Below are 922,746 nucleotides of genomic sequence, written 5' to 3'. Positions count from 1 at the left end.
GCGGGCGCGATCTCGTCGCGCTGCAAGTCGACTTCTTCGGCGCGCGGTTCGAGACCGACGACAGCGGCAGCCCGCCCTTCGTTCGGCGCAACAGCGCGTCGGGGTCGCACGTCATGGTCGTGACGTTCCCCTACCAGCACGCGCACGAGCAGGCGCAGTACGTCACCGACACCGGCTCGCAGGGCAAGCCCATCTACCCCGACCCGATCGACCCGACCGAGACGACCGACACTCCGCCGAGCGCCCCGGCGGCGACCGTCTCAGACAACGCCGCACCGTCGATGCCCGTCGGCTACCGGCCGGCGCGCGCGAGCCGGCTCGTCTTCGCGGTCGCCCCGAAGGACCGCATCGAGTTCACCCGGGCGGGGATCCTGCGGGCGATGACCGAGCTGACGCCGGTGCTGCATCCGAACGCCGCTCCACCCGGCAAGAGCGGCACGATCGACGACTCGACCGACGGGATCACCTTCGTCTGGGTCGGGCCGAACCTCGTCGCGCGGTACACCGCGACGCGCATCCTGCTCGAGCGCCCCACCGCCGCCGACCGCCGCATGCAGCCGCCGCCCGATGCGGCCTCACCGGCCGGTGCGCTCCGCTTCGCGCAGAACCTCCGCGACGTGCGCGTGGACTCCACGCGGCTCACGATCGCGGCCGGCGACTCGCTCGGCGCGCGCGCCGAGATCCCCGGGCCGCTGCGCGACATCCTCGACCGGCCGCCGATCATCGTCATCCCCGACCGCGGAACGTTCTCGAGTCCGCCGACGAGCGAGCAGACCGCGATCGAGGCGCCCTACCGTCTCGTGATCTCGCCGTCGAGCGAGGGCCGATGGGTCCACGCGGATGCGCCAGTGGCATCCGACGACACCGCCCGCAACGTCGAGCTGTGGCACAGCCGCCTCGGCCTCACGACCCCGGCGGGAACGACGACCGAGCGCAACGACAACGACCGGCGCATCGTTCGGGCGATCTGGACGCGCGACCGCGACGGACTCACGCAGAGCGTGTGGCGCAAGAACGAAGACAGCGACCTCACCCACCCGCTGTCGACCCCGCAGGGCAACGCCGACCTGCCCTTCCGCGGTTCGCTCAACCGCGCCGACCGCCACCGCATCGTGCGCCAGACGGCCGAGCGCTGGCCCGGCATCAAGGACGAGCGCTCGGTGCGACCCGTGCGCGTCGACAAGCTGTGGCTGTCGTCGCTGGGCGCATACCTCGACCTGCACGGCGCGTGGTACACGAAGGAGTACTCGAACCTGAACCCGGGTATGCCGTCGGTGCTCGCGTGGGACCACATCGCCCCTCTCGGGCGCGACCAGTGGGTGCGCGTCGTCTACCCCGGATACCTCTATCCGCTCGGGCATCCGGCCGCCCTCGTGAAGATCACCGAGCGCCGTGTGACCCAGAACCCCGCCGTCGCCAGCCTGTACCAGATCAAGTTCCTCGTCGTGAGCGAGCCGAGCCGCGGGTACGCCCTGGCGGACTGGCCCTTCAAGAGGATCGACATCCGGCCCACGACGACGCCTCCGCTCGCAGACCCGGATGCCGTCGCGAACGACGCGTACAGCAGCATGACGTACTTCTGGCCGCAGCTCGGCGACGGATCGTTCTTCGCGTTCGACCTCGACGTGTGGGACAAGGACGATCGTCCGGGGAGCCTGCGCACCCCGCTGCTGTGGGTCGCGGAGCACTTCGACAAGCCGACGGAGGTCGATGCCGAGTACGACGGTGACGCGAAGCGCGTCGTCGCGGCGAACGGGCAGAAGTTCGCATTCACTCCGCGGTCGTCGAGCGGCGACTCGATCACGGAGACCCAGGTGCTGCGCTTCCGCGGACGCGCGGCGCGCGGCGAGTCGACGCCGTTCCTGAGCTCGGCGGACGTCGTGATGGAGGCCGCGCGGCGACTGTCGAACGTCGGGTCGATCCGCATCGTGTACAACCAGGCATACCTCGCGAACGGGCTCGGCGAGAGTCCCGGCGACGCGAACGTCGGGCAGTTGTGGGCGAACGTGCTGCTCCCCGAGGCGAAGACCGCGATGCAGGGCGCCCTCGACCAGACCGTGTCCCTGCCGTCGGTGTCGTTCGGCACGCCGTCGGCCGGAAGCGACCGCGCGGGCGGGTTCGTCACGCCCGACCTGCCGATCCGCGGCCTGTCCACTCTCACCGGCGCGGTGGGCGACCCCTCCAACATGGAGAAGCTCGAGTTCGACCCGCAGGAGTTCTTCAAGGGCGCGTTCCCGAAGCTGTTCGGCCTCGTCGACCTGTGGGAGCTCATCGAGAACGTCACCGACCTCGCCAACATGCCGAGCCTCGCGGGCGAGGCGATCGAGGCGGTCACCAAGCTCGTCGACGACATCGAGAAGCTGATCCGCACGCTCCAGGACGTCGTCGCGACCGCACCGGCGGATGCCGCGAACGCCGCCCAGGCGGCGCTCACGCCCATCGAGACCCTGTTCTCCGCGATCGGCGATCTGTTCAGCCCGAGCAATCCCGACCCTGTAGGGACGCGGATCCAGAAGCTCGCGGACGCCTTCGAAGATGTGGCGGATGCGCTCGCGGCGGTGCCGACGACGCATCCGCTCATTCCGCCCGTCGTCCGAACGACGCTGGCCGGTCTCGTGTCAGCGATCGGCACGGCCGCCCGCGCGACGGACATGATCAGTCAGCTCACGCGTCTGCTGGAGACGTTCGAGCCCGGGCGGCTGGAGGCGTCGTTCCGCTACGACTTCCACCCGAAGCTCTTCACGCACTGGCCGAGCGCGAGCTTCACACTCATCGAGCTGCCGCCGGACGGCTTCACGCTCGCCGTCGAGGGGCGCGTTTCGGGCACCGGCGACGCGGCGGTGCGCGCCATGGCGGAGATCCGCGGCCTGACGCTGCACCTGTTCGGCAAGGAGGACCAGAACGCGGCGCCGCTCGTGCGCATCCCGTTCGAGAACATCTCGTTCATCGCGGGCACCGACGGCAAGGCCGAGGTCGACGTCAACCTCGGCGAGATCACGTTCCTGGGAGTGCTGAGCTTCGTCGAGGTGCTCAAGGACTTCATCCCGCTCGACGGATTCAGCGATCCGCCCTTCCTCGAGGTGGACTCCTCGGGGCTCCAGGCGGGATTCACGCTGCCGATCCCGAGCGTCTCGGTCGGCGTCTTCAACCTGTCGAACATCTCGCTCGGCGCGGACGTGCAGGTGCCGTTCCTCGGCGAGGCGCTGAGCTTCGGGTTCAACTTCTGCACCCGCGAGCGGCCGTTCAACCTGTCGGTGATGTGCATCGGCGGCGGCGGGTGGTTCCTCATCCGCCTCAACCCCAAGGGCCTCACCGTGCTCGAGCTCGGGCTCGAGGCGGGCGTCATGCTCGCGGTCGATTTCGGCGTGGCATCCGGCTCGATCTCGGCCACCATCGGCGTCTACATGCGCCTCGAAGCCGAGAAGGGCCAGCTCACCGGGTACTTCCGGCTGCGCGGCGAGGTCGACGTCCTCGGTCTCATCTCCGCGTCGATCGAGCTCTACCTCGAGCTCACGTACCACTTCGACTCGGGCAAGATGATCGGCACCGCGCGGCTGACGATCGAGATCTCGGTGCTCTTCTTCTCGGGCAGCGTGACGATCGAGTGCACACGACAGTTCGCCGGGTCGAAGGGCGACCCGTCACTGAGAGACCAGCTGCTCGAACCCGACAACACGGCTCCCGCGTGGGACGAGTACTGGCGCGCGTTCGCGCTGGAAGGAGCGTGACGTCATGGTCACGGAGCACCTGATCTCGCTCGCACTCCCCTACTCGACGCGCAGGAACGACGCCTTCCACGTCTCGGTCTTCGTGACGCCGAAGCTCGAGGGCGATGCCGCGAGCGAGGCCGGCCCCGGCGGCACGACCCTCTCGGACTTCGCCGTCTTCCCTCACTGGGCGAAGGCCGTGCGCGAGTCCCTCACGGTCGAGCTGCGCGACGACACCGGCTCGATCGAATGCAGGCCCGTGCTCGATCCCGTCGACCCGGATGCCTGGGATGCCCTGTTCCCCGGCACGACGCCCGTGCGCGCGAACGCCGTGCCACCGCTCGCCGATCGCCGTTGGCGGTCGTTCGACGCGCAGCTCGTGCACGACACCGGCAAGCTCGTGGGCCTGCTGACCTCGGTCTCGTCCGCGGTCGATCCTCCCGAGCCCGGCTCGCACACGCTGGGGCAGCTCCTGGTCGGCACGCTGCGCGAGTTCAAGATCCTCACCGGCCGCACCGGCATCGGCGAGGTCGACGACGAGCGGTGGACGCAGATCTTCGACGAGGAGATCGGCGAGGGCAGCGATCGCAAGGGTCCGCGCGTGCCGCGCTCGAGCAGCGCGCCGACCGGCATGTACGGCGTGCTCACCTCGCTGCACGAAGTGCGCCGGTACTACGACCGCCCGGAATCGAAGACGGACTACAAGGCGGTGCCGGATGCGCCCCCGCCCGATCCGCTCAAGCCGAAGGAGCCCGAGTTCCACGAGCGCGTCGCGACGGTGGGCGACCACCCCGTGCTGCTGCGTCGGCTCGGCCTCGTCATCGACCTCGTCGTGACGGACGTCAACCGGCTCAAGAAGTCGCAGTGGCTCAGCGCGAAGCTGTCGATCGACGTCGGAGGCGGCACCGTCGTCTCGGCCGCGCCGCGCGTGCGCTGCGAGGCCGTCGCCGACGGGGCGCTCGTGACGGTGCCCGCGACGCCCGAATGGATCAAGGGCGCGATGGCGCTCGGCGACACCGACCGCTTCTCGGTGCTCGACACGGATGCCGACGGCACGGCCATCAAGACCGAGCAGTACCTGCGCGTGCTGCCGCGGCTCATGCTGCGGCAGGCGAACCGCGAGCCGGTCGACGCGGCCTCGCCGGGGCTCCGATCGCAGGGATTCACGATCGCGCGGAAGGGGCAGGCGAAAGCGCTCTTCGACCGACTCGGACGACAGCAGCAGCTCGAGCAGCAGTTCGGGACGCCGACGCCGCCGCGCGGCGGCGGCATGCTCCTCACGAGCGAGGACGTGGCCCGCGGCATCCGCGTCGAGGTCTTCGACGCGACCGACGGAGAGTGGCGGTCCGTGCACGAGCGGCACACCGTGGCTGAGATCGTCGAACTGCCGAAGCCGCTCGACCTCGGAGACGGGCACGGGTTCGCGCAGAGCGCGCCCGCCGAGGAGTCCATCCCGGTCGGTGAGCCCGTCGAACCGCCGCCGGTCAACGTGCACGAGGCCGTGTTCGGGTGGGAGGGCTGGAGCCTCTCGGTGCCCAAGCCCGGCAAGCGGGTACGCAACGAGCTCGTCACGCAGCCGGACGGGTCGCAGAAGCTCGAGGAGATCGTCGAGCCGCCGCCGACGGCGGTGCCCGTCGACGCGACGAACCCCGTGGGGTTCACGCACACGATCGTGCCGAAGTCGCTGCCGCGGCTGCGCTACGGGCGCGATTACGCGTTCCGGGCGTGGCTCGTCGACCTCGCGGGGAACGTGCGGCCGCCCGCGCCCGCGACGTCATCGGGTCCGTCGGCCCCTGGCACGGGCGGAGGCCCGCTGACCGCGGGTGGAGCCCAGCCGGGCCGCCGCGTCGCCCGGCCGGGAGCCGTGGGACGCCTCGACGCCGCCGCCGTCTCGCGCCTGCGCGCGGGGCTCGGGCGCGTGGAGGTGCCGGCGGAGCTGACAGACCGGCTTCGAAAGGCAGTCCAGACGCAGGTGAGGAAGGAGTCCGCCCGGTGGGAGACCGCAGCGGGACTCGGCCGGCTGGGCCCCGTGGCGGATGCGCTGCGGGACGCCGCCGTGGCGGCCGTCGATGCGCCCCAGCCCGTCGTGCCGGAGCGCCCCGCGCCCACGCTCGGACGCAGGGAGCAGGCGGCGCTGCGGTCCGAGATCGCCAAGGTTCTCGGCCGCACCGACGTCGAAGCGGCCTTGACGGGCGACGCCTTGGCGACCGCGACGCCGTCGCGGGCCTCGGCCGTCACGCGGGCGATGCGGTCCGCCCTCACGTCGGCGAGGGGTGCGGCGTTCGGGGTCACGGCCGCGATCGACACGGACACGCTGCTGCCCGCGGTCGCGGGGCAGCTCGGGCGCGCGACGACGATCCTCACCCCCGGCGGCATCACCCCCGGGTTCGTGCTCGAGGCGCTCAAGACGATCACCGCGCCCCGGCCGTTCCTGCGGTGGGAACCCGTTCCGCCGCCGACGCTCGTGCCGCGAGCCCGCTACAGCGAGGGCGAGTCCCAGCGCGTCGTGGTCATCCGCAGCGGCGTGACACAGGACCCCGACACGCTCGACGTCGCCGTGACCGACCCCGAGACGTACCGCAGCGCTGTCCTCGCGGACGACCCGGGCTCGGCGTTCCAGGCCGTGGGGCAGCGCCACCTCGTGCCGCCGAAGATCGGACAGCTCCAGGCCGAGCACCACGGCGCGTTCGACGCGCTCGTCGGCGACGGCTCGGCGGCCGGGCTCAAGACGGCGCTCGGCGTCGCGCTGCGCGAGAACGGCGCGCTCACCGACATCGACGTCGCCGACCTCGACAATCCCGGCGCGCGGATTCCCGTGCCGGGTGTGTCGCTCGTGCACGACCCCGGTGTCGACCCTGGCGACCTCGTCACGCTGCCCCTGCCGCAGGGCGAATCGCCGCCCGCCGGGCAGTACGTCGTGCACGACGTCGACGACATGGTCGTGCCCTACCTGCCCGATCCGCTCGCACGCGGTGTGTCGCTCGTCTTCCCCGACGCCACGACGAACCCGGCCCTCCCCTCCCCGTTCGGCATCGAGGGCTTCACGGCCGACTACGAGATCGATGCGCGCGGCTGGCCCGTGGTGCATCCGTATCGCCTCACGCTGACCGACGGACCGACCCCTCGCGCCGAGGTCGACGACCGCGTGATCGACATCGCTCTGCCCGCCGGCACGGTCCAGCGGTTCCGGCTGTCGAGCTGCCTGCGGGCCGGTGCGCTGAACGTGCTCGGAATGTGGCGGAGCCTCCCCGCGGTGATCCAGGGACTCGAGATCGTGCGCGAGGCCGCGCGGGACGGCTACCTGTGGTCGCTCACGCCGAAGGAGAACGTGCTGCTCGTGCACGCCGTGCCGCGCCCCGTGCAGGCGCCGCGGCCGGTCGGCGTCCGCTCGGTGCGGACCGCGTCGGCCACGTTCGCGAGCTTCTTCGGCGGCGTCCACGTGCACGGCCCGAGCACGGAGCAGCTCACGATCGAGGCGTCCTGGACCGAGCCGGTCGACGACCTCGGCCTCCCCATGTGGGAGGAGCGCGCGAGCCGCGGCATCGCGGGCACGACGCGCGTCACGGATCACGAGCGCCTCGGCGTGCTGTTCGCGCAGGAGTTCCTGCCGCAAGGCGACCTCGACTGGCCCGCCGATCCCGCCATCCGCATCCACGGCACGCGGCATGAGTTCGGCGACACCAAGCACCGCCTGGTCGACTACCGCCTGCGCGCGTCGACGCGCTTCCGCGAGTACTTCCCGCCGTCGCTGCTCACGCCCGCCGGCGGCGCGGCCGAGTTCGACGACGGGTCGAGCGTCGTGAGCGAGGTCGTCCGGCTGTCGGTGCCGTCCTCGGCCCGGCCCGACCCGCCGGTCGTGCACTCGGTCGTGCCGCTGTTCCGCTGGTCGCACGACGATCCGGATGCCGCGACCCCGCCCGCCGACGACGCCGGCACCGTGCAGGCGGGGCAGCCGATCGCCGAACGCCACACCCGCCGCGCGGGCGTGCGCATCTACCTCGAGCGCCCGTGGTTCTCATCGGGTGAGGGCGAGCTGCTCGCCGTGCTGCTCGGGACCTCGCCCGCGGCCGGCCCGTACTCCCTGTACGCGCAGGACCCCATCTGGATCGGTGCGACATGGGACAACCCGCACCTGCTGCCCCTGACGCTCGTCGACTTCTGGCGTGCGACGGGAGTCGACGACGTGTGGACCCCGGGTGAGCCCGTCGGTGCCGAGGCCGGTCTGCCGCTGCCCACCGCGGCCGGCGGCACGAAGACCTATACCGCGTCGGTGCTCGCCTACCGCCCGCAGTACAACCCCGAGCGCAGGCTCTGGTACGTCGACGTCGCTCTCAACCCGGGCGTCGTGTCGTGGCCGTTCCTGCGACTCGCGGTCGCGCGGTACCAGCCCGAGAGCGTCCCCGGCCTCGAGCTGTCGAGCCCGGTGTCGACCGACTACGTGCAGGTCCCGCCGGAGCGCACCGCCCTGGTGAGCCGTCTCGACGAGCACGAGGTGCGCGTCGTGGTGAGCGGTCCCGTGCCCGTGCGGCGCGGACCCGCGCACGACCCGGTCGCGGCCGACCTCGCCTCGATAGAGCTGGGCCGGCTCGTCGTCGCCCGGCTGCAGAAGGCCGACCCCGCGATGCCGGGCGACCTCGGCTGGATCACGGTCGACTCCCGCAGGCTCGTCGTCGCGAACTACCAGCCCGAGCAGCACCTCATCGCGTGGGGCACGACACTGGGGTCGGACGACGAGGAGATCCCGCTGCGGCGGCCCGGGCCCGAGGCATCCGGCTGGCGGGTCACCGTCGAGGAGTGGGAGAGATTCCCCGGCGATCCCGCGATCGGCGCGCCGGTCGGCACAGCCGCCCCGCCTCCGGTGTGGGAGCAGCGGCTCGTGTTCGCGGACGAGATCTACCTCTGACCCGGGTGGCTCTCAGGGGATGAGGGCACCCGCGAGAAGACCGAGCACGGAGGCGCCGATGCTCACGACGAGCATGCCTCCGCCGTGCACGATCGCCGCGAGCCAGCGGCCCTTGCGGAGCAGGCCGAGAGCCTCGACCGACGCGGTGCTGAAGGTGGAGTAGCCGCCCAGCAGCCCCACCCCGAGGATCGACCGCGCGTCGCCGGCGCCGAAGTGCGCCGACGCGTACGCCGTGACGAGACCGAGCACGAAGCACGCCGTCGCGTTGACGACGATTGTGCCGAGCGGCACAGACGTGCGGTTGACCCGCTGCACGCCCGTGTCGACGAGGAATCGCAGCGCCCCGCCCAGCCCACCCGCGAGCGCCGTCAGCACGAGGATCATGCGGCACCCTGCCCGTCGGCTTCATTACGGCCGAAGACGGATGCCGCGGCCCCCGCGCCGATCGCCGCGGCGACCACGCCCAGCACGACGCTCACGAGCGCGTAGGCCACCGCGAGCGCAACCTGTCCCGCGCTCGCGAGCTGGTCGATCTCGACGACGAACGTGCTGTAGGTCGTGAACCCGCCGATCATTCCCGTCCCGACGCCGAGGCGGAGCATCCGTCGTCTCCCGGTGTCCGGTCCCGACAACGCGAGGGCCTCGATGAGCGCGCCGAGCGCGAAGCTGCCGACGACGTTGATGACGAACGTCGCCCATGGCCATTCGCCCGGCGGGTGCGGGAACGCGAGCTCGATGCTCGCGCGGAGCAGAGTGCCGACCGTCGCGCCGGCCGCGACGAGCAGAGCCAGGCCGACGAAGCGCACGGCTCCACTCTGCCGTATCGGCCCGGCAGCGCGGCGTGCATCGTGAGGCGCAGCGCTATGAAGTCCCCTGACCTGTCATGCCTCCCTTCGGCGGCGCAGCGTCGGGATGAGGATCGCGATTCCAGCCGACACCAAGGCGACGGCGGTGATGAGCGGCGGCATGGCGTCGGATGCGCCGGTGGCGGCGAGCTGCCCGGCGTCACCATCAGGCGTCCCCGTCGGCGGATCCGTCGGAGGGTCTGTCGACGGATCGTTTCCGGGGTCGCTCGCCCATTGCGCGTACAGAGTCTCGTCGGCCGTGAACGGGTGTGTCTGGCCGTCGGCGTACGTCGTCCCGGAGCCGTCAGCGGCCGTGTTCCAGCCGGTGAACGCGTGACCGTCGCGGGTGAACGCACTCGCGTGCAGCACGGCGGCCGTGTACTCCGACTGCGGGCTCATCGTCCCGGTGCCGCCGTTCGCGTCGAACGTCACCGTCCACGGGCCGACCGTCCGGATGCGGTCGTCCCATTGCGCGTACAGAATCCCGTTGGCGGTGAACGGGTGCTGGGCCTGATTCGGATAGCTCGTGCCGCTCCCGTCGGCGGCAGTGTTCCAGCCGTCGAAGAAGAAGCCGGCGCGGATGAAGAGGTTCGGAGCGAGCGGCGTGGGAGTGCTCGAGGTCTGGGGGTTCATCGTCCCAGTGCCGCCGTTCGCGTCGAAGGTCAGCGTCACCGGTCCCGTCGGCGTGGCCGGGCCGGCGAGCGGGGACGGCAGACTCGGGCCGTTGGCGTTGTACGCGACCACCTCGACGGTGTACGCGGTCCCGTTGAGCAGGCCGGTGATTGTCGCGGGGCTCCCCGCGACGGTGACTGTGGTGCCACCGGGCGAGCCGTTCGGGTGCGCGGTGATGGTGTACCCGGTGATGGGCGAGCCGCCGTCACCGACGGGGGCATCGAACGTGACGGTCACAGCGGCGTCCCCGGCGGCGACGGACACGTTCCGGGGCACGCAGGGAGTGTTGTAGGTGAAGCCGTTCGCGATGGTCTCGGTCAGCGCGCTGCCGCCGAGGGTGTAGCTGACCACGACGTCCGCAGGACCGCACACGTCCGGAGGGGCAGCGGGTGTGAGGGATCCCCACGCGGGTCCTTGGGTCTGAAGGGCACCCGACGGCACGCCCGCGACCGAAACCCCGGTCACGATGATGCCGGGATCCGCCCCGTCGATGACCCCACCCATGGGCGTGCCCCCCGAGGTGGGGCCGGACGACGGATAGCCAGGATCCAGCGCCGCGTGCGCCGCGGTCGGGACCAACAGCGCCGCCACGGAAAGCAGGATCGCGAAGGCCAGGCGCGACCGGGAACGACCGGGTCTTGTCCTGCTCCGCGCGGCCTGTCCGCTCGTCATCGAGTCTCTCATCGGGTCTCCCTCCGGCGCGGCGGCCACGGTCCCATTCCGCAGCTGACATCAACGCAGCCGTACTATTGATTTGTCATCATATGACTTACCGATACCGCCTCGCTACCGCACCACGCGTTGACCGGCAGGACGCAGGAGGCGGTCGCGGACGGTCACGGCGACACCGTCCTCATCGTTGGAAGGGATGACCTCGTCGGCGACGGCGAGCGCCTCGGGCGCCGCGTTGGCCGGCGCGAAGCTGAGGTCGGCCAGCCGCATCATGTCGACATCGTTGAGGTTGTCGCCGAAGACCACGAGCGCGTCGGCGCCGAGGTCGCTCGCGAGCTCGCGCACGGCCTCGGCCTTGCCCGTGCCCTCGGCGGCGAGCTCGAGACAGTCCCGCCCGGTGTAGACGTTGCGGTACGGGATGGGACGCACGCCCGAGATCCCGTCGATGTCGCCCAGCACTTCGGCGAGCTGCGCATCGTCGCCCACGACGGCGATGTAGACGACTGCGCCCGCGCGGGTCCAGCCGTCCGGTCCGACCCTGCGAGGCTCCCCATACTGGGCGCGGCTGGCCGCGCTGTTGTACTGCGTCCACTCCAGGTCGTCGTCGCGGGAGCAGCCGACCACAAGCGTGCGACCGTCGAGCGCGTAGACGAATGCGCCGGCGCCGCGAGCAGCCACCGCGCGCTCGACGCGGGCGACGGCCGCTTCCGGGATGGGGTGGACGCGCTCGAAGCGACGCCCGGCGAAAGAGTAAGTCGCCGCGCCGTTCATGACGACGGCCGGCAGCCGCAGGTCGAGGCCCGCGATCCGGTCCGCGCAGCCGGGCGGAAACCGCGCCGTCGCCACGGTGAACGCACCGCCGCCGGCGATGAACTCGTTGAGGATCCCAGCGGAGCGGACGGTGAGCCGCTTGTGCGAGTCGAGCAGGGTGCCGTCGAGGTCGCTGACCACCAGCATTGCCTGTGATTCGTCATACATATCATGTATGTTAGCGAACTGGAACGTCGACGTGGTGGCGAAATCATATTATGTGATATGAATTTGAAAGTGGGAGGTCACAGATGCCGATAATCATCGCCCACCGCGGGCACAGCGTCGGGGCGCCGGAGCAGACCCTCGCCGCCTTCCGGATCGCGCTCGAACTCGGCGCCACCATGCTCGAGGCCGACGTGCGACGCACCGCAGACGGAGCGCTCGTGCTTCTCCACGACCGCGCGGTCGACCGCACCACCGACGGCAGCGGGCTCATCGACGAGCTGCCGCTCGAGGTCGCACGGGCACTTGACGCCGGCGGCTGGTTCGACCCGGCCTTCGCCGGCCAGCGCATCCCGACGCTCGACGAGCTGTTCGACCTCGCCGAACGCTACGACGCCGACCTGTGCCTCGAGGTGAAGGGCGAGCAGCACGATCAGACCGCCGGCCTCGCGATCGAGCTCGCGACCGTCTTGCGCGACAGGGGCCGGCTCGACCGCGACGTCCTCGCGTCCTTCGATCACGCGGCCCTCGGCAAGGCCCGCGTCGCCGTTCCCGGCGCGCGGCTCGCACCCGACCGGCTTCCCGAGCGCGGTCCCACCTCGGCCGAGGCGCTGATCGCACAGGCCCACGCGATCGACGCGCAGATCATCCAGCACCACTTCGCGGATCTCGACGCCGAGACCGTCGCTCAGACTCAGGCCGCAGGCATCGAGGTCTGGGCCTGGCCCGCCAACGAGCAGGTCGACATCGAGCGGATGGCGGCATGGGGCGTCGCCGGGATCATGGGCGACGACGCCGCAGCCCTCGCACAGCTCGCGTCCGACGGACGCCGCGACTGATGTCTCCGCTTGACACGCTGGATTTCGTCGCCCGCGTGCTCGCAGCGCTCGCGCTCGGCGCGGGGATCGGGCTGGAGCGTCAGTGGCGGTCTGGGCTCGCAGGCATCCGCACGAACGCCCTCGTGTCCGGAGGGTCGGCGCTGTTCGTGATGCTCGGCGAGATCGGCGCGTTCGGCCTGCCCGGAGCGGACCCGACGCGGATCGCAGCGCAGGTCGTGTCGGGGATCGGATTCCTGGGCGCGGGGGTCATCCTGCGCGAAGGGCTCAACGTCCGCGGTTTGACCACCGCCGCCACCCTCTGGTGCTCAGCCGCGATCGGGAGCCTCGCCGGCTTCGGCCTGTACATGCTCGCGGCGTGCGGCATGGTTGCGATCCTGGTCGTGAACACGGCGATGCGGCCGCTCAGCCGGGCCATCAGCCGTCGCCGCGCCGCCACGCACGAGCCGGATGAGGCGGTCGACGGGACGCGGTACCTGCTCGAGGTGCGCACTCACGAGAAGCACGAGCAGCGTGTGAAGTGGCTCGTGCTCGATGCCACCGGCTCCCCCGACTTCACCGTCCACTCACTCGAGAGCGCACCCAAGAAGCACGACGAAGTGCTCGTGCGCGCCGAGCTCGCGGTGAGCGGCACGAACGGTTCCAGCCTCGAGGACGCGCTCCGGCGGATCAGCCTCGAGCCGCGGGTATCGGCGATCCGCTGGTGGGACATCGCCGCCGTCGAGTGATCATCCGTCAGCGACCGGCTCGGCGCGGCATCCGGTCAAGACGCCGCCCGAGCCACCGTCGCGGCGCTCACCGTCGCCTCGACGACATCGCACGCCGTATCGCCCGAGATCGGCGATCGCCCCTTACGCGCCGCGCCGACGACGGCATCGAAGCAGTCGCGATAGCCGAGCTCGACGTGCGGGTCGATCGAGCCGTCGATCTCGACGGCGATCTCGCGGTCGGCGCATTGCACGCGGACACGGTATCGCTCGATGTCGAGCGCACCGAGCACCTGCGCGGTGACGAGCTCACCCGCGGGGCCGAGACCGACGAGGGTGGCGACGTCCTCCGATCGGCTCGCGGCCGCGAGCCGCCGCGACACGGCGCCGCCGACGCCCCGCAGCGACGCGCCGAGGAGCGCCGAGGCGATGTCGAAGGCGTGCGCGCCCATCGAGACCGCCGTGCCGCCGCCCTGCGCCGGGTCGTCCTGCCAGTTCCGCTCGGGGGTCAGGAAGTCGGCGATCCCGTGGGCGACCTCGACCGTGATCGCGAGAACCCGGTCTTCGGCGATCTCGGCCGCGAGCCGGCGGACCGCCGGCGCGAACCGCAGCACCGACGAGGACGCGAAGCGGTGCTCGCGCCCCGCGACCACGCGGCGCAGCCGTGCCACATCGGTCGCATCCGCCGCGACCGTCTTGTGCGCGAAGCACGGGATGCCGGCGTCGAGCACCGCCTCGACCCTGCTGGGGACGTCCGACGGCCGCGCCGAGACGATGACGACATCGGGGCGGGCCGCCACGAGCTCCTCGAGATCCGTCGCCTCATTCACGTCGCCGTCGGCGAGGAACCGCTCCCTTCGCGCCGGTTCGTCGGGCGACCAGAGCAGCAGCTCGGCGACTCCCGCGCCACGCGCGCTGCGCAGGTCGGCGAAAGGGTGCGACGCCGCGAGCCCCGCGAAACCGACCCTCATCAGTCGAGCCACTCGTCGAGGTGCGACGCGATGAATTCGTCCTCCGACCGCAGCCACGGGTACTGTGCGTACACCCGGTCGAGCTCGTCGGACTGCCCGGGCGAGAGCGTCTCGTGCGGGTCGAGACACCAGATCCCCTGCAGCAAGCCCTGGCGGCGCAGCACCTCGTGCACCCCGGCGATGACCCCGGCGAAGCCGTTCCGCGCGTCGAAGACCGCAGCATTCGCGTCGGTCGTCCCCGCGATCCGGTGCTCGGCGGCCTGTCGCGCCGCGGGGTCGCCATCGGCGTCCCGCGCCGCGCGCGTCTTCTCGAACAACTCGACCGCGTCGCGCGTCCACACTGCCCAATGACCGAGCAGGCCTCCGGCGAAGCGACGAGGCGCGAGGTCGCCCGAGGCATCCGCGACCCACCACGGGGTGAGCAGGTCGGTCACGATCGCGTCGTCGTTGCCGGTGTACAGCAGCACATCATCCGCGCGGCCCGAGGCGGCGACGCCCCGGACGAGATCGACCGTTCGGTAGCGGTCGAAGGGCGCGGCCTTGACCGCGATCGTCGACGGCTGGTCTGCCAGTCTGCGCCAGTAGTCGGCGGAGAGCGGGCGTCCGCCCACTGCCTCCTGCAGCGCGAAGCCGATCACCGGGAGCACCTCCCCCACCGCCGCCGACCTGTCCAGGAGGGCGTCCTCGTCGAGGTGGGCGAGGCCGCCGGGTGAGAGCAGGACGGCGTGGTAGCCGAGCTCTCGGGCGAGCTGCGCCTCGGCGACCGCCTGGTCGGTGGGGCCCGCCGCGCCCGCGATGCGCACGGTCGGCCGGCCGACGGCGGCGACGTGGAAGGTCTCGGCGGCCAGCTGCAGCACGGGCCTCAGCAGTCCCGCCTCCCGGATGCCGAATTGCGTGGTGTGCACCCCCACGGCGATGCCCCCTGCGCCCGCGGCCGCGTAGTAGCGACTGAGCGCCCGCTGTCGCCGCTCGTCGAGGCGCCGCTCGGCGGACAGCGCGAGCGGGTGCGCGGGGATGACCGCCCCGCGCCGGAGCACCGCGGCGACGTCGGGCTCGAGCGCCTCCCATCCCGGCATCAGAACCGCCCGTCCGTGCGCTGGAACTTGGTCGGCTTGCTCCACATCTCGCCACCGGCGCGCAGCCACTCGGCCTGCTGGACGAGCAGCCGGTCGAGCCCCAGCTCGGGGTATCCGAAGAGGCCATGGCAGCGTGCCGCGTTGCTGAGCAATGCCGCGCCGCTCGGTTCACCGGCCAGCACGGGCTCGCGATCAAGCAGCTCCCCGAGGCGCCGCGCGATCCACTCGACGCTCGCGATCTCCGGCCCGGCGACGTTGAGCACGGACTCCGGCGCGGCCGCGAGGTCGAGCGCACGCAGCACGATGTCGTTCGCGTAGCGCTGGTCGACCACGTTCACGGACCCGACCGTGAGGTCGACCGGCTCGCCGTCCCGCACTGCCCGGGCGATGTCGGCGATCACGCCGTAGCGCGGCTCACACGCGTAGTTGAGCCGGATGATCGCCACTGGCGTCCCGAGCTCGCGAGCGGCGTGCTGAAAGACCCGTTCTCGCCCGAGGCAGCTCATCGCGTAGTCACCGAGGGGCGCGGGTGCGACCGTCTCGTCGGCGCCACCGCTCGCGGCGGGCAGGTACGGATACACATTGCCCGTGGAGAGGGCGACGATACGGCTGTCACGGTATCGCCGCGCGACCTCCGCGGGGAGCACGGTGTTCGTCATCCAGGCGGCGTACGGAGCAACCGACGTTCCGAACTTCGCGCCCACCAGGAAGACTATGCGCTCGGCGGCGGGAAGCTCGGCGAGCGCGGCGGGATCCGACACGTCCGCGACGACCGGGACGGCGCCGACCGTGTGCAGCCGCTCCACCGCGTCGCGGTCGCGCCAGCGTGAGACGGCGTGCACGCGGGAGCGGGACCCCGCCGCCTCGAACGCGGCGGCGAGCATGCCCACGATGCCCACACCCATCTTGCCGCCCGCGCCGAGCACGACGACGTCGCCCCAGTCGCGGACCTGTTCCACGAGCGCGTCGGTCGGCCGCGCGAGCCTCGCGATCGCATCCGGCGGTGCCATCACCGTCATCCCTTCAGCCCTCCCATGGTGATCCCTCGGATGATGTGCCGCTGCAGCACGATGTAGGCGAACACGACCGGCAGGATCGCGAGCGTCGCTGTTGCGAGGGCGACGCCGACCTGGATGCCGGAGGCGCGGCCGGCGAGCGCGAGCCCGAGGGTCACCGTGTAGTTGGCCCGGTCGCTGGTCACCATGAGCGGCCACAGCACGTCGTTCCAGCGCCACAGGATGTTGACGATCGCGAGCGCCGCGAGCGGCGCCTTGCACAGCGGCAGGATGATGCGCCAGAAGATCCGGAACTCGCCGGCCCCGTCGATCCGCGCGGCGTCGATGTAGTCGTCGGGGATCGTGCTTATGTTCTGCCGCATGAGGAACGTCCCGAAGCCGCCGACCAGGAACGGCACGATGAGTGCCGGCAGGCTGTCGAGCAGCCGGATGTCGCGCATGAGCAGGTACAGCGGGATCATCCGCGTCTCGAAGGGAATGAGGAGCGTCGCGAGAAAGCACAGGAACAGCGCCCCACGGCCGGGGAAGCTGCCCTTCGCGAAGGCATAGCCGGTCAGCGCGCTGAAGAAGAGGTATCCCAGCGTCGACGCGACAACGACGATGACGCTGTTCGTGTAGTAGACGAGGATCGGGATGTCGGAGACGGCGACCTCGTAGTTGAACAGCGACGGATCGGAGGGCCAGAACGAGGGGATTCGAGGCATCGCGTCGTTCGCGGACCGGGACAGCGAGGTCGCGACCATCCATGCGAACGGCGTGAGCGTGCCGATGGCACCCACGCCGAGGACGACGAGCAGGAAGATCTGGGTTGCCCGCTCCGTCCCTCGTTGCGACCCGCGCCATCCGCGCCGCTGCCGCAGCGGTCTGCGCCGCGCGACAGCGGTGCCGAGCAGCGGTGTCTCGGGGATCATCGGCTCCTCCTGAATTCTCTGGAAAGGAAGCCGCGGTAGCTGATGAGCGTGATGCCCAGCATGAGCAGGAAGAAGATCACGCCCACTGCGGCCGCGCGGTTCACGTTCCCGCTCTCGAACGCCGTCTGGTACATGTACATGACGATGGTCTGGAGGGATCTGGCCGGCGCGCCGCCCGGCCCTCCGAGCGTCCACAGGTCGCTGAACCTCGCCATCGCGTCGAGGGTGCCGGTGATGAGGAGGAACACGAAGGTCGGCCGCAGGTTGGGCAGCGTGATCGACCACCAGATGCGCAGCGGCCCGGCGCCGTCAATCGCCGCGGCCTCGTAGATCTCGGGCGATATGGACTGCAGCCCCGCGAGCACGATCAGGATGAAGTAGCCCAGACCCGTCCAGACCGCGAGGATCGTGACCGCGCCGCGGGACCCGAAGGGCCCGTGCCTCGGGTCGCTCAGCCACAGGGGCGGGTCTTCGACGCCCAGCGCACGCAGCGCGCCGTTCAAGAGCCCCCAGTCCGGCTGGAAGACGTAATTGAAGATGATCGCGACCGCGACCGCACTCGTGAGCTGCGGGAGGAAGTAGATCACCTTCAGCGGGGTGCCGCCGCGCCGGACGCGGTTGAGCATGGAGGCGAGCACGACGGACAGGGGCAGGATGACGGCGAGGAAGCAGACCGCGAGCAGCACAGTGTTGCCCAGCGCCTGCCAGAAGACCGGATTGACCCCGAGCGACCGGAATTGCTCGAGGCCGACGAACTCCTCCTGGCGACCGCGGGCGGCGAAGAGGCTCTGCCGGAACGTGACGAACGTCGGGTAGAGCACGAAGAGGACGAGGAGCGCGAACGGCGGCAGCACGAAGGCATACCAGGTGCGCGCACGCCAGATCCGGCGGGCCAGTGACCGCCGCGACCGGGCGGGTCGGGAAGCCCGGCCCGGTCGCGGCGAGCTTTCCGAGTGCCGCGACCAGCCCGGCCGCGGCGAGCTCACAGCATGCCGCGACCGGGCTGGGCTGTGCGCCCGGCCCGGTCGCACAGCCCTCACGGGGCGAGCCCCTGGTCTGCGAGCCACAGCTCCGTCTCGGCCTGCGCCTGCTCGAGGGCCTGCTCCGGAGTGAGGGTGCCTGCAAGCGCTCCCTCGAGGGCGGTCTGCATCGCCCAGCGCGGGTCCTGCGAGGCCCACGGGTAAGTGGCCTCCGCGGTGAGCGACTGCTCGAGAATGACGTCGCCGTCCGTCAACGCGGCCACTTCCGGGAGCGCTGCGGCCCCGTCCTCGGTGGCGGGGAGGCGGCCGAGCGAGTCGTAGTAGTACTCCTGCGACTCATCGCTGCCCGCGAGCCACTTGAGGGCCTCCCAGGCCTGTTCCTTGTGGTCGCACTCGTCGGCCATCGCCACCGGCGTGACGCTGTTCAGACCGCCGAGCCCGTCGTCGCCCTTGAAGTTGAAGGAGGTTCGGTACCGGTCGGCGAGGTCCGGCTCGGCGACGAACGACTGCAGGAAGTAACCGGCCTCTCCCTCGGGGATGATTGCGACGACGTTCTGGTCGGTGAGGAACCCCTCGGGCATCGCGTCGGATGAGAGCGCGCCGTCAGGTGCGTACTGGGCCGCGTCGACGAACCACTCGAGCGCCTCGAGGTACTCGGGGGTGTTCCAGTCGATCTCCATCGTCCCGTCGGGATTGACCCGGCCCCAGTCGGCTCCCATCGCGTGGGCGATCGCTAGGAACTGCCACACGGCGTATTTCCCCTGGTACCAGTAGCCGTAGTTCTGCTCCCCTGTGACCGGGTTGACGCCGGTAAGCTCTGCCGCCTTCTCGAGCACCTCGTCCGGGGTCGGGTTCTTCGACAAGGGCTCGACGCCCCACTCCTCGAAGAGCTTGGCGTCCCAGTTGATGACACGGATGCCGGTGTTGCTCGGCAGGTAGAAGAGCTCGCCGTCCACGGTCTCGGCGGCCTTCAGCTGCTCGCCCCAGACGTTCTCGAAGTCGGGGTCGGCGTCGATCATCGTGTTCAGATCGACGAGGAAGCCGCGACGCCCGTAGTCGGCGTAGCCGGGCATCTCGTAGAGGCACGCCTCGGCGGCCTGGATCATCGCCTCGGTCTTCGCGGCGTAGCCGGTCGACCCCTCACCCCACGGGATGTTGATGATGTCGAGACGGATGTCGTCGTGAGCGTCGTTGAACGCCTTCTCGAGATTGGCGATCCCGGGCCGCGGCAAACCGGTCGTGGCGTCGATCCCGTCCTCGTCGGGATAGCCGATGAGCAGTGCGGTCACTTCGACCGGGCCCTCGGACGAACTGTCTCCTGCCGAGCAGGAAGTGATGAGCAGGGCGAGGCCCGCGAGTGCGGCCACCCCCATGGAACGTGCCTGCATGTTGTCTCCCTCGAGATCGGGTGAACGGAAAAACATCATACGACTTACCAACTGCCGAATACGTTAGCGACCGCGCGGGGGCGGGTCAAGACCCGGCCGCCGAGTTCGCCCGGGGGTCACCGCATCGCAACCTGGCGCGCGCGCGCCAGCACGCGCTCGAGCAGATCGTCGGTCCACATCCCCGTGTATACCGCGAGGTCGGCCGCGGTGAAGCGGCGGCGCATGAGGTGACAGGCGCGCAATGCCCAGGCGGCGGCGGACTCATCCGGCAGGAGCGGGTCCCCACCGAATGCCGGCCCCGCACCCGCTGCCCGCAGTGCGGCGGCGAGTTCGCCGGGCCCGGCGACGACCGCCGCCACGACCGGACGGTGCTGCGCCCAGTCGTCGCGAAAGCCCTCCCAGCGTCGCGCGAGGTCCTCGTCTCGCGCGCGCTGGAGCTTGGCCCCGTAGTCGCGCCAGCATTCGGCGGCCATGCCCCCTGATCGATCCAAGGGCGCGAAGGCTCGATCGATCTGCTCGCGCACGGTGTCCGCATCGGGAAGCCGGACGTCACCCACCTCCCCCGCGTCCAGCCGCTCCAAGAGAATCTCCCAGAGGGCCGCCGCGAGGACCGTGGCGGCACCGACCTGGCGCCCGTGCCGGGCCGCGGCGACGCCGGAGGCGTCCGCGCGCATCTCGAGCAGATGGCTGATGGTGTGCTCCATCCCGGACGACGGCGATGTCTGCCCGGCCGCTCCCATCACGAGTCCGCGGAGTGCGAGCAGAGCGGTCAGTCGCTCGAGCGCCGAGGGCTCGGAACGTCCGATCCGCTCGGCATCCGCCAGCAGCGACGCTCCGTACCGACGCGCGGCGAATGCGTGACGCTCGTTCCAGCCATCCCCCATGCGCAAGGTGTCGGCGAGATACCAGTCCGCCGGCGCGACGAACATGCTCACGGTGTCGCCGAACCCTGAGCTGGTCAGCTCCTGGGGTGCCCGGCAGAGCACGTCGGTGTCGGCGATGAGGGCAGCCGGCCACTGGCTCGGCGTCGTCCGCTTCACGCCGTCCACCAGGAGCACGGACTGGTCGTCTGTGTAACCGTCGACGGATGCCGCCGTCTGCACCACCACGAGCGGCCGACCGCCCGCGGCGGTCTTCGCGATGTCCGTGATCGTCCCGGAGCCCACGCTCACCACCGCCGCCGCGTCCCGCACGAGCCGTGTCGCGGTCGCGACCGTGTCTTCGTCCGCGAGCACATCGTGTCCGAGGTCGACGAGCCGGGGCTCGGCGACGCGCGCGAGCCGTCGCATCACATCCGGCTTGAGCGGTCCGTCCGGGCCGTCGATCACCGTCGCGTCGGCCACCACCGCGACAGGACGCCCCGCCACGAGCTCCGCGACGATCGACTCGAGGCGCTCCAGCGCACCCGGGCCGATCTCCAACCTCTCCAAGCCCAGCCGCCGCCGCGCGTCGATCGCGCGGACCTCCACCGACAGATCGATCATGCTCGCTCTCCTCTTCTCGGGGTTCCGTATGCCTCGGCGGACTCGAACAGCCGCCGGTAGTCGGCGTGCGCGTCCCGATAGCAGGCCACGAGAGCCGGATCCGGTTCGACCGCGTGCTCGACGACCCCGACGAGCCGGTCGCTCGCCTCCTCGACCGAGCCGAACTCGCCCCCCGCCATCCCGGCGAGCATGGCCGCGCCGACCACCGCCGCATCCGGCACGCGCGCCACCGCGAGGGGGGCGTCGAGGACGGCCGACTTCATCGCGAGCCATCCGCGGCTGCGCGATCCTCCCCCGACGACGCGCACGTGGTGCCCGACGCCCAGTTCCCGCATGCGGTCGACGACGTCCCGCAACGCGAAGCACACCCCTTCGACGACGGCGCGGGCGAGGTCGGCCGGGCCCGTGGCGAACGAGAGCCCGGCGAACACGGCGTCGACCTCAGGATTCCAGCGCGGCACGAGCGCACCGCTGAGAGAAGGGACGAACCGCACGCCGCGCGCGCCGGGCGGCGACTGCTCGCAGAGCTCCAGCACGCGGGCCTGGCCCACTCCGAGCAGGCCCGCGAGCCACCTGATCGCACCGCCGGATGCGAAGCCCGGGTGCTGCACGAGGTACTGATCACGGATCGCGTGCCGGTGTGTCTCGAGAAGGCGATCGGGATCGAGGATCGCGCCCTCGACGCGCGCGCCGACCGGCTCCGCCGTGCCGACGACATCGACGACGGCGCCCGGAGCCATGCCGCCGCCGCCGAGGTGAGAGGCGTGGTCGTCGCCCGTTCCGGCGAGCACCTCGCAGCGGGTGGTCAGACCCAGAACCTCGGCGACGGGGGCACGCAGAGTCCCGGCGGCAGTGTCGGCGGGGCGGATGCCGGGGAGCCGTTCGAGCTCCAGGCCGGCGAGCTCGGCAAGCCCCGTGTCCCAGCTGCCGGTGCGGACATCCATCAACAGCGTCGAGGACGCCTGCGCAAGGTCGTGCACGACCTCGCCCGTGAGCCAGGCGGTGAGGAAGGAGGCGAGCGAGCCGACGAAGCTCGCCGCGCGCATGTCGTCAGGACGATGCGCTCGCAGCCACATGACTTTGGGCGCGGCGTGCGAGGCGTCGACGTTGAGGCCCGTCCGCTCGAAGACGCGATCGGGGTCGGCGGCGCGCGCGAAGGCCTGCGCCTCGCGGACGGCGCGCCGGTCCATCCAGATCAGCGCCGGCCCGAACGTGCGCCCGTCGCGGTCGTGGAGTACGACGGCGTCGAGCTGGCTCGAGACGGAGATCCGCGCCACATCCCGCCCGGCGACGCCGGCGAGATCGAGTGCGGCGGGCACCGCGACGGCGAGCGCGTCCGTGAACCACCGGGGGTCCTGCTCGACAGCGCCGCGGGCCGGAGCCGACACTGCCAGCGGCGCGGTCGCGATCGGCGCGAGCCCGTCGTGACCGAGCACCGCCGCCTTGACGCTCTGCGTGCCGACATCCACCGCGAGCGCGACGCTCATCGCCGCTCGACCCGTGCGCGGCGCGACCCGAGGCGCACGAGCGCCTCATCCTCTGCGTCGAGCGTCTTGAGGAAGCTCGCGATCTCGGCTGTCCGACGCTCATTCGACCAGCCGAGCTCGACGGCCATCAGGTCCGCCACGGCGTCCGCCGCCGCCCGGCCGCCGTCGGGGGCGGTCATGGTGATCCGCGTGCGGCGGACCAGCACGTCGTCCAGTCGCCTCGCCCCTTCGAATCGCACGGCGTGGACGACCTCGGCGCCGCTCCACCCGGTCGCACCCGGCAGATCCGCGCCGAGTCCCGGCTCGTCGAGGACGATCGAGCGGACTTCGTCCGCGCACGCCCCGTACCGGCGCTCCCAGGCGTCCGTCGGCGCGCCCCACGTCGCACCGACGAGTGGCAGCCGGGTCGTGGGGCACCGGCGCACGCTGCGCTGCAACTCACGAACGACCGCGTCCACGGCGTCCCTCGCCATCGTGCGGTAGGTCGTGAGCTTGCCGCCGACGATCGTGACGTGCCCGGGCTGGGGCTGCCAAAGCAGGTGGCGCCGCGACACGGCCGCCGTATCGGTCTTGCGGGGATCGGCGACGAGGGGCCGCAGCCCGGCGTAGACGCTCACGAGATCCGTGGGATCGATCGGCACGGGGAGCAACGCGTTCAGCTCCGCGAGCAACTCCCGGATGTCTCCTTCGGTCGCGCGCGGGTGCGTCGGCTCGCCGTCGAAGGGCGTGTCCGTCGTCCCGACGATCCAGTGGTCATCCCAGGGCAGCAAGAACAGGACGCTCCGGCGCGTCCGCACGATCCAGGCGTTCTCCGAGGAGATCGTCTGGCGAGGGAGCACGAGGTGGACGCCCTTCGAGGCGCGGACGCAGACCGGCTCGGGGGCGCCGAGCCTGAGATCCACCTCGGGACTGGCCACGCCTGCGGCATTGACGACCGCGGCGGCGCTCACCTCGAACCGCTCCCCCGTCTCGTCGTCGCGCACCTGCAATCGGTAGCCGTCGGCAGTCCGATCGGCGTCCTCGAGCTCCACCCGGGTCAGCACGGCGGCACCCTCACGCGCCGCTGTACGGGCAAGCTCCACAACCAGACGCGCGTCATCGACTTGCACATCCGAGTAGCGCAGCCCGCCGCGAAGCCTCGCGGGCGCGAGGTCGGGAGCTGCCGCCCGAAGGCTCCTGCGGGACAGGTGCCGGTGCCTCGGCACCCCAGGGCGCAGCCCCGACATGACGTCGTAGAGCGCGACTCCGGCTCCGAGGTATGGACGCTCCCACCATTTGGTGAAGGGAAGCAGGAAGCCGGTCACGCGGACGAGGTGCGGTGCGAGCCTTCGCACGAGCAGCCTGCGCTCACGGAGCGCCTCGCGCACGAGGCCGAACTCGAGCTGCTCGAGGTAGCGCAGCCCGCCGTGCAGCAGCTTGCTCGAGCGGCTCGAGGTGCCCTCGGCGAGATCGTGCCGCTCGATGAGCGCCACGCGCAGACCTCGCGCGGCCGCGTCCAACGCCACGCCGCATCCGGTGGCCCCGCCGCCTACGACCACGACGTCCCACCGCTCGCGTCGCAGCGCTGCCAGGTCTCGGTCCCGCTGCGCCGGTCCGATCGCGCTCGAGGTCACGTCAGCGTCCCGCGGACGCCGCGCTCACGCGTTCGGCCATCGCGAGCGCGGCCTCGACCTGCGCGACGACGTCGTGATCCGGGCCGATCCCGCCCTCGAACACGGCGCCGCCGATCGTGAACCCCCACGCGCCCGCCTCCGCGATCGCGTTGATCTGCGCCTCCGTCGTGATCGAACCCGCGACCAGCACCGGACCGGTGCTCGCAGCGACCACCGCCCGCAGGAGCTCGGTCACGGGAGCCGTCCGGTGACGGTATGCGAGCAGGTCGACCCCGTGCACGCCGTCGAGAGCAGAGAGCTCGGCGGCGGAATGGGCGATGTCCTCGACCGACCCGGTCAGCGCGCTCGGATGCCCCACGATCGTCCCGGGGAAGGGCGAGTACATCACCTGGCTGCCGCGGAGCAGCCCCAGCGCGGCCTCGACGTTCGTTCCGCCGACGACGGCATCGACGCCAGCGGCCATCGCCGACTCGATGGAGCGCAGCTCGTCGTCCGCGCTCACGGATACGACCTCGAGATGCACGGTCAGTCCGGCGGCGTGCGCCGCGTCGGTGAGCTCCCTCTGCAGCTCGGGGCTCGCGCCGACATCCTTGAATCCAATGTGACGCAGTCCGGTCGTCGCGACACGGTCGAGCACGTCGAGTGCATCCGGGACGGTCCGGTCGTTGTGGGTGAGCATGAAGACGAACTCGAGCACGGTGTTCCTTTCTCAGCCGGCCGCGGTCGGGCCGGACAATCCGGTGACGTCCAGGAGGACGTGGTCGGGGACGATGTCGGAGTCGCGCAGCGCCTCCTTCGTCGTCGCGCCGCTGAGCACGAGAGCGGAGCGCATCCCGGCCTCGCGCGCCATCGCGATGTCTGTGAGGAGGCGGTCCCCGACCATGACGGCCTCGGCGGCATGAACGCCCAGGCGGTCGAGGAAGCACTCGGCCATGTCGCGACTCGGCTTGCCGAGCACCGCGGCCGCCGCGACGCCGGTCGCCGTCTCGAGCGCGGCGAGGAGCGCCCCGCAGTCCGGGAGCCCGCCCTCCGGTGTGGGGCAGTAGGGATCGGGATTCGTGCCGACGAGCACCGCGCCGTGCCGGATGGCATCGAAGCCCCGGCGCAGCTTGTCGTAGTCGAATGTCCGGTCGAAGGACACGAGCACGACGTTCGCCGCGCGGGGGTCGTCGGTCACCTTGTGGCCGCGGCGCTCGAGCCAGTCGTGGACGAGCGGTTCGGCCAGCGGCAGCACGGCGGCACCCGGGTGCTCGCGGTCGAGGTAGCGACCGACCGAGTCGAGGGCGGTGACGATGTCGGGCTCCTCGGCCACGATGCCGAGGGAGCTGAGCTTGGCTGCGTAGTCGGCGGCGGTGTCGAGCGGCTTGTTCGTGACGAAGACGACGCGCGCACCCCGCCGGCGCAGCCGGTCGACGAGCGCATCGGCACCGGAGATGAGCCGGTCGCCGAGGTAGATGGTTCCGTCGAGGTCGAATGCGTAGCCGCGGTACGCGGGCACCGGGAGAAGCCCGGCAGAAGGGACGACATTCGTCATGTCGCCCAGTATAGATAAGACGTATTATCTATGCAAGAGCAATTCGCACGCCGTTCTCCGCGGCCGCGTACGCCCCGGTGACGGCCGCCAGCGCGGCGCGAGCCTCGGCGGTCGACGCCGCGGGAGAGCGGTCGCGCGGGACCGCCTCGACGAAGTCGGCCACGGCCGCCCGGTAGAGCGACCGCCGTCCGACCTCGAGCCGCGTCCACTTCCCGGCAGGCAGAGCCGCATGCGGCGAGCGCAGATGGACGTCCACGAAGTCGCGCGCGCCACCGAGCTCGAGGCGCCCGTTCTCGCCCTCGAGCTCGACACGCTCCTGCAGGCGCGCGCCGGAGCTTCGGGCGGAGGCGGTGAGCGTGACGATCGCACCGCCGGTCATCCGGTATACGGCGCCCGCCCAGTGCTCGACGCCCTCGGACGGCGACACCTCCGCGACAACGCTCGCGTACTCGAGACCGGTGATGAACCGCACCATGTCGAGCTGGTGCGCGCTGTTCATGAGGAGCACGCCGCCGCCGGCCGTCGCCCGGTCGGCGCGCCAGGCGACCCAGTAGTCATCGGGCTTGTCGATGACCGTCTGGATCCGCGCCTGCCGGACTTCGCCGAGGGCGCCGTCGGCGACGAGGTTGCGCGCCGCGAGCACAGCCGGGTCGTGCCGAAGCACGTACATCACGCCGACCGTTCTCCCGGCCCGCCGCGCGGCCGCGTCGAGCGCTTCGAGCTCGGCGGTCGAGAGGGCCGCGGGCTTCTCGACGAGCACATGCTTGCCCGCCTCCAGCGCGCTCACAGCGACCGGAGCGAGCTCATGGTGCGGCGTCGCGATGTACACCGCCTCCACCAGCGGATCCTCGACGACCTCAGCCACTGAGGTCGCCGGGCGCCCCGCCACGCGGGCAGAGTACGCCCGCAGCCGAGCCGGGTCGGGATCGTACATCGCCTCGATCCGTCCACCCGGCAGATCGACGACCGCGTCGGCGAAGTCCGCTCCCGCACCCCCGCAGCCGACCACTCCGAAGCGCATCGTCACCAGCCGGTCGCGAAGGGTCCTGCCACGTGCGACCGCGTGCCCACATAGCTGTCGCCGTATCGCTCGAGCTCGAGTGCGAGATATCCCGGTGCGCCCTCGCCCTCGACGGCCCAGGGCCGGACGAGCCGCACGGCGCCGGGTGGCGTGAGATGGGCCGGATGCCACAGCCCGGAAGCGTCTCGGGACCACTCCTCGAGGTGCCAGCGGCCGTCCTCCTCGCGGCTGATAGTCACGCGGCCGCTGGGTCCCGCCGGCGGGAACGCCAGCCCGCCGACATACATGCCTGCGTGGATGTAGCCGAACACATCTCCGGTCGGCGCCAACCGCTCCATGCGCCAGCCGTCGTCGGTCAGCGTCGCGACCTCGTACGCGCCATCCACCGTCGCTTCGTCGCCCGCGAGCTTGGTCGCGAAGCCGATCTCGAAGCGCTCCCCCCGACCGACGTCGAAAAGGTTGAGCGTGCGGCCGGACGGTGGCCCATACGCGAGATCGAGGACCGCCTCGGTGAGCGGAAGGCCTTCTCCGGTGAGCACGTTGCCGATCCGCGCGCCGTCGGCCGGGCGGGTGATTTCGCCGGTCTCGAGATCGACGACGCACGCGAACACGTCGCGCACCGGACGGTGCCGATACTGCTTCGGGTGTCCTGAGATCGCCACGCGCACCGTGCGCCGGTCGGGCAGGAGGACGGTCGGCATGTAGACCTCCTGGTCGGTGTCCAGTGCGATGAACGGGACGCCCTCGGTCCAGGTGGCACCCCAATCCTCCGAGCGGGCGACGCACCATGCGGTGACTCCGGCCCGGGAGAACAGCAGCAAGCGGTCGCCGAACGGGTGCAGCTGCGCGTAGCTGGTCACGCCGGGGAACCGGATGCGCCGCTCCGGCTCCCACGCCGTCACGTCGAGCGGGCGGCGGCCGACCCGGAGGCGTACGAACGGCTCCTCGTCGTGGCGCGCGTAGGCACACAGCGGCGGGCGCTCGCGGTGGACGAGGAGGGCCGGGTTGTTGTGGTCGTCGTCCTCGATCCGGGCGAGGACGGTCCGGGACCGCGTGTTCCCGTCCGGCTCGATCGCGGCCACGACGATCTGACCGACCTCGTCGATGACACCCACGTAGAGGTCGCCGTCGACGGCGGTTGCCCGAGGCTTGGTCCACCAGCACCACGCACCGTCCGCGAGGAGGCGAGAAGAGAACCCATCCACGGTACCCCCAAGTAGTAAGACGACTTATCTACGGTATCGGACTGTGCATCTCGTCGTCCACCCCAGGAGGGTGCGGAGCCGGCGCTGGGCCGGCCCCTATTCCGGCTCGGCGGAGATCGGGCCGGGACCGCGACGATACACCCGCAGCTCGATCACCGACGGCACGTGCCACTCGAGCGAACGCAGCACCGGCACGCCGAGCGGATCGAAGTCGATCTGCTCGATGTACTGGAGTGGGCTTCCCTCGGAGACCTCGAGCAGTTGAGCGAGTCTCCTGTCCGCGATGACGGGGGTGACGATCGCCTCGCCATGCTCCACTGGCCGGCGCCGCTCCGAGAGCATCCGATAGAGCGAACCGTGGAAGGCCTTCAGATCGCGCTCGACGTCGACCACACCGGGTGGCAGATAGTCGATCGAGAAGATCGCCGGTCGCTCGCCCGCCACCCGGAGCCGGCGGAGCTCGACCACCTCGGACCGCGGCTCGACCTGAAGTCCCTCGGCGGTCTCATCGTCCGCGGGGACGAGTTTCGCGCTCAGAATGCGCTTGCGCGCGGTGCTGCCTGCGCTCTCGAGGTACTCGGAGTAGCTGAAGTTGGTGTCGAGCGAGTTCCGCAGGGCCGGACGGAAGGTGACATAGGTGCCCGATCCCTGACGGCGTACGACGTAGCCGTCCTCGATGAGCCCGCTGACCGCCTCGCGCAGCGTGATCCGGCTGACATCGAAGCGCTCGCGCAGATCGTCCTCGTTCGGCAGCTTCGACCCGGGCGGAAACTCACCGCGCACGATGGCCTCTCGGAGCCCGGCACGGACGACGTCGGCGAGTAGTGGACGGGATCTCATTGGCTTGCTCAATCGGCGACTCCTCGGCGAAGGTGATGCATTAGACGTATTATCTCAGCTCCCTGCGACGTTCGCGTCGCCTGGATCGGTCCGGCGGGACGGCGCCGCCACCCACGAGGATCGCACGCACCGACAAGTGGCCCGATCCATCGCGGATCGGGATGCCGGACCTGGCGACGCCGCTCGTTCGTCACGAGTGACGCGATGGTATGAGAATCTCGCGCGAACGCTTACATTTGGCTCAGGACGGTCGCCCGCACCGTCGAGAAGGCGCACCATCGATGCCGTTCCGGAGCAGAGAGACCCTCGAGGGGTGGCTTGCAGAGTTCAACTCGCTGGATTATCCGGTCGCGGGCGCGTTCAAGGTCATGCAGCAGGACGGCGAGGACGGCGCGAACACCGGTCTGGTCGGGGTCGAGCTGGCCCACGCCTCGACCGTGATGTACGTCCATCCCGAGGCGCCCTACTCGGAGCGGTGGGTGGTGACGATGGAGGCGCGAGCCGAGACGATCAGCCTCGACGCTGCGGAAGTGATGCGGCTCGCGGCGGAGCTGTCCGTCCTGTCCGCGCTGTGCGCCTTCCTGCAGGCGAAGTCATCCTCGTTCGTGGGGGTCGACGCGCCCTGACCCGCTGGCCGGGCCTCGTCCGGCGCCGTAGTCGTTCGTCGACGTCGTCCACGATTCGAGCAGCTCCGCGAATCGAGCCGCGTCGGCCTCCTCGCCCGCGAGCACCGCGTCGTCGAACGCGCTGTCGAACCGGGTGAGCTGAGCCCACGGCTCATCTCCGAGGTCGACGGTCACGCTGATCCGGTTGACGCGACGGTCGCTCGGGTCGAGATCCCGCCGCACGATCCCCCTGCTGACGAGCCGGTCGATGAGCGCGGTGACACCCGGCGAGGTGATGCCCAGATGCTCACGGAGCTGCGAGGGGCGGATACCGGGATGTGCGGCGATGTGCAAGAGCGCATTCGCATCGCCTTCGCCGATACCCAGCTGCTTGCGCGCCTGCGCGAGGGCCTCCGAGCGTGCGCGCACGTACGCCAGAAGCGCTTGGCGCACGCTCGATTGCCCCGTTCGTCCGTTCGTCACGGAAAGCTCCTCAGCATCGGCTGCCCCCAGCGTAGCGCCTCCCGAGTTAGATCGGTGAATATTTCGCTGCTTTACCTAAATTAGTGAAATACCTGCTAGAGTGAACATTCCTGGACGAGATCGACGCACACGGCGTCGCCCCATCGCATTCAGGCCGATCAAGGAGTGGACATGGGGCACCTGTATTACGGCACCAGCACCGAGCCCATCGAGATCCCCGACAGCCTCCTCGCCCACCTGAAGGTCGTCATCACGACGAAGCTGCGCCGCAGTGAGAGCTTCACTCTCGCGTGGCGCCACGAAGGGATCACACAGCCCGGCCGATCGGCGATCTGGCTGCAGCACTCGATCCCGCTCCGATTCGTGTTCGAGTCGCCCGAACCTGAGCAGCTGCGGGCATCCGCCCTGCAGGAGTTCGTCAACCAGGCCAATTCCTCCGCCGGGCTGACCGTCGACGTCGACGCATGGATGGACGAGGCGGGGCTGGTCCGCGTCTCCTGACTCAGTGCACGGGCGCGTGAGCCGGCGAAGGCACTCGCACCCACGCCGTCCCGAATGCGGGGAGCCCGATCTGTCGACCGTGCACGCGCACATCGACCGGATCGAGGTCCATGTTCGCGACTACGAGCTCGGCCTCCGCTCCGCTCGGCGAAACGAGCGCGACGGCTGCGATGGGCGCGACCGCGTTCGTTCGCCACACCGACCATCCGCGGCGTCGCGCGAATCGCTCGATCACATCCCGCGCGGGCGACGACATCCCGAGCTCTGGGCCGAAATACCGCAGCGCCGACGGTGCGTGAGGGGCCGCAGATGCCACGCTCGCCACGACCCACGCCGCGGCGAGTTGCGAGTCCCACCGCTCGCGCGGGCCGTCGGCCGGCACGCACGCCATGTAGTGGCCGATCTCGTCGCGCCAGTCCCCCGCCGTGTCGAGGAAGGCGATCGGGTCGAGCACGATGCGCGCATCGGGTGCTCTGGTCCTCGCCGCCTGGAGCACCTCGCCGTGCACGAGCGAGGTCTCGGCGACGGACTCCGCGTCCGCGGCGTGGACGGCGCCGTTCACCGCCAGCCGCACCGACGACGGGACGGCCGGGAGGGGACGGGCGAGCAGGTCGGCGAGGCCGCCCGGAGGCGCGAGCTCGTCATCGGCGAACCGAGCGGCCGACACCGCGACCTCGCACAGCCGGCCGGCGGGCGACAAGGCCTCGACCCGCGGGATCCCGGATGCCGCATCCGCCGCTGCCGCGGCATCCGCTTCGATCCTGACGAACTGCTCGAACACCTCCCCCGCGACGGCGTCGAAAGGCCATCCGTCCGAGACGGAGTACGCCTTGAACGAGCGATCCGTCCAGTTCCGCTGATCCTCGAACTCGAAGGGCGCGCCGTCGAACCGGATCACGACCTCGGCACCCGTCGCCGGCGAGGTGCGGAGCACGCGGAACGGCCGATGGAACGCACGCGACCGCGCAGGCTGATCATCCGACCGCGTGGCGATCGCGTCCGGCAGGTCGACCGTCCACGCCTCGTCTCCGTCGGTCATATCGGCGGGCCGGCCCGCATAGTCCGTGCTCGACAGCAGCACGCACAGTCCGATGCGGGCGTACGAGAAGTCACGCAGAGCGCGCGCACGCGCGCCGATACGCAGTGTCTGGGGCGTGACCTCCCACGTGAGCTCGACATCGACACCCTGCGGACCGTCCGTGGTCGCCGTCACCGTCCGCACGAAGCGGTCCGCGAACGTCTGCTCGCGAGCATCCGTCATGCGAAGCGGAACCGTTCGCCACAGCGGGTCGCGGACGGCGAAGAAGACCCTGTCGACGATCTCCGTCCCATCGAAGGAGATGTGGCGCGCGTCGAACCCGTCCTCGCGATCCGTTCGCGTGGACCAATGTGACCACTCCACGTCAGCCCTTGAGCGCGCCCTGCACGAGCGCCTCTTCCATTCGCCTGTTGAGGATGATGTACACGATGAACACGGGGATGATCGAGATGAGTGTGCCTGCGCAGACGAGTGCGTAGTCCGTGATCCCCTGGTTGCCCTGAAGCGTCGGCAACGCGACCTGAATCGTTCGCTTGTACTGGTTGGCGCCCACGATGACGAGCGAGTAGATGTACTCGTTCCAGAACCCGATGAAGTTCAGGATCGCGACGGTCGCGATGCCCGGGCGCACGAGGGGCACGTAGACGCTCCACAGGATCCGCAGGCGGCCGGCGCCGTCGATGCGCGCGCTCTCCTCGAGCTCGGGCGGGACGGTGCGCATGAACTGCGTGAGCAGGATCACCGCGAGCGGCTGTGCGGATGCCGGGAGGTAGAGGATCATGAACTCGCGGTCGGCGTACAGCCCGATCTGGATGGCGAGCAGCAGCGTCGGGATCAGCGATGCGAAGCCGGGGATGAGGAAGCCCAGCGCGTAGAGCCGTTCCACGAATCGCCCCAGCCGGCCGGTCGACCGGGCCAGCGCGTACGCGGCGGGCACCGCGAGGACGATCGTCAGAAGCAGCGACGCGACCGTGATGTAGGCCGAGTTGAACAGGGCGGCAGGGATGTTCAGCCGCTCCCACACCTCGACGATGTTGTCGAAGCCCGATGTGAAGGTCGGTGTGAACGGCTGCCCGAGGATCTCGACGCGCGGTTTGAACGCCGAGATGAAGAGCCAGTACAGGGGAAGCGCCAGCAGCAGCGCGTACGCGACGACGAGCACGTACGAGACGACGATGCCGGGCGTGAACCGGGTGGGGCGGCGACCGGCGCGGCGACGACGGCCGAGCTCGATGCCCATCGCCTCCTCTGCGACCGGGGCGGCGGCTTGCGACACGATCGACACGTCAGTACCTCGCACGAAGGAAGCGGCGGATGACCAGCAGGCCGATCACACCGACGACGAACAGAAGGATGCCGATGGCCTGGCTGTATCCGACATCGGCGTCCTCGTAGCCGAACCGGAACACGAGCCACGACAGCGTCTCGGTCGCCCGGCCCGGACCCCCCTGGGTCAGGATGAGGATGAGACCCGCGGTGCCGAAGAACGTCCACAGGAACTGCAGCATCGTGAGAACGCCGAAGTAGTCCAGCGCGATGGGGAAGGTGATCCCCCACATCTTCTGCCAGTGACCTGCGCCGTCAAGGTCGGCTGCGGCGTAGATGTCCTCGTCGATGCCCGACAGGCGGGCCGAGAAGAGGATCGCGTTGAACCCCGTGCCCGACCAGATCGTGACGACGATCAGACAGATCATCGCCGTCGACGGATCCGCGAGCCACGCCCGCGCCAACTCGGGGAGGCCGGCCGACGTCAGGAACCCGTTCACGAGGCCGACCGGCCCCAGCACCGCGACGAACAGCATGCCGAGTGCCGAGATCGAGATGAGTGCCGGGATGAACAGGATCACTCGGAGGATGCGGTGTCCGGGCAGGCGCAGGTTGAGGAAGTACCCGAGCATGAACGACAGCAGCATCATGATCGGCAGCGTCGCGAACAGGTGGATGGCGGTGTTGACGGATGCGTTGAGGATCCGGTCATCCGTGAACATCCGCTCGAAGTTCGCCCAGCCCGCCCACGTCGGCTTCGCCGCGAGACCCTCCCAGTCGAGGAACGCGATGTAGAACATCGCGAAGAGCGGCCCGATCGTGAAGATCAGGTACCAGATCGTCGACGGCGCGGCGAGGAGGATGAGTCCCCGGTCCCGATTGCGCCGGCGCCCGCGCGCCGAGGACGGCGCGACCAGCGTCTCCGTTGTGGTCATGTCTCGTTCCTTCCGTGTGGCGGGCCCGGCGCCGTCGGCGCCGGGCCCGCGCAGCACGCGATGCGGCTACTCGTACTCTGCGTCCAGCTTCTGGCAGAGGTCGGCCCCCGTCGTGCCGCTCTGACCCAGGAACTCGCTCGCGATGGTCGGGCCCCAGTCGGTGCCCGCAGGAAGGTACGCGTCGGGCAGCAGCAGCCAGTCGGTGTTGTCTTCGCCGAGGGCACCGCCCGCGACCACGAGCGGAGCGCTCGAGTCGGCGCCGGCGACGATCTCGGGCGTGGCGTCGAGGATCTGGCTGGCCTCGCTCACCCAGCCCTTCAGGACGTCGTCCGAGTAGATGTACTCGAAGAACTGCTGGACCGCGTCGATGTTGTCTTCGGCGTTGGGCGTGATGAAGAAGCCTGCCGAGTGACCGTTGTACGCCGTGGGAAGCGAGTAGTGGCCGCCGTCGGGAACGGGGAAGCCCGCGAGCTGCGTGACATCCCAGATGTCCTTGCCGCCCTCGTTCGTGTAGGCCCACGAGCCGGACGGCATCATCGCGGCGGCCCCCGTGAAGTAGGCGTTCGTCATCTGGTCGCCGTCGTACCCGGCGACGTTGTCGACGAAGACGCCCTCGTCGCGCATCGTCGCAAGCAGGTCGAGACCCTCCACGACGTCGGGGTCGCACCAGCCGCCCTCGCTGAAGACGGTCGCCATCTTCTCCGGATCGACGTACTGCTGGCCGAGCCAGGTGATGAAGTTCTGCGCCGTCCAGTCCTTGCCGCCGAGGGCGAACGGCTGGATGCCGGCCGCGCGCAGCTTCTTCGAAGCGTCGAGCAGGTCGTCGAACGTCGCGGGGATCTCGTCGACGCCCGCCTGCGCGAGCAGCTCGGTGTTGTACCAGATGGGCCAGTTGAAGCCGATGAACGGGAAGCCGTTGACGCCGTTGTCGTTCGTCCAGAAGTCGATCGCGCCCTGCTGCAGCTTGTCGGCGATGCCCCAGTCCTGCATGTAGTCGCCCACGTCGACGACGAGTCCGTCAGGCAGCCAGTCGGCGCTCGCGGGCGTCAGATTCAGGATCACGATGTCGGCCTGTTCGCCGGCGAGAGCGGATGCCTCGAATGCCTCGTCGACGTCGTCGTTGTTCACCTCCTCCACCTGGACCTCGATGCCCGTCTCCTCCGTGAAGGCCTCGATGTTCTTCGCCAGCTGGTCACCGGTCGCGTTGCCCGTGGTCCACGAGGAGAGGATCGTGATCGTCTGGTCCGCGGACTCTCCGCCCCCGCCGCCGGCGCAAGCCGTGAGGCCCCCGGCGGCGATGACGGCGGTGCCGAGGATCGCAGCGATCCGCTTTCCGCTCGGTGCTGTGTGCGCCATGTGATGGACACTCCTTCTTCTACAGCTCTGTAGTGGTCGAGTGGTTCGGCCCGCCGTTGGGTGCGTTTCTGAACCGGTTCACATCGTCACACGCGCCGTGAGGAAATGTCAAGCGGAACGGTTGGGCTTTACCGGAACGAGACCGGACCGGTCGATTCCCGCGGCACGAACCGCGGGTTCTGCGTCCACACCGGCTCCGAGAACCGGCGACCGTCGACGGCCTCGAGCAGCAGCGCCGCGGCCAGCCGTCCGTCCTCGAACGGATGCTGGGTGACCGTCGACAGCGCGGGATGGAGATACTGCGCGACCGTGATGTCGTCCCACCCGACCACCGACAGGTCTTCGGGGATCCGCAGGCCGGACTGGAACGCGGTGCCCATGCCCGCGACCGCCATGAGGTCGTTGGAGTAGATGATCGCCGTCGGAGGATCCTCGTGCGCGAGAAGGCGCTCGGTCGCCGCGCGACCGCCGATCGCGGTGTAGTCGCTCTCGACCCACCACGAGTCGTCCAGGCCGCGCTCGCGCAGCTCGCGCTGGTACAGCTCGCGCCGCACGCGCGCGGACACGCCCGCCTGCGGACCGACGACCTGCGCGATCCGCTTGTGGCCGAGTGACGCCAGGTGCTCGATGACGTCGCTGATCGCATCCGACTCGTCGTAGAGCATGACGGGCATGTCGGTCGCCGCCGGTGGGCGCCCCAGCGACACGAACGCGAGCTCGTGCTCGACGAGGATGTCGAACCGCGGGTCGCCGTCGCGGTGCAGGTCGACGAGCACCATTCCGTCGACCCTGCCCTCGCTCGCGAGGCGGCGGTACGCCGCGACCTCCGCCCCCGGCTCGTGCACGACCTCCGTCACCAGGGAGTACTGCGACGTGGACAGCACGCTCTGCAGACCCGCCATGAGGCTCGTGAAGTACTGGTCGCCCGCGAGCGTCTCGGGCAGCGTCTCGAAGACGAGCCCGATCGCGTAGGCGCGCGACGACGACAGCGCACGGCCACGCAGGCTCGGCGTCCAACCCATGCTGCGGGCGACCGAGACGATGTGCGCGCGCGTGGACTCCTTGACGCCGGGGCGATCGTTGAGCGCATACGACACGAGCGCCTTGCTCACGCCGGCGGCAGCCGCCACATCGCTGATGCGGACGCTCTGCCGGCGCCCTGTGGTCTCGCTCATGCCGCGCTCTCCATGATCCTTCGCGCTCGGAATCCCACGATGCCATGACGCGCTCGGCGTCTCCCGCGACGACTCACCATTCCGCGTACCCGCCATCAGCGTACGTCCACTGCGGGTTTCCCACCGGATCGGCCAGGTCGTCGCGATGCCGGCTGCGCACGACGTCCTCGTCGATCTCGATTCCCAGGCCCGGGCCCTCCGGGCGAAGGATCGCGCCGTCCACGGCGACGAGCACACTCGGATCGCGCAGGATCGCGAGGTCGGGTGACGCGGCCGAGGTGAGATCGATCACGTGCTCCTGCGCGTAGAAGTTCGGGATCGCGAGGTCGAGCTGGACGCAGGCGGCCAGCGCGACCGGGCCCAGCGGGCAATGCGGCGCGATCTGAACATCGAACGACTCCGCCAGCGTCGCGATGCGGAACGCCTCGGTGATTCCGCCCGCGTGCGACACGTCGGGCTGCGCGATCGCGATGCCCGCCTCGAGGGCGGGAAGCATCTCCTCGCGACTGTACAGCCGCTCGCCCACGGCGATGGGGATCGTCGTGGACGCGGTGATGCGTGCGAGGTGCCGCGTGTGCTCCGGCCGAAGGGGCTCTTCGAGGAAGGCCGGTCGCGTGTGCGCGACCGCCTCGGCGAGCCGCCGGGCGTGCGGGAGCGACACACGGCCGTGCAGGTCGATGCCGAAGTCGGCGGCCGGGCCGATCGCCTCGCGCAGGGCCTCCAGGTCCGCCCGGAAGCGCTCAACGCCTTCCGGGGCGTCGAGGAAGTCGACAGGACCCGCGATCGACGCCTTCACGAGCGTGTACCCGGCCCCCACGAGCATCGCGGCGCGCGCCGGGTCACCGGTGTGCCCGGGGGTCCCCCACGTGTGCGTGTAGAGGCGGATGCGGTCGCGACACGGGCCGCCGAGCAGAACATGGACCGGCGCGTCGAAATGGTGGCCTCGCAGGTCCCACAGGGCCTGGTCGATCCCCGCGACGGCGGATGCGAGCACCGGCCCGCCGCGGTAGAACCCGCCGCGCGACAGACGCTGCCAGTGTCGCGTCACCGGCAGGGGGTCTTCGCCGATCAGGTGCGCGGACAGCTCCCTCACCGCCGCGGCGATCGTCGCCGGCCGGTGCTCGAGCGAGGCGTCGCCCCACCCGACCACCCCCGTTTCGGCTTCGATCCGCACGAGGACTTGACGCTCGTCGAGGACGAAGGTCTCCACGCGTGTCACCCGCATGTCAGTCCTCCTCCTCGACGATGCCCGGGCGATCGAACCGCGGCACGAAGCCGAGGAGCTCGCGGGCGCGACGCACATCCACCGCAGCATCCGTGCCGGCGAACTCTCGCGCGCGCTCGACGCCCGGTGCGTGCCGGACGATGAGCTCCTCGGTCGGCTCGTCGTGCATCGTCGTGAGGGCCGCGAGCTGGACCACGTGCGCTCCCTCGACCGGGACGGTGATCGCGAGCCGGAAGGCCTCTGCCGCGTCCCGCGAGTCGATCCACCCCCAGCCCTCGGCGGGGCCGTCGGCCACGCGCTCCGCGACCCACGCGCGCAGTCCCTCCGCCCGGTCGGGCGGGACAACCAGCGGAAGCCGGAAGATGACACCGGATGCGTCGAACCGCTCGCACACGGCACGCAGCGTCTCCTCGTCGACGCGCTTGGACAGCGAGTACGGGTCGGCGATGCGCGCCGGCGTGCGCTCGTCGATCGGCAGGCGTTCGGGGAGCGGCTTGCGAGGGTGCATGAGCAGACCGGTCGCGTTCACGCTGCCCGCCACGGCGAACCGGCGGACGCCGGCCTCCGCGGCGGTCCACAGGGTCGCGAAGGTCGCGAGCGTGTTGTTGCCGAACACTTCGGCCGCCGGGTGATCCCACGGGTTCGGGTACGCGGCGAGGTGCACGACGGCGTCGCATCCGTCGACCGCCTCCCGGACGGCATCGGGGTCGGTCGCGTCGCCGCGAACGACGCGCACGTCGTCGTGGGCGGCTGCGTCCGGCCTGGAGAGCGTCGTCACGGGGTGGCCGTGCGACACGAGGGCGGTGACGACGGCCGTGCCGACAAGACCTTCGGCTCCCGTCACCAGGACGCGGGGCAGGACATCCGCATTCATCGGCCGTGTTCCGCGATGATCAGCTGGTCCGCCTCGCCGAACGCCTGCTCGATGATCGTGCGGCCCGACGAGTGTCGGACGACGGGCACGATCGGGGTGCGCTCGTGCAGATCCCACATCCGGATGTCATGGCCGGACAGGTCGTGGTCGATGGTCACGGCGGAAGCGTAGGGCAGATGCACCGCGACGATGTCGCGCTGTGGATCGGCCGCGGCTCGGAGAACGGGATCGAGCCCGGGCCCGAGCAGCTCCTGCGCCGGATCGAGGCGGTCGAGCCGGTGGTCTCGGAAGAGTCGCGCGAGGAGCGAGATGTCGAGCGCGCCGGGAAGCCGGAGCGCGTCGGCCCACAGGAAGGGGTCGAGCGACGAGTCGCCCGCCTCGAAGCTCCCATGCGTCGTCGCCCACATCCAGACGCCGTGCGCTCCGTAGCCGATGCCGGCGCTCGAGCCGGAGAGGACGCTCGCCCAGCTCGCAGCCCGCACCTCGGCGCGGGACCGACGGGCTCGTCCGCCGACCTTTCCGTGCAGCTCGTAGGGCGGCTCGGAGTTGACGAGGGGCTTGCGCGGGCTGAGCGCGAGGTACTGCGCGGGCTGCTGCCACGTCAGGTCGACGTTCTCGACGTTGTGCCCCGACTGGTGCAGGAAGAAGTCGAGGCGCTCGGCGATCTGCGCCGGCAGCACGGCGCGCGGCGCGGTGTGCGTGGTCAGCAGGCTCGACGGCGCGCGCTCGCGCAGGAGTTCGATCGCCTCGAGATAGCCCGCGTTGGCGTCGGGCACGTCATAGTGGTCGTCGCCGCCCACGACGAATGCCGGCTCGAGGTCGGCCAGGGCGTCCGCCACCGCGCGGACGAAGTCGCGCCGCACGCCGTCCGGCATGACGACCCCGGGTGTCGCCGCCGCACCCCACGTGCCCGGAAGATAGTTGTTCCACAGCACCGTGACGAGCAGCGTGATCCCGAACTCCCCGTGGGCGATCCGCGTGAAGTCGCGCGCGCGCTGCCAGAACTCGGCGCGCGGCCGGTCGAAGTCGGGGAACCCGTCCGCGCGGCGCTCGTACGACTCCAGGGAGTCGGGCCGGGTCATCCGGTCGTGCAGGATCGGCGTGGTCGCCACGAGCACCGCCGTGAATCCCTGCCTGCGGCGCGTCGCGAGGTAGACGCGCCACTCGTCTTCGGTCGTGTCGGAGAACGCACTCCACGCCGTGTCGATGATGAGCGGGACGAACAGACCCTCGCGGTCGACGAGATGCCGGCCGGACCCGCCGACTCGCAGGCCGCCCCCGAGGGGCGATCCGGGCGGTGTGTGGCTGTGCGACATGGTGCCTCCGTTGGCATCTTGAACCGGTTCAAACTAGTGTAGTCGTGCCTTCGCCGTCGAAGGCGCCACCACCCCCGGAGGACTTGACGATGTACGAGCCGTTCCGCGACCCGACGCTCACTCCGCGTGAGCGCGTGGACGACCTGCTGCGTCGCATGTCGCTGCGCGAGAAGATCGGGCAGCTCAATCAGCGCCTGCTCGGCTGGCGCGCATGGCGCCGCGACGGCGAAGGCATCTCGCTCACGAGCGAGCTCGACGACGAGCTGGCCCGTTGGGGCGGGCTCGGCGCCCTGTACGGCATGCTCCGCGCCGACGCATGGTCCGGGCGGGACTGGGAGACCGGCGCGGATCCGGCGCGGTCGGCGGACGTGGCCGCCGCGATCCAGCAGCGCGTGCGCGCCGCGTCCCGGTGGGGCATCCCCGCGCTGTTCGTCGAGGAGGCGCCGCACGGGCACCAGGCCCTCGGGTCGCAGCTGCTGCCGGTCAACCTCGCCGCCGCGGCGACGTGGCGGCCGGAGCTGCTCGAAGAGGCGGCGGCGCACGTCGGCGCGGAGCTCGCCGCACGAGGCGCGCACCTCGCGCTCGTCTCGGGACTCGACATCCTCCGCGACCCGCGGTGGGGGCGCGCCGAAGAGACCTTCGGCGAGGATCCGCTCCTCGCCGCGCATTTCACGCGGGCGCTCGTCCGCGGCCTGCAGCGTCAGGCGGGCATCGGCGCCGTGCTCAAGCACTTCGCGGGGCAAGGCGCGGGCATCGGCGGGCGCAACAGCTCCGGGGCGCCGCTCGGTCCGCGCGAGCTTGCCGAGATCCACTTCCCCGCGGCGCGCGCCGGCATCGACGAGGGCGCCGTCGGCGTCATGGCGGCCTACAACGACATCGACGGCGTCCCGTGCGTCGCCGACCGGACCCTGCTCACCGACACGCTGCGCGACGACTGGGGGTTCGAGGGCATCGTGATGGCCGACATGTTCGCCGTCGACCGGCTCATGAGGGCGACGACGGATGCCGCGCACGCGGGTGCCGTCGCGCTGCGCGCCGGTGTGGACCTCAGCATGTGCGACCTCTCGTTCACCGAGCTCGAGCTCGCCGTCGAGCGCGGACTCCTCACCGAAGCCGACGTCGACGTGGCGTGCGCGCGCGTGCTCGAGCTCAAGGTGCGACTCGGGCTCCTCGACGGGGATCCGCCGCGCGTCGCGTTCCCTTCACCGACGCCCGACATCGCCGAGGCGATCGCCTCGGCCTCCCTGGTGCTCCTGCGCGACGAGCGCGGCGTGCTCCCCCTCCCGCGGGAGGCGCGCGTCGCGATCGTCGGCCCGAACGCGGACGACGTCGAGGCGCTGCTCGGCGACTACGTCCCGCCGCTCCCACCGGGCGTCGCGTCGAGCATCCGCGAAGCCATCGGCCGCATCGGCGGCATCGATCCCCCGTTCGAGGCGGGGTGCGCCCTGACCGAGCCGATCGACGGCGGTCTGGAGCGCGCCGCCGCCGTTGCACGCGAGTCGGATGCCGTCGTCCTGGTGCTCGGCTCCAGCAGCGGCCGCTCCTACGACGACGACTTCCAGGCGAACGGCGCGGCGGCACTCGGCGGCCGTCCGCCCGGCGCGACGACCGGAGAGGGGTTCGACGTCGCCGAAGTGCGCCTTCCCCGCGCGCAGCGCGACCTCGTCGAGGCGGTCACCGGCGCGGGCGTGCCGACCGTCGCCGTCATCGTGTCGGGCCGCCCGCTCGGCGTCGAGGAGGTGCTCGACCGGTGCGACGCGACGATCTACGCGTGGTATCCCGGACCACAGGGCGGCCAGGCCGTCGCCGGAGCGCTGTTCTCACAGCGCGACTGGACGGGTCGCCTTCCCGTGTCGCTGCCGCGCTCGAGCGGCAGCCTCCCTGTGACATACAACGAGCGCCTCGAGACGACGCTCCGCTACGTCGACGGTGACGCGGCCGCGGTGGTGAGCTTCGGGGCGGGCGCGCGCGACGACCGAATCCGCCTGTCCGACCCACGCGGTCCTCTGCGGGTGGCGTGGCGTGAGCTCCCCGGCACGGTCGTGTCCGTGAGGGTGCGCAACGACGGCGCGCGTGCGGCCGACGTCCTCGTGCAGCTCTACGCCCGCGCCCGCGTTCCGGGGATCCTCCCCAGGCGCGCAGTCCTCGTCGGTTTCGCACATGAGCGGATCGAGCCGGGTTCGACCCGTCGGGCCGAGATGACGATCGATCGTGATGCGCGCACGGGATTCGAAGAGGGGGCCTCGGGCCTGCTCGATCTGTGGTTCTCGACCACGGGGGCCGGAGAGCCCGTCGACGCCATCACCATCGAGGTGTGCTGACTCCGCGTCGGGTCACGACGAAGGCGGCGTCTCCAGCGATGCGGCGTTCGAGCCACATCGCGGTGCCAACACCGGTGACCTCTTCTACCGAGTGCCACGAGCCGGTCGCCGGATCGAACCGGCGCACGTCGTAGACGCCGGGCTCGAGGCGGATCCGCGCCGCCGCGCCGGTCGGGACGAAGACCGCGTACGACCGCCCCGGGTCCGCGAGGCACCACCCGCCGTCGGCGAGCCCGGGCCGCGGCAACATCGTGCGGAGGTCGAGCGCGTCGGCGAAGCGGCGCGCGTGGCCGAGTGCCTCGCGCAGCGGGTTCCAGAACGGGTCGAGCGCGACGCCGAAGGCCGGGTCGCCGGGGTTCCGTCCCCTCGGCGCGTTGCGCACGACGCCGTCGATCTCGATCCGAGCCAGGAACGGATCCATGAAGAGCACCCCGCCCGCTCCCCGCAAGAGGCAGCGCCATACCCACGCGCGCTGCTCGGAAGCAGGCTGCGAGCGCAGCGTCCGCCAGTCGTATCCGTGGTCGGAGTCGTACACGACCACCTGCTCCCCCTCGGCGGGCGGCGGCGCCCTGCGTGTCGGCTCGTCGCAGTCCGGCGAGATCCAATCCGCGCCGCTGGTTCGCAGGGCGTCGAGCGACCCACCGTCGAACTGGTGCGTCATGCCGATCGGATGCCGCATCCCCCGACGCTCCTGCTCGGTGCGGAGCACCCCGATCAGGTGATGCTGCCACGTCGTCGACGAGGGCGCGGCTTCGTTGGCGATCTCGTACAGGACGTTGTCGAGATCGCCGACCGCGTCGACGACCCACCGCACATAGCGCTCCTGCGCCGCGAGAACTGCGGGGTCTCCGAGGGTCGCGGCGGCACCGGCCCGTCCGGCGTCCACGCCGTTGACGTTGTTGCGGCCGTCGTACGGCATGCCGTCGTCATCCGCCCGGTTGAACTGCCACGCGAAGCCCTGGAACAGCATGATCGACACATAGAGCCCGCTCTCACCCGCCTCGAGAACGCGGTCACGCAGCCGGTCGAAGAACGCCGGCTCGGGGCGCGTCAGGTCGAACCTCGGGCGACCGTCGGTCGCCAAGCCGGGCCCGGCTCGAGCGAACGGCGAGGGCGCGAAGTCGAACGGGCCGCCGTTCCACCCCTGCCGCGAGTGCGGAAGATCCCAGTTCCAGCCGCGGATCATCGTGTGCCCGAGGCGCGCCGCCCAGCGCACGTACGACGTGAAGTCGAAGGCGGCGTTGCCCTGGTCGGTCGCGAGATTCGCCCACGTGTGCGATCCCGTGAGCCAAACGAACCGCCCGTCCGCGTCTTCGAAGTAGCGCGGATTGTCACGGCAGCGGCGCAACGGGCCGCGCGTGCGGCTCACCCGTCGACACCGTCCAGTTCGGCGAGGTCGTCCGCCGACAGAAGAATGTCAGCGGAGTCGAGCGCGTGGTCGAGCTGCGCAAGGCTCGAGGCGCCGACGATGGGGCGCATGCCGGGCTCCCTGTGCATGAGCCACGCGAGGACGATCTGGCCCGCGGTCGCGCGGTGTCTGGCGGCGACTCGATTCAGGGCAGCGAGCCGCCGGTCGCTCCCTTCGTGTCGGAAGGCGTCGGGTATCGCGCGGGCCGGGTCGTCATACGCGCCGCGGAGAAGCGGCGTGTACGCCCACACCTCCATGCCGGTCTCGCGAGCGTGGTCGAGCTGCTCGTCGCTCAACTGCCCGAACAGGTGGTCGTTGCCGGGGATCGTCGCTCCGGGCCGAGGCCGCAGGTACGTCGCGGCGAGCTGGACGGCGTCGATCGGGCGAGCTCCCCGGGCGAGCGCGTGTGCACGAGCCCGCTCGACGCGCCACGCGGGGTGGTTGGACGCCCCGATGCGGTCGACGGCGCCCTCGCGGACGAGCTCGTCAGCGGCATCCGCGGTCTCCTCGATCGGAACGGAGCGGTCCTCCTGATGAAGCCACAGCAGATCCACGCGGTCCACGCCGAGACGCGCGAGCGAGGCCTCGACGGCGCGGAGCACGGCCACCTTCGACAACCCTTCGCGGTTGCCCGGCCAGCCGCGCCACGAGCGGTCATCGGCCGGCTCGGCACCCACCTTCGTCGAGATGCGGACGGAGTCCCGGAGGCCCGGCCGAGCGGCCAGCCATCTCCCGATCACGCGCTCACTGTCGTCGCCGCGACCCGATTCGCTGAGCCAGAAGGCATAGCAGTCGGCCGTGTCGATCCACATCCCTCCGCGCTCGACGAACCTGTCGAGGAGCGCGAACGCGACGGGCTCGGGGGTCTTCGTGCCGAAGAGCATCGTGCCGAGCGCGAGGCCGGGTGGGGCATCCGTCATCGCTCTCCCCCGGCGACCGCCGCGCGGCGCATGTGCAGCACGTCGAGCGCTACGAGCTCACGATCGGCCAGCCGCCGGCCGTCGAGCGTCTCCCAGCCGCGCAGGTCGACGGTCACCTGCTCGCCGTGGGCGATGAGGGTGACCAGCTCACCGCGGCGCATGAACTCGACGGATGCCGGGAGCCCGGGCACCTCGGCCGAGACTCGCGCGTCGGCGAGCATTCGCGCCACGAGCGTGGCAGTGCCCGCGGCATCCGGGATCGTGGCCGCGTACCACGCCGATCCCTCACCGACCGCGACGCGCGTGAGGGCGGGCCTGTCGACGAATCGCCCGCCCCCGAACCGCGACACGACTTCGGTGCCGCTCATCGGGCGGACATCCTCGACGAGGGACTCGCCCGCGAACGCCACGGATCCCTCGACGGGGACGGAAGCAGCCGCATCCCGAAGTGCGAGCGCGAAATGGCCGGCGACACCGACGCCGAGCGTCTCACCCAGCCCCCGGAGGTGTCCGCCGTCGCGGATGCGGCCCGACTCGTCGACGACATCGCTGTACGCCCCCACGAAGAGCACGCCCCCGGCCTCGGCGAACCGCCGCAGGCCTTCGGCGGCGCTGTCCGACAACAGGAACAGCTGCGGCGCGATCACGAGGCGGTACGACGAGAGGTCCGCGGTCGACGGCACGAGGTCGACCGCGATGTGCGCGGCGTGAAGGGCTCGATACCAGCGCTGCACGACGTGCGAGAAGTCGACCCGCACCGGGAGGTCGGGCGCCTCGAGCGCCCACCAGTTCTCCACGTCGAGGACGACCGCGACGCGCGCGCCGTCGGCGTCCGACCCCACGGGGGGCGCGAACGACGCCAGTTCCGCACCGAGTCGCGTCATCTCGGCCCACGTGTGCGTGTCGGTGCCGGCGTGCGGCACCATCGCCGGATGGAAGCGCTCGGCCCCTGCGGAGCTCTGGCGCCATTGGAAGAACTGGATCCCGTCGGCTCCGCGCCCGACGGCCTGCCACGCGAGCGCGCTCGCGAGACCGCGATCTCGTGGGCCGATGGCCGCCCTCCCGGCGGCCGGCTCGGGCGAGGCCTCCATGCGCAGCCACGGCTTGTCGCCGGCGAGCGATCGGGCGAGATCGCAGTGGAACGCGGCTTCGCGGAACCCGTCCGGGTGCCCGAGATCGGGGTAGCAGTCGACGCTGACGATGTCGAGGTGCGGCGCCCACCGCCAGAAGTCGATCGTCGGGAACGGCCCGATGAGGTTCGTCGTGACCGGCTGCTCCCCGCCCGCCGCGCGGATGATCCGCTTCTCCATGAGGAAGCACTCGAGAAGCGCGTCCGAGCTGAAGCGGCGGAAGTCGAGGAGGTGTCCCGGGTTCGGGATGTGCGGCATCCGTGCCGGCGGCTGCACCTCATCGAACGACCGGTATCTGTGCGACCAGAACATCGTGCCCCATGCCTCGTTGAGCGCGTCGACCGACGTGTATCGCTCCTCGAGCCACACGCGAAAGGCGGATGCGGCGGCATCCGAGCAGTCGATGGGAACGTGGCATCCGTATTCGTTGCCGACGTGCCACAGGCGGACGGCGGGATGCCGCGCGTAGCGCTCGGCGACGGCACCGGTCAGCCTCGCCGCATACCGGCGGAACACCGGCGAACTGGGCGCGTAGTGCTGGCGGCTGCCGGGCCCGAGCACGGTGCCATCGGCAGTGCGCGGCAGGATCTCGGGATGCGCGTGCGTGAGCCACGGCGGCGGCGAGGCCGTCGCGGTGCCAAGCCCCACGCCGATGCCGGCGGCGTGCAGGAGGTCGAGCACACGGTCCATCCCCGAGAAGTCGAACTCGCCGTCCGCGGGCTCGAGCCACGACCACGCGAACACGCCGACGTTCACGAGGTCGACGCGCGCCTCGCGCATGAGCCGCACGTCTTCCACCCACACGCGCTCCGGGTGCTGCTCGGGGTTGTAGTCCCCGCCGAAGCGGATGCGGGTCGGCGACGACCAGCCCGCTCTCGCGGCGCTCACCGCACTTCCGCCCCGCCGAGCGCCGCGAGAGCGCCGAGGGCGCGCTCGCCGGCCAGCCCCGAGCCCACTGCCACGGCTCGCGCTCCTCCTTCGAGGAACGCGAGGGCGTTCTCGGCTGTGATGCCCCCGGTCGCGACGAACCGCGCGTCGGGGAACGGCCCGTGCAGGGCGCGCGGCCACTCGGGTCCGAGCACGCTCGCGGGGAAGGCCTTCAGCCACCGCAGCCCGTGACGGCGCGCACGGTGCACGTCGGTCGCCGTGGCCACCCCCGGGAGGGTCGGGAGCCCCGCGTCAAGGCTCGCCGTGACGACATCGTCATCGCAGCCCGGGCTCACCGTGAACGTCGCTCCGGCGTCGCGCGCAAGGGCCACCTGGTCCGCCTCGACGACCGTGCCGGCGCCGACCGCGAGTCCACGCTCGGCCGCCCGCTCGGCGAGGGCGGTGAGCGCCGCGACATCCGCTGCCGTCTGGATCGGCACCTCGACGAGCGCGACGCCGGCGTCCCACGCGCGCTCCGCGAGCGCGAGGGTCGCGTCGACGCCGAGGCCCCGCGCGATGACCACGACACGCCGCGACGCGAAGGCGCGCTCGAACCAGGCGTTCGACTCGGCGGCGAACGCATGGGGGATCGAGGCCGGCATCACGCCGTGACCCCGACCGACCGCCGCACGAACGCGTCGACCGTCTGCAGCACGGGGTGACGGGCGAGCTCCCCCGCGCGCTCGGGCGGGACGCCGCGAACCGTGATGCGGCGGGTCTCGCCGGGGAGCAGCGTCACGACGGCGTCGTCGACCTCGGCCTCCGGCGCGATCCGATCGGGGAAGAGGCACGCCGCCCGTACGAGGCGGTCGGCCTGCAGCTCGACGACGACCCGGTCGGCGTCGGCGCTCACGATACGCGCGTCGAGGGCGTCGTCCCGCAGCGCGAGGTCGCGGTCCTCGGCGAAGAAGCGCAAGGCCCGCGGAGCCGATCCTCCCGTGCCGACCTCGGCGACGAGCACCTCTCGTGAGCGATCGCGGGCCACGGCGAGCTCCTCGGGCAGGCTGATCCGCCAGGCTCCGAGCGCGTCGACACGCGCGGACCAGACCCCCGCCGCGAGCACCTCGCCGTCGAAGTCGAGGCGGCGGACGCGGATCGTCGGCGTCCACGCATCCGGTTCGTCGTTGAGGAGGACGAGCTCGACACCGTCTCCTGCGGGCTGGAAGGTGAGCAGTCGCGGCGAGTACGCGTCGCGCAGGGCGAACCACAACGGCTTCTTGCGACCGTCGCCGTCGACCGCCGCCCAGCTCACGACCGGCCAGCAGTCGTTCAGCTGCCACACGATCGTCCCGGTGCAGCGGGGGCGCAGCGCGCGGAAGTGCTCGACGCCGAACGCCGCCGCGCGCGCCTGAACGACCTGCGACGCGAGATGCCAGTCCTCGAGCGTCTGCGGCGCGGGCAGGTGCGGCTCGACTCCGCGGAGGAGCTTGCCGGCGCCGTCGTTCGCCTTCTGGTGCGAGGCCATCGCGGGCGAATCCAGCGACTGCTGGTGGGCCGGGATCGCGCGTGTGAGCGTCGACCACGTGGGCGGGCCCTGCCACCCGAACTCGCCGGCGAACCGCGGCCGGTGGTCGGCGTACGCGGGGTAGTCGAGCTCGTTCCACACGTCCCAGATGTGGCTCGGTCCGTGGTCCTCGTCGTTCGGGTGCCGGTCCGGGCTCCCCGCGTACGGGCTCCCGGGCCAGTACGGCCGCGTGGGGTCGACGTCGGCCACAGCGCGCGGAAGGGTCTCGAGGTAGTAGGTCCGCCCCCACGGCTTGTCGCCGATGCCTCCCCAGTCCCAGTCGAGGACACCCCAGAAGTTCTCGTTGTTGCCGTTCCACAGCACGAGCGACGGATGCGGCATCAGCCGCGCCACGTTGTCGCGCGCCTCGTGCTCGATCTCGGTCGCGAGCCGCTCTTCCTCGGGATAGGTCGCGCACGCGAACAGGAAGTCCTGCCACACGAGCAGTCCGCGCTCATCGCACGCGCGATAGAACTCGGCGCTCTCATAGACGCCTCCTCCCCACACCCGCACGAGGTTGACGTTCGCGTCGACCGCTTGGTCGAGCCGCTCCGCGATGCGCTCGGGGGTGACTCTCGGCACGAAGCAGTCGTCGGGGATCCAGTTGACGCCGCGCACGGGCATCCGCACATCGTTGACGACGATCACGAACTCCGAGCCGCCCGCATCGGGCATCGTGTCGAGCCGGATGTCCCGGAACCCGACCCGCTCGTGCCACGCGTCGACGACCGTTCCGTCGTCGATCAGCTCGACCGCCGCGGAGTGGAGGGTCGGCTCGCCGAAGCCGATGGGCCACCAGCGCTCGACGTCTGGGACATCGACGGCCACGTCGACTCGGTCCGCGCCGGCGGGGACGTCGGCCACGACCTCCTCGCGGCCGACCCGCACCCGCACCCGCACGGCACTGCATCGGCCGGACCCGGCGAGCCGGATGCCGAACTCCGCACGGCCCGTCGACCCCGTGACGGTCAGCGTCGGCAGCACCTCCGCGATGCGTTGTCCCTCCCCCGTCACGAGGGTGACGGGGCGCCAGATCCCGGCGGTGACGAGCGTCGGCCCCCAGTCCCAGCCGAAGTTGCACGCCGACTTGCGCAGGTAGTTGAACGGATGAGGGTACTGGCTCGGGTAGTCGCCGAGGCGGGTGCGCTCGGCTTCGCCGAACACCATGGCCGACGCGAACCGGATACCGAGCACCGCCGGCCCCGCGCCAAGGCGACTGCCGAGGTCGACCTCGTAGCGGCGGTGCTGGTTCCGGGACTCGAGCAGGATCTCGTCGTCGAGGGTGACGGTCGCCACGGTGTCGAGCCCGTCGAAGAGGATGGTGGCGGGGACGGGCATGCGCTCGAGCGTGCGCTCGTACACCCAGTCGACCCGCCCGATCCACTGCACGAGCTCTTCGTTGCGGTCGAGGTACGGATCCGGAATGAGCCCCGCCGCCAGCAGATCCGTGTGCACCGTGCCGGGAACCGTGGCGGGGATGGGCAGCGCCGCCCGCACGGCATCCGGAATGAGCTCGACGGACGTGTCGTCCGCCAGCCGAAGCTGCCAGCCGTCGTGGATGGAGGTTCGTGTCGTCATGCGTGCTCCTGTGCTCGGCGCGTCCGCGACAGTATAGAACTGAACCGGTTCACATTGCACGACCCCGATCTCAGGACCGCGCATCGCAATCAAGTTGAACCGGTTAAGGTTCTCTCATCTTCCTCGCCCAAGGGTCTCCGCGTGGTACGAACTGTGGCATGGAAACTGAACCGGTTCACACCAGGCGCCATCGTCGTCGCCGCATCCGGACCATCGCGCTCGCTGCCGCGGGCGCGCTGACGATCCTGATGGCGACACCGGCGATCGCATCCGCAGCCACCGCAACCCACCGCCCCAAGGAGCGCGTCACGCTCGAGCTGGAATCCCCGGAAGCCCGCACGAAGGTGTGGGGCTCGACCGACCTCGTCTTCTCCGGCGAGAACCTCGCGAGCGTGACGGTCTCCTCACAGGGCAGGGAGGTCGCGAGGGTCGCGGCCTCGGCCGACGGAAGGTCCGCGACCGTGACGATCGACACGACCGGCTTCCGCGACGGCGCCCGCGCGTTCGTCGCGCGCGGCTGGGGCGCATCCGGGCGACCTCCCGCCGCGGTCGAAGCGTTCACCTTGAAGATCGCGAACAAGGGCGCGGACAGTGCACCCGACGGGGCGTCGCTCGTCTTCGCCGAGGAGTTCTCCGGCAACGAGCTCGACCGAGACCGGTGGTGCACCCGGTACCAGTACTGGGAACCGACGTCGCAGCCCTCCCAGGAGGAGCTCGCTGCAGCCGATCCCGCGTGCTACCGCATCACCCCGCTCACGCAGGTCGAGATGGACAAGACGACGAGTGTGCTCAACCAGTACAAGTCCGAGGCCGAGAAGGCGGCCGCGGCGGGCGAGTCCGACATCGCCTCCTGGTACGAGACGCGCATCGGCGAGATCTCGGCCAACACCGGTGTCGCCGACAACGGCGACGACACGTACGACTTCTCGAACGCCTACGACCCCGCGTACGGCTTCCACGACACGCTCGGCGGGTGGGACATCCGCCCCGCGCCCGGAGCGCCGGAGTGGGAGCTTCCGCAGGAGGAGCAGGTCTACCGCGACGTCAACAGCGAGGGCGACCCGACCCATGTCGTCAGCGGCGGCCACCTGTCGATGCTCGCGACGCACACGCGCCAGGAGGCGCCCGTGCTCCAGTACGAGTCGGCGATGATCCGCTCGCAGCAGGAGTTCCTGCCGACGTGGGACGCGCCGCTCTACCTGACCGCGCGCGTGCGGGCGCCCGAGGTGCTCGGCACCTTCCCCGCGTTCTGGCTCATCAACGGATTCGGCGACGGCACCACGCCGGTCGGCTGGCCGCCGGAGATCGACATCTACGAAGGGCCGTACAACAACGACGGCTCGTTCCCGACGGGTGGGCAGTTCGACAGTCAATTCCACGTGGGACTCGTCGACTACCTGTGCGAGGACGCGTGCGGACCGATCACGTGGTTCGACTACGGAGACGTCCTCGGCGAGACGCCCGACGACACGGTCGGATTCGACACGCAGTGGCACGACTGGCACGCCGCCGACCCGATCACGGCGCAGTGGATCGAGGTCGGCGCCGCGTGGTACCCCGACCGCGTGTGCTTCTACGTCGAGGGCGAGAGGTTCGCCTGCGCGAGCTACCGCTGGGGCCTTCCGGGAACCGGCGCAGACGGTCCACTCGCGAACCCCGCCGCACTCATGCTGAACCACGCCTTCGGCGGGCGCTGGGGCGGCCACAACGGCGAGGAGACCGACAAGCTGCCGGCATCGTTCGACATCGACCACCTTCGGGTCTACGAGCTGCCGGCCACGACTGCCGACCAGTTGACGCCGATTCCGTGACCGCTGGGGCGGAGGCCCCGGCAGGTGTCTCCGCCCCCGACGGGATCGCTCGGCCGACCGATCCCATCATGAGGATTTCCCCTATCCGGCCCCTCATGTCCCCCAGTCGACCTAATCTCTGGTCATGACGTCGCCTTCCGCGATCACGACGACCGGACAGCTGCGCGAGTCAGGGCACACGTTCCGCCCGTTGCGCGAGGAGCTGCGCGAGAACCTGCTGGCCGCGCTGGCCGAGGGCCGCGACCCGTGGCCGGGCATCCACGGCTTCGACACGACCGTCATCCCGCAGCTCGAGCGCGCGATCCTCGCGGGGCACGACATCGTGCTCCTCGGTGAGCGCGGGCAGGGCAAGACGCGGCTGCTGCGCAGCCTCGTCGGGCTGCTCGACGAGTGGTCGCCCGTCATCGAGGGGTCGGAGCTCGGGGAGCATCCGTTCCACCCCATAACCCCCGTCTCGATCCGTCGGGCCGCCGAGCTCGGCGACGACCTCCCGGTCGCGTGGCGGCATCGGTCGGAGCGGTACGCCGAGAAGCTCGCGACGCCCGACACGTCCGTCGCCGACCTCATCGGCGACATCGATCCGATCAAGGTCGCCGAGGGGCGGTCGCTCGGCGACCCGGAGACCATCCACTACGGGCTCGTTCCGCGCAGCCACCGCGGCATCGTCGCGATCAACGAGCTGCCCGACCTGGCCGAGCGCATCCAGGTGTCGCTGCTGAACGTCATGGAAGAGCGCGACATCCAGATCCGCGGGTATCTCCTGCGCCTCGACCTCGACGTGCTCGTCGTGGCCACGGCGAACCCCGAGGACTACACGAACCGCGGGCGCATCATCACCCCGCTGCAGGACCGCTTCGGCGCGGAGATCCGCACGCATTACCCGCTGACGATCGCCGAGGAGATCGCGGTGATCCGGCAGGAGGCCGATCTCGTCGCCGAGGTGCCCGGGTACCTGCTCGAGGTGCTGGCCCGGTTCACCCGCAACCTCCGCGAGTCCGAGGCCGTCGACCAGCGGGCCGGCGTGTCCGCGCGGTTCGCGATCGCGGGCGCCGAGACCATCGCGGCCTCCGCGCTGCACCGCGCGACCCGGCAGCGCGAAGAGGTCGCCGTCGCGCGTCCGGTCGACCTCGAGACCGCCGTCGACGTCCTCGGCGGCAAGATCGAGTTCGAGACCGGTGAGGAGGGCCGCGAGCACGCGATCCTCGAGCACCTGCTGCGCACCGCCGTCGCCGACACCGCCCGCTCCTACTTCCGCGGGCTCGACTCCACGGTGCTCGTCGAGGCGCTGCGCGAGGGCGTGACCGTCATGACGGGCGAGCAGGTCTCGGCAGCGGACGTGCTGACGGCGATGCCCGTGCTCGGCGAGTCCGACCTGTACGACGAGGCCGCACGGCGACTCGATGCGAAGACACCGAGCGAGCGCGCCGGCGCGATGGAGCTGCTGCTCGAGTCGCTCTACCTCGAGCGCCGCATCGGCAAGGACACCGTCGCAGGAGAGACCGTGTATGGATGACCGGATGCCGCGCGCCGCGCGCCTCGGAAGGCTCCGCTGATGGTCCGGAGCTTCCACCGCGTGCCCGCGCACACCGCGCGGTACGGGCGATACGCGGGCGGCGATCCGCTCGCTCCCCCGGTGCGCGTGCGCGAGGCGCTCGAGGCGATCGGCCAGGACGTCATGTCGGGCACGTCGGCCGAGCACGCGGTGCGCGAGTACCTGCGACGCGGAAGCCGCGATCTCCAGGGGCTCGACGACCTCGCACGTCGCGTGCGCGAGCGACGCGCGGAGCTCGTGCGGCGGCATCGGCTCGACGGCACACTCGACGAGGTCCGCAAGCTGCTCGACCGGGCGGTGCTCGAGGAGCGCAAGCACCTCGTCAAGGACGTCGACCTCGAGGACGATGTTCGCGCGTTCTCCGAGCTGCGGCTCGAGAACCTGCCCGCGAGCACGGCGGCGGCCGTGAACGAGCTCTCCGACTACGACTGGCAGAGCCCGAGCGCGCGCGCCGACTACGACCGCATCCGCGATCTGCTCGGTCGTGAGCTGTTGGACCAGCGATTCGCAGGTCTCAAGAACGCGCTCGAGAACGCGACGGATGCCGACCGCCAGGCGATCCGCGACATGCTGAACGACCTCAACGATCTGCTCGAGAAGCGTCGGCTCGGCGAAGACACGCAAAAGGACTTCGACGAGTTCATGCGGAAGCACGGGGACCAGTTCCCGGAGCATCCGCAGAATCTCGATCAGCTGCTCGACACGCTCGCCGAGCGGTCCGCGGCCGCGCAGCGCATGCTCAACTCGATGACGCCGGAGCAGCGAGAGGAGCTCATGAACCTCTCGCAGCAGGCGTTCGGCTCCCCCGAGCTCATGCGCTCGCTCGCGCGACTCGACGACAACCTGCAGTCGCTGCGCCCGGGCGAGGACTGGACCGGATCGGCCTCGTTCTCCGGCGACGAGCCGACCGGCCTCGGCGAGGCCACCGGTATCATGCAGGATCTGTCGGATCTGGACTCCCTCACCGACCAGTTGAGCCAGTCGTACCCCGGCGCGCGCATGGACGACATCGACCTCGATGCGCTCGAGCGACTCATCGGCGAGCAGGCGGCCGTCGACGCGCGTACGCTGCGCGACCTCGAGCAGGAGCTGAAGGACACCGGCATGTTGCAGCGCGCGTCTGACGGGTCGCTCCGCCTGACGCCGCGCGCGATGCGCCAACTCGGCCGCGCGCTGCTCCGCGACGTCGCGACCCGCAGCACGGGACGCTCCGGCCGCCGCGAGACCCGGAACGCGGGCGCCGCGGGCGACCGCACGGGCGCGACGCGCGAGTGGGCGTTCGGCGACACCGAGCCGTGGGACATCCCCCGGACGATCTCGAACGCCGTGCTGCGGACCGTCGCCGACCGCGGCGACCCCTCGGGTGGAGTGCGCCTCGACACGAGCGACGTCGAGGTCGTCGAGACCGAGCAGCGCACGCAGGCCGCGGTCGCGCTGCTCGTCGACACGTCGTTCTCGATGGCGATGGACGGCCGGTGGGTGCCCATGAAGCGCACGGCGCTCGCGCTGCACCACCTCATCTCGACGCGCTTCCGCGGCGACACGCTGCAGCTCATCTCGTTCGCGCGCTACGCCGAGGTCATCGACATCGAGCAGCTGACCGCGAAGGACGCGGTGTGGGACAAGGGAACCAACCTCCACCATGCGCTGATGCTCGCGGGGCGCCACTTCAGGAAGCATCCGATCGCGCAGCCTGTCCTGCTGATCGTGACCGACGGCGAGCCGACCTCGCACCTCGATCAGGAGGGGAACGCGCACTTCGCGTACCCGCCGTCTCCCCGCACGGTCGCAGCGACCGTCCGCGAGCTCGACACGGTGCAGCGGCTCGGCGCGCAGACCACGTTCTTCCGCCTGGGCGACGACCCGGGGCTGGCGCGCTTCATCGACGCGCTCGCTCGGCGTGCTGGCGGCCAGGTCGTCGCGCCCGAGCTCAACGACCTCGGGCGGGCGGTCGTCGACAGCTACCTCGGCGCGCGGCACACCGGACGCGGGACTCCGGAGGAGTTCGGCGACATGCTCCGCGGCCGCTCCTGGTGGTGGTGACTCGGACTACCGGCGGCGCGAGGCCGGGCGTTCGTTCCCGCGCTTGTAATTGCCCGTGACGCGCGCCATCACGAGCTGAGGATCCTGGCGCTCGACGTCGGCGAGGAACTTCTGCGCCGCCGCCTTACGCAGTGTCGCGGCGACCCGCCCGTGGTGGCGGATCTCGATGCTGTCGCCGCGCACCGAGAAGTCGAAGCCGTCGGGTGGGGTGGCCATGAGTCGATGATGCCGTACGCGCCTGTGCAGGCACGGGAATACCGCGTATCGTCCCCGGGTTCTGCATGCAATATATTGCCAAGCAGGCGGAGCCAGCCCATCGGATCGGCCCGCTTCGTTCAGGCATCAACCAGTGATCGGAAGAGAGAAGAACATGAGCAACGACCAGGGCATCACGAACGTCGTGCTGGTTCACGGCGCATTCGCCGACGGCTCCGGGTGGCGTCGGGTGTACGACAACCTCACCGGCCGCGGCTACCGGGTCTCGATCGTCCAGAACCCTCTGACCTCGCTCGAGGACGACGTCGCGGCGACCAAGCGCGTGCTCGACCTGCAGGACGGCCCGACCATCCTCGTCGGCCACTCGTGGGCCGGCACCGTCATCACCGAGGCGGGCACGCACCCCAAGGTCGCGGGGCTCGTCTACGTCTCGGCGCTCGTCCCTGACGAAGGCCAGACGACCGCGCAGCAGTACGAGGGCTTCGCCCCGACGCCCAACTTCCCGATCGACACCGTCGAGGACGGCTTCGGGTTCCTGAACCTCGAGAAGTTCCACATCGGCTTCGCCGCCGACCTGAGCGATGCGGATGCCGCGTTCCTGCGCGACTCGCAGGTGCCGATCAACATGTCGGTGTTCGCCACGCCCGTGAAGACCGCCGCCTGGCGCGACAAGCCGACCTGGGCCGTGATCGCCGGCGACGACCAGTCGTTCGACCAGGCGATGCTGCTGCACATGGCTGAGCGCGCGGGCGCCGAGATCACCGTGGTCCCGGGTGCGAGCCACGCGCTGTACATCTCGCAGTCCGAGGCCGTCGCCGACGTCATCGTCAAGGCCGCGGAGAACGCGCTCGTCGGCGCCCGCTGACCCACAACACCCGGCGGGGCGGCTCGAGCCATCGGGCCGGCCCGCCTCGTGTCACTCGGTCAGGGGGTCGCCCACCGGAAGACTGTGCCACATGTGGAACGCAAGCCGGGAGGCGCCCTCCGCATCGCCGGCCGCGCACAGGTCGATGAGCTGGGCGTGACGTTCCGCCGACGCGAATCGATCGATGGACAGGAAGCGCAGGGTCTCCGCGCGGCGGAGCACGGGCGTGTACTGCTCGAGCACGGAGGCGATCGCGGGACTCTGCGCGCCGACGACGAGCACGTCGTGGAAGGCGTCGTCCGCGGCGAGCGCCGCCTCTGCGTCCTCGGCCTCGATCGCCGCGGTGAAGCGCGCGTTCGCCTGGCGCATCCCCTCGAGCTGGTCGTCCGTGAGCAGGGGCACGCCGATCCGCGCGGCGAGGGCGTGCATCGCGGCGACGACGTCGCGCGCGTTGCGAACGGAGTCCTCGTCGACGACGGCGACCGTCGTCGACCGGCCCGGCCGTGCGACCACGAGCCCGCTTTCGCCCAGCCGAAGGAGGGCTTCGCGCACGGGGGTCCTGCTGACACCGAGCCACTCGGCCAGCTCACCGTCGCGGAGGCTCTCCCCCGGCGCGAGCGTGCCGTCGACGATCGCATCCCGCAGCTGGCGGTACACGTCGTCGCGAAGGAGCGTGCGAGCTTTCGACGGCGAGGACGAAGGTATCGGCATGCAATGTATTGCATGCCGATACCTTCGTCCAGTCAAGCCACCCCGCCGTGATTCTCACGCGGAGCCGGGTCGCAGCATCCGCCCGCTCATCCCAGCTTCCCTACCCCTCCCGCGAGTGCACGGCTTTCCGCCGAGGGCACGACCTGGCGGCGTCTGGTCGGCGTGCATTCGGCGACAAGTCATGCACTCGCTGAACGCCGGGGTGCCGAAGACGGGGACGGGCGACGGGACACGAGCGTCAGGCGCAGGCATGATCGCCGGTTTCGCCGCGCTCGAGGATGCAGGCGGTCGCCCGCGCCGCGTGATCGGCATCGACGCGAGCGCCAAGATCGACGAGACGCGCGACCAGGTCACGCGCATCGCTCGCGCCACCGCCGACCTGATCGGTGTCGAGCGCCCGCTGCGCGACGACGAGATCACGCTTCTCGGCGAGTGGGCCGGCGACCGCTACGGCATCCCGGTCGACTCGACGATCGACGCGATCCGGCTCACCGGTCGGCTCGAGGGTGTGATCCTCGACACCGTCTACGAGGGCAAGTCGATGGCCGGCCTGATCGATCTCGTCACGAGCCGCGAGATCCCGCGTGACAGCACGGTGCTGTTCGCCCACCTCGGCGGCCAGCCCGCGCTGAACGCGTACAGCGCGCTGTTCACGCACGGATGACCGGGGGCGCGATCGGCGGGACGTTCTGATTGATGTGGAAGAGGTTGGCGGGGTCGTAGTCGTGCTTGATCTCCGCGAGACGGTCGTAGTTGCCGCGGTACGCAGCGCGTACGCGGTCGTTCCCCTCGTCCATGATCATGTTCACGTAGGTGCCGGCGGCGGAGCCCGCGCGCAGCTCGCGCCAGTACGCGTCGGCCCAGCTCGAGATCTCGGGCAGGTTCGCGGGATCGGGGTCGATGCCCGCGATGACGCACACCCACCCCCCGTTGCGGAACGGGAACGCCGTGGCATCCGAGGTGGTCCGGGTGGCGGCGCCGCTGATGGGGTACATGTGCATCGTCGACAGCGGTGACGGGATGGACTCCCCGAAGCGCTTGTGGATCGCCAGCGCGTCGTCCGTGATCTGCTCGTAGACGTCGGCCTTCCAGTGCCACTGCAGCCCCGAGGGGAGCAGTCCGTCGAACGCCGATTGCAGCGCGGGGAACGGCATCGGCTGCAGGCCGACGAGCAACGGCGACCCGAACTCGCTCACGGCGATGCGGAGCACCTCGGCGTCCTCGTCAGATCCGCTGCAGCACCACACGATCGCGCACACCTTCTTCGCCCACAGCTCCTCCGGGAAGGGCGCGGCCGACGGCACCTGCATGACGCCGATCCAGCCGTTCAGCTCGTCGGGGAGCGACGGGACCAGGTCGCCGTACCAGCGGAACACCTCCTCGGCATCCGCGATGTCGTAGAGGACCGGACCCGCGAACACCACCCCGTCCTCGCCCACGGGGTGGCAGCGGAAGACGAACGACGTGACGACGCCGAAGTTGCCGCCGCCCCCTCGCAGCGCCCAGAACAGGTCGGGGTGGTGGTCCGCATCCGCGGTCACGAACCGCCCGTCCGCCAGGACGACGTCGGCCGAGACGAGGTTGTCGACCGTCATGCCGTATCTGCGCGTGAGGTAGCCGACTCCCCCGCCGAGCGCGAGTCCCGCGACACCGGTGCTGGAGACGAATCCGGATGGCGTCGCGAGGCCGAAGGCCCCGGTGGCATGGTCGACGTCGGCCCACGTGCATCCGGCATCGACGCGGACCGTGCGGGCGACGGGATCGACGGTCGTCGACCGCAGCGCCGAGAAGTCGATGACGAGCGCATCGTCCCACACCCCGAAGCCCGCGCCGTGGTGTCCGCCGCCTCGGACGGCGAGCGTGATCCCCGCGTCGCGAGCGGTCTCCACGCACGCGATGACGTCCGCGACGTCCACGACGCGGACGACCGCGCGCGGACGCCGGTCCACTGCGCCGTTGTAGACGCGGCGCGCGGCGTCGTACTCGGGGTCGGCGGGACCGACGACGGTGCCTCGCACGCGGGTGCGGAGGTCGTTGATGGCTGCATCCGCCTCGACTGTCGTCGCCGCGGACCGTGTGTCGATGGACATTGTTGTTCTCCTTCATGCCCGGTGGAAAGATGACCGTTCAGACGCTACGAAGCGGATGCGGGGCGGGGAATGACCATTCCACCGGTTCTCATGTCCGTCCGTCCGGAATCTCTCCCGCAGCGGATGAGCCACCTCACTTCGGACGCTCCGAGCGTCCGAAGGTGTTCTCGTGGATGTCCTCTCCGATGTGCTGAACGCGGTGCGGCTGAGCGGCGCGGTGTTCTTCGACGTCGACGCCCGGGCGCCGTTCGTCACCGAGAGCCCGCCCCCTCAGGCGATCGCCGGGAGCGTGAAGGCGGACTCGGAGCACCTCATCGCCTTCCACGTCGTGGCGGAGGGCTCCTGCTGGGCGTATCCGGCCGAAGGCGACCAGCCGCCGGTGCGGATGCGCCGTGGAGAGATCGTCATCTACCCTGCAGGCGACGCCAACGTCCTGTCGTCGGAGCCAGGGCTGCGCGCCCGCGCGAACCCCGCGCTCTACTACGACCCGCCCGACCGAACGCTGCCGTTCCCGGTCGTGCTCAATCGCCGGTCCGACGGCGAGCACTGCCGGATGGTGTGCGGGTTCTTCGGCTGCGACACGCGCCCGTTCAACCCGCTCCTGAACTCGCTTCCCCCGCTCGTCCACGTGCCCGTCTCAGAGGAGAGCTGGCGCTGGATGACCGCACTGCTGGACCAGGCCGTCCACGAGCGGGTCGATGAGTCCCCGGGCCAGGAGGCGATGCTCACGAAGCTGTCCGAGCTGATGTTCCTCGAGGCGCTGCGCGCCCACGTCGCCTCCCTGCCGCCCGAGACCCGGAGCTGGATGTCGGGGCTCCGCGATCCTCAGGTCGGTCACGCGCTGCGGCTCATCCACGGCGAGTACGCCCAGCCGTGGACGCTCGACCGGCTTGCGCGGGCCACCGCGATGTCGCGGACCTCCTTCGCCGGCCGCTTCACGGAGTTCGTCGGGATCCCGCCGATGACATATCTGGCGCAATGGCGGATGCAGGTCGCTGCGCGACTGATGCGCACCACGTCGATGGGAGTCGCCCAGATCGCCGCCGAGGTGGGCTACCAGTCCGAATCGGCGCTGAGCCGGGCCTTCAAGCGCGCGGTCGGCGTCCCGCCCAGCGTGTGGCGGGACGGGGCGGGCTGAGCTCAGTCGTGCAGGTCCGGATGCGCCGCGATGTCGACGCCGTGGTTGTCGGGCGACGCGAGCGACCACCACAGGGGTGCGCGCGAGTCGTCGACGAGCCGCCCCCCGGCGGCGAGCGCGGCGTCCACGCGTGCCCGAGCCTGATCGGCCGGCACGTACACGTCGAAGTGCGTGCGGCCTCTGCCGGAGGCGTCGCCGGAGATCGGGTTGAACGCGAGCTGCGGTCCGCACCGCAGCGGGTCGACGGCATCCGTGTCGCCGAAGTCCTCGTAGCCCAGGGCTGCGACGAAGAACGGCCGGGCATCCGTCTGCGAGTGCTGGGCGACGTAGATGCCGACGGACTGAACGCGCGACGAGTCGGGCGTCAGCGGCAGCTCGGCCGCGGCGCGCGACACGGCGGCCGCGAACTGAGGCGCGGCGGCCGGGAGGCCCTCGGGATCGCGATACGGCACGCGCACGACGATTCCCTCCGGGCGGAGGTCGACATCGGGGAGGACGCCGAACCTCTCGGCCGCGTCGACGATCGCGGGCACGAGTCGCGCGGCATCCGCTATCGAATCCGCCCTGTAGACGACCTGCGGACCGGTTCCGGTGCCGCGCCAGTCGGACACGCCGGGTGCGCTGAGGAACTCCGCCCCCGTGATCAGTCCGGATCCGTTGGTTGCTTCGGCCATGGGAGCTCCTTCGCTCGATGCCGCTTCACGGTACTCGGGGGCGCCGACACGCGTCAGCCCGCGAGCCCCGGCCAGATGTGCGGCATCGCCGTGAGGATCTGCTCCACGCAGATGGCGAGCAGGATGAGGCCGAACAGCTTCTGGAAGATCTCCATGCCCGCCGGACCCAGCACCCTCGCGAGGTACGGGGCGAAGAAGAAGATGACCGCGGTGGCGATCGCAGAGAGCGCGATGATGAGGACGCCCCACAGGTAGTCCACGAGGCCCGGATTGTCCTTGCCGAACGCGATCACGAGGGCGATCGCACCGGGACCCGCCACGACCGGCATCGCCAGCGGGACGATCGCGGGCGACCCCTGGTTCTGCGTCGGGAGGATCGATCCCGTCCTCGTGAGCATCGCCCACGCGATGGTGGCGACGAACAGGAAGCCGGCGATCTTCAGCGCCGGGACGCTGATGCCGAAGAACTGCAGGATCACGGCGCCGAGGATGAGCGACAGCGTGAGAACCGCGAACACCCCGAGACCCGTGACGAGCGCGATGCGCCGCTGCTTGGCGGGGTCCACGTTCGCGGTGACGCTCAGGAACACGGGGATCGTGCCGATCGGATTGCAGATCGTGAACAGCGCGACGCCGGCGGTGATGAGTGTCGTCTCGTCCATTTCTCCTGCCCGTCTCGACGGTCACAGCCCCAGCGTGGAACACGTCGGCACCCTTGCCGGATGCATGTTCTCACGATCTGCGCCGGGTTCGCGTGAACGGATGCGGTGGCGCGTGTTCCACCGCTGCGGGACGCTGAAGGCATGACGGTCCAGCCGCGCGAGCGCGGCCCCGCGCAAGACGATCGCCCGCGGCTCATCGAACTGCTGGCGGCGCTCTCGGTGGCGACCGACCTCGGGATGGGCCAGCCCGCGGAGACGGCGCTCCGATCGTGTGTGCTCGCGACCGGTATCGCTCGAGCCATGGAGCTGCCCGACGACGACGTGCGCGCCACGTGCCTCAGCACGCTGCTGCGCCACATCGGCTGCACGGCGACGGCCGCCGCCGAGGCCCGGCTGTACGGCGACGAACTGGAGTCTCGCCGGGCCGCCCAGCCCGCAGACTTCGGCGATCGACGCGAGATGCTCGCACTCGCCCTGGCGTCGAGCCGCGGCACCGGGGCTCAGCGCCCATGGCGCACGGCGCGCACGATCGTCGGCGATCTGCGGCACGGTCGTGACATCGTCCTGTCGGTGTGCGACGCGGCGTCCATGCTCGCTGCTCGACTCCGGCTCGGCCCCAGTGTGGAGGCGGCCCTGTCGCAGCAGTTCGAGCGATGGGACGGCACGGGCCCACTGGGCATCGCGCACGACGGCGTCCCGCTGCCCGCCCGCATCATGGACGTCGCGACGCAGGCCGTGCTGTTCGCGCCCGACGGCTACGACGCGGTGCAAGAAATGGTCGACGCGCGCGCCGGCACGTGGTTCGACCCCGGAGTCGCCGACGTCTTCCAGCGTGCGGGGCGGGGGCTGCTGAGCGACCTCGAGAGCGCCGATCCGTGGCGGGCGATCCTCGATCGGGAACCCGCACCGATCGCATACATCGCAGACGCCGACCTCGACCGCATCGCCCGGTGCTTCGCCGACTTCGCCGACGTGAAGTCCCCATACACGCACGGCCACTCCGTCGAAGTCGCCTCCCTCTCCGAATCCGCCGGCCGCATGCTCGGACTCCCGGAGGACGAGGTCGCCGCACTGCGTCGCGCCGCCCTCCTCCACGACCTCGGCCGCGTGGCGATCTCGAGCGCGATCTGGGAGAAGCCCGGAGCACTCACCCACAGCGAGTGGGAGCTCGTGCGGCTGCATCCGTATCACACCGAGCGGATCCTCGCCGGCTCGCGCGCCCTCGACCCGCTCGCACGGACGGCGGGCATGCACCACGAGCGGCTCGACGGCAGCGGATACCCCCACCGGCTCTCGGCCGATGCGATCCCCCTCGCAGCGCGGGTGCTGGCCGCCGCGGACTGCTTCCAGGCGGCGACGCAGGACCGGGCCCACCGAACCGCGCTGACCGTGGATCAGGCCGCCGAGCTCGTGGTGTCCGAGGCGCGGGCCGGTCGGCTCGACGCCGATTGCGTCGCCGCGGTGGTCGAGGCATCCGGTCAGCGTCCACCGCGGTATCGTCGCGATTGGCCGGCGGGCCTCAGCGATCGCGAGGTAGACGTCCTGCGCCTGGTGTGCCGCGGGCTCACGAACGCGCAGATCGCGAAGCAACTCGTGATCTCACGCCGCACGGCCGAGCATCACGTCCAGCACATCTACGCGAAGATCGGACGTTCCACTCGCGCCGCCGCCATCCTGTTCGCGCTCGAGCACGACCTCGTCAGCCGCTGACGAACTCGCGCACGATCGCCGCGACCAGCTCCGGATGCGTCCGATGCGCAATGTGCGCGTGGCCGTCGAGCACCCTCACCGTCGCCTCCGGGAGAGCGGCGTGCGCGGCATCCGTCGCCTGTCTGATCTCGGGCGTGCTCTCGGAACCCGACAGCATCAGCGTCGGGACCGCGACCGGTCCGTGCACCCAGTCCGAATAGCGCCACGACTGCTCCGCGCGCGCCTCACGGGCGATCGTCGATCGCGTCGTCGTCGAACGCGAGCAGATCGCGCAGCACCATGACCACCGCCGCTTCGTCGTGTCCTTCGGCCAGGACCCGCTCGACCTCGTCGATCCAGCCGGCGGGATACGCGAGGCCGAGCCCGGGCTCGTACAGCACGAGATGACGGATGCTCCGCGTGAGCGCGCTCGCCCCCAGCGCGCAGCCGGCGCCGAAGGAGTGCCCGAACAGCACCACCGGGCCACCAGCGCGCGCAGCCACCGCGTCGACGACCGCCGCGACGTCGGCGAACTCGCGGTCGAGCGTGTACTCGCGCCCGTCGCCGCTGGCCCCGAAGCCCCGGCGGTCCATCGAGTAAGTCGTGAAGTCTCGGCTCAGGCACCGGACGAAGTCCGCCGACACGGTGTGGTCCTGGATGGACCCGTGCACCAGGACGATCGGCGGACCATGCCCTTCGACCCACACCGCGAGGCGGATGCCGTCCGGCGAGTGCACCCGGAACGACTCGTGGCCTGCGGCCTCGACGAAGGCCACCACCTCGGAGACGTACCGATCCGGGTGCGTCGCGTGCGGGAGGTGGCCGGCGCCTTCGTACGTCAGTCGGCGCGCCTGCGGCAGCAGCTCGGAGAGCCACTCCGTCACCGGACGGTAGATCGGCGGACTCCGGTCGCCCGAGGTGAGCAGAACCGGGCCGCGGTAGCGGGCGAGCCCTGCTGCATCGACGACGGAGGCCTCGGGGTCGCGCAGCTCGTCGAGGAAGCTCGGCGCGTTGGCGATCATCGTCGCGCGCGTCGGCTCGGGCATCCGCACCCAGTTGCCCGGTCCGAAGGCGACCTCATCGACGAACTGCTCCGCCGCACCGGCGCTGTCGCCCGCCCCTATGCGACGACCGACGTCCGCGAGCGGGCCGTCCGCAATCGCCGCGAACGCGACAGCGGCCGGCGTGGCCGGGTCGAGCACCCCGAACATCGGCGGTTCATGGATCACGATGCCGCGCACGAGCTCGGGGCGCGACGCCGCGAGCTGGAGCGTGATGACAGCGCCCGCGGAGTTGCCGGCAACCCACGACGGCGCGATGCCGAAATGCTCGATGAGGGCGGCGAGGTCGGCCGCGTCTTCGGAGAAGCGACCCTGCCCCGGCGGATGCTCGCTGTCGCTGTGACCTCGACGGTCGTAGGTGATCACGCGGAAGTGCTCGGCGAGTCCCGAGACGACGGGGTCCCAGTTGCGGTGAGAGCCCCAAGACCCGTGCACCAGCACGATCGCGGGGCCGTCACCGCCGGTGTCGGTGCAGGCGAGGCGCACGCCGTTGACGCTGACGAGCTCGACACCCGCCGGCGATCTCGGTCGCGTGGTCGACATGGTCCGCTCCTTCGCTCGGCTCCGATCGCAACGAGGCCAGCCTTCGCCGAAGCATCCGCGGCCGCATCGGCAGTTCTGCCCATTTCGGGTCGCGGGCATCTGCGGGCGGCGCGGCCATAATGGGCACGTGCAGCAACGCCTGGGGCGCGTGGCCACGACCGACGGAACCGAGATCGCGTACGCCTCGGTCGGTGAGGGGCGCCCGGTGGTGTACGTCAGCGGGTGGCTCAGCCACTTGCAGCTCAGCTGGGAGCTGCCCGAGGAGCGCGCGTTCTACGAGAGCATCGCGGACGGGTGCCGGCTCGTGCGGTATGACCGGGCCGGATGCGGGCTGTCGCCGGCATCCGGGCGATCGCCCTCGCTCGCGTACGAGCTCGAGCAGCTGTCCGCGGTGACGGCCACGCTCGGCCCCGAGCCGTTCGATGTGATCGGCTCCTCGATGGGCGCACTCGTCGCGGTCGCGTGGGCGGCGGAGCATCCGGGATCGGTTCGTCGTCTCGTGCTTTACGGCGGCTGGGTGTCGGGCCCGACCATCGCCGAGCCGGACGTCCGCGCGCACCTGCTCGGTCTGGTCGAGTCGCACTGGGGGCTCGGGTCCGACGTGCTGACCGACATCTTCGCCCCCGATGCGACCGCTGCCATGCGGCGGCAGGTCGCGCGGTACCAGCGAGCGTCCTCGACCGCCGAGACGGCTCGGTCCCTGCTGGCGATGAGCTACGACCTGGACGTGAGCGACCTCCTCCCGCGCGTCGAGGCGAAGACGCTCGTGCTGCACCGGGCCGAAGACCGGGCGGCTCCCGTCACGCAGGCGGAGGCATTGGCCGCCGGCATCCGGAACGCGGAGCTCCACGTCGTGCCCGGCCGCTCCCATCTCGCCTTCGCGGGCGACGTGCACAGCCTCGTGGTGCCGATCCGGAAGTTCCTCGGCCTGCGCCCGCTGCGGCGTGGGCCCCGGACGCTGACGCCCCGCCAGACCGAGGTCGCCGCGCTCGTCAGCGAAGGAGCCACGAACCGCGAGATCGCGACCCGGCTGGGCATCGACGAGCGCTCGGCCGAGGGACACGTCGAGCGGATCCGGGTGCGGCTCGGCTTCTCTTCCCGAGCGCAGATCGCCGCCTGGTACGCCGCGCAGCACGCCGAGCCATCGCCGCCGAAGTGAGGTAGTTCCACGCCTGATTCCGTGGAAGAAGCCGAGCACGCTGATGTCGACACCCACACACTCAGGAGTCGACATGACCGATATCGTGACCGGCCGCCCGTTCGAGATGGAGTTCGAGCGGCACGCCCTTCGCGGACGTTTCAACGCCGCGTTCTTCACAGCGATGGGCCCGTACATCGAGTGGACCCTCCGCCGTCGCAAGCAGCGGATCTTCGCAAACCTGCCCCGTGAGGTCGTCGAGATCGGCCCCGGCGTCGGTGCCAACCTCCGCTACCTGTCGCCGGGAACCACCCTCGTCGCCATCGAGCCCAACCCCTCCATGCACGGCCCGCTGAAGGAGGCCGCCCGCCGCCACGGCGTCGACCTCGACCTCCGCACGCGCCGGGCAGAGGCCACCGGCCTGGCGGACGACAGCGTGGACTGCGTGATCTCGTCGCTCGTGCTCTGCTCGGTGCAGGATCCGGCGGCCGTACTCGCCGAGGTGCGGCGGGTGCTGCATCCGGGCGGCACGTTCCGGTTCCTCGAGCACGTCGTCGCACCCGAGGGCACGCTGGCGCGACAGGCGCAGCGGATGCTCCGCCGCCCCTGGGCCTGGACGTTCGAGGGCTGCTCGTGCGAGCGCGACCTCGCGCAGGCGATCCGCGATGCGGGTTTCGAGAACGTCTGGATCGAGCCCTACCGCGTGCACTCCCCGTTCGTGCCGTTCAACACGCAGATCGTGGGGATGGCCTGGGCGTAGGGCTCAACGGCGCGGGGGCAGGCACTCGATCGGAACGAATCACATTGATGATCGGACGCCATCTCGATGGTTGACTGCGGACCTACCGGCATCCGCGCAGCTCATCGAGGAGAAACGACAATGGCATCGGAATCAGGCCAGAGTGAGCTCGTAGATGTGGCCGACGGAGTCCTCGCCTGGGTCCAGACGGACGGCACCTGGTGGCTCAACAACGCCGGAGCGCTCCACCACGACGGTGCGGTGCTCGTCGTCGACACCTGCGCCAGCGAGCGAAGGACTCGAGCATTCCTCGACGCAGTCGCCGGGGCGACCGACGGGGCGTCGCCTCGGTGGGCGGTGAACACGCACCACCACGGCGACCACGCGTACGGCAACGCCCTCCTGCCTGCGTCCACCGTGCTCGTCGGCCACACGAGGATGCGCGACGGACTTCGTGAGGACTTCATCTTCGACGCCTGCCCCCCGTATTGGAGCCCGACCCCCCAATGGGGAGCCATCGACGCCATCCGGCTGCCCGACCTCACCATCGACGAAGACTGCACGATCTTCCTCGGGGATCTCGCGGTCGAGGTGCGGCACCCGGGCTTCGCCGCCCACACCGACGGCGACGTCGTCGTCTTCATCCCGGATCGGCACACGCTGTTCGCCGGGGATCTCCTCTTCAACGGTCTGACTCCGATGCTCCTCATGGGGTCGCTCGACGGCGCACGGAGGTCGCTCGAATGGATCTCATCCCTGGGAGCCGAACACGTCGTCCCCGGGCACGGACCGGTCATCGGCGCCGCCGAACTCGATCGCGTACTCGACGACCACGACCGCTACTTCCGATTCATCGCCACGACTGCGGCAGAGAACTGGGCGAACGGGTGCACTCCTCTGGAAGCAGCGCAGCGCTGCCAACTCGGGGAGTTCGCAGCGCTGCCCGACTCAGAGCGTCTGGTCTTGAACTTGCACAAGGCCTACGCCGATCTGCAGGGGTCTGCGGTGGATCTTCGAGCCGCGATGGCCGATGCGGTGCTGTTCAACGGCGGCCCGCTTCACACGTCGCTCTGATGCTTCAGGAGAGGTCGAGGACGATCCTGCCGCGGAGTCCCCCGGCCTGCAACCTGCGATGAGCCTGCTGAGCCTCGGAGGCGGGGACGACGTCGGCGACACGCGGATCGAGGACGCGCTCCTCAGCCAGCTGGCGGATCTCGTCGAGCGCGCCGCTCCCGATGGCCTCGATCGAGATGATTGGCGTGACTCGGACGCGGTCGGTGCCGTCCCCCCGGTATCCGCGTACCGTCACGACGGCGCCGCCGTCGCGTACAGCAGGCAGCACCTCCGCACCCTGTACCGAGGCATCCACGAGACCGGCGACGCCGTCGGGATAGACCTCCCGGACGGCAGCGGCGAACCCGGGACCCCGCGGCACGACGACGTCGGCTCCGAGTCGGGAGACGAGCGCGCGGTCCTCGGCGGACGCGTCGGCGACCACGGTGAGGCCGGCGTGCTTCGCCAGCTGCACGACGTAGCCGCCGAGCGCGCCCGCCGCACCTGTGACCGCGAGGACATCTCCTGCATTCAGCGCGAGGGCGCGCAGGGCGAGCCACCCCGTCATGCCATTGAGCGGAAGGGTCGCCGCCTCCGCATGAGTGAGCCCACGCGGCGCCGCGGTCACCGTGGCCTCCGGAACGACGACGTCCGTGCGGTAAGCACCGTGCTCTCCCGAGGGGATCACGAGTGCGATGACCCGATCGCCCACGGCGACCGATGTGACGTCGGGGGCGATCTCGGTCACGACGCCCGCAGCATCCATCCCCGGGACATCGATCGTGATGGGACGATCCGACTGCGCCCGCCCACCGGTACGCACCACCACGTCGGTTGGATTCACCGCCGCTGCAAGCACGCGCAGCCTGACATGGCCGGGCTCGAGCGACTCCGGTCGAAGGCGCACGACCTGGAGCACTTCAGGCCCCCCATAATCGGCAAGTCCGACCGCCATGACGTCGTTGCTGTTCTCGTTCATTCGCTCTCCTTCTCGTGCGGCGGTTGTGAGGGTCCGGTGGAGGGCATCTGCGCATTCACCCGCATCCGCAGCTCCCGGCGCAGGATCTTCCCGGCGGTCGACTTGGGTATGGACTCGCAGAACTCCACCCGGCGGATGCGCTTGTAGGGGCTGACGCGGGCGGCGACGAACGACATGAGCTCGCCGGCGTCCGGCACGTCGTCGCCGCGGGGAACGACGAACGCGACGGGGATCTCACCGGCATCGGGGTGCACTTGTCCGACGACGGCCGCGTCCGCCACGAGCGGATGCGAGATCAGGAGCGCCTCCAGCTCAGCCGGTGGCACTGGATAGCCCTTGTACTTGATGAGCTCCTTGAGCCGATCCAGAACGTAGACGTTGAGGTCGGAGTCGACGGCGACGAGGTCGCCGGTGTGAAGAAAGCCCTCGCTGTCGATGGTCTCGGCCGTGGCCCGCGGGTTGTCGAGGTACCCGCTCATGACGTTGGGCCCACGCACCCACAACTCACCGACCTCGCTGAGGCCTGTGTCGGGCGGCTGGATGAGGCTGCCGTCGAGCCCGACGATCCGATTCTCGGTACCGGGTACGGGTGGGCCGACGCTCCCGCGGGGTGCGCCCTCCCCATGTCCGGCGAAGTGGGAGACGGGGCTCATCTCGCTCATCCCGTATCCCTGCCGAACCCGGACGCCCAGCCGGCGTTCGAGGGCAGCGCTCAGCTTCTCGTCCAGGGGGGCGGCGCCCGAGAAGAGCTCGCGCAAGGTCGAGAGATCGGCTCCGTCGACGGAAGGATGTTTCGCGAGCAGCAGCGCTATCGGAGGAGCGATGAACGCGAACGTCGCGCGCCGGCTCTCAATGAGGCGCAAGAACTTGTCGAGGTCGAACCGCGCCATGGTGACGAGCGTCGCGCGCCGGCGGAGCACCAGGCTGACGAGCATCGTCAGGCCGTAGATGTGGAAGAACGGAAGGACTCCCATCACGACGTCGTCGCGCTCGATTCCCATCCGGTCCTCGATCTGGACGACGTTGGCAACCAGATTGCGGTGACTCAATCGCACCCCTTTCGGATACCCGGTGGTGCCCGAAGAGAACGGGAGGACGACATCGTGCAGCGGCGGCGCCCACGATGTCGGGCCTTCCACCGGCGCTGCGGCCAACTCGGTCACATCGATCACGTGCGCTTCGCGTACTCCTGCATCCCGACCCGCCGCCCGTCCTCTGTCGAGCAGATCGGGATCGCTGATCAGGAACTCCGCTCCCGCTGCGACCAGCTGGCGACTGACGTCCTGCTCGGTCGCCAGCACGGGGATGGGCGTTGCCGTCGCTCCGATCGCGCCTATCGCGTGGAAGGCGATGACGAACCGCGGTGAGTTGGACGCGTGGAGCGCGACCACGTCACCGGCGGCCACTCCCCGATCTGTCAGCGCCCTCGCCGCCGCGGCGATTCTCTCCACCAGCTCGCCGTACGACAGGACTGCGCCCGTCCCGCCGTCCACGATGGCCGGCCGGGCGATGTCGGCTTCCGCCAAGTCGCCCAGGAGAAGCTCCTGGAGAGCCACACAGGGGATCTCGGGATGGGGGAATGGGCTGGAGAACGTCACGTCAGTCGCAGGGGGGTGACGTCGACGCCGGGGACCACCGTCTGTCTCGTTTCGCCCAGCACCCCGCCCCACAGGCTCACGACATCGCCGGGCGACAGCCAGGTGAACTCGGCGGGATCCGCGCCGTCGACATGCTCCAGCAGGCAACCACCGGGCACCGTACCCGAACCGATGACGTCGCCCGGAGCCAGGTCGACCCCGCGCGAGATGTACGCGAGGAGCTCACCGAAAGTCCAGTCCATGAGAGCGAGATTTCCGCGCGTGAGCTCCCGACCGTTGACGGATGCCGCGAGCTCGATCGAGAGCCGGCCGTCACCGTCGCGGAGTGGTTCGAGCTCGTCGGCCGTGATCAGAGCGGGTCCGAGCGTCGTGGCCGCGTCCTTGCTCTTGCCCATGCCGATGCCGAGCGCGAAATCGCGCATCTGGTGATCACGCGCGGTCCAGTCGTTGAACAGCGTGTAGCCGATGATGTGCTTCTCAGCACGGGCGGGGTGAAGATCGCGGCCACCGGCGCCGATGACCGCACCCACCTCGAGCTCCAGGTCGAACATCCGGCTTCCGGCGGCGATGGCGACATCGTCATACGGCCCGAGCACCGCTCCGGCGTTGGTGAAGTAGAACCCCGGCCCGTCCAGCCACGCGGGATCGATGTCACCGGGCATCCGCAGAGCACGCCGCGCGTTCCGGAGGTGATCGAGGAAGCAGAGACCGTCACGCATAGACGTGGGCCTCGGCAACGGCGCAAGCAGACGAACGTCCTCGAGGCGGCGGACCTCGTGCGGAGACCGCCGCGCCGACGCCCCGGCCTCGGCGAGCCCCGACGCACCGAGCTCGACCAGACTCAGCAGGTCCACGCCGGGGCCGAGTCCTCGAATGGAGTCCTCGTCGACGATGCCGGTGCGGACACCGTCACCGCCGTCATACGTCACCCACCGCATCAGCGCACCTCTCCCGGGTTGAGCGACCGCTCAGCGAACGCACTCATCGGCCGGCACCGGCGAGCGCGGCCTGAGCCGCTGCCACGGCCTGCTGATAGAACGGCTGCGCGAGCGGCTCGACGGCCGCCAGAGCGCCCGGCGGCGTACCCGGCAGAGTGCGCCCGGCGGCGCGCACGCGGTCGAGGATGCGCTGGGCCGCCGCATCCGCTCGCCGCGTCACGTCAGTCAGATCCGCGGTGAGGAGTCGACCGTCACGTTTCACGACGCGACCATCGACGAGCACGGTGCGCACATCCGCGGTGGTCGTCTGGAACAGCAACGTCCCGTAGGGATCAATATGCGGATGCTGCTCCAGCGCGGGGCCGCCGACGAGCTGCAGGTCCGCACGCTTCCCCGGCGTGAGGGATCCGATCCGGTCGCTCATACCGAGCGCGGCCGCCGCGTTCACTGTGGCCCAGTCCATGGCCTCTCGCGCCGTTACGGGAACGGATTCGGGCATGGCCGCCGAGTCGAGGATGGGGTCGAAGGCATCGGCGCGCGCGCAGGCCAGCCCGAATCGCAGCTCGTGCCAGATGTCCCCGCTGTTGAGCGATGTGATGTCGGTCGACATCGTCGGCGCGATTCCGTGGCGACGGCATTGGTCGAACACGGGGCGCCCGAAGCCCATGTTCATCTCCGTCTGCACCGAGATGGAGACCTTTCCGCCGCTGCGGGCAAGACGTTCCCAGTCCGCATCGCCGAGGTCGGTGCAGTGCACATGCACGATGTCGGGACCGAGCAGGCCGAGGGCGTCCATCTCCTCGACCCCCCGCACGATGACGCCCCCGAAGACGCACCCGGTGTGATTGACCAGCAGGGCCCCGCGTGCACGAGCTGCTTCCAGCTCTGCGACCGTCATCGCCCAGGGCTGCCCGAAGACCTCCGCCAGGGCGACGCCGAGCGTGAGAAGCCCCTCATCGGCGAAGTAGGTGTCCGCGACTCGATGGAAGTCGGCGATGCGAGCGGCGTGGTCGCCGAAACGGCTGCTGCCCGGAGAGCTTTCGAAGAACCCGTAGCCGAACACTGCGCGGATGCCCGCATCACGAAGGCCGGCCACTGCTCCGTCAGCGTGGGCCGGCGTGTTGTTGCAGTGGGAGAAGTCGAGGATCGTGGTGACGCCGGCGCTGAGCGCTTCGGTGGCCCCGACGAAGTTGCCCAACCGCACGTCTTCCGGGGTGTACTCGGGAGAGATGCCCAACCTCATGCCGAACCAGTAGTCCGCCAAGGTCCAGTCGGCGCAGATGCCGCGGACGAGCGATTGCCACGTGTGCCGATGGGTGTCGATCAACCCTGGCAGCACGAAGTGTCCCGACGCGTCGATGACCTCGGCGTCGGTCACTCCGAGATCGCGGCCCACTGCGGCGATGCGGCCGTCCTCGATCAGAACGTCGCCGACAGGAAGATCCCCGATGTCCGGATCCATCGTCAGCACGTGGCCGCCGTGGACGACCGTGCGATGTGCGCTCATTTCCACCTCCGTTGGTGCGATTGCCTCCCACTAAGCTGCCGGTCGAAGAGCGGCTGATCATCAGCGGATTCGGTTGCGATGAACCGCGAGCCCGGGGCTAGCATGAACGCATCACTTGCGAGGTGGTGGACATGGATGTCCGTGCGTTGCGGTACGCGATCACGCTTGCCGACGAACTCCACTTCGGTCGCGCAGCCAGCCGCCACTTCATAGCCGCTCAGCCGTTCGGCCGAAGGATCCAGGACCTCGAACGCGACCTGGGGACGCGCCTTTTCGATCGCACGAGCAGGCGCGTCACCCTCACGGTCGCGGGGGAGAGATTTCTGCTGCGTGCACGGCGGGTGCTCGCTGACCTGGATGCCCTCGAGGCGCTCGGCGGACAGCGCATCGACGCTCGGGATAGCGGCACACTGCGCGTCGGAGTCCTGGGGTTCGGCCTCGCAGACCGGTGGCGGACGGTCCGCGGCGTGCTGGAGATGCAGCATCCGGGCGTAAGGCTCGCGTTCGTCGAACTGGATTGGCAGAACCAGTACGAACTCGTCCGCACCGGCGATGTCGACGTCGCCATCGTGCACGACGTGGGCGGCGCGGACGGGCTCCGTATCGAACCGGCGCTGCTGTCGCCCCTCGTCGCCGTCGTGCCGCGCGAGTCGGAGCTTGCCGAAGCGGAGACCCTGGACGAATCGGAGTTGGACGATCGGCCGCGCGTGCGGCTCGTCGGCCACGTGGGCCTCGCCGCCTGGGGAGGCGGTCCACCGCGGAGGGGCGACGTGCAGGTTCGCACTCCGAGCAGCCTGCCAGCCGCGGTCGCCGTGACCGGCCATATCGGCGTGCACGGAGAGCAGGCATCGCGATACTTCCCGCACCCCGACGTGCGCTACGTGCCGATGTCCGGACCGGACGCCGTGGTTGCCGTCGCATCGCGGCCCCGGGACGACTCTCCGCTGGTCACGGCTTTCCGCACAGCCGTGCAGGCGAGCGAGCCCGTGCTGCGCCTCGAAGACCGCGCGGAGGCACGGAGCGGGAGCGAGCGGTACTGACCTCGACCGTCAGCGGGTCTTGGGGTGAGCGGCTATGGCGATTGTGTGGGGCGGGCGGGGGTCCATGTCGCTGCGGGGTCCACGGCCTGGGCGATGCGGTGACTGATGGCGCCGAGTTGGCGGGCCTGGTGATCGGTGAGCGGTTCGAACACGAGCTGCCGGACGAGCGCGTGGTGCGCCGGCGTCGACCGGGCCACCAGATCGCGTCCGGAGTCGGTGAGCACGGCGAGCGTCACTCTGCCGTCGGCGGGATCGATCTCGCGACGAACCCATCCCTTCTGCTCCAATCGTGAGGTCGCGCGGGAAAGCCGAGAAAGCGTGCTGCTCGCGTAGCCGGCCAGGGTACTCAAGCGCAGCGTGTGATCAGGAGCCGCGTCGAGCGCGAAGAGCAGGCCGTGCTCGAAGTGGGTCAGGCCGCTGTCGCGCTGGAGCTGCGCGTCCAGTGCTGCGGGGAGTCGCACGAGGAGCGTCGCGAGGGATGCCCACACCTCGAGCTGGGCCTCGGTGAGACCGGATGGCGTAGAGGGTGTCGTCACGGAATGAGGCTATGACACGGCCGAGAACGTCAGTCACGCCACGCCAAGACACTTGCTCAAGCAAGTGAACCGTGTCTAAATTTACTTGCCCAAGCAAGTAAACGTGGTGCGCGTCGCATCGAAGAGGAGAGGCACATGGAACTGCAGCTGCAGGGCAGGACGGCGTTTGTGAGCGGATCGACCCAGGGGATCGGCTTCGCCATCGCGTCCGCGCTCGCCGCGGAAGGCGTGCGGGTGATCGTGAACGGGCGATCCTCGGGTCGCGTCGACGCGGCCGTGGCCAGACTCCGCGAAGCTCACCGCGGAGTCGATCACCTCGGGCTCGTCGCCGACTTCGCGTCTCCCGACGAGGTGGTACGGCTGTTGGAGGATCTGGGTGACGTCGACATCCTCGTGAACAATGTCGGGCTCTTCGGGCTGGCGGACTTCGGATCCATCTCCGATGACGAGTGGGCCCGGTACCTCGACGTGAACCTGATGAGCGCAGTTCGCCTGTCGAGACACGTGGTGGGCGGCATGCTGCAGCGCGGGTGGGGACGGATCCTGTTGATCAGCAGCGAATCCGGGGTCAATGTACCGGCGGACATGGTGCACTACGGCGTGACCAAGGCGGCGATGATCGCTCTCGGCAACGGGCTCGCGAAGCTCACTCGCGGCAGCGCCGTCACCGTCAACACTGTGCTGGGTGGGCCCACCTATTCCGACGGCGTCGCGGCGACCGTCGAGTCCATCGCGCACGCGCAGTCCGCTCCCGTCGAGGCCGTGAAGGCGGCGATCATCGGACAGAACGCGACCACACTGCTCCATCGGTTCATCGCCCCATCTGAGATTGCGAACATCGTGACCTATCTCGCCAGCCCTCTGGCATCCGCCACCAACGGCGCCGCGGTCCGGGCTGACGGTGGCGTTCTCACCGCGATGCTGTAGCCACGCACGCGCGCGCAGCCGCCTGCAGCAGCGAGCACCGGTCCGAGTAGATGCGGGCGACATCTTCGGGGCGGTAGCGGATCTTCGCCGCCCTGCCGCGTGAGGTCGTCGAGATCGGCCCCGGCGTCGGCGCGAACCTCCGCTCCTTCTCGCGGGGAACCACCCTCAGGCCGCATCAGCGGCTCTGCTCGCCCGCGCGAAGCGCCGGCCGAGACTGTCCGCCCAGCGGAGTCAGCCGGTCCTGGTGGAAGAAGCGCGACGCGCGAGCTCGCACGCGGCTCACGAGGTGCACGCGGCCATCCCGGTCGGGCCGGGCGACGAAGGGCTCGACCGGTGCGGGACCGACGAGCCGATCGCGGTCCTGCGCGTCCAGCTCGCGGTGGACTTCCAGGTATCCGCCGCCCGGGAGCCGCACGATCCGGCCGGTCTCGTAGCCGTGCAGCAGCATCTCGCGCTCCTTCTTCTGGAGGGCGACGCACACGCGACGGGTGACGTCGAACGCGACGATCGGCCCGAGGGGCACGAGCACCTGGAAGGTGGTGATCACGCCCTCCAGCGGGAAGCTCAGCTGGGTGGCGATCACGTCGGCACCGCCCGCACCCCAGAGCACCCCGAAGAAGACGATGCCTGCGACTCCGATGCCCGTGCGGATGGGCACGTTCCGCGGCCGATCCAGCGTGTGGTGCTCACGGGAGTCGCCGCTCACCCATTCCTCGACGAACGGATACACCGCCACGAGGAAGAGGAATGCGCCGACGACGAGGAGCGGCACGATGACGGCGAGCGTCCAGGTGCGGTCGAGCCACTCGAACTCCCAGCCCGGTGGCACCAGGCGCAGTGCTCCATCGAGGAACCCGGTGTACCAGTCCGGCTGGCTCCCGGCGGATGCGTCGCCGGGAGACGCCGGGCCGTACAGCCACACGGGAGCGATCGTCACGGTGCCGCCGATGAGGAAGAGCAGACCGGTCGTCGCGGCGAAGAGCCCGCCGGCACGGACGGCGAAGTTCGGCCAGGCGGGGACCGTGCGGTCGTTCCCCGGGAACTGCGCCGGCTCGTGGGCGTACGCGTCTCGCCACCGCCAGATCAGCAGCACGACGAGCAGCACGCCCGCGCCGAGGTGGAGCGGATACAGGTTCTCGATGATCTGCCCGGGGAACTCACCCCCGAACAGCAGCCGCGACAGCCAGGTGCCGATCACGGGGATGCCGAGCATGATGCCCTCGACGATTCGCAGTCCGGTCCCGGAGAGCATGTCGTCCGGCAGCGCGTAGCCGCTCCAGCCGCCGAGGAGCGCGGCGATCAGGAGCCCGAACAGCAGCAGCCACGACAGACGGCGGGGCCGGCGGAACGCGCCCGTGAAGAACGCGACGACCAGCTGCAGCATGATCGCGGCCGGCAGGAGCAGCGCGGCCCAGTGGTGCGTCTGGCGCAGCAGGATCCCTCCGGGCATCTCGAACGAGATGAAGAGCGTCGACTCGAGGGCCTTCGACATCTCCGCCCCGGCCAGCGGCACGTAGGGGCCGTGGTACGTCACGGCCCCACTCGACGGCGCGTACGCGGACATCAGGATGACGCCGGTTACGAACAGCACGAAGACGCACGCGAGTGCGATCACGCCGAACATGTTCGTCCAGTGCAGCGGTGCTCGCCGCGCCCCGAGCTTCGTGCGGCGAGCTTGCAGCCACCGCCCGGCGGCCGAGTGGATGACGACGCGCTCGAGACGGTCGGTGAACGACGGATGCGGCATCCGGTCGAGAATCGTTGGCATTGTGTGCCTCCTGCCCTCACCTGTGAGACACCGCCCGGTGCCGTTCTGTGACAGGCATCCGCCCCCTTAACCCCTCTCCTCACGGGTCAGAGCCCACTCGTACCGGTCGAGCCGGAAGCGCACGTAGAAGATCAGGAAGAAGATGAGCACGCCCATCGCCATCCACGGACCGACCGTCCGCATGATCACGAATTCGGATACCGAGGCGACCGTGAGATGCCACCCCTCCCACCCGGCGATACCGAGCTCGACCACGGCCCACACCGCGGTGACGTGGGCTGCGACGCGCCGGTAGACGGGGTGGTCGGGAGTCAGCCGGCGATACGGCGTCACGAGTGGGATCAGGAACGAGGCAACAGGCCTGCGCGTGAAGGCCGTGGCCCCGACCGCGACCGCGATCAGCGCGCTGAGAGCCACGCCTGCGCCGAAGTAGACCACGTGCGACTGGGTGAGGATGCCGGCGACCGCCTTGAGCACCACGTATGTGAGACCCAGGGGCAGGAGGATCCCGGTTCGGCGGCCCGCCATCCGGCGGACGACGATCAGGACGACCGTGAGGACGCTGGCCGCGATCATCGCCGGAACGAGGCCCAGCCACGCGTCGAAGGCAAGGAATGCCGCCGTCGGCAGCAGCGATATCAGAGCCGGCACAAGCGGCGGGCGGCGGATCGCGATGCTTGAACCGGACATGGGTCAAGTCTCGTGAGACGCCCCCGTTGTCGAATCCACCGATCGGTGTACCCCGCGTCGCACTTCCAGTGGATCGCAACTTCCTCGTTCGGCACGTCAGGCGCTCACGCTGCCCGATCCAGCCGACGCAGGCGGTACTTCTCCGCCGTCAGGCGATTCGTCCGCCGATACCTGGCGAGCTTCTTGTCGCTGGCGCCTAAACGGTGACGGGAGCGTCGACCTTCGCGCGGACGTCCACCGCCTCAAGCGGCCTGCCCACAAAGCGCGCCGTGTCCGACACGGCGGCGATGAGCAGGGCGACGAGTCGTTCGTCTGGGTCACCGACGCAGGCCCGCGCGATCCCCTCCACGGCGCCGCTCACGATTTCTCGGCACTGTCGCACGGTCATGCCGGGGCGACCCCGACCGACTTTCGCGATGAACTGAATGGCCCAGGCGTCGGCGGCGGGGGCGGTGCGGAGGGCGGCGTCCGCGAGTTCGCGCGACTCCGCGGCACGCTCGTCGTCCCGTTCCGCGAGCGCCGTGAGCGCGACGCGCAGCCCCACCGCCTGCGAACGCTGGCGCTCCTCAGCGGCGACGGGTAGGGCCGCGCTGGCAGCTCGCACGGCGAGTAGGACGTCGAGCAGCGGGTCGTCACTTGTCAGGCCGACGACGGAGGGAATGAGCGCAGTGAGCCGGGCACGGCCGGCTTCGCTCGTGCGGTCGTTCACCATCCGTGCGAGGTGAGCGAGGGTGGCGTGCGTACACGCCGGATGGTCGCTCCAACGCTCTCCCGCGAGGTACGACGCGAACTCCATGAAGCACGCACCGCGCCGAGGCGAGCGGTGCCGGCCCGGGGAGAGGATCGGCACCACGTCCGGATGAGGCATCCTGTTGTGCATCGGATCTCCTCTCTCCGTCCACTGTGCGCCCGCTGCATCTGTGGTTCAAGTGCCTCGGCCAGATGTCCGTAGCCGACCCATCCCCGGGTGCCGCCTGCGCGCTGCGGGCAGCGCCCTCGACGCCATGAACGGAGTGCAGATTGGCTATGCGAGAGTGTCCATCGCCGATCAGTACCTCACGTCACAAGTCGTCCGACGGTCTGATTGCGAAAGGCGTCACGTGAACGTGTCGAATTCGCCGCGCACCGCGGCAGCCACGGCCTCGCCGTCGATGTACTCCGCATCGAAGTGGATGCCGCAGCACAACTGGCCGGCGTAGGAGACGGCCGCCACACCCAACCGCACGTTGGCCGCGAGCACGGCGACGGGCCAGATCTGCGACAACGCGGCGCCCGCCAGCCCGATGCGGTGATCGGGTCCCGGCACGTTGGTGACGAAGCCGCCCACCAGGTGCTGGCTCATCGCGATGCGATCCATGATGCGTGCGCCCACGGGCCCGCGCATCATTTCGAGCGTGCCCTGCCGGCGCGCCTGGACCTTCTGCACCCGGGTCTGGGCCGCGATCAACGTCAGCGCGTCGTCCGGCGAGGGGGCCGTGAGCGGCAGCCGCACCAGCATCACACCGACCTCGTTGCGGGTCCCGGTCTTGCGCGGGAGCGCGACCGGAACCGATACCGGCAGTCGGGAGGGAACGGAGCCGCCCGATGCGCTCAGCGCGGCTCGGTACCCCGCAGCGGCGACGGCAAGCACGACGTCGTTCACCGTGGCGGATGCTCGGTGTGCTCGCTCTGCTATGACACCGAGGTCGGCGTCCACGAAGATCACGCCGTGACGGTCGCTGCGCTCACCCAGCAGAACCGACTCCGGCAGGCCGTGGGCAGCGAGCGTCGTGGCGATCCGCCGTATCCCGATCAGAAGGCGGCGGAGCCGAATCCCTGGAGGAGACGCCACCGGCTCTGGCGGGAGCCACACGGTGGGCGGCGTGGCCGCCGGGCCCGCAGGTGCCGAGACGTCTTCCAGCAACCGCCGGATCAGGTCGGCTGCGGCCATGCCATCGGCGATGGCGTGGTGAATCCTGAGGATCATGGCGCCACCGCCGCCCCGCCTCGGCGCCACGAGAAGCTCCCAGAGCGGTCGAGTGCGGGGCAGCGGTTCGGCCATCAGGTTCCCACAGTGCCGCTCGAGATCATGCAGGCTGTCGATTGCGGGAAGAGCTCGAACGTGGAGTGCGATGTCTGGGTCCTGGTCTCGCCACTCGTGCCATCGGCCCACCCGGGATGGCACCTGGCGCAGCGCCGGAAGGTCGGCGACTCGGCGTGCCACGGCGGTTCGAACAGCGTCCAGATCAAGCCGTCCACCTGGCCGGACGAAGCCACCTGAGGTGAGCATCCCTGCGACGAGGAAGACGTTGACCTGCCCGGCATGGTCGAGAACCAGATTGGCCTCGTCGACCGCTCGCAATGCTCGGTCCCGGTGCACGAGTCCTCCGTCAAACGGGCGAACTCATGACCGAGGCGACCCGGGCGATGGCACCCTGGAGGATTCGCTCTCCGCATTCAACCCCAGAAGAATCCGCGCGAGCAGAACGGACTGCACGACGATGCCCACGACACACCCGAGAATGGCGAACCCGGTCACCACCCGCGCGACTGTGGCCCAGTCGATGGGGCTGGTCTCGAAGGCGAAGGGGAACACGCCCCATAGCTGTGTGAGGAACACGAGGCTCACCGTTGACGTGATGATCTCTCCGAGCGCACGGACCCAGCGAAGATCGAAGACGAGGTTCGCCAGGTTGACAAGCACGCCGACGACGAGCGCGGCATTGAGGAAGACGACGACGGATGCTGCTGCTCGCGTCACGAAGGGGAGCGCCTCCCATCCGGGCCACCAATTGACCAGCGTGAGCAGAATCGCATTGACGACGACCGCGACCGAATAGCCGATACGACGGCCGACCGCCGACCCCGCGCGATGCTTCGGTTCTCTCGTGGTCATGCATCGACCTTGCGTCTGACAACTGCTCGTCGCAGGGTCGAAAGTCCCGGATAGAGCAGCCTGAACGACTGTGATCTGCCGCGATGCTGTGACTCCCGGGTTTGCGCGATCGTTGCGCGAACCCGAACTCTACGAGAGAGGTTTCGCCTGCGATCCCAGCGCTTCTAGCGCAGCGCACGAAGCCCCATCCGTGCGAGTCGAGCCACCACATCGTTACTCCGGCCCCGTGATCGACGAAGTCACACAAGCCTGGCCGGATGGCGTGGACGGCGAGTGGGTCCGGCTGGGCGTGGAGAACGTGGGGAAGACTGCCGCGATGGGGTGTGTGGGCCGCCTCAGCGAGGTGCACACGGACGGCGTGCTGCGCCCGGATGTCGATCCGGTGCAGTTGCGCTGGGCGGGCGTTCCCCGCTCCCGAGGCTTCGCGCCGCTCGACCTGCGGCCGGGTCAGCGGGAGTATCTGAACGTCGTCATGCGTCACAGCGATGGCGCGTGGCACCTCGCCACCTTCGAGGATCCGGACTTCGATCGGGCGTTTACGACGGATCTCGCAGTGGGCGCGCGCCACGAGCTCCACATCGCCGTGTTCGCTGGGAATGCGAGGGCCGCCGCGGTCCTGACGGTGGACGGGTCCAGCGGAACCGTCGCGATCACCCTTCGCTGACGGGTGACCGCCACGAGGTCAGGGGCCGAACTGCCGGCCCTCGAGGACCACCTCCGTTTCGAGCACGAAGTCTTCGGCGCTTCTGCCGAGGGCGACCCGATAGGTGCCATCGTCGATTCGCCACTGACCGGCGGCGCCGTCGAACCGCGCGAGCACCCGGGGGTCGGCGGCGAGAGACACCTGCCGGGATTCTCCGGGCTCGAGCTCTACGCGTTCGAACCCGAGCAGACGACGACGTTCATCGCCGGCGGCTTCGGTGAGGTAGATCTGCGGAACGTCAGCGCCGGCTCGGTCGCCGGTGTTGGTGACGGTGAATGTCGCGGTGATCGTGTCACCACCATCGACGTCGAGGTCGCTGTACTCGAACGCGGTGTAGCTCAGGCCGTGACCGAACGCGTACATCGGCTTCGCGCCGGTCTTCGCGTGCCAACGGTAGCCGATCTCCGCACCCTCCGTGTACTCGATCGTGACCGGGGTGCCCCACGGCGTGCCCAACCCGGGAAGCTCCGGCCGCGGGTGCTGATCGAGGCTCTCCGGGAACGTGATCGGCAGGCGTCCCGACGGGTTCACCGCGCCGCTGAGCACCTCGGCGATCGCGCGTGCGCCGGCCTGCCCGGGGTACCACGCTTCCACGATCGCCTTCACCTTGCCGCGCCACGGCATGGACGCCGGGTTGCCGGTCTCGAGCACGACGATGGTGTTCGGGTTGGCATCCGCGACCGCGTCGATGACCGCGTCCTGGCCCCAGGGCAGCGACAGGTCGGCGCTGTCGAACCCTTCACCTTCCACGCGGATGCCGAAGGCGATCACCACATCGGACCGCTTCGCCGTCAGCGCCGCCTCTGCGGGCGTGTATCCGGGGTCGAAGTCGAACGTTGCGTTCGGGAGCGCCTTCGTCAGCTCCTCCAGCGGCGACGGCTGGAACAGGAACAGATTGCGGTGCTTGCCCATCACGCCCGCGCCGCCGATCTTGATGACGCCGGCGAACCCGCCCACCGGGGCGACGGCACCCGAGCCGGTGCCGCTGATGACCCCTTGCTGCGCGTAGCCGCCGATGACGGCGATCTTGAGCGGCTCGTCGGTCGGCAACGGCAAGGCCCGGTCGTTCTTCAGGAGCACGATCCCCTGGCGAGCGCCCTCGAGGGCGATCTCGTCGTGCCTGGCCATGTCGACCTCGGGCGTCGGCCCCCATTGGTCGGCGGCTACGGTGAACAGTGCCCGCAGCATCCGCCGCACCATGTCGGACAGGCGTTCCTTGGGCAGATCCCCTCGCTCGTGCGCCGCACGCAGCTCGTCCGTGAAGGGCTCTTTGCCCCACAGCATCGTGTCGGCCTGGGCACCCGACTCCTGATCGAGGCCCTTGAGCGCGAAGTCCCACTCGGGCGTCGCACCCCAGTCGGACATCACATAGCCCCGATAACCCCACGCCCCCTTGAGCACCTCGTTCAGCAGGTGACCGTTCCCGCCCGCATACTCGCCGTTGATCTTGTTGTAACCGCTCATGATCGCACCCGGCTGCGACCGCTCGATCGCGATCTGGAATGTCAGCAGATCGGACTCGCGATGCGCATCCGGATCGATGACCGCGTCCAGCCAGTGCCGGTTCGTCTCGTTGCAGTTCAGCGTGAAGTGCTTGAGGGTGGACACCACGCCCTGACTCTGGATGCCGTTGACCTGCTCCGCGGCAAGCACCGCGCTCAGGTACGGGTCTTCGGAGTAGTACTCGAAGTTGCGGCCGTTGCGCGGGTCACGCGCCAGATTGCACCCGCCGGCCAGCTGCACGTTGAAGCCCCGGCTCCGCGCCTCCCGCGCGATCGCCACACCGCCCTCCCGCACCAGCTGCGGATTGAAGCTCGACCCCAACGCGACCAGAGCCGGAAACGCCGTCGCACCCTCGTCGTCAGGTCGATAGCCGGGATTGGTGATGCCCATGCTGGCGTCGCTGCTCTGGATCGCAGGAATCCCGAGCCGCGGGATGCCGGGCGTGTACCCGGCGCTCATGTTCGTGACGTCCTCCGGGATGCGTGGATCGCGTCCACCCACGGCGCTGTCGGGGATGTATCCGAGCAGGCTGATGAGCAGCGAGAACCGCTCGTCGTCCGTCAGCTGTTCTTCGACTTCGCGCGCTCTGCGGTCGGCGTCGTCCGGCGTGGCGGCCGCCTTCTCATCGATCGTCGTCGTCATTTCTGACCCCCTTCGACCGTGCGGCCCCGGCCAGCGCCAGGCCGCTCGACCGGATTGTAGACCCGTGGCGGGAAGCTGCGGGAGAGCCTCCGCAGAAGCAGACTCGCGTCAAAAGGCCGCCCGACGGCACGCAACACGTGACCGTATGACAGAGCTACGGCCTGCGATCCCCGTGTTCCGAAGACCGACGGAAGCTTGCCTCAGTCCGCGAGCGCCTGGAGGACCAGACGGCCTTCATCCGATCGCTGATGGAGACCCACGATTCGTCCGGAGAACACGCCCTTGATGGCGCAGAGGAGAGCTTGCGCTCTGACGTTGGAGGCCCAGCACCCGCACGTCCGCGACCAGACACTGATCGGGCGTCCTTCGCGGCCGGCTCGCGGACGAGCGGGTCAACGCGAACCGAGAAGGGTGACAGCTGTGTCAGATCACCGGCGTCGACCCGGTCGGGCATCCGCTGGGGGCTGCGCGACGAGATCCACGACTGTCGGTAACCCGCCTCGATCGCCGGGCCGGAGGGCGAGGCACGTCGGCGTCGCCCGCGCCCCCGTTGTGCTCGATAATGAGCTGACCCTCGCTGATCGCATCGGGCAGGATGTCGCGCTCGATTGTGGTCTTGAGCGGAACCTCCTTGACGAAGCAGAGGAGCAACATCGCGATCACTGCCAGCGGCACCATCCCGAGGAACAGCGGAGCGAGCGCGTCGTTGTAGCCATGCGCGACGATCGAGTGCAGCCGGTTAGGGAGTGAGAGCACGCTGTGCGGTGTGAGGGAGCTGATATCGCCGACCCGAGCCGATGCACCGGCGGGAAGCCGTTCGCCGATGATGGCGACGAGCCGCACCGCGAACAGGCTTCCGATGACAGCGCTGCCGAGTGAAGCACCGATCTGCCGGAAGAAGTTGTTGGCCGCCGTCGCCGTGCCCACGACCCGGTCCGTGAACGAGTTCTGCACGACGAGCACGAGGATCTGCATGTTGACACCCAGCCCGATGCCCATCGTTCCGAGGTAGCTGCAAAACAGCCACAGCGGGGTTTCGGGAGTGAGCGTGCGCAGCAGTGCGAGCGCACCCGCGATCAGCGCCGTTCCCGCGATCGGCATCCACTTGTAGCGACCGTACGCGCTCACGAGCCAGCCGCTGCCGACCGACGAGACGAGCATCGCGCCCATCATCGGCACCATGAGAATGCCGGCCATCGTTGCATCCGCCCCGAGAGTCATCTGCAGATAGGTGGGGAGATATCCGTTCACGCCGAACATCGTCACGCCCACGAGTAGCGCGGCTGCCGTCGTGAGGTTGAAGTTGCGGTCGTGGAACAGCCCCGGCGGGATGATCGGCTCGGCGGCCCGGCGCTCGACGAACACGAACAGCGCCGCCAGGATCACGGTCGTCGCGATGAGGCACAGGATGACCGGCGAGTTCCACGCGTAGTCGTTGCCGCCCCACGACGCCACCAGAATGAGGGACGTGGTGGCGCCGGCCATCGTCATCACGCCGAGCACGTCGATCTTCGGCTTGGAGTTGCTGCCCTTCGGCAGATGCAGCAGCCAGATCGCCGCGGCGAGGGCGAGGAGGCCGAGCGGTACATTCATCCAGAACGCCCAGCGCCAGTCGAACTGCTCTGTGAGCCACCCGCCCAGCAGCGGACCCGCGACGGACGACACGGCGAACACCGCGCCCATGATGCCCATGTACTTGCCGCGCTCGCGCGCCGGGACGACGGCGGCGATGATGGTTTGCGACAGGATGATGAGGCCGCCGCCGCCGATGCCCTGCACAACGCGGCCCACGATGAGGATGCCCATGTCGGGGGCGAGTGCGCCGATCACCGAGCCCACCATGAAGAGCACGATCGCTGCGATAAGGGGGACCTTGCGGCCGATGAGGTCGCTCATCTTGCCGTAGATCGGCATCATGATCGTCGATGCCAGGATGTACGCCGTCATGACCCAGAGCATCTGGTCTACGCCACCGAGCTCGCCGACCATTGTCGGCATAGCGGCGCTCAGCGCGGTCTGACTAAGCCCGGCGAGGAGCATCGCGAGAATGAGCCCGAAGAACAGCAGGAAGATGCCACGACGGGATGCGTGAGACTGCTTGCGGATTGCTCTGGCGGTCATGGAAGTATCCGCAGGACCTGTCGGAGGGTGTGGAGCGTGCCCTCGATCCGAGGATCGATCTCGGCCGGATCCCCGTGCGACTCGACGCCCTTTCGGATACTCAGGCGCAGCACGCTGTCGCCGACGACCACGAACGCGAGCGGGGCGTCAATGTCTTTGAGCCGGTCGAAGGTCCTCAACGTCCGCATCCGTTCGGCCACAACCACGGCGGTGGGCTGCTCGACGCCGATCAACCTCGCCCACTGTCGCTGGATCAACGGGGGATGCTCCCTCAGGAGCGCCCGGCGGCGGGCGATGAGCTCGTCCTCTCTCGGCCAGAACACCCCGAGGAGTGGCCGCAGAATCTCGCGGACACGACCGCAATGCTCCCTTTGCGCGCGGGAAGCGCGGAGTCGCCCGCAAACGGCGCGATGCGCTGCATCCCACAGAACGGACGACGTTCACATCGTCATGGATGGCGCCCGTCACGGTCACGTCGCGTCTCGCGTGAACTGTGTAGTCGCCGCCCGTGCCGTCTTATCGGTGACCACGTTCACAACCGACGGCACACCGCTTTCCGCGGCTCGGGTGAGGGCGGGAAGCAGGTCTTCGATCTTCTCCACGAACTCACCGTGACCACCCAACGCCTCGGCCACCAGATCGTATCGGGAGTACCCGAGCTCTCGGCCAGCCTTGTATCGATCCGTTGCAGTCCATCCGCCGTTGTTGCTGATGACGGTGATCACCGGGAGGTTGTGCCGCACTGCAGTGTCGAATTCCATGGCGTTCATGCCGAACGATCCATCACCGTGAAGCACGACGACCTGCTTGTCCGGGCGCGTCGCCTTCGCGCCGACCCCGAACGGAAGTCCGACGCCCATCGTGCCCAGAGTCCCCGAGTTGAGCCTGTGACCTGGATAGAAGGTCGGGATCGTCTGCCGCGCGTAGGTCAGAATCTCCTGTCCGTCCACGCACAAGATCGCATCTCTGTCGAGAAAATCGCGAACAACCCGGCACAGCTCGATCGGATGCATCGCCGGGCTGGAGTCGAAATCGGCCTGCTCGGCCCGCGAACGCTTCTCCTCGGTGACGCTCTTGAGTCGATTCGTCCAATCTTCATGCCTCGGATTCTTACCGGCGCTGAGGTAGGCGTCGTGGAGCTGCGAGATGACCGAACGCACATCACCCAAGAGCGGGACATCGATGTGACGGCTGCTTCCAAGCTCGCTCGCAGAATTGTCGATCTGCACGACCTTGACATCAGGCTTGAAACGCGGAGGCTGTATCCGACTCGTCGCATAGTTCAGCGGTGCGCCGGCGACGATGACGAGATCAGCTTCCCTGAACGCACTGGACCGGGCCTCGAGCAATGCGAGTTCGTGGTCTTCAGGGATCAATCCGCGCGCCTGGGGCATCACGTATACCGGGATGCCGGTGTCGTTCAACCACTTCTGCAGCACGTCACCCGCTTCGGACCAGAGCGCTCCGTTCCCGGCGATCACGACCGGACGCTCCGCGGCGGCGATCAGTTCGGCCGCCTCTCTCACCGCGTCAGCATCCGCCAATGACCTCAGGGGACCGTCGACTGTATACGCCGACACCGGGAGAACGTCTTCGCGTGACACCTTTCCATACAGCACGTCACCCGGCAGATCCACGTACACGGGTCCCGACGATGGACCCAGCGCGCGCGCAAAGGCCTTGGTGAGTATGTCCGGGATCCGGCGCGTTTCCTGTACCCTCACAGACCATGTCGTCACCGGCTCGGCCAATCTCACTTGATCCAGTTCTTGAAAGCCTCCGCGACCGTAGTCCGACATTCTCGATGATCCGCCGAGAACGACGACGGGCACGCCGTCGGCATACGCATTCGCAATGCCCGTCAGCGTGTTCGTGAAACCGGGCCCTGAACAGCACATCGCCAATGCGACCCGTTGCCTGAGGACCGCCGACGAGTGTGCCATCATCACCGCAGCCTGCTCGTGTCGGACGTCTACCATACGTGTGCCCAACCGCTCCATCTCGTTGGCGAGATCGATGGTTGGGCCGCCCATCAAGAAGTAGCAGTCATCAATACCGTATGCACGAACGGTCTCAGCGACCAGCTCGTATCCGCTCACCATGTCATTACCACTCATCAGTACCTTCGTCTCCGCGCGCTCACAGCACGCATCGCTAACCGCTCGCGTCCCGAACGGCATTCGGCAGCGTGGAAGCCGCCCTTAGATCACTCCGTCGGATTCGAGCTGGTCCAACTCAGCGTCGGTGACATCCACGAGGGTCGACAGGACCTCGCGAGTATTAGCCCCCAGAGTGGGTGCGGCTACGATCGTGGGCTTCCAGCGAGACATCTTCACCGGCCACCCGGGCATCTTGTATTCGCCGCGGTCCGGACGGGACACCTTGACGAACGCGCCGTTGGAGTTCAGATGCGGATCTTCGGCGAGTTCTGCAGGATTCATGACAGCACCGGCCGGAACCCCCGCACCCGCGAGAGCATGAACTGCCTCGATCTTCGTACGCTGCCCAGTCCACTCCGAGATGATCCCATCGACGATCTCCCTGTGTTCCCAGCGGCTCTCTGCCGTCGCGAAGCGGGGGTCGCCCTTCAGATCCTCTCGACCGATAGTCTCCAGAATGCGGTCCCAATGCCGACTCTGGGGCGTCCTCGACGCATACACGTATATATAGTCGTTTGGTCCACCTGGCTTGCAGACATAGAGACGCGCCGGAGCCGCCTTCAGGCCCATACCGCTGCCGGCGCGTTCAACAGGGCGATCACCGGCCGATATCGTCCGAGAATACGAAATGCGACAGAAGTTGATCATCGCTTCCTGCATGGATACCGACACCTTCTGGCCTTCCCCGCTGGTATCCCGCTCTCTGAGGGCAGCGAGGATACCGATCGTGAGATGCAGACCGCTTCCCGTATCAGCCATAGTCGGTCCAGGACGCACCGGCGTCCCGTCCGGAAGACCAGTGATCGCGATGGAGCCGCCCATCGCCTGCCCGATCGGATCCATTGAAAGGTAGGTGCCATAAGGACCCTCCGGGTCGTAGCCCTTGATGGTGCCGTAGATGATGCGAGGGTTTATGGCCGCAACATCGTCGTAGCTCAGCCCCAGGCGCTCAATCGACCCTGGTCCGAAGTTCTCCACAAAGACGTCGGCAGTCTCGATCAGTTTCCTGATGATCTTCTTTCCCTGCTCGCTTTTCAGGTCCAGGGCGACACTCTGCTTATTCGCGTTCAGCAGCAAGAAGTATGGCGAATCAATGCCCGGGATATCGCGAGAGGATATGCGCCCCTGCTCTCCGTACCGAGGCGACTCGATCTTGATGACCTCCGCACCGAGCCATGCCAGGCTCTGCGTACACGAAGTTCCTGCCTCATATTGTGTTAAATCAACAACCCGAATACCAGAAAGGGGTGACAAATCCATCTCCTCCGCTCAAGACTGCGCGACACTTCCTCGCAACGCGCTGCACTACTCGATTGTGACGTCCAACTGATCTCAAGTACCGCTGGTCGTCGAGACCAAACCCAGCCCAAGCCTGATCTAGCTAATACCTGGCATCTATCCCAACTTTTTTCCCAGGGGTGCGCCATTGTCCACCCACGCAAGATGGTCACGAATCACCGCTGAGAAACCGCCAGGATTATCGACGTGAACCATATGCGCTCCCGGAATACTGAACATGCGACTGTGGGGCAGTTCGGCATGCAGCGCATCGATGGCTCCTTCGCCGACTCGGTCCTGCTCACCCTTCACGAGGGTGACCGGCCGATCGATACGTGATAATCGGCTCCGCGTGTCGTGCTCCGACATCGCAGCGATCACGTCCGCATAAGCATCCGCAGAGAACTCCTGCATCGTGTTCTCGATGTGTGCGACGGCATCGGGCACGCGTTCTCGCGCGCTCCGGCGAAACCATCGGCCGATCGCCGGTTCGATGTACGGGCCCATTCCCCGTGTGCGCATCTCCTCCGCGTTCGATCTCATCCGCTGACCGTCCTCTGACGCCGCGGTCGTGCACGCAAGCACCATCGACCTGACCGATTCGGGATGCCGCAAGGCGAGGTACTGGGCGATCACTCCGCCGAATGCCACGCCGACGACATCCACTTGTGTCGGCACGACGGACCATATTTCGTCGGCCACACCTTCCAGCGTCAATCCGTCCTGGGCGCGTCCGCGGTCGCCGTGTCCCGGGTATACCCAGGCCCGCGCGGGCGGCAGATCCATCCATTGCCACACAAGAGCATCCTGCGTGACTCCGGGAAGAAGCAGAAGCTCCGCGGTCATCGGCACGGCCTCTCGTCGGGGTCAACTCGTGGTGGGTATCTCTTCGTATACATAACGCTGGCCCCCCAAACGCAACCGGCCGATCCGCTTGGTCCATTCCGTGTGATTTGCAGCGCGCGTCGTGTACAGCTCACCCTTAAGCGTGTCAAGGGATTCAAGCTCATAGATCGCCAGATAGTTCAGGGCTTCCTGGTGCTCGAACTCACCCTCTACCGCCTTGAACCGTCGTGCGACAAGAAAACCGGGACATTCGAGTCGCTCAGGCACATGCTCTTCGTTGTACCAGCGGTTGAACTCCTCGTCGTGCTCCGGCTCAACCGCCATCGTTACGGCCATTATCGCTCTGGGCTTCGTGCTCATATCAACTCCTGATTCTTGCTTGAATGGAAATGTGTTCTGATGGGATGGCGTGAATCACATGATGCGTCCACGCCCTGTCCTGATTGCGACTGCCTTTGTTTCCACATAGTCCTCGATTCCTTCGTTCCCGCCCTCACGGCCTTGCCCGCTGTTCTTGAATCCTCCGAACGGCAGCTCGGGTCGGTTGGGCATGACCTCGTTGACGCCGATCACGCCGAATTCGAGCCGCTCCATCGCGCCCCAGAGAACATCGAAGTCTGCACCGAAGACGTAGGCCGAGAGGCCGTATGTCGTGTTGTTCGCCTGCGCGATGACGTCGTCGTCGTCGGTGAACTCGAAGACCGGAAGCACCGGACCGAATGTCTCTTCCTTGCTGATGATCATGCTCTCGTCGACTCCGGCCAGCAGCGTCGGCTCGAAGAATTCGCCGCGCAGCGTGGCGTCGTCCGGATGCCACCGCGAACCCCCTGCGAGAACCTCTGCGCCACGTTCCCGCGCGTCGGCGACGTGGCGCTCGACCTTCTCCAGACCGTTGGCATCGATCAGAGGACCGATCGACGTCTCCTCGTCGAACCCATGACCGATCTGCAGACGACCGATCCGCTCACGCAGCCCGGCGACCACTTCGTCGCGCACATCGGAGTGCACGAACAACCGGTTGATCGAGATGCAACTCTGTCCGGCGTTTGCGAACTTCGCCGTCATGATGCTGTCGATGGCCGCCTCCACGTCCGCGTCGGGAAAGACGATCGCGGGGGTGTGTCCGCCCAGCTCCAGGGAAACCCTCTTCAGGATCGAGGTCGGCGTCCGCAACAGCCGCAGGCCGACCTCGGTGGACCCTGTGAAAGTCACCTTGCGGATACGCGGGTTCTTCATCAGCTCGTCGACGACCGCGCCCGGCTGCGACGTGGTCACGACATTCACCACACCGGCAGGTAGGAACTCGTTCAGGATCTTCGCGATCGCGACCGCGATGAGCGGGGTTTGCTCGGCGGGCTTCGCAATGACGGGCGAGCCGGCCGACAGCGAGAGACCCATCTTCCGCATGAGCATGCTCGCGGGGAAGTTCCAGGGCGTGATCACGAGCGCGGGCCCGACGGGGGACGTCAGCACGACGCCGCGCGTGCCCGACGAGGACGGCGTCACCCTTCCGTACACCCGCCGACCCTCTTCGATGCCCCACTCGAGCATCGCCGCGCCACGCAGGATCTCGCCGTGGGCTTCACGGAACGGCTTGCCGTTCTCCAGGGAGAGTAGGCGCGCAAGCGGTTCCGACCGCTCGCGGATCGTGTCCAACCCGCGCCGGAGGCGAGCGGAACGCTCCTCCGCTGCCAGTCCCCGCCATCCGTCGAAGGCGGCGACGGCACTCTCTCCCGCCGCGCGGGCCTCATCGACCGTCCCATCGGCTGCGGAGCCGATCACCTCCAGAGTCGCTGGATCATGGACGTCGAAGAGCTCTCGGGACGTCCTCCACTCGCCGTCGACGAGCAGCGTCTGCCCATCGCCAGGCGGCAACAAGTCCCTGTCGAATTCACGTCTTCTCATATACATTCCACCCCGTTCGATCTCGTTACCGAATACCTGGACCCTGACCGCACTCGCAGCGCCTCCCTCTCTCAACGTCCGGCGAATGAGCCGTTCCTTCTGACAATCGCGCTCCCGATTGTGGAATAGTGGCCTGGCCTCGTCCCACCGAAGATCTCGAGAGACATTCGGTCGGGCGCATCCGCGTCGGCCGGTCCAGACCTCCGGACGGAGACCAAGAACTCGTCCTTCACCAGATCGGTGCCCAGGTAGGTGGACGCGATCTCTTGCACGACATAGTCCGGACCCGCCACCTGAAGCGCAGCCCGCGCGAACCACGCCATTTTCAGCAATCCATGCAGGATCGGGCCGTCGAATTCTCTTTCCCGCGCATAGTCGGCGTCGTAATGCGCTTCATAGAGATCGTCCGTCGCGACCGCGTAGGTGACTACCTGCCTCGGACTCGCCGTGGCGGAGAGCACGAGCGTCGCGTCATCCGGAACAGCGTTGTCGTGCCTTTTCGGCGCTAGGGAGCCGTCGTGGGCCGCCGGATAGCGTCTGATGGCCGTGTAGCCGAGCGTCGCCACCTCCCGTCCGGTGTCGATCCGCCGGTAGACGGTGGCGATATCGAAGATGTCCAAAGTCCCGCTGCGTCCCTGCTTGCGCGTTGCGCCGGCGACGGACGACTGCCGTTCCAGAGCGTCGCCGACTCGTACATCCGCATGCCACCGGCAGCTGTTCCCGCCATTCAGTCGGACGGGCGAATCGGGTATTCCGAGCGCGAATGCATCGACATACTGCGCGCTGAGAAAGGCCGGAGGCACGAGCTCCGCTCCGACGTCGCTCGGCATGTATCTCGGCGCCTGCAGGCCCGATGACGTACGGACCCGTTCCGACCGCCATCGATCGCAGTCGAAGCGCTCCCAGGAGGTCGAGCGTCCGATGAGCTCGCTTGGATCGTGCACAGGGTTGAGTGCTCTCTCGATCATTCGTCCTCCACGAGCCAGCTCGCGCTCCGAAGGGCGTCACGGACGGCGGGCGTCACGGGCCTCGTCATCTCCTCGCCGATATGCGCCAAGAGGCCGACGATCCGGCTGGCGACGGAGAACCCGCGATGCAGTTGCCATGGCACCCCCATCCCTAGTAGCAAGGCCGCAGCGGCGCCCGTCGCATTGACGTGCAGTGTGCGGCCGGTGCGATCGCCCACGGACTGACCCACCAGCTCCAGACGCCGGACCTCGTCAGAGGCGACATTGTTCTCCCTCGCCACGCGCAGAAGCCGGGCGGCGCGCGGGTCACCTGCCCGATGCAGGCGATGCCCGAATCCGGGTACCTTCCCTCCGTCGGACAGGACCGAGGACACGCAGCCGCGGACCGCCTCGTCCTCCGGGGCGCCACCCTCTACCACGGCCGCGATCGTGTCAAGCAGCCGGCCGGCCTGCTCCATGGAGCCGAGCAGGGAGCTCCCCGCGCCGAGAATCCCGGCCGCGAGCGCACCCTGCACGGCGTCCGGTGCGGAGAAGTACGTGAGCCGGGCGCTCAGCGCACTGGGCTGCATTCCGTGGTCGGCCAGACACACGAGGACGGCATCCGCGACGCGCACGTGCTCGGGGAGCGGAGAACGACCCGTGACGGCGAGGAGCAGCAGCTCCGAGTACCCGACGACGCCCATGAGATCGTCGACAAGATCGTGCTCACGGAACTCTATGCGTTCGGCGTTCGCATGCCCGACGGCGGTCGCGATGTCGAGCCCTCCGACGTGCCAAGAGGCGTCGTTCACGAGGGGTCACCTGCTCGCAAAGCGAGCGCGTCCAGGACGATGGCTTCCCCGTCCACGATTCGCACCGGGTTGCATTCGAACTCGGTGAGCGATCCGGATCTCACGAGAGCATCCAGCCGACGGAAGACGCGTGAGAGGTCATGAGCCAAGGCCGCGATATCGGCTGCCGCAGCCTGGATCTGCGGGAAGATCCTCAGCTTGACCAGCTCGCGCTGAAGATAGGGGGCATCGTAGGGAGGGATGATCGTGCGGAGATCACCGATCTCGTTGGCCCAGATCCCCCCGGCACCGATTACGGCCCGCGTCCCGAACGTGCGGTCACTCATCACACCGACCATCAGGTCCGGGCCGGGCGGGATCTCTTCCACCACGATCCCTCGGCTCATACCGAACGAGTCGACCAGCCGCTGATGAGCGTTGGCGAGCTGAGTGGAATCCTGGATGCCGCCGACGATGGCGCCCACCCGTGCCCGGTGCGCGATGAAGGGCTCGACGAGCTTCAGGAAGACCGGATACCCGATCCTCTCAGCGGCCGCGACGGCATCCTGCTCGCGGCTGATCTCGATGCTCGCCGGTACCCGGGTCCCCAACTGAGCCAGAAGCGAGGTCGCGGCGGCCTCGTCCAAGTGGGAGAGGTCGGGGATCTGCACCCCCGTCACGTCGACCGGGACTTCTCCCGGCTCGATCACGGCGATCTCGTCAGCCAATCGTTCCCGGCCACGCTGAACCATACCTATGCCGCGCACGATTCGCAGGGGATCCCCGGAGACGGCCAGCCCGGCTTTCGCCGCCTTCGCCCTCACCTCGTCGCTGACCCCCAACCAGGCGACCGACAGCGGGTTGCGAAGCGTCGGGCGGGTGCGCACGAGCACGTCGAGCAGCTCTTCGTGCAAGTACTCCATGCTGCCGAGGAAGACGAGCAGACCATCCACGTCGGTATCGGCGTCCAACGTCTGCAACGTGTCGGCGAGGATCTCATGATCTGTGATGACTTGCGGAGTGAAGTCGACGGGATTGCTCAATCCAGCGAACGCCGGCAGGCGCGCCCCCAACGCCGCCCCGGTGTCCGAAGAGAGATCCGCTAAGCGCACGCCGAAACGGTCGCACGCGTCTGAGATGTATGCCGTCGCGCCACCTGAGTTCGTGCCGACCGCGAGGCGATCCGTCCGCGGATAGACGGTGAGTGCACGCGAGACGTCGACAAGATCGTCCATGCTCTCCAGTCGTATGACGCCCGTGCGGTCGAAAAGCGCGCCGTAGGCCGAGTCGTCACCCGCGAACTGGGCGGTATGAGAGGCGACCGAGCGGCGACCGTGCTCCGAGACGCCGGCCTTCAACAGGTACACCGGTTTGCCCGCTGCGCGCAGCGCCTCGAGAGCTGCGGCGAGCTCCCCGCCATCGCTGACGCCCTCCAGATAGCCGACCACCGACTTCGTGGCGTCATCGGTGGCCAGGAACGACAGGTAGTCGGCGAAGGCGAGTCCCGCCTCGTTGCCCGTCGCGATGACGTGCGAGAACCGTGCGCCCGCCCAGTACGATTCGGTGAACAGGTTGAAGGCGGTCCCGCCGCTCTGCGACAGCAAAGCGACGTCGCCCGGCTCGATGGACGGCATCGTGCTGAGGGTGGTCGCGAACGTCGCGCAAACGCGGTTCGTGAAGGAGGCCAGCCCGAGACTGTTCGGGCCGAGCAATGCCAGATCGTGCTCGTTTGCGATCCGCCGCAGCCTCTCCTGCAGCCGAGCTCCCTCTGGACCGACCTCGGCGAACCCGCCGCTGAGTATCACGCCCGCCTTCGCTCCGTGCGCAGCCGCCTTCTCCACCAGTTCGTCGGTGGCCTGTGCGGGCACGCAGAAGATGTACATCTCGACGTCGGAAGGCAGGTCGGAGATGTCCGCGTACGCGGGCAGGCCCTGGATCGTCTCGTACTTGGGGTTCACGGGGTAGAGCCGTCCCTCGTATCCGCGCTGGGACAGAATCTGCAGGGGACGACCCCCGATCTTCTCCGCGTCGTTGGACGCTCCGACGACCGCGATGCTCGAGGGATCCAGCAGCTGCTTGATATGACTAATCCGTTGCGATCTCACATCATCCCCTTTCTGGCGGGCGCCCATCATGCTCCGTCGCCCGCACCGGGGCTCGCGGAAAAGGCCGCCTGCAGGTCCCCGGCGTGCATCGCTGCGAAGAGGTCTCGAAGCGAAGCCAACAGCAGTGGTGCCGGATTGGCGGGGCGCGGATAGTCCCCATAGCAGGTGTCGGCCATGCCTTGCGCGACACTCGCTGAAATCCCCAGGTCGGAGAGGGATCTGGGCATGGACAAGCGCGAGAGCAGGCCGTCTAGACTCGCGCTGGCGTCGGACAAAGTGTCACCGAGACCCCCGGTCACGGCACGGGAGAGGACTTTCCCCGTGCTCGAGCCGTCCAGCGCACGCGAGTTGTATGCGATGCAGTACGGAAGCGCCAGCCCTGAGGCGATCCCGTGGGGCACGTGGACGACATTGGCGATGCAATAGGCGACCGAATGCCCCAGCTGCACGCCGGCGTTCAAAGCGAGCCCCGCCGCATGTGAGGCGTAGAAGCACTCCTCGAGCGCGTCGCGATCCCCGCGCACTGCCGCCTCGATATTCGCGACCAGGCTCTCGATCGCGCTCACCGAGTTCCGGACGGTGCTCCAGGAACGATCCTTCGACATCATCGCCTCCGCAGCATGAGCGAGCGCGTCCAACCCTGTCGAGGCAATCACCGCTGCCGGGAGCCCGTCGAGGATCCCCGGGTCGAGGACGACGTGTCCGCCCGGGTACCGGGACGACACGGAGATCCTCTTCGCGCCTCCCACCGTCACCATCGCGGCACGAGTCACTTCTGCCCCCGTTCCGCACGTGGAGGGCACGAACGCCAGCGGCGCGATGCCTCCGGGCGGCTCGATCGGACCTACCCAATCGGCCGCTCCCCCGCCGTTCCGCACCAGCACAGCGAGCATCTTGGCGGCATCCATCACTGACCCGCCCCCGACGCCGATGACGTATGCGTAGTCGACGCCCCGGGCTCGCTCGGCTGCCTCGTCGATGCGCCCGTCATCAGGCTCCGTGCCGAGCCCCCCTATCACCGTCGGGCTGAGCTCGGCACGCCTGAGGCCCCGCTCGAGTCGCAGATAGGCCTCGTTGTCGCGCAGGTGGTCGTCCACGACCACCAGGACACTACTCGTCGTGAACCCTCGCGGGACGAGATACTCTCCGAGTTTCGCCGTCGTCCCGCGACCCGCCAGCGTCACGCGGGGAGCGATGAACTCTGTGGTTCCTTGCATCATCATGCTGACCAAAGCGGTACAACCTCCGATAAATCGATCGAGTGGCGACTGTGGGGAGCTCTCATCACGACGCCACGGCTTCCGCCGCTCTGACAGGAATGGTCCGGGGCATCGTCACCGGGTGATGGCACGCGACGAAGTGCCCCGGCCCCAGCTCCCGGAACATCGGCTCCTCCTCCGCGCAGATGCTCGATGCGAACGGACATCGCGTCCGAAAGCGGCACCCGCCCGGAGGCGCCATCGCCGAGGGCATCTCGTCCGTCTTCACCTCGATTCCCGCGCTGTCCGACGAGTCGTCGGAGGCACTGGCAAGCAGGACCGTGTACGGATGCATAGGGAAGTGGAAGAGCTCCACAGAGGGAAGGATCTCGCACAGCTTGCCCAGGTACATGACCGCCGTACGGTCCGTCACATTCCGGACGACGCCCAGGTCGTGGGAGACGAAAACCATCGTGAGTCCAAACTTCGACTTGAGGTCCTCGAGCAGGTTGAGCACCTGCGCCTGCACCGACACGTCCAAGGCGGAGACGGGCTCGTCGCAGATCAGGAGCTCCGGCGACAGGATGAGCGCGCGCGCGATCGATACCCTCTGGCACTGTCCGCCCGAGAGCTGATGTGCCAGACGATCCCCGACGAGATCGGGATCCAGGCCGACTGCTTCGAGGGAGCGGGACACCAGCTCGCCTCCCGGGTCCTTCCTTCCCCACACCTGAAGGGGGTCCCCGACGATGTCCCTCACTCGCCTCCTCGGGTTCAGCGAGGAGATCGGGTCCTGAAACACGACCTGCATACGAGGCCGGATCGATCGCAGCTGCGCGGGCGCCAGACTCGTCAGCTCTTGCCCTTCGAAGGTGATCGAACCGGACTTCGATTTGAGGAGCCCGGCGATCGCCCGGGCCGTCGTCGATTTGCCGCAACCTGACTCGCCGACGAGTCCCAGGGTCTCTCCCCGAGCGATGTCGAAGCTGATGTTGGACACCGCGTGGACCGTCCGGCCCCGCCCGACGTTGAACTCCACCACCAGGTCCTTGACCTGCAACGGAATATCCTCTTCCGCAGGGTCTCTCAGACTTGCGTGTCCTGATCCTGCCATCAGTGGTACACCCCCTCGACCGGGACGAGCGCGAGCCCAGTCGCCGTCCTCCCTCGTTCCAGATTGACCTTGCGCGCCTTCTCCCCCTCGGGGGTCCCGAGCGGGAACCAGCATCGGTAGAGGCGGTCGCCTTCCTTCGTCGCCGTCAATGGCGGCGCCTCGGCCACGCACTTCTCCTGTGCGTAGGGACATCTCGGGCTGAACCGACAGCCTCGAGGGGGGTTGATCGGGTCCGGCGGCTTTCCGGGAACAGCCTGGAGCCGGACGTGGTTCGGGCCGGAGCGAGGCGGCACGGAGTCCAGCAGGGCACGGCTGTAGGGGACCTTGGGATCGGCGAACAGCACCGAGGTCGGCGCGGACTCGACGATTTGCCCTGCATACATGACGATGACCCGGTCAGTGCGTCCGCGGACCGCCCGGAGATCGTGGCTCACCAGGATCATCGCCATCCCCGCCTCAAGCTGCTTTCTGCTGAGCAGGTCGAGGATCCTGGCGGCAACCGTGACGTCCAGTGCGGTCGTCGGCTCGTCGGCCAGAAGGACACGGGGCTCGGATGCGAGCGCGATGGCGATGGCGACCCTCTGTCTCATTCCGCCGGACAGCTCGTGCGGGAACCTGCGGAGCTGACGCTCCGCGTCAGGAAGGCCTACCGAGCGGAACAACTCGATCGCGAGCTTGCGCGCCTCGTTTCGGCTCAACCGGCGGCGATATCGCACGGACTCCATGAGTTGACTGCCGACCCGCCTGACCGGGTTCAGCGACGTCATCGGGTCCTGCAGAATCACTGCGATCTCTCTGCCCCAGTAGTCCCTCAGCTTCTTCGGGCTCAATCGCGTCAGCTCTGTGCCGTCCATCGTGACTTTTCCAGAGAGGACGGTATTGCGGCCCGGCCCCACCAGCCCCATGACCCTGCGGGTGAGAATGGTCTTTCCCGAACCCGTCTCGCCGACAATTCCCAGGCCTTCTCCGTGCGCAAGAGAGAAAGAGGCACCGTCGACGGCCGTGATCGTGCCTCTCCCCGTCGTGAATCGAACAGAGACGTCATCGGCGTGAAGGAGCATCGAACCGGTCTTCATGTCGTCGCTCACAGAACTGTCTCCCTAATATCGACCCGGCCCTGCAGATGCTGGCCGATGATGTTCGCCGATAGCACGGTCATGAACATCACCGCGGCAGGCATGAGTGCGGCGTGGGGATGGGTGATCAGGTCGGCCCTTCCCTCGGCGATCATGCTTCCCCACGTCGGTGTCGGAGGCGGCACTCCCAAGCCGAGGAAACTCAGCGCGCCGGCCGCGACGATGAACACGCCGATGATCACGAACGCATACGCCGCGATCGGCAGCACCAGGCTGGGGACGATTTCTCGCAGGACGATGCGCACCGGCTTGGCGCCGTATGCGCGCGCAGCCATGACGAACTCCCGCTTGCGCAGCACCATGGTGTGGGCCCGCGAGATCCGGATGAAGCTCGGGATGCCCAGCAAGCCCAACGCCAGGATCAAGATGAGGAGGCTGGAGCCGAACACGGCGACGATCGCGATGATGAAAACCAGCGCAGGAAAGGCCAGGATCACGTCGGTCATGACCATCACCACTCGCCCGAAGTGCCCTCCGCGGTATCCGGCGATCACTCCGAGGGTGCTCCCTACAAGAACACTGATCAGGACTGCGAAGAAGCCCAGCACCAGATCGACGCGGGCCCCGTAGATGGCCCGGGAGAGGATGTCACGCCCCAGATAGTCCCCGCCGAGAGGATGTGCGAGCGACGGCGGTCCGCCCAGATTGTCATAGTCAGGAAGAGTCGGATTCGCGATCGGCAGCACGTCCGCGAAGACGCCGGCGAATATCAGCGCGGACAGCCAGACGATCGCGATGACGAGGACCGGGTCCGGCCGCTTCGACAGGCGCCATCCCCGCCGATGGAACCGCCTCTTGCGAGCGACATCCGTCTCCGCACCCAGGGGGATGTCCGACCGGCTCAGCGCTCGATTGGTTGTTGTCATGAGTTCCGCGCTCTCGGGTCCAGGAGGATATATCCCACATCGACCAGCAGGTTGACGACGACGTACACGACGCAGATCACCAGGAGCGCGCCCTGCAGCATCATGAAGTCCCGTTCATTGACGGACTGTGCGAGAAGAGCCCCCATTCCCGGCACCGCGAACATCGTCTCCACGATCACGGTGCCACCGATGACTCCACCGATGCTCACCCCTGCGATGGTGATCAACGAGAGAGATGACGGTCGCAGCACGTGCCCGCGCAGGACTTGGCCCGGGGGGAGGCCCTTCGATTTCGCCATCAGCACGAAGTTCTCCCGGAGGGTCGATATGGCGTCGGACCTCAGCACCTGTCGGTACACGGCCGCTTCAGCGGGCACAAGACACATCACCGGCAGCGCGATGCTCCACAAGTTCCGCAAGGGATCCTCGTCGAAACTCACGTAACCCGTCGCCGGAAATATCGAGAGCACACCTCCGGCGAAGATGTAGATGAGCACCAGCCCGAGAACGAAGCTCGGAGTCGCGAGGCCTCCGAATCCGAGGACCCCACCAATCCGGTCGAACCACCCGTTCTCGCGGTACGCGGAGTACAGCGCCCAGGGAATCGCTATCGCCAACGCGATCGCCTGCGAGACCAAAGCGATCTCCAAGGAGACCGGGAATCGGGCGAGCAGCGTGTCGGCCACCGACTGATTGGTGACGTAAGACCTCCCGAGATCGCCCTGAAGGACATTGAGTATCCACGCCCCATAGCGGACCAACATGGGTTGGTTCAAGCCGAGACGCTCCCGGACCGCGTCCACTTGGTCCTCGGTCGCGCCCTCGCCCGCCACGATCTCCGCGGCGTCTCCCGGAATGAGATCAACCAAGGAGAAAGTGGCGAACGTGGCCACGACGAGGACCGCGAAGAGGTGTAGGGCTCGCTGAGTAATCGCTCTCATCTAAGACTGTTCCCGCCGCACTTCTGGGCTATGACGGTGCAGAGTGCACGGAAGTTCCCGTATTTCTGCATCACGATTCCACCTATGTCTCTGCCGAACTCGTCTGCTGGTCGGTCCCTGCCCCGAAGTCAGGCTGTTCGCCTACTCCACCCAGATTTCGGCGAAATAGGTCGGGCCAGACGACCCTCGTACGACACCGTGGACATACGTCTTCGAGATCAGGCCAAGGAACCCGGGCGCGTACCACAGGTTCACCACATCCTCATTCGCGAGAACTTGGACCTCGTTATAGAGCCGAATACGCTCTTCTTCGCTCGTGGCGCTCCGCGCCTGCTCCAGGAGCTCGTCCATCTTGGGGCTGGAGTACCTGTTCAAGTTGGAATATGCGCCCGTCTCGAAAAGCTCCTCGAGAAGCGGATACGGTTGCGACGACCCGTGAAAGCCCTTCGATGAGATGTTGAAGTTGACCTCTCGGATCTCCTTGATCAAGGTGGCGAGGTCGTGCTGCTTCAGCTCGACGTTCATGCCGACTGCCTCCCATTGCGCCTGCAGGAACTGCTGGGTCTTGACAGCAGACGCCGAGTTACCGCCCTCCAACGTGAACGACGGGTCTCCGCCGTCGGCGACGTATTCCTCTACCAGCTTCTTCGCGGCTTCCTGGTCGGTATCCGGGAATGCTTCCGCAGCTTTCTCGCTGTAATACGCCGAGCCCTTCCCGATCGGGGTCTCCGATCGTTCCATCTGCCCATCGAAGAGCACCTCGGACATCTGGTCGTAGTCGATCGCCATTACCGCGGCTTGACGCATCCGAATGTCGTCGAACGGTGCCTTGTCGTGGTTGAACGGCAAGTACGTGCCGCCTTCGCCACCGAGGTAGTACTTGTGCTCCGGGTTGTCGACGAGGCGCAGGAAGTCGTTGACGCCGTTCGACTCGATCAGGTCCACTTCACCGTTCTCGAGACTGATGGCTCGAGTGTCCGCGTCGACCCGGGGCACGAAGGTGATCGTGTCGAGATGCGGTAGGCCCTCCTGCCAATAGTCATCGTTGCGCTCGAGCACCGCCTTGTCACCCCGAGCCCACGACACGAATTTGTAGGGCCCAGCTCCCACCGGGTGGTTGGTATAGTCGGCCCCCCACTGCTCGATCGCCGCGGGAGAGCCCACGACACCCAGACTGGCGATCGACGGATTCTCCGCGAAGAAGGCGGAGAACGACGCATTCGGTTCCTTGAGCACAAACTGAACGGTCAACTCGTCTTCAGCGGTGAGCGTCTCGATGTCCGAGGCGTACAGATGGGCCGCTGCCTCCGGAAGATCGATGATCCGCTGGATGTTGTAAATCACAGCATCTGCGTCGAGAGGCGTGCCGTCGTGGAACCGCACATCGGGTCGCAGTCCCATGACCCACGTCTTCCCTGCGTCCGACGTCTCCATCGAACTCGCAAGATACGGCACCGCCTCACCGTTCTCGTCATACCGCATCAACTGGTCGTAGATCGCCATCGCCGGAATGTTCAGCTTGGCAATCGTGTCGAAGGAATTGATATCGGCGAACATTCCGACTGTCAGCTCACCGCCCTTGACGGGTGTCCCTCCTTCACCAGGAGGGTCGCCGAACGGCATATGAGGATTTTCGATCTGATCGATATCAGCAGACCGCTGATCGTCGGACGGTGCGGAACTCCCTGGCGCCGTGCATCCCGTCGCGAGCAGAACTGCACCGACAATGGCCGTGAATACGGCGAGCCCGCCATGCTTACGCTTCATTGCGCTCCCTATCGCTTTTCCGAGCACGACCGCAGCTCACAGATCGCGATCGTGCCTCATACTTCGGCCGCACTGTCGACATCGACCGACCGACTCAATGCCCCAGCCCGCCAATGCCTCTCGGTCGAGGCGCTTCACGTTCGGGTAAATGGTTCAGGTGACGGCTTCTGAGCGACGCCCGCCGAGGTGTGGTGGCGTGGCGCCGTCAAGCACTACTTCGTACCGGTAGGCAATGACTTTATCATCACTCATACCCCCCGTCAACGGCCCCGGTTCCCGCCAGACAACGGATATCGTCACCTACACCCCTTGAGAACATCAACGATGACGATGGAGGAGCAGCCCGCTTCGTACCGTGGTGATCCGCCCCACTCACGGGCACACGCCGCTCTGATTCGACCTCCCTTGCTCCAGCGCGACGAGCTGGAGCATGGGGGCGTGGCCGACCCAGGCCCGGCCGGAGCGCAGAAGGAGGCTCATCGGCTGAGGTGAGCTTGATGTCGGAATACCGTGGGCTCGTCGAGCACGTCACGTTCACGGAGTCGTACTTCTCAGTCGCGGAAGGTGAGCACGATGAACATGGAGACCTATCCGTCTTTCATGAACGACACGACCGAGCGGTCGCGCCGCGGGCAGATGCCGGCGGCAGACCGCGGCGACCCAGCACGTGCCCTCGGGTTGTCGGACAGAATCCACCGGCAGGCTCGTGCCGTCGCGGGGCTGCGTGTCAGCCACAGGAAGCTTGCACGGTGACCGCCCTCCTACTGCATCCGATCGGGCTGGACCGGACCACCTGGGACCACGTTCCGATCGAGGACGCGCTTGCCGTCGACCTTCCGGGCCATGGCAACGCGCCCTGGGATGGCATGCGGGGTCTGGGTCAAGTCGCGGACATCGTCCTCGACATGGTCCCGGCCACCGCTGAGCCACTCGACCTCGTGGGAGTGTCGCTCGGCGGGATGGTTGCCTTGCATGCCGCGCTGCGTCACCCGGGCTGGGTCCGCTCCATCGTCGTGGCATGCGCGCTGGCCGCGGCGCCGACCGAGGTCATGCTCGAGCGGGCGACGAAGACGGAACTGGTCGGAATGCATGGGATGACGTCGTCGATGATCAGCCGCTGGTTCACCCCTGACGCGATCGAGACGCGCCCGCGGCTCATCGCGAGCACTGAGCGTCGTCTGCTCGCGGACGATCCCACCGTGATCGCCCACTATTGGCGGCTCATCTCCACCCATGACGTCCGAGCCCAACTTCGTCGGATATCGGTACCGACCACAGTCATCGCTGGACGAGCCGACGTCTCCGGCCCACCCGCCGCGGCACGTGAGCTCTCCGCGCGCATGCCCCAAGCACGCTTCGTGGAACTGCCCGGCGCTCATATGCTTCACCTCGAGGAGCCACGAGCGTTCGCCGATGCCGTGCCTCGGCACAGGCTCGCCGCCTGAGGTCTCCGCTTCACTCGTCGCTGAGCGCGGGGCCTGAGAATGGCCTTTCGTCCCAGAGCGGTCGGCGCGGGCGATGTGCGAGTGCCCGCGCCGCCAATCCCGCAGGCAGGTCCTCGATCCTCGGGGGGCTCCAGCGTGGGTCACGATCCTTGTGCACGAGCTGCGCGCGGATGCCCTCGGGAAGATCTGGCTGGGTCGTCACAAACCAGTCCACGAGCGCATACTCCTGCGCGAGCGCTTCCCGGATGCCCGGAAGCCGTCGCGCCGAACAGATGGATTCCAGCGTGACAGCCATCGACATCGGCGAGAGACCGGCGAGAAGCTCCACCCTGCCGGTGGCCGCGAGGCGGCGGGAGATCTCGTCGAGGTCGTCTGCGGAGAACACGTCGTCGATCCACTCCTGCTCCGCCGCGAGCACTGACGCCCCCGGCGTCTGCGCGAACGACCGCACCGTCTCGACGGGATTGGAGCCGGCACCCGCCACCAGCGCCTGCCGCAGCGACTCGATTCTGTCGGATGGCACAAACAGATCGGCGAAACCGGCATGGATCGCGTCGGCGGCGGTCATCGTCGCAGCGGTGATGCCGAGATACTCCCCGAGGCGTCCGGGGGATCGTGCCAGCAGCCACGAGCCGCCGGCATCGGGCGTGAATCCGATCCGCGTCTCCGGCATCGCGAGCTTGGAACGCTCAGTCACAACGCGGAGTGAGGCATGGCCCGCGAGTCCGATCCCTCCGCCCATGGTGACACCGTCGGCGATCGCGACGATCGGCTTCGGGTACTCCGCGATGAAGGCGTCGAGAGCGTACTCCGCGCGGAAGAAGGCCATCGCCTCCTCCTCCTGCCCGGCGGACAACGTGCCGTAGAGTGCACGGACATCGGCCCCTGCAGACAGTCCGCGCTCCCCGGCGCCGTCAAGGAGTACGACGGATACCTCGGAGTCTTCGCTCCAACCCTCCAGCGCGCGCTCGATCTCGAGGACCATGCCGAGATCGATCGCATTGATGGCTTCCGGGCGGTTCACCGTCAGTCGGCCGACACCGTTCTCGATGCGGGCGAGGACACGGGAAGGCTGTGAAGTGACATTTACCATGTCATCTCCACTCTGTCATCGGTCGTTCCCCTTCGCATCCGGTCATCCCTCCCCGCCTTCCACCCATCTGCGATGCCCAACGATAACGTCGCGGAAGCCGTCCGGGTTGTCGAGATGAACCATATGACTCCCCGGGGTCTCCACCATCCGACTGTTCCGCAGCAGCCGGCCGATGCGAGCGACGCTCCCAGGACCCACGACGTCGTCCGTGGCCTGCACGAGCGTGACCGGGACGACCACCTCAGGCAGCTGGTCACCAGTGTCGGTCCCCGCCATGGCCCGTTGCATGAAGGCGAAACCCTCCGGCGTGATCGTCGCGATCCTCTCGCGGATATAACGGACCCCTGGCCCGTCCGCGGCGATCGTCTCCGGGCGGAACCAGCGTCCAACGAGCTCGTCACTCCCTGGCAGGACCCCGGTTCGCAGCACGTCGTCCGCCCGTGCGACCACCGTGGCCGGATCGCTGAAGCCGGACGGGGTGTTGGCGAGGACAGCGGATCGTACAAGGTCCGGATGCCTGATCAGGAGATACTGACCTACGATTCCGCCGAGCGCGACACCGACGATGTCGACGGGCTCCGTCAGCGTCACGGCGATCTCGTCGGCAATCTGGGCCATGGTGATCGGCTCGGGCGGGCGCTCACCATGTCCGGGGTAGACGGCTGTGCGGCCGGGGAGACCGACGAGATCAAATGCGTGCTCATCCTGTGTGAGCCCAGGCAGGAATACTGTGTCCGTCATACCCCACCCCTCGACGCGCCCGATTGTGTTCACTTGGCCTACGAAGCATCCGTGGCGCACGGCGACATGCTACATACATACACCGTCGGGACTGCTGCGTGGGTAGGTGACGGGCTGTAGCCACACCGCGATTGCGATGGCATCCCTGGGCACCGGCTGCGCCCCGCCGAGCTGCTCCGCTCCATGGGCCGCGTCGCGTCGAGCGCCGACAACGCGCTCATCGACCTTTGCTGTCATGCCCGACTAGACGATCGAACTTCCTGCGGCGGCCGCGATTATGTTGCCGCTATAGTTGGCCGGGCGACGGCGACCTCCCAGCTAAGTCGCCCGCCGCGCAGGTCACGTCGCCGCGGCCGTATTGTTCCCCCTCGCCGCGCCCGACTCGCTTCACTCCTTGAGAATGGAGAAGCCCACTCGATGGTGTTGATCATCCCCTACCGCGGTGTCACCCCGACCATTGACGCCACTGCATGGATCGCGCCCTCGGCCACCTTGATCGGTAACGTCATAGTTGGCGCCGGCGCCAGCATCTGGTTCGGGGCGGTGCTCCGCGGGGACATGGACCGCATCGAGCTCGGCGCCGGAAGCAACCTTCAAGACAATGTCGTCGTCCACACCAACGCCGGTATTCCTACTCTGATCAGCGAAAATGTCGGGGTCGGCCACCAGGCGATCATCCACGGGGCACGCATAGGGTCGGGGGCGCTCATCGGAATGGGCGCGAAACTGCTGAACGGCTCCGTCATCGGCGACGGAGCACTCATCGCCGCAGGGGCGCTCGTGTTGGAGGGCCAAGAAGTGCCACCGGGACACCTCGCCGCAGGCCTCCCCGCGAAGCTCCGCGGCCCGCTTAGTAAGGAGATGGCCGAACGCGTGCGCCGCAACGCCTTCCATTATCAGTTGCTCGCAAGAGAGTATGCAGAAGCCGAACCACAAGGCGGGACAATCGATCACTCGTCAGGCTCATAGCTGGAAGTCCGCCACGACCGGAGCAAGGTCAGGTATGGCGACCATGCCGCGAGCTGCGTCCTCGCGGAGGATGCACCCTGTCGCGGCACTCAAGGACAGCCTCGGCCAATCACGTCCAAGCCGCGGTGAGGTCCCGGTGACAGACTGACCCTGGCTAGATGCTCCGCCTTCGCTACGTCCGGCTCAGACCGCGCGGTTGAAGCCGCCGTCCAAGACGATCGTCTGTCCGGTGATGAAACTGGCGCGCGGCGAGCATAGGAACGCGCAGAGGTCCGCCACGTCTTCGGGTACACCGTTACGTCGGACCGGTACCAACTGCGCACTCAGATCGAGCTGTTCCTCGAGCGTGTGCCCGTCACGGTCTGCGAGGGCCTGCAGAATCTCGACGAGCCGGTCGGTAAGCACCGGTCCGGGGGCTATGTTGTTGACGGTCACGCCCGCTGGGCCGAGGTCGGTCGCGAGAGCCTTCGCGGTGATCGCGATGCCCGCACGTGTCGCCTCCGAGGCAACGAGGTGACTCTGCGGTTCGCGGATGCCGTAGCCGGTGATTGTGATGATCCGGCCGCTGCCGGACCGCTCGAGATGCGGTATCGCCGCGCGCATCAGGCGCACTCCACTGCGCAGCACGAGGTCGATCGCCGCCTCCCAGACACCCTCGTCGGAATCGGCGAAGGTCTTCGTGGGTGGCGGACCGAAGTTGACCACGAGGCTGTCGAGACCGTCGAGCAACTCGGCTGCCCGCGCGATGGCCGCGTCAATGGCCGTCTCGTCCGTCAGATTGCAGGCGATGCCCGCCACGGCGCCGATCGACTCGGCGGCGGCCTGCGCACGGGCCTCGTCGCTCGACGAGACGACGACATGTGCCCCCTCGTCGACGAGCGCCTTCGCGCAAGCGAGGCCGATCCCCTGACTCGCTGCGGTCACGAATGCGCGATGGCCCGAGAGTTGCAGGTCCATGATGTCCTCCTGGTATGTCGTCTGGTTCGTAGACGCGCATGGGCCGTACTTGCCAAGCTCTGTGGCGTCGCTCCCCATCCCGCCTCCAGCGGCCGCACTCCGGGCGACAACGGCCTGCCTGCCGCAGCGGAGACCGTGCCGCCGACTTGCCGCGGGCAGCCACCTGACGACACAGGAGCATCGAACGCCTCCACCGATCGACGGCCCGGCGACCAGCGCCGACGTTGCATTCCTCACCCTTCGCGAGCATCGAGGCTCTTCGCGTCGGCGGCGCGGCTCCTCTCCACCTTCTCCAGAGCGATGGCGATGGTCGCCAGCTTTTCGAGCGCCCGATTGAGCGTCGCGACCTCATCGCGGTTGAGAGCGGAGAGGAACGCCTCGTTGCGTGCCCGTGCCGCGGAGATGAGTCCTTCATACGTCGCCGTGCCGCTCGTCGTGAGCGCCAGCACTGAACTGTTCCCCGGTCCGTCGCTGCGCGAGATGTACCCACGATCCACGAGTCGCGCGATCACCCGGCTCATCTGGGCGGGATCGATACCGGCGAGACGCGCGACTCGATTGGTGGTGTTCGCCCGACCGGACGCGATGAGCGCCAGGGCACGCCACTCCCCGAGGCTGACATCGAACTCGCGGCGGAAGAGGAGCGCGGCCCCTCGTTCGAAGGCGCTCGCCACGCGATGAAGGCTGTAAGAGAGCAGGTCGGTGATGACAACATCACCTGTACGCGGCGCCTCGGCGTCCGTGCTGGCTGGTGCCATCTCGTCGATCCAATCTGGTCTCGAGTTACGGGCTCTTCCTCGATCGTGCACTATCGACAAAGTCCACAGCTGAGTGCTCCGATGAGTGCCGATCCGCTGAGGTCCACTATTCCGCATCTCGCGTCACATCGAAGAAGATCGTCGAACATGTCGAACACGTGGCTCCCGTCACCCTCGGCAGTTCTCGACCGTCCTCTCACCTTCGATGCTCCTCGGCGGCGCCGGTACGAGCACGGGGCTCGGCTCGGCGCTGACCGATTGCATCGAGGGCAGGGCGCTCAGTGTCTTGCTCGCCGTCGACGACGCGGTCCGCGAGGTCGGTGCGGACGACGGGATCTGAGGCGGTCCCGCGACGACGGGCCGATAAGCGGGCACGAGAAGATGCGTGTCCTGGGGATGACGGCCCCGTCGGGGGCGTCGCTGGTACGGATCTTTCCGCGATGCCGGCGTGGCCAGGGCGGCGCCGAAGAAGCCGCGAGCACCGTAAGAGAAAGCTATGACCCGCGATCCCAATGTTTTCAAGGGATCGAGGGCCACGGACCAGCGCGGAGACGGAGGGATTTGAACCCTCGGTCCCCTTACGGGGACTCCACCTTAGCAGGGTGGTGCACTAGGCCTGACTATGCGACGTCTCCATGCATCCGCTTCGCCGAAGCACACGGATGCGCCCAGCAATCATAACCCGGACGCACACGTGCCCGAGAACCACGGCAACCGCAGGCAGGAGCCAGAGAGTACGACGCCCGAGCCCGCCCCGCAACCCCGCTGTCCGCACGGCTTCCCCGCTCCAGACTCGGGACCATGACTGACACGCCTGACCGCCGCGAGCCGGTCGCACCGACCGAGCGCCTGGACGCATCGACCTACGACCGCGACACCGCGGCCGGCCGCTACGACGGGGACGTCGCCCCTGCCCCCCGCACCGACGATCCCGCCCTCCGCAATGAAGTCCTCGCGCGCGAGGAGGAGCGCTTCGGCGGGTTCAAGTTCGGTTCCGCGTTCTTCGGCTGGATCGCCGCCATGGGCCTCGCGCTCCTCCTCACCGCCCTGATCGCCGCGATCGGCGGCGCGATCGGTGCGGTCGCGCCCGACGCGGCGGAGAACGCCGTCAATACCGCGACCGACAACATGGGCGTGACGACGATCATCGGCGCGATCGCCCTCGCGCTCGTGCTGTTCATCTCGTACTTCGCGGGCGGCTACGTCGCCGGCCGCATGGCGCGGTTCAGCGGCGTCAAGCAGGGCCTCGCGGTGTGGCTGTGGGCGATCATCATCGCCGTGATCGTCGCCGTCGTCACGGCGGTCGGCGGAGCCCAGTGGGACATCCTGGGGGCGCTCGGCGGCTTCCCGCGCATCCCGGTGACTCCCGAGACGGCTACGACCGCCGGCATCCTCACCGCCGTCGGCGCCGCAATCGTGACGCTGGCGGGCGCGCTCCTAGGAGGAGCGGCCGGCATGCGCTATCACCGTCGCGTCGACCGCGAGGGCTTCGGCATCTGACGGGCGGCCGAGCGCGAAGCTAGCGCTGCGGCTGTGTGCAGGTGACCTGCGCGGCGGTCGTGCCGGTGACCGACGACGGAAGCTCGACCGCGGCATCCGCAGGAGGCGGGCTCGCGGCATCCGTCGGCTCCGGCGCCGTCTCGGTCGCCTGCGGAGTGGGCGAGACGGATGCCTCGGGCGCCGGCTTCGCCGCTTCACCGGCTACTTCGGGAGCGCCCGCCGCCGCACTCGTCGAACCGGTGAGCACGAGCGCCTTGTTCTCGCGCAACGCGGCGAACAGCACATCGCCCGCGTCGCGCACGGGGACCACGTCGCTGCGGCCGTCGCCGGGGATGTAGCGCGTCGGGTACTGCACGAACACGATGTCGGAGTAGTCGACGTCCTTCACGGCCATAGCGATCTGCACCATGAGCGTCGGATTGGTCAGCGACCGGCTCAGCACGAGCTGGCCCTGCGTGACCTGCGTCATCGCGGTGGTCGCGAGCGAGAACAGCGTCGACGGGTTTGAGAGCACTGACTCGCCCTGCAGCCTGCGCACGAGCGACGACATGAACTGCTGCTGGTTCGAGATGCGCCCGAGGTCGGATCCGTCGGCGATGCCGTGGCGCATCCGGAGGAACTGCAGCGCCTGGACCCCCTCCAGGGTGTGCGTGCCGGCGGCGAGCGTCAGTCCGGTGTGCGGGTCGTGCACGTCGCCCGTGACGCAGACGTCGACCCCGCCGATCGCATCGGACATGTTGATGACGCCCGTCCAGCGGATCGCGCCTGCGAACTGGATGTCTTCGCCCGTCAGCGCCTCGACCGTCTTCACCGTGCACGCGAGCCCGCCGTACATGTACGACGCGTTGATCATCTGCGAGCTCATCGCCGAGTACTCGCCGCCCTCGGCTCGCGGGCACGCGGGAATCGGCACGAGCATGTCGCGCGGGAACGACACGACCGTCACGCGCCGGGGATTGTCCGAGATGTGCAGGAGCATCGTGACGTCGTTGCGCTCGCCCTCGGTGTCGCCCGCCTGACACGCGCCCGACAGCGCCGCGTTCGCGCCCTCGCACGAGTCCGTGCCGACGAGGAGCACGTTGACGCCGCCCTCGATCTCGCCGATCGTCGGCGGAAGCGGCTCGTCTTCCTCGAGGTCGACGGCGTGGTCGGCGACGGCGCGCGCGGTGTCCCACACGGCGAAGGCGCTGACGCCGACGACGCTCACGACCGCGACGAGCACCACGACGCCGAGCATCGCGAGGAGCTGCAGGAACGGGTTCGGTGCCGAGAGCGCGCCATGACGGGCGATCGGATGCCGCGGCCCGCGCCGCGCGAAACCACCCGCCACGTCAGCGGTTGGCCCTCAGGTTGCCCGCGGAGCAGGTCTCCTGGTCAGCGGTCACGCCCGAGATCGACGACGGCAGCTCGACCGGCGTCGGCGACGGCGTCGCCGGCTCGGTCGAGCCAGGCGTGGGCTCGACTGGAGCGGTGGTCGGCTGGTCGGACGGCTGGGGGTCGACCACGATCACGCCGCCGCCACGGTTCGGGTCGGCCGTGAGGCTGACCGGCACGTTGGCATCGATCGCAGCCCAGAGCGCCTCCGCGGCCTCATAGTCCGGCACGACGCGGTTCGGGTCGGACGGGTCGCCCTTCACCGGGTACTGCACGAAAACGATGTCTTCGAACGGGACGTTCTTCACCGCGAGCGCGATCTGCATGAGCGTCACAGGGTTCGTCAGCGACTCACTCGGCGTGATGTTGTCGACCGCCGTGGTCGCGAGCTTCAGGAGCGTCGGCAGATCCGACAGCACGTCCTCGCTCATGATCTTCTTCGCGAGTCGCGACATGTACTGCTGCTGGTTGCTGATGCGGGCCAGGTCGCTGCCGTTCTCCAGGCCGTGGCGCGTGCGCAGGAACTGCAGCGCCTCCAGGCCCGAGATCGTGCGCGGGCCGGCGGGCCAGTCGATCCCGGTGTAGCGATCGCGGATGCCGCCGTTGCCGATGCAGACCTCGACGCCGCCGATCGCGTTGGTGATCTCGATGACCCCGCCCCACGTGACCTTGGCCGCGAACGGGATCGGGCGGCCGGCGAGCTGCGAGACCGTCTTCACGACGCACGACAGTCCGCCGTACATGTAGGCGGAGTTGATCATCTGCTTGCTCATCGCGGACGTCTGCGAGCCGTCCGCACGCGTGCACGACGGGATCGGCAGCATCAGATCGCGCGGGAACGACACGACCGTCACGCGTCGCGGCTCGGCCGAGATGTGCACGAGCAGATTGACATCATTGAGCTCTCCGCCCGCGTCGGCGCCGGTGCAGCGGCTGCCGAAGAACTGCGCGTACTCGGGCTCGCACGCGTCGGTGCCCGCGATGAAGAGGTCGACCTCGCTCTCGATCGCCCCGATGTCGGGCGGCACGGGGCCCTGACCCTCGAGGTCGACCGCGCCCTCGGCGAAGCTCGCCGTGATGTCATACGCCGCGTACGCGGCGATTCCGGCGCCGGAGGCGAGAACCACGGCGACGATGACGCCGAGCACCTTCAACAGCAGAGAGAGCGGATGCGGCGACGACAGCTCGCCGTGGCGCGCCACCGTGCGGCGCCCACGTCGTGCGGGCCGGGTCGTCTTGGTCACAAGGGCTCTCTTCTAGCGGACGGTGACCGCATCAAGCGGAGGGTGTGGGACTCTGTCGGTCCCGCCTGGCGGCGGGGCCTCCTCCCCGAATCCCGCCCGGTCGGTTGTTCTGCTGGCGACCCCCTGCGGGGGCCTCCACCAGAACAGCGGAGGGTGTGGGATTCGAACCCACGGGACATCGCTGCCCACTGGTTTTCAAGACCAGCTCCATCGGCCGCTCGGACAACCCTCCCGTCGGGGATGCCGGCTTCGCGGCATCCGTCGATCAGGCGTCGAGTCTAGCCGACAGCGCTGTCGTGCCATTGTTCCAATGGTGTCTGGACAAGCTCTGAAAGACGCGCAGTTCTTCTCGCGTTCGGCTCGCGCAGCGACCGGGATGGGAGCGCGCCCACGCTAGAGCTTCCGAAGCACCTCGGCCACGCCGCCGTCGTGCACCGAGAGCGTCGTCTCGCCGGCGGCGTCGCGCACCTCTTGCGGACCCTGCTCCATCGCGACGGCGCGACCGCCGTTCTCGAGGGCCCACCGGAACATGCCGACGTCGTTCCGGCCGTCGCCGATCACGAGGACATGCTCGGGGTCGATGCCCAGCTCGTCGCGGACGAGCTCGAGGCCCGTGCTCTTGTCGACGCCCTTCGGGGCGATGTCGAGCCACGCCGTCCAGCCGATCGCGTACGAGACCTGGTGGAGCCCGATGCGCTGGACGAGCTCGAGGAAGTCCCGCTCGCGCTTGTCGGGCGAGACCACCACGACACGGCACACCGGCTGCGCGCCGAGCTCGTCGAACGGGACGCGGCGGGCGTTCACGAGGTTCCAGTCCTCGAGGTACTCGGTGTACAGGCGACGCCCGTCGGGCAGCTCGACCATGTAACGAGCCTCGGGCAAGTGCTCGTGCAGGACCGTGAGCACCTCGCGCGCGTCGAACGTCTCGGTGTGGAAGCGGTCATAGAGCAGGTCGTCGGCGTCGACACGCTTGAGCACGACCGCACCGTTCGAGCACACGACGTACTCGGGCGCGATCTGGAGCACGCGCAGGATGCCTCGCGTGCCCTCCCAGCTGCGTCCGGTCGCGATCATGACCTCGTGTCCGGCCCTGTGCGCGTGCTCGACCGCCTCGACGACGCCGGGGCTGAGCGACTCGTCTTCGAGGAGCACCGTGCCGTCGATGTCGAGCACGATGAGAAGCCGCTCGACGACGACCGTCGGGTCTTCAGTGTCGCGCGCGACCCGCTCGACGAGCTTGGCCGCCTTCTTCGGCTTGACGACTCTGACGCTGCCCGTCGGCGGCAAGTGCGCTTCGCTCAAGACACAGGCTCCATGACCTCGAGCCCGCCCAGGTACGGGCGCAGCACCTCGGGCACCGTGACCGAGCCGTCCTCGCGCTGGTGGGTCTCGAGCAGGGCGACGATCCACCGCGTCGTGGCGAGCGTGCCGTTGAGTGTCGCGACGTGCTGCGTCTTGCCGCCGTCAGGCCGGTGACGGATGTCGAGGCGGCGCGCTTGGTAGGTCGTGCAGTTCGACGTGGAGGTGAGCTCGCGATACGCCTGCTGCGTCGGAACCCACGCCTCGATGTCGTACTTGCGCGCCGCGCTCGATCCGAGGTCGCCGGCGGCGACGTCGATCACGCGGTATGACAGGCCGAGGTCCTGAAGCATCCCCTCCTGCTGGGCGAGCAGGCGCTCGTGCTCCTGCTCGGACTCCTCGAGGGTCGTGTAGACGAACATCTCGAGCTTGTTGAATTGATGGACGCGGATGATGCCGCGCGTGTCCTTCCCGTACGACCCCGCCTCGCGGCGGTAGCACGTCGACCACCCGGCGTAGCGCTTGGGGCCCTTCGAGAGGTCGATGATTTCGTCCATGTGGTACCCGGCGAGAGGCACCTCGCTTGTGCCGACGAGGTATAGGTCTTCGTCTTCGAGGTGGTACACCTCGTCGGAGTGCTGGCCGAGGAACCCGGTGCCGCGCATGACCTCGGGACGCACGAGGGTCGGCGGTGTGAGCGGCGTGAAGCCCGCCTCGAGCGCGCGGTCGAGCGCGAGCATCATGATCGCGAGCTCGAGGCGCGCGCCGATGCCCGTCAGGAAGTAGAAGCGGCTGCCCGACACCTTGGTGCCCCGCTCCATGTCGATCGCGCCGAGCAGCTCGCCGAGCTCGAGGTGGTCGCGCGGCTCGAACGAGAAGGCCGGGACCTCGCCGTGCGTGCGCAGAGTGACGAAGTTCTCTTCGCCGCCCGCCGGAACGCCCTCGATGATCACGTTCTCGATGCGCGCCATCGCCTCTTCGGCGGCCTGCTCGGCGGCCGTGACGGCCTGCTGCGCCTCCTTGACCCGGACGCTCAGCTCCTTCGCCTCGGCGGCGAGCGCCGCCTTCTCCGCCTTCGGAGCCTGCGCGACGCGCTTGCCGTGCGCGTTCTGCCGGGCGCGAAGCTCCTCATAGGCGGCGATGGCCTGGCGGCGGGCGCGGTCGGCGGCGAGCGCGGCGTCGACCGTGTCGGACGGCTCCCCGCGGGCCCCCTGCGAGCGCCTGACCAGCTCGGGATTCTCGCGAAGAAGCACTGGATCGATCACCCCACGAGTCTAGTCGGGCGGAGTTCGCGCACGCCGTGGCGGTGCGGTCTTATGGTTAGACGCATGGCAGCGGCATCCGGGTCCGAAAACGAGCCCGTTCACGCCGATCCCGACCAGCCTGACCCCGACCCGCCGCACCCGGCCGACAGGATGTACGCCGACGGCCCGCGCACGGGCGAGATCGACATCTCCGAGCAGCAGATCCGAGAACGGGCCGAGCGGCTCGCGTCGGAAGACGGCGACGACGATGCGGATGCTGCGGGCCAGGCATCCGACTCGCGCGAGGCCTCCGACACACCCGATCCCGGGGCGGCGGCCGCGCCCGACGGCGTCATCCGCGAGCCGGAGGATGTCCCACCCGACACGGCGGACGGCGAACAGGGCGAGGCGCGCCGGGTCGACGTCGAAGGCGACACCCAGGACATTCGCGGTGGCGCCGAACGCCCTCACCCGAAGGTGGCGCTCGTCTACAACCCCATCAAAGTAGATGCCGCCACGCTCCGGGCATCCGTCGAGCGCTTCGCGGCCGAGGCCGGATGGGAGGAGCCGCTCTTCTACGAGACGACAGTCGACGACCTCGGCGACGACGTCACGCGTCAGGCTCTCGAGGTCGGGGTCGACGCCGTGCTCGTCGCAGGCGGCGACGGAACCGTCCGCGCCGTGTCGGAGGCGATGAGCGGGTCTGGCGTGCCCCTGACGATCGTTCCCAGCGGAACGGGGAACCTGCTCGCACGCAATCTGCGACTGCCCCTGGACGACCCCGCGGCGATGATCCGCGCAACCTTCGACGGAGATACGGTGGCGGTCGATATCGGCTTCGCCGCGATCAGCCGGCCCTCAGGCGACACCGACGAGCACGCGTTCGTCGTGATGGGCGGCATGGGGCTCGACGCCGCCATGATCGCCAACACGAACCCGCAGCTGAAGAAGTCCGTCGGCTGGGTCGCCTACGTGGACGGCGCTGCGCGCTCGCTCCCGGGAGCCAAGCCGTTCCGGATCATGTACCAGATCAACGGGCACCGCCTGCACTCGACGCGTGTGCAGAGCGTGCTGTTCGCGAACTGCGGGTCGCTGCCGGCGGGGCTGGAGCTGATCCCCGAGGCTTCGGTCACCGACGGAGCGATGGATGTCGTGTTCTTCCAGCCGAAGGGGCCGCTCGGTTGGATCTTCGTATGGCGCCGCGTCGCGTGGGACAACAGCTTCCTTCGCAGGTTCCGTGCGGGCCGGCGCGCCCTCGCACTGCGGACGAAGGACAACGCCGTGCGCTATGTGCGGGGAGCCGAGCTGGAGGTCGGCACGACGGAGGCCCAGTTCGTCCAACTCGACGGAGACGAATTCGGCGAGGCGGTCAGCGTCGTCGCACGCATCGTGCCCGGTGGGCTCCAGATCACCGTCCCGAAGGGTCACGACATCAGCCGGCTCTGACCCGCCCGTCAGCCTTTGACCGCGCCCCCGAGCCCCGCCGACCGCAGGAACACGCTCTGGAACAGCAGGAACATCGCGATCGGGATGAGCGTCGCGATCGCGAGCGCCGCGAGGAACACGTCGAGCTCCGTCTGGGACTGCACCGCCGGGAGGCGCACCGACAGCGGCTGCACCGCCGGATCGGGCAGCACGAGCATCGGCCAGAGGTAGTCCTTCCACGCGGCGATGATCGCGAAGACGGAGACCACGCCGAGGATCGGCTTCGACATCGGGAGCACGATCGACCAGAACAGCCGGAAGGGACCCGCGCCGTCGGTCTTCGCCGCCTCGAACACCTCCCTGGGGAGGTTGTCGAAGAACCGCTTCACCAAGAGGATGTTGAATGCGTTCGCACCCATCGGCAGCCACACCGCGAGGTAGGTGTTGAGCAGGCTCATGTCTCCGAGCAGCGGCGGGTTCACGATCGTGAGATAGAGCGGCACGAGCAGCACGATGCCCGGGATGAACAGCGTCGCGAGCACGAGCGCGTTGAGGATGGGGGCGTACTTCGGCCGCAGCACCGACAGCGCGTACCCGGCCGTGGCCGCGATGAACAGCTGCGTGAGCCACGCTCCCGCGGCGATCACGATCGTGTTGAAGAAGTACTGGTCGATGTGGATGTCGTTCCACGCCGTCGACAGATTCTCCCAGTCGATGCCGTTCGGCCACAGCGCGAACGGCTGCTGCAGCGTGTCCTGCGTCGGGGTGATCGCCGCCTTCGCGAGCCACAGGATCGGCCCGAGACCGGCGATCACGAGCGACGCGAACAGGAAGACGTGCGTGACGGACACTCCGATGCGTGTGCCCGGGCGACGGCGCTCGGATGCCGAGACGATCGTGCGCTCGCTCATGAGGTGCTCCAGCGGTTCGTCAGCCTGAAGTACAGCCACGACAGGATCGCGAGCACGATCGCGAGCAGCACCGAGACCGCCGTCGCCTCGCCGTAGTCGCCGCCGAGCGAGTTCCGGAACGCCTTGTCGTAGATGTAGAGGAGGATCGTCTTCGTCGCTCCGGCCGGCCCGCCGCCCGTGAACAGGAACGGCTCGAGGAACACCTGCGCGGTCGCGATGATCTGCAGGACCAGCATGATGAAGAGGATCCCGCGCAGCTGCGGCAACGTGACGTGCCACACCTTCCGCCAGATGCCCGCCCCGTCGACCTCCGCCGCGTCGTAGAGCTCGGGCGGCACCGACAGCAGCGCCGCGAGATAGATGATGATCGACCCGCCGGCCGCGGCCCACGTCGCCTCGAGCACGAGGGACGGCATCGCCTGCACTGCCGACGCGATCCAGGGCTGGGGCGGAATCCCGAACCACGCGAGCGCGGTGTTGAAGACGCCGTTGGGCGACGAGTCGTAGAAGAAGCGCCACAGCAGCACGGCGACGACCGGCGGGATGACGACCGGCAGGTATGCGAGCGCCGAGTAGAGGCCCTTGCCCCGTCGCACCTCGCTCATCAGCACCGCCATGAACAGGGGCAGCGGGAACCCGAAGAGAAGCGCGAGCAGCGCGAAGGAGAGCGTGTTGATGACCGCACGACCCAGCTGCGGGTCCGTCAGCACCGCGACGTAGTTGTCGAACCCGACCCACTCGCTCACGAGGAGGTTCGTCTTCTGCAGGCTCATGAGCACCGATTGGACGATCGGCGACCACGAGAAGAAGAGGAACACGAACACCATCGGCAGCACGAACAGCAGGTTCGCGAGGCCGCCGCCGCGGTACCACGTGAGCGGTGTGCGTCGCGTGCGGCGACGGTCGGGCGGGTCGGCGGGGGCGACGGATGCCGCGGCCGGCGGCCGCTCGGGAAGGGTCGCAGTCATGCGGGACTTTCGTTGTCGAGTGGGGGGCGGTGGGGGCGGCGCTTCGTCTCGCAGCGCTCGCTCAGCGTCCGGCGCGGGGGAACCCGGACGCTGAGCGAGGGCGAAGCCCGAGACGAAGCGCCGCCCACGAACCCCTACTGGTCGAGGATCGCCTGTGCGTCGGCCTGCGCCTGTGCGAGGAGCGCGTCGATGTCGGCGTTCTCGTCGGTCAGCACGGTCTGCACGACGGTGTCCAGCAGCGCGTAGATCTCCTGGGTCGACTTCTTCGGCTCGCCGACGGGCGTCTGGTCCCAGATGCTGTCGGTGAACGGCTCCATTTGGCCGCGCGGGACGTTGATGTAGTCCTCGATCCACACGAGCGACTCCTCGTACAGCTCGCGGCTGAGCACGGGCAGCACCGGCGTGCCGACCGCCTGACCCGATTCGTTGAGAGTCTTCGCGTCGAGCACCGCGGCCTCCTCGTCCAGGAGCTTCTGCATGTAGTACCAGTCGATCCACTCGACCGCGGCCGCCTTCGTGGCGTCGTCCACGGTGGGGCTGATCACAGCGATGTCACCGCCGCCGAGAGTGCCGGGGTCGTCGCCCTCGATCGGCACCACCTCGAGCCCGTAGACGTCGGGCTCGAGGCCGAAGTCGCGCACGAGCGCCGTGTAGACGTCGGAGCCCGACGTGTACATGCCGATGTTGCCGGCCGCGAACTCCTGGTTGATCGTGCCCCAGTCGAGGTCGACCTTCGAGCCGAACGAGCCGTCCTCCCACTTGAGGTCGTGCAGGAACTGGAGCGTCGCCTTGGTCCCCTCGTTGTCGATCGTCGACTCCGCCGAGCCGTCCCCGTTGTCGGCCTGGGTGCGGCCGCCGCGCGCGACGGTCTGCGCGGTGAGCTGCCATCCACCCGTGTTGTTGATCGCCATCTGCGCGTAGCCGGCCTTGCCCGTGGCATCCGTGATCTTCTTGGCGTATTCGCGCACCTCTTCCCACGTGGTCGGCGGCTGGTCGGGGTCGAGGCCGGCCTGCTCGAACAGGTCGCGGTTGTAATGCAGGCCCATCGCGTAGGCCTGGCGGGGGAAGCCATAGATGTTGCCGTCGGAGTCCTTGACCCCGTCGAGGATGATCGGGTTGAAGCTGTCCTCGTACCCGAGCTCCTCGACCTCGGCGGTCACGTCCATGAGCTGGCCGTTCTCGAGCAGCGTCTTGGAGTCGGTGAACGGCACCGTGAACACGTCGGGCAGGCTGCCGCCGGCGAGCTGCACGGCGAACGTCGGACCCTCCCACTCGTACTCGACCCCGATGATGTCGATGTCGGGGTGCTCGTCTTCGAACTGCTCCTCCTGGGCGGCGAACGCCTCGTACGCGGCCGCGTCGGCTCCGGGCGGGAACGTCGCGACGCGCAGCTCGACCTTGCCGCTCGCGTCGCCTCCCCCGCTGCTGCCGGTCGAGCAGCCGACGAGTGCGCCGACGGTCGCCACCGCGGCGACACCGGCGAGCAGGACCCTTGCTGGTGACTTCATCGTCTTTCCTTTCTCGGTGGCGGATGCCGCGTCACGCTGCCGCGGGATCCTCCGGGGTGTGCGGGGCGCCCGTCACCGCGTCGGATGCCCCGGCATCCGTGGTCTCCGCGGAGAGACGCAGCCATGCTGTGGAGTTGCCCGCGAGCCGCCCGCCGTCCAGCGGGCCGCTTGCGAGCAGGAGCTCCGCGCCGACGGGCAGCGGCACGGGGCTCTCGCCGGTGTTCACGACGCACGCGAAGTCGCCGCGTCGGAAGGCCAGGACGTCGTCGGCGCCGGGCGTGCCGACGGCGACGGTGTCGTGCCACCACTCGAGCGGCACGTCGGGATCGAGGTCGCGGCGCACGCGCAGCGCCTCGCGGTAGAGGTTGAGCGTCGACGAGGGATCGGCCTCCTGCGCCGCGACCGTGAGCGCGCGCCAGGACTCGGGCTGCGGCAGCCATGTCTGGACTCCGTCGGGGCTGAACCCGAACGGCGGGTGCTCGCCCGACCAGGGCAGGGGGACGCGGCATCCGTCACGCCCCGGATCGATGCCGCCCGACCGGTGGTGCATCGGGTCCTGGATGAGCTCGATCGGCAGGTCCTCGACCTCGGGCAGCCCGAGCTCGTCGCCCTGGTAGATGTACAGGCTTCCGGGGAGGGCCGCGACCAGCAACGCCGCCGCGCGGGCGCGATGGAGGCCGAGCTCGGGATCGGTCGGCACGCCGAAGCGCTTCTTCAGGAACGCGAACGCCGTGTCGTCGCGCCCGTAGCGGGTGACGGGGCGCGTGACGTCGTGGTTGCTCAGCACCCACGTGCTCGGTGCGCCGACCGGAGCGTGCGCGGCGAGCGTCGAGGCGATCGACTCGCGGAACGACTCCGCGCCCCATGGGCGTGCGAGGAAGTCGAAGTTGAACGCCGTGTGCATCTCATCGGGACGCAGGTAGTTCGTGAACCGCACGATGTCGGGAAGCCAGATCTCGCCCACGAGCACGCGCGTGCCGGGGTACGAGTCGGCGATCGCGCGCCACGAGCGGTACACGTCGTGCAGCTCGTCGCGGTCCTCGGTGGGGTGCGAGCCGGGACCCTGCTTCTCGCCGACCTCCGGCAGGTCGGGGTCCTTGATCAGCAGCGCGGCCGAGTCGATGCGCACGCCCGCGACACCGCAGTCGAACCAGAACCGGAGGATGTCCTCGTGCTCGCGCCGCACGTCGGGGTGGTTCCAGTTGAGGTCGGGCTGCTCGGGTGTGAACAGGTGGAGGTACCACTCCCCCGCGGTGCCGTCCGGGTTCATCGTGCGGGTCCACGTCTCGCCCTGGAAGTTCGACACCCACCGCGTCGGCATCTCGTCGCCGTGCGGGCCCGTGCCCGGGTGGAACCAGAACCGCTCGCGCTCGGGACTGCCCGGTCCCGCCTCGAGGGCGGCCTGGAACCACGGATGCTGGTCGGACACGTGATTCGGGACGATGTCGATGATGGTGCGGATGCCGAGCGCCAGTGCCTCCTCGATGAGGGCCTCGGCTTCGGCGAGCGTTCCGAACCGCGGGTCGATGTCACGGTAGTCCCGCACGTCGTAGCCGCCGTCAGCCATCGGGCTCGGGTACCACGGGTTGAACCACAGGGCATCGACGCCGAGCTTCTTGAGATAGCCGAGGCGCCGGCGTACGCCGGCGAGGTCGCCCGTGCCGTCGCCGTTCCCGTCGGCGAAGCTGCGCACGTACACCTGGTAGATGACGGCCGACCGCCACCACTGCGGGTCGTCTGCGCTCGGCGTCGGAGTGCGATGGGCTTCCGCGTCGGCGGTGCGGGGCAGGACGTCGCTGTCCACTGAGCTCCTCGTGATCGGATCGCGAAAGATTGATAGCGATGACGGTAGTACGCGGCAACACAGTCACGCAAGAGTTCGATGATCTTTTGCAAGTTCATGATTGCGCTCGAATTCGGATGCGTCGCGCTTCACCCCGGACGCTGAACGACGCGCCCGCATCACCCGCCGCTGAGCGCGCGCAGCGAGACGACGCGGACCACGGCGCACGCAATCCACTCGAACGCTGCGCTCCTCGCTCAGCGTCCGGGGGCGAAGTCCCTATTCGGGCGCGGGTCCGGTCGAACCGCGCAGCACGAGCTCGGGCTCGAAGAGCAGCTCATCGCCGGCCTCGGTCGTGCCGGCGACCTGCGAGAGGAGCAGCTCGATCACGGTGCGACCCATCGACTCGATCGGCTGGCGCACCGTCGTGAGGGGCGGCTCCGTGCAGCTCATGAGCGCGGAGTCGTCGAACCCGACGACGCTCACGTCCTCGGGGACACGCAGCCCCGCACGGCGTGCGGCGCGGACGGCACCCAGCGCAAGAGGGTCGCTCGCGCACACGATCGCCGTCGCACCTGACGCGAACAGGCGCGATGCGCCCGCCTGTCCCGACTCGAGCGAGTACAGTCCGCGCACGACGAGCTCCTCGTCGAGCGGCGACCCGAGCTTGTCGAGCAGCGGACGCGCCGCCGCGAGCTTTCGCTGCGAGGGGATGTGATCCGACGGGCCCAGCAACAAGCCGATGCGCCGGTGTCCGAGCTGGTGCAGGTGCTGGATCGCCTGCTCGGCCGCGGCGCCGTCGTCGGTCGAGACCGTCGCGAAGTCGAGCGAGTCGATGCGGGCGTTGACGAGCACTGTCGGCAGGTTGACCTGGCGGAGCCGCTCGTAGTGGGCGTGCGGCGCATCCGCCTGGCTGTAGTTCCCGCCCAGGAACACGACGCCCGACACCTGCTGCTGCAGCAGCAGCTCGACGTAGTCCGACTCGGTGATGCCACCCGCGTTCTGCGTGCACAGCAGCGGTGTGTAGCCGTTCTGGGTCAGGCCGCCGCCGATGATCTCGGCGAGCGCAGGGAAGATCGGGTTCTGCAGCTCGGGCAGCACGAGCCCGACCAGGCGGGCGCGTCCGCCGCGCAGCTTCGTGGGTCGCTCGTATCCGAGCACATCGAGGGCCGTGAGCACGGCCTGGCGGGTGGCATCCGAAACCCCCGGCTTGTCGTTGAGCACGCGACTCACGGTCGCTTCGCTGACCCCGACCTTGCGCGCCACTTCGGCGAGACGCTTCGACATGCGCTCAGTGTACGCAAGAACTTGCGTACCGGCGCAAGCCTTCGCAAGCCAAGTCCCTTTCCGCGAGTGCACGACTTCGCGTCGAGTGCACGACGTGACGACGGCGCGAAGCCGTGGTTTCGACGGGAAGCCGTGCACTCGCGTGAGCCGAAGGAACAGGAGGAGAGGAATGAGCGGATGCCCCGGCGGGTTGCCCCTGAGGATGAGCACCTCCACGCCTGTACCCCGCCTCGCCCTGTCCGTCCTCGACCTCGTGCCCGTGCGCGCGGGGCAGACGAGCGCGGAGGCGGTCGCGGCATCCGTCGATCTCGTGCAGACCGCCGACCGGCTCGGATACCGTCGCTACTGGTTTGCGGAGCACCACAACATGCCGGCCGTCGCGTCGACGACGCCGCCCGTGCTGGCCGCCGCCGCGGCGGCGCGCACCGACCGCATCCGCGTGGGTTCGGGTGGTGTCATGCTCCCGAACCACTCGCCGCTCGTCGTGGCGGAGCAGTTCGCCGCGCTCGAGGCCCTCGCCCCCGGGCGCATCGACCTCGGCATCGGCCGGGCACCGGGCAGCGACCCCGTCATCACGCAGCTGCTGCGGCAGAGCGGCACGACGAGCGACGTCGACCGCTTCCCCGACAACGTCGCCGACATCGTGGCTCTCGTCTCGAGCGAGGGTGCCTCGGTGCGCTTCACGTCGGGCGGAACCTACGGCGTGCACGCGACGCCCGCCGCGACGACCGTCCCAGAGGTGTGGCTGCTCGGGTCGAGCGACTACTCCGCGCGCCTCGCCGCGGCGTACGGGCTGCCGTACGTCTTCGCGAACCACTTCTCCGGCGAAGGGCTCGAGCGCGTTCTCGAGCTGTACCGGTCGGAGTTCCGGCCGAACGAGCGCCACCCCGAGCCGCGCACATTCCTCACCGCGAACGTCATCGCCGCTCCGACCGCCGATGAGGCGGAGGACCGCGCGCTTCCCCAGCTGCACATGATGGCGCGCCTGCGCACGAACATGCCCCTCGTGCCGCTCGAGACGGTCGAGCAGGCGAAGGCGAACGAGAGCTTCGACAGCCTCGCGCAGTCGGTCATGGCGGCGGCCCGCACGAAGTGGTTCGTCGGGACCGGGGCGGACGTGGCATCCGCCCTCTCGTCCTTCGCGCAGCAGCACGGCGTGGACGAGGTCATGATCTCGCCGATCGCCGCGTCGTACGACGGTGAACCGACGGATGCCTCGCCCGGCCGCACCCAGACGATGGAGCTGCTAGCGGCCGAGCTCGACCTCGACGGCTGACGTCAGGCGGCGGGCACCCACTCGACCGAGGTCGTCAGCTCGTCGAGGATCTCGGGGACCGGCTCGACTCCCAGGCCTGGCCCCTGCGGGACGTCGAGATGCCCGTCGCGCATGACGAACGGCGGCGTAATGTCGGTCGCGTAGAACCGGTCGCTCGCCGACACGTCGCCGGGGAGGGTGAAGCCGGGCAGCGACGCGAGCGCGACGTTGGCGGCGCGCCCGATGCCCGACTCGACCATGCCGCCGCACCAGACTGGCACACCGTGCGCGGCGGCGAGGTCGTGGATGCGGCGCGCCTCGAGGTACCCGCCGACGCGGCCGGGCTTGATGTTGATGATCTGCGTCGCACCGAGTCGGATCGCCGCGGCCGCCGTCTGGGCGGAGGTGATCGTCTCGTCGAGACAGATCGGCGTCTGGACGACCTTCGCGAGGTCGGCGTGGCCCAGAAGGTCCTCCTCTTCCAGCGGCTGCTCGATCAGGAGCAGGTCGAACGCGTCGAGCTTCGCGAGGTGCCGCGCATCGCGCAGCGTGTACGCCGTGTTGGCGTCGACCTGCAGGAGCACGTCGCCGCCGAAGCGCTCGCGCACCGCGCGGACGGGCTCGATGTCCCACCCCGGCTCGATCTTGAGCTTGATGCGCACGTACCCGGCGTCGAGGTAGCCGCCGACGGCGTCGAGCAGCTGCGGGATCGAATCCATGATCCCCACGGACACTCCGCACGGCACGCGGTCGTGCACCGAGCCGAGCTCGCGCGCGAACGAGCGCCCTTCGGCGCGCAGCTCGGCGTCGAGCACCGCCATCTCGAGCGCACCTTTCGCCATGCGGTGGCTCTTGAACTTCTTCAGCGCCTCGCCGATCCCCGGCGCATCCGTCACCTCCGCCGCCGCGAGCGCAGGGATCAGGAACCGCTTCATCAGGTCGACGGCACCCTCGGTGTACTCGGGCGAGTAGATCGGATCGGGGAGCGTCACACACTCGCCCCAGCCGGTCGCGGCATCCGTCACCGCCTTCACCAGCAGGATGTCGCGCGCGGTCTGCGTGCCGAACGACGTGCGGAACGGCGACACGAGCGGCATCGCGACGCGCCTCAGCTCGAAGCCTTCGATCTTCATCACGCGGTTCCCCCTCCGGGTATCACGATGTCAGTTCCGCGACGAGCTCGGCCACCAGCACGGTGCGCGGGGCGATCTCGCTGACGAGGACGTGCTCGTGCTCGGCGTGCGCCCCTCCCCCGACGGCGCCGAGGCCGTCGAGCGTCGGCACGCCGATGCCGGCGGTGAAGTTGCCGTCGCTGCCGCCGCCCACGGCGACTCCCGCGAGCGGGTCGAGCGCGAGGCGCGCGGCGATCGCCTGCGCCCGCGCAAACAGAGAAGCGGATGCCGCGGCCTCGAGCGGCGGACGGTTGATGCCGCCCAGCACCGACACGCTCGCGCCGGGCGTCACAGCGGTGAGCGCACGAATCGCGGCGTCGACCCGCTGCTGCTCGGCTGCCGTGCGCGCACGCACGTCGACCCACACCGAGGCGCGCGCGGGCACCGTGTTCGTCGTCGAGCCGGAGCCCGCGACGGTCGGCGTCACCGAGGTGCCGGTCGCGGGGTCGGCCAGCCCGGAGATCGCGAGCACCTGATGCGCGAGTTCGACGGTCGCGTTCACGCCTTTCTCGGGCTCGAGTCCCGCGTGCGCGGCGAGCCCGTCGACGACGACCTCGTAGAGCGAGACGCCCTTGCGCTCGAGCTTGAGCGCGCCGCCGTCCGCGGAGGCCTCGAGCACGAGCGCGGCGCGAGCCCCGCGCGCGGTGTCTTCGATGAGGCGGCGCGAGCTCGGCGAGCCGACCTCCTCGTCGCCGGTCACGAGCAGCGTCACGCCGTCGCGGTCATCGAGCGAGGCGACGGCGTGCAGCGCCATCGCGAGGCCGGTCTTCATGTCGAAGCATCCGGGTCCGGTCATGACGTCGCCCGCGACCGCGAACGGGATCCGCTCGATCGTGCCGATCGGCCACACGGTGTCGTGGTGCGCGAGCAGGAGCACTCGAGTCGCGTCGCCGAACCGCCACCGCAGGTGCGTGACGCCGTCGATCACGACCCGCTCCGGTGTCACGCCGAGCAGCTCTTCGCCGAGAGCGGCGACGAGGTCGGCCGATCGCGCGACCGCTCCGTGGTCGGCGGTCGGCGACTCGCAATCGACGAGCGTGCGGATGGTGTCGACGATCGCGTCGACGACGACAGCGGCGATGGTCACGAGCGCAGGGGCGGGCGAGCGGTGGTCACCCTCACACCATAGACACCGCACGGTCGCGGGGGCTTCGTCGTCCGCGACGAACCGGATGCGGCGCGTTCGTCCGCGCGGACGAAGGTCAGAGCCAGCCGATGAACCTCTCGGGCGTGATGACGACCGCGACCGAGTACTCGTCGCGGATGCGGTCGATCTTCCAGCCGAGCCGATCGAGGCCGGCCCGGTACTTCTCGACGTAGGCGTCACCCATGCGGTCGAGCCACACCGACGTCGAGTCGGGCGAGATGGCCGCCGAGCCCCGGATGATGTGCACGTCGTCTCCGGCCTCATCCGTTTCGAGATGGAACAGCACCTTCGGGTCGGCCCGGATGTTGCGGGTCTTCACCGACTCGGGCTGAACGAACACGACGATCGTGCCCTCATGCCAGAAGAACCACACGGGCACGGCGTGCGGGTAACCGTTGCGGCCGTTCGTGCCGAGCCAGCCGATCTCATCCGTCTCGAGTCGCCGCAGGGTGCGGGCGTGGACCTCGTTCGCCCGGTCGAGTTCGAACGTGGCGGGCATCAGACCTCCGGTTCTCCGCTGAGCAGGCCGCGCAGCCAGTCGCGCGCCTCGACGAACACGTCGTCGGAATAGCGCTCGGGATAGTGCACGACGACGCGGTCGGCGCGCGGGTACGACCCGAGGAACACGACCTTCGGGCTGAAGCGCCGCAGGCCGAGGAGCGCGTCGGCCATGCGCTCGTCCTGGATGTGCCCGTCCGCGTCGATCACGAACCGGTAGCGGCCGAGCGCGTCGCCGATCGGCCGCGAGGCCAGCAGCGACAGGTTGATGCCCCGCGTCGCGAACTGCTCGAGCATCTCGAGCAGCGCGCCCGGGCGGTCCTCGGGCAGCTCCACGATGAGCGACGTCTTGTCGGCGCCCGTCGGCGGCGGCGGCGGGACGGTGCGCCCCACGAGCACGAACCGCGTCACGGCGTTCGCGTTGTCGCCGATGTTCTCCGCGAGGAGCTCGAGCTCGTGGTGCTCGAGGATACCGGGAGGGGCGATCGCCGCATCCGCCTCGCTCGTGTCGTCGATCAGCCCGACCGCGCTGGCCACGTTGCTCGCGGCGGGAATGTGGGCGTGGGCGGGCAGGGTCCTGGTGAGCCACTGCAGGCATTGCGCGTAGGCGACCGGATGCGCCGCCACGAGCGACACGTCCTCGAGACGCGTGCCGGGGCGACCGACGAGCACGAACTCGACGGGGACGAGGTACTCCCCCACGATCCGAAGACCCGGAACCGTCGCGAGCGCGTCCTGCGCGGTCGAGACGCCTCCGTCGACCGAATTCTCGATCGCGATCATCGCCGCGTCGGAGGTGCCGTCGATGACGTCGTTGAGCGCCTCGCCCACGTTGCGCACGGGCCGCCAGATCTGGTCGCGCGCCTCGGCGACCTGCGCGAGCGCCGCTTCGGTGAAGGTGCCCGCCGGGCCGAGATAGCTGTACGTGCGGCGACGGGGAGCCTCGGGCTGGTCGGTCACGGCGTTCAGCCTAGTCGGGCCCGAAGCCCGGTCGCCCAGCGCACGGCGTCCCCGAGACGCGAGATCGACAGGCCTTTCGTCCCGTTCGCGCCCTCGATTCGCGGAGAGCATGGGCACAGCGGTCGGGACGACGGAGTACGAACGACTCGGCTGAACCCGGTGGGTCACCACGTCGGAAGGGGAGTCGCCCGGCCGCTCACGTCTTGCATGCGGCAGGGGTCGCGTGCTCGGGCGAGGTTGCCGGGGGAAGCATCCGCCCGCTCGGTCCCTTCCCCAATGACTGATCACACTGAAGGAACGTCCATGAACAGCTATCCCGCTGTCCCGCCGGCTGTGCCGGCGCCCGACACCGTGCCGCCGTACGCGGCACCCGCGCCACCGTCCCCGTACCAGGCTCCTGCGCCTCCCGGCAAGCAGTTCATCGCCGCGTGGCTGCTCTCCTACTTCCTGGGTGTCTTCGGCGTCGACCGGTTCTACCTGGGGAAGGTCGGCACCGGCCTCCTGAAGCTGTTCACGTTCGGCGGATTCGGCATCTGGTGGCTCATCGACCTCATCCTGATCCTCGCCGGCGCAGCGCGCGACAAGGACGGGCGTCCGCTCGAAGGCTACGACCGGCACAAGAAGGTGGCGTGGATCGTGACCGGCGCGATCGTGGCGCTCGGAATCATCATCGGCGCCGTGAACGGTGCGATCGCCGCGAGCCTCAGCAACGACCTGTCGCCCGCGGACGGCACGCAGATCTCGCGCGAAGAACCGCCAGTCGAGGAACCCGCACCCGTGGACGACCGCGAGCAGGTGCCGGGCCTCATCGGCCTGACCGTCGCGGAGGCCCGAGCTGCGGTCGAGGACGCCGGATTCGTGCTCGCAGTGCCAGAAGGCGCAAGCGACGACTGGGTCGTCTTGACGCAGACCCTGTCGGAGGGCCGCCAGGCGGACCCCGGAACCGAGATCTTCGTCACCGCCGAGGCACCCGAGCCCGTGCTCACGCTGGCCCAGAAGAACGCGGTCAGGGACGCGGAGTCGTATCTGGAATACAGCGGGTTCTCGCGAGCGGGCCTGATCGGTCAGCTCGAGTACGAGGGGTATTCGAAGGAGGACGCGACCTTCGCGGTCGACTTCGTGGAAGCGGATTGGAACGCCGAGGCCGCCGAGTCGGCACAGTCCTATCTCGACTACTCGTCCTTCTCCCGGCAGGGTCTCTACGATCAACTGGCCTACGAAGGGTTCACGCCCGAGCAGATCGAGTTCGCGCTCGGCGCCGTCGGCTACTGACCAGCGTCCGGGCGTTCGACCCGCACGCGAGTCGAACGCCCCGGCGCAACCCGGCGACAGAAACGCGCGCGGCGCGGCAGACTTGAACGCATGACTCGCGCAGGACAGCCAGCCGAAGCATCCGACCTCATCGACATCGACGAGCTCATCGCCGCGTATTACGACCGCAAACCGGATGCCTCGAACCCGGCCCAGCGCGTCGCGTTCGGCACGAGCGGTCACCGCGGCTCCGCCCTCACGACGAGCTTCAACGAGGATCACATCCTCGCCACGACGCAGGCCATCGTCGAGTACCGGCGCTCGCAGGGGATCGCGGGGCCCCTGTTCCTCGGGCGCGACACCCACGGGCTGTCCCTTCCCGCCGAGCGCAGCGCGATCGAGGTGCTCGTCGGCAACGGCGTGGACGTGCGAGTCGACGCACGGGACTCGTGGGTTCCGACCCCGGCGCTGAGCCACGCGATCCTCACCTACAACCGCGGGCGCGCCGCGGACGACCCGGGCCGTGCCGACGGCATCGTCGTGACCCCGAGCCACAACCCGCCGCGCGACGGCGGCTTCAAGTACAACCCGCCGGACGGCGGGCCGGCCGACGTCGACGCCACGAGCTGGATCGCGCAGCGCGCGAACGAGCTCATCGCGGCGGGGCTCGACGGCGTCGTCCGCACGAGGTTCGCCGACATCGACGCGGACGCCCTGGGCGAGTACGACTTCCGCGACCGGTACGTGCGCGACCTCGCGAACGTGATCGACATGGACGCGATCCGCGCGTCGGGCATCCGCATCGGCGCGGACCCGCTGGGCGGGGCATCCGTCGACTACTGGGCGCTCATCGCCGAGCTGTACGGGATCGACCTCACCGTCGTGAACCCCGACGTCGACCCGACGTGGAAGTTCATGACGCTCGACTGGGACGAGAAGATCCGGATGGATCCGTCGTCGCCCTACGCGATGGCCGCGCTCGTCGCGCGACGCGGCGACTACGACCTGCTCACGGGCAACGACGCCGACGCAGACCGGCACGGCATCGTGACGCCCGACGCGGGGCTCATGAACCCGAACCACTTCCTCGCGGTCGCGATCGACTACCTCGTGACGCACCGGCCGGGCTGGCCGACGGATGCCGCGGTCGGCAAGACCCTCGTGTCGTCGATGATCATCGACCGGGTGGTCGCGGCGCTCGGGCGCCGGCTGTACGAGGTGCCGGTCGGGTTCAAGTGGTTCGTGCCGGGGCTGCTCGACGGGTCGGTCGTTTTCGGCGGCGAGGAGTCGGCGGGCGCCTCGTTCCTGCGGCGGGACGGCTCGGTGTGGACAACCGACAAAGACGGGATCATCCTGTGCCTGCTCGCGTCTGAGATCCTCGCGGTCACGGGCAAGACGCCCTCGCAGCGGTACGCGGAGCTCGAGGCGCAATTCGGATCGTCGGCCTACCAGCGCGTCGACGCCCCGGCGACGCCCGCGCAGAAGGCGGCGCTGGCGAAGCTCTCGCCGGAGGCGGTCGCCGCGACAGAGCTCGCGGGCGAGCCGATCACCGCGAAGCTGTCGCACGCGCCGGGCAACGGCGCCGCGATCGGCGGCCTCAAGGTCGTGACGGATGACGCGTGGTTCGCCGCCCGCCCGTCGGGCACCGAGGACGTGTACAAGCTCTACGCCGAGTCGCTCCGCGGTGCCGAGCATCTCGCCCAGGTGCAGGAGGAGGCTCGCGCGGTGGTGTCGGAGGCGCTCGGCGGGGCGTGACCCACCCGGACGCTGAGCGAGGAGCGTAGCGACGAGCTCGCTCAGCGACCGGGGGTCCCTGTCAGCGGCGGGCGGCCCAGAGCGCGGCGCGAGCCAGGAGCATCCGGTGCTCTTGCGACTCGTACGAGCGCTCGGTGTGACCGAGTGCCGACACGGCGATGCGGCTCGCGCCCGCCTCGCGCACCCACAGCAGCGGATGCCGCACTCCATCGAGCTCGTGCAGGGCGAGCACCCGGATGCCCGGGTCGTCGATCACGAGATCGGTGTATCGCTCGTCGAAGAGGGTGAAGTCCTCGGCGGGTGCCGTGACCGGGTGGTCGCGGTCGACGATGCGCACATCTGCGTCAGAGATGTCCGGATGCCACGACATCCCCTCCACCCACGCGCCGCCGATCGCCTCGCGCCAGAGCGGCACGTCGCCGAGCGTATGCAGCGAGCTGTGGATCGAGAGCACGCCGATCCCGCGCGCGAGCGCGGAGGTGAGCCCGGATGCGGCATCCGGCGCGATCTCGCCTTCACCCTCCCCGGGGCCCGCGTTCATGATCAGCAGGTCCGCGCCCTCGAGCGCCATCAGCGCCGACTCGGGCTCGCCGAACACCGTGACCGTCCAGCCGTCGTCGGTGAGGGTCTCGGCGATGCGCGCCGAGGTCACCGCGAACGCGTGATGCGGGTCGCTGTAGCGCCCGCCTCCACTCGCGATGACGGCGGTCGGGTCCGGTGAGTTGCTCGGGGCCATGCGTGTCGAACCTACATGGGCGCGCTCGTCAGCCGCCCAGGTTCACCCAGATGCCCTTCGTCTCGGTGTAGGCGTCGAGCGCGTTCGCGGCCATCTCGCGGCCCCACCCGCTCGCCTTGAAGCCGCCCCACGGCGCCGCCGGGTCGAGCATCGGCATCGAGTTGATGTAGACCTCGCCGGCACGGATGCCGTGGGCGAGCCGGTGCCCGAGCGCGACGTCCTTCGTCCACACGCACGCGACGAGTCCGTAGTCGGTGTCGTTCGCCTGCGCGACGAGCTCGTCGGGGTCGTCGTACGAGATCACGGGCAGCACCGGGCCGAAGATCTCCTCCCGCGCGATCGTCATGTCGTGCGTGACGCCGCGGAAGAGCGTCGGCTCGAAGAAGAAGCCCGCCGCGAGGTCGCCGTTCGCGCGCTTGCCGCCGAGCACGACCTCCGCACCCTGCTCGAGTCCGCTCTTCACGTAGCCCTCGACGCGTGAGAGCTGCTCCTGCGACACGAGGGGCCCGAGCTGCGTGTCGGGCGACAGCCCGGGACCGAGCTTCATGCCCGACATCGCCGAGCCGAGCCTGTCGGTGAACTCGTCGACGCGGCTCGAGTCGACGTAGAACCGGCTGTACGCCGCGCACGCCTGTCCGCTGTTGAAGAGCCCGCCGAGCATGCTGCCGATGACGGCCTGGTCGAGGTCGGCGTCCTTGAGCACGATGCTCGGGGCTTTGCCGCCGAGCTCGAGGCTCACGCGCTTGAGGTTGCCCGCCGACGCGCGCACGATCGAGCGTCCGACCTCGGTCGACCCGGTGAACGACACCTTGTCGACGCGCGGGTGGTCGACGAGCGCCTGACCGACCTCGGGGCCGCCCGTGACGAGGTTGACCACACCCTTCGGCACGCCAGCCTCTTCGACGAGCTCGACGAGGCGGGTCGTCGTGAGCGGCGTCTGCTCGGCCGGCTTGAGCACGACCGTATTGCCCGTCGCGAGCGCGGGCGCGAGCTTCCACACCGCGATCGCGAGCGGGAAGTTCCACGGCGTGATGAGCGCGCACACGCCGATCGGCTCGCGGCGCGTGTAGTGCAGGTGGCCGGGCACCGAGATCGAGCTCACCGTGCCGTCGAGCTTGGTCGTCCATCCGGCGAAGTAGCGGAACATGTCCGCCGCGCCGGCCATGCTGCCGCGCGCGAACCCGACCACCTGGCCGACGTCACGGCTCTCGAGCTGGCCGAGCTCATCGGCGTGCTGCTCGATGAGGTCGGCGATGCGCCACAGCAGCTTGCCGCGTGCGGCGGGCGTCATGTCGCGCCACGCGGGGTCGGCGAAGGCGCGCGCGGCCGCATCGACGGCGGCGTCGACATCGGTTGCGGATGCCTCCACGGCCGTCCCGATGACGGAACCCGTCGACGGGTCGAACGTCTCGAATGTGCCGTCGCCCGTTCCCGCCGTCCACTCGCCGTCGATGTACAGCTGTCCGGTGAATGCCATGCGATCTCCTGTCGGTCGAATGTCAGTCGAAGAGGACCATGCCGCGGATGTTGCGGTGCTCCCGCATGTCGACGTAGCCCTGGTTGATGTCTTCGAACTCGTACGTGCGGGTCACGAGCTCGTCGAGCTTCAGCTCGCCGTCCATGTACAGGTCGAGGAGCCGAGGTATGTCGTAGCGCGGGTTCGCGCTGCCGAAGAGCGCCCCGACGAGGCGCTTCTCATACGCCGTGATCTCGAACATCGGAGCGGTGATCGTGGTGTCGGTGACGTCGGCGAGCGACGTCAGCACGACCGTGCCGCGCTTTCCGACGAGCGAGAGCGCGTCTCCGACGACCTCGCCGGTCGCGACGTCGACGGTGATGAGGGCGGAGTCGGCCATGCGCCCCCACGTGAGCCCGGGCAGCGCCTCGCGCGCCTCAGCGGCACTCGCGAAGGTGTGGGTGGCGCCGAATCTCCGCGCCTCCTCGCGGTTGAACTCGGACGGGTCGATCGCGAGGATCTGCTTCGCTCCAGCCATCGCCGCTCCCTGCACGGCGTTGGCGCCCACGCCGCCGATGCCGAGCACGGCCACCGTGTCGCCGGGCTTGACCCCCGCCGCGTAGACGGCGGTCGCCCAGCCGGTGGTGACGCCGCATCCGACCAGCGCCGCCTTGTCGAGCGGCACGTCGTCGCGGATCTTCACGACCGACGTCTCACGCACGACCGTGTACGGCGAGAAGGTGCCGAGCATGCACATGAGCCGCGCGTCGTGCCCGTTCACGTGGTGTCGCGACGTGCCGTCGCGCTGCAGGCCGACGCCGATGCCGGCGCCCTCGTCGCACAGGTTCTGGTGCCCGGTGGCGCAGGACTCGCACCGGCCGCACGCGGGGATGAAGCTCAGCACCACGTGGTCACCCACGGCCAGGGTCGTGACGCCGGGGCCGACCTTCTCGATGACGCCGGCGCCCTCGTGCCCGCCGATCACGGGAAGCGCGTCGAACGGCAGCTCGCCCGTTCGCACATGCTCGTCGGACTGGCACAGGCCCGTCGCGGCGAGCTTGACGAGCACCTCGCCTTCGCCGGGATCGTCGAGCTCGAGCTCCTCGAGGCGCCAGTCCTGCCCGTACTCCCACAGCACGGCGGCACGCGTCTTCACATCGTCCTCCTCGTCGAGGTCGGGTTGTCGCTTCTCTCGCGAGACTAGGGCGGAAGGCGCAATGAGGACGCCTCGACTTTCACCAGGTGGCAGACGCCTGGACGCACCCATTCGTCGGGTCGGGCCGCATCGGCGAGAATGGCCGGGGCGATCCGGCGGATGCCGCGCCCACGACCCCTGAGGAGGGACATGTCCTGGCTCGTGACCGGCGGCGCCGGCTACATCGGCGCCCACATCGTGCGCGCTCTCGGCGACGCGGGACTGTCCCCCGTGGTCATAGACGACCTCTCGAGCGGCCACGAGGAGTTCGTGCCCGCCGAGGTGCCGTTCGTGCGCGGGACGATCCTCGATCGCGGGCTGCTCGAGCGCACGCTGCGCGAGCACGGTGTCGAGGGCGTGATCCATGTCGCGGGCTTCAAGTACGCGGGAGTCTCGGTGCAGCGTCCGCTCCACACGTACGCGCAGAACGTCGAGGGCACGCGCCTCGTGCTCGAGGCGATGGCGGCGGCGGACGTCTCGAACATCGTCTTCTCGTCGAGCGCCGCCGTCTACGGCACACCCGACGTCGACCTCGTGACCGAAGACACGGCGAAGCGCCCCGCGTCGCCGTACGGCGAGTCGAAGCTCATCGGCGAGTGGCTGCTGCGCGATCAGGCGGTCGCGACGGCGGAGTCGGAGCATCCGCTACGCCACACGTCGCTGCGCTACTTCAACGTCGTCGGCTCCGCCGATCCCGAGGTTCACGACTCGAGTCCGCACAATCTCTTCCCACTCGTGTTCGAGGCGCTGCTCGACGGCCGCACGCCACGCATCAACGGCGACGACTACGCGACGCCCGACGGCACGAACGTCCGCGATTACGTCCACGTGCACGACATCGCCCTCGCCCACGTGGTCGCCGCGCAGCGCCTGGCGTCGGGCGAGCCGATCGAACCCGCGTACAACCTCGGCTCGGGCGACGGCCTGTCCGTGCGTCAGATCATGGACGCGATGGCCCGCGTCACCGGGATCGACTTCACGCCCGAGATCGCCCCGCGCCGCCCTGGCGACCCCGACCGCATCGTCGCTTCCGGCGAGCTCGCGGCGCGCGACCTCGACTGGCGCATGCGCCACACGGTCGACGACATGGTGCGCTCGGGGTGGGAAGCCCGCCGCACCGCGCGCTGACGCGTCCGCGACTCACAACCGCCGCGCGAGCGTCGCGCCCGCCAGACGCAGCCACTGCGCGGGCTCGTTGAGCGCGGCATCCGTCGATCCTGCGAGGTCGGTGAGCGAGACGGCCGCCACGAAGGCGGAGACATCGGATGCCTCGGCGATCCGCCCCGCGACGAGAGCCACCGGTACCCCCGCCCCTGCCGCGAGCGCCGCGACGTGGGCGGGCGCCTTGCCGGCGGCGGACTGCGCGTCGAAGGATCCCTCCCCCGTCACCACCACCGCCGACTCGGCGATCGCCGCCGGCAGGTCGACGAGCTCGGCCACCGCGCTCGCACCCGGCACGAGCTGTGCCCCCCACGCGAGCAGCGCGAAGCCCGCTCCTCCCGCTGCGCCGGCGCCCGGCGTCGCGGGGTCTGCGGGAAGCAGCGCCGCGAGACTCGCGAGTCCTTCATCGGCGAGCGCGACCCCCGACGCGTCGAGTCCCTTCTGCGGCCCGAAGACCGCCGCCGCACCCGAGGCGCCGAGGAGCGGGTTCGTCACGTCGGTCAGCACGGTCGCCCCACCGGGCGGGAGGGGTCGGAGTCCGCTCAGGTCGGCCCGCGCGAGAGCCCCGAGGCCCCGCGCGCCACGCGCGACGGGGTCCGTTGCGGCATCCGTGAATCGCGCCCCGAGCGCCGTCAGCATTCCCGTCCCGCCGTCCGTCGACGCGCTCGACCCGATGCCGAGGACGAGCCGCGACACCCCGTGGTCGAGCGCCGACGCGATCGCCTCGCCGAACCCGGTCGTGCCGGCGTCCCACGGCACGCGCCGATCGCCCAGCAGCTCGATGCCCGACGTCGAGGCGAGCTCCACGACACCCACGCCCCACGGCTCGTCCGCCGTCGGGGGAAGCAGGAGCCACGCGGCATCCGTGGGCTCTCCATCCGGCCCCGTCACGGTGACGGGCATGCGGCGAGCGCCCGGGACCGCGGTGGCGAACGCGTCGAGCGTGCCCTCGCCGCCGTCGGCGACGGGACGCAGCACGAGCCGGTCGTCGGGCCGCTCGGAAGCCCACCCTTCCGCGAGCGCGGACGCCGCACCCGACGCCGTGATCGAGCGCTTGAAGCTGTCGGGCGCGAACACGACCGTCCGCGTAGCCGGACCCACGTCACTCACCAGGCGATCGCGGCCTCCCACACCCGCACGTATGCCTCGGCGCCCGACATGAGCTGCTGACGCAGCAGCGGCCCCTCGGCGCCCGCGGCCTGCACGACGTCGACGGTCCAGTCGGCCTGGAGCCCGTACGTCGCGACGCCGTCGACGTTGATGTCGAACGTGCGCTGCCCCATCGTGAAGCGGTCGAGCGTCGCGCCGTTGAGTGCGGTGAGCGGATAGACGAGCGGATGCTGCGCCGCGTCGTCCCGCGCGTACGCCTGGTCCCCGAGCCCGTTCACGTCCGAGCCGAACCCGTACGCCGTGATCGCTCCCGGCGCAGCGGCCGCCCGGTTCGCGCGCCACTCGTCGAGGAACCCGGGGCGGCCCTCCTGCGTGTGGGCGGCGTTCGCATACGAGGCGACGAATCCGCCGACGTTCGCGATCCGGGCGATCATCGAGCGGTCGGACCAGGTGTGCGCCGTGATGACGCCGGGATAGCCGCGCTGCTCGGCGAGGCCGAGCACCGCGTCGGCGGTCTTCACGCTCATGTGGTCGATGTGGATCATCATTCCGCGGTCCATCGCCTCGTCGACGAGGTGACGGCCGAGATCGGTGAGACCGCGGATGTTGCACACCGGACCCTCGGGGTACACGGGCACGATCGTGCCGGCCGGCAGGCCCGACGAGCCGAGGAGTGCCGCGATCTCGTCGCTGCGAAGCGGCTGCTCGTTGTCGTGCGCCTCGGTCTGGCACGCCTCGACCTCCCACCAGTGCCCGGTCGAGACCTTGTTGCCGATGTTGACCGCGGCGCCCTGCGTCCCCGCGTCGAAGCGCGTGCCGCCGAACGCGTTGTCGAACTTGTGGACGGGGTAGATCCCGCTCACCCCGTACGACTCGAGCTCGTCGAGGCCGGCGTCGATCTGCGCCGTCGTGCACTGGGCGACGCCGTGGATCTCGCGGCATCCGAACAGTTCCGAGTTCTCGACCCCGACGATCACCGCGAGCTTGCCCGCGGCCGCGATCTGACGCACCTCGGAGGGCGAGGTGGCGATTCGGAACCACCCCTTGCCCGGACCGCCGGACTGCGCGTCGATGTAGTCCTGCATGTCCCTCAGGTACCTCGCCTGCAGGCGGATCTGCTCCATCTCGTCGCAGCTCGTGACCTTGTCGGGGTAGATCTCGCAGATGATGCGGTTCGCGACGAGCAGCGCGTTGAGGATGCGCTCGCCCGACAGCCATGCGCGCTCGATCCCGCGGAAGTACGCCTGCTCGTGCAGGAGCGTGCGGGGTGTCGGCCAGTCCTTGAACGTCGGCCAGCCGCGGTAGTCCATGAACGGGTCGGTGCCCGCGATGAGGGCGCCGAGGTATCCGCTCACGCCGATCGCCGAATGCGACAGGCACCCCTCGAGCGCCTCCTCCACGCCGCCCGGGTGGAAGGGGGTGCCGCACCGCATCCGCCCGCCGAACCCGACCGCGGCCGTGACGTGCGTGTGCGCGTCGATGAAGCCGTTGAGCGTGCCGTCGGGGTTGACCGCGGGCTGCGCCGTGCCGCGCACTCCTGTCGCGACATCCGAGACGTTCGCGCACCCCGTCGCGTGCACGAGCGTGAACGAGCCGTTCGCCGCGACGAGCGTTCCGAAGAACGACCCGATGCGCTTGCCGTTCAGCGTCGCGGCGATCTGGTACGCACCGCCGTCGCGCGTGACGGTCCAGTCGGCGCGGTCGCCGTAGCTCGAACCCGGCATGACCGTGTTGAGGATGCTCAGGTACAGCACGCTCCCCTTGTGGTCGATGAGCCGGTAGCGGCCGAGCGCCGTGGCCTCGAACCGGATCTTCGTCGCGGATGCGGCGGAGCCGGACGTGCCGTAGCCGAGCGTGCCGCGCGTGACGTAGTTGGAGGACCCACCGCCGACGCGCAGCGTGGCGCACGCGCCGTCGAGATCCGTCGCCGGGCTCGGGGCTGCCGCCGCCGGCGCGAGCGGCGCCACGATGAGGCCCACCGCGACGAGCGCGCCGATGAGGACGCGTCGGAGCGGGCGGCGGTTTCGCGGGGATCGGGTTCGCGGGAATCGAACGGGCTCTGACGTGGGACTGGGGTTCACCGACTCCTCCTCGACGACGCTGTGCGAGACGAGCGGATGCTATCGCCAACGGAGCGCGTGAGGAATAGCGTCGGAGGAGGGCCGAGGCATCCGTCCCCTCGGCCGAAGTGAGGAGAGAACGTGTCGCACATCAAAGTCGCAACCGAGAACTCGATCGACGTCAAGCTCTTCTACACCGACCAGGGCTCGGGCCAGCCGGTCGTGCTCATCCACGGCTATCCGCTCAACGGCGAGTCGTGGGGCAAGCAGCAGGCCGCGCTCCTCGACGCCGGGTATCGCGTGGTCGCGTACGACCGGCGCGGGTTCGGGGCCTCGACGAAGGCCGGATCGGGCTACGACTACGACACCTTCGCGAGCGACCTGAGCGTGCTGATCGAGACGCTGGAGCTGACGGATGCCGTGCTCGTCGGCTTCTCGATGGGAACCGGCGAGATCGCACGGTACCTCTCCACGTACGGCAGCGACCGCATCGCGAAGGTCGCGTTCCTCGGGTCGCTCCAGCCGTACCTGCTCAGGACCGACGACAACCCGGACGGCGCAGGGCCCCAGGAGTTCTTCGACGGCTTCTCGGCCGCGGCGCGCGCGGACCGCTACGCGTTCGTCGCCGAGTTCTTCAAGAGCTTCTACAACCTCGACGACAACCTCGGCTCGCGCATCTCGCAGGAGGCGCTCGACGCGAGCATGCAGGTGGCAGGCCACGCGGGCAACGTCGCGATCGCCGCCGCTCCGCTCACGTGGCCGACCGACTTCCGCGCCGACATCCCGAAGGTCGACGTGCCCGCGCTGATCCTGCACGGCACGGCCGACAACATCCTGCCGATCGACCTCACCGCGCGCCGGTTCCGTGAGCTGCTGCCCGACGCGACCTATGTCGAGATCGAGGGCGCGCCGCACGGCCTGCTGTGGACTCACGGCGACGAGGTCAACGAGGCGCTGCTCGCGTTCCTGAGGTCGTAGCCGGGCCGCTCGCCGGGTTGGCCGCGGGGGTTCAGCCGACGGCGTCGAGCATCGACTCCAGCAGCGACGGGTCCGGCTCCAGCTCGCGCCGCTCGATGCGGTGCGCGAGCTCGACGACGACGTCGTTGACGGGAGTCCGGATGCCACGCCGCCGGCCCTCCCCGGCGACGTGGCCGTTGAGGTCGTCGACCTCGGAGTGTCGGCCCTTGCGCCAGTCCTGCAGCACGGTGGTCGTCGCGCCGGGGACGACGAACCCGGCGAAGAGCTTGTCGGTCATCGTGTCGACGACCGTCGCGGGGTCTGCGACCTCGTGCGGCTCGAGACCGAAGATCGGAAGGATCTCATGGCCTCGCGCGATCCCGACGGCGAGCGCCTCTTCGCCCGCGGCGACCATGACGTCGCGGTAGCCCGGAGTGTGCAGCGCGTCGAGCATCGGCAGCCCGAGGATCGCCGACGTGACGAGCAGCGTGCAGTTGCTCACGAGCTTCATCCACTTCGCGGACTCGATGTCGTCCATGTACGCGACCGTGCCGGAGTGGCCGAGCAGGCCCCCGATCTCGGTCGCGCGCTCGGCGGGACCGCCGGGGAGCGCGCCGACCGCGTACCACGAGCGCGAGACACCCGTGTGCCGGTGCACGACGCCGGGCTCGTCCATCGTCGCCGAGCACTCGATCACGGTGCCGATCGTGCGCTCGGCGCCCACGACCTCTTCGACGACGCGAGCCGTCATGCCGTTCTGCACGCCGGCCATGAGTCCGTCGGGCGCGAGGTACGGCGCGACGAGGTGAGCCGCCCACCGGGAGTCGTACGCCTTCATGAGCATGAGCACGACGTCGAAGCGCTCCGTGAGCTCGGCGACCTCGCACAGGTGGATCACTCGGGGCCGCACGTGCAGGTCGCCGTCCGGAGACTCGATCCGCAGGCCGTCCGCGCGCATCCTCTCGACGTGCGCGGGCCATTGCTCGACGAGGAGCGGATCGAATCCCGCGGCGGTGAGGTCGGCCCCGATGGAGGCTCCGTTCGCGCCTGCTCCGAGCACGGCGATGCGCGGGTCCGTCATACCGCTCCTCCGTTCCGCCGCTTCGTCGCGGCGTGGCTCATGCTACAGCGACGATGTACACTCGTGCGGCACTATGCTGGGTTTTCGCGGGAGATTCCGCCGAACTGTGTGCACTGGCGCTGAACAACTCGACGAGGAGATGGCACGATGATCCTTCACATCGCATCCTTCCGCTGGAAGGACGAGGTCACCGACGACGACGTCGCCGCGCTGACACAGGCCCTCACCGACATGGCCGCGCAGATCCCGGTGCTGTCGTCGTACGTCATCGGGCCGAACCTCCATCTGCGTGCGGGTGGCGCCGATTACGGCGTGGCGGCGATCGTGGCGGATGCCGCGGCCCTCGACGCCTACCTCGATCATCCCGCCCACAAGGCGGTGTACGAGTCGCACCTCGGGTGGATGATCGCCGAGCGCGCCGCCGTCCAGCTGCCGATCGAGGAAGGTCACCTGCGGTGACCGGGATGCGTGCGGCGGTGCTGCACTCCGTCGGCGACCTTCGCATCGACGAGAAGCCCGTGCCCGAGCCGGGTCCGGGTGAAGTCCTCATCCGGGTCACGGTGTGCGGCGTGTGCGGGAGCGACGCGACCGAGTTCGGCCGCGGTCTCGTGCTCGCCCAGCCGCCCGTGACACTCGGGCACGAGTTCGCGGGAGTCGTCGAGGCGCTCGGCCCGGGCGTCGAGGGGCTCGAGGTCGGGTCATCCGTCGTGTGCGGCGCCGGCGTGTCGTGCGGCGAGTGCAAGCCGTGCCGGGAGGGGCGCACGAATCTGTGCCGCAACTACTCGACGATCGGCTTCCACCACGATGGCGGGCTCGCCGGGTACGTCGTCGCGCCCGCGTCGATCGTGCTCGACGTGAGCGACTCGGGTCTCGCATCCGACTCGCTCGGGATGGCTCAGCCGATGGCGATCGGCGTGCACGCGACACGTCGGAGCGGTCTTCGCGAGGGGCAAGACGCCGTCATCGTCGGCATCGGCGGGATCGGCGCGTTCATCACGGTCGCCGCCGTCGCGACCGGCGCCCGCATCCTCGCGGTCGATCGCGATCCTGAGCGGCTCGAGCTCGCGAAGCGCCTCGGTGCGCACGCCGGTCTCGAGGCGGGCACGATGCCGATCGCCGAAAGGCTCGACGAGCTCGGCATGGACGCGGACGTGTTCTTCGAGGTGAGCGGCTCTGCGCCGGGCCTGGCATCCGTGCTCGAGGCTGCCAAGCCGGGATCGACGATCGTGCCCGTGGGCGTTCAGCGGGGTGAGCACGCGCTGCCGCTCGGCAAGTGGACGCTCAGCGAGTACACGATCATCGGAACGGTCGCGCACGTGTTCCGCGATGACTTCCCCGAGGCGATCCGCCTGCTCGCGAGCCGCGACGACTGGTCCGACATCGCGCACGAGGTGCTGCCCATGGACGACCTCATCGAGGGTGCGCTGAACCCCCTGCTGTCGGGCGGTTCGGAGCAGATCAAGACACTCATCGACCCGTGGGCGACCGAGCGTCGGCCGGCGGTGCACCGCGCGGGCGGCTGAGCTCCCCCTCCCCGGGGCCCGACCTCTTCTACGCGGAGCGCTTAATCTCGCCTCGCTCGCTCAGCGTCCGGTGGAGGTGGAGGCGCTACGTGCCGAGGTCGTCCATCGCGCGAAGCACGTCGACCGCCGAAGCGGGCGTGTCGGAGTGGGTCGTGACCTCGCCGGGGGCGTCGCGGAGGCCCTGGTTCTGCTGGCGGCGGCCCACGACGAACCACACGCCCTTCGCCGGAACCGTGCCGCGGTTGGAGTACATGTGCGGGCGGATCGAGTCGAACTCGAGGGAGTCGCCGGGGCGCAGCACGTACTCGTCGAACTCGAGGTGCAGCGTGAGCTCGCCCTCGAGGAGGTAGGCGTACTCGATGCCGGCGTGGCGCATGAGCTTGCCCTCGACCGAGCTGCTCGCACCGGGCTCGTACGTGACCAGGAGAGCGTCGGCGGGACCGCCGGCGCCGGCGGCGAGCCGCTCCCAGCGCACGCCGTTCTCCATCTCGATGACCGGGTTGTCTGCGGCGCGCTGCACGTCGGGGAGCGCGGGGCCGCTGTGGCCGATGAGCTGACCGGGTCCGCGGCTGGGCGCCGAGATGCCGAGCAGCTCGTCGAGCGAGATGCCCAAGTGGCTCGCGAGCGCGTAGAGCGTCGAGACGGAGGGCTGCGTCTTGCCGATCTCGACCTGTGAGATGAGGGACGCCGAGACGCCGAGCGCCTGTGCGACGCTGCGCAGGCTCAGCCCGCGCTGCAGCCGCGCCTCGCGCAGTCGGGCGCCGAGCTCATCGGGCATGGTGTCTCCCCACCGTTACGGTCCTGTCAGCCGCCTCCATCGGCGCCCGTCGTCATTCTAGAGCCGCGACCGCTCACGCCGTGTCAAGCCAGAGCCGATGGGCGGGCGTTGCCAGTGACCACTACGTGGCATCCGTCGCGTATTCACGTGAATCGGGGGTCGTTTCAGGCCGCGATGGCGTTAAGCTGGACTTCACACCCGCGCCTCGGGGCGCGACGGTTCGTCTCACAGGAGGACTCGATGAAGAGCACCGGCTCCACCGGAACCAATGCCGTCGACTGGGAGGAGCGCGTCGACATGGAGCGCCTCCGCGATGCGCGGCTGGCGCGGCTCAAGGAGAAGCTCGCGGCATCCGACCTCGGCGCGGTCCTCGCATTCGACTTCTCGAACATCCGGTACATGAGCGCGACTCACATCGGCACGTGGGCGATGGACAAGCTCATCCGCTTCTCGCTGCTCACGCGCAACACCGACCCGATCGTGTGGGACTTCGGCTCCGCCGCGAAGCACCACGCGCTGTACAACCCGTGGCTCGACGTGACGACCTCGGAGATGGACGCCGACCCGCACGCACCGCACGAGGGCGCGAAGCGTCCGCGGCTGGAGTCGGGTGCCCGCGCGGGCATCTCGACGCTGCGCGGCGCGTTCCCGCCGGACGCTGAGATCGCGGCCGACCTCGCCCGCAAGATCAAGCGCGAGCTCGAGAAGTTCGGGGTCGCGAACGAGCCCCTCGGCGTCGATGTCATCGAGCTTCCGGTGCTCATGGCGCTGCAGGCCGAAGGCATCACCGTGGTGGATGGGCAGCAGGTGTTCATGGAGGCCCGCCGCATCAAGACGCCCGACGAGATCCGCCTGCTGACCCAGGCGTGTTCGATGGTCGACGCCGCGTACGAGGAGCTCTACCGCTACCTGCGCCCGGGCGTCCGCGAGAACGAGGCGGTCGGCCTCGTCGCGAAGACGCTCTACGACCTCGGCTCGGAGTACGTCGAAGGGGTCAACGCGATCTCGGGCGAGCGGTGCTCGCCGCATCCGCACGTGTTCTCCGACCGTGTCATCCGCCCGGGCGACCCGGCCTTCTTCGACATCCTGCACAGCTGGAACGGCTACCGCACGTGCTACTACCGCACCTTCGCGGTCGGCTCGGCGAGTTCGGCGCAGCGCGACGCGTACACCCGTGCGCGCGAGTACATGGACCGCGCGATCGCGCTCGTGAAGCCCGGCGCGACGACCGCCGACATCGTGCAGGTGTGGCCGACCGCGCAGGAGTTCGGGTTCCCCGACGAGATGGCCGCGTTCGCCCTGCAGTACGGCCACGGCGTCGGTCTGTCGATCTGGGAGAAGCCGATCTTCTCGCGGCTCACATCACTCGACCACCCCGAGACGATCGAGGAGGGCATGGTCTTCGCCCTCGAGACGTACTGGCCCTCGGCGGACGGGTGGGGCGCGGCGCGCATCGAGGAGGAGGTCGTGGTGACAGCCGACGGATGCGAAGTCATCACGAAGTTCCCCGCCGAGGAGCTGCTCGTCGCGGGCCCGCGCTACATCGCGGTGGGCGGCCCGCTCAACCTCGAGCGCGACTCGCAGTCGCACAAGAACACGGTCTGGGGGCGGGGCGAAGCGTGACGGATGCAGTGACGGATGCCGCGCCCGAGGGCCGCACCGCGCTCGCGTTCCTCGGCCTCGGCACGATGGGCTCCGGCATGGCGGGGCGCCTCGCCGCCGCCGGCCACGACCTGCGGGTGTGGAACCGCTCGCCCGCGGCGGTGCAACGGCTGGTCGAGTCCGGCGCGACGTCCGCCGAATCGCCCGCGCACGCGCTCGAGGCCGACGTGTCGTTCTCGATGCTCGCGAACGACGAGGCCGTCGAGGCGGTGTTCACCCCCGAGGCGATCGCGCGCGCGAAGGGCCGCACCCACGTGATGATGGCGTCGATCAGCCCTGCGATGTCGGACCGATTGACGGATGCTTTCGCCGCGGCCGGCGGCCGCTACATCGCGACTCCGGTGCTCGGCCGTCCCGAGATCGCCGCCGCCGGCCAGCTCAACATCCTCGCGGCCGGCGACCCGCGGGCGATCGACGACGTCATGCCGTACCTCGAGGCGATGGGCAAGCGCGTGTGGCGGCTCGCCGACAAGCCGTCCGTCGCGAACGCCGTCAAGGCGGCGGTGAACTACGACATCATCCACGCGCTGCAGGCGATCGGGGAGTCCGTCGCGATGACCGAGCGGCTCGGCGTCGACCCGGCACTGTTCACCGAGCTGCTCTCGAGCACGCTGTTCGGGGGCGTCGTGTACACCGGGTACGGCGGCATCATCGCGCGCCAGGACTACTCTCCTCCGGGCTTCCACATCGCGCTCGGCCGCAAGGACCTCGCCCTCGCGCAGCAGGTCGCCGAGGCGACGGGCGTGTGGCCGGCCACGATGCCTGCGCTCATCGAGGTGTTCGAGAAGGCGCTCGCCGATTCCGAGCTCAAGGACTACGACTGGAGCGCGATCGCCGAGGTGAGCCGGCGCGATCTCTGACGGCGCGCGCGCGGCCGTCCACCCGGCGCGCGCGTGAAAGCGTCGGGCCCGATCGCGAGAAAGCCACCGCACGGAGCAGTCGACGGCCGATTCAGCCCGGCGCTTTCACCGGACGGAGGCGGAACGGCGGCCGATCCGCCTCAGAGGAGCGCCGTTCCCCGGTCGACGTAGAGGTTCACGGCCGAAACGCCGCGGTTGCGCAGCAGGAACTGCACCGCGTCGACGACGTCGACCATCGTGGCGAGCTCGCCGCCCGGCGTGTGCTTCTTATAGCCGTCGAGCACGCCCTCGGGCTTGGTCGCCCAGAACGGGCTGTCGCCGATGATGCCCGGGTGCACCGCGTTGACGCGGATGGGTGCGAGCTCGAGCGCGAGCGTGTTCACGAGGCCCGTCACACCGCCGTTGATGCTCGACACCGTGGTCGAGCCCGGGTACGGCAGATCCTTCGCGCGACCGCCGAACAGCACGATGCCGGTGTCGACCGTGGGTTCGAGCCGGTCGAGCAGCGCGTGGATCGTCTCGGTGTAGCCGACGAGCTTGAGCGTCACGAGGCGCACCGCTCGCTCGATGCTGTAGTCCCGCACGTTGTTCGCGTCGCGCTCGATCGCGGCGAGCACGAGACCGTCGACACGGCCGAGCGGGGAGAGCTGGTGGGCGATCGTCGCGGGTTCGGAGATGTCGAGCGCGATGCCGGTCGCCTCCGGACCGAGCCCCATCGCGATGCGCTGCGTGCGCGTCTCGTCGCGGCCGGTGATGACGACCTTGTCTCCGCGCGCGATCGAGTCCTTCGCGATCTCGAGTCCGATGCCGGAGGTGCCCCCGACGACGACGATGGTCTTGCCGCTCACGCTCGCTCCTTTGCGACGGTACAAGTGGGACTGGACAGCAGTGTCCAGCATTGCTTAACCTGAGTCAAGTTGGACCGGGTCGGCCCGAGACGGTCTTCGCGTGCCGATCGACGGCGACGGCGCGGTGCGATGACGCACCGCCGCACGGCGGCAATCAAGGAGGATGAGCCTCATATGACCGGCACTCCCGCACCGAATCAGCCGATCGTCTTCCGAGACGGAATCGTGCTGACGATGGACGACTCCCACACGGTGCTTCCCGAGGGCGATGTGCTCGTGGTCGACGGAAAGATCGCGGACGTCGGCGTCGACCTGCAGGTGCCCGAGGGCACGTTCGAGATCGACGCCAAGCGGGGCATCATCATGCCCGGCATGGTCGACACGCATCGCCACATGTGGCAGTCGGCGATGCGCGCGTACGGCGCGGACTGGACCCTCACGCAGTACTTCGTCTGGTACTACCTCGAGCACGGCATGAAGTTCCGCCCCGAGGACGTCGCAGCGGGCAACCTCATCTCGGCGCTCGACGCCGTGGAGGCCGGCGTCACGACGAGCGTCGACTGGTCGCACGGCCTGCGCACGCCCGATCACGGCGAGGCCGCACTCGAGGCGCTCGCCTCCTCCCCCGGTCGCTTCGTGCTCGCGTACGGCAACCTCGCCGGTGCGCCGTGGGAGTGGTCGCAGGACCCCGCGGTCCGCTCGATCATCGAGAAGGCGCGCGACTCGCTGTTCGGCGCGCAGATCGCGTTCGACGTTCCCGGCGACGAGAGCTTCCCCGAGGCCCCCGCGTTCGCGCTCGCGCGCGACCTCGGGCTCGCGGTCACGACGCACGCCGGCGTGTGGGGGGCGACCAATGACAACGGCATCCGTCTCATGTACGACAACGGCGCGATGCAGCCCGGATACATCTACGTGCACGCGGCGACGCTGAGCGACGAGTCCTACCAGAAGATCGCGGCGACCGGCGGGAGCGTCTCGCTCGCGACCGAGAGCGAGATGACGTGCGGTCAGGGGTACCCGCCCGCGTTCGCGCTCCGCAAGCACGGCATCCCCGCGTCCATGTCGATTGACACGAGCGTGTGGTTCAGCGCGGACATGTTCTCCGCGATGCGCACCACGATCGGCTCCGACCGCGCCCTCGAGCACTACATCGCGCATCAGAAGGACGAGACCATCACGCACGCGACGATCCGCGTCGAGGAGGTCGTCGACTGGGCGACGCGCGGCGGCGCGAAGGCGCTCGGCAAGTGGGACCAGATCGGCAGCCTCGAGAAGGGAAAGCTCGCCGACGTGGTGCTCATCAAGAACGACGACTCCCCCACGATGGTGCCGATCGTCAACCCCTACGGGCACATCGTCTATCAGGCGGGTCGGGGCGACGTGCACACCGTGCTCGTCGGCGGCGAGCCGATCAAGTTCGAGGGCAAGCTGTGCGCGGGCGACCTGCCGGGCGTGCGGACGAAGCTCGAGAACACGATCGAGTACCTGAAGGGCGAGCTCGGGGAGGAGACGTGGAAGGCGGGCATGAACCCCGAGATCCCCGAGGTCGAGATCCTCAGCAACCCGTACCAGTACCGCAAGGGCGAGGCTGCTCCCGCCTGATCTCGCGATCGGCGAAGCCGCCGAAGAGCAACGGATGCCCCGGCCCGACGATGTGCCGGGGCATCCGCGTCGTCGGCATCGGTCAGCCCTGCGCCGCGTTCGCCATGGCGATGAGGCCGTCGATCATCTCGGGGCTGATCTGCCCGCCCGAGTCGGCGCCGGCGAACATGCCCGCGCGCCCGATCGGGAAGGACAGCATCATCTTCGTCGCGTCGACCCCCTCGGGCATGATCGCGTCGACCCCCTCCATGCCGCTCATCATCTGCGCGATCGCCGCCTGCGCGATGGGCCCGGCGACAGGATGCGCGAGCACCTCGCCGATCGACGAGTTGCGCGAAAGCGGCAACACGAGGGGATCGCCTTCCACGGCAACGGAGACGGTCGAGCGGATGTCGCGGCTCGACGCCGCCACCTCGATGACGTATTCGCCGCCCTCGACCACCCATCGGTCTACGCGGATGTCCCAGTACGCGAGGTCCTTGCGCCGCACCGTGAGCGTCACGACGCGCGTCTCGCCGGGCTCGAGCGCGACCGTCGCGAAGGCCTTCAGCTCGCGGGCGGGGCGCTGAACGGCGCTGCCGGGCAGCGACGTGTAGACCTGGACGACCTCACGGCCGGCGCGCTCGCCGGTGTTCGTGACGGCGACGGTCACCTCCACGTCACCGTCCGCATTCACCGCCGTGGCGGCATCCGCGTACTCGAAGGTCGTGTACGAGAGACCGTGCCCGAAGGGGAACGCGACCTCCATGCGACGCGCGTCGTACCAGCGATAGCCGACGAACATGCCCTCGCCGTACCGGACGTGCGAGAACTCACCCGGGAAGTCGAGGAACGCGGGGGTGTCCTCCAGACGCAGCGGGATGGTCTCGGTGAGCTTCGCCGAGGGGTTGACCTCGCCGAACAGGACGTCGGCGGTCGCCCCGCCGCCGGCCTGGCCGAGCAGCCAGCCTTCGACGATCGACGGAACGCGATCGGCGAACGGCAGCGCGACGACGCCGCCGTTCGAGAGCACGACGACGACGTTCGAGTTCGCCTCGCGCACGGCGTCGAGGAGGGCGAGCTGCGCGGCGGGGAGGTCGATGTCCTGCCGGTCATACCCCTCGGACTCGAGCCGCGCGGGCAGGCCGAGGAACACGACGGCGACGTCGGCGGCGCGGGCCGCCGCCACCGCTTCGTCGCGCAGGGCCGCGGTCTCGGCATCCGTCACCTCGACCGCGTTGCTGAAGCCGCGCGCGTACGCGACCTCGCCCGTCGCGAGCGCGCGGATCCCGTCGAGCGCGGTGTCCAGACGCGTGGGGTTGATCATCGAAGAGCCGGCGCCCTGGTACCGGGGCTTGTCCGCGAACTCGCCGATCACGGCGATGCGTGCGTCCTTCGCGAGCGGCAGGAGCCCACCGTCGTTCTTGAGCAGCACGATCGAGCGGGCCGCGGCCTCCCGCGCGAGCGTGTGGTGTGCGTCGACGTCGAGCGGGCCTCCGGCCGCGCCGGCGCCCGCGATGGCCTTGCGCACGAGGTCGAGCACGCGACGGGCGGCGACGTCGACGACGGACTCGTCGAGCGAGCCGTCCTGCACCGCCGCGACGATCTGCGCGTCCGTCACACCGCCCGAGGACGGCATCTCGAGGTCGAGCCCCGCGGCGAGTCCGCGAACGCGATTGTTCACGGCGCCCCAGTCCGAGACGACCAGTCCCTCGAAGGCCCACTCGTCGCGCAGCACCTGTGTGAGAAGCCACGGGTCCTCCGACGCGTACACCCCGTTGATGCGGTTGTACGAGCACATGACCGTCCAGGGCTGCGCGTCCTCCACGACCCGCTGAAACCCGCGCAGGTAGATCTCGCGCAACGGGCGGGCGTCGACGTCGGAGCTCGACCGCATGCGGTCGTCCTCCTGGTTGTTCGCCGCGAAGTGCTTGAGCGACGTGCCGACGCCCTTCGACTGGATGCCCTTCACGAGCGCAGCGCCCAGCACGCCCGACACGATCGGGTCCTCCGACAGGTACTCGAAGTTGCGGCCGCACAGCGGCGAGCGCTTGATGTTGATGCCCGGGCCGAGGAGCACCGCGACGTTCTCGATCGAGGCCTCGGTGCCGAGCGCCTCGCCGACGCGCTCCGCGAGCTCGACGTCCCACGACGATCCCAGCGCGACGGCGGGCGGGAAGCACGTCGCGGGCACGCTGTCGCCGATGCCGAGGTGGTCGCCGCCCTCGCGCTGCTTGCGCAGGCCGTGCGGCCCGTCCGTCACCATGATCGCGGGCACGCCCGCGCGCTCGACGGGCTTGGTGTACCAGAAGCTCGCGCCGCTGGTGAGAGACGCCTTCTCCTCGAGGGTGAGCTGCGACACGTCGGGAAGAGTCATGGGTTTCCTTTCGATTCGGTTCTGAGGCTCGGTGCGCGGCTCACGACGAGACGGATGCGGCAGCATCCGTCTCGCGAGCGCGGCGGAAGTGCAGGAACCACACCGGCCGTCCGCGGTCCTGCTGGAGCCACGGCCAGAAGGCCCACCACATCAGAAGGCCGCCCGCGACGCCTGCCGCGAGGCCGAACACGGTGTCCGACAGCCAGTGGGCGTTGATCAAGGTGCGCTGCCACATCATCCCCAGCATGATGACCGCACCCGCGACCCACCACCACGTCCGAGCCGTGCCGCGCGGAATGAGCGCCGCGACGGCGATGACGAGCACTCCCGCCGTGACCGCGTGGCCCGACGGGAAGGAGCCGTGGTCCACCTGGAACAGCGGACCGAACAAGCCGAGCGCCTCATCCAGTGCGGGGCGCGGGCGGTCGACGAGGTTCTTCATCGCCTGCGAGAACAGACCGACCGTGAGCAGGGTCGCGCTCAGGAAGAAGAGCGCGGAGCGCCAGCGCCCGACGAGGGCCAGCCCCGCGGGGATCAGCACGATCATCGCGAGGGCACCGGGCGCCTCGCCGAGATACTGGAAGAACATCGGCACGAACCACGTGTGCGCACCGCCGTCGGGCGCGGCCCCGACCGTCGAACGCCACCACGCGTCGATCGGCTGTGTGATCGGCGCCTCGGCGTTCACCGCCACCGCGACGCCCATGAGAACGAACGCCGCGAACAGTCCGATGCCCCACCACAGCAGCGCGAAGGGACGGCGTGCGAGCGCCGGGTCCCGGCCTGAGACGACTGCCGCGGCATCCGTCAGTCCCGCCGTCATCAGCGCACCGCCTTGATGGGCAGCACCGCGAGTGCGCCGAGGATTCCGAGCACGATCGCGACCGGGAAGAGACCGGCGAACCCGAAAACCAGCACGATCGCGCCGGCGACACCCGGGGCGAGCGTCTGCGGGAGGGTCGCCGCGATGTTGACGACGCCGAGGTCCTTCGCGAACGACTTCGCCGACGGGAGCACCTCGCTCATGAGGGCCGTGTCGACGGCCTGGAACATCCCGAAGCCGAAGCCCGCGATGACCGTGAGGATGATCCACGCGGTGAGGTCCTGCCAGACCCACGGGATGAGGAACGCGAGGCTCACGACGGCGGCGGATGCCACGACGAACGGCTTCCGTCGGCCGATCCGGTCGGAGAGCGGACCCGAGATCACGGTCGAGATGATGATCCCCGCCATGCTCAGCAGGCCGAGGAGCGGGATCACCTGCTCGGGGTGCGCGACGTCGAAGTAGTCGGTGAGGAGGAACAGCTGGTAGCCCGTCACCGCGAAGTACCCGGTATACAGGAGCAGGCGCCCGGTGAACGCCCAGAAGAAGTCGGGGTGCTTGACCGGGTTGACCCAGAACGTGCTGAGGAAGGCCTTCAGGTCGAAGGGCTCCGGCTCGAGCGCTGTGCTGGCGTGGTCGGGATTGAAGACGACGAAGAGCGTCAGGGTCACGAGGGAGAACACCGCGAAGACCACGTATCCGAGGGTGATGCTGTTGAAGAACATCGCTCCGACGATCGATCCGCCGAGCGCTCCGACCATGAGCCCGATACCCGACAGCGCGGCGAACGTGCCGCGACGCTTGATGGGCACGCGATCGGGCATTACCGCCGTGAGCGGACCCTGCGCGAAGTTGTAGGCGATCTGGACGAGGGTCCAGCCGATGATGACCGCCACCAGCGAGTTCGCAAAGGCGAGACCGACGAGGGCGAGGCCCCCCGCGAGCGCGCCGAGCACGATCCACGGGGCGCGGCGCCCGAACCGGGAGCGCGTGCGGTCGGAGATCTGCCCCGCGATCGGCTGGGCGAGCATCGCGGCGAGGGCGCCGATCGTCGCGACGACGGCGAGGTTGGCGACCTTACCCTCCTCGCCGAAGAGGAGCGTGATCTGCTGCGGGAGGAGGATGCCCGGCACGGCACCCCAGATCAGGTAGATCCCCATGTTTGCGGGGATGATCCACGCCATGAGGCGACGGAGACCGCGGATGGGCGGCGGCGGATCATCGGTCCCGGCGGCGGTCGCTACGAAGGTGTTCTCCGTCAGGGGCGCTGTGTTGTCAGACGTCGTCGTCATGGGTTTCCTTGCTACGGGTGGGCGCTCGTCCGTGAGCGAATCTCAAAAACCATATGTCACTCGGTTTTCAGAATCAAGCACCTTCGGGTTTACTTCTCGTGTGGCAAAGAAGCGATCCGGTCCATCCGGCAAGCGCGGCTCTTACGCGAAGGGCGTCGCCAAGCGCGAGGAGATCCTGACGCGCGCTCTCGACGTGATCGCGCGCGAGGGGTACCGCGGCGCATCCGTCAAGGAGATCGCGGATGCCGTGGGCCTCAGTCAGGCGGGGCTCCTCCACTACTTCGCGAGCAAGGAGGAGCTCTTCACGGAGGTCCTTCGCAAGCGCGACGAGGCGGACCTCGCGTTCTCGGGGTTCGAGGCGGTGCCCGCATCCGCCGACGTGCGCGACATCCGCGAGGGGTACCTGTCCGTCATCCGTCACAACGCCGAGGTCCCGGGGCTCGTGCAGCTGTTCGCTCAGCTCTCGGTGGACGCCGCCGACCCCGAGCACCCCGCACACAGGTTCTTCATCGATCGCGGGGCCCTGCTCCGGTCGGTGTTCGCCGACGCGCTCGCGCGCCGATTCGCGGAGGGCGGCGTCGCGCCGCGCGTACCTCCCGAGACGCTGGCGCGCATCTTCCAGGCGGTCACGGACGGCCTGCAGCTGCAGTGGATGCTCGAGCCCGACCTCGACATGGCCGCGACGATCGACGTCCTGTTCGAGCTCGTCTTCACGCACGCCCGGGCCGCGTCCGACGATCCACCAGACGGGCGCGCCGTCCGCGAGGGGGGCGCCGCATGAGCGAGGTCACGCTTGCGCCCGTCGTGCGGATCGCACCCGGAGCCGTGCGCGGGGTGTGGCGGGGCGAGCCGGGCGCCCCGGGCGCCTCCGCGGCTTTCCTCGGCATCCCGTTCGCGAAGCCTCCCGTCGGAGACCTCCGCTTCGAGGCCCCCGAGCCGCCCGACCCGTGGGACGGCGTGCGGGATGCCACCGCCTACGGGCCGACGCCGCTGCGCGGACCGCAGCCCGAGGTGACGCTCATCCCGGAGCCCTCGGTGCCGGGCGAGTCGACGCTCAACGTGAACGTGTTCACGCCGCGTCCGGGCGACACGGATGCGAAGCTGCCGGTGCTCGTGTGGATCCACGGCGGCGGCTACATCGCCGGATCCCCCGCGAGCCCGTGGTACGACGGCCGCACCTTCAACCGCGACGGCATCGTCACGGTCTCGGTCTCGTACCGCCTGGGCTTCGACGGGTTCGGCCACATCGACGGCGCTCCGGCCAACCGCGGCGTGCGCGACTGGATCGCCGCCCTCGAGTGGGTGCGCGACAACATCGCGGCGTTCGGCGGCGACCCCGGGAGGGTGACGATCGCCGGGCAGTCGGCGGGCGGCGGCGCCGTGCTCACGCTGCTCGGACTGCCTGCGGCACAGCACCTGTTCCACGCAGCGTGGTCGATGTCGGGCGCGCTCGGCGACGTCTCGCGCAAGAGAGCCGAGGAGCGCGCCGACAAGCTCGCACGGCTCGCGAACGTGGCGCCCACGCGATCGGGCTTCGCGTCGGTCGACGAGGAGAGGCTCCTGGCGCTGCAGAGCGACGCCGCATCGCCCGAGTCGCGCAACCGGCTCGCCGCGGTGAACCTGCTGCTCGACGAGGGACCGTCGTGGGGACCCATGGTCGACGGCGAACTGCTCAAGCAGCCGACGCCCGTCTCGATCCGCGACGGCGTCGGCGCTGACAAACCGCTCGTGCTCGGCGCCACGGACGACGAGTTCACGATGCTGCTCGACCGCGCGAAGGGAAGCCTGCGGTTCGTCCCTGCGCCGCTCGCGCTCGGCAGACTCAGGCTCGATCGGGCGACGCGCCGCGCGTACGTCGCCGCGAATGCCGAGCAGCACCGCAAAGGCACCTCCGCGCTGCTCGGCCGGTACGTGAGCGATCGCGCGTTCCGTTCGACGGTCGTGCGGGTCGCAGCTGCGCGCACGGCGGCGAAGTCGGATGCCCCCACCTGGGTCTACCGCTTCTCGTGGGCCTCGCCCGCGATCGGGTGGGCGTGCCACTGCCTCGACGTGCCGTTCTGGTTCGACTGTCTCGACGCCGAGCGGGTCGACGCCCTCGCCGGCACCGAACCTCCGCAGGAACTCGCCGACGCCGTTCACGGTGCTGCGCTCCGCCTCATCCGCGGCGAGGAGCCGGGGTGGACGCCGTGGTCGGAGCGACCGGGCGCGACGCGCATGTTCGGCGCGGCATCCGGCCCCGAGATCGACCCCGACGGCTACGCGAGCGTCCGCCCGCTCGTGCCGCCGGAGCCGCCCGGGCCCTGATCGCGCCCCCGTCGTGAAAGCGTCGGGCCGAATTGCGGTGCTGACGCGGGCTCGGGGCCCCAATGCCTGATCGAGCCCGGCGCTTTCACCGACGACGACCCCGCGAGCGAGAGCAAAGGAGACCCGCCAGCGCAGCTCGGACCTCCTCCGGACGCCACAAGATGTCTTCGGCGATCGGGCGATACGTGGCATAGCCGAGGGCTGCTGCCGCCTGGTCACGGCGCCGATCGCGGCGCTGGTCCTCCCACGTCGAGTGGAACGCTTCGCTGTCGCACTCGACGATCAGCCAGCCGTCGACCACGAAGTCCACGCGGCCGACTCCGCGGATCCGGACCTGAACGTCGAACGTCGCTCCGAGCGAGCGCAGTATGAGCCGCACCAGCGTCTCGGGGCCGGACTCGGCCCGTGGGTCGGCGAGCTTCCGGAGGATCGCGTGACGACGCGGGAGGTGTCGGAAGAGCTCATCCAGATCGTCGGGGTGCAGGATCCCGAGGTGCAGCGCGGAGTCGAGTGTCGCGACCGCGGCGCGCGGCGGCTGGCAGCGGATGGCCTGCAGGACGGCGTCGAACGCCTCGACAGAGGTCGCACCCGGCGGTGGCGTGCGGCGAAGCCGATCCCAGTGTCGTCGGACGGCCCGCGCCAGAGTAGGCGGATGACGGCGGTTCTCATGCAGGTGGACGTGGAGATCGGATCTCTCGAGCACGAAGACGCCACGCCTCGCCAGCTCCGATGCGCACGTGAGCCGACCGCCGACCGCGCACGCGTCGATGGTGTCGGCGGGCACGCCGAGTGGCAGGTACGCGTTCGGTCGAGGCTTGTGCAACCGACCATCGGCGACAGCGGCGGCGAGACGCCGGTCCGTCCATCCCGCATCCAGCAGGGCACGCCGGGTGAGTGATCGAGGTGCGGCCATCGTGCGCGTGTCGCAGGCGGGGTGAACCATCTCTCGACCGTGCGACGCCCGTCGGGCGGATGATCGCCGAGTCGGGCCGTCTGTCGGCGATCGACCGCGCTGCCGTTGCTGGGAGGCCTGGTCGTCCGGCGTCTCAGCGCCGCGGCGTGAAAGCGCCGGGTCGAAACGGCGGAAACGCGCCCCTCACGGGACCACAACCCCGATCGAGCCCGGCGCTTTCACACCGACCCGCTCCACGAGCCCGCTCACGCGACCCGCTCCACGAGCCCGCTCACGCGAGCCGCTCCACGAGCCCGCTCACGCGAGCGCACTCACGCCACCCCGCTCAGGCGAGCGCCGGAATGACCTCGCGCTCGAAGAGCTCGACGCCCGAGCGGTCGTACGCGTGCTCGGGGAAGTAGTGGATCGCGTACGAGAGTCCTCGCTCGCGCAGGTCGGCGAGCCGCTCGACGATCTGCTCGGGCGTGCCCACGAGCCCGCGGCCGGAGCGATACTCGCCCATCACCCGCTCGGTGCGATCGCCGAGGTGCGGGCGCAGCCGCTCCTCGATCAGATCGAGTCGCTCGTCGACGTTCTTCTCGGTCTCGCCGATCACCGTGTTGAAGTTGGCGCTGAGCGTGATCTCGGACACATCGCGCCCGATCTTCGCGCAGTGCTCCTCGAGGATCGCCTTCTTGTGCGAGAACTCCTCCGGGTGGGACGACCAGTTCGCGTAGTCGGCGTACTTCGCCGCGATCTTCAGCGTGACCTTCTCGCCGCCGCCGGCGACCCACATCGGAATGCCGCCCTCCTGCAGCGGCAGCGGCCGGACGATCGCGCCGTCGACCTGATAGTGCTTGCCGTCGAGGGTCGCCGTGCCGGTCGTCCACGCCTGGCGCATGATCTGCACACCCTCGTCGAGCCGCGCGAGGCGCTCGCCGATCGGCGGGAACCCGTACCCGTACGCGCGCCACTCGTGCTCGTACCAGCCGCCGCCGATCCCCATCTCGGCGCGGCCGCCCGACACGATGTCGACCGTCGCCGCGATCTTCGCGAGGTAGGCGGGGTTGCGGTAGCTCATGCACGTGCACATCTGGCCGAGGCGGATGCGGTCGGTGACCGCTGCGAACGCCGCCATGAGGGTCCACGCCTCATGCGTCGCCACTTCGCTCGGAACCGGCGTCGTGTGGAAGTGGTCGTACACCCACAGCGACTCCCACGGCCCTTCGTCAGCCCGCTGCGCGAGCTCGCGCATGACGCGCCAGTGGTCTGCGGGGTCGATGCCGACGAGGTCGAAGCGCCAGCCCTGGGGGATGAAGGTTCCGAATCGCATGGGACGAGCCTAGGGGGTGGATTCCGGCCTAAGCCGGGGTCGATCCGCCCTCCGGCACGCCGACGACCCGGGCGTGGGGCATCCGTCGCTTCATGATCTCGATCGCCTCGGGATTGTCGTCGACGAGCACGGCGTCGCGCCCGAGGGCGGAGGCGACCGCACCGGTCGTGCCGCTGCCCGCAAAGAAGTCGAGCACGCGGTCGCCGGGGCGGCTGGACGCCTGCACGATGCGGCGGAGGATGCCCTCGGGCTTCTGCGTCGGGTAGCCGGTCTTCTCCCGCCCGGTCGTGGGCACGATCGTGTGCCACCACACGTCGGTCGGGAGCTTGCCGCGCTCGGCCTTCGCCGCGGTCACCAGGCCCGGGGCCATGTACGGCTCGCGGTCGACGGCGGCCGAGTCGAACCAGTACCGGGCGGGATCCTTCACGTACACGAGGATCGTGTCGTGCTTGGTGGGCCACCGCCGCCTGCTCTTGCCGCCGTAGTCGTACGCCCAGATCAGCTCGTTGAGGAAGCGCTCGCGCCCGAACAGCGCGTCCATCAGGACCTTCGCGTAGTGCGCCTCGCGGTAGTCGAGGTGCAGGTAGAGGGTTCCGTCGTCGGCGAGCAGCCGCCACGCCTCGGCGAGCCGCGGCTCGAGGAAGCCCCAGTAGTCGTCGAACCGGTCGTCGTAGGTGCGCAGGTCACCGCGCAGCCTCTCGTACTGGCGGCCGTGGAAGCCCCTGCGAATCGAGACGGGTGCAGAACTCCCCGGATGCTCCGGGGATCCGCCCGAATCGGGGTCGGATCCCGCCGCGACGCCGACGTCTTGTGGAGTTTCGTGCACTGCCCGCGCCGTCTCGACCGCCCGCTGCTGCGGGCGGCCCGTGTTGAACGGCGGGTCGAGGTAGATCAGCGTGAACGACGCCTCGGCGAAGCCGCGGATCACGGCGAGGTTGTCGCCGTGATGGATCTCGACCGCGCCCGGCTGCGGTGCGACGGCGGCCGCCTGGGTCATGGCACGCGGTTCAGCCAGGCGTCCGTCGCGAACTTGGCGCGCACGAGCTCGGCCGCCTCGGCGTACTCGTCCTCGGTGATGCGTCCGGGCACGGCACCGTAGAGGTTCGCGAACGTCTCCTTGAACTTCTCGATGATGGCCTCGCGCGAGAGCCCGGTCTGGCGACGCAGCGGGTCGACGCGCTTCGCGGCGGACACCGTGCCCTTGTCGCTGAGCTTCTCGCGACCGATGCGCAGCACCTCGGTCATGACCTGGCCGTCCATGTCGTACGAGAGGGTCGCGTGGTGCAGCACTCCCCCGTTCGCGAGGCGCTTCTGCGCGGCCCCGCCGATCTTGCCCTGCGGCGACGCGATGTCGTTGAGCGGCTGGTAGGTCGCATCGACCCCGATCGAGCGGAGCGCCTGCAGCACCCAGTCGTCGAGGAACGCGTACGAGTCGGCGAACGTCATGCCCGCGACGAGCGACGACGGCACGTAGAGCGAGTACGTGACGATCGAGTTGGCCGCCATGAGCATCGCTCCCCCGCCCGAGATGCGACGGACGACGTCGAAGCCGTACCGGGCGGCGCCCTCGGGGTCGACCTCGTTCTTGACCGATTGGAACGAGCCGATCACGACGGCGGACTCGTTCCACTCCCACAGCCGCAGCGTCGGGTTGCGGCGTCCGTCCCCGACGCGCGCCGTGAGCACCTCGTCGAGCGCGAGGTTCATGCGCGGCGACACGGGAGCCTCGTGCACGATCTCCCACGGGAACTCTCGCCATCCGGGGGCCGTCACGAGCGCGCGGCGCACCGCGGTGCCAACGGACTCGGGTGTGAACCCGAGCAGCTGAGCGCCCTCGGGGAGGGCGGAACGCACCGCGGCCGCGACGGTCGCGGCATCCGCCTCGATCGGAAGCCCGCTGACCGCGGCGTCGATGTCGTCCAGCGCGGTGTCGGGTTCGAGGAAGAAGTCGCCCGAGAGGTGGAAGCGCGCGATGCGGCCGTCCTGCTCATCGAAGTCGACGACGACGAGCTTGCCGCCGGGGACCTTGTACTCACCGTGCATGGCGTCAAGACTATTGGCCCCCGCTGTCAGGCCACGCCCGGCTGAACACTGATACGGTTGAGGACGCGGCCATCCGAGCCGCTGCGTCGTCGTCACGCTCCCCGGTCCTGTCATCGCGACCGCGGCTCTTTTCGAACGGCGAACCGATGCGCGAACCCGCGCCGTCGCCACTCCCGCACCGCCGATCTGCGCGTGTGCGCTTGCCCGAAAGCACCCATGACCTCCTCTTCCTTCCTCTCTCTCGGCGTGCCCGAGAACCTCGCCGCCGTGCTCGAGGCCGACGGCAAGACCCTGCCCTTCCCGATCCAGCGCGACACCCTCCCCGACTCGCTCGCGGGCCGCGACGTGCTCGGCCGCGGCCGCACCGGCAGCGGCAAGACCATCGCGTTCGCGGTGCCCCTCGTGGCGCGCCTCGCGGGCGGCCGGCGCCGGCCGTCGCATCCGCGCGGCCTCGTGCTGGCCCCGACGCGCGAGCTCGCGACGCAGATCGCCGCGACGATCAAGCCGTTGGCGGATGCCGCGGGCCTGCGCGTCACGACGGTGTTCGGCGGCGTCGGCCAGCGCCCGCAGGAGCAGGCGCTCCGCGGGGGCGTCGACATCGTCGTGGCCTGCCCCGGCCGCCTCGAGGACCTCATGAAGCAGGGCATCGTCAACCTCGGCGAGGTCGAGATCACGGTGCTCGACGAGGCCGACCACATGGCCGACCTCGGGTTCCTTCCCGGCGTCACCCGCATCATGAGCGCGACGCCGCAGCGCGGCCAGCGTCTGCTGTTCAGCGCGACGCTCGACCGCGGCGTCGACGTCCTCGTCAAGCGCTTCCTGCGCGAAGAGGTCCGCCACGAGGTCGACGAGTCGAGCGTGCCGCAGGGCGTCATGACGCACCGCGTGTTCGTCGTCGACGCCGACGAGAAGACGGCGCTCGTGCGTCACCTCGCGTCGGGCCTCGGTCGACGCATCCTCTTCACGCGAACGAAGCACCAGGCGAAGAAGCTGGCGAAGCAGCTGACGTCCGCCGGCATCCCCGCCGTCGACCTGCACGGGAACCTCGGGCAGAACGCTCGCGAGCGCAACCTCGCCGCGTTCGGCGCACCCGTCGACGATGGCGGCGTGCGGGTGCTCGTCGCCACGGATGTCGCCGCCCGCGGCGTCCACGTCGACGACGTCGAGCTCGTGGTCCACGTCGATCCGCCTGTCGAGCACAAGGCATACCTCCACCGCTCGGGACGCACGGCCCGCGCGGGCGCCGAAGGCCTCGTCGTGACGGTCGCGCTCGACGCGCAGCGAGGCGAGGTCAAGGACCTGCTGCGCAAGGCCCGCGTCACCGCCGCCCTCGAGCCCGTCACCGCCGTGCACACCGCGGTCTCGGAGCTCGTCGGCGAGCGCGCGCCGCACGTCAAGCCTGCCCCTCCCGCGCCGCAGCAGCAGCGTCCGACGGCGAAGAAGGCGAAGACGGATGCCGCGCCCGCCCGCAGCGGCTCGGGTCAGCGCTCGCGCGGCCGACGCGGTGGGTCGCGGGACGCCGCGCAGCACGGCTCCAAGCCGGCCGCGGCGCACAGCACGAAGCAGACCGCTCCGCGGCCCGCGGGTCAGCGCTTCACGACTGGCAGCACGGTCGACGAGATCCGTCGCGCGGGCACGCGCCGCCGCGCGCGCGGCTGACGGCCGACCTGACCGGGCCTCCGCTGGACGGAGGCCCGGTCAGCCGATCACTTGGACAGGCAGGGCTGCCCGTTCAGGCGGAACAGCCACGGCTCGGTCGCGGCTCCCTTGCCCTTGATCGCGAAGGCGGTCCTCTTTCCGGGCGCGAGCTTGCCGAGCAGCTTGTGCGGAGTGACCGTCACGTTCGCGCCGTCCTGGACGAACGTGCCGACGACCACCGCGTTGACGCGCTGGTCACCGTCGAACGTCCACGACAGCGTCCACGGGTTGTAGGTGGTCGAGCCCGTGTTGCGGATCACGACGGCGGCGGCGAAGCCCGAGCCGAGGCGCGTTCCGGTCACCTCGACGGTGCACGTGAGCGGAGCGAGCGGCGGGTTCGCGAGCGAGATGAGCTCACGGGCCTGCTCGACGAACCACTGGCCGGCGGCCGGGTCCTCCATGCCACGCTCGGGGTCGAGCGGTCCGCCCGTGCCGCGGTAGCACTTGCCGTCGGACTCGCCCGGAACCTTGATCCACAGGTGGGCGTCGACGAGGGCGTTACCTGTCTCGGTCGTCGGAAGCACTCCGATGCCGCGCCCAGGCGGGTTGCACCAGACCTCGGGGTCGGAGTACACACCCTCCGGCGCCTGCCACGGACCCTGCCCGTTGCGACTCGTGTCGATCACGAAGTGCGTCGACGGCTCGACGCCTCCGAGGATCAGCTCGTACCGCGAGTCGACGCCGGCCGTGTCGAGCGCGGGGTCTGGGTTGCCCGAGCTCCATTCGCCGAACGCCGACATCGTGACACCGGTCCAGTTGTTGGCAGGGCCGCCGTTCCAGTACTGGTTGCCGCACTCGCCGAAAGCACCCGGGTTGACCTGCGTGACGTACGCGATGCACGAGGAGATCCACGTGCCGTACGCGGTGAGGTTCGCGGTGAAGTTGTAGTTCGACGCGTTGACGAAGAACCCGTCCGCCTCCTGCACACCGGCCTTGAGCAGCCGGTCGGTGATGTCGCCGACGTTGAGCCAGCCGGAGTGCGTGCCGTCGAGATACACCGAGGTGGCGGGCAGCGCGGACAGCACGTCGACGGCGTGGTTGAGCTGGACGAATCGATCGGATGCCGCGGTCGCGGGGTCGAGCTCGGCCGGCTGGCACCATTCGACCGCGCCGTCGATCGTCGTGTAGTGCGGGATGATGCCGAGGCCGTCGGGTTCGAGGATCACGGTCGCGGGACGATCGCCGATCCCGGCGGCCAGTCCGTCGATCCACGCCTGATATTCGGCCGTGTCGAACGCGCCGCCCGCGGAGTACTGCGAGCAGTCGCGGAACGGCAGGTTGTAGGCGACGAGCACGGGCATCTGCCCGACGGCCGTCGCCGCGTCGACGTAATCCTGCGCCTCGGCGCGCACTTCGTCTGCGGTTCCCGACGTGAACCACTCTGCGGACGGAATGCTGCCGAGCAGATACGCGTCCGCGCGAGCCTGGCCGCCGAGGCTCTGCGCGGCCTCGAGGGTCGTGCTGAACGGGTTCGCGTAGAGCGTGGAGCCGGCCAGCGCGCCGGTGGCTCCGGCGGCGGACGAGCCCGCCAGGGGGATCAGGACGGCCGCGACGAGAGCGGTCGCGCCGGCGGCGGCGACCGAGCGCGCGCGGGCGCGTCGGGATGTCGGTGAGGTCATGCGTGCCTCCAGGGGTGTGTCTTCATCGACCGCGCCCACGTCGTCGTCGGCGCCGCGACCTCGGGGAGCCGATCATGGGAGCGCTCCCACGACATCGCTAAGAGCCAGGATGGCCCCGCGGGGCATCCGGCGTCAACGGTCTCGGGCGGGGAATCTCGCGTCGAGCCAGGCGAGCAGGTCCGCTCGCACGTCGGCCTGCATGGCCTCGTTGAAGATCTCGTGCCGCGCGTCGGGGTAGACGAGCGTCGTGACGTCGGTGAGCTGCGACCGCGTCCGGTACGCGTCGGCGAGGCGGTGCACGCTGCGTGGACCGCCGACCGTGTCGTCGCGCCCGACCATGAGCAGCAGAGGGATGTCGCGGCCGAGTTCCCTGCGCGGGCGCCCGTAGAGGCGTGCCGCATCGACGACGCCGAACAGCTGCAGCAACGGCGTCGTCGTGGTCAGCGGATCCTCGATGAACGCCTTGCCGACCGAGAGGTCCGACGACAGCCACTCGGTGCCCATCGCGTCCTGCGCCTTCCACGGCGCGTTGAGGTCCCCCGCATTGAGCGATCCCGGCCACAGCAGGGCCGACCCGCTCAGCACGGCGCCGTCGTACGCCTCGGGGTGCACGTTCAGCAGCTTCTGCGCGAGGAACGATCCCCACGAGTGCCCGAGCATGATGAGCGGCAGATCGGGATTCTCATTGCGGATGAGCTGCGTGAACTGCCACACGGCGGCGAGCGCCGCGGGCATGCCCCCGACTCCGAGCCGCCCGAGCTTGCTCGGATCGTCGCCGTGCTGCTTCATGCCGGTGCGACCGTGCCCGCGATGGTCGTCCGCATACACGGCGTACCCCTCGGAGGTGAGCGCCTCGACGACGGCGGCGTATCGCCCCGCGTGCTCGCCGACGCCGTGCAGCAGCTGCACGACCGCGCGCGGTGTCGTCCTCGCGGGGTGCTCGTCGTAGACGATCGCGATGCCGTGTGCGTCCTCGAACTCGGGCATGCGGATGAGTCTAGAGGTGACATCCGGATTTTACTTAACAAGGGTAATGACCTATGTTAACTATCCTGATGCCGCATACCGAAGAGTCCTCCCAGACAACCGAAGATCTGTCGAGAGAGGCGTCGGATCTCCGCATGGCGACCTTCCGGCTGTCGCGTCGCATGCGCTCGCAGCGCGCGGTCGACTCGATGAGCGACGGCCAGTTCACGGTGCTCGCGGTGCTCACGATGCACGGCCCGCACACGCTCGGCGAGCTGGCCGATCACGAGCGCGTGTCCGCCCCCGCGATGAACCGCACCGTCAACTGCCTGCAGGAGGAGGGGCTCGTCACACGCACGGCCGACGCGACCGACGGCCGCAAGGTCGTGATCGATCTGACGGATGCCGGGCGAGCCGTCGTCCAGGAGACGGTCAGTCGCCGCGACGCATGGGTCGAGGCCGCTCTCGCCGAGCTCGACTCCGACGAGCGGGCGATCCTCGCCAAGGCCGCCGAGCTCATGCAGAGGATGGCGGCACGGTGAACGCGATGTTCCGCTCCTTCGCGAGCTTCAACTACCGGGTCTGGTTCATCGGAGCGCTCGTCTCCAACGTCGGCCAGTGGATGCAGGCGACGGCGATCAGCTGGGTCGTGCTCACCGGCCTCACGAACAACGACGCCGGCGCGATGGGCGTCACGATGGCGCTGCAGTTCGCGCCGCCGCTGCTGCTCGTGAGCGTGACCGGGTGGGTCGCCGACCGCTTCGACCGCCGCCGCCTGCTGCTGCTGACGCAGACGATGCTCGGCGTGTTCGCGCTCGCGATCGGCGTCCTCATCTTCACCGAGGTGATGAACCTCTGGATCATGTACGGGTTCGCGCTCGCGCTCGGCGTCGTCGCCGCGTTCGACAACCCCGCGCGTCAGGCGTTCGTGTCGGACCTCGTCGCGCGCGAGAACGCCTCGAACGCGGTCGCGCTCAATGCGGCGTCGTTCAACGGCGCGCGCATGATCGGCCCGGCCGTCGCGGGCGTGGTCATCGTCGCGATCGGCACGGGGTGGGTGTTCGTCGCGAACGCGGCGACGTTCATCGCGATGATCGCCGCGCTCATGCTCATCCGCACGCACGAGCTCATGCCGCGCGCGAAGGCGACCGGGGCCGCACGCCTCGCCGACGGGTTCCGCTACGTCGCGCGCCGGCCCGACCTCGTCGTGACGTTCGCGATGGTGTTCCTCATCGGCGCGTTCGGCATGAACTTCCCGATCTTCGCGTCGACGATGGCCCTCGAGTTCGGGCGCGAGGCAGACGGATTCGGACTGCTGAGCTCGATCCTCGCCATCGGCTCGGTCGCCGGCGCGCTCATGGCGGCGCGGCGCGATGCCGCCCGCATCCGCGTCCTCATCGGCGGCACGCTGCTGTTCGCCGTCACGGCGGGCGTCTCCGCGTTCATGCCGTCGTACTGGCTCTACGCGGTGACGCTCATGGTGACGGGGTTCTCGGTCGTGACGATGATGACGACAGCGAACGGGTACGTGCAGACCACGACCGACCCCGCGCTGCGCGGTCGCGTGCTCGCGCTGTACATGGCGATCCTCATGGGCGGCACGCCGATCGGCGCCCCGATCATCGGATGGGTCGCTGCGCAGTTCGGCCCGCGCGTCGCGATCGGCGTCGGCGCCGTCGCCGCGTTCATCGCGTTCGCGATCGGCGCGGTCTGGATGTCGGTGTCGGGGCGCGTCCGCCGCCACGAGTCGCGCCGCTTCGCGCTCACGATCGACGAGACGCGCCCGCTCTCGATCCTCACGACCTCCGTCCGGATTCCGCCTCCGGCCACGGCGGCGGCCGTAGCCGCCGGCGCGCAGGCTCCGCATGAGCCCGAGCAGTTCAGCGACGAGGTCGCCGCGACCACGCCGATCCGCGTCCCGGCGAGCGGGGGTCAGGGCGCGGCATCCGCACGCCCCCGCCACGCGAGCTGACGCACCGCCGGTGCCGGTCAGCCCGCGGTCGACGCGCGCACGACGAGCACGGGCTGGAACACGACGTGCTCGCGCGGCCGCGCTCCCTGCTGCTGCTCCAGCAGCAGGTCGACGGCGGTCGAGCCGATCAGCGCGGCCGGCTGGCGCACCGAGCTGAGCGGGATGACGGCGGCTGCCGAGAAGTCGATGTCGTCGTAGCCGATGAGCGCGATGTCTTCGGGCACCCTGACCGACCCGGCCATCACGAGGCTCTGCAGCACGCCGAGCGCGAGCAGGTCGTTGGCCGCGAAGATCGCGTCGGGCCGGTCGGCAGGTGAGCGATCGCGGATGCCTCGCCCCACGCGGCGGCCCTCTTCGACGGTCAGCGCGTCGGTGCCGATGAACTCGAGCTGACCGCCCGCCGCCGCGACGGCCGTCTGTGCGCCGGCGAGACGGTCGGAGACCTGTCGGATGGAGACGGGACCCCCGACGAACGCGATGCGGCGACGGCCCATCGACAGCAGGTGCTCCGCGGCGATGCGACCGCCCTCGACGTCGTCGACCGCGACCGACGCGAAGGCCGCGTCGTGGGACTCGCGGTCGACGAGGACCGTCGGGATGCCGCGGTCCTGCATGCGCCGCAGCCGCGGGAGGTTCTCAGCGACCGGCGTGACGAGCACGCCGAACATGCGCTGCTCCTCGAACAGGTCGAGATAGGTCGCCTCGCGGTGCTGCTTCTCGTCGCTGTTGGCGACGAGCACCGAGAGGCCGTGCTCGGCCGCGCGCTCCTCGGCGCCGCGGGCCACTTCGGTGAAGAACGGATTGCGCACATCGAGCACGATGAGCCCGATCGTGCGGCTGCGGCCTGCGCGGAGCTGACGTGCGGCGTCGTTGCGCACGAAGCCGAGGCGCTCGATCGACGCCTGCACGCGCGCAACGGTCCCGGGCGCGACCTTCTCGGGCCGGTTGAGGACGTTCGACACCGTGCCGACCGAGACGCCCGCGTCGTCGGCGACGTCTCGCACGCTGACCGCCATCGGTCACCTCCACCCCGAAGTCCGGCCCCGATCGAGCTGATGAAACGAATCAGTCACGGTCGCGGCATCCGGCTTGACAGTCTTTCAAAACATAGCCTACTGTCGCTTCGGCAGGGGATGAAACGATTCACTCCCTTAATAGCGAGAGTGGTGATGCCCCGGTGACCGCGACCCCCGTGCTCGAGCTCGCCGACGTCCAGAAGGCCTTCGGGTCGGTGATCGCCCTGCGCTCCGGCAGACGAGCTCGCCGCCGGCGGGTCCGGCACGAGCGACGACACCCACCCCGACACCCCGCGAATCTGAGACGAAAGCGCACATCGTGAGCACCCTCTCCCCCGAGATCCTGTCCACCCTGGAGGCCCAGGGCATCGAGCTGCCGTCGTGGGCGTTCGGCAACTCGGGCACGCGGTTCCGCGTGTTCGCGACGCCGGGCACGCCGCGCGACCCGTACGAGAAGATCGCGGATGCCGCGCAGGTCCACCGCTTCACGGCGCTCGCGCCGAGCGTGGCCCTGCACATCCCGTGGGACAAGGTCGAGGATTACGCCGACCTGCGCCGCCACGCCGAGGACCAGGGGGTCACGCTCGGCACGATCAACTCGAACACGTTCCAGGACGAGGACTACAAGTTCGGCGCGCTCACCCACCACGACGAGCGCGTCCGCCGCAAGGCGATCGAGCACCACTTCGAGTGCATCGACATCATGGACGAGACGGGGTCCCGCGACCTCAAGATCTGGCTGGCCGAGGGCTCGAACTACCCCGGCCAGAACGACATGCGCGGTCGCCAGGACCGCCTGCAGGACTCGCTGCAGCAGATCTACGCGCACCTGACAGACGGCCAGCGGCTGGTGCTGGAGTACAAGTTCTTCGAGCCGGCTTTCTACCACACGGATGTCCCTGACTGGGGCACCTCGTACGCGCAGGTGGCCGCGCTCGGCGACCGCGCCGTCGTGTGCCTCGACACAGGCCACCACGCACCCGGCACGAACATCGAGTTCATCGTCATGCAGCTGCTGCGCCTCGGGAAGCTCGGCTCGTTCGACTTCAACTCGCGCTTCTACGCCGACGACGACCTCATCGTGGGGGCGGCCGACCCGTTCCAGCTGTTCCGCATCATCTTCGAAGTGATCCGCGGAGGCGGCCTCAACAGTCCCGACGTCGCGTTCATGCTCGACCAGTGCCACAACATCGAGAAGAAGATCCCCGGCCAGATCCGCTCGGTGCTCAACGTGCAGGAGATGACCGCCCGCGCCCTCCTGGTCGACCGCGAGGCGCTCGCGGTCGCGCAGGCGGAGAACGACGTCCTCGCCGCGAACGCCATCTTCATGGACGCGTTCTACACCGACGTGCGCCCGGCTCTCGCGGACTGGCGCGAGGCGCGCGGGCTCCCCCGCGACCCGATGGCGGCGTTCGGGGCATCCGGCTATCAGGAGAAGATCGAGGCCGAGCGCGTCGGCGGCGTGCAGGCCGGATGGGGGGCATGATCTCGATGACGGACGATCTTGAGAACCCGTTCGCCGAGCCCGTCGAGGCACTCATCGCGCGCTCGAACCGCCTCGGCTCGAACCCCGCGAACACGAACTATGCGGGCGGAAACACCTCCGCCAAGGGCACTGAGACCGACCCGGTGACGGGCGAGCCCGTCGAGCTGCTGTGGGTCAAGGGGTCTGGCGGCGACCTCGGCACACTGCGGCCCGAAGGGCTCGCGGTGCTGCGGCTCGACCGCATGCGCGCCCTCGCCGGCGTCTACCCCGGCGTCGAGCGCGAGGACGAGATGGTCGCCGCGTTCGACTACTGCCTGCACGGCAAGGGCGGCGCGGCGCCGTCGATCGACACCGCGATGCACGGCCTCGTCGACGCGGCGCACGTGGACCACCTGCATCCGGATTCGGGCATCGCGATCGCGACCGCCGCCGACGGCGCAGAGCTCACCGCGAAGATCTTCGGCGACAAGGTCGCGTGGGTGCCGTGGCGGCGCCCCGGGTTCCAGCTCGGCCTCGACATCGCCGAGATCAAGCGGCGCAAGCCGCAGGCGGTCGGCTGCATCCTCGGCGGGCACGGCATCACCGCGTGGGGCGACACCTCCGACGAGGCCGAGCGCAACTCGCTGTGGATCATCGAGACGGCCGCGGCCCACATCGCCGAGCACGGGAAGCCCGAGCCGTTCGGCGGCGTGCGGGCCGGGTTCGAGGCGCTGCCGGAGGCGGAGCGCCGCGCGAAGGCCGCGGCCCTCGCGCCGACGATCCGCGGACTCGCCTCGACCGACAAGCCGATGGTCGGCCACTTCACCGACAGCGAGGTCGTGCTCGACTTCCTCGCGTCGGAGAAGGCGCCCGCGCTCGCGGAGCTGGGCACGAGCTGCCCCGACCACTTCCTGCGCACGAAGGTCAAGCCGATGCTGCTCGACCTTCCTGCGGACGCATCCGTCGAGGACTCGATCGCGCGGCTCAAGGAGCTGCACGAGCAGTACCGCGCCGACTACCGCGCGTACTACGAGGCCCACGCGGCGCCCGACAGCCCCGCGATGCGCGGCGCCGACCCGCTCATCGTGCTCGTGCCGGGCGTGGGCATGTTCTCGTACGGCGCGAACAAGCAGACCGCGCGCGTCGCGGGCGAGTTCTACGTCAACGCGATCAACGTCATGCGCGGCGCCGAGGCGCTGTCGACCTACACGCCGATCGGCGACGCCGAGAAGTTCCGCATCGAGTACTGGGCGCTCGAAGAGGCCAAGCTGCAGCGGATGCCGAAGCCGAAGTCGCATCAGGGCCGTGTCGCCTTCGTGACCGGCGCCGCGTCGGGCATCGGCAAGGCGATCGCGTCGCGGCTCGCGGCCGAGGGCGCGTGCGTCGTCGTGGCCGACCTCGACCTCGAGAAGGCGCAGGCCGTCGCGGCGGAGCTCGGGAACACGGATGTCGCGATCGGAGTCGCCGCGAACGTCGCCGATCCCGCGGCGGTGCAGGCCGCGATCGACGCGACCCTGCTCGCGTTCGGCGGCATCGACCTCGTCGTCAACAACGCCGGCCTGTCACTCTCGAAGCCGCTGCTCGAGACCACCGAGGCGGACTGGGACCTCCAGCACGACGTCATGGCGAAGGGCTCGTTCCTCGTATCGAAGGCCGCCGCGAAGGCGCTCATCGAACAGAGCATGGGCGGCGACATCGTCTACATCTCGTCGAAGAACTCCGTGTTCGCAGGCCCCAGCAACATCGCGTACTCCGCGACGAAGGCCGACCAGGCGCACCAGGTGCGGCTTCTCGCGGTCGAGCTCGGCGAGCACGGCATCCGCGTCAACGGCGTGAACCCCGACGGCGTCGTGCGCGGCTCGGGCATCTTCGCGTCGGGCTGGGGCGCCAACCGCGCCGCAACCTACGGCGTGCCCGAGGACAAGCTCGGAGAGTTCTACGCGCAGCGCACGATCCTGAGGCGCGAGGTCGTCCCCGAGAACGTCGCCGACGCGGTGTACGTGCTCACGGGCCCCGAGCTGAGCCGCACGACCGGCCTGCACGTCCCGGTGGACTCTGGCGTCGCGGCGGCGTTCCTGCGATGACTCCCTCCCCCCTTCTGCGCCGAGTGCACGACTTCCCGTCGAGTGCACGGTTCACCGACATCGCCACGTCGTGCGTTGGGCGCGAAGTCGTGCGTTCGGCGAACGGGTGCGGGGTGTGAGCGGCGTCGTCGCAGCAGTCGACCTCGGGGCGACGAGCGGGCGCGTCATGCTCGGGTACGTCGCCGACGGCGCGGTACGCCTGGAGCAGGTCGCGCGCTTCCCGAACGGACCCGTCACAGCCGCCGACGGCTCGCTGCGATGGGACTTCGCGGCGCTGTATGACCACATCCTCGCGGGACTCGCCGAAGCGGTGCGGCGCGAGCCGGGCATCGCGAGCATCGGGATCGACTCGTGGGCTGTCGACTACGGACTGCTGCGGGGCGACGAGCTGCTCGACGCGCCGTTCCACTACCGCGACGAGCGCACGGCCGCCGGAGTCGAGGCCGTGCACGCAGTCGTGCCGTTCGACGAGCTGTACCGCCGCAACGGGCTGCAGTTCCTGCCGTTCAACACGCTCTACCAGTACGCGGTCGACGCACAGTCGCGCGAAGCGGATGCCGCGCTCCTCATCCCCGACCTCATCGCGTTCCTCCTGACTGGGGTCCGCGTCGCCGAGCGCACGAACGCCTCGACGACGGGGCTGCTCGACGTGCGCACGCGCGAGTGGGACACCGAGCTGGCCCAGCGCCTCGGGGTGCCGCGGTCGGCGCTGCCGCCGCTCGTCGATCCGGGCGCGAGTCTCGGCGCCGTGCGCGGTGAGGCGCTCGAGCGCATCGGCGCCCCGCTCGAGGTCGTCGCGGTCGGCTCGCACGACACCGCGTCCGCGGTCGTCGCGGTCCCGCTCGCGTCGCCGAGCGCGGCCTACATCTCGTGCGGCACGTGGGGGCTGGTGGGCGTCGAGCTCGACGAGCCCGTGGTGACGGATGCGGCGCGCGAAGCGCTCTTCACCAACGAGGGCGGCGTCGACGGCCGCATCCGCTTCCTCCACAACGTCACGGGTCTGTGGCTGCTCACCGAGACCGTCAGCGCGTGGGCGGAGCAGGACGGCTCGCCGCTCGACCTGGGCGAGCTGCTCGACGAGGCATCCGCCGTCGACGGTGAGTTCGCTCTGTTCGACGCGAACGACCCGCGCCTCTCGGCACCCGGCGACATGCCCGCGCGTATCGCGGCAGTGCTGCGCGGGAGCGGCTCTTCCGTGCCGGAGTCGCGCGCGGCGTTCGTCCGCACGATCGTCGAGAGCATCGCCGTCGCGTTCGCGGACGCCCTCACGACGGTCGCCCGGGTCACCGGCCGACACCTCGACGTCGTGCACATCGTGGGCGGCGGTTCGCTCAACCGGCTGCTGTGCCAGGCGACCGCCGACCGGTCCGGATTGCCCGTGCTGGCGGGCCCGGTCGAGGCGACCGCGCTCGGGAACGTGCTGGTGCAGGCACGTGCACACGGCTGGTTCGGCCCGGATGCCACACTCGAGACGCTGCGGGCGGCGGTGGCGGCATCCGTCCCTCTCGTCCGCTACGAACCCGCGCCGGCCCGCACGTAACGGAGATCCCTTGCGACTCGACGAGATCCAGATCCGCGACCCATTCGTGCTGTACGACCCCGACGAGGGTCGATACCACCTCTTCGGGAGCACCGACGAAGACATCTGGACGGGCCCCGCGACGGGGTTCGACACGTACTGGAGCACCGATCTCGATGAGTGGCACGGGCCGGCGCCGGCGTTCCGGCCCGCCCCCGACTTCTGGTCGCACACGCAGTACTGGGCGCCCGAGGTGCACCCCTATCGCGGGGCGTTCTACATGTTCGCGACGTTCACCGCGCCCGGTGAGCGACGGGGCACTCAGGTGCTTCGTGCGGAGCGCCCCCAGGGGCCGTATGAGCCGTGGTCGCCCGAACCCGTGACTCCGCGCCGATGGGAGTGCCTCGACGGCACGCTCCACGTCGAGGACGGCGTGCCGTACCTCGTGTTCTGCCACGAGTGGAAGGACGTCGGGGACGGAGAAGTGCACGCGATCCGGCTGACCGACGACCTGCGCGGGACGGTCGGCGAGCCACGGCTGCTGTTCCGGGCGTCGGAGGCGCGGTGGGCGCGGTCGATCGATCGCACGGAGTTTCCGCGGGTGTTCGTGACGGATGGCCCGTCGATGCACCGCACGCGCGACGGGCGGCTGCTCATGCTGTGGTCCAGCTTCGGCGACTCGGGCTACGCGATGGGCGTCGCGACGTCGCAGTCGGGACGCATCGAGGGTCCGTGGACGCAGTCGGACGAGCCGCTGTGGCCCGCCGACGGCGGTCACGGAATGATCTTCGCGGATGCCGCCGGCCGGCTCCTCCTCGCGCTGCACACCCCGAACCGCACGCCCGACGAGCGCGCGAGATTCTTCCCGCTCGAGGAGACGCCCGAGGGTCTTCGGCTCAGGGCGTAGCCAGCTGCAGCACGCCGTCGACGCGGCGCGGGATCCGGAGGGGGTTCGCGTCCAGGAGCGCCGGCGGGAGCACGCGCTCAGGGGCGTCCTGGTAGGCGATGGGCCGCTGGAAGCGCCGTGCCGCCGTCGCCCCGACGGACGTGTGCTGCGACGTCGTCGCGGGCCAAGGTCCGCCGTGGTGCTGCGACCACGTGACCGCGACGCCGGTGGGCCAGCCCGAGAAGAGGATGCGACCGGCGCGGGCGGCCAGCACGTCGAGCGCGGGGGTCACGTCGTCGGAGTCCTCCGCGTGGATCGTCGCCGTGAGGCTCCCCTCGAGCTGCGAGAGCACGGCGGGCAGGTCAGCGGCCGACCCGTAGCGCACGAGGAGCGTGACCGGTCCGAACACCTCGGCCGAGAGCGTCTCGAGGTGCGTGGCGAACGTGTCGAGCGACACCGCGTACACGAGCGGCTGCGGCACGCCGTCGTCTGCCGCCGGCGCCTGCGCGACGAGCTCGACGCCCGGCACAGCCGCGAGGTGCTCGAGACCGTGGTGGAAGCCGCGGTCGATGGCGTCCGTCAGCAGGCGGTGCGCGGCCGGACCGACATGCGCGGGCAGCGCCGACTCCACGACGGACCCCTCGGGAACGAACACGAGGCCGGGCTTGGTGCAGAACTGCCCCGACCCGAGCTGGAACGACCCCGCGAGGCCCTGCGCGAGCGCGCCACCGCGCGCGGCATCCGCGGCCTCGGTCACGACGACCGGGTTGATCGAGCCGAGCTCGCCGAAGAACGGGATGGGTGCCGGTCGTGCGGCGGCGCGGTCGGCGAGGGCTCGCCCGCCCGCGACCGATCCGGTGAACGAACCGGCGGCGATGGCCGGATGCTCGATGAGCGCGACTCCGGCCTGGCGGCCCTCGATGAGCGCGAAGACGCCGGCGGGGGCGCCCGCTCGCTTCAGCGCTTGCCCCACGAGAGCAGCGGTGCGGCGCGACAGCTCGGGGTGCCCCGAGTGCCCCTTCACGATGACCGGGCACCCGACCGCGAGCGCCGACGCGGTGTCGCCCCCGGCGACCGAGAACGCGAACGGGAAGTTCGACGCCGCGAAGACCGCCACGGGACCGATCGGCCGCAGCAGCCGGCGCAGATCGGGGCGCGGGGGCGCGGCATCCGGCACTGCGTGATCGATGATGGCCTCGAGGTACGAGCCCTCCTCGACGACCGTCGCGAAGAGGCGGAGCTGCCCGGTCGTGCGGGCCACTTCGCCGCGCAGGCGCGTCTCACCGAGCGCGGTCTCGCGGTCGGCGATCGCGACGAGCTCGTCGACGTTCGCGTCGAGCTCGTCGGCGACGGCGCGCAGCCACGCGGCGCGCTCGGCGTCGGTCGACGCCACTGTCACCGTGAACGCCTCTGCGGCCGCCGAGGCGATGCGGTCGACGTCTGCGGGGGTCGAGTCGGTCATGCGATCCTCCTTCGAAGTCAGTGGGGCCGGTCAGCGGAACCGGATGCCGAGCCCGGTGGTCGGCTCGCCCCCGACGCGGCCGTCGGTGACGACGAGCCCCGTCGGCGCGGCGAGCGCGCCCAGGTCGGTGAACAGCGCGTCCTCGACGACCTCGACGCGGGTCGCGGTGCCGAGGCTGAACGCGACCGGCGCGGACAGCTCGGGAAGCAGGTGGAACGCGAGCTCGGCGCCGGCGTCCTGGACCGCACGCGCGATGCGCAGGGCCGGCGTGATGCCGCCGACGCGCACGATGTTCGGCTGCAGCACCTGTGCCGCATCCGCCTCGAGGAATTCGCGGAAGCGGTACTCCGTGTGCAGATTCTCGCCGACCGCGATGCGCACGCCGGTCTCGCGGCGCAGCGCGACGTGGCCGGCGAGGTCGTCGGCGCGCAGCGGCTCCTCGAGCCACGCGATGCCGATCGGACCGAGAGCCTCGACCGCGGCGACAGCCCGGTCGAGCGCCCACCGCTGGTTCGCGTCGACCATGAGGGCGCGGTCGGGGCCGATGACCTCGCGCACAGCTGCGAGGCGGTCGACGTCTTCCGCGAGATCGGGCCTGCCGACCTTGACCTTGACACCCCCGAAGCCCGCCTCGACCCACCGCTGGGCCTGGGCGACGAGCTCGTCGAGCGGATAGTGCAGGTTGACGCCGCTGCCGTACGCCTCGAGCGTCTCGTGGCGGCGACCGAGGAGATCCGTGATGCTCTGGCCCGCGCGCCGCCCCACGAGGTCCCACAGCGCGAGGTCGAGCCCCGCGAGCGCGATCGTCGTGACGCCTCCGCCGCCCGCTTCGTGCAGGTGGCGCCACGCGTCGTCCCACCACGTCGGCGCGGCGGGACGGCCGATCGCGAACGCGACGAGGTCGGTGTCGATCATCGCGCGCACGGCGGTGCCGCCGATCGACGGGGTCCAGGAGAAGCCGTGCCCTGTGGCTCCATCGGCGTCGGTCACGGAGACGTACACGACCCGGACGTCCGTCACATCATGCCCCCATGGGCGCCGGAGCGGAAGAGTCAGCAGCCGAGTCTCGACGCGGTCGATCGGCGGTGCAGCGGTCGCGTGGGTCATCGCGCGATGAGCTCCCGGCCATGCTCGAGGAGGGCCCGCAGGCGCTCCTCCTGCTCGGACGTCGGGTCGGCGAGCGGCGGACGCACGGACCCGACGTCGACGCCCCCGAGGCGCAGCCCCGCTTTGATGAGCGACACCGCGAAGCCGGGGGTCTCATCGCGCAGGCGCACGAGCGGCACGTAGAACCCGTCGAGGAGCATCCGCTGCCGCTCGTCGTCGCCGTCGCGGTATGCGTCGAAGAACGCCATCGCGATGTCGGGCGCCATCGCGAACGCCGCCGACGAGTAGCGCGGCACGCCGATCGCGCGGTAGGCGCCCTGGCTGAGCTCGGCGGTGAGGAGCCCGTTGAAGAACTCCAGGTCGCGGCCGGCCCGCGCCGCGGCGAGCACGAACCGCTGAATGAGCGCGATGTCGCCGACGCCGTCCTTGATGCCGACGACCGACGGAAGGGTCACGATCCGATCGGCGGTCGCCTCGGACAGCTGCATGTTCGCGCGGTGGTAGACCACGAGCGGCAGGTCGGTCGCCGCCGCGATCGCCTCGACGTACGCGACAAGTCCGTGCTGCGGCCCCTGCACGAGGTACGGCGGCATGACGAGCAGGCCGTCGGCCCCCGCATCCGCCGCAGCCTTCGCGACCTCGCGCGCGTGGCCGAGGGGTCCGCCTGCACCGGTGTAGACCGGCACGCGCCCGCCGACCGCGGCGACCGACGCCGCCACGACGTCGCGGTACTCGCCGACCGACAGCGCGTGGAACTCGCCTGTACCGCACGCGGCGAAGACACCGGCGGCTCCCGCATCGACGCCGGACGACACGTGCGTCGCCAGCACGTCGAGGTCGGGGCGATCGGATGCGTCGAACGGCGTCACGGGGAAGAACAGCACGCCCTCGGCGAAGGTCTTGTCAGGCAACGGTCTCTCCTGTCACGGGGGCGGCCTTGCGCGCGTGGGCCTCGGGTGGGGTCACGAGCTCGGTGCGCCACGAGCGGCGAGCGCGCCACCCGAGCAGTCGCTCGGCCTTCGCGCTCGAGAACACGGGGTCGCTCGGTCCGAGGGCCGTCGCGAGGCCGGCCGTCTCGGGCACGTGCTTCGCGAGGGCGGGGCCCACCGGCTCGCGCACGAGCGAGTCCTGGGCGCCGACGAAGAACACCGATCCGTTCGGCGCGGCGTCGGCCCGCGCGAGCCACGCGAGCACGAACTCACCCGCGTCGCGCGCGTCGACGTAGTTGAACAGCGACACCGCCGCGAGCGACGGATCGTCGAGGCGGTCGGCGATCGTGTGGCCCTGCTGGGTGGGCGCTCCCTCCCATTCCTCGGGCGAGACGACGTAACACGGGCGGAACAGGCCCAGCCGCAGCGGCGTGTCCGCGCGGACGGCCGCCTGCACGAGCTCTTCGATCGCGACCTTCGCCGCCGCGTATGCGTTCCAGGGCGCGACAGGGTGCGTCTCGTCGATCGGCAGCGCGGAAGGCGTCCACCCCGCGGGCGCGCCGTAGCCGATCACGGTCGGGCTGCTCGAGATGAGCACTGCTCCGACGCCCGCTTCGCGGGCACCCGCGATCACGGCGACCGCGAGCGATGTGTTCGTGCGGAACGTCACCTCGTCGGGAGCACTGAACGGAACCGCGATGCCCGCGAGGTGCACGACGGCTTCGGGGCGGTGCTCCTGGAACAGGGCGGCGGCGGCCGAGGCATCCGTCAGCTCGTGCACGACCTGCACCGCCCGAAGCCCGGGCACCTCGACGCGATCGACCGACACGACGTCATGCCCCGCATCGGCGAGCACCGCGACGACGCTGCGGCCGAGCCGGCCGGCGCCTCCGGTGACCAGGATGCGGCTCATCGGCTCTCGCTCTCGAGCGCGGCGGCGGCGGGGCCGAGGTCGAGGTCCGCCGTGCGGACGGGCTGCCCCGTCTCGAGCGACCGGTTGCCGGCGAGTCCCACCGCCATCGAGCGCACGCCGTCGAGCCACGACGCGGCGCGGCCGAGCGGATCCTCGGTGCGGCCGACGAACACCTCGCGCAGCAGCACCGCGTCGCCGCCGCCATGGCCGCCCGTGCCCTCGGGGATCCCGACCTCGCGCGCCTGCTCGAAGTGGCGCTGGACGACGAGGCGCTCCGACACCGGCCGCGCGTCCTCGTGCGCGACCTCGTCGGGACGTGCGCTCGGGTCGACGGCGACCTTGCCATCGGCGTCGAGGAGCACGGCGCCCCGCTCGACGACGGTCAGCTCGGCGCGGCCCGCGGTGCCGTTGACCGCGACCGTGTAGCCCTCCCACGGCGCGTGCGCGTTGAGCGCATACGACATCGTCGCGCCGTGTGCGTAGTCGACCACGAGCGCGAGGTTGTCTTCGATCGTGATGCCCGGGTCGAACACGTCGCGGTCGCGCAGGTAGCCGTCGTGCGACTCCTGGTCGTAGTACAGGCCCTTGAGCGTCGGGTCGTCGCGCAGATCGAGGCTGAACGCGTCACGCAACGGGGAGTCGTCGGATCCCCGTGCAGGCCGCTCGCCGAGACCGCGCGCGGCGGCGTTCTCGGAACCGTAGAAGCGCAGCCCGCCGCTCGCGAAGACGCGAGTCGGGGCATCCGCGATCCACCAGTTGACCAGGTCGAAGTGGTGGCTCGCTTTGTGGATGAGCAGGCCGCCCGAGTTCGCCTTGTCTCGGTGCCAGCGGCGGAAGTAGTCGGCCCCGTGCGCCGTGTCGAGCACCCACTCGAAGTGGACCGAGGTCACGGGGCCGATCGCGCCGGACGCGATGACCTCCTTCAGGGCGCTGTTGCGCGGCGAGTAGCGGTAGTTGAACGTCACCGTGACCGACCGCCCGGTGCGCTCGGCGGCCTCGGCGATCTGCCGTACGCCCGCCTCGCTCGTCGTGAGCGGCTTCTCGACGATCGCGTCGGCGCCGGCCTCGAGCGCCGCGACCACGAAGCCCGCGTGCGTGAAGTCGGGCGACGTGACGATCACGCGGTCGATGTCGTGCTCGGCGATCGCCGCACCGAGCCCGTCGGGCGCGAAGCGCGCGGGGGCGGGCGCACCGGCGGCCGTGAGGCGCTCCTCGTACCAGTCGAGGCGGCCGGGATTCGTGTCGCCCCACGCGACGAGCTCGGCGACGTCGGAGTGCGCGCCGGTGATTGCGTCGAGGTACATCTGCGCGCGCGACCCCGTGCCGACGAGGGCATAGCGGATGCGGGTGGTCATGACTCTCTCTCGGGTGGACTCTCGGTGTGAAGTCGGGCGGACGCCGGTTGCGGCATCCGGATCATTTGATCCCCGTCGTCGCGAACCCGCGCAGCAGGAATCGCTGGCCGACGAGGAAGACGATGAACAGGGGCAGGAGCGAGGCGACCGACATCGCGAACATCGCCCCGAAGTTCGAGGCCTCCTGCGCGTCGATGAAGCCCTTGAGCGCCACCTGCGCAGGGAACATGCCCGGCTCACGCAGGTAGATGAGCGGCCCGAAGAAGTCGCCCCACGTCCAGATGAACGTGAAGATCGCGGTCGTCGCGAGCGCCGGGATCATCAGCGGCAGCGTGATCTGGCCGAACATGCGCAGGTGCCCGGCGCCGTCGATCTTGGCGGCCTCGAAGATCTCGGTCGGGAGCGCGCGGATGAACTGGACCATCAGGAAGATGAAGAACGCGTCCGTCGCGAGGAACTTCGGCACGATGAGCGGCAGGAACGTGTTGAGCCAGCCGAGCTGCTGGAAGATCACGAACTGCGGGATCAGCACCACCTGGAACGGCAGCATGATGCCGAGCAGCATGACCGCGAACCAGAGATTGCGGCCGCGGAACCGCAGTCGCGCGAACGCGTACGCCGCGAGCGAGCACGAGATCAGGTTGCCGATGATCGCCCCGACCGAGATCACCATCGAGTTGGCGAGGTACAGGCCGAACGGCGCCTGCAGGTCGTTCCACCCGCTGATGTAGTTCTCGAGCGTCAGGTCGGTCGTGAAGATGCTGAGGTCGCGGAAGATCTCGTCGTTCGGCTTGAGGCTGGACACGACGAGCCAGATCAGCGGATACAGCATCAGCAGCGAGACCCCGATGAGCAGGATGTGCTTCACCGCGGACTTGAGCGTCGCGCGACGGGGACGGCGTCGTCGGCCCTCGGCCGTGCCGGTCGTGATGAGTTCGGTCGCCAGTGCGGGCGCGGCTTCAGTCGTCATAGAACACCCAGAACTTCGAGAACCAGAAATTGAACGCCGTGAACACGCCGATCACGATCAGCAGGAACCACGCCATCGCGCTCGCGGTACCCATGTCGTAGTTGATCCAGCCCGTGCGGTAGAGGAACAGCGTGTAGAACATCGTCGAGTCGGCGGGTCCGCCCGTTCCGCCCGAGACCACGTACGCCTGCGTGAACGTCTGGAACGCGAAGATGATCTGCAGCACGAGGTTGAAGAAGATGATCGGGGTCAGCAGCGGGATCGTGATCGAGAAGAACCGCCGCAGGCGACCCGCGCCGTCCATCTCGGCGGCCTCGTAGTACATGTCGGGGATCTGCCGGAGCCCCGCGAGGAAGATCACCATGGGCGATCCGAAGGTCCAGATGTGGAGCACGATGATCGTCCACAGCGCGAAATCCGGATGCCCGATCCATCCCGGCAGGTCGGTGAACCCGAACCACCCGAGGAACCCGTTGAAGATGCCGTCCTTCGCGAAGACCTGACGCCAGAGGATCGCGACGGCCACCGAGCCGCCGAGGAGGCTCGGCAGGTAGAACGCGGAGCGGTAGAACGCGAGGCCCCGCATTCCGCGATCGAGCAGCAGCGCGAGGGCGAGCGCGAACGCGAGCTGCAGAGGCACCGAGACGAGCACGTACTCGACGGTCACGCGGAATGCGTTCCAGAACTTCGGATCCTGGAACATCTCGATGTAGTTCTCGAACCACACGAAGTCGGGTGGGTTGATGAACGGCGGATGCAGCACGTTGTAGTCGGTCAGCGACAGGTACAACGACGCGGCCATCGGGCCGATCCCGAGAAGCAGCAGTCCCGCGAACCAGGGCAGCAGGAACAGGTACCCCGCCTTGTTGTCGGGGTAGGCCTTCTTCGGGTCGGGCCTGGCTCCGCCTCGTCGGGCATTCAGCGCGATCGTGCGCAGCTCGCCCAGACTGCTCATGCGGACCTCCTCGTCTCATCTCGTGAAACCGCTATCTCGGATTTCACAGGACGACGATACCCTGTGAAAGGCAGATGTCGATGCACGATGTTCACGGAGGCATCGCTCGCCTGCCCCGGTCAGGGGCTCTCGCACCGCTCGAAGGGGGCTGCACGTGGTACGACGCACGGGTCTGACGACGATCGCGGACGTCGCCGCTCGCGCCGGCGTGTCGCCCGCGACCGTGTCGCGCGTCATGAACGACCGCTTCGCCGGCGAGCCGGCGGTCGCGGAGCGCGTCACGACCGCCGCGCGCGAGCTCGGCTACTCCCCCAGCCCCCTGGGCCGCGCGCTCGCGCTCGGCACGACCCACGCGATCGCGTTCGTCGTGCCCGACCTGGGGAACCCGATGTTCCAGGCCGTGCTCTCGGGCCTGAGCAAGACCGCCGCGCGCGACGGCTACCGAGTGCTGGTCGCCGACTCGGCGGAGTCCCCCAGCGACGAGCCGCTGCTCGCGGCCGAGATCCGGCGCCGCACCGACGCGATCGTGCTGTGCGCGCCGCGCATGGCCGGCGATCGCCTCGCGACGCTCGCCGCGAGCCTTCAGCCGCTCGTCGTGATCAACCGCCCCGACCTCGTGCTGTCGGCGCCGTCGCTCGCAATCGACTACGAATCCGGCGTGCAGCGCATCGCCCAGCACCTCTACGACCTCGGGCACCGGCACATCGTGTACGTCGCCGGCACCGAGAAGAGCGTCTCGAACCGCTTCCGCATCAAGGGCCTCGACGCCTTCGCCGATTCCCACCGCGGCGTGCGGATCGACCGCGTCGACGGCGGGGTCACGTCGGCCGACGGCATCGCCGCCGCCCCGCATGTGCTGCGCACGGGGGCGACCGCGGCGATCGCGATCAACGACCTCGTGGCGATCGGCCTCATGCACGCGCTGACCGAGCAGGGTGTGTCGATCCCCGGCGACATCTCGGTCACCGGCATGGACGACATCCCGTTCGCGCAGTTCTCGTCGCCGCCGCTGACGACGGCATCCGTCCCCCACGTCGAGCTGGGCGTCGAGGCCTGGCGGCGCATGGCGGCTCTCCTGCGGAACGAGGCGCCCGGCTACGACATGGTCTTCCAGCCGCGCGTCGAGGTACGCGGTTCGACCGCTCCTCCACACACCGCGTGAATTGTCGCGGGCGATGACAAATCCACTCCCGACCGATTGACATCACCCCGCCACGGTGCATACTGTTCCGTGATAGCGGTTTCACGAAATCGAGCCTGACGATCCGTGAATCCGTGCAACCGATCCGCAATCACAGCGGGGCGCCGACGCCGGTGGTCCGCACAACTCACGAGAAGAGTCGCAATGACGCGTTCAGCACGTTCCATCGCGGGGAAGGCGACGCTCGGCGCCGTCCTCGTCGGGGCGCTGGCCCTCACCGGATGCGCCGGTGGCACCGCCCCCGAAGAACCGGCCGGCGAGGCATGGGACCCCAACGCCGAAGAGATCGAGCTCGAGATCGCCTGGTGGGGAAACGAGGAGCGCCAGGCGCTCTTCCAGGAGGTGATCGACGCCTTCGAGGAGGAGTACCCCAAGATCTCGGTCACGGGCAACTCGTACGGCTCGCCCGATGATCTCTTCAACCGCCTCGCGACCGACTTCGGCGGCGGCGCGACCACCGCTCCCGACGTCTTCGCCCTCGGCGGCGCCAAGCCGCAGGAGTACGGCGCGAACGGCCTGCTGCTGCAGCTCGACGCGGGCGATCAGATCTCCGAGCTCGCGAACTCCGACCTGTACCCCGACTTCTCTGTCACGAACGCGATCGTCGACGAGAAGCTCTACGGCCTGCCCACGGGTGGCAACGCGACCGCCGCGTTCATCAACACCGAGATCTTCGAGCAGGCCGGCGTCGAGGTGCCCGGCGACGACTGGACGTGGGATGACCTCGTCGAGGCCGCGAACGCCATCGGCTCGGCGGGTCTGACGACCGACAGCGGCGCCCCCATCATGGGCATCGATCTGCGCGTGCAGGACATCATCGGCACGTACGCCGGTCAGGAGACCGAGTTCGGCATGTACGACTGGGACGGAAACGTCGCGGTCGACGCCGAGGTCATCGCCAGCTTCTACGAGATCGAGCAGGAGATGCTCGACGGCGGCGGCCTGCCCGACCCGTCTGTCATCTCGACGAACTGGAACCTCCCGAGCGACCAGCAGCCCTACGCGCTCGGCCAGGCGGGCATCACGTTCGGCTACTCGAACCTCGTGAACGGCCCCTACGGCCTTGACGGCGCCACGCAGGTGCTGCTGCCGCCGACGAACACCGACAAGACGGGCGTGGCCCTGCTGCCGTCGGCGTTCTGGTCGGTCAACGCCGCGACCGAGCACCCTGAGGCCTCCGCGCTGCTGATGGACTGGTTCCTGAGCCCGAACGCCGCCGACCTCATCAAGGACACGCGTGGCGTGCCGTTCCGTCAGGACACGGCCGACGCCGTGATCCCGCTGCTCGAGGGCAACGCCGCGGTCGCCGCGGAGTACGTCGCCAAGACGCTCGAGTCGGGCGAGGTCGCGCCGCCTCAGCCGAACGGCGGCGCCAACATGAACTCGTACACGCAGACCTACGAGGCCGAGGTGCTCTTCGGGCGCATGTCGGCTCAGGAGGCCGGCGAGAAGTGGGTGGAGGCCCTCACGGCCGACATCGAGGCCGCGCGCTGAGCGCGATCAGACCCCCGGTGGGCGCGGGCGGTTCCGTGATCGGGACCGCCCGCGCTCCCGTTCGAGAGCCGTTCGAGGAGAGAATGCACTGTGGCCCGGTTCGATGACGTCCTCTCGCGCCTGCGCTCGGCGGAACCGGCGTTCGGCGTCGCGTTCGTCGCGGAGGGCGGGCCGCTCGAGGTGCGCTGGCGTCAGGCGACGGCAGAGCTCGCGTCCTGCATCCGGCCCGTCGGCGACCCGGGCTCCGATCCGATCCTCATCGAGGGCGGTGCGTACGACGGCGCGTGGATCGAGAGCACGGGCACGATCAGCACCGACGTGCTCGGCCGCTTCGCCCCCGAGGTCGTGCGCGCGACCCACCTGCGGTTCGCTGCGGAGCAGCGTGAGGACGGGCTCATCCCCTACAAGGTGATCGACGAGGGTCCCGGCTTCAGTCAGATCCAGATCGTCACGCCGCTCGCCCGGAGCGTGTGGAACCACTACCTGCTCTCGGGCCGCGCCGACCGGGAGTACCTCGAGACGATGTACGCGGCCATGAGCCGCATGGACGCGTGGCTCGCGACGTACCGCGACACGCGTGGGACGGGTGGGGTCGAGGCGTTCTGCACGTTCGACACCGGGCACGACGCCTCGCCGCGGTTCTGGTTCGCGCCCGATCGCTGCTTCCGCGGCGAGGCGTCGCTGTGGGACCCCGACGCCCCGCTCGTGCCGTACGTGGCGCCGGACCTCACCGCGAACGTCGCGTGCCAGCGCGCGTACCTCGCGCTGATCGCGGAAGAGCTCGGGCACGATCCCTCGCCCTGGCGGGCGCGTGCCGAGTCCACGCTCGCCGCGCTGTGGGAGCAGTGCTGGCACGCCGACGACGAGATGTTCTACGACCGCGATCGCAACGGCGAGCTCGTGCGCGTGGCATCCGATGTCCTGTTGCGCGTCCTTGCGTGCGACGTGGGCGACGACGACTTCTTCGACCGGATGCTCCGCAAGCACCTGTTCGACACGCGACGCTTCCTGTCGCCGCACGGCTTCACGTCCCTCGCGATGGACGACCCTCGGTTCGACCACGACTTCACGCGGAACTCGTGGGGCGGTCCGGCGAACTTCCTCGCGCAGCTGCGGGCTCCCGCGGCATTCGAGCACCACCGTCGCGCGGGTGAGCTCGCGCTGGCGTCGCAGGGCGTGCTGGCGGCGCTGGCGGTCGCCGACCGCTTTCCGCAGACGCTCGACCCGTGGTCGGGCGAGGCCGGATACACCCAGGCATACTCGCCCGCGCTGCTGTGGTTCCTCGACGCAGTGGAGCGGTGGTTCGGGATTCTTCCGCTGCCCGACGGTGGTGTGCGCGTCGCGGCGCTCGCGCCCACGCGGCTGGACCACGGTGCCGCCGCGCGTGCGGTGGGGTACCGCCGGGTCGTCGGCGATTCGGTGTGGGAGCTCGCGGGCGATGACGAGGGGGCGTTGCTGTTCATCGACGGCGCGCAGGTGCTCGAACTCGCCCGCGGCGAGAGGGCGACGCTCACGGCCGCTGGTGAGGTCGTCGCGCGCGAGACGCTGAGGAGCGTCCCGCCGCGATTCTGAGGCACCCGATCCGGCCGCTCTCGCGGCACCGGCGCGCCACGGCGTCAAGCCCCGTCCTCTCCCCGAGCCAAGCGCCTACCGTGGCCTCATGGACGACGAACGCGAGCGACGCGCGGAAGACGAGCCGATCGATCAAGACGCCCCGAAGGGCGGCGACGAGACGACCGAGGAGCAGCTCGACGCCGACAACCCGGTCGAGGAGGACACGCTCAAGACCCTCGATCCGGACTCGCCACCCGCCTGACGCTCAGACGGGGCAGCCCCCAAGTGGCGCGGCCAGGCGGGCAGAGCCGGCTCACGCCTCGCGGGTGATCGTCACCTTCACGTGCAGGTGCGACTTGAACGGTCCCGCGTAAACGCCCCGCAGCGGCGGCACATCGTTGTAGTCGCGCCCGCGCCCGATGAGCACGTGCCGGTCGCCGATCTCGATGTTGTTCGTGGGATCGAAGCCCTGCCACTCACCCGCGAACCACTCGACCCACGCGTGCGACTCGCCGCTGACCGCGACCCCGACCTCGGCGTTCGGGCGCGGGTGCAGGTAGCCCGAGACGTACCGGGCCGGGATGCCGACCTCTCGCAGCGCGCCGATCGTGATGTGCGCGATGTCCTGACACACTCCCTTGCGGGCCTCCCACGCATCGCGCGCCGTGGAGTGCACGCCCGTGATGCCGTGCATGTACTCGACGGCGTCGCCGACGGCGACCGCGATCGCATGCGCGGCACGACCCGGGTGGTGGTGCTCGGCGGCGATCGAGCGCGCGAGCACGGCGACCTCCTCGTGCGGCTTCGTGCGATTCGTCTGCGTGAGCTGCTCGACGGTCTCCATCGAGCGCGACGACGCCTCGAAGAGGTCGTCCCACGTCAGCTCGACATGTTCGATGGGGCGCGGGCGGACCTCGACGAGCGAGCGCGCCGTGATCGTGAGCGACGAGTGCGCAGACAGCACGTCGAACGACGCGACGCGCGTGCCGAAATAGTCGACGTACTGGTTAACCGACGTCGACGGCTCGATCTCGAGCGCCGAGCTCAGCACGAACTGGCTGTCGGTCGAACCGGGCAGCATCCGCGCCTCGTTGTACGACGCGGAGACGTCGCCCTGGTAGCTGAAGCCGGTCTGGTGCTCGATGCGGAGGCGCTTCATGAGATCTCTCCGATCCAGCTCGGCTCGGCGTGCGTCGGGAAGAACCGCTGACGGATCGCCTCGGATGCCTCGCGCGTCACCTTCTGCACGCGCTGCATGTGCTGCGGCAGCTCGCTCAGGATCTCGCTGATCGGCCGGTACTCGAGGTCGTTGCGGATCTGCCCGAGCGCCCGCAGCACCGTGTTCGAGTGGCCCACGCGGTCGGCGCGCGGGTCGATCGCGCTCATGCACTCCTCGGCCCGCTGGATCGAGTAGATGATCGACCGCGGGAAGAGCCGGTCCAGCAGGAGGAACTCCGCCGCGTTGCGCGCGCTCGGCATGCCCCGATACGTGCGCAGATACGCCTCGTAAGCACCGCACGACCGCAGGATCGTCGTCCACGACGGCCCGGATGCCTCGGTCAGCGACCTCGTCGCCAGCATCCGCGCCGTCATATCCGCCCGCTCGATGCTGCGACCCAACGTGAAGAACTGCCACGCCTCGTCGCGACTCGTCGACGAGTCGACGACGCCCACGGCGAGCGCCGCGCGCTCGCGCACCCACCCGAAGAACTCGTGCACCTTGTCGGACTGGAGGCGGCGGGGCATCCGTGAGTTCGTCGTGTTGAGCGTCTCCCACAGCTCCGTCGACACGATCTCGCGAGCGCGGCGGGCGTTCTCGCGCGCGGCGGTGAGCGCGTACGCGATGCTCGACGGGTTCATGCGGTCGACGGCGAGGCGCTGCAGCACGTCGTCCCGGCGCACGTGGTCGACGTTCGCCGGAGGGGCGGAGCCCATGACGCTGAGGAGCGAGCGGCACGCGGTGTCTTCGTCGATCCACGGGTCCTCGAGCAGCAGCTGCAGGTGCACGTCGAGGATGCGCGCGGTGCCGTCGGAGCGCTCGATGTAGCGCCCGATCCAGAACAGGGACTCGGCGATGCGGCTCAGCATCGATCGCTCCCCTCAGCGCCCTCGCGACCCTGCCCAGATTGCGCGGATGACGATCGGATGCCGGCATCCGTGGTCATTCGTGCGATTTCGGCGGCGGTGGGGTCAGCGACAGCACGCACCTGCTGCTGCTGTTCCTGCTGCTCGAGGCGCGAGCGCGGGCGGTCGTGTGGCGAGTGCGCCGGCTCAGGCTGCCCGTCGTAGACGATCGCGATCGGCGTGGTCGGCGCGGCCTGGTCGGCGACGATCTCGGCCGGGCCGCTGTGCGGGCTGTGCCCGTACTCGCGACGCGCGGGGGCAGAGCCGCCGATGACCCACGTGTCCTTCGATCCGCCGCCCTGGCTCGAGTTGACGACGAGCTGGCCTTCGGGCAGCGCGACGCGGGTGAGCCCTCCGGGCAGCACCCACACCTCGTCGCCGTCGTTCACCGCGAAGGGCCGCAGGTCGGCGTGGCGCGGGCGCATGCCGTCCTCCACAAGCGTCGGGATCGTCGAGAGCATCACGACCGGCTGCGCGATCCAGCCGCGGGGGTCGTCGACGAGGCGCTCCTTGAGCTTCGCGAGCTCGGCGGGCGAGGCATCCGGTCCGACGACGAGCCCCTTGCCGCCCGAGCCGTCGACCGGCTTCACCACGAGCTCGTCGAGGCGGTCGAGCACCTCCTCGAGCGCTTCGGGCTCCTCGAGCCGCCATGTGTCGACGTTCTTGAGGATGGGCTCCTCGGCGAGGTAGTAGCGGATGAGATCGGGGACGTACGTGTAGACGAGCTTGTCGTCGGCGACGCCGTTGCCCACCGCGTTCGCGATCGTGACGTTGCCCAGGCGCGCGGCGAGCATGAGGCCCGGCGCCCCGAGCATCGAGTCGGCGCGGAACTGCAGCGGATCGAGGAAGTCGTCGTCGACCCGGCGGTAGATGACATCCACGCGCTTCGGACCGCGCGTCGTGCGCATGAAGACCTTGCCGCCGACGCACAGCAGGTCGCGCCCCTCGACGAGCTCCACACCCATCAGTCGCGCCAGCAGCGTGTGCTCGTAGTACGCGGAGTTGTAGACGCCCGGCGTCAGCACGACGACGTTCGGGTCCTCGATGCCCGCGGGTGCCGACGCACGCAGCGCCGCCAGCAGCCGGTTGGGGTACTCGCCGACCGGACGCACGCGCATCGACACGAACAGCTCGGGAAGCGTCTGGGCCATGACACGCCGGTTCGAGATGACGTAGCTCACGCCCGACGGCACGCGCACGTTGTCTTCGAGCACGCGCAGCTCGCCGTGCTCGTCGCGGATGAGGTCGATGCCGGCGACCTGGATGCGCACGCCGTTCGCGCTGCGGATGCCGGCCGCCTGACGGTAGAAGTACTGCGACGACGCGATGAGCCGTGCGGGGAGTACGCCGTCGCGCACGCAGTGCTGGTGGCCGTACGCGTCGTCGAGGAACGCCTCGAGCGCGCGGACGCGCTGCTGCACCCCGGCCTCGACACGGGACCACTCGTCGAACGTGATGATGCGCGGCACCGCGTCGAGCGGGAACGGCCGCTCCTCGCCCGCGAAGTCGAACGTCACGCCCTGCGCGAGGTACGAACTGGCGAGGGAATCGGTGCGCCCGCGCAGCTCTTCCTGCGTCATCTGGGCGAGCGTCTGGTAGAGCTCGCGGTACGCGTCGCGGGTCGGCGCGGGCGCGCCGGAATGGGCCGGCTCGCCGAACATCTCGTCGAACGGAGGCAGCCCGGCCGCCGTCTTGCGCGGCGCGAGAGTCGAGCCGTATCCGTCGAAGAGATCACCCACGCATAGAGCCTAATCCGAGCGTGTTGCGCGGTTGTTTCCCTTGACGGATGCCCGCGCACGCCTCCGCGCATCAGCCGACCAGGATCACGATGAGTGCGAAGGCGCCGGGCCGCCGACGACGACCACGTCGAACTCGTCCATTCCTGTGTTCCTTCCTTGTCGGGACGCTCCGAGGTTCGGCCACGCGGCTTCCCCGAACCTTCCCCGTGAGGCCGGTCCGCCCGGGGTGATCCAGGCTTAGGCTCTGTCTCGTGACGAGGGCTCCGCGTGGGCGGTGGCTGGCCGCTGCGGCGGCGGGTGCGGCATCCGCCGTGCTCGCGGCGGGTGTGGGCGAGCTCGCAGCGGCGCTCATCGCACCCGAGTCGAGCCCGTTCGCCGTGATCGGCGGCGCGCTCATCGACCTCGCCCCGCCGTGGGCGAAGGACGCGGCGATCAGCCTCTTCGGCACGGGCGACAAGGTCGCACTGCTCACCGGCATCGCGATCGTGCTGCTCATCGTCGCCGCCGCGGCGGGCGTGCTCGAGGCGCGCTTCCCGCCGTGGGGCCTCGTGGTCATCGGCGCCTGCGGCGTCGCGGGTGCTGTCGTGTCGATGACCCGCGCGGGCGCGGGTCCGATCTCGTGGGTGCCGTCGGCGGCGGCCGGCATCGTCGGCGTCGTCGCGCTCCGGCTGCTCGTAGGTCTGCTGGGCCGGGGCGCGGCGACGGCGACGGTGGCGGCGACCGTACCGGTCGCGGCGGCGGGCGCGGCAGGAGACGAGACGGATGCTCCGCCCGCACCCGCGCCCGCAGCATCCGCCACCGACTCCCGCGTCGAGCGCCGCAGGTTCTTCGCGTGGACCGGCGGCGTCGCGGCGGCGGGAGTGCTCGCGCTCGTCGCGGCGAACCTCGCCCGCACGGGAACGCGGGTCGTCACGACCGTGCGCGACGCGCTGCGGCTGCCCGCGCCCACCGGGGTGCCGGCCGAGATCCCGCCTGGCGCGGACCTCCGGATCCCGGGCCTCGCACCCGTCATCACGCCGAACGACCGGTTCTACCGCATCGACACGGCGCTCATCGTGCCGCAGGTGGATCCGGCCGACTGGAGCCTCCGCATCCGCGGAATGGTCGACCGAGAGCTGACGCTCACGTGGGGCGACCTTCTCGAGCTCCCGATGCACGAGAGCGCGACGACGCTCGCGTGCGTGTCGAACGAGGTCGGCGGCGAGCTCATCGGCAACGCCGTGTGGCTCGGATACCCGATCCGCGAGCTGCTGTCGCGCGCGGGCCCGCATGCCGACGCCGACATGGTGCTGTCGCGGTCGATCGACGGGTTCACGGCGTCCACGCCGCTCGAGGCGCTCACCGACGACCGCGACGCGATCCTCGCCATCGGCATGAACGGTGAGCCGCTGCCGGTCGAGCACGGATTCCCCGTGCGCATGGTGGTGCCGGGGCTGTACGGGTACGTGTCGGCGACGAAGTGGGTCGTCGAGCTCACCGTGACGCGCTTCGACCTCGAGCGGGCGTACTGGACCGATCGCGGGTGGTCGGAGCGCGGCCCCATCAAGCTGCAGTCCCGGATCGACGTGCCGCCTCGGGGCCAGGGTCTCAAGGCCGGCGACACCGTCATCGCGGGCGTCGCGTGGCAGCAGCACGTCGGCGTCGCGGGGGTCGAGGTGCAGATCGACGAGGGCCCGTGGGAGCAGGCGACCCTCGCGCCCGCGATCTCGGACGACACGTGGGTGCAGTGGAGTCTCCCCTGGACGGCCGACATCGGCGGGCACGTCATCCGCTGCCGAGCGATCAGCACGACGGGCGAAGTGCAGACGTCGGAGCACGCGCCGCCCGCGCCCGACGGCGCGACGGGATGGCACGAGCGGTTCGTCGAGGTCTTCGAGTAGCGCCCCCCCCCGGGCCACACCTCCTCGGGTTTGGGGCGGATTACCGACCTTGGGGCGGATTTCCCGCGCCCCAAGGTCGGTATCACGCCCCAAACGACACGAACGCTTTGTACGGAATGCGTCCACACGTACGTATTGCGGTTGACCTCTCCCCCTCCGCGAGGAATCCTGGAAGACGGCGCGCGACCCCCCGCGCGCCCCCCGGACGGCGACGGAGGCGAACATGGGTCAGACGATCACGGTGGCGGAGGCGGTCGGACGCACGATCGCGAAGCTCGGAGCGGCGCACATCTTCGGGGTCATCGGCAGCGGCAACTTCCACGTGACGAACGCGATGATCGACGCGGGCGTGCCCTTCACCGCGACGCGGCACGAGATGGGTGCCGCCACGATGGCCGACGCCTACACACGCACGTCGGGCCGCTTCGCCGTCGTGTCGCTGCACCAGGGGTGCGGCCTGACCAACGCGCTCACCGGCATCGCCGAGGCTGCGAAGTGCCACACCCCGATGCTCGTCGTGTCGGGCGACACCGCCGCGGGCGACATCACCTCGAACTTCCACATCGACCAGGACGCCGCCGTCGCGGCGGTCGGAGCGACGCCCGCACGCATCCACAGTGCGGCCACTGCCGTGGCGGATGCGGCATCCGCCGTGCGCACCGCACTGCTCGAGCGCGAGACGGTCGTGCTCTCGCTTCCCGTCGATGTCCAGGAGGAGCTCGTCGTGTTCGACGACGACGCGGTCCCGGCGGTGCCCGACGTGCTCCGGCCCGGCGCCTCGCCGGAGTCGCTCGCACGGCTCGTCGATCTGCTCGCGAACGCACAGCGCCCGGTCGTCGTCGGAGGACGCGGCGCGTGGGGCGCGAAGCGCGAGCTGCGGCGGCTGGCCGCGGCATCCGGCGCCCTCCTCGTCACGTCCGCCGCCGGACGCGGGCTCTTCGTCGACGACGAGTGGGCGCTCGACATCATGGGCGGCTTCGCGACCGAGGGCGCCGCCGACCTCATCTCGTCGGCAGACGTCATCGCGGTGTTCGGCGCGGCGCTCAACAAGTGGACGACGCGCGACGGCACGCTGCTGCGGTCGGCGACCGTCGTGCAGGTCGACGACCGGCCGTCCGCGATCGGGTTGCACCGACACGTCGACGTCGCGGTCCTCGGCGACTCCGCGGCGGTCGCGGATGCCGCGGCCGACGCGATCGAGGCGAAGGCGCCGGGCAAGATCGGCTGCCGCACGCCCGAGATCGCCGAGCGCGTGCGGTCCTCGAGGTACTGGAAGGATCAGCCCTTCGACTCCCGCTCCGACGGCGAGCGCATCGACGCGCAGGAGCTCACCAACGCCCTCGACGCGATCCTCCCGATCGAGCGGATCGTCGTGCCCGACGGTGGAAACGTCAACTGCTACCCGGGCGCGCATCTGCGCGTGCCGGACGAGCGCGGATACTGCATCCCGCTGTCGTTCCAGGCGATCGGCATGGGCCTGGCGGCCGGGATCGGTGCCGGCGTCGCGCAGCCCGACCGCATCCCGGTCGTCGGCACGGGCGACGGCGCGTTCATGATGTCGCTCGTCGAGCTCGACACCGCCGTGCGCCTGAGCCTCGGCATGGTCGTCATCGTCTACAACGACGATGCGTACGGCGCCGAGGTGAACCTCTTCGACCCGTACACCGACAAGCTCGACCTCGTGCGGTTCCCCGAGACCGACATCGCCGCCATTGCGGCCGGATACGGATGCCACGGCCTGACCGTGCGCGCGCTCGACGACCTCGACGGGGTGCCGGCCTGGCTCGACGGCCCGCGCGATCGTCCGCTCGTCATCGACGCGAAGATCGTGAAGGGCCGCTCGTGGCTCATGGCCCGCCGCCACGCCCAGCCCGCCGCGGAGGGCGAGCCCGTGCGCATCCGGCATTGAGGGCGTCGCGAGGCGGCGCGAGTCCTCACGTCAGAACCGGATCGTCTCGAGACGCACGAGGCGCGGAGGACCCGCCATCACGTCCTTGAGCTCGGGAACAGCGCCCTCGCCGGCGCGGAAGTCGCGGTACGCCTGCTCGGCCTCCCACGACGACCACTCCTCGTACAGCGTCCAGCTCGCCGGGTCGTCGCGGTCCACGAGCCAGTCGAGCCGCTCGCAGCCGTCGTACTCCCTCGACGTCCGGAGCATGTCGGCGAAGACGGCCCTGGCCTCCTCGAGCTTCTCCGGGACGATGTGGAACTCCACGATCGCGACGTGTGCCATGCGTTCAGCCTCTCTCTTCGGGGTGGGTGCGGGCGTCCTCACTCGCCACGACGACGTCGCCGCGCCTCTCGCCCCACAGGCCGAGGGCTCCGGCGACGACGCTCAGCGCGAAGCACGCGAGCATGACGACGGCCATGGGGGCGGCGGTGTGCGGACCGAGCACACCGCCCAGCGGCGAGACGAGGGAGCCGACGAGAAACTGCGTGCAGCCCATGAGGGCCGCACCGGATCCGGCGGCGAAGGCCGCCCGCGCGAGCGTGAGGGTCGTGGCGTTGGCCAGGATCGCGGAGCCCGCGGCGCACGCGGGCACGATCGTCGCGAGGAAGGTCGTGACCGTGAACGGCCCGACGATGGCGAACCAGACCATCGCGGCGGTCGACGCGATCGCGACGGCCTGACACACGACGAGCATGCGTCGCGGGCCGAAGCGCGCGGACAGCGGCGCGTTGAGGCTGCTGCCGACGAGCACCGCGCCCGCGTAGCACATGTAGAGGAACGAGAAGCCCCACTCGTCCGTGTCGAGGACGTCCTGGGCGATGAACGACGACGCGCTCACGTGGGTCGACAGCGCTCCGAACGCGATGGCCATCGAGAGCGCGTTGCCGGTGTAGCCGGGGTCGCGCAGCAGGCGGCCGTAGTTGCCGAGGAGCCGCCCGATCCGCACGGGCGTGCGGTCGCCGGGAGCGAGCGTCTCGGGCACGGCGAACACCGCCATGACGAGGTACGCGGCGCTGATGACGATGAGCCCGACGAACGTCGTGCGCCATCCGCCGAGCTGCATGAGCGCGCTGCCGAGCAGCGGTCCGACGAGCGGTCCCACCGCGAGCATCCCCATGAGCACGCTGTACGACGCGGCCGCCTGCCGCCCGCGGGCGGTGTCCGAGACGACGGCCCGCGCGACCACGACCGCGGCCGAGGACCCGAGCCCCTGCAGCACCCGCCCCGCGATGAGCAGCTCGATCGTGGGCGCGACGGCGACGAGCACGCTCGCACCGGTGAGCACGCTCAGCCCGAGCATGAGGACCGGGCGGCGACCGAGGCTGTCGGCGAGCGCCCCGACGATGAGCTGGCCTGCCGCGACGCCGAGGAGGAACCCCGTGAGGGCGAACTGCGCGCCCGCGATCGTCGTGCCGAGATCGGCCGCCATCTGGCTGAGACCGGGCAGGTAGATGTTCGACGTGATCGGGTTGACGGTCATGAGCAGGCCGAGCACGCTGAGCAGCCCCGTCGTCAGGACGGGGGTGGTGGCATCCGTTGCGGTGGTGCGACGCGCTCGTCGGCCCATCCCTCAAAGGTACGCATTGCGACCAATCAACCGCAATGCGTACACTAGGACGTATTACGGATGACACACCCCCGGTGACTCCGCGATGACGCACGAGAGAAGGACGACGATGCCCGACCTGCGCAGCAACCTCCCCCCGACTTCCGCACTCGGGATCGCGCGGCGCGCGCAATGGCGGTCGCTGGGGATCCCGGCATCCGATCTGTCCAAGCCCAAGGTCGCGATCGTCAACACGTCGTCCGAGCTCGCCGCGTGCTACGCGCACCTCGACGAGATCGCCGACGCGCTGAAGGACGAGCTGCGTCAGCTCGGCGTGCTGCCGTTCGAGATCCGCACGACCGCGCCGAGCGACTTCGTCACGAGCGCCGGCCGCGCGGGGCGCTACATCCTCCCGAGCCGCGACCTCATCGTCGACGACATCGAGGCGGCGGTAGAGGGCGCGAAGCTCGACGCGATGATCTGCCTCAGCTCGTGCGACAAGACCACGCCCGGGCACCTCATGGCGGCGGGGCGGCTCAACATCCCGACCGTCATCGTGCCGTGCGGCTACCAGCACTCGGGCCTCGCCGAGGGACGAGAGGCCGACGTCGAGGAGGTCTTCCTGCTCGCGGCGATGGCCGCGGTGACGGGTGAGCCGACCGACGATCTCGAGGAGCTCGCCGACGACGCGATCCTGGGCCCGGGCGTGTGCGCCGGACTCGCGACCGCCAACTCGATGCACATCGTCGCCGAGGCGCTCGGCATGGCGGTGCCCGGCGCCGCCCCCGTCCGCGCGAACAGCGAGCGCATGTGGGACTCGGCGCGCCGCTCGGCCGCAGCCCTCGTCGACCTCATCGAGCGCGACGTGCGTCCGCGCGACATCATCACCGACGGGTCGGTGCGCAACGCCGTCCGAGCGATGCTCGCGGTCGGCGGCTCGATCAACACCATCAAGCACCTGCAGGCGATCGCGGTCGAGACCGGGCTCGACATCGACGTGTGGGAGGAGTTCCGCGTCCTCGGCCGCGACACGCCCCTGCTCGCGTCAGTGCGCCCGAACGGCCCGTGGCTCACCGAGCAGTTCGAGGACGCCGGCGGCGGCGCGACGGTGCTGCGCGAGCTCCTGCCGCTGCTCGACGGCGATCAGGTCACGGTCGCGGGCGGGACGGTGGCCGAACGGGCGGATGCCGCGCGCCCCGCCGACAGCGAGATCATCCGTCCCCTCTCGAACCCGTTCGGCACCGACCCGGCGATCGCCGTCGTGCGCGGCACGCTCGCCCCGGGCGGCGCGGTCGCCAAGCGCCCCGTCCCCGATCCCGGACCGCGCCGGTTCACGGGACCCGCGCGCGTCTTCGCGAACCGCGAGGAGGCGATCGAGGGCATCTCGAACGGGCGCCTGCGCGAGGGCGACGTCGCGGTCATCCGCGGCATCGGCGTCTCTGGCGCACCGGGCATGGGCCTCACGAGCGCGTTCATCTTCGCGCTCCACGCACGCGGACTCGCGCAGTCCGTCGCGCTCGTGACCGACGGCCAGTTCTCCGGACTCGTGAACCAGGGCATGACGGTGGGCGAGGTCTCGCCGGAAGCGGCCGCCCCGGGAGCTCCGCTCGGCCTCGTGCAGGACGACGACATCATCGACATCGACCTCGAGACCGGCCGCCTCGACCTGCACGTCGACCCGGCCGAGCTCGCCGCACGCCCGCCCTACCTCGCACCCGCCGACCGCGACACGGGCGGCGGGATGCTCGACCAGTACGAGCAGCTCGTCCAGCCGCTGGGCTGCGGTGCGGTGCTGTGCCCCCGCACGGCCGGACCCTGCCAGAAGACCGCGGTGGGAGCATCCGCCGTCTCGACAACCTCGGAGAACGCATGACCACCTCGACCATCCACCTGCCCGCCGCCGAGGTCCCCGTCATCGGCGAGTACGACGTCGTGATCGTCGGGGGCGGTCCCGCGGGCCTGCTCGCCGCGACCGCGGCGTCGCGCGCCGGGCGGTCGACGCTGCTGATCGAGCGATACGGATTCCTCGGCGGAGCCGGCACGATGGGCGGCCTCAGCACGTTCTGCGGGCTGCACGCGAACGTCCACGGCGAGCACCGCCTGGTCGTGCACGGCTACGCCGACGAGCTGTACGACCGGCTGACGACGCTGGACGGCCTGAACAAGCCGCACCTGTCGGTCGAGGACCGCATCCAGGCCGTCGCGTTCGACATCTCCGCCTACAAGATCGCCGCCGACGAGCTCGTCGTCTCAGGCGGCGGCGAGATCCTGTTCCATGCGACCGCGGTCGACGTCGTCCTGAAGGACGAGTCCACGATCGACGCCGTCGTCATCGAGTCCAAGTCGGGGCGCGCGGCCATCCGCGGGCGCTTCTTCATCGACGGATCGGGCGACGCGGACATCGCCGCGTGGGCGGGCGTGCCGTACGAGCGCGCCGAGCACCTGCTCTACCCGTCGCTCATGTTCCGCATCAACGGCGTCGACTACGAGAAGGCCGGCCCGGCGTGGAAGACCATCCGCCGCATGATGGAGGAGGCGGAGGAAGCGGGCACCCACCACTTCCCGCGCAAGAAGCCCATCGTTCGCCCGCAGATCAACCCCCTCGAGTGGCGCTCGAACCTCACGCAGCTCAGCAACGAGGACGGCTCGGCGATCGACGGAACCGACGTTCACCAGCTCACGCGCGGCGAGCTGCAGGGCCGTCAGCAGGTGAAGGACACGTTCGCGTTCATCCGCGACAACACCCCGGGCTTCGAGGACTCGTACGTCGTCGACATCGCGCCGCAGATCGGCATCCGCGAGACGCGCCGCATCGTGGGCGAGTACCAGCTCACCGAGGACGACGTGCTCGACTGCGTCGACTTCGAGGACACGATCGGCGTCAACGGCTGGATGGTCGAGGCGCACGTCGCGGGCGATGTGGAGTTCCGCTTCCCGCGCGCGGAGGACTCGCGCGGGTTCAACCAGCTCCCCTACCGCATGCTCGTGCCGCAGAAGGTCGGCAACCTGCTCGTGGCGGGGCGCTGCGCCTCGATGACGCAGCTCGGCCAGTCGTCGGGCCGCGTGACGGGTCCGTGCTTCGTGATGGGCCACGCGGCGGGCACCGCCGCCGACCTGGCCCTCGCGGCGGGCGTCACGGCGCGCGATGTCGACGTGCCCGAGCTGCAGCGGCGCCTCGTGGCCGAGGGCGCGTACCTCGGCACGGACATCCCGGCGGATGTCCTCGCGGCGCGCTGAGCGCGGTCAGCGCACCGCGCGGAAGAGCTGCGGGTTCGCGTTGCGATAGGCGCGGCCGATCTCGCCGGCCGCTTCCGCGAGCACAGGCGCGACGACCTCGGTGAGGCTCTGCTCGTCCTCGCGCACCGTCGTGGACGACGCCGAGAGGCCGCCGACGGCGCGGCCGTCGATGAGGATGGGGACGGCCACGGCGACCTGCCCCGGATGCAGCTCCTCCAGCGACACGTCGAAGCCCTGCTCCTTCACCGTCTCGAGCCGAGCGCGCAGCTCCGCGACGTCGGTCACGGTGTGCGGCGTGAAGGACTCGAGCTCGATGCCGGCGAGCAGTGCGTCCAGCTCGTAGGGCGGAAGGTGCGCGAGCAGCACCTTGCCCACCGCCGTCGCGTGTGCGGGCAGCCGGTTGCCGATGCGGACGGAGTCCGGGAGCGGACGACGGTCCTCGACGCGCGCGACGTGGATGACGTCGAGTCCGTCGAGCACGCCGATGCTGCACGTCTCGCCCGTGCGCTCGACGACATCGGCCATGTACCCGTATGAGATCTCGGGCAGCGACGAGGCCGCAAAGTAGCCCGAGCCGAGCTCGAGGATGCGGGGCGTGAGGCTCCACAGCCCGCCGGCGGACTCCGCGTAGCCGAGGTGCGCGAACGTCAGGAGGATGCGCCGCACGACGGGGCGCGCGAGGCCGACGCGCTCGGCGATGTCGGCGATGGTCAGCGAGCCCTCGCGGTGGTTGAAGGCGCGCAGCACCTCCACCCCGCGTTCGATGCTCTGAATGCGGTCTCGCGATCTCTCGTCCGCCATGCCCACCCGTCTCCTCGCTGTACGCTCTGCGTCCGGCGGCACCATCCTATGGTCGGCCACGTCAGATCGCGGCGCGGCAGGGGCTTAGGCGACCGTCCGCACCGCCTCGGTGTCGCCGGTGTACGTCTTCGCCTTCTGGATCTGCTCGTACACGTGGTGACGCAGCTCGACGAACCGCGCGTCCGAGCGGGTCTCGAGCTGATCGCGGTGCTCCGGGAGATCGACTGTGAGATCTTCGAGGATCACGGTGGGCGACGACGAGAGGACGATGACCCGCTCGCCGAGGTACACGGACTCGTCGATGTCGTGCGTGACGAAGAGGATCGTCAGGCCGAGCGTGGCCCACACCGAGCGCACGAGGTCCTCGAGGTCGGCGCGAGTCTGCGCGTCGACGGCCGCGAAGGGCTCGTCCATCAGCAGCACCTCGGGCTGGTAGGCGATCGCACGTGCGATCGCCACGCGCTGCTGCATGCCGCCCGAGAGCTGCCACGGGTACGACGTGGGAACGTGCGCGAGGCCGACCGCCTCGAGCGCCTCCGCGACGCGCCGCTTGCGCTCCTCCCTGGGCACGCGCGCGACCTTGAGCGGCATCTCGACGTTGTCCGCCACACGCAGCCACGGGTACAGCGACCGCCCGTACTCCTGGAACACGAGCGCCATGTTGCGCGGCGGTCCGTCGACGACCTTCCCGTCGAGGACCACCTCGCCGCTCGTGGGCGCGAGCAGGCCCGAGATGCACTTGAGCAGCGTCGTCTTGCCCGAGCCGGACGGCCCGACCAGGCACGCGAACTCGCCCTTGCGCAGGTCGAAGGTCAGGTTCCGCACGGCCTCCACGCCGCCGGTCGGGGTCGAGTAGATCTTCTGAACCCCGCGAACCGACAGCAGGACCTCATTCGTCGTTGCCTCAGCGCTCACTGGTCTCCACCTCTCGTTGTCCGAAGTACCAGGCCAGCACGCGGCGTTCGATCACGCGGAAGATCCACGCGAGCACGATGCCGATGAGGCCGATGATGACGATGCCCGCCCACATCGGGCCGATCTGGAAGATCTGCTTGAAGAGCATGATCTGGTAGCCGAGCCCGTCGATCGCCGCGTACATCTCCGACACGACCATGAGGATGATCGCGATCGGGAGGGCGAGACGGATGCCGGTCATGATCCGCGGCAGGGACGCCGGCAGGACGAAGCGGCGGAGCTTTTCCCGCCCGGTGACACCGTAGGTCCGCGTCGTGTCGGCGAGCACCTGGTCGACCCCGCGCACGCCGTCGATCGTGTTGAGGAGGATCGGCCAGAGGCATCCGAGGAAGATCAGGAAGATCTTGGAGCGGTCGTCGATCCCGATGACCAGCAGCAGCACCGGCAGCAGCACGGGCGGCGGCACCGCGCGGATGAACTCGAAGAGCGGACCGGTGAGCTTGCGCGCCACGCGGCTCGAGCCCACGAGCACGCCGAGCACGACGCCCACGACGATCGCGCTGATGAGCCCGACACCGAGACGATAGAGCGAGGGCAGCACCTGTTGCACGATCAGTGGACCGAACCACGATCCGAAGAAGTCGCTGACGATCTGGCCGGGCCTGGGGACGAAGGGGTTCGTCTCGTTGAGCGTCGCGACCCACCACACCGCGACGATGAGGATGGGGAGGGCGAGCGCGTACACGAGGCGCATGCCGATGCTTCGCGTCGTCATGAGATGACCTCCGCTCGCACGGACGGGTGCCACCCCAGCACCGCCTCCTCGAGACGACGCAGGGCGAGGTTGATCACGAGGCCCAGCACGCCCGCGAGGAGCGCGAGGGCGTACACGACCGGCGCATTGCCCGCGGACTGGTACTGCGCGATCATCTGCCCGATGCCGGGGGCCTGGACGACGATCTCGATCGTGACGGCGACGACGAGCGCGATCGTGCCTGAGAGCCGCACGCCCGTCATGAGGTAGGGAAGGACGGTGGGCCACACGACGTAGCGGGCCCGCGCGAGGTATCCGAGGCCGTAGCTGCGGGCCGTCGAGTCCGCGACCGGGTCGACGTCCGCTACGCCGTAGATGACGTGGATGAGGATCACCCAGAAGCACGCCCACACGACGATGGCGATCGTGGCGGCCGGACGGACGCCGAAGATGACGACGGCGATCGGGATGAGGCCGACCGACGGGATGGGCCGGAGGAACTCGATCGTGGAGTGCGTGAAGTCGCGCACCCAGCGGTTCGATCCGATGATGACGCCGCACACGACACCGGCGACGAGCGCGATCACCAGGCCCACGCTCCAGCCGAACATCGTGTTGCCCAGCGCCGCCCAGAACTGCGCGCGGTACTGCTCGCCTCCGACCACCTCGAAGACCGTCGCGAACACCTCCGTGAACGGCGGCAGGTACGTGGGGTTGACGAGAGCCAGGCGCGACGCGAGCTCCCACACGAGGATGAACCCGACGATCCCCAGGGCGCCGAGAATCGGAGTCGAGAGCCGCGTCTGGCTGAACGGCGTGCGGGTCTGCGGGCGGGTCGTGGCATCCGCGGGCGCCGTGATCGTCGCCATGCTGATCCTCCGCTTGCTGAGATGTGGGAAAGGGTGTTGCGGGCCCGCACCCGAGGCACGGGCCCGCATGGGCGGAGTCGATCCCCGCCGAGTGGGTGCTTACGGCTCCCAGATGAGCGTGTCGAAGTCGACAGGCTCCTTGAGGTAGCCGAGCTCGAGCGACCAGTCCGCGATCGGCTGCAGGTTCTCGACGGTGAGCGGCAGCTTGCCGTACGAGCCGAGACGGATGCGGGCCGCCAGCGCCGGGTCGATCTTGGTGAACTCGGCGATGTTCTCGCGAAGCTCCTCGTCGTTCTCGAGCGCGTAGGCGTTGGCCGCGTTGATCGTGTCGACGACCTGCGCGAAGTACTCCGGGCGCTTCTCGACCTCGGAGCGCAGGGCGTACCAGACGCCCGCGACGACCGCGTGGTCGGACAGGTACTCGAACGGGTTCGCGAGGGTGCGGAAGCCGTTCTCCTCCCGGCCCAGCGTGCCGAACGGCTCGCCGGCGACGAATGAGTCGATCGCTCCACTCACGAGCGCGGCAGGCTGGTCGGGCACGCCCATCTGCACGTACTGGACCTTCTTCGGGTCACCGCCGTCGGCCTTGACCGCGATGTCGGCGAGCAGCTGCGTGTAGCCGCCGGGCGCGTTGACGGCGACCTTCCTGCCCTCGAGGTCCTTCGCGGACTTCAGGTCGCTGTCGGCGACCACGAGCAGGTCGTTGATGCCGTTCTCCGGGTCGTCGGGCGTCGCGCTCGCGGCCGCGATGATCACGAGGTCCACGCCGTTCTCGACGGCCTGGAACACGCCCGTCGAGCCGCCGTAGCCGATCTGCACCTGGCCCGACTGCATGGCCTGGATGATCTCGGTGGACGATCCCGCGGGCTGCAGCGTCAGGTCGAGGCCGTTCTCCTCGAACAGGCCGTTCTGCTGCGCCATGTAGACGGGACCGATGTCGGTCACGGGGATGACGCCTGCGACGAGCGGCTGGATCTCCTGCGTGTCACCGCCGGCGTCGCCGCCCGCGGTGTCGGTTCCACCACCGCCGCAGGCGGTGAGACCCAGGGTGAGGACTGCGCCGATTCCGATGAGGAACGACGCTCGGGTGCGCAAAGCCTTCATTGACTGCCTCCATTGCCAGTTCGAGCTCTAAAGCGAGTCGGGACGAAACGAGATGCTGTCACACAATGCGTACAAGTGCAACGCTGTGCGTCCAGTGGTACGCAAAGCGTCCGGTCCCAGTCTCATTCAGTGAGCCTGAAACAGAAATCCGGACAGGAGAACGCCGCCCCACCCGGCGGCAGAGCGGCGTTCTTGCGCGGTCAGACGAGGGTCAGGCGGACGCTGTGCGCAGGCCGTAGACCGACTCGTGCCAGGGGATGAAGAACCGCTTGAGCTCGTTGACGATGAGGTACAGCACGAGCCCCAGGATCGACAGCCAGATGATGAGGGCGAACGTCATGGCGGCGTCGAGCGCGTTCATGGCCGAGACGACCATGTTGCCGAGGCCGTTGTTGCCGCCCAGGTACTCGCCGACGATCGCGCCGATCGTCGCCAGCACGATGCCCACCTCCATGCCCGCGAACAGGTAGGGCTGGAGGCTGCGCATGTCGAGCTGGACGAACCGCTGCCACGTCGACGCGTTGAGGCTCTGCATCACCTCACGGTGCCCCTGCTCGACCGAGCGGACGCCGAGCAGCACGTTCAGCATGATCGGGAAGAACGCGAGGAGCGCCGACAGCACGATCTTCGACGTGAGCCCGAACCCGAACCAGATTACGAACAGCGGCACGAAGGCGACCTTCGGAGCCACCTGCGCGATGACGATGAGTGGCCGCAGGCTCACCTCGAGCCACGGCAGCTTGCCGAGGACGACGCCGACCACGAGACCGACGACGACCGCGATCATGAAGCCGATCAGGATCTCGCTCACCGTGACGCCGGTCGCGGCCCAGATGCGCGGGTCGTTGAGCAGCGAGACGAACGCCGCCCACACGTCGCCCGGCGGCGGGAAGATGAACGGGTTGACGTTGAGGGCCGTGACGATGACCTGCCACGCGACGATGATCAGGACGACCAGCGACGGCGTGACGATCCACGGCAGGAGCTTCATCATTCGTGCGCGGGACATGGTCACTCCTCCTCGTCGATGTCGTGGCGGAGCTTGCGCACGATGTCGTTGAACTCAGGGGTCGTCTGCAGGTCGACGGTCCGGGGCTTTGCGAAGTCGGCCGGCAGGATCTGACGGATGCGGCCGGGCCGCGGTGTCATGTGCACGACGCGGTCCGCGAGGAACACCGCCTCGGGGATGTCGTGCGTGACGAACACGACCGTCGAGGTCGTCTCGAGCACGATGCGCTGCAACTCGAGGTTCATGCGCTCTCGCGTCAGGGCGTCGAGCGCGCCGAAGGGCTCGTCCATGAGCAGCAGCTCGGGCTCGGTCGACAGCGCGCGGGCGATCGCCGCACGCTGGCGCATGCCGCCGGACAGCTCGCGCGGATACGACTTCTCGAACCCGCCGAGACCCACGAGCTCTGCGAGCTCGGTCGCGCGACGGCGGCGCTCCCTCTTGCCGACGCCCCGCAGCTTCATCGGGAGCGCGATGTTGTCGAGCACCGAGAACCACGGGAACAGGTTGCTCTCCTGGAAGACGAAGCCCAGCTTCGTGATCGCGTTCGAGTCCACCTGGCCGTTGCTGCGCCACAGCGGGCGTCCGTCGACCTCGATCGAACCGGCCGTCGGGGCGAGCAGCCCTCCGATCATGCGGAGGAGCGTGGTCTTGCCGCATCCGGATCGTCCGATCAGAGCGACGAACTCGCCGCGCAGGATCGTCAGGTCGATGCCCGAGACGGCGTGCGTGACGCCGGACCGGGTATGGAAGTCGCGGCCGATTCCCTCGATCCGCAAGCGCGGGATCTCGGTGCTCGCCGTCACGGGCGTCACCTCCTGCACCAGTGCCTCATTGCTCATACTTCACTGCCTTGCCTCGTTGGAAGAGAGGCGGCCCCTCGGCGTGGGCGTCGGGGCCGCCTCGGCTGTCAGGCGCCCGTCAGGGCAGATAGTCGTTCGTGATCCACTCGAGCGGATCCTTGCCGCCCTCGACCAGTCCGGACTTCTCGTAGATCTCGTAGGCCTCGACCCAGCCGTCCAGGTCGTTCTCGAGCAAGCCGAGCTCGCCGTCGGGGTCGACCCAGGTCTGGGTCGTGTAGACCTCGAGGGCCTGCGTCGCGATCGAGTCGTCCTCGAGCGCTGGGAACTCGAAGTCGCCGCTGTCGCGCAGCGTCTTCAGCACGTTCGCGAAGTCGTTCTCGCTGTCGTCGATGACGGCCTGCGTCGCCTCCTTGATGGCCGCGAGGAAGCGCTCGATCTGGTCGAGCTTCTCGGGGTCCTCGAGGTTGGACTGCGTCGTGATCCACGTCTGGATGTCGGGCGCGTCGGCGAGGCCGGCATCCGTGATCACCGCGTCGTCGTTCTGCGCGCCGAGCGCGATCGAGGTGTCGAGGCTCACGATGTAGCCGGCGAGCTGACCCTGCTTCACGAGCTCGTACGTGGCACCCGTGACCGGCACCGCCTGGCGCGTGACCTCATCGCGCGCCACATCGCCCGCGTCGAGCGCGAGGTTGAGCATCTTCTCGCTCGTGCCGCCGATCGAGCCCATGCCGATCGTCTCGCCCACCATGTCGTCGACGTTCTCGACGGGCTTGTCCTCGGTCGAGACGACGCGCAGGTTCGACTTGTGCGCCATCGTTCCGATCGAGACGATCGGCTGCCCCTGCTCCATGCCGGGGAAGACGTCGACCGTGCTCGCGCGCGTGATCGGGGTCGCGCCGCCGAGCAGCGTCTGGATCGCGGCCGCGGTGCCCTGCACGGGCTGCAGCTGCACGTCGAGTCCGTGCTTCTCGAAGTAGCCGCCGGCGTACGCGTACATCTCGGGGGTGAAGGTGAACGACTCGAGCGGCAGGAAGGTGACGACCACCATCTTCTGCAGCTCCTCACCGCCCCCCTCGCCGCCGCCGGTCGCAGCCGGCGCGGCGGAGTTGCCGGCGCACGCGGTGAGCGCGAGGGCGCCGGCCGCGATCAGCGACGCTGCGGCGCGGAGGAATCCACGTGCCTTGCGTGGCCGATCGACCCGGGGAGAGATCGATGAACTCATGTCTGACTCCTGTGTCTGAATCATGTGACCGCGGCTTCGCGGTGGTGTTCCAGAGTGTTCGAGAAGAGGATCCCTATCAACGTAGGGTTCCATTCTCCGAAAACTCTTTATCGTGAGAGAACCGTCACGATGCCGCGGTCGCCGTCGACCCGGACGAGGTCACCTGTGCGGATCGTCGCGACCGGGTCCGGAGACGCGCCCACGACTGTGGGAATGCGCGTGACGATCGCGCCGAGCGCCGCCTTCGTCGTCATGACGTTGAAGACGAAGGCCGCGGGCGCCGTGCCGAGCAGCCTCGTGCTCTGGAAGAACCCCGACCAGCCCGACGACCCCTTGGCTCCGGGGAAGACGAGCACCTTGCCCGTGAAGCACACGCCGAACAGCTCGTGCCGCGGCTCGATCACGGTGCCCGTCGCGACGTCGATGCCGCCGAAGCCCGAGATCGTCTCGGTCGTGACGAGCGCCTCGGCCTCGACGACGCCAGGCACGATGCCTCTGCCGTGGAATTCGAGCATCGTCCCGGTCATGCCGCCAGCTCTCCGCGCCACTTCCCCGTGAGCGCCGCCGAGACGCACTCGTCGAGCGTCCCGAACCACGCCTCGATGCCGAGGATCGCCGGAAGGTAGTGGGCCTGCTTCGCGGAATCCGTCGCAAAGACGCGCACCCCATCGGGGGCCGCCTTCGACATCGCGGGGCACGAGTCGGTGAGCAGCTTCCCACCGGCGCGCTCGATCGCCGCCGTGTAGCCGTTGCGGTCGGCCATGATGCGCAGTGCGCGCGGAGTCATGACCCACAGCTCCGTCCCGTCGCGGAGTCGCCTGCCGTCGAGCAGCCGCGCGATCTCGGCGATCTGGTCGAGCGACGCATGCGGGCAGCCGAGCAGGATGAAGTCCACGTCGTCCGAGTCGCCCTGCGAGTTGAGGGTCTCGTAGACGGCTCGGCGCTCCGCGGGTCCGTAGGCGACGGCATCCGGCACGTCACGCCCGCCGAAGGCGGCCTCGAGGGTCGGCGCCTCGGGCGTGATGCCGGGGATGTGGTAGATCTCGACGCCGCCCGACGTCGCGGTCGCCGCGCCGAAGTGCTTGAGGTTCGCGAGGTCGGGCTGCGCGAGGGACCCGATCACGGCGGGGCGCTCCTCTTCGACCTGCTCGCCCACGAAGTAGCCGAACATGCCCCAGTCCTGGAACGACTCGACAGGCACGTCGGCACGCACGAGACGGTTCGCGTGCCGGTTCTCGGGCACGTGATTGCCCCAGTAGGGGATCTTGCCGGTGAGGCCCGCGGCGCCCGTCGAGGCGGCGCCCTCACAGTTGGTGCGCGCCCCGAGCACCGAGTTGCAGTAGACGACCGCCGACGACTCCATCCACGCGCAGTGCTCGTTGCGGACGGGCAGGTTGCCGACCTGGTACGGCGTGCACGTGGCCAGGATGTTCACGCCGCGCTCGCTGAAGTACGACTCGGCGCTGCCCTGCAGCTCGATGTTCGCCACGGAGTACTTCGACAGGCCGGCGGCGTCGTCCGAGTAGCCGTGCTGCAGCTGGCACGTGGGCACGCGCATCCGCGGCACCTCGATGTCGTCGTCGCAGTCGAGGTTGATGACGGCGAACGCCTTGGCCCACCCGCCCTCTTCGACCAGCTTCGCCTTCGCGGGCGAGGGCTGGGTCATGGTTCCGGCGACGTTGCGCGTGTCGCACAGGCGCTCGGCCCCGAGGGCTTCGCCGTAGCGGATGAGCAGGTCCATCGCGGCGGCGACGGCCTCGCCCTCCGCGCCGTCGCGCATCCGCTTCTCCTCGTCGGTGAGGTGCATGATTCCTCCGGTGTGTCCCGCGTGATCCGTGTGGTCCGGCGAAAGCGAAGCGGGGCGACCGGTTCTCCGGTCGCCCCGCCTGCCCGATCAGTGGTCGGTCGCGGGAAGGACCACGTGATCGAGCGTGTAGGGCGTCGGCTCGAGGGCGGACGCCATGATCGCCTCCATGACGGGCAGCGGAACGAGGCAGTCCGCGCACGCGGCATCGGTGGCGTCGATCGTGACGACGATGCGGTCGTCGGCGGCGGGTTCCCACCGCAGGACGTAGCCGTCGGCGCCCATCATGTCGCGGAACTCCTTGAGGGCCGCGTCGACGTCGATGGCGGCGGTCGTGTCGGTCATGACCGTGCTCCGATCTTGCTGATCGAGTAGGGGTGCAGCCGCGGCGGGTTGAGCGTGAAGATCTCGACGACCGACGAGACGCCGGCGTTGTTCGCTCCCGCCACGATGACCTGGATCGACGTCGGCGCGCTCAGCAGAGGCACGACGTCGGGGCTGTCGGTGCCGGACGTGGTGTCGGGCATCGAATCGGGGTGGTCGGCCGACAGGCGCCAGCGGGACTTGCGCGAGATCGCGTCCTTGCCCACCGCCGCGAGGTCGGCTCGGCTGCGGACGACGCGCGAGAACACGGCCTGGCGGACGTCCTCCTTGCTCCACCCGGCGTCGGCGAAGACAGCGGCATGCTCGGGCACGAGCACGAGCAGGGCGCTCGTGTACTCGTGGATGAGGGCGCCTGTGCGACGGATGCTGTCGGCGAAGTCCTCGGCGAGCTGCTCGGGCTCCATCGTGTGACGGGCCTCGATGTGCATCACCGAGCGGATGACATAGGCCGTGACGGTGCTGTCGGATGCCTCGAACCCGTTGTCGACGTGGAACGGCGCCCACGGGCTCTGCTCCTCGTTCTCGCCGATGCACGCGGAGTACTTCGCGGGCGTGCCCTGTGTGGCCTGGTCGAGCTTGTGCGGGTGGAGGCCGAACACGTTGATGCAGGCGAGGCGGATGGCACGGCCGATCGTGGCGTTGGCGCGGAAGCCCGAGCCGTAGATGTTGCCCTGGCTGTTCAGCCCGATCTCCTCGCGGATCGGCCCGTTCACGACGAGGAAGGGCGCGGTTCCGGTCGTGGACTGCCAGATGCCGCGCGCGGGGTGCGGCTCCTGGGCGATGGCCTCCCACGCCGCGATCACGACGGGCGAGTACCCGGGGCGGCATCCGGCCAGTGCCGCGTTGATGAGCGCGAGGCGCACCGTCAGGCTGCGGTTGAGGTGCGCGATGTGGAAGAGCACCTCGTCAGGGTCGCGGTCGGTCGCCGCGAGGAAGTCCGCCAGATACGACTCGGTCACCGGCACGACGGGCAGGCCGTCGGTCCACTCCTGAGCGGCGTAGTACTCCAGGGCCTCGTGGATGCGCTCCACGTCGACCTGCGGCGCGCTCTCGATGGTCATGCTCATGTCACTCCTCCACACCGAGGATGCGAACGACCTCGGGAATCGCCGCGAGCGCACGCTCGCGGATCTCGTCGGCACTCAGGCTCGCCACGGGGTGCTTCACGGCGAAGAAGTCGAAGCCCGGGAACCCCTGCACCTTGGCCATCGCGCGACCGGACGGGAAGAACGAGTCCGACGTGATGCTCACTGTCGGAACGCCCGCACGCTCGAGCAGGATGCCGTCGGCGACGGTCGCGGCGCTGCACGAGCCGCAGTCGCCCACGGCCGTGACCACGACATCGACCTCCTCGGCGATCTGCGCGATGAGATCGTCCGCGGCCGGCGTGCCGAAGTAGTCCTTCGTGTACAGACGGGTCTCGCCGGCGCCGTAGCTGCGCTGCAGCTCCTCGCCGATCTCGCGGAGGAGGTTCGTCGCGTTCGGCTTGGTGTTGTCGAGTAACCCGATCGTGAGGCCTCGCAGGCTCGTCGGACGCGGCGAGAGAGTCGAGTCGGCGGCGCGCTCGTCCATTCCCGTCGGGTCGAGCAGGAGTTCTTGAACCATTCGAATACCCTTCATCGCGGTTCCCGTCGTAGCGCGATCAATCTGCCACGCGGCCGGCGGACGGGCGCATCCGGATTTCACCATGCGAAAAAATCCGTTCCCGCCGCGCCCACCTCGCGAGAAGATCCCGGAGGCTGGTGGGACGACCCCGGCCGCAGTCCGCGTAGGCAGCCCGCGAAGGAGCGAATGCATGACGGTTCCGCACTACAGCGACCTCTGGCGAGGGATCGCGCTGGCCGCACCCGACCGGCCCGCGATCGTCACGCGCGATGACCGGCTGACGTGGGCGGAGTTCGCCCAGGAGTCCGGCGCGTTCGCGCGTCACCTCACCGAGGTGACCGGGCTGCGCCCGCAGGAAGCGGTCGCCCTGCTGCTGTACAACCGTCCCGAGCACCTCACCGTGATGTGGGGCTGCCTCGCCGTGGGCGTCGCGCCCGTCGCGATCAACTACCGGTACCGCGCGTCCGAGGTGCGGGCGCTGCTGATCGACTCGGATGCCCGCGTGCTCGTCGTGCCGACGTCGCTCGGCGCGATCGCGGCCGAGGCCGCGGAAGGACTCGACATCGAGCTCGTCACAGTCGACGACGGCGGCGATGAACTGCCGGGCGCGACGCGCTACGCCGACATCGTCGCGGCGGGCGGAGAGCTCCCCGCGAGTGCGCCCCCCGGCGCCGACCTGCGCCTGTACACGGGCGGCACCACGGGCGCGCCCAAGGCGGTCGTGTGGGACCTCGACACGCTGCTCGCCGCGCGGCGCCAGTCGACGTGGGGCCTCATCGGCGTCACGCCGCCCGAGAGCCTCGAGGACGCGGTGGCGATCGCCGTCGATCCGTCGACTCCGCGCGTGACGACGCTGCCTCTCAGCCCGCTTCTGCACGGCACGGCGCAGTCCACGACGATGGGCACGCTCGCCCTCGGTGGAACGATCGCCCTCCTCCCCCGGCCGAGCCTCGACGTCGACGCCGCGTATCGACTCGCGATGGACGTGAAGGCGACGCGCCTGATCGTCGCCGGCGACGCCGTCGCCCTGCCCCTGGTCGAGGTCGCCGAACGCGAAGCGGGGCTCCCGCACGTCGACTCGATCCTCAGCTCGGGCATGCGCTTCAGCGACGACGTGAAGCGCCGGCTGCACGCGCTCGGCGACCTGCAGATCGTCGACCTCCTCGCGGCGAGCGAGGGCGGACCGTTCGCGTTCGGCATCACGCGTCACGCCGACGACCTCCCGGCGCGGTTCGTGCTGACACCGGATGCCGTGCTGCTGAACGATGACCTCGAGGAGATCACGATCGAGCCCGGCGCCCTCGGCCTGCTCGCGTATCGCGGAATCCTCCCGCGCGGCTACTACCGCGACCCCGAGAAGACCGCTCAGACGTTCCGCGAGATCCGCGGTCACCGCTACGTCATCCCGGGAGACTGGGCCCGCGCGCGCGGCGACGGCACGATCGAGCTGCTCGGCCGGCTCGCCGCCGTCGTGAACACGGGCGGCGAGAAGGTCTTCCCCGCCGAGGTCGAGGAGGTGTTGCTGGCGCATCCGGATGTCGACGACGCCGTGGTGTTCGGCCTTCCCGACCGGCGCTTCGGCGAGGTGGTGTCGGCGATGATCGCGCCCGCGGGCGGGGCCGAGGTCGACGTGCCGGCGCTGCTCGCGTTCGTCGACGAGCGCCTCGCGGGCTACAAGAAGCCCCGCCACGTGTTCGTGCGGCCGAGTCTCGAGCGCTCCCCCACCGGCAAGGTGGTGCTCGAGAAGGTGAAGGCGGATGCCACGGCCGAGCTCGAGCGCCGGGCGGCGCACGGCGCCGCGGCCGTCGGCTCCGCCAGGTGAGGCCATCTCGCGAGGGCCCCTCGCCTGACGTCGGGCGCGTCAGCCGGCGACGTCTACGTAACCCGCTTCGCGCAGCGCGCGCGAGATGCCGTTCGCGGTGATGCGCACGAGGTGCACCATGTTCTTGCCGTCGATGTCGGCCTCGGTGAGGGCGAGCGAGACGGCGGCGACGACGTTCCCCTCGGGCCCCCACACCGGAGCGGCGACGCCGATGTGGATGAGATCGACCTGCCGGTCGCTCACCGCGAAACCCTGCCGGCGGATGTCGTCGAGCGCCTTCTCGAGCTCGTCGCGGCGCGTGTAGGTGTTCGTCGTGAAGGCCTCGAGCGGCCCGCTCAGCACCTCCTCGCGGATGTCGGCCGGCGCGTGGGCGAGCAGCACCTGCCCGATCGCGGTCGCGTGCAGCGGATACCGGCCGCCCACGAGCGGGCGGCGCACACGCCGGCGCGGGCTCTGGAACCGGTCGATCGACACGAGCTCCGTGCCCTCTCGAATGGCGAGGTGCGACGCGTAGCCGGTCGTCTCGTAGAGGTCTTGCATGAACGGACGCGCGAGGCGTTGCAACCCGACCGACCGCGGTGCGAGCGAGGCGACCTCCCACAGCCGCAGGCCGATCCGGTAGCGGCTCTCGCCGTCGCGCTCGAGTGCACCCCACTCGGCGAGGCGCTGCACGATCCGATAGCACGTCGCGATCGGGAGGCCCGTGCGGCGGCTGATGTCGGAGAGCGACTGCCGCACGCGCCCGCCCTGGAACGTGCCGAGGATCAGGAACGCGCGGTCGATGACCGATTTGGGCAGTTCGGATGCCGAATCCGCAGTCTCTTCGACCGCGGGAGCCTCTTCGTCGATTCGCTCGGCCACCCCTCGATTATCGCCCAGCGGAAAGGGGTCGCGCCGCATTCGAGCTCGGCCGGATTGCGCTCCGACCACGGCATCGCCGTCACGCGTCCCATTGTGCAGTCAAGAGCCTGGTGCGCGCCCGAGCCCCGAGGCATGCTCGGAGCATGAGCACACCGGACTGGGTCACGCATCCCGAGCTCATCGCGTGGGTGCAGAAGATGGCTGAACTCTGCACTCCCGCGGACATCCACTGGTGCGACGGATCGGATGAGGAGTACGACCGCCTCTGCGAGGAACTGGTCGCGGCCGGAACGTTCATCCGGCTCAATCCTGAGAAGCGCCCGCGCAGCTTCCTGGCGCGCAGCGACGACAGCGACGTCGCCCGCGTGGAGGAGCGCACCTTCATCTGCGCGCGAAGCGAGGAGGATGCGGGCCCGACCAACAACTGGATGGAGCCGAAGAGGATGAAGGGGATCCTCCGGGACCGCTTCGCCGGCTCGATGGCCGGCCGCACGATGTACGTGATCCCCTTCAGCATGGGCCCGCTCGGTTCGCCCATCTCCCAGCTCGGCGTGCAGCTCACGGACTCGCCGTACGTCGTGGTGAGCATGAAGATCATGACCCGGATGGGACGTGCTCCCGCCGAGGCGCTCGGAACGGACGGCGAGTTCGTGCCGTGCATGCACACCGTCGGCGCTCCGCTGAGCGACGGCGAAGCGGATGTGCCGTGGCCGTGCAACCCGACCGAGAAGTACATCGCGCACTTCCCCGAGACCCGCGAGATCTGGTCCTACGGATCGGGCTACGGCGGCAACGCCCTGCTCGGCAAGAAGTGCCTCGCCCTGCGCATCGCCTCGACGATGGCCCGCGACGACGGCTGGCTCGCCGAGCACATGCTCATCCTGGGCGTGACGGACCCCGGGGGCGAGAAGACGTACGTGGCCGCCGCCTTCCCGAGCGCGTGCGGCAAGACGAACTTCGCGATGCTCGTGCCCCCGAAGGCGATCGCCGAGAAGGGGTGGAAGGTCACGACGGTCGGCGACGACATCGCCTGGATCAAACCCCGCGAAGACGGCACGCTCGTGGCGATCAACCCCGAGGCGGGGTACTTCGGCGTCGCTCCGGGCACGTCGTATGCGACGAACCCGAACGCGATGGAGTCGATGCGCTCGGACACGATCTTCACGAACGTCGCGCTCACGGACGACGGCGACGTGTGGTGGGAAGGCATGGACGGCCCGCCGCCCGCGCACGCGATCGACTGGGAGGGGAACGACTGGACTCCCGAGTCGCAGACGAAGGCGGCGCATCCGAACTCTCGCTTCACCTCGCCCGTGACGCTCAACCCGGCGCTGGACGAAGCGTGGGACGACCCGCAGGGCGTGCCGCTGCGTGCCTTCATCTTCGGCGGCCGCCGAGCGGGCACCATCCCGCTCGTGGTGCAGAGCTTCAACTGGGCGTTCGGCGTGTACATGGCCGCCACGATGGGGTCGGAGACGACCGCGGCCGCGTTCGGGAAGCAGGGCGTGGTGCGCCGCGACCCCTTCGCGATGCTGCCGTTCGCCGGGTACCACATGGGCGACTACATCAACCACTGGCTCGCCCTGGGGCGCAAGGTCCGCAACGCGCCGCGCATCTTCGAGGTCAACTGGTTCCGCCGCGACGAAGACGGGAGCTTCCTGTGGCCGGGGTTCGGAGAGAACATGCGGATCCTGCAATGGGTCGTCGCCCGGTCTCGCGGCAAGGCGATGGCGATCGAGAGTCCCCTCGGGTGGATGCCCCGCTACGAGGACATCGACTGGGACGGTCTGGACTTCTCGGAGGAGGACTTCTTCGCCTGCATGGCGATCAACCGGCGCGACTGGACCGCCGAGCTCCTCGACGTCGAAGAGCTCTTCATGAAGCTCTACACGCGCCTGCCCAAGGAGATGGAGATGATCCGGTCCCTCACGACGAGCGCGCTCTGGCGCTCTCCGAAGCAGTGGGAGATGAACTTCGACCCCACGTGAGCGGCGTCAGCCGTGAAGCGGGTCGAGGTCTCGGCGATAGAGGATCCACTGATACGCCAACTGAACGGTGAGCACGAGGCAGAAGCCGATCAGCAGCGCCGGCAATGCGAGCCGCAGCAGGACGAAGGGCGTCTCGAGCCGGCGACGTGCTGCCAGCCGGCGTCCCAGAAGAGGTTGCCGTGGTCGGCGAAGTCGAAAGCGACGACCGCGCCGCAGGTGTACCTCATCACGCAACACGGATACGAGACGCTCACGCAGGATGCGCAGCGCATGGCTCACATGGTGGCGATCTTCGAGCAGACCGGGAAGGAGCCGAATACCCGCACCCGCGACCTCACTCATCCAGCGGAACGCTCCGATCGGCGATGTGCGCCGACGTCCCACCCTCGTCCAGCACCATCGCGAGCGCGCGACGCGTCGCCGCGAGAAGGTCATCGCCGACGATCGCGCGCACGCGCGCTTCGAACTCCGTCCGGGCACGTCGCGCAGCGTCGATGACCTCGCGGCCGGCATCCGTCAGCCCCACGATCCGCGAACGCCGGTCGTCGGGTGCCACTCGGCGCGACACGAGCCCCAGCCGTTCGAGTTCCGCCACGTGCTTCGACGCACCCTGCTGCGTGATGCGCAGATCGGCCGCGAGCGCGGTGATCGTCTGGTCCCCGGTGAGCAGGCGCTGGAAGACGTACCCGTGCGCCCGCGTCACCTCGTAGCCGCGGGCGCGCACCGCCTCGATGACGGCCCCCTCGGCGAGCGACCCCGCGAGCGAGAGCAGGGTGGCCGTGTCGAGGTCGCCGGCGGAGGTCGGGGCATCCGTCTTCATGGTCGTAGACTACACAACTATGGTTGTGTAATACTTACGACGTGACGACAGAGCGGATGCTGCAACCGGCGACCGACGTCGAACAGGTCGTGCGCCGCTACTACCGGATCGTGTCCGACCTCTCCTCCACCGAGGAGGACCTGCGCTCCGTGCTCGCGCCCGACGTCGTGCTCGTCGAGCATCCGAACGCGCTCGTGCCGACCGGGGTGTCCCGCGATCTGGCGCAGACGGTCGAGGGATTCGCCCGCGGCAAAGCGCTGCTGCGCGAGCAGGAGTTCACGGTGCACGAGGTCATCGCCGACGGCGAGCGGGCCGCCGCGCGTGCGACGTGGCGGGGGGTGATCGGCGCATCCGTCGGCCCGTTCCGCGAAGGCCAGGAGCTCATCGCCCACGTCGCGGCGATGCTCACCGTGCGCGACGGCGCGATCGTGCGGCACGAGACGTTCGACTGCTACGAGCCGTTCACCCCTGCCGCGGCGTGATGGGCGACGGCCTCACCAGCCCGACCATCCCGCACGACGCTGGTCGGTGGGCTCGTTGAACTGATCGTTCGGACGGTCGCCGGGCTCGTCGGGGCGGGTGCGCCGCGTGTCGTACGTCTCGCGCTCGGGGCGGAACCACCGGACGATCCGCTGCCAGATCGAAGCCCTCTCAGCCATCGCGACTCCCGTCGTGTGTTTCCCCGAAGCCTAGGGGCGCGCGCCTCCGCCGATAGCGCGGAAGCCGTGTCCCCGGTAGGTGCGACGATCCGCACAGGCGGATCGGCAGGAGGGGTCGGATGCGGGGCGAGGCGACCGTGCTGCATGCCGACCTCGACGCGTTCTACGCCTCGGTCGAGCAGCGCGACGCACCCGAGCTGCGAGGACGACCGGTGATCGTCGGCGGCGGGGTGGTGCTGGCGGCCAGTTACGAGGCGAAGGCGCGCGGAGTGCGCACCGCGATGGGCGGCAGGCAGGCTCGAGAGCTGTGTCCGGATGCCGTCGTCGTCCCGCCTCGGATGGAGGCGTACTCCGCCGCCAGCAAGGCCGTGTACGAGATCTTCCGCGACACCACGCCGCTCGTCGAGGGACTCTCGATCGACGAGGCCTTCCTCGAGGTCGGGGGCCTCCGGCGCATCGCGGGCACGCCGGAACAGATCGCGGTCGGACTGCGCCAGCGGGTGCGAGCCGAGGTCGGACTGGCGATCTCGGTCGGGGTCGCCCGCACGAAGTTCCTCGCGAAGGTCGCGAGCGCGGTCAGCAAGCCCGACGGCCTGCTCGTGGTCGAGCCCGAGCAGGAGCAGGCGTTCCTCCTCCCGCTTCCGGTCGAGCGGCTGTGGGGCGTCGGCGCCGTCACCGCCGAGAAGCTGCACCGCCTGGGCATCCACACCGTCGGGGAGCTGGCCGAGCTCGAAGCCGCGACCGCCGAGCGCCTCCTCGGCAAGGCGGCCGGCGCGCACCTTCACGCGCTCGCCCGGCTCCGCGACCCGCGTCCGGTCGACACCACGAGACGGCGGGGGTCGATCGGCTCTCAGCGCGCGCTCGGCACCCGACCACGCACGGCCGAAGAGCTGGACCTCTTCCTCACCCAGATCGTCGACCGCCTCGCGCGCCGGCTGCGCGACCGCCACCGGGTGTGCCGCACGGTCGTGCTGCGCCTTCGCTACGGCGACTTCGCGAAGGCGACGCGCTCGCGCACCCTCCGCTCCCCCACCGACCGGACGGCGGTGCTGCTCGCGGTCGCGCGAGGCCTGCTCGCCGCGGCGCTGCCGGTGATCGCCGAGCGCGGGATCACCCTCATCGGCGTCTCACTGTCGCAACTGAGCCACATCGAGGGCGTTCAGCCGGAGCTTCCGATCGACTGGGACGACGGAATGCGCCTCGACAACGTGCTCGACGCCGTGCGCGACAGGTTCGGCGCGACGTCGGTCGCCCGTGCCGCGCAGCTCGGTCGCGATCCCGGCTGGTCGACGCCGGTGCTCCCCGAACACGAGTGAGCGGCGCGTGCTTACGATGAGGCATGCGCCCCAGCGACGACGCCCCCGACGGCGCACCGAGCGCCGCCGGTGCACCGGACCGCCCTCCCGCCCCACCCGCCTCGCCCGATGACGCGCGCGTGCGCGAGGCGCTCACGACCGAGTACAGCGTGCTCATGGCCGCTGTCACCGCCGCGTGGACGGCATCGCTCACGCGAACGAGTCTCTACCTGGGCGTCGTGTCCGCCGCAGGCGTGGCTTTCGGATTCACCTCGCAGGGAGGAATGGATTCCGGCACCTTCACCGCCGTCGCGGTGATCGTCCTCGCATTGACCCTGTTCCTGGGGATCGCGACGTTCATCCGGGTGGTCGAGGTGCAGCGCGAGCTGCACGTGTACCTCATGGGGATGAACCGGATCCGGCGCTTCTTCGCCGACACCAGCCCCGGCGTCCGGCCGTACCTCGTGCTCCCCGTCCACGACGATGAGGCCGCGCTCTACCGGAGCATCGGCACCGGCATGCGTCGCACGCGGCCCCGGCTGCCGCTCATCCACTTGACGGTGCAGACGCAGGGAATCGTGGGCATCGTGACCGCGGTCGTCGCCGGCGGATGCGTGGGGCTCGCGGCATCCGCGGCGGGCGGCGCGGTCGCATGGCCGCTCGCACTTCTCTCGTTCGCGATCACGCTGGCGCTGCTCTACATCTACTGGCACCGATCGCTCAGCGAGGTGCGACGTTCGTACCCGCCGATGTTCCCGTCATCGCCGGCGGATCCCTCCACCGGCTGATCCCGAGGCGTCAGCCCTCGAGCACGTACTTGAGCTGCTCGATCGCCCAGTCCAGCTCGGTCGCGCGCACGACGAGAGGCGGCGCGATGCGGATCGTCTGGCCGTGCGTGTCCTTCACGAGCACGCCGCGCGTCAGCATCCGCTCCGCCACCTCGCGGCCCGTGCCGACCGAGGGGTCGATGTCGATGCCGGCCCACAGGCCCGCGACGCGGACCTCGGTCACGCCGTGCCCCACGAGCTCGTCGAGGCGGGCCTCGAGGTGCTCGCCGAGCGCCGCGGCGCGGCGCTGGAACTCGCCCGTCGACAGCATCTCGACGACACGCTCGCCGACCGCGACCGCGAGCGGGTTGCCGCCGAACGTCGAGCCGTGCTCACCCGGACGGATGACGCCGAGAACATCCGCGTTCGCGACGACCGCCGACAGCGGCAGGATTCCGCCGCCGAGCGCCTTGCCGAGCAGGTAGACGTCGGGCACGACATCCTCGCGGTCGCACGCGAACGTCTCGCCGACGCGGCCCAGGCCGGACTGGATCTCGTCCGCGATGAACAGCACGTTGTGGCGCGTGCAGATCTCGCGCACCTCTCGCAGGTAGCCCTCGGGCGGGATCACGACGCCGGCCTCGCCCTGGATCGGCTCGATGAGCACCGCCGCCGTCTCGGGCGTGATCGCGGCCTCGATCGCCGCCGCGTCGCCGAACGCGACAGACACGAACCCGGGCGCGTACGGACCGAAGTCGTCGTGCGCCTGCGGGTCGTCGCTGAAGCCGACGATCGTCGTGGTGCGGCCGTGGAAGTTGCCGTTCGCGACAACGATGGTCGCGGCATCCGGTGTGATGCCCTTCACGCGGTAGCCCCACGCGCGCGCCACCTTGATGCCGGTCTCGACCGCCTCGGCGCCGGTGTTCATCGGGAGCACGAGGTCCTTGCCGCACAGCTTCGCGAGCGCGGCGGCGAAGGTTCCGAGCCGGTCGTTGTGGTACGCGCGGCTCGTCAGCGTGAGCCGGTCGAGCTGCTCGCGCGCCGCCGCGACGATGGCCGGATGCCGGTGCCCGAAGTTCAGGGCCGAGTACGCCGACAGCAGGTCGAGGTAGCGCTTGCCCTCGACGTCGGTCACCCACGCGCCCTCGCCCCGCGAGATGACCACGGGGAGGGGGTGGTAGTTGTGGGCGACGTGCTGCTCTTCGGCGCCGATGATGCGCATCGTGCCGGTGTGAAGAGAGGGAGTGTGGACCGCCATGACGGCTCCCGTCACCGTCGCAGCTCGAGCGTGCAGCACTTGATGCCGCCGCCGCCCAGGAGCAGTTCGGACAGGTCGACGAGCACGGGGTTGTAGCCGCGCTCGCGCAGCTGCGCCTCGAAGCCCTTGGCCCGCGGCGAGATGAACACGTTCAGGCCGTCGCTGGCCGAGTTGAGCCCGAACACCGCGCCGTCGGCGTCGTCGACGAGGATCGCCTCGGGGTAGCGCTCGGCGAGGATCGCCTGGCTGCGCTCGTCGAACGCGCTCGGCAGGTAGGCGATGTTCGCGCGCTCGACGCCGCCCGGACCCTGAACGGGGTCGAGCACCGAGATCGCGGTGTCGAGGTGGTAGAAGCGCGGGTCGACGAGATTGAGCGACACGACCTCTCTGTCGAAGACCTCGCCCACCTCGCGGTGGCTGTCGCCGGTCGAGCGGAAGCCGGTGCCGGCGAGGATCGTGTCGCCGACGAGCAGGAAGTCGCCCTCGCCCTCGTTGACCTCGCGGGGATCGACGACCTCGAACCCGTTCTCGCGGAACCACTCCATGAACGCCGGGGCCTCGGGCACGCGCTCCTGGAACCGGAACTTGGCGCCGTACGCGACGCCGTCGATGGCGAAGCCGCCGTTGGCCGTGTAGACCATGTCGGGCAGGCCCGGGATCGGGTCGATCAACTGAACCTCGTGACCGAGGGAGATGTACGTGTCGTACAGCGTCTGCCACTGCCGCAGAGCCACGGCCGTGTCGGTGGGGTTCGCCGGCACCATCCAGGGGTTGATCGTGTAGCTCACCGTGAAGTGCTCGGGCCGGCACATGAGATAGCGGCGGTGCTGCTGGATGCGCGGCTGGTCGGCGGTCACGGTGGTCACGGTACGCGGTGCGGCTGTGTTCTGGGACATTTCGCTCCTCATCGGAATGGGGATGGCGGACGCTGTCCAGAGGCCCGGCGGCCCTTCGTTCCATGGTGCATCCGCACGACGAAGGGGGCGATCCGGGCACGCCGGGGAATATTGTCGCACGACTTCCTTGGCGCGCGCTCCGCAGCGTGTCGCCGGCCCCCCTCGATCAGTCCTCGACGCGCACCACGACCTTCCCCACCGTGTGCCCCGCGTCGACGTGCGCGAGCGCGTCGCGCGCCTCGTCGAACGCGAACGTCCGCTCGATCACGGGCTCGAGCTCGCCGCGCGCGACCTTCTCGAGCAGCATCGAGGTGACGGATGCCGACGCCCGCGCCGCGAGCGGGCGAAGCCGCCGCTTCGAGCCGATCGAGCGGAAGACGGCGCGCAGCATCCGCCCTATCGGGCCGAACGGCCCCTTGCCCTCCCCCGCGACCATCACGACGCTGCCGCCCTCGCGGACGAGCCGCTGCAGCACGCCCAGGGGTGCAGTGCCGCCGATGTCGATCACCGCGTCGAACGTCCCCTCGGGGAGGGTCTCGGGACCCGTCGCCCGGTAGTCGAACGTGCGCGTCGCTCCGAGCCTCTCGACGAGCGCGCGGTTGCGCTCGCCGCACAGCGCCCACACCTCGGCGCCGGACCGGGCGGCGAGTTGGACCGCAAAGCTGCCGACACCGCCGGATGCGCCGATCACGAGCACCCGGCTCCCGGCACGCACTCCGGCGAGGCGCAGCGCGTGCCACGCGGTTCCGCCCGCGAGCGGCACCGCTGCGGCGGTCGCCGGGTCGACGTCGGCCGGGCGGGGCACGACCCGGCCGAAGCGCGTCACGGCGTACGTCGCCAGACCCCCGCCGCCTCCGGAGATCTCGCCGACGACCTCGTCGCCGACGTGCGACCCGTCGACGCCTTCGCCCACGGCGACGATCGTTCCGGCGACGTCCATACCCCGGACGGGATTGCGCGGTCGGCGCAGTCCGAACCCGAGGCGCAGCACGCCGGGCTCGCCGCGCAGGAGCTTGGCGTCGGCGGAGTTGAGGCTCGTGGCGCGCACGCGCACGAGCACTTCCCCCTTGCCGGGCCTCGGCCGGTCGATCGTGCGCTGCTCGAGGATCTCGGGGCCGCCATAGGCGGGCTGGATCCAGGCGCGGGTGGTTGCGGCATCCGTGGTCATGGTGACTCCTCGGGGTACTGGAAGACGTCGTCGAGGCCGACCTCGAAGACGCGTGAGATCTGGAAGGCGAGTTCTAGCGTGGGCGAGTACCTGCCCTGCTCGATCGCGATGAGGGTCTGGCGGGTGACGCCGATGCGCTTGGCCAGCTCCGCCTGCGTGAGGCCGGCCGCCTCGCGCAGCGGGCGGATGGAGTTCGTGACGCGCGTGGGCTTGACCATCACGCGAGCCCCCGGCGGTAGGCGACCACGCGGGCGATCGCGCCGACGATGTTCGAGATCGCGAAGCCGAAGAACATCGCGTTCGCGATCCAGAACCAGTCGGCCTCGAACGCGCACAGCACGATCACCGCGAGCCCGCCGAGCACGAGGAACGCCGTCCCGACGCGCTCGCCCATGCGGGCGATGTCGCGGTCGCGCTGGTCGGACTTCCCGACCTCGTCGGGATCGCGCATGCCGGCCAGCATCCCCCACAGGATGCTCACGACGATCGTCACGACGATGGCGCCGGCGATCGTCCACAGCATGATCGGCCACCAGTCGACGTCGGTCAGCGGTCCGCCGCCGGCCGCCTGCAGCACCACGACGACGTACACGATCATCGCGATGAGCGTCACGACGAGGCTCGACCACGTGTTGCGTTCTTCGTAGACCATCGCCGGCTCCTTGGATGTCAGGTTTTCTTTACATCGACGCTACGCCGCTCCAACTCCCTGTGTCAAGAATCTTTTACACGGACGCCACGTCCGTCCACACCCGGTCAGGCGACGCCCCCGGTTCGGTTTAGGATTCCTCGACCGTCACCGCCGACAGGTCGCACCGCATCACACCCGGAGTCCCCTCATGCGCAAGCGCTGGATCGCGCTCATCGTCGTCGCGTCCGTCCTCGTCGTCCTCCTCGCCGGGGTCTACTGGGCGGGGCGCCACCTCTTCCACATGCCGACCGCGAAGGGCGTCGACTCGGTCGTCGGCGAGCTCGACGGAACGCGCGTGCTCGGGGTGTTCGCGCACCCCGACGACGAGCAGACCGTCAACGGCCTGTTCTGGCGCGCGAAGCAGCACGACGGCGCCTACACCGCGATGATCACCGCGACGCGCGGCGAGGCCGGCCACCAGACGCCGGTCGTCGCGCGGCAGGACGACCTCGGCGACGTCCGCAGGGCCGAAGCGCTCAAGAACAGCTTCAACCTCGGCGTCGACGAGCACGAGATATGGGACTACCCCGACGGCGGCGTGCCCGACGTCGACGAGGACGAGCTCGTCGACCGCGTGGCATCGGTCATGAAGCGCGTGCGCCCCGACGTGGTCGTCGCGTTCTGGCCCGAGTCGGGTGCGACCGGGCACCCCGACCACATGCAGATGGGGCGCGTCACCGAGCTCGCGGTCGCGCAGCTCGCGGAGGAGGGCGGCTCGTACCGCGGTCCCGATCACATCGTGTACACGATCAGCCCGACCGCGGCCCTCTCGATCTTCGGCGGTGAGGTCGGCGCGTTCGTCGTCGACAACCAGCCGGACCCCGAGTACGCGATGTCGGCCGAGGTCGGCAAGAAGCACGAGGGCTGGGCGATCCACGCGTCGCAGTCGAACTTCCTGCAGGAGGCGTACTACCTCCCCGCGTGGCTCGTGTACCTCCTGTGGGACCAGGAGTTCTACCACGTGCGCGACCTGACGGCCGATCCGCTCGGCTGACTCATCGGATGCCGCGCGGGCTGCAGCACCCGATTTCGGGCCTCCAGAGGCGTGACCGACGCCGGTCACCGCGCCGGACGACCGGATTTACAACGTCGTAAGAATTCTCTTTACAACGTCGTAAATCGTCAATAGCCTGGCGCTCAACCGGGCTAGGTGGAGGCTCGGCCACTTTTCAAGGAGGAACAGTGATGAGAGTTTTCCAACGGCGGACCCTCCCAGAGGAACGGGCGGACGCGGGCACCCCGCCGGCTCCCCAGATCCGCCGGGCACGCCCGCTCGCGGCCCTCGGACTCGCGTGCGTCATGGTCCTCGGCACGGTGCCGCTCGCGGCACAGGCCGACGAGCACCTGACGCCCGGACCGACCGTCTACGCGGACCCGAACTCGCCGACCGGCTACACGGGTCACTTCGTGTACTACAACCCGGATGCCACGAGCGTCCGCTTCGTCGCCGACATCCTGCTGCGCAACTGGGACGACCTCAGCGACACGACGGTCTATCAGCCGTCCGAGTACTTCCCCGGCCTCATGCGAGGCGGCGGTGCGCTGGACGTGGAGATGACCGACGCGGGCGACGGCTACTGGGTGATCGATGTTCCGCTTGCCGCCGGTGCGAACCAGTACTGGTTCTACGTGAACAACAACACGAGCCTGTGGGTGACCGACCCGGCGAACTCGCCGATCTACGCACCGGACGGTCTGACGGGCACGGCTCGCCGCGCCTTCAACAAGGTCTTCGTGCCGTACGACGCCGAGAAGCAGAACTTCGGCCCGCTCGCCGCTCGCCAGATCGAGCTGCCGCGTGAGGATTCGGACAAGGGCACGTGGAGCTACGTCGAGCTCCCGGGCGTGCCGCCGCTGAACGGCATCCCGCGCACGGTCGGCGTGTACCTCCCGCCGGACTACGACCCGAACCGCGCAGAGCCGTACAAGACGATCTACATGCAGCACGGCGGCGGTCAGGACCAGTCCGACTGGATGAACATGGGCAACGTCCCTGTCATCATGGACAACCTGCTCGACGACGGCACCACCGAGCCCGCGGTCGTCATCACGACGAACACGAACTACCTCGGAGGCGCCGGAAACCAGGCCGTCCTGGGCGACGCGTATCCCAACCTGCGCAATGTCGTGATCCCGTTCGTCGAGGCGAACTACAACGTCTCGACGAAGGCGATCGACCGGGCGTTCGCGGGCCTGTCGGCGGGTTCCTTCGTGACCCAGAACCTGATCCGGGACGATGCCGACCAGTTCGCGTACTACGGCCCCTGGAGCGGTGGCGCGAGCGTTCCCACCACCACACCGGACCTGCTCTACCCGTACATCCACTACGGCGCGGGCGCGTGGGACTTCGGTCTGCCCAACCCGAACACGGTTGCCAACCTCGACAACTTCGGGTTCATCGAGAACACGACGGTTGCCGGTGCGCACGACTTCAACGCCTGGAACCAGCTGTTCTCGATCTGGGCACGCGATTACCTCTGGCACCCCGAGGCGTTCATTCAGGACGAGATCGGGCAGCTGAAGGACAACGTCGCGGCGACGAGCCTGAACAAGGGCAACAAGAACGCCCTCACGGTCAAGCTCGACCAGGCGCTGACGCTCATCGGCAAGGGCAAGAGCGTCGAGGCGCTCGAGGTGCTCGACGGCTACACCACGCAGGTGGCCGACTTCGTGGCGAACGGCAAGGTGACCGAGGAGGAGGCGGCGGGACTCACAGCCCTCGCCGACCAGATCACGGCCAACCTGAGCCACTGGCTGGACTGATCATCCGCTGAGAAGGGTTGCCGGCGAGGACCTCCTCGTCGGCAACCCTTTCCTATGGAATGACGGATGCGGACGGGGCTGTCGAGTCGCGGACGATGAGCGTCGTGGCGAGCTCCACCCGCGTGACCTCCGTTGTCGGGGCGTCGGCGAGCCCGAGCAGAAGACGCGTCGCCTGCTCCGCCATCTCGCGCACGGGCTGGTGGATCGTCGTGAGCCGCGGATTCGCGAGCTCCGCGATCGCGAGGTCGTCGAAGCCCACGACCGACAGGTCATCCGGCACCGCGATGCCCAGCGCGTTCGCCGCGTGCAGCACCCCGAGCGCCTGGATGTCGCTGCCCGCGAAGATCGCCGTCGGAGTCTCGCTCCCGCTCAGCAGTCGCATCGCGTGCAGCTCGCCGCTCTCGAGTCGGAACTCCCCGAATCGGACCCACTCGGGCCGGACGGGCAGGTGTGCCGAGGTCATCGCGGCGCGGAATCCGTCGATCCGGGCCACGGCCGACATGACGTCGCGCGGGCCGCTGAGAGCGGCGATGCGCCGGTGGCCGAGGTCGATGAGGTGGCGGGTGGCCGCGAGCCCGCCCGACCAGTTCGCGGAGCCTATCGCAGGAATGCCCGGGTCAGGATCGCCTGCGGGATCGATCACGACGAACGGGATGCCCCGCGCGCTCAGCTTCTGCTGGCCCTCGCGCGACAGTCCCGCGAAGAGGAGGATGACGCCGGTGGGCGCTCGGCGCACGACGGAGTCGAACCACTCCGGCCCGGGGCCTTGGCGGTCGCCGCTGACCGAGAGCGAGATCGCGAGTCCCACCTCGGCCGCGGCCTCGCGCACGCCCTCGATGATCGCGAGGGCCCACTCGCCGTCGAGCTCGTCGAGCACGACCTCGATGTACTCCCGGCGCTTCTTGCTCTTGCGCCGCCGGTACCCGCTCTCGCGCAGCTGCTCCTCGACGAGTGCGCGCGTCGCCGACGACACATCCGCGGCGCCGTTGAGCACCTTGGAGATGGTCGTCATGGAGACCCCCGTTCGAGCGGCGATCTCCTTGAGGGTCACTCGCTGGGTCTGCGGCATCGTTCGACCGGGGGTTCAGCGCGCGGCGCGCTCGAGGATCGCGGCCAGTCCCTCGCGGATGCGGCAGTTGCGGATGGCGAACGCGTCGGCGAGCCGCTCGGCCTCGTCGGGGCCCACGCCCTCGAACGCGCGCGCGAACTCGTCGACCATCGCCTCGGCGAGCATGACGTGACGGACGTGCCCGTGGATCCACCGGCGCGCACCCCACGGGTAGGGCTGGAAGTCGGGGAACTCGGTCTCGAAGAGCCGCTCGATCGGGTCGAGGACGTCGCGGATGCCGGCATCCGTCGACCCCCATGAGTCGACGCCCAGCCGCGCCTTCTTCTCGAGCACCGGCGCGATGCGGCGCAGATACTCCGATTCCGGATCGACCGTGACCACGCCCTGGAGCCCGATGTCCTTGTACGTCCACAGCGCCCAGCTCGCATCGTGTCGGTCGTAGATCTCGAGTTGGTCCTGCAGAAGCTGATACCGCTGCTCGTCGCGGGCGGGGTCGCCCGTGTAGACCGGCCCGAACTCCCCGACCCAGATGGGCGTGCCCGTCTCGCGCATGTACGCGGTGCGCTGCAGGAAGGTCTCCTCGACACGGTCGCGATCCACGTACTCGCCGCGGGAGACGCCCGGGTACGGGCCGCCGTCCACGAAACCGGGAAGCGCATAGTCGTGCGCGGTGTAGACCGTGTTCGGCAGCGGGTCGCCCAGCTGGTCGAACTGCGTCGAGTACCGGTTGCCGTCGAGGAAGAGGATGTGGTCGGGGTCGACCGCCCGGATCGCCGCCTCGAGCCGCCGGTAGAAGGGGCCGATCGCGTCGCCGTGCGCATCGGCGGGCTCGTTCACCGGGTTGTACCCGGCCACCCACGGGTTGCCCCGATAGTGCTCTGCGATGTGCTCCCACAGGTTGACGACCCGATCCTGGAACTGCCGCTGCTCCCAGAAGTGCGCCCATTGCGTCGGGTTGTCGCTGTGCCAGTGCTGGTTCTGCGCGCCGGGCAGCGCGTGCAGGTCGAGGATCGTGTAGATGCCGTGCGCCGCGCACGCGTCGACGACACGATCGAGGAGCGCGAACCCCTCCTCCTCGATGACGAACGGCTCGGCGTCGGACTCGAAGTGCCGGTAGTTGAACGGGATGCGCAGCGAGTTCAGGCCGAGGGAGGCGAGGTATGCGGCATCCGCGTCGGTGAAGAACTCGCGCAGGAAGCGCGCGAAGAAGCGCTCGGATCCCTCCTCGCCCAAAACGCGCCGCAGGGCGCGGCGCTGCTGGGACTCCGATCCGGCGTATCCGGTGATGAAGTTCTCCATGTTCATCCACCCGCCGAGGCCGAAGCCCCGCAGGATCACCGGTGTGTCGCCCGCCACGATGCGGGTGCCGTCGACGCGGAGCACGCTCGACTGCGTCATCCGCTCCTCCTCTCCGTGATCAGCCCAGGGTCAGCACGGTCCACGAGACGGGAGGGAGGGTGACCGTCACGGTCCCGTCCCCGATGCGCGCGGACCCGTTCGGCCGCGGCACGACGCGGTCCTGGCGGGCGAGCGTGTTCGCCGCGTGGATGTCGTCGTCGAACAGCGACGTCGCCTGGGCGCTCTCGACCTCGCCGAGCGCGCGCGTGTCGATCTCGAGGGTCACCTCGTCGGTGAGGCTCCGGTTCACGGCGAAGATCGTCGTGCCGCCGTCGTCGTGCGTCGCGACCGCGTCGACGAGCGGCACCTCGCCGTATCGCGCGGTGTCGTAGGTCGGGCTGTCGAGCTTGAGCTCGAGCGCAGTGGCCCGCGCGAGCTTCGACGTCAGCGAGAACGGGTAGAACGTGGTCTGCCGCCATGCCTGCCCGCCCGGCTCGGTCATGATCGGAGCGATCACGTTGACGAGCTGCGCCAGGCTCGCGGCCGTGACGCGGTCCGCGTGGCGGATGAGCGAGATGAGGAGGCTCCCGAACACGACGGCGTCGAGGACGGAGTACGAGTCCTCGAGCAGGCGCGGCGCGACCGGCCACGTCTGGACGTCCGTGATCCGCTCGACCTCCTGGTAGCGCGACTGGTACCAGACGTTCCACTCGTCGAAGGAGATGTTCATCGTCTTGTCGCTGCGCAGGACGGCCTTGACCGAGTCCGCCGTCGCGATGACGGCATCGATGAAGCGGTCCATGTTGACGCCGGAGGCGAGGAAGCTCCCGAAGTCGTCGCCCTCCGGCTCGTAGTACGCGTGGCACGAGATGTAGTCGACGCAGTCGTACGTCTTCTCGAGGACGACGCGCTCCCACTCGCCGAAGGTCTCCATCTGGGCGCTCGAGCTGCCGCACACGACGAGCTCGAGGCCGGGATCGATCTGCCGCATCGCCGCGGCCGTGGTCGCCGCGAGCTGCGCGTACGCCTCGGGGGTGCTGTGCCCGAGCTGCCACGGCCCGTCCATCTCGTTGCCGAGGCACCACATGCGGATGTTGTGGGGCTCAGGTCGTCCGTTCGCGACGCGTCTGTCGGCCCAGTACGTGCCCGACTCGAGGTTCGCGTACTCGAGCACGTCGAGCGCCTCGAGCACACCGCGCGTGCCGAGGTTCACCGCGTACATGAGCTCGCTGCCCACACCCTCGAGCCAGGTCGCGAACTCGTCGAGCCCGATCTGGTTCGTCTCGGTCGAATGCCACGCCAGGTCGAGGCGGCGCGGGCGCTGGTCGCGCGGGCCGATGCCGTCCTCCCACCGGTACCCCGAGACGAAATTGCCGCCCGGGTAGCGGATGGTCGAGACGCCCAGCTCCTTGACGAGATCGACGACGTCACGGCGGAAGCCGTTCTCGTCGGCCGTCGGATGCCCCGGCTCGTAGATGCCGTCGTACACGCACCGGCCCAGGTGCTCGACGAAGGATCCGAAGAGCCTGCGATTGATGGGGCCGACCGTGAAATGCGGGTCGATGGTGAGGTGTGCGCGGATCATGCTTCTCTTCCGGAGCAGGAGCGGTGGCGGCGAAGGTCCGGGGGGCGGATCACTTGAGGCTTCCGATCGACAGGCCGCCGCGCCAGTACTTCTGAAGCGTCAGGAACGCGATGATCAGCGGGATCACCGAGACGAGCGAGCCGAGGATGATGATGCTCCACAGCGACTGCCCGCCCGCGGCGCCGTACGTCGACGCGGTCGACTGCCACACGCCGATGCCGACGGTCACCGGGAAGAGACGGTTGTCGGAGAGCATCACGAGCGGCAGGAAGAAGTTGTTCCACGAAGCGACGACCGACAGCAGGAGCACCGTCACGATCGCCGGCCTCATCATCGGCAGCGCCACCTGCAGGAAGGTGCGGAACTCCCCCGCCCCGTCGACCCGGGCCGCGTCGAGCAGCTCGTCCGGCACCGCGTCGCGCGCGTACACGTTCATGAGGTAGACGCCGAACGGGTTGAGCAGCGTCGGGACGATGACCGCCCAGATCGTGTTCGTCCAGCCGATCTGCGCGAAGAGGACGAACGTCGGGATCACCAGTGCCGTCGTCGGCACCATGACCGCGCCGAGCAGGATCGCGAACGAAGCACGCCGGCCGAAGAACCGGTACTTCGCGAAGCCGTAGCCCGCGAGCACCGCGAGCACAGTCGCGCCGACGCCGCCGAGGAGCGCGTAGAGGGCGGAGTTGCCCAGCCAGCGGGCGTAGATCCCGCCGCTGTAGGTGAAGAGATCGATGAGGTTGCCGATGTAGTCGATGTCGCCGCTGAACCACAGCGCGCTGTCCCCGCCGAAGAGGCCTGCCGCGCTCTTGGAGCTGTTCACGATCAGCCACCAGAACGGCACCAGGAAATACACCATCAGCACCCCGAGGACGATGCTGAGGGGGATGCGTCCGGGCGTTCGAGGGGACCTGCGCCGCTCGACGGCGCCCGGCTCGGCGGCAGGTGCGCCGGTGAGCTCCATGGGCGTGACGGTCATGAGAAGAAGCTCCCTCGCTTGCGAGTGGCGAACAGGAAGATGTAGACGCACACGAACACGACCGCCCCGAGCGCGAACGAGATCGCGGCCCCGTAGTTCTGGTTCGCCAGCGAGAAGGCCTGCTGGAACGCGTACATGTTCGGTGTGAAGTCATCGGGAATCGCGCCGGCGGCGAGCTGCTGCAGGATCTTCGGCTCGTTGAAGAACTGCAGGGTCCCGATGAGCGCGAACACGAGGATCAGCAGCAGCGCCGGCGCGAGGAGCGGGATCTTGATTCGCAGGACGATCTGCCACTGCGACGCCCCGTCGATGCGGGCCGCCTCGTACAGGGTCGGGTCGATCCCCTGCAGAGCGGCGTACAGGATGATCATGTAGTAGCCCGCCCACTGCCACGTCACGATGTTGAGCAGGCCCCAGAAGATCAGGCTCCGGCTCAGGAAGTCAGGGGCCTGAGCTCCGAAAATCCCGAAGATCTCCGCGAGCGGGCCGAAGTTGTCGCTGTACAGGAACCCCCACATGAGGGCGCCGATCACGGTCGGGATCGCGTACGGCATGAAGATCATGAGCCGTGAGAACCGGGCGAACCGCGTCACCACGATGTCGAGGATGAGCGCGATCGCGAGCGATATCGCCATCTGGAACGGGATGAGCACCAGCGAGAACCGGATGACGAACCACACGCCGTCGAGGAACGACGGGTCGGTGAAGGCTTTCGCGTAGTTGCCGAAGAGGACGAACCTCGTGCCTCCGATGAGCGACTTCTGGAAGAGGCTCAGGTAGAGCGCGAAGCCGATCGGCAGCACGAGCATGGCGAGGAAGACGATCCCGAATGGTCCGACGAAGAGCCAGCCGAACAGGTTCTGTCGAGCGGCGGTGGAGCGTCGGCGCCCCTTCATCGTCATCGGGGTGGCTGTTGAGGCGGTCATGATTTCTCCGGGTATGAGGGGATGACCGAGGGCCGGTCCGCGCGAGCACGGACCGGCCCTCCGTGACGTGACGCGTCAGTTGACGGTGAAGCCTTGCTCCTCCGCGTACGCCACCAGATCCTCCTGCAGGGCGTCGGCGGCTTCGGAGCCGGTGACCTGGCCGTCGTTGATCGCCGCGATCTGGTCCGTGAGCGCGGAGTAGTAGTACTGGCCGAGAGGCGTGTAGGTCATGCCCTCGTAGGCGTTGGCCGCCGGCACGTACACATCCTTGTTCGCCTGCTGGCCGCTGAAGAAGGGCACCTCGTAGTTGAGGAAGTCGTCCGAGTCCAGCACGTTCACGTTGAGCGGGAAGATGATCTGGTTCTGCCAGCCATCATCGAGCGACGCCTGGTCGGCGTAGACGCCGAACGCCACCTTGGCAGCGAGCTCGGGGTTCGACGCCTGGCTCGACACCGAGAACGCCGATCCGCCCCAGTTGATGGCGACGGGGCTGCTGGGATCCCACTGCGGCATCGGAGCGGTCGCCCAGACGCCCGCGTCGGCGCCCTCGCCGACACCAGCGCCCTGGAGGTAGCCGGGCGCCCACGCAGCCGAGAGGTAGGTCGCGTAGTTGCCGTTGATCACACCCGCGATGTACTCGGGGGTGAACTGGTCCTCCGTGCCCACGAGGCCCTTCTCGACCAGGCCGGCCCAGAAGTCGAGCACTTCCTTGATCTCAGGACTGTTCAGCTCGATGCCGATCTGTCCCTCGTTCGCGGGGTCGTACTCGAACGGCTCGGCGCCGTTCTGGTAGAAGAGCGCCGTCACGTAGGCGGGCTGGTTCGCCGCGAAGCTCGCGAAGAACGGACCGCCCGCGTCCTTGACCTTCTGCGCCGTGGCCTCGAGCTCGGTCCACGTCGTGGGCGGCGTGACGCCGTACTGCTCGAAGATGTCGGTGCGGTAGATCATGCCCATCGGGCCGCCGTCGATCGGAGCGCCGTAGATCCCGTCGCCGACCGAGACGTCCTTCCACGCGCCGTCGCTGAAATTGTCCTTCACGTCCTCGTAGCCGAGGTCCTTCAGGTCGACCAGGGCGTCCTGCGCCTGGAAGGTCGCGATGCGGTCGGCCTCGACCATCATGACGTCGGGTGCGCCGCTGCCGGCCGAGATCGCGGTCTGGAACTTGTCGTATGCTTCGCCGCCGGCGCCGACGTTGGTCCAGCAGACCTGGACGTCGTCGTTCGCCTCGTTGAAGTTGTCGACCACGAGCTCGGAGTTCGGGTACCACGCCCAGAGCGTGACGACCGGGGCATCCGGCTTCTTGATCTCGTTCTCGCAGTTCGAGGCGGAGTCGCCTCCGCCGCCACCGCCGTTGTTGTCACCCCCGCCGCCACCGGCGGAGCAGGCGACGAGCGCGCCCGCAAATGCGAGCGCCGTGATCACAGCAAAAACAGGCCTTGTCTTCACTGGAGTTCCTTTCGGTTGCTGGACTTCTTCGTCGGTGCGTGACCGTGGGAGGTAGTGTTGCGAGCCGCCGGGTGACGACTCTTTCCACCTGGTCTACAACGTTGTAGAGCAACGTTGTAGACACTTTGGCACCGGTCCCCGACGGTGTCAAGAGTCCCCCGTGAATTTCCTGTTCGGGCCCGAAACTCTCAGTAGTCGACGGGCGCGGGACCGAGGTCGCGCAGGAGCGCGGAGAGGGCCGCGTACGCGTCGTCGCGGTACGCCGCGAGGTCCGGAGCCTTCTCCGGGGAGGTCGCGAGGAACCCGCGACCCGACTTGACGCCCTTGTCTGCGCGCTCGACCTTCTCGCGCAGGGCGGCGGGCTCGGTGAAGCGATCCGGATACGCCGCGTGCAGCGAGCGGTAGCAGAACTCGTAGACGTCGAGCCCCGCGATGTCGGCGATGGCGAACGGCCCGAAGAAGGGCAGCCGGAACCCGAACGTCGTCCGCACGATGAGATCGATCGCCTCCGGGGTCGCCACACCCTCCTCCACGAGACGAGCCGCCTCGCCGAAGAGCGCGTACTGCAGCCGGTTGAGCACGAACCCGGTCACGTCCTTGATGGGCACTCCGACCTTGCCGGATTCGGCGAGGAGATCGACCACGCGGGTCACGACCTCGGGCCGAGTGCCTTCGTGCGGGATCACCTCGACCCCGGGCACGAACGTCGCCGGATTGCTGAAGTGGACGCCGAGGAACCGCTCGGCACCCGCGACGGCCTCGGCCAGCGTGGCGATCGAGATGGTGGAGGTGTTGCTGCCGATGAGCGTGTCGGGGCGGCATCCGGCGCTGATGCGACGCAGCGTCTCGTGCTTGAGCTCGAGGATCTCGGGGACGGCCTCCTCGACGAAATCGACGTCTGCCACCGCGTCCTCCAGTGTCGCCGCGGCCGTCAGTCGCGCGGCGACGCGCTCCTCCGCGTCGGCGGGAAAGATCCCACGCTCGGCATACGCGCCCGCCTCGCGGACGAGGCGCTCGCGATTGGTCGCCGCGAGCTCGGCGCTCGCATCGGCGAGGACGACGTCCCGGCCGGCCAGCGCCAGGACCTGCGCGATCCCTCCGCCCATGTACCCCGAGCCGACGACCGCCACTCTCCGGATCACCGCGATCCCCCTTCGTAGCGGTCGATGAGACCGACCTTCGCGGCGGACGCGGACTCGGGATCGAACCGATGCTCGAGCCACTCGCCGACGAGCTTCTTCGCCAGCTCGAGCCCGATGACGCGGGCGCCGAGCGTGAGCACCTGCGCGTTGTTGCTCTTGACCGAGCGCTCGACCGAGTAGCTGTCATGGGCCGTGACGGCACGGATGCCGCGCACCTTGTTCGCCGCGATCGCGACGCCCAGCCCGGTGCCGCACACGAGGAGCGCCCGGTCGGCCTCCCCTCGCGCGACGATGGTCGCCGCCGTCACGGCGACGTTCGGGTACGGCGTAGTCTCCGTGCGCGCCACTCCGACGTCCACGACCCCGTCCACGCGCGGGTCGGCCTCCAGCAGCTCGCGGAGCGCCTCCTTGTAGGCGAAGCCGGCGTCATCCGCGCCGACGACGATCTTCCATCCCATGCGTCACTCCGCTTCTTCGGGCTCGTCGGATGCCGCGACCGCGGCCACCGCGTCGACGATGAGCGCGAACGACGTCGCCCCGGGATCGGGGTGACCGATGCTCCGCTCGGCGAGCGGCCTCGCGCGGCCTCGACGGGGCGTCATCGGCGCGGTCGCGTCCGCGCCCGCACGGGCGGCGGCTGCGGCATCCGTCGATGCCGACCGCAGGTCCGCGCCCGCCCGCACGCGCTCCGTCAGGGTCTCGGCGTAGGGCGAGAGCGCGTCGAGCATCGTCTTGTCGCCGGGACTCGCGCCGCCGAGCTCGACGACTCTCGTGCACGCGTCGGTGACGGCATCCGCGACATCGCTCGCCGTGAGCTCCTCGGGAGAGCCGAGCGACGCGCCGAGCTGTGCGAGCGCGGCGCCCCACAGCGCACCGGACGTGCCTCCGGCGACCTCCGACCACGCGTCGCCGGCCGCCTGGAGCAGCTCGCGCACGCCGGTCGCCTCCTGGGCCTTGCCGGATGCCTCGACCGCCGCCGTGAGGCCGCGCAGCATCCCGATGCCGTGGTCCCCGTCGCCCGCGACCGCGTCGAGCTCACCGAGCTCGTCGACATGGGCCACCACGGTGTCTCGTGCCGCACGGAGGAGGCGTCGCGCGATTCGCGCCGCGGCCCGCGAGGCGGGCGTCGCCTCGACCACGGTGCCCGGTTCCGCTGCGTCGACTGGGGCCTCTTCGGCCAGGCGGCGCGTGCCCGACGAGCGTGTCGCGACATGACCCTTGCGGAAGGCGGGTGACGACGCGGGCGCCGTCCACAGCTCCTCCAGCTCGTCGTCGAGCCACATCACCGTGAGCGAGACGCCGGCCATGTCGAGGCTCGTGACGAATTCGCCGCACTCCGGGTCGACCACTTCGATGCCCTGCGCCTCGAGGTGGTCGACGACGTAGCCGAACAGCACATACAGCTCCTCGTACTTGACCGAGCCCAATCCGTTCAGGATCACCGCCGCACGCCGGGAGTCGGCCGGCCGCTCGGCGAGGAGCGGCGCGGCGAGCGTCACCGCGAGCTCGGGGGCCGGCTGGAGGCGAACGTCGCGCACGCCGGGTTCGCCGTGGATGCCCAGGCCGATCGACATCTGCCCTTCCGGAACCTCGAACAGCGGATGGTCGGCGCCGGGCAGCGTGCAGCCCGCGAACGCCACGCCGTGGCTGCGTGTGCGGCTGTTCGCGAGGGCGGCGAGCCGCTCCACCTCGTCGATCGAGTCGCCTCGCTCGGCGGCCGCGCCCGCGACGTGGAATACGCACACGATGCCCGCGATGCCGCGTCGCTCGTCGCGTCCTTCGGGCGGTGCGCTCGCGACGTCGTCCGTGATGAGCACCGTCCGCGCATCGACCCCCTCGGCGCGCAGCCGGCGCTCGGCCTCCCCGAGGTGGAGGATGTCGCCCGCGTAGCGGCCGTACGTGAAGAGGATGCCCCCGCCCGCGTCGGCCGCGTGTGCGACGCGCATCGCCTGGGCGGTCGACGGGGACGTGAAGATGTTGCCGCACACCGCTCCCGCCGCGAGGCCCGGACCCACGTATCCGGCGAACGCGGGATAGTGCCCGGAGCCGCCGCCGATGATGACGGCGACCTTGCCGCGATCGAGCGGATCGGCTCGCACGACTCCTCCGTCGACGAGGGCGATCTCGTCGCGATGTGCCCGCGCGAACCCGCGAAGCGCGTCGGAGACGAAGGCATCCGGGTCGGCGAAGATTCGGGTCATGAACGGACCTCCGCTCCGTGCGACTGACGCACTCGGCTTCGACCGAGGGCGTACTCGCGCCGCGGAAGCACCCGCTCGCGCAGGTAGTCGCGGTTCGTCGCGCTCACTGAGAGGCCGTCGCCGCCGTAGTGCTCGACGCAGATGACACCCTGAAACCCGCTGCGGAGCGCGATCTTCACCGCCGAGCGGTAGTCGATGAGGCCGAGCTCGAGCGAGGTCGGCACGGTCGAGTACAGGCCCGCCGCGGTGTCCTCGTCGCGCGTGTAGTTCTTCACGTGCCAGAAGTTCGCGTACGGCATTGTCGCCTCGGCGATCGCGCGCCAGTCCTCGACCGGCTCGTGCAGGCGGATGAGGTTCCCGATGTCGGGGTTGAGGCCGACGACGTCGAGTCCGATATCCTCGACGAGGCTCAGGGCCGACCCCGCGGTGCCGAGGAACGTGTGCTCGTACAGCTCGAGCGACAGGAGGAGACCGACCTCGCCGGCGTGGCGTCCGAGCTCGCGGAATCTGGTCACGGCGAGCCGCCACGCATCCTCGTCGAGGAGCGGATCCCGATGGCCCTCGACCGTCCAGAACCAGAGCGCTTCGCGTTGGGCCGGCGTCAGCGCACGGTGCAGCCCGAACGACACCACCGAGACGCCGAGCTCCGCCGCAACCTCGATCGTGCGGTGCGCGTACGCGAGGTACTCGTCGCCGTGCTCCTCATCGATCACGCTGCGGCGGATCGCGGAGAGGGAGACGGCGCGCAGGCCCGCTGAACCGAGGCACTGCCGAAGGGCAGCGACGCCTTCGCGGCCGAGGTCGCCGTAGCGGACCCACGAGTCGGTGAGGTCGACGTCGGTGAAGCCCGCGTCACCCACTTCGTTCAGATCCGCGAGCCATCGCGCGACCGACGATTCGGACGCGCCCGCCGCGTTCGGGTGGGCATCGCCCAGAGACAGCATCGCGGCGGCGATCGGCCAGTCTGTCGCGCTCAGCATGGTCCGTCCTCTCTGACGTTCTCTGCCGCGGGATACACTACTTTACAACGTTGCATTTCTCACGATGCATTTCTTGGGAGGCACCGGGGTCCAGGCGTCCGCGAGGAGGCCTCGATCGCAGTAGATTGATTCGGAAGTTGGACGGGGGAGCATCGATGGGACCGACGATGCACGACGTCGCACGGGTGGCCGGCGTCTCTATCAAGACGGTGTCGAACGTCATCAACCACTACCCGCACGTGCGCCCGGGCACTCGCGACCGCGTGAACGCGGCGATCGAGAAGCTCGACTATCGACCGAACCTGTCCGCGCGCGGGCTCCGCTCCGGCCGCACCGGGGTGATCGGACTCGCCGTCCCCTCGCTTCGCGAGAACTACTTCGCCGAGCTCGCGGATGCAGTGATCCGGGCCGCCGAGAAGCGGGGCCTCGGCGTCATGGTCGAGCAGACCAGCGGCAGCCGCGACGCCGAGCTGCTCGCCGTGTCGTCCAGCCGCCCGCGCTTCCTCGACGGGCTGCTCTTCAGCCCCGTGAGCCTCGGCCAGGATGATGCCGAGGCACTGGTCACGGATGCGCCGCTCGTCCTCCTCGGCGAGCGCATCTTCGACGGTCCGACCGACCACGTCACGATGCACAACATGTCGTCGGCGCAGGCCGCCGTCGACCATCTCATCGAGATCGGCCGCCGCCGCATCGCCGTGATCGGCGCGGAGCTCGACGGCGACGACGAGGCGAGCTCTGCGAGCCTGCGCCTGAGGGGCTACCGGCGCGCGCTCGAGCAGGCGGGCATCGCGCTCGACCCGACCCTCGTGCGGCAGACGGCGATGTCGCAGTGGAACCGCGCGGGCGGCGCCGCCGCGGTGCATCGCCTCGTCGACGAGGGAGTCGACTTCGACGCGGTGTTCGCGCTCAACGACACGCTCGGCCTCGGCGTGCTGCGCGCCCTCGTCGAAGAGAAGGTGCGCGTGCCCGACGACGTCGCGGTGATCGGGTTCGACAACATCGACGAGAGCAAGTACTCGATTCCCTCGATGTCGACAGTCGACACGGGTCGGGACGAGATCGCTCGCATCGCCGTCGACCGGCTCATCGATCGCATCAACGAGAAGGGCGAGCGCCGGCCGCCCGAGACGTTCAAGCCCGACTTCCGCATCGTGCGCCGCGAGTCCACGGGGTTCGTCAGCACCGAGTAGCGACTGACACGGCCACCTCTCGGATGCCGCCTCCGCAGCGGCGCGAGCGGCGGTCCTTTCCCGTGAAAGGTTCACCCGGCGAACCGGTCTCGGCGTAGGAGATGACGCCGGGGCAGGAGCGAAGCCCGGGTCTCGGTCCTACACCCGCACCATCGCCTACGCCGGGAACGAGGCGCGAACTCCGCGCACCTCAGTTCCGCGAGGACGCGTCGACCACCTCGGGAACCGGCTCGACGGCGGGAAGCACCACGAGGAAGAACGCCGCGACCGGCCCGAAGAACACCAGCAGGAAGAACCACGCGAGCGCTGAACGATTGCGGGTGCGCGCGTACCCGGCGCCGAGGAGCGCCACGCTCGTCCAGAGGGCCGACACCATCGAGGTCACGCTGGCCAGATCATCCACAGCGCGACTCCAGCGGCCTCAGTGGGCGTCGCCCGACGCGGCATCCGCTTGGATGCGCTCGATGTACTCCGCGATCGTGGGCATGAGCATGAGGCGCTCGCGATAGAACGTGTTCACGAGGTTCACGACGAGCGCCTGTGCGGCGGCGACCTCGGCCGACCGCGCCTCGCCGCTCTGCTGGCCTTCGAGGGTCCGGCGCAGGCGGAGCATCGCCGCGACGAGCTCGGACTCCGCCTCGCCCTCGAGCGTCTGCACGATCTGCATCACCAGGGCGTCGGCTTGGTCCTGCACCTGCTCGATCGGGATCGACGAGCCCCCCTGCGTCGCGTTGTCGAGAGTCCGGATGAGCGACCACACCTGGTACAGCGTCGTCGCCGGCTCGTCGAACAGCTCGCGCACGAACGCCGCGTCCATGTGCCGGCCCGACAGGCGGAACACGTTGTACATCCGCTTCGCGGCCTTGCCGTAGTTCAGGTCGTACGTGAGGTACTTGCGCACCTCGCCCTCGAGCGCCGTGACGTACTCGTCGAGCGCGTCCTCGCTGACGAACTGCGCCACTTTCGCGAAGGTGGGAACGGATGCCGCCTCGAGGTAGATCTCCTGGAAGTAGGCGTCCAGGTAGCCGTCGAGAGGGACGATGTCGCCGTCGGGCGCCTCCCACGTGACGTCGATCACGTTGCTCGCGTTCGAGAGCCCTCCGCGCTCGGGGTCGGTCACGACCCAGTCGAGCTTGCACCACCCGGGGTCGAGGGCGACCTCCTCCCACTTCAGCTCGATGGGCTCGGCATCCGCGCGCTCGACGACCTGCACGCCGGCCTCGACGTCCGCGAGCGTCCAGCTCACGGGGCTCCCCTTGCGCACGGCCGCACCCCGGACCGTCCCGTCGACCTGGTGCGTGCCGAACTTCGCCTCGAGGAACTGAAAAGTCGGCCCCTGTCGGTGCGAGCGCACGTGCTCGCGCATCAGGTGCGCCATGATCGCGCACGCCTTCTCGCGCGTGTCCGCCTTGATGTTGAGTCGCTGGAAGTAGTCGGCATCGCCCGGGTAGGTCTGGATCTTCGACTGCGCCGCCGAGCCCGACAGGGCGAGCGCGCTCTCCGCCCCGTCGCCCTTCACCTCCACGATCTCGCCGATGCGCCGGAAGCGCACGACGTCCTTCGGGCTGAAATCGAGCATCGTCGGCCGGTAGCCGTACGTGCCGCTTTCGAGGTCGACTTCGAGCGCGTCCTCGCCCGCCTCCGCGGCGATCGCGGCGAGCCATCGGATGCTCTCGGCCTCGTCCATCTCGACGCCGAGGCGCCCCGCCGACTCCATGATCTTCTGCAGCTCGGCGGTGTGGTCCACGTCCATTGCGTGCTCCTCTGACGGCGGCGTCAATCGGATCCGCGGTGCGCGGTCTCCCGCATCCGGCGAAACAGCTCGGCTTGATCGCGCGCGTCCCCAAGGGCATTGTGCGACAGATGACGCCCCCCGAGATAGAGCGGCGACAGCACACGCATGCTCGTGTCGGCCCACGAGCTGCCCGCCAGGCCCATGTAGTACGCCTTGATGTCGAGCGCCGCGTGCCCGAACGGGTTGCGCCCGAGGAACCGGCGGAAGTACGTGTCGACGAACATCCAGTCGAACGGCGCGTTGAAGGCGGTGAACACCGGCGTGTGGCCTTCGGGCGTCGCGAGACGGATCCACTCGTCGAACCGGCGCATCGCCTCCGCCGGCTCGACGCCCTCGACGAGGAGCCGCTCGATCGACAGGCCGCTCACCGCGAGCGCCTCATCGACCACCTGTTCCGACAGCGGCTTCAGCTCGACGGAGAACCCCGTGTCGGGGTCGTCGACGACGCACGCGCCGATCGACAGCAGTGAGTACTCCGCGGGGTTCGGGCCGGCCGTCTCGACGTCGACGCTGATGAAGGTCTCGGGGCGCGCCGTGTGCACAGGGTCATCCTGCCGCACGCGCGGGCTCACGGCGCGCGTGGGGCCGCTGCGTCGCGATCAGGCTTCTGCACCGAGAACAGGACGGTCCAGCGCGGATCGTCCTGCTCTCGGTGCATCGACCTGTTCTAGATCACGGCCTCCGACCAGGAGTCGGGGTTTCCGAAGCGATGTGCTGTGATCGTGATCGACTGCTCGCGCAGGAACGGCAGCAGCTCGATCCGTCCCGCCGTCGTCACCTCGTTGTCGTAGACCGCCATGTCGGGGTCGCCGCCGGTCACCTCCGCGAGCGCGCGATGAAGGGCCGAGACGGATGCCGCGGAGCCCACGAGCCGCACGCGCGGAGGCCGCTGGGGGCGGGGTTCCAGGTCCACCGCATCCGCGCCGTCGCCCTCGGCCGCTCTCGCGACCCCGCCGACCCGCTCGATCCACTGCTCGTCCGTCTCGACGTACACGGCCACGCCCTGCTCGCTCAGCGCCCGGCGCACCGCCGGCGGGAAGCCCGCCGGAGCGCTCACAGTGAGCGGAGTGCCGGCGCGGACGCCCGCGAGGGCGACGCGGAGGGTGTGGTGCCACGGGGCATCCGCCGTCGCCCTCACCGCGAACCCCGGAACCGGACGGTACCGGAACAGGTTCCGCTCGACGCCGAGACGCGACACGTCCTTGACCTGGCCGAACTCGCGGTCCCACGCGAGGGCGTCCGACAGCGCCGCACGGCGCACCCACTCGAACTCCTCGAACCCGAGCGAGGGCTGCGCCGCCTCGATCACCTCGGCGATGCGGGTGTCGAGCCCACGCAGGTGGAGCGTCTTCGATACCGTCGCACCCGCCGACGCGCGCCATTTCCCGAGCCCGATGAGGTAGTTCGGGCCGCCGGCCTTCGCGCCCGCGCCGACGGACGAGCGCTTCCACCCGCCGAACGGCTGGCGCTGCACGATCGCGCCCGTGATGCCGCGGTTGACGTAGAGGTTGCCCGCCTCGACGCGCTCGAGCCACAGCGCGAGCTCGTGCGGGTCCTGCGTGTAGAGGCCCGCCGTGAGGCCGTACGACACCGCGTTCTGCAGCTGGATCGCGTGCGACAGCGACTGCGCGTGCATGACGCCGAGCACCGGCCCGAAGAACTCCTCCCGGTGGAACCGCGATCCGGGCTGCACTCCGGTGCGGATGCCCGGGGTCCACATGCGCCCGGTGTACTCGGGTCCTGCGTCGACGAGCGTCGGCTCGATGAGCCACTTCTCGCCCTCGGCGAGGGTCGTGAGAGCCCACTCGAGCTTGCCGTGCGGCTGCTCGATGACAGGGCCGACCTCCGACAGCGGGTCGGTCGGCGGCCCGACGCGCAGCGACGTCGCGGCGTCGAAGAGCTGACGCGCGAAGCGGCGCGAGTGCCCCACGGGTCCGACGAGGATCGCGAGCGACGCGGCCGAGCACTTCTGGCCGGCGTGGCCGAACGCGCTCTTGACGAGGTCTCCTGCCGCGAGATCGAGGTCGGCCGACGGGGTGATGATCATCGCGTTCTTGCCGCTCGTCTCGGCGAGCAGCGGCAGCTCGGGACGCCACGAGCGGAAGAGGGCCGCGGTCTCCCACGAGCCCGTGAGGATGACGCGGTCGACGTCCGGGTGCGACACGAGCCGCTGCCCGAGCGATCCTTCGTCGATGTCCACCAGCGCGAGCACATCACGCGGGACACCGGCCTCCCACAGCGCCTCGGCCACGACCGCCGCGCAGCGACGCGCCTGCGGCGCGGGCTTGAACACGACGCCCGATCCCGCGGCGAGCGCGGCGAGCACTCCGCCGGCCGGGATCGCGACCGGGAAGTTCCACGGGGGCGTCACCACCGTGAGGCGCGACGGCACGAACACGGCGCCGCTCACGCGGTCGAGCTCGCGCGCCGTCGCGGCGTAGTAGTTCGCGAAGTCGACGGCCTCGCTCACCTCGACGTCGGCCTCGGCGAGCACCTTGCCCGTCTCGGATGCGGCGACCTCGATGAGCTCCGCACGGCGCGCCTCGAGCGCGCGACCCGCGGCCTGCAGCACGGCCGAGCGCTCGGCGGCGGGCAGCGCGCCCCACGCACCGGCCGCCTCGCGCACGCGGGCGACGACGCCTTCGAGCGCGGCGGCGTCGTCGATGCGCGCGGCGTGGATCGTCGCGTCGCCCGCGGTCGAGAAGTCGACGCGGCCCAGGATCTCGCGCCCCCAGGCGCGGTTCGCCGCGAGCGCCGGGTCGGTGTCGGCCGCGTTCTCGAAGCCGGGGGCGCCGGATGCCGGCACCTCGCTCTCGCGCGGGGAGTAGACCGCCGTCTCGACGAACGACTCTCCGCCGAAGAGCATCGGCCCTCGGTCGGGCTCGACGGGCGCGGTGTCGGCCGGCTCGCCCGCGCGTGCGATGCCGAGCACCGCCTTCGTGAGGCCCGCCTCGGCGGCCCGGCGCGCGCGCGAGCGAAGGCCCGGGGTCGCGGGCGCCGCCTCGGCGACGGCGGTGCGGTCCTGCGTGCGGTTCGGGCCGGTCGGCAGCGTGGAATCCGCCGCGCGCCGGATCGACGCGAGGAAACGATCGCGCTCGCGCGCGAACATCGACGGGTCGTCGGCGAGGTCGAACGCGGCCGACAGGAAGTTCTCGCTCGACGCGTTCTCCTCGAGGCGGCGCACGAGGTAGCTGATCGCGACGTCGAACTCGTCAGGACGCACGACGGGCACGTAGAGCAGCACGTGGCCGACCTCGCGCGAGACGGCGGCCACCTGGCCCTGCGCCATGCCGAGGAGCATCTCGAACTCGATGTGCGCGCGCACTCCGCGCTGCCCGGCAAGCAGCCACGCGTACGCGATGTCGAAGAGGTTGTGGCCCGCGACGCCGATGCGCACCGCCGCCGTGTTCTCGGCGCGCAGCGCGAAGTCGAGGCACCGGATGTAGCTCGCGTCGGAGTCGAGCTTGCTGCCGTAGGTCGCGAGCGACCATCCGTGCATGATCGCGTCCACCCGCTCCATCGCGAGGTTGGCGCCCTTGACGAGCCGGATCTTGATGCGCGAGCCGCCGTTCGCGACGCGCTGCTGCGCCCACGCGGTGAGCTCTTTGAGGGCAGGGAGCGCGTCGGGAAGGTACGCCTGCAGCACGATGCCGCCCTCGAGGCGGCGCAGCCGCGGGTCTTCGAGGATCCGCGTGAACACCGCGATCGTGAGGTCGAGGTCGCGGTACTCCTCCATGTCGAGGTTGATGAAGGTGCCGTCGGTCGCCGCGGTGAGGTACAGCGGCATGAGGCGCTCGACGACCTTGTCGACCACCTCGTCGAATGCCCACATCGAGATGTGGCTCGCGATCGCCGAGACCTTCACCGACACGTAGTCCACGTCGGGGCGGCGGATGAGCTCGTGGATCCCGTCGAGCCGTCGCAGCGCCTCCTGCTCGCCGAGCACCGCCTCGCCGAGGAGGTTCAGGTTGAGCTTCGCGCCCGACTCGCGGATCTTCGCGATCGCGGGGCCGAGCTTCTCGGGCCGTGCGTCGACCACGAGGTGCCCGACCATCCTGCGCAGCACGCGGCGGGCGATCGGCACCGTCGGCCACGGCAGCACGGGAGCCACGGCTCCGCCGGCGCGAACCGCTCCTCTCAAGGACCACGGCAGGAAGCCGGGCGCGAGCGGCGCGACGCGCTGCAGATTCGTCGCCGCCGCCGTGAGGCTCTCGGGCCGCATCACGCCGTCGACGAAGCCGATCGTGAAGGGCAGTCCGTTGGGGTCTTTGAGTACGCCGGCGAGTCGCTCGGCTGAGGGGTCCACGTCGACCTGGGCGCTTTCGGCGATCCACCGCTGCGCCAGTCCCACGGCCCGCGAGGCGAGATCGTCGCCCGGGGCCGCGAGGTCGGTGTCCCCCTGGATGGGGTTGGTCACCATGCGTCAAGCCTACGACGCCCACCGGGGGACGAATCCCGCCGGTGGGCGTCGCCGGTGCGGCCCCCGAGTGCGCGAGGGGGCCCGACGGCTTCACGTGCGATCGGTGCGCGAGCGACGGAGGTCTTCGTCCGTCGTCCCGGTCGCGTCCGCATCCGTCGTACGGGTCCGGTCGCTGTCCACGTCGACGCGCCGCTCGGCAGCGGAGGTCTCACCGGAGTAGGTCTCGCCGGGATACGTCTCGCCCGGGGAGGCCGCGGGGGTCGTGTGCGCGGCAGGCGCCGCATACGCTCCGCCCGCAGGGACCGCGCCCGCGTCGGCACCGCCGGTCCGGCGCATCGTGTCGGCGTCGTCCGCTCGACGGGTGTCGGCCGCGTCGGCTCGCGCACCCCCGTCGTCGGCGTTCCGGCGGCCGTCGCCGCCCGCGTAGGGGTCGACGTCGTCGGCCTTGCGCAGCGTCTCCTCGTGCTCGGCGCGGGCCCTCGCGGCATCCGCCTGCAGGTCGTCGATCGACTCCATGCGCCGTTCGGCGTCGACGGATGCCTCGGCCGCCCGCGCCTGCGCCTGCTGAGCCGCCGCGGCGGCTGCCGCCGCGTCCGCCCGCGTGCGGACCACTTCCGCTTCGCGCTCGCGCGCGGCGAGCTCCTTCTCGCGCGCCTCGGCCCGCAGCTTCTCGGCCTTCTCGTGCTGCGCCCGCTCGCGGGCCTCACGGCGTCCGCGTGCGGTGACCACGAGGACGACCGCGACCACGATGATGACGACGACGATCGCGACGATGATCCAGATGAGGGTGGTCGTGTCCACGGCTCACTCCTTCCGTTCGCGCCGCGGGTAGCCGGCGCTCCGGACTCAACGGAACCGGAGTGCGCCGCAGGCGACAACGCCCTTGCGCCGAGGGCGGCAGTCCGCTAGCCGCGTGTCACGCCCAGAGGCTCGGCGCGGGCGCCTTCGTCGATGGAAGTGACGACGCGGCGGCCCATTCGCCCACCCAGGACTCGAGCTCGGGGAGGTTGTCGGGGCGATGCAGCGCCTCGAAGAGCTCCTCGAGCGGGATGACTCCTCCCCCGCGGCGCAGGAAGCGCGCGCGCACGACCATCTGGGCGTACACCTCGCCGTCGACGACGGCGCGGTGCATCATGTACGTCGCCTTGTCGTCGTGCCCGATGAGGCGAGACTCGACGGTGAACGCCTGCCACAGCTCGAGCGACTTGCGGAACGTGATCGTCTCGCTCGCGACCACCGCGTACCAGCGCTTCTCCCTGAGGAGGTCCCACAGGCCGGTGCGGACCATGAGGTCGAAGCGCCCCAGATCGAACAGCGACGCGTAGCGGCCGTTGTTCATGTGCCCGAGCAGGTCGAGGTCGGTCGGCATCGTGTGCAGGCGCACGCGCCCCACGGAGTCCGGGGCGATGGGGCCGTTCCGGCGCAGCATCCGCCGCGCTTGCCAGATCGTGAGCAGAGTCCGCCAGATCACATTCACGGGGAGCGATCGTAGTGATCGACGAGTCGTCGGGCGATTCGGTTGTCGCTCTTCGACAGAAAAGCCCCGCTTCACTGTGCTCGGGCACCGTCGGGTACCGCCGATTTCACTCCTCGCGAGCCCGCGCGTAGAGTCTGGCCATGAACGCCGAACTGCAGACTGACATCGTCGTCCGTCCTGTGCGAGACGTCGACGCCGAGGCCCTCGGCCGCGTGCACGCCACCTGCTGGCACGAGACCTACGACCACCTCATCAGCAAGGCCGCGCTCGAGCGCATCTCGCCGAAGCGCCTCGCCGAGCTGTGGACCCACTGGGCCGTCCAGGGTCCCGAGTTCACGATGTGCGCCGCCCTCGTCGACGGCGAGATCGTCGGCTTCGCCGGCTCGGGCCCCGCCCGCGACAAGGACGCGCCGCGCAACCGCGAGCTGTACTTCATCTACCTGCTCGACGCGTGGCACGGCACCGGGATCGGCCAGAGGCTGTTCGACTCCGTCGTGCGCGAGGGCGAGCCGCTCTACCTGTGGGTCGCCGACGACAACCCGCGTGCCCATCGCTTCTACACCCGCAACGGGTTCACCCTCGACGGCGCCTCGCACACCGAGCCCTTCCTCGGCGAGACGCTGACCGAGGTGCGGTTCGTCCGCTGAGCGCCTGACGTGCTGCAGGTGCGGGCCCTGTCGGGCATCCCCGAGGTGACGCCCGGCGCCGACCTCGTCGAGATGATCGCGGATGCCGCGGCCGACACGCTGGAAGACGGCGACATCGTCGTGGTGACGTCGAAGATCGTGTCCAAGGCCGAAGGCCGCATCGTGCGGGCCGACGACCGGGACGACGCGATCACGGCCGAGACCGTCCGCGTCGTCGCGACGCGCACGTCCGAGACCGGCCACGTCACCCGCATCGTGCAGAACCGCCTCGGCATCGTGTCGGCCGCCGCGGGCGTCGATGCGTCGAACACGCCCGAGGGCACCGTCCTTCTGCTTCCCGAGGATCCGGATGCCTCGGCCCGCGCCCTCGCGGCCGGCCTCCGAGCGCGCCTCGGTGTGCGCGTCGGAGTCATCGTGTCGGACACGCTCGGCCGCGCGTGGCGCGACGGCCAGATCGACCACGCGATCGGCGCGGCCGGCGTCCACGTGTTCGAGGATCTGCGCGGCGGAACGGATGCCGAGGGCCGCCCCCTCATCGTCACGATGCCGTGCGTGGCCGACGAGCTCGCGGCCGCGGCCGACCTCGTGAAGGGCAAGGCCTCGCGGCTGCCGGTCGCGGTCGTGCGCGGACGCGCCGACCTCGTGGGCGACCTCGACCTGCCCGGAGCCCGGTCGATCGTGCGGTCGCTCGACCGCGACATGTTCCGTCTCGGCACCGACGAGGCGTACGCGGAAGGGTTCGCGGCCGGCGGTGCGGCCGCGAACCCCTCGTCGTCCGCTCAGCGCGAGCGCAGCGTGACCTGACCCGCCGACACCTCCACGTGGATGGTGCTCGACGCGCTCGGGTCCGATCCGATGCGATTGTCGAAGCCGCCCGCTGACACGTCCGACGTCACGACGTAGTCGCCGTCCGGCACCGACAGGTTCAGCGATCCGGCGCTCAGGTCGACGGTGATCTCGTCGGGCTGCGACCCCGTGAGGCCCGCGTCGAGAGATCCCGCGTTGACCGTGAGCTCCGCGGTCGCGACATCCGCGAGCTCGAGGTCGGCGCGGCCGGCGTTCATGTCCGCAGTGAGCGACTCGGCGGAGCCCGCGATGTCGGCGCGACCGGCGTTCATCGTGAGGTCGAGGTCGGCGAACTCGCCGTCCACGTCGAGCGTTCCCGCCGAGAACGCGATCTCGGCGTCGACGCCCTCGAGGGACTGGGGCAGACGCAGCACGGCGTCGCCCGGGCCGCCGAACCAACCGCCGAAGACCCACCACGGGCCCCACATGCGCGGCGAGCTCACGACGAGGTCGCCGCCTTCGCGGTCGAGCACCCAGCGGTCGGCGCCCCACGAGCTCGTGACCTCGAGTTCGGCCTCGCGCACCGAGCCGAACTCGACGCGCAGCGATCCCGCCGATGCGTCGATGTCGAGGCGCTCGACGCCGGCGACGTCGACAGTGCGGCTGGTGGTGTGCACGGATGCCGAAACGATCGTTCCCACGATCGCCGAGACGATCGCGCCGACGATGACGAGGCTGCCGAACACGATCGCGAGGATCGCGACGACGCGGGCCGCGCTCGACGGCGGCCGCTGCGGCGAGCCTCCCGGCGGGGTGGGGCCGCCGGGCACAGGCGGCGGGCCGGAGGGAGTGGCGGGCGGGGGCGGGTTCAGAGTCGTGCTCATCGGTTCGTTCCCATCTGCGGCGTCGTGCCGCCTGGCGTCGCGGGCCGGGACCCGCCGTGTTCGAGGTGGGCGAGCGCTGCGAGCACCCGCCGGTTGCCGGATTCGTCCGGCTCGAGGTCGAGCTTCTGGAAGACGGCCGTGATGTGCTTCTCCACGCTGCCCTCGGTGACGTGCAGCGTCTTGGCGATGGCCTGGTTCGAGCGACCTTCGGCGATGAGGGCGAGAACGGATGCCTCGCGGTCGGTGAGGCGCTGCATCCGCTCGTCCTTCCTGCGCCTGCTGAGCAGCTGCGCGACCACCTCTGGGTCGAGCACCGTCGCGCCGCTCGCGATGCGGTCGATCGCCTCGAGGAAGTCGGAGACGTCCGCGACGCGGTCCTTGAGGAGATACCCCAGCGCGCCGTCGCTCGACGCGATGAGGTCGGACGCGTAGCGCTCCTCGACGTACTGCGACAACACCAGCACCGCGAGTCGCGGAAGCCGTGCGCGCAGGGAGATCGCCGCCCGCACACCCTCATCCGTCCAGGTCGGGGGGAGCCGCACGTCGATGATCGTGAGGTCGGGTGCGGTCTCGTCGACGGTCTGGTCGAGGTGGCCCGCGTCCGCCAGGGGCGCGACCACGACGTGTCCGGCGTCTTCGAGCACGCGCACGAGACCCTCGCGCAGGAGTGCGGAGTCCTCGCAGATCAGGATGCGCACGGGATGCTCACCTCCACGCTCGTCGGGCCGCCGACCGGGCTGTCGAGGCGCGCCTGACCGCCGGCGGCGACCACGCGGTTGACGATCCCGTCGAGGCCACCGCCCGGCACGACGCGGGCGCCACCCACGCCGTTGTCCTCGACGCGGGCCCACAGCGTGCGGCCTGCCTCGGGGGTGGCCCCCTCACGCAGTCGCGCAACCACGCGCACCTCGGTGCCGCGCGAGTGCTTCGTCGCGTTCGTGAGCGCCTCGGCGATCGCGAAGTAGGCGGCGGCCTCCGCGTCGCGGCTGCAGCGCCCGTCGAGGCGGACATCGAGGTGCACCGGGATGACGGACCGCGCCGCGAGGGCGGACAGCGCCGCGTCCAGGCCGCGGTCGTCGAGCACGGCCGTGTGGATGCCGCGCGCGAGCTGACGGAGCTCGGTGATCGCGGCCTTGGTCGAGGTGTGCGCCTCGGAGATGAGGTCCTTCGCGGCATCCGGGTCTGTGTCGATCTTCTGCTGCGCGAGCCCCAGCGTCATGCCGACGGAGACGAGCCGCGGCTGGACGCCGTCGTGCAGGTCGCGCTCGATGCGCGTGCGCTCGACGTCGGCGGCGCGGACGGCGCCGGCGTGCTGGACGCTCGACGTGCGGGCGGCCTCGGCGAGCTGCGCCTCACGCGAGGGGACGACGATCGCGCGGGCGATCACGCCGTGCAGGAGGGCGAGGCCGACGATCGCGGCGAGCGCGACGATCGCGGAGAGGATGCCGATCGGAACGGCCCACGCCATCGGCACATCGATCGCGGTGCGGGCGAGGCGCACAGCGCTCGCGTCGGCGAACAGCGGCGAGAACGCGAGCACGACGCCCGACGCGAACACGGCGACGAGGAACAGCACGATCCAGCCGAGGATGGTCGAGATCGCGAAGTTCGCGATCGCGCGCCACGTCGTCGGGTCGATGATCTGCAGCCCGATCGTGCGCATGAAGCCCGCGAACCCGGGACGGCCGCTCGTGCGCGGCCGGCCGACCGGCAGCCCGAAGCCGTACAGGCCGTCGACGCGGGCGGTCTCGAGCCACCCCACTGCGAACAGCGCGTACACGAGGCCGAGGAAGACGATGAGCCCGATGCCGAGCACCGGGAGAAGGCCGATGCTCAGCCCGAGCAGAGTGGCGAGCACCGCGAAGATCGCGGGGCCGATCACGCCGAGGGCCGCGAGCTGTGCGATCGCACCGGCGACACGCGCGGGCGACGTGACGCGGCGAAGGGTGTCAGGACGTTCGGAGGACATACCCCCAAGGTAGGGGCGGGCGTCGCGGCGCGCGCCTGAGGCATCCAGAGTTCTTTCGTCGGGTTAACCCCCGGTCGCACGGGTGCCGAGATTGCGCGAACGACGGGCGGATGCCACGTCCGGCCGCAGTTCGCGCAATCTCGGGATCGTCTGGGGCGCCGCGGCCTCGCTCAGTCCGTCTGAGCGAGGTACTCGAGCTGTGCGCGCGTCGATGCCTCCGCGGCGAAGCGCACGGCCGGGTCGATGCGCGCGTACACCAGGTCGACCACGCTGCTCACGAGCGCGGGATCTTCGGACGGCTCGCGGTCGAGCTCCTCGAGCGCCGCGCGCACTTCGTCGAGGCGCGACGCGCGGTGCGTGGCGTATCGCGCGCACGTGCCGGCGAGGTCGGGCAGCCCCGGTCCGTGCGCGGGGAGCACGGGGATCGCGCCGAACTCCGCGAGGCGGTCGAGGCTGCGCAGGTACGCGCCGAGCGATCCTCCGGGGTGCGCGATGATCGTGGAGCCACGCCCGAGGATCGTGTCGCCCGTGATCATCGTCCCGCGCGCGGTGCCGCCGGCGTCGCGAGGCGGGGCCTCGGGCGCTCCGTCCTCCACGGCGGTGTCGTCGGGAAGGTGGAAGCTCACCGAATCGGCGGTGTGGCCCGGGGTCGCGATGACGTCGAGCCGCACGCCGGCGGCCTCGATCCGCTCGCCTTCGGCGAGGGGCGCGCCGCCGTGGCACAGCCGTGGGTCGAACGCGCGCACCGGCGCTCCGGTCCGGGCGGCGAGCCGCGGCGCGCCCTCGACGTGGTCGCGGTGGTGGTGCGTGAGCAGGATCAGCTCGACGGGTCCCTCGGCCTGCAGGCGGTCGAGGTGCCCGTCATCGTCCGGACCGGGGTCCACGACGATCGCGGCCGGGTGACCCGGCGCGCGGATGACGAATGAGTTCGTGCCGTCCAGAGTCATCGGCCCGGCGTTCGGGGCGAGCACACGCGTGACCTGGTGCGTCCACCGCTCGGCCGCGAGCGCCCGGCGGATCACCGGGCGGTGACCTTGCCGAACAGGCGCGCGATGGGTGCGAGCACGAGGGGCCGGGCCGCGACCCATGCCGCGGCGATGACGATCATCGAGGCGACGAAGATCCAGAAGCCGACCCAGTTCACGGCGTCCTGCGACGCGTACATGTGGTTCAGGTTGCGCAGGGCGCCGGTCGCGAACACGAGCACCACGTGCACGAAGATGAACAGCACGAAGTAGATCATCACGGGGAAGTGGATCGCCCGCGCCCACTCGACCGGGTACGCCTTGTTCAGCCCGGCCGCGTCCTTCGGCCACACCCCGCTCATGCGCACACCGGTGATCGCGGCCAGCGGGGCGGCGATGAACACCGTCGTGAAGTACGCGAGCTGCTGGAGCGAGTTGTAGTTGACCCACCCGTTCTCGGTCGGCCAGTCGAGCGAGACGTACTGGAGCGCGGCCGAGACCGCGTTCGGGAACACCTCCCAGCTCGTCGGCACGATCCGCATCCACTGCCCCGTCACGAACAGCAGCACGACGAAGACCACGCCATTGACGAACCACAGGATGTCCAGCGACTGGTGGAACCACAGCGCGAGGCTGATCTTGCGCTTGCTGTTCCACCGCGGCGACCAGAACGCGGTGGGCCGCTTCTCGGTGCGCACGCGCAGGCCGGAGCGGATGATCAGCACGATCAGGAACACGTTGAAGAAGTGCTGCCACCCGAGCCACGGCGGCAGGCCGACCGGAGCGCCCTCGGGCAGGTGGTACTCGCCCGGATACGTCGCGAGGAAGTCCTGCATGAAGTCCAGGCTGAGCAGCCACCGCACGAACAGGACGACCATGCCGGCGGCGAACAGCAGCCCGAGTCCGCCGACGATCGCCGCGCCCGCCCACTGACCCTTTGTGAACGGTCCGATGCGCTGGGGCTCGGGTCGCGGGGCAGGGCGAACGGATGCCGCGGCCCCCGGCCACACCGTGGGGGTGAAAGGCAGCGGCGGGCGGGGAGCGGTCGCTGCAGGAGCGGGAGGTGCGGCGGATGCTGCGACCGGCGCGGCTGCAGCAGCCGGTGCTGCGGCCGGCGCGGCGCCCGGGCGTGGGAGGCCCGTGCGGACGGGGCGCGCGGGAGCGGCGGGCACGGCAGCGACCGGCGCGGGCGCGACCTCCGTTGCCGGGGCCGCCGCCTCGGACGCTACGAGAGCGGGGGATTCCTCCCCGGGCGCTGAGCGGGCGAAGCGAGACGAAGCGGCAGCCGCCGTGCGATCCGGGGCGAACCCTGCCGGCGGCCACGGCTCTCCGCCCGACGTGCGCGGGAGTCCGCGGCGCAGCGGTCGGGTGCTCGTGGCCGCGGCGGGGGCTGCTGCGGCGGGAGCGGTTGCCGCGGTGGGGGCTTGCGCTTCGTCTCGCTGCGCTCGCGCAGCGACCGGGGCGGAAGGCGCTTCAGCGTGAACCGCGACCGGGGTCGACGGCAGCGCGGACTCCGGCGGCCACGGCTCACCGCCGGGAAGCCGCGGCAGTCCGCGCCGCACGCGACGCACGACGCCGGTCGCGGCGACCGGGGAGGCGGCATCCGCCACCATCGTCTCGACGGCAGCGGGCGCTTCGTCTCGCTGCGCTCGCTCGGCGGCCGGGGCGGAGGGCGCCTCGGCTTCAGCGACGGCCGGAGCGGAAGCGGCCGGAGCGGATTCGACCTCGACCACGCCGGCGGGCGCGTCGCCGTTCGGCGGCCACGGCTCTCCGCCGGCCACGCGCGGGAGCCCGCGACGCAGCGTGCGGCCGTACGTTGCCATGCGGTTACGCCTTCTTCGCTTTGAGGGCCGCGATCAGCTGGGGCACCACCTGGAACAGATCGCCGACGACCCCGAAGTCCGCGATCTCGAAGATCGGGGCATCCGCGTCCTTGTTGATCGCGACGATCGTCTTCGCCGTCTGCATGCCCGCCTTGTGCTGGATCGCGCCCGAGATGCCGAGAGCGACATACAGCTGCGGAGCCACCGACACACCCGTTTGGCCGACCTGGTATGACTGCGGCACGTAGCCGGCATCGACCGCGGCGCGCGACGCGCCGATCGCCGCTCCGAGCGCGTCGGCGAGCTCCTCGACGAGCGCGAACTTCTCAGCCGAACCGAGGCCGCGGCCGCCCGAGACGACCTTCGCCGCTCCGCGCAGCTCCGGACGGGACGAGGTCACCTCGGCCTGCGTCACCTCGCCGACCGAGGCGGCACGACGCCCGGATGCCTGCACCGTGAGTGTCTCGGTCACGACGGGCTTCGCCTCGGCGCGCGTGTCGATGGCGCCGATCCGCACCGTGATGACGGGCGCTCCCCACGTGACGGCCGAGTCGACGCTGTAGGCGCCGCCGTACACGGAGTGCTGCGCGACCACGCCCTCGGCATCGCGCGAGACGCCGACCGCGTCGACCCCGAGGCCGGAGCGCGTGCGCGCCGCGAAGCGGCCGGCGACGTCGCGTCCTTCGATCGAGTGCGAGACGAGCACGGCGTCGGGACGGACGAGATCGGATGCCGCCACCAGCGCGTCCACGACGGGAACGGTCAGCTGCTCGCCGAGGCCCGCGGGCTCGGCGAGCAGCACCGTCGGGGCGCCGAGCTCAGCGGCCGCGGCGGCGAGCGCCTCGTGGCTCGCGGCCGGCGCGACTACGAGCGCGACGGGCGTGCCGATGCCGGATGCGGCGCCGAGCAGCCCCGCCGCCGACTTCGCGAGCTGCCCGTCGGGCGTCGTGTCGAGGAGGACGAGGATCGAGTCTTCTGCGTACTCAGCCATCACCATGCGCCCTTCACACCAGCCGGTTCTCGATGAGGAAGTCGGCGAGCTTCTCGCCCGCGTCACCCTCGTCGACGATCTTGACTCCCGCTGCACGCGGGGGCTTCTCACTGATCCCGATCACGATCGAGCGCGAGGCGTCGGCGTCGTGCGGGTCGATCGCGAGATCCGCGAGCGACAGCGTCTCGAACGGCTTCTTCTTCGCCGCCATGATGCCCTTGAAGTTCGGGAAGCGCGCGTCGGGAAGGCGCTCCGTGATCGAGATGACCGCGGGAAGAGCCGCCGTCGCCTCTGCCGTGCCGCCGTCGGTCGCGCGCTCGCCGGAGACCGCGGCATCCGTGATCTCGACCGAGTTGAGGCCCGTCGCGGCCGGCACGTCGAGCAGCTCGGCGACCATCGACGCCATCATGCCGCCCGAGCCGTCGGTCGACTGGTTGCCGGCGATCACGAGATCGAAGCCGATCTTCTGGAGCGCCGCCGCGAGCACCTCGGCCGTCAAGCCCATGTCGGCACCCAGCAGCGCCTCATCGACGACCTGAACCGCCGACGCGGCACCCATCGCCAGACCCTTGCGCACCGTCGCGGCCGCCGACTCGGGCGTCATCGACAGCACCACGACCTCGGTCCCCGCGTTCTTGTCGGCATGGCTGAGCGCGACCTCGAGGGCCCGCTCGCCGATCTCGTCGAGGACGGTCTCACTCGCCGCGCGGTCGGCCAGGCCGGTCTCGAGGTTCAGCTTGCGGTCCCCGTACGTGTCGGGGACCTCCTTCACCAGCACGACGATCTTCATCGACTCTCCTCACGCCTCCGGCGAGTCTACCGACGGCGGCTTTATGTACCCAATCGGCGAGGCTTTCCCGTCGCGAGTGGGCGATTGGTTGGGTTAGTGCATACATTCCGGCGCGTGCGGAGCGGCATCCGATCGCCCGTGCCGGTGAGTCAGCGGTGTTCGAACCGCGGCTCCCGCTTCTCGCGGAACGCGGCCATGCCCTCCGTCTGGTCGGCGGTGTCGAACAGCGCCGCGAACACGTGCCGCTCGAACCGCAGGCCCTCGGCGAGGGGCGTCTCCATCGCGGCGTCGAGCGCCGCCTTCGTCGCGTACAGCGCTGGCAGCGACTTCGACGCGATCGTCTCGGCGACTCGACCGGCCTCGGCGAGGAGCTCATCGGCGGGGACCACGCGCGAGACCAGCCCGGCGCGCTCCGCCTCGGTCGCGTCGATCAGGCGACCGGTCAGGATGAGCTCGGCCGCCTTGTAGTACCCGATCGCGCGGACGAGCCGCTGCGAGCCGCCCATCCCCGGCATGACCCCGAGGTTGATCTCGGGCTGGCCGAACTTCGCCGTGTCGGCGGCGAGGATGATGTCGCACATCATGGCGAGCTCGCATCCGCCGCCGAGCGCATAGCCCGAGACCGCCGCGACGACCGGCGTGCGCACGGCCGCGAACCGCGGCCAGCCGCCGAAGTGGTCGCCCATGAGCATCTCGAGGCCGGACTTCGCCTCCATCTCCTTGATGTCGGCGCCCGCGGCGAACGCGCGCTCGGATCCGGTCACGACGATGCAGCCCACGCCCTCGTCGGCGTCGAACGCCTCGGCTGCGGAGAGGATGTCCCACATCACCTGGGTGTTGAGCGCGTTCAGCGCGTCGGGTCGGTTGATCGTGATCCAGCCGACGCGGCCCTCTTGCCGCACCAGGATCGTCTCGTACTCGGTCATTGCGCGGTCCCTTCCACCTCGGGTCACAGCCGTTCGATCACAGTCGCGTTGGCCAACCCTCCGCCTTCGCACATGGTCTGGACGCCGAAGCGCCCGCCGGTGCTCTCGAGGTAGGCCACCAGCGTGCCGAGCAGGCGAGTGCCTGACGACCCGAGCGCGTGGCCGAGCGCGATCGCGCCGCCCCACGGGTTCGTCTTCGCCAAGTCGGCTCCGAGCTCGTGCGCCCAGGCCAGCGGGACGGACGCGAACGCCTCGTTGACCTCGAACGCGTCGATGTCGTCCACGCCGAGGCCGGCGCGCTCGAGCACCCGACGCGTCGCCGGAATGGGCCCCGTGAGCATCATGAGCGGGTCGTCGCCGACGACGGCGAAGGAGTGGAACCGCGCGCGCGGACGCAGGCCGAGCTCATCGGCCTTCTCCTCGCTCATGATGAGCGCGGCGGAGGCGCCGTCGGTCAATGGCGACGAGTTGCCGGCGGTGACGCGGAAGTCGAGCTCGGGGAAGCGCTTTTCCATATCGGGGGTGCGGAACACGGCCGGCAGCTCGGCCAGGCGCTCGGGCGTCGTGCCCGCACGCACGGTCTCGTCGCGGCTCACCTCGCCGGCATCCGTCGTGACCTTCAGCAGCTGCCCGTCGAACAGGCCGGCGTCGAGCGCCGCGGCGGCTCGCCTGTGCGATTCGGCGGCGAACTCGTCGAGGTCCTCGCGCGAGAGGCCCCAACGCGCCGCGATGAGCTCGGCCGAGATGCCCTGGTGCACGAGCCCGTCCGGGTACCGCTCGCGAATCCGAGGAGACGCGGTCTGGCCCGGGCCGGCCGAGGTGCCCAGCGGCACGCGGCTCATCGACTCGACACCACCGGCGATGACGATGTCGTAGGCGCCCGCGATGACGCCCTGGGCGGCGAAGTGGGCGGCCTGCTGACTGCTGCCGCACTGCCGGTCGATGGTCGTCGCCGGCACGCGTTCGTCGAATCCGGCCGCGAGCACGGCGTTGCGGGCGATGTTCACACCTTGCTCTCCGACCTGACTGACGCATCCGAGGAGGACATCGTCGATCTGCGACGACTCCAGGCCGTTGCGCTCGAGCACGGCCGTGAGCACCCCGGCCGCGAGATCGACCGGATGGACCGACGACAGCGCGCCTCCTGGCTTGCCCCGGCCGGATGGTGTGCGGATGACGTCGACGATGACTGCGGTGGTCATGGTTCTCACATCGCTTTCGGAGTGATCTGGGCGCTCGCCAGTGCGCGCGCGGGTCTGGTCTGAGAACGGTCGCCGTGGGCGAGGTGGCGCGAGATGATCAGTCGCTGGATCTGATTCGTCCCTTCGAAGATCTGCATGACCTTCGCCTCGCGCAGATACCGCTCCACGGGGAAGTCCTTGGTATATCCTGCCCCGCCGAACACCTGCACGGCGTCCAGCGTCACCTTCATCGCGTTGTCGGTGGCGATCAGCTTCGCGATCGACGCGGCTCGGCTGTACGGCAGGCCCCGGTCGCGCAGGCGGGCAGCAGCCAGATACGTCGCTCGTGACGATTCGACGGCAGCCGCCATGTCGGCCAGGACGAAGGCCAGGCCCTGATGGTCGATGATGGCTCGGCCGAACGTCTCCCGCTCCTTCGCGTACGCGACAGCGGCATCCAGCGCCGCCTGCGCGAGCCCGGTCGCCACCGCGGCGATCCCCAGACGCCCGGAGTCCAGTGCCGAGAGCGCGATCGCGAGTCCCTCCCCTTCCGCCCCGATGCGGTTCTCGTCCGGGACGAAGACGTCGTCGAAGTGCATGGTGGCGGTCGGGGATGCGGTGAGGCCCATCTTGCGCTCGGGCGCGCTCGCGGTCAGGCCCGCCGTGTCAGCCGGGACGAAGAAGCAGGAGATCCCGTGGGTGCGGTCTTCGGATGTCCGCGCCATGACGATGTAGAAGTCGGCGTGCCCGCCGTGGGTGGTCCACGCCTTGGCTCCCGAGATGACGTATCCGCCATCCACCTTGCGGGCGGCGGTCCGCATCGCTGCGGGGTCGGAGCCCGCGTGCGACTCGGAGAGGCAGTACGCGCCCAGCGTCTCTCCTCCGAGCGTCCAAGGAAGGAGCCTCTCGCGCTGCTCGTCGGTCCCGAACATCGCGACCGGCATGCTCGCGAGGGCGTGGACGCTCACGCCGACGGCGACGCTCGCCCACGTGCCGGCGATCTCCTCGAAGACTTGAAGGTAGGTCTCGGCGGGCTGGTCGCCCCCGCCGTACTCCACCTGGTACGGCAGGCCCAGAAGGCCCGCGGCGCCGAGCCGGGCGAAGGCATCGCGAGGGAACCTGCCGTCCTGCTCGTCCTGATTCACCCGCTTGGCCAGGGTTTTCTGACAGAGCTCGCGCGTGAGCTGGATGAGGTCGTCGGCCTCCTGTGTGGGCAGGATCCTCGTCGCGGTCATCATCGCGTCTCCTCGTCCTGATGTGGATCCGGTCTTCCGGGTACTGGTCAAGTACCGTTTTCGGTACTGAATTACAGTTTGTGGTACTCTCTGAGTATGCCACGACTGGTGCGCGAACGGCGCACACCGACCAGGACGACGCAACGCCGCGAGGATCTCGTCGAACGCCTCATCGACGTCTTCCTCGACGAGGGCTTCGCCGACACGAGCATCGAAGACCTCGCGCGTGCCCTCCGCTGCTCGAAGTCGACGCTGTACACCGTCGCCGGTTCCAAGGAGCAGATCATCGTCGCCGTCGTGCGGGCGTTCTTCCGGCGCTCTGCCGAGCGGGTCGAGGCGGCAGCGGCCGACGAGAGCCTCGACCCGCTCGATCGCCTGCGTGCATATCTCGTGGCGATCTCGAGCGAGCTGGCTCCTGCCACCCCGGCGTTCTTCGCCGACCTCGACAGCATGCCCGCCACGCAGGAGATCTACCGCGACAACACCCGGATAGCGGCACGCAAGGTGCAGGACTTCGTGCGGCAGGCAGCTCCCCGCACCTCGAAGAGCACAGCGACCTTCATCGGCGCCGTCGCTGCGCAGGTCATGGAGGCCATCCACCGCGGTGAGATCGAGGCCGCTACCGGGTACGACGACTCAGCGGCCTATCGCGCACTCGCCGACCTCATCGTCGCCGGCATGAGCCGCCGCGCGGATCCCGCGGCCAACTGACGTCCGGGCAACACAACTCGAAGGAGATCAATGAAGATTCAGGGAACGACAGCGCTCGTGACCGGCGCGGCATCGGGGCTCGGAGCAGCCACGGCGCGCTCGCTGGCCGAGCAGGGCGCATCCGTCATCGGCCTCGACCTCGCGGGCGGCATCGAACGGGCCGAGGCGGTGACGGGCGTCACCTACGTCGCCGCCGATGTGACCAGCGAAGTCGACGTCCAGTCGGCGCTCGACGGCATCGGCGCAGACGCGCCGCCCTTGCGGATCGTCGTGAACTGCGCGGGCATCGGCCCCGCGCAGCGGCTGCTCTCGAACAGGGGCATCCACGATCTCGAGCTCTTCCGACGGACCATCGAGGTCAACCTCCTCGGCACGTTCAACGTTCTCCGTCTCGCTGCCGCGCGGATCGCGGAGGCCTCTTCCGACGAGCACGGGCAGCGCGGCGTGATCGTCAACACCGCCTCGGTCGCCGCGTACGAAGGCCAGATCGGCCAGGTGGCGTATGCGGCGTCGAAGGGCGGAGTCGTCGGGCTCACGCTGCCCGCGGCGCGGGACCTCGCCCGCTCGGGCATCCGCGTCAACACGATCGCCCCGGGGATCGTGAACACCCCCATGCTGGCCGCGCTGGGTCCGGAGGTCGGGGCGTCCCTCGCCCAGAGCATCCCCTTCCCTCAGCGGCTCGCCCGCCCGGACGAATACGCCCAGCTGGTCACGATGATCATCCAGCACGACTATCTCAACGGTGAGACGATCCGCATGGACGGCGCGATCCGCATGGCTCCGCGATGACCGCCGACGCGGCCCGGGTCGCGAGCGCGCCGCACGTGCGCGTCTCGCGGGACGGCCACATCGTACGCATCGCGCTGGCCCGCCCGGAGGCGGCGAACACCGTGAACCTGGCGATGGCGCGAGCCCTGCTCGGCGAGCTCGAGCGGCTCGTCGCCGATCCGCCGCGGGTGCTCATCATCGAGGGCGAGGGCGGGGTCTTCTGCGGCGGCGGGGACGTCCGCGAGATGGCGGCCGCCGACGATGTCACCGCATACCTGCACGACCTGGCGGGGACCTTCCATGCGGCTCTCCTGACCCTGGACGACATCGACTGCGTGACGATCGCCGCCGTCGACGGTGCGGCGGCAGGCGGTGGACTGGGCCTGGCGCTCGCGGCCGACGTCGTCATCGCGACCGAGCGATCTCGGTTCCTCACGGCGTACGAGAAGCTCGGCGTGACCCCCGACAGCGGGGTGACGCACCGTCTCGCGCGCGCCGTGGGCAGCGCACGCGCCCTGTCGATGACCGTCCTGAGTCGGCCGCTCGACGCGGCGACCGCTCATGCGTGGGGCATCGTCGCAGACGTCGTCGCGGCGGACGCGCTCGCGTCCGCGATCGACGGGCTCGCCGCCGAGCTCGCGTCTCGGCCCACGTCTCACATCGCCGCCACGCGACGGCTGATCCGCCAGGGCGAGACGACCACCCTCGACGCCCAGCTTCGGGCCGAGGCATCCGGAATCGCCCGATCCGCCGCCCAGCCGCACGCGCTCGCGGCGATCCGAGCTTTCGCCCCGCAGCGGGCAGCCGACTGAACAGGAGACTCCCATGACCGCACAGGCCTCCCTTTCAGGGCGCACCATCGTGATGTCCGGCGGCAGCCGCGGCATCGGCCTCGCGATCGCGCTGCGCGCGGCCGCCGACGGCGCCAACATCGTGCTGCTCGCCAAGACAGCGCAGCCTCACCCGAAGCTGCGCGGAACGGTCTTCGAGGCGGTCGAGCTCATCGAGGCGGCGGGCGGACGCGCGACCGCCGTCGTCGGCGACGTGCGCGACGACGACAGCATCGCCGAGGCCGTCGCGGCGGCCGAGGAGCGATACGGCGGCGTCGACATCTGCATCAACAACGCCAGCGCCCTGCAGCCGCTCAAGACGCTCGATCTCACGCCCTCGCAATACGACCTGATGCAGGACATCAACACGCGCGGCACGTTCATGCTCACCCGGGCGTGCCTTCCGCTGCTCGTCCAGTCGGACAACCCGCATGTCCTGACGCTGAGCCCGCCACTCAACCTGACCTCGCAGCGGTGGCTGGCCGAGTTCCCCGGCTACCTGCTGTCGAAGTACGGCATGAGTCTTGTGACGCTCAGCCTCGCAGCAGAGTTCGCCGAGAAGGGCGTCGCGGTCAACTCGCTCTGGCCGCGAACCACCATCGGGACGGATGCCGTGCGCAATCTGCTCGGAGGTGACGCGGCGATGTCGCGGGCACGACGGCCCGAGATCGTCGCCGACGCGGCCCACGCCATCATCTCGGCGCCGAGTTCGGCCCGGACGGGTCAGCTGTTGATCGACGAGGACGTGCTGCGAGAGTCCGGGGTCACGGACTTCGCGCCGTACTCGTACTCCGGAGTCGACGCCGGGCTGGACGGCGACTTCTTCCTGGACTGACTCAGAGGCTCTTGAACGCCTGGACGGCGACGAGCGACGAGGCGTCGACGACCTCCTTGCCGTAGCGCTCGAGGACGATCTCCTGGGTCGCTCGCAGGTGGGCGGTCGCCAACGCGGTAACACCGTCGACGTCACCGTCTGTGATGAGGCGGACGAGCGCGGCATGGGTGCGGAACGACTCCCGCTGTGAATCCACGCCGGGGTACTGGGACGCGGCATTGGCCGATTCGGCCCAGATCTGCTCCTGGATCGACCAGATCGCGACCATGCTGCGCACGAGCAGCTGCATCGTCTGGTTGTCGAGCCCCGCGACGAGGATGTCGTGGAAGGTGCGCGCAGCAGCGGAGTACCGTGCCCCGTCGCCGATGTGGGCCTCGGTCTCGGCGAGACTACGCTCCAGCGCGGGGACGATCGTTTCTGCACGGTCCGCGCGCGCGGCGCACGCCGCCGCGCACATCGGCTCGAGGATGAGGATCGTGGCGGCCAGGTCGGCGACGGTGACTCCCTGGCCCTGCAGCGAGAGCGCGAAGGCGTACGCGGCGGACGACCAGCTCGGCTTGTGGACGTAGGCACCGCCGAACTTGCCGCGACGCACCGTGATGAGCCCCTCTGCTTCGAGGATGCGAAGCGCCTCGCGCAGGGAGGGGCCGCTGACACCGTACTGGGCGGCGAGGTCATCCTGACGTGGAAGGGGCACGTCGTCGGCCTCGCTGCGGAGGATCCGTTTGCGCAGGTCGGCGGCGATCGATTCTGCCACGCGGGGCGACAGCCCGATTCTGGCGCCCTGCGGGCGGTCCCCTACCTCGTGCACGTTGCCTCATCTCGCTTCGAAGACATCCTCACAAACCTTATATGGTTCGTGGGGCGCGAGCCTAGTGCGGCGACGAAGGCGGAGACGTCGGCGTGTCTCCGACGTGCCCGAACTCCCGCCACCCGTCTCGCTCGATCGCGGCCAGCAGGCGGCCCGCGAGCGCGTGCCGGTCCTCCGGGAGGCGAAGGGCCGTCTGGGCGGCACGCGAGAGCCACGAGACGTCCACCTCGTCCGTGAAACCCATCGCACCGTGAAGCTGATGTGCACCGCGAAGAATCGTGCCGGCCGACTGCTGGACCGCCGAACGCAGCGCCAACGCGTCGACGAGCGCCTCGTCGCGGTCCACCGAGAGACGCCAGACGGTGTACTTCGCCAGCTCCTCGAGCGATTCGAGCGCGACGGCCATGTCGGCGAGCTGGAACCCGACCCCCTGGAAGGTGATGAGCCTGCGCCCGAACTGCTCGCGCTCACGCGTGTAGCGGACGGTGTCCTCGACGGCGTGCTCCAGCAGCCCGAGCAGCCACCACGCCTGCAACGTGACGGCGAGCGCGGCCGTGGCGGGCGAGCGCTCCTCTGTGGAATCCGCCGACATCCGGACGGCAAAAGGCGCGAGCATCGTCCCGAGCACCTGCGGCCGCTGCGGCAGGAGCCTGCGGATGCGCCCGTCCAGCGCGACGCCCGTCCACGCCAGCGGCAGGTCGCCATGAGAGACCAGCGCCGGGGACGAGCCGCCCACGATCGCGGTCGCACCCCCGGATGCCGGGGCGGCGAGCCGCTCGGCGACCGGGTACGGCACCGCGAAGAAGCCGGCCGATCGGCTCGCGCTGGCCGCGACCTCCAGCTCGAGTTGATCAGCGAGGGGGCGCACATCCCACAGCCCCATCGCTTCGAATATCGACCCCGCCTGTTCGCGGACCGCGAGGTCGTCGCCCGCTTTCCGCAGCAGGTCCAGACCGCCGGAGGCGGCGATGCTCTCGCGGAGCACGTCGCCGACGTCGACGGCCTCTGAAGCCAAGCTCGAGTTCATGCGCGCTCCAGAAACTTCGCGATCGTGTGCTTGTTCATCTCGACGGTGCCCGAGGCGACCGTCGCCGACAGGGAGTACCGCCAGTGATCCTCGACCTCGCGCTCGAAGAACGTCGACTCCGCCGTGGCGCCGACCGCGCGCTCGCCGAGCATCTCCATGAGGATCTCCGCGGCCTCCTGATCGAGGGTCGTCACCACGATGCGGTACCCGGCCGCGGATAGCGGTGAGAGCGCGGACGACTCCTCGCCGACGAGGCGGTACGCGAGCAGGCGCGCCTGCCGCGCCCGAACCAGCGCGCTGGCCCAACGCTCGCGCAGCGACTCCGGCAATTCGTCCCACTGGTCGCCCAGAGCACGCGGCGCCTCGCGAAGCAGACGCTCGGAACGCGCGTAGCGGGCGATGCCGATCCGCTCGAATCCGAGCACATCTGACACGATGTCCCATCCCGCGCCGACATCGCCGAGCACCTGGGCATCCGGCACCCACGCATCGTCGAGATACACCTCATTGAGATGGTGCTCGCCGAGCATCGCGGCGATCGGCCGCACCTCGACGCCCTGCTGATCCATCTCCATCAGGAAGACGGTGATGCCGCTCTTGCGACCGCCGGGCGGGCCCGTGCGCGCCAGCAGGAAGCACCACTGCGCCATGCGCGCGTACGACGTCCAGACCTTCTGGCCGGAGATGGACCAACCGCCGTCGATCTTCGTCGCCTTGGTGCGCAGAGCGGGCAGGTCGGATCCGGCACCCGGCTCGCTGAAGCCCTGGCACCACACCACCTCGCCGGCCGCGATCGGCGGGAGGTGCTGGGCCTGCTGCTGCGCGGTCCCGTGCCGCATGATCGCCGGCCCCACCCAGTTCACGCCCATGTACTGGGCGCCGCGAGGCTCGTGTGCCGCCCACATCTCCTCACGAACGGCGGTCTGCTCCCAGACGTCGCTGCCGCCTCCACCGAACTCGGGAGGCCAGGCGGCTGCGAGCAGCTTGCGCCGGCCGAGCTCGCGCGAGAACGCCTCGGTGAGGGCGAGATCCTCGGGGTCGGCGGTGAACGCACCGAGGAAGTCGTGCGGGATGTGCTCCGCGATGAGCTGGCGCAACTGCGCGCGCAGCTGCGCCACAGACTCCGATTCGCGAAAGTCAAGCACGGACACCACCTTCAGGTCAACTTCTCCAACTTTATAAAGATTACCCCTTCTAGGCTAGTTATCGCCACCCGTAGCGTGTCGCCTCTGCCCGGAGTCACGTCCGACCGTCGCCGACAGCTCCTCTCGCGCTCGCGACCGATCGACGGTCCACGAGGAGAGGGCTGCTCTTTCCACGTCCAGAGACGGCTCCAGCGCGATCGCCCGCCCTTCCCGGTAGAGCCGGACCATGTTCGCGGTGCTCCGGGGATCCAGCCTCGCGACCGCATCCGCCACTTCGCGGACACGCGTCCAGAGATCCTCGTGCCGGACGACTTCGTTCACCAGACCCCACTCGTACGCGGTCCGTGCACCGATAGCCTCGCCGGTGAGACTCATCTGGCGCGCCCGCCATGCTCCGATGGCAGCCGGCAGCTCCGCGCTGAGTCCCCAGCCAGGTGTGAGCCCGAGCACGGCGTGCGTGTCTGCGAACCGTGCGCGATCGGACGCGATGACCATCGAGCACGCGAGCGCGATCTCGAGTCCGCCGGACACGCAGGCGCCGTTGACCGCCGCGATCGTCGGGGTCGACAGCGAACGCAGCATCGTCGCGGGGTCGACGGGCGGCGGCGTGTAGTCGGGATCGCCGAGCAGCTGCTTCGCGTCGACACCGCTGCAGAAGGCCGGATCGGCGCCCGTCACGATGATCACCCGGACATCGGGATCGCGGTCCGCTCGCGCGAGGCACTCCACCAACCGGACGCGGCTCGCGCGGTCGAGCGCGTTGCGCGTCGGAGGGTGGTCGAAGCGCACCAGCATGACCTCCCCGTCGGTCTCGAGGCGAATGCGAAGGCTGTCTTCCACTGTCTCTCCCTGTAATCTCTATAATCATTAGCGAATTCACGAAGGCTACCAACGATGACTCTCCCCGACCGGATCAGGCGCCGCCTGTCACTCCCGGTGGTGTGCGCGCCGATGTTCCTGATCTCCGGGCCTCTCCTGGTCGTCGCCGCACGGCGCGCCGGGTTCATCGGGGCGTTCCCCCGTCAGAACGCGCGTACACGCGCGGAATTCGCGGACTGGCTCGCCAGGATCAAAGACGCGTCCGAAGCGGGCGCGGGGCACAGCGGATGGGACGGGCCGCTCGCGGTCAACATCCCCACTACGACGCCGGTCGATGAACTGGCCGCGGACCTGGACCTCTGCGCCGCCTACGGGGTGGACATCATCATCACCTCGGTGGGCAAGCCCGACAACATCACCTCCCTCGCCCACGATCGCGGGCTGCTCGTGCACCATGACGCCACGTCCGTCACGTTCGCGGAGAAGGCGATCGAGGCAGGGGTCGATGGCCTGAACTGCATCGGCGCCGGAGGCGGGGGCCATTCGGGAACCCTCAGTCCGCTCGTGCTCCTTCCGCGCCTCCGGGAGATGTTCGACGGCACGCTGTCGTTGGCGGGTGCTGTCGCCACGGGCGCTGCGGTGCGAACGGCCGAGGTGCTCGGTGCGGATCTCGCGTTCGTCGGAACGCGCTTCGCGGCGACGACGGAGTCGCTCGCGCACCCGCTCCAGAAGCGATCGATGGTCGAAGGTGACTCCCGACGGCTGCGATACACCGGGCGAGTGAACGGTGTGCCCGCCAACTGGATGCTCGACTCGCTCGAGCAACACGCCATCGATGTCGACGCGCTGCCAGATCCGGTACGCCGTGGCCACGATCATCTGCCGGCCGATGTCCGACCGTGGCGTGACCTCTGGTCGGCCGGCCAGGGCGTCGAGCTCATCCACGACATTCCGACCGTCGCACAGCTCGCGCGCCGTCTCGCGGCGGAGTATCTGACCGCGTGCGACACACCCGACTACCGCCCCGGGGCCGAGATCCTCGCCGGGGCATCCGAACGGAACGAAAGGACTCTCACGTGACAGCCGACGTCATCGATTCCCTCCCCCGCAGCGACGAACTGCTGCTCGAAGCAGCCGGGGATTCTCTGGTGGTGACGCTGAATCGCCCGCACCGTGCGAACGCGCTCACCGAGCCGCTCATGCGCGATCTCCGCGCTCTCTGGGACGCCGTCTCGTCCACGACCGGAATCAGGGCGGTGGTGCTCACCGGCGCGGGATCCGCGTTCTGCGCGGGCGCGGACGCCGCCATGCTCTCGGAACCTCGGACGAGCATCGGGGCGGATGCCGCGGAGGAGTTGTCCTTCGTGCCCGGCCCGCACCTCGATGTGCCGGTCATCGTCGCCGTGAACGGAGTGTGCGCGGGCGGCGGTCTGCACTTCGTCGCCGATGCCGACATCTGCATCGCGTCGGAGAGGGCTCGCTTCATCGACCCGCACGTGACCGTCGGCCAGGTGAGCGGCCTCGAGCCGCTCGAGCTCATGCTCCGCGCCCGACGCGACACGGTCGTGCGAATGGCCCTGCTCGGGCGAAGCGAAGCGCTCGACGCGCGCACCGCCCTGGAGGCCGGACTCGTGTCGGAAGTGGTCGAGCCCGATGAGCTCCTCGCGCATGCGCTCGCCCTGGGCGAGCGCATCGCCGCGGGGTCGCCAGAGGCGATCCGGATCACCCGGGCCACGATCCGCGACTTCGAGGCAGATCTTCTGCGTCGGCACCTCGACGCCGGCTGGCAGGCGATCCAGGCCCACTGGCCGCACCCCGACGCTAACGAGGGGCCGACCGCGTTTCTCGAGAAGCGACCGCCGCGCTGGGCGGACATGCCGTAGCGCGCGAAACGGCGCCGGTGCCAGGCGGCACCGGCGCCGTCCGCGTCCGTCAGGGCAGATCGCGCAGCGTGCCGCCGTCCACCTGGATGTTCACGCCGGTCGTCCAGCTGGACGCGGCCGACGCGAGGAACACGATCATGCGCGCGACCTCGTCGGGCGTCCCAGTGCGGCCCATGGCGATCGGCTCGAGCTGCAGCATCCGATGCTCGACGTCGTCGGCGGTCACGCCCATGTGCTTCGCCGCGGACTCGTAGCCCGCCAGCACGCTCTCGCTCTTGGTCAGTCCCGGCATCACGCAGTTCGCCAGGATGCCGTACTTGGAATACGCCCGAGAGAGGGCGCGGGTGGCGTTCATGAGCGCGGCCTTGGCCGCGCCGTAGGAGGCGAACCGCGGGTCGGCGGTCCTGCCCGCGGTCGACCCGACCGTCACGATGCGGCCCCATCCGCGCTCCCGCATGACCGGCACGCACGTCATCGCCAGTCGGATGGCGCTCAGCGTGTTCACCTGGTACGCCTGCATCCAGCTCTCGTCGGAGAAGTCACGCAGGTGCTCGCCCGTCGACATGCCGGCGGCGCTGACGACGCCGTCGATCCGCCCGAACGCCTCGAGCGCCGCATCCCGGATCTTCTCGGCGGATGCCGGGTCGGCGACGTCGATCGCCAGGCCGCGCACGGAACGCTCCGCTCGGCCGAGAGTCTCGACGACACCCCGCAGCCGCTCCTCCCCCCTTGCGCACAGGAGCACCGACGCTCCCTCCTGGGCCAGGATCTCGGCTGTCGCCTTGCCGATCCCCGCGCTCGCCCCCGTGATGATGTAGGCGCGCGATGCGATTCCGAGATCCATGGTCACTTCTCCTTCGTCAGGTCACGCGTGTCCGGGGTGATCCCCTGCGACTTCAGTTCGTGCTTCTGCACCTTCATCGTCGGCGTGCGCGGCATGTCGTCGACGCGGCGGACGAATCGCGGCACGGCATACCGCGGCAGGTCCGCGGCGACGGCGCGCACGACGTCGGCGATGTCCACGACGTCGGCAAAGTCGTCCTCGACGAGGATGGCGGCCATCACCTCGGTCTCGCCGTCGACCTCGACCCCGTACACGGCGGCCTCGCTCACGTGCGGATGGGCGACCAGAACGCTCTCGACCTCCCACGCCGAGATGTTCTCGCCGCGCCGGCGGAGCGAGTCCTTCGCGCGTTCGGCGAAGAAGACGTCCCCGTCCGCCGTCAGGCAGCCGCGGTCGCCCGTCGTGAACCACAGGTCGGTCGTCGCCGCCACCGTCGCGCGGTCGTTGTTGTAGTAGCCGCGCGTGAAGACGTCCTCGGTCTTCGGGCGCACCTGAATATCACCGGGGCTGCCTGCCGGCACGGGGCGGCCGCGTTCGTCGACGACGCGCAACTCGAACAGCGCGCTCTCCCGCCCGGCCGAGCCCGGGGCGCACCCGCTGCCGGGGATGTTCACCGCGGCCATCGGCGCCTCGGTGAGGCCGTACACCTCGAGAAGCTCGACGCCGTACCGATCTCGCCATTCCTCCCTGTCGCGCAGCGAGGCCCCCGCGCCGTAGGCCAGGCGCACCGAGTGGTCGCGATCCTTCGCGGCATCCGGCTCGCCGGAAGCGGACGAGATCATCGCCAGCACCGATCCGAGATGGTTGAAGACGGTGATGCCGCGCTCCCGGCAGAGTCGCCAGAAGCCGCTGGAGCTGAACTTCGATTCGAGGTCGATCGCCGCGCCCGCTGCGAGCGCTGCCATCACCCCGCTGTAGCGAGCGTTCTGGTGGTACAGGGGGAAGAAGTTGAGGAGCCGGTCGTCCGGACCGTAGCCGCCCACTTCGGCGACGTACTGCCCGAGACGGATGCAGCCCCGCTGATTGTGGACCACGCCCTTCGACGGACCGGTCGTGCCCGAGGTGTACAGGATCACGCCGCCTTCGTCGGTCTCCGGTGCCGTCCAGCCGGTCGGGTCGAGGTACAGATCGGCCAGGGAAGGGGCGCCCAGCGAGTCGTCGCCGTGCACGATCAATCCCAGCGAGTCCCCGACCAGGCGGCGCACCTCAGTCACGTACGCCGCGTCGCACACGATGACCTCGACCTCGCTGTCGCGGATGAGGTGGTGCAGGAGGCTCCCGCGATAGTTGGTGTTGAAGGGCGTCTCGACGCATCCGAGGAGCGACGCCGCGAACCACGTGTCGATCACCTGATGCGAGGTGTCCATGAGGATGCCGACCCGCGAGCCGGGGCCGAGTCCGAACTGCTCGAGCCCTCGCGCCAACGACCTCGCATCGTGGTGCAGCCGCTCATAGGTGCGGCCCACGCCGTCGACTCGCAGCATCTCCTGCTGTCCGTAGAGCGCCGTCCGGTCGGACAGAAAGTTCGCCATCGCCGTCACTGCAACACCTCTTCGTCGTGCCGTCGGCTACTTCTTGCTGCTGCGCTGCGCGAACCGGTTGATGCGCTCGAGCGCGTCGGGTCCGAGCATCGTCTCGTAGGCGTCCTCCATGGAAGACAGCGGACGCGTCTCGTTGAGGATCTTCTTGTAGTTGCGGATCGCGATCGGCGAGGCCTTCGCGAGCTCGCCGAGGACTTCGCCCACGGCGGTCTCCAGGCCGCCGTCGGGCACCACCTTGGTGAGCAGGCCCCCGGTGAACGCGTCCGCGGCGCTGAAGGTCACCCCGGAGTAAAGCCAATAGCGCAGGATCGCCGGGGGTACCCGGTCGCGCAGGAGGCGAGGCATGTGGCCGTCGACCACACCGACGCGAGCCTCGGGCATGCCGAACTTCGAGCGCTCCGTCGCGATCGCGATGTCGCAGCACAGCGCGATCGTGAGGCCGCCGCCCAGGCACAGGCCGTCGATGGCGGCGATCGTGGGCTTGGGAAGGCTTCTGATCGCCTCGAAGGGAACAGCCTCGTCGTAGCCGAAGATGTCGAGGCTGCGGTCGTTGAGCGACCCGAGCATCTCTTTGAGATCCCCGCCCACAGCGAAGTTGCCCTGCGTGCCCTCGAGCACGACCACTGCCACCGAGTCGTCGAGGTACGCCGAGCGGTAGACGTCGCGAAGCTCGGCGTAGAGCTTCTTCGTCAGGGCGTTCCGCGCGTCGGGTCGATCGAAGACGATGCGGAGGACGCCGTCGTCCAGCGTGGTGGTGATGTTCTCTGACATGTTCGGAACCTTATCGTACAATTCTTTACAATGAATACATGCTTAGCTAGTCTGAGCGCAACATGGACGAGACGCTCCGCGGGGAGCACACATCGGGCGACGTCGCCGAGTTGATCGAGTATCCCTTTCGCGAACCGCCCCAGGTCGCCGGCTTCTCATTCGGCGGCACCCTCACAGCGTGAACCAGCCCACACGAACAGGATGAGCATGAGTGCCACGATCACCAGAGTCGATCTTCCTTCCACCCGGACAGAGATCTACCGGAAGGGCGACGGCCCGACGCTGCTGCTCATCCAGGGCGGCGGGACGGGAAAGCGCGCGTGGTATCCGATCATCGATCGGCTGGCAGACCGTGTGAACTGCGTCGCCTTCGACAACCGCGGCGTGGGTCACGGAGCCGACATCGGCGACTCCCTCACCATCCACGATCTGGCCGGCGACGCGGCGGAGCTCATCGAATGGCTCGGCGAGGGGCCCGTGCACGTCGCGGGCGTCTCGCTCGGCGGCATGATCGCGATGCGTCTGGCGTCCGAGCGCCCCGACCTCGTCAAGTCCCTGACGCTGCACTCGACCAGCGCCCAGCGCAACGGCCGCGGCCAGGACGCCGCCGACTTCCGGATGCGGATCCTCGACCTCGAGCTGCCGGTCGACATGCTGCGGCGTTACGTCGCGCTCTGGTCGGAGGGCTCGGCGGGGTTGACGTGGGACATACCCGAGGACGTCGTGAACACCGAGCGCTTCGATCCGCACAACTACCGGATGCAGCTGGGAGCCGTGCGCGGCCACCACATGTCGGCCGAAGAGCTCGGCAGAATCACGAGCCCGACCCTGATCACGGTCGGAAGCGACGACATCCTCACCACGCCCGAAGACGCGAAGCACCTGTGGCGGTCCATCCCCGACGCTCGACTCGTCACTGTCGAGGGCGGCGGACACGGCTACTACATCGCGGATCCCGACCTCGTCGCGCTGCTTCAGGCCGGGTGGGTGGCGCAGCACTCGAAGGCGGGATGAAACCCCGGCCAACCAACGATTCAACGATGAAACGAGAGGCAATCCCATGAAGAAGTCATCAGTGCTCCGGACGACCGCCCTCATCGCCGCGGTGGGCATCGCGGCAGTGGCCGCGGGCTGCTCGGCGCAGGACCCGGAGCCCGCCGACACGGGCGCTCCGGTCTCGGCCGAATGGCAGGCGGTCGTGGACGCGGCGAATGAGGAAGGAGCCGTCGTCTGGTACTCCTCGGCCCCTCCGGCCGCCCGCGAGGCGCTCAAGGCGGCGTTCGAGGAGGAGTACCCCGAGATCACCGTCGAGATCCGCGCACTCAACACCGCGGACATGCAGGCCGCGCTGCAGGCCGAGCACGACACCGGAACCGCGGGCGCGGACGTCGTATCCAACGTCGACTACTCGTGGATCTACGATCGCGTCGCGGAGCCCGACTTCATGACGCCGCTCGAGGCGCCGGTCTTCGCGGAGCAGGAGTGGGTCGACAGCGGCTACGTCCTCAACGACAAGGCCGTCATCGCGCCGATCGGCCTGGTGACGATCGGCTGGAACACCGAGCTCTACCCGGAGGGGATCGAGAGCTACGACGACCTGCTCGACCCGAAGCTCGGCAACGGCGTCATCGGATCGGTCGAGGCGACGCTCACCGCCGTGTACGCCGACTGGTACAACTTCGTCGAGGAGAACCACAACCCGGACTTCGTCGAGGAGCTCGCGAAGCAGGATCCCACGTTCTACCCGAGCGCGGCAGTGATGGTCGAGGCGCTCACAGCTGGTGAGGTCGCGGTCGGGGCGTTCACGACCGCGGCGGACATGACCCGGCTGAAGGACGAGGGCGCCCCCGTGGACTTCGTTCTTCCCGATCCGGCATGGCTGGTGCAGAACATCTTCTACATCGTCGAGTCGGCCGGTCACCCGAATGCGGCACAGGTGTTCATGAACTTCTTCGGAAGCCCGAAGGGACAGGCAGCCATCGCCCAGTTCGGCGTCTCGCCCCTGTCGGAGGTCGCCGACCAGACGCTGGGCGGGGAGACTCCGGTCGTCCTGGTCAACATCGACAACATGCTCGACCAAGAGTGGGTCGCCGACTACCAGGCCCGCTGGTCGGAGGCGTTCGGGCGCTAGGGCGCTGCCGTCGCGCTGCCGGTACGGTGAGGGCCCCCGCGAAGATTCGCGGGGGCCCCTCGCCGTGCGGGGCGACGTCAGCGGTTGGGATCGCCGTGGCCGCCCGACCCGTCGGGCCGCGCGACCTGCATGAGAAGCGTCGCGACCACGGCCGGCTTCTCTTCGCCCTCGCGCTCCAGAGACAGGTCGACCTTCATACGGCACCCCGAGTCGCTCGGAATCACCTCCGTCAGCTTCGCCCGCATCCGGATGCGCGATCCGCTGCGGACCGGAGCCGTGAACCGGACCCTGTCGAGGCCGTAATTCATCTGCATCGGCGAGTCGGTGATCCACAGCAGCGACGGCCAGAGCGCACTGATCATCGAGAGCGTGAGGAACCCATGCGCGATGGTTCCCCCGAACGCGCTGGTCGCCGCGCGCTCCGTGTCGACGTGCAGCCAGTAGTGGTCGTTGGTGATCCCGGCGAACGTGCTGATGGACGACTGCGGGATCGGCAGCCACTCGGATGGGCCGAGTTCCTTTCCGACCATCGACTCGAGCTCGTCATAGCGGATTCTCATAGGCCCTCCTCGGCTATCATCTAAATGATATACATAATTGATCGGAGTCGGATGCTACCCGTCAGCGCCGAGCAGCACCGCGCCGCACTCGAGCGCCGCACTCCCGCGGCGGAGATGGTTCGCCCAGGCGTCTTGTCCCTTCCCCTCCCGCTTCCCGACTGGGCGGGCATGCAGTCGACGCTGTGCACGGTCTTCCTCGGCGACGACGGCGGGGTGACGGTCGTCGACCCCGGTTGGGACGCCGGCGACAACAGACACCGGCTGCGGGCGCTCCTCGCGCGCCACGGTTGCTCGGTCTCGGACATCCGACTCGTGGTGGCGAGCCACCTGCACGTCGACCACCTGGGGCTGGCTCCGTGGATCCAGACGGAGTCGGGCGCACCGATGGCCATTCACCCGATGGACGCGCGAGCACTGCTCGAGCCCCCGGTCGAGCCCTCCGATGACGTGCAGTTCGACCGATGGGGTGTGCCGCCCGGGGAGCGCGACGACCTCAAACCGGCGGTGCGCGCCGACTTCCCCGAGGTCGACGACGATGCCCTTCGTCTCGTCGACGACGGGGAGGTGCTCGACGCCGGTGGGACGTCGTTGACCGTCGTGCACACACCGGGCCACACGCGCGGATCGATCTGCCTCGTCGACTCCGCCCGTGAGCTCATCCTGACAGGCGACCATGTCCTGCCCGTCGTGCGGCCGGGTCTCGCACTGGGCGGCGACGCCCACCCCGACCCGATCGGCGACTATCTCGCTTCGCTCGACCGGCTCGAACCGTACGACGGGTTCGAGGTGCTCCCGGCGCACGAGTACCGCTTCCGCGGTCTGCGGGAGCGGCGGACCGCCCTCGCCGCGCACCTGCGGCGGCGGAATGCAGAGGTCCGCGACCTGCTGGATCGTCTCCCGTCACCGACGGTGTGGAGCATCGCTGAGCGTGTCACGTGGACCGGTGGCTGGGCCGCGGTGCGCGGGTTCCTGCGGCGGTCGGCGCTCGCGCAGGTCGAGCACCACGTGCGCCACCTCGGGCGCGACCGCGAGCTCTCGCGTGACTGAGCCAGACGATTCTCGTCACCGCTCGCGTTGTCCGTAAACTTATAAACGATTATACTGATACGGTCCATGTGTCGACCCGAAGGGGACAAATACCTTGAAGTTCGGACTCTTTCAAACACCGTTCTCGCCGCCCGAGCGCTCGCCAAGGGAGGTGTTCGACTGGTCGGTCTCGCAAGCAGTCGCCGCCGAGGCCGCCGGCCTCTCCGAATTCTGGGTGGGCCAGCACTTCACCCTGGCCTGGGAGGCGATTCCCAATCCCGAGCTGGTTCTGGCCGCCGCCGCCCGCGAGACGGAGACGATCGTGCTGGCACCCGGCGCGCACATCCCTCCCTACGTCCACCCCGCCGGCCTCGCTTCGCAGGCAGCGTGGATGAGCAACATCCTCAAGGGCCGGTACATCCTGGGTGTCGCGACCGGCGTGAACCCGGTCGACGGACAGCTCCACGGATTCGCGGACATGAAACGCAATCTCGCCATGACCGTCGAGTCCCTCGACATCATGGAGAAGGTCTGGTCGGGCGAGCCCTTCGAGTACACGGGCGAGTACTGGAGCTCGTCGTTCCCCGCACAGACCGATGCGCTGCCTCCCCTCCGAAGCATGCGCCCGCACGGCGGGACGATGACGGTCGCGATGGGCGGCGCAAGCCCGAACTCCACGTCGATCCAGGTCGCCGGCGCACGCGGCCTCATCCCCCTCTCCTTCGGCGCGGCACCCGAGCTCGTGAAGAACCACTGGGACACGTACGCCGCGGCCGCGGCGGCGGCCGGGCGCACAGACGGCTACGACCGCACGCTCCATCACGTGACGCTGGACGTCTTCGTCGCCGACACGGATGCCGAGGCCGAGCGGATCGCGGTCGAGGGGCCCATCGCGAAGGCGTGGCGGGGACACCTCATTCCGAACGAACAGCGCCGGGCCGCGCGCGCCGGGACCCCGCCGGTGTGGTCCCTGGACGACGACATGCGCGACATCGTCCGCAAGCACCTGATCGTCGGCAGCCCCGAGACGGTTATCGAGAAGCTCAACGCGTTCGTCGAGGGCAGCAATGGATGGGGAACGACGCTCGTCTTCGGTCACGACTTCTCCGACGATCCCGCTCCGTGGAACTACAGCCTCGAGCTGCTCGCGAAGGAAGTCGGCCCGAAGGTCGGGGTCGACGTCAAGTGATGCCCTGAACGCCGCGCCGACGGTCGCGGCCTCGTCACATCGTCCCGGCGCAGCCGAACTCGTGACGAAGTCGCGGCCCGTCGGCACCCAATGACGGGGCGGCGTGGAGCGGCGCGGACCCGCTCCGGCTGAAGCGCACGGGCGCGGCCGGCTGGCGCAGGGCACCGGCCTCAGGGTGCTCCACGCGCTCGAAGAACCCGGTCTGCACCAGATGCGGATCGACGAAGAGGTCCTCGATCGTGTTCACGCGCATCGCCGGCACGCGAGACTCGTGCAGCTGTGCGAGCAGCTGGGCGGTCGGATGCCGCGCAAGCGCATCCTTGAGCCACGCGTACAGCTCGTCGATGTTCTCGGTGCGCGCGCGGATCGATGCGAATCTCGGGTCGTCGCTCAGCTCGGACTCGCCGAGGAGGCGGAACAGCGCCGTCCAGTGCGCGTCCGTGGACGCGAGGATCGAGATGAGCCCGTCGGCGGTCGCATAGGGGTGCCGGTGGGGAGAGTTCGTACGGGCGTACCCGGCCGGCCCTCGAGGCGGGTCGTAGATGCACTCGCCCTGCTGCTCCGCGAGCAGGAACCCGACCATCGTCTCGAACATCGGCACTTCGACGAGCTGACCGGAGCCGGACCGCTCCCGCTCGTAGAGCGCTGAGCTGATCGCGCCCACCGCGACGATGCCGGCGATCTTGTCGGTCAGCGGCGTTCGCACGTACTGCGGCGGGCCCTCACCCGTCTGGTGAGCGGCGATGCCGGAGATGCCCTGCATCACGTCGTCGTACGCGCCCAGCGAGCCGTACGGTCCGTCCGCCCCGAAGCCGTACATCGCGCACACGATGATCCGGGGGTTGATCCGGCTCAGCGTGGCGTAGTCGACGCCGAGCCGCACCTCCGATCCGGGCGGCCTGTTGTGGGCGACGACGTCGGCGGCCGCGACCAGAGCCTCGAACGTCGACCGGTCGCCCGGATCGGCGAGGTCCAGCTCGATCGACTCCTTGCCGCGGTTGATGTTCAGGTAGATGGGACCCAGGCCCCGGCCGGTGCTGTCGGCGATCCCTCGGGCGATGTCGCCCCCGGGCGGCTCGACCTTGATGACCCTCGCTCCCATCTGCGCGAGCGCCATGGTTGCGAACGGCCCCATCAGCATGTTGCTGATCTCGATGACGGTGACACCCTCGAGGGGACCGCGCCCCGGCATCAGGATCCCACTCGCTCGGGGTCGCGCCGCATCATGGCCTGCCGCACCGCCCGGCAGACGACCTCGTCGCGCTGGTTGACGCCCACATGCTCGAAGGTCACGATCCCGGCATCCGGCCGAGACCTCGACGCCCTCGCCTCGAGCACCTGGGTCCGCACCCGGATCGTATCTCCGGCGAACACCGGCGCGGGGAACTCCACCGACGAGAACCCGAGATTGGCGACGGTGGTGCCCAACGTCAGCTCGGCGACGGTCATGCCGACGACGAGCCCCAACGTGAACAACGAGTTCACGAGAGGGCGCTCGAACTCGGTGCGCGCGGCGAACTCCGCATCCAGGTGAAGCGGCTGCACGTTCATCGTCATCGACGTGAACAGGATGTTGTCTGTCTCCGTCACCGTGCGGGTGAACGCGTGCTCCACGCTCGTCCCGACCTCGAGGTCATCGAACCACGACCCGAACCGTCGCGTCATGCGACCCTCCTCAATCTCGATCTGCGGATGCCGCAGCCAGCTGTTCTCGGTGCTCGGGAGCTGCGATCGCCCTGAGCGCCTCCGCCCTTTCGCGCACCGTCCGACCCCGCAGGTGCGCGACGCCGTGCTCGGTCACGACGACGTCGACCGCATGGTGCGGAGCCGCGATCGCGTCTCGCGGGTCATGGCGCGCCACGATGCACGACGATCCGTCCTTCGCGGTCGATCGGAGTGCGATCACCCGCAGCCCGCGCTCGGACAGATACGCGCCTTCGGCGAAGTCCGGCCCACCGCCCACGCCCGCGATGACGGCGCCCTTGACCGATTCCGACACGACCTGGCCGCGCAGATCCACGGCGACGGCGCCGTTGACCGACACCAAGGCGGTCAGGGCCGAGAGCGCGACCGGATCGTGGACCTGGGCGGAGCTGCGCATCTCGATGGCTCCGTTGCCGTCGGCCCACGCCATCAACGAGGGACCGCCCATGAGCTCGACGGCCTGCACGGGACCGCGTCCCGTGGCCGCTATCGCTTCGACGAGGGGCACCATCGGCTCGGAGATCAGGCCGATGAGTCCGAGCGACAGCTCGGCGACGCGCGGCACAAGGTCTTCGGCGAGCGCCTCGGGGACCGCGCCGATGCCGAGTTGGACGGTCGCGCGTGCGGGGATGACCGACAGCACGTGCCGGGCGACCGCTCGTGACACGGCGTCGGGATCGGCCGACGGGTGGACGGGCATCGCGTGTTCCGACCGGACGAGGCGGTCCAGCTGCGACACGTGCACCCGGCTGTCGCCGTTGGTTCGCGGGACGTCGTCGGCGACCTCCGCGATCACGAGTCCGGCGGCGTCGATGGCGGCCTGGGCGAAAGTCGTGGAGGGGCCGAGGCTGCAGAACCCGTCAGCGTCGGGCGGGCCGACTCGGAGCAGTGCGACGTCGACCCCCGCGATCACGGCACCGGGCACAGCCGACAGCCGCACGGGGATGTAGTCGACGAGCCCCTCGCGCGCGAGGCGGCGGAGCGGGCCATGGATGTGCCAGCTCCGTACCCTCAGCGCCCCGGCGCGAATCGCGTGCTCCAGGGGCGGGTCGCCGAGCAGCAGTCCGGCGCGCAGCTCGATGGGCGCCGCGCGCTCGGCGTGCTCGGCCAAGGCTCCGAGGAGCGTGAGCGGCGTCCCGCAGCAGTTGTTGGCGATGACGGTCGCCCCGGCATGGATGCCGTCGAAGGCGTCCTCGCTGTCGACGAACATCATTGCCTCCTCCAAGCTAATCTAGTAATAGATTATAACTACAACAGATCAGAGGAGAATCATGGACTTCCGCGAGCCGGAGCACATCACGGCGATCCGAGGCGCCATACGCGACCTGTGCAGCGGATTTCCGGAGGCGTACTGGCGCGAGCACGACCGGTCGCACGAGTTCCCGTGGGAGTTCTACGACGCGATGGCCCGCGACGGGTGGGTCGGCATCTCGATCCCCGAGGAGTACGGAGGCGGCGGCGGCGGCATCACCGAGGCATCGGTCGTTCTCGAGGAGGTCGCGGCCTCCGGCGCCGCAATGAACGGAGCGACGACGGTCCACATCTCGATCTTCGGGATGAACCCGGTGGTGAAGCACGGATCGAGCGAGATGAAGGCGCGCTACCTGCCGCGGGTCGCCTCGGGCGAGCTGCATGTGGCCTTCGGCGTCACTGAGCCGGATGCCGGCCTGGACACTCCTTCGATCACGACCCGGGCGGTGCGGGACGGCGAGCACTACGTCGTGAACGGGCAGAAGGTGTGGACGTCGAAGGCGCATGTCGCTCAGAAAGTGCTGCTGCTCACGCGGACCACCCCGCTCGACGATGTGACCAAGCGCACCGCCGGCATGACGCTGCTGCTGGCCGACCTCCAGGTGCCGGAGGTGACGATCAGCCCGATCGACAAGATCGGCCGGAATGCCGTCGCCTCGTGCGAGACGCGCTACGACGAACTGCGGGTCGACATCGCCGATCGCGTCGGGGAAGAGGGCCGCGGATTCGCCTACATACTCGACGGCCTGAACCCCGAACGCATCCTCATCGCCGCCGAGGCCGTCGGCATCGGCAAGGTGGCGCTCAAGCGCGCCGTGCAGTACGCCAACGAGCGCACGGTGTTCGGGCGGCCGATCGGCAAGAACCAGGGGATCTCGTTCCCTCTCGCCGAGGCGCATATGCGCCTTCGCGCAGCCGAGCTGGCGGTCCGCGAGGCGGCGTGGCGATACGACGCCGGGCTGCCCTGCGGCGAGCAGGCCAATGCGGCCAAGTTTCTCGCATCCGACGCCGCGTTCTTCGCGGCCGACACCGCGATGCAGACCTTCGGCGGGTACGCGTACGCGACCGAGTACGACGTGGGCCGGTACTGGGTCGAGTCTCGCCTCATGAAGAGCGCGCCCGTGCCGCAGCAGATGGTCCTGAACTTCATCGCCGAGCACGTGCTCGGCCTGCCCCGCTCGTACTGAGCGGCGCACCCATGCGACAGGAGAAGAGATGACCCGGATGACGCGCCCCCAGGCCTTCCGCGAGCCCGGCCTCCCCGAGGCAGTGACGATCTACGAGGTCGGTCCGCGCGACGGCCTGCAGAACGAGAAGGTCGTCGTACCCACGCAGGACAAGGTGGACTTCGTCCGGCGCCTGATGGCCGCCGGTCTGCGCACGATCGAGGTGACGAGCTTCGTCCGGCCGGACTGGGTCCCCCAGCTCGCCGACGCGGCTGAGGTTCTCGCACAGCTGGATCTCGACGGCGCGACGCGCATGCCCGTGCTGGTCCCGAACGACCGCGGCCTGGATCGCGCGGTCGAAGCGGGGGTGCGGTGGATCGCCATCTTCGGAAGCGCGACGGAGGGCCTGGCGCGCGCGAACCTCAACCGCACGGTGGACACGCAGTTCGACATGTTCCGGCCCGTCGTGGCACGCGCTCGCGGACTCGGCCTGGACGTGCGCGCCTACGTCTCGATGTGCTTCGGCGACCCCTGGCAGGGGCCCGTCCCGATCGCGCAGGTCGTGGAGGCGGGCAAGCGCCTCTTCGACCTGGGCGCGACCCAGCTGTCGCTCGGCGACACGATCGGCGTGGCGACTCCCGCCCATGTGACGGAGCTCATCGGCGCGTTCGGGGAGGCCGGGCTCGGGCCCGACGTGCTCGCGATGCACCTCCACGACACGTACGGCCAGGCGCTCTCCAATGCGTACGCCGCACTGCGGGCGGGCGTGACCACCTTCGACTCGTCCGCAGGAGGGCTGGGCGGGTGCCCGTTCACTCCGGGGGCGACCGGCAACCTCGCGACGGAGGACCTCGTGTGGATGCTCGAGGGCCTCGGGATCCGAACCGGCGTGGACCTGGACCTGCTCGTCGAGACGAGCACCTGGATGGCCGGGCTGCTCGGGCGCCCTTCCGAGTCGCGCGTCCTGCGCGCGCTCACCGCGTCGGCGGTCTGACCTCCGCGAGGCGGGCGTGGTGTTCCACGCTGCGCATCGATCGCTCCTCGGCGGCGATGCCGTTCTCGAGCGACGGCCACGCCGCCATCAGCATCGAGTTCATCGCTCGCTTCGTCCCCTGCAGCGCCGGCGCGGGAAGCTCCGCGAGCCTGTGGGCGAGGATGAGCGACTCCTCCCGCAGCGACTCGGCGGGAACGACGCGGTTGGCGAGGCCGGCGCGCACAGCGTCGTCGGCAGGGAGCCGGCCCCCGAGGAAGAGGAACTCCTTGGCGACGTGCATGCCGGTGAGGGAGGACCACAGGATCCCGCCGTCACCGGCCGCGAGGCCAACACCGACGTGGGGATCGCTGAACCAGGCGTCCGGAGAGGCCAGCACGAGATCGGACAGGACCGTGAGCGTGCATCCCAGCCCGATCGCCGGTCCGTTGACGGCCGCCACGACCGGCAGGCGCGTGCCGAGCATCCCTGTGATGATCCGGGTGGCGGTCTTCATCATCGATGCGGCGCCCTCGTCGCTTCCACCGGCGTCGCGTATCCAGTCGAGGTCGCCTCCCGCGCAGAATGCGCGCCCAGAGCCAGTGAGAACGACCGCTCGCGCCTCGCGGTCCGCGTCCAGCCGCGGCCAGACGTCGGCGAGAGCCTCGTGGAGCTCGTGGTCGATTGCGTTCAGGGCGTCCGGCCGGTCGAGCGTCAGCACGCGAACCGGACCGTCCTCCTCCACGCGCAGAGCACTCATGCGGACGCACTCGCGTCGACGTGCTGCATGATCCACCCCTCCTGCACGGCGCCGGTGAGCACGGGCTCCTCGAAGTAGTAGACGTGCCCCGCTCGCTCCAGGATCACCAGCTGCGACCCCGGGATGGAGCGGTGGAGGAACCGCGCGTTCTCAAGCGAGCACAGGATGTCCTCTGCTCCCGCGGTGATCAGAGTCGGCGCGGTGATCCTCCCGAGCTCGTGCGCACCCATGTCGTGCCCGCGGATCGCGTTGAGGTGACCGAGGTAGTTCTGACGTGAGAACTCGGAGTGGCTGACGACGTCCGCCGGGAGGTCGGCGAGCAGACCACGCGATCCCGCCGCCCACGCTCTGAGGTACTCGCGGATCATGCCGCCGGTGTCGGGCAGGCCGAGATCCATGATGCGGCGGCGGAAGTCGCCCTGCTGGATCGTGCGCTCGTCGAGCTTGGCCGCTGTGGCGTGAAGCGTCAGGCTGGACACCAGATCAGGCCGCATGGCGGCCAGCCGCATCGCGATGAACCCGCCGAGCGAGACCCCGGCGACGTGGACGGCGCCCTCGCCGAGGGCCTCGATGACGGATGCCGCGTCGCGCGCGAGATCCTCGATCGTCAGCGACTCATCGGCGTGCGAAGCGCCTCCGACGCCGCGGTTGTCGAACGCCACGCATCGGACGCGCGGCGCGAGCCGGTCGACCAGCGCGTTCCAGGCGTTCTTTCCCGTTCCGCCGCCCTGGATCAGCACCAGCGTGGGGCCTTCGCCGTGTTCGCGGATCTCCGTCGTGAACGCTGGCGTGCTGACCGTACGCACGATCGGTCTCATGGCGCATCGTCTCCTCGTTGAGTCGGATCACTGCTGATCCTGCAAATCTTTGTATACTTATATCACTAAGATCACGCTTGAACCGGAGGCCCCGTGGACGCAGCAATCGAGACCGTCGAACTCCCCTCGTTCACCACGCAGGTCTCACGAGCGGGAGCCGGACCAACACTCGTGCTCATCCAGGGCCTGGGGACCGACCATCGCGCCTGGAATCCGATCGTCGAGCACATGGCGCCGTACGTGCACTGCGTGTCGTTCGACAACCGCGGCGTCGGCAAGGCCTCGCCGGTCGGAGACGGCACCACGATCGAGGACCTCGCCGATGACGCCGCGGCACTCATCGAGTCCCTCGACGACGGTCCCGTCCATGTCGCGGGGGTCTCGCTCGGCGGCGGCATCGCGATGCGCGTCGCGTCGCGGCATCCGCATCTCGTCAGAAGTCTCTCGCTGCACTCCACAGCTGCCCGGCCCGACCCGCGGCTGCTCTCCATGCTCGAGTTCCGCAGAAGCCTGCTCGAGAAGGGGGTCGCCGGGGACTTCCTGCGCTCGTTCGTCGCGATGTGGGCGTGGAGTCCGGAGGGCATGTCGCTGGCTGCACTCCCCGAGGGCTCGACTGAGATCGACTCCCTCGAGCTCGAGGAGTACGCGCAGCACCTGCGCGTCGCTCGTGAGCAGTGGATGACCGACGACGAGCTCGCGAAGATCACCGCGCCGACGCTCATCACCGTCGGCTCCGAGGACATCCTGACCACCCCCCGCCATGCTCAGGACCTCTACCGCGGGATCAGCGGCGCGGAGCTGGTCACGATCGAGGACGGCGGCCACGCGTACTACTCCGAGAATCCGGGCCTTTTCGCGTCGCTGCAGCTCGGCTGGGTCCTCCGCCACTCCTGATCCGCCCCCACCCGCTCGGGGTCGCGGTGTCAGAACGGCCAGACGAGCGGCACGATGAGGACCGCGACGGCGAGATACAGCACCGCGAGCGGTGCTCCGAATCGGAGGTAGTCGGAGAATCGATAGCTTCCCGGCTCCTGGATGACGAGGTTGGCGGCCGTCGCGACGGGCGTGAGCAGGGAAGCGGCCCCCGAAACGGTCAGGGCCATCAGGAACGGCAGAGCCGACACCTCCATGAGTGACGCAACCGAGACGGCGACCGGCGCGACGACCAGGACGGTTGCGGTGTTGCTCATCACCTGCCCGAGGATCAGCACGACGACACACAGCGCGAGCAGGGCTCCGTGGGGTCCGGCAGGACCGACGAAGCTCACGATCGCACTGCCGATGAGGTTGTCGAGCCCGGTCACGGCGAACGCGGTGCTGATCGGGATCAGGCCGGCCACGAGGATGACGGTCGGCCACGAGATCGAGCGGAAGGCCCGCTCGGCCGGGACGATCCTGAGGATGATGACCGCGCCGGCGGCGAGCAGCGCTCCGACCGCGGCCGGGACGAGATCGCATGCGAGGGCGGCCACCATCGCGATGAGGATGCCGAGCGCGATCCACCCCTTGCGTCCGATCGGGGCGACCTGCCGGCGGATCGCGACGGGGTCCTCGACGACGAGCAGGTCCCTTTCGGAGCCGATGGCATCCAGTGCATCCCACGAGCCATGGAGGAGGAGCACGTCACCGACTCCGAGCTCGACGGTCGGGGCATCCGGCTCGATGCTGTCGCGATGCACTGCGAGAACCACGAGGTCGCCCGCTCCGATGACCATGCCCGGGAACGCGGCGACGCCGACCAGTCGAGACCGAGGTGCCACGACGAACTCCGCGATGCCCATCCGGCCGTCGACCAGCGCCGTCCCCGGACCGGACCCGGCCTCGACGACCCCGAGACGCGGGCGCGCATCGGCGAGCGCCTGCCCGGGCGCCCGCACCGTCAGCACGTCGCCGACGGCCAGAGCGGCATCGGGCCGCTTCGGCTTCCCCGCCGTGTCGCGGATGGTGAGAACGCGGATGCCGGCCGAGGGAGACGCGAGCACCTCGGCGCATGCGCGGCCGACGAGCGACGAGCCGGCGACGACTCGGACGCACGAGACCTCGTCGTCGCCGCTCAACGAGCCCACGAGCGCGTCCGTCAGCGCGAGCAGGTCACGCGACGGAGTCGATGCCGGACGATCCGGCAGCAGCCACCGCCGGAGCAGCACGGACAGCACCACGGTCCCGATGACCAGCGGCACGCCCGCGACGGCGAAGTCGAAGAACCCGAAGGGCGTGCCCGTCTCCTTTGCGGCCAGCTCGGACACGATGACGTTGACGGGAGTCCCGGTCAGCACGAGCATCGACCCGGCGTGGGTCGCGAACAGCATCGGCATGAGCAGCCGCGAGGGCGGGACGGCCAGGCGCGTCGCGATGATCACCGCGACCGGCAGCATCGTCGCCACCGCACCGCTGACGCTCATCACGGCGCTGAGCGCCGACTGGATCAGCATCAGGATGACGAGCGGCCGTGCCGGACTCGTACCCGAATGCTCGACGACGATACGCCCGACGCGTGCCGACACGCCCGTCGCATCGAGGCTCTCGCTCACGACGAACAGCGCGGCGATGAACATGACCGTCGGATTCGCGAAGCCCGCGAGCGCCTCCGGAAGAGTCAGGACACCGGTCGCCCAGAGCGCGAGCGCGACGCCCACGGCGATGACGGCGGCCGAGAGGCGCCCCCACGCGAACGCGACGAGCGCGAGCACGAGGATGGCGACCGTCGCCACGAGGGGGGCGCTGATCATGTGTGCTGTTCGGTGACCCACTCGGTGATGGGCTCGTACACGGTGGCGTACACCGGCTGCGCCATCGACGAGGAGACTTCGAGTCCCGCCTTCAGCGCGTGGCGCAGCGCTCGCATGGCATCGGCCGGATCGCCGTCGATCTCATACACCGCGGCGTAGCGGAAGTCTGCGAGCGGGGCGAACTGCGCGTCGGCGAGGCGGTAGCGGCGCGCACGGACGAACCCGGGGATCGCCACGACGTCGGCGAGGTGGCGGTTGGTGTACCAGTCCTCGAACTCCGACTCGCGGCCCTCGACCGGATTGGTGTGCACGATGAAGAGGGACGTCGCCATAGCAGTCACTGTAGCGCGACGTTGACTTTTTTATATAAAGATTATTAACGTATAACTCATGGCCATCGAGTCGACATTGACGGCCGCCGCGCCGACCAGCGGCGAGGACACACGTCCTGCGAGCAGGCTCGGCCTGTGGGTGCGCCGGCACGGGCTGTCGACCGGGCTGGTGCTGATCCTCGCGTACCTCGTGCTGTTCCCGCTCGGAAGGCTGCAGTACCTCGCACTGGAGAACGGCGCCGAGGCGTATCGCGAGGCCATCGCCCTGCCCAACCTGGGTCAGACCCTGTTCACCACCCTCCTCCTCGGGGCCGGGTCCCTGGTCATCGCCGTCGGACTCGGCACGCTGCTCGCGTGGTTCGCGATGCGGCTGCCGCAGGGGATGCGCTGGCTGGCGACGATCCCCATCCTGCCCATGGTGCTCCCGGCGGTGGCCGTCGTCGTCGGCTGGGCGTTCCTCTTCTCGCCGCAGGTCGGCTACATCAACCTCCTGCTGCGTCAGCTGCCGTTCGTCCACGTCGAGCAGCCCGAAGTCGGGCTGCCGGCCGGTCCGCTCAACGTGTACACCGTCGCGGGCGTCATCCTCGTCACCGGCATCCAGCTCGTACCGCTGATCTTCCTGTTCGTCCAGTCGAGCCTTCGCCAGTTCAACTACGAGAGCATCGAAGCGTCCTTGATCGCCGGCGCCGGACCAGTTCGCACCTTCGTCCTCATCGTGATCCCGCTCCTGCGGCCCGCGCTGGTGTATTCGGCGGCGTTCGCCATGCTTCTCGGACTCGGCCAGCTCACCGCACCACAGTTCCTCGGAACTCGCGAGGGCATTCGCGTACTCGCCACCGAGGTCTACCGCTTCGGCGGCGAGTCCCCGGTCGACTTCCCGCTCTCCGCCGCGGTCGCCTCCCCTCTCCTCGTCGCGGGAATCGTCTTCATCGTGGCCCAGCGAATCCTTCTTCGCCGCGACTTCAGGTTCGTCACCGCGGGCACCCGCGGTGCGACGCGGCCGCTGAAGCCGTCGCCCCTGGCCGCCCCGGCGATCATCGTCTACGGCATCGTCACCCTGGTGCTGCCGTTCCTCGCGCTCATCCTCGTCTCGCTCTCGCCGTTCTGGACCTCCTCCGTCGATCTCACGAGACTCACCTTCGACAACTACTTCAAGGCCTTCGACGACCCCGCCGTCATCAACGCGCTGACCACGAGCGTCGTCGTATCGCTGGCGGCCATGGGGATAGCGCTGCCGCTCGGATACCTGCTCACCGAGGTGCTCTACCGGCGCCGGGGCAACGCGGTGGTGCGCGCGATCATCGACACGATCACCCAGGTTCCCCTCGGCGTTCCGGCCGTCGTCTTCGGCGTCGGCTTCCTGTACGTGTACCTGGGCAATCCATTCATGCTGTACGGGACGCCGCTGCTCATGATCCTCGTCTATGTGGTGCTGGTGCTGCCCTTCACGGTCCGCCTCCAGCTCACGGCGCGGATGACGCTGGGCTCCACCTACGAGGATGCCGCCCGAGCAAGCGGAGCCGGCGTGCTGCGGACACATCTCGGCGTCATGGTGCCGATGATGCGCGGGGCGCTCGCCGGCGCGAGCATCCTCATGTTCGTCATCCTCACCCACGAGTTCGCCGCGTCGATGTTCGTGCGATCGACACGTGTGCAGGTACTCGGCACGCTGCTGTACGACCAGTGGTCGCGCGGTTCATACCCGATGGTCGCGACGATCGCCATCATCATGTCGGCGGTGACGGCCGCGGGACTCCTCCTCGCTGCCGCCGTCGGCGGACGCGCGGCGTCGCTGGACAAGCTCTGAGTCCGCATTCGCGGAGCGCGCCGGAGGCGTCAGAGGCTCTTGAACGCCTGCACCGCCGCGAGGGATGACGCGTCGACGACCTCGCCGCCGAACCGCTTCAGCACGATCGCCTGGCTCGCCTCGAGGTGCGTGACGCTGAGCCGTCGCGCGCCTTCCACATCGCCGTCCTCGATCAGGCGGAGCATAGCGGCGTGGGTTCGATAGGCCTCGCGCTGCGATTCCGGCTCCGGATACTGAGCGGACGCAGTCACCGTCTCGGCCCAGATCTGCTCCTGGATCGACCAGATGGCGACCATGCTGCGCACGATCAATCGCAGCGACTCCTCGGCGAGACCTCCGACCAGCAGGTCGTGGAACCTGCGGGCCGAGGCGGAGAACCGCACGGAGTCGCCGATGCGCGCCTCGGTGTCGGCGAGATTGCCCTTGAGCTCGGGCACGATCGTCTCGGCGCGGTCCGGACGGGATGCGCAGCCCGCCGCGCACATCGGCTCGAATACGAGCAGCGATCGGGCGAGGTCGGTGAGCGTGGCACCCTGACCCTGCAGTGAGAGGGCCAGTGCGTAGGCGGCCGACGACCAGTCCGGCTTGTGCACGTATGCTCCGCCGAACTTGCCACGACGTACGGTGATGAGCCCCTCGGCCTCCAGAATGCGGAGCGCTTCGCGCAGCGACGGCCCGCTCACGCCGTACTGTCGGGTCAGGTCGTCTTGCCGCGGGAGGGGCTCGCCATCGGCGTCGCCGCGGAGGATGCGCTTGCGCAGATCGGCGGCGATGGACTCCGCCACTCGCGAGGACATGCCGAAGCGATGGTTGAACGATCTCTCCGACATTTCGCTCACGGGCCGCCCTTTGCTCTCCGTGGCAAACATATCGGTGTCGAAGACGATCCGTCCCGCCCCTCGCGGGCGACACGCTACACTCAGATTTGGCGTAATCTTGTAAAAGATTGAAAGAAGGAATCATGGTCACCACGTCGGCGGCGAGCGAGATCGATTGGAATCTCTATGTGCCCTCGGAGCAGACTCTCGAACTCGAGGAGGCGGCCCGCGAGCACTTCGCCGCTTTGTTCTCCACCGCCGAGGTCCGCGCGGCCGTCGGACGCGAGCCGGCCGATCACCTCTGGCAGCCTGTCGTGGAGCAGGGCTACACCGCGATCGGGCTGCCTGAGTCCGTGGACGGACTGGGCTCGCTGGTCGACCTTGCCGCGGTTCTCGAGCAGGCAGGGCGGGCACTCCTCCCCGTGCCCCTCCTCGCGACGGCAGCCGCGACCCAGACCCTCCTCGCGATCGGAGCGCCGGTCACCGAGCCCCCGACGCAGCCCTCGACCATCGCGGTGCCGCGCGGCGCAGCGCGATGGCTGGGCTTCGACGGCCGCACAGCGACCACCTCGGTGGCTGTCGACGCGAGGGACGGGGGGTGCCGCATCCGTGTCCTCTCCGTCGCCTCGGCCGATCGCCGCCCGGTGCAGGGAGTAGATGACTCCCGTGCCGCCGTGGAGTTCGCCGATGCGGCCGTCATCGACGAGCACGAAGTGGACTCCGACTGCGAGTCGGTCCTCGCCCCGGCCCGCGTCTGCGTCGCCGCGGATCTGGTCGGCGTCGCCGCGGGCGCACTCGACGGCGCGATCGGCCACGTCCTCACACGCGAGCAGTTCGGGCGCACCATCGGCTCGTTCCAGGCCGTGAAGCACCTCCTCGCCGACGCGTACGTCCTGGTGGAGCGCGCGCGCAGCCTCACACTGGGCGCCGCCGTCGAGGCCTCGACGGCCCCGCTCGGGGCGGACTCACGGCGCCTCGGCATGCTCGCCAAGGCGGCGGCCGCCGATGCCGCCGTGCGCTGCTCCGATCTGCAGGTGCAGCTGCTGGGCGCAATGGGCCTCACGTGGGAGTCCGACGCGCCGCTGTTCGTCCGCCGCGCCCGGCACACTGCGGCGTTCCTCGGCAACGCCGATGACCTGTACGCCGCCGCCGGCGCCGAAAGCCTCACGGAAGGATCCGCGCGATGACCTCGCTCGACGACTACCGTATGTTCCTGGCCGACGCCCTGCCGTCCGACTACGACGAGCGCTACGCGGACTACCGCGACGACGTGGAGCTGCGCGCCCACTTCCAGGCGGCGTGCTTCGACGAAGGGTGGCTCGTGCCCGAGTGGCCGCGCGAGCGCGGCGGCCGCGACCTCGCCCTCACCGAGGCGCTCTCCGTCCGCATCGAGGGAGCCGTGCGTCGCGTGCCGCGGCAGATGAACATCCAGGCGACGGGGGTCGTGGCGCCCGCGCTCGTGCAGTTCGGCACCGCGGCCCAGCAGGAGAAGTACCTGCGCCCGACGCTGCGCGGCGAGGCGTGGTGGGCGCTGGGGATGTCCGAACCGGGCGCCGGCTCTGACCTCGCGTCGCTCCGGACCACAGCGATCCGCCGCGATGACGTCTTCGTCGTGAACGGCCAGAAAGTCTGGACGACGCAGGCCGACGAGTCCCGGTGGTGCACGCTCTACGTCCGCACCGACCCCGATGCTCCGAAGCATCGCGGCATCACCTGCCTCATCCTCGACATGGACGCACCCGGTGTCACCGCGCGACCGATCCGAACCGCGGGCTCCAGCATCGAGACGTTCTGCGAGGTGTTCCTCGACGACGTCGAGATCCCCGCCGAGAACGTCCTCGGCGAAGTGAACGGCGGATGGCGGGTCGCGATGTCGGCGCTCGATCACGAGCGCGACATGATCTGGATCAACAACTGGCTCGAGATGCAGCGCGCGCTGGACCCCGTGCTTCGGGGACCCGCGCCGGGCGCGCACAGCCACGTGCGTCTCGGTCGCCTGCTGGCCGAGACGGAAGCCATCCGACTGACCGGCATCCGAACGGTCGGCGCGCGGGTGGCGGGCAGCGAGACGCCGCTGGCGGGCATCCTGAAGCTCTACGGATCCGAGTCCGTGCAGGAGGCGGCGCGCTTCGCCCTGGAGGTCGGCGGCGTCGGCGGCCACGCGCCCCGTGCGCAGTTCGACGAGTACCTGGAGTCGATGGCCGCGACGATCTACGGCGGGACATCCGAGATCCAGCGCAACATCATCGCGGAGCGGATTCTCGGGCTGCCCAAGGGCGCGTGACGCAGGCCGGTTCCGGCCGCGAGAGCGCGCTGGCTAGTCTGAATCCGGAGGTAGCCGTGGCCCGCAACAGACGACTGCCGATCGACCCGATCGCCGAGGCGCAGCGCCAGTGGATCGCGCACGGGTGGGCGGATGCCGCGCCCGGCATGTCGGCGGTGACGTCGATCATGCGGGCGCACCAGCTCTTCCTGGCGCGCGTCGACGAGACGCTGCGCCCCTTGCAGCTCACGTTCGCGCGCTACGAGCTGCTCACTCTGTTGAGCTTCTCGAGCTCCGGACGGATGCCGATGGTCTCCGCCAGCGCGCGCCTCCAGGTGCATCCGGCGAGCGTCACGAACACGGTCGACCGGCTCGAGGCCGTCGGGCTCGTGCGGCGCGAGCCCCACCCCGGCGACGGACGCGCGACCCTCGTCGTGCTCACCGACGCCGGACGGGAACTGTCGGAGCGCGCGACGGCGGCCCTCAACCGAGCCGTCTTCGAACGTCCGGGGCTCACTCGCGGAGACGCCGAGCAGCTTGTCGACCTCATCACGCGCATGCGCCGCGATGCCGGCGACTTCGAGGACGCCGAGCCGAGTGCCGACCCGAACTCCGAGACGCGACCCGACGCCTGAGTCGCGTCAGAGACGATCTCCGGAGGCGGCCCGGACCGTGTTGATGATCCCGGAGAAGTCCTGGTTCGCGCCCTGCCCCTCCGCGAACTCCTTGTAGATCTCGCGCGCCATGAGCCCGAGCTTCGCGTCGACGCCGGTCGACTCGATCGCCCGCTCGGCGAGGCCGAGGTCCTTCGCCATGAGCGACCCGGCGAAGCCGGGCTGGTAGTCGCGGTTCGCGGGCGACGTCGGCACCGGTCCCGGCACAGGGCAGTTCGTCGTGAGAGCCCAGCACTTGCCCGACGCGTTCGAGGCGACGTCGAAGAGCGCCTGATGCGTGAGCCCCAGCCGCTCCCCCAGCACGAACGCCTCGGCGACGGCGATCTGTGACACCGCGAGGATCATGTTGTTGCACACCTTCGCGGCCTGGCCGAGGCCGTCGCCGCCGCAGTGCACGACCCGGCGGCCCATCGCCTCGAGCAGCGGGCGTGCCGCCTCGAAGTCCTCGTCGCCTCCGCCGACCATGAACGCGAGCGTCGCGTTCTCGGCGCCGACGACACCCCCCGACACGGGCGCGTCGAGGGCGCGGTGCCCGGCGACCTCCGCGAGCGTGTGCGCTTCGCGCGCCTCGTCGACCGAGATCGTCGAGCAGTCGATGAACAGCGTGCCGGGCTTCGCGACGTCGACGAGTCCGTCGACCCCGTCGCGGCCCGAGTAGGCGGCGAGCACCTGGGCGCCCGTCTGGAACATCGTGATGACGACGCGCGCGGTGGCCGCCGCATCCGGCCCTGACGACGCCGTCTCGACGCCGGCCTCGTTCGCGGCCTGCATGGCGGTCTGCGACACGTCGAAGCCGACGACGTCGTACCCGGCGGACTTCAGGTTGCGGGCCATCGGCAGGCCCATGTGCCCGAGTCCGAGGAATGCGACGCGAGCGCCCTGTTCGACGGCGGTCACGAGGCACGCTCCAGCAGGTCACGGCCGATGATGACGCGCATGATCTCGTTCGTCCCTTCCAGGATCTGGTGCACGCGCAGGTCGCGCACCACCTTCTCGATGCCGTAATCCTGCAGGTAGCCGTAGCCGCCGTGAAGCTGCAGCGCCGCATTCGCGACGCGGAAGCCGACGTCGGTCGCGAAGCGCTTCGCCATCGCGGCGCGGACCGCGGCATCCGGCTCCTTCTGGTCGAGCGCGGTGGCGGCGTCCTGCACCATGAGGCGCGCCGCGTGCAGCTCAGTCGTCATGTCGGCGAGCGTGAAGACGACGGACTGCTTCTCGGCGAGCGGCTCGCCGAACGTGAACCGCTCGTGCACGTAGCGACGCGCCTTGTCGAGCGCCCACTGCGCACCGCCGATCGAGCACGCGGCGATGTTGATGCGACCGCCGTTGAGACCGTTCATCGCGATCTTGAAGCCCTGGCCGAGCTCGCCGAGCACGGCGTCGGCGGGCACGCGCACCTCGTCGAGGATCACCTGACGGGTCGGCTGCGCGTGCCAGCCCATCTTCTTCTCGAGCTGGCCGAACGACAGGCCCGGCGTGCCGTCCGGCACGACGAACGCGGTGATCCCGCGGGCGCCGGGGTCGCCGGTGCGGGCCATGACGACATAGACGGATGCCTCACCCCCGCCCGAGATGAACTGCTTCACACCCGTGATGACGTACTCGTCGCCGTCGCGGATCGCGGAGGTCGCGATGGCCGCGGCATCCGACCCCGCTCCCGGCTCGGTGAGGCAGTACGCGCCGAAGCCCTGCATCGAGGTGAGGGTCGGAAGCCACTCGGCCCGCTGGGCGTCGTTGCCGTAGGTGTCGATCATCCACGCGACCATGTTGTGGATCGAGATGTACGACGCGATCGCGGGGTCGCCCTTCGCGAGCTCCTCGTAGACGGCGGCCGCGTCGACGCGGGCGAGCCCGGTGCCACCCGACTTCTCGCGGACCGTGATGCCGCCGATGCCGAGCTCACCGGCTCGCTGGAGGACGTCTCTCGGGAAGTGGGACTTCTCGTCCCACTCGATCGCTTTCGGCTCGAGCTCGGTCTGCGCGAACTCGCGCACCGCCTCGATGATCGCTGCTCGCTCCTCCGCGGTCATCGCGGGGTTGCTCAGGGTGGTCGCCATGGGGGTCTCCTCGGTTCACAACCCGGACCGGCCCTTCGTGGGGGCGTTCGGCCCGTGTGCCGTCGTTGGCACGACTCCCATGATACTTGGACATCCAAGTAACAGGCCATCCTGGCCGCGCGGCCAGGCGAGAGGGCTCCCGTCAGTACACGATCACCGGGATCGGGATCAGCGCTCCCGAGTCCCGGTGTGCGCCCTGTCCTGTGAAGGTCGTGCGGATGAGGTGGATGCCCCGCTCCGGCAGCGTCACCTTCACGTCGACCCTGCCCTTCGACGCCCCATCGAGCTCGACCGTCGCGACCACCTTGCCGTTGTCGGTCACGGTCACGGTGCCCACGGGCGCCGAGCCGTCCTCCGCGACGATGCGGCCCGACACCGGCACCGCGGTGCCCGCCTTCGCGAGCAGCCTCGTCGGCGCGACGAGCGTGTGCGTCGCGACGGGCTCGCGCTCGACGAGCACTGCGGCGGTGCGCGCGGGGATCGTGATCGTGCCGGTCGCGGCGTCCCAGGTCGTCGTCTTCACGACGGGGTCCGAGCCGTTCGCGAGCGCGGGCGTCAGCGCGAACGAACGCCCTTCGAGCCCCGGTACAGCCTGGGTCACCGGCTCGACCCCCGCGTTGAAGACCACGAGTGCGCCGTCGAGCTTCGCATCGACGTCGGCGCCTGCCCGGTCGTCGATGAGCATCGCGATGAGGCCGGGTGCGGCATCCGGTCCACTTCCCGGGAAGGTGACCTTCGCGTCGATGAGCTCGGCAGACCCGAGACGCAGCAGGCCCACCTCTTCGCGCACTCGCAGCAGATCGAGGGCGGATGCCTCGGCGGTCGCGATGTCGGACGCACCGGGCTTGTTCGCCGGGTTGGCCAGGAGCGGCTGCTTGATCGCCCACGAGTCCTGGTTGTCGGCCGCGCGAGGGAGGCCCGAGCCGAACGTCGACTCCTGCCCGGTCCAGTCGATGCGGTTGAACCAGTCGCCCGAGTTGTAGCTGTTGCGATCGAGCGACTTCGAACGCAGCAGCTCCGTGCCGGCGTGCCAGAACGACGGGGTCTGCGCGAACACCGTGGTCGCCAGCGACAGCGTGTTCATGCGGACGCGGTCGGCCATGGGCGTGTCGGCGGGAAGCTTCAGCACCGACAAGTCGTACAGCGTCTCGTTGTCGTGCGCGTCGACGTACGTGATGATCTCGTCGGGCTGGTCGGCGTACCCCGCGGGCGAGCCGCGGTAGTCGAGCTCGTCACCCGCCCTGACTGTGCCCGTGTGGTCGGTCAGCGCGTAGTCGCGGAGGTTGCCCGCGAGGCCGAGCTTCACGAGATCGGTCTGGTGCGCGAGATCCGCGAGCGCCTGCTCGGGCGTGCCGTTGATCGGCGCGCCGTTCGGATCGGTGCCGAGGCCCGTTCCGAAGCCCTGCTGCTGGATCGTCTCGGATGCGACGGGGCTGCCGCCGTGCACCGCGTCGCGCAGCCGGTCGCTGAACGTGCCGACGCCCGTGTCGCCCAGCTGGCCCTGCGTCGCCTGCTCGAAGAGCGCATTGTTCGCGACCTCGCCGAAGTTCCAGCCCTCGCCGTACAGGTAGATCCTCGAGCCGTCGACGCCGTCCCTCTTCACGGTGAGCGCGTCGAGCGCCTCGCGGATCGCGAGCATGTTCGCCTTCGAATGGTGACCCATGAGGTCGAAGCGGAAGCCGTCGACCTTGTACTCACGCGCCCACAGCACGACCGAGTCGACCATGAGCTTCTCGGCGATCTCGTGCTCGGTCGCGACGTTCTGGCAGCACGTCGAGGTCTCGACGCCGCCCGCGAGGTTGAGACGCTGGTAGTAGCCGGGCACGAGCTTGTCGAGCACCGACTTCTCGCCCTGCCCCGACTGCGCCGTGTGGTTGAACACCTGGTCGAGCACGACCTGCAGGCCCATGCCGTGCAGCGCCCCGACCATCTCGCGGAACTCCGCGACGCGAGCGCCTCCCTCGGGATCGACCGCGTACGAGCCCTCGGGAACCGAGTAGTGGTACGGGTCGTAGCCCCAGTTGAAGCCGTCCGCGTCGGCGACCGCCTCGATGCACGCCTGCTGCTCCGTGCTGTCGGGCGCGAACGACGCGAGGTCGCAGTCCGGCACCGCCTGCTTCGAGCGGTCCTCCTCGATCGTGGCGATGTCGAAGGTCGGCAGCAGGTGCACGGTGTTGATGCCGGCGTCGGCGAGCTGACGCAGCTGCGCCGTGCCCGCGCTGTCGCGCGTGAACGCGCGATAGGTGCCGCGCTCGGCCTCGGGCACCGTCTCGTCGGTGATCGAGAAGTCGCGCACGTGCAGCTCGTAGATCGCACGATCGACCGGCCGGGCGATCGACGGGCTCTTCGTCTTCTCCCACGCCTTCGGCCGCCACTGCCTGTCGTCGAGGTCGATCGCGACCGAGCGCTTCGAATTGGTCGTGAGCGCGACCGAGTACGGGTCGGTCACGAGGTTCGTCTCGATCGCGCCCGTCGTCGGCGCGTAGACGACGACCTCCCACACGTACTCGTCGCCCTTGAGCGCGTTCCTGCCGTTGACGGTCCAGACACCGGATGCCGCATCCCACGCCGCCGCGTGGCGCTGCGGTTCATCCCCACCGGTCCCCGAGCCTGTCGAAGGGTCCCACGAGAGCAGCGTCGCGGACTGCGCCGTCGGAGCCCACACGCGGAACGTGGGCTTGCCTCCCCGGAACGTCACGCCGAGGTCGGCGCCTGCGACCGCATCCGCGTACAGGTCATCGAGGACGCCCGGGATCTGCACGCCCGTGAACGCCGTCAGCGCGCCGTCCGCGTCGCGCTGCGACACCATGAGCTGCCCCTTGAGCGCGGCCGCTTCGTCGACGCCTTCGACCCGCAGCGCCACGAAGCCCGCGAGTGCGGGGAAGGTCGCCTTCTGCGCATCCGTCAGGCCGCCCTCGACCAGGGTCAGGTCGTAGGTGTCGCCGCCCGTGACCTCGCCGTCGGCGAGTGCGAGCGCGGCATCCGTCGATGCGTGAAGCCGCCACATCGCACCCTCGGCGGGTGCGCCGAGGTTCGCCGGCCACGCGATCGTGTCCGCGTCGATCCAGTGCGCGCGCAGCTCCCCCGTGCCCGCGAGCGGCGGGTCGGTGACCTCGATCTCGAGCACGTGGGTCGCGAGCGTGTAGCGGAACACGATGAGCTTGCCCTCGCTCGCGCTGTACGAGTAGTTCGCACCGTCGCGCACTCCGTCGACGCCGTAGTTCTCGGCCCAGCTCAGCCCGTGCGCGACCTTGACCTCGTAGGCGCCGGCCGGGGTCTGGTCGGTCGCGAACTCATACACGCCGTCCTTGTCGCCGTCTGCCATGAGCGTCACGAGGCAGTCGGGCGCCCAGTCGCCGGAGCATCCGAGCTCGCTCTGCGCCGAGCCCGGCAGCGTCACGATCGGACCCTCCGCGGTCGACTGCACGATGTTCGTACGCGGGTCGAAGTAGAACGTGATCGGCCCGCCCGCGTGCGAGAACGCGATGTTCGCACCGCCGGGCACACCGTCGGCGCCGTAGTTGACGTCCCACGTGCCGTTGATCGCGACCTTGTACTCGTAGTCGCCCGCGGCGAGGTCGAACGTGCCGGCCCAGATGCCGTCGTCACGCAGCGTGAGCTTCGCGGCCTCGCAGCCGGGGGCCCAGTCGCCGGCGCATCCGATCTCGGAGTTGTGGCTGCCCGGCACCGTCACCATGTCGATCGGCGATTCGGGCTCCTCCTCGACCGTGAGCGACACGGCGTTGCCCACCGACGCGTACGTCGACGCAGCGGAGCGGTGGCCCGCGGCATCCGTCGACACCGCGCGGTACTCGACCAGCGTTCCGTTCGCGAGGCCGTCGACCGTGTGGAACACGCGCGGGTCGGTGTCGTCCGCCGTGCCGAGCGCGTGCCATTCGTCCGAGCCGACGACGCGCCACGCGAAGCTCGTCTCCTGCCACGTGGCGTCGTCGACGTCGGCGGCGACAGGCACCGACCCCGCGAGCCCGGCGCCCGCCGCGGGCGCGCTCACGGTGATCTCACCGGCCGCGTCGGGTGCCGTCACGGGCGCGTCGGCGCGGTAGACGACGGCCGAGAGGGCCGGGACGGTGACGGATGCCGCTGCCGACGCATCCGTCGAGATCCCGGTCGTGGTGCCGTAGACCGGCGCGAACGATGCGCTCGCCGTGAGCGTCGTGAGGTCGACCGTCTTGTCGGCCGCGGTGTTGTTGAGCGCGACGAGGTACTCGACTTTGTCGTCACGGTCGACGCGCGAGAACGCGTACACGCCCGGCCCGTTGTCGGCGTACCGCTCGATCTGCCCGCCCGAGACGAGTGCCGGATGCGCCTCGCGCACGGCCGCGAGCTCGGCGATGTGCTCATAGACGGGAGCGGTCGTGTCGTAGCGGTCGACCGCGCCGGCGTTCTCACCCGTGATGAGCGGCTGGTTCTGGTACGAGGGCACCTGGCTCGCGAAGAGCGTCTGGCGCGCGTCCTTGTCGCCGCCGGTGCCCGCGAAGCCCTGCTCGTCGCCGTAGTAGACGACGGGCTGGCCGCGCCCGAAGAACATGAGCTCGTGCGCGAGCAGGTCGCGCCCGAGCGCGTCCGGAGTCGACTGCAGCATGTAGCCGACGCGGCCCATGTCGTGGTTGCCGAGGAACGTGGGCAGCGCGTTCGCCGACGAGTCCGGCGTCGTGTACCAGTCGTCGCCCGCGTACAGGCTCTGCAGCCCCTTGGCGCTGTTGCCCGCCGCGAAGCTCACCGCCGACGACTGGAACGCGAAGTCGAGCACGCTGGACATGTCGGTGTCGCGCACGTACGGCGCGAGCTTGACCGGATCCGCGTCGAACACCTCGCCGAACATGAAGAAGTCCGGCTTGCCGGCGACGTCGCGCGCGTAGTCGAGGACCTCGGTCGTCCACTGCTCCCAGAACTCGAAGTTCACGTGCTTCGCGGTGTCGATGCGGAAGCCGTCGATCCCGAGGTCGATCCAGTCCTGGTACACCTCGACGAAGCCGTTCACGACGGTCGGATGCTCCGTCATGAGATCGTCGAGCCCATCGAAGTCACCGAGCGTGACCGACTCACCCGACCACGTCGTGTTGCCGCGGTTGTGGTAGAGCGTCGTGTCGTTGAGCCACGTGGGCGTCTTGGCGTCGGCGTCCTCCGGCGCGACGGACGGCGTGTACGGGAACGACGTGGCGGCGTCGAGCGCCGGGAACGACGCCGAACCCGCGTGGTCCGCCAGGTCGAACTCGGTGCCGGATGCGTCGCGGTACGGGCTCGTCGCCGTGTCGAGGTACCCGTACTGGCCCTCGGCGTATGAGATGACGTCGGCCGTGTGGTTCGTGATGATGTCGAAGTAGACCTTGATGTCCTTGGCGTGCGCCTCGTCGATGAGCGCGTCGAGCTCGGCGTTCGTGCCGAGATGCGGGTCGATCTGCGTGAAGTCGGTGATCCAGTACCCGTGGTAGCCGGCGCTCGCATTCGCGCCCTCGCCCTGCACGGGACGGTTCATGAAGCTCGGCGTGAGCCAGATCGCGGTCGTGCCGAGCCCCTCGATGTAATCGAGGTTCGCGCGCAGACCCGCGATGTCGCCGCCGTGGTAGAAGCCCTTGTCGGCCGGGTCGAACCCGTGCGCGAACCGGTCGCCGGCGATGCCGCCCGTGTCGTTCGCGGTATCGCCGTTGGCGAAGCGATCGGTCATGACGAAGTAGAACTGCTCCTGCCCTCCCGGCTCGCGCACGGGCGCAGCGACGAGCGCGTCGTCGTCGGCCGTGAAGCCGGCGCGCAGGCTCACCGCCTCGAGGCCGACGCGGTGCGTGTTGTCGTCGAAGAGGAACCGCAGCGTCGCGGGGCCGGCGACCGTGAGCGGGATGTTCTCTCCTCCGCCGTTCAGCCCGTAGGACTCGTCCCACGCGTCGTTGACCGCGACCTTGTACTCCCACGTGCCCGCGGGCACTTCGAACTCCGCGGCGAACAGCCCCTCGGTGTCGGTCGCGGTGAGCTCGGTCGCCGCGCAGTCCGGCTGCCAGTCCCCCGGGCAGCCCAGCTCGCTCTGCAGGCTGCCGACGAGCGCGAAGGTGCGATCGGCCGCGGCGGCCGGGGCGGCGATCACGCCGACGCTTCCCGTCGCCACGAGGGCCGCGACGGCGATCGTGGCGGTGAGGCGCCGCAGGCGCGAAACGGTGGTCTCGGACGATGTCTGCGTTGACACGGGCGACTCCATGACGGCGGGCACGACGACGTGCCGGGGGCGGTGTTGCGCCGACGCTAGCAGTGGAGTCCATCCCACTGCAAGCGCTTACAGTGTGAGAAGCCGTTCATTTCGCGGATGCCGCGGGGCGCGGCATCCGTCACCGCCCGCCCGGGGCAACCGCTTGCAGGGTCCCTCTCCCCGGCGCCTACAGCTCGCGCAGGATGTCCTCCACGCGCTGCTTGGCGTCGCCGAAGAGCATGGCCGCGTTCTCGCGGGAGAACAGCGGGTTCGCGACGCCCGCGTACCCCGACGCCATCGAGCGCTTGAACACGACCACCTGCTGGGCCTCCCACACGCGCAGCACCGGCATCCCCGCGATCGGCGAGCTGGGATCCTCCGCGGCGGCGGGGTTCACGGTGTCGTTCGCGCCGATCACGAGCACGACGTCGGTGGTCGCGAAGTCGTCGTTGATCTCGTCCATGCCGAGCACGATGTCGTACGGCACGCGAGCCTCCGCGAGCAGCACGTTCATGTGCCCGGGGAGGCGACCGGCGACCGGGTGGATGCCGAACCGAACGTTCACGCCGAGCTCGCGCAGGCGGCTCGTGAGCCCCGCGACGGGATACTGCGCCTGCGCGACCGCCATGCCGTAGCCGGGCGTGATGATGACGCTGTCGGCGTCCCGCAACAGCTGCGCGACGTCGTCCGGAGCGAGTTCGCGGTACTCGCCGTGCTCGGCGTCCGAGGCCGCGGGAGCCTCGATGCCGAAACCGCCCGCGATGACCGAGAGGAACGAGCGGTTCATCGCCTTGCACATGATGTACGACAGGTACGCACCGGATGACCCGACGAGCGCGCCCGTGACGATGAGCAGGTCGTTGTTGAGCAGGAACCCGGCCGCTGCGGCCGCCCATCCCGAGTAGCTGTTGAGCATCGACACGACGACGGGCATGTCGCCGCCGCCGATCGACGCCACGAGGTGCCAGCCGAGCGCGAGGGCCAGCGCCGTCACGGCGATGAGCAGCCACAGCTGGGGGTCGATCACGAACCACACGGTGAGTGCGACGAACACGACGAGGGCGCCGAGGTTCATCGCGTTGCGACCGGGCAGCACGAGCGGCGCCGACGACATACGGGCGGAGAGCTTGAGGAACGCGACGATCGATCCCGTGAACGTCACGGCGCCGATGAAGACGCCGATGAAGACCTCGGCGTGGTGGATCCCGACGAGCTCGGCCGACAGCTCGGGCTCGTCGAGGTATCCGTTCCACCCCACGAGCACGGCCGCCAGGCCGACGAAGCTGTGCAGCAGCGCGATGAGCTGCGGCATGCCGGTCATCTCGACGACGCGAGCGCGCCAGAGGCCGATCGCCGCCCCGATGAGGACGGCGACGACGAGCAGCACGAGCCCGAACGTGGCGCCGGCGCTCCACGCGTCGAGCACCGTGAGGACGATCGTCGCGGCGAGCGCGATCGTCATGCCGACGATGCCGTAGACGACGCCGTTGCGGGCGCTCTCGTGGCGGCTGAGCCCCGCGAGGCTCATGATGAACAGCAGCGCGGCGACGATGTAGGCGGCCGCCGCGATCGACTCGGCCGTCACCGGGTCGCCCCAGCGCTCGGAGCGGGAGCGTCTTCTCGGAAGAACATCTTCAGCATGCGCCGCGTGACAGCGAAGCCGCCGAAGACGTTGATGCTCGCGACGAGGATCGCCGCGAACGCGAGCGCCTGCACGACCGGGTCACCGCTGGTGACCTGCAGCATCGCGCCGACGACGATGATGCCCGAGATCGCGTTGGTCACCGACATGAGCGGCGTGTGCAGCGCGTGATGCACCTTGCCGATCACGTAGAACCCGACGACGACCGACAGCACGAGCACTGTGAGGTGCTGCGGCAGTGGGGGCGGCGCGATCGCGGCGATCGCGAACAGAGCCACGATGCCCGCGGCGATGAGCGCGGCCCTTCCCCACACCGGCATCCGCTTCGGCTCCGCCTGCTCGGCCGCCGTCGCTGCGGCGGTCGCGGGTGCGGGCGGCGCCGAGACCGACACCGGGGGCGGTGGCCACGTCGTCTCGCCCTCGCGCACGACGGTGACCGCGCGCTGCACGACGTCGTCGAAGTCGATGACGAGCGTGCCGTCCTTGTTCGGCGTGAGCAGCTTCAGCAGGTTGACGAGGTTCGTGCCGTACAGCTGCGACGCCTGCGCCGGAAGTCGCGACGCGAGGTCGGAGTACCCGAGGATCACGACCCCGTTCTCGGTGACGGTGCGCCGGCCGTTGACCGATCCCTCGACGTTGCCGCCCTGCGCGGCGGCCATGTCGACGATGACGCTCCCCGGCTTCATGGTCGCGACCATCTCGGCCGTGATGAGCCGCGGCGCGGCCCGGCCGGGGATGAGCGCCGTCGTGACGACGATGTCGACGTCGCGCACCTGCTCGGCGTAGAGCTCGGCCGCGGCCCGGTCGTAGTCCTCGGACGTCGCCTTCGCGTAGCCGTCGGTCGACTGCATCCGCTCACCCGCCTCGACCGCGAGGTACTCGCCGCCGATCGAGCGCACCTGGTCGGCGACCTCGGGCCGGGGGTCGGTCGCGCGCACGATCGCGCCGAGGCTCGACGCGGCGCCGATCGCGGCGAGGCCGGCGACCCCCGCACCCGCGACGAGCACCTTCGCGGGCGGCACCTTGCCGGCCGCGGTCACCTGCCCCGTGAAGAACCGCCCGAACTCGTGCGCCGCCTCGACGATCGCACGGTACCCGGCGATGTTCGCCATCGAGCTCAGCACATCCATCGACTGCGCACGCGAGATGCGGGGCACGGCGTCGAGCGCGATCGCCGTGAGGCTGCGCGTGCTGAGCGCCTCGAGCAGGTCGGGGCGCAGCGCGGGCGACAGCAGCGCCGCGATCGCGGCTCCGTCGGCGAGCCGGTCGATCTCGTCGCGCGTGGGCGGGTCGATCTTGAGCACGAGGTCGCTCCCCCACGCCTCCGGCGCGTCGACGACGCGTGCGCCGGATGCCTCGTACGCGGCATCCGGGAACGACGACGCCGCACCCGCCCCGCGTTCGACCACGACCTCGTAGCCGAGCGCCACGAGCGCTGTCACGTTCGCGGGTGTCGCGCCGACGCGCGCGTCCGATCTCTCACGCACGATTCCGATCCGAGCCACGCTGCTCCCTTCCGTCGGTTCGACCAATGTTGCCGTGTTCGGTCACGCACTGCGTGCACAACTCCGGAGATCCGACGCGCGCGACGCGGGCGGGGCCCCGCGATCACGCGGGCCGCAGGCGCCGCGCACACGGAACTCCGGAGCTGCGCACGCGGGATTCAGTCGGCGGCCTCCTCGGCGCGCGCCGCGACCGCGGCCATCGCCTCATCCGGCACATAGCCCTCGACGTGACGCTCATCGGGGCCGTTGTACGCCGACAGCGGCCGGATGAGCGCGTTCGAGGCGAGCTGCTCCATGATGTGCGCCGTCCACCCGGTCACGCGCGCGGCGACGAACAGCGGCGTGAAGGTCGGCGTGTCGAAGCCCATGAGGTTGTAGGCGGGGCCTGACGGGTAGTCGAGGTTCGGGTAGATGCCCTTCCGCGACACGAACTCCGACTCGAGCTTGTCGTAGAGCTCCGCGACCTCCTGCCGGCCGTAGTGCTCGACGAGCGTGTCGAGGGCGGCCTTCATCGTGGGCACGCGCGAGTCGCCGCGCTTGTAGACGCGGTGCCCGAAGCCCATGATCTTGCGCTTGTGCGCGAGCGCCTCGTCGAGCCACGGCACGACGTTCGAGGCGTCGCCGATCTCGTCGAAGATGTGCAGCACGGCCTCGTTCGCCCCGCCGTGCAGGGGTCCCTTGAGGGCGCCGATCGCGCCGACGACCGCGGAGTACAGGTCGCTCAGCGTCGACGCGATGACCCGGGCGGTGAACGTCGAGGCGTTGAACGAGTGCTCGGCGTACAGGATCATCGAGCGGTTGAACGCGTCGACCACGACGTCCTCGGGCACGTCGCCGAACGTCATCCACAGGAAGTTCGCGGCGTAGTCGAGGTCGTCGCGGGGCTCGATGGGGTCGAGTCCGCGCCGGCGGCGCTGGCCGTACGCGACGATCGCGGGAAGGACGGCGAACAGGCGGATGCTGCGCGCCAGGTTCTCTTCGGCGCTGCCGCTCGCGTCGAGCACCGAACCCATGCCGGCGAGGTCGCGCGCGCCGATGAGACTCGCCGCGGTGCGCACCTCGTCCATCGGGTGGGCGTCGATCGGGACTCGGTCGATGACCGCGCGCACGTCGGCGGGAAGGTGGCGGTACGAGCGCTCCAGGGTGCGCAGCTGCGCGAGCTGCACCTCGTCGGGAAGCTCGCCGTGCCACAGCAGGTACGCGACCGCCTCGAACGGCTGCGTCGCCGCGAGCTCCTGCACGGGGTATCCGCGGTACAGCAGCGAGTTGGTCTCGGGATTCACCTTCGAGATCGCGGTGTAGTCGACGACGACACCCGCGAGTCCCTTCTTGATGTCCGGCTCCGTCGTCATGGTGCTCCTTCGCGGGTCAGCGCTCGATGTGGAAGTTGAAGACGTTCGTGTCGAAGTGGTTGTAGGACTCGTAGTCGATGAGGTCGTACAGGTCGGCGCGGTGCTGCATCTCGCCGAGTCTCCTGGTGAGATGACCTTCTTCGATGAGCGTATCCAGAGCACCGGACGCCGCGCCCATCGCGATCCGCAGGAGCGAGACGGGCCAGATCACGATGTTCACCCCGACGTCGCGCAGCTGGTCGACCGAGAAGAGCTCGCTCTTGCCGAACTCCGTCATGTTCGCGAGGATCGGCACATCGACCGCCGCGCGCACCGCCGCGAACTCATCGAGGCTGCGCATCGCCTCGGGGAAGATCGCGTCGGCGCCGGCGTCGACGAGCGCCTTCGCGCGGTCGATCGCCGCGTCGAGGCCCTCGACCGCGCGGATGTCGGTGCGCGCCATGATGAGGAAGTTCGGGTCGCGCCGCGCATCCGCCGCCGCCCGGATGCGCTTGATCGCGGTGTCCTCGTCGACGACGGCCTTGCCGTCGAGGTGGCCGCAGCGCTTGGGGTTGATCTGATCCTCGATGTGGGTGCCGGAAAGACCCGCGTCCTCGAGCGTCTGGATCGTGCGGGCGACGTTCATCGGCTCGCCGAACCCCGTGTCCGCGTCGATGATCGCCGGCAGGTCGGTCATGCGCGCGATCTGCTGTCCGCGCCCCGCGACCTCCGTCAGTGTCGTGAGACCGATGTCGGGCAGGCCGAGGTCGGCGGACAGCACGGCACCCGAGATGTAGACGCCCTCGAACCCCTTGCGCTCGATGAGGCGCGCCGACAGCGGATTGAACGCGCCGGGGAACCGCAGGAGCTCCCCCGTCGCGAGCCGCTCGCGGAAGGCGCGCCGCTTGTCGGCGGCCGTGACGGTCGAGTACAGCATCAGAACAGGCCCTTCGGCGCCGGTGCGCTTGCGAGGACGCCGGCCTTCGCGATGATCGAGAGCTGGCGCACCTCGTCGGCCGTCAACTCGGGCAGGCGCTGGGCGAGCTCGAGGAACCGCTCGATCTCCTCCGCGTCGAGCACGGGTTCGGCGAGCAGGCGGAACTTGCGGACGTAGTCCTCACGCGCGAACGGGCGAGCGCCGAGCGGGTGCGCGTCGGCGACCGCGATCGCCTCGACGATTTCGCCGCCGTCGGCGAAGCGGATCACGACCCGGCCGCCGAACGCCTTCTCGTCCGGGTCCTCCGAGTGGTAGCGGCGCGTCCACTCGGGGTCCTCCTCGGTCGTGACCTTCTGCCACAGCTCGACGGTGTCCGACCGGGACGCGCGCTCGGGCAGGTACGAGTCGACGTGGTGCCACGTGCCGTCCTGCAGCGCGACGGTGAAGATGTACGGGATCGAGTGGTCGAGCGTCTCGCGCGACGCGGTCGGGTCGTACTTCTGCGGATCGTTCGCGCCCGAGCCGATCACGTAGTGCGTGTGGTGGCTCGTGTGCAGGACGATCGACTCGATGTTGCCGGGCGCGAAGGCGTGCTCGGGGTGCTCGTTGTGGAGCTTGCGCGCGAGGTCGATCCACGCCTGGGCCTGGTACTCCGCGGAATGCTCCTTCGTGTACGAGTCGAGGATGCCCCGCTTGGGCTCGCCCGGTGCGGGCAGCGGCACCTCGTACGAGGCATCCGGCCCGTCGAGAAGCCACGCGATCACGCCGTCCTCGCCCTCGTAGATCGGCGACGGGGACGTCTCGCCGCGCATGGCGCGGTCGACCGCCTCGACGGCCATCTTGCCCGCGAAGGCCGGCGCGTGCGCCTTCCACGTCGAGATCTCGCCCTTGCGGGACTGCCGCGTCGCGGTCGTCGTGTGGAGGGCCTGTCCGATCGCCTGGTAGATCGTTTCGACGGGCAGGTCGAGCAGCGTGCCGATGCCGGCGGCGGCCGCCGGGCCGAGGTGGGCGACGTGGTCGATCTTGTGCTTGTGCAGGCTGATCGCACGCACGAGGTCGATCTGGACCTCGTACCCGGTCGCGAGACCCCGCACGAGCGCCGCGCCGTCGGAGCCGACGTGCTGCGCGACCGCGACGATCGGCGGGACGTTGTCGCCGGGGTGCGAGTAGTCCGCGGCGAGGAACGTGTCGTGGTAGTCGAGCTCGCGCACGGCGACGCCGTTCGCCCACGCCGCCCATTCCGGCGACGTGCGGCGCTCGAGCGGGCAGCCGAACACGGTCGCTCCCTCGCCCGAGATCGAGACGGCGTGGTCGAGGGCCTGCTGGCGGGCGGCGCTCACGGGCGCGCGGGTGAGCGACGCCGCGGCCACCGCGGCGTTGTCGATGACCCGGTTGATGATCATGTCGACGACGTCCGGCTCGACCTCGACGGGGTCGGCGGCGACTTCGGCGATCTTCCACGCGAGCTGGTCCTCCCGGGCGAGGTTCTCATCGCTGCGGTGGACACGGACGTGATGCATGACGGTCATGCTCTTCCTTTCGTGAGGCGCCCGCCGGCGAGGGCGGCGACGGGCGCGCGGCCGGTCGCCGGATCCGTCGAGGCCTGGTCGAGCGAAGCGAGGATGCTCGCGAGGGCGTTGTGCAGGTGCACGTGCGTCGCATGCGCGGCGAGCTCGGCGTCTCCTGCGGCGATCGCGCTCGCGATGAGGCGGTGCTCGGCGACCGAGGCCGCGAGCCGCTCGGGGTTGTCACGCGCGAGCCGGCGCACGCGCACGAGGTGCGTGCGCACCGTCCGCAGCGCGGCGGTCAGGTAGTCGTTCGCAACGGCGGCGTCGAGGGCCGCGTCGAAGCGTGCGATGAGGGCGTAGTAGTCGTCGGTCGCGTCGGGACCGTCGACGGATGCCGCGGCGAACTGCTCGGCGAGGGCGGCGAACTCGGCGCCGTCGCCCCGCTGGGAGGCCGTCCGGGCGGCGGACTCCTCGAGCGCGCGACGCACCTCGAACAGGGCGCGGATGTCGTCGGCGTCGACGTCGGCGACGACCGTGACGCGGGGCGACTGCTGGACGACCAGCCCGTCGGCGGCGAGGCGCCCGAGGGCCTCGCGCAAGGGGGTGCGGCTCACCCCGAGGCGCGTCGCCTGCTCCACCTCGGCGAGCACGGCTCCGGAGGGGAGGGCGCCGGTCTGGATCTCGTCGAGAAGGGTGCGGTAGGCGCGGTCGCTCGCGCGCATCGGTCACCCCCTTTTGATCGGCCGCGCCCAGTGTATACACAAAGACGCTCGATGTCCCATTTCGCGTCGATTGCGGCGTTCAGCGTATACACGAATGGCTGCGGCGGAGGAGCCGCCGCCGGATCAGGACCGCGTCCGAGCGGCAGGGGGGCCACGCGACCCGCGCGCTAAGCGCCCCGCTCCCCGGGCCTCCCGTACGTGCTGCGCTGCTCGATCACCGCGAGCGTGCACCGCGAGATGCACACGAGCCGCCCCGTGCCCTCCTCGACGATGCGGATCTCCCACACGTGGGCGCGTCGGCCGATGTTGATCGGCTTCGCCGTGCCGATGACCGACCCGCTCGTGAGGGGGCGGATGTGGTTCGCGTTGATCTCCTGCCCCACGACGTGGAACCGCTCGCGGTCGACGGCGAGGAACCCCGCCCACGACGCGAGCGTCTCGGCGAGCGCGACCGAGGCGCCGCCGTGGAGGACGCCTGCGGGCTGGACGGTGCGGTGGTCGACCGGCATCCGCCCCACCAGAGCGTCGTCACGGATCTCGACGATCTCGATGCCGAGGTTTCGGATGAGCGTCTGCTCGGCCATCTCGTCGAAGTCGATCGGCGCGATGTCACCGAACCACACACTCGTGCGCTCCGGCTGTGCCGCGACTCCGTCGCGAAGCTCCTGCGTCACGACTCCTCGGCCTCGGTCGTTCCCTCGAAGAGCCCGATCACGTTGCCGTCCGGGTCGACGATCGCGGCCCACCAGCTCGTCGGGGTGATCTCGGACTTCTCGACCGCGACCGATCCACCGGATGCCCGCGCGGTGGCGATGACGTCGTCGATCGAGTCCACCTCGACGTAGGACCGAGGCTGCGTGAAGCCCTCGCTGCGCTGCGCGAGGGCCCCGCCGCTGATCTTGTTGGGCGCCTGCCACATCGGGTATCCCTCGAAGCCGGGGACCTCGGCGATCTGCCATCCGAACAGGCGCGAGTAGAACTCCGTCGCCTTCGCGAAGTCGGTGACGGGGATGTCGACGTGAGTGATGTCGCCGTGTGGCATTGGTCGTCCTCTCGTGGATGGAACTCGGACAGTCTCGCCCGTGGAACCCGGCGCGACAACCCCTTGCAAGGGCTGGGGCGAGCGCTACGCGAGCGCCGCGCGCAGTTCGGCGAGCGCGGGGAGCGCGTCGCCGTCGATGGGGAGCACCTGCACGCACACGTGGTCGGCGCCCGCGTCGAGGTGCGCGCGAAGGGCGGAGGCGAGCGCAGCCGGATCGCCCCACGCCGTCAGCTCGTCCACGACGCGGTCGTTGCCGTCGCCCGCCAGCTCGTCGTCTCCGAAACCAGACGCGCGCAGCATGCTGGCGTAGTTCTGCAACCGCAGGTACCGGCGGAGGGCGGATCTGCCGACCGCACGGGCGGTCGCCGCATCCGTCTCGGCGACGACCATCTGCTCCGGTGCGAGCAGCGCGTCGGGCCCGACGACGCCACGGGCCCACCGCGTGTGACCGGGCGGCGTGAGATACGGATGCGCGCCGAGTGAGCGCTCGGCCGCGAGGCGCAGCGTCTTGGGTCCGAGCGCTGCGACGACGCGACGCCCCGCGGGCACACCCTCGGCATCGAGCACGTCGAGGTACTCGCGCATCGCGGCGAGCGGCTTGGCGCGGCGCGCGTCGGCCTCCGGATGCCCCGACCCGATGCCGAGCACGAAACGGCCCGGATGCCGCGCCTCCAGCCGATGGAACGCCGCGGCCGCCTCGCGTGCCTCCCCGCGCCAGATGTTCACGATGCCGGTCGCCACCACGAGGTCCTCGGTCGCATCGAGACATGCCTCCGCCTCGGCGAGGTCGGCACCGGGCGAGCCGCCGATCCACAGGGTCGTGTAGCCGAGGCGTTCGACGCCGGCCGCGAAGTCGGGCGTGGCTCCGTCGCGACGGCGCCACACGCCGAAGGTTCCGAGTGGCCGCTGGGGTTCGGTCATGCTCTCAGTCTGGCGGGAAACGGAGCGGGCGCGGCATCCGTCTCACCAGGTGGAAACGGATGCCGCGCCCGCGCGACTCGTCCGGATCAGCGTCCGGCGTGCACCTCTTCGTCGTGCGCCGCGATCTCGGCGTCGAGGTCGACCGCGGGGGTCTCCTCCGCGCTGTCGTCGACGAACGGGAGGCCCTGACGGGGCGCGTTGTAGAGCTTCTCGTCGAGGATGCCCTCGCGCTTGGCGACGATCGTCGGCACGAGCGCCTGACCGGCGACGTTGACCGCGGTGCGGCCCATGTCGAGGATCGGGTCTATCGCGAGCAGCAGGCCGACGCCCTCGAGCGGCAGGCCCAGGGTCGACAGCGTGAGCGTGAGCATGACGGTCGCACCGGTCGTGCCGGCGGTCGCCGCCGAGCCGAAGACCGAGACGATCGCGATGAGCACGTAGTGCAGCGGCGTGAGCTCGATGTTGAAGAACTGCGCGACGAAGATCGCGGCGATCGCCGGGTAGATGGCGGCGCAGCCGTCCATCTTGGTCGTCGCGCCGAAGGGCACCGCGAACGAGGCGTACGCGCTCGGCACGCCGAGGTTGCGCTCGGTGACACGCTCGGTCACGGGGAGCGTGCCGATCGACGAGCGGCTCACGAAGGCGAGCTGGATCGCCGGCCACGCGCCCGAGAAGTACTGGCGGATCGAGAGGCCGTGCGACCTCACCAGGATCGGGTAGACCGCGAACAGCACGAGCGCGAGGCCGATGTAGATCGCGATCGCGAACCAGCCGAGCGACGCGAGCTTCTCCCAGCCGTACTTGACGACGGCGCTGCCGATGAGGCCAAGCGTGCCGATCGGGGCGATGCGGATGATCCACCACAGCACGCGCTGGATGACCTTGAGCGTCGACTCGACGAACGACAGGAACGGCTCGGCCTTCTTTCCGACGCGCAGCGCCGCGAGGCCGATGACAGCCGACACGACGATCACCTGCAGAACGTTGAACCCGACCGACGAGGCGACCGCGCCCGCCTCGGCGTCGAAGCTCGACGACACCTGGAGGCCGAGGAAGTTCTGCGGGATGAGACCGATGAGGAAGTTCCACCACGAGCCGACCGTGTAGGGGTCGCTGGGCTCGAGGCCCTCGCCGGCGCGCGAGCCGGGCTGGATCACGAGGCCCAGCACGATGCCGATCGTCACCGCGATGAGGGCGGTGATCGCGAACCAGAGCAGCGTCTGGCCGGCCAGGCGCGCGGCGTTGCGCACGCGGCGGAGGTTCGAGATGCTCGCGACGATCGCCGTGAAGATGAGCGGCACGACCGCCGCCTTGAGCAGCGTCACGTACGACGTGCCGATGACGTCGAGCGTCGCGGCGAGGCCGTTGGGGGCGTCTTCGGCGTCGGGCCCGATCCCGCGGGCGACCAGGCCCAGGATGATGCCGAGCACGAGGGCGACGAGGATCTGGAAGCCGAAGCTGCCGAGCAGCTTGCGCGGCGAGAAGCGCTTCGGCGCGGATTCGGTGTCCGTCGATGCGGACGCGGTGCGGTTGCTCATTGTTCTCCGTGTTCGTGCCCGCGGGTGGGGCGGAGCCTGGGCCGGTCTCCGGCGGGCAAACCGGAGTCGATCGTACGAACGGCTGGACCCGGCTCGGCGCAGTGTGACGCTGCGTGACGCGAGGTGACGCCCGGTCACCGGGAGAACGAGGCGGATGCCGCGGCATCCGCCCTCACGAAGCCTCGGCGAGCTGCTCCTCGAGCCGGTCGATCGCCGGGCGCTGTCCCTTCACGAGCCTCTCCCGCGCCTCGGCGAAGCTCACCCACTCGACGCGATCGACCTCCGGGAACGTCTGCGTACGACCCGACCGCGGCGGCCACTCGAGCTCGAACTCGCCGAACTCGAGGCCTTCGAGCTCGAAGTCCGCCCCGTCGGCGATGAACACCGTGACGCGCTTGCCCGACGAGTACGGGAACGTGCCCAGCTCGGCGAACGGGCCGTCGGGCGGGTCGATGCCGAGCTCCTCGCGGAACTCGCGCTTGGCAGCGTCGAGCGCGGACTCGGCGCGCTCTTCGTACTCGCCCTTGGGCAGCGACCACGCGCCGGCGTCCTTCGACGCCCAGTAGGGACCGCCCATGTGCGCGATGAGCACCTCGGCCGCGCCGCCTGCCAGCCGATACAGCAGGACCCCCGCGCTCGTGACGGCCATGCCTCCTACGATGTCAGGTCAGCCGCGCCTTCGGGGAGGACTCGTACGTCTTCTGCGGGTCGGTGATCGCGACGCCGGCGAGCGCCTCGTCGACCGCGGCCTTCGCCGCGGGGTCGAGCGCCGCGCCCGACGCCTTGACGGTGTCTTCGAGCTGCTCGGGGCGCGACGCCCCGACGATCGCCGCCGATACGTTCGGGTTCGCGAGCACCCACGCGATCGCGAGCTGCGGCATCGTGAGCCCGGCCCCCTCGGCGATGGGCTTGAGCCGCTGCACCGCCTCGAGCACGTCGTCGGCGAGGAACCGCTTGATGAACGTCGCTCCCCCCGCATCGTCGGTCGCGCGCGAGCCCTCGGGCACCGGCTGACCGGGCAGGTACTTGCCGCTCAGCACGCCCTGCGCCATCGGCGACCACACGATCTGCGAGATGCCGAGCTCCTCGCTCGCAGGGATGACCTTGCCCTCGATGACGCGCCACAGCGCGGAGTACTGCGGCTGGTTCGAGATGAGCTGTATGCCGTAGCTCTTCGCGAGCGCGTGACCGTCTCGCAGCTGCTCGGCGGTCCACTCCGACGTGCCGATGTAGAGCGCCTTGCCCTGCCGCACGACGTCGGCGAACGCCTGGAACGTCTCTTCGAGCGGCGTCTCGTAGTCGAAGCGGTGCGCCTGGTAGACGTCGACGTAGTCGGTGCCGAGCCGCTTGAGCGAGCCGTTGATCGACTCGAGGATGTGCTTGCGGCTCAGGCCGTGGTCGTTCGGCCCCATCGGGCCCGTCGGCCAGTAGACCTTCGTGAAGATCTCGAGCGACTCGCGCCGCTGACCCTTGAGCGCCTCGCCGAGCACCGACTCGGCGGCGGTGTTGGCGTAGTTGTCGGACGTGTCGAAGCTCGTGATCCCGAGGTCCAGCGCCTTGTGCACGGTCGCGATCGCGGCCTCGTTCTCCACCTGCGACGCGTGCGTCAGCCAGTTGCCGTACGTGATCTCCGAGATCTTGAAGCCGCTGTTTCCGAGGTACCGATGCTGAACCATGCGCACAAACGTAGTGGCGAAGCGGATGCCCCAGCCGCCGCTCACGTCGCACCCAGCCCGCTCCGCGGGACTCGCTTCGCTCTATTCACAAATTCGTGAAACGCGCGTAGCGTGTCGCGCATGGCAGCCGTGATCCGCACGAGCGGACTGCACAAGCACTATCGGCGCGTGCGCGCGCTCGACGGCCTCGACCTCGAGGTCTCGTCGGGTCAGATCCACGGCTTCCTGGGCCCGAACGGCGCCGGCAAGTCGACGACCATCCGCGTGCTCCTCGGGCTCGCGCGCGCGACGAGCGGCGAGGCGCGCGTGTTCGACCGCGATCCGTGGCGCGACGCCGTCGCGCTCCACCGCCGCATCGCCTCCGTCCCGGGCGACGTGAGCGTGTGGCCGAACCTCTCCGGCGGCGAGGCGATCGACTTCCTCGCGCGCCTGCGCGGGGCGAAGCGGCGCGATCCGGTGTACCGGGCCGAGAAGGAGCGGCTGCTCGAGGCGTTCCAGTTCGATCCGCGCAAGAAGGGCCGCGCCTATTCGAAGGGCAACCGCCAGAAGATCGCGCTGATCGCGGCGCTCGCGGTGCCGGCCGATCTCTACATCCTCGACGAGCCCACCAGCGGCCTCGATCCCCTGATGGAAGTCGTCTTCCGGCGCGAGATCGCACGGCTCCGCGACGCCGGAGCCACCGCCCTGCTGTCGAGCCACATCCTGTCGGAGGTCGAGCAGCTGTGCGACCGTGTGTCGATCATCCGCGCCGGACGCATCGTCGAGTCGGGCACGCTCGCCGAACTCCGCCACCTCACGCGCACCGAGGTGTCGTTCGAGGCGGCCGACGCGAGCGCGCTCGAAGGCATCGCGGGAGCCCACGACCCGGCGTTCGACGCGGGGCGCGCCCGCTTCACGGTGGACAGCGACGCCGTGGCATCCGTGCTGCCCGAGCTCGCCCAACGGCAGGTCACGGGCCTGCGCGTGCAGCCGCCCACGCTCGAGGAGCTCTTCCTCCGGCACTACGGCGAAGAGGTCGCGGGCGAAGCGAACGGCGACGGCGAGCGCGTGGCGTCGGCGACGGCGGCGGGGCGTTGACGATGGGCCTGGGCACCCTGTGGGCGCAGCGCGTTCGCCGCGACTGGCGGCAGCTGCTGATGTGGACCGTCGGCACGGCGCTCCTCGCCTACCTCGCGTACGTCGGCGTCGCGCAGTCGTACGGCACCGAGCAGGACCGCGTCTCGCTGCTGGCGGCGGCTGTCGCGAACCCCGTGATCCTGCTGTTCCGCGGGCTCCCGTCTGGTCCCGAAGAGGGCGCCTTCATGGTGTTCCTCATCATGCCGTGGCTGGCTCTGCTGGCAGCGTTCATGAGCACGTTCCTCGCCGTGCGGCACACACGCGGCGACGAGGAGGCGGGGCGGGCCGAGCTCGTGGCCGCGACACCGGCGGGACGGATGATGCCCGTCGTCGCGACCGCTCTCCACGGCCTCAGGGCGAACGTCGTGCTCGGCGCGCTCGTCGCGCTCGCGTTCATCGCGGTGGGCCTCGACCCCGCCGGTGCGGCGCTCGCGGGGGCGGCCGCCGGTGGCGTCGGCGTGTGCTTCCTCGGCATCGCGCTCGTGTGCGCGCAGCTCCTGCGCACCTCGCGAGCCGCGAACGCGACGGCGGTGTGGATCACGCTCGCCGCGTTCCTCGCGTCGGGCATCGGCAACGCGATCGGCACGCCGAGCGACGACCTCTCCCGCATCGAGAGCTCGGGACTCGCGTGGGCGTCGCCGTTCGGCTGGGCGGAGAACGCGCGTGCGTTCGATGAGGACCTGTGGTGGCCGGCGTTCCTCGGCATCGGCGTGGGGATCGTGCTCGCCGGAGTCACGATCGGTCTCGCGGCGGCGCGCGACCTCGGCGAGAGCTTCGTCCCGGCCCGGCGCGGGCGGGCCGAGGCATCCGCCGCCCTGTCGTCGCCGACCGCGCTCGTGTGGCGGCTCACGCGCGGAGCCGTTGCCGGCTGGGTCGTCGGCGGGCTCATCGCGGGTGTGATGTCGACCTCGCTCGCATCGATCGTCGAGGAAGTGGGCGCGTCGAACCCGGCCGTCGAGGAGATCCTCCGCCAGATCTCGGGCGAGGGCAGCATCGAGCAGGGCACGATCACGACGTTCTTCACGATGCTGGGCGTGCTCGCCGCGTGCTGCGCGGTGCAGGTGGTGTGCCGCGCCCGTCAGGAGGAGACGCACGGAACCGCCGAACCGGTGCTGTCGGCACCCGTCGCGCGGGTCCGGTGGCTCGCCGACTACTTCGTCGTGGCGGCGATCGGCGTGGTGCTGGTCGTCGCGGCCGCGATCGGCGGCGCCGCGCTCGGCATCGCCGCGCGCGACGGCGACTGGGGCCTCATGCGCACCGTCGCCGTCACGGGCGCGGGGCAGGTGGTCGGGGCATCCGTGTTCCTCGTGCTGACGGCGCTCGCATTCGTGCTCGCGCCGCGCGTGACGATCGCGCTCGGGTGGTCGCTCGTGGTGGTCGGCATGACGCTCGGGCTCTTCGGGCCGCTCTTCGGGTTCCCCGAGTGGCTCGTGCGGCTGTCGCCGATCGCGGTCACGCCGATCGTCGACGGCGACGCCGTCGATGTGCGCGGGCTCTGGTGGCTCGTGGGCGCGGTCGTCGTGGGCGCCGCGGCCGCGCTCGGCCTGATGCGGCGGCGCGAGCTCGCGACGGGAGGATAGATTCGGGAAGGGGGAGCATGGGCGACGAGCACGCGGGGATCGATGCCGCCGAGCAGGGCGCGGGGATGCTGGCGGCCGCGGGCATGCCGCGGATGCCGGCGCGCGTCATGATGGCGCTGGTGGGATCCCCCGATGAGGGATACACCGCTGCAGAGCTCGCCGATCGGCTCGGAGTGTCGCCCGCCGCCGTCTCGGGCGCGGTGCGCTATCTGCAGTCGATGCGGATCATCCAGAGGCTCTCGAAGCCCGGCGATCGCCTCGCGCGCTACGACCTCATGGACGACGGCTGGCGATCCATGGTCATCGCGAACACGCCGCTGTACGCGAAGCTCGGCGAGTACCTCGACACGATCGCGGACGAGAACACGGATGCCCCGGCATCCGTCTCGCGGGCACGCGACATGGCCGCCTTCCTGCGGTACCTCGCCGAGCGCATGCCCGAACTCGTCGACGAGTGGGAGAACCGCAAGCGCTGAGAGCCGACACCGGCGGTGGGCCTCATGGCAGACCCACCGCCGACGGAGTCAGGTGACCGGTGCGGTCTCGTCGGCCGGCTCGCCCTCGGCGCGGGCGGCCGCCTCTTCCGCCTCGACGCGGAACTCCTCGTCGAGGTCGATCGCGGCCTGCTCGAACTGCGAGTTGTAGAGCCGGTAGTAGGCGCCCTCGGCGGCGATGAGCTCGTCGTGCGTGCCCTGCTCGACGATGCCGCCGTTCTCCATCACGAGGATGAGGTCCGCGTCGCGGATCGTCGAGAGGCGGTGCGCGATCACGAACGAGGTGCGACCCTTCCGCAGCGCCGCCATCGCGTGCTGTAGCAGGAGCTCGGTGCGCGTGTCGACGGAGCTGGTCGCCTCGTCGAGGATCAGCACGGACGGCTGCGCGACGAACGCGCGTGCGATCGTGATGAGCTGCCGCTCGCCGGCCGAGATGTTCGACGCGTCCTCGTCGAGGACGGTCTCGTACCCGTCGGGCAGCGAGTGCACGAACCGGTCGACGTACGTCGCACGGGCCGCCTCGAGGATCTCCTCCTCGGTGGCGTCGGCGCGGCCGTAGCGGATGTTCTCGCGGATCGTGCCCGCGAACAGCCACGGGTCCTGCAGCACCATACCGGTCTTCGCGCGGATGTCGCGGCGCGCGAGCTCGGCGATGTCCTGTCCGTTGAGGAGGATGCGGCCGCTGTCGAGCTCGTAGAACCGCATGATGAGATTCACGAGCGTCGTCTTGCCGGCGCCGGTCGGGCCCACGATCGCGACCGTCTGCCCCGGCTCGACCCGGAACGAAAGGTCGTGGATGAGCGGGCGGTCCGGCGAGTACGAGAACGCGACGTCCTGGAACTCGATCGTCCCGTCGCCCTCCGCCGGCGCGGGGGCGTCGGCGGCGTCGGGCTCCTGCTCGCCCTCGTCGAGGAACTGGAAGACGCGCTCGGCCGAGGCCGTGCCCGACTGGACGACGGCGGCCATGCCGCCGAGCTGGGCGAGCGGCTGCGTGAACTGCTGCGAGTACTGGATGAACGCCTGGACGTCGCCGAGTCGCAGCTGGCCGCCGGCGACCATGAGCGCGCCGAACACGGCGATGCCGACGTACGTGAGGTTGCCGATGAACATCATCGCGGGCTGCATGATGTTCGCGAGGAACTGCGCCTTGAACGAAGCCTGGTAGAGCTCCTCGTTCTCGGCGCGGAACGCCTCGCGCGCGGCCTGCTCGCGGCCGAACACCTTGACGAGCGCGTGGCCCGAGAACGACTCCTCGACGCGCGCGTTGAGGCGGCCGACCTTGCGCCACTGGATGCCGAACGCCTTCTGAGAGCGCGGGCCGATCACGCCGAACAGGATGCCCATGAGCGGGAAGCTCACGAGCACGACCAGCGTGAGCTGCCACGAGATGGACAGCATCATGATGAGCACGCCCACGACGGTCAGCACACTCGTGAGCGCGCCGGACAGCGACTGCTGCATCATCTGCGTGATGTTGTCGATGTCGTTCGTCACACGCGAGATGACCTCGCCGCGCTGCACGCGGTCGAAGTAGCGCAGCGGGAGGCTGTTGACCTTCGCCTCGACCTGCTCGCGCAGGCGCCACATCGTGCGCACCATGATGACGTTGATGACGTAGCCCTGCAGCCACATCAGCAGTGACGACGCGAAGTACAGCACGAGCACGAGCAGCAGCACGCGGCTCAGCGCGAGGAAGTTCACACCGGCCCCCGGCACGAAGTTCTGCATCGCCGAGACGATGTTCGCGAGATCCTGCTGCCCGGCGTCGATGAGGCCCTGGACGACCTGCTCCTTCGTCGCACCGGCGGGAGCCATCGACGACACGACGCCCTCGAAGAGGATGTTCGTCGCCTCGCCGAGCACCTTGGGCGAGAGCACGGCGAGCACGACGCCGAGCGCGCCGAGGATCGACACGAAGACGAAGGCGACGGCGTGCGGCTTCAGCAGGCCGAGGAGCCGGCGGAACGAGGGCCAGAAATGCGCGGCCTTGCCGGGCGCGACGCCGCCGCTCCAGTCGTCGGCGGCGAGGCGCGCCTGCTCGGCGAGCTCGAGCTCGAGCTTCTCCTCTTCGCTGTGCTCGCGCTCGGCGCGGCGGCCGCGGCGGGTGGCTGTCTTGTCGGTGCTCATCGAGCCGCCTCCACTCCGAGCTGGGATTCGACGATCTCCTGGTAGGTCCGGCACGTTTCGAGGAGCTCCTCGTGCGTGCCGAGCCCGACCACGCCGCCGTCGTCGAGCACGACGATGCGATCGGCATCGATGATCGTCGAGACGCGCTGCGCGACCACGATCTTGGTGACGTCGGGCAGCTCTCTCCACAGTGCTTGCCTCAACCTCGCGTCGGTCGTGAGGTCGAGGGCCGAGAACGAGTCGTCGAACACGAGCACATGCGGGTCGTGCACGATCGCCCGGGCGATCGCGAGCCGCTGGCGCTGGCCGCCCGACACGTTCGTGCCGCCCTGCGCGATGCGCGCGTCAAGCCCGCCCTCCATCTGGCTCACGAAGTCGCTCGCCTGCGCGATCTCGAGCGCGCGCCACAGCTCGGCATCCGTCGCGTCCTCGCGACCGAACCGGAGGTTCGTCGCGATGGTCCCCGAGAAGAGGAACGGACGCTGCGGCACGAGGCCGATCGTGCTCCAGAGCGCGTCGAGGTCGGCGCGCCGCACGTCGACGCCGCCGACGAGGACGGCGCCGCCCGTGACGTCGAACAGGCGCGGCATGAGCGAGACGAGCGTCGTCTTTCCGGCGCCCGTCGAGCCGACGATCGCGACCGTCTCACCGGGCGCGGCGCTGAAGCTGACGTCCGACAGGATCGGGTGCTCGGCTCCGGGATACGTGAATGTCACGTCGCGGAACTCGACCGAGCCCGGCTCGGGCAGCTCAGCTACGCCGTCCGCCGGGCGCTCGAGCGTCGACTTCACCTCGAGCACCTCGCCGATGCGCTCGGCCGAGACGGACGCGCGCGGGATCATCAGCGTCATGAAGCTCGCCATCATGACGCCGGACAGGATGATCATGACGTACTGCATGAACGCGAAGAGCGTGCCGATCTGGACCTCGCCCGCGTCGACCTGGATGCCGCCGAACCAGATGACTCCGACCACGGTCACGTTGAGGATGAGCATCACGGCCGGGAACAGCACGACGAAGAGCGAGCCGACCTTGCGGCCGACGACCATGATGTCGGTGTTCGCCTCGCGGAACCGCTCCTCTTCGATCGGCTCGCGCACGAACGCGCGGATGACGCGGATGCCCGTCAGCTGCTCGCGCATCACGCGGTTGACCGCGTCGAGCTTGCCCTGGTAGCTGCGGAACAGCGGCACCATTCGGGCGATGATGAGCGCGGCGACGACGAGCAGCACCGGCACGGCGACGGCGATGATCCACGAGAGGCTGATGCTCTGCTCGATCGCGAGGATGATGCCGCCGATCGCGAGCAGCGGCGCCGAGACGAGGAACGTCGCCGACATCATCGCCAGCATCTGCACCTGCTGCACGTCGTTCGTGTTGCGCGTGATGAGCGAGCCCGCACCGAAGCCGGTGACCTCGCGCTCGGAGAAGCCGGACACCCGCGCGAAGATGTCGTCGCGCATGTCACGACCCGCGCGCATCGCGGCCTTCGCCGCGAAGTACGTCGCGATGATCGACGCGACGATCTGGCCGAGCGACACCGTGAGCATGAGCGTCCCGGTGCGCCAGATGTAGTCGGTGTCGCCGCGCGACAGGCCGTTGTCGATGATGTCGGCGTTGAGGCTCGGGAGGTAGAGCATCGCGAGCGCCGCCGCGAATTGGAACAGCAGCACGCCGAGCAGCAGCCACCCGGAAGGCTTGAGATAGCGGACGAGGAGCTTGGCCAGCACGATGACTCCCGGAGGCGGCGAGGAACACGACGAAGCCCCGCGGGCGGGGCACTGTCTGGAAGGGATGCGGGAACCACCTTCGCACGCACCACCGACATTCATCAGGCGCGTTCACCGAGGGCGAAACGATTCCTTCGCGGATGCCCCAGCGGCAGCATCCCGCGAGTCACGTCACGTTTCGAGGGGCGTCGCCGCGGCGACCGCCTGGTCCTCCTCGGTGGCGACGAGCTGGCCGCACGCCCCGTCGATCTCCTTGCCGCGTGTGTCGCGCAGCGTCGTCGGGATCCCGGCGTCGTTGAGGCGGCGGACGAACTCGTCCTGCACGTCGCGCTCCGACGCGGTCCAGATCGAGCCGGGCGTCGGGTTGAGCGGGATCGGGTTCACGTGCACCCACCCGCGGCCGCGTGAGTTGAGCTTCTCGGCGAGGAGGTCGGCGCGCCACGCGTGGTCGTTCATGTCCTTGATGAGCGCGTACTCGATCGAGACGCGGCGCCCGGTCTTCTCGAAGTACGCACGCGCGGCGTCGAGGGCCTCGTCGACCTTCCAGCGCGAGTTCACCGGAATGAGCTCGTCGCGCAGCTGGTCGTCGGGCGCGTGCAGGGACAGGGCGAAGGTCACGGGGATGTCCTCGTGCGCGAGCTTCGTGATCGCGGGCACGAGGCCGACGGTCGACACCGTGATGCCGCGAGCGCTCATGCCCAGGCCGTGCTCCTTGTCGACCATGACCCGCACGGCCTGCATGAGGCGCGCGTAGTTCGCGAGGGGTTCGCCCATGCCCATGAACACGATGTTGGTGACGCGCTCGCCCTCGTGGCCGACCCGGCGTGGGTCGCCCAATCCCCCGTCGGCGATGAGGCGGTTCGCGCGGACGACCTGCTCGACGATCTCGGCGGCCGACATGTTGCGCGTGAGCCCGGCCTGGCCCGTCGCGCAGAAGGGACAGTTCATGCCGCATCCGGCCTGCGACGACACGCACAGCGTGATGCGCCCCGGATAGCGCATGAGCACCGACTCGACGAGCGCTCCGTCGTGCAGCTTCCACAGGAACTTGATGGTGTCGCCGCGGTCGGTCTCGAGCCGCCGCACCTCGGTGAGCAGGGGCGGCAGCATGCCGTGGACGAACTCGTCGCGGCCGGCGGCCGGCAGATCGGTCATCTCGGCGGGGTCGTGCGTCCAGTGGTGGAAGTAGTGCTTCTCGAGCTGCTTCGCGCGGAACCCGGGCATGCCGAGCTCCTTCACCTTCGAGACGCGCTCCACAGGCGTGAGGTCGGCGAGGTGCACGGGCGGCTTGCCGCGCTTGGGGCTCGCGAACTGCAGCAACGGGCGCCCCTCGGCGTCCTTCTTCTGCGTCCACCCCTCGGTCGCGGGGCGCACCTGCGCGGTGTCTCGCACCCGCGGGGTCGCCGGACGCGTCTCACGGACAGGCGGGCGCGACGAGGTCATGGCTCAAGGGTAGGCGACGCGCCTGCGGGAAGCCTGGTGGGGCGGACGCGGGCGCTCTCCCGCACGCGCCCCACCGGGTCTACCGTGAGAAGGTGGCCGACGTCACGATCCGCGAGATCCGCACCGAAGACGCGGGCGAGGTGCTCACGCTCCAGCGCGCCGCCTTCGTGCAGGAGGCGCTGATCTACGGCACGCCGTCGCTTCCCGCCCTCACGCAGACGCTCGAATCGCTCGAGGCCGAGCTGCGCGAGAACCTCGGCTGCGTCGCACACCTCGGTTCTCGCATGGTCGGAGCCGTGCGGGCGCAGCGCGACGGCGACCTGCTGCTCGTAGGCCGTCTCGTGATCGCGCCGGACGTGCAAGGAGAGGGCATCGGCTCGCGGCTGCTCACGGCGGTCGAGCGGAGGGGAACGGATGCCGGCGCCGCCGTCGCCGAGCTGTTCACCGGGTCGCTCAGCGAGGCGAATCTCCGGCTGTATCGGCGCGAGGGGTATCGCGAGTCGCAGCGCGTGCCGGGTGACGACGGCATCGAGCAGGTCTTCCTCCGCAAGCCGCTCAACGGCCGGAGCGGGGAGCGATGATATGGATGCCGCCGACCGGGCCGAGCTCGACGCGCTGAGGCGCCGGGCGTACGGCCCCTCGGCCGAGACCCTCGAAGCGAAGGAGCTCGCACGCCTCGTCGAGCTCGAGGACCGCGTGCGCGCGGAGCATGCGCCGGTCGCATCCGGTGCTGGGGATGGCGCGCCCGGGTCCGCGTCGGGAGGCGGCGGGTCCGCCGTCCGCGATGACGTGCCGAACCCGTCCGACGCCGGCGCGGCCGCGGGTGTGCGGGTGCTCGCCCGTCCCGCGGAACCGTCGGCGACGGAGGTGACACGTCCGGGCGACGGTGGAGGCGGAGCATCCGCATCGCCCACCGGCGACCCCGCAGGCACCGCGACCCGATCGAAGTGGAGCCGTCGCCGCACGCTCGTCGTCGCGGGGATCGCGGTCATCGTCGTCGGGGCCGCGGTCGTCGCGTCGACGTTCGTGCAGAACGCGCTGCGCGGCGCCGGTCCGACCGGTGAGGTCGATTACGTCGATGCGCCCGAGGCGTACTCGTTCACGCGGGACCTCACTTCGACGGTCCTGCTGCGGATCCCCCTCGACGGCTCGTTCGGCAGCTTCGTCGATCTTCCCGATTCCGAAGCTCCGCCGATCCCCTCGAGCGGCACCGTCGAGTGGGTCGAGCCGCTCGGCGAGTATTACGGGTGGAACGTCTGGATCGCGGGCGCCCAAGGAGCCGTCCAGCGCGAGCACTGCATCGTCATCGAACGCGAGGACCGGGCCAGAGGACGCTGCGTGCCGGCGGTGCTGCGAGAGCAGAGCGCGCTCGTCGCGCCCGTACCCTACGCGTGGATCCCCGACGACGAACGCCCCGAGGAGATGAGTCCCGGCCAGCGCCTCGGGTTCTGGTGGGGAGGGGACAACGGCGTCATCATCCTGATCGGCGACACGCCGCAACCCCGCTGAGTCAGCCGACGATCGGGATGCGGATGTTGTCGAACTCCGCTCCCCCGGTGAGGACGAGCTCGACATCCGAGTCGTCATCGAGGCCCTCGACCAGGGCCACGGTGCCGCGCGGCGCGATGTCCATCGTGCAGACCTGGTCGGCCGGCGGCTCCTGGAACGTCACGGTGACCTCGGCCTCGCCGGTCGCGGCGACGTCCTCGATGACGGGCACGCACGACGACGAGCCCCACGACAGGATCACGAACTGGCCGTCGTCGTCGGTCCACCCCGCGGTCGGCAGGTAATCGGTCGGGCCCTCGGGCGTGGGCAGGTCGACGCCGTCGAGGTCGGTGTCCTCCTCGAAGCCGTCGCCGTTCACGACGATGCGGAGGTCTTCCGACGGATCGACGGGCTCGGGCAGGCCGACGAGCGTCACGCGAGGAACGAGGTCGCGCGTGCAGGGCTTGGCGCGGTCTCCGGGGACGACGAGGGTCACGGTCAGCACGCCGTCCGCCAACTCGACGTCGTCGGCCACCGGCACACACGTCGAGGAGCCCTGGGTGACGATCCCGACCATGCGACCGCCGTCGAGCCACGCGGCCTTGACGTCGGCATCCGACCCCGAGCCGTCGTCCGGCGACTCGACCGTCGAGTCGTCGACGGGCGTGGGCGTCGCGGTCCCGGGGTTCGTGGCGCATCCTCCGAGCAGGGCGGCGAAGAGCAGGGCGGCGGAGGCGAGGGTCACTCGGCGAGTCGTCGACATGCCTCGATCATCCCGGAGCGGGCCGAGCGCCGCCAGGGAGTCCGGTCACGGCTCGATAACGCGGAAACGGACGATCACTGCAACGCCGAGGTCAGCCGCGCGAGGTTGTCGAGCACTGTCGAGCGCAGCGGCTGCTTCTCCCACTCCTCGATCGTGAGCTCGCGGCTGAGCTCTCGGTACTCCTGCTCGACCCCGCGCATCTCGTCGATGAACTCGGTGCCGCGCACGAGCATCGAGATCTCCATGTTGAGACCGAAGGAGCGCATGTCCATGTTGCTCGACCCGATGATCGCCACCTCGTCGTCGATCGTCATGGACTTCGAGTGCAGGATGAAGGGCTTCCGGTACATCCAGATGCGCACGCCCGCGCGCAGCAGCGTCTCGTAGTAGCTGCGCTGCGCGTGGTAGACCATGGCCTGGTCGCCCTCTTCCGACACGAACAGCTGCACGTCGAGGCCGCGGTGGCACGCGGTGGTGATCGCGAGCAGCAGCGCCTCATCGGGCACGAAGTACGGGCTCACGATGATGAGCTTGCGCTGCGCGTAGTACATGAGCCCTGCGAACAGGCGCAGGTTGTTCTCGAACTCGAACCCCGGCCCGGACGGCACGATCTGGCAGTCGAGGTCGCCGGGACCGGCCTTCACGTCGAAGAGGTCGATCTCGTCGGTGAGCACCTCGTCGGTCTCGCTGTACCAGTCCGACAGGAACACGGCGTTGACGGATGCCACGACCGGCCCCTCGAGCCGCACCATGAGGTCGACCCAGTGCAGTCCTCGCCGGATGTTCTTCTTGAGGTTGTACGTCGAGTCGGTGACGTTCTGCGAGCCCATGAACGCGACCGCGCCGTCGACGACGAGAAGCTTGCGGTGATTGCGCAGGTCGGGGCGCTGGTACTTGCCCTTGAACGGCTGCACGGGGAGCATGAGGCGCCACTGCGCGCCCATGCGGTCGAGGCGCTGGAGCGTGCGCTTGTAGAACGGCTTGCCGCGGTTCGCCCAGTGGTCGAGGAGCACGCGGACCGTCACGCCGCGCGCGCACACCTCCTCCATCGCCTCGAAGAGGGTCTCGGTCGAGTCGTCGGACTGGAAGATGTAGAACTCGACGTGGACGTATTTCTCGGCGCCGCGGATGGCGGCCGCCATCGTGTCGAGGCTCGTCTGGTAGTCCGAGATGAGGTGCGCGGCGTTGTCGCCGGTGACCGGCAGCGCCCCGAGCTTGCGGTTGAGCGTCACCATCGAGGTGAACCACTGCGGCTGACCCGGTCGCAGCGATCCGAACTCGAGCGACGCGCTCGTCTCGCGGATGTACGCGTTGATGCGATCCTGCTTCTGCCGGCGCTTGCGCGGGAGGCGCGGAGTGCCGATGAGCAGGAAGAGGAAGACGCCGATCAGCGGGATGAAGTAGATCGCGAGCAGCCACGCCATGGCGGCGGTCGGGCGCCGGTTGCGCGGCACGATGATGATCGCGGCGATGCGGACCGTGAGGTCGAAGACGAAGACGATGATCAGCCACCAGCTCGCGTCGAACGTGATGGTGATCACGAGTCCCCCTTCCCCCCAGGTGCGATCCCCAGCGTAGTGGGAGGGGCCCTCACGGACGCGCGAGGCTCACTTCGCGTCGGCGACGGGTGGAAGCCCGCGCTTCGCGCGCTCCTCGGCCTCGATGCGCGCGTACTCGCGGCGCTCGGTGCGGTCGGCGCGCACGACGCTGCGCAGCACGAAGAAGAAGATGGCGCTGACCACGACGGTCGGCATCAGCGACCAGATCACGGCGAGCCAGTAGTTGTCCACGGATCAAGGATACCGGCGACGCCTCCTGCACAGACCCGGTCCGGTCGCGGCCTTCGCCGTCGACGCCGTGATGGCGGATGCCCCGCCCGCCGCCTCGGGGATCGTCGGCGTATGACCACGACGACGATCATCACCGCGGGCAGCGCCGCGGAGTTCCTGTCCCTGCTCCCCCGCATGCTCGGCTTCCGCCCGCGCCGCAGCCTGGTGCTCGTGCCGTTCGCGCGCACGCGGACGCTCGGCGCGATGCGCCTCGACCTGCCGGCCGACGACGACGATGCCGAGGCGTTCGCGGCGACGTGCGTGGGGATGGTGTGCCGCGTGGCATCCGCGGACTCGGTCGCCCTCGTGGTGTTCGACGACGCGCCGTTCGACGCCGACGGAACCCCGCCGCGCGACGATGTGGCCCGCGCGTTCGTGTCGAAGGCCGACGCGTGCGGGCTGGCGATCGTCGACGCCCTGTGCGTCGCGGCCGATGGGTGGGGCTCGTCCGTGCGACCGGAGCTGTCGCCGCGGCCGCTCGCCGAGCTCGCGGTCGGTCCGTCCGGCGCGGAGCTGCTCGCCGAGCCCGACGGCGATCAGTGGGTGGGCTGCGAGCTTCCCGAGGTCGATTCGACGGATGCCGCGGCGGTGGAGTCCGCGCTCGCGGCGCTCGCCGATGCGGTGGCCGTCCTGTGCGCGGACGCACCGGCTCGCGACGAGACGAAGCGTGTCGACCCGCGCGCGCTCGAGGCCGCGGTGGGGCTCGACGACCTGCCGGCGCTGTTCGAGCGGATGCTCGAGTGGGACGCGTCGGAACTCGAGCCGTTCGACGCCGCGACCGCGGTCTGGTGCCTGTCGCGACCGGCCCTGCGCGATATCGCGCTCGTCGGATGGACCGCCGGCCCGCAGCTCGGTGATGAGGCGCTCGCCGCGCAGCTGCGCTGGGAGAAGGGCGAGCCCTATCCGGCCGAGCTCGCGCAGATCATGTGGGGCGAGGGTACGCAGCCGGAGCCGGCGCGACTGCTCCGCGCCCTCGGCGTGGTGCGTGCGGTGGCCGCCCCGGCGCCGGAGCAGCACAGGGCTGGGCCGCTCGCGGTGTGCGCGTGGCTCTCGTGGGCGCTCGGTCGCTCGACCCACGCGGAGTCGTACGCGAAGCGCGCGCTCGAGGCCGACCCCGAGCACGGTCTCGCCGAGATCGTGCTGTCGTTCGTGGCCGCGGGTCACCTGCCCGACTGGGCGTTCTCACGCTCGTGAGATCACTTCACCAGCGGGAACAGGATCGTCTCGCGAATGCCCAGCCCGGTGAGCGCCATGAGCAGCCGGTCGATGCCCATGCCCATGCCGCCGGTGGGCGGCATGCCGTGCTCGAGCGCGCGCAGGAACTCCTCGTCGATGCGCATCGCCTCGAGGTCGCCCTTCGCGGCGAGCTTCGCCTGCTCGACGAAGCGCTCGCGCTGGATGACCGGGTCGACGAGCTCGGAGTACCCGGTCGCGAGCTCGAACCCGCGCGTGTAGAGGTCCCACTTCTCTACGACGCCGGGAATCGTGCGGTGCTCGCGCACGAGCGGGCTCGTGTCGAGCGGGAAGTCCATGACGAACGTCGGCCGCGTGAGCGACGGCTTCACGAAGTGCTCCCACAGCTCTTCGACGAGCTTGCCGTGGATCGGATGCGGCGGGAGCTCGACACCCTCGGCCTCGGCGATCGCGACGAGCTCGTCGAACGGCGTCTCGGGCGTGATGCGGCGGCCCGCGGCATCCGACAGCGAATCGTACATCGGGAGGCGGTCCCACTGGCCGCCCAGGTCGTACTCGGTGCCGTCGGCCCACGTCACCGTCGTCGAGCCGGTGACCGCGATCGCCGCGTTCTGGATCAGCTCCTGCGTGAGGTCGGCGATGCCGCTGTAATCGGTGTAGGCCTGGTAGGCCTCGAGCATCGCGAACTCCGGGCTGTGCGTCGAGTCGGCGCCCTCGTTGCGGAAGTTGCGGTTGATCTCGAAGACTCGCTCGATGCCGCCGACGACCGCGCGCTTGAGGTAGAGCTCGGGCGCGATGCGCAGGTAGAGGTCGGCGTCGAACGCATTCGAGTGCGTGGTGAACGGGCGAGCGGATGCCCCGCCCGGCTGCACCTGCAGCATCGGCGTCTCGACCTCGAGGAACCCGTGCGCCGCGAACGTCTCCCGCAGGCTCGCGTTGACCCGGGCGCGCGCCACGACCGTCTCGCGCGCCCGGTCGCGCACGATGAGGTCGAGGAACCGGCTGCGCACGCGGCTCTCTTCGCTGAGCTCGCCGTACATGTTCGGCAGGGGCAGGATCGCCTTCGAGGCGATCTCCCACTCCGAGACCATGATCGACAGCTCGCCGCGGCGGCTCGAGACGACCTCGCCCTCGACGAAGACGTGGTCGCCGAGGTCGACGAGCTCCTTCCAGCGCTGCAGCGACTCCTCGCCGACGACGGCGAGCGACACCATCGCCTGGATTCGGGCGCCGTCACCGGCTTGCAGCGACGCGAAGCAGAGCTTGCCCGTGCTGCGGCTGAACACGACGCGCCCGGCGACGGCTGCGGTGACGCCGGTCTCGGCGCCGGCCTCGAGGTCGCCGTAGCGCTCGCGAAGCTCGGGGATCGTGTCGGTGATCGGCAGGCTCACCGGGTAGGGGCCGCCCGCGGCATCCGCACGCTCCGCCAGGAGCCGCTCGCGCTTGCCCAGCCGGACGGCCTTCTGCTCGAAGACCTCTTCCTCGGTCGGCTCGGCGTGCGCGTCGTTCTGCGCGTTGGCGTCGGTCATGGGGGCTCCTCAGAAGGCGGACCCCCAAGTCTATCGACGGCGTCCTGGACGCCCGATGCGGGCGAATCCCATGGATGTGACTTCCTCTCGGAAGTGGGCTATGGTCGGCCGCGATCGCCAACTGTGAAAGGGGAAGCGAGGACGACATGGCTAAGCAGCAGCAGAAGAAGCCCGCGAAGGCGTCGCTCAAGGAGAAGCGCGAACAGAAGCGCGCGAAGGCCCAGGAGGGCATGGTCCGGGTTCGCAAGGGCTCGTAGCCGAGGCGGACCGAGCGAGCGCAACGGCGCGCTCGGCTCCCGCGCCCGGCTGCTCGCATGGCGCGCGGCTGGGCGCGGCGAGCGCGCCGACGCTCCGGACGCTCAGTGGATGTAGATCTCGGCGTTGTCGACGAACCGGTGTCCGGCCACGGTGGCCGCGATCAGCGCGACGGCGGCCCCTTCGTGTCCCTCATCGACGGGGAGGAACGACCCCGGGTCGACGACGCTCAGGTAGTCGAGCCTGATGCGCGGCTCGCCCATGAGCGCGGACTGCGCCGCGGCGATGCACGCGTCCACGCCGCGATCGGCGTTGGACGCCGCGGCGTCCAGCGCCAGCGGCAGCTTGGCGGCCGCAGCGAGATCTTCGGCGTCGAGCATGCCGACGCGCGTCGACACGGGGAGCCCGTCGTCGCCGCGCACGGTCTCGACTTCGACGACCTCGACACCGAAGAAGAGGTCCCGGATCATGCGAGTGACGAGGAACACGCGCTGACGGTCGCGCAGGCCGTACACCGCGAACTCGGGTCGCACGAGGTTCAGCAGCTTGGCCTCGACGGTCAGCAGTCCATCGAAGTAGAAGGGACGCGACCGCCCCTCGTACCGGAGGCCGAGATCGCCCGCGCTCACCTTGGTCGTCGCGGAGCCCCGCGGCAGCAGCTCGTCCGTCGTCGGCGCGAAGATCACGTCGACACCGAGCGAGTCCAGCAGCGCCTCGTCGTCCTCGGGAGTGCGCGGATACGCCTCGAACTCGGCGACCGTCGCGAACCGCAGCGGGTTGACGAAGAGGGAGACGACGACGATGTCGGCGTTCTCGCGCGCGGTGTGGACGAGGTCGATGTGGCCGTCGTGCAGCGAGCCGATCGTCGAGACGAGTGCGACACGGGCCCCTTCGCCGGCTGCTGCTCTGGCTTCGGCCAGTTGGGTGCGCAGTCCGTCGATCGTCGTGATCATCCGTCGATGCTATCGGCGGCTCCGCCCGCCAGACCGCCACCCGGCAGGCCCGCGTCGGCGGATGCCCCTTCCGTGAGCGCGTGGTCGATCGTCGAGTGCACGAGGATGCGGAGGTACGAGCCCGGGTCGGCGACGCCCGCCTTCGAGAGCAGCGACATCGACTGCGCGACGATCGAGCGCGAGAACGCGGTCGCCGTCGCGATGGCCTCACCATAGGCGGCGCGGTCGGCCTCCGCGATCACGACGGGCTCGCAGCCGAGCTCCACTGCGAGCGCCTGCGCGATGGGAAGCACGGGCGCCGGCGCGGTGACGGCCGCGTAGGCCCCCGAGAGCTGGCGCAGATCCATCGACGTGCCGGTGAAGGCGATGGCCGGATGCAGCGCCAGCGGGATCGCGCCCTTGGCGACGGCCGGCGCGAGCACGGCAGTGCCGAACGCGGCGTCAGTGTGGAGCACGAGCTGCCCCGGCTGCCACGCGCCGACCTCCCCGAGCCCGCTCACAAGGCCGGGAAGCTGGTCGTGCGGGACCGCGACCACGACGAGCTCGGCGCGACGAGCGACCTCGACGGCATCGAGCACGGGCAGCCCCGGCAGGAGCGCCTCGACGCGCTCGGGATCGGAGCCCTTCGTGATGCCGACAAGCGCGTGACCCGCGCCCGCGAGTGCGGCGGCGATCACCGGACCGACGCGTCCCGCGCCGATCACGCCGACTCCGAGGCGCCCGTCGCGTGTCATGCGCGGTCTCCGTCGTACGCGGGTGGCGCGGGGGCGTCAGGCGCATCGGGCGCGTCGGGCGCCGGCCGAACCGCCTCGGTCGGGGGCGGATCCGGCTGCGGTCCTGGCGCGGCGGGAGCATCCGTCACCTCTGCGTCTGGGACGGCAGCACGCGCGTCCGCCTCAGCGTCGGCCGCGGCCGCCTCCGCCCAGCGGTGCGAACGGTCGATCTCGGCGGCGCGCACCGTCGCGCGAGCGACGTCGTCGAAGAGCTCGAGCGCGCGCTCGCGATCGACCGCCGCGACGGAGGCGTACACGGGTCCGCTCACGACGTGCGCCCGCGCCGAAGCCACGCGCAGCGCGCGATCCACGGGACCCTGGTATACCCCGAAGCTCTGCATGCGGGCCAGCGGCACGATTGCGAGCTTGCGCCAGATGATGCCGCGCCGCAGCAGGAGCAGGTCGTCGGTGAGGCGGAAGCCCGTGCGCCGCCACGACAGCGGGCGGATGATCCACGCGCGCTCGGGCGTCGTCGTGAACGAGTCCTCCTCGGTCGGACCGCTGATGCCCTCCCGCACGATGAGCGCCCACTCCGCCTCGCCGACCGTCGGCTGCAGCAGGCGCAGGACGCGCTCGACGTCGAGGGCCGTGCCCACGGGAAGAGCGGTCGTGAACTGGTCGGCGTTGCCCTCGGACGCGCTGCGGCCCGACAGGCGGTTGATGCGGATCTTCCACCACCCGAACGGACGCCACAGGATCGGCTGCTCGACCTCGACCGCGTGCACCCGTCCGGGCGGCACGATCTCGGTGATCGTCGTGAGCAGCCCGAACGTGATGCGCACGCCGTCGGGCGTCGGCGCGATCGAGTAGCGCAGGGAGCGGAAGATCGTGCGCACCCACAGCGCCCCGAGACCGATCAGCGCGGGGACGTACGCGAAGAGCACCCATGTGATGCCGAACGACGCGGCGACGCCCACCGCGATGAGCGCGATGATGAACGCCACCGTCGACATGCTCACGACCTGCGCGAGGATGATGCGTCCGACCGGGATGCTGACAACCGACTCGGGCTCGGCGACGGGCGCCTCGTCGCCCTCGATGAGCCCCGTGATCCCGCGGCTCACCGTCGCGGAGAGGGCGTGGGCACGCGAGCGCGGGCCTGCCGGCCCCGCGGGGCCGGACCCGGCATCCGTCAATCGTCGGCCCGATGCGAGCCGCAGGATGTCGGCGCGCACCGCCTCGGCGTTCGCCGTCGACAGGTACTCGAGCTTGACGTTCGCGTCGGCGCCGGCGCCGACGACCTCGAGCTTCGCCATGCCGAGCAGCCTCGCGACCATCGGACGCACGAGGTTCACGCCCTGCACGCGATCGAGCGGTGCGCGTCGCTGCGTGCGGAAGAGGACCCCGCTGCGCACCTCGACGTCGTCCTCGGTGATGCGGAACGTGTGGAACCGCCACGACAGGTAGAACAGCACGACGAGCAGGATCAGCACGGCGAGCACGACGACGCCGGCGAGGAAGTACAGATTGTTCGCGACGATCCAGTCGATGGGGTCGCCGGTCTCCCAGTTCTCGATGTCGGCGTCGGGGGCGAACCACGGCAGGAACAGGAAGACCAGTCGATCGCGCAGGTTCGCGACGATGACGCCGATCACGACGAGCAGGAAGATCCCGCCGCGCAGCAGCGGCGTGAGCGGATGCAGCCGGTGCCAGTCCCCGTCGCTGAGCGGCGACCGTAAAGGGCCCGCGACGACCGGTCCGCCCGTGAAGGCCTGCGGTTCGGTCATAGCCCCGTGCGCCGGCTCTCGGCGACCTCGATGAGGTGGTCGCGCAGGGTCTCGGCGGTCGCCTGCTCGAGTCCGGGGATCGTGACGCCCGTCGTCGCGGCGGCGGTCACGAACTTGAGCTGCGCGATGCCGTAGCCGCGGTCGAGGGGCCCGTGGGTGATGTCGACGAGCTGCATGCGACCGTACGGCACCGCGACGAAACGCTGCCACAGGATGCCGCGCCGGAACACGAGATCGTCGTCGCGCAGCTGGTAGCCGATCGCTCGCGCCTGGCGCGGCATGATCGCGAGCGTCCACGCGAGGATCACCGTCAGGATCCCGCCCGGGATCCACGCCCACACCTGGTGCATGACGAGCGTCAGCACGAGCGTCGCGGCGATCACGATGAGCAGGAACGACCCGGTCGAGATGAGCTGCACCCACACGTACTTCGGCGAGATCTGGTGCCAGGCGCCGGTCTCGAGGACGAGGCGGTTCTCCGACCGCGGCTCGATCAGGCGCCCGAACGTCCCTTCGTCGAGGGTCTCGTCGGTGATCGCGGGCTTCGAGTCCGGGGCGTCCGCCGGCGAGCCGGGGGTTCGGGGCGGAGCCCCATCAGGCATCGTCGCCTCCGGGCTGTTCGTCATGGTCGTCCTTCCGGATGATGCACAGGTGCTCGGCTACCAGGCCGGCGGCGATCAGGAGAGCGCCCGCGGCGGCGGTCGCGAGGATCGTGCCCATCGAGCCTAGCGAGGGCGTTACAGGCCGCGTGACGAGGAACAACGCGAGGCCCAGGCCGATTCCGCCGACCGCTGCCCCGACGATGCTCGACGCCTTCGCGAGCATCGCGATGCGCACCGCGCGGAACGGATTGACCGCCTGGGCGGAGCTGCCGTGGATCGCACGGCGGATCGGCACCGCGAGAGCGACGACGACCGCGCCGAGGAGCACGAGGAGGATCGGGAGCGTCACCGCGGGCGTGAACGTGGGGCGCCCGGTGGCCGTGAGGACCTGGTCGATGAGGAAGCCCACGCCGATGCCGATGACCGCGGCGACGATGAGGATGCCCGCGCTCGTGCGCTTCACGATGCGCCACCCCTCCGCAGCCGCTCGAGCAGGGCGTCGACGCGCCCGGCGCCCGGCAGCTCGGCATCCGGGTCGATCGCGAGCCACGGCACCAGCACGAACTCCCGCTCGGCCGCGCGGGGGTGCGGGAGCGTGAGGGCGGGGCTCGTCGACTGCACGTCTCCGTACGACACGAGGTCGAGGTCGAGGGTGCGGTCGCCCCACCGCTCGCGGCGCTCGCGTCCGTGCCGCGCCTCGATGCGATGCAGGTACTCCAGCAGGACGGACGGCGCGAGCCGCGTCATCAGGATCGCGACGGAGTTGAGGTAGGTCGGCGCCTCGTCGTCAGGACCTTCGGGCTTGACGGCGACCGACTCGATCGGCGTCGCCACGCGCACCTCGGCGACCAGCGGAAGCCTCGCGAGGTCCTTCACCGCGGCGTCCAGGGTCGCCTCGCGGTCGCCGAGGTTCGCGCCGAGCGCGACGACGGCCTCGACCCACGGGCGGTCGTGCCGCGTGGGCATCTCGCCCCGCGGGCCGTCGGCGAGTCGGCGGCTCACAGCGCGACTCCCCTCTCGCCGACAGAAGAACCGGATGCCGCGCCCTTCGCGCGCCGGATGGTGACGGCGACATCGGCGAAGGTCAGCGGGATCGGGGCATCCGGCTTGTGCACCGTCACCTCGGCGGACTGAACCCTTTCTGGCCCGAGCAGCGCGTCGGCGATGCGCGCGGCGAGCGTCTCGATCAGATCGACCGGCTCGCCCTCGACGATCGCGGCCACGCGCGCGGCGAGCTCGCCGTAGTGGACCGTGTCTTCGACGTCGTCGCTGGCCGCCGCGGGGCGCGTGTCGATGCGCACCGCGAAGTCGACCACGAACCACTGCCCGTCCCGACGCTCGTCGGGGTAGACACCGTGGCGGCCGAAGACGCGAAGGCCCGTCAGCCGGATCTCGTCGAGACCTTCCATCGGTCCTCTCCCCTCCATGCCTCGGCGATCCGCAGCGCGTCCTTTGTCGCGCCCACGTCGTGCACGCGTACGGCCCACACGCCGGCTTCCGCCGCGAGGACGCTCGTCACGGCGGTCGCGAGGTCGCGCCGGCGCTCCGAGACGGTGTCTCCGCCGGGCTCGTCCGGTCCGAGCGTCTCGGCGAGGAACCGCTTGCGACTCGTGCCCACGAGCACGCGCGGCCCGATGCCGACGATGCGCTCGAGTCCGCGCAGCACGCCCCAGTTCTGGTCGCCCTGCTTGCCGAAGCCGATGCCCGGGTCGATGATCATGCGAGCGGGCGGGATGCCCGCTTTCGCGGCGGCCCGGATGCGCCCGGCGAGCTCGTCGATGACCTCGCGGAGGACGTCGTCGTAACGCGCGTTCGCGTACATGTCGGAGGAGGCACCACGCCAGTGCTGCAGCACGATGTCGGCGCCGGTCTCGGCGACCGCGGAGAGCATCTCGGGATCGGCGAGCCCGCCCGACACATCGTTCACGATGCGGGCGCCCGCTTCGACCGCGGCGACCCCGGTCGAGGCGTTCATCGTGTCGACGCTCACGGTGACACCCGCGGCGGCCAGCGCTTCGATGACCGGGATGACGCGAGCGCGCTCGATGTCGGGTGACACCCGGTCCGCGCCGGGGCGGGTCGACTCGCCGCCGACGTCGACGAGGTCGGCGCCGCGCGCGCACAGCGCCATGCCGTGGGCGATCGCCCGCTCGGTGTCGTCATACCGGCCGCCGTCGCTGAAGGAGTCGGGCGTCACGTTGACGACCCCCATGATGAGCGTCATTCGCGCCCCGCGGTGGTCATGAGCGTGATGAGCTCGGCACGGGCGGCCGGTTCGGTGAACTCTCCGCGCGCCGCGATCGTGACGGTCGACGCCTCGCGCTGTCGCTCGCCGCGCATCGTGACGCACCCGTGCGTGGCCTCGAGCACGACGAGCACGCCGCGCGCCTCGAGCGACTCGGAGATCGTGTCGGCGATCTGCTCTCCGAGGCGCTCCTGCACCTGCGGGCGGGCGGCAAGGATCTCGACGACCTTTGCGAGCGCCCCGAGCCCGACGACCTTGTCGCCCGGCAGGTACGCGACGTGCGCCTTGCCGCGGAACAGCAGCAGGTGATGCTCGCACACCGAGCGGAACTGGATGTCGCGAAGCATCACGGCGCCGGACGGCTGCGTCTCGGGCGCGGGCCCGTGCGCGATCGAGATCGTGTGCGCGAGCGGCTCCGCGGCATCCGCCTGAACGCCGGCGAAGAACTCGGCGTACGCGTCGGCGACGCGCCCAGGCGTCAGTCGCAGGCCGGGGCGGTCCGGGTCCTCGCCGATCGCGTCGAGGATGTCGCGGATCGCCGCGGCCACGCGCTCACGGTCGACAGCCATGCCGACGACCCTACGCTGTCGCGGGACGCGCCTGCCCGGTCGGGCGGCGGCGAGGCTTCTTCTCGGGCGTGCCCTGCTCGGCCTCCACGCTGGCCGCCACGCCCGCGGGCTGTTCGCGTCGCGGGATCTCGACGGGGGGCAGCGCCGAGACCGGCCGCCGGGCGCTCGAGAGCCACTGCGGACGTGGCGGGAGCTTCTTGACGTCGTTGAAGATGTCGGCGAGCTCGATGTGGTCGAGAGTCTCCTTCTCGAGGAGCGCGAGCGCGAGGCGGTCGAGGATCTCGCGGTTGGCGTTGAGCACTTCGTACGCCTCGTCGTGCGCCTGCTCGATGAGGGCGCGCACCTCCTGATCGACGCGCTCGGCGACGGTCTCGGAGTACTCGCGGCCATGGCCCATGTCGCGGCCGAGGAACATCTCGCCCGACGCGGAGCCGAGCTTGACCGGCCCCACCTCGGTGGTCATGCCGTACTCGGTCACCATCTTCCGGGCGATGTTCGTCGCCTTCTCGATGTCGTTCGAGGCACCGGTCGTCGGATCGTGGAACACGATCTCCTCCGCGACGCGACCGCCCATCGCGTACGTGAGCTGGTCCTGCAGCTCGTTGCGCGTGACGGAGTACTTGTCGTCGAGCGGCAGCACCATCGTGTAGCCGAGGGCCTTGCCGCGCGGGAGGATCGTGACCTTCGTGACGGGGTCGGTGTGGTTCATCGCAGCCGCCGCGAGCGCGTGACCGCCCTCGTGGTAGGCCGTGATGAGCTTCTCCTTGTCCTTCATCACGCGCGTGCGCCGCTGCGGACCGGCGATGACGCGGTCGATCGCCTCGTCGAGCGCACGGTTGTCGATGAGCTGCGCATTCGAGCGGGCCGTCAGGAGGGCGGCCTCGTTGAGGACGTTCGCCAGATCGGCGCCCGTGAAGCCCGGAGTCTTGCGAGCGACGACCTCGAGGTCGACGCCGTCGGCGAGCGGCTTGCCCCGGCCGTGCACCTCGAGGATCCTCTTCCGGCCCTGCAGGTCGGGCGCATCGACGCCGATCTGGCGGTCGAAGCGGCCCGGGCGCAGGAGCGCGGGGTCGAGGATGTCCGGGCGGTTCGTCGCCGCGATGACGATGACGTTCGCCTTGGGGTCGAAGCCGTCCATCTCGACGAGCATCTGGTTCAGCGTCTGCTCACGCTCGTCGTGACCGCCGCCGAGACCCGCGCCGCGGTGGCGTCCCACGGCGTCGATCTCGTCGATGAAGATGATGGCCGGCGCGTTGTCCTTCGCCTGGTTGAACAGGTCCCGCACGCGGCTCGCGCCGACGCCGACGAACATCTCGACGAAGTCCGAGCCCGAGATCGAGTAGAACGGCACGCCCGCCTCGCCCGCGACCGCGCGCGCGAGGAGCGTCTTGCCGGTGCCGGGAGGGCCGTACAGCAGCACGCCCTTGGGGATGCGCGCGCCGACCGCCTGGAAGCGCGCCGGGTCCTTGAGGAAGTCCTTGATCTCCTGCAGCTCTTCGATCGCCTCGTCGGCACCCGCGACGTCGCTGAACGTGACCTGCGGCATCTCCTTCGTCACGAGCTTCGCTCGCGACTTGCCGAACTGCATGACCTTGCTGCCACCGCCCTGCGCCGACGAGAGCAGGAACCAGAACAGCACACCCAGCAGCAGGAGCGGGAGCATGAGCGAGAGGAAGCCGTCGAACCACGTCGGACGCGGCACCGCGTCGTTGAAGCCGTCCTCGGGGGCGGCGGCGTCGATCGCCTGCACGACCTCGTCGGCACGGGCCGACACGTAGTAGAACTGCACCTCGGTCGCGCCCTCGAAGGGCTTGGACAGCGTCATGTCGACGCGCTGGTCGCCGTCGGTGTTGAGCACTTCGGTCACGGTGTCGCCGTCGAGCAGCTCGAGACCCTGCTGGGTCGAGATCTGCTTGGCTCCGCCGAGGGTGGAGATCAGCGAGAAGCCGACGATGAGAAAGACCCCGATCAGCAGAACATAGAAGAGCGGGTTGCGTGTGATCTTCTTCACGTCCATCGTTCGGGCGCGGGCCCGTTACCTTTCGTCGGCGATCCGCCGCCGAATCGTCCGGATGCCTCGGCAACGGTGGATCTCAGGGTATCGCGGCGTTGCTCGGCACCGCCTGTGCATTCGCCCAGGGCTGAACGCACGTTCGGGTGCGGCATCCGCTTTCCGCCCCCACCTCCCGCAGCGCGAGAGAGCGCGGCGCGTCAGGAGTAGACGTGCGGCGCGAGGACCGCGACGTCGCGCAGGTTGCGGTAGCGCTCGGCGTAGTCGAGGCCGTAGCCCACGACGAAGTCGTTGGGGATGTCGAAGCCCACGTACCGGCAGTTCACCTCGACCTTCGCGGCATCCGGCTTGCGCAGCAGTGCGAACACCTCGATCGACTCCGCTCCGCGGGACTCGAAGTTCTCGAGCAGCCAGCTCAGCGTCAGGCCGGAGTCGATGATGTCCTCGACGATGAGCACGTGCTTGCCGGTGAGGTCGGTGTCGAGGTCCTTGCGGATCTGCACGACACCACTCGACTTCGTGCCCTTGCCGTACGACGACACCGCCATCCAGTCGATCGGCGCCACCAGCTTGAGCGCGCGCGAGAAGTCGGCCATCACCATGATCGCGCCCTTGAGCACGCCGACCAGCAGCAGATCCTTGCCGGCGTAGTCGGCGTCGACCTGCGCCGCGATCTCCTTCAGTCTTTCCAGGATCTGCTCCTCGGTGACGAGGACTTCGGTGATGTCACTGTGGACTTCGGCCGCGCGCATGGCTCCGAGTCTAGAGTCGGCGGCGCGATCCCGAAGCCCTGTCGGCCGGCCGTCCCGGTCAATATGCTGAGCCCGAGCCCGGAGGCGCCGGAGCCCCCGCGGACCGATCCGGAGGTGGCTGCGATGGCTGGACTGGACGACATCCTCAAGATGATTCCCATCGATCAACTCGCGTCGAAGCTGGGGGTCGACCCCGACACCGCCGCGCAGGCGGTCGAGCAGGGCGGCGGGGCGATCCTCACCGGCCTGCAGAAGAACGCGCAGTCGCCCGACGGCGCCGCCGCGCTCCAGAAGGCTCTCGGCCAGCACCAGGGTCTCGGAGACTCCGTCGACGTCGACCGCGTCGACACCGAGGACGGCGAGAAGATCCTCAAGCACGTGTTCGGTGAGAAGGAGCAGGCGGTCAAGCAGACGCTCACCGAGGCCCCGCAGACGGCGGGAATCGACTTCGGCAAGCTCCTGCCGATGCTCGCGCCCATCGTCATGGGACTCCTCGCGAAGAAGCAGCAGCCTGCCGGCGGCGCGCAGGCCCAGGAGTCCTCGGGCGGCGGCATCGGCGACCTCATCGGCGGACTGCTCGGCGGCGGAGGCGGGCAGCAGCAGGGCGGCGGCCTCGACATCGGCGGGTTGCTGGGCGGCCTGTTCGGCGGCAACAAATAAGGCGGATGCGCCGCCCGACGCGCGCGGACCTCAGCGCGGCACGTTCGCGGTGAAGACGATACGTCCGCCGGCGCGGTGGGCGCGGCACCCGGGAAGGTCGATCGGGCCCTGACCCGACCAGTCCGTCACGAGGCGTGCGACCTCGAGCGTCTGCGTGCGCGAGAGGCTCTCGCCGAACTCCGCCGCGACGACGTGACGGATGATGCGGTTGCGCAGCGCCGCCGGATTCGCCGCGAGCGCCGCGACCGACACCGAGATGCCGGCCTCGGCGTGCTCGACGATGTCTTCGATGACCTCGTCGATCATGTCGGCGAAGGCCTCCGCGTCTTCGCGCAGCTGCTCGGCGGTGCGCGCGAGGGCTTCGGCGACACCCGGTCCGAGCTCGGCCTCGAGGACCGGCAGCACCCTCTCGCGGACGCGCACGCGCGCGAAGCGCGGGTCGACATTGTGCGGGTCGTCCCACGGCTCGAGGCCCTCGGCCGCGCACGCGGCGCGGGTCGTCGCACGGCGCACGCCGAGCAGCGGACGCAGGAGGGCGACGCCGCTCGAGAGCGTCGAGGAGGGCGCCATGCCCTGCAGGCTCGCGCCGCCCGACCCGCGGGCGAGGCCCAGGAGGACGGTCTCGGCCTGGTCGTCGAGGGTGTGGCCGGTGAGGACGGCGGCGCCGGAGTCGAGAGCCTCCGCGGCGAGCGCCTCGTATCGCGCCGCGCGAGCCGCCGCCTCCAGACCGTCGCCGGCCGACACCTCAACGCGCACGACCCGGGCCTCGAGCCCGAGAGCGCGCGCGGTGTCGGCGGCGGTGGCCGCGGCATCCGTCGACCCCTCCTGAAGACCGTGGTCGATGACCACCGCGATCGCCTGGAGACCCCGCTTCGGCGCCTCGAACGCGACGGCGGACGCGAGCGCGAGCGAGTCCGCGCCGCCCGACAGCGCGACGACGACGCCGGATCCCGGCGCGAGGCCGCCGAGGGCGCGGCGCACGGCGAGGCGCACCTCCGCGACGGCGGGGTCGAGACCGGGTCGGTGTTCCACGCGCCCACCGTACCGCCGTGCAGAACTCCGGAGATTCGGGCGCCTCGACCCGGATTCAGGCCCATCCCGGCGTCGAGCGGGCGAAATCTGTGGAGTTCTGCGCGCGCGAAGCCCGCGACTAGGCTTGTCCGCGGCATTCCCGCAGTCTTCCGAAGGAGCACCACATGGGCGCGTACGACGCCGTCATCGAGATCCCGCGCGGCAGCCGCGTGAAGTACGAGGTCGACCACGGCACCGGCCGCGTCTTCCTCGACCGGGTGCTCTTCACCCCCATGGGCTACCCCGCGAACTACGGCTTCTTCGAAGACACGCTCGGCGAGGACGGCGACCCGCTCGACGTGCTCCTGCTGCTCGATCGCGACCTCTACCCGGGCATCCTCGCGAAGGTCCGCCCGGTCGGCGTGCTCAAGATGAGCGACGAGGCCGGCGGCGATGACAAGGTCGTCGCGGTGCTCGCGAAGGACCCCCGCTGGGACCACATCCAGGACGTCGACGACATCGACGAGTGGACGAAGTCCGAGATCGGCCACTTCTTCGAGCACTACAAGGACCTCGAGCCCGGCAAGTGGGTCAAGGTCGAGCAGTGGGCGGACGCCGCCGAGGCCGAGCGGCTCGTGTCGGAGGCGTTCGACCGCTTCCACGAGAACGAGGGCCAGACCGCGACGCAGGGTGCGGGCGAGGCGCCGAAGACGATCTGACTCTCTTCAGGACGAGGGGCGGATGCTGCGGCATCCGCCCTGTGTCATCGATCGTCAGACGGAGACGCCCCGCGCACCCATGAAGTCGACCGGGTTCACGGGGTAGCCGTTCACGTAGGTCTCGAAGTGCAGGTGGCAGCCGAACGAGTTGCCGGTGTTGCCCTCGCCGGCGATGAGCTGGCCGGCGTTCACCCACTGGCCGTACCGCACGTAGATGTGGCCGCTCGCGATGTGGCCGTAGCCGGTGCCGATGCCGCCGCCGTGGTCGATCTTGATGTAGTTGCCGTAGCCGCCGTTGGAGCCGGCGTAGACGACCCGACCGGATGCCGCGGCGAAGATGCCGGCGTAGCAGCCGGCCGCGAGGTCCACGCCCCAATGCGTGCCCGACGAACAGTAGCCGTTGCCGCATTGCACGGTGCGAGGACCGTAGCCGGAGCTGCGCCACCCGGACGACGGACGCGCCCAGCCCGAGCCGACGACGCCTCCGCCTCCTCCGCCGCCGGCGGCTGCCTGCTCACGCGCACGGCGCTCGGCCTCTTCACGAGCCCGGCGCTCGCGCTCCTGACGCGCCTTGCGCTCGGCCTCGACTCCGGCCTTGTAGCCCGCGAGCGTCTTCGCCGCCGTGTCCTTCAGTGCAGCGAGCTGCGCGTCGAGCTCGACCTTGCGGGACTTCTGCTCGGCGAGGGCCGCCTCTGCGGCATCCGCTGCGGCCTGCGCCTCGATCATCTTCTGCTCCGCGACCTGCTGCAGGCGGTCGCGCTCGTCTCGCGCGACGGCGGCCTGGTCGCTGAGGCTCTGCGCGGAGTCGCGCGCGGTGATCGCGTCGGCGTACACGGCCTGGTTGCGCTCGAGGAGCTTGTCCATCGTGCCGAGGCGTGCGAGCAGGTCGTCGGCGGTCGCGGCCGAGCCTGAGAAGAAGAGCTCGAGCGACGTGTCGTCGCCGCCCTTGCGGTAGAGCTGCGCGGCGACGCGGCCGGCCTTCGCGGCCGCGTCCTGCGCCTTCGCCGCCTCGGCGTCGGCTTGCTGCTGCAGCTGCTCGGCGTAGAGCGCCGCCTCGAAGTACGCCTGCTGCGCTTCGTAGAACTCGTCGGCGGTGCGCTTGGCCTCGGCCTGCGTGCGCGCGACCTCGTTCTGGAGGTTGCGGATGAGGCCCTCGATCTTGCTGACCTCGGCGGCCTTGGCGGCCTCGTTCGCACGCGCCTTCTCAACCTCTTCCCACGTCGGGTACTGCGCGGCGAAGGCGGGCGACGCAGCCGAAAGGGCTCCGCCCAGCGATCCGAGGGCCAGGACGCCGAGCGCACCGAGGCCGAGCATGCCGCGCCGCGAGACGGATTCGGGCCACAGCAGCCGGCGCTCACGGGGAGTGGGCGCACAGCCGCACTCGTCGTACGCCTCCTCGGTCTGCACGCGCACCCTCCTTGCGGTCGTAGACGTCATCACACTAGCAACATCAGTCACACACGCAACAGGCAGGACCACACCTGCCTCCCATATTGCGCCGACGAGCGCGAGAACGCACGGGTTTCCTTGCGGCGGGTCGGTTTCGCCCGTCCGGCGCCCAGCGCCTCGATTTGGCGGAACGGCTGTCTCCTGCGTATGCTTGATCGTCGGTAAGCGTGAGCCCCCGGGTTCACCCGGCCCCATCGTTTAGCGGCCTAGGACGCCGCCCTTTCACGGCGGTAGCACGGGTTCGAATCCCGTTGGGGTCACTCAACCCACACCCACAACTGAACAAGCATGGCCCTGTAGCGCAGTTGGTTAGCGTGCCGCCCTGTCACGGCGGAGGTCGCGGGTTCAAGTCCCGTCAGGGTCGCTCCGAGCGACGGGCCCTTTTCTCGAAGAGGGCCTTTCGTCTAGGACGTGGCATCGCGTCGAGCAATCGAAACGGATGCCGCGCGGCTCTGTAGCTCAGTTGGTAGAGCGTTCGACTGAAAATCGAAAGGTCACCGGATCGATGCCGGTCGGAGCCACAAGGGTGATCGTTACAATCACCCCAGAAACCCTCGCGTAGCTTCTACATCGCGGGGGTTTCGTCTTTCTCGCGCCCTCACCGCGACACCTCTGGTGCGCCCCCTCGCGCACCCGCTAGATTTCGCGTCACAGGCCTCCCCAGGGCCGAGCCCTCGCACGGCGCTGTGCGCGAACTCACCTGCCGGAGGCATCCGCACCGCACGCGCAGCTGAGAGGGAACATCGATGAAGACGACCCGCCAACCCGCGCGGTGGCGGAGCAGGACACTCGCCGCAGCAGGGGCCATCCTGCTCGGGGCGTCGCTCCTGACCGCCAACGCCGCCTCCGCGCAGAACGATCCGCGCGAGGGCCTCGAGCCCGGCTATTTCGACGCCGGCGTGGCCGCGAGTGGAATCGAGGTGCTCGCGAGCCTTCCGCGCGTCGCACCGTTCGACGCCCCTCCCGGCAACTTCGGATTCGTGAACTCGGACCTCGCGTTCACGGGCGACCACGCGATCGTCGGCAACTTCAACGGCTTCCAGGTCTACGACGTCTCAGACCGGTCGGCGCCGCAGCTGCGCACACAGGTCGTGTGTCCCGGCGGCCAGGGCGACGTCTCGGTGTACGGGAACCTCCTGTTCATGTCGGTCGAAGAGACGCGCGGCCGCATCGACTGCGGAACGCAGGGCGCTCCGGGTCAGGCGAACCCCGAGCGCTTCCGCGGTGTCCGCATCTTCGACATCTCGGATCTCGACAACCCCGTCCAGATCGGCGGCGTGCAGACGTGCCGCGGCTCGCACACGCACACCATCGTGACCGACCCGAGTGACCCCGCGAACATCTACATCTACAACTCCGGAACGTCGAGCATCCGCTCGGCAGCCGAACTGGCCGGATGCAGCAACGGCGGCCCGACGTCGGCGAACCCGACGCAGTGGCGCATCGACGTCATCCAAGTGCCGCTCGCGGCGCCTGAGACAGCGAGCATCGTCAATCAGCCGCGCATCTTCGCCGACCCGGTGACGGGTGCGGTCAACGGCCTGCAGAACGGCCCGACCCAGCCGCTGCACCCGTCGGGCGGACCGTACGGGCCGAACCCGAACACGAACACGTGCCACGACATCACGGCGTACCCCGAGATCGGGCTCGCGGCGGGCGCGTGCCAGGGCAACGGCATCCTGCTCGACATCAGCGACCCGGCGAACCCCGTTCGCCTCGACGCGGTGGCCGACGTGAACTACTCCTACTGGCACTCCGCCACGTTCAACAACGACGGCACGAAGGTCATCTTCACGGACGAGTGGGGCGGCGGCACGTCGGCCCGCTGCCGCGTGACGGATGCTCCGGAGTGGGGCGCCGACGCCCTGTTCGACATCGTCGACGGCCCGGACGGCAAGACGCTCGAGTTCCGCAGCTACTACAAGCTGCCGGCCGTGCAGACCAGCCAGGAGAACTGCGTCGCGCACAACGGCTCGATCGTGCCGGTGCCCGGCCGCGACATCATGGTGCAGGCGTGGTACCAGGGCGGCGTCTCGGTGATCGACTTCACCGACACGGCCAACCCGGTCGAGATCGCGTACCTCGACCGCGGCCCGATCAACTCGCCGAACCCGTCGGGCCTGAACCTCGGCGGCTACTGGTCGACGTACTGGTTCAACGGCAGCGTCCTCGGCAGTGAGATCGCGCGTGGCTTCGACTCGCTCGCGTTCACGCCCACCGGGATGCTGTCGGCGAACGAGATCGCGGCAGCGGCCGAGGTGCAGCTGGACGAGTTCAACGCCCAGCTGCAGTCGCGGATCGTCCACCCGCCGAGCTTCGCGGTGGCGCGGTCGTTCGTCGACCAAGCCGAGCGCGGCGGCACACTGTCGGGCAAGGCGCTGACCGAGGTGCGCAAGCACGTCGACCAGGCCGAACACCTCGTCGGGACGGGCGCGAACAGCCGCGCGATCCAGGCGCAGCTCGACAACGCGGCCCGCAAGTCCGGCTTGCCGGCGGACTCCGCCCTCGTGCAGGCGCTCCAGGCTCTCGCGGCGGCGCACAGCTAGCCCGCCCGGACGTCGGGAGCGAAGCCTCCCCTGAGGGAACGGAATGCCCGGTGGCCTCGGCCGCTGGGCATTCCGGCGTCCGGCGCCCGGCGTCGCGGTGTCAGTCGTACTGGGCGAGCAGTTGCTGCATCCGTGCGATCTCGATGCCCTGATCCGCCTCGACGTGACGCGCGAACAGACCGATCTCGGTCTCCTGCCCCCCGCCGGCCTCGTTGAGGTCGGCGACCATCTGGATCGCCCCCTCGTGGTGCGTGATCATGAACTCGAGGAAGAGCCGCTCGAACTCGCTGCCCTTCGCCGCTTCGAGCTGTGCGAGCTCGTCGTCGCTGAGCAGGCCCGGCATGTCGGCGTGCGCGTCGTGCGCGGCATCCGGATCGCGTATCGGCTCGGCGCGATCGCGCAGCCACTTCTCGAGCTGTGCGATCTCGTCGGTCTGGCTGACCTCCATGCGCTCGGCGAGCAGGCGGATGTCGCGATCGGTCGTGCGATCGGGGACGTAGCCGGTCATCACGAGCGCCTGCGCGTGGTGGTGGAGCATGTCGCGCACGAAGAGCACGTCCGCCTCCCCGTACGGCAGGCTGTGCTGCGCCTCGGCCGCCTCTTCGGGAGAGAGAGTGCGGTTCGGCTCGCCGGGCGCACCCGGCTGGATCACGGGGACCGTCGACACCGGCGTGGGCGGCTCCGCGTCGGCCGTGCAGGCCGTGAGGGCGACCGCCAGGGCCGCGGCCACGCCGAGGGGCGCGAGTCGCCGGGGTTTCGTCACGTGCACTGCCTCTCGTCGGTGAGGTGCTTCGTCCATCATGCGGCGTGGCGACCGAAAGTCCAGCGCGGGCGACGCTCCCCCGCTCGTTGACACCGCGCCCACCGCTCTGCGACCGTGTAGACGATCGACGGCGAAGGGCACGAGGCGTGGCGCAGACGAACGAGAGCTTCCCGGATCTCGACGTCGGGACGGTGATCGACGTCGAGATCGTGAGCATCACGGATGCCGCGGGCGCACCGCCCTCCGTCGCGCCGGCGCCCGGCCGGATCCCGGACGAGCGGGTCGAGAACCCGTTCCCCGCACCGGTGCTCGAGGACGTGCTGTCGGCGCTGCGCGACGGCGACACCGCCGTGCAACCCACCGGGCCCCACCGCGGGATCGCGATCGTCGGACCGCACGAAGTCGAGCTCGAGCTGCATCCCGCCGCGACGCACAGCGGCACAGGGACGATGACCGAGCACTTCACCGTGACCCGGATCGACCCGGGCTCGCTGTCGCTGGCCCCGTTGGGCGACGATGGCGACTGAGCTGACGCCACAGCCGGCGGAGCGCCCGGCGGGCCCCGCGCTCATGCACCTGCTCGAGCAGGAGCTCGCGGCGGCGGACACGACTCGCGAGGCACTGCAGGCACGGGCGAACACCGTGGTGACGACGTCCGTCGCGCTCGCAACACTGTTCCTCGCGTTCGCGGGCCTCGTGCAAGGGCCCGAGGAGCCGCTGCCTCCCGCAGCGCTCGCGCTGCTCGTCGCCGCCGCGGCGACGCTGCTCGCGAGCAGCCTCACGGCGTTCCGGCTGCAGGCGTTCCGTCGCCTGCCGCGGCTCAGCGACGAGACGCTCGCGCAGTACACGCATCCGGACCTGCCCGCCGCGAGCGCGCTCGACTTGGAGAAGCGCATCCTCCCGACGCTCGCCGTGCGCACCCGCTCCGCGCGCGAGCTCAACGAGCGCCTGCATGTGCTCTTCCTGCGCGCGCTCGCCCTGGAGGTCGGCGGGGTCGTGCTCGCGGCGATCGGCGTGGTCGTGCTGCTGACGGCGGCGACGGATGCGGCATCCGCCGTCTGGCCGCTGATCGCAGGTCTCGCGGTCGCCGCCGCTGTCGTGTTCGCCGTGCTCGCGTGGGGCGGGAGGCGCCCGGCGGCGCGGTGAGCGTCGTGCACGTCAGGCGCCCGCCGGCGGAATCGTCTTGCGCATGACGGTCTTGCTCTTGCCGATGTGGCGCTCGAAGGTGAAGCCCGCCTTCTCGAACATCGCCCGCGTGCCGTTGTGGAGGAAAGACGCCGACGTCTTCTTGCCGGGTTCGAGCTCATTCGGAAACGAGACGACCTCTCCTCCGCCGGCCTGTGCGATGAGCTGGAGCGCGCCGTCGAGCGCCTCGCGCGCGACTCCGGACCGTCGGCGGTCGCGGTCGACGAAGAAGCACGTGATGCGCCACGGCGCGGGGTTCGTCTCGCCCGCGTCGTACTGCTTGCGGTGGTAGATGCGCGGCAGCTGCTCGGGACTCCCGTACTCGCACCACGCGATCACCTGGTCACCCTCGAACACGAGCGCGGCGTGGGCGACGCCCTCCTCGACGAGCCGCCGCTTGAACTCGGGGTTCTTGTGCTCGCCGCGCGTGGTCGTCTCGGTGTCGTCGTGGAAGTACGTGCAGTAGCAGCCGCCCCACACGCCGTTGTGCTTCTCGGCCAGCGCCAGCCACGCCGGGAACGTCTCGGGGGTGAGCGGCTTGATCACGTGTCGACCATCACCCATGGCGCACTCCTCGCGTCGGTGCCGGAAGTCTCGCGCGGGGGTCGGACATCGGACCCGTTTCCTGCGCGATCGCGTGCACGCCGTCGTTCTCGGCGATGACAGCGGCGGTCGGGCTGATGGCGTGTCGGCCTAATCCGGCACGTACTTGAACGAGAGCTGGAGCCGGGAGCGGTACAGCAGCGTCCCGTCGTCGCCGACCACGATGTCCTGCTTGGTCACCTCGGCGATGCGCAGGTCGTGCAGGGATCCTGCGGCGGTGGTGATGGCTTCACGGGCCGCCTCCTCCCAGGACGAGGCACTCGTTCCGATGACGTCGATCACTCGGTAGACGCTCATGTTTGACCCCTCATGGCTCGTTGCCGACGAGTCCATCGTGGTCCCGCTCGCGCGCCGATGGAAGGGGGCCGCCTGCGCGGGCGGCTCCCGGACACCGACTGCCGACGCACCGCGTCGGCCCGCGCCCGGCAGAATGGCCCCATGCCCCGCTTCCTCCGGGCCGTGCTCCGATATCCGGTGATCCTCGTCACGATCGCCGTGCTCGTCGCCGTGCTCATCCTCGACGCGACGGGGGCCGAGACGACCGCACGGTGGACCTCGACGGTCTACGTGTCGGCGATCATCGCGTGGACGCTCGTCGGAATGGTGCGCGACGTGCTGCGCGGGCACGTCGGGCTCGACGTGCTCGCTGTCGTCGCGATGGTCGCGACCCTCGCGGTCGGCGAGTACGTCGCGTCGCTCATCATCGTGCTCATGCTCACGGGCGGCGAGGCGCTCGAGGACTACGCCGGCCGGCGCGCGCGGCGCGAGCTCACGAACCTGCTCGATCGCTCGCCGCAGATCGCGCACGTGATCGTCCACCCTTCCGACAACACATCGGAGGAGGTGCAGGACGCGTCGGCCGACGACGTGCGCGTCGGCGACGTGCTGCTCGTGCGGCCTTCCGAGATCGTCCCGGTCGACGGCGTGCTGCTCACGGACTCGGGATCGTTCGACGAGTCGTCGATCACAGGCGAGAGTCTGCCCGTCACCCGCCGCGCGGGCGACGAGGTGCTCTCGGGTGCGATCAACGGGTCGCGGGCGGTGCGCATCCGAGCAGTGCGCCGCAGCACCGACAGCCAGTACCAGCAGATCGTGGCGCTCGTGCGAGATGCTCAGGATTCGCGAGCGCCGGTCGTCCGGCTCGCCGACCGGTTCGCGATCCCGTTCACGGCGGTGTCGCTCGTGATCGCCGGCGCCGCCTGGGGACTGTCGGGCGACCCGACCCGGTTCGCCGAGGTGCTCGTGCTCGCGACGCCGTGCCCGCTGCTCATCGCGGCGCCCGTCGCGTTCCTCGGCGGGCTGTCGCGCGCCGCGAAGGCGGGCGTCATCGTCAAGGGCGGCGCCGTGATCGAGCAGCTCGCGCGCATCCGCACCGCCGCGTTCGACAAGACGGGCACGCTCACCGAGGGTCGCCCCGACCTCGTCGAGGTGCGACCCGCCGCGGGCTTCGACGCCGACCGGGTGCTGATGCTCGCGGCATCCGCCGAGCAGTACTCGAGCCACGTGCTCGCCGACGGCATCCGCCGTGCCGCGATCGACCGGGGCCTCACGATCGAACGCGCCGAGCGCGCGAGCGAGGCGGCCACCAACGGCGTCACGGCGACGATCGACGGACACACGGTCGTCGTCGGCAAGCCCGCGTACGTCCGCTCGCTCGCGCCAGACGCCGAGCGCACGCCGCTCGCGCCCGGGCAAGCGGCGGCGTACGTCGCGATCGACGGACGCTACGCGGGAGCCCTCGTGCTCGCCGACGATCCCCGCCCCGAGTCGCCGGCCGTCGTGTCGTGGCTGCGGGCGCACGGCGTCGAGCGCGTCGCGATGCTCACCGGAGACGCGGCCCCGACCGCCGAGACCATCGCCGCCGCCGTCGGCATCGACGAGGTGCACGCCGAGCTGCTGCCTGCCGAGAAGGTCCACCTGGCCGCGCAGCTGCGGCCGCGCCCGGTGCTCATGGTGGGCGACGGAGTCAACGACGCACCCGTGCTCGCGGCGGCCGATGTCGGCATCGCGATGGGCGCGAAGGGAGCGACAGCCGCGGGAGACGCGGCGGCCGCGGTCGTGCTGCAGGACTCGCTCGCGCGCGTCGCGGACGCCGTCGCGATCGGCCGCCACACCCTCCGCGTCGCGTACGCCGCGATCTGGATCGGCATCGCTCTCAGCATCGGCCTCATGCTCGTGGCCACGACGGGCGCCATCCCCGCCGTCGCAGGCGCGCTCGTGCAGGAGCTCGTCGACCTCGCGACGATCCTCTACGCACTTCGCGCGCTCGCGGGCCCGGTCGCCGACCTCGACGCACACGAGAAGACGGATGCCCGGGCCGCGGCCCGCACGACGAGCACAGCCGACGGGCCGGCGTCCGCGTGACGCGGCATCCGTCTCACAGCCGTTCGGGCCGGAACCCGTACCCCACCAGCCGCGCCATGAGCCGCCGTGCGATCGGGATCGCGACCCGCATGACGGCCCGCTGCATCCTCGTCGGAGGGTTATCGACCAGCCGGACGCCCCTGCCCGTCGCGATCGTGCGGTGGACGGCGCGCTGGATGCGCTGCATGAGCAGCGTGGGCAGCTCGCGCCGCCGCTGCACAGCGACGCACGCCGCGTCGATGTCGGCGGCACCGCCGGACCTCAGAGCCGGAACGAGGACGCGCGCCGCGGCGACCGCGTCCTGGATCGCGTAGTTCACACCCACGCCGAACGCGGGCGACATCGCGTGGGCGGCGTCGCCGATCAGCAGCGCGCCGGGCGTCCACCACTGCTCGAGGCGGTCGATCTGCACCGACAGCAGGCTGACGTCGTCGAGCGACTCGAGCTGCTCGACGACCGCCCGCAGAGGCGGGACGGCGCGCGCCAGGCGCTCGCGGAACGCCGCGAGCCCCTCCTCGCGCATCTCGTCGAACGAGCCCTTCGGGATGATCATGCCGCACTGCAGGTAGTCCGGCCGCGGGATCGTGATGACCATGCCCTCCTCCGAGATCCACGCGAGCGTGTCGGGAAGGTCGGAGTGGGGGTAGGGAAGGCGGAACCACAGCACATCGCACGGCACGCCCTGCGCGCGCGGCACGAGGTTCAGCACGTCGCGGACCGTGGAGTGGCGTCCGTCGGCGGCGACCACGAGGTCGGCCGGAATCACGTCCTCGCCGTCGCGCGTGCGGACGCGCACGCCGTTCACCCGGCCGTCCGCCGCCCGCGTCACGTCGACGGCCTCGGCGCCCATACGCAGATCGAACGTCGGATGCCGCTTGCCCGTCGCCGCGAGCAGGTCGAGGAGGTCCCACTGCGGCATGAGCGTGAGCATGCGGTTCGGCGGAGGCAGGGTCGTGAAGTCGATCGCGTGCACGCGCACCCCGTTCGCGACGACGTCGAGTCGCGGCAGCGGCTTGTGCGGGATCGCGTCGAACTTCTCGCGCACGCCGAGTGCGTCGAGGATGTTGAGCGTCGACGGATGCACTGTGTCGCCGCGGAAGTCGCGGAAGAAGTCCTCGTGCTTCTCGAGCACGACCACGTCGATGCCGGCGCGCGCGAGGAGGAGTCCGAGCATGACTCCGGCAGGGCCACCGCCGGCGATGCACACCTTCTTACCCGGGGTCACGTCGGGTCACGCTACCGCACGACGCGGCGATCGCGACCGATTGACGGGCGGATCACGCGGATGCGCGGCGCGCGCGCACGAGCCGCACCACGACGCGGTACGCGACGCCGACCGCAAGCACGGCGACGCCCGCCACGATCGACGGCAGCGGGAGCGTGGCGACGAGCACGAGGCATCCGATCATTCCCGCCACCGCGAGCCAGCGCGGGAAGCGACGGTCCTCTCGCGGCTGCGTGACGGCCGACGCGTTCGCGATGAAGTAATAGAGGAGCACGCCGAACGACGAGAAGCCGATCGCCCCGCGCAGGTCGAACGCGAACACGAGTGCGATGACGACGACCCCGAGCACGATCGTCGCGCGATGCGGCACGCGGTACCGCGGGTGGACCGCGGCGAGCCACGACGGGAGGTCGTCGTTGCGGGCCATCGCGAGGGCGGTGCGGCCGACGCCCGCCATGAGCGCGAGCAGCGCGCCGAGGGCCGCGAGAGCCGCCCCACCGCCCACCACGACGGCGGTCCAGCCCCACCCGCCGGCCGAGGCGACGTCGGCGAGCGGCGAGATCGAGCGCGCGAGCGCGTCCGGGCCGAGCACCGCGAGCGCGGCCAGTCCGAGCACGCCGTACACGACGAGCGTGACCGAGAGTGCGATGACGATCGCGCGCGGGATCGTGCGCTGCGGCTCACGCACCTCCTCGCCCATCGTCGCGATGCGCGCGTAGCCCGCGAACGCGAAGAAGATGAGCCCCGCCGACTGGAGCACGCCGTACCACCCGGCATCCGCCCAGCCGTCGGTGAGCCGCGACGGATCGGCGTCGCCCGACGCGAGCCCCGCGACGACGACGAACGCGAGCACCGCGAGCACGACCGCGACGATGACCCTCGTCACGCCCGCGGTGCGCGTCACGCCGAAGCAGCTCACCGCGGTGAGCGCCGCGACCGCGAGCGCCGCGACGGGCTTGTGCCACTCGGGCGGCACCGCGTACGCGGCGAACGTGATCGCCATCGCGGCGCAGCTCGCGGTCTTGCCGATCACGAAGCTCCACCCGGCGAGGAATCCCGGCCACTCCCCCAGCCGCTCGCGCCCGTAGACATAGGTCCCGCCCGAGGTCGGATACCGCGCGGCCAGCTGCGCCGACGACGTCGCGTTGCAGAAGGCGACGACCGCTGCGAGCACGAGCCCCGTGAGCAGTCCGGCACCGGCGGCCTGGGCGGCAGGCGCCCACACCGCGAACACCCCCGCGCCGATCATCGAGCCGAGGCCGATCGCGACGGCGTCGCCCAGCCCGAGGCGGCGGGCGAGGGCATCCGCCCCGGTCATCCGGCAGTCCCGTCGGCCAGCAGGCGCACGGCCGGGACATCCGGCTCCGCCCAGTCGAGCGCGGCCAGCTCGTCGCGCGCGACCCAGCGCAGCTCGTCGTGGTCGGTGCTCGCAACGGGCGGCGGCCCCTCGAGTCGGGCGTGAAGGCAGATCAGCCGGATGCCGCCGTCCCTGCCGGGCTCGACGACGACGAGCTCGCCCGCGACCTCGATCGACACGCCGAGCTCTTCGCGGATCTCGCGCACGAGCGCGTCGGCGGGCGATTCGGATGCCTCGACCTTGCCACCCGGGAACTCCCACTTGCCCGCGGCCGCCCTGCCCGCAGCCCGCCGGCACGCGAGGAACGCGCCGTCGCGCTCGACGACGGCGGCGACGACGTCGATCGTCGGGAGGGCGTCTGACACGCACCCATGGTCGCACGTCGGTGGTGCACCGGAGGGCGGCGCGAGGGCGGCGTGTATCAGCGTGAAACTGCGTGACTCTGCAGTGAATAACGGGTGAAAACAGGGTTTCGGTCGACCGCGGCCGGGAGTAGAGTGACGTTGCGCGCTAGCGATGCTGGGAATCATCGCGCGGGGCACCCGAAAGCACGACCCGGGCGCGCAACTGGGGATATATCGACCGTCTGACTCGGGCCGACGGGCGAGCACATTTGTCTGGGGACGAAATGCGTGCTGGGGGCACCTCGCACGAGGGAATCAAGGCGGTCGTCGCATGACGACCTTCGCCGACGACGCTCTCAATCGACCGATCGCGGCACCTCGCCATACCGAGGCGCCGGTTCGAACACTGATCACACCGCGCGTGGCACCCGCCGTCGAGCGACGGCAGCTCTGGGAACGCCGCTACCGGCGACGCCTGCTGGCCGCCGACACGTTCGTCGTCGTGGCCTCGGCAGGCCTCGCCGCGTGGATCCAGATCGAGATGGCGCAGGTCGCCATCTCCGACGCGCCGTGGCAGTACGGCCGCGTGTTCCTGATCACGGTGGCGATCTGGCTGAGCCTGCTGACGATGTTCCAGACGCGCGACCGCCGCATCGTGGGGCACGGCACGACCGAGTACCGACGCGTCGCCCACGCGACGGGAATGGCGTTCGGCATCCTGGCGATCGGCTTCGTGCTGCTGCAGTCGGCCGGCATCCGCATGCAGCTGCTCGTGGCACTGCCGCTCGGCATGGCCGGCATCGTCTTCGGCCGCTGGGTCTGCCGTCAGTGGCTGAGCGACCGGCGCGCGCAGGGCGAATTCGTCTCGCGCGCCGTCGTCATCGGCAACCGGGCGGATGTCGAGTACGTCGTCCGCTCGGTCCGCAACGACTCGCTGCTGGGCTACCGGGTGGTCGGCGTGACCCTCGATGACGACCCTGCCGACTCGATGCACGTCGAGGGGGAGACGATCCGCGCGACGGGCTCGATGCACACTGCTGCGACCGTGGCGGCGCAACTCGGCGCGGACGCCGTCATCGTCGCGAGCACTCCCGAGGGCGACACCGACTTCCTCAAGCGGCTGAGCTGGCAGCTCGAGGGGACGGCGGCCGAGCTCGTGCTGTCGAACCCGCTCGCCGACGTCGTCAGCCCGCGCATGTCGCTCAAGCCGGTGGAGGGCCTGCCGCTCATCCAGGTCGAGATCCCGACGTTCGAGGGCGGGCGCTACCTCCTCAAGCGGGTCATGGACGTCGCCGTCTCGGCGATCGCGCTGCTCGTCGTGGGTCTGATGACCCCGTTCATCGCGCTCGCGATCAAGCTCGAGGGCCCCGGGCCGGTGTTCTTCCACCAGGAGCGCGTCGGCCGCGACGGCCGGATCTTCCGCATGCACAAGTTCCGCTCGATGACGACCGACGCCGAAGACGCGCGTGGCACGCTCGACGTGATCAATGAGGCATCCGGCCCGCTCTTCAAGATGAAGCACGACCCGCGCATCACCCGCGTCGGGGCGTTCCTGCGCAAGTTCTCGATCGACGAGCTGCCGCAGTTCTGGAACGTGCTCGTCGGCGAGATGAGCGTCGTCGGGCCGCGGCCCCCGCTGCCGACCGAGGTGATGTCGTACGACGGCAAGGTCTACCGCCGCCTCTACATCAAGCCCGGGATCACGGGGCTGTGGCAGATCAGCGGCCGCAGCGACCTTTCGTGGGACGACACCGTCCGTCTCGACCTGCGCTACGTCGAGAACTGGTCGGTCATCGGCGATCTCGTGATCGTGTGGCGCACGATCGGATCCGTCATCAAGGCGCGCGGTGCCTACTGATCGCCGCCCTTGATGCGTCGCGGCGGAGTTCCGCGACCACCAGGCCGGGCGGGCGCTGTGTCCCCAAGAGGCGCCCGTCCGGCCGCCACGCGAACGGCGTCAGCGCTGCGCCGAGTCTGAGACGGGTGCCGCGGCGTCCGCGAACAGCGGCTCGAGTACGCCCGCATACTGGTCGACGCGGTCGGACCAGTCCGGCACGTCGTCCACGGTGAGCGCGGGCGCGTTCTCGCGGAGCGCGGCCGCGACCGCGAGCGGAAAGTCCGCCCGGGTCGCCAGGAGGATGCCCTCGCCCTCGAGCTCGCGGAATCCGGCGACCGGCGTGCTCACGATCGGGCGGCCGACCGCGCGGTACTCGTAGAGCTTGATCGGATCGAGGCTGTCGGTGAACGCGTCGACGACGTGAGGGACGATGAGCACGGTCGCGTGCTGGAGGTAGGCGGGGATCTCGCGGAACGGGCGGGGGCCGAGGACGTTCACATCCGGATGCGTCGTCAGCAGCTCCGTGTTGGGCGGCGCGAGCGCGTCGGGGCCGACGAGAACGATCGAACCGCCGTCGGCGGCAATGGCCTCCGCCGTGCGCACGACGAGGTCGACGTCGAGCCGGTCTTCGTGCAGCGTGCCCACATAGACGGCAGTCGGTCCCGGGGGCAGGTCGGCCGGACGCGGCAGCGGTGCGCGATACCGCGCCGTGTCGACGGCGTTCGGGATGAGGACCACGTCGCGCTCAGCAGACCGCGTGCGCTCGAGCCCCGTCGAGCACACGACCACGGCGGCGCAGAGGTTCATGAGGATCGACTCGTTCGCGACGATGCGGCGGCGCTCGCGCCCCGGTCGGTCGGCGGCGAGCCAGTCGTCGGTCATGTCGTAGACGGCGGGCAGGCCCGTGCGGGCGACGAGCTTCGCCCAGCTCGGATCGTTGACCCACAGCACAGGGCGCGTCATGCCGAGCGCGCGCATCGCGCGACGCGCCGACCGTCGCAGGGCCGCATCGGCGGCCGGACCCACCACGCGCGGGAGGAGCTTGTCGGGCTGGAACAGCGACAGCCGCCCGTCATAGCCGTCCGCGGTTCGCAGGCCACGGCCGCGACGGATGCCCCGCCCCGACACCGCCGAGTGCAGCAGGTCGTTCGACGGCTCGACGAACAGCACGCGCAGCTCCGCGTCGCGGCGCAGCAGACCGTCGATGAGGTACTGGTTGCGCCGCCACACGTCGTCCCACGCCTCGAGTGAGAACACGACGAGGTCGCGGCGGGTCACGACAGCACCAGCACGTGCTCGTAGAGGCGGCGCGTCTGCGCGACCTGTCGCTCGACGGAGAACTCGCGACGCTGGAGTGCGCGCAGCGCGGCGCCGGCCGACTCGCGCCGCGCGGGATCGCGCAGCAGGTCGTCGATCACCCGTGCGGCGTCCGCGGCGTCGCCCGGGGTGAACAGCAGATCGGGGCGCGCCGCTCCGACCGTCTCGAGGTGACCGCCGCCGGCGGCTGCGACCGTCGGAGCACCCGATGCCATCGCCTCGAGCACGAGGATCCCGAGCCCCTCGCGCGGCGTCGGCGCGATCACGATGCCCGCCTCGGCGAGCAGCGCCGGGACGTCGGACCGGTGCCCGAGGAACTCGACGCTCTCTCCGACGCCACGTTCGCTCGCGAGCGCCTCGAGGTCGCGCCGCTCGGATCCGTCTCCCGCGATGCGCAGCTTCCACCCCGCCGCGGGACCGCGCGACAGCGCCCACGCCTCGATGACGTCGGCCGTGTGCTTCTCGGCCTCGAGCCGCTGCGCGGCGAGGACGTACGGGCGGCGCTTGACGCGGGCATCCGTCGATTCCACTCCCGAGTGGACCACCTCGACGGGCGGCTCGACGTTCTCGGCGACGAAGCGCGAGATCGCGATCTGCGCGGCCAGGGACCTGCCCACGGGCCGGAAGAGGAGTCGCGCGACCGGGTTGCTGCCGCGGCGACCGGCGAAGTGCCGCGTGCTCACGTGCTGCGGGCGCCGGTGCCAGCGTAGATGGAGCCACCCCACGAGGTCTGCCTGCGACATGTGCGTGTGGAGGATGTCGGGTGGCTCGATGGACCGCAGCGACGAGAGCGCCTCGCCCATGTCGTCACCCGGAAGCCACTGCGCCGACGTTGACGCGAGCGCACGCTGCATGAGCTCGGCGTGACCGCCGATCACCACGACGTCGTCGCCGGACGAGGCGAGCCCGGACGCCACGGCCACGATGTACCGTTCGACGCCGGCGAAACCGGTCGAGCACACGAGGTGCACCACCCGCATTTCTCTCCCCCCGACACACGGTTCCCCGCGTGAAGTCTATGAGCACGCGGCGTCGGCTGTGTTGCCTGGGGCGGTCTGTAGCATGGCGACGTGCGCGTGGCGATGTCGTCGTTCCGATTCAACAACGAAGGCGGCATCGAGCGCGCGTCCTACGAGCTCGCGCAGCGCATGAGCGACCGCGTCGATCTGACGCTCGTGGCGACCGACGTGACTCCCCCGCCTCCGGAGCCGCTGTCGTGGCTCCGTGTCGAGGCGCGCAGCACTCCCGGGTTCGTCGTGCCCGTGACGTACTCGGCCGCCGCGACGAAGGCCCTCGAGGGCAAGGGCTTCGACATCGTGCACAACCAGGGCGGCTGTGCGACCCGCCGGCAGGACGTCATCACCGCGCACAGCTGCCACAAGGCCTGGTGGGCGATGAAGTTCCGCAACGGCGAGGTGCTGCGCGCCCTCGCGAACCCCTTCCACCACGCCGTGCTGCAGGTCGAGCAGCGCAATTACCGGCCCGATCGCTTCCGCCGCGCGATCGCCGTCTCGCCGACCGTCGCGCGCGAGCTCACGCAGTACTACAAGGTCGATCCCGAGCGCATCACGGTGATTCCGAACGCGGTCGACGTGTCGAGATTCCAGCCGGCGGATGCCGCGGCCCGCCGCGCCCGCATCCGCACGCAGCACGGGTGCACCGACGACGACGTGGTGCTGCTGTTCGTCGGCAAGGAGTTCCGCCGCAAGGGACTCCGGGCGATCGTCGACGCGCTGCCGCACTTGCCCGAGGCGGCGCGCCTGCTCGTCGTGGGCGGCGACGATGCGGCGCCGTTCCAGGCGCGCGCGCGCGAGCTCGGCGTCGCCGAGCGGGTGACGTTCGCGGGGCACTCGCCCGCGGTGGAGGACTACTTCCAGGCGGGCGACGTGTTCGTGTTCCCCACGATCTACGAGCCCTTCGGCCTCGTGCTGCTGGAGGCCGCGGCATCCGGCCTGCCCCTCGTGACGACCCCGCTGGGGGTCGCCGAGGAGTTCGTCCGGGTCGGCGAGAACGGGGCGCTCATCGCGCGCGACGGCGCCTCCATCGCGCGTGCGGTGCGCCCTCTCGTCGAGGATCGCGAGCTGCGCCGCCGCATGGGCGAGCAGGCGCGACGCGACGCGGCGGGCTACACGTCGTGGGAGTCCGTCGCAGACCAGACGATCGCGCTGTACGAGCGCGTGCACGAGGAGAAGAGGGCCGGGCACCTGCTGAGCTGACCGGAGCCTCGGCGGCGCCGCCGGGTCAGCGGGCCGGCGTGATCTCCGTGTCGTACACGCGCACCCAGTCGACCTGGAGCGCGGCGGGGAAAGGAGTGTCGACGTTCGGCTCCCCCGGCCAGTCGCCCCCGACGGCGAGGTTGAGGACGATGTTCACCGGACGCGTCAGCGCCCACTCCCACCCGTCCTCCATGTCGGCGGGCGTGAGGCGGCCGGTCTCCTCGTCGTCGATGGAGAACGTGACGCCGGTGGGATCCCACTCGGCGGCGAACACGTGCCAGTCGTCGGCCCACGAGCCGTCCTCGGCGGGCGTCTCGATCTTCAGCGACCACGCCTCGTCGTGGCCGGCCCAGTTGCCCCACACCGTGGAGTGCGCCGTGTCGCCCTCGCGCACGAGCTCGACGATGTCGATCTCGCCCACGTCCGGCCACCCCGTCTGGTCGTCGTAGACGCCGAGCAGCCAGAACGCCGACCACAGGCCACCGCCCGACGGCGCCTTGATGCGCGCCTCGAACCGCCCGTACAGGAAGGCGTCACGGCTCACGAGACGCGCCGACGTGTAATCCGCCGATCGGCCCTCGTCGTCGGTGCCCTGCTCGGCGCGCGCGACGATCGAGAGGACGCCGTCCTGCACGAACGCGTTGGTGTCGCGGTCGGTGTAGAACACGATCGAGCCCACGCCCCAGTCCCCCGCGCCGGTGCTGCGCCGCCAGGCGTCGAGGGCGCCGTCGAACTCGTCCGCCCAGTCGAGCCCCGAGTCGTCGCCGACCACCGGTCCGGTCGGGGTCGGGCTCGAGGTCGGGGTGGCGGATTCGCCGTGCCCGGGCGCCTCCTGCGGCGACGCCGCGCACGCGGACGCGAGCGCCACCGCCGTCACGATCGCGGCGGCCGAGGCGGAGCGGACGGCGCCGGAGAAGGCGCGCTCGAGCGCTCGGCGCGTGTGCCTACGGCGTGATGTGCTCACGCGTGCCCTCCTTCTCGCGGTGGGCGTGCGTCCCCGCATCCGACGATAACCCGCGATCAGCCGACGCGTTCTGAGTATCCGATGGGACCTTCGAGGAAGATCGCCCGGCGCCGCCGCGCTTCCGCGGCCTTGTCGCCGCGCGCGAGGACGGCGCGCACGGTCGCGCCCACGATCACGCCCGCGCGGAAGACCTGCCACCCGAATGCGCCGAAGTGCTTGCGCTGGTACTTCTCGCCGCTCGCGAAGAACAGCGCCTCCCGTCGCGTGCTGTCGCCGCCCGTTCCCGCGCCGATGTGGGTCGAGTCGACCTCGGCGACCGCGATGTCCCACCTCGCGTCGCGCGCCCGCTTCTGCCAGTCCACTTCTTCGGCGTAGAGGAAGAACTGCTCGTCGAGGAGGCCGATCTCGGCGATCGCCTCCGCCCGCAGCAGGAGGACCGACCCGATCGCGAAGTCGCGCGCCCGGTCGAGCCGGCCGAGTCCGAGCGCGTCGATCCACGCGCGCAGTGGCGACGGGAAGGGCCACCACACCCGCACGGGCTCGCCCGTGTCGGGCTCGGTCTGGGTCGCGCCCACCGCCGCGCGGCGCGGCCTCGCGTGAAGTGTCTCGTGCATCGCACGCACCCCGTCGGGCGCGATGCGCGCGTCCGGATTCAACAGCAGCACGTCGTCGCCCTCGAGGCCCCGCTCGGCGAGCGAACGGAGGGCGGCGTTCACGCCCGCGCCGAAGCCGAGGTTGCGGCCGGGGTCGATGTAGTGGGCATTTCGCCGCGCGGCGAGCTCGGCCGTCGCGGGCGAGGAGGAGTTGTCGACGATCGTGATCGGGAACTCGCCGCCGAGCATCTCGAGTGCGCCGTCCAGCAGCGCGGGGTCGCCGTACGCGACGGCGACGACCTGCGGCGGCCGCTGCCGACCGGAGTCGTTCGACGGAAGCACCTCGCGGTAGAGCTCGTCCTGCAGCTCGGCCACGCGCTCCCACGTGAACTCCTGCGCGCGGCGCAGCCCCGCGTCGCGCAGCTGCGCCCGCCGGCTGCCCTCGAGCGCGTCGTCGAGCCCCGTGGCGAGGGCCTCGGGGTCACCGGGCTCGACGAGGATGCCGGCATCCGCCACGACGTCGGGGATCGCACCCGACCGGCTCGCGACGACCGGCACGCCCGATGCCATCGCCTCGACCGCGACGCGGCAGAACTGCTCGAGCCAGCCCGGCCAGGGGATCGACGGCACGGCGATCGCATCGAGCCGCCGGTAGCGGTCGGCGAGCTCGCCGCCCTGCGCGAAACCGAGGAACGCGACGCGCGACGTGATGCCGAGCTCACCCGCGAGCGCGACGAGCTCCGCCTTCTGCGGCCCGTCGCCGGTGATCTCGAGGCGCCAGCCGGGGCGCAGCGCCAGCGCCCGCACGAGCGTGTCGACCCCCTTGTACGGCTCGAGGCGGCCGACGTAGCCGATCGTGGGCGGGTCGGCGGCAGCGGTCCGCTCGGCGGGTCGGAACTGCGCGGTGTCTACGCCGAGCGGGATGAGTCGCGCCGGACCCCGCAGACCCTTTCGGACGAGGATCTCTCCGGCCTCCGTGTTGCACACGTAGGCGGCCGCCGCTCCGCGCAGCGCCCAGCGCTCGAACCAGCGGAACGGGACGGGATAGCGCTTCTCGAGGTTCTGCGCCGAGTACAGGACGTACGGCGCGCGAGAGCGGCGCAGCCGACGCAGCAGGAGGATCTCGGCTGTCGCGAGTGAGAACGGCTCCTCGTGCAGGTCGATGAGGTCGGGGCGCGCGCCGAGTGCCCTCCACAGCGGCCCGGGAGTGTAGAGGAACGCGTTCGGGTGGGTGCCGATCGTCGCCGCGCCGCGCACGAAACGGTCGCCGTCGGCGTCCAATGACACGAGGCGACCTCCCTCGTTCCAGCGCTTCGCCGACACGAGGGCGACGTCGACCCCGCGGCGGCGCAGCGCGCGCTCGCGCGCGCGCCACGCCGACACCACGCCGTGATGCGCGACCCGCAGTACCCTCACGTCTCCCCCAAAGCCGTCTCGCGTGCGCTTCGCACCCGTCAGTCGGAGCTGCCCCGCACCCTCCGCGCGACCCCGTCCACGAGGCCGAGCGGGGCGGTGCGCAGCGCCCACCACACCTCCGATACTGCCCGCAACGGGTGACGCTCGCCCAACGCGCGGCGAGCCGCCCTCCCGGCGCTCCACCACGCGAAGCGGTCGTTCTTGCGCGCGCTGTCGCGCAGCGCGGCGACGAGCTCGTCGTCTCCGCTCTCGCGGGCGGCCCTCTCGTGGCGGCGCACGATCTCGTCGATCGACGCCACGAGCTCGCGGTGGCGGATCGTGGAGTTCTCGCCGTACGAGCGGTAGTCCACGAGAGCCCCCGGCACGAACGCGAACCGGCCGAGCTGCGCGAGTCGCAGGATGAGGTCGTAGTCCTCCGCGAGGCGCAGTCCCTCGTCGAAGCCGCCGACCTCGGCGAACCGATCGCGCCGCATCACGAGGTTGCCGAGCAGGATGCCCGTTCGGCGGCGCGCGATGTCGGCCGTGGACGCGACGGCGACCTGGTCCGCCGGCGCGAGCACGCGCTCCCCCGTGGCGTCGATCGTCTGGATGCCGCAGTAGCTCGCGACGGCATCCGGGTCGTCGACGTGCACCGCCGCATGACGGGCAAGCCGCTCCGGATGCCACCGGTCGTCGTCATCGAGGAACGTGAGCAGCTCGCCGCGCGCCTCGCCCGCGCCGCGGTTGCGCGCGGCGCTCACCCCGGTCGGCGGCTGGCGCAGCAGCCGGGCGTTCGAGGCGCGAGAGACGATCGCCGCGACCGCGTCCGGATCGGCAGACCCATCGTCGACCACGATGAGCTCGACGGCCGGGTGGGTCTGCGCCGCGACCGAGTCGAGCGCCTCGCCCAGGTGCTCCCCGGCTCGGTTCGTCGCGACGACGACGCTGACCAGCGGCGGGCGGGCGGGCATAGGCGAATGCTACCGACTTCGCGCACGGCTCCCCGCCGAGTGCTTCAGTACAATCGGCACGACTCGGGGCGGACGGAGACGGTGATGGGGGACGACGGGCCGGTCGTGAGCGTCGTCATCGCCGCACGCGACGCCGCCGTGACGATCGGCGATCAGCTCGATGCGCTCGCCCGGCAGAGCGTCGACGTGCCGTGGGAGGTCGTCGTGTGCGACAACGGCTCGACGGATGCCACGGCCGCCGTCGCCGAGTCGCACGCGTCCGCCCTGCCGAGCCTGCGGGTCGTGGACGCATCCGCCGCGCACGGCGCGGGCGGCGCGCGCAACATCGGCGTCGAAGCGGCGCGCGGGTCTGTCGTCGCCTTCTGCGACGCCGACGACATCGTCGACGACGGGTGGCTCGCGGGGATCGTCGCGGCCATGCGCGACCAAGACTTCGTCGGATGCACGTGGGGCATGTCGCGCTTGAACCCCGAGCACGCGGAGGGACTCACGATGGGCCCGACCTTCCGGCTCGAGACGCTCCCCCACCTCGCCTTCGCGGGCGCCGGGGCGATGGCCGTGCGCCGCGACGTCTTCCTCTCCGCGGGCGGCTTCGACACGTCGCTGCCGATCGGCGAGGACACCGACCTGAGCTGGCGCATCCAGCTCGCCGGCACGCCGCTGGGCGAGGCGCCGCAGGCGATCGTGCACATCCGCGAGCGCTCCGAGCTCGGCGCGACGCTGCGGCAGTGGTACCGCTACGGCCGCGCGGAGCGCCAGCTCCGCGCGAAGTTCGCCCACGTGCCCGCGCCGGTCGGCGCAGCGACGCCTGCCGGTCAGGAGACGGCAGGGCAGGCGGCCGAGCTCGCCGACAGCGCGAAGCGGAAGGTCCGCCGGCTCTTCCGGTTGCGCGGCTGGCGCGACGTCGCCCCCTTCCTGCAGCGCCAGGCGCGCCGCGCGGGACTGCGGTGGGGCCGCATCGACCGGAGCGTGCGGCCGTACGACGGACCGGGCTCGGCCCACGCGGAACGGGCGAAGGCGTGAGCGCCCCCGAGGTGTCGGTCATCGTGCCGGCGTACAACGCGACGGCGACACTCGGCGATCAGCTCGCGGCACTTCTCGCCCAGCCCGCCGACCACGAGATCGAAGTGCTCGTGTGCGACAACGGCTCGACCGACGACACCGCTCGGCTGGTGCGGAGGTGGGCCGAGCACGATGAGCGGGTGCGGCTCGTCGACGCGTCCGCGCGGCGCGGGCCGGCGGCGGCGCGCAACATCGGCGCCGCGGCCGCGCGCGGGCGCGTGCTGCTGTTCTGCGACGCGGATGACATCGTGGGCGACGGGTGGCTGGGGCGCATGGCATCCGCCCTCTTCGACGATGTCGAGGTCGCGGCCGGCACGCTCGAAGGACGCTCGCTCAACAGCGCCAACCGGTACTCGGTCAGCTGGGAGGTCTCGGGCGACATCCGCCTCGGGTTCTGGCCGCGGTTCCGCGCGACCGCGTCGAGCAACCTCGGCGTGCGCAAGGACGTGTTCGACGAGGCGGACGGCTTCGACGAGCTCCTCCTCACGTGCGAGGATCTCGACTTCTGCTGGCGCGTGCAGCTCGCCGGCCACCCCCTGGTGTTCCTCACGGACGCCGTGGTCCATTCCCGGCAGCGCGACGGGCTGCGGGCGGTGTTCCGTCAGGCGCGGTCGTACGCCGCGGGCACGCGCGCGCTGCGGCACAAGTACTCGGCGATCGCGGCCGCCGATGCCGATCCGCCCGCGGCGCCTGCCCCTGCCCTCTGCGAGGACGGCGCGGCAGTGAAGGACGCCGGGGACGCCGCATCCGGTCCTTCCCGCCTCCTCGCTCGCGCCGGACGCGTGTTCACGCGGACCGGCCAGGCCAACGTCGCGTGGCGGCTCGGCGAGGCGCTCGGGCAGCGGTTCGGCCGGATCGACCCCCGCATCCGGCCGCTGCCGGTCTCGCTCCTCGAGCGCCACCTGGCCGGCGGCCGTCAGTAGCGGATGTGCGTGCGCACGCTCACGTACTTCGCGAGCAGGTCCTTCACGGCGAGCGTCTCGTATTCGCGCTCGTCGAGCCCGTCGAGGATGCGGCGCAGCACGGCGGCGCGGTCGAACGCCGGCAGGCGCTGCCCCTCCTCGAGCTTCTCGGGGTCGCCGCGATGGTCGTGCAGGAGCAGGATCGCGCCCGGGAACACCCCCGCGAGCGACCGCTCCGCGACGGCCGACTCCTCGTCGTCGATCCAGTCGACGGCGTCGCCCGACCAGTTCACGAGGCGAAGGCCGAGCGCGCGGATGCCGACCGCCTGCGCGAGCGTGTGCTCGCCGTAGGGCGGGCGGTACGTGCGCAGCCGCGTGCCCGCGACGTCTTCGACGAGCGCCTTCGCATCGCGGATGCGGCGAACCGCCGTCAGCGCGCTCATCGTGAGGAGCGAGTCGTGGGTGTCGCCGTGCAGCGCGAGCTCGTGGCCCTCGTCGACGATCCGACGGACGATCCGCGGATGCTGCTTCACCTGCTGCCCGAGCACGTAGAACGTCGCCGCGCGCCCGCGCTCGGCGAGCAGCTCGAGGATGCGCGGGGTGTCGTCGGGGTTGGGCCCGTCGTCGTACGTCAGCGAGAGCGTGCGGTCGGTCGTGTCGACGCAGTAGGTGCCGAGCGGCGAGCTCGCGAACGACGGCACGAAGCGCGGGAGCGCGCTCTGCGCGGAGAACTCCCCGCCGACCATCTCACGGCCGCCCCACACGACCACCGGTCGCACGACGACCGCCTTCATCGCATCACCCCTGCGTCGCCGCCCGAGCCCCACGGACGGTCGATCGAATCCTAGCCGCCGGGGAGCCGTCGTCGGCGGCGAGCTCCGCGTACACGGCGAGGTAGCCGTCGGCCACGCGATCCCACCCGAACTCCTCGACGCGGGCTCTTCCCGCCGCCGCGATCCGTCGGGACGCGTCGGGGTCGCGCACCGCGCGCTCGAGCGCCGCGGCGAGCGCGCGCTCATCGAATGGATCGGCGAGCCACCCGTCGACGTCGTCGCGGATGATCTCCTCGGGACCGGCGTGCGAGGTCGCGATGACAGGCACTCCGCCGCGCCATCCCTCGAGCACGACGATGCCGAACGCCTCCGTGCGGCTCGGCGCGACGAGCGCGAGAGACCCGGCCACCGTCGGCCCGACGCTCCCGCGGCCGATCCGACCGGGAAGGTGCACGCGATCGCCCACGCCCCGTTCAGCGGCGAGTGCGAGCAGCGCGTCACGCTCGGGCCCGTCGCCGCCGATCACGAGGTGCACGTCCTCCGGCAGGTCGGCCGACGCGAACGCGCGCACGAGCAGGTCGAACCCCTTCGTGCGGACGAGTCGCCCGAGGGCGATGAAGTAGCGAGCGGGGAGCGGCGGGGCATCCGCACTCTCCTCGTCGAGATCGACGCCGTTCATCACGATCGCGGCATGTCCCGGCTCGAGCCCGAACCGCTCCTCCAGATCGCGCGCGGTGAACGACGAGACCGCGGTGACGGCGGCGGCACGACGGATGCCCCGCCGCAGAGCCCACCGCATGAGCGCCGATCCGCCGAACACGTCGTCGGCGTCGCCGAACGTCTCGCCGTGGCTGGTGATGACGAGCGGCAACCGCGCGAAGCGCGCCACCTCGGTCGCCCACGCCCCGTTCGGACCGAAGCAGTGCACGTGGACGACGGCGGGCCGGTCCGCGCGGAGCGCGCGTCGCCAGCGGAGGGCCGCGCGCGGCGCGCGCCACAGGAACGACAGCACCGCCCGCACCGAGCGGGCGGGCATCGGGGTGGGCAGCACGCGGAGGGGGATGCCGTCGTGTTCGGGCGGCACGTCGTCGCCGCGGTCCGCCGTCCAGATCGCGACCTCGACCCCGCGATCGCGCAGCTGCTCGGCGACGTGCCGGACGTGCTCCTCGACCCCGCCGACGCGGGGCAGGAACGAACTCGTGACGAGTGCGATCTCCGCCATGGCGTCTTCCCTCGCTACGCTCTCAACGACGCGCGGTCACCGCGCGTAAGCCCGACGGAGGTCCTGCACCATTCGCATCACATTCGCCACGATAGCCGTCGGCGCGCCCATGGGTCAGCAGGTGTACGAGGAGGAGATCGTCGCCCGCGCCGCCCAGGCCGCCGGAGAGGGCACGGTCGTGCGGCGCGAGATCGCGCGGTCGCTCCGCTCGGAGCTCGACGGCACCGTGCGGCTTCCGAACTGGATCACGAACCGTGCTCCGTCGGGCGTGCGGTCCGCCGTCGGGGCGATGCTCTACCGCGGCGCCGAGGTCGTCCACCGGATGGGACTCGGCATGCCGCCCGCGCGCGTGCCCGAGGTCATCACGATCCACGACACGGTCGCGTGGCGCTTCGACGACGAGTCGCCCCCCGAGCGCTTCGCCGCGCACGAGCTCCGCCGCGCCGCGGCCGTCATCGCTCCGTCGCAGTACGCCGCAGACGATGCCGCCGAGTTCCTCGGCCTCGAGCACGTGCACGCGATCTACAACGGCGTCGACCCCGTGTTCCTCGACGCCGAGCCGCTCAGCCCCGAGTCGCGTGCCGGGCTCGCCATCACCGGGCCTTACGTGTTGCACGCCGGAGGCGCCTCGCGGCGCAAGAACCTCGAGGCGCTCGCCGAGGCGTGGGAGGTCGTCTCGGCCGCGCGGCCCGACCTGACGCTCGTGCTCTCCGGCCCGCCGCACCCGCGACGCACCGCCCTGTTCGCGAGACTCCCCCGCACGCGGCTCGTCGGTCGCGTGCCCGCCGCCCTCGTGCCGGGACTGTTCGCGGGCGCGACGACGGTCGTCGTGCCCTCGCTCTACGAGGGCTTCGGGCTGCCTGCGCTCGAGGGAATGGCAGCCGGCGCGCCGGTCGTCGCGGCGCGCACGAGCGCGCTCCCCGAGGTCGTCGGCGACGCCGGGGTGCTCGTCGAGCCGACGGGCGCCGCTGTCGCGGAGGGCATCCTGTTCGCGGCATCCGATGACTCCGCCGTGTCGGCGATGGCCGCTCGCGGGCGCGAGCGCGCGCGCGAGTTCACGTGGGAACGCAGCGCGCGCGAGCACGCCGCCGTGTGGCGCCGGGTCTTCAGCGGATCCTGAGGGACTTCGAGGGATCCTGAGGCGCAGCGGGCCGTCTCGCTCTGACCAGGTAGATTCTTCTCTCGTGACGGTTCTTGGGGAGGCCGCGATCTCGGTCGCGGGATTGGGGAAGACGTATCGCCTGGGGGCGCTCGGCGAGCGACCGTCGACGGCCGCAGCGGCCGCGATCCAGTGGCTGCGCTCGACGGGCAAGGCGAAGTACACCCTGTTCGATGCGCTCGACGACGTGTCGTTCGAGGTGCCGCAGGGCGAGGCACTCGGCATCGTCGGGCGCAACGGCGCGGGCAAGTCCACGCTGCTGAAGCTCCTGACGCGGGTGACCGCGCCGACGCGCGGGCGCATCGAGCTGCGCGGGCGTGTCGGGTCGCTGCTCGAGGTGGGCACCGGCTTCCACCCCGAGCTCACCGGTCGCGAGAACATCTTCCTCAACGGCGCGATCCTCGGCATGACGCGCAAGGAGATCCTGCGGCGCTACGACGAGATCGTCGAGTTCTCCGGCATCGAGAAGTTCCTCGCGACGCCGGTCAAGCGCTACTCGTCGGGCATGTACGTGCGCCTCGCATTCTCGGTCGCGGCGCACCTCGACACCGAGATCCTCGCGATCGACGAGGTTCTCGCGGTCGGCGACGCCGAGTTCCAGCGCCGGTCGATCGCCAAGATGCGCGAAGCCGCGCAGGGCGGCCGAACGGTGCTCTACGTCAGTCACCAGCTGCAGACCGTGCAGGCGCTGTGCACCTCGGCGATGCTGCTGGATCGCGGCAAGCTCGTCTATTCGGGAACGGTCGACGGCACGCTCCAGGCGTATCGCGACAGCTTCGAGAGCTTCGCGCTCGCGCAGTCCGAAGCGAAGAACCGGCCCGGCAACGGCATGGTGCGCCTTTCGCGCGTCGCGATGGACGACGAGTTCGTCAAGTCCGGCGACGACATCGCGGTCGACTTCGAGCTGCCGCCGTCGAAGAAGCTCATCGGCACGTACTTCGTCTCGATGCACATCAACAACGACCAGGGCTCGGTAATCGCGCAATGCGACTCGCGCCTGGTCGGCAAGTGGTTCGATCCCAAGGAGGAGAACCGCGGCCGGCTCGTCATCCGCGACCTGTGGCTCAAGCCCGGCGTCTACACCGTCGACGCCTACGTGTGCCAGGCCGGCGTGCTCGACGCGTGGGAGGGCGCGTGGAAGTTCGAAGTGCTTCCCGACCTCCCCTACCCCGAGTTCGCTGAGTCCTCCAGCATCGAGAAGGGCCTCGTGTTCGTCGACTTCGAGTACGGGAAGGCGTGACATGGAACACCAGCCTCAGGTCACCGTCATCACGCCCCCCGGGCGCCTCAACATGCCCGATTGGCGCGAGGTGTGGCGCGCGCGAGAGGTCGCCGTGCGGCTCGCCCAGCGCGACATCATCGTTCGCTACCGCCAGACGATCCTCGGCTTCACGTGGGTGCTGCTCCAGCCCCTCGTGAGCGCGGGCGTCTTCACGATCGTCTTCAGCTACATCGCCGGACTCTCCACGGGCCCGACCCCTGCGTTCCTGTTCACGCTCGTGGGCATGCTCGCGTGGAACCTCTTCAACGGAGCGCTCGGCCGCTCCTCGAGCTCCATGGTGAGCAACCAGTCGCTGGTCCAGAAGGTCTTCTTCCCGCGCCTGCTCGTGCCGGTGTCGAGCCTCGCGTCGGTGCTGCTCGACTTCGCCGTCGGGCTCGTGCTGGCGATCGTGCTCATCGCCGTCTTCGGGATCGTCCCCGGCTGGGGCGTGCTGCTGCTGCCCGTATGGGCGCTGCTCATCGGCATCCTCGGCACCGGCCTGGGCCTGACGGCGGCCGCCTACCTCGTGAAGTACCGCGACGTCGGCTACGTGCTCCCATGGGCGCTCCAGATCCTGCTCTACGCGAGCCCGGTGGCCTACGCGGTCTCAGAGGTGCCGGAGAGCATCCGCTGGCTCTTCGAGCTCAACCCGGTCACGTGGTTCCTCGAGATCATGCGGTGGTCGCTGCTCGGGACCGAGCAGCCGCCGGTGTGGCAGATCGTCGCCCTCATCGTCGCCGCGCCGCTCGTGTTCCTGCTCGGCACGATCGTCTTCCAGAAGAACGAACGCGAGTTCGCGGACTTCATCTGAGATGCGCGTCTCGGCCTACATCCTCGTGGGGGACCCCAACCACCTCCGCGAGAGCGTGGCGTCCTATTACGACCACGTGGACCGGATCGTGTTGTCGTACGACGAGACGAGCACGTCGTGGACGGGCACGCCTCTGCCGGTCGACGAATGCCTCGCGACGATCCGCGAGCTCGACCGCGACGGCAAGTGCGTGGACGTCCCCGGGCGCTTCGCGCGGCTCGACGAGAACCCGCTCGACAACGACACCTTCCAGCGGCAGAGCGCGCTCGACGCGGCATCCGACGGCGCCGACTGGGTCGTCCAGCTCGACACCGATGAGGTCATGCTCGACCCCGCGCAGTTCTTCGCGTCCCTGCGGCGAGCGGACGCCACCGGCACGTCGGGGATGCACTATCCCGCCAGATGGCTCTACTCGCGCGTCGCGCCCGGGCGCTACCTCGAAGGATCCACGCGCTTCTGGCGGCCGGCGGCGTCATATCCCGGGCCCCTCGCGGTACGCGCGGGAACGCGCCTTCGGCAGGCCCGCCAAGCCGACGTGCCGCTCTACCGCGTCGACCTGAGGCCCTGGAACACCGACCCGTTCCACCCGCACAAGACCGTCGTGCACGAGGTCATCCGGCCGGAGAGCGCCGTGCTCCACTACTCGTGGGTGCGCGACCACGACACGATCCGCCGCAAGTTCGGCTGGTCGGGGCACACGCACGACTACTCGAGGCCGGTCGTCTACCGGCGGTGGGCGTCGCGGCAGCGGCATCCGCTGCGCACCGTCGTGCTCAACCCCCTGCGCCGTCGCGATTGGTACCGGCTCGTCGATGTCGCCGAACCGAAGGCGGCCGCGTCATGACCTTCTCCGTCAGCGTCGTCGTGATCACGTACGCGCGCCCGCAGTTCGTGCGCACGTGCCTCGAGCACCTCGGCCGGCTCGAGTCGCCGCCGCACGAGATCATCGTGGTCGACGCCTCTCCCGACGACCGCACGAAGATCCTCGTCGCCGAAGAGTTCCCGCACGTGCGGGTGCTGCGCAACGACCTCGGCCCAGGCACGATGCCCGAGTCCCGCCAGATCGGGTTCGCCGACGCGACCGGCGACATCGTCGCGTTCATCGACGACGACGCGTACGTCGACCCCGACTGGCTCGACGAGCTGCGCAAGCCGTATGCCGACCCCGCCGTCGTGGGTGTCGGGGGCCGCGCGTCGAACGGCATCAAGGGCGAGGAGACCAAGGGACTCGGCGAGATCGGGCGCCTGCTCCCGGACGGCCGGCTGACGGGCAACTTCGGCGCGAACCCCGGCCGCGTGATCGAGGTCGACCACCTGCTGGGCGCCAACATGTCGTTCCGCCGCTCCGCGCTCCAGGCCATCGGGGGCATCCGCGGAAACTACCCCGGCACGTGCCTGTGCGAGGAGTCCGACATCTCGCTGCGGCTCAAGCGCGCGGGCGGCACGCTCGTCTTCCAGCCCGCGGCGCTCGTGCGCCACGTCGCCGCGCCGTACACGAGCGGCGGCAAGCGCTTCGACCGCCGGTACCTGTACTACGCACGACGCAATCACATCGTGCTGCTCGCGCGCGTCTACGGCTGGGGTCACCCGCTCGTGCGCCGCTACGTGTGGTCGACGATCCGCGCGCAGAGCGACTACGTGTGGGAGATGCTCGTCCGCTTCGGCCCGCGCATGGCCGACGGGTCGCGTCGCCCTTTCGTGCGGCGGATCACGTCGCCCGTCATCCTGACCCGCGCGGTCGCCGAGCTCGCCGGCCTCGTCGCGGGCTTCCCGGCAGGGTGGATCGCTCGCCGCCGGGACCGGGCCATGGGAGTCGGCTGACCCGAACGGTATCTTTGTCGCATGTCCGATGGAACGGGCAGATCGCTGGGGGAATCAATGACCGCTGTTGACGCAGACACGGCGCGCGCGTCGCTCGCCGCGGCGCAGGGGGGCGCGGTGCCGGTGCGCGCCTTCACGCCGTCCGACCTGCGCTTCACGTTCGACGAGACGGTCGAGGGGTTCCGCCACCAGTACGACCGCGACTTCCAGCTCTTCGTGGTGTGGCACAAGGCCCGCCCGCACGACGACGCGATCCTCGACATCGTCCGCGAGGACTTCGACGTGCTCGGCGAGTTCGAGATCACGTGGTCCGACGAGCGCGCCATCCGCAACTTCGAGCGCCTGTACGGCGACCCGCTGTGGGGCGTCTCGACGAAGCACGAGGACGTGGGTACGGGCTCGTTCCTGTTCGTGATCGCCGAGGATCCGGAGCCGGTCTACCGTTACCGTCGCAACGTGTCGGGCTTCGTCGAGCTCACGAACGTGCACGCGGCGAGCGCCAAGAAGGCGGCCCGTGCGCTCGCCGGCGGCTACACGGTGCACTCCAGCAACAACATCCGCGAGTTCTTCCGCGACGCGGCCCTCCTCATCGGCACCGAGCGGCTCCAGGAGGTGCTCCACCCCGCCTCGCCGCGCGACGAAGTGGTGCGCGAGGAGATCCGCGCCGACCTCGTCGGCGACACCGGATGGGCGAGCCTCGACGAGCTGTGGGCCGTGCTCAGGCTCGCGTGCGAGTACGTGGTGCTGCGCAACTTCGAAGACATACCCGGCATCATCGCGTCCGACCCCGAGATCGACGTCCTCGCGCGCGAGCAGCGCGACTTCGCCGCGGTCGTGAATGCGACGCCGCGCCACGGCGAGGTCGCGGGGGCGGCGTTCGCGACGACCGTCGACGGCGGCGAGGTCATCTTCGACATCCGGTGGGTCGGCGACGGCTACATGGACGCCCTGTGGCAGAACGACGTGCTCAAGCGGCGCGCGTGGCTCGACGGGAAGGTCGCGATCCCTCGTATCGACGACCACTTCTTCTCGCTCCTGTACCACGCCAAGCTCCAGAAGGCGGCGGTCAAGCCCGCGTACGTGCCTCGTCTGCAGGGGCTCGCGCGTCAGCTCGACCTGCCCGACGACCTCGTCGCGCACGTGACGGACGACGACGCCGCGGTGCGGCTGCTCGACGGGTTCCTGTCGGGCCACGGATACTCCGTGCCCCGCGCGATCGACCGAGCGGTCCACCGCAACGACGCCCTCATCGACCAGCTCGGCCGCACGACGATCCAGCCGACCGCGTACGCGGCGGCAAAGCGCGAGCTGTACGTCTCCGCGCGGTTCTCCCGCAGGGGGGAGCGCGCCGCGAACTCGCGCATCCTGCGCGGCGGGTTCCACCTGCTCCGCCGCATCCGGAACCTTCTCCGCCCGAAGAGATCATGACCGCCTCCGACATCGAAGAACCGCCCCGCCCGCGCACGCTCGCGCCGCTCGGCCGCACCGTCTACGAGGACCCCGGGGTCCGCCGGACGCTCCTCAGCCGCGTTCTCGGGCGCGCGAAGATGGTGCGCCTGTACGGCACGCCGATCACGTGCACGTTCGTCAAGAGCGCCGACCACTCCGTCACGGTCTTCTCGAAGATCCGCGGGCAGGAGGTCGTCGGCAAGTACTTCCTGCGCACCGAGATCGGGCGCGCGAACCTCGCGGCGGAGCGCCGCAGCCACGAGCTGTTCGGCGATCGGCCGTGGCGGATGCCGGTCGTCAAGTGGCACCGGCAGGGCTTCTCCGTCCCCCGCCTGTCCGACGGAGCGCGCCTCGATGTCGCGAGCGAGAAGATGACCCGCGACGAGCGGCTCGACATCAGCGCCACGGCGCTCGACGTGCTCCTCGAGATGTACATGGCGGGATACCTCCACGGAGACCTCCAGCCGCACAACATCTGGCTGCTCGAGGGGCGCCCCGTCGCGACGGATTTCGAGACGTCGGGTCCGCGCACCCAGGGAATCCCCTTCCTCGAGTCAGGCGACATCACCGGCCACGACCCGAACCCGCGGCGCCGCAAGATCGACACCGCGTTCGACCCGGAAGACAAGTGGTCGTTCCACTACGTCCTGGGCGTGACGCTCGAGCAGGCACTCGAGACCCTGCGCGCGCGGCTCGAGCAGGCCGGCACTCCGGAGGCCCGACGCAAGCTCGCCGTCCTCGACGGCGCCCTCCCCGAGCAGGACGAGGCGTGACGAGCCTGCTCGTGCGGCGGCGCGACCTCGAGGCCGTCCCACCGCCGGCAGGCGAGTTCCGCAGCGTGCGCTACGGCAAGGGGTTCCTGCCGTCGTGGCTGTTCGCATCGTTCGGCACGCACTGCGTCGACACGCACGAGCGGGTCGTCTCACTCACCTACGACGACGGGCCCAATCCGCGCGACACACCCCGCATCCTGGACCTGCTGGCGGAGCGCCGGGCCACCGCGACGTTCTTCGTGCTCGCGGAGCCGGCGGCGCAGCATCCGGACATCGTCCGTCGCATCGTCGTCGAAGGGCACGAGGTCGCCCTCCACGGACTGAACCACCGCGCGCTCACCGAGCTGACCGACCGCGAGGCGCTCGACAGCATCCGCCGCTCGCGCGCGACGGTCGAAGACATCGCGGGCGTGCCGGTCCGGCTCTACCGTCCGCCCTACGGCTCGCACACGCTGCGGCAGGCGTGGGGCATCCGCCGCCTCGGCCTCGAGCTCATCATCTGGTCGGGCGACGCGCTCGACTGGCTGCATGACACCGAAGCGGCAGTCGCGGAGCGGGCGATCGCGGGCATCTTCCCCGGCGCGATCCTGCTTCTGCACGACGCCCGCGCCGATCCGGAGCGCCTCGCGCCCGGCGAGCGCCTGCCCGAGTTCGACCGCGCCGACGTGCTTCGCCGCGTGCTCGACGCGATCGACGAGCGGGGCTACACGACCGCGACGACGAGCGAACTCCTGCACGCGCATCCGAACGTCAAGAGCATGTCGCGCGAGTCGCTGTTCCGATCCTGAATCGACGGCGACGGATGCCCCGCCCCCGCGTCACCCGTTCGACGAGGCCCACGAGCGCCCGTCCGCCGCGAGCTGCGGCGCGTTCGGATCGCGGCGGCTCATCACGCGACCGACTCTGAGACCGAGCCGACGTGCGTAGGGCGCGAGCTCGATCGGCGAGCGGATGATCCGCCCGAGCTTGCGCGGGATGCGGGCGGCGCGGCGGAGGACCCTCCCGACGCGGCCCTCGGGGCGCGCGGGGGCGGGCGGCGCGGCATCCGTCGTCTGTTCCGCGTCCTCGGTGCCCGGGTCGCGCCACGCGGGCGTCGACGGCAGTTCGGCGCCCGGGTGGGGCGGACCGGGGGGATGCTCGGCGAACACACGCTCGTACTTGTGGGCGAGGCGGCGGTGGAGGCTCCCCCACCCGTACGCCTGCCGGTAGACGCCGCGCAGCGTCGGGCGGTGGCGCACGTGCACGACCGCGTCAGGGTTACCGATGAGGCGGTGCCCGGCGAGCTGGAGCCGCCAGCTCAGGTCGAGGTCCTCCGCGGCGCTCATCGTCTCGTCGAAGCCGCCGACCTCTTCGAAGGCGGCCTTGCGCACGCCCATGTGCCCCGATCCCACCATCGGGTACTGGGGCATGCGCGACGTCGGGTACATCATGCCCTCGGCCGCGCGGAACTCCTCGGGGAAGCTCGGGTTGAGCCGCCGGTGCTCGATGCGCGACGCGACGAACGGCGCCTCGAGCAGCGATCCGTGCATCTGCGAGATCCAGTCGTCGGCGATCACGTCGTCCGCGTCGCAGAACACGAGGAACTCGCCGCGCGCGTGCGTCACGCCGATGTTGCGCGCGGCTCCGGGGCCCCGGCGAGCCGACGCGTCGATCACGCGCATCATCGGCAGCCGCTCCGTCCATGCGTGCGCGAGGGCGACCGTGCCGTCGGTCGAGCCGTTGTCGCACAGCAGGATCTCGAAGTCGACGTCGCCCACCTGCCGCTCGAGTGCGGCGAACTGCTCCGCCAGCGTCTCCTCGGCGTTGTACGCCGCGATGACGACGCTCACAGCCGGTCGATCGCTCGACATGGACACCCCGCTCCCCAAGACTCCGGTCCACGCGCCCCAGGCCTCGGCGCCGCACACGTCAGCGTACAGTGCACCCATCGCGGCGCGGGTGGCGGGGCACAACCGGTATCTTGGGATCGAGCGCGTGAGGACGCGAGAGGTCTGTCGGGGTGCTGGGGGCTGCGTGACATCGGTTGACGTCGCACCGCACGTGTCGGTCATCATCGCCGCCTACAACGCGGAAGAGACCCTTGACGCCCAGCTCGACGCGCTGGAGCGTCAGACCGCCGACTTCCCCTTCGAAGTGCTCGTGTGCGACAACGGGTCGACGGACGGCACGGCAGCGGTGACTCATCGCCGATTGGAGCGGATGCCGCACCTGCGCCTCGTCGACGCATCCGCCACGCGGGGCCCGGGTGCCGCCCGGAACGCGGGCGCGCGCGCTGCGCGCGCACCGTTTCTCGCGTTCTGCGACGCGGACGACGTCGTGTCCGATGACTGGCTCGCGCTCATGCACGCGTCGCTGTCCGAGGCTCCGTTCGTCAGCGGCACCTCGCGCCGGCCAGAACTGAACTCGCGGCCCGAGAACCCGACCTACTTCGACTGGTCGCTGTACCGGATGCCGTTCTTCCCGTACCTCGCCGGAGCGGGCGCCGGCAACATGGGCATCCACAAGGCCGTCTTCGACGAGGTCGGCGGGTTCGACGAGACGCTGCGCACAGGCGAAGATCTCGACCTGTGCTGGCGCGTGCAGCTCGCCGGCTATCCGCTCATCGCGAACAGCTCGGCGATCGTGAACGTGAGCAACCGCGCAGGACTGCGCGCGACGATGCGCCAGGGTTTCGGGTACGGCGCGGGCGACAAGAGACTCACGTACAAGTTCGCGCGCGTCGCGGAGGCGTACGAGGCGCGGCCTCCGATGCCGGACGTCGACGAGGCGGCGGGGGGTGAGGCATCCGGCTCTCCCGCCGCAGGGGATGCGGACGGCGGGTCGCAGGGGATGCGGGACAGGATCGGGGCACTCGTCGCACGCGTGCTCCGGAAGTTCCGGCGCAGGCCGCGAACGTCGGATTTCACCGAGATCACGCTGAAGATCGCGACCGCGCTCGGATTCCGGTTCGGACGCATCGACACCTCGGTGCCGCAGGTCGAACCGCCCGAGAAGCTCCCCGGCTGAGCGCGGGTCGCGTCGATGCTCACGTGTGCGGCGGCGACGGCGTCCGCTCGGTGATCGCTCTCGCGACACGGCGCAGGCGGTCCGCGCTGGGCGCGTCGACGGGGTTCTGGAGCGCCGTCACCTCATGCAGCAGCAGCCATGCGGCCGCCTCCGCGCGATCGAGCACCGCGGATCGCTCGTCGGCCAGCACGGCGAGTGGCCCGGTGATCTCGCCGTCGATGAAGGCGGCAACCGCCTGCGAGAGGTCGACCCGGCGCTCTCGCTGGTGGACGCTCAGTGCCGCCTGCAGCGGGTCGATGAGCAGCGGACTGCGCTGCTCGAACCTGATCCAATCGACGACGTGACACTTCCCTTCCTCGTCGAGCAGCACATTCTCGAAGAGAAGATCGCCATGCGTCGGCCCCACCGGCAGTCGCATCTCACCGCGCCGCAGGAAGTGGTCGCGCAGGACATCGCATCCGGCCTCGGTGACGTTGCCGGGCAGGTGCGGATGACGTACGCGAGCGAACAGGTCGGTGTCTCGGATCGGGGCGTATTCCCAATCGGGAATGGAACGCAGCATCTGAGCGATCACTCTGCCGAGGTCGCGCGGTGTGACTGACGTGGCGGTGATGCGCGGCGACTGGATCGCGATCGCCGAACCGACCCTCAGCTCGCTCACCGGCATCGGGACAGCCCCCGCGAACGGGCTGCGCGAGCCTGACTCAGTGCGCGCGACCTCCTTCGCGACGCTCGCATCCTGTCCTTCGCTGAGAGCGAGCTTCACGAAGCCCCGAGGACCCATGAGCGCAACTCGCCAGGTCTCACGCGGAATGATCTCGGCGTTCTCCCCGACGAGACGCTCGACGAGCGTCGTCGTGGTCGTACCGGTCCGGTGCGCGACGACAGCGGCGCGTGGCGCGAGAGCCGTGACCATGCCGAACCCGGCGGCGAGGTGACGGACGCGCTCGTGCGCGTCCCGCGGGACGAGATCGCGAAGCGCACGACGGGCGGCAGCCGGCGACATGAGCCTCGGCAGGAGGGCGAAGTCTCGCGCGGGCACCAGCAACGTCTGCCGACGAAGTCCGGCATCGCGGAGGCCGGGATCCCAGGGAGCACGCAGATCGCGTATGCGCAACTCGGCGAGCGCCGCCCGCAGCCGCGCCGCTCGGCCGGTGCCGGCGTGCCGGTCGAACGCCGCGAAGACCGGATGCCGCAAGGCGATCACGATCGCGGCGCCCGGGGCCGCGACGCGTGCGAGCTCCGCCAGGCGGCGCCGGATGTCGGATTGGTCGCGTCGTCCGGCACTCTGCCGCAGATCGTAGAACACCGTCGCGAACGCGCCGTCGGGGAACGGCAGCGGAGCGTCCGCCTCGAGGTGCACGCCTCGACGGGGGGCGTCAGCGCGCAGCAAGGCCGCGGCGTGCAGGCGAGCGTACACGTCGTCCACGATCGTCACGCGTGCACCCAAGTGCTCGAGGGCCGCCGGGAGCGTTGCCCACGGCGTGCCCACGAGGAGCACCTCCGTCCCACTCAGGCCGGCGCCGGCATCGGCCGACCCACCCTCGGTCTCGCCGCGGGGGCCATCACCGAGCGCGGCGAGCGCGACGAGTGCCGCGGGGCGCGCGTCGAGAAGGCGAGCTGCGACCTCGCTCGGCGATGACCGCAGGGCCGCCTCCAGCTCGTCGGGCGTCGTCGTCCCGGCGATGGCGTCGATGAGCGACTGCGGTACGCCGCTCCACTCCGCGTCACGGTCGGCGACGAGCTCGACACCGCCGTCACCGACGTCCATATGCGAGTCCACGAAGCCACCGTCCGTTCCCCAGACTGCCCGGCGTGAGCCGGCACCATCATCTCAGGGTACGGCGAGAGCGGCGACCTCCTGCGCGGTCAGCGCCCGGTCGTCGAGGAACACCTCGTCGACGGCGCCGCGCAGCGGGAAGCCGCCGCCGGGCTGGTCGCCGAAGGCGAGGGCCGACGTGTTCGATGCCACGGCGGCAGGACCGGGCGCCGACGCCTGCAGCGCTCCGTTGACGAAGATTCGGATCGTGATGCCGTCGTACGTCGCGGCGAGGTGCACCCACGTCGATCCGGAAGTCGGGTAGGCCGTCGTCGCGTTCACGCGATAAGTGTTGCCCGAGGTGGCCTCGTTGAGACGGAAGAACGCGAGCCCGTTGCTCGCGAGGGCGAGCTCGTAGCCGTCGACCGAGCCGATCACCGACTTCTTCGCGATGTACTGCGTGCCCTGACGCTCGGGCTTGACCCAGGCGGCGATCGTCAGTGCGCCCGTGAGATTGATCGCCTGGGCGTGCGGCACGGTGACGCGGCCGTTCGTTCCGTCGAAGCGCAGTGCGCTGCCCTTCGCGCCGGTGACGCGCGTCACGCCGCCGCTCGCGGTGCCCGCGATGCCGGTGGTGCTCGTGACGGTCGTGCCGGATGCCTCCTCGAACGACCACAGCGCGACCTCGTCACCGACCGGGGCGGTGGGAGTCGGAGTCGGGGTCGGAGTCGGAGTCGGTGTGGGCGTCGGCGTCGGGGTCGGAGTCGGCGTGGGCGTCGGAGCGGGCGCCGAGCCCGCCGTGAACAGCGCCTCGACCTCGGTGGCCGACAAGGCTCCGGAGTACACGCGCGCCTCGTCGATGCGCCCGTCGAACGCGAAACCGCCCGCCGGCTGGTCGCCGATCACGAGAGGCAGGCTGTTCTTCGCGATCGAGGCCGGACCGGCCCCCGACGCGACCTGCGCACCGTCCACGTACAGGCGGATGGTCGATCCGTCGTACACGCCCGTCAAGTGAGTCCACGATCCCGTCGGGACGGCGGCCGGGGCGTTGACCCGGAAGGTGTTCGAGTTCGTCTTCTCATTGAGGCGGAAGAACGGCCGTCCGTTGCTCGCGATCGCCAGCTCGTACCCGTCGGTCGTCGAGCCGTCCGCCTTCTTCACGACGTACTGCGTCTTGGTGATGTCGGGGCGGACCCAGGCCGAGACGGTCAGCGGTCCGCTGATGTCGAGGGAGGTGGCATCCGGCACCGTCACACGCCCGATCGTGCCGTTGAAGTCCAGCCCGCCGCCGAGCTTGCCCGTGACGCGCGCGACGCCCGCACCGAGCGTGCCGTTGTTGCCGAGACCCGACGCGTCCGTGGCCGTCGACCCGGAGGCCTCGTCGAAGCTCCACACACCCGCCGCGACCGGCTCCGGCGGCGTCGTCGGAGTCGGGGTCGGCGTGGGAGTGGGCTCCGGCGTCGGCTCGGGAGTCGGCGTCGGCTCGGGCGTCGAGCCACCCGCGGTCGAGCCTGTCGTGAACAGTGACTGGACATCGGCAGCCGACAGGGCCCGCGAGTACACGCGTGCCTCGTCGATCCGCCCGTCGAAGGCGTAGCCGCCCGCGGGCTGGTCGCCGATCACGAGGGGCAGGTTGTTCGTCGCGATCGACGCCGGGCCCGCGAGGGTCGCCACCTGGGTGCCGTTGACGTACAGCCGCATCGTCGAGCCGTCGTAGACGCCCACGAGGTGCGTCCACGTCGAACCGTTCGCCGGGATCGCGGACGGCGCGTTCACGCGGTACGTGTTCGAGCTCGTCTTCTCGTTGAGGCGGAAGAACGGCCGGCCGTTGCTCGCGATCGACAGCTCATAGCCGTCCGTCGCGTAGCCGTCGGCCTTCTTGACGATGTACTGGGTCTTGGTGGCATCGGGGCTCACCCACGCCGAGACCGTGATCGGCCCGCTGATGTCGAGGGCCGCGGCATCCGGCACCGTCACCCGGCCCGACGTGCCGTTGAAGTCGAGTCCGCCGCCCAGCCTGCCCGGCACTCGGGTCACACCGGAGCCGACCGAGCCGTCGTTGCCGAGGCCGGACGCGTCCACAGCGGACGAGCCGGATGCCTCGTCGAAGCTCCAGAAGCCGGCCGCGCCGGGCTCGACCGGCTCAGCCGGAGTGGTCGGCGTCGGGGTCGGCGTGGGCGTCGGGGTCTCGCCCGACGCGGACGCGAAGAGCTCCGCGATCTCAGCCGCCGACAGCGAGCGGTCGTACACGCGCACGCCGTCGACGCCGCCGTCCAGGGTGTAGCCGCCGCTCGGCTGGCCGCCGATCATGAGCGGCAGCGAGTTGTCGGCGAGGGAGGGCGGACCCGCCATGCTCGCGACCTGCGCGCCATTGAGGTACAGGCGCATGATCGAGCCGTCGTACGTGCCGACGATGTGCGTCCAGGTCGAACCGTCGGCCGGGGTCGCCGCGGGCGCCTGCAGGCGGTACGCGTTGTCGTACGTCGCTTGGCTCAGGCGGAAGTACGGGCGACCGGACGACGCGAAGCTGAGCTCGAATCCGTCGACTCCGCCGCCGTCGGCCTTCTTCACGACGTACTGCGTGTCGACCTTGTCGCTGCGCACCCACGCCGCGACCGTGAGCTGGTCGACGTCGTGGAACGCGGCGCTGTCGGGGATCGAGACCCGGCCGCTCGCCCCGTCGAGGTCGAGCGCGCTTCCGCCGCCGACGCCGGGGATCCACGACGCGGTGCCGAGCACCGTGCCGTCGTGGCCCCACACCGACGAGTCCGCGACCGTCGTGCCGGCGCCCTCGTCGAGCTCCCATGCGCCGATGAGGCTCGCGTCCTCGGCGACGGCGACGCGCACTGTGGCCGTGTTCGACCACAGCGTGCCGGCGCGCACGCGGTACGTGAAGGAGTCGACGCCCGTGAAGCCGGTCGCCGGGGTGTAAGTGAAGCCCGTGACGCCCGCCAGCGAGACGGAGCCCGACGCGGGCTGCGTGACGATCTCGGCCTGCTCGACCGGGTCGCCGGCTGACACGTCGAACAGACCGGACACCGCGGTGCCCGGCGCCGTGGAGGCGGTCACGTCCTCCGCGGTCGGCGCACCGGGGTGCACCCAGGCGAGCGAAGCCGTGCCGGTCGACGACGAGCCGCCCGCCATGGCGAGCACCGACCCGCCGACGTTGCGCTTCGTGCTCGTGATGTTGTTGTACGAGCCGTCGAGCACGACGTCGGGGTTGCCGGAGAAGCTCAGGTCGGACAGCGTCGTGACCTTCTCGAGCATGTCGTCGAGCTGCTCGCTCGCGGTGTAGACGACGCGCAGCGTGCCGGTGGCCTCGTCGATGAGGACGTTGGGTCGCGTGCCGCGGCGGTCCACCTCGCGGATCGGGTCCCACGCGCCGTTCGGCCGGCGCACGAGCAGGCCGATCACGGTGCGGTTCGCGGAGTCGTACGACGTCTTGATCGCGACGTACAGGGTGCCGTTCGAGCTCACGGCGGCGTTCATGTGGTCATCGGCCATGCCGTTGCCCACGTTGAGGGCGGATGAGCCCGCCGGGACCTCGTCGGCGGTCCACGTCGAGGGCGACGCGCCATCGACGTGCGTGCGGAAGCCGAAGCGCTCCGTGTTCTGGTTCGACCAGAACACGCCGATGCGCCCGGGAAGCGCCACGACCAGCGAGATGTCGTCGTCGGCGATGCCGCTCGCGACGGTGATCGGCGACGAGAACGACGAGTACGGGGCATCCGCCCAGCGCACCTGGATCTGGCTCGAGGTCTCGGTCGAGAGCCACATGCGGCCGGTGCTGTCGAGGTCGATCGTGGCGGTCTCGCTGCCGGGGAGCGAGACCGAGGTCGCGGTCGTGCGCGACGACCACGGGACGTAGCTGTGCGCGTCGGCGTCGTACTGCAGCGACACGAGGCTCGTCGACGGCCCGTGGAGCAGGATGTGGACGACCTCGCCGCTCTGCAGGACGTCGGCGCGGACGTCCGTGCGGTCGGACACCTTGTGCACGGCGGACCACACGCCGCCGTCCCGGCGCCACACCCACGTGCCGGGCGCCTGCGAGCTGGCCGACGCGAGCACGGCCCACCACGACCCGTTCGCGTTCCACAGCTTGGACTGCGGCTTCTCGCCCGTGGTGCCCACGAGCGGGATCTCGGGCGCGCTGTACGCCGGCTCGACCGCGGCCGCGGTCGTGACAGGCTGCCACGAGAGAACGACGAGACCCGCCTGGGGGTCCCCCTCTTCGGCGGTGACCTCCACGAAGTACGTGGCCGACTCCTCGACCTCGACCGTCACCTCGGCCGTGTCGAGGTCGCCGGCATCCGTTCCCGAGCCGATGACCGGACCGTCGGGCGCCTCCTCGCGCACCGCGATCGCGGTGTCGATCTCGCTGCCCACCGTGGAGAAGCGGACGGGACCGGTCTTGGGCGCGACGTACTTCCACCACAGCGAGCCGGCAACGGTCTTCTGCCCGCCGGGCCCCGACTGCGAGTACGGGAAGTTGGCGCCGATGTCCTGTCCGACCTCGCCGCCGATGTCGCGAGCCTGTTGCGGGTCGGCGCCGATGATGACGTCGGGATCGGGGTGCGACTCGGTGTCGGCGGCGAGCGCGGGTTCGGGCGTGCGGGAGCCGGGCCAGCCGGTCAGCGAGACGGTGAGCGCGCCCACAGCGACGACCGCCGCAAGCGGGATCGCCCAGTGCCGCACGCGCAGGCGGCGGCTCTTGCCGTTCGCCTGCTCCCCAGACCCCTGCTCGCCACCGTGCACGCGAACCACATCCCCCAGACAGGTGACCCCAGTCACACTCGCGTCGCGAAACCCCAGTCGCAACTCGCTGCATTGTACACGCCACCCACCGACTCCCGCGACGGTCCGGGCGTACCGGGTGCCACGGACGGGACTCGGGACGGTTCACGGATGCCGCGCCACGCGGCCCCGCGTCAGCGGCGACGGCGCCCGCGGGCGCGCTCGACCACCTCGTCCCAGACCCCTTCGACGACCGCGGCCGTGCGCTCGATGCCGAAGCGGTCGGCGGCGTCCGCCTGCGCGTGACGCGCGGCATCCGTCGATTCGGCACGGTGCTCCAGCGCCCAGCGGATCGCCCGCGCGAGCGCCTGGGCATCGCCGGGCTTCACGAGCAGACCCGACTGGGTGCGGCGGACGCCGTCCGCGATCGGCTCGCCGCCCGCGCTCGCGGGGTCGAGGATCTCGGGCACTCCCCCGGCATCCGTCGCCACGACCGGCACGCCCGAGAGCATCGCCTCGACGACGATCTGCCCGAAGGGCTCGGGCGTGGGCGACGCGTGCACGAACAGCCCCAGTCGGCGCAGCTCGCCCGGCACGTCGCTCGACCACCCGGCCCACTCGACGCGCGAGGCGAGCAGTTCCGACTCTGCGGTACGGCGGCGCAGCGCCTCTTCGTCGTCGCGATCCTCGAACAGCGCTGCGCCCACGATCCGGAACCGCACGTCCGGCAGCGACCGCGCCACGATCTCGGCGGCGTCGAGGAACTCGGCCTGCCCCTTCGTGCGGCTCACCCGGCCGACGATGCCGACGGGCCCGTCGCGCCCGTCCGACACCTCACGGTGGAAGGCGGATGCGTCGACCCCCGGATACGCGACGGTCGTCCTGCCCCGGCCCGAGCGCCCCAGCGTCTGGGCCGTCGCACGCGAGTTGGCGACGACGCGGCGCGGGCCGACCCGGGCGAGCATCCGCATGGCCGCGGCGACGGGAGCGGGCAGGTAGTCGGACGCGAGGCGATCGTGGAGGTGCCACACCCACGGCGTGCGCGTGCCCGGTGCGGTGAACGCGAGGAGCACCGCCGCCTTGAGCGAGTTCGCGACGATGAGATCGGGCTTCTCGGCCCGGACGTGCGCGCGCAGCCGGCGCGCGGTGCGCAGCGTGTCGCCCGCGTTGCGCAGCACCGCGAACGGCGAGGCGATCGTGCGGTCGCGCGTGACGCGCACCAGCCGCCCCGCGTCGAGCATCGAGACGAGCACGCCCCCGTCGTTGAGTCGCTGGACGAGATCGCCATCTTCGAGCGTCGTGACCTGCACGGCGAACCGGCCGGCGTCGAGGGCGCCGATGAGCCGGAGGAGGGCGGTCTCGGCACCGCCGACGTCTCCCGTGTGCGTCAGCACGAGGACGCGCCGGGGCGGTGGGACGGTGTTCACGGCTTCCCCTCCCTGTCGCGGCGCTGGGGCCACCCTAGCCGTCCCGGTGTCGGCGCCTCGGCGCGGTCCGTACCATTGGTGGCGTGACCACATTGCGGGCTGGGGTTCTCGCGCGCGCGTTCCGGCTGAGGAACGCTGCCCGCATCGTCCTCGGCGTGGCCGCTCTGGCCCTGCTCGGGCTCGCGGTGGGGCTCGTCGCGACGATCCAGACCGACTTCGCGATCCCGTTCGCCATCATCGTGCTCCTCATCGGGGTGGCGGCGGTCGACCTCTCGCTCATCCCCGTGCTGGCGGTGCCCGCGTCGATGGCGGTGATCCGGGTCGGGCCCATGAGCGCGGCGGACCTCGTCCTCGGCCTGTGCTCGATCATCGCGCTCCTCCTGCTGCGCGGACGCGGTGCCATCGCGCTCCAGCCGCTCGTGTGGGCCGGCACGTGCTACCTCGCTCTCTCCACGCCGCAGCTCCTTCTCAACCAGTACCCCGCCAACTACATCGAGTGGGCGCACGAGATCGCACTCGTGCTCGGCAGCCTCGTCGTCGGGTTCGTCGTCGGCCGCGAGGGCCATGCGCGCCTCGCCCTCGGCCTCTACGTCGGCATCTGCTGGGTGCTGGCGGTCTCCGCGATCGCGACGTCCTTCAGCAACGGCTTCACGCCGGTCTACCTCGGCGAGCTGCACAAGAACGCGCTCGGCGCGATCCTCATGATCGGCTCGCTCATCGCGTTCGCCAATCCGCCGTGGCTGGACTGGCGCCCCATGTTCGGGTACGTGAGCTTCGCCGTGTTCGGAGCGGGAATGCTCGCCGCCCAGTCGCGACAGGCGCTCATCGGCGCTCTCGTCGGCGTGCTCATCATCGGCCTGCGACCTCGCTTCCACAACGGAAAGCGGTCGCGCTGGATGTGGCTCATCCTCATCCCGGTCGCGTACTTCGTGTGGGCGGCGGTCATGGAGCAGCTCGAGTCGGGTGACGAGTTCAACTCGTCGAACCAGCGCCTGAGCTGGTACAACGACTCCTTCAAGGTGTGGCGGCAGTCGCCGCTGTTCGGCGTCGGCCACCGGTGGTGGACGACCGGCCACACGGGATACTCCGGCTTCCAGCCGCCGAATGTGCTCCTCGAGGTCTTGACCACGGTGGGCCTCCTCGGCCTCATCGGCTTCCTGGCCATGTTCGGCGCCGCCATCTGGATCCTCGCGAAGATGAACCCCGTCTACGGGACCCTGGCCCTCGCCGTGGTCGTCGGCCGGTTCGCGCAGGCGCAGTTCGACATCTACTGGGTCGCCGGGCACGCCTCGATCCTGTGGATGATCGCCGGCATCTGCGTCGGCGTGGAGGCGCGAGACAAGGCGAACGGCGTCGTGCGGACGCCGGCACCGATCCAGACCGTCTTCCGGCGCACGCGAGGCGTGCGCATATGACGCCGTCGATCATCCACGCGATCACGCCAGGCGATCACTTCTCTCCGCGCACGGGCTCCGCGATCCCCACGGTCGTCGACGGGCTGGCGTCGGCCGCGGCATCCGATGCGTCGTCGCCGTGGCGTCACGCCGTCCTCGTCGACGCGTCCACCTACCGTCCCCGGTACCCGAGTGCCGAGCTCATCGAGTACGCCGGCGCCGCCCCTCCCGGCTTCGTCGCGCGCGCGGCCGACGCCGCCGCAGGCCGGCTCGGGCTTCCCCGCCGCGGAGCGGCGCGGGCGTGGAGCCCTCTCGCCGCCGCGCTCGCGGATCGCCCTGCATCCGTCGTCATCGGCCACAACGCACTCGTGCTCCCCCGCCTGCTCCGCGGCTCTCCTCACCGCGTCGTGCTCTACGCGCACAACGACCTGCTGCGCACGGTCACCCGCCGCGAAGCCGACCGCACCCTCGGCGATGTCGCCGCGATCGTGTGCGTGAGCGCGGACCTCGCCGCGCACACCGCCGAGCAGCTTCCCGCGTCGCTCGCGTCCCGCGTCCACGTCGTCGACAACGGCGTCGACACGGCGCGCTTCTTCCCCGCGCCGCACGGCGACGACGAGCCGGGCCGACCGCTGCGCGTGATGTTCGCCGGCCGCGTGTTCGCCGACAAGGGGCCGGACGTGCTCGTGCGCGCGGCCGCCCTTCTGCCGGCCGGCCGATTCGAGTTCACGATCGTCGGCAGCATCGGCTTCGATCGGAGCGCCCCGCAGTCGTCGTACGAGCGGTCGCTGCGCGCGCTCGCGGAAGAGTCGGGTCGCCGCATCCGCTTCGAGCCGTTCGTCGACCGCGACGCGCTTCCCGGTCTGCTGCGCGAAGCGGATGCCTTCGTCGTCCCCTCGCGCTGGCGCGAGCCCAGCGGACTGACGCTCGGCGAGGCGATGGCGACGGGCCTCCCTGTCATCGCGAGCCGCGTCGGGGGCATCCCCGAGGTCGTCGGCCACGCGGGGATCCTCGTGGAACCGGACGATCCCGAGGCGCTCGCTGCGGAGCTGCGACGGCTCGACGACGACCCCGCGCATCGCGCGGAGCTCGGCCGCGCGGCGCGGGCGCGCGCGGAGGAGCGTGATTGGTCCAGATCGTGGCGGATGCTCCGCGCGGTGCTCGACCCGTTGCTTCAGGACTGATCCGACCGCCGCGGCGACAGCCCGTCGATGATCCTCGCGAGGTGGGTCTTCAGCTCGTCGACCATCGCCGTCCACGCCGGCTCGGGGAGCCCGAGCGGGTCGGCCACGTCGTCGGCGGGATCGTCGCCAAGGAGCGAACGGCGGTCGCGATCGGCCGCCACGGCGTCGAGCCACGAGCCCACGATCGCACGCGGCGGCCGGCGCTGGTCGTCGAGCCACCGCGAGAACTGCTTGACCGTGAAGACGCGCGGCCACAGGTCGGGATTGGCTCCGACGATCTCGCGCGCCTGCTCGCGAGCCGCCGTCAGGATCACGTCGAAGCCGTCGAGGTCGAGGAGGTCGAGCTCACGACTGCGGTGCTCGCCGAACGAGTAGCCGAGGGCGGCGCCCAGGCGTCGCCCCGTCTCGGGCATCGGCATGCCGCCCGAGAGCAGCCCGCCGGAGTGGAAGCGGATCGGCCGACCGTTCGCCAGTCGCGTCGCGATCGCCTCGGCGTAGGGCGAGCGGCACTGGTTGGCGCGGCACACGAACAGGACTTCGGTCTGGCCCGGCACGCGGTCAGGTGACCGCACTGGGGCCGAGTGGCTGCCCCCGTAGGGCATGCTCGAAGTCATTCGGTGTCGGTCTCCAGCTCCCGCTCGGAATCAGGATTCGGCCCGTTGCGCGAGGACGACGTGACCGCGACGGCGCCGTTCGACCGACGCCGCGCAAGGGGCGGGCGGTCGGCCGCCTCGCCCGCGTCGATCTCGAAGTCGTCGACGTCGGTGTCGATCGGCAGCGACTGGGGCGTCAGCCGCGGCGCGGTCTGGCGTGTGTCGCTCGGGCGCAGGTAGTACGCGGAGTACGTCTTCGGAAGCTTCTTGCGGCCGCGGTTCGCCACCACACCCAGCACCTCGACGCCGTTCGCGCGCAGCCCGGCGACAGTGTCGGAGAGCAGGACCCGGTCGGTGCGGCGGACGGATGCCATGACCACTGCGCCATCGGTGTGCGCCGCGAGCAGCGACGCGTCGGCAAGGCCCATCGCGGGAGGCGAGTCGATGATGACGACGTCGGCGAGGCTCCGCAGCTTGTCGACGAGAACCGGGTACCCGGCTCCGGCGAGCAGGTCGGCGGGGTCGGGCGGCTCCGCTCCCGACGGGAGGAGGCGGAGCCGGCGGTAGCCGGTGAAGTTGAGGAGCGACTCGGTCGCGTCCTCGGTGATGGGCTTGCCGTCGGCGTGACGCACAAGCAGCTCGGCCACGCCCTCGCCGTCCGCCGCCTCGCCGTAGTAGCGCGCGAGATCGGGCCTGCGCAGATCGCCGCCGACGAGGATGACCTGCTTGCCGGCACGCGCCCACGCGAGCGCGAGGTTCGCCGTCACGAACGACTTGCCGTCCCCCGGCTCGACGCTCGTGACGACGATCACCGCGTTGCGCGGCGGCATGAGCACCTGCAGCGTCGACCGCACGGAGCGGAGGCCTTCGCTGAGGTCGGTGCGGTGACTGCTCGCGACCGGCAGCGGCGGGTTCAGCTTCTTGACGGCCGGATCCCACCGCAGCTCGCCCAGCGACGTGGCGCCGCTGATCTCTTCGACTTCATCGGCGCCACGCAGGCGGTTGTCGAACTGATCGCGGATGAGGGCAGCGCCGATGCCGACGATGAGCCCGGACAGCAGAGCGAGCCCGAGCACGAGCGCGGGGTCGGGCACGGTCGCCGTGCCGAGGGGGGCGTCGTCGAGCACCGTCGTCGCGGGACCGCTCGTCGCGATCGCGTCGAGCTGTGCCTGCATCCGGCTCATCTCGCCCAGCGCGGTCGCGAGGTTCGTCGTCGCGATCGCGTTGGCGGGGTTGCGACGCACCTCCTCCTGCAGCGCGCTCGCCTCGGCGATCGCGGCCGAGTGGCGCTCGCGCAGCGTCGCCTCCGCGGTGACCATCTGCTCGTCGACGTAGGCGCGGTACGCCTCGATCACCGCGTCCGCGCGATCCCGCGCCGACTCCGGCGAGGGGCCGGTGCCGGTCACGAAGAGGCGCCCGGTGCGCGAGCTCTCGTCGAGGTCGACGCTGATCTGCCCGTTGAGCGAGCCCGCGGGCTCGCTGAGCAGCTCGGCGGCCTTGTCGAGGATGATGGGCGCCGTGACGGTGTCGGGGTCGAGGTCGATGATGACCCCGCCGATCTCGCCCGAGATCGACGCCTCGCTCACGACGGGGTTGAGGCGGACGGTGCCGGTCGTGCGGTAGCTCACGTCGCGGATGGCGAGGTACGCTCCGGCGCTGACGACGGCGATGACTGTGACGAGGATGATGATCCACGCTCGTTGCCACAGCACCTCGAGCACTTGTCGAAGCGTCACATTCAACCCCTGATCGGTCTCCGCGGTCACCATCCCGCCGACGAACCGCTGATCCCAAGCCCGCCGCCCTGGCGGATCATACTTGCCCCTGACGGAATCCGCCCTGGAACCGGTGCACCAGCAACCACGTACAGGCTACACGGCGACGCCCCCACGCCGACCTTCAGATGACCCGTGAGGACGCCCGGGAAACGGCCTGGCGCTCGCGCGACATCGGATGCTGCATCCGCACCACCACGGCGATCGCGGCCGCGCACCCCGCGAACCCCGCCGCGACGACGAGGTCGACGGGCACGCCCGCCCCGAGCATCGCGACCCCGACGACGGTGCCCCCGGCGGCGCACGCGGCGAGCGCGCCGTACACCCAGCGGTCGGGGCGGCGCCGCGGCCACGGAGCCACGACCGCGGTGATCGCGAACGCGATGGCGCCGGTGAGCAGGACGCCCCCGAGCACGTCCGACAGGCGATGCGCGAACGACAGCAGGGACGCGACCGCGACCGCCCCGCACACGACCGCGAGCACGACGAGCACCGCGCCGTTGAGCCATCGCGGATTCAGCCACGCGACGGCGACGACCGCGGCAAGCGCGGCGGCGGCGTGCCCGCTCGGGAACGTGTTGTACGCGTACGCGAAGTCGCCCAGGTCGGCGCGCTCGAGCAGCCAGCCGGCCTTGAACGCGAAGCTCGCGACGAGCACGAGGCCGACGAGCACGACGGATGCCGCGACCGCCCGCCACGCGCGCCGCACGAGCGCCTCGACGCCGGCGACCGCCGCGACCACGAGCAGGGCGCCGGCGAGCCAGTCGCGCACGGCGTACGCGCGCAGGAATCCGTCGGCGCGGAGCGCATCGAACGCCCCGAGGGTCGCCGCGTCGAAGCGCTGGCCGTCCTGGGTCGACAGGGCGAGGACCGCGAGGAGGGCGAACGCCGAGCCGAACATCACCGCGAAAGCCGCCGGCGTGGACAGCTCCCTCACGGCCGTCGTGAACGGCCTGCGGTCACCGGTGATGGAGCTCCTCCTCGACGATCCGGCGGAGGCGCGCGACGAACCGCGCCTCGGAGAACGCGTCCGCGTGGGAGCGGATGTCGTGCGCGCGCCACTCCGTGCGCGTCAGCTCCTCCACCGCGCCCGCGATGTCGTCGACCACCGGCGCGTCGAAGAAGACGCCCGTGCGACCGGGGTCGACGGTGTCGAGGTAGCCGCCGTCGCGCAGGGCGGCGGTCGGGCGCCCGAACGCCGCGGCCTCGAGCGGGGACAGTCCGAAGTCCTCGTACGACGCCGCGACGAGCCCTTCCGCGTTGGCGTACAGCCACCGCAGCTGCTCGTCGGTGACCCGCCCCGCGAGTGTCGTCGACCCGACGCGCTGCGCGAGCGCTTCGAGGCGCCTGCGCTCGGGACCGTCGCCGACGATCACGAGGTCGAGCCCGGGGATCCGCGCGACGGCTTCGATCACGAGGTCGACGTTCTTGTACGGCAGGAGCCGGGCGACGCACAGGACGAACGGGCGGGCGACCCCGTCGACCGGCTGCGACCCGCCGTCGCTCGACAGCACGGCCGGAGGCGGGGGAAGCACCTCCGCGTCGATGCCGTAGACCTGCGAGACGGCGCGCTGGATCACCGTCGAGTTCACGAGATAGCGGTCCGCCGTGTGCGCGGCCCTCTGGTCCCACGCCCGCAGCGACGGACCGAAGACGTCGGTCGCCGTCTTGACCGCGCGCGAGCGCAGCCCGCGAGAGGCCGCCCCGGTGCCGGCGTAGCGGTCCGCCTGATAGAGCCACCGGGCGGGCGCATGGCAGTACACGACCTTGCGGCCCGACGTCGAGATGCCGTGCGCCCAGCCGCTCGAGCTCGCGAGCAGCACATCGGCCTCGACGTGCTGCGCCGAGACCGCGCGCGCGAGGAACGGGAGCGCGAGCCGGTGATTGCGCCGCAGCACGCCCCACCTGTTGATCGGCATCGGCCGCACGTCGACGTCCGCGAACTCGGGGAACGTGCCCTCGGGGTGGTAGAGCGTCGTGTAGAGCGGCGCCCCGGCGAACGCGCGGCTCATCGACAGCGCCACGCGCTCGGCGCCGCCGCGCTGGGTCACGTAGTCGTGCGCGAGTGCCACGCCCTCGAGCGGGCTCTGGTCGGGGGAAGCACCGGCGGTGTGCGCAGATGTCGCATCGACAGCCATCGGAAGTCCCCGGTCCCCATGTCACGCGACGAGAGCCGTCGCCGTCTCCGCCCCCCGGCGAAGTCGTCCGGCACCGCGAGGGCGCCGATGTCGTGAATCATATCGCGCGGGCGCGGCCGGATCAGGCGGATGCCGCGGCATCCGCCCCTGTGCTCCGGAACGGCGCGATGCACGCGACCGAGAGCACGAACATCAGCCCCACGGCGAGCACGATGAGCCACGCTCCGCGCGGGTCGGTCGGCGGCAGGCCTGCGACCAGCGCGGGTGTCAGCGCGAAGCCGACCACCATCGCCGCCCACACCGCGCCGGACAGCGCCCTGACCCACACGGGTCCGCGCTGCCCGGCCGCGAAGCCGCCGAGCAGGCCGGTCGCGACCACGCCGATCGCGCCGCCGCCGAGTCCCGTCGTCAGCAGCGTCCAGAGAGCGCCCGGTTCGAGGAACGTCGCGACCGCGAGCGGCGCGGGCGCGAACGCGAACCACGCGGAGGCACGGCCCATCGCGCTGCGGCGCCACGCGACGGCGAGCAAGGCGCCCGAGATCGCCCCGGGAGTGAGGATGGCACCGAACGTGCCCCACCAGCTGAACACGGTCGCGGAGCCGGCGAGCCCCACCATGTAGGCGCGGAGCGCGGCGGCCCACGTGATCCCGATCACGGCGCCGACGACCGCGAGGCCGCCGGTCGTGAGGAGCAGGTCGACGACGCCCGTCGACCGGCGACGCTGTTCGGAGGCCACTTCGGACTCGGCCATGCGCTCAGTGTGCTCCCGTCGGCCGGTCCGCGCCACGGGCGTCGCGGCGGGTCACAGCTCGCCGGGTGACATCGCCTGCGCGTCGAGCTCTTCGACGAACTGGCGCGCGCGGCTGGGCGCCGCGCCGGGCTTGCGGGGTGCGTAGACCACGAGCGAGTGGAACACGAATCGCACGATGAACGCGACCACCAGCGTGATCGCGGTCGCGACGACCGCGGAGAAGTGCCCCGATTCGACCATGAGCGCGATGACGGGGATCCGCACGAGGGCCTCGGCGTTGTTGAAGCTGAACGACTTCGCGAAGCGCAGCCACCACGCGGAGGCCGACTCGCGCATGTCGTGGAAGACGAAGCGCTCCTGCAGGAGGAAGTTGCCGATGATCGTCGCCTCGGCCGCGATGATCGCCGCGATGATGTAGCCGACGCCGACCTGCGTGAGCCCCCATACGATCGCGACGTTCGCGATCGCGCCCACCCCGCCGATCACGGCGAAGAGCGACATCTTGCCGAAGCGCAGCGCCGTGAGCTGCGAGAGGAAATGCAGGCCCTGCCGGATCGACGCCTTCGACTCTCCCGCGTGGCGTCCGGCGAAGTCGAACGGCACCTCGGCGACGCGCATCGAGCGGCGCGCGAGGATCTCGAGGAGGATCTTGAAGCCGCGCGGCCGCAGGATCGCCTGGTCGACGCTGCGCCGGTCGATGAGGAAGAAGCCCGTCATCGGGTCGGACACGTCGCGCAGCTTGATCGGGAACATCGAGCGCGTGAGCGCGGTCGAGGTCTTGGACACGAGGACGCGCGTGCGATCGGCGAGACCGTGGGATGTGCCGCCGCCGGCATACCGCGACGCGATGACGACGTCGACGTCTCCGCGCGCGAACCGCTCGTAGAGCGCCGGGATGGTCTCGGGCGGATGCTGCAGGTCGCCGTCGATCACGAGGCACGCGTCCGATCCGGCGGCCGCGAACCCCGCGAGCACCGCTCCCCCGAGGCCGCCGGTGCGCGCCTCGCGGTGGATCAGACGGATGGGGATCGCGGCGGATGCCGCCACCCTCCGGACGACGTCGGGGGTGTCATCCGTGCTGTCGTCGACGAACACGATCTCGGCGTCGATCCCCTCGATCGCCTTCGTGACACGGCGGACGAGCTCCTCGACGTTGGGAGCCTCGTTGTAGGTGGGGACGATGACCGAGAGCTGCACAGTGGCACCCATCGTCGCACGCGACCGGCGGGCGGCGAAGCCCGGGGGCATCCGTCATGCCGTTGTCACGCACACGAAACGCGGGCAGTCTAGCGTCACCTCGAACCCCGAGGGTGTCAGGAGGATGACGTGTCCAGACGGATGTATCGCAGTGCTCTCGTGATCGGTGGCATCGTGGCCGCCGCGGCCCTCGTCGGCTCGACCGCGGCCTCCGCGGCACCCGGCCGACCGGGTGAGCCGCGCTACGGCGCCGGAGCCGACGGAGCGGGTGACCCGTACTTCCCGCTCGCGGGCAACGGCGGGATCGACGTGCTTCACTACGACCTCGACCTCGACTACACGCCGCCGGCGCCCGCCCCCGCTCCGCTCGAGGGGCAGCTGTCGGGCGTCGCGACGATCGAGCTCGTGGCGACGCAGGACCTCGACCGGTTCAACCTCGACCTGCGCGGCCTGACGGCGTCGTCGGTCGTCGTGGGCAGCAAGAGCATGTCGTTCACGCAGACCGGTGACGAGCTGATCATCACGCCCCGGCCGAAGCTCAAGACGGGGCAGTCGACCACCGTCACCGTCGCGTACGGCGGCACCACGACGCGTCCCACCGACATCGAGGGCGCGCTCTACGGCTGGGTCACGACGCGGGATGGTGCGATGGTCGTGAGCGAGCCGGATGGCTCGTCGACGTGGTTCCCCGTGAGCGACCACCCCACCGACAAGGCGACGTACTCGTTCGGGATCACAGTGCCCGCGGGCAGGACCGCGGTCGCGAACGGCCTCCTCGTCGGGTCTGAGACGGCCGACGGCAAGACGACGTGGACGTGGGACGCACCCGACCCGATGGCCGCCTACCTCGCGACGGCGACGGTCGGCGACTTCCGCCTCGAGCAGTACACGGCCGCCAACGGCACGCCGATCATCGACGCGATCGACAGCACGCGAAGCGCGAACCAGGTCGCCGCGCTCGCGCGCACGAGCGACATGATCTCGTTCTTCGAGGAGCGCTACGGGCCGTACCCGTTCGTGTCGTACGGCGCGATCGTCGACAACGACTCGGTGGGCTACGCGCTCGAGACGCAGACCCGCTCGTTCTTCTCGGGCAGCGCCGGCGAGAGCACGGTCGCGCACGAGCTCGCGCACCAATGGATGGGGAACCACGTGAGTCCCGGACGGTGGGCCGACATCTGGCTCAACGAGGGCTGGGCAACCTACTCGGCGTGGATCTGGCTCGAGGAACGGGGTGTGTCGACGGCGCAGGCACGCTTCCAGGCGGTCATGAACCGCCCGGCGACGTCCTCGACCTGGAACACCGTCGTGGCCGACCCGGGTCCGCTCGGCCTCTTCGGCACGCCCGTGTACGACCGCGGCGCCGCGACGCTTCACGCGCTGCGCGTGAAGGTCGGCGACACCGCGTTCTTCGGCATCGCTCAGGAGTGGGTCGCCCGCTTCGGCGGAGGCACCGCGACGACCGCCGACTTCATCGCCCTCGCCGAGGAGATCTCAGGGCAGGACCTCGCGAGCTTCTTCGACGTGTGGGTCTCCCAGCCTCCGAAGCCGACGGTGTGGTGATCGCCGGCTGAGCGACCGGGCCGTCGTGGTGTCCACGGATGCCGCGGCGGCCCTCTCATCGAGCGGGAGAGACGTCCGGGCGACCCTCAGGATGCATCCGGGAGAATGGATGCATGACTTCCCCCGCCTCGTCCACCATCACGATGTTCGGTGCCGATTGGTGCCGCGACTGCGTTCGCACCAAGAAGCAGCTCGACGAGCTCGGCATCGACTACACGTACATCGACCTCGTGGCCGAGCCGGCCGCCGCCGACGTCGCTCGCGAGATCTCGGGCCGCACGAACATCCCCGTCGTCGTATACCCCGACGCGTCGCACCACGTCGAGCCGTCGAACAGCGACGTCGAGGCGAAGCTGCGCGAGCTTTCGCTCATCTGACCCGACCCCGGTCGTTGCGCGAGGGCCGCAGGCCCGAGACGAAACGACCCCGCCCACATAGGCTGACTCTGTGAGCGATGGGGTCGAACGCAACACCCGGGCGATCGAAGGGTCGGTCGTCACCGACTTCACCGACCGCATGAGCTACGGGGGCTACCTCGAGCTCGACACGCTGCTGTCGGCGCAGCATCCGCTCAGCCGGCCCGAGCATCACGACGAGCTGCTGTTCATCATCCAGCATCAGACCACGGAGCTGTGGCTCAAGCTCGTGCTGCATGAGCTCGGAGCCGCGTGCCGATTCCTGCGCGAGGACCACCTCGCGCCCGCGCTCAAGTCGATCGCGCGGGTCAAGCACATCCAGAAGACGTTGACCGAGCAGTGGTCGGTGCTCGCGACGCTCACGCCCGCCGAGTACGTGCAGTTCCGCGGCGTTCTCGGCAACGCGAGCGGGTTCCAATCGGCTCAGTACCGCGCGGTCGAGTTCACGCTCGGCAACAAGAATGCCGCGATGCTGCGGGTGTTCGAATCGGATCCCGCCGCCCACGCGCTCGTCCGCGAAGCGCTGGAGGCGCCGAGCCTGTACGACGAGTTCCTGCGGCTGCTCTCACGCGCGGGCTACCCGATCCCGGCGAGCGTGCTCGAGCGCGACGTCACGAAGGCGTGGGTCTTCACGCCCGAGCTCGTACCCGTGATCGCCGACATCTACGACGATCCGCAGGCGCACTGGGCGGCGTACGAGACGTGCGAAGAGCTCGTCGACCTCGAGGACGACTTCCAGCTGTGGCGGTTCCGCCACCTCAAGACGGTCGAGCGCATCATCGGCCTCAAGACCGGCACGGGCGGGTCGAGCGGTGTGCCGTTCCTGCGCCGCGCGCTCGAGCTGACGTTCTTCCCCGAGCTGTACGCGGTGCGCACCGAGCTGCGCGAGCCGTCGCGTGACCCCGCGCCCTCCCCCGCCGAGGGGTGAGACGGATGCTGCACCTCGACCCCTTCGCGCTGCGCACGCTGCTCGGAACCGACGCCACTCCCGCGCGCCGCGCGATCACGGGTGAGCAGGGCGTCGCACTGCCGCCGCTCGTGAACCACCACGTCCACCTGCACCTCTTCGATCCGGCGCCGCTCGCGGCGCACGGCATCGCGGGGATCGTCGACCTCGGCGGCGACCCGGTGGCGCTCGCGCGCCGCGCCGCGGACGGCATTCCCCGTGTGGCATACGCCGGGGCGTTCCTCACCGCGCCGGGCGGGTATCCCGTCGGGCGGTCGTGGGCGCCGGCGGCGATCTCGCGCGAGGTGCGTTCGACGTCGACGCTCGCGGGGGCGCCGGGCGGCGCGCGCACCGCGGTCGACGAGCAGGCGGAGTTCGGGGCATCCGTCATCAAGATCTCGCTCAACTCGACCGCAGGACCCGTCCTGGACGACGACGTGCTCGCGGCCGTGCTCTCCGCCGCGCGCGAGCGCGGGCTTCCCGTCGTCGCGCACGTCGAGGGCGAGGGCATGGCGGCCCGCGCGATCGCGGCAGGTGCCGACGTGCTCGCTCACGCGCCGTTCAGCGAACCTCTCGGAGACGACCTCATCGCGGCAGCGGTCGCGAGCGGGCAGTGCTGGATCTCGACGCTGTGCGTCCACGCCGCCGGCGATCGCCGGGTGGCGGTCGACAACGTCGGCCGGTTCGCCGCCGCGGGCGGACGCGTGCTCTACGGGACCGACATCGGCAACGGCGATCAGCCGATCGGCGTCAACGCCGACGAGCTCGCCCTGCTCGACGGGGCCGGCGTGCGCGGAGCGCCGCTCCTCGCGACGCTCACCGACCCGTGGCCGCGCGCCGAGCGCATCGATGGCGTGCTCACGTTCGTGCCGGGGCCCGCGCCGACCGGTGCGGACGAGGTGCCCGCGTGGCTCGCGCGTGCGACGGTCGTGCCCGAGGAGGAGCTCCTCCGCGAGTAGCGCGCGCGTGCGCCCGCCCCGGCTGAGTTCCGGCGGTAGGAGATGGTCCGGGGGTAGGACGCGTCCGGCGGGATCGGTCCTTCGCCCGGACCATCTCCTGCGCCCGATCCGCGCGAACCCGTCGCCGCGCCCGCTTACACTGGCGCGATGAGCAACGACGCTCGCCGCGCACCCGACGCGGCATCCGCAGCATCCGCGTCGCCCTCGGCCGACTCGACCGCGCCCCGCGACCGACTCTCCGCGGGGACCATCGCCCAATACGCCGTCGGCTCGATCGGCACGGGCGGGTTCGGCACGCTGCCGGGCCTCGTGCTGACGTACTACCTGACCGACAACCTCGGCGTCACCGCCCTCCTCGCGGGGGTGATCGTCACGGTGTCGAAGGTGTGGGACGTCATCATCGACCCCGTGATCGGGTCGCTGACCGACCGCGATCTCGCCCGCCGCGGCACGCGCCGGCGACTCATGCTCATCGGGGCGCTCACGCTGCCGGTGCTGTTCGCGCTGACGTTCGCGGTGCCCCCGTCGCTCGGCCCGGCGATCGGCGCGCTGTGGGTGCTCGTCGCGTTCGTGCTGACGGCGACCGCGTTCAGCCTGTTCCAGGTGCCGTACATCGCGCTCCCCGCGGAGCTCACCGACAGCTACGACGCCCGCACGCGCCTGCTCACGTGGCGCGTCGTGGTGCTCACGTTCGCGATCCTGCTGTTCGGCGCCGGCGGCCCCGTGCTCCGCGGCATCACGGGCGACCCCACGACCGGCTATCTCGTGATGGGCGTCGTCTCGGGTGTCGTCATCGGACTCGGCATGCTCGTCGCGACGGGCTCGGCCCGGCGGGCGGTCGTGCGGGATCGGCGGACGATCACGGATGCCGGCACCGCCGTCGCCGAGACCGCCGACGCCATCGGCGAAGCGGTCACGGGGGACTCCCTGCCCGACCCGGCCGACACCGGGACGATCACCGCCGTGCGCCCCGGCGAGGGAGGCGTGCGGGCGACGTTCCGGGCCGCGGCATCCGCCCTTCGCCGCAGCCAGCCGTTCCGCGCGCTCCTGACGACGTTCTTCCTGCAGGCCCTCGCGACCGGGCTCATGCTCGCGGGGGCGCAGTACCTCGCAACGTGGGTCATGCGGTCGGAGGACGCGGTCACGCTGCTGTTCGTCGCGCTCATCGCACCCGCACTGCTCGCGGCTCCCGCATGGGGCTGGGTCGCGGCGCGCATCGGAAAGGAGCGCGCGTTCGCGATCGCGAGCACCGTGTTCGCGATCGCCGCGCTTTCGACGCTCGCCGCCCTTTGGGCTCCGGGGGCGTGGCTGTACGGCGCGGTCGGTCTCGCGGGCATCGCGTATGCGGCGATGCAGTCGCTGCCGATGGCGATGCTCCCCGACGTGATCGCGAACGACGCCGCGACCCACGGGCACGGGCGCGCGGGCGCGTTCGGCGGCGTGTGGACCGCGGGCGAGACGACCGGATTCGGCCTCGGGGCGACGGTGCTGTCGGTCGTGCTCGCCGCGACCGGGTATGTCTCGAGCACCGCGACCGACTCGGTGACACAGCCGGATGCCGCGATCGCCGGCATCGTCGTGAGCTTCAGCGTCATCCCGGCGGCGCTCATCGCCGTGAGCCTCGTGAGCCTCGCCCGGTACCGCCTGCGGCGGGCCGACATCGATGGCACGGCATAGCGCGACAACCGGCCCTCGGCCCCTCGCCCTTTCCGGCGACTCGCCACGAAGCGCGCCCGCCTCGCCCACGTAGGCTTGACGACACCCACCCGAAGGAGAACCCGGTGCCCACGGCGAAGACGACGACGAAGCCGCCTCGTGGCGCGAAGGCCGCCCTGGCGGCATCCGACCCCGTCCTCGACCTCATCGAGGCGGACCTCGACGCGCTCGAGCGCGGCGCGACCGCGTGGGCGCACGTCACGCTCGACCAGCGCGCGCGGCTCATGAAGGCGCTGCACACGACTGTGTCGGCGGTCGCGGAGGAGTGGGCCGATACGGCGTCGACGTCGAAGGGGGTCGAGCCGGGGCATCCGCTTCGGGGCGAGGAGTGGCTCTCGGGGCCGTACGCCGTCCTCGTCGCGATCGACGCCTATCGCGCGACGCTCGAGAAGCTCGCGTCGGGTCTCAGCCCCCTCGACGGCATCAAGACGGATGCTGCGCCCGGCGGCCGCCTGCGCGCGCACGTCTTCCCGCAGAGCCCCGTCGACGGCCTGCTGCTGTCGGGCTACACGGGCGAGGTGTGGTTCGAGCCCGGTGTGACCGATGACGAGGCGCGGCGGGCCGCGGGCCTCGCGCAGCTGGAGCCGACGGCGTCCGGCGGCATCGGGCTCGTGCTCGGGGCCGGCAACGTCACGTCCATCCCCGTGCTCGACGTGCTCTACGAGCTGCTCGCGCACAATCGCGTCTCGATTCTCAAGATCAACCCGACCCAGAACGCGCTCCTGTCGGTGTTCCAGCGGGCGCTCGCCCCCCTCATCGAGCCGGGGTTCCTGCGGATCGTCACCGGCGGCCACGACGTCGGTGGGGCACTGACGGCGAACGCGCGCATCGCACACGTGCACGTCACGGGTGCCGCGGCGACCTTCGACGCGATCGTGTGGGGCCCTTCGACGGACTCAGGAACCGGGGGGACGGCGGAGCGGCGACGGCGCGAGAACCGGCCGCTGCTGAAGAAGCCGATCACGGCCGAGCTCGGCGGCGTGTCGCCGATCATCGTCGTCCCTGGACGCTGGACGAAGGCGGACCTTCGCTTCCAGGCGGAGCACATCGCGACGATGCGGCTGCAGAACAGCGGCCACAACTGCATCGCGGCGCAGGTCGTCATCCTGAGCTCCGACTGGCCGCAGCGCGAGGCGTTCCTCGGCGAGCTGCGCGCCGCGTACGACCGCGCGCCGGAGCGGCCCGTGTGGTACCCGCGCAGCGAGGAAAAGCTCGACGCCGCGGCATCCGCCCACCCGTCGGCCCGGTGGAACGCGTCGCGCACGCGCGTGATCGTCGAAGCGGATGCCGCGAGCGCCACCGACCTCGAGACGACCGAGTACTTCTCGCCGGTGCTCGGGGTCGTGTCGCTGCGGGGCAACGGGCAGGAGTTCCTCGACGCGGCGGTCGAGCACGCGAACGACAGACTCGTCGGCACGCTCGGCGCGAACGTGCTCATCGACCCGGCGACGATGGACGCGCTGGGCGACGGGTTCGAGCACGCGATCGCCGGCCTGCGCTACGGCACGGTCGCGATCAACGCGTGGACCGCGTTCGGGTTCCTCACGCCGACGTGCACGTGGGGCGCGTTCCCCGGATCGACCGCCGCCGACGTGCAGAGCGGTCTCGGCGTCGTGCACAACGCGCTGCTGCTCGATCGCGTCGAGCGTTCGGTCGTGCGGGGCCCGTTCCGTCCGTTCCCCCGCTCGGTGCCGGCGCTGCTGCGCCCCGGCACGTTCTCGGTGCTGCCGAAGCCGCCGTGGTTCGTGACCGCCCGGACGGGCGCGACCGTGAGCGAGGGCTTCACGCGGTTCCGCATGGACGGCAGCTGGGCGCGCCTCGCGGGCACCCTCGTGCAGGCGTTCCGCGCATGAGCCCGCGGCGCCGAGCGGCCCTCGCGGCGGCGGACTACATCGTGGTCGGTGCGGGCTCGGCCGGCGCCGCCCTCGCGGCGCGACTCAGCGAGGACCCGTCGGTCTCGGTTCTGCTGCTCGAAGCGGGCGGACCCGACAGAGCGCTCGAACTGCACGTGCCGGCCGCGTTCTCGAAGCTGTTCCGGGGTCCGTACGACTGGAACTACGACACGGTGCCGCAGCCGGCGCTCGAGGATCGCACGATCTACTGGCCGCGCGGCAAGACCCTCGGCGGATCGTCGTCGCTCAACGCGATGATGTGGATCCGCGGGTTCGCGGCAGACTACGACGAGTGGGCGGATGCCGCGGGCCCGACGTGGTCGTGGGACGCGCTCGTCCCCTACTTCCGTCGCGTCGAGCGCACGCAGGGCGCCGTCGATGCGACGCAGGGCACGAGCGGGGCGGTCTCGGTCGAGCGGCAGCGCCACCCGCGCCCGCACACGGCGGCATTCCTCGACGCGGCGCGAGAGCTGGGGCATCCGGTCACCGCCGCCAATCTGCCGTCCCGCCAGGGGTTCTCGCAGACGATGGTGACGCAGCGCCGCGGCGCTCGCGAGTCGACCGCGGACGCGTACCTCCGGCCGGCGAACAAGCGTCCGAATCTGCGCGTCGTGACGAACGCGCTCGTGCGGCGCGTGACCTTCTCGCGCCCGGGCGCCGCCTCACCGCCCGCTGAGCGAGCCCAGCGAGACGAAGCGCCCCGCGCCACCGGCGTCTACGTCGACGTCAGGGGCACGACGCGGCACGCCGTCGCCCGGCGCGAGGTCATCCTGTGCGGCGGTGCGATCAACACACCGCAGCTGCTCATGCTGAGCGGCATCGGGCCGTCCGAGCACCTCGCCGAGCACGGCATCCGCACGCTCGTCGACGCGCCGGAGGTCGGAGCCAACCTGCAGGACCACCTCGTGTCGGGACTCGCGCCCGCCGCGCACGGAGGGACGCTGTTCGGCGCCGAGAAGCCCGGGGAGCTGGGGCGTTACCTCGCGAACCGCCGCGGGATGCTCACGTCGAATGTCGCCGAGGCGTACGGGTTCGTACGCACCCCGGTCGCGGAGCGCGCCGGCGTGCCCGACGACCTGCCCGACATCGAGATCATCTTCGCCGCGGCGCCGTACGTCGGCGAGGGTCTCGTGCCGCTTCCCGCCGAGGGCGTCACGGTCGCGGCGATCCTGCTGCGCCCGCGCAGCCGCGGCACGATCCGCCTCGCGTCAGGCGACCCCACAGCGAAGGCCGTCATCGATCCGGGCTACCTCACCGACCCGGACGGCATCGACGAGCAGACGCTCCTCGCGGGCCTCGCCGAGTGCGAGCGGCTCATCGACACCGAGGCGCTCCGCGCCGTCACGACGGGCGGGTGGGTGCAGCCCGAGGGCGGAGAGAAGATGACCGCGGTCGAGCGCGCCGCGCTCTCGCTGCGCCGCTACTCTCACACGCTGTACCACCCGGTGGGCACGGCGCGGATGGGCACGGATGCCGCGGCTCCGGTCGACCCCGAACTCCGCGTGCGCGGCGTCGAGGGACTGCGCGTGGCGGATGCCTCGGTGATGCCGAAGGTCATCCGCGGGCACACGAACGCCCCGGCGATCGTGATCGGCGAGGTCGCAGCGGACCTCATCCGGGGTATCCGCCCGTCATGACGGAGGGGTTTGGGGCGCATTTCCGGCTCTTGGGGCGCACCTCGTGCGCCCCGATGGTGATGATCCGCCCCAAACGGCCCAGAACGCCGCTCAGGAGCTCTCCGCGAAGCGGTCGGTCGCGGCCCTGAGCGCACGCGCGATCCCGGGCTCGCTCGCGAGGTGCGAGGCATCCGGAACGATCGTCAACTCCGCCTCCGGCCACGCGCGATGCAGATCCCACGCCGTCATCGGCGGCGCGCACACGTCGTAGCGGCCCTGCACGATCGCGGCGGGCAGGTGCCGGATCGCGTCGACGCGCGCGATGAGCTGACCCTCCTCGAGCCAGCCGTTGTGCAGGAAGTAGTGGTTCTGAAGCCGCGCGAACGTGACGGCCGGCCGAGGCTGCGTGAGGCTCGCGACGACCTCGGGGTGCGGGAGCAGGCTGCTCATCGCGGTGCTCCAGCGCGTCCAGGCGATCGCAGCGGGCACGTGCACCGCCGGGTCGGCGTCGAACAGGCGCCGGTGGTACGCCTCGATCATGTGCGTGCGCTCGAGCACGGGGATGGGCGCGATGAACTCCTCCCACAGGTCGGGGTAGATCACCGCGGCGCCGCCCTCGTACAGCCACTCCATCTCGTGGCGGCGGAGCGTGAAGACGCCGCGCAGCACGAGCTCGCTCACCGAGTCGGGGTGCGCCTCGGCGTACGCGAGCGCGAGCGCGGCGCCCCACGAGCCGCCGAACAGCTGCCATGTCGCGATGCCGAGGTTGCGGCGCAGCAGCTCGAGGTCGGCGACGAGGTGCCACGTCGTGTTGTGGCGCAGGTCGACCTCGGGCTCGGCCGCCGACGGGGTGCTGCGCCCCGTGCCGCGCTGGTCGAGCTGGATGATGCGGTACCGGTCCTTGTCGAAGAACCGCCGGTACCACGGGCGCGACCCTGCCCCGGGACCCCCGTGCAGCACGATGACGGGCTTGCCGTCAGGATTGCCGCTCTGCTCCCAATGGACGCGCTGACCGTCGCCCACGATCAGCGAGCCTGTTTCGTAAGGTTTGATCGGCGGGTGGAGAATCCCGTCGAGTTCCGTCATAAGCTGCCCCCCGGCACCGTGAACGTATCACACGCCTCGACACCTCCCCGGTAGCCCGCGGCGAACCAGCGCTGACGCTGTTCGCTCGATCCGTGGGTCCAGCTCTCGGGGTTGACGAAGCCGCCGGACTGCTGCTGGATGTGGTCGTCGCCGACGGCGGATGCCGCGCCGAGCGCGTCCTGGAGCTGCTGCCCCGTCGGCTCGCGCATGAAGGGCACGCCGTTCTCATCGACCTGCTGGGTCATGTCCTGCACCCACGCGCCCGCGAAGCAGTCGGCCTGCAGCTCGATGCGCACGCCGTTGCTGTCGGGACCCGTGCCGTTGTTCGGGTGCGCGTTCATGATGCCCGCGATGCTCTGCACGTGATGCCCGTACTCGTGCGCGAGCACGTACAGCTGCGCGAGGGGGCCCGCGCTCGCGTCGAACCGGTCGCGCAGGAGCGCGAAGAAGGTCGGGTCGACGTAGACCGTCTCCTCCGGCGGGCAGTAGAAGGGACCGGTCTGGTTCGACGCCGTGCCGCACTGCGTGGATGTCGAGCCGTCGACGATGATGAGGCCGGGTGCACGGTAGCCCTGCACCTGGCCCTCCCAGTACTGATCGAGGTTCAGCGAGGCGGCGGCGAGGCGGCAGTCGTCGCGGGCGTTGGCATCCGCGCCCGTCTCGCACTGCTGGATCTCCGACTCCTGACCGCCCCCGACGGGCGCTGCTCCGCCGCCGAGCAGGCTCGAGAAGTCGCCGCCGGTGAACAGGCTCAGCAGCAGCACAGCGATGGCGCCGATCCCCCCGATGCCGCCGGCGGCGATGGCGCCGCCGCGGCGCCGGGCCCGGTTGCCGCCCACGCTCGCGTTGTCGTTGAACGTCATGGCGCCACGGTACCGGGCATAGGCTCTGCACATGGACCCCTTGACCGTGACGCTCACGGGTGCAGGAGGCCAGATCGGATACGCACTCCTCTTCCGCATCGCGGCGGGCGACATGCTCGGCGATCGGCCCGTGCGGCTCCGACTCCTCGAGATCCCGCAGGGCCTGCGCAGCGCCGAGGGCGCCGTGCTCGAACTGCAGGACTGCGCCTTCCCGCTGCTCGACGACGTCGAACTCACCGACGACCCCCGTGTCGCGTTCGACGGCTGCCAGGTCGCCCTGCTCGTCGGGGCGCGCCCCCGAGGCCCGGGCATGGAGCGGGCCGACCTGCTCGCGGCGAACGCCGGGATCTTCGGACCCCAGGGCGAAGCCCTGGGCGCCGTCGCCGCTGACGATGTGCGGATCGTCGTGGTGGGCAACCCCGCCAACACCAACGCGCTCGTGCTCGCGGCATCCGCCCCCGACATCCCGCGCGACCGGATCACCGCGCTCACGCGCCTCGACCACGACCGTGCGGTCGGGCAGCTCTCCGAGGCACTCGGGATGAGGGCGGGCGAGATCGACCGCGTCGCGGTGTGGGGGAACCACTCCGCGACGCAGTTCCCCGACGTGACCTACGCGACAGCTGCGGGGCGCCCGGTTCCCGAGCTGCTCGCGGAGCGATTCGGCGGCGCGGATGCGGCGACGCGCTGGCTCGACGACGAGTTCGTGCCGCGCGTGGCCAAGCGCGGGCAGGAGATCATCGACGTGCGAGGATCTTCGTCGGTGGCATCCGCCGCCAACGCGACCCTCCAGCACGTGCGTGACGAGCACTTCGGCACGGAGTGGACCTCGGCTGCCGTCGTCTCGCGCGGCGAGTACGGCGTCCCGGAGGGGCTCGTGTGCTCGTTCCCCGTCTCGTCGGACGGCTCGGGCTACCGCGTGATCGAGGGCCTTCCCCTCGACGAGCGCGCTCGCGAGCGCCTCGACCGGTCGGTGGCCGAGCTCATGACCGAACGCGATGCCGTGGCGGCGTGGGGGGTCGTGTGATCGAAGACCCCCTCGCCCTCGCCATCCTCGCCATCGTCGTCATCGCGGTCGCGACCGCCATCGCCCCCAAGGTCCGCATCGCCGGACCCCTCATCCTCGTGATGATCGGTCTCGTCGTGAGCCTGCTGCCCTTCGTGCCGGCCGTCCAGGTCGACCCCGAGTTCATCATCGTGGGCGTGCTGCCGCCCCTGCTCTACTCGGCGGCGGTCAACCTCCCCGCGATCGAGTTCCGCCGCGACTTCGGCCCGGTCGTGGGGCTGTCGGCGCTGCTGGTCGTGATGAGCGCCGTCGCGCTCGCGTTCTTCTTCCAGGCGGTGCTGCCCGACCTCGACTTCATGCTGGCGCTCGCGCTGGGGGCGATCCTCAGTCCGACCGACGCCGTCGCGACGTCGATCGTCAAGCGCCTGGGCATGTCGAGTCGCGTGGTGACGCTGCTCGAGGGCGAGAGCCTGCTCAACGATGCGACGTCCCTCGTGCTGCTGCGCACGGCGGTCGCGGCATCCGCTGTCGGCGCCTCGACCGTGGTGCAGGAGGTCGAGGAGGTCGCGCGACCCGGGTTCTTCGGCGCCTTCGTGTGGGGCGTGGTCGCGGCGCTCATCGTCGGCGGGATCATCGGATATGTCAACCTGCGCGTGCGCGCGCTCATCTCCAACCCCGCCGCCAACACCGCGATCGGGTTCGTCGTGCCGTTCGCGGCGTATCTTCCGACCGAGCACCTCGGCGGATCGGGCCTGGTCGCCGCGGTCGTCGCCGGCATCGTCACGGGCCAAGGATCCGCGCGGTGGTTCACGCCCGAGCAGCGCTTGTCCGACCGGGTCAACTGGCGCACGGTCGAACTCGTGCTCGAGGGCGCGGTCTTCCTCGTGATGGGCCTCGAGCTGAAGGAGATCGCGCGCGCGAACGGCGAGAGCGAAGAGGGCATCTGGCACGGCGTGTGGCTCGCCGCGGTCGCCCTCGCGATCGTGCTCGTCGTGCGCACCGCATACGTCGCGTTCATCGTGTGGCTGCAGGCGAGGCGCGCCCGCGTCCGGCAGCGCAGGCTCGACGAGTACACGAAGCGGCTGAACCACGTCGCGGCCGAGACGCCGCCGGCCTCCGCGCGCGGCCCGCGCAGCCCCGAGCACGTCGAGCGGCGCATGGACCTCCTGCGACGCCGCGTGCGCACCGCGCTCGCCGACATCGACTACTACAACGCGTCGCCGCTCGGGTGGAAGCACGGCACGGTCATCGTGTGGGCGGGCATGCGCGGAGTCGTGACGCTCGCCGCGGCGCAGACCCTTCCGCACGACACGCCTGAGCGCGCGCTGCTCGTGTTCGTGGCGTTCCTCGTCGCGGTCGGGAGCCTCATGCTGCAGGGTTTCACCCTTCCCGCACTGGTGCGGATGCTGCGCATCGACCCGCCCGACGAGTCCCTGGACCGCGCGCAGCAGAAGCGCCTCGACGACGAGCTGCGGGAGGCCGCGGCATCCGCCCTGTCGGAGACGACCCGCAGACGCGACGGCACCCCGTACCCGACCGAGCTCACGGACCGCGTCGGGAAGCGCCTCATCCGGCCGCCCGAAGACGAGGAGACCGGGCTGACGCGCGACCTCCTCGAGCTGCGGATCGCGATGATCGAGGCGATGCGCGCACGGCTCGTCGAGCTCAGCTCCGGCGGCGAGTTCAGCTCGCAGATCCTGCGTCACGCGCTCGCCGAGCTCGACGCCGATCAAGTGAGCCTCCAACTACGGCTCCGTGGGGAGGAGTGACCGGGGGCCTTATCTTTCGGACGACTTGCCGCGAGAGGGCACAATGGACGTCAGGGAAGGCGGCCATATGAGCGACATCGGCACACACGACCCCTCCGCGACGCTGCGGGCGGGCGCGAGCGGCGATGCCCCGGACGTGAGGGCCGACACGAGCCCACTGCACCTGCCGCACGAGGCGGCGGAGTGCCCCAAGTGCTTCACCGAGCTGCAGCGCGACCGCAACTGGTGGCAGGCCCGCCCCGCAGGCTCGCGGCTCGTCGGCCTCGTCGTCGCGCGCGAGGACATGCCGTCGGTCGTCGAGCAGCGCGAGCTGCTGACCCACTTCGGGGTGCCGATCGAGGGCTTCCGTCACCCGGCGCCCGAGACGCTCGAGACGTGGGAGGAGCGGCTCGTCCGCCTGTTCGGGCGCCTCAGCCGCGGGGACGTGCTCGTCGTCGCGAACGTGCACGCGCTCGGTCGCGACATCGACGAGGAGACGCGCACGGTCGCCGAGCTGCACCGCCGCGGCGTCGTCGTGAAGGTGCTGACGCACGGCGCGCGCCACCTGGCCGACAGCGGCCGCTGAGGCGGCGCACCCGCGAGGGCCGGCGTCAGCCGGCGCGTGCGTTCAGGCGTCCTCGTCGCCGTTCGCGTCGCGCTCCTCGTCGAGGAGCGGGAGGTCCTCGCGCGTCACGAGACGCGCGGCGATCGCATGCTCGACGAGTCGCACGCGGCGGTTCGTCGCGAAGGAGCGGACGCCGCCGCGGAGCCCGGGCACGCCGATGCGGTCGAGCTTGTCGCAGACGTTGTCGAGCTTGCGGTTGAAGCGCGTGAGCGTCCAGCCCAGTCGCTGGGCGGCCTGCGCCGACGTCGGCAGCTCGCTCATGCCTGTCCCCTCGCGCCGCAGCATAGGTTCGGCGAGCGCGAGGATCATGAGCTTCTGGCTCGCCGTGAGGGGCACCTCGCCGATCGTCGAGAGGCCGTCGGACTCGTCGTCGATCGTCTGCGTCTCGCGGAAGGTGGGCTCGGCCGCGTGGATCGTCAGCTCGTAGGTCGTCGGGCCCGCACTGAAGATCACGGTCGTCGCGGCGAACACGAGCGGAAGGCGCGCCCCCGGTGCGAGCCACGCCTGCACGCGACTGCCCGAGTCGGTCACGGTCGCCGACAGCCGGCTGCCGACGTTGGAGAGGATCCACAGCCCGCCGACCCGCTCGATCGTGAGGAACTGGCGGTGCAGGAACAGGTTGTCATCGATCGCGAGATCGCCCTCGCGCCCCACCGTGAAGGTCTGCGACGGCTCGACGTCGAAGATCTCGCCGGCGAACTCGACGGTCAGGCGGTCGGGCCGCGATTCGACCACGCGGGGCTCCACACCGCTCACGGCACGCATCCCTTCGCCGGATCGGACGACTGCCCGTTCGTGCGCACGACCATCACCTCGATGCACGTCGTGCCGGACGCATCGGCGGGCACGGTCACGGACGACTCGGTCACCGCCTCGAGCTCGGGGTCCTGGTCGGCGCGCGTCACGACCCCAACGAGGTACTTGTCGCCCTCCTGCGGGTCGGGGTTCGTCCACGTGAACTCGACGCCGTTCGCCGCCGGGGCACCCGCGAGGTCGGCGGGCGGTGCCACGACGGCCGAGACCGGGTCCTTGGGCGCCGAGGTCGCGGGTGGGGTAGGCGCGGCATCCGGCGTTCCGCCCAGCAGCGCCGGAAGCGACACCGCCAGCACGACCGCGACCACCACGACGGCTGCGGCGGCGACGAGGCCGATGACCAGGCCCTTGCGCGACGGCGCGGGCGGCTCGGGCCGTGGGACGGGCGCGGTGGTCGGCGCGCGCAGGACCGTCTCGTCGATCGCGTCGAACCGACCCTGCGCGGGGGTCGCGACACCCGGGATGGAGGACGGCACGGGCGGCGCGGCGGGACCGGATGCCGGCCGCAGGACCGTGTCGCCGACCGCAGCCGTCGCGTCGGCGCGCAGCACGGTGTCGTCGGGCGCCTCGACATCCGGCTCGACGTACGGCTCGCGCCGCGACGGCGCCGTGGTGGCAGACGGACGCGTGAGGCCGGCCGCGGGATTCGTCTCGGGGTGGATGCTGACGACGCCGCGCACGCGCGTGAGGCCGTCGTCCTCGTCCTCGACGATCTCGTCGGTCGCACCGTCGTCGAGGATGTCGATCGGCGTCACCGAGTGCGACAGCTCGATCTGCACCTTCTGCAGCGCGCGGGCGAAGGCGAGCGCATTCTCATAGCGGTCGGTCACCGACTTCGCCATCGCGCGCGCGAGCACCGCGTGCAGCGACGCGGGCACGTCGGCGCGGTCGAGCGGCGGCAGCGGCGCGGTCTCGATCCGCTCGATGAGCTCGGCCGCGGTGTTGCGGCGCCCCGCCTGTTCGAACGGCGAACGGCCCGCGAGCAGCGTATAGACGGTCGCGCCGAGCGCGTACACGTCGGAGCGCACCTCGCTGCGCGGCGAGTCGGCGAACGACTCGGGCGGAGACCACGGGATCGACAGTCCCGCCGACTCGGCGGCCGCGCTCGTCGTCGACGCGATGCCGAAGTCGGTCAGCGCCGGGCGGTTGTATTCCGTGACGAGGATGTTCGCGGGCTTGATGTCGCGGTGGAGGACGCCCGCGCGGTGCGCCGTCTCGACGGCGGCCGCGACCTGCACGCCCACTCGAAGCGACTCGGCGATCGAGAACGGCTCGCGACGGTAGCGCACCTGGAGGTTCGGCTTGGGGCAGTACTCCATGACGAGGTACGGCCGCCCGTCGCCGGCGACCCCCGCCTGGTAGATCGTGACGATCGCCGGATGCGTCGACAGCATCGCCATGACGTTCGCCTCGGCGGTGAACTCGGCGACCGACCCGCTCGACATGCGCTCGGTGAGGAGCACCTTGACGGCGACGCGACGCTTGGGCAGCTGCTGCTCGTACAGGTAGACGTCGGCGAAGCCACCCGACCCGAGCACGTCGACGTATGTGAAGCCGGGCAGGTCGGGAGGTGTCTGCGGCGTGCGCTTCGCGTTCACGAGATCCCCTCGACCGTGACCGTGACGCCGTCGCCGAGGTCGATGACGTCGCCGGGGACGACGACGGTCGGCTCACCCGGATGCAGCCGCACGGGGTCGCCGCCCTGGCGGACGAGCGTCGTGCCGTTCGTCGTGCGCAGGTCGGTCGCGACGATGCTGTCGCCCTCGACCCGCAGCTCGATGTGGCTGCGCGAGATGTCCTGCTGCGGGCTGTCGACCGCGACGAGGTGCGGCAGGTCGGTGCCGGTCACCCGCGTCGCGCGAGGCCGTCGTCCGATGACGACCGTGCGGTCGAGCAGCAGGGTCTGCCCTGTGGAAAGCCGGATGCGGCCCGGCGCGTTCGGCCGCGGGCCGGCGAGCGGCGGCGGCACGGAGTCCACGATCCCTGCGGTGCGCATCGCGCGGGCCTGCGCGACCGAGATCGTCTCGCCGTCGTGGTCGCCCGCCATCGCGTGGCCGGCCGGAGCGGATGCGGCTTCGCCGGGGCTCTCGCCCTCGTCGTGGACGGCCGCGTCGAGGGTCGAGCGGGCGACGGTCGCACCCCACAGCTCGTCGTATCCGGTGGTCGCTTCGGCGTCGCCTGCAGAATCGGCGGATGCAGGGACGATCGTCGACTCGGAAGGCAGCAGCGTCTCGACCATCGAGCCGTCGAGCGGGACGGCCGCGATGACGGGGGTCGGCGGGGCCTCGGCGCGAACGGTCTCGCCGGCATCCGCCGCCGGTTCGGCGACGGGAGCGGGGTCGCTCGGACGCGCCACCGGCTCGGCGACATCCGGCACCCACTCCACCGTCGACGCGAGCACGACTCCGTCGGCGATCGGGAGTCCGGGATCGCCCTCGCGCTCAACGGTCGCCGAGGCGCGGACGGTCACGCTGGTGACGCCCTCGAGCACGCGCTCGGTCCACGTCGTGACCCCGGCACCCGAGATCGTCTCTGGACCGGAGCCGGTCTCGACATCGAGAACGAGCGAGCCGCGCACCGCGACGCGCACCGAAGGACCCTCGGCGAGCGCGACCGCGAACGGCGGGAGCGCCGCGAGCGATGTGCCGAACGCGCCCGTCAGGGTCTCGAGCACGGCGGCGAACCCGCGGCCCTCGGCGACCTCGGTCCAGATGCGCACCGCGAGGACGGGCGGGGTGTCGGCCGACAGCGCGACCGCCCCGCGGCGGGTGACGGCGACCGGGATCCCGCCGGGTCGATAGTGCACCGACATCAGAAGCCTCCTCCTACGACCGCGCGCGGAAGCGTGTCGCCGTCGACGTGGTCGTCGGCGGGCTCTCCGGGCAGGGTGTCGTGTCCTGCGCGGCGCGCGCGCGAGCGCACACCGACGGCGTCGACGACGAGCGCCGTGATGTTGTCACGGCCGCCGCGCAGCATCGCCTCGTGCACGAGCCGCGTCGCGGCGGCCTGCGGGTCGCGCTCCGCGACGAGCACCGCGCGGATCGCGTCGCTGTCGAGCTCGCCCGACAGCCCGTCGGAGCACACGAGGATGCGATCGCCCTCCTCCGCCGGGATGAGCCAGTAGTCCGGCTCCGACTCGCTGCCCGCGCCGATCGCGCGCGTGATGACGTTTCGGCGGGCGTCGCGCGTCGCGGCAGCGGCGTCGAGCTCGCCGCTGTCGATGAGCTCCTGCACGATCGAGTGGTCGACGCTGATCTGCTCGAACTCGCCCTCGCTCAATCGGTACGTGCGCGAGTCGCCGAGGTTGATCGTGAGCCAGTAGCCCTCGCCGTCGATGTCGGCGATGACGACGCCGGTGAGCGTCGTGCCCGCGCCCGCGCCGCTGCCCGGCGGCAGCGCCTCGACGCGACGGCGGGCGGCCGCGAACGTCGCATGCACCTCGTCGACCGTGAGGCTTGCGCGCCCGGCGAGCTTCGAGAACTCGTCGACGACGGCCGCGCTCGCGATCTCGCCGGCCGAGTGCCCGCCCATGCCGTCCGCCACGAGGAACAGCGGCGACGACGCGATGAACGAGTCCTCGTTGACACGGCGGCGCAGGCCCGGGTCGGTCGCCGACCCGTGCACGACCGTCACCGGTGTCCCGCTCGTCATGGCCCGCTCACCGTCGCGCTGCGGTCGCCGAACTCGAGACGGTCGCCGGGGCGCACGCTCGTCTGCCGACCGGGAAGAAGCGGATGCCGCATGCCGTCGCGCACGAGGATCGTGCCGTTCGTCGAGTGGCGGTCCACGATCCACGCGCCCGAGTCGTCGCATCCGATCTCGAAGTGCGTCTTCGACAGCGACAGCGTCTCGTCGCGCACGGCGACGCTCACCGCGCCCTCTTCGGCGGCGGGGTTGCGGCCGTACAGCGTGCGCCCGTACACGGCCATGCGGCCGCCGTCGTCCCACGTGAGCACCGCGATCGCCCGGGCGTCGGGGTCGAGCGCAGCACGCCCGGCCGCGGCGACCGACCGCGACGGGGCGACGAGTGTCGAGTCGAGGTCGTCGTCGACGACGGACGAGACGGATGTCCCACCCCACGCCGGACGGTCCCCGGTGATCCCGGGGACATGCGCGATCATGCCGGTCGACGGCACGACGACCGCGGGCGCGGCCTGCGCCGACGGCAGCGGCGGGCGCGGCGGAATGGCCGCTCCCGCGTAGGCCGGAGCCGTCGCGGGCGCCGCTGCGGCACCAGTGAGGACCGGTCCGGTCGGGGCCGAGACCGACGGGGTTCCCGGCGCGCCGAAGGCGGGGGGCCGGCCGGCGCCGGTGAATCCGCCCGCGGGCGTGGCCAGAGCGCCGGCGGGCTGCGGAAGGTGCGGGTGGGGGACCCGGTCGGCAGGTGCGGGCGCCGGCGCCGCGGCGGGGGCCTCGGCGGCGGTGCGGTCGACGACAAGGGCGGATGCGACCTTGTCGTGCCACCCCTGGCGCCGGCCGCTCGAGTCGAAGAGCGGCGAGAAGTACCCGACGACGATCGAGCCGGCGAGGCCGAAGACGATGTTGCGCAGGAGCGCGCGCCAGAAGCCGATGGGACCGCCGGTTGCGGCATCCGCCAGCCTGATTCCGACCATGCGCTGGCCGATCGATCCGCGCACGCCCTGCATCGCCGTGTACACGAGCGCCCACGCGAGCGAGGCGAACCCGAGGCCGGTGTACATGAGGAGGATCGCCAGCGCGAGCGAGCTCTGCGTCCAGGCGGGACCGACCGCGAAGATGATCGCGGCGCACACGCCGATGAACACGAGCGCGATGCCGCACGCGATCGCGACGTCGATCACATAGGCGCCGACGCGGCGCCCGATCGTGGCGGGCACTGCGGCGGTGGCTGCGGGGGGCGGGTTGGTCATGCGGTCTCCGCGGGTTCGGAAGGCGTGCGGGGTTCGGCGGCGGTGCGGGACCGGCGCGACGACGGGGGAACGGACGAGCGCGCGGAGGCGAACGGCAGGGCGAGGGCGAAGCGCGTGCCGGCCAGCAGCGAGCGCAGCGACAGGCGCGCACGCACACGACGCCAGAACGTCGCACGGCTGCCCATCGTGCCCACGATCTCCTCGACCTGACTCCAGAACTCGTCGACGTCCTGCTGCGTGGGCTCGGACGGGCCGAACACCTGCGCGTCGGCCCGGACGGCGAGAGTCGTCACGGCCGGCTCCTCGAGCGCGGTCCGGACGGTCTGCGCGTCCTCCTGGCGCGTGGCGCCGACGCGGACCGGAGTCCCGTAGTCGACGGCGCGATCGACGAGCTCGTCCCAGCCGCCGCTGATGCGGTCGGCCGCGCGCTCGGCGTTGCGGCGCTTGCGGCGGCGCGCCGACTTGAGAACGCCGATCACGATGAACGGCGACGCGAGCAGCGCGAGCACGCCGAGGCTCGCGGCCGTGATCGACACGATCGCCCAGATCACGGCGCCGATGCTGTCGTCGCCATCCTCAGGCTCGCGCTCGTCGGGGATCGACGGGGGCAGGTCGACGGGCTCCTGCTGCGGCGGCGGGGGCTGGAGCACCTGCGGCTTCGGGTCGGCGCGCGGCTTGGTCTGCTGGTCGCTCGGCACCTGGTCCTCGGGCGGCGTCGGGTCGAACGGCACCCACCCGGCGCCGTCGAACGCGACCTCGACCCACGCGTGCACGCTCTCGCCGTTCGCCTCGAACACGGGCTCGTCGGCGCGGTCCTCGTCGGGGTAGAACCCGAGGACGACGCGTGCCGGGATGCCGAGCTCGCGCGCGAGCAGCGCCATCGCGACGGCGTACTGCTCGTCGTCGCCGACCATCTGCTCCGAGCCGAGCAGCGTCGTGATCCGCTCAGCGCCGTGCCCGGCGCGGGAGAGCGGCTGGCCCTCGAGCCCGTGGCTGAAGAAGCCCTCGGTCGACAGCGTCTCCTGCAGCGCGCGGACCTGCTCGATCGGCGATGACGCGTCGGCCGCGGCATCCGATGCGATCTCGGCGAACTCCTTCGGGACGCCCTTCTGCTTCGGAAGCCGCACGGGAGCGAAGCTCACGCCCTCGAGCGCCCTGTCGCTCGGCACCGACGGCACGACGACGTCGAGGTCGTACGCGTCGCCCTCCTGCAGGCGGGCCGTCACGACAGCCGTTTGGGTCGCGGCGTTGTAGTGGGCCGAGCGGCGCAGGTCGTCCGCGCGGTCGCCGTCGAACCGCACGGATGCCATGGATCCGACCTCGGGCATCCACACGCCGTCCAGCTCGCCGATCTCGACGCGCACCGACGCCTCGACGCCCTCGACGGTCGGCGACATCGTGTCGCGCATCGGCACGAACGCGCTCGACGAGCCGGCGCCCTCATCCGAGACGTTGTAGACCGTGCCCGAGTAGGCGTCCATCGTGGCCAGGCGCACGCGCGCCCCCTGCGGCAGGCCCGTCACGGTGAAGAGCGTGCCGTCGGCGTGGTCGCGCACGAGCGAGCGGAAGGACTGCAGCGGGCTCGGGTACTCCCGGACGTCGAACGGCGGGATGACGATGTCGCGAAGCACGTACCGCGGGGCGGCCGGTGCGGCGAACCCGCTCGTGACGACGCCCGCGACGACCGCGATCGCGATCATGCCCGACCCGAGCAGCGCGCGACGGGCCGAACCGCTCTTCGCGGCATCCGCACCCCCGCCCGCGCTCCCGAGCGACACCGCGGCGGCCGACGGCGCCCACGCCTCGCGGAGCGCGAGCCACGCGACGGCGACGACCGCGAAGACGATGCCCTCGACGACCGGGATCGCAGGCTGCGACGTGCCGAGCGCGATCTGCGTGGCGAGGTACGCGGCGGCGGGGAGCAGCGCCCACGCGGCGTGGCGCAGGCGGAGTCCGAAGCCGGCTGTGAGCGTCGCGGCGACGAGCGACAGCATGAACGGGACGATGAGGAACTGCTCGGATGCCGGGACCGGCGCGACGGTCGTGAGCAGCTGCTTCCACGACGTGACGATCCCCGTGCCGAGCTGGATCCACGACTCGAGCGTCGGGATCACCCCGGCGATCGTCGTGTGCGGGACGGCGAGCGCGGGACCGAGCAGGAAGTATGCGAGCACGACGAGGCCCGCCTGCTCGAGCATGCCCCAGCGCAGGCGCGCGGCGAGCGCGGCGATGCCGAGGCCCACGAGCGCTCCACCCACGGCCGCGGGAAGGTACGCCGGTCCGCCGAAGGTGGGCCAGAACCCGGCGATCGGCACCGCGATGAGCAGCGCGGCGGCGGTGAGGTCGAGCACCCAGCGGCGCGTGGTCGTCGTCGCGGTCGCGCGACGCTCGGCCGTGCGGCGGGCGCGCTGCTCGCGCCGCCGCGCGGCCTCGGCGCGGGCCTCCTCGCGCTTGGCCCGCTCGACGACGGGAGTCGCTCCACTCGGCGCGCTCATGCGAGCACTTTCCGGAGCGCGGCCGGGAGCTGCTCCAACTCGCCGATCGTGACGACGTCGGCCTCGCCGACGCGGCGCAGCGACGGAGTTGCTCCCGTGTGGGCGACGATCGCGAGCACGCGCGCCCCGAACGGAACCCGGCCGCACGCGGCACGCAGCTTCGCGGGGTTCACGCCCGAGCCGCACACGAGCACGACGATGCTCGCGAGCTCGACCGTCGACACGAGCGCAGTCGTGAGGTCGAGGATGTCGCCGTCGCGCGGCTTCGACGGCTCGAGGGCCGACAGCGCGTCGAGCAGGCGCTTGCCCGTCGTGGCGGGCACCGAGCGACCCTGGACCCGCAGGTCGACGCGGCGCGAGTCACGCACGGCACGGAGCCCGAGGGAGCCCGCGGCCGAGATCGCGAGCTCGAACTCGTCGGTGTCGCGATAGTCGGACGGGTTGCACGACAGGCCGATGACGAAGTGGGACCGTCGCGTCTCCTCGTACTGACGCACCATGACGTCCCCGGTACGGGCAGACGAGCGCCAGTGCACATGCCGCAGGTCGTCGCCCGGCTGGTACTCGCGCAGCGCGTGGAACGACACGTCGTCGCGTGACAGGTCGCGCGCGGTGAGCCCCTCGAGGTCGCGCACGAAACCGAGCGACTGCCCGTCGAAGCGCACGGTGCGCGGGTGCACGTACAGGTCGACCGGCTCGTCGCGACGGTGGACGCGTTCGAACAGGCCGAGCGGATCGCCGCGCACGACGCTCACCGGGCCGACCGGCAGCACCGTGCGACGCGACGTCGGGATCGCGAAGAGCTCCTCGATCGACTCGCCCGCAGCGAGGCGCCCCACGTCGAACACGCCTCGGCCCGCGCCGACGGGGAGCACGACGCGGGATGGCAGGATCGCCCGCCCGCCGGGGTTCGAGAGCGTGAGCGCACCGACCGCGCGCTCGCCGACGATGACGTGCGTGCGGTTGAGGTCGAGCGAGACGTCGTAGGCGGTGCGTCCGATGAGGAACAGCGCGCACAGCGCGAGCGCGGACGTGATGACGACCGCCGCCACGGTGAGCTCCCACCAGCCGAGGACGCTGCCCGCGATCCACAGGGCGATGGCCGCGACGATGAGCACCCACGCGATCGGGCGGATGACGCCCGCGACCGCCCGCACATGGCGCAGCGCAGCCGCGGCCGCGGGAGCCGCGGCATCCGCCCACCGTTGCCTGCGCTCCCCCGCAGGCGCGCCCACGCCGCCCTCGCGCACCGCTGACGCGCTGCGGGAGGACTCGTTCTGCGTGGGGTCGGCCGACGCGAGGGTCGCGGAGGTCATCAGGCGGCGGCCCTCGCCTGCGGTGCGGCGACGCTCTCGAGCGTGCGGGCGATGACGGCCTCGGCGGTCGTGCCGGAGAATTCCGCCTCGGGGTCGAGCACGATGCGGTGCGTCCACACCGGGCGCACGAGCGCCTTGATGTCGTCGGGCGTCACGAAGTGGCGGCCCTGCGCGGCGGCCCACACCTTCGCGATGCGGATGAGCGCGAGCGAGCCGCGCACCGAGACGCCGAGGTTCACCGAGGCATCCGCACGCGTCGCCTCGGCCAGCTGCGCCGTGTAGCGCAGCACCGCGGGCTCGACGTGCACGGTCGCGGCCAGATCGGCCATGTCGGCGACGGCTCCCGTCGTGATGATCGCGGGGAGGTGGGCCGACGGGTTGCGGTCGGCGGCGCCCGCGAGGATGCGCTCGGCGACGGCGAGGTCGGGGTAGCCGATGCTCGTCTTCACGAGGAACCGGTCGAGCTGCGCCTCGGGGAGCTTGTACGTGCCGGCCTGCTCGATGGGGTTCTGCGTCGCGATGACGAGGAACGGACGGCCGACCTCGTGCGGCACGCCGTCGACGGTGACGCGCGACTCCTCCATGACCTCCAGGAGCGCCGACTGCGTCTTCGGCGATGCGCGGTTGATCTCGTCGGCGAGCACGATCGACGCGAAGACCGGGCCGCGGTGGAACTCGAAGCGGTGCGCCTGCTGGTCGTAGATGGTGACGCCCGTGACATCCGACGGCAGCAGGTCGGGCGTGAACTGGATGCGCGAGCTCGTGCCCTGCACGGTCGCGGCGAGTGCTTTCGCGAGGCTGGTCTTGCCCGTGCCGGGGGCGTCCTCGAGCAGCACGTGTCCCTCGGCGAGCATCGCCGCGAGCACGAGGCCGACGACCTCGCGCTTGCCCATGAGGGCGCGGTCGACGTTGTCGACGAGGCGCGTGAACGTCCCCTCGAACCAGGAGGCCTGCTCCGGTGTCATCGTCATGGTGATCTCTCTCGTGTCGCTGTGTGTGTCTTCGTCGGTATGCGGTGCCGGCGCTACCAGGTCGTGCGTCTGGAGTCGCCCCAGCCCTCGATCGTCACCCACGCCTGCTGGCCGCTGTCGCCGAAGTAGCAGCCGAGCTGGATCGTGCCGTTGGCCGGGATGTCGCGCCAGGCGCCGCCCGCGAACGGGGTGCCTCCGTAGGGGCCGGTCGCGTTGCAGTAGACGCGGTAGCTGCCCGCCGGGAAATTCGAGGTGGTGAGTGTGAGGTACGCGCACTGCGAGCTCGTACAGGTCGGGCTGTTCGTGCGGCTGCCCTTGCCCGCCTGCGCCGTCGCCTGCGGCTGCTGCGCCGTCGTGTCGGACGCCGACCGCACGGCGGACACCTGGCCTTCGCTGTCGTACGCGCGCACCTGGATCGTGCCCCGGAAGTCGTAGCCGTGGTTGACCGTGCGGCTTCCATTGAGTGAGACGTTCTCCCACCCGTTGCCGTTGATGTTGATCTGCACGCGCTGGATCGGGCGGCCGTTGGGCGCCGGCGCGCTCCAGCCGTAAGTGATGCTCGTACCGCTCGCGTTCGCGGTCGCACCGGGTGTGTTGACGGGGCCGTAGGGGATCTGGCCCGCCGACGAGGCCGAGGCTGCTCCGTCATAGCGCACGCCGTCCATCGACGTGTACGCGCGCAGGCGCACCTGGTACGTCGTGCCGTTGTTGAGGCCGGTGATCGTCGAGCCGTTGAACGCCTGCCAGCCGCCGCCGTTGAGCGAGTACTCGTAGCGCAGCTCGCTCGCGGTGGCGCCGTTGCCCGCGCCGGGCGTGTAGGTCACGGTGAGGCGGCGGTCACCGGGGGTGACGCTCGTGATCGTCGGCGCGCCGGGTGCGGTGAACGCGCGCCGGGGTGCGGATTGCGCTCCCCACTCGCCCCAGCCCGCCTTGTTGCTCGCGCGGAGCCGGAACGTGTAGTCCGTGGTCGACGTGTCGACGACGACGGCCTGGCTCGTCTGAGTGGCGGGAATGCCCGGGATCGTGCTCACGACCGACCCGCCGCGCATCACCTGCAGCTCGTAGCCGGCGATGGGGGCTCCGTTGTTGGCGGGCGCGGCCCACGCCACCTGGAGCTGCGCCTGCGCGCCGACCGGCTCGAGGCGCTGCGTCGCCGGAGCCGCGACGGGCTCGGGGGCACGCGCGGGGATCTCGGTCGCCGACCACGCGCTCCAGCTCGACGGCTCCGGCGCACGGTTGTGCGCCTGGACGCGGACCTGGTACGCGGTGCCGTTCTCGAGGCCCTCCCACACGTACGTGTTGCCCGTCACGCCGGTCTTCTGGGCGACGCCCGAGGGCGGGGCGGGCGAGATCTCGAGTGTGAACGACTCCACGGGCGAGCCGGGCGTCGTCGGCGTGATCCACGCGATCGAGAGACTCCGGTCGCCGAAGCCCGTGAACGAGGGCGCCTGCGGAGTGTCGGGGCGGGCGTCGGGGCGCGCCGTCTCGGACGCGGGCGACGGGTCGGATGGGCCGACGCGGTTGACCGCCACGACGGTGAAGTTGTACTCGACGTTGTTCGTGAGCCCATCGAGCGTGCACGTCGTCGCGGTGCAGTCCTTCGAGTAGTCGCCCCGCGTCGACGACACGACGTAGGTGGTGATCGCGGCGCCGTTGTCGGCGGGCGGCGTCCACGACAGCACGACCGTGCGGTCCTGCACGCTCGACACCGTCGGCGTTCCCGGAGCTTCGGGACGACCCTGCACCGTCACGAGGATGCGGCCCTCGACCTCGCGGTCGACGTCGGCCGTCGCGTCCTGGATGCGGTAGCGCACGACCATCGTGCCGACGAAGGTGCTGTTCGGGCTGACCGCGACCTGGTCGCCGCTCACCTCGGCGGTGCCGTTCCCCGTCTCGACCGCCGCGGCGACGACCTTGAGCGGCCGGTCGGGGAACGGGTTGAAGTCGTTCGCCAGCACGGGCACCGTGACGGTCGTGCCCTGGTGCGCCTCGTCGACCACATCGTCGTTCGCGGTCGGGAGCGTGCGCGTCGAGGCCGTCACGGTCACGACGACGTTCCCCTCGATCGGTTCCGTCTCGCCGTCGGCGATGCGCACGCGGAGCGTCGCCCGCGTGCCCTTGGGTGTCGCGGCATCCGCACTCACGTTCAGCGTGCCGTCCGAGATCGACGCGCTCAGCCCGCTCGGCGCACCGCCCACGAGGGTGTAGGAGGCGCGCGCGACGTCGCCGGGGTCGGGGTCGGTCGTGAGGGCGCGCAGGTCGAGCCGGCTCGCGTCCTCGCCCGGCGCGACGTCGAGTTGCCCGTCGAGGAACTCCGGCTGCTGGTTGTCGGGCGGCAGCACCGTGACCGGAAGCGTGAGGGTGGCCTTGAGCCCCTCCGGGTCGTCGGGCCCGGTTCCGTCGGTGACCTCGAACGTGATCGCGTCCTGACCGAAGTAGCCCTGCTCGGAGGTGTAGACGAGGGTCGTCTGGTCCTTGACGAGCCCCGAGCCGTCGCCGTGCACCGCGGAGACCTTCGCCGCCTCGGTGATCACCGCTCGCGTGCCGCGCGATGTGCGCACGTGGTCGGCGAGCGGGATCTCGATCGTCTCGCCGCTCTTCACCTCGACGCCCTCGGTCGTCGCGAGCGTCGGCGGCAGCGAGGTCAGCGACGGCACGCGCACGAACGCGGTCGCCTCGAGGCCGTCGCGGTCGGTGATGCGGTACTGGACGAGCCGCTCCTCGTCGCCGATCTCGATGCGCAGGCGGCCGTCCGGCAGTACGCGCACCCCGGTGCCCTCCGCCGTGACCTTGAGGTCGGCGACGACGCCGTCGGGATCCTCGTCGTTCGCGAGGACCTCGAGATCGACGGATGCGTCCTCCACATCCTGCGGGACGATGCGGTCGTCGCGGGCGATCGGCTTCATGAGCGGCACGTCGTCGGAGACCGTGATCTGAAGAACGCCGATCGCCTCGGCGCCCCGCACGTCGCGGATGCGGTACTGCAGCGACGTGACGACCTCGCGTCCGGGGGACGTGACCACGACGCGATCGCCGAGGACCTCTGCCGCCAGGCCCGGGACGTCGGCCGTCTCGACGCCGTTGCGCACGAGCGTGATCTGATCGCCATCGGGGTCGGAGTCGTTCTCGAGCACGGGCACGGCCACCGACCGGCCGGGGCGCATGACGATCGCGTCCTTCACGGCGTAGGGCGCCTGGTTGACCGAACCCGCGGGAGCGATGCCGACGCGGATCGTGGCCGTCGCCTGGGCGCCGAGCCGGTCGCGCACGCGGTAGGAGAACTCGTCGACGCCGACCGAGTCGCCGACCGCCTGGTACTCCAGCCAGTCCGGGCCGATCGCCGAGATGAGGCCCTTCTCGGGCGCGGACGCGATGCCCAGGAGGTCGACGGAGTCGCCGTCGGGGTCGATGCCGTCGAGCGGGATCGCGATGCGCACCGTCGCGCCGCCGACGACGCGCGCCGTGAGCTCCTCGGGCCGCGGCGCCTGGTTCGTCTCGGGGCTCACCGGGAGCACCTGGATCGTGAGGTACCCGGCGTCCTTCTGACCCGTGCTGTCGACGACCTCGTACGTCGCGTACACGGTGCCGGGCTCATCGCTCGCGCGGAAGCGCACCGTGTCCTGCGTGACGAAGATCTCGCCGTCCTCGGGTGCGGGCAGCGGCTCGACGAGCTCCGGAGCGACGTGGATCGTGTCGTCGTTCGGGTGGTAGTCGTTGTCGAGCACGGGGATCGTGACGACGTCGCCCGCGCGCACGACCACGCGGTCGTCGTTCGCGACGGGGGGCCGCAGCTTCGACGGCGCGGGGATCGGGATGACGACGACCTCTCCGTCGGCGCTGTGCTTGCCGTTGGAGATCGTGTACTTGACCGTGACCTGCTCGGCGAGCGCGCCCTGGTCGGTGATGCGGAGCGTCTCGTGCCCGAGCACCGACACCGAGATGCCGCTCGACGGCTCGACGGTCACCGACTGTACGACGAGGATGCCGCCTGCGGGGTCGGAGTCGTTCGCGAGCACGTCGACGAGCACCTCGCGGCCACTCGGCAGCAGCGCGACGTCGCGCACCGCGACGGGAGGCAGGTCCGTGTCGGAGTCCTCCAGGACGTCGACGCGCACGACGCCGGGTGCCGAGAGCGACCCGGCCGACACGAGGTACTGCACGTAGTACACGCCGGGCTGCTTCGAGGAGAACGCGAACCGCCCGTTGGCGTAGTCGGGAGACAGCGACGCCCCCGCCGTCTCGTCGACGCGCGTGAGGCGCAGCGGCTCGCGGCTCGGGTTCGTGTCGTTCGCGAGCGGCGAGACCGTGACCGACTTGCCGGCACGCACGACGACGTGGTCGGCGTTCGCGACGGGAACCGTCGAGCCGGGCGGGCGCACGTCGAAGCGCACGACGCCCTCCGTGACCTCGGACCCGTCCGACACGGAGATGACCACCTCCTTGCGACCCTGCGTCGGCCCGAGCGCGCGATACGTGATCCGGCCGTCGGCCGTGAAGTCGACCTCATCGCCCTCCGCCGGAGTGACCGATCTCAGGAACACGTCGTCGCCGTCGGGGTCGATCCAGTCGGGCAGCACGTTGTAGGACACGACCCCGCCGGACTCGACCGCGATCGCCGTGATGCGGTTCTGCTTCGGCGCGCCGTTGATGCTCCAGTCGTGCACGGTGAGCTGCACGTTCGCGCGCGCCCGTCCGGTGCGACCGTCGTCGGCCTCGTACTGGAACGTCGTCGTGCCGGTCGCGTCCTCCGGCACGGCGATCTGCAGGCCCGAACCGCTGTTGATCGACTGCACCTCTCCGAACGACGGCCCGTCGTCGGGAATCGTGACGGTGAGCACGTCGCCGTCGGCGTCGGAGTCGTTGTCGAGCACCGGGAGCATCGTCGTGCGACCGGGACGGACGCCGAACTCGTCGTCCACCGCGACGGGCGGCGTGTTGATCGCCGACCGCTCGGGGAGAGTCGTCTCGACCGTCTCGTCGGTCGTCTCGTCGTCGTTCTCCTCGGTCTCGCCCTCGGGCGGAGTGATGTCCTCCCAGTTGTCGACCTTCTGCAGGTCTTCGCTGGCCATCCACGCGGCGCCGCCGATGACGTCGTTGAGCACGATGACGTCACGGTTCACACGGAACCTGAGCGCGGCATCCGGCGAGGCCCCCGGCACCGTCGTCGACTGGTCGTCGGCGTCGCCGACGCAGTCGCGCACGAACGCGGCAGACCCCGACCACACGCCGTACGCGCAGCCTTCGAGGTACACCGGCTCGGACGGCGCCCCGTCGCCCTCGGCCTTGGTCTCGGTGATCTCGGAGCCGTCGAGCGGAACCCGCAGCAGGGCTCCGGGCGCCGCGACCATGACAGCGTCGTTGGGCTCGGACGGGGCCTGAAGCACGGATGCCGCCCCCGCGCCGAGCTCGGCGCGCAGGCCGCGCGTGCTCCAGATCGTGTGGCTCTCGTTGTCGAGCACGACCGGAATATCGCCGACGACCGTGATCGAGGCGGCCGCGTCCTCGCCGAGCCCGTCGATCGTCGCGCGCTCGGGCTCGGCCGGATCACCGTCGGCCCCCATGCGGATCGTGACGACCTCGCCCGTCGCGGGCGCGACGGCGTAGACCGTGCCGTCGAGGCCGACCGCGACGTCGGCGCCCTCGCCGAGCTCGGCCGACGGCTCGGCGCCCGCGACCTCGAAGCTCGCGACCGCCTTCGCAGGCAGGACCCACAGCGAGCCGGCGCTCGGGTCGAGGATCGCGAGGGTCGAGCCGCCGAGCGCGACGTCGGCGCCGCCCGGCACCTGCGCGTTGTCGCCGAGAACCACCATCGCGGGGTCGATCGCCGTCACGGAGGAGCCCGCCTTGTCGACGACGAGCACGTTGTCGCCGGACTGCAGGATGTCGTACTCGTCGCTGACCGTGCGCAACCCGGAGTCGAGCACGCGCGACTCGTGGTTGAAGTGGCCGACGAGCAGGCTCGACTGTTTCGTGACCCACACTCCCCCGTCGTGCAGGTCGACCTCGGTCGTCGGGAATCCCTCGTAGAGGAACGCCATCGTGCTGATCGCCACCGCGCCCGCCGTGACGATCCCCGCGGACGCGAGGGTGCGCGGGCGCGCGCGAAGCCACGACGACGCTTTCACGGGGTCCTCTGCCTCCTCCGGGCGGGATCGACGACGTGCGTGGCGACGGGCGAGATGATTCGGCTCACGACGAAGGGGGGAAATGGGCGGGGGAGCCCCAGCCTAACCCCGGGCCGGTCGATGTGACGAGCCCTTTCCACACGGCGGTGATCCCGGGCCGCCGTCCCGAACGCCTCGTCAGGCTACGCGCCGGCGGGGCGGCGACTCGATGGGGACAAATCCCCACGTGCCGCAGCAGACGAGCCGGATGCCGCGCGCCAGCACCCCTCGACGTGGTCGTCGACCATGCCCGCCGACTGCATGAGGGCGTACATCGTCGTGGGCCCGACGAAGCGGAACCCGCGCGCGAGCAGCACCTTGCTCATGGCCTTCGACTCGGGTGTCGTCGCGGGGATCTCGGCGAACGATCGCGGCCGCGGCCGGGCATCCGCGGGCGGCGCGAACGACCACATGAGCTCGTCGAGCTCGCCCTCCGCCATTTCGGCCACCACCCGGGCGTTCGAGATCGTCGCGAGGATCTTCGCCCGATTGCGCACGATGCCCGCGTCGGCCATGAGCCGTTCGATGTCGTCGTCGCCGAACTGCGCGATCGCCTCGGGCTCGAACCCCGCGAACGCCTCGCGGAACCGTGGGCGCTTGCGCAGGATCGTGATCCACGACAGCCCCGCCTGGAAGCCCTCGAGGCTCATCTTCTCGAACAGCGCGCGGTCCCCGTGCAGCGGGGTGCCCCACTCCTCGTCGTGGTAGCGGCGGTACTCGGAATCGGAGTCCGCCCATGCGCAGCGCGCGACTCCGGTCTCGTCGACGGCGACATCGAGGCTCATTCCGCCCACGCTAGCGTCGTGCGCCGACACGGGCGCCGGCGTCGCTCGACTCAGCCGAGCGGCCGAAAGGCGAACGCGCCGACGCTCGTCGCCCACGCTCCGGGCCGCGCGTCATCACCGCCCTCCTCGGGCGGGTCCGTGCCCAGCAGGCGGCGCGTGAGCTTCTGCCGCTCGCTCGCGAGCTCTTCGAGCGCCTCGGCCAGGTGCTCGTCCGCGACCTCCTCGCCGCGGGTCGCCGCCAGCAGCACGCTGCGACGGATGAGCTCCTTCGCGAACGATCCGGTGACGCCCTCGGTCGTCTCCGCGGCGGCGCGGAGCGCCTCGTCCGAGAACGACAGCCGGTCGGCGTAGTGACGGTACAGGCGCTCCCGCTCCGCGAGCGCGGGAAGGGGAACCTCCACCGCGAGGTCCACACGGCCGGGTCGCTCGGCGAGCGCACGCTCGAGCACGTCGACGCGGTTCGTCGTCATGACGAACGCGACGTCGGCGTCTCCGTCGAGTCCGTCGAGCGCCTCGAGCACCTCGAACAGGAGCGGCTGCGGCGAGCCGTGGCGCTCCATCGCAACCAGGTCGATGTCTTCGAGCACGACGAGCGAGGGCTGGAACGTGCGCGCGATCTCGGCCGCGGCGCTGATGAACCGGATGCTGGAGCCCATGAGCAGCACGGCGGTGATGTCGGGCGTGCGCGAGAGCAGGTGACGCACGGTGAGGGTCTTGCCGGTGCCGGGAGGCCCGTACAGCAGCACGCCGCGCTTGAGGTGCTGGTTCGCCGCCCGGAGCAGCTCGCGGTGGTCGCCGATGCCGACGACGTGCTGCACGACCTCGTCGAGCAGCCCCTCGGGGAGGATGACCTGCTCGGCCGCGACGTCCGGGCGCGAGAGGAAGGTCGCGCCCGCGTCGCGCCCGTACTCCGTCGGCACGAACGAGAGCACCTGACCGCGCAGCACGCTGTGCTCGATCATGAGCGCGCGCACGCGGTCGAGGAACGACGACACGACGTCGGGGTCTTCGCCCATGACCTCCACCAGCCCGGTCGGCCGGCCCATGTGCGGAGCCGCCGCGCGCTGGACGAGCGCGATCGGGCGGCCCTCGTGCGCGAGCAGGCGGACGCCCATCGCGACGACACGTCGGCTGCCGGCGGGGCCGGTCGCGCGCTCCGAGTAGTCGACCGGCCCGATCGGGAAGGGCACGTGCGGGCTGTTCACGAGCTCGGCCATGCCGCTGTGCAGCCGCTGCTCCCCTCCGCCCACGCCGAGAAGCTCGCCCCCGCTCTCAGCCGCGATGAGCTCGAGGGCGATGTCGGCGTCGACGAGACGGTGGTCGGCGATCGCCTCCTGCACGACGGGGAGCGCCGCGGCATCCGTTCCGAGATGCTCCGAGATCCGGTCGCCGAGCGGGGTGCGCTCGGCGCGACGCTCCTGATCGCGGAGGGAGTTCACGTGCCCGAGGTAACGCCCGACGGCGCGCATGAGGTCTCGGTCGTCGTCGCGGAGCATCCGTCGGTTCCCTTCGTCGGAAGGTCGCATCGTATCGGGACGCGACGACGCAGAACGCGATCGAGGGGATCACGCCCCGAAACGCGATCCCCTCACGAGGCGATGCGAGCGCGAAGCCGTGCGCCGCGGTGCGCCTCACCAGGGAAATGTCCGGACCGGGCGAATCGTGTCATCGCGCTCTCGCATCGTTACCGTTCCGTTATCAATGCGCCGGGGCGACGACACGCCCGCGAGTCGCTTACCGTTGAAGTGCAGGTGCGCCTCCCCCGGCACCGCACGAGAGGAATGTCATGAGGATCGTCGCGTCATCCGACTGGCGGGACGCCATCCCGTTCGAGAGCCCCGTGCTGGTGGCCGACGTCGTTCCCGGAGACCCGACGCGCTGCTTCACGTGCGGCGCCGACTCCGAGCCGCGGCCGCGCACCGAGCTGTGGGCGGTCAAGCACCGGCATCCGAAGAACCACGACGGGTTCGTGCGGTTCTACTGCGCCGAGCACCGTCCCGTCGTCGTGCGGCGCGAGGCTCCGGCGGCCGCGGCGCCGCGGGCGAAGTCGCGACCGCCCGCCGAGCGAGCGCCTTCCCGCCGCACGCCGAGCACCCGCGACGTCACACGGGCGATGTGCCCGAACTGCTTCGTCGAGGTGTCGGCGAGCGGCGACTGCGGGATGTGCGGCTGGTCGGAGTGACCGGCCGCGCCGCACCCGGACCCGGCGCGCGCCGCTACTTCTTCTTGAGCGACTTCTCCGACAGGGGCATCTCGCCCGACGCCTTGAGCCCGCGGTAGTACTCGCGCGCCTCGTCCTGCCGCTGCTGCTCGGCACCCGACGCGATGGGAGCGCGCACGTGCTCGGGCTCGAAGCCGTACGCGTCGACGAGGTCCTGGGCGTGCGGGCGGAGGCGGGCGGAGAGGCGGTCGATGTAGCGCGAGACGGATGCCGCGCGCTGCGTCGACAGTCGTCCGTTGATGAGATACCACGCGAGGTGCTTCTCGATCAGGTGCAGGCCGAACAGGTCGCGCAGCCACGTGAGCACGCGCTTCGTGCCCTCGTCTGCGATGCGGTTCACGCCGTCGGTGAACGCCTCCCACTGGAGCAGCTCGGCGTGCGCACGGGCCGCCTCGATGAGCTCGGCCTGGTGCACGTTGAACAGCTCTGCCGCCTCTGCCTGCGAGAGCTTCGACGCGGGGCGCAACGCGGCGGCGAGGTCGGCCACCATCTGCTGCACACGGCCCGCGAGCAGCTCGTGCTGCTGCTCCTCCCGCAGGCCGAGCTCGACCGAGCGGGCGGTCGAGCCGAAGTCGGCGACGGCCTGTCCGAGCTGCCGGAGTCCGGCGCCGTGGAACACCTTGCCGGCGGTCTGTCCGACCGCGTAGCGCGCGAGCTTCGCGGCATCCGCGCCCTTGAACTGCTTCGCGAAGTCGCTCAGCAGACGCTTGCCGACCAGTTGCAGGAGGACGTTGTTGTCGCCCTCGAACGTGACGTACACGTCGAGGTCCTGGTGCAGTCCGACGAAGCGGTTCTCGGCGAGGAAGCCCGCGCCGCCGCAGGCCTCGCGCGCCTCCTGGATCGTCGCGAGCGCGTTCCACGTGCTGAGGGGCTTCAGCGCGGCGGCGAGCGTCTCGAGATCCTCGCGCTCGTCAGGGGTGTCTGTGCGACCTGAGAACACGCCGTCGAACTTCTTGAGCAGCTCGTCGTGGGCGAAGAACTGCGCGTAGTTCTGGGCGAGCAGCGGCAGCAGGCGCCGCTGGTGCTTGCCGTAGTCGAGCAGCACGACTTCTTCGGTGCCGGTGCCCGAATCGAACTGACGGCGCTGGTTCGCATACGTGAGCGCGATATGGAGCGCGAGCGCGGTGCCGACCGTCGCGGCGCCGTCGAGCGACACGCGGCCCTGCACGAGCGCGCCGAGCATCGTGAAGAAGCGACGGCCGGGCGAGGGGATGTCGCTCGTGTAGGTGCCGTCGGGCGCGACCTGGCCGTACCGGTCGAGCAGGTTGAAGCGCGGCACGCGCACCTGGTCGAACGCGAGGCGTCCGTTGTCGATGCCGTTGAGGCCGCCCTTGACGCCGTCGTCCTCGCTCTTGATGCCGGGCAGCATGTCGCCCGCGTCGTCGCGGATCGGCACGAAGAAGCAGTGCACGCCGTAGTTCACGCCGTTCGTGATGAGCTGCGCGAACACGGTCGCCGCTCTGCCGTGCAGGGCGGCGTTGCCGAGATAGTCCTTGTACGCGCCGCGGAACGGCGTGTGGATCTCGAACTCCTCGGTCTCGGGGTCGTACGTGGCCGTGGTGCCGATGGCCGCGACATCCGATCCGTGTCCGGTCTCGGTCATCGCGAACGCACCCGGCAGGCTCACGTCGATGACGCCGGGCAGCCACGCGTCCCAGTGCTTCTTCGTGCCGAGCTGGTAGATGGCCGAGCCGAAGAGACCCCACTGAACGCCCGACTTGATCTGCAGGCTCGGGTCGGCGAGAACGAGCTCCTCGAAGCCCGCGAGGTTCGCGCCGTTGTCCTCGAGGCCGCCGTACTCCTTCGGGAACGCGCGACTCGAGCCGCCGTGCTCGACGAGCAGGTGCAGCTGGCTGAGCACGCGCTCGCGGTGGTCGGACATCGGCTGTCCGTCGATGCGCCAGAACGCGGAGTCCTTGATCATCTCGCGCGCATCGCGGCGGGTCTGCGCCCACGTTCCGAGCAGGAGGTCGGTCACCGACGCGACGTCGATGCGGGGCTCGGATGCCTCGGCGGCGCTGTGCGCGGCGGTCGGCGCGCCCCCGGCGGGCGTGCGCTTGCTGGTGGCGGGCTTCTTGGTGCGGACGGCGGCGTCAGCCATGGATGATCACCTTTCGACATCGACAGAGCAAGTCACTCTGACCGTAGGACTCCCACAACTTCACTCCAAGTCGGCTGAAGGTGTTCTACAACACGATGAGCGACCGTCGACGGCGCTCGTTGTGCGGACCCGACAGCCGGTCTCGCGCCCGGTGACGCATGCCGGGTGCGCGGAGCGGGGCGGGCCGGATGCCGGCTCCGCCGCATCCGTTCCGATCACGCCTGCATGACGACCTTGAGGGCCTTGGTCTCTGCCGCGCGGCTGAACACGTCGTACGCCTCGAGGATTTCTCCCAGCGCGAATTCGTGGCTGGCGAACTTCGCGGCCGCGAGCTTGCCGGACTCCACCATCTTCAAGAGCATGTCGGTCGTGTCGGTGTTGACGAGCCCCGTCGTGAGCGTGATGTTCTGAATCCACAGATCCTGGATCGGAAGCTCGACCGGCTTGCCGTGCACGCCCACGTTCGCGATGACGCCACCCGGCCTCGCGAGCTGGAGTGCGAGACCGAGCGTCGGCGGAACTCCCACCGCCTCGATCGCGACGTCGACGCCCAGGCCATCCGTGAGGGCGAGGACGCGCTCCTTCGCCCCCTCGCCCGACACGACCGTGTGGGTCGCACCGAACTGCAGTGACTGCTGCAGCCGGTTCTCGTCGAGGTCGACCGCGATGACGCGGGAGGGCCCATAGAGCTGCGCCGTCATCATGGCCGCGAGACCCACCGGACCGGCGCCGATGACCGCGACGACATCACCCGGCTTCACGTGGCCGTACTTGACCCCGATCTCATGGCCGGTGGGCAGGATGTCGCTGAGCATCACGGCGTCGCGGTCCGACACCGAGTCCGGCAGTCTGTAGACGGATGTCTCGGCGTACGGCACACGGACGAACTCCGCCTGCGTTCCGTCGATGAGGTGCCCGAAGATCCAGCCGATGCCGGATGCGCCCTCGTCGCCGAGGCAGTGCGAGTAGATGCCTTTCTTGCAGAACTCGCAGCGACCGCACGCCGAGATGCACGAGATGAGCACGCGGTCGCCGACACTCAGGGTCTCGACCGCGTCGCCCGTCTCGACGACAGTGCCGATGCCCTCGTGACCGAGAATGCGACCGTCGGTCACAGCAGGGACGTCGCCCTTGAGGATGTGCAGATCGGTTCCGCAGATCGTCGTCGTCTCGATCTTCACGATGACGTCCGTGGGCCGCTGGATCGTCGGCTTGGGCACGTCGTCCCACGACTTCAGGCCGGGTCCGTGGAACACGAGCGCTTTCATGGTTTCCATGCGGCCGACGGTATGCCCCGGCAGATGCCGGGTCGGGGGCCTTTGGTCCCTTGCCGCGGCGAGTGCGGATGTCGCCCGCGGGGAGCACAATGACGGCATGGGCAACCCCGAGACGCCGCTCGACCTCGACGGCAGCGCCCCCGACCTCGACGAGCGGTTCGACGAGGGCGTGCTCGACGAGACCGTCTGGTGGCCGTACTACCTGCCGCACTGGTCGTCGCGAGAGCGCAGCGAAGCACGGTACTCGGTCGCGCCGGAGGGACTCGAGCTGCTCATCGACGCCGAGACCACTCCGTGGTCGCCGGAGTTCGACGGGGGCATCCGCGTCTCCCACCTGCAGACCGGCGAGCTGTCCGGTCCCGTCGGATCGACCGTCGGGCAGCACCGCTTCCGGCCCGACCTCGTCGTGCGCGAGGCGCAGCCCGAACGCCGACTGCACCTCGTGCGCCACGGCGTGATCGAGGTGCGCATGGCGGCCATCCGGCACCCCGACGTGATGGTCGCGTTCTGGCCGATCGGCTTCGAGGACGAGCCGGAGCGCTCCGGCGAGATCTGCATCGCCGAGATCTCCGGGTCCGAGATCGACGACGGGGGCGGCCTGGTCGGCGTCGGCGTCAAGGCCCAGAACGACCCGCGCCTTTCGACCGAGTTCGAGAAGGTGCGCGTCGAGGGCGACCTCACCGACTTCCACGACTATGCCGTCGCGTGGACCCCCGACGAGCTGCGGTTCTACATCGACCATCGCTGGGTGAAGACGGTCGCGCAGCGTATCGACTATCCGGTGCAGCTCATGCTCGACGTCTTCGAGTTCCCGCGCGGGGACGGGCGGCGCGACCTCGACGCGCTCCCCCACCGGCTCCGGGTCGAGCGCGTGCGCACCTTCCCGTACGCCGGGTGAGCGTCAGCCCGGCAGCGCCTCTTCGATCGCCGCGATCACCGACGGGTCGTCCGGCTCGGTGTGCGGGCGGAAGCGCCTCATCGTGCCGTCGGGTGCGACGAGGAACTTCTCGAAGTTCCAGGTGACCCGGCCGGCTTTGCCGGAGGCATCCGGTGTCTTCTTCAGTTCGGTGTAGAGCGGATGCTCGTTCCGCCCGTTCACGCGGATGCGATCGAAGATCGGGAAGGTGATGCCGTAGGTGGTCGAGCAGAACTCCTTGATCGCCTCGTTGCTGCGCAGCTCCTGCAGGAACTGGTTGCTCGGGAAGCCGAGCACCTGCAGGCCGCGATCGCCGTACTCCTGCTGCAGCCGCTCGAGCGTGGCGTACTGCGGAGCGAGGCCGCACCGAGAGGCGACGTTCACGATCAGGAGGGCCTTGCCGTCGAAGTCGGCGAGAGTCCTTCTCTCGCCCTCCATCGTCTGGAAGGGGATGTCGGTGAGCGCCATGGGAGCGAGCGTAATGCCGCGCCGCGGGTACCCGGCCGCTCAGAAGAGGCCGACGATGCGGCCCTCGTCGTCGACGTCGATCGAATCCGCCGCGGGCACCGCCGGAAGGCCGGGCATCGTCATGATGTCACCGCAGATCATCACGATGAACCGCGCCCCGGCCGCGAGCCTCACCTCGCGGATGTCGACGACGTGTCCCTCGGGAGCGCCGCGCAGCTTCGCGTCGGTCGAGAACGAGTACTGCGTCTTCGCCACGCACACGGGGTAGTCGCCGTAGCCGTCGTCCTGAAGGCGGCGGATCTGCGCTCGAACCGCGGTCGAGGCGGTGATGTCGGATGCCCCGTAGATGCGCGTCGCGATCGCGCGCATCTTCTCCCACAGCGTCGCGTCGTCGGGGTAGGTGAAGCGCAGGTCGGACTCGTCGCCGTCGCACAGGCGCCTGACCTCGCGCGCGAGCTCCTCGGCGCCGGCGCCGCCTTCGGCGAAGTGCTTGGCGACCACGGCCTTGGCCCCGGCGGCCTCGGCCGCCCCGATGAGCGCCCGCACCTCGGCATCCGAGTCCTCGGCCCTGTGGTTGATCGCGACGACCGCCGGGATGCCCCACGTCTCGCGCACCGTGCGGACGTGACGGACCAGGTTGACCGTGCCGCGCTGGAGCGCCTCGACGTTCTCGAGGGGCAGGTCGGCGACCTCGACCCCGCCGTGGTACTTCATCGCGCGCACGGTCGCGACGATGACCGCGGCCGACGGGCGCAGCCCGGACGAGCGGCACAGGATGTCGATGAACTTCTCCGCCCCGAGGTCGGCGCCGAAACCCGCCTCAGTCACGACGTAGTCGGCGAGGCGCAGCGCGGACGCCGTCGCGATGAGCGAGTTGCAGCCGTGCGCGATGTTCGCGAACGGGCCGCCGTGCACGAACGCGGGCGTGTGCTCCATCGTCTGCACGAGGTTCGGCGCGAGCGCGTCGCGCAGCACCGCGGTCATGGCTCCGTGCGCCTTGAGGTCGCGCGCCCGGACGGGCTTGCGGTCTCGCGTGTAGCCGACGACGATCTCGCCGAGGCGCGCCTTGAGGTCGGCGAGGCTGCGGGCGAGGCAGAACACCGCCATGACCTCGCTCGCGACGACGATGTCGAATCCGGATTCTCGCGGGTACCCGTTGCCGGGACCGCCGAGGCCGGACACGATGTCGCGCAGTGCACGGTCGTTCACGTCGAGCACGCGGCGCCACGTGACGCGGCGCACGTCGATGCCGAGTGCGTTGCCGTGGTGGATGTGGTTGTCGATGAGCGCCGCGAGCAGGTTCGTGGCGACCGCGATCGCGGAGAAGTCGCCGGTGAAGTGGAGGTTGATGTCCTCCATAGGCACGACCTGTGCGTAGCCGCCCCCGGCGGCACCGCCCTTCATGCCGAACACGGGTCCGAGCGCGGGCTCGCGCAGGCAGATCATCGCCTTCTCACCGAGGCGCGTGAGCGCGTCGCCGAGGCCGACCGTGGTGGTGGTCTTGCCCTCGCCGGCGGGCGTCGGCGAGACCGCCGTCATGAGGATCAGCTTTCCCTGCGGCCTGTCGCGCAGGGATGCGAGATACGACAGGGCGACCTTCGCCTTGTAGTGCCCGTATGGCACGATGCTCTCGTCGGGAATGCCCAAGCTCGCTGCGATCGTGCCGATGGGCTCGAGGTGTGCCGCCTGAGCGATCTCGATGTTGCTGAGAGCCACGTATCCCTCCCGATGCGCGCCTTCGCGGGTCGCGGGCTCCTTCGCCCGCTCGCGACAGCCTAGAGGGCGGCGTGGCCCCGCCAGAGGAACTCTCCCGTCGAACGGCAGGCGTGTTGCGCCGATCGGAGAGCCCGGTGCGCCGGCCGCCTCGGACGTCACCCGGCGGGCGGGCCTCCCGCATGGCGGCGACGCTGGCGGGCGGCCTCGTACAGCACGGCCGTCGCGGCGTTCGCCGCGTTGAGCGAGCTCGCCGACCCGACCATCGGTATGCACACCATCAGATCCGCGGCCTCGCGCCAGGCGGTGCTGAGACCCGACGTCTCGTTGCCGACCAGGACGACGTGCGGCCCGCGGAAGTCGTGGTCGTCGATGTCGACGTCGCCCGACTCGTCCGTCCCGACCAGCAGTGGCCGCGAATCGAGCCGGTCCGCCCACTCGACCACCCCGCGCGGCGACGGGATGCGGATCGTCGGGACGGCGAAGAGCGACCCCGTGCTCGCGCGAACGGACTTGGGGTCGTAGACGTCGGCCGCGTGGCCCGTCACGATGACGCCCGTCGCCCCGAATGCGTCGGCCGAGCGGACGAGCGATCCGATGTTCCCCGGCTGGGTGGGGCGATCGAAGACGACGGTCAGTTGCTGTTCACCCGTGGCGATGCGGTCGAGCGCGTCGGGGCGCATCGCGACCACGGCGACGAGCTCAGGCGCGCCCTCGGACTTCTCGCCGAGCTCCGCGATGAGCTCGGGCGACATCGCGACGTGCCGCGCGGACGGCGTGCGCTCGAGGATCCCGGCGGCCCACCGCGAGAGTGTGCGGCTCTCGTCGAAGACCACCGCGCGGAAGTCCCACCCGTGCTCGAGGGCGAGCGTGATCGGCCGCACCCCCTGCACGATGAACTCGCCTTCGCGCTGCCGCGTCTTCCGGTTCGCGAGGAGCGACTGCCACACCTGGAACCGGGCATTCCTCGTCGTGATGCGCACGGCTGCCACGCTACTCAAACGCCGCCCCCGCATCACGCGGCGGCAATGACCTCGAGCACGGCCTCGCCGTAGGCCTCGCGCTTCTTCGCCCCGATGCCCGAGATCCCGTCGAGGTCGGCGAGCGTCGCGGGGCGGTGCTCGGCGAGCGCGCGCAGCGTCGCGTCGCCGAACACGATGTAGGCCGGCACGCCCTGCTCGCGCGCGACGCTCGCCCGCCACGCGCGGAGGGTTTCGAAGAGCTCACGGTCCTCGTCGGCGAGCGACTCCGCAGCCGGTGCCTTCCGCCCGCGTGACCCCGCCGAGCCGCCGCGACCGAGCACATCACGGCGCAGCGGAACGGGCACCTCGCCCTTGAGCACACCGGCCGCCGACTCGCCGAGCGCGAGCGTCCCGTACTCGCCGCGTGCCACCAGGATGCCGCGAGCGAGCAGCTGGCGCACGACGCTGCGCCAGTCCTGGTCGTTCAGGTCGGCGCCGAGTCCGTAGGTCGAGAGGGAGCCGTGCCCCTGCTGACGGATGCGCTCGGTGTCTGCGCCTCGCAGGATGTCGATCAGATGGCCCGCGCCGAACGCCTGACCGCGCTCGCGTTGCAGCCGCACGATGGTCGACAGGAGCTTCTGCGAGGCGACGAGCCCGTCCCACGTCTCGGGCGGCTCGAGGCATGTGTCGCAGTTGCCGCACGACTCGGACTCCTGGCCGAAGTACGCGAGGAGGTTCTGGCGTCGGCACTCGACGGTCTCGCACAGCGCAAGCATCGCGTCGAGGTGCTGTCCCATGCGCATCTTGTACGCGCGATCTCCGGGGCTCTGGTCGATGAGACGCCGTTGCTGCACGACGTCACCGAGTCCGTACGCCATCCACGCGATCGCCGGCTCGCCGTCACGGCCGGCGCGACCCGTCTCCTGGTAGTAGCCCTCGACCGACTTCGGCAGGTCGATGTGGGCGACGAAGCGCACGTCCGGCTTGTCGATGCCCATGCCGAACGCGATCGTCGCGACCATGACGACGCCGTCGTCGCGCAGGAACCGCGCTTGGTTCGCGGAGCGGACGGATGCCTCGAGCCCCGCGTGATACGGAAGCGCGTCGATCCCCTGCCCGCGCAGGAACTCGGCCGTCTGCTCGACGGACTTGCGGCTCAGTGCGTAGACGATTCCAGCGGACGCCTCGGGCATCGAACGGATGAACCCGAGCAGCTGCCGCCGCGGATCGACCTTCGGCTCGATGCGGTACTGGATGTTCGGGCGGTCGAAGCTCGCGACGAAGTGCTTCGCCTCGGGCAGGCGCAGGCGCTCGGTCAGCTCGCGATGGGTCGCGCGCGTCGCCGTCGCGGTCAGCGCCATGCGAGGAACACCGGGGAACCGCTCGGCGAGGTCGCCGAGCGCGAGATAGTCGGGCCGGAAGTCGTGACCCCACTGCGACACGCAGTGCGCCTCGTCGATCGCGATGACGCTAAGTCGACCGCGCTGCAGAAGCTTCGTCGTCGCGGGCGCCGACAGCCGTTCTGGTGCGACGTAGACGAGATCGAGCTCACCCGCGAGGTACGCGCGCTCGACCGCGGCTCGCTCGAACGGCGCCTGGGTCGAGTTGAGGTAGGCCGCCCGCACACCGTTGGCGATGAGCGCGTCGACCTGGTCGTGCATGAGCGCGATGAGCGGACTGATCACGAGCCCGGTGCCCGGTCGCACGAGCGCCGGCACCTGGTATGTGATGCTCTTGCCGCCGCCGGTCGGCATGAGCACGACCGCGTCGCCGCCGTCGATCACGTGGTCGACGATCGCGGCCTGGTCGCCGCGGAACGCGTCGTACCCGAAGACCTCGCGCAGCACATCGCGCGGGTCGGATCCCGTGTGCTCGCGGCGCGGCGCGCCGTCGAACAGGTCCGCCGACGGCGGGGGTGCGAACTCGTCGGGCGGAGGCGTCCACCCGTCTTCGGGCGGCGCCCACGAGTCGTCGGGCGGCGCGTCGACGTCGGCCCAGTCGAGGTCGGCGTACAGGTCGCCCGGATGATCAGTCACGCGGTCCAGGGTAGCCGCGGCATCCGACTCGCCCCTCGCGACCACCGCCGCCCGCACGATCCGCCGCGGACCACCGGCCTGGGGAGGAGCCGTCGCTCCCGCCGCCCCGCCTTCGCACCCGCCCCCGACCCGCCGCAACCCACCCCCAGCCCGCCCCGACCCGCCCGAGATTGCGCGAATGACGTCGCACGGCGGCATCCGCCCGTCATTCGCGCAATCTCGACGCCATTCCAGCGCGGTGCAGAAACGCCCGCGGGCCCCGCCGAGATCGCGCGAATCACGACGCGGCGCGGCATCCGATCGTCATTCGTGCGATCTCGGGGCACTGGAGGCGAGCGCACCCGGGCGCGCCGACCCGGGCGCAGGCGCGACGCGACGCACGAAATCCCGCAGCAGGAGGTTCACCTTCACGGGGTCGCGCGCCTGCGGGAGGTGCCCGGCCCCCTCGATCACGACGAGGTCGCCCCCGGTCAGGGCGGCGAGCCGGATGCCACGTGCCGGATGCTGGCACCGGTCGAGCGTTCCCACGATCACGAGCACGGGGCATCGCACGGCTTCGCAGGCCGCGACCGTGGCCGCTTCGCTGCCCGGATAGGCGGGGCCGTACCCGGCCCGCACCATCGTCTCGGGAGTCGTCTGCAGCGCCCACTCGACGCAGTCCTCGAACTGCTTGGTCGAGTGCGGTTCGGGGAACATCTCGGTGAAGAAGAACTCGGCGAACCCCGGCCAGTCGGCGACCCAGTAGTGGCGGTTCATCTTCTGCCAGCCCTCGTACGATTCCCGCGGCTCGTCGTAGTCGTACCGCACCTTGTGCGCGAGCGGCTCGCTCAGCATGAGTCCCGGGTTGATCGAGCACACGCCCAGCACGCGGTCGGGGGCCTCGGCGGCCATGAGCACTGCGTGCCCGGCCCCCGAGCACAGCCCGACGAGCACCGCGCGCTCGGCGCCGATCGCGTCGAGCACGGCCCACTGCTGGTCCATCAGCGAGCGGCCCGAGTAAGCGTCCTCGTCCTCTGGAGCATCACTGCCGCCGTTGCCGGGCGGGTCGCTCACGACCACGCGGAAGGAGCGCGCGAGGAAGGGCACCTGCGCCTTCCACGCCTCGCTGGGGACGATCGTGTCGGGCATCATCAGGTACACCGTCGGCTCACCCGAGCCGTACACCTCGTAGTGGATGCCGACCCCGTCGACTCGGACGGTGCCGCTGTCGTCCGGCTGCCGCGCGCGCATCAGATCAGCTCCGCGAGCAGAGCGGCCGCGCGAGCGGCGCCGTCGGTCTCGACCGGGCGATAGCGCGGCTTCGTGCCGACCTCGCTCACGATCGCGTCGGCGAGGACGGTGGCATCCGTCTCGTGATAGCGGATGCAGCACCCCGACCCGTATCGCCCGAGCCGGTGGCGCACGTGGATGTTCTGCTCGAAGTGGTTCTCGAGCGGCACGTACACGAACGGGCGCTGCGCGGCGGTGAGCTCCATGCACGTCGTGAGCCCGCCCTGCACGACGGCGACGTCGCACGCCGCGAGCAGTCGGTAGAGCTCGGGCACATAGCCGCGGACCATCGCGCCCTCGGGCCGGGGCAGATCGTCGGGGTCGATGCGCGGGCCGGTCACCACGAGGAACCGCAGCCGGGGCTGCCGCTGCCGCGCGAGAGGGATCGCGTCGATCACTCGGCGCAGGAGCGCCTCGCCCACCCCCGATCCGCCCACCGTGACGACACACAGCAGCTCGTCGGGCACGATCCCGAGGTCGGCGCGCACGTCCGCACGTGCTGCCTCGTCGAGCGGTTCGAAGCCGGTCACGTAACCGGCGAAGTCGTAGTTCGCCTCGGTCCACTCGCGGATGCGCGGCAGCCCCGGTCCGAACGACTCGTCGACGACGTCATCCGGATTGCCGACGAAGATCGAGCGGTCCCGCAGCCGGCGATACCGCGCGCGCTGCTCGAGCATCTCGGCGTTGTAATCGGCCGTGAGCGCGGCCTCGGCGTCGCCGCCGGCCGGCATGGGGAGCCAGCCGACGAAGTCCGTGAGCCACGCGAACGCGAAGCGCTTGAGCTCGGGATTCTCGTGCAGGAAGTAGTCGACGTCCCACGCCTCGTCGCCGATCACGAGGTCGTAGTACGTCTCGTCGACGACGTCGTTGAAGACCATGAAGTTGTTCACGAGGATCTCGTCCATGCGGCGGATCGCCTGGAACGCGTGCAGGTCGTGATCGGCCGACTCGTCCTCGATGTGCGCGGACTCGTTGGCGAGCGAGGCGGATGCCGGATGCACAGGTTCTCCGGCATCCGCGAGCACTCGCGTGACCGGGTGCTGGGCGAGCCAGTCGATCTGGAGGTCCGGGTGGAGCCTGCGCAGCTCCTGCGCGATCGCGATGTCGCGGCGCGCGTGCCCGAGACCGATCGGGGACGAGAGGAACAGGGCCCGCCGCGGACGCTGCTGCGCGCGGACCCAGGTGGTGCTGCGCCCCGGCACGGTGCCCATTCCCCCAGTGTGCTCCCCTCATCCGCTGGACGTCAGGGCCGCACCTCGAGCACGCGGTTGAACGGCGTCTCGGCGACGCTGCGGAACCGCGTGAACCCTCCCGCGGCGGTGACGTCGCGGATGCGGGCGGGCCCCGCCTGCGTGCCGAGCGCGAGGCCCACGTCCTGCGACAGCGAGGACGGCGTGCACAGCAGCGTCGAGAAGCCGTAGTACGCCCGTCCGACGGGGTTGAAGTTGTCCTCGACGCGGTCGCCGGCCATCGGCTCGACGATCATCCACGTGCCGTCGGCGGCGATGACCTCGCGCACGCGTCGCGCCGCGCCGACCGGGTCGCCCATGTCGTGCAGCGAGTCGAACATCGCGACAAGGTCGTAGCCGCTGCCGGTGAACTCCTGCGCGGACGCGACCTCGAACCGCACTCGGTCCTCGACTCCGGCCTCCGCCGCGCGGGCGCGGGCGGTCGCGATCGACTCGGCGTGGTAGTCCGACCCGACGAACCGCGAGTTCGGGAACGCCTGCGCGAGCAGGATCGTGGAGGCGCCGTGGCCGCAGCCGACGTCGGCTACGAGCGCGCCCGCCTCGAGCTTCTCCTGCACGCCTTCGAGCGCGGGGATCCACGAGCCGACGAGGTTCGCGTGGTAGCTCGGACGGAAGAACCGCTCGCACCCCACGTGCACGTCGGTGTCGTGCTGGTGCCAGCCGAACCCGGCACCGCTGCGCGCCGCCTCGACGATGTGCTGCGTGTCGTGCACCGTGCCGAGAGCGATCTGGAAGAAGCCGGGCAGGAACGCGGGGCTGTCCGGATCGGTCATCGCGACCGCGTGCTCGGGCGGCAGCGTGTACCGCCGGGTCTCGGGGTCGTACGTGACGTAGCCGCCGGCGGCCTGCGCGTTGAGCCACTCGCGCGCGTACGGCTCGGCGGTCTCCGTGCGCTCGGCGAGCTGCGCGGGCGTGCTGGGCCCGTGCTCGGCGAGGTCGCGGTAGTAGCCGAGCTTGTCGCCGAGGACGACAAGTCCGGCGTTCAGCGTCGCGCCCACTTCGTCGACCGCCCTGAAGACGAAGCTCATGAGCTTGTCGGGGTCGATCCGGGTGGGCTGCTCGATGATGGTCATGGGATCCTCCTCAGCCGTCTGTGCGGTGTTCGGTGTCTCGACGGTAGGAATCGGCGTTCCGCCGCCGCATCCGGGCACCCCCCTAGTCGTGGGCGGCGTTCGTAGACTCGGGGCATGCTCGTGGGTCGGAAGGCCGAGCAGCACGTGATCGATCGCCTCGTGGCAGGTGCCCGCCTCGGGGCGAGCGGTGTGCTCGCGGTGACGGGCGAGGCCGGAGCGGGCAAGAGTGCGCTCCTCGAGCACGCGGCATCGGCCTTCGAGGGCATGCGGACGCTTCGCGCGAGCGGCTACGAGTCAGAGCGTGAGATCCCGTTCGCGATGCTGCTGCAGCTGCTGCGCCCCGCGCTCGACTCCCTCGACGAGATCCCGCCGGTCCAGGCGGATGCGCTCGCCGCCGCCCTCGCGCTGCCGCGCGCGTCCGCGCCGCGCGACGCCGTCGACCGGTTCACGATCGGCGCGGCGGTGCTGAGCCTCATCTGCCGATACGCCGAGGAGGCTCCGGTCGCGGTGGTCGTCGACGACCTGCACGTGGCGGATGCCCCGTCCGTGAACGCCCTCCTCTTCGCAGCGCGGCGGCTGTCGGCCGACCCCGTGCTCGTGCTGCTCGCCGCCCGCAGCCCTGAGGGCGACGCGCTCGTGGCGGGTCTGCCGACGCTTGCGCTCGCCGGCCTCGATCTCGACGCCGCCCGCCAGCTGCTCGCACACACGCCGAACGCGTCGCTGTCGGACGAGCGCGTGCGGCTGCTGCACCGCGTCACCGACGGCAACCCGCTCGCACTGCTGGAGCTCCGCGGCGCGGAGCGCGAGGTCGCGGAGGGCGTCGAAGCGGGGTTGCCGGTCCGCGTGCCGCGCGCACTCACCGAGGCGTTCGGGCGGCGGCTCGCGCAGCTCGACGACGAGTGCCGCGGCGTGCTGCTCACCGCCGCCGTGTGCGGAACGGACCGATCGCTCATCGCACGGACGTGCGCAGCTCTGGGCCTCGACGCGGGGCGGCTCGACGACGCAGCGGACCTCGGGCTGATCGGCGTGCACGGCCAGCGTGTGGAGTTCCGGCATCCGCTTCTTCGTGCCGCCGCGTACTCCGGCGCGTCCGCGAGCGAAAGGCGCGCCGCGCACCGCGCGGCCGCGGACTCGACCCCCGTCGACGACGTGGATCGCAGGGCATGGCATCTTTCCGAGGCCGTGTGGCATCCGGATGCCGCTGTCGCGGCTCTGCTCGCCGAGACAGGTGACCTCGCGATCGCCCGCGGTGCGCATTCGATCGCCTCGGGCGCGTTCGAGCGGTCGGCGCGGCTGTCGCCCGACGCCGGCGATCGCGCGGCACGACTTCTGCGGGCGGCGGACGCGGCGTGGTCGGCAGGCGACGGCGAACGCGCGCTCGCGCTGCTGAACGAGCGAGGGGCGCAGGCTCGCGGCGGACGCGACATCCGCGAGATCGAGCTGCGGGCGTCGATCGCCGCGCGCGGCGGGTCGGTCCGGGAGGCGCGCGACTTCCTGCTCCTCGCCGCCGACCAGGCCGACCGCTCCGACGACGTCTCGATCGCCCTCGCGGATGCCGTGCACGCCGGGTTCTATCTGGGCGACGCGCACACCGCCTCGTCACTCGCCGATCGCCTTGCCGCACTTCAGCCGAGCCTCACGGAGCCTCGCGCTCGCGCGCTCGGGCTGATGGCGACGGGAATGGCGCGAGTCCTCGCGGGAGGCGGCGGCGTCGAGGAGATCCGGGCGGCCGTACCCCTCCTCGAGTCCGACCCCGATCTGCGTCACGATCCGCGCCGGCTCTCGTGGCTGCTGCTCGCGCCCCTCTTCCTGCGGGACGCGACCAGCGGCGCGCGGCTTCGCGCGCTCGTGAACGAGGTGCGCGGCCAGGCGGGTGTCGGAGCGCTGCCGGCGGTGCTCTTCCACGTGGCGCGCGACGAGGCGACGTCCGGGGCGTCGTGGGCGAGGGCCGAAGCGGATTACACCGAGTCGATCCGCCTCGCGCGGGAGACCGGCCAGGCCACCGAGCTGGCGATGTCACTCGCGGGGCTGTGCTGGCTCGACTCCCACGCGGGGCGGGCGGACGACTGTCTCGCCCACGGGACGGAGGCGCGAGAGCTGTGCATCTCGCGCGACATCCACATCGGGGAGGTGTGGGTTGGCCTCGCCCGCGGCGACCTCGCGCTCTCGCTCGGCGACGCGCGGAAGGCAGCCGAGGCGCTCACCGAGCTCGCCGAGCTGCTCGAGCGCCTGGGCATCGACGATGTCGACCTCTCCCCCGCGCCCGAGCTCGCGGACGCGCTGGTGCGGCTCGGCGAGCGCGACCGCGCGCGGGAGCTCGCCGTCGAGCATCACGAGCGCGCGGCCGACAAGGGTCAGCCGTGGGCGCTCGCCCGGGCCGACCGCGCCGTCGGGATCGCCACCGCCGGAGACGGGTTCGAAGCGCACTTCGACTCGGCACTCGCACGACACGAGCAGACCCTCGATGCGTTCGAGACCGCCCGCACCCGCCTCGCATACGGCGAGCGGCTGCGGCGCGAGGGCCGGCGGGTCGACGCGCGCGTGCAGCTGCGCGCTGCCCTCGACACCTTCGCCGAGCTCGGCGCCCGCGTATGGGCCGAGCGTGCGGCGACCGAGCTCACGGCGACAGGCGAGCACGTGCGCACGCCGGGTGCGAATCCGATCGAGAGCCTCACGCCGCAGGAGCTGCAGGTGTGCGTGCTGCTGACGGAGGGGCGCACGACCCGCGAGACGGCCGCCGCGCTCTTCCTCAGCCCGAAGACCGTGGAGTACCACCTGCGCAAGGTGTACACGAAGCTCGGCATCGGCTCACGGGTCGAGCTCGCGGACCTCCTCGCCGAGTCCGGGGCGATCCCGACCCCGACGGCATCGCGCGAATGACGTCGCGGCGCGCGGCATCCGGCCGTTGTTCGCGCAACCTGGACGCATCTGGCCCGCAAGGGAAAGCCCGACCCCGATCTACAGCCGCGCGACCTCGGTGACCCGCACGACCGCGGTGCCCTCCTCTTCCGACGCGCCGAGGTCGACGACGGCGCGGATGCGCCAGTCGTGATTCCCGTCGGGGTCGTCGATCGTCTGCTCGACGCGCCAGACACCGGATGCCGCGGCATCCGCGTCGTCGATCGTGACAAGTCGCGGCGAGCGCGCCGGTCCCCCCGTGAGGATCTCGTCGTGCTCGTCGTAGTAGCGGTCGAGCGCGGCGGGCCAATCGACGTCGGGATCGAGTTCGACGAGCTCGTCGTCGCGCTGCAGCGCGGCGAGCTGCACGCGCCGGAAGAGCTCGTTGCGCACGAGCACGACGAACGCACGACGGTTGGTGAGCACCGACGGCGGCGCGGGCGGGACGATCGGGGCATCCGGGTCGTCAGGCGGTGCGATGAGCGCCGACCACTCGTCGACGAGGCTCGAGTCCACCTGCCGCACGAGTTCGCCGAGCCACTCGATCACGTCGACGAGCTCGGGCGTCTGCGCGTCGACGGGCACGGTCTGTCGAATCGCGCGGTACGCGTCGCTCAGGTACCGCAGCACGAGGCCCTCGCTGCGGCCGAGCTGGTAGAACGAGACGAACTCCCCGAACGACAGCGCGCGCACGAACATGTCGCGCACGACCGACTTCGGCGACAGCTCGAAGTCGCGCACCCACGGCTGGCTCGACGCGAACACCTCGAACGCCTGCTGCAGCAGCTCCGCGAGCGGCTTCGGATACGTCACGTCTTCCAGCAGGGCCATGCGCTCGTCGTAGTCGAGCCCCTCCTGCTTCATCGCGGCCACCGCCTCACCGCGGGCCTTGAACTCCTGCTGCGCGAGCACCGCGCGCGGGTCGTCGAGGGTCGCCTCGATGACGCTCACGACGTCGAGGGCATAGTGTCCGGTGCCGGCGGCGCCCGGGGCATCCGTCGGGTCCAGCAGCTCGATCGCGGCGAGCGCGAACGGCGACAGCGGCTGGTTCAGCGCGAAGTTGGGCTGCAGGTCGACGGTGAGACGGATGCCGCCGCCATCGGCCACCACGACGCCTGCGGCCTTCAGCGTGCGGAAGATCGCGAGCGCGCGCCGCGCGAGAGCGTACTGCTGCGAGCGTGTCTGGTGGTTGTCGAACACGAGCGATCGCACGTTCGCGAACGCGTCGCCGCCGCGCGCGATCACGTTGATGAGCATGGCCGCCGTCAGCTGCAGCTGCGGCACGAGCGGCTCCGGCGACGCCTCGACGAGGCGCTCGAACGATCCCTCGCCCCAGTTCACGACGCCCGTCGGCGCCTTCTTGCGCACGATCTTCTTGCGCTTGGCGGGGTCGTCACCGGCCTTCGCGAGCGCGACGGCGTTCTCGATCTCCCACTCGGGCGCCATCACGACGACGTTGCCGTAGGGGTCGTACCCCGCACGACCCGCCCGCCCCGCGACCTGATGGAACTCGCGCGCGGTGAGCTGGCGCATCCGTGTTCCGTCGTACTTCGACAGCGCCGTGATCACGACCGTGCGGATCGGCACGTTGATGCCGACCCCGAGCGTGTCGGTGCCGCAGATCACGCGCAGGAGACCGCGCTGCGCGAGCGTCTCGACGAGCCGCCGATAGCGCGGCAGCATGCCCGCGTGGTGCACGCCGATCCCCGCGCGCACGAGCCGCGAGAGCGTCTTGCCGAAGCCGGTCGTGAAGCGGAAGCCGCCGATCGCCTCGGCGATCGCGTCGCGCTGCTCGCGCGTCGAGACCCGCACCGACGCGAGCGCCTGCGCCCGTTCGACCGCCGCCGCCTGCGAGAAGTGGACGATGTAGACAGGTGCCTCACCCTGCTCGAGCAGCCGCTCGAGCACCTCGTGCACGGGCGTGCGCTCGTACGAGAAGTGCAGCGGCACCGGGCGCTCGACGCCGTTGATGCGCGCGGTGGGGCGGCCGGTGCGGCGCGTGAGGTCGTCGGCGATCGCGGTGACGTCACCGAGGGTCGCCGACATGAGCACGAACTGCGCGCGCGGAAGGAGCAGCAACGGCACCTGCCACGCCAATCCGCGCTCGGGGTCGCCGTAGTAGTGGAACTCGTCCATCACGACCTGGTCCACGCCCGCATCAGGCCCCTGCCGCAGCGCGAGATTCGCGAGGATCTCGGCCGTGCAGCACACGATCGGAGCATCCGGGTTCACAGACGAGTCGCCTGTGACCATGCCCACGTTCGCCGCGCCGAAGATGTCGACGAGCGCGAAGAACTTCTCGCTCACGAGCGCCTTGATCGGGGCGGTGTAGTACGTGCGGCCGCCGCGCGCGAGGCACATCGCGTGCGCCGCGATCGCGACGAGCGACTTGCCCGTTCCGGTCGGCGTCGAGAGCACGACGTTCGCCCCGGAGACGATCTCGATGACGGCCTCGTCCTGCGCGGGGTACAGCGTGAAGCCGCGCGACTGCGCCCACGCGACGAAGCCCGTGTACGCCGTGTCCTCATCCGCGCCGGCAGGCACGAGGTCGAGCAGCCCGGCGGCCGAATCCCCGCCGGGGTGAGTCGAGACCATCCCTCGAGTCTGCCAGCCTCGGACGCCGTCCCCCGACGTAGGAGATGGCGCGGGCGTAGGACCGGATGCTGCCGAAGCATCCTTCCTCTGCGCCATCCCCTACCCCGGAGACGCGATAGGCGCCGAGGTGCCCACCCTGGCGGAACACGATCCCCCGCCCGTACGTTGAAGACGACGACGAAGGGATTGCACACATGCCCACCTCCACTGATGAGCTCACCGTCACAAGAGACGACGGGGCCGGCCGCTACGAGATCCACGTCGGCGACGTGCTCGCCGGCTTCACTCTCTTCCAGCCGACCCCCAACGGCGAGCTGATCTTCCCCCACACCGAGATCGACCCGGCCTTCTCGGGCCGCGGACTCGGAAAGGTGCTCGTGTCGGAGGCGCTCGCCGACGTCGCACGTCGCGGCGAGCGGATCATCCCGCTGTGCCCGTTCGTGCGCCGGTATCTGCGCGAGAACCACGTCGAGGGGCTCGACGTCGACTGGTCCGTCGCCGGAGGCAGGGATGACCAGGCTGGACGCTGACGCGTCCGTCGCCGAGGCGGAGGCCCCGCTTCGACACCATGAGCCGGATGCCGCCACCGGCGGTCCCCGCGCTCTCCTGCTCGAATCGCGCGAAGTGCCGCTCGGCGGCGTCCGCGCGATGCACGTGCGACGCTCGCTTCCGCAGCGCGACCTTCCGCTCGTCGGCGCGTGGTGCTTCCTCGACCGGTTCGGGCCGCAGACGACGCGCATGCGCGTCGAGCCGCATCCGCACATCGGCCTGCAGACGGTGACGTGGCCGTTCGCGGGCGACGTGCGCCACCGGGACTCGGTCGGCAGTGACGTCGTCGTCCGCCGCGGCGCGCTCAACCTGATGACGAGCGGTGAGGGCATCGCGCACTCGGAGTACTCCGTCGGCGAGGGCCCGATTCCGCTGGACGCGCTGCAGCTGTGGGTCGCCCTCCCCGAGTCGCGCCGTCACGGCGCTCCGGACTTCGAGCGGCACGAGGACCTCCCCGAGCTCACCCTCGATGCGCTCGAGGGCGCCGCGGGTTCGGCGATCGTCGTGCTCGGCGAGCTCGCGGGGGTCCGCTCGCCCGCCACCGTCCACACGCCGATCGTCGGAGCCGAGGTGCGCGTGCCCGCGGGCTCACGTGTGCGCATCCCCCTGCGGCCGGATTGGGAGTACGCCCTGGTGGGCATCGACGGCGTCGCGGATGCCGCGGCCGAGGCATCCGCGACGACCCCCCTCGACGACTCACACCTGCTCTACTTCGGAACCGGCCGCGACGTCATCGAGGTGAGCAGCGCGACGGGTGCCACGATGTTCGTGCTCGGCGGCGAGCCCTTCGAGGACGACGTCGTCATGTGGTGGAACTTCGTCGGCCGCAGCCACGAGGAGATCGCCGAGGCCCGAGAGGCCTGGGAGGCCGGGTCGGCCCGCTTCGGCCGCGTCGTCGACCACGGCGACGAGCGGATTCCGGCTCCGCCCCTTCCCGCCGTGCGGCTCACTCGCCGGCGCCGGCGAGTCTGACTCCCGCCCGTACGAGAACAGCGCCGCCCCCTCGAATCGAGAGGGCGGCGCTGTCGTCGTGCGCTGCGGGCTACTTCAGGACGATGAAGCCCGAGACGCTCGCGGATGCCTCGACGGTGTCAGTGCCGACGTACTCGGCAATGACGACGTGGACGCCCTTCTTCTGCTTCGGCAGGTTGAAGGTGACCGAGCCGTCCGCGAGGGTGCCCGTGTACTTCTTCGTGTCGACCCACACGTTCACCGTGCCCTCGGCCGAAGCGCCGCCCGCCGTGACACCGACCGTCACCGCGTAGCTGTGCGACGTGGTGCCGAGATAGCGGTTCATCGAGACCGTCGTGCGGGACTTGTCCTTGACGAACACTTCCTTGCTGACGGCGGTGCCGGCGTTCGGGTTGCCCGCCTCGGTGGCGGTGACCCGCACCGAGAGCGCCGTGCCGACGTCCGTCGAGGTCACCTTGTACTGCGTGCCCGTCGCGCCGTCGATGGGTTCGCCGTTGCGCAGCCACTGGTACTCGAAGGTGACGCCCTTCGGTTCCCACGTGCCCGGCTTCGCCTTGAGCGTGCTGCCGACCTTCGCGGCACCCGTGATCGTCGGCGCGGACTTGGCGACAGGAGCCGCCGCACCCGACTCGACCGTCACGAGCGTGCGCACCGGCGACGCGCCGTAGCCGATGACGCCGAGGTACGTCGTGTCGGGCTGCAGGCCGGTCCACGAGACCGTGAACGTCGCCTCCTGCCCGAACGACAGCGGGAGCGGGTTGGGCGTCGCGGTGAACGACCCCTCGCCGTTCGGGCCGACGATCGCCGAGGTGAGGTCCCACGTCATCGGGTTCGGCGTCGCGTACAGGTCCGCCACGATCGCGTACGTTCCCGCGGTCGGGTTGTCGAGCGTCACCTGCTCGTCGGCCGACGCCGAAGCCGACAGGAATCGCTCGTAGTAGCGAAGGTCGGTCGGGCTCACGACGCGGTAGACGTACAGGTCGAGGTCGCTGCCCGCGTCGTCCGACGAGTCGAGCGTCCACTGGGCGAGTCGCGTACCGGGCTCGATCGTCTCGATCCAGAGGATCTGACGAGCCTGGGTCGGGTCGTCGACCGGTGCGGAGTTCTCGTCACCCGAGTGGCCGGGCACGTCGTTGTCGGGGTCCTTCAGCAGACGCACCGGCGCGAGGCCCGCGACGCCGAGCTGGACTTCACCCTCGAGCCACGACTCGACCGTGATGTCGGTGCTGCCGGTGATGCCGGTGCCGCTCGCCGCGTCGGGCGCGTCGACCGAAGCCGGCTTCGCCGCCATCGGCGACCGCACGGTGGTGCCGTCAGCGCCCACCCACGTCAGGAAGCCGGTCGACCACTCGTCGACGGGGGCGTCGCTGCGGGCGATCGTGATCGAGGCGTCCTGCGACTCGCCGGCCGCGCCGAAGGTGAGCGTCGACGGCTCGACGGTCACGTCGAATCCGGGGAAGTCCACCTCCGCCGTGTAGGTGCCGGCACGCGTCGAGGTGAGCGTGCGCGTCACGGTCTGCGGCCCGGCGAGCGTGCCGATGCCGATCGAGGCGATGTTCAGGTCGCTCGGGTCGATCGGCTCGACGCCGGCCCAGTCGTACCCGCCGATGCCCTCCACGTACGCGGCCCAGTCGAGCGGCCCGTTGAGGTACAGCAGACCCGGGTCGAAGAACCGCGTCGGGTCGACGTGGCCCGCGCCCTGCGCGAACGGGTCGGTCACGTCGGCACCGCCGGCGTCGACCGTGTCGTAGGCGGTGGTCATCATCGCCGACTTGATCTCGCCCGGCGTCGCGTTCGGGTGCACCCCGAGGTACAGCGCGGCGAGACCCGCGATGTGCGGCGATGCCATCGACGTACCCGACTTGAACTCGAACGTCGGGTCGGCGCCCTCCGCGTTGTGGGCTGCCGCGAGGATCGCGACACCCGGGGCCGCGATGTCGGGCTTGATGATGTCGCCGTCCTCGGCGATCATCGGGCCGCGGCTCGAGAAGCCCGCGATCTGCGGTGTCGGCGTGACGACGTCGGTCAGGTTGCTCGGGTGCAGCGTCACGACCGCGTCGGTCGTGCCGGTCACGTACGAGAGGACCGCGTTGCGGTACTGCGCGTCGATGTGCACGGTCGGCACCGAGTGGAAGTCGTTGTCGAGCGAGCCCGGCGTGACGTTCACGAGCACCATGCCGACGCCGCCCTTGTCGGCGACCTCCTGCGACTTCTCGACGCGGGCGTTGGTGCCGCGGTCGCAGACCACGATCTTGCCCGCGACCTTGGCCGGGTCGAGCGAGTCGAGGAAGCACAGTCGTGCGTTCTCGACCGGCACACCCGTCGCCGCTGCGTCGCCCGAGTAGATCGCGGAGCCGGTCACCGTCCCGTCGAACGGCACCGTCACCGAGACGCCCGCGAACTGCTGGCCGTCGCCGAGCTCGACGGTGCCCTCGTACGTCGGGATGGTCGACGCGGCGACCGTCGTGTACCACGGCGACGCGTGGTCGGCCGTCGTCGGAGCGGGACCGGCGTTTCCGGCGCTCACGGCCACGAAGACGCCCGCAAGACCCGCGTTGAAGAACATCTGGTCGATCGGCTCCCACGACGAGACGGCCGTGCCGCCGCCGATCGAGAAGTTGATGACGTCGACGCCGTCGTCGACCGCGGCGTCGATCGCGTTGAGCAGGTCGCTGCCGGCGCAGATGTCATCGGTCGTCACGAGCGGGTCGGGCCCGACGAAGCACGCCTTGTACATCGCGACCTTGGCGGCCGGCGCGACACCCGAGATGGCACCGAAGTCGACGCCCGCGATCGAGGCGGGGACGCCGTTGTTGCCGGCGGCCGTGCTCGCGGTGTGCGAGCCATGGCCGTCGCCGTCACGCGGCGACAGGTAGTCGTACGTGAAGTCGAAGCCCGCGGCCGCGGCGCCGGTCGAGAAGTACTTCCCGCCGACGAGCTTCGTCGAGTACGCGTCGTTCGACCACTGCTGACCTGTGACTCGGGCGCTGCTGAAGGTTCCGCCGTCGGCCTTCTCGAACACGACGTTGTTGCCGGCGAGATACGGGGTGTCGGCCGACGGGATCGTGCCGAGCGGGTCGCCCGCGAACGAGGGGTTCTCGGGTGCGATGCCGGTGTCGACGACGCCGACGACGACGCCCTGGCCCGCGGCATCCGTTCCGCCCACGGCCTCCCACACACCGCCGGGTCCTTCAAGGCCCAGGAACTCGGTCGACGACACGGCGTCAGGGTGGAAGATCTGCTCGGGATAGACGCCCACGACGTCCTTGCTCGCCGTGAGCTGACCGACCTGCTCGGGCGACAGCTTGGCGCTGAAGCCGTTCAAGGCCACCTGGTAGGTCGCCTTCGGGTCGGCGCCGACCTCGGACGCAACCTCCTCCTGGCGCTTCTCGAGGAAGGCCGCGTACTTCTTCGCGGCGTTCGAGCGCGTGTCGAGCTCTTCGCCCTCGTCGGGCTTGGTCGGAGCGAGGCCTGCTTCCCCGCCGTCGTACGAGGCGACGGGATCCTCCGCGAGGACCACGATGTACGTGCCGGTCGGCGATTCCGCCGGCACGAGTGGGGGCACCTCCTCTGGACTCGCGTAGGCGGCTGTCGTCGCAGTACCGGCGAACAGCGCGGCGAGGGTTATCGCCGTCACTGCTCTGAAGGGGGTCCGGCCCATGGTGCTCCCGATTCGTCGTTCGATCAGTAGGGCTGAGACGTCTTCGTCGACGCTCCAGCCAGCCCCAACCTAATTCACAGCGGAATCCCAGTGAACCCCCGATAGTGAAAAACCTGTGAGACCGCCTCGCTAAGATCGTCAAGTGTCCAACCGATCCCCCCTGACGACGAGCATTCTGCTCACGTGCGCGGCGATCGGAGTGGCGACCGGTGTGGTCGGCGGCATCGCAGGCTGGATCACCCCCATCGTCCTCGCAACCGCCCCGATCGTCTACGGGTTCGTGCTCGGCGCGCACGCCATCCCGGGGATCATCTCGCAGGCGCTCATCCGCCAGCCGTGGGTCGCGCTCATCACGCACGTGCTCGCGGCCCTCGCCGCCAGCGCGATCGCGCCGCAGTGGGCCTTCCGGTTCCTCGGCACGGCGGTGCTGTTCGGCGGCATTCAAGAGCTCGTGGCCGCCGCCACCCGCTACCGCGTCTGGAAGACGTGGCGCTACTTCATCTCGGCGCTCGTGATCGGCGTGATCGTCGCGGTCGTCGTCGCGTTCGCGGCGCACCTGACGACGCTTCCGCTGTGGGCGCAGATCACGTACCTCGTGCTCGCCGTCCTCGGTCCGGTCGTCTGGACGGCGATCGGTCTCGCGATCGGCGCGGGCCTGCGGCGCGCGGGCATCACGCCTCGCGTGCGCGGCTGAGCGCGGCATCCGTCACGGCCGGCTCACGAGATGAGACGGATGCCCCGACCGCGGTCGCGGGCTAGGTAAGGCCGGACTAAGTTGGGTTCTGCCGGCTCGTCCTGAGGGGAACCCGTGACCGCACTCCAGCGCGACGCGTCCGCCGCGCGCGCGGTCGGACGCGACAAGGCGCAGCCCCTCCTCCGCGTGCAGGATCTGGCCGTCACGTACGAGGGCTCACCCGAGCCCACTCCGGCGCACGTCTCGTTCGAGGTCTCGGCGGGCGAGGTCGTCCTCGTGCTCGGTCCGAGCGGCTCCGGCAAGTCGACGCTCGCGCTCGCGCTGAACGGCCTCATCCCCCACGATGTGCCGGCCGATGTCGCCGGGACGGTCGAGGTGGGTGGGCTCGACACGGTCGAGAACCCCGTCGCACGCCTGAGCCCGCACGTCGCGATGGTGTTCCAGGACCCCGACACGCAGCTGGTCACAGGGACGCTGCTCGACGAGGTCGCATTCGGGCCGGAGAACCTGCGGCTGCCCGTCGACGAGGTGCTCGCACGTGCCGAGTCGGCGCTGCGCCGCGTCGGCCTGTGGCACCGCCGCTTCACGAACCCCGACCGCCTCTCCGGCGGCGGCCGCCAACGGCTCGCGATCGCGTGCGCCCTCGCGATGGGATCGTCGCTGCTCGTTCTCGACGAGCCGACGGCGAACCTCGACCCGAACGGCATCGAGGAGTTCTACGCCGCGCTCGGCGAGCTCGCCGGCGCGGGCGACCGCGCGATCGTGCTCATCGAGCACAACCTCGACGCCGCGGTGGAGTTCGTCGGCCGCGTCATCGTGCTCGACCACGACGGACGCCTCGTGGCCGACGGCTCGGTCGACGACGTGCTGCGCCGCCGAGCCGACGAGCTGCACGCGATGGGCGTGTGGCTTCCGACGTCGGCGCGCGCGGCGCTGCGGCTGCGGCGTTCGGGGCTGCGCCTCGACCCGCTGCCGCTCACGCCGGACGAGCTGCGCGCGGCGCTCGACGCGGAGCCAGCGGTGACACCGGATGCCGAGCGAGCGCAGTCCCCCTCCCCGGTCGCTGAGCGAGCGCAGTCCCCCTCCCCGGTCGCTGAGCGAGCGCAGCGAGACGCACCGCCCGCCCGGCGCGCTCTCGTCGAGGTCCGCGGCCTCACGCTGCGCCGCGGGCGCTCGATCGTGCTCCACGACATCGAGCTCGACATCCGCAAGGGGGACTTCGTCGCGGTAATCGGCGCGAACGGAGCGGGCAAGACGACCCTGGTGCAGGCGATCGCGGGCGTCGTGCGTCCGCCGCGCGGAACCGTCCGCATCGGCGACCTCGACGTGGGCCGCGCCGACAGCCGCACGCTCTCCGCCCGCGTCGGGTTCGTGTTCCAGAACCCGGAGCACCAGTTCATCGCGCACACCGTGTTCGACGAGCTCGCGCACGGCCTCCGCCTGCGGCATCTCCCCGACGACGAGGTGCGCGCCCGCACGGAAGCACTGCTCGACCGCTTCGGCCTGCGTGACAAGGCGGCGACGCATCCGTTCCGCCTGTCCGGCGGGCAGAAGCGCCGCCTCTCGGTCGGGACCGCCCTCGCCGGAGCCGCCCTTGACGGCGGTGCGCCGCTGCTCGTGCTCGACGAGCCGACGTTCGGACAGGACCGCGCTCGCGCCGACGAGCTCCTCTCGCTCCTGCGCGACCTCAACGCCGAGGGCACCACGATCATCGTCGTCACCCACGACATGCAGCTTGTGACCGAGTACGCCGACCGCACGGTGATCCTGCGCGAGGGTCGCGTCGCGGCCGCGGGCGACACCGCGCACCTCTTCGCCGACTCCGAGCTGATCGTCGGCGCGGGCCTTCGGCTCCCTCCCCTGCGCCGCGCGTTCGACGCACTGACCTCGCACCCCGAGCTCGCGGGCATCGCGCGCCTCGCCGACCTCCCGGGCGGCACGGCATGAGCAACCGGTCACGTCTCGAGCTGACGGATGCCGCAGCCGCCGCATCCGACCCGCCCACCGCTCCCGTGGTCGACCCGTACGCCGGTCCCGTTTCGCACTCGCCCGTCCGCTTCCTGTACGACCTCAACCCGCTCGCGAAGATCTTCGCGCCGTTGCCCGCGATGGTGATGCTGATCTTCGTGCGCGACGTGCAGACGCCGCTCGCGTTCATCGCGCTGACGGCCGTCGTGCTGCTGATCGGCGTGCGGTTCACGCGCGGTCTCGCCGCGCTCCTCCTCGGCGTGCCCGCGTTCGGGGCCGTCATCGCCCTCGGGTTCGCGCTGTGGACCGACGCGGCGCTGGTCGCCGACACCTCCCCGGTCGTGCAGCTCGGCGCGTGGACCCTCTACCGCGGCGCCCTCGAGATCGGCGTCGCGACGGGACTGCGCATCGCCGCGATCGTCGTGCTCGCGTTCATCGCGGGACTCAGCACGACCGGACCCGACCTCGTGCGCGCGACCGTGCAGCAGCTGCGCGTTCCGTACCGCATCGGGTACACGGCGCTCGCGGCGTTCCGCTTCGTGCCGCGGTTCCGGCATGAGCTCGAGATCATCCGGCAGGCGCACCGCGTGCGCGGAGCACACGGCGGCCGCGGTCCGTTCACCGCCGTCGCGCGCTGGGCGGGATACATCGTGCCGCTGCTCGCGGGTGCGATCCGCCACGCCGAGCGCGTCGCCCTCGCGATGGACGCGCGCGCGTTCGGCGCCTATCCCGACCGCACGGAGCGCCACCTCGTACCGTTCCGCGCGCGTGACACGGTCTTCCTCATCGCGTTCTGGGTGGCATCCGCCATCGTGCTCTGGATCTTCTTCCCCTGGGGGCTCGCGTGACCGCCACCCCCGGCCCCGGGCCCGCCCCACCCCCGCCCCATCCCCGGTCGAGATTGCGCGAACCGCGGCCGAGATGATCCGGATGCCGTCATCCGCGCAATCTCGACCCCCTGCGACCACGACGACCGCGACGATCCGCCATACTTGCGCGCGTGACCTCCGCCGACCTCGCCCGCATCTGGCCCGCCACGGGCGTCCGAGCGCGAGCCGGCGACCTCGAGCTCCGCTGGGCCGACGACGAGCTGCTCGTCGCCCTCGCGGATGTCGCCGCGCGCGGAATCCACGACGAGGACCGGATGCCCTTCGCGGTCCCGTGGACGCGCGGGACGCCGGACGAGGTCGCGCGATCGGTCGTCTCGTACCACTGGAGCATCCGCCCCCGCGTCGGCCCGGAGGAGCTCCACCTCGACCTCGCCGTCCTCGTCGACGGTGCACCGGCGGGGATGCAGGGCGCGAGCGGCAGCGACTGGCGCGTGCTGCGGAAGGTGCAGACGGGATCGTGGCTCGGCCGCGAGCATCAGGGCCACGGCATCGGAACCCGCATGCGCGTGCTCATGCTCGAGCTGCTCTTCGACGGACTCGGCGCGCTCGAGGCGACGTCGGGCGCGTTCGTCGACAACCCGGCGTCGAGCGCCGTCTCGCGCAGGGTCGGGTATCTCCACAACGGCGTGGTGACCGTCGCCCGCGAGGGCGCGGCCGTCGCCCACCGCAACTACCTCATGACGCGCGAGCGCTGGCTCGAGGTGCGCGACCGCAACGCCTCGCTGCTCGGTGCGCCGGTCGAGCTCGAAGGCGTCGAGGCGCTGCGCGCGGTGCTCGACGGCTGATCGCATCGGTCGCCGTCCGGCGGTCACTCCTCGAGAGATAGAGACGGATGCCGCGCCCGCGCCCCCTCCCCCGAGGGGTGGCCGCGGCATCCGTCTCTGGTCTCGGTGAGCTCAGCGCTTGCCGACGATCTCGCGGCTGACGATGTCGCGCATGATCTCGTTCGTGCCGCCGTAGATGCGGTGGACGCGGGCGTCGAGGAACGCGCGAGCGATCGGGTACTCGGTGATGTAGCCGTAGCCGCCGTGCAGCTGCACGCCGATGTCGAGCAGTTCCCATTCGCGATCGGTCGCCCAGAACTTGACCTTGGCGGCCTCTTCGGCGGTGAGCTTCTTGTCTTTGTAGAGCATCATCGCGCGGTCCACATACGCCCACATGACGTCGACGGTCGTCGCCATGTCGGCGAGCTTGAAGCGCGTGTTCTGGAAGTCGGCGATGCGCTCGCCGAAAGCCTCACGGCTGAGGGTGTAGTCGCGGGTCCAGACGTACGCGGCCTCGCCCGCGGCCGCGGCCGCGACGCCGATCGAGAGGCGCTCGAGGGGCAGGTTCATCATGAGCTGGATGAAGCCGAGGCCTTCCTTGCCGCCGATGAGGTTCTCTTCGGGGACGAAGACGTCTGTGAACGACAGCTCGGCGGTGTCCCAGCCGTGGAAGCCCATCTTCTCGAGCTTCTTGCCGTGGTCGAAGCCCTCCATGCCGTTCTCGACGATGAGCAGGCTGAAGGCGTCGGGGCGCGTGCCCTCGCCGGTCTTGACGAAGGTGACGACCATGTCGGCGGTCTTGCCGCTCGAGATGAACGTCTTGGCGCCGTTGACGACGTACCCGCCCTCGACCCGCTTGGCGGTGGTCTTGATGCCGCGCAGGTCGCTGCCCGCGCCGGGCTCGGTCATCGCGAGAGCGCCGAGGATCTCACCGGTCGCCATGCCGGGGAGCCACTTCTCCTTCTGCTCCTGCGTGCCCATGTGCGCGATGTACGGCACGGCCAGGTCGTCCTGGATGCCCAGCGCGCCCGCGAGCGAGCCGAGGCCGGCACCGATGGTCTCTTCGAGGACGATCGAGCGGAAGCGGTAGTCCTGCAGCATTCCCGCACCGCCGAACTCCTCCGGCACCGAGAGCCCGATGATGCCGGCCTCTCCCGCCGCGAGCATGGTGGCACGGTCGACCTCGCCGTCGGCGTCCCATTGCCGACGCTTGTCGTCGGTCGCGTAGCGCTTGACGAACTCCTTGACGACGTCGCGGAACGCCTCGTGGTCCTCGTCGTAGATGTTGCGCTCCATGCGCGTCTCCTCTCGTCTTCGAGTGAGCGGCCTCGTGGGACGCCCAGGTCCTACGGCTTCGCGTGTGCGCGCGCCTGGTATCGAGTCTTGCACATCATGGCACCGAGTTCCATCGATGATTCTCGGGAGAGGTTCGATCCGTTCGAATGCGCTTCGGTATTCGTCGCTGCGTCGGTTGACTCTACCTCGAATCTCTGTTCGAATAGTCCGCATGCGGTGGCAAGGGCAGCAATTGGCGACGGCGGATGCCTCGGCCCTCCCCGGCATGGAACGCCTGGGCGGCTTCGTGCAGTCGGTCACGACGCCGGAGTTCGCCGGCATGACGTTCCACGAGGTGCTGTGCAAGTCGGCGCTCAACCACGTGCCGAGCTCATCGGCCGTGCCGTTCGACTGGACCATCAACCCCTACCGGGGCTGCTCTCATGCGTGCACATACTGCGTAAGCGCCGACACCCTCGTACTGTGCGCCGACGGCCGTCAGCGTCGCATAGACGAGCTCTCGATCGGCCAGGAGATCGTCGGCTCGGAGAAGCGGGGTGACTACCGGCACTACGTCACGACGCGCGTGAAGGCGAAGTGGGCCACGCGCAAGCGCGCGTTCCGGGTCACGCTCGCCGACGGCACTCAGCTCGTCGCCAGCGCCGACCACCGATTCCTCACGGAGCGCGGCTGGAAGCACGTGCGCGGAGCGATGAGCGGGCCCGAGCAACGGCCATACCTGACGACGAGCGACCGGCTCCTGGGCTTCGGTCTGGGCGGGCGGACTCGGCTGGGCCCGTTCATGCAGGGTGAGTATCGGCGCGGTTACCTCACGGGCATGATTCGGGGCGACGGCATGCTCTTCCACGGCACCTGCACGTACGGCGACCGAACGACGAGCGTGCACAGGTTCCGGCTGGCTCTCGCGGACGATGAGGCGTTGGATCGCACGCGCATGCTTCTCGACGCTGAGGGGATTCCGACCGTCACGCGCCCCTTCGTCGGCGCGACGGAGACGCGTCGCGCGATGACTGCCATCCACACCGCTCGACGCGCCGACGTCGAGGCGATCGCGCGAGTCACCTCGGTCCCCGTGCTCCGCACGTCGGAGTGGCACGCCGGCTTTCTCGCGGGTGTCTTCGACGCCGAGGGCTCCTGCTCGGGCGGTGTGCTCCGCATCAGCAACAAGGATTCCGAGACGCTGCGGCTCATCCACGAGGCGCTCGACGTGCACCATATCCCACACGTCACCGAGCCCGCGCGATCGAACGGCGTCCGCACGATCCGCGTCTCGGGCGGCCTTCCCGAGAGGCAGCGGTTCTTCCGGCTGACGGAGCCGGCGATCACGCGAAAGCTCGCCATCGCCGGCACAGCGGTCAAGACGGCCGCCGACCTGCGCGTCGTGAGCATCGAAGACCTCGGACACGAGATCGACATGGTCGACATCACTACGGGCACCGGCGACTTCATCGCGAACGGCGTCGTCAGCCACAACTGCTTCGCGCGCGGCACGCACGAGTACCTCGAGCTCGACGCCGGGCACGACTTCGACTCGCAGATCGTCGTGAAGGTGAACGTCGTCGACGTGCTGCGCAAGGAGCTCGCGCGCGGGTCGTGGGAGCACGAGCCGGTCGCACTCGGCACGAACACCGACCCTTACCAGCGCGCCGAGGGCCGCTACCGCCTCATGCCCGGCATCATCTCAGCGCTCGCCGAGTCGGGCACCCCGTTCTCGATCCTCACGAAGGGGACGATGATCCGGCGGGATCTTCCGCTGCTGACGGATGCCGCGTCCTCCGTGCGTGTGACGATCTCCACCTCGATCGCGGTGTTCGACGATGCCCTGCAGAAGTCGATCGAGCCCGGCGCCCCCACCGCGACCGCGCGGCTCGAGACAGTGCGCGCGGCGGCCGAGGCCGGCTTCCGGGTGACGGTCTTCCTCATGCCGATCATCCCTCACCTGACCGATTCGATCCCAGCGATCGACCACGCGCTGACGCGCATCAAGGAGGCGGGCGCGCACCGCGTCGTCTACGGCGCTCTCCACCTGCGCCCCGGGGCGAAGCAGTGGTTCATGCAGTGGCTGGAGCGGGAGCATCCGGAGCTCGTCTCGTCGTACCGCGGGCTGTACCCGGGGGCGACCGCGTACGCCTCGAAGGCATACCGCTCGTGGCTCGCGAAGCGCGTGCGACCGCTCATGCGGGTGCACGGGCTCGACGGCGAGGGCGAAGAGGACGGTCCGCGCCGCGGGCCCGTCTCCGGACTCGCGGCGCGGTCGACCGTCGTGACGACCTCGCGGGGAATGCGGGCGGAAGCCGCGGCGTCGCGGCTCTTCTGAGCCGGCGGCGGCGCCCTACCCGAAGTGCTCCGACGAGGGCTTGACCAGGAAATCGACGGTCTCGTCGAGGAACCGGTCCGCGGCGAGGATCCGGTTGTGGCCGAGGCCCTCCGTGACCACGACGCGCGCGTGCGGGTTGGCGGCCGCGAGGCGATCGAGGTCGGAGATGGGCACGACGCGGTCCGCACGATCGTGGAGCACGAGCAGCTCCGTCGACTCGGGCACAGGCTGCTCGGCCGCCGAGATCCGCGGGAACGGGTCCTCTTCGCCCGGGAAGAACCTTGCGGCGAACCGGGCCCGCAGCGCGGCGGCGGTCGTGTGCCCGAACCCGACAAGCCCGCTGAACTGCGACAGCAGCGTATCGGCGTCCGCCGGCGCGGCGACCGTCACGACGCGTCGGGTCGCAACGCCTCCCGAGACGGCGACGAGGGCCGCGAGCGCGCCGAACGAGTGCCCGACGATGGCGTGGAGCAGCCCGTACTTGCGCTGCAGCTCGACGAGCGTGTCGGTCCAGTCGAAGAGATAGGTCGCGCGACCGGGCGTCTCGCCATGACCGGGCGCGTCGAACGCGACGACACGGAAGCCCTCGAACACGAGGTCGCGCACGAGCGTGGCGAACTGCGACGCCCGCCCGCGCCACCCGTGTGCCAGCACGACGACGTCAGCCCCGTTCCCCCACTCGTACACGCGCACGTCGATGCCCTTCCGGGCGAGGCCGTCGATGCGGACCGTCGACCTGCGGGCGAGCTCCATCGTGGGGATCGCATCCTCGGCCAGGCGCTGACCCCGACCGACGGACATGAACACGGGCAGCGCGAGCGCCGCGCCCGCTCGCGGTGAGAACGCACCCACGGTGCGGATGCTGCCGCCGATCACTCGTTCCTGAATCGTCGTCACGTGTCCGTCCTATCTATACGTACGATCGTTCGGTCTAATAACGCACGATCGTACGCTAACCTGGACCTGTGGCACAAGTGCGAGATCAGCGACCCGACGGACGCAGGGCGCGCGGCGACGAATCCCGACGCGCGATCCTCGCGCACGCGATCGACACGGCGTCCGTCGAAGGGCTCGAGGGACTCACGATCGGCCGGCTCGCCGAAGCGGCACGCCACAGCAAGAGCGGCGTCGCCACGCTTTTCGGGTCGAAGGAGCAGCTGCAGCTGGCGACTGTCGAGGCCGCCCGCCAGGTGTTCATCGACGAGGTCGTCGAACCGGCGCGCGAGAAGTCCGAGCGCGGACTGTCGCGTGTGTGCGCACTGATCTGCGAATGGCTCGACTACTCCGACAAGCGCGTCTTCACGGGCGGATGCTTCTTCGCCGCTGCGTCCGTCGAGTTCGACTCGAAGCCGGGACCGGTGCGTGACGCCGTCGTCGCGGCGTCGAGCGAGTGGGAGGACTATCTCACCATCTCGATCCAGCGCGCGATCGACGCCGGCGAGCTCCCGCTGCTGGACGACGCTCGACAGCTCACGTTCGAGCTCGTGTCGTTCCTCGAGGCCGCCAACACGCGCTCCCTCATGTACTCGAGCGTCGAGCCCTACGACCGCGCCGCGCGCGCGGCCCGCACACGACTGATCGCCCTCGGGGGCGACGCCGCCCTCGTCGAGACGATCGGCGTGTCGACGAGCGCGAGCTGAGCGGCCTCCCGCCGAGCGCCCCGATACGCGACGATGTCGGCATGGCCCGCTTCATGCTCGCCGCGATGCCCTTCACCGGCCACGTGATCCCGATGCTGGCCGTTGCCGAGTCGCTCGTCGAGCGCGGGCACGACGTGCGCTTCTACACGGGCTCCGCGTTCCGCGAGCGGGTCGAGGCATCCGGCGCCGCCTTCGTTCCGTGGCGCGAGGCGCCCGACTTCGACGAGAACGACCTCACAAAGACCTTTCCGCGGCTCATCGGCAAGAAGGGCGTGCGTCAGGTGATGGTGAACCTCACCGACGGGTTCATCGCGACAGCGCCGGCGCAGGTGACGGATCTGCTCGAGGCATGGGACGAACAGCCGTGGGACGCCCTCGTCATCGACGACACATCGTGCGGTGGTGCGTTCACAGCAGAGAAGACGGATGCCCCGTGGGCGACGGTCGCGGTCCTCCCCCTCAACCTTCCGAGCCGCCACGGGCCGCCGAGCGGCCTCGGGATCGCCCCCGGTCGCGGGCTGCTCGGCCGGGCTCGGGATGCGGCGCTGCGCGGCATCCGTCCCCTCCTGGCAACCCCGCTGCGCAAACCGCTCGCCCGTGCCCGCGCCGAAGCGACGCTGCCTCCGTCGAAGGCGATCTTCGACGAGGTGATGTTCTCGCCGCACCTGATCCTCGCGAGCGGCGCTCCCCTCCTCGATTACGAGCGTCCGGATCGGCCGGCGCACCTCGACTTCATCGGGCGGCTCGCGGCGACGCCGCGCAAGGACGCGCTGCCCGAATGGTGGCAGGACCTGCATGATCGCACCGTCGTGCACGTCACGCAGGGGACGCAGAACATCGACCCGAGCGACCTCATCCGCCCCACGATCGAGGCGCTCGCCGACCGTGACCTGCTGGTCGTCGTCGCGACCGGTCGCCGCGGAGCCGACGAGCTGCCGTTCGCCGTGCCGTCGAACGTGCGCGTCGCCGGCTTCCTGCCGTACGACGCGCTGCTGTCGCACGTCGACGCCATCGTCACCAACGGCGGGTGGGGAGGGACGCTCGCCGCGCTCGCCCACGGCATCCCGCTGGTGATCGGCGGCGGCGACCTCGACAAGCCCGAGATCGCCGCCCGTGTCGCCTGGTCCGGCGCGGGCGTGAACCTCAAGACGGGCACGCCGACGTCCGCCGCGATCGCCGAAGCGGTCGACCGCGTGCTGCGCGAGCGAGAATTCGCGGATGCCGCGGCCCGCGTCGCGGCTCAGCTCGAGGCTGGCGGCGGAGCGCGGCGCGCGGCCGAGCGCCTCGAAGCGCTGGCCGGAGCGGCATCCGGCTCCTGAGGTCTGTACGACCTAGGTCGTATGCACGGCCTCGCGCCGAGTGCACGGCGTGGACGCACCGCAAAGCCGTGCACTCGGCGGCAAGCCGTGCGTTCGCGGGAGAAAGCGCGCGGGCGCGGGTCAGGCGACCGGGTTCACCTGACGGCCGGACAGCTCCTCGAGCAGGTCGTCACCCGGACGCACCTCGTCGAACGGCGCGTCGATCTCGGCACGGTCGAGCAGCTCGGCCATGCGGCGGCGGCGCTGACGCGGGATGAGCGTCACGACGGTGCCCGCCCGGCCCGCACGACCGGTGCGGCCGGAGCGGTGCAGGTACGTCTTGTACTCGTCCGGGGCGTCGGCCTGCACGACGAGGTCGATGTCGTCGACGTGGATGCCGCGCGCCGCGACATCCGTCGCCACGAGCACCTGCACGCGACCCGACGTGAGGCGCTCGAGGTTGCGCGTGCGCTTGGCCTGGTTGAGATCGCCGTGGAGGGCGAGAGCGCGGATGCCGGCGTCGTCGAACTGCTCGGCGAGCATCTCGGCGTAGGCGCGCGTGCGCGTGAAGACGAGCGTCTTGCCCTCGCGATCCACGAGCGACGCGAGGATCTCGGGCTTGTCGCGGTGGTCGATCACGAGCACGCGGTGGTCGATCGTGCCGGAATCCTGGTCCTCACCGGCGACCTCGAACACGGCCGGCTCGACGAGGAACTCGTCCACGAGCGCGGCGACCTCGCGGTCGAGGGTCGCCGAGAACAGGAGCTTCTGCGAGTCGTCGGCGGTCAGGCGCAGGATGCGCTGCACGGGCTCGAGGAACCCGAGCTCGCACATGTGGTCGGCTTCGTCGAGCACGGCGATGCGGATGCCGGAAAGGTCGAGCTTGCCCTGCTCCACGAGGTCCTCGATGCGTCCGGGCGTGCCGATCACGATGTCGACGCCCTTCTTGAGCGCGCCGACCTGGCGACCCTGCGGGACGCCGCCGTAGATCTGCGTCGTGAACAGGCCCACACTGCGTGCGATCGGCTGGATCGTGCGATCGATCTGCAGCGCGAGCTCGCGCGTCGGTGCGAGGATGAGCGCCTTCGGCGCGCGACCGAACTCGCGCTTCTTGCCGGCCTGCGAGCGCAGGATCGACTCGACGAGCGGAGCGCCGAACGCGATCGTCTTGCCCGAGCCGGTGCGACCGCGCGCGAGGACGTCGCGGCCCTCGATGATCGGCGTGATCGTGGCGGCCTGGATCGGGAACGGCGCCTCAGCGCCGAGGTCGGCGAGCGTGCCGACGATGTTGTCGCCGAGACCCAGGCTCGCGAACGTCACATCGGCGACGGCCTCCGCCTGCACGGCCTGAGCCTGCAGGCGCTCGTGCACGACGTCGGCGTGCTGGTCGGACGCCGAGCGAGCGGCGTAGCCGCGAGAGTCACCGGACGCCGAGCGAGCGGCGTAGCCGCGAGACGAAGCGGTGCGACCCTTCGCCTCGCTGCGCTCGCTCAGGGACCGGGAGGAGCGCTCCTCGCGGGGGCGGTCGGTGCGCTCGCCCGAGTAGCGGGGGCGGTCGGTGCGCTCGCCCGAGTACCGGGGGCGGTCGGTGCGCTCGCCCGAGTACCGGGGGCGGTCGCCGTGTGCGTGGGTGCGGATGCCGCGGGCGGCGTCACGCCCCGCCTTCTCCTGCCCAGTCCAGCGGCGCTTGGGCGCGGCATCCGTCTCGGCTCGGTACCCGCGGTGCGACGGGCTCTTGCTTCCGGGCTTGCCGGCCGACGACTCGCCCGGACGGCGCTTGCGGTCCTGGTACTTCGTCTTCGCGCCGTAGCGCGGGTCGAAGTTCTTCGCGGCGCGGCCGCCGGAGGGCTTCTTGCTCTTGGGCATGGGAGTGTCCTTCTGGGTTCTCTCGCACGAGAACAGCGCCCGCGCGCGGGCATCCCGGACATCCGTCGGCCGGGGCCATTCATGTGATGGTCATGTGCGCCGAGCGGCGCTCACCATCGGCCCCTTGGACTCACAAACCCACCCGCGAGATCGTCGCGGTGTCCAGAGCCGACCGTGCCAGCGTAGCGGCCGCGCCTGTGAAGACGCCCCGGCGCAGAGCATGCCGAATGGGGCGTTCCGCGTGTTGCGGCGGCGGAGTCGTTGTATGCGACAGCATATGGATGTCGGCGTGGGGATGCCGACTCAATCCGTCTGGGGGCTGATCTATGCATCTGTTCGACGCGCCGGATTCAGTGCGCAACATCGAGCTCTCGTCGCTCTTCACGGATCGCGTTGAGGAATCGGAGGCATTCGATGCATCGCTCGCTGCTCATCGGCGCAGACTCGATCAGGAGGCAGGCGAGTCACCGCGAGGCCGAAACGTCCTGGTGTTCCACGGCATGGGTGGAATCGGCAAGTCGGCACTCTCGCAGCGACTCGAAGAGTGGGTCGGGCGTTCCCTGAATCCATCCGTCGGGTGGGGGGCTCCGCCGGCGACGAAAGTCGACGCCACCGTTCGTATCGACCTTCACAACGCCCAAGGGCACATCGACGGCGCGGAGCGGCTTGCCGAGATGCGGATCCAACTCGGGCGGCTCAAGGAGCGCTGGCCTCTCTTCGATGTTGCGTTCGCCGCGTACTGGGCAGCGACGCACCCACTTGCTCCGCTCCCGGTGATCGGCAGCGAGAGCGGCGTTGCCTTCGCGGCGCCGACGATCGCCATACTCTCCGCTCTTACGGAGGACCGCATCCCCGAGGACTTCGACAACCCGAGCACGGCAACGAGCATCGGCGCGGTCGTGACGACGTGGCTCGCCGATGCTATCTCGTCGAGGTTCCGCAGGCGCTTGGCGATCGATCCGCCAGTCGGCTATGACGACCTCTTCATCCGATGCGCGACCGAGCCGAGCCCGTCCAACCCTCGCCCTGAACTGCTCGGGCTTCTTGCGTCCCTCTTGGACTATGAGATCGCCAGCTGGCAAGGACCGACTCCGCTCGTCGTGGTCTTCATCGATACGTTCGAGCGAGTCGGCGATCTCGGGAACGCGGAGGGCGAGGCTCTTCTCAACCAGGTCGCGTACGCGATGCCGCACGTTCTCTTCGTGATCACCGGCCGCGACCGGCTCCGATGGTGGGACCTGTCGGGCCGGTGGCTTCCACACCGCGGGCCTCGCACCTGGCCCCTCCTCGTTCAGGGCGCCGTGGACGAACCTCGGCAACACGCGCTCGAGCTTTTGTCGGAGAGAGACCGACGATCGCTGCTGCAGCGCATTCGGGAAAGCCTCGACCTCCCGGTCAGCGACGATGTGCTGGAAGAGATCGCCGATCAATCCGGAGGGCTTCCGGAGTACATCCGGCTTGCGAAGGAATCAGCGATCGAAAGAAACAGAAACGGCCTCGAGATCACCGCTGAGGCCGTCACCGGAAGCCTCGATGACCTCGTTCTCCGACTCTTGCGAGATGTCACTGCCGAGGACGAACAGGCCGCCATCCGCGCAGCGGCGCTCTTCCCCGAATGCACACCGGCACTCGTGGCGGCGACCGCGAGCGTTACGCACGGGGCGGCAGCGCGCGCACTAGCTCGACCCTTGTTCACCCCGGTGATCGAGAATCCTGGACGATTCACGATGCATGATCGGGTGCGAGACGCGATCCGCGGGGCGGGACACGGAAGCAGAGGCGGGTGGGCGGAGGCTGATTGGGTCGACGCCGGGACCCGCGCCATCTCACATTCGAAGACGGAGTTCGACGATGCGCGCCGCCGCTACGATCTCGCTTTCGCTGCGGAGAACGGAGCGGAGGCAGCCGGCGTCGCGGGCGAGCTGCTGCAGATCGTCGGAATGGCCATCACCGTGCTCTGCGCAACCGAGGCAAGAGTTGAACAGGCGACCGCGCCCGGCTATGCAGACTGGCTCACGGAAGCCGTGATCAAGGGGCCGTCGATCGCCGGACTGCGGCCCTTCGTGCCCGCGCGAGCACAGACAGCCCGAGGCTCCGACATCCTCCGCTTCATCGAGGCGAAGTCCGATTCGACACCACACTCCGTTCGGACGGCCATACTCCGGTCGCTGTTCGACTCGAGTTCCCACATGTCATGGATCGCCGGCCGCCACCTTGCGTACGCGTATGCGAGCGCGGCCGACTGGGACCGCGCCCTGAGCACATTCGACGAGTTGATCGCGCGGAAACCCGAAAATGAGTTCGTCCGACACCACCGCGCCCTGCGGCTTGTCGTGGCGCGACGGTTTGGACAGGCATTGGATGCAGTTCCCGAGTTGTCACCGAAACGGCACAGGGGCGTGCGCGCGCGCATCGACGCGGCACACGGCAAGCCCGCCGAGCGCGTGCGCATCCTCAGAGAGGCGGCCACCCGGCCAGACACGACGGCTGGGATCAAGGACAGGCTCGAGGACGAGGGGTTCGCGTGGCGCTGGGCGGCGCTGGTTGATGGCGATGTATCCGAATCGCAGATCGAATCGCTTCATCTCCGGGCGGCCAGCGCCGGACACGACATCGCCCAGCGAGACGCGATCGTGGCCAAGGCGCTCAAGAAGGGTGCCGTGGGCGACGCTGACCTCCGCTGGCTTGTCGGCGTAGACAGATCACGAAACGACGGTCATCTGGGGTTTCGTGAAGCCCTGGTTCGATGTGCGCTCGCGTTCGCGTCTTCGGATGACTCCGCACTGAGGACGCTTCAGCAGGAGATCTCCAGCCGCAGCCAGCCACGGGGTCAATCGTGGATCCCCGTGGACTTCCTGATGGAGTGGTTGGGCTACGAACTGCCGACTGCGCCGGCCGAGTGGCTCATCCCGCGCGAGAAGGTCGCTCGCCGCTGGATCAAGATCTGGTCGCGGTGGAAGGAGCGCGCGTCGTCGACGCCCGCGTGAGACGATCGGCGCACGCCCGACACCTCTCGGGTGACAGGGCAGGGAGGTCCTCGTGCGCCGACGCATCGCCGCGGTCCTCGCGCTCACGGGCAGCGCGCTGCTGTGCGGCACCCTCATCGGATGCGGCCCAGCGGGGCAGCAGCCCTCGACCGACCCGCCGGTGCCGCTCCCCACGCCGACCGAGACGCTCGACCACGGCCGGCTCTCGCAGCAGGGCCCGCCGCCGTTCGTCGTGCGCTACGACTCGACGGAACTGCGCATAGCGGCCGCGGGCTGGTGCTGGAACAGCGGATGCGCCGACGGCATCGACCTCGACCCGCCGTCGATCGGGTCGCCCGATGACGTGCTCGTCTTCATCCCGGACTTCGACCTCCTCACCGCCGTCCAGGTGAGCGGCGAGCGATACACGTGCGACAGCCGCACCCTCGACGCGAAGACCGAAGACCTCGGCGGCGGCTGGTGGCGGGTGACGCCGCAGGGTCCGGCCGATGATTACACCGTCGACCTGTTCGCATCCCAGGGTGGCGGCGACGTCTTGGCTCCGCCGGGCGGTTCCGGAGACATGTTCGCGTCGCTCCGCTGGACGACGACCGCCGACGCGCCGCTGCCCGAACCCGAGGCCTCGCTCGTGCTCGTCGTGAACCACGACGGGGAGCCCGACTCGTACGGCCTCGAGCTCTCGGTCGCGAATCTCGCGCAGACGCCCGCCGAGTACTCCGCGACCATCACGGTCACGGCCGCGAACGGCAAGTCGCGCACCTTCGAGGCACGCCCCGCCGAGCATTGCCCCGGCGCCGGATGGCTGTTCTTCGACGAGCCCGATTCCGAGGCTCTCGCCGCCGCGCGGCTCGGCGACTTCCCGTTCACCTACCGTGTCGAGCTCGTCGTCGACGGCGCGACCCACGTCGCGACGGCGGAGTACACCGGCGACGAGGACGGCATCGACGTACCGCTCGAGTTCGAGCCGGCTCTGAACTGACGGATGCCTCGCCCGAGGCACGGGCTCAGCGGTCGGGGTGCTCGGGGTCGGTGTCCGCGTCCGAGTCGGCGCCGGCGTCCGCGTCCGCGTCCGTGTCGGCGTGGGGCTGCTCATCCTGAGGCTCGTTCGCGTCGGCGTCCGAGTCGGACGTCCCGTCAGGATCCGGCTGCGGTTCGTGCTCGGTCTGCGCCTCGTCTTCGGGCTGCGGCTCCCCGTCGGGCTCCGGGTCCGACACAGCCGCCGGATCGGAGTCGAGCACCGGCTCGGCCTCCGCCTCCGCCTCGGACTCGGCCCCGGCAGCGGGCTCCGCCTCGGACTCGTCCTCGACCCGCGGCCCGGACTCGACCTCGACCGCCGGATCGGACTCCGCATCGGACTCGGACGCCGATTCCGACTCGACCTCCGACTCGGCCTCATCAGCACCCGGCTCCTCCACGAAGGGCGCGACGAACTCCGGTCGCGGCGCCTCCTCGACCGGCTCCGTCCACTCGGCAGGCACTTCGGCGATGAACACGAGCGGCTCGCCGGCCGCGGGCTCATCCACCTCGGGTTTCGCACCCGACGCCCCCGCGGCCGAATCCGCCGTCGGGGACTGGTCGGCGGGAGCATCCGCGGAAGCCGGCTCGACCACCGCAGCGTTCCCCACCGCGAGCCCTGCCTGCCGCGCACGCCGCGCACGCCGCGTCTCGTACACCGGCTCCGTTCCGCCCTCGACGGCACCGCCGACGACCGCGGCGCCCAGAGATGCTCCGACGAGCTCGCGCTGGTCGTCGGTCGGGCCGTCGCCGGTCGCGGCATCCGTCCCGCCTGCCGACGAGCCGTCGCGCCCCGCGCGCCGCGCGGCCCGCCGCTCCTTCGCGCCCTCGACGAGGTTGTAGAGCGTCGGCAGCACGAGGAGCGTGAGCACGGTCGACGACACGAGCCCGCCGATCACGACGATCGCGAGCGGCTGCGAGATGAAGCCGCCGTGTCCGGTGATGCCCATCGCCATCGGGGTCAGCGCGAAGATGGTCGCGAGCGCCGTCATGAGGATCGGGCGGAGACGGCGAGAGCCTCCGGCGATCGTCGCGTCGTGGGCCGACAGGCCCTTCTCGCGATACTGGTTCACGAGGTCGACGAGCACGATGGCGTTCGTCACGACGATGCCGATGAGCATGAGCACGCCGATGAGCGACGCGACCCCGAGCGGCACGCCCGTGATGATCTGCAGCAGGATCGCACCTGTCGCCGCGAAGGGCACCGAGACGAGCAGCAGCAGCGGCTGACGCAGCGACTTGAACGTCGCGACCATCACGATGTACACGATGAGGATCGCGGCGAGCAGCGCGAGGCCGAGCTGCGAGAACGCATCCTGCTGCTGCGAGAGCACTCCGCCGAGCTCGGCGTCGGCGGATGCCGGGAGCTCCGTGTCTGCGAGGGCCTCGTTCACCGCGGCCGACGCCGCGTTGAGGTCGTCGGTCGCGGGCGTGACCGTGACGGTGGACGTGCGCTGCCCGCGCTGCGTCGAGATCGAGGTCGGACCCTCGCTCTGTTCGACCGTCGCGACCTCCGACAGCGGGATCGGCCCGGCCGCCGACGGAACCGTGAGCGCGCGCAGCTCCTCGATCGTGGCGGGCGTCTGCGACGCTGCGAGGAACACCGTCAGCGCGGTGTCACCGATCTCGACGGTGCCGATGCGCTGCGGCTGCATCGTGTTCGACACGAGCGCGCCGACCGCAACCTCCGACAGGCCGAGGGACGCGGCCTTGTCGCGGTCGACGGCGACTGAGATGAACGGCAGCGATGCGGCGAGGTTGCTCGACACCTGGCTGATCCCCTCGCGCCCGTCGACGGCGGCGACGACCGCATCCGTCGCCTCCTGCAGCGTCGCCGAGTCGGGGGCCGTGACGTCGATCTCGATGTCGCTCGAACCGAACCCGCCCCCACCGCCGGCGACGGTGATCGTTCCGACGTCCTCGAGGTCGGCGACGGCTGCCTGCACGTCGTCGCGCAGGGCGAGCTGGTCGGCGTCGGGGTCGGTCGTGATCGAGTACGTGATGCCGCCACCGCCGCCCGTGAAGGCGTCGCGCAGGGGCGAACCGCTCGAGCCGATCGACACCTGCACGGTCTCGATGCCGTCGATGCCCTGGAGGACGTCCTCCACCTGCTCGGCGGCCGCGCTCTCCGCGTCGAGGCTCGCGGCAGGGCCGATGTCCTGCGTCATCGTGAAGGTGTTCTGTCCCGAGTCGCCGAGGAAGTTCGTCTTCATGAACGGCGCGGCCGCGATCGTGCCGCCGAGCACGAGCACGGCGAGCAGCAGCGTCGTCCACGAGTGCTTGAGCGTCCACGTCAGGATGGGCAGGTACGCCTTCTGCAGGCGCGAGGGCGGCGCATCCGGGTCTTCCGGATCGATCGCCCGCCCCTCAGCGTCGAGGATCTGCTTGCCCGGACGTAGGAACCAGTACGCGAGCACCGGCACGATCGTGAGCGCGACGAGCAGCGACGCCGACATCGCGATCGTCACCGTGAGCGCGAACGGACGGAACAGCTCCCCCGTGACGTCGCCCACGAACGCGATCGGCACGAAGACGGCGACCGTCGTGATCGTCGAGGCCGTGATCGCCGCCGCCACCTCGCGCACCGCGCGCAGGATCGCGGTGCGCTTGTCGGCGTCGCCGACGTAGTGGCGCTTGATGTTCTCGATGACGACGATCGAGTCGTCGACCACGCGCCCGATCGCGATCGTGAGCGCGCCGAGCGTGAGGATGTTGAGCGAATAGCCGAACGCCTGGATGCCGACGAACGTCACGAGCACGCTCGTCGGGATCGAGATCGCCGCGACGAGCGTCGACCGCACCGACAGCAGGAACACGAAGATCACGAGCACCGCGAAGACGAGGCCGAGCAGGCCCTCCTGCGCGAGCGACTCGATGGACTGCTGAATGTACGGCGCCTGGTCGAACACGACCGTGAACTCGGCTCCGCCGAGGCTCTCCTCGAGGTCGGGCAGCACCGCGAGCACACCGCGCGACACGTCGACGGTGTTCGCCGCGGGAAGCTTCGTCACCGCGATCGTGAGCGCCGGCTCGCCGTTGACGCGCGAGATCGACGTGATCGGGTCGGACTCCTGCGCGACGGTCGCGACGTCGCCGATCGTCGTGGTGCCGGCCGCGAACTGCGCCGCGTCGCCGGGCACCAGCGGCAGCGCCGCCAGCTCCTCGACCGAGGTCACCTTCGTGCCGGTCTGCACCGTGAGGGTCTGCTCGCTCTCGGTGATCTCACCGCCGGGGAACAGCACGCCGTTCTGGTCGAGCGCGTCGCGGATCGCCTGCTGGCTGAATCCGGATGCCGCGAGCTGCGCCTGGTCGGGCGTGATCGTGATCCGCTGCCCCGAGGCGCCGACGGTCTGCGCGGTGTTGACGCCAGGCACGTCTTCGAGATCGGGAATGACGGATGCCTCGAGCTGCGCCTGGATCGACTCTTCGTCGTCATACCCCGTGACCGCGAGCTGGATCACCGGGAAGTCGTCGATGCTCGCCGTCAGCACGCTCGGCTCGACGCCGTCGGGGAGCTGGCTGTCGATCCGGTTGATCGCCTGCGTGATCTTCTGCTCGGCCGTCGCGAGGTTCGTTCCGTACGTGAACGAGGCCTGAATGACCGACGCGTTCGTCGTGCTCGTGGCGCTGGTCGACTCGAGGCCGGGCACGCCCTGGATCGCTGCCTCGATCGGCGTCGAGACATCATTGCTGACGACCTCGGGAGACGCGCCCGGGTAGGTCGACACGACGATGAGCGCCGGGAACTCGATCGACGGGATGAGCTCCTGCTTGAGGTTCGTGAGGGCCAGGCCCCCGAAGATCGCGGCGACGATCGTGATGAGCGCGATGAGAGCGCGGTTCTTCAGGCTCAGGACGGCGAGGTTCGACACGGATGCCTTCGGTGGAGTGGTGCGGAAGGAGACGCGCGCGGCGAGCGCCGCGGCGGGATACGCGAATGTATCGGGTTCAGTATTCCATGGCGGTCATGGCCTCTCCCTGAGGGTCTGCTGACCCTTCGGCCGCGGAGCGAGCGCAGCGAGACGAAGCGCGCCCCGCGCGGGGCCCTACTCGCCGACCGACCCCGGCCGCAGCAGCGCGCGGATCGCCGACTCCGGCGTGCGATCGAGGTCCAGCACGTTCCCCTCGGCGTAGCGCTTGAACACGCGCGGGTCGATGTAGGAGCCACGCGCGACCGATGGGGTGTTCCCGAGCGCCTGCGCGGTCGCCCGCACCGCGAGCAACTCGGCCTTCTTGCGATCGGACTTCGTGTCGGCGGCGCCGATGCGCGCGAGGGCCTCCGCCGCGAGGATCGTGCCGCGCAGCGTGCGGAAGTCCTTCGCCGTGAACTTCCCGCCCGTGAGAGCTCGCACGTACGCGTTGACCTCCGGGGGCGTGAGCGCGACCCGCCGACGGCCACGCTGCCACGCGAGCAGAGCCGCCTTCGGCTTTCCCTCGACGAGCAGCTCGAGCACGTGAGCGAGGTCTTCGTCGTCGATCTCGAGCAACTGGCGCTGGCCGCTCTTCCCCGGGAACGAGAGCGACACGGTCGGGATGATCACCGAAGCGTGCCGCCGTTGCAGCGTCGTGAGCCCGTGGCTGCCGTGCGCATTGAGGTAGCGCTCGGATCCGATGCGGGGGGCGGCGGTGTCCAGCATCCGGAACGCCACGGCCAGCACCCGCTCCTGCTCGAGTCCGTCGGTTCGCAACGACGTCGTGACCCGCGCCCGGGCCCGCGGCAGCGCCTCGGCGAGCGCGAGCGCCCGCGCGTACTTGCCGCGGTCGCGGCCGGCCGTCCACAGCGGGTTGTAGATGTACTGCCGACGCCCGACCCCATCGGTTCCGACCGCTTGGATGTGGCCGTCGGCGCGCTTGCTGATCCAGACGTCCTCCCACGCGGGCGGGATCACGAGGTCGCGGATGCGTTCGAGATCGGCCTCGCGCGGCGGCTTGCCCTTCGCGTCGACGTACCGGAACCCCGACCCGGAGCGCACGCGCCGGTAGCCGGGGTCCTGGTGGGGACGCACCCGCGTCAGTCGTGGCATGCGCCCTCCGTGGTCAGTGGTTGCGCAGCATCGAGACGAGCTCGGACTTCTTCTTGCCCGAGTATCCCTTCAGGCCGAGCTCCTTCGCGCGCTTGCGCAGCTCGGGAACGGTCCGGTCGTCGTAATCCTTGGCGCTGCCGCCCTTGCTGCCCATCTTCTTGCGGCCCTGGCCGGCGGCCGCATTCGAGATGCGCGCGGCCTTCTCCTTCGAGGCGCCGTCCTTGCGGAGCTCCTCGTACATGTCGCGATCCTTGAGATTCGATCCGCGTCCTCGGGGCATCGTCGTCTCCTTCTGCCTGGGGCTCGAGGCCCGAACGAAACGGTACGGCGCGCGTTCGTCGGCCGAGAGGGGCTTGACACCGCCGCGCGGCCGAGTACGCGAAACCACCCGCCGGCAGGCGCGAAAGCAGTTACCACCGGCGCTTCTCGCTCGTCAAGCCCCTGATGACGCGGCGCCGACGGTGCCAATCTCGAGGCGTGCCCATGAGGCATCCGGTGCTTCGCCCCGTCGCATCGGCCTCCCCGAAGGAGTTGACATGAACATCCTCGCCATCATCCTGATCGTGCTTGCGATCGCGCTGTTCATCTGGTGGGGCGTTGTGCCCACCCTGAACTTCCTGCTGTGGATCGCGATCATCCTCGCTGTCATCGCGGTGATCGTGTTCCTGTTCCGGTACCTCAGCGGGCGTCGAGCACCGTAACGGGCAGTCCAGCGATTCTCCGGGCGCAACCCCGGCAGAAGAAGGCGGATGCCACGACCACGACGGTCGCGGCATCCGCCTCTCTTTCGCGCTCGGGCGCTACAGGTTCGCCTCCGCGTACACGCGCAGCGCATCGCGCACGAACTCTGCGCCGGCGCTGCCGCCCGCGCTCGTGGCGTAGTTCGCACCGAACCGAGGATCGGCCACGTACATCTCGCCGAGGCCGATGACGTAAGCCTTCACATCACCGCCCGGCGTCGCCGCGGGCGTGCCGGGGACTCCGGTCAGCCACTCCACGTGGCGCTTCGCGAGTGCCTGCGCCTCGTCGCTGTCCGGAGCGATGCCGCGCTCGGCGGCGGCGATCCAGTCGCGACCGAGGTCTGAGACCTTCTGCTGCCACGCCGCCTTCTCTTCGGCGTTCATCGAGCGCCACCAGCGGTCGCTGTCGGCGTAGGCCTTCTTGCCCCAACGCTCTTCGACCTCGTCCTTGTACTTCGTGTGGTCGAAGCCGTCGAACATGTTCTCTGCCATCAGGGGTTCACCTCCTCTCAAGGCGTCGATGGTCGACTCGACCGACGCGATCTGGCGCGCCAGCCGGCTCTGCTCCTGCCGGAGCCACGCGAGGTGCGCCTCGAGGGCGGGCACCTCGGCGGTGTCGTTCGCGAGCAGGTCCTGGATCTGCGGCAGGCCGAGTCCGAGTTCGCGCAGCAGGAGGATCCGCTGCAGCCGCACGAGGGCCCGCTCGTCGTAGTACCGGTAGCCGTTGCCGCCGATGCGGGACGGCGCGAGCAGTCCGATGTCGTCGTAGTGACGCAGTGTGCGGCTCGTGGTGCCCGCGAGCTTCGCGATCTGCTGAATGGACCACTCCTCGGTCATGCCTGCCTCCTTTCGTCTTCTCGGCTCGTTCGCCGTGCAGAAACGACGCTAAAGGTTGACGTTGCGTCAAAGTCAAGCCGACTTCTGAACATTCTCTTGACCAGCTCGCGATATATCGTGTTAGCATCTCATCACGCGATATATCGCGAATCCCCACATCGCAGGAGCATCCCATGACATTCGAGAAGTGGATCATCCACCCCGGCGAGACGCGCGTGATCGACATCGAGACCGTGCGCTCGCTCAAGATCGGGCTGGTCGGCGGCCAGCTCGACGTGATCGCCCATGACGAGCCGGGCGCCCGCATCGAAGTGCATTCGGTCACCGTGAAGGACCTCCGCATCGAGGTGTCCGGCGACCACGTCGAGATCGACCACCCGCAGCTGCGCTGGGACAACTTCCTCGAAGTGTTCCGCAACTTCGGCGCAGGCGGTCCCAAGGCCGAGATCAGCGTCGCCGTCCCCCGGTCGGTCGCCCTCACGATGGGCGTCGTGAGCGCGAGCGCGCTCGTGTCCGGCATCCGCGAGAACGCCCGCCTGAACACCGTCTCGGGCGACCTGATCGTCGACGGCCTCACCGGCGACCTCACGGTCAACGCCGTGTCGGGCGATGTGCAGGTGCGCGAGCTGGTCGGCGCGCTGAACGCCAACACCGTGTCGGGCGACATCGCCGCGACCGGCTCGCTGCGCAGCGCGACCATCGACACCGTGTCGGGCTCGATGCTCGTCGACTCGACGGGCGACATCCACGCGGTGAGCCTCAACACCGTGAGCGGCGACGCGACGGTCCGCCTCGACGACGGCTTCCCGGCGAACTACGTCATCCGCAGCGTCAGCGGACGGGTGATCGTCGACGGCCAGAAGGTCTCGGGCACCGGCACCGGCCCCCTCACGAACTTCACGGGAGCCGTCGGCGAGCTCAGCGGCAGTTTCGCCGACGTGCGCGCCAACAGCGTGTCGGGCAGCGTCACGGTGCTGCGGCGCTCGGCGAGCACGAACGCGAACACGGATACCCCGGCCGACGCCGATCGTCCGGCTTCGGATGACGCCGGCGCCGGCATCGACGAAGAGGAGTGGTGATGACCCCCGTCTTCTCGCACGGCGACCTGCGCCTGTACCTGCTGAACCTCCTCGACGAGGCTCCTCGGCACGGGTACGACATCATGCAGGCGCTCTCCGACCGCACGGGCGGCACGTACACGCCGAGCGCGGGAACGGTCTATCCGCGCCTCGCGAAGCTGGAGGAGGAGGGTCTTGTGACCAAGACCGTCGACGGCCGCAAGACCGTCTACTCGATCACCGACGCCGGCCGGGCCGAGGTCACCGCCCGCAAGGGCGAGCTCGAAGGCATCGAGGCGAACCTCGCCGACTCTGTGCGACTCATCGCCGATGAGGTCCGCGGAAGCGTGCGCGAGGCGATGAAGAGCCTTCAGGCCGATCTCGCTGCCGCCGCCCGGCAGGAGCGTGAGACCGCCCAGCGGCCGGCGCCCGTCGACGACGCCCGCGCGCGCAGTCGCGAGCAGCTTCACCGCGCGGATGCCGCTGTCAACGACTTCCGGATCCGGGTGCGCAGCGACCTTCGCACGCACGTCGCCCGGGGCGGGGAGCTCGCGACCGACACCGTGGACGCCATCGTGAACGAGCTCGACCGCATCGCCCGCGACGTCACGCGAGCGCTCCGGGGCTGATCGGCCTACTCGGGCCAGATCTCCTCGTCATCGGGGACCGGCTCGCCGAGCGGCACGACCAGGATCGGCCGATGCTGCCGATGGGCGAGCCGCGCGGCGACCGATCCCGTGAAGAACTCGCGGATCGACTCGCCGATGCCGCGACGGCGCGTGCCGATGACGAGGAGCTTGGCCTCGACCTGCTCGCCGAGGTGCTTCATCGCCAGGGCGGGGTCGCCCACGAGCTGCTTGACCGTCCACTCGACGCCGCGGCCGGCGAGGGCTTCGGATGCCTCGGCCATCACCTGCGCGAGGGCGTCCTCGCCCGTCATCAGGTCGACGTCGATCGGCGCCGAGTGCACGTACCCGTCGGGATCCTCGTACGTCACGAACCGCGTGACGTCGACGTGCACGACGATCAGCGGGGAGCCGAGCAGCTTCGCGTAGCGCGCCGCCTCCTTCAGGACACGCGGCGGCTGACCGGGCACGACGCCCGCGATGACCGCTCCGCGCAGCTCTTCGGGCGACGGCGTCCGGGGGCCGGATTCCGATGAGGTCTCGTCCGCCGAGCCTTGGTCGAAGCCCTCGGATGCCGCGTCCGACATATTCCATCGTCCCCTTCGCCGACGTGTCGGAGCCGCCTGGGTGGATGGGGCCCCGTGGTATCCTGAATGCTACTCTTACCGGCCTGTGACCGGATCGTGAATGCGGCGGGCGCCCGCACAGCCCGCGACTCAGAAAATGAGGGGGTCTCGCATGGGGCGTGGCCGTCAGAAGGCGAAGCACACCAAGATCGCCCGTGAACTCAAGTCGTTCAGCCCGAGCGTGAACTACGCGGCGCTCGAGCGTGAATTGGCCAGCCACGATGACGACGAGTACGTCGACAAGTGGGCCGACCAGTACGACGATGAGGACGAGGACGAAGAAGACGCGGCGCTGAACAGCGCGATGCGCTGATCCGCCCGCAGCTCCGCACGCCCGGTCGCGAGTCTCGCCGACGTCAGGCGTGCAAGCTGCTCGACACGTGCCACGCGCCGCGTCGCACGATTCGCTCGAGCTCGTGGGCACGCGACGCGAAGTCCTCGGCCGTCGTCGAGAGCGACACGGCGCCGATCGTCCGCCCGCTGTGCGACCGCACGGGCGCCGCAATGCATGCCAGCTTGGGCATGTACTCTTCCACCTCGATCGCGATCTGCAGCGCGCGCACGTCGTCGAGCTGCTCGAGGAGCCCCCGCTCACTCGTGACCGAACGCGTCGAGACCGCCGGCGCGCCGTGCCTGTCGAGGTATCGCCGGACACCGTCGTCGTCGCGTGCCGCGAGCATGAGCTTGCCGAACGCCGTCACGTGCGCGGCCTCGGCGAACCCGACGTGGAGCTGTCCGATTCGCGGATGGTCACGGGAGTCGGCGATGTGGGCGACGGCGATGTCGTCGCCGCGGAAGACGGTGAGGTACGCCGGCGCGGCCGCGCGATCGTGCATCTCGCGCAGGATGCCGCGCACCTCGGGCGTCACCACCAGCTGCGCCCGCACGGCACGGCCGAGTCCGTCGACCGCCCGCCCGAGCACGTACCGCGCGTCGTCTCCTCGCGCGAGGTAGTCGTGCGCGACGAGCGTCGCGAGCAGACGGTACGTCGTCGCCGTCGAGAGTCCGAGACGCGACGCGAGCTGCGCGGCGGTCAGCCCCTCCGCGCTCGCTCCGATCTCATCGAGGATCTGCAGCACGCGGTCGGCGGAGCGGGTGCCCGCCACGTCGCGGGCCGCGGAAACGGCGCCCATGCGGCCCAGTGTAAGCCGGTGCATGCCGATGCGTATTCGCACATCGTGAGAACGAGGATGGCCGGGGCGGGGCATCCGCGATCACGATCGAGACAGACAGACACGGTCGTCTCGAAAGGAACCCGCCATGGCCGACAAGATCCTCATCCTCACCGGCGACGCCGCCGAGACGCTCGAAGTGTTCTATCCGTACCACCGGCTGCAGGAGGCCGGTTACGAGGTGCACATCGGCGCGCCCGAGAAGCGCAGGCTGCAGTTCGTCGTGCACGACTTCGTCGACGGCTTCGACACCTACACCGAGAAGCTCGGACACACGTGGGAGGCCGACATCGCCTTCGCCGACGTGAACCCCGAGGACTACGTCGCCATCGTGGTCCCCGGAGGGCGGGCGCCCGAGTACATCCGCAACAACGAGGACGCGAAGCGCATCGTCCGCCACTTCTTCGAGCGCAACGAGCCGGTCGCGGCGCTGTGCCACGGACCGCTGCTGCTCGCGGCCGCCGGCGTGCTCCAGGGCCGCACGTCGTCGGCGTACCCCGAGCTCGCGGTCGACGTCGAGACGGCGGGCGGCATCTTCGAGAACGGCGGCGGGGTCGTCGACGGCAACCTCGTCACGGGACGCGCGTGGCCCGACAACGGCACCTGGATGAAGGCGTTCCTCGACGTGCTCGAGGGAGCGAAGGTCACCGCGTAGCGAAAGGCCGGGGGGACCGGATGCCTCGGGCCCGCGCGAGCGGGCGGCCGGGGCATCCGTGTCTCCGCGTCGCCGCGCGGCCGGTGGTCAGGACTCCTGCGAGCCCTCCACCCAGCTGAGGTACTCCTCGGTGACGGTTCCCGTGATGTAGCGGCCGTCGAAGCAGCTCATGTCGAGGTCGTCGAGGTCGGAGCCCTCGAGGATCGCCGCCTTGAGATCCTCCACCTCCTGGAAGACCATGTAGTCCGCGCCGAGCTCCTTCGCGATCTCCGGGATCGTGCGCCCATGGGCGACGAGCTCGTGACGCGAGGGCATGTTGATGCCGTAGACGTGCGGGTAGCGGACCGGGGGAGCGGCGGACGCGAACGTGACGCTCTTGGCGCCGGCGTCGCGCGCCATCTGGATGATCTGCTTCGACGTCGTGCCGCGCACGATCGAGTCGTCGATGAGCAGCACGTTCTTGCCCTTGAACTCGCTCGACATCGCGTTGAGCTTCTGACGCACGCTCTGCTTGCGGACCGCCTGGCCGGGCATGATGAACGTCCGGCCGACGTAGCGGTTCTTGTAGAAGCCCTCGCGGTACTCGATGCCGAGCTTGCGCGCGACCTGCATCGCCGCGGGGCGCGACGAGTCGGGGATCGGCATGACGACGTCGATCGCGCCCTTCGGGGTGTACTTCGCGATCGTGTCGGCGAGGCGCTCGCCCATGCGCAGGCGCGCCTCGTACACCGAGATACCGTTCATGATCGAGTCGGGCCGGGCCAGGTACACGTACTCGAACGAGCACGGCACGAGCTTCGGATCGGGGGCGCACTGCTTCGTGTGCAGGTGACCGTCGAGGTCGATGAACACGGCCTCGCCCGGCAGGACGTCGCGCACGACGTCGAAGCCGGCGTTCTCGAGCACGAGCGACTCGGATGCCACGATCCACTCGTACTTGCCGTCGCCGGCGTCGCGCACTCCCATGATGAGCGGGCGGATGCCGAACGGGTCGCGGAACGCGAGGAGGCCGTATCCGGCGATGAGCGCGACAGCGGCGTACGAGCCCTCGACGCGCTCGTGCACGCGAGCGACCGCCTGGAAGATCTGGTCGGCGTCGAGCTGCAGCCCCGAGATCGACGCCTGCAGCTCGTTCGCGAGCACGTTGACGAGCAGCTCGGTGTCGGAGCTCGTGTTGAGGTGGCGGCGGTCCTTGTGGAACAGCTCCTCGGTGAGCTCGCGCGTGTTCGTGAGGTTGCCGTTGTGCACGAGCACGATGCCGTACGGCGCGTTCACGTAGAACGGCTGCGCCTCTTCCTCGCTCGACGCCGTGCCCTTCGTGGCGTAGCGACAGTGGCCGAGCCCGATGTTGCCGAGCAGCGATCGCATGTCGCGCGTGCGGAACGCCTCGCGCACCATGCCGCGCGCCTTGGCGAGGTGGAACACGCCGTTGTGCTCGGCGGTCGAGATGCCTGTGGAGTCCTGGCCTCGGTGCTGCAGCAGCAGCAGGGCGTCGTAGATCTCCTGGTTGACCGGCGCCTGGCCGACCATTCCGACGATGCCGCACATGGGGTGGTGATGCTCCGTTTGCTCGTTATGCCGCGGCGTCGTCCGCGTACGTTCCGACGAGGCGCACGGCTCCGCCGTCGACGCCCTTCGCGCCCTGCTCGAAGGCCGCACCGCCCTCGGGGAGCGGACCTTCGTTCACGACGCCGACCTGCCAGGCCGCGATGCCGTCTTGGGCGAGGGCGGATGCCGCGGCATCCGCCTTGTCTGCCGACACGACCGCCACGAAGCCGATGCCGAGGTTCCACGTGCCCTCGGTCGAGGTCAGGTCGAGTCCGCCGAGGTCGGCGAGCACGCGGAACACCGGCGGAGGCGACCACGTCGAGCGGTCGACGTCGACCCACGTGCCGCGCGGAAGGACGCGCGCCACGTTCGCGGCGATGCCGCCGCCCGTGATGTGGCTCAGCGCGTGGACGCGGTCGCCGTGGTCGGCGATGAGCCGCAGCAGGGGAGCGGTGTACAGGCGCGTCGGCTCGAGGAGTGCCTCGCCCCATGTTGTGCCGTGCGAGCCGAGGTCGGGCGCGCGGTCGCCGTACTGCACGCCGGCGCGAGAGACGATGTGGCGCACGAGCGAGTAGCCGTTCGAGTGGAGTCCGCTGCTCGCGAGCGCGAGGACGACGTCGCCTGTCCGCACGCGCTCGGCGCCGAGCACGTGGTTCGCGTCGACGACGCCGGTCGCGGCGCCGGCCACGTCGTAGTCGTCGGGACCGAGGAGTCCGGGATGCTCGGCCGTCTCGCCGCCGACGAGCGCGGTGCCGGTCTCGGCGCACCCGGCCGCGATGCCGCGCACGATGTCGGCGATGCGCTCGGGAACCACCTTCCCGCACGCGATGTAGTCCGTCATGAACAGCGGCTTCGCGCCCACTACGACGATGTCGTCGACGACCATGCCCACGAGGTCGAGGCCGATCGTGTCGTGCTTGTCGATCGCCTGCGCGATCGCGACCTTCGTGCCGACGCCGTCGGTGCTCGTCGCGAGCAGGGGCTTGTCGTACGCCTTGAACGCCGTCGCGTCGAAGAGCCCGGCGAAACCGCCCACTCCTCCGAGCACTTCAGGCCCGTGGGTACGGCGGACGGCCGACTTCATCAACTCCACTGCGAGATCGCCCGCAGCGGTGTCGACGCCGGCTTCGGTGTAGGGATTCGCGGGGGCGTCGCGGGAGGGGGAGGCCACGGCCTCCAGCCTACCGGCGGCTGCCTGAGCGGATGCCCGGCGATCCCGGTGGGCGGCGCGGTCGGCGCCGCGCCCTTCTCCGCCCTTCTCCGCTTTCGTTGCGAGCGTAGGAGATGAGCGCGGCGTAGGACGGATGCCGCGAGATCGGTCCTACGTCGGGATCATCTCCTACGCCCAGCGCAGGAGCCGCGCGTCCAGCGCAGGAGCCGCGCGTCCAGCCCCGCGAAGCGAGTCCCCTTGTCGGGGGGCCGCCCTACAATGGCGGCATGGGCGGCGCCGGTGCACCGGAATGGGTGATCCGTGAAGACGCGGGTCAGCCGGTCCTGCTCGCGCTCTATCTCCGGCAGGTCCTCGGCATCCGCTCGCCCGACGAGCTGCCGCACCTGCGGGGCATCCCTCCGCGCGTGAACGACCGATCCGACGCGGCCCAGAGCATCCTCGAGCGCCAGTGGCGAGAGTACTGGGCGATGACGGTCGAGCCGCAAGCGCATCCGTCGCCCGTGCCCCTCGATCTCGTCGACGGCTTCGACACGCTGGTGGCCCTGCCGATCGAGGGCTTCGACGAGCTGCGCAACGCGATCATGCCGCACGCGGCCGAAGCGCTCGCGTTCTCGCAGTCGGCGCACAGTCGCTACGCGAAGGACGCGGCGTCGAAGCCCGGGGTGTCGTACCGCGCCTACGCGAGCGCGATCGCCGAGCACGAGCGCCAGGTCGGCCGTCGCGCGCACTCGTTCGAGCTCAACGTGCAGGTGCTCCCGCTCGCGCAGCGCGGAGTGTGGTGGATCGGGTCGCTCACGATCGCGGTGACCGACGGCTTGCGGGGCGACGTCGTCGCGTTCGATGCGGCGATCCACCCGATCATCGCCGAGCTCGCCTGATCCCGAACGCCGCCACGGCGCTCGGGCGTCGCTCAGTCGAGCGTGTGGATCCGCTCGTGGTCGACCGTCACCGCGTGCGCCCGCCGTGCGAACACGCGATCGAGGACGAGCGCGGTGATGCCGCCCAGGGCGAGGCCCACCGGGATGCAGATGAGGAGCAGGAAACCGAAGACCTGGCCCTGCGAGTACACGAGACCGGTCGTCGGGCTCTCCTCAGAGGTGCCGCTGAACGTGAAGGTAAGGATCATCGCCACGATGAGACCGAGCGCGGCACCGACCACGAGGAACACCGGATACTTCGGCGTGCGGCGGACCGTCGCGCGCTCGACCTCGTCTTCGATGAGCTCGGCGTGCTGCCGCGGGGCCTCGGGAGCGGTCGGGGGAGTCAGCGGCGACTCTCGGTCGTCGGAGTCGTCGGGGAGGGGGCTCGGAGCCTGATCGGCCATGCCTCCATTGTCTCACTCACGCACGGGGCGCGGGCAGCCGGTCGGCGTCATGCCGCATCCGGCGTCGGCGCGCCCGTGGTGATACGCCGGCGGCAACGCCGGCCGCGTCACGCGGCGATCATCGAGAGCACGTGCTCCACGAGGGTGATGAGGGTCGCCTTGGTGGACGCCCGGTCGCGGGCGTCGCACGCCACGATCGGCACGTCGGGTCGGAGAGACAGGGCCTCGCGGATCTGCTCGGACGTGTAGCGATACTCCGCGCCGAACACGTTGTGGGCCACGATGAACGGCACTCCGCGCGCTTCGAAGTAGTCGATCGCTCCGAACGAATCCGCCAGGCGGCGCGTGTCGATCAGCACTACGGCGCCGATCGCACCCTGGGTGAGGTCGTCCCACATGAACCAGAACCGGTCCTGACCCGGGGTGCCGAACAGGTAGAGAATCAGGTCGGCGTCCAGCGAGATGCGCCCGAAGTCCATCGCGACCGTGGTCGTCGTCTTGTCGGGCACCGCGGACAGGTCGTCGACCCCGACACTCGCCGATGTCATCACCGCTTCGGTGGTGAGCGGCTCGATCTCGGAAACCGAGCCGACGAGGGTCGTCTTGCCCACGCCGAATCCTCCGGCGATGACGATCTTCGCCGAAAGGGTCGCCTGACTGGTGTCGGGGCTCACGGTGTCTGTCCTCCTTACAGCTTGCGCAGCCCGCTCAGCACGCGCTCGAGGAGCGCGGCGCCGGGGGCGGACTCTGGTTCTGTCTGCGTGTGCACCCTCACGACACCCCGGTCGACGAGGTCGCCGATGAGCACCCGCGCCACGCCCAGCGGGATCCGCACGAGCGCCGCAACCTCGGCCACCGAGCGGCTCTCGCGGCACAGCTCGGCGATCGACCGCTCCTCAGGGGAGAGCGCGTGGCCGTCGAGCATCCGAAGGTCGGTGTGGACCAGTGCCTCCAGCGGGTACACGCGGGAGGGCGCGGTGCGGCCGCGGGTCAGGGCGTACGGCCTGACCAGCGTCGGCGGCGGCGGGGGGTCGACGGTGCTCACGATCACTCCTGATTCATCCTGCCCTGTCAGGTGCCGGACTGAGCCGTGCGGATCTCGGGCGTGAGCGCGGTCGCGACGCGGGCGATGAGCAGCTGCATCTGGTAGCCCACCTGACCCAAGTCGCACTGTGGGGCGGCCAGAGCCGCGAGGCTCGAGCCCTCACCGACGGACATCACCACCAGGTAGCCGCCGTCCATCTCGACGACCATCTGGTGAACCTGACCGGCCCCGAGAGCACGCGCGGCACCCTGCGTGAGGCTGGTGAGGCCCGAGGTGATCGCCGCAAGCTGGTCGGCACGGTCGGGCGGGAACGCCGCGGAGCGGGCCATCGGCAGGCCGTCCGCGGACACCAGGATGGCGTGCGCGACGTCGGCGGTGCGCTGGGTCAGGCTGTCGACCAGCCAGTCGAGGTTCGCAGGAGCAGTCGTCACTCGTCTTCCCCTCTCTGGGATCGGAAGTAGCGGGGTGTCGGGGTCGGCATGGCGTCATCCGGCTCCAGCTCCGGCTCCGGCGCGTCGGCGCGCGCGCGGCTCACGCCGCGCTGGAAGCTGGACAGGGCGCCGCTCCGCCGCGGATCCACCGTGGGCTGCGCCTGCGGTGCGGGCTGGCTCACCGCCGGAGCCGCGCCGGGAACGAGATTCTGCCCGGGGACGCGCTTGGGAAGTCCGCCTGCGGTCACGAGTTCTGGCTCCTCTGGTCGCTGGAAGACCTCAGCCGCACGCTTCCAGCCGTCGTCGCCGGGCGAGGACCAGCTCTGCGAGGCCGCCGGCTCGTCCGACTGGACCGCCCGGAGTGTGCCCAGCGGCTGGCCACGAGTGAACCAAGCGGACCGGAGCGCGGCGAAGATGGGCGTGTCGCCGGCGTCGTCGTGCGCGAACGACGGCGGCGGGCTGTCGCTGCCCACCGTCGCGATCGCCGGCTCTGCGGGGCGAGCCTCCGCGCGGGCCTCGGCCACCGGCGCCGACTCGGTCCGCTCTGCGGGCATCGTGCTCGACGGAGCGCCGGCGGGCGTCCGGACCGCCACCGGCTGGCGCGGGGGGAGGGCTGCGACGACCGGCAGCGGCTTGGTCTGGCCCGTCGCGAGGGCACTCGCCGGAATCCTGACGCGGGCGACGATGCCGCGCGGGGTGCCCGACCGCAGTGAGACGGTCATGCCGTGGCGATCCGCGAGTCGGGCCGTCACGACCAGGCCCATCATCCGCGCGACGTCGGCGTCCAGACCGCTGGTGCTCTTCAGCTTGGCGTTGGCGGCGAGCAGCTCGTCCGGGGTCATCCCGAGGCCGAGGTCGACGATGTCGACGACCAGCGGCTCATCCGGCTTGCGCGGGAGTGTGCGGATGACGACCGGCGAGTCCGGCGGCGAGAAGTTGGTGGCGTTCTCGATCAGCTCGGCGAGGAGGTGGACCAGGTCGCCGGCGACGGAGCCGCGAAGCTCGCCCTCCTCCGCCGACTCGATCTCGACCCGGGCGAACTGCTCGATCTCCGAGGTGGCGGCACGCAGCACGTCGAGAACCGGCACGTTGCCGCGCGCGGCCTGCGGGGTGTCACCGCCGGCGAGGACGAGCAGGCTCTCGTCGTTGCGCCGCATGCGCGTGGCGAGGTTGTCCAGCTGGAACAGGTTGGCCAGCTGCGCCGGGTCCTGTTCGCCTGCCTCGAGCTGCTCGATCAGACGCAGCTGCCGCTCGACCAGGTTCTGGCTGCGCCGCGACAGGTTGACGAACATGCGGTTGACGTTCGCCCGCATCTGCGCCTGCTCACCGGCGAGTCGGACCGCCTCTGCGTGGACCGCGTCGAACGCCTCCGACACGTCGCCGATCTCGTCTCGCTGCTCGACACCGATCGGCTCCACCGAGGTGTCGATCGGACCGTCCGCGTTCTCGACCTGCTTGACGCGGTCCGGCAGCGTCTTGCCGGCGATCTCGAGCGCGGCGCCGCGCAGCCGGACCAGCGGCCGGAGGATCGACCGGGTCGCGAGCAGCGTCACCACGAGGGCGATCAGGAGGACCGCACCGACGATGCCCGCGGTCAGAAGCGCGGACTGCTGGGCGGCCTGCCGCACGTCGGCGACGTCTGCGGCCAGATCGTCGGCAGCCAGTACGATGACCTCCTCGAGCTCCGCGATGTACCCCGCGTAGAGCTGCAGCCATGCGGACAGGGTGATGGAGACTCCATCCAGCCCGCCGTCCTGCACCACCTGGTCCATCACACGCAGAGGGTTCAGCCTGCTGTCGGGTCCACGGTCGGTGAGTTCCTCGAACAGCTCCGCCGCTGCCGGCGAGGACCCCGCGACGAAGTCTGCGCTCGCCTGGTCCCAGACCCCCTGGGCGCTGGCCAGCTGCATCAGTCCCCGTGGGCTGATCTCTCCGGTCATGAGCGCCTGGCTGATCACCACGCGCACGACACCGAGCACCTCGGAAGCGGTCCGCACGTTCGCGAGCGCACTGGTCTGCTCATAGATGGACGGGTCCTCGAGCGCCGGAAGCTGGGAAGACAGCCCGAACAGCAGGTTGAGCAGGTCGGTGTACGCCGTGACCGCGTCCGACCGTGTGTCCGGCTCGAGGATCTGCTCGCGCAGCTCGTCGATGTCGCTCAGCGCGCTCCTGGCCGTATCCAGGTCCTGCGCCAGCGCCGGGTCCTGCGAGTCGTCGACGTCGGCGGCGACCTGCCGCCAGGCGTCGATCCCCTCGTCGGTCTCAGATCGGATGCGCTCCTTGGTCGCGTCCGGGATCGCGGCGTTCGCCGCCTCGCGCTCTCTCGTGAGCTGGATCCCGAGAGCGAAGCTGGCGGGGAGGGCATTCGCGAGGCTCTCTGCGCGCGCTGCCTCGGTGCTCGCCGCGACAGCCGACTCGACGCGCAGCACACCCAGCACGAGTGCGGCGATCATCGGGATCAGCAGTACGCCGATCAGGCGCGGTCGGATGCCCTGCCACCACCTCCGCTTTGCGGTGCGATCGCTCGACGGCTCGGCCATATATCCCTTCCGGCGATGACTTGTGACCGAGAACGGCCGGGGCCCGGGGGTAGCGCCCAGTCTCGCCTCCCGCCACCGGCCGTGCATCCGGGGAGATGTGAAAGCGTAACGGGTGTCATACCTTCGGCGCTGACGGGTTGAAGGGATAATACGCCACCTTGTGGGATTGCTCCCAACGGGTGGCCATCCGATCCGATATCCTGCGCCGCTCACGCACGCAGCGGGAGGAGCGGAGAGAGATCCGCCCGGACGCCCGATGCGACGATCCGGCCGGCGGAGACGGCATCCGTCCACTCCTCCTGACCCGTCGCGACCGCGATCCAGGTGGCGGGATCGGTCTCGACGACGTTCGGCGGGGTGCCGCGCGTGTGGCGGGGACCCTCGAGCACCTGCACGGCCGCGAACGGCGGCACGCGCACCTCGACCGAGTTGCCCGGGGCCTTCTCGGCGAGCAGCTGCAGCAGGTAGCGCACGGCGGTCGCGAGGTCGGTGCGGCCGGGGTCGCCGCTCGCGACCGCGGCCAGCGCGTCGCGGCCGTCCTCGGTCGAGATCCTGCGGGCCATGCCCCCACGCTACGCGTCGAAGCTCCGGGCTCAATCCCCTCCCACGCGGGCTCGGCGGCCGGAACCTCCCGATCCGTCCCGCCGTTTTCACGCCGCGCCCGCCCGCACGTCCCCCGGGGCGCGCCGCCTGCGCGGGGCTAGGCTGGGCCAGGTGAGAATCCTGGTCCTCGGCTCGGGCGCGCGCGAGCACGCCATCATCCTCGCCCTCCGCTCGGAAGAGGCGGATCACGAGATCTTCGCCGCTCTGGGGAACGCCGGCATCGCGCAGGACGCGGCGCTCGTGGCCCTCGATGCGAACGACCCTGCCGGCGTGACGCAGTTCGCCCTCGACAACGCGATCGACCTCGTCGTCGTGGGCCCGGAAGCCCCGCTCGTGGCGGGCGTCGCCGACGCGGTTCGCGAGCGCGGCATCCCGGTCTTCGGCCCGGGCAGGGCGGCCGCACAGCTCGAGGGATCGAAGGCGTTCGCGAAGCGGATCATGGACGCCGCGGGCGTTCCCACGGGCCGCGCCGTGCGCGCGACGAGCCTCGCCCAGGTCGAGGCCGCCTTCCACGAGCTCGGCGCCCCGTATGTCGTCAAGGCCGACGGTCTCGCGGCGGGCAAGGGCGTCATCGTCACGAGCGACCGGGACCCTGCGCTCGCCCACGCCGCCGCGTACCTCCCGACCGGGGCAGTGCTCGTCGAGGAGTACCTCGACGGCCCCGAGGTGTCGCTCTTCTTCCTGTGCGACGGCGACCACGTGCTGCCGCTCAGCCCCGCGCAGGACTACAAGCGCCTGCGCGACGGCGACCACGGCCCGAACACCGGGGGCATGGGCGCGTACTCACCGCTGCCGTGGCTCGACGGCCGCTTCGGAAGCGAGCAGGAGTTCGTCGACCTCGTGACGCGCGAGATCGCCGAGCCGGTGATCCGCCAGCTCGACGAGGAGGGCACGCCGTTCATCGGGCTGCTGTACGCGGGACTCATCGTGACGGATGCCGGCGTCAAGGTCATCGAGTTCAACGCGCGCTTCGGCGACCCTGAGACCCAGGTGGTGCTGCCGCGCCTCGTCGACCCCCTGTCCGAGCTGCTGCTGGCCGCGGCATCCGGTCACCTCGAAGACCACCCGCGCCCCGCTTTCGCGGAGGCGACCGCCGTCACCGTCGTCCTCGCGAGCGAGGGCTACCCCGAAGCGCCGGTCACGGGCCGGCTCATCGGCGGGCTCGACGCAGCGGCGTCCGTCGAGGGCGTGCACCTCGCGCACGCTGCGACGACCGAGACCGAGGCCGGGCTCGTCGCGTCGGGCGGGCGCGTGCTCAACGTCGTCGCGCTCGGCACGACGTTCGCGCAAGCGCGGCAGCGGGCGTACCGCGCGATCGCCGAGCTCGAACTCGAGGGCGGGCAGTACCGCACCGACATCGCGGAGCGGGTCGTCGAGCACTGACGCCTCGCCGCGACTACCTTTGCGGGATGATCACAGGCATCCACACGCTCGTCTACAGCGACGACCCTCCGGCCACCCGCGCGTTCTTCCGTGACGTCGTGGGCTGGTCGTTCATCGAGACCTCCCCCGGGTGGCTCATCTTCTCGCAGGGGCCCACCGAAGGAGGCGTGCATCCGCGCACGTGGGAGGGCCGCGACGAGCTGTACGACCAGCGCCACGAGCTGTCGCTCATGTGCGACGACCTCGACGCGACGATGACCGACCTCGCTTCGCGCGGCGCGACCTTCGAGGGCGAGGTGTGGGAGCGCGAGTACGGGCGCGGCGTGGAGCTCGAGGTTCCGGGCATCCCGCCCGTGATGCTCTACCAGCCGTCGTACGCGCCCGCGTGGGAGGCCGCGGAGTAGGAGCGGCCGGAGCGAGCCGCGATAATGGGCCGGTGACGGATGCCCCTCCCACCCCGCTCGAGCTCGACGGCTGGCGCCACGTGTACTCGGGCAAGGTGCGCGACCTCTACGTGCCCGCCGACACCCCCGAAGGGGGGCGTGCCGAGCGGATGCTGGTGGTCGCGAGCGACCGCGTGAGCGCGTTCGACCACGTGCTGTCGCCCGGCATCCCCGACAAAGGCGTGCTGCTGACGACCCTCAGCCTGTGGTGGTTCGACCAGCTCGCGGGCGCCGACGGCGGCCGCTCGATCCCGAACCACCTCGAGCCCTCGCGCCTGCTCACGCGAGGCCCGGACGGCGTGCCGAACACCCCCGACGATGTGGTCTCGCTCATCCCCGACGAGGTCATCGGGCGAGCGATGGTCGTGCGGAGCCTCGACATGCAGCCGATCGAGTGCGTCGTGCGCGGATACCTGACCGGTTCGGGATGGGCCGAGTACCTCGCGGAGGGGACGGTGTGCGGCATCCGCCTGCCCGAAGGCCTGTCGAACGGCGACCGGCTGCCCGAGCCGATCTTCACGCCCGCGTTCAAGGCGCCGATGGGCGAGCACGACGAGAACATCTCGTTCGAGCGCACGGTCGAGATCGTCGGCGCCCAGCGCGCCGAAGAGCTGCGCGACCTGTCGCTCGAGATCTACCGCCGCGCGGCGCGCACGGCCGAGGCGCGCGGGCTGATCCTCGCCGACACGAAGTTCGAGTTCGGCCTCGACGAGAACGGCGTCCTGACCCTCGCCGACGAGGTGCTCACGAGCGACTCGTCTCGGTACTGGGACGCCTCCGCGTGGGAATCGGGCACGACCCCCGAGGAGCGCATGGCGAGCTTCGACAAGCAGATCGTGCGCGACTGGCTCGCCGCCAACTGGCCGGCGCCGCGCGAGGGCGAGCCGCCGCGGCTGCCCCACGAGATCGTCGAGCGCACGGCCGCGCGGTACCGCGAGCTGCTCGAGCGGCTCACCGGCTGAGCGTCTCGACGCGCGGCGTCACGACGCGGATGCCGCACACGCCGCCCGCGTGATCGCTCTCAGCGAACTCCCAGATATCGTTTCCTCAGCACTCACCCGATCTCCCCGCTAAGGAGCGATATGCCTATCTGGACCCTGCACGGCAACGGCCGGACGGTCGAACCCGGAAAGGTCGTCAAGCCCGAAGAGCGCCTCAACTGGGGCGCGACCGTCGCAATCGGCGCGCAGCACGTCGTCGCGATGTTCGGAGCGACCTTCCTCGTGCCCGTGCTCACCGGCTTCCCCGTGTCGACGACACTCCTGTTCTCGGGCATCGGCACGCTGCTGTTCCTGCTCGTCACGCGCAACAAGCTGCCCAGCTACCTCGGCTCGTCGTTCGCCTTCATCGCACCGGTCACGGCGGCGACCGCGACGGCCGGGATGGGCTCGGCGCTCGCCGGCATCGTGGCGGTCGGCATCCTCCTCGCGATCGTCGGCTTCGTCGTGCAATTCGCGGGCATCGGCTGGGTCGACAAGCTCATGCCCCCGGTCGTCGCGGGCACGATCGTCGCGCTCATCGGCTTCAACCTCGCCCCGGTCGCGTGGACGAACTTCGAGCAGGCGCCGGTCACGGCATCCGTCACGCTCATCGCCGTCATCCTGTTCAGCGTGCTGTTCCGCGGATTCCTCGGGCGCATCTCGATCTTCCTCGGCGTCGTCGTCGGGTACATCGTCGCGGTGATCCTCGGCGAGATCGACTACGCCCCCGTCGAGGCCGCCGCGTGGATCGGCCTGCCCGAGTTCCACATCGCCGACTTCGCGTCGCCCGGCACGTGGGCGGTCATCGCGATGTTCCTGCCGGTCGTGCTCGTGCTCATCGCAGAGAATGTCGGGCACGTTCGCGCCGTCGCGACGATGACGGACCCCTCCGTCAACCGCCACACGGGCCGCGCTCTCATCGCCGACGGCGCCGCGACGACGATCGCAGGCTTCTTCGGCGGCTCGGGTACGACCACGTACGGCGAGAACATCGGTGTGATGGCGGCGACCCGCGTGTACTCGACCGCCGCGTACTGGGTCGCGGGCGCGGTGGCGATCCTGCTGGCGATGTCGCCCAAGATCGGCGCGATCTTCAACACGATCCCCCCGGGCGTGCTCGGCGGCGTGACGACCGCGCTGTACGGCCTCATCGGCATCATCGGCATCAAGATCTGGGTCGACAACCGCGTGGACTTCTCGCGGCCCGTCAACCAGTACACGGCCGCCGTCGCGCTCGTGATGGCGATCGCCGGGTTCACGATGCAGTGGGGCGACTTCCAGCTCGGCGCGATCGTGCTGGGGTCGGCCGCGGCGCTGGTGATCTACCACCTCGGCAACCTCATCGCCCGCTGGCGCAAGACCGGCGCCGACGACGGCGGCCCGATCCCCGCCGTCGGGCAGCTCGGCGGCGACCCGCAAGAGGTGAGGTAACCGCCACCCTCTTGCGCCCTTTCGCCGAGTGCACGGCATGCCGTCGAGTGCACGACTTCGCCGCGTCGGCAGGTCGTGCGCTCGACGCGATGTCGTGCACTCGGCGAGCATGATTTCACCGGGGCGGGAATGAAACACCGGATGCCCCGCGTTATCCATTCACATGCATAAGAGGCTCGCGACTTCCGACCGCCTCGCCGCCGACACGGCGATGGGCCCGGTGACACTCCTCGTGGGCGACCTCGACGGCATGACGCGCTACTACCGCGACGTCGTGACGCTGCAGGTGCTCGCCGCTGACGGTGACACGGTGACGCTTGGTCGTGCGGGCCGCCCGATCGTCGTGCTGAAGCACGAGCCGGGACTTCGCCACGCCACTCCGGGCTCGGCGGGTCTGTACCACACGGCGATCCTCTTCGAGACGCAGGCGGCGCTCGCGGCGGCGCTCTACTCGGTCGCGCGTCACGCGCCGGGCACGTTCGCGGGGTCGGCGGACCACCTCGTGAGCCAGGCCTTCTATTTCACCGACCCGGAGGGGAACGGCATCGAGCTGTACTGGGACCGCGACCGCACCGAGTGGTCCTGGATCCACGGGCAGGTCGAGATGGCGACCCTGTTCCTCGACCCGATCGCGTTCCTGGACGAGCACCTCACGGAAGAGGCCGTGCTCGGCGCGACCGCCGGGGACGCGGCATCCGTCGGTCATGTCCATCTCTCGGTCGGCGATGTCGCGACCGCGCGCGCGTTCTACGTCGACGCTCTCGGCTTCGACGAGACGGCGTCGCTCGGCAATCAGGCGATCTTCGTGAGCGCCGGCGGCTACCACCACCACATGGCGATGAACGTGTGGAACTCGCGCGGTGCCGGCCCCCGCATGCCCGGCCTCGGCCTCGGCCGCGTCGACCTCGACCTGCCCGACGCCGACACGCTCGGCGCGCTCGAGGAGCGGCTGAAGCACCACGGGTTCCCGGTCCGCGACGACGGGCGCACGCTCGCGTTCGACGACCCGTGGAACAACGCGATCCTCGCGACCGCGCCGGGCCGCTGATCCCGTACGAACCCGGTGGTGCGTCAGGCCGACTCGCGCACGATGAGCTCGGTCGCGAGCACCTGCGCGTGAGGCGGGTTGCCGCCCGAGAGCAGCTCGAGCAGCGCGCTCGCCATGCGCTTGCCCTGCTCGAACGACGGCTGGCGCACGGTCGTGAGCGTCGGCGTCACGCTCGTCGCGACGGGGGAGTCGTCGAAGCCGATGATCGCGATGTCTTCGGGCACGCGGACGCCGGCGCGGTGCAGGATCTCGAGCGCTCCGCGGGCCATGAGGTCGCTGGCGATGAAGATCGCGTCGGGGCGCTCTCCTGAGTCGAGGATGCGCTGCATCGCCTCCGCGCCGCCGTCGGCGGTGAAGTCGCCGTCCTCGACCGCGACCTCGTCGAGGCCGGCGGCGGCGAGCGCGGCGCGGAACCCCTCGAGCCGGTCGATGCCTGCGGGCATCGTGAGCGGCCCGGTGATCGTCGCGATGCGCGTGTAGCCCTTGCCGATGAGGTACTCCGTCGCGTGGCGGCCGCCCGCGGTGTTGTCCACGTCCACGTAGTGGTCGTTCGCGCGCTCGCGCACGGGCCGACCGCCGTACACGACGGGCACGCTGCTCACGATGCGGTCGATGAACGAGTCGCTCGTGTGGTGCGACACGATGATCGCGCCGTCGACCGCGCCGCTGCGCACGTAGCTCGTGGTCTTGTCGCCGGGGTCGTCGCTCGCGATGAAGAGGTTCAGCACGTAGTCCGAGCGGCTCAGGCGCGCGTTGATGCCCGACACGATCGCCGCGAAGAACGGGTCTCCGAAGAACCGCGTCGTGTCTTCCGGGACCACGAGCGCGATCGCGTGCGTCTGGCGGCTCGCGAGGGAGCGGGCGGCGCGGTTGGGCACGTAGTTCAGTTCTGCGATCGCGCGGCGCACTGCCTCAAGGGCAGCCGGACTCACCGCAGTCGAACCGTTGACGACCCGCGACACGGTCGAGCGCGAGACGCCGGCGGCCGCCGCGACCTCCTCGATCGTGACGGGCCCGCGCGCGATCTCGGTGCTCATCGAACCCCGCCCTTCGTGCTCGGAAGACCCAGAGGACTCAGTCTGCCGTGCTCTGCGCCTCGAGGGCGCGCTGGGCGATGATGCGGCTGTACAGCCGGCCACTCTCCTTCACCGTGCGTTCCTGCGTGTCGTAGTCCACGCGCACGATGCCGAAGCGCTTCTCGTACCCCCATGCCCACTCGAAGTTGTCGAGCAGCGACCAGTAGAAGTATCCCCTCACGTCGACGCCCCGGTCGATGGCGTCGAGCGTCGCGGCCAGGTGCGACCGCACGAACTCGGTGCGCTCGGTGTCGGGGACCAACTTCTCGCCGTCGCGCTCGACCACGACGTCGTCGTAGGCGGCGCCGTTCTCTGTGACATACAGCGCGACACCGGCCGACGCGGAGTACTCCTCGTGGACGCGGGCGAGCAGGCGGGTCAGCCCCTCCGGCTGCACCTCCCAGTGCATCGGCGTGCGCGGCAGGCCGCGATCGTGCCAGTGGACCTCGGCGGCGGCGGGGAACGGGGACTCGGCGCGGCGATCGGTCGGCGCGTCACCGCCCGTGACCTCGTCGGTCGCCGGGTGACCGCTGACGTACTCGCCGTGGTAGTAGTTCACGCCGAGCGTCGCGATGGGCGTCGAGATCGTCTCGAGGTCACCCGGCCTCGTCGCCTCATCGAGGGCGGCGATCGCCTCGGGGTGCACGGCGCGGATGTCGTCGACGACGTCGGCCGGGTACTCGCCCCGGAAGATCGGGTCGAGGAACCACCGGTTGAACTGCCCGTCGATCCGTCGCGCGGCGTCGAGGTCGGCGGGATCGCTCGGGTCGACCGGGTCTGCGACCGTGAGATTGAGGGTGACCCCCAGGTCGAGCGACGCGTCGCGCGCGCGGAGCTCGCGGATGACCTGGCCGTGGCCCAGCAGCAGGTGGTGCGCCGCGAGCACGCCTTCGGTCACGCTGTAATGACCGGGCGCGTGGATGCCCGCGGTGTAGCTGAGGAACGACGAGCACCACGGCTCGTTCAGCGTCGTCCACACCTTCACGCGGTCGCCGAGCGCGTCGTGCATGTCGAGCGCGTACTCCGTGAACAGGTCCGCCGTCTCGCGCACGGTCCAGCCGCCGCGGTCCTGGAGCGCCTGGGGCAGATCCCAGTGGTAGAGCGTGAGCCACGGGAGGATGTCCGCGTCGAGCAGCTCGTCGACGAGACGCTTGTAGAAGTCCAGGCCGGCCGGGTTGATGGGTCCGCCGTCCGGGCGCACGCGCGACCACGACGTCGAGAATCGGTACGTCTGCAGCCCCATGCGCTTCATGAGCGCGACGTCGTCGCGGTAGAGGTGATAGTGGTCGCACGCGACGTCGCCGTTGTCGCCGTTGATCACGGCGCCCGGCACCCGGCAGAAAGCGTCCCAGATCGAAGCCCGTCGGCCGTCCTCGAACGCCGCCCCCTCGATCTGGAACGCCGCGGTCGCCGCGCCGAAGAGGAAGCCGTCGGGGAACGCGCGTCGCTCGGTCTCGGTCATGGGAGCGGAGTCTTCCTGGAACTCGATGGTCATGTGTGTCCTCAGTATCGGTGAGTGCGCTCTGCGATTCAGCCCTTGACAGCACCTGCCATGATGCCGCTGACCAGCTGCTTTCCGGCGAAGATGAACAGCAGCAGGAGCGGAATCGTGGCGAGGATCACCCCGGCGAGCACGATCGAGTAGTCGACGAAGTAGTTGGACTGGAGCAGCGAGAGCGCGACGGGAAGCGTCGGGTTCTGCCGGTCCAGCACGATGAACGGCCAGAAGAAGTTGTTCCACGCGCCCACGAACGTGAAGAGGAACAGCATCGCTGCGGCGGGTCGCGCCGCGGTGACGCCGACCGTCCAGAACGTCCGCAGCATCGACGCGCCGTCGACACGCGCCGCCTCGATGAGCTCGTCGGGCACGGCCTGTCGCAGATACTGCGTCATCCAGAACACGCCGAACGCGCTCGTGAGGGCGGGAATGATGATCGCCCCGATCTGGCCGGTCCAGCCGAGCTCGGCGAACAGGATGTACAGCGGCACGACGCCGAGCTGCTGAGGAACGGCCATCGTCGCGACGACGAACACGAGGAGGGCCGCGCCGCCGTGGAACTTCAGCTTCGCGAACGCCCACCCGGCGAGCGTCGACGTGATGACGACCGCGGCGGCGATGAGGAACGAGCTGTAGATCGAGTTCCACAGCGCCGGCCAGAAGTTGACGGCCGGGTTGGTCACGACGGATGCCGCGTTCGTCCAGAAGTTGCCGCCGGGGATCCACGTGAACGGCCGCCGCAGCGACGACGCGTCGCCCGAGCCGATGACGAACGACCACCACAGCGGGAACGCGCCCGTGGCGAAGACGACGGTCAGCAGTGCATAGACGATCCAGCCGGGGCGCGAGCCGCGGATGCGGATCGTGCGCGCGCCGCGACGGCGCTGCTTCTCGTTGGGGATGTTCTCCTCGACCACGGCGAGAGGCGTGGGCGTTCCGAGCGTGCTCATCACACGGCCTCCTTCAGGTCCTTCTTCGCCTGTCTCGCAAGCTCCTTCTCCTGTCGCTTGGTCAGCTCACGGCGCAGACCCTCGTCTCGAACGAGCGAGCGGGTGATGAGCAGGTTGACGAGGCCGATGAGCAGGATGATGACGAACAGGATCCAGGCCATCGCCGCCGCGCGGCCGAAGTTCCACTGACCCCAGCCGATGTCGTACAGGTACAGCGTGATCGTGAGCCACTGCTGGCCCGCGCCGCCTCGGCCGAACTGGTCGAACACGCGCGGCTCGTCGAAGATCTGCAGGCCGCCGATCGTCGACGTGATGATGACGAAGATGAGCGTCGGACGCAGCGACGGCATCGTGATGCTGAAGAACTGCCGCACCGGGCCGGCGCCGTCGACGGTCGCCGCCTCGTAGTAGTCGCGGTTCACGGCCTGCATCGCGGCGAGCAGGATCAGCGCGTTGTAGCCGGTCCAGCGGTAGTTGACCATGGTCGCGATCGCGACGTGACTCCAGAACGGGTCCTTGTGCCACTGAATGCCCGGCAGGCCCAGGTTTCCGAGCCACGTGTTCACGAGTCCGAAGTTGTCGGCGAAGATCGCTGTGAAGATGAGGCCGACCGCGACGGGAGCGACGACGAAGGGGAGCAGGACGCTCATTCGCCAGAAGGTCTTGGCGCGGATGTTGCGGTCGAGCACCGCGGCAATGAAGATCGCGAGGATCAGCTGCGGAATGCTCGACAGCAGGAAGATGCTGAAGGTGTTGCGCAGCGCCGTCCAGAAGTGAGGCTGCGTGAGGATCCAGATGTACTGGTCGAAGCCGATGAAGGTGCCCGAGTTGCGCACCAGATCCCAGTCCATGAACGAGATCACGGCCGTGTAGGCGATCGGGAACAGGCCGACGATCGCGAACATGATGAAGAACGGCGAGATGTACAGATAGGGGGAGATCTTCAGATCCCACTTGCTCAGCCGGTGCGAGAACGAGATCACGCGGGGCTGACGAGGTTCTTCCGGAGTCTGCGCGCGCGTCTCCGGCCGCGATGCGGTGGTGGTCACGTTCGTCCTTCTCGGGTCTGGTGCAGGAGCGGGGTGCGGGCGGGGTCGGCCGCCCGCACCCCGTCGGGTGTCAGAAGGCCGAAACCTCGGTCACCCAGTTGTCCCAGCTGGTCTCCTTGTCTTCGAGGCCGTCGAAGACTCGGGTCACAGCGTTCTGAAGGGCGTCGTGGTACTGGAAGTACTTCGGGCCCTTGAACGGCGCGACCGTGATCGCGTTCGCGCGGTTGGTGAGGATCTCACCCGTGGGCGCGTTGTTGAAGTACTCGTTCGTCGCCGCCGCCAGCTCAGAGCTCTCGAGCGCCTCGACCTGGCTCGGGAAGGTGCCCGCGTTGGCGAACGCCTTCATCTGCGTCTCGGGCGAGGTCAGCCACGCCGCGAGCTGCGACGCCGCCTCGACGTTCTCGCCGTTGGCGGGCACGACCAGGTACGAGCCGCCCCAGTTGCCGCCGCCGCCCGGGAAGGCATCGGCGATGTCCCAGCCGGTCGTGTCGGGCGCGTTGCCCGAGATGACGCCGAGCATCCAGCCCGGGCACAGCATGGTGGCGAACTCGCCGCTCGCGAGCGACGCGAACCAGTCCTCGCTCCACTGGCCGGCGTAGGCCGCGACCGGGACGGCACGGTCGACGACCGTGTCGTACGACTCCCGCACGTCGGGGTTGTCGGTCGCGATGATGTTGCCGTCCGGCTCCTCGTAGGTGTACTCGATCTGGTTCATGATGCCCTGGAGCACCGCGTTGGCCGAGTCGATGAACGGCTTGCCTGTCGCCTCCTTGTACTGGTCGGCGACGTCGAAGAACGCGTCCCACGTCGGGAACAGCTCGCCGACGGCCTCACGGTCGGTCGGCAGGCCGGCGGCCTCGAACAGGTCGGCGCGGTAGCAGATGCCCTGCGGGCCGACGTCGGTGCCGTAGGCGACGAGGTTGCCGTCCGCGTCCGTCGCGGCGGCTTCCTTCCAGTCGAGCCAGCGGCCCTTGACGTCGTCGCCGGCGGGCGCGAGCAGGTCCGCGTACTGCATCATCTCGGCGAACCAGTCGATCTCGACCGCCTCGACGTCGGCGAGACCCGACTTGCCGAGCTTCTGGAAGAAGTTGGCGCGAGCGTCGTTCGAGGTGGCCGCCTTGTTGTGCACGACCTCGATGCCCGTCTCCTCGGTGAACTCGGCGAGGAGCTCGTCCGTGTAGCCGAAGTCGTTGAAGGTCGCGAGGGTCAGGGTGACCTCGCCGTTGTCGTCGGAGGACGGCGTTCCGCCGCCGCTCCCCGCGCAGCCGGCCAGCACGATGGCGGAGGCCGAGATGGCCGCAACCGCCACAGCGCCCCGGCGGAAGGCACGTGAGTTCACTGTCACTCCTTTGTGTTGTCAGGGTGTGTTGCAGGTGATCGGTACCGGCAGCGCCGGAACCCGGGTGCGTCGCGTGGGAGCGTTCCCAGCAGACACCATGACCGTATGAGAACGCTCCCACGAAAGTCAAGGGAGCGCTCCCACGACTTGGTCACGGTTTCGTCACGGTCAAGCCACGACCGCGTCGGTCGAGGGCGCGGAGCGGATGTCGCGCCCTCGCGTCACGCAGGAGGGAGCCCACCGCGCGGTCGCCTAGACTGGGAGCGACCCCTCCCGCGACATCCGGCGTCTCGACTCCTCGCTGCGCTCGTCGCTCAACGACCGATAGCTGGCGGCCCCGGCCGCTCGGAGGACCACATGCCCACCATCGTCGTCGACGTCATGCCCAAGGCCGAGCTGCTCGACCCGCAGGGGAAGGCCGTCGCCGGCGCCCTCCAGCGGCTGGGCGTCTCGGAGTTCAACGGCGTCCGCATCGGCAAGCGCTTCGAGCTCACCGTGGACGGCGAGGTCGGCGAGGACACGCTCGCGGCCGCGCGCCGCATCGCGGATGAGATCCTCTCGAACTCCGTCATCGAAGACGTCGTCGGCATCGAGGTCGTCGAATGACCGCCCGCATCGGGGTCATCACGTTCCCGGGGTCGCTCGACGACCGCGACGCGCAGCGCGCGATCCGCATCGCCGGCGCCGAGCCGGTCGCGCTGTGGCACGGCTCGCACGACCTGGAGGGCGTCGACGCGCTCGTGCTTCCGGGCGGCTTCAGCTACGGCGACTACCTGCGCGCCGGTGCCATCGCGGCGCACGCCCCGATCATGGCCGAGGTGAAGGATGCCGCCGCCAAGGGCATGCCCGTGCTCGGCGTCTGCAACGGCTTCCAGATGCTCGTCGAGGCGCACCTTCTTCCGGGTGGGCTCATCCGCAACTCCCACCAGCAGTTCATCTGCCGCGACCAGATCCTCCGCGTCGAGAACGCGTCCACCGCATGGACGAGCGAATTCGAGCAGGGCCAGGAGATCGTGATCCCGCTCAAGAACGGCGACGGCGGGTACATCGCGGATGCCGAGACCCTCGCCCGCATCAACGGCGAAGGCCTCGTCGCGTTCCGCTACGAGGGCGTCAATCCGAACGGCTCGCTCGACGACATCGCCGGCCTCACGAATGAGCGCGGCAACGTCGTCGGCCTCATGCCGCACCCCGAGCACGCGGTCGAGCCCGGCTTCGGTCCCGACACGGCCGCCGCGATGCGCTCCGGCGTCGACGGGCTGAGCTTCTTCCGCTCGGCGATCTCCGCCGTGGTCGCTGTGGCGGCCTGAGCCCGCGTCAGACCGTCCCGGCCGGGGGCCACACCCCGATGATGATGGCCATCACGAGCACCGTGACGAGCTCGTGCGCGATATTGAGCACCGTGAGGTTCGACGGCCGTCCCTCGAAGACGTCGTGCACGATGATCCGTCCCGCGGTGAAACCCGCCCACAGCGTCACGGACGTCACGATCGCCGCCCAGAAGTACCCGCCTCCATAGAACTGCCACGCGATCGTGACCGCTCCCGCGAGCACCCACGCGAGCAGGAACGACAGCACGATCGCGACGACGATCGGCACCCACGCGCCCACGTTCGTCTGGGCGGGGGTGACCTTCGCGAGTCTCATCCACCGAGCCCCGAACACCTTCGGCGTGTACCAGATCGAACCCACGACCATGGCCGAGAGCGTAGCCAGCAGCACAGCCCAGTAGTTGATCTCGGGAATCATGGATCCTCCTCGCCTCGTTGCGGTACGGCTCCGACGATACGCCCGGAGCTTTCCGCGGAGTGGGCAGCCGCGCCGACGCCCGGGGCGGCGCGGCTAGCGTGGAGGGCGTGAGCCGTGGCATCCGTCTGACCGTCACCGTCCCGACCGCCGACTTCGCCGCTTCGCTCGGCGACCTGCCCGAGGGAGTCGACGTGATCGTGTGGGACATGTCGGATGCCGCGCCGCGCGAGCGCCTCGACATCGTGGTGCCTCCGTACATGAGCGTCGGCCGCACGCTGCACCACCTCGAGGCCGTCGACGTGGGGCTCGTGCAGGGGCAGTCGATCGGGTTCGACGGCATCGAGCAGCGGCTGCCCCGCGGGCTCGTCTTCGCGAATGCGTCGAGCGTGCACGAGACGTCGACGTCGGAGCTCGCGCTCGCGCTGACGCTGGCGGCGCAGCGGCACATCCCGTCGTTCTTGCGATCGCAGGCCGAGGGCAGGTGGGCTCCGGAGGTCGCCGAGAGCCTCGCCGACCGCCGCGTGCTGCTCCTCGGCTACGGCGGCATCGGCAAGGCGGTCGCGGTCCGTCTCGCGCCGTTCGAGGTGCACGTGACGGCGGTCGCGTCGCGGGCGCGCGACGAGGACGGGGTCGCCGTGCACGGCGTCGACGAGCTGCCCGCGCTGCTGCCGCACGCCGAGATCGTGATCCTGACGCTTCCGGGCGGCGACGAGACGAGGCACATCGTCGACGACGGGTTCCTGTCGGCGCTGCCCGACGGCGCGCTCGTGGTGAACGTCGGTCGCGGGTCGCTCATCGACGCCGGCGCGCTCGTCGACCACGTGCGCCGCGGGCGGATCCGGGCGGCGCTCGACGTGACCGAGCCCGAGCCGCTGCCGGAGGGGCATCCGCTGTGGTCCCTTCCGGGTGCGCTCATCGTGCCGCACGTCGGCGGTGCGTCCAGCGCGATGCGGCCCCGCATGGCGCGTCTGGTGCGCAGGCAGATCGACCGGATGCTCGCGGGCGAGCCCCCGCTCAACGTCGTGATCGGCGGCTGACGCGCCCCTTCGCCGCGGGGGCGTCAGGCCGTGAACACGGCGTGCACGTCGCCGACGAGCGCACGCCCGCCGAGCGCTTCGAGCTCCATGAGCACCGTGGTGCCGACGACTTCGGCACCGAGCCGCGCGACGAGCTCGTGTGCCGCGACGAGCGTGCCCCCGGTCGCCAGCACGTCGTCGATGAGCAGCACGCGCGTGCCCGGCGCGATGTCGTCGTGGCACTCGATCGTCGCGGTGCCGTACTCGAGCTCGTAGGAGACGGATGCCGCCGGCCGCGGCAGCTTGCCCGCCTTGCGGATCGGCACGAGACCCACTCCGGCGGCGATCGCGGCGGCGCCCGCGAGGATGAACCCGCGCGCCTCGACCCCCGCGACGACGTCGAACCGTCCCTCGAACGGCTCGATCATCGCGTCGATCGTCGCCCGCAGCGCGTCGCGGTCCGCGAGCAGCGGCGTGATGTCGCGGAAGAGCACGCCCGGCTCGGGGTAGTCCGGAATCGTGCGGATGAGCGATTCGGCGCGGGCGAGCGATTCGGCGGAGGGCACCCGCCCACGATAGTCGCGCACCCCGGGGCGCCGCCCCGGCGGCCGATGAGCGAACTCGGAGTCTGAGAATGTAAGCGCTTGCAGTATGGTGTACCGCATGACTTCGACGAAGACGGATGCCACGACCCGGCCCGACGCGGCGCAGCTGCCGGCTCTTCCGGGTTCCGAATGGTGGCGCACGGCCGTCATCTACCAGATCTACCCGCGGTCGTTCGCCGACCTCTCGGGCGACGGCATCGGCGACCTCGCCGGCATCACCGCGCACCTCGACGACCTCCGCGACCTCGGTGTCGACGCGATCTGGCTGAGCCCGTTCCAGCGGTCGCCGCAGAAGGACGCGGGGTACGACGTCTCCGACTACTGCGACGTCGACCCGCTGTTCGGAAGCCTCGACGACTTCGACGAGATGCTCGCGCAGGCGCATGCGCGGGGCATCCGCCTCATCGTCGACCTCGTCCCCAACCACTCGTCCGATCAGCACGTGTGGTTCCAGCAGGCGCTCAAGGCCGCCTCCGGCAGCCGCGAGCGCGCGCGGTACATGTTCCGCGACGGCAAGGGCGAGAACGGCGAGCTGCCGCCGAACAACTGGGACTCGGTGTTCGGCGGTCCGGCGTGGACGCGCGTCACCGAGCCCGACGGCACTCCGGGGCAGTGGTACCTGCACCTGTTCGACCCGTCACAGCCCGACTTCGACTGGACGAACGAGGAGGTGCGCGAGGAGTTCCGCCGCATCCTGCGCTTCTGGCTCGACCGCGGGGTCGACGGCTTCCGCGTCGACGTCGCGCACGGCTTGATCAAGGCCGAGGGCCTGCCCGACTACCACCACCCCGAGAACGCCGACGCGATGGGCGGCGAAGAGGCCGACGTGCCGTACTGGGGGCAGGAGGGCGTGCACGAGATCTACCGCGACTGGCACCGCCTCGTCGCCGAGTACGACGGAGACCGCGCGCTGTGCGCGGAGGCGTGGCTGCCCGACGCCGAGAAGACCGCGCTGTGGGTGCGTCCCGATGAGATGCACCAGGCGTTCAACTTCAACTACCTCGAGACGAAGTGGGACCCCGAGGCCCAGCGCCGCGTGATCGACGAGTCCCTCGCCGCTTACTCCGCCGTGGGCGCTCCGAGCACGTGGGTGCTCTCGAACCACGACGTCGTGCGCCACGCGTCGCGCCTCGCGCTCACCGCCGAGAACCCGCAGGGCCACGGCATCGGACCGGACTCGCCCGGCAAGCCGATCCCCGAGGTCGGTCTGCGCCGCGCCCGCGCCGCGACGACGCTCATGCTCGCGCTGCCCGGCTCGGCCTACCTCTACCAGGGCGAGGAGCTCGGCCTTCCCGAGGTCATCGACATCCCCGGCGAGGCTCGGCAGGACCCGACGTGGTTCCGCACGAACGGCGAGCGATACGGACGTGACGGATGCCGCGTGCCGATCCCGTGGACGTCGGCTGCCCCCGCCTACGGCTTCAGCGCGACGGGTGCCTCGTGGCTGCCGCAGCCGGCCGAGTGGGCGACGCTCGCGCGCGACGCGCAGAACGGCGTGGCGGGTTCGACGCTCGAGCTCTACAAGAGCCTGCTCGCCGCGCGCCGTGCGCACGGGCTCGGTGCGGGCCGGCTCGAGTGGATCGATTCCGACCCGGAGGTCGTCTCATTCCGCAACGGCGACGTCACGGTCGTCGTGAACTTCGGCGAGGAGCCTGTCGAGCTGCCCGCGGGTACGGTCGTGGTCGCGAGTGGTCCCCTCGACGGCAATCTGCTTCCGACCGACACGGCGGTGTGGCTCGCGGAGGGCTGATCCGGCAGGATCGACGGAGCCGGCCGTCTGGGGAACGCCGCGAAGGAGCGCGCATGGTCAGCATCGATGAGGTCGCCCGCCTGGCGGGTGTGTCGACCGCGACGGTCTCGCGCGCCCTGAGCGGCCGCGGCCAGGTTTCGCCGACGACCCGCGCCCGGGTCGAGTCGGCCGCGAAGAGCCTCGGCTACGTCGTGTCGTCGTCCGCGTCGAGCCTCGCGTCGGGCCGCACGCGCAACATCGGCGTGCTCGTGCCGTTCCTCGACCGGTGGTTCTTCTCGACGGTGCTGAGCGGCATCGCGAACACGCTCATGCGGCGGGGCTACGACATCACGCTCTACAGCCTCACGGCCGACCGCGAGCAGCGGCGCGTGATCTTCGAGACGTTCCTGCGGCGGCAGCGCGTCGACGGGGTCGTCGCGATCTCGATCGAGCTCGGCGACGACGAGACGGAGCGCCTGCGCGAGCTCGACCTTCCCGTGATCGCGATCGGCGGGCCCAACCCCCGCCTCACGACCCTCACGGTCGACGACATCGCCGTCGCGCGGCTCGCGACCGAGCACCTCATCGCGCTCGGACACCGCGACATCGCGCACATCGGCGCGAGCCCCGAGTTCGACATCGACTTCCACATCCCGACGCGTCGGCGCCAGGGCTTCGAGCAGGCGCTGGCGGATGCCGGGATCCCGGCGCACCCCGCGCTGTACGAGCCCGCCGACTTCACGATCGAGGGCGGGTTCCGCGCGGCGAAGCAGCTGCTCGGGCGACCCGGCGAGCGCCCGACGGCGATCTTCGCGGCATCCGATGAGATGGCCATCGGGGCCATCCTCGCCGCGCGCGAGCTCGGCTATCGCGTGCCCGAGGACCTTTCGGTCATCGGCATCGACGGGCACGAGCTCGGCGAGTTCTTCCGCCTGACCACGATCGACCAGTTCCCGCTCGGGCAGGGGGAGCGGGCCGCCGAGGCGATCCTCGAGGCGCTGGAGACGAAGGACGAGGCGCCCCCGATCCACGAGCCCGGCCGGCTTCCGTTCGAGCTCATCGTGCGCGGCTCGACTTCGCGCCCGTCCGAGCGCGAGGGCTGAGCACCGGCCCCCTTCCCCGCTCCACGTTCGCGAGTGCACGGCTTCGCGTCCAGGGCACGGCTTCGCGACGCGCCCAGTCCGTGCACTCGACGGGAAGTCGTGCACTCGGCGCCGGAAAGAGCCTCCCGGCTAGGCTCGTCCGCATGACGATAGACCTCGAGGCGCTGTACATCGACCTGCACCGGCACCCGGAGCTCTCGTTTCAAGAGACGCGCACCGCGGGGATCGTCACCCAGCACCTCACCGATCTCGGGATCGAGTTCGAGGAGGGCATCGGCAAGACGGGCGTCGCGGCGGTGATCCGCAACCCTTCGACAGGCTCAGGGACCGACCGACCCGTCGTGTGGCTGCGCGCCGACATGGACGCCCTGCCCGTCGAGGAGCGGACGGGCCTCGAGTACGCGAGCACCGCGCGCGGCGTCGACGCCTCCGGCACGGATGTCCCGGTCATGCACGCGTGCGGACACGACATGCACGTGACCGCGATGCTCGGCGCGCTCGAGCGGCTCGTCGCGACGAAGGACGAATGGGCTGGGACGGTCGTCGCCGTGTTCCAGCCCGCGGAGGAGCACGGGGCCGGCGCGCAGTCGATGATCGCCGACGGCGTGCTCGACCGGTTCCCCAAGCCCGACATCGTCCTCGGCCAGCACATCACCCCGTTGCCGGCGGGCACGATCGGCGTGCGCCCGGGCACGCAGATGGCGGCCTCCGACGGGCTCACCGTCACGCTCTTCGGCCGCGGCGGCCACGGATCGCGCCCGCACTCGACGATCGACCCCGTCGTGATGGCCGCGGCGACCGTCATGCGGCTGCAGACGATCGTGTCGCGCGAGATCGACCCGCGCGACGTCGCCGTCGTGACGGTCGGCTCGATCCACGCGGGCCTCAAGAACAACATCATCCCCGCCGAGGCGACGCTCGAGCTCAGCCTGCGCTACCCTGACGACGCGGCCCGCGAGCGCGTGCTCGAGAAGGTCGAGCGCATCGTGCGGGCCGAGGCCGCGGCATCCGGTGCGGAGGTCCCGCCGACCATCGTCACCGACCACACGCTTCCCCCGACGATCAACGACCCCGTCGCGACGACGCGGCTCACGCACGCCTTCAACGGCGCGTTCGGCGAGGGGACCGTCGTCGACCCGGGCATGTTCACCGGCAGCGAGGACGTCTCGTGGTTCGCTCGCGAGGCGGGCGTTCCGCTCGTGTACTGGTTCTGGGGCGGCATCGACCCCGAGAAGTTCGCGGAGGCGAAGGCATCCGGCACGCTTGAGAGCGCGATCCCCACCAACCACTCGCCGTTCTTCGCACCCGTGCTGCACCCGACGATCGAGCGGGGCGTCGACGCGCTGGTGGTCGCGGCGCGGGAGTTCCTGGGGGCCCCGGAGGGCGAGCCGGCCGAGGCGAAGTAGCGGCGCGGATGCCGCGGCATCCGTCACCCGTACTCGAGCAGCTCTCGCACGCGCGCGTCGACGAGCTTCTGTCCTGACACGATCCCCGGGAGGCCGCCGCGATCGTCGGTCGTGAGCATGAGGACGAGAGACAGCGCGGCGAAGATCCCTCCGACAAGCCCCCATGCGCCGGGCAGGGCGACGAGGACGAGGTACCCCCCGATTCCACCCGCGAAGCGGAGCAGCCGCGCGAGCCACACGGGGTAGGTCGTGCCCTCGAACCGCAGCAGCACCGCGAAGTCGCCCACGGAACGGCCGGTCGTCATGATGACGAGGAACCAGATGACGATCGCGGTCACGTCGCCCACGACGCCCGCGGCGGTTCCGTCGGCGACCTCCTCGTGCGCGCCGAGCGCGTAGAGCGCCGCCTGCACGATCACTGCGGACGCCCAGGACGTCAGGGCGGCGCCGAGGACGTCGCACAGCATCCCCAGCAGCCGCCGACGGCGTGTGACTGGCCGCGGCAGATCGGCGTCGGGCAGGCGCGACATGCCGCGCCGGCTCTTGGGCACGATGAGTCCCACGACGGATCCGAGGAGCGCGCCGACCGTGTTCGTGAGCAGGTCGTCGACGTCGAACACGCGATAGGCGCACGGGTAAAGGCCCCACACGCCGGTGAGCTGGGTCGTCTCGATGAACGCGGATACGCCGAGCCCGACGAGCCCCGCGACGACGATGCCGCGTCCGCCCAGCACGCGCACGAAGAAGCCGAGCGGCACGAAGAGCACGACGTTGAGCAGGAGCTGCAGCAGCGCAGGGTCGGTGAGCACGGGGCCTGTGGGCCCGACGGCGCGCCCGATGTCGTCGACGAACGCGAACGGGTCGAGGTTCGCGCCGGCACACGTCACGGCGTCCGGGTCTGGGAGCGGCAGCAGAGTGTAGGTCCAGATCGCGAAGAAGTAGACGAGCGCCGCGAACCACAGGCTCGCTCGCCCGGCCCCGAGCCTGCCCCGACGCCGGTAGCTGAGGGCGACGAACGGCACGAGGAGTGCGACTCCGATCAGCACTCCGATCAGCATCGCCACGAGTCCGAGGCCGACCCTGTCGTCCACGCAGCGAGTCTACGGCGGGGCGCCCACGCGGCCCGTTGTCCTCGCGTCGCGCTCGAGTCTGGAGCGGCCGTGAGGCGCTTCGCCGTCCTCGCGAGTGCACGGCGGCGCGCCGAGTGCACGGGTCGCGTGCGCGGCCAGGGCGTGCGCTCGGCGGCAAGTCGTGCACTCGGCGATCGGAACACCCGGGCAGAGCCGGATGCCCCGCCCCGGCGTAGCCTGGAACGATGACCTCGACGCTCGACGCCGCAGCCGTGCGCGCCGACTTCCCGCTGCTCGATGAGACCATCCACGGGCAGCGACTCGTGTATCTCGACTCGGCCGCGACGAGCCAGAAGCCGCGTGCGGTGATCGACGCCGAGGTGGACTTCCTCACCCGGGCGAACGCCGCCGTGCACCGCGGGGCCCACACGCTCGCCGCCGAGGCGACCGAGCTCTTCGAGGATGCCCGCGCGGCAGTCGCCGGGTTCGTGGGCGCACAGCCCGAGCAGCTCGTGTGGACGAGCGGCGCGACCGCCGGCATCAACCTCGTCGCGTACGCGATCGGCAACGCGACGGCCGGGCGCGGCGCCCCGGCGAGCGCGCGCTTCGCCCTCGCCCCGGGGGATGAGCTCGTCATCACCGAGTCCGAGCACCACGCGAACCTCATCCCGTGGCAGGAGCTCGCCGCGCGCACCGGCGCCGCGCTGAAGCACATTCCCGTGCGCGACGACGGGACAATCGACACGGATGCCGCGGCATCCGTCATCTCGGACCGCACCAGCGTCGTCGCGTTCCCCCACGTCTCGAACGTTCTCGGCATCGTGAACCCCGTCGCCGAGTTCGTCGCCCTCGCGCGGAGCGCCGGGGCGGTCACCGTGCTCGACGCGTGCCAGTCGGCGCCGCATCTGCCGCTCGACCTTCCCGCGCTCGGCGTCGACCTCGCGGTGTTCTCGGGGCACAAGATGCTCGGGCCGTACGGCGTCGGCGCGCTCTACGGACGAAGCGACGTGCTCGAGGCGCTGCCGCCGTTCCTCACCGGAGGGTCGATGATCACGACCGTCACACTCGACGAGGCGAAGTACCTCCCGCCGCCGCAGCGCTTCGAAGCGGGAACGCAGCCGGTGTCGCAGGCCATCGGCCTGGCGGCCGCCGTGCGGTACCTCGATTCGGTCGGCATGGATGCCGTGCACGCGCACGAGACCGCGCTCGGCGAGCGCATGGGCGAGGGTCTGCGATCGATCCCGGGCATCCGGCTCCTCGGCGACCCTGCGTCGGGCTCAGGGGCCGGTCACGTGGAGCGCGTCGCGCTGTGGGCTTTCGAGGTCGAGGGAGTCCACGCGCACGACGCGGGGCAGTTCCTCGACTCGCGCGGCATCGCGGTGCGCGTCGGCCACCACTGCGCCCAGCCGCTGCACCGCCGTTTCGGGGTGACGGCGACGGTCCGGGCATCCGCCGCCCTCTACAACACCGCCGACGAGGTCGACGCGTTCCTCGACGCGGTGTCGGGTATCCGCTCGTTCTTCGGAGTCGCATCATGAGCGGTCTCGAGTCGCTCTACCAGGAGCTGATCCTGGACCACTCCAAGCGCCCGCACGGCAGGGGGCTGGCGACGGATGCCTCGGCCACCAGCCACCAGCTGAACCCCGTCTGCGGCGACGAGCTCACGCTCGGCGTGCGCGTCGAGGGCGACCGTGTGATCAGCGTGACGTGGGACGGCGCCGGATGCTCCATCTCGCAGGCATCCGCCTCGATGCTCGCGGCGCTCGTCGAGGAGGAGGGCGGGCTCGCGCGCACGGAGGCGACGGCGCTCATCGACGGGTTCCGCTCCGCGTTGCGCTCGCGCGGCGAGACCCCGCTCGACGAGGAGACCTTCGGCGACGCCGCCGCCCTGTCGGGCGTCTCGAAGTACACCGCACGCGTGAAGTGCGCGATGCTCGCGTGGGTCGCGTTCGAGGACGCGCTCGCCAAGACGTGACGTCGTCACGAAGGCGCGCGAGGCGTTCGGCATGACGGGGGCCCGGCTCGTGGCATCCGACGGCACCGTGCTCGCCACAGACGGGGAGCCCGTGCCCGATGCTCACCACCGGCGCCTGCTGACCGAGGCCGGCATGGGCTATCGGCTCGTGCTCGACGACCCGGCCTGACGCCTCTCGAGAAGCCGGTCGATCCACGCCGCCGCCCACACCGCGGCGAGACCGCCGAACACGACGATCGCCTGGATCACGAGCGCGTACCCGCCAGTGGTGAAGTCCGCCTCGATGAGCGCCGGACCGACGATCGGCGGCACGATCGCGACGATCACGACGATCCACGAGAGCGGATGCCGCCCGCGGGCGATGACCCACCCGCCCACGGCGGCGAGCAGCGTGACGAAGCCCTGATCCAGCACGAACGCCCACAGCGCGTCGGGCTCGTGGATGTTGCCGACGCCCCGCTCGAGCCCGAGCGTCGCCCACAGGAACAGCGTCACGCACACGAGCGTCACGCCGCCCACGCGGCGCATCCCCGGCGTGGGCAGCAGGGCCAAGGACGCCACCATTCCACCCACGATGAGCAGGAACTGCACGATGTTCACGAGCGGCACGTCGGTGCGGATCGTGCCGGCGTACGACTCGGACTGCACGATCGCCGAGAAGTCCGTCGCCGACGCGAGGTACGTCGTCGCGAGCATCCCGACGATGGCTGCGCCGTAGCGCGCGCCTCGGTCGAACCGGAGTCGCGGTGCCATGGCGGGAGACTAGCCCATCGACTGCCCCTACAATCGGGCCAAGTCGAGGTGGGGGTCTCGGTGGCACGGACGACGAACGACGAGCGCGACGACGGGGCGGATGCCGCGCCGGATGACGCCGCGCCCGCCGACGCGCCCGAGCTGCCGTCGCGCCGCGAGTTCTTCCGCCGCGCGGGCCTCGGCGCCGCGGGGCTGGCGATCGGGGCATCCGCCGGCGCCGCCGTCACCGCGGCCGCGACGACGCACCCGCCCGAGTTCACGCCGCTCCCGCCGCGACATGTTCCGGGGTTCGACCACATCGTCGTCGTGATGTTCGAGAACCGCAGCTTCGACAACATCGTCGGCCGCCTGTACTCCGCCGCCGAGAAGACGACGGACGACTTCGACGGCATCAACCAGGGCAGCTACTCGAACAAGGGCCCGGACGGGACCGACATCCCCGCGTACGTCTACGACGGTCCGACCGACACGGTGATGCAGCAGCCGCAGCCGGATCCCGGCGAAACGTACCCGCACGTCAACACGCAGCTCTTCGACATCATCGCCCCGCAGTCGAACGCCCACGTCGAGAGGTACGGCCACCGGCATCCGTACAACGCGCCCTCGCCCGGGCAGGAGCCGACCAACAGCGGCTTCGTGACGGACTACATCGTCAACTTCCGCCTCACGAAGAAGCGCGAGCCCAAGCCCGAGGAGTACCGCGTCGCCATGGGCGGCTTCGCCCCCGAGATGCTGCCCGTGCTGTCGACGCTCGCGCGGGAGTTCGCCGTGTACGACCGGTGGTTTGCGGGCGTGCCGTCGCAGACCTTCTGCAACCGGTCGTTCTTCCACGCGTCGACGTCGCACGGGTACGTGGTCAACCACACGGGCGACGACTACTACAAGTGGATCGACGCGCCGGCCGCGGCCACGATCTTCAACCGGCTCGACGACGCGGGGCTCACGTGGCGCGTGTACTACGACGCGACCCAGCTCGTGTCGCTCACGGGCATGCTGCACGCGCCCGTGCTCGAGCCGTACTGGCAGACGAACTTCCGCGTGATGGAGCAGTTCTACGCCGACGCGGCATCCGGGAACCTGCCCGACTACGCGTTCATCGAGCCGCGCATGGTCTACAACCACAACGACATGCACCCGCCGTGGGGCCAAGAGCGCGAAGGCGAGGTGCAGCTGCCCGACGGCACGACGATGCGCGTGTCCAACAGCTCCGAGTCCGATGTGCGTGCGGGTGACAAGCTCGTGCAGGACGTCTACGACGCGATCCGCACGGCGTCGTCGGCTCAGGGCTCGAACGCGATGAACACCGCGCTCGTGATCACGTTCGACGAGCACGGCGGCACATACGACCACGTCGCACCACCCGACGCGGTGCCGCCCGACAACTCCGGTCCCGGCGAGATGGGCTTCGAGTTCAACCGCCTCGGCGTGCGCGTGCCGGCCGTCGTCGTGAGCGCGTACACCGCCTCCGGAACGGTCATCCACGACGAGATGCACCACGGGTCGGTCATCAACACGCTGTGCCGCCTGCACGGGCTGAGCCCGCTCACCGTGCGCGATGAGACGGCGAACCCGATCTTCAACGCGATCAACACGACGGTTCCGCGTCAGCCTTACTCGTGGCCGCAGCCGCAGTCGCTGTACGCGCCGCCGAACCCCGAGAAGACCGAGGAGTCGGCGTCGCACGAGAAGCACAAGCGGCGTCCGCTCACAGCGCCCGCGCGCGGGTTGCTCGGCCTGCTCACGGCGCGGTTCGATCCCGGCGCCCGGATCCCGACGACCTACGGCGAGGCGTACGAGGCGCTCATGGACAAGGGCCGGGGCCTGTTCGGCACACTCGACGACTGACGCGCGGCCCGCGCCGTGTCTTCAGCCCGTGCGCAGGGCGGCGGTGCCCACCACCCCGCACCACGCCCCGACGGCGAGGAACACGGGCGCCCCGAGCACCCCGCACCAGAAGCTGTGGGCGACATCGGATGCCGGGAGCACCGCCGTCCCGACCGCGATGAGCGTCAGCAGCACCGCCGGGATGAACAGCACCGGCTGCCCGAGGACGGGCGCGAGCGCGAAGAAGTGGATGCCCACGATCGCGAGGATGAGCGGCGCCACGAGATCGCTGAGCCCGGCGCGGATCGCGAAGAAGGCCAGGACCCCTGCCAGGAGGAACTCGACCCAGAAGACGACGATGTAGGTGATGAACGCCCCGGTGCCCGGCCGCAGCGCCGACGGCGAGCCCCAGTTCGCGATGAGCGTCGGGATCGTGAGCGCCGCGAGCGCCACCCCGGCGAGGCCCATCGCGCCGAGCAGCACGCGCCACCACACGGATCTCGGCGGGGACTCCTGCGCCCACCCCGCCCACACGAAGGCCGCGACGCCGAACAGTGCCGCGGTGAAGACGAGGTCGCGCGGGAAGTCGGTGTTCACGTCCCCACGTTAGGGGTCCACGGGTGCCGAGATTGCGCGAATGACGTTCGCGCAAGGGCCGGAACGGCGATTCGGGCAATCTCGGCGGGGCGAGGTGGGCCGCGCCGCGACAGGCCGGTCGGGCGGGGGAGGTCGGCGCTGCGTGAAAGCGCCGGGACGGATGCGGCCGAGGGGTTGCGAAGGACCGGGTTTGCGCCGATTCGGCCCGGCGGTTTCACCACGTCGCCCCGAGAGACGCGGATGCCGCGACCACGGGGCCGCGGCATCCGTCGTGTCTCGTGCGTCAGACCGTCGCGAGCACGCCCTCGAGCCGCTGGTAGCTCGACTCCATCCCCTCGGTCATGCCGGTCGCGAGCACCGCGTCGCGCGTCTGCGCGTCGGGATACTCGATGAGCAGCGTGACGAGAGTGGCGCCGTCCTCCTCGTAGAGGTTGAGATCGTTGAGGGTCGACGGGTAGTCCGTGCCGGTCATGTGCTCGGTCGTCACGATGCGGCGAGGGGAGTCGATGAGCAGGTGCTCGCCGTCGAATCCGAACGCCTGGCCCTCCGTGTCGCCGACGGGCTCCCACGCGTAGCGGTAGCGCCCGCCGACGGAGAGGTCGACCTCGCACGCCGACATGCGCCAGCCCTCGGGGCCGAGCATCCACTTCTCGAGCAGCTCGGGCTCGGTGTGGGCGCGCCACACGAGGTCGATCGGACCCTCGATGAGCCGCGTGATGCGCACGTGCTGGTCGTCGAGGATCTCGGTCTGCACACCCTTGCCCTGCGCGTACGCCCGCAGACCTTCGAGCACCCGGTCGAGCTGGTTCATGGCCATCGTCGCGCCCTCGACGGCGCCCATCTCGACAACCTGTTCGAGAGCCTCTGCCGAGGTGAAGTGCGTGACGTTCGTCAGGCGCGAGCCCTCGGCCGTCTCGGTGAAGGTGAAGACCATGCGCGACGCGGGCATGTCCGCGATCGGGTTGCCCGCTTCGTCGGCGAAGGAGTCGAGCACCTCGAAGCTGCGCGGCTCGTCGATCGAGAGGACTTCCCACATGCCTGTGGAGGACTCACCCCGCGGGCTGGTCATGTGGTACCTCACGAATCCGCCGGCCTGGAAGTCGAACTGCGTGAACGTGGCCGGCCAGCCGGGAGGACCCCAGAAACGCTCGAGCTGGCGCGGATCGGTGAACGCGTTCCACAGCCGGTCGACGGGCGCGGCGAAGTCCGCCGTGACCGTCATCGTGAGTGCTTCGGGGTCGGTGGTGACGGCGGTGACGGGCATGTCACTCTCCTTCTCTCGTGCGAGGGTCTCTCGCGTCGTCGTGCGGGGGTTCGGTTCCGGCCTGCTCGGCGAGCAGGGCGTCGAGCCGGGCGATGCGCGATCGCCACAGCTCCTCGTAGCGCGCGAGCAGCGCGCGGGCGCGGGCGATCATCGTCGGATCCGCCCGGACGAGACGCTCGCGACCCTCGGCCCGCTTGATGACCAGGCCCGCGGCTTCGAGCACGGCGACGTGCTTCTGCACCGCCGCGAACGACATGTCGTAGTCACGCGCCAGCGACGAGACCGACAGCTCGTCCTCGATCGTGCGCCGCAGGATGTCACGCCGCGTCGCGGTCGCGAGGGCTTGGAAGATCCGGTCGATCTCTTCATCGCTCAACTCATTACGTACAACCATTTGGTTGTAGATTACGAGCGGATGCGGCATCCGTCAACCCCTGTACGAACAGTTTCCCCGGCAACGCCCACGTCGAAGGTTTGGGGCGAAAACTCGGCGTTGGGGCGGATCTCCACGGTGCGCGGTCACGCCCCCGCGGAGTCGAGCTCCTCGAGCTGCTCGGCCGTCAGCTCGACGTCGAGCGCCTCGATGCATTCGAGGTACTGGTCGAACGTGCGCGCGCCGATGAGAGGGAGGACTCGTGGGGAGTCCGCGGCCATGAGCCACGCGAGCACGACCTGGTTGCCGGTGGCACCGGATGCCGCGGCCACGCGGTCGACCGCCGCGAGACGCGCGTCGGCGTCGGGTCCGGCGTACGGGTCCATCGCCCAGTAGTCGAGCGAGCGCTTCGAGCGGTCGCTGTAGAGGCCCTTGAGCACGGGAGAGTACGCCACGAGCTGGAGGCCGGGCGACTCGCGCAGGTAGTCGAGCTGCTCGGAGTCGACGATGCTCTGGTGGTCGAGCCCCGCGCGCCGGCGCAGGTAACTGTGCTGCTGCTGCAGCGCGATCGGCTGCGGCCAGCCGTTCGCCTCGGCGACCGCCGCGATCTGTGCGAGGCGCCACGTCGCGACGTTCGACCACCCGTATGCGCCGACCCGGCCGTCGGCGACGAACCCGGCGAAGGTGCCGACCGCATCGGCGAGCAGTGTCGAGCGATCGTCGACGTGGTTGTAGTACAGGTCGATGTGCTCGATGCCGAGGCGCTCCAGAGATGCGGCGAGCGCCCCGCGCAGCACGTCGGGATCAGCTCCGATGTACCTCGTGCGGGCAAGGTCCCAGTTCGGGGTGCCGTCGGCGTTCCACACGCCGTCGTAGTCGCGAAGCATGCCGGTCGCCTTCGTCGCGAGGTACACCGAGTCACGGGCATCCGTGTCGGCGAACCAGCGGCCGAGGAGCGCCTCGCTGTGGCCTCCCGTCTCACCGGGCGCCAGCCACCAGCAGTAGCAGTCGGCGGTGTCGATCATGCCCCGGGCGGGAGTTCCGTCCGAGCCCGCGTAGCGCGGCACGACGGTCCCGGCGAAGTGGTCGAGGATGCGCCGAGCCTCCGGTTCGGGCGTGCTCGTGCCCATGAGCATCGCGCCGACGGCCATCGGCACGAGAGGGGTCGCTGACGGCCCGAAGGCGAACGCGCGGCGGCCCGTGAGGGTGGTGTTCTCTGTCATGCGGACGACCGTAGAAGTTAGAGTGCGCTCAAAGTCAACACCTGCCGCAGAGTCGATTCCGGGCGTACCGTGGAGGCCGTGAGCGACCACACGATCGAAGAGGCGGCCGAGCTGACCGGGGTCTCGAAGCACACGCTGCGGTACTACGAGCGCGAAGGGCTGCTCCCCGCGATCGCGAAGGCCCCGAGCGGCCACCGCCGCTACACCGAGGACGACATCGGCTGGATCCGGTTCCTGCAGCTGCTGCGCGCGACGGGCATGCCCATCCGCGACATGAAGGACTTCGTCGCACTGACCAACGCTGGCGACCACACGATCGCGCAGCGCGTCGAGGTGCTCACCCGGTCTCGCGAGACGCTCGTCAAGCGCATGGCCGAGGACCGCGAGCACCTTGACCGGCTCAACTTCAAGATCGATTACTACACGAGCGTGCTCGACTCGGGCGACGTGACTCCGGAGCGCCTCATCGGCGAGCCGGTCGTGCGCTGACAGGCGTCCACGGCGGGCGGTTCGGCTCCCAGGGGCCACGGCTAGGATGGATGCCGTCCGGCGCCCGCGATTCCTGGAGCTCAGCCGCATGACCACTCCCTCTTCGACGGCTTCGGCCGAGGCATCCGCTCGCCCTGTCGTCGACACCGTCGAGAACGCCGCCGGCACCCCCGAGCGCGAGCAGCCGTACGCCGCCCTGGGTCTCAAGCCCGACGAGTACGAGCGCATCCGCGAGATCCTCGGCCGCCGGCCCACCTCGGGCGAGCTGGCGATGTACTCCGTCATGTGGAGCGAGCACTGCTCGTACAAGTCGAGCAAGATCTACCTGCGCCAGTTCGGGCAGAAGGTCTCCGACCAGATGAAGGAACGGCTCATGGTCGGCATGGGCCAGAACGCCGGCGTCGTCGACATCGGCGAAGGCTGGGCGGTCACCTTCAAGGTCGAGTCGCACAACCACCCGTCGTACATCGAGCCGTTCCAGGGCGCCGCGACGGGCGTCGGCGGCATCGTGCGCGACATCATCTCGATGGGCGCCCGCCCCGTCGCAGTCATGGACCAGCTGCGCTTCGGTGCGATCGACCACCCCGACACGGCGCGCGTCGTGCACGGGGTCGTCTCCGGCATCTCGTTCTACGGCAACTGCCTCGGCCTGCCCAACATCGGCGGCGAGACGGTCTTCGACGCCGTGTACCAGGGCAACCCGCTCGTGAACGCGCTCGCGGTCGGCGTCCTGCGCCATGAGGACCTCAAGCTCGCGAACGCCTCGGGCGCGGGCAACAAGGTCGTGCTGTTCGGCGCCCGCACGGGCGGCGACGGCATCGGCGGGGCCTCGATCCTGGCATCCGACACGTTCTCCTCCGGCGGCCCGACCAAGCGCCCGGCCGTGCAGGTCGGCGACCCGTTCGCCGAGAAGGTGCTCATCGAATGCTGCCTCGAGCTCTACAAGGGCGAGCTCGTCGAGGCCATCCAGGACCTGGGCGCCGCCGGCATCTCGTGCGCGACGAGCGAGCTCGCGGCGAACGGCGGCTCGGGCATGCGCGTCGACCTCGAGAAGGTCCTGCTGCGCGACCCCACGCTCACGCCCGAGGAGATCCTCATGAGCGAGAGCCAGGAGCGCATGATGGCGATCGTCGCCCCCGACAAGCTCGACGCGTTCCTCGCCGTGACGTCGAAGTGGGACGTCGAGACGAGCGTCCTCGGCGAGGTCACGGGCGACGGCCGCCTGCAGATCTTCTGGCACGGCGAGCAGATCGTCGACGTCGACCCCTCGACTGTCGCGGTCGACGGCCCGGTGTACGAGCGCCCCGTCGCCTACCCGACGTGGATCGACGCCCTGCAGGACGACTCGGCGGCCGCCCTGCCCCGCAGCGCAGACCCCGCCGTGCTGCGGGAGCAATTCACGAAGCTCGTCGCGAGCCCGAACCTCGCCGACACGTCGTGGGTCACGAACCAGTACGACCGGTACGTCCTCGGCAACACCGCCCTCGCGTTCCCCGACGACGCCGGCATGGTCCGCGTCGACGAGCAGTCCGGGCTCGGCTTCGCGATCTCGACCGACTGCAACGGCCGCTACTGCCAGCTCGACCCGTACGAGGGCGCCAAGCACGCCCTCGCCGAGGCGTACCGCAACGTCGCTGTGACGGGCGCCGTTCCAACGGCGGTCACCGACTGCCTCAACTTCGGCAGCCCCGAGAACCCCGAGGTCATGTGGCAGTTCTCGCGCGCGGTCGAGGGACTGAGCGACGGATGCCTCGAGCTCGGCATCCCCGTCACGGGCGGCAACGTCAGCTTCTACAACCAGACCGGCGACCAGCCGATCTTCCCGACGCCCGTCGTCGGCGTGCTCGGCATCATCGACGACGTCGCGCATCGCGTGCCGTCGGGCTGGCAGGACCCGGGCGAGAACGTCTACCTGCTCGGCGTCACCGCGACCGAGCTCAGCGGCTCGCAGTGGGCCGGCACGATCCACGACCACCTCGGCGGTCGTCCTCCGCGCGTCGACCTCGCGCAGGAGCGCAAGCTCGCCGAGCTGCTCCACGCGGCGTCGCAGCAGTCGCTCATCTCGAGCGCGCACGACCTGTCGTCGGGCGGCCTCGCGCAGGCGCTCGCCGAGGGCGTGATGCGGTTCGGCGTCGGCGCGCGGGTGTGGCTGGACGAGATCATGGAGCGCGACGGGGTGGACGCGGCATCCGCCCTCTTCTCGGAGTCGACCGGGCGCGTCATCGTGACCGTTCCCCGCGAGGACGACGTGAAGTTCCGCGGGCTGTGCGAAGGACGCGGCTACCCGGTGCTGCGCATCGGCGTGACGGATGCCCCCGGCGACGGCGACGCTCCGGCGCTCGAGGTGCAGGGGCTGTTCACGGTGCCGCTGGACGAGCTGCGCGACCTGTCGCGCTCGACGCTTCCCGCGGCGTTCGGGCCCATCATCGGCTGACCCGCCGATTCCTCGACCGAGAGAGCGAACGGAGACGACTGAGATGGCTGCCGATGACGAGTACACGGGATTCGCAGACACCCGACAGCGGCGCACGCGCATCGTCGCGTGGGTCGTGATCATCTCGCTGATCCTGGTCGGCGGCGGCGCGACCGTCATCTCGCTGCTGTTCGGCTGAAGCCCGGGCTTAGCATGGCTGGGTGGAGCCGATCCTCCTCTTCCTCGCCGACTGGTGGTGGGCCGCTCCGACCGCGGCGGCCCTCGGCGGCGCGGTCTACGCCGGGGTGACGACCCGCAGCCGGCGCGCGCGTCGCCTCGAGCTCGACGCCGCTCGCCACGAGGAGAGGCAGGCGTACCTCGCGCTCGTCGACGCGAAGGCCCGACTCCGTCACGCGCGATCGAACGCGATCGCCGCGCGAGCCGAGGAGCCTTCCCCGCTGCTCGGCGCCGTGCTCCCGACCACGTCCGCGGCGATCGAGGCCCGGCGACAGCTGAGCGAGGCGAAGCGCGCCGAGAGGGCGGCATCGCTCACCCTGCGCGCCACCCGCACGCGCATCAAGGCCGTCCAGGCGCAGTACAGCGCAGGGTCGCGCTCGGATCCGCTGCCCATCGACCGGCTGACCTCGGCGCACGACGGCATCAACGCGCGGTGGATGGACTACGAGACGGATCCCGCGCTCGCACTGGCGTTTCCCCAGATGCTGGACTCGCGGCATCCGGCGACTCTCGCGTTCTTCCGCGCCCAGCGCGAAGCCGGGCGCCTGCGGCCGTCGCAGCGCGAGCGCGTCACGCCGCAGCAGTACGTCGAGTACCGCGCGGCGGTGCACGCGCTGGCCGCCGCGCTCGAGGCGGCCGAACGGCAGGCGGGGGTCTTCGGAGCCCCACGGGCGCAGATCCGCCGGGGGCCCGACCGCGACGCCCCCGGCCGACCTCAGTAGCATGACAGGGTGGAGCCGTTATTCGACTTCCTCCGGCAGTACTGGTGGCTGATCTTCCCCACCATGTTCGTGCTGGGTGGAATCGGCAGTGCGTGGGAGCGCGGTGCCCGCCGCCGGCACAGGCGGCGTCTCGAGGTGCTCAAGGCCAAGGCTGAGCTGAAGGCCGCGCAGGCCGCCGCGCGCGCCGGAACGGGCGCGGTCCCGATCCCGGCCGTGGGCGCCGCTGCGCGGGCGAGCGCCCCACCCAAGCCCTCCGCCGACTCGATGTCGGCCGAGCTCGACCGCCTCTTCGCGGAGCACGACGCCACGACCGCCCGCTGGCTCGAGTACGAGCTCGACATCGCGAAGCTCATCGCGTTCCCGGCGATGAGCGACGGGCGCCAGCCGCTGACGGCGGCGTTCCTGCGCGCGAAGCGCGTGGCCGACGGTCTGCGACCGGCGTCGTCGAAGGCCCGCATCACGCCCGAGCAGCTCGCCGAGTACCGCAACGCCGTGACCGATTACGAGGTCGCGTTCGATGTCGCCGAGCGCGACGCCCGCCGACTGCGCGACTCGTCGTTCTCGGCGGGCGAGCGCAAGCGCCTCGACACGGCCAAGCAGCTCCTGACGGTCGCGGTCGATCAGGCGGCGACACCAGCCGAGCGGCAGCTCGCCTACCGCCGCGTGCGAGAGGAGCTCGACGGGCTCATCCTGCTGTCCGACGAGGCGATCGAGGTGCTCGAGAAGAAGGTCATGCTCGAGCTGGGTCCGGGAGCGCCGGGGTCCGCCGGTGCGAAGGGCGCGGCATCCGCGTCGCCTGCCGCATCATCTTCCGAGACAGACTCGGATGCCACGGCCCAGCCCCACCCGGTCGGCGACGCCGCCCCATGGCCGGTGCCCTCGCGCCGATCGTCTCCCACGCCGTCTCCGTCGCCGCGGCAGGCGCCCGAGCCGGGTCGCGGCGAGCGCCCGTCGTCCTGACCGTCAGTCCGCCCGCGGTGCGTCGTCGTGCGCGTCGATCCACGCGTCGAGGCGCTCGAACCACCCGAAGAGCCACTCCGCCTGGGCATCCGGCTCGGCCGGGATGTCCGCGCGTGGGATGCGCCACGCGCGCATCCTGATGCGCTTCTCCATCGGAAGCTCGCGCCAGAGGTCGTGCATCGACGAGAGCCGCTCGAGACCCGTATGCGCGATGAGCACCACGTCCGAGTCCGGCGCCGCCGTGAGCGCCGCGTGCACACCGCCGGGCTGCGGCGGCATGACGTGGCGCAGCGCTTCGGCGCGGACCGCCATGTCGGTGCGGCCCGCCTTGCGCAGCCGCTCGATGCGGCTGATCCGCCGGAGCGGGGTGGCCTGACCGCCCTCGGGGAAGATGACGAGCGCGTCGTCGCCCGCCAGCCCCTCGGCGAGCGCCCCGATCTGCGCCTCCACGGCGCGGCCGCCGCCGATCGCGACCTTCGCGAAGCCCGACGGCACGATGAACCGAGTGGGAATCCGGTTGAGCAGAACGTCGATCGCCGGGTCCCATTGGAGCGTGTCCTTGAGCACGATGCGCGGCATCCGCCCCACTCCGTTCAGCATCGTGTGCACGACGATGAACGAATCGCCCGGCCCTCCGTGGCGGCTCGCCACGACGAGCGGCAGGTCGTGGTCGAAGAGCTCGACGAACTCGTCGTGGGCGAGCGCGGTGTCCGCGGCATCCGACCCTGCCGTCACGACGTGCAGGCGCAGGACCGCCTCGAAGATCCAGAACAGCACGCGCAGGAAGAAGGCGGCGAGGCGATAGTGCGCGCGCACGAAGGCGGGCGATCGCAGCTTCCAGCCGAACCCCGACGCGAGCCACAGCGCCAACAGGCACACGAGCAGTGCCGCGTCCCACACGACGTAGACGAACACGAGCCACACGATCCGCGGAGCGCGCATATGGCGGGGGATGAGCGACAGCAGCGCGAAGAAGATCAGCCAGCCGACCGGGATGAGCACGAGCAGCACGAGCCCCAGGATCACCACCAAGGGAGCGATCACCACTCGTCGCACCCACTTCGGCGGCACGCGCATCACGCGCGCCCTTCGCCGGCGGCCGCGCGACCGCGAGCGTCGAGCTCGTCGAGGTACGCGCGACTCGCCTCGAACGCCTGGTCGATGCGCCGTCGCACGGTCGTCATGCGCCGGTATGCCATGAGCGAGTCGTCCCCGTCGAGCGGTCCGCCCGACGGCAGCAGGTGCAGTTCCACGCCCTCCGGGAGCGAGGCGAGATCGCGCGCGTACCGGTGGCGCCGCGCGATCTCGAACGCGACGCGCGCCGTGTCGAGCGCGGTCTTCGGTGCGGTGAGCGGCGCCTCGACGCGACCCACTTGGAGCACGAACACGGTCCGCGCACCCGCGCGCACCGCCTGCTCGATCGGGATCGAGTTCACGATGCCGCCGTCGACGTAGTGCTCGCCGTCGATCTCGACGGCCGGCAGCAGGCCCGGCACCGCGGACGAGGCGAGGATCGCCGGGATGAGCGGTCCCGAGTCGAACACGTGCTCGGCCGCCCGCTCGATGCTCGCGGCGACGACCTGCAGCGGGACGGGCAGCCCCTCGAACGTCGTGTCCTCGCCGAGGGCGCGCTCGAGGATCTCGCGCAGCGGCGCCGGCGAGTTCAGGTGCGTCTTCGTGCGCAGGAACCGGCGGAACTGCGTGAACAGCGACTCCCCGTACACGGCGCCCGCCTCGGGCGAAGTCCATGCGGCCATGAGCGCCTCGACCACCGCCGGGGTAGGGTCTGCCGCGACGAGGGCGCCGTTGATCGCACCGATCGAGGTGCCGACGACATGGTCGGGACGGATTCCCCGCTCCAGCAGCGCCCGCAGCATGCCGATCTCGACGGCGCCGCGGATGCCGCCACCGCCGAGCACGAATGAGACGGGTCGCCGCATCCGGCCCTCCTCTCGCCGCTCTCAGGATGTCACCCCGGCTCGCAGTTGACACGCAACGGGGTTGTATGGTTACTTAGTCGAGTAATGCACCACCGAACCAGGGAGCACGTGTGATCGAAGAGGGGCGACCGCTCTACGTGCAGATCGCGGAGAGCGTCGGAGACGCCATCGTCGACGGCAGCCTGGCCGAAGAGTCGCAGGCTCCATCGACGAATGAGCTCGCCGCCTTCCATCGCATCAATCCCGCAACCGCAGCGAAGGGGATCGCCATGCTCGTCGACCGGGGCGTGCTCTACAAGCGCCGCGGCATCGGCATGTTCGTCGCGACTGGAGCGCGCGAGATGCTGCTCGCCGAGCGACGGACGGCGTTCGCCGACAACTTCATCGAGCCGCTGATGACCGAGGCGCGGAGGCTGGGCTTCACGCCCGATGACGTCGCGCGCCTCATCCGCGAACGCGACGCCGAACTGCCCTCGAAACCGAACCAGACCACCACCGAAGGGACGATCCGATGACCTCCGTGATCGAGGTGACGAGTCTCACGAAGCGCTACCGCGACACGCTCGCGGTCGACGACGTGAGCTTCTCGATCGAGAAAGACACCATCTACGGCCTGCTCGGGCGCAACGGCGCCGGAAAGACCACCGTGATGTCGATCCTCACGGCGCAGAACTTCCCGACACGCGGCGACCTGCGCGTGTTCGGCGAGCATCCGTACGAGAACGCACGCGTGCTCAGCCGCATGTGCTTCGTGCGCGAGAGCCAGAAGTACCCCGACGACGCGATGCCGCGCCACGCGTTCGACACGGCTCGACTCTTCTTCCCGAACTGGGACCAGGAGTTCGCCGAGCGCCTCATCGACGACTTCCAGCTGCCCGTCAAGCGCCGCATCAAGAAGCTCTCGCGCGGTCAGCTCTCGGCCGTCGGGGTCATCATCGGGCTCGCGTCGCGCGCCGAGATCACGTTCTTCGACGAGCCGTACCTCGGACTCGACGCCGTCGCGCGCCAGATCTTCTACGATCGCCTGCTCGAGGACTACGCCGAGCACCCCCGCACGGTGATCCTCTCGAGCCACCTGATCGACGAGGTCTCGAACCTCATCGAGAAGGTGCTCGTGATCGATCGCGGGCGCATCATCATGGATGAAGACACGGATGCCGTGCGCGACCGCGCCACGAACATCGTCGGCGACTCCGCCGCAGTCGAGGCATTCGTCGCCGGACGCGAGGTGATCCACCGCGAGAGCCTCGGGCACGTCTCCAGCGTGACCGTCCTCGGCACGCTCACGGCCGCCGAGCGGGGGCGCCTCGCCGCGGCCGGACTCGACCTCGCCCCGGTGTCGCTGCAGCAGCTCATCGTGCGCTTGACGCAGCACGTCTCGGGCACGGCGGCCGGCGCCGCCGCATCCGCCTCTGCGGCCTCCTCCACCGACGCCGACCTCGACGAAGGAGCTCTGCGATGAACCGCACCGTCAACGTCGTCCGCATGCAGCTGATCAACCGCCAGACCTACATCTGGGTGCCTCTCATGGTGCTCGGCGGTTCATTGCTGATCACCCTCGCGATCTACGCCATCATCCGCAACGCCGGCGCCGACAGCCCGCTGTACGGCGGCGGCGCCCAAGCCCCCCTGTGGTACTTCGCGGTCGTGGGCGTGCAGTCGCTCACGCTCACGTTTCCGTTCTCGCAGGCGATGAGCGTAACGCGGCGCGAGTTCTACCTCGGAACGCTGCTCGCCGCCGCGATGACCGGAGCGATCCTCTCCGCGGTGTTCGTGATCGGCGGTGTCATCGAGAACGCCACCGGCGGGTGGGGCATGAACGGCTACTTCTTCTACCTGCCATGGATCTGGGAGGCGGGCCCGCTCGGCGCCGCCCTGTTCTTCTTCGCGGTCACGATGCTGTTCTTCGTCGTCGGATTCTGGGCGGCGACGATCTACAAGCGGTTCGGATCGGTCGTGCTCACAGCCGTCCTCGCGGGGATCGCGGCCCTCCTGGTGCTCGGGATGTTCCTCACCGGACTGCTCGAGGCGTGGGGGCAGGTGTTCGGCTGGATCGGCGCCCAGGGCGCGCTCGGCCTCGGTCTGTGGGGGCTGCTCCTCGGCGCGGTGCTCGCGGCGATCTCGTTCCTCACGCTGCGGCGTGCGGTGCCCTGAGACGCCTCGGGAATCGGGCTTCGCCCGGGGAAACGGATGCCTCGGCCCCAACGCGGGTCGGGGCATCCGCTCTTTCCGCCGCCGGTTTCAGCGGCCGTTGGCGACGGCGGTGTGGTGACGGATCACCTCGGCCACGACGAACGTGAACCACTTCTGCGCGAACTCGGGGTCGAGGTCGGCGTCTTCGGCCAGACGGCGCAGACGGGCGATCTGCTGCTCCTCCCGCGCGGGGTCGGAGGGCGGGAGCCCGTGCTCGGCCTTGAGCTCGCCGACCTGCTTCGTGCAGCGGAACCGCTCCGCGAGGAGATAGATGAGGGCGGCGTCGATGTTGTCGATACTGGCCCGCAGTCGCAGCAGAGTGCCCGTCGGGTCGGCGTCGTCTGTCATGGCGTCCTCCTCGACCTCCGACGATACCGGTGCCCTCGGGTTCCGGCGCGGTGAGGGCGCGCGGTCCTAGAGTGTTCGCATGAGCGACGGCACGGCGAGCCCTGGTCCTGAATCCGTCGCAGCCGATCCGGCTGCCGGCACAGATGCGGCGGTTGCCGACCCCGCCGTCTCGATCTTCGACGCTCCACCACCCCAGGCGTCACCTCCCGCGCGATTGGCGCACATCAACCATCCGGTCGCCCTCGGCTTCTTCATCACGCTGGGCGGTCTGTTCGCGTTCGTGCTCGGCGTCGCGGTCTCGAACCTGTCGACGATCATCATCTACATCGTCTTCGCCCTGTTCGCCGCTCTCGGACTCGACCCGATCGTGCGCTGGTTCGAGCGGCGCAATGTGAAGCGGCCATGGGCCATCGTCATCGTCTATGCGGCGTTCGCCGTCGTCATGATCGTCGCCCTGTGGCTGATCGTGCCTGCTGTCGTCACGCAGATCGCACAGTTCATCGGCTCCATCCCCGAAATGGTGGACGACTTCGAGTCATCCGACCTGTACGCGTGGCTGCAGGCGAATGTCGGCGATCAGATCGGCACGATTCTCAGCGAGGTCGAGGGCTTCCTGACGAATCCCGCGAACATCGCCGCGATCGGCGGAGGCATTCTCCGGATCGGCGTGGGAGTCGCCACCACGATCTCGGGTCTCATCATCGTGCTGGTGCTGAGCCTGTACTTCCTCGCGTCGCTGCCGGTCATCAAGGAGTCGTTCAATCGATTCGCGCCGGCCCGCAACCGCGCGAAGGTCGCGAGCATGACCGAGGAGATCACCGATTCCATCGGCGGCTACCTCATGGGGATGGTGATCCTCGCCTTCTGCAACTCGGTCGTGGCGTTCATCCTGCACCTCGCACTCGGACTGCCGTTCCCGGCGCTCATGGCGGTGCTCGCCTTCGCGATCACGCTGATACCGCTCATCGGCTCGGTGCTGTACTGGGTCATCGCCACGACGGTCGCGCTCTTCACGGGATGGGTGCCGGCGCTCATCTTCGCCGCCATCTACCTCGTGTACATGCAGATCGAGGCATACCTGCTCACCCCACGCGTGATGAACAAGACGATCTCGGTGCCGGGGGCGCTCGTCGTCATCGGCGCACTCGTCGGCGGCACGCTGCTCGGCCTGCTCGGCGCTCTCGTCGCGATCCCGGTGACGGCGTCGATCCTGCTCATCATCAAGCAGGTGCTCATTCCGAGGCAGGACGCGAAGGAGTAGCGGGCTGCCGCCGGCGCCCCCGGTGCGCCCGTGGTCAACGCGCCGGAAGGATGCAGGACGGCGACGGCACCTCCGCGCGGTGCCGCACGCGCCCGGGAGCTCCGGTGCGCTCGTCGAGCGTGAGCGACACGACCTCGTTGGAGCGCTGGCCCGCGACCAGCAGGGTGTCGCGGACCAAGAGGTGATGGCGGGGCCAGTCGACCCCCGAGTCGGCGAGGGCCACCGGCTCCACCGTCTCGCCCGCGCCGCGCACGCGCAGCGTCGCGATCGTGTTCGAGCCGCGCAGACCGGCGTAGAGGAACTGCCCGTCGCGCGACATCGCGAGCTCGGCACCGGTGTCGCCGAGGCCGGCCGCCGGCGATGCGGCGGTGCCCGCGAGCACGCGCCACCGACCCTCGCGATCGCGCCCGAGCGTGAAGACCTCGCCCGAGAACTCGGTCACGACGTGGAGGTGCCCGCTCGGGTGCACGACCATATGCCGCGGACCGCATCCCTTCGGCAGGACGACCTCGTGGTCGAGGCGCAACCCGGTGGCGGTGTCGCGCCAGATGCGCACGAGGTCGAACCCGAGGTCGGTCGTCGCGATGCGGCCATCCGGCAGGAACGCCGCCGCGTGCGCGCGCGAGGTGCGCGCGGGCTCCTCCGCGGCATCGGTCCCGGGCTCGGGCGCGGGCGCGGCGTCGTGGTCGGGCACGAAGTGCGCATACTCCTCACCCGCAGCCTCGCGCAGCGCGCGGGCGGCCGCCGCGAGGTCGATGGCACCGGCCGACGCGAATGTCGCCGCGGATGCCTCGTCGGAGTCGTCGCCGTAGGGGTCGGATGCCGCGGCCGCCGTCACCGGCCGCCCAGGCCGCCCCGCGGCATCGAGCGCGACCCGCACGACCTTGCCGTCGCCCCACGCGGAGGCGACGAGCGACGACGCGTCCGGCGCGACCGCGACGTGGCACACGGTGTCTCCCACCGGAACGGGCGCGCCGAGGTACTCCAGCTCGGAGTCGCCCGCACGGCGCAGGGCGACGACCTGCGCGGAGCCTTCGAGCGCGGCGTACACGACATCGAGTCGCGGATGCGCCGCCAGCCACGACGGCGAGCCCATCGCCGCGGGGTCGCGCGCGATCGAAGGGTCGGCTGCTGCGGCATCCGGAATCTCGTCCTCGCGGCGCGCGCGCACGACACCGCCCGTGTACGCGAGCGGACCGCCCGCGAGAGGGTCGTCCGGAGCGCCCGCAAGCAGACCGCCGATGCCGCGCGCGGAGCCCTCCATCTCGGGCGTGTACCCGCCGAGCCAGAACCTCACGCGCTCCCCTTCCGAACCCTCGCCGAGATCAGGACATCCGGCGAGGACAGGACGATCCCGGCCGGAACCTCCTGCGCACACCGGATGTCCTGATCCGGGCGAAGGGAAACGGGCTCGCGGTGCACCGACACGAGCGCCCCGATCAGTCGATGAGGTCGTGCCGCACGACCACCGCGTCGCGTGCGGCGCCGACGCCGATGACGGAGATGCGGGTTCCGCTCATCTCCTCGAGCGCGAGCACGTAGTCGCGCGCGGCCTGAGGCAGGTCGTCGAACGAGCGCGCGGTGCTGATGTCTTCGCTCCAGCCCGGGAAGTACTCGTAGATCGGCTTCGCGTGGTGGAAGTCGGACTGGCTGACCGGGACGTCGTCGAACCGCTCGCCCTCGACGTGGTAGGCGACGCACACGGGGATCTGCTCGAGCCCGGTGAGGATGTCGAGCTTCGTGAGCACGAGGTCGGTGATGCCGTTGATGCGCGTCGCGTAGCGCGTGAGGGGCGCGTCGTACCAGCCGACGCGGCGCGGACGGCCGGTCGTCGTGCCGAACTCGAAGCCGCGCGAGCGCAGCCAGTCGCCCTTCTCGTCGTGCAGCTCGGTGGGGAAGGGGCCCGACCCGACGCGCGTGGTGTACGCCTTCACGATCCCGACGATGCGATCGAGGCGGTTGGGGCCGACGCCCGAGCCCGTCGCGGCGCCGCCCGCGGTCGCCGACGACGACGTCACGAACGGGTACGTGCCGTGGTCGACGTCGAGCATCGTCGCCTGCCCGCCCTCGAACACCACGACGTCGCCGCTGTCGAGCGCGTCGTTGAGGAGCAGGGACGTGTCGGCGACGAGCGGACGCAGGCGCTCGACGTACGACAGCAGGTCTTCGACGACCTCGTCGACCGTGATCGCGCGGCGGTTGTAGACCTTGAGCAGGAGGTGGTTCTTCTGGTCGAGGGCGCCCTCGACCTTCTGGCGCAGGATGTTCTCGTCGAACAGGTCCTGCACGCGGATGCCGACGCGGTTGATCTTGTCGGCGTACGCCGGCCCGATGCCTCGACCCGTCGTTCCGATCTGACGCTTGCCGAGGAAGCGCTCGGTCACCTTGTCGAGCGTCCGGTGGTACTGCGTGATGATGTGCGCGTTCGCGCTCACGCGCAGGCGGGAGGTGTCGACGCCGCGGGCGTGCAGCGCCTCGAGTTCGGCGAAGAGCACCTCGAGGTCGACGACGACGCCGTTGCCGATGACGGCGTTCACGCCCGGCGAGAGGATGCCCGACGGAAGCAGGTGCAGCGCGTACTTCTCATCGCCGATCACGACGGTGTGGCCCGCGTTGTTGCCGCCGTTGAACTTGACGACCCAGTCGGTGCGATCGCCGAGCAGGTCAGTGGCTTTGCCCTTGCCCTCGTCTCCCCACTGCACTCCGACGATCACGATGCCTGGCATGGGCTCTCCCCCGCTTGCGGACGGTTACACCCCATCCTATCGACGCGCCCCGGATGCCCCGCCCATCGGGTCCCCGGGAGCCATCGGTGCCGCGGCGCGACGGCGCGGCATCCGCGAAATCCCCCGGTCAGCAGTCATTGCGCCGCTAAGGTGAGCGCATGCGAAGCACGACGATGGCGTCCGTCTGGTCGGCCGCTCGCGCCGTGATGGCGCTGGCGATCATCGCGGCGGTCGTCGCCCAGCTCGCGAAGTCGGTCGGCACGGCCGCCGAGCTCGGGCGCGACGTCTCGGTCACGATCGTGAACTTCTTCAGCTTCTTCACGATCCTCTCGAACACCGCCGCAGCGGGCGTGCTGTTGTGGGCCGTGGTCTGGTACTGGAGGCGAGGACGAAAGGCGGATGCCGAGCCGGCACCCCTCGCGGTCGCGCTCACGTGCGTGAGCACGTACATGGTCGTCACGGGGGTCGTCTACAACACGCTGCTGCGCAACATCGAGCTGCCGCAGGGGAGCGAGCCGATCCCGTGGTCGAACGAGATCCTGCACCTGATCGGACCGGTCTTCCTCCTGGTCGATGTCTTCGTCGGACCCCCCCGGCGCCGTGTGCCGTGGTCGACCGTCTGGATCGTCGCCGCGTTCCCGATCCTGTGGGCGGTGTACACGCTGGCCCGTGGTCCCCTCACGGTGAACCCCGTCACGGGCGATCCGTACTGGTATCCGTACCCGTTTCTCAACCCGAACAACACGGCCCTCGAGCCCATCCCGGGGTACCCCGGCGTCGCCGTCTACGTCGTCGCGATCGCGGCAGTCATCCTCGGCATCGGCGCGCTCGTCGTGTGGTGGCGCCGGCGAACAGGCGTGGGCGAGACGGATGCCGCAGCCGCACCCGAGCAGGAACCGGCGGTGGCCCCGTAGGCGGTGATCCCGGTACCCTCAGGCGCGCCCGCTGCAGTCAGGCGCGCCCGAGGTTTTCCCAAGATCGGAAGGCCTTGGACCCCAGCCCTTGAACCCCCCAGCGTCACGTCTTCGGCCCCCAGTGCCGGCGTGACGAATGCCAGACTAGCTTGTCCCCCATTTGGGGGACATACAGCCGCGTCGCTCTCTCAGGAAACTTTCAGTTTTCGTCGCGATCAGTGGTCAGGAGCGTCCACCAGCTCGGGCAGTCTCCACGCTCCGTCGAAGAACTCGGCCCGCGGGCGGTAGAGCCTCAAGAGGTAGTTCCAGCCCTCGGGGACGGGTATCGCGTTCGGCTCGCCGGCGTCGCCCGGCGGCCGGAATCGCACGGTGATCGCACCGTCGGCATCGGGAACTCCTGTGATGCTGTTCACGGTATAGCGGCCCTCGTCGTTCTTCTCGAAGAAGCCCTCTGCGTTGTACACCGAGATCGACCAGAACGCGTCGACCGGCACGTCGCGCAGCGTGAGGTCGTAGCGCCCGACGGGCCGCTGCGGATCGAAGCCGACATACGACGCCTCGCTCGACGGCAACCCTCCCCAGCCGGCCGCCGTGCCGATGAGGTGGCGCACCGGATCGACCTCGCCGGCCCCGCCGAACATGCGGTCGAACCCGCGGAGTCCGGCGGCGAGTTGAAGCAGCGCCGCGCGGGTGGCGTCCATCGAGGCGATGTCGTAGTCGGGCAGTTCGAAGGGCCGGGCGGATGCCGCCTCCACTCCGATCTCGTCCTGCACCGCGGCGACCGCCGCGATGTCCTCGGGGTCGCGCGGGTCGACGAGCGTGCGCACCGCGACGAGCGCGTAGTCGGAGTCCGGCGCGAGCGCCGCGAGATCGTAGCGACCGGCGCCGTGCAGCACCGCCCGCACGTGGTGGTCGCGGTCGACGATCATGGCCGAGAGGTAGCGGGTGCCGGCATCCGGCAATGTCAGCGTCGCGCCACCGCTGAGGTCGACGACCGCGAAGCTGTAGAGGGTGTCTCGGTTCAGGCGGATGACCGTCTGCTCGTCGATCGACGCCGGCTGCCGGTTGTGGCGGAACATGCTGACACCGCCGGCATCGCGCTGGATGTCGTGGAACATGCGATCGTTCTCGGCGCGGACGAAGTTGTCCGCGTTCACGTGAATCGTCATGGCATCACTCTGGCCGAGGGTGGCCCATGGGCGCCAGGCACGGCGCAACTAGACTGGAATCCATGTCCAAAGTGCTCCAGTCCCTGCCCATCAGCGAGCGCGTCGGCATCGCCTTCTCGGGCGGACTGGACACCTCCGTCGCGGTGGCGTGGATGCGCGACAAGGGCGCGATCCCCTGCACGTACACGGGCGACCTCGGACAGCCCGACGAAGACGACATCGAGTCGATCCCCGAGCGCGCGCTCACCTACGGCGCCGAGGTGTCGCGGCTCGTCGACTGCAAGCCCGCGCTCGTCGAAGAGGGCTTCGGAGCGCTCGCGTGCGGTGCGTTCCACATCCGCTCCGCAGGCCGCACGTACTTCAACACGACGCCGATCGGCCGCGCCGTGACGGGCACGCTGCTCGTCCGCGCGATGAAGGCGGACGGCGTCGACATCTGGGGCGACGGCTCCACCTACAAGGGCAACGACATCGAGCGGTTCTACCGCTACGGCCTGCTCGCCAACCCCGCGCTGCGCATCTACAAGCCGTGGCTCGACGCCGACTTCGTGCGCGAGCTCGGCGGCCGCAAAGAGATGAGCGAATGGCTGGTCGCGCACGGATTCCCGTACCGCGACTCGGCGGAGAAGGCGTACTCGACGGATGCCAACATCTGGGGCGCCACGCACGAGGCGAAGACCCTCGAGCACCTCGACGTGTCGCTCGAGACGGTCGAGCCCATCATGGGCGTGCGCTTCTGGGACCCGTCGGTCCAGATCGAGGCCGAAGACGTCACGGTGACCTTCGAGGCCGGCCGCCCGGTCGCGCTCAACGGGGTCGAGCACTCCGACGGCGTCGCACTCGTGCACGAGGCGAACCGCATCGGCGGTCGCCACGGCCTCGGCATGAGCGACCAGATCGAGAACCGCATCATCGAGGCCAAGTCGCGCGGCATCTACGAGGCGCCGGGCATGGCGCTCCTGTTCATCGCGTACGAGCGCCTGGTCAACGGCATCCTCAACGAAGACACGCTCGCGACCTACCACGAGCAGGGCCGCCGCCTCGGACGCCTCATGTACGAAGGCCGCTGGCTCGAGCCGCAGTCGCTCATGCTGCGCGAGTCGATCCAGAAGTGGGTGGGCTCGACCATCACGGGCACCGTCACCCTGCGGCTGCGCCGCGGCGAGGACTACACGATCCTCGACACCACCGGCCCCGGCCTCTCGTACCACCCCGAGAAGCTCTCGATGGAGCGCGTCGGCGACGCGGCGTTCGGCCCCACGGACCGCATCGGCCAGCTCACGATGCGCAACCTCGACATCGCCGACTCGCGCTCGCGCCTCGAGTACTACGCCTCCGCCGGAATCATCGGCGGCGCGACGGGCGAGCTCGTCGGGCGCCTGCACCCGGGCGAGGCAGGCGAGATCACCGAGCACGCCGAAGCCTACAGCGCCGAGCGCGAAGAGCTCGCAGAGGCGACGGATGCCGCGAACGAGGCATCCGCGTTCGACCTCGGCACCGACTGACGCCCCCGTATTCCGCAGTCTGCCGCGGGTCGAGCAGCCGCGCAGCGGCGCATCGAGACCACATTCCGGCACCCGTTCACCGGTCATTGTCCTGCGCCGCTGGGCTGGGCGCGTTAGGATTCCCCGACGGTGCGTGCGACCCGAACGCACGACACCGGGGTTCGCGGTGCACGACACCGCGTACCGTTCCTCGCCGACCCGCGAAAGAACTTCGATGCTGAAGACACAGACCGAATCCGAAACGGACCATCCGGCGTTCATCGAGACCGCCGAACAGCCGAAGCCCCACAAGCGGTCGGTCGGCCGCAAGGTCGGCATCACGCTCTACAGCATCGTCGCGGGCATCGTCGTGATCGCCCTCATCGCCGTCGGCGCGATCGTCTGGACGATCCAGCGCTCCTTCCCGCAGCTCGACGGCGAGCTCGTCCTGTCCGGACTCAACGGCGAGGTCACCGTCCAGCGCGATGAGCTCGGCGTCCCCGTCATCACCGCCGCCGACACGCACGACCTCTTCTTCACGCAGGGCTTCGTCCACGCGCAGGACCGCTTCTGGGAGATGGACTTCCGCCGACACGTCACGAACGGCCGCCTGTCGGAGCTGTTCGGTGAGTCACAGCTCGGCACCGACATGTTCCTGCGCACGCTCGGATGGCATCAGATCGCCGAGCAGGAGGTCGAGCTGCTCGACGAGACGACGCGCGCCTACTACGAGGCGTACGCCGACGGCGTGAACGCCTACCTCGCGGGCCACAAGGGCCCGGATGCATCGTTCGAGTACGCGGTGCTCGGCCTGCAGAACTCCGACTACAAGATCGAGCCGTGGACGGCGGCGGACTCCGTGGCGTGGCTCAAGGCGATGGCCTGGGACCTCCGGTCCAACATCGAGGAGGAGACCGAGCGCGCGATCGTCGCGAGCGAGCTCACCGAGGCGCAGATGGCGGGGCTCTACCCGTCGTACCCGTTCGACCGCAATCCGGTCATCGTGCCCGAGATCTCGGAGAACGCCCCGGCGCCCTCGGAGGTGCCGTCGCCGATCAACCCGGAGACCGCGGATGCCGAGGCTGAAGCCGAGGGCGAAGGCGGCGACGCAGCGGGTGAGGTGTCGCGCGGGGCATCCGTCTCGGCTGACGCGTCGGCCTCTGTCGAAGCGGCCGGCGCCGCCGCCGCGTTCGACTGGCACGAGGTCACGGGTCTCATCGAGTCCGTGAGCGACCTCGTCGGCCCGGTCGGCGAGGGCATCGGCTCGAACTCGTGGGTCGTGTCGGGCGATCTGACCGAGAGCGGGCTGCCCCTGCTCGCGAACGACCCCCACCTCGGCGCGTCGCTGCCGAGCGTGTGGCACCAGGTGGGTCTGCGCTGCGCCGAGCTCACCGACGAGTGCCCCTTCGACGTCGCGGGTTTCGGCTTCTCAGGTGTTCCGGGGGTGGTGATCGGCCACAACGACCGGGTCGCGTGGGGCTTCACGAACCTGACGACCGACGTGACCGACCTCTACCTCGAGAAGATCGAGGGCGATGCGTACTGGCGTGACGGCGCTCTCGTGCCGCTCGAAGAGCGCACCGAGACGATCCGCGTCGCGGGCGGGGAGGACGTCGAGCTGACGATCCGCAACACCGTCAACGGCCCGATCGTGTCGGGTCTGACCGACGACTTCACCGCGGTGGGCGCAGACCCGTACGTCGGCACGAATGGCGTGATCACCGAGCCGGTCAACCCGCCGGCCGGCGAGTACGCGGTGAGCCTGAAGTGGACGGCCCTCACCCCGGGCACAACGGCATCCGCGATCTTCACGATGAACCGCGCCCGCGGCTTCGCGGACTTCCGGCTGGCCGCATCGCACTTCGACGTGCCCGCGCAGAACCTCATCTATGCCGACATCGACGGCAACATCGGCTACCAGACCCCGGGCAAGCTGCCCATGCGCGGAGCCGGCGACGGCACGATGCCCCAGCCGGGCTGGGATTCGGCGTACGACTGGCAGGGCTTCATCCCGTTCGAGGAGCTCCCGGTCGCCTACAACCCCGACCAGGGCTTCATCGTCACGGCGAACAACGCGATCGTTCCCGACGAGTACCCGCACTTCCTCACGCGGGACTGGGACCACGGATTCCGCGCCGCGCGCATCACCGAGATGATCCAGCGCCAGGTCGCCAACGGCGAGCTCACCGCCGCGGACATGCAGGCCATCCAGGCCGACGACGACTTCTTCATGGGCAAGCGCCTGACCGCCGAGTTCATGGAGCTCGACACGGGCGACGCGAAGACGGATGCCGCACTCCAGCTCCTGCGCGAGTGGGACGCGCAGAACGAGGCCGCCTCCGCGGCCGCGGCGTATGCGAACGTCCTGTGGGACGAGCTTGTGCAGAGCCTCTTCGTGCGCGGGCGCGAGAACCCGGCGCCGGTGACCGACCAGAGCCGCCTGTTCGTCGTCGTCGACCGGCTGCTGGACGACGAGACCTCCGAGTGGTGGACGAACGCGTCGCTGCGCGTGTCGAGCCAGCACGAGATGCTCACACACGTCGCCGAGGCCGCGTACGACCGGCTCGTCGAACTGCAGGGCGACAACCCCGCGAAGTGGAATTGGGGCTCGCTGCACGCGCTCACCCTGCGTAACGACACCTTCGGATCGTCCGGCATCGCGCCGATCGAGTGGCTGTTCAACCGCGGGCCGTTCCCGGTGAGTGGTGGCTCGTCGGTCCCGAACGCGACCGGCTGGGTCATCGGCGAGGGCTTCCAAACCGTCACTGTGCCGTCGATGCGCATGATCGTCGACCTGTCGGACTTCGACGCGTCCAGCTGGAACCACCTGACCGGCACGAGCGGCCACGCGTTCCACCCCAACTACATCGACCAGACCGAGACATGGCAGAAGGCCGAAACGACCCCGTGGGCGTACTCGCCCGACGCCGTCGACGCCGCGACGACCAACGTCCTCACGCTCCTGCCAGGGCGCTGAGGCTGCGAAGGAGAAGCCCCGACCTCCCGCCGAGATTGCGCTTGAACGCGGACACCAGCCCCCCAAACGACCGCAGTTCGCGCGATCTCGGCGGGACCTTCGCCGGTCCGGCCCGGCCCGCGCCCACCCACCCTGGCCGAGATTGCGCGAATTGCGGCCGGATGCGCTTCCCGACCACAGTTCGTGCGATCTCGGCGGGTTTACCTTCGGCCACGGAGCGCCCGGCGCACGCGCGCGGCGAAAGCCGGAAGGCCTTCGAGTGTGAGTTCATCGGCTCCGGCGAGCATCACCCGGTAGCCGGCGTCCTCGAACAGCTGGACTCGGGTGAGATCGGAGCGCCAAGTCCGCGGATCCGCGCGATGCACGTCTCCGAGGTACTCGATCAGGAGGCGAGCGCCGACGTAGGCGAGATCCGGATGCCGCTCGCCCGCCGCCGTCCGAATCGCGGGCTGCACCTCGGGCTCGGGCAGGCGGGCGGCGACCAGCCCGAGTCGCAGGAACGTCTCGGGCGGCGAATCCACGGGCGCGCGCACCCGCGCGAGCGCCCACGCCAGCTTCACGGCACCTCGGCGGGATCCGTGCCGCGCCACGGCGTCGGCGAGGTCCTCGATCGAAGCGAGCGCGGGTTCACGGCCGTACCGCGTGCGGCGACCCGAGATCAGGAAGTCACCGATCGCGACCAGCCACTCGCGTGTGACACTTCCTCCTTTGGCCCGAGCCATCGTCGCGAGTGAAGCCCAGGTGTCTGCAGGTGTCGTCACCGGCAGCCCGCACTCCAGCTCGGCGCTCTGCGGCGCTCCTGCACGAGTCCATCCGATGACGCCGGGGCGTCGAACAGGTGCCGCCTCCGGGGTGAGAACGTGCACGTCCTCGTCGAGCCACGACGGCAACGGCATCCGCCACAGCCGCGCCGCAGTCGCATGGCTGAAGAGCGCACCACTCGAGAGGACCACCCGCAGATCACGACACCGGTCGACGAGCGGATCGCCCGTGCGCCCCGTGACGCCGATGACCCGCACCCCGTGGAACGGTCGCTCGAACGCAGCGCGCCGCATCGCGGCATCCGTCAATCCGGCCTCGCGGCCCTCGGCGACGGTGAAGGCGGCGCCGTCCATCCACGGTGGAAGCTCGATCACCAGTCGATGCTCATCGGCGCGCTGGCCTGACGCGGTCAGCGGCCCGGCCGCTGGGGAAGCTCCTCGCAGCGCGCCGCCCTGTGCAGGAGTCACCACCCATCGCCGAGATCGCGCAAACGACCCCTTGGCAGCGCCGGCGGCCGTCGAAAGCGCAGTCTCGGCGGGGCTTGCGGGCGGGGTGGGTCCCGAGGCGGCTGAGGTCCCGGGGGACGGGCCACGGCGCCGAGATCGCACGAATCACCGCCGGATGCCACCGCGGGCAGCGTTTTGCGCAATCTCGACGGTCTCGCCGGCCGGCACGGGCGGTGGGCGGCGCCAGCGGGTATCAGCCGCCCGCGGCGGGCGGCGTCTGCCGGGACTCGGCGAGCTCGTCGACCAGGAGCGACCGCTCGTCGAGCGAGCCGTTGCGGTAGGCCTGGCGGCCCACCATGTGCGCCGACAGCGGCGCGGTCGCCAGCTGTATCAGGACGACCGGCACGAGGAAGGCCACCGTCTCCCACGAACGCAGCGCCAGCGCGATCGCGAGGCAGATGAGGATCAGGCCGAGCACCTGCGGCTTGGTCGCCGCGTGCAGTCGCGTCGCCACGTCGCGGAATCGGAGCACGCCGATCGCCGCGGTGAGGCAGAGCAGCGCCCCGCCCAGGATCAGCACGAGCGCGACGAGGTCGATCCAGGCGTCGGGCGCCATCGTGGTGTCGACGGCGGCGGATGTCAGCACGGCGTTCATCGTTCGGTCGTGTCCCTCCTCGCGACGAACCGCGCGATCGAGATAGAGCCGAACACGCCGACGGCCGCGATGATCAGCAGCACCGGCAGCGTGCGCGTGTGGTGGTTGATCGCCATCTCGGCGCCGAGCACGCACATCAGCTCGGTGAGGAGGACATCGGATGCCACGGCCCGATCCAGGATCGAAGGGCCCACGACGATCCGCCACAGAGTCAGGAGCGCGGCCACCGCGAACACGACGTAGACGACGATCAGGAGGACGCTCATGCGGGTCGACCTTCCGTCGGGTTGGCGCGCAATCTCTCGAACTGCGCTCGGGAGCCGACGGCTCGCACGATGCGCTCCTCCCAGCGCTGCACCCCCGCGCGCTGAGCCTCGACGTCGGCCTTCGTGCGCACACCGATCACGTGCAGGTAGAGGATGCGCCGGTCGCGGTCCGCCTCGACGACGAGCGATCCGGGGATGAGGGAGGCGGTCACGCCCGTGTGAGTCTGGATGAGGTCGTCGTCGGTGCGCATCGGGACGGCGATGATCGCCGTCCCGGGCTGCCGGCGCGGATCGAGCACGAGCCAGGAGACCGACAGCGCACCGCGCACCACCGCGGCGAGGAAAGTGACGACGAACACGAGCCCGTACCAGAGGTTGACGCGTCCGGAGAGCTCGACAGGCGGCAGGCGGAACACGCGCGTGACGAACAGCGCCGCGATGAGGCCCGTCACGAACGAGAGGACCGTGATCTGGCCCCACAGCAGCATCCACAGCGCGATGAGCCACAGGAAGAACGGCAGTTGCCGCCACATCTGGGTGAGCAGGCCCTTCGCGCGGGCGGGGGTCGTGGCATCCGGCATCGTCGTCATGGCTGCACGTCCTCCTCCACCTGGACAAGCGTGATGGGTTCGAGCAGGGCGGCGCCGATGCGGGCGCACACGTCGTACAGCGGTCCGGCGAACACGGTGAGGGCGACCGTCGCGGCGACCATGCCCGCGGTCGCGGCGGTCATGATGCGCGGGATCACACGGCGCTCGGTCTGGATGCCGGCGGCGGGCGCCGCGCCGAGGTACTCGATGCGGGCCTCGGTCTCGGCCGAGTCGTCCTCTTCGCGCCAGAACGAGAGGTTCCACGCTCGCATGAGGGCGTACAGCGTCAGCAGGCTCGTGACGATCCCCGCGACGATGAGCACCATCATGAGCGGAGTGCCGACCTCGACGGCGGCGTCGAACAGGGCGAACTTGCCGATGAAGCCCGAGAACGGGGGCAGCCCGCCCAGGTTCACCGCAGGGATGAAGTAGAGCACGGCGATCACCGGCGCCGCACGCATCAGGCCCTTCACGCGCAGGATCGACGTACTGCCCGCGCGGCGCTCCACCAGCCCGACCGCGAGGAACAGCGTCGTCTGCACCACGATGTGGTGGACCATGTAATAGATCGTCGCGCCGATCGCATCCGGTGTCGCTATCGCCAGCCCGAAGATCATGTAGCCGATGTGGCTCACGAGCGTGAACGACAGGATCCGTTTCAGCTCCGCCTGCGCGACGGCGCCGAGCACGCCGACGATCATCGTGAGCAGCGCCGCGATCAGGAGGACCGTGTTGACGTCGTTGTAGAGGAAGAGCTGCGTCTCGGTGCGGATGATCGCGTAGACGCCGACCTTCGTCAGCAAGCCCGCGAACACCGCGGTGACGGGCGCGGGCGCGGTCGGGTACGAGTCGGGCAGCCAGAACGACAGCGGGAACACGGCCGCCTTGATGCTGAAGGCGAGCAGCAGCATGAGGTGCAGGACGAGCTGCGTCTCTTGCGGAAGCTCTCCGATCCGCTGCGACAGCTGAACCATGTTCACCGTGCCGAGCGCGCCGTAGATCATCGCGATGGCGGCGAGGAACAGCACCGACGAGACAAGCGACACGACGATGTAGACGACGCCGGTTCGGATGCGGGACTCGGTGCCGCCCAGCGTGATGAGCACGTACGACGCGACCAGCAGGATCTCGAACCCGACGTACAGGTTGAACAGGTCGCCCGCGATGAACGCGTTGAAGATGCCCGCCGACAGGATCAGGTACGACGGGTGGAAGATCGACACCGGTGTCTCGTCGTCGCCGTCGGCGGCGCCCTGGCCGACCGAGAACAAGAGGACCGCGAGCAGCACGATGCTCGAGACGACGACCAGCAATGCTGCGAGCCGGTCGACGTAGAGCACGATGCCGAAGGGGATCGGCCAGCCTCCGACCGACACCGCGATGGGCTGGTTGCCCACGTCGACCGCGTAGAGCAGCACGGCCGCGATCGCGCACACCAGCGTGAGCGTCACGATCGAGACGACGACCTGCGTGCGGCGGTGACGACCGGCGATGAGTGCGACCGCGGCGCCCAGGAGCGGAAGGGTGACGAGCAGCGGGACGAGGGCGTTCACTCGTCATCACCCCGCTTCGGCGGGTTCGGCCTGACCGGCTTGTCGACCGGCGCGTCGTCGCGGATGCCGGAGACATCGCGGCTCTGGAGGACGACGATCGGCGAGGTGTCGACCCCGACGAAGTCCGTCGTGGCGTCGTCGTCGGTGTCTTCGATCTCGGTCTCCTCGTCCATCGCCTCCTCGGCGCCCCGGCCGCGCACGGCGACGTCTTCGGCATCGTCCTCGACGGTGTCGGCCTGGCCGAGCTGCCACGAGCGGTAGATCAGCGCGAGGAGGAAGGCCGAGACCGCGAACGTGATGACGATGGCTGTGAGGGTGAGGGCCTGCGGGAGCGGGTCCGTCATCTCATCGGTCGGTCCCGCGCCGAAGAACGGGGCTATGCCCGGCTGACCGGCGACGATCAGCAGCAGCAGGTTCGCCGCGTTGCCGAGGAGCAGGAATCCGATGAGCACACGCGTGAGGCTGCGCTCGAGCATCGCGTAGACACCGCACGCGAACAGCACCGCCATGACGATGATGAGGACCAGGGACACGCTCATGCGGCGACCTCCGTCGAGCGTGTCTCGCCGGCCTGGCGGTCGACCTCGGCGCCGAGGCTGCGTAGCACGTCGAGCACGAGCCCGATGACGACGAGGTAGACGCCGATGTCGAAGATCGTGGACGTGACGAACTCCAAGTGCCCGAGGACGGGCACCTCGATCTCGAAGAACGCGCTCGTGAGCGGTGCCGCGCCGAAGAACAGGGGCACGATCGCGCACCCGACCGCGATCGTCATGCCCGCTCCGAGGAGACGACCGGCGTCGGTGGGCGCGGCGGCCCCGAGCTCGTAGCGGCCGCCGGCGACGTACCGCATGACGAGGGCCATGCCCGCGACGAGTCCGCCGGCAAAGCCCCCGCCGGGAAGATTGTGCCCCGCGAACAGCACGTACAGCGACACGACGATGATCGTGTGGAAGAGGACCCGAACGATGACCTCGAGCATGAGCGAGCGGTTCTCGGGCCGGATCCGCTGTCCGCCGACGAGCCACGCCATCCGGCCGCTGCCGCGCACGTCGCCCCGCTGCTGCAGGCCATCGGACGTCTCGACGAGGGGGCGGAACGAGCGTGCCGCGCCCTTGGGAAGGGACGCCGTGAACGAGAGCGTGTCGGCACGGTGGGTGACGAACACGAGCGATGCGACACCGGTCGCCGCCAGGATGAGCACCGAGAGCTCGCCCATCGTGTCCCATCCGCGCAGGTCGACGAGGGCGACGTTGACGACGTTGCGTCCGTGGCCCAGTTCGTACGCGAGCTCCGGAAACGCGTCCGAGATCGGCTCCGCGACGCGTGACGCGGTCGCCACGACCGCGACCACCGCCATCATGGCTCCGACCATCGCGCCGAGCACCGCTCGTGCGATCGGCGCGACCGACGCGTTGTGCTCGCCCAGCCGGGACGGGAGCCGCCGCAGCACGAGGGCGAACGCGACGAGCGTCACCGTCTCGACGAGGATCTGCGTGAGGGCGAGGTCGGGCGCGCCGCTCGTCGCGAAGAGCACGACCATGCCCATGCCCGTGACCGATACGAGCACGACTCCCGTGTACCGCTTGCGCGCGCGCACCGCGATGAGCCCCGCCGTGATCATCACCGGGGCGACCGCGAGCTGCACGGGCGTCTGATACGCGTCGAGCGCCGCGCGCCAGTCGGCTCCGGCGAAGAGGGCGGTTCCCTCCGCAGCGATGAACACGACGAAGATCGTGCCCACGTAGACGGGGAGCGAGCCCCGCTGGGTGAGGCTCGTCGTGATGACGGACGCGCGCGCGATCCCGCGAAGGACGAGGTTGTACACGTCGGGTGCGGTGAAGGGCAGCATCCGCTTCGTCCACCGGGTCGCAACCGTGACCCAGAAGATCCCCGCGCCCACGACGAGGGTCGCGAGCGAGATCCACAGGGCGGGCTCGAGTCCGTGCCAGAGGGCGAGGTGAGCCGGATGCTCCGGTACCACGACCCCCGTCGAGGACTCGGGCGCCGTGTCGGCGTACGGGGCGAGCACCTGGTCGACGAGCGTGGCCGTAAGCCCCGCGACGACTCCGAGCGCCGACAGCAGAACGGGGGCGGCGAGGAAGCCGATCGGTGGATCGGGCCACTCGGTCTCAGGCAGCGGATCGCCCGCGGCATCCTTCTTCGTCCAGAACGCGCCCCACAGGAAGCGGATGCCGTACGCGGCCGTCAGCGCGGACCCGAGCGCGATGCCGACGACGGCGACGAGGCCCCACACCGCACCGTTCCCGGCCTCGTAGAGCAGCGACGCGAGCGCTCCCTCTTTCGCGACGAACCCGATCGTCGGGATGATGCCCGCCATCGACGCGACCGCCAGGAACGAGAAGGTCGCCATGACGGGCGCCTGGCGCCCCACCCCGCTGAGCTCGCCGATGTCACGGGTCGAGAGCTGGCGGTCGATCACGCCGACCACGAGGAACAGCGCGGACTTGAACAAGGCGTGCGCGACGAGCAGGGCGAGGCCGGCGAGGGCGACATCGCGGATGCCGTAGCCGAGCACGACCGTGAGAAGACCGAGCTGGCTCACCGTTCCGAACGCGAGGATGCGCTTGAGGTCGGCTTCGCGGAGCGCCTGTATTCCGCCGAGCAGCATCGTGAAGATGCCGAGCGAGATGACGACCGGCCGCCACACGGGGGAGACGGCGAACACCGGCGCGAACCGCGCGATGAGGTAGATGCCCGCTTTCACCATGGCGGCCGCGTGCAGGTAGGCGCTCACCGGCGTGGGGGCCGCCATCGCGCCGGGCAGCCAGAAGTGGAAGGGGAAGATCGCGGACTTGCTCAGCGCGCCGACGAGGATCAGCACGAGTGCCGCGTCGACTACGGGCCCGGTCGGCGCCTCGGCGAGGATCGTCGACAGGCTCGACGTGCCCGCGTCGACCACGAGCAGCACGACGCCGATCAGCATGACCAGGCCGCCGAGCGTCGTCACGAGCAGCGCCTGCAGGGCGGCTCGTCGGCTCGCGGCCCGCCGGTTGTAGTAGCCGATGAGCAGGTACGACAGGACGCTCGTGACCTCCCAGAACATCACGAGAACGACGAGGTCGTCGGTCAGCACCAGTCCGTACATCGCTCCCGCGAACGCGAGGAGGACGGCGGAGAACTGCCCGAGGTTGTCGGTCTTGTCGCGGAAGTACCAGCGGCAGTAGAGCATCACGAGGGCGCCGACGCCCGTCACGATGAGCGCCATCACCCAGCCGAGCGTGTCCATGCGCATCGACAGCTCGATGCCGAGCGGCCGGATCCAGCGATATGCCTCGAACGGAATGTCACCGGCCATGACCGTCGGCGTCAGCGCCGCGGCGTGCACGAACGCGGCCGCCGGGACGAGCGCCGACACGAAGAACGCCCGGGCTCCGATGCGGGCCGCCAGCCAGGGCATCGCGAGGGGGATGAGGGCGAACGCCGCGAGAAAGGCCAGCATCAGGGCCTCCTCGTGAGACATCGCGGCGCGACCGGAAGAGCTGCGCGGGGCGGTCGGGGTGTCGAAGTCATTCTACGTGTGCGTCGAAACGACTGATGACTGGGGAGGAGCGGAATCGAACCCCGCGCGAGGAGCGAAGCGGCGAGACGAAGTGCGGTACGGCGGGCGCTTCGTCTCGCTGCGCTCGCTCAGCGACCGAGTTCGTCCGGCGCGGGCCCTGTCGTGTTCCCCTCGTGGAACTCGCACGTGAACCGGATCGACGCGGCGGGCTCGCCGCGGAGCATCGCCGCGACCGCAGCGCCCGCCGCCCGGCCCTTCTCGGTCGCGGGCTGCACGAGCGTGGTGAGCTCGTACGGCGCGAGCCCGTCGACGACGATCCCGTCGAACCCGGTGACGCTCACGTCCTCCGGGATCCGCAGACCCGCCTCCTCCGCCGCCCGGATGACCCCCGCGGCGAGCAGGTCGCTCTGCGCGACGACCGCCGTCGGCCGGGTCGCCGCATCCGCGAACACCTGGCGACCTGCGGCGAGTCCCTCATCGATGAAGCTGCCCGCGGCGGCGAACGCCGGGGCATCCGGATACACGTCCCGCACGCCCGCCAACCGGTCGCGCGTCACCTCGATCGTGATGTCTCCCTCGTCGTCGGAGGTGAGCCATCCGCGGGCCCAGCCGGATCGCGGCGCGAGCGTCACCGTCGCCACGCGCGTGTGCCCGAGCATCCGAAGATGGCTCGCCGCCTGCCGCTGAGCTTCGCGGTTGTCGAGTTCGATGCGGGGGATGCCTTCACCGGCATCTCCCTCGACGACGACCACCGGGATGCCCCGCGCGCGGACGGTGTCGAGCGACTCGCGCAGGAGCCCGCTGCATCCGATGAGCACCGCGGCGTCGAGCGGAGCGGTCGTGAGCGACGGCGCCGCGCCCTCCCTGCTCCACGAGTCGCGATCGCGCAGGAGGAGCAGTCCCGCGCCCATCGGGGCGACCGCGTCGGCGAGGCCGTCCATCATGAGCGTCTTCACCGGGTCGAGGAACGCCGTGCCGAGGTGCTCTTCGAACACGACCCCGACGATGCCCGACCGGCCGAGTCGCAGAGACGCCGCACGCGGGTCGGGACCCGTGTAGCCGAGCGCGGCTGCCGCGGCCAGGACGCGCTTGCGCGTGGCATCCGACACCGGGGTCTTCCCGCTGAACACGACCGAGGCCGTCGACGGCGAGACCCCTGCCTCGCGCGCGACGTCGGCGATCGTTGCCCGGCGCGTACTCATCTTGCGACGATCGTACTCTGCCCGGTGCATTCGCATCGAATCGATTCGGTAGACTCCACGCATGGAGTCCACGCTCACCCGGTCGCAGCTCGTCCGCTGGCGCACCGCGATCTTCGCGATCTTCCTCGCGAGCGGTCTCAGCATCGCGACCTGGGCGGCGCGCGTGCCGGCGATCAAAGACGCGGTCGGCGTCGACCGCACGCAGCTCGGCCTCATGCTCTTCATCGGCGGCGTCGCGTCGATCATCGGGCTGTCGGTGAGCTCCGTCGTGCTCGCGCGGTGGGGAGCGCGGCGCGGCATGCTCGTGATGATGATCGTCTTCGCCGTCGGCGTCGCGGTCATCGGCATCGGCTCCGACGCGCTGCACTCCGCGCCCGTGGTCGTGATCGGACTGATCTTGTGGGGATTCGGCAACGGCTGCCTCGACGTCATGATGAACGTCGAGGGAGCTGCGATCGAGAAGCACGTCGGCAAGACGATCCTTCCGCTGTTCCACGCGTTCTTCAGCTTCGGCACCGTCATCGGGGCCGGCCTCGGCGTGCTCGCGATCGCGTGGGGAGCGAACGTGCTCACGCACCTCGCTATCGTCGCGGCGCTCATCGTCGTCGTCGCGATCGTCAGCATCGCGAACGTCCCGTCGCGCGAGGCGACCATGGACCCCGAGACCCCCGCCGAGAAGGCGGGGTGGCGCGACCGGCTGCACCTCGCCCTGTCGGCATGGAAGGAGCCGCGCACCTACGCGCTGGGCGTCGTGATGCTCGGCATGGCGTTCGCGGAGGGCGGCGCCAACGACTGGCTCGCACTCGGAGTCGTGGAGGGGCACGGCGCGGACGAGGCGCTCGGGGCCGCCGCCCTCGCGGTGTTCTCGGTGTGCATGACCGTCGTGCGCGTGTTCGGCGGGCCGCTCGTCGACCGCTTCGGCCGCGTCGCGACGCTGCGCGTGCTCGCCGTCGCGGCGACGGCCGGACTGCTGCTGTTCATCCTGGCGCCGACCACCCCGCTCGTCTTCGTGGGGGCGGCGCTGTGGGGTGCGGGTGTGTCGCTCGGCTTCCCGCTCGGCATGTCCGCTGCGGCGGACGACCCTGAGAAGGCGGCCGCGCGCGTGAGCGCTGCGGCGACGATCGGCTACGTCGCGTTCCTCGCGGGTCCGCCCGCGCTCGGGTTCATCAGCGAGCAGATCGGCCTGCTGAACACGCTCTACATCATCGTGGCGCTCATCGTGGCATCCGGTCTCGCATCCTCCGCGGCGAAGCCGCTGCCCGGTTCGAAGGTCGGCGCGGGGCACCACTGAGGTCGGGGTTCCGTCCGGTTTGGGGCGGATTTCCGCGTTCGGGGCGGATTTCGTGCGCCCCGAAGTCCGGGAACGCGCCCCAAACCCACGTCGGCGGCGCCGGGTAGGCTCGTCGCGTGCGTCTCGTCATCGCCCACTGCTCGGTCGACTACACCGGACGCCTCACGGCGCACCTTCCGCTCGCCAATCGGCTGCTCGTCCACAAGGGCGACGGGAGCCTGCTCGTGCACTCCGACGGAGGCTCCTACAAGCCGCTGAACTGGATGTCGCCGCCCTGCACGCTGACGATCGAGCCTCCGGATGCCGCATCCGCCGCTGAAGGCGTGATCGAGCAGTGGCGCGTGACTCACTCGAAGACCGGCGATGCACTGCTCGTGCGCATCCACGAGCTGCTCCACGACTCGTCGCACGACCTCGGTGTCGACCCCGGCCTCGTGAAGGACGGCGTCGAAGGAGACCTGCAGCGGCTGCTCGCCGAGCAGGTGGACGTGATCGGCGAAGGACTCACGCTCGTGCGACGGGAGTTCCCGACGGCGATCGGGCCGGTCGACCTGCTGCTGCGCGACCCCGCTGGCGGAACGATCGCCGTCGAGGTCAAGCGACGCGGAGACATCGACGGCGTCGAGCAGCTCACGCGCTACCTCGAGCTGCTCGGGCGCGACCCGCACCTCGCACCGGTCCGAGGCGTGTTCGCGGCGCAGGAGATCAAGCCGCAGGCGAAGGTGCTCGCGGCGGATCGGGGCATCCGCTGCGTCACGCTCGACTACGAGGGCATGAAGGGCATCGAATCCGGGGCGCCGCGGCTCTTCTGATCCCCTCCCTCCCCTCCCTCCCTCCCTCCCTCCCTCCCTCCCTCCCGCCGAGTGCACGACTTACCGCCGAGTGCACGACGTGGCGACGCGGCGAAGCCGTGCGCTCGACGCGAAGTCGTCCACTCGCGGCCGAGCAGCCCCTCGCGAGTCGTGCACCCGCCGGTCACGCCTAGGCTGGGAGGCATGCCGACACGACCTCGCTGGACCTGTGTGCTGTGGGACGTCGACGGCACGATCGTCGACGCCTCCGAGGGGATCCTGCGCCGGCTCACGGTCACGCTCGCGCACTTCGGAAGGCCGACGCCCACGCGCGCCGAGCTCGTGCACTGGATCGGTCCGCCCATGTACGACTCGTTCCAGGTGAACGTCCGGATGACGCCGGCGGAGGCATCCGAAGCCGTCACCTTCTATCGCACTCTCGGCAAGTCCGAGGGTTACACCGCCGGCGCGAAGCTCATCGACGGGATCGGCGAGCTCATCGGCGAGCTTTCCGCGGACGGTGTGGCCCAGGCGACCGCGAGCTCGAAGCCCGAACGGCAGGTCGATGCGCTCATGCAGCACTTCGGGCTCGCACCGTACTTCGCGACGCTCGTCGGTGCGAGCGACGACGAGCGCACGATGAGCTCGAAGTCGGAGGTCATCGGCGAAGCGCTGCGCCGACTCGACGCGCTCGGAGTCGACACCAGCCGCGCGGTGCTCATCGGTGACCGGCACCATGACATCGACGGCGCGGCCGACCACGACATCCCGGTCGTCTTCGTGCGATGGGGCTTCAGCTGGCCGCACGAGTCCGAGGGCGCACAGGCGACGGTCGACACGGTCGCCGAGCTGCGCGACCTCCTGCTGGTGGCTGATGCCGATGGATGAGATCGTCGCGGCCCTCTTGGGCTGGCTCGTGCCGGCCCTCGTCGTCTTCGGCATCACGGCGATCGCGATCGCGGCGCTGGCGTGGGGCATTCGTCGCGCGCGTCGATCGCCTCGCGCCCGTGCCGCGGCGGAAGAGGTGCGCGCTCGTGCCGGTTCGGCTCTCGTCCGGCTCGACGACGCCGTGAGCGAGCTCGACGTCGAAGTCGGGTTGTCGGGCGCGCTGTACGGCGGAGACGCCCCGACGTCGCTGAGGCGAGCGCGGCTCACCGCCCAGCACGTGCGCGACGAGTCGTTCGAAGAGTTTCAGGAGATCTCAAGACCGGATGCCTCGCCCGTCGACATCCGCCGGATGTCGTCCCGCATCGAGCGTCGCGCCGACGCGGCGATGGCCGGCATCGACCGCGCCCGCACGGACCACCGCGCGTGGATGGCTGCGAACGTCTCGGCGTCGGCACAGGTCGCGAGCGCCCGGTCCCGCCTCGAGGCGCTTCGCGCGTCGATGGGCGATCCCGCGGCGCTCGTCGCCGAGCTGTCCCACCGCTTCACCGACGACGAGTGGCGCGAAGCGTCGCGAGCCGCTCGCGCGGCGGTCGCGGCCGTCGACGAGGCCGAGGGGCTGCTGGCCGAGGCATCCGAGAACGCGTCCGATCCGACCCGTTCGGCGCTTCCGGATCTCGCCCGCGCCGAGCGGGCTCTGCGCACCGCTGAGACCGAGTCGCGCATTCTCGAAGAGAACCATCGCCTCGTGACGCAGGCCGCACAGGCCCTCACGGGCGAGTTCGCCTCGGCGCGGTCGGCGCTGCGGCTCGCGTTCGTCACGCGCGATCATCTCGAGCCGCCCGATGCCGAGCGACTCGGCCGCGAGCTGCGCGCGATCGAGCAGGAGCTGACGAAGCTCGAAGCGGATGCCCCGCGCCGCCCCACCCGCACGATCGACGCGATCGCCCGGCTGCGCGACCGACTCGACCTCGCACTGGGCGACGCCCGCACGGCGCAGCAGCGCCTGCGCGGCGCGCGCACGGCCCTCCCCGGCACGCTCGCAGCCGCACGCGGAGCGATAGCCCAGGCAGAAGCGGCGATCGCACACGCACACGCCGGCGCCGACGCGCGCTCCCGCCTGCTGTCGGCGCAACGGGAGCTCGCGGCCGCACGCCAATCGCATGATCCGGTCGAGGCGCTCGACGCCGCACGACGTGCGATGCGCGACGCCGAAGACGCCAAGGCCCTCGCCGACTACGTGCGGCTCAGCCGCTCCTAGGCGATTCTCGCGCGAAGCGGGCTACCGCACCCGGGCGGGGCCTCCCGCGCCGGCGGGGGCCTCACGAGCGGCCGGGGCCTCCCGCGCCGGCGGGACCCTCACCATAATGAGGGGCATGACGGATGCCTCGCCCCGTCCGAACCGCCTCGCCGCCGTGCTCTCGCGGTTGCCCGCGACGCTGACGCTCGTGGCCGCGATCCTCGTGGCCGGGGTCGTGAGCGCGGGACTGTGGTCGCCGTTCGAGAACAGCCCCGCGTGGGAGGCCGTCGCGTACGGGCTGCCCGCGCTCGAGGCCGGCCGCTGGTGGACGCCGTTCACGGGGACGATCTTCGTCAACCAGCCGTGGGTCTATGTGTTCACGATCACCGGATTCGCCGGGATGGCGTACCTCGAGTGGCGGCGGGGGTGGCGTGCGGCGCTCGGCTACTTCTGGATCGGTCAGCTGTTCGCGGTGTTCGGCACCGCGCTCGTGCTCTGGCTGCTGGCGTTGCTGCCGTGGGAATGGGCGCAGGCCGAGGCCGCGTCGCTCGACGTCGGGCCCTCGGGCGGGACGATGGCGTGCATCGCCGCTGCTGTCGGCCTCTTCGTGCAGCCGTGGCGCGTGCGGGCGTGGCTCGTGCTGCTCGCGTTCGTGTTCATCGCGATGCTCTTCTGGGGCACGCTCGCCGACCTCGAGCACCTGCTCGCGGTGCTGCTCGTGCTCGGCGTCGACCGCTCGCTGCGGGTGCAGCGCACGACGATGCGCGAGCAGCGGCTCATCGCGTTCGTTGCCTTGCTCGCGCTCGGGGCGATCCAGGTCATCGTCGTGCTGGTCCCGACGAACGGGCCCTTCGGTCCGACCGAGCCGGTGAGCGGAGGCTTCATCGACGCCGCGTTCGACGCCGTCGTGATTCTCCTCGTCGCGAACGGCCTCCGGCGCGGGCGGCGCTGGGCGTGGGTCCTGTCGATCATCCTCGCGGGCATCAACATCGCGATCGCTGTGCTCGTCGCGGTGGCGATCGTGCTTTCGAGCGAGCAGCAGGTCGAGGTCGTGATCGATGGCGAGACCGAGCTCGCCCTGGCCGCCGGCGTCATGTGGCTTCTCCTGCTCGCGTACCTCATCGCCGTGCGCCACGCGTTCCGCGCCCGGCGCCGCTCGGCGCTGGGACACCAGCCGGCACCCGACGTCGCTGACGTGAAGGAACTGCTCCGCGCGCACGGCGGCGGAACCCTCTCGTGGATGACGACGTGGGAGGGCAACTCCTACGCGCGAACGACCCACGGCATGGTCGCGTACCAGCGTCGCGCCGGCGTCGCCCTCGCCCTCGCCGATCCGCTCGGGCCGGCCGCGACGCGAGCGGAGTCCGTCCGGGAGTTCATCCGCCTCGCAGAGGCGGTGGGCCTCGTCCCGTGCTTCTTCAGCGCCGACGACGCGACGCGGGAGGCAGTGCCTCCGACGTGGCGAAACCTCGTCGTGGCGGATGACACCATCGTCGATCTCCCCGGGCTCGAGTTCACCGGCAAGCGCTGGAACTCTGTGCGCTCGTCCCTCAACCGCGCGGGCCGGGAGGAGATGACCTTCCGCATGACCCGGCTCGCGGACGAGCCCTGGGGCATCCAGGCGCAGCTGCGCGCGATCTCGGAGATGTGGGTCGGCGACAAGGGCCTCCCCGAGATGGGCTTCACCCTCGGAACGCTCGTCGAGGCGGAGGACCCCGAAGTGCGCCTCGCGCTCGCGATCTCGCCGACGGGAGACGTCGACGGATTCCTGTCGTGGCTGCCGATCTTCGGCGAGGGCGGGGTCGTCCGCGGCTGGACGCTCGACCTCATGCGCCGCCGCGAGGGCGGGTTCGGGCCGGTGATGGAGTACCTGATCGGCTCGTCGGCGCGCGTCTTCTCCGACGAGGGCGCCGGGATCATGTCCCTGTCAGGCGCACCCCTCGCGCACGACTATCCGCCCGACGCGGGGATCATCGCGGCGTTGAGTGACAAGCTCGCCGAGGCACTCGAGCCGGTCTACGGCTTCCGGTCGCTGCACCGCTTCAAGCAGAAGTTCCATCCGCGGTACGAGACGCTATACCTGCTGTTCCGCGATGAGAGCGACCTCACCCGCATCGGCGCGGGTCTCACGCGGGCGTTCCTCCCCGATGCAACGCTGCGTCAGTTCGCGGGCGCGGGAATGGAGCTCGTCCGCGGCGGCCGCGACTGACCCCCGGCCGCCACTGCCGCCGGATGTTGCGCGATGGGCGCAGCGAAAAGCGGCGGCATCCGCATCACGAGGAATCGGATGCCGCACGCCGGCCCGTCACTCAGATCGGACGGATGTTCTCTGCCTGGAGGCCCTTCGGCCCCTGTGCGATCTCGAACTCGACGCGCTGGTTCTCTTCGAGAGAGCGGTAGCCGCTCGCCTGGATCGCGCTGTAGTGCGCGAAGACGTCAGCTCCTCCTTCATCGGGCGCGATGAAGCCGAATCCCTTCTCGGAGTTGAACCACTTGACGGTGCCCTGCGTGCTCATGAAATGCCGTTCTTTGCTTGCCCGCGCCTCCTGCACGAGTCCGATGCCCACGCTATCGAGCGGTGAGGGTGTGTGGGGAGAGCATGACGGATGGTGACACAAACGTTGCATGAGCGGGGATCGGGAGGAACGGATGCCTCGTCCCGGAGCAAGCCGGCCCATCGTACGCCCGGGCCGAGCGAAACTCGAGGCCCGGGCGTCGACGGATCCCCCCGGATAGGCCACGCCCACGCGTGACAGCGTCACTCTACCGATATATCGGGCGAAGAGCGAGTTCGGATTCGCCCTGTGCAGAACATCAGCCAGGGCTTGCGGCGTCCGTCTACACTGGTCGCGGCATGCCCGCGTCCCCAGATCCTCGCCAGAACAGCGGCACCGCCCTCGGAGACGAGGTGTACTCGGTGCTCGGTGAGGCGATCCTCGATGGCCGCCTCGCTCCCGGTGAGCGGTTGCGCGACCACGAGCTCGCCCAGGGTCTCGGCGTGTCTCGCACGCCCGTGCGGGAGGCCCTCCAGCGACTCGAGGTGATCGGTCTCGTCGAGGTCTCACCGAACCGGTACACGCGCGTCTCGACGCCGACCGCCGCGTCGCAGCAGTACACGCAGGAGTTCGTCACGCTCCTGATGGGCAATGCCGCGCTGCTCGCGCTTCCGCGGTGCGACGACGAGACGCTCGAGAGCCTGGTGACGCAGGCCGACGACATCGTCGAGGCGTCGCGCAGCGACGACCCGGCGCGCATGCTCGCCGCGAGCGCTCGCTTCTTCCCGGCGCTCACGCACGCCACCCTCAACCCGGCCTTCGTGCGGGTCCTGCGCGAGGCGGAGTTCGCGCTGCGCCGCAACCTCGTCGGCTGGCGGCCGCCGATCGCCGATGAGCCGACGCGCACCGCTCTGTACCGGGGGTTCCGCGACGCCATCGCCGCCCGTGACGGGGCGGCGGCCGAGGTCGCGCTTCGGCGACTGCACCTGCTCGAGTGACGACTCTCCGGCCGGGGCACCCCTCGCCTATGTTGTAGAACGTGGGCCATATCGAACTGCGCGACGTGCGCGATGACGACCTCGACGCCATCTTCGAGATGATGCGCGACCCCGACGCCGTCGCGTTGGCCGCCTTCACCGCCGCTGACCCCGACGACCGCGAGGCGTTCGACGCCTGGATGAGCAGGAACCTCTCCTCGCCCGACACGACGGTGTTCGTCATCACCGAGAACAGCGGCTTCGCCGGGTCGATCTCCGCGTTCACGATCGAGGGCGAGCGCGAGGTCAGCTTCTGGCTCCCGCGCCTCGCGTGGGGCCGCGGCATCGCGACCGAGGCGCTGCGTCAGCTCATCTCGCGCGAGCCCATTCGACCCCTCTTCGCGCGGGTCGCGGCGCACAACGCGGGCTCGATCGCGGTGCTGCGCAAGGCCGGCTTCGCGGAGGTCTCCCGAGAAGTGGCGTATGCGCCCGGGCTCGGGCGCGAGACCGAGGAGATCGTGTTCGCCCTGATGCCGGCGGTCGACGGGGTCTGACCGGGCGCGGCGCTGGCTCGGGTGTGCCGAGATTGCGCGAATCGCGACCGGATGCGGCATTCGATCGTCGTTCGTGCAATCTCGACGGATGCGGAAACGGTGAAGGCCCCCAGATCGGGGGCCTTCACCGTTACTGTGCGCGAGGGGGGAGTTGAACCCCCACGCCCTTTCGGGCACTGGCACCTGAAGCCAGCGCGTCTGCCTATTCCGCCACTCGCGCGAGTCGCCGCAACGGATGCTGCGAACTCAACTTCCCGAGGATATCACGCGCCGTCGTGCGCACCGAATGCAGGCCGATGCCGCCAGGACAGGGCCGTCGCCCGGCATCCATCCTGTCCCGGGCGCGTTGTCCTGTTTCCACACCCCTTAACGGTCAATTCAGCCGGGGCAACTAGCATGTACCCACCGGTCGCCTGCCTGAGGAGACGTGTGGGACTACTTGACAGCTTCGAGAAGGGTCTCGAGCGCGCGGTGAACAGCGCGTTCGCGAAGACCTTCCGCAGCGGCATCCAACCCGTCGAGATCGCCTCCGCGCTGCGGAGCGAGCTCGACAAGAAGGCCGCGGTCGTGAGCCGCGACAGAATCCTCGCCCCGAACTCGTTCACGGTGAGGCTGTCGCCGACCGACGACGACCACATGCGGGCCATCGGCCCCGCGCTCGAAGAAGAGCTCGACGGCATCGTCCAGACGCACGCGAAGGCGCAGGGCTACTCGTTCGCGGGGCCCATCACGATCTCGCTCGTGCGCGATGACGAGCTGGCCACGGGCACGCTGCGCGTGGACTCGTCGACCGCGCAGGGGCGCGTGTCGTGGCGCGGCGTGGTCGAGGTCGAGGGCAAGCGGCATCCGCTGATCAAAGCCCGCACCGTGATCGGGCGCGGCAGCGACGCCGACATCACGATCTCCGACCCCGGCACGAGCCGTAAGCACGTCGAGATCCTGTGGGACGGCGAGCGCGCGATGGTGCGCGACATGAACTCGACGAACGGCACGCAGCTCAACGGCCGCAAGGTGACCGAGGCGGCGCTTCCGCCCGACTCCACCGTCCGCATCGGCCGCACCGACATCGTCTTCCGGGTGATCGCGCAGGCGTCGCCCACCGCTCCTCCGCGTCCGCCGCTGCCCGATGACCGCACGCGCGCCTTCGGTCTGCCCGACGGAGGCCCCCAGGAATGAGCGAGCTGACCCTCCTGCTGCTGCGCATCGGGTTCCTGCTGCTGCTGTGGTTCTTCGTCTTCGCAGTCGTGTACTCACTTCGTGCGGACCTGTTCGGCGTGAAGGTGAGGCGGATGCCCGAGCCCGCGGCCGCCGCCGCTCCGGCCCCCCGGGCAGAGGCGAACTCGACCCGTCCGGCGGCTCCCGCCGCGCCGACGCCGTCGTCGGGGCCCAAGGTCCCCGCAACCACTTCCAACGTGTCGCGCATCGTGATCACGAGCGGTCCGAAGGCGGGACTCGAGCTTCCTCTCGGCAGCGAGCCGCTCACGATCGGGCGTTCGAGCGAGTCGGGCCTCGTGATCCGCGACGACTACACGTCGAGCCACCACGCCCGCCTCGTGCTGTGGGGCGACCAGTGGATGATCCAGGACCTCGACTCGACGAACGGCACGTGGCATGACGGCGTCCGCGTCGCCACGCCCGTTCCGGTTCTCGTGGGCGCCCCGATCAAGGTCGGAGCGACGACCTTCGAGCTGCGGAAGTAGCGGGGAGAACCACGACGCATGGTCTTCGAGGGCTCGAGTGCCGCCATCTCGCACACCGGAAAGGTGCGGTCCAACAACCAGGACTCCGGTTACGCGGGCTCGAACCTCTTCGTCGTCGCCGACGGCATGGGCGGTCACGCGGGCGGTGACGTCGCTTCGAGCATGGCGATCACCCGCCTGGCGGAGCTCGACCATCCATACGAGTCGACCGCCGAGGCCGAGCGGGCACTGCGCGAGGCGATCACCGAGACGGCCGGCGACCTCATCGACACCGTGCGCGCCCGGCCAGAGCTCGCCGGCATGGGCACGACGGTCAGCGCGCTCATCATGGTCGACGACTACGCCGTCATCGCGCACATCGGCGACTCGCGCGTCTACCTCTACCGCGATGGCGCCCTCACCCAGATCACGACCGACCACACGTTCGTGCAGCGGCTCGTCGACTCGGGCCGCATCACGCCCGAAGAGGCCCGCTTCCATCCGCGTCGCTCCGTGCTCATGCGCGTGCTCGGCGACATGGACGCCGACCCCGAGCTCGACACGTTCATCATGCCGACGCAGCCCGGCGACCGGTGGCTCATCTGCTCGGACGGGCTCTCGGGCGTCGTCGACGACATCCACACCGCGCGGGCGCTCGGGCAGGGCATGGCGCCGGGTCGTACGGCCGACAACCTGCTGAAGCAGGCGCTCGACGGTGGCGCTCCCGACAACGTGACGATCGTGATCGCGGACGTCGGCGGGCAGCATCCGATCTTCTCCGGCACCCCCACGATCGTCGGGTCGGCCTCGAACCCCGAAGGCGTCGAGGTGCCGGCCGCTCGTCCGAGCCGCGGTGGCTGGCTGCATCCGGTCCGTCAGGCGGCGAACGAGCCCACGCACTTCGAGCCCGCCCCCGAGTACCTCGAAGAGCTCATCGAAGAGGATCGCCGGCGGGCGCGGCGCCGTCGCATCGGCTGGATCATCGGGCTGGTGCTCGTCCTCCTCGGGCTGGCGGCGGGGCTGTTCGGCGCGTATCAGTGGACGCAGACGCGCTATTTCGTCGGCGCCGACGAAGACACCGTGGTCATCTACCGCGGTATCCAGCAGGACATCGGGCCGATCAGCCTGTCGACGGCGTACATCGACACGGGCATCTCGCTCGACGACCTCACGCTGTTCGACCGTGTCACCATCGAGAACACGATCACCGCGCGTTCGCTCGCCGACGCCGAGGCGATCGTCGACCGCATCCGAGACAGAGCGGAGGTGAACAGCAGATGACCTCGACCCAGCCGTCGTCGCCGATCGAGGCGATCAACGCCGACACCACCGTGCTGCGAGCGCTCCGTCGCCTTCGCGTGCCGCAGACGCATCGCAACCGCGAGCTCTTCCTGCTGCTGTTCGCCTTCGTCCTGACCGGCGGCGCGATCACCCTCGTGCAGCTCGGGGCGCGGGGCGCGATCGACGTGTCGTTCCTGCTGCTGTGCGGCGGGCTCATGGTGCTGGTGATCGTGCTGCACATCGTGCTTCGGCTGCGGGCTCGAGACGCCGACCCGTTCGTCGTGCCCATCGCGACCTTGCTCACCGGCATAGGCCTCGCGATGATCTATCGCCTCGACCTGGCCCGCAACCGCCAAGGCTGGGAGGCGTACTCGATCCGGCAGCTCGTGTGGGCGGCGATCGCGCTGGCCCTCGCGATCGCGGTCGTGATCGCGCTGCGCAATTATCGCGTGCTCTTCCGCTACACCTACGTCTTCGGATTCCTCGGGGTCGTCCTGCTCGTCCTGCCGATCATCCCGGGTCTCGGCACGGACGCGAACGCCGACGTGTGGGTGTCGCTCGGCTTCTTCAGCTTTCAGCCCGGTGAGCTCGCGAAGATCGCGCTCGGCATCTTCTTCGCCGGCTATCTCGTGCGCACGCGCGAGAGTCTCACGTCGGTCGGCCGGAGGTTCCTCGGCATCACGTGGCCGCGTGCGCGCGAGCTCGGGCCGCTCCTCGTGTTCTGGCTCCTGTCGCTCGTGATCATCGTGATGCAGCGCGACCTCGGCACGGGCCTGCTGATCTTCGGCATGTTCGTCGCGATGCTGTACGTCGCCACCGGCAAGACGAGCTGGGTGCTCATCGGTGTCGTGCTCGCCGCGCTCGGCGCGTTCCTGGCGTCGCGCGTGCTTCCGTACGTCGGCGGTCGATTCACGAATTGGCTCGACGCGTTCAACCCCGACCTCATGGAAGGCAGCAGCTTCCAGCTCGTGAACGGCATCTTCGGGCTCGCGCAGGGCGGCCTCATCGGCACCGGCCTCGGGCAGGGTCGCCCTGAGCTCACCCCGGTCGCCGAGAGCGACTACATCTTCCCCGCGCTCGGCGAGGAGCTCGGCCTCGTCGGCGTGTTCGCGCTGCTGTGCCTCTACATGGTGTTCGCGAGCCGGGGCATCCGCATCGGCCTCGCCGGCCAGGACGACTTCGGCAAGCTGCTCGCGACCGGCGTGTCCTTCACTCTCGCGCTGCAGGTGTTCATCATGGTGGGCGGCGTCACCCGCCTCATCCCGCTCACGGGTCTCACGACGCCGTTCCTGGCGGCGGGCGGTTCGTCGCTCGTGGCGAACTGGATCATCGTCGCGCTCCTGCTGCGCATCTCGGATGCCGTGCGACAGCAGCCCCGGGTGGTGATCGGATGACGAAGGAACTGCGCCGCCTGAGCATCCTCATGCTCATCATGTTCCTGGCCCTCTTCGCCTCGACCAGCTGGATCCAGGTGGTCGAGGCCGACGCGCTGTCGGCGAACCCTGCGAACCGCCGCGCGCTGTACGACTCGTACGAGGTGCAGCGCGGTTCGATCATCGCGAGCGGCATCCCCATCGCGAGCTCCGTGCCGTCGGACGACGTGTATTCGTGGCAGCGCCAGTACCCCGACGCTCCGATGTGGGCGCACGTCACCGGGTGGATCAACCCCGTGCTCGGGTCGTCGACGGGCATCGAGCAGGCGATGAACCAGGCGCTCAGCGGCACGTCCGGCTCGCAGTTCCTCTCGCGCATCGAGCGCATCATCACCGGCCAGCCCCCGCGGGGGTCGAACGTCGTGCTGTCGCTCGACGCCGATGTGCAGCGCGCCGCGTACGAGGCGCTCGGCTCGCTGCAGGGCGCCGTCATCGCGATCGAGCCGGCGACCGGCCGGGTTCTCGCGATGGTCTCGAGCCCGTCGTTCGACACGAATCTGCTGGCGCAACACGATTCGGATGCCGCGCTGGGCGCCTACGAAGCGCTTGAGGCCGATCCGGCGCATCCGCTCTTCGACCGCTCGATCGGGGGCGACCTCAACCCGCCCGGATCGACGTTCAAACTCGTCGTCGCGTCCGCGGCACTGGCCTCCGGCGACTACACGCCCGAGTCGCAGATCCCGAACCTCGCTGTATACCAGCTGCCGCAGTCGACGGCCGTCGTGCACAACGCCGGCGGAGGGACGTGCGGCGGTGGCGCGACCGTGTCGATCGCCGACGCCCTGCGACTGAGCTGCAACATCCCGTTCGCGCAGCTCGCCGTCGAGCTCGGTGACAACGCGATCCGGGAAGAGGCGGAGAAGTACGGGTTCAACGCGTCGTTCGACGTTCCGATGGCCTCGACGCCGTCGAGCTACCCGAGGGCGCTCGACGACCCGCAGACGGCCCTCACCGGATTCGGCCAGGGTCAGGTGACGGCGACGCCGTTGCAGATGGCGATGGTGTCCGCCGGGATCGCGAACCGTGGGATCGTCATGAGCCCCCGCCTGGTCGACCGCGTCATCGGCTCGGACCTGTCGGTGCAGGAGACATTCGATGACGTCGAATTCGAGCGGGCGCTCGAAGATGACCTGGCCGCGGAGATGATCGCCATGATGGTCGCCAATGTCAATGAGGGCGCGGCGTCGGGTGCAAGAATAGACGGGGTCGACGTGGGCGGGAAGACCGGCACCGCGGAGAACGGACCCGGCAGACCCTACACGTTGTGGTTCACCGGGTTCGCGCCTGCGGACAACCCGCGGGTGGCTGTCGCCGTCGTCGTGGAAGACGGCGGAGGACAGGGTCAGTCGGGGAGCGGCAACACGATCGCGGCGCCTATCGCGAAGAGGGTCATGGAGGCGGTGCTGGGCAGATGAGACCGACGCAGGGTGTGACCTTCGGCGGCCGTTACGAGCTGGATTCTCGGATCGCCATCGGCGGGATGGGCGAGGTGTGGGAGGCGACCGACCACGTCATCGGCCGCACCGTCGCCATCAAGATCCTCAAAGACGAGTACATGGGCGACCCGGGCTTCCTGGAGCGCTTCCGCGCCGAGGCTCGGCACGCCGCGCTCGTCAATCACGAGGGCATCGCGAGCGTGTTCGACTACGGCGAGGAGAACGGCTCGGCGTTCCTCGTGATGGAGCTCGTCCCGGGCGAGGCGCTCTCGACGATCCTCGAGCGCGACGGATCGCTGTCGACCGACAAGACGCTCGACATCGTCGCCCAGACCTCCGCCGCGCTGCAGGCCGCGCACGCGGCGGGCCTCGTGCACCGCGACATCAAGCCCGGCAACCTCCTCATCACGCCCGACGGGCGCGTCAAGATCACCGACTTCGGCATCGCGCGCATCGCCGACCAGGTGCCGCTCACGGCGACCGGCCAGGTGATGGGCACGGTGCAGTACCTCTCGCCGGAGCAGGCGTCGGGGCATCCGGCGTCGCCCGCCACCGACATCTACTCGCTGGGCATCGTCGCGTACGAATGCCTGGCCGGAAAGCGTCCGTTCACGGGCGAGTCCCAAGTGGCGATCGCGATGGCGCAGATCAACGAGCAGCCTCCGCCGCTGCCGCCGACGGTCGCGGTACCGGTGCAGAACTTCGTGATGGCGATGATCGCGAAGAAGCCCGAAGACCGCCCGGCCTCGGCCGCTGCGGTCGCGCGCGCGGCGACAGCGCTCCGCCGCGGAGACGTCGCGGCCGCGGCCGCCGCCGTTCCGGCGATCGCCGGAGCCGCCGCAGCCGCGGGCTCTGACGACGTCACGATGCTGCTGACCCCCGGAGGGGATCCCGGTTCGACGCAGCTGCTGACCTCCCCCGCACCCGTACCCGTCGAGGGCGAAGAGGAGCCGCAGAAGAAGAAGCGAAGCCCGTGGACGTGGCCGCTCATCGCGCTCATCGTCCTGTTGCTGCTCGTGCTCGGCGGCACGATCTGGGCGCTGTTCGCCAACCAGGGCGGCGACCCCGAGCCGACTCCGTCGTCACCGACGCCCACGCGGACGGAGCCGACACCGACGCCGACCGAGACCGAAGACACGCGCGTCAACATCGACGCGCTCGCCCTCGTCGGAGTGAACTGCGACGACGCGCTGGTCAAGGCGACCGAGGCGGGCCTCCGCCCCACTCGTGCGGCGGGCTCTGCGGCGCCGACCGGCGCGCAGATCAACACCGTCGAGGCGACCGACCCCGCGGGCGGCAACGTCGACCAGGGGTCGGCGCTCAGCGTGATCTGCTTCGGCGACCAGACGAGCATCCCCTCCCCGGGGGCCGGCCCGACGATCAACGACGGCGCGCAGCCCGTGCAGGGCACGACGGTACCCGTCGCATGGCAGACCGCGTCGTGCCCCGCCGGCACGGGCAGCCTGAGCAGCTTCACCGTGACGATCACGGGCGCCACCTTCGTGCAGGGCGGCTCGACGTCGCGCGACTTCGGTCCGAGCGAGCTCAGCGCCGACGTCGTCGTCGTGAACCAGCCGAACGCACCGGTGACCGCGACGTACGTGTACACGTGCAGCGGCGGCACGGGCGGCGAGCAGCGGTCGTCCGCGCCCTCGCCGGTCACGAGCACGACCACCCTTCCGACGCCGGATGAGGGCGGCGAACCCGACCCCGAGCCGACCGACGGCTGAGGTCACAACCGGCGCGCGGCGGACGACCCGCCGTCGGTTAGGCTGACTCTGTTTCGACCCCAGGGAGTGACCGTGATTGCTGAGACGCGCGTGCTTTCGGGGCGCTACCGCGTCGATGAGCAGATCGGTCGAGGCGGAATGGCGACCGTGTACCGCGGCTACGACCTGACGCTCGGCCGCCAGGTCGCGATCAAGGTCCTCGATCGCGAGCTCGCGGGCGACAACACGTTCCGCACGCGGTTCCGTCTCGAGGCGCAGGCTGCCTCGCGCATGGCGCACCCCACGATCGTGCGCGTCTTCGACGCCGGCGAGGATTCCGAGACGGCGCCCGACGGCAGCATCCGCTCCGTCCCCTACATCGTGATGGAGCTCGTCGCCGGGTCGCTGCTGAAAGACATCATCGCGCAGGGTCCGGTGCCGGTGGCCGACGCCGTGCGCTACGTGGACGGGATCCTCGAAGCACTCGAGTACTCGCACCGGGCGGGCGTCGTCCACCGCGACATCAAGCCCGGCAACGTCATGGTGACCCCCGCCGGCCAGGTCAAGGTGATGGACTTCGGCATCGCACGCGCGGTGTCCGACAGCTCGTCGACCGTCGCCGAGACCACCCAGATCCTCGGCACCGCCGCGTATTTCTCGCCCGAGCAGGCCAAGGGCGAGCCCGTCGACGCACGCGCCGACCTCTACTCGACGGGCGTCGTGCTGTACGAGCTGCTCACGGGGCGCCCCCCCTTCCGCGGCGAGAGCCCGGTGGCGGTCGCGTACCAGCACGTGAGCGAGGCACCGACGACGCCGTCCGAGGTCAACGACACCGTGCCGCGCGCGCTCGACGCCGTCGTGCTTCGCGCGCTCGCGAAGGATCCCTTCCAGCGCTTTCAGGATGCGGCGACGTTCCGCGAGGCGCTCGACGCGACGATCGGCGGGCGGAATCCGTCGCGCCGTCAGGTCGGCGCGCTCACGAGCGAGCTGTACGGCCCCAACCCGCGGCAGGCCGCCGAGACGGCACGCTCGCTCCGACAGCTGAGCACCGACTCGACGATGAAGCGCACACAGGCCGGACCCCCGGTCGCGTGGATCTGGGCGGGCGTCGCCGTCCTCGCGGTGCTGCTCATCTCGGTGCTCTTCTGGGTGCTCACGATCCGCCCGGGAGGCGACGTGCCGGCGTCGGCCCGCATCGTGCCCGACGTGACCGGCATGACATACGAGCGCGCCACTGTCGAACTGAGTGACGAAGACCTGATCGCGCGACGAATCGACGAGCCGAGCACCGACGTCGCCGAAGGCATCGTCATCCGGACGGATCCCGAGGCCGAAGTCTCGGTCAACGTCGGCCAGGAGATTCGCGTCTACGTGTCGAGCGGCCAGGAGACCACGACCGTGCCCGTGCTCGAGGGGCTCGGGCGCGACGCCGCGAGCGACGCGCTCACCGCCGCCGGCCTCGCGCTCGGCACTGTCACGACCCGGAACGATCCCGACCTCGCCGAGGGGATGGTGATCTCGTCCGATCCCGCGACCGGCGCCGAGGTGGCGAAGGGCTCGTCTGTGAACCTCGTCGTCGCATCCGGCCGCGTCACGATCCTCGACTACCGCGGCTACACCGTCGAAGCCGCCCGCACGGCGCTCGAGGCGCCCGACATCAGGCTCACGGTCGAGACGCTGGAGGATCCGACGTGTCCCGCGTCCGATCCGCCGATCGTGTCGCAGCAGTCCCTCGCCCCGGGGGACGTGCCGGTGCATTCGACGATCACCCTCCAGTACTGCACGGGAGCCGAGGGCGGCGACTCAGAAGGGTAGCCGCGGTGGCCGGAGGGGCGCAGGGTTCAGCGACGCGGATGCAGCGCGGCGCCGCGCGCGGCGGCATCCGGGAATCCGACGGAAGCCAGCCAATTACCGAGCAGCCGGTACCCGCCCTCGGTGAGCACGCTCTCGGGATGGAACTGCACACCCTCGATCGGGGCCTCGCGGTGGCGCACGCCCATGATGACCCCGCTGTCGGTGCTGCTCGTGACCTCGAGCTCATCGGGAAGGGTCTCGGGCACGATCGCGAGCGAGTGATAGCGCGTCGCGACGAAGGGGTCGGGGAGTCCGCCATACAGCGGGTTGCCGCCGTGGTGCACGAGCGACGTCATGCCGTGCATGGGCTCCGGAGCGTGATCGACACGCGCGCCGAACGCCTCGCCGATCGCCTGATGCCCGAGGCACACGCCGAGCAGGGGCACCTCTCGCGAAGCAGCCTCGCGCACGACGGCGATCGAGGCGCCTGCTCGGGCGGGCGTGCCGGGCCCGGGCGAGACGAGCACCGCGCGGTACCCGTCGATCGCGTCGCCGGCGTCGCCGGGGCGCACGGCGTCGGCCTCGATGAGGTCGGTCTCAGCGCCGAGTTCGTGCAGGTAGCCCACGAGGGTGTGGACGAAGCTGTCGTGGTTGTCGACGACGAGCACACGCTCGCGCCGCGGATCCTCGGTCATTCGACGGTGACTTCCTGCGGGTTCACGAACTGGCTCACCCACGGGAAGACGTAGAAGAAGAGCCCGTACAGCGCGGCGATGAGCAGGATGAGCAGGATGAGCACCCGCACCCACGCCGGGCCGGGGAGGATCCGCCACAGCGCGGCGTACATCAGGCCACTCCTTCGGTGAGCGAGGCGGGCGGGCCGGCGGCACGCGGCGTGAACGACTCGAACACGCTGTACGCCACGATCCGCTCGGCGAGTCCGAACATGGGGCTGCAGCTCGTCATGGTCAGGTACGAGGTCGTCGCCTGCACGATGTCGGGTCGCTGGGGCACCGGCAGCAACACGTCGACCTCGTTCGGCCTCACGTACTCGAGCGTGCGGAAGCGGTAGGTGTACCAGCCCTCCTGCGTCTCGACGACGATCGCGTCACCGACGCGCAGGTCGGCGATGCGGTTGAACGGCTTGCCCCACGTCGTACGGTGCGCCGCCACCGCGAAGTTCCCGGGCTCGCCCGGCATCTGGGTACCGGGGTAGTGGCCGATGCCGATCGTGTCGAGCGTCCGGGCACGGGAGACGCCGCCCGCCATCTCGACGGCGTAGTCCGGTCCGAAGCGGGGTACACGCATGACGGCGAAGACCTCGGCGTCGGCGGGTTGCGGAAGGATGATCGGTTCGGAGGTCGGAGGTTCCTCACCGGCATCCGGCTCTGTGGTCGGCAGCGGATCCGGGAGGTCGGATTCCTCGTAGCTCTCCTGCCACTGCGTCGATCGTTCCTGCCCCGCCGCGTTGCGCTCAGCGCCGAAGATCCAGTCGCCGATCCACATCTGCCACGCCACGTACAGCAGAACGACAACGCCCACGGTGATGAGGATCTCGCCGATGACGCCGATGGCGGATGCCCGGGATCGACCCGCACGGCGACGGCCGGCCGCACGTGCACGCTGTGCGTCGGCCGACTCGACGGGTGGGTCGTCATCCACAGGTGGATTCTATTGATCAGTGCTGGAGCCGCGCTGACAGTAGAATGGCCCCATGGCACGTGCAGGCAAAGACGACGACGCCCTCGTCGAACGCGGCGAAGGCGACGCCGCCCCCAACCCCGTATGGTTCAAGCCCATCATGATCGGGCTCATGCTCATCGGACTCGTATGGGTGCTGGTCTTCTACCTGAGCGGCAACAACTACCCGATCCCCGGCATCGAGGGCTGGAACCTCGTGATCGGATTCGGCATCGCCTTCATCGGCTTCCTCATGACCACCCGCTGGCGCTAGCCGCCGCATCCGACTTCTTGAAAGCACCGCCTTCGGGCGGTGCTTTCCTTATCCACCGCTGTGTCCACATGTGGGTAATTACACGCGTGTGATTCATCCCCACGTGTGGATGAACCTGTGGATAACTATGCGCGCGAACGAATCAGAGGGAGAAGACGGCCGGGATCACGAGCAGTGCGAGCAGCACCACGGTGAGGCCGACGAGCAGTCCGATCTGCAGCGGGCGCTGCCGCAGCTGGCGGGTGCGGGCGTAGATGAACCCGACGAGCGCACCGGCGATCAGGCCGCCGAGGTGCGCCTGCCACGAGATGCGGATCGCGCTCAGCGCCATCGCGAACGACCCGCTGCCGATCGCCCCGATGAGCGCGAAGACGAAGGGGAGCGCGAGGTTGATGCCGATGATGATCGCGATGCCCCGCATGTTCGCGCCGATGTGTCGGCCGATCACGAGCAGCGCGCCGAACAGGCCGAAGACGGCTCCGGATGCCCCGACCACCCACGTGAACGGGGCGAGAAGCGCGACGGCGACCGATCCGCCCAGACCGCTGATGAGGTAGAGCGCGAGGAAGCGCCATCGGCCGACGAGCGGCTCGAGGCTTCGGCCGATCATCCACAGCGCGAGCATGTTGAGCCCGACGTGCCAGAACCCGTCGTGGACGAGCAGAACCGTGAGCAGACGCCACGGCTGGAAGGGCACACCGCTCGCGGGGAGCACGAACGCGCTGTTGAACGCGAGCCATGTCTCGGCGTTGAGTCCCGGGATGAGGGTCACGATGTACGCGACAGCCGTGATCGCGATGATCGCGTAGGTCACGAGCGGCCGTGTGTCGACCGGCGCCGCCACGGGACGAGCCGTCGCCCAGCGACGCTCCGCCTTGCGCTGCGCGGGACTGCGCGCACCCTGCTGCTCACGAAGGCACTCGGGGCAGATCACGCCCACCGGCGCGGGGGTCTGGCACTCGGGGCAGATCGTGCGCAGGCATCGCTGGCACAGCACGAAGCTCTGCCGATCGGGGTGCCGGTAGCAGTAGTCGTCGCTGTTGCGGCGAGGCTCAGCAGATGTCACGGGACGTCGCGAACGGTCTCAGGGCTGACGAATCAGACCGCGACGACGTCGATCGACGAGATGACGACCGGCTCGACCGGGCGGTCGCCCGCGGCGGTGGGCACGCGACCGATGTCGTCGACCACCGAGCGCGAGTCGTCGTCGGCGACCTCGCCGAAGATCGTGTGCTTGCCCTGCAGCCACGGCGTCGGATCGGTCGTGATGAAGAACTGCGAGCCGTTCGTGCCCTCGACCGCTCCGGTGATGGCGTTGCGGCGCAGGCCGGCGTTCGCCATCGCGAGGAGGTATGGCTTCTGGAACGTGAGCTCGGGGTGGATCTCGTCGTTGAACGTGTAGCCGGGACCGCCGACGCCCTGGCCGAGCGGATCGCCGCCCTGGATCATGAAGCCGGGGATGATGCGGTGGAAGATCACGTCCTGGTAGAGCGGGCCCTCGCCCTTCTGCCCCGTAGCGGGGTGCGTCCACTCCTGCGATCCGTCGGCGAGACCGATGAAGTTCTGCACGGTGCGGGGCGCGTGGTCCCCGAAAAGGTTGACGACGATGTCGCCGTGGTTGGTGTGGATCGTGGCGACGGCGGTGTGCTGAGGCATGCGTACATTCTCTCAGAGTTCTTCGCAAGCCCTTCCGCCTCGATCCAGGTCTGGCAAGATGGGAGACCGACACGCCCATGCGTAGGGAGGGCCCCGTGAGCAAGAGCCGCAAGCGCAAGAAGGAACTCCGCAGACTCCAGAACCAGGCGAACAACCTGTGGGAGTCGCAGCAGGTGCTGTTGGCCGAGGCGGCCTCCGTGGCGAAGGAAGCCGGCCGCCAGCTCGGCAGCTACAGCCGCGAGGAGCTCGTTCCGACGGTGAAGCAGAAGTACGACCGCTACGCCGCCCCGTATGTCGACAAGGGCATGAAGCTCTCGAAGACTGTGCTGACAGACAAGGTCGTCCCCACCGCCGGCGCCGTCGTCGGTGCCGGACTCTCGGTGTGGGATGCCGCCAATGACACGCGCGCACGCCTTGCGGCGGGTCGCGGCTTCGGCGGACTCGACGCCAAGAAGTACGCCAAGAAGGCGGATGCGTACGGCAAGAGCGCGACGAAGGCGCTCGCCGCGAAGTTCGCGGCGGAGCCGCCCAAGAAGAAGAGCGGCCTCGGCGCGAGCGGGATCATCGCGATCCTCATCGGGCTCGTCGCGGCCGTGGGCGTGTTCTACGCCGCCTGGCAGACGCTCCGCGCCGACGACGAGCTCTGGGTCGCGGACGACCCGCTGCGCGCTCCCGACGCGTGAGTCAGGAGGACATCGACCCGCTCGGGCGGGTGCGGGCTGCGGCATCCGCTCTCGGCCTCGATGTCGAGTTCCGCGAGCGTCCCGTTGCACGAAGCCTGCCCGAAGCGGCCGAGATCCTGGGCATCGCTCCGGCGGGCATCGTGAAGACGCTCGTGGTCAAGCGCAGCGATGACACGTACTTGTTCGCGCTGGTGCCCGGCGACCGTGCGATCTCGTGGCCCAAGCTGCGGTCAGTCGTCGGCGTCAATCGCCTGCAGCTTCCCGATCCGGAGCGGGCGCTCGAGGCCACGGGGTACGAGCGGGGCACGATCGTCCCGCTCGGCAGCACCCACGCGTGGCCGGTCTACGCCGACGAGCGGATCACCGGGCAGCGCATCGCGATGGGTGCGGGCGCGCACGGCTACAGCATGTTCGTCGACGCCGACGCGCTCATCGAGGCGCTCGACGCGACCGTCGCCGACATCTCGCAGGTCGCCGGTGAGCCGGCGGCTTAGCTCAGTCCCGCCATCCCGAGGGCGATGTCGACGAGCTCTACCCGCTTGAGCCCCCGAACGCCGTGGACCGTGAACCACTCGGCGCGATCCGTCGATCCGTCGACCTCGAACGTCAGGTCGCCGGCCACGATCGTCGCGCGATAGACGACCCGCAGGGCGTGCAGGGGCCGATGTGCGCCTTCGGAGACGCGCCGCGCCGCGGGGATCACCCGCGAGTGGATGCCGAGCAGCGCGTCGACGCGCACGGAGTAGCCCGTCTCTTCGAGCACTTCGCGCAGGACCGCGTCCGCCGGATCCTCACCGGGATCGAGACCACCGCCGGGGAGTGTCCACGCCGCGTGGTTCGAGTCGTTCCAGTGCGCGAGCAGCACTCGCTCGGCGTCGTCGGTGATGACCGCGTAGGCGGCGACACGCAGGTCCACCCGACTCACCCTACTCACCGGAATCGCGGCGACCGCCGAGCCGAGCCCGCGGCGCGTGGCTAAAGTGCGGTTGAGAAGGGAGGCAGACCATGAGCACGCCGGGCGACGCCGACGATCGAACGGATGTGCCGGAAACCGCGCGTGCGTATGTGCCTCGCCCGACCCGCGGTGCGTTCGCGTGGCTGGGGATCCTCCTCGCGATCGCCGTCGTCCAACTCGCCCGCGGCCAGTGGGGCGACGCGGCCGTCTTCGCGGTCGCGGGGTCGCTGGTCGTCGCGGAGTCCACCGGTCTGCTCGTGATGCTCGAGCGGCTCGTTCGACCGCGCACCCTCGCAGTGGCGGCGGGTGCGGTCGCGGCGGGCGTCGTGCTGATGCTCGCACCACGGCATTCCGTCGCCGCGGGCGCCGCGATGATCGGCGTCGGCGTCGCGGCGGCGATTGCCGCGTGGGCTCCTGCCCGGTCCGAGCAGCGACGCCCGCGGGCATGGCCTTCTGCGACCCGCCGCCTCGCGTGGAGCTGGGCGGCGGTGTGGCTCATCGCCTGCTTGTGGGAAGTGGCCCAGGTGACGCTGGGCGGATCGACCCCGGGTGGACGAGCGGCGCACCCCGCCTTGAGCGACATCGTGAATCCGCTGCTCGACGTTCCCCTGGGCAAGGGGGCGTTCGTCGTGGTGTGGCTCGCGCTCGGGGTCTTCCTCATCCGCCGCGGCACCACGGGCCGCGCGCCGTCGCGAAGGGAGCCGGACCTGTGATCACGAGCCTCGTCGTCTTCGCCGCGTGCGCAATCGCGCTCATCGTGAGCGGCTGGTCGGCGCGACGATCCGACCCTGATGCGACCGTCACCGAGCTCTTCGACCTCATGATGACCGACCGCACGGTGCGTCTGGCGATCATCGTGTGCTGGTGGTGGCTCGGCTGGCACTTCCTCGTCGGCCAGACCGTCGACCCCGGCTTCGGCGACTGAGCCGGCGGTACCGGCTGAAACGAAGAAGACGGATGCCGCAGCATCCGTCTTCTTCAACTGGTGGAGCCTAGGAGATTCGAACTCCTGACATCCTGCTTGCAAAGCAGGCGCTCTACCAACTGAGCTAAGGCCCCGGGGCGATTGTGTGGGGCTACCAGGACTTGAACCTGGGACCTCTTCATTATCAGTGAAGCGCTCTAACCGCCTGAGCTATAGCCCCGTTTGGAGGGCGACGCGTGCGTCGCAACCTCCAAGACTTTACCCGACCCGAGACGATTTCACGAATCGGGAAGGGCGCCGTCTCAGTTCGACGTGAAGCCGACGAGCAGGCCGCCCGTGATCTTCACGGCGAGGTTGTAGATGGCCGCGATCACGGCGCCCATCACCGTCACGACGACGAGGTTCAGGATCGCGACGATCGAGGCGAACGCCATGACCTGCGGCAGTCCGATGAAGTTCGTGAGCGACACTCCGCCGTCGGACAGGCTCTGGAAGAACTCGTCCACCGTCGAGATGAGACCCGTCGTCTGGACGACGAGGAACATCAGGAAGAACGCGACGACCGTGACGATCGCGATGGCGACCGCGGCGAGGAAGGAGAGCTTCACCGCCGACCAGAAGTCGATGTAGACCAGGCGCAGGCGCACCTGCTTGGCGGTCGTCTTGTGGCTGGACTTGCGTGCGAGCTTGTCGGCGACAGTGGTCATGCGTCAGGACTCTCTTCGGGGGTCTCGGGGGAGGACCCTTCACGGGATTCGGGGGCCGGGTTCGCGTCGGCGTCGGCGGCTACGGGGGGAGCATCCGTCGTCTCGGTGAGGCCGCGTTCGCCGTTGCGCGCGATCGCGATGATGCGGTCGTCGTCGTCAGGGCGGGCGAACACGACACCCATCGTGTCACGGCCCTTGGCGGGCACCTCGGCCACGGCAGAGCGTACCACCTTGCCGCTGGCAAGAACCACCAAGACCTCGTCGTCCTCGCTGACGATGAGACCGCCCGCGAGATCGCCGCGGTCCTCGTTCAGCTTGGCGACCTTGATGCCCAATCCGCCGCGTCCCTGCGGGCGATACTGCGCGACCGCGGTGCGCTTGGCGTAGCCGCCTTCGGTCACCACGAACACGTATCCATCGTCCGACACGACGGATGCCGACAGCAGGCTGTCGCCGTCGCGGAACGACATCCCCTTGACGCCCTCGGTCGAACGGCCCATGGGGCGCAGCGTCTCATCGGTCGCGGTGAAGCGCAGCGACATGCCGTGGCGGCTGATGAGGAGGATCTCGTCGTCCTCGTTCACGAGCATCGCGCTCACGACCTCGTCGCCGCCCTGATCGTCGCCCGCGGAGTCATCGCCCTCGCCGACGTCGCCGGCGCCGCCGCGGAGCTTGATCGCGATCACGCCGCCCTGGCGGTTCGTGTCGTACTCGGTGAGGCGCGTCTTCTTGACGAGACCGCCGCGCGTGGCGAGAACGAGATACGTCGCGACGTTGTAGTCGCGGATGTCGAGGATCTGCGCGATCTCCTCGCCGGGCTGCAGCGCGAGGAGGTTCGCGACGTGCTGGCCCTTCGCGTCGCGTCCGGCCTCGGGAACCTCGTACGCCTTCGCCCGGTACACGCGGCCCTTCGTCGTGAAGAAGAGAAGCCAGTGGTGGGTCGTCGTGACGAAGAAGTGCTCGACGACGTCGTCGGCGCGCAACTGGGCGCCCTTGACGCCCTTGCCGCCGCGGTGCTGCGACCGGTAGTTGTCGCTGCGGGTGCGCTTGATGTACCCCTCGCGGGTGACGGTGACCACCATCTCCTCTTCGGGGATGAGGTCTTCGATCGACATGTCGCCGTCGAACCCGGGGAGGATCTGCGTGCGGCGCTCGTCGCCGAACTTCTCGACGATGTCGCCCAGCTCCTCGCGGACGATGGCGCGCTGGCGGCTCGGGTCGGCGAGGATCGACTGGAAGTCGGCGATCTGCGCCTCGAGCTCTGTCGCCTCGTCGATGATCTTCTGGCGCTCGAGCGCGGCGAGGCGACGCAGCTGCATCTGCAGGATCGCATCGGCCTGGACTTCGTCGATCTCGAGCAGCTTCTTGAGGCCCTCGCGCGCGTCGTCGACGGTGGCGGACCGGCGGATGAGCGCGATCACCTCGTCGAGCGCGTCCAGCGCCTTGAGATAGCCGCGCAGGATGTGCATCCGCTCCTCCGCCTTGCGGAGGCGGAACTGCGTGCGCCGGACGATGACCTCGATCTGATGATCGATCCAGTGCGTGACGAACCCGTCGAGCGCGAGCGTGCGCGGTACGCCGTCGACGATCGCGAGCATGTTCGCGCCGAAGTTCTCCTGAAGCTGCGTGTGCTTGTACAGGTTGTTCAGTACGACCTTCGCCACCGCGTCGCGCTTGAGCACGATCACGAGGCGCTGACCTGTGCGGTCGCTCGTCTCGTCGCGGATGTCCGCGATGCCGGTGATGCGGCCGTCACGAGCGAGGTCGCGGATCTTCACCGCAACGTTGTCGGGGTTGACCTGGTACGGCAGCTCGGTGACCACGAGGCACGTACGGCCCTGGATCTCCTCGACATTCACGACGGCGCGCATCGTGATCGCCCCGCGCCCGGTGCGGTACGCGTCGCGGATGCCGCGCGTGCCGAGGATCTGCGCTGCGGTCGGGAAGTCCGGACCGTGGATGCGAGACATGAGCGCCTCGAGCAGCTCTTCGCGCGTGGCATCCGGATTCTCCAGCGCCCAGAGGGCACCGTCGGCGACCTCGCGCAGGTTGTGCGGTGGGATGTTCGTCGCCATGCCGACCGCGATGCCGACCGAGCCGTTCACAAGCAGGTTCGGGAAGCGCGACGGCAGAACCGTCGGCTCCTGCGTGTGGCCGTCGTAATTGTCCTCGAAGTCGACGGTGTCCTCGTCGATGTCGCGGACCATCTCCATCGCGAGCGGCGCCATCTTCGTCTCGGTGTACCGAGGTGCGGCGGCGCCCTGATTGCCGGGCGAGCCGAAGTTACCCTGGCCTGCCGCGAGGGGGTAGCGCAGCGACCACGGCTGCACGAGGCGGACGAGCGCGTCGTAGATCGCTGTGTCGCCGTGCGGGTGGTATTGACCCATGACCTCGCCGACGACGCGCGCGCACTTCGAGAACGCCTTGTCGGGGCGGTAGCCGCCGTCGTACATGCCGTAGATCACGCGGCGGTGCACGGGCTTGAGTCCGTCGCGCACGTCGGGCAGCGCGCGCCCGACGATCACGCTCATCGCATAGTCGAGGTAGCTGCGCTGCATCTCCAGCTGCAGGTCGACCTGGTCGATGTTGCCGTGATTGTGACCGGATGCCTCAGCCGGCTCGGTCGTGATGTCGTCAGTCATTCGCTCTCAGTTCCGTATCGTCCGCACCCGACTCAGATGTCGAGGAAGCGCACATCCTTCGCGTTCCGCTGGATGAAGCCACGGCGCGACTCGACGTCTTCGCCCATGAGGATGGAGAAGATCTCGTCGGCGGCGGCCGCGTCGTCGATCGTGACCTGAAGCAGCGTTCGGGTCTCGGGGTCCATCGTGGTCTCCCACAGCTCCTTGGGGTTCATCTCGCCGAGCCCCTTGTAGCGCTGGATGCCGTTCTCCTTCGGGATGCGCTTGCCCTCGGCGACCCCGGCGGCCAGGAGCGCGTCGCGTTCGCGGTCGCTGTACACGTACTCGTGATCGGCGTTCGACCACTTCAGGCGGTACAGCGGCGGCTGCGCGAGGTACACGTAGCCGGCTTCGATCAGGCCGCGCATATAGCGGAACAAGAGGGTGAGCAGCAGCGTCGTGATGTGCTGGCCGTCGACGTCGGCATCCGCCATCAGGACGATCTTGTGGTAGCGCGCCCTCGAGACGTCGAAGTCCTCGCCGATGCCGGTGCCGAACGCGGAGATCATCGCCTGGATCTCGTTGTTGCCGAGGGCGCGGTCGAGGCGGGCCTTCTCGACGTTGAGGATCTTGCCTCGCAGCGACAGGATCGCCTGCGTCTCGGGGTCGCGGCCGCGAACGGCCGAGCCACCGGCCGAGTCGCCCTCGACGAGGAAGATCTCGCTGATCGACGGGTCCTTGCTCGTGCAGTCCTTCAGCTTGTCGGGCATCGACGCCGACTCGAACACGCTCTTGCGGCGAGCGGTCTCGCGCGCCTTGCGCGCCGCGAGCCGTGCGGTCGCCGCGTCGATCGCCTTGCGCACGACGTTCTTGGCCTGCTGCGGGTTGCGGTCGAACCAGTCGCCGAGCCGGTCGCCGACGACCTTCTGCACGAACGCCTTCGCCTCGGTGTTGCCGAGCTTGGTCTTGGTCTGGCCTTCGAACTGCGGCTCGGAGAGCTTGACCGAGATCACGGCCGTGAGGCCCTCGCGGACATCCTCGCCGGAGAGGTTCTCGTCCTTCTCCTTCAGGAGGCCCTGGGCGCGGGCGTACCGGTTGACCAGTGCGGTGAGCGCGGCGCGGAAGCCCTCTTCGTGCGTGCCGCCCTCGTGCGTGTTGATCGTGTTCGCGAACGTGAAGACGTTCTCGGTGTAGCTCGTCGTCCACTGCATCGCGATCTCCATCGCGATCTTGCGGTCGGTGTCCTCCGACTCGAAGTCGATGATGTCGTTGACCGTCTCGGCCTTGCGCACCTTGTTGATGTACTCGACGTAGTCGACGAGCCCACGCTCGTAGAGGAAGCTGTCGGCCGGCTGGCGCTCGGCCTCTTCGCCGTCCTTGTCGACGGCGTACGCCGACTCCGGGCGCTCGTCGCTCAGGCTGATGCGCAGGCCCTTGTTGAGGAACGCCATCTGCTGGAAGCGCGTGCGCAGGGTGTCGTAGTCGAAGTGGACAGTGTCGAAGATCGAGGCATCCGGCCAGAACGTGATGATGGTGCCGGTCTCGTCGCTCTCTTCGCCGCGCTCCAGAGGTGCCTGCGGCACGCCGCCGTCGCGATAGGTCTGTCGCCACACGTAGCCCTGGCGCCTCACCTCGACATCGAAACGTGACGAGAGGGCGTTCACCACGGACGAGCCCACGCCGTGCAGACCGCCCGACACGGCGTATCCGCCGCCGCCGAACTTGCCGCCCGCGTGCAGCACCGTGAGCACGACCTCGACCGTCGACTTGCCCTCGGTCGGATGCATGTCGACCGGGATGCCGCGTCCGTTGTCGAACACGCGAATGCCGCCGTCTTCGAGGATCGTCACCTCGATGGTGTCGCAGAAGCCCGCGAGGGCCTCATCGACCGCGTTGTCGACGATCTCGTAGACAAGGTGGTGCAGACCGCGCTCGCCCGTCGAGCCGATGTACATGCCGGGGCGCTTGCGGACGGCCTCGAGTCCTTCGAGAACTTGGATGTCATCCGCCCCATAGTTGCCGGGAGCCTTGTGTGCGGGTCGCGAACGCGGTTCCTCGGGCACGCTTTCAGGGATCGATGACGTCATAGGTTCTCGAGGCTCCGCATCTGTTCCGGGGGACGCCTCCATCCTACCCCGAGGAACCCTGCCAACCGGCCTCTACGGGCCTGTGTGGCCCGGAAATCGCTCAGGAGGGTATCGGACCTGTCTCAGCCGTAGGTATCGCGCGGGCCACGCCCTGGAACCGTTCTGGAGCCCCATTTCCAGGAGGGGACGTCCGGCCCGATGAAGCGGATGCTCTCGACACCTGCCTCGGGATAGCGCCGGACGATCTCGGTCATGATGTGCGCGCGCATGAGCTGGAGCTGCTTCGCCCATGCCGTCGAGTCGGCCTGGACCGTCAGCGTGCCCTCCGTGAAGGCCACCGGACGCGTGTGGCGCGCGGTGTCGCCGCCGGCCACTTCGTGCCAGGTGCGCACGACGTCCTCACGGGCGAGCAGGGGGTCCCAGCCGGCTTCGCGGGTGAGCGCGGCGAGCACGTCGGCGACGCCTCGCGGATCGCGACCCGGCGCGAAGGGCAGGTTCTCGTCGTCCTCGTACCGACGGCGACGCCTCCGCACGGCACGCGCCGAGGGCTCGAGGCCGCGAAGGCGCAGGTACGTCGCGATCGTCTCGGGAACGCCATCGGATGCCCCGCCTGCCGCCGCGTGCTCTCCGGTGCCGGAGCCTGTCGAAGGTTCAGGCATCCGCGTTCTCCAGGATCCGGCCTGCCTCGACGCGCACGATCCGCGCGCGCAGCGTGTCGGGGACGTCCTGCTCGACGGCGGCCGTCACCACGACCTGCTCGAAGTCGCCCGCGAGGGCGGCGAGCCGCGTGCGCCGCTCGGCGTCGAGCTCGGCGAACACGTCGTCGAGGATGAGGATCGGATCGCCGAGCTGCGATTCGGCGCGCAGCAGCTCGGCCGAGGCGAGGCGCAGCGCGAGCGCGACCGACCACGACTCGCCGTGCGACGCGTAGCCGCGGACCGGGAGACCCCGCACGCGGAGGACGAGATCGTCGCGGTGCGGCCCGACGAGCGTGAGGCCGCGGTCGAGTTCGGCCGTGCGCCGGGCGGCGAGCGCGGCGCGGAACTGGTCCGCGATGCCGGCGGCCGCGGCATCCGCCGTCATCGTGCTCTCGTCGCCGTCGGCGTCTTCAGCGTCCACGCCGCGGACGGTGAGCGCCCATTCGAGCTCGGGCCGGTGGTCGGCGCCGGCGATCTGCGTGTAGGCACGCGAGAGCGGACCGGCGAGCTCGTCGGCGAGCGCGAGCCGCGCCTCGATGACCTGACTGCCGAGAGCGACGAGCTTGTCGTCCCACACGTCGAGCGTCGAAAGGGCGTCGCCGCGGATGCCGCGCGCCCGCGCCGTCTTGAGAAGAGTCGTGCGCTGCTTGAGCACGCGGTCGTAGTCGGCGAGGACCCCGGCCATGCGCGGACGCCGCTGGACGAGCAGTTGATCCGCGAAGCGCCGGCGCGCGGACGGGTCTCCGCGCACGATCTGCAGATCCTCGGGGGCGAACAGCACGACCTGCGCGTAGCGCGGAAGCTCGGCGGTGCGCACAGCCGCGCCGTTCACGCGCGCCTTGTTCGACCCCTGCCGGTTGAGCTGCACCTCGAGCTGCACGCGACGCTCGCCGTGCGCGAGTCGCGCTCGGACGATCGCGGCGTCCGATCCGTGGCGCACCATCGGGGCATCCGTCGAGACGCGATGCGAGCCGAGCGTCGCGAAGAACGCGATCGCCTCGGCGAGATTCGTCTTGCCCTGGCCGTTTCGGCCGACGAAGACATTGGGACCCGGATGCAGCGAGACATCGGCTTCCGCGTAGTTCCGGAAGTCGACGAGGCTCAGCTGCTCGACGATCACCCTGTCACCTTATTCCGCCCGTGTGACAGCGGGCCGAGAGCCTCCTTAACGAAGGAGGAGGTTCGGCTGCAGCAGGTACTTGAACGAGTCCTCGCCGGCCTTGTCGACCGACGTCTGCGGCGTGATGAGGACGGGGCTCAGCTTGTTCGCGTTCTCGCTCGACGTGAAGGTGATGCGGGTGAACTCGCTGCGCACGGCCGCGAGCGCCTCGAGCAGGTACTGCGGGTTGAGGCCGAGCGTCACGTCCTCGCCGACCAGGTTCGCGTCGACGGACTCGGACGCGCGCGCCTGCTCGGTGCCGGAGGCGTCCATCGACACGCTGTCGGCCGTGAACGTGAAACGCAGCGGAGCCGATCGGTCGAGCACGAGCGACACGCGACGGACGGCCTCGGTGAGGTCGGCGGTGTTGACGACCGCGTGGTGATCGGTCTGCTCAGGGAAGAGCCGGCGCACAGGCGGGAAGTTGCCCTTGATGAGCAGCGACGTCACGGTCTTGTTGCCCGCGGTGAACGCGATGATCTCGCGGTCGCCCGAACCCGAGAACGAGATCGAGATGTCGCCGCCGTGCGCGAACGTCTTGCCGACCTCGGTGAGGGTGCGCGCGGGGACGAGCGCGGCGGTCTGCTCATCGGAGGCAACGGTTCCGCCGTCCCACGGGATGTCGCGCAGCGCGACACGGTAGCGGTCGGTTGCGACGAGGCTGAGCTGCGTGCCCGACACCTCGAGCTGCACACCGGTGAGGACGGGGGTGACGTCGTCGCGCGAAGCGGCGAACGCGACCTGCGAGATCGCCGTCGCGAAGTCCTCGGACGGGACAAGACCGGACTCGCCCGTCACCTCGGGGATCGCCGGGTACTCCTGCACCGGCATCGACGCGAGCGTGAATCGCGCGGAGCCGCACGTGAGCACGATGCCGTCTTGGTCGAGCTCGATCTGGATGGGCGCGTTCGGCAGACGGCTCGCGATCTCGGACAGCAAGCGGCCGTGCACGAGGATCGTGCCTGGCTCGTCGACGGTCGCCTCGATCGTGGTGCGGGCGGAGGCCTCGTAGTCGAATGCCGAGAGGGACAGACCGGCGTCGGATGCCTCGATGAGCACGCCGGCCAGGATCGGCTGAGGGTTGCGCTGAGGCAGAAGCTTCACGACGAACGACACGGCTTCGCTGAACACATCGCGATTGACGTGGAACTTCACGGACGCTCCCTCGACATCGGGCTGGGCTACCCATGCTAGTGCCAGCCTCAGGCCGCGCCAGTGGTTTGTCGCCGAAGGCTCCGCCGCGATGCGCCGTTCACGTCGAGGTCATCGAACCGTTCTTCATCAATGGACTCTTTGTCACGGTGTTAACCGCTGTGGAAAGTGTGGATAACTCGCGACTCCCCAGTCGAGGCTTGGGAACTACACGCATGTGACTTGTGGAAGGGCTGCGGAGACCCCGGGGACCGCGGAATCACGGGGAAGCGCGTGGTGCCGCCGTCGTCCACAGGGAGGCCTCCGGTGTCCACAGCCCTTCCGCAGTCGTCCCGAGTTATCCACAGGTTTTCCACACTGTGAAGAACGCGAATAATGGCCCCGTTCTCCACAGGTGTCAAGCATCCGTTGAGGCATATTCCGTGGGGCCGGCTTCGAGGGTGACGGACGCGGCGCGGCATCCGCCTCGGCACCCAGCGGAACGACGGGAACGCACAGGAATACTCACCGTGTGATCCTGGTGGACGACCTCGCGGTCGGTCAGCGCGCGGTGCGGCCGAGCTGCGCGGTGATCTCGGTGACCTGGTTGTAGATCGAGCGACGCTCCTTCATGAGGTCGCTGATCTTCTTGTACGCGTACATCACCGTTGTGTGGTCGCGGTTGCCGAAGAGCTGACCGATCTTGGGGAGCGACAGGCTCGTGCGCTCTCGGCACAGGTACATCGCGATCTGTCGCGCGGTGGCGACCGCCTGCGACCTGCTCGATCCGTACAGGTCGTCGACCGACAGCTTGAAGTAGTGTGCGGTCGCGTTGATGATGTCGGTCGGCGAGACGACGTTCGCGTCGTCCTGGTCGACGATGTCGCGCAGCACCGTCTGTGCGAGGGACATGTCGAGCGTCGAGCGGTTGAGGCTCGCGAACGCCGAGACGCGGATGAGCGCGCCCTCGAGCTCGCGGATGTTCGACGACACGACGGTCGCGATGTACTCGAGCACCTCGTCGGGAACCTGCAGCCGCTCGTTCTGCGCCTTCTTGCGGAGGATCGCGATGCGGGTCTCGAGGTCGGGCGCCTGAACGTCGGTGATGAGGCCCCACTCGAAGCGGCTGCGCATGCGGTCTTCGAAGCCGGTGAGCTGGCGCGGCGGCACATCGCTCGTGATCACGACCTGTTTGTCGTGGTCGTGCAGCGTGTTGAACGTGTGGAAGAACGCCTCCTGCGTCTCGGCGCGACCCTGCAGGAACTGGATGTCGTCGATCAGGAGGATGTCGACCTCGCGGTAGCGCGCCTGGAACGCCGAGCCGCGGTTGTTCGCGATCGAGTTGATGAAGTCGTTCGTGAACTCCTCGCTCGAGACGTAGCGAACACGGATGCCGGCGTAGAGGCTCAGCGCGTAATCGCCGATCGCGTGCAGGAGGTGCGTCTTGCCCAGACCCGAGTCGCCGTAGATGAAGAGCGGGTTGTACGCCTTGGCGGGAGCCTCGGCGACGGCGACCGCGGCCGCGTGGGCGAAGCGGTTCGACTGACCGATGACGAAGTTGTCGAACGTGTACTTCGGGTTGAGGCGCGTGTCGTAACGAGAGCCGGCGGATGCCGCATCCGTCGTCTCTGCCATTCCCGCCCGCGGACCGCCGGCCGGCTGCGACTGCGCGATCGGCTGCGACGGCATCGGAGTCTGGACCGGGATCGGCGACGTCAGGTGCTGGTCGGCGATATCGGGATTGACGACGACGCGGAACGTCGCGACCTCATCGTCGCCCACGCGCGAGATCGCCTCGAGGATCGGCGAGCGCATGCGCTTGTTGAGCTGCGCCGCGGTGAGGTCGTTCGGCACATCGAGGTAGAGCGTGCCTCCCATCACCCCCTGAGCGACGGCGAGATGCAGGAAGCCCCACAGTTGGGGCGTGACACGATCGTCCGCGGTGAGTTCATCGAGCACGGCTGACCAGACTGGTACGTCTGGAACTTGCTGCGATGACATGGCCCCCCCGGGTGTGTTGATGCGCCTCAGGCCCGCGCTTCGGTCACGCGAGCCTGTGGATAACTGCCGAAGCAACGGTAGGTCAGAGGCCGCGGCCGGGCAAACTCCACTGTAAGACTCGCCCGCGTGTCATTGCCAGGCTGGGGTCGCCGGATTGGGGATAATGTCCCGGTTCGGCTCAGTTTGAGTTCTCAGGCGTCTCGACGTAGCCTTAATCGGTTGACTTATGCCCTCGTGGCAGTCCCCTGTACGCCGTCTCCGGTCTCCATAGGGCCAGTCTGTCGCTGGCTTCCCCGCCCGGTGACACCTGATCCGGAAGAGATCTCATGAGCAAGCGCACGTTCCAGCCCAACAACCGCCGCCGCGCCAAGAAGCACGGGTTCCGTGCGCGCATGCGCACCCGTGCCGGCCGCGCGATCCTCTCGGCGCGCCGCGCCAAGGGGCGCACCGAGCTCTCGGCCTGAGTCCGGCCGAAGACCCGGTGCTTGCGAGGCCGAACCGACTCACCCGCGGAGCGGACTACAAGGCCGTCGTCCGTCGGGGCCGTCGCTGTGCCGCCGCACACACCGTGAGCTACGTGTCCGCCCGGGCTGAGGCGGTCACCGCGCCGCCGCGCTTCGGCTTCATCGTGAGCAAGAAGGTCGGAACGGCCGTCGTTCGCAACACCGTGCGCCGGCGGCTCAAGGCCGTCTGCGCCGAGGCGGTGGGCACCGTTCGTCCCGGAACGGACGTGGTGATCCGCGCGCTGCCGGGTTCGGCGAACGCCGCGTACAGCGAGCTCCGTGCGGAGATCTCGCGCTGTCTCGCCAGGAGCGCGGCATGAGCGTCCTTCCTGCCTATGCGCTCGGCGAGGCCCGGTTCGAAGCATCCGGTCTTCTCTCGGCCATTCCCCTGCTGCCGCGTAACGGTCTGCTCGCGCTGCTGCACGGCTATCGCGCGACGATCTCGCACACGTACGGCGATGTGTGCAAGTACTACCCGTCGTGCTCGGCGTATGCCGTCGGCGCAGTCCAGCAGCACGGCGCCGTCGTCGGGACCGCTTTGACGGCAGCCCGCCTCGCACGCTGCCACCCCTGGGCGAAGGGCGGCGTCGACGACGTGCCGCTTCGCAAGAACTTCCGGTACGCACTCACCCCACGCGGGTTCGTCGTGCCGACCCCCTCCGGAAAGGACTGATCCTCCGCATGGATCTCTTGCTGGCCTCCACCCCCGCACCCGATACGGCGAGCGGGGGCTTCGATCTGATCGGGACCATCCTCTGGCCTCTGAAGTGGGTCGTCGAGCTCGTGCTCGTCGCTTGGCACTGGCTGTTCACGGCCATCGGCCTGCCGCCCGCCGACGGCATCACGTGGGTGCTCGCGATCGTCGGCCTCGTGATCGTGGTCCGCGCGGCCCTCATCCCGCTCTTCGTGCGCCAGATCAAGAGCCAGCGCAAGATGATGGAAATCGCCCCTGAACTGCGGAAAATCCAGGAGAAGTATCGCGGCAAGCGCGATCAGCTCTCCCGCGAGGCGATGAGCCGCGAGACGATGGCGCTGTACAAGAAGCACGGCACGACGCCGGTCTCGAGCTGTCTGCCGCTGCTCGTGCAGATGCCGATCTTCTTCGCGCTGTTCAGCGTGCTGAACGACGTCACCCGCCACGCTCAGCAGGGTGTCGGTGGCGTCGGCCTGCTCAACGCCGAGGCCACGCAGCAGTTCTACGACGCGAAGCTCTTCGGGGTCGCGTCGCTGCACGAGACGCTCATCGACGCGTTCAACACCGGCAACACGACGGCGATCGTCATCCTGCTCGTGCTGGTCGTCCTCATGATCGCGTCGCAGTTCTTCACGCAGCTGCAGATCATCTCGAAGAACCTCTCCCCCGAGGCCAAGACCGGCCAGGCGTACCAGATGCAGAAGATCATGCTGTACGTCCTGCCCTTCGCCTTCGTGTTCTCGGGCGTCTTCTTCCCTCTCGGTGTCGTCATCTACTGGTTCGTGTCGAACCTGTGGACGATGGGTCAGCAGTTCCTCGTCATCCGCGAGATGCCGACCCCCGGATCCGAGGCGGCGAAGGCGCGCGAAGAGCGCCTCGCACGCAAGGGCAAGGCGATCGACTCGAGCGGCAAGGTCGTTCCGATCTCGAAGTACGAGGCTGAGCAGCAGCGTCTTCTCGAAGAGGCCGAGCGCGCGAAGGCCCAAGCGCCCAAGCGCCAGCAGCCCGTGAGCAAGCAGCGTGCCAAGAAGCAGGCGCAAAAGCGCGGCGGCCAGTCGCCGACGACGCAGCCCGGATCCTGACACCGGCTTGCCGGATGCCCCGACCGCAGTTGACCGAAGGACCGTCATGACCACCAGCAGCCCCACCCCCCTGGAGTCCGGGTCGATCGCACGCGAGCCGGCGACCGACGAGCAGCTCGAGCAGGAGGGCGACCTCGCGGCGGACTTCATCGAGGAGCTCCTCGATATCGCCGACATCGACGGAGACCTCGCACTCGACGTGCGCGGCGGGCGCGCGTACGTATCGGTCGAGGCGGAGGAGCCCGACTCACTGAGACTGCTTTCCGACCACGACACCGTGCAGGCGCTGCAGGAGCTCACGCGCATCGCGGTGCAGAACCGCACGGGGCGGTTCTCGCGCCTGATCCTCGATGTGGGTGGATCACGTGACTCGCGCACGAGCGAACTCACGCGTCTCGTCGACACGGCGGTCGCACGCCTCGATGCGGGTGCCTCGCAGGCCTCGCTGCCCCCGATGACGAGCTACGAGCGCAAGATCGTTCATGACCTCGTCGCGGAACGGGGTCTCGTGTCGGAGTCCTACGGCGAGGGAGCCGACCGCCACACGGTGATTCGGCGGCGCTGAGCCGCGGGCGCCGGCGGACGGCGCGTGGTCGACGGGTCGCGGCGTGGATGCCGGTGTTTCACGTGGAACGCACTGCCAGGATTGCGGCCGACACGACGGCCGGTGAACACCCAACGCGGTCGCTGCCGGCTCACAGGTTTCCTGAGACGATTGGCAACGCGCGCTGCTGAGCCGAGATCATGGTTCTGGCGTGGACCGATCTCGAGCATCCGCTGGTCGATTCGCTCCCATCACACCCCTCCATCCGGCCGGAGTACCCATGATCGAACCTGAACCCGCCGTCGCTGCCGCGATCTTTGGCGACCGCATCGAGGTCGCGCGCGCCTTCACCGACGCGCTTGCCCGGCACGGTGAGGAGCGCGGGCTCATCGGCCCACTCGAGGCAGAGCGCCTTTGGTCGCGGCACGTTCTGAATTGCGCCATCGCCGCCCCGCTCTTCTCGGGGCGAGTGGGCGATGTCGGGTCTGGTGCCGGCCTTCCCGGCTTGGTCCTCGCGATTGCGCGCCCCGATGTGGAGTGGGTGTTGATCGAGCCGATGGAGCGACGAGTCGCGTGGCTCGAAGAGCAGGCGGCAGCGCTCGGTCTCTCGAACGTCGAGGTGGTTCGGGGGCGTGCAGAGGAGTGGTCGCACGGCCCGACCCTCGACGCGGTGACCGCGCGGGCCGTGAGCGCACTGCGGACGCTGATTCCGCTCTCCGCGCCGCTCGTACGCGATGGCGGCGAGTTGATTCTGTTGAAAGGAGCTGCCGCTTCTGACGAGATCGCCGCGGCGGAGAAGCAGATCCGCCGGTTCGGTCTCAGGGACGTGCGAGTGGAAGTTCTCGGCGAGGGGCTTCTCGACCAGCCGACGCGCGTCGTGCGAGCGACCGTCCGCTGACGGCTCTCCCCGCGCGTGCGGCAGCGGGGGCGTTTCACGTGAAACGGAGACGGCGTGAGACGGATTGGCGCTGCGTCGGGGAGGTCCAGTCGCGGTATCTCCTGCAGCCACGCATCCCCTCCGTCGCGCGGCCGTCGGAGCCCGCTTGCACGCAGTGCGCTTCAGGGCGGGCCCGTTGAGACCGGCACAGGGGCTCGGGCTCGGGTTGTCCGCTGAGTGGTTTGCGGCGTTGCCCCGCACCGCGCGGCGAGTCGTAGACCGCGTGACCGCGCCCGGGCTCGTCTCGCGGGGTCTGTGCTCGGGGGGCACCTCGGGATTCGAGTCGATTCGCGATGAGCGCCGGACCGCTCGTCTCCTGCGCCGACGTCCGCTCGTGGCACAGGAAGGGATCGCATCCGAATCCGCTTCGTGCGCGCTCGCGCGAGCGTCGCGGTTGGAGGAAGCACCGCGCCGCACCTCTGCCTGCACGCTGTGAAGGCAGTTGCGCCTCTCCACCGGCGCGCCCGCGACCGGTGCAGAGACCGCGCGCCGGGCCGCTACACGAGTGCCTCGGTACGACGGTTCGGTCGCGTTACGGACGTCCGGCCCGACTCGGACACGGCCGGGCGTGGCCCGCACCCGCCAGAGACGCGCGTGCCGCGCGTGGCACACGACGACGCGCCCGACCCGTCGCTGATGCGCGGTTGTCGCCGAACCCAACACGACAAGGCGCTTCTCTTAGCGAACTGCTCGCCCGCTCCTTCCTTATGCGAGCCGGCAACGACGACACGAGGCGCGTGCCCGGCCGTGCAGGAATGGGCCGACTCGCCGCCGCCGTTCATGTCGCGATACGTCGCTCCGCCCGGTGACGCGGACGCGCGCGTGTCTCGGCACCATCGTCAGGCCGAGCGAGGGCGGATCCCCACCGGGTACACCTGGCGCGGCTGGATCTCGGCCCAACGGGAACGAGCGCCGTGTCATTCAGGACCGTTTCACGTGAAACGACGCGATCTCGCGCGCAGGTTCAGTTCCCGGTCACCTCCGTACGCGCGATGTCCTTGGCGAAACGCGAGCCGCGCGGTTCTGGCACTCCCTCGAAATGTACGAGCGGTGCGGGCGAGGGATATCGGCTCGCTCCGTGAAGAGCGGGTCAGTCGTTCCGGTGGGTATAGCGCGGACCAAGCAGACACACACGTCAAGTCCGGAACTCTCCCTCACATCACCCCGCTGCGGCTCTGTAGGGCCGCGCTGGTCCTCGCACCTCGACCGGTTCCCTCCGGTGACGCAACGGACGGACGTTCACGTGAAACGGCGGACGCGTCGACGGTGACGAACCCGGATGCCGCTCGGGGGGACCGGCACGCGGCTCGTCCTCTGAACAGCCATCACCTCTCGGGCCCTTCGCGCTGTCCCACAGACAGGCCACCGCGCGTGCCGATCTCACCCGTCGCCTCGCCCGTTTGCGACTCTGGCAGTCGCGAACAGGTTCCTCCCCCGCAGCCGAGGCCGCCTCGCGGCGCAAGGGGCGCATGTTTCACGTGAAACGGCAGGAGTCCCAGCCGCGAATGCGGAGTCTGCTCGAGAGGAAGTGCCATCTGGGCTCTCTCCTTGAACTGCCGAGTCCTGCTCAGCGTGCCGGACGCTGGCGTGTAAGTCGGGCAGCGCGGGTCCCGAGCCCATCCGCGCCGCCTGTCACGGGTCGGGCGGTCCAGGGGCGTTCCTCGTCCCGTCGACCGATCTCGGCGCAGAGCCGCCATGAGGGATGTTTCACGTGAAACGGTCCACGGCGCGGGACGTAGATGCTGCTGAAGGGGCGATCGCCGACACTCGTCGCGGAGGAACCCAACGAGGGTCACCCTCCGGCACCTACGCGAGAGCATTGGAATTGCCGCTGCCCGCGCACGCGCACCCGACCGACCGCCGAGCTCCGATCACGCCGCCTGCCTCGGAGGTCACTCCGCCCGCTCCGTAGACGTCGCAGAGTGGACTGAGGCTCTCACGGAGTGTGGGCGCAACCAACGGCGCCGCTGAGCAGGGTCGGGGTGAAAAACGGGGTTACGTAGCTGAGCGGGACGCGTCGGATTCGGCGAGTCTGGCGACGTGACCACCCGCTGCGAGTCGGGGCGCAGCGGGGGTCGTGATCCGGATGCTTCCGGCCCGCTCAATCGCAATCGACCGCGGGTCCGCGTCGGTTCGCGTCGGGATCACGGTGAGGGTCCGGCCGGCACGCGGACGTGGTGCCCCGAACCGGGTGGAGGGCTGCCACTCCGCGGCCAGTCGCCGAATCGCAAGACGCACCGCCTCGAATCGACGGACGACGCGGATCCGTCGAACTCGACCCACTTCGCCGCCGCCGCGGAGCACACTGCCGATCCTTCGTCTCCCAGACCGGACTGCGTATAGAGGGGTGTCATGCGAGGGGAGTGGAGCCCCGGCGTGGCTAGTCTGATCGAGGGCCGCCGCGACGACGCGACCGGCATCGAGATCCACAAAGGCGCTGAGAGGTGATGTTTCACGTGAAACGAGGATTGTGGGCCTCGATACTGCGGCTCTTCGGTGTTGGAGCGAAGAAGACGAACCCTGAACGCACACCGCCGGCCGCGGATAGTCAACCGCTGACGCCCCAACCAGTGACAGAAGCGGAGCATCCGCCATCGTTCGAGCGATCAGCTGTCGACGAGCCGTCGTCGAGCGAGGACGCGCTCTTGGCCGACGCCCCCGTGGTCGGTGATGAGGCCGGACCGCATGAGCAGCGTCGCCCGGATGCGTCGTCCGCCGCCGACCGTGCGGCGGAGCCGAGCGGACAGCAGCTTCGTCCACCCACACCGACCGACGCCGCCAACGGCACGGAGTCAGCCGGCGACGCCTCGCACTCGGACGAGGCGCCCGTTGTGGGCGCGGGCGCGGCATCCAGCGAGGAGCAAGGACGCACGGCGGCTCCGTCCGGCCCCGCCGATGGCACCGTCAGTGCCGACGATGACGCTGACACGGTCGACCAGGAGTCCGCTTCGACGGCGGCGGACGCGAGCGTGAGAGAAGAGGCCCCGACACCGACTGCGGTGGACCCGTACGGAGGCGCGCGCTCCGACGCGGAGAACTTCGATGTCCCCGGCGACGACCCGGCCTCCGAGAGACGGGCGGACCAGGCGACGCAGGGCGATGGGCGAGCCGGCGCGGGGGAGCCCACTTCGCCCCGACAGCCATCCGAGGGTGACGGTCCGGCGCCCTCGACGACTCTCTCAACAACCGACGACGAAAGCGCCGCGGTCCCCCCGTCGCTCGGCGAATCGACCGCGGCTGCCGCACAGGTCGACTCTCACGACGACGACTCCATCAGCACCCCCGAAGGCGAGGAGTCGCCCTCCAACAGCATCGAAGAAGACGTTCCACGCGCCACCGATCTTCGAGACGTCGAGGCTGACGGGGAAGACGCGGTTTCCGAAGAAGTCGACGGTGAAGATCGGGCTGACGCCGCGGTTTCTGGATGGGCGGCTCATGAGTGGCGGCTAGAGTGGAAGGCGGCCATGGATGAGCGCGAAGAAGAGGTGTTTCACGTGAAACCACCCGAGGACGCCGACGCCGCGGCATCCTTCTCCATCGACGATGAAGACACCCCACTGGCTCGCGAACTCGCCGATCTGACGGCACGCCGCCGCGTTCTCGACGACGTTTCGCTTGATCTGAGCGGCCACAAGACGCGTGTCCTCACCATCTCGAACCAGAAGGGCGGCGTCGGCAAGACGACGACCTCGGTGAACATCGCTGCGGCGCTCGCCGACCTGGGCGCGCGCGTGCTCGTCATCGACCTCGACCCCCAGGGGAACGCATCCACCGCCCTGAACGTGCCGCACACGGCGGAGACTCCGAGCGTGTACGACGTGCTGATCGACGAGTTCCCACTGGCCGACATCATCCAGGTCAGCCCCGAGTCGCCGAACCTGCTCTGTGCCCCCAGCACGATCCATCTCGCCGGCGCCGAGATCGAGTTGGTGTCCCAGGTCGCTCGCGAGCACCGCCTGCGCACCGCGCTCGACGATTACCTCGCCTCGTCGACGGAGCGCCTCGACTTCGTGCTCATCGACTGCCCGCCGTCTCTCGGCCTCCTGACGATCAACGCGTTCACCGCCGCGCAGGAGGTCCTGCTTCCGATTCAGTGCGAGTACTACGCGCTTGAGGGCCTCAGCCAGCTGCTCGCCACCGTCCGGATGATCCAGAAGCACCTGAACCCTGAGCTGCGTCTCACGACGATTCTGCTGACGATGTACGACGGGCGCACCCGGCTCTCTCAGCAGGTCGCTGAAGAAGTGCGAGCGCATTTTCCCAACGAGGTGCTGAACAGCGTGATTCCGCGCTCCGTGCGTGTTTCGGAGGCGCCGAGCTTCGGTCAGACGGTCATCGCATACGACGCGCAATCCGCGGGAGCGGTGGCGTACCGTGAGGCAGCCGTCGAGATCGTCGCGCGCGGAGAGACTGGACTGCGTGGCGGCTTCACGCCCAACGCCGTCCCGAGTGAAGCCGCCACCGGCGGCGAGAACATCGACGGCGCCGAGGCGGTCGTCGATGAGAACGAGCACGTCCTGAGTGAGGGAGGCGCCTGATGGCAAAGCGCACTGGTCTGGGTCGCGGGATCGGCGCCCTCATCCCGACAGCAGAGCCGACCGAGGTGCGTCCGAGTGACGTGTTCTTTCCGCGGACAGTCGCAGAGGACGACGTGCCGTCGCCGGCGGAGCTGGAGGAGCTGGTCGATGTTCCGGGCGCCCGCCTGGTGCACATCGCCCCGGAGGCGATCGTTCCGAACCCCCGCCAGCCGCGCACCCACTTCGACCCCGACGACCTGGCGGAACTCGTCCACAGCGTGCGCGAGTTCGGTGTGCTGCAGCCGGTCGTCGTGCGCGACAAGGGCGACGGCACGTACGAGCTCATCATGGGCGAGCGCCGCACTCGCGCCGCGCGCGAAGCGGGACTCGACGAGATCCCGGCGGTCATCCGCGATACGGCCGACGAGCACCTCCTGCGCGACGCGCTGCTCGAGAACCTGCACCGCTCCCAGCTGAACCCGCTGGAGGAGGCGTCCGCGTACCAGCAGCTCCTCGAGGACTTCGGCATCACGCAGGAAGAGCTGGCAAGCCGCATCGGACGCTCCCGCCCGCAGATCAGCAACACGATCCGTCTCCTCAAGCTCCCGATGCCCGTTCAGCAGCGCGTGGCCGCCGGTGTGCTGAGCGCCGGTCACGCGCGTGCGATCCTGTCGCTGGAATCCCCAGAGGACATGCAGCGGCTGGCCGACAAGATCGTGAACGAGGACCTCTCGGTGCGTGCTGCGGAGGTCGCCGCCAAGAGTTCGGATGCCGGAACCCGGCGCATCCCGAAACCACAGGCCGGAAGCCGCCAGGCTCACTTGAACGAAGTCGCCGCTCGCCTCGGCGATCGGCTCAACACTCGCGTCCGAATCTCGCTCAGCGCAAGAAAAGGCCAGATCAACATTGATTTCGCCAGCATCCAGGATCTGAATCGGATCCTGGCGGAACTCGGCGAGTCGGAGTACGGGGCGCTCTAGCGGAAGCCGTCACCGCCCACCGCGGCGACGACGGAAGGCGACAGGACCGAGCCTTCGACCGCGACACACCGACGCCGGCCGCAACGTCGCCGCGAGCGCTTACGCTTGACCAATGACGACGCACGAGCAGACGCCGCGCAAGCGGGCGAGTCTCGAACTGCTCCGTGCCGAAGCATCCGATGAGCTGTCCGTCCTCGTCGACGAGCGGCTCCGTGCCGGCGAAGACCCGTGGGACTTCATGGAAGACCTGCCGACCGTCGACGAGCTCGTGGTGCTGATGCTGCGCGCCGAGAACATCGCCGCGAACGGCGGCGCGAGGCCCAACGCGTCACGGCACTACCGCGTGCTGAGGCAGATCGCACTGGACTATCCGCCGCTGACGCGCGCCGTGTGGCGGCTTCTCGGTGACACCGGCGCGCCGCGCCGATGGGACGCGACGGTCCGCGCCGACGCCCCCTGACGCCGCCGACGCTGCTCGAGGCATCCGCGCAGGCAGACGAAAGCCCCGGCCAGCGTGAACGCTGACCGGGGCGAGTGATCTCTGCGACCGGAGAGTCTCAGCCGATGAACTCCGCGAGGTCCTGCTCGAGCGCGAACTTCGGCTTGGCGCCGATGATCGTGGTCTTGACCTCACCGCCCTCGAACACCTTCATGGCGGGGATCGAGGTGATCCGGTACTTCATCGCCAGGTCGGGGTTCTCGTCGACGTTGAGCTTGAGGATCGTGATCTTGTCGGGGTGCTCGGACTGGATCTCGTCCAGGACGGGCGACACCATGCGACACGGGCCACACCACTCGGCCCAGAAGTCCACGAGCACGGGGCCCTCGGCCTGAAGCACGTCCTGCTCCCACGTCGCGGACGTCGTCGCCTTGGCGGTCATCTTCTCTCCTTCAGTCGGAAGTCTGTATGGGGGATAACGCGCGTCGTATCCGGATTGTTCCGGCGCACGAGCTCAGCGCGGCGAGTTCGGGGTCAGACCGTCGCGTCGGCCCCGGCGAGGTTCTCGATCTGGTCGCCGTGAACGTCGGGCTCGCCGGCCTCGCCGAGCGCGGCGAGGTAGTGCTCCACGTCCAGCGCCGCGACCGTGCCGCTGCCGGCCGCAGTGACCGCCTGGCGGTAGGTGGGGTCGATGACGTCTCCGGCGGCGAACACACCCGGAACCGACGTGCGCGACGAACGGCCGTCGACCCACACGGTGCCCTCGGGTGTGAGGTCGAGCTTGCCGTGCACGAGGTGGACGCGCGGGTCGTTTCCGATCGCGACGAACACGCCGTCGAGCGCGAGCTCAGAGGTCGAGCCGTCGACCGTGTTGCGCAGCACAAGACCGGTCACCGCGTCGTCGCCGAGGATGTCGACGACCTCGCTGTTCCAGACGAACTCGATCTTCTCGTTCTTGAACGCACGCTCCTGCATGATCTTCGACGCACGCAGCTCGTCACGGCGGTGGATCACGTAGACCTTGGATGCGAACTTCGTGAGGAACGTCGCCTCCTCCATCGCCGAGTCACCGCCGCCGACGACCGCGATGACGCGCTCGCGGAAGAAGAACCCGTCGCACGTCGCGCAATAGGACACACCACGGCCGGAGAGGCGGGCCTCGCCCGCGATGCCGATCTTGCGGGGCGCGGAACCCGTCGCGAAGATCAGCGCGTCGGCCTCCTCGACCTTGCCCGAGCCGAGCTTGACGCGCTTGACGGCGCCGTCGAGGTCGAGCTCGACCGCATCGTCGTAGAGGACCTCGGCGCCGAAGCGCTCGGCCTGCTCCTGCATCTTCGTCATCAGGTCGGGACCCTGGATGCCCTCCGGGAAGCCCGGGAAGTTCTCGACGTCCGTCGTGTTCATCAGTTCACCACCGGCCTCGACGGAGCTGGCGACGACGAGGGGATCGAGGTTCGCCCGAGCCGCGTAGATGGCTGCGGTGTAACCCGCCGGCCCCGATCCGATGATGATGACCTGACGCACGAGCGCCCCTTTCATGGTTCCGGATGGTTCAACACATGGTAGCCGCGGGGCATTCCACGTCCCTGAAGGCGTTCCACGGGACGAAAACCGCGCTTCGTCTCGCCGCGCTCGCTCAGCGACCGGAAGGTGTCGACTCGCTCAGCCCTCGCACGACATCACCGACGGATGACCCGCCGTACGACCTGCGTCGCGACCGCGAGCTCGGGGGCGCGCAGAAGGGCGAGCATCCCGATGTACACCGCGATGGACGCGATCCCGATGAGGGCGGCACCGACCGCCCCGAGGAGCTTGTCCGAAGCAGTCCACCCGTCGACGCCGCCGAACAGGAGGAAGACGACCCACCCGACCACCGCGGCCGGGATCGCCGCGAGCGTGAAGCGCCCGAGCGCGAACATCCACGACGCCGTGCCGATCCGCCCGAGTCGCCGCTCGAGGAGCCACGTCGCGAGGACGACCTGCACCATGCTCGCGAACGACTGCCCGAGAGCGATGCCGGCGGCCAGGTACTCCACCGGCAGCAGCGCCTGCGCGATGAGGGCCGTTGCGATCACAAGCACGCACTGGACGATCGTGAACAGGAAGGGCGTGCGCGTGTCGTTGTAGGCATAGAACGTGCGCTGCACGACGAACAGCACCGCGAGCGGAATGAGCCCGACGAGGAAGCACACGAGCACGACCGCGGCGGCCGAGGCCTGCTCGCGGCTGTCGGTGAAGATGCGTGAGGCGGGCACGGATGCCGCGGCCAGCGCGAACGTCGCGATGACGATGAACACGCCGAGGGTGCGGATGCTCCGACCGATGTCGGCCCGCACGTCGTCGCTGCGGCCCTTGGCGGCGTGCTCGCTGAGCTGTGTGAAGTACGGCGTCCCGATCGAGAGCACGATGATCGAGTACGGGAGCATGAACAGCAGCCACGCGTTCTGCGACACGAAGATGCCGGGGTAGCGCTCAGCGGCTTCGGAGAGCACTTGAGACTGGATGAGGCCTGCGATCTGCCCGGCGACGACCATGAGGAACGTCCAGCCGGCGAGGCGCCCGATGTGATTGAGTCCGACGCCGCGCCAGCGGAAGTCGGGCCGCACATGCAGACCGGTCTTCGGCCAGAACACGAGCAGGATCGCGGCCTGCACGACGATGCCCAGCGTCGCGGTGCCGCCGAGGAGGGCGATCATCGCGGGTGTCCAGTCGGTGACCGACTCCGTCTGGCCGAACAGCACGATGAAGACGACGAAGCCGGCAATCGAGACGAGGTTGTTGACGATCGGCGCCCACGTGAACGGGCCGAACACGCGTCGCGCATTGAGTGACTCGCCGACGAGCGCGTAGAGGCCGTAGAAGAAGATCTGCGGCAGGCACCAGTACGCGAACGCGGTCGCGAGAGCCTGCTGGTCGGGCGGGAACTTCGGCGCGTAGAGCTGGACGAGCCATGGGGCGGCGACCACCGCGACCGCGGTGACCGCGAGGAGCGTGACCGTGCCGAGCGTGAAGAGCTTCGAGATGAATGCCCGACCGCCGTCATCGTGGGCCGCCGCCTTGACGATCTGCGGAACGACGATCGCCGTCAGCAGACCCGTCGACACGATCGCGTAGATGTTGTTCGGCAGCTGGTTGGCGATCGCGAACGCGTTCCCGGCACCGGTCACCGCGCCGATCGCCGAGACGAGCACGATCGCCCGCAGGAAGCCCGTCAATCGCGAGACGACGGTTCCGGCGCCGATGAGCGCGCTTGCGCGACCGATTCCGCTCACGACCCGGCCCCGTCCTCATTCCGCGGACCGGATGCGTCGCGAGAGGTGCGGGCCGCGGCATCCGCCCTTCTCTGCCGTGCCCGAAGGACCGTGCGCACGACACCCAGGCCGAGGAGCGCCGCCACGACGACGCCCAGCGCGACCGTTCCGACCGTCTCCCATTCCGCGCGCACCCACACGTCGGCGGACTGCGGGTCGCCGATCTGCTCGAACGTGCGGCTGCGCAACTGGAGCTCGACCGTGACCTCGCCGCTGCCGACGCGCGCCTGCACCGGCACCTCGACGCGGGTGTTGCTCGCGGCGCTCGCGGTGACCTGCGTCGCCTCCTGCACGTCGAGGCGCAGGTCGTCGGGCGACGCGTAGAGCACGACGTTCACCGGGTACGGGAGCTCGTTGCGGACCCACACGGGCACACCCGCGCCGTACGCGAAGAGCTGGATCGTGCTGGGCGGAAGGATCCCGACCGAGTCGAGTCGTGCGCGCGTCTGCTCGCGATTGTCGGCGAGCGCTGTCTGCCACGACGTCGGGTCGGGGAGCCACCCGTTGCCGAGGAGCTGGAGCAGCTCGGCGCGCTGCGGACCCGTGAGCAGAGCCGGGTCGTCGAGGATCGTCGCGAAGCGCGCGATCGCGCTCTCGTCGGCCGTCAGCGCGGACACCGCGTCGGTGCGGGCCTGGTCGGGTTCGGCGTCGGTGAGCTGCGCGGGGCGAGCAGACCCGGCGGTGAGGAGTGCGAGAGACGCCTCGGCCGCGCGCGGCGCATCGGCTGCGGCGTGGATCGCGGCGCGGATGGCGGTGTGCGAGCGGTCGGCGCCGCGGTCGAGCGTCACGAGGATCGACGCGCCGGCCGACTCCGCCATCGCGAAGGTGAGGTACGCCGTCGCAGCGGTGAGCGGGGCGCCGCGACCGGCTGTGCCGTCGAACGACGAAGCGGAGTCCAGGGCGGCGGAGACGTCGGCGTCGTAGACCAGCAGCTCGGCATCGCCGGATGCCCCGTGGGCGGTCACCGTTCCGCCACTGCGCCCCGCGGCCGTGTCGCCGGAGGACAGGATCGTGAGAGCCGGGTCCTCCTCGGAGCCCAGCGCGGAGAGTGCGTCCACGACAGCCGCGCTCGCGGTGCCGGTCGCGGGCCAGTAGACGTTCGCGCGCGAAGCGCCGACGTCGAGCAGCTCGTCGAGGGTCGGGAGCACCGGGGCATCCGGATCGACCGTGGGCGATGGGCTCGGCGTCTCGGGAGACGTCGTGGGCGAGGCGCTGTCGTCCGGTGTGGGCGTGGCCGTGGGCGGCGGGAAGTCGGCCACGTTCATGTACGCGGTGAGCGACGTCGGCTCGAGCGGATCGATGCCCGCGTTGAGCTGGGCCGCGGCATCCGCGTCGCCGTACTGCAGCGCGAAGCGCGCGTTGGGGAGGGACTCGAGTCGATCGAGCCACGCCAGGGCCGACTCAGGGGCCGCGTCGCCGAGCACGCGGATGGCCGCGACGATCGCGGGGTCGATTGCGAGGATCGCGGACGTCCCGGCCACGCCGTCGAGCTGGTTCGCGAGCGATCCGCCTGGGGCCGTGAACTCGGCGAGCTGATCGGCGGTGAGGAGCCCCTCGGTGAGCGGCGGTGCGGTGAGGGGAACGAGGACGCCGACTCCGACGGCGGGCGACGCGTCGTCGGGCACGATCATCGCACTCGTCGAGACGAGCGGCCCGGACGGCAGCGCGTACGTCGCGACGAGCGGATACACGCCGGGGGCCAGGCCCGCGAGCGCGGGGCTGTCGGCGGGGACGGCGATCGCGGCGGACCGCTCGTCTTCGGGCTCGATCGCTTCGAGGACGATGTCGCCTACCGGTGCGACGGCGACCCCATCCGTGTCGCCGGCGAGCCACGCCCGCAGTGCGGAGCGGTTCGGCAGCGCACTCCGGCCGAGTGACAGGGTGACTCCGCCCGCGGGAACCGCGAGCGGCGTCTCGTTCCGGACGGAGACCGACACGGTGAGCGCTTCGCCCGGGCGCACGATTCCGTTGCCGACGGGCGCGAGCGTGAAGACGGTCTCACCGGAGAGCGTCGGGGTGGGAGTGGGGGTGGGCGAGGCATCCGCCCTCGCCGTCAATGCAGCACCCGGCAGCAGGAGCGCCGTGACGAGCGCGACGACCGCACCGACCACTGCGAGCGCGCCGGCGTAGCGTCGGCGCGCCGGGCGTCCGGGTGATCCCGGTGCAGGGGAGGTCACGGTCATGCTGGGGGGTTTCGCTCGTGTGCGATTCACGACCGCACGATCTCGTGTGATTCTACGGGTCAGGATCGGGCGGACCCGGTGAGACGCCGTCTCTGTGGGCAATCCCGTCGTCCCCAGGTCGGATCGGGGTTGAATGGACGCCGTGACGCCGAACCCGGATCCCGATCTGTGCCGCTCGCTCGCCGACGACCTCCGCGGCGCCGGGTTCACCTCCGAGGCCGTGCGATCCGGGTGGGGCGAGGCTGCGGACGACGCAGTCGTGCGGGGACTCCGAGGACCTGCGCTCCGCGGGCTCGCAGGCCGCGACGACGCGGTGGCGGTGCTCTCGCGCCTGTTCGTGCTGGGCATGCCGCAGCCCGCGGCCGACGTCGCACGGGCACTTTCGCGCACAGGCGTCGAAGGCCTCGAGACCCTCGGACTCGTCGAGACGGTGGCGGCGGGAGGCGGTGATCCGGATGCGCGGCCGCTCGCGCTCATCCGCCCGCAGTCGTTCTCCGACGCCCGCGGCGACGGGGAGTGGTGGATCGCGAGCGACCTCGATGAGACGGCCTTGGGCGGACCGCTCCCGGAAGACCACGTGCTCGGCGTGGGCGGAGCGTCGCTCACGCTCGCCGCGATCCAGCTCCCGACGCCTGCAGAGCGGGCACTGGACGTGGGCAGCGGGTGCGGCATCCAATCGCTCCGCGCGCGTCGCGCCGTGTCGCGGGTCGTCGCGACCGACATCTCCGACCGCGCACTCTCCTATACGCGTCTGAACGCGCTGCTCAACGGCGTCGACGGAGTGGAGATACGCCGTGGGAGCCTCTTCGAGCCGGTGCGGGGCGAGACGTTCGACCGCATCGTGTCCAACCCGCCCTTCGTCATCACGCCTCGACGCGACGACGTGCCGGAGTACGAGTACCGCGACGGCGGCATGGTCGGAGACGACCTCGTCGCCGCCTTCGTCACGGGGGCCGGCGAGCACCTCGCGCCGGGCGGCATCGCGCAGCTGCTCGCGAACTGGGAGACGCGCGACGGCACGCCGGGTCTCGATCGCGTACGGGGGTGGGTCGAGGCATCCGCCGCTCCCCTCGACGCGTGGATCGTCGAACGCGAGTCGCTCGACCCGCTCGCGTACGCCGAGCTGTGGGTGCGCGACGGGGGGACGGTTCCCGGCACGCCGGCGTTCGCTCGGCTCATCGACGCGTGGCTGGACGACTTCGCCTCGCGCGGCGTGACCGAGATCGGGTTCGGGTATGTGCTGCTGCGGCGTCCGGCCGACGGGGCGCCGACGCTCGCGCGGTACGAGCGCGTCGCTCAGGCGGTGCCGGATCAGGCGGGGCTCGGCGAGCACCTCGCGGCAGCGCTCGCCGCCCACGATCGGCTGTCGCGGCTCGACGACGCGGGGGTCGCGGCATCCGTCTTCACGGTCGCTCCCGACGTGACCGAGGCGCGCCACCACCGCCCCGGCGAGGCGGACCCGACCGTCATCGAGCTGCGCCAGGGCGGCGGCTTCGGTCGCACGCTGTCGGTCGACCCCGCGCTCGCGGCTCTCGTCGGAGCCTGCGACGGAGACCTTCCGGCGGGCGTGCTCATCGACGCGATCGCGGAGCTTCTCGACGCGGATGCCTCAGTTTCGCGTAAAGATATGCTTCCGAAGGTACGTGAACTGGTGTTCGCCGGCTTTTTGACTTTCACCTGATCAGCCGATAGAAAATTGGACACACCTCGCACCGTCGCATCAACGTGTCAACAATCGCTTCACAAAGTGAGGCATTGACGTCCGCTTGAGAGCACGGCAGGATCCGGGTTCAGGCGTGCCGATCAGGCCGCCATGGGAGCGACGCACTCGATGGGGAGTAGTACGGGTGCGCCGCGCTGGGAAGGGTCGCGGGGTGCGGGCTGACATGACAGCGGGGCGAAGGGGCGGTGTCCACGCGTTTGCGCGGAGACCTTCCGCACTGACCGCCTCCGTCATCGCCATCGCGATGGCGCTCGTCCCCACCGCGGCCCCGGCACCGGGTTGGGCCTTGGACGACGAGCTCGCGCTGCGGGTCACCGGTACCGCTGCGGCGAGCTCGGCGGCGAGCGTGGCGCCGGCCGCCGTCGCGACGCTCGTAGACAGCGCGGTCGGACTGTGGGGCGCGGAAGTCGACCTTCGGATCCGCGTGGCCGACCTCCCTGGCGATCGACTCGCGGTGACACGCGGGCGCACGGTCACCGTCGACGCGACGGCCGCCGGCCACGGATGGTTCGTCGACCCGACGCCCACCGACTCGATCGAGTTCACGTCGCAGGACGGAGTCGTCGGCGTCGCCGGCAGCGGCCCCGCCGCGACGCGCATCGACCTTCGCACCGTGCTCGCGCACGAGATCGGACACCTGCTCGGACGCGCCGATGTGCACCACCACGGTGCGATCATGGACTCCCGCCTGCAACCGGGGCAGCGCTACCTCGCCGTGGGCGAGGACGCCGGGCTCGACCGCACCGTCGTGCGGGCACTCGCTCGCGGGGCCGTCGCCTTCCCGTTGCGCCTCGCAGCGGGGGACGACGGCGTCGCAGACGTCGCCCCCACGGAGGAGCCGACCACGAGCGATCCGGCACCTGCGACCGAGCCCGCACCTGCGACGGAGCCCGCGCCTCCCGCGGAGCCCGTCGCGTCGAGCGACTCGGGCACCGGATCCGCCCCCGTCACCGAGCCCGCCGTCGAAGGCGGCGCTTCCGTGGAGCAGGCGGAGGGTGACCCAGACCATGCCGCCGATGGGTCGGTCGCCGACCCGACGGTGTCCGAGTCCTCGTCGGCGACGACCGACGGCACCTCCGCCGAGACGATGGCCGCAGCATCCGAGACGGCGTCGGTCGCACCCGGCCCCTGGACTGTCGCTCTCACCGGGTCGGGCACGTGGACCGTGACCGTCGAGGAGGGATTCCTCGTGATCGGCGACCAGCGCCGCGAGCTGAGCACGATCACCGAGCTCATCATCGAGGGCACGTCGGGCGCGGACACGCTCGTGATCACCGCGGCCGCGCTCGCGGCGCTCGCGGGAATCGCGATCACGTTCGACGGACAGGGCGGCGCCGACCGCCTCGTCGGACCCGCGCTCGACGCGACCTGGAACGTGACGGGTTCCGGTTCCGGTGCGCTCGTCGTGGGCGGGCAGACGGTCGCCTTCCGCGGCGTCGAGGTGCTCGAGGGCGCGGCCGGCAACGAGGACGTCTTCGTGCTCGCGACGACGGGATCCGTCGCCGAGGTGCACGGGGGTGCGGGCGGCTACGACATCCTGCGGGTGTCGCCGACGGCATCCGGGTCTGTCGCCGCGTACGTGACGGGACCGCAGTCCGGCGTCGTCACGCGCGACGGAGTCTTGACCGCGTACAGCGGGCTGGAGCCGGTCGATGTGGCGTCGTGCACGATCTGCCTGGTCGCCGTCCAGGACGGCGTGGGCCACACGATGCGGGTGTCGCAGAACGGCAGCGAGGTGTGGGTCGAGTTCACGGACGGCTCGGGTGAGACGCATCGGATCGCGGCGACGGCAGATCTGACCCTGACGGTGCGCGGCGGGGCGGGCGCCGACACGATCACCGTGGAAGAGCTCCCCGCGACCGTCACGCTCATCATCGACGGCGGTGGGGGCGATGACATCCTCATCGGGCCCGACGTCGACACCGACTGGACGATCACCGGTGCGAACGCAGGCGCCACCGAGGCCTTCACGTTCACCGCGGTCGAGCACCTCGTCGGCCGGACGGGTGTCGACGTCTTCGCGCTCAGCGCCGGCGGCTCGATCTCGGGGTCGATCGCCGGAGGCGGAGGAAGCGATGCGGTGGTCGGCCTCGACGTCGACAACGAGTGGACCATCTCGGGGCTCGACACCGGCTCACTCGCGTGGGCGGGCGGCGCGGCCGCCGCCCTGTCGTTCACGGGCGTCGAGAACCTCATCGGCGGCAGCGCCGACGACACCTTCATCGTGCTGGCCGGCGGCAGCCTGTCGGGCGGCATCGAGGGCGGCGCCGCCGACGCCACGGCAGCCGTCGCCCCGCGCGACGTGCTCGACCTGTCGGCCCTGGGCGGACCGGTGCTCGTGATCCTCGCAGGCGGTGCGGTCGACATCTCGGCCGTGTTCTCGACGTCGACCGCGGCAGGCGATCCCGGCAGCGGCGCCGTGCGCTTCGACAACGCGACGCAGGACGAGGCGACCCAGATCTTCCTCGACGAGCTCGACGCCGACGGCCAGTCGATCATCGATGCGATCGATCGGATCGACACGGCGAACGGCGGTGGGCAGCTGCTCGTGACGGATGCCGAGGAGCCCACGAACTGGATCCTGTTCCAGCTGCTCGGGATCACCGTGCCCGCGCTCCCGGGCGGCTACCGCGTCCTCTCGGTGCAGGCGATCGGATCGAGTGGCGCTGCGCCTTTCTCCGATGGGTCCGATATCACGCTCTCCTACATCCCGCCCGCGAACCTCGTCCAGGGCTGGGGAACCTTCATCGACATCGACGAGATCATCGGCACGGCGTCGGGCTCCGACACGATCCGCGGCCCCCCCGACGCCAACGTGCGCTGGACCATCGACGGGGCGGACTCGGGCAAGGTCGCCGGCATCCGATTCACATCGTTCGAGAACCTCGTCGGCACAGACGGCAACGTCGACGTCTTCGTCGTCACGACCACGGGCTCGGTGTCCGGCTCGGTCGCCGGCGGCGCGGACGGCATCGACTCGCTGGTGATCGAATGCATCAGCTCGTGCGGCGGAGTGACCGCCGCCCTCTACAACGCAGCCGGTGCGGATGCCTCCGGCACGGCGGTCCTGTTCGGCCGCACCATCTCGTACTCCGGTCTCGACCACCAGCAGGCGATCTTCGCCGGCGTCGACACCGTGAAGATCGTCGGCACGTCGGGTGACGACATCATCACCCTCTCCGCAGGGAGCACCGCGCAGGAGATGCGCGTCGACTTCGCCGGCATCGGCTGGTACGACCCGACGACGGGCGTGATCACCAGCACCCTCACCTTCACGATCCCGCAGGTCTCCCTCGTCGTCGAAGGCGGCGAGGGCGCCGACACGATCGCGGTGCAGAGTCTCGCGGCGGGCTGGTGGAGCGGCGCCACGCTTCACATCTTCGGCAATCGCCGCCAGAGCGACGAGCTTCCGGTCTTCGTCGACGACCCCGCCGCCGATGTCGTGAACTTCACCGGCGACATCGACACCAACGGCGGCGTGCTCGAGGCGTACGCCGCGCACGTGTCGGTCTCGCCCGACGTGACGATCGACACTGGTGCGGGGTGGATCACCTTCCGTGTGCGGCAGATCGGCCTCGCGTTCGCCGAGAACCTCTCGCCGGTGTTCGTCTCGGACCGGAACGTGTCGATCGCGATCGGCGATCGCGCGGTGCTGCGCGCGACCGGCATCTTCCTCATCGCGCAGGCCGAGGACCGCAGTCTTGCGGAGTACCTCGGCGCGAGCAAAGAGGTCGCGAATTTCGTCATCGATCCGCTCACAGGGCTGCTCGAGGGCGCGATCGCCCTGCCGGTCAAGGTGCTCATCAAGTCGGCCACCGCCACCATCACGATCGGTGCCGACGCCGAGCTGATCGGCGACGACACGGTCGGCCTGTACGCGGTCGCCGGCGCCGCCGCCAACGGCACCGCCAGCAGCAGCATGTTCAGCATCGGGTACGTGCAGGCGACGGCGACGGCGATCGTCACGATCAAGCAGGGTGCCACCATCACCAGCACTGCGGCGATCGTCATCACGGCGACGGCCTCGGCGAACGCGGAGATGAGCTCGTCGACCGATCGCGACATAGAGAGCACGCCGAACCCGGGTGGTGCGCAGGTCGCCATCGCGATCGCGGTCAGCAACGCCGTCGCGGTCGCGACGATCAGCGTCGAGCAGGGCGTCACCATCGACGCCGGGAAGACCGCGAACATCCAGGCGGCCGGCACCGTCGAGTCGAAGGCGGAGGCCGAGTCGGGCCTGTTCGCCGACGGCACCGCGGGTCTCGCCTTCGCGATCGAGCTGTCGGATGCCGACATCGAGACCACCGTGCTCGGAACGGTGCGCGCCCGCATGGACGCCGGCTCGGTCGTGAAGATCGAGATCGATCCGAAGGTCACCGACATGACCAAGGCGGGTTATGTCGACTACACCGGCAACCGCATCAACGTCGGCCCCCACGCACTGGTCACCGAAGACACCGTGACCTACACGAACCGCCGCGGTACGAGCATCGGCGGATTGGTGGACGGACGCGAGTACTACGTCATCTGGCTGCCCGACGACCCGACGACGGCCAACCTGGACGAGTCCGAGTTCATCGCGCTGGCCTCGTCGGAGCGGAACGCCGTGCTCGCGACCACGTGCACGTATGACGGCACCTACGCGGACTATCTCGAGTGCCTCGCGAAGTACGTCGTGGACCTCAACCCCGCAGCCGGCCCCGCGACCGGCAACAATATCCGCAAGTTCGACTCATCGGACGTCGACGCGGCCGCCGACTCGATCACTCTCCGCTGGCCGGCCGGCACGGTGTTCAACACGTTCGAGCTCGGCCAGGCCGTCGTCTACCACCAGAACGGCAACGCCCCGATCGACGGACTCGAGGACGGCCACACCTACTACGTCGTCGCGAGCACGAACCAGACGAACCTGCAGGGCGACACCCGGTTCACCTCCGCCCAGGTCATCGCTCTCGCCGAGACCGAGAACGAGGCCCGCGCCGGCGTGCTGATCGACATCGGGCCGGTGTTCGGCGGCGGCGGAACGGACTACCGGTTCGAGGCCAAGCACGTGCTCGACACGGGATTCGCCACCGGCGTCGGGATCATCGCGAAGCTCGAGGCGAAGGATTCGTCGAGCGCGAGTGCCGGCCTCTCGGACGGCGGCCACCCGACGAACAAGTGGGCGAAGTTCAAGGAGATCATCGGCACGAACGTGCCCGACGAGATCTTCGGCAAGCTCACGAAGAAGTACACCGAGAACCACGCGAAGGCCGGCGTCGCGTCCAACTCCGGCCTGTCGGTGGGCGGCGCTCTCGCATTCATCTTCGCCGACCACGACGTCGTCACGGTCGTCGGGGCGACAGCCGTCATCGAGTCGAACGAGGACCTCGAGGTCAAGGCGACGATCGCGCAGACCATCAACATCAGCGCGGCGAGCGACATCGAGCCGCAGACCGACGCGACCGGCCAGACCGCCGGCACGAGCGCCGAGACCGCGATCAGCGTCGCGATCGCGGTCGCGATCTTCGACAACCTCGCCACCGCGACGGTGAAGACGGGCGCCGATCTCGACGGGCTGCGCGCGACGCGAGTGATCGCCGACGTCACCTACCCGTTCCTGACTCGGTTCGACCAGTACATCCCGCTGTCGTGGGGCGAGCTGGTGGACAAGATCCGCACCGACGGCCCCGACGCGATCAAAAACTACCTGAACACGACGCTGGGACTGCAGGGCCTGTTCAACGCCTGGACCACGGCGACCGCGAACGCGGAGGAGATCGGCCTCGCCGGCGCGGTGACGGTGCTCGTGCCCACCAACCGCGCGGTCGCCGAGGTCGAGGGCGGCGTCGACATCAACCAGAACCTCCAGTGGAGGGCATCCGACCACCCCAACAACCGCAACGTCGGCGGCCCGGGCGCCGATCCCGACGGAGTCGAGGGCGAGCAGGTCGTCTCGATCGAGGCGACGAACTACCAGCAGTTCCTGACGATGACGGGCAACTTCTCGCTGCCGGACATCGACCTCGACAAGCGCGACGCGAAGTTCCGCGACCGGCTCGAAGCGCCGTCAGTGAGCGAGGGCGGCAAGAAGGGCGGCGTCGGCGGGTCGTTCTACGTCTTCGTGCAGGACAACACGACGCACGCGCTCGTGGGAGACACCGCGCGGATCTACAGCGGGTTCGACGGCGGCTTCAACATGAAGGCCGAAGAGGCGATGTTCCACATCGACCTCGTGCAGTCCGGGTCGAACGGCGGCAAGTTCGCGATCTCGGGCTCGGTCGCCTATATCGGGCAGGACAGCGACACGCTCGTCAAGCTCGGGTCGAACGCGATCGTGACCGGCCGCGACGTGCGGTTGTACGCGGGCGACCTCACGACCCAGGCGACCTGGGTCGGTGGGATCGCGAAAGGTGAGGGCGTCGGCCTCGGGATCTCCGTCGCGATCAACGACCTCGACCGCACGACCAAGGCGGTCATCGGCGACCCGGATGCCACGCCGACGGCGAACGGCACCGCTCGCACCACAGCGAACAACATCGACGTCACCGGGGCGGTTGACGTCCTCGCGAAGCTCGACGGTGACCTCTGGGCCTTCTCAGTGGCGGGCGCGTTCTCGAAGCCCGGCGAGCCCGATGCGACCCCGCCGGACGGCACGCCCCAGAAGGCGCTCGACCTGCTCGGCGCACAGGCCTCCACACCGCCCACGGGCGTCGGCGTCGCGGGCGCCGCCTCGGTGAACCTGGTTCGCGACACCGTGCAGGCATCGATCGCGGATGCCGGGCACATCCACGCCGGCAACGTCACCGTCACCGCGATCGACGACTTCTTCCAGCTCGCCGTCACTGGCGGGGCAGCCTTCGCGGTCGGGCAACGCGAGGGGTCCAAGTCCATCGCGGGCGCTTTCAGCTACAACCAGCTCGACGTGAAGACGCTGGCGTTCATCGTCGCGACCGACCTCACGACGACCGGCGATCTCGCGGTGACCGCGACCCGTAGCGGGGATCTCTTCTCGATCGCCGCCGGCCTGGCCGGAGCGGCCGGCAACGAGAGCAAGGCGGTCGCGGGATCCTTCTCGGCGAACATGATCCTGAACGAGACGATCGCGGCGATCCGCGGATCCGTCGGCGACGTCGGCGGCGACGTCATCGTGCAGGCCAGCGACAGCACCCGCATCATCGCGATCGGCGGCGGCATCGGCATCGCGCTCGGCGGCGACATCGGCATCGGGCTCGGTGTGGGCATCAACCTCATCGGCACGACCACGAACCCGACGATCACGCGGGCGTCGATCACGTCCTCGCGGCTCACGATCGGCGGCACGCTGCTGACCGTCAAGGCGCTCGGCGTCAACGACGAGACCGGCCAGCGCATCTACGCCCTCGGTGCGGGCGTCGGCGTCGCGACCGGGCCGAAGGCCGACATCGGGCTCGGACTCATGCTGTCGGTGAACATCATCGTCGCCGTCACCGAGGCCTTCATCCGCTCCAGCGTCATCAGCGAGCGGGCCGGCACGAGCGGATCCGTCCTCGACGTAGAGGTCGAGGCGAAGGACGACTCGGGCATCGTCGCGATCGCGCCCGCCGTCGCCGTGGCGACCGGCCAGTTCGCGATCGGCGCGGGCGTCGCGTACAGCGAACTCGACATCGACGTCCTCGCGACGCTGGACGACGTCGACCTCACGATCGACGGCTCGCTGAGCGTCAAGGCGACGTCGGCGGGCGAGATCGGCGGCGTCGCGGTCGGACTCGCGGTCTCGCTCGGCACGTCGGGCAAGCTCGCGGGCGCGGCATCCGTCGTCATCAACATCATCGACATGACGGTCAAGGCGACGATCGCCGACACCGTCGCCGACTCCGCGGTCGGAACCTCGGAGATCAGCGCGGGCGGACCGATCACGGTGGAGGCTGCCGACACGTCGCTCATCGTGTCGATTGCGGGCGGCGTCGCCGCATCCACGCGGGGTGCAGCCGTCGGCGCGGCGATCGGATACAACCTCATCTCGAACGAGATCGAGGCGTCGATCGAGACCGCCTCCGTCGACGCGCGGAACTCGGCATCCGATCTGTCGGTCACGGCCACCTCGCACGCGATCCTCGTCGCGATCGGACTCGGCGTCGCCGTCACCGGCGGAAACTTCGCCCTCGGCGGCACGCTGCTGGTCAACTCGATCGCCAACACGCTCGATGCGCACATCGCGAACAGCCCGAGCATCCACGCCGGGCGTGACGTGATCGTCACCGCGACCGAGTCGGTCGTGCTGGTCGCGGTCGCGGGCGGTGTCGGTGTTTCGTTCCGCGGCGCAGCGATCGGTGCGGCGATCTCGTACAACTTCATCGGCGGCGGGCAGTCCGAGGCGAACCCCGACCTGCTCAACAGCGAGACGGATGCCGTCGACCAGATAAGCGCGCGCATCGACGACGCGCGCGTGACCGCCGGCCGCGACATCGTCGTGAAGGCGGGATACCAGCCCTCGATCTCGGACATCCCCCCTTCGGTCTCACTGGGCGACATCACCGTCGACATCCCCGGTGACCCGACCGACTCCGACGACCCGAGCATCGACTCGGGCGTCCCGTGGACCTCGACCATCGTGAGCGTCGCGGTCGGCGCGGCTGCAGCCGACAGCCTCGCCGTCGGCGGGTCGATCACCGTCAACGTGATCGCGCACGACATCGTCGCGGCGATCACCGGATCCGCCGCCACGCCGGTGCAGGCCGGAGGCAGCATCCTCGTGCAGGCGACCGACGAGATCACGGCCGTCGCCGTCGCGATCGGCGCCGCGCTCGGACAGAACGCGGCCGGCATCGCGGTGCCGCTTCAGATCGACCTCTCGACCGTCCAGGCGTTCATCGGCGCCGGAGCGGTCGTGGACGCCCTCGGCGGCGGAGGCGGCCTGCTCGCCCGCACCGGGACCAAGGACTCCTCGGACACGGCGCAGGCAGAGCTCATCAAGGGCGTCGCCGTCGTCGCGACCGCGTTCGAGACGATCCGCACGATCGCCGTCGGAGTCGGCGCGGGCGCGCGGTTCGGCGTCGCGGGATCCGGCTCGGTGAGCGTGCTCGACCGCACCGTCGAGGCCTGGATCGGCGACGGCGCGATGATCAACCAGGGCGTGACGGGCGAGAACGTCGACCAGGGTGTGCTCGTGCGTGCATCCGACCGCACCGACCACATCGGCGTGGCCGGGTCGATCGCGCTCGGCGGCATCGCCGGCGTCGGCGCCGGCGTCGAGGTCGGTGTCATCACCAAGCGCACGAGGGCCTGGATCGGTGCCGGCGCGCAAGTGCAGGCGCAGAAGGACGTTCGCGTGCTCGCGTCGTCGTCCGAAGACATCGTGTCGGTCGCCGGTGCCGGCGCCGGCGGGATCAACGTCGGCATCGCAGGGGCGGTCGACGTATACGTCATCGACGTCACGTCCACCGCGCAGATCCGCGGTACCGCGGCCGGGGCAACCCCGACCCGCGTGCTCGCCGAGGGCAGCGTGCTCGTGTACGCCTCGTCGGCGACGCAGGTCGACTTCATCGCAGGCAACGTCGCGGCGGGCGGCGCCGCCGGCATCGGCGGTGCGGTGGTGGTGCCGATCGTCACCAAGACGACGGATGCCTCCATCGGCACGCGGGCGGAGGTGGACGGCCGCGGCAACCGGGCCGGCATCGCCGTGCCGAGCGGCTTCGGGGTCGAGTTCGTCGCGTACGGAAGCGACCCGTCGCAGGTGACCGCGCCGAGCATCTCGAACGACGACGTCGGCTACGACCCGAGCACGTCCGACGACGACCCGCTCGTGGATGAGCAGCTCACGGGGCAGCGCGTGGTGACGCCCGCCATCCGATCGGGCTTCACGGGCGTCGCGGTCGTCGCGCTCAACCGGGACGACATCGGGATGTTCGGCGTCGGCGCCGCCGCGTCGGGCACCGTCTCGGTGCAGCTGTCCGCCGCTGTGCACGTCATGACGGCCGAGACCACCGCGACGATCGGCGAGGGCGCCCGCATCAACGCGACCGCGGGCACGGAGGGCGCCGGCCAGAGCGTGCTCGTCGTCGCGGCGAACGACTTCCAGCTCCTCGGCGTCGCGGGCGGCGCGGCGATCGCGGGCGCCGTCGCGGTCACGCCCGGCGTCGAGGTCGCCGTCATCGACAACACCGTCAAGGCGCAGATCGCCGGATCCGCGCGTGTGGAGGCCGTGCGAGACGTCGAGGTGCGCGCGCAGGCGGCCGAGGACGCGCTCGTCGTAGTCATCGCGATCGCCGGATCGGGCACTGTCGCCGTCGCCGGCGCCGTCGGTGTGATCGTCATCGATGCCACGACCTACGCCTCGATCGGAGCCGGAGCAGTGGTCGTCGCGGGGGGCAACGTCGTCGTGCTCGCGTCCGACGCGACCGACATCGACCACTTCGGCCTCGGCGCGGGCATCGGCGTGGGGGCGGCGGGCGTCGGCGTCGGCGTCGCGGTCGCCGTCATCACGAAGGACACGCGGGCGTGGATCGGCGCGGCCACGGTGGACGCGGCCGGCGGAGCGGGCGCGATCACGACGTACGACGGCACACTCAGCGACAGCGGTGAGCTCGGCACCACGACCGACGCGCACGGCGTCCTCGTCGTCGCCGTCAGCGATGAGAACGTGCTCTCGATTGCCATCGCCGGCGCCGGCGGGTTCGGCGCGGGCGTGGCGGGCGCGGTCACCGTCGAGGTGATCGATGCCGACACGCGCGCCTTCATCGACAGCGGCGCGCGCATCAACACGACCGCGCAGGATGCGGCATCCGCCTCTCAGGACGTGCGTGTCGTCGCTGTCAACACGCTGACCGTCCTCGCGATCGCCGGCTCGGTCGGAGTGGGCATCGCGGGCATCGCAGGCGGCGTCGAGGTGGGAGTCGTGCACAACGACACCACCGCATTCATCGCGGGGACTGTGAACGCGAAGCGCGACATCGCGGTCACCGCGCTGGCCGACCGGTCGATCCGCAGCTTCGCGGTCAGCGCGGGCGGCGGTGTGGTCGGACTCGGCGCCGCGGTGTCGGTGTGGACGCTCGGCGGCAACCTCGTGGCTCAGTACTCCTACGCCGACAAGGACGAGGACGGCGACGCGACGACGCGCAGCGGCAACGTGCTCCAGGGCCAGAACGAGAACGGCGGCACGACGTCGATCCTGGCGGGCATCGACGCGATGCTGAACGGCGGCGGGGCCTCGAGCGCGCTCGGCGGTGTCGAGAACCCGGGCGAGGATCCCGACAACCCGGGCCAGACCGCGGGCGACAGCCGCAACTCCGATCGCCTCCGCGACACCGCGGGGAAGGCGCAGACCGCCTTCGACGGCAGCACCCCCTCGGGATCGGTGACCGCCGCCACGGCGCAGCCCCCGGCGACCGCGACGGTCGGCACGCAGACGGTGCCGGCCGGCACCACCGCGTTCATCGGGCGCAATGCCGACATCAGTGCGGGCCGCGACGTGCTGCTCGACGCACGGGCCCGGGTTTCGGTGCTGCAGGTCGGCAGCGGCGTCGGGGTCGGCGGAGTGGCTGCGGGCGCGGGCGTTGCGATCCTCACCTTCGACGACGACGTCACGACGTTCATCGCGACCGGGGCCGACGTCGGCGCGGGCGGTGCCGTGTCGCTCGAGTCCCGCCTGAAGGCCGAGCTCGACGTGCTGGCGATCACCGCCGGACTCGCCGGCATCGCGGGCATCGCCGCCACCGTGATCGTGATCAACGACCGAGGCACCGTGTCGGCCTACCTCGAGAACGCGGCGTCCTCCGCATCCGCGGCCGTGATCAGCGCCGCCGGCTCGGTGCTGCTCTCGGCGGAGCGCGACGTCGACATCGAGACCTCCGCCCTCGCGGCCGCCCTCGCGGCGGGCGTGGGCCTCGGCGCCGCCGTTGTGATCGTGACCTCGAACGGCACCGCCGTCGCGGCCGCCGGCATCAACTCGCGCATCGGCGTCGACGCGCCGATGGCGCAGCGCACCGTCGGCGACGTCGAGATCACCGCCAAGGCGGTCGCCTCGGTCAGCTCGTTCCGCGACGCCGAGGTGACGATCATGGCCCTCGCGGGCGGGACCCTCGGCGTCTCCGCCGGAGTGCTCAACGTGACGATCGGCACCTCCGGCGCGTCGATCGCGACCGCCGAAGTGCGCCGCGGCAGTTTGATCTACTCTTCGGGCGCGGTGCGCGTCGCGGCGAACTACTCGCCCACCGTTGATGTGACCGGCGGAAACGTCAGCGTCGGGGTCGTGGCGGTCGGCGGCGTCGGTGTCGCCGTGAAGGTGCTCGGCCGCGCGTTCGCGTCGATCGGCGACGGTGTCGTCGTGCGGGCGGTGGCGCTCGCGGTCGAGGCGGACAGCACGACGGATGCCTCGGCCGACATCCTCATCGCCTCGATCGGCGCCATCGGAGGGTCGGGCGCCCGGGTCGACGTCGACGTCGACGTCGACTCCGACGTCTCCGTCGGGTCGATCTCGGGTGCGATCACGACGCTCGACACGACCGGGTCGATCTCGCTGCTCGCCAAGGGCACGCACTTCTCGTACGCCGAGGCCGAGGGCGGGGCGGGCGGACTCGGCGCCGTCGCCTGGCTCATCGCCGACGCGACCCTCACCGGTGCGGTGACGGCACGCATCCTCGGGCGCACGACCGTCATCCGAGCGGGCGGGGTCGACGTCACGGCCGACCTGCTGTCCGGGGCCGCCGGTTCACGCGTCGTCGTCGGCTCGGGCGGAGCGGTCTCGATCGGCGGATCACAGGCGATCGCGGAGTCGACCCCCCAGGTCGCCGCGTCGATCGGTGACGGCGTCACGATCGGCGACACGACGATCGCGGCGTCCCCTGTCCCGATCCTCGGCGGAGTGACGGTGTCGGCGAAGGCGATCGCCGAGGCCGATTCCGTCGCCAACGCGTACGGGGGTGGCGCCGTCCAGGTGGGGATCCCCGAGGCGCGTTCCACGCTCTCGCCCGACGTCGACGCGTACATCGGCACGTCGGCGACCATCACGAACCCGACACGCATCTACACGGCGGGCTCGGTGAGGATCTCGGCCGAGCTCAGCGACGATGCCACGTCCGCGCCGAGCGACCGCATCACGGACGTCGTGATCGGCACCGACAGGATCGTCTTCTCGTACCCGGGCATCGGCGAGGGCGACGTCGTCACCTACATCGGTCCCGGAGTCACGGGCCTGCACTCGGGATCGGCGTACACCGTGCTCGACAGCGGCGAGGTCGGCAGCATCCGGCTCGGCGCGCTGCTGCCCGCAGCGGACGTCGACCCGAACACCGAGATCATCACGTTCCTCGTGCCGCACGGCTTCGTCTCCGGCGACTGCATCGTCTACGACGCGCGCGGCGGGGTGTCGATCCTGCAGAGCGGCGCCTTCGCCACCGGAGCGTGCAGTGGAACGAACGTCTTCTATGTGCGCGTGATCGACACGACCCGCATCAAGCTGACCACGTCGTACGCGGCGGCGACCACGCCGACGCCCGCGAACCCGGCGGGCGACGCGCCCATCACACCGACGGTCACGGGCAACCGCCTCACCGATCCGACGCTCGCGGGCCTCGCCGACGGCACGCCGGTGATGTACCGGGCGCCCGCCGCTGGGACGTTCAGCGGCAACGCGGTCGACGTGACCCCCGTTCAGATCGAGGATCCCCAGAACGCCGGTTCCCTCATCTGGACTCCGGCGGCGACGGTCACGACGGTCGATGAGAAGAAGGTCGTGACGATCACGCTCAACGCCGGCGCGAACAACATCTTCGTCGGCACCGCCCTGACGAACCTGCTCTCGACTGGTGACGCGGTCGTCTACCGGGTTCTCAAGGGCTCGCCCATCACCCCGCTGGTCGACGGGGGCGTGTACTACGTCATCAAGTTCGCGAACGGCTCGATCCAGCTCGCGAGCAACAGGTGCCGTGCGACCGGATGCCCCGCGCAGGCGGGTCCAGACGGTGAGTTCGGAACGGATGACGACATCGCGGCCGTGCCGGTCACACCGATCGCGATCGGCCGCGGGGCCGCGGACTCGCTGCACTCGATCGAGCGGGCACTCGGCGACCTGCGGGACGGGTACACGTACTACATCAAGAGGGGCGGAGCCATCCCGGCCGGCTCGGTGGAGCTCGCCGCGACGCCGGGCGGCACCACGCTGTCGCTCGCGAACACGGATCGCCCGGGTCCGCACCGCTTCGGGATCGTCGAGGTCGACCTCAAGGCCGGGACCGGCACGCAGGCCCTGTATGCCCGCATCGGCTCCGAGCTGTCGGCGGGCACGCACCGGCTGGGCGGCCCCGGCGGCGAGGACCTGACGGTCATCGCTCCTTCGAAGGGCAACGGCGCGTCCGGCGCGACCACGAACGGCGGCTCCGGCGGCGGCGTCGACGTCAGCGTCCCCTCGGCGAGGGTGACGGGAACGATCACGGTCGACGCGACGCTCGCTGCGGCGATCGTCCAGGCGGGTCAGTCGATCGAGGTCACCGCGAACGGGCGGTCGCGTGCCACCGCGTACGCCAACACGGGCGGCGGCGGCGGTGTCTCGGTCGGCGAGGCGCACGCCGACGTCGTCTTCGACACGGCGACCACGACCGCGACGGTCGCCGGCTCGAGCAACCTGCGCGCCGGCCTCGACGTGACGGTGGCGGCGACATCCGACCACCGCATCGGCGCGACGGCGCAGTCGAAGGGCGGCGGCGCGATCTCGGCGAAGATCGCCGAGACGACGGCGCGCATCGACAACGACACGGTCGCGATGATCGGCAACGGCGCCGTCATCCTCGCGGGCCGACATGTGACGGTGCGCACCGACTTGGCGACGAACGGCACCACCCTCTCCGACACCGCGTCGTGGGGCATCGGGGCGGGCGCCGACTCGGACAACACGAATGACGATCGCGGCGTGCGGATCGGCACCTCCACGGATGCCTCGACCTCGCGCGTCGTGATCGGAACGGGCGTCCGCATCACGGGCTCCACGGTGAACCTCGACGCGTACGTCTCGCGCATCGAGGGCACCGCGACGGCGAAGGCGCTCGGCGTGAACCCCATCCTCCTCGGAGTCGCGACGGCCTTCGCGAACGCGCACGTCGACCTCTACCTCACCGTCGCGGTCGAGATCGGCGGCGGGACGATCATCCGCGGCGACCGCGGTGTCGACCTCAAGGCGCACACGGTCGGCATCGTCATCACGCGCAACGCGATGCGCCTGGCGGTTGCGCTCATCCCGCCGCAGCGCGCGGAGAACAACGGCGACGGCGACGTCGATGCGGTCGTGAACGCCGACCGTGGCGCGATCGTGATGGCGGGGGCCCGTCGCATCGACCCCACGTCCGGCCTGATCATCCCCGGTGACACGGAGAGCGTCGCGCTCTACGGTTTCGCCGACAGCGGCGTCCACTACGAGACCCCATCGCCCGACAGCGACCGCTACCGCGACGCGAGCGGAGGCCTCTACGACGAGTCGCGCCACATCTGGTGGGATGCCGATGTCATCGTGCTCGGCGGGCTCGACGGAGCTCCGCTCCTCGTCGTCGACGAGGACGGCTTCGTCGTCGACGCGAACGCCATCACGATCAACGGCGGCACCGTGCCCATCCCGGGTGTCACGCAGGTCGACCCCGACGGCGACGGCCGCTACGTGATCGACGAGATCGAGAACACCGGCTACGCGAACGTCCTGTTCGTGGCGACGTGCCAGTCGCACGGGCCGAACGACGCCGTTCCCGGCGCGCATCCGACCCGCATCTCGTGCTCGATCGCGAACCAGGACTACGCCTCGACGCGCGGTGAACCGAACCAGCCGTGGCCGACCTTCGAATTCCGCGACACGCTGGAATCCGTCGTCATCGTCGACCGCTCCGGCCTCGAGGTGACGATCCGCGGCATCGACGTCGTCAACGACTTCACCGAGTCGCCGCTCGTGCGGCTGCACTCCGAAGGCGGCGCGCTCCGTGCGTTCACCACCCTCGAGTTCGATCTGCGACACGCCGCGGCGCCGAGCCTCGTCGACATCGAGAAGCGCGGCGACGGCGACGTGCTGCTGTCGGCGCTCATCGAAAACCCCGTCGGACTCACGCGCATCGTGAACCTCTTCGCCGACATCCTGGCCTCGACGGACGACGCGAAGATCACGACGAACCTGCTCGACATCGAGGCGACGCTCGGCTCGATCGGTTCGGAGCAACGGCGACTCCTCGTCGACCTCGTCAGGTTCGTCGCGAAGCCGCGCGTCGACGCACCGACCGCCTCGGGCCCGCGCGATCCGCGCATCGCGGCCCAGGCCGGCGCCGACGTGTGGCTGAGCCTGAAGGGACTCGACCGCACGCAGGCCGGCGCCACGACGATCACGATCACGCTCGACCTCATCCGCGCGGGCGGCGACGTCGACCTCGAGCTGCGCACGGCCGTGCGACAGGGCGCCTCGACACGGCACGGCGACGTCGAGGTGCATGTGGTGCACGAGTCTTCGATCTGGAGCACCGCTAGACCGCACCGCTTCCACTTCCGCGGCTCGGAAGCGAACCCCGACCCGGCGCGCACGGGGGTCACGGGCCTCATCGACCCGGCGCTCGAGACCGCCGGCACCGATGTCGAGATCGACAGCGTCTACCGCCTCGAGCAGCGCAACGCCCTGCTGCCTCGGGTCGACGTCCCGATCGGCGCGACCGGCCAGACGATGTTCCGCGCCGACGCCGAGGATGGCTGGTTCGTGATCTTCGCCACTCCGGCGCTCACGCCCGGCACACCCGGCGTCGTGGCGGGCGACGACATCCGCATCCGCGACACCGAGGCGCTCGCGAACGGTTCGGACGCGGTCGACTCCGGCTCTGCGCCACGCGTGCACGTGGAGGGCTTCATCGACCTCGCACCCTCGAGCACGGGCTGGGTGGACGTCGACATCGACGGCTCGATCGCCCTCGACGAGGTCGCGGACGACTTCCGCATCGGCCTCATCCGCTCCCGCACTTCGGATGTCAGGCTCGTGTCTGCGGTCAGCATGATCGACGCCGACCCCGCCGACGCCGCGACGAACCCGTCCGACCCGCGCGACGTCGAGGGCGTCAACATCACACTCATCGCGAGGACCGGCTCGATCGGGACCCCCGCCGACTTCCTCGAGATCAACCTGCTCGACACGGTCGGCAGCTCGCCGACTCTCCTGAACGGCGTCCTGAACGCGGTCGCCGCGCTCGGCGTCCACCTCTTCGAGGTGCTCGGAGACCTCCGTGTCGGCATCGTCGTCTCGGCGCAGAATGATCCGACCCAGGTCACCGACGTCTCACTCGTCGCGGGCGCCGGATCGATCCTCGACGGCGAAGCAGACGCCCTGCCCGACGTCGTCGCCGACCGGATCGACCTCCGTGCGACGGGCGGCGGCATCGGCACGCTCTTCGACGACCTCGACGTGAACACGTCGGTCGTGAACTCGTCCACCGGCCGCCTGTACGCGCAGGCCGATTGGAGTGTCTTCATCACCGAGACGGATGGCGACCTGCGTGTGCTCGCGGCGAAGTCGCGCGACGGCGACGTGCGCCTCACCGTGCCCGACACGAACGGCGTGCGTGGACCCCCGTCGACCGGAACGCAGGACCTCATCCTCGTCGTCAGCGGTACGAGCCTGGTCAGCCAGGGCGAGCCGCGCACGACGACCCCGGGCGCCGCCGACTCCGCGACCACGACCCGCAGCGGCATCTGGGCAAAGCGCGACATCTCCCTCTGGGTCGGCGACGACCTGCTCGCACCCGTCGAGTCCGACATCGTCGCCGGGCGCACGATCTACATCCACGGCGACACGAACCGCGACGCAGCCGCCCCGAGCGCGATCGATCCCGACCCGCTCGGCACCCCGTCCGCGACGAACGCCGACACCCACTCGAGCACGGCGACCGCGACATCCGGCTTCGGCACGACGATGACCTTCGCCGGCCGCATCGGCGGCCTCTTCGACCTCGACGGCGGCAGCGACCGCACCGACGGCGCACTCATCTTCGGCCACATCGACGTCGACCACTTCGACTTCGTCTCCACGCTGCTCGGCACCGCGGTGCACGTATACGGCAGCCAGAACCTCTCGGCCACCGACCGCACGCGGTGCGCACCGGCCGTTCTGCAGGTCGGATGCGGCGACGGCGAGGACGTGTTCCAGGTGCTCGCCCTGCGCACCCCGGACGATCCCGACGCCCACACGCTCACACTCGACGGGCAGCAGGGCACCGACACCTACCGCATCGAGACGACCACCGACGCGACGCGCACGTACGTCGTGAACCTCCTCGACACCGGAGCCCCGAACGACGGCGCCGACGTCGCGACGATCGTCGGCACCGACGGCGACGACATCGTCCTCCTGCGCGCCGTGACGGCGATCCCGAACGAGACCGCCGATCGCCCGGCGTTCGTGGCGTTCCTCCACGGCACGCTCGAGGGCCTGCGCGGCTCGCCGGCCGTCGGCACGGGCGTCGAGCGGATCAACTACGACACCGCCCTCAACGGCCGGCTCATCGTCGAGACCGGTCTCGGCGACGACTTCTTCGCGGTCGACGACACGAGCACGACGATCACCCTCGACGCGGGCGCCGGCGACGACGAGTTCCAGTTCGGGCAGCTCTTCGGCACACCACGCGAGGCGGCCGCGGGCCTCGCCCCCGAAGACGTCTTCCCGCGCATCATCGCGACCACGCGCGGCTACCTGAGCCCCGGCATCGGCGCACCGCTCGTGGCGCTCGGCGGCGCGGGCAACGACCGCTTCACCGTGTACTCGAACCAGGCCGAGCTGCGGCTCGAGGGCGAGGACGGAAACGACCTCTTCGTTGTCCGCGGCTTCGCTCTCGCGCGGACGAACGCGGACGGCACGATCCAGACGGATGCCTCGGGCACCGCGATCCCCGCGATCGGCGCCTCGACCGGCCGGCCGCTCGACATTCGCACGGGCGGCGGCGACGACGAGGTGCAGTACACGATGAACGCGCCGGTCTCGGTCGACGGCGGCGCCGGCTACGACAAGCTCGTGATCCTGGGCACCGAGTTCCCGGACGACATCGTCATCACGGCATCCGCGATCTACGGCGCCGGCGTGACCGTGCGCTACGCGACGGTCGAGTCGGTCGAGGTCGACGGGCTCGAGGGCGCCGACCAGTTCTTCGTCCAGTCGACGGCCGGCGGCGTCTCGTACCGCGTGATCGGCGGACTCGGCAGCGACACGATCAACATCGCGGGCGACATCTCGACCGACATCGTCGTTCGCGACATCGAGGGCGCGAGCGGCTCGATCGACCACCTCGTGACGTCGGGCGACGTCGACTACCACGGCATCGTCGCTCCGGGCATCGACCTGCACGTCGCGGGCGTCAATGAGGGCGTCGTGGTGATCACCGAGTCCGGCGGCGGAACATCCGTCGCCGAGGGCGGGGGCACACGCGCGTTCGACTCGTACACCGTGAAGCTGTCGCGCCAGCCGGTGGGCACCGTCTACGTGACCGTGAGCTCGGCGATGCCGGGCCTCGCCGAGCGGATCGCGGCGATCCCGGGCGACTCGGTGTGGCTGTGCGCGGGCACCCAGGCCCAGTGCGACGACGCGTTCGAGGAGTTCCGCCGGCACCTCGTCGAGATGGGCGCGACGGTCGACCCGGCGCAGCGCGCACTCGTGCTCGCGTTCGACGCCGCCACCTGGAACCTGCCGCAGACCGTGTGGGTGTACGCGGTCGACGATGCGCGGCCCGAGGGCGACCGGACGGTGTCGATCAGCCACACGACGCTGGCGACGGATGCCGCGGATCGCGCCGCGGGCTTCGACGGTGCGGCCGTGCGCAACGTCGAGGTGCTCGTGCGCGACAACGACGTCCCGGGCGTCGTGATCGTCGAGGTGGTTCCGGGCACGTCCGACGAGGACCGCTCCACGGTCGTGCTCGAGGGCGCGAACGGTGTGACGGATGAGATCCTCGTCGGCCTGGCCGCGCCGGCGGCGGGCGAGGTGCGGATCCGCCTCGACGCGCCGGACGGCCGCATCCGGTTCGAGAGCTCCGACGGCCGCTTCAACGCCGCAACCCGCATCATCACGTTCGCTGCGGGCGACACCACGCCGGTGCGGATCCGGATCGTCGTGATCGACGACGCGATCCGTCAGGACCCCGCGTGGGTGCGGATCATCGCGCGTCTCCTCTCCGGCCCCGCCGGGTACGTGTTCGACGACCGCACGAACTACGTCGACGTGCGCGACGACGACTCCGCGGGCGTGCTCGTGACCGAGAGCGGCGGCGGCACGACGGTCGTGCGCGGCGGCACCGGCGACGACTACACGATCCGACTCACGAAGCAGCCGACCGCCGACGTGAACATCGCGATCCTCACGGACGGGCTCACGGATGCGGCGATCGGCGGCCGCGTGACGTGGCGCGCGATCGGCTCCGCCGGCAAGGGCCTGTTCACGGGCGCGGTCGCCTTCGACCCGGCGACCCGGCGCATCACGCGCGCCGACGGCGGCAGCTTCCTCGCCGACGGCTTCCTCGAGGGCATGCGCATCTCGATCGACGGCGGCTCGACGTACTACAAGATCGCGGTGATCCGCGGCGACAACGCGACGTTCGACAACGTGATCGAGCTCACCGCCGAGTTCGCGCTGCCCGCGGGTGGTGGAGTGGTGACGCTGCGGCGGGTCGCGGCATCCGTCACCTTCACCGCCGCGAACTGGATGACCCCTGTCACCGTGTCGCTCGTCGCCGATCCATTCTTCGACGTGCCGCTCGTGCGAGAGGGCGTCAAGACGTTCGCGACGCAGCCGCACCTGCTGAGCCAGCTGGTCGGACCGGTGCAGATCGAGGGCGGCACGACGCGGGTGGACCGGTCCCTGCACAGCGGCGTGAAGCTCCCCGGCGAGGCCGACGGACCGCTCCTCGGCATCGGCGACGCGGCATCCGTGCCCGAGGGCCGCAACATCGACGTGCTCAACATCTTCGACGACTCGAGCGTGCAGGACCACGTGCGCACGCTCACCTCGACGAGCCTCACGGGCACGGGCCTTCCCTCGGGCTTCACCGTCTCCGGCGGCACCGCGTTCGGCGAGCCGGCCGTCGTTCCCGGCGGCATCTCGTGGGGCGTCGTCGAGTTCGAGACGGCGGCCGACGGCACCATAACGGCCATCACGGCGGATGCGTCGCTGTCGACGATCGAGGTGCTGAACCTCCTCCTCGGCACGGGCAACGACCGCCTCACGATCACGGGCACGCTGCAGCAGGCGCCCGAGGACGACGGCGACCCGTCCACCGCGCCGAACCCGCCCGCCGCGCACGGCTCGCTCACGGTCGTGCACGGCGGCGGCAACCAGCTCGTGAACGGCGTCGTCGGCGGCGACACGATCATCGTCACGGGCGGCGGCGGCCCGTCGTCGCCGCTCGTGATCTACGGCGACACGTCGCAGGACGGCGTCTGGTACTCCGGCCGCGCCGAGACGCAGGACGCGGGCGACTTCGGCGCACAGCCGTTCGACCAGTTCCCGGGCGTGCCGGATGAGGACGAGCGGTTCTGGTTCCCGCTGGCGAACCCGTACGCGCACGCCGGCGACGACGTCATCGACGCGAGCGCACTGTTCGTGGATGCCGCACCCGGCGCGCTCCCGAGCGTCGGGGTCATCGTCTACGGCGGTGCCGGGAACGACACGATCATCGGCAGCCAGGCGCACGACTATCTCGCGGGCGGCTCGGGGAACGACGTGATCCTCGGCCAGCGCGGCAGCGACCAGATCTACGGCGACTCGGGCGTCAGCGTCGACGTCATCACGCGGCGCCTCGACATCCCGACCGCGAACACGAGCGCATACGCGATGGCCGACGGCCTCGTGCCCGGTGCCGACCAGCTCTCCGGCGAGGGAGCGGGCAGTGCGACCGGCGACGCCGGCGACCACGACGACACGATCTTCGGCGACCACGGCATCGTGACGCAGGCCGTGACGATCGAGCGCGCCGACCTGCTCGGCGGCCCGGTGTTCGTGCGGATCCAGACGGCGCGCCTCATCATCGCGATCGCCACCGCGCAGCCGCAGGTCGGCGGCGACGACACGATCACGGGCGACGCCGGCGACGACCGCATCGCGGGCGGCAACGGCGCCGACGTGATCGCGGGCGCGGCGGGGCTCGACACGATCTTCGGCGACCACGGCCGCATCGAGTTCGTCACGCCCGACGGCCTGTTCCGCCTTGTGACGACGACCGACCCGACGCTCGGCGGGCAGGACACGATCACCGGCGGCACCGGCAACGACGCGATCCTCGGCGGCACGGCATCCGACACCGTCAGCGGCGACGACGGCAACGACCTCGTCTTCGGCGACCACGGCCGCATCGACGCGACCGTGCCGTACCAGGGCGCGATCGGCATCCGCCTCGACCTGCTGCCGCTCAACATGCCGCTCGTGACGCATCCGTTCGCGTGGACCTCGATCGACACGCGGGCCCCCGACGGCGGTGCGGGCGACCTCCTCCGCGGCGACGCCGGCGAGGACGTCATCATCGGCGGCCAGGGTTCCGACCGCATCACCGGCGGCACGGGCGACGACGACCTCATCGGCGGCCACAACGTCGCGGGCGGCAGCGACACCGGCGACTTCATCGACGGCGGCGCGCAGAACGACGCGATCGCGGGCGACAACGCCAACCTGCTGCGCACGGGCGACATCTCCGGCCGGCGGTTCCAAGTCCTCACGTCGGCCGGCATCTACGGCCAGGATTCCGGATGCGCCGACATCGTGTCCGCCGGGGCCTGCGGCACGAACCCGACGGATTCGCACGACGACCCGCGCGGCGCGAAGGAGCGCGACGTCATGCTCTTCGACCACGACACGTCGACGCCCGCCGGACTCTACGGCGACGACGTGATCGCGGGCGGCGCCGACGACGACCTCATCTTCGGCCAGCTCGGCGACGACTGGATCCAGGGCGACGGCTCGGCGATCGATGACTCCGGCGCCCTCACCGTCGACGTCCGCACGACGCGGCAATCCGTCGAGGACTGGGCCGGCGGCGGCCGCGACGGCGACGACTACCTCGAGGGCAACGGCGGGAACGACGTCATCTTCGGCAACCTCGGACGCGACGACATCATCGGCGGCAGCTCCGAGCTGTTCAGCCTCACGACGCCCTCGCGCCGTCCGGACGGCGCCGACACGATCTTCGGCGGTGCCGGCATCCGGCTCGTGCGCAACAACTACGGAGACCTCGAAGAGGACGGGCACGCGCGCGACAGCGACGTCATCCTCGGCGACAACGGCAACATCCACCGTCTCGTGCGCGTCATCGCCGGGGTGGCGGACGGCGACCCGTTGACGCCCGACACCGTCTTCCTCACGTTCAACTACGACACGTACGGCGGCGCCGTCCGGCTGCTGCCTCGCGCGTACACCTTCCTCGATTACACCCAGGGGTCGGGGGTGGGCATCGGTGCCGCCGACGTCGTGCACGGAGAGAACGGAGATGACACGATCCACGGCCAGCTCGGCGACGACGTGCTCTTCGGCGAGGGCCAGGACGACGACATCTACGGCGGCTGGGGGAACGACCGCATCTACGGCGGCACCGGTGTCGACGGGATCATGGGCGACGACGGCAAGATGCAGACGAGCCGCAACGGCATGACGGAGCCGCTGAACAACCTCGACACGCCCGACGCGCAGGAGTTCGTGTCCATCCCCGGTCCCTTCACCGGCGCCGACATCTACATCCTCGGCGAGCTGCTCAAACGGGCGGACTTCGCGACGTGGATCGAGGGCGCCGTCAACCACGACGTGCTCTACGGCGGCCTCGGCGACGACTTCATGCACGGCGGCGAGGGCAGCGACTCGATGTCGGGCGCCGAGGCGATGCAGGAGTTCTACAACCGGGACCTGCGCAACGGCGCGCTCACGCGCCTCGCGACCGAGCTGCCGCTCGTCGACGCGAACCCGCTGCACTACAGCGCCGACACGACGATGTTCGCGGACTACGACCCCGACGACCCGCGCGCGATCATCCCGGGCTTCCTCCTCAACTTCGACGCGTACGTGCTCGACGAGGTGACCGGCGAGGCGATCATCATCGACGGCCAGAAGGTCAAGAGCGACGACGGCCGCGACCGCATGTACGGCGACCTGTGGCACGACTGGCTCGTGGGCGGCACGAACTGCGACTGGCTGTTCGGCGGCTTCGGCGACGACCTGCTGCAGCTCGACGACAACCTCGAGACCGCAGGCGGCGCGAACACGAACCCCGAGAACGACGACCCGCGCTTCCGCGACGGCGACTTCGCGTTCGGCGGCGCCGGCCGCGACGTGCTCATCGCGAACACTGCGCAGGACCGCATGTTCGACTGGGGCGGTGAGTTCAACAGCTTCATCGTTCCGTTCAGCCCCTTCGGCTCGCCGACGGTCAACCGCAGCTTCAGCCCGAACATCCGCGACTTCATCCGCGCGCTGTCCGAGGCGGGCGGCTCGGACGAGGGCCCCGGCATCCCGGCCGGTGAGCCCTTCGACGAGGAGGCCCTCGTCGAGCCGAGCGACGGCCAGCTGTGGCAGGACCAGCACGGCGGCCCGCGCGACCCGCAGCCGGGCAACATCCCGGGCGGGGGCCGCGACGACGTGGGCGGTCCGAACCTGCACTGCCCGTGCGACCCGCAGACGCTCCTCCGCGTCGTGAAGTACGTCAACGGGGACGACGCGAACGTGAACGGCCCGACGCTCGACGCCGGCTCCGTGGTCGTGTGGACCTACCAGGTGTCGAACCCCGGATCCATCGCGATCCGCCTCACGCGCACCCTCGACGACAACGCGACGCCCGCCGACCCCACCGACGACTTCGTCCCCGTGTACGTGTCGGGCGACACCGACGGCGACGGCCTCGTCGACCCGGGCGAGGTCTGGATCTTCCGTGCCGAGGGCACCGCGCGCGCCGGCCGCCAGCTCAACGTGGTGACCGTCGAGGGCGTGGGCGCAAACGGCCAGTCGGTGCGCGACAGCGACCCGGCCGTCTACACGGGGCTGGCCGTCGAACCGGTCCAGCTGCACGTCGAGAAGGCGATCAACGCCGTCGACCCGTTCCACCCGACCCCCGCCGAGGACGCCGACGCCGCGCCGGGCGCATCGGTGCTGGTCGGCACGGCGGTGACGTTCACGTATCTCGTGTGGGCCGTCGACGGCCCGGTGACGGAGGTCGTCCTGCGCGACGACAACGGCACGCCGGGCGACACGTCGGACGACTTCGCGCCGGTGTACGTCTCGGGCGACACCGACGGCGACGGCATCCTCGACCCGGGCGAGGTGTGGCTCTTCCGGGCGGTCGCGATCGCCGTGCTCGGGCCGTACACGAACATCGCGATGGTGATGGGGGCGGGCGGCGGCGCGTCGCTGATGGCGACGGATGCCGCGAACTATCTCGGCCTCCCGCCGGCCCAGGTCCACATCGAGAAGGCCGTCAACGCCGCCGACCCGACTGCGCCGACCGCGGCAGACGACGCCGACACGCGCGCGACCGCCAAGATCGTCGCCGTCGGCACGGCGCTCGTGTGGACGTACCTCGTCACGAACCCCGGCACCGTGAGCCTGCGCGGCGTGATCGTCGTGGACGACAACGGCACGCCCCTCGACCCGAGTGACGACTTCGTGCCCGTCTACGTCGGCGGTGACACGGACGGCGACGGCGAGCTCGACCCCGGCGAGGTGTGGCTGTACACGTCCCTCGGCGTCGCGAACGCCACAGCCCCGGCCGGGTTCTTCGGCAACACGGCCGTCGTCACCGCCCAGTGGGGCGCCGGCGACACCGTCACCGACACCGACGCCGCGTGGGCGATCGGGGCGGTGGTCGAGGTCACGATCGTGAAGCTCGTGAACGGACAGGACGCGGATGCCGCACCCGGCCCCACCGTGCCGGCAGGCTCGACGCTGACATTCACGTACCTCGTGACCACCTCCGGCAATGTTCCGGTCGCCGTCGTCGTGAGGGATGACAACGGCACCCCGAACGACACCGCCGACGACTGGTCGCCTGTGTACGTGAGCGGCGACGTCGACGGCGACGGCCTCCTCGATCCCGGTGAGACGTGGATCTACACGGCGACCGGAATCGCGCCGCTCGGCCTCCACACGAACATCGCACGGGTGACGGCTGTCGACCCCGCGACGGACCAGACCGCGACGGCGACGAATGCCGCGAACGCCACGGGCGTGGCCGTGCCGCGGTCGGGCATCGTGGTCTCGAAGACCGTGAACGCGCAGCCCGCCGACGATCCGTCGGGCGCCGTCAAGGTCGCCGTCGGAGCGCCGCTCTCGTGGGCGGTGGAGGTGCGGCTGATCCCCGGCTCGCTGCCGATGAACGGCGTGACGGTCGTCGACGACAACGGCACGCCCGGGGACGAGCTCGACGACCGCGTCCTCGAGCTCACGAGCGGTGACACCGACGGCGACGGCGTGCTCGACGCCGACGAGGTGTGGATCTTCGCGTACGCAGGCGTCGCGGTCAGCGGCACGACGTGCAACTCCGCCGAGGTCTTCGCGGCCGACGAGTTCGCGACCGTCTACAGCTCGAGCGACGTCGCGTGCGTCGTTGTGGTGGCGCCCGGCATCCGCATCAAGAAGGCCGTCAACGCGGCCGACCCGTGGAACCCCACCGCGATCGAAGACGCCGACGGCACCGGCTCGCAGTGGCTGTGGGGCACGCGCGTCGTGTGGACGTACCTCGTCACCAACCCGGGTGACGTCGCACTCGCCCTCTCGCCCATCCGCGACGACAACGGCACGCCGGGCGACACCGCCGACGACTTCACGCCGGTGTACGTCGGGGGCGATCTGAACGGGAACGGCTTGCTCGATCCGGGTGAGATGTGGCTGTTCACCTCGGCGGGCGTGGTCGCGCACGTGGTGGGCACCACCCCGTACCGCAACATCGCGGCGGTGACGGGCACCGACGTCGTGCTGGGCGAGACCGTGTGGAGTTGGGACAGCGCCGCGTACCGCACCTCCGGCCGCGGCGAGGGCATGACGCCCGGGTTCTGGAAGAACAATGCCGACAACTGGGCAGCGTCCGCATGGCCACGGATGCCGGACGGCACCCTCGTGTACAGCCCATCGCAGACCGTCGGGAGCGTGTTCTCAACGGCACCCGACTCGGTGCGCGACCTGACCCTGGTGCAGGCGCTCGGCACGGGTGGCGGCGGCATCAACGCGCTCGTGCGCGCGGCGGTGTCGGCGCTCCTGGGCGCCGCGCACCCCGAGGTGGCCTACCCGTACACCGTCGCCGAGGTCATCGACATGGTCAACGCGGCGATGGCGTCGGGCAACACCGGCACGATCGGCAACACGGCGAGCACCCTCGACCGCCTGAACAACGCCGAGAGCGACCTCGACCAGCAGGGCCGCGCTGCGAGCCCGGGCACCCCGCCGCCGGCGGTCGTCGAGCCGCCGCCACCCACGCCTCCGGAGGGTGCGGTCGCAGCGATGGCGTTGAGCGAGCCGGACGACGCGGCGGATGCCGAGACGGATGCCCCGCCGCCGGCACCCGCGCTGCCGACGCTCAGCGTGGCCGACGTCTCGGTCCTCGAGGGCAAGAACGGCGGGTCCAAGGTGCAGTCCGTCGTGACGGTCACCCTCTCCGCCGCGACCACGTCGGCGGTGACGGTGACGATCACGATCGTCGGCGGTACAGCGACGAAGGACGGCGACTGGACGGGCGCGACCACCGCGACTCTCATGATCCCCGCAGGGGCGACGACGGCGACCTTCACGGTGCAGATCGTCGGCGACAGGACGAAGGAGCCCGACGAGACGATCCTCCTCGCGCTGTCGAACGCGAGCGCGAACGCCGCGATCGGCGACGGCGAGGGCGTGATGACGATCCTCAACGACGACTGAGCCGACATATCCGGATGCGCCGCCGATCGCACCCGACGGATGTGATCAAACCTTTATAGGACGGGCATTGACGCGGGGTCCCGAACCACGGCAGTATCTCGGCTCAGGCGCGCCGATTCGGCCGCCGAAAAAGCGTCGCATCTCGTACTGGGGAGTCGAGAGGGTGCGGCGCTTTCCTGGGAAGGGCGCGGGGGTGCGGGAGCAATAGACCACGCCGCCGACGGGCCGGAAGCCGACCCGACGGTGACGGGCATCCCGTCGGCGGCGGCGGCGTCTCGGAGCGGCGCAGCCGGCTCGGTAGGCTCGATCCCATGCTCAACATGGCCGAGGGCATCGCGCGCCTCGGCGCGCTCGCCGAGTCTCCCGTGGTCGCAGCGCTCGGTCGTGCGTTCGCCGACGCGGGGTTCGAGCTGGCGATCGTCGGCGGTCCCGTGCGCGACGCGCTCCTCGGCCGCGACGTGCACGACCTCGACTTCACGACCGACGCGCGGCCCGACGACATCCTTCGCGTGGTGAAGCCGATCAGCTCCGCGCACTGGGACATCGGCCGTGACTTCGGCACCATCGGCGCGCGCGTCAAGGGCGAGCAGGTCGAGATCACGACCTTCCGCGCCGACAGCTACGACGGCGTGACGCGCAAGCCGACGGTGGAGTTCGGCGACGCCCTCGAGAGCGACCTCGTGCGGCGCGACTTCACCGTGAACGCGATGGCGCTGCGGGTCCCCGGGCGCACGCTCGTCGACCCCACCGGAGGCGTCGAAGACCTCGTCGCAGGGCGACTGCGCCCGCCCGCCGATCCCGCGGTCAGCTTCGGCGACGATCCGCTGCGGATGCTCCGCGCCGCCCGCTTCGCGTCGCAGCTGCGTTTCGCGGTCGACCCCGACACCGAGGCGGCGATCGCCGACCTGCGTCAGACGCTCTCGATCGTGAGCCCCGAGCGCGTGCGGGCCGAGCTCGTGCGACTGCTGCAGACCGACGACCCGGTGCGCGGCATCCGGATCCTCGTCGAGACCCGCCTCATCGACGAGTTCCTCCCCGAGTTCCCGGCGTTGCGCCTCGAGGTCGACGAGCACCACCACCACAAGGACGTGTACGAGCACACGCTCACCGTGCTGCGGCAGGCGATCGAGCTGGAGAAGTCGAGGAATCCGGATGCTGCGCCCGACGTGGCCCTGCGCCTGGCGGCGCTGCTGCACGACATCGGCAAGCCCGCGACCCGCCGGCTCGAGCCGGGCGGCGGCGTGACGTTCTACCACCACGACCTCAAGGGCGCGCGCATGGCGCGCAAGCGTCTGCAGGCGCTGCGCTTCGACACCGGCACGATCAACTCGGTGGCGCGGCTCATCGAGCTGCACCTCCGCTTCTTCGGCTATGCCGAGGGGGCGTGGACGGACTCCGCGGTGCGGCGCTACGTGCGCGACGCGGGTCCGGAGCTGGAACGGCTGCACATCCTGACGCGCGCCGACGTGACGACGCGCAACCGCCGGAAGGCCGCACGACTCGCCACGGCGTATGACGACATCGAGCGCCGGATCGCCGAGCTCGCCGCCCAGGAGCAGCTCGACGCGATGCGTCCCGAGCTCGACGGCAACCGCATACAAGAGGCGCTCGGCATCAAGCCGGGCCGCGAAGTCGGAGAGGCGTATCGGTTCCTTTTGGACCTGCGCCTCGACGAGGGACTCGTGGGCGAGGAAGAGGCGGAGCGGCGCCTTCGGGAGTGGTGGGCCTCGCGCGGCTGATCGGTTTCAGTCTGGTTACGAATTCTTCACCGGATTTCCGGATACGCCTGGTCGGAGAGAGGATTGCGGGTGAACCGCGCCTACCCCGCGCGGTCGTCCCCAATCAGCAGAGGTGTACAGAATGTCACTGCATCACAGCGCGCGCGGCCGTCTCGGCCTCGCGATCGGGGCGCTCGGCGCCTCGGCCATCCTCCTCGCCGGCTGCGCCGGCGGTGGCGGCGGCAACGGCGGCGACGGCGACGCATCGGGTGAGCCGATCATCGTCGGCACCACCGACAAGGTCACCACGCTCGACCCGGCCGGCTCGTACGACAACGGCTCGCTCGCGGTCCAGACCCAGGTCTTCCCGTACCTCGTCAACACCGACTACAACAGCACCGAGGTCGTGCCCGACCTCGCCGAGTCGGCGGAGTTCACGTCCGAGACCGAGTACACCGTCACCCTGCCCGAGGGTCTCAAGTGGGCCAACGGCAACGACCTCACGTCGTCGGACGTCAAGTTCTCGTTCGAGCGCAACATCGCGATCGCCGACCCGAACGGCGCGTCCAGCCTGCTGTACAACCTCGACAGCATCGAGACGCCCGACGAGACGACGGTCGTCTTCAAGCTCAAGTCGGCGAACGACCAGGTCTTCCCGTTCATCCTGACAAGCTTCCCGGGTGCGATCGTCGACGACGAGGTCTTCTCGGCCGACTCGCTCACCCCCGACCAGGACATCGTCGACGCGAACGCCTTCGGCGGCCCCTACTCGATCACCTCGTGGGACTTCAACAAGTCCGTCGAGTTCACCCCGAACGAGAACTACCAGGGTCTGCTCGACGCTCCTGAGAACAGCGGCGTCATCCTGCAGTACTTCGCCGAGTCGTCGAACCTGAAGCTCGCAGTCCAGGAGGGCGACGTCGACGTGGCGTACCGCAGCCTGTCAGCGACCGACGTCGAAGACCTCAGCGGCAACGACAACGTCCAGGTGATCGACGGCCCCGGCGGCGAGATCCGCTACATCGTGTTCAACTTCAACACGCAGCCGTACGGCGCGACGACTCCTGAGGCCGACCCCGCCAAGGCGCTCGCGGTGCGTCAGGCGCTCGCCGACCTCGTCGACCGCTCGGAGATCTCGGAGCAGGTTTACAAGGGCACCTACACGCCGCTGTACTCGTACGTTCCCGAGGGCTTCACGGGTGCGATCGAGGCGCTCAAGCCGCTGTACGGCGACGGCAACGGCGGCCCGGATGCCGAGAAGGCCGCGGCCCGCCTCGAGGCGGCCGGCGTCGAGACGCCCGTCGCGCTCAGCCTGCAGTACAGCCCCGACCACTACGGCCCGTCGTCGGGTGACGAGTACGCGCTCGTGAAGTCGCAGCTCGAGGAGAGCGGCCTGTTCACCGTCGACCTCAAGTCGACCGAGTGGGTCCAGTACTCCGAGGACCGCACGTCGGACGTCTACCCGGCCTACCAGCTCGGCTGGTTCCCGGACTACTCGGACGCCGACAACTACCTCACGCCGTTCTTCCTCACGGAGAACTTCCTGGGCAACCACTTCAGCGACGCCCAGACCGAGGAGCTCATCCTGGCGCAGGCGGTCGAGACCGACCCCGCCACGCGTCAGCAGCAGATCGAGGACATCCAGTCGCGCGTCGCCGAGCTGCTCTCGACGGTGCCGCTGCTCCAGGGTGCTCAGGTGGCCGTCGCGGGCACCGACGTCGACGGGGTCATCCTCGACGCGTCGTTCAAGCTCCGCTTCGCCCCGATCAACAAGTAAGGCCGCGGTGCAGTCGATGGGGCGGTCCGCTCGCCGGGCCGCCCCATCGCCATGCGGGCCGAGGCGCTTGACGGCCGAGGCATCCGCCCCTTTCTCCGCGTTCTCCGATAGATAGGCTCCATCCCATGACCACGAGCGAGGTCGCACCCGTCGATCAGCCGCCGCCCCTGCTGGCCGCATCGCGGTCGAAGTCGGGAGGAGGCAAGCTCGGGCGCTACCTCCTCACGCGGTTCCTCCTCATCTTCGTGACGGTAGCGATCCTCGTCACGGTCGTGTTCTTCATGATCCGCCTCACCGGAGACCCGATCACGGCCGCGCTCGGCGGACGACTCCCCGCCGACCAGCTCGCGGAGCGCATCCGCGAGGCGGGCTTCGACCGGCCGATCATCATCCAGTACATCGAGTACCTCGGGCAGATCTTCACGGGCGACTTCGGGACGACCCTCACCGATCGCCAGCCGGTCATCGACGTGCTCGTCCGGTACGGCACGGCCACTCTCGAGCTCGCCGTGTACGCGCTGATCGTCGCGTTCATCGTCGGCATCCCGCTCGGTCTGGTCGCCGCCGCCAAGCGCGACAAGGCGCCGGATGCCGCGCTCCGCGTCGGCGCCATCCTCTTCTATGCGACCCCGGTGTTCTTCGCCGGCCTGGTCGCGAAGCTCATCTTCTCGGTGTGGCTCGGCTGGTTCCCCGTGAGCGGACGCGCGAACGTGCGCACCGAGATCGCCCTCAATCGCAGCGGCGGCACGGGCATCTACCTCATCGATGCGATCGCGTCGGGGAATCCCGCCTACGTGCAGGACGTGCTGTCGCACGCGGTGCTGCCCGCCATGACGCTCGGGCTCGCGATCGCCGGAGTCTTCCTGCGGCTCGTGCGCACGAACGTCATCGGCACGTTCAACATGCCGTACGTCGACGCGGCGCGCTCGCGCGGCGTGAGTGAGTTCCGCCTCGTCCGCAAGCACGCGTACAAGCCCGCGCTCATCCCGATCGTGACCGTGATCGGGTTGCAGGTCGCGATCCTGCTCGCGGGTGCGGTGCTCACCGAAACCACCTTCGAGTGGCAGGGCATCGGATTCCAGCTCGCCCGCTACCTCGCCGCGCGCGACTTCGTCGCGGTGCAGGCCATCGTCGTGATGATCGCGATCATCGTCGCCGTGACGAACTTCATCGTCGATGTGATAGCCGCCTTCCTCGATCCGAGGGTGAGGTACTGACATGGCCAAGCGCTCGTTCTTCGACCGGCTCCCCGTCGTCCACCAGCTTCGTCAGAGTGTCGGCCTGCAGCGGGGCATGCTCGTGGCGGGCCTCGTGCTCACCGCCGTCTTCCTTCTCGTCGCGATTCTCGCGCCGTGGCTCGCGCCGTACAGTTACAACCAGCTGCGCGGTCCAGACGGCCTGTTCGGCGCGCAGCAGCCGCCGAGCCCCGAGCACCTGCTCGGCACGACGGTCGGCGGCTATGACGTGCTCTCGCGCACCATCTGGGGTGCCCAGACCGCGTTGTTCGTCGTCGTCGTCGCGATCGCGCTGTCGGTGTTCATCGGCATCCTGCTGGGTCTCATCTCCGGATACATCGGAGGGTGGCTCGACCGCGTGCTCGTCGTCATCGCCGACGCGATCTACTCGTTCCCGTCGCTCCTGCTCGCGATCGTCGCGGCGATCGCGGTGAGCGGCGGCCAGTCCGGTCTCGTGCCGGGCGTGCTCTCGGCGGCGATCGCGATCACCGTGGTGTTCATCCCGCAGTATCTGCGAGTGGTCCGTGCCGAGGTCGTGCGAGTGAAGTCCGAAGCCTTCGTGGAGTCGGCCAAGGTCATCGGCGCGAGCACCTGGCGCATCATGTTCCGCCACGTGCTGCGCAACTCGACGCGCTCACTCCCGCTCATCGTGACCCTCAACGCGTCGGAGGCGATCGCGACTCTGGCCGCCCTCGGCTTCCTCGGCTTCGGCATCGAGCCCACCGCCGCGGCCGAGTGGGGCTATGACCTCAAGGAGTCGATCGGCGACGTGTCGGCCGGCATCTGGTGGACGGCTATCCCGCCGGGAACAGCGATCGTGCTCGCGATCCTCGGCGTCACACTCATCGGCGAGAGCCTCAACGACCTGGCCGACCCGCGCCTTCGCGCACGCCGCCGCGCCGCGAAGCAGACGCCGGCCGACGCGGTGGCCGCGAGCCAGCCCGTGGCGCGCGAGTTCATGGGAGAGGTGGAGTGATGGCCGTGGCATCCGACTCCGTCGCGGTCGAGATCCGCGACCTCGACGTCACTTTCGCGACCGACGCGGGCGACGTCCGCGCCGTGCGCGGGGTCTCGCTCGACGTGCGAAGCGGCGAGGTGCTCGCGATCGTGGGCGAGTCCGGCAGCGGCAAGACCGTGACGTCGCGCACGATCCTCGGCCTCCTTCCCGAGACCGCCACGGTCGGCGGCGCCGTCATCCTCGACGGCACCGACGTCGCCAAGCTCGACAAGAAGGAGCTGCGCGAGGTGCGCGGCTCGAAGGCGGCGATGATCTTCCAGGAGCCGTCGACCGCGCTCAACCCGGTCTTCACGGTCGGCTGGCAGCTTGCCGAGGGCCTGCGCGCACACGGCCAGTACTCGAAGGCCGAGGCGAGGGCCAAGGCCGTCGAGATGCTGGGCCGCGTCGGCATCCCCGACCCGGACCGGCGCGTCAACGACTACCCGCACCAGTTCTCGGGGGGGCAGAAGCAGCGCATCGTCATCGCGATGGCGCTCGCGCTCGACCCTACGGTGATCATCGCCGACGAGCCGACCACCGCGCTCGACGTGACGGTGCAGGCCGAGATCCTCGACCTGCTGCGGGACCTTCGCGACCAGTACGGCACTGCGATCGTGCTCATCACGCACAACATGGGCGTGGTTGCCGACCTCGCCGACCGCGTCGCCGTGATGCTCGAGGGAGAGGTCGTCGAGACCGCGCCGGTCGGGGAGATCTTCGCCGCACCGCAGCACGAGTACACGAAACGCCTGCTCGCGGCCGTGCCGCGCCTGGAGATCGCCGACCGCACGCTGTCGGCCGAAGAGGCCGCGGGCGAGCCGGTCGTGCAGGCGACCGATCTCGTGATCGAGTACGCCGGCCGGTTCGGTCGCTCGGCGTTCCGTGCCGTCGACCGCGTGAGCTTCTCGATCCGTTCCGGCGAAGTGCTCGGACTCGTGGGCGAGAGCGGCTCGGGCAAGACCACGATCGGGCGCGCGATCGCGGGCCTCACGCCGGTCGCGGACGGCTCGCTGCGCGTGCTCGGCGTCGAGATGAACGGCGTCAAGGAGCGGGAGTTCCGCAAGCGCCGCAGCGAGCTCGGCTTCGTCTTCCAGGATCCCGCGACGAGCTTCAACCCGCTCCTGACGATCGCGCAGAACGTCGCCGAGCCGCTGGTCGTGCACGGAAAGGCGACGGATGCCACGGCCGCACGCGGCCGCGTCGACGAGCTGCTCGACGCGGTGCAGCTCGGCGGGTCGTTCGGCGACCGCTTCCCGCACGAGCTCTCCGGCGGTCAGCGTCAGCGCGCCTCGCTCGCGCGGGCGCTCGCCCTCGACCCGAAGCTGCTGATCGCGGACGAGCCGACGAGCGCGCTCGACGTGTCGGTGCAGGCCCGCGTGCTCGACCTCTTCGGCGAACTGCAGGAGCGCTTCGGCTTCGCCACGCTGTTCATCACGCACGACCTCGCCGTCGTTGACCTCCTCGCACACAGCATCGTGGTGCTGCACCACGGGCGTATCGCCGAGGCAGGGCCGACGTCGCGTGTGCTCGGCACCCCGGAGGACGCGTACACGCGTCGCCTCATCGCGTCGCTTCCCGTCCCCGACCCGATCGAGCAGGCCGCGCGTCGCGCGGAGTGGCGGGAGGCGTTCGGGCACTGATCCGATCGCGGGGCACCTCGCGCCTGCGCATCGTCAGGGGCGTCGAAAATGCGCGGATCGTGTCCGGAAGCCTCCTTCGACCGTCATTCGCGCGATCTCGGCGCCCTCCCGGTCGCGGAGCGAGCGCAGCGAGTCGGCGCGTGGGCCAGGTCAGCGGAGAAGACTGCCGAACAGGCCTCCGCCGGCGATCTGCATCACGAACCAGAAGACGAGCACCCCGACGATCAGGATCCACGCGAGCGACGCCCGCTGTCTCAGTCGGCGTCCTTGCGGGGCGACGCCGGGCGGCGGAGGCGTGAGCACCTGGTGCGGGACGGCGAACGGCACCGAATCGGCCGCGGCGGTGAGCGCGTGCGCGCCAGCGTCCGAGCCGCTCGCCGCGAAACCGCTTCGCGCCGCAGCGTGGGCCGCGGCATCCGCCCTCAATCTGTCGTCGCGCCAGCGCGCCCACTGCGCGAACTTGTCGAGCAGCGCACCGACGGCCGAGAAGAGCCACGCCCACGTCGCCGCGTCGAGCGTCGACAGCGGGCGCTTCGCGTAGAGGAAGAGCCAGTCGTCGACGATCTCGACGTCGAGCGCCGCCGCGTTGTCGATGAACCGCGCCATGATGTCGGGCGTGAACAGGTACAGCGCGTCGCGCTCGTAGCCCTCAGGGCAGTAGAGCGAGAAGTGGCGGTCGAAGTCGCCCTCGAGGCTCAGCCGCTGGGTCGCCTTGTAGGCGGCGGGCAGATTCGATCCGAAGACGGAGTTGTTGCCCGTCGCGTCGAGCACGATATGGGGGAGCGGCACGTCGAGCTTCACCGCGACGTAGCCCCAGTTATGCGTGGTGCGGTTCTTGCCCGAGCCGGTCACGTACTGGTAGTTCGCGAACTCGACGAACCGCGGACGGGTGCCGCGTACGAGGTCTGTGGCGACGCGGGAGGTGCCGATCGAGAAGATCATGCCCGGCAGCGGTGGCGCCGCGTGCTGCGGCTCGAACGTCATGCCGTTCGCTCCCGCGAAGCGGTCGAGCCGGTACCAGCGCTCGCGGCGCTTGCGCGGCCCGAGCACGGCAGACACGACGAGCACCATGGCGACGATCCCGATCAAGACGAGCGGCAGGGCCATCGGCAGCAGCGCCGCCAGGCCCGCGTCACCGGCCGAGGCCAGCGCGGCGAACACCGTCGTGAAGACGCCGACCACGACGCCTCCGAACATCACGAAGAAGACCGACACGACCACGACGAGCACGATCGCCGATCCGGAGAAGCCGCTGCCGACGCGTCCGGATTGGCGCAGAGTCCGCGCGAACTGCGCGACGGCCGCCCGGTCGACCGGTTCGGTGAGGGGTCGGGCGTCGAACGGGATCGGCGAACTCATGCCGACACGGTACCGGGTCGTGTGCGGCAGGATCGGATCACACCCGCTCCGCACGACGCGCAGGAGGCGCACCATGCCCGCGAACGACTCCGCGAGAGACCCCGATGACCTCGACGCGCTGCGCGCGGCATCCGACATCCTCGGAATCGACGCCCTGCTCACCGCCGAGGAGCGCGCCGTGCGCGACCGAGTGCGGGCGTTCGTCGACGCGGAGATCCGCCCCCACATCGCGGACTGGTTCGACCGGGCGGTGTTCCCCGCCGACCTCGTCCCGGAGCTCGGACGGCTCGGCGTGCTCGGCATGACGATCGAAGGACACGGATGCCCCGGCGCCAGCGCGGTCGACTACGGGCTCGCCGCGCTCGAGAACTCGCCGATCCGGCACGCGGCGAACCTCGAGTCCGTGCGAACCTACGAGGGAACCGATGAGGTGCACACGCTCCTGCTCGGTCAGCACCTCACGGGGATCGCGGGGTTCCGGTGACACTCATGGCGGAGAGGCCGGCGTTCACGCCGGTGTGTCCGGCGCCCTCGAGGCCCGAAATTTTGAGTCACGATCATACAATGTACGAATCGACGAGGAGAAGAGTTCAACGGTGAGCATCCAGGAACGCGCGGACGGCTGGGAGCCCGCACCGATCGGCCGTGTGACGGCACCGCTTCGCGAGCAGGTCATCGCGGCGATGCGGAGTGCGATTCTCGACTTCCATCTGCGGCCCGGCCAGCGGCTCGTGGAGCGCGAGCTGATCGACCGGTTCGCGGTCTCGCGCACGACGATCCGCGAGGCGCTTCGCGACCTCGCAGCGGAGGGCCTGGTCACCGTCATCCCGCAGAAGGGGGCGATCGTCGCCGCGCCGTCGCCCGAGGAGGCGGCGGACCTGTACGACGTGCGCGCACACCTCGAGTCCCTCACCGTGGCGAAGTTCGTCGAGCGGGCCACGCCCGAGCAGGTCGCACGGCTGCGGCACGCCGTCGACGAGATGCAGAAGCTCATCGCGGCGGCACCGGACGACACCCCCGGAATGCTGCGGGCGAAGGACGACTACTACGAGATCCTCATCGAGGGCGCCGGCAGTGCCGTGCTGCGGCAGGTGCTCGTTACGGTCCAGGCCCGCGTGCGGACGCTGCGGGCGGCGTCGCTCGGCGCATCCGGGCGTCCCGCCGAAGCCGTGCGGGAGATCACCGCGATCGTCGACGCGATCGAGCGTCGCGACGTCGAGGAGGCTTCGCGCCTGAGCATCGAGCACGTGCAGAACGCCGCCAAGACCGCGCTCGCGGCGATCTCCGTCGACGAGTGATCAGCCCAGCGCGACCTCGGCGAACGACCTGATCGTCTCGGGGACGTCCTCGACCGGGCGGATCGAGACGTACCCGACTCCGGCGTCCTCCATCGCCGTGAGACTCGCGCGGATCTCCGCCGCCGTGCCGGTGAGCGTCGTCGCGCGGATCAGCCGCTCGGTGAGCAGGGGCACGACATCCGGGCGCAGCCCGGTCGCGTAGTTCGAGTAGGCGGATTCGTCGTCGGACGCCGGCTTCTGGAAGATCTCGCGGAACGCGCGCGCGTCGTCGCGGAGGTGCTCGGGCAGCACCGAGGCATCCGGATTCGACAGTGCCAGGATGTTCGCGCACGACGAGACGAACGGACCCGTCCGCCGGATGACCCGATCGCTCAGGACGCTCTCGCCGTCGTCGAGGAGGCAGAAAGTCGTCATCGTCATGACGGGCACATCCTCGATGCGGCGACCGGCGCGCTCGGCGCCGCGCCGGACGCGGTCCATGGCGAGCCGGATCAGGTCCGGGTCGACGGTCCCGAAGAGGATGACCCCGTCGCCACGCTCTCCGGCGAGCTCGAGGGCACGCGGTCCGCTTCCCGCCACCCAGATCGGCACGGGCGTGCTGATATCGATCCACCCGGCGTCGGCGGCGGCGAAGGAGATGTGGTTCTCGCGGCCGGCCGCGACGTATCGCGCGCCCGCGCCGGTGAGCAGCCCGCGCACCACGTCGACGTACCCGCCGAGGTCGCCGATCCGGGCGGGCGGCAGGCCCATCACCCGCAGCGCGGTGTTGCCCGTGCCGATTCCCAGGATCACGCGTCCGGGCGCCAGTCGGTTCACCGTGGCGATCGCGTTCGCCGTGACCGGGGCGATGCGGGTGCTCGGGTTGGTGACGCCGACCCCGAGCCGGATGGAACTGGTGCGCTCGGCGGCGAGCGCGAGGCTCACGTAGGGGTCGGCGAAGAGCATGTGCGAGTCGTCGAGCCACGCGTGCGTGTAGCCGAGGGATTCGGCGAGCGAGATCGCCTCGTGCTGCGTGGTCGATGCGGGAAATGCGACGCCGATGTCCATGGTTCCCCGGGTTCCGCGTCTTACGACGCTAGGCGGAAGATTGTATGATCACCATACCAAAAGGGGAGAACGCTGATGTTCGATGTGGGAATTGCGCCCGCCGGGCCCGAGGGCGCCGGCTCGACGATGTTCGAGCTTCCCGGCGGCGTGCCGATCTACGAGTCCCTCGATCCGCGGTTCGGGGACTGCATCGATCTCGTCTCCCAGCTCGAGGTGCTGTACACCGGGTGCCGGTGGGCAGAAGGCCCGGTCTACTTCGCGGAGCTGCAGCAGCTGCTGTTCAGCGACATTCCGAATCGACGGATGCTCCGCTACGACGAGGTGACCGGACAGGTCTCGCTCTTCCGCCCGGTCACGGGCAACGCGAACGGCAACACGCGCGATCGCACCGGACGCCTGATCACGTGCGAGCAGGGTGCGCGGCGGGTCATCCGCACCGAGTACGACGGCTCGGTGACCGTCGTCGCCGACTCGTTCGAGGGGAGGCGCCTTAACTCGCCCAACGACGCCGTGGTCAGCGCGGACGGCAGCATCTGGTTCACCGACCCGACGTACGGCCTCCTCTCCGACTTCGTCGGCAACCGCGAGCCGCAGGAGCAGGCCACCTGCAACGTGTTCCGCATCGCGCCCGACGGCACGATGACCATCGTGGCGGACGACTTCTGGAAGCCGAACGGACTCGCGTTCTCGCCGGACGAGTCCAAGCTGTACGTCGCCGACTCGGGCCTCCTGCCCGATCCGGACGGGCCGCATCACATCCGCGTCTTCGACGTCCGCGAGGACGGACGGCTCACGGGCGGCGAGGTCCTCGCCGAGATCTCCCCCGGCATCCCGGACGGGCTGCGCGTGGACGACGGTGGGCGGGTGTGGGTCGGCGCCGGCGACGGCGTGCACTGCATCTCGCCCGAGGGCGATCTGCTCGGCAAGATCCGGCTCCCGGAGGCATGCGCGAACCTCACCTTCGGAGGCCCGAAGCGCAACCGCCTCTACATGACGGCGACGACGTCGCTCTACGCCGTCTTCGTGAACGTCCGCGGAGTGCAGCGGCCCTGACCGCGCCCTCGGGTCGCGCGATCAGGGCCGCATGAGCTCTGTGCGGGGTCAGCCGGCTCCGCCGTTGACGACGAGCGCCTGACCCGTCATGTACGAGGCGTCATCGGATGCCAGGAACGCGATGCCGGCGGCGATCTCCTCCGGGCGTCCTTGGCGGCCGAGCGGGACGTTCATCTCCACGTCGCGGTCGACGGCCGACTGCCCGCCCAGGAACTCGATGACGGGATCGTTGAAGGCCGTGTCGACCCAGCCGGGTGCGATCGCGTTCGCGCGGATGTTCAACCGCCCGACCTCTTTCGCGAGCACCTTCGTGAACATCACGATCGCGCCCTTCGACGCCGAGTACGCCGAGAGGCTCGGTGGTCCTCCGTGCGTCCCCGCGATCGAGGCGGTGTTCACAATGGCGCCGCCGCCGGCCGCCTTCAGGTGGGGCAGGCCGTACTTGGCGAAGAGGAACACCGAGCCCGCGTTGATCCGCAGCGTGGCGTCCCAGTCCTCGAACGAGAACTCCTCCACCACGCCGCTGCGCTGGATGCCCGCGTTGTTGACGATCACGTCGATTCCGCCGAGGAACTCCGCCGCGGAGTCGGTCGCCGCCTTGACGGCGTCGGGGTCCGAGACATCCGCGATCCCGCAGTCGACGCGGGCGCCGAGCGCACGCACCGCCTCGGCCGTCTCGCTCACGCGCGGGTCGATGTCCACCAGGAACAGCGACCCGCCTTCGCTCGCCAGGCGCTCGGCCGTGGCGCGGCCGATGTTCGCCACGCATCCGGTGAGCAGGATCCTCTTTCCCTTGAAGCGATCACTCGCCATCGTCACATCACTCTCCAAGTGCTCGTGCCGCGTACTCGGCTACGTCGAGGTCTTCTTCCGCGGAACCGCCCGAGGCGCCCACGGCCCCGCTCACCTCGCCGTCCTCGACGAGCGGGATCCCGCCGGGGATGGTGGAGATCACACCGCCGCCGATCGCCTCGAGGCCGTAGAACGGACCGCCCGACGGCGTGAACTGCTGCGTCACGTGCGTCGGCGTCCCGAGCGAGACGGCGGTGAACGCCTTCGCGGTCGCCACCCTCGCGGTGAAGATCGGTGCGCCGCCCATGCGGGCGAAGGCCACGAGCTCGCGAGTGCGGTCGACGACCGCGACGCTCATCGGCACCCCGATCTCGCGGGAGCGCTCGAGGGCGGCGTCGACGATCTTCCGCGCCCGCTCGTAGTCGATGTCTGTCATGGGTCTCCTCCTGTGGATGGTCACCTTCGGCTGCCCGGCGTGCGAGCGAGGGCGAGCACGAGCACGATGAGAATGCCCTGGATCACGAACTGCCACCCGGCCGCGAGGCGCGTCACGTTTCCGAGCGTGCTGAGCAGCGTGAGGAGCACGGCACCGGCCCACACGCCCGAGACGAGTCCGCGACCGCCAGCGATGAGCGTGCCGCCGATCACGACGACCGCGATCGAGGCGAGCTGGTAGTTGTCGCCCAGGTTCCGCGCCGCGCCTCCGGCGTACGCCGCCGCGAGCACGCCGGCGAGTCCGGCGAGGCCGCCCGAGAGCACGAAGGTCGATGCCCTGATGAGCGACGGGCGCGTGCCGGCGAGGCCCGCGGCGATCGCGTTCTGGCCGACGGCCTCGATGCGGCGCCCGTAGCTCGTGCGCTTGAGGACGACGTACGCGAGGACCGCGACGACGACGCCGAAGATCCCGATGACGGGGATCGGGCCCCAGTGCGCCGTGGTGAACGCCCGCAGGGCCGGGCTCGATACGCCGACGACGCTGCCCGAGTAGATGAGCGTGATCGTCTGGAGCGTGAAGCCGACCGCGAGCGTGCCGACGAGCGGGGGCATCCCGACGAGCTCGATGAGCAGCGCGTTGACGAGGCCCGCCGCGACACCGGCCGCGATGCCGGCGAGGATGCCCGGCACGAGGTTCGCGTCCTGGCCGCCCATGACGTCGCACGCGAAGAAGGCGCTGAGCGTCATGACGTACGAGACGGAGAGGTCGATGCCGCCGTTCCCGCCGGTGATCACGAACATCTGGCCGAGGCCGGCGATGAGCAGGATCGTGCCGACGATGGCTGCGGCGCTGAAGGTGTCCCACCAGCCGCGGCCCGAGGAGAGCGCGACGATCGCGAGCCAGGCCGCGATCATGCCGATGAAGGCGGGGAAGCTCGGATGCCGCACCACGCGGCCCACGAACGCGCCAGCTGCTCCCGGCGTCGACGTCTGAGGAGTCTGGTCAAGGGTGGTCATCGCGTCCTCCGGGCCGCTCGGATCCAGCCTGCGACAGAGCGCAATACGAGTACGAGCACAAGGAGGAGACCCTGCACCCCGACCTGGAAGTCGGACGAGACCCCCAGGAACTGCAGCAGCGCGCCGAGCATGCCGACGACCAGCGCGCCGGCGACGGCTCCGACGACGGAGATCTCGCCGCCGCGGAAGGTGCCGCCGCCGATGATGACAGCCGCGATGCTCAGAAGCACGTAGCTCACGCCGATCCGGGCGTCGCCGCCGCCGGTCTGCCCGCTGAGGAACAGTCCGGCGAGGATGCCGAAGAACCCGGCGAGCGTGTAGAGCGTGACCTTCGCGCCGATCACCGACCATCCCGCGCGCCGCATGCCCTCGGCGTTCGAGCCCATCCCTCGCAGCACCGCGCCGTAGCGGGTCCGGTTGACGAAGAGCGCGACGACGAGCGTGACGACCACCAGGATGATGAGCACGCCCGGGATCAGCGGTGTGGAGAACCGCGTGAAGGCGGCGATCTCGGGCGGAACCGCCCCTCCCGGCGTCGGGAGGATGACGAGCGCCAGTCCGAGCCACACGAACGACATGCCCAGGGTCACGACGATCGAAGGAAGCCGTCTCACCGCGATGAGCACGCCCATCGCCGCGTAGGCGATCAGGAGGGCGACCAGGAAGAGCAGGCCCAGGGCGAAGTCGGAGGGCAGGACGACCGCGATCACGACGTTCACGAGCCCGATGTAGGAGCCGATCCCGAGGTCGATGTCTCCGCCGGCGATGATGAACATCTGCGCGAGCGCGGCGAACACCAGCGGGATGAGCGGCCCGAGCACGAGGGAGATGCCCAGAGGCGTCCCCACGGTCGGCCGCAGTGCGACCATCACTGCGAAGATGGCGATGGCGGCGACGACGGGCAGGAACCACGGGCCGATGAGCGCGGACAGGCGGCTTCGCCCGCCCGATCCGTCGATCAGCTCCGCGTTGGTGGCGAGACTCGTCATGCGATCTCCTTCACCGCGTTGTCTTCGTGGTCGTGGCCCTCGAACGAGAGTGAGATGACCTTGTCTTCCGTGGCATCCGTGCCCTTGAGCGTCCCGACGATGCGGCCCGCGCGGAACACGAGGACGCGATCGCAGTTGCGAAGCTCCTCGTTCTCCGTCGAATACCAGACAACGCACTGGCCGGCCGCGGCGCGCGCGCCGAGCATCGCGTAGACCTCGACCTTCGTGTGCTGGTCGACGCCGCGGGTGGGGTCCTCGAGCAGCAGCAGGTCGGAGCCGACGGCCAGCGCGCGCGCCATGAGCGCCTTCTGCTGCGTGCCGCCCGAGAGGCTGGTGATCGCGTCGGAGGCGCGGCCCTTGATGCCGAGCTGGTGATACCACTCGTCGACGAGGCGCCGCTCGGCCTCGCGCCGGATCAGCCCGGCCGCGGTGAGGTTCTTGAGGCTCGAGATGCTGATGTTCTTGGCCACGTCCCACAGGCTGAAGATGCCGCGGACGCCGCGGTCTCCGGAGACGTACGCCGCGTCGCCCACGACCGAGACGCTCTGCAGGCGGGTCTTCTTCGGCGCCTTGCGCCGTCCCGGCTTCGAGCTCGCGGCCCGATGCATCGCCTCGATAGTCTGCAGCTGGCCGTGGCCCTCGAGGCCGGCAAGTCCGACGATCTCGCCGGCGTAGATGGGGAAGACCTCGTCTTCGCCGTCGAGCCCGGTCTGCTCGATCCGAACCACCGGCTCGGCGTCGGCGGGTCGTTCGAAGCGCTCCTCGGGCGGACGCTCGGCAGGGGGGACGGATGCGGCGCGCTCGAGCTCATGCGCGGCCGCGCCCATCGCGGAGACGAGGGAGTCCTTGGTCGCGGTGGACGCATCCTGCTCGCTGATGACACGACCGTCGCGCATGACGAAGATGCGCGACAGGTTCTCGACCATCTCACCGAGCCGGTGCGTCGTGACGATCGCCGACACGCCCTCGGCTGCGCGCTTGCGCAGGTACGCGTAGAAGGTCGCCGTCGACGCGGCGTCCAGCGCCGACGTCGGCTCGTCGAGGATGACGAGCTTGGGCGGAACGGCGCCGTCGACCATCGTGCTCGCGCACTCGATCATCTGGCGCCGTGCGAGCGAGAGGTCGCGGATGGTGTGATCCCGACGGATGCCGTGGTCCGGGAACATCTCGTCGAGCACGGCGCGCAGCTTGCGCCACGCCCGCGTGCGCCACCCGAACCCCCGGGCGGAGCGGTCGAAGACCGCTGCGATCTCGTCCACCCGGAGCGCGGGGGCGAGGGACAGCTCCTGGTAGACGGTGCGCACCCCGAGCCTCTCGGGGTGCGCGACCGTCGTACCAGCGGAACGCTCCACTCCGTCGAGCGTGACGGTGCCGGAGTCGCCGGAGAGAGATCCGTTCACGACCTTGAGGATCGTGCTCTTCCCGGCGCCGTTGTGGCCCGCGATGCCGACCAGCTCGCCGCGCTTCACGTCGAACGACGCATCGTTCACCGCGCGCGTCGAGCCGAAGCTCTTCGATACCCCTGACACGGTCAGCGTGTAGGGGGACGGGGAGTCAGACATGGAGGTTCCTCGCTGTGTCCCTCTGTGTGATCGATCCTGCTACTTGCTCGGGGGCGCCGGGGTGTCCACGAGGATGGGGTTGCCGTCCAGCGCGGATTTGACGTACGCCTGCGTGTCCTCGAGCGAGATCGGGTTCATCGCGATGTCGGTGTAGCCGAGGTACGAGGCCCACGCGTCGAGGTTGTCCTCGGGGATCTCGAGGAGCGGCACGTAGATGGTCTTGTCCGGGACATCCGCCGCGTCGTCCATGCCGTTTCGGACGAGCACCGACAGCCACAGCGCAGCGGAGGAGATGCTCGGCTGAGTCGAGACGGACATCGTCTCGTAGTCCGGGTTCGTCTCGAGCACCTTCTGCCAGCCCTGCAGACCCTGTCCCGAGTTGCCCTGGATGATGAGCGGGAGCGGGTTGTAGTTGGCCTGGAGGAACGCGTCGAGCGTTCCGCCGCCGTCGTTCCCGTTCGTGAGCACGCCGTCGATCTGCGGGAGCGACGGGATGATCTTCGCGACCTCCTGCTGGGCGACCGACTCGGTCCACTGTCCGTACACCTCGCCCACGAGGTTCATCTCGGGGTACTTCTCGAGGGTCTCGGTGACGCCCTTGTAGATGTCGTCGTCGACGGTGTTGCCGGCGATGCCGCGCACCATGAGGATGTTGCCCTTGCCGCCGAGATGCTCGGCCATGAACTCGGCCTCGTCGATGCCGTACTGCACATAGTCGAACGCGACCTTGTACGCGCAGTCGGCCGTGGCGAGCGAGTCGAACACGACGACCGTCACGCCGGCGTCGCACGCCGACTGGATCGCGCCGTTCAGTCCCGTCGGGGACGCCGCGTCGATGAGGATCACGTCGTACCCCTCGAGGACGAGGGACTGGATCTGCTGAGCCTGCGTCGGCGCCGAACCGTCCGTCGCGTTGACGATCTTGTAGTTGCCGTCGACGTACTCGGGGTTCTCCTTGGCGGTGTCGAGGAAGCTCTGCTCCATCTGCTTGCGCCAGATGTTCCCGTTGAAGTAGTTGCTCAATGCGATCTTCAACGGCTGAGCTTCATCTGTTCCGCCGCCGCCATCGCCGCCCGCGCCGGCTCCCGATCCGCCGGCACAGCCCGCGATGAGCGTGACGCCGATCGCGGCACTGGCCAGCGCGCCGATGGCCCGCCGAACCGCCCTGCCTCTGATTGTGGACATTGCCGAGATACCTCCTCATTGAGTGAGCCCCATTGGCCCTCTTGGTGTGTCGCTCGGCCTCTTGTCCGAGCGGCGTCTCGGGACGGATGGCTGCTGTGCCGTCCGTTCGTCAGTCGAACATGACCACGCCGCGGATGATCTTCCCGGCGCGCATGTCGTCGTATGCTTCCGCGACCTGGTCCAGCGTGTACCGCTTGGTGATGAGCTCCTCGAGCTTGAGGGTGCCGTTGCGGAACATCTGGATCTGTCGGGGGATGTCGCCCTTCGGGCTGCAGTGTCCGAAGTGGGTGCCCTGGATGCGCTTCTGGTAGGTCACGAGTTCCACGAGCGGGATCGGCGCGCCGATCGCGTTCATGTCGCCGACCGCGGTCACGACGCACGTGCCGCCCTTGCGGATCGCCGCGAACGCCTGCGCGATGACCTCGCCGTCGATGATCCCGACCGTCACGACCGAGACATCCGCGCCCTGCCCGTTCGTCAGGCTGCGCGCGTACTCGATCGCCTCCCACGGCTCGGCGAAGGCGATGGTCGCTCCGAGCTCGAGCGCCTTCTCGCGCTTGAACTCGACGGGGTCGACCGCGATGACGTGGTCGGCGCCGGCGTGGTGCGCGCCCTGGACCGCGTTCATGCCGACACCGCCGGTGCCGAAGATGACGACGACGTCGCCCGCGCGCACGTTGCCCGCGTTGACGGACGAGCCCCAGCCGGTGCCGACGGCGCATCCGAGGAGGCAGACCGTCTCGAGCGGAAGGTCCTTGTCGACCTTGACCGCGGAGTCCACCGAGATGAGGGTGTGCTCGGCGAAGGTGCCGAGGCCGCACATCTGGCCGACGGGGCGACCGTCTTCGGCGAGGTGGACGCGGTAGCTGGTGGGGTCGTCGAAGCGCGCGCCCTGCAGGAGCGTCGAGCCGAGGTCGCAGAGGTTCTGCATGCCCGCCGAGCACCAGCGACACTTGCCGCAGCTGGGCAGGAACGAGGTGATGATGTGGTCGCCGACCTCCCAGCCGGGGGTGTTCGGACCGACCTTCTCGACGATTCCCGCACCCTCGTGCCCGCCGAGCCACGGGAACACGCCCGCGTGCATGTCACCCGTCGCGAAGTGGTCGTCGCTGTGGCACATGCCCGTGGCGACCATCTTGACCATGATCTCGCCCTGACGCGGCTCGTCGAGCTCCAGGTCGACCGTCTCGTAGCGACCGGGAGCGCTCAGGATCACTGAACCGCGAGTCTTCATACCCTCACCTCATTGTGTGTGTTTGTCTGACAGCCAGACCGTCATAAGATACCACGGACGTTGAAGTGCGCAAGCGCTGATTCGGCAGCCGCGGACGGTGGCTTGCACTTTTGTCTGACAAGCATATAGTCAGATCGATAGTCTGCTAGTCGAACTGGCGCCGAAGCCGATGTCTGTTCCAACGAAGGAGTCGCAGGATGACCGACGTAGCCAGCGATCAGTACGTTGTGACGATCGCGCGCCACGGCACCCGTCAGACGACGCGCAGCGACGTCTTCCTGAACTACTCGCTGTACGGCGAGGCGGACGGGCCGATCGGGATGGACTACTTCGTGTGGGTCATCCGCAATGCGGAGCGCACGATCGTCGTCGACACCGGATACTCGCGGCGCGGCGCGGAAAGTCGCGGACGCGACGTCCTCATCGAGGTGCCCGACCTGTTCGCGAAGCTGGGCGTCGACCCGGCATCCGCACCGCTCGTCGTGATCTCGCACGCGCACTACGACCACATCGGCAATCTCGGCCACTTCCCGTCCTCACGCTTCCTCATCTCGAAGAAGGAGTTCGACTTCTGGAACGGGCCGCACGCGGGCAAGACGCTCTTCCACCACTCGGTCGAGGACAGCGAGCTCGATGAGCTGCGCGCGATCCACGCCGCGAACCGCGTCGACTTCTTCGAGGACTCCGTGCAGATCGCACCGGGCGTCGACGCCATCGAGGTGGGCGGTCACACTCCCGGGCAGGCGGTGGTCGTGGTGAACACGAGCGAGGGCCGGGTTCTCCTCGCGAGCGACGCCGTCCATTACTACGAAGAGCTCGATGCCGACAGGCCGTTCGTCTCCGTGGCGGACGTCGTCGAGATGTACGACGCGTTCGAGCGCATCCGGCGGCTCGTCGACTCGGGCGAGATCGCCCACGTGGTGAGCGGACACGACCCCGCGACACTCGAGCGCTTCACGCCGGCGCAGGGCGAGCTCGCGGGAATCGCGACGACGATCGGAGTGAGCGGATGAATGCGCAGGCCAAGGGCCGGCTCGAGGGCAAGGTCGCCGTCGTCACGGGCGCGGGCGGCGGGCTCGGCCGAGCATCGGCGGAGCGACTGTCCGCGGAAGGTGCGAGCGTCGTGGCCGTCGACATCGATGCGGAAGCGGCCGCGACCACCACGAAGGCGCTCGCCGGACCGGCGATCTCGGTGCAGGCGGACGTGTCGGACGAGGCATCCGTCGATTCGTACATCGCGGCAGCCGTCGAGGCGTTCGGCCGCGTCGATCTCCACCACCTCAACGCGGGGATCTTCGGGTCGTTCGCGCCGCTCGTCGACCTGCCGCTCGAAGACTTCGAACGCGTCATGGCGGTGAACGTCCGTGGGCAGTTCCTCGGACTGCGCGCCGCGTTCCGCCGGTACCGCGAGCAGCGCTCCGGCGGAGCGATCGTGGTCACCGGCTCGATCGCCGGCCTGACGGGCAGCGCGGATCTGCTGCCGTACCAGACCTCGAAGCACGCGGTGCACGGACTCGTGCGGGGGGCCGCCGCGTACGGCGCGCCGCTGGGCATCCGGGTGAACGCGGTCGCGCCGGGGATCGTGCCGACCAACCTGTTCGCGGATGCCGCGACAACGACCGGCGGCAAGAACGACATGGAGCATCGCGCGTCGACGACGCCGCTGCGAAGGGCCGGCACCCCGGCCGAGATCGCGGGGGTCGTGGCGTTCCTCCTGTCGGAGGACGCCGGGTACGTGATCGGGCAGATCGTGTCGGCCGATGGCGGGGCGACGATCGTCAACACCGTGCGTCCCGCCGGCGGAGCCGGCCGATGGGATCCGACGGCGGCGGATGCGGCGATCTACGGAGACGACTGGCGATGAACGGCCGGCGAGTGGAGACGAGAGGGAGACGATGACGCAGCAGCGGATCGGATTCATCGGGTTGGGCAATATGGGCGGCCGGATGACCGCGTGCATCGTGCGCGCGGGGCGAGAGGTGCTCGGGTTCGACGCGAAGGAGGAGAACGTCGCGTCGGCAGGGGCGGTGGCTGCGGCATCCGGGAAGGACGTCATCGAGCGCTCGGACGTCGTGTTCCTCTCCCTGCCCGACAGCAGGGTGATCGAAGCCGTCGTGTACGGGCCGGAGGGGCTCATCGAGCACTCCCGCGAGGGCCAGATCGTGGTCGACCTGAGCACGGCCGCGCCCGAGTCGACCCGGAGGATCCACGAGGCGTTCGCGCAGCGGGGAGTCCGGTACCTCGACGCGGGCATCTCCGGCGGAGCGGCCGCTGCCGAGAAGGGCCAGCTGACCCTCATGGTCGGCGGCGAGGCGGATGCCCTCGACGCGGCCCGCGACGTCCTCGGCCTCTTCGCGACGAACGTCTTCCACATCGGCGGCACCGGCGCCGGACACGTGACGAAACTCCTCAACAACTTCCTCAACGCCGTCGCGCTGTCGGCGACGGCGGAGGTGATGGTCGCGGCGAAGAAGGCCGGGCTCGACCTCGAAGTCGTGCTCGACGTCTTCAACAAGAGCTCGGGCGTCAACTTCGCGACGCTCAACCGCTTCCCGAAGATCATCCACGGCGACTACCTCAAGGGCGGTCTGACGAACACGCTGATGCTCAAGGACGTGACCCTCTACACGGAGCTGCTCGCGCAGCTCGGGGTCGCGGGCCTCCACGCATCCGGCCCCATCGCCGCGTTCGGCCTGGCGCGCGCACTCGGGTACGCCGATGAGATCAGCAACACCGTCGTCGACGCCATCGGAGACGTCTCGGGCGGCATCCGGCTCGCCGACCGCTCGGAGGAGGAATCATGATCATCGTCCGTCCCCACACCCAGGCCGGCGTGCGCGGCAAGCCCGGATCCCAGTTCACGGGCGACGTCTTCCCGTACATGACGATGCCCGCGACCGACGGGGTGACGATCAACACGGTCGACTTCACCCCCGGCGCGCGCACCTTCTGGCACAGCCACGAGAACGGGCAGATCCTCATCGTCCTCGCCGGGCGCGGACTCACCCAGAGCGAGGGCGGCCCCATCGAGGTGCTCCACCAGGGCGATGTGGTGTGGGTCTCCGCCGGAGAGCGCCACTGGCACGGTGCGGCGGAGGACTCCTACATGGTCCACACCGCGATCTCACTCGGCGTCACGAATTGGGAAGAGCCGGTGGATGACGCGGACTACCACAACCCCACGGAATGAAGGCGGAAAGCATATGAGCAGCAAGGAAGTGACACACGGGGAGACGTTCGACGCGGGCATGAGAGTGCGTCGGGAGGTGCTCGGCGCCGACCACGTCGCTCGCTCCCTGGAACAGACATCCGACTTCGCCCGGCCGATTCAAGAGCTGGTCACCGAGTACTGCTGGGGCGAGGTGTGGACGGACGAGGTCCTCCCCAAGAAGACCCGGAGCCTCATCAACCTCGCGATGCTCACCGCCCTCAACCGCGGTCACGAGCTGAGCGTCCACGTGCGGGGCGCGATCAACAATGGCGTGACCGTCGACGAGATCCAGGGCGTCCTGATGCAGGCGGCGATCTACGTCGGCGTGCCGGCGGCGCTCGAGTCCTTCCGGATCGCGGAGAAGACACTGAGGGACCTCGGCTGCGATGTCTGACGCGAAGGCCACGGTCGGCTTCATCGGCCTGGGGAACATGGGCGCCCCGATGTCGCGCCGGCTCGTCGAGGCGGGGTACGACGTCCGCGCGTTCGACGTGTCGCCCGAGGCACGGACGCGTGCGCACGAGAGCGGTGCGACGGACGTCGAGACCGCCGCGGGGGCCGCCGACGGCGCGGACCTCGTGATCCTCATGCTGCCGACGTCGGCGATCGTGGCATCCGTGGCCGAGGAGATCCTCGCTGCAGGCACGGCCCGGCCCGGCGCGACCCTGATCGACATGAGCTCGTCCGACCCCTTCGCGACACGGACACTCGCCGAGCGCGTCGACGCCGCCGGACTGAGGCTCGTCGACGCCCCGGTGTCGGGCGGCGTGAAGGGCGCCGTCGGAGGCACCCTCACGATCATGACGGGCGGCGGCGACGAGACCCTCGCGGAGGTCGAGCCGGTGCTGGCGGTGCTCGGCAGGACGGTGCACGCGGGCGGCGTGGGAGCCGGGCACGCTGTCAAGGCGTTCAACAACCTGCTCTCGGCGACGCACCTGTGGGTGACGAGCGAGATCATGGAGGCCGGCAAGCGGTTCGGACTCGATCCGGCCGTGATGCTCGCGATCTTCAACGGCTCGTCCGGCCGCAGCGGCTCGACGGAGAACAAGTGGCCGAACTTCATCATCCCCGAGACGTTCGATTCGGGGTTCGGACTTCGGCTGATGCTCAAGGACATGCAGATCGCGACCCAGCTCGCGCGTCAGACGGGAGCGCCGAGCCTCCTCGGAGAGGACGCCGTCGAGCTTTGGGCGGAGGCCGCCGGTGAGCTGCCCCCCGCCGCGGACCACACCGAGGTCGCACGCTGGATCCGGTCGCTGGCGGAGCGGACAGAGGGGGCGGGCTGACGTGGAGACGGCGAACTCCCTCGACGACGTGTCGGCGATTCGGCCTGTGGGGCGCGTCGCCGCGCCCGTGCGCGAGCAGGTGACCGACACCCTCCGGCGAGCGATCCTCGAGCTCGAGCTGGAGCCCGGGCACCGGCTCGTCGAGCGCGAGCTGATCGAGCGGCTCGGCATCTCGCGGGCGACGTTGCGCGAATCGCTGCGCGACCTCGTGTCGGAGGGTCTTGTGACGGTCGCGCCGCAGCGCGGAGCGGTCGTCGCCGCGCCGTCGTGGGAGGAGGCGCGCGATGTCTACGAGATCCGCGCCGTCCTCGAGTCGCTCCTCGTGCGCCGCTTCGTGCGCCGCGCCGACGCGTCGCTCGTGAAGCGACTCGCCGAGGCCATCGATCGACTCGAGGTCGAGACGGTGCGCGCGACGGACGTGCGCGAGATCCTCGCCGCCAAGGCCCAGTTCTACGAGGTGCTTCAGGAGGGCGCCGACAGCCCCGCGCTGCGCCAGCTTCTGGCGGGACTGAACGCCCGCGTTCAGCGCCTGCGCGCGACTTCGCTGTCACTGCCGGGACGGACGAGCGAGATGCTCGCGGAGCTGCGCGCTGTCGTCGCCGCCGTCATCCGCGGGGACGAGGAGGCCGCGGCCCAGCTCGGCGCCGAGCACGTCCGGCGCGCGGCGGATGCGGCGGAGCAGGCGCTCGCCAGCAAGGTCAGCGTCGGGCTCGCCGAGGGCGGCTGAGCCGCGCGGACTCACCCCCGGGTCACCGCGCTCCCGACGGCGTGAGGCGCCGCATCCGCTGATCCAACGACTCCCGAACGCACGACTTGCCGTCGAGTGCACGGCCTCCCGACGCACCTTGGGCGTGCAGTCGACGCCAGGCCGTGCACTCGGCGAGCGGCCCCGATGCGCCCGATTGGGCCCCTGACCGGGCATCCGGTACGATAGGTGGGTTGTCCGGTCTCGGCCCATGCCGAATCCGGCCGGACACGTGCACACACCCTCCTGCTGCCGGGAAGTGCCCGGCAGCCGTTCTAGTCCGAAGGAGGTGGGTCAGTGACGCACAAGTACGAGCTCATGGTCATCCTGAACCCTGAGATCGACGAGCGCCAGGTCGCCCCGAACCTCGACAAGTTCCTGAAGGTCATCACGAACGATGGTGGCTCGATCGACAACGTCGACATCTGGGGCAAGCGCCGTCTCGCCTACGAGATCCAGAAGAAGAACGAGGGCATCTACGCCGTCGTCAACTTCACGTCGACGAGCGCGGCCGCGCAGGAGCTCGACCGCCAGCTGAAGCTGGACGAGCGGATAATGCGCACCAAGGTGCTCCGCGCCGAAGAGGCCATGGCACAGGTCGCCGCCGAGCAGAAGCGCTCGGAAGAGAAGGCGGCCCGCAAGGCTGCGAAGGCCTGACACCATGGCCGGTGAGACGATCATCACCGTTGTCGGCAACCTGACTGCCGACCCCGAACTGCGCTACACGCAGAACGGACTCCCCGTCGCCAACTTCACGATCGCGTCGACGCCGCGCACCTTCGACCGCCAGGCGAACGAGTGGAAGGACGGCGAAGCGCTGTTCCTCCGCGCGAGCGTGTGGCGCGACTTCGCCGAGCACGTGGCGGGCTCGCTGACGAAGGGGATGCGCGTCATCGCCACCGGCCGCCTCAAGCAGCGCAGCTACCAGGATCGCGAAGGCAATAACCGCACCGCGATCGAGCTCGAGGTCGACGAGATCGGCCCGTCGCTGCGCTACGCGACCGCTCAGGTCACCCGCACGTCGGGCGGCGGCGGCCAGTCGCGCCAGCAGGTCGCCGACGAGCCGTGGGCGACCCCGGGCTCGTCGAATGCGGGCGGCGCGAGCGCCGACGCGTGGAGTGCTCCCGGCGCCTACGGCGACGACACTCCGTTCTGATCTCAGTAAACGAATTGAAGTAAAGGAATCACCATGGCTGGAAAGGCGAGCGGCGACCGCCGCAAGCCGCGGAAGGGCGCGAAGAACGCCGCCCCCGCGAAGGCGATCCGTGTCGGCGTCATCGACTACAAGGACGTCGCCACCCTCCGCAAGTTCATCTCGGAGCGCGGCAAGATCCGTGCCCGTCGTATCACCGGTGTCTCGGTGCAGGAGCAGCGTCTGATCGCGAAGGCGATCAAGAACGCACGCGAGATGGCTCTCCTGCCGTACGCCGGCGCTGGCCGCTAAGGAGTACCGACATGGCAAAGCTCATTCTCACGAACGAGGTCGCCGGGCTCGGCAGCGCCGGTGACGTGGTCGAGGTCAAGAACGGCTACGCCCGTAACTACCTCATCCCGCAGGGCTTCGCGGTCGCGTGGACGCGCGGCGGCGAGAAGCAGGTCGCATCGATCCGCGCCGCCCGCGAGGCGCGCGCGATCGCGACCCACGAAGAGGCCGTGGCCCTCAAGGACGCCCTCGAGTCGAACAAGGTCAAGCTGGCCGTCAAGGCCGGCGCCGAGGGCCGTCTGTTCGGCTCGGTGAAGACCGGCGACGTGGCCGACGCGGTCAAGGCCGCCGGCCTCGGCGACCTCGACAAGCGCAAGATCCAGATCACCTCGCCGATCAAGTCGGTGGGCGAGCACGAGGCGACCGTTCGCCTCGGCGACGAGCTCACCGCCGTGATCACGCTTCAGGTGGTCGCCGCGAAGTAACGACTTCGCCGGTCGCGCACCGCCGCGAGCGGGGCGTGCAGACCAAGACGGATGCCGCGACCCGGCCCTCCCCCGAGGGCTCGGGTCGCGGCATCCGCCGTTTGGGTTCTCCGATCGCGGCCGGCTGGTTCCAGGCACGAAAGGCGCCGACCGCGACCGGAGAAGCTCTGGGAGCGGGAGGGCCGTCTGGCAACGGCCCTCCCGCCGTATGCTCCGAGGACCAAGGCGACCCTGGGGAACGATCGCCCTCAGGTCACACGGAGCGTCGCCGCAACACGAGCACACCGCCGGCTGCGAGGAGCAGCAGCCCCATCGCCAGCACGCCGAGTGCGCCCGTCCCTCCTGTCGCGGCGAGGTCTGTCACGCCGTCGAACGCCGCCGGCGAGCCCACCGCGGCGGGCGTTCCGTCGGAACCGGGGTCACCCGGCGTGGTTCCGCCCGGCGGATCTCCCGGATCGCCGGGGGTGTCAGGTCCGCCCGGGGTGTCCGGTCCTCCGCCAGCGGGGCCGGCGTCGCCGAGCAGGTCGACGAGCGCCTGGTCGAGCAGGCCCGTGCTGTCGACCGCGTCGCCGATGTTGGCACCCGCGTTCTGCACCGTGGCGGCGAGTGCCGTCGGCACATCCCCACCCGAGGTCAGTGCCTCGACGATCGCGCCGGCGTCGGCGACCGCGTCGGTCGCGAGGCCGTCGACGATCTGGTCGGCGGTGTTCGCCGCGGCGTTGAAGAGCGTCTGGCCGAGGTCGTCGCCGAGGTCCGACACGGTGGTGCCGAGGTCGTCCACGGCGCCCGACAGGTCGCCCTCCCCGAGCTCGTCGAGGACCGCGTCGGCGTTGTCGGCGAGGTTTCCGACCAAGCCGCCCTCGACGAGGATCCCGTCTCCGACGACGTCGTTGAGTCCGGAGTCGGAGCCCAGCAGGCTGTCGAGGATGGTGGATCCTGCGGTGGTGCCGGTCAGGTCGTCGACGAGGTCTGCAACCGCGTCGGTGGCGGGCTCCAGCGTGCCGTCGTCTCCGAGGATCGGATCGAGCACGCTGTCGCCGGCGAGTCCGTCGACGAGGCCGTCGTTCTCCGTCAGGTCGGTCAGCAGGCCGTCGGCGTCGTCGGTCGCGTCGCCGTGCTCAGGGGCCTCGGCATCTTCCAGCGTCGTCGTCAGCGCATCCTCGACCAGTCCCGTCGTGTCCGCCGTGTCGGCGACGTTGGCGCCGAGGTTCTGCAGCAGGTTGCTGAGCTCGGCGGGTGTGTCGCCGCCGTCGAGCACGTCGCCGAGGTCGGTCAGGGCGTCGGCCACGATGCCGTCGACGACCTGGTCGTCGAGGTTGGTCGCGGCATCCGTCACCGTCTCGTCGAGAGCCGTGCCGAGGTCTTCGACCGTGGTTCCGACGTCCGTGAGGGCGGCGTCGAGATCACCCGCGGCGACGTCGTCGAGGACCGCGTCGACGTTGGTGGCCAGGTCGCCCACGGTGCCACCCTCGACCAGGGCGCCGTCGCCGACGACGTCGTTCGCGGCGGAGTCTCCGCCGACCAGCGCGTCGACGACCGTGGTGCCGGCCGACGAGGCGGTGACGTCGTCGACGACGGTCGCGACCGTGTCGGTCACGGGCGCGACGGCACCCGCGTCACCGAGGATCGGGTCGGCGATCGCATCGCCGACGAGGGAGTCGACGGGCCCGTCGTCGGCAAGCAGCGACGAGATGGGTCCCGGTTCGGGAGGCGGTTCGGCCGCGTTGGCGGCCGCGGCGCCGAGCAGCGTGATGCCGCCGGCGAGAAGCGTGCCCCACAGGGCGCGCTTGATGAAAGCGTGCATGATGTCCCCTTTTGTGATGGATCACTGAACTGCGCGCGCCGGTGGCGCGCCGAAGCTCTGCCGCCCGGTGAGGCAGGGCGGCGGGATCCGATCAGTCGGGGGAGACGTCTGTGGCGAAGAGAGGCGCGCCCGGTGCGACGTCGTTCGCGGGCCCGGCTCGGCGCACCCAGGCACGGTGTGCGGCGAACGGAACTGCGGCGACGAGCGCCCAGGCGGCGGAACCCGTGCCACCGGGTCCTGCAGTGGAGGTCAGCGGCGCCGAAGACGGCACCGCACCAGGGATCGAAGGGCCGTCTGATGGCGCGGCCGAGCTGGGGGATCCGGGTGGAGGCGTCGACGCGCCGGGGCCGTCGAACACGACGCTGCGTGCCGTGCGCGCGAGCGCTGGCGATGGTGAGACGGATGCCGCGGCATCCGTCACGTCCGCGGGCGGCGGAGCCGCGGCGGAGTCGGGAGCGGGCGGTTCGGCCACGATGACGCCGGGGATCGCCGGCAGGACGCCGTCGACGGCTGCGCCGACGTCGGCCACGAGGTGGAGCGCCTCGCTCGCCGTGCGGTCGATGATCGCGGCGGTGTCGGTCACCGCGGCGTCGAGCCCGAGGCGCGCGACGACGTCGGCGACGACCGGGACGCGGCCGAGGGTCGCGACCACGGGTGCCGTGAGCTGCGAGACGAGGCCGGAGTCGACGACATCGACGACCGGAGCGGCGACGATCTGGACGACCGGCGAGACGATTCCCGGACCGGGCTCGTGTGGTGCCGGCGCGGGCTGCTGCGGTGCCGGCGCGGGCTGCTGCGGTGCCGGCGCGGGCTGCTGCGGCGGGGGTTGCTGTGGGGCAGGTTGCCGGGCAGCCGGCGCGGGCACGGCCGAGAGGACGCTCTTGACCGCATCCGTCACAGCCGGAACGGCGGACGACACGGTCGAGGTCACCGCTGAAGTCGTGCGGTCGAGCACGGTGGTGACACCGCTCAGAAGCGCTGCGCCGCGGGAGTCGTCGGTCGCGTCGTCCGCACGGGCGTCGCTCGAGGCGAACCCGAGTGCGATCGAGAGGACGAACCAGGCGAACGCGAGTCCGGCCCCGATCAGGGCCAGGCGCACGAACCTCGAGCCCGAGGGCGAGTGTGCGATCTCCACGTTCACCTCCCATGACGAAGTCTCGCGTTTCGTGCGAAACGCGTCTGAGGGTGCCTGGATCTCCGACCGTAGTGGATGATCCGCGCTGTGTCCAGCAACCTTGCGCGCGTCGCCGCAAAGCCGGAGATTTCGGACCGCATGGATTTGCGGAATCCCGCGGTTTGTGCACAGGCGCGACCTGCGGCGCAAACCTTCAAGGCCAACTTTAATCACATCGGCATCCACAGCGTGAGTTTGAGAAAACACCAGGTCGGAGGCGATAAAAAAGTTGAGCGTCCGCTGAGTGCGCACCGTTATCCACAACGGTTGTGCACAGGTCTGTCGGCGTTTCTCGCAGACTCTCCACATAGTTATCCACAGGTGCTGTTGCATCCCCGACACGCTCTCCTTAGCGTGGGCTTCGGCCCAATCGGGGGGTGCGCTCGACTGTCGGAGGAGACAGGTTCGAGGCTTGCGACGACGACTGATGTCGGTGGTTCGTGTTGTGCTCAACACGGATGCGGCGGCGTGCCGCCCGCAGGCCGAACGACCATGCGAGTGTGCTCAGGCGCATCCGTCGGCCGCCTGTCGTGCTCGAGCTGCTGTGGGAGGTATGGGGAACCGTGTCGATAGCCGACATCTCCGAAGACCGCCTTGGCGGACCGCGCGAAGCGGAACGGACGCCTCCCCATGATCTCCTCGCCGAGCAGAGCGCTCTGGGCGGGATGCTGCTCTCGAAGGACGCAGTGGCCGACGTCATCGAGACGCTGCGCGGGCCGGACTTCTACATCCCGAAGCACGAGCTGATCTTCGAGGCGATCCTCACGCTCTACTCGCACGGCGAGCCGACCGACGTCGTCGCCGTGACCGACGAGCTCATCAAGACAGGCGAGCTGCAGCGTGCCGGCGGCCCCGACTATCTGCACTCGCTCACGTCGATCGTGCCGACCGCGGCCAACGCCGGCTACTACGCGTCGATCGTCGCCGAGCGCGCGCTGCTCCGTCGCCTCGTCGAAGCAGGCACCCGCATCGTGCAGATGGGGTACGCCGGCCAGGGGGATGCGCTCGAGCTCGTCAACAACGCGCAGGCCGAGATCTACTCGGTCGGCTCGGCACAGGAGTCCGAGGACTACGTCCCGCTGACCGTCGCCGTCGACGCGGCGGTCGACGAGATCGAGGCGGCCCGCGGTCGTGACGGTCAGATGACGGGCATCCCCACCGGGTTCGCTCAGCTCGATCAGCTCACGAACGGACTGCACCCCGGACAGCTCATCATCATCGCGGCGCGACCCGCGCTCGGCAAGTCGACGCTCGCGCTCGACCTTGCCCGGGCGGCCGCGATCAAGCACGACATGCCCACGATCTTCTTCTCGCTCGAGATGGGCCGCAGCGAGATCGCGATGCGCCTCATGAGCGCCGAGGGCGCGGTTCCGCTGCAGGCGATGCGCAAGGGCACGCTCGACTCGCGCGACTGGACGACGATCGCCGCGACGCGCGGCCGCATCAACGATGCGCCGCTGTACATCGACGACTCGCCCAACATGACGCTCGTCGAGATCCGCGCGAAATGCCGCCGCCTGAAGCAGCGCGTCGGACTCAAGATGGTGGTCATCGACTACCTGCAGCTCATGACCTCGGGCAAGCGCGTCGAGTCGCGTCAGCAGGAGGTCTCGGAGTTCTCGCGTGCGCTCAAGCTGCTCGCCAAGGAGCTGGGGGTGCCGGTCATCGCGCTGTCGCAGCTGAACCGTGGCCCGGAGCAGCGCGCAGACAAGAAGCCGGCGCTCTCCGACCTGCGCGAGTCGGGCTCGATCGAGCAGGACGCCGACATGGTGATCCTGCTGCACCGCGAGGCCGCCTACGAGAAGGAGAACCCGCGCGCCGGCGAGGCCGACCTGATCGTGGCGAAGCACCGCAACGGCCCGACCGACACCGTGACCGTCGCCTTCCAGGGTCACTTCTCGCGGTTCGCCGACATGGCGGTGGGGGACTTCGGGTAAGTGGCAAGGTGAGCCCCGGCCGGAGAATCCCCGTCCGGCCGTCAATGAGGAGGTCGTCGATGACGCAGTACACCCTCGAGTTGCCGGAGGTCGATCTCGTCTACGACGTCCACGGGCCGCTGCCGACGGCCGACGACAGGCCGCCGCTGGTCATGATCGGGCAGCCGATGGACGCGAGCGGCTTCGACGCCCAGGTGAAGCTGTTCCACGATCGCACCGTCGTCACCTACGACCCTCGGGGCCTCGGCCGGAGCAAGCGGAAAGACGGCGGGGTCACGAACGAGCCGGAAGTCCAGGCCGAGGACGTCCACGCGATCATCGAGGCGCTCGGCGTCGGTCCGGTGCAGATGTTCGCCAGCAGCGGTGGCGCGGTGACCGCGCTGGCGTTGGTGACGGCGCATCCGGATGACGTCTCGACACTGGTCGCGCACGAACCGCCTATCGACTGTGTCCTGCCGGATGCCGACGCTGTCCAGCGCGCTCGAGAGGCCTACACCCGGGTTTACGAGGAGAAGGGCTGGGGTGCGGGGATGGCCGCGTTCATCGCGATGACGTCGTGGGAGGGCGAGGTCACCGACGAGCATCTGGCGCAGTCGGTGCCCGACCCGGCCGCATTCGGGCTGCCGGCCGAGGACGACGGCTCGCGCGACGATCCGCTGCTGTCCGACCGCTCGTGGGCGGTGACACACTATCGGCCGGATGTGGAGGCGCTGAAAGCGGTGCCGACGCGGATCGTGGTCGCAGTCGGCGAGGAGTCGATGAAGGTGTACACCGGCCGAACCGCGCTCGCGTTGGCCGAGCAGCTCGACCAGGAGGCGACGGTGTTCCCGAGCCATCACGGCGGCTTCATGGGCGGCGAGTTCGGGTACGCCGGGCAACCCGAGGCCTTCGCCGCCAGGCTTCGCGAGGTGCTCGACACGGCGTGAGCCTGGTCCGCCGTCGCGAGTTCGGCTCAGACGGCGCCCGCGACCTTTCACGATGCCGTGGGCGATCGCCAGACCCAGGCCGGACCCGCCGGCCCAGCACGACGGCACCGCCCAGCGAGACGACGGTCGCGCTGATCGAGATCGCGATGGCCATCAGCGCCGGGCCGTGGGTGGGCGCCGGTCTCGCTGTCGCCGCCGTCGACGCGTTCGGTCGCAGCGCCGACGACGACTCCCGCACGCGTCGGACCGTCGCCGCGCTCGCTCTGGTGGGGCGCGCGATGTGCGTCGCCGCGACGATCTCGCAGATGAGCCGCGCCGAGGTGGAGCGCATCTGGCTGCCCTTCGTCCCCTGGCTGCTGCTCGGCGTCGCGCTGCTGTCCGAGCGCTGGCGGCGAGCCGGCCTCATCGTTCAGGTCGCGTTCGCAGTCATCGTGCAGACGTTCCTGTACACGCGGTGGTAGCTCGAGGGCGCAGGGCGGCTGAGTCGTCCCGCCGAGATCGCACGAATCACCGCGCGCGTCGGGGCACGGCGGTGAAACGCGCGATCTCGACGTGTCGCGGGCGGGGAGGCGGGCCATCCGCAGCCGGTATCGTCGGCGTTCTAGCCCCCGAGCGCAGAGGAGCGACCGCGTGAGCGACTACCAAGTGACCCAGATCGGAGCACTCGACCAATGGCGCGGCCACTTCGGCGGGTTCGTCGAGTCGCGGTCGCGCGACGGGCGCCGCGTCGTCGATCACGAGCTCACGATGCAGTACATCGGGCTCACCGCGAACGCGCTCGTCCCGGGTGAAGAGGCGGGGTACTGGCACAAGCACGATCGCATCGAGGAGCTCTACGTGTTCCTCGAAGGCCTCGGGCAGATGGGCCTCGACGACGTCGTCGTCGACGTGGAGCCGGGCTCGGTCGTGCGCGTCGGGCAGGGGGTGTGGCGCACGTGGCGGGCGCGGCCCGACAGCCCGGGCGAGCTGCGGTGGCTGTGCATCCGCGCCGGCGGCGAGGAGCTGCCGCACCTGCCGAACGACAGCTCGCGCGATCCCGAGCGCCCGATGCCCTGGGTCAACTGAATCGCCGCCGGAGCGAGATCGCACGACTCAGTCGTCGTCGCCGCCACCACCGCGACCGCGGCCGGGACCGGAGTTGTCCTCGTCCTCGGGCGGCGGACCGCCGGGTCCGCCCGGGCCATCGTCGTCCGCGGGCGGCGGCGGGGCGGGGCGACGCAGGTACTCGGCGGGAGGCGCCGGGAAGCCGCCGCCGGGGTAGAGCTGGTTCGCGACGGCCTGGATGTCGCGCGCGAGCGGCAGCCGGATCGTGGAGAGCTGGCGTCCGTTGTGCCACGCGCGGAAGACGTCGCCGAACCCGACGGCGTTTCCGACCCACACCCCCGTGGTCACGCGCGTGCTCGACTCGACGAGCCACGTCTGGATCTGCTCGTGCGTGCCCGTCTTGCCGATCATGGGCGTGCCGTCGTTCGGGTTGCCGCCGGATCCGGTGCCGCCGGGGCGCACCACACCCTGCAGCGCGAAGGCGGTGGCGGCGGCGACCTCCGGGCTGATGGCCTGTGAGCACCGGTTGCCGGGGACGGGGATGTTCTGGCCGTCGGCGTCCACCACCCGCTCGATCGAGCGGGGGATGCAGTAGACGCCGTTGTTCGCGACCGTCGCATAGGCGGCGGCCAGCGCGACGGGCGCGATGTTCTCGGTGCCGATGATCGCCGCCGCGCCCTTGAGGTCGATGGGATCGCCCGTGCCGCGGGTCACGCCCATGCGCGCCGCGACGGTCTCGATGTCGCACAGGTCGAGCTGCTCCGCCATGCCGAGGTAGCCGCTGTTGAGCGACTGCGCCGTGAACTGCATCGGAGTCCCCGTGTAGCCGCGGACGCCGCCGAAGTTGCGGACGACGTGGTTCTCGAGGTTGACCCACGTGCCGTCGCAGCGGTCCTGCAGGCGTCGGATCGCGCGCACGTTGCCGTTCACGCTCTGGAACAGCGACTTCCCCTTCTCGAGCCAGTCGACGAGGGTGAAGAGCTTGAACGTCGACCCGGTGGGGAACCCGTCCGACGCACCGTGGACAGCGTCCCCGGCATAGACGAGGGAGGTGAACGCGGGGTCGGAGGCGGCGACGTCGCGGTCCTCGGTGAACCGGTTGTTCTGGCTGATCGCGAGGATCCGTCCGGTGCTCACCTCGATGCTGACGGATGCCGCACCGAAGTTCATGCCCGGGAGCGTCACGGGCGCGTACCGCCACATCGCATCCTGCGACGCGCCCTGCAGCCGCAGGTCGATCGTCGTGTAGATGCTCAGGCCGTCGCGGGTGAGCGACTGCTGACGATCCTCAGCCGTCTCGCCGAATGCCGCCGCGTAGTCCGGGTCGTAGCGGATGGTGTTCACGACGTACTGGCAGAAGAACGGCGCGGACGATGACACGCATCCCGTGCGCGGCGGCTGGATCGCGGGCGTGATCGGCTCGAGCGCGGCGGCGACGTACTGGTCGTACGTGATGCGCCCCTCTTCCCGCATCCGGTCGAGCACATAGAGCTGCCGCCCCTTGGTCGCGCTGTAGGGGTCGCCTGCGGCGAGGTACTGCTCCTGGTTGATCACGCCCCCGGCCAGCAGCGAGTCGAGGCCCGCGAGCGTGCCGCGGCCGACGTCTTCGATCGACCCGTCCGCCGCCTTGTTGAAGCGGGTGCCGTCCTCGCCGAAGATCGACCCCTCGGGGCGGTCGATGCGGTACGTGTTGGGGTTCTGCACGATGCCCGCCAGCGCCGCGGCCTGGCCGAGCGTGAGCTTCGCCGCGGACGTGCTGAAGTAGTAGCGCGCGGCGGCCTCGATGCCGTACGTCCGTCCACCGAAGTTCGCGATGTTCAGGTAGCCGAGAAGGATGTCGGTCTTGGAATACTCGCGTTCGACCTGGATCGCATAGCGGATCTCCTGGAGCTTGCGGTGGTATCCGTCGATGCCGCTCGCCTCGGTCGCGTCGAGCCAGCAGTTCAGCAGGACTTCTTCGCGCGGGATGACCTTGTCGGTCCCGTCCTCGTTCTTGACGGGCTCACCGTTCTCATCGAGGACGGGCTCGGACTTCGCGTCGCGCTCGCAGCGCTGGACGAGCACGTTCTTGACGTACTGCTGGCTGATCGAGGAGCCGCCCTGGATCTGGCTGCCTTGCGCGTTGCGGATGAACGCCCGCGTCGTGCCGATGATGTCGACCCCGCCGTGCTGGTAGAAACGCGGATCCTCCGACGCCAGGATGGCGTCGTACACCACGGGCGCGACCTGGTTGAACTCGACCGGAACGCGGTTCTGGTCGTAGAACTTCGTCAGCTCGACGTCCTTGCCGGTGTCGGGATCGCGGGCGTAGATCGTCGTCGGCAGCATCAGCCGATCGATCTCGAGGTAGCTCGGCAGGCCGTCGAAGAGCGTCGCCGCCGAGTTCGCGGCATGTCCGGCGATGGCGATCGCGGGTGCGAGGGGAGCGACGACCAGCAACCCCGCGATGACACTCAGAACCGCGAGCCCGGCGAGACCGCCGAGCACCCCGGCGATCGTGCGCCTGTAGGGCGGAAGCCCCACCTGCGGAGAAACCTCTTTGATCGGCTTCACGACGGCATCCAATGTGCGGTTGGTGACAGCATCTCAGACCCCTCCCGTTTGTGCGACGGGTTGTTATCGGACCGAGAATATGGTTCGCGAGATTGCACGAATCACAACCGTCGCAGCCTCAAGCCTGCAACTCACGCAATCCCGGCGCTCCGCGAGGGTGAGGAGCGGCGCGCTACGCGACGAGATGCTCCTCTACGAACGCATGCACGCGCTCCGCGGTGGCACTCCTCGGCTCCTCGTCGGTGCGGATCAGCAGCGTCGGCAGGTCGAGCTTCGAGAGCAGCTCGAGCTCGAGCTCGCGGCGCATCCGCATGAACTCGACGTAGCCGTCGAAGCCTTCCAGCCCTCGTCGCAGGCCGTAGCCCTGCTGCGTGTGGTACGGGATCACGAGGTCGAGCCACCAGTCAGGACGCTCGGATGCCACGGCCCGCAGCACCGGCTCGGGATCGCCCGCGTCCAGGTAGACCAGCATCGGATTGTGACCGCGGATCGCTGCGGCCAGGCCCTGCACGTGCGCCGTGAGGGCGTCGACCGGCTGGTCGAACCGGGCGATGAAGGCGCACACGGGGTTCTGGATGAAGACGCACTCCCAGACCTCTATGCCGGGTTGCGGCATCCGCGAACCGTATCGCCGCCAGCTCTCGGACAGCACCCGTGCGTGCAGCTGCGGCGAGACGTCGCCGTCGTACGCGTCCCGCCCGCGGATCGTCTCGGCGAGCGCGGGCGGCAGGTCGAGCTTGTCGGTGTGGCGGATGAGCCACATGCCGGGATAGTGCTCGGCTCGCGCGTCCAGCCGATGCCACGACTGCGGGTCCTCGTCGCGGATGCGGGTGTACTCGCCGTCGGACAGGAGCGAGACGTGCTCGAAATCGACGGGGTGATCGGCGCGCCCCTCGGGCCAGTGATGGGCGGTGGCGCCGTTCGCGGTGAGCCACTTCGCCAGGTCGTCGGCGGTGGTGGACTTGCCCGAACCGGGTAGGCCCTCGACCATCACGACGCCGCGGGCGCGGCCGAGTCCGTTCACCCGTCAAGCGTAGGCGCTCTGCCCCGATCGAGATCGCACGAATGACCACGACCCGAAGATCTCGGCGGTGATCCGTGCGATCTCGACGGGCCCGGACGGACAGGCGTCTCGGCAGGCTCGGGCTAGCGTGGCGAGCGGAGGGCGCCCTGGACCCGCCGGATGTGCGCCCCGAGGTCGCCCGACGCGAGAAGCCCCGAGCCGAGTGGGCCGGAGGAGTCCTCACCGACTGGCGGCAATCGTCCAAGAGCGGATGCCGCTTCCGCACTCATCCGCTCGAGCTGCCATTCGAGCTCGGCGCTCGCGGCGTGTGCGTCCTGTCCATCCTCTGCCGTCAGGGCGACCGCCTTCGCGGCGTAGGCGGCCGCGCCGAGAGCGTGCGCGCCCATGTGCGCCACTCCCGCCGCCTGAGCGGCGGCGCGAGCGGCTGCCGCCCCCGCCGGAGACGTCGCGGAATGGGCGGCCCGACCGGCGACGAACCTGCGGCGGATCTGTTCGGCCGCGCTGAGCTCGCCACGTGAGAAGGCCCGTGCTCGCGCGATCGCGTCGCGAGCACGGTCGTCGTCGGGCGCCTCCGCCTCGAACAGCGGCAGCACGCGCTCGGCGCAGTCCGCTGCCCACGCGGCGACGAGACGGCGATCCTCCTCGCTGAGCGATTGAGGCGACAGGTCCGATGGCACGTGAGCACTCTCGCACATCGCGCCGCCGGCGCCGCCGAGTCGCACGCCGGGAGTAGCCTCGGCACGGTACCCCAGCGAGGAGGCATCCCTGATGCGCACGGTGACGTTCTCGATGACGATGTCGCTCGACGGCTTCATCGTCGATCCCGACGGCGGCATCGACTGGTCGGCGCCCGACGACGAGATCTTCCGCTCCCATATCGAAGAGATCCGCAGCGTCGACGTGCACTTCCTGGGGCGCAAGCTCTACGAGACGATGCTCTATTGGGAGGACCCCGACGCGGCGCAGTCCTTCAGCGAGGACGAGCGGGAGTGGGCGTCGCTGTGGAACCCGCTGCCGAAAGTCGTGTTCTCCCACACCCTCACCGAGGTGCGGGGCAGTGCGCGGCTCGCGACGGGCAGCATCGCCGACGAGATCCAGCGCCTGCGCGCCGAGCCGGGCGACGGCGAGATCGCGATCGGCGGCGCGACGCTCGCCGCCGCGGCGGCCGACGCCGACCTCATCGACGAGTACCGCGTGCGCATCTACCCCGTGCTGCTCGGCGGCGGCATCCCCTTCTTCTCGCGCAACGAGAAGAAGGTCGACCTCGAACTGCTCGAGACGCGCGTCTTCGGCAACGGCGTCGTCTACCTGCGCCATCGCGTGGTCCGCTGACGGCGGCGCGGGGCCGGATGCTCCACACAACCCCTTTCGCGGCATCCGATGCCGACCGTGGTCGAGGGCCGACGGCGCGGTCCTCTCGCCGCCGTCCGCCGCGGATCCGGTCAGCGGATCTCGATGCTCCCGACGTCCGCCGTGCGCCCGCCGACCTCGACGAGCCGGCCGTCGTCGACCACTCGCGTGAACAGCTGGGATCCGTGGCCCTGAGTGATCTCGAGGTCGCGGCCGAGCATTCCCGCGAGGCGGATCGCCGCGGCGCCGGTCGCCTCGTCCTCGGGGATGCCGATCGCGGGCCCGAACATGCGCGCACGGAGGTGGCCCGCCCGCTCGTCGATCCACGCCCACACGTAGTAGATCCCGCCGCCGTACGCGGCCGGGTCGACAGCTTCGACATCCCGCGGCGACTCGAGCTGCTCGAAGTCGAACACCGGCCCCCACTCCGGCGCGGCCGTGACGAAGACGAGATCGCCCTCGGCGCGCACGCGCACCGTTCCCGCAGGCACGACGATCGTGCGGATGTCGTCGCCGCTCCCGCGCAGCCACGCGGCGAGTCCGACGGTCGGATGCCCCGCGAAGGCGAGCTCGCGCGTGGGCGTGAAGATCCGCGCGCGGCACTCGCCGTCGGCGAAGTCGTCGATGAAGATCGTCTCGCTGAATCCGAGGTCGCTCGCGATCTGCTGCTCCTGGCCGCGGGTCGAATCGGATGACCAGATGATCCCGAGCGGATTGCCATGCTGCCCGCGGGAGTCGACGAACACATTCACGACATCGGCGAAGAGGCCCACGCTTGGGGATTCTCGCAGGGCGCGGCGGCGAGTGCGAGTCACTTGACGCGCGGGGTCGCGGATGCCCCGGCCGGCGTCTAGCGCATCTCGCGTCCCGCGTCGACCCCCCTGGCGGCATCCGAAGCGGTTCTTATCGTTGACCTACTTCCGGGAACGGCCCGGATCTGTCAGGAGGGAGCCGACATGGGTCTTGACGACAAGATTCAGAATGCCGCCCAGGACGCCGCCGGCAAGGCGAAGGAAGCTGTCGGAAAGGGCACCGACGACGAGCGCCTCGAGGCTGAGGGTCAGGCCGACCAGACGAAGGCCAACCTGAAGAAGGCCGGCGAGAACGTCAAGGACGCCTTCAAGTAGATCTAGGCACCGAAGCGCCCCCGCCCCGCGGGCGGGGGCGCTTCTCGTCGTCCACCCCCCGCCCGGCCGCCAAGCGCAGTACCGTGAGGCCATGCGTGAGCGCGACCTCGACGTGCACGACGTACTGCAGGTTGCCGAGACGGGCAACCTGCCGGCGGGAGGACGCATCGACGAGCTGCTCGCCGCGGCGCACGCGCGAGCGCTCGGTCACCACGAGGGCGCCGTCGCCGACTACATCCCGATCCTCGCGGGCGTCGATCCCGAGCTCTTCGGTGTGAGCGTCGTCGGCGTCGACGGGGTCGCGCACGACATCGGCGACTCGGGGGTGCGCTTCTCGATCCAATCAATCTCGAAGGCGTTCGTCTACGCGCTGCTGTGCGAAGCGCTCGGACACGAAGAGGTCTTCGACATCGTCGGCGTGAACAACACCGGGTCCGCCTTCAACTCCATCGTCGCGATCGAGCTCAACGAGGGGCATCCGGGCAACCCGATGGTGAACGCGGGCGCGATCGCGACGACCGCTCTCATGCCGGGCGACACCGCAGAGGAGAAGTGGGCCGGCATCGCGTCGGGACTGTCGCGGTTCGCCGGGCGCCGGCTCGAGGTCGACGAAGAGGTGTACCGCTCCGAGTCAGAGACCAACCACCGCAATCGCGCGATCGCGCAGCTGCTCGGGAGCTACGGGCGCATCCGGTTCGATCCGTCCGCGGTCGTCGACGTGTACACGCGGCAGTGCGCGCTGCTCGTCGACGCCCACGACCTCGCGGTCATGGCGGCGACGCTCGCCGACGGCGGCGTCAACCCGGAGACCCGTGAGCGCGTCGTGTCGGCCGAGGTATGCCGCGACACGCTCGCGGTGCTCGCTTCGAGCGGACTGTACGAGCGCTCCGGCGAGTGGCTGTTCGAGATCGGGCTGCCCGGCAAGTCCGGCGTCGCGGGCGGGCTGGTCACCGTCGCGCCGGGCAAGGTCGGGATCGGCGCCTTCGCACCGCGGCTCGACGAAGCCGGCAACAGTGTGCGCGGGCAGATCGCGACGGCGTACCTGTCGCGCGCGCTCGGGCTCAACATCTTCGCGTCGGCCGCCCGCCCGGCCCCGCCGCAGCCCGAGACGACAGCCGCCTCGGCGCATCCGACAGGAGCACGCGCGTGACCGCAGACCCGGCCTCGACCGAGACCGCCCGCCGCTCATGGATGCCGATGGCAGGGCTCTTCCTCGCGCAGATGCTCATGTCGTACAACGTGGCCGCGCTGCCGGTGTCGCTCGGCGGGATCGTCGAGACGCTCGGCGTGCCTCCGACGGTCGTGAGCACCGCCATCGTCACGTACGGCATCTTCGTCGCCGCGCTGGTCATGGTCGGGGCCAAGATCGGCCAGCGCGTCGGCTGGGTGATCATGTTCCGCACCGTGGTCGCCGTGTTCGGGGCATCCGCGGTGATGATGATCCTCGCGCCGTCCGCGATCTGGATCATCGTCGCGCAGGCGCTGGCCGGGGCATCCGCCGCCATCATCGTGCCGTCGCTCGTCGCGCTCATCGCCGAGAACTATCGCGGGCGCCAGCAGGAGACCGCGATCGGGTCGCTCGGATCCGCACGCGCCCTCGCCGGAGTGACGGCGTTCCTGCTCGGCGGAACTCTCGCGACGCTTGTCGGATGGCGCCCCGTCTTCATCGTGGTGCTCGTGTTCGCGGTCGCGGCCTTCGCGCTGAGCTTCACGCTGCTCGACGTGCCGGGAAACCGCGACGTCACGATCGACTACGTCGGCGCCGTGCTCATCGGCCTCGGCATCGTGTCGCTCACGGTCGGCGTCAACAACCTCAACACGTGGGGTCTGTTCGCCGCCCGCCTCGACGCCCCGTTCGACATCCTCGGGCTCTCACCCGCGCCCGTGCTGATGGTGGTCGGGATCGTGCTGGTCCCGCTGTTCTTCTTCTGGACCCGGCGGTCCGCCGCGAAGGGCCGCGTGCAGCTGGTGAGTCTCTCGATCTTCGGATCGACGCAGGAGCGCGCCGCGATCTACGCGATGTTCATCGTGGTGGCGCTGGAGGCGGCGCTGAACTTCTCGATCCCGCTCTACATCCAGATCGTGCAGGGCAGGACGCCGTTCGACACGTCGCTGGCGATGCTGCCGTTCAACCTGACGGTCTTCTTCACAGCCATCATCGTCGTGCGGTTCTACCGGCGCTTCACCCCGCGCGCGATCGGCATGTTCTCGTTCGGGCTGACCACGGTCGCGCTCGTGTGGCTCGCGCTCGTCGTGACGAACAACTGGGAGACACTGCCCACGATCCTCGGGCTCTTCGTCTTCGGCGTCGGTCAGGGCGCGCTCGTGACGCTCGTGTTCAACGTGCTCGTCACCGCGTCGCCGAAGGAGCTCGCCGGCGACGTCGGCTCGGTGCGCGGCACGACGCAGAACCTCGCGTCGGCGGTCGGCACCGCGGTTGCCGGCGCCCTGCTCGTCGGGCTTCTGAGCGTCAACGTCTTCTCGGCCGTCGCCGCGCACCCCGAGCTCCCGGACGAGCTCGTCTCACAGGTCGACCTCGACCGCACGAACTTCGTGAGCAACGACCGCCTGCGCGAGATCCTCGAAGAGACGGATGCGTCACCGAGCCAGGTGGAGGCGGCCGTCGAGGCGAACGAGTCCGCGCGCCTCGGGGCGCTCAAGGTCGGTCTGCTCATCCTCGCCGGCGTCAGCGCGATCGCGATCGTGCCCGCGAGCCGCCTGCCGGGGTTCAAGCCCGGAGACATCCCCGAATCGGTCGCGACCGGCGAGGCGGCGCTCGCCGAGGCATCCGACGTCACTGATCTCGACGGCCGCTGACGAGCTCGTCGTCGCTCTCGCGCTCCGACCCGCCCTCCGTCTCGCGCAGACGCCGGCCGTCCGCGATCTCCTCCTCGCGCTTCTTCTGGCGCTTCTCGCTGACACGCGTGTCGCGCGGCGGGAGCTGGATCGCCTCCTCGGCCTCGATGCCGGCCTGCAGCTGCCGACCGCGCTCGACCTCGGCGTCGAGCTCCGCGCCGAACAGCAGGGCGAGGTTCGAGATCCACACCCACAGCAGGAAGACGATGACACCGCCGATGACGCCGTAGGTCGCCTGGTAGCTCGAGAAGTTGAGCACGTAGAAGCCGAAGCCGACGGATGCCGCGGCCCACGTCACGAGCGCGACGAGCGCGCCGAGGCTCATCCAGCGGAACTTCGGCTGCTTCACGTTCGGAGTGGCGTAGTAGAGGATCGCGACGATCGCGACGGCGAGGAACGCCACGATGATCCACTTCGCGACGTCCCAGACCGCGACGGCGACGTCGCTCAGACCGAGCGCGGAGCCGACCTGCTCGGCGACCGGTCCCGAGAGGGCGACGAGCGCGGCGGCGATGACGGCGGCGACGATGCCGATGACCGTGATGCCGAGCATCGCGGGCCGGAGCTTCCAGAAGGGGCGGCCCTCGTCGATCTCGTACACGCGGTTCATCGCGCGCGAGAATGCGGTGACATAGCCGGAGGCGGACCACAGCGCGCCCACGATTCCGACGACGAAGGCGAGACCGGCCGAGGGCGACCGCGCGAGGTTCGAGAGCGGCTCCTCGATGATCGCGAGGGAGTCGGGCGGCAGCATCCCGGCGAGGAAGTCGAGCATCGCCTGAACCGTCGTCTCGGGATCCGAGAACAGGCCGATGATCGAGACGATCGCGAGCAGCGCCGGGAACACCGCCAGCACGGCGTAGTACGTGAGCGCGGCCGCGAGATCGGTCGCCTGGTCGTCGAGGAACTCACGGTACGTCTTCTTGAGGATGTAGCCCCACGAGCGCTTCTTCACGTCGGTGGGGCTGTCTGGCTTGCGGGGATCCTCCGGATGCGGCGCGCGCTCCTGCTTGCGGTCGGCGGGCTCCTCGTGTCGCGGCTCGCTCATCGCGCCGCCCCCGTTCGAGGCCGGTTCTCGGTCATGGTGGATCCTCCGTGTGCGGGAACAGGCACGATAGGACGAGGCGTGCGATCGTGCGCAGGGGCTTGACAGCCCGGCGCCTCCCCACTCGGCTTCCCGGCCACGGGCGGCGGCGGGCGTGGCGCCGGGTCCAGCTGCGAACGAAGGAAGCGAGACGGAATGAAGGCGACGTTCATGTACGGCCCGGGAGATGTGCGGGTCGAGACGGTCCCAGACCCCGTCCTCCGCGAGCCGACCGACGCGATCGTGCGGACGGTGCTCGCGTGCGTGTGCGGGTCGGACCTGCATCCGTATCACTCTCTGCCGCCCCGCACCTCCGGACGGCCGATGGGCCACGAGATGATCGGGGTCGTCGAAGAGGTCGGCGCCGACGTGCGCACGCTGTCTCCGGGCGACTTCGTCATCGCGACCTTCGCGTACCAGGACAACACGTGCGTCTTCTGCCGCGAGGGGTTCCAGACGTCGTGCGTGCACGGCGGCTTCTACGGCTCCCCGGACGTCGGCGGGCTGCAGGCCGAGCTCGCGCGCATCCCGCTCGCCGACGGCAGTCTGGTGAAGGTTCCGGATGCGGACCCCGCCGCCCTCGAGGAGCGCACGCTGGCCTCGCTGCTGACACTCTCCGACGTCTACCTCACCGGGTATCACGCGGCGCACATGGGCCGCGTCGCGCCTGGACGGACCGTGACCGTGGTCGGCGACGGCGCCGTGGGCCTCTCGGCCGTGCTCGCGTCGAGGCAGCTCGGCGCGGAGCGCGTCATCCTCATGGGCCGCCACAAGGACCGCACGGATCTCGGCGTCGAGTTCGGCGCGACAGAAGTCGTGGCCGAGCGCGGCGACGACGGAATCGCGCGCGTGATGGAGCTCACGGGCGGCGAGGGCTCGCACGTCGTGATCGAGGCGGTCGGGCTCATGCCCGCCCTCGAGCAGTCGATGGGGATCGTGCGCCCGGGCGGGATCATCAGCCGGGTCGGTGTGCCGCAGTACGACCAGGCGCCCGTCGGGCGGGCGCTCTTCTACAAGAACGCGACGCTCACCGGCGGGCCGGCTCCCGTGCGCGCCTACATCGAGGAGGCGCTCCCGCACGTGCTCGCCGGATCGATCGACCCGGGCCGGGTGTTCGACCGCACGCTGGGGCTCGACGAGATCGCGCGCGCCTACGCCGAGATGGACGCACGCGAGGCCCTCAAGGTGCTCATCGCCCCTTAGTGTCCTTGGTATGACCACTCCGTTCGCCGAGCTGACCGAGATGCCGGACCCGGTCTACGTCATGGTGGGCGACGGCTATCGCATCGCGACCTACTCGTGGGGCGACGACAGCGCCCCGACGGTCGTCGTGGTGCACGGCTTCGCATCGAACACGCGCGACAACTGGGTCAGCACCGGGTGGGTCCGCGACCTCCGGCGCACCGGGTATCGCGTGCTCGCACTCGACCAACGAGGACACGGCAGCAGCGACAAGCCGCACGAGCCCCACCAGTACGACCTGCGCCTGCTCGCGAGCGATGTCGAGGCCGTGCTCGACACATACCTCGTCGACACTGCGAGCTACGTCGGGTACTCGCTCGGCGCGCGCGTCGGGTGGGAGGTCACCCAGGACTTCGCCGGACGCATCGAACGTGCGGTGCTGGGCGGCGTGCCCGACGGCATCCCGCTCGCACGCCTCGACATCCCGCAGGCGCGGTCGTACATCGAAGACGGAACACCGGTGACGGATGCCTCGACCCAGAACTACATCCGCCTGACCGAGCGCGTCCGCGGCAACGACCTGCGCGCGCTCCTCGCGATCGCGGAGGGCATGCGCATGTCGGGCACCGTCGACCCCGACCCGTCGCGCGCGCCTGCGCAGCCGATCCTCTTCGCGACCGGCTCGCTCGACGCGATCATCGAGGGATCGCGCGCGCTCGCGGCGGCGTGCCCGCAGGGGAGGTTCGTCGAGATCCCCGGCCGGCACCACTTCAACGCCCCCGGTTCGCGCGCCTTCCGCGAGGCGGCGATCGAGTTCCTCGGCGAGACGTGACGGCGGCGAATCCGTAGTCTCGGCGTATGCCTGTCACGACGCGCCGCCTGCAGGACCTGACGATCGAGGACCACACGATCACCGTTCCCCTGGTGTGGGGCGACCCGGACGACGGGCGCACGATCGACGTGCACGCCGCGGTCGTCGCGCGCGACGGCGGCGAGAGCCTGCCGTATCTCGTGTTCCTCCAGGGCGGTCCCGGCCACGAGTCGCCGCGGGCGTTCCACTCGCCGTCCGCGCCGAACTGGCTCGACGCCGCGCTCGAGCAGTACCGCGTCGTGCTGCTCGACCAGCGTGGCACCGGCCGCTCGACTCCGGTCGGCGACGCCGACCTCGAGCGCGGCACGGATGAGCTCGTCGAGCGCATCACGCACCTGCGCGCCGACGCGATCGTGCGGGACTGCGAGGCGATGCGCGAGCACCTCGCCGCCACGACGTGGAGCGTGCTCGGCCAATCGCTCGGCGGATTCACCACGCTCGCGTACCTGTCGACGGACGCCTCGTCGCTCCAGGACGTCTACATCACCGGCGGGCTGAGCGCGCTCGGGCGCCACCCCGACGAGATCTACTCCGCGACGTACGACAAGATGCGCACGGAGTCCGAGCGGTACTACCGCCGGTTCCCGGAGCACCGCGACGCGATGCGTCGACTCGCCGATCTCGCGGATGCCGGTGGCATCCGTCTCCCGTCCGGTGAGGTCCTGTCGGTGTCGCGCCTGCGCTCGGTCGGCATGCTGCTCGGCACGAACGACGGGTGGCAGTCGCTGTGGACGCTGCTCGAGCACGACCCCGGCACGAACGCGTTCCGGTACGACCTCGCCGCCGCGCTGCCGTTCAGCGCGCGCAACCCGCTGTACTACGTGTTCCACGAGTCGAGCTACGCCGACGGGTTCGCGACGCAGTGGTCGGCGGAGCGCACCGAGCCCGACGACTTCCGCGACGACCCGACCCTCCTCACGGGGGAGCACGTGCGGCGCGAGTGGCTCGACACGGTGCCCGGCCTGCAGCCGTGGCGCGACGTGACGCTCGCGCTCGCGGAAGTCGAGTGGCCTCGCCTCTACGACGCGGGCGCGATCGCGGCATCCGGCGCGCGCGGTGCGACCTCGATCTACGTCAACGACGCGTTCGTGCCGTTCGAGTTCGCGATCGAGACGTCCGGCCTGATCCCGGGGGTCCTCCCGTGGATCACGAGCGAGCACGAGCACAACGGCCTCCGCGCGGGGGACGTGCTCGAGCGGCTCATCGAGCTCGCCCACGGGCGCCGCGTGCGCTGACGCGTTCTCGATCCGGCCGATTCTAAAGAAGTATTGCGAAAGAAGACTTTAGTATTTAGTCTCGTCTCATGACGTCCGACGAGAAGCCGCAGAGCGAGCCGGGCGCCGAGCGCGGTGCGCACGAGCGCATCTCCGACCCCGCGCGCATCCGTGCCCTGGCCCACCCCCTCCGTCTCGCGCTGCTCGACTACCTCGGCGACGTCGACGAGGCGACGGCGACCGAGTGCGCCGAGGTGGTCGGCGAGTCGCCGGCGAGCTGCTCGTTCCACCTGCGGATCCTCGAGAAGTACGGGTACATCGAGCGCGCCGAGCGGCGCGGGCGCGAGAAGCCGTGGCGCGTGCGCACGAAGGACTTCGACCTGCGTCCCGACCCCGACGTGCCGGGCTCGCTCCTCGCCGTCCAGGCGGTCGCCGAGCTCGGCCTCGAGTCCGAGTTCCTGCGCGTGCGCGAGTACTTCTCGCGCGTGGAGCAGGAGGAGGACCGCTGGGTGCAGGCCTCGACGTTCACGCGGTCGGCGTTCTGGGCGACCGCCGAAGAGCTCGCGGAGTTCAGCCGCGAGGTGCAGAACCTCACCGACAGATTCGAAGGCCGCAGCGCCGACCCGTCCAAGCGGCCTCCGGGGGCGCGCCACGCGCGGTTCCTCGCGGTCGTCAACCCCGACCCGATCGCCAGCCCCGCCCCCGAGGAGCCCCGATGAGCACCGAGACATCCGAGACCGCCGACGCCGCGCCGCGCCGCAATCGCCTCCCCATCGCGTTCGAGGCGCCGGGCTTCGGTCGCCTGTCCACCGCGTGGGTCTTCACGAACCTCGGCGACAGCGCCCTCTACCTCATGGTCGCGGTGTGGGTGAAGCAGTTCACGGGATCCGACGTCGCCGCCGCGTTCGTCTTCGTGGCGCTCGGAGTCCCGGCGATCCTCGCCCCGTTCATCGGCATGATCGCCGACCGCGTCTCGCGCAAGCGCCTCCTCGTCGCGAACAACGTGGCCATGGCGCTCATCGTGCTGTCGCTGCTGCTCGTGGACGGCTCGAGCCAGCTCTGGCTCATCTACGTCGTGATCTTCCTCTACAGCGCGGGCGGATACGTGACCGCCGCCGCGCAGTCGGGCATCATTCGAGGGATGCTCCGCGACGACCAGCTCGCGAGCGGCAACGGCGTCCTCTCGACGATCGACAACGGCCTGCGACTGATCTCCCCGCTCATCGGAACCGCGCTCTACGTGGCGTTCGGCGCCCACGCCGTCGTGCTGCTCACCGCGTCGTGCTTCGCGGCGTGCGCCGTCGCCCTCATCGGCCTGCCGGTGGGCGACGCGGCTCCCGAGCACACCGAGTCCCGCGGATACGTCCGCGAGCTCGTCGCCGGCTTCGAGCACATCTTCCGGATCGTGCCGCTGCGCCGCCTGACATTCGCGATCGCGGTCGCGTTCGGCGCGACAGGGCTGATGAACGTCATCATCTTCCCGGCGCTGGACGCGATGAAGGCGGATGCCGCGGCCATCGGGTGGCTCGTGCCGCTGCAGGGCGTCGGGGCACTCGTCGGCGGCATCCTGTCGGCGACCCTCGTGACGAGGCTCGGCGAGGGACGCGCCGCCGCGCTCGGCCTCGTGATGCTCGCGCTCGGCTCGGCGCTCCTGCCGCTCGGCTCGCTGCCGATCGCCGCGTGCGGGATGGTCGTCGCCGGGTTCGGGATCCCGATCACCGTCGTCGGCTTCGCGACGATGCGCCAGCGGCTCACGCCGGACGCTCTGCAGGGTCGCACCGCGGCCGCCGCGAACGTGTCGATCAACGTCCCGCAGACGGCGGTGTCGATCGTGGGCGCCGGGCTCCTCGCGATCGCGGACTACCGCGTGCTCATCTGGGTGACGGTCGCCGCCGTGCTGCTCGGCGCGGTGCTCGCCGCGACCGCTCGAACGACCGCCTCGACTCGCTCGGACGAGGGCCTCGCGGGCGACGGTGCGACGGGCGAGGCGGTCGCGTAGGCCGTCTCAGCGCAGCGCGATGCGCGTGTGCGTCTGCTCGGCGCCGCCCTCCTTCTTGAGCGAGCGCAACAGCATGTCGAGGGCCGCCATGTCGGGCACGCGGATGTGGAGGTGGTAGTCGTACGGGCCCGTGACGTGCGCCGCATCCGTCACCGCGGAAAGCGCCCGCGCCCACTCGAGGAACTCCTCCGAGTCGCGATCGGCGCGCAGCCGCACGTCGATGAACGCCTCGATGGCGCCCGTCGCTCCCGCAGGAGCGTCGACCCCGAGCACCGCACGGTATCCGACGATCACCCCGGCGCGCTCGAGCCGGCGAACCCGGGCCGCCACGGCGTTCGTGCTGAGGCCGACCTCGCGTCCGATCCCACTGAAAGAAGCGCGTCCGTCCTCGACGAGAATCGCAAGAATCCGTTCATCGAGTTGGTCCATGTGGTGAATCTACCCGTGCGACCGAGGATCTTGCGGGGCGGGCTCGGCCCGGGGTGGATACTTCCGACATGAACCCTGTCACCGCGCTCGCCAGCGGAGCCCTCGCGGGCTTCGCGATCGCGGTGCCTGTCGGCGCGATCGGGGTGCTGCTCATCCAAGAGGGCATGCGGCGCGGCATCCGTCCAGGCCTTGCCGCTGCGGCCGGTGTCGCGAGCGTCGATGCGCTCTACTGTCTCATCGCCGTGGTCGCGGGTGCGGCGGTGGCGCCTCTCATCGCGCGCATCGAGCCGTGGCCCGCGGTCGTCGGGGGGATCGCGCTGGTCGGCATCGCGGCACTCGGGCTGAGGAAGGGCTTCTCGCGGCCGGCTCCTGCCAGTGGCGGCCCTCCGGTCGAGGGGTCGGCCCTCGGCGGCTATCCCCTGTTCTTCGGTCTCACGCTCATCAACCCGGCGACGGTCGTCTACTTCGTCGCGATCGCCACCGGGCTCGCCGACCTGCACGACGAGCCGTTCGCGGCGGCGCTGTTCGTCGTCGGCGCGGGCGTCGCATCCCTCGCGTGGCAGACGGTGCTCGTCGCGGCGGGCGCCCTCTTCGGGCGTCGTGCCACACCACGCGTGCAGCACCTCACGGTGGTCGTCGGATACGTGATCGTCGCGGGGTTCGGCGTCGCCCTGCTCGTGCGCGCGCTGGCCTAGGACGCGTTCGACTGCGACAACCCGCGGCGGGTGAGCGTCACGTGCACGACGCCGCTCGGCGACGACACCTGCTCGATGCCGTAGTCGGCCTCGAGGCCCTCGAGCCCGTCCCACACCCGCTCGCCGCGGCCGAGCACGATCGGCACGACCACGAAGTGGGCCCGGTCGACGACGCCGGCGGTGAGGAACTCGCGGATCATCGTCGCACCGCCGCCGAGGCGGACGTCGCGACCGCCGGCGGCCTCCTTCGCCATCGCGACCGCCTCTTCGGGCGTCGCATCGACGAAATGGAACACCGTGCCGCCCTCCATCTCCATGGCCGGGCGGGGGTAGTGGGTCAGCACGAACACGGGAGTGTGGAAGGGCGGGTTGGGGCCCCACCACCCGCGCCACTCGTCTTCTTCGCCGACCTTCGCCCACGGACCCGTCTCGGGCGTGAACTTGCGGCGGCCCATGATCTCGGCGCCGATGCCCAGCGTCTCGTGCCGCTCGGCGAACGCGTTGTCGATGCCGTCCGAGCCGCCCGGCTCACCCGACATCGCGTGCCAGAAGCGCGTCGCGAACATCCACTCATGAAGGCGTTCGCCGGCGTGCCCGAACGGCTCGTCGAAGCTCTGCGGTTCGCCCGTGCCGAAGCCGTCGAGCGAGATCGCAAAGTTCTGGACGCGAACGAGAGACATGCCATGCACCTCCGAAATGCGCGGATCGACACGCTCTTGGAACGCTAGACCCACTCGCCGACACGGCGACAGGGGCGGTTCGCGATTCAGGCGAACGACACGGATGCCGCGGCATCCGCCACCCGCCGCTCGGCGTCCTCGTCGGCGAGCTGCCGCGCGATCGAGGAGACCGCCTCGCGACCCGCGCGATTGGCGCCGACGGTCGACTGCGACGGACCGAAGCCGATGAGATGCACGCGCGGCTCGCGAAGAGGCTGCGTGCCCCGCATCGCGATGCCCCCGAGTTCGTTGCGCAGCCCGAGGGGATCGAGGTGCGAGAGCGACGCCTTGAAACCCGTCGCCCACAGGATCGCGTCGACCGGCGTGAACGATCCGTCGGCCTCGCGCACCCCGTGCGGCTCGATCGCCGTGAACATCGGACGGCGCTCGAGCGCCCCGCGTGCCTTCGCCGCGCGTGCGTACGGGGTCCACGGGAGGCCCGTGTAGCCCACCACGCTCCCCGTCGGTCGACCGGCTTCGACATCGGCGACGACCTTCGCGATCGTCTCGCGGCCGGTCGTCTCGGGCGTGAACTCGCCGTCGATGAAGGCGGGCTCGCGGCGGGTGTACCAGAACGTCGTCGCTCCTCGCGAGATCTCCTCGAGCTGCTGGATGGCCGAGATGCCTCCGCCGACGATCGCGACGCGCCGGCCCGCGAACTCGGCGGCTGAGCGGTACTCGCGCGTGTGCAGCTGGCGTCCGAGGAAGCTGTCCGTGCCGGGGTGGTCCGGCAGCACGGGGTTGTCCCACGTGCCCGTCGCGTTGACGACGAAGCGGGCGATCCAGATGCCGCCGTCCGTCTCGACGACGAGTTCGCCGGTCGGAGAGTCGTCCGCGCGGCGCACGGCGCTCACGTGCACGGGTCGCAGGATCGGCAGCGCGAGTTCGCGTTCGTACGCCGCGAAGTAGCGCGGCACCGCCTCGCGGCTCGGCTCGGGGTCGTCGACCGGGGGCTGACGGATGCCGGGAAGGTCGAAGATCCCGTTGACGGTCGCCATCGTGAGCGACGGCCAGCGGTGCTGCCACGCGCCACCCGGCGCCGGCGCGGCATCGAGGACGACGAAGGTTCGCGCGGCATCCGGCTCGTCGACGGCACTCGCGATTCCCCGACGCTGCAGGTGAAACGCGGCGGAGAGCCCCGCCTGCCCGCCGCCGATGACGACGACGGTCGCGCGGCGGAGTTCGGAGATCACGGCGGATGCAACAGCCGGCCGTCGCGGAACCTTCCGCGCGGCATCCGTCGCCCGTGGCCTAGCGTTGTCGTCATGACGCAGCTCATCGCCGGAGTCGAGACCGGAGGAACCAAGATCGTCGCGGCCGTGGCCCGCGTGGACGACCCCGGACGCATCATCGACGAGATCGAGATCCCGACCACGGCACCCGAGGAGGTCGGGGCGCGGCTGCGCGCATTCCTCGAGCGGCATGAGGGGATCACGCACGCAGGAATTGCCGCGTTCGGTCCCGTCGACATCGATCCGAACTCCCCGGGGTTCGGTTCGGTGACCGCCACTCCGAAGCCCGGATGGGCGGGCGCTCCGCTGGCCGATCTCGTGGGCGGACGCCCGCACACGATCGTCTCGGACGTCACGGGAGCGGCTCTCGGCGAGCACGCGCTGGGCGCGAGCAGCGGCATTCTCGATTCGGCATACATCACGATCGGCACCGGAGTGGGAGTCGGGGCACTCATCGGCGGACGTCCCTTCTCGGACACCGCGCACCCCGAGCTCGGGCACATCGCGATGCGGCGCCACCCCGACGACGACTTCGCGGGAGTGTGCCCTTTCCACGGCGGCGATTGCGTCGAGGGCCTTGCTGCAGGACCGGCGATCGCGAAGCGGTGGGGTCGCCCCACGCGAGAGCTCGGCGACCTCCTCGAACGCGCGGTCGAGACGGAGGCGCACTACCTCGGCCAGCTCATCGCCACCGTGACCTACGCGTACCGGCCGCAGCGGATCGTCATCGGAGGCGGGGCCATGAAGATCCCGGGACTTCTCGACGCGGTGCGCGAGGCGTCCGTGCGCGAGATCCGCGGGGCGCTGGGGGCGGAGCATCCGTCGAATCATCCCGACACCTACCTCGTGCCGCCGGGCCTCGGCGACCGCGCGGGGGTGATCGGGGCACTTCATCTCGCGGCCGCCCGCGCGGCGTGATTCGGCGTTCCGGGTACCTGTCGCCAGGTGAAGCCCGCCGCGCGAGAATGGGCGGATGGCTGAGTTCGGCGAAGTCGAGGTGAGCGCGCTCGCGATCAACGTCACGATCCCCGAAGAGCTGCGGTGGACGGACGCGCGCCGCGGGCAGAGGTTCGAGCTGCACACGCTCAACGTCCGGCTGATGCCCGACGGCACGCTCGCGGTCAAGGCGTACGGGAGGCCGCTCGAGGGCGGGCGGTCGGGCTACGTCCCGTTCCGGATGCCGGATCGCCCCGAGCTCGTCGCGCTCGTGGAGTCCGCCGCCGGTCGCGCCGCCGAGCGGTGGGCGGCCCACCGCGGGATCGGAGCCGCGCCGGCACCCGGTGGCTGAGCACGGAGCCTGGATCCCGCCCGCGCCCGCGCCGCCGCCGAGTGCACGACTTGGCGCCGAGTGCACGACATGTCGACGCGGCGAAGTCGTGCACTCGACGAGAAGCCGTGCACTCGGCGATCACCGGGCGAAGCAGCCCGGTCAGGGGCGGGTTCGCGCCGCGGCCTAGACTGGAGGGGTCCCCTTCACGTCGAGGAACATCCGTGAGCACATCCCCGCAGTCCCGCGCCTTCGAGGTCTGGCACGTCCAGCTCGCGCGCGCCATCTTCGCGGGGATCGCCGCGGTCATGATCACGTTCTCGCCCGATCACTCCGCCGACGTCGGCCTCGCCGTGTTCAGCGGCTTCGCGCTCGCGACGGGCATCGTCATGCTCGTATCGGCATGGCTCGTGTACCCCGTGCGGCGTCGCTGGCCGGCCGTCCTGCTCGGACTCGTGTCGGTCCTCGCGGGCATGGCCGGAGGACTCCCGCCGCTGCGTTCGACGATCCTCTTCTTCGTGCTCGTCATCGCGTGGGCGTTCACCGCCGGGCTCGTCGAGACGATCTCGGGCTGGCGCGCGCTGCGTGCGGCGAAGCGCGGCGAGGCGGCGCTGGGTCCGGCATCCGAGGCTCGCGACGCCGTCGTCGTCGGCGTGCTGACCCTCGCGCTCGCCGTTGCCCTCCCGCTCGTGCCGGTCGGGTTCTCGCTCGAATACACCGTGGCCGAAGCCGGCCAGACATTCACGCTGACGGGCATCATCCTCGCCGTCGGCATCTTCGGGGGATACGCCGCGATCGTCGCGGTGTACCTCGCGATCGCGGGCTTCTCGCCGCGCAAGCCGCAGCCCCAGCCGCAGCCTGCGCCGGCCGAGTCGCCCGCCACCCACGACGGAGGTTCCGCATGACCGACCGGCCGACTCGACGCGCCCTCATGAAGCCGCTGCAACTGCTCGGCCTCGCGCTGCTGGCCGCCGTCTTCGCCGGGGTCGTGACCCTCGTGTCGATGGGATTCTTCCAGAGCCGAACGCCCGATCAGCAGGGTCGCGCGCTCGTGTTCGCCGCCGTCGTCGCCGGCATCACGTTCATCGTGGCGCTCGTCGGCCTCGCGCTCATGCTCCTGGCGGTCGACCCCGCCGATGTGCAGAAGACGGTCGACCGCCCGGTGCTCGTCGAGAAGGACGAGCGCAAGGCCGCGCAGAAGCCGGACAAGCGGCCGAGCGACGAGCCGGATGCCCCAGCCCCCGACACCCGCGAGTCCTGACGCCGCGCGGGCGTCCGCGCCTCAGGCCTCGTCGACGAGCGACGCCGCGAGACCTGTGTAGGTCGCGGGCGTCAGCGCGAGGAGACGCTGCTTCGCGGCATCCGTGATGTCGAGTCCGTTGACGAACTCGGCCAGTTGCTCGGCGCCGACGCGGCGGCCGCGCGTGAGGTCCTTGAGAAGCGCGTAGGGATCGGTGATCGACGAGTGGCCCGCCGCGATCTCGGCGCGGACCACCGTCTGGATCGCCTCGGCCAGCACCTCCCAGTTCGCGTCGAGGTCGGCGCGCAGCACGTCCTCGGCGAGCGAGATCTCGCGCAGGCCGCGCTCGAGGTTGTCGAGCGCGAGCAGCGAGTGGCCGAACGCGACGCCGATGTTGCGCTGCGTCGTCGAGTCGGTGAGGTCGCGTTGCAGGCGGGACGTCACGAGCGTCGACGCGAGGGTCGTGAACAGCCCGCCCGAGATCTCGAGGTTCGCCTCGGCGTTCTCGAAGCGGATGGGGTTGATCTTGTGCGGCATCGTCGAGGACCCCGTCGCGCCGGCGACGGGGATCTGCGCGAAGTAACCGAGCGAGATGTACGTCCAGACGTCGGTCGCGAGGTTGTGCAGGATGCCGCCCGCGTGCCGCACGCGGTCGTACAGTTCGACCTGCCAGTCGTGCGACTCGATCTGCGTCGTGAGCGGGTTGAAGCCCAGGCCCAGCGACTCGATGAACTCGCGCGTGATGAGCGGCCAGTCGACCTTCGGGTCGGCCGCGACGTGCGCCGACCACGTGCCTGTCGCGCCCGAGAACTTCGCGAGGTAATCGGATGCCGCGACCTGCGCCGCGACGCGCTCGAGGCGCCACGCGAACACCGCGAGCTCCTTGCCCATCGTCGTGGGCGTCGCGGGCTGCCCGTGCGTGCGCGACAGCATCGCGGCGTCGCGGTGCTTCGCCGCGAGCGAATGCAGCGACCCGATCACCGTCCGCAGCTTCGGCAGCCACACGTCGGTGACGGCGCGCTTGACGATGAGCGCGTACGAGGTCGAGTTGATGTCCTCGCTCGTGCACGCGAAGTGGGTGAGCTCGGCGATCGCGTCGAGACCGAGCTTCGACAGGCGGTCGCGCACGAGGTACTCGACCGCCTTCACGTCGTGGCGCGTGACGGCCTCGCGCTCGGCGAGCCAGTCGATCTCCGCCTGCCCGAAGTCGAGGTAGAGCGCGCGCAGGCGCAGCTTCAGCTCCTCGGAGAGCGGCGTCGTGCCGAACAGCATGTTGTCGGTCAGCGCGATGAGCCACTCGACCTCGACCTCGACGCGGGCGCGGTTGAGGCCCGCCTCGGAGAGGTACTCGGCGAGCGGCGCGACGGCGGCGCGGTAGCGGCCATCGAGCGGGCTGAGGGACTGGGCGGGGAAATCGGTCACGGGACTCCCGTCGGACGCGGCTGATCGGCTGGGGCCGGAGCCGGGGACGTTCGATGCTCGGCGATCGCCGCCGACCTGTTCAGATCGCGGTGCGGACCGCGGGTTCGAGCTGCCGGAAGAGTGCCCGGCTCGCACTCTCGATCATACCGAGCACCTCGTCGAACATCGCCGGGCCCGCGTAGTACGGGTCGGGGACGTCGAGAGTGTGTGCGGCGTTGTCGAACGACATGAGAAGCGCGATCTTGTCGGCGTCGGAGTGCCCGCGTGCCCACCCCCTCAGGATCCGCTCGTGCGAGCGGTCGAGTGCCACGATGAGGTCGTTGCGCACGAAGTCATCGTGGGTGAACTGTCGCGCGCGATGGTGCGTGCCGTCGTAGCCGCGCCTCGACAGCGCCTCGACTGTGCGCTGGTCGGCGCGTTCGCCGACGTGCCAGTCGCCGGTGCCCGCGCTGCTCGAGGCGATCCGGTGGCCCAGGCCCGCGGCATCCGCGAACCCTCGGAACACGATGTCGGCCATCGGGGAGCGGCAGATGTTCCCGGTGCAGACGAAGACGACGCGGAACGGCTCGATGACGCTCGCGGTCATGGGTTCCATCATGGCGCGGCTCGCGCCCTGGTCAAGGGGTCGGTGCCCGATGTGCGAGACACGGATGCCCCGCCTCCGCTCCTCCCCAGCGCACGCCTGTCGTCGGCATCGCACACGGCGCTCGTGCGCGCGGTCGCGGGGACGTCGGCGTCCGCACGATGGACCCATGCCCTTCGCCCTCGCTTGCGACGCCCCGCCGCACCAGCTCGCCGTCATCGAGGAGCTCGACGGCGTCGTGCGCGCCCTCGCCGCGCTTGCGGATCGGATCCTCGAGGTGACCGCCGAAGCGCGCGGTCTCGTGGCGCTCACCGATTGGCACGCGCGCGCGGCGGCCGCCTTCCACGAGCGTGCCGAGGAGTGGGCCGGCGAGATCTCGTCGCTCTACTGTCCGACCGAGACCGCTCGCATCCTCGCGGCCGACGCTCGCGATCGGGTCGCGCTCGCGGTGTGGGACGACTGCTGATGGGGGACGAGCTCGAGATCCGCTCGGGCGGCGCCGTCGCCGTCGACAGCGATACCCTGCGGCACGCGGCAGCGCGGATCACGGCGACGAACGCCGAGCTGGAGGAGCTCGGCGGGCGGCTGTCGTACGTGCAGCACATCCTGTGGGCTCATCGCGTGCGCGCCGGCGAGGCTGCTGACTCCGCAGCGCTGGTGTTCGCACGGTTGGCCGACGCTCGGCGTCACGCCGACGAGCTTGCTGCGAAGCTCGAGTCGGCGGCCGCGGTGTACGAGCTCGTCGAGCTGAACGTCCGTCACGCCGCCGCCCTGCTCGTGGGCGACACCCCCGCGCTCGCGCGGATCGACGCGCAGCGCGACCAGCTCATGAGCGAGTGGCCCGACGCGATGGAGGGGGCGCGCGGTCTCGAGCTCGATCGGGCGGTCATGTGGCCGTCCGAGCTGGCCAGGCAGTCGACGCTCTTCGGCTTCACCGTGGGCGAAGAGGTGAGCGAGCGCGGCGCGATGATCGGCGGCGTTGCCGCGGGACTGCCGACCCTCGCTCTCGCGGCTGCGGCGGGGCTGTCGCGGGCGGGACTCATCGAGAAGGGGGACCGGCTCACCGGCGGACCAGCCGCCGTCGCGATCAGCCGCGTGCGCCCCGGCGCGTCCGCGAACACTGCGCCGACGTCGCTCGCGAACGCGGCGCAGCGCATCCCGAACGGCGACGGCAGCTCGCGCGTGCGGGTCGAGAAGTACACGATGCCCGACGGACGCCGCGAGTTCGCCGTCTACGTCGCGGGCATGCAGTCGCAGGCCTTCGGCCGCTACGAGGCGTGGGACAACGCCTCGAACACTGAGCTCTACACCGGGCGCGAGTCGGCGTCGTACACCGCTACCGTCGAGGCGCTCGCGGCCGCGGGTGCCCGTCCGGGCGACACCGTCCACGCGTTCGGCTTCTCGCAGGGCGCGATGATCTCCTCGCACCTCGCGGTCGAAGCGGAGTACGACGTGCAGACGCTCGTCACCTACGGCTCTCCGGTCGAGGCGGACGCCGGTCCCGGCACGCTCTCCGTCGGCATCCGTCACCGCGACGACCCCGTGACCGCGCTCGCGGGCGGTGGTCACATGGCGCCGGTGGGCGCATCCGGCAGTGTCGTCGTCGAGCGGGTCTACGACCCGGCCGTCGAGTACGACGACGCGCTGCTGCCCGCGCACCGTTTGACGGCATACGCCGAGACCGCCGCTCTCACCGACGCGTCGGACGACCCGCGCCTCGCGGGCGTGCGGGAGGTGTTCGCGCGGCTGGGAGGGGCGGCCGACGTCGAGGTCAGCGAGTTCGGGGCGCGGCGGATCGTCGACGAGTTGCCGTCGGGGCAGCCGCCAGGATCGATCAGCTCTTCTTCGGGCGCAGGATGACGCCGAACACCCAGTTGATGATCGAGATGATCAGGGCGGCGACGACGCCCCACCAGAAGTCCTCGACGCGCAGGCCCCACGTCCACCAGTGCGTGAGCCATGCGGTCAGCCACAGCAGGAACGCATTGATGACGAGGCCGATCAGGCCGAGCGTCAGGATGTAGATGGGGAACGCCAGCACTTTGATGACCGTGCCGATGATCGTGTTAACGATGGCGAACAGCGCGGCCACGATGAGCAGGGTCAGGATGTACTGCAGCGTGTCGCCCGGCGGAAACGCGATGACGGACACCTGCAGTGCCGGGATGAGCGTCACGATCCAGATCGCGAACGCGTTGACGACGACTCGGATGAGGAACCCCATAGTCCCGTCAGTCTGGCACGCGGGTCCGACGCGCGGGAAGGGTTGCGCGGCGCGGCGTCCGCCCCCGCACACCCGCGCGAGAGGACGGGCGCCGAACCCTTCCATAGACTCGTGGCGTGACCGACGTCCCCGAGATCCCCGTGCGCGTCCGCCCCGAGATCGCGGCGCTGCCTCCCTACAAGCAGGGCAAGCAGGCCGGATCCGACGCGTTCAAGCTGTCGAGCAACGAGAACCCGTTCGACCCACTTCCGGGCGTGCTCGAAGCGGTGCGCTCGGCATCGGCCTTGAACCGCTACCCGGATGCCACGGCCGCCCGCCTGCGCGAGCGACTGGCCGCGCGGTTCGGCGTTCCGTCCGAGCAGGTGCACATCGGGGCGGGGAGTGTGTCGATCCTCGCGCAGCTCGTGCTCGCGACGTCGGGTCCGGGCGACGAGGTCATCTTCGCGTGGCGGTCGTTCGAGGCGTATCCGTGGCTCGCCGTCCTCGCCGGCGCCACGCCGGTCATGGTGCCGCTCGCCGAGGGCGCGCGGCACGATCTGCAGGCGATGGCGGATGCCGTGAACGACCGCACTCGTGCCGTGATCGTCTGCACGCCGAACAACCCGACCGGCCCGATCGTGACGCAGGCCGAGTTCGACGCGTTCGTCGAACGGGTGCCGTCCGACGTGCTCGTCATCCTCGACGAGGCCTACGCCGAGTTCGTCACCGACCCGACGTCGGTCGACGGCATTCGGGTGCTCGGGAACGCGGGGCATCAGAATGTCGTCGTCCTCCGCACCTTCTCGAAGGCGTACGGTCTCGCCGGGCTCCGGGTCGGCTACGCGATCGGCCACCCGCGCATCCTCGACGCCGCGCGCAGCGCGAGCATCCCGCTGTCGGTCACGGCCCAGGCAGAGGTCGCGGCGCTCGCGAGCCTCGACGCCGAGGCCGAGCTGCTCGAGCGCGTGTCGGTCATCGCGAGGCGGCGTGACGCGCTCGTCGCGGCGCTGCGCGACCTCGGATGGGCGATCCCCGACGCACAGGGCAACTTCGTGTGGTTCCCCCTCGGCGAGGAGACGCTCGCCGTCGCGGAACGGTTCGAGCGCGCCGGGCTCATCGTCCGGCCGTTCGCGGGCGACGGCATCCGGGTCTCCGTCGGCGAGGAGGAGTCTGTCGAGAAGGTACTGGGGATCGCGGCATCCGTTGTTCAAGACCTCCCAGAAGGGCACGTAGGCCGCGGGCTAGCGTAGAACGGTGACTTCGGACCACGGCTCCCAGCCCGAAGAACCCGTCCGCGTGCTCGCCGCGGACGGATCGTTCTCCCCGACTCCCGCCGCGGAACGCTATCTGCCCCTCGTCGAGGCGCTGACCGACGACGAGCTCGAGGGCTTCTATCGCGACATGGTCGTGATCCGCGCGTTCGATCGCCAGGCGACGAACCTCCAGCGCCAGGGTCAGCTCGCGCTGTGGCCGCCGAGCTACGGGCAGGAGGCGGCGCAGGTCGGCTCCGCCCGCGCGACCCGCCCGCAGGACCACGTGTTCCCGTCGTATCGCGAGCACGTCGTGTGCCGCATCCGCGGCGTCGACCCGATGGACATCATCCGCCTCATGCGGGGTCTCACCCACGGCGGGTGGGATCCGTTCGACCCCCGCAACGGCAACACGCACATCTACACGCTCGTGCTCGGCGCGCAGACCCTGCACGCGACCGGTCTCGGCATGGGGCTCGTCTTCGACGGCCGCTCCGGCACGGGCGACCCCGAGCGCGACGAAGCGGTCATCGTCTACTACGGCGATGGCGCCTCGAGCGAGGGCGACGTGCACGAGGCGATGGTCTTCGCGGCGAGCTACCAGACGCCGCAGGTGTTCTTCCTGCAGAACAACCAGTGGGCGATCTCGGTGCCCGTGACGACGCAGTCGCGCTCGCCGCTGCACCGTCGGGGCGAGGGCTACGGCATGCCGAGCATCGCGGTCGACGGCAACGACGTCATCGCGAGCTACGCCGTCACGAAGGTCGCGCTCGACGAGGCACGCGCGGGCGCCGGCCCGCGCGCGATCGAGGCGCTCACGTACCGCATGGGCGCCCACACCACGAGCGACGACCCGACGAAGTACCGCGCGTCCGACGAGGAGCAGTCGTGGGCGAAGCGCGACCCGATCGCGCGCCTTCGCGCGTACCTCGAGGGCCGTGGCGCGTCGGAGGCGTTCTTCGCGGAGGTCGGGGCCGAGGCATCCGCCGTCGCCGACGACACGCGCGTGCGCACCAACGCCCTCGATGGCATCCCCGCGACCAAGATGTTCGACCACGTCTACAGCGAGCCGCACCCCTTGATCGACGAGCAGCGGCGGTGGCTCCTCGACTACGAGTCGTCGTTCGAGGAGGGGGCATCGTGACCGAGTCCAACCCCGTCATCGGCACCCGCCCCGTCGCTGACCTTGCCGAGGCGTCGTCCGTCCCTTCGACAGGCTCAGGGACCGGGGGGTCGACGGCGCCGGCGCCGACCGGCGCGCAGACGATCCCGTTCAGCCGCGCCCTCAACGCCGGCATGCGCGCCGCACTCGCGAACAGCGACCGCGTCCTCCTCATGGGCGAGGACATCGGCCGCCTCGGCGGCGTGTTCCGGGTCACCGAGGGCCTGCAGGCCGAGTTCGGCGATCGGCGGGTGCTCGACTCGCCGCTCGCGGAGTCGGGACTCGTCGGCACCGCGATCGGCCTCGCGATGGTCGGGTTCCGTCCCGTGGTCGAGATCCAGTTCGACGGGTTCGTCTTCCCCGCGTTCGACCAGATCACGACGCAGCTCGCGAAGCTCACGAACCGTCATGAGGGCGCGCTCAGCCTGCCGGTGGTGATCCGCATCCCCTACGGCGGCCACATCGGTGCGGTCGAGCACCATCAGGAGAGCCCCGAGGCGTACTTCACGCACACGCCGGGTCTGCGGGTCGTGAGCCCCTCGACCCCCAACGACGCGTACTGGATGATCCAGGACGCGATCGACTCGAACGACCCGGTCATCTTCCTCGAGCCGAAGGCGCGGTACTGGCAGAAGGGCGAGGTCGACCTCGACGCCCGCGCCCTGCCGCTGCACGCGTCGCGCGTCGTGCGTCGCGGAACCGACGTCACGCTCGTCGGTCACGGCGCGATGGTCACGACGCTGCTGCAGGCGGCGGCGATCGCCGAGTCGGAGGGCACGTCGTGCGAGGTCGTCGACCTGCGCTCGCTGTCGCCGGTCGATTACGGACCGATCCTGGACTCGGTGCGGCGCACGGGACGCATGGTCTACGCGCAGGAGGCCCCGGGCTTCAACTCCCTCGGCAGCGAGGTGGCCGCGACGGTCATGGAGAAGGCGTTCTACGCGCTCGAAGCGCCCGTGCTGCGGGTGTCGGGCTTCGACACGCCGTTCCCGCCCGCCAAACTCGAGGGTGTCTACCTGCCCGACGCCGACCGCGTGCTCGAAGCGGTCGACCGGGCGCTCGGGTACTGACGGATGCCGCGAAAGGATCCCGCATGACGACGACCCAGACCTTCGTGCTGCCCGATGTCGGCGAAGGACTCACCGAGGCCGAGATCGTCTCGTGGCGCGTGGGCCCGGGCGACACCGTCGCCGTGAACGACGTGCTCGTCGAGATCGAGACCGCGAAGTCGCTCGTCGAGCTGCCGTCGCCGTTCGACGGGACGGTCGGCGAGGTCCTTGCCGCGGAGGGCACGACGGTGGCGGTCGGTGCGCCGATCATCACGATCGTCGCGGAGGAGAGGGCGACGGATGCCTCGGCCCCGAGCCCCTCGCCGGTCACCGTCGGCCAGACCGAGCACGGAGCGCCTGCCGAGCCGCCCGCCGGCGAAGGGTCGGTGCTCGTCGGCTACGGCACGGGCGGCCACGTGCAGTCGCGCCGCCGTGTGGTTCGTCATGCTCACCAGTCGGGTTCAGAGGTTCGGGAGCGGGTCGCGGCATCCGTGGGTGTCATCGCGAAGCCGCCCATCCGCAAGCTCGCGCGCGATCTCGGCGTCGACCTCGGCGATGTCGTGCCGACCGGGCCGGCGGGCGACGTGACGCGCGACGACGTGCTCAAGCACGCCGAGCAGGCGAGCGTGTTCCGCAACATCCAGACGCCCGACTGGGGCTCGGTCCGCGAAGAGACGATCCCCGTCGAGCGCGGTGGCGCGGCATCCGTCGCCCCCGTCGTCCCGCCGCCGGCGACGGTCCCGCCTGCCGACGACGAGCGCGAGGAGACCATCGCGGTCAAGGGCGTGCGCAAGGCGACGTCGTCGGCGATGGTGCGATCGGCGTACACGGCGCCGCACGTGTCGGTGTGGACCGACGTCGATGCGACGCGCACCATGGAGCTCGTCAAGCGGCTGAAGTCCTCGCCCGACTTCGCCGACATCCGGGTCTCGCCGCTGCTCATCATGGCGCGGGCAGTCATCTGGGCCGTGCGCCGCACGCCGATGGTCAACGCGGCGTGGGTCGACGCAGACCACGGCGCCGAGATCCGCGTGCGCCGCTACGTCAACCTCGGCATCGCCGCGGCGACCCCGCGGGGGCTCCTCGTGCCGAACATCAAGGACGCACAGGACCTTTCGATGCGCGACCTCGCCCGCGCGCTCGAGAAGCTCACGCTCACGGCGCGCGACGGCAAGACGCAGCTCGCCGATCAGCAGGGCGGCACGATCACCATCACGAACATCGGCGTGTTCGGCATGGACGCGGGCACGCCCATCATCAACCCGGGCGAGTCGGGCATCGTCGCGATGGGAACCATCCGGCAGAAGCCGTGGGTCGTCGACGGCGAAGTGCGTCCGCGGTTCGTGACGACGGTGTCGGGGTCGTTCGATCACCGCGTGATCGACGGCGACGGGATGTCGCGTTTCATCGCGGACGTCGCGTCGATCCTCGAGGAGCCCGCGCTGCTGCTGGACTGACCTTCCGACTCTCGGATGCGGACTGGTCATTCCGACCGGTAGGCGTGTACGGTCTACGCATCAACCAGACGGGCGGGAGAACTCAACTTGAACACACGCGACAAGCTCGTCGCAGAGGCGATCAGGCTCTTCGCCGACGAGGGTTACGAGCGGGTGACCGTCAACGAGGTCGTCGAGGCGGCCGCCCTCACGAAGGGCGCCTTTTATCACTACTTCGACTCGAAAGAGGATCTGCTCGCCGAGATCCACTCATCGTACGTGGACTTCGCATTCGAGCGCTTCGAGCGCATCGCGACCGAAGGGCTCACGCCCAGTGAGACTCTGACCGCGATGCTGCGTGAGCTGATCGAGCAGATCCACTCGTACCGCGCGAATGTCGTCATCCTCTGGGAATCGCATCGGAGCCTTTCCGACTCCGCCGCGGAGCGGATCGACGGGAAGAAGGCGGACATCCGGCGACTGTTCCAGCGCACGATCGAACGAGGTCAGCGTGCGGGCGAGTTCGACGCCGACCGGGACAGCACGCTCGCTGCGCTGGGGATGTTCGGCATGGGGATGTGGACGTATCACTGGTACCGGCCGGGCGGCAAGGCCAGCGCCGATGATGTGGCAGCGGAGTTCACACAGCTCGTGTTGAACGGCCTCGCGGTGCCCGAGCGGGCCGAAGCGGACCGAGTCCCCGCCCCCTCCTGAGTCCGCGCACACGCCGCGATTCGGGAGCGACAGGAAGGCGCGCACGCCGTTGCGGCGGTTGCGCGCCTTCCGCGTCCTTGGAGCAGGCCACTGGAACGTCCTTGACAGAGTTCGATCTGGACTGTCAAGGTACATACCAACTAGTCGGAATCCCGGCAGGACAAGGAGGTCCTCACATGCGAATTCGTCGTCGTGCGGTCGGTGTGGTTGCCGCACTATCAGCGGGGGTGCTCGCCCTCGCCGCCTGCAGTAGCAGCGATGGCGGGGGCGGCTCTGAGCCGTCCGACGGGCCCGCCGTCGAGGAAGTGGTCATCGGCGCTCCGCTGCCGCTGTCCGGACCCGGGGCCGGATTCGGAACCCCGTACCTCACCGCGCTGCAGCTCACCGTCGATGCCATCAACGAAGCGGGCGGGATCGAGAGCCTCGGTGGCGCGAAGCTGCGCCTCGACGCCGTAGACGACGCCAGCGATGCCACGCGTGACGCCCAGCTGCTGCAGCAGATGGCCGCGCAGGGGGTCAGCGTCTTCGCGGGCCCACTGCTCAGCGCGACTGTCATCAACAGCGTTCCGATCATCACCCGCGCCGAGATCCCGTTCGTCGGCCCGTCGCTGGACAGTGCGGTCACCGACCCCGAGTCGCCTTGGATGTTCCGCGTCGTGAATCGTGCGGATGCGTGGGGCGACCAGGCGTTCGAGTGGATCGACGCGACGCTCAAGGAGCAGGGGGTCACGATCGAGAAGATCGGCGTCGTCGGCATCAACGTTCCGCCGGGAACCTCGACAACCGAGCGCATGATCGCCGGAGCCGAAGCGGCGGGCTGGGAGGCCGTCAACATCAGCTACGACCAGAAGGCGACGACCGACTTCGCGCCCATCGTGGCACAGCTCGCACAAGCGGATGTCGACCTCGTGACCGGCTATCAGAACCCGAACGACGCGGTCCTGTTCGCGCAGGCGGTCGCGGCGCAGGACTGGCGGCCCGAGCAGGGATTCGTGTGGATCGCCGGTGGACAGTACCTCTCCTCGTTCGGTGAGGCGACGGGCGCATCGACGAACCACTGGGTCGACCTGTCCTATGCGGCCGACTTGTCCGCATCTCCGGTGCCGGAGCTCGAGGCGATCGCGGCTGCGTTCCAGGAGGAGACCGGTCAGCCCATGGTCGGGCTCGCGGCAAGTGCGCCGGCGATCATCACGGTGATCGCGGCCGCCATCGAAAAGGCGGCGAGCCCCGATCCCGCGAAGATCGCGGACGCACTCCGCTCCCTGGAGTTCTCGTCACCGGAGGATGCGCCGTTCCCCTTCTATTCGATGCGCGGCGGGCTCTCGTTCAACGAGAAGAACGGCGACAACCTGAAGTGGGAAGGGACCATGATCCAGTGGCAGGACGGCGTCCAGATGGACGTCAGCGACCCCAGCAGCGACGAGCTCATCTGGCCGGCTCGCTGAAACCCAGGCGGTCCGGCAGGACGAAGGCGTCCTGCCGGACCGCAGTACCCGGAACTAGAGGATCATCATGCTCGCGGAGATCATCTCGGGCCTGTCCATCGGATCGGTCTACGTACTGCTCGCGCTCGGATTCACGCTGACGCTCGGCGTGGGTGACATGGTCAACCTCGCCCACGGCGCAACCGTCGTCGCGGGAATGTACGTCGTGTACACGCTCGTTGCGGCGCTCGGCCTCAACGCATACGTCGGCGTCGTCCTCGCAGGGGTCGTGTGCGCGCTGCTGTCGGCGGTCGTGTACGTCGTCGCGATCGTGCCGTCGCGCAGCGCGGGCGGCGGGCACAACCTCCAGGTCGTGTACACGCTGGTGCTCTCGAGTCTGCTCGTGATCATCTTCCAGCTGGTGTGGGGCGGTCAGCTCGTTGGGCTGCCCTTCCGGCAGACGGAGCCATGGCGCATCCTCGGAGTGCCCGTGGACCCGGCCCGCGGGATCGCGTTCTTCGTGGCGGTCGCCCTGAGCGCCGTGTTCATGGTGTGGCTGCGCTACTCCCTCAGCGGGCGGCTCATGCGGATGACGGGCCGGTACACCGAAGGCGCTTACGCGATCGGGGTTCCCGTGCAGTGGGTCTTCGTCGCGGTCTTCTGCCTCGGGGGCGCGATGGCGGGCGTCGCGGGCGGCCTGCTCATGACGATCCAGCCGGTCTCACCGACGCTCGGGTTCGGTTTCCTCATCGTTGCCCTCATCGTCTCGATCGCGGCTCGCCTGTCGATGTTCGGGGTCGTTCTCGTGGGCTTCTTCTACGGCATCGCGCAGGCGGTGCTCAACAGCCTCATCGACCCGAGCCTCACGAGCGTCGTCATCTTCGTCGCCTTCCTCGCGATCCTCTCGATCGAGCGGGTCGTCTCCACGACGTCGAACAGGGCCCGTCGCGCATGAACGTCTTGCACCGAACCAGCACGAAGTGGCTGATCCTCATCGTCCTCGCGGGGGCAGCCTTCGCACTGTGGCCGCTCGTGGGTCGCTCCGTCGCGCCGACTCTCGTGAACGGACTGGTCGTCCTCTTCTTCGCATACGCCTGGAACATCGTCGGCGGCATTCTCGGAGAGCTCGCACTGTCGAGCATGCTGTTCTGGGGCATCGGCTCCTATGCGATGGTGCTCTCGCTCAACGCGGGCACCGGGATGGTGCTGCCGATCCTCGGCGCTGCCGTCGTCTGCGCCGTGCTCGGCGCCGTCATCGTGAGAGCCGCCGCGGCACTCGGGCTGACCGGCCTGTATCTCGCCGTGTTCACCCTCATCATCTACGAGATCGCCGCGGCTTCCGTGACCGCGATCCAGCTCATCGGCCGCAACGAGGGCATCATCATCTACGAGCTCACGTCGGTGGACCTCGCCGCGTATCTGCTCCTCGGACTCGTCTTCGTCGCCATTGCGGTCAACCTCGGCATCCTCTCTTCTCCGATGGGCCGGCGCTGGCTGAGCATCAAGGATGACGCGACCGCTGCGCAGGCTGTGGGCGTACGGGTCGGTCGAGAGCGGATGATCGCCTACGCGATCAGCGGCGGGCTGACTGCGATCGGCGGGGGAGTGCAGGCGTACTACCTCGGGTACGCCCAGCCCGAGACCGCGTTGGGGATCGACCTGCTCATCTCGGGGATCCTGGCCGTCTTCGTCGGCGGCGCCGGCACCGTGGCCGGCCCGTTCATCGGCACGGTCGTCGTGTTCGGTCTCGAGGCGGTCGCGATCAACCTCTCGACCGACATCCAGACCAGCCTGTACGCGCAGATCCTGCAGTACGTCGTCGCCTTCGCGATCATCTGGATGCTCTCGGCCCGGAAGGGGGCGCGCCGAGGCGTCGTCGGGTTGATCAAGCGGTTGTTCCGGCGATTGGCCGGGAGATCGGCGGATCCGACCGCGGCGGTGGAGGAGATCCACGTCACAAGCGCCGAGATCGCCGAGCTGGCAAAGCCTCCGGCCCCGCCGTCTGACGTTGCGCCGGCCGTCGAGGTCGTGGGGGTCAGCAAGCGGTTCGGCGGCCTCGAAGTGCTCAAAGACGTCACGATCGCGGTGCGGCCCGGCGAGATCGTGGGCCTCATGGGCCCCAACGGCGCGGGCAAGACCACGGTCTGCAACGTGATCACGGGGGTCATCCAGCCCGACACCGGCAGTGTGCGCGTGCTCGGCGACGACATCACGACTGTTCCGACACCGATCCGCTACACCCGTGGAGTGGCCCGTTCGTTCCAGGCAGCGCGGCTGTTCACGTCGCTCACGGCGCTCGACAACGTGCTGGTGGGTGGGGCAAGTCGTCCGCGGGCGCGCGAAGTGCTCGAAGAGTACGGACTCGCGCACGTGCGGACGACGGCGGGAGCCCAGACCTTCGTACGCAGGCTCATCGAGATCTGCAGGCTCGTCGCCGCCGACAAGCCGGTCCTTCTCCTCGACGAGCCGCTCGCTGGTTTGACCGCGGACCAGCAGGCGCTCGTGCTTCAGAGCGTCGAACGGCTCGCGGCATCCGGATGCGCGGTCCTGCTCATCGAGCACCTCATCCAGTCGATCGCGCCCGTCTGCCACCGCCTGATCGTCATGGCGGACGGCGCCGTGATCGCGGAGGGTCCGCCGGCCGAGGTGCTCGCCCAAGAACAGGTCGTGGACGCATACCTCGGAGCACCGCTTGAGGGGGCATCGTGAGCTTGCTGGAAGTCGAAGACGTCTGCGCCGGATACGGCGATCTCCAGGTGCTTTGGGACGTGAGCGTCGCGCTGCCCACCGGCGGCATCGTCGTCGTCGCCGGCCCCAACGGGGCGGGCAAATCGACCCTGCTCCGCACGATCGCGGGGACGATCCGTCCGACGGCCGGCGCGATCCGGCTCGACGGGACAGACGTCACCAGGTGGCGCCATTCGCGACGTTTGAACTCCGGCATCGGGTGGGTCCCCGAGGGGCGGCTGCTCTTCGACGAGATCACGGTCGAGGAGAACCTCCGCATGTCGGCGCGCATGGCGGGCTTGAAGGGGACGGCGCTCGCCGAAAGCCTCGACGCGACGGCGGAGGTCTTCCCCGAGTTGCTCGAGTGGCTTCCGAGGCCGGCCGGGCAGCTCAGCGGCGGTCAGCAGCAGATCGTGGCGATCGCCCGCGCCCTCGTGCGCCGGCCACGGCTCATGCTGCTCGACGAGCCCAGCGTCGGCATCGCCCCGCGGATCGTCGGGATGATCGCCGACAAGTTGCAGCAGATGAGCTCGCTCGGGGTCGGCATCCTCGTGGCGGAGCAGAACGTCGCCTGGCTTGCGGATATCGCCACCGAATCGATCGTCCTGCGGGGAGGACGAGTCACCTATCGCGCGGACGGCGCGGTCCTCGCATCGCGGGACTTCATGCGGGACGTCTATCTCAGCGTCGGTCCCGCCGAGCCGGATCTGGAGGGTGCATGAGCGGAGCGGATGACGCGCTCGACGTCGATGTCGTCGTGATCGGTGGCGGGATGGCCGGCCTGACGGTAGCGGCATCCGTCGCGCAGCGGCAGCGATCGGTCATCGTCCTCGAAGCAGCCGACGATGTCGGCGGCTCGGCTCGGCTCTCGGAGGGCTACGTGTGGACAGCGCCTTCCCTCGACGTGTTCGGGGAAGAGGATCCCGGCGGAGACACAGAGCTGTTCACCCGGATGCTGGATGCCCTGGAGCCGTCCTTCGCGTGGGTCGAAGAGCTCTCGGTGCCGCTCGGTCCGCGCCTGACGAAAGTGCTCGGATACGGGGAGGGGCGGCAGATCGACGTCGGTGCATACATCGCGCGATGCGTCTCCATCGTGGAGTCGGCGGGCGGCTACGTGCTGCGCGGCACCGCGCCATCCTCGCTCACGACCCAGGACGGTCGTGTCACAGGCGTGGTCGTGCCCGACGGGGAAGGCGGGGAGCAGACGCTCGGCGCCCGCGCGGTGGTGGTGGCGACGGGGGGATTCCAGTCGACCGAGGAAGCGCGTGCGGAGTGGATGGGTGAAAGCGCCCGCGACCTCCTGCTCCGCTCGAATCAGCGAAGCGTCGGCGACGGCATCCGGCTCGGTCTCGATGTCGGCGCCGATCTGGCAGGGCCTGCGGACGGGTTCTACGGGCATCTCGTCGCGTACCCGGTCGACCGGTTCGAGCCGCGCGACTTCGCGGCGCTCTCGCAGTACTACTCCGAGCACGGCGTTCTCGTGGACAGTCGAGGTCTGCGCTTCACGGATGAATCCCTCGGCGACCACGTCAACACGATCGCGGTCGCCGCGACCGGCCGTGCAGTGCTCATCATCGACGAGCGCATCCGCCGCACCGAGGTCGTCCGGGCGTTCATCCCGGGGATGGATGCCGTCGACAAGCTCGAGCTCGCCGACGAACGAGGTGCCCGCACGGCGTCGGCGCAGGAGATGGACGAGCTCGCTTCATCGCTCGACGAGTGGGGTTACGACGGCACGCGAGCCGTGGCGACTGTCCGCGAGTTCAACGCCGCGCTGCTGGCGGGGAGTGCGCTGGACCCCTCACGCACGCGGCTTCGGTCGCCGCTGATCGAACCGCCGTTCGCCGCGATCGAAGTGCAGCCCGCCATCACGTTCACATATCGCGGGCTCGCGGCGGATGCCGATGGGCGCGTGCTCTCCGGCGGAGAGCCGATCCCCGGTCTGTACGTCGCCGGCGCCGACCTCGGTGGCCTGAACGCGCGCGGATACACGGGGGGCCTCGTGCGAGGTCTCGCCTTGGGCAGGGTCACGGCCGCAGCGCTCGCGGCCGATCTGGGATGGAGCTGAGGAGGACATATGGACCACGCTGAGACCGTCGACATCGCTGTGATCGGCGCTGGCGGGGCGGGACTTACCGCGGCGATCGGGGCACGGCGTGCCGGTCGCACGACTGCTGTCTTCGAGGCGTCGTCGTTCGTCGGCGGCACATTCGCCTACTCCACCGGCCTGATCTGGGCGCCCGCGACGAGCCGTGCCCTCGCGCAGGGCTTTCCCGACACACCGGAGGAGGGTGCGGCGCACATCGACCACCTGTCGGCGGGACGCAATGACCCAGCCCTGACGCGTGCGTTCGCCGAGCGAGTAGGACCCGCACTCGACTACTTGGCGGATGAGTGCGGCGTGCCGTATGAAGTCGTGCGCACGTACCCCGACTACTACGCAGAGGCGCCGTCCGGGCGCACGGAGGGGCGCTACCTGGCGTCGCCCGTCTTCGACACCAAGACTCTGCCGGGCGAGTGGGCGGACCGTCTGGTGCGATCGCCGATCTACGACCGCATGCCGACGTCGTGGCCTGAGGTCCAGTCGTGGGGCGGGTTCGGCACCATCGCTCGCTGGGATCACGACCTGCTCGCCCGCCGGCGCGCCGAGGGATGGGTCGGATTCGGGACGGCCACCGTCGGCTGGCTCCTGAGCTCGGCCCTCAGCACCGGTGTGGACATCCGGCTCGACAGCCCGCTCACCGGACTTCGGCGCCACGGTGATGAGTGGGAGCTGACGATCGGTCGCGGGGCGGATGCCGCGCCCGTTCTCGCTCGAAGCGTCGTGCTGGCCACGGGCGCGTACGACTGGAATCCGCGGATGCAGTCGTGGTTCGACCCCTATCCGCCGGCCGCTCCTGCGGGCATGCCGAACGTCGACGGCGAGGCGATCCTGCTCGCACTGGAAGCCGGTGCATCGTTCAGCTCGCTTTCCGGGCAGATCCTCGTTCCCGCCCTCAGCATCCCCGGCGAGACGTTCAACGGTCAGCCGCTGCGGCGACTGTTCGTGCGCGAGCCGGCATTCCCGGGCAGTCTCGTCGTGAACGCGGAGGGCGGACGCTTCGCGGACGAATCCTTCTACCGCGATCTCGTCTCGGGTATCAACCACCTCGATGCGAAGACGCAGCAGTACGTGAACCACCGCGCGTGGTTCGTCTTCGACCAGGCATGGAAGGACAAGTACTGGCTCGGCTCTGTGGCTCCCGGTGTCGTGCCGGATTGGCTCGTCTCGGCGGACTCGGCTGCCGAGCTGGCGCAGACGCTCGGGGTCGATGAGGGCGGCTTCGTCCAGACCCTGACGCAGTACAACGAGCATGCCCGCACGGGGGAGGATCCTGACTTCGCGCGAGGGTCCACCGCGTACGCGCGCAACAACGGAGATCGAGACGTCGAGCCCAACCCGTGCCTGCGGCCCCTCGAAGGGCGGCTCTACGCGATCCCGCTCGAGCTGACCACGGTCGGCGGCCGAGGCGGTCTGCGGTTCGATGAGAACGCTCGCGTGCTCGATTGGCGCGACCGCCCGCTCGCGGGGCTCTACGCCGCCGGAAACGCCGGGGCCGCGCTCATCGAGGGCTATTGGTACAACAGCGGCATTGCCAACGCTCGCGCGTTCACCTTCGGACTCGCGGCGGCGCGGCACGCGGCATCCGTCCTCGAACGCGAGCGAACCCGTGACTCAGTCGACGCCTGAGGCGATCGCGGCGCTGCGCGACACCCTCGTGCTCGAGCGGGTGCTGGAGCTCGCCGACGAGCGCGAGGAAGACGTGTTCACCGGCCCGAGCGCGCCCATGCCGACGGGACTGGTCTATGGAGGCCAGCTCGTCGCGCAGGCGGTGACCGCGGCGCAGCGGACGATCGGAACGGGTCGGGTCGTGCACTCCGTGCACGCCAGCTTCCTGCGTCCGGCGCGATCGGACGCCGACGTCGCCTATCGGGTCGCCCGGCTGACGGAAGGCAGATCGTATGCGGTGCGACGGGTCGACGCGCATCAGGACGGCCTCGTGTTCACGGCGACCGTGTCCTTCCAGCATCCGGAGCAGTCGGCCGTCCACGCGCAGCGTCTCACCGCGGCCGTGCCGCGACCGCACACCCTGCCGAACATCGCTGAACGGTTCGCCGGGCGAGGCGATCCGACCAGCCGCATCTGGCAAACCGAGCGGGGATTCGACCTGCGCCTCATCGATGAGATCCCGGCCGGCGGTGACGCGTCGGACGGTCCCAGTCGAGGACTGTGGTTCAGATCGCGATTACCGCTCGGGGAGGACGAAGCCCGACACCGCGCCGCGATCGCGTACGCGAGCGACTTCGGACTTCTGCACGTGACTCTGGCGCCCCATGGCCGGCGCGCGACGGATCTCGGGTTGCGGATGGTGAGCCTCGATCATGCGCTTTGGCTGTATGAGCCGGCACGCGCGGACGAGTGGCTGCTCTTCGTACAGTCGCCCGTCTCCGCTCGGTCCGCCCGGGGTCTCGCGGTCGGCCGGATCTATCGGGAGGACGGGGTCCTCGTCGCTCTTTGCGTGCAGGAGGGCGTGATCCGGCATCCGTCCGATGGAGACAATTGACGCATTGCATTCCAACCGGTATGTTGATTCCAACCGGTCGGTATGTCCGATCGTGAAGGTTTGAAAGGCCTGCAATGGTGCGAGCGATCGACGTTCACGTCCACCCTCCGACGACGGAGTACCTGGAGGGCAGCGGAGGAAGCTACTTCAGCAACGCGTTCGGGATCATGGACAAGGCCGAGCCGTTCTCCGATCTCGTGAGCAAGTTCACGGATGCGGGTGTGGAACGAGCCGTCCTGCTCGCGTGGGACGCCGAGACGATGACGCGGCAGCCGGCGACGAGCAACGAATTCATCGCGAGCGTCGTCGAGCAGCATCCGGACTTCTTCATCGGGTTCGGGTCGATCGACCCGTGGAAGGGGCGCGAGGCGATCCGCGAGGTGCGCCGATTCAAGAGCCGGTACGGATTCACCGGCGTCAAGCTGCACCCGCCGGCGCAGTCCTTCTCTCCCGCCGATCCCCGGTTCTTCCCCCTTTGGGACGCGATCCAATCCGAGGGGCTGGTCGTCCTCATGCACGCGGGCCACACCGGGTTCGGCGCCGGTCTGCCGGGGGCCGGCGGCGTCCGTCTCCGTCACGCGCGGCCGTTCCCCGACATCGAGGAGTTCGCGACGAGCTTCCCACGGATTCCGCTGATCTGCGCCCACCCGGGCTGGCCGTGGCACGACGATCTGCTCGCCCTCGCGATGCACAACGCGAACGTGTACATCGACCTCTCCGGGTGGTCGCCGAAGTATCTGCCGCCGAGCGTCGTGCAGCACGCCAAGTCGCTCCTGCAGGACAAGGTGCTCTTCGGCACCGACTATCCCGTCATCTCGCCCGAGCGTTGGATCAGCGACCTGCAGGCGTACGGATTCAAAGAGGACGTGGTCGACAAGATCCTCTATCGCAACGCGGCGCGCCTGCTGGGCGTGTCCTGAAACCGCGGAGAGAGCCAGAACTCGATTGAAGGAGGAAGACATGTCCGAGGATCAGCGCGTCATCTGGATGATGATGCCGGGCGGAGACGCGTCGATGATCGCGAAGTCGCTCAAATACCAGCCCGATGTCATCATCCCGTGCGTGGAGGACGGCGTGCAATATACGCCCGAGGCCAAAGCCGCGGCACGGCAGGTGCTCATCGACGAGCTCGGGGGAACGCGGTTCACCGACGCGGATGTGCTCGTCTACCCGCGCATCAATCACCCCTCGGGCCCCTATTGGCGCGACGACATCGAGACCGTGCTGCGCACCGAGGCATCGGGTGTCGTGATCCCGAAGACCGAGAGCGCCGAAGACGTGCGGGCCGTGGCAGAGCAGCTCGAGGCGATGGAGCTCGCGTCGGGCCGATCGGCGGCGCCTCTGCGCATCATCGCCATGATCGAGACCCCCAAGGGCGTTCTGCGAGCCGAGGACATCGCAGCGGCCCACCCGCGGGTCCGTGGTGTGCTGTTCGGCCGGGAGGACTTCAGCGCGGCGGTCGGGCTCATGCGCCGCCACGAGGACAGCCTCCGTGAGGGGTCCCCTGAGCTGCTCTACGCCCGCGGAGCGGTCGTCGCGGCAGCTCAGGCCGTCGGAGTCGAGGCGATCGACGGTGCCGCGTTCACGCTGACCGACATGGACTACATCATGAAGGACGCGAGCCTCACGGCCCGCCTGGGCTTCACCGGCAAGCTCGCGGCCCACCCCGCGCACGTGAAGGGCATTCGCTGGGGCTTCACGCCCACGGACGAGGACCTCCAGCTCGCGCGCCAGATGGTCGCCGTCGAGAGCCACGCCGAGGAGAGCGGCGACGCTGCCGTCGCGGGTGTCGCGGGGTTGGAGGTCACACCGCCGGTCGTCGCCCAGGCCAAGCTGCTGCTTCGCCGCGCGGAGTGGGCCGAACAGAACGCGAAGCGCGGAATCGTGAGCGTCGCGCAATGAGTGCCGGCACGAGAGCAGCGGCAGGCTTCCAGGGCACGGAGGCCGTGGTCACGGGCGCAGGCTCGGGTATCGCGCGCGAGGTGGCTCGGCAGCTTGCTGCCGCGGGAGCGAACGTCACGATCTGGGATCGCGACGCGGATGCCGCACGCGAGGCCCACGCCGAGCTGCTCGACTCGTGGCCGGGGGGTGAGCATCGGCGGGACATGGTCGACATCGCTGATGCGGAGAGCGTGGCCGGCGCGACCGAGCGACTGCGCGCCGATGTGCCCACGACGGACGTGCTCATCAACTGCGCGGCGATCGCCGCGCCCGGACCCATCACGGGACCGTTCTTGGACATGCCCGAGAGTCAGTGGCGGCCGCTGATCGAGGTGAACTTCGTCGGCCACGTCCGCGTCCTGCAGGCCCTCCTGCCCGGGATGGTGGACCTTGAGGGCGGGGCGAGCGTCGTGAACGTGATCTCGGACTCCTACTTCGGTCAGGACAGGAATCTCGCGATGTACGGCGCGGGGAAGGCCGCGCTGTGGTCGCTGACCAAGACACTCGCCCGCGAGGTCGGACCGCGGTCGGTTCGCGTGAACGGGGTGTCGCCCTCGGCGACTCATACACCGAGCACCTCCGAGTGGATGGGCAAGTACGAGGATCGCATCGTGAAGATGTACCCCCTCGGCCGCCTCGGGACGCCGACGGATCAGGCCAACGCCATCGTGTTCCTCGCGTCGGACGACGCGGCATGGATCACCGGGCAGATCCTGTCGGTAAATGGAGGGTTCATCTGATGGAAGATGTCGTCACCCTCGAAGTGGAGGGTGCTGTCGCGCGCATCGGGCTCAACCGGCCGAGCAAGCGCAACGCGTACAACCGGGCGGTGCTGGCGCGGCTCGACGAGGTGCTCGCCTCACTCGCCGACGACGAGGGCGTCGGGGTCGTGGTGCTGTTCGGGCAAGGAGGCACGTTCTGCTCGGGCGGTGATCTCGTCGAGGTACGCGGCCTCGCCCACGGGGGGCAGGACGATCTCCAGGACGGCTGGTTCGACCCCCTTTACGGGCTCACGCGGCGCCTGACGTCCCTCCCCGTGCCGACAGTCGCGGCGGTGCGGGGTCTCGCGCTCGCGGGCGGGCTGGAGCTGGCGATGTGCTGCGACTTCATCGTCACGTCGGACGACGCGCGCCTCGGTGACCAGCACATCAACGCGGGTCTCATCCCGGGTGGGGGCGCGACCCAGCTCCTCGCCGAACGAGTGGGCCGGCAGAGGGCGATGGAGCTAATCCTCACGGGCCGCCGTGTGCGCGGTCAGGAGGCCGCGGCGATCGGACTCGCCCTGTGGTCGGCGGCCGAAGACGAATTCGATGCGAGACTCGAAGACTTCCTTTCGACGCTCACGGCCAAGCGACCCGCCGCCGTCGAGGCGGTGAAGCTGTTGATGTCACGGACGTTCGATCTCGAAGACGTGCGCGCCGAGATGGCCGTCGCCGTGCGCGACATGACCTCTCCGCCGACGCTCGAGCTCCTGGACTCGTTCGGAAATGGCTGAGTCCGGCCTGCTCGAGCGGATCCGCGCCCTGCCTCTTGCGCCTGAAACGCGACAGGGCGCGGCGCTGCGCGAGTACGGTCGCGACGAGGGCTTCGCGCGGCGCGGGCGGCGTTCGGCGCCCGACGCCGTGGTCGTCCCGCGCACGGTCGAGGAGGTCCAGGCCGTCGTACGGCTCGCCGCAGAGCTCGGCACGCCGATCGTGCCCTGGGGTACGGGCAGCTCACTCGAAGGCCAGGGTCTTGCCCTGCACGGCGGCATCACGCTCGACATGCGCGAGATGAACCGCCTGCGGCGGCTCTTGATCGATGACTTCCAGGTCGAGGTGGACGCGGGGATCACGCATCCGGAATTGAATCGGATGCTGCGTCCGCACGGCGTCTTCTTCCCACCGAATCCCGGGGCCCCGGCGACGATCGGCGGCATGATCGGGAACAATTCGAGCGGCAGCCGTGCTGTCAAGTACGGCGTCACGCGCGACCATGTCGTCGCACTGGAGGTCGTACTCGCCGACGGCTCGCTGGTCCGACTCGGCACTCGGGCGAGCAAGACCTCCTCGGGTTACGACCTCGTCGATCTCTTCGTGGGTTCAGAGGGGACGCTGGGAATCGTCACGGGCGCGGTGCTGCGCGTGTCGCCCACTCCCACGGTCGAGCGAGGGCTGGTTGCTCGTTTCGACACGGTGGACGCCGCCGCCGAAGTCGTGCGGGCGGTGCTCGGCATCGGAGTGCGTCCCGCATCGCTCGAGCTCCTGGAGAACAGCGTCGCGCCCGTGCTCGCGGAATCGTCGCCATTGCAGCCGCGCCCGGTCGCCACCCTGTTGGTTGCGTGCGACGGCGGCGAAGAAGCCGCCGTCGACTCGGAGATAGGCGCCGTGACCGAGGTCGTCGCAGAGTTCGGGGGAGAGATCGAGGCCACGACCCGCGATCAGTTCCGTTCGATCATGTCCGCGCGCGAGCAGCTCGGTCCCGCCGTGGTCAGGGCGACGGGCATGCCGACGCTCAAGCTGGTCGACATCGCGGTGCCGCTCTCCGCATTCCCCGACGCGGTTGCCTTCACGCGTGGGGTTCTGGATGCCGCAGGCCTCACGGGCCATGTCTTCGGCCATGCCGGGGACGGGAACCTGCACGTGCTCATCGCCACCGACTCGCGCGACGACGCTCATTGGGCACGGGCGAGCGAGGCCGCGGATGAGATCGTCCTCGGAGCCCTCGCCCTCGAAGGCACGATCACGGGCGAGCACGGCATCGGCGCGGGGAAGCGCCATCTGCTGCGCGCCGAGCACGGCGGCGCGGTCGATGTCATGATGGCGATCAAGCGCAGCCTCGACCCGAAGGGCATCATGAACCCGGGGAAGATTCTTCCGGACGACGCGAGCGTCGGGGTGGGGTCATGACTTCGGCGACTCGCGCAGGCGTCGTCGTGACCGGTGCGAGCCGGGGAATCGGGCTCGCTGTGGCACGGCGCCTCGTGGAGGACGGCTATACCGTAGCCGGGACGGGCCGTGATGCGACGCGTCTGGAGCAGCGGGCGGGGGAGCTGGGCAGCGGATTCATTCCTGTCGCCGGAGACATCGCCGACGGCATCGAGGGCGCGCTCGATGCGATCGTCGCGCGCGGCGTCCCCCTTGTCGGTCTCGTCAACAACGTCGGGGTCTCACAACTCGGGCCCTCTGCCGAGCTCCCGCGCGATGAGTTCGCGCGCGTGATGGACATCAACGTGACCTCGGTGTTCACCGCCTCCGTTCAAGCTCACAACCACTTCGACGCGGGCGGCAGCATCGTCAACATCACGTCGATCGAGGCGTTCGTCGCACACGCGAAGATGGCCGCCTACGTCGCTAGCAAGTTCGCCGTCCGTGGTCTGACTCAGGCGCTCGCGCTGGAGTGGGCGCGCGACAACATTCGAGTGAACTCGGTCGCCCCGGGAGTCATCGACACGGACATGACTGCGCACCTGGTGCCGGGCAGCCGCGGACACGACCTGCTCATGGGCCGCACGCCGATGCGACGAACAGGCGATCCCACCGAGATCGCGGGCGCCGTCGCCTTCCTCCTCGGACCGGACTCCTCTTTCATGACCGGTTCGCACCTAAACGTCGACGGTGGATACACGGCATGAGTGCCATGACCGCCCCACGAGTCATCCCCGCGCGCGATGCCAACGCCTATCCCGACATCGTTGAGGCGCTCGTCCAGCACGCGAGTCGTGATCCCCACCGGATTGCGGTCGCCGATGACGCCGGTGCGACGGTCACGTACGGCGAACTCGAACGTGCGACTCGGAACGCGGCTGACTGGTTCCGCAATGAGGGGGTGTCGCGGGGAGACCGAGTGGTTATCGCCCTGACGAACTGCCTCGAGTACGTGACGGCCTATCTCGGTCTGAGCGCACTGGGCGCGACCGCCGTCGCGATGAGCGCGCGCGAAAGCGGCAGGGATGTTCAGCGTGCGGCGGCCGTCACGGACGCCCGGATGGTCGTCGTGCCGGGCCTCGCGAGGGGCGAGCGACTGCGGGACGGGCTGCGTGCCGCAGGACTCGCGGGGTTCCGTCCCGTCGCCGTAGGGCCGGCCGAGTCGGATTTCATCGAGTGGCCCGGGTCGGCGCAGCTCGCCGCCACGCAGCCCGCCGTCCGGCCCGTGCGTCGAGAGCGAGACGACCTCGACTTCATCGTGTTCTCATCCGGCACGACGGGGACACCGAAAGGCATCGCGCACACCGTGGGGGGCACCTCGTTCTCGCTGTGGAACTGGGTTCGCACTCTCGGGCTCCATGCATCCGACGGCGTGTTCGCGCCTGCGACGTTCGGACACGTCGGGGGCCTGCAGTGGGGATTGCGCACAGCGATCGCAGCGGGTGCCCTGCTGGCTCCGCAGGATCGCTGGGACCCGCTGGCCGCTGTCGAGATCATCCAGCGCAATGCGTGCACATACGCTCTCGTGACGCCCACCTACATCGCCGACCTCGCGGCGCTGCCCCCCGAGGCGCGGGCCCGTACGTCGGGGTTTCGCTTGTGGACCGTCGGCGGATCACGGATGTCCGCCGACTTCGTCCGCCGCGCGGAGGCGGCCCTCGGTGGGAAGGTGCTCCGTGGCTTCGGCATGAGCGAGACGTTCATGCTCACCATCACACGGCCGGACGACCCGATGGAGGCCCGCCTCAGCCATGACGGTCGTGCTCTGCCGGGTTGCGAGCTTGAGATCCGCGATGAGCGCGGCGTGGTCGTCACGGCCGGCACGCCAGGCGAGCTCTTCGTTCGCTCCCCGTCTCTCGTCGACGGGTACTTCACCGATCCGGCAGAGACGGCGGCCGCGTTCGATCGAGGTTGGTTCCGCACGGGCGACATCGCGACACTCACGGCGGAGGGGTACCTCACCATCACCGACCGCAGGAAGGAGATCGTGATCCGCGGTGGCGAGAACATCTCTCCGCAAGAGCTCGAGCAGGTGCTCTCGGGGTTCACGCACCTTCCGTCATTCGCTGTGACCGGCGTGCCCGATGAGCGGCTCGGCGAGCGCGTGGTCTTCGTGCATGAGGGCGACGCGCCCGTCACGCTCGAGCGCCTGCGCGAGCTTCTCGCGTCGACTTCACTCGCGAAGTACAAGTGGCCCGAGGTGTCACTGCACGTCGACGAGCTCCCGCGCACGGCGCTGGGCAAGATCCAGCGCGGGGAACTGCGGCGGCTTGCGGCGCGAATCGTCGGGGACCGGGACTGATCTCGCGCGAAGTCAGGGCATCGCGGCTCGTCCTGCTGTCGTCCCGGACGTGCGGCTGCGACGTGCCGGTCCGCGACCGGGGCGCCCGCCCAAGACCCGCCGCGCGAGATCGATCGCCCGGCGGGGAAGGGAGCGGGGGTCCGGATGCCGCAACCCCGCGTCCACGGTGACGGTGTCGTCCTTCGTGCGGAGAAGGAAGGTGGTCCGCACGGCGTCGCCCCCGAGTCGGGCCGAGTCGCGCTCGGGCACGCGCGCGTACCGGACCGGACCGACACCTCGCAGGAGCGCTCGCGTCGTGAACCCGCGCGGAGACACGAGACGCACCTCGACGGCCGCCGCGGATCGCGGGTCGCGAACGAGCGCCGTCACGACGTACCGGCGGCGGCGCATCCGCACCCTCACGCGCCGCAGGGCGCCGTCGTCGACCGGCGCCCGTCGCGCGCGGCGGTCGGCGGCGTCGCGTTCGATCTCCGCCCACAGCTGCGCGACCCCGGCGTCGTCGAACTTCCGCGCGGTGTCGCGCGCGTGGCGCCGCATCGCGGCGAGCGCGCCCTCTTCCTGAGTGCACACCCGGGCGAGCGCGGATGCCGCCGCCTCGTGGTCGCCCTCGGGGATGAGGCATCCGTTGCGGCCGTCGTCGATGACGTCGGCGGGACCATAGGGGATGTCGTACGCGACGGGCACGCACCCGACCGCCATCGCCTCCACCAGCGCGAGCGACTCGCCCTCGGACCTGCTCGTGAGCAGCGTCCATGCGCCGCGGCGCACGAAGTCGGGCGTGTCCTCGCGGTAACCCGTGAAGCGCACGGCGTCGCCGAGACCGAGCCGCGCCGCCTCGGCCTCGAGCACGGCGCGGCGGGGACCGTCGCCGACGATGTCGGCCGTGATCGGGATGCCGCGCTCGCGCACGGCGGCGATGATCCGCAGCGCGTGGTCGAGCCGTTTCGCGCTGCTCAGCCGCGAGACGATCACGCCGTGCAGGCGGTCGGAGGGGAGACGCGGCACGTCGGAAGGCACCGTGACCCCGTTTGGAGCCACGACGAGGTTGCCGGGGTCGCCGAGCAGCTCGATCGCCGCTCTGCGCTGCGTCTCGGTGAGGAACGCCACGGCGTCCCACCGAGGGAGGTTCTCGAACACAGGGCGCCGCGCCGCCGTGAGCCGGCCCTGGCGGTCGGTGTGCGCACCGTGCACGAGGTGGATGAGCGTGACGTTCGTGCGCTGGTAGTGCTGCATCGACCGGGCGGCGGTCTTGCTGTCGACCACCACCACGGCCGGGGCATCCGCGATCAGCTCGTCGAGCCACGCGAACCGGAAGGCACGCGCCGACCGCCACTGGCCGGTCGCCCGGCCGGAGCGGTCGAACGACGTGATGAGCCGCCCACCCCCTCGCCGGTGCTCCTCGACGACGGCCGTCGTCCCGTCGGGGCGCCGGTGCTCGGCTCGGACGACCTCGCCATCGTCCATCCACCGGAGCACCGCCCCCGATTCTCCGCCGATCTCTTCGTCGGGTGGTCTCCGCACCGCTGCAGGCCGCACCGTTCCCGCCACGGGCTCGCGGTCGACCTCGCGGAAGTGCTCGTGGATGTTGAGGATCCGGATGCCGTCGCACAGCGCGCCGCGCGCGCGCAGCCGCTCGCGCACGGCGGGGTAGTCGGGCCGCTCGTCGAACGTGACGACGTCGACGTCGACGCCCGCCGCGCGGTGGAACGCGCGCGATCGGTGGAGGAGTGCGGCCGTCATGCCGCCGTACTCGTCGGGGATGCCCCACGTCACCGCGAGGTGCCGCGCCGGCGGCAGCGTCGCGTTCCGGGCGCTGTCGTGCTCGGTGAGGGAGGTCACATCCTGCACGGTAGGCCTTCCGGCTGACGGCCTCATGGGGGTTGACGCCGCCGGACCCGTTGTGTCACGCGATGGAGCGCGCATGCCGGTGATACCGCGTCTCGCGTATGATGAACCTCAGTCCCAACCGGAGGAGCTTTCATGGTCGATGCAGCCTCGTACTCACCGCCTGTCGATGACTACACGTTCCTCTTCGGCGAGGCGTTCGGACTCGACGTCGTCGCGCGAGCCACCGGCGGTGAGCTGACGGCCGAGGACGCGGCCGAGGTGATCGCGGGCGCCGGCGACTTCGCGGCATCCGTCCTCGCGCCCCTCCAGACGGTCGGCGATCGCATCGGCGCGCGCCTCGAAGACGGCCAGGTGCGACTGCCCGAGGGTTTCGCCGAGGCCTACCGCGCGTTCGTCGAAGCCGGCTGGGTCACCGCCGAGGCGCCCGTGTCGGCGGGCGGCGACGGACTGCCTGGGGCGATCCGCGCGGGGCTCGGCGAGATCTGGAACGGCTCGAACGCCGCGTTCGCGCTGTGCTGGCTGCTGACCGCCGGACAGATCCACGCGCTCGACGCCGCGGCATCCGACGAGATCCGCGAGACGTACCTCACGAAGCTCGTCTCGGGCGAGTGGACCGGCACGATGAACCTCACCGAGCCGGATGCCGGCACCGACCTCGGCGCGATCCGCACGACGGCGACGCAGCGCGAGGACGGCGGCTGGGGCATCCGCGGTCAGAAGATCTTCATCACGTGGGGCGACCACGACGTCGCCGAGAACATCGTGCACCTCGTGCTCGCGCGCACGCCCGGCGCGCCCGAGGGCGCGAGGGGCCTGTCGCTGTTCGTCGCGCCGAAGTTCCTCGTGAACTCGGACGGCAGCCTCGGGAAGCGCAACGCCATCACGACCGTCTCGATCGAGCACAAGCTCGGGATCCACGGCAGCCCCACGTGCGTGCTCTCGTACGAGGACGCCACCGGCTACCTCGTGGGCGAGGTCGGCGGGGGACTCGCGGGCATGTTCGTCATGATGAACTCCGCCCGTGCGGGCATGGGGTTCCAGGCGACGGGCATCGCCGATCGCGCGTACCAGCAGGCCGCGGCCTATGCCTCGGAGCGGGTGCAGGGCGCGGTGCTCGGTCGTGACGGCCGCGCGCCGATCGCGGAGCACCCCGACGTGCGCCGGCTGCTGCTGTCGATGTCGAGCAAGATCTTCGCGATGCGCGCCCTCGGCGTCTACGCCGCCGATCTGCTGGACCGCGCCGAGAGCGACCCGTCCGAGCTGAAGCTCGCCGAGTTCTTCGTGCCGATCCTCAAGGGCTGGACGACCGAGGACGCCGTCCAGCTCACGAGCGACGCCATCCAGGTCTACGGAGGCATGGGCTACATCGAAGAGACCGGTGCCGCGCAGCATTACCGCGACATCCGCATCACGCCGATCTACGAGGGCACGACCGCGATCCAGTCGAACGACCTCGTCGGCCGCAAGGTGCTGCGCGACGGGGGCGCGACCGCCGAGGAGCTCTTCACGCGCATCGAAGGGACGATCGCGCAGCTGCGCGGGGTCGAGGGGCCGGATGCCGCGCGCAACGCGGACCGTCTGGAGCGCGCGCTCGCGGCGGCCCGTCGCGCCACCGCCGACCTGCTCGGGTTCGCGGACTCGCCCCGCGACGCCTTCGCTGTGAGCGTGCCGTACCTGCTGCTGCTGGGCACGCTCGCGGGCAGCTGGATGCACGCGCTCACGGTCGCCGCGGTGCTCGCGCATGAGAACCGCGGCCCCGCCGACGCGGAGCGGCTGACCTCGGCCGAGTTCTACGGCACGCATCACCTGCCGCGCGTGCACGCGCTGGCCGAGACCGTGGCCGCGGGCGAGATCGCCTGACGCGGCCCGCTGCAGGCGGCCCGTGTTCCGCCCGCGATCAGGTGGGGGCCGCGCGGCAACACTCACCGTCTCTTTGTTGAGAACGATTATCAGTAGCGTTAGTGTTGGTGCATGCGCACCGATCGACGTCTCCTCGCGGTGGCCGGAGTGGCCGCTGCATCCGTTCTCGTGCTCGCCGGGTGCGCGAGCAGCGGAGCGGGTACATCCGACGGCCGGATCACCGTGGTCGCGTCGACCGACGTGTACGGCCAGATCGTCGAAGAGATCGGCGGCGACCTCGTCGACGTGACCTCGATCGTGTCGTCGGCGAGCGGCGACCCGCACTCGTTCGAGCCGAGCGCCCGTGACCAGCTCGCGGTCTCGCACGCGCAGCTCGTCATCGAGAACGGCGGCGGGTACGACTCGTTCGTCGACTCGCTCGTCGAGGCGAGCAGCAGCGACGCGAAGGTGCTCACGGCGGTCGAGTTCTCGTCGGCGTGGGAGGGCGGGGCAGCGCGCGACGACTCCGACGAGCACGCAGACGAGGGCGACCACGGCCACGACCACGAGCACATCGAGGGCTTCAACGAGCACGTCTGGTACGACGTGCGGGCCATGGCCGACCTCGCGATCGGCATCGCGTCCGAGCTCGAGGTGCTCGACCCCGACAACGGGGAGGTGTTCCAGGCGAACGCCGAGTCGTTCACGGGGGAGATCGAGCGCATCGAAGCGCAGCTCGCCGACATCGAGGCCGCCGACGGCGGTGCGGGCCTGTTCGTGACCGAGCCCGTTCCGCTCTATCTCGTCGAGGCCGCAGGCCTGGTCGACCTCACGCCCGACGCCTTCAGCGAGGCCGTCGAAGAGGGGCAGGACGTGCCGCCCGCGACGCTCCTCGAGGCGCTCGACCTCATCGGCGGCGGCGACGTGCGCGTGGTGATCGCCAACACGCAGACGGGCGGAGCCGAGACGACCCGCGTCGTGCAGGAGGCCGACGCGCGGGGAGTTCCCGTCGTGGAGTTCTCAGAGACCCTCCCCGAGGGCCAGGCTTACCTTTCGTGGATGCAGGCGAACGCGACGGCGCTGGCGGAGGCACTGGCCGCATGACCCAGTCCGCAGCGGACACGCGGAACGACACGGATGCCTCGCCCCTGACCATCCGCGAAGCCGCGTTGCGCCGCGGCGATCGCGAGCTGTGGAGCGGCCTCGACCTGGACGTACGGCCCGGCGAGCTCATCGCTGTGCTCGGCCCGAGCGGCTCGGGCAAGACGACGCTGCTGCGGGCGATCCTCGGGCTTGAGCCCCTGAGCGCCGGCACCATCACGGCCCTCGGAGAGCCGGTACGGCGACGCGGCAACCGGCGCATCGGGTACGTGCCGCAGCAGCGCCCGCTCCCGCCGGACACGTCGCTGCGCGGCCGCGACCTCGTCGCGCTCGGCATCGACGGGCACCGGTTCGGTCTCCCGTGGCCGCGTCGCGGCGACCGGGCGCGGATCGACCGGCTCGTGCACGAGGTCGGGGCGGATGCCTTCGCGAACCGTCCCGCCGGCACGCTGTCGGGCGGCGAGCAGCAGCGCCTGCGCATCGGGCAGGCGCTCGCCGACGACCCGCGGCTCCTCCTGTGCGACGAGCCGCTCACGAGCCTCGATCTCGCGAACCAGCAGGCGGTGGTCGGCCTCATCGACCGGCATCGGCGGAGCGGGGCATCCGTGCTGCTCGTCACCCACGACATCAACCCGCTGCTCGGCAAGGTCGACCGCATCCTCTACCTCGCGAACGGCCGCTTCATGCTCGGCAAGCCGCAGGAGGTGCTGCGATCCGACGTGCTCACCGACCTCTACGGCGCGCACGTCTTCGTGCTGCGCGCGGGAGATCGGCTGGTCGTCGTCGGCGCGCCCGATGCCGAGGAGTCGCACCACCATCACGCCGACGGCGAGGCGACCGCATGAACTGGAACGACGTGTGGGACGCGATGTTCGGCGGCCTGCCCTACTACGGCGAGATCCTCGCGCTCGTGTCGAACTCGGTGTGGGCGGGCGCGGTGCTCGGGCTCGTCGGCGGGCTCGTCGGAGTGTTCGTCATGCAGCGCGACATGGCGTTCGCGGTGCACGGCATCAGCGAGCTGTCGTTCGCCGGGGCCGCCGCGGCGCTCCTCATCGGGGCGGACGTCGTGGGCGGGTCGATCGTCGGCTCACTCATCGCAGCGGGAATCATCGGATGGCTCGGCGCCCGTGCCCGCGACCGCAACTCGATCATCGGCGTGCTCATGCCCTTCGGGCTGGGCCTGGGCATCCTGTTCCTCTCGCTCTACAGCGGCCGCAGCGCGAACCGCTTCAGCCTGCTGACCGGTCAGATCGTGTCGGTGCAGTCCGAACAGCTCGGGTGGCTCATCGTGATCGGCGCGGTCGTGCTGCTCGGCATCCTCCTCATCTGGCGTCCGCTGCGCTTCGACTCGCTCGACCCGCAGGCAGCGGCCGCGCGCGGAGTGCCGACGACCGCGGTGTCGCTCGCCTTCATGCTGCTGCTCGGACTCATCGTCGCCGTCGCGGTGCACATCATCGGCGCGCTGCTCGTGATGGCGCTGCTCGTGACGCCCGCGGCCGCCGCGATGCGCATCACCGCGGGGCCGCTCGCGGTGCCGGTGCTGTCGGCTCTGTTCGGGCTCGTGTCGGCGGTCGGCGGCATCCTCCTCGCGATCATGGGCACGCTCCCCGTGAGTCCCTACATCACGACGATCTCGTTCGTCATCTACCTCGTGTGCCGCGCGATCGGCGCGCGTCAGGGGCGGGTGACGAGAGAGCACGCGCACGCATGACGGATGCCGCGGCACCCGCCGATCGAACGGGTCGACGTCCAGGCTCGCGCTCAGGCCCCGCCGGTAGACTCCCGGGCATGTCCGATCGGTCCGGAGTGCAGCGCGCCACCGCGGCGCCGGCATCCGCGAACCCGGTTCCGCAGCGCACGACGTGGCAGCGTGAGCGCGTGCGCGAGGCGCTCACCGACGCACGAGGCTTCGTGAGCGCGCAGACCCTGCACGCGACGCTGCGCGAGGAGAACACCGGCATCGGACTCGCGACGGTCTACCGCGCGCTCGCCGGGCTCGCCGCGCTCGGCGAGGCCGATTCGCTGCAGAGCCCGGAGGGCGAGAACCTCTACCGCGCGTGCGAGTCGCCCGGGCATCACCACCACCTGATCTGCCGCTCGTGCGGACTGACCGTCGAGATCGAGGCGAACGACGTCGAGCAATGGGCACGGCGCACCGCAGAGCAGCACGGCTTCACCGACGCCCAGCACGTCGTCGACATCTTCGGGCTGTGCGGGCCGTGTGCACAGGCCCGGACAGGCGAGCGTGACGCGGACTGATCCTCCTCGAGGCGTTGAGCGAGCAGCACAGCGACGCGACGCTTCGTCTCGCCCCGCTCGCTCAGCGACCGGTGCGGGCTCCGCTCGTTCGGCGACTGGTGGCGGGGGCACGCGCACCCTCATCTGGCTCGGAGTCGGCGCTGCGTTCATCGCGCTCCTGTTCGCGATCGACGCTCTCGCGCCGATGCTGTACGACGCCTCGCTCCCCACCCGCGCGCAGGACGGACTCACGCTCGCTCTCAGCGTGCTCATCGAATCGCTGCCGTTCGTCGTGCTCGGCGTCGTGCTGTCGATCGTCGTTCAGGTGTGGGTGCCGCCCGGGGTCATCGAGCGCTGGATGCCCCGCCGCGCCTGGGCGCGTCGCATGGTGCTGTCGCTCCTCGGCATGCTCGTGCCCGTGTGCGAGTGCGGCAACGTGCCGTTCGCGCGCGGACTGCTCATGCGGGGGTTCAGCGTCCCCGAGACGCTGACGTTCCTCATCGCGGCGCCGATCGTGAACCCGATCGTCATCATCACGACCCACCAGGCGTTCGGCTTCGACGACGGCATCCTCGTCGCGCGGCTGCTGGGCGGCTACGCGATCGCGAACCTCATCGGGTGGCTGTACAGCCGGCATCCGTCGCCCGACGCCCTGCTGACCGAGCGGTTCCGCGAGACGTGCGACCTCGTCGTGCACGAGCCCGGGGGCCGCTGGCGCCGCACCCTCGCCCAGCTCGTGATCGAGCTGCGCGCCGTCATGCCGGCGCTCATCATCGGCTCGGCCCTCGCGGGCGCGGTGCAGGTGCTCGTGCCGCGCGACGCGCTGCTGGCGATCGGCTCCAACCCGGCGCTGTCGATCGTCGCGATGATCGCGCTCGCGATGGTCGTGTCGATCTGCTCGAACGTCGACTCGTTCTTCGCCCTGTCGTTCGCGTCGACGTTCACGCCAGGGTCGATCGTCGCCTTCCTGCTCGTCGGGCCGCTCGTCGACGTCAAGATGCTCGCCCTCATGCGAACGACCTTCACGTGGCGCACGCTCGGCGGGATCGTCGTGGTCGTCGTGCTCGCGGCCTTCGCCATCGGGACGGCGGTGAACCTCCTTGTCTAGGTCTCACGCCCTCGCGACGCGCTGGCTCGGCGTCGGGCTGGCATCCGTGCTCGCCGTCGTGACCCTCGGGCTGGGTCTCACCGGCCGCCTCGGCCTCTACATCAACCCCGAGTCCGCATGGTGGGCGATGGGGATGGCGGTCGTGATGCTCGCCGGGGCGATCGCGAGCTTCGCGCTCCCGCTCGGCGCCGAGGAGGAGGGGCACGGGCACGACCACGGGCACGGGCATGACGAGCTCGCTGCAGCGACCGAGACGAAGCGCGCCACTCACCCCGCGGCGCTCGTAGCGACGGTCGCCGGCGGGGTCGTGGCATCCGGCGTCGTGGTCACCGGCCTCGTGCTGCCGCCGGCCACGTTGTCGGCCGAGCTCGCGATGTCGCGCAATGTCGGGGCCGCACCTCTGTTCGCAGGGGCGGATGCCGTGACCCTCGCCGCATCCGGAGACACGACGACCTTCGGGGTCGGCGAATGGGCGACCGTGTTCGCGACGGCGACGAACCCGGAGACGTTCGACGGAGACGCGGTCGAGCTCACCGGCTTCGCGACGCCCTCCGAGGACGGAGACTTCACGCTCACTCGCCTGGTCATCACGCACTGCGTGATCGACGCGCAGCCCGCCGGGCTCCCCGTCGTCACCGACGCCGAGGTTCCCGCCACGGGGCAGTGGGTGAACGTGAGGGGCACGGTGCGCGCGGCCTCCGACGGACTTCTCGTCGTCGACGCCGCATCGATCGAGCCGATCGACGAGCCCGGAGACCCGTATGAGTACTGAGTCTCCGACCCGGCGCACCCGCTCGCGCAGCCGTCACGGGCGGTCATTCGCACTCACGTTCGCGGTCGTCGTCGGCATCCTCGCCGTGCTCGGCATCGGCGGCGCCGCGGCGAGCGTGCTGCAGGGACCCCGCGTCACCTCGGTGCAGGTCGATCCGGAGGCGGCGGTCGCCGCGTCCGGCTCTCGTCTCATCGTCACGACGACGCAGGCGCTGCAGGAGGTGGACCCGTCCCAGGTCACGGTGGAGCCCGCGACCCCGTTCGGGGTGGACACGTCCGGGCGCAGCGTCGGCGTGCGGTTCACACTGCCGCTGTGGGACGACACCGAGTACACGGTGACCTTCCGCGATGTGCGCGGCACCGCGACGGGACCGGCCGCGACGTTCGAGCACACCTTCCGCACACCGCCCGAGGAGGTCTTCCTGCTGCAGCGCGGCGAGGCGAGCGACACGATCTTCCGCACCGACCTCACGGGCGAGCAGGCTGAACCGGTCTTCACGCACGAGCACATCGAGGACTTCCGCGCGACCACCGAGCACCTCGTGATGTCGGTGCGCACGGAGGACGACGAGCCGCAGCTCATCGTCACGGATCCAGAGGGGCGGAACGAGCGTCCCCTCCCGCTGCCCGGCGACGGCTTCGTCTCGAACCTGCAGAGCGCCGACCGCGGCGACCTCATCGGCTACACGTTCTCCGCGGCCGACCTCGGCGCCGACGGCGGGCTTGAGAGCGCCCTGTTCACGGCATCGCTCAAGGACAGCGAAGCGGATGCTGCGCCGCAGTCCATCGAGGTCGAGGGCGCCGACCCCCGGGTGGCCGAGTTCCGCTTCGTGCCCGACACCGACAGCATCCTGCTGCTGTCGTTCGACGGCTCGCTCCTGCTCACGTCGCCCGACGGGCAGGCGACCTCTCTGGGCATCGCGAACGGGATCGACGGAATCGCGCGGGGCTCGTCGCACGCGATCGTCGACCGCGCCGAGGGCGTCACGGTGGTCGACCTCACGGACGGGACGGAGGAGCCGCTCGTCGTGCCCGATGCCCCGCTCGGTCCTGCGAGCTCCGTCCTGCCCCTCGCGACCGGCGGCACCGTGCGCTCGACGGCGGTCCTCACGCCCGAGGGGTTCCCGACCGGCGTCACCTCGGTGGACCGCGTCGCCGACGACGGCGCCACGAGCGCCCTCATGTCCGTGCCGTCGAGCGACGGCCTGCTGCAGATGTGCGTGTCGCCGAGCGAGCGCTACCTGGCGGTGCTCGTCTCGCCGGATGCCGTGGACAACCCGTACGACACCTACATGCTCCCGCTGCCCCAGCGCGTCGAGACGCACATCCTCGATCTCACCTCCGCCGACCCGGAGGGAGCTCCTGAGGAGGTCGTCGCGATGGCCGGCTCGTCCATCTCGTGGTGCCAGGTGCCGCCGCTATGACCCCGATTCCCGTCGGCGCCGACGCGGTTCGCCCCGCCGCGCGCGCTGACCTCCTGCCCCTTCCGCTCGAGGTCGCTCCGCGCCTCCTCGGCGCGGTGCTCGAGACGATCGTCGACGGCGAGCTCGTCGCCGTGCGGCTCACCGAGGTCGAGGCGTACCACGGGCAGGGGACCGGACCCGTGCCCGACCTCGGCTCGCACGCGCGCATGGGCCGCACCGCACGGAACGCCACGATGTGGGGCGAGCCCGGACACCTGTACGTGTACCTGAGTCACGGGATCCATTCGTGCGTGAACGTCGTGTGCGGTCCTGAAGGGGTCGCCGGCGGTGTGCTGCTGCGTGGCGGCGTGGTGATCGAAGGGGCGGATGCCGCGGCCCGCCGCCGCCCGGCCGCACGAACCCCCCGCGACTTCGCCCGCGGGCCGGGTCGTCTCGGCGATGCGGTGGGGCTGAGGCATCCGCTTCACGACGGCATCGACGCCGTCACCGGTGAACCGCTGGAGGGCGCCGTCGCGCGCCTGTCGCTGCGCGAGGAGCCGCTCGGGGAGTTCGAGCGGGGTCCGCGCGTGGGCGTCGCGGGCCATGCCGGCGGACCGGCGTTCCCGTGGCGGTTCTGGATCCCGGGCGATCCGACGGTGTCGGCGTTCCGGTGGGGGCGCGGGGCCGGGCCGGCCGCGGTCGGGGCGGCCGAGGCATCCGTGCTAGACTGACTCTTTGTCTGCGCGCACTCCAGCACGCAGTTCGTACTCACAATCCCCGCATCCGGTCCCTGAGCCTGTCGAAGGGTCGCACGGGTGTGAGTGCAGACAAGGGATCTTGGGTGGGGCCGTCCGGCTTCACGGTACAGAGGAGACAACCACCATGGCAGCAGTGTGCCAGGTGACCGGCGCGGTTCCCGGCTTCGGTCACAACATCTCGCACTCGCACCGCCGGACGAAGCGCCGCTTCGACCCGAACGTGCAGAAGAAGACGTACTACGTTCCGTCGCTTGGTCGCAACATCAAGCTCAACGTGTCGGCCAAGGGCATGAAGGTCATTGACGCCCGCGGCATCGAGTCCGTCGTGAAGGACCTCATCGCGAAGGGTGTGAAGCTCTGATGGCGAAGAAGTCACAGGACGTTCGTCCGATCATCAAGCTGCGTTCGACCGCCGGCACGGGCTACACCTACGTGACGCGCAAGAACCGCCGCAACAACCCCGACCGCATCGTGCTCAAGAAGTACGACCCCGTCGTGCGCAAGCACGTCGACTTCCGAGAGGAGCGCTGATCATGGCCAAGAAGAGCAAGATCGCGCGCAACCAGCAGCGCCAGGAGGTCGTCGACCGCTACGCCGCCAAGCGCGCCGAGCTGAAGAAGCAGCTCGTCGACCCGAACTCGACCGACGAGCAGCGCGAGGCCGCTCGTGTGGGCCTGCAGAAGCTGCCCCGCGACGCTTCGCCCGTGCGCCTGCGCAACCGCGACGTCATCGACGGTCGCCCGCGCGGCCACCTGTCGAAGTTCGGCATCTCGCGTGTCCGCTTCCGCGACATGGCGCACCGTGGCGAGCTGCCCGGCGTGACCAAGTCGAGCTGGTAAGCACCGCGTAAGCGTCGAAGGCCCGGAGTTCCTCGGAGCTCCGGGCCTTTCGCGTGCCCGCGCCCTCCCCCTTCCCTTCCTTCGCCGAGTGCACGGCTTCGCGTCGAATGGACGACCTCGCCGCGTGGCCACGTCGTGCGCTCGACGGGAAGCCGTGCACTCGCGCAGGAGGGAGGGGGCGGCGGCGGGAGTGTCAAGGTCGGTGCGCGCGCGGGCGCGGGACGCGAGGATGGGGACATGCCGCTGGATCCGTTCTTCGCCGAGCGACTGCGCGTGCACCGGCGCTACCTCATCGGGCGCGTGCTCGCGGATCTGCGCGCGCGCCTCAGGGCACTGTGGCCGTTCGCTCGCGAGGCGGTCGCGCCTGCATCGGCCGACGCATCCGCCGCCACGAGGGCGGAGAAGACGGATGCCGCGCCCGCCGCTCTCGGACCCCGCGCCCGCGCCCGGGCGAAGCACCGCCGCGCCGCGCTCGCGTGGGACCGCAAGGAGCTCGAGACCGCCGGAATCCCCGGTCCCGAGGTCCGGATCGCCGAGCACACCATCGACGTGCCCGGGCGGCCTGCCGTTCGCGTCCGCGTGTACGACCCGCGTGTCGCCGAGCGCTCCGAACCGCTGCCCGCGTGCCTGACGTTCTTCGGAGGGGCGTTCCGCATCGGCGGGATCGACTACCCGACGACGGATGCCGCCAACCGCCGCCGCGCGGTCGACGCCGACATCGTCGTGGTGGCGGTCGACTACGCGCTCGCGCCCGAGCACCGGTATCCGACCCAGGTGTTCCAGGGATACGCGGCGCTCGAGTGGCTGTTCGAGAGCGCCGGCCGGCTCGGCGTCGACCCCGAGCGGATCGGGATCGGCGGCGCATCCGCCGGTGCGAATCTCGCCGCCGCCGTGACGCTCATGAACCGCGACCGCGACCAGCACCAGATCCGGCTGCAGGTGCTCGAGGTGCCCGTGGTCGACCTGACGGGCAACCACCTCGATCTGCGGGCGACACGGGCACTCGGCATCCCGACGCTCGTCGCGCTGCGGGAGCTGCGCTCGGTCGCCCGCACTTACCTTCCCGACCGGAGAGCTGCCCGCGATCCGTACGCGTCGCCGCTGCTCGCGACCTCGCACGAGCAGCTTCCGCCCGCCGTGATCCTCACCGCCCAGTACGACCCGCTGCGCGGCGACGGCGAGGCCTATGCTGCCGCGCTCCGGTCCGCCGGGGTCGACGCGAGTGCCGTGCAGTACCTCGGGGGCACGCACGACACCTCGATCTTCACCGCGGTGCTGCCCGCAGCGCGCCGCTGGCACGCCGACGTCGTCGCGGCGCTGCGGCGACTGCACGGCTGATTCGCGCGCCGCGGTGGCGGCATCCGCCCTTCTGGCTTCTCGGGTGGTGCTCCACGCGAGGACCTTCGCCGCCGCGTTGCGCCATTTCTACTCCTCAGGCGCCGGGTTGTGGCATCCGATTCCTCGTCGGACTCGCTCGTTCGTCACACCAGCCACACTGGTCACGTTCGTCACACATACACCAAGGAATCTCCTCCGTAATCGACGACGGATGCCGGAAATCCGCGTGATTACGCGGAACGTGGGTATATTCGGGGTCGGTCGATCCGACCAGCCGGGGGGCAGAGCAGTCTCTCGGTCCGCGCAATGAACGGTGGCGACGAGCCGCCGTGGAGGACAACCAATGGCTGACAAGTCCATCACCAAGACCGAACTCGTCGCGAGCATCGCGAGCGCGACCGGGCAGAGCCAGTCCGCCGTGTCGAGCGTGCTCGACTCCCTCTTCTCCACCGTCTCCGAGGCGGTCGCCAAGGGCAGCAAGGTCTCGATCCCCGGCTGGATCGCGTTCGAGCAGGTCGCCACGTCCGCGCGCACGGGCCGCAACCCGCAGACCGGTGAGGAGATCAAGATCCCCGCCGGCAAGCGCGTCAAGGTCACCGCGGGCTCGAAGCTCAAGGCTGCGGTCAAGTAACCGCCGGCGAACACGCTTGACGAGGGGGTGCCGCGTTCGCGCGGCATCCCCTCACGCGCACCGGGGCAGCGGGCCGAGAGCGCATTGCCGCCGACGTAGGCTGGAACAATGAACCCGCGCGCGCTGCGGGCCACCGGGCCCGCGATCCTCGTCGTGGTCGCGCTCGCCGCGGTCATCGCGGGGCTCGCGTACGGCGGAGGCGCCGCGCCGCTCGTGATCGGCGACCCCGGGCCGGTCGCGCGCTGGGGTCTTCCGATCGCGAAGCTGTTCGTCAACCTCGCCGCGGCGGGCATGGTCGGATGCCTCGTGACCGCCCTGTTCACGCTTCGCGCGGGCGTCACCCGGGACGACGGCAAGCCGACGGAGTTCGACACCGCCCTCGACACCGCGTCGATCTCGGCGGCGGTGTTCACGATCGCCGCGGGCGTCACAGGCTTCCTCACGTTCATCGACGCGTTCAACCCGGCGCTCGACATCGGTCCCCAGTTCGGCGCGCAGCTCGGCCGCTTCCTCGCCGAGACCGAACCCGGTCGCGCGTGGCTCATGACGGTCATCGCGGGCGCCGTGCTCACCGTGCTCACGTTCGCGGTGCGCTCGTGGACCGCTACGCTCCTCGTCGCGATCCTCGCGGCCGCGACGCTCATCCCGATGGCGACGCTCGGGCACTCGGGCGAGGAGTCGAACCACACGACCGCGGTCATGTCGCTCGTGCTCCACTCGATCGCGGCCGCGGTGTGGCTGGGCGGACTGGTGCTCATGGTGGTCGTGCGGCCGCTCATGTCCGCGAAGGGCATGAACGCCGCCCTGCTGCGCTACTCGAGCATCGCGCTCGCTGCGTTCGTCGTGGTGGCCACCTCGGGAACGGCCCGCGCGGTGATCGCCGTCGGCGCGTGGGACGCCCTCGCGACGCCTTACGGCGTGCTGCTCCTCGTCAAGGTCACCGCCCTCATCGCGCTCGGATTCCTGGGGGCGGCGTACCGGGTGCGTCTGATCGGAAGGATGCAGCGGCCCGGCGCATCCGGTTCGTCCGCGCGCTTCTGGGGGCTCGTCGCCCTGGAGCTCGCGTTCATGGGCATCGCGAGCGGTGTCGCGGTCGCGCTCGCGCGCACGGCGCCGCCGACGACCGCGAACGTGCCCGAGGTGCGGACGCCGGCCGAGATCCTCACGGGTGCGCCGCTGCCGCCCGAGCTGACGCCCATCCGCTGGATCACCGCGTGGGAGATCGACCCGCTGTGGGCGACCGTCGCCGGGTTCGGCATCTTCTTCTACCTCGCCGGCGTGTGGCGGCTGCGCCGGCGCGGCGACGCGTGGCCGCTCTACCGCGCGATCATGTGGGTCGCGGGACTGGTGCTGCTCGTGTGGGTGACCTGCGGCGCCGTCAACGCGTACCAGGACTACCTCTTCAGCGTGCACATGATCGGGCACATGCTGCTCACGATGGCGATCCCCCTGCTGCTGGTGGCCGGGGCTCCCGTGACCCTTGCGGCGCGTGCGATCCGCAAGCGCGACGACGGCACGCGCGGCGGACGAGAGTGGATCCTGTGGGCGGTGCACACGCCGTTCGCCCGCGTCATCACGAACCCGTTCGTCGCGGCGGCGATCTTCGTCGGCTCGCTGTGGGCGTTCTACTTCACCGACCTGTTCCGCTGGTCGCTGTACGACCACATCGGGCACGAGTGGATGGTCGCCCACTTCCTCATCTCGGGCTACCTCTTCGTGCAGTCGCTCATCGGCATCGACCCGGTGCCGTATCGCCTTCCGTACCCGTTCCGGCTCGTGCTGCTCATCGCGGTCATGGCGATGCACGCGTTCTTCGGCATCGCGATCATGATGCAGTCCGGGCTCATGGTCTCGGAGTGGTTCGGCGCGATGGGCCGCACGTGGGGTGCGACGCCGCTCGAGGATCAGTACATCGGCGGCGGTGTCGCATGGTCGATCGGCGAGATCCCGACCCTCATCCTCGCGATCACGGTCGCGATCCAGTGGAGCCGCAGCGACGACCGCGCCCAGAAGCGCCGCGATCGCCACGCCGACCGCACGGGCGACGCCGAGCTCGAGGCGTACAATGCCCACCTCGCCGAGCTCGCCGCTCGCGACGAGCGCAAGGCCCGCGACGAGCGCAAGGCCCGCGCGGGGCGCTGACTCTCAATCGCGGGCATCCGGCTCATCGGATGCACCGGGCGCGACATCCCACTTCGTGCCGGCGATGTCACCGCGCAGCGTGCCGGTCACGTCGTCGACCGCCGCGCCGACAGTCGGTGCGAATCGGTCGGAGGTGAAGCGATCAGTGAGGCCGTACTCGCGCAGGGTGTCGACGACCGGCGACTTCATCTCGGCGATGATGAGACGGATTCCGTGTGCCTGCAGGTAGTCGTCGAGCTCGGCGAGCTCGTCGGCGGCCGTCGTGTCGATGTCGGTGATGGGCTCGGCGGCGAGGATCAGCGTGTGGACGTCGGCGCCGGCCGCTCGCACACGTGAGCGCACCCAGTCGTCGAACAGGCCGCCGTTCGCGAAGAACAGGGGCGCATCGAACCGCACGATGACGACACCGGGGATGCGGGTTCCGTCGGGGTTGCGGGAGAGGTCGTGGTAGCCACGCATGCCGCGCACGCGGCCGAGCTCGGCCTTGTACGGCCGCCACGACCGATTGACGAAGGCGATGAACGAGAGGGCGATCGTGATGGCGATGCCCTGGAGCACTCCGAACACGAGCACGCCCAGGAACGCGGCGAGCGACAGCACGAAGTCGACGCGGTCCATGCGCGCGATCCGCGCGACGCCGCGCACGTCGATGAGCGAGATCGCGGCGCTCACCACGACCGCGGCGAGCGTCGCGGACGGCAGGAACTCGGTGAGCCCCGGGAGCGCGAGGATGAACACGACGATGAGCACCGCTCCGATGAGCCCAGTGAGCTGCGATCGCGCGCCCGCCTGCTCGGCGACGGGAGTGCGCGAGGATGAGCCCGACACGGGGAATCCGCCCAGCAGGCCGGACGCGATGTTGGCGAGCCCTACGCCGGCCATCTCCTGGCTCCCGTCGACGCTCTCGCCCCGGCGTGCCGCGAAGGTGCGCGACAGCACGGCGGTGTCCGCGAACGCGACGAGCGCGATTCCCGCGGCCGGCAGGACGAGCGGCCCGATGTCGGTCCAGCTCAGGCCGACGAGCGCCGGCGCGGGCAGCCCTTGGGGCAGCGCGCCCACGACCGCGAGGTCGTCCGAGAGGCCCAGGATCGCCGTGAGCACCATCGACCCGATCACCGCGACGATGATCCCCCACACCCGCAGGCCGAGTAGCCGGAACACGACGATGACCACGAGCGACCCGACGCCGAACCCGGTCGCGATCGGATCGAGGCCGCCTGCGGCGAGCCCCTGCACGATCGCGATCGTCTCCTGCCACAGGGTCTCGGCGTCGATCGAGAAGCCGAGCAGCTTCGGCAGCTGCGACACGATGACGATGACGGCGATCGCGTTGAGATAGCCGACGCGGATCGGCTTGGACAGCAGGTCCGTCACGAACCCGAGGCGCAGCACGCCGCCCAGCAGCATCAGCCCGCCGACCATGATCGCGAGCAGTCCCGCGAGCGCGACCGCGCGCTGGGGGTCGCCGAGCGCGAGCGGCAGGATCGCCGCGGCGATGATCGGCGCGAGGGCGGAGTCCGGACCGAGCACGAGCACGCGCGACGGCCCGAAGATCGCGTACACGACGAGCGGGACGATCGTCGCGTACAGGCCGGTCTCGGGCGGGAGGCCCGCGACGACCGCGTAGCCCATTCCCGCGGGGATCAGCAGCGCGGTCACGATGAGGCCGGCGCGCACGTCCGCCCACAGCCACGAGCGCTTGTACGAGCGCACCGCGGCGATTCCCGGCACCCAGCGGGCGGCATCCGTCCTGGCCATGCGCCCTCCCGAGACATCGATCGGCCGACAGCCCGATGCTAGAGCCGCGGGAGGACCGCGGTCACGTCCCGGGCGACGGATGCGGCATCCGTCCCTACTGCGTGTCGGGTCCCGTCACGAGGATCGACGCCGTCCCGTCGGGCAGCACGGTGATCCGGCCCGTCACGATGAAGGGCACGTCCTCGACCACGTGGGTGATCGTGCCGTCGAACAGCGACTGCACGTCGACCTCGATGTGCGCGACCGCCTGCGCCGGTGGGATGCGCCAGCCCGCCCCGTCCGACTCGACCGTGACGGAGGGCTGCTCGATGATCGACCACTTCGGCAGCGACGTGATCCGGTCCTCGACAGGGAAGCCGAACGGGCACGCTGTCGGCTGAAGCACCTGCTGCGTCGCGCACCGCGTGAGGAACTCCTCCATGCGCTGCTGCACGACGCCGAGGAACTCGTCCGTCGGCTGCGCGATGATCGAGACCGGGATGCGCGTGAGGGGCAGGTCCGACAGCACGGCGACGCCCGGCGTCGACGAGATCGCGGTATCGACCGAGACCGAGTAGAGACCGGGGGAGAACACGAGCAGCGGGACCGGCGCGCGAGGGTCGGCATCGACGCCGTCGGGTGAGACCTGCCGCTTGTCGACCGAGAACCCGTTCACTTCGAACACCATCGATCCGGACACCTCGAGCTCGATGAGCGCGAGCGGGCTCTCGGCGAATCGCCACGTCGGTGCGACCCCGACCGTGCCCTCGCGCTCGACCTCGAAGGTCGTGGTGCCCTCGTATCCGCCCGCGATGTACGTGACCGTCACGTCGACCACACCGCCGTCGCGCGGCTGCTCCGACACGACGCGGATGTCGGTGAGCTCCGCGAGTGCCGCGCGCCGCAACAGGGCATCCGACACGTCGGGCGAGAGTCCCGCGGCGTCGAGCTCGGCCGAGTCGACCGCGACGCCCGGGATGGCGAGCGCCTCGGCCGCGCGCCCGTCGGCGAGCAGGCCGACGTACCGCTCGACGAACGCCGAAGGACTGTAGAAGATGCGGTACATCGCGGCCGCACCTGCGGCGATCGCCGCGATCAGCACCAGGCCGACGATCCCGAGGAGGATCATGTCGGTCCGCAGGCGAGAACGCGCAGAACGAGAGACGGATGCCTCGCCCGTACCCGCGGGCGCAGCATCCGTCATCACCGTCGTCGTTTCGCCGATGGGCGTCCCCGTGGCGGCGGGAGGAGCGCCCGGCGGGGTCGGAGCATCGCCCGGGGGCGTCTGAACGCGCCCGGGTGCGGTGCCGGCAGCCCCCTGGTCCACGCCTCCAGTCTAGGAAAGGCCTCCTCCACACCGCGCAGGGGGAGACACCGGATGACACACGACGGCGTGCGCGGCGCCCCGGGGCATCCGGTCTGACTACCATGAATCGGTGACCACGCCGCTCCTCTCCGCCGAGCAGGAGGCGCTGTTCCGCCTGATCGAAGACACCCGCGAGCACGTATTCGTCACGGGCCGCGCGGGCACGGGCAAGTCGACGCTCCTGCAGCACCTCGCTTGGAACACGTCCAAGCAGATCGCCGTGTGCGCGCCGACCGGTGTCGCGGCGCTCAATGTCGAGGGGCAGACGATCCACTCGCTGTTCAAGCTTCCGCTGGGGATCATCGGGCAGAGCGAGGAGCCGCAGTCGGATGCCACGCGCCGCATCCTCAATGCGATCGACACGCTCGTCATCGACGAGGTCTCGATGGTCAACGCCGACCTCATGGACGCGATCGACCGGTCGCTGCGCCAGGCGCGCGGCCGCCGGGCCGAGCCGTTCGGTGGCGTGCAGGTCGTCATGTTCGGCGACCCCTACCAACTGGCGCCCGTCCCGCCGCGCGGTGACGAGCTTCGGTACGTGCGCGACCACTACCGCTCGTTCTGGTTCTTCGACGCGCACGTGTGGACGGGCGGCCCGCCGCAGATCGCCGACGGTCCCGCGATCGACGGCTTCGCCGACCTCGGCCCGTTCGGGACGCACTTGAATGTGCGCGAGCTGACCGAGATCCACCGGCAGTCCGATCCGGGATTCAAGGCGATGCTCAACGCGGTGCGGCACGGCAGGGTGACGGCCGACATCGCCCAGATCCTCAACGACACGGGCGCGCGCACGCCGCCCGATCCGGCCGACGGCGAGCATCCCATCATCACGCTCGCGACGCGCAACGACATCGTCAACAACATCAACCGGCGCCACCTGAACGAGCTCGTCGGTCGCGAGCAGACGGCCACCGCGGAGATCAGCGGGGACTTCGGGCGCGGCGATGCGTACCCTGCCGACCCAGAGCTCAAGCTCAAGGTCGGTGCGCAGGTGATGTTCCTGCGCAACGACATCGGCGCCTTCGGCGAGCCGCCGCGATGGGTCAACGGCACGATCGGCACGGTCACGCGGATCGCGGGCGGCACCGTGCGAGTGCAGGTGGAGCACGAGGAGTTCGAGGTCGAGCCGGCCGTGTGGGAGAAGTTCCGCTACGCGTACGACCCGAACTCTCGGTCGCTGACACGCGACGTCGTCGCCGAGTTCACGCAGTTCCCGCTGCGCCTCGCGTGGGCGGTCACGATCCACAAGTCGCAGGGCAAGACGTACGACCGCGCGATCATCGACCTCGGCTCCGGTGCCTTCGCACCCGGACAGACCTATGTCGCGCTGTCGCGCCTGACCTCTCTCGAGGGGCTGTACCTCACGCGTCCGCTGCGGCCAAGCGACATCCGTGTCGACCCCGACGTCGCGCGGTGGATGGCGGGAGCGCGAGCGGCGACCAGCGCCTGACGCGTTCGCTCGCCGGAGCGGCGGTCAGGCATCGTCGTCGGCGTGGTCGCCGTTCAGGTGCCCGAGCACTCCAGCGAGCGCGTCGTCATCGAATCGTTGAGTCATATGTCAAGCCCGCGGACCGGCTTCGCTGACTCGGCGCGGGCTGTGTTTGAATGAGTCGCACGACCATCGGGGGGTGAGAATGCACCGAGGTCACCGACGGCACCGTGTCGTCGCCGCCGTCGCGGCCGCTCTAGCGCTCTCCCTCGCCCTCGCGGGGTGCGGAATCCCCGAGCAGGTCACCGTCGACGCGCCGCCGCAGGTGGATCGCGCCCTCCCCGAAGAGACGGTGCAGCAGCTGCAGGAGGCGGTCACCCACGCGATGGCGGCGGCCGGGGCATCCGGTGCCATCGTCGGGGTGTGGGCGCCGTGGAGCGGCAGCTGGGTCGCGGGCCACGGCACGCAGTCGCCGACCGATGACACGGAGGTCAGCGCCGACATGCGGTTCCGCGCCGCCCGCATGACGCGTCCGATGGTGTGCGACGTGCTGTTCGACATCGCGGATGCGGGGACGGTGTCGCTCGACGACAGCGTCTCGGACTACGTGCCCGGGGTTCCCGACCTCGACGACGTGACGCTGGGGCAGCTGTGCGACGGCACGTCGGGCATCGGCTCGTACAGCGGGATGCTGCAACCCCTGTGGCTGTCGAACCCGTCGCGCGTGTGGGATCCTCGCGAGCTCGCGAGCTATGGGCTCGGTCAGCCGCGCCGATTCGAGCCGGGAACGGGCTACGCCGACTCCGACGCGGGCTTCCTTCTCTTGGGCCTGGCGCTCGAGCGCGCGACGAACAGCTCGCTGTCGACGCTGCTCGCCGAGCACGTCACGTCGCCGCTCGGCCTCGACGCGACCAGCCTGCCGGCCGGGTCGACGACTTCCGTGGCCGCGGACGCCCCCGTGTTGCGCGGCAACCACTCCCTGCCCGGCGAGGGCGGAGCGCTCAACTGCACGGAGCCACTCGACATCACCGAGCTCTCGCCGAGCGTCGGCTACGCCGACTCGGGCGTCGTCTCCGACATCTACGACCTCGGCAAGTACATGCAGGCGCTCGCCACGGGAGCCCTCGACCCCGAGGGACTCGATCGCTTCGACAACCCGCTGCCCGTCTACGCGGGTGCACCGACGTGGTACACGGCCGACGGCGGCGCAGTGCTCGCCGGCTCGCTCGTGGGTCAGTTCGGCTCTGTGCCGGGATACGCCGTGTCGGCGTGGTCCGATCCGAACAGCGGGCTCACCGTCGCAGTCGTCCTGAACAACTCGGCGACCGGTGGCAATGTCGCCGCCTATCTCGCGTGGGAGCTCGCGGCGATCGCGTCGAAGGCGCCGCCCGCGTCGGGCGAGACGCTTCCCGAAGCGGGCCTCCCGTGGACGGCCCAGCAGGATCGCGAGGTCATCGCGAAGCTTGCGGTCTGCCCGATCCCCGAGGCCGAGCCCCAGCAGTGAGCCGCCCCGGGACCTCCCCGGCGATCCTGCTCGTCATCGTAGGACTCGCGTGCCAGGAGGTCGGCGCATCGCTCGCGGTGCTGCTCTTCGACGACGTCGGTCCGATCGGCATGGTGATGCTGCGGCTCGTGTTCTCGGCGATCGTGCTGATGCTGATCGCGCGACCGTCGCTGCGCGGGCACTCGCGCCGCGGCTGGACCTCCGTCGCCCTCTTCGGTCTCGTGCTCGTCGCGATGAACGCGCTCTTCTACCTCGCCCTCGAGCGGCTCGCGCTGGGCGTCACCGTGACGATCGAGGTGCTCGGCCCGCTCGTGCTGTCGATCGTCGCGAGCCGCCGCGCGTCGGCGTGGCTGTGGGCGGCGCTCGCTCTCGCGGGCGTGCTCGCCCTAGGCGGCGGCGGGTGGGACCGCCTCGACCCGCTCGGCGTCCTCTTCGCCGCGGGGGCCGCCGCGAGCTGGGCGTTCTACATCCTCGCGTCCGCGCGCGTCGGGCGGGAGTTCCCGAAGCTCGACGGCCTCGCTCTCGCGATGACCGTGGGTGCGATCGTATCGCTCCCGTTCGGGATCGCTTCCGCCGGATCCGCGCTGCTGCGCCCCGAGCTGCTCGGACTCGGCGCGTGCGTCGCGCTGCTGTCGTCGACGATCCCCTACGCCTTCGAGCTCATCGCCCTGCGGCGGCTTTCGGCGGCGGTGTTCGCGATCCTCATGAGCCTCGCGCCCGCGACCGCGTCCCTCGCGGGCTTCCTCCTGCTCGGCCAGCACCTGACGTGGCTCGAGATCGCCGGTATCGGCCTCGTGATCGCGGCGAGCGTCGGCGCGGTGCGATCTTCGGCGCGCGCCGCGCGCGAGGCGGCAGAGCCGATCGGGTGACGGCGGTCGCGGCATCCGGCCCTGCTCTCATATGCTGGCGGAGCGCTTCGCGTGCGACACCGCCCAGCCTGACGACCACGGGACCACCATGAGCCTCAGTGACATCGACCCGACGGTTCCGCCGTCCGGCACGGGTTGCGCCGAGTGCGAGCGCGACGGCGGTTGGTGGTTCCACCTGCGGCGCTGCGCGGTGTGCGGACATGTCGGATGCTGCGACCAGTCGCCCGCCAAGCACGCGACCGCCCACTTCCACGTCGCGGGCCACCGGTACGTGCGCAGCTTCGAGCCGGGCGAGTCGTGGTTCTGGGACTACGCCGCCGAGACGTACGTCGACGGACCCGAGCTCGCTCCGCCGCTGAGCCATCCCGAGACGCAGCCCTCGCCCGGACCCGAGGGGCGCGTGCCGGACGACTGGCGACGCCGCGTCGGCTGACCCACGCGGTCGCCGCCCGTGCGTCAGGAGGCGACGGATGCCTCGACCAGCCGCGCCGTGCGGGCCGCGCCGTCCTCGTGAGCGTAGGCCTCTCGCACCTCGTCGGCCGCCTTGCGGATCGCCGGGTCGGTCAGCACGCGCCGCACCGCCTCGACGAACTCGGGACGCGAGACGTACTTGGGGCGCGCGTTCGGGGGGGGCGGTGTCACTCGGTTCGAGGTAGTGGCCGATCGACGCGAGGACAATGCGCGCGCGTCCACGCGGGCTGACACGGGCGATAGTCGAAGCCCGCGTCGGTGATGAGACACGAAGTCGTCCTCGTAGCCCGTGAACACCGCGTCGCGCGCCGGGTCGAGTGCCCGCGCGACCTCGATCATCCGCGTGGTCTCGGCGAGGTTGAACGTCACCGGGGCGAACAGCACGACGGACATCTGTCCACAGTGGCACACGCATGCTCCATGCACAGGGGTGCGAGTGTCTAGGCTGAGCCGGTGGCCCCACCGGATTCCCCCCGAACCGTCCTCGCCATCGGCGAGACGATGGCCCTCGTGACCCCGGCTGCCGCCGAGCCGGTCACCGACGCCGAGATCTTCGTCGTCGATGCCGGCGGAGCCGAGTCGAACGTCGCCGCGCACCTCGCCGCGCTCGGCCACCGCGCCGAATGGTTCAGCCGCCTGGGCGACGACGCGCTCGGGCGCCGGGTGCTCGCGCAGCTCTCCCGCCGGGGTGTGGATGTGTCGCGCGTGGTGCTCGATCCGCAGCATCCGACCGGTCTCTATGTCAAAGACCCCGGCAACGGCGTCGTCTACTACCGGCGCGGTTCGGCGGCGTCGAGACTGACGGATGCCGACGCCGACGCCCTCGACCTCGACGGGGTCGACCTCGTGCACGTCTCGGGCATCACGGCGGCGATCTCCGCGTCGGCGTCGTGCTTCCTCGATCGAGTGATCGCGCGGGCTCGCGAGCGCCGCGTTCCGGTGTCGTTCGACGCCAACCACCGGGCGGTGCTGTGGGAGGGTCCGGATGCCGCGGCATCCGCGCTCTTCGACCTCGCCCGGCGCGCCGACATCGTGTTCGTCGGCCGCGACGAGGCCGAGGTGCTGTGGGCGACGGCGACCGCCGATGACGTGCGCGCGCTGCTGCCCGACGTGCCCGAGCTCGTCGTGAAGGACGGTGCCATCGGAGCAACCGCGTTCACGTCGGGGGGTGCGATGTTCGAGCCGGCACTCGCGGTCGAGGTCATCGAGCCGGTGGGCGCGGGTGACGCATTCGCGGGCGGATACCTCGCCGGGTGGCTCACAGGCCAGGGCGTGGCGGATCGGCTGAGGGCCGGACACGAGCGCGCCGCGCGCACGCTGCAGACGACGAAGGACTTCCTCGACGAAGGGACTCATGCATGACCGCGGCGGATTGGTTCGACGAGGCGTTCGCGGGGGCGCCGCTCATGGCGATCCTTCGCGGCATGGGGGTCGCGCGGTCGCTGCGGCTGTCGGAGATGGCGTGGGACCTCGGCATCGACTCGGTCGAGCTGCCGCTCCAGACCGACGAAGACGAGCGGGCGCTTCGCGCGGTCGTTGCTCGCGCGGCGGAGCGCGGCAAGAGCGTCGGCGCCGGCACGATCGTCTCGCCCGAGCAGGTCGCCGTGGCGGTCGACGCCGGTGCGGCGTACCTCGTGTCGCCCGGGCTTGACCCGGTCGTGGTGCGCGAGGCGCAGAGTGCGGGCGTGCCGATCCTTCCCGGGGTCGCGACGCCGACCGAGGTGCAGCTCGCGGTGTCGCTCGGGCTGACCTGGCTCAAGGCCTTCCCGGCGACGTGGCTCGGGCCGAGCTGGTTCGCCCACATCCGCGGCCCGTTCCCGCAGGTGCGGTTCGTCGCGACCGGCGGGCTGGACGCGTCGAACGTCGAGGACTACCTTGACGCGGGCGTGCGGGTGGCCGCGGTGGGGTCTGCGCTCGAGGATCCGGCGCAGCTGGAACGGTTGGGCGAGGTGCTCCGGGGCCGCGCGGGTTAGGCGTCAGCTTCGCAAGGGGATCATCCGCGAGGCGCAGAGCGATGCATCCCGTGGCCGATTCGCTGCGCGCGGCCGGTGGTGAGGCTTCCGTCATGCCGAAACGCCTTGCTGTCCGTGTCCGGTTCTCCGCTGCTGCTGTTGCCGGCCTGGCTGCTCTTGCCCTGTCGGGGTGCGCCGTCATCGACGAGCTCGCGTATCACCAGAGGTCGTCGAGCTACGAAGACCTTGCGGCGGCGCCCGACTCGTCGCCGGCGCACGCCGCGTGGGTGCCGGACGATGCGCACAGCATCCGCATCACCGAATCGACACAGCCGGATGCCGCGAACGCCGTCGTCCTGGTGACGAGCTCCTCGCCGTTGGATCCGGAGCTGTGCGCGGAGGTCGATCGGCAGTCGGCACCGAGTTACGCGGTCGACGGAGCGCCCGACGTGTACCGGGCCGACACGGTGTTCGCGTGCGGGGAGTGGAGCGTCGTCTCCTCGGAAGATGGATGGTTCGGCTGGACGCCCAATCACCCGGAGGAGCGTGCGCAGTCGGTGGGTTGAGCGGCTCAGGGCGCCGGGGTCTCCAGCAGCTCGACCACGTCGGCGAGCGAGTCGGGCGTGCCGACGTTGCCCGCGAACACGACATACGGCATTCCGAGCGCCTCGGGGCGGGAGTCGACGGGGCGGAACAGCGAGATGATGCCGCGCCCGAGCTGACCGACGACCTCGGCGCGGCGCACGCCGAAACCCGCGACGGCGGTCTCGTGCGAGGTGATTCCGCCCTTCGCGACAACCCAGGCCGGTCGGGCAGGGAGGATCGCCGCGGCGACCGTCGTGAGCGCGTCCGAGACGCGGCGCGCGATGGCCAAGCTGGAGTCAGGGTCTTGCCCGGGGATGAGCTCGCGGCTCGTCGCGACGAGGACGGTGCTGTCCGCGAGAGCCGCGGCGGCCTGGCCGGCGAGCTCGGCGACGTGGGCGTCGCGCTCCGCATCGTCCTGGAGCACGCGCGCGACGTCGAGTTCGAACTCGCGCACAGCCACCCGTTCGCGCAGCCGAGCGAGCTGGCGCGTCGTACCGCTAACGTGCGAACCGACGACGACGAGCCCGTGCCCGGGACGACGGCCTGCAGGCCAGACATCGGCGGCGCGGAGCGGTTCGCCGGGCTCGATGCCCGCGAGGGCGCGCACGAACGACGGTCCGCAGCGGGCGAGCAGAGCCCTCCCGACGGCTCGGGCGCGTGCGACACCGAGCGCGACGACGTCGTAGTCCTCGTCGGTCTCGGCGTTGACGACGACGAACACACCGCCTCGCAGCGCGGTGAGCCGCGCCGCGATCGCGTCGGCGCCGCCCTCGCGGATGTCGTCCAGGGAGAGCGAGACGACGTGCGATGGGTCGATCGCGCCGCCCGACTTCTCGGCGATGAACTCTCTGAGGTCGCTCGCCCGGTACCCGAACGTCTTGTCCCTGGCGTACTCGGTCTCGCCGGCGGGTACGTCGACACCGTCCACGCGCACGCGATGGACGTCATCGACGGTAGTGCGGCCGGCCTCGAAGAATGCGGGGGCGAGGAGCACGGCGTCGAAGCCCGCTCCGACAGTGCGCCGGCGCGCGGCGTCGAGCGCGCGGATCTCGGGCAGCACGTGACCGCGCAGCGTCGAGTCGCTGCGGCTCACGAGGTCGAGCGCGCGTCCGAGTCGCGCTGCGACGTCGAACAGCTGCGTGGCGATGCGCTCGGTGAGCGCGACTGCTTCTGCCTCCGGCAGGCCGCGCGTGTTGGTGAGCACGAAGAGGGCGCGGTCGTCGGCGATCGCCTCGACGTAGGCGTCTTCGTCGAATGCGGTGACGACCTCCACGCCGCGCACCGACTGCGAGCCGGTCGGGTCGTCGTCGAGCACGGCGAGGATACGGCCGGCAACGGCGCTGCGCACGGTCGATCGGATCTCAGCGGCGCCCGTGTTCTCTCGTCCCACGACGCCCCATCCGAACAGGTGGAGTTCGAATTGTCAAGATATATTCGAAAATTCCGGTATCAACCCTCTTCTTCGACGTACTCCTTGAGCATTTGGCGGGTGTGCCCGATGTGCTGCCGCAGCACCTCCGCGGCGTCTTCCGCCTCGCGGGTGAGGGCGTGTTCGAGCAGCGCTCGGTGCTCGGCGGTCGCCTCGTGATTGATGTGCCCGAGCGAGACCGACCAGCGGCGGTACAGCGCCGCCTCCTCGGAGAAAGTCCGGACGACCTGCATGAGACGCGCGTTCTTGCACGCGGAGAAGAGCGCCTCGTGGTAGGCGGCGTGCGCCTCTGCCCATGCATCCTGAGCCTGGTCGTCGTCGGGGTCGGAACCCTCGGCCGAGGAGGGAGTGCGGCTCAGCACGTGGTGCGCGGCCACGATGCGGCCCTCCCACTCGGTGTCGCCGTTCCGGATCGACAGCTTGAGCACCTCGGGCTCGATGAGCAGGCGGGCGTCGGTGAGTTCGTCGAGTTCGGAGACACTGAGCGGGGTGACCATGTAGCCCTGGTGGGCGACCGCCTTGACGAGCCCTTGGCTCGACAGCCAGGTGAGCGCCTCGCGCGTCACGCCCACGCTCACTCCGTATCTCTCGCTCAACTCGGCGAACATGAGTCGTTGCCCGGGCTTGAGGCGTGCGCCGAGGATGTCGGCGCGCATGCGGTCACGGACCGCGACCGCCATGGTGTCTTTCGCCGGACCGCTCTTCATGCCGCCCAGAGTATCAGCCCGGTTTCGCTAAAGCGCGGGGTCAATCTGAGAACCTTGTATATTCGAATGACGCGATGATGTGCGAATGACCGGAGACTTGGATGCGGGTAATCGTAACGGGAGGCGCGGGCTTCCTCGGCCAGCTCGTCACGAAGCGACTTCTCAACGATGGCGCCGACCACGTCACGCTCGTCGACCTGGCGGCGCCGCGTGGATCTCTCGCCGCAGACCCCCGGATCGAGCTGCGGCTCGGCGACCTCGCGGAGACGCTCACCACCCTCGAGCCGGCCGACCTCGTCGTGCACCTCGCGGCCGTGGTGAGCAGCGCCGCCGAGGACGACTTCGATCTGGGCATGCGCGTCAACATCGACGCGACCCGCGGGCTCCTCGATCGGGTGCGCGCGTGGCGCACGGCCCCGGTCGTCGTCTTCTCCAGCTCGCTCGCGGTCTTCGGCGCCGACCCCCATCTGCCCCCGCCCGACGTCGTCGCCGACGACACACTCCCGCGCCCGCAGTCCAGTTACGGCGTCCAGAAGCTCATCGGCGAGCATCTCGTCGCCGACTACACACGCAAAGGGTTCCTGCACGGCCGGTCGGTGCGTCTCATGACCGTCGCCGTGCGGCCGGGGGCGCCGAACGCGGCGGCATCGAGTTTCGTCTCCGGGATCATCCGCGAGCCCCTGGCCGGGGTCGAATCGATATGTCCCGTCGATCCCGATCTGCCGATCATCGTCTCGTCCCCGCGCGCTACCGTGGACGGCATCCTTGCGGCAGCGCACGCCGACGAGGCGTCGTGGGGAAGCCGCACGGCTATGAACCTGCCGGGCTTGACCACGACACCGCGCGAGATGGCGGCGGCCCTCGACCGCGTGGCGGGGACCGGTACGAGTGGGCTCATCCGCTGGGAACGCGACCCGGGGATCGAGGAGATCGTCGCAAGCTGGCCGGCCCGCTTCGCGGCGACGCGAGCCGAGCGGCTCGGGCTCTCCTCCGCGGCGTCATTCGACGACATCGTCCGCACCTACCTGGAGGATCGAGGATGACCTCTCCGACCGCTCCTCTCTCCGCCATCCTCGACCAGTCCTGGGCGGAGGCGCTCGAAGTGGCATCGCGTCGCCACGGTGATCGAGTCGCGTTCCACTTCGACGGCGCAGGATGGCATCAGGCACTCACCTTCGCCGAGTGGCGCGAGGCCTCCCACCGTGTCGCGGCGGGGCTCGCCGCGCTCGGAGTCCGCGCCGGGGACCGTGTCGCCGCGCTCGCGCCGGGCAGTGCGATGTGGCCGATCCTGCAGACGGCGTGCAGCCACCTCGGCGCGATCATCGTGCCCATCAACACGCGCTACCGGGAGGACGAACTGCGCTTCGTGCTCGCCCGCGCGGAACCGGCCGTCATCGTGCTCATCGGGCGGTATCACGTGACCGACTACGTCGAACTCGTGGCAGCCGCGGGTGCCGTCCCCGAGCTCGTGACGATCGATGCGCCAGGCGTCGCCCTCGAGCCCGCCGGGGGGCCAGGAGGGCGCGGTCGACGGACGTGGGCCGAGCTGCTCGCCCTCGGTGCGGCCGCGCCCACGCCGCCGATCGCGGGGCGCGCCACGGACGCCGTGCTGCTGCAGTTCACGTCGGGCACGAGCGCCTTCCCCAAGGGCGCGCTGCTGTCCAGTCGGGCGACGCTCGGCGCGACCTGGTACCTCGCGGAGCGCATGGAGGTCACCTCCGACGACGTCTACTTCTCGACACAGCCGATGTACCACGTCGGCGGATCGGTCGCGACGACGCTCATGGCGCTCGGGGCCGCGCCGACGATGATCGTGCCCGAGCGCTACTCGCCCGAGGCGGTGTTCGAGCTCGTCCCCAAGTACGGCTGCACCGTGCGGACAGGGCAGGCCGCGATGTACGCGATGGAGCTGGCCCATCCCGGCTATCGTCGCGAGTTCTTCACGACCCTCACCAAGGCATGGTCGGGGGGCACGCCGGAGCTGCGGCGCATCATCAGTCGCGAGATGGGCGTGCCGGTCATGACGACGATCTACGGCCTCACCGAAACGGCGGGCACGACGACGATCAACGCCCTCGACGACCCCGAGGAGGTATGGCTGCACTCGTGCGGTCGCGCCATTCCGGGCGTCGAGGTCGCCGTGCGGTCCGAGCCCGGTGCACCGGTGGTGACGACCCCGGGGGTCGAGGGAGAGATCGTCGTGCGGGGCTGGTCCGTCATGCTCGGCTACTTCCGCGACGACGCGGCCACCGCACAGGCGATCGACGCCGATGGGTGGTTCCACACGGGCGACATCGGACGCCTCGACCACGCCGGCAACCTCTTCTTCGTCGACCGGATCAAGGACATGATCAAGCCGGGGGGCGAGAACGTCTCCGCCGCGGAGGTGGAGCGGATTATCCGCGCGATCGACGGCATCGCCGAGGTCGCGGTCGTGGGGCGTCCGGACGAGCGACTCGGTCAGGTGCCGGTCGCTTTCGTCTCGCTGCATCCGGGTCGGGCGTTCGACCCCGGAGCGATCGTCGGGCATTGCGCAGCCGTGATGGCCAGCTTCAAGGTGCCCCGAGAGGTGCACCTCGTCGAGTCGTGGCCGATGACGGAGAGCGGCAAGATCCTCAAACGCGAGCTCACCGCGCGGCTCGCGCAGAACCGTGCCTCAGTGGTCGGGCCGACAGGATGAATATTCGAAATTAGTTGCCGTTTCGAATATCTGCACTATAGGGTTGGTGTGCGCGGCCGACCCGCGAGCGAGTGAGGACGATCTCCACGCCATGACAGGCTCCTTCGCCGAAACCCCCAGGGCCCTGCCGGCTCGCCACGAGACCGTCGGTCAGATGCTGCGCCGCATCGCGACGGAGGTGCCGGATCGGGTGGCCGTCGTCGAAGGAGTCGCCTCACCGGATCGCCGCCGGTGGACCTACGCCGACCTGCTGCGGGCGTCCGAGCGCACCGCCCGGACCCTCCTGCGGGACTTCGCCCCCGGTGAGACCATCGCGATCTGGGCGCCGAACATCCCCGAGTACGTGGTCGCGCAATACGGCGCCGCGCTCGCAGGGCTCGTCGTCGTGACCGTCAACCCCGCCTTCCGGCCCGCAGAGGCGCGTTACGCCTTCGAGCACGCGGGAGTCGTCGGCTGCCTGACCGTCCCCGACTTCCGGGGCCACCGTCTCCTCTCCGACGCCCGCAATATTGCAGCCGAGCTGCCCGGTCTGCGCACCATCGTCGATCTCGAGAACTGGGACGCATACGTCGCGGACGTCGACGACACCGCGCCTCTGCCCGAGGTCGAACCGGATGCGCCCGCGTACGTGCTCTACACGTCCGGGACGACCGGCGCGCCGAAGGGCGCCGTGCTCACCCACGCGGGCGTCACCGACAACGTAACCGTCGGAGCCGCGAACATCGCGGGGGCCTCCGCCGACCGCACTGTGTGGCTCGCCGTCCTCCCGATGTTCCACCTCGCAGGATGCGTCGTCGCCGCGATAGGCACGCTCAGTCTGCGCGGCGCCCTGGTCACGGTGCGCTCGTTCGACGCGGCGCTCGCCGTGCGGCTCATCGCCGAGGAGCGCGTGTCGACCCTCAACATCGTGCCGACGCTCATGTGGGCGATGCTGCGGGACCCCTCGTGGGGTGAGCGCGATACGTCGTCGCTGCACTCGATCATGCTCGGCGGCGCTCCGATCCCGCCCGAGCTCGCGCGGCGCGTACGCGAGCACGGCATCGTGCCGATCGTCGGCTACGGGCTCACCGAAGCCCCGATGGTCTCGGCGACGAGCGCGGGCGACGACGACCACGACCTGATCCACACCATCGGCAGACCGCTCCCCGGCGTCGCGCTGCGCGTTGTCGATCCGGCGACGGGCCAGGAGGTCCCGAGCGGGGGAGTCGGCGAGATCGAGACGCGTGGTTCGCACACCTTCGGGGGTTACCTCGGCGACCCCGGTGCGACCGGCCGCGCATTCCGCGCAGACGGTTGGCTCAGAACGGGTGATCTCGGCGCCATGGACGAGCGAGGAGTCGTCGCAATGGCGGGCCGGGCGAAGGAGATGATCATCCGCGGTGGCGAGAACGTCTATCCGCGCGAGATCGAGGACCACCTCGCCAAGCTCCCGGGAGTGCTCGAGGCCGCCGTCATCGGCCTGCCCGACGACTACTACGGTGAGGTTGTCGCGGCGTTCGTACGCCGGGACCACCCGTCCTGTTCGGCGCGCGAACTCGCGGATCGGCTGCGGCGCGAGATCACCGGTTACAAGGTGCCGTCGCGTTGGTTCTTCGTCGACGCCTTCCCGCTGACGACGTCAGGGAAGATCCAGAAGTTCGCGCTGCGCGAGGGCTGGGAGAACGGCGACTACCGCGAGGAGGCGGCATGAGCATCCCCGACATCGACGAGCTTCGAGCACGTGCGGTGAATCGCGCTTTTCCCGGCGGCACCTTCCGGGTGCCTGAGTACGAACGCTGGCTCTCCCACGACGCGATGCACGCCCCGCCGATCGAGCCCCCCGTGCTGCATCCCGTGTGGATCCTCCTGGGCGCGCTGCGAGGCATGGGAGTCTCGATCGACGAACTCACGGCCCTGGTGGGCGCGGGAGCGCACGACGGCACGGTCTTCGGGGAGACGATGATGGAACAGCGCCAACCGCTGCGCGCGGACACGGAATACGTCGTACGCGGCGGAGTCGTCGACCTGGTCCGGCGCGAGGGGCGCCGAGCCGGCCTCATGGACCTCATGACGTTCCGTCTCGAGCTCGTCGACCCGGACGGGCTCGTCGTCGCTGTGTCGGAGCAGACCTTCGTCTTCCCTCGCCGGAGCGCCGCATGAACCGTCTCGTCGTCGGCCAGGAGCTGCCGGTCGTGCGTCTCACCGTCGAGCTGGCCGACATGAAGGTATTCACGCTCATCATGGCCGACCCCAATCCGATTCACTTCGACCCCGCGCACACAGCCGCGCTCGGAATGGGCGACCGTCCGATCAACCAGGGCACGCTCAACATGGCCTATCCCCTCAACGCCCTCCTCTCCGTCATCGGAGATCCCGCACGTGTCCGGCGGTTCCAGTGCCGCTTCCTCGGCGGCGTCTTGGCGGGCGACGAGGTCGAGGCGGGCGGACGCGTCGCCTCGATCGACGACGGCGTCGCGACGGTCGATCTCTGGCTCGACAAGGCGGGCGCGGGTCGCGTCCTCGCAGGTACCGCGCTGGTCGACGCCGCCTGAGCGGCGCGGAGCACGGTTCCGGCAAGCTCGTCACTCCACGAGGAGCGCATCCACCACGAGTGGGCCTCGCGCTGTGAGCATCACCGGGTTGAGCTCGATCTCGCGGAACTCCGCGAGATCCGCCCGCGCCGCTTCGGCAAGCTGCTCGAGGAAGCCGACGAGGCCTCCGGCGCGCTCGGGGCCGACCAGTCGCGGGAGACGCCATGCGGCGACGTGGTCGGCGATCGAGGGCGACGACGTGAGCGGAATCGTCCCGAACACCGCTCCCGCCTCGGCCGCCCAGCCGCCGACCGCAACCGTGAGGCTCAGCCCTGAGAGCGGATCGCGCACCATGCCGACGAGCAGCTCGGGTCCCGACACCATCTCGGTGACGAGGAACCTCACGTCCGAGCCGTCGGACACCCCTGCGGCGATCGCGTTCGCCCGGATGCGGTCGCACGCCTCGGCGACGCCCTCAACCGGAACAGAGAGCACGACCCCACCGACCCGCTCCTTATGTGCGACGGACTCGAGCGAGAGCTTCACCGCGAAGGGGCCTGTGAGCGACGCGGCGACTCGTTCAGCCTCGGGCGCGTCAGCCACCTCGGCTCCGCCGACGACAGGGATGCCCGCTGCGCCCAGCAGCTCGCGGGCCGCTGCCTCGGCGACGATGCCGCGTGACATCGTCCCCGATCCGCCCGAAGTCGAAGCCCCAGGCAGGTCGTCATCCGCGCGCCGCGGGAGGGCGAGCCGCCCGAGGGCGGCGAGCGTGAGATCGAGGTCGGGAGCGACCCAGAGCCGGCTGCCGGTCGCGAGCTCGCGCATCCAGTCGGAGACCGGCTGATGCGCGACGCTCGCGATGAGCACGGGCAGATCCGTCGAGCGCGAGACATCGCGGAGACGCTCCATCCCTGCTCGCTGCCAGTGGTACTCGTGGCTCTCCGTCGGCCAGGGGAGCTGCCACGGCTCGATGAGAAAGCGGACGGCGGGATCGTCGCCGAGCGCCGCGTAGACAGCCGCGGCGTCTCCCGTGTTGATGTCGAGCGGGTTGCCGACGTACGCGCCCGGCGGAAGCGCGGCCCGCAGCCTCTGCGCGGTGGACGGAGACGGCGGCGTCAGCGAGACGCCGTAGTGCGCCGCGAGGTCGGCGCTGAGTCCCGCTCCCCCGCCGGAGAGCGTCGCGACGAATCCTCCGCGCGCGTCCTCGGGCGAGAGGATCGTCGAGAGAGAGGCAACGCGGGCGAGCTCTTCGACCGTCGCAACAGTCACCACGCCGAGGCTGCGCAGCCATGCGCCGACCGTGCGCTGCTCATTCACGACGGCCCCCGTGTGCGAGGCGGCTACGCCGCGGGCGGCTTCCGAGGCGCCGAGCAGGAGCAGCGCCACCGTCTTGCCTGCCGTGCGGGCGTGTGCCGCGACGCGCTCGAGTGCTTCGCGGTCCGTGAGCGACTCCACGACTCCGAGCACGACCCGCGTCGTGGGCCGCGAGATCGCGAACTCGAGCGATGCGGCGATGTCGAGCACCGCGCCGTTGCCGACCGAGGCGGCGAAGTCGATTCCGAGTCCCTCGCTGTGCACGGCGCGGATGGCGGCCGCGGTGAGTCCGCCGCTCTGGCTCACGAGCGACACGTCACCCGGAACGAGCCCGTGCGCGATCGGTTCCGCGATCGCGCACAGGCGCTCGTGCATGAGGGCGAAGCCGACGCCGTTCGGCCCGACGAGCAGCAGGTCGCGGCCCGCGCACAGCTCGCGCAGACGGGCCTCGCGGGCGCGGCCCTCGTCGGTGCCGAGCTCGCCGAATCCGTTCGACACGACGACGAAGCGCGAGCATCCGAGGCCGACGAGCCGCTCGAGCTGCACGAGCATCTGATCGGCGTTCGTCAGCAGCGCAGCGACCTCGGGCACGGCGGGCAGCGCGTCGATGTCGGAATAGCAGAGCCGCCCGAGCAGGGTCTCACGACGAGGATTCACCAGCCAGATGTCCCCCGGATAGTCGTGCCGGACGAGGTTCTCGATGAGCCATTCGGTCCAGGGGATGCCGCTCTCGGAGGCTCCGACGATCGCGAGTCCGCGCGCACCCATCAGCACCCGATCCCGTAGAACGCGGCGGCGGTGTCATGGAATACTGCCGCACGATCGTCGTCGCCCCAGTCGGCGGTGAGCGCGAGCGCGGCGTCGAGAGCCCGCTGGTAGCCTCCTGCGAGGTCGATCACGGGCCAGTCGCTGCCCCACATGAGTCGTGAGGGCCCGAATGCGTCGACGGCACGCTCGACGAATGGGCGCAGGTCGTCCGCCGCCCACACGGTGAAATCTCCGCCGGCCGGCATCAGGCCGGAGATCTTGGCCCACACCATCGGCGACTCCGCGGCGCGTGCGATGTTCGTCCACCACGGCTCGCGCCCCTCGCGGCGCACGGGCGGCTTGGAAAGGTGGTCGATCACGATGCGCAGGCGCGGATGGCGTTCGACGAGCTCCGGGACGAGCTCGAGGTGGCGACGCCGCACCGGCACGTAGTCGAACGGAATGCCCTCATCCTCGAGGAGGCGCAAGCCCTCCGAGACGACCTGGCGCAGGATCCACTCGGGGTCCGGCTCGGAGTTGATCCCGTGTCGGATCCCTCGGAACTTGGGGTTCCGACGAAGCTCGGCGAGACGGCGGGCCGCGCGATCCGGCTCATCGAGGGGGATCCAGGCGACGACCGCCGCGATCTCATCGTGCTCAGCGGCCTGGTCGAGGAGGAAGTCGGTGTCGGCGTCGTTGTCGGCGCCCTGGACGAGCACGGTCGCGGTCACACCGGCCCGGGCGAGGAGCGGCTGGAGCTCGTCGAACAGCACCTCGCGATCCAAGAGCGGCAGATGCGGCCCGAGCCAGGGGTAGGGGGCACGGCGTCGATCCCACAGGTGGTGATGGGCGTCGATCACTCGGGCGATCCCGGCGGTCATAGCGGCAGCCCTTGGGCGAGGTCGTCGAATGCGACGACGCGACCGCCGCTCGCGAGGGTGACGACGAGGGTCCGCAGGTCGTCGCCGGCGAAGCAGAGGTTCGTCGGCCGTGATCCCTCGCCTGTGGGGAGACGTCGGACGACGGAACCCATGGGGTCGATGACGACGACCTCGTCGGAGGCGAACGCGGCGACGTAAAGGTTGCCGCCTGTATCGAAGGCGATTCCGTCTGGCTCGGTCCCGGGTATCGCGGCGAACGTCTCCGATTCACCGAGGGTCGCGCCGCGCACGGGGTGCCGGACGATGCAGTGGCCCTGGGAATCCGCCACGAACAACTCGCTCGCGTCGGCGCTGAACGCGAGGCCGTTCGGGAAGGCGATGCCCTCGGCCACGGTTGCCACGTCGCCGGTCGCGGGTTCCCAGCGGCGCACCCGCGGTGTGAGGCCGCGCTCCTCGTCGGTGCCGGGGTCGGTGAACCAAAGGGCGCCGTCCGGCCCATAGGCCCCGTCGTTGGGTGCGACGCTCGCGGGGATCGCGAGGTCTATCACCTCGTCGCCGTCGACCACCTGGATGCCCGAGGCGACGGGTCTCGTGGAGCGGGTGCGGAATGTCGCGTTCTGCAACACGGCGAGCCGACCGTCACGTGCGAGGGCGAGTCCGTTCGGCCCTCCGCCGGTCTCCACCCAACGCTGGATGGAAGTGTCGGGGGTGCCGTCGAGGGCGAGCGTTGCGACTTGCCCGCGGGACGTGCTCGTGACGGCCAGGCGTCCGCCGCCGAGCCAGACCGGGCCCTCTGTGAACCCGATGCCTCGGGCGATCTCGCGGAATGACGTGCCCACGGCGCTCCCTTCGACCTCCATGTCCCGCCCAGGGTAATGCATGTTTCGTAGATCAGGAAGGAATTCGAATCTCTTCCAAACCGATCGGGGCCCCCATAGCTGGACAGCGAACCCGCGACCGCGTCGCTGAGCAGATTTTCCCGAAAATAGATTGACAATTCGAATATCCACTGCTTGTGTAGCTTCCACGTCCCTCGACCTGCGAGCGACTGAGTGCATAGGCGCCTCTTTCGGCCACGGCCGTCGGCGGCCCTGCCTCGGCCGTCCGCAAGCTCGTGGCAATGAGGAAGAGTCCTCCGCGCGACGCTGCGCCGACCGGTGCGACGCCGCGGACGTCACCCGAAGTGCCCGCCCCGTCGACGACGGGGCGGCGAAAGGAGGCAGGTCATGCGGATCTCATCCGCTCGGAAGTTCACGCCCCTCGCGGTGGGCGTCGCGGCACTGGCCCTCATCCTCACGGCCTGCTCCGGCGGCGGAACCGGAGGCGACGGAGACGGCGAGGTCGGCGTCACCGACGACACCATCCGCCTCGCGGCATCCCAGACTCTCAGCGGCCCCGGTGCCGCGAGCTGCGCGCCCAGCACCGATGCGGCGAAGCTCTACTTCGACAAGGTCAACGCCGAAGGCGGCATCGACGGTCGCATGATCGACTTCGAGGTGATCGACGACGCGTACGACCCGCAGCGCGCGCTCGCGAATGTGCGCGGCTTCATCGACAGCAAGTTCGCGATGGTCGGCGCGTGCGGCTCCGCGACGGCCGCGGCGGTCTACAAGACGCTGAGCTCGGCCGGAATGCCGTTCCTGTTCCCGACCAACGGCGTCGCGGAGGTCGTCAAGCCCGCAGCGCCCGGGGTCTTCCAGATCCTGCCCCTCTACGAAGACCAGACCGCGGCGCTCGTGCACTATGCCTTCGAGGAGTTCGGCGCCGGCAGCATCTTCGTCGTCGTCAACCCGCTCGGTGAGTACGAGTCCGCGATCGAACGCGCCCGCGAGGCGGCGGAGAAGGGCGGCGGCGAGTTCGCCGGCTCGGCGGTCGCGCAGCTCGGCACGACCGACTACACGCCGATCGCGCTCCAGATCAAAGAAGCAGCGCCCGACTTCGTCGTCATCAGCACGGGTGGCAGCGACAGCGCCAAGTTCGTCAACGCGCTCGTCGACCAGAACGCGCTCCCGGCCAAGGGAGTCCTCGGCACGAGTGCCGCGGTCGCGGGGTCGTTCCTCAACTCGTACAACGTCGCTGCCGCCGAGCACCTCTACCTCGGCTCCGCCACTCAGCTGCCCGCGGCGCCCGACAACGAGTGCATCGAACTGCTCTCCGAGGGCGATTTCGCCAACGACCCCATCGCACACATCGGATGCGCCTCTGCGATGGGAATCGTCCAGGCGATGCGGCAGACCTCGCCGCTCACGCGCGAAGGCCTCATGAAGACGATCGAGTCGTGGAGCGGGGAGGACGTCTCGCCCGGGGTGTTCGCCCCCGTGAGCTTCTCCGCCGAGGACCACATCGGCCTCGCGACGCTGTACATCGTTCAGCCCAAGGGCTCTGAGTTCAACATCATCGCGCAGTGCCCGTACAGCGAGGAAGACTCGGCGGCCGGCGGCTGCACGGCGGCCGGCTGACGGGGAAGCTGCACCCTCATCACGAAGGACTGACGACATGGATCTGTACATCTCCGCCGCGATCAGCGGGGTCGCCGTCGGCCTGCTCTACGGGATGATCGGCTTCGCCATCGTCATGCTGTACAAGTCGACGGGCGTGGCGAACTTCGCGCAGGGGACGCTCGCGACTCTCGGCGCGTTCGTCGCCTGGGCACTCGTCACCGATGCGGGGCTCCCGTTGCTGGCGGCGGTGCCGATCGCGCTGGTCGCGTCTGGGGTGTTCGGGATCATCGTCTACTTCCTCGTGATCCGCCCGCGTGCGAGCGCCGGCAACCTCAACATCACGGTCCGTACGCTCGGGCTGTCACTGCTCCTGCTGGCGATCATGGAGTGGCGGTGGGGGGCCCTGGCCCCCTACCGCCACCCCACGATCGTGCAGGGCGAGGGCATCCAGATCGCTTCGGTCGTGCTGCCGGCGCAGAGCCTGCTCATCGCAGCCGTCGCGGCGGTCATCATGGTGGTGCTGTGGGCGCTGTTCCGCTATACCCGCGCGGGGCTGAGCTTCCGCGCCCTCGCCGAGCAGCCCGACACCGCGCGGCTGCTCGGGCTGCGCGCAACGCGGCTCAGTGCCGCCACGTGGGGCCTGAGCGCCATCCTCGGCACGATCGTCGGAGTGCTGCTCGCGCCGAGCGCCTTCCTCGCTCCGGCGATGATGGAGCCGTACCTCCTCTTCACATTCACGGGCATCGTGCTCGGAGGACTCACGAGCCTTCCCGGCGCGCTCCTGGGGAGCGTCATCGTCGGAATCATCTCCAACGTCACCATCGTGGCGTTCAATCTCGAAGCCGGCGTGCTCGTCGTCTTCGCCATCCTCCTCATCGTCATGCTGCTGCGCCCGCAGGGACTCCTCGGCAAGCAGGAAGCGGTCCGGCTGTGACCTCGAACGTCCACGAAGGAGTGGTCCCCCGATGATCATCGGCGACGCCAAGAACCGCACGCTCGTCCCGAGCCTCGTCATCGCGGGTGGGGTGACCGTCGCGGGCCTCGTGCTCCCGCTGGACACCACACTCGAGTTCACCCTCATCGCCGCGGTCGCCTGGGCCATCGCCGCGATCGGGCTCGATGTGCTCGTGGGCTTCACGGGACAGATCTCCTTCGGGCAGGCTGCGTTCGTCGCGATAGGGGCGTACGCGACATCCGCCTTACGAATACATGCCGGCTTTCCCACACCACTCGCGGTCGTCGTGGGAGTGGGGGTGACGGGTGTCATCGCACTGCTGCTCGGGAGCATCGTCGTGAGGTACCGGATCTTCGGGATCGCCGTCGCGACGCTCTTCTTCGGGTACCTCACGATGACGGCGCTCATGGGCGACGTGCTCCGTCCGGTGTTCGGCGGCGCCAACGGGCTCGCGGTGCCCGAGTACGAGCTGGTCGGCTCGCACGGCAAGCCCTACCTCCTGCTCACGTGCGTCGTGCTGCTCATCGTCGTGTTCGTGACCTGCTCCCTCACGGACTCGCAGACCGGTCGCGCGCTGCGTCTGGTGAAGACGAATGAAGCGGTCGCGGCGGCGGCCGGCATCCGCGTCCGTCGGATGAAGATGCTGTCCTTCACCTACTGCTGCGTGCTTGCCGCGATTGCGGGCGTGCTGTACGCGGGTGTGGTGGGCTATCTCGGCCCGGAGGGCTTCGGCATCAAGCAGTCTGTCAACATCTTCGCGATGCTCGTCGTGGGTGGGGCCGGTACGGTCGGAGGTCCGATCCTCGGTGCGCTGCTGGTCACGATCCTGCCCGGATACCTGCTGCGCGACGGCCACGTGTCGGCTGTCGTGTTCGCCGCAGTGCTGCTGTTCTTCCTCATCCTTCTGCCCGAGGGCATCTACGGGCTCGGGCAGCGCGTCGGGGCGTGGATCGCGCGGATGGTCCCCGCGCTCGGGCGCTTCGCGTCACGTCGGCGGTCGGCGCACGTGCGCCGAGTCGCCCCCGATCCCGACGCCGCGACAGCCACCGTCGGCGGAGCATCCCGCGTCGTCGACGAGACCGCAGAGGCGGATGCCGGCATCCCGGCGCTCGAGGCGGACGGCATCGAAGTCACCTTCGGCGGGTTCGTCGCACTCTCCGACGTCGACCTGCGCATCCGGGCCGGAAGCGTTCACGCGATCATCGGCCCCAACGGCGCCGGGAAGACGACGCTGCTGAACGCGGTGTCGGGCCTGTACGTGCCGGCGAAGGGCGACATCCGGGTGTTCGGGGAATCGACACGCGGAGTGCCGCCGCACCGCATCCGGCAGCGCGGGGTCGTCCGCACCTTCCAGACGCCCGCCATCGTGCCCGATCTCGACGTGCTCGACAATGTCAAGCTCGGCCTCGATGCCGACGAGAAGGGCTCATTCTGGACCGACCTGCTGGGTCGGTTGGCCACGGGCCGCCGTGAGCGCGCGCTCGACGCGGAGGCGCACTGGGCGCTCGACGCCGTGGGCATCGACGAGAGCCGTCGCGCGCTGCTCGCGAAGAACCTCGACCTCAGCGAACAGAAGCGGGTCGAGATCGCGCGTGGACTCGTTGGCCACGCCCGCTTGCTGCTGCTCGACGAGCCGACGGCGGGCCTCTCCGTCAAGCAGATGGAGAGCCTCGGCGCGACACTCAAGGACGTCCACCGCCGGTTCGGGCTCACGATCATGGTGATCTCGCACCACATCGGGTTCATCCTCGACATCGCCGACGAGATGACGGTGCTCGACTATGGGCGGGTCATCGGCAACGGGGAGCCCGCCGAGGTGCTGGCGCGTCCTGAGATCGCGGCGACCTTCATGGGCGTCGAGTCCGACCCGGTCGATGAGACCGCAGGAACGGAGGGATCATGACCACGGATGCCGCGGGCCGCGGGCTCGAGATCGAGGACCTCGTCGTCGGGTACGGCAAGGCGACGGTCCTGCACGGGCTCTCGCTCTCGGTCGCCCCTGGCGAGATCGTGGGGGTCGCCGGCCCGAACGGCGCCGGCAAGTCGACACTCCTCAAGGTCATCTCGGGTCTGCTGCCGCGCACCGCCCGGCGGCTCGACTTCGACGGCGTACCGCTCAAACGCGATCCCGTCTCGGTTGTGAGTCGAGGCGTCGTGCATGTGCCCGAGGGCCGACGGATGTTCGCGAACCTCACGGTAGAGGAGAATCTCAGGATCGGCGCGATCGGAGGCCGCGTGCGTGAGTACCGCGCCGCGCGCGACCGGGTTCTCGGGCTGCTCCCCGCCATCGTGCCCATGCTCGACCGCAGGGCCGGCCTGCTGAGCGGCGGCCAGCAGCAGCAGGTGGCGATCGCACGCGGCCTCATCGCGAACCCGACGCTGCTCATGGTCGACGAACTCAGTCTCGGCCTCTCGCCGACGGCTGTCGCGAGCATCTCCGCCAGCACGGTCGCGAGCTGCCGCGAGCTCGGCGCGGGACTGCTCTGGGTCGACCAGAACGTGACGATCCTCGCGAAGCACTGCGACCGCCTCGTGCTCCTGCGAGACGGAATCGCCGAACCCGTCGACATGACCGATCGCGAGGCCCTCGGCTCCGTGTACTTCTGAGTCGATGACCTCCCGCCGTATCCCGAGACCTCGCGATCTCGCGCCGCTCCTGCGATTCAAGCGTCCGGTGCTGTCGCCCACCCGTCGCCGGCTCGAGGCGGCGCTCACGATTCACGACCTGCGCCTCGTCGCGAAGCGCCGCACCCCGCGTGCGGCCTTCGACTTCGGCGACGGTGCGGCCGAGAGCGAGCTCTCGCTGCGGCGCGCGCGTCAAGCGTTCGAGGACGTCGAATTCCATCCGACGGTGCTCACGGACGTGTCGGATGTCGACACGTCGCGGGATGTGCTGGGCCGACGAAGCAGTCATCCGTTCGCGATCGCCCCGATCGGGTTCACGCGCATGATGCACAGCGAGGGGGAGCGTGCGGGGGCGGCAGCCGCCGCGGCGTTCGGCATCCCGTTCACGCTCTCGACGATGGGCACGACGTCGATCGAGGACGTGGCGGCTGCGAGCGGAGACGGTCGTCGCTGGTTCCAGCTCTACCTCTGGAAGGACCGAGAGCGCTCGATGGCGCTGGTCGAGCGAGCCGCCGCGGCGGGCTACGACACGCTCCTCGTGACCGTCGACTCCGCCGTCGCCGGCTCGCGGCTGCGCGACGTGCGCAACGGAATGACCATTCCGCCGACGCTCACGCCCCGCACGGTCATCGACGCGATCCCGCGGCCGCGGTGGTGGTTCGACTTCCTCACCACCGAGCCGCTTTCGTTCGCCTCGCTCGACCGCTGGAGCGGCACCGTAGCGGCACTCGTCGACACGATGTTCGATCCGCGGCTCGGCTATGAGGATCTCGCGTGGATCCGCGAACAGTGGCCGGGGAGGATGGTCGTCAAGGGCGTGCAGTCCCTCCACGACGCGAGGCGCATCGCCGCGACGGGGGTCGACGGCATCGTGCTCTCGAACCACGGCGGGCGTCAGCTCGACCGCGCGCCGGTTCCGTTCCACCTGCTGCCGGGCGTCGTACGCGAGGTCGGCACCGATGTCGAGGTCTGGCTAGACACGGGGATCATGTCGGGTGCCGATATCGTCGCTGCGGTCGCCCTCGGTGCGCGCAACGTGCTCGTCGGGCGCGCGTACGTATACGGGCTCATGGCCGGCGGGCGCGCCGGCGTCGACCGCGCGCTCGGCATCCTATCGGCGCAGATGCACCGCACGCTGCAGCTCCTCGGCGCCCCCACGCTCGACGACCTCGGGCCACATCACGTGAGGCAACTGCGGCGGCTCGCTCCGGTCGCGGGGTGACCCCGCCTGTCGCCCCTCGGCGCACCCGGCTCGATGCCTGAGCATCGTGGAGAGGCGTGCCTCGGGAACGAGCTGCTTCGGGCGGATCGGTCACGTGCCCGCGCGATCGAAGCGCTCACCGCGGTACGCCGTGCCGCGCCCGGGGATCCGACGCGACGCGGGTGCGGAGTGTGCGCACCGTCGTCGACGTGCACAGGAACAGGGTGCGCCAGTCGTCGCCGCCCCAGGTGAGGTTCGCGCATACCTCGGGCGTACGGACGATTCCGAGCAGCTCGCCCGCGCGATCGAACACCCACACGCCGTCACGTGCGGCGACCCACACGTTGCCGTGCTCGTCGCAGCGCATCCCATCGGGGTTGCCCGTCTCGGCGCCCGCACTCCCCATACCCGAGCACATGACGCGAGCGGGGCCGAGAGTGTCGTCGGCGCGCACGTCGAATGATTTGAGGTCGTCGACGTCGTCGACATAGAGCACGGACTCGTCGGGGGAGAAGCACAACCCGTTCGGCTGCTCGAACTCGTCCCGTGCGACGACGAGTTGGGCGGCCCCGCCGCCAGGGGGCACGCGATAGACGCCCTGGAAGCCGAGCTCGAAGGGCCGCTCGACCCCGACGATGTGCCGCCACCTGCCGTAGTTCGAGTCGGTGAACCAGACGCTGCCGTCGGAGCGCACGACCACGTCGTTGGGGCTGTTGAGGTATGTGCCCTCGAAGTGGAACGCCACAATCTCCCGTGCGCCATCGGCGCGCACCCGAACCACCGAGCTCGAGACGTGCTCGCAGAGCAGGACCGACCCGTCGAGGTCGACGGTCGCACCATTGACCTTCCACGCGGGGCGCGCCTCGAGCCGGGCGCCTCGGTCGGCGCGCCAGCTCCAGCGTGCGTCGCCGCGGAGGTCGCTGAAGGTGAGCGTGGAGGTCGCCGGCTGCCACGCCGGCCCCTCAGTGAAGACGAAACCGGAGGCGATCGTCTCGAAGCCGGCGTCGGGGTCGAGGAGCGCGCGCAGTCGGTCGGCGGCGTGGAGGAGTTCGATCATCGGGGTCCTTCCGCTCGGACGAGCACCGTCGCGGCATCCGCTGGTTCTATCCAGCAAACTGGGTACAAATTCGAAAGTTGTTGACGTTTCGAATACAAGGCTCTACTGTCGAGACTACAACGATCCTTCTCGCAGGAAGCAACGATGCGCCTAGCCAACCTCGCCGGACGGCTCGTTCTCGTCGACGGCGATCGCGCCCTCGACGTCGAACGGTCCAGTGGCGGCACCTTCTCCTCCGACCCTCAATCCGTGTTCGAGCGCTGGGACGAGTTCTGCGCGTGGGCGCAGGCAGCCCACGTCGCCGACGGCGAGAGGTTCGACCCGCGCCGGCTCGGGTCGCCCGTTCCGAGCCCCCGCCAGCTTTTCGCCGTCGGGCTCAACTATCGCGACCATGTCGACGAGGTGGGCCTCGCGCACGACGTGCCCGTCGTGTTCACGAAGTACGTCTCCTCGATCGCCGGGCCTTACGAGGACATCCCGCACCCCGGCGGAGAGGTCGACTGGGAGGTCGAACTCGTCGCCGTGATCGGCCGTGGCGGCCATGGCATCCGTGAAGAGGACGCCTGGAGCCACGTCGCGGGCCTCACGATCGGTCAGGACATCTCCGAGCGCATCACGCAGCACGTCGGGGTGACGCCGCAGTTCAGCCTCGGCAAGTCGTTCCCGAAGTTCGCGCCCATGGGGCCCGTCCTCGTCACACCCGACGAGCTCGCCAACCCCGACGACGTCGCCCTCGAGACCGTCGTCAACGGCGAGACCGTGCAGAGCTCGCGCACGTCGCTGATGACCTCCTCGGTCAGTCGCCTCATCGTGCAGCTCTCGAGCATCACGACGCTGCTGCCCGGCGACGCCATCTTCACGGGCACGCCCTCGGGCGTCGGGCTCGGGATGGTGCCGCCGCGCTACCTCAACGTCGGCGACGAACTCGTCACGCGCATCGAGGGCGTCGGCGAGCTGCGCAACCGCATCGTCGCCGGGCAGGCGGTCGCATGACGCGACGGCTGACGCTCACGTTCGACAATGGGCCGGTGCCGGGCATCACCGAGACCGTGCTCGACGTGCTGCGTGAGCGCGGCCTCACCGCGACATTCTTCGTCGTGGGCACCGACCTCCAGAAGCCCGGTCGGCGCGATCTCGTCGCGCAGGCGCGAGCCGAGGGCCACCGAGTCGGCAACCACACGATGACCCACAGCGTGCTGCTCGGGCGGACTGACGACCCCGCGGCGCCCGAGAAGGAGATCGTCGCCAGCCAACACCTTCTCCGCGACCTCGCCTCCGAGGAGCGCTTCTTCCGGCCCTGGGGTGGTGGCGGCGTCCTCGGACCGCATCTGCTGAGTCCTCGCGCTGTGCAGACGCTCGAGCGGGGCGGCTATTCGCTCGTGCTTTGGAACAGCGTGCCACGCGACTGGGAGGATGCGATCGGATGGCCGGCGCGCGCCCGAGCCGACATCGACCGGCAGGGTTGGACGGTAATCGTGCTTCACGACAACTCCCCCGCCGTTGCGCAGCTCGCCGGATTCCTCGACGCCGTCATCGCCGACGGAGTCGAGATCCGCTCCGATTTCCCGGACGAGTGCGTCCCGATCCGGCGCGGTGTGCGAACGGGGTCGCTCGACGGACTCGTCTCAGTTTGACCGACGCAATACGAGAGGAACACTGACGTGACAGACGCCGTGATCGCCGGCATCGGCGAATCGAAGATCGGCAAGGTGCCCGAGATGACCACCCTCGGGCTCATCGTCGACGCCTCGCTCAAGGCTATAGAAGACGCCGGACTCACCGCCCACGACATCGACGGCATCATCCTGCACCCCGCCTTCCACATGTCGCCGCGGTACCACATCATCGTCTCCGAGACACTCGGGATCTACGTCAAGACGCTCGCAGACACCGAGATGGCGGGTGGCGCCTCGTACGGGCTCGCCCTCGAACGGGCGAAGCAGGCCGTCGAGTCGGGACTGTGCAAGAACGTCCTCCTGGTCGGCGGCGAGAAGCTCGCGACCGGGCACCTGTCGGGATCGGCGATGATGGCGTCGGTCGGGGCGCACAACCTCGACTGGGAGTACCCCTACGGCGCGACCATCCCGTCGTACTACGGCCTGCTCGCGCAGCGCTATTTCCATGAGACGGGCGCGACGGACGCCGACCTCGCCGAGATCGCCGTGATGGTGCGCCGGCACGCGAGCCGCAACCCGCTCGCGACCTACCGCGACGAGATCACGGTCGACGACGTGCTCAGCTCGCCGATCATCTCCTCGCCCCTGCACCGACTCGACTGCTCACTCGTCTCCGACGGCGCGACCGCCTACGTCGTCTCGGCGCGCGGCGCGAGCCGGGATCCGAAGCGCGAGGTCGAATTCCTGGGTATCGGCCAGGGACAGTCGTTCTACCACATGGGTCAGCTCGCCGAGGGGTCGATGGACGGCAGGCACGACCTCGTGCACACCGTCGTGGACGTCGCGGGCGACCGCGCGTTCGCGCAGGCCGGCGTCTCGCGCGACGACATCGATGTGGCGATGATCTACGATTCGTTCACAATCACCGTCGCTGTTCAGCTCGAGGACCTCGGGTTCGCCGAGCGCGGCGGCGCGGGAGCCTTCGTGCGGGAGCACGGCGACCTCGGCGGCAAGCTCCCGATCAATACGCACGGCGGCTTGCTGAGCTTCGCCCACCCGGGAGCGAGCGGCGGCATGATGAGCTTCGCCGAGGCCGTGCGTCAACTCCGCGGCGAGGCGCACGGGCGCCAGGTCGAGGCCGCCGAGGTGGCCCTCGTGACGAGTGCGAGCGCCGTCGCCTCCAACTTCACCGTCAGCATTCTCGGCGCCTCGCGAGCCTGAGCCGGAAGGGATACACGACATGGGAACGATCCATCGGCCTCTGCCGACAATCACCCCAGACCACGAGCGGTTCTGGCAGGCCGCGAAGGCGCATCGGATGGAGTTGCAGAAGTGCGACCGGTGTGGCCGCTTCTGGTACTACCCCGGCCCGGTGTGCCACTACTGCTCGTCGCGCGAGTTCACGTGGACACCGGTGAGCGGCAACGGGACGATCTACAGCTACAGCGTGCTCGAGCGGGCGAAGGGCAACCCGTTCGAGGATGATCTGCCGCTCGCGATCGTGCTCGTCCGCCTCGAGGAGGGTCCGGTCATGATGTCGAACCTCGTCGACTACGAGCCGGATGACCTGCGCATCGACGCGGCCGTGACGGTGACGTACGAGGACGTCGACGAGCAGGTCACCCTGCCCGTGTTCCGTCCGGCCGCATGACCGCGCTCCGCGTCGGCTGGGTCGGTCTCGGCGCCATGGGCGGGCCGATGGCCCGCGTCGCAGTCGCGGCAGGTTTCGAGGTGACGGCGTTCGACGTCGACGCGAACGCGGTCGCGGCGCTCGCCGAGGCGGGATGCCGCATCGCCGATTCGCCTGAAGAGGCTGCACGGAAGGCCGACGTGCTCGTGCTCATGGTCGCGACGCCCGCGCAGGCGGAGGCCGTGCTCTTCGGAGAGGGGGGCGCCGCGTCCGCGCTTCGGCCCGGCGCGATCGTCCTCGTCATGGCGACCGTCGGCGACATCGCTGTCCGCTCGTGGGCTGAGCGGCTCGCAGACGCGGGGGTCGCCGTCGTCGACGCGCCTGTGTCGGGGGGTGTCGCGCGGGCCGCCGCGGGAGAGCTCCTGATCATGGCCGCGGGGACGGGCGCAGATCTCGCACGGGTGAGCCCGCTGCTGGACGCTCTGGCCGCATCCGCACCGATCGTGGGCTCCGCGAGCGGTGACGGACAGCGGATGAAGCTCGTCAATCAGTTGCTGTGCGGCGTGCACATCGTCGCGGCCGCGGAGGCGCTCTCGTTCGCCGAGGCGCTCGGCCTCGACCAGCGTGCGGCGTGGGAGGTCGTGCGGAGCGGAGCGGCGGGCTCGTTCATGCTCGACGACCGGGGCCGGCGAATGCTGGACGAGGATCCGCCGGTGCGCAGCGCGGTCGACATCTTCGTCAAGGACATGGGTCTGGTCGTCGAGGCCGCTGAGGCAGCCGGGCACGAGCCATCGCTCGCTCGCGCTGCCAGGGCCGTTTACGAGGCTGCGCACGATCGGGGTCTCGGGCGCAGCGACGACTCGGCCGTGATCCAGACCTACCGGATGCCGTGATGCGCGTCAGCGTACCGACCGAGGAACTCGCGCATCGGCTGTCCGGCTCGGCCGACGTCGCCGTGTGGGACCTCGTCGGGGCCGCACCGTGGTCCGCCATAGACATCGTCGTGCCGCCGTATCAGAGCGATCCGTCGCTCCTCGCGGTGCTCGCCGACGTCGAGGTGCGACTCGTGCAGAGCCAGAGCATCGGCTTTGACGGCGTCGCCGATCACCTCCCGCCCGGAATCGCCTTCGCAAACGCGGCCGGGGTGCACGAGGCGCCTGCGGCGGAGATCGGCTTGGCCCTGCTGCTCGCCGCCCAGCGCGACCTTCCGCGCTACGTCTCCCAGCAGGCCACGGGCACGTGGGGCGGGGACGTCACGCGCGGGCTGCTCGGCCTGCGTGTCGTGGTGCTCGGCGCGGGCGGCCTCGCGGGGGCGTTCGTCGACCGGTTGGCGCCCTTCGGAGCCGAGGCCGTGCGTGTCGGCCGCTCCGCGCGTCGAGACGCCCGAGGCGACGTAGCCGGGCCGGACGACCTCGCGCGTCGCCTCCCCGAGGCGGACGCGGTCGTCGTCTGCCTCCCGCTCGACGACTCGACCCGCGGCCTCGTCGACGCGTCGTTCCTCGGCCGACTCTCCGACGGCGCGCTCGTCGTCAACATCGGCCGCGGGGCCGTGGTCGACACCGCGGCTCTCCTCCTGGAGCTCGAGGCGGGGCGGTTGCGCGCGGCGCTCGATGTGACCGATCCCGAGCCGCTCCCGCCGTCGCATCCGCTCTGGCGTATGCCGGGTGTGCTCATCTCGCCGCACGTGGGCGGGAAGGTCGCGACCATGACCGACGCGGTGGAGTCGCTGCTCCGGAAGCAGCTCGCCGCCCTGGGGAGCGGCACGACCCCGACCAACCTCGTCGATCTCTCCTGACAGTGCGACCCGGGGGAGGACGACCCCGGGTGCGCGGGGCCTCGGGCGGCGAGGAACCGGTCGCCGACGCCGCAGCCCGGTCGGCACCCTTACCCCCCGCGGTACACGCCGCGCGCAGCGAGCGGAGCCTCGGGCGGAGCGGTACCCCCCGCAAACGGTTCGGCTCGGACGGCATGCATACGAATCGTTGTCGGCGACGGTTGAGAACCAGGCCAAAACGACGGGCGAAAACTAGGCCACCGATTCGTCGTTTCGTCAGTCTGCCGGATCTTGCGTCTTGATGCTGGGGAGGCTGTCGATGCCTCGTCCGCGGAGCCGGTAACTGGCGCCCTTCAGCGTGAGCACGTCGGCGTGGTGGACGATCCGGTCGATCATCGCGGCGGCGACGGCTTGGTCTCCGAAGACGCCGCCCCAGCCAGAGAACGGCAGGTTGCTGGTGAGGATCAATGAGGCGTGTTCGTAGCGGGATGAGACGAGCTGGAAGAAGAGGTTTGCGGCGTCTTGCTCGAACGGGAGGTAGCCGACTTCGTCGACGATGATCAGCCCGTAGCGTCGTAGCCGGGCGAGTTCCTGCGGGAGCCGGCCCTGCCGGTGAGCGTCGGTGAGACGGGTGACCCAGTCCGTCGCGGTCGCGAACAACACCCGGTGCCCGTGCCTCGCGGCAACGATCCCGAGAGCGGTCGCGAGATGAGTCTTGCCGGTTCCGGGCGGGCCGAGCAGGACGACGTTCTGCGCCTCGAGGAGGAACCCTCCGGAGGCGAGTCCGGCGATCTGCTGACGGGCTGCCGGCTGAGCGTCCCAGTCGAAGTCCTCGAGAGTCTTCCGGGCGGGGAACCCGGCGGCTTTGATCCGCAGCTCCGCGCCAGACGCGTTCCGCGCTGAGACTTCGCGTTCGAGGACGGCGGCGAGGTAGTCCTCGAACGACCAGCCCGCGTCCCGTGCTTGGGTGGCCATCCGGCCGGCCGCTTCAGTGATCCTCGGTGCTTTCAGCGCTCCGGCGAGATAGGTGATCTGCTTGACGGCGTCGGTCTGCTTGGCGGCCATCAGGCGACTCCCTCGATCCCGAAGGCGCGGTCGTAGTCAGCGAGATCCCTGGTGAGGTCGTCTCCGACGACGGCAGGGCGGGGCTGCTGGAACTGCTGCCGCAACCGTCGCGCCGTCTCGACATGAGCCGGGTCCGTGACGATGCTTCCGCGCGCCCAGACCCGGGCGTGGTCGGCGACGACGCGCCCATCCATCCTGACTCGGACGCGGTCCAGGTCTGCGGTCACGTCAACGATGCGGCCGATCGCTTGCGGGTCGACGGAGTAGTCGGACGCATCGAGGCGGACGTAATAGTCCCGGCCGAGCCTGACCCGTTCCCGCCAGCCCAGCTGCAACGGGATCGGCGGCAACGGCAGCATCCTCGAGCGGTCGTGCTCGATCAGATCGACCGGACGTGCCTTGAGGGTCCGCACGACCCTGCCGTTCGCGTTCTCCAGCCAGTCGGCGAGCTGGGCGTTGAAGTCCGCCGGTGAGGCGAAGGCCCGGCCGGGCATGAACGAGGTCTCGAACCAGCCGTTGCGCCGCTCGACGATCCCCTTCGACTCCGGGTCGAAGGGGCGCAGCTGCACGACCTTCGCCGCGAGGGTCCCCGCGAATGCGGCGACGCCTTGCGCGAGCCGCCCCTTCTGACCGATGCCGGGCTCGTTGTCCCAGATCAGCCGTCGCGGCACCGCCCCTAGTTGCTGGATCAGCTCCCACGACCCGAGCAGCAGATCCTCCGTCTTGCGCGTCGGGATCATCCTCGCGGTCACGAACCTCGAATGCGCCGCGACGATCACCAACACCGGCAGCAGCACCGCCGTGCCGTCCTCGAGCGGGATCTTCCGGGGCGGGAACCACAGGTCGCACTGCGCCGCATCACCCGCTGCCCAACTGAGCCGATCAGCGGGATCGACCGGGCGGTGCTCCGGCCGCAGCCGACGCACGTTCTCCCGGAACCAGGTGATCGACCCCGACCACTCAAGCCGCTCCGCGATCACCGTCGCCGGCATCGACGGATGCTCCGCCAGCAACGCTCTGACTCTCGCCTCGAACGGCGAGAACGACGTCGGCTGCAGCGGCCGCTGATACCTCGGCGGCCGGTCAGACCGCACCGCCGCCGCGACCGTGTCCCGCGCGATACCGAGATCTCGAGCAACCTGACGCTGCGGAACACCGTCCGCGACAAGCCGCCTGATCAACGCCCAATCTTCCAAGGAGATCACCCACCCAATCTGGTCCGGGTGGCCTAGTTTTCAAGCGTCGTTTTGGCCGGGTTCTGGAGCGTCGTCGACAATCGTTTGAGCCAGCACCAAAGTGCCGCGCCAGATCAGTGGAGGGGATGACGGGAATCGAACCCGCGCTCTCAGCTTGGGAAGCTGATGTTCTGCCATTGAACTACATCCCCGGACAGTGCTCGGCCAGCATAACAGGCGACCGCGATCGGCCTTGATCTCGCGCGCCCGCGCCGCGGGGGTAGGAGATGTGCCGTGCGTCGGACGCCGCCGACGGCATCCGTCCTACCTCTACATCATCTCCTACGCTCGCAAGCCGACGCCCGCGACCAGGGCGCCCGCGACCAGGGGCCCACAACCAACCGACCCCACCTACCGCGACACGGCGGAGCGGATGCCGCGGCATCCGCTCTAGTCTGGTCAACGTGCTGCTCAGCGACCGTGACATCCGCCTCGAGATCGGCGCCGGCCGCATCGGGCTGGACCCCTGGAACCGCGAGATGGTGCAGCCGTCGAGCGTCGACGTGCGCCTCGACCGGTACTTCCGGCTGTTCGACAACCACAAGTACCCGTTCATCGACCCGGCGCTCGACCAGCCCGACCTCACGCACCTGATCGAGGTCGATCCGAGCGAGCCGTTCATCCTGCACCCGGGGGAGTTCGCGCTCGGGTCGACGTTCGAGCAGGTGACCCTGCCCGACGACATCGCCGCGCGCCTCGAGGGCAAGTCCTCGCTCGGCCGCCTCGGGCTGCTCACGCACTCGACCGCGGGGTTCATCGACCCCGGGTTCTCGGGCCACGTGACGCTCGAGCTGTCGAACGTCGCGACGCTGCCGATCAAGCTCTGGCCTGGCATGAAGATCGGGCAGCTGTGCTTCTTCCGGCTGTCGTCGCCGACAGAGTCGCCGTACGGCACCGGACCGTACGGCAACCGCTACCAGGGCCAGCGGGGTCCGACGGCATCGCGGTCGTTCCAGAACTTCCACGTCACCGACGTCGGGGTGAACGACTCGGGCTCGCGCGGCGCCTGAGCGCGGCATCCGCCGCCGCGCACGAGAACCGTCAGAAGCTCGTCACCAGGTCGCCGAGCACCGACTGCAGCTTCGACGGGTCGGTCGCGTCGTAGTAGTGCGCGCCCGTGGCGCCCGAGATCGACTGCAGCGTCTTGACGTCGGCGTCCGCCCCGTACGCGAGCGTGAAGAGGAGCACCGGCGTCGAGTGGTGCAGGTCGCGCAGGTTCGCGAGCACCTGGTCCGCCCCGATCGTGGGGGCGTTCGGGGCGTCGTTCTCTCCGTCGCTCAGCAGCACGACGGCGTTGATGCGCTCGGGCGACCACGACGCGGCCTGCTGCGCGGCGAACGTGTCGACCGCCTGATACAGCGGAGTGTCGCCCATCGAGCGGATGCCGCCGAGCGCCGCGAGGAACGCATCGCGCGACGACCCGATGTCGCTGGGCGCCGCCAGAAGACCCGGAACCATCGATCCGTCGGGCGCCTGCGCGAACGCCGCGAGGCCGACGTCGTCGCCGGTCGTGAAGTGGCCGAGCGCCGCCTCGATCGCCTTGCGCGCCTGCGTGAGCTTCGTGTCGGAGTCCGAGATGAGCTCGTCCATCGAGCCCGAAACGTCGAGCAGGAAGAGCACGTTCGCGCGCTTGCGCACATCGGGGAACGCCGTCTGCACCGCGGTGACGACGTCGCCCTCCGGGAAGCCGAGCACCCCGTCGCGGTCGACATCCAGGCGACCCACCCGCGCGACGTCGGCGTCCAGCGCGCGGTTGAGGTCGCGGTAGCCCGAGGTGCGCACCGCCGCCTGCCCCTGCTTCGTGAGCGTGAAGCGGATGAAGTCCGCCGCCGCCTCGGCCTCGACCGGGTCGATCCACGGGCCGGTCAGACGGATCGCAGGGTTGTTCGCCGTGTAGTACCCGTCGCTCGGGTAGATCGCGGTGAGTTGCTCGGCCGGCGGGTCGTCCTGCACGACGGTCACGCCGTCGCGGCTCGTGATGCCGCGGTTGTAATCCCACACGGACTTCTCGTCGACGATGACGGCCGACAGGAAGTCGGCGGCGGTTCCGGATGCCTCGGCCTGCCGCGCGTGCCACAGGAAGTGCTCCGGCGTGGCCATGTAATGGCTCGTCGCGAGCTCGTTCTCATGGACGGCGCCCTTGATCGCGGCATCCGCGACCTGCGCCGCCGTGAACCCGTCGAGGGAGCCGGCCGCCGTGCCGAACGACACGAACATGGCCGCCTCGCCCGATGTCGCCACGAGCGGGCTCGTCTTGCCGAGTTTGAAGGTGCCCCACTCCGGGTGCCCGAGGCCGCTCCAGAGATCGGGATCTCCCGCAGCCTGGAAGACCTCGGTCCAAGTGGGGGCGTCCTCGTCCCATCCGACGGCCTCGGCGAGCGGCTGAGGCATCGCGAGCACGATGTGCGAATACGCGACGCTCGTCCCCTCGGCGTGCAGCACGGTCGCGCCCTTCGCGAGGGCGATGTCGACCCACGTCGACGAGTCGGGCAGCCACACGGTGGGCTTCTGGTCGTCGGCGAGCGAGGCGAAGCCGGATGCCACGGCATCCGCCGCACCGCCCGACTTGTCTTTGCTCGCCTCGACCGTCACGCACGACCCCGCCACGTTGCGCGGCTGGCTGTTGTAGGCGGCGGCGAGGTTCTCGACCATGTGGGCGTTCTCGAACGATGCCAGCACCCGCACGACTGCGCACGGTTCCGCGCCGGCCGTCGCAGCGGGCTCGTCGTCGGGGAAGACGATCAGCTCGCGCGTGGGCGTCGGCGTGGGGTCGGGCGTCGCGGCGGCCACCTCGTCGGAAGGGGCGGCGATCGCCGAGACGATCATCGTCGAGACGGCTCCGATGGCTCCCACGAGCACAACGATGCCGGTCACGGTCGTCCACAGCACGAACCGGCGGCGACGGCGGCGGCGTCGCATGCGCCGCTCCTCGATCGCCGAGGGGATCCGGCCGCTCACTACGAAAGCTCCAGCGGCCCCGCCGCCCGGGCGCGGCGAAGCAGGGCACGCGCGGCGCAGAGGCCGCCGCGGATGAGTTCGCGCATGGGCGGGTCACCTCAGGTCGGGGGGCACACCTGGGCCGGTTCGGGGGCCGGCGTTGCGCAAAGCCTACCGTCAAGCGGCTCCCGCGCGCGAGGAGATCAGTTCGAGGCTGTGTTGAGCATCCCCACGATGACCGCCGTCCACCACGCGGCCTGCGAGACGAGCGCACTCCACAGACACCACAAGCGCAGGTTCCGCGGCAGCGCCGTGTACCGCACCGTCCCGGGCAGACGGGAGAGCTCGGCGTTGAGCTTTGTGATGGCGACGCCGTTCATGGCGGCGACGAGCACTGCCAGCATCTTGATGACGGTCAGGGGGTCGGACAGGTCCGGCTGGAGGAAGGCTCCCGTCGCGAACAGCCCGCCGATGCCGAGCCACGCGAGCCCGCTGACCGTCCGCTCGACGCGACGCAGGTCGCCGAGCGTCGAGCGCCGCGCCATCCACAGCAGGCCCGTGACCTCGAGCATCACGGCCGATCCGAGCCCCACGACGACTGCGGCCAGATGCAGGAAGAGGGCGGGGTAGTAGACCCACGCCGGTGGACTGACGGAGATCCCCACCCACAGCGAGAGGAAGAGGGCGATCATCGCCGCCCAGTACGCGACGGCACGTCCGTGCCGCGCGGCGCGTCGTCTCTCGGCGAGGGGGATCGTCACAGAGGCCTTCCGGGTCGAGCATGTGTGCGCGACGACCCCCCGGTCGCACGGGCGCGCAGACGCCCGAAGCGAGGGTATCCGAACAGCGGGGTCGCTTCGGTTACACGGATGTATCGAAGACCGAACATGACGAGGGGCACCGGTCGGTCCCGGTGCCCCTCGCATGGGAAATGCGGCGACGGATGCTCAGGCGATCCGCTCCTCACGGCCGCGCGCGTACCCCGCGTCGAAGCCGCGCTCGTACGCGTGCTCGGTGCGGCCGTGCCCGTGCTCGTGCGCGCCGTGCGCGTGGCCGTGGGCGCCGCGGCATCCGTGCTCGTGCCATGCGTGTGCGTGGCCGGGGCCGAACGCCGGGCCGAAACCGTGACGGAACCCGGAGCCGAAGCCGCCGCCGAAGCCCGGCCCGAACCCGCCGAAGCGCCCGCGGCGCCGGCCGCGCCGGCCGAAGCCGCGGCCGCGCTCGGCCCAGGCCTGCTCGTCCCAGCCGAGCTCTCGGGCGATCGCCTCGATCGAGGCCATCGTCGTGGCGAAGTCCTCGGGAGAGACAGCGCCCGAGACGCGTGCGCGGAGCTCGTCGACGATCGCGCCGAGCCGTTCCTTGGCGGCCCGGCCCTCGTCGGTGAGCGCCCACGAGCCGTCGCCCTGCTCCTCGATCCAGCCGCGCTCCTCGAGGCGACGGAGGTGCTTGCCCTTGCGGGCGAGGCGATCGGCCAGCCCGGGGGCGTCGACGTCGCCGGACAGTGCGTTGAGCGTCATCCAGTCGCGCCGCGTGACGCCTTCGTTCGCGAAGGCCTCCGCGAACCGGCGGGTGAGCAGGTCGTCGACGACGCGCAGCCAGTAGCCGAGCGGTCGTCGCTGAGTGGGGGTGCCGTTCGCCTCGTCGTGCGAGTCGGCGTGGTCATGGTTTTCGAAGTCGTCGGAGTGCATGTGTGCGGTCCTTTCGCGTGCCGCGGGAGCGGCGATGGAGTCTTCCGGCGCGCACCCGGCCGGAGGGATGTATGTCAATCGACATGTACTTGTAGCTTGACATGCATTCCGAATGCATGTCAAGTTGCATGTAAATTGGGATCGTGCCGAATCCTGCCCAAGACCCCGCTGACGCGATCGCCGCTGCCCTGGCGACTCTGCGGGGAAGACGGATGCCGCGCCCCGACGCGCACGATCACGACTCGCACCACGGACACCGCGGCCGGCACGGCCCTCCGTGGATGCACGGCGGTCCCCACGGGCGCGGCGGCCCGCACGGCGGGCCCCACGGGTTCGGCGGACCACCCTGGGCATGGGGCGCACGCGTCGGCGGGCCCGCGCGGCTGCGGCTGCTCGAGGCGCTGGACGCGGCATCCGCCCCTCTGTCGGTCAGCGAGATCGCCGAGGCGATCGGCGTGGACCAGCCGCGCGCGTCACGACTCGTGCAGCAGGGCGTCGAGCTGGGTGTCGTCCGCCGCGAGGCCGACCCCGACGACGCGCGCCGCACTCGGGTCGCGCTCACCGACGCCGGGCGTTCGCTCGTGCGGGGGTTCCGCGGCGAGCGGCGCGACGCGGTCGACGCCGCCCTCGCGGACTTCACCGAGGCCGAGCGCGTCGAGCTCGCGCGCCTCTTGACGAAGCTCGCCGACGCCTGGCCGGGCTGACCTCAGCCCGCGGTGCCGTCGCGCGGGGGCTGCGTGTGCGACGGGAACCGCACGAGCAGCAGCAGCACGAGGCCGATCGCCAGCACGATCGCGATGCCGAGAACGCCCCAGATCGTCGCGCCGAACGCGGCGATGAAGAGCGTCCACATCGCCGGCGCGAGGAAGCTCGCGACGCGACCGGTCGTCGCGTACAGGCCGAAGATCTCGCCCTGCATGCCCTCGGGCGTGACGCGCGCGAGCAGCGACCGGCTCGCCGCCTGAGCGGGACCGACGAAGGCGGACAGCACGAGGCCGCCGATCCAGAACACGAGCTTGCCGGTGTCGTGCAGCAGGAAGAGGAGGACGGCCATCGCGACGAGGCCGGTCAGGGCGAACACGATCACGTTGCGCGCCCCGAACCGATCGTCGGCGCGCCCCGCGAAGATCGTCGAGACACCGGCCACCACGTTCGCTGCGATCGCGAAGATGAGCACCTCGTTGCTCGTGAAGCGGAACGAGATCGCCGCGAGGATGCCGCCGAACGCGAAGACCCCCGCGAGGCCGTCGCGGTACACGGCGCTCGCGAGCAGGAACCAGAACGTCGGCCGGTGCACCCGGAACAGAGCCACGATGTCCTTCACGAGCACGACGTACGACCGGAAGAAGCCGACCCTGGGGCTCTTCATCGCGGGTGGCGCCTCGGGGACGTTGAAGAAGAGGGGCAGCGCGAACACGATCGTCCACACGGCGCATCCGACAGCGATGACTCGGTACGCCATGCCGTTGGACGTGTCCATCCCGAACCAGTCGAGCTGGGTGAGCACCACGACGAGCGTGAGCGCGACGATTCCGCCGATGTACCCGAGACCCCAGCCCAGGCCGCTCACGCGCCCGATCGTCTTCGGCGTCGACACCTGCACGAGCATGGCGTTGTAGTTCACGCCCGCGATCTCGGACACGACCGCGCCGAGCGCCAGCACGATCGCCCCGTACCAGAAGTAGGCGGGGTCGGCCTGCGCGAAGAACAGCGCGAACTGCACGAGCGCGAGCAGCACCGTGAACACGATGAGCCAGCGCTTCTTGCGGCCCGACCGGTCGGCGGTCTGCCCGAGGACGGGCGCGAGCAGCAGGATCACGATGCCCGCGAGCGTGGTCACGAGGCCGTAACCGCTCGAAAGGTCGGCGAGCGCACGCTCCTTCGCGGGGTCGTCGTCGGCGAGCGCGGCGAGCTCGGGCGGGAGGAAGCTCGCCGACACGAGGTAGAGCGATGCGAACACGAACGTCAGCAGCACCGAGTTGAAGGGCTGCGCCGCCCAGTCCCACAGCGCCCACGAGATGACCTGCTTGCGCGGAACCGGCTTCTCGGAGCCCGCGTTCTCGAACACCTCGCCGTACGCGGCGAGCGCGAGCGTGTTGGCGGTCGCCGGGAGGTCGGCGGGGCGCTGCGGTTCGGGCTGGGCGGCGGACGGATCGGGTTCCATGTGCGTCACGCTAGGGTCCTTCGGTGAACGGCGGGTGCACCGACTCGGCGGGTGGGCGAGACGGATGCCGCGGTGCGTCGTTGCACCGCCCGCTCAGGCTACGCGGTGGCAGCGGCAGCCGGCCACGCGCGATCGGCGAGGTGCCAAGATTCAAAGTTGAGTCACGCGGACTCAACTTTCTTGACTCCGATTTCCGCAGGCAGTACGCTTGAGTCTGGTCGGCTCAAGATCGTGCGTCACGTGAGATCGAGCATCCGGCCCCCAAGACTTTCACGCAGAACCAACCCGGGTCCGCCCTCTTCGACGGGTCCGCCATGAAAGAGAGAAGAAACACATGGCACGTGCTGTTGGAATCGACCTCGGAACGACGAACTCCGTCGTGAGCGTCCTCGAGGGCGGCGAGCCCAAGGTCATCGCGAACGCCGAGGGCTTCCGCACGACCCCGTCCGTTGTCGCCTTCACAAAGGACGGCGAGGTGCTCGTCGGCGAGACCGCGAAGCGTCAGGCCGTCACGAACGTCGACCGCACCATCACGTCCGTCAAGCGCCACATGGGCACCGACTGGAAGACCCAGCCGATCGACGGCAAGAGCTACACGCCGCAGGAGATCTCGGCGCGCATCCTCCAGAAGCTCAAGCGGGACGCCGAGCAGTACCTGGGCGACGCGGTGACGGATGCCGTCATCACCGTTCCGGCGTACTTCAACGACGCCGAGCGCCAGGCCACGAAGGAGGCCGGTGAGATCGCGGGCCTGAACGTTCTGCGCATCATCAACGAGCCCACCGCCGCCGCCCTCGCGTACGGCCTCGACAAGGGCAAGGAGGACGAGCTCATCCTTGTCTTCGACCTCGGTGGCGGAACCTTCGACGTCTCGCTCCTCGAGGTGGGCAAGGACGACGACTTCTCCACGATCCAGGTGCGCGCGACCGCCGGCGACAACCGCCTTGGCGGCGACGACTGGGACCAGCGCCTCGTCGACTACCTCATGAAGCAGTTCAAGGACACGACGGGTGTCGACGTCTCGAGCGACAAGATCGCACTGCAGCGCCTCAAGGAGGCCGCCGAGCAGGCGAAGAAGGAGCTCTCGAGCTCGACGTCGACGAGCATCAACCTCCCGTACCTGTCGCTGACCGAGTCAGGTCCCGTGTCGCTGAGCGAGACGATCACGCGCGCCAAGTTCGAGGACCTGACGAAGGACCTCCTCGACCGCACCAAGAAGCCGTTCGAGGACGTCATCCGCGAGGCCGGCATCAAGCTGGGCGACATCGACCACGTCGTGCTCGTCGGCGGCTCGACCCGCATGCCCGCCGTGAGCGAGCTCGTCAAGCAGGAGACCGGCGGCAAGGAGCCCAACAAGGGCGTCAACCCCGACGAGGTCGTCGCCGTGGGCGCGGCCCTGCAGGCGGGCGTCCTCAAGGGCGAGCGCAAGGACGTGCTGCTGATCGACGTGACCCCCCTGAGCCTCGGCATCGAGACCAAGGGCGGCATCATGACGAAGCTCATCGAGCGCAACACCGCCATCCCGACCAAGCGCAGCGAGACCTTCACGACCGCCGACGACAACCAGCCGTCGGTCGCCATCCAGGTCTTCCAGGGCGAGCGCGAGTTCACGCGCGACAACAAGCCGCTCGGCACGTTCGAGCTGACCGGCATCGCGCCGGCGCCGCGCGGCATCCCGCAGATCGAGGTCACGTTCGACATCGACGCGAACGGCATCGTGCACGTGTCCGCCAAGGACAAGGGCACGGGCAAGGAGCAGTCGATGACGATCACCGGCGGCTCGTCACTGCCGAAGGACGACATCGAGCGCATGGTGCGCGAGGCCGAGGAGCACGCGGCGGAGGACAAGAAGCGCCGCGAGTCCGCCGAGACGCGCAACCAGGCCGAGACGCTCACGTACTCGATCGAGAAGCTGATCAAGGAGAACGAGGACAAGCTTCCCGAAGAGGTCAAGAACTCGGTCCAGGGCGACGTCGACGCGCTCAAGGCGGCTCTCGCGGGCGACGACGACGACGCGGTCAAGACCGCGTACGACAAGCTGTCGCAGTCCCAGTCGCAGCTCGGCGAGGCGATCTACCAGGCCGGCCAGGCGGCCGGTCAGAACCCCGACCCGGCGGCTAACGAGCCCGGTGGCGGCAACGTGCCGAACCCCGAGGAGGACGTGATCGACGCCGAGGTCGTCGACGACGAGGACGAGAAGAAGTAACCATGGCTGACAAGGACCGAAACGCGAATCCCGGGCCCGGAGGGCCCGACGGCGAAGAGGTCCGTCCGGACGAGGAGGGGTCGGAGGCTCAGGCCTCCGGCCCCGTCCCGCAGGACGGAGCGGATGCCTCGGCCCAGGCCGAGGCGCACGACGAGCTCACGGTCGACGACATCCTGGGTGCGCCCCAGAATGCGGATGCCGCGGCCGAGGACGCCGTGATCGCAGACCTGGAGTCGCAGCTGCTGAACGACCTCAAGCGCCTGCAGGCGGAGTACGCGAACTACCGGCGGCGCACCGAGGAGCAGCGCGAGGTCGAGATCGAGCGTGCGAAGGGCTCGGTCGCGAAGGGGCTGCTGCCCGTCCTCGACGACCTCGACCGCGCCGAGAAGCACGGCGACCTCGAGGAGGGCTCGGCCTTCTCCGTGATCGCCGAGAAGGTCCGCGGCGTTGCCGCGCGCATGGGGCTCGCCGCCTACGGCGAGGCCGGCGAGCCGTTCGACCCGCAGCAGCACGAGGCGATCTTCCAGGCGCCGACGCCCGGCACGAGCGAGCCGACGGTGCTCGAGGTGGTCGAGGTGGGCTACCGCCTCGGCACGGTCGAGTTGCGCCCCGCGAAGGTCGTCGTGGCAGTGCCGGCTGATCCTGAGGCGAGCTCGGGGGGCCAGGCATAGCCCATGGCCAGCCAGGACTGGTTCGACAAGGACTTCTACAAGACGCTCGGCGTGTCCAAGGAAGTGTCCGACGCGGATCTGAAGAAGACCTATCGCAAGCTCGCGCGCAAGTACCACCCCGACAGCAACCAGGGTGACGCGGCGGCCGAGGCGAAGTTCAAGGAGATCAGCGAGGCCTACTCGGTGCTCTCCGACCCCGAGCAGCGCACCGAATACGACCAGATCCGTGCGATGGGCTCGGGCGCGCGGTTCACCGCGGGCGGCCAGGGCGCGGGCGGATTCGAGGACGTGTTCTCGATGTTCGGCCAGGGTCGAGGTGCGCGCTACGAGACCGGGGACTTCGACGACATCTTCTCGATGTTCAACCAGCAGCCCACCGGCGGCTTCGGCTCGGGTCGCTTCGGCCAGCCGAGCGGGGGCTTCCGCGGCTACGGCGGGCCGACGCGCGGTGCCGACGTCACGGCGCGCACGACGATCGACTTCATCACCGCCACGAGGGGCGAGACGATCACGCTCCAGGGCGAGGACGGCAAGCCGTTCAAGGTGAAGATCCCGGCCGGCGTCGCCGACGGTCAGCGCATCCGGCTGCGCGGCCGCGGCCGCCCGTCGCCGGACGGCGGCGAGAACGGCGACATCGTGGTGCTCGTGACGGTGCGCCCGCATCCGGTCTTCACGCGCGACGGCCTCAATCTGCGCGTGACCGTCCCGGTCACGTTCACCGAGGCGGCGCTCGGCGCGACGATCGAGGTTCCCACGCTCGGCGGTGACCCCGTGAAGCTGCGTGTCGCGCCCGGCACGCCGTCCGGCCGTGTGCTGCGGGTGAAGGGCCGCGGCGTGCAGACGCAGAAGGGCACGGGCGACCTCCTCGCAGAGGTCCAGGTGGTCGTGCCGTCGCACCTCGACGACCGGGCACGCGAAGCGCTCGAGCGCTTCCACGACCTCGAGCCGAAGGAGAACCCGCGGACGGACCTGATGGCGAAGGCCAAGGGCTGATGTGCGGCGGACGGTGGTGAGAAGCGATGGGTGAGCACGACGAGATCGACGAAGAGGCGCCGATCCTCTCGATCGCCGTCGCCGCCGAACTGTCGGGGCTGCATCCGCAGACTCTTCGGCAGTACGACCGGCTGGGCCTCGTCGTGCCCGCTCGCACGCAGGGCGGGTCCCGCCGGTACTCGCTCCGTCACGTCGAGCAGCTGCGCCAAGTGGCGCGGCTGTCGGGTGACGGCATGAGCCTCCCCGCGATCGCGCGCATCCTCGAGCTCGAGGAGCGCGTGCGCGTGCTCCATCGCCAGGTCAGCGAGCTCGAGCAGCGCGTGCGCGCCGAGCTCGAGAACCGCCCCGGCGCGCGCGTGTTCGCCGCCGGCCCGACCGGCGCGGTCGTGCGCCTGCGCCACGGAACGCGCGTGCGTCGCGCGACCGACATCGTGCTGTGGCGGCCGCGGCCCGGGGTCGCGCTGCCCCCCGAAGAGGAGTGATCCGGCGGCGCATCCGCCGCCTCGTCAGAGCGGTCGCTCCAGGTGGTACGACCCCTCCCGTGAGACGCCGACCAGCCGCCAGCCGCCGGCCATGAGCGGGCTCAGCGCGCCCCGGAGCGCGAGGCGCCACAGGCGCGCCGCATCCGGATCGCGCGTCCGCAGCCCCTCGATGTCGCGCGGGATGTCGACGCGCACCGCCGCGGCATCCGCCGGCAGCGGCAGCGCCGCGGGCCGGTCGTCCGCCACGACGAGAACCGGTGGCGCACCGGTGTCGACCTCGCCCGACGCCGGCTCGTCGTCGAGGGTCCACTCGATGAGCATCCGGTCGCTCTCCTGACCGGCGTTCACGCCGTCGCTCATGACGCCGTAGAAGTCGGAGAGATAGCGGATGCCGCGCGCTGCGAGCGTCTGGACGTTGAAGTACGCGTTGCGTGCGACGAGCGGGTCGAAGGTCCACGTCATGCGGCGCGCTCCGTGCTCGAGTGCCCACGCCCGCTGGTGGAACTTGAGCGCGCGCCCGACGCCGCGACCCGCGACCGCGGCGTCGACGCCCGTGATGTGCGAGTGGAGCGCGGATTCCGCCGGCGGGTGGAAGAACCCGACGCTCGCGCCGATGAGGCGGCCGCCGCGGAACGCGCCCGCGACGTAGTTGTCGCTGTGCGCGAGCGCCACGAGGAGCCCGGGGTTGACGTGCGAGCGATCGACGTCCACCCGCCAGACGCGCGCGAACAGCGCGGATGCGTCGACCATCTCGTCGGGCGACGAGAGGAGACGGATGTCCGCACCGGCGGCCTCGGCGAGTCGGGCGGCGTCGTCGCGCGCGGTCGCCACGAGGCGCCCCTGCTCGAGGGTCACGGTCATGACGGCGCCACTGCCGGGAGGAAGCGGTAGCCCATGTACGCGCCGCCCGGCACGGGGCGGAACTGCGACCACCCCGCGAGGTCGGGCGTCGTGAACGCCCACACGCCGTCCACGTCGGACGGCACGAGGTCGATGAGCGTGGCCGGCGGCGCCTCGCCCGTGCGCAGAAGGTCGGTCAGGGGCGTCACCTCCAGCTGGAAGCCGGACTCCTTCTGCGCCACCAGGACGTGCGTGCCGGCGGTGCGGTACTCGCCGAGGGGCGCGTCGCCGCCGCGATCGCCCGCCGCGAGAGGATCCGCGATCACCGTTCCGTCGACGAGCTGCGCCGCCTCGGCGAACAGGTCGTGGTAGAGCCCGTCCGCGTGGCCGCCGGTCGTGAGCAGCGCGATCGCGGTGCGGGCGCCGGGAAGGATCCGGAGGTACGCGCGCTGGCCGATCGTGCCGCCGTCGTGGCCGTAGACGGTCCGTCCGTTCCAGTCCTGCAGGAACCAGCCGAGGCTCCACGCGGCGGTGGAGGTCACGGCATCGCGCAGGCTCACCTGCTCCTCGAGCATCGCGTGGTGGGCGGCCTCCGACAGGATGCGCGTGCCGTTGGGGGCGACCCCGCCGCGCATCGCCGCCGCCGCGAACGTGAGCAGGTCGCCCACACTCGCGTCGATGAGTCCGGCGGGGCCCATCGACCGCGTGATCGGCCACACGGGGACGGGCGCCGCGAGCGCGCCGGCGCCGGTGTGGCCGGTCGCCGTAGCGAAGCGCGGCACATCGTCGAGCAGCGTCACGGTCTGCGTCAGGCCGAGCGGCTCGATGATCCAGCGACGCAGCGCCTCGTCCCACGTCGTGTCGCGCAGGGCCTCGACGATGCGGCCGGCGAGCACGAAGCCCGAGTTGCAGTACGAGAAGCGCTCGCCGACCGGCGTGATCTGCGCCGCGGTCGACAGCGATGCCACGTACCGCTCGACGCAGTCGTCGCCGCGTCCGGTGTTCGTGAAGAGGTCGCCGTCCATGCCGCTCGTGTGGGTGAGCAGGTGCCGCACGGTGATGCGCTCGGACGACTCGGGGTCGGCGGTCGTGAAGTCGGGCAGGACGCTGCGCACGGGTGCGTCGAGGTCGAGGAGCCCCTCGTCGACGAGCTGCATGACGAGGATCGCCGTCCACACCTTGGTGATGGAGCCGATCTGGAACACGGAGTCGAGCGTCGCGGGCTGTCCGGTGCTCGCGTCGAGCACGCCGGATGCCGCGCGCGTCGTCGCGAGCACGTCGCCGTCGTCGTCGAGCTCGACGATCCCGAACTGAGCGCCGACCACGCCGTGCAGGCGCGCGAGCTCGTCCAGCCGGCGCTGCCAGTGCGCGGCATCCGAGACTCGGGGATCGGCCGGGACCGCACGCCGGACGCGCGTGTGCCGCTCGACCCAGTCGACGATCCTCTTCGTGAAATCGATGCGGGTCGGCGTCGGCGCGGAGAGCGGCAGGAGGTGGCTCTGACCGGGGTAGACGGCGAGCTGCGCCGGCACGCCGTTGATCCGCAGCGCGGAGAACCACTCGCGGGCCTGCGAGACGGGGCAGAGCTCGTCGGCGTCGCCGTGGAGGATCAGCGTCGGGGTCTTCACGGCGTCGACGCGCGTGATCGGAGATGCCGCGGCGAGGCGCTCGTGCCCCGATGTCGGGTCGACACCCGTCGTGAGTCGCGAGAAGTACGTGGCGTTCTCACCGTCGGCGGCGAGCGGCACGAAATCGCACAGGAGCCCGCCCGCCACCGCAGCGCGGAAGCGATCGGTGCGCGTCGTGAGTTCGCACGTCATGAACCCGCCGTAGCTGTAGCCCGTGACGGCGAGGCGGTCCGGGTCGGCGATGCCTTCTGCCACGAGCTGGTCGAGGGGCTCGAGGAAGTCCGCGGCATCAGCCTTCCCCCACGCGCCGTCGACGGCGCGCATGAAGTCGTCGCCGAACCCGTCCGACCCGCGCGGATTCACCATGAGCACGCGCCAGCCGCGCGCCGCGAGCACCTGCTGGTAGAGGTGCACCGCGTCGGCGACGCCGCTCCACGCGTTGTGGGGACCGCCGTGCACGTGGAGCAGCAGGGGCGCCGCGCCCTCCGCGCCGGGCGCCGACAGGAGCCACGCCTGCACGCGCGTGCCGTCCGAGATCTCGAACTCGCGTTCCTCGGCGGTCGCGAGCTCCACGCCCTCGAACGCCGAGGCGGTGAAGTCGGTGAGCACCGCGACCTCGCCCGTCCGCACGTCGACGGTCGCGATCTCGCCGAAGCTGCGCTCCGTCGTGAGGACGAACGCGGCGACAGGCGCCTCCGTGGCGACGGCGAGCGCCGAGACGACACGCTGCGGACCGGCTACGAGCGGTTCGGGGCTCGCGGCGTCGCCACGGAGGACGTAGAGGTGGGTCGCACCGCGCTCGCGCGCGCAGAACAGCAGATCGCCGTCCGCGGTGCACGAGGGTGCGCCCCCGGGGTAGGCGGGAGCCCCCGCCATGACGTTGCGGTCGAGGCCCGCCGTGACGTCGCGGTCGGTGTCCCCGCCGAGCGACAGGCGAAGGAGCCCCCGGTTTCCGACGCGCGGTCGCGCGGTGCCCACGCCGAACACGGCCGAGCCGTCGGGCGCCCACGTGAGCGAGCCTGAGACGCTCAGCGCGTCACCCACGCGGCGCGGACGCGGCCACACGGCATCCGCCTCGACGACCCATGCCGCGCTCGTCTTCGTGACGTCGGAGTCGTCGCCTGCGGCCGCCGTGTACGCGAGCATCGTGCCGTCCGGCGACCAGCGCGGCGCCAACACGTCGAAGTCGCCCGTCGTGAGGCGGCGAAGGCCGGAGGCGTCGAGGACGAAGAGGTGGCGCCGCGCGGCGCCGACCCAGCCCAGCCCGTCGCGTTTGTGGCCGAGGCGGTCGACGATGATCGGGCCGGGCGATTCCGCGTGCACGGATGCCGCGAACGCCAGCCGCTCGCCGTCGGGGCTGATCGCGACCCGGCCCGCGCCGTGCGGGAGATCTTCGGCCGTCGTGACGGCGACGGCTTCGCCGCCGTCGAGCCGGATGCGGTGGATCTGCGGCACCCCGTCGACCCTGCGCAGGAAGTACACCGTCTCGCCGTCGGGAGCGATCCGCGCGAAGCCGTCGGCCGGACCGGATGTGAGCGGACGGGGCGTCGCGCCGGGGCTCACCGTCCACAGCGAGCGGACCGCGCCGTCCGGAGTCTCGGCGACGCGGGTGAAGACGACGGTGCTCCCGTCCGGGGTCACCGCGACATCGTCGAGCGTGATGATGCGGGCGATGTCCTCGAGGGCGAATGGGCGGGTCACTCGTGGTCTCCTTCGGTGGGGAACATGGGCACGCCCACACGCGGGATCGCCGCGATGAGCTGCCGCGTGTACGCGTGCTGGGGGTCGTCGATGACGCTCACCGCAGAACCCTGCTCGACGACCACGCCGTCGCGCATGACGGCCACTTCGTCGCACAGCTGCCGCACGACGGCGAGGTTGTGGCTGATGAACAGGACTGTGAGCGACAGCCTCCGCTGCAGCTCGGCGAGGAGGTTGAGCACCGTCCCCTGCACCGAGACATCGAGCGCCGAGGTGATCTCGTCGGCGAGGATCACGCGCGGCTCTGCCGCGAGAGCGCGCGCGATCGCGACGCGCTGACGCTGTCCGCCTGAGAGCTGCGACGGCCGGTCGCCCGCGCGGCTCGCGCTGAGCTCCACGAGCTCGAGCAGCTCGGCGACGCGCGCGCGCCGATCGGCGGTCGACCGCCGCTCGCCCGCGCGTCGCGCCCGCACGATGAGCGCCTCGTCGATCGAGTCGCCGATGCTCATGCGCGGGTCGAGGCAGCTGTTCGGGTCCTGGAAGATCATCTGGATGTCCTGCCGCACATGCGCGACGCGGCCGCGGGCGTGGGCAACCTCGACCCCGTCCAGCCGGATGCTCCCGCTCGTCGGCTCCGCGAGGCCCACGGCCGCGCGTGCGAGCGTCGACTTGCCCGAGCCGGACTCGCCGACGAGACCGACGATCGATCCCGACGGGACGCGGAGGTCGACGCCGTGGATGACCTGGCGGGCGGATCGGCCGGCGCCGTACGCGACGCAGACCTCCTGGAACTCGAGGGTGCTCATGAGACGGGCTCCAGCTGCTCGACGGGGAAGCGCTCGCGTTCGGCGATCGTCGCGAACGGCGAGCCCGGGACGGCGTCCATCGTCGGGACGGACTCCACGAGCGCGCGCGTGTAGGGGTGGACGGCGCGCCCCGCGACGAGGTCATCCGTCGTGATGTCCTCGACCACGCGCCCGCGGTACATGACGAGCACGCGTGTGCAGATCGAGGTCACGACCGCGATGTCGTGCGACACGAGCAGGATCGCGACGTCCTTCTCGCGGTTGATGTCGTTCAGCAGCGAGAGGACTTCGCGCTGGACGGTGACGTCGAGGGCCGTGGTGGGCTCATCCGCGATGATGAGCGCGGGCTCGCCCATGAGCCCCGACGCGATCATCGCGCGCTGGCGCATGCCGCCGGAGTACTCGTGCGGGTACTGATGCGCGCGCCGCTCGGGATCGTCGATCTGCACGGCGCGCAGGCGGTCCAGCATCCGCTCGTCCGCTTCGCGGCGCGACAGGTTCTCGTGCAGCCGGCCGATCTCGGCGACCTGCGGCCCGACGTGGAGCGCCGGGTTGAGCGAGGTCGACGGGTCCTGGAACACGAACGCCATGCGCGTGCCGAGGTGGTGCGCGAGCTCGGCGGCGGGCGACGAGGGGATCACGCCGTTCCGGACCACCTCGCGACCGTCGAACCGCACCGACTGCGCGCTCGCGACGAGCGGCTCTTCGACGAGCGCCGCGACCGCCATGCACGTGAGCGACTTGCCCGAGCCGGACTCGCCCACGATTCCGACGATCTCCCCGCGCATCACGTCGAAGTCGACGCCGTCGACCGGGTGGGTCCAGCCGTCCTCGGCCGGCACCGAGATGCGCAGTCCGCGGACGGTCAGCACGGCATCCGGATCGACCGGTTCGTCCGACGGCGCGGGTCGCTCGAGCGGCCGACGGTGCCGCGCGCGTGTGGCGTTCTCGACGCCGAGCGCCTGCGCGAGCGTCTCGCCGATGAGCGTGAAGACGACTCCTGCGAAGACGACGGCGATGCCGGGAGCGAGGGCGGTCGCGGGGTTCACGTAGATCTTCGAGAGGCCCTCGTTGAGCAGGCGCCCCCAGTCGAACTGCGGTGCCTGCACGCCGAGGCCGAGGAACGACAGCCCGGCGAAGGCGACGAGGGCGCCGCCGGCGCCGATGCTCGCGTTCACGATGAGGGGGTCGCGCACGTTCGGCAGCACGTGCCGCAGGAGGATGCGGAACCGGCCGACGCCGAGCACGCGGGCCGCGAGCACGTAGTCGCGACCCGAGACGGATGCCGCGAGCGTCTGCGCGAGCCGTGCGAAGAACGGCACCATCGCGAAGCCGATCGCGAGGACCGCTCCGAGGATCCCGGTGCCGACCACGATCGAGACCACGATCGTGAGCAGCAGCGCGGGGAAGGCGAGGGCGATGCCTGTCGCGCTCACCACGAACCGCGCGCCACGCCGCGGGAGGATCGTCGGCAGGAAGCCGACGAGCACGCCGAGCGTCACGCCGAGGAACGTCGCGGCGAGCGCCATGAGCACCGACAGCTGCGCCGCGGTCAGCACGCGCGCGAGCACGTCGCGGCCACCGGCGTCGGTGCCGAGCGGATGCTCCGGGCTCGGCGGCGCGGACAGCTGGGTGAGGTCGGCGACCGTGGCCGCTTCGCCCCAGATGAGCGGGCCGAAGGCGACGAAGAACGCGAGCACGAGGGAGCCCGCGATCGCGCCGAGACCGATGGGTGAGAGCACCGCGGGGCGGACGCGGCGACGGTTCTGTCCGGAGGCGAGCGGCTGCTCGAGCGACTCGGCGGCGACGGCGGGGCCGATCGACATCACGCCTCCTTCATGGCGGATCGGGGATCGAGGACGACCAGGACGACGTCGACGATCAGGGTGACCAGCAGCACGATGAGGCCGTAGACGATCACGACGCCCTGAGCCAGCGGGAAGTCCTTCGTGCGGATGGAGTCCACGATCGTGAGGCCGAGGCCCGGCCACGCGAAGATCGTCTCGACGAGCACCGTGCCCGCGATGAGCGCCCCGAGGATGAGGCCGCCGATCGTGAGCGCGCTCGTGAGCAGGTTGGGCAGCGCGTGCCGCACGTAGAGGCGGAGGCGGGGCATCCGCTTCGACCGTGCCGTGCGCACGTAGTCCTGTTCGAGCACCGTGAGCGCCTCGGTGCGGACGATGCGGGAGAGCCCTGCGATGCCGCCGATCGACAGCGCGAGCACCGGGAGGATGTACGACTCGGGGCCGGACCTGCCCGCGACCGGGAGCAGATGGGTCGCGACCGCGAACACGTACACGAGGCCGACGCCGATGAGGAACTCGGGGATGACGGCGAACAGGCCACTGAGCGTCGTGTAGCCGAAGTCGAAGCCGCGGCGGCGGCCGCCCCGCGTGAGTCCGGCGACGACGATGCCGAGCGGCACCGCGACCACGAGGGTCACCACGAGCGCGAGGATCGCGAGCTCGAGGGTCGCCGGCAGTCGCTGGGCGATGATCGTCGTCACCGGCACCTGGAGCGAGAACGACTCGCCCAGGTCGCCCGTGAGCAGGCCCAGCCAGAAGTCGACGTACTGCTGCCACAGCGGGAGGTTCAGGCCCATCGCCTCGCGCTTGGCGTCCACGACCGACTGCGGTGCGTTGATGCCGAGCGCGTTGCGGATCGGGTCGCCCGGGATCATCCGCACCATCAGGAACGACACGGTGACCAGCACCACGATCGAGATTGCGAGACGCCCGAGCCGGCGCGCCAGGAAGGCGCCCCAGGTTCCTTGTCGGGCCCTGCTGCGGTCGCCCGTGGGAGCGACCGCAGCAGGGGCGTCGATGTCGATGCTCATGCGCCCCGGATCACTTGAGGACGCGGATCGCGCCGGCGGGGAGGATGCCCGCGACCGGGGCGACGAGCGACGTGGCGCCGTTGAAGTACATCTTGTAGGGCGTGACCGACACCGGGATGATGTCGACCGCGTCGAACAGCGCCTGCTCGGCCTGCTTCCACAGGTCGCACGCGGCGTCGCCCACCTCGAGCGAGGCCTCCGCGGTCAGGTCGACGTACTCCTGGTTGTCGATCGACGGGAAGTTCGTGCCCTCGGGGATCGTCGGCCCGCTGAGGTACGGGATGAAGATCTCCGGCGTGTTCGACTGCAGGTTCAGACCGACGCTCACATTCCACCCGCTCGGGTCGGATGCCGCGAACGTGCTCCCGACGAGGAAGCCCTGGTCGCCGCCCTTGAGCTCGACCTCGACGCCGAGGTTCTCCCACTGCGTGGCGAGGTACTCGGATGCCGCGCTCACGGTGTCGGTCGTGTTGTTGTACACGAGCGTCACGTGCAGGGGCTGCCCGTCGCGCTCGTACACGCCGTCGGCGTTCTTGGCCCATCCGGCGTCCTCGAGGGTGGCCGCGGCGGCGTCCTCGTCGTACTCGGGAAGACGGTCGGCGATGCTGTCGTACGCGCACGTCTTGGGCTCGACGGTGATGAGCGACGTCGCACGCTCGCCCTTGCCGCCCGTGATGATGTCGGTGAAGCTGTCGAGGTCCGCGGCCTGCGTGAGCGCGGTGCGCACCTCGACGTCCGCGGTCGACACGCCGGCGAGGTGGTTGAAGATGAGCTCGCCCGACAGGTTCGGCGACGACTTGTAGTCGAGGTCCGCGAGGCGTGCCTCGTCGGCTCCGGAGACGACCGCCGCGTTGAGGCCCTTCGAGAGCAGCAGGTTGGCGGTGGTCGAGGCATCCGTCACGACCTTGACCGTCACCGTCTTCGGCGCGCCGGGGGTGTCGGACGTCGCGAAGCCTTCGGGACCCCACGAGTACCCGTCGCGGCGCGTGAGCGTCACGTGGTCGTTCGCGACGACCTCGGTGATCTCGAACAGGCCCGTGCCGTTGCTCGCGGCCGACACCGACGACGGATCCTCGAGCCCGGCGTCGCACACCATCGCCTGGCCGCCGAGGTTGTTGAGGAGGAACGGCTTCGGCTCGGGGACCTCGACCGTCACGACATTGCCCTCGGCGGTCGCGACGGCGGATGACGGGATGATCGAGTCGCGCAGCGGTGAGCCGTTCGCCTCGTCGACGATCCAGTTGAAGTTGGCGGCCGCCGTCTCGGCGGTGAACTCACTGCCGTCGGAGCACGTGATGCCGTCCTTGATGGTGAAGTTCACCTCGGTCGGGCTCACCTCCTCCCAGCTCTCGGCGAGGAGCGGCTGCATCTCGCTCGTCTCGGGGTCGACGAAGACGAGCGACTCGTACGCGAAGGCGTTGACGACCTGTGCTGCGACGAGGTTCGTCAGCAGCGGGTTGAGGTCGCCCGGATCCTGCGCGATCGCGACGGAGAAGGTGCCGTCGATCGCGAAGTCGTCTGAAGCCCCGCTGTTGCCGGAGGGCGTGCCTGTCGAGCAGCCGGCGAGGGCGAGGGGGGTTACCAGGGCCACCGACAGGATGGCCAAGGCGCGGGTTCTGTTCATGAGCATCCTCGATCATGTGCGCGGGAACGATGCAGGGGGGTCGGCATCCCGTTAACGATCCGTGCGCGTTCCGGAGAATTCATCGTGCGTTCGTCCAACGCTGCCGACGGCGTTCGGTCAGATGCACGAGGTGGGTGGGGTTCGGTCGGGTCGGGTCAGATCTCGAAGAGCCGGAACTGCAGCATGAGGCCGAAGCGGGTCTCGGGATCGGTCAGGTCGACGTCCGCGATCTCGGCGATCCGCGTCAGGCGGTACCGGAACGTGTTCTTGTGCACATGGCACCGCGCGGATGCCGCGGTCACGTCGCCGAAGTGATCGAGCCACGCGCGCAGCGTGTTGACGAGCGTCGTGTCGTGGTCTCGGTCGTACTCGATGAGGGTCGCGAGCGGACCCGCGGGGTGGACGCGGTCGGCGATGAGCGAGTCCGACACGCGCAGCATGAGCGCGTCGACCTGCACCTGCGAGAACTCCGCGACGCGCTCGCCTCCGCGCCGCCTCGTCCGCAGTACGCGGAGCGCGGCATCCGCCCCCCGCCGCGATTCCGGCAGCTGCGCGATCTCGGTCAGGACATCCCCGACGCCCGCGAACAGCGGCGAGGGCGTCTCGATGCGCTCGACGAAGCCGCGCGCCACCGACACCGCTTCGGCCGTCCCGCCGGAGCGCAGCGGGAGCACCGCGTAGATCACGCCGCCGAGCAGCGCCGCGATCGCGCGCGGGTAGATCGGCTGGAGGTACGTGCTGAAGGCGCTCGCGGTGCGCTGCGCCTGGGCCTCGTCGCGCGCTTCGTCGCCCTCGGAGCGACCCTCCGCGTGCTGCGCCGCGAGGGCGATGACGCACGCGGGGGAGTCCGCGATGTTGAGCTGCTGCGCGGCCTCGCGCGAGCGCGCGCCCCCGTCGAGGAGCTGCGACACGAGACCCGCGCGCAGGCGCTGCGACGCGTCTGCGGCGACGCGCGCGCGCAGCATCGTGAGCGCGACGAGCCGTGCGGCCTCGACCATCCCCTGCTCGCGCTGCGCGCTGAGGGGCTCCGACACGATCGCCCAGATCGAGCCCAGCAGCTCCTCGCCGGCCTTGACCCGCATCGCGACGCGGGGAAGGACCTCCGGATGCGGCGATGCCATGAACACCGGACGATCGGACGTGTAGATCTGCCGGAAGAGCCCGCGCTGCCGCACGGTCTCGCTGTACGTGTCGGGCACCTGGAGGCCGAGGATCGTCAGCCGCCGCGCCTCGTCCGTTCCGGCCTGGTCGGCCGAAAACGCGAGCACGCGCGACGACAGGTCCTCGATCGTGATCGGCGCGTGCACGAGCGACGCGAGCGAGTTCGCAAGTTCGAAGAGGTCGGTGCCGGGATCGGTCGCGGCCTCCGGCGTGCCGATCGCGTCGATCTGCAGCGCACGCGTGAGGAACGTCGCGATCTGCATCCACGACGCGCCGTCGGCGAGGCCGAGGACGGCGACGCACCCTTCCTCCGCGGCGCGCGAGAGCTCGGGCGTCGACGGCACGGGACTGCGCAGCACGAGGGCGGATGCCCGCGCGGCAGCACACTCGCGCACACGCGCCACCGCGGACTCTGCGTCGGTCGCCGTCATGTCGAGCACGATCGCGTCGGCGTCGAGCGGGATGCGCGAGGCGGGGTCGTACAGGTTCACGGCGGATACGCGCCGGCGGCGGTCGAGCGGACCCGATTCGAGGGAGAGCAGTCCCGCTCCGAAGCGGTCCATGAGCGTGCCGAGGCTGGGCAGTGTGCCGAGACTCGGCGCGTCGGCTATGACGGCGGATGAGCCGGGGGAGACAGGCATTCGCGAGATTGTACATACGCGGCCCATCCGATTCGGCCGATCGACCAAAGGCTGTGGACAACGCCTTGACCATACTTGGACGCGTGACCCCCATCACCGTTCGCGACCTCGCCGCAGCCCGTGACGCGATCCTCGACGAGTTCGCGGTCGTCGGAGTACGCGGCCTCCTCCACGCCGTCGACATCGACACGGGTCACGAAATCGGGGTGAACTCCGACGAGCTCGTCGTCACCGCGAGCGTCTTCAAGCTGCCGATCCTCGTCGAGCTCTGCCGCCAGTACACGACCGGCCGGCGCACCCCGGTCGAGCGCATCCGCATCGCCGCCGGAGAGTACGTCGTGCCGGGCTCGACCGGCATCGCCCCAATGCTCGACGATGTCGAGCTGTCGCTGCGCGACCTCGCGTTCCTCATGATGTCGGTGAGCGACAACCGCGCGACCGACGTCATCGCCGACCTCGTCGGCCTCGACGCCGTGAACGCCACCCTCCGCACCTTCGGCCTCGAGCGCACGACCGTCGAGGTGGACTGCCGCGGCATCTTCCGCAGCATCGAGGAGGACCTCGGCATGAGCCTCGAGCAGCTCGACGCCGCGGTGAGGGCCGACGAGGGGGGCATCGCCGATCGCATCCGCGGCCTCAGCTGCAGCGACCCGGCGGCGACCGACCGCACGACGCCGCGCGAGATCACGACCCTGCTCGCCGCGGTGTGGCGCGACGAGGTGATCGGAGCGGATGCCGCCGCCGAGGTGCGCCGCATCCTCGGGCAGCAGGCGTGGCCGCACCGCCTCATGGCGGGGTTCCCCGACTCGCGCATCCGGGTGAGCGGCAAGACCGGCACGATCTTCGGCGTCCGCAACGAGGCCGGCGTCGTCGAATACCCCACGGGCGAGCGCTTCGCGATCGGCGTGTTCCTCCAGGAGCCGTGGCTCGAGCAGCGCAACCCCGACGCAGATCGCGTGATCGGCACGGCGGCCCGCATCGCCACGGACTACCTGCGCGAATCGCAGACCGCGTACCCGGCCTGACCCGGCGCCTCCCGCGAGTGCACGGCTTCGCGTCGAAAGCGCGGCGTGGCGACGCATCCGGGTCGTTCACTCGACGCGAAGCCGTGCACTCGGCGTTCCCCCTCAGTCCGCTCGCTCGATTGAAATCGATTTCGCTTGGCATCCGATCCGACGTATCGTGGCACGCGTCGATCGAGGAGGATCCATGGCCGAACGAGCCCGTGCCCGCGTCCGAGCCGCCGCGGCGGTCGCCGCATCCGTCGCTCTCGCCCTCGGCATGACGGCGTGCGCGGGCTCGCTGCCGTCCGTCGAGAGCGGCGCGGACAAGCCGTTCGTGCTGGACGGGGTCTCGAACCTGACCGAGATCGCGCAGCTCACGGGTCCGGATGCGATCAACGACACCGAGGCCGCGGCGGTCGCCGGCACCGACCTCGGCTCGATGGCGAACCTCGGCGACCGCACGTACTTCTTCTTCGGCGACACGTTCGGCGAGCGCGCCCCCGAGTCGACGGGCGGCCAGGGCGGGATCTGGCGCTCGAACGTGTCGGCGTGGACGACCGACGACGACCCGTCCGACGGCATCGCGTTCGACGGATGGGCGCCGGCGGATGACCTCGGCTGGGCGCAGGCGCTCGTCGAGGGCGAGCACGACATCAACGACGGCGACGGCGAGGTCACCAAGATCCCGACGCACGGGTTCGCGATCGGCGAGACGCTCTACATCTCGTACATGTCCGTGTCGTATTGGGGCGAGCCGGGCACGTGGGACGCGAATCACGCAGGACTCGCGAAGTCGACCGACCGGGGCGAGACGTGGACCGCGCTCGAGAGCCCGCGGTGGCCGGGCGACTCGAACTTCATCCAGGTGGCGCCCGTGCGGGTCGAGGACGGGGGCACGGAGTACCTGTACTTCTGGGCGATCCCGGCGGGCAGGTTCGGCGGCGTGCAGCTCATGCGGGTGCCGGCGACCGAACAAGCCGTCGAAGACCAGGCGGCGTACACCTACTTCGCGGGAACCGACGACGACGGCAACCCCCGGTGGGTCTCCGACATGGAGGCCGCCGAGACGGTCATCGAGGGCACGATCGGCGAGCTGTCGGTCATGTGGTCGGAGTATCTCGACCGCTGGATCATGACGTCCTCGGATGCCGGGAACGCCTACATCCGCGAGGGGATCACCCCGTGGGGGCCGTGGGGCGACCCCATCGAGCTGGTGCGGGCGTCCGACTACCCCGGTCTCTACGCCCCGTTCATGAATCCGCGTTACGTCGACGAGGGCGGCAGGCGCATCTACTTCGCGATGTCGCTGTGGGGTCCGTACAACGTCTTCTGGTTCTCGGTCGACCTCGAGAAGGCGGCTGACTGACGCTGGCCGACGTCGCCTCGTTGTGAAATCGATACAAACCGGATGCCACGCCGACTCGTCGCCCGCGTGGGCAGATCTACCGCCGTGCGGCGCGATTTCCTGCGGCCACGCGGCCCCGGCATCCGTCATGCGTGGTTAGGCTCGACCGGCATGACCGTTGCGCTTGAAATCGATTTCGCCTACTCTGACCCAGGACGAGATCAACGTCGATCCGCGCAGGGCGTGGTCGCGCGATCGGATCAGACCGGGCTCCCCTGACCGGCCACAGCTCCGGCTCACCGAAGAGTCGTGTTCCTGAGGAGGGACGAAGAATGCACAAGAGGTACAGCAGGCTCGCAGTCACTGTCGTGGCGACCGCAGCCGTCGGTGCTCTGCTCGCCGGATGCGGCGCGGGCGGAGGCGACACGGGCGACAGCGCCGACGGCGTCACGACGATCCAGTTCTGGCACCGCACGTTCACGCCCGTCGAGAACGAGTGGTACGCCGACATCGTCAAGAAGTTCAACGAGTCGCAGGACGAGATCAAGGTCGTCGACACCGAGGTGCCCGCCGACGCGTGGGACCAGAAGATGAAGTCCGCGCAGGCCGCCGGCAAGGCCCCCGACATCTACACGCACCCCGGCTCGATCCAGGACGCGGTGAACGCGGGACAGCTGCACGAGCTGAACGGCATCGTCTCGGACGACGCGCTCGGCGAGATCATCGACGCCGCGCTGCCCGTCTCGGCGGTCGGCGACACGTATTACGCCTACCCGCTCCTGCTCGAGCCCCAGACGGTCCTCTTCTGGAACAAGGACATGCTCTCGGCCGCGGGCCTCGACCCCGAGGTCGGACCCGCGACGTGGGGCGAGCTCATCGACATGTGCGCCGAGATCCAGCCGACGCTCTCGGACGGCCAGTACTGCATCTCGCCCGCGAGCGACGCGGTCACCTTCGCGTGGTCGACGGTCGGCCAGCAGTACAACTTCTCGGGTCACACCGCGCTCACCTCCGACTGGACGGCGCCCGACATCAACGACTCCGGCTACAAGTCGCTCATGGAGAGCTACAAGGAGCTGTGGGATAACGACTACATGCCCAAGCAGGCTCTCGCCGCATACGTGGAGGGCAAGGACTTCGGCGAGCAGAAGGCCGCCTTCAAGGTCTCGGGCTCGTGGATGATGTCGGAGATCGGCTCGGACTACCCCGACCTGCTCGGCAAGACGGGCATCGGCGCGTTCCCGAACGCGGACGACGCGGAGGGCGACACGGCCACGACGCTCGGGAACTTCAAGTGGGTCGTCGACGCGAAGAGCAAGAACGCCGAGGCGGCGGGCAAGTTCCTCGAGTGGGCGATCGCGGGCGACCCGGAGAACCTCGTGCCGTTCTTCGTGAACACGCAGTTCACCAAGGTGCCGGTGCGCGAGTCGGTGCAGGACGCGGTGGCGGCTGACGCCGCAGCGGCGGATGCCCCGTGGTCCGGCATCATCGTCAACGACATCGCGCCGACCGCGATCCCCGAGCCCACCTACCCGTGGGACATCTCGCTCGCGGTGGGCACCGCGATGGAGTCGGTCATGAAGGGGGCCGCGTCGGTGGACGACGCCATCAAGACGGCGGAAGACGCGATCAACACGGTGATCCAGCGTGACGATCTGCCGAGCAAGGCGCCCAAGTCCTGACAGCCCATGACATCCGGGGGTCGGTGATCCGGCCCCCGGATCCGTCACGCATCACAACGAGGTGAGCACATGACCGCGACGCAGACGATGATGAGCGAGACGAAGCCGATGATTCAGCCCGGCGGCCGTCACGCCCGACGTCAGCACGCCAAGTACCGCTATCGGGACGGGCGGATCGCCTACTTCCTGATCCTTCCCGCGGTCGTGCTCCTCGGGATCTTCGTCATCTGGCCGGCGATCTACGCGATCTACCTCTCGTTCCACGACTGGAGCTTCTACAAGGACCCCGAGTTCGTCGGCTGGCGCAACTTCACGAACGTGCTCAACGACCCGCTCTTCTGGGCGGCGATCGGGCGCGGGTTCGTGTTCGTGCTCATGACCGTCCCGGTCATGCTGCTGCTCGCGTTCTTCTTCGCGAGCCTCGTCGTGAGCGTGTCCCGGTGGGCGGCGAGCACGCTCAAGGTGAGCATCTACATCCCGACGATCATCTCGTCGGTGATCACCTCGATCATCTTCGCCCTCATCTACAACTACTCGGGCGGTCTGCTCAACGCGGCGCTCGCCGTCTTCGGCATCGACCCGGTCGCGTGGATCGGAGACCCGGCGTGGGCGCTGCTCGCCATCGCCGTGCCGGCGGTGTGGCTCGGGCTCGGCCTGACATCGCTCATCATGGTCGCCGCGATGATCGACATCCCGACCGAGTACTACGAGGCGGCCTCGATGGAGGGCGCGAACTGGTGGCAGAAGACGGCGTTCATCACGCTGCCGCAGCTGAAGAACGTCGGGCTGTACCTGCTCATCACCGGCTTCGTCGCGGCGATCCAGCAGTTCGAGCTTCCCCTGGTCATGACCGGCGGCGGACCGCTGGACTCGACGACCCTGCCGAACCTGTTCATCTTCAACCACTTCCGCAACGACATAAACGTCGGGTACTCGATCGCCGCCGCGCTGCTGCTGTTCGTCGTGCTCGGCACGGTGTCGGCGCTCGTGTTCAAATTCGTCAACTCCGAGAGGCTGGTGGACTGACATGGCGGTCGCTCTCGACGTCGCGCACACCTCCGCACCCGCTCCCACGCGGCGCAAGCACCGCGACGGCCTCTGGTGGCTCTACGCGATCGGCAAGACCATCGCCGGAGCCGTGTTCGTTCTGGCGGCGCTCTTCCCGCTCGCGTGGATGGTGATCGCGGGCTTCAAGTCCAAGACCGAGGTCATCCAGACGCCGTTCCAGTTCTTCCCCGAGGTGTGGCACTGGGAGAACTACGTCCAGATCCTCGCCGACCCGACGTTCACGCGGACCATGCTGTGGACGTTCCTCGGCGCCGCGCTCTTCACGCTCCTCGCGCTCACCGTGAACTCGCTCGCGGCCTACGCGTTCGCCCGCCTGGACTTCCGGTTCAAGCGCACGCTGTGGGTGCTCGTCATCACGACGATGTTCATCCCCGGCATGACGATCCTCCTCACGAGCTTCATCGTCGTGACGAACCTGCAGATGCTCGACACCCTCGCGGTGCTCGTCATCCCGGGCGCCGCGAGCGCCGGGATGATCTTCTTCATCCGGCAGTTCTACCTGAGCATCCCATCGAGCCTCGAAGAGGCCGCGATGCTCGACGGATGCGGGCGCTTCCGCATCTTCACGCACCTGTTCCTGCCGCTGTCGAAGCCGCCGTTCGTCGTCATGGGCATCACGGCCTTCCTCGCGTACTGGAACTCGTACGTGTGGCCGATCATGACCATCACCACGCCCGAGCAGTTCGTCGTGCAGCAGTACCTGGCCACCTTCCGGTCGGAGCGCAGCACCGAGCTGGGCCTGCTCATGGCGGGATCCGCCCTCGCCGCGGCTCCGGTGATCATCCTCTTTCTGATCTTCCAGCGGCAGATCATCGGCAACATCAAGATGGCCGGTCTCAAGTGAGGGCGTCGCCGGGGCGACTGACCTCCCACCCTGTTCACCAAGAGGAGGCGCAATGAAGCACTCAGCAGTACGCCTGGCGATCGCGACGGTCGCCATCGGAACGCTCGCCATGACCACCGCCTGCGGGTCAGGGGGCGGTGACGCCGACGCCGACGGGGTCACCACCGTGCAGTTCTGGCAGAACCAGTTCTCCAATGAGGACAACGCGTGGTTCAAGAAGGCGGTGCAGGATTTCAACGCCGCCCAGAACGACGTGAAGGTCGTGCTCACCGTCGTGCCCGGCGACGCGTGGGAGCAGAAGCTCAAGGCCGCGCAGGCCGCCGGCAAGGCTCCGGACATGTACACGATGAACTATTCGGCTGTGCCGATGAACGCCCGCAACGCGCAGTTGGCGCCGATCACGGATCACATCTCCGAAGAAGGCTGGAAGGATCTCGACGAGCGCTTCCTCGATGCGGTGACCGTCGACGGCGAGCAGTACGCCTACCCGATCTACTACGAGCCCAGCGCGCTCCTGTTCTACCGCACCGACCTCTACGAGGCGGCAGGGCTCGACCCGGCGGCGCCGCCGAAGACGTGGGACGAGCTCATCGACGCCGGCCTGAAGCTCAAGGCGACCGACGACAAGACCGTCCCGTTCCAGATCGCGCAGAACGCGGTGGAGCTGTCGTGGACGACGTGGGGCGCCCAGTTCGGCACGGCAGGTCACCTGCCCATCTCGGAGGACTGGTCCGAGGAGGAGGCGACCGACGCGAAGTACGAACCGCTGTTCCAGTTCTATCAGGACCTGTACGGCAAGGGGATCCTCGCGAAGCAGGCGCTGTCCGGATACGGCGACGCATCCCCGCTCGGACAGGGGAAGCTCGCCAGCATGGCGTCGGGCTCGTGGGCCATCAGCCTCCTCCTCGCCGACTATCCGCAGATGATCGACAAGCTCGCGGTCGCCCCCATGCCCACCGTCGACGGCGACCCGAGCCGCACGACCTCCACGCTCGGCGGCTGGACGATCGGCGTCGACGCGAAGTCGAAGAACGTCGAGGCTGCGGCATCCGCCATCAGCTGGATGCTCGCGGAGGGCACGTCGGTCCCCAAGGCGTACTTCACCGGCACGAAGTTCACGAAACTCTCGCCGCGGAATTCGCTCGCCGAGGAGCTCGCCGCAGACCCGAACCGCACCGTGAACCCGTTCTACGACGTGCTGCTCGAGTCGACCAAGACCGCGATCCTCGAGCCGACGTATGACTGGCAGGTGAGCCTTGCGATGGGCACGGCTCTGGAGAAGGCGATGCGCGGCGGAGACATTGCGCAGGCGCAGGCGGAGGCCGGCGCGACGATCACGAAGGTGATCGGCGATCTGGGCCTGGCCGACCAGCAGGGCTAGACGCGGGCGCCCACACCTCCAGCTCGGAGATCGAGGTGTAGCGCAGCGGTCCGCCGGCGGTGCCCGTGAGTCGGACGCCGTCGGCGGTCACCGGGGCGAAGGTGAAGACATACTCGTCCTCTTCGAGTGCTGTGAAGTCGTTGCGGTACGGCGGTTTCACCGTCACGCGAAGCACGGGCATCCACCGCCCGTCGACGCGCACCTCGACGCGTGGACCGTCCGCGAACCATCCGCCGAGGGAGTCCTGCGGCCCCGGCGCGTACACGATGCGATCGAACCGACGCGGCGATGGCCACTCGTAGCCCCAGACGTCCTCACCCGAGCCCGGACCGAACGCCGAGTCCTCCGCGATGTCGCGCCGGCCGTCGGCGAGCACCGACTCGTGTCCCTCGCGCACGCGGGACACGAGCGGAGACGCGTCGAGGCAGCGGGCGAGGTTGCCGGATGCCGCAGTGACGGCGGCTTGGCCGGGATCGAACCGCACGCGGCGCAGTCCGAAGCAGTAGGCGCGTCCGCCCCGCGACGACGCCGGCACGAACCAGTTGCTCTGCAGCCACAGGTCCCGCCCGTCGGGCGAGATGAACTTCGACGGCATCGTCGGGGCGTAGCCGCCGTGCTTCGCGAGCGGCGACCGGGGTCCGTGCCACGGGAAGTGGCCGAAGTCGTGGCTGTGCAGCAGTCGCCACGGACCCCACGGTGCGGGTGCCTCGAAGAACTCGAACGTGTACTCGCTCCACGTCGAGTAGAGGTAGCGGCCGAGACCCGGGTTCCACACGACCGAGCCCTGCGCGATGCAGGTGAAGTCGTGAGCGCCGTTGCCGAACGCGGGCGTCGGGTAGAAGCGGCGCTCGTCGACGAGGACGGGGATGCGGCGGGTGATGTCGCGTGACCACGCCGGCGTTCCGTCGGCCTCGAAGGCGCTCACGAACTCCCAGGTCGCCCGATCCTGCACCGACGCCGCCGGCACGCGGGCGAGGAAGAGCCGTGTGGGGTCGTTGACGAGCTTCGCGAACGACGTGCGCCAGTTGCCGTCGATGCCGTATGCGTACACCCACGGGCTGCCCCCGTTGGACTGGCCGAGGTCGAGGAACATGATGGTCGTGAAGACGTGGTCTGAGAACATCGGGTCGCGCGGCCAGGTCCATGTGCGGCCGTAGTCGTCCGATCGCACCACCGTCGCCGTGGGCGCCTCGTCGAAGCCACCCACGGCGTCCGGCATGCGCAGGTCCTGCACCGCGAGGTACAGCTCGTCGCGGCTGTCGCCGTTGCCGTCGACAGCCACCATCCCCGTCGGCTTCCGGTTGAACGAGCCCGGCTGCCAGATCGGCGCGACCGCATCGCCGTCGCTGAGCCGCTCGCCGGTCAGCCCCGTCTCGGGATGACCGTCGATGCGGTTGACGACGATGTCGCTCCAGACGTGCCGGGCGAAGCCGGTGCCGTCGCCGGCGGCCGCATACAGCGCGCCATCATCTGCCCACGCGGACGGCCACAGGTCGCCGTCGCTCGCCGTGAGCACCGTGTTGGCCTGGTCGACGTGCGCGACGCGGAGGCGCAGCGGCGGGACGCCGGATGCCACCGGCGCCCCGCCCATGATGCGGATCTTCGTCATCCCGCGGTCACTGCCGGATGACGGCGACGTCGTCCACCTGCAGCCAGATGTCGCCGCTGTTGGTCCACACCCCCGCGAAGACCTGCACGGTGCTGAGGGGTCCACTCTCGAAGTCGACGGTGAGCTTGGTCCACGGGCCGAGTGAGACGAAGTGCGCCTCGGAGACGACGTTCCCCTCTGTGGTGCGCGCGCCGAAGAATCCCGCATCGCTGTTGACGGACGTGCGCACCCAGCCGGTCAGGCGATAGCTGGTGTTCGGCTGGACCGTGACGTCCTGCCAGATGTTCCGCCAGCCCGTGTTGTATCGCACGAACGCGTTGTGGTCGCCGCTGAAGGAGCTCGCCGGCGCGGTGTCGATGCCGCAGTTCGGCGTGCACGCCCACGTCCCGCCCGTGCCGTCGCCGATCGCGTCCGCACGCTCGAAGCTCGGGTTCGACACGAGATTCGGGTTCACGATCCGGCCGTCCGGGTCGACCTGCATCCGCATGAGGTAGACGTTGTACGGACTCCACTGCGACATCGCGAAGTAGATCTCGCCGGCTTCGCTCCATGGGTGGAAGTAGCCGCCGTACAAACCGGGGTAGTCGGCCGAGCTCGCGACCGTCTGCGGCGCCGACCACGGGCCCTGCGGGTTCTTAGCGGTGCGCAGCACGATGTCCTCGCCCGAGAGCGTCATGAGCAGGAACCGCTTGCTGTACGCGTCGTACTGCACCGACAGCTCGCTCACCGGCGCTTCGACGATCGGGACGGCATCCGCCTCGTCCTTGCTCCAGCGGTGACCGTCCCAATAGCGGTACGCCGACTTGTCGAGGAGCTTGCGCTCGGGGACACGGGCGACGGATGCCGGCCCGTTCCGGCCGTTCTGCGTGCCGAACACGTAGATGTCGCCGCCCTTGCGCGCGTACGCCTGCATCTGGAACGGATGGTCACCCGCGGGGGTGTTGTCCCAGCGGGTGTCCGAGACGGTCCAGTTTTCCCCATCGTCGTCGGAGTAGGCGATGCCTGCGTAGTTCGTGTCCCAGTACCCCGGCTCCCCCCACTGCTTGACCGACATGAAGCCCATGTACTGGCGCTTGCCGACCGCGATCCCAGCTGTGGGGATGGTGGTCATCTCGTCGCCGTTGATCTTCCTGGACGGGATGAGCTCCTTCGCGATGCCCATTGGCGCCTGCGGCGCGCTCTCGAACAGCATGCCGTCCGAGAGGTCGCGGTCGCTCGATCGGACGAGCACGTTGCTGCGCCAGTTGCCGTTGTGCCCGGAGCCGCCCCCGGGTCCGGTCCACGCGTTGCCGAACGTGTCGCCGAACGCCATAAGCACCTTGCCGTTGCCGTCGTCCCACATGATGCCGAGGTCGGTGCCCTTAATGTCCCAGCGCCCCCACGTGTTGTTGGGGGCGTCAGGCCCGGTCAGCTTCTCGACGACGGTGACCGGCGTCGCAGCGGTCGTCGCCACCGCCGGACCTGCCGCGCCGGCGAGGGACCCGGCGACGACGAGGCCGCCGACCGCGGCCGCGCCCATCCACTTTCCGAAGTGCGTCATCGCACTCTCCTTCCGTAGCGGCCCGCTCGGATGGCGGGCACTCGATCTCGGCTGTGCTGGTCTAGGGGCTCGGGTCCAGACGGAGCTCGCGCAGGCCGAACCAGTACGACGACATGCCCGCCGGGGCGCACGGGCACACGTTCGACTGGACCCACGCGGTGCGGTTGTCGTCAGAGAGGAACTTCGACGGAATCGTGGTGCCGTAGCCGCCGAACGCGTCCGAGTCCCACGGGTACGGGCCGAAATCGCGCGACAGGAACGGCGCCCACGGCCCCCACGGCTGGGGCGCCTCGAAGAACTCGAACGTGTACTCCGTCCAGGACGTGTACACGTAACGGTCGAGCTTCGGGAGGTAGGTTACGCCGCCCTGCGAGAGGACGCTGAGGTCGTGCGCGCCGACAGTCGTGCCCGCAGAGTCTCCTGCACCGTCGTCGCCCGAAGGGTGCCGACGGCGCTCGTCGACGAGGACCGGCCTCTTCGCGGTGATGTCGCCGGTCCACGTGGGCTCGTCGTCGCCCGGCCGCCCCACGTAGAACTCCCACGCCGCGGCATCCTGTACGGCGTCGACGGGGACGCGGGCGAGGAACAGCTCCGTGGGGTCGGGCGCCGAGTCGTCGAACGAATCGCGCCAGTTGCCGTCGAGCCCGTACGCGTACGCGTAGGCGGGGTCGGGGGCGTGCTCGCCGTCCTTGCCGTAGTCGGAGAACCAGATCGTCGTGAAGACCCCATCGTCGAACATCGGGGTCGCGGTATCCCACGACCATGTCTCGCCGTGGTCGTCGCTGCGGGCGATCGTCGCCGCGGGGGCCGTGTTGAAGTCCCGGCGCAGATCCTGCACGGCGAGGTAGATCGCACCGTCCACGCACAGCATCCCGGTGGGCTTTCGCGTGAACTCCGGGCCGGTCCAGACCTGGCCGAGGTCATCGCCCACCGCGAGTCCGATCCCCTCGATGTCGTCGGATGCCGGTGAGCCGGTGATCCGGTTCACGACGATGTCGCTCATCGTCGACCCGAAACCGGCGCCGTCGCCGTTCGCGGCGTAGAGGGCGTCGTCGTCCGACCAGCAGCTCGGCCACAGGTCGCCGTCGGAGACGCCGATCGCCGTGACCTCGTTCGCGATCTCGCCCCGCAGCGCCGCGCCCTGCGGCACTCCGCCCTCCTGCGGCTGCGCCGCGCATCCGGCCACGAGTCCGACGCACGTCACTGCTCCCGCCAGACGTGCCATTCGCGCCGAGACGCTGTGTCCTCCGGTGCGTCTCGGCGCGGAACCCGAGTCTCTTCGAACGCAAGGCGTTTCCCGCGCGGCGAGCGCCGGACCGGGCATGTCAGTCCTGCGGGTGCCGCGGAGGCGTCGCGCCGACGTCGGGCACGGGCGCGGTGCCCAGGTGGATCTCGAGGTGATCGGCGCTCGGGGTCTCCGGGCGGTGCGCGCTCGGCCGGTCGAGGTAGAACAACGCCGTCGACGCGATGTCGTCGCGGAGCGGGAGGTACCGCCATCCGCTCCGCCAGCCGAGCGCTTGGATGTCGACCTTGGGGAGCCCCTTCGTGAAGAAGATCGGGTCGAGCAGGTGCCAGCGGTACATGCCGAACCGCTGCTGGCTGACGTAGAGGCCGTCGGGGCGGATCACCTGGGGCATGCCGAGATAGGGAGTCGAGAACTCCGTGTAACCCTGGCCGGGGATGTCGAAGTTCCAGGCTCCGCCGAAGTAGTCCTCGGTGCCGGTGCCGCAGATGGTGGGGTAGTCGGTGTCGTCGTCCATGTAGAACTTGATCTCGCCCTCGCCCCACCAGCCGTTCGAGTTCACGCCCCACGCGATGTAGGTGCCGACGTACTGGCCCTGGCCTTCGATGCCCTCGAGGATCGTGTGCGGAACGAGCTCGTCGAGCGGGTTCGAGCGGCGCCACTGCGCGTGGAAGTAGCCGTCGTTGGAGTAGTCGCCGCCGATCTCGTACGTGATCTGGTAGTAGACGCGCACGTCGACGACGGACGTGTTCTCGAGCGTGAGGCGCGCACCCGTGCGGAAGGGCATCGGCCAGTACGAGTTGAAGCCGCCGTTGGGGTTCGCGGCGATCGCCTGGGAGTTCACCTGGGCGAACACGCCCCAGCCGTTGCAGAAGAAGTCGCCGTACGGGACCTCGACGGCGGGCTCGTCCGCGCCGTCCCAGTACGCGCGCAGCAGGAGGGTGCGCCAGTTGTCCTTGTGCGTCGTGATCCAGATGTGCGTGATCTTGCCGCCGCCCTCGATGTTCGCGAGGTCGAAGGTCTCACCGGCCTTGATGTCGACGCTCGGCGAGATCTTCCAGCCCGGGCCGAGGTCGCGTGCACACGAGGCGCCGGTGCCCTCGGTGGCGCGGCCGCCGCCCCCCACCGAGCCGTCGAAGTTCTCGGGTGAGATGGACCGGGTCTGCAGCCGGCGGAGTCCGGCGATCGACGACAGGTCGGGGGAGGGCAGCTGGGGAGCGGTCATCGGACGGCACATCCTCGTGTCGGCGCGCCGGATCGCGGCGCGAAGGCGTGGAGATTCACGGTACTGTTGGAATCGATTTCAACACTGTAGGGTTGGCTGACCGACAATGTCAACGTCGGTGGCAGCGGGGAACTGAGGGTGACATGGCGACGATCTACGAGGTCGCGAAGCTCGCCGGCGTGTCGCCGGCGACCGTGTCGCGCGTGTTCAACGGCATGGGCGTCTCCGACGAGAAGACGCTCGCCGTGCGCGAGGCCGCGCGCCAGCTTAAGTTCACACCCAACCGCACGGCGCGCACGCTCCGCCGCCGCGCGGCAGAGGTCATCGCGCTCGTCATCCCCGACATCGAGAACCCGTACTTCACCGAGATGGCCCGCGGCGTCGAAGACGTCGCATCCCAGGCGGGGTACTCGGTCGTGCTGTGCAACACCGACTCCGATCTCGCGAAAGAGGCCACGTACCTCGACATCGCGATCTCGGAGCACATGGCCGGGGTCATCCTGGCCGCGGCATCCGACCACACGAACCTCGACGGCCTGCTCGCCGCCGGACGCCCGATCGTCGCGGTCGACCGCGGCACCGGGTACGACATCGACGGCGTGATCATGGCCAATCGCACGGCCGGCCAGGCCGCCACCGAGAATCTCGTGCAGGCGGGCTACCGGCGCGTCGCGTGCATCACCGGACCGCAGCACATCGAGACCGCGTATGAGCGGGCCCAGGGCTGGCGGGCCGTGCTGTCGCGGCACTTTCCCGACGAGGAGTTCGACGACCTGCTGCGCTATTCGACCTTCCGCGTCGACGGCGGGCGCGAGGTCATGGAGGAGCTGCTCGCGCTGCCCGAGCCGCCCGACGCCGTCGTGGCGGGCAACAACCTGCTCGGCGTCGGCGCGATCCAGGTGCTCACCGAGCATGGGCTGACACCACCGAAGCTCGGCGTCGCGGTGGTCGGCTCGCTGCCGTTCACGACCCTGTCGCCGAGCGTGGTGACCGTCGTGCGGCTGCCCGCGCGGCACATGGGCGTGACGGCGGCGAAGATGCTGCTCGAGCGCATCAACGGCGACGACCAGCCTGCGCGCACGGTCGTCCTGCGCAGCGAGGTCCAGGCCGCGCGCGTCCCGTCTCGCGGCTGAGCGGAGTTCCCGTTTCATCCGCGACGGCGATTTCGTCGGTTGAGCATGAAATCGATTTCGTCTAGAGTGAACGCATTCGTCTCGCCGCTCGTCGCGATCAAGGAGGATCGATGACCATCCGCTGCACGCTCGGTGTCGACATCGGCACGTCCAGCAGCAAGGGCGTGCTCGTCGACGCGTCGGGCGGCATCGTGGCCGCCGCGACGGTGGCCCACGACGTGCAGCGTCCGCGCTCGGGCTGGGTCGAGATGGACGCCCGCATCTGGTGGGACGAGTTCGTCGCCCTCAGCCGCGAGCTCCTCGAGTCCGCCCGAGCCGAGGGGCACGAGCCCGACGTCGTCGCGGTGGGCGTCAGCGGCATGGGTCCGTGCGTCGTGCTGGCCGACGACGAGGACGAGCCCGTGCGGCCGGCCATCCTTTACGGCGTCGACACGCGCTCGGGCGACCAGATCGCGCGCATGACCGACGAGCTCGGCGTCGACGAGATCACGCGCATCGGCGGCTCGACCCTCACGAGCCAGGCGGCCGGCCCCAAGATCGCGTGGGTCGCAGACGAAGAGCCCGAGGCCTACGCGCGGGCGCGCCGCCTCTTCATGCCTGCATCGTGGCTCGCCCGCAGGCTCACCGGGGCCTACGTGCTCGACCACCAGTCCGCGAGTCAGACGTCGCCGCTGTACGACGTCGAGGCGGCAGCGTGGCACGACCCGTGGTGGCAGCGCTTCGCCCCCGGCATCGAGGCTCCCGCGCTCGCGTGGGCTGGTGACGTCGTCGGCGAAGTGACGGATGCCGCGGCATCCGTCACTGGGATCCCCGCCGGCACACCCGTGATCGCCGGCACGATCGACGCCTGGACCGAGGCCGTCAGCGTCGGCGCCCACGAGCCGGGCGACCTCATGCTCATGTACGGCACCACGATGTTCCTCATCGCGACCAGCACCGAGACCCTCCGCACACCGTCGATGTGGACGACGGTGGGCGCGTTCCCCGGGACCCGGAACCTCGCGGGAGGACTCGCCACGTCGGGCGCACTGACGTCCTGGATCAAGGACCTGACCGGCGCCGACTACCCCGTGCTGCTCGCCGAGGCGGAGGAGTCCGGACCCGGCGCCCGAGGCCTCGTGATGCTCCCGTACTTCGCGGGCGAGCGCACGCCGATCCTCGACCCCGACGCGCGCGGCGTGATGGCGGGGCTCACGCTCGAGCACACGCGCGGCGACCTCTACCGCGCCGCGCTCGAGGCCACCGCGCTCGGCGTGCGGCACAACGTCGAGACGATGCGTGCAGCGGGCGCCGACATCCGCCGCATCGTCGCGGTCGGCGGCGGCACGCAGGGGTCGCTGTGGCTGCAGATCGTGTCGGATGCGACGGGGCTCGCGCAGGAGGTGCCGCGCACCACGATCGGCGCCAGCTACGGCGCGGCCTTCCTCGCGGCATCCGCGGTCGCCGCACCCGGCGATGCACCCCGCATCGCGGACTGGAACCCGGTCGCGGTCACCGTGCGGCCCGACCCCCGGCTCACGCCCGTCTACGACGAGCTCTACGACCGCTACCTGCGGCTGTACTCGTCGACGAAGGACGTCGTGCACGAGCTCGCCGCGGCGCAGCGCGTCCGCGAGGCGGAGGTGGTGACCGCGTGACCGGCGACACCCGTCGCACCCGCGGCATCCCGCACACCGCACAGCGGGCGGCCTTCCCGCTCGGCGGCATCGGCACGGGCAACGTGTCGCTCGGCGCGCGTGGAGAGCTGCGCGACTGGGAGCTGGAGAACCAGCCCGACAAGGGCCGCATCAACCCGTACTCGTTCTTCGCGATCCACGCCGCGCGCCAGGGCGGCGACGCCGTGACACGAGTGCTCGAAGCGCGCATCACGGGCCGACGCGACATCGACGCCGGCTTCCTGTTCGAGTGGCAGGCGGGGCTTCCGCGCCTGCGCGGCGCGACCATGCACGGCGAGTACCCCGTGGTCGACATCGATTTCGACGACGATGTGCTGCCGGTCGACGTGTCGCTGCGGGCGTTCACCCCGCTCGTGCCGCTCGACGCCGACGCGTCCGGCATCCCCGCGGCGGTGCTGCGCTACCGCGTGACCAATCCGGGTGCGCAGCCGGTCGCGGTGACGGTGGCCGGCAGCGTGAGCCATACCGCGGGCCGCGGCGAAGGCCCGTACGGCATGCGCGCGCAGCAGACCGTGCGGTGGCGCGACGAGGGGGGCGTGCGGGGGCTCGACTTCGGCATCCGGCTTCCCGAGGACGATCTCGGCTACGGCACGCTGAGCCTGACGACGGCGGATGCCTCGACCACCGCGAAATCGCAGTGGGTGACCGGCTTCTGGCCCGACGGCGCCCGCCTCTTCTGGAACGACCTGTCACATGACGGGCTGCTCGAGCCCGAGCCGCGCCTGACGCTCGAAGACCGCCCGCGCGGGCTGTTCGCGGATTCCGCCACCGTGGGCGCCATGACCGAGGAGGAGCTCTTCGAGAAGCTCCCGCGCCTGCGCACGGGCTCGCTCGGCATCGTGCACGAGCTCGCGCCCGGAGAGAGCCGCGACTTCGAGTTCGTGCTCGCGTGGAGCTTCCCGAACCGGCCGCGCTCGTGGCGCGGGCACATCGTCGCGGACGAGCGGCCTGACCCGGGGATCGTGCGCAACCGCTACGCCACCCTGTGGCCCGACGCGTGGTCGGCCGCGACGCACCTGCACCGCGAGCTCCCCGCGCTCGAGACCGCGACGCTCGCTTTCGTCGAGGCGCTCTACGGCGGCACGCTCGATCCGGTCGTCGCCGACGCCGTCGGCGCGAACATCGCGGCCGTGCGCTCGACGACCGCGTTCGTCGTCGAGACCCCCACCCCCGAGCTCGGCGACGGACCGGTGTTCGCCGCGTGGGAGGGCTCATTCGACCACGTCGGCTCGTGCGAGGGCACCTGCACGCACGTGTGGTCGTACGCGCAGACCGTCGCGTGGCTGTTCCCGTCGCTCGAGCGCAGCGCGCGGCGCGTCGAGCTGCTGCTCGAGACGGATGACGACGGCGCGCAGAAGTTCCGCAGCAACCGCGTCTTCGGCGGCGAGCCCTGGTTCATGGGCCCGGCCGTCGACGGGCAGCTCGGCACGCTCTTGCGCCTGCACCGCGAGTGGCGGTTCTCGGGCGACGACGACTTCCTGCGCGAGGCGTGGCCCGCGGCGGCTCGATCGCTCGAGTACGCGATCCGCGAGTGGGACCGCGACGGCGACGGGCTGCTCGACAGCGAGCTGCACAACACGTACGACATCGAGTTCCACGGGGTCGAGCCGCTCGCGAACGGCATGTTCGCCGCGGCGCTGCGCGCAGGAGCCCGCATGGCGGCGCACCTCGGCGAGACCGGGCGCGCGGCGGACTGGCTCGATCGCGCGGAGCACGTCGCGGCCGGCATGGACGAGCTGCTGTGGAACGGCGAGTACTACCGCCAGGTCATCGACGACGTCGATGCCCACCGGTATCAGTACGGCGAGGGTGTGCTGTCGGATCAGCTGCTCGGGCAGTTCCACGCATGGGTGAACGGCCTCGGCGACCTGCTGCCGCGCGAGCGCCTCCGCAGCGCGCTCGCCGCCATCGTGGAGCACAACCACCGCGAAGACCTCTCCGCGCACGAGAGCACGCAGCGCGTGTACGCGCTCAACGACGAGGGCGGCCTCCTGCTCGCATCGTGGCCGCGCGGCGGACGCCCGGCGATCCCGTTCGTCTACTCCGACGAGGTGTGGACCGGCATCGAGCACCAGGTAGCGGCATCCCTCGTCTACGCCGGACTCACCGACGCCGCCCTCACGATCGAGCGAACGCTGCGCGACCGCTACGACGGCGAGTACCGCAGCCCGTGGAACGAGATCGAGTGCGGCAACCACTACGCCCGCTCGCTCGCGTCGTGGGCGCTGCTCCTCGCGTTCAGCGGCGCGCAGTGGGACGCCCCGACCCGCTCGCTCGCGTTCGACCCCGTGGGTGACCGGCCCTTCCGATCGCTCTTCACGACGGGCGACGCGTGGGGGCGCGTGGAGATCGACGGCGACGAGCTCACGCTCCGCGTCGACGGCGGCACGCTCGCACTCGATCGTCTCGTGCTGCGCGGTGTCGCGGCATCCGGCCCCCTCGTCCTTCCCGCGGGAGAGGGCGCGACCTTCCGCGCATCCGCCCGCGTCACCGATCACTCACCACAGGAGACCACATGAGTACCTACACCCTTCCCGCTGCACGCGAGCGCCGCACGGTGCCCCCGAGGACGGCGTACCTGATCGCGTCGGGCGACCTGCGCGAATCGGCGAACACGGCGGGCTGGCCCACCCAGGTGGAGCTCGAGGCCGGTGTGACGCGCGCGCTCGAACAGCTCGGGTGGTCGGTGATCCGGGCGAACGAGGTCGACCCCGAGACAGGGCACGGGTTCATCTCGAGCCAGCGCATGGGGCTCGAGGTGTTCAAGACGATCCCGGCGGATGCTCCGCTCATCGTCGCCGAGGCGGTGTGGCAGTACTCCCACCACGTGCTCGCCGGGCTGCGCACGCACGAGGGCCCGATCCTCACGGTCGCGAACTTCGCGGGCGAGTGGCCGGGTCTTGTCGGGCTGCTCGGCCTCAACGCCGGACTCACGAAGATGGGCAAGCAGTACGCGACGATCTGGTCGGTCGACTTCACCGACGAGTGGTTCACGCAGGGCATCCGCGAGTGGACGGAGACCGGATGCATCACGCACGACGCGTCGCACGTGCGCCCGCTGCCGGCGCTGCCCGAGACACCCGAGGTCGAGCTCGGACGCGCGCTCGGCGACCAGCTGCTCGCCGACAAGGCCATCATCGGCGTGTTCGACGAGGGCTGCATGGGCATGTACAACGCGATTTTCGACGACGAGCTGCTCAACCGCACGGGGATCTACAAGGAGCGCCTGTCGCAGTCGGCGCTGTACGCCGAGATGCTGAACGTGACGGATGCCCAGGCCGACGCCGCGTACGACTGGCTCGTCGAACGGGGCATGACGTTCCAGTACGGCGAGGACGCAGCCACCGAGCTCACGCGCGACCAGGTGCAGTGGCAGCTCAAGATGTACATCGCCGCCCTGCGCATCGCGGACGACTTCGGGCTCGACGCTGTCGGCATCCAGTACCAGCAGGGCCTCAAGGACCTCGTGCCGGCATCGGATCTCGCCGAGGGCATCCTCAACTCGACCGAGCGTCCGCCCGTGCTCTCGCGCGACGGCTCGCGCGAGCTGTTCGCCGGCCGGGCGTTCCCGCACTTCAACGAGGCCGACGAGGGCGTCGCGGTCGACGCGCTCGTGACCGACCGGGTGTGGACGGCGATGGGTCTCGTGCCCGACAACACGCTGCACGACGTGCGTTGGGGCGAGGAATACGACGGCGAGTTCGTGTGGGTGTACGAGATCTCGGGTTCGGTGCCCGCATCGCACCTGGGGGGCTGGGACAAGGCAGAGGGCTGGCGTCAGGGCCACGTGTTCTTCCCCGCGGGCGGCGCGACGATCAACGGCGTCTCGAAGCCGGGCGAGGTCGTGCTGTCGCGCGTGTTCATCGCCGATGGCAGGTTGCAGGCGGACATCTTCCGCGGCACGGTGGTCGAGCTTCCCGAGGAGGAGACGCAGCGCCGCAAGGACGCGACGAACCCCGAGTGGCCGATCGCCCACGTCGTGCTGCACGACGTCTCGCGCGACCAATTCATGGCCCGCCACAAGGCGAATCACGCGCAGCTCGTCTACGCGCCCGACGCCGAGACCGCCGACAAGGCGCTCATCGCGAAGGCGGCGATGTTCGACCGCATGGGCATCAAAGTGAACCTCGTGGGACGGATCGATGGCCTCTGAGAACGAATGGACCGAGGCGGTCGACAAGGACGGATGGCTCCGCCCCGCGGCCGGCTCGGGACCGCGCGAGCCGCGGTGGGGTCACCCCGGCGGGATGCAGCTCGGGCTGCATCCGCTGTCCGGACCGCGAGGGCTGCTTCGCCTCTACACGCCGTACCTCGATCAGCCGCGCGACCGTCTGCTGAACTTCATCGCGGTCGAGCCGATCCCCGCGGGCGAGACCGCGCGCGGATTCTCGGAGCTCGAGCGCAGCCGGCTCGACGACGTGCCGGGTCTGCGCATGTGGACGACGGACGACCCGACGGATGCGGCGCCCCGCGACCCTCGCGATCCCGCGCGCGGCCGCGTCGAGGTCGCAGACGGCGTCGAGCGGCTCATCGTCGAGGTACTCGTCGAGCCGTTCGCGAACGGCGCCGACGTGTGGGTGCGTGTGGAGTTCCGCGCGGACCGGCCGCACGAGGTGTCGGTCGCGGCGTTCCGCCGGGACGGGTCGGCGGAGCTCGAGGCGTGCGTGCTCACCGCCACGATGGGCAACTGGGCGCGTCTGCGCACGCTGAGCCTCGCCGGGCGCGACATGTCGGCGGGTGAGCTGTGGCCGGACTACCGCGACATCCATTTCGCCGAGCACGCGGTGTTCGGCGTGGACGAGCTGCGGCGCGAGGGCCACGCCGTGGTCATCTCGGCCATGCCCGACGAGCCGTCGCCGCACACCGCGGAGCACGTCCCGGGAACAGCCGAGCACTGGCGGTACGTCGGGCGCCGCGCCGTCCAGACGTGGCGGGCCGAGGACCCGGATCCGGCGCTCGTGGCGCAGGTCAACGGCCGATACACGTATTGGATGAGCGAGCACCCCATCCCCGGCGGCATCGCGTTCGAGAACTTCGAGCTCGTCGAGCCGTTCCGGCAGGGGCGCGCGTTCACGTTCTCGGTGGAGCCGCTCGACTCCTGACGCGCTCGGCGCAGCGCGCGAGTGCACGACGTCGCGTCGAACGCACGGCTTCGCCGCGTGGCCAGGTCGTGCGCTCGACGCCAAGCAGTGCACTCGGCGGCGCTGCGAACGGGGCCGGGGCGCGGCGAAGGGCCGTGCGGCACACTGGGGGCACTCAGCGTCGGTCGTCGAAGGGGACCAGCATGAGCCCGCCGAGCGTGTCGACCCCGTCCTTGACTTGTTCCGCTTCGTGCATCGCGCGTTCCACGCGCTGCGGCATCCGGTGATCTTCACGACGCTCGGCGGTCTCATCCTCGGCATCCTCGGAGCGATCGGCACGCCGATGACGATGTTCAAGGGACTCGACCAGGCAGCGGAGCTGCTGGCGAAACCGGGCGATTACTCGGCGTCGCAGCTCACGCTCTTCGTCGTCGTCAAGCTGCTCGCGCTGGTCGTCGCGGCCGGCGCGGGCTTCCGCGGCGGGCGCATCTTCCCGATCGTCTTCGTGTCGGTCGCGTTCGGGCTGCTCGTCAACGAGCTCTTCCCGAGCGTCCCGATCTCGCTCGCCGTGGCCAGCGCGGCGATGGGCATGATCCTCGCCGCGACGCGCGACGACTGGATCGCGATGTTCGTCGCCATCGCGCTCGTGGGCGACCTCGAGGTGCTGCCGATCCTGTGCCTCACGATCCTGCCGACGTGGCTCGCCGTCACGCGGGCGCCCGAACTGCTCATCAGGCAACGGGCGGGGGATCGTCGGCCCGAGTGGGCGTGACGGCGCCTTACCCGTGTCCTGCCCCTCCGGCACACTGGGGAGATGGCGACACTCGACGACGTCCGTGAGATCGCGCTCGGCCTGCCCGGCACGTTCGAGAAGGTCGACGGGCACCGGGGCGGCGCCGGCTGGCGCACCGACAAGGGGCTCTTCGCATGGGAGCGCGGACCCAGCAAGGCGGATCTGAGCAAGCTCGAAGCGCAGGGGCGATCGTGGCCGGAGGGCCCGGTGATCGGCATCCGCACCGACGGCCTCGAGGCGAAAGAAGCCTTGCTCGCGTCCCTGCCTGAGGTCCTGTTCACGATCCCGCACTTCGACGGCTACCCGGCCGTGCTTGTGCGGCTCGACGCCGTCGATCGCGAGCTTCTCATCGAGCTCGTGACGGATGCCTGGATCGTCCAGACGCCCAAGCGCGTCGCCGACGAGTGGCTCGCGCAACGGGGCATCGAGCCCGGCGACTAGACCGCGGCCTGGAGGAAGAGCTCGTAATCCCGCCGCGACACCTCGGCGTACGCGTTCGCCCACTCGAGGATCGCCTCGCCCACCACCCGGCCGTTGCCGATGTAGCCGGCCACCTCGGGGGTGACGACGGCCTGCGCGTGGGCGCGCGCGAGCACCGCCGCGCACGCATCCGCATAGTGGCGGAACGGCACGTCGTCGAGCTGCTCGGTGTCGACGCCGCCCTTCATGTCGCGGAATTGGCGCACGTAGAAGTCGATGCCGCGCACCGCGCGCAGGTGCCCCAGCATCGGGTCGGAGAGCGCCTGCAGGATGCGCTGCAGGGCGGCGACGCGCCCGCCCTCGCCGTGCTCCTCGATGTAGGCGGCGACCTCGGGAGGTTGCTCGATCCCGCCGTGCTCGATGAGCACGCTGCGGCCCGCCTCCTTCCCCTGCAGCAGCAGCGCGTTGCCGTCGCCGTCCTGGAGCAGGACGAGGACGCACTGGGTTCCCACGCTGCCGACGCCCACGACGCGCCGCACGATGTCGGTCATGACGTAGTGGCGCAGCAGCAGCCGGATGTCGACGCTCACGGTCGCCGTATAGCGCCGTATCGCCTCGAGGATGTTCTCCTCGACGACCTCGTCGACGTGCGTCATGGTCGGCGGCGCCTCGACGAACCGCAGCCGGCCGTCCTCGCCGCGCTCGGTGAGCTTGCGCGCCGCACGCTCGCCCGTGCGGTGCTTCGCCTCGCGCATGGCCGCCCGCATCGTGCGGCGCGTCTCCGGGTCGAGCTCGCCGAAGACCGCCTTCGGGTCGAAGTGCGTGTAGTAGCGGTCCGTCGGGCTCGTCGTCTCGGCCGTCGCCATCTGCCGCGCGTAGGTGCGCACGGCCGACAGCGCGGCCTCCTCCGTCACGCGCTGGCTGCGGTTCACCGCCTGCCCCGAGATCACGATGCTCGTGACGAGCCGCTTCACATCCCACTCCCACGGTGCCCACGCCGCTTCGTCGAAGTCATTGAGGTCGAAGACGAGCGTGCGCTGCGGCGACGCGTAGAACCCGAAGTTCGCGACGTGCGCGTCGCCGCACGACGGCACGATGATGCCCGAGCTGGGGCCCGCGGCGAGGTCGGCGGCCATCAGCGCAGCGGTGCCCCGGTAGAAGGCGAACGGGCTCGCAGCCATGCGCTCGACCCGCAGCGGCACGAGCTCCGGCACGCGCGTCGCGTTCTGCGCCTGGATGATGCCGATCGGATCGCGCGGACCGTCGCCCAGGCGCGACAGCCGGCTGCGTGGCACATCGCGTCGGCGCTCGCGGCCCTCGGCCTCACGTGCGCCGTGGTCGGGAAGAAGCGGGGTCTGCATCGCATGCTCCTCACGTCTGCGATCACTGTATTGATTCCGTCACGCGTGCGGGGTAGCGCCGACGACACGGCTGCGTGCTCCGAGTGCACGCGTGGATCCCGGGGCTGCCCCGTAACGCCGCGGCGCTCGAGCGCGACGTGGCGGCGCCGCGTGCCGTGCGCGTCGACGCGGAAAGTGCGGCCTAGCCTGGGCGTCGTGAAGCGCCCCGAGCCTCCCGCCGCCCAGCCCGCTCTCTCGCCCGCTCTGCGGGTGGTCATCGGGCTCGCGGCATCCGTGATCGGTCTCGCGGGCCTCTTCTTCGCCCGCGAGATCGTCGGGCCGCTCGTCCTCGGCGCGGTGCTGGTGATCATCTGCCACCCGGTCCGGCATCCGCTCGAGCGGTGGGGGTGGCCCCGGTGGGCGGCGACGACGGCCGTCATCGTCGTCGCGTACCTCGTGGTCGCGGCCCTCGCGCTCATGCTCTTCTGGGCGGGCGTGGAGTTCACGCGCCTCGTGGTCGACTTCCAGGACGAGCTGCAGGACTTCGCCGCGTCGGTCGTGGAATGGCTGCACTCGGTCGGCCTGGACGAGCAGGCGGCGGATGCCACGGCATCCGTCCTTCGCCCCTCCAACGTCATCGCGTTCGTCACGTCCCTCAGCGGCACCGTCGTGGGCGTGCTCACGGCGCTGTTCTTCGTGCTCGCGTACGTCATCTTCATGGCCGCGGATGCCGCGCGGTACTCACGTGCGGAGTCGTCGTTCGGGGCGACGGCGCGCCCGGCGCTCGCGCGCTTCAAGGGCTACAGCTCGGGCGTACGTCGGTACTACGTCGTCAACGCGTCGTTCGGCGCGATCGTCGCGATCATCGACGGCCTCGCACTGTGGGCGGTCGGGGTGCCCGCGCCGGTGGTGTGGGCGATCCTCGCGTTCGTGACGAACTTCATCCCGAACATCGGCTTCGTGCTGGGGCTCATCCCGCCCGCGGTGCTCGCGCTTGTCGTCGGCGGGTGGCCGCTCATGCTCGTCGTGATCGCGATCTACATCGTCGTGAACGTCGTGCTGCAGGTGCTCGTCCAGCCGAAGTTCGTGAGCGACGCGGTCAGCCTGAGCCTCACGCTGAGCTTCTTCTCGGTGATCTTCTGGACCTTCGTGATCGGGCCGCTCGGCGCGATCCTGTCCATCCCGCTCACGCTCCTGGTGCGCGCGCTGGTCCTGGAGGGCGACCCCGACGCGCGCTGGCTGCGCTGGCTGTCGGGCGATGCGGATGCTGCGCGCCCCCCGCGTCCGACGGCGACGTGACGCCGCGGCCGACCTCGCCTGGCCGCGTCAGCCGAGCAGCTTCGCCTTCGCCGACGCGAACTCCTCTTCGGTGAGCACGCCCGCCTCCTTGAGCGAGGCGAGCTTCTGAAGCTCGGCCACGATGTCGACCCCGCCGGCCGGTGCGGCCGCCGCCGGCGCGGCCGCCGCCGGGGCGGCCTGCTGCTGCGCGGCCTGCGCCTGCTGCTGGGCCGCCTCGTACTGCTGCTGCTGCTCCTGCGCCTTCTTCTGCTGCTTGGCCTGCATGCTCCCGCTCACGGCCGTCGCGGTGCCCGCGACGACGGCGGTGCGCGCTGCGAGGCCCACGAGTCCAGGACGCCCGATTCTGCGGATGACCATGTCTGCTCCTTCGATCAGTCTTCTGCGGCGGCTTCGGCGACCGCGGCTTCGAGCTCGGCGTCGGCCAGGTCGGCGACGGCGTTGACGACCGGCGCGGGGATGCGCTCGGACGTGAGGACGATCCCCCCGGTCTCGGCAAGGCGGCCGGCGAGCTCGCGGACGAACGCGAGCTCGATCGCGACGACGGCCGCGGAGCTTCCCGCCGGCACGTGTTCGGCGAAGCCCACGATGTCCTCCTCGCCGGTGATGCCGAGGGCCGCGAGCTCGTAGTTCCCCAACCCGTACTCGTCGAGCTCCTCCTCGATCTCGATGATCTCCACGTCACCGCTCTCCGACTTGCTCACGATGACGAAGTCGAGGAGCCGCACCGTGCCGCTCTCGACGAGGTCGAACAGCGCGGACAGAACACTCGGGTCCGGTCGCTCGCCCTCGAACCCGATGACGAACAGCTCCACGGGTCCGTACCTGAACTCGGCCATACTCGTCCCTTCCTCGCCCAGCCCGACGACACCGTCGGCGCCCCATCGCCGGTTGGAGTTCAGTATCGCGGCGTGGGCGCGCGTGCGCCAGGGTGTCCGTTTGCCGCGGCTCCGGGCGGTCCGAGGTCAGCCGGCCGCGGCCTCGTTCACGCGGTCACGCCACTCGAGGAGCGGCTTCAGCGGCTTCAGGTCGTAGTCGGGGCCGTCGATCGCCGGGATGAGGAACCGGAAGCCGAGCTCGTGCAGGCGCTCGAGGCGCCCGTCGAGCAGAGGGCCGAAGCCGCGCACGGTGTAGCCCGTCGACAGCTCGATCTCGGCCGGGTCGCGGCCCTCGCGCGCGCACCAGTCGTGCAGCACGCCGATCTTGCGAGGCAGGTCATCGAGCCGCGTGAACGTGTGCCAGATGTCGGCGTACCGGGCGACGAGTCGAAGCGTCTTGCGCTCGCCCTGCCCGCCGATGAGCACCGGGATCCTGCGGGTCGGCGGCGGGTTCAGGGCGTCCCAGCGACGAAGGATGCGCGGGAGGTCCTCGGCGAGGGCGTCCAGGCGCGAGCCCACCGTGCCGAACTCGTATCCGTACTCGTCGTAGTCGCGCTGCGCCCAGCCCGAGCCGGTGCCGAAGATGAAGCGGCCCGTACCGGTCGCCCTCGCACTCAGGTGATCGACGGTGCGAGCCATGTCGGCCTGCAGATCGGGGTTGCGGTACGAGCTGCAGTTCACCAGCGGACCGAACTCGACGCGCTCGGTCATCTCGGCCATCGCCGCGAGAACCGTCCACGACTCGAAGTGCTCGCCGTCGGACGGCGCCGTGAGGGGGAAGAAGTGGTCCCAGTTGAAGACCGCGTCCACGCCGATGTCCTCCGCGCGGAGCACCGCGTCGCGGAACTGTCCGATCGTCGCGTGCTGGGGCGACAGCTGCACGCCGATCCGGACGGGGCGGCCGGATGCCGGATGCACCGTGCCGGAGGCCGACTCGGCGGTGGTCGGGGGAACGTGGGTTTTCGTGCTCGTGGGGGTCATGGCATCCGTCTCTGTCAGGGTTCGATGCGCAGCACGGTCGGCGCCTCGCCGAGCGTGAGGTCGTCGACGACGCGCAGCGTGCGGGCGAGGTCGTCCACGGCGCCGATCACCGTGCCGAAGCGCTCGCGATCGCTGCACACGGCGGTCAGGGTCACGAAGTGCGTCCCGGTGTCCCACGTGTACGTCGCGAACGGGGGCGTGCGGCCGTCGCTCGGCAGCGGCATCATGAGCCGCTCGCCCATGCCCAGGTGCGGGTTGCGGAAGTCCTCGGTGTCGTCGTACTCGATGGGCATCATCGCGCGTGTGGCGCGCAGGTGCGGTGTCGCCTCCTGCACCTGGGCCATGGCGACGAGCAGGTCGGGGTCGCTGCGCCACACCCAGACGAGCACGCGCCCGCCCGCACGGCGGATGAGGAACGGGGCGGCCTGGCTCATCACCCACGCCATCGCGCCGCTGGCCGGGCGCTCGGTCGCGCCCATCGCGCGATTGGCCTGGGTCAGCAGCATCCGTATCGCCGCCTTGCGGTGACGTCGGCCGCGTAAGCCCAGCGAGCCGGTCACGGGAACCCAGCGGTCGGCGGGTGCGTCGGCCTGCAGTCGGGGCATTCATCCAGGTTAGATGGCCTGCCGCGCCCGGGGTCCGGATGACCCCTCGGGTACAGTTGATTGGCCGCAGTGCCCCGGCCTCAGCAGATTGGCAGCCCTCACCCGTGACCGATCCCGCGACGCCCGACGACACCCGCGCCGACGCCGTGCCCCCTCGATCCGACCCAGAGGCGGCCGCGCCGCGCCCGCTCACCGTGCTCATCGGCGCCGACACGTTCCTTCCACACGTCAACGGCGCCGCGCGTTTCGCGGAGCGCCTGGCGGCGGGGCTCGTCGCGCGCGGGCACGATGTGCATGTCTCGGCCCCGAGCGCGGGGCATCGCAACCACGGCACCCTGGTCGAGACGATCGAGGGTCAGCAGATGACCGTGCACAGGCTCCCCGCGTGGCGCTGGTACCCACATGACTGGCTCACGTTCGTGCTGCCGTGGATGTCGAAGCACTACGCGCGCAAGGTGCTCGACGAGGTCGAGCCCGATGTCGTGCACATCCAGTCGCACATCGTGATCGGGCGGGGACTCGCGCGCGAGGCGCGCAAGCGCGGCATTCCGATCGTCGCGACGAACCATGTGATGGCCGAGAACATCGTCGACTTCACGACCCTGCCGCCGGTCCTCGACGGCCTGGTCGTGAGACTCGCGTGGCAGGACGCCGAGCGCACGTTCAAGATGACGCGCGCTGTGACGACGCCGACGCGCAGGGCCGCCGACTTCCTCGAGAAGACGATCGACATCAACGGCGTCATCCCCGTCAGCTGCGGAATCGAGGCCTCCAACTACCGCGCCGACCTCACCCCGCGCGATGCGCACCGCCTGATCTTCGTCGGCCGGCTCACGACCGAGAAGCAGATCGACGTGATCCTGCACGCGATCGCGAAGCTCGACCCGGCGCTCGGCGTGACGTTCGACGTCGTCGGCAACGGCGACCAGCGCCGCAACCTCGAGCAGCTCACCGCGAAGCTCGGGCTCGCCGAGCGCGTGACGTTCCACGGCTATACGAGCGACGAGGAGCTGCGCTCGCTGCTGACTCGTGCGAGCGCCTTCGTGATCGCCTCGATCGCGGAGCTGCAGTCGATCGCGACGATGGAGGCGATGGCATCCGGCCTGCCGATCGTCGCCGCCAACGCCGTGGCCCTCCCGCACCTGGTGCACGAGGGCGAGAACGGGTATCTGTTCGAGCCGGGCAACGTGGACCAACTCGCGGGGCTCATCACGAGGGTGCTCACACAGGCGCCCGAGGAGCGGCGGCGCATGCAGAAGGCGTCGCTCGAGGGCGTCAAGGTGCATGACATGACCCGCACGCTGGAAACCTTCGAGGCGCTGTACCGCGGCGAGCCGCTCCCGGAGTGACGACGTGCACGTCGTGATGTTCGGCGACCAGCACCTCGCGACGCTGGGCGGGGCGCAGGTCTCGATGCGGCTGCAGAAGAAGTTCCTCGAGAGGGCCGGTCACACCGTCACCGTGGTGGCGCCTGCTCCGCACGGACCCGCACGGCAGCGGATCATCGGCGGCGACGACGCTCTCGTCGACCTCCCCTCGATCCCGATCACACCCGACCGCGAGTACTCGTTCTCGTGGCCCGGCCGGCGCACGGATCGGTTCGTCGACGCGGCGATGGAAGGGCGCCCGCCGGTCGACCTCGTCCACGTGCAGGGCGACTTCTGGGCGGCGTTCATCGGCCACCGGTTCGCGGCGCGTCACGGTCTGCCGGTCGTGCACACGATGCACAACCGCGTCGACGTCGGCGTCGAGGCGACGACGCCCTTCCCGGCGCTCGTGCTCGCGGTGCTCAACTGGTGGCAGCAGCGCGCTGTCGCCGGGCCGCTGCGCATGCCGGGACGGGACGGGTGGACGTACCAGCGCCGCTTCGCCGAGTTGGCGGATGCCGTGACCGTCCCGTCCTCGCACTTCGCACGGCGCCTCGAAGAGAACGGCGTGGTTCCCGGTGGCACGCGCGCCGCGAAGCGGGGCGTCGACGTCGTGTGGAACGGCATCGACGACGACCTGCTCGACGAGGTGCGGGCGACCGCTGCGCTCGAGCGCGAGCCGGGGCTGCCGCGGTTCGTGTGGCTCGGCCGAATGAGTCCCGAGAAGCGCCTGCTGCCGTTCCTCGAGGCCGTGGCCGAGTCGGGCGTGGCCGCCGACGTCACGGTGGTCGGCGGCGGAGCGCAGCTGCGCGCGGCGCAGCGGATCGTCGAGGAGCGGCGGCCGGCGGCATCCGTCTCGTTCGCCGGCCGGTTGAGCTACCCCGAGACCCTGCAGACGATTCAGCGCGCCGACGCGGTCGTGCAGACGTCGATCGGGTTCGAGACGCAGGGGATGACGATCTTCGAGGCCGCGTCCGTCGGTACGCCGTCGATCGTGAGCGATCCCGATCTCGCGCACGAGCTGGGGTCCGGTCTGTGGCCGGTGGCGGGCGACGCGGATGCCGCGGCCGAGGTCTCCGCACTGGCGGAGGCGCTGCGCCGGGCTGCCGCCGACATCGAGGCGGGAACCGCTCCGGAGCCGGACCCGGACATCCGCGAGCGCTTCCGCCAGTCGTCGCGCACGGCGGCGATGGTGGAGGTCTACGACCGCGTGCGGTCCTGACCCACCGCCGTCGCCGCGCGCGAGCGGATCAGGGCAGGCGAGTCCGGTCGGTGGCGACCGGGTGGAAGTCGTCGCTCGTGAGTCGCGCGAAGGTCGCGACGATTCCGGCGACTGCGAGTGCACCGAATGCGATGAGGATCAACATGGCAGAAACGCTACGCTTGCAATGATCCTGCCACGAGTGGCAGAATGGACACCGTTCGCACGAATCCTGCCACGTCTGCACCGGAGGTACTCATGAAGACGGTCGCCTGCATCGTCACCGAGGGGTTTGCGCCGTTCGAGTTCGGCGTCGCGTGCGAGGCCTTCGGACTCGACCGGTCCGACGACGGCATCCCGAACTTCGACTTCCGCATCGTGACGCCCGACCCGGGGGTCGTCCCATCGAAGATGGGCTTCTCGATCAACGTCGAGAACGACCTGTCGTTCGCCTACGAGGCAGACCTCGTGGTGGTGTCGCCGGCCCCCCGGCAGTACTGGCATCGCATCGACGAGCGAGTGCTCGACGTCGTGCGCGACGCGGTCGCCCGCGATGCGTGGGTGCTGAGCGTCTGCAGCGGCTCGTTCGTGCTCGCCGCGGCCGGCGTGCTCGACGGGCGCCGAGCGACGACGCACTGGATGTACGCCCCCGCGATGACCGAGATGTACCCGAAGATCGAGGTCGACCCCGACGTGCTGTACGTGCAGGACGGGCGCATCATCACGAGCGCCGGCACCGCGGCGGGCCTCGACGCGTGCCTGCACCTGCTGCGCCAGGAGCTGGGCGCCGAGATGACGAACCGCATCGCTCGCCGCATGGTCGTCCCGCCGCAGCGCGACGGGGGCCAGGCCCAGTTCATCGTGAAGCCGCTGCCCGAGGTGCAGTCGCTGTCGCTCGCGCCGGTCACCGACTGGATGCTCGAGAACCTCCGCCTCGACCTCACGGTCGACCAGCTCGCCGCGAAGGCGCACATGTCGCCGCGCACATTCGCGCGACGGTTCAAGGCGGACTACGGCGCGACGCCGGCCGCATGGCTCGCGCGGCAGCGCATCATCCACGCGCAGCGCCTTCTCGAGCAGACCGACCTCGGCCTGGACCGCATCGCCTACGAGAGCGGCTTCGGCTCGGCTGCGGTGCTGCGTCAGAACTTCTCGCGCGTGCTCGGCATCACACCGACGGCGTATCGCGCGCGGTTCTGCTGCACGCGCGACGACATGAAGACGGATGCGGCGGCCGAGGCATCCGTCGCCCAGAAGGAGCTCGAGCCGGTCGCCTGACGCCCTCGCGTTCCCGGCCATCTCGGGTTTGGGGCGGTGTACCGACGTTGGGGCGGATGTCCTCCGCCCCAACGTCGCTTTCCCGCCCCAAACCGGGCGTGTGGTGTCCGCGAGTGACATTGATTCGAGAACCGGTCGCTGGTAAAGTTGAGCCAGATCGACTCAAGTTTCGAGTCCCGCAGATCTCAGGAGCCACATGAACGCCACTCAGATGCCTGGGCAGGAGGAGTCGCAGAGCGCACTCGAACAGTTCGGGATCAACCTCACCGACCGCGCCCGGCAGGGCAAGCTCGACCCGGTGATCGGCCGCGACGCCGAGATCCGCCGCGTCAGCCAGGTGCTCACCCGGCGCACGAAGAACAACCCGGTGCTGATCGGCGAGCCCGGCGTCGGCAAGACGGCCGTCGTCGAGGGCCTCGCGCAGCGCATCGTCGCGGGCGACGTCGCCGAGAGCCTCAAAGACAAGGAGCTCGTCGCGCTCGACATCTCCGCGCTCGTCGCAGGTGCGATGTATCGCGGCCAGTTCGAGGAGCGACTGAAGAGCGTCCTGAAGGAGATCACCGAGTCCGAGGGGCGCATCATCACGTTCATCGACGAGCTGCACGTGCTCATGGGCGCGGGCGGCGGCGAGGGCTCGGTGGCCGCGTCGAACATGCTCAAGCCGATGCTCGCGCGCGGTGAGCTGCGCATGATCGGCGCGACGACGCTCAACGAGTACCGCGAGTTCATCGAGAAGGACGCGGCTCTCGAGCGCCGGTTCCAGCAGGTCTACGTCGGCGAGCCGAGTGTCGAAGACACGATCGCGATCCTGCGCGGACTCAAGGAGCGGTACGAGGCGCACCACAAGGTCGCGATCGCCGACGGTGCGCTCGTGGCCGCGGCGTCCCTTTCGCACCGCTACATCCCGAGCCGTCAGCTTCCCGATAAGGCGATCGACCTCATCGACGAGGCCGCGTCGCGGCTGCGCATGGAGATCGACTCGGCGCCGCTCGAGATCGACGAGCTCCGCCGCCACGTCGACCGCCTGAAGCTCGAGGAGCTGGCCCTCAAGAAGGAGAAGGACGACGCGTCGAAGGAGCGGCTCGCCGCGCTGCGTGACCAGCTCGCCGACGAGCAGAAGCGCCTCGACGAGCTGCAGGCGCGGTGGGAGCGCGAGCGCGCGACCCTCAACCGCGTCGGTGACCTCAAGACGCAGCTCGACGCGGCCCGCAGCGAGGCCGAGCGCGCGCAGCGCGAGGGCGACCTCGAGAAGGCGTCGCGCCTGCTGTACGCCGAGATCCCCGCGCTCGAGCGTCAGCTCATGGACGCCGAGCGCGCCGACGCTTCGGCGGACTCGGGGCCCGGTGAAGGGCGAATGGTCAACGACCAGGTCACCGAGGAGGACATCGCCGGCGTCATCTCGGCCTGGACCGGCATCCCGGTCGGCAGGCTCATGCAGGGCGAGACCGAGAAGCTGCTGCACCTCGAGGCCGAGCTGGGCAAGCGCCTGATCGGTCAGAAGGAGGCCGTGAAGGCCGTGTCGGATGCCGTGCGCCGAAGCCGCGCGGGCATCAGCGACCCCAACCGCCCGACCGGCTCGTTCCTGTTCCTCGGCCCGACCGGCGTCGGCAAGACCGAGCTCGCGAAGGCGCTCGCCGAGTTCCTCTTCGACGACGAGCACGCGATGGTGCGCATCGACATGTCGGAGTACGGCGAGAAGCACACCGTCTCGCGACTGGTCGGCGCCCCTCCCGGGTACATCGGCTACGAGCAGGGCGGTCAGCTGACCGAGGCGGTGCGCCGGCGCCCGTACAGCGTCGTGCTGCTCGACGAGGTCGAGAAGGCCCACCCCGAGGTCTTCGACGTGCTGCTGCAGGTCATGGACGACGGGCGCCTCACCGACGGCCAGGGCCGCACGGTCGACTTCAAGAACGTCATCCTGATCCTGACGTCGAACCTCGGGTCGCCTATCCTCATCGACCCGACGCTCACATTCGAGCAGAAGCGCGAGCAGGTGCAGGGCCTCGTCCGCCAGGCGTTCAAACCCGAGTTCGTGAACCGTCTCGACGACATCGTCGTCTTCCAGGCGCTCACGCAGGACGACCTCGCCCAGATCGTCGAGCTCGCCGTCGACAGCCTGCAGCGTCGCCTGAAGGACCGTCGCCTGACGCTCGCGGTGACGCCGGATGCCCGGGCCTGGCTCGCCGAGCGCGGCTACGACCCCGTGTTCGGCGCCCGTCCGCTGCGCCGCCTCATCCAGTCCGAGATCCAGGACCGCCTCGCGATGGCGCTCCTGTCGGGCGGCGTCCGCGACGGCGACGTCGTGCGCGTGGACGTGGCGGCCGACGGCTCGCAGCTCGTGCTCACGAGCGAGGGGCCGGCCGCGGCATCCGACCAGACCGTCGACGACGACGAGGTGATCGAGGCGGAACTGCTCGACGACTGAGCCGGAACCCGGTCGCAGGGCGCGGGGCTGGGGTTGCGCGCGCGGGGGCGCCGCCGGGCGACCGCGCCATAATCGGGGCATGGCCGAGGTGATCCACCGTCCCGCTCCGATCCACGTGCCCGACGCCGACCTCGAGGATCTGCGCGAGCGCCTGCACCGCGCGCGGTGGCCCGACCCGCTCCCGGCGGAGCCGTGGGAGGCCGGAGTCGACCTCGCGGTGCTTCGCGAGCTGTGCCGCGTGTGGGCCGACGAGTACGACTGGCGGCCGCACGAAGGACGGCTCAACGCCCTCGACCCGGTGCTCATCCCGGTCGACGGGGTCGAGCTGCACGTGTTCCGGGCGTGGTCGGGCAGGCAGGGCGCGATCCCTCTGCTGCTCACGCACGGGTGGCCGGGGTCGGTGGCCGAGTTCCGCTACGTCATCGAGCCGCTCGTCGACCCGGTTCCGGGGCGCCCGGCGTTCGACCTCGTCATGCCGACGCTTCCCGGGTTCGGATTCGGCGGCAAGCCGGCTGAGCCGGGGTGGGGCCCGACGCGGATCGCGCACGCGCTCCATACCCTCATGACGGAAGAGCTCGGCTACGAGCGGTACGGCGTGGCCGGAGGCGACTGGGGCGCGATCGTGGGTTCGCGGCTCGCGCAGCTGCACGCGGAGACAGTCATCGGGTTCCATACGAACCTTCCGCTGCTGAGCAACCACCGGCAGTCGTGGTGGGAGGACGACCCGACCGAGCGCGAGCGCGCCGCCCTCGACAGGTGGAACGCGATGGACGCGACGGGCCGGGCCTACGCGATGATCCAGGCGACCAAGCCGCAGTCGCTCACGGTCGGCCAGACCGACTCGCCCGCGGGGCTCGCGGCGTGGGTGCTCGAGAAGTTCGAGGCGTGGAGCGACGGCGGGCTCGGGGTCTTCCAGGCCGAGGACCTGCTCACGAACCTCATGTTCTACTGGGCGCCGCGCTCGGCCGCCTCGTCGGCGATGATCTACTACGAGTCGCGACTCGACCCCGAGGGGCGCGCGCATCCGATGCCCGACGTTCCCACCGGGGTAGCGGCGTTCCCGGGCGAGATCAACGCCGTGTCGCGCCGGTGGGTCGAGCCGCACTACCGCCTCGCGCACTACACCGAGCCGCCCCGCGGCGGGCACTTCGCGGCCCTCGAGCAGCCCGACCTCTACGCCGCCGACGTCGCGGAGTTCTTCGGGTCGCTGCCGCGGTAGGCGCGGCCCTCGCCGCGGCTCGCGCGGCGCGCGGCTCAGGCGAGCACGTGTCCGAGCTTGTCGGGGTTGCGCACGAGGTAGATCGCGGTGACGAGCCCGCCGTCGACGACAAGGGTGGCCGTGGAGTCGACGCCGTCCGGACCCGTCATGATGATCGCGGGCTCGCCGTTGACCTCGCCGAGCCGGAGCTCCGGCGGCGCATCCGGCCGTTGCATCACCCCCAGGCCGAAGCGCGTGACCTTCTCGACCCCGTAGATCGGGTTGAGCGCGGCACGCCGCTTGCCGCCGCCGTCGGTGACGAGCACGACATCCGGCGACAGCAGCCGCACGACGTCCTCGATCGACCCGCCGGCGGCCGCGGCGAGGAACCGCTCGGTCACCTCGCGGTGGGTCGAGCGGTCGACCGGATGCCGCGGCGCACGCTCGCGCACATGGTCGCGCGCTCGGTGCACGAGTTGCCGCGCCGACTCCGGCGTGCGGCCGAGGGTGTCGGCGACCTCGCCGAAGGGGAGGCCGAACACCTCGCGCAGCACGAACGCGGCACGCTCGAGCGGCGACAGCGACTCGAGCACGACGAGCATCGCGAGCGAGACCGACTCCGCCAGGTCGGCCGCGTCGGCGGGGTCGCCGGATGCGCGCGTGCCGAGCACTGTGACGTCGCCGACAGGCTCGGGAAGCCACGGTCCCACGTAGTCCTCGCGCAGCCGCGCCCGGTGCCGCACCGCGTTCAGAGCCTGCCGGGTCGCGGCACGCAGGAGGTACGCGCGAGGATTGCGGACGGTCTCGAGATCGACCTCCGCCCAGCGCAGCCATGTCTCCTGCACCGCGTCCTCCGCGGCCGCGAGACTGCCGAGGATGCGGTAGGCCGCACCGGTCATCGCCCGCCGGTGCTCGGCGAACAGGCGTGCGTGGTCATTGCTCACGGGCTGCTCCGACGGCTTCCGTCGACGGGGCGGCGGCGGGCAGTTCGCACTGATCCTTGAAACCCTGGCTCGTGAGCCCCATCGCCGCGTTGGTGCGCGAACGCTGGTTCTCGAGCGCGATGAGGGCGGTCAGCTCGACGACCTGCGCGTCGGTGAGCTCGCCGCGCAGGCGGTCCACGAGCTCGTCGGTGACGGCCGGGGGCGTCGCGGTCATGGCGTCAGCGTATTCCAGCACCGCACGCTCGAGCGGGCTGAAGACGGTGCTCGCCTGCCAGTCCGGGACGGCACGGAGCTTGGCCGGGTCGACGCCGCGGTGGTGGTACTCCCAGTACCCGAAGTCCATGCACCAGCTGCATCCGATCACGGCTGCGGTGCGCATGACCGCGAGCGCCTGCAGAGTCGCGTCGGTCTTCCGCCAGCGCGCGGCGCCCATTTCGGTGAGGTACATCGTGTTCAGGACGCCGGGGTGGTGCGCGGCGACGAGGCCGGGGTCGATCACCTTGCCGAACCGGCGACGGCTGAGCGCGCGGAGCGCGCGCACGGACAGACCGCGGTCGTGATCGAGCGGGATGCGGGCCATGATTCCTCCTCATGAGTCGTCTCACTGGGAAGACACCCCTCGCACCGCGATTCGTGACACGGATGCGTGAGAGCATCGAGCGTGCGCACCGTCCGGGCTCTGTGGGGATCGTCGCATCCCGGTCCGACGCTCGTCGTGACGGCGTTGTCGCTCGCGCTCGGCATCGCGGTCGGCCTCGAGCCGTGGCGGCTCGTCGTCCTCGTGCTCGCGGTGTTCGCGGGGCAGCTCGCGGTGGGCATCTCGAACGACGCGCTCGACCTCGCGCGCGACCGCGCGGTGGGGCGCGCCGACAAACCTCTCGCGCGAGGGGAGGCGAGCGGCACGGCGGCGTGGGTGGCGGCATCCGTCTTGCTCGTGTTCTCGCTCGTGCTGTCGGCGGTCCTGGGGTGGCGGATGCTGGCGGCCCACGCCCTCGCAATGGGATCGGCCGGCGCGTACAACGCGGGCCTCAAGTCGACGCCGTTCTCGGTCGTGCCGTTCCTCGTGAGCTTCGGGCTGTTCCCGTCGTTCGCTCCGCTGTCGGCGCCCGATCCGGCGTTCGCCGCGGTGTGGGCGTGGATCGCGGGCGCCGCGCTCGGCGTCGCGGTGCACCTGACCAACGTGCTGCCCGACCTCGAGGACGACCGGGCGACCGGAGTGAGGGGCCTCCCGCATCGCCTCGGCGCGCGCGCGTCGGCGGTGATCGCGGGGATCGCGGTCGTGGGCGGTGCGCTCGCGGTGCTGCTCGGCCCGGCCGGGGGAGACCTCGCGGCGGTGCCGGCGCTGTCGTGGGCGTTCTTCGCGGCGGTGGCGCTGGGCGCGGTCGCGACGGTCGTGTGGGCGCTGGCGGGGCATCCGGGACGTGGGCTGTTCCGGCTCGTCATGGCGTCGTCGCTGCTGCTCGCGGTGCAGCTCGTCGCGGCGGGCGGCGCGCTCGCGGGGTGAGATGACCGCGCCGAGTGCACCACTTCGCGTCGAGTGCACGGCTTCGCGGCGTCGCCAGGGCGTGCATTCGACGCGATGCCGTGCACTCGGCGAGGGGGTCGACGGCCTACGCCGAGCGGTCGAAGCCCATCGCGTACGCGTGCGCGAAGAGGCGTCCCGGTCCGGGCGCGAGCATCGCGCGGAGCGCGACCTGTCGCGCGCGATCGAGCGGCCCGGGGAGCGGTCGCCCGAGGGAGGTGTTCATCGTCGCGAGGGCGGCGGCGGTGCGGGCGGATGCCACGCGCTCGCGCTCCCATCGGCGAAGCTCCTCGTCGGGCGCAACGCTCGAGCGCACCCACGACTCCAGGAGCGGCGCGAGGGTCGCGGCGTCGAGCAGCCCGAGGTTGAGGCCCTGCCCGCCGATCGGGCTGACCTCGTGCGCGGCGTCGCCGACCACGAGGATGCGCCCGTTGCGCAGGCGCGGCGCGACGGCTCGCCGCACGCCGAAGGCGGTCGCCTGCTCGACGTGCTCCGCCGCCGCTGCCTCGCCTCGCGCGATGAGCGCGGTGCGAAGGCGAGCGAGCTGCGCGACGGGGTCGCCCGAGGCCTCCGGGTGGTCCCACGCCACGAAGCGGCGCCTTCCGTCGGGCAGCGGGAACGACTCGAGCACGCCGCGGCGGTCGAGGTGCACGACCGCCACGGCATCGTCGCGGTGGGGGCCGGTCGCGGCATCCGTCATGAGGTATCTGTCGCGGTACTCGCGGCTCGGCACCGCACCCGCGCGGTACGCGAGGTCGCGGCCCGATGAGCCCGTCGCGACGACGACGATCCTCGCGTTCAGCTCGATGGGCCGACCGGCGATCGCGGCGCGCACGCGCACTCCGCCGTCGCGCGGAAGGAGGGCCGTCACGCGGGCGCCGCGAAGCGGCTCGGGCGCGCCGTCGGCGAGCACCTCCTCGGTCTTGGCCTGCGGCAGGGTCGCGACGAACGGGAACCGGCGCGAGAGCTCCTCGAAGCGGACGACACCGAGCACGCGTCCGTCCGAGCGTGCTTCGCCTCGCCGCACCCGCACGGCGTGCGCGAGGAGGCGTTCGGTGACGCCGGACGGCTCGAGTGCGGCGAGCACGGGCGAGTGCACCCCGATGGCGCGCGAGCCCGCACCGGGCGTCGGCCGCCGCTCGTACACCTCGACGTCGATGCCACGGCGGGCGAGGTCGCTCGCGAGGAGCATCCCCACGGGTCCGGCGCCGACGACGAGGACGTCAGGCATCCGCGGCGGTCCCCTCGGCAGCCGCGAGCAGCCGGAACGCCACCGGCGCCTCGACGCGCCACGCTCCGGGGTCTTCGCGGTCGAGCGCGTCGCGCAGCTCGTCGCGCGTGAAGCTGCGGCGGATCGAGCGGAGGCCGTCCGTGCGCAGGAACGTCCCCGGTGCGAACGGCGTGATGCCCACCGCGTACAACGCGTAGGCGCGGCGGCTCCGTGCGATGTCGGAGTGGAGGACGACGCCCCGCGAGAGCGCGCGCGTGCGGGCGAGGAAGGCGGCGGCATCCGCCCCGATGTGATGCAGCACGTGGTTCGAGATGACCGCGTCGAACACGTCGCTCCGCTCGAGCAGGCTCTCCGCGTCGGCGCACTCGAACGACACGTTCGCCGGCGCGGACCTGGCCGCGGCGACCTCGTGTCCTCGGGGGTCGGGGTCGGCGCCGACCCACTCCACGTCGAGGCCGTCCCGCTGTGCCAGTGCCGCAAGGCGCACGAGAAGGTCGCCGCCGCCCGACCCGAGGTCGAGCACGCGCGCCGGACGCCCGAGCATTGCGAGGTGCGGCGCGAGCCGTGTGCGGTACACCACGCCCCACCCCGACACCAGGCGGTTGATCGTCTCGAACCGGCGCAGCGTCGCGCGCAGTCGGTCCGGGTCGCACGCGGGATCGTCCATGAGCTCTTCGAGCTCGACCGCGCGCACGGCGAGCGTCACGCCGACACCCCCGGAGCGGCCACCGCCGCGAGCTCCTCGACATCGAGGGCGACGACGGCCGTGCGAGGCATCCGCCGGGTCATGAGCGCCGACTCGACGGTGAGCCCCGGTCCGAACGCGAGCCCCGCGATCCGCGCCCCCTCGCCCACGGCCTCATCGTGCAGCAGCTCGCGCAGGATGAACAGCACCGTCGCGCTCGACATGTTCCCGTAGTCGCGCAGCACCGCGCGCGAGGTCGCGAGCGACGCGGGATCCAGCTCGAGCCCCGACTCGACGCGGTCGAGCACGCTCCGTCCGCCCGGATGCACGGCCCACGCGTCGGGCGGGGGGCTTCCCTCGAGGAACCGGTCGACGGCCCCGCGGATCTCGCGCCCGATGATGCGCGGCACCTCGGCCGACAGCACCATCTCGAAGCCGTGGTCGCCGATGCGCCACACCATGTCGTCCTCGCCCTCGGACGTGAGCGCGGTCGCGAACGCGTCGAGCTCGAGGCCGCCGCCGCCTCCGATGCCCGGGTCCGCGGTGACGACGGCCGCCGCGGCCCCGTCGGCGAAGACCGACGCCGCGACGATCTGCTGCGGATCGGTCGACGTCGTGAGGTGCAGCGAGCACAGCTCGGCGCACACGACGAGCACGACGGCCTCCGGCTGCGCCGCGCAGATCCGCGCCGCGAGTCTCAGTGCGGGCAGGGCGGCGGCGCACCCGATGAATCCCAGGTGGTAGCGCTCGACGGTCGCCGGAAGCCCGAGATCGCGCACGAGGCGATAGTCGGGGCCGGGGGCGAAGAATCCGGTGCACGACACCGTGATGACATGGGTGATCGCGGATGCCTCGGCCGCGGCATCCGTCATGGCCGCCCTCGCCGCCTCGGCGGAGAGCGGCGGCGCGAGGCGCACGTACGCGTCGTTCCTCGTTCCGGTCGTCGGCATCCGCAGCACGCCGTCCTGCCCGAGGAACCCCGAAGTCGACCCGATGGGAAAGCCGTCGCCCAGCTCCGCGATCACCGTGTGGCGGGTCTCGATCGCGGCCGCGTCGAAGGCCGCGCGGATGCGCCGCTGCGCGAGGCGATCGGCACCGGGCTGCGCTGTGAACAGCTCGCGCACCCGCTCCTGCGTCACGCGCGTCGCGGGAACGGCCGTTCCGACCGAGACGATGCGAGGGGCCATGCGCCTACACAACCATCCCGAGGGGTTTCGTGGGGGAGGCTTGCGAGATTCACAGGCGGGGCGTAGAAAGCGGCAGGACGAACGGATGCCCCCGCCCCGCCGCACAGGATAGGCGAGGCCGAGGCATCAGCCGGCTATCGTCGGCCCTCGTCGGCGTCGGTGTGCTCGGCGTGCGCGTCGGGAAGATCGCGCATTGTCCAGAAGGGTCCGATCACGACGAAAAGGCCGGCGAGCAGCTCGCCGACTGCGGCGATCCAGATGGTCGGGACGGTGCCGAGCCACGTGCCGAGGCCGCCCGCGATGAGCGCCGCGATCGGCATGACGCCCCAGACGACGAACCGCACCGACGCGTTCATACGGCCGAGCAGACGCGGCGGCGTGATGCGCTGACGGAACGTCACCTGCGTGATGTTGTACAGCAGGACCGTGAAGCTCATGAAGAACATCTGGACCACGAGCAGTGGGAACGCGAACGCAGGGAAGAGCGACACCATGGGGAGGAGGAACGGCGCGATCGAGAACACGATCCCGCTCACGGGGATCGCGCGGGCCTCGCCGATGCGCGCGACGATCCGCGGGGTGGCGATCGCGCCGACGAGCCCGCCGACGGCCGACAGCGAGAACACGATCCCCAGCATCTGAGGCGTGAGACCGAGCTCGCGCAGCACGAAGATCGGCAGGAGCGTCATCGAGATCGTGCCGAAGAAGTTCGCCGTGCCCGTCGTCAGCACGATGCGGCGCAGCAGCGGGTTGCCGAACACCCATCCGAGCCCTTCGCCGATCTCCTTCAACAGCGGCCCGTGGTCCTCGGGCTTGCGAAGGCGCTCGTGGTCGCGCGTGAACAGCAGCGCGAAGAAGGACGAGATGTACGTGCCGACGGTCACGAGGATCGCGAGCGGTGCGGCGAGCACGCCGACGAGCCATCCGCCCACCGCCGGACCCGCGAGGCCGGCGAGCTGCTCGGTCGACTGGAGCTTTCCGTTCGCCTCGGCGATCTGGTCGGCCCGCACGAGCGACGGCACGATGCTCTGGTTCGACACGTCGAAGAACACCGTCGCGATGCCCATGACGAGCATCACGATGTAGAGGTGCCACATCTCGAGCATGCCCAGCACGGCGAGCAGGGGAATCGCCGCCAGCGCGGCCGCGCGCACGAGGTCGGCCATGATCATGACGTGTCGCTTGCGCATGCGGTCGATCCACGCGCCGGCCGGAAGGCCCACGACGAGGAAGGCCGCGACCTGCGCAGCGCCCAGCACACCGACCTGCCACTCGGTCGCGTTCAGCAGCAGCACCGCGAGCACCGGGATCGCGAGCTCCGTGATCTGCGCCCCGAACTGGCTGAGCGCCTGGCCCGTCCACATCGTGAGGAAGTTCCGGTCACGCCAGAGGGACGGCTTGTGCGCGGTCGGCGTGGTCGGCTGCTCCGCTTCGTGATCGGCGAGGACCGCCTCGTCGGCTCCGGCGCGAGAGGTGGGCGTCGACGCCTCGGCCCGCGCCTCGGCGAGCACACCGTCGTCGAGCGTGAGGCTGTCGGCGTGGGGGGCGCGGTCACTGTTCGGCGCGGGATCGGGATCGACCGGTTGGGACATGTCAATCAGTGTGCGCGCACGATTGAGAAAAGTCAATCACCACTCTAGGCTGACCCCGTGGTCAAGTATCGCGAGGAGCGCGTCGAACTTCACGCGGGCGACGCCGAGGCCGAGGCGCGCATGCGGGCGCTGAGTTCTCCCCTTCGCCTGCGGGTGCTGCGCCTGTGCGCGTTCGAGTCCCGCACCAACAAGGAACTGGCCGAGCTGCTCGGCGTGAACCCCGGCACGATGCTCCATCACGTGCGCACGCTCGTGCAGACGGGCTACCTCGCACCAGAGCCGGAGCGCTCGGGCGCGCAAGGAGCTCGCGAAGTGCCGTATCGCGCGACGGGACTCTCCTGGCGCACGTCGATGCCCGAGGGCTCGAACGCGCTCGTCGAGGTCTTCCTGCAGCAGATCGAGGGCCTGCACCCCGACGAGCTCGACGTCACGTGGCTCGGGCTCAAGCTCAACGCCGAGCACAAGGCCGAGCTCGAGCAGCGGCTGTACGACCTCGTGCAGGAGTTCAAGGAGCGCGGTCCCGACCCCGACGGCGAGGCCTACTCCCTCTTCACCGCCCTGCACCCGGACCTCAACCCGCCGTCCGGCCGCTCGTGAGACGAGCGCGACTTCCGCGAGTGTGAACACGGCCCGAACTTCTCGCACCCGCGCGGCCACCGCGGGGCGCGCCCGCGCCTAGCCTGTGACCATGACGATCGCGACGGCCGACCTCTACGACGAGCGCGGCGATGAGCTCGACTCGCTCTCGCTCCAGTTCCACGACTTCGGCGGCCGCACGTCCTTCCACGGCGCGGTGCGCACTGTGCGGTGCCACCGCGACAACGCCCTGGTGAAGGCCGTGCTCGCCACACCGGGCGAGGGCGCCGTGCTCGTCATCGACGGCGGCGGGTCGCTGGAGTCCGCGCTCGTGGGCGACCTCATCGCCGGGTCGGCGGCGCGCAACGGGTGGGCGGGGATCATCGTCAACGGCGCGATCCGCGACCGCGAGGCGATCGCCGGCCTGCCCCTCGGTGTCAAGGCTTTGGGCTCGAATCCGCGCAAGAGCGCGAAGGACGGCATCGGCGAGGTCGACGTGCCGGTCGTCATCGCCGGCGTGCGATTCGCCCCCGCGCTCCACGTGTGGGCGGACGCCGACGGGATCCTCGTCGAGCGCTGACAACCCCGCGGGAGCGCACACTCGACAACCGCGACTGACCGGAGGATCGTGGCTGCGGGGGAGGTCAACCGGACGGAGGCCAGCATGTTCACTCCCGACAAGCCGTTCTCGAGCTTCGCCGTTCCCGATGTCGACGCCGCGGTCAGGTTCTACCGAGACACGCTCGGGATGACCGTCACGGTCTACGAAGAGATGGGCGGCGGCTTCACGATCGCGCTGCCCGGCGGCGGCCACATCTTCGTGTATCCGAAGGAGGATCACGAGCCGGCCGTGTTCACGGTCCTCAACTTCGACGTCGAGGACGTCGAGGCGGCCGTCGACGACCTCAACGCGCGAGGAGTCGTGACCAAGATCTACACCGACCCCGATTACGGCACCGATGAGAAGGGCATCTCGCGCGGGTTCGAGGGCGGCCCGGACATCGCGTGGTTCCGCGACCCGGCCGGCAACGTCATCTCGGTCGGGCGCATGTCGCCCGACATGATCGGGCAATAGCACGGATGCCTCGCCCCCGAGTCACCCGGGGGCGAGGCATCCGGGTCGTGTCATCGATCAGCCGTTGAGCGCCTCGGACAGCTTCACGCGCGCGCCCATCCGCAGCAGCGAGTTCCGATAGATGCGGGCGCCGACCAGGATCGCCGCGACGCACGTGGCCACGAGGATCACGAGCGACACGAGCGGCTCCCACCACTGCGCCTCGCCGAGGAACAGCCGCATGGGCATGCCGACGGGGGCCGAGAACGGCACGTACGACATGACGCCGAGCACGACCGGGTTGTCGTTGAAGAAGATCACCAGGAAGTACGGCGCCATGATGAGCATCGTCAGCGGCGTCGTGGTCGCCCCGATGTCCTCCTGACGCGACACCATCGACGCCGCAGCCGCGAACAGCGACGCGAGCAGGATGAAGCCGAACAGGAAGAACACCGCGAACCACGCGATGGGAACGCCGAGGCCCTGCAGCAACTCGGTCTGGCCCGTGATCGTGAGGCCGATGATCGCGATCGACGCGAGGATGAGGATCTGCGCCATCGCGAGGATCGTGTTGCCGATGACCTTGCCCGCGAGCAGCACGCGCACGGGGATGGCGGAGATGAGCAGCTCCACGACGCGCGTCTGCTTCTCCTCCACGACGCTCTGCGCGATCGTCCCGCCAAACAGCGATGCGGCGAGCAGGAACACGATCCCGAACCCGATCGCGGCGATGTAGCCGAGCGCGGCGTTGACCTCATCGGGATTGAGCAGCTCGACCGGCGGAACCTGCGCGAGGGTAAGGAGCAGCTGCGTCGGGGGTGACGAGTCCGCGAGGACGGTGAAGCCGAGCGGCGACGACGAGTCCGCGACGACCGCCGCATCGACGTCGCCCGACTCGACGAGCGACTCGGCGGCCGCGCGGTCGGCGACCTCGGTCACGTCGAGGCCCTGCGCGTCGGCGACGTACTGCGTGGCATCCGTCGTCACGGCGACCGGCGTACCCGACGACGACGCCGCCTGGAAGCCGCCCCAGATCACGAGCGCGAGCGCGCCGATGAAGAGGATCGCGGTCGAGATGACGAACGCCTTGCTGCGCAGCTTCGAGCCGATCTCGCGCTCCGCGACGAGCCAGACGCCCTGCGGGGTGCTGAGTCCGTGCGTGGGGCTGGGGGTGGTCGTGCTCACTGGATGACCTCCTTGAAGATCTGGGCGAGAGTCGGATGCTGCGGCGCGAAGCTCGCGACATCACCCTGCGCGACTGCCCGCCGCAGGATCCGCTGGGCGGTCTCGTCGCTGTCGGCGTCGAACACCGCGTAGCCGCCGTCGAAGTCGAGCACCTCGACGCCCGGCTCCTCGCGCAGCCAGCCGGCGTCCCCCGCGGAGACGAGCTCGAAGCGGCGGCTCGAGTGCTCGGCGCGGAGCCGGTCGCGTGCGCCCGCGGCGCGGATCGTGCCGTTCGCGATGATGACGAGGTCGTCGCACAGGCGCTCGACGACGTCGAGCTGGTGCGACGAGAAGATCACCGCCGCACCGGCCGCCGCGCGCTGCTGCAGCACTCCGGCTACGACGTCGACCGCGAGCGGGTCGAGCCCCGAGAAGGGCTCGTCGAGGATGAGCACCGACGGGTCGTGCACGAGCGCCGCTGCGATCTGTGCGCGCTGCTGGTTGCCGAGCGAGAGCGTCTCGACGTTGTCGTTCAGACGCTCGCCGAGTCCGAGCCGCTCGAGCAGGGCGGTGGCGCGAGCCGTGGCATCCGTCTTGCTGAACCCGTGCAGGCGCGCGAGGTACACGATGTGCTCGAGCACCTTCATCTTCGGGTAGAGCCCCCGCTCCTCGGGCATGTAGCCGAAGCGGCGACGGTCGGAGGCGGTCACCTCCGCGCCGTCGAGCGTGACCGTTCCGGCGTCCTTCGCGAGCACACCGAGCACGATCCGCATCGTGGTGGTCTTGCCGGCGCCGTTCCCGCCGACGAAGCCGGTCAGCCGACCGGGTCGCACGTCGAACGAGACGTCGTCGAGCACCCGCCGTCCGCCGTAGCTCTTGGTTATGCCTCGCAGTTCGAGCATCCGCGTTTCCTCTCGCGTCGCATCCGTATCGCTCTCGACGTTACGGACGGCGTTCGCGGCGGACCTCCCCCGCAAGGCGGAAATCGCGCCGTCCTCCGGATGACGGTCTCGGCGTCTCGTTGAGTGGGAGAAGCCGGGTTCATTCGGGGGAATACATAACGTCGCGAGATACGTTCACGCGAATGGAAAATCCACGGTGGATCCCCGCCGGGGATCCCGTTGTCTTGAAAGAGGAACCATGACCGACCGGACCATCGGCTACATCGTCGGGAGCATCTCGTCCACCTCGATCAATCGTCGCCTCGCGAAGGCGCTCGAGCGCCTGGCGCCCGAGGGCACGACGCTCGTCGAGATCCCGATCAAGGACCTCCCCTTCTACTCTCCCGACTACGACGCCGACTATCCGCAGGTCGCGCGCGACTTCAAGCAGGCCCTCGCCGACGTCGACGGCGTCATCATCGTGACCCCCGAGTACAGCCGATCGATCCCCGGTGTGCTCAAGAACGCCCTCGACTGGGCCGCCCGCCCGTGGGGCCAGGGCTCGTTCAACGGCAAGCCCACCGCCGTCATCGGCACGTCGGGCGGCGGCATCGCCACCGCCGCGGCGCAGCAGCACCTCAAGGCGATCCTCAGCCACTTCAACGCCCCCACGCTCGGTCAGCCCGAGGGCTACGTCCAGTCGACCCCCGGCCTGTTCACCGAGGACGGCGAGGTCACGAGCGAGCAGACCGCCGAGTTCCTCAGCGCCTACCTCGAGGCGTTCCTCGCTCTCGTCGGCCGCTACGCCCTCGCGCGTGAGGCGGTCGCCGCGTAAGTCTTCGCGAAGGACCGGATGCCCCGACCCGGCACCCCTCGTGGGCGCGGGGGTCGGGGCATCCGTCGTTTCACCCGCCGTCAGGCGAGCCCGTGGCGATGCGCGTAGACGACCGCCGCGACGCGATCGCGCACGCCCAGCTTCTGCAGCACGTTCGACACGTGCGTCTTCACGGTCGCCTCGCCGATGTGCAGGCGCGCCGCGATCTCGGCGTTGCTGAGAGCGGCGGCGACGAGCCGGAGAACTTCGTGCTCGCGTTCGGTGAGCTCGATCACAATCGGCGCCGCCGAGGCGGGCGTGCGCACCGCCGGAGTTTCAGGCGGAACGTACGCGACACGCTGGCCCTCGGCGCCGTCGCGCGACGGGTCTCCGGAGTTGTGCACCCCCGTCGCCGCGAAGCGCTCGATCACCCGCCGCGTCACCTCCGGCGCGAGCAGCGCGTCGCCCGCCGCCGCGACGCGCACGGCCGACACGAGCTCCTCGGGCCCGGCGTTCTTCAGCAGGAACCCGGATGCCCCCGCCGACAGCGCCGAGAAGAGGTAGTCGTCGCGGTCGAACGTCGTCACGATGACGACCGCCGCGTCGACCGAGGGGTCGGCGACGATGCGACGCGTTGCCTCGATGCCGTCCATGTCGGGCATCTGCACGTCCATGCACACGACGTCGGGGCGAACCGCGGATGCCGCGGCCACCGCCTCGGCGCCGGTCCCGGCCTCGCCGACCACCGCGATGCCGTCCTCCGCCTCGAGGATCATGCGGAATCCCGCGCGCATCACGGCGTGGTCGTCCACGAGGAGCACGCGGATCTGGGAGCCCGTCACGCCGAGACCCCCGTGCCCACGGCCGGGGCCGTCTCCTCGACGGGCACGCGCAGGCGCACGAGGTAGCCGCCGCGCGAGCGCGGGCCGACCTCGATCGTGCCACCTGAGACGGCGGCGCGCTCGCGCATGCCGACGATCCCGAGCCCCGCGCGCGCAGGCGCGCCCGAGCGACCCGTGTTGGCGACCTCGAGCTCGACGGCGTCCGGCTCGTAGCGCAGGCGGACGTCAGCCGCGGCATCCGGTCCGCCGTGCCGGCGCGCGTTCGTGAGCGCCTCCTGCGCCACCCGGTACATGTTCACCTGAACGACGGCCGGCACCTCGACGGCGTCGCCGACGACGGTGAAGGTCGTCGGCAGCCCGTTCTCGCGCGCGTGCTCGACGAGCTGCTCGATGTCGGCGAGGCGCACGGTCGAGGCGTCCGGCGTCTCGCCCGAGGGCGTGCGCAGCGTCTCGAGCAGCTGGCGCAGCTCGTCGAGGGCGGAGCGGGCGGATGCCTCGACCCCGAGCAGCGCTTCGCGCGCGGCATCCGGATCCCGGTCCAGCACCGCGCGCGCCGCACCGGCCTGCACTCCCATCGCCGACACGTGGTGGGCGACGACGTCGTGCAGCTCGCGCGCGATGCGCACGCGGTCGAGTGCGACGGCCTGGGCGGCGGTCACCTCGCGCTCGCGTTCGAGCTCGGCCGTGCGCTGCTCGAGGGCCGCGCGCTGGAGCGCCGCCGCGTAGGCGCGATCTCCCATGTAGTACGCGCCACCGAAGAAGGCGATGTTGACGAGCAGCTGCATGAGCACGAACGCGACGAACGGCGAGAACGCGCCGGCGCGGGAGAAGCCGTCGTCACCCGGCGCGGTCGCGGCCTGGAACATGTTCACGAGCAGCCACGCGAACATGCCGACGATGATCACGGCGCGGACGATCGTGGCGCGGCGCCGGTCGTCGACCCACGCGCCGACCGTGTACATGGCGATGAACAGCGCGATGTTGCCGACGTAGAGCTCCGGCAGGCGGAAGGAGCCGGCGACGAAGAACGCGAGCGCGACGAGGACCGCCGCGATCGCGGGGGAGCGGCGGCGCACGGCGAGCGGTGCGGTGAGGGCGACGCCGTATACGAGGGCCCACTCGAGGCCCGGGGTGTCCTCACCGTAGACGCCGGCGACGGCGCCGAGCGCGGCGCTGAGCACTGCGGCGACGAAGAGCCCGGCGGCGAGCCACACGTCGCCGCGGCGCTCGCGCGCAGTCGCGGGGATGCGGCGCGTCGGCGCCGCGGTCGAGGCGGACATGCCTCCACGGTACGGGGGAGGTGCGGTGGGGGCATCCGCCTCACGACGGAGTCGGTGCCGCCGGCGGCGTCTCGGGCTGCCGCGGTGAAACCGTCGGGTTCGATCGGCGTGCACGCGCGGCGCACGGGCCGGAAACGCGGTTCCGGCCCGGCGCTTCGACAGAGCGCGCGCACGGCCTACTTGCTATTGACAAGCGAACTTGTCTTTTGCAAGTATGGGCGAAGGCGGCGGATGCCGCCTCCAACAGACAAGGAGCACGGCAATGACGCACATCTTCGTCAACGTCCCCACCGACGACCTCGAGCGGGCGAAGGCCTTCTACACCTCGCTCGGCGCCAGCATCAATCCGCTGTTCACCGACGACAACGCCGCCTGCATCGTGTGGGACGACAACGTCTTCATGATGGTGCTGCGCCGCGACTACTTCGCGACCTTCACCGACAAGGCCATCGCCGACCCCAAGACCACCGCACAGGTGCAGATCGGACTCAGCCGCGAGTCGCGCGAGGCGGTCGACCAGGTCGTCGAGGCCGGACTCGCGAAGGGTGGCTCGGAGCCGCGTCCGGCGCAGGACTACGGGTTCATGTACAGCCGCGACCTCGACGACCCCGACGGCAACAGCCTCGCCTTCATCTACATGGAGCCGCAGGCGGTCGAGCAGGGTCCCGATGCGTTCCTCGCCGAGCAGGGGCAGAACGCGTAAGTGGCCTCCCGCAGCTACGGGCAGTACTGCGGGGTCACGACGGCTGTCGAGCTGATCGGCGAGCGATGGGCACTGCTCATCGTCCGCGATCTGCTCGTCGGCCCCCGCCGGTACACCGACCTCAAGCAGGGACTGCCCAAGATCCCCACGAACATCCTCTCCACGCGGCTCAAGGAGCTGCAGGAGAGTGGTGTGGTGCGTCGCGTGCCGCTGGTGAACTGCGGTCTCGTATACGAGCTCACGCCGTACGGGCGCGCGCTCGAGCCGATCGTTCTCGCGCTGGGCCGGTGGGGGTTCCAGCAGATGGGCGAGCCCGAGCCCGGCGACGTCGTGACGGCCGACTCGCTCACGATGGCCCTGCGAACGGCGTTCGACCCGGATGCCGCAGCCGACCTCCCGCCTGCGGACTACGAGCTGCACGTGGGCGACGTCGCGCTGCGGGTGCAGGTCGGCGGGACGGAGTTGCGCATCGCCCAGCTCGCCCCGCCGGCGCCGCCCATCGGCGGACGGGCGCCCGAGGGCGAGCCCGAGCTCGTGTTCGCGGCGGGTCCCGGCATCCGTCGCGTCATCTCGCGGGAGCTGACCCCGGCCGACGCGATCGACCAGGACGTGCTCGCCGTCGTGCGCGGCGACGGCTCGCTGCTCGAGCGCTTCGCCGCGACGTTCCACATCGACCCCGGGGTCGCGCTCGTCGCGTGACCGTCGGACGCAGGAAGCACCGACCCACAAGGAAGTGACCGCATGACCGGACGCATCACGATCGACCTCTTCACAACCCTCGATGGCGTGGCCCAGGCCCCGGGCGCTCCTGATGAAGACACGTCGGGCGGATTCCCGTACGGCGGGTGGCAGGCTCCGTTCCCTGACCGGGTGCTCGGCCGGCAGATCGGCGAGGGCATCGAGGCCATGGACGCGCTCGTGCTCGGCCGCCGCACGTACGACATCTTCGCGGCGTACTGGCCGAAGCACACCGAGGGCGACGCCGAGGGGCGCATCGGGCGCAAGTTCGACGCCATCCCGAAGTACGTCGCCTCACGCGGACGCCCGACACTCGCGTGGCGGGGCTCGACTCTGCTGGGACCGGATGCCGCGGCCGAGGTCGCCGCGCTGCGGGACCGCCACGACAACATCCATGTCATCGGGAGCGTCGACTTCGTGCAGACCCTGCTCGCCGAGGACGCCTACGACGAGCTGCTGCTGTGGGTGCATCCGATCGTCATCGGGCAGGGCAAGAAGGTGTTCCCCGACGGCGCCAAGCCCGCGACGCTGGAGCTGCTCGCGCCGCCCCTCGTCGGCGACACCGGGGCGGTGCTGCTGCGGTACGGGCCGGTCGGCCCTCTGCGCACCGGCGACATGACGCTGCCCGAAAACGGGGACTGATCCGCCGGCAGCCGGATCGTCCGGCTCCGGGCGTGGATCGGGGGCGGCCGCGCGCCGAGGCGATAGCGTGCGGCTGTGCACGCGGATGCGCCGTCCACCCAGGAGAAGCGCCGACGGGATGTGCCCGTCGGCGTGGTGATGGTCGGCATCGCCGCGATCGCGTGGTGGCCCGCCTTCACGCTCGGGGTGTGGGGTGAGATCTTCTTCGACGACGTGCTCGCGCTGTGGGCGGCATCGACCGCGGCCTTCGTGTTCGTGCTGGTGGAGAAGCGCCCGGTCGGCGCACGGCTGGCGCGGGCGTTCCTCCTGCTGCTGCCGACCGTGTGGCTCGTGCTCAACTTCGCCGTCGCCGACGAGCCGACGGACATCGCGATCGTCATCGTCGACCTCGTGGCTCTGCTGGCGGTGCTGCTGGGCATCCCGTTCACGCTGTGGGTGCTGATCGGCATCGTGTGGCCGGACTTCGCCTCCGAGACACGCACGAGCACGAAGTGGCTCATCGCCCTCGTGATCCTGGGGATCTGCGTCGCGTCGTTCGTGCTCGGCCTCAATCAGGAGCACTTCCTGACGTGCGAGGACTTCGCGATCAGCGGCAAGTCGGACCCGCCGCACTGCACGCCGATGCCGACGGACTGATGGCGAATCCCGCGCGCCGCGCCCCGCGGGTCAGAAGATCATCGGGCGATCGTCGTCATCCGGTCCGCCGAAATCGAGGTCGACCACGACCGGCACGTGATCGCTCGGGGCCTCGCCCTTGCGCTCGTCGCGGTGGATCTGCGCGCCGGCGACCGCGTCGGCGAACGCCTTCGACCCCAGGATGAAGTCGATGCGCATGCCCTGGTTGCGCGGGAAGCGGAGCTGCTTGTAGTCCCAGTACGTGTAGCCGGCCGGCACGAGCGGGCGCACGACGTCGGAGACACCCGCCGCCTCGAGCGCCGCGAACGCCTCGCGCTCGGGCGGCGAGACGTGCGTGGAGAAGCCGGGCACGACGGCGGGGTCGCCGTTGTCGGCATCCGTCGGGGCGATGTTGAAGTCGCCGACCAATGCGAGCGGAAGGTCGGGGTCCCCTGTGAGGGCTTCGCGCGTGTAGCCCGCGAGGGCGGCGAGCCAATCGAGCTTGTAGTAGTAGTGCGGGTCCTGCAGCGTGCGGCCGTTCGGCACGTAGAGGCTCCAGACCTCGACGCCCTCGATCGTCGCGCCGATCGCGCGGGCCTCTTGCGGGGCATCCGGCACCTGCCCTGAGCCTGACGAAGGGTGGCCCTTCGCGAAGCCGGGCATGCCCGGGAACGCCGTGCGCACGTTCTCGATCGGCGCACGGCTCGCGATCGCGACGCCGTTCCACTGTGAGAAGCCGTGCGCCTCGACGTGGTAGCCGGCCTCTTCGAACACCTCGTAGGGGAACTGCTCGGCCTTGCACTTGATCTCCTGCATCGCCAGCACATCGATGTGCTCGCGCACGGCGAAGCCGATGATGCGGTCGACGCGGGCGCGGATCGAGTTCACATTCCAGGTGGCCAGGCGCATGGGCTCAAGCCTATTCCGGGCGTCGGACGCCGCGTCCGCGTTTCACGCTTGTCGCGGTGCGCGCGCGGTGACATGCTCTTCCAAACCCACCAAGGAGAGGTGACTATGCGCAAACCCGCGCTCGCTGTCGCTGCTGCAGCGGCGGCATTGCTGTTCATGTCCATCAGCACGCCGGCACAGGCCATCACCAATGGCGTGCCTGACGGCGACGGCCACCCCGCCGTCGGGCTCATGGTGGCCTTCCAGGACGGTGCGCCCGCCTGGCGGTGCAGTGGAACGCTGATCTCGCCGACGCTCTACCTCACGGCCGGCCACTGCACGTTCGGCGCCGACCACGTCGAGGTGTGGTTCGACGACGACCTCCGCGACGCCGCGGCGACGGGCTACCCGTTCACGGGCGACGTCTCGGGCACGCCGTACACGCACCCCGAGTACGACGACGCGGCGTTCTACCTGCACGACCTCGGCATGGTCGCGCTCGACGAGCCCGTCGACGTCGACCCGCAGTACTTCGGCACCCTGCCGGCGCTGGACCAGCTCGACAGCCTCGCGACGAAGCGGGGCACGCAGGACGTCACGTTCACCGCAGTCGGCTACGGCCTGCAGAAGAGCTTCCCGGATGCCGCGTCATCGAAGGACCAGGCCGAGCGCCTGCGCATGGTCTCGCACCCGAAGCTCAATCAGATCAACACGGGCTTCACGGGTGACGGCTCGCTCCTGCTGTCGAACAACGCCCACACCGGCGGCACGTGCTCGGGTGACTCGGGCGGGCCGACGTTCATCGGCGACTCGCTGCAGCTCGCGGGCGTGACCTCCTTCGGTCTCAACGTCACGTGCGCCGGCACGGGCGGCGTGTACCGCATCGACCGCGCGGACGACCTCGCGTTCATCGGTGGATTCCTGAACTGACGCAGGACGGCCGGCGAGGGGCCGGGGCGACGCGTTTGCTCCGGCCCCTCGTCTGGGTCGGAACCGCGCGGTCACGGCATCCGTCCCCGCCTAGACTCGTGCGCATGACCGTCGCGTCCACGCCTGAGCTCGAAGCCGACCGCCAGTACCTCATCGCCCTCATCCAGGACGAGGCGGTCTTCCACGGCGACTTCACGCTCGCGAGCGGCAAGCAGGCGACATACTACGTCGACATGCGCAAGCTCACGCTCGACCATCGCGCGGCACCGTCGATCGGGCGCATCATGCTCGACCTCATCCGCGACGTCGACGACATCGTCGCCGTCGGCGGCCTCACGCTCGGGGCCGATCCCATCGCGAACGCGATCATGCACGAGTCGGCGCGCACGCATAAGCCGCTCGACGCGTTCGTCGTGCGCAAGGAGCCGAAGGACCACGGGCGCGGACGGCAGATCGAGGGGGCGGATGTCGCGGGCAAGCGCGTCGTCGTCGTCGAAGACACCTCGACCACGGGTCAATCCGCGCTGAAGGCCGTCGAGGCGCTGCGGCGCGCGGGCGCCGAGCCCGTCGCGGTCGCCGTCATCGTCGACCGGAAGACCGGTGCGCAGGCCGCCGTCGAGGCCGAGGGCCTGCAGTGGCTCGCCGCGATCGACCTCGACGATCTGGGGCTCGAGCCGCAGTAGATCGGACGACCTGTCACACGCCGGCACCGGCCGGTGTCTCCATGTCCAACGAGTAGGACAGACACGACATGGAGGAAGACATGGCCACCGACAGCCGCATCCCCGCCGCTGAGATCACGGGCGTCTTCGGCGCGGTCGTCAAGACGTTCGCACGCAAGATGATGGGTCGCGTGCCCGACTCCGTCGGCGTCCTCTGGCAGAACAAGCGCGTCATGAAGGACGCCATGGGCATCGGCCAGAAGGTCGAGAAGTGGGACGAGCTCGACCCCGAACTCGCCACCTACGCCGCGATGGCGTCGGCGGCGACGGTCGGCTGCAGCTTCTGCCTCGACCTCAACTACTTCCTGTCGCGCCATCGCGGCCTCGACGTGATGAAGGTGCGCGAGGTTCCGCGGTGGCGCTCGTCCGACCTGTTCAGCCCGCTCGAGCGTCAGGTCATGGAGTACGCCGAGCTGGCGAGCCAGACCCCGCCCGCGGTGACGGACGAGCTCTCGAACGAGCTGCTCGCGCAGCTCGGCGCCCCCGCTCTCGTCGAGCTCGCCGCGCGCGTCGCGTTCATGAACATGTCGGCCCGCATGAACATCGCGCTCGGCATCCGCTCGGAGCACTTCGCGGACTCGTGCGGCATGCCGGCCCTCGCCGACCGCACGCCCGTCGGCGACGCCGCGTAGGCTCGGGCCGATGAGCATCGCCGACCACGAGGACCCGTTCGTCACGCACCGCGGACTCCTGTTCACGGTCGCATACGAGCTGCTCGGCTCGGCTGCCGACGCGGAGGATGTGCTCCAGGAGTCGTGGCTGCGGTGGGCGGCAGTGGACCGCGCCACGGTCCGGGAGCCGCGTGCGTACCTCGTGCGCATCGTGACGCGCCAGGCGCTCAACCACCTGCGTACGCTGTCGCGGCGCCGCGAGGACTACATCGGCGAATGGCTCCCCGAGCCCCTGCTCACGAGCCCCGATGTCGCCGACGACGTCGAACTCGCCGAGAGCCTCTCGATCGCGACGCTCACGGTGCTCGAGACCCTCTCGCCGGCGGAGCGCGCGGTCTTCGTGCTGCGCGAGGTCTTCGACGTCCCGTACGACGAGATCGCGGATGCCGTCGGCAAGACCCCCGCGGCGGTGCGGCAGATCGCCCACCGGGCGAAGGATCACGTGGCCGCGCGCCGGCCGCGCATGAAGGTGGCGCCGGAGGAGCACGAGGCCGTGGTCGAGCGCTTCGTCGCCGCGTTCAACACGGGCAACGTGCAGGACCTCATGGACATGCTCGCCCCCGACGTCGTGTCGGTCGCGGACGGTGGCGGCAAGGTGAGGGGTGCGGCTCGGCGTCCGCTGCACGGCGCCGACAACATCGTGCGGTACCTCGCCGGCAGCCTCGCGAAGTTCACGGGCATGCTCGTGGCGAAGCCGACGTGGGTCAACGGACTTCCGGGCATCCGCCTGGAGGTCGACGGTCACCTCGCGGGTGTCGTGAGCCTCACGATCGAAGACGGCCTCGTCACGCGGATCTTCTCGGTCGCCAACCCCGACAAGCTCGGGCGGGTCGACGAGGAGGCCGCGGTCGAGCGGTGAACCGTGACCCCTCAGGTGCTGGGGTCGTCGTCGCGGTCCCGCTTCCTGCCGTAGCGGCGCACGTACGCCACGACCCACACGACGAGCGTCCCCGCGAGGATCACGACCGTCACGCCGTAGAGCAGCGCCTGCTCGAACCCGCTGATCACGGGCGGCGGCCCTCCGTGGCATCCGCCACGACCTTCGCGATGCGCGCCGCGCGCGTCTCGGGCTTGCGGGCCATGTCGACGGCGGCGATGCCCTGCTTGCGCGCCGACGGCGGGAACGCGTCCCAGTTCGCGCGAGCAGTCTCGTTCGCATCGAGCGCGGCGGCGAGGTCGTCGGGTTCGCGCAGCGCGTCGGCGTTGTCGAAGACGGTCCACATTCCGTTGGCCTTCGCGACCTCGATGGCGCGGATGCCGGCGGGCGCGAGCAGCCCGGCCGCCTCGAGCTTCGCGACGCGCGCCTTGTTCGTCGCGGCCCATCCACTCGAGGGGCGACGTGGGGCGAACCACAGCCCGCCGCGGTCGTCGTCGAACGTGCGTGTGGGGCCGTCGATCCACCCGAAGCACAGCGCGTGCTGGATCGCGTCCTCGTATTCGACGAGCGTCAGGCCGGAGCCGGTCCGCGCACGCACGAGCCACACGCCCTTGGCGCTGGCGTGGTTCGCTTCGAGCCAGGCGCGCCAGGTCGCGGCATCCGGAGCCTCGACGCGTTCGCCATCATCAAGCGCTCCCATCCCCCGACGATAGCGCGGACTACCGACACGCCGACCGGCGCCCGGGCAGGTCAGACACCCTCGGGGAGCTCCGACTCGAGCGGGTCGCCGACGACGAGGTCCGCGACCGAGTCGACCACCTCGTCGGGGCGGAACGGGTACTTCTCGATCTCCGCGCGGTCGCTGATCCCCGTGAGCACGAGCACGGTGTGCAGTCCCGCCTCGATCCCGGCGACGACGTCGGTGTCCATGCGGTCGCCGATCATGCCCGTTGTCTCGGAATGCGCCCCGATGCGGTTGAGCGCCGACCGGAACATCATCGGGTTGGGCTTGCCGACGACGTACGGCTCCTTGCCGGTCGCCTTCGTGATGAGGGCGGCGAACGAGCCCGTCGCGGGCACGACTCCGTAGGGAGTGGGGCCGGTGGCATCCGGATTCGTGATGATGAACCGCGCGCCCGCGTTGATGAAGCGGATCGCCTTCGTGATCGCCTCGAACGAGTACTGCCGGGTCTCGCCGACCACGACGTAGTCGGGCTGGGTCTCGGTCATGATGAACCCGGCCTCGTGGAGCGCCGTCGTCAGGCCGGCCTCGCCGATCACGTACGCGGTGCCGCCGGGCAGCTGCGACCGCAGGAAGTCGGCCGTCGCAAGGGCTGACGTCCAGATGCGGTCCTCCGGCACGTCGAGCCCCGACCGCGCGAGCCGTGCGCTCAGGTCGCGCGGCGTGAAGATCGGATTGTTCGTGAGGACGAGGAACGGGACGCCGGTGTCGCGCCACTGCGCGAGGAGCTCGGCCGCCCCCGGAATCGGACGACTCTCGTGCACGAGCACGCCGTCCATGTCGGTCAGCCAGCACTCGATGTCGGCCCGGGTCCGCATGCGCTCAGCCTAGCGATGCCGCCTGCTGGGGCATCCGCATCTGCGCCCGCGCAAAGCGCCGTAGTCTTCACTCGTGAGTCGCGCCGAGTGGAACCCGAGGGAGCTTCCCGACCTCGCCGACCGCACCTATCTCGTGACCGGCTCGAACGCCGGATTGGGCTATTTCGCGTCGGAGCAGCTCGCCCGCGCGGGGGCGCGAGTCATCATGACCGGGCGCAATCCGAACCGGCTGTCGGCGGCGCGCGCGGCCGTGTATCGGAGGGCTCCGGATGCCGCGCTCCGCGCGTCCGTCGACACGATGATCCTCGACACGAGCAACTTCGGCTCGGTGCGCGCGGCCGCCGCGACCGTGCGCTCGCGCAAGCACCTCGACGGCGTGCTGCTCAACGCCGGGATCGTCCACACGCCGAAGAAGCGGCAGACGACTCTCGACGGGCACGAGCTCGTCTTCGCGACCAACGCGCTCGGACACTTCGCGCTCGCGGGCGAGCTGCTGACCACGCTCGCCGCGTCGGAAGGGCGCCTGGTGTGGGTCGGCAGCATGTCGACGTCGCTCACGCCGTACGACCCGGTCGACCCCGAGCTCGTCGACGACTACTCCGCGTGGCGCGCGTACGTCCAGTCGAAGACGGCGACCACGGCGCTCGGTCTCGAGGCCGACCGGCGCCTGCGCGAGGCCGGCGTCCCCGTCACGAGCGTCGTCGCGCATCCGGGCTACTCGACCAGCGGCCGAACGCCGGGGATCATCGGCGTCAACGAGCCCAGTCGGCTCACGCGCTTCGTCGACAACCTCCAGGCCGCGATCGCGCAATCGAAGGAGCACGGCGCGTGGTCGCTCGTGCGAGCGCTCGTCGACCCGTCGATCGAGGGCGGCGAGTTCTGGGGCCCGAGGTACATCACGCACGGCGAGCCGCGCCGTGCCCGGGCGTCGCGCATCACGCGGGACGCCCAGATCGCCGAGCGCCTGTGGGCCGCGTGCGAGGCGGCCACCGGTGTGCGGTGGCCGTTCGACCGCGCGGCGCGGGTGCGGTCGCGCTGAGCTCTCGCCCGGCTCGCTCCGCTTCGTCGCGAACGGCGGGGAACGGCAGGGGAGCCGCGGGGGGCGGCATCCGCGGTGTGAGAATGACCGCGGGAGGTCGCCGATGGCCGCGGAGGAGCGCTCGCTGTGGAGGCGCATGATCGAGCGCATCCGCGAGACCTCGTGGGCGATCGACGCGAACGACGGGATCATCGCGACCGCGGGCCTGCTCCAGGGCTTCGCCGGCGCCGGCGCGGGCGATCGGCTGCTCATGTACACCGCGATCGGCGCGATGCTCGCCGGTGGCCTGAGCGCAGGTGGCGCGAAATGGGCGGAGGTCGCCGCGGAGCGCGAGGCGCAGCTGACCGTCGCGCGCGAGGAGGCGGAGGAGATCGAGGCCGACCCCGCGGGAGAGCTCGCTGAGCTCGCGGCGCACTGGGAGTCGCGCGGCCTGAGTCCCGAGCTGGCGCACGAGGTCGCCCAGCAGCTCACCGCGCGCGACGCGCTCGCCGCGCAGCTCGACGCCGAGCACGGACTCGAAGAGGTCATGGGGGCGGCGGCTCCGTGGTGGGCCGGCGTCGAGACGGCGATCGCGTTCATGATCGGGGCGGCTGTGCCGCTGCTCATCACGTTCCTCGCGCCGGTCGCCGTCGAGACGTGGGCGATCCTCGCCGCCGTGGTCGCATCGCTCGCGCTCACATCGCTCGTCGCGGCCGGTGTCGGCCGGCTCTCGGCACTGCGGATGCTGATCCGCAGTCTCGCCGTGGGCCTGGGCACGATGGGGATCAGCTACCTCGCCGGCATGGCCTTCTTCTGACGCCCTGATCACCCCAGAGTGCGGAGGCGTCAGGCGGTCAACCACACGGCGTCGGCCGCATCGGGTGGCAGGGCAACGTCGGCCCCGTCGAGGCGGATCGCCGAGGCACCCGCAACCGTCACGACCGCCCCTACGACGACCCCCGCGTCCTCGAGGGCTCGCAGCAGCGCGGGATCGCGGTCGCTCACGCGCAGCACCCGGCCCTCGTGGCCCGCGTCCGCCCGGGAGAGGAGCACGAACGGCTCGCGGTGGACGATGCCCTCGGCATCCGGAATCGCGTCGCCGTGCGGATCGAATCGCGGATGCCCCAGCCGCTCGTCGATGCGCTCGAGCAGCCGGTCGCTGATCGAGTGCTCGAGGATCTCGGCCTCGTCGTGCACCTCGTCCCACGTGTAGCCGAACTCGCGCACGAGCCACGTCTCGATGAGGCGGTGCCGCCGGATGACGCTCGCCGCGCGCCTCTCCCCCGCGGGCGAGAGTGACACGGGACCGTACGGGCGGTGCGTCACGAGGCCCTGCGCCGCGAGCTTCTGCACCATCTCGGTCACACTCGACGGCGCGAGCCCCAGCACCGACGCGAGCTGCGACGGCGTGATGCGATCGTCCTGCCACTCGGTGTGGTGGTAGATGGTCTTGAGGTAGTCGTCGATGGCGGGGGACGGCACTGGTTCAGGCTACCCGGCGCGGCGCGGCGCCTCTCATGAGCCCGTGAGCACGAGCCACAGCAGCACGCCGTTGAGGGCGATGAGGAAGGCGGATGCCGCGACCCCCGCCACGGTCGTCGCGACGCGGTTGCGGAATCGTCCCAGCACGTCACGCTTCGCCGTCAGTGCGACGAGCGGGATGAGGGCGAACGGGATGCCGAACGACAGGACGACCTGGCTCAGCACGAGCGCGAGGGTCGGATCGACGCCGAGCGCGAGGATCGCGAGCGCCGGGATCAGCGTGACGAGGCGCCTCGCGAGAAGCGGCACGCGGATGTGGAGCAGCCCGTGCATGATCTCGGCACCCGCATACGCACCGACCGACGTGCTGGCCAGGCCGCTCGCGAGCAGGCCCACCGCGAAGAGCGTCGCGACGAGCGGGCTGATCCCCGTGGCGAGGGCCGCGTAGGCGCCCTCGAGAGTGTCGGTGCCCGGCACGCCGTCGAGGTTCGCGGCCGCGAGCAGCAGGATGCACAGGTTCACGGTGCCGGCGATCGCCATCGCGATGGTGACGTCCCACTTCGTCGCTCGCAGGAGGCGCGTCGTCGGGATGCCGCGCAGGTCTTCGAGCGGGACGCCCCGCGTGAGCGGCTCCGCGGCGGGCGGCCGGTCGAGCCCCCGTGCGGCGGCGGCGGCGGGACCGGTCGGCGCGAACCGGTCGCGAGCGAGCGCGCTGTGCGCGTAGATCGCGTGCGGCATGATCGTCGCACCCAGGATCGACGCCGCCAGCAGCACCGAGTCGGTGCCCTCGAAGCGGGGCACGAGCCCGCCGACGATGCCGATCGGGTCCGGCGGGGCGACGAACACGCCGTAGGTGAAGCCGAACGCGATGATGAGCACGAGCCCGATGACCACGAACTCGAACGGCTTCGCGCCCTTGTGCGATTGCACGAGCAGCAGTCCGATCGACACGGCGCCCGTGATGAGGCCGCCCCACAGCAGCGGCACGCCGAACAGCAGGTAGAGGGCGACCGCGCCTCCGATCACCTCGGCGATGTCGGTGGCCATCGCGACGAGCTCGGCCTGCAGCCAGTAGGCGCGCCGACCCCACTTGCTGCGGATGCGCCCGCCGAGCGTCTCGGGAAGACTGCGGCCCGTGACGATGCCGAGCTTGGCGGAGAGGTACTGGATGAGCCACGCCATGACGTTGCCCAGCACGACGACCCACACGAGGAGGTAGCCGTAACGTGCACCCGCCGTCATGTTGCTGGCGACGTTGCCCGGATCGAGGTAGGCCACCCCGGCGACGAGCGCGGGGCCGATGAGCCATGCGACGCGAGGGATCGTGGGACGCCGGCGCGTACCGCCCTCGAATGCGTCGCGGGTCGCACGACCGGAGCGCTGTCTGGCAGGGGCGGCAGTTTTCGGCATACCGAAACCATAGCGTGATTTCGGTACACCGAAAAGAGGACGCGCCGTCACGCATGCCCGCGTAATCTGGCCCGGTGACCGCCTCGCCCGACGCCGACCGATCCGTGCCGGACGGGCCCGAGCCCTCCGCCGGGCCCGCCAGAACCGCCGCAGAGCCGCCGGAGCCGGAGCCCCAGCTCCCCGTCGGCGTCGGACCGTGGCCGGGCGGACCCGCCGCATGGCCCGACGACCCGCGCTACGACCCCGAGCTCCTCGCGCACGGCGATCGACGCAACGTCGTCGACGCCTACAGGTACTGGACGGTCGACGCGATCGTCGCCGATCTCGACACGCGTCGCCACGGGTTCCACGTCGCGATCGAGAACTGGCAGCACGACATGAACATCGGCTCGATCGTGCGCAGCGCGAACGCGTTCCTCGCCGCCGAGGTGCACATCATCGGCCGCCGCCGCTGGAACCGCCGCGGCGCGATGGTCACCGACCGGTACCAGCACGTGCGGCACCACGAGGACGTATCCGCGTTCAAGGAGTGGGCGGATGCCGCATCCGTCCCGATCATCGCCGTGGACAACGTCGAGGGGTCGGCGCCCCTCGACCACGGCGAGGTGCCCGAGCGGTGCGTGTTCCTCTTCGGGCAGGAGGGACCGGGGCTCTCGCCGGAGGCGCTCGCCGCCGCATCCGCCGTCGTCGAGATCACGCAGTACGGCTCCACCCGATCGATCAACGCGAGTGCGGCGGCAGCGGTCGTCATGTACGAGTGGTGTCGCCGCTGGGCGCGCTGAGCCGGCTCACGCTCCGGCGGTCATCCACTCCGGTCGAAGCACGCGCCAGCCGAGCGTCGCGAGGCGCGCGAGCATGTACACGCCGAAGAAGGCGACCGCGAGCCACGCGAGCCCTGCCGCACCCGTCGGGTGCAGGAGCGCCAGCACGACGAGCGCCGGGAGGAACGGCACGAGGTTGAGCCCTCCCGCGATCGCGAGGTAGCGCGCGTCGCCCGCGCCGATGAGCACGCCGTCGAGCACGAACACGACGCCGCACACCGGCTGCGCGACGGCGAGCACGATGAGCGCCGGCTGCACGAGGGCCGCGATCGTGGGATCGCCCGTGAAGAGCAGCCCGATGAGTGCGGAGAAGCCTCCGATCGCAGCGCCCACGACCACGCCGAACCACACTCCCCACGCGACCGTGCGGCCGAGGACGCGGCGGACGAACGGCGCGTCCTGCGCGCCGAGCCCCTTGCCGATGAGCGCCTGCGCGGCGATCGCGAGCGCGTCCAGCGCGAAGGCTGCGGTCGAGAAGATCGTGAACGCGACCTGCCAGCCGGCGAGCTCCTCGGTGCCGAGCATCGTGGCGACGGCGACCGTCGCGAGCAGGGCGAGCCGCAGCGACACCGTGCGCAGGAAGAGCCAGCCGCCGGACCGGGCCGACCCACGCACTCCTTGACTCTGGGGCAGGACGGATGCCTCGTGCTCGCGCGCGAGCCGCCCGATCACGACCGCGTAGGCGGCCACCATTCCCCACTGCGCGAGCACGGTCCCGAACGCCGACCCGGCGATGCCCCACCCGAGCCCGTAGATGAAGAGCCAGTTGAGGAGAGCGTTCGCGGCGAAGCCGATGCCCGCGATCCACAGCGGCGTCACCGTGTCCTGCATTCCGCGAAGAAGGCCCGTCGCGGCGAACACGATGAGCATCGCCGGCAGTCCCCACATCGAGATGCCGAGGTACGTGACGGCGTCGGCGGCGACCTCGGGGTTCGCGCCGAACAGCCCGACGAGGAGCGGTGTCGCGAGATAGCCGGCGATCGCGAGGATCGCACCCAGCCCGAGCGCGAGCCACAGCCCGTCGACGCCGACCGACACGGCGCGTGACGGATCGCCCGCACCGAACCGGCGCGCGACGGCGGGCGTGGTCGAGTAGGCGAGGAACACCATGAGGCCGACGATCGTCTGGAGGACCGCCGACGCGATGCCGAGCGCCGCGAGCGGCACGATGCCGAGGTGGCCGACGAGCGCCGAGTCGACGATGAGGAAGAGCGGCTCGGCGACGAGCGACCCGAGCGCCGGAACCGCGAGGCGCAGGATCGCGCGGTTCAGCGTCGCGGGTCGGGTCGTCACGCGTCGAGCCTAGAGGCGGGCGGGGACGCCGGGCGCGGCCGCTTTTCGGTGCGATCGGCCGTTTCACCCGGGCCGCGGGCTGAAGCGCGGGTAGGTTCGACGCGTCGGTGCTCGCCTTCAACCTCGCCGGGGGAGAGATGGATCCGATCGCAGGACTGCGCCGCTGGTTCGCGCGGCTGCCCTCGTGGGTGCGCGTCGCCGTCGGAGTGCTCACGATCGCGCTCGGCGTCGTGATCACGTTCCGTCCGACGACGTCGCTCGGCGTGCTCGCGCTGCTCATCGGCGCCGGCCTGGTGCTCACCGGCGTCCTCGAGCTGACGGGTGGAGGCGAGGTCGAGCCGGGCGCTCGCCCTCCCCGGTGGCGGGGCCTGCTCGCAGGAGTGTGGATCGCCGCGGGCGCCTTCGTCCTCGCGTGGCCCGGCCTCACGGTGCGCGTGCTCGCACTCGTCGTCGGGATCGCGCTGATCCTGAACGGCGTCGCCTCGGGGCTCGCGGCGTTTCGCCGAGGGATCACCGCCGACGCGCGCGTGGCATCGGGCGCCTTCGGGGTCGCCGGGGTCGCGTTCGGCGTGCTCGCACTCGCGTGGCCCGACATCACGCTGCTCGTGGTCGCCGTCGTGTTCGGCGCACGCCTGATCATGTCCGGCGTCGGGGTGGTGTGGGTCTCGCTGCGGCCCCGCGAGAGGCGTGACGCCACTGCCGCGGACGAGACGGATGCCGCGCCTCGCCCGCGTACCTGGCGGCGGTGGGCGCGCACGGTGGCCGCGGTGCTCGCGCTCGTGCCGGCGGGGGTCGCGGCATCCGTCAGTCTCTCGATCAGCAGCGCGAGCCCCGTGGTCGACGACTTCTACGCCGCCCCGCGGACGGTGCCCGACGAGCCGGGCGAGCTCATCCGCGCGGCGCCGTTCACGCGCGGCGTGCCCGACGACGCGATCGGCTGGCGGATCCTCTACACGACGACGAACCTCGACGGCCATCCCGCGATCTCGAGCGGCATCGTCGTCGTGCCGCGTGAGGGCGAGGGCGACTGGCCGGTGATCGACTGGGCTCACGGCACCACCGGCGTCGCGCAGCACTGCGCGCCGTCACTGTCTCCCGAGCCCTTCGAGTCCGGAGCGCTGTTCGTCCTGCCCGAGGTCATCGCGAACGGCTGGGCGCTCGTCGCGACCGACTACATCGGACTCGGTACGGCGGGTCCGCATCCGTATCTCATCGGTGAGCCGACCGGCCACGCCGTGCTGGACGCCGTGCGCGCCGCGCGACAGCTCGACGAGGCGCGGCTCGGTGAGCAGACAGTGGTGTGGGGCCATTCGCAAGGCGGCGGCGCCGCGCTGTGGACGGGGGTGCTCGCCGACGAGTACGCGCCCGACGTGCCGCTCGACGGCGTCGCGGCGCTCGCCCCGGCGGCCGACCTGGCGGGGCTCGCCGGAGACCTGCCGTCGCTCACCGGCGGAAGCCTCGTGATGTCGTTCGTCATCGCCGCGTACGCACAGGTGTACGAGGACGTCACTTACCGCGAGTACGTGCGTCCGGGGGCGGAGGTGACGGTGCGCGAGATGGCGACGCGCTGCTTCGCCGATCCAGCCACTCTCGTGTCGGTGCTCGCGCTCATGGGCCTCTCGCGCGACCCCGACATCCTCGCGTCGGACCCCACGAGCGGCCCGCTCGGGGCGCGCCTGGCGGCCAACACGCCGCCCGCCGACGTCGCGGTGCCGCTGCTGATCGGGCAGGGCGCGGCCGACCGGCTCATCCTGCGCGAGACGCAGGACGCTTACGTCGACGGACTGTGCGCGGCGGGCCGGCAGGTGGACTATCGCGTGTACGAGGGCCGCGACCACGTCCCGCTCGTGCAGCCCGACTCGCCCCTGATCCCCGAGCTGCTCGAGTGGACGCGATCGCGCCTCGCCGGCGACCCGGTCGAACCCGGCTGCGTGCGCAGCGGGCCCTGAGCTCGCGGCATCCGCGCATCGCGTCGGGGCATATCCTGGACGGATGACCGACGCTGCCCGATCAGGTCTCGCTCTCGACGAGCTGAGCGCCGACATCCGTCCGCAGGACGACCTCTTCCGTCACGTCAACGGCGCCTGGATCGAGCGCACCGAGATCCCCGATGACAAGGCTCGCTGGGGATCGTTCCACCTCATCGCCGAGCACGCTGAGAAGGACGTGCACGCGATCATCGAAGAGGCGAGCGCGGCCGACCCGGGCACCGAGACCCGCAAGATCGGCGACCTCTACACGAGCTTCACGAACACCGAGCGCATCGCCGAGCTCGGCGCGGAGCCGATCGCCGCTCAGCTCGCGCGCGTCGACGAGATCACCGACATCCCGACGTTCCTCCGCACGCTCGGCGAGCTCGAGCGCGACGGCGTGAGCGGCATCGTTCACCTGTACGTCGAGCCCGACCCGGGCAACCCGCAGCGTTACCTCCCCTTCCTCATCCAGGGCGGCCTGTCGCTGCCCGACGAGAGCTACTACCGCCTCGAGAACTTCGGCGAGACGCGCATCGCGTTCCGCGCGCACGTCGAGCGCCTGCTCGAGCTGGCGGGAATCGCGGATGCGCCGGCCGCCGCCGACCGCATCACGGCGCTCGAGACCGAGCTGGCGACCCACCACTGGGACAGCGTGCGCAGCCGCGACGCCGTCGCGACCTACAACCTCAAGACCTGGGACGAGGTCGAGGCACTCGCCGGCGTCGACCTCCAGCCGTGGCTCGACGGCCTCGCGCCCGGCCACCGCGACGCGTTCGCCGAGGTCGTCGTGTACCAGCCGAGCTTCCTCGAGGGACTCGGGGGCGTGCTGGTCGAGGAGCGCCTCGAGGATTGGAAGGCGTGGCTGCGCTTCAGCATCGTCCACGGAGCGGCCGCGTTCCTGTCGGACGAGTTCGTCGACGAGAACTTCTCGTTCTACGGCACGCAGCTCACGGGCGTGCCCGTCAACCGCGAGCGCTGGAAGCGCGGTGTGAGCCTCGTCGAGGCGGCGATGGGCGAGGCCGTCGGCAAGGTGTACGTCGAGCGACACTTCCCGCCCGCCGCGAAGGAGGCGATGGACGAGCTCGTCGCCAACCTCGTCGAGGCCTACCGCGAGAGCATCTCGACACTCGAGTGGATGAGCCCCGAGACGCGCGAGCGGGCACTCGCGAAGCTCGAGGCGTTCACGCCGAAGATCGGCTACCCCGTGAAGTGGCGCGACTACTCGACGCTCGAGATCGACCCGGCCGACCTGATCGGCAACGTGCGCCGCGCGCACATCTTCGAGCACGACCGCCAGCTCGACAAGGTCGGCAAGCCGATCGACCGGGACGAGTGGTTCATGACGCCGCAGACGGTCAACGCGTACTACAACCCGCTCATGAACGAGATCGTGTTCCCGGCGGCGATCCTGCAGTATCCGTTCTTCGACGCGGAGCGCGACGCGGCCGCGAACTACGGCGGCATCGGCGCCGTCATCGGCCACGAGATCGGCCACGGCTTCGACGACCAGGGCAGCCGGTACGACGGCGACGGGTCGCTGCGCGACTGGTGGACGGATGCCGACCGCGCCGCGTTCGAGGAGCGCACGAAGTCCCTCATCGCGCAGTACGACGGGCTCACCCCGGTCGGCCTGTCCGACGAGTACAAGGTCAACGGCGCACTCACGATCGGCGAGAACATCGGTGACCTCGGCGGCCTCGGCATCGCGATCAAGGCGTACCGCCTGCACCTCGCGAAGAACGACGAAGACGCCGACGGCCCCGTGATCGACGGGTACACCGGCATCCAGCGGCTGCTCCTGAGCTGGGGCCAGATCTGGCAGCAGAAGGGCCGCGACGCCGAGACCATCCGGCTGCTGACGATCGACCCGCACTCGCCGAACGAGTTCCGCTGCAACCAGATCGTGCGCAACGTCGACGCGTTCTATCAGGCGTTCGACGTCACGCCCGACGACGCCCTGTGGCTCGACGAGAGTGAGCGCGTCACGATCTGGTGACGGACGGCGCGCCGACCTGCGGGCCGGCGTGCTGCGGCGTAGACCTGGACACCCGCCCGAACCCGACTGAAGACTCGATCCGCCCCGGATCCGGCTCCCACGGCAAACTGAATATCGCCCGCAATCGAATACCCGATCGAACACCCCCCGCAACCGAATATCGCCTCGCTGTACCTCGGCGCGCCGGCCGTGCGCCGACCCGAAAATCCGAAGACCCCCGGAAGGAACCCCGCTCATGGGCATGCCCCCTGAGCCCTTCGACACGGACGACCCGCCCAGAGACACCGGATCGCTGCGCAGCTCGCAACGAAGCAGCAGCACCAGCCGCAGGCTTCCGCGCCGCACGGCGGCCCGCAAACCCGCGTTCGCGTCGACGTTGAAGGCGCTCGATGACCTCGCCGCGCACGGTGCGCGGATCTCGGTACGCATCACCGACCTCGACCGCGGCACCGCCGTGCTGTCGGGCGACGACTTCGTCACCCTCCCCGTCGCCGGCCTCGGCGTCGTCCCGCTGCTCATCGAGGTGGCGGCCGCGTTCGAGGCGGGCACGCTCGACCCGCTCGAGATCATCGACCGCTCGTCGGTCGAGCGCGTCGCGGTGGGCGGAGTGTGGCAGCACCTCATGGCCCCCGCACTGCCGCTGTCGGATCTCGCGGTGCTCACCGCGTCGACGGGCGACGCACTCGCGGCGAACGCGCTGCTCGCCCGGGTCGGCCTCCCGGCCGTGCGGCGCCGCATCGAGCTGCTCGGACTCTCCCGCTCCGCGCTGCTGGACCGGTTCCGCGACGAGCGCGGCCCGGATGACGCGCCCCACTTCGCGCTCGGCTCGTCGCGCGAGCTGTCCGAGGTGTTCGCCGCGCTCGTGAACTCGCAGGCGGTCTCGCCGGGGGTGAGCGCGCAGGTCGCCGAATGGCTGAGCCTCAACCACGACCTGTCGCTCGTGGCATCCGCGACCGGACTCGACCCGTTCTCGCACGAGAACGACGAGCACGGCCTGCTGTTCATCAACAAGACCGGCCGCGACGACGGCATCCGCGTCGAGGCCGGCGTGCTGGCGGGCCCGCGAGCGGGGGTCTCGTACGCGCTGATCGTGTGCTTCGACGATCTGTCGATCATGCATCGGCTGCGGGCGCACGAGGCCTTCCGCATCCTCGGCACCGAGCTCATGGAGTACGTGTTCTGACTTCGCACCACGGCCCGTCGGTGCCAGGATGTTCGCCATGGTCTTGGCGGAAACCACCCGTGCGTCGAGCCGCGCGCGGAAGGGCTCACCCGTGCGCCAGGTGCTCACCCTCTTCGGAGATTACTGGTGGCACGTGGAGGAGCCCCTCCCGTCCGGTGCCGTCATCGCGGCGATGGGCGATCTCGGAGTCAAGGAGCCGGCGACGCGCGCGACGCTCTCGCGCATGGTGCAGACGGGACTGCTCGACGCCGATCGCGTCGGACGACGCACGACCCACGCGCTCACAGCGCGCGCGAAGGGCATCGTCGAGGAGGAGGCGCACTGGCTCGAGACCTTCGGATCCCGCGAGCCGCAGTGGGACGGCCTGTGGAGCGTGCTCGCCTTCTCGATCCCCGAGTCCCGGCGGGCGGTGCGCCACAGCGCCAGGTCCCGCCTCAAGTGGCTCGGCTTCGCCCCGCTCTACGACGGCCTGTGGATCTCGCCCCTCGACACGGCCGATGAGGCGATGGCGCAGCTCCGTTCGCTCGGAGTCGACGACGTCACGTCGATGCGCGCGACGCTGCAGACGTCGTTCGACGGGCCCCAGCGGGCGTGGGACCTCGCGGCGGTGGCGCAGCAGTACGCCGAGTTCGAGGCGGATCTGAGGGACGGACCGGATGCCACGGCGCCCGCCGTCGCGCTGTGCGAGCGCTCGCGCCTGATGCTCGCGTGGCAGGCGTTCCGAGGTCTCGACGCGGGTCTGCCCGCCGAGCTGCTGCCCGACCCGTGGCCCCGGGCCGCGACGCGCCGGCTCTTCGCGGAGCGCTACGACCAGCTGGCGCCGAAGGCCGAGGAGCGCATGCGCGAGCACGTCGCGGGGATCAGCCCCGAGCTCGCGGCATCCGTCACGGAGCGGCGGCTCGGCCAATAGTCAAGCTTTCGTTGACGACCGTCACGCTCACTTCTAACATGTGAGCCACGCGGCACCGGAGCCGCCCATGACGATGACGTCGAACGGAGGTCTTTCCATGAAGAGACGAAGGAGCGGACGCGCGATCGCGTCCGCTGCGGCGATCGCGGGGCTCGCACTGAGCCTGCTCGCAGCACCACCGGCCGCCCTCGCGCGGCCGTCCGTGTCGATCGAGGTCCTCTCGGGCCGCGCCGACACGATCTCCGGCGGCGACACGCTCATCGCCGTGACCGGCACGAAGAAGGACCCCCGCATCCTCGCGGCAGGCGTCGATGTGACCGACGCGTTCCAGGAGAGCGACGGCCGCCTCGTCGGCCTCGTGGAGGGACTGCCGCTCGGGGCGAGCGAGATCCAGGTGCTCGCGCACAACGGCAAGGTCGATGCGACGCTCGAAGTCGAGAACCACCCCATCACCGGTCCGGTGTTCTCGGGTCCGCAGCATCCGATGTACTGCACCGCCTCGGGCGCCCCGTGGAACCTCGGTGCCGTCGACGAGGACTGCCACGTCGCCGAGCCGCGGGTGACCTACCGCTACAGGACCACGACCGGTCAGTTCGCCGACTACCCGACGGACGGCACAGTCCCCGCGAACCTCGCGACGACCACGACGATCGAGGGCGAGACGGTTCCCTACGTCGTGCGCATCGAGCGCGGGACGATCAACCGCGGCGTCTACGAGACGGCCGTCCTCGACGAGCCGGGCGGCGTCGAGCCCAGCCCGTTCGCCGACCTCCCCGGCTGGAACGGACGCCTCGCCTATACGTTCGGCGGCGCGTGCGGCGTCGGCTACTGGCAGGGCACATCGACCGGCGGGGTGCAGAACGACACGCTGCTCAGCCGCGGCTACGCGGTGGCGTCGGCGACGTTCAACGTCTACGCGCAGAACTGCAACGACGTCACGAGCGCCGAGACCGCGATGATGGTCAAGGAGCACGTGATCGAGCAGCTCGGCCCCGTCATGTACACGATCGGCTCGGGCGGCTCGGCCGGCACGATGCAGCAGCTCCTCCTGTCGAACAACTACCCGGGCATCCTCGACGGTGTGCTGGGCGAGATCGGCTACCCCGATGAGCGTTCGACGACCATCGGCGGGCACGACTGCCGTGGCCTGCAGAACTACTGGGCCTCGCCCGCCGGAGCCGGCTGGACCGACGCGCAGAAGCTCGCCGTGACGGGCCATGCGGCGACGTTCACGTGCGTCGGCTTCACGTTCTTCGACGGCGTCGACGACCCGAACCGCGGATGCGCCGCGGCGATCCCCGTCGCCGACCGCTGGTCGCCGAGCAACCCCGACGGCCTGCGCTGCACGATCGCCGACATGGTCAAGAACGTGTACGGCACCGACGACCAGGGCCGCGGCCTCCGCGTCGAGCCCGACAACGTCGGCGTGCAGTACGGCCTCAACGGTCTGAACGACGGCGCGATCACGATCGAGCAGTTCCTGTCGCTGAACGAGAGCATCGGCGGCATGAACGTCGACGGCCAGCGCACCGCTGAGCGATCAGTGGCCAGCGTCGAGGCGATCGAGCGCGCGTTCGCGACCGGCCGGATCAACATGATGACGGGCGGCCTCGCGTCGATCCCCGTGATCGAGATCCGCCCGTACACCGACCCGACCGGCGACTTCCACGAGCGCTACCGGTCCGCGATCATCCGCGAGCGGATGCTGCAGGCCTACGGCGACGCCGACACGCACGTGAACTGGACGGGCCCGAACATCGGGGCGAACACCACCGCGATGCGGCTCGCCGCCCTCGAGAAGCTCGAGCAGTGGCTCGACGCGATCGAGGCCGCGGGCGGGATCGCCGACCGCGCACGCACGGTCGCGGCGCGCCCCGCCGACCTGGCGGACGGGTGCTTCGACGCATCCGGTTCGTTCATCGCCGAGCCGCTCGACTACGACGACCCGACGACGACGTGCAACCAGCTGTACCCGTACCACTCGCAGCCGCGCGCCGAAGCGGGCATGCCGCTGACGGCGGACGTCATGAAGTGCCAGACGACCGCCCCGGTGCGCGGGGACTACCCCGAGATGACGGATGCCCAGTGGCAGCGTGTGCTCGCGGCGTTCCCCGAGGGCGTGTGCGACTGGTCGAAGCCGAGCCAGGGCTACACGGAGCTCGAGGGCACGTGGCTCGACTTCGGCGAGACCGAGCGGGTCGCGGTGTCGGGGCCGAAGATCCTCGGCAACGCCAAGGTCGGCGTCGAGCTGCGGGCGCAGGCCTCGTCATCGACGCCCGGCGCGGTCCTCGCGTACCAGTGGATCGCCGACGGGCAGCCGATCGCCGGTGCGACGTCCACGACGTTCACACCGGACGCGTCGCTGGCAGGCTCCGTCATCACCGTGCGAGTGGATGCGACGGCGGACGGGCTCGTCCCCGTGAGCGTCGTGTCCGACCCGACGCACAAGGTGGCGGGGCGCCGGTGAGCGCCAGGGCTCGCTGAGCCCGTGAAAGGAGGGAGGGGATGACCACGGTCCCGGTCATCCCCTCCCTCTGCGTCTGCGGCGGATGCCTCAGTAGAGCCGGTCGAGAAGCTCGAGGCCCCGCCTCGCCCATTCGATCTCGACGCGTGCGCGCTCGGCGAGGCCCTCGTACGCGAAGCGCTTGAACTCGATCGTGCGCTCGCGGTCCTCGTCGGGCGTCACCGCGAGGCGCCTCGTGAGCATCGGGTTGCTGAGGTTGGCGATGTGCGTGAGCTCGCCGTCGAACTGCTCGAGCTCGCTCTCCCAATGGGCGATGTGGCGCTCGAGGAACTCGCGCGCCGCCGCGGGCGTGGCCGACTCGAGGTACGCCGCCCGCAGATGGGCGGGGTCTCGCACCCGCTGGTAGTCCAGTGGCGACTCCATCCACTCGAGGAAAGCGCGCTCGCCGGCATCCGTCACGTGGTAGACGCGACGAGTGCCGCGCTCGCCGCGCGTCTGCTCCTCGCCCTCGATGAGGCCGTCGGTCTCCATCTTGCGCAGCTCGGGATAGATCTGCGAGTCGGGCGCGTGCCACACATGACCGACCGACTGGTGGAACTGCTTCTGCAGGTCGTATCCCGACAGGGGCCCCACGCGAAGGATCGCGAGTAGGGCGAAGCGCAGGCTCATGATTCTCCTCGGACGCGGCGGCATGTGGTGCGAGGGGGCCCGCCCTGTGCGGGCGAACCCCCTCGGGTCTCGGGTCAGGACGTCGCGACGTTCTCGTATCCGGTGCGCCATCCGCCGTGGTACGACTGGCGGACGACCGTCGAGTACGGCACGGGGCTGACGACCGCGCGCACGGGCAGCTGCACGTGCGGCTCGACCGTGGCCTTCTTCGAGTTCGGCTCCTCGCCCCACAGGACGCGCAGCTCGGTGCCCTCCGGGACATCCGGGTCGATCGTCGCGAGCGACAGCGCACGACGCTCGTTCGAGCTGTAGCCCGTGAACATCGAGAAGCCCACGACGGTGCCGTCGGCGTCGACCACGGCGTCGTAGTTCGCCGAGCCGTAGTTCGCGAGGGGCAGGTCGAAGAACTTGTAGCTCGGACCCTCCACGTTGAAGAGCGAGCCGTAGATCTTCGTCATGTCCTCGGGGTCCCACGCGAGCGTGACCTTCTTGCGCTGCGACGCCGGGTCGACCTTCCCGAGCGCGTCGCGGCCGATGAAGTCGTGGTCGAACTTGACGAACGAGCCGTAGCCGAGCTCCCACGGGGTGAGGTAGTAGTCCTCGATGTTGTCGGAGACGAACGAGCCGGCGAGCGTGCCGGTCGCCTCGTAGCTGTCCACGCCGAGCCACTCGCGATAGGCGCGCTCTTCCTCGCCCGTGTAGATGGCGGGCAGCGGCGAGGGGATCCAGCCCGACTCGAGCGTGTTCGACGGGTAGGCGCGCGAGCCCACCGGCAGCAGGCCGAACTCGGCGCCCGCCTCGACGATCGCGTCGCGGATCGCGTCGTGGTCCTCGTACGGGCCCCAGATCTCGAGGCCGGGGGCGCCCGCCATGCCGTGGCGCAGCGTGCGGACCTGCTTGCCGGCGATCTGCATCGTCGACATGTTGAAGAAGCCGAGCTTCTCGAGCGGGCCGCCGTTGAGCTTCTCGATGACCGCCCACGCGTTCGGGCCCTGGATCTGGAAGCGGTAGTACTGGCGCGAGACGGCGTGGCCGTACGGACGCGACGGCGAACGGCGGTCGACCGAGATGTCGAGGTTCTGGTATCCGCCGGTCTCACCGTGGAAGAGCAGCCAGTTCGACGCGGGGGCACGACCGACGTAGACGTACTCCTCCTCGGCCTCGCGGAAGAGGATGCCGTCGCCGATCACGTGACCCGACGCGGTCGTGGGCACGTACTGCTTCGCCTTGTTCACGGCGAAGTTCGCGACCGAGTTGATCGCGGTGTCGGAGATGAGCTTGATCGCGTCCGAGCCCTTGAGGAAGACGTTGTCCATGTGGTGCGACTGGTCGTAGAGGACGGCCGTGTCGCGCCACGCCTTCTGCTCCTTGATCCACGACGAGAAGTCCGCCGGGACGACGGGGTAGATGTACGAGCCGATCTGCGAGTTGCGCAGCAGCTCGACCGGGTTGGTCTGGTCCAGGAGCTCCTGGAGATTCTTGGCCACGAGTGTGAACCTCTCTGTTCGGATAGGGGTGTCGCGGATGCGGCACCGGGGTTGGGGTCAGGGTCGGTCGGTGAAGACGATGGTGTGGTTGCCGTGGCGGATGACCCGGTCTTCGGCGTGCCATTGCACGGCGCGCGACAGCACCGCACGCTCCACGTAGGCGCCCCGGGCCTGGAGGTCGGCGGCGCTCATTCGGTGGTCGACGCGGGCGATGTCCTGCTCGATGATGGGGCCCTCGTCGAGGTCCTTGGTCACGTAGTGGCTGGTCGCGCCGATCAGCTTCACGCCGCGTTCCTTCGCCTTGCGGTACGGGGCGGCGCCGATGAAGGCGGGCAGGAACGAGTGGTGGATGTTGATGATCGGCACGCCGACCTTCTCGAGGAAGTCCTCCGAGATGATCTGCATGTACCGCGCGAGGACGACGAAGTCGACGTTGCCCTTGAGCAGTTCGAGGATCTTCGCCTCGGCCTCACTCTTGTCAGGCCCCTGAGAGGGGACGTGGAAGAACGGGATGCCGAACGCGCGGACGTCCTCGGCGGTGTTGGTGTGGTTCGAGATCACCATCGGGATCGTCACCGGCAGCTCGCCGCGGCGGTGGCGCCACAGCAGCTCGAGCAGGCAGTGGTCGCTCGTCGAGGCGAGGATCGCCATCCGCTTCGGGATCGACTGGTCGGTCAGCGTCCACTGCACCCCGAGGGGCTTGAGGGTCTTGGCCAGGTCGGCCTCGATGTCGTCGATCGCGGCCGCCAGGTCGGGGCGGTGGAACACGACCCGCTGGAAGAACGCGCCGCCCTCGGGGTTGTCGGAGTACTGGTCGAGGGTGACGATGTTGCCCTTGTTGCGGGTGATGAGGCCCGTGACGGCGGCGACCAGACCGGGCTGGTCGGGGCCGTGCACGATCAGGCATGCTTGGTCGCGCTTGGGTTCGATGTGCGGGGACATTCGGGAATCTCCTCGGACGAGGTTCAGGTGGATCAGGCCTGCGCGGCCAGGTAGTCGCGGACCCACTCCGACGTGGCCAGCAGGCCGCCGAACGTGTAGAAGTGCAGCTTCACGGGGCCGTAGCCGGTCGCTGAGCCCGCCGAAGCGTCGGCGAGCAGGCTGGAGAGGTCGGTGACGAACTTGTCGGGACCGGCGGTGCCCATCAGGTTCGTGAGCGAGAAGCCGTACTTCTTGACGATCATCGCGTTGGCGCCGATGCCGAACCGGCGCGCGAAGCCGAGCAGCCGCTTGATGCCGGCCGGGCCGGGGGTGCCGATGCGGATCTCGGTGTCGATGCCGCGATCGCGCACGCCCTTGATCCACGTGAGCACCGGGTCGGTGTCGAACGCGAACTGGGTGAGGATGACCGCGTCCAGGCCCTGCTCCTTCAGCGACGCGGACTTGTCCTCGAGGTGACGCCACAGCACGTCGTCCTTGATGTCGGGGTGACCCTCCGGGTAGCCGGCGATCGACACCTCGCGCACGCCGTACTTCTGCAGCAGGCCGGTGCGGATGACACTCAGCGAGTCCGGGTACGGGCCCTCGGGCTCTGTCGGGTCGCCACCCACCGCGAAGACGTGCTCGGTCGCGCCGACCTCCTGCAGGCGGCCGAGGAACTCCTCGAGCTGGTCCTGGCTCCGCAGGCGGCGGGCGGAGATGTGCGGCACGGGCACGAAGCCGAGGTCCTTGACCGCCTTCGCCGCGGACACCCGCATGTCGAGGTCCTCGTTGCCGAGGAACGTGACGTTGATCTTGGTTCCCTGCGGGATCGCGTGCGCGGCCTCCTGGAGTCCCGGCACGTCCTTCCCGGTCATCTCCAGCGAGAACCCGCTCACGAGCTCGCGAGCGGCAGCCTTGTTCTGGGCGGGGGTGATGGTGGCCACTGTGAGGTCCGTTCCTCTCGGGTCGCGCCGCTTCGGTGCGGCCGTTGTCAGATTACCTATGACCATAGGGAATGTCCATAGGTATCAACGCGGCTCTTCCATTGAGCGGATGCCGCGCGCTTCCGGCCCGCGGAAGACGCGTTGCCCCAGGCGGGCTTCCATCGTGTGGAAGCGGCCGTTGAGCGCGCTCATCGCCCGCCGTGATCGTGGGGCCCGGTAGACGCGCTCACCGAAGACCGCGTCGCGAAGGGACGGACGCCCTATGAAAGCGATGGCCATCCACTACGGACGGCTGCTTCTCTCGTCGTTGATCCTGTTCGTGGTCGTGCTGACGGTGCTCTTCCTGCTGCTGGAGATCGCCCCGGGCGACCCGATCCAGAACTTCGTCGGAGACGTGCCGATCTCGCCGGCGTTCGAGGCGCAGATCGTCGCGGCCTTCGGACTCGACAAGCCGCTGTGGGAGAGGTACCTCGTCTATCTCGGGAACGTGTTCCGCGGCGAGTTCGGATACTCGTTCGGCACGAACGAGCCGGTGCTCGAGCTGATCCTGAACCGCGCCGGCAACACGCTCGCGATCGCCGTGCCCGCGTTCGTCATCTCGACGACGCTCGGCATCGTCCTGGGTGCGATCGCGGCGCGCACGCGCAAGCGGTGGCTCGACGGCGGCATCTCGGCGGGCGCGGTCGCGCTGTTCTCCGTGCCGAACTTCTGGCTCGGCATGCTCCTGATCATCGTGTTCTCCATCCAGCTCGGCTGGCTGCCGACGCAGGGCAAGGCACCCTACGGGCAGGACGGCATCGACATCCGCTACATGGTGCTGCCGGTCATCACGATGGCCTCGACCGAGCTCGCGTTCAAGACGCGCATCATGCGGTCGTCGATGATCGAGTCGCTCGGCCAGGACTTCATCGACACCGCGCGCTCGAAGGGCCTCGCGTCGCAGCGCGTGCTGTGGCGCCACGCCCTCCCAAACGCGTTGCTGCCCATGGTCACGGTCGCCGGATACAGCCTCGGGTTCATCCTCGCGGGATCCGTGCTCGTCGAGAGCGTCTTCGGCTGGCCCGGCATGGGGCTGCTCTTCGTCGACGCGATCCAGCGCCAGGACAACCAGGTCGTGCTGGGCGTCGCGATCTTCCTCACGATCACGATCCTGGTCGCGAACATCCTCACCGACATCACGTACGGGATCGTCGATCCCCGTCTGCGCGCGCAGTTCTCACGGAAGGTGGCCGCATCATGACAACGGTCCAGCCCACCCCGTCGCCCGAGGCCGAGCTCGGCCTCGAAGAGCCGCTGGCGCCGGATGCCGGCACCGAGACGCTCGCGGTCGGGGCATCCGGCCCCCGGCGGAACGCCGCGTGGCGCACGTTCCTGCGCAAGCGCTCCGTGTGGGTGTTCCTCCCGCTGCTCGCGGTGCTGATCCTCATCTCGTTCATCGGCCCGTCTTTCGTGGGCGACCCCGTGTCGGCGATCTACCCGAAGCTGCTGCCGCCGAGCAGCGAGCACTGGCTCGGCACCGACAATCTCGGGCGCGACTACCTCGCGCGCGTCGTGTACGGCGGGCAGATCTCGCTGATCGTCGGCTTCTCGGTCGCGGTGCTGTGCCTCACGTTGGGCCTGGTGATCGGCGGGCTGGCCGGCTACTACGGCGGGTTCATGGACAACGCGCTCGTCAAGGTGTCGGAGTTCTTCCAGGTGCTGCCCGGCCTCGTGCTCGCACTCGTCGCCGCAGCGCTGCTCGGCTCCAACGTGGTCATCATCATCGTGATCCTCGGGGTCACGATGTGGCCAGGCGTCGCGAGGATCGTGCGCGCCGAGGCGATGCGCATCACGAAGCTCGGCTACGTCGAGTCGGCCAAGGCGGCCGGCTTCTCGGGGCCGCGCATCCTCTGGTCGGACGTCATCCCGAACGCGATGCCGCCCGTGCTCGTGGCCACGACGATGACGGTCGGGCGCGCGATCCTCGTCGAGTCCGGCCTCTCGTACCTCGGCATCGGCGACGCGAACCGCCCGAGCTGGGGAGCGCTGCTCAACTCCGCGCAGGCGTACATGCAGCAGGCGTGGTGGCTCGCGCTGTTCCCCGGCCTGTGCATCTTCCTCGTCGTGCTCGCCGTGAACATCCTCGGCGACGCCATGAACGACGCCCTCAACCCGACGATCGGACGAGTCAAGTGAGCGCCCCGACGATCACTGATGCTGTCGCCGACCGCGACCGCACCGACACGAAGCCTTTCCTGCAGGTCGAGAACCTGCGCGTCCATCTCCCGACCGGCGACCGCAGCGAGGTCGAGGCCGTCTCGTCGGTGTCGTTCACTGTCGCGATGGGCGAGCGCGTCGGCATCGTCGGAGAGTCCGGCTCGGGCAAGTCCGTCACGGGGCGCGCGATCGCAGGACTCCTGCCGACGTCGCCGCGCGTGCGGGTCGACGGGTCGATCCGCTTCGCCGGGCGCGAGATGCTCACGGCTCCGGCATCCGCCTGGAACCAGATCCGCTCCAAGCGCGTCGGCATGATCTTCCAGGACCCGCTGACGTTCCTGAACCCGACCATGAAGGTCGGCGCGCAGGTCGCCGAGTCGCTCGGGGCCACGTCGCGCAGCGACCGCAGGGCGCGCACGGCCGAGGTCGTGCGCTTCCTCGGCCTGGCCGGCCTCGACCACCCCGAGCGCGTCGCCAACCAGTTCCCGCACGAGCTGAGCGGCGGCATGCGGCAGCGCGTGCTCATCGCCGTCGCGATCGCGAAGGTGCCCGACCTCATCATCGCCGACGAGCCCACGACCGCCCTCGACGCGACGGTGCAGGCGCGTGTGCTGCGCACGCTCGACGAGACGGTGTCCGAGCTCGGCACGTCGCTCATCCTCATCTCGCACGACCTCTCGGTCGTCGCGGGCATGACCGACCGCATCCATGTCATGTACGGAGGGCGAATCGTCGAGTCGGGGCCGACGGCGGCCGTGCTCGCCGATCCGCGGCACGACTACACGAAGGCGCTCCTGCGCAGCGTGCGCAGCCTCACCGAACCCGACGTGCCCCTGTACTCGATGCCCCGGAGCCTGCGCGCCCGACTCGCGCTCGAGAGGAGCCACGATGCTCAAGACTGATCGCGTCTCGAAGGAGTTCCGCGGCCGCCGCGGCACGCCGCCCGTGCTCGCCGTCCGCGACGCGAGCATCGCCGCCGAGCCGGGCCGGTTCGTCGCGATCGTGGGCGAGAGCGGCAGCGGCAAGAGCACGCTCGCCCGAATCCTGCTCGACCTCATCCCGGCATCCGGCGGCTCGGTCACCATCGACGGGCAGGATCTCGCCCGCATGGGACGCGGAGACCGCATGCGGTTCCGCCGCACCGTGCAGGCGGTCCTGCAGGACCCGGCCGGGTCTCTCAACCCCCGCAAGCGCGTCGAGCAGGCGATCGGCGAGGTCGTGCGCCTGCACGGCATCGCGAAGGGCCGCTCCGCGGTGCACGCGGCGGTCGTCGAAGCGCTCTCGCTCGTCGGAATGGACCCGCCCGAGCGGTACCTCGACCGCTTCCCGCACGAGCTCAGCGGCGGCCAGCGCCAGCGCGTGCTCATCGCGCGCGCGATCGTGCTGAGGCCACGGATCATCGTCGCCGACGAGGCCGTCTCCGCGCTCGACGCGTCGGTCAAGGCGGGCGTCCTGCGGGTCATGGCCGACCTCAAGGAGCGCCTGGACGTCGGCTACGTCTTCATCACCCACGACCTGCCCGTCGTGCGCAAGGTCGCCGACTACGTCTACGTCATGAAGTCCGGCGAGATCGTCGAGGAGGGCGAGACCGACGAGGTGTTCGCCGCGCCGTCGCATCCGTACACCCGCACGCTGCTCGCGGCGGCCCTCGAACCCGTGTAAGCGCGTGATCCGCACCGACACCCCCAGAACCCCCGCCCGGCCGCACCCCGCGTCCGGCACAAGAAGAGAGGCAATCCCGTGCTGAACCTCACCAGACGCCGTGTCGGCATCGCCGCCGCGCTCGCGGGCGCGGTGCTCGTGGCATCCGCCTGCAGCGCCGGCGGCTCATCCGGAGGCGACGAAGGAGGCGACGGCGCCAAGCACGACTACGTGCAGGCGATCGCCGCCGATCCCGAGTCGTTCAACGCCCAGCTCACCAACGGCGCGACGCCCTTCATGTTCGCCGCGCAGGTCTTCGACACCCTCATCCGCCTGAGCCCCGACTACAAGCTGACGCCGGGACTGGCCGAGACGTGGGACGTCAGCGAGGACGGCCTGCAGATCACGTTCCACCTGCGCGAGGGCGTCACGTGGCACGACGGCGAGCCGTTCACCGCCGAGGACGTCAAGTTCAACCTCGACGAGATCGTCGAGCTGCAGACGTTCGGGGCGGCGCTCGCCGCTCGCATCGCGAACGTGGAGGTCGAGGACGAGCAGACCGTGGTGGTCGACTTCTCGGAGCCGTACGGTCCCGCGATCGAGACGCTCGCCGGCCAGTACATGCTGCCGAAGCACGTCTACGAGGGCACCGACTACGTGACCAACCCCGCCAACATGGCGCCGATCGGCACGGGCCCGCTGCGCTTCGTGTCGTTCGAGTCGGGCAAGGAGGTCATCTTCGAGGCCAACCCGGACTATTGGGACGGAGAGGTCAAGGTGGGCCGCGTCATCTACCCGGTGATCGGCGACCCGAACAGCCGCGCGCTCGCGCTGTTCAACAACGAGATCGACCAGGCGTCGCTCGACCCGGGCCAGCTCGACCAGATCCCGGGGCACGACGACGTGCTGCAGATGCCCAGCGGCCAGTTCCCGCAGGACATCACGATCATGTTCAACGCGGTCAGCGGTCCGCTGCAGGACGCCGAGGTGCGCAAGCTCGTCTTCGCGGCGCTCGACCGCGAGGCGATCACCGAGGTCGCGCTCGGCGGCCGCGGCACGCCCGCCGAGACGTTCTTCCCCGAGGAGCTCGACTGGGCGGTGAACGACGACGTCCAGTTCTCGGAGGAGTACCCGCACGACGTCGACGCGATCAACGCGGCGCTCGACGAGCTCGGGTACCCGCGCGGGTCGGACGGCACGCGCTTCACGCTCAAGACGCGCTACATCAGCGAACTGAGCGAGGTGGCGTCCACGACCGAGCTCGCGCAGTCGCAGCTGCAGGACATCGGCGTCGGCCTCGACCTCGATGCCAGCCAGTCGGCCGTCTTCACCGACAAGGTCTACAAGGAGAGCGACTTCGAGCTCGCCTTCCTGCGCTCGACGCTGGGCTCCGACCCGAGCACCGGCATCGTGCGCTGGTACGACTGCAACCCCGACCGCAACGCCGCGTCGAACCCGTCGGGAATCTGCGACGACGAGATCCATGAGGCGGCTCTCGGCGCCCTGAGCACGAGCGACCGCGAGGTGCGCGGCGAGCACTTCCGCGCCCTGCAGGAGCGCGCCGCCGAGCTCATGTTCTACGCGCCGCTCGCGTGGTACACGGGCCACATGCCGGTCATCAACACGTCGCGCTGGGCCGGGCAGGACGAGCCGGTGCCCGCGACGAACCTCATGCCGTGGACGACCATGGAGTGGATCGGCGGCTGAGCAGACCGCGACCCCGCCCGTCGGTTCGCGCCGGCCGGGCGGGGTCGCGGATCCGCTTTCCGTCGAGCGGAACAGCCGGCGCCCGACTCGGACGTTCCGCGTTCAATGGACCACGACAGCGTGAACCGCGCGGACGGTCGCGACGACGGAGGTCGCGAGGAGGACGGATGAGCGCGCCACAGCCGAGCGATCGGCAGAAGCTGACGGCGGCGGGACGGGTTCTCGCGCTGCTGGACGTGTTCTCGCGGGGGAGCGGCTCGCACACCCTGACCGAGATCAGCCGCCAGTCCGGCCTGTCGCTCACGACGACGCACCGGCTCGTGCGCGAGCTGGTCGCGTGGGGCGGCCTCGAGATCGACGAGACCGGCCACTACCGCCTCGGTGCGAAGATGCTGAGCCTCGCGACGTCGTCGACGAGCGGCATGCAGCTGCGCGAGAAGGCGCTGCCGCACCTCGCCGACATCCATCGCCGCACCGGACGCACCGTGCTCCTCGGGGTGCGCGACGGCGCGCACGTCATGTACCTCGAGGCGCTCCGCCCGCACGCGAACTACACGGGCCAGAACCGCATCGGCGGGCGCCTCCGGCTGCACGCGGGCGCCGTCGGACTGGTCCTCCTCGCGTACGCCGCCGACGAGGTCGTGGAGGAGTACGTCGAGAACCCGCTCAAGCGGTACACCGCCCACACCATCGGCGACGCCGACGAGCTGCGCCGCACGCTCTCCGAGGTGCGCGACAACCGGTACGCGATCGCGCCCCGGTCGCTCACCATGGCCGCGGGATCCGTCGCCGCGCCGATCGTGAACGCCGACGGAGACGTCGAGGCGGCCGTCGGAATGGTCTACCTCGTCGAGCGCGACGACCCGCAGCGCTTCGTGGAGCTCGTGCGCTCCACCGCGTCACGCATCTCGCGCAGCATCCTGCAGCGGCCGGGTCCCCCGTCGCCCGCGAGCGTCGTGTTCCTGCGTCGCGAGAGCAGCCCCGACTGACCTTCCGCGGCGCGGAAGCGGGCCGTGCGGCATCCGCCTCTCTCGTTCCATAGTGGGTCGCGACGGAAGGGGAGGACCCACATGGCTTCCACGATCGCGTCGACGATCATCGACCCCACGGTCAGCAGCAGCGTCTCGACGAACAGGGGACGGATGCCGCGTGCCGCCCGCTCCGTGAGCCTCGCGGGCGTCCGCGTCGGGCTGCTCGAGAACACGAAGCGCAACGCCGCGGACCTGCTCGACGGCATCGGCGAGTCCCTCGTGCGCGACCTCGGCGCGGCCGAGCTCGTGCGCAGGACGAAGAAGCAGTTCGCGCTGCCGCTCACGGACGAGGTGCTCGCGGAGCTGTCGGAGTCGTGCGATGTCGTCGTCGTCGGGGTGGGGGACTGCGGCTCGTGCAGCGCCGCGGCCGTCGCCGACGGCATCGCGCTCGAGCGCGCGGGGATCCCGACCGCGGTGATCTGCACCGAGGCGTTCGCGTCGACCTCCCAGGCGATGGCTGACCTCAAGGGCGACCCCGGGTTCCCGTACATCCTCACGGAGCATCCGGTCGCGAATCTCGACGCCGGTCAGCTCGCCGACCGCGCCGCCCAGCTCGTGGACGACGTCGCCTCACGCCTCACGGCCGCCGGCGACGCCGCTCCCGTGCCCGCGCCGCGCGCCGCCGACCGGGCCCTGAGCGTCCCCGTATGACCTCCGTCGACGCGCGCCCGCTCGACCCCGCGACGGCGACGGAGGTCGCCGAGCACATCTATGCGAGCGGCTGGACCGACGGCCTGCCGGCGCTCCCCGCGACGGAGGAGATCGTGGAGCGCTTCCTCGCGGAGACCGACCGCGACCCCGACGACATCGTCGCGCGGCATCTCGCGCTCGACCGCGTCGTCACGGTGCGCGACGTCGCGGTGCACGCGATCATGGCCGGCTGCCTGCCCGAGTACTTCCCGGTCGTGCTCACGGCGTGGGACGCCCTGACCGCCGACCGCGCCGCGAACGGCGGCGCGTGGCAGAGCACGAGCGGCCCCGCGCCCCTCGTCATCGTGAACGGACCGCTGCGCGAGAAGCTCGACGTCAACAGCGGCGGCGGTGTGCTGGGTCCGGGTTTCCGGGCGAACGCGACGATCGCGCGCGCGATCGGGCTCACGGTGCGCAACGGCTTCGGCATCCGGCCCCACGGCTTCGAGCAGGCGACGCAGGGACTTCCCGGCCGCTGGACCATGGGCATCGCCGAGGCCGAGGAGGCGAGCCCATGGGAGCCGTTCTCGGTCGACGGCGGACTTCAGCCCGGCGAGGACGCGGTGAGCGTCATGCTGCTGCGAACGTGCGAGTTCGTCGACAACCGCCACTTCACCGACCCCGTGCAGGTGCTGCGCGACTTCGCCGACACGATCCAGCGGTCGGGCTCGTGGATCTTCCGCCACTCGTGCGTGGGCATCCTGATGAACCCCGACCACGCGCGCGTGCTCGCCGAGGCGGGCATGTCGAAGCAGGACGTGCGCGAGTGGCTCGTCGCCCACTGCGGCAAGACCGAGGCGGAGCTCGCCGCTGTCGGCAAGGGGCTGAGCCGACTGCCGGACGGGCCGTTCGAGCCGGATCACTTCCACCCGGTGTTCGCGGATGCCTCGCCCAAGAGCCTCCCGATCATCGTCGCCGGCTCGCCCAACGCCGCCATGTCGATGGTGTTCCGCGTCTTCGGGGAGTGGTCGGGCCGCTCGTTCCCCGTGCGCTGAGCGCGGCATCCGCCGATTTCCGTCTTCCGCCCGGCGGAGGAGCGCGCCCGCGCGCCGGAGCGATCGACCACGATGAACCCGAGGAGGATCACACCGCATGACTGACGACACCGAATGGGTCACCCCCGTCCAGGATCCGCTGGCGACGCAGACCGAGCCGTGGCTCACCGACAAGGTGGCCGTGGTCGCAGGAGGGGGCCTCAGCGGCCCTGAGGGCGGCGTCGGCTTCGCGATGGCGTGGCTCTACGCACGCAACCGCGCGAAGGTCGCGATCCTCGACAACGACCCGCGCGCGGCGGAGCGCACGGTGAAGGCCCTGCGCGAAGCCGGCACCGAGGCCGAATCGTACATCGTCGACCTCACGAACGACGCCGCCGTCAAGACCGTCGTCGACAGCGTGTACGAGCGCTTCGGCCGCATCGACGTCGTCGCCGACTCGATCGGCGGTGCAGGCATCGAGGGCATCTTCGAGACGAGCGTCGAGGCGTGGGACTTCGCGATGGAGCTCAACCTCAAGTCCGCGTGGTACCTGCTGCGGCACGCGCAGAAGCACATGACCGAGGGCGGCGCCGCTGTGCTCATCTCCTCGGGGGCCGCTGAGGGCCGCGGCCCCGGGCTGCCCTACAGCATCGCGAAGGCCGCGCTCGAGAAGCTCGCGCAGGGCGCCGCCGGAACGCTCGCGCCGCGCCGCATCCGCGTCAACGCCGTCCGCGTCGGCATGATCTGGGGCGCCTTCGCCGCCAAGGGAATGAGCGAGGAGCAGCGTGAGATCCGGCGCCAGAACGTCGCGATGGGCGTCGAGGGGAACAACTGGGACATCGCGAGCGCCGCGCTGTTCCTCACGACGGATGCCTCGCGCTGGGTCACCGGGCAGGTGCTCGCCGTCGACGGCGGCGGCTTCGCGATGCGCTTCGCCGGCGCCGCCGGCCAGAAGAAGGAGTGAGCCCGAAGAAGGGCTGAACCCAGGAGCCCTCGTCCGCGGCGTCAGCGCGCTGCGTGCGAGGGCTCCGGCTCGTGTGCGGGCGACGTCTCGCCGTCTTCGAGGGCCGCGTCGAGCAGCTGGGCTTCGCGCAGCTTCTCCAGCATGCCGGTGAGGAGCTTGTTGAGCTTGCGCACCTCGGATTCGGGCATTCCCTCGAGGATGATCTCCTGCCCGCGCATCGAGACGGGGAGCATGAGGTCGTGCATGCGCGCGCCGGCCTTCGTGAGGCACATCGGTCGTGAGCCGCGCGGACCATCGAGCAGGACGATGAGCCGGCGCGCGACGAGCGTCGACACGCTCTTGGACACGACCGCCTTGTTGACGCCGATGAAGTCCGAGATCTCGGTCGCCGAGATTCCGGGCCGCAGGGCGACGGCGGAGATGACGCGCCAGTCGTTCGTGCCGAGGCCGAACCGGCGGCGGAGCTCGGTCGACTCGCGCCACACGAGCGCGTTCGAGAGCAGCGCGAGCAGGCGCGGTGTGAAGCCCTCGGGGTCGATGACGTCCTCAAGCGGTTCGGTGACGATATCTTCCCCGGCTGCGCTGTCGATCTCGCGCTCGCTGGTCATGCCGCTCCCTTTCGGCGCATCACGGCGCCTGCGTCTGTGAGAAGTTTTCCAGAAAGAGGCGGGATCCGACCGCTGTGGACGGATCCCGCCTCGAAGGTCCCGGTCGGTCAGTGCGCCATCGCGGCGAGCGCCTCCGGGTCGAGCACCGCGATCGAGCGGGTGTCCTGGAACGCCCGGATCCCCTCGATGCCCTGCTCGCGACCGATGCCCGACTGCTTCATGCCGCCGAAAGGCGCACGCAGGTCGCAGCGGGTCGCACCGTGGTCGTTGACCCAGACGTAGCCGCACACGAGCTGCGAGCCCACGCGCTGCGCCGCCGCGGGGTCGCCCGTCCACACCGAGCCGCACAGTCCGGCCCACGTGTCATTGGCCGCGCGGACGGCCTCTTCTTCGGTGTCGAACGGGATGACCGGGATGACCGGGCCGAACTGCTCCTGCGTCACGACGCGCAGCGACGGGTCGGGGTCGATGACGATCGCGGGGCGGAGGAAGTTGCCGCCGGCGAGGTCGCCGCCGGGCAGCTCCCCGAACTCTCGGACGTCGGCGCCCGAGTCCTTCGCCTCCTGGATGATGTCCTCGACGAACGCCTTCTGCGCGGGCGAGTGGAGGGGCCCCATCGTCGTTCCCTCGTCGAGCCCGTAGCCGAGCTTGACGTTGCGCAGGCGTGCCTCAAGGCCCGCGACGATCTCGTCGAGGCGCGAGCGATGCACGTAGATGCGCTTGGCGTTCATGCAGATCTGGCCGGTCGTGTCGTAGATCGCGGCGAACAGCCGGTCGAGGTGCGCGTCGTCGATGATGGCGTCCTCGAGGAAGATCGCCGCGTCGTTGCCGCCGAGCTCGAGCGTCACTCGCGTGAGCGAGGCGGAGGCCATCTCCATGATCCGCTTGCCGCCGTTGACCGAGCCGGTGAAGCAGACCTTCGCGACGTCGGGGTTCTGGATGAGGCCGGACATGTTCTCGTCCTTGCCGCTGATGACGTTGAGCACACCGGCGGGGAGCTTCTCGGCGACACGCTGCACGAGGCGGGCCGTCGCGAGCGGCGTGGTCGGCGGAACCTTGACGATGACCGTGTTGCCGGCGAGCAGCGCGTGCGGCAGCGACGCCGCGAGGATCGCGATCGGCCAGTTGAACGGCACGATGATCGTCACGACGCCGAGCGGCTGGAAGGCCACCTCGGTGTTGACGGGGATCGCGCCGGGGATCGCCGGAAGCGTCTTGGACTGCTCGATCTCATCCTTCAGCATGAGCGCGAGGTTCCACCGCAGCTCGAACACGAGCGCGTCGACCCACGCCTCCATGCGGACCTTGCCGTTCTCCTGCGAGAGGATCGCGGCGTCCGTGTCGCGGTCGTCCGCGATGCCCGCGATCGCGTCGGCCATGGCCTTCGCGCGCTCCTGCGGGCCGAGCGCGGCCCACGCGGGGTAGGCGGCCTTGGCCGCGGCGACGGCATCCGCCACGTCCTGCGGCGTCGCCGACGCCGCCTCGCCCACGATCACTCCGGGCTTTCCGGGGTCTGCGACCTTGAGCACTTCGTCGGTGAACCGCTCCTCACCGCCGATGAACAAGCCCGTCCGCACGGCCGTGGCCGTGTCCACTGTCTGCGACATCGAATGCACCTCTCTGTGACGTGTCGTGCGGCTCGCTCCAAGCTCGCCGTCTGTAAACAAGTTTAGGTACGTTCCTGTTTACATGTAAAGCAGACGGTGCTACCGTCCTGATCTACATCACCCGCATCGGTGCGGGAGATCTGGGATCGAAGAGTCGACGAGGACCTGGCGAAACGGATGCCTCGTCGGCGTCGGAGTCATCGACGAGGAGGCAAGCGATGGGCCGGACACCCCTGGCCGGAACCGAGCAGCGGCACAGCGTGCAGGAGCTCGAGGATCTCGCGTTCGAGCTGCGGCAGAAGCTGCTGCACCTGTGCGGCACGTACGAGGGCGCGGTCCACATCGGCGGCGATCTGTCGGCCGCCGACATCTTCACGGCGCTCTTCCACTACGGGCTGAACGTCGATCCGAGCGACATCGCGAACCCCGAGCGCGACCGCTTCGTGCTGAGCAAGGGGCACGCCGCGGTGTGCATGTACATCGCGATGGCCATGCGCGGCTTCTTCTCGTACGAGGGCATCGTCCAGACGTACGGCCAGCTCGACAGCGCGTACGGCATGCACCCGTGCAAGGTGCAGCTGCCCGGTGTCGAGTGCTCGACCGGCTCGCTCGGCCACGGGCTCCCGCTCGCGGTCGGCATGGCGCTGAGCGCGCGGCACCGCGGCGACGACCACCGCGTGGTCTGCCTGCTCGGCGACGGCGAGACCGGCGAGGGCTCGGTGTGGGAGGCGGTCATGGCCGCCCGCAGCAACCGCCTCGGCAACCTCGTCGCGTTCGTCGACCGCAACCGCCAGCTCATGACGAGCTTCGCCGAGGAGCGCGTCTCGTTCGAGCCGTACCCCGACAAGTGGCGCGCCTTCGGCTGGAACGTCGTCGAGATCGACGGCCACGACATGTCGCAGCTCGTCGCCGCGATCGACGCGCTGCCCGACACCGACAGCGACACGCCGACGGTCGTCATCGCCGAGACCGTCAAGGGCAAGGGCGTCGACTTCATGGAGCGCAACCTCGCGTGGCACGCGGGATCGCTCGGTGCCGAAGACCTCGAACGCGCCCTCGCCGCGCTCGCCGCCTCGCGTGAGAAGGAGACCGTCTGATGCCTGTGACCTTCACTTTCGGAGAGATGCTCTCGGCGCGATCCGTCATCGGATCGACGCTCGCCGAACTCGGCGCGGACTATGACAACCTGTGGGTGCTCACCCCCGACATCGGCGCGACGCTCGTCGAGTTCCGCGACACGTACCCCGAGCGCTTCCTCGACGTCGGCCTCGCCGAGCAGGCGTGCGTCGGCATCGCCGCCGGCCTCGCGTACGACGGCAACATCCCCGTCGTCTCGGGCATGCTGCCGTTCCTCTCGATGCGCGCGCTCGAGCAGATCCGCACCGACGTCTGCTACCCGAACCTGCCCGTCAAGATCATCGGCACGCACGGCGGCCTGGTCGGCAACGGCGGCTCGACGCATTACGCCGTCGAGGACCTCGCACTCATGTGCGCGCTCACGAACATGACGGTGACCTCGATCGGCGACCCGCTCATGGTCGGCGAGATCATCCGCCAGTCGATGACGATGCAGGGCCCGATCTACATCCGGCTCGCGGTCGGCAAGAAGGACATGGTGCTCTACGAGCCCGGCCAGCACAAGGTCCGCATCGGTAAGGGAATCATCGCCCGCGAGGGCACGGATGCCACGATCTTCACCCACGGCACGACGGTCGCCCAGGCGCTCCAGGCCGCGGAGGAGATCGCGAAGGACGGCCGATCGGTGCGCGTCGTGGACATGTTCACGCTCAAGCCCATCGACGAGGAGCTCATCCTCCGGTGCGCGGAGGAGACGGACGGCCGGTTCGTCGTGCTCGAGGACCACCTCGCGTACGGCGGCCTCGCGTCCCGCATCGCGGACGTGCTCGCCGACCGGGGCGTGTGCCTCACGGCGTTCGAGCGCCTCGGCATCCCGCAGGTCTACGCGGGCTTCGGTGAGGACGAGCAGCTGCGCGACAAGCACGGCTACGGCCTCAAAGACACGATCGCCGCCACGCGGCGCGTCCTCGCCGCATCCTGACCGGCCCGAGCTCACCGGAGAGGCGAATGAGAACAGTCGCTGTCACGAAGATCGGGAGCCTTCGCGATCCCGACGAGAGCACGCGCGGGCGCGTCGGCGTCGTGGACTTCCCCGAGCAGCCGCTCGGTCCCGAGGACGTGCGCATCCGCGTCGCGTACGCCGCGATCTGCGGGTCCGACCCGCACCTGGCCGAGGGCTTCTTCGGCACGGACGTGCCGATCGGGCTCGGTCACGAGCTGTCGGGCGTGGTCGAGGCGCTCGGCGAGCGCGCGATCCGCAACGGCTTGCGGGTCGGCGACCGGGTCGCGGGCAACTTCCTGCGGTTCTGCGGCACGTGCCGTCCGTGTCAGGAGGGCAGGCAGCAGTTCTGCGAGAACATCCAGGAGTACAACCGCCCCGGCATGGCCGAGACGGTCACGTGGCACGAGTCGCAGGTGTACAAGCTGCCCGACAGCGTGTCGCTCCTGAAGGGGTGCCTTCTCGAGCCGACGTCGGTCGCGGTGCGCATCGCCGACAAGACGAGCATCAAGGTCGGCGACCGCGTCGCGATCTGCGGCGGCGGCCCGATCGGGCAGCTCGCGCTGCAGGTGCTCAAGATGCACGGGGCGACCTCGCTCACGCTCATCGAGCCGATCGCGGATCGCCGCGAGATGGGCCTGCGTCACGGCGCCGAGCACGTGATCGACCCGGTCGCCGAGGACCAGCGGGCCCGCGCCGACGCGATCACGGGCGGCCGCGGCTACGACGTCGTCGTGGACGCGTCGGGCTCGCCCCGCGCCGTGCGGGGGCTGCTCGACATCGCGGCGAAGGGCGGGACCGTCGTCTACGGCGCGATGTATCCCGAGACGTTCGAGATGCCGCTCAACCTGTCGGACTACCTCTACCTCAAGGAGCTCACGCTGACGGGCGTCTTCGTGTCGCCGTACGCGTTCCCGCGGGCGCTGCAGATCCTGCCGCACCTCGACGTGGACGAGCTGACGCGGGCGGTGTTCCCGCTCGAGAGCGCCGTCGAGGCGTTCGAGGCGCACGTGTCGGGCGAGCACCCGAAGGTCGTGATCCGGTGCAACGAGCTCGAGGCGGTGTCGTCGTGACGATCACCGAGGAGGGGCCGTCGGTCGTGGTAGAGGCCCCGCCGGCGCTCGAGGCCGTCGATGTCGTCAAGAGCTTCGACGGAGTGCACGCGCTCAAGGGCGTGCGGCTGTCGGTGCGGCCGGGCGAGATCCATGCGCTCCTCGGCGAGAACGGCGCCGGAAAATCGACGCTCATCAAGGTCGTCACGGGCCTCTACAGCCCCGACTCCGGCGAGATCCGGCGCGCGGGCGAGACGGTGGAGTTCGCCAACGTGCGCGCCGCGCACCAGGCGGGGGTCGTCGCCCTCTACCAGGAGCTGTCGATCGTGCCCACGATCTCGGTCGCCGAGAACGTGCTGCTGGGCGAGCAGCTGCCCAGCCGCGCCGGCATCGTGAACGGGCGCGCGCTGCGCCGCCGCGCGGGCGAGCAGCTCGCGCGGCTGCAGCAGAAGATCCCGTTGCGCAAGCTCGCGGGCGACCTGTCGCCCGTGCAGCAGACGATGGTGGCGGTCGCGCGTGCCCTTGCGACGGATGCCCGCGTGCTCATCCTCGACGAGCCGACGGCGGCGCTCACCGAGACCGAGATCCGCGAGGTGTTCGCCGTGCTCCGGGCGCTGCGCGAGGAGGGCGTCGCGATCGTGTACGTGTCGCACCGCCTCGAGGAGGTCTTCGAGCTGTGCGACCGGCTCACGATCATGCGCAACGGCGAGACGATCGTGACGAAGGACGTCGCCGACACGACGATCGACGAGGTGATCTCGACGATGGTGGGCCGCTCGGCCGATTCGCTGTACCCCGAGCGGGGCACGGCGACCAAGGAGGTCGTGCTCACGGTCGAGCACCTCGACGGCCGCCGCGTGAAGGACGTCTCGTTCGAGGCGTACGCGGGGGAGGTGCTCGGCATCGGCGGGCTCGCGGGATCGGGTCGCAGCGAGCTGCTGCGGATCCTCGCCGGCGCGCAGGGCCACAAGGGCGGCACGATCAAGGTCGGCGGGGTCCCGCTGCGGCGCCGATCGGCGGTCGGGAGGATGCTCGACTCGGGCGTCGCTCTCGTCCCGGAGGAGCGCCGCAGCCAGGGCGTGCTGCTCGGAACGTCGATCCAGGAGAACATCGCGCTCGCGAACCTCGGATCGGTGAGCCGCGCCGGGCTCGTCTCGGGGCGGCAGATCGCTCAGATGGCCAAGCGCGGCATGGGCGACCTGCAGATCAAGGCGCGCGGTCCCAAGCAGCCGGTCGGCGAGCTGTCGGGCGGCAACCAGCAGAAGGTCGTGCTCGCCAAGATGCTTGCGCGCCGCCCCAAGGTCCTGCTCATGGACGAGCCGACCCGCGGCATCGACGTCGGCACGAAGGCCGAGATCTACCGCCTGATCCGCGAGCTCGCGGCGCAGGGAACAGCCGTCATCGCGGTCAGCTCGGAGCTGCCCGAGCTCATCGGAATGAGCGACCGCATCCTCATCATGCACGAGGGCTCGATCTCCGGGGAGGTCGCCGCGGAGGGCGCCGACGACGAGATCCTCCTCTCCTACGCCTACGGAAGGTCGGAGTGACATGACCACTCAGAAGGAATCGACGCGCACCGCCACCGTCGTCGCCCAGCAGTCGAGGGCGGCCGGACGCCTCCTCATCAGCGGCGGCACCGTGGTCGCCCTGATCCTGCTCATCCTGTTCTTCTTCTTGATGCGCCCCGACACGTTCCTCTCGTTCGTGAACGTGCGCAACATCCTGTACCAGATCTCGATCCTCGCGATCATCGCGGGCGCGCAGACGATCGTCATGGTCCTGGGCGACTTCGACCTGTCCGTGGGCGCGACCTCGAGCCTCGCGGGGGCGGTCACGTCGGTGCTCCTCCTGGAGGAGAACGGGCTCGGCGTGGCGCTGCTCGCGGGCATTGCCGTCGGCCTTGCCGTCGGTCTCATCAACGGCATCCTCATCGCGTATCTCAAGATGTCCGCGTTCGTCGCGACGCTTGCCACGATGACCTCGGTGATCGGCCTCGGTTATCTCGTGACCGGGGGCACGACGGTGTTCGGCATGCCGGCCGAGTTCAACCAGCTCGGTCAGGGCCGCTTCCTGAACATTCCGCTGCCCGTGTACTTCGCGATCGCCATCTCCGTGCTGATCTGGGCCGGGCTCCGCTTCACGACGGTCGGACGCCGCTGGCACGCGATCGGCGGCAACGTCGAGGTGGCGCGCCTGTCGGGCGTGAACGTGCGGTTCGCGCGGCTCCTCGCCTTCACTCTCGCCGGTGTCATCTCGGCGATCGGCGGCATCCTCCTCGCGGCGCGCCTCGGCAGCGCGGCCGCCGAGCAGGGCGGTGACAACACGCTGTTCTCGGTCGCGGCGGTGTTCCTCGGGATGACCGTCATCCGCTCGGGTGCCGCGAACCTCGTCGGCACGATGATCGGTGTCGCGATCATCGGCGTCATGAGCAACGGCCTGAACATCCTGGGCGTCAACGCGTACGTGCAGCAGGTCGTCACGGGCCTCATCATCATCGCGGCAGTCACGCTGTCGTCGCTCAAGACGCGGGAGACCTAGCGATCCTCCCTCGGGCCCGCGGGGACGAGCCCGCGGGCCACTCACCCCTCAATCGGCAAGCGCAATCACAAAGGAGTAGACACATGCGTAAGAAGTTCAAGATCGCGGGGGCATTGGCCGCCGCGGCCGTGCTGGCACTGACCGGATGCTCGGGCTCGGGCGGCAGCACCGCCGGCTCCGGCGGAGGCGACGACGACGGCACCTTCAAGGTCATCGCGTTCACATCGGGCAACCAGACGCCGGTCGGCGCGTGGTGGGTCAAGGCCGTCCAGGAGAAGGCCGACGAGCTCGGCTGGGATCTCACGATGATCCAGGGGGACTTCGACTTCCAGAAGATGAACCCCGCGGTCGAGAGTGCGATCGGCCAGGGCGCCGACGTCATCCTCGACGGCTACACCGACGTCTCGTCCATCGCCTCGATCGTCACCGCCGCGAACGACGCCGAGATCCCGATCTTCGCGATGGACGCCGGCACCGAGGAGACGGACGCCTTCGTCACCAACATCACGACCGACCAGCAGGCGATCGTCGACAAGACCGTCGAGGGCATCGGCGAATCGATCGACGGGCTCGAGGGCAAGACGGTCATGGTCATCGGCCACGACCCGCACGCCGGCATCCGCCTTCGCTCGCGGCTCGCGGTCGAGGCGTTCGAGGCGGCCGGCGCGACGATCGCCGGCGGCGACATCCAGCAGGTGACCAACCCTGCGTCGGGTCGCACCGAGGCGCTCAACTTCGTCGCCGACTACCTGTCGGCCAACCCCGGCGGCCTCGACGCCGTGTGGGCGGGCTGGGACGACGCCGCGCTCGGCGCCGCGCAGGCCCTCTCGGAGGACGACTCGACCGCCGTCGTGACGGGCGTGGACGCGCTCGCCGAGACGATCGCCGCGATCGAGGCGGGAGGCAACATGCTCGCGACGATCGAGCAGCCGTGGCCGACCGTGCTCGACATGCTCGTCGAGGACGTCGAGAACTACCGCGAGACGGGCGAGCTGCCCGCCGAGCGGTTCGTCGCGGTCGACGTCACGCTCGTGACGAAGGAGAACGCGGCCGACATCACCCCGTCGGACAAGCTCGGCTGACCCGGGCCTCGGCACGCGGGGGCGGATGCCGCGGCATCCGCCCCCGCCCCATCAACGCACACACACCCCAACGCAGAGAGAAGAGGAATCCCATGCGCCTGGAAGGCAGAGTCGCGCTCATCACCGGAGGCGCGAGCGGAATCGGTCTCGCGACCGTGCGGAAGTTCGTGCGCGAGGGCGCGAAGGTCATGATCGCCGACATCAACCTCGAGCAGGCGGAGGCCGCGGCATCCGAGATCTCGCGTGAGGGTTACGAGGGCGTCGTCGCCGCGGTGCGCGCCGACGTGTCGGTTTACGCCGAGGTCGAGGCGGCGGTCGCGCGCGCGGTCGAGGTGTTCGGCAAGCTCGACGTCATCTTCAACAACGCCGGCATCGCGGGCGGCCGGCCGCTGCTCGAGCACGACCCGGCCAAGGACTACGAGCCGATCGTCAACATCGACCAGAACGGCGTGTACTACGGCATGCTCGCCGCCGGCCGTCAGTTCCGCGACCAGGGCACGGGCGGCGTCATCATCTCCACGTCGTCGATCTACGGCGAGCAGGCCGCCGAGCTGTCGTTCACGTACAGCGCCGCGAAGGCCGCCGTCATCTCGTTCACCCGCTCGGCCGCCTACGAGCTCGCCGAGTACGGCATCCGCGCCGTCGCGATCACGCCCGGCCGCGTCGCGACGCCCATCATCAACCAGTTCAGCGACGAGCTGAAGGCGACCTTCGCGGCCGAGCAGCTGCGCAACAAGCTCACCGATCCCGAGGAGATCGCGAACGTCGTGGCGTTCCTCGCGTCGGACGAGGCCAACGCCATCAACGGCACGGTGGTCAGCGTCGACGACGGCTACTCGGTGTTCAAGCAGCGTCTCGACCTGCCGGTGTTCTGATCGGAGGCGTCGTGAATCTCGATCTCGAGCTGCAACTCGACATCGCCTGTCACGTGAGCGCGATCGTCGCGGATCCGACGCCCGACGCGCTCGCCGCGGTGCTGCCGCGCCTGCGCGAGGCCGGGTACCGGCGCGCAGTGCTGCCTCCGCTGGACCCTGGGACGACGGATGCCGCGGCCCTGCGCCGCGCGTTCGACGAGGCCGGCATCGCGCCGATCGCCATGACCGGGCAGGCGCCGGGCGCCGATGTGTCCTCGGCCGACGAGGCGGAGCGCCGTGCGGGTGCCGCGGCGCTCCGCGCGGCCGTCGAGTTCGCAGCCGACCTCGGGGCGGATCAGCTCAACGGCGTGCCGTACGGGCTCTTCGGACAGCCCGGGGCGCCGACTTCCCGCGCCGCGCTCGAACGGGCCGCGCGCGAGGTCGGCGCGGTGGCCGACGAGGCATCCGACCGCGGCATCACGATGACGTTCGAGGTGCTCAACCGCTACGAGACGTCCGCGATCAACACCGCGGCGCAGGCGCTCGAGTTCGTCGAGCTGAGCGGGTCCCGCAGCCTCGGGATCCACCTCGACACGTACCACATGGCGGTCGAGGAGGCCGACATGTCGGCGGCCATCCGCGACGCGCTGCCGCGGCTCGCGTATCTCGAGCTCGGGCAGTCGGGGCGCGGACTCCTCAGCACGGGAGTCGTCGACATCCCGAAGGTCGTGCAGCAGACGCTCGACGAGGGCTACACGGGCCGGTGGGGCGTCGAGGCGTTCTCGCGCCCGCTCGTGGGCGACGGCGCGGGCGACATGCTCGCGATCTGGCGTGCTCCGTACGACGACGGCGTCGAGCTCGCCGCCGACGCCGTGCGGGTCGTCCGCAAGGGCTGGGCCGAGAGCGCGGCCGGTCGCCGCGCGCAGCGGCTCGCGCGCAGCGGAGGCTGATCCGGGGCGGCGTGGGCGCCGGTGGCGGTCAGCGCTGGCGGCTCACGCCGCTCTGATTCTGGATCGCGCTCGCCGTGATCGGCGTCGCGAGGGCCGCCGACACGCACAGGACGCCGGCCGTGAAGACGAGCCCCTGGAACGCCTCCAGGTTGAAGGACAGCCCGAACAGGTACATCCCGCCGACGAACAGGACCGCATACAACGCAAACAGCACAGCGCCACCTCCTGGTTGCCTGCCACCCTACGCGCAATCGCGCGATTTCTCGCCGGGAGTCTCACCCGCGGGGAGTGCGGGGCCGCCCAGCAGCCGCTGTCACCGCTCGATCGGGGGTGGACCGCGTGCAGAACTCCACGGATCCGAGCGCGACCCACCGCGGAACCGCCGATCCAGGACGCGGTCCCGGCCGGATCCGTGGAGATTCGCGTGCCGTGACGCCGATCAGGGCGCGCTCAGCCGCCGTGCCGGTGCGCTCCTCAGCCAGCTCTCGTCGAGGCGGTCGACCGAGGCGCAGCCCAGCAGCGCGAGGGTCGTGTCGAGTTCCTTCACGAGCAGCTCGATGACCTTCTCGACCCCGGCCTGACCGCCGGCCGCCAGCCCGTACACGTAGGGGCGCCCGATCATGCAGACTCGCGCGCCGCGGGCGAGCGCCTTCACGATGTCGGTGCCGCGACGGATGCCGCTGTCGAGGTACACCTCGGCACGGTCGTCGACCGCGTCGGCGATCTCGGGCAGCACGTCGATCGTGGCCGGCAGCCCGTCGAGCTGGCGTCCGCCGTGGTTCGACACCCACACGGCGTCCATGCCTCGCGCGACCGCTTCGCGCGCGGCATCCGCGTTCGTGATGCCCTTGATCACCATCGGCCCGTCCCACAGCGAGCGCAGCCACTCGAGGTCGTCCCACGTCATGCCGGGGTCGAAGCGGCTGTTGACGCGGTCCATGAACGCGAGGCGCTGGGTCACGGCGGTTCGGCCACCGAAGTTGCCCATCGTGAGACCGTGCCCGAACATCTCGTCCCACGCGAACCGCGCGACCCACGGAAGGTGCCGGATGACGTCGCCCGTGTGCCGCCACGTCGGTCGCGGCGGTATCGTGAACCCGTTGCGCAGATCGCGCTCGCGACGGCCACCCACCGGCACGTCGACCGTCACGACGAGCGCGGTGTACCCCGCCGCTCGGGCGCGCGCGACGACGTCGGCGCTGATCGCACGATCGCGCCACACGTAGAGCTGGAACCACTTCGGCGCGCCCGGCGCCGCGTCGGCGACGTCCTCGAGGCTCCAGCACGAACTCGAGCTCAGCGTCGAGACGATCCCGGAGCTCGCAGCCGCCATCGCGGCGGCGCGCTCGCCCAGCGGATGCGCGAGCGAGGCGAGCCCGACCGGCGCGAGCACGAGCGGCGCCGTGATGGGCGTGCCGAGCAGCGTCGTCGAGAGGGTGCGGGTCGAGGCATCCGTCAACGGCCGATTGCGGAACTCGATCGCCTCGAACGCCCCGCGATTGCGACGCACCGTGACCTCGTCCTCACCGCCGCCGTCGATGAAGTCGCGCACCGCCGTCGGCACCTTGCGGGCGAAGATCGAGCGCACGTCCTCGACGTTGATCGCCTGCGCGAGCGTGAGTCGGCGCGGGGGTGTGGAGCCGTCCTTCATTCCCTCACCTGGTCCGGATGCCGCCGCTCACGCGCTCTTCGTGTCGTAGTGCGCGTACCGGGGCGAGCGCACCGACCGGGTGATGCGGCAGTCGAGGAACAGCGGCCCGCGCTCGGTCCACGCGGAGAGCGCGGGCTCGAGGTCGTCAAGCGTCTCGATGACCGCCGCTTCGGCGCCGACCGCGGACGCGGCCTTGGCGAGGTCGGCCGTGCCGAAGATCGCGTCGTCCGGCGGAAGGCCGGCGATCTCGGCGAGCACGACCTCCGAACCCGCGGCGCCGTCGTTGAAGCAAACGACGAGGAGGGGGAGCCCTTCGCGGACGGCCACCTCGAGCTCGCCCATCGTCATGTAGAAGCCGCAGTCGCCGATGCACAGCACGGTGAGGCGGTCGTCGCGGCCGACCGCCGCACCGATGCTCGGGCCCAGGCCGCAGCCCATCGCGCCGAAGTCGCACGCCCACAGGAGCGAGTCGGGACCCTCGTGCCGCATGTAGGTCATGGGCCAGATCGTGAAGTGGCCGCCGTCGACGACGACGGTCCGCTCCGCGGGGAGCAGCGCGTCGAGCCGGCGCGCGAGCGCTCGGGGGTCGAGCCCGCCCGGCGTCGAGACGTCCTCGAACCCCGGAGGAGGGGGAGCCTGCGCGACGCCGTGCGACGCGTGGGGGCTCGCCTCGAAGCGTGCGATGAGCTCGCGGGCGGTCAGCGAGGCATCCGCGAGCACCGCGACATCGGCGCGGTCGTACCGGTTCAGCGCGCCCGGGTCGTCGTCGACCTGCACCACCGTCTTGCCCGCGAGGAACGTGGACCGCTGTGTCGTGAGGTAGTTGAGGCCCGCGCCGAACGACAGGATGAGGTCGGCGCCCTCGATGACCTCGACCCCGGCGGGGTGGGTGAACCCGCCGAAGATGCCGAGGTTCGCGGGGGAGTCGTTGAACGCCCCGACGCCCCGCACGGAGGTCGACAGGTGGGCCCCGACGAGCTCGCCGAGGCGCTCCAACAGCCGGGCGGTGGCGGGGTCGGATGCGCCGCGTCCCGCGATGATCACGATCCGCTGCGCGGAGCGGAGGGCGCGCTCCGCGGCATCGGCGGCCGCGGCGGACGGGGCGGCGGGCGCGGCCGGCTCCGTGATGCCGGCGAGTGCGACGTCGACGTCGGAGTCGCTCGGCTCGGCCTCCACCCCGTACGGCACGACGAGTGCGACGGGCGAGAGCCGGCGCAGCGCGGTCTGGTGCGCCGCGACGGTGTCCTGGGCGGCGGTCGCCGCGCTCACGCGCACGACCGGCACGCCGATCTCGGCGAGGAGTGCGTCGGGGGCGAGGCCCTGGATGCCCGTCTCGAACGGGTTCGCCCGGGCGGGGCCGGCAGACGTGTCGGGAACGACGAGCACCTGCGGACTCTTCGCCTTGACGGCGGTGCGCAGCGCCGTGAGGCCGTTCGTGAGACCCGGACCCTGGATGATGCTGCTCCAGCCGACGGCGCCGGTCGCGCGCGCGAAGCCGTCCGCCGCGCCGACGGCGCCGTTCTCATGGCGGAAGTGGTGCAACTCGATGCCCTCGTCGGCGAACGCGTGGATGACGCGCATGTTCGTGCCGCCCATGAGCTCGAAAAGGTGCTCGGCGCCGAGACGGACCGCGGTCGCGGCGATGACCTGCGCGGTGTTGTGGGTCACCGGCGTGGCACCGGTCTCGTTCGCGACCTGCAGATTCGTCGACGTCATCGTCTCCCCTTTTCGTATCGGGCTCGGCGCATGCGCGGTCCAATCGTACGTATACGCACAATACGGCCGCGCGGTGGGCTTCGCAAGGCCCTCCGATGCCGGGCCCTTGACATTTCGCGTACGGGCGGTGAGCATGGATCGACGTTATCCGGTCACTTCGTCCGTATAGCGAACACACGATCAGATCGAACGAAGGCATACGACATGAGCACCGACGCCGCTGTCACCTCGCTTCAGGACCTCATCGACCGGACGCCCGACCTGGTCGACTACCTCTACAACGACTCGCCCGGCGCGCACAGTCGCCTGCGCCCCGACCTCACGCCGGTGCGGCAGGAGATCACGAACTGGCGCGACGAGCAGCGCTCGTGGCGGGAGAGCGCGATCCTCTTCGACCAGTCGCACCACATGCCCGAGCTCCTCGTGAGCGGGCCCGACGCGAAGCGGCTGCTCAGTCACATCGGCGTCAACAGCCTCGCCAACCTCGAGCCCGGCCGCGCCAAGCAGTTCATCGGCGTCAACCCGCGCGGGCAGATGATCGGCGACTGCATCCTCTACGACCTCGGCGAGGGCGTCTACGAGCTCGTCTCCAGCACGCCGCTGCTCAACTGGATCCAGTTCAACGTCGAGACCGGCGACTGGGACGTCACGCTCGAGCGCGACGACAACACGTCCGACAACCCGACCGGTCGGCGCAAGCGCTTCCGCTACCAGCTCGACGGGCCCAACGCCGCCGTGATCTTCGACGAGATCGTCGAGGGCGGCGCGCCCGAGATCGGCTTCTTCCGCACCGCGCGCGTGCGCATCGCCGGCGTCGACGTCATGGTGCTGCGGCACAGCATGTCGGGACACAAGGGGTACGAGATCTCCGGCCCGTTCGACCGGGGCGACACCGTGCGCGGTGCGATCGTCGAAGCGGGCGCGGAGCACGGCCTGCTCCAGGCCGGCGCCAAGACCTACTTCAGCGCGAGCTTCGAAGGCGGGTGGATGGCGTACCCCCTCCCGGCGATCTACACCGGCGACGACCTGCGCGCCTACCGCGAATGGCTGCCCGCGACCTCGTGGGAGGCCAAGTTCCAGCTCGCGGGCAGCTTCAAGCCGTCGAGCATCGAGGAGTACTACGTCACGCCCTACGACCTCGGCTACGGCAAGCTCGTGAGCTTCGACCACGACTTCATCGGCCGCGAGGCGCTCGAGGAGATCGCGAAGCACCCGCGCCGCACGAAGGTCACGCTCGTGTGGGACAAGGACGACGTGCTGCGCATCTGGGAGTCGCTGCTCGAGCCCGGCGTGCCGTTCAAGTTCCTCGACCTGCCGGTCGCCGACTACGGCAACCTCATGCACCGCGACGAGGTGCGCGATGCCGAGGGTGCCGTGATCGGCCTCGCGACGAAGACCGGCTACAGCATCAACGAGCGCAAGATCCTCTCGCTCGCCATGCTCGACGTCGACCGCGCGAACATCGGCGACGAGGTGGAGATCGTGTGGGGCGAACCTGACGGCGGCTCGCGGAAGCCCCAGGTCGAGCTCCACCGCCAGACGGTCGTGCGGGCGACGGTGGCCCCCGCACCATACGCCGCGCTCCTCGGCGCCGCACGCACGGCCTGAGACCGGATCACCGGCGGCGGGTGGCACCCCGCCGCCGGTGGCCCGCGCCGCCACGAGCCGGGTAGCGTAGGCGCAGCAGAGGAGCGACTTGCCCGAGAAGATCGACGTCCACGCGCACTACATCCCGAACGCCTACCGCCACTACCTCGACGAACACGGATACTTCGGCGGTCAGGCCACGCCTGCGTGGAGCCCGGATGCCGCGCTCGAGAAGATGGACGAGCTCGGGGTCGCGGCATCCGTGCTCTCGCTCGCCCGTCCGGGGTTCCCGTTCGGCGACGCCGACCGAGTGGCGGCCATGGCTCGTCACGTAAATGAGTACGCCGCCGGCCTCGTGCGCGACCGGCCCGACCGGTTCGGCCTGTTCGCCGCGCTTCCGCTGCCCGACCTCGCCAGCGCGCTGCGCGAGCTCGAGCATGCGTACGACGCACTCTCATGCGACGGGGTGATCCTGCTCGCCAACTGCGCCGGGGTGTATCTCGGTGACCCGTCGCTGGACGACCTGATGGCCGAGCTCGACCGGCGCGAGGCGGTCGTGCTCGTGCACCCGAACACGCCGCCCGGTCCGTCGCTCACCGGCGTCCCCGTGTTCGCCGCCGACTTCCTGCTCGACACGACGCGCGCGGCGCTGAACCTTGTGCGGCACGGCGTGCTGCGCCGGCATCCGCGCATCCGGTTCATCCTCGCGCATGGCGGAGGATTCCTTCCGTATGCGTCGCACCGCATCGCGGGGCTCACGCCCGGTGAGGACGGGAGCGTCGACCGCGACAGGTTCCTGCGCGAGTGCTCCGCGTTCTACTTCGACACCGCGCTCACCGCGAGTCCGTACAGCCTTCCGAGCCTGCTCGCGTTCGCCGAGCCGGGGCACGTCCTCTTCGGCAGCGACTGGCCGTTCGCGAGCCTCGACAACTCGGAGCACTTCACCGCCGAGCTCGACGCGTATCCGCTCCCGACGGGCACCCGGCGGTCGATCGAACGCGGTGCGGCGGAGTCGCTGCTGCCGCGGTTCGCGTCGGCCGAGACGGGCTGAAACGACCAGCAACAGCAGATTTCCTGCAAGTATGTGCACGTACCGTTTCGCCTCCGGCCAGTCTCGACCGACGGCGACGGCGCTTCCGAGGACGAGTGGTTTCCGTCGCGCGACGGAGAAGGGATGATCCGGTGTCTCTGACCGACGAGGAGCACGACCAGGCCCAGGCGCCGGTGCCGGTGCTTCCGCTGCGCACGACCCCGGGCCACCTCATCCGCCGCTCGCAGCAGGTGCACACCGCGCTGTGGACGCAGGAGTTCGACGGCGAGATCACCGGTCCGCAGTACGCGCTGCTGAGCGCGCTCACGACGACGTCGATCGACCAGCGCTCGGCCGGCCAGATCGCGTCGCTCGACAAGTCGACCGCCGCCGATGTCGTCGCGCGCCTCGAGCGCAACGGCTGGCTCGCGCGCGAGCGCGACACCGTCGACCGCCGGCGCTACATCCTGTCGCTGACGGCTCCCGCCCGTACGGCGCTGCGCCACATCACGCCGCGCGTCGCCGAGGTGCAGCGCCGGCTGCTCGAACCGCTCACTCCCGCCGACGCCGAGTGGTTCGCGGGCGCGCTCGCGCGCATCGCGTACGGCGGCGAGCCGCCGGCGACGCCGGACGGGGCGGATGCCGCGTTCGCGCTGCCCCTCACGAGCGCGCCGGGCCACCTCATCCGCCGCAGCGAGCAGCTGCACGGCGTCTACTGGGCGAACCGCGTGGGCTCGTCGGTCACACCGCCGCAGTACGCCCTGCTGAGCGCGGTCGCGTGGAACGACGACATCGACCAGAGCACCGCGGGAGAGCTCGCGTCGCTCGACAAGTCGAGCACCACCGACATCATCGCGCGCCTCACGCGGCGAGGGCTGGTCACGAGCCGCCCAGACCCGACGGACCGGCGCCGCAAGTTCGTCGTGCTCACGCCGGAGGCGCGCGAAGTGCTCGAGCGGGTGACCGCCGATGTCGAGGCGGTGCAGCGCGACGTGCTCGCGCCGCTCGACGCGGAGGACGCCGAGCGCTTCGTCGCGCTCCTCCAGGTCATTGCCTACCGCTAGCGGTACGGATTCGGACGAAAACACCATCACACCCTTGCCATATCCCGTCGGCGTGGGTTAAATGAAGAAAGTTCGTATACGTAGGAAAAGCCGACGGCGGCATTCCGCGCGGCACTCAATGACTGGAGGCCCGACATTGTTCTCTCAAGGACGAAAGAACCGCATAGCGCTCATCGGCGCGGCCGCTGCCCTCACCCTCGTGTTCGCCGGCTGCAGCTCGACGCCCTCCGACAACGCCGGCGGTGACGCCGGTGACGGCGCCCAGGAGACGATCGACATCGTCGCGGGCGTCGCTCCGTCGTCGTCGCCCGTCGCGCTGCTGCTGGGCATCGAGCAGGGCTTCTTCGAAGAAGAGGGCCTCAACGTCACCACCACGCCGGCTGCGACCGGCGCCGCGGGCGTGACGCAGCTCATCAACGGCCAGACCCAGGTCGCGCTCGGCGGTCTGTCGGCCACGATCACGGCCGTCGACCAGGGCATCCCCGTGCAGTTCGTGTCGGGCGGCGTCGCCGACCACGAGGACCCGAAGGGCACTCAGTACCAGACGATGGTCGCCGCCGACAGCGACATCGAGTCCTTCGCCGACCTCGAGGGCAAGACCGTCGCGGTGAACTCGCTCAAGTGCTGCTGGGAGTTCTGGATGCGCGAGGCCGTGGAGAAGGACGGCGGCGACCAGTCGAAGGTCGAGTTCGTGCAGCTCGCGTTCCCCGACGCGGTGACCGCGCTCCGCTCGGGCGACGTCGACGCGATCAGCACGCTGCAGCCGTTCGCGACGAACCTCCGCAACGAGGGCTTCCGCGACATCGGCGACTCCGCCGCGGTCGCGTTCGACAACCCCGACGCGAGCAACACCATGTACTTCATGGCAAAGAACTTCATCGAGGCCAACCCGACGGTGGTCGAGCGGTGGCGCCGCGCGCTGCAGAAGTCCGCGGACTACGCGAACTCGCACCCCGAGGAGACGCTCGCCAAGATCGCGGAGCAGACGAAGACGGATGCCTCGCAGCTCGAGAACGTCCCGCTGCCGAAGTACATCTCCGAGGTCGACCGCGACGCGATCGAGGCCGAGGCGGGCTTCCTCGTGAAGTACGGCGTCATCGACGAGGCCCCGAGCATCGACGAGCTCGTGGCGGAGTGATGCCCTCCACCGACCTCGCTCGCTCCGGGCCGCCGACGCAGGCGGGCCCTCCGGCTCCGGCATCCGCCGGGGCCGGAGGGCCGGTCGGCGACGACACCGCGACGGTGATCACCCGGGCAACGCGGCGCCGCAAGAAGCCGCTGTGGGTGCGGGCGCTCCCGTGGGCGACCACGATCGCGCTCATCGCCTTCGTGGAGCTGCTCAGCCGCCTGGGCGTGTTCCCCGAGGAAGTGCCGTCGTTCACGTCGGTCGTGGGCGCGGCGCTCGAGGTCATCCCGACCCCCGAGTTCCTCGAGAGCCTGTGGGCGACGCTCGAGCAGTTCGCCGTCGGCCTCGCGATCGGCGTCGTCATCGGCGTCGCGCTGGGCGTCGCGCTCGGCACGATCCCCCTGCTGTACCAGCTGCTGCACTACGTGCTCGACTTCATGCGGTTCATCCCCGCGGTCGTGTACCTGCCGCTCCTGCTCCTGGTGATGGGCGCACGTCCCGGCGTCGCGTACATCCTGGCCGCAGTCGGCGCCGTGTGGCCCATGCTCTTCCAGACCTACTACGGCGTCGTCGGCATCCCGCAGATCCTCAAGGACACCGGCCGCGTGTTCGGGCTCACGAACGCTCAGCGCCTGCGGCACGTCGTGATCCCGAGCGTCTCGCCGTTCCTCGCGACCGGCCTGCGGATCGCCGCCGCCCACGCGCTCGTGGTCGTCGTCGCCGTCGAGATCATCACGACGGTGATCGGCCTCGGCCGCGACATCGCGGTCTACTCGTCCAACGGGATCTATCCCGAGATGTACGCACTCGTCGGCGTCGTCGGCATCCTGGGCCTGCTCATCAACTGGGGCCTCGAGTCGCTCGAACGGTGGCAGCTCCACTGGCACAGCTCCTACCGGGAGGTGACGGCATGACCGCTCAGACCATCGGCAAGCGCTGGTCCACGGGGCTCGGCGGCGTCATCGTCTCGCTCATCGTCCCCGTCGGCATCCTCGTCGTGTGGTGGTTCGGCTCGCTCAACACCGGCTCGCCGTTCTTCCCGTCCCTCCAGTCGATCCTCGAGACGTTCGCCGAGACGTGGCTGTCCGAGAAGGTCGTCACGGACGTGCTGCCGAGCCTCGGCCGCATGTTCGCGGGCTTCGCGATCGCGGTCGTCGTCGGCGTCGCGGTGGGCGTGCTGTTCGGCCGCATCCGGATCCTCGCCTACGCGTTCAACCCGGTGCTCCAGTTCTTCCGGGCGCTGCCGGCGACCGCGCTCATCCCGGTGAGCATCGTGCTGCTGGGCATCGGAGACACCCCGAAGATCCTCCTCATCGCGTTCGTGAGCGTCTTCCCGGTGCTCCTGAACACGATCGACGGCGTGCGCAACATCGACCCCGTCGTGGAGGACGTCGTCCGCTCGTACCGCTTCGACAAGGCGCAGCGCGTGCGCTGGGTTCAGCTGCACGCTGCGTCGCCGCAGGTGCTCGCCGGAATGCGGGTCGCCTTGAGCATGGCGTTCGTCGTCATGGTCGTCACCGAGATGCTCGCGGCGACCAACGGCATCGGCTACGTCACGCTCACCGCGCAGCAGAGCTTCCAGATCTCGCTCATGTGGTCGGGACTGCTGCTGCTGGGCCTGCTCGGCATCATCATCAACGGACTCTTCGTGCTGGTGGAGCGCAGACTGCTCCGCTGGTATGTCCAGGACCAGGAGGACTGACATGCTCACGGTCGAGCATCTCCAGAAGACGTACAACGCCGGCGGGCGCCCGCTCGAGGTTCTGCGGGACGTCTCGTTCACCGTCGAGGAGGGCGAGTTCGTCACCGTCGTGGGCCCGTCCGGCGCCGGCAAGACGACGCTCCTGCGCTGCATGGCGGGCCTCCTGCCCCCCACCGGGGGATCGGTGAGCCTCACGAGCACGGGGCGCGTCATCGACTCGCCGCCGCCGGAGATCGCGTGCGTCTTCCAGGACTACAGTCGCTCGCTCATGGCCTGGTACAAGGTCGGCCGCAACGTCGAGCTGCCGCTGCGGAACACTATCCGCGACCGCGCCGAGCGCCAGCGGGTCGTGAAGGAGGCGCTGCACAGCGTCGGGCTCGACGGCTTCGCCGACAGCTACCCGTGGCAGCTGTCGGGCGGCATGCAGCAGCGTGTCGCCATCGCGCGCGCCCTCGCGTACCGGCCCGAATTCCTCATCATGGACGAGCCGTTCGCGTCGGTTGACGCGCAGACGCGCGCCGACCTCGAGGACCTCATCCTGCGCGTCCGTCAGGAGGTCGGCGTCACCGTCGTGCTCGTGACCCACGACATCGACGAGGCGGTCTACCTCGGCGACCGGGTCGTGGTCGTGTCGAGCCGGCCGACCGTCGTGATGGACGTCATCGACGTCGACCTGCCGCGCCCGCGCAGCCAGGTCGAGACGAAGGCGCTCCCGCGGTTCGCTGAGCTGCGCACCCAGGTCGCACGCCTCATCACGCAGGCGACCGCCGAGGCGGCGTCACACGTGTGAGCGCGAGTACTCGCTGCCCAGTCCGGCGCTGATCTCGGCCGCGCCGGACTGGAGCATCGGGAGGAATCGCTCGACGAGCTCGTCGACCGGACGCGCGCTCGACGACAGCCCGAGCGCCGCGAACACGCGTCCGTCGCCGCCTCGCACGGGCACCGCGATCGAGCGCGTCCCCTCGTCGAGCTCCTGGTCGACGACCGCCCACCCCTGCACCCGGACCGTCCGCAGACGCTCCTCGAGCGCGGCCTCGGTCGTGAGCGTGCGCGACGTGAGCCGCACGAGCTCCGCGGTGTCGAAGTAGCGCCGCAGATCGGCGGGCGCGAGGTCGGCGAGGAGCACGTGCCCCATCGCGCTCGCGTACGCGGGCAGTCGAGTGCCGATCGCGAGCGTGAGGCTGCTCGTGCGGCGCACGGCGTGTCGGCTGACGTACACGACCTCGGTGCCGTCGAGCGTCGCGAGCGTGCACGCCTCCTGCGCCTCCGACACGATGCGCTCGAGCACGGGCTGCGCGATCGCCGTGAGGTCGAGCGAGTCGAGGTACGCGTACCCGAGGGCGAGCACGCGCGGCGTGAGCGAGAACGACCGCCCGTCGGAGCGCACGTACCCGAGCGCCTGCAGCGTGAGCAGCAGGCGACGGGCGGTCGGGCGCGTGAGGCCCGTCGCGGCCGCGACCTCGGACAGGGTCATCCGCGGGTGCCGGTCGGCGAACGCGAGGATCACCGAGAGTCCGCGCTCGAGGGACTGCACGTAGTCGCGCTGGTCGAGCTCGTCGGGTCGTTGGGTCACGCGGTTCCTCCGAAGTGCGGTCACGGATGCCGCGACCGGCGGCGTCCGTGAAGCGTACGAGACGTCCGGATACAGGGCAACCCATCGCGCTCCGGCCCGTCAGCCGGCGACGCTGCGGCCGGCGACCATGCCGCTGTAGACGCTCGGCCCGAACGCCTCCCTTCGAGTGCGGCCCGCCCGTTGATGCGACCGCCCGCCATGCCGGCGACCTCGCCCGCCGCGAACAGGCCGTCGATCGGCCGACCGTGCTCGTCGAGCACGCGACACGCGAGGTCGGTGCGCACGCCGCCGAGGTTCTTGCGCGCCATCGGGTGCAGGCGCACGGCGAAGAACGGCGCCTCGTCGAGCGCGTCGAGCCCCGCCAGCGGCTTGCCGAACACCGGATCGCGCTCCGCTCCCGCGCCGACGGCCGAGTTCACCTGCGAGAGCGCATCGCCCAGAGCGACCGCGTCGACGTCGATTCGTGCCGCGAGCTCTGCGGCGGACGACGCGGATGCCACGAACGGCGACCGCCGCAGGAACGCCTCCACGCGCTTCCGGATCGGCGTGCTGCCGTCGGTGTAGTGCGGATCCGCGATCACGAGCCGGGCGGCGATGCGCGCGTCGAAGACCGACCAGCACCGCCCGTTCGGCTGGTCGAGGAGCGCCGCGGTGCCGGTCGCCCCGCCGCGCAGGCTCTCGTCGTGGAAGCGGTGGCCGCCGTCGTTGATCCACACGTCGCCGTCGATGCCGCGCAGCGCGAGACCGCGACGCCCCTCAGGGTCGAGGTCGTCGGGCGTGGCATACGGGTACATCCACACCGCGTCCAGCTCAGTGAACCGCGCGCCGGCGTCGCGGAGCATCCGGTGCCCCTCGCCGCGCGCCCCGGCGCCGCCCCCGAGCAGAACCCGCTCGGCGCCCGCCGCGGCCGTCGCGTGCTCGGCGACCATCTCGGGGTCGTTGTTGAACCCGCCCGTGGCGACGACGACGGCCCGGGCGCGCAGCTCGACCTCGCGCTCCCCGCTCCGTGCGTGGACGCCCGTGACGCGGCCGCCTTCGAGCACCAGTCGCTCCACGCGATGTCCGAGCAGCCACGCGATCGTGGGCAGCATCCGCGCGCGCCGCTCGAGCGCGGCCATGACGGCCCTGCCGCCGCCCGCGGGGCGATGCCAGCGCGGCACGCGGTTGCCCTCGTGGCCGTTCACGCCGATCCAGCGGACACCGGCCGCGGCGAGCGGCTCGAACAGCTCCGGCACGCTCGCGCGGAGATACGCCTCGGCCCAGTCGAGGTCGGCCGTGTCACCGCCCCAGCGCGCCCAGTCCTCGAGCGCGAGGTCGACGGAGTCGGCGAGGCCGAGCCGCTCCTGCAGGGGAGACCCCGCGATGCACGTGCCGCCGCCCGCGCCCGCCGCCGTGCCGCCGACGGCATCCGACGCATCGAGCACCGCCACGCGCGCGCCGCGCGCGGCGGCTTCGATCGCGCACGCGAGCCCTGCGCCGCCCGTGCCGATCACGACGACGTCGAAGCTGTGGGCGAGTGGCGCGTCCGTGGGCATACGACTCCTCTGTCGGCATCCGTACGTATACGGATGATATGACGAACACACGGATGCCGCAACCATCGACGCCTCGCCGATTGCGCCGCGATCATCATCGGTTCGCCGGACGGTTGACACGCGGACGGTCGAGCGATTACCGTCGAAGATACAGATCGTCCGTATGCGGAGTTCTTTCGCGAGAACACCGCGGCAATCGCCCCGGCGGAAGCCCGCCGACCAGGGCGCATCGCACCGCAACGAAGGAGTCGAGCGTCGATGAGCAGAGCACTTCGCGTGGCCGTGGTCGGCGGCGGGATAGGCGGCCTGTCGGCTGCGATCGCCCTGAGTCGAATCGCCGGGGTCGAGGTCACCGTCTTCGAGCAGGCCTCGCAGCTGGGTGAGGTGGGCGCCGGCGTCGGCATGGCGCCGAACGGCATGCGCATGCTCGAGCGCCTCGGATTGAAGGACGCCGTCGAGCGCGTCGCCGCTCGCTACGGCGTCGGGTCGCTCTACTACCGCTACGACGGCACGCCGATCGGCGAGATGACGACGAGCGACTCGTCGGGCACGTATCACACGCTCGGCGTGCACCGCGCCGACATCGTGGGCGTCCTCGCGGCCGCGCTGCCCGACGGCGCCGTCCGCACGGGCCACCGGCTCGCGTCGGTGCACGACCGCGGCGGATCCGCGCGACTGGAGTTCGAGAACGGCTCCTCGGCCGAGTTCGACGCGGTCATCGGCGCGGACGGCATCCACTCCGTCGTGCGCGGCTTCACGACGGAGCCGACGGAGCCGGTCAGCTCCGGATCGATCGCGTACCGCGGCCTCGTCCACGCCGATCGCCTGCCCGACTGGCCGAAGGGCATCGCGCAGTTGTGGATGGGCGAGGGCAAGCACTTCCTCACCTACCCCGTGCGCGCCGGGCGCCTCATCAACTACGTCGGATTCGTGCCCAGCGAGGAGCGACTGAAGGAGTCGTGGTCCGCTGCCGGCGACCAGGAGTCGCTCGCTGCAGAGTTCGTCGGCTGGGACCCCCGCGTCACGCGGCTCATCGAGGTCGTCGAGTCGACGTTCTGGTGGGGCCTGTACGACCGCGAGCCGCTCGCACGGTGGTCGCAGGGTCGCGTCACGCTCCTCGGCGACGCGGCGCATCCGATGCTTCCGCACCTCGGCCAGGGAGCGAACCAGGCGATCGAAGACGCCGTCACCCTCGCCGTCGTGCTGCGCGGCGCCGACCCCGACGACGTGCCCGCGCGGCTCGAGAACTACGAGCGGCTGCGCCTCGAGCGCACGTCCGCCGTCCAGCGCGGCGCGCGCGACAACGGCCGCCGCTACGACTCCGCCTACGACGATCTCACGCAGCGCGACGACGAGATCGCGCGCTCCCGCGACTACCGCCTGTGGCTGTACGACTACGACGCCGAGGCGGTCGCGCTCGACGCGCGCGTCAGGTAGCCCCGTTCCCACACGCGGTCCCACTCTGCATCCGCGGTCGTGCGAGCCGACCGCGGATGCAGCCTGTCCGGCGGAAGCGTGGTGTCCGGAGGCTGCCGGCGGAGCATCCGTTATGCAACTGAGTGCGCATCCGTTATTCAACTGATCCGTGACGAGCGTCAAGAAAACCTTGACAATCCGTCGCCGCGCGGCCCATGATGTGAGGGCCGATACAGCGACGTGCGACGACAGGCGAGGGAGCCGGAGCGAACGGGCGTCGCCCGGGTCGGTCCTGCCCACACTGCTCATCGAGAGGCTTGTCAATGAAGAAAGCTCTTGCCGCCATCGCGCTCGGCGCAGCGGCCGTTCTCACCCTCAGCGGATGCACCGACTCCGCTGCTCCATCCGCCACCTCGACCGCGACCGACGACCCCGGCAGCGGCGAGCTGCAGACCGTGCGCGTCGCCGCACTGCCTATCGCCGAGACCGGCGCTCTGTGGGGCGCGATCGACGAGGGCATCTTCGAGGCGCACGGCCTCGAGATCGAGGTCGTCCCGGCGCAGGGCGGCGCGAACGCGATCCCGGCGCTGCTCAGCGGCGACATCCAGTTCGCCATCGGCCAGCCGTTCGGCCCGATCCGCGCCGACCTGCAGGACCTCGGTGTCGTGATCGTCGGCAACTACGCGAACAGCCTCGCCGACGGCGACGACGTCAACGCGGTCGTCGCGCTCGGCGACTCGGGCATCGCGCGCCCGGCCGACCTCGCGGGCAAGAAGGTCTCGGTCAACACGCTCGGCGCGGCCGGCGACCTGACGATCCGCAAGGCCGTCCAGGACGACGGCGGCGACCCCTCGACGATCGAGTTCGTCGAGGTCGCGTTCCCCGACGTCCCGGCGCAGCTCGAGGCCGGCACGATGGACGCCGCGTGGGCCCCCGACCCCTTCCGCGCCATGATCGTCGGCGGCGGGGGCGTCTCGGTCGTCGCGCCCTACCAGGCGACCATCCCGGGCCTCACGGTGCTCACGAACATCACGACGCAGAAGCTGCTCGACGAGGACCCCGAGCTCGTCGAGGCGTACGCCGCCGCGATGTCGGAGGCGCTCGAGTGGGCCGCGGGCAACGAGGAGGCAGTGCGCTCCGCGATCGCGACCAACCTCGAGATCCCCGAGGAGGCCGCGGCCGGCATCACGCTTCCCGAGTTCACATGGGAGCTCGAGGGTGCGGGCATCGAGGAGCTCGGCGCGCTCGCCCTGGAGTTCGAGTACATCGAGTCGGAGCCGGACTACAGTCGCCTGATCCAGCAGCAGTAGTCATGGACTGAGGACGGACGGATGCCTCGGCCGAGGCATCCGTCCCTCCCTCCGTCTCTCCGCCCACGCACCACCGATCGGATCATCGTGACCGCCACCGCCGACGCCCCCGCCATCGCCACGCCGGCGACTCCGCGCGGCTCGGACCGCTTCCGTCGCCAGCGACGCCTGCGCACGCTGCGCAAGGTCGTGCTGGGCATCGCCGGCATCGCCGGGTTCCTGGTGACCTGGCAGCTGCTCCCGACCGTGGGAGTGGTCAATCCGGCGTACTTCCCGACCGCGACCGACACGATCGCGCAGCTGTTCGCGATGTTCCGCGACCTCGAGTTCTGGCGCAACATCGGGCGCACGCTCACCTCATGGGCCCTGGGTCTTCTCATCGCGACGGTGCTCGCGGTCGTGCTCGGCACGATCATCGGTCTCGTGCCCTTCCTGCGTCGTGCGACGCACACGACGGTGGAGTTCCTCCGGCCCATCCCATCGGTCGCGCTCATCCCGCTCGCGATCCTCATGTTCGGCTATCAGCTGCAGGGGGCGCTGCTCATCATCGTCTTCGCGAGCTTCTGGCAGGTCTTCATCCAGGTGCTCTACGGCGTGGCCGACGTCGACGCCGTCGCGCGCGACACAGCCCGCAGCTACGGCCTCTCGCGCGGCGCGCAGATCAGGAGCGTCGTGTTCCCGACCGCGCTCCCGTACCTCATGACCGGACTCCGGCTCGCCGCGACGGTCGCGCTGATCCTCGCGATCACGGCCGAGATGTTCATGTCCGTCCCCGGCATCGGCCGCGCGATCATGATCGCCCGCGAGTCCGGCCAGTGGACCACCGTCTACGCGCTCGTGATCGTCACGGGCATGCTCGGCCTGCTCGTGAACCTCGGGTTCCGCGCGATCGAGCGGCGCTCGCTCGCGTGGCATCAGTCCGTGCGAGGGGAGGAGGTCCTGTGACCCTCTACACGAGCACCGTCGTCACCCCCCGGAAGCCGTCGCGCGTGTGGGCGAAGATCGGCGAGAACACCGCGTACGCGCTGGGCCTGCCGATCATCCTCCTCGTCATCTGGGGCGTCTGGTCGTCGATCTCCCCGGCGCCGTTCTTCCCCAGCCCGCTGGTCATCTTCGACGCGTTCATCGACACGTGGGTCGGCCCCGCGTTCTTCAACGACGTGCTGCCGAGCCTCGGTCGCCTCGCGATAAGCATCGTCCTCGCAGTCGTCCTCGGCATCGCGGCGGGCACCGTGATCGGCCTCGTGCGCTGGCTGCGCGAGCTGCTCGAGCCGATCTTCGAGTTCTTCCGCGCGGTGCCCCCGCCCGTGCTCATCCCGATCGTCGCGGTGCTCGTCGGGGCGAACGACACCATGAAGGTCGTCGTCATGGTCACCGGCGCCATCTGGCCGGTCCTCCTCAACACCATCGAGGGCGTCCGGTCGACGGACTCCGTCATGACCGAGACCGCGCAGTCGTTCGCGGTCACCCGCTCGGAGCGCCTGCGCTACCTGGTGCTGCCGGCGGCGAGCCCGCGCATCATGACCGGCGTGCGCCAGTGCCTGTCGATCGCGCTGATCCTCATGGTGATCTCGGAGATGTTCTTCTCGTCGTCGGGCCTCGGCTATCAGATCGTGTTCTTCCAGCGGAACTACCTGATCGCGCAGATGTGGAGCGGCATCGTGCTGCTCGGCCTGATCGGCGTGCTGCTCGCGGTGATCTTCGGATTCGTCGAGCGACGCGTCCTTCGCTGGTACCACGGAGTCAAGGAGGTGGAGCGTGCCTGAATCGCGTTCCGCGGCGCAGCCGCTTCTCACAGTCGAGCACCTGCGCAAGGTCTACGAGTCCTCGACGGGCAACGTCGAGGCGATCGGCGACATCAGCTTCCAGATGGACGCGGGCGAGCTCGTGGTCATCGTCGGCCCTTCCGGATGCGGCAAGACGACGCTCCTCAAGTGCATCGCCGGCCTGCTGAGGCCGACGTCGGGGATCGTCGAGCTGGAGGGCAAACGCGTCACGGCGCCGCCGCCGCGGATGGCGCTCGTCTTCCAGGAGTACGGTCGCAGCCTCTACCCGTGGCTCACCGTCCGCGGCAACGTCGACCTGCCCCTCAAGCACAAGAAGCTCCCGCGCGCCGAGCGCGACCGGCTCATCGACGACGCCCTCGTCGCGGTCGGCCTCGACCACGCCGCCAAGAGCTACCCGTGGCAGCTCTCCGGCGGCATGCAGCAGCGCGTCGCGATCGCGCGCGCGGTCGCATACGAGCCCGAGGTCCTCATCATGGACGAGCCGTTCGCGGCCGTCGACGCGCAGACCCGCGCCGACCTCGAGGACCTCGTGCGGACGCTCCACCGCGAGCGGGGCATGTCGATCCTGTTCGTCACGCACGACATCGACGAGTCGGTCTACCTCGGCGAGCGCGTCATCGTGCTGTCGAAGTCCCCGACCTGGGTGCAGGAGGACCTCTCCATCGACCTGCCCGCCGACCGCGACCAGCTCGTGACGCGCGCGCTGCCGCGCTTCACCGAGCTGCGCACGCACGTGTACGAGCAGATCCAGCGGGCCAAGCGCGGCGAGGCCGTGAGGCCGGGAGCCACCGCGGCGTGACCCAGATGGCGGAAGCGGCGGTGCTCGGCGACGCGGTCGCCGAGTCCTCCGTGCTGACGCGCAAGCCGCGCCAGCTCCTGCTCGCGTTCTTCGGCGAGTACGTGTGCGACCGCTACTTCGAGCCGGTGCGCGCGAGCGTGCTGCTCTCGGTGCTCGAGGGGGCGGGGGTCGCCGCATCCGCTGTACGCACCAACCTCGATCGCATGGTCGCGAGCGGCCTGCTCGAGCGTCACCGCCTCGGGCGCGAGATCGGCTTCCAGCTCACCGCCCATGGCAGCGAGGTGCTGCGCGAGGCGGCCGGGCGCGTGAACGGGCCGTCGCCGTTCGATCCGCAGGGCGAGGGCTGGACGCTCGTGACGTTCACCGTTCCCGAGGACGTGCGCACGCTGCGTCACCGCCTGCGCGCGGCCCTCACGTGGTCGGGGTTCTCGGTGCTGCGCGACGGGCTGTGGATCGCGCCGGGGGCCGTCGACCTCGCGAGCGCGCTCGACGCGATCATCCCCGAGCTGCCGCCGGGATCGGTCAACGCGTTCGGCGCAACCGAGCTCGAGGGCTTCCGCATGGACGAGACCGTCCGGACGGTGTGGGACATCCCGCGCATCCGTGGCGCGCACGACGAGTTCCTCTCTCACTGGGGACGCGAGGACGCGGCATCCGATCTTCCGCCCCTCACGGCCCGCACCGTGCTCGTCGCCGACTGGCTCGCGCTGCTGCGCGCCGACCCGCGGCTGCCGCGTCAGTACATGGACGACGACTGGCCCGCCGACCGCTCCGCCGAGCTGTTCACGCGGCGGCACCGCGAGTTCGCGTTCCCGGCCGTGCGCGACTTCGCGAGCCTCGTCGGGTGACCTCTCACGTGCCCTGACCCGCGCTCAGCGCGCGAAGCGCGCCCGCAGGTCGGCCTTGCGAACTTTTCCCGACGCCGTGCGCGGCAGCTCGTCGACGACCACGACGTTGCGCGGGATCTTGTAGCGGGCGAGCCTTCCGTCGAGGAACTCGCGGACCTGCTCGGTCGTGACGGATGCCCCGTCCCGCACGGTCACGATCGCCCACGGCACCTCGCCCCAGCGCTCGTCCGGCACGCCGATCACCGCGACGCCCGAGATGCCCTCGAGGTCGCTGATGACGTTCTCGACCTCCGCGGGGTAGATGTTCTCGCCGCCCGAGATGATCATGTCCTTCAGTCGGTCGGCGATATAGAGGTATCCGTCGGGGTCGAGGTAGCCGAGGTCGCCCGAGCGGAACCACCCGTCCGCCGTGAAGGCGGCGGCCGTGGCATCCGGCAACCCGTGGTAGCCCGCGAAGACGTTCGGGCCCGAGATCTCGATCTCGCCGACGGTGCCGCGCGGCACCATCGCGCCCTGCTCGTCGGCGATGCGCACGTCGGTGAAGAAGTGCGGCAGGCCGACGCTGCCCTGCTTCGCGCGCGTCATCTCGGGCGCCAGCGCGGTCGCGCCGGGCGAGGTCTCGGTCATGCCGTAGCCCTGCGAGAACGACATCCCGCGCTCCTCGTACGCGTTGAGGATGCGCGTCGGCACCGCCGATCCACCGCATGTCAGCTTCTTCAGGCTGCTGAGGTCGGCCGTCGCCCAGTTCGGGTGGTCGGCCATCATCTGGTAGGTCGTCGGCACGCCGCTGAGCATCGTGACGCCGTGCCGTTCGATGAGCTCGAGCGCTCGCCCGGGCTCGAAGCCCCGCTCGAGCACGATCGTGGCGCCCTTGAGGATCACCGGCAGCGCGCCCATTCCGAGCGACGCGACGTGGAACAGCGGCGAGATCATGAGCGCGACGTCGGTCGAGACGACGTCGTAGTCGACGATGCAGTTCAGCGACACCCACGTGAGGTTCTCATGGGTGAGGATCGCGCCCTTCGCGCGGCCCGTCGTGCCGGACGTGTACACGATCGCGGCGGGATCCTCGAGGGCGACCTCGGCGTCGGCGTGGCCGGCGGTCGTCGTGCGGACGATGCGCGCGAGTCCCGGACGCTCGGCGGTGCCGTCACCCGTCTCGATGACGTGCGGGACCTCGTGCTGGGCGAGCGCGGGAGCGATGCGCTCCGCGAGCTGGGCGTCGTGGATGAGCACGCGCGAGCCGGAGTCGCCGAGCACGTGTGCGATCTCGGGCGGCGCGAGGCGCGTGTTGACCGGCACGAACACCGCGCCGAGCTGCACCGCTCCGAAGAGCACCTGGAGGAACTCGGGCGAGTTCTCGCCGAGGTAGGCGACACGGTCGCCCTTGCGGATGCCGCGGCCCCACAGCAGCGCCGACACGCGGTCCGCGGCGTCGGCGAGCTGCCGATACGTCATTGTCGTGCCGTCGCCGTAGATGAGCGCCGTCTTGTCGGGCGACTTCAGCCGCCGCTTGGCCATCCACGAGCCCAGTCCGTGGTTGTGCATCGTCTCCTCTCCTTCGAGGGGTGGTGCGTCCGGGTGCGGGGGTGCGCGCGAGCGCGGGTCAGGCGTAGAAGCGGTACAGCCCGCGCGCGACGACGGCGGGCTTCGTGCCGCCGTCGATCTCGATCGTCTGATCGACCGCGAACTGGTAGCCGCCGGGGACCTCGGTCACCTCGGCGATGACGGCGTTCATGCGAACGCGGTCGCCCACCTTGACCGGCGACACGAAGCGCACCTTGTCGAGGCCGTAGTTGACCTTCGTGCCGACGCCCTCGAGGTCGAACAGCTCCGACCAGAACTTCACGGTGAGCGAGAGGGACAGGAACCCGTGCGCGATGGGGCCGCCGAACGGGCCGTCCTTGGCGCGCTCGGGGTCGACGTGGATCCACTGGTGGTCGTCGGTCGCGTCCGCGAACAGGTTGACGCGGTCCTGCGTCACCTCGAGCCACTCCGACCAGCCGAGGTCGGTGCCGGCGAGGGTCTGCGCGTCGGCGTAGGCGGCGGTGGTGGTCATGGGGTTCTCCTTCTTTGGGCGAGACGGATGCCGCTGCTCACGCGGCCAGTCCGAGCAGTCGAGCCGCGTTGTGCTTCAGGATGCCGGCGACGACCTCGGGCTTGAACAGCTCGGCGGCGTCGGCGTCGCGCCGCCAGCGGTCGGGCGTCAGCAGCGGGAAGTCCGAGCCGAACAGGACGCGGGTCTTGAGGTACGAATTCGCGGCGCGCACGAGCGCCTCGGGGAAGTACTTGGGGCTCCACCCCGACAGGTCGATCCACGTGTTGTGCTTGTGGGTGGCGACCGAGATGGCCTCGTCCTGCCACGGCACCGACGGATGCGCCATCACGATCTGCAGCCCCGGGAAGTCGGCGGCCACGCCGTCGAGGAGCATCGGGTTCGACAGCCCGAGGCGAAGACCGCGCCCGCCCGGCATGCCCGCGCCGATCCCGGTCTGCCCCGTGTGGAACAGCGCAATGACGCCCGCCTCCTGCAGCGCCTCGTACAGCGGGTTGTGCGTGGAGTCGCTCGGGTCGAAGCCCTGGACGGTCGGGTGGAACTTGAAGCCCCGCACGCCGTGGTCCTCGACGAGCCGCCGCACGCGGTCGACGGCGTCGGCGCGGCGCGGGTCGACCGAGCCGAACGGCACGAGCACGTCGTTGTTGCGCGCCGCGCCCGCCGCGATCTCCTCGCTGCTGAGCGGGGGCTGGCCGAGCTGCGTCTCGGCGTCGACCGTGAACACGACGGCCGCAGTGCGACGCTCGCGGTAGTACTCCGCGACGCTGTCGAGGTCGGGGCGGGGTCCGTCGGTCGAGAAGTACTTCGAGGCCGCCTCGACGAGGTCGGCGGGCAGCGACGCATGCCCGTGGGCGTCGACCTCGATGTGCACGTGGATGTCGATCGCGTCGATCGCGTCGAGGTCGATCGCGGGCTCGTAGCGGGTCATGGCGGTGTGGGGCTCAGCGCTGCAGCTCTTCGGGCAGCGGCGGGAACTTCTCGCCCACGCTCTGCAGCTTCTCGCCGACGAGCGACGGGAACTGGGCCTCGAGGTCCGCGTACGACCAGCCGCCCTCGTGGTACGCCGTGACGACGGCCTCGGGGTGCGACCACAGCTGCAGGCGGTCGCCGCCGACGCCGATGGCCTGACCGGTGACGGATGCCGCGGCATCCGACCCCAGGTATGCGATGAGCCCGGCCACGTCGTCGGCCGTCCCGAACCCGAGGTCGTGCCGGAAGAACGCGGGCATCGGCTCGCCCTTCTCGTCGGCTTCGACGGCGGCGGCGAAGTAGGGGACCGTCGCGGTCATCGCGGTCGCGGCGACGGGGATGACCGCGTTCGCGGTGATGCCGGCCTTCTTGAGCTCGAGCGCCCACGTGCGGACCATGCCGACGATGCCGGCCTTCGCGGCGGCGTAGTTCGTCTGGCCGAAGTTGCCGCGCTGGCCGGTGGGGGAGCCGATGCAGATGATGCGACCGGGGATCTCGTTCGCGCGCATGTAGGTCGCCGCCTCGCGCACGCACGTGAACGTGCCGCGCAGGTGCACGTCGATGACGGTGTCGAAGTCGTCGTCGCTCATCTTCCACAGCACGGTGTCGCGCAGGACGCCGGCGTTGGTGACGAGGATGTCGAGGCGGCCGAACGTGTCGACCGCCGTCTGCACGAGCCGCTTCGCCGTGTCGGTGGGCCCGACCGGCGCGACGACGGCGACCGCACGCCCTCCGTCGGCCTCGATCGCGGCGACCGCCTCGGCGGCGATCGACTCGTCGACGTCGTTCACGACGACGGCCGCACCCTGCCGCGCGAGCTCACGGGCGTAGGCCAGGCCGAGGCCTCGGCCCGAGCCCGTCACGATTGCGACTTTGCCTTCGAGTGACATGCATGCTCCTTCGCGTCCGCTCACATGAAATCCCGAATCGTTGAAAATGTCAATGTTTGAGTTCTTCCAAAGGGCGGATACCATTCCTGCATGCGGAACACCTCCCCGTCGTCGCCGGCCGCCCGCCAGGCGGACGGCAACGACCGCCTGTGGAGCACGTCCGTCGGCGAGGACACCGCGTTCCTGCTCGCCCGCGCGAACGCGATCACGCTCGCGGCCGCCAACGCCGCGGTCGGCGGGTTCGGGCTCAAGGTGCGCTCGTACTCGGTGCTCGCCCTCGCGGTGAGCGGCGAGCGCCCGAACCAGCGCGAGCTCTCGGAGTTCCTGCGCCTCGATCCGAGCCAGATCGTGGCGCTCATCGACGAGCTCGAGAAGCGCGGGCTCGTGCGCCGCGAGCCCGACGTCAACGACCGTCGCGTGAACGTCGTGGTCGCGACAGACGAGGGGCGCGAGGTCTACGCGGGCGCCCGCGCGGCGACCGAGCGCGCCGAGGCGGAGTGCTTCAGCGCGCTCGATGACGACGACCGCGACCAGCTGAAGGCGATCCTGCGGACGCTGGCCGCGGCCCCGGGCGCGTCGGTCGGCTGAGGGCCGCGGTCTCGGCATCCGTCAGAGCCGTTTGGGGCGGGATTCCGACTTCGGGGCGGATTTCCTCCGCCCCAAACGAGGAAATCCGCCCCAAACCGAGGACTGATCCGGATGCCGGTGCTCAGCGCTTCTCGAGGACGAAACGCTCGCGACCCGCGAAGATCCCGACGACCGACAGGGTCGCGATGACCGCGAGCAGCAGCGCGAGCGAGGCGGTCCAGCCGCCCGTGAGGCTGTGGAGGCCGCCGAACACGACCGGGCCGAACGCCGCGACGAGGTAGCCCACCGACTGCGACATGCCGGACAGGGCGGATGACGCGTCGTGGTCGCGCGCCCGCTGGGCGACGAGCGTCATCGCCATCGCGAGCGACGCGCCGCCGAACAGGCCGAGGGTCGCGCCCCAGAAGGGGACGCCGGCCGGGGCCAGCATGAGCCCGAGGCCGCCGACGAGGCCGACGATCGGGATGAGCGCCGGGACGGCGCGCCTGATGCGGCCGCGGTAGACGAACGGGAGCAGGAGGGACCCTGCGATCGAGAAGAGCTGGTAGACCATGACGTCGATGCCCGCGACGACCTCGGATCGTCCCGTCGACATCGAGATCGCGGCGAGCCACGTCACGAGCATGTAGAACGTCGCCGACTGCAGCCCCATGAACGCGGCGACGAGCCACGCGACGGGGTCGGTCCAGATGCCGGTGCGGCCGTGGTGCGCGGGCGAGCGCACGTACCGGTGATGCTCGCCGCGATGCGCCCACCACCACGCAACGATCGCGAACGGCAGCAGCGCACCGCCCGAGATGAGCAGCGCGAAGCGCCAGCCCGCGGGGTCGCCGTCGATCGGGATGAGCGAGATCGGCACGGCGACGCCCGACGCGATCGCGCCGAATCCGCCGAGCAGAGCGGTGTAGACGGACGTCATCGCCGCCACGTGGCCCGGGAACTCGCGCTTCACGACGGCCGGCATGAGCACGTTCACGATCGCGAGCGACATGCCGATGAGCGCCGTTCCGATCCAGAGGCTCGCGATCGGCCCGGGAATCGAGCGCACGAGCGTGCCGACCAGCAGCACCACGAGCGACCACGACAGCGTGCGCGGCTGCCCGTAGCGCCGGCTGAGCGTGTGGGCGACCGGGGAGAAGAGCGCCCATGCGACGAGGGGCACCGCTGCCAGCGCACCGAGCGCCGCGACCGACAATCCCGTGTCGGCGCCGATCTGGTCGATGAGGGGGCCGAGCGCCGTGATCGTCGGGCGCATGTTCGCCGCGACGAGGCACACCGCCGCGACCAGCAGCACGATGCTCGTGCGGCGCTCGGCGGCGGTGTCGGTCACGAGCGGCGACCCTAGTCGACGCATCCGCGAACGCCAAAGCACGGTCTCGCCCAGCGGCTGAGGCGCTGCACTCGGGCGCAGCGGGCGCGAGCCACCCATCGGGATGCCCATGCGCGGTCCCTGCGCGCGGGCAGTACCGTGGCCCGGTGACGTCCGACCGACCTGGCGGCTGGCGAAGCCGCGGCAGCACCCAGTACTTCGTGCTGCTCATCGCGGTCATCGTGTTCACGGCGGCGGTCCTGCGCGCGCCGTTCCTGGCGGTCGCACCGGTCGCGCGCGAGATCGGCATGGACCTCGAGGTGTCCGCTGCCGTCGTGGGCCTGCTCACGAGCATCCCGGTGCTGTGCTTCGCCGTGTTCGCCCCCGCCGCGGTCTCGCTCGTGCGGCGCGGAGGCGCCGACTTCGCGCTCACCGTCACGCTGATCGGGACGATCGCCGGATGCCTCCTGCGCGTGTCCGGCGGGATCGCGCTCGCCCTCATCGGCACCGCCCTCATGGGCGTGTTCCTCACCGTCGGCAACATCGTGATCCCGGTGATCATCAGCCGCGAGTTCAGCCCGCACCGTGCGCACACCATGACGGGCATCTACACGTCGGCGCTCAACATCGGCACGATGACCGTCACCCTTGCGACCGCGCCGCTCGCCGACGCGATCGGCTGGCGGTGGGCGCTCGCGTCATGGGCGTGCTTCGCCGTCGCGGCGCTCGCGTGCTGGATCCCGCTGCGGGGACTGCGCGGCGCGTTCGCGCCTCGGCCCGCGGCATCCGCCGTCTCGGGCACCGTTCGCGGATCGGCCTGGCGCCACAGGCCGACTCTCCTGCTCTCGGCGGCCTTCGCGGGGCAGGCGTTCGCGTTCTACGGTGTGACCGCGTGGCTGCCGTCGCTGCTCAGCGACGAGGGCTTCTCGGGCGCCGCGGCCGGTGCCATCGCGTCGATCTTCCAGGTCGCCGGCATCGCGGGGAGCCTCCTCATCCCGGTGCTCACGTTGCGCGCGTCCTTGTCGGCCGGGTTCCTCGCGGCGGGCATCGGGTGGCTCGTCGTGCCCCTCGGGTTCCTGTTCGCCCCCGCGGGGTGGCTCGTGTGGACATCGATCGGCGGCGTCGCGCAGGGCGCCGGCATCACTGTCGTGTTCATCGCCTTCGGCACGCTCGGGCCCGACGTGAACACCACGGCCGGACGCGCGGGCCTCGTCCAGGCGGTCGGCTACGGCGTGTCCGCGGCGGGACCGCTCGCCCTCGGCGGACTCCGCGAGCTCACGGGCGGGTGGACCGTGCCCCTGTTGGTCGTGCTCGCCGCGGTGCTCGTGCTGCTCGTGTGCGGCACGCTGTCGGCCCGGATGCTCCAGGCCGAGATCGCCGCGCGGTCGAGCGCCGCACGACCCGAGGCGTAGCGCCGAGCGCCGGAGCTACGCGCGCCCCTCGAGCGGCCACCCCGTGTATGCCTCCGCGAGATAGCGGCGTCCGGCCTCGGATTCGACGACGGTCTGCAGCTCGCCGAGCTGGCGCAGGCGGTCGAAGTCCGAGGCATCCGGTGCCACGTGCAGCATGCTCGTCATCCACCACGAGAAGTGCTGCGCCTTCCAGATGCGGTGCAGCGCGGTGTCGTGGTACGCGTCGATGAGCCGCTCGTCGTTCTCGAGCAGCAGGGCACGCAGCGCGCGCTCGAGCACGAGCACGTCGGCGACCGCGAGGTTCATGCCCTTCGCGCCCGTGGGCGGCACGGTGTGCGCGGCGTCGCCGACGAGGGCGGCGCGGCCCGTGCGCAGGGAGTGCGCGACGAAGCTCCGGAACCGGAGCACGTCGCGCTGGAAGATCGGCCCCTCGTTGAGCGTCGTGCCCGGAACCCGCGACTGCAGCTCGTGCCACAGCTGCTCCTCGGTGTACGACTCGGGGTCGACCTCGGGGTCGCACTGGAAGTACATGCGCTGCACCGTGGCGCTGCGCTGGCTGATGAGCGCGAAGCCGTTGGGGGAGTTCGAGTAGATGAGCTCGGTCGCGCTGGGCGGAGCCTCGCAGAGGATGCCGAACCAGGCGAAGGGGTACTCGCGGAAGTACCCGCCCGTCTGCGAGCCCGTCACGGCGGCGCGGACGACGCTGTGCGAGCCGTCGGCGCCCACGACGAAGTCGGCGTCGATCTCGAGGGCCCGGCCGTCGGCGCCCGTCGCGAAGACGCGGGGCCGATCGGATGCCGCGCCCTCCACGCGCTGCGCCGTCACGCCGAACCGCAGGTCCGCTCCCGCCGCGATCCGCGCCGCGATGAGATCCTTGAGCGCCTCGTGCTGCGGGTACAGCCACACGCCGCGCCCGACGAGAGACGCGAAGTCGATGCGGTGCCCTGCGCCGGCGAACCGCAGCTCGATGCCGTCGTGCCGATGGCCGACGGTGCGCGCGCGGCTGAACTCGTCGAGCGCGTCGAGCACCTCGACGGTGCCCTGCTCGAGGATGCCCGCGCGGATCGTCTGCTCGATCTGCTCGCGCGTTCGGCTGTCGATCACGATCGAGTCGATGCCGGCGGCGGCGAGCAGGTGCGACAGCAGCAGCCCCGCGGGGCCGGCGCCGACGATGGCGACGCGGGTGCGGACGATCTCGGGCACGGGGTCTCCTTCGACGAGGTGGGCGATGGCGTGCACCAGTGTGGTCGGGGCGGGCCCGGTTCGGGCGGAGTTCCCCATTGAACGGGAAACCCGCGTCCGTCCCGTCAGTGCTCCGACAGGTCGGAGCGGATGCCGCGGCTCGCCCGCAGCAGCTCGGCGATCGCCTGCTCCGTCGGAGCGTCGCGCGGCAGCACCACCGACAGTGCCGCGATGACGTCTCCGGACCGGTCGCGGACGGGCACCGCCACGCCGGTCGACACGGACTCGACGGAGCCCGGCGACACGACGTACCCGTCGCGGCGGACGCGGGCGAGCAGGCGACGGAGGGCCGGGGCATCCGTCACCGTCTCCTTCGCCACTTGCGCGAGAGGAGCCGCCAGCACGCGCTCGCGCACCTCCTCCGACGCGTGCGCGAGGAGCACGAGTCCCGACGAGGAGGCGTGCAGCGGAAGGCGGCCCGCGATGCGCGTGATGTTCGCGCCGGCGCCGGGGTGCGACAGGCGCTCGAGGAAGAGCGCGGAGTCCTGCTCGAGCACCGCGAGCTGGGTGTGCTCGCGGATGCGGGCCTGCACGCGCTCCATGTGCGGCAGCGCGACCTGTCGCAGTCGGAGAGCGCGCGAGCCGCGCAGCGCGAGCTCCCACAGGCGCATGCCGAGGCTCACGCGGTGCTCCTCGTCGCGTTCCAGCAGTCCGGCATGGACGAGCCCGTCGACGAGGCGGTGCGCGGTCGACGAGGGAAGGTTCGCATGGCGACCGATCTCGGATGCGGTCTGCACCGTGCGGTCGATCGTGAACGTCTCCAGCACGCGCACGATCCGGTCGATCGAGGAGTCGCCCGACGGCGAGTTGGCCATGCGCCCAGAATCGCACGACCGCACGGACCAGGTGGGTTTGGGGCGGATTCCCGCCTTTGGGGCGCACGAAATGCGCCCCGAAGCCGGAGATCCGCCCCAAACGGGACTGCAGTCCCTGGAGCGGCGCGACCCGGATGGACCGCACACGTCCGAAACCGAAGGTAGCCTGATATATCGGGGAGGCAATCTTGGAACCGGGCGAAGGTGTGCTCACACGCGCGATGCGCGTCCTTCAGTGCTTCACCGACGAGGAGCCAGCGCTCTCGGCGACCCGCATCGCCGAGCTGACGGGGCTGCCGTCGTCGACGTTGCACCGGCTGCTGTCGCAGCTCACGTCGTTCGGGCTGCTCACACGCACGCCCGGGCACCGCTACACGATCGGCGCGAAGCTGTGGGAGCTCGGCGAGCTGTCGCCGCTCGCACTGCGCCTGCGCGAGACCGCGTTGCCGCACATGTCGCGCCTGTACGAGGCCACGCGCGAGAACGTCCACCTTGCGGTGCTCGACGCCCCGACGCCCGAGACCGCGACCGCGCTCTTCGTCGGGCGGCTCACCGGGCAGGGGGCGATCCCGACCCTGAGCCGCATGGGCGGGCGGCATCCGCTGCACACGACCGGCGTCGGCAAGGCGCTGCTGTCGACGCGAGACGAGGCATGGCTGCAGCGGTACTTCTCGGTGCCGCTCGAGCGCGAGACGACGCTGTCGATCACGTCCGAGGACGAGCTGCGGGCCGACCTCGCCCGCACGCGCGCGCGGGGCTACGCGACCACGCGCGAGGAGATGACGCTCGGCAACGTGTCGGTCGCCGCGCCGCTCGCCCGTGTCGAAGGACTGCCTCCGATCGCGATCGGGATCGTCGTGCACCTCGAGGCCGCCGACGAGCGCCGGCTCAGTGGTCTCGTGATGCAGGCGGCGAAGGATCTGCGCGCGGCACTGCGTGACGTCTGATTCCCAGGCAATGAGAATTCACAGCGCCATGTGAGGCTGCGACTGTCACTCTTTTCGTGTTGCGCCTCCGGTGCGGAGGCGCGTCGAAGGAGACAGTCATGACCAGCGCCGAATCCGACTCGAAGGACGAAGAGGCCTTCTCGTCGTCGGTCATCATCGAGCAGACCCCACTCGCGCCCGAGCAGCTGCTCGCATCGGCCGACATGCCCCCGCAGTCGCAGATCAACCAGGAGATCGCCGATCTCCACGCCGAGTACGAGCGTCGCGAGGCCGCCGGCGAGAAGCTGCGTTCGACGATGTACGACTTCCCGCCGTACCGCTCGAGCATCCTGCGCCACCCGACCAAGAACCCGAGGCTCGTCGACCCCGAGACGATCGAGCTGTGGTCGCCCGCGTACGGACAGCGTGACGTCGCGGCGATCGAGTCCGACCTCACGCTCCAGCACCGCGGCGAGCCGCAGGGCGAGCGCATCACCGTGCAGGGTCGCCTCCTCGACTCATGGGGACGCCCCATCGCGAACCAGCTCGTCGAGATCTGGCAGGCGAACGCGGCGGGCCGCTACATCCATCAGCGCGACCAGCACCCCGCGCCGCTCGACCCGAACTTCACCGGCGCCGGCCGCACGATCACGAACGACAACGGCGAGTGGAAGTTCACGACCATCAAGCCGGGCCCGTACCCGTGGAAGAACCACGTCAACGCGTGGCGGCCCGCTCACATCCACTTCTCGATCTTCGGCGGCGGCTTCACCCAGCGCATCGTCACGCAGATGTACTTCCCGGGCGACCCGCTGTTCTCGCTCGACCCGATCTACAACACGATCCGCAGCCAGAAGGACCGCGACCGGCTCATCGGCACCTACGACCACGACCTCACAGTCCCCGAGTTCTCGATGGGCTACCGCTGGGACATCGTCGTCGACGGGCCGGATGCCACGTGGTTCGAGCCCGAGGGAGAGCACTGACATGGCACGCACGCTTCGGTCCGAGCTGCAGGGCAGCCGCCAATTCGAGACGACCCCCGGCCAGACGATCGGACCGTTCTACGCGTTCGGCACCATCTACCCGAAGATGCACGAGGTCGTCTTCCCGCACTCCCCCGGCGCGATCGTGCTCGGCGGCGTCGTGTACGACGGCGCAGGTGCGCCGATCCCCGACGCGCTCGTCGAGATCTGGAGCGCCGATGCCGAGGGGAGGATCCCGCGCGGCCGCGGCTCGCGTCGTCGCGACGGCCACACGTTCACGGGCTTCGGGCGATCGGCGACCACGGACGAGGGCCGCTACGAGTTCTGGACGATCGAGCCCGGCTCGGTGGACGGCGAGGCGCCGTTCTACGCGGTGGCGGTCTTCGCACGCGGGCTTCCCGACAAGCTGATGACCCGCATCTACCTGCCCGACGACCAGGAGAAGCTCGACGCCGATCCGCTCCTGTCCTCGCTGACGCCCGAGGAGCGCGCTACGCTCATCGCAACTCGCCTGCCGAACGGGTATCTGCGACACGACATCCGCCTGCAGGGCGAGAACGAGACGGTGTTCCTCGAATTCTGAGGCGGGGTGTTGCCCTGACATGACGGTCGTTGAGCGAAGGAGCGCCGCGAGCGAGACGAAACGCGGGGCCGATCGCGCGCACCGGCTCGTGCCGAGATAGGAGCCAGGGTGTCGCGGTTCGACGAGGGACTGCTCACGCCGGTGACGGTGGGGCACGACGAGTCGGTGACGGATGCCGCCTTCCTGGACGCGCTCGTGACGGCCGAGGTGGCGCTTACCCGCGCGTACGCGGCCCTCGGGGTTGCGCCCGCGGAGGTCGCGGACGAGGTCTCGTCGTCGCTCGGATGGTCCGGCACGGGGGCGCTGTGCCGGGGGCACGGGATCGACGTGAGCGAGCTGGCCGCGGCATCCGTCGCCGGCGGCAACCCCGTGATCCCGCTCGTCGCCCTGCTGAAGGACCGCGTGCCCGAGTCGGCGCGCGCGTGGGTGCACCGCGGGGCGACGAGTCAGGACGTGCTCGACACCGCGCTCATGCTCCTCGCGCACGGGGCGACGCACCGCGTGCTCGCGTCGCTGCGCGAGGCGGATTCGGCGCTCGACGACTTCGCCACCGCGCATCGCGGCGAGGTGGCCGCCGCCCGCACGCTCACGCAGCACGCCGTTCCGACGACGGTGGGGCTGCGCGCCGCGAACTGGCTGCGCGGCGTGCGACGCGCGATCGAGCGTCTCGAGGACAGCGCGCGACAGCTTCCGGCACAGCTCGGAGGCGCCGGAGGAACTCTCGCGTCGTTCGTCGAGATCGCCGGCCTCGAGCGCGCGGCCTCGCTGCCAGCCGCGTTTGCGTCGGAGCTCGGCCTCGCCGCCCCCGACGGCCCGTGGCACACGACTCGGTGGCCCGTGACCGAGCTGGGCGACGCCCTCGTACAGAGCGTCGACGCGCTCGGCGTGATCGCGGCCGACGTCGCGACCCTGAGCCGCACCGAGATCGGGGAGCTCGCCGAAGGATCGGGCGGCGGGTCGTCGGCGATGCCCCAGAAGCAGAACCCCGCGGCATCCGTGCTCATCCGCTCCGCCGCGATCCGCGCCCCGCAGCTCGGCGCGACCCTGCACGCCGCGGCTGCGTTCGCGGTCGACGAGCGTCCGGACGGCGCGTGGCACGCGGAGTGGCCGACGCTCCGCGAACTGCTGCGCCTCGCGCTCGGGGCTTCCGCGACCGCGGCCTCGCTCGTCGCAGGGTTACGCGTCGACGCGGACGCGGTCGCCCGCAACCTCGCGCTCACGAACGGGCTCATCGTGGCCGAGCGCCTCTCGGTCGTGCTCGGTCCCGTGATCGGCGCCGCCCGTGTGAAGGAGCTCGTCGCCGCCGCCGGCCGCGGCGAAGACCTTCGCGGACTCGTGCGCGCCCTGCCCGAGCTGCAGACGGGCGGAGCGGGCGAGCGCATCGACGCCGACGCGCTGCTCGACCCGGCGAACTACACCGGCCTCGCGTCGCACCTCGTGGACGCCGCGGTCGCGGCATCCGACGACGACCCCTCTTTCCCGCCGCCACTGGAGGATCCATGACCGTCCCCGCCATCACGGTGACCGCGCCCGTCGGGCCCGACTCCGCGCCGCTGCTCGTGCTCGGGCCGTCGCTCGGCACATCGACGATCCTGTGGGAGAACGTCATCCCCGCACTCGCCGAGCGGTACCGCGTCATCGCGTGGGACCTTCCCGGGCACGGCGCCTCGCCCCGCGCGACGGCGCCCTTCACGGTCGCCGAGCTCGCCGACGCGGTCGCGGATGCGGTGGGCGAGCGGTTCCTGTACGCAGGCGTCTCGCTGGGCGGCGCGGTCGGCCTCGAGCTGCTGCTGCGGCATCCGGATCGGGTCATCGCGGCTGCCATCATCGCCTCCGCGGCGAAGATCGGCGAGGCCGAGGGGTGGCACGACCGCGCCGCGCAGGTGCGTGGGCAGAGCACGTCGACGCTCATCATCGGGTCCGCCCAGCGGTGGTTCGCGCCCGGATCGATCGAGCGCAATGCCGAGATCTCCGGACGCCTGCTCCACGTGCTCCAGGACGCCGACGACGAGAGCTACGCGCTCGCGTGCGAGGCGCTCGCCGACTTCGACGTGCGCGGCCGGCTCGGCGAGATCGCCGCCCCGGTGCTCGCCGTGTGGGGCGCCCACGACGGCGTGACGCCCGAGGCATCCGCCCGCGAGATCGCAGACGGCGTGCAGCGCGGCCGGGCCGTCGGAATCGCGGATGCGTCGCACCTCCCGCCTGCCGACGACGCCGCCGCGACCGCCGAGGTGTTGCGCTCGTTCTTCGACGAGTTCGCGCACACGCGAGCCTGACCCACGACCACACGAGAAGAGGAGGCCGAATGACGACCAACGAAGGACTCTCCGACGCCGAGCGCTGGGAGCAGGGGATGACGGTTCGCCGTCAGGTGCTCGGCGACGAGCACGTCGACGACTCGATCGCGAACACGACGGACTTCACCGCCGACTTCCAGGACTTCATCACGCGCGTCGCGTGGGGCGATCTGTGGTCGCGTCACGGGCTCGACCGTCGCTCGCGGTCGATCGCCGTCATCACGTCGCTCATCGCGCACGGGCACCATGAGGAGCTCGCGATGCACTTCCGCGCCGCGATGCGCAACGGCCTCACCGTCGAGGAGATCAAGGAAGTGATCATCCAGTCCGCCGTGTACTCGGGCGTCCCGGCGGCGAACACGGCCTTCCGCGTCGCGAGCGAGGCGCTGGCCGACGAGTTCTGACGGCCGCGAGGTCCGCGAGCGCGCGGATGACGCGATCCTGCGAGACGCCCATGAGTAGGCGACGGAGAGTACCTGAGGGGGTGGTTGGCTAAGTCTGGCTAAGCTATGCTCGTCCCATGGCGCAGGTCAACGTTCACGAAGCCAAGTCGCAGTTGTCGGCGCTCATCGCGAGGGTGCTGGCGGGGGAACAGGTGACGATCGCGCGCGCAGGCGTGCCCGTCGTCGACCTCGTTCCGCATCGGGGTGTCGAGATCGTGTACGGACTCGGGCGTGATGAGCCTGAACACGATCCGGCGATCTTCGACGGGATCGACGAGGAGATCCGCGCGCTCTTCTACGACGAGCGTGAAGAGTGATGCTCCTCGACACGAATGCCCTCCTCTGGCTCTACCGCGACAGCCCTCATCTGGGACCGGAGAGTCGCGCCGCGATCGAGGCGGCCGACCGCGTGTTCGTCTCGGCGGTGTCGATCACCGAGATCACGATGAAGCACATGCTCGGGCGGATCGAGCTCCCGGGTGGTGAGAGCTTCCCCGAGATCTTCGCCCGCTCCGGGCTCCGCGAGCTCCCCTTCACGGTCGCGCACGCCGCCGCGCTTGCGGATGACCCCGCCCTCGCGAGGCACGATCCGTTCGACCGCATGCTCGTCGCGCAGGCGCGGGTGGAGAGGATTCCCCTGATCACGAGCGACCGCGTTCTCCTCTCGCTCGGCGAAGACCGGATCCACGACGCTCGGCAGTGAGACCGACCGCCGCCGCCGCGGAAGTGGTCCCGCTGAGCGATCCGGCTGCTCGCGCGGTGGAGTGCCCCGAGCTATGCTCGTTCGAGATACGCACACGCGTTCGCATAGCGAACACTCGCCCATCACCGAGGAGGCCCAGTGATCGACAAGACGGTTGCGGATGCCGCGACCGCCGTCGCCGACATCCCCGACGGGTCCACGATCATGATCGGCGGGTTCGGCCGCGCCGGTCAGCCGGTCGAGCTCATCGACGCGCTCATCGCCCGCGGGGCATCCGATCTCACGATCGTGAACAACAACGCCGGCAATGGCGACACCGGCCTCGCGGCGTTGCTCGCCGCCGGCCGCGTGCGCAAGATCATCTGCTCGTTCCCCCGCCAGCACGACTCGTGGGTGTTCGACGGTCTCTACCGCGACGGCAAGATCGAGCTCGAGTTGGTGCCGCAGGGCAACCTCGCCGAGCGCATCCGGGCGGCAGGCGCCGGCATCGGCGCGTTCTTCAGCCCGACCGGCGTCGGGACGCAGCTTGCCGAGGGCAAGGAGGCACGCGAGATCGACGGTCGCCAGTACGTGCTCGAGTACCCGATCAAGGCCGACTACGCCCTCGTGTCGGGCCTGGCGGCAGACCGCTGGGGCAACGTCATCTACCGTGAGACCGCCCGCAACTTCGGCCCGATCATGGCGACCGCGGCCACGACGTCGATCGTGCAGGTCGACGAGATCGTCCCGCTCGGCACTCTCGATCCCGAGACGGTCGTGACGCCGGGCATCTTCGTGCAGCGCGTCGTCGAGGTGGGCGAGCGCGCGTGGCTCCGAGGCGGAGAGTTCGTCGGCGGCGTCGACCTCGAGGGACGACCGACGGATGCCGCGCCGGCCGTGGCGGAGGTGGACCAGTGACCACGACCATCAGCCGCGACGAGCTCGCGAAGCGCATCGCCGCCGACATCCCCGAGGGCTCGTACGTGAACCTCGGCATCGGGGCGCCGACTCTCGTCGCCAACTACCTGCCCGACGACCAGGAGATCATCCTCCACACCGAGAACGGGCTGCTCGGGATGGGGCCGGCCCCGGCATCCGATGCCGTCGATCCCGACCTCATCAACGCGGGCAAGCAGGCCGTCACGGCCCTGCCCGGCGCCGCGTACTTCCACCACGCCGACTCGTTCGCGATGATGCGCGGCGGGCATCTCGACGTGTGCGTGCTGGGCGCGTTCCAGGTGTCGCAGACGGGTGACCTCGCGAACTGGTCGACCGGCGCGCCCGGCGCGATCCCGGCGGTGGGCGGCGCGATGGACCTCGCGATCGGAGCGAAGTCCGTCTACGTCATGACCGACCTGCTCACGAAGAAGGGCGAGTCCAAGCTCGTCGCCGAGTGCACGTACCCTCTCACGGGCGTCGGCTGCGTCACGCGCGTCTACACCGACCACGCCGTGTTCGACGTCACCGACGAGGGCTTCGTCGTGCGCGAAGCATTCGGAGACAACACCGTCGAGAGCCTGTCCGAGCTCACCGGACTGGCTTTGAAAGGAGCCTGACCATGGCCACCTACATCTATGACGCCGTCCGCACGCCGTTCGGCCGCGCCGGCGGCGCGCTGTCGGGCACGCGTCCCGACGACCTCGCCGCGATCGTCATGAAGGCGACGGTCGAGCGCACGGGGCTCGACCCCGCAAGCATCGACGACGTCGTCTTCGGCGACGCGAACCAGGCGGGTGAGGACAACCGCAACGTCGCCCGCATGGGCGCGCTGCTCGCGGGCTTCCCGACGTCGGTGACCGGCGTCACCGTCAACCGCCTGTGCGCATCGTCGGTCGAGGCCGTCGTGCAGGGCTCGCGCGCGATCGACGCGGGCGACGTCGACATCGTGCTCGCCGGCGGAGTCGAGTCGATGAGCCGGGCGCCGTTCATCGTCGAGAAGTCGCCCCGGCCGTGGCCGTCGGTCGGCAATCAGACGATGTGGAACACCTCGATCGGCTGGCGCATGGTGAACCCGAGCCTGCCCAAGCACTGGACCATCTCGAACGGGCAGTCCGCCGAGAAGATCGCTCGCGAATGGGGCATCTCGCGCGAGGCGCAGGACGAGTTCGCGGTGCTGTCCCACCGCCGCGCGGCTGCGGCGTGGGCCGAGGGCGTCTACGACGGCGAGATCGTGCAGGTGCCGGGCGCCGAGCTCGCGCGCGACGAGGGCATCCGCAACGACACCTCCGTCGAGAAGCTCGCCGGCCTCAAGGCACTCTTCGCCGACGACGACCAGGGCTCGGTCACGGCGGGCAACTCGTCGCCCATCAACGACGGCGCGTCGGCGGTGCTCCTCGCGCGCGAAGGAGCGATCGACGGCGAGCCGCTCGCGCGCATCACGGCGCGCGCCGTCCACGGCGTCGACCCCGACGATTTCCCGATCGCGCCGATCGAGGCTGCGAACAAGGCTCTCGAGCGCGCCGGGCGCACGTGGGCCGACGTCGACTTCGTCGAGCTGAACGAGGCGTTCGCGTCGCAGTCGCTCGCGTGCCTCAAGGGCTGGCCCGACTTCGACCCCGACAGGATGAACATCCACGGCGGGGCGCTCGCGATCGGGCATCCGCTCGGCGCCTCCGGCGGCCGCATCATCGGCCACGCGGCGCATGAGCTGGCCCGCCGCGGCGGCGGCGTCGCGGTCGCGGCGATCTGCATCGGCGTCGGCCAGGGCATGGCCGTCGTGCTGGAGCGGTGATCCGAGGCGGGAAGGTCTAAGGACGATGAGCGACACGTCGGACGCATCCGGCGACTTCGTCCAATCGCTCGCGCGCGGACTCGCCGTCATCCGCGCCTTCGACGCGGAGCACCCCGAACTGTCGCTCAGCGACGTCGCCCGACGCACCGCCATCCCGCGTGCGGCGGCGCGGCGGTTCCTGCGCACGCTCGAGACGCTCGGATACGTCCGCGCCCACGGCAACGGCACCGCGCGCTCGTTCGCTCTCACCCCGCACGTGCTCGAGCTGGGGTTCAGCTACCTGTCCGCGCTGACGCTGCCCGAGCTCGTGCAGCCGCACCTCGAAGCACTCTCGCGGGCGGTCGACGAGAGCGTGTCGGCAGCCGTGCTCGACGGCACCGACATCGTGTACGTCGCGCGCGTGCCCACGCGGCGCATCATGAGCGTGCGCATCACGATCGGCACGCGGTTCCCCGCGTACGCGACGAGCATGGGGCGCGTGCTGCTCGCGGGGCTGTCGGACGACGAAGCGGATGCCGCGCTCGAAGCCTCCGCGCGCCGATCCCTCACCCCGCTCACGAAGACCGACACGGGCGCGCTGCGCGAGGAGCTCGCCCACGTGCGCGCCCAGGGCTGGGCGCTCGTCGATGGCGAGCTCGAGTCGGGGCTGCGGTCGGTCGCCGCGCCCGTGCACGGTCGGGACGGCTCGATCGCGGCGGCGGTCAACGTCTCGACGAGCGCGACGCGCGACACCGTCGAGCACGTGCTCGAGGCGTACCTCCCGAGGCTCCTCGAGACGACGGCGGCGATCGAGCGCGAGCTGCGGCTCGTCTAGGGCGTCAGCCCGGACCCGCCTCAGATCGGCTGGGCGAGCGCCCCGAGCGTGCGCCCCACGAGGGCGCCGTAGACCGACATATCCTCCGGCGGATGCTGCTCCCACTTCGACAGTTGCAGGGAGCTGTCGACGACCATCCGCGCTCTCTCGAACCGGCGGGCCATGAACGCGGAGAGTGCTGCGTCGACCGTCTCGGCTCGGGTCAGCTCGTCAGCGAGCACGATCCCGTCCTCCACCGCGATGCCCAGGCCGTAAGAGATGTGGGGTGTCGTCGCATGCGCGGCATCTCCGATCAGGAGCACGCGACCGCGGAACCACGGGTCGTCAACGAGCAGCGCGTTCAGCGCGCGCAGCTCGGCGCCGGGCTCGAGGGTCGCGGCGATCTCGGGAACCCAGCCGCCGTATCCGGCCATGGCGGCGCGCATCTCGTCGGTCAGGTCACCGCGGCGGTGCCCGGGCTCGGGCATGTCGACGACGACGTACGCGTACAGGTGCTCCTCGGAGATGGCGACGAGACCGACCTTGCTCCCGCGCCCGTGGTACATGAAGTACTCGCTGAGCTCGCGCGGCCGCGGCGCGCGCCCCCGCCAGATCGACTGTCCCGCGTACGCGGGTTCGCCGACGTCGGGGAAAACGAGGTGCCGCACGCGCGAGTTGATGCCGTCGGCGCCCACGACGAGGTCGAAGCGATCGCTGTCACCCGTGCTGAACCGGACGAGGGCGCCGTCGGCGTCGGAGGAGATCGCATCGACCGTCGTCTCGACCCTGATGCGCACGCCGGTGCGGCCGACGGCGCGGGCGAGGATGTCGGCGAGCACACGGCGCGAGATCCCGATCGACGGCGGGAGTCCGGGCACGAGCGACGGCGGGTTCGCCGTGTCGAAGACGTGACCGTTCATCGCGGCCCGATGGACCGGTCCGTGCGGCCAGCCGTGCGCGAGGGTCTCCTCCGCGAGTCCGAGCGAGTGGAGCGCTCGCAGCGGCGAGTTCTGCAGCAGCACGCCGATGCCGGCGGGGGCCAGCGTCGACTCGATCTCGGCGATCTCGACGTCGTGCCCCGCGCGCGTCAGCGCGAGCGCCGCCGTGAGCCCGGCGGGTCCGCCGCCGACGACGAGAATGCGCTGTGCCTGGGGCATCCGTCTCTCGTTATGCCCGTTCGCGGACCTCGGCGGGGCGAGACGCCCGGACACGAGGGCGGATGCCTGCTCGAAGAGCCCTCGCATCCAGGTGTGCTCGGGGTCGCGGTTGTGAACCGGATGCCACCACAGCGCGTTGACGACGGGCGTCGCGTCGAACGGGAGCTGGAGCACCCGGATGCCGCTGACGCTCGACGCGTAGTCGGCGAGCCCGGCCTGGAGGAGCCCGAGCCGGTTCGTCCCCGCGATGAAGTGCGGAAGCGCGAGGAAGCTCTCGACGACGGCCTCGACGCGCGGCTCGACGCCGAGCAGCTGAAGCTGGCGTGCCGCCGACGTGAACGCCGTGCGCGTCTGGAATGTGAAGACAGGGCAGCCGGCCGAGCACCTCCATCGTCAGCTCGTCGTCGATGTGCTCGTTCGACTCGGAGGCCACGACGATCCAATCGTCGCGCCAGAGGTCCATGTACGGCAGGTCGGTGAGGTGGCCGTGCGGGATCACCATGCCGTCGACGGAGCGGAGGCGGTTGACCGCGTCGTCGACGATCGACGGGTTGTGCAGCATGAAGCGCAGGCGCACCCCGGGCGCCTGCTCGGCCGCGAGGCGCGAGACCATCGTGCCGATCGTCGCGAAGCCGTAGTCCGAGCCGTAGATCGAGAACTCGCGCGTCGAGTCGTGCGGTGTCCAGATCGCCTGACTCTCGAAGACGCGGCGGGCCGCGTCCAGCGCGGTCGTCGTGTGCTCGGTCAGCCGCAGCGCGAGGGGCGTGAGCTCGTAGGTGTTGCCCCGACGCGCGAGGATCGGGTCGTTGAAGTGGGTCCGCAGCCGCGCCAGGGACGCGCTCAGCGCCGGCTGGCTCAGATGCAGCCGCTCCGCCGCGCGCGTGACGCTGCGCTCCGTCAGCAGCGCATCCAGCGCGACCAGCAGGTTGAGGTCGAGCCGGGACAGCAGCGGTTGGTCGGACACGTCGGTGTGCGTTCCTTCGGGGTCGGAATGGCCTCCCGCCGAGTGTATCAACGCAGTCTATGCAGCCGGTGTGACGCATCGCCCGCAGCGATACCGCAACGAAATCGAATGCCGCGGCATCCGTTCTCAAAATGTGCGCATCTGTCCCACTTATGACTGAAAGCGACAAATGCTGTTAGCGTCGACAGTGACGCCACGCATCGCCGCGAAGGCGCCGCCATGAGAAGGGAGCATCGATGCTTCTCGAGCGGGAGCTCATCCAGTCCACCGGTTTCCGCAATGTCACCGAGGGCGGGCAGGTGACGGGATTCCAGTTCCGCCTCCGCATGCCCTCCTACCGCGGGATGGCGGCATCGCTCATCGACGGCGTCTCCGTCCGCGTCGGCGACCTCGTGGAGGTCGGGCCCGACGTTCCGCTGTGGACGTTCGCCGGCAGGACGTACACATTGCAGGAGCTGTGGGATTCGGATGGCGTGCGATGGCCGCTCGAGGAGGCGGCGACCGTGACGGTGCCGTTCCCGGGCGGGCTGCCCGAGGGCACGCACGAGGTGGGGATCGGACTCCGGCTGCGGATGTCATACATTCCGGTGGAGCACCAGCCGTCGCAGTACGACGTGTCGCGGCACATCACGCTCACGTCGGCGGTGGACGGCGCACCCTTCAAGTACGGCGTCTCGCTGTACAGCTACATGGGCGACTTCGGCACGGTCATGGACCTCGAGACCGCGCTCGCCGCCGTCGCCGACGTCGGGGCGACCGGTGTCGAGATCCTCGGCGAGGGACACATCGAGCGCTATCCCGAGCCCACGACGGAGTGGATCGACCGCTGGTTCGCGGTACTCGAGAAGTACTCGCTCGAGCCGACGAACTACGGCTCGTGGATCGACACACGCCTGCACTCGAGCGGCGTCAACGCGCGCGACCTCACCGCAGCCGAGGGCGCCGCAATCCTGCAGCGCGACCTGCGCCTGGCGAAGCAGCTGGGGTTCAGATTCGTGCGGCCGAAGATCGGCGTCGTATCGAGCGACCTCATCCCGCACCCGACGTGGGACGAGGCCGTCGAGCGCTCCCTCGAGCTCGCGACCGACCTCGACGTCATCATCTGCCCCGAGATCCACGCGCCGACCCCCATCAAGCATCAGGTCGTCGACGACTACATCGCCTTCATCGAGCGCACCGGCACGAAGCACTTCGGCCTGCTGCTGGACACCGGCATCTTCCAGGACCGCCCGATCCCGCTGAAGCCCGGCGAGCTCCCCGGGCGCCGCCCCGCGTTCATGGACGGCATCGCGGTCGACCCCGCCGACATCGCCGACATCGCGAAGTACGTCGTCTTCATCCAGGCGAAGTTCCACGACATCGACGAGAAGCTCGAAGACCGGCAGATCCCGTGGGAGCCCGTCCTCCGGGCCCTCAAGGACGCCGGCTACACGGGCTACCTCTCGAGCGAGTACGAGGGCGAGCGCATCCCGTGGCGCTCGATCGAGCAGGTGCGCCGTCAGCACTCCCTCATGCGCTCGATCGCGTCGCGCCTGTGACGACGGCGCCCACCTCGACCGCCAGGAGCCGCACCATGCCCAACGGACTCATCGCCGAAGACAGCCTGCGCCCGCACCCGGACGGGTTCGCGCTCGCGCTGACGATCCCGTGGTACCGGAGCCTGTGGCTCTCGTCGGTCTCGACTCTGCGACTCACCGTCGACGACGTCGAGATCCCGGCCGAGGACCTCGCGTTCGAGCTCGACGGCCGACGGTGCGCGATCGCCGAGCTCGCTGAGCAGAGCGAGACGCTGTGGTTCCTGCAGCAGCATCCGCTTCTCATCGCCCGCCTCGAGCGCCCCGTCGAGCTCGGCGAGCAGCACGACGTCGAGATCTTCGGCGAGCTCCGCCTGCCCTACATGCAGATCGCTCCCGGCGAGGACGGCGGTCCGGGGCTGTACGTGCCGAACTTCGTGCGGCAGGCGCTCACGCTGACGGTGACGGATCGCGATGCCCCACCTCCCGCGACGGTGACGGATGTCGCGCCCCCGCCGCCCGCCGCGGACGACGACCCGTTCCAGCTCGGTCTGACGCTGTACTCGGCGAGCGCCGAGTTCCGCGCGGGGTGGTACGACTTCGACGGCCTGCTCGATCGCGTCGCGGAGCTCGGCATCGGGCCCGGAATCGAGATCGTCGCGTCGCAGGTGCTGCCGACCTACCCGGTGGTCTCGGACGAGTTCGTCGCGCAGTGGCGGGCGGCCTTCGACAGGCACGGCTTCGACGAGAGCTCGTTCGGCGCGAACCTCGACATGGGGCGGCGGCGCGACCGCGACATGACGCCGGACGAGGAGTTCGAGTTCAGCGAGCTCATGCTGCAGGGCGCCCGGAAGCTCGGCTTCCCGCTCGTGCGCATCCAGAGCGCCAAGCCTGAACTGCTGCGCCGGCTGCTGCCGGTCGCGGAGACCCTCGAGCTCGCGCTCGCGTACGAGATCCACGCGCCGATGGGGCCGAACTCGCCCGAGATCCTGAAGGTGCGCGACGTGTACGCCGAGCTCGACTCGCCGCTCCTCGGCTTCGTCGCGGACTTCTCGTCGACGATGCACGCGATGTCGCCGACGCTCCTGCGTGCGGTGCGCCGTGCGGGGCTGGACGACGAGGCGGTCGATCGCCTGCAGCGGATCTGGGCGACGGATGCTCCGATGCGCGAGCGTCAGCAGGAGTTCATCGCCTACCTGAACAGCCGTGACTTCGACCCCGCGCGCCTCGGCTCGTTCGCGCACCTCGCGTTCAACATGCACGGCCATGTCGACCCGCGGGAGTGGGCCGACATCATGCCGCAGATCCTCCACGTGCACGCGAAGTTCTACGACATCGACGAGACCGGACAGGAGCCCGCGATCGATTATCCCGAGCTCGTCCGGGTGTTCGTGGAAGGCGGATACCGCGGGTACTGGTCGAGCGAGTGGGAGGGTCACGCCTTCGCCGAGTTGGGCGAGGTCGATCCGCTGCTCCTCGTCCGCAAGCAGCACGATCTCATCCGCGCGTCGATGGGAGCCCTCGCCACGTGACCGACATCGACTTCCGCGCACTGCCGCTGCCCGAGGTGATCCACATCCTCCGCGAGCACGGCGAGCCCGAGGACCCCCGCCCCGACATCGACACCGCGTCGCTCCAGCGCCGGTTCCCGCGCCTCGCGGGGGTCGAGACGTCCGACGTGCGCATCGACGGCCCGCAGGGCCGGGCGGTGCCGGCTCGGCTGTACCGGGACGGGTCGGCAGCGGCATCCGGTCACGCCCTCGTGTGGGTGCACGGCGGCGCGTTCATCGGCGGCCACCTCGACATGCCGGAGTCGAACTGGGTCGCGCTCGAGCTCGCGGCGCGCGGCATTCCGGTACTCGCCGTCGACTACGTCAAGTGCCTCGGCGACGTGCACTTCCCCGAGCCGTCCGACGACGTGCTCGCCGCGTGGCGGCATGCCGTCGCGCAGGCGGAGGAGCTGTTCGGCATACCTGGCGCGTCGGTCCTGCTCGGGGGCGCGAGCGCGGGCGGCAACCTCACGGCGGGTGCGACGGCGCGGCTTCGCGACGCGGGCGAGCCCGTCCCGGGGGGCCTCGTGCTCGTGTATCCGGTCGTCCATCCGAACGGGCCGGATGCCTCCGCCGACCTCGACCCGGACTCGCCGCACACCGCGTTGACCCTCAACTTCGTCGGCTCGCGCGAGGCGGCGCTCGATCCGCACGCGTTCGCGGGGCTCGGCGCGGCGGACGGATTCCCGCCGACGCTCATCGTCGTGTGCGAGCGCGACGGCCTGCGGCCATCGGGCGAGGCGTTCGCACGGCAGCTCGACGAGGCGGGCGTGGACGTCTCGCTCCACCTCGAGGTCGGCGCGGACCACGGCCACATCAACGAGCCCGCCGACCCGACGGCGCTCCCGACCATCGAGGCGATCGCGACGTGGATCCCGCCTTCGGGCTGACTGTACGCGACGTAGTGCTTCGCGGTCGCGGCGATCGCGTGCGGCGAGCCAGGCTGGACCCCTGGTATCCGCGCACCATCGCCCGGCCCATGACCGAGGTGAGGTGCACGTCCTCGCCGAAGCCCTTCACGACCCGGCCCCAGCGCGGGTCGCGGGAGACGACGATCATGGGCGAGAACGTCCAGGTCACTCCGCCGGACCGCGGTCGGAAGACGATGTGAAGCTGGCCGAGCTTCTCGGCATCCGTCATCTCCGCGACCAGCCGGCGCACCCGCTCCGTCGTGCCCTCCAGGTCCTCCTCCCCTTCGTCACTCGCGCCCAACGCGATGCCGCCCGGAGCTGAAAGCCCCGGGCGGCACGCACCTCCGTGTGAGTCAGCGGATCAGCTGTCCCACGCGGCGTCCATCTCGTCGAGCACCTGGTCGACGGTCTTCTGACCCGTCAGCAGGCCCTGCACGCCGACGCCGAGGGCGTCGTAGACGGCGGGGTTGGGCCAGCTGGCGTTAGGAAGGCCGGCGTAGGCGCCCGTCTCGAGCAGGTCGCCGATCGGGTCGTACTGCGGCAGCAGGTTGTCGGCGGTGGCGCCGGAGATCGGAACGAATCCGGACAGGTCGGCGAACGCCTGTGCCTCTTCAGGCTGGGCGACCCAGTCGAGGAACTCCTGCGCCGAGGCCTTGACGTCATCGTCGGATGCCGCGTTGATCGCCCATGCGTAGTTGGCCGAGGCGAGCGTGTAGGGCTTGCCGCCGTCGGCGGGCGGGAAAGCCTGGACGTTCAGGTCGAGACCCGTGCCGGCGCTGATCGACGCGGCCGCCGAGCCGGGGACCGCAGCCGTCAGCGACAGCTGGCCGCCGATGTTCTGCGTGATCGTGTCGAACGTGCCCCCCTCGACGCCGTCCTGGAAGCAGCCGCCGTCCTTCATCTCGATGATGTCCTCGAGAACATCGCGCCAGCCGCTGTCGGCGAAGGTGACCTCTCCTGCCGCGCGCTGGTCGTTCCAGTCCGGGTCGTCCGCATAGACGCGGGTAGCCGAGACGAGCATCGAGAACAGCCCCGTGTTGAACGGCACGGCGCCGGCCAGCACCGTGAACGTCTTGCCGCCGCTCCGGGCCGACGTGCAATCCTCGAGAAGCTCCTCGAAGGCGGCGGGGTACTCGTCGATGCCGACCTCTTCGCCGCCGGCGCCGTTGTAGATGAGGCCCACGGGGACGAGCGCGGCCGGCTGGGCGTAGACCTTGCCGTCGACGGTGTACTCGTTCTCGGTGCCGGGCGGAATCATGCCCGCCGAGGTCTCGTCGAGCGGCTCGAGGAATCCGGCCTCGGCGAGGTTGACGACCGAGATCGGCTGACCCGTGCCGGGAGCCAGCACCATCATGTCGGCGGCGTTGCCGGCCTGCAGCTGAGTCGTGACCTGGGTGTTGTAAGCCTCGGAGGGGTAGGGGATGACCTCGATCTCGACGCCGGTCTGCTCGGTGTACTTGGCGGCGGTCTCCGCCCAGTAGTCGTCCTGATCGTTGGCTTGGGCGACCATGAGGCTGAAGCCGACGCTCGTGTCCTCCGGCTCTCCGGTGCTGCCGCCGTCGTCGTTGCTCGCGGAGCAGCCGGCAAGGAGGAGGACACCGGCGACAGGCGCCGCAAGGAGCGACCATCGGCGAGGTCGGGATGCTGTGTGCTGTGGCATATCGAACCTTTCGTGACATCGTTGTCGCCAGCTCGGGTGTCTGGCTCGGCCACCGGCCGCACCTTCAGCCTGACACACATTCGCATGATTTCGACATTAGTGTCGTTTATGTGATGCAATAGTTAGGCTGATCCGCGATTCGGCCTGATCAGGCGCGGTTCTCGAGCAGCACGGCGACCGGTCCCGCGAGGCCCGCGGGAAGCGGCGCGGCCGTGGGCTCGAACACTCGGGTCATGGGTGCGAACACGTCGCCCCACGGAGCGGCCGCCTCGCGGATGAGCCGGTTGCGCCACGGCGTCGCGACGTCGACCTCGAGCACGTTGCCCTCCGGGCGCACGGCGGACGACACGTCGACCCGGAACGGCGCGGTCCATGCGACCCCGCAGTCGACGTCGTTCAGCCGCACCCGCGCGATGTCGCGCACGTCACCGAGGTCGAGCCAGACGGCGGTTCCGGCCTCGGGCTTCGCGAGGTCGAACTCCCCCCGATACGCTGCAACGCCCGAGAATCCGCGCGCGTCGTCGTCGAGCTCCGTCCACAGCACCGGCCCGTGCGGCACCGCGATCGCGGGGCGGCCCGGGAGAATCAGGGTCCAGCGTGCCTCGACGGGCCGCGAGACGGCGGATGCCGCATCCGCACGCGCGCCTGGCGAAGCGGTCGCCGGTGCGAGGAACACCGACCCGAACGCGGGCAGATCGAGCTCGAACGTGCGCCGCCCGCGCACGGTGCCGGCCTCGGCGAGGTCGATGCGGCGGACCAGGACCGGATCCCACACCTCAAGCGCCCCGACCTCGGCCGGCACCGCGAAGCGAATGTGCACGTCGTGTCCTCCGGGGTTCGCGACGAACGTGACGCGCCGTCCGCCGACGAGCCGCGCGACCGTCCGCGCCGGCGGCCCTTCGACCTCGAGCCACGGGACGATCCCGAGCTCACGGAGCGCAGACGCGAGATCCGTCGTGGCGATCACGCGGCCGCGGGAGCGTGGATGCCCCCAGATCACATCCGACAGGCGCGCGAACTCGTCGTCGCCGTCGGCGAGCGAAGGGGATCGCTCCGGCCGCACGCCGACGACCGTCGCACCGCCGTCGAGAAGCGTCGCGATCCGCCGCAGCGTCCCCAGCGTCATCCGCCGACTCGAGCCGCCGAGGTACAGCAGGGCGTACCGGGCGCCGGCCGACCGAATCATGCCGTCCTCGACCGAAAGCGCCGCCATGCCGTCGGCGCCGACGTAGTCGAAATCGAACCAGGGAGGGACCGACACGTCGTACGCGTCGGCGAACAGTCCGGTGACCGGCGCTTCCTCGCCGACGAACACCGCGATGTCGACCGCGGGCTCCCCCGCGGAGAGCACCGCGGAGCACCGCGCGAGGTAGTCGATCCACGGCTTCGCCATGTCGGCCCACGTCTCGTTCACCGTGAACGCCTGCCCGAGGAACGGCGCCAGCGCGACGCCGGGCGGCGGTGCCGCGAGAGGCTGGTGCGGCGACGTGTGGATGCAGAAGCGAGTCACCCCGAGCGCGAGCTGCAGGTCCGCCACGTGCTTGAGGCTTCGCGGCGACGACGCCCACGGGCGGTCGAAGCTCGTGAACGCCTCGGCCCCCGTCCACCTCTTGCCGTGGACGTGGGAGACGGATGCCGCGCCCTTGAGGTCCGCGACATATGTCGGCATCGGGCCGCGGTCGGGGTCGAACGTCCACATCGCGCCCATCGGGATGTCGGCGTGCGATCGCATCGCGAGGTCGTCGCCGAGCTGCGGGCGACGGTCCTCGAGCGCCTCCGCGTAATAGGTCATGCCCCGCGCGTGCGCCTCGGCCGCGAGCGTTCCGTAATATTCGTCCGCGAGGAGCTCGGCGATCGTGCGGCGGTAGTCGTAGAGGAATCGATCGGATGCCTCGGCGCCGCCGACCACCAGCCCGGTGAGCACCGGCAGCCAGGGGGTGGGGTCGTAGCCGCGGCGCCGGCGGAAGTGCTCGAGGAGGTCGTCGGTCCAGTTCTGGGCGCCCGCCTCGATGCTGTCGCTCAGGAGCGCGTCGAACCGTCCGGGCGCGAAGCGATCCAGGTGCGTCCGGAGGTACGCCGAGACGCGCGCGCCGTCGAGCTTGTCGACCTCGAGGCCCGTGGAGTCTTCGGACGCCGGGCCGTTCATCTGGCCCGTGAGCGACGCGCCGAGGCGAACGACGCGCCAGCGACCCGGGGGCGCGTCCCACTGCAGCCGGCCGCTGACGACGAGTGCCGTGACGTCGTGAACGTCGGAGGGAGTGACGGCTGCCGCATCCGACCCCGCCGGGGTGTCGACGGCGTGGTAATCAGGCACGACCCCGAACCCGGCCTTGACCTCGGCATGGTGCACGCGTGCCGCCGTGCGCAGTGCGAACTCCGTTACGAGGAACGTGTCGCTCGGGCGGAGGACCGGCGGGAGCCGCACGCCGTCGGCGACCGGAGGCAGCGCGGCCGCGGCGCTTCCGCCGGTGAGGAGGAGGCGGAACCGCCGCGCCGTGACGGGCGGGAACGCGGCCGTCCGAGCCGGCACGGTCGACGGAGGAAGGGTCACGACATCGCGGTACGAGACGCCGTCGCCGCTCGCCTGGAGGACGGCGTCGGCGGGCGGCGCGGCGCCGAAGCCGCCCGGACCGGGCAGCCCGACCGTCACGGAGCGCACGGTGACGGGCTCGTCGAAGTCCTGCTCGATCCACGCCGACGACGTGCCGTCGGGGTCGCGCGGGAGGGCGAGGGTCGCGCCGAACGAGCCGTCGACGAGGATCGCCGGATCGTCGATCGGCGCGGATCCGGTCACGCGCACGGGCGCCAGCGGTTCGTGCTCGGAAGCTGCCGGGAGAGCGAGGACCCGCCAGTCCGCCGCCCACGGCTCGCGCGGCGGCGTGCCCCACCGCGGCGAGTCCTGGAACAGCCCCGCGACGGACGGCAGTGGCGGCAGCTCGACGTCGACGGGCGCACCGCCGTCGAGCACGAGCTCCGACCACACGACCTTCTTCATGGCATCCGCCGGCTCGACCCACGGGCCGCCCGACGCGCTCCAGCCCGACGACGTCGCGACGGCGAGCTCGATTCCGAGGTCGGCGGCGGTGACGGATGCCACGTCCAGCGCCTCCCGCCACGCATCCGATCCCGGCCGAACCGGCTCGGGCACGACGAGCGGGACGCCCATTCCCCCGTCGAAGAGCTGGGCGCCGCGAACGCCGACGGCGTGGAGCCACGTCAGATCGCGGACGATCCCGGCGCGATCGATGTTCCCGTCCATCCAGTGCCACCAGGCGCGCGGGCGCGCCTCATCAGGCGGGTCATCGAAGCTGCGCCAGAGCGCGCAGATCTCCTCGGATTCCGGCGACGGTGGCGACTCTGTCACGGCCTCCATCCTCGCGACAAGACGCGGGCGCGCGGGGGCTGCAGCACTTATATCGGATATCGCTAAAACTAATGTGTGCTTCCGACGCAAGTGTGTGAGAGTTGCTTCGAGCCCGCCGGAGGGCGGTGCGTGACGACGAGGTCAGAGAGCAGATGACAGTGACGATCGAGCGAGACACGACTCGCACCCTCACGGTGCCTCCGGGGGCTCGGCGCACACCGCGACCGCGTGGCCGAAAACCGCTCATCAGCTACGGGCACTGGTGGTGGGCGATGCCCGCCGTCCTTCTCGTTGTCGCCGTGCACTACGTCGCGACCCTCACGGGCGGCTTCTTCGCGTTCACGGACTGGACGGGCCTGGGCGACTGGGAGTTCATCGGCTTCGACAACTTCGTCCGCATCTTCAACGACCCGCTCCTGCTGGGGGCCGTCTGGAACACCCTGTTCCTCGCCTTCGGCTCGGTGATCCTCACGAACGTCCTCGGTCTGGGCTTCGCACTCGCGATCAACCGCACGCTCAAGTCGCGGTACATCCTCCGGACACTCCTGTTCATGCCGGTCGTGCTGAGCCCGCTCGCGGTGGCGTACGTCTGGAAGTACATCTTCCAGTTCAACGGGCCGCTCAACGGTCTCCTCGACGCGATCGGACTCGATTCCTTCCAGAAGGTGTGGCTCGCCGACCCGACGTGGTCGATCTGGGCGATCCTCCTGACGGTCGTCTGGCAGCAGACGGGCTTCGTCATGGTGATCTACCTCGCGGGCCTCGCGTCGGTGCCCGTCGAGCTCGAGGAGGCGGCCGCCCTCGACGGCGCCAACCTGTGGCAGCGGTTCTGGCATGTCGTCGCTCCTGGAATCCGCCCCTCGATCGCCATCGCCACGACGCTCGGGATCATCCAGGGCCTGCGCATCTTCGACCAGATCCTCGCCCTCACGGGGGGCGGCCCGGCGGGTGCCACGGAGACGCTCGCGACCCAGGTCTACAAGCAGGCGTTCTCGCTCGGCCAGTTCGGATTCGGCTCGGCGCTGGCGCTCGTGCTGACGCTCATCATCCTCGTCTTCGCCATCCTCCAGCAGCATGCGACGCGCGACCGCGACGCCGTCGGAAAGGCCTGATATGTTCCGGTACACGAAGCTCACGGCGGTCCGCGAGGTCCTCGTCTGGATCATCACGCTGCTCGGGCTGCTGCCGTTCTACTTCCTCCTCGCGACGGCCTTCAAGACCGACCAGGAAGCGCTCACGACGAGCGCGATGGCACCGCCCCAGTCGCTCGACTTCAACGCCTTCATCCAGGTGCTCACAACAGGCGGACGCAACAGCATTCCGATGGCGATCCTCAACAGCACCATCATCACCGTCGGCGCGATCGCAGGTCTCGTGCTCTTCGGGTCCGTCGCGGCGTACGTGATCACGCGGCGCACACGCGCATGGACGAACGTCACGTTCTACCTCGTGCTCATCGCGATCATCCTGCCGGCGCAGCTCGGCACCGTGCCCCTCTACATCGGCGCGCGCACCGTCGGACTCACGGGCAACGCGATCGGCATGATCCTGCTCTGGATCGGCATCCTGATGCCGCTGTCGGTGTTCCTGTACGCGAGCTTCTTCCGGGGGCTCACGACCGAGTACGAAGAGGCGGCCGTCATCGACGGGGCGTCGCCGACCCAGGCGTTCTTCCGTGTCGTGCTGCCGCTCATGGCGCCGGCGACGGGCACGGTGGCGATCCTCACGGGTCTCATCGTCTGGAACGACTTCTTCAACTCGCTGATCTTCCTCGGCGGATCGACGACCCAGACCCTCCCCGTCGCGATGTACACGTACGTCGGCGGTCTCGTGTCCGCGTGGAACAAGATCTTCGCCGTCGTGATCATCTCGATGATCCCGATCCTGCTCTTCTACATGTTCGCGCAGAAGAAGTTCATCCAAGGCTTCGCCGGAGGCCTGAAGGGCTGACGCGAGAACCGATTCGAGGACGGCCGGATCGTCGAGCACGGCGGAGTGACAGGCTTCCCGTGCATGCCGCCCACATCCACCCGAAAACCTGACCCTTGCGGGCCCACGGACTGGAAAGAAGGCACATGTACCAGCTCGCACCGAACATCGAACTGCTCTTCACCGAGGCAGGCGACTACCACGACCGGGTCCGCGCGGCGGCGGCGGCCGGCTTCGACGCCGTCGAGATGTGGGGGCCGACGGGCGTCGACGCCCCGGCCCAGCCGAAGGACATCCCCGCGCTCAAGGCCGCGCTCGAGGAGACCGGCACGCAGCTCACGGCGCAGCTGTCGGAGCCGCGCACGCAGTTCATGATCCCGCCGTGGGACCACTCCGAGTTCTACCGCAAGCTCGACGAAGGGGTGGCGATCGCGCACGAGCTGGGCTGTCCGCGCATCGTCGTCGGCAGCGGCACGGGCTTCGGCGGGTGGAAGCGCCAGGTCCAGCTCGACAAGCTCATCGAGATCTACCAGAAGGCGATCGCGCAGATCGACGGCTCGGGCATCACGCTCGTCCTCGAGCCGGTCAACATCCGGGTCGACCACCCCGGTTCGCTCCTCGACCGCACGTCGGAGGCGGCGTACGTCGCACGCGGCGTCGACTCGCCCTTCTTCGGCGTGCTCTACGACATCTACCACTCGGCCGTCGAGGGCGAGGACATGGCCGCCGAGCTCGCCGATGCGGGCGACCTCATCAAGTACGTCCAGCTCGCGGATGCCCCGGGTCGAGGCGAACCCGGGTCCGGCTCGCTCGACTGGGTCGAGCGGCTCGGGATCCTCCGCTCCAGCGGTTACGACGGCCCGATCGGGCTCGAGTACTACCCGACGCAGGAGTCCGGGGCATCCGTGGCCCTCATCCGCGAAGTGGCGGCGTCGGCATGAGCCGCTACCCGGCCGGGGTCGACGTCGCGATCGTCGGGAGCGGCCCGACGGGCGCGGCGTACGCGCGCATCCTGAGCGAGCGCGTGCCGGATGCCGTCGTCGCGATGTTCGAGGTGGGGCCGACGGTGTCGGATCCCGCGGGCTCCCACGTCAAGAACATCGTGGACCCCGACGTGCGCGCCGCGGCGCAGCGCCGGTCGGAGGGCCCAGGTGCGGGTCAGGCGAAGTTCGACAACCCCGGCGCGGTGAAGGCGGGCGAGCGTCGCGCGCGGCCCGGCACGTTTCTCCTCGCCGACGGGTATCAGGTGGAGGGCGAGGACGGCCTGCCCGTCGCGGCCTTCTCGAGCAACGTCGGCGGCATGGCGGCGCACTGGACGGGTGCGTGCCCGCGACCAGGCGGGAGCGAGCGCATCGACTTCCTCCCCGACCTCGACGAGCTGCTCGACGAGTCCGATCGGCTGCTCGGTGTGACGACGGACGCGTTCGACGCGGCTCCTTTCACGGAGCTCGTGCGCGAGCGGCTGGCGGCGGCCGTCGACGACGGGCGGCCCGAGAAGGCGCGCGTGCAGCGGATGCCCCTCGCCGTGCATCGGCGCGAGGACGGCCGCCTCGTGTGGTCGGGCTCGGACGTCGTGCTGGGCGACGTCACGCGCGCCAACCCGAACTTCTCGCTGTACGACGATTCGCTCGTCACGCGCGTGATCGTCGAGGACGGTCGCGCGGCCGGCGTCACCGTGCGCGATCTGTCGACGGGGGAGACGCAGGAAGTGCGCGCGCGCTTCGTGGTCGTCGCGGCGGACGCGCTGCGCACTCCGCAGGTGCTGTGGGCCTCCGGCATCCGCCCCGACGCCCTCGGGCGCACCCTCAACGACCAGTCGCAGGTCGTCTACGCGGCCCGGCTGCGCGGGATCGAGCCGCCCGCCGAGGACCAGGTCGCGGCAGCGGGCGCCCTCAGCGAGCAGAGCGGGGTCACGTGGGTCCCCTTCGCCGACGATCTGCCCTTCCACGGGCAGATCATGCAGCTGGACGCTTCGCCCGTCCCGCTCGCCGACGACGATCCGGTGATCCCGGGGTCGATCGTGGGGCTCGGCCTCTTCTGCGCCAAAGACCTCCAGTGGGACGACCGCGTCGAGTTCACGGAGGACCTCGATCCGTACGGAATGCCCGCGATGCGCGTGCGCTACCGGCTGACCGAGCGTGATCGCGCGGTGCTCGAGCGCGCACGCGAGGAGATCGTGCGCCTTGCGAACGCCATCGGCGAGCCGATCGGCGACCGCCCGTTCACGATGCCCCTCGGCGCGTCCCTGCACTACCAGGGCACGACGCGCATGGGCGAGGTCGACGACGGGCGCAGCGTGTGCGGGCCCGACAGCGAGGTGTGGGGCGTGCCTGGCCTGTTCGTCGCGGGGAACGGGGTCATCCCCACCGCGACCGCGTGCAATCCGACGCTGACCGCGGTCGCGCTCGCGGTGCGTGGCGCGCGGCGCGTCGCTGCCGAGCTGGACCGGCGCGGACCGTTGCTTTCGTCGAATTCTGACATTAGAGTGTAGAAACGCGTAATAAGTAGTCAAGGAGGACTCGTGATCCCCGATCGCATCATCGAGCAGGGCACGCTCACGACCGACGGCACGCGCGCCGCGGTCGAGGTGCGCCTGCCGTGGTACCGGGCGCTGCCGGCGTCCTGCATCGCCGGCGCGACGCTCGCCGTCGACGGCGTCGAGGCGCCCGCCGAGTCGCTCCGGTGGGAGATGAACGGCCGCACCTTCACGTTCGACGAGCTCATGCCGAACACCGAGGAGTGGTGGTTCCCGACCGACTCCGCCGTGCTGTCGGGCGACATCCCGGTCGCCGACGACGACGCTGAGCACCGGGTCGAGGTCTCGCTCGTGCTCTACATCCCCTACATCGTCATCGGCGACGGCGAGGTGCTCCACATCGAGGAGCGCGACGCCAAGACGATGACCGTCCGAAAGGCGGTGGCGGCATGACCCTTCGACAGGCTCAGGGACCCGGGGGACAGGCTCAGGCACCGATCGGCGCTCCGATCCAGGGTGTGACGCTCTACAGTTTCACGCGCGCGTTCCACGGCCGCGAGTACGACCTCGAGGGCCTCATCCGCAAGGTCGCGGCCGAGGGCTACGGCCCCGGCCTCGAGGTCATCGGCTTCTCGAGCTTCCGCGGATTCCCCGCGATCGACGACGCGTACGCCGCCCGGTTCCGCGAGCTCATCGCCGAGACGAACCTCGTCACGACGTCGCTCGCGATCAACGCCGACATCGGCATCCACCGCGATCGCCTGCTCACGCAGGAGGAGCTCATCGAGTACATGCGGCGCCAGATCGAGGCGGCGGCGAAGCTCGGGTTCCCGATCGCGCGCGTGCAGATCTCGATCTCGCCCGACTCGATGGAGGCGCTCGCTCCCGTCGCGGAGAAGTACGGCGTGACGCTCGCGCTCGAGGTGCACGCCGACCAGTACGCGTCGCACCCGCGCATCCTCGCGCTGCGCGACCGCTACGAGAAGGTCGGCTCGCCCTTCCTCGGCTTCACGATGGACTGGGGCGCGACCGTCTCCGGCTTCGCGCCGTCGCTCATCGAGGCCTATCGCCGTCGCGGCGCATCCGAGGAGCTGCTGACCGCGATCAACGACCTGTGGAACGAGTTCTACGAGCAGGGGCCGCCCGCCGACCAGGCGGAGCACGGTCAGCGGTTCGGTCGCTTCATCGGCCTCGCGGCGCAGTACGGGCGTCCCGACCTCGGCATCGACTTCGGGATCAACGGCACCGGCCTCTTCGGCCCGGCGCGCATCGACGACTGGCTCGAGATCTTCCCCTGGATCAAGCACGTGCACGGCAAGTTCTTCGGCATCGACGAGAACGGCGAAGAGCCGTCGGTGCCCGTGCGCGACCTCATCCGCCTGCTCGTCGAGAACGCCTACTCCGGCGCCATCTCGAGCGAGTACGAGGGCTGGCACTGGAACCACTGGCAGAGCCCGTTCGAGATCATCGCGGCCGAGCAGGCCGTGCAGCGTTCGGCCGCCGAGGCGGCCGGCTCGCGCATGGTGACGGATGCCGCGACCGCACGCGAGCAGCTCGCAGCCTGGCTGCCCCGGACCGAAGGAGTGAACGCATGAGCGACGGAATCGCGGGCACCGGCATCAAGCTGGGCACTACCCTCTACTCGATGACGAGCGAGTTCGCGGCCGGGGTCTACACCCCCGAGACGCTCATCGCCGCGGTCGCCGAGAACGGGATCGGCCCCGGCGTCGAGTTCA

Annotated in this window: 802 protein-coding genes, 9 tRNA genes and 3 pseudogenes (2 of these 814 running past the window's edge); 392 read left to right on the top strand and 422 right to left on the bottom strand. The window is 70.2% G+C overall.

All coding sequences use genetic code 11. The features are described 5' to 3' along the window. A protein-coding gene (locus BJ991_RS05330) for a hypothetical protein (protein ID WP_179488124.1) crosses the window boundary here: on the top strand, positions 1 to 3,728 show its 3' portion. Its footprint begins 178 nt before the window's first position; the window shows 3,728 of its 3,906 coding nt (coding positions 179-3,906); the start codon falls outside the window, past its left edge; its stop codon occupies positions 3,726 to 3,728. 4 nt (positions 3,729 to 3,732) lie between these two features. After that, positions 3,733 to 8,610: a hypothetical protein gene (locus BJ991_RS05325; protein WP_179488122.1), complete on the top strand. Its 4,878-nt coding sequence runs from the start codon at positions 3,733 to 3,735 to the stop codon at positions 8,608 to 8,610. Positions 8,611 to 8,622: 12 nt separating this feature from the next. Here BJ991_RS05325 and BJ991_RS05320 read toward each other — a convergent pair whose 3' ends face one another. The 4 genes from BJ991_RS05320 to BJ991_RS05305 all read right to left on the bottom strand — a co-directional run bounded on the left by BJ991_RS05320 (position 8,623) and on the right by BJ991_RS05305 (position 11,777). Then, positions 8,623 to 8,994, bottom strand: a complete 372-nt coding sequence (locus tag BJ991_RS05320) for a fluoride efflux transporter FluC (RefSeq protein ID WP_179488120.1) — start codon at positions 8,992 to 8,994, stop codon at positions 8,623 to 8,625. Continuing rightward, a complete protein-coding gene (locus BJ991_RS05315) occupies positions 8,991 to 9,416 on the bottom strand; it encodes a fluoride efflux transporter FluC (protein WP_343048658.1) in 426 nt (141 codons plus the stop codon). The genes BJ991_RS05320 and BJ991_RS05315 overlap by 4 nt, the downstream gene beginning before the upstream one ends. Positions 9,417 to 9,491: 75 nt before the next feature. Then, complete coding sequence (locus BJ991_RS05310) at positions 9,492 to 10,718, bottom strand: InlB B-repeat-containing protein (RefSeq protein WP_218852875.1); 1,227 nt, start codon at positions 10,716 to 10,718, stop codon at positions 9,492 to 9,494. 195 nt (positions 10,719 to 10,913) lie between these two features. Then, positions 10,914 to 11,777 (bottom strand): HAD hydrolase family protein, encoded by an 864-nt coding sequence (locus BJ991_RS05305; RefSeq protein WP_179488116.1) that lies wholly within the window; start codon positions 11,775 to 11,777, stop codon positions 10,914 to 10,916. 83 nt (positions 11,778 to 11,860) lie between these two features. Here BJ991_RS05305 and BJ991_RS05300 point away from each other — a divergent pair, with 83 nt between their 5' ends. Then, positions 11,861 to 12,613 (top strand): glycerophosphodiester phosphodiesterase, encoded by a 753-nt coding sequence (locus BJ991_RS05300; RefSeq protein ID WP_179488114.1) that lies wholly within the window; start codon positions 11,861 to 11,863, stop codon positions 12,611 to 12,613. Beyond that, a complete protein-coding gene (locus tag BJ991_RS05295; protein WP_179488112.1) occupies positions 12,613 to 13,338 on the top strand; it encodes an MgtC/SapB family protein in 726 nt (241 codons plus the stop codon). The genes BJ991_RS05300 and BJ991_RS05295 overlap by 1 nt, the downstream gene beginning before the upstream one ends. Positions 13,339 to 13,373: 35 nt before the next feature. On the opposite strand, the gene BJ991_RS05290 is transcribed toward BJ991_RS05295, so the two are convergent. The 14 genes from BJ991_RS05290 to BJ991_RS05225 all read right to left on the bottom strand — a co-directional run bounded on the left by BJ991_RS05290 (position 13,374) and on the right by BJ991_RS05225 (position 28,843). Then, positions 13,374 to 14,288, bottom strand: a complete 915-nt coding sequence (locus tag BJ991_RS05290; RefSeq protein WP_179488110.1) for a Gfo/Idh/MocA family protein — start codon at positions 14,286 to 14,288, stop codon at positions 13,374 to 13,376. Then, positions 14,288 to 15,364, bottom strand: coding sequence for a dihydrodipicolinate synthase family protein (locus tag BJ991_RS05285; protein WP_179488108.1), 1,077 nt, complete (start codon positions 15,362 to 15,364; stop codon positions 14,288 to 14,290). The genes BJ991_RS05290 and BJ991_RS05285 overlap by 1 nt, the downstream gene beginning before the upstream one ends. Further along, positions 15,364 to 16,383, bottom strand: coding sequence for an NAD-dependent epimerase/dehydratase family protein (locus BJ991_RS05280; protein ID WP_218852874.1), 1,020 nt, complete (start codon positions 16,381 to 16,383; stop codon positions 15,364 to 15,366). The genes BJ991_RS05285 and BJ991_RS05280 overlap by 1 nt, the downstream gene beginning before the upstream one ends. Beyond that, positions 16,380 to 17,291, bottom strand: a complete 912-nt coding sequence (locus BJ991_RS05275) for a carbohydrate ABC transporter permease (protein ID WP_179488106.1) — start codon at positions 17,289 to 17,291, stop codon at positions 16,380 to 16,382. The genes BJ991_RS05280 and BJ991_RS05275 overlap by 4 nt, the downstream gene beginning before the upstream one ends. After that, on the bottom strand, positions 17,288 to 18,145 hold the full coding sequence (locus tag BJ991_RS05270; RefSeq protein WP_179488104.1) for an ABC transporter permease subunit: 858 nt from the start codon (positions 18,143 to 18,145) through the stop codon (positions 17,288 to 17,290). Before BJ991_RS05270 ends, BJ991_RS05275 begins: the two co-directional genes overlap by 4 nt. A gap of 182 nt (positions 18,146 to 18,327) precedes the next feature. Further along, positions 18,328 to 19,659 carry an extracellular solute-binding protein gene (locus tag BJ991_RS05265; protein ID WP_179488102.1) on the bottom strand — a complete coding sequence of 444 codons (1,332 nt, stop codon included), beginning with the start codon at positions 19,657 to 19,659 and terminating at the stop codon, positions 18,328 to 18,330. Positions 19,660 to 19,775: 116 nt separating this feature from the next. Continuing rightward, positions 19,776 to 21,143 carry an iron-containing alcohol dehydrogenase gene (locus BJ991_RS05260; protein ID WP_179488100.1) on the bottom strand — a complete coding sequence of 456 codons (1,368 nt, stop codon included), beginning with the start codon at positions 21,141 to 21,143 and terminating at the stop codon, positions 19,776 to 19,778. Continuing rightward, positions 21,140 to 22,630, bottom strand: a complete 1,491-nt coding sequence (locus BJ991_RS05255; protein ID WP_179488098.1) for a xylulokinase — start codon at positions 22,628 to 22,630, stop codon at positions 21,140 to 21,142. Before BJ991_RS05255 ends, BJ991_RS05260 begins: the two co-directional genes overlap by 4 nt. Further along, on the bottom strand, positions 22,627 to 24,243 hold the full coding sequence (locus tag BJ991_RS05250) for an FAD-dependent oxidoreductase (protein ID WP_179488096.1): 1,617 nt from the start codon (positions 24,241 to 24,243) through the stop codon (positions 22,627 to 22,629). Before BJ991_RS05250 ends, BJ991_RS05255 begins: the two co-directional genes overlap by 4 nt. 1 nt (position 24,244) lies before the next feature. After that, the gene (locus BJ991_RS05245; RefSeq protein ID WP_218852873.1) at positions 24,245 to 24,940 is read right to left on the bottom strand and encodes a beta/alpha barrel domain-containing protein; all 696 of its coding nucleotides are present in this window, start codon (positions 24,938 to 24,940) and stop codon (positions 24,245 to 24,247) included. Between the two features lie 12 nt (positions 24,941 to 24,952). Next, complete coding sequence (locus tag BJ991_RS05240) at positions 24,953 to 25,777, bottom strand: HAD-IIA family hydrolase (RefSeq protein WP_179488094.1); 825 nt, start codon at positions 25,775 to 25,777, stop codon at positions 24,953 to 24,955. Positions 25,778 to 25,805: 28 nt separating this feature from the next. After that, positions 25,806 to 26,798, bottom strand: coding sequence for a Gfo/Idh/MocA family protein (locus tag BJ991_RS05235; RefSeq protein ID WP_246301260.1), 993 nt, complete (start codon positions 26,796 to 26,798; stop codon positions 25,806 to 25,808). A 2-nt stretch (positions 26,799 to 26,800) separates the two neighbouring features. Next, entirely contained in the window at positions 26,801 to 28,003 is a 1,203-nt protein-coding gene (locus BJ991_RS05230) for a BNR-4 repeat-containing protein (RefSeq protein WP_179488090.1), read from the bottom strand. Between the two features lie 96 nt (positions 28,004 to 28,099). Further along, positions 28,100 to 28,843, bottom strand: a complete 744-nt coding sequence (locus BJ991_RS05225; RefSeq protein WP_179488087.1) for a GntR family transcriptional regulator — start codon at positions 28,841 to 28,843, stop codon at positions 28,100 to 28,102. Positions 28,844 to 29,124: 281 nt separating this feature from the next. Between BJ991_RS05225 and BJ991_RS05220 the strand changes: the two genes are divergently transcribed. Further along, positions 29,125 to 29,469, top strand: a complete 345-nt coding sequence (locus BJ991_RS05220) for a hypothetical protein (protein ID WP_179488085.1) — start codon at positions 29,125 to 29,127, stop codon at positions 29,467 to 29,469. Here BJ991_RS05220 and BJ991_RS05215 read toward each other — a convergent pair. Further along, positions 29,437 to 29,931 (bottom strand): MarR family transcriptional regulator, encoded by a 495-nt coding sequence (locus tag BJ991_RS05215; RefSeq protein ID WP_179488083.1) that lies wholly within the window; start codon positions 29,929 to 29,931, stop codon positions 29,437 to 29,439. The genes BJ991_RS05220 and BJ991_RS05215 overlap by 33 nt on opposite strands. 171 nt (positions 29,932 to 30,102) lie before the next feature. On the opposite strand from BJ991_RS05215, the gene BJ991_RS05210 reads away from it, so the two are divergent. After that, positions 30,103 to 30,432, top strand: coding sequence for a DUF7882 family protein (locus BJ991_RS05210; protein ID WP_179488081.1), 330 nt, complete (start codon positions 30,103 to 30,105; stop codon positions 30,430 to 30,432). Between the two features lies 1 nt (position 30,433). On the opposite strand, the gene BJ991_RS05205 is transcribed toward BJ991_RS05210, so the two are convergent. The 8 genes from BJ991_RS05205 to BJ991_RS05170 form a co-directional block, all read right to left on the bottom strand. Continuing rightward, complete coding sequence (locus tag BJ991_RS05205; protein WP_179488079.1) at positions 30,434 to 31,834, bottom strand: D-apionate lactonase family protein; 1,401 nt, start codon at positions 31,832 to 31,834, stop codon at positions 30,434 to 30,436. A 1-nt stretch (position 31,835) separates the two neighbouring features. Continuing rightward, positions 31,836 to 32,756, bottom strand: a complete 921-nt coding sequence (locus BJ991_RS05200) for an ABC transporter permease subunit (RefSeq protein WP_218852872.1) — start codon at positions 32,754 to 32,756, stop codon at positions 31,836 to 31,838. Between the two features lies 1 nt (position 32,757). Continuing rightward, positions 32,758 to 33,672: a carbohydrate ABC transporter permease gene (locus BJ991_RS05195; protein WP_179488077.1), complete on the bottom strand. Its 915-nt coding sequence runs from the start codon at positions 33,670 to 33,672 to the stop codon at positions 32,758 to 32,760. Positions 33,673 to 33,738: 66 nt separating this feature from the next. After that, positions 33,739 to 35,028, bottom strand: coding sequence for an ABC transporter substrate-binding protein (locus BJ991_RS05190; RefSeq protein ID WP_179488075.1), 1,290 nt, complete (start codon positions 35,026 to 35,028; stop codon positions 33,739 to 33,741). A 128-nt stretch (positions 35,029 to 35,156) separates the two neighbouring features. Then, entirely contained in the window at positions 35,157 to 36,203 is a 1,047-nt protein-coding gene (locus BJ991_RS05185; RefSeq protein ID WP_179488073.1) for a LacI family DNA-binding transcriptional regulator, read from the bottom strand. A 73-nt stretch (positions 36,204 to 36,276) separates the two neighbouring features. Beyond that, positions 36,277 to 37,428: a galactonate dehydratase gene (dgoD, locus tag BJ991_RS05180; protein ID WP_179488071.1), complete on the bottom strand. Its 1,152-nt coding sequence runs from the start codon at positions 37,426 to 37,428 to the stop codon at positions 36,277 to 36,279. 1 nt (position 37,429) lies between these two features. Continuing rightward, a complete protein-coding gene (locus tag BJ991_RS05175; RefSeq protein WP_179488069.1) occupies positions 37,430 to 38,302 on the bottom strand; it encodes an NAD-dependent epimerase/dehydratase family protein in 873 nt (290 codons plus the stop codon). Continuing rightward, positions 38,299 to 39,618 (bottom strand): apiosidase-like domain-containing protein, encoded by a 1,320-nt coding sequence (locus BJ991_RS05170; protein WP_179488067.1) that lies wholly within the window; start codon positions 39,616 to 39,618, stop codon positions 38,299 to 38,301. The genes BJ991_RS05175 and BJ991_RS05170 overlap by 4 nt, the downstream gene beginning before the upstream one ends. 89 nt (positions 39,619 to 39,707) lie before the next feature. Between BJ991_RS05170 and BJ991_RS05165 the strand changes: the two genes are divergently transcribed. Beyond that, on the top strand, positions 39,708 to 41,939 hold the full coding sequence (locus BJ991_RS05165; protein WP_179488065.1) for a glycoside hydrolase family 3 N-terminal domain-containing protein: 2,232 nt from the start codon (positions 39,708 to 39,710) through the stop codon (positions 41,937 to 41,939). Here BJ991_RS05165 and BJ991_RS05160 read toward each other — a convergent pair. The 5 genes from BJ991_RS05160 to BJ991_RS05140 form a co-directional block, all read right to left on the bottom strand. Beyond that, the gene (locus tag BJ991_RS05160) at positions 41,920 to 43,308 is read right to left on the bottom strand and encodes a hypothetical protein (RefSeq protein ID WP_179488063.1); all 1,389 of its coding nucleotides are present in this window, start codon (positions 43,306 to 43,308) and stop codon (positions 41,920 to 41,922) included. The two genes, BJ991_RS05165 and BJ991_RS05160, sit on opposite strands and share 20 nt — an antisense overlap. Continuing rightward, positions 43,305 to 44,267, bottom strand: coding sequence for an aldo/keto reductase (locus BJ991_RS05155; RefSeq protein ID WP_179488061.1), 963 nt, complete (start codon positions 44,265 to 44,267; stop codon positions 43,305 to 43,307). Before BJ991_RS05155 ends, BJ991_RS05160 begins: the two co-directional genes overlap by 4 nt. Beyond that, positions 44,264 to 46,285, bottom strand: coding sequence for a beta-galactosidase (locus BJ991_RS18770; RefSeq protein WP_343048657.1), 2,022 nt, complete (start codon positions 46,283 to 46,285; stop codon positions 44,264 to 44,266). Before BJ991_RS18770 ends, BJ991_RS05155 begins: the two co-directional genes overlap by 4 nt. Beyond that, entirely contained in the window at positions 46,282 to 46,848 is a 567-nt protein-coding gene (locus tag BJ991_RS05145) for a bifunctional 4-hydroxy-2-oxoglutarate aldolase/2-dehydro-3-deoxy-phosphogluconate aldolase (RefSeq protein ID WP_343048656.1), read from the bottom strand. The genes BJ991_RS18770 and BJ991_RS05145 overlap by 4 nt, the downstream gene beginning before the upstream one ends. Positions 46,849 to 46,925: 77 nt before the next feature. Continuing rightward, a complete protein-coding gene (locus BJ991_RS05140) occupies positions 46,926 to 49,406 on the bottom strand; it encodes a glycoside hydrolase family 2 protein (protein WP_179488057.1) in 2,481 nt (826 codons plus the stop codon). A gap of 158 nt (positions 49,407 to 49,564) precedes the next feature. On the opposite strand from BJ991_RS05140, the gene BJ991_RS05135 reads away from it, so the two are divergent. From BJ991_RS05135 to BJ991_RS05125, 3 genes are all read left to right on the top strand, one after another. Continuing rightward, positions 49,565 to 51,217, top strand: coding sequence for a glycoside hydrolase family 16 protein (locus tag BJ991_RS05135; protein ID WP_179488055.1), 1,653 nt, complete (start codon positions 49,565 to 49,567; stop codon positions 51,215 to 51,217). 124 nt (positions 51,218 to 51,341) lie between these two features. Beyond that, a complete protein-coding gene (locus tag BJ991_RS05130; RefSeq protein WP_179488053.1) occupies positions 51,342 to 52,730 on the top strand; it encodes a sigma 54-interacting transcriptional regulator in 1,389 nt (462 codons plus the stop codon). A 39-nt stretch (positions 52,731 to 52,769) separates the two neighbouring features. Beyond that, a complete protein-coding gene (locus BJ991_RS05125; protein WP_179488052.1) occupies positions 52,770 to 54,812 on the top strand; it encodes a vWA domain-containing protein in 2,043 nt (680 codons plus the stop codon). Positions 54,813 to 54,818: 6 nt separating this feature from the next. Here the strand turns inward: BJ991_RS05125 and BJ991_RS05120 are convergent, their stop codons facing one another. After that, complete coding sequence (locus BJ991_RS05120) at positions 54,819 to 55,028, bottom strand: hypothetical protein (RefSeq protein WP_179488051.1); 210 nt, start codon at positions 55,026 to 55,028, stop codon at positions 54,819 to 54,821. A gap of 154 nt (positions 55,029 to 55,182) precedes the next feature. Between BJ991_RS05120 and BJ991_RS05115 the strand changes: the two genes are divergently transcribed. Beyond that, positions 55,183 to 55,893, top strand: a complete 711-nt coding sequence (locus tag BJ991_RS05115; protein WP_179488050.1) for an alpha/beta fold hydrolase — start codon at positions 55,183 to 55,185, stop codon at positions 55,891 to 55,893. Positions 55,894 to 55,944: 51 nt separating this feature from the next. Here BJ991_RS05115 and BJ991_RS05110 read toward each other — a convergent pair whose 3' ends face one another. Beyond that, on the bottom strand, positions 55,945 to 56,604 hold the full coding sequence (locus BJ991_RS05110; protein WP_179488049.1) for a GntR family transcriptional regulator: 660 nt from the start codon (positions 56,602 to 56,604) through the stop codon (positions 55,945 to 55,947). Between the two features lie 229 nt (positions 56,605 to 56,833). Between BJ991_RS05110 and BJ991_RS05105 the strand changes: the two are divergent. Next, positions 56,834 to 57,268, top strand: a pseudogene (locus tag BJ991_RS05105) (pyridoxal-phosphate dependent enzyme); the annotation flags it as partial. Here the strand turns inward: BJ991_RS05105 and BJ991_RS05100 are convergent. Beyond that, positions 57,255 to 58,694: an FAD-binding oxidoreductase gene (locus BJ991_RS05100; RefSeq protein WP_179488048.1), complete on the bottom strand. Its 1,440-nt coding sequence runs from the start codon at positions 58,692 to 58,694 to the stop codon at positions 57,255 to 57,257. The pseudogene BJ991_RS05105 and the gene BJ991_RS05100 overlap by 14 nt on opposite strands. 169 nt (positions 58,695 to 58,863) lie before the next feature. On the opposite strand from BJ991_RS05100, the gene BJ991_RS18765 reads away from it, so the two are divergent. Further along, the gene (locus BJ991_RS18765) at positions 58,864 to 59,832 is read left to right on the top strand and encodes a cupin domain-containing protein (RefSeq protein WP_179488047.1); all 969 of its coding nucleotides are present in this window, start codon (positions 58,864 to 58,866) and stop codon (positions 59,830 to 59,832) included. A 2-nt stretch (positions 59,833 to 59,834) separates the two neighbouring features. Here BJ991_RS18765 and BJ991_RS05090 read toward each other — a convergent pair whose 3' ends face one another. Continuing rightward, positions 59,835 to 60,506 (bottom strand): VOC family protein, encoded by a 672-nt coding sequence (locus BJ991_RS05090; protein WP_179488046.1) that lies wholly within the window; start codon positions 60,504 to 60,506, stop codon positions 59,835 to 59,837. A gap of 53 nt (positions 60,507 to 60,559) precedes the next feature. Continuing rightward, positions 60,560 to 61,168 carry a MarC family protein gene (locus tag BJ991_RS05085; protein ID WP_179488044.1) on the bottom strand — a complete coding sequence of 203 codons (609 nt, stop codon included), beginning with the start codon at positions 61,166 to 61,168 and terminating at the stop codon, positions 60,560 to 60,562. A gap of 141 nt (positions 61,169 to 61,309) precedes the next feature. Between BJ991_RS05085 and BJ991_RS05080 the strand changes: the two genes are divergently transcribed. Further along, positions 61,310 to 62,878, top strand: a complete 1,569-nt coding sequence (locus BJ991_RS05080) for an HD domain-containing phosphohydrolase (protein WP_179488042.1) — start codon at positions 61,310 to 61,312, stop codon at positions 62,876 to 62,878. Here BJ991_RS05080 and BJ991_RS18195 read toward each other — a convergent pair. Together BJ991_RS18195 and BJ991_RS18190 are read right to left on the bottom strand one after the other, a co-directional pair. Continuing rightward, complete coding sequence (locus BJ991_RS18195; RefSeq protein ID WP_218852871.1) at positions 62,868 to 63,065, bottom strand: alpha/beta fold hydrolase; 198 nt, start codon at positions 63,063 to 63,065, stop codon at positions 62,868 to 62,870. The genes BJ991_RS05080 and BJ991_RS18195 overlap by 11 nt on opposite strands. Before the next feature lie 37 nt (positions 63,066 to 63,102). Then, complete coding sequence (locus BJ991_RS18190; protein ID WP_218852870.1) at positions 63,103 to 64,461, bottom strand: alpha/beta fold hydrolase; 1,359 nt, start codon at positions 64,459 to 64,461, stop codon at positions 63,103 to 63,105. 127 nt (positions 64,462 to 64,588) lie between these two features. Between BJ991_RS18190 and BJ991_RS05065 the strand changes: the two genes are divergently transcribed. From BJ991_RS05065 to BJ991_RS05055, 3 genes are all read left to right on the top strand, one after another. Next, positions 64,589 to 65,620 (top strand): alpha/beta fold hydrolase, encoded by a 1,032-nt coding sequence (locus tag BJ991_RS05065; RefSeq protein WP_179488040.1) that lies wholly within the window; start codon positions 64,589 to 64,591, stop codon positions 65,618 to 65,620. A gap of 73 nt (positions 65,621 to 65,693) precedes the next feature. Continuing rightward, positions 65,694 to 66,359, top strand: coding sequence for a class I SAM-dependent methyltransferase (locus tag BJ991_RS05060; RefSeq protein ID WP_179488038.1), 666 nt, complete (start codon positions 65,694 to 65,696; stop codon positions 66,357 to 66,359). A gap of 120 nt (positions 66,360 to 66,479) precedes the next feature. Continuing rightward, positions 66,480 to 67,412 carry an MBL fold metallo-hydrolase gene (locus BJ991_RS05055; RefSeq protein ID WP_179488036.1) on the top strand — a complete coding sequence of 311 codons (933 nt, stop codon included), beginning with the start codon at positions 66,480 to 66,482 and terminating at the stop codon, positions 67,410 to 67,412. A gap of 4 nt (positions 67,413 to 67,416) precedes the next feature. On the opposite strand, the gene BJ991_RS05050 is transcribed toward BJ991_RS05055, so the two are convergent. The 4 genes from BJ991_RS05050 to BJ991_RS05035 all read right to left on the bottom strand — a co-directional run bounded on the left by BJ991_RS05050 (position 67,417) and on the right by BJ991_RS05035 (position 72,413). After that, a complete protein-coding gene (locus BJ991_RS05050; RefSeq protein ID WP_179488034.1) occupies positions 67,417 to 68,370 on the bottom strand; it encodes an NADP-dependent oxidoreductase in 954 nt (317 codons plus the stop codon). Continuing rightward, positions 68,367 to 69,896 carry an AMP-binding protein gene (locus BJ991_RS05045; protein WP_246301035.1) on the bottom strand — a complete coding sequence of 510 codons (1,530 nt, stop codon included), beginning with the start codon at positions 69,894 to 69,896 and terminating at the stop codon, positions 68,367 to 68,369. Before BJ991_RS05045 ends, BJ991_RS05050 begins: the two co-directional genes overlap by 4 nt. A 68-nt stretch (positions 69,897 to 69,964) precedes the next feature. Then, a complete protein-coding gene (locus tag BJ991_RS05040; RefSeq protein WP_179488029.1) occupies positions 69,965 to 70,906 on the bottom strand; it encodes a fumarylacetoacetate hydrolase family protein in 942 nt (313 codons plus the stop codon). A gap of 43 nt (positions 70,907 to 70,949) precedes the next feature. Beyond that, the gene (locus BJ991_RS05035) at positions 70,950 to 72,413 is read right to left on the bottom strand and encodes an amidohydrolase family protein (protein ID WP_179488027.1); all 1,464 of its coding nucleotides are present in this window, start codon (positions 72,411 to 72,413) and stop codon (positions 70,950 to 70,952) included. A 131-nt stretch (positions 72,414 to 72,544) separates the two neighbouring features. On the opposite strand from BJ991_RS05035, the gene BJ991_RS05030 reads away from it, so the two are divergent. Further along, positions 72,545 to 73,453 carry a LysR family transcriptional regulator gene (locus BJ991_RS05030; RefSeq protein ID WP_179488025.1) on the top strand — a complete coding sequence of 303 codons (909 nt, stop codon included), beginning with the start codon at positions 72,545 to 72,547 and terminating at the stop codon, positions 73,451 to 73,453. A gap of 32 nt (positions 73,454 to 73,485) precedes the next feature. Here BJ991_RS05030 and BJ991_RS05025 read toward each other — a convergent pair whose 3' ends face one another. Continuing rightward, the gene (locus BJ991_RS05025) at positions 73,486 to 73,989 is read right to left on the bottom strand and encodes a MarR family transcriptional regulator (protein ID WP_179488023.1); all 504 of its coding nucleotides are present in this window, start codon (positions 73,987 to 73,989) and stop codon (positions 73,486 to 73,488) included. 135 nt (positions 73,990 to 74,124) lie between these two features. On the opposite strand from BJ991_RS05025, the gene BJ991_RS05020 reads away from it, so the two are divergent. Further along, positions 74,125 to 74,916 (top strand): SDR family NAD(P)-dependent oxidoreductase, encoded by a 792-nt coding sequence (locus BJ991_RS05020; protein WP_179488021.1) that lies wholly within the window; start codon positions 74,125 to 74,127, stop codon positions 74,914 to 74,916. A gap of 175 nt (positions 74,917 to 75,091) precedes the next feature. Here the strand turns inward: BJ991_RS05020 and BJ991_RS05015 are convergent, their stop codons facing one another. The 5 genes from BJ991_RS05015 to BJ991_RS04995 all read right to left on the bottom strand — a co-directional run bounded on the left by BJ991_RS05015 (position 75,092) and on the right by BJ991_RS04995 (position 80,249). Further along, positions 75,092 to 76,684 (bottom strand): cytochrome b, encoded by a 1,593-nt coding sequence (locus tag BJ991_RS05015; RefSeq protein WP_179488019.1) that lies wholly within the window; start codon positions 76,682 to 76,684, stop codon positions 75,092 to 75,094. Between the two features lie 66 nt (positions 76,685 to 76,750). Further along, positions 76,751 to 77,374 carry a DUF3159 domain-containing protein gene (locus BJ991_RS05010; protein ID WP_179488017.1) on the bottom strand — a complete coding sequence of 208 codons (624 nt, stop codon included), beginning with the start codon at positions 77,372 to 77,374 and terminating at the stop codon, positions 76,751 to 76,753. Between the two features lie 196 nt (positions 77,375 to 77,570). Beyond that, on the bottom strand, positions 77,571 to 78,086 hold the full coding sequence (locus BJ991_RS05005) for a hypothetical protein (RefSeq protein WP_179488015.1): 516 nt from the start codon (positions 78,084 to 78,086) through the stop codon (positions 77,571 to 77,573). Between the two features lie 384 nt (positions 78,087 to 78,470). After that, positions 78,471 to 79,733: a wax ester/triacylglycerol synthase domain-containing protein gene (locus tag BJ991_RS05000; protein WP_343048655.1), complete on the bottom strand. Its 1,263-nt coding sequence runs from the start codon at positions 79,731 to 79,733 to the stop codon at positions 78,471 to 78,473. Between the two features lie 24 nt (positions 79,734 to 79,757). Continuing rightward, entirely contained in the window at positions 79,758 to 80,249 is a 492-nt protein-coding gene (locus BJ991_RS04995; RefSeq protein WP_179488013.1) for a hypothetical protein, read from the bottom strand. Positions 80,250 to 80,475: 226 nt separating this feature from the next. Here BJ991_RS04995 and BJ991_RS04990 point away from each other — a divergent pair, with 226 nt between their 5' ends. After that, positions 80,476 to 80,913, top strand: a complete 438-nt coding sequence (locus tag BJ991_RS04990) for a hypothetical protein (protein ID WP_179488011.1) — start codon at positions 80,476 to 80,478, stop codon at positions 80,911 to 80,913. A gap of 18 nt (positions 80,914 to 80,931) precedes the next feature. Here the strand turns inward: BJ991_RS04990 and BJ991_RS04985 are convergent, their stop codons facing one another. The 17 genes from BJ991_RS04985 to BJ991_RS04905 form a co-directional block, all read right to left on the bottom strand. Continuing rightward, a complete protein-coding gene (locus BJ991_RS04985; protein WP_179488009.1) occupies positions 80,932 to 83,097 on the bottom strand; it encodes a beta-glucosidase in 2,166 nt (721 codons plus the stop codon). Between the two features lie 423 nt (positions 83,098 to 83,520). Continuing rightward, positions 83,521 to 85,218 (bottom strand): MDR family MFS transporter, encoded by a 1,698-nt coding sequence (locus tag BJ991_RS04980; RefSeq protein WP_179488007.1) that lies wholly within the window; start codon positions 85,216 to 85,218, stop codon positions 83,521 to 83,523. Continuing rightward, positions 85,215 to 85,451: a hypothetical protein gene (locus tag BJ991_RS04975; protein ID WP_179488005.1), complete on the bottom strand. Its 237-nt coding sequence runs from the start codon at positions 85,449 to 85,451 to the stop codon at positions 85,215 to 85,217. Before BJ991_RS04975 ends, BJ991_RS04980 begins: the two co-directional genes overlap by 4 nt. 237 nt (positions 85,452 to 85,688) lie before the next feature. Continuing rightward, on the bottom strand, positions 85,689 to 87,335 hold the full coding sequence (locus BJ991_RS04970; protein WP_179488003.1) for a thiamine pyrophosphate-binding protein: 1,647 nt from the start codon (positions 87,333 to 87,335) through the stop codon (positions 85,689 to 85,691). A gap of 84 nt (positions 87,336 to 87,419) precedes the next feature. Then, positions 87,420 to 88,637 carry a CaiB/BaiF CoA transferase family protein gene (locus BJ991_RS04965; RefSeq protein WP_179488001.1) on the bottom strand — a complete coding sequence of 406 codons (1,218 nt, stop codon included), beginning with the start codon at positions 88,635 to 88,637 and terminating at the stop codon, positions 87,420 to 87,422. A 135-nt stretch (positions 88,638 to 88,772) separates the two neighbouring features. Next, on the bottom strand, positions 88,773 to 89,501 hold the full coding sequence (locus BJ991_RS04960; protein ID WP_179487999.1) for an alpha/beta fold hydrolase: 729 nt from the start codon (positions 89,499 to 89,501) through the stop codon (positions 88,773 to 88,775). 21 nt (positions 89,502 to 89,522) lie between these two features. Continuing rightward, positions 89,523 to 89,861, bottom strand: a complete 339-nt coding sequence (locus BJ991_RS04955) for a DUF4286 family protein (RefSeq protein ID WP_179487997.1) — start codon at positions 89,859 to 89,861, stop codon at positions 89,523 to 89,525. Positions 89,862 to 89,915: 54 nt separating this feature from the next. After that, a complete protein-coding gene (locus tag BJ991_RS04950) occupies positions 89,916 to 91,406 on the bottom strand; it encodes an NAD-dependent succinate-semialdehyde dehydrogenase (protein WP_179492522.1) in 1,491 nt (496 codons plus the stop codon). 71 nt (positions 91,407 to 91,477) lie between these two features. After that, positions 91,478 to 92,236, bottom strand: a complete 759-nt coding sequence (locus BJ991_RS04945) for an FAS1-like dehydratase domain-containing protein (RefSeq protein WP_179487995.1) — start codon at positions 92,234 to 92,236, stop codon at positions 91,478 to 91,480. A 134-nt stretch (positions 92,237 to 92,370) separates the two neighbouring features. After that, entirely contained in the window at positions 92,371 to 93,165 is a 795-nt protein-coding gene (locus BJ991_RS04940; protein ID WP_179487993.1) for a citryl-CoA lyase, read from the bottom strand. Continuing rightward, a complete protein-coding gene (locus tag BJ991_RS04935; RefSeq protein WP_179487991.1) occupies positions 93,162 to 95,276 on the bottom strand; it encodes an acetate--CoA ligase family protein in 2,115 nt (704 codons plus the stop codon). The genes BJ991_RS04940 and BJ991_RS04935 overlap by 4 nt, the downstream gene beginning before the upstream one ends. Beyond that, positions 95,276 to 96,466 carry an iron-containing alcohol dehydrogenase family protein gene (locus BJ991_RS04930; protein WP_246301253.1) on the bottom strand — a complete coding sequence of 397 codons (1,191 nt, stop codon included), beginning with the start codon at positions 96,464 to 96,466 and terminating at the stop codon, positions 95,276 to 95,278. Before BJ991_RS04930 ends, BJ991_RS04935 begins: the two co-directional genes overlap by 1 nt. 67 nt (positions 96,467 to 96,533) lie before the next feature. Next, positions 96,534 to 97,508 carry an ABC transporter ATP-binding protein gene (locus BJ991_RS04925; protein WP_218852867.1) on the bottom strand — a complete coding sequence of 325 codons (975 nt, stop codon included), beginning with the start codon at positions 97,506 to 97,508 and terminating at the stop codon, positions 96,534 to 96,536. A 53-nt stretch (positions 97,509 to 97,561) separates the two neighbouring features. Next, on the bottom strand, positions 97,562 to 98,650 hold the full coding sequence (locus BJ991_RS04920; protein ID WP_218852866.1) for an oligopeptide/dipeptide ABC transporter ATP-binding protein: 1,089 nt from the start codon (positions 98,648 to 98,650) through the stop codon (positions 97,562 to 97,564). Continuing rightward, a complete protein-coding gene (locus BJ991_RS04915; protein WP_179487985.1) occupies positions 98,647 to 99,564 on the bottom strand; it encodes an ABC transporter permease in 918 nt (305 codons plus the stop codon). The genes BJ991_RS04920 and BJ991_RS04915 overlap by 4 nt, the downstream gene beginning before the upstream one ends. Beyond that, positions 99,561 to 100,505, bottom strand: coding sequence for an ABC transporter permease (locus BJ991_RS04910; RefSeq protein ID WP_246301034.1), 945 nt, complete (start codon positions 100,503 to 100,505; stop codon positions 99,561 to 99,563). Before BJ991_RS04910 ends, BJ991_RS04915 begins: the two co-directional genes overlap by 4 nt. A 141-nt stretch (positions 100,506 to 100,646) precedes the next feature. Further along, a complete protein-coding gene (locus BJ991_RS04905) occupies positions 100,647 to 102,272 on the bottom strand; it encodes an ABC transporter substrate-binding protein (RefSeq protein WP_179487981.1) in 1,626 nt (541 codons plus the stop codon). Positions 102,273 to 103,021: 749 nt separating this feature from the next. Between BJ991_RS04905 and BJ991_RS04900 the strand changes: the two genes are divergently transcribed. Then, positions 103,022 to 103,717, top strand: coding sequence for an alpha/beta fold hydrolase (locus BJ991_RS04900; RefSeq protein WP_179487979.1), 696 nt, complete (start codon positions 103,022 to 103,024; stop codon positions 103,715 to 103,717). 10 nt (positions 103,718 to 103,727) lie between these two features. On the opposite strand, the gene BJ991_RS04895 is transcribed toward BJ991_RS04900, so the two are convergent. Together BJ991_RS04895 and BJ991_RS04890 are read right to left on the bottom strand one after the other, a co-directional pair. Next, positions 103,728 to 104,810 (bottom strand): enoyl-CoA hydratase/isomerase family protein, encoded by a 1,083-nt coding sequence (locus tag BJ991_RS04895; protein ID WP_179487977.1) that lies wholly within the window; start codon positions 104,808 to 104,810, stop codon positions 103,728 to 103,730. Between the two features lie 42 nt (positions 104,811 to 104,852). Beyond that, on the bottom strand, positions 104,853 to 105,551 hold the full coding sequence (locus BJ991_RS04890; RefSeq protein WP_179487976.1) for an alpha/beta fold hydrolase: 699 nt from the start codon (positions 105,549 to 105,551) through the stop codon (positions 104,853 to 104,855). A gap of 417 nt (positions 105,552 to 105,968) precedes the next feature. Here BJ991_RS04890 and BJ991_RS04885 point away from each other — a divergent pair, with 417 nt between their 5' ends. Then, complete coding sequence (locus BJ991_RS04885) at positions 105,969 to 106,520, top strand: gamma carbonic anhydrase family protein (protein WP_179487975.1); 552 nt, start codon at positions 105,969 to 105,971, stop codon at positions 106,518 to 106,520. Between the two features lie 183 nt (positions 106,521 to 106,703). Here the strand turns inward: BJ991_RS04885 and BJ991_RS04880 are convergent, their stop codons facing one another. Continuing rightward, on the bottom strand, positions 106,704 to 107,477 hold the full coding sequence (locus BJ991_RS04880; protein WP_179487974.1) for an SDR family oxidoreductase: 774 nt from the start codon (positions 107,475 to 107,477) through the stop codon (positions 106,704 to 106,706). Positions 107,478 to 107,710: 233 nt separating this feature from the next. Next, complete coding sequence (locus BJ991_RS04875; RefSeq protein WP_218852865.1) at positions 107,711 to 108,151, bottom strand: MarR family transcriptional regulator; 441 nt, start codon at positions 108,149 to 108,151, stop codon at positions 107,711 to 107,713. Positions 108,152 to 108,440: 289 nt separating this feature from the next. Here BJ991_RS04875 and BJ991_RS18585 point away from each other — a divergent pair, with 289 nt between their 5' ends. After that, a complete protein-coding gene (locus BJ991_RS18585) occupies positions 108,441 to 108,575 on the top strand; it encodes a hypothetical protein (RefSeq protein ID WP_281363921.1) in 135 nt (44 codons plus the stop codon). A gap of 206 nt (positions 108,576 to 108,781) precedes the next feature. Here BJ991_RS18585 and BJ991_RS04870 read toward each other — a convergent pair. After that, positions 108,782 to 108,870, bottom strand: a tRNA-Ser gene (locus BJ991_RS04870). 166 nt (positions 108,871 to 109,036) lie between these two features. Between BJ991_RS04870 and BJ991_RS04865 the strand changes: the two genes are divergently transcribed. Beyond that, positions 109,037 to 109,735, top strand: a complete 699-nt coding sequence (locus BJ991_RS04865; RefSeq protein WP_179487972.1) for a hypothetical protein — start codon at positions 109,037 to 109,039, stop codon at positions 109,733 to 109,735. A 19-nt stretch (positions 109,736 to 109,754) separates the two neighbouring features. Here BJ991_RS04865 and BJ991_RS04860 read toward each other — a convergent pair whose 3' ends face one another. From BJ991_RS04860 to serS, 5 genes are all read right to left on the bottom strand, one after another. Continuing rightward, complete coding sequence (locus BJ991_RS04860; RefSeq protein ID WP_343048654.1) at positions 109,755 to 111,065, bottom strand: LCP family protein; 1,311 nt, start codon at positions 111,063 to 111,065, stop codon at positions 109,755 to 109,757. A 1-nt stretch (position 111,066) separates the two neighbouring features. Beyond that, the gene (locus tag BJ991_RS04855; protein WP_179487971.1) at positions 111,067 to 112,353 is read right to left on the bottom strand and encodes an LCP family glycopolymer transferase; all 1,287 of its coding nucleotides are present in this window, start codon (positions 112,351 to 112,353) and stop codon (positions 111,067 to 111,069) included. 147 nt (positions 112,354 to 112,500) lie between these two features. After that, positions 112,501 to 112,585, bottom strand: a tRNA-Ser gene (locus BJ991_RS04850). 161 nt (positions 112,586 to 112,746) lie between these two features. Next, positions 112,747 to 113,655 carry an HAD family hydrolase gene (locus BJ991_RS04845; RefSeq protein WP_179487969.1) on the bottom strand — a complete coding sequence of 303 codons (909 nt, stop codon included), beginning with the start codon at positions 113,653 to 113,655 and terminating at the stop codon, positions 112,747 to 112,749. Beyond that, positions 113,652 to 114,917: a serine--tRNA ligase gene (gene serS / locus BJ991_RS04840; protein ID WP_179487967.1), complete on the bottom strand. Its 1,266-nt coding sequence runs from the start codon at positions 114,915 to 114,917 to the stop codon at positions 113,652 to 113,654. Before serS ends, BJ991_RS04845 begins: the two co-directional genes overlap by 4 nt. A 63-nt stretch (positions 114,918 to 114,980) precedes the next feature. Between serS and BJ991_RS04835 the strand changes: the two genes are divergently transcribed. Further along, on the top strand, positions 114,981 to 116,342 hold the full coding sequence (locus BJ991_RS04835) for a diacylglycerol/lipid kinase family protein (protein ID WP_179487965.1): 1,362 nt from the start codon (positions 114,981 to 114,983) through the stop codon (positions 116,340 to 116,342). A gap of 8 nt (positions 116,343 to 116,350) precedes the next feature. On the opposite strand, the gene BJ991_RS04830 is transcribed toward BJ991_RS04835, so the two are convergent. The 5 genes from BJ991_RS04830 to BJ991_RS04810 all read right to left on the bottom strand — a co-directional run bounded on the left by BJ991_RS04830 (position 116,351) and on the right by BJ991_RS04810 (position 122,778). Then, positions 116,351 to 117,232 (bottom strand): carbohydrate ABC transporter permease, encoded by an 882-nt coding sequence (locus BJ991_RS04830; protein ID WP_179487963.1) that lies wholly within the window; start codon positions 117,230 to 117,232, stop codon positions 116,351 to 116,353. After that, a complete protein-coding gene (locus BJ991_RS04825) occupies positions 117,229 to 118,200 on the bottom strand; it encodes a carbohydrate ABC transporter permease (protein ID WP_179487961.1) in 972 nt (323 codons plus the stop codon). The genes BJ991_RS04830 and BJ991_RS04825 overlap by 4 nt, the downstream gene beginning before the upstream one ends. A gap of 134 nt (positions 118,201 to 118,334) precedes the next feature. Beyond that, the gene (locus tag BJ991_RS04820) at positions 118,335 to 119,708 is read right to left on the bottom strand and encodes an ABC transporter substrate-binding protein (protein ID WP_179487959.1); all 1,374 of its coding nucleotides are present in this window, start codon (positions 119,706 to 119,708) and stop codon (positions 118,335 to 118,337) included. Between the two features lie 31 nt (positions 119,709 to 119,739). Further along, positions 119,740 to 121,512, bottom strand: a complete 1,773-nt coding sequence (locus tag BJ991_RS04815; protein WP_179487957.1) for an alpha-amylase family glycosyl hydrolase — start codon at positions 121,510 to 121,512, stop codon at positions 119,740 to 119,742. Between the two features lie 258 nt (positions 121,513 to 121,770). Continuing rightward, positions 121,771 to 122,778: a LacI family DNA-binding transcriptional regulator gene (locus tag BJ991_RS04810; protein WP_179487955.1), complete on the bottom strand. Its 1,008-nt coding sequence runs from the start codon at positions 122,776 to 122,778 to the stop codon at positions 121,771 to 121,773. 202 nt (positions 122,779 to 122,980) lie between these two features. On the opposite strand from BJ991_RS04810, the gene BJ991_RS04805 reads away from it, so the two are divergent. Beyond that, entirely contained in the window at positions 122,981 to 124,054 is a 1,074-nt protein-coding gene (locus tag BJ991_RS04805; RefSeq protein ID WP_179487953.1) for an LLM class flavin-dependent oxidoreductase, read from the top strand. A gap of 2 nt (positions 124,055 to 124,056) precedes the next feature. On the opposite strand, the gene menC is transcribed toward BJ991_RS04805, so the two are convergent. The 4 genes from menC to pheA all read right to left on the bottom strand — a co-directional run bounded on the left by menC (position 124,057) and on the right by pheA (position 127,810). Beyond that, positions 124,057 to 125,166, bottom strand: a complete 1,110-nt coding sequence (gene menC / locus BJ991_RS04800) for an o-succinylbenzoate synthase (protein ID WP_179492516.1) — start codon at positions 125,164 to 125,166, stop codon at positions 124,057 to 124,059. Positions 125,167 to 125,188: 22 nt separating this feature from the next. After that, positions 125,189 to 126,292 carry a M20 family metallopeptidase gene (locus BJ991_RS18320; protein ID WP_343048653.1) on the bottom strand — a complete coding sequence of 368 codons (1,104 nt, stop codon included), beginning with the start codon at positions 126,290 to 126,292 and terminating at the stop codon, positions 125,189 to 125,191. Between the two features lie 115 nt (positions 126,293 to 126,407). After that, positions 126,408 to 126,851, bottom strand: a complete 444-nt coding sequence (locus tag BJ991_RS18315) for a pyridoxamine 5'-phosphate oxidase family protein (protein ID WP_246301032.1) — start codon at positions 126,849 to 126,851, stop codon at positions 126,408 to 126,410. Continuing rightward, positions 126,851 to 127,810 carry a prephenate dehydratase gene (pheA, locus tag BJ991_RS04790; RefSeq protein ID WP_343048652.1) on the bottom strand — a complete coding sequence of 320 codons (960 nt, stop codon included), beginning with the start codon at positions 127,808 to 127,810 and terminating at the stop codon, positions 126,851 to 126,853. Before pheA ends, BJ991_RS18315 begins: the two co-directional genes overlap by 1 nt. 303 nt (positions 127,811 to 128,113) lie before the next feature. On the opposite strand from pheA, the gene BJ991_RS18310 reads away from it, so the two are divergent. Together BJ991_RS18310 and pgm are read left to right on the top strand one after the other, a co-directional pair. Next, positions 128,114 to 129,082, top strand: coding sequence for an Ltp family lipoprotein (locus BJ991_RS18310; protein ID WP_246301031.1), 969 nt, complete (start codon positions 128,114 to 128,116; stop codon positions 129,080 to 129,082). A 90-nt stretch (positions 129,083 to 129,172) separates the two neighbouring features. Next, positions 129,173 to 130,816: a phosphoglucomutase (alpha-D-glucose-1,6-bisphosphate-dependent) gene (pgm, locus tag BJ991_RS04775; protein WP_179487947.1), complete on the top strand. Its 1,644-nt coding sequence runs from the start codon at positions 129,173 to 129,175 to the stop codon at positions 130,814 to 130,816. 61 nt (positions 130,817 to 130,877) lie between these two features. Here pgm and BJ991_RS04770 read toward each other — a convergent pair whose 3' ends face one another. The 3 genes from BJ991_RS04770 to BJ991_RS04760 are packed head-to-tail and all read right to left on the bottom strand — an operon-like array spanning position 130,878 to position 134,164. Beyond that, the gene (locus BJ991_RS04770; RefSeq protein ID WP_179487945.1) at positions 130,878 to 131,552 is read right to left on the bottom strand and encodes a ThuA domain-containing protein; all 675 of its coding nucleotides are present in this window, start codon (positions 131,550 to 131,552) and stop codon (positions 130,878 to 130,880) included. A gap of 28 nt (positions 131,553 to 131,580) precedes the next feature. Next, positions 131,581 to 133,029 carry an aldehyde dehydrogenase family protein gene (locus tag BJ991_RS04765; RefSeq protein ID WP_179487943.1) on the bottom strand — a complete coding sequence of 483 codons (1,449 nt, stop codon included), beginning with the start codon at positions 133,027 to 133,029 and terminating at the stop codon, positions 131,581 to 131,583. 22 nt (positions 133,030 to 133,051) lie between these two features. Continuing rightward, positions 133,052 to 134,164, bottom strand: a complete 1,113-nt coding sequence (locus BJ991_RS04760) for an NDMA-dependent alcohol dehydrogenase (RefSeq protein ID WP_179487941.1) — start codon at positions 134,162 to 134,164, stop codon at positions 133,052 to 133,054. A 189-nt stretch (positions 134,165 to 134,353) separates the two neighbouring features. On the opposite strand from BJ991_RS04760, the gene galE reads away from it, so the two are divergent. Then, complete coding sequence (gene galE, locus BJ991_RS04755; protein WP_179487939.1) at positions 134,354 to 135,331, top strand: UDP-glucose 4-epimerase GalE; 978 nt, start codon at positions 134,354 to 134,356, stop codon at positions 135,329 to 135,331. Between the two features lie 12 nt (positions 135,332 to 135,343). Here the strand turns inward: galE and BJ991_RS18305 are convergent, their stop codons facing one another. After that, positions 135,344 to 136,441, bottom strand: a complete 1,098-nt coding sequence (locus tag BJ991_RS18305) for a glycerate kinase (RefSeq protein ID WP_343048651.1) — start codon at positions 136,439 to 136,441, stop codon at positions 135,344 to 135,346. Between the two features lie 29 nt (positions 136,442 to 136,470). After that, a complete protein-coding gene (locus BJ991_RS18300) occupies positions 136,471 to 138,555 on the bottom strand; it encodes an amidohydrolase family protein (protein WP_246301029.1) in 2,085 nt (694 codons plus the stop codon). Between the two features lie 120 nt (positions 138,556 to 138,675). On the opposite strand from BJ991_RS18300, the gene BJ991_RS04740 reads away from it, so the two are divergent. Next, the gene (locus tag BJ991_RS04740; RefSeq protein WP_179487937.1) at positions 138,676 to 139,512 is read left to right on the top strand and encodes an alpha/beta fold hydrolase; all 837 of its coding nucleotides are present in this window, start codon (positions 138,676 to 138,678) and stop codon (positions 139,510 to 139,512) included. Positions 139,513 to 139,543: 31 nt separating this feature from the next. Here BJ991_RS04740 and BJ991_RS04735 read toward each other — a convergent pair whose 3' ends face one another. Further along, positions 139,544 to 140,572: a ketopantoate reductase family protein gene (locus BJ991_RS04735; RefSeq protein ID WP_179487935.1), complete on the bottom strand. Its 1,029-nt coding sequence runs from the start codon at positions 140,570 to 140,572 to the stop codon at positions 139,544 to 139,546. 147 nt (positions 140,573 to 140,719) lie between these two features. Here BJ991_RS04735 and BJ991_RS04730 point away from each other — a divergent pair, with 147 nt between their 5' ends. Both BJ991_RS04730 and BJ991_RS04725 read left to right on the top strand, forming a co-directional pair. Next, positions 140,720 to 141,031 (top strand): Dabb family protein, encoded by a 312-nt coding sequence (locus BJ991_RS04730; RefSeq protein ID WP_179487933.1) that lies wholly within the window; start codon positions 140,720 to 140,722, stop codon positions 141,029 to 141,031. 5 nt (positions 141,032 to 141,036) lie between these two features. Continuing rightward, on the top strand, positions 141,037 to 142,095 hold the full coding sequence (locus tag BJ991_RS04725; protein ID WP_246301247.1) for a zinc-dependent alcohol dehydrogenase: 1,059 nt from the start codon (positions 141,037 to 141,039) through the stop codon (positions 142,093 to 142,095). An 85-nt stretch (positions 142,096 to 142,180) separates the two neighbouring features. Here BJ991_RS04725 and BJ991_RS04720 read toward each other — a convergent pair whose 3' ends face one another. Next, positions 142,181 to 142,873, bottom strand: coding sequence for a helix-turn-helix domain-containing protein (locus BJ991_RS04720; protein ID WP_179487929.1), 693 nt, complete (start codon positions 142,871 to 142,873; stop codon positions 142,181 to 142,183). 240 nt (positions 142,874 to 143,113) lie between these two features. On the opposite strand from BJ991_RS04720, the gene BJ991_RS04715 reads away from it, so the two are divergent. Together BJ991_RS04715 and BJ991_RS04710 are read left to right on the top strand one after the other, a co-directional pair. Beyond that, positions 143,114 to 144,496, top strand: a complete 1,383-nt coding sequence (locus BJ991_RS04715) for a M24 family metallopeptidase (protein ID WP_179487927.1) — start codon at positions 143,114 to 143,116, stop codon at positions 144,494 to 144,496. After that, positions 144,493 to 145,395: an NAD(P)-dependent oxidoreductase gene (locus tag BJ991_RS04710; RefSeq protein ID WP_343048650.1), complete on the top strand. Its 903-nt coding sequence runs from the start codon at positions 144,493 to 144,495 to the stop codon at positions 145,393 to 145,395. The genes BJ991_RS04715 and BJ991_RS04710 overlap by 4 nt, the downstream gene beginning before the upstream one ends. 140 nt (positions 145,396 to 145,535) lie before the next feature. Here the strand turns inward: BJ991_RS04710 and BJ991_RS04705 are convergent, their stop codons facing one another. After that, positions 145,536 to 146,243: an SDR family oxidoreductase gene (locus BJ991_RS04705; protein WP_218852864.1), complete on the bottom strand. Its 708-nt coding sequence runs from the start codon at positions 146,241 to 146,243 to the stop codon at positions 145,536 to 145,538. A 174-nt stretch (positions 146,244 to 146,417) separates the two neighbouring features. Here BJ991_RS04705 and BJ991_RS04700 point away from each other — a divergent pair, with 174 nt between their 5' ends. Next, positions 146,418 to 147,845 carry an amidohydrolase family protein gene (locus BJ991_RS04700; RefSeq protein ID WP_179487923.1) on the top strand — a complete coding sequence of 476 codons (1,428 nt, stop codon included), beginning with the start codon at positions 146,418 to 146,420 and terminating at the stop codon, positions 147,843 to 147,845. Positions 147,846 to 147,927: 82 nt separating this feature from the next. Here BJ991_RS04700 and BJ991_RS04695 read toward each other — a convergent pair whose 3' ends face one another. The 3 genes from BJ991_RS04695 to BJ991_RS04685 are packed head-to-tail and all read right to left on the bottom strand — an operon-like array spanning position 147,928 to position 152,316. Next, positions 147,928 to 150,201: a beta-glucosidase gene (locus BJ991_RS04695; RefSeq protein ID WP_179487922.1), complete on the bottom strand. Its 2,274-nt coding sequence runs from the start codon at positions 150,199 to 150,201 to the stop codon at positions 147,928 to 147,930. A gap of 40 nt (positions 150,202 to 150,241) precedes the next feature. Then, the gene (locus tag BJ991_RS04690; protein WP_179487920.1) at positions 150,242 to 151,024 is read right to left on the bottom strand and encodes a phosphatase PAP2 family protein; all 783 of its coding nucleotides are present in this window, start codon (positions 151,022 to 151,024) and stop codon (positions 150,242 to 150,244) included. Then, a complete protein-coding gene (locus tag BJ991_RS04685) occupies positions 151,024 to 152,316 on the bottom strand; it encodes an MFS transporter (RefSeq protein WP_179487918.1) in 1,293 nt (430 codons plus the stop codon). The genes BJ991_RS04690 and BJ991_RS04685 overlap by 1 nt, the downstream gene beginning before the upstream one ends. Positions 152,317 to 152,416: 100 nt before the next feature. Between BJ991_RS04685 and BJ991_RS04680 the strand changes: the two genes are divergently transcribed. Further along, the gene (locus BJ991_RS04680) at positions 152,417 to 153,097 is read left to right on the top strand and encodes a TetR/AcrR family transcriptional regulator (RefSeq protein WP_343048649.1); all 681 of its coding nucleotides are present in this window, start codon (positions 152,417 to 152,419) and stop codon (positions 153,095 to 153,097) included. Then, the gene (locus tag BJ991_RS04675) at positions 153,094 to 154,620 is read left to right on the top strand and encodes a carboxylesterase/lipase family protein (RefSeq protein WP_179487914.1); all 1,527 of its coding nucleotides are present in this window, start codon (positions 153,094 to 153,096) and stop codon (positions 154,618 to 154,620) included. Before BJ991_RS04680 ends, BJ991_RS04675 begins: the two co-directional genes overlap by 4 nt. Positions 154,621 to 154,705: 85 nt before the next feature. Here BJ991_RS04675 and BJ991_RS04670 read toward each other — a convergent pair whose 3' ends face one another. From BJ991_RS04670 to lplAB, 4 genes are all read right to left on the bottom strand, one after another. Continuing rightward, the gene (locus BJ991_RS04670; protein ID WP_246301026.1) at positions 154,706 to 155,443 is read right to left on the bottom strand and encodes a hypothetical protein; all 738 of its coding nucleotides are present in this window, start codon (positions 155,441 to 155,443) and stop codon (positions 154,706 to 154,708) included. A 415-nt stretch (positions 155,444 to 155,858) separates the two neighbouring features. Continuing rightward, entirely contained in the window at positions 155,859 to 156,845 is a 987-nt protein-coding gene (locus BJ991_RS04665) for an LLM class F420-dependent oxidoreductase (protein ID WP_179487912.1), read from the bottom strand. A 28-nt stretch (positions 156,846 to 156,873) separates the two neighbouring features. Then, complete coding sequence (locus BJ991_RS04660) at positions 156,874 to 157,842, bottom strand: DNA-methyltransferase (protein WP_179487910.1); 969 nt, start codon at positions 157,840 to 157,842, stop codon at positions 156,874 to 156,876. Continuing rightward, entirely contained in the window at positions 157,839 to 158,888 is a 1,050-nt protein-coding gene (lplAB, locus tag BJ991_RS04655) for a lipoate-protein ligase LplAB (protein WP_179487908.1), read from the bottom strand. Before lplAB ends, BJ991_RS04660 begins: the two co-directional genes overlap by 4 nt. 216 nt (positions 158,889 to 159,104) lie before the next feature. Here lplAB and BJ991_RS04650 point away from each other — a divergent pair, with 216 nt between their 5' ends. Continuing rightward, entirely contained in the window at positions 159,105 to 160,547 is a 1,443-nt protein-coding gene (locus BJ991_RS04650) for a DEAD/DEAH box helicase (RefSeq protein ID WP_179487906.1), read from the top strand. Positions 160,548 to 160,594: 47 nt separating this feature from the next. Here the strand turns inward: BJ991_RS04650 and BJ991_RS04645 are convergent, their stop codons facing one another. Then, positions 160,595 to 162,205 carry a glycoside hydrolase family 6 protein gene (locus tag BJ991_RS04645; protein WP_179487904.1) on the bottom strand — a complete coding sequence of 537 codons (1,611 nt, stop codon included), beginning with the start codon at positions 162,203 to 162,205 and terminating at the stop codon, positions 160,595 to 160,597. Positions 162,206 to 162,337: 132 nt separating this feature from the next. Further along, entirely contained in the window at positions 162,338 to 163,192 is an 855-nt protein-coding gene (locus BJ991_RS04640) for an alpha/beta hydrolase (protein ID WP_179487902.1), read from the bottom strand. Between the two features lie 134 nt (positions 163,193 to 163,326). On the opposite strand from BJ991_RS04640, the gene BJ991_RS04635 reads away from it, so the two are divergent. Together BJ991_RS04635 and BJ991_RS04630 are read left to right on the top strand one after the other, a co-directional pair. Next, positions 163,327 to 163,713 (top strand): MarR family winged helix-turn-helix transcriptional regulator, encoded by a 387-nt coding sequence (locus BJ991_RS04635; protein ID WP_425487520.1) that lies wholly within the window; start codon positions 163,327 to 163,329, stop codon positions 163,711 to 163,713. Between the two features lie 5 nt (positions 163,714 to 163,718). After that, positions 163,719 to 165,143 carry an MFS transporter gene (locus BJ991_RS04630; RefSeq protein WP_179492503.1) on the top strand — a complete coding sequence of 475 codons (1,425 nt, stop codon included), beginning with the start codon at positions 163,719 to 163,721 and terminating at the stop codon, positions 165,141 to 165,143. 17 nt (positions 165,144 to 165,160) lie between these two features. Here BJ991_RS04630 and BJ991_RS04625 read toward each other — a convergent pair whose 3' ends face one another. Continuing rightward, a complete protein-coding gene (locus tag BJ991_RS04625) occupies positions 165,161 to 166,159 on the bottom strand; it encodes a LacI family DNA-binding transcriptional regulator (protein WP_179487898.1) in 999 nt (332 codons plus the stop codon). A gap of 319 nt (positions 166,160 to 166,478) precedes the next feature. Between BJ991_RS04625 and rhaI the strand changes: the two genes are divergently transcribed. The 4 genes from rhaI to BJ991_RS04605 all read left to right on the top strand — a co-directional run bounded on the left by rhaI (position 166,479) and on the right by BJ991_RS04605 (position 172,134). Then, complete coding sequence (gene rhaI, locus BJ991_RS04620) at positions 166,479 to 167,645, top strand: L-rhamnose isomerase (protein ID WP_179487895.1); 1,167 nt, start codon at positions 166,479 to 166,481, stop codon at positions 167,643 to 167,645. A gap of 5 nt (positions 167,646 to 167,650) precedes the next feature. After that, the gene (locus tag BJ991_RS04615) at positions 167,651 to 169,708 is read left to right on the top strand and encodes a bifunctional aldolase/short-chain dehydrogenase (protein WP_246301025.1); all 2,058 of its coding nucleotides are present in this window, start codon (positions 167,651 to 167,653) and stop codon (positions 169,706 to 169,708) included. 115 nt (positions 169,709 to 169,823) lie between these two features. Next, positions 169,824 to 171,248, top strand: a complete 1,425-nt coding sequence (locus BJ991_RS04610) for an FGGY-family carbohydrate kinase (protein ID WP_179487891.1) — start codon at positions 169,824 to 169,826, stop codon at positions 171,246 to 171,248. A gap of 10 nt (positions 171,249 to 171,258) precedes the next feature. Beyond that, positions 171,259 to 172,134, top strand: a complete 876-nt coding sequence (locus tag BJ991_RS04605; RefSeq protein WP_246301024.1) for a glycoside hydrolase family 43 protein — start codon at positions 171,259 to 171,261, stop codon at positions 172,132 to 172,134. Here BJ991_RS04605 and BJ991_RS04600 read toward each other — a convergent pair. The 7 genes from BJ991_RS04600 to BJ991_RS04570 form a co-directional block, all read right to left on the bottom strand. Beyond that, positions 172,124 to 173,575, bottom strand: a complete 1,452-nt coding sequence (locus BJ991_RS04600) for an aldehyde dehydrogenase (NADP(+)) (protein WP_179487886.1) — start codon at positions 173,573 to 173,575, stop codon at positions 172,124 to 172,126. The two genes, BJ991_RS04605 and BJ991_RS04600, sit on opposite strands and share 11 nt — an antisense overlap. A 30-nt stretch (positions 173,576 to 173,605) precedes the next feature. Next, the gene (locus BJ991_RS04595) at positions 173,606 to 174,682 is read right to left on the bottom strand and encodes a mandelate racemase/muconate lactonizing enzyme family protein (protein ID WP_179487884.1); all 1,077 of its coding nucleotides are present in this window, start codon (positions 174,680 to 174,682) and stop codon (positions 173,606 to 173,608) included. After that, on the bottom strand, positions 174,679 to 175,593 hold the full coding sequence (locus tag BJ991_RS04590) for a 5-dehydro-4-deoxyglucarate dehydratase (RefSeq protein WP_179487882.1): 915 nt from the start codon (positions 175,591 to 175,593) through the stop codon (positions 174,679 to 174,681). Before BJ991_RS04590 ends, BJ991_RS04595 begins: the two co-directional genes overlap by 4 nt. After that, positions 175,586 to 176,524 (bottom strand): NAD-dependent epimerase/dehydratase family protein, encoded by a 939-nt coding sequence (locus tag BJ991_RS04585; protein ID WP_179487880.1) that lies wholly within the window; start codon positions 176,522 to 176,524, stop codon positions 175,586 to 175,588. The genes BJ991_RS04590 and BJ991_RS04585 overlap by 8 nt, the downstream gene beginning before the upstream one ends. Further along, a complete protein-coding gene (locus BJ991_RS04580) occupies positions 176,521 to 177,879 on the bottom strand; it encodes a Gfo/Idh/MocA family protein (RefSeq protein ID WP_179487878.1) in 1,359 nt (452 codons plus the stop codon). The genes BJ991_RS04585 and BJ991_RS04580 overlap by 4 nt, the downstream gene beginning before the upstream one ends. A 61-nt stretch (positions 177,880 to 177,940) precedes the next feature. Next, a complete protein-coding gene (locus BJ991_RS04575) occupies positions 177,941 to 178,849 on the bottom strand; it encodes a carbohydrate ABC transporter permease (protein ID WP_179487876.1) in 909 nt (302 codons plus the stop codon). Beyond that, positions 178,839 to 179,804 carry a carbohydrate ABC transporter permease gene (locus tag BJ991_RS04570; RefSeq protein WP_179487874.1) on the bottom strand — a complete coding sequence of 322 codons (966 nt, stop codon included), beginning with the start codon at positions 179,802 to 179,804 and terminating at the stop codon, positions 178,839 to 178,841. The genes BJ991_RS04575 and BJ991_RS04570 overlap by 11 nt, the downstream gene beginning before the upstream one ends. A 154-nt stretch (positions 179,805 to 179,958) precedes the next feature. On the opposite strand from BJ991_RS04570, the gene BJ991_RS04565 reads away from it, so the two are divergent. From BJ991_RS04565 to BJ991_RS04550, 4 genes are all read left to right on the top strand, one after another. Then, positions 179,959 to 180,966 carry a substrate-binding domain-containing protein gene (locus tag BJ991_RS04565; RefSeq protein WP_179487872.1) on the top strand — a complete coding sequence of 336 codons (1,008 nt, stop codon included), beginning with the start codon at positions 179,959 to 179,961 and terminating at the stop codon, positions 180,964 to 180,966. 183 nt (positions 180,967 to 181,149) lie between these two features. Then, on the top strand, positions 181,150 to 182,499 hold the full coding sequence (locus BJ991_RS04560; RefSeq protein ID WP_179487870.1) for an ABC transporter substrate-binding protein: 1,350 nt from the start codon (positions 181,150 to 181,152) through the stop codon (positions 182,497 to 182,499). A 90-nt stretch (positions 182,500 to 182,589) separates the two neighbouring features. After that, complete coding sequence (locus BJ991_RS04555) at positions 182,590 to 184,071, top strand: MGH1-like glycoside hydrolase domain-containing protein (protein WP_179487868.1); 1,482 nt, start codon at positions 182,590 to 182,592, stop codon at positions 184,069 to 184,071. Between the two features lie 88 nt (positions 184,072 to 184,159). Continuing rightward, on the top strand, positions 184,160 to 184,315 hold the full coding sequence (locus tag BJ991_RS04550) for a hypothetical protein (RefSeq protein ID WP_179487866.1): 156 nt from the start codon (positions 184,160 to 184,162) through the stop codon (positions 184,313 to 184,315). Positions 184,316 to 184,366: 51 nt separating this feature from the next. Here the strand turns inward: BJ991_RS04550 and BJ991_RS04545 are convergent, their stop codons facing one another. Genes BJ991_RS04545 through BJ991_RS04535 form a run of 3 tightly spaced genes read right to left on the bottom strand, consistent with a single transcriptional unit; the run spans position 184,367 to position 187,916 of the window. Further along, positions 184,367 to 185,212, bottom strand: a complete 846-nt coding sequence (locus BJ991_RS04545; protein WP_179487864.1) for a transglutaminase family protein — start codon at positions 185,210 to 185,212, stop codon at positions 184,367 to 184,369. Then, the gene (locus BJ991_RS04540; protein WP_179487862.1) at positions 185,209 to 186,141 is read right to left on the bottom strand and encodes an alpha-E domain-containing protein; all 933 of its coding nucleotides are present in this window, start codon (positions 186,139 to 186,141) and stop codon (positions 185,209 to 185,211) included. Before BJ991_RS04540 ends, BJ991_RS04545 begins: the two co-directional genes overlap by 4 nt. Next, on the bottom strand, positions 186,135 to 187,916 hold the full coding sequence (locus BJ991_RS04535) for a circularly permuted type 2 ATP-grasp protein (protein ID WP_179487860.1): 1,782 nt from the start codon (positions 187,914 to 187,916) through the stop codon (positions 186,135 to 186,137). Before BJ991_RS04535 ends, BJ991_RS04540 begins: the two co-directional genes overlap by 7 nt. Before the next feature lie 251 nt (positions 187,917 to 188,167). Between BJ991_RS04535 and BJ991_RS04530 the strand changes: the two genes are divergently transcribed. Together BJ991_RS04530 and BJ991_RS04525 are read left to right on the top strand one after the other, a co-directional pair. Next, on the top strand, positions 188,168 to 189,796 hold the full coding sequence (locus BJ991_RS04530; RefSeq protein ID WP_179487858.1) for a molybdopterin-dependent oxidoreductase: 1,629 nt from the start codon (positions 188,168 to 188,170) through the stop codon (positions 189,794 to 189,796). 223 nt (positions 189,797 to 190,019) lie between these two features. Then, a complete protein-coding gene (locus BJ991_RS04525) occupies positions 190,020 to 191,705 on the top strand; it encodes a thiamine pyrophosphate-binding protein (RefSeq protein WP_218852863.1) in 1,686 nt (561 codons plus the stop codon). A 30-nt stretch (positions 191,706 to 191,735) separates the two neighbouring features. On the opposite strand, the gene BJ991_RS04520 is transcribed toward BJ991_RS04525, so the two are convergent. Together BJ991_RS04520 and BJ991_RS04515 are read right to left on the bottom strand one after the other, a co-directional pair. Continuing rightward, positions 191,736 to 192,029, bottom strand: coding sequence for a putative quinol monooxygenase (locus BJ991_RS04520; RefSeq protein ID WP_179487856.1), 294 nt, complete (start codon positions 192,027 to 192,029; stop codon positions 191,736 to 191,738). 4 nt (positions 192,030 to 192,033) lie between these two features. Further along, a complete protein-coding gene (locus tag BJ991_RS04515; RefSeq protein WP_179487854.1) occupies positions 192,034 to 193,314 on the bottom strand; it encodes a multidrug effflux MFS transporter in 1,281 nt (426 codons plus the stop codon). Positions 193,315 to 193,423: 109 nt separating this feature from the next. On the opposite strand from BJ991_RS04515, the gene BJ991_RS04510 reads away from it, so the two are divergent. Together BJ991_RS04510 and BJ991_RS04505 are read left to right on the top strand one after the other, a co-directional pair. Then, the gene (locus BJ991_RS04510; protein ID WP_218852862.1) at positions 193,424 to 195,166 is read left to right on the top strand and encodes a dihydroxy-acid dehydratase; all 1,743 of its coding nucleotides are present in this window, start codon (positions 193,424 to 193,426) and stop codon (positions 195,164 to 195,166) included. Then, the gene (locus tag BJ991_RS04505; RefSeq protein ID WP_179487850.1) at positions 195,163 to 196,530 is read left to right on the top strand and encodes an FAD-dependent oxidoreductase; all 1,368 of its coding nucleotides are present in this window, start codon (positions 195,163 to 195,165) and stop codon (positions 196,528 to 196,530) included. Before BJ991_RS04510 ends, BJ991_RS04505 begins: the two co-directional genes overlap by 4 nt. Positions 196,531 to 196,536: 6 nt before the next feature. On the opposite strand, the gene BJ991_RS04500 is transcribed toward BJ991_RS04505, so the two are convergent. From BJ991_RS04500 to BJ991_RS04440, 13 genes are all read right to left on the bottom strand, one after another. After that, the gene (locus tag BJ991_RS04500) at positions 196,537 to 197,331 is read right to left on the bottom strand and encodes an IclR family transcriptional regulator domain-containing protein (protein WP_179487848.1); all 795 of its coding nucleotides are present in this window, start codon (positions 197,329 to 197,331) and stop codon (positions 196,537 to 196,539) included. Between the two features lie 84 nt (positions 197,332 to 197,415). Beyond that, the gene (locus tag BJ991_RS04495; RefSeq protein WP_343048648.1) at positions 197,416 to 198,246 is read right to left on the bottom strand and encodes an ABC transporter ATP-binding protein; all 831 of its coding nucleotides are present in this window, start codon (positions 198,244 to 198,246) and stop codon (positions 197,416 to 197,418) included. Beyond that, positions 198,236 to 199,021 (bottom strand): ABC transporter permease, encoded by a 786-nt coding sequence (locus BJ991_RS04490; RefSeq protein ID WP_246301023.1) that lies wholly within the window; start codon positions 199,019 to 199,021, stop codon positions 198,236 to 198,238. Before BJ991_RS04490 ends, BJ991_RS04495 begins: the two co-directional genes overlap by 11 nt. Further along, entirely contained in the window at positions 199,018 to 199,869 is an 852-nt protein-coding gene (locus BJ991_RS04485; RefSeq protein WP_179487846.1) for an ABC transporter permease, read from the bottom strand. The genes BJ991_RS04490 and BJ991_RS04485 overlap by 4 nt, the downstream gene beginning before the upstream one ends. 99 nt (positions 199,870 to 199,968) lie before the next feature. After that, positions 199,969 to 200,973, bottom strand: a complete 1,005-nt coding sequence (locus BJ991_RS04480) for an ABC transporter substrate-binding protein (protein ID WP_179487844.1) — start codon at positions 200,971 to 200,973, stop codon at positions 199,969 to 199,971. A 211-nt stretch (positions 200,974 to 201,184) separates the two neighbouring features. Next, positions 201,185 to 201,982, bottom strand: coding sequence for an ABC transporter permease (locus tag BJ991_RS04475; RefSeq protein ID WP_179487842.1), 798 nt, complete (start codon positions 201,980 to 201,982; stop codon positions 201,185 to 201,187). A gap of 2 nt (positions 201,983 to 201,984) precedes the next feature. Further along, a complete protein-coding gene (locus BJ991_RS04470; RefSeq protein ID WP_179487840.1) occupies positions 201,985 to 202,821 on the bottom strand; it encodes an ABC transporter ATP-binding protein in 837 nt (278 codons plus the stop codon). 79 nt (positions 202,822 to 202,900) lie between these two features. After that, positions 202,901 to 204,004 carry an ABC transporter substrate-binding protein gene (locus BJ991_RS04465; RefSeq protein ID WP_179487838.1) on the bottom strand — a complete coding sequence of 368 codons (1,104 nt, stop codon included), beginning with the start codon at positions 204,002 to 204,004 and terminating at the stop codon, positions 202,901 to 202,903. 107 nt (positions 204,005 to 204,111) lie between these two features. Further along, positions 204,112 to 204,531 (bottom strand): aconitase X swivel domain-containing protein, encoded by a 420-nt coding sequence (locus tag BJ991_RS04460; RefSeq protein ID WP_218852861.1) that lies wholly within the window; start codon positions 204,529 to 204,531, stop codon positions 204,112 to 204,114. Then, positions 204,528 to 205,811 (bottom strand): aconitase X, encoded by a 1,284-nt coding sequence (locus tag BJ991_RS04455; RefSeq protein WP_179487836.1) that lies wholly within the window; start codon positions 205,809 to 205,811, stop codon positions 204,528 to 204,530. Before BJ991_RS04455 ends, BJ991_RS04460 begins: the two co-directional genes overlap by 4 nt. Before the next feature lie 87 nt (positions 205,812 to 205,898). Continuing rightward, positions 205,899 to 206,153, bottom strand: coding sequence for a hypothetical protein (locus BJ991_RS04450; RefSeq protein ID WP_179487834.1), 255 nt, complete (start codon positions 206,151 to 206,153; stop codon positions 205,899 to 205,901). After that, a complete protein-coding gene (locus tag BJ991_RS04445) occupies positions 206,150 to 207,259 on the bottom strand; it encodes a hypothetical protein (protein WP_179487832.1) in 1,110 nt (369 codons plus the stop codon). Before BJ991_RS04445 ends, BJ991_RS04450 begins: the two co-directional genes overlap by 4 nt. Position 207,260: 1 nt before the next feature. Continuing rightward, on the bottom strand, positions 207,261 to 207,797 hold the full coding sequence (locus BJ991_RS04440; protein ID WP_179487830.1) for a UGSC family (seleno)protein: 537 nt from the start codon (positions 207,795 to 207,797) through the stop codon (positions 207,261 to 207,263). Positions 207,798 to 207,987: 190 nt separating this feature from the next. Here BJ991_RS04440 and BJ991_RS04435 point away from each other — a divergent pair, with 190 nt between their 5' ends. Then, positions 207,988 to 209,619, top strand: a complete 1,632-nt coding sequence (locus tag BJ991_RS04435) for an AMP-binding protein (RefSeq protein ID WP_179487828.1) — start codon at positions 207,988 to 207,990, stop codon at positions 209,617 to 209,619. Positions 209,620 to 209,658: 39 nt separating this feature from the next. Here BJ991_RS04435 and BJ991_RS04430 read toward each other — a convergent pair whose 3' ends face one another. Then, positions 209,659 to 210,480 carry an IclR family transcriptional regulator domain-containing protein gene (locus tag BJ991_RS04430; protein ID WP_218852860.1) on the bottom strand — a complete coding sequence of 274 codons (822 nt, stop codon included), beginning with the start codon at positions 210,478 to 210,480 and terminating at the stop codon, positions 209,659 to 209,661. 143 nt (positions 210,481 to 210,623) lie between these two features. Between BJ991_RS04430 and BJ991_RS04425 the strand changes: the two genes are divergently transcribed. Then, the gene (locus tag BJ991_RS04425; RefSeq protein WP_179487824.1) at positions 210,624 to 212,468 is read left to right on the top strand and encodes a phosphoenolpyruvate carboxykinase (GTP); all 1,845 of its coding nucleotides are present in this window, start codon (positions 210,624 to 210,626) and stop codon (positions 212,466 to 212,468) included. 6 nt (positions 212,469 to 212,474) lie between these two features. Here BJ991_RS04425 and BJ991_RS04420 read toward each other — a convergent pair whose 3' ends face one another. Both BJ991_RS04420 and BJ991_RS04415 read right to left on the bottom strand, forming a co-directional pair. Beyond that, positions 212,475 to 212,810: a hypothetical protein gene (locus BJ991_RS04420; RefSeq protein ID WP_179487822.1), complete on the bottom strand. Its 336-nt coding sequence runs from the start codon at positions 212,808 to 212,810 to the stop codon at positions 212,475 to 212,477. Continuing rightward, entirely contained in the window at positions 212,803 to 213,288 is a 486-nt protein-coding gene (locus tag BJ991_RS04415; RefSeq protein ID WP_179487820.1) for a MarR family winged helix-turn-helix transcriptional regulator, read from the bottom strand. Before BJ991_RS04415 ends, BJ991_RS04420 begins: the two co-directional genes overlap by 8 nt. 41 nt (positions 213,289 to 213,329) lie before the next feature. Between BJ991_RS04415 and BJ991_RS04410 the strand changes: the two genes are divergently transcribed. Beyond that, complete coding sequence (locus BJ991_RS04410) at positions 213,330 to 213,770, top strand: nuclear transport factor 2 family protein (protein WP_179487818.1); 441 nt, start codon at positions 213,330 to 213,332, stop codon at positions 213,768 to 213,770. Positions 213,771 to 213,782: 12 nt separating this feature from the next. Here the strand turns inward: BJ991_RS04410 and BJ991_RS04405 are convergent, their stop codons facing one another. Next, positions 213,783 to 213,947, bottom strand: coding sequence for a hypothetical protein (locus BJ991_RS04405; protein WP_179487816.1), 165 nt, complete (start codon positions 213,945 to 213,947; stop codon positions 213,783 to 213,785). A 119-nt stretch (positions 213,948 to 214,066) separates the two neighbouring features. Here BJ991_RS04405 and dinB point away from each other — a divergent pair, with 119 nt between their 5' ends. Both dinB and BJ991_RS04395 read left to right on the top strand, forming a co-directional pair. Further along, positions 214,067 to 215,263, top strand: a complete 1,197-nt coding sequence (gene dinB, locus BJ991_RS04400) for a DNA polymerase IV (RefSeq protein WP_179487814.1) — start codon at positions 214,067 to 214,069, stop codon at positions 215,261 to 215,263. Positions 215,264 to 215,286: 23 nt separating this feature from the next. Further along, the gene (locus BJ991_RS04395; protein ID WP_179487812.1) at positions 215,287 to 216,030 is read left to right on the top strand and encodes a hypothetical protein; all 744 of its coding nucleotides are present in this window, start codon (positions 215,287 to 215,289) and stop codon (positions 216,028 to 216,030) included. Between the two features lie 10 nt (positions 216,031 to 216,040). On the opposite strand, the gene rocD is transcribed toward BJ991_RS04395, so the two are convergent. The 5 genes from rocD to BJ991_RS04370 all read right to left on the bottom strand — a co-directional run bounded on the left by rocD (position 216,041) and on the right by BJ991_RS04370 (position 219,983). After that, positions 216,041 to 217,267, bottom strand: coding sequence for an ornithine--oxo-acid transaminase (rocD, locus tag BJ991_RS04390; RefSeq protein ID WP_281363920.1), 1,227 nt, complete (start codon positions 217,265 to 217,267; stop codon positions 216,041 to 216,043). 11 nt (positions 217,268 to 217,278) lie between these two features. Then, positions 217,279 to 218,163: a dimethylargininase gene (gene ddaH / locus BJ991_RS04385; RefSeq protein WP_218852859.1), complete on the bottom strand. Its 885-nt coding sequence runs from the start codon at positions 218,161 to 218,163 to the stop codon at positions 217,279 to 217,281. A 166-nt stretch (positions 218,164 to 218,329) separates the two neighbouring features. After that, positions 218,330 to 219,331 carry an NAD(P)-dependent alcohol dehydrogenase gene (locus tag BJ991_RS04380; protein WP_179487810.1) on the bottom strand — a complete coding sequence of 334 codons (1,002 nt, stop codon included), beginning with the start codon at positions 219,329 to 219,331 and terminating at the stop codon, positions 218,330 to 218,332. Beyond that, a complete protein-coding gene (locus BJ991_RS04375; RefSeq protein WP_179487808.1) occupies positions 219,328 to 219,549 on the bottom strand; it encodes a helix-turn-helix transcriptional regulator in 222 nt (73 codons plus the stop codon). Before BJ991_RS04375 ends, BJ991_RS04380 begins: the two co-directional genes overlap by 4 nt. Then, complete coding sequence (locus BJ991_RS04370) at positions 219,549 to 219,983, bottom strand: hypothetical protein (RefSeq protein ID WP_179487806.1); 435 nt, start codon at positions 219,981 to 219,983, stop codon at positions 219,549 to 219,551. The genes BJ991_RS04375 and BJ991_RS04370 overlap by 1 nt, the downstream gene beginning before the upstream one ends. A 187-nt stretch (positions 219,984 to 220,170) precedes the next feature. Between BJ991_RS04370 and BJ991_RS04365 the strand changes: the two genes are divergently transcribed. Both BJ991_RS04365 and BJ991_RS04360 read left to right on the top strand, forming a co-directional pair. Next, positions 220,171 to 221,016, top strand: a complete 846-nt coding sequence (locus BJ991_RS04365) for a PIG-L deacetylase family protein (protein ID WP_179487804.1) — start codon at positions 220,171 to 220,173, stop codon at positions 221,014 to 221,016. A 191-nt stretch (positions 221,017 to 221,207) separates the two neighbouring features. Then, positions 221,208 to 222,785 carry an alpha/beta hydrolase gene (locus tag BJ991_RS04360; RefSeq protein WP_179487802.1) on the top strand — a complete coding sequence of 526 codons (1,578 nt, stop codon included), beginning with the start codon at positions 221,208 to 221,210 and terminating at the stop codon, positions 222,783 to 222,785. Between the two features lie 52 nt (positions 222,786 to 222,837). Here BJ991_RS04360 and BJ991_RS04355 read toward each other — a convergent pair whose 3' ends face one another. The 10 genes from BJ991_RS04355 to BJ991_RS04310 all read right to left on the bottom strand — a co-directional run bounded on the left by BJ991_RS04355 (position 222,838) and on the right by BJ991_RS04310 (position 234,448). Then, positions 222,838 to 223,854: a LacI family DNA-binding transcriptional regulator gene (locus BJ991_RS04355; protein ID WP_179487800.1), complete on the bottom strand. Its 1,017-nt coding sequence runs from the start codon at positions 223,852 to 223,854 to the stop codon at positions 222,838 to 222,840. Positions 223,855 to 223,869: 15 nt separating this feature from the next. Continuing rightward, entirely contained in the window at positions 223,870 to 225,252 is a 1,383-nt protein-coding gene (locus BJ991_RS04350; RefSeq protein WP_179487798.1) for a glycoside hydrolase family 5 protein, read from the bottom strand. 19 nt (positions 225,253 to 225,271) lie between these two features. After that, on the bottom strand, positions 225,272 to 226,777 hold the full coding sequence (gene arfA, locus BJ991_RS04345; protein ID WP_179487796.1) for an arabinosylfuranosidase ArfA: 1,506 nt from the start codon (positions 226,775 to 226,777) through the stop codon (positions 225,272 to 225,274). A gap of 49 nt (positions 226,778 to 226,826) precedes the next feature. After that, positions 226,827 to 227,753, bottom strand: a complete 927-nt coding sequence (locus tag BJ991_RS04340; protein ID WP_179487794.1) for a carbohydrate ABC transporter permease — start codon at positions 227,751 to 227,753, stop codon at positions 226,827 to 226,829. Continuing rightward, positions 227,750 to 228,679 (bottom strand): carbohydrate ABC transporter permease, encoded by a 930-nt coding sequence (locus BJ991_RS04335; protein ID WP_246301021.1) that lies wholly within the window; start codon positions 228,677 to 228,679, stop codon positions 227,750 to 227,752. Before BJ991_RS04335 ends, BJ991_RS04340 begins: the two co-directional genes overlap by 4 nt. 75 nt (positions 228,680 to 228,754) lie before the next feature. Further along, positions 228,755 to 230,125, bottom strand: a complete 1,371-nt coding sequence (locus BJ991_RS04330) for an extracellular solute-binding protein (protein ID WP_179487792.1) — start codon at positions 230,123 to 230,125, stop codon at positions 228,755 to 228,757. Between the two features lie 188 nt (positions 230,126 to 230,313). Then, the gene (locus BJ991_RS04325) at positions 230,314 to 231,264 is read right to left on the bottom strand and encodes a 3-hydroxyacyl-CoA dehydrogenase NAD-binding domain-containing protein (RefSeq protein ID WP_179492486.1); all 951 of its coding nucleotides are present in this window, start codon (positions 231,262 to 231,264) and stop codon (positions 230,314 to 230,316) included. Beyond that, positions 231,264 to 231,725 (bottom strand): ribose-5-phosphate isomerase, encoded by a 462-nt coding sequence (locus BJ991_RS04320; protein ID WP_179487790.1) that lies wholly within the window; start codon positions 231,723 to 231,725, stop codon positions 231,264 to 231,266. The genes BJ991_RS04325 and BJ991_RS04320 overlap by 1 nt, the downstream gene beginning before the upstream one ends. A 3-nt stretch (positions 231,726 to 231,728) precedes the next feature. Beyond that, the gene (gene dhaL / locus BJ991_RS04315) at positions 231,729 to 233,468 is read right to left on the bottom strand and encodes a dihydroxyacetone kinase subunit DhaL (RefSeq protein ID WP_179487788.1); all 1,740 of its coding nucleotides are present in this window, start codon (positions 233,466 to 233,468) and stop codon (positions 231,729 to 231,731) included. Continuing rightward, positions 233,465 to 234,448: a sugar phosphate isomerase/epimerase family protein gene (locus tag BJ991_RS04310; protein WP_179487787.1), complete on the bottom strand. Its 984-nt coding sequence runs from the start codon at positions 234,446 to 234,448 to the stop codon at positions 233,465 to 233,467. Before BJ991_RS04310 ends, dhaL begins: the two co-directional genes overlap by 4 nt. Positions 234,449 to 234,603: 155 nt before the next feature. Here BJ991_RS04310 and BJ991_RS04305 point away from each other — a divergent pair, with 155 nt between their 5' ends. Then, positions 234,604 to 235,638, top strand: coding sequence for a LacI family DNA-binding transcriptional regulator (locus BJ991_RS04305; RefSeq protein ID WP_179487786.1), 1,035 nt, complete (start codon positions 234,604 to 234,606; stop codon positions 235,636 to 235,638). A 190-nt stretch (positions 235,639 to 235,828) separates the two neighbouring features. Here BJ991_RS04305 and BJ991_RS04300 read toward each other — a convergent pair whose 3' ends face one another. The 6 genes from BJ991_RS04300 to BJ991_RS04275 all read right to left on the bottom strand — a co-directional run bounded on the left by BJ991_RS04300 (position 235,829) and on the right by BJ991_RS04275 (position 243,330). Further along, complete coding sequence (locus BJ991_RS04300; protein WP_343048647.1) at positions 235,829 to 236,041, bottom strand: hypothetical protein; 213 nt, start codon at positions 236,039 to 236,041, stop codon at positions 235,829 to 235,831. A gap of 18 nt (positions 236,042 to 236,059) precedes the next feature. Next, positions 236,060 to 237,391: a hypothetical protein gene (locus tag BJ991_RS04295; protein WP_179487785.1), complete on the bottom strand. Its 1,332-nt coding sequence runs from the start codon at positions 237,389 to 237,391 to the stop codon at positions 236,060 to 236,062. A gap of 23 nt (positions 237,392 to 237,414) precedes the next feature. Continuing rightward, positions 237,415 to 237,975, bottom strand: coding sequence for an exonuclease domain-containing protein (locus BJ991_RS04290; protein ID WP_179487784.1), 561 nt, complete (start codon positions 237,973 to 237,975; stop codon positions 237,415 to 237,417). 125 nt (positions 237,976 to 238,100) lie between these two features. Then, a complete protein-coding gene (locus BJ991_RS04285; RefSeq protein WP_179487783.1) occupies positions 238,101 to 241,853 on the bottom strand; it encodes a bifunctional proline dehydrogenase/L-glutamate gamma-semialdehyde dehydrogenase in 3,753 nt (1,250 codons plus the stop codon). Between the two features lie 90 nt (positions 241,854 to 241,943). Beyond that, the gene (locus tag BJ991_RS04280) at positions 241,944 to 242,654 is read right to left on the bottom strand and encodes a hypothetical protein (RefSeq protein WP_179487782.1); all 711 of its coding nucleotides are present in this window, start codon (positions 242,652 to 242,654) and stop codon (positions 241,944 to 241,946) included. Between the two features lie 115 nt (positions 242,655 to 242,769). Further along, complete coding sequence (locus tag BJ991_RS04275; RefSeq protein ID WP_179487780.1) at positions 242,770 to 243,330, bottom strand: thioesterase family protein; 561 nt, start codon at positions 243,328 to 243,330, stop codon at positions 242,770 to 242,772. Positions 243,331 to 243,470: 140 nt separating this feature from the next. Here BJ991_RS04275 and BJ991_RS04270 point away from each other — a divergent pair, with 140 nt between their 5' ends. Next, entirely contained in the window at positions 243,471 to 243,977 is a 507-nt protein-coding gene (locus BJ991_RS04270) for a GNAT family N-acetyltransferase (RefSeq protein ID WP_179487778.1), read from the top strand. Between the two features lie 9 nt (positions 243,978 to 243,986). After that, the gene (gene cofE, locus BJ991_RS04265) at positions 243,987 to 244,781 is read left to right on the top strand and encodes a coenzyme F420-0:L-glutamate ligase (protein WP_179487776.1); all 795 of its coding nucleotides are present in this window, start codon (positions 243,987 to 243,989) and stop codon (positions 244,779 to 244,781) included. Here the strand turns inward: cofE and BJ991_RS04260 are convergent. The 10 genes from BJ991_RS04260 to BJ991_RS04215 all read right to left on the bottom strand — a co-directional run bounded on the left by BJ991_RS04260 (position 244,757) and on the right by BJ991_RS04215 (position 255,527). Further along, the gene (locus tag BJ991_RS04260) at positions 244,757 to 245,647 is read right to left on the bottom strand and encodes a DUF4097 family beta strand repeat-containing protein (protein WP_179487774.1); all 891 of its coding nucleotides are present in this window, start codon (positions 245,645 to 245,647) and stop codon (positions 244,757 to 244,759) included. The two genes, cofE and BJ991_RS04260, sit on opposite strands and share 25 nt — an antisense overlap. Then, a complete protein-coding gene (locus BJ991_RS04255; RefSeq protein WP_179487772.1) occupies positions 245,644 to 246,345 on the bottom strand; it encodes a response regulator in 702 nt (233 codons plus the stop codon). Before BJ991_RS04255 ends, BJ991_RS04260 begins: the two co-directional genes overlap by 4 nt. Further along, positions 246,333 to 247,616 carry a sensor histidine kinase gene (locus BJ991_RS04250; RefSeq protein WP_179487770.1) on the bottom strand — a complete coding sequence of 428 codons (1,284 nt, stop codon included), beginning with the start codon at positions 247,614 to 247,616 and terminating at the stop codon, positions 246,333 to 246,335. Before BJ991_RS04250 ends, BJ991_RS04255 begins: the two co-directional genes overlap by 13 nt. A gap of 170 nt (positions 247,617 to 247,786) precedes the next feature. Next, positions 247,787 to 248,638, bottom strand: coding sequence for an MBL fold metallo-hydrolase (locus BJ991_RS04245; RefSeq protein WP_343048646.1), 852 nt, complete (start codon positions 248,636 to 248,638; stop codon positions 247,787 to 247,789). Continuing rightward, positions 248,635 to 250,404, bottom strand: a complete 1,770-nt coding sequence (locus tag BJ991_RS04240; RefSeq protein ID WP_179487766.1) for a cytochrome b/b6 domain-containing protein — start codon at positions 250,402 to 250,404, stop codon at positions 248,635 to 248,637. Before BJ991_RS04240 ends, BJ991_RS04245 begins: the two co-directional genes overlap by 4 nt. 4 nt (positions 250,405 to 250,408) lie before the next feature. Next, complete coding sequence (locus BJ991_RS04235; protein ID WP_179487764.1) at positions 250,409 to 251,395, bottom strand: electron transfer flavoprotein subunit alpha/FixB family protein; 987 nt, start codon at positions 251,393 to 251,395, stop codon at positions 250,409 to 250,411. A gap of 13 nt (positions 251,396 to 251,408) precedes the next feature. Then, complete coding sequence (locus BJ991_RS04230) at positions 251,409 to 252,185, bottom strand: electron transfer flavoprotein subunit beta/FixA family protein (protein ID WP_179487762.1); 777 nt, start codon at positions 252,183 to 252,185, stop codon at positions 251,409 to 251,411. A 149-nt stretch (positions 252,186 to 252,334) separates the two neighbouring features. After that, positions 252,335 to 253,111, bottom strand: a complete 777-nt coding sequence (locus BJ991_RS04225) for an enoyl-CoA hydratase-related protein (RefSeq protein ID WP_179487760.1) — start codon at positions 253,109 to 253,111, stop codon at positions 252,335 to 252,337. Positions 253,112 to 253,134: 23 nt separating this feature from the next. Next, complete coding sequence (locus BJ991_RS04220) at positions 253,135 to 254,313, bottom strand: thiolase family protein (RefSeq protein WP_179487758.1); 1,179 nt, start codon at positions 254,311 to 254,313, stop codon at positions 253,135 to 253,137. Positions 254,314 to 254,318: 5 nt separating this feature from the next. Further along, positions 254,319 to 255,527 (bottom strand): acyl-CoA dehydrogenase family protein, encoded by a 1,209-nt coding sequence (locus BJ991_RS04215; protein WP_179487756.1) that lies wholly within the window; start codon positions 255,525 to 255,527, stop codon positions 254,319 to 254,321. 96 nt (positions 255,528 to 255,623) lie between these two features. Between BJ991_RS04215 and BJ991_RS04210 the strand changes: the two genes are divergently transcribed. Genes BJ991_RS04210 through BJ991_RS04195 form a run of 4 tightly spaced genes read left to right on the top strand, consistent with a single transcriptional unit; the run spans position 255,624 to position 258,671 of the window. After that, positions 255,624 to 256,238, top strand: coding sequence for a TetR/AcrR family transcriptional regulator (locus BJ991_RS04210; protein WP_179487754.1), 615 nt, complete (start codon positions 255,624 to 255,626; stop codon positions 256,236 to 256,238). A 30-nt stretch (positions 256,239 to 256,268) separates the two neighbouring features. Continuing rightward, positions 256,269 to 257,027, top strand: a complete 759-nt coding sequence (locus BJ991_RS04205; protein ID WP_179487752.1) for an SDR family NAD(P)-dependent oxidoreductase — start codon at positions 256,269 to 256,271, stop codon at positions 257,025 to 257,027. Then, positions 257,024 to 257,818 carry an enoyl-CoA hydratase/isomerase family protein gene (locus BJ991_RS04200; RefSeq protein ID WP_179487750.1) on the top strand — a complete coding sequence of 265 codons (795 nt, stop codon included), beginning with the start codon at positions 257,024 to 257,026 and terminating at the stop codon, positions 257,816 to 257,818. Before BJ991_RS04205 ends, BJ991_RS04200 begins: the two co-directional genes overlap by 4 nt. Positions 257,819 to 257,831: 13 nt before the next feature. Then, positions 257,832 to 258,671, top strand: coding sequence for an SDR family oxidoreductase (locus tag BJ991_RS04195; protein WP_179487748.1), 840 nt, complete (start codon positions 257,832 to 257,834; stop codon positions 258,669 to 258,671). A 1-nt stretch (position 258,672) separates the two neighbouring features. On the opposite strand, the gene BJ991_RS04190 is transcribed toward BJ991_RS04195, so the two are convergent. From BJ991_RS04190 to BJ991_RS04175, 4 genes are all read right to left on the bottom strand, one after another. Continuing rightward, positions 258,673 to 259,428, bottom strand: coding sequence for an FCD domain-containing protein (locus BJ991_RS04190; RefSeq protein WP_179487746.1), 756 nt, complete (start codon positions 259,426 to 259,428; stop codon positions 258,673 to 258,675). A gap of 115 nt (positions 259,429 to 259,543) precedes the next feature. Next, positions 259,544 to 260,509 (bottom strand): acyl-CoA dehydrogenase family protein, encoded by a 966-nt coding sequence (locus BJ991_RS04185; protein WP_179487744.1) that lies wholly within the window; start codon positions 260,507 to 260,509, stop codon positions 259,544 to 259,546. Beyond that, positions 260,506 to 261,654, bottom strand: a complete 1,149-nt coding sequence (locus BJ991_RS04180; RefSeq protein ID WP_179487742.1) for an acyl-CoA dehydrogenase family protein — start codon at positions 261,652 to 261,654, stop codon at positions 260,506 to 260,508. The genes BJ991_RS04185 and BJ991_RS04180 overlap by 4 nt, the downstream gene beginning before the upstream one ends. 54 nt (positions 261,655 to 261,708) lie before the next feature. After that, positions 261,709 to 262,494 (bottom strand): enoyl-CoA hydratase-related protein, encoded by a 786-nt coding sequence (locus BJ991_RS04175; protein ID WP_179487740.1) that lies wholly within the window; start codon positions 262,492 to 262,494, stop codon positions 261,709 to 261,711. Positions 262,495 to 262,548: 54 nt separating this feature from the next. Here BJ991_RS04175 and BJ991_RS04170 point away from each other — a divergent pair, with 54 nt between their 5' ends. Then, positions 262,549 to 263,553: an NAD(P)H-dependent flavin oxidoreductase gene (locus BJ991_RS04170; RefSeq protein ID WP_179487738.1), complete on the top strand. Its 1,005-nt coding sequence runs from the start codon at positions 262,549 to 262,551 to the stop codon at positions 263,551 to 263,553. Beyond that, positions 263,550 to 264,356, top strand: a complete 807-nt coding sequence (locus tag BJ991_RS04165; protein WP_179487736.1) for an enoyl-CoA hydratase-related protein — start codon at positions 263,550 to 263,552, stop codon at positions 264,354 to 264,356. Before BJ991_RS04170 ends, BJ991_RS04165 begins: the two co-directional genes overlap by 4 nt. 49 nt (positions 264,357 to 264,405) lie before the next feature. Here the strand turns inward: BJ991_RS04165 and BJ991_RS04160 are convergent, their stop codons facing one another. Genes BJ991_RS04160 through BJ991_RS04150 form a run of 3 tightly spaced genes read right to left on the bottom strand, consistent with a single transcriptional unit; the run spans position 264,406 to position 267,512 of the window. After that, a complete protein-coding gene (locus tag BJ991_RS04160; protein ID WP_179487734.1) occupies positions 264,406 to 265,200 on the bottom strand; it encodes an SDR family NAD(P)-dependent oxidoreductase in 795 nt (264 codons plus the stop codon). Between the two features lie 2 nt (positions 265,201 to 265,202). Next, complete coding sequence (locus BJ991_RS04155) at positions 265,203 to 266,732, bottom strand: AMP-binding protein (RefSeq protein ID WP_179487732.1); 1,530 nt, start codon at positions 266,730 to 266,732, stop codon at positions 265,203 to 265,205. Between the two features lie 36 nt (positions 266,733 to 266,768). Next, positions 266,769 to 267,512, bottom strand: coding sequence for an enoyl-CoA hydratase/isomerase family protein (locus BJ991_RS04150; protein ID WP_179487730.1), 744 nt, complete (start codon positions 267,510 to 267,512; stop codon positions 266,769 to 266,771). A 207-nt stretch (positions 267,513 to 267,719) separates the two neighbouring features. On the opposite strand from BJ991_RS04150, the gene BJ991_RS04145 reads away from it, so the two are divergent. After that, positions 267,720 to 268,526: an alpha/beta fold hydrolase gene (locus BJ991_RS04145; protein WP_179487728.1), complete on the top strand. Its 807-nt coding sequence runs from the start codon at positions 267,720 to 267,722 to the stop codon at positions 268,524 to 268,526. 46 nt (positions 268,527 to 268,572) lie between these two features. Further along, positions 268,573 to 269,643 carry an ABC transporter substrate-binding protein gene (locus BJ991_RS04140; RefSeq protein ID WP_179487726.1) on the top strand — a complete coding sequence of 357 codons (1,071 nt, stop codon included), beginning with the start codon at positions 268,573 to 268,575 and terminating at the stop codon, positions 269,641 to 269,643. A 77-nt stretch (positions 269,644 to 269,720) separates the two neighbouring features. Here the strand turns inward: BJ991_RS04140 and BJ991_RS04135 are convergent, their stop codons facing one another. Beyond that, positions 269,721 to 270,203: a MaoC family dehydratase gene (locus BJ991_RS04135; protein ID WP_179487724.1), complete on the bottom strand. Its 483-nt coding sequence runs from the start codon at positions 270,201 to 270,203 to the stop codon at positions 269,721 to 269,723. Positions 270,204 to 270,254: 51 nt separating this feature from the next. On the opposite strand from BJ991_RS04135, the gene BJ991_RS04130 reads away from it, so the two are divergent. Next, positions 270,255 to 271,250, top strand: a complete 996-nt coding sequence (locus BJ991_RS04130; protein ID WP_179487722.1) for an MBL fold metallo-hydrolase — start codon at positions 270,255 to 270,257, stop codon at positions 271,248 to 271,250. Positions 271,251 to 271,344: 94 nt separating this feature from the next. Then, a complete protein-coding gene (locus tag BJ991_RS04125) occupies positions 271,345 to 272,418 on the top strand; it encodes an LLM class flavin-dependent oxidoreductase (protein WP_179487720.1) in 1,074 nt (357 codons plus the stop codon). Between the two features lie 34 nt (positions 272,419 to 272,452). Here the strand turns inward: BJ991_RS04125 and BJ991_RS04120 are convergent, their stop codons facing one another. Genes BJ991_RS04120 through BJ991_RS04110 form a run of 3 tightly spaced genes read right to left on the bottom strand, consistent with a single transcriptional unit; the run spans position 272,453 to position 275,332 of the window. After that, positions 272,453 to 273,610, bottom strand: coding sequence for a CaiB/BaiF CoA transferase family protein (locus BJ991_RS04120; protein ID WP_179487717.1), 1,158 nt, complete (start codon positions 273,608 to 273,610; stop codon positions 272,453 to 272,455). Further along, positions 273,610 to 274,083: a MaoC family dehydratase gene (locus BJ991_RS04115; protein WP_179487715.1), complete on the bottom strand. Its 474-nt coding sequence runs from the start codon at positions 274,081 to 274,083 to the stop codon at positions 273,610 to 273,612. The genes BJ991_RS04120 and BJ991_RS04115 overlap by 1 nt, the downstream gene beginning before the upstream one ends. 10 nt (positions 274,084 to 274,093) lie before the next feature. Beyond that, the gene (locus BJ991_RS04110) at positions 274,094 to 275,332 is read right to left on the bottom strand and encodes an acetyl-CoA hydrolase/transferase family protein (protein WP_179487713.1); all 1,239 of its coding nucleotides are present in this window, start codon (positions 275,330 to 275,332) and stop codon (positions 274,094 to 274,096) included. A 61-nt stretch (positions 275,333 to 275,393) separates the two neighbouring features. Between BJ991_RS04110 and BJ991_RS04105 the strand changes: the two genes are divergently transcribed. Further along, positions 275,394 to 276,560, top strand: a complete 1,167-nt coding sequence (locus BJ991_RS04105) for an acyl-CoA dehydrogenase family protein (protein ID WP_179487711.1) — start codon at positions 275,394 to 275,396, stop codon at positions 276,558 to 276,560. Between the two features lie 37 nt (positions 276,561 to 276,597). Beyond that, a complete protein-coding gene (locus tag BJ991_RS04100) occupies positions 276,598 to 277,533 on the top strand; it encodes a hydroxymethylglutaryl-CoA lyase (RefSeq protein WP_179487709.1) in 936 nt (311 codons plus the stop codon). Here BJ991_RS04100 and BJ991_RS04095 read toward each other — a convergent pair. After that, positions 277,514 to 278,269 (bottom strand): enoyl-CoA hydratase/isomerase family protein, encoded by a 756-nt coding sequence (locus tag BJ991_RS04095; protein ID WP_179487707.1) that lies wholly within the window; start codon positions 278,267 to 278,269, stop codon positions 277,514 to 277,516. The genes BJ991_RS04100 and BJ991_RS04095 overlap by 20 nt on opposite strands. Then, positions 278,266 to 279,087, bottom strand: a complete 822-nt coding sequence (locus BJ991_RS04090) for an alpha/beta fold hydrolase (protein WP_179487705.1) — start codon at positions 279,085 to 279,087, stop codon at positions 278,266 to 278,268. The genes BJ991_RS04095 and BJ991_RS04090 overlap by 4 nt, the downstream gene beginning before the upstream one ends. A 93-nt stretch (positions 279,088 to 279,180) precedes the next feature. On the opposite strand from BJ991_RS04090, the gene BJ991_RS04085 reads away from it, so the two are divergent. Then, a complete protein-coding gene (locus tag BJ991_RS04085) occupies positions 279,181 to 279,981 on the top strand; it encodes an alpha/beta fold hydrolase (protein WP_179487703.1) in 801 nt (266 codons plus the stop codon). 29 nt (positions 279,982 to 280,010) lie between these two features. Here BJ991_RS04085 and BJ991_RS04080 read toward each other — a convergent pair whose 3' ends face one another. Next, positions 280,011 to 281,816, bottom strand: a complete 1,806-nt coding sequence (locus tag BJ991_RS04080; RefSeq protein WP_179487701.1) for an SLC13 family permease — start codon at positions 281,814 to 281,816, stop codon at positions 280,011 to 280,013. Further along, complete coding sequence (locus tag BJ991_RS04075; protein ID WP_179487699.1) at positions 281,813 to 282,148, bottom strand: DUF4286 family protein; 336 nt, start codon at positions 282,146 to 282,148, stop codon at positions 281,813 to 281,815. Before BJ991_RS04075 ends, BJ991_RS04080 begins: the two co-directional genes overlap by 4 nt. A 58-nt stretch (positions 282,149 to 282,206) precedes the next feature. Here BJ991_RS04075 and BJ991_RS04070 point away from each other — a divergent pair, with 58 nt between their 5' ends. Next, complete coding sequence (locus BJ991_RS04070; RefSeq protein WP_179487697.1) at positions 282,207 to 283,955, top strand: ABC transporter permease; 1,749 nt, start codon at positions 282,207 to 282,209, stop codon at positions 283,953 to 283,955. Positions 283,956 to 283,984: 29 nt separating this feature from the next. Here BJ991_RS04070 and BJ991_RS04065 read toward each other — a convergent pair whose 3' ends face one another. Further along, on the bottom strand, positions 283,985 to 284,752 hold the full coding sequence (locus BJ991_RS04065; protein WP_179487695.1) for a FadR/GntR family transcriptional regulator: 768 nt from the start codon (positions 284,750 to 284,752) through the stop codon (positions 283,985 to 283,987). 164 nt (positions 284,753 to 284,916) lie between these two features. Between BJ991_RS04065 and BJ991_RS04060 the strand changes: the two genes are divergently transcribed. Genes BJ991_RS04060 through BJ991_RS18175 form a run of 3 tightly spaced genes read left to right on the top strand, consistent with a single transcriptional unit; the run spans position 284,917 to position 287,671 of the window. Continuing rightward, positions 284,917 to 285,960 carry an acyl-CoA dehydrogenase family protein gene (locus BJ991_RS04060; RefSeq protein WP_179487693.1) on the top strand — a complete coding sequence of 348 codons (1,044 nt, stop codon included), beginning with the start codon at positions 284,917 to 284,919 and terminating at the stop codon, positions 285,958 to 285,960. Next, positions 285,957 to 287,057 carry an acyl-CoA dehydrogenase family protein gene (locus tag BJ991_RS18180; RefSeq protein WP_218852858.1) on the top strand — a complete coding sequence of 367 codons (1,101 nt, stop codon included), beginning with the start codon at positions 285,957 to 285,959 and terminating at the stop codon, positions 287,055 to 287,057. Before BJ991_RS04060 ends, BJ991_RS18180 begins: the two co-directional genes overlap by 4 nt. A 56-nt stretch (positions 287,058 to 287,113) precedes the next feature. Next, positions 287,114 to 287,671, top strand: a complete 558-nt coding sequence (locus BJ991_RS18175) for a MarR family transcriptional regulator (RefSeq protein ID WP_218853399.1) — start codon at positions 287,114 to 287,116, stop codon at positions 287,669 to 287,671. Positions 287,672 to 287,677: 6 nt separating this feature from the next. Here the strand turns inward: BJ991_RS18175 and mmsB are convergent, their stop codons facing one another. From mmsB to BJ991_RS03980, 15 genes are all read right to left on the bottom strand, one after another. Then, on the bottom strand, positions 287,678 to 288,607 hold the full coding sequence (gene mmsB, locus BJ991_RS04050; protein WP_343048645.1) for a 3-hydroxyisobutyrate dehydrogenase: 930 nt from the start codon (positions 288,605 to 288,607) through the stop codon (positions 287,678 to 287,680). Next, entirely contained in the window at positions 288,604 to 289,767 is a 1,164-nt protein-coding gene (locus BJ991_RS04045; RefSeq protein WP_179487689.1) for an acyl-CoA dehydrogenase family protein, read from the bottom strand. Before BJ991_RS04045 ends, mmsB begins: the two co-directional genes overlap by 4 nt. Positions 289,768 to 289,909: 142 nt before the next feature. Continuing rightward, complete coding sequence (gene pulA, locus BJ991_RS04040) at positions 289,910 to 295,975, bottom strand: pullulanase-type alpha-1,6-glucosidase (RefSeq protein ID WP_179492480.1); 6,066 nt, start codon at positions 295,973 to 295,975, stop codon at positions 289,910 to 289,912. A gap of 175 nt (positions 295,976 to 296,150) precedes the next feature. Continuing rightward, entirely contained in the window at positions 296,151 to 297,548 is a 1,398-nt protein-coding gene (gene pntB / locus BJ991_RS04035; RefSeq protein WP_179487687.1) for a Re/Si-specific NAD(P)(+) transhydrogenase subunit beta, read from the bottom strand. Beyond that, on the bottom strand, positions 297,545 to 299,110 hold the full coding sequence (locus tag BJ991_RS04030) for a Re/Si-specific NAD(P)(+) transhydrogenase subunit alpha (RefSeq protein ID WP_179487685.1): 1,566 nt from the start codon (positions 299,108 to 299,110) through the stop codon (positions 297,545 to 297,547). Before BJ991_RS04030 ends, pntB begins: the two co-directional genes overlap by 4 nt. 158 nt (positions 299,111 to 299,268) lie before the next feature. Then, on the bottom strand, positions 299,269 to 300,462 hold the full coding sequence (locus BJ991_RS04025) for a bifunctional 2-methylcitrate synthase/citrate synthase (protein WP_179487683.1): 1,194 nt from the start codon (positions 300,460 to 300,462) through the stop codon (positions 299,269 to 299,271). 16 nt (positions 300,463 to 300,478) lie between these two features. Continuing rightward, positions 300,479 to 301,378: a methylisocitrate lyase gene (prpB, locus tag BJ991_RS04020; RefSeq protein WP_179487681.1), complete on the bottom strand. Its 900-nt coding sequence runs from the start codon at positions 301,376 to 301,378 to the stop codon at positions 300,479 to 300,481. Continuing rightward, a complete protein-coding gene (locus BJ991_RS04015) occupies positions 301,378 to 302,907 on the bottom strand; it encodes an MmgE/PrpD family protein (RefSeq protein WP_179487679.1) in 1,530 nt (509 codons plus the stop codon). The genes prpB and BJ991_RS04015 overlap by 1 nt, the downstream gene beginning before the upstream one ends. After that, the gene (locus tag BJ991_RS04010) at positions 302,904 to 303,608 is read right to left on the bottom strand and encodes a GntR family transcriptional regulator (protein WP_179487677.1); all 705 of its coding nucleotides are present in this window, start codon (positions 303,606 to 303,608) and stop codon (positions 302,904 to 302,906) included. The genes BJ991_RS04015 and BJ991_RS04010 overlap by 4 nt, the downstream gene beginning before the upstream one ends. 167 nt (positions 303,609 to 303,775) lie before the next feature. Next, positions 303,776 to 304,282, bottom strand: coding sequence for a hotdog fold thioesterase (locus tag BJ991_RS04005; protein ID WP_343048643.1), 507 nt, complete (start codon positions 304,280 to 304,282; stop codon positions 303,776 to 303,778). Further along, positions 304,279 to 304,650 (bottom strand): VOC family protein, encoded by a 372-nt coding sequence (locus tag BJ991_RS04000; RefSeq protein WP_179487675.1) that lies wholly within the window; start codon positions 304,648 to 304,650, stop codon positions 304,279 to 304,281. The genes BJ991_RS04005 and BJ991_RS04000 overlap by 4 nt, the downstream gene beginning before the upstream one ends. 84 nt (positions 304,651 to 304,734) lie before the next feature. Beyond that, positions 304,735 to 305,571, bottom strand: a complete 837-nt coding sequence (locus BJ991_RS03995; protein WP_179487673.1) for a TIGR03620 family F420-dependent LLM class oxidoreductase — start codon at positions 305,569 to 305,571, stop codon at positions 304,735 to 304,737. An 86-nt stretch (positions 305,572 to 305,657) separates the two neighbouring features. Beyond that, positions 305,658 to 307,109 carry a dicarboxylate/amino acid:cation symporter gene (locus BJ991_RS03990; RefSeq protein ID WP_179487671.1) on the bottom strand — a complete coding sequence of 484 codons (1,452 nt, stop codon included), beginning with the start codon at positions 307,107 to 307,109 and terminating at the stop codon, positions 305,658 to 305,660. Between the two features lie 172 nt (positions 307,110 to 307,281). Beyond that, positions 307,282 to 307,758 carry an NUDIX hydrolase gene (locus BJ991_RS03985; RefSeq protein WP_179487669.1) on the bottom strand — a complete coding sequence of 159 codons (477 nt, stop codon included), beginning with the start codon at positions 307,756 to 307,758 and terminating at the stop codon, positions 307,282 to 307,284. 13 nt (positions 307,759 to 307,771) lie between these two features. Next, complete coding sequence (locus tag BJ991_RS03980; protein ID WP_179487667.1) at positions 307,772 to 308,785, bottom strand: aldo/keto reductase family protein; 1,014 nt, start codon at positions 308,783 to 308,785, stop codon at positions 307,772 to 307,774. 120 nt (positions 308,786 to 308,905) lie between these two features. Between BJ991_RS03980 and BJ991_RS03975 the strand changes: the two genes are divergently transcribed. The 3 genes from BJ991_RS03975 to BJ991_RS03965 are packed head-to-tail and all read left to right on the top strand — an operon-like array spanning position 308,906 to position 311,957. Continuing rightward, on the top strand, positions 308,906 to 309,862 hold the full coding sequence (locus BJ991_RS03975; protein ID WP_179487665.1) for an ABC transporter ATP-binding protein: 957 nt from the start codon (positions 308,906 to 308,908) through the stop codon (positions 309,860 to 309,862). A gap of 2 nt (positions 309,863 to 309,864) precedes the next feature. Beyond that, positions 309,865 to 311,481, top strand: a complete 1,617-nt coding sequence (locus BJ991_RS03970) for an ABC transporter permease (protein WP_179487664.1) — start codon at positions 309,865 to 309,867, stop codon at positions 311,479 to 311,481. Positions 311,482 to 311,498: 17 nt separating this feature from the next. After that, positions 311,499 to 311,957: a GbsR/MarR family transcriptional regulator gene (locus BJ991_RS03965; RefSeq protein WP_179487662.1), complete on the top strand. Its 459-nt coding sequence runs from the start codon at positions 311,499 to 311,501 to the stop codon at positions 311,955 to 311,957. A gap of 48 nt (positions 311,958 to 312,005) precedes the next feature. On the opposite strand, the gene BJ991_RS03960 is transcribed toward BJ991_RS03965, so the two are convergent. The 3 genes from BJ991_RS03960 to rlmN form a co-directional block, all read right to left on the bottom strand. Further along, positions 312,006 to 314,102, bottom strand: a complete 2,097-nt coding sequence (locus BJ991_RS03960) for an ABC transporter ATP-binding protein (RefSeq protein WP_179487660.1) — start codon at positions 314,100 to 314,102, stop codon at positions 312,006 to 312,008. Further along, positions 314,099 to 315,832: an ABC transporter transmembrane domain-containing protein gene (locus BJ991_RS03955; protein ID WP_179487658.1), complete on the bottom strand. Its 1,734-nt coding sequence runs from the start codon at positions 315,830 to 315,832 to the stop codon at positions 314,099 to 314,101. The genes BJ991_RS03960 and BJ991_RS03955 overlap by 4 nt, the downstream gene beginning before the upstream one ends. Positions 315,833 to 316,003: 171 nt before the next feature. Beyond that, complete coding sequence (rlmN, locus tag BJ991_RS03950; RefSeq protein ID WP_179487656.1) at positions 316,004 to 317,275, bottom strand: dual-specificity RNA methyltransferase RlmN; 1,272 nt, start codon at positions 317,273 to 317,275, stop codon at positions 316,004 to 316,006. 92 nt (positions 317,276 to 317,367) lie between these two features. Between rlmN and BJ991_RS03945 the strand changes: the two genes are divergently transcribed. Both BJ991_RS03945 and BJ991_RS03940 read left to right on the top strand, forming a co-directional pair. After that, positions 317,368 to 317,856, top strand: coding sequence for a GNAT family N-acetyltransferase (locus tag BJ991_RS03945; protein ID WP_179487654.1), 489 nt, complete (start codon positions 317,368 to 317,370; stop codon positions 317,854 to 317,856). A 1-nt stretch (position 317,857) separates the two neighbouring features. After that, positions 317,858 to 318,784 (top strand): hypothetical protein, encoded by a 927-nt coding sequence (locus tag BJ991_RS03940; protein WP_179487652.1) that lies wholly within the window; start codon positions 317,858 to 317,860, stop codon positions 318,782 to 318,784. Between the two features lies 1 nt (position 318,785). On the opposite strand, the gene BJ991_RS03935 is transcribed toward BJ991_RS03940, so the two are convergent. The 3 genes from BJ991_RS03935 to BJ991_RS03925 all read right to left on the bottom strand — a co-directional run bounded on the left by BJ991_RS03935 (position 318,786) and on the right by BJ991_RS03925 (position 321,316). Beyond that, positions 318,786 to 319,526 (bottom strand): hypothetical protein, encoded by a 741-nt coding sequence (locus BJ991_RS03935; RefSeq protein WP_179487650.1) that lies wholly within the window; start codon positions 319,524 to 319,526, stop codon positions 318,786 to 318,788. A 74-nt stretch (positions 319,527 to 319,600) separates the two neighbouring features. Further along, positions 319,601 to 321,067: a cardiolipin synthase gene (gene cls / locus BJ991_RS03930; protein WP_179487648.1), complete on the bottom strand. Its 1,467-nt coding sequence runs from the start codon at positions 321,065 to 321,067 to the stop codon at positions 319,601 to 319,603. Between the two features lie 66 nt (positions 321,068 to 321,133). Next, positions 321,134 to 321,316, bottom strand: a complete 183-nt coding sequence (locus BJ991_RS03925; RefSeq protein ID WP_179487646.1) for a hypothetical protein — start codon at positions 321,314 to 321,316, stop codon at positions 321,134 to 321,136. 111 nt (positions 321,317 to 321,427) lie between these two features. Between BJ991_RS03925 and BJ991_RS03920 the strand changes: the two genes are divergently transcribed. Further along, positions 321,428 to 322,549: a DUF4192 family protein gene (locus BJ991_RS03920; protein ID WP_179487644.1), complete on the top strand. Its 1,122-nt coding sequence runs from the start codon at positions 321,428 to 321,430 to the stop codon at positions 322,547 to 322,549. Between the two features lie 2 nt (positions 322,550 to 322,551). Here the strand turns inward: BJ991_RS03920 and lysS are convergent, their stop codons facing one another. From lysS to hpt, 12 genes are all read right to left on the bottom strand, one after another. Further along, the gene (gene lysS, locus BJ991_RS03915) at positions 322,552 to 324,078 is read right to left on the bottom strand and encodes a lysine--tRNA ligase (RefSeq protein ID WP_179487642.1); all 1,527 of its coding nucleotides are present in this window, start codon (positions 324,076 to 324,078) and stop codon (positions 322,552 to 322,554) included. Positions 324,079 to 324,437: 359 nt separating this feature from the next. Then, positions 324,438 to 325,286, bottom strand: coding sequence for a pantoate--beta-alanine ligase (gene panC, locus BJ991_RS03910; protein ID WP_179487640.1), 849 nt, complete (start codon positions 325,284 to 325,286; stop codon positions 324,438 to 324,440). After that, entirely contained in the window at positions 325,283 to 326,020 is a 738-nt protein-coding gene (locus tag BJ991_RS03905; protein ID WP_179487638.1) for a Rossmann-like and DUF2520 domain-containing protein, read from the bottom strand. Before BJ991_RS03905 ends, panC begins: the two co-directional genes overlap by 4 nt. After that, on the bottom strand, positions 326,017 to 327,786 hold the full coding sequence (locus BJ991_RS03900) for a PH domain-containing protein (RefSeq protein ID WP_179487636.1): 1,770 nt from the start codon (positions 327,784 to 327,786) through the stop codon (positions 326,017 to 326,019). The genes BJ991_RS03905 and BJ991_RS03900 overlap by 4 nt, the downstream gene beginning before the upstream one ends. Beyond that, a complete protein-coding gene (locus BJ991_RS03895) occupies positions 327,783 to 328,412 on the bottom strand; it encodes a PH domain-containing protein (protein ID WP_425487519.1) in 630 nt (209 codons plus the stop codon). Before BJ991_RS03895 ends, BJ991_RS03900 begins: the two co-directional genes overlap by 4 nt. Beyond that, on the bottom strand, positions 328,381 to 328,851 hold the full coding sequence (locus BJ991_RS03890; RefSeq protein ID WP_179487633.1) for a DUF3180 family protein: 471 nt from the start codon (positions 328,849 to 328,851) through the stop codon (positions 328,381 to 328,383). The genes BJ991_RS03895 and BJ991_RS03890 overlap by 32 nt, the downstream gene beginning before the upstream one ends. Further along, positions 328,848 to 329,390, bottom strand: a complete 543-nt coding sequence (gene folK / locus BJ991_RS03885; RefSeq protein WP_179487631.1) for a 2-amino-4-hydroxy-6-hydroxymethyldihydropteridine diphosphokinase — start codon at positions 329,388 to 329,390, stop codon at positions 328,848 to 328,850. The genes BJ991_RS03890 and folK overlap by 4 nt, the downstream gene beginning before the upstream one ends. After that, a complete protein-coding gene (gene folB / locus BJ991_RS03880; protein WP_179487629.1) occupies positions 329,387 to 329,797 on the bottom strand; it encodes a dihydroneopterin aldolase in 411 nt (136 codons plus the stop codon). Before folB ends, folK begins: the two co-directional genes overlap by 4 nt. Continuing rightward, complete coding sequence (gene folP, locus BJ991_RS03875) at positions 329,770 to 330,612, bottom strand: dihydropteroate synthase (protein WP_179487627.1); 843 nt, start codon at positions 330,610 to 330,612, stop codon at positions 329,770 to 329,772. Before folP ends, folB begins: the two co-directional genes overlap by 28 nt. Then, on the bottom strand, positions 330,609 to 331,202 hold the full coding sequence (folE, locus tag BJ991_RS03870; RefSeq protein WP_179487625.1) for a GTP cyclohydrolase I FolE: 594 nt from the start codon (positions 331,200 to 331,202) through the stop codon (positions 330,609 to 330,611). The genes folP and folE overlap by 4 nt, the downstream gene beginning before the upstream one ends. Before the next feature lie 10 nt (positions 331,203 to 331,212). After that, positions 331,213 to 333,219, bottom strand: coding sequence for an ATP-dependent zinc metalloprotease FtsH (gene ftsH / locus BJ991_RS03865; RefSeq protein WP_179487623.1), 2,007 nt, complete (start codon positions 333,217 to 333,219; stop codon positions 331,213 to 331,215). Positions 333,220 to 333,413: 194 nt separating this feature from the next. Then, complete coding sequence (gene hpt, locus BJ991_RS03860; RefSeq protein ID WP_179487621.1) at positions 333,414 to 333,965, bottom strand: hypoxanthine phosphoribosyltransferase; 552 nt, start codon at positions 333,963 to 333,965, stop codon at positions 333,414 to 333,416. A 123-nt stretch (positions 333,966 to 334,088) separates the two neighbouring features. Here hpt and BJ991_RS03855 point away from each other — a divergent pair, with 123 nt between their 5' ends. Continuing rightward, entirely contained in the window at positions 334,089 to 334,625 is a 537-nt protein-coding gene (locus tag BJ991_RS03855; RefSeq protein WP_179487619.1) for a DUF937 domain-containing protein, read from the top strand. A 30-nt stretch (positions 334,626 to 334,655) separates the two neighbouring features. Here the strand turns inward: BJ991_RS03855 and tilS are convergent, their stop codons facing one another. Further along, a complete protein-coding gene (gene tilS / locus BJ991_RS03850; RefSeq protein WP_179487617.1) occupies positions 334,656 to 335,657 on the bottom strand; it encodes a tRNA lysidine(34) synthetase TilS in 1,002 nt (333 codons plus the stop codon). A 164-nt stretch (positions 335,658 to 335,821) separates the two neighbouring features. Here tilS and BJ991_RS03845 point away from each other — a divergent pair, with 164 nt between their 5' ends. Next, a complete protein-coding gene (locus BJ991_RS03845) occupies positions 335,822 to 336,355 on the top strand; it encodes an inorganic diphosphatase (RefSeq protein ID WP_179487615.1) in 534 nt (177 codons plus the stop codon). A 54-nt stretch (positions 336,356 to 336,409) separates the two neighbouring features. Here BJ991_RS03845 and BJ991_RS03840 read toward each other — a convergent pair whose 3' ends face one another. Next, positions 336,410 to 337,792 (bottom strand): peptidoglycan DD-metalloendopeptidase family protein, encoded by a 1,383-nt coding sequence (locus tag BJ991_RS03840; RefSeq protein ID WP_179487613.1) that lies wholly within the window; start codon positions 337,790 to 337,792, stop codon positions 336,410 to 336,412. A gap of 199 nt (positions 337,793 to 337,991) precedes the next feature. Here BJ991_RS03840 and BJ991_RS03835 point away from each other — a divergent pair. The 4 genes from BJ991_RS03835 to BJ991_RS03820 all read left to right on the top strand — a co-directional run bounded on the left by BJ991_RS03835 (position 337,992) and on the right by BJ991_RS03820 (position 340,350). Then, positions 337,992 to 338,064 (top strand) — tRNA-Glu (locus BJ991_RS03835). Between the two features lie 30 nt (positions 338,065 to 338,094). Beyond that, a tRNA-Asp gene (locus tag BJ991_RS03830) sits at positions 338,095 to 338,168 on the top strand. An 84-nt stretch (positions 338,169 to 338,252) separates the two neighbouring features. Then, a tRNA-Phe gene (locus BJ991_RS03825) sits at positions 338,253 to 338,325 on the top strand. 225 nt (positions 338,326 to 338,550) lie between these two features. Continuing rightward, the gene (locus BJ991_RS03820; protein ID WP_179487611.1) at positions 338,551 to 340,350 is read left to right on the top strand and encodes an LVIVD repeat-containing protein; all 1,800 of its coding nucleotides are present in this window, start codon (positions 338,551 to 338,553) and stop codon (positions 340,348 to 340,350) included. Between the two features lie 100 nt (positions 340,351 to 340,450). Here the strand turns inward: BJ991_RS03820 and BJ991_RS18580 are convergent, their stop codons facing one another. Beyond that, entirely contained in the window at positions 340,451 to 341,113 is a 663-nt protein-coding gene (locus BJ991_RS18580; protein ID WP_179487609.1) for a DUF305 domain-containing protein, read from the bottom strand. Between the two features lie 146 nt (positions 341,114 to 341,259). Here BJ991_RS18580 and BJ991_RS03810 point away from each other — a divergent pair, with 146 nt between their 5' ends. Beyond that, positions 341,260 to 341,640, top strand: a complete 381-nt coding sequence (locus BJ991_RS03810; protein ID WP_179487607.1) for a hypothetical protein — start codon at positions 341,260 to 341,262, stop codon at positions 341,638 to 341,640. Beyond that, positions 341,630 to 342,259 carry a hypothetical protein gene (locus tag BJ991_RS03805; RefSeq protein WP_179487605.1) on the top strand — a complete coding sequence of 210 codons (630 nt, stop codon included), beginning with the start codon at positions 341,630 to 341,632 and terminating at the stop codon, positions 342,257 to 342,259. The genes BJ991_RS03810 and BJ991_RS03805 overlap by 11 nt, the downstream gene beginning before the upstream one ends. A gap of 12 nt (positions 342,260 to 342,271) precedes the next feature. On the opposite strand, the gene BJ991_RS03800 is transcribed toward BJ991_RS03805, so the two are convergent. After that, positions 342,272 to 342,862, bottom strand: coding sequence for a GNAT family N-acetyltransferase (locus BJ991_RS03800; RefSeq protein ID WP_179487603.1), 591 nt, complete (start codon positions 342,860 to 342,862; stop codon positions 342,272 to 342,274). Positions 342,863 to 342,991: 129 nt separating this feature from the next. Continuing rightward, a complete protein-coding gene (locus BJ991_RS03795; RefSeq protein ID WP_179487601.1) occupies positions 342,992 to 343,198 on the bottom strand; it encodes a dodecin family protein in 207 nt (68 codons plus the stop codon). A 141-nt stretch (positions 343,199 to 343,339) separates the two neighbouring features. Between BJ991_RS03795 and BJ991_RS03790 the strand changes: the two genes are divergently transcribed. Beyond that, positions 343,340 to 345,265 carry a heavy metal translocating P-type ATPase gene (locus BJ991_RS03790; RefSeq protein ID WP_179487599.1) on the top strand — a complete coding sequence of 642 codons (1,926 nt, stop codon included), beginning with the start codon at positions 343,340 to 343,342 and terminating at the stop codon, positions 345,263 to 345,265. A 13-nt stretch (positions 345,266 to 345,278) separates the two neighbouring features. Here BJ991_RS03790 and BJ991_RS03785 read toward each other — a convergent pair whose 3' ends face one another. Genes BJ991_RS03785 through BJ991_RS03775 form a run of 3 tightly spaced genes read right to left on the bottom strand, consistent with a single transcriptional unit; the run spans position 345,279 to position 348,212 of the window. After that, positions 345,279 to 346,490, bottom strand: a complete 1,212-nt coding sequence (locus BJ991_RS03785) for an FAD-dependent oxidoreductase (protein ID WP_343048642.1) — start codon at positions 346,488 to 346,490, stop codon at positions 345,279 to 345,281. Between the two features lie 52 nt (positions 346,491 to 346,542). After that, the gene (locus BJ991_RS03780; protein ID WP_179487597.1) at positions 346,543 to 347,808 is read right to left on the bottom strand and encodes an APC family permease; all 1,266 of its coding nucleotides are present in this window, start codon (positions 347,806 to 347,808) and stop codon (positions 346,543 to 346,545) included. Then, positions 347,805 to 348,212 carry a (deoxy)nucleoside triphosphate pyrophosphohydrolase gene (locus tag BJ991_RS03775; protein WP_343048641.1) on the bottom strand — a complete coding sequence of 136 codons (408 nt, stop codon included), beginning with the start codon at positions 348,210 to 348,212 and terminating at the stop codon, positions 347,805 to 347,807. Before BJ991_RS03775 ends, BJ991_RS03780 begins: the two co-directional genes overlap by 4 nt. A 400-nt stretch (positions 348,213 to 348,612) precedes the next feature. Here BJ991_RS03775 and BJ991_RS03770 point away from each other — a divergent pair, with 400 nt between their 5' ends. Continuing rightward, positions 348,613 to 350,049, top strand: coding sequence for a sugar transferase (locus BJ991_RS03770; RefSeq protein ID WP_343048640.1), 1,437 nt, complete (start codon positions 348,613 to 348,615; stop codon positions 350,047 to 350,049). A 99-nt stretch (positions 350,050 to 350,148) separates the two neighbouring features. On the opposite strand, the gene BJ991_RS18760 is transcribed toward BJ991_RS03770, so the two are convergent. After that, positions 350,149 to 351,306 carry a glycosyltransferase gene (locus tag BJ991_RS18760; RefSeq protein WP_179487593.1) on the bottom strand — a complete coding sequence of 386 codons (1,158 nt, stop codon included), beginning with the start codon at positions 351,304 to 351,306 and terminating at the stop codon, positions 350,149 to 350,151. Continuing rightward, entirely contained in the window at positions 351,303 to 352,325 is a 1,023-nt protein-coding gene (locus tag BJ991_RS03760) for a glycosyltransferase family 4 protein (RefSeq protein ID WP_179487591.1), read from the bottom strand. The genes BJ991_RS18760 and BJ991_RS03760 overlap by 4 nt, the downstream gene beginning before the upstream one ends. Before the next feature lie 90 nt (positions 352,326 to 352,415). On the opposite strand from BJ991_RS03760, the gene BJ991_RS03755 reads away from it, so the two are divergent. Continuing rightward, positions 352,416 to 353,561 (top strand): glycosyltransferase, encoded by a 1,146-nt coding sequence (locus tag BJ991_RS03755; protein ID WP_179487589.1) that lies wholly within the window; start codon positions 352,416 to 352,418, stop codon positions 353,559 to 353,561. 25 nt (positions 353,562 to 353,586) lie between these two features. On the opposite strand, the gene BJ991_RS03750 is transcribed toward BJ991_RS03755, so the two are convergent. The 3 genes from BJ991_RS03750 to BJ991_RS03740 are packed head-to-tail and all read right to left on the bottom strand — an operon-like array spanning position 353,587 to position 357,484. After that, positions 353,587 to 354,525, bottom strand: coding sequence for a family 16 glycosylhydrolase (locus tag BJ991_RS03750; protein WP_179487587.1), 939 nt, complete (start codon positions 354,523 to 354,525; stop codon positions 353,587 to 353,589). Positions 354,526 to 354,581: 56 nt separating this feature from the next. Next, entirely contained in the window at positions 354,582 to 356,534 is a 1,953-nt protein-coding gene (locus tag BJ991_RS03745) for a glycosyltransferase (RefSeq protein ID WP_179487585.1), read from the bottom strand. A gap of 38 nt (positions 356,535 to 356,572) precedes the next feature. Further along, on the bottom strand, positions 356,573 to 357,484 hold the full coding sequence (locus BJ991_RS03740; protein WP_179487583.1) for a glycosyltransferase family 2 protein: 912 nt from the start codon (positions 357,482 to 357,484) through the stop codon (positions 356,573 to 356,575). 84 nt (positions 357,485 to 357,568) lie between these two features. On the opposite strand from BJ991_RS03740, the gene BJ991_RS03735 reads away from it, so the two are divergent. Together BJ991_RS03735 and BJ991_RS03730 are read left to right on the top strand one after the other, a co-directional pair. Further along, a complete protein-coding gene (locus BJ991_RS03735) occupies positions 357,569 to 358,507 on the top strand; it encodes a glycosyltransferase family 2 protein (protein WP_179487581.1) in 939 nt (312 codons plus the stop codon). Then, on the top strand, positions 358,504 to 359,469 hold the full coding sequence (locus BJ991_RS03730) for a glycosyltransferase (RefSeq protein ID WP_179487579.1): 966 nt from the start codon (positions 358,504 to 358,506) through the stop codon (positions 359,467 to 359,469). The genes BJ991_RS03735 and BJ991_RS03730 overlap by 4 nt, the downstream gene beginning before the upstream one ends. Here the strand turns inward: BJ991_RS03730 and BJ991_RS03725 are convergent. Both BJ991_RS03725 and BJ991_RS03720 read right to left on the bottom strand, forming a co-directional pair. Continuing rightward, a complete protein-coding gene (locus BJ991_RS03725; protein WP_179487577.1) occupies positions 359,463 to 360,242 on the bottom strand; it encodes a polysaccharide deacetylase family protein in 780 nt (259 codons plus the stop codon). The two genes, BJ991_RS03730 and BJ991_RS03725, sit on opposite strands and share 7 nt — an antisense overlap. A gap of 4 nt (positions 360,243 to 360,246) precedes the next feature. Next, complete coding sequence (locus tag BJ991_RS03720; RefSeq protein ID WP_179487575.1) at positions 360,247 to 361,443, bottom strand: glycosyltransferase family 4 protein; 1,197 nt, start codon at positions 361,441 to 361,443, stop codon at positions 360,247 to 360,249. Positions 361,444 to 361,552: 109 nt separating this feature from the next. Between BJ991_RS03720 and BJ991_RS03715 the strand changes: the two genes are divergently transcribed. The 8 genes from BJ991_RS03715 to BJ991_RS03680 all read left to right on the top strand — a co-directional run bounded on the left by BJ991_RS03715 (position 361,553) and on the right by BJ991_RS03680 (position 369,505). After that, on the top strand, positions 361,553 to 362,563 hold the full coding sequence (locus tag BJ991_RS03715) for a glycosyltransferase family 4 protein (protein ID WP_179487573.1): 1,011 nt from the start codon (positions 361,553 to 361,555) through the stop codon (positions 362,561 to 362,563). Between the two features lie 64 nt (positions 362,564 to 362,627). After that, on the top strand, positions 362,628 to 363,842 hold the full coding sequence (locus BJ991_RS03710; RefSeq protein ID WP_218852855.1) for an ATP-binding cassette domain-containing protein: 1,215 nt from the start codon (positions 362,628 to 362,630) through the stop codon (positions 363,840 to 363,842). Position 363,843: 1 nt separating this feature from the next. Continuing rightward, positions 363,844 to 364,674, top strand: coding sequence for an ABC transporter permease (locus BJ991_RS03705; RefSeq protein ID WP_179487569.1), 831 nt, complete (start codon positions 363,844 to 363,846; stop codon positions 364,672 to 364,674). Position 364,675: 1 nt separating this feature from the next. Continuing rightward, positions 364,676 to 365,518, top strand: a complete 843-nt coding sequence (locus BJ991_RS03700; protein WP_179487567.1) for a glycosyltransferase family protein — start codon at positions 364,676 to 364,678, stop codon at positions 365,516 to 365,518. Then, positions 365,515 to 366,495 carry a glycosyltransferase family 2 protein gene (locus BJ991_RS03695; protein ID WP_179487565.1) on the top strand — a complete coding sequence of 327 codons (981 nt, stop codon included), beginning with the start codon at positions 365,515 to 365,517 and terminating at the stop codon, positions 366,493 to 366,495. The genes BJ991_RS03700 and BJ991_RS03695 overlap by 4 nt, the downstream gene beginning before the upstream one ends. Positions 366,496 to 366,552: 57 nt before the next feature. Continuing rightward, positions 366,553 to 367,923: a hypothetical protein gene (locus BJ991_RS03690; protein WP_179487563.1), complete on the top strand. Its 1,371-nt coding sequence runs from the start codon at positions 366,553 to 366,555 to the stop codon at positions 367,921 to 367,923. After that, positions 367,920 to 368,717 (top strand): RIO2 family protein, encoded by a 798-nt coding sequence (locus BJ991_RS03685; protein WP_179487561.1) that lies wholly within the window; start codon positions 367,920 to 367,922, stop codon positions 368,715 to 368,717. Before BJ991_RS03690 ends, BJ991_RS03685 begins: the two co-directional genes overlap by 4 nt. Further along, positions 368,714 to 369,505 carry a polysaccharide deacetylase family protein gene (locus tag BJ991_RS03680; RefSeq protein ID WP_179487559.1) on the top strand — a complete coding sequence of 264 codons (792 nt, stop codon included), beginning with the start codon at positions 368,714 to 368,716 and terminating at the stop codon, positions 369,503 to 369,505. The genes BJ991_RS03685 and BJ991_RS03680 overlap by 4 nt, the downstream gene beginning before the upstream one ends. A gap of 30 nt (positions 369,506 to 369,535) precedes the next feature. Here the strand turns inward: BJ991_RS03680 and BJ991_RS03675 are convergent, their stop codons facing one another. Continuing rightward, entirely contained in the window at positions 369,536 to 370,567 is a 1,032-nt protein-coding gene (locus BJ991_RS03675) for a glycosyltransferase family 2 protein (protein WP_179487557.1), read from the bottom strand. 163 nt (positions 370,568 to 370,730) lie between these two features. Between BJ991_RS03675 and BJ991_RS03670 the strand changes: the two genes are divergently transcribed. Beyond that, entirely contained in the window at positions 370,731 to 371,723 is a 993-nt protein-coding gene (locus tag BJ991_RS03670; RefSeq protein ID WP_179487555.1) for a glycosyltransferase, read from the top strand. A gap of 19 nt (positions 371,724 to 371,742) precedes the next feature. On the opposite strand, the gene BJ991_RS03665 is transcribed toward BJ991_RS03670, so the two are convergent. The 3 genes from BJ991_RS03665 to BJ991_RS03655 form a co-directional block, all read right to left on the bottom strand. After that, a complete protein-coding gene (locus BJ991_RS03665) occupies positions 371,743 to 373,506 on the bottom strand; it encodes a hypothetical protein (RefSeq protein ID WP_179487553.1) in 1,764 nt (587 codons plus the stop codon). Between the two features lie 51 nt (positions 373,507 to 373,557). Continuing rightward, entirely contained in the window at positions 373,558 to 378,237 is a 4,680-nt protein-coding gene (locus BJ991_RS03660) for a LamG-like jellyroll fold domain-containing protein (RefSeq protein ID WP_179487551.1), read from the bottom strand. A 173-nt stretch (positions 378,238 to 378,410) separates the two neighbouring features. After that, a complete protein-coding gene (locus tag BJ991_RS03655) occupies positions 378,411 to 379,643 on the bottom strand; it encodes a glycosyltransferase (RefSeq protein ID WP_179487549.1) in 1,233 nt (410 codons plus the stop codon). A gap of 83 nt (positions 379,644 to 379,726) precedes the next feature. Between BJ991_RS03655 and BJ991_RS03650 the strand changes: the two genes are divergently transcribed. Beyond that, on the top strand, positions 379,727 to 381,058 hold the full coding sequence (locus BJ991_RS03650) for an O-antigen ligase family protein (RefSeq protein ID WP_179487547.1): 1,332 nt from the start codon (positions 379,727 to 379,729) through the stop codon (positions 381,056 to 381,058). Beyond that, positions 381,055 to 382,221 carry a glycosyltransferase family 4 protein gene (locus BJ991_RS03645; protein WP_179487545.1) on the top strand — a complete coding sequence of 389 codons (1,167 nt, stop codon included), beginning with the start codon at positions 381,055 to 381,057 and terminating at the stop codon, positions 382,219 to 382,221. Before BJ991_RS03650 ends, BJ991_RS03645 begins: the two co-directional genes overlap by 4 nt. On the opposite strand, the gene BJ991_RS03640 is transcribed toward BJ991_RS03645, so the two are convergent. The 6 genes from BJ991_RS03640 to BJ991_RS03615 all read right to left on the bottom strand — a co-directional run bounded on the left by BJ991_RS03640 (position 382,212) and on the right by BJ991_RS03615 (position 388,687). Next, positions 382,212 to 382,775 carry an arsenate reductase/protein-tyrosine-phosphatase family protein gene (locus BJ991_RS03640; protein WP_179487543.1) on the bottom strand — a complete coding sequence of 188 codons (564 nt, stop codon included), beginning with the start codon at positions 382,773 to 382,775 and terminating at the stop codon, positions 382,212 to 382,214. The genes BJ991_RS03645 and BJ991_RS03640 overlap by 10 nt on opposite strands. 56 nt (positions 382,776 to 382,831) lie before the next feature. After that, on the bottom strand, positions 382,832 to 384,550 hold the full coding sequence (locus BJ991_RS03635; RefSeq protein ID WP_179487541.1) for a polysaccharide biosynthesis tyrosine autokinase: 1,719 nt from the start codon (positions 384,548 to 384,550) through the stop codon (positions 382,832 to 382,834). Between the two features lie 163 nt (positions 384,551 to 384,713). Continuing rightward, positions 384,714 to 385,526, bottom strand: coding sequence for a phosphatase PAP2 family protein (locus tag BJ991_RS03630; protein ID WP_179487539.1), 813 nt, complete (start codon positions 385,524 to 385,526; stop codon positions 384,714 to 384,716). Between the two features lie 22 nt (positions 385,527 to 385,548). Beyond that, positions 385,549 to 386,727, bottom strand: coding sequence for a glycosyltransferase (locus BJ991_RS03625; protein WP_179487537.1), 1,179 nt, complete (start codon positions 386,725 to 386,727; stop codon positions 385,549 to 385,551). Between the two features lie 121 nt (positions 386,728 to 386,848). After that, entirely contained in the window at positions 386,849 to 387,478 is a 630-nt protein-coding gene (locus tag BJ991_RS03620; protein WP_179487535.1) for a hypothetical protein, read from the bottom strand. 51 nt (positions 387,479 to 387,529) lie between these two features. Continuing rightward, entirely contained in the window at positions 387,530 to 388,687 is a 1,158-nt protein-coding gene (locus BJ991_RS03615; protein WP_218852854.1) for a glycosyltransferase, read from the bottom strand. Between the two features lie 117 nt (positions 388,688 to 388,804). Here BJ991_RS03615 and BJ991_RS03610 point away from each other — a divergent pair, with 117 nt between their 5' ends. The 7 genes from BJ991_RS03610 to BJ991_RS03580 all read left to right on the top strand — a co-directional run bounded on the left by BJ991_RS03610 (position 388,805) and on the right by BJ991_RS03580 (position 397,804). Next, on the top strand, positions 388,805 to 390,238 hold the full coding sequence (locus BJ991_RS03610) for a M1 family metallopeptidase (RefSeq protein ID WP_343048639.1): 1,434 nt from the start codon (positions 388,805 to 388,807) through the stop codon (positions 390,236 to 390,238). Positions 390,239 to 390,351: 113 nt separating this feature from the next. Then, entirely contained in the window at positions 390,352 to 390,615 is a 264-nt protein-coding gene (locus BJ991_RS03605; protein WP_179487533.1) for a glutaredoxin family protein, read from the top strand. A gap of 70 nt (positions 390,616 to 390,685) precedes the next feature. Then, positions 390,686 to 391,582: a tryptophan 2,3-dioxygenase gene (gene kynA / locus BJ991_RS03600; RefSeq protein WP_343048638.1), complete on the top strand. Its 897-nt coding sequence runs from the start codon at positions 390,686 to 390,688 to the stop codon at positions 391,580 to 391,582. A 5-nt stretch (positions 391,583 to 391,587) separates the two neighbouring features. Further along, on the top strand, positions 391,588 to 392,559 hold the full coding sequence (locus BJ991_RS03595) for an amidohydrolase family protein (protein ID WP_246301015.1): 972 nt from the start codon (positions 391,588 to 391,590) through the stop codon (positions 392,557 to 392,559). Positions 392,560 to 392,706: 147 nt separating this feature from the next. Further along, complete coding sequence (locus BJ991_RS03590; RefSeq protein WP_179487531.1) at positions 392,707 to 394,236, top strand: MFS transporter; 1,530 nt, start codon at positions 392,707 to 392,709, stop codon at positions 394,234 to 394,236. 104 nt (positions 394,237 to 394,340) lie between these two features. Beyond that, positions 394,341 to 396,128 carry an aldehyde dehydrogenase family protein gene (locus tag BJ991_RS03585; protein ID WP_425487518.1) on the top strand — a complete coding sequence of 596 codons (1,788 nt, stop codon included), beginning with the start codon at positions 394,341 to 394,343 and terminating at the stop codon, positions 396,126 to 396,128. Then, on the top strand, positions 396,125 to 397,804 hold the full coding sequence (locus BJ991_RS03580) for a GMC family oxidoreductase (protein WP_179487529.1): 1,680 nt from the start codon (positions 396,125 to 396,127) through the stop codon (positions 397,802 to 397,804). Before BJ991_RS03585 ends, BJ991_RS03580 begins: the two co-directional genes overlap by 4 nt. 90 nt (positions 397,805 to 397,894) lie before the next feature. Here BJ991_RS03580 and pip read toward each other — a convergent pair whose 3' ends face one another. Together pip and ypfJ are read right to left on the bottom strand one after the other, a co-directional pair. After that, entirely contained in the window at positions 397,895 to 398,869 is a 975-nt protein-coding gene (pip, locus tag BJ991_RS03575) for a prolyl aminopeptidase (protein WP_179487527.1), read from the bottom strand. Further along, positions 398,866 to 399,732: a KPN_02809 family neutral zinc metallopeptidase gene (gene ypfJ, locus BJ991_RS03570; RefSeq protein ID WP_179487525.1), complete on the bottom strand. Its 867-nt coding sequence runs from the start codon at positions 399,730 to 399,732 to the stop codon at positions 398,866 to 398,868. Before ypfJ ends, pip begins: the two co-directional genes overlap by 4 nt. Before the next feature lie 31 nt (positions 399,733 to 399,763). On the opposite strand from ypfJ, the gene BJ991_RS03565 reads away from it, so the two are divergent. The 3 genes from BJ991_RS03565 to BJ991_RS03555 all read left to right on the top strand — a co-directional run bounded on the left by BJ991_RS03565 (position 399,764) and on the right by BJ991_RS03555 (position 403,072). Then, a complete protein-coding gene (locus tag BJ991_RS03565) occupies positions 399,764 to 400,759 on the top strand; it encodes a malate dehydrogenase (protein WP_218852853.1) in 996 nt (331 codons plus the stop codon). Next, positions 400,756 to 402,507 carry a cation:proton antiporter gene (locus BJ991_RS03560; RefSeq protein ID WP_343048637.1) on the top strand — a complete coding sequence of 584 codons (1,752 nt, stop codon included), beginning with the start codon at positions 400,756 to 400,758 and terminating at the stop codon, positions 402,505 to 402,507. Before BJ991_RS03565 ends, BJ991_RS03560 begins: the two co-directional genes overlap by 4 nt. Before the next feature lie 67 nt (positions 402,508 to 402,574). Next, positions 402,575 to 403,072 (top strand): recombinase family protein, encoded by a 498-nt coding sequence (locus tag BJ991_RS03555; protein WP_179487523.1) that lies wholly within the window; start codon positions 402,575 to 402,577, stop codon positions 403,070 to 403,072. Between the two features lie 42 nt (positions 403,073 to 403,114). On the opposite strand, the gene BJ991_RS03550 is transcribed toward BJ991_RS03555, so the two are convergent. The 11 genes from BJ991_RS03550 to BJ991_RS03500 form a co-directional block, all read right to left on the bottom strand. After that, on the bottom strand, positions 403,115 to 403,867 hold the full coding sequence (locus BJ991_RS03550) for a hypothetical protein (protein ID WP_343048636.1): 753 nt from the start codon (positions 403,865 to 403,867) through the stop codon (positions 403,115 to 403,117). Continuing rightward, positions 403,864 to 405,522 (bottom strand): protein kinase domain-containing protein, encoded by a 1,659-nt coding sequence (locus BJ991_RS03545; protein WP_179487519.1) that lies wholly within the window; start codon positions 405,520 to 405,522, stop codon positions 403,864 to 403,866. Before BJ991_RS03545 ends, BJ991_RS03550 begins: the two co-directional genes overlap by 4 nt. Further along, a complete protein-coding gene (locus tag BJ991_RS03540; protein WP_179487517.1) occupies positions 405,519 to 406,736 on the bottom strand; it encodes an FHA domain-containing protein in 1,218 nt (405 codons plus the stop codon). The genes BJ991_RS03545 and BJ991_RS03540 overlap by 4 nt, the downstream gene beginning before the upstream one ends. Beyond that, positions 406,736 to 407,575: a PP2C family protein-serine/threonine phosphatase gene (locus BJ991_RS03535; protein ID WP_179487515.1), complete on the bottom strand. Its 840-nt coding sequence runs from the start codon at positions 407,573 to 407,575 to the stop codon at positions 406,736 to 406,738. Before BJ991_RS03535 ends, BJ991_RS03540 begins: the two co-directional genes overlap by 1 nt. Continuing rightward, a complete protein-coding gene (locus tag BJ991_RS03530) occupies positions 407,572 to 408,813 on the bottom strand; it encodes an RDD family protein (RefSeq protein ID WP_179487513.1) in 1,242 nt (413 codons plus the stop codon). The genes BJ991_RS03535 and BJ991_RS03530 overlap by 4 nt, the downstream gene beginning before the upstream one ends. Next, positions 408,810 to 411,308 carry a transglutaminase-like domain-containing protein gene (locus tag BJ991_RS03525; RefSeq protein ID WP_179487511.1) on the bottom strand — a complete coding sequence of 833 codons (2,499 nt, stop codon included), beginning with the start codon at positions 411,306 to 411,308 and terminating at the stop codon, positions 408,810 to 408,812. Before BJ991_RS03525 ends, BJ991_RS03530 begins: the two co-directional genes overlap by 4 nt. Next, the gene (locus BJ991_RS03520) at positions 411,305 to 412,624 is read right to left on the bottom strand and encodes a DUF58 domain-containing protein (protein ID WP_179487509.1); all 1,320 of its coding nucleotides are present in this window, start codon (positions 412,622 to 412,624) and stop codon (positions 411,305 to 411,307) included. The genes BJ991_RS03525 and BJ991_RS03520 overlap by 4 nt, the downstream gene beginning before the upstream one ends. Next, positions 412,624 to 413,595, bottom strand: a complete 972-nt coding sequence (locus BJ991_RS03515; protein ID WP_179487507.1) for an AAA family ATPase — start codon at positions 413,593 to 413,595, stop codon at positions 412,624 to 412,626. Before BJ991_RS03515 ends, BJ991_RS03520 begins: the two co-directional genes overlap by 1 nt. 53 nt (positions 413,596 to 413,648) lie before the next feature. After that, entirely contained in the window at positions 413,649 to 419,720 is a 6,072-nt protein-coding gene (locus tag BJ991_RS03510; RefSeq protein WP_179487505.1) for an Ig-like domain-containing protein, read from the bottom strand. A gap of 182 nt (positions 419,721 to 419,902) precedes the next feature. Further along, entirely contained in the window at positions 419,903 to 420,544 is a 642-nt protein-coding gene (locus BJ991_RS03505) for a DNA-3-methyladenine glycosylase I (RefSeq protein ID WP_179487503.1), read from the bottom strand. A 50-nt stretch (positions 420,545 to 420,594) separates the two neighbouring features. Further along, entirely contained in the window at positions 420,595 to 422,040 is a 1,446-nt protein-coding gene (locus tag BJ991_RS03500) for an AAA family ATPase (protein ID WP_179487501.1), read from the bottom strand. Between the two features lie 290 nt (positions 422,041 to 422,330). Between BJ991_RS03500 and BJ991_RS03495 the strand changes: the two genes are divergently transcribed. Then, complete coding sequence (locus BJ991_RS03495; protein ID WP_179487499.1) at positions 422,331 to 422,726, top strand: glucose-6-phosphate dehydrogenase; 396 nt, start codon at positions 422,331 to 422,333, stop codon at positions 422,724 to 422,726. A 34-nt stretch (positions 422,727 to 422,760) separates the two neighbouring features. Here the strand turns inward: BJ991_RS03495 and BJ991_RS03490 are convergent, their stop codons facing one another. Together BJ991_RS03490 and BJ991_RS03485 are read right to left on the bottom strand one after the other, a co-directional pair. Beyond that, positions 422,761 to 424,866, bottom strand: a complete 2,106-nt coding sequence (locus tag BJ991_RS03490) for an acyl-CoA dehydrogenase family protein (protein ID WP_179487497.1) — start codon at positions 424,864 to 424,866, stop codon at positions 422,761 to 422,763. Positions 424,867 to 425,081: 215 nt separating this feature from the next. After that, entirely contained in the window at positions 425,082 to 426,134 is a 1,053-nt protein-coding gene (locus BJ991_RS03485; protein ID WP_179492456.1) for a zinc-dependent alcohol dehydrogenase family protein, read from the bottom strand. 106 nt (positions 426,135 to 426,240) lie between these two features. On the opposite strand from BJ991_RS03485, the gene BJ991_RS03480 reads away from it, so the two are divergent. Beyond that, positions 426,241 to 427,041, top strand: a complete 801-nt coding sequence (locus BJ991_RS03480; RefSeq protein WP_179487495.1) for a glycoside hydrolase family 16 protein — start codon at positions 426,241 to 426,243, stop codon at positions 427,039 to 427,041. Between the two features lie 3 nt (positions 427,042 to 427,044). Here the strand turns inward: BJ991_RS03480 and BJ991_RS03475 are convergent, their stop codons facing one another. The 7 genes from BJ991_RS03475 to BJ991_RS03445 all read right to left on the bottom strand — a co-directional run bounded on the left by BJ991_RS03475 (position 427,045) and on the right by BJ991_RS03445 (position 435,830). Continuing rightward, positions 427,045 to 427,527 (bottom strand): glutathione peroxidase, encoded by a 483-nt coding sequence (locus BJ991_RS03475; protein WP_179487493.1) that lies wholly within the window; start codon positions 427,525 to 427,527, stop codon positions 427,045 to 427,047. A 39-nt stretch (positions 427,528 to 427,566) separates the two neighbouring features. After that, a complete protein-coding gene (locus BJ991_RS03470) occupies positions 427,567 to 429,243 on the bottom strand; it encodes a formate--tetrahydrofolate ligase (protein ID WP_179487491.1) in 1,677 nt (558 codons plus the stop codon). A gap of 155 nt (positions 429,244 to 429,398) precedes the next feature. Further along, positions 429,399 to 430,223, bottom strand: a complete 825-nt coding sequence (locus tag BJ991_RS03465; RefSeq protein ID WP_343048635.1) for a TrmH family RNA methyltransferase — start codon at positions 430,221 to 430,223, stop codon at positions 429,399 to 429,401. A gap of 32 nt (positions 430,224 to 430,255) precedes the next feature. Beyond that, positions 430,256 to 432,247: a DNA helicase RecQ gene (gene recQ / locus BJ991_RS03460; protein ID WP_246301217.1), complete on the bottom strand. Its 1,992-nt coding sequence runs from the start codon at positions 432,245 to 432,247 to the stop codon at positions 430,256 to 430,258. A 294-nt stretch (positions 432,248 to 432,541) separates the two neighbouring features. After that, positions 432,542 to 433,468, bottom strand: coding sequence for an alpha/beta fold hydrolase (locus BJ991_RS03455; protein WP_179487485.1), 927 nt, complete (start codon positions 433,466 to 433,468; stop codon positions 432,542 to 432,544). Further along, complete coding sequence (locus BJ991_RS03450; RefSeq protein ID WP_179487483.1) at positions 433,468 to 434,718, bottom strand: glycosyltransferase; 1,251 nt, start codon at positions 434,716 to 434,718, stop codon at positions 433,468 to 433,470. Before BJ991_RS03450 ends, BJ991_RS03455 begins: the two co-directional genes overlap by 1 nt. A gap of 32 nt (positions 434,719 to 434,750) precedes the next feature. Beyond that, positions 434,751 to 435,830, bottom strand: a complete 1,080-nt coding sequence (locus BJ991_RS03445) for a class I SAM-dependent methyltransferase (protein WP_179487481.1) — start codon at positions 435,828 to 435,830, stop codon at positions 434,751 to 434,753. A 114-nt stretch (positions 435,831 to 435,944) separates the two neighbouring features. Here BJ991_RS03445 and BJ991_RS03440 point away from each other — a divergent pair, with 114 nt between their 5' ends. Then, positions 435,945 to 438,710: a helix-turn-helix transcriptional regulator gene (locus tag BJ991_RS03440; RefSeq protein WP_179487479.1), complete on the top strand. Its 2,766-nt coding sequence runs from the start codon at positions 435,945 to 435,947 to the stop codon at positions 438,708 to 438,710. Between the two features lie 78 nt (positions 438,711 to 438,788). Here the strand turns inward: BJ991_RS03440 and BJ991_RS03435 are convergent, their stop codons facing one another. Beyond that, positions 438,789 to 441,323 carry a DEAD/DEAH box helicase gene (locus BJ991_RS03435; RefSeq protein ID WP_179487477.1) on the bottom strand — a complete coding sequence of 845 codons (2,535 nt, stop codon included), beginning with the start codon at positions 441,321 to 441,323 and terminating at the stop codon, positions 438,789 to 438,791. 194 nt (positions 441,324 to 441,517) lie between these two features. Between BJ991_RS03435 and BJ991_RS03430 the strand changes: the two genes are divergently transcribed. Both BJ991_RS03430 and BJ991_RS03425 read left to right on the top strand, forming a co-directional pair. After that, on the top strand, positions 441,518 to 441,853 hold the full coding sequence (locus BJ991_RS03430; protein ID WP_179487475.1) for a GNAT family N-acetyltransferase: 336 nt from the start codon (positions 441,518 to 441,520) through the stop codon (positions 441,851 to 441,853). Further along, positions 441,834 to 442,844, top strand: a complete 1,011-nt coding sequence (locus tag BJ991_RS03425; protein ID WP_179487473.1) for a pirin family protein — start codon at positions 441,834 to 441,836, stop codon at positions 442,842 to 442,844. Before BJ991_RS03430 ends, BJ991_RS03425 begins: the two co-directional genes overlap by 20 nt. 70 nt (positions 442,845 to 442,914) lie before the next feature. On the opposite strand, the gene BJ991_RS03420 is transcribed toward BJ991_RS03425, so the two are convergent. Further along, positions 442,915 to 446,505, bottom strand: a complete 3,591-nt coding sequence (locus tag BJ991_RS03420; RefSeq protein ID WP_179487471.1) for a S8 family serine peptidase — start codon at positions 446,503 to 446,505, stop codon at positions 442,915 to 442,917. Between the two features lie 142 nt (positions 446,506 to 446,647). On the opposite strand from BJ991_RS03420, the gene BJ991_RS03415 reads away from it, so the two are divergent. The 4 genes from BJ991_RS03415 to BJ991_RS03400 all read left to right on the top strand — a co-directional run bounded on the left by BJ991_RS03415 (position 446,648) and on the right by BJ991_RS03400 (position 450,842). Then, a complete protein-coding gene (locus tag BJ991_RS03415) occupies positions 446,648 to 447,199 on the top strand; it encodes an ECF transporter S component (protein WP_179487469.1) in 552 nt (183 codons plus the stop codon). A gap of 114 nt (positions 447,200 to 447,313) precedes the next feature. Beyond that, on the top strand, positions 447,314 to 449,146 hold the full coding sequence (locus tag BJ991_RS03410; protein ID WP_179487467.1) for an energy-coupling factor transporter ATPase: 1,833 nt from the start codon (positions 447,314 to 447,316) through the stop codon (positions 449,144 to 449,146). Beyond that, positions 449,143 to 450,015, top strand: a complete 873-nt coding sequence (locus BJ991_RS03405) for an energy-coupling factor transporter transmembrane component T (RefSeq protein WP_179487465.1) — start codon at positions 449,143 to 449,145, stop codon at positions 450,013 to 450,015. Before BJ991_RS03410 ends, BJ991_RS03405 begins: the two co-directional genes overlap by 4 nt. Before the next feature lie 152 nt (positions 450,016 to 450,167). After that, on the top strand, positions 450,168 to 450,842 hold the full coding sequence (locus tag BJ991_RS03400) for a GNAT family N-acetyltransferase (protein ID WP_179487463.1): 675 nt from the start codon (positions 450,168 to 450,170) through the stop codon (positions 450,840 to 450,842). A gap of 111 nt (positions 450,843 to 450,953) precedes the next feature. Here the strand turns inward: BJ991_RS03400 and BJ991_RS03395 are convergent, their stop codons facing one another. Continuing rightward, positions 450,954 to 452,117, bottom strand: a complete 1,164-nt coding sequence (locus BJ991_RS03395; RefSeq protein ID WP_179487461.1) for an acyl-CoA dehydrogenase family protein — start codon at positions 452,115 to 452,117, stop codon at positions 450,954 to 450,956. Positions 452,118 to 452,328: 211 nt separating this feature from the next. Here BJ991_RS03395 and BJ991_RS03390 point away from each other — a divergent pair, with 211 nt between their 5' ends. Further along, complete coding sequence (locus BJ991_RS03390) at positions 452,329 to 454,434, top strand: intein-containing Rv2578c family radical SAM protein (RefSeq protein WP_179487459.1); 2,106 nt, start codon at positions 452,329 to 452,331, stop codon at positions 454,432 to 454,434. Between the two features lie 15 nt (positions 454,435 to 454,449). Here BJ991_RS03390 and BJ991_RS03385 read toward each other — a convergent pair whose 3' ends face one another. Beyond that, complete coding sequence (locus tag BJ991_RS03385) at positions 454,450 to 455,331, bottom strand: alpha/beta fold hydrolase (RefSeq protein WP_179487457.1); 882 nt, start codon at positions 455,329 to 455,331, stop codon at positions 454,450 to 454,452. Positions 455,332 to 455,399: 68 nt separating this feature from the next. On the opposite strand from BJ991_RS03385, the gene BJ991_RS03380 reads away from it, so the two are divergent. Continuing rightward, positions 455,400 to 456,074 (top strand): TetR/AcrR family transcriptional regulator, encoded by a 675-nt coding sequence (locus BJ991_RS03380; RefSeq protein ID WP_343048634.1) that lies wholly within the window; start codon positions 455,400 to 455,402, stop codon positions 456,072 to 456,074. A gap of 41 nt (positions 456,075 to 456,115) precedes the next feature. Further along, entirely contained in the window at positions 456,116 to 457,393 is a 1,278-nt protein-coding gene (locus tag BJ991_RS03375; protein WP_179487455.1) for a glycosyltransferase, read from the top strand. Positions 457,394 to 457,513: 120 nt separating this feature from the next. Here BJ991_RS03375 and BJ991_RS03370 read toward each other — a convergent pair whose 3' ends face one another. Beyond that, on the bottom strand, positions 457,514 to 459,238 hold the full coding sequence (locus BJ991_RS03370) for a DEAD/DEAH box helicase (protein WP_179487453.1): 1,725 nt from the start codon (positions 459,236 to 459,238) through the stop codon (positions 457,514 to 457,516). A gap of 326 nt (positions 459,239 to 459,564) precedes the next feature. Between BJ991_RS03370 and BJ991_RS03365 the strand changes: the two genes are divergently transcribed. Then, positions 459,565 to 462,225 carry a tetratricopeptide repeat protein gene (locus BJ991_RS03365; RefSeq protein ID WP_179487451.1) on the top strand — a complete coding sequence of 887 codons (2,661 nt, stop codon included), beginning with the start codon at positions 459,565 to 459,567 and terminating at the stop codon, positions 462,223 to 462,225. Between the two features lie 52 nt (positions 462,226 to 462,277). Beyond that, positions 462,278 to 463,204: a hypothetical protein gene (locus tag BJ991_RS03360; RefSeq protein ID WP_179487449.1), complete on the top strand. Its 927-nt coding sequence runs from the start codon at positions 462,278 to 462,280 to the stop codon at positions 463,202 to 463,204. 25 nt (positions 463,205 to 463,229) lie between these two features. Here BJ991_RS03360 and BJ991_RS03355 read toward each other — a convergent pair whose 3' ends face one another. The 3 genes from BJ991_RS03355 to BJ991_RS03345 all read right to left on the bottom strand — a co-directional run bounded on the left by BJ991_RS03355 (position 463,230) and on the right by BJ991_RS03345 (position 468,543). Next, the gene (locus BJ991_RS03355; RefSeq protein ID WP_179487447.1) at positions 463,230 to 467,111 is read right to left on the bottom strand and encodes an efflux RND transporter permease subunit; all 3,882 of its coding nucleotides are present in this window, start codon (positions 467,109 to 467,111) and stop codon (positions 463,230 to 463,232) included. Positions 467,112 to 467,285: 174 nt separating this feature from the next. Beyond that, positions 467,286 to 468,263, bottom strand: a complete 978-nt coding sequence (locus BJ991_RS03350; RefSeq protein WP_179487445.1) for a DNA topoisomerase IB — start codon at positions 468,261 to 468,263, stop codon at positions 467,286 to 467,288. A 13-nt stretch (positions 468,264 to 468,276) separates the two neighbouring features. After that, entirely contained in the window at positions 468,277 to 468,543 is a 267-nt protein-coding gene (locus BJ991_RS03345) for a DUF7218 family protein (protein ID WP_179487443.1), read from the bottom strand. Between the two features lie 256 nt (positions 468,544 to 468,799). Between BJ991_RS03345 and BJ991_RS03340 the strand changes: the two genes are divergently transcribed. Continuing rightward, entirely contained in the window at positions 468,800 to 468,964 is a 165-nt protein-coding gene (locus BJ991_RS03340; RefSeq protein ID WP_179487441.1) for a hypothetical protein, read from the top strand. Between the two features lie 99 nt (positions 468,965 to 469,063). On the opposite strand, the gene BJ991_RS03335 is transcribed toward BJ991_RS03340, so the two are convergent. Continuing rightward, a complete protein-coding gene (locus BJ991_RS03335; protein WP_179487439.1) occupies positions 469,064 to 469,840 on the bottom strand; it encodes a MerR family transcriptional regulator in 777 nt (258 codons plus the stop codon). A gap of 173 nt (positions 469,841 to 470,013) precedes the next feature. Between BJ991_RS03335 and BJ991_RS03330 the strand changes: the two genes are divergently transcribed. Together BJ991_RS03330 and BJ991_RS03325 are read left to right on the top strand one after the other, a co-directional pair. Further along, positions 470,014 to 470,919, top strand: coding sequence for a DUF4097 family beta strand repeat-containing protein (locus BJ991_RS03330; protein ID WP_179487437.1), 906 nt, complete (start codon positions 470,014 to 470,016; stop codon positions 470,917 to 470,919). After that, positions 470,919 to 471,527: a PadR family transcriptional regulator gene (locus tag BJ991_RS03325; protein WP_179487435.1), complete on the top strand. Its 609-nt coding sequence runs from the start codon at positions 470,919 to 470,921 to the stop codon at positions 471,525 to 471,527. Before BJ991_RS03330 ends, BJ991_RS03325 begins: the two co-directional genes overlap by 1 nt. A gap of 5 nt (positions 471,528 to 471,532) precedes the next feature. Here BJ991_RS03325 and BJ991_RS03320 read toward each other — a convergent pair whose 3' ends face one another. Continuing rightward, positions 471,533 to 472,111 (bottom strand): universal stress protein, encoded by a 579-nt coding sequence (locus tag BJ991_RS03320; RefSeq protein ID WP_179487433.1) that lies wholly within the window; start codon positions 472,109 to 472,111, stop codon positions 471,533 to 471,535. Positions 472,112 to 472,262: 151 nt separating this feature from the next. On the opposite strand from BJ991_RS03320, the gene BJ991_RS03315 reads away from it, so the two are divergent. Next, positions 472,263 to 472,463, top strand: a complete 201-nt coding sequence (locus BJ991_RS03315) for a DUF3073 domain-containing protein (protein ID WP_179487431.1) — start codon at positions 472,263 to 472,265, stop codon at positions 472,461 to 472,463. A 43-nt stretch (positions 472,464 to 472,506) separates the two neighbouring features. On the opposite strand, the gene BJ991_RS03310 is transcribed toward BJ991_RS03315, so the two are convergent. Continuing rightward, positions 472,507 to 473,283, bottom strand: a complete 777-nt coding sequence (locus BJ991_RS03310) for an IclR family transcriptional regulator (protein ID WP_179487429.1) — start codon at positions 473,281 to 473,283, stop codon at positions 472,507 to 472,509. A 127-nt stretch (positions 473,284 to 473,410) separates the two neighbouring features. Here BJ991_RS03310 and BJ991_RS03305 point away from each other — a divergent pair, with 127 nt between their 5' ends. Further along, positions 473,411 to 473,977: a DJ-1/PfpI family protein gene (locus BJ991_RS03305; RefSeq protein ID WP_179487427.1), complete on the top strand. Its 567-nt coding sequence runs from the start codon at positions 473,411 to 473,413 to the stop codon at positions 473,975 to 473,977. 87 nt (positions 473,978 to 474,064) lie between these two features. Here the strand turns inward: BJ991_RS03305 and purF are convergent, their stop codons facing one another. Further along, positions 474,065 to 475,525, bottom strand: coding sequence for an amidophosphoribosyltransferase (purF, locus tag BJ991_RS03300; protein ID WP_179487425.1), 1,461 nt, complete (start codon positions 475,523 to 475,525; stop codon positions 474,065 to 474,067). 25 nt (positions 475,526 to 475,550) lie between these two features. Continuing rightward, positions 475,551 to 476,696 (bottom strand): phosphoribosylformylglycinamidine cyclo-ligase, encoded by a 1,146-nt coding sequence (gene purM, locus BJ991_RS03295; RefSeq protein ID WP_179487423.1) that lies wholly within the window; start codon positions 476,694 to 476,696, stop codon positions 475,551 to 475,553. 266 nt (positions 476,697 to 476,962) lie between these two features. On the opposite strand from purM, the gene BJ991_RS03290 reads away from it, so the two are divergent. Then, the gene (locus BJ991_RS03290) at positions 476,963 to 477,574 is read left to right on the top strand and encodes a zinc-binding alcohol dehydrogenase (RefSeq protein ID WP_179487421.1); all 612 of its coding nucleotides are present in this window, start codon (positions 476,963 to 476,965) and stop codon (positions 477,572 to 477,574) included. A 32-nt stretch (positions 477,575 to 477,606) separates the two neighbouring features. Here BJ991_RS03290 and BJ991_RS03285 read toward each other — a convergent pair whose 3' ends face one another. The 6 genes from BJ991_RS03285 to BJ991_RS03260 form a co-directional block, all read right to left on the bottom strand. After that, positions 477,607 to 478,020 carry a potassium transporter Trk gene (locus tag BJ991_RS03285; protein WP_246301014.1) on the bottom strand — a complete coding sequence of 138 codons (414 nt, stop codon included), beginning with the start codon at positions 478,018 to 478,020 and terminating at the stop codon, positions 477,607 to 477,609. A gap of 107 nt (positions 478,021 to 478,127) precedes the next feature. Next, complete coding sequence (locus tag BJ991_RS03280; protein ID WP_179487419.1) at positions 478,128 to 478,694, bottom strand: ATP/GTP-binding protein; 567 nt, start codon at positions 478,692 to 478,694, stop codon at positions 478,128 to 478,130. A 14-nt stretch (positions 478,695 to 478,708) separates the two neighbouring features. Further along, complete coding sequence (locus BJ991_RS03275; RefSeq protein ID WP_179487417.1) at positions 478,709 to 479,065, bottom strand: DUF742 domain-containing protein; 357 nt, start codon at positions 479,063 to 479,065, stop codon at positions 478,709 to 478,711. A gap of 26 nt (positions 479,066 to 479,091) precedes the next feature. Next, complete coding sequence (locus tag BJ991_RS03270) at positions 479,092 to 479,496, bottom strand: roadblock/LC7 domain-containing protein (protein ID WP_179487415.1); 405 nt, start codon at positions 479,494 to 479,496, stop codon at positions 479,092 to 479,094. Continuing rightward, entirely contained in the window at positions 479,493 to 482,036 is a 2,544-nt protein-coding gene (locus BJ991_RS03265; RefSeq protein ID WP_179487413.1) for a sensor histidine kinase, read from the bottom strand. The genes BJ991_RS03270 and BJ991_RS03265 overlap by 4 nt, the downstream gene beginning before the upstream one ends. Positions 482,037 to 482,245: 209 nt before the next feature. Further along, positions 482,246 to 482,599: a sterol carrier family protein gene (locus BJ991_RS03260; protein ID WP_179487411.1), complete on the bottom strand. Its 354-nt coding sequence runs from the start codon at positions 482,597 to 482,599 to the stop codon at positions 482,246 to 482,248. Between the two features lie 151 nt (positions 482,600 to 482,750). On the opposite strand from BJ991_RS03260, the gene purD reads away from it, so the two are divergent. The 5 genes from purD (at position 482,751) to BJ991_RS03235 (ending at position 487,924) form a co-directional block, all read left to right on the top strand. Continuing rightward, complete coding sequence (gene purD, locus BJ991_RS03255; RefSeq protein WP_179487409.1) at positions 482,751 to 484,022, top strand: phosphoribosylamine--glycine ligase; 1,272 nt, start codon at positions 482,751 to 482,753, stop codon at positions 484,020 to 484,022. A 26-nt stretch (positions 484,023 to 484,048) separates the two neighbouring features. Continuing rightward, entirely contained in the window at positions 484,049 to 484,426 is a 378-nt protein-coding gene (locus BJ991_RS03250; protein WP_179487407.1) for a VOC family protein, read from the top strand. Between the two features lie 32 nt (positions 484,427 to 484,458). After that, positions 484,459 to 485,427 carry a phosphoribosylaminoimidazolesuccinocarboxamide synthase gene (locus BJ991_RS03245; protein WP_179487405.1) on the top strand — a complete coding sequence of 323 codons (969 nt, stop codon included), beginning with the start codon at positions 484,459 to 484,461 and terminating at the stop codon, positions 485,425 to 485,427. Positions 485,428 to 485,547: 120 nt separating this feature from the next. Further along, a complete protein-coding gene (locus tag BJ991_RS03240; RefSeq protein WP_179487403.1) occupies positions 485,548 to 486,876 on the top strand; it encodes a uracil-xanthine permease family protein in 1,329 nt (442 codons plus the stop codon). 163 nt (positions 486,877 to 487,039) lie between these two features. Continuing rightward, entirely contained in the window at positions 487,040 to 487,924 is an 885-nt protein-coding gene (locus BJ991_RS03235; RefSeq protein ID WP_246301013.1) for a VOC family protein, read from the top strand. Positions 487,925 to 487,947: 23 nt separating this feature from the next. Here the strand turns inward: BJ991_RS03235 and BJ991_RS03230 are convergent, their stop codons facing one another. From BJ991_RS03230 to BJ991_RS03210, 5 genes are all read right to left on the bottom strand, one after another. Next, entirely contained in the window at positions 487,948 to 488,961 is a 1,014-nt protein-coding gene (locus tag BJ991_RS03230; protein WP_179487401.1) for a LacI family DNA-binding transcriptional regulator, read from the bottom strand. A 37-nt stretch (positions 488,962 to 488,998) separates the two neighbouring features. Next, positions 488,999 to 490,495 (bottom strand): GH1 family beta-glucosidase, encoded by a 1,497-nt coding sequence (locus BJ991_RS03225; RefSeq protein ID WP_246301012.1) that lies wholly within the window; start codon positions 490,493 to 490,495, stop codon positions 488,999 to 489,001. 35 nt (positions 490,496 to 490,530) lie between these two features. Then, positions 490,531 to 491,448: a carbohydrate ABC transporter permease gene (locus BJ991_RS03220; protein WP_179487399.1), complete on the bottom strand. Its 918-nt coding sequence runs from the start codon at positions 491,446 to 491,448 to the stop codon at positions 490,531 to 490,533. Then, a complete protein-coding gene (locus BJ991_RS03215; protein WP_179487397.1) occupies positions 491,448 to 492,497 on the bottom strand; it encodes an ABC transporter permease subunit in 1,050 nt (349 codons plus the stop codon). Before BJ991_RS03215 ends, BJ991_RS03220 begins: the two co-directional genes overlap by 1 nt. Before the next feature lie 70 nt (positions 492,498 to 492,567). Continuing rightward, the gene (locus tag BJ991_RS03210) at positions 492,568 to 493,836 is read right to left on the bottom strand and encodes an extracellular solute-binding protein (RefSeq protein WP_179487395.1); all 1,269 of its coding nucleotides are present in this window, start codon (positions 493,834 to 493,836) and stop codon (positions 492,568 to 492,570) included. Between the two features lie 357 nt (positions 493,837 to 494,193). Between BJ991_RS03210 and purS the strand changes: the two genes are divergently transcribed. Together purS and purQ are read left to right on the top strand one after the other, a co-directional pair. Then, positions 494,194 to 494,442 carry a phosphoribosylformylglycinamidine synthase subunit PurS gene (gene purS, locus BJ991_RS03205; RefSeq protein WP_179487393.1) on the top strand — a complete coding sequence of 83 codons (249 nt, stop codon included), beginning with the start codon at positions 494,194 to 494,196 and terminating at the stop codon, positions 494,440 to 494,442. After that, on the top strand, positions 494,439 to 495,146 hold the full coding sequence (purQ, locus tag BJ991_RS03200; RefSeq protein WP_179487391.1) for a phosphoribosylformylglycinamidine synthase subunit PurQ: 708 nt from the start codon (positions 494,439 to 494,441) through the stop codon (positions 495,144 to 495,146). Before purS ends, purQ begins: the two co-directional genes overlap by 4 nt. 7 nt (positions 495,147 to 495,153) lie before the next feature. Here purQ and BJ991_RS03195 read toward each other — a convergent pair whose 3' ends face one another. Then, positions 495,154 to 495,585, bottom strand: coding sequence for a DUF1761 domain-containing protein (locus BJ991_RS03195; protein ID WP_179487389.1), 432 nt, complete (start codon positions 495,583 to 495,585; stop codon positions 495,154 to 495,156). Positions 495,586 to 495,692: 107 nt separating this feature from the next. Between BJ991_RS03195 and BJ991_RS03190 the strand changes: the two genes are divergently transcribed. Next, positions 495,693 to 496,622: an NAD(P)-dependent oxidoreductase gene (locus BJ991_RS03190; protein WP_179487387.1), complete on the top strand. Its 930-nt coding sequence runs from the start codon at positions 495,693 to 495,695 to the stop codon at positions 496,620 to 496,622. A gap of 23 nt (positions 496,623 to 496,645) precedes the next feature. Here BJ991_RS03190 and BJ991_RS03185 read toward each other — a convergent pair whose 3' ends face one another. Next, positions 496,646 to 497,167 carry an adenine phosphoribosyltransferase gene (locus tag BJ991_RS03185; RefSeq protein ID WP_343048631.1) on the bottom strand — a complete coding sequence of 174 codons (522 nt, stop codon included), beginning with the start codon at positions 497,165 to 497,167 and terminating at the stop codon, positions 496,646 to 496,648. Positions 497,168 to 497,264: 97 nt separating this feature from the next. Here BJ991_RS03185 and BJ991_RS03180 point away from each other — a divergent pair, with 97 nt between their 5' ends. The 3 genes from BJ991_RS03180 (at position 497,265) to BJ991_RS03170 (ending at position 501,444) form a co-directional block, all read left to right on the top strand. After that, positions 497,265 to 498,956, top strand: a complete 1,692-nt coding sequence (locus BJ991_RS03180) for a glycoside hydrolase family 13 protein (protein ID WP_179487383.1) — start codon at positions 497,265 to 497,267, stop codon at positions 498,954 to 498,956. A 53-nt stretch (positions 498,957 to 499,009) separates the two neighbouring features. Then, positions 499,010 to 500,038, top strand: coding sequence for a LacI family DNA-binding transcriptional regulator (locus BJ991_RS03175; protein WP_179487381.1), 1,029 nt, complete (start codon positions 499,010 to 499,012; stop codon positions 500,036 to 500,038). 143 nt (positions 500,039 to 500,181) lie between these two features. Then, a complete protein-coding gene (locus tag BJ991_RS03170; RefSeq protein WP_179487379.1) occupies positions 500,182 to 501,444 on the top strand; it encodes an amidohydrolase in 1,263 nt (420 codons plus the stop codon). A 23-nt stretch (positions 501,445 to 501,467) separates the two neighbouring features. On the opposite strand, the gene BJ991_RS03165 is transcribed toward BJ991_RS03170, so the two are convergent. Then, a complete protein-coding gene (locus BJ991_RS03165; protein WP_343048630.1) occupies positions 501,468 to 502,535 on the bottom strand; it encodes a VanZ family protein in 1,068 nt (355 codons plus the stop codon). 224 nt (positions 502,536 to 502,759) lie between these two features. Between BJ991_RS03165 and BJ991_RS03160 the strand changes: the two genes are divergently transcribed. Genes BJ991_RS03160 through BJ991_RS03150 form a run of 3 tightly spaced genes read left to right on the top strand, consistent with a single transcriptional unit; the run spans position 502,760 to position 504,658 of the window. Then, positions 502,760 to 504,052, top strand: coding sequence for a SufS family cysteine desulfurase (locus tag BJ991_RS03160; protein WP_179487377.1), 1,293 nt, complete (start codon positions 502,760 to 502,762; stop codon positions 504,050 to 504,052). Continuing rightward, complete coding sequence (gene sufU / locus BJ991_RS03155) at positions 504,049 to 504,489, top strand: Fe-S cluster assembly sulfur transfer protein SufU (RefSeq protein WP_179487375.1); 441 nt, start codon at positions 504,049 to 504,051, stop codon at positions 504,487 to 504,489. The genes BJ991_RS03160 and sufU overlap by 4 nt, the downstream gene beginning before the upstream one ends. A 31-nt stretch (positions 504,490 to 504,520) precedes the next feature. Then, positions 504,521 to 504,658 (top strand): hypothetical protein, encoded by a 138-nt coding sequence (locus tag BJ991_RS03150; protein WP_179487373.1) that lies wholly within the window; start codon positions 504,521 to 504,523, stop codon positions 504,656 to 504,658. On the opposite strand, the gene BJ991_RS18285 is transcribed toward BJ991_RS03150, so the two are convergent. Further along, complete coding sequence (locus tag BJ991_RS18285) at positions 504,628 to 505,242, bottom strand: hypothetical protein (protein ID WP_246301010.1); 615 nt, start codon at positions 505,240 to 505,242, stop codon at positions 504,628 to 504,630. The two genes, BJ991_RS03150 and BJ991_RS18285, sit on opposite strands and share 31 nt — an antisense overlap. Before the next feature lie 60 nt (positions 505,243 to 505,302). On the opposite strand from BJ991_RS18285, the gene BJ991_RS03140 reads away from it, so the two are divergent. Further along, positions 505,303 to 507,087, top strand: coding sequence for an alkaline phosphatase family protein (locus BJ991_RS03140; protein WP_343048629.1), 1,785 nt, complete (start codon positions 505,303 to 505,305; stop codon positions 507,085 to 507,087). Positions 507,088 to 507,108: 21 nt separating this feature from the next. Here BJ991_RS03140 and BJ991_RS03135 read toward each other — a convergent pair whose 3' ends face one another. The 4 genes from BJ991_RS03135 to BJ991_RS03120 all read right to left on the bottom strand — a co-directional run bounded on the left by BJ991_RS03135 (position 507,109) and on the right by BJ991_RS03120 (position 510,523). After that, positions 507,109 to 507,663: a hypothetical protein gene (locus BJ991_RS03135; RefSeq protein WP_179487367.1), complete on the bottom strand. Its 555-nt coding sequence runs from the start codon at positions 507,661 to 507,663 to the stop codon at positions 507,109 to 507,111. A gap of 283 nt (positions 507,664 to 507,946) precedes the next feature. Next, a complete protein-coding gene (locus BJ991_RS03130) occupies positions 507,947 to 508,927 on the bottom strand; it encodes an SRPBCC family protein (protein WP_179487365.1) in 981 nt (326 codons plus the stop codon). A 1-nt stretch (position 508,928) separates the two neighbouring features. Then, positions 508,929 to 509,321: an ArsR/SmtB family transcription factor gene (locus BJ991_RS03125; RefSeq protein WP_179487363.1), complete on the bottom strand. Its 393-nt coding sequence runs from the start codon at positions 509,319 to 509,321 to the stop codon at positions 508,929 to 508,931. Between the two features lie 125 nt (positions 509,322 to 509,446). Then, positions 509,447 to 510,523 carry an aldo/keto reductase gene (locus tag BJ991_RS03120; protein WP_218852851.1) on the bottom strand — a complete coding sequence of 359 codons (1,077 nt, stop codon included), beginning with the start codon at positions 510,521 to 510,523 and terminating at the stop codon, positions 509,447 to 509,449. Between the two features lie 78 nt (positions 510,524 to 510,601). Between BJ991_RS03120 and BJ991_RS03115 the strand changes: the two genes are divergently transcribed. The 5 genes from BJ991_RS03115 (at position 510,602) to BJ991_RS03100 (ending at position 515,344) form a co-directional block, all read left to right on the top strand. Beyond that, a complete protein-coding gene (locus BJ991_RS03115) occupies positions 510,602 to 511,012 on the top strand; it encodes a MerR family transcriptional regulator (protein WP_179487361.1) in 411 nt (136 codons plus the stop codon). An 88-nt stretch (positions 511,013 to 511,100) separates the two neighbouring features. Next, positions 511,101 to 513,446: a phosphoribosylformylglycinamidine synthase subunit PurL gene (purL, locus tag BJ991_RS03110; protein WP_179487359.1), complete on the top strand. Its 2,346-nt coding sequence runs from the start codon at positions 511,101 to 511,103 to the stop codon at positions 513,444 to 513,446. Between the two features lie 43 nt (positions 513,447 to 513,489). After that, positions 513,490 to 513,624, top strand: coding sequence for a hypothetical protein (locus BJ991_RS18575; RefSeq protein WP_281363919.1), 135 nt, complete (start codon positions 513,490 to 513,492; stop codon positions 513,622 to 513,624). A 22-nt stretch (positions 513,625 to 513,646) separates the two neighbouring features. Then, complete coding sequence (locus tag BJ991_RS03105) at positions 513,647 to 514,384, top strand: hypothetical protein (RefSeq protein WP_179487358.1); 738 nt, start codon at positions 513,647 to 513,649, stop codon at positions 514,382 to 514,384. A 9-nt stretch (positions 514,385 to 514,393) separates the two neighbouring features. Continuing rightward, positions 514,394 to 515,344, top strand: a complete 951-nt coding sequence (locus BJ991_RS03100; protein ID WP_343048628.1) for a hypothetical protein — start codon at positions 514,394 to 514,396, stop codon at positions 515,342 to 515,344. Positions 515,345 to 515,347: 3 nt separating this feature from the next. On the opposite strand, the gene BJ991_RS03095 is transcribed toward BJ991_RS03100, so the two are convergent. Continuing rightward, the gene (locus BJ991_RS03095) at positions 515,348 to 516,391 is read right to left on the bottom strand and encodes a 1-acyl-sn-glycerol-3-phosphate acyltransferase (protein ID WP_343048627.1); all 1,044 of its coding nucleotides are present in this window, start codon (positions 516,389 to 516,391) and stop codon (positions 515,348 to 515,350) included. A gap of 29 nt (positions 516,392 to 516,420) precedes the next feature. Continuing rightward, the gene (locus BJ991_RS03090; protein ID WP_179487356.1) at positions 516,421 to 517,284 is read right to left on the bottom strand and encodes a patatin-like phospholipase family protein; all 864 of its coding nucleotides are present in this window, start codon (positions 517,282 to 517,284) and stop codon (positions 516,421 to 516,423) included. Positions 517,285 to 517,394: 110 nt separating this feature from the next. On the opposite strand from BJ991_RS03090, the gene BJ991_RS03085 reads away from it, so the two are divergent. From BJ991_RS03085 to BJ991_RS03075, 3 genes are read left to right on the top strand one after another with little or no spacing between them, the layout of a single operon-like run. Beyond that, on the top strand, positions 517,395 to 517,799 hold the full coding sequence (locus BJ991_RS03085) for a GntR family transcriptional regulator (protein WP_179487355.1): 405 nt from the start codon (positions 517,395 to 517,397) through the stop codon (positions 517,797 to 517,799). Beyond that, positions 517,796 to 518,746 carry an ABC transporter ATP-binding protein gene (locus BJ991_RS03080; protein WP_179487354.1) on the top strand — a complete coding sequence of 317 codons (951 nt, stop codon included), beginning with the start codon at positions 517,796 to 517,798 and terminating at the stop codon, positions 518,744 to 518,746. Before BJ991_RS03085 ends, BJ991_RS03080 begins: the two co-directional genes overlap by 4 nt. Beyond that, complete coding sequence (locus BJ991_RS03075) at positions 518,743 to 519,438, top strand: hypothetical protein (RefSeq protein ID WP_179487353.1); 696 nt, start codon at positions 518,743 to 518,745, stop codon at positions 519,436 to 519,438. Before BJ991_RS03080 ends, BJ991_RS03075 begins: the two co-directional genes overlap by 4 nt. Before the next feature lie 87 nt (positions 519,439 to 519,525). Here BJ991_RS03075 and BJ991_RS03070 read toward each other — a convergent pair whose 3' ends face one another. Then, the gene (locus BJ991_RS03070) at positions 519,526 to 519,825 is read right to left on the bottom strand and encodes a chorismate mutase (protein ID WP_179487352.1); all 300 of its coding nucleotides are present in this window, start codon (positions 519,823 to 519,825) and stop codon (positions 519,526 to 519,528) included. A gap of 79 nt (positions 519,826 to 519,904) precedes the next feature. Between BJ991_RS03070 and BJ991_RS03065 the strand changes: the two genes are divergently transcribed. Next, entirely contained in the window at positions 519,905 to 521,086 is a 1,182-nt protein-coding gene (locus tag BJ991_RS03065) for an AI-2E family transporter (RefSeq protein ID WP_179487350.1), read from the top strand. A gap of 34 nt (positions 521,087 to 521,120) precedes the next feature. Here the strand turns inward: BJ991_RS03065 and BJ991_RS03060 are convergent, their stop codons facing one another. Further along, positions 521,121 to 522,383, bottom strand: coding sequence for a lactonase family protein (locus BJ991_RS03060; RefSeq protein ID WP_343048626.1), 1,263 nt, complete (start codon positions 522,381 to 522,383; stop codon positions 521,121 to 521,123). 142 nt (positions 522,384 to 522,525) lie between these two features. Continuing rightward, positions 522,526 to 523,812, bottom strand: a complete 1,287-nt coding sequence (locus BJ991_RS03055; protein WP_179487348.1) for an adenylosuccinate synthase — start codon at positions 523,810 to 523,812, stop codon at positions 522,526 to 522,528. Positions 523,813 to 523,970: 158 nt separating this feature from the next. Here BJ991_RS03055 and BJ991_RS03050 point away from each other — a divergent pair, with 158 nt between their 5' ends. Further along, entirely contained in the window at positions 523,971 to 524,726 is a 756-nt protein-coding gene (locus BJ991_RS03050; protein WP_246301008.1) for a Pr6Pr family membrane protein, read from the top strand. Between the two features lie 215 nt (positions 524,727 to 524,941). On the opposite strand, the gene BJ991_RS03045 is transcribed toward BJ991_RS03050, so the two are convergent. Next, on the bottom strand, positions 524,942 to 525,895 hold the full coding sequence (locus BJ991_RS03045) for a DUF1214 domain-containing protein (RefSeq protein ID WP_179487346.1): 954 nt from the start codon (positions 525,893 to 525,895) through the stop codon (positions 524,942 to 524,944). Between the two features lie 62 nt (positions 525,896 to 525,957). Between BJ991_RS03045 and argG the strand changes: the two genes are divergently transcribed. Further along, a complete protein-coding gene (gene argG, locus BJ991_RS03040) occupies positions 525,958 to 527,400 on the top strand; it encodes an argininosuccinate synthase (protein ID WP_179487344.1) in 1,443 nt (480 codons plus the stop codon). 214 nt (positions 527,401 to 527,614) lie between these two features. Further along, the gene (locus tag BJ991_RS03035; RefSeq protein WP_179487342.1) at positions 527,615 to 530,356 is read left to right on the top strand and encodes a penicillin acylase family protein; all 2,742 of its coding nucleotides are present in this window, start codon (positions 527,615 to 527,617) and stop codon (positions 530,354 to 530,356) included. A 200-nt stretch (positions 530,357 to 530,556) separates the two neighbouring features. Here BJ991_RS03035 and BJ991_RS03030 read toward each other — a convergent pair whose 3' ends face one another. The 8 genes from BJ991_RS03030 to BJ991_RS02995 form a co-directional block, all read right to left on the bottom strand. Beyond that, positions 530,557 to 531,492 (bottom strand): hypothetical protein, encoded by a 936-nt coding sequence (locus BJ991_RS03030; RefSeq protein WP_179487340.1) that lies wholly within the window; start codon positions 531,490 to 531,492, stop codon positions 530,557 to 530,559. 325 nt (positions 531,493 to 531,817) lie between these two features. After that, positions 531,818 to 532,219 (bottom strand): monovalent cation/H(+) antiporter subunit G, encoded by a 402-nt coding sequence (gene mnhG / locus BJ991_RS03025; RefSeq protein WP_179487338.1) that lies wholly within the window; start codon positions 532,217 to 532,219, stop codon positions 531,818 to 531,820. Beyond that, positions 532,216 to 532,485, bottom strand: a complete 270-nt coding sequence (locus BJ991_RS03020) for an MrpF/PhaF family protein (protein ID WP_179487336.1) — start codon at positions 532,483 to 532,485, stop codon at positions 532,216 to 532,218. Before BJ991_RS03020 ends, mnhG begins: the two co-directional genes overlap by 4 nt. Next, positions 532,482 to 533,066: a Na+/H+ antiporter subunit E gene (locus tag BJ991_RS03015; RefSeq protein ID WP_179492436.1), complete on the bottom strand. Its 585-nt coding sequence runs from the start codon at positions 533,064 to 533,066 to the stop codon at positions 532,482 to 532,484. The genes BJ991_RS03020 and BJ991_RS03015 overlap by 4 nt, the downstream gene beginning before the upstream one ends. 5 nt (positions 533,067 to 533,071) lie before the next feature. After that, the gene (locus BJ991_RS03010; protein ID WP_179487334.1) at positions 533,072 to 534,628 is read right to left on the bottom strand and encodes a Na+/H+ antiporter subunit D; all 1,557 of its coding nucleotides are present in this window, start codon (positions 534,626 to 534,628) and stop codon (positions 533,072 to 533,074) included. Continuing rightward, entirely contained in the window at positions 534,625 to 535,167 is a 543-nt protein-coding gene (locus tag BJ991_RS03005) for a Na(+)/H(+) antiporter subunit C (protein ID WP_179487332.1), read from the bottom strand. Before BJ991_RS03005 ends, BJ991_RS03010 begins: the two co-directional genes overlap by 4 nt. Next, positions 535,164 to 538,091, bottom strand: coding sequence for a Na+/H+ antiporter subunit A (locus tag BJ991_RS03000; RefSeq protein WP_179487330.1), 2,928 nt, complete (start codon positions 538,089 to 538,091; stop codon positions 535,164 to 535,166). Before BJ991_RS03000 ends, BJ991_RS03005 begins: the two co-directional genes overlap by 4 nt. Before the next feature lie 188 nt (positions 538,092 to 538,279). Beyond that, complete coding sequence (locus tag BJ991_RS02995) at positions 538,280 to 539,353, bottom strand: LacI family DNA-binding transcriptional regulator (RefSeq protein ID WP_179487328.1); 1,074 nt, start codon at positions 539,351 to 539,353, stop codon at positions 538,280 to 538,282. 61 nt (positions 539,354 to 539,414) lie between these two features. Here BJ991_RS02995 and BJ991_RS02990 point away from each other — a divergent pair, with 61 nt between their 5' ends. From BJ991_RS02990 to BJ991_RS02970, 5 genes are all read left to right on the top strand, one after another. After that, on the top strand, positions 539,415 to 540,644 hold the full coding sequence (locus tag BJ991_RS02990) for an MFS transporter (RefSeq protein ID WP_179487326.1): 1,230 nt from the start codon (positions 539,415 to 539,417) through the stop codon (positions 540,642 to 540,644). A gap of 116 nt (positions 540,645 to 540,760) precedes the next feature. Beyond that, on the top strand, positions 540,761 to 541,456 hold the full coding sequence (nucS, locus tag BJ991_RS02985; RefSeq protein WP_179487324.1) for an endonuclease NucS: 696 nt from the start codon (positions 540,761 to 540,763) through the stop codon (positions 541,454 to 541,456). Between the two features lie 183 nt (positions 541,457 to 541,639). Then, positions 541,640 to 542,323, top strand: a complete 684-nt coding sequence (locus BJ991_RS02980) for an HAD hydrolase-like protein (RefSeq protein ID WP_179487322.1) — start codon at positions 541,640 to 541,642, stop codon at positions 542,321 to 542,323. After that, positions 542,316 to 543,581 (top strand): hypothetical protein, encoded by a 1,266-nt coding sequence (locus tag BJ991_RS02975; protein WP_246301007.1) that lies wholly within the window; start codon positions 542,316 to 542,318, stop codon positions 543,579 to 543,581. Before BJ991_RS02980 ends, BJ991_RS02975 begins: the two co-directional genes overlap by 8 nt. A gap of 115 nt (positions 543,582 to 543,696) precedes the next feature. Next, positions 543,697 to 545,769: a bifunctional lysylphosphatidylglycerol flippase/synthetase MprF gene (locus BJ991_RS02970; RefSeq protein ID WP_179487319.1), complete on the top strand. Its 2,073-nt coding sequence runs from the start codon at positions 543,697 to 543,699 to the stop codon at positions 545,767 to 545,769. 100 nt (positions 545,770 to 545,869) lie between these two features. Here BJ991_RS02970 and BJ991_RS02965 read toward each other — a convergent pair whose 3' ends face one another. Then, entirely contained in the window at positions 545,870 to 546,076 is a 207-nt protein-coding gene (locus BJ991_RS02965; RefSeq protein WP_179487317.1) for a cold-shock protein, read from the bottom strand. A gap of 338 nt (positions 546,077 to 546,414) precedes the next feature. On the opposite strand from BJ991_RS02965, the gene BJ991_RS02960 reads away from it, so the two are divergent. After that, positions 546,415 to 547,053 carry a GntR family transcriptional regulator gene (locus tag BJ991_RS02960; RefSeq protein WP_179487315.1) on the top strand — a complete coding sequence of 213 codons (639 nt, stop codon included), beginning with the start codon at positions 546,415 to 546,417 and terminating at the stop codon, positions 547,051 to 547,053. Positions 547,054 to 547,094: 41 nt separating this feature from the next. Next, positions 547,095 to 547,586: a GNAT family N-acetyltransferase gene (locus BJ991_RS02955; protein ID WP_179487313.1), complete on the top strand. Its 492-nt coding sequence runs from the start codon at positions 547,095 to 547,097 to the stop codon at positions 547,584 to 547,586. A 136-nt stretch (positions 547,587 to 547,722) separates the two neighbouring features. Here BJ991_RS02955 and BJ991_RS02950 read toward each other — a convergent pair. Further along, a tRNA-Leu gene (locus tag BJ991_RS02950) sits at positions 547,723 to 547,806 on the bottom strand. 209 nt (positions 547,807 to 548,015) lie between these two features. Here BJ991_RS02950 and BJ991_RS02945 point away from each other — a divergent pair. From BJ991_RS02945 to pknB, 7 genes are all read left to right on the top strand, one after another. Next, positions 548,016 to 548,762 (top strand): FhaA domain-containing protein, encoded by a 747-nt coding sequence (locus BJ991_RS02945; protein WP_179487311.1) that lies wholly within the window; start codon positions 548,016 to 548,018, stop codon positions 548,760 to 548,762. Beyond that, a complete protein-coding gene (locus BJ991_RS02940) occupies positions 548,759 to 549,286 on the top strand; it encodes an FHA domain-containing protein FhaB/FipA (RefSeq protein ID WP_179487309.1) in 528 nt (175 codons plus the stop codon). The genes BJ991_RS02945 and BJ991_RS02940 overlap by 4 nt, the downstream gene beginning before the upstream one ends. 18 nt (positions 549,287 to 549,304) lie before the next feature. After that, positions 549,305 to 550,546: a PP2C family protein-serine/threonine phosphatase gene (locus BJ991_RS02935; RefSeq protein ID WP_179487307.1), complete on the top strand. Its 1,242-nt coding sequence runs from the start codon at positions 549,305 to 549,307 to the stop codon at positions 550,544 to 550,546. Continuing rightward, positions 550,543 to 551,940 (top strand): FtsW/RodA/SpoVE family cell cycle protein, encoded by a 1,398-nt coding sequence (locus tag BJ991_RS02930; protein ID WP_179487305.1) that lies wholly within the window; start codon positions 550,543 to 550,545, stop codon positions 551,938 to 551,940. The genes BJ991_RS02935 and BJ991_RS02930 overlap by 4 nt, the downstream gene beginning before the upstream one ends. Next, entirely contained in the window at positions 551,937 to 553,394 is a 1,458-nt protein-coding gene (locus tag BJ991_RS02925) for a peptidoglycan D,D-transpeptidase FtsI family protein (RefSeq protein ID WP_179487303.1), read from the top strand. Before BJ991_RS02930 ends, BJ991_RS02925 begins: the two co-directional genes overlap by 4 nt. After that, a complete protein-coding gene (locus BJ991_RS02920) occupies positions 553,391 to 555,145 on the top strand; it encodes a serine/threonine-protein kinase (RefSeq protein ID WP_179487301.1) in 1,755 nt (584 codons plus the stop codon). The genes BJ991_RS02925 and BJ991_RS02920 overlap by 4 nt, the downstream gene beginning before the upstream one ends. A 72-nt stretch (positions 555,146 to 555,217) precedes the next feature. After that, positions 555,218 to 556,939, top strand: coding sequence for a Stk1 family PASTA domain-containing Ser/Thr kinase (pknB, locus tag BJ991_RS02915; RefSeq protein ID WP_179487299.1), 1,722 nt, complete (start codon positions 555,218 to 555,220; stop codon positions 556,937 to 556,939). A gap of 26 nt (positions 556,940 to 556,965) precedes the next feature. Here the strand turns inward: pknB and BJ991_RS02910 are convergent, their stop codons facing one another. From BJ991_RS02910 to BJ991_RS02900, 3 genes are read right to left on the bottom strand one after another with little or no spacing between them, the layout of a single operon-like run. Continuing rightward, entirely contained in the window at positions 556,966 to 557,613 is a 648-nt protein-coding gene (locus BJ991_RS02910; protein ID WP_179487297.1) for a glutamine amidotransferase-related protein, read from the bottom strand. After that, positions 557,610 to 557,765, bottom strand: coding sequence for a hypothetical protein (locus BJ991_RS02905; protein ID WP_179487295.1), 156 nt, complete (start codon positions 557,763 to 557,765; stop codon positions 557,610 to 557,612). The genes BJ991_RS02910 and BJ991_RS02905 overlap by 4 nt, the downstream gene beginning before the upstream one ends. Beyond that, complete coding sequence (locus BJ991_RS02900; protein WP_343048625.1) at positions 557,765 to 558,580, bottom strand: class E sortase; 816 nt, start codon at positions 558,578 to 558,580, stop codon at positions 557,765 to 557,767. The genes BJ991_RS02905 and BJ991_RS02900 overlap by 1 nt, the downstream gene beginning before the upstream one ends. A gap of 52 nt (positions 558,581 to 558,632) precedes the next feature. On the opposite strand from BJ991_RS02900, the gene BJ991_RS02895 reads away from it, so the two are divergent. After that, entirely contained in the window at positions 558,633 to 558,872 is a 240-nt protein-coding gene (locus BJ991_RS02895; protein ID WP_179487293.1) for a cell division protein CrgA, read from the top strand. A 142-nt stretch (positions 558,873 to 559,014) separates the two neighbouring features. Here BJ991_RS02895 and BJ991_RS02890 read toward each other — a convergent pair whose 3' ends face one another. Together BJ991_RS02890 and BJ991_RS02885 are read right to left on the bottom strand one after the other, a co-directional pair. Beyond that, a complete protein-coding gene (locus BJ991_RS02890; RefSeq protein WP_179487291.1) occupies positions 559,015 to 559,938 on the bottom strand; it encodes a rhomboid family intramembrane serine protease in 924 nt (307 codons plus the stop codon). A gap of 32 nt (positions 559,939 to 559,970) precedes the next feature. Continuing rightward, a complete protein-coding gene (locus BJ991_RS02885; RefSeq protein WP_179487289.1) occupies positions 559,971 to 560,528 on the bottom strand; it encodes a peptidylprolyl isomerase in 558 nt (185 codons plus the stop codon). 95 nt (positions 560,529 to 560,623) lie between these two features. On the opposite strand from BJ991_RS02885, the gene BJ991_RS02880 reads away from it, so the two are divergent. Next, positions 560,624 to 561,211 (top strand): DNA helicase, encoded by a 588-nt coding sequence (locus tag BJ991_RS02880; RefSeq protein ID WP_179487287.1) that lies wholly within the window; start codon positions 560,624 to 560,626, stop codon positions 561,209 to 561,211. A 29-nt stretch (positions 561,212 to 561,240) separates the two neighbouring features. Beyond that, on the top strand, positions 561,241 to 561,705 hold the full coding sequence (locus BJ991_RS02875; protein WP_179492430.1) for a YbaK/EbsC family protein: 465 nt from the start codon (positions 561,241 to 561,243) through the stop codon (positions 561,703 to 561,705). Here the strand turns inward: BJ991_RS02875 and BJ991_RS18280 are convergent. Continuing rightward, on the bottom strand, positions 561,702 to 562,127 hold the full coding sequence (locus BJ991_RS18280; RefSeq protein WP_179487285.1) for an NUDIX domain-containing protein: 426 nt from the start codon (positions 562,125 to 562,127) through the stop codon (positions 561,702 to 561,704). The two genes, BJ991_RS02875 and BJ991_RS18280, sit on opposite strands and share 4 nt — an antisense overlap. Positions 562,128 to 562,216: 89 nt before the next feature. Here BJ991_RS18280 and BJ991_RS18275 point away from each other — a divergent pair, with 89 nt between their 5' ends. After that, positions 562,217 to 562,879 (top strand): hypothetical protein, encoded by a 663-nt coding sequence (locus BJ991_RS18275; protein ID WP_179487283.1) that lies wholly within the window; start codon positions 562,217 to 562,219, stop codon positions 562,877 to 562,879. After that, the gene (locus BJ991_RS18755; protein ID WP_179487281.1) at positions 562,876 to 563,091 is read left to right on the top strand and encodes a DUF6186 family protein; all 216 of its coding nucleotides are present in this window, start codon (positions 562,876 to 562,878) and stop codon (positions 563,089 to 563,091) included. Before BJ991_RS18275 ends, BJ991_RS18755 begins: the two co-directional genes overlap by 4 nt. Before the next feature lie 58 nt (positions 563,092 to 563,149). On the opposite strand, the gene BJ991_RS02855 is transcribed toward BJ991_RS18755, so the two are convergent. From BJ991_RS02855 to dnaA, 9 genes are all read right to left on the bottom strand, one after another. After that, a tRNA-Ala gene (locus BJ991_RS02855) sits at positions 563,150 to 563,225 on the bottom strand. 12 nt (positions 563,226 to 563,237) lie between these two features. Continuing rightward, a tRNA-Ile gene (locus BJ991_RS02850) sits at positions 563,238 to 563,311 on the bottom strand. Positions 563,312 to 563,393: 82 nt separating this feature from the next. Beyond that, entirely contained in the window at positions 563,394 to 563,798 is a 405-nt protein-coding gene (locus tag BJ991_RS02845) for a DUF3566 domain-containing protein (RefSeq protein ID WP_179487280.1), read from the bottom strand. Next, entirely contained in the window at positions 563,795 to 566,440 is a 2,646-nt protein-coding gene (gene gyrA / locus BJ991_RS02840) for a DNA gyrase subunit A (RefSeq protein ID WP_179487279.1), read from the bottom strand. The genes BJ991_RS02845 and gyrA overlap by 4 nt, the downstream gene beginning before the upstream one ends. Before the next feature lie 32 nt (positions 566,441 to 566,472). Beyond that, complete coding sequence (gene gyrB / locus BJ991_RS02835; protein ID WP_179487278.1) at positions 566,473 to 568,506, bottom strand: DNA topoisomerase (ATP-hydrolyzing) subunit B; 2,034 nt, start codon at positions 568,504 to 568,506, stop codon at positions 566,473 to 566,475. A gap of 122 nt (positions 568,507 to 568,628) precedes the next feature. Next, positions 568,629 to 569,165 (bottom strand): DciA family protein, encoded by a 537-nt coding sequence (locus BJ991_RS02830; protein ID WP_179487277.1) that lies wholly within the window; start codon positions 569,163 to 569,165, stop codon positions 568,629 to 568,631. Further along, positions 569,158 to 570,324 (bottom strand): DNA replication/repair protein RecF, encoded by a 1,167-nt coding sequence (gene recF / locus BJ991_RS02825; protein WP_179487276.1) that lies wholly within the window; start codon positions 570,322 to 570,324, stop codon positions 569,158 to 569,160. The genes BJ991_RS02830 and recF overlap by 8 nt, the downstream gene beginning before the upstream one ends. Positions 570,325 to 570,369: 45 nt before the next feature. After that, positions 570,370 to 571,518, bottom strand: a complete 1,149-nt coding sequence (gene dnaN, locus BJ991_RS02820; protein WP_179487275.1) for a DNA polymerase III subunit beta — start codon at positions 571,516 to 571,518, stop codon at positions 570,370 to 570,372. A 537-nt stretch (positions 571,519 to 572,055) separates the two neighbouring features. Beyond that, positions 572,056 to 573,495 (bottom strand): chromosomal replication initiator protein DnaA, encoded by a 1,440-nt coding sequence (dnaA, locus tag BJ991_RS02815; protein ID WP_179487273.1) that lies wholly within the window; start codon positions 573,493 to 573,495, stop codon positions 572,056 to 572,058. Between the two features lie 326 nt (positions 573,496 to 573,821). Here dnaA and rpmH point away from each other — a divergent pair, with 326 nt between their 5' ends. The 6 genes from rpmH (at position 573,822) to rsmG (ending at position 577,216) form a co-directional block, all read left to right on the top strand. Continuing rightward, positions 573,822 to 573,959 (top strand): 50S ribosomal protein L34, encoded by a 138-nt coding sequence (gene rpmH / locus BJ991_RS02810; RefSeq protein WP_022879826.1) that lies wholly within the window; start codon positions 573,822 to 573,824, stop codon positions 573,957 to 573,959. A gap of 17 nt (positions 573,960 to 573,976) precedes the next feature. Continuing rightward, positions 573,977 to 574,318, top strand: a complete 342-nt coding sequence (gene rnpA, locus BJ991_RS02805) for a ribonuclease P protein component (protein WP_179487271.1) — start codon at positions 573,977 to 573,979, stop codon at positions 574,316 to 574,318. Then, positions 574,315 to 574,671 (top strand): membrane protein insertion efficiency factor YidD, encoded by a 357-nt coding sequence (yidD, locus tag BJ991_RS02800; protein ID WP_179487269.1) that lies wholly within the window; start codon positions 574,315 to 574,317, stop codon positions 574,669 to 574,671. Before rnpA ends, yidD begins: the two co-directional genes overlap by 4 nt. An 8-nt stretch (positions 574,672 to 574,679) precedes the next feature. Further along, positions 574,680 to 575,774 carry a membrane protein insertase YidC gene (gene yidC / locus BJ991_RS02795; protein WP_179487267.1) on the top strand — a complete coding sequence of 365 codons (1,095 nt, stop codon included), beginning with the start codon at positions 574,680 to 574,682 and terminating at the stop codon, positions 575,772 to 575,774. A 46-nt stretch (positions 575,775 to 575,820) separates the two neighbouring features. Next, positions 575,821 to 576,339, top strand: coding sequence for a Jag family protein (locus BJ991_RS02790; RefSeq protein ID WP_179487265.1), 519 nt, complete (start codon positions 575,821 to 575,823; stop codon positions 576,337 to 576,339). Positions 576,340 to 576,598: 259 nt separating this feature from the next. Beyond that, a complete protein-coding gene (gene rsmG, locus BJ991_RS02785) occupies positions 576,599 to 577,216 on the top strand; it encodes a 16S rRNA (guanine(527)-N(7))-methyltransferase RsmG (RefSeq protein ID WP_179487263.1) in 618 nt (205 codons plus the stop codon). Positions 577,217 to 580,434: 3,218 nt separating this feature from the next. Here the strand turns inward: rsmG and BJ991_RS02780 are convergent. Then, positions 580,435 to 580,692: a hypothetical protein gene (locus tag BJ991_RS02780; protein ID WP_179487261.1), complete on the bottom strand. Its 258-nt coding sequence runs from the start codon at positions 580,690 to 580,692 to the stop codon at positions 580,435 to 580,437. Positions 580,693 to 580,719: 27 nt separating this feature from the next. Between BJ991_RS02780 and BJ991_RS02775 the strand changes: the two genes are divergently transcribed. From BJ991_RS02775 to BJ991_RS02765, 3 genes are all read left to right on the top strand, one after another. Next, a complete protein-coding gene (locus BJ991_RS02775) occupies positions 580,720 to 581,793 on the top strand; it encodes a ParA family protein (RefSeq protein ID WP_179487259.1) in 1,074 nt (357 codons plus the stop codon). Beyond that, positions 581,793 to 582,752 (top strand): ParB/RepB/Spo0J family partition protein, encoded by a 960-nt coding sequence (locus BJ991_RS02770; protein ID WP_179487257.1) that lies wholly within the window; start codon positions 581,793 to 581,795, stop codon positions 582,750 to 582,752. Before BJ991_RS02775 ends, BJ991_RS02770 begins: the two co-directional genes overlap by 1 nt. A gap of 112 nt (positions 582,753 to 582,864) precedes the next feature. Further along, positions 582,865 to 583,212: a tryptophan synthase subunit alpha gene (locus tag BJ991_RS02765; RefSeq protein ID WP_179487255.1), complete on the top strand. Its 348-nt coding sequence runs from the start codon at positions 582,865 to 582,867 to the stop codon at positions 583,210 to 583,212. A gap of 97 nt (positions 583,213 to 583,309) precedes the next feature. Here the strand turns inward: BJ991_RS02765 and trxA are convergent, their stop codons facing one another. From trxA to BJ991_RS02745, 4 genes are all read right to left on the bottom strand, one after another. Next, positions 583,310 to 583,633, bottom strand: a complete 324-nt coding sequence (trxA, locus tag BJ991_RS02760) for a thioredoxin (RefSeq protein ID WP_179487253.1) — start codon at positions 583,631 to 583,633, stop codon at positions 583,310 to 583,312. 92 nt (positions 583,634 to 583,725) lie between these two features. Beyond that, positions 583,726 to 584,715 carry a thioredoxin-disulfide reductase gene (gene trxB / locus BJ991_RS02755; protein WP_179492428.1) on the bottom strand — a complete coding sequence of 330 codons (990 nt, stop codon included), beginning with the start codon at positions 584,713 to 584,715 and terminating at the stop codon, positions 583,726 to 583,728. Between the two features lie 155 nt (positions 584,716 to 584,870). Next, positions 584,871 to 586,463: a murein biosynthesis integral membrane protein MurJ gene (murJ, locus tag BJ991_RS02750; protein WP_179487251.1), complete on the bottom strand. Its 1,593-nt coding sequence runs from the start codon at positions 586,461 to 586,463 to the stop codon at positions 584,871 to 584,873. Next, positions 586,460 to 588,679, bottom strand: a complete 2,220-nt coding sequence (locus tag BJ991_RS02745) for a DUF6049 family protein (RefSeq protein ID WP_218852846.1) — start codon at positions 588,677 to 588,679, stop codon at positions 586,460 to 586,462. The genes murJ and BJ991_RS02745 overlap by 4 nt, the downstream gene beginning before the upstream one ends. A 139-nt stretch (positions 588,680 to 588,818) precedes the next feature. Between BJ991_RS02745 and BJ991_RS02740 the strand changes: the two genes are divergently transcribed. From BJ991_RS02740 to BJ991_RS02710, 7 genes are all read left to right on the top strand, one after another. After that, positions 588,819 to 590,366, top strand: coding sequence for a DUF7059 domain-containing protein (locus tag BJ991_RS02740; RefSeq protein WP_179487247.1), 1,548 nt, complete (start codon positions 588,819 to 588,821; stop codon positions 590,364 to 590,366). 328 nt (positions 590,367 to 590,694) lie between these two features. Next, the gene (locus BJ991_RS02735) at positions 590,695 to 618,234 is read left to right on the top strand and encodes a Calx-beta domain-containing protein (RefSeq protein ID WP_179487245.1); all 27,540 of its coding nucleotides are present in this window, start codon (positions 590,695 to 590,697) and stop codon (positions 618,232 to 618,234) included. A 311-nt stretch (positions 618,235 to 618,545) separates the two neighbouring features. After that, positions 618,546 to 619,973 (top strand): CCA tRNA nucleotidyltransferase, encoded by a 1,428-nt coding sequence (locus BJ991_RS02730; protein ID WP_179487243.1) that lies wholly within the window; start codon positions 618,546 to 618,548, stop codon positions 619,971 to 619,973. Positions 619,974 to 620,094: 121 nt separating this feature from the next. Continuing rightward, positions 620,095 to 621,729, top strand: coding sequence for an ABC transporter substrate-binding protein (locus tag BJ991_RS02725; RefSeq protein ID WP_179487241.1), 1,635 nt, complete (start codon positions 620,095 to 620,097; stop codon positions 621,727 to 621,729). 125 nt (positions 621,730 to 621,854) lie between these two features. Then, the gene (locus BJ991_RS02720) at positions 621,855 to 622,946 is read left to right on the top strand and encodes an ABC transporter permease (protein WP_179487239.1); all 1,092 of its coding nucleotides are present in this window, start codon (positions 621,855 to 621,857) and stop codon (positions 622,944 to 622,946) included. A 1-nt stretch (position 622,947) separates the two neighbouring features. Beyond that, on the top strand, positions 622,948 to 623,940 hold the full coding sequence (locus BJ991_RS02715; protein WP_179487237.1) for an ABC transporter permease: 993 nt from the start codon (positions 622,948 to 622,950) through the stop codon (positions 623,938 to 623,940). Continuing rightward, positions 623,940 to 625,601, top strand: coding sequence for an ABC transporter ATP-binding protein (locus BJ991_RS02710; RefSeq protein ID WP_179487235.1), 1,662 nt, complete (start codon positions 623,940 to 623,942; stop codon positions 625,599 to 625,601). Before BJ991_RS02715 ends, BJ991_RS02710 begins: the two co-directional genes overlap by 1 nt. 150 nt (positions 625,602 to 625,751) lie before the next feature. On the opposite strand, the gene BJ991_RS02705 is transcribed toward BJ991_RS02710, so the two are convergent. After that, complete coding sequence (locus tag BJ991_RS02705) at positions 625,752 to 626,960, bottom strand: hypothetical protein (protein ID WP_179487233.1); 1,209 nt, start codon at positions 626,958 to 626,960, stop codon at positions 625,752 to 625,754. Positions 626,961 to 627,033: 73 nt separating this feature from the next. On the opposite strand from BJ991_RS02705, the pseudogene BJ991_RS02700 reads away from it, so the two are divergent. Together BJ991_RS02700 and BJ991_RS02695 are read left to right on the top strand one after the other, a co-directional pair. Continuing rightward, positions 627,034 to 627,327 (top strand): annotated as a pseudogene (locus BJ991_RS02700) (acyl-CoA dehydrogenase family protein); the annotation flags it as partial. A gap of 229 nt (positions 627,328 to 627,556) precedes the next feature. Further along, a complete protein-coding gene (locus BJ991_RS02695) occupies positions 627,557 to 628,258 on the top strand; it encodes an FCD domain-containing protein (protein ID WP_218852845.1) in 702 nt (233 codons plus the stop codon). On the opposite strand, the gene BJ991_RS02690 is transcribed toward BJ991_RS02695, so the two are convergent. Beyond that, positions 628,259 to 629,305, bottom strand: a complete 1,047-nt coding sequence (locus tag BJ991_RS02690) for an LLM class flavin-dependent oxidoreductase (protein ID WP_179487227.1) — start codon at positions 629,303 to 629,305, stop codon at positions 628,259 to 628,261. 75 nt (positions 629,306 to 629,380) lie between these two features. Between BJ991_RS02690 and BJ991_RS02685 the strand changes: the two genes are divergently transcribed. Next, positions 629,381 to 630,358, top strand: a complete 978-nt coding sequence (locus BJ991_RS02685; protein ID WP_218852844.1) for an SMP-30/gluconolactonase/LRE family protein — start codon at positions 629,381 to 629,383, stop codon at positions 630,356 to 630,358. 48 nt (positions 630,359 to 630,406) lie between these two features. Here the strand turns inward: BJ991_RS02685 and BJ991_RS02680 are convergent, their stop codons facing one another. From BJ991_RS02680 to BJ991_RS02650, 7 genes are all read right to left on the bottom strand, one after another. Next, positions 630,407 to 631,171, bottom strand: a complete 765-nt coding sequence (locus tag BJ991_RS02680) for an SDR family NAD(P)-dependent oxidoreductase (protein WP_179487225.1) — start codon at positions 631,169 to 631,171, stop codon at positions 630,407 to 630,409. 7 nt (positions 631,172 to 631,178) lie between these two features. Next, a complete protein-coding gene (locus BJ991_RS02675) occupies positions 631,179 to 631,586 on the bottom strand; it encodes a GlcG/HbpS family heme-binding protein (RefSeq protein WP_179487223.1) in 408 nt (135 codons plus the stop codon). Positions 631,587 to 631,606: 20 nt separating this feature from the next. Further along, entirely contained in the window at positions 631,607 to 632,602 is a 996-nt protein-coding gene (locus BJ991_RS02670) for an ABC transporter permease (RefSeq protein WP_179487221.1), read from the bottom strand. Beyond that, positions 632,599 to 633,591, bottom strand: coding sequence for an ABC transporter permease (locus BJ991_RS02665; protein WP_179487219.1), 993 nt, complete (start codon positions 633,589 to 633,591; stop codon positions 632,599 to 632,601). The genes BJ991_RS02670 and BJ991_RS02665 overlap by 4 nt, the downstream gene beginning before the upstream one ends. After that, on the bottom strand, positions 633,588 to 635,153 hold the full coding sequence (locus BJ991_RS02660) for an ATP-binding cassette domain-containing protein (RefSeq protein WP_179487217.1): 1,566 nt from the start codon (positions 635,151 to 635,153) through the stop codon (positions 633,588 to 633,590). Before BJ991_RS02660 ends, BJ991_RS02665 begins: the two co-directional genes overlap by 4 nt. A 39-nt stretch (positions 635,154 to 635,192) precedes the next feature. Further along, on the bottom strand, positions 635,193 to 636,338 hold the full coding sequence (locus BJ991_RS02655) for a substrate-binding domain-containing protein (RefSeq protein WP_179487215.1): 1,146 nt from the start codon (positions 636,336 to 636,338) through the stop codon (positions 635,193 to 635,195). A gap of 109 nt (positions 636,339 to 636,447) precedes the next feature. Beyond that, positions 636,448 to 637,572, bottom strand: coding sequence for an NDMA-dependent alcohol dehydrogenase (locus tag BJ991_RS02650; protein WP_179487213.1), 1,125 nt, complete (start codon positions 637,570 to 637,572; stop codon positions 636,448 to 636,450). 197 nt (positions 637,573 to 637,769) lie between these two features. On the opposite strand from BJ991_RS02650, the gene BJ991_RS02645 reads away from it, so the two are divergent. The 11 genes from BJ991_RS02645 to rplI all read left to right on the top strand — a co-directional run bounded on the left by BJ991_RS02645 (position 637,770) and on the right by rplI (position 644,722). Next, positions 637,770 to 638,585, top strand: coding sequence for an N-acyl homoserine lactonase family protein (locus BJ991_RS02645; protein WP_179487211.1), 816 nt, complete (start codon positions 637,770 to 637,772; stop codon positions 638,583 to 638,585). Further along, positions 638,582 to 639,436: an SDR family NAD(P)-dependent oxidoreductase gene (locus BJ991_RS02640; protein WP_179487209.1), complete on the top strand. Its 855-nt coding sequence runs from the start codon at positions 638,582 to 638,584 to the stop codon at positions 639,434 to 639,436. Before BJ991_RS02645 ends, BJ991_RS02640 begins: the two co-directional genes overlap by 4 nt. Continuing rightward, positions 639,333 to 640,376, top strand: a complete 1,044-nt coding sequence (locus BJ991_RS02635; protein ID WP_343048623.1) for an NAD(P)-dependent oxidoreductase — start codon at positions 639,333 to 639,335, stop codon at positions 640,374 to 640,376. Before BJ991_RS02640 ends, BJ991_RS02635 begins: the two co-directional genes overlap by 104 nt. Further along, the gene (locus BJ991_RS02630) at positions 640,373 to 640,762 is read left to right on the top strand and encodes a cupin domain-containing protein (protein ID WP_179487204.1); all 390 of its coding nucleotides are present in this window, start codon (positions 640,373 to 640,375) and stop codon (positions 640,760 to 640,762) included. The genes BJ991_RS02635 and BJ991_RS02630 overlap by 4 nt, the downstream gene beginning before the upstream one ends. Positions 640,763 to 640,775: 13 nt before the next feature. Continuing rightward, positions 640,776 to 641,177, top strand: coding sequence for a carboxymuconolactone decarboxylase family protein (locus BJ991_RS02625; RefSeq protein WP_179487203.1), 402 nt, complete (start codon positions 640,776 to 640,778; stop codon positions 641,175 to 641,177). After that, a complete protein-coding gene (locus tag BJ991_RS02620) occupies positions 641,170 to 642,069 on the top strand; it encodes an NAD(P)-dependent oxidoreductase (protein WP_179487201.1) in 900 nt (299 codons plus the stop codon). The genes BJ991_RS02625 and BJ991_RS02620 overlap by 8 nt, the downstream gene beginning before the upstream one ends. Before the next feature lies 1 nt (position 642,070). Next, positions 642,071 to 642,796, top strand: a complete 726-nt coding sequence (locus BJ991_RS02615; protein ID WP_179487199.1) for an FCD domain-containing protein — start codon at positions 642,071 to 642,073, stop codon at positions 642,794 to 642,796. Between the two features lie 315 nt (positions 642,797 to 643,111). After that, entirely contained in the window at positions 643,112 to 643,471 is a 360-nt protein-coding gene (rpsF, locus tag BJ991_RS02610; protein ID WP_179487197.1) for a 30S ribosomal protein S6, read from the top strand. Between the two features lie 4 nt (positions 643,472 to 643,475). Beyond that, the gene (locus BJ991_RS02605; protein ID WP_179487195.1) at positions 643,476 to 643,970 is read left to right on the top strand and encodes a single-stranded DNA-binding protein; all 495 of its coding nucleotides are present in this window, start codon (positions 643,476 to 643,478) and stop codon (positions 643,968 to 643,970) included. Between the two features lie 33 nt (positions 643,971 to 644,003). Then, a complete protein-coding gene (gene rpsR, locus BJ991_RS02600; protein ID WP_137845745.1) occupies positions 644,004 to 644,258 on the top strand; it encodes a 30S ribosomal protein S18 in 255 nt (84 codons plus the stop codon). 11 nt (positions 644,259 to 644,269) lie between these two features. Continuing rightward, the gene (gene rplI / locus BJ991_RS02595) at positions 644,270 to 644,722 is read left to right on the top strand and encodes a 50S ribosomal protein L9 (protein ID WP_179487193.1); all 453 of its coding nucleotides are present in this window, start codon (positions 644,270 to 644,272) and stop codon (positions 644,720 to 644,722) included. Positions 644,723 to 644,975: 253 nt separating this feature from the next. On the opposite strand, the gene BJ991_RS02590 is transcribed toward rplI, so the two are convergent. After that, positions 644,976 to 646,526: a beta strand repeat-containing protein gene (locus tag BJ991_RS02590; RefSeq protein WP_179487191.1), complete on the bottom strand. Its 1,551-nt coding sequence runs from the start codon at positions 646,524 to 646,526 to the stop codon at positions 644,976 to 644,978. 91 nt (positions 646,527 to 646,617) lie between these two features. Beyond that, positions 646,618 to 647,661, bottom strand: a complete 1,044-nt coding sequence (locus tag BJ991_RS02585) for a hypothetical protein (protein ID WP_179487189.1) — start codon at positions 647,659 to 647,661, stop codon at positions 646,618 to 646,620. Positions 647,662 to 648,263: 602 nt separating this feature from the next. On the opposite strand from BJ991_RS02585, the gene dnaB reads away from it, so the two are divergent. The 4 genes from dnaB (at position 648,264) to BJ991_RS02565 (ending at position 651,628) form a co-directional block, all read left to right on the top strand. Beyond that, positions 648,264 to 649,637 carry a replicative DNA helicase gene (dnaB, locus tag BJ991_RS02580; RefSeq protein ID WP_179492424.1) on the top strand — a complete coding sequence of 458 codons (1,374 nt, stop codon included), beginning with the start codon at positions 648,264 to 648,266 and terminating at the stop codon, positions 649,635 to 649,637. A gap of 59 nt (positions 649,638 to 649,696) precedes the next feature. After that, positions 649,697 to 650,563 (top strand): alpha/beta fold hydrolase, encoded by an 867-nt coding sequence (locus BJ991_RS02575; RefSeq protein ID WP_179487187.1) that lies wholly within the window; start codon positions 649,697 to 649,699, stop codon positions 650,561 to 650,563. Between the two features lie 146 nt (positions 650,564 to 650,709). Next, positions 650,710 to 651,024, top strand: a complete 315-nt coding sequence (locus BJ991_RS02570) for a hypothetical protein (protein ID WP_179487186.1) — start codon at positions 650,710 to 650,712, stop codon at positions 651,022 to 651,024. 169 nt (positions 651,025 to 651,193) lie between these two features. Continuing rightward, positions 651,194 to 651,628: a cupin domain-containing protein gene (locus tag BJ991_RS02565; RefSeq protein WP_179487185.1), complete on the top strand. Its 435-nt coding sequence runs from the start codon at positions 651,194 to 651,196 to the stop codon at positions 651,626 to 651,628. 27 nt (positions 651,629 to 651,655) lie between these two features. On the opposite strand, the gene BJ991_RS02560 is transcribed toward BJ991_RS02565, so the two are convergent. From BJ991_RS02560 to BJ991_RS02550, 3 genes are all read right to left on the bottom strand, one after another. Next, a complete protein-coding gene (locus BJ991_RS02560) occupies positions 651,656 to 654,160 on the bottom strand; it encodes a transglycosylase domain-containing protein (protein WP_343048622.1) in 2,505 nt (834 codons plus the stop codon). A 172-nt stretch (positions 654,161 to 654,332) separates the two neighbouring features. Next, the gene (locus tag BJ991_RS02555) at positions 654,333 to 655,184 is read right to left on the bottom strand and encodes a P-loop NTPase family protein (RefSeq protein ID WP_179487184.1); all 852 of its coding nucleotides are present in this window, start codon (positions 655,182 to 655,184) and stop codon (positions 654,333 to 654,335) included. 122 nt (positions 655,185 to 655,306) lie between these two features. Next, the gene (locus tag BJ991_RS02550) at positions 655,307 to 655,999 is read right to left on the bottom strand and encodes a putative immunity protein (protein WP_343048621.1); all 693 of its coding nucleotides are present in this window, start codon (positions 655,997 to 655,999) and stop codon (positions 655,307 to 655,309) included. Between BJ991_RS02550 and BJ991_RS02545 the strand changes: the two genes are divergently transcribed. Further along, positions 655,953 to 656,516, top strand: a complete 564-nt coding sequence (locus BJ991_RS02545) for a dihydrofolate reductase family protein (protein WP_179487183.1) — start codon at positions 655,953 to 655,955, stop codon at positions 656,514 to 656,516. The genes BJ991_RS02550 and BJ991_RS02545 overlap by 47 nt on opposite strands. Before the next feature lie 110 nt (positions 656,517 to 656,626). Here the strand turns inward: BJ991_RS02545 and BJ991_RS02540 are convergent, their stop codons facing one another. Further along, positions 656,627 to 657,307: a PhzF family phenazine biosynthesis protein gene (locus BJ991_RS02540; protein ID WP_179487182.1), complete on the bottom strand. Its 681-nt coding sequence runs from the start codon at positions 657,305 to 657,307 to the stop codon at positions 656,627 to 656,629. A 183-nt stretch (positions 657,308 to 657,490) separates the two neighbouring features. Between BJ991_RS02540 and BJ991_RS02535 the strand changes: the two genes are divergently transcribed. From BJ991_RS02535 to BJ991_RS02525, 3 genes are all read left to right on the top strand, one after another. Continuing rightward, the gene (locus BJ991_RS02535; protein ID WP_179487181.1) at positions 657,491 to 657,661 is read left to right on the top strand and encodes a CsbD family protein; all 171 of its coding nucleotides are present in this window, start codon (positions 657,491 to 657,493) and stop codon (positions 657,659 to 657,661) included. 91 nt (positions 657,662 to 657,752) lie between these two features. After that, the gene (gene glsA / locus BJ991_RS02530) at positions 657,753 to 658,811 is read left to right on the top strand and encodes a glutaminase A (protein ID WP_179487180.1); all 1,059 of its coding nucleotides are present in this window, start codon (positions 657,753 to 657,755) and stop codon (positions 658,809 to 658,811) included. Beyond that, positions 658,808 to 660,478 (top strand): MFS transporter, encoded by a 1,671-nt coding sequence (locus BJ991_RS02525; protein ID WP_343048620.1) that lies wholly within the window; start codon positions 658,808 to 658,810, stop codon positions 660,476 to 660,478. The genes glsA and BJ991_RS02525 overlap by 4 nt, the downstream gene beginning before the upstream one ends. On the opposite strand, the gene BJ991_RS02520 is transcribed toward BJ991_RS02525, so the two are convergent. Continuing rightward, positions 660,456 to 661,565 (bottom strand): YihY/virulence factor BrkB family protein, encoded by a 1,110-nt coding sequence (locus BJ991_RS02520; RefSeq protein WP_179487178.1) that lies wholly within the window; start codon positions 661,563 to 661,565, stop codon positions 660,456 to 660,458. The two genes, BJ991_RS02525 and BJ991_RS02520, sit on opposite strands and share 23 nt — an antisense overlap. Positions 661,566 to 661,757: 192 nt before the next feature. On the opposite strand from BJ991_RS02520, the gene BJ991_RS02515 reads away from it, so the two are divergent. From BJ991_RS02515 to BJ991_RS02495, 5 genes are all read left to right on the top strand, one after another. Next, entirely contained in the window at positions 661,758 to 662,804 is a 1,047-nt protein-coding gene (locus BJ991_RS02515; protein ID WP_218852841.1) for a zinc-binding dehydrogenase, read from the top strand. 10 nt (positions 662,805 to 662,814) lie between these two features. Beyond that, the gene (locus BJ991_RS02510; protein WP_179487176.1) at positions 662,815 to 663,615 is read left to right on the top strand and encodes an alpha/beta fold hydrolase; all 801 of its coding nucleotides are present in this window, start codon (positions 662,815 to 662,817) and stop codon (positions 663,613 to 663,615) included. A 26-nt stretch (positions 663,616 to 663,641) separates the two neighbouring features. Continuing rightward, positions 663,642 to 664,889 carry an alpha/beta hydrolase gene (locus tag BJ991_RS02505; RefSeq protein WP_179487174.1) on the top strand — a complete coding sequence of 416 codons (1,248 nt, stop codon included), beginning with the start codon at positions 663,642 to 663,644 and terminating at the stop codon, positions 664,887 to 664,889. Between the two features lie 68 nt (positions 664,890 to 664,957). Further along, positions 664,958 to 665,587 (top strand): ArsR/SmtB family transcription factor, encoded by a 630-nt coding sequence (locus BJ991_RS02500; RefSeq protein WP_179487172.1) that lies wholly within the window; start codon positions 664,958 to 664,960, stop codon positions 665,585 to 665,587. After that, the gene (locus tag BJ991_RS02495) at positions 665,584 to 666,867 is read left to right on the top strand and encodes an MFS transporter (RefSeq protein WP_179487170.1); all 1,284 of its coding nucleotides are present in this window, start codon (positions 665,584 to 665,586) and stop codon (positions 666,865 to 666,867) included. The genes BJ991_RS02500 and BJ991_RS02495 overlap by 4 nt, the downstream gene beginning before the upstream one ends. Before the next feature lie 6 nt (positions 666,868 to 666,873). Here the strand turns inward: BJ991_RS02495 and BJ991_RS02490 are convergent, their stop codons facing one another. Further along, positions 666,874 to 667,296: an Lrp/AsnC family transcriptional regulator gene (locus tag BJ991_RS02490; protein WP_179487168.1), complete on the bottom strand. Its 423-nt coding sequence runs from the start codon at positions 667,294 to 667,296 to the stop codon at positions 666,874 to 666,876. A gap of 68 nt (positions 667,297 to 667,364) precedes the next feature. On the opposite strand from BJ991_RS02490, the gene BJ991_RS02485 reads away from it, so the two are divergent. Next, on the top strand, positions 667,365 to 667,991 hold the full coding sequence (locus BJ991_RS02485) for a LysE family transporter (RefSeq protein ID WP_179487166.1): 627 nt from the start codon (positions 667,365 to 667,367) through the stop codon (positions 667,989 to 667,991). Here the strand turns inward: BJ991_RS02485 and BJ991_RS02480 are convergent. Further along, entirely contained in the window at positions 667,988 to 668,671 is a 684-nt protein-coding gene (locus BJ991_RS02480) for a dihydrofolate reductase family protein (protein ID WP_179487164.1), read from the bottom strand. The two genes, BJ991_RS02485 and BJ991_RS02480, sit on opposite strands and share 4 nt — an antisense overlap. An 86-nt stretch (positions 668,672 to 668,757) precedes the next feature. Beyond that, the gene (locus BJ991_RS02475; protein ID WP_179492413.1) at positions 668,758 to 669,900 is read right to left on the bottom strand and encodes an NAD(P)-binding domain-containing protein; all 1,143 of its coding nucleotides are present in this window, start codon (positions 669,898 to 669,900) and stop codon (positions 668,758 to 668,760) included. 75 nt (positions 669,901 to 669,975) lie between these two features. On the opposite strand from BJ991_RS02475, the gene BJ991_RS02470 reads away from it, so the two are divergent. From BJ991_RS02470 to BJ991_RS02455, 4 genes are all read left to right on the top strand, one after another. Further along, positions 669,976 to 670,860 (top strand): ROK family protein, encoded by an 885-nt coding sequence (locus BJ991_RS02470; protein WP_179487162.1) that lies wholly within the window; start codon positions 669,976 to 669,978, stop codon positions 670,858 to 670,860. Positions 670,861 to 670,915: 55 nt separating this feature from the next. Then, entirely contained in the window at positions 670,916 to 671,230 is a 315-nt protein-coding gene (locus tag BJ991_RS02465) for a hypothetical protein (protein WP_179487160.1), read from the top strand. 203 nt (positions 671,231 to 671,433) lie between these two features. Beyond that, positions 671,434 to 672,114, top strand: a complete 681-nt coding sequence (locus BJ991_RS02460; protein WP_179487158.1) for an acyl-CoA synthetase — start codon at positions 671,434 to 671,436, stop codon at positions 672,112 to 672,114. Next, complete coding sequence (locus BJ991_RS02455) at positions 672,111 to 672,470, top strand: amino acid transporter (RefSeq protein ID WP_179487156.1); 360 nt, start codon at positions 672,111 to 672,113, stop codon at positions 672,468 to 672,470. Before BJ991_RS02460 ends, BJ991_RS02455 begins: the two co-directional genes overlap by 4 nt. A gap of 21 nt (positions 672,471 to 672,491) precedes the next feature. Here BJ991_RS02455 and purB read toward each other — a convergent pair whose 3' ends face one another. Next, a complete protein-coding gene (gene purB / locus BJ991_RS02450; protein ID WP_179487154.1) occupies positions 672,492 to 673,871 on the bottom strand; it encodes an adenylosuccinate lyase in 1,380 nt (459 codons plus the stop codon). A 79-nt stretch (positions 673,872 to 673,950) separates the two neighbouring features. After that, positions 673,951 to 674,457 carry a low molecular weight protein-tyrosine-phosphatase gene (locus tag BJ991_RS02445; RefSeq protein ID WP_179487152.1) on the bottom strand — a complete coding sequence of 169 codons (507 nt, stop codon included), beginning with the start codon at positions 674,455 to 674,457 and terminating at the stop codon, positions 673,951 to 673,953. Between the two features lie 166 nt (positions 674,458 to 674,623). On the opposite strand from BJ991_RS02445, the gene BJ991_RS02440 reads away from it, so the two are divergent. Further along, positions 674,624 to 674,920 carry a hypothetical protein gene (locus BJ991_RS02440; protein ID WP_179487150.1) on the top strand — a complete coding sequence of 99 codons (297 nt, stop codon included), beginning with the start codon at positions 674,624 to 674,626 and terminating at the stop codon, positions 674,918 to 674,920. Beyond that, a complete protein-coding gene (locus BJ991_RS02435) occupies positions 674,920 to 676,314 on the top strand; it encodes a hypothetical protein (protein ID WP_179487148.1) in 1,395 nt (464 codons plus the stop codon). Before BJ991_RS02440 ends, BJ991_RS02435 begins: the two co-directional genes overlap by 1 nt. Here the strand turns inward: BJ991_RS02435 and BJ991_RS02430 are convergent. Then, positions 676,289 to 676,678: a phage holin family protein gene (locus BJ991_RS02430; protein ID WP_179487146.1), complete on the bottom strand. Its 390-nt coding sequence runs from the start codon at positions 676,676 to 676,678 to the stop codon at positions 676,289 to 676,291. The two genes, BJ991_RS02435 and BJ991_RS02430, sit on opposite strands and share 26 nt — an antisense overlap. A gap of 116 nt (positions 676,679 to 676,794) precedes the next feature. On the opposite strand from BJ991_RS02430, the gene BJ991_RS02425 reads away from it, so the two are divergent. From BJ991_RS02425 to BJ991_RS02335, 19 genes are all read left to right on the top strand, one after another. After that, positions 676,795 to 677,907: a histidinol-phosphate transaminase gene (locus BJ991_RS02425; RefSeq protein ID WP_179487144.1), complete on the top strand. Its 1,113-nt coding sequence runs from the start codon at positions 676,795 to 676,797 to the stop codon at positions 677,905 to 677,907. Positions 677,908 to 677,911: 4 nt separating this feature from the next. Further along, positions 677,912 to 679,051, top strand: a complete 1,140-nt coding sequence (locus BJ991_RS02420; RefSeq protein WP_179487142.1) for a thiamine pyrophosphate-dependent enzyme — start codon at positions 677,912 to 677,914, stop codon at positions 679,049 to 679,051. A 122-nt stretch (positions 679,052 to 679,173) separates the two neighbouring features. Continuing rightward, positions 679,174 to 680,139, top strand: a complete 966-nt coding sequence (locus BJ991_RS02415) for a transketolase C-terminal domain-containing protein (RefSeq protein WP_179492411.1) — start codon at positions 679,174 to 679,176, stop codon at positions 680,137 to 680,139. Positions 680,140 to 680,162: 23 nt separating this feature from the next. Continuing rightward, a complete protein-coding gene (locus tag BJ991_RS02410) occupies positions 680,163 to 681,575 on the top strand; it encodes a dihydrolipoamide acetyltransferase family protein (protein ID WP_179487140.1) in 1,413 nt (470 codons plus the stop codon). A gap of 87 nt (positions 681,576 to 681,662) precedes the next feature. Then, positions 681,663 to 682,268 carry a TetR/AcrR family transcriptional regulator gene (locus BJ991_RS02405; RefSeq protein WP_179487138.1) on the top strand — a complete coding sequence of 202 codons (606 nt, stop codon included), beginning with the start codon at positions 681,663 to 681,665 and terminating at the stop codon, positions 682,266 to 682,268. Between the two features lie 176 nt (positions 682,269 to 682,444). After that, positions 682,445 to 683,713, top strand: a complete 1,269-nt coding sequence (locus BJ991_RS02400; protein ID WP_179487136.1) for an ABC transporter substrate-binding protein — start codon at positions 682,445 to 682,447, stop codon at positions 683,711 to 683,713. 67 nt (positions 683,714 to 683,780) lie between these two features. After that, positions 683,781 to 684,647: a branched-chain amino acid ABC transporter permease gene (locus BJ991_RS02395; RefSeq protein ID WP_179487134.1), complete on the top strand. Its 867-nt coding sequence runs from the start codon at positions 683,781 to 683,783 to the stop codon at positions 684,645 to 684,647. Between the two features lie 5 nt (positions 684,648 to 684,652). Beyond that, positions 684,653 to 686,401, top strand: coding sequence for a branched-chain amino acid ABC transporter ATP-binding protein/permease (locus tag BJ991_RS02390; RefSeq protein WP_179487132.1), 1,749 nt, complete (start codon positions 684,653 to 684,655; stop codon positions 686,399 to 686,401). Then, the gene (locus BJ991_RS02385) at positions 686,398 to 687,141 is read left to right on the top strand and encodes an ATP-binding cassette domain-containing protein (protein WP_179487130.1); all 744 of its coding nucleotides are present in this window, start codon (positions 686,398 to 686,400) and stop codon (positions 687,139 to 687,141) included. The genes BJ991_RS02390 and BJ991_RS02385 overlap by 4 nt, the downstream gene beginning before the upstream one ends. Further along, positions 687,138 to 688,487 (top strand): FAD-dependent oxidoreductase, encoded by a 1,350-nt coding sequence (locus BJ991_RS02380; RefSeq protein ID WP_179487128.1) that lies wholly within the window; start codon positions 687,138 to 687,140, stop codon positions 688,485 to 688,487. Before BJ991_RS02385 ends, BJ991_RS02380 begins: the two co-directional genes overlap by 4 nt. A gap of 9 nt (positions 688,488 to 688,496) precedes the next feature. Next, positions 688,497 to 690,149, top strand: a complete 1,653-nt coding sequence (locus BJ991_RS02375; protein WP_179487126.1) for an FAD-dependent oxidoreductase — start codon at positions 688,497 to 688,499, stop codon at positions 690,147 to 690,149. Beyond that, positions 690,130 to 691,023 (top strand): acyl-CoA thioesterase domain-containing protein, encoded by an 894-nt coding sequence (locus BJ991_RS02370; RefSeq protein ID WP_179487124.1) that lies wholly within the window; start codon positions 690,130 to 690,132, stop codon positions 691,021 to 691,023. The genes BJ991_RS02375 and BJ991_RS02370 overlap by 20 nt, the downstream gene beginning before the upstream one ends. 74 nt (positions 691,024 to 691,097) lie before the next feature. Continuing rightward, positions 691,098 to 691,943 (top strand): amidohydrolase family protein, encoded by an 846-nt coding sequence (locus tag BJ991_RS02365; RefSeq protein ID WP_179487122.1) that lies wholly within the window; start codon positions 691,098 to 691,100, stop codon positions 691,941 to 691,943. Between the two features lie 40 nt (positions 691,944 to 691,983). Further along, positions 691,984 to 692,925: an HpcH/HpaI aldolase/citrate lyase family protein gene (locus BJ991_RS02360; protein WP_179487120.1), complete on the top strand. Its 942-nt coding sequence runs from the start codon at positions 691,984 to 691,986 to the stop codon at positions 692,923 to 692,925. Beyond that, on the top strand, positions 692,922 to 693,704 hold the full coding sequence (locus BJ991_RS02355; RefSeq protein WP_179487118.1) for an SDR family NAD(P)-dependent oxidoreductase: 783 nt from the start codon (positions 692,922 to 692,924) through the stop codon (positions 693,702 to 693,704). Before BJ991_RS02360 ends, BJ991_RS02355 begins: the two co-directional genes overlap by 4 nt. Beyond that, positions 693,704 to 694,459 carry an enoyl-CoA hydratase/isomerase family protein gene (locus BJ991_RS02350; RefSeq protein WP_179487116.1) on the top strand — a complete coding sequence of 252 codons (756 nt, stop codon included), beginning with the start codon at positions 693,704 to 693,706 and terminating at the stop codon, positions 694,457 to 694,459. Before BJ991_RS02355 ends, BJ991_RS02350 begins: the two co-directional genes overlap by 1 nt. Then, positions 694,452 to 695,852: an FAD-binding oxidoreductase gene (locus BJ991_RS02345; protein WP_179487114.1), complete on the top strand. Its 1,401-nt coding sequence runs from the start codon at positions 694,452 to 694,454 to the stop codon at positions 695,850 to 695,852. The genes BJ991_RS02350 and BJ991_RS02345 overlap by 8 nt, the downstream gene beginning before the upstream one ends. Further along, positions 695,849 to 696,577 (top strand): SDR family NAD(P)-dependent oxidoreductase, encoded by a 729-nt coding sequence (locus BJ991_RS02340; protein ID WP_179487112.1) that lies wholly within the window; start codon positions 695,849 to 695,851, stop codon positions 696,575 to 696,577. Before BJ991_RS02345 ends, BJ991_RS02340 begins: the two co-directional genes overlap by 4 nt. Positions 696,578 to 696,582: 5 nt before the next feature. Then, positions 696,583 to 698,172 (top strand): class I adenylate-forming enzyme family protein, encoded by a 1,590-nt coding sequence (locus BJ991_RS02335; protein WP_179487110.1) that lies wholly within the window; start codon positions 696,583 to 696,585, stop codon positions 698,170 to 698,172. A 12-nt stretch (positions 698,173 to 698,184) separates the two neighbouring features. Here the strand turns inward: BJ991_RS02335 and BJ991_RS02330 are convergent, their stop codons facing one another. Then, entirely contained in the window at positions 698,185 to 700,011 is a 1,827-nt protein-coding gene (locus BJ991_RS02330) for a glycosyltransferase (protein ID WP_179487108.1), read from the bottom strand. 141 nt (positions 700,012 to 700,152) lie between these two features. On the opposite strand from BJ991_RS02330, the gene BJ991_RS02325 reads away from it, so the two are divergent. From BJ991_RS02325 to BJ991_RS02255, 15 genes are all read left to right on the top strand, one after another. Next, positions 700,153 to 701,880 carry an acyl-CoA dehydrogenase family protein gene (locus BJ991_RS02325; protein ID WP_179487106.1) on the top strand — a complete coding sequence of 576 codons (1,728 nt, stop codon included), beginning with the start codon at positions 700,153 to 700,155 and terminating at the stop codon, positions 701,878 to 701,880. A 111-nt stretch (positions 701,881 to 701,991) separates the two neighbouring features. Further along, a complete protein-coding gene (locus BJ991_RS02320) occupies positions 701,992 to 702,963 on the top strand; it encodes a metal ABC transporter solute-binding protein, Zn/Mn family (protein WP_179487103.1) in 972 nt (323 codons plus the stop codon). Continuing rightward, complete coding sequence (locus tag BJ991_RS02315) at positions 702,960 to 703,805, top strand: metal ABC transporter ATP-binding protein (protein ID WP_179487101.1); 846 nt, start codon at positions 702,960 to 702,962, stop codon at positions 703,803 to 703,805. The genes BJ991_RS02320 and BJ991_RS02315 overlap by 4 nt, the downstream gene beginning before the upstream one ends. Continuing rightward, the gene (locus tag BJ991_RS02310) at positions 703,802 to 704,671 is read left to right on the top strand and encodes a metal ABC transporter permease (protein ID WP_179487099.1); all 870 of its coding nucleotides are present in this window, start codon (positions 703,802 to 703,804) and stop codon (positions 704,669 to 704,671) included. The genes BJ991_RS02315 and BJ991_RS02310 overlap by 4 nt, the downstream gene beginning before the upstream one ends. Positions 704,672 to 704,748: 77 nt before the next feature. Next, positions 704,749 to 705,219, top strand: a complete 471-nt coding sequence (locus tag BJ991_RS02305) for a Fur family transcriptional regulator (RefSeq protein WP_179487097.1) — start codon at positions 704,749 to 704,751, stop codon at positions 705,217 to 705,219. A gap of 184 nt (positions 705,220 to 705,403) precedes the next feature. Further along, positions 705,404 to 706,306 carry a permease gene (locus BJ991_RS02300; protein ID WP_218852839.1) on the top strand — a complete coding sequence of 301 codons (903 nt, stop codon included), beginning with the start codon at positions 705,404 to 705,406 and terminating at the stop codon, positions 706,304 to 706,306. Next, on the top strand, positions 706,299 to 707,078 hold the full coding sequence (locus BJ991_RS02295) for a TIGR03943 family putative permease subunit (protein WP_179487095.1): 780 nt from the start codon (positions 706,299 to 706,301) through the stop codon (positions 707,076 to 707,078). Before BJ991_RS02300 ends, BJ991_RS02295 begins: the two co-directional genes overlap by 8 nt. Beyond that, positions 707,068 to 708,501 (top strand): hypothetical protein, encoded by a 1,434-nt coding sequence (locus BJ991_RS02290; RefSeq protein ID WP_179487093.1) that lies wholly within the window; start codon positions 707,068 to 707,070, stop codon positions 708,499 to 708,501. Before BJ991_RS02295 ends, BJ991_RS02290 begins: the two co-directional genes overlap by 11 nt. Then, positions 708,498 to 709,211 carry a DNA-3-methyladenine glycosylase gene (locus BJ991_RS02285; protein ID WP_179487091.1) on the top strand — a complete coding sequence of 238 codons (714 nt, stop codon included), beginning with the start codon at positions 708,498 to 708,500 and terminating at the stop codon, positions 709,209 to 709,211. The genes BJ991_RS02290 and BJ991_RS02285 overlap by 4 nt, the downstream gene beginning before the upstream one ends. 151 nt (positions 709,212 to 709,362) lie before the next feature. Beyond that, a complete protein-coding gene (rpmB, locus tag BJ991_RS02280; RefSeq protein ID WP_179487089.1) occupies positions 709,363 to 709,599 on the top strand; it encodes a 50S ribosomal protein L28 in 237 nt (78 codons plus the stop codon). Further along, entirely contained in the window at positions 709,599 to 709,769 is a 171-nt protein-coding gene (rpmG, locus tag BJ991_RS02275) for a 50S ribosomal protein L33 (RefSeq protein WP_165140426.1), read from the top strand. The genes rpmB and rpmG overlap by 1 nt, the downstream gene beginning before the upstream one ends. A 2-nt stretch (positions 709,770 to 709,771) precedes the next feature. After that, on the top strand, positions 709,772 to 710,077 hold the full coding sequence (gene rpsN, locus BJ991_RS02270) for a 30S ribosomal protein S14 (RefSeq protein WP_179487087.1): 306 nt from the start codon (positions 709,772 to 709,774) through the stop codon (positions 710,075 to 710,077). A gap of 237 nt (positions 710,078 to 710,314) precedes the next feature. Then, positions 710,315 to 711,415: an alpha/beta hydrolase fold domain-containing protein gene (locus tag BJ991_RS02265; RefSeq protein ID WP_179487085.1), complete on the top strand. Its 1,101-nt coding sequence runs from the start codon at positions 710,315 to 710,317 to the stop codon at positions 711,413 to 711,415. A gap of 343 nt (positions 711,416 to 711,758) precedes the next feature. After that, entirely contained in the window at positions 711,759 to 712,046 is a 288-nt protein-coding gene (locus BJ991_RS02260) for an HU family DNA-binding protein (RefSeq protein ID WP_179487083.1), read from the top strand. Positions 712,047 to 712,154: 108 nt separating this feature from the next. Then, positions 712,155 to 714,188 carry a bifunctional copper resistance protein CopD/cytochrome c oxidase assembly protein gene (locus tag BJ991_RS02255; protein ID WP_218852838.1) on the top strand — a complete coding sequence of 678 codons (2,034 nt, stop codon included), beginning with the start codon at positions 712,155 to 712,157 and terminating at the stop codon, positions 714,186 to 714,188. 3 nt (positions 714,189 to 714,191) lie between these two features. On the opposite strand, the gene BJ991_RS02250 is transcribed toward BJ991_RS02255, so the two are convergent. Both BJ991_RS02250 and BJ991_RS02245 read right to left on the bottom strand, forming a co-directional pair. Further along, positions 714,192 to 715,946, bottom strand: coding sequence for a SulP family inorganic anion transporter (locus BJ991_RS02250; RefSeq protein WP_179487081.1), 1,755 nt, complete (start codon positions 715,944 to 715,946; stop codon positions 714,192 to 714,194). 94 nt (positions 715,947 to 716,040) lie between these two features. After that, positions 716,041 to 717,129 carry a hypothetical protein gene (locus BJ991_RS02245; protein ID WP_179492405.1) on the bottom strand — a complete coding sequence of 363 codons (1,089 nt, stop codon included), beginning with the start codon at positions 717,127 to 717,129 and terminating at the stop codon, positions 716,041 to 716,043. Between the two features lie 232 nt (positions 717,130 to 717,361). Between BJ991_RS02245 and BJ991_RS02240 the strand changes: the two genes are divergently transcribed. From BJ991_RS02240 to BJ991_RS02225, 4 genes are all read left to right on the top strand, one after another. Beyond that, positions 717,362 to 718,741 carry an AAA family ATPase gene (locus tag BJ991_RS02240; protein WP_179487079.1) on the top strand — a complete coding sequence of 460 codons (1,380 nt, stop codon included), beginning with the start codon at positions 717,362 to 717,364 and terminating at the stop codon, positions 718,739 to 718,741. A gap of 184 nt (positions 718,742 to 718,925) precedes the next feature. After that, positions 718,926 to 720,224, top strand: a complete 1,299-nt coding sequence (locus tag BJ991_RS02235) for a serine hydrolase domain-containing protein (RefSeq protein WP_179492403.1) — start codon at positions 718,926 to 718,928, stop codon at positions 720,222 to 720,224. Further along, positions 720,221 to 721,093 carry an EamA family transporter gene (locus tag BJ991_RS02230; RefSeq protein ID WP_343048614.1) on the top strand — a complete coding sequence of 291 codons (873 nt, stop codon included), beginning with the start codon at positions 720,221 to 720,223 and terminating at the stop codon, positions 721,091 to 721,093. The genes BJ991_RS02235 and BJ991_RS02230 overlap by 4 nt, the downstream gene beginning before the upstream one ends. Before the next feature lie 88 nt (positions 721,094 to 721,181). Beyond that, positions 721,182 to 721,526 carry a UBP-type zinc finger domain-containing protein gene (locus BJ991_RS02225; RefSeq protein ID WP_179487077.1) on the top strand — a complete coding sequence of 115 codons (345 nt, stop codon included), beginning with the start codon at positions 721,182 to 721,184 and terminating at the stop codon, positions 721,524 to 721,526. A gap of 23 nt (positions 721,527 to 721,549) precedes the next feature. On the opposite strand, the gene BJ991_RS02220 is transcribed toward BJ991_RS02225, so the two are convergent. Next, a complete protein-coding gene (locus BJ991_RS02220; protein WP_179487075.1) occupies positions 721,550 to 721,957 on the bottom strand; it encodes a hypothetical protein in 408 nt (135 codons plus the stop codon). A 60-nt stretch (positions 721,958 to 722,017) separates the two neighbouring features. On the opposite strand from BJ991_RS02220, the gene BJ991_RS02215 reads away from it, so the two are divergent. The 3 genes from BJ991_RS02215 to BJ991_RS02205 all read left to right on the top strand — a co-directional run bounded on the left by BJ991_RS02215 (position 722,018) and on the right by BJ991_RS02205 (position 724,082). Continuing rightward, on the top strand, positions 722,018 to 722,926 hold the full coding sequence (locus tag BJ991_RS02215) for a sugar kinase (protein ID WP_343048613.1): 909 nt from the start codon (positions 722,018 to 722,020) through the stop codon (positions 722,924 to 722,926). Further along, entirely contained in the window at positions 722,923 to 723,537 is a 615-nt protein-coding gene (locus tag BJ991_RS02210; protein WP_179487073.1) for a bifunctional 4-hydroxy-2-oxoglutarate aldolase/2-dehydro-3-deoxy-phosphogluconate aldolase, read from the top strand. The genes BJ991_RS02215 and BJ991_RS02210 overlap by 4 nt, the downstream gene beginning before the upstream one ends. 92 nt (positions 723,538 to 723,629) lie before the next feature. Next, the gene (locus BJ991_RS02205) at positions 723,630 to 724,082 is read left to right on the top strand and encodes a hypothetical protein (RefSeq protein WP_179487071.1); all 453 of its coding nucleotides are present in this window, start codon (positions 723,630 to 723,632) and stop codon (positions 724,080 to 724,082) included. Between the two features lie 5 nt (positions 724,083 to 724,087). On the opposite strand, the gene BJ991_RS02200 is transcribed toward BJ991_RS02205, so the two are convergent. Together BJ991_RS02200 and BJ991_RS02195 are read right to left on the bottom strand one after the other, a co-directional pair. Beyond that, positions 724,088 to 725,491 (bottom strand): four-carbon acid sugar kinase family protein, encoded by a 1,404-nt coding sequence (locus tag BJ991_RS02200; protein WP_343048612.1) that lies wholly within the window; start codon positions 725,489 to 725,491, stop codon positions 724,088 to 724,090. A gap of 59 nt (positions 725,492 to 725,550) precedes the next feature. Then, entirely contained in the window at positions 725,551 to 726,237 is a 687-nt protein-coding gene (locus BJ991_RS02195; protein ID WP_218852837.1) for a GntR family transcriptional regulator, read from the bottom strand. A 101-nt stretch (positions 726,238 to 726,338) separates the two neighbouring features. Here BJ991_RS02195 and denD point away from each other — a divergent pair, with 101 nt between their 5' ends. The 5 genes from denD to BJ991_RS02170 all read left to right on the top strand — a co-directional run bounded on the left by denD (position 726,339) and on the right by BJ991_RS02170 (position 731,448). Next, complete coding sequence (gene denD / locus BJ991_RS02190; protein ID WP_179487069.1) at positions 726,339 to 727,280, top strand: D-erythronate dehydrogenase; 942 nt, start codon at positions 726,339 to 726,341, stop codon at positions 727,278 to 727,280. Continuing rightward, entirely contained in the window at positions 727,277 to 728,917 is a 1,641-nt protein-coding gene (locus tag BJ991_RS02185) for a class I adenylate-forming enzyme family protein (protein ID WP_179487067.1), read from the top strand. Before denD ends, BJ991_RS02185 begins: the two co-directional genes overlap by 4 nt. A gap of 91 nt (positions 728,918 to 729,008) precedes the next feature. Beyond that, the gene (locus BJ991_RS02180; RefSeq protein ID WP_179487065.1) at positions 729,009 to 730,607 is read left to right on the top strand and encodes a class I adenylate-forming enzyme family protein; all 1,599 of its coding nucleotides are present in this window, start codon (positions 729,009 to 729,011) and stop codon (positions 730,605 to 730,607) included. Beyond that, positions 730,604 to 731,056 carry a hotdog family protein gene (locus BJ991_RS02175; RefSeq protein WP_179487063.1) on the top strand — a complete coding sequence of 151 codons (453 nt, stop codon included), beginning with the start codon at positions 730,604 to 730,606 and terminating at the stop codon, positions 731,054 to 731,056. Before BJ991_RS02180 ends, BJ991_RS02175 begins: the two co-directional genes overlap by 4 nt. After that, positions 731,053 to 731,448 (top strand): MaoC family dehydratase, encoded by a 396-nt coding sequence (locus tag BJ991_RS02170; RefSeq protein ID WP_179487061.1) that lies wholly within the window; start codon positions 731,053 to 731,055, stop codon positions 731,446 to 731,448. Before BJ991_RS02175 ends, BJ991_RS02170 begins: the two co-directional genes overlap by 4 nt. A 30-nt stretch (positions 731,449 to 731,478) precedes the next feature. Here the strand turns inward: BJ991_RS02170 and BJ991_RS02165 are convergent, their stop codons facing one another. Genes BJ991_RS02165 through BJ991_RS02155 form a run of 3 tightly spaced genes read right to left on the bottom strand, consistent with a single transcriptional unit; the run spans position 731,479 to position 735,229 of the window. Beyond that, on the bottom strand, positions 731,479 to 733,509 hold the full coding sequence (locus tag BJ991_RS02165; RefSeq protein WP_179487059.1) for an acetate--CoA ligase family protein: 2,031 nt from the start codon (positions 733,507 to 733,509) through the stop codon (positions 731,479 to 731,481). Continuing rightward, positions 733,509 to 734,369, bottom strand: a complete 861-nt coding sequence (locus BJ991_RS02160) for an amidohydrolase family protein (protein WP_179487057.1) — start codon at positions 734,367 to 734,369, stop codon at positions 733,509 to 733,511. The genes BJ991_RS02165 and BJ991_RS02160 overlap by 1 nt, the downstream gene beginning before the upstream one ends. After that, the gene (locus BJ991_RS02155) at positions 734,366 to 735,229 is read right to left on the bottom strand and encodes an SMP-30/gluconolactonase/LRE family protein (RefSeq protein WP_179487055.1); all 864 of its coding nucleotides are present in this window, start codon (positions 735,227 to 735,229) and stop codon (positions 734,366 to 734,368) included. The genes BJ991_RS02160 and BJ991_RS02155 overlap by 4 nt, the downstream gene beginning before the upstream one ends. Positions 735,230 to 735,595: 366 nt before the next feature. Here BJ991_RS02155 and BJ991_RS02150 point away from each other — a divergent pair, with 366 nt between their 5' ends. The 5 genes and pseudogenes from BJ991_RS02150 (at position 735,596) to BJ991_RS02130 (ending at position 741,612) form a co-directional block, all read left to right on the top strand. Continuing rightward, entirely contained in the window at positions 735,596 to 736,828 is a 1,233-nt protein-coding gene (locus BJ991_RS02150) for an ABC transporter substrate-binding protein (protein ID WP_179487053.1), read from the top strand. A 37-nt stretch (positions 736,829 to 736,865) separates the two neighbouring features. Next, the gene (locus tag BJ991_RS02145; protein ID WP_179487051.1) at positions 736,866 to 737,744 is read left to right on the top strand and encodes a branched-chain amino acid ABC transporter permease; all 879 of its coding nucleotides are present in this window, start codon (positions 736,866 to 736,868) and stop codon (positions 737,742 to 737,744) included. Between the two features lie 31 nt (positions 737,745 to 737,775). Beyond that, positions 737,776 to 739,668 (top strand): branched-chain amino acid ABC transporter ATP-binding protein/permease, encoded by a 1,893-nt coding sequence (locus BJ991_RS02140; RefSeq protein ID WP_179487049.1) that lies wholly within the window; start codon positions 737,776 to 737,778, stop codon positions 739,666 to 739,668. Between the two features lie 80 nt (positions 739,669 to 739,748). Beyond that, positions 739,749 to 740,372 (top strand): annotated as a pseudogene (locus BJ991_RS02135) (ABC transporter ATP-binding protein); the annotation flags it as partial. A 4-nt stretch (positions 740,373 to 740,376) separates the two neighbouring features. After that, the gene (locus BJ991_RS02130) at positions 740,377 to 741,612 is read left to right on the top strand and encodes an alpha-hydroxy acid oxidase (protein ID WP_179487045.1); all 1,236 of its coding nucleotides are present in this window, start codon (positions 740,377 to 740,379) and stop codon (positions 741,610 to 741,612) included. A gap of 115 nt (positions 741,613 to 741,727) precedes the next feature. On the opposite strand, the gene BJ991_RS02125 is transcribed toward BJ991_RS02130, so the two are convergent. Then, positions 741,728 to 742,648 carry an SMP-30/gluconolactonase/LRE family protein gene (locus tag BJ991_RS02125; protein ID WP_179487043.1) on the bottom strand — a complete coding sequence of 307 codons (921 nt, stop codon included), beginning with the start codon at positions 742,646 to 742,648 and terminating at the stop codon, positions 741,728 to 741,730. A gap of 144 nt (positions 742,649 to 742,792) precedes the next feature. On the opposite strand from BJ991_RS02125, the gene BJ991_RS02120 reads away from it, so the two are divergent. From BJ991_RS02120 to BJ991_RS02095, 6 genes are read left to right on the top strand one after another with little or no spacing between them, the layout of a single operon-like run. Further along, complete coding sequence (locus tag BJ991_RS02120) at positions 742,793 to 743,641, top strand: fumarylacetoacetate hydrolase family protein (RefSeq protein WP_179487041.1); 849 nt, start codon at positions 742,793 to 742,795, stop codon at positions 743,639 to 743,641. Beyond that, positions 743,638 to 744,282: a polysaccharide deacetylase family protein gene (locus BJ991_RS02115; RefSeq protein ID WP_179487039.1), complete on the top strand. Its 645-nt coding sequence runs from the start codon at positions 743,638 to 743,640 to the stop codon at positions 744,280 to 744,282. The genes BJ991_RS02120 and BJ991_RS02115 overlap by 4 nt, the downstream gene beginning before the upstream one ends. Before the next feature lie 27 nt (positions 744,283 to 744,309). Continuing rightward, a complete protein-coding gene (locus BJ991_RS02110; RefSeq protein WP_179487038.1) occupies positions 744,310 to 745,485 on the top strand; it encodes a thiolase C-terminal domain-containing protein in 1,176 nt (391 codons plus the stop codon). A 19-nt stretch (positions 745,486 to 745,504) separates the two neighbouring features. Next, positions 745,505 to 745,915 carry a Zn-ribbon domain-containing OB-fold protein gene (locus BJ991_RS02105; RefSeq protein ID WP_179487037.1) on the top strand — a complete coding sequence of 137 codons (411 nt, stop codon included), beginning with the start codon at positions 745,505 to 745,507 and terminating at the stop codon, positions 745,913 to 745,915. Next, a complete protein-coding gene (locus tag BJ991_RS02100; protein WP_179487036.1) occupies positions 745,912 to 746,787 on the top strand; it encodes an NAD(P)-dependent oxidoreductase in 876 nt (291 codons plus the stop codon). Before BJ991_RS02105 ends, BJ991_RS02100 begins: the two co-directional genes overlap by 4 nt. Beyond that, a complete protein-coding gene (locus tag BJ991_RS02095; protein ID WP_179487035.1) occupies positions 746,787 to 747,689 on the top strand; it encodes an NAD(P)-dependent oxidoreductase in 903 nt (300 codons plus the stop codon). The genes BJ991_RS02100 and BJ991_RS02095 overlap by 1 nt, the downstream gene beginning before the upstream one ends. A gap of 255 nt (positions 747,690 to 747,944) precedes the next feature. Here the strand turns inward: BJ991_RS02095 and istB are convergent, their stop codons facing one another. The 3 genes from istB to BJ991_RS02080 form a co-directional block, all read right to left on the bottom strand. After that, complete coding sequence (gene istB / locus BJ991_RS02090) at positions 747,945 to 748,733, bottom strand: IS21-like element helper ATPase IstB (protein ID WP_179487034.1); 789 nt, start codon at positions 748,731 to 748,733, stop codon at positions 747,945 to 747,947. After that, complete coding sequence (istA, locus tag BJ991_RS02085) at positions 748,733 to 749,938, bottom strand: IS21 family transposase (protein WP_179487033.1); 1,206 nt, start codon at positions 749,936 to 749,938, stop codon at positions 748,733 to 748,735. The genes istB and istA overlap by 1 nt, the downstream gene beginning before the upstream one ends. 108 nt (positions 749,939 to 750,046) lie before the next feature. After that, positions 750,047 to 750,120, bottom strand: a tRNA-Gly gene (locus BJ991_RS02080). Between the two features lie 252 nt (positions 750,121 to 750,372). Here BJ991_RS02080 and dcd point away from each other — a divergent pair. Then, on the top strand, positions 750,373 to 750,978 hold the full coding sequence (dcd, locus tag BJ991_RS02075) for a dCTP deaminase (RefSeq protein ID WP_179487031.1): 606 nt from the start codon (positions 750,373 to 750,375) through the stop codon (positions 750,976 to 750,978). A 31-nt stretch (positions 750,979 to 751,009) separates the two neighbouring features. On the opposite strand, the gene BJ991_RS02070 is transcribed toward dcd, so the two are convergent. The 3 genes from BJ991_RS02070 to BJ991_RS02060 all read right to left on the bottom strand — a co-directional run bounded on the left by BJ991_RS02070 (position 751,010) and on the right by BJ991_RS02060 (position 754,593). Continuing rightward, entirely contained in the window at positions 751,010 to 752,887 is a 1,878-nt protein-coding gene (locus BJ991_RS02070) for a vWA domain-containing protein (protein ID WP_179487029.1), read from the bottom strand. A gap of 221 nt (positions 752,888 to 753,108) precedes the next feature. Next, entirely contained in the window at positions 753,109 to 753,666 is a 558-nt protein-coding gene (locus BJ991_RS02065) for a hypothetical protein (protein WP_179487027.1), read from the bottom strand. A 186-nt stretch (positions 753,667 to 753,852) separates the two neighbouring features. Then, a complete protein-coding gene (locus BJ991_RS02060) occupies positions 753,853 to 754,593 on the bottom strand; it encodes a MarR family winged helix-turn-helix transcriptional regulator (RefSeq protein ID WP_246301005.1) in 741 nt (246 codons plus the stop codon). Positions 754,594 to 754,805: 212 nt separating this feature from the next. Between BJ991_RS02060 and BJ991_RS02055 the strand changes: the two genes are divergently transcribed. Then, positions 754,806 to 755,297, top strand: a complete 492-nt coding sequence (locus tag BJ991_RS02055) for a MarR family winged helix-turn-helix transcriptional regulator (protein WP_246301004.1) — start codon at positions 754,806 to 754,808, stop codon at positions 755,295 to 755,297. 2 nt (positions 755,298 to 755,299) lie between these two features. Here BJ991_RS02055 and BJ991_RS02050 read toward each other — a convergent pair whose 3' ends face one another. Further along, positions 755,300 to 756,757 (bottom strand): MFS transporter, encoded by a 1,458-nt coding sequence (locus tag BJ991_RS02050; protein ID WP_179492389.1) that lies wholly within the window; start codon positions 756,755 to 756,757, stop codon positions 755,300 to 755,302. A gap of 334 nt (positions 756,758 to 757,091) precedes the next feature. Between BJ991_RS02050 and dnaK the strand changes: the two genes are divergently transcribed. From dnaK to BJ991_RS02030, 4 genes are read left to right on the top strand one after another with little or no spacing between them, the layout of a single operon-like run. Further along, positions 757,092 to 758,963 (top strand): molecular chaperone DnaK, encoded by a 1,872-nt coding sequence (dnaK, locus tag BJ991_RS02045; RefSeq protein WP_179487025.1) that lies wholly within the window; start codon positions 757,092 to 757,094, stop codon positions 758,961 to 758,963. Positions 758,964 to 758,965: 2 nt separating this feature from the next. Continuing rightward, a complete protein-coding gene (locus tag BJ991_RS02040) occupies positions 758,966 to 759,634 on the top strand; it encodes a nucleotide exchange factor GrpE (RefSeq protein ID WP_179487023.1) in 669 nt (222 codons plus the stop codon). Positions 759,635 to 759,637: 3 nt separating this feature from the next. Then, positions 759,638 to 760,627: a DnaJ C-terminal domain-containing protein gene (locus tag BJ991_RS02035; protein WP_179487021.1), complete on the top strand. Its 990-nt coding sequence runs from the start codon at positions 759,638 to 759,640 to the stop codon at positions 760,625 to 760,627. 26 nt (positions 760,628 to 760,653) lie between these two features. Next, entirely contained in the window at positions 760,654 to 761,109 is a 456-nt protein-coding gene (locus BJ991_RS02030; RefSeq protein ID WP_179487019.1) for a heat shock protein transcriptional repressor HspR, read from the top strand. Between the two features lie 24 nt (positions 761,110 to 761,133). Here BJ991_RS02030 and BJ991_RS02025 read toward each other — a convergent pair whose 3' ends face one another. The 7 genes from BJ991_RS02025 to BJ991_RS01995 form a co-directional block, all read right to left on the bottom strand. Beyond that, positions 761,134 to 761,970, bottom strand: a complete 837-nt coding sequence (locus tag BJ991_RS02025) for a GNAT family N-acetyltransferase (protein WP_179487017.1) — start codon at positions 761,968 to 761,970, stop codon at positions 761,134 to 761,136. After that, positions 761,967 to 765,278: a serine hydrolase gene (locus tag BJ991_RS02020; protein ID WP_179487015.1), complete on the bottom strand. Its 3,312-nt coding sequence runs from the start codon at positions 765,276 to 765,278 to the stop codon at positions 761,967 to 761,969. Before BJ991_RS02020 ends, BJ991_RS02025 begins: the two co-directional genes overlap by 4 nt. After that, a complete protein-coding gene (locus BJ991_RS02015) occupies positions 765,275 to 766,084 on the bottom strand; it encodes an ABC transporter ATP-binding protein (RefSeq protein WP_179487013.1) in 810 nt (269 codons plus the stop codon). The genes BJ991_RS02020 and BJ991_RS02015 overlap by 4 nt, the downstream gene beginning before the upstream one ends. Continuing rightward, positions 766,081 to 767,910 carry a dipeptide/oligopeptide/nickel ABC transporter permease/ATP-binding protein gene (locus BJ991_RS02010; protein ID WP_179487011.1) on the bottom strand — a complete coding sequence of 610 codons (1,830 nt, stop codon included), beginning with the start codon at positions 767,908 to 767,910 and terminating at the stop codon, positions 766,081 to 766,083. The genes BJ991_RS02015 and BJ991_RS02010 overlap by 4 nt, the downstream gene beginning before the upstream one ends. Further along, complete coding sequence (locus BJ991_RS02005) at positions 767,910 to 768,920, bottom strand: ABC transporter permease (protein ID WP_179487009.1); 1,011 nt, start codon at positions 768,918 to 768,920, stop codon at positions 767,910 to 767,912. The genes BJ991_RS02010 and BJ991_RS02005 overlap by 1 nt, the downstream gene beginning before the upstream one ends. Positions 768,921 to 768,930: 10 nt before the next feature. Then, a complete protein-coding gene (locus BJ991_RS02000; RefSeq protein WP_179487007.1) occupies positions 768,931 to 770,544 on the bottom strand; it encodes an ABC transporter substrate-binding protein in 1,614 nt (537 codons plus the stop codon). 155 nt (positions 770,545 to 770,699) lie between these two features. Continuing rightward, positions 770,700 to 772,346, bottom strand: coding sequence for a PucR family transcriptional regulator (locus BJ991_RS01995; protein WP_179487005.1), 1,647 nt, complete (start codon positions 772,344 to 772,346; stop codon positions 770,700 to 770,702). A gap of 83 nt (positions 772,347 to 772,429) precedes the next feature. Between BJ991_RS01995 and BJ991_RS01990 the strand changes: the two genes are divergently transcribed. The 6 genes from BJ991_RS01990 (at position 772,430) to BJ991_RS01965 (ending at position 779,670) form a co-directional block, all read left to right on the top strand. Beyond that, entirely contained in the window at positions 772,430 to 773,371 is a 942-nt protein-coding gene (locus BJ991_RS01990) for a serine hydrolase (protein WP_218852836.1), read from the top strand. 184 nt (positions 773,372 to 773,555) lie between these two features. Then, entirely contained in the window at positions 773,556 to 774,716 is a 1,161-nt protein-coding gene (locus BJ991_RS01985; RefSeq protein WP_179487001.1) for a glycoside hydrolase family 183 protein, read from the top strand. Positions 774,717 to 775,027: 311 nt separating this feature from the next. Beyond that, a complete protein-coding gene (locus tag BJ991_RS01980) occupies positions 775,028 to 776,377 on the top strand; it encodes an ABC transporter substrate-binding protein (protein ID WP_179486999.1) in 1,350 nt (449 codons plus the stop codon). Positions 776,378 to 776,446: 69 nt separating this feature from the next. Continuing rightward, positions 776,447 to 777,403 (top strand): carbohydrate ABC transporter permease, encoded by a 957-nt coding sequence (locus BJ991_RS01975; RefSeq protein ID WP_246301003.1) that lies wholly within the window; start codon positions 776,447 to 776,449, stop codon positions 777,401 to 777,403. A 1-nt stretch (position 777,404) separates the two neighbouring features. Next, the gene (locus BJ991_RS01970; protein WP_179486997.1) at positions 777,405 to 778,289 is read left to right on the top strand and encodes a carbohydrate ABC transporter permease; all 885 of its coding nucleotides are present in this window, start codon (positions 777,405 to 777,407) and stop codon (positions 778,287 to 778,289) included. A 52-nt stretch (positions 778,290 to 778,341) separates the two neighbouring features. Next, positions 778,342 to 779,670, top strand: coding sequence for an ABC transporter substrate-binding protein (locus tag BJ991_RS01965; RefSeq protein ID WP_179486995.1), 1,329 nt, complete (start codon positions 778,342 to 778,344; stop codon positions 779,668 to 779,670). Here the strand turns inward: BJ991_RS01965 and BJ991_RS01960 are convergent. The 4 genes from BJ991_RS01960 to BJ991_RS01945 all read right to left on the bottom strand — a co-directional run bounded on the left by BJ991_RS01960 (position 779,624) and on the right by BJ991_RS01945 (position 785,287). Next, entirely contained in the window at positions 779,624 to 781,279 is a 1,656-nt protein-coding gene (locus tag BJ991_RS01960; RefSeq protein WP_179486993.1) for a glycoside hydrolase family 183 protein, read from the bottom strand. The genes BJ991_RS01965 and BJ991_RS01960 overlap by 47 nt on opposite strands. A 7-nt stretch (positions 781,280 to 781,286) precedes the next feature. After that, positions 781,287 to 782,819, bottom strand: coding sequence for a DUF4185 domain-containing protein (locus BJ991_RS01955; RefSeq protein WP_179486991.1), 1,533 nt, complete (start codon positions 782,817 to 782,819; stop codon positions 781,287 to 781,289). A gap of 61 nt (positions 782,820 to 782,880) precedes the next feature. Beyond that, on the bottom strand, positions 782,881 to 784,044 hold the full coding sequence (locus BJ991_RS01950; RefSeq protein WP_179486989.1) for a glycoside hydrolase family 183 protein: 1,164 nt from the start codon (positions 784,042 to 784,044) through the stop codon (positions 782,881 to 782,883). Between the two features lie 100 nt (positions 784,045 to 784,144). Beyond that, positions 784,145 to 785,287 carry a glycoside hydrolase family 172 protein gene (locus tag BJ991_RS01945; RefSeq protein WP_179486987.1) on the bottom strand — a complete coding sequence of 381 codons (1,143 nt, stop codon included), beginning with the start codon at positions 785,285 to 785,287 and terminating at the stop codon, positions 784,145 to 784,147. Positions 785,288 to 785,430: 143 nt separating this feature from the next. Here BJ991_RS01945 and BJ991_RS01940 point away from each other — a divergent pair, with 143 nt between their 5' ends. The 7 genes from BJ991_RS01940 to BJ991_RS01910 all read left to right on the top strand — a co-directional run bounded on the left by BJ991_RS01940 (position 785,431) and on the right by BJ991_RS01910 (position 794,411). Beyond that, the gene (locus BJ991_RS01940) at positions 785,431 to 786,420 is read left to right on the top strand and encodes a LacI family DNA-binding transcriptional regulator (protein WP_179486985.1); all 990 of its coding nucleotides are present in this window, start codon (positions 785,431 to 785,433) and stop codon (positions 786,418 to 786,420) included. 110 nt (positions 786,421 to 786,530) lie between these two features. Further along, positions 786,531 to 788,057 carry an FGGY-family carbohydrate kinase gene (locus BJ991_RS01935; RefSeq protein WP_179486983.1) on the top strand — a complete coding sequence of 509 codons (1,527 nt, stop codon included), beginning with the start codon at positions 786,531 to 786,533 and terminating at the stop codon, positions 788,055 to 788,057. Beyond that, positions 788,054 to 790,615: a GH116 family glycosyl-hydrolase gene (locus BJ991_RS18750; RefSeq protein WP_179486981.1), complete on the top strand. Its 2,562-nt coding sequence runs from the start codon at positions 788,054 to 788,056 to the stop codon at positions 790,613 to 790,615. The genes BJ991_RS01935 and BJ991_RS18750 overlap by 4 nt, the downstream gene beginning before the upstream one ends. Beyond that, on the top strand, positions 790,612 to 792,249 hold the full coding sequence (locus tag BJ991_RS01925) for a fucose isomerase (RefSeq protein ID WP_179486979.1): 1,638 nt from the start codon (positions 790,612 to 790,614) through the stop codon (positions 792,247 to 792,249). Before BJ991_RS18750 ends, BJ991_RS01925 begins: the two co-directional genes overlap by 4 nt. Continuing rightward, positions 792,239 to 793,198, top strand: coding sequence for a hypothetical protein (locus BJ991_RS01920; RefSeq protein ID WP_179486977.1), 960 nt, complete (start codon positions 792,239 to 792,241; stop codon positions 793,196 to 793,198). Before BJ991_RS01925 ends, BJ991_RS01920 begins: the two co-directional genes overlap by 11 nt. A 217-nt stretch (positions 793,199 to 793,415) precedes the next feature. After that, positions 793,416 to 793,949: a chloride channel protein gene (locus BJ991_RS01915; protein ID WP_179486975.1), complete on the top strand. Its 534-nt coding sequence runs from the start codon at positions 793,416 to 793,418 to the stop codon at positions 793,947 to 793,949. Between the two features lie 42 nt (positions 793,950 to 793,991). Then, positions 793,992 to 794,411 carry an MmcQ/YjbR family DNA-binding protein gene (locus BJ991_RS01910; RefSeq protein WP_179486973.1) on the top strand — a complete coding sequence of 140 codons (420 nt, stop codon included), beginning with the start codon at positions 793,992 to 793,994 and terminating at the stop codon, positions 794,409 to 794,411. On the opposite strand, the gene BJ991_RS01905 is transcribed toward BJ991_RS01910, so the two are convergent. Further along, on the bottom strand, positions 794,408 to 795,751 hold the full coding sequence (locus BJ991_RS01905) for a DUF2252 domain-containing protein (protein ID WP_179486971.1): 1,344 nt from the start codon (positions 795,749 to 795,751) through the stop codon (positions 794,408 to 794,410). The two genes, BJ991_RS01910 and BJ991_RS01905, sit on opposite strands and share 4 nt — an antisense overlap. Before the next feature lie 195 nt (positions 795,752 to 795,946). Here BJ991_RS01905 and BJ991_RS01900 point away from each other — a divergent pair, with 195 nt between their 5' ends. Beyond that, the gene (locus BJ991_RS01900; RefSeq protein WP_343048608.1) at positions 795,947 to 797,029 is read left to right on the top strand and encodes an AI-2E family transporter; all 1,083 of its coding nucleotides are present in this window, start codon (positions 795,947 to 795,949) and stop codon (positions 797,027 to 797,029) included. Positions 797,030 to 797,056: 27 nt separating this feature from the next. Here the strand turns inward: BJ991_RS01900 and BJ991_RS01895 are convergent, their stop codons facing one another. From BJ991_RS01895 to BJ991_RS01880, 4 genes are all read right to left on the bottom strand, one after another. Beyond that, positions 797,057 to 797,386 carry an SHOCT domain-containing protein gene (locus BJ991_RS01895; protein ID WP_179486967.1) on the bottom strand — a complete coding sequence of 110 codons (330 nt, stop codon included), beginning with the start codon at positions 797,384 to 797,386 and terminating at the stop codon, positions 797,057 to 797,059. A 14-nt stretch (positions 797,387 to 797,400) separates the two neighbouring features. Further along, a complete protein-coding gene (locus tag BJ991_RS01890; protein WP_179486965.1) occupies positions 797,401 to 797,865 on the bottom strand; it encodes a DUF6325 family protein in 465 nt (154 codons plus the stop codon). Positions 797,866 to 797,991: 126 nt separating this feature from the next. Further along, positions 797,992 to 798,885, bottom strand: a complete 894-nt coding sequence (locus BJ991_RS01885; RefSeq protein WP_179486963.1) for an LLM class F420-dependent oxidoreductase — start codon at positions 798,883 to 798,885, stop codon at positions 797,992 to 797,994. Positions 798,886 to 798,899: 14 nt separating this feature from the next. After that, complete coding sequence (locus BJ991_RS01880) at positions 798,900 to 799,490, bottom strand: hypothetical protein (protein ID WP_179486961.1); 591 nt, start codon at positions 799,488 to 799,490, stop codon at positions 798,900 to 798,902. Positions 799,491 to 799,594: 104 nt separating this feature from the next. Here BJ991_RS01880 and BJ991_RS01875 point away from each other — a divergent pair, with 104 nt between their 5' ends. From BJ991_RS01875 to BJ991_RS01855, 5 genes are all read left to right on the top strand, one after another. Then, a complete protein-coding gene (locus BJ991_RS01875) occupies positions 799,595 to 800,839 on the top strand; it encodes a glycosyltransferase (RefSeq protein ID WP_425487517.1) in 1,245 nt (414 codons plus the stop codon). Between the two features lie 4 nt (positions 800,840 to 800,843). Continuing rightward, positions 800,844 to 802,079, top strand: a complete 1,236-nt coding sequence (locus tag BJ991_RS01870) for a glycosyltransferase (protein WP_179486957.1) — start codon at positions 800,844 to 800,846, stop codon at positions 802,077 to 802,079. A 237-nt stretch (positions 802,080 to 802,316) separates the two neighbouring features. Further along, positions 802,317 to 803,336: a GlxA family transcriptional regulator gene (locus BJ991_RS01865; RefSeq protein WP_179486955.1), complete on the top strand. Its 1,020-nt coding sequence runs from the start codon at positions 802,317 to 802,319 to the stop codon at positions 803,334 to 803,336. Between the two features lie 196 nt (positions 803,337 to 803,532). Continuing rightward, entirely contained in the window at positions 803,533 to 805,761 is a 2,229-nt protein-coding gene (locus BJ991_RS01860) for an ATP-dependent Clp protease ATP-binding subunit (RefSeq protein WP_179486953.1), read from the top strand. 79 nt (positions 805,762 to 805,840) lie between these two features. Next, entirely contained in the window at positions 805,841 to 806,980 is a 1,140-nt protein-coding gene (locus tag BJ991_RS01855) for an epoxide hydrolase family protein (RefSeq protein WP_218852835.1), read from the top strand. Positions 806,981 to 807,015: 35 nt separating this feature from the next. On the opposite strand, the gene sigJ is transcribed toward BJ991_RS01855, so the two are convergent. Further along, positions 807,016 to 807,903, bottom strand: a complete 888-nt coding sequence (gene sigJ, locus BJ991_RS01850; protein ID WP_179486951.1) for an RNA polymerase sigma factor SigJ — start codon at positions 807,901 to 807,903, stop codon at positions 807,016 to 807,018. Next, complete coding sequence (locus BJ991_RS01845) at positions 807,893 to 808,483, bottom strand: carboxymuconolactone decarboxylase family protein (protein ID WP_179486949.1); 591 nt, start codon at positions 808,481 to 808,483, stop codon at positions 807,893 to 807,895. The genes sigJ and BJ991_RS01845 overlap by 11 nt, the downstream gene beginning before the upstream one ends. An 81-nt stretch (positions 808,484 to 808,564) precedes the next feature. Here BJ991_RS01845 and BJ991_RS01840 point away from each other — a divergent pair, with 81 nt between their 5' ends. Then, entirely contained in the window at positions 808,565 to 809,407 is an 843-nt protein-coding gene (locus BJ991_RS01840) for a UbiA family prenyltransferase (RefSeq protein WP_179486947.1), read from the top strand. 106 nt (positions 809,408 to 809,513) lie between these two features. Here the strand turns inward: BJ991_RS01840 and BJ991_RS01835 are convergent, their stop codons facing one another. The 4 genes from BJ991_RS01835 to BJ991_RS01820 all read right to left on the bottom strand — a co-directional run bounded on the left by BJ991_RS01835 (position 809,514) and on the right by BJ991_RS01820 (position 814,120). After that, positions 809,514 to 810,656: an FAD-dependent oxidoreductase gene (locus tag BJ991_RS01835; RefSeq protein ID WP_179486945.1), complete on the bottom strand. Its 1,143-nt coding sequence runs from the start codon at positions 810,654 to 810,656 to the stop codon at positions 809,514 to 809,516. Further along, complete coding sequence (locus BJ991_RS01830) at positions 810,649 to 811,362, bottom strand: methyltransferase domain-containing protein (protein WP_179486943.1); 714 nt, start codon at positions 811,360 to 811,362, stop codon at positions 810,649 to 810,651. The genes BJ991_RS01835 and BJ991_RS01830 overlap by 8 nt, the downstream gene beginning before the upstream one ends. Next, positions 811,359 to 812,528 carry a type III polyketide synthase gene (locus BJ991_RS01825; protein ID WP_179486941.1) on the bottom strand — a complete coding sequence of 390 codons (1,170 nt, stop codon included), beginning with the start codon at positions 812,526 to 812,528 and terminating at the stop codon, positions 811,359 to 811,361. Before BJ991_RS01825 ends, BJ991_RS01830 begins: the two co-directional genes overlap by 4 nt. A gap of 134 nt (positions 812,529 to 812,662) precedes the next feature. Then, the gene (locus tag BJ991_RS01820) at positions 812,663 to 814,120 is read right to left on the bottom strand and encodes an MFS transporter (RefSeq protein ID WP_179486939.1); all 1,458 of its coding nucleotides are present in this window, start codon (positions 814,118 to 814,120) and stop codon (positions 812,663 to 812,665) included. A 57-nt stretch (positions 814,121 to 814,177) separates the two neighbouring features. Between BJ991_RS01820 and BJ991_RS01815 the strand changes: the two genes are divergently transcribed. The 3 genes from BJ991_RS01815 to BJ991_RS01805 all read left to right on the top strand — a co-directional run bounded on the left by BJ991_RS01815 (position 814,178) and on the right by BJ991_RS01805 (position 815,771). Next, complete coding sequence (locus tag BJ991_RS01815) at positions 814,178 to 814,717, top strand: ArsR/SmtB family transcription factor (RefSeq protein ID WP_343048605.1); 540 nt, start codon at positions 814,178 to 814,180, stop codon at positions 814,715 to 814,717. A gap of 91 nt (positions 814,718 to 814,808) precedes the next feature. Further along, positions 814,809 to 815,276, top strand: a complete 468-nt coding sequence (gene rraA, locus BJ991_RS01810; protein ID WP_179486937.1) for a ribonuclease E activity regulator RraA — start codon at positions 814,809 to 814,811, stop codon at positions 815,274 to 815,276. A gap of 84 nt (positions 815,277 to 815,360) precedes the next feature. Beyond that, complete coding sequence (locus tag BJ991_RS01805) at positions 815,361 to 815,771, top strand: VOC family protein (protein WP_179486935.1); 411 nt, start codon at positions 815,361 to 815,363, stop codon at positions 815,769 to 815,771. 57 nt (positions 815,772 to 815,828) lie between these two features. Here BJ991_RS01805 and BJ991_RS01800 read toward each other — a convergent pair whose 3' ends face one another. Together BJ991_RS01800 and BJ991_RS01795 are read right to left on the bottom strand one after the other, a co-directional pair. After that, on the bottom strand, positions 815,829 to 816,935 hold the full coding sequence (locus BJ991_RS01800) for an ABC transporter permease (protein ID WP_179486933.1): 1,107 nt from the start codon (positions 816,933 to 816,935) through the stop codon (positions 815,829 to 815,831). After that, complete coding sequence (locus tag BJ991_RS01795; protein WP_179486931.1) at positions 816,932 to 817,816, bottom strand: ABC transporter ATP-binding protein; 885 nt, start codon at positions 817,814 to 817,816, stop codon at positions 816,932 to 816,934. Before BJ991_RS01795 ends, BJ991_RS01800 begins: the two co-directional genes overlap by 4 nt. Before the next feature lie 238 nt (positions 817,817 to 818,054). Between BJ991_RS01795 and BJ991_RS01790 the strand changes: the two genes are divergently transcribed. Continuing rightward, positions 818,055 to 818,630: an NADPH-dependent FMN reductase gene (locus BJ991_RS01790; RefSeq protein WP_179486929.1), complete on the top strand. Its 576-nt coding sequence runs from the start codon at positions 818,055 to 818,057 to the stop codon at positions 818,628 to 818,630. Between the two features lie 80 nt (positions 818,631 to 818,710). Here the strand turns inward: BJ991_RS01790 and BJ991_RS01785 are convergent, their stop codons facing one another. Both BJ991_RS01785 and BJ991_RS01780 read right to left on the bottom strand, forming a co-directional pair. Beyond that, on the bottom strand, positions 818,711 to 819,403 hold the full coding sequence (locus BJ991_RS01785; protein ID WP_218853002.1) for a response regulator: 693 nt from the start codon (positions 819,401 to 819,403) through the stop codon (positions 818,711 to 818,713). A 44-nt stretch (positions 819,404 to 819,447) separates the two neighbouring features. Further along, positions 819,448 to 820,731 (bottom strand): sensor histidine kinase, encoded by a 1,284-nt coding sequence (locus tag BJ991_RS01780; protein WP_179486925.1) that lies wholly within the window; start codon positions 820,729 to 820,731, stop codon positions 819,448 to 819,450. A 262-nt stretch (positions 820,732 to 820,993) separates the two neighbouring features. Here BJ991_RS01780 and BJ991_RS01775 point away from each other — a divergent pair, with 262 nt between their 5' ends. The 4 genes from BJ991_RS01775 to BJ991_RS01760 all read left to right on the top strand — a co-directional run bounded on the left by BJ991_RS01775 (position 820,994) and on the right by BJ991_RS01760 (position 823,450). Beyond that, complete coding sequence (locus tag BJ991_RS01775; RefSeq protein WP_179486923.1) at positions 820,994 to 821,434, top strand: VOC family protein; 441 nt, start codon at positions 820,994 to 820,996, stop codon at positions 821,432 to 821,434. Continuing rightward, a complete protein-coding gene (locus BJ991_RS01770; RefSeq protein ID WP_179486921.1) occupies positions 821,435 to 822,133 on the top strand; it encodes a winged helix-turn-helix transcriptional regulator in 699 nt (232 codons plus the stop codon). A gap of 42 nt (positions 822,134 to 822,175) precedes the next feature. Beyond that, positions 822,176 to 822,814 (top strand): dihydrofolate reductase family protein, encoded by a 639-nt coding sequence (locus tag BJ991_RS01765; RefSeq protein WP_179486919.1) that lies wholly within the window; start codon positions 822,176 to 822,178, stop codon positions 822,812 to 822,814. Positions 822,815 to 822,889: 75 nt separating this feature from the next. Beyond that, positions 822,890 to 823,450, top strand: a complete 561-nt coding sequence (locus BJ991_RS01760; RefSeq protein WP_343048602.1) for a hypothetical protein — start codon at positions 822,890 to 822,892, stop codon at positions 823,448 to 823,450. Positions 823,451 to 823,480: 30 nt separating this feature from the next. Here BJ991_RS01760 and BJ991_RS01755 read toward each other — a convergent pair whose 3' ends face one another. Then, positions 823,481 to 824,338, bottom strand: a complete 858-nt coding sequence (locus BJ991_RS01755) for an exodeoxyribonuclease III (protein ID WP_179486917.1) — start codon at positions 824,336 to 824,338, stop codon at positions 823,481 to 823,483. A gap of 105 nt (positions 824,339 to 824,443) precedes the next feature. Here BJ991_RS01755 and BJ991_RS01750 point away from each other — a divergent pair, with 105 nt between their 5' ends. From BJ991_RS01750 to BJ991_RS01735, 4 genes are all read left to right on the top strand, one after another. Then, a complete protein-coding gene (locus BJ991_RS01750) occupies positions 824,444 to 825,247 on the top strand; it encodes a S1 family peptidase (RefSeq protein ID WP_179486915.1) in 804 nt (267 codons plus the stop codon). A gap of 104 nt (positions 825,248 to 825,351) precedes the next feature. Next, positions 825,352 to 825,930, top strand: coding sequence for an orotate phosphoribosyltransferase (gene pyrE, locus BJ991_RS01745; RefSeq protein ID WP_179486913.1), 579 nt, complete (start codon positions 825,352 to 825,354; stop codon positions 825,928 to 825,930). 80 nt (positions 825,931 to 826,010) lie between these two features. Then, positions 826,011 to 826,601 carry a carboxymuconolactone decarboxylase family protein gene (locus tag BJ991_RS01740; RefSeq protein WP_179486911.1) on the top strand — a complete coding sequence of 197 codons (591 nt, stop codon included), beginning with the start codon at positions 826,011 to 826,013 and terminating at the stop codon, positions 826,599 to 826,601. Between the two features lie 10 nt (positions 826,602 to 826,611). Continuing rightward, positions 826,612 to 827,499, top strand: a complete 888-nt coding sequence (locus BJ991_RS01735; protein ID WP_179486909.1) for an RNA polymerase sigma-70 factor — start codon at positions 826,612 to 826,614, stop codon at positions 827,497 to 827,499. Between the two features lie 11 nt (positions 827,500 to 827,510). Here BJ991_RS01735 and BJ991_RS01730 read toward each other — a convergent pair whose 3' ends face one another. The 3 genes from BJ991_RS01730 to BJ991_RS01720 are packed head-to-tail and all read right to left on the bottom strand — an operon-like array spanning position 827,511 to position 829,077. Next, entirely contained in the window at positions 827,511 to 827,648 is a 138-nt protein-coding gene (locus BJ991_RS01730) for a hypothetical protein (protein ID WP_179486907.1), read from the bottom strand. Further along, positions 827,645 to 828,217 (bottom strand): YdeI/OmpD-associated family protein, encoded by a 573-nt coding sequence (locus BJ991_RS01725; RefSeq protein ID WP_179486905.1) that lies wholly within the window; start codon positions 828,215 to 828,217, stop codon positions 827,645 to 827,647. Before BJ991_RS01725 ends, BJ991_RS01730 begins: the two co-directional genes overlap by 4 nt. 50 nt (positions 828,218 to 828,267) lie before the next feature. Next, positions 828,268 to 829,077, bottom strand: a complete 810-nt coding sequence (locus tag BJ991_RS01720; protein ID WP_179486903.1) for an HAD-IIA family hydrolase — start codon at positions 829,075 to 829,077, stop codon at positions 828,268 to 828,270. Between the two features lie 73 nt (positions 829,078 to 829,150). Between BJ991_RS01720 and BJ991_RS01715 the strand changes: the two genes are divergently transcribed. Together BJ991_RS01715 and BJ991_RS01710 are read left to right on the top strand one after the other, a co-directional pair. Further along, entirely contained in the window at positions 829,151 to 830,116 is a 966-nt protein-coding gene (locus BJ991_RS01715) for an SDR family NAD(P)-dependent oxidoreductase (RefSeq protein ID WP_179486901.1), read from the top strand. A gap of 103 nt (positions 830,117 to 830,219) precedes the next feature. After that, entirely contained in the window at positions 830,220 to 830,912 is a 693-nt protein-coding gene (locus BJ991_RS01710; RefSeq protein ID WP_179486899.1) for a VIT1/CCC1 transporter family protein, read from the top strand. A gap of 29 nt (positions 830,913 to 830,941) precedes the next feature. Here the strand turns inward: BJ991_RS01710 and BJ991_RS01705 are convergent, their stop codons facing one another. Both BJ991_RS01705 and BJ991_RS01700 read right to left on the bottom strand, forming a co-directional pair. Next, positions 830,942 to 831,577, bottom strand: a complete 636-nt coding sequence (locus tag BJ991_RS01705; protein ID WP_179486898.1) for an iron dependent repressor, metal binding and dimerization domain protein — start codon at positions 831,575 to 831,577, stop codon at positions 830,942 to 830,944. Positions 831,578 to 831,610: 33 nt separating this feature from the next. Then, positions 831,611 to 832,987 carry an Nramp family divalent metal transporter gene (locus BJ991_RS01700; RefSeq protein WP_179486897.1) on the bottom strand — a complete coding sequence of 459 codons (1,377 nt, stop codon included), beginning with the start codon at positions 832,985 to 832,987 and terminating at the stop codon, positions 831,611 to 831,613. Positions 832,988 to 833,091: 104 nt separating this feature from the next. Here BJ991_RS01700 and BJ991_RS01695 point away from each other — a divergent pair, with 104 nt between their 5' ends. Then, positions 833,092 to 833,769, top strand: a complete 678-nt coding sequence (locus BJ991_RS01695; RefSeq protein WP_179492383.1) for a TrmH family RNA methyltransferase — start codon at positions 833,092 to 833,094, stop codon at positions 833,767 to 833,769. Positions 833,770 to 833,775: 6 nt separating this feature from the next. Here the strand turns inward: BJ991_RS01695 and BJ991_RS01690 are convergent, their stop codons facing one another. Beyond that, on the bottom strand, positions 833,776 to 835,101 hold the full coding sequence (locus BJ991_RS01690; RefSeq protein ID WP_179486896.1) for an MATE family efflux transporter: 1,326 nt from the start codon (positions 835,099 to 835,101) through the stop codon (positions 833,776 to 833,778). A gap of 107 nt (positions 835,102 to 835,208) precedes the next feature. On the opposite strand from BJ991_RS01690, the gene BJ991_RS01685 reads away from it, so the two are divergent. The 5 genes from BJ991_RS01685 (at position 835,209) to BJ991_RS01665 (ending at position 843,630) form a co-directional block, all read left to right on the top strand. Beyond that, positions 835,209 to 837,050, top strand: a complete 1,842-nt coding sequence (locus tag BJ991_RS01685) for a lipase family protein (RefSeq protein ID WP_343048600.1) — start codon at positions 835,209 to 835,211, stop codon at positions 837,048 to 837,050. A 43-nt stretch (positions 837,051 to 837,093) separates the two neighbouring features. After that, on the top strand, positions 837,094 to 839,070 hold the full coding sequence (locus tag BJ991_RS01680) for a M13 family metallopeptidase (RefSeq protein WP_179486895.1): 1,977 nt from the start codon (positions 837,094 to 837,096) through the stop codon (positions 839,068 to 839,070). A gap of 235 nt (positions 839,071 to 839,305) precedes the next feature. Then, positions 839,306 to 840,253, top strand: a complete 948-nt coding sequence (locus BJ991_RS01675; RefSeq protein ID WP_425487516.1) for a serine hydrolase — start codon at positions 839,306 to 839,308, stop codon at positions 840,251 to 840,253. A gap of 37 nt (positions 840,254 to 840,290) precedes the next feature. Further along, complete coding sequence (locus BJ991_RS01670; protein WP_179486894.1) at positions 840,291 to 841,163, top strand: PaaX family transcriptional regulator; 873 nt, start codon at positions 840,291 to 840,293, stop codon at positions 841,161 to 841,163. Between the two features lie 97 nt (positions 841,164 to 841,260). Beyond that, on the top strand, positions 841,261 to 843,630 hold the full coding sequence (locus BJ991_RS01665) for a DUF6351 family protein (protein WP_179486893.1): 2,370 nt from the start codon (positions 841,261 to 841,263) through the stop codon (positions 843,628 to 843,630). An 87-nt stretch (positions 843,631 to 843,717) separates the two neighbouring features. Here BJ991_RS01665 and BJ991_RS01660 read toward each other — a convergent pair whose 3' ends face one another. The 4 genes from BJ991_RS01660 to BJ991_RS01645 all read right to left on the bottom strand — a co-directional run bounded on the left by BJ991_RS01660 (position 843,718) and on the right by BJ991_RS01645 (position 847,579). Then, positions 843,718 to 844,296, bottom strand: a complete 579-nt coding sequence (locus tag BJ991_RS01660; RefSeq protein WP_179486892.1) for a PadR family transcriptional regulator — start codon at positions 844,294 to 844,296, stop codon at positions 843,718 to 843,720. Positions 844,297 to 844,370: 74 nt separating this feature from the next. Next, positions 844,371 to 845,783, bottom strand: coding sequence for a vanillate/3-O-methylgallate O-demethylase (gene ligM / locus BJ991_RS01655; protein WP_179486891.1), 1,413 nt, complete (start codon positions 845,781 to 845,783; stop codon positions 844,371 to 844,373). A 57-nt stretch (positions 845,784 to 845,840) separates the two neighbouring features. Next, positions 845,841 to 846,725 carry a formyltetrahydrofolate deformylase gene (gene purU / locus BJ991_RS01650; protein WP_179486889.1) on the bottom strand — a complete coding sequence of 295 codons (885 nt, stop codon included), beginning with the start codon at positions 846,723 to 846,725 and terminating at the stop codon, positions 845,841 to 845,843. 32 nt (positions 846,726 to 846,757) lie between these two features. Continuing rightward, the gene (locus tag BJ991_RS01645; RefSeq protein WP_246301179.1) at positions 846,758 to 847,579 is read right to left on the bottom strand and encodes a methylenetetrahydrofolate reductase; all 822 of its coding nucleotides are present in this window, start codon (positions 847,577 to 847,579) and stop codon (positions 846,758 to 846,760) included. Between the two features lie 340 nt (positions 847,580 to 847,919). On the opposite strand from BJ991_RS01645, the gene BJ991_RS01640 reads away from it, so the two are divergent. The 9 genes from BJ991_RS01640 (at position 847,920) to BJ991_RS01600 (ending at position 856,851) form a co-directional block, all read left to right on the top strand. Next, entirely contained in the window at positions 847,920 to 848,888 is a 969-nt protein-coding gene (locus BJ991_RS01640; RefSeq protein WP_179486885.1) for an ABC transporter permease, read from the top strand. Then, positions 848,885 to 849,823, top strand: a complete 939-nt coding sequence (locus BJ991_RS01635; RefSeq protein WP_179486883.1) for an ABC transporter permease — start codon at positions 848,885 to 848,887, stop codon at positions 849,821 to 849,823. The genes BJ991_RS01640 and BJ991_RS01635 overlap by 4 nt, the downstream gene beginning before the upstream one ends. Beyond that, positions 849,820 to 850,746, top strand: coding sequence for an ATP-binding cassette domain-containing protein (locus BJ991_RS01630; RefSeq protein WP_179486881.1), 927 nt, complete (start codon positions 849,820 to 849,822; stop codon positions 850,744 to 850,746). Before BJ991_RS01635 ends, BJ991_RS01630 begins: the two co-directional genes overlap by 4 nt. Continuing rightward, positions 850,733 to 851,506 carry an ABC transporter ATP-binding protein gene (locus tag BJ991_RS01625; protein WP_179486879.1) on the top strand — a complete coding sequence of 258 codons (774 nt, stop codon included), beginning with the start codon at positions 850,733 to 850,735 and terminating at the stop codon, positions 851,504 to 851,506. The genes BJ991_RS01630 and BJ991_RS01625 overlap by 14 nt, the downstream gene beginning before the upstream one ends. A gap of 78 nt (positions 851,507 to 851,584) precedes the next feature. Beyond that, positions 851,585 to 853,192 carry an ABC transporter substrate-binding protein gene (locus tag BJ991_RS01620; RefSeq protein WP_179486877.1) on the top strand — a complete coding sequence of 536 codons (1,608 nt, stop codon included), beginning with the start codon at positions 851,585 to 851,587 and terminating at the stop codon, positions 853,190 to 853,192. Between the two features lie 167 nt (positions 853,193 to 853,359). Then, a complete protein-coding gene (locus BJ991_RS01615; protein WP_179486874.1) occupies positions 853,360 to 854,181 on the top strand; it encodes an IclR family transcriptional regulator in 822 nt (273 codons plus the stop codon). Positions 854,182 to 854,262: 81 nt separating this feature from the next. Further along, a complete protein-coding gene (locus BJ991_RS01610) occupies positions 854,263 to 854,874 on the top strand; it encodes a UGSC family (seleno)protein (protein WP_179486872.1) in 612 nt (203 codons plus the stop codon). Beyond that, positions 854,871 to 855,908, top strand: a complete 1,038-nt coding sequence (locus BJ991_RS01605; RefSeq protein WP_179486870.1) for a hypothetical protein — start codon at positions 854,871 to 854,873, stop codon at positions 855,906 to 855,908. Before BJ991_RS01610 ends, BJ991_RS01605 begins: the two co-directional genes overlap by 4 nt. Positions 855,909 to 856,005: 97 nt before the next feature. After that, positions 856,006 to 856,851, top strand: coding sequence for an SDR family NAD(P)-dependent oxidoreductase (locus BJ991_RS01600; protein WP_179486868.1), 846 nt, complete (start codon positions 856,006 to 856,008; stop codon positions 856,849 to 856,851). A gap of 41 nt (positions 856,852 to 856,892) precedes the next feature. Here BJ991_RS01600 and BJ991_RS01595 read toward each other — a convergent pair whose 3' ends face one another. Together BJ991_RS01595 and BJ991_RS01590 are read right to left on the bottom strand one after the other, a co-directional pair. Continuing rightward, positions 856,893 to 857,459 carry a MarR family winged helix-turn-helix transcriptional regulator gene (locus tag BJ991_RS01595; protein ID WP_179486866.1) on the bottom strand — a complete coding sequence of 189 codons (567 nt, stop codon included), beginning with the start codon at positions 857,457 to 857,459 and terminating at the stop codon, positions 856,893 to 856,895. A gap of 107 nt (positions 857,460 to 857,566) precedes the next feature. Continuing rightward, positions 857,567 to 859,066 (bottom strand): aldehyde dehydrogenase family protein, encoded by a 1,500-nt coding sequence (locus BJ991_RS01590; protein ID WP_179486864.1) that lies wholly within the window; start codon positions 859,064 to 859,066, stop codon positions 857,567 to 857,569. A 218-nt stretch (positions 859,067 to 859,284) separates the two neighbouring features. Here BJ991_RS01590 and BJ991_RS01585 point away from each other — a divergent pair, with 218 nt between their 5' ends. The 8 genes from BJ991_RS01585 to BJ991_RS01550 all read left to right on the top strand — a co-directional run bounded on the left by BJ991_RS01585 (position 859,285) and on the right by BJ991_RS01550 (position 867,619). Next, the gene (locus BJ991_RS01585; RefSeq protein ID WP_179486862.1) at positions 859,285 to 860,163 is read left to right on the top strand and encodes a transketolase; all 879 of its coding nucleotides are present in this window, start codon (positions 859,285 to 859,287) and stop codon (positions 860,161 to 860,163) included. Then, positions 860,163 to 861,125, top strand: a complete 963-nt coding sequence (locus BJ991_RS01580) for a transketolase family protein (protein ID WP_179486860.1) — start codon at positions 860,163 to 860,165, stop codon at positions 861,123 to 861,125. The genes BJ991_RS01585 and BJ991_RS01580 overlap by 1 nt, the downstream gene beginning before the upstream one ends. A gap of 26 nt (positions 861,126 to 861,151) precedes the next feature. After that, the gene (locus BJ991_RS01575; RefSeq protein WP_179486858.1) at positions 861,152 to 862,216 is read left to right on the top strand and encodes a zinc-dependent alcohol dehydrogenase; all 1,065 of its coding nucleotides are present in this window, start codon (positions 861,152 to 861,154) and stop codon (positions 862,214 to 862,216) included. Next, a complete protein-coding gene (locus BJ991_RS18745; RefSeq protein WP_343048598.1) occupies positions 862,213 to 863,742 on the top strand; it encodes a sugar ABC transporter ATP-binding protein in 1,530 nt (509 codons plus the stop codon). The genes BJ991_RS01575 and BJ991_RS18745 overlap by 4 nt, the downstream gene beginning before the upstream one ends. 1 nt (position 863,743) lies before the next feature. Next, positions 863,744 to 864,733, top strand: coding sequence for an ABC transporter permease (locus BJ991_RS01565; RefSeq protein WP_179486856.1), 990 nt, complete (start codon positions 863,744 to 863,746; stop codon positions 864,731 to 864,733). Positions 864,734 to 864,816: 83 nt separating this feature from the next. Beyond that, positions 864,817 to 865,815, top strand: a complete 999-nt coding sequence (locus BJ991_RS01560) for a sugar ABC transporter substrate-binding protein (protein WP_179486854.1) — start codon at positions 864,817 to 864,819, stop codon at positions 865,813 to 865,815. A gap of 92 nt (positions 865,816 to 865,907) precedes the next feature. Further along, positions 865,908 to 866,690: an SDR family NAD(P)-dependent oxidoreductase gene (locus tag BJ991_RS01555; protein WP_179486852.1), complete on the top strand. Its 783-nt coding sequence runs from the start codon at positions 865,908 to 865,910 to the stop codon at positions 866,688 to 866,690. Between the two features lie 11 nt (positions 866,691 to 866,701). Further along, positions 866,702 to 867,619, top strand: a complete 918-nt coding sequence (locus BJ991_RS01550; protein ID WP_179486850.1) for a TIM barrel protein — start codon at positions 866,702 to 866,704, stop codon at positions 867,617 to 867,619. 28 nt (positions 867,620 to 867,647) lie between these two features. Here the strand turns inward: BJ991_RS01550 and BJ991_RS01545 are convergent, their stop codons facing one another. The 3 genes from BJ991_RS01545 to BJ991_RS01535 form a co-directional block, all read right to left on the bottom strand. Next, positions 867,648 to 867,833 (bottom strand): hypothetical protein, encoded by a 186-nt coding sequence (locus BJ991_RS01545; protein ID WP_179486848.1) that lies wholly within the window; start codon positions 867,831 to 867,833, stop codon positions 867,648 to 867,650. A gap of 225 nt (positions 867,834 to 868,058) precedes the next feature. After that, complete coding sequence (locus BJ991_RS01540) at positions 868,059 to 869,270, bottom strand: alpha-hydroxy acid oxidase (RefSeq protein WP_179486846.1); 1,212 nt, start codon at positions 869,268 to 869,270, stop codon at positions 868,059 to 868,061. A 27-nt stretch (positions 869,271 to 869,297) separates the two neighbouring features. Then, positions 869,298 to 870,986: a thiamine pyrophosphate-binding protein gene (locus BJ991_RS01535; protein ID WP_179486844.1), complete on the bottom strand. Its 1,689-nt coding sequence runs from the start codon at positions 870,984 to 870,986 to the stop codon at positions 869,298 to 869,300. A 204-nt stretch (positions 870,987 to 871,190) separates the two neighbouring features. Between BJ991_RS01535 and BJ991_RS01530 the strand changes: the two genes are divergently transcribed. The 7 genes from BJ991_RS01530 to BJ991_RS01500 all read left to right on the top strand — a co-directional run bounded on the left by BJ991_RS01530 (position 871,191) and on the right by BJ991_RS01500 (position 878,285). Continuing rightward, a complete protein-coding gene (locus BJ991_RS01530; protein ID WP_179486843.1) occupies positions 871,191 to 872,594 on the top strand; it encodes an aminomethyl transferase family protein in 1,404 nt (467 codons plus the stop codon). Positions 872,595 to 872,682: 88 nt separating this feature from the next. Next, a complete protein-coding gene (locus BJ991_RS01525) occupies positions 872,683 to 873,624 on the top strand; it encodes an amidohydrolase family protein (RefSeq protein ID WP_179486842.1) in 942 nt (313 codons plus the stop codon). A 131-nt stretch (positions 873,625 to 873,755) separates the two neighbouring features. Continuing rightward, positions 873,756 to 874,667 (top strand): MarR family transcriptional regulator, encoded by a 912-nt coding sequence (locus BJ991_RS01520; RefSeq protein WP_179486841.1) that lies wholly within the window; start codon positions 873,756 to 873,758, stop codon positions 874,665 to 874,667. A gap of 136 nt (positions 874,668 to 874,803) precedes the next feature. Beyond that, positions 874,804 to 875,805 carry an ABC transporter substrate-binding protein gene (locus tag BJ991_RS01515; protein ID WP_179486840.1) on the top strand — a complete coding sequence of 334 codons (1,002 nt, stop codon included), beginning with the start codon at positions 874,804 to 874,806 and terminating at the stop codon, positions 875,803 to 875,805. Further along, positions 875,805 to 876,707 (top strand): ABC transporter permease, encoded by a 903-nt coding sequence (locus BJ991_RS01510; RefSeq protein ID WP_179486839.1) that lies wholly within the window; start codon positions 875,805 to 875,807, stop codon positions 876,705 to 876,707. The genes BJ991_RS01515 and BJ991_RS01510 overlap by 1 nt, the downstream gene beginning before the upstream one ends. Then, a complete protein-coding gene (locus BJ991_RS01505; RefSeq protein ID WP_179486838.1) occupies positions 876,704 to 877,495 on the top strand; it encodes an ABC transporter permease in 792 nt (263 codons plus the stop codon). The genes BJ991_RS01510 and BJ991_RS01505 overlap by 4 nt, the downstream gene beginning before the upstream one ends. A gap of 1 nt (position 877,496) precedes the next feature. Next, complete coding sequence (locus tag BJ991_RS01500) at positions 877,497 to 878,285, top strand: ABC transporter ATP-binding protein (RefSeq protein ID WP_179486837.1); 789 nt, start codon at positions 877,497 to 877,499, stop codon at positions 878,283 to 878,285. Here the strand turns inward: BJ991_RS01500 and BJ991_RS01495 are convergent. Together BJ991_RS01495 and BJ991_RS01490 are read right to left on the bottom strand one after the other, a co-directional pair. Further along, positions 878,274 to 879,068 (bottom strand): IclR family transcriptional regulator domain-containing protein, encoded by a 795-nt coding sequence (locus BJ991_RS01495; protein WP_179486835.1) that lies wholly within the window; start codon positions 879,066 to 879,068, stop codon positions 878,274 to 878,276. The genes BJ991_RS01500 and BJ991_RS01495 overlap by 12 nt on opposite strands. A gap of 20 nt (positions 879,069 to 879,088) precedes the next feature. Beyond that, positions 879,089 to 880,603 (bottom strand): FAD-dependent oxidoreductase, encoded by a 1,515-nt coding sequence (locus BJ991_RS01490; protein WP_179486833.1) that lies wholly within the window; start codon positions 880,601 to 880,603, stop codon positions 879,089 to 879,091. A 258-nt stretch (positions 880,604 to 880,861) separates the two neighbouring features. On the opposite strand from BJ991_RS01490, the gene BJ991_RS01485 reads away from it, so the two are divergent. The 6 genes from BJ991_RS01485 (at position 880,862) to BJ991_RS01460 (ending at position 886,763) form a co-directional block, all read left to right on the top strand. Further along, complete coding sequence (locus BJ991_RS01485; protein WP_179486831.1) at positions 880,862 to 882,040, top strand: FAD-dependent monooxygenase; 1,179 nt, start codon at positions 880,862 to 880,864, stop codon at positions 882,038 to 882,040. A gap of 302 nt (positions 882,041 to 882,342) precedes the next feature. Then, positions 882,343 to 883,329 carry an ABC transporter substrate-binding protein gene (locus BJ991_RS01480; protein ID WP_179486829.1) on the top strand — a complete coding sequence of 329 codons (987 nt, stop codon included), beginning with the start codon at positions 882,343 to 882,345 and terminating at the stop codon, positions 883,327 to 883,329. An 87-nt stretch (positions 883,330 to 883,416) separates the two neighbouring features. Continuing rightward, the gene (locus tag BJ991_RS01475) at positions 883,417 to 884,274 is read left to right on the top strand and encodes an ABC transporter permease (protein WP_343048594.1); all 858 of its coding nucleotides are present in this window, start codon (positions 883,417 to 883,419) and stop codon (positions 884,272 to 884,274) included. Further along, a complete protein-coding gene (locus tag BJ991_RS01470) occupies positions 884,271 to 885,095 on the top strand; it encodes an ABC transporter permease subunit (protein ID WP_179486825.1) in 825 nt (274 codons plus the stop codon). The genes BJ991_RS01475 and BJ991_RS01470 overlap by 4 nt, the downstream gene beginning before the upstream one ends. Further along, a complete protein-coding gene (locus BJ991_RS01465) occupies positions 885,088 to 885,915 on the top strand; it encodes an ATP-binding cassette domain-containing protein (protein WP_179486824.1) in 828 nt (275 codons plus the stop codon). The genes BJ991_RS01470 and BJ991_RS01465 overlap by 8 nt, the downstream gene beginning before the upstream one ends. Before the next feature lie 5 nt (positions 885,916 to 885,920). Continuing rightward, a complete protein-coding gene (locus BJ991_RS01460; RefSeq protein WP_179492377.1) occupies positions 885,921 to 886,763 on the top strand; it encodes a PaaX family transcriptional regulator in 843 nt (280 codons plus the stop codon). A 24-nt stretch (positions 886,764 to 886,787) separates the two neighbouring features. Here the strand turns inward: BJ991_RS01460 and menE are convergent, their stop codons facing one another. From menE to BJ991_RS01440, 4 genes are read right to left on the bottom strand one after another with little or no spacing between them, the layout of a single operon-like run. Next, positions 886,788 to 888,311: an o-succinylbenzoate--CoA ligase gene (gene menE / locus BJ991_RS01455; RefSeq protein ID WP_179486823.1), complete on the bottom strand. Its 1,524-nt coding sequence runs from the start codon at positions 888,309 to 888,311 to the stop codon at positions 886,788 to 886,790. Positions 888,312 to 888,369: 58 nt separating this feature from the next. Further along, entirely contained in the window at positions 888,370 to 888,822 is a 453-nt protein-coding gene (locus tag BJ991_RS01450) for a MaoC family dehydratase (RefSeq protein ID WP_179486822.1), read from the bottom strand. Between the two features lie 37 nt (positions 888,823 to 888,859). Next, a complete protein-coding gene (locus BJ991_RS01445) occupies positions 888,860 to 889,747 on the bottom strand; it encodes an amidohydrolase family protein (protein WP_179486821.1) in 888 nt (295 codons plus the stop codon). Positions 889,748 to 889,760: 13 nt separating this feature from the next. Then, a complete protein-coding gene (locus BJ991_RS01440; protein WP_179486820.1) occupies positions 889,761 to 890,678 on the bottom strand; it encodes an SDR family oxidoreductase in 918 nt (305 codons plus the stop codon). A 90-nt stretch (positions 890,679 to 890,768) separates the two neighbouring features. Between BJ991_RS01440 and BJ991_RS01435 the strand changes: the two genes are divergently transcribed. Then, positions 890,769 to 891,266 carry a MarR family winged helix-turn-helix transcriptional regulator gene (locus BJ991_RS01435; RefSeq protein ID WP_179486818.1) on the top strand — a complete coding sequence of 166 codons (498 nt, stop codon included), beginning with the start codon at positions 890,769 to 890,771 and terminating at the stop codon, positions 891,264 to 891,266. Between the two features lie 121 nt (positions 891,267 to 891,387). On the opposite strand, the gene BJ991_RS01430 is transcribed toward BJ991_RS01435, so the two are convergent. Further along, the gene (locus tag BJ991_RS01430; RefSeq protein WP_343048591.1) at positions 891,388 to 892,596 is read right to left on the bottom strand and encodes an MFS transporter; all 1,209 of its coding nucleotides are present in this window, start codon (positions 892,594 to 892,596) and stop codon (positions 891,388 to 891,390) included. Between the two features lie 146 nt (positions 892,597 to 892,742). Between BJ991_RS01430 and BJ991_RS01425 the strand changes: the two genes are divergently transcribed. After that, positions 892,743 to 893,987 carry an MFS transporter gene (locus BJ991_RS01425; RefSeq protein WP_179486817.1) on the top strand — a complete coding sequence of 415 codons (1,245 nt, stop codon included), beginning with the start codon at positions 892,743 to 892,745 and terminating at the stop codon, positions 893,985 to 893,987. A gap of 15 nt (positions 893,988 to 894,002) precedes the next feature. Here the strand turns inward: BJ991_RS01425 and BJ991_RS01420 are convergent, their stop codons facing one another. Continuing rightward, complete coding sequence (locus tag BJ991_RS01420; protein ID WP_343048590.1) at positions 894,003 to 895,190, bottom strand: 4-hydroxybenzoate 3-monooxygenase; 1,188 nt, start codon at positions 895,188 to 895,190, stop codon at positions 894,003 to 894,005. A gap of 104 nt (positions 895,191 to 895,294) precedes the next feature. Further along, a complete protein-coding gene (locus BJ991_RS01415) occupies positions 895,295 to 896,044 on the bottom strand; it encodes an IclR family transcriptional regulator (RefSeq protein ID WP_179486815.1) in 750 nt (249 codons plus the stop codon). 221 nt (positions 896,045 to 896,265) lie between these two features. On the opposite strand from BJ991_RS01415, the gene BJ991_RS01410 reads away from it, so the two are divergent. From BJ991_RS01410 to BJ991_RS01355, 12 genes are all read left to right on the top strand, one after another. Then, complete coding sequence (locus tag BJ991_RS01410) at positions 896,266 to 896,991, top strand: IclR family transcriptional regulator (protein WP_246301002.1); 726 nt, start codon at positions 896,266 to 896,268, stop codon at positions 896,989 to 896,991. Between the two features lie 98 nt (positions 896,992 to 897,089). Beyond that, positions 897,090 to 897,956: a protocatechuate 3,4-dioxygenase subunit beta gene (gene pcaH, locus BJ991_RS01405; protein ID WP_179486813.1), complete on the top strand. Its 867-nt coding sequence runs from the start codon at positions 897,090 to 897,092 to the stop codon at positions 897,954 to 897,956. A 1-nt stretch (position 897,957) separates the two neighbouring features. Beyond that, complete coding sequence (gene pcaG, locus BJ991_RS01400) at positions 897,958 to 898,539, top strand: protocatechuate 3,4-dioxygenase subunit alpha (protein ID WP_179486812.1); 582 nt, start codon at positions 897,958 to 897,960, stop codon at positions 898,537 to 898,539. 108 nt (positions 898,540 to 898,647) lie between these two features. Then, entirely contained in the window at positions 898,648 to 900,042 is a 1,395-nt protein-coding gene (locus tag BJ991_RS01395; RefSeq protein ID WP_343048589.1) for a lyase family protein, read from the top strand. Next, positions 900,039 to 900,815, top strand: coding sequence for an alpha/beta fold hydrolase (locus BJ991_RS01390; RefSeq protein ID WP_179486811.1), 777 nt, complete (start codon positions 900,039 to 900,041; stop codon positions 900,813 to 900,815). The genes BJ991_RS01395 and BJ991_RS01390 overlap by 4 nt, the downstream gene beginning before the upstream one ends. 29 nt (positions 900,816 to 900,844) lie before the next feature. Then, positions 900,845 to 901,240, top strand: coding sequence for a 4-carboxymuconolactone decarboxylase (pcaC, locus tag BJ991_RS01385; protein WP_179486808.1), 396 nt, complete (start codon positions 900,845 to 900,847; stop codon positions 901,238 to 901,240). Between the two features lie 116 nt (positions 901,241 to 901,356). Further along, the gene (locus tag BJ991_RS01380; protein WP_179486806.1) at positions 901,357 to 901,596 is read left to right on the top strand and encodes a type II toxin-antitoxin system Phd/YefM family antitoxin; all 240 of its coding nucleotides are present in this window, start codon (positions 901,357 to 901,359) and stop codon (positions 901,594 to 901,596) included. Further along, on the top strand, positions 901,596 to 901,982 hold the full coding sequence (locus BJ991_RS01375) for a type II toxin-antitoxin system VapC family toxin (RefSeq protein WP_179486804.1): 387 nt from the start codon (positions 901,596 to 901,598) through the stop codon (positions 901,980 to 901,982). The genes BJ991_RS01380 and BJ991_RS01375 overlap by 1 nt, the downstream gene beginning before the upstream one ends. A gap of 138 nt (positions 901,983 to 902,120) precedes the next feature. Beyond that, positions 902,121 to 902,879 (top strand): 3-oxoacid CoA-transferase subunit A, encoded by a 759-nt coding sequence (locus BJ991_RS01370; protein WP_179486802.1) that lies wholly within the window; start codon positions 902,121 to 902,123, stop codon positions 902,877 to 902,879. After that, positions 902,876 to 903,517: a 3-oxoacid CoA-transferase subunit B gene (locus tag BJ991_RS01365; protein ID WP_179486800.1), complete on the top strand. Its 642-nt coding sequence runs from the start codon at positions 902,876 to 902,878 to the stop codon at positions 903,515 to 903,517. Before BJ991_RS01370 ends, BJ991_RS01365 begins: the two co-directional genes overlap by 4 nt. 2 nt (positions 903,518 to 903,519) lie before the next feature. Further along, positions 903,520 to 904,692: a thiolase family protein gene (locus BJ991_RS01360; RefSeq protein ID WP_179486798.1), complete on the top strand. Its 1,173-nt coding sequence runs from the start codon at positions 903,520 to 903,522 to the stop codon at positions 904,690 to 904,692. Positions 904,693 to 904,717: 25 nt separating this feature from the next. After that, entirely contained in the window at positions 904,718 to 905,506 is a 789-nt protein-coding gene (locus BJ991_RS01355) for an IclR family transcriptional regulator domain-containing protein (protein WP_179486796.1), read from the top strand. A gap of 20 nt (positions 905,507 to 905,526) precedes the next feature. Here the strand turns inward: BJ991_RS01355 and BJ991_RS18160 are convergent, their stop codons facing one another. After that, on the bottom strand, positions 905,527 to 906,642 hold the full coding sequence (locus BJ991_RS18160; RefSeq protein ID WP_218853398.1) for an FAD-dependent monooxygenase: 1,116 nt from the start codon (positions 906,640 to 906,642) through the stop codon (positions 905,527 to 905,529). 10 nt (positions 906,643 to 906,652) lie between these two features. Continuing rightward, complete coding sequence (locus BJ991_RS01350; protein ID WP_343048588.1) at positions 906,653 to 907,606, bottom strand: LysR family transcriptional regulator; 954 nt, start codon at positions 907,604 to 907,606, stop codon at positions 906,653 to 906,655. 236 nt (positions 907,607 to 907,842) lie between these two features. On the opposite strand from BJ991_RS01350, the gene BJ991_RS01345 reads away from it, so the two are divergent. Genes BJ991_RS01345 through BJ991_RS01335 form a run of 3 tightly spaced genes read left to right on the top strand, consistent with a single transcriptional unit; the run spans position 907,843 to position 911,560 of the window. Continuing rightward, positions 907,843 to 909,144, top strand: coding sequence for a C-glycoside deglycosidase beta subunit domain-containing protein (locus tag BJ991_RS01345; protein WP_179486794.1), 1,302 nt, complete (start codon positions 907,843 to 907,845; stop codon positions 909,142 to 909,144). 35 nt (positions 909,145 to 909,179) lie between these two features. Continuing rightward, complete coding sequence (locus BJ991_RS01340) at positions 909,180 to 910,652, top strand: C-glycoside deglycosidase beta subunit domain-containing protein (protein WP_179486792.1); 1,473 nt, start codon at positions 909,180 to 909,182, stop codon at positions 910,650 to 910,652. Continuing rightward, the gene (locus BJ991_RS01335; RefSeq protein WP_179486790.1) at positions 910,649 to 911,560 is read left to right on the top strand and encodes an alpha/beta hydrolase fold domain-containing protein; all 912 of its coding nucleotides are present in this window, start codon (positions 910,649 to 910,651) and stop codon (positions 911,558 to 911,560) included. The genes BJ991_RS01340 and BJ991_RS01335 overlap by 4 nt, the downstream gene beginning before the upstream one ends. Here BJ991_RS01335 and BJ991_RS01330 read toward each other — a convergent pair. The 3 genes from BJ991_RS01330 to BJ991_RS01320 form a co-directional block, all read right to left on the bottom strand. Further along, positions 911,487 to 911,729, bottom strand: a complete 243-nt coding sequence (locus BJ991_RS01330; RefSeq protein WP_246301169.1) for a glycoside hydrolase family 3 N-terminal domain-containing protein — start codon at positions 911,727 to 911,729, stop codon at positions 911,487 to 911,489. The two genes, BJ991_RS01335 and BJ991_RS01330, sit on opposite strands and share 74 nt — an antisense overlap. Before the next feature lie 213 nt (positions 911,730 to 911,942). Next, entirely contained in the window at positions 911,943 to 913,241 is a 1,299-nt protein-coding gene (locus tag BJ991_RS01325) for an ABC transporter substrate-binding protein (protein WP_179486788.1), read from the bottom strand. Positions 913,242 to 913,389: 148 nt separating this feature from the next. After that, a complete protein-coding gene (locus BJ991_RS01320) occupies positions 913,390 to 916,605 on the bottom strand; it encodes a glycosyl hydrolase (RefSeq protein WP_343048586.1) in 3,216 nt (1,071 codons plus the stop codon). A 152-nt stretch (positions 916,606 to 916,757) separates the two neighbouring features. Between BJ991_RS01320 and BJ991_RS01315 the strand changes: the two genes are divergently transcribed. The 7 genes from BJ991_RS01315 to BJ991_RS01285 form a co-directional block, all read left to right on the top strand. Beyond that, the gene (locus BJ991_RS01315) at positions 916,758 to 917,717 is read left to right on the top strand and encodes a carbohydrate ABC transporter permease (protein ID WP_179486784.1); all 960 of its coding nucleotides are present in this window, start codon (positions 916,758 to 916,760) and stop codon (positions 917,715 to 917,717) included. Between the two features lies 1 nt (position 917,718). Next, positions 917,719 to 918,555 (top strand): carbohydrate ABC transporter permease, encoded by an 837-nt coding sequence (locus tag BJ991_RS01310; protein ID WP_179486782.1) that lies wholly within the window; start codon positions 917,719 to 917,721, stop codon positions 918,553 to 918,555. 125 nt (positions 918,556 to 918,680) lie between these two features. Then, on the top strand, positions 918,681 to 919,475 hold the full coding sequence (locus BJ991_RS01305; protein WP_179486780.1) for a TIM barrel protein: 795 nt from the start codon (positions 918,681 to 918,683) through the stop codon (positions 919,473 to 919,475). Continuing rightward, on the top strand, positions 919,472 to 921,025 hold the full coding sequence (locus BJ991_RS01300; protein WP_179486778.1) for a GMC oxidoreductase: 1,554 nt from the start codon (positions 919,472 to 919,474) through the stop codon (positions 921,023 to 921,025). Before BJ991_RS01305 ends, BJ991_RS01300 begins: the two co-directional genes overlap by 4 nt. A 30-nt stretch (positions 921,026 to 921,055) precedes the next feature. Further along, positions 921,056 to 921,463, top strand: coding sequence for a C-glycoside deglycosidase beta subunit domain-containing protein (locus BJ991_RS01295; RefSeq protein WP_179486776.1), 408 nt, complete (start codon positions 921,056 to 921,058; stop codon positions 921,461 to 921,463). Beyond that, a complete protein-coding gene (locus tag BJ991_RS01290; protein WP_179486774.1) occupies positions 921,460 to 922,605 on the top strand; it encodes a sugar phosphate isomerase/epimerase family protein in 1,146 nt (381 codons plus the stop codon). Before BJ991_RS01295 ends, BJ991_RS01290 begins: the two co-directional genes overlap by 4 nt. Beyond that, positions 922,602 to 922,746, top strand: the start of a protein-coding gene (locus tag BJ991_RS01285; RefSeq protein ID WP_179486772.1) for a sugar phosphate isomerase/epimerase family protein. The gene runs 890 nt beyond the window's last position; 145 of the gene's 1,035 nt are visible here — the first part of the coding sequence; it begins with the start codon at positions 922,602 to 922,604; its stop codon lies beyond the right edge, outside the window. The genes BJ991_RS01290 and BJ991_RS01285 overlap by 4 nt, the downstream gene beginning before the upstream one ends.

The sequence above is a fragment of the Microbacterium immunditiarum genome, assembly GCF_013409785.1.
Lineage (GTDB): Bacteria > Actinomycetota > Actinomycetes > Actinomycetales > Microbacteriaceae > Microbacterium > Microbacterium immunditiarum.
This window is presented reverse-complemented; position numbering and strand designations above follow the sequence as displayed.

Bases quoted from the DNA above. Each gene is read 5' to 3' on its own strand.
- BJ991_RS01845 (WP_179486949.1), bottom strand. From the start codon at position 808,483: ATGGCCCGCATCCCGCTCGATCACGACCGCGGTCTGTCCGTGCGCGCG.
- BJ991_RS04170 (WP_179487738.1), top strand. From the start codon at position 262,549: ATGACTCTCCCCGACCGGATCAGGCGCCGCCTGTCACTCCCGGTGGTG.
- BJ991_RS05080 (WP_179488042.1), top strand. From the start codon at position 61,310: ATGACGGTCCAGCCGCGCGAGCGCGGCCCCGCGCAAGACGATCGCCCG.
- BJ991_RS02305 (WP_179487097.1), top strand. From the start codon at position 704,749: ATGTCCGATCGGTCCGGAGTGCAGCGCGCCACCGCGGCGCCGGCATCC.
- BJ991_RS04065 (WP_179487695.1), bottom strand. From the start codon at position 284,752: ATGTCCTCGCGAGTGGCGGAGTCCATCGCCGCCGATCTGCGCAAGCGC.
- BJ991_RS01960 (WP_179486993.1), bottom strand. From the start codon at position 781,279: ATGACGAAGATCCGCATCATGGGCGGGGCGCCGGTGGCATCCGGCGTC.
- BJ991_RS03130 (WP_179487365.1), bottom strand. From the start codon at position 508,927: ATGCCCGTCACCGCCGTCACCACCGACCCCGAAGCACTCACGATGACG.
- BJ991_RS01895 (WP_179486967.1), bottom strand. From the start codon at position 797,386: ATGGTCATCCGCAGAATCGGGCGTCCTGGACTCGTGGGCCTCGCAGCG.
- BJ991_RS01490 (WP_179486833.1), bottom strand. From the start codon at position 880,603: ATGCCCACGGACGCGCCACTCGCCCACAGCTTCGACGTCGTCGTGATC.
- BJ991_RS02590 (WP_179487191.1), bottom strand. From the start codon at position 646,526: ATGCACGCTTTCATCAAGCGCGCCCTGTGGGGCACGCTTCTCGCCGGC.
- BJ991_RS02050 (WP_179492389.1), bottom strand. From the start codon at position 756,757: ATGGAACCCGATCCGTCCGCCGCCCAGCCCGAACCGCAGCGCCCCGCC.
- BJ991_RS03290 (WP_179487421.1), top strand. From the start codon at position 476,963: ATGGGCGGCGCCGGTGCACCGGAATGGGTGATCCGTGAAGACGCGGGT.
- BJ991_RS03285 (WP_246301014.1), bottom strand. From the start codon at position 478,020: ATGGCCGATCAGGCTCCGAGCCCCCTCCCCGACGACTCCGACGACCGA.
- BJ991_RS03995 (WP_179487673.1), bottom strand. From the start codon at position 305,571: ATGACCGAACCCCAGCGGCCACTCGGAACCTTCGGCGTGTGGCGCCGT.
- BJ991_RS04370 (WP_179487806.1), bottom strand. From the start codon at position 219,983: ATGGTCTACGAAGAACGCAACACGTGGTCGAGCCTCGTCGTGACGCTC.
- BJ991_RS04440 (WP_179487830.1), bottom strand. From the start codon at position 207,797: ATGGTTCAAGAACTCCTGCTCGACCCGACGGGAATGGACGAGCGCGCC.
- BJ991_RS04395 (WP_179487812.1), top strand. From the start codon at position 215,287: ATGCGCCCCAGCGACGACGCCCCCGACGGCGCACCGAGCGCCGCCGGT.
- BJ991_RS02575 (WP_179487187.1), top strand. From the start codon at position 649,697: ATGACGCAGTACACCCTCGAGTTGCCGGAGGTCGATCTCGTCTACGAC.
- BJ991_RS04980 (WP_179488007.1), bottom strand. From the start codon at position 85,218: ATGACCGCCAGAGCAATCCGCAAGCAGTCTCACGCATCCCGTCGTGGC.
- panC (WP_179487640.1), bottom strand. From the start codon at position 325,286: ATGATCACGACGATCGACGGACTGCGCACCCAACTGGCCGAAGCCAGA.
- BJ991_RS01820 (WP_179486939.1), bottom strand. From the start codon at position 814,120: ATGTCCCAACCGGTCGATCCCGATCCCGCGCCGAACAGTGACCGCGCC.
- BJ991_RS04285 (WP_179487783.1), bottom strand. From the start codon at position 241,853: ATGGTGACCAACCCCATCCAGGGGGACACCGACCTCGCGGCCCCGGGC.
- BJ991_RS03715 (WP_179487573.1), top strand. From the start codon at position 361,553: ATGGGTCAGCAGGTGTACGAGGAGGAGATCGTCGCCCGCGCCGCCCAG.
- BJ991_RS02320 (WP_179487103.1), top strand. From the start codon at position 701,992: ATGCGCACCGATCGACGTCTCCTCGCGGTGGCCGGAGTGGCCGCTGCA.
- BJ991_RS04225 (WP_179487760.1), bottom strand. From the start codon at position 253,111: ATGACCGAGTACGAGACGATCCTGGTGCGGCAAGAGGGCCGCGTCGGC.
- BJ991_RS04455 (WP_179487836.1), bottom strand. From the start codon at position 205,811: ATGCACCTCACCGACGAGGAGAAGCGGATGCGCGACGGCGCGGAGGGC.
- BJ991_RS02730 (WP_179487243.1), top strand. From the start codon at position 618,546: ATGCTCAACATGGCCGAGGGCATCGCGCGCCTCGGCGCGCTCGCCGAG.
- BJ991_RS01675 (WP_425487516.1), top strand. From the start codon at position 839,306: ATGGGCATGCCCCCTGAGCCCTTCGACACGGACGACCCGCCCAGAGAC.
- BJ991_RS05185 (WP_179488073.1), bottom strand. From the start codon at position 36,203: ATGAGCGAGACCACAGGGCGCCGGCAGAGCGTCCGCATCAGCGATGTG.
- BJ991_RS02940 (WP_179487309.1), top strand. From the start codon at position 548,759: ATGAGCGAGCTGACCCTCCTGCTGCTGCGCATCGGGTTCCTGCTGCTG.
- BJ991_RS01580 (WP_179486860.1), top strand. From the start codon at position 860,163: ATGCCTGTGACCTTCACTTTCGGAGAGATGCTCTCGGCGCGATCCGTC.
- BJ991_RS03695 (WP_179487565.1), top strand. From the start codon at position 365,515: ATGACCTTCTCCGTCAGCGTCGTCGTGATCACGTACGCGCGCCCGCAG.
- BJ991_RS01680 (WP_179486895.1), top strand. From the start codon at position 837,094: ATGACCGACGCTGCCCGATCAGGTCTCGCTCTCGACGAGCTGAGCGCC.
- BJ991_RS04160 (WP_179487734.1), bottom strand. From the start codon at position 265,200: ATGGATCTCGGAATCGCATCGCGCGCCTACATCATCACGGGGGCGAGC.
- BJ991_RS02620 (WP_179487201.1), top strand. From the start codon at position 641,170: ATGTCTGACGCGAAGGCCACGGTCGGCTTCATCGGCCTGGGGAACATG.
- BJ991_RS04835 (WP_179487965.1), top strand. From the start codon at position 114,981: ATGGCAGCGGCATCCGGGTCCGAAAACGAGCCCGTTCACGCCGATCCC.
- BJ991_RS02550 (WP_343048621.1), bottom strand. From the start codon at position 655,999: ATGAAGCCGTCGAGCGACATCGTCATCGAGAACGTCACCGTGCGCATC.
- BJ991_RS01995 (WP_179487005.1), bottom strand. From the start codon at position 772,346: ATGCCTGTCTCCCCCGGCTCATCCGCCGTCATAGCCGACGCGCCGAGT.
- BJ991_RS04110 (WP_179487713.1), bottom strand. From the start codon at position 275,332: ATGTTCGTCGACAGCGAGGACGCCTTCGACGGCATCCATGCCGGGGCG.
- BJ991_RS03445 (WP_179487481.1), bottom strand. From the start codon at position 435,830: ATGACCATCATCGAGCAGCCCACCCGGATCGACCCCGACAAGCTCATG.
- BJ991_RS03090 (WP_179487356.1), bottom strand. From the start codon at position 517,284: ATGCGGCGACCCGTCTCATTCGTGCTCGGCGGTGGCGGCATCCGCGGC.
- BJ991_RS04320 (WP_179487790.1), bottom strand. From the start codon at position 231,725: ATGGGATGGAAGATCGTCGTCGGCGCGGATGACGCCGGCTTCGCCTAC.
- BJ991_RS01980 (WP_179486999.1), top strand. From the start codon at position 775,028: ATGCACAAGAGGTACAGCAGGCTCGCAGTCACTGTCGTGGCGACCGCA.
- BJ991_RS04205 (WP_179487752.1), top strand. From the start codon at position 256,269: ATGAAGATTCAGGGAACGACAGCGCTCGTGACCGGCGCGGCATCGGGG.
- BJ991_RS04415 (WP_179487820.1), bottom strand. From the start codon at position 213,288: ATGAAGACGGATGCCCCGACCTCCGCCGGCGACCTCGACACGGCCACC.
- BJ991_RS04805 (WP_179487953.1), top strand. From the start codon at position 122,981: ATGAGCACCTCCACGCCTGTACCCCGCCTCGCCCTGTCCGTCCTCGAC.
- BJ991_RS02105 (WP_179487037.1), top strand. From the start codon at position 745,505: ATGGGAACGATCCATCGGCCTCTGCCGACAATCACCCCAGACCACGAG.
- BJ991_RS04135 (WP_179487724.1), bottom strand. From the start codon at position 270,203: ATGAGAATCCGCTATGACGAGCTCGAGTCGATGGTCGGAAAGGAACTC.
- BJ991_RS02445 (WP_179487152.1), bottom strand. From the start codon at position 674,457: ATGACCGCGAGCGTCATCGAGCCGTTCCGCGTCGTCTTCGTCTGCACC.
- BJ991_RS02680 (WP_179487225.1), bottom strand. From the start codon at position 631,171: ATGGCGAGTGATCGCTTCAAGGGAAAGAGGATCCTGCTCACCGGATGC.
- BJ991_RS03490 (WP_179487497.1), bottom strand. From the start codon at position 424,866: ATGGCTGACGCCGCCGTCCGCACCAAGAAGCCCGCCACCAGCAAGCGC.
- rpmG (WP_165140426.1), top strand. From the start codon at position 709,599: ATGGCGAAGAAGTCACAGGACGTTCGTCCGATCATCAAGCTGCGTTCG.
- BJ991_RS01985 (WP_179487001.1), top strand. From the start codon at position 773,556: ATGGCCGAACGAGCCCGTGCCCGCGTCCGAGCCGCCGCGGCGGTCGCC.
- BJ991_RS03160 (WP_179487377.1), top strand. From the start codon at position 502,760: ATGACCTCGACGCTCGACGCCGCAGCCGTGCGCGCCGACTTCCCGCTG.
- BJ991_RS03965 (WP_179487662.1), top strand. From the start codon at position 311,499: ATGGGCGACGAGCACGCGGGGATCGATGCCGCCGAGCAGGGCGCGGGG.
- BJ991_RS04580 (WP_179487878.1), bottom strand. From the start codon at position 177,879: ATGACCACCCGCATCCGCTATGCCCTCGTCGGCACGGGGTCGCGCGCG.
- BJ991_RS01540 (WP_179486846.1), bottom strand. From the start codon at position 869,270: ATGAAGGACGGCTCCACACCCCCGCGCCGACTCACGCTCGCGCAGGCG.
- BJ991_RS01440 (WP_179486820.1), bottom strand. From the start codon at position 890,678: ATGTCACTCGAAGGCAAAGTCGCAATCGTGACGGGCTCGGGCCGAGGC.
- BJ991_RS01410 (WP_246301002.1), top strand. From the start codon at position 896,266: ATGCGCGTCCTTCAGTGCTTCACCGACGAGGAGCCAGCGCTCTCGGCG.
- BJ991_RS01965 (WP_179486995.1), top strand. From the start codon at position 778,342: ATGAAGCACTCAGCAGTACGCCTGGCGATCGCGACGGTCGCCATCGGA.
- BJ991_RS05175 (WP_179488069.1), bottom strand. From the start codon at position 38,302: ATGAATGCGGATGTCCTGCCCCGCGTCCTGGTGACGGGAGCCGAAGGT.
- BJ991_RS05100 (WP_179488048.1), bottom strand. From the start codon at position 58,694: ATGTCCATCGACACACGGTCCGCGGCGACGACAGTCGAGGCGGATGCA.
- BJ991_RS01325 (WP_179486788.1), bottom strand. From the start codon at position 913,241: ATGCCACAGCACACAGCATCCCGACCTCGCCGATGGTCGCTCCTTGCG.
- BJ991_RS02690 (WP_179487227.1), bottom strand. From the start codon at position 629,305: ATGGACATCGGCGTCGCATTTCCCGCATCGACCACGCAGCACGAGGCG.
- BJ991_RS02960 (WP_179487315.1), top strand. From the start codon at position 546,415: ATGCCCGCGTCCCCAGATCCTCGCCAGAACAGCGGCACCGCCCTCGGA.
- BJ991_RS03565 (WP_218852853.1), top strand. From the start codon at position 399,764: ATGGACCCCTTGACCGTGACGCTCACGGGTGCAGGAGGCCAGATCGGA.
- BJ991_RS03005 (WP_179487332.1), bottom strand. From the start codon at position 535,167: ATGAGCGTGTCCCTGGTCCTCATCATCGTCATGGCGGTGCTGTTCGCG.
- BJ991_RS02145 (WP_179487051.1), top strand. From the start codon at position 736,866: ATGGATCTGTACATCTCCGCCGCGATCAGCGGGGTCGCCGTCGGCCTG.
- BJ991_RS05170 (WP_179488067.1), bottom strand. From the start codon at position 39,618: ATGTCGCACAGCCACACACCGCCCGGATCGCCCCTCGGGGGCGGCCTG.
- BJ991_RS05235 (WP_246301260.1), bottom strand. From the start codon at position 26,798: ATGCGCTTCGGAGTGGTCGGCTGCGGGGGTGCGGGAGCGGACTTCGCC.
- BJ991_RS03330 (WP_179487437.1), top strand. From the start codon at position 470,014: ATGACATTCGAGAAGTGGATCATCCACCCCGGCGAGACGCGCGTGATC.
- BJ991_RS04650 (WP_179487906.1), top strand. From the start codon at position 159,105: ATGACCTCCTCTTCCTTCCTCTCTCTCGGCGTGCCCGAGAACCTCGCC.
- BJ991_RS02495 (WP_179487170.1), top strand. From the start codon at position 665,584: ATGAGCACCGAGACATCCGAGACCGCCGACGCCGCGCCGCGCCGCAAT.
- BJ991_RS03720 (WP_179487575.1), bottom strand. From the start codon at position 361,443: ATGGCGGAGATCGCACTCGTCACGAGTTCGTTCCTGCCCCGCGTCGGC.
- BJ991_RS05195 (WP_179488077.1), bottom strand. From the start codon at position 33,672: ATGACCACAACGGAGACGCTGGTCGCGCCGTCCTCGGCGCGCGGGCGC.
- BJ991_RS03735 (WP_179487581.1), top strand. From the start codon at position 357,569: ATGGGGGACGACGGGCCGGTCGTGAGCGTCGTCATCGCCGCACGCGAC.
- BJ991_RS04270 (WP_179487778.1), top strand. From the start codon at position 243,471: ATGAACGCCGAACTGCAGACTGACATCGTCGTCCGTCCTGTGCGAGAC.
- BJ991_RS03700 (WP_179487567.1), top strand. From the start codon at position 364,676: ATGCGCGTCTCGGCCTACATCCTCGTGGGGGACCCCAACCACCTCCGC.
- BJ991_RS04830 (WP_179487963.1), bottom strand. From the start codon at position 117,232: ATGAGCGAGCGCACGATCGTCTCGGCATCCGAGCGCCGTCGCCCGGGC.
- BJ991_RS02395 (WP_179487134.1), top strand. From the start codon at position 683,781: ATGCTCGCGGAGATCATCTCGGGCCTGTCCATCGGATCGGTCTACGTA.
- BJ991_RS05010 (WP_179488017.1), bottom strand. From the start codon at position 77,374: ATGTCCGGTTCAAGCATCGCGATCCGCCGCCCGCCGCTTGTGCCGGCT.
- BJ991_RS02150 (WP_179487053.1), top strand. From the start codon at position 735,596: ATGCGGATCTCATCCGCTCGGAAGTTCACGCCCCTCGCGGTGGGCGTC.
- BJ991_RS01510 (WP_179486839.1), top strand. From the start codon at position 875,805: ATGCCCTCCACCGACCTCGCTCGCTCCGGGCCGCCGACGCAGGCGGGC.
- BJ991_RS01340 (WP_179486792.1), top strand. From the start codon at position 909,180: ATGCCCAACGGACTCATCGCCGAAGACAGCCTGCGCCCGCACCCGGAC.
- BJ991_RS02790 (WP_179487265.1), top strand. From the start codon at position 575,821: ATGACCACCAGCAGCCCCACCCCCCTGGAGTCCGGGTCGATCGCACGC.
- BJ991_RS04970 (WP_179488003.1), bottom strand. From the start codon at position 87,335: ATGAGTGGTAATGACATGGTGAGCGGATACGAGCTGGTCGCTGAGACC.
- BJ991_RS03305 (WP_179487427.1), top strand. From the start codon at position 473,411: ATGGCCGACAAGATCCTCATCCTCACCGGCGACGCCGCCGAGACGCTC.
- BJ991_RS04220 (WP_179487758.1), bottom strand. From the start codon at position 254,313: ATGACCACCGCAGTCATCGTCGACGTCATCCGCACACCATCCGGCCGG.
- BJ991_RS04450 (WP_179487834.1), bottom strand. From the start codon at position 206,153: ATGACCGACACGACCGCCGCCATCGACGTCGACGCGGCCCTCAAGGAG.
- BJ991_RS02030 (WP_179487019.1), top strand. From the start codon at position 760,654: ATGGGTGAGCACGACGAGATCGACGAAGAGGCGCCGATCCTCTCGATC.
- BJ991_RS04305 (WP_179487786.1), top strand. From the start codon at position 234,604: ATGGGACCGACGATGCACGACGTCGCACGGGTGGCCGGCGTCTCTATC.
- BJ991_RS03495 (WP_179487499.1), top strand. From the start codon at position 422,331: ATGAGGATCGTCGCGTCATCCGACTGGCGGGACGCCATCCCGTTCGAG.
- BJ991_RS04350 (WP_179487798.1), bottom strand. From the start codon at position 225,252: ATGACGCAGTCGAGCGTGCTCCGCGTCGACGGCACCCGCATCGTGGCG.
- BJ991_RS04355 (WP_179487800.1), bottom strand. From the start codon at position 223,854: ATGCCGCAGACCCAGCGAGTGACCCTCAAGGAGATCGCCGCTCGAACG.
- BJ991_RS02005 (WP_179487009.1), bottom strand. From the start codon at position 768,920: ATGAGCATCGACATCGACGCCCCTGCTGCGGTCGCTCCCACGGGCGAC.
- BJ991_RS05050 (WP_179488034.1), bottom strand. From the start codon at position 68,370: ATGAACGAGAACAGCAACGACGTCATGGCGGTCGGACTTGCCGATTAT.
- BJ991_RS01345 (WP_179486794.1), top strand. From the start codon at position 907,843: ATGCTTCTCGAGCGGGAGCTCATCCAGTCCACCGGTTTCCGCAATGTC.
- ypfJ (WP_179487525.1), bottom strand. From the start codon at position 399,732: ATGACGTTCAACGACAACGCGAGCGTGGGCGGCAACCGGGCCCGGCGC.
- rlmN (WP_179487656.1), bottom strand. From the start codon at position 317,275: ATGACCTCGTCGCGCCCGCCTGTCCGTGAGACGCGTCCGGCGACCCCG.
- BJ991_RS03150 (WP_179487373.1), top strand. From the start codon at position 504,521: ATGACGGGGGCCCGGCTCGTGGCATCCGACGGCACCGTGCTCGCCACA.
- BJ991_RS03540 (WP_179487517.1), bottom strand. From the start codon at position 406,736: ATGTCGGTGCACTATCGACCCGGCGGGATCCCGGTCGCCGTCACCCGC.
- BJ991_RS02780 (WP_179487261.1), bottom strand. From the start codon at position 580,692: ATGAGCCGCCCATCCAGAAACCGCGGCGTCAGCCCGATCTTCACCGTC.
- pcaH (WP_179486813.1), top strand. From the start codon at position 897,090: ATGACCAGCGCCGAATCCGACTCGAAGGACGAAGAGGCCTTCTCGTCG.
- BJ991_RS02060 (WP_246301005.1), bottom strand. From the start codon at position 754,593: ATGCACTCCGACGACTTCGAAAACCATGACCACGCCGACTCGCACGAC.
- BJ991_RS04625 (WP_179487898.1), bottom strand. From the start codon at position 166,159: ATGGCGGTCAGCGTGCGAGACGTCGCCGACGACGCGGGCGTCTCGGTC.
- BJ991_RS04335 (WP_246301021.1), bottom strand. From the start codon at position 228,679: ATGACCGCCTCAACAGCCACCCCGATGACGATGAAGGGGCGCCGACGC.
- BJ991_RS04630 (WP_179492503.1), top strand. From the start codon at position 163,719: ATGTTCCGCTCCTTCGCGAGCTTCAACTACCGGGTCTGGTTCATCGGA.
- BJ991_RS05115 (WP_179488050.1), top strand. From the start codon at position 55,183: ATGAGCAACGACCAGGGCATCACGAACGTCGTGCTGGTTCACGGCGCA.
- BJ991_RS02070 (WP_179487029.1), bottom strand. From the start codon at position 752,887: ATGCGACGCCGCCGCCGTCGCCGCCGGTTCGTGCTGTGGACGACCGTG.
- BJ991_RS03960 (WP_179487660.1), bottom strand. From the start codon at position 314,102: ATGAGCACCGACAAGACAGCCACCCGCCGCGGCCGCCGCGCCGAGCGC.
- BJ991_RS04890 (WP_179487976.1), bottom strand. From the start codon at position 105,551: ATGACGGACACAGTATTCCTGCCTGGGCTCACACAGGATGAGCACGCA.
- BJ991_RS02095 (WP_179487035.1), top strand. From the start codon at position 746,787: ATGCGCGTCAGCGTACCGACCGAGGAACTCGCGCATCGGCTGTCCGGC.
- BJ991_RS02160 (WP_179487057.1), bottom strand. From the start codon at position 734,369: ATGACCGCCGGGATCGCCCGAGTGATCGACGCCCATCACCACCTGTGG.
- BJ991_RS04105 (WP_179487711.1), top strand. From the start codon at position 275,394: ATGGACTTCCGCGAGCCGGAGCACATCACGGCGATCCGAGGCGCCATA.
- BJ991_RS01865 (WP_179486955.1), top strand. From the start codon at position 802,317: ATGAAGACGGTCGCCTGCATCGTCACCGAGGGGTTTGCGCCGTTCGAG.
- BJ991_RS01300 (WP_179486778.1), top strand. From the start codon at position 919,472: ATGAGCCGCTACCCGGCCGGGGTCGACGTCGCGATCGTCGGGAGCGGC.
- trxA (WP_179487253.1), bottom strand. From the start codon at position 583,633: ATGACCGCCAAGGCGACGACGTCCGCGACGTGGGAGCAGGACGTGCTT.
- BJ991_RS05240 (WP_179488094.1), bottom strand. From the start codon at position 25,777: ATGACGAATGTCGTCCCTTCTGCCGGGCTTCTCCCGGTGCCCGCGTAC.
- arfA (WP_179487796.1), bottom strand. From the start codon at position 226,777: ATGATCCGCGCACACCTCACCATCGACCCGCATTTCACGGTCGGCCCC.
- BJ991_RS04375 (WP_179487808.1), bottom strand. From the start codon at position 219,549: ATGGTCAAGCCCACGCGCGTCACGAACTCCATCCGCCCGCTGCGCGAG.
- BJ991_RS01460 (WP_179492377.1), top strand. From the start codon at position 885,921: ATGGCGGAAGCGGCGGTGCTCGGCGACGCGGTCGCCGAGTCCTCCGTG.
- BJ991_RS04515 (WP_179487854.1), bottom strand. From the start codon at position 193,314: ATGGGCCGACGAGCGCGTCGCACCACCGCAACGGATGCCACCACCCCC.
- BJ991_RS03525 (WP_179487511.1), bottom strand. From the start codon at position 411,308: ATGAGCGCGCCGAGTGGAGCGACTCCCGTCGTCGAGCGGGCCAAGCGC.
- BJ991_RS04895 (WP_179487977.1), bottom strand. From the start codon at position 104,810: ATGGTAAATGTCACTTCACAGCCTTCCCGTGTCCTCGCCCGCATCGAG.
- BJ991_RS04490 (WP_246301023.1), bottom strand. From the start codon at position 199,021: ATGACGACGCGAAGCATCGGCATGCGCCTCGTGTACGCGCTCGCCCTC.
- BJ991_RS03365 (WP_179487451.1), top strand. From the start codon at position 459,565: ATGCATCTGTTCGACGCGCCGGATTCAGTGCGCAACATCGAGCTCTCG.
- BJ991_RS02660 (WP_179487217.1), bottom strand. From the start codon at position 635,153: ATGTCTGACTCCCCGTCCCCCTACACGCTGACCGTGTCAGGGGTATCG.
- BJ991_RS02545 (WP_179487183.1), top strand. From the start codon at position 655,953: ATGCGCACGGTGACGTTCTCGATGACGATGTCGCTCGACGGCTTCATC.
- BJ991_RS01435 (WP_179486818.1), top strand. From the start codon at position 890,769: ATGCGGAACACCTCCCCGTCGTCGCCGGCCGCCCGCCAGGCGGACGGC.
- BJ991_RS03905 (WP_179487638.1), bottom strand. From the start codon at position 326,020: ATGACACGCGACGGGCGCCTCGGAGTCGGCGTGATCGGCGCGGGACGC.
- rpmH (WP_022879826.1), top strand. From the start codon at position 573,822: ATGAGCAAGCGCACGTTCCAGCCCAACAACCGCCGCCGCGCCAAGAAG.
- BJ991_RS04640 (WP_179487902.1), bottom strand. From the start codon at position 163,192: ATGCCCGAGTTCGAGGACGCACACGGCATCGCGATCGTCTACGACGAG.
- BJ991_RS01790 (WP_179486929.1), top strand. From the start codon at position 818,055: ATGACCGACCGGACCATCGGCTACATCGTCGGGAGCATCTCGTCCACC.
- BJ991_RS03500 (WP_179487501.1), bottom strand. From the start codon at position 422,040: ATGCTCCGCGACGACGACCGAGACCTCATGCGCGCCGTCGGGCGTTAC.
- BJ991_RS02220 (WP_179487075.1), bottom strand. From the start codon at position 721,957: ATGTCCGTCGTGCTGTTCGCCCCGGTGACGTTCAACCTCGCCGAGACC.
- BJ991_RS03170 (WP_179487379.1), top strand. From the start codon at position 500,182: ATGACGATAGACCTCGAGGCGCTGTACATCGACCTGCACCGGCACCCG.
- BJ991_RS02535 (WP_179487181.1), top strand. From the start codon at position 657,491: ATGGGTCTTGACGACAAGATTCAGAATGCCGCCCAGGACGCCGCCGGC.
- BJ991_RS04695 (WP_179487922.1), bottom strand. From the start codon at position 150,201: ATGACTCTTCCCGACGTGTCGCAGCTCACCCTCGAGGAGAAGGCGTCT.
- BJ991_RS04310 (WP_179487787.1), bottom strand. From the start codon at position 234,448: ATGCTGAGCGCGACAGACTGGCCGATCGCCGCCGCGATGCTGTCTCTG.
- BJ991_RS02380 (WP_179487128.1), top strand. From the start codon at position 687,138: ATGAGCGGAGCGGATGACGCGCTCGACGTCGATGTCGTCGTGATCGGT.
- BJ991_RS05090 (WP_179488046.1), bottom strand. From the start codon at position 60,506: ATGGCCGAAGCAACCAACGGATCCGGACTGATCACGGGGGCGGAGTTC.
- BJ991_RS04015 (WP_179487679.1), bottom strand. From the start codon at position 302,907: ATGACCGTCATGCATCACGTCCGTGTCCACCGCAGCGATGAGAACCTC.
- BJ991_RS05275 (WP_179488106.1), bottom strand. From the start codon at position 17,291: ATGATCCCCGAGACACCGCTGCTCGGCACCGCTGTCGCGCGGCGCAGA.
- BJ991_RS03340 (WP_179487441.1), top strand. From the start codon at position 468,800: ATGAACATCCTCGCCATCATCCTGATCGTGCTTGCGATCGCGCTGTTC.
- BJ991_RS03225 (WP_246301012.1), bottom strand. From the start codon at position 490,495: ATGACCATCGAGTTCCAGGAAGACTCCGCTCCCATGACCGAGACCGAG.
- BJ991_RS01920 (WP_179486977.1), top strand. From the start codon at position 792,239: ATGGCCTCTGAGAACGAATGGACCGAGGCGGTCGACAAGGACGGATGG.
- BJ991_RS04715 (WP_179487927.1), top strand. From the start codon at position 143,114: ATGAAGAGCACCGGCTCCACCGGAACCAATGCCGTCGACTGGGAGGAG.
- BJ991_RS02035 (WP_179487021.1), top strand. From the start codon at position 759,638: ATGGCCAGCCAGGACTGGTTCGACAAGGACTTCTACAAGACGCTCGGC.
- BJ991_RS04505 (WP_179487850.1), top strand. From the start codon at position 195,163: ATGACCACCTCGACCATCCACCTGCCCGCCGCCGAGGTCCCCGTCATC.
- BJ991_RS01765 (WP_179486919.1), top strand. From the start codon at position 822,176: ATGACCGGACGCATCACGATCGACCTCTTCACAACCCTCGATGGCGTG.
- BJ991_RS03645 (WP_179487545.1), top strand. From the start codon at position 381,055: ATGACGCCGTCGATCATCCACGCGATCACGCCAGGCGATCACTTCTCT.
- BJ991_RS05210 (WP_179488081.1), top strand. From the start codon at position 30,103: ATGGGGCACCTGTATTACGGCACCAGCACCGAGCCCATCGAGATCCCC.
- folB (WP_179487629.1), bottom strand. From the start codon at position 329,797: ATGGAAGGTCTCGACGAGATCCGGCTGACGGGCCTTCGCGTCTTCGGC.
- BJ991_RS03050 (WP_246301008.1), top strand. From the start codon at position 523,971: ATGCGAAGCACGACGATGGCGTCCGTCTGGTCGGCCGCTCGCGCCGTG.
- BJ991_RS04810 (WP_179487955.1), bottom strand. From the start codon at position 122,778: ATGTCGAAGCGTCTCGCCGAAGTGGCGCGCAAGGTCGGGGTCAGCGAA.
- BJ991_RS02625 (WP_179487203.1), top strand. From the start codon at position 640,776: ATGAGCAGCAAGGAAGTGACACACGGGGAGACGTTCGACGCGGGCATG.
- BJ991_RS04930 (WP_246301253.1), bottom strand. From the start codon at position 96,466: ATGCAAGGAACCACAGAGTTCATCGCTCCCCGCGTGACGCTGGCGGGT.
- BJ991_RS02995 (WP_179487328.1), bottom strand. From the start codon at position 539,353: ATGAGTACGCGCCGGGCAACGATCGCCGACGTCGCGCGCGAGGCAGGG.
- BJ991_RS04520 (WP_179487856.1), bottom strand. From the start codon at position 192,029: ATGGCACACGTCGCGATCGTGGAGTTCCACATCGTCCCGGAGAAGCTC.
- BJ991_RS02040 (WP_179487023.1), top strand. From the start codon at position 758,966: ATGGCTGACAAGGACCGAAACGCGAATCCCGGGCCCGGAGGGCCCGAC.
- purU (WP_179486889.1), bottom strand. From the start codon at position 846,725: ATGTCCCCGCACATCGAACCCAAGCGCGACCAAGCATGCCTGATCGTG.
- BJ991_RS03515 (WP_179487507.1), bottom strand. From the start codon at position 413,595: ATGACGATGACACCGGAGCAGGCCTCCTGGTTCGAGGGGACGTTCACG.
- BJ991_RS05135 (WP_179488055.1), top strand. From the start codon at position 49,565: ATGGAAACTGAACCGGTTCACACCAGGCGCCATCGTCGTCGCCGCATC.
- BJ991_RS04955 (WP_179487997.1), bottom strand. From the start codon at position 89,861: ATGAGCACGAAGCCCAGAGCGATAATGGCCGTAACGATGGCGGTTGAG.
- rpsR (WP_137845745.1), top strand. From the start codon at position 644,004: ATGGCTGGAAAGGCGAGCGGCGACCGCCGCAAGCCGCGGAAGGGCGCG.
- BJ991_RS02930 (WP_179487305.1), top strand. From the start codon at position 550,543: ATGACCTCGACCCAGCCGTCGTCGCCGATCGAGGCGATCAACGCCGAC.
- BJ991_RS04665 (WP_179487912.1), bottom strand. From the start codon at position 156,845: ATGCGATTCGGAACCTTCATCCCCCAGGGCTGGCGCTTCGACCTCGTC.
- BJ991_RS03395 (WP_179487461.1), bottom strand. From the start codon at position 452,117: ATGGAGCGCAACATCTACGACGAGGACCACGAGGCGTTCCGCGACGTC.
- BJ991_RS04470 (WP_179487840.1), bottom strand. From the start codon at position 202,821: ATGAGCAATGAGGCACTGGTGCAGGAGGTGACGCCCGTGACGGCGAGC.
- BJ991_RS03580 (WP_179487529.1), top strand. From the start codon at position 396,125: ATGAGCCCGCGGCGCCGAGCGGCCCTCGCGGCGGCGGACTACATCGTG.
- BJ991_RS01635 (WP_179486883.1), top strand. From the start codon at position 848,885: ATGACAACGGTCCAGCCCACCCCGTCGCCCGAGGCCGAGCTCGGCCTC.
- BJ991_RS03390 (WP_179487459.1), top strand. From the start codon at position 452,329: ATGCGGTGGCAAGGGCAGCAATTGGCGACGGCGGATGCCTCGGCCCTC.
- BJ991_RS04075 (WP_179487699.1), bottom strand. From the start codon at position 282,148: ATGGCGACGTCCCTCTTCATCGTGCACACCAATCCGGTCGAGGGCCGC.
- BJ991_RS03430 (WP_179487475.1), top strand. From the start codon at position 441,518: ATGCCCACCTCCACTGATGAGCTCACCGTCACAAGAGACGACGGGGCC.
- pyrE (WP_179486913.1), top strand. From the start codon at position 825,352: ATGACCGTCGCGTCCACGCCTGAGCTCGAAGCCGACCGCCAGTACCTC.
- BJ991_RS05165 (WP_179488065.1), top strand. From the start codon at position 39,708: ATGTACGAGCCGTTCCGCGACCCGACGCTCACTCCGCGTGAGCGCGTG.
- BJ991_RS05305 (WP_179488116.1), bottom strand. From the start codon at position 11,777: ATGTATGACGAATCACAGGCAATGCTGGTGGTCAGCGACCTCGACGGC.
- BJ991_RS01595 (WP_179486866.1), bottom strand. From the start codon at position 857,459: ATGACCAGCGAGCGCGAGATCGACAGCGCAGCCGGGGAAGATATCGTC.
- BJ991_RS03175 (WP_179487381.1), top strand. From the start codon at position 499,010: ATGGTCAGCATCGATGAGGTCGCCCGCCTGGCGGGTGTGTCGACCGCG.
- BJ991_RS03985 (WP_179487669.1), bottom strand. From the start codon at position 307,758: ATGGCCGTCACGAGCGCGGGGGTCCTGCTGTATCGGCTGGCAGGCGGC.
- BJ991_RS04645 (WP_179487904.1), bottom strand. From the start codon at position 162,205: ATGACCTCACCGACATCCCGACGCGCCCGCGCGCGCTCGGTCGCCGCC.
- BJ991_RS04595 (WP_179487884.1), bottom strand. From the start codon at position 174,682: ATGACCCACGCGACCGCTGCACCGCCGATCGACCGCGTCGAGACTCGG.
- BJ991_RS04260 (WP_179487774.1), bottom strand. From the start codon at position 245,647: ATGAGCACGACTCTGAACCCGCCCCCGCCCGCCACTCCCTCCGGCCCG.
- BJ991_RS05125 (WP_179488052.1), top strand. From the start codon at position 52,770: ATGGTCCGGAGCTTCCACCGCGTGCCCGCGCACACCGCGCGGTACGGG.
- BJ991_RS02000 (WP_179487007.1), bottom strand. From the start codon at position 770,544: ATGAACAGAACCCGCGCCTTGGCCATCCTGTCGGTGGCCCTGGTAACC.
- pulA (WP_179492480.1), bottom strand. From the start codon at position 295,975: ATGGAGTCGCCCGTGTCAACGCAGACATCGTCCGAGACCACCGTTTCG.
- BJ991_RS01945 (WP_179486987.1), bottom strand. From the start codon at position 785,287: ATGACCGCTCCCCAGCTGCCCTCCCCCGACCTGTCGTCGATCGCCGGA.
- BJ991_RS01710 (WP_179486899.1), top strand. From the start codon at position 830,220: ATGGCCGCGGAGGAGCGCTCGCTGTGGAGGCGCATGATCGAGCGCATC.
- BJ991_RS01505 (WP_179486838.1), top strand. From the start codon at position 876,704: ATGACCGCTCAGACCATCGGCAAGCGCTGGTCCACGGGGCTCGGCGGC.
- BJ991_RS02910 (WP_179487297.1), bottom strand. From the start codon at position 557,613: ATGACCGAGGATCCGCGGCGCGAGCGTGTGCTCGTCGTCGACAACCAC.
- BJ991_RS01940 (WP_179486985.1), top strand. From the start codon at position 785,431: ATGGCGACGATCTACGAGGTCGCGAAGCTCGCCGGCGTGTCGCCGGCG.
- BJ991_RS04685 (WP_179487918.1), bottom strand. From the start codon at position 152,316: ATGACGACGACGTCTGACAACACAGCGCCCCTGACGGAGAACACCTTC.
- BJ991_RS04230 (WP_179487762.1), bottom strand. From the start codon at position 252,185: ATGAAGATCGTCGTGCTGGTGAAGGAGGTCCCCGACACGTACGGGGAC.
- BJ991_RS02435 (WP_179487148.1), top strand. From the start codon at position 674,920: ATGGGGGACGAGCTCGAGATCCGCTCGGGCGGCGCCGTCGCCGTCGAC.
- BJ991_RS05190 (WP_179488075.1), bottom strand. From the start codon at position 35,028: ATGGCGCACACAGCACCGAGCGGAAAGCGGATCGCTGCGATCCTCGGC.
- BJ991_RS01375 (WP_179486804.1), top strand. From the start codon at position 901,596: ATGCTCCTCGACACGAATGCCCTCCTCTGGCTCTACCGCGACAGCCCT.
- BJ991_RS01500 (WP_179486837.1), top strand. From the start codon at position 877,497: ATGCTCACGGTCGAGCATCTCCAGAAGACGTACAACGCCGGCGGGCGC.
- BJ991_RS01910 (WP_179486973.1), top strand. From the start codon at position 793,992: ATGGCGACACTCGACGACGTCCGTGAGATCGCGCTCGGCCTGCCCGGC.
- BJ991_RS18190 (WP_218852870.1), bottom strand. From the start codon at position 64,461: ATGTCGACCACGCGACCGAGATCGCCGGCGGGTGTCGAGCTCGTCAGC.
- BJ991_RS02490 (WP_179487168.1), bottom strand. From the start codon at position 667,296: ATGGACCAACTCGATGAACGGATTCTTGCGATTCTCGTCGAGGACGGA.
- BJ991_RS03485 (WP_179492456.1), bottom strand. From the start codon at position 426,134: ATGAAAGCGCTCGTGTTCCACGGACCCGGCCTGAAGTCGTGGGACGAC.
- BJ991_RS03235 (WP_246301013.1), top strand. From the start codon at position 487,040: ATGCATAAGAGGCTCGCGACTTCCGACCGCCTCGCCGCCGACACGGCG.
- BJ991_RS01905 (WP_179486971.1), bottom strand. From the start codon at position 795,751: ATGCAGACCCCGCTTCTTCCCGACCACGGCGCACGTGAGGCCGAGGGC.
- BJ991_RS01785 (WP_218853002.1), bottom strand. From the start codon at position 819,403: ATGCGCGCGGGATTCCGCATGATCCTCGAGGCGGAGGACGGCATCGCG.
- BJ991_RS04095 (WP_179487707.1), bottom strand. From the start codon at position 278,269: ATGAGTGCTCTGCGCGTGGAGGAGGACGGTCCGGTTCGCGTGCTGACG.
- BJ991_RS05260 (WP_179488100.1), bottom strand. From the start codon at position 21,143: ATGATCGATCTGTCGGTGGAGGTCCGCGCGATCGACGCGCGGCGGCGG.
- BJ991_RS02265 (WP_179487085.1), top strand. From the start codon at position 710,315: ATGCCGCTGGATCCGTTCTTCGCCGAGCGACTGCGCGTGCACCGGCGC.
- BJ991_RS05110 (WP_179488049.1), bottom strand. From the start codon at position 56,604: ATGCCGATACCTTCGTCCTCGCCGTCGAAAGCTCGCACGCTCCTTCGC.
- BJ991_RS03555 (WP_179487523.1), top strand. From the start codon at position 402,575: ATGAGCGACATCGGCACACACGACCCCTCCGCGACGCTGCGGGCGGGC.
- BJ991_RS03705 (WP_179487569.1), top strand. From the start codon at position 363,844: ATGGAACACCAGCCTCAGGTCACCGTCATCACGCCCCCCGGGCGCCTC.
- BJ991_RS02920 (WP_179487301.1), top strand. From the start codon at position 553,391: ATGAGACCGACGCAGGGTGTGACCTTCGGCGGCCGTTACGAGCTGGAT.
- BJ991_RS01670 (WP_179486894.1), top strand. From the start codon at position 840,291: ATGGTCTTGGCGGAAACCACCCGTGCGTCGAGCCGCGCGCGGAAGGGC.
- BJ991_RS05320 (WP_179488120.1), bottom strand. From the start codon at position 8,994: ATGATCCTCGTGCTGACGGCGCTCGCGGGTGGGCTGGGCGGGGCGCTG.
- BJ991_RS02125 (WP_179487043.1), bottom strand. From the start codon at position 742,648: ATGATCGAACTCCTCCACGCCGCCGACCGACTGCGCGCGCTCCTCGAC.
- BJ991_RS03840 (WP_179487613.1), bottom strand. From the start codon at position 337,792: ATGACGTCTACGACCGCAAGGAGGGTGCGCGTGCAGACCGAGGAGGCG.
- BJ991_RS01360 (WP_179486798.1), top strand. From the start codon at position 903,520: ATGGCCACCTACATCTATGACGCCGTCCGCACGCCGTTCGGCCGCGCC.
- BJ991_RS01780 (WP_179486925.1), bottom strand. From the start codon at position 820,731: ATGTCCGCCTCGACCGCGGCGCCGACGCGCCGCATCCCCGCGACTGCG.
- BJ991_RS03800 (WP_179487603.1), bottom strand. From the start codon at position 342,862: ATGGGTGATGGTCGACACGTGATCAAGCCGCTCACCCCCGAGACGTTC.
- BJ991_RS05225 (WP_179488087.1), bottom strand. From the start codon at position 28,843: ATGAGATCCCGTCCACTACTCGCCGACGTCGTCCGTGCCGGGCTCCGA.
- denD (WP_179487069.1), top strand. From the start codon at position 726,339: ATGCGGGTAATCGTAACGGGAGGCGCGGGCTTCCTCGGCCAGCTCGTC.
- BJ991_RS03790 (WP_179487599.1), top strand. From the start codon at position 343,340: ATGCCCCGCTTCCTCCGGGCCGTGCTCCGATATCCGGTGATCCTCGTC.
- BJ991_RS03315 (WP_179487431.1), top strand. From the start codon at position 472,263: ATGGGGCGTGGCCGTCAGAAGGCGAAGCACACCAAGATCGCCCGTGAA.
- BJ991_RS05300 (WP_179488114.1), top strand. From the start codon at position 11,861: ATGCCGATAATCATCGCCCACCGCGGGCACAGCGTCGGGGCGCCGGAG.
- BJ991_RS02765 (WP_179487255.1), top strand. From the start codon at position 582,865: ATGACGACGCACGAGCAGACGCCGCGCAAGCGGGCGAGTCTCGAACTG.
- BJ991_RS03520 (WP_179487509.1), bottom strand. From the start codon at position 412,624: ATGACCTCCGCGACCCTCGCGTCGGCCGACCCCACGCAGAACGAGTCC.
- BJ991_RS03980 (WP_179487667.1), bottom strand. From the start codon at position 308,785: ATGGTTCAGCATCGGTACCTCGGAAACAGCGGCTTCAAGATCTCGGAG.
- BJ991_RS04575 (WP_179487876.1), bottom strand. From the start codon at position 178,849: ATGACGACTGAAGCCGCGCCCGCACTGGCGACCGAACTCATCACGACC.
- dnaK (WP_179487025.1), top strand. From the start codon at position 757,092: ATGGCACGTGCTGTTGGAATCGACCTCGGAACGACGAACTCCGTCGTG.
- BJ991_RS02175 (WP_179487063.1), top strand. From the start codon at position 730,604: ATGAGCATCCCCGACATCGACGAGCTTCGAGCACGTGCGGTGAATCGC.
- BJ991_RS02895 (WP_179487293.1), top strand. From the start codon at position 558,633: ATGGCACGTGCAGGCAAAGACGACGACGCCCTCGTCGAACGCGGCGAA.
- BJ991_RS04770 (WP_179487945.1), bottom strand. From the start codon at position 131,552: ATGGCCCCGAGCAACTCACCGGACCCGACCGCCGTCATCGCGAGTGGA.
- BJ991_RS02675 (WP_179487223.1), bottom strand. From the start codon at position 631,586: ATGACAGACATCGACTACGAGCGGGCGCGGAAGATCGTCGACGCCGCC.
- BJ991_RS04865 (WP_179487972.1), top strand. From the start codon at position 109,037: ATGACTGACACGCCTGACCGCCGCGAGCCGGTCGCACCGACCGAGCGC.
- BJ991_RS01380 (WP_179486806.1), top strand. From the start codon at position 901,357: ATGGCGCAGGTCAACGTTCACGAAGCCAAGTCGCAGTTGTCGGCGCTC.
- BJ991_RS03000 (WP_179487330.1), bottom strand. From the start codon at position 538,091: ATGCTGGCCTTTCTCGCGGCGTTCGCCCTCATCCCCCTCGCGATGCCC.
- BJ991_RS02185 (WP_179487067.1), top strand. From the start codon at position 727,277: ATGACCTCTCCGACCGCTCCTCTCTCCGCCATCCTCGACCAGTCCTGG.
- BJ991_RS05005 (WP_179488015.1), bottom strand. From the start codon at position 78,086: ATGGTGAACGACCGCACGAGCGAAGCCGGCCGTGCCCGGCTCACTGCG.
- BJ991_RS01555 (WP_179486852.1), top strand. From the start codon at position 865,908: ATGCGCCTGGAAGGCAGAGTCGCGCTCATCACCGGAGGCGCGAGCGGA.
- BJ991_RS04070 (WP_179487697.1), top strand. From the start codon at position 282,207: ATGGCCATCGAGTCGACATTGACGGCCGCCGCGCCGACCAGCGGCGAG.
- BJ991_RS03450 (WP_179487483.1), bottom strand. From the start codon at position 434,718: ATGGGCACCGTGCCGGGGCGCAGCACCACCTGGGTCCGCGCGCAGCAG.
- menE (WP_179486823.1), bottom strand. From the start codon at position 888,311: ATGCACAACCACGGACTGGGCTCGTGGATGGCCAAGCGGCGGCTGAAG.
- BJ991_RS02470 (WP_179487162.1), top strand. From the start codon at position 669,976: ATGACGCAGCTCATCGCCGGAGTCGAGACCGGAGGAACCAAGATCGTC.
- BJ991_RS03615 (WP_218852854.1), bottom strand. From the start codon at position 388,687: ATGGGTGCCACTGTGCAGCTCTCGGTCATCGTCCCCACCTACAACGAG.
- BJ991_RS04915 (WP_179487985.1), bottom strand. From the start codon at position 99,564: ATGACAACAACCAATCGAGCGCTGAGCCGGTCGGACATCCCCCTGGGT.
- BJ991_RS04025 (WP_179487683.1), bottom strand. From the start codon at position 300,462: ATGACGACGGAGCCGGACATCAAGAAGGGACTCGCGGGTGTCGTCGTC.
- BJ991_RS03760 (WP_179487591.1), bottom strand. From the start codon at position 352,325: ATGCGGGTGGTGCACCTCGTGTGCTCGACCGGTTTCGCCGGCGTCGAA.
- BJ991_RS03065 (WP_179487350.1), top strand. From the start codon at position 519,905: ATGAGCGACGGCACGGCGAGCCCTGGTCCTGAATCCGTCGCAGCCGAT.
- purS (WP_179487393.1), top strand. From the start codon at position 494,194: ATGCCCACCATCGTCGTCGACGTCATGCCCAAGGCCGAGCTGCTCGAC.
- BJ991_RS02025 (WP_179487017.1), bottom strand. From the start codon at position 761,970: ATGACCGTGACCCTCGAGCAGGGGCGCCTCGTGGCGACCGCGCGCGAC.
- rsmG (WP_179487263.1), top strand. From the start codon at position 576,599: ATGATCGAACCTGAACCCGCCGTCGCTGCCGCGATCTTTGGCGACCGC.
- BJ991_RS05060 (WP_179488038.1), top strand. From the start codon at position 65,694: ATGACCGATATCGTGACCGGCCGCCCGTTCGAGATGGAGTTCGAGCGG.
- BJ991_RS01390 (WP_179486811.1), top strand. From the start codon at position 900,039: ATGACCGTCCCCGCCATCACGGTGACCGCGCCCGTCGGGCCCGACTCC.
- BJ991_RS01330 (WP_246301169.1), bottom strand. From the start codon at position 911,729: ATGATCGTCGTCTCCCGCGACCCGCGCTGGGGCCGGGTCGTGAAGGGC.
- BJ991_RS03420 (WP_179487471.1), bottom strand. From the start codon at position 446,505: ATGGGCCGGACCCCCTTCAGAGCAGTGACGGCGATAACCCTCGCCGCG.
- BJ991_RS03895 (WP_425487519.1), bottom strand. From the start codon at position 328,412: ATGACGAACAGCCCGGAGGCGACGATGCCTGATGGGGCTCCGCCCCGA.
- BJ991_RS02465 (WP_179487160.1), top strand. From the start codon at position 670,916: ATGGCTGAGTTCGGCGAAGTCGAGGTGAGCGCGCTCGCGATCAACGTC.
- BJ991_RS03970 (WP_179487664.1), top strand. From the start codon at position 309,865: ATGGGCCTGGGCACCCTGTGGGCGCAGCGCGTTCGCCGCGACTGGCGG.
- BJ991_RS02120 (WP_179487041.1), top strand. From the start codon at position 742,793: ATGCGCCTAGCCAACCTCGCCGGACGGCTCGTTCTCGTCGACGGCGAT.
- BJ991_RS03900 (WP_179487636.1), bottom strand. From the start codon at position 327,786: ATGACCGAACCGCAGGCCTTCACGGGCGGACCGGTCGTCGCGGGCCCT.
- BJ991_RS04510 (WP_218852862.1), top strand. From the start codon at position 193,424: ATGCCCGACCTGCGCAGCAACCTCCCCCCGACTTCCGCACTCGGGATC.
- BJ991_RS02775 (WP_179487259.1), top strand. From the start codon at position 580,720: ATGGATGAGCGCGAAGAAGAGGTGTTTCACGTGAAACCACCCGAGGAC.
- gyrB (WP_179487278.1), bottom strand. From the start codon at position 568,506: ATGACGTCATCGATCCCTGAAAGCGTGCCCGAGGAACCGCGTTCGCGA.
- BJ991_RS02155 (WP_179487055.1), bottom strand. From the start codon at position 735,229: ATGGAGGTCGAAGGGAGCGCCGTGGGCACGTCATTCCGCGAGATCGCC.
- BJ991_RS02935 (WP_179487307.1), top strand. From the start codon at position 549,305: ATGGTCTTCGAGGGCTCGAGTGCCGCCATCTCGCACACCGGAAAGGTG.
- BJ991_RS04485 (WP_179487846.1), bottom strand. From the start codon at position 199,869: ATGGCGACGATCACGGCGCCCGCGGATGCCACGACCCGCCCGCAGACC.
- BJ991_RS02455 (WP_179487156.1), top strand. From the start codon at position 672,111: ATGACCGACCGGCCGACTCGACGCGCCCTCATGAAGCCGCTGCAACTG.
- BJ991_RS02480 (WP_179487164.1), bottom strand. From the start codon at position 668,671: ATGTCTCTCGTTCGCGTCCAGAACTTTGCGATCTCGCTCGACGGCTTC.
- lplAB (WP_179487908.1), bottom strand. From the start codon at position 158,888: ATGCACGGTGAGTACAAGGTCCCCGGCGGCAAGCTCGTCGTCGTCGAC.
- gyrA (WP_179487279.1), bottom strand. From the start codon at position 566,440: ATGACTGACGACATCACGACCGAGCCGGCTGAGGCATCCGGTCACAAT.
- BJ991_RS04500 (WP_179487848.1), bottom strand. From the start codon at position 197,331: ATGGCGGACGAGAGATCGCGAGACCGCATTCAGAGCATCGAACGCGGG.
- BJ991_RS03590 (WP_179487531.1), top strand. From the start codon at position 392,707: ATGAGCAACGACGCTCGCCGCGCACCCGACGCGGCATCCGCAGCATCC.
- BJ991_RS02165 (WP_179487059.1), bottom strand. From the start codon at position 733,509: ATGGGTGCGCGCGGACTCGCGATCGTCGGAGCCTCCGAGAGCGGCATC.
- dnaA (WP_179487273.1), bottom strand. From the start codon at position 573,495: ATGTCATCGCAGCAAGTTCCAGACGTACCAGTCTGGTCAGCCGTGCTC.
- rpsN (WP_179487087.1), top strand. From the start codon at position 709,772: ATGGCCAAGAAGAGCAAGATCGCGCGCAACCAGCAGCGCCAGGAGGTC.
- BJ991_RS03625 (WP_179487537.1), bottom strand. From the start codon at position 386,727: ATGGCTGTCGATGCGACATCTGCGCACACCGCCGGTGCTTCCCCCGAC.
- BJ991_RS04130 (WP_179487722.1), top strand. From the start codon at position 270,255: ATGCTACCCGTCAGCGCCGAGCAGCACCGCGCCGCACTCGAGCGCCGC.
- BJ991_RS01860 (WP_179486953.1), top strand. From the start codon at position 803,533: ATGAACGCCACTCAGATGCCTGGGCAGGAGGAGTCGCAGAGCGCACTC.
- BJ991_RS01625 (WP_179486879.1), top strand. From the start codon at position 850,733: ATGCTCAAGACTGATCGCGTCTCGAAGGAGTTCCGCGGCCGCCGCGGC.
- BJ991_RS04155 (WP_179487732.1), bottom strand. From the start codon at position 266,732: ATGGCGAACTTTCTGTCCGACCGGACGGCGCTCTACGGACAGCAGGAG.
- BJ991_RS04675 (WP_179487914.1), top strand. From the start codon at position 153,094: ATGAGCGAGGTCACGCTTGCGCCCGTCGTGCGGATCGCACCCGGAGCC.
- BJ991_RS01575 (WP_179486858.1), top strand. From the start codon at position 861,152: ATGAGAACAGTCGCTGTCACGAAGATCGGGAGCCTTCGCGATCCCGAC.
- BJ991_RS05085 (WP_179488044.1), bottom strand. From the start codon at position 61,168: ATGGACGAGACGACACTCATCACCGCCGGCGTCGCGCTGTTCACGATC.
- BJ991_RS02520 (WP_179487178.1), bottom strand. From the start codon at position 661,565: ATGAGCGAGCCGCGACACGAGGAGCCCGCCGACCGCAAGCAGGAGCGC.
- BJ991_RS05040 (WP_179488029.1), bottom strand. From the start codon at position 70,906: ATGCGGTGGGTGACGTATGACGGCGGTGACGGTGTCCGCACCGGCATC.
- BJ991_RS02715 (WP_179487237.1), top strand. From the start codon at position 622,948: ATGGCCAAGCGCTCGTTCTTCGACCGGCTCCCCGTCGTCCACCAGCTT.
- BJ991_RS04140 (WP_179487726.1), top strand. From the start codon at position 268,573: ATGAAGAAGTCATCAGTGCTCCGGACGACCGCCCTCATCGCCGCGGTG.
- BJ991_RS04235 (WP_179487764.1), bottom strand. From the start codon at position 251,395: ATGGCTGAGTACGCAGAAGACTCGATCCTCGTCCTCCTCGACACGACG.
- BJ991_RS03035 (WP_179487342.1), top strand. From the start codon at position 527,615: ATGCTGAAGACACAGACCGAATCCGAAACGGACCATCCGGCGTTCATC.
- BJ991_RS02990 (WP_179487326.1), top strand. From the start codon at position 539,415: ATGGAGTCCACGCTCACCCGGTCGCAGCTCGTCCGCTGGCGCACCGCG.
- BJ991_RS04690 (WP_179487920.1), bottom strand. From the start codon at position 151,024: ATGACGGCGGGACTGACGGATGCCGCGGCAGTCGTCTCAGGCCGGGAC.
- BJ991_RS01315 (WP_179486784.1), top strand. From the start codon at position 916,758: ATGACAGTGACGATCGAGCGAGACACGACTCGCACCCTCACGGTGCCT.
- BJ991_RS03440 (WP_179487479.1), top strand. From the start codon at position 435,945: ATGCTCGTGGGTCGGAAGGCCGAGCAGCACGTGATCGATCGCCTCGTG.
- BJ991_RS04185 (WP_179487744.1), bottom strand. From the start codon at position 260,509: ATGAACTCGAGCTTGGCTTCAGAGGCCGTCGACGTCGGCGACGTGCTC.
- dinB (WP_179487814.1), top strand. From the start codon at position 214,067: ATGCGGGGCGAGGCGACCGTGCTGCATGCCGACCTCGACGCGTTCTAC.
- glsA (WP_179487180.1), top strand. From the start codon at position 657,753: ATGCGTGAGCGCGACCTCGACGTGCACGACGTACTGCAGGTTGCCGAG.
- BJ991_RS04730 (WP_179487933.1), top strand. From the start codon at position 140,720: ATGATCCTTCACATCGCATCCTTCCGCTGGAAGGACGAGGTCACCGAC.
- BJ991_RS02635 (WP_343048623.1), top strand. From the start codon at position 639,333: ATGGCGGGGCGACGATCGTCAACACCGTGCGTCCCGCCGGCGGAGCCG.
- BJ991_RS02885 (WP_179487289.1), bottom strand. From the start codon at position 560,528: ATGCCTCAGCACACCGCCGTCGCCACGATCCACACCAACCACGGCGAC.
- mnhG (WP_179487338.1), bottom strand. From the start codon at position 532,219: ATGAACGCCGTGCTGACATCCGCCGCCGTCGACACCACGATGGCGCCC.
- BJ991_RS04145 (WP_179487728.1), top strand. From the start codon at position 267,720: ATGAGTGCCACGATCACCAGAGTCGATCTTCCTTCCACCCGGACAGAG.
- BJ991_RS03685 (WP_179487561.1), top strand. From the start codon at position 367,920: ATGACCGCCTCCGACATCGAAGAACCGCCCCGCCCGCGCACGCTCGCG.
- BJ991_RS03620 (WP_179487535.1), bottom strand. From the start codon at position 387,478: ATGGCCGAGTCCGAAGTGGCCTCCGAACAGCGTCGCCGGTCGACGGGC.
- BJ991_RS02830 (WP_179487277.1), bottom strand. From the start codon at position 569,165: ATGCCTGAACCTTCGACAGGCTCCGGCACCGGAGAGCACGCGGCGGCA.
- BJ991_RS02845 (WP_179487280.1), bottom strand. From the start codon at position 563,798: ATGACCACTGTCGCCGACAAGCTCGCACGCAAGTCCAGCCACAAGACG.
- BJ991_RS02410 (WP_179487140.1), top strand. From the start codon at position 680,163: ATGACGACGACCCAGACCTTCGTGCTGCCCGATGTCGGCGAAGGACTC.
- BJ991_RS04090 (WP_179487705.1), bottom strand. From the start codon at position 279,087: ATGAGACCGATCGTGCGTACGGTCAGCACGCCAGCGTTCACGACGGAG.
- BJ991_RS01560 (WP_179486854.1), top strand. From the start codon at position 864,817: ATGCGTAAGAAGTTCAAGATCGCGGGGGCATTGGCCGCCGCGGCCGTG.
- BJ991_RS01310 (WP_179486782.1), top strand. From the start codon at position 917,719: ATGTTCCGGTACACGAAGCTCACGGCGGTCCGCGAGGTCCTCGTCTGG.
- folP (WP_179487627.1), bottom strand. From the start codon at position 330,612: ATGACGCTCATCATGGGGGTCGTCAACGTGACGCCCGACTCCTTCAGC.
- BJ991_RS04460 (WP_218852861.1), bottom strand. From the start codon at position 204,531: ATGACCGGGACGATGCTCGAATTCCACGGCAGAGGCATCGTGCCTGGC.
- BJ991_RS05120 (WP_179488051.1), bottom strand. From the start codon at position 55,028: ATGGCCACCCCACCCGACGGCTTCGACTTCTCGGTGCGCGGCGACAGC.
- pip (WP_179487527.1), bottom strand. From the start codon at position 398,869: ATGACGGAACTCGACGGGATTCTCCACCCGCCGATCAAACCTTACGAA.
- BJ991_RS01665 (WP_179486893.1), top strand. From the start codon at position 841,261: ATGAAGAGACGAAGGAGCGGACGCGCGATCGCGTCCGCTGCGGCGATC.
- BJ991_RS01480 (WP_179486829.1), top strand. From the start codon at position 882,343: ATGAAGAAAGCTCTTGCCGCCATCGCGCTCGGCGCAGCGGCCGTTCTC.
- BJ991_RS18160 (WP_218853398.1), bottom strand. From the start codon at position 906,642: ATGCCCCAGGCACAGCGCATTCTCGTCGTCGGCGGCGGACCCGCCGGG.
- BJ991_RS02770 (WP_179487257.1), top strand. From the start codon at position 581,793: ATGGCAAAGCGCACTGGTCTGGGTCGCGGGATCGGCGCCCTCATCCCG.
- BJ991_RS03425 (WP_179487473.1), top strand. From the start codon at position 441,834: ATGACCAGGCTGGACGCTGACGCGTCCGTCGCCGAGGCGGAGGCCCCG.
- BJ991_RS02260 (WP_179487083.1), top strand. From the start codon at position 711,759: ATGGCTGACAAGTCCATCACCAAGACCGAACTCGTCGCGAGCATCGCG.
- BJ991_RS05015 (WP_179488019.1), bottom strand. From the start codon at position 76,684: ATGCCAACGATTCTCGACCGGATGCCGCATCCGTCGTTCACCGACCGT.
- BJ991_RS03020 (WP_179487336.1), bottom strand. From the start codon at position 532,485: ATGAGCGTCCTCCTGATCGTCGTCTACGTCGTGTTCGCGGTGGCCGCG.
- BJ991_RS01645 (WP_246301179.1), bottom strand. From the start codon at position 847,579: ATGACCGGGAAGGACGTGCCGGGACTCCAGGAGGCCGCGCACGCGATC.
- BJ991_RS03070 (WP_179487352.1), bottom strand. From the start codon at position 519,825: ATGACAGACGACGCCGACCCGACGGGCACTCTGCTGCGACTGCGGGCC.
- BJ991_RS05220 (WP_179488085.1), top strand. From the start codon at position 29,125: ATGCCGTTCCGGAGCAGAGAGACCCTCGAGGGGTGGCTTGCAGAGTTC.
- BJ991_RS04425 (WP_179487824.1), top strand. From the start codon at position 210,624: ATGAGCACACCGGACTGGGTCACGCATCCCGAGCTCATCGCGTGGGTG.
- BJ991_RS03480 (WP_179487495.1), top strand. From the start codon at position 426,241: ATGGGCAACCCCGAGACGCCGCTCGACCTCGACGGCAGCGCCCCCGAC.
- BJ991_RS05020 (WP_179488021.1), top strand. From the start codon at position 74,125: ATGGAACTGCAGCTGCAGGGCAGGACGGCGTTTGTGAGCGGATCGACC.
- BJ991_RS04880 (WP_179487974.1), bottom strand. From the start codon at position 107,477: ATGGACCTGCAACTCTCGGGCCATCGCGCATTCGTGACCGCAGCGAGT.
- BJ991_RS02705 (WP_179487233.1), bottom strand. From the start codon at position 626,960: ATGAGTTCGCCGATCCCGTTCGACGCCCGACCCCTCACCGAACCGGTC.
- BJ991_RS01640 (WP_179486885.1), top strand. From the start codon at position 847,920: ATGGCCATCCACTACGGACGGCTGCTTCTCTCGTCGTTGATCCTGTTC.
- pgm (WP_179487947.1), top strand. From the start codon at position 129,173: ATGACTCGCGCAGGACAGCCAGCCGAAGCATCCGACCTCATCGACATC.
- BJ991_RS01950 (WP_179486989.1), bottom strand. From the start codon at position 784,044: ATGGCACGTCTGGCGGGAGCAGTGACGTGCGTCGGACTCGTGGCCGGA.
- BJ991_RS01885 (WP_179486963.1), bottom strand. From the start codon at position 798,885: ATGACCCCCACGAGCACGAAAACCCACGTTCCCCCGACCACCGCCGAG.
- BJ991_RS04910 (WP_246301034.1), bottom strand. From the start codon at position 100,505: ATGAGAGCGATTACTCAGCGAGCCCTACACCTCTTCGCGGTCCTCGTC.
- BJ991_RS01835 (WP_179486945.1), bottom strand. From the start codon at position 810,656: ATGCCTGACGTCCTCGTCGTCGGCGCCGGACCCGTGGGGATGCTCCTC.
- BJ991_RS18285 (WP_246301010.1), bottom strand. From the start codon at position 505,242: ATGGCACCGCGACTCCGGTTCGACCGAGGCGCGCGCTACGGCGCAGCC.
- BJ991_RS02345 (WP_179487114.1), top strand. From the start codon at position 694,452: ATGGCTGAGTCCGGCCTGCTCGAGCGGATCCGCGCCCTGCCTCTTGCG.
- BJ991_RS04560 (WP_179487870.1), top strand. From the start codon at position 181,150: ATGACGCGTTCAGCACGTTCCATCGCGGGGAAGGCGACGCTCGGCGCC.
- BJ991_RS01535 (WP_179486844.1), bottom strand. From the start codon at position 870,986: ATGACGTCGACGAATCTGCAGGTCGCGAACGAGACCGGTGCCACGCCG.
- BJ991_RS01925 (WP_179486979.1), top strand. From the start codon at position 790,612: ATGAGTACCTACACCCTTCCCGCTGCACGCGAGCGCCGCACGGTGCCC.
- BJ991_RS03780 (WP_179487597.1), bottom strand. From the start codon at position 347,808: ATGACCGGGGCGGATGCCCTCGCCCGCCGCCTCGGGCTGGGCGACGCC.
- BJ991_RS01725 (WP_179486905.1), bottom strand. From the start codon at position 828,217: ATGGGAGCGCTTGATGATGGCGAACGCGTCGAGGCTCCGGATGCCGCG.
- BJ991_RS02375 (WP_179487126.1), top strand. From the start codon at position 688,497: ATGGACCACGCTGAGACCGTCGACATCGCTGTGATCGGCGCTGGCGGG.
- BJ991_RS02655 (WP_179487215.1), bottom strand. From the start codon at position 636,338: ATGTCCACAATCAGAGGCAGGGCGGTTCGGCGGGCCATCGGCGCGCTG.
- BJ991_RS03230 (WP_179487401.1), bottom strand. From the start codon at position 488,961: ATGAGCACCGAGATCGCGCGCGGGCCCGTCACGATCGAGGAGGTCGCG.
- BJ991_RS02650 (WP_179487213.1), bottom strand. From the start codon at position 637,572: ATGAAGACTCGCGGTTCAGTGATCCTGAGCGCTCCCGGTCGCTACGAG.
- BJ991_RS02740 (WP_179487247.1), top strand. From the start codon at position 588,819: ATGGACGCCGTGACGCCGAACCCGGATCCCGATCTGTGCCGCTCGCTC.
- BJ991_RS04250 (WP_179487770.1), bottom strand. From the start codon at position 247,616: ATGTCCTCCGAACGTCCTGACACCCTTCGCCGCGTCACGTCGCCCGCG.
- BJ991_RS02225 (WP_179487077.1), top strand. From the start codon at position 721,182: ATGAGCCTCAGTGACATCGACCCGACGGTTCCGCCGTCCGGCACGGGT.
- BJ991_RS01970 (WP_179486997.1), top strand. From the start codon at position 777,405: ATGGCGGTCGCTCTCGACGTCGCGCACACCTCCGCACCCGCTCCCACG.
- BJ991_RS02505 (WP_179487174.1), top strand. From the start codon at position 663,642: ATGCCTGTCACGACGCGCCGCCTGCAGGACCTGACGATCGAGGACCAC.
- BJ991_RS03505 (WP_179487503.1), bottom strand. From the start codon at position 420,544: ATGAGCCTCGATGTCGCCGTCGACGAGACCGGAGTCGCGCGCTGCGCA.
- folE (WP_179487625.1), bottom strand. From the start codon at position 331,202: ATGGCTGTCGACCGTGAGCGCGTGGCCGCGGCGATCCGCGACATCCTC.
- BJ991_RS04525 (WP_218852863.1), top strand. From the start codon at position 190,020: ATGGGTCAGACGATCACGGTGGCGGAGGCGGTCGGACGCACGATCGCG.
- BJ991_RS01975 (WP_246301003.1), top strand. From the start codon at position 776,447: ATGACCGCGACGCAGACGATGATGAGCGAGACGAAGCCGATGATTCAG.
- BJ991_RS01600 (WP_179486868.1), top strand. From the start codon at position 856,006: ATGACTGACGACACCGAATGGGTCACCCCCGTCCAGGATCCGCTGGCG.
- BJ991_RS01565 (WP_179486856.1), top strand. From the start codon at position 863,744: ATGACCACTCAGAAGGAATCGACGCGCACCGCCACCGTCGTCGCCCAG.
- BJ991_RS02905 (WP_179487295.1), bottom strand. From the start codon at position 557,765: ATGTACGCCGCGCTGTGGCGGATCCTCCCCGGCCCGGCGTGGGTGCGG.
- BJ991_RS04475 (WP_179487842.1), bottom strand. From the start codon at position 201,982: ATGTCCCGCGCACGAATGATGAAGCTCCTGCCGTGGATCGTCACGCCG.
- sufU (WP_179487375.1), top strand. From the start codon at position 504,049: ATGAGCGGTCTCGAGTCGCTCTACCAGGAGCTGATCCTGGACCACTCC.
- lysS (WP_179487642.1), bottom strand. From the start codon at position 324,078: ATGACCGACGCCAACGCGCAGAACGACGCGCACGCCGAGCCGACCGAG.
- BJ991_RS04570 (WP_179487874.1), bottom strand. From the start codon at position 179,804: ATGAGCAGTCTGGGCGAGCTGCGCACGATCGCGCTGAATGCCCGACGA.
- BJ991_RS03595 (WP_246301015.1), top strand. From the start codon at position 391,588: ATGCTGCACCTCGACCCCTTCGCGCTGCGCACGCTGCTCGGAACCGAC.
- BJ991_RS02355 (WP_179487118.1), top strand. From the start codon at position 692,922: ATGAGTGCCGGCACGAGAGCAGCGGCAGGCTTCCAGGGCACGGAGGCC.
- BJ991_RS04000 (WP_179487675.1), bottom strand. From the start codon at position 304,650: ATGCCACACGGCGACATCACTCACGTCGACATCCCCGTCACCGACTTC.
- BJ991_RS04405 (WP_179487816.1), bottom strand. From the start codon at position 213,947: ATGGCTGAGAGGGCTTCGATCTGGCAGCGGATCGTCCGGTGGTTCCGC.
- prpB (WP_179487681.1), bottom strand. From the start codon at position 301,378: ATGCTGTACTCGACCGTCACGGCCGCCGACAAGCGGCGCGCCTTCCGC.
- BJ991_RS02975 (WP_246301007.1), top strand. From the start codon at position 542,316: ATGGATGAGATCGTCGCGGCCCTCTTGGGCTGGCTCGTGCCGGCCCTC.
- BJ991_RS02670 (WP_179487221.1), bottom strand. From the start codon at position 632,602: ATGACCACCCTTGACCAGACTCCTCAGACGTCGACGCCGGGAGCAGCT.
- BJ991_RS02400 (WP_179487136.1), top strand. From the start codon at position 682,445: ATGCGAATTCGTCGTCGTGCGGTCGGTGTGGTTGCCGCACTATCAGCG.
- BJ991_RS02255 (WP_218852838.1), top strand. From the start codon at position 712,155: ATGAACCCGCGCGCGCTGCGGGCCACCGGGCCCGCGATCCTCGTCGTG.
- BJ991_RS04700 (WP_179487923.1), top strand. From the start codon at position 146,418: ATGACCGGCACTCCCGCACCGAATCAGCCGATCGTCTTCCGAGACGGA.
- BJ991_RS03740 (WP_179487583.1), bottom strand. From the start codon at position 357,484: ATGCCCGCCCGCCCGCCGCTGGTCAGCGTCGTCGTCGCGACGAACCGA.
- BJ991_RS04765 (WP_179487943.1), bottom strand. From the start codon at position 133,029: ATGGCATTCACCGGACAGCTGTACATCGACGGCGAGTGGACGGCGGGA.
- BJ991_RS02310 (WP_179487099.1), top strand. From the start codon at position 703,802: ATGAACTGGAACGACGTGTGGGACGCGATGTTCGGCGGCCTGCCCTAC.
- BJ991_RS04945 (WP_179487995.1), bottom strand. From the start codon at position 92,236: ATGCCGAGCGACGTCGGAGCGGAGCTCGTGCCTCCGGCCTTTCTCAGC.
- BJ991_RS02665 (WP_179487219.1), bottom strand. From the start codon at position 633,591: ATGACGAGTCTCGCCACCAACGCGGAGCTGATCGACGGATCGGGCGGG.
- BJ991_RS05155 (WP_179488061.1), bottom strand. From the start codon at position 44,267: ATGACGGATGCCCCACCCGGCCTCGCGCTCGGCACGATGCTCTTCGGC.
- BJ991_RS02335 (WP_179487110.1), top strand. From the start codon at position 696,583: ATGACCGCCCCACGAGTCATCCCCGCGCGCGATGCCAACGCCTATCCC.
- BJ991_RS04080 (WP_179487701.1), bottom strand. From the start codon at position 281,816: ATGATCAGCGCCCCCCTCGTGGCGACGGTCGCCATCCTCGTGCTCGCG.
- BJ991_RS05255 (WP_179488098.1), bottom strand. From the start codon at position 22,630: ATGAGCGTCGCGCTCGCGGTGGATGTCGGCACGCAGAGCGTCAAGGCG.
- BJ991_RS03405 (WP_179487465.1), top strand. From the start codon at position 449,143: ATGAGCAACCGGTCACGTCTCGAGCTGACGGATGCCGCAGCCGCCGCA.
- purF (WP_179487425.1), bottom strand. From the start codon at position 475,525: ATGTGCGGCATCGTCGGAATGGTCGGCCAGGCGCCGGTCAACCAGGAG.
- purQ (WP_179487391.1), top strand. From the start codon at position 494,439: ATGACCGCCCGCATCGGGGTCATCACGTTCCCGGGGTCGCTCGACGAC.
- BJ991_RS03045 (WP_179487346.1), bottom strand. From the start codon at position 525,895: ATGACGATTCACGTGAACGCGGACAACTTCGTCCGCGCCGAGAACGAT.
- BJ991_RS03125 (WP_179487363.1), bottom strand. From the start codon at position 509,321: ATGGTTGTACGTAATGAGTTGAGCGATGAAGAGATCGACCGGATCTTC.
- BJ991_RS05295 (WP_179488112.1), top strand. From the start codon at position 12,613: ATGTCTCCGCTTGACACGCTGGATTTCGTCGCCCGCGTGCTCGCAGCG.
- BJ991_RS04435 (WP_179487828.1), top strand. From the start codon at position 207,988: ATGACGGTTCCGCACTACAGCGACCTCTGGCGAGGGATCGCGCTGGCC.
- BJ991_RS03855 (WP_179487619.1), top strand. From the start codon at position 334,089: ATGGCTGGACTGGACGACATCCTCAAGATGATTCCCATCGATCAACTC.
- BJ991_RS03475 (WP_179487493.1), bottom strand. From the start codon at position 427,527: ATGGCGCTCACCGACATCCCCTTCCAGACGATGGAGGGCGAGAGAAGG.
- BJ991_RS02285 (WP_179487091.1), top strand. From the start codon at position 708,498: ATGACCCCGATTCCCGTCGGCGCCGACGCGGTTCGCCCCGCCGCGCGC.
- BJ991_RS04480 (WP_179487844.1), bottom strand. From the start codon at position 200,973: ATGAAGGCTTTGCGCACCCGAGCGTCGTTCCTCATCGGAATCGGCGCA.
- BJ991_RS05285 (WP_179488108.1), bottom strand. From the start codon at position 15,364: ATGCCGGGATGGGAGGCGCTCGAGCCCGACGTCGCCGCGGTGCTCCGG.
- BJ991_RS04735 (WP_179487935.1), bottom strand. From the start codon at position 140,572: ATGACGGACCCGCGCATCGCCGTGCTCGGAGCAGGCGCGAACGGAGCC.
- BJ991_RS01660 (WP_179486892.1), bottom strand. From the start codon at position 844,296: ATGAGCCTGCGCTTCGCCCTACTCGCGATCCTTCGCGTGGGGCCCCTG.
- BJ991_RS02365 (WP_179487122.1), top strand. From the start codon at position 691,098: ATGGTGCGAGCGATCGACGTTCACGTCCACCCTCCGACGACGGAGTAC.
- pcaC (WP_179486808.1), top strand. From the start codon at position 900,845: ATGACGACCAACGAAGGACTCTCCGACGCCGAGCGCTGGGAGCAGGGG.
- BJ991_RS04360 (WP_179487802.1), top strand. From the start codon at position 221,208: ATGAGAGTTTTCCAACGGCGGACCCTCCCAGAGGAACGGGCGGACGCG.
- BJ991_RS04965 (WP_179488001.1), bottom strand. From the start codon at position 88,637: ATGGATTTGTCACCCCTTTCTGGTATTCGGGTTGTTGATTTAACACAA.
- BJ991_RS01485 (WP_179486831.1), top strand. From the start codon at position 880,862: ATGAGCAGAGCACTTCGCGTGGCCGTGGTCGGCGGCGGGATAGGCGGC.
- BJ991_RS03240 (WP_179487403.1), top strand. From the start codon at position 485,548: ATGCCTATCTGGACCCTGCACGGCAACGGCCGGACGGTCGAACCCGGA.
- BJ991_RS04960 (WP_179487999.1), bottom strand. From the start codon at position 89,501: ATGACCGCGGAGCTTCTGCTTCTTCCCGGAGTCACGCAGGATGCTCTT.
- BJ991_RS05035 (WP_179488027.1), bottom strand. From the start codon at position 72,413: ATGAGCGCACATCGCACGGTCGTCCACGGCGGCCACGTGCTGACGATG.
- BJ991_RS03120 (WP_218852851.1), bottom strand. From the start codon at position 510,523: ATGACAGAGAACACCACCCTCACGGGCCGCCGCGCGTTCGCCTTCGGG.
- BJ991_RS05140 (WP_179488057.1), bottom strand. From the start codon at position 49,406: ATGACGACACGAACCTCCATCCACGACGGCTGGCAGCTTCGGCTGGCG.
- BJ991_RS02245 (WP_179492405.1), bottom strand. From the start codon at position 717,129: ATGACGGATGCTGCGCCCGCGGGTACGGGCGAGGCATCCGTCTCTCGT.
- BJ991_RS01750 (WP_179486915.1), top strand. From the start codon at position 824,444: ATGCGCAAACCCGCGCTCGCTGTCGCTGCTGCAGCGGCGGCATTGCTG.
- BJ991_RS02210 (WP_179487073.1), top strand. From the start codon at position 722,923: ATGACCGCGGCGGATTGGTTCGACGAGGCGTTCGCGGGGGCGCCGCTC.
- BJ991_RS01955 (WP_179486991.1), bottom strand. From the start codon at position 782,819: ATGACGCACTTCGGAAAGTGGATGGGCGCGGCCGCGGTCGGCGGCCTC.
- BJ991_RS03370 (WP_179487453.1), bottom strand. From the start codon at position 459,238: ATGCCCAAGAGCAAGAAGCCCTCCGGCGGCCGCGCCGCGAAGAACTTC.
- BJ991_RS02180 (WP_179487065.1), top strand. From the start codon at position 729,009: ATGACAGGCTCCTTCGCCGAAACCCCCAGGGCCCTGCCGGCTCGCCAC.
- BJ991_RS02170 (WP_179487061.1), top strand. From the start codon at position 731,053: ATGAACCGTCTCGTCGTCGGCCAGGAGCTGCCGGTCGTGCGTCTCACC.
- rocD (WP_281363920.1), bottom strand. From the start codon at position 217,267: ATGGCGGTCCACACTCCCTCTCTTCACACCGGCACGATGCGCATCATC.
- BJ991_RS01305 (WP_179486780.1), top strand. From the start codon at position 918,681: ATGTACCAGCTCGCACCGAACATCGAACTGCTCTTCACCGAGGCAGGC.
- BJ991_RS03375 (WP_179487455.1), top strand. From the start codon at position 456,116: ATGGCCCGCTTCATGCTCGCCGCGATGCCCTTCACCGGCCACGTGATC.
- hpt (WP_179487621.1), bottom strand. From the start codon at position 333,965: ATGCGCGCGGCCGAAGTCCACAGTGACATCACCGAAGTCCTCGTCACC.
- BJ991_RS05265 (WP_179488102.1), bottom strand. From the start codon at position 19,659: ATGCAGGCACGTTCCATGGGGGTGGCCGCACTCGCGGGCCTCGCCCTG.
- BJ991_RS01590 (WP_179486864.1), bottom strand. From the start codon at position 859,066: ATGTCGCAGACAGTGGACACGGCCACGGCCGTGCGGACGGGCTTGTTC.
- BJ991_RS02290 (WP_179487093.1), top strand. From the start codon at position 707,068: ATGAGTACTGAGTCTCCGACCCGGCGCACCCGCTCGCGCAGCCGTCAC.
- BJ991_RS03690 (WP_179487563.1), top strand. From the start codon at position 366,553: ATGACCGCTGTTGACGCAGACACGGCGCGCGCGTCGCTCGCCGCGGCG.
- BJ991_RS04885 (WP_179487975.1), top strand. From the start codon at position 105,969: ATGGTGTTGATCATCCCCTACCGCGGTGTCACCCCGACCATTGACGCC.
- BJ991_RS03265 (WP_179487413.1), bottom strand. From the start codon at position 482,036: ATGGCCGAGCCGTCGAGCGATCGCACCGCAAAGCGGAGGTGGTGGCAG.
- yidD (WP_179487269.1), top strand. From the start codon at position 574,315: ATGAGCGTCCTTCCTGCCTATGCGCTCGGCGAGGCCCGGTTCGAAGCA.
- BJ991_RS02195 (WP_218852837.1), bottom strand. From the start codon at position 726,237: ATGAAGAGCGGTCCGGCGAAAGACACCATGGCGGTCGCGGTCCGTGAC.
- BJ991_RS04550 (WP_179487866.1), top strand. From the start codon at position 184,160: ATGGACGACGAACGCGAGCGACGCGCGGAAGACGAGCCGATCGATCAA.
- BJ991_RS01445 (WP_179486821.1), bottom strand. From the start codon at position 889,747: ATGACCCGCTACGAGCCCGCGATCGACCTCGACGCGATCGACGCGATC.
- BJ991_RS02970 (WP_179487319.1), top strand. From the start codon at position 543,697: ATGACGGATGCCTCGCCCCGTCCGAACCGCCTCGCCGCCGTGCTCTCG.
- BJ991_RS01735 (WP_179486909.1), top strand. From the start codon at position 826,612: ATGAGCATCGCCGACCACGAGGACCCGTTCGTCACGCACCGCGGACTC.
- BJ991_RS04120 (WP_179487717.1), bottom strand. From the start codon at position 273,610: ATGCCGGGGCGCGGTCCCCTCGAGGGTGTCACCGTCATCGAGATCAGC.
- BJ991_RS05325 (WP_179488122.1), top strand. From the start codon at position 3,733: ATGGTCACGGAGCACCTGATCTCGCTCGCACTCCCCTACTCGACGCGC.
- BJ991_RS02570 (WP_179487186.1), top strand. From the start codon at position 650,710: ATGGCCATCAGCGCCGGGCCGTGGGTGGGCGCCGGTCTCGCTGTCGCC.
- BJ991_RS01755 (WP_179486917.1), bottom strand. From the start codon at position 824,338: ATGCGCCTGGCCACCTGGAATGTGAACTCGATCCGCGCCCGCGTCGAC.
- BJ991_RS01805 (WP_179486935.1), top strand. From the start codon at position 815,361: ATGTTCACTCCCGACAAGCCGTTCTCGAGCTTCGCCGTTCCCGATGTC.
- BJ991_RS04010 (WP_179487677.1), bottom strand. From the start codon at position 303,608: ATGCGCGCGAGCGACCGCGCCTACCGCACCCTTCTCGACGAGATCCAG.
- dgoD (WP_179488071.1), bottom strand. From the start codon at position 37,428: ATGCGGGTGACACGCGTGGAGACCTTCGTCCTCGACGAGCGTCAAGTC.
- BJ991_RS04540 (WP_179487862.1), bottom strand. From the start codon at position 186,141: ATGCTGAGCCGCATCGCCGAGTCCCTGTTCTGGATCGGGCGCTACATC.
- BJ991_RS04725 (WP_246301247.1), top strand. From the start codon at position 141,037: ATGCGTGCGGCGGTGCTGCACTCCGTCGGCGACCTTCGCATCGACGAG.
- BJ991_RS04295 (WP_179487785.1), bottom strand. From the start codon at position 237,391: ATGGACGTGGACCACACCGCCGAGCTGCAGAAGATCATGGAGTCGGCG.
- BJ991_RS02645 (WP_179487211.1), top strand. From the start codon at position 637,770: ATGACCGACGTAGCCAGCGATCAGTACGTTGTGACGATCGCGCGCCAC.
- BJ991_RS04150 (WP_179487730.1), bottom strand. From the start codon at position 267,512: ATGTCAGAGAACATCACCACCACGCTGGACGACGGCGTCCTCCGCATC.
- BJ991_RS01720 (WP_179486903.1), bottom strand. From the start codon at position 829,077: ATGCGGACCCGGGCCGACATCGAGTGCTGGCTGACCGACATGGACGGC.
- BJ991_RS03260 (WP_179487411.1), bottom strand. From the start codon at position 482,599: ATGGCCCGCAGGATCTCGACCGAGGACGGCCGCGACGCGCTGGCCGCG.
- BJ991_RS03250 (WP_179487407.1), top strand. From the start codon at position 484,049: ATGATCACAGGCATCCACACGCTCGTCTACAGCGACGACCCTCCGGCC.
- BJ991_RS01795 (WP_179486931.1), bottom strand. From the start codon at position 817,816: ATGCTCGAACTGCGAGGCATAACCAAGAGCTACGGCGGACGGCGGGTG.
- galE (WP_179487939.1), top strand. From the start codon at position 134,354: ATGTCCTGGCTCGTGACCGGCGGCGCCGGCTACATCGGCGCCCACATC.
- BJ991_RS02315 (WP_179487101.1), top strand. From the start codon at position 702,960: ATGACCCAGTCCGCAGCGGACACGCGGAACGACACGGATGCCTCGCCC.
- BJ991_RS02300 (WP_218852839.1), top strand. From the start codon at position 705,404: ATGCTGTACGACGCCTCGCTCCCCACCCGCGCGCAGGACGGACTCACG.
- BJ991_RS01890 (WP_179486965.1), bottom strand. From the start codon at position 797,865: ATGGCCGAGTTCAGGTACGGACCCGTGGAGCTGTTCGTCATCGGGTTC.
- BJ991_RS03195 (WP_179487389.1), bottom strand. From the start codon at position 495,585: ATGATTCCCGAGATCAACTACTGGGCTGTGCTGCTGGCTACGCTCTCG.
- menC (WP_179492516.1), bottom strand. From the start codon at position 125,166: ATGAAGATCGAAGGCTTCGAGCTGAGGCGCGTCGCGATGCCGCTCGTG.
- BJ991_RS04660 (WP_179487910.1), bottom strand. From the start codon at position 157,842: ATGACCCAGGCGGCCGCCGTCGCACCGCAGCCGGGCGCGGTCGAGATC.
- BJ991_RS02015 (WP_179487013.1), bottom strand. From the start codon at position 766,084: ATGAGCACCCTCGAGTTCCAGGAGGTCTGCGTCGCGTACGGCGCCGGC.
- BJ991_RS18315 (WP_246301032.1), bottom strand. From the start codon at position 126,851: ATGCCCGCCACGTTCGAACTCGACCGGGCGAACGAGGTCCACGCCCGC.
- BJ991_RS02250 (WP_179487081.1), bottom strand. From the start codon at position 715,946: ATGGCCAGGACGGATGCCGCCCGCTGGGTGCCGGGAATCGCCGCGGTG.
- BJ991_RS18575 (WP_281363919.1), top strand. From the start codon at position 513,490: ATGGCTGCCGATGACGAGTACACGGGATTCGCAGACACCCGACAGCGG.
- BJ991_RS03435 (WP_179487477.1), bottom strand. From the start codon at position 441,323: ATGGTCTCGACTCACCCCGGCGGGGATTCGGCCGCCGGGCTGCTCGAC.
- BJ991_RS05290 (WP_179488110.1), bottom strand. From the start codon at position 14,288: ATGAGGGTCGGTTTCGCGGGGCTCGCGGCGTCGCACCCTTTCGCCGAC.
- yidC (WP_179487267.1), top strand. From the start codon at position 574,680: ATGGATCTCTTGCTGGCCTCCACCCCCGCACCCGATACGGCGAGCGGG.
- BJ991_RS02510 (WP_179487176.1), top strand. From the start codon at position 662,815: ATGACCACTCCGTTCGCCGAGCTGACCGAGATGCCGGACCCGGTCTAC.
- BJ991_RS04445 (WP_179487832.1), bottom strand. From the start codon at position 207,259: ATGAGCATGACCATCGAGAGCGCGCCGCAGGTCGACGTGGAGCGCATC.
- BJ991_RS02205 (WP_179487071.1), top strand. From the start codon at position 723,630: ATGCCGAAACGCCTTGCTGTCCGTGTCCGGTTCTCCGCTGCTGCTGTT.
- BJ991_RS05030 (WP_179488025.1), top strand. From the start codon at position 72,545: ATGGATGTCCGTGCGTTGCGGTACGCGATCACGCTTGCCGACGAACTC.
- BJ991_RS03920 (WP_179487644.1), top strand. From the start codon at position 321,428: ATGACCACGACGACGATCATCACCGCGGGCAGCGCCGCGGAGTTCCTG.
- BJ991_RS18310 (WP_246301031.1), top strand. From the start codon at position 128,114: ATGAACAGCTATCCCGCTGTCCCGCCGGCTGTGCCGGCGCCCGACACC.
- BJ991_RS03940 (WP_179487652.1), top strand. From the start codon at position 317,858: ATGGATGCCGCCGACCGGGCCGAGCTCGACGCGCTGAGGCGCCGGGCG.
- BJ991_RS02115 (WP_179487039.1), top strand. From the start codon at position 743,638: ATGACGCGACGGCTGACGCTCACGTTCGACAATGGGCCGGTGCCGGGC.
- BJ991_RS03075 (WP_179487353.1), top strand. From the start codon at position 518,743: ATGAACCGCACCGTCAACGTCGTCCGCATGCAGCTGATCAACCGCCAG.
- pcaG (WP_179486812.1), top strand. From the start codon at position 897,958: ATGGCACGCACGCTTCGGTCCGAGCTGCAGGGCAGCCGCCAATTCGAG.
- BJ991_RS04115 (WP_179487715.1), bottom strand. From the start codon at position 274,083: ATGACGCGACGGTTCGGGTCGTGGTTCGATGACCTCGAGGTCGGGACG.
- ddaH (WP_218852859.1), bottom strand. From the start codon at position 218,163: ATGTCCCAGAACACAGCCGCACCGCGTACCGTGACCACCGTGACCGCC.
- BJ991_RS03935 (WP_179487650.1), bottom strand. From the start codon at position 319,526: ATGTCGACGACTCGCCGAGTGACCCTCGCCTCCGCCGCCCTGCTCTTC.
- BJ991_RS04935 (WP_179487991.1), bottom strand. From the start codon at position 95,276: ATGGGCGCCCGCCAGAAAGGGGATGATGTGAGATCGCAACGGATTAGT.
- BJ991_RS03320 (WP_179487433.1), bottom strand. From the start codon at position 472,111: ATGTCGGACGCGGCATCCGAGGGCTTCGACCAAGGCTCGGCGGACGAG.
- BJ991_RS04720 (WP_179487929.1), bottom strand. From the start codon at position 142,873: ATGCCCGATGAGCTCGGCGCCCGACTGCGCGAGGCGCGGCTGCAGCGC.
- BJ991_RS04340 (WP_179487794.1), bottom strand. From the start codon at position 227,753: ATGACCGTCACGCCCATGGAGCTCACCGGCGCACCTGCCGCCGAGCCG.
- BJ991_RS02350 (WP_179487116.1), top strand. From the start codon at position 693,704: ATGGAAGATGTCGTCACCCTCGAAGTGGAGGGTGCTGTCGCGCGCATC.
- BJ991_RS04365 (WP_179487804.1), top strand. From the start codon at position 220,171: ATGCGCAAGCGCTGGATCGCGCTCATCGTCGTCGCGTCCGTCCTCGTC.
- BJ991_RS04240 (WP_179487766.1), bottom strand. From the start codon at position 250,404: ATGGCAACGTACGGCCGCACGCTGCGTCGCGGGCTCCCGCGCGTGGCC.
- BJ991_RS03335 (WP_179487439.1), bottom strand. From the start codon at position 469,840: ATGACCGAGGAGTGGTCCATTCAGCAGATCGCGAAGCTCGCGGGCACC.
- dhaL (WP_179487788.1), bottom strand. From the start codon at position 233,468: ATGACCCGAATCTTCGCCGACCCGGATGCCTTCGTCTCCGACGCGCTT.
- BJ991_RS04950 (WP_179492522.1), bottom strand. From the start codon at position 91,406: ATGAGAAGACGTGAATTCGACAGGGACTTGTTGCCGCCTGGCGATGGG.
- rraA (WP_179486937.1), top strand. From the start codon at position 814,809: ATGACGATCGCGACGGCCGACCTCTACGACGAGCGCGGCGATGAGCTC.
- BJ991_RS02100 (WP_179487036.1), top strand. From the start codon at position 745,912: ATGACCGCGCTCCGCGTCGGCTGGGTCGGTCTCGGCGCCATGGGCGGG.
- rpmB (WP_179487089.1), top strand. From the start codon at position 709,363: ATGGCAGCAGTGTGCCAGGTGACCGGCGCGGTTCCCGGCTTCGGTCAC.
- BJ991_RS01775 (WP_179486923.1), top strand. From the start codon at position 820,994: ATGACGCACATCTTCGTCAACGTCCCCACCGACGACCTCGAGCGGGCG.
- BJ991_RS02010 (WP_179487011.1), bottom strand. From the start codon at position 767,910: ATGTCGATCGGCCCCGCCGTCGCCGCCGAGTCGCTCGAGCAGCCGCTC.
- BJ991_RS18585 (WP_281363921.1), top strand. From the start codon at position 108,441: ATGCTCCTCGGCGGCGCCGGTACGAGCACGGGGCTCGGCTCGGCGCTG.
- BJ991_RS01415 (WP_179486815.1), bottom strand. From the start codon at position 896,044: ATGGCCAACTCGCCGTCGGGCGACTCCTCGATCGACCGGATCGTGCGC.
- BJ991_RS18180 (WP_218852858.1), top strand. From the start codon at position 285,957: ATGACCTCGCTCGACGACTACCGTATGTTCCTGGCCGACGCCCTGCCG.
- BJ991_RS02725 (WP_179487241.1), top strand. From the start codon at position 620,095: ATGTCACTGCATCACAGCGCGCGCGGCCGTCTCGGCCTCGCGATCGGG.
- BJ991_RS02965 (WP_179487317.1), bottom strand. From the start codon at position 546,076: ATGAGCACGCAGGGCACCGTCAAGTGGTTCAACTCCGAGAAGGGATTC.
- BJ991_RS01615 (WP_179486874.1), top strand. From the start codon at position 853,360: ATGAGCGCGCCACAGCCGAGCGATCGGCAGAAGCTGACGGCGGCGGGA.
- BJ991_RS03725 (WP_179487577.1), bottom strand. From the start codon at position 360,242: ATGAAGGCGGTCGTCGTGCGACCGGTGGTCGTGTGGGGCGGCCGTGAG.
- BJ991_RS03820 (WP_179487611.1), top strand. From the start codon at position 338,551: ATGAAGACGACCCGCCAACCCGCGCGGTGGCGGAGCAGGACACTCGCC.
- BJ991_RS04380 (WP_179487810.1), bottom strand. From the start codon at position 219,331: ATGACCACGGATGCCGCAACCACCCGCGCCTGGATCCAGCCCGCCTAT.
- BJ991_RS04060 (WP_179487693.1), top strand. From the start codon at position 284,917: ATGGTCACCACGTCGGCGGCGAGCGAGATCGATTGGAATCTCTATGTG.
- BJ991_RS02140 (WP_179487049.1), top strand. From the start codon at position 737,776: ATGATCATCGGCGACGCCAAGAACCGCACGCTCGTCCCGAGCCTCGTC.
- argG (WP_179487344.1), top strand. From the start codon at position 525,958: ATGTCCAAAGTGCTCCAGTCCCTGCCCATCAGCGAGCGCGTCGGCATC.
- BJ991_RS03080 (WP_179487354.1), top strand. From the start codon at position 517,796: ATGACCTCCGTGATCGAGGTGACGAGTCTCACGAAGCGCTACCGCGAC.
- BJ991_RS02325 (WP_179487106.1), top strand. From the start codon at position 700,153: ATGGTCGATGCAGCCTCGTACTCACCGCCTGTCGATGACTACACGTTC.
- BJ991_RS02130 (WP_179487045.1), top strand. From the start codon at position 740,377: ATGACCTCCCGCCGTATCCCGAGACCTCGCGATCTCGCGCCGCTCCTG.
- BJ991_RS01610 (WP_179486872.1), top strand. From the start codon at position 854,263: ATGGCTTCCACGATCGCGTCGACGATCATCGACCCCACGGTCAGCAGC.
- BJ991_RS01880 (WP_179486961.1), bottom strand. From the start codon at position 799,490: ATGCCCCGACTGCAGGCCGACGCACCCGCCGACCGCTGGGTTCCCGTG.
- BJ991_RS03350 (WP_179487445.1), bottom strand. From the start codon at position 468,263: ATGCCACGACTGACGCGGGTGCGTCCCCACCAGGACCCCGGCTACCGG.
- BJ991_RS02630 (WP_179487204.1), top strand. From the start codon at position 640,373: ATGATCATCGTCCGTCCCCACACCCAGGCCGGCGTGCGCGGCAAGCCC.
- BJ991_RS01605 (WP_179486870.1), top strand. From the start codon at position 854,871: ATGACCTCCGTCGACGCGCGCCCGCTCGACCCCGCGACGGCGACGGAG.
- BJ991_RS02340 (WP_179487112.1), top strand. From the start codon at position 695,849: ATGACTTCGGCGACTCGCGCAGGCGTCGTCGTGACCGGTGCGAGCCGG.
- purL (WP_179487359.1), top strand. From the start codon at position 511,101: ATGACCACTCCCTCTTCGACGGCTTCGGCCGAGGCATCCGCTCGCCCT.
- BJ991_RS01700 (WP_179486897.1), bottom strand. From the start codon at position 832,987: ATGCCGAAAACTGCCGCCCCTGCCAGACAGCGCTCCGGTCGTGCGACC.
- ftsH (WP_179487623.1), bottom strand. From the start codon at position 333,219: ATGGACGTGAAGAAGATCACACGCAACCCGCTCTTCTATGTTCTGCTG.
- BJ991_RS02925 (WP_179487303.1), top strand. From the start codon at position 551,937: ATGACGAAGGAACTGCGCCGCCTGAGCATCCTCATGCTCATCATGTTC.
- BJ991_RS01530 (WP_179486843.1), top strand. From the start codon at position 871,191: ATGAGCACCGACGCCGCTGTCACCTCGCTTCAGGACCTCATCGACCGG.
- BJ991_RS01825 (WP_179486941.1), bottom strand. From the start codon at position 812,528: ATGGCCCCTCGCATCGTCTCGGTCGGAACGGCCGTTCCCGCGACGCGC.
- BJ991_RS02235 (WP_179492403.1), top strand. From the start codon at position 718,926: ATGCACCGAGGTCACCGACGGCACCGTGTCGTCGCCGCCGTCGCGGCC.
- BJ991_RS02605 (WP_179487195.1), top strand. From the start codon at position 643,476: ATGGCCGGTGAGACGATCATCACCGTTGTCGGCAACCTGACTGCCGAC.
- BJ991_RS03805 (WP_179487605.1), top strand. From the start codon at position 341,630: ATGGCGACTGAGCTGACGCCACAGCCGGCGGAGCGCCCGGCGGGCCCC.
- BJ991_RS04995 (WP_179488013.1), bottom strand. From the start codon at position 80,249: ATGACCACGAGAGAACCGAAGCATCGCGCGGGGTCGGCGGTCGGCCGT.
- rplI (WP_179487193.1), top strand. From the start codon at position 644,270: ATGGCAAAGCTCATTCTCACGAACGAGGTCGCCGGGCTCGGCAGCGCC.
- BJ991_RS02430 (WP_179487146.1), bottom strand. From the start codon at position 676,678: ATGGGGTTCCTCATCCGAGTCGTCGTCAACGCGTTCGCGATCTGGATC.
- BJ991_RS01290 (WP_179486774.1), top strand. From the start codon at position 921,460: ATGACCCTTCGACAGGCTCAGGGACCCGGGGGACAGGCTCAGGCACCG.
- BJ991_RS03605 (WP_179487533.1), top strand. From the start codon at position 390,352: ATGACTTCCCCCGCCTCGTCCACCATCACGATGTTCGGTGCCGATTGG.
- BJ991_RS02360 (WP_179487120.1), top strand. From the start codon at position 691,984: ATGTCCGAGGATCAGCGCGTCATCTGGATGATGATGCCGGGCGGAGAC.
- BJ991_RS04215 (WP_179487756.1), bottom strand. From the start codon at position 255,527: ATGACCGCGACGAGGATCCTGCCCACACAGGAGGCCGACGACCTCATC.
- BJ991_RS02500 (WP_179487172.1), top strand. From the start codon at position 664,958: ATGACGTCCGACGAGAAGCCGCAGAGCGAGCCGGGCGCCGAGCGCGGT.
- BJ991_RS02640 (WP_179487209.1), top strand. From the start codon at position 638,582: ATGAATGCGCAGGCCAAGGGCCGGCTCGAGGGCAAGGTCGCCGTCGTC.
- BJ991_RS03455 (WP_179487485.1), bottom strand. From the start codon at position 433,468: ATGCGCGCGCGGCAGCCGGACGACAGCGGCACCGTCCGAGTCGACGGG.
- BJ991_RS03795 (WP_179487601.1), bottom strand. From the start codon at position 343,198: ATGAGCGTCTACCGAGTGATCGACGTCATCGGAACGAGTGCCTCGTCC.
- BJ991_RS02720 (WP_179487239.1), top strand. From the start codon at position 621,855: ATGACCACGAGCGAGGTCGCACCCGTCGATCAGCCGCCGCCCCTGCTG.
- BJ991_RS02710 (WP_179487235.1), top strand. From the start codon at position 623,940: ATGGCCGTGGCATCCGACTCCGTCGCGGTCGAGATCCGCGACCTCGAC.
- BJ991_RS02440 (WP_179487150.1), top strand. From the start codon at position 674,624: ATGCCCTTCGCCCTCGCTTGCGACGCCCCGCCGCACCAGCTCGCCGTC.
- BJ991_RS05055 (WP_179488036.1), top strand. From the start codon at position 66,480: ATGGCATCGGAATCAGGCCAGAGTGAGCTCGTAGATGTGGCCGACGGA.
- BJ991_RS03325 (WP_179487435.1), top strand. From the start codon at position 470,919: ATGACCCCCGTCTTCTCGCACGGCGACCTGCGCCTGTACCTGCTGAAC.
- BJ991_RS04585 (WP_179487880.1), bottom strand. From the start codon at position 176,524: ATGAGCCGCATCCTGGTCACCGGAGGCGCCGGCCGGCTCGGCCGCAGC.
- BJ991_RS04200 (WP_179487750.1), top strand. From the start codon at position 257,024: ATGACCGCCGACGCGGCCCGGGTCGCGAGCGCGCCGCACGTGCGCGTC.
- istB (WP_179487034.1), bottom strand. From the start codon at position 748,733: ATGGCCGCCAAGCAGACCGACGCCGTCAAGCAGATCACCTATCTCGCC.
- BJ991_RS01855 (WP_218852835.1), top strand. From the start codon at position 805,841: ATGGCCGAGGTGATCCACCGTCCCGCTCCGATCCACGTGCCCGACGCC.
- BJ991_RS03180 (WP_179487383.1), top strand. From the start codon at position 497,265: ATGACTTCGACGAAGACGGATGCCACGACCCGGCCCGACGCGGCGCAG.
- BJ991_RS04615 (WP_246301025.1), top strand. From the start codon at position 167,651: ATGACGGACGATCTTGAGAACCCGTTCGCCGAGCCCGTCGAGGCACTC.
- BJ991_RS03535 (WP_179487515.1), bottom strand. From the start codon at position 407,575: ATGACGAGCGGGACACCGGTGACGGTCGTGCACGGGTCGGCGACCGAC.
- BJ991_RS03220 (WP_179487399.1), bottom strand. From the start codon at position 491,448: ATGAGCACGCTCGGAACGCCCACGCCTCTCGCCGTGGTCGAGGAGAAC.
- BJ991_RS01935 (WP_179486983.1), top strand. From the start codon at position 786,531: ATGACCATCCGCTGCACGCTCGGTGTCGACATCGGCACGTCCAGCAGC.
- BJ991_RS02055 (WP_246301004.1), top strand. From the start codon at position 754,806: ATGCCGCGCCCCGACGCGCACGATCACGACTCGCACCACGGACACCGC.
- BJ991_RS03055 (WP_179487348.1), bottom strand. From the start codon at position 523,812: ATGCCAGGCATCGTGATCGTCGGAGTGCAGTGGGGAGACGAGGGCAAG.
- BJ991_RS04985 (WP_179488009.1), bottom strand. From the start codon at position 83,097: ATGACGACGACGATCGATGAGAAGGCGGCCGCCACGCCGGACGACGCC.
- BJ991_RS04820 (WP_179487959.1), bottom strand. From the start codon at position 119,708: ATGAAGTCACCAGCAAGGGTCCTGCTCGCCGGTGTCGCCGCGGTGGCG.
- BJ991_RS04635 (WP_425487520.1), top strand. From the start codon at position 163,327: ATGGCGACCTTCCGGCTGTCGCGTCGCATGCGCTCGCAGCGCGCGGTC.
- BJ991_RS03990 (WP_179487671.1), bottom strand. From the start codon at position 307,109: ATGAGCAACCGCACCGCGTCCGCATCGACGGACACCGAATCCGCGCCG.
- BJ991_RS03015 (WP_179492436.1), bottom strand. From the start codon at position 533,066: ATGCCGGATGCCACGACCCCCGCCCGCGCGAAGGGCCTGCTCACCCAG.
- BJ991_RS04825 (WP_179487961.1), bottom strand. From the start codon at position 118,200: ATGACTGCGACCCTTCCCGAGCGGCCGCCGGCCGCGGCATCCGTCGCC.
- BJ991_RS03975 (WP_179487665.1), top strand. From the start codon at position 308,906: ATGGCAGCCGTGATCCGCACGAGCGGACTGCACAAGCACTATCGGCGC.
- BJ991_RS01355 (WP_179486796.1), top strand. From the start codon at position 904,718: ATGAGCGACACGTCGGACGCATCCGGCGACTTCGTCCAATCGCTCGCG.
- BJ991_RS01585 (WP_179486862.1), top strand. From the start codon at position 859,285: ATGGGCCGGACACCCCTGGCCGGAACCGAGCAGCGGCACAGCGTGCAG.
- BJ991_RS05280 (WP_218852874.1), bottom strand. From the start codon at position 16,383: ATGACGGTGATGGCACCGCCGGATGCGATCGCGAGGCTCGCGCGGCCG.
- BJ991_RS02980 (WP_179487322.1), top strand. From the start codon at position 541,640: ATGCCGACACGACCTCGCTGGACCTGTGTGCTGTGGGACGTCGACGGC.
- BJ991_RS03345 (WP_179487443.1), bottom strand. From the start codon at position 468,543: ATGCCCCGAGGACGCGGATCGAATCTCAAGGATCGCGACATGTACGAG.
- BJ991_RS04195 (WP_179487748.1), top strand. From the start codon at position 257,832: ATGACCGCACAGGCCTCCCTTTCAGGGCGCACCATCGTGATGTCCGGC.
- BJ991_RS18275 (WP_179487283.1), top strand. From the start codon at position 562,217: ATGAGCACGCCGGGCGACGCCGACGATCGAACGGATGTGCCGGAAACC.
- BJ991_RS02685 (WP_218852844.1), top strand. From the start codon at position 629,381: ATGTTCGATGTGGGAATTGCGCCCGCCGGGCCCGAGGGCGCCGGCTCG.
- BJ991_RS04905 (WP_179487981.1), bottom strand. From the start codon at position 102,272: ATGAAGCGTAAGCATGGCGGGCTCGCCGTATTCACGGCCATTGTCGGT.
- BJ991_RS04420 (WP_179487822.1), bottom strand. From the start codon at position 212,810: ATGAGTGAGGTCGCGGGTGCGGGTATTCGGCTCCTTCCCGGTCTGCTC.
- BJ991_RS05130 (WP_179488053.1), top strand. From the start codon at position 51,342: ATGACGTCGCCTTCCGCGATCACGACGACCGGACAGCTGCGCGAGTCA.
- BJ991_RS03675 (WP_179487557.1), bottom strand. From the start codon at position 370,567: ATGTCGAGCGATCGACCGGCTGTGAGCGTCGTCATCGCGGCGTACAAC.
- BJ991_RS03530 (WP_179487513.1), bottom strand. From the start codon at position 408,813: ATGACCAACCCGCCCCCCGCAGCCACCGCCGCAGTGCCCGCCACGATC.
- BJ991_RS01450 (WP_179486822.1), bottom strand. From the start codon at position 888,822: ATGACCACCACCGCCGCCTACGCCGACGCGCAGACCCTCGCCGGCACC.
- BJ991_RS04100 (WP_179487709.1), top strand. From the start codon at position 276,598: ATGACGCGCCCCCAGGCCTTCCGCGAGCCCGGCCTCCCCGAGGCAGTG.
- BJ991_RS02485 (WP_179487166.1), top strand. From the start codon at position 667,365: ATGAACCCTGTCACCGCGCTCGCCAGCGGAGCCCTCGCGGGCTTCGCG.
- BJ991_RS04600 (WP_179487886.1), bottom strand. From the start codon at position 173,575: ATGACCGACTCGACCCCCGCAGACGTCGACCGCATCGCCTCGGCGGCC.
- BJ991_RS03310 (WP_179487429.1), bottom strand. From the start codon at position 473,283: ATGGGCGCCGTTTCCGCGGCCCGCGACGTGGCGGGCACCCGCTCCGCC.
- BJ991_RS04210 (WP_179487754.1), top strand. From the start codon at position 255,624: ATGCCACGACTGGTGCGCGAACGGCGCACACCGACCAGGACGACGCAA.
- BJ991_RS04465 (WP_179487838.1), bottom strand. From the start codon at position 204,004: ATGAGTTCATCGATCTCTCCCCGGGTCGATCGGCCACGCAAGGCACGT.
- BJ991_RS04545 (WP_179487864.1), bottom strand. From the start codon at position 185,212: ATGAAGCGCCTCCGCATCGAGCACCAGACCGGCTTCAGCTACCAGGGC.
- BJ991_RS02515 (WP_218852841.1), top strand. From the start codon at position 661,758: ATGAAGGCGACGTTCATGTACGGCCCGGGAGATGTGCGGGTCGAGACG.
- BJ991_RS04045 (WP_179487689.1), bottom strand. From the start codon at position 289,767: ATGGCGACCACCCTGAGCAACCCCGCGATGACCGCGGAGGAGCGAGCA.
- BJ991_RS03845 (WP_179487615.1), top strand. From the start codon at position 335,822: ATGGGCGCGTACGACGCCGTCATCGAGATCCCGCGCGGCAGCCGCGTG.
- BJ991_RS01740 (WP_179486911.1), top strand. From the start codon at position 826,011: ATGGCCACCGACAGCCGCATCCCCGCCGCTGAGATCACGGGCGTCTTC.